The organism is Bdellovibrio sp. ZFWA1 (assembly GCF_056175665.1).
This window is the reverse complement of sequence record NZ_JBJKJH010000001.1, coordinates 806,096-1,728,841: the sequence shown is the minus strand read 5'-3', so window position 1 is coordinate 1,728,841 and position 922,746 is coordinate 806,096. Positions and strand designations below refer to the sequence as shown.

The window sequence follows — 922,746 nt, the reverse complement described above, 5'->3', positions numbered from 1 at the left end:
GCTTCGGCCATACCGTTGGACTCTGGACTGTATGCTCTGGTGTAGCAGCATTGTAGGTTCAATTCTTTACCAAGATCCTTTACTGATTTCGCTCTGTAAATTGACCCACGATCTGACAACCACTGGATCTCCCTAGGGCATCTCAACGACTCACCAAATCTCGCTTCAACAGCTTTAACCATTAGCTCTTCGATGTCGTCGGCAGACAGTGGCTCGGTTCTAGCGACGTAAGCAAAAGCTTCTCGATCACAGCAGTCCAAGGCAAATGCCACGAAAACTTTTTCGCCATTAAAACAACGGATTTCCATTCCATCCGAACACCAACGCAAGTTTGGAAACATTGTCATTACCACGCCCGTATGTGGTCGCTTCTGCTGCGGCAATGTTTGTGGCAGTGAAAGGCCATTCATACGCATGATTCGCTGAACACGCTTGCGATTGATCTTATTGCGACCGTCAAGAGACCTCTGGCGATTCACCATCGTGGTAACTCGGCGATAACCGTAAGTTGATCTGATGGCGATAACACTTTTGATTTCTTTTAAAATTACTTCATCTTCCGATTTTTGGTAAAAGCGAGGCATGCCAATTTCCTCCTGAGAAACTGGTTCGTAGTAAAGTGAACTTCGACTGATTTCGAAGGCTTCCGCGATGTGGGTTACTTCATACCGATCAAGCGCTTTGACTTCTTTGGCGGTTGAAGTGCTTTTAAGATCGCTTTTTTTTGGACGATCTCCAGACCATCTTTCAAGATGTCGTTCTTGATCGCCAACTCACCAACCTTGGCTTTGAGATTTTGATTCTCAGCTTTGAGCTTGTCGTTTTCTTCGATCAGCTTTTGGATGTATTCCGCATTGACTGGTGATTCGTCTTTTTTGTGGTTCATTTGCCTCTTCCAACTATAGAGAGTGATAGCATGAACCCCATATTTCCTGGCAAGTACGGGGATGGAAATTCCCTGCGAATAGTGCTCTTTGATGATTAATTGCTTCTTTTCCTGTGTAAATACTTTCCGTCTGCTAGACGTTACTTCCATAAAGACCCCCTGGGTTGGGTGTCCAAATCAAATCGGGGTCAGGAACAGTTCTTTAATAGCTCCGATCACGGGCGCAATAAGGGCTGGATAATTAACCGATTTATACCCTGACTTGTCCGTATCGACTAATTCTGGAAATACCTTCTCAACGTCCTGAGCTATCACTCCCACTTGATGGCGCGAAGTAAATTGACGCCCTGGAAACTCATCTCTGCGCCAATCATACTCTACACCACGAAGGGCTAAAATTTTTCCCAGAGGATTTGTTATTACTTCAATATTCTTTTTAAATCTTTGGTCAGAAGACAATGCCACACCCGCCGCTCGCACACTCCCCGAGGCGTTGATGTCTCCGCCCTGAACATCTAACTTATAACTCGGTGACACGGTACCAACACCAAGGCTACCAGCGGAATTAAGAGTCACTTTACCTCCATCTGTTGCCAAATGAAGTGCAGTCCCCCCCTCTGCCCGAGCAACCGCATCACCTGTCGTAATTCCACTGGCAATACCACCATTTGACGAAACTCCAAAATAAGCCTTTTTGCCTCCGGAATTTTCAAATATGCTAATAGATTGAGTATTCCCACTTGCCGCCCGAATATATCCAACTACGTCTAATCGCTGCGTCGGAGCGGAAGTCCCTATCCCAACATCTCCGTTAGGTAGAATGCGAATTCGTTCAGTCGGCGTCCCCGTATCTGCAGAGTTCGTTGAAATATAAAAGCTACTGCCCGTTGCTCCTGATATCAATCCAGCCCTCGCCTGATCTGTCTTATCACTGGTTTCCCAACGAATATAACTTCCTTCACTCGCCCCCGTATTTGGATCAATAATTCTCATGGCCTCTTGCACTCCAGCGGCACCACCAGGTCGTAAAGTCAGCAATGCCCCAGGCGTCGTTGTACCAACTCCGACATTTCCAGACGAAGCAATCGTCAACTTATCTGAAAATCCATTCGTTCCCAATCCAATTTTACCGCCAACCTTTCTATTTGAAAAAAGCATGTCATCACCAAAATAGTTGATAATAAAACCATCGTTAACTCCATTACCAACCGTATCAGTGCTTATCTGCAATCCACCATTGCTTATATGCAAAGCTCTTTGCGGACTTGCTGTCCCTATACCTACGAAGCCCGCCGGAGAGATGCGCATTCTTTCTCCAATCCCGCCCGCTTCAGAGGTATAAAAAGCAATCATCCCTTGGGTGTCGCTGCCGTCTAATTTAATTCTTGTCGATGTAAAGTTAGCACCTTCATTATGTCCATAAATACTTCCGACATGAACTAGTCCGCCTCCAGCAATCCAATCGGATCGTCCACTCATACGAATACTTCCATTTGAAGTCCCGCCAGCAACTTGAAGCTTTTCTGCTGGATTAGAAGTACCAATCCCCAAGTTTCCGTTTAAAAAATTTGGACTCGTTCCATTTTGGTAAATACCATAGTGATTATTATTGGTAACATTTCCTAAATAAATGCCATAAGAAGTTCCGTTAGTATTCGCAACTGTATCAATTTTAATTCCGTAACCGGTTCCATTTGTGCTACTTGAAGATACTTGAATCGCAGTATTATTTTTATTGACCGTCGTCGAACTAATATTCAACGAGTTGGCATTTCCAGATGTCGATGATGGTTGAATATCAATCAGCGCGGTCGGCGTAGTTGTGCCAATACCCACATTACCCCCGCTTGGAGCGATTGCAATGACACCTTTATTTACACTAGAAGTTGAATCCAAAGTAAGGCTTGCGGACGAAGCCGTACCGCCATAGATCAACGGAGAATAAACAGCGGTTCCAGACCTGATCGTGCCCGTTGAATAAATATTTCCATTGGAGTTTATATTTCCACTAACACCTACACCACCACTCACAACCAAAGCGCCGTTATTATAGGCGGTCGAGGCCGTAGAGTTCGTTACGGTCATCACACTACCAGTAGTCACCGTCCCAGTACCACTGGCCGTTAGTGTTACGTTTTGATTTGTACCACCTGCGGAAATGCTTACTCCCGAAGCTCCCCCCGTTATTACTGAAACTCCTGAATACGTCGACTGATCCGTATCACTAATATTTGCCCACGAACTGCCATCATAAAAATTGATTTTATTCGTATTAGTGTTAAAGACCTGAAGTCCCGTTGCCGGTGACGTTATGGCATCTCTCTGCGCAGTAGTCATTCTTGGCAATAAAAAACCTTTATCAGTAGAGTTTAATTCTAAAATAGAGCTTGCCGATGGAATAGCATTAGCTCCAACGGCAAGTGGACTTCCTAAATAGTTTACAGCTGCCGTACTTGCCTGATAGATCGCATAATGATCATAGTTTCCTCCAACACCATCAGATATTGTTGTTGCGGGTGTCCCTGTAGGCTGAGCTATATACAAATCATATTGCTTTTTTATCTGACCAGTTAGTGCCTGAGGCAATAACCGCATGCCAATAACGGTGTTCGTCGTCGGCGTTGAGGCATCTCGGTTGTAATGACCATAAATAGCAGAAATGCCAATATTTGACCCCAAAGTACCCATATCACCAGGACTCGAGTTCCTCGCACTTGATATATTTAATCCCATAAGATCCGCGCTATTAGTCAATCCTGCGGGTATTTGCGAAGCACTTGCCAAACTAGCTGCCCGCCAATAATAGGTACCATCTACAGTCATATAGTTATTCAACTGAGACGTATAACCATTTGCCGTTGTATTCACAGAGTTGGCATTTGTCGCAATATTCACCTTAGAAAGATTCGCCGTAGATATTTCCAAATTCGTTACCAAACCGGAAGGCGTAAAAGAATATGAAGCTGATCCACTATTAGTAGAAATTGTTGAAATTGCTTTAACAATATAGAATGAATTGCCAGGCAATGTCGCAAACGATTTACCATACATCGTAATGGATGTATCACTATTAACAGACTTTACAGTATGCCCTCCAGAAAGATTAGTCAGAGTTCCATAGTAGATAACATCCCCGGGCTTTACCTCACTTAGAAACGAGGTCCCTGTTCCAACGATTTCATCACTATCGATTGTATAAGAAATCGTCCCTGTTCCAGCTAAATTTTGATTTGGGGATTTTACAGTAAGAGTATTCACCGGAGCATTTGTTCCAACTCCGACCTTGCCAGACGATCGATAGATATCCGATCCAGAAACACCCCAAGCCCCAACATCGTTGCCGAGCTTTTGAGCTGTAACAGCTCCATCGGCAATCTTTGCTGTTGTAATCGCATTATTAGCAATATTTGCATTATCAACAGCAATAACTGCGCACTGAATACGATCTGTCGCACTAACATAAGTTAAGGCTGATCCCGCCACACACGAAGGGGCCGTGTTTAAAAAACTGAGCCCCCCAATACTTGAATTAATATCTGCAATTCCTAAATTTCTAAAACTTGGGGTTCCATTGGAGCCACTAGGTGCCGCAAAAACCGTATTGGCCGTTTGAGAAGCCAATGAAATTGAAATCGTTCCGCTGGAAGTAATTGGGCCGCCACTTACACTTAAAAAAGAAGGGACCGAGACACCAACTGAAGTCACTGTGCCCGCGTTCGGAGACGCCGCTGCCCACTTCGCTCCGTCATATTTTAAGACTTGTCCACTTGTTGGAGCCGTTGCGTCCACCACAACACCCTTGATACGATCCACAGACATGGTCGCCGCAGTTCCCGTAACGTCACCAGCAAACACCGTTGAAGATTGCAAGGCGTTTGTAATTCGCGAATCATTCCCTTGTGCGGCTGTTCCTGCTGTCGTACCAAATGTCACCGAAACTGTTTTTGAGGTCGTACCTGTGACACTAATACCAGTTCCCGCCAGGACATCACTGATGACACCAGCGCCACCGGCGTCAGTGACACAACTAAAATTAGATCCATCCCAGAATACAACTTGCCCCGCAGAGCACGCCGCCCCTGGAGCATTTGTCTTTAAAATAAAGTCATTAATTGTTTTATCACCCAACTGAGTCGCAGATTTCGCAGTCATCGCGAACGGAACTGATCTAATAACGTTATCAGGGGAAATCTGCCGCCAACCCATTCCATCATGAAACTGAACCTTTAATAATCGATAACTAGTCCCCGTCGATGTCCAAGTTCCCGATCCAAAGCAGTTGTGGGTAATACCATTCACAAAAGAATCCGAGAGTTTGTACGAAGGAAAAGTAGCTGCATCAGGAAAGAGACGCGCCCCAGAACCGATAGGAACATCAAACACACCTTTTGAATTTGTCATATTCAAACCATCGCGCTGTTCTCGGTATAAAACGCAAAGGCCATTTTCCGACGTAACTTCAAAAATAAAACTAACGTTGTTGTATTCTAAAGGTTGACCATCAGATTTTAAGATACGTCCTTGATAAGTCAGCTGATCTGGAGACGCAAATGCTGTGAGTCCCACTAACATAAAAACTATAAATGAAGCAATGATGACTTTAATTTTGTTTTTCACTTCCGATACGCCCCTGACAAAATTATAGTTCTCTTATCGGCGTAGAATCTTAAATTCTTGAGACTAATGTGAATCAAAATGCGACACAGTTGGCTGCATACCTCCAACTTCAGACCACTACTTAATACCATTGTATGGCTAGGTCCAGGGCACATCGCCCAATATATGACCTTCAAAATAAGACAAATAAAGCGGGAGTTCACAATTTGTTTTGTTGCTGCATTTTTCTTTGATTCTTGTTATCAATTGAAATGATATCCAATAAATTAGAAGGGCCTTACCCATGTTTAGTCTTGATAGCGAAATTCAAAAGTTCATAGAAGCCGCTCTTAAAAAAGAAGGGGCTTCTATGAATGAATCGACCAAACTAGCATCTGCGGTTAAAAAGCTTTCTGATTTTTATATCCAAAGCCCCGCTGCTCAAACTCCGTGGCACGAAAGCTATGCCAGAATTGCCTATATCAGCTATTTTTTGCCATTAAACTATCTACGGATACAAAGGGTCGCGAGCAAGTGCCACGAAAGAAACTTTTTTAATAACATCGATCATCTATTAGATTTTGGGGCAGGCCTTGCCACAGCCTCAGCAGCTTTGCACAAAAATATAGATAGCTTAAAATCCAAGATTCTTATTGAAAAAGGTGACGAACCCTCCAGGATTATCGCCGGTCGATGGCCTGAATTTGAAAAAACGGCTTCTTCTTTAGAGTGGCATAAAGAATTTTCGAAGAATGTCTTCTTTGGAAAATCCAACATCCTGAGCGTATTTTCATACAGCCTGACCGAGCTCACGCACCTGCCAGACTGGGCCTATGAGTCCGAGGCACTTTTGATTATTGAACCTGCCACTCAAGAGGATGGAAGAAAACTTTTAGAACTTCGATCTGAACTTTTAAGCAAAGGATTTTATATATATGCCCCTTGCACCCATCAATCTTCGTGCCCTCTATTGATAGAGTCAAAAAGTGATTGGTGTCATGATCGCGTGCACGTTGAGTTGCCGGTATGGTTTCAAAAAATGGAAGAACATCTTCCAATTAAAAATAGAACATTAACTGTCAGCTATTTAGCGGCTCGAAAGTCTCGACCGCCCGCACTTGATAAAGATCTGGGACGATTAACCGGAGACCTTTTGAAAGAAAATGGCAAGGATCGACAACTGATCTGTCGATCTGAAAAAAGAGAGTTTTTAACTTGGATGCATCGACACGGCGAACACGCCGAACACAAACGTGGCGATCTGTATCGGACCGATGCCACGTTTGAAGCTAAAGCTAACGAACTGCGTGTACCTAAAGATAAATTTAAATCTTAAGACGCTATTCGTGATTCTGGCTTCGTTAGACTTTGCCCCGAAACAATCGAGTGCAATGAAGCCGCGAGATTTTTTAACTGCTCGGCTCGTGCGGACATTTCTTCAGAACTGGCCGCAACTTCTTCAGACGAAGCCGCATTCTTCTGAGTAGCATTATCCAAATTCGTCATCGCCTTCGTTATTTGCTCGATGCCCTCGGCCTGCTGCCGACTGGCTTCCGCAATTTCATTATTGAGGGCCGACACATCTTTTATGCTTTTTACGATTTCCGCTAGAACCAATGAACTTTGATCTGCCTTTTTGACACCTTCATCAACCTTGTGGTTGGAATCATGGATTAACGCAGCGATATCTTTTGCCGACGCTGCCGATCTTTGTGCCAAGGCACGAACCGCCTCCGCAACGACCGCAAATCCCTTTCCTTGCTCTCCTGCTCGAGCCGCCTCAACCGAGGCATTTAAAGCCAGCAAATTTGTTTGAAAGGCAATATCATCAATTACCGATAGAATATCCTGCATCTTTTTTGAACTCTCTGCGATTTTTCCCATAGAGTCGGAAAGTTCCTTGATTTCGTTAGATCCCCTCATCACGTTGGACTCGGAAACTCTGGATATTTCTGTGGCTTTTGTAGACCGATCCGCATTTATTCGAGTGATACTAGAAAGCTCTTCTAAAGAAGCGACCGTTTCTTCCAACGAGGCCGCTGAAGTTGTAGCCCCCGTGCTTAAATCTTGAGAGGCTTCAGAAAGTTGATTGCCCGCGGTGAAAGTCTCTTCGGCGGAACCTGCAACTTCCTGACTGATCATACTTAAACTTCGAGTCAGTTTTTCAGAAATTAAGAATCCGACGGCAAGACCCAAAATGGAGGCCGCTGTTGCAATGATTAAACTTAAAAGATTTCCAAAATCAGATGAATCTTTTGAGGCTTGAGTATAACGAGCACTCTCAGCTTTATGAAAGTCGAAAAGAGCCGCCAAATCGTCTTCAATGGCCTCATGCTTTTCTAACAAGGGGCCGGACATATATGCTTTGGCCTCTTCGTGAGATCTTGCCAAAACTTCTTCAAACTTCTTTTCTTCGGCAACCCACGCTCTCCATTTATCAACAAAACTATTTAGTTTTTGCTCCTCTTCTGGAAGCATGGGCAACTTGCGATAGTCTTCTAAGGTTTTATCAAATCCCTCGACTGTGGCCACAATTTCAGCCTTAAATTCTTTGAACTTCTCAGGATCTGTTTCGATCAGCAACATCTCCGAGAGCATCTGACCTTCTTGAATTGCGTGGGAAAGCTCTCCTAAATTAAGAATATTGACCATGTTCACTGTCGCAATGTGATCATAGTTCTTAACAACTCGCTTATTCGTATAGATCCCTGAAGCGCCGACAATCCCTATTCCGACGACAAGTATCGCGAATGAAAATAGAAGTTTTAATTTTAACGACATAGACTCTCCTGATTTTTCAGGATGCCTATCGACAAAAAATAGAACATTAATAAGGACAAAACAAAAATCTATTGTTCTATGGAGCAAATTTAATACTAATCAAGATAAATAGATGTCTCGAAACAATACATTCAAAGATCCAGTGTAATTTTCCAGACTAAAGCCAATTTCTTACGCCTATAGCCTCGAAGACCATCTGAACCGAAAAGGCCGCCAGCAACATCCCCATCACTTTGACCAAAATAGCAGCCCCGTTTTTTCCAATGACACCAACAATGCGATGGGCGCCAATGAATGCGACCCAAGTTAAAAACATTACGAATAGCAAAACGGCTGCAGTCGTCGCTTGTTGCGCTAAGGAATTAGACTTATGATCGGTTAACAAGATGATGGCCATGATCGAACCTGGCCCTGCCAGATTGGGAATCGCCAAAGGAAACACAGCAATGTCGTGACCCTTTTCTATATGACCGGCCTCGGGGCTTCCGAATAACATTTGAAGTCCAAACAAGAAAAGAATAACGCCCCCCGAGACTTGCAGCGACCGCAATTCAACGCCCATGGCGGATAAGATCCCCTGGCCTATAAATATTGAGCCTATGAGAATCGTACTTGCATACAGAATAGTTTTCGTCGCCACTCGACGCCGCTCTGTTTTGTCCATGCTCGCAGTCAATCCGACAAAGACCGCCAGCGTGCCAATCGGATCCACTGTCGTAAATAGAATCAAAAAATCTTTCATTAACTTGGTAATCATAGGCTCACTATACCACTAAGCTCTCTTATGAATTACTAAAAAAAAAAAGCTCCGGAATTGAACCGGAGCTTTTCTCGCTTGTGATCGACAAAAAGTCTAAAAAATTGAAAAAGTTGTCGCAAAATTCAACGTCGTCGTATCCCAAGAAAAATCTTCCATATAGTAGTTTAAATACGGAGAGAAATAAACACTCTTAGTGAAGGCATATCCCGCACCTAGACGACCAGTTCGAGTTTTATTCGCGACCTTCCAATCATTCGTCGACGAACGTAAATTTTGGTACATAAAGGCAACTGAAGTATTCACGCTGAACTTGTCGCTGATATTGTACTTCAAATTTGGATAAAGCCCGATATGGTACTTAGATGCTTTACCGTCTTTCTTCACATAATCACGATTGTAAATGAAGTAATCTAAGTTTGTATCTAATCCTAATGCCCATCCTGAAGTCGCCATGTTGTAAACCATTGAATTGCTATACCCAAGTCCGCCGACTTGGCCAATTTTTTGGTAGTTAGGGACCGTTGTCACACTTCCACTCCAAGAATTCCGCATTTGCATATCGCCAATACGGTTCGAAAGATCATAAGACAAATACGGCGTCTTAACATCAAAGCGACGAATACCATGAAAAGGAGTCAAAGCACTAAGACCCGTTCCTGCGCTCAAAGCAGACTGCGGAGAAAAACGATAACGAAGACCTACAGAACCACCCAACGCTGTTGAGTAGTCTCCTGGGTTGTTATCTGGATTGGGTTGATCTTTCGCTAGAGGCTCGCCAACAGGAGGCCCTTGATAAGACAAAGAGAACTTCATCGAGTACTTCGAGCGGCTGCCCTCTTCGGCTTTTAGACGAGCATCAGTGATTTCATTATTTTCTTCAAATTTCTTATTGCCCAAAACACTATCTACTTTTTGAGTGTTTGTCCCCGCAGGAAGTCCCACCGCAGACGTTTGTGTTTGCGCACCTGCCGTTGCTCCACCTAACAACACCAATGCCAAGATAAGCTTTTTGCTCATGAAGTCTCCTTGTTTGCCTGGGACTTCTATAACATAAATCCAAGAAGCTCAATCGACTCTTTTAACAATAAAAAGCTTACGTGCACGCCCGCGCTCTTCCACTGTCAGGATTGTGTGAAGCTTATAAACCCAATCTTGAGATTCCAACCAGGACTGCAACAGAGAGGCGTCTCGATGAGGGCCCAGAACCAATAAATCAGCTTTGAGCAAATTTCGCTTCCACAACCCCATTAAGATCTTTTGAATTGTGTCAGCCCCCACCCCAGTGATCGCAATATTCCCGTCGACTTCTTTATCTAAATTTTCCCCTGCTACCGTGTAAAAATAGCAGGCTGTAGTAGCCCTATCGCCCCGGAAATTATGAGAGGCCAACCGTGAATGCAGGTTTTGCATGATATGCGGCACCTGGTCCACAAAGTGAATCGATGAAAATTGCCCGCTCAATAAAGCCGCTTCACCAAGGTATCCATGATCACAACAAAAGTCCCACACCGAGAGCCCTGGTATCATTTGTTCTAAAACAGTTTTTAATCGCGTTGAGATCTTGGCCATAAGAGGTATTTATCTGGCTTCTGCCCTCATTGACAAGCTGCGAATTCTTGGCAAGCAACGGCCTGCCTGCTAAGACTTTAAACCATTCGTTATCTGAACTTTTTAAAGGAGCTCTAGATGCTAAAAACTCCTCTGGTGGATGAACATATTAAATTGGGCGCTCGCATGGTCGACTTCGCTGGATGGTACATGCCAGTTCAGTACAAAGGCCTTAAAGAAGAGCATATCAATGTACGTACAAATGTGGGTTTATTTGATGTTTCCCATATGGGGGAAGTTCGCGTTAAAGGGCCGCAGGCACTGGCGACATTAGAATGGCTAACGACGAATGATGTTGCAAAATTGAATGATGGGGAAGCTCAGTACTCTTTACTACCCAATGAAAACGGCGGACTTGTTGATGACATCATCGTCTATTGCCTTAAGAAAAATGAAGACTATCTGGTTTGCGTAAATGCCTCTAACAAAGACAAAGACTTTGCCTGGATGGTTAAAAACAACAAAGGCGCCGATATCACTGATGAATCTTCTTCTTGGGGACAAATTGCAATTCAAGGTCCAAAAGCCCTTGCACTTTGTGACGAAGTTTTTGGCTTTAAAGTCAGCGAAATGAAACCCTTTGCCGTCCAATGCGGCCTCTTTAAAAATTTTAAAATCATGGTTGCGACCACGGGCTACACGGGTGAAAAGGGATGCGAAGTCTTTGTTGAAGCGACCGGAACGGCGTCCCTTTGGTGTGAGCTATTAAATATTGGCGAAAAACATGGAGTTCAGGCGATTGGCTTGGGCGCTCGCGACACATTGCGCACAGAAATGAAATACTCTCTTTATGGGCACGAAATTGATGACACAACGAATCCATACGAAGCTGGCCTTGGCTGGGTCGTCAAACCTGCTAAAAAAGACTTTATTGGCAAGACGCCGATGGTTGCTGTAAAGGAAAAGGGTCTTTCTAAACAGCTGATTGGTTTCAAAATGTTGGAAAAGGGAATCCCTCGACAGGGTTACGATTTATACTCAATTGACAATAATCTGATCGGCAAGGTAACTAGTGGAACACATTCTCCAAGCTTGGATGAGCCCATTGGAATCGGCTATGTGAGCATTGCTCATGGGGCCGAGGGTTCCCAGATTTTTGTCGACATTCGTGGCCGCAAAGTGAAGGCCCAAGTTTGCAAAACTCCGTTTACAAAAAACTAGCTTGGATTGATTTTTAAGAAATAAAAGGGGCTAAAATGGCATTCCACATACCAGAAGATTTTTACTACACAAAAGACCACGAGTGGGCTCAGGTTGACGAAAACATCGTAACTGTTGGAATCACTGAATTTGCGCAAGATTCATTGGGCGAAATCGTTTATGTTGAACTTCCAGAAGAAGGTCAAAAGATCACTCAAGGCCAAACTTTTGGTGTTGTCGAGTCCGTTAAAGCTGCCAGCGACCTTTACGCTCCAGTTTCAGGAACCGTTATCGAAGTAAACGCGGCTTTGAACGAAGATCCTTCGATCCTTAATGATGACCCAATCAACGAAGGTTGGTTAGTTCGTATTGAAATGGATACGGAAAAAGAGCTTGCGAACCTTATGCGAGCTCCGGACTACAAAAAATTGATCGCAGATAAATAATTTTTAAAAAATGAGGTTGACGGGATTTGGGTTTTACCGCATATTCTGTCTTCTCATGGTGCCGCCCCGCTGGTGAAATTGGCAGACACGCTAGACTTAGGATCTAGTGCCGAGAGGCGTGGGGGTTCAAGTCCCTCGCGGGGCACCAAATCTAAAAAAGCCGACTTATTAGGTCGGCTTTTTTTATTTCCAAGGTCGATCATCTCCCAAACCATTCCTTTTTCAATATCTTGATTTTTCCGGAATCGGATAACTTCACGAATTGCTTGTCCACAAAAGTCAAAACTTCAGGATGCGCGAAGTTCTTTCGCACCAAAAACTTAATCTCTGTCTTTTCGAAGGGCGTCTTCGCTTTTAAAAGCACATGCTCAAATTTTTCTTTGGCGTAGAAATCAACGACCAACTCCCCATCAACAATCAAATCACATCGGCTCATCGTCGCCAGCATCTCGATCTTTTGATCAATTCGATTAGCGTATTGGACTTCTTTTACAAAAGGAACTAAATGATCGCGTCCCCAACCTGCCCCCGTGTATTCACATGCTGTAAAGCAAATAGAAGCTCGACAAGCTCCCGCACAAAACCCTCAACATTTTCGCCCGCGCCATAGGACAAAGGCTTGTAATCCTCGGACAGCGCGACCCTAACCAAGATCGGAGACGCCTCCGCAAAGTTCGAATAACTGAATATTAAGAAAAGAAAAGATAAAAAGCTCTTACTCATGCGTTGGGCAAGGTCCTCATATATTGAAGGCACTGAGCTACAATTTTACCGATTTTTCGAAGTGCATTAAGATCGTTTTCGTTTTCAATAGACATGCTTTGATAATATCATCTAAATCTATTAATTCAAATAGGAGTCTTTATGAACCGCTTTAGCTCGCTAGCCTTAATATCAATGGTTTTAGTACTTTCAGCGTGTAAGTCTGTTAAAATCGAAAACGGCGAAGTTCCCACTAACTATCTTCCACTAGCAAAAAAATTAGAGGGCATTTACAACGGTCGAATCTCTGGCATCGATGGCCAGCTTGTCATTCGGTTTGAAGGTAATATTCCTAAGGTAGATTTTTTAAATAATCAGAACACCGACATTGTTGGAAATATTCCTGCGTGCAAAACTGAAATTGGCAACCTGACTGAAGTTAACCTAAAAGGTGACAAAGAAAATCCTCAGGTAGATACTGCGACATTCAAGATCCTAAAAGGAACATGCGGCAAGTACTTCGTAGGCTCCGAGCTTTATTTAACTTTCAAAAATAACTATCGCGATATCAGCGCAAGCTACCTTAAAGAGTATCGCCAAGAGCGTCGCTGCACTTGGGATCCAGGGGCGCCTCCCCATGTTCCACCGCGAGAAGTTTGCAACTACGAATCAACTCCGATTTACGGCTCTGGCAGCTTTCGCCGCTAATTAATATCGAACAGGCACGTCCCCTATGAAGAAAATACTCATCACAGGTTTTACCCCTTTTGGGGGACGAAGCATCAACCCGTCAGAGCTGATTATTAAAGCGATCGACAATCGCTTCTCAGAGCCCGGGATTGAAATTACAACCCTCCTTCTTCCTGTTGATTTCGAACTTGCCTTTAATTCTTTAAGCGGAGCCATTCATTCAGCCACATCCTATGATTTTATTCTTATGCTGGGGCAAGCCGCCGGTAGAAATTCTATTTGTCTCGAGCGTGTAGCTCTGAACTGGATGGAGGCCCCCCATAAAGACGAAGACGGAAGATCTATCCGACCACGAAATATAAACCCGAAACTTCCAGCGGCGGTCATCTCGGAACTTCCACTGGATCAATGGCAGAAAGAGCTATCACTTTTTGGCCAAGTCTCTGTTTCGTTGTCTGCTGGGGCTTACGTTTGCAACTATATCTATTTTCGCTCACTCTGTGAAATTCAACCGCAAAAAGCCAACAAGCTTTTTGTCCACCTTCCCGCACTCCCCGAGCAACTTGAAGTAAATGAAATCATTCCAACTATGGAACTTGAAAAGCAAGTCAGAGTTATATACGAGCTGGTAAAATCAATTTCCAAGCATTATAGCCAGAATTAGCTTCATACTTGTTGAAGATAAAAAGTGCCTCGATAAAATAAAAATTTGATGCTCATTTTTCGGCGCAACTCAATTTTAGATTGGCTTAAAGTGATCCCAATAAAAAAGGGGATCCATCATGGAACTAAAAAATCGCACTGTCTTAATAACTGGAAGCAACCGAGGACTTGGCAAAGCTCTTGTCTATGGGCTCGCAGCAAAAGGTGTAAAAAAAATCTACGCGGGAATGCGCGAGACCGACTCAAAAATATTTTCTGACCTTCCTTTAGTCACTCCAGTCCAATTGGATATCACGAATGATGTTCAAATCCAGCAGGCCACAAGAATCGCCGCGGATATTGATTTACTGTTTAACAATGCCGGATCACTTTCTTTCGTTAGTGCCCTCAACGGATCATTTGAGCTTATCGAAAGGGAAATTGAAGTTAATTTTTATGGCCCCCTCAAAATGATGCGCGCATTTATACCTATTTTAAGCAAGCAACAAAAGCCTGCGATCGTCAATGTTGCATCTATCGCATCCTTTGTAAACTTTCCCGCTCATGGAGCCTACTGCGCATCTAAGGCAGCAGCCTTCTCTATCACTCAGTGTGCTCGCATCGAGCTTTACAGCCAGGGTATAGCGGTCCACAGTGTAAATCCCGGTCCAATCGATACCGATATGACCAAAAACGTAGCTATGCAGAAAACAAGCCCAGAAAAGACCGCTGAGGCAATTCTTGATGGACTTTATACCGATACCCCAGATATTTTCCCTGACGAGATCGGAGCTAATATGTTCAGTCTTTACAAACAGGACTACACTAAATTAGAAGAGCTATCTCGAACAATGTATAGTGGACACTGAATGATAAAAGCGAATAAAGCCAAAGAATATTATAATGCCTTTCTAGCGAAGGATTCGTCGTACGATGGATCCTTTTACGTGGGCATTAAGACAACCGGAATTTTTTGCCGCGCAACTTGTTCTGCACGAAAAGCGCATTTTACAAATTGTCAGTTCTTTTTAACAGCCGAAGACGCCTTGCTTGCGGGCTATCGCACTTGTAAACGCTGTCAGCCACTGCATTTGCCAGACTCCCCATCTATTCTAATAAAAAAACTTACAGAAGCTGTAGAACAAAATTTAAATAAACGCTGGACCGATAAGGACGTTAAAGAGATGGGCATGGACCCCTCAACAGCCCGTCGACAATTTAAGAAGCGTTTTGGCTTAACCTTCGTGGCATATGCACGTGCTCGGCGAATGGGGGCCGCCTTAGACACTTTACGAGCCGGAGAAAAAGTAATCTACGCACAAATTGATAGCGGATACGAATCCGGCAGCGGCTTTCGAGAAGCCTTTTCCAAATTAATTGGAGAAGCGCCCAGCAAGCGATATCACAATGTCCTTTTAGCCCAGCATATCGATACACCTCTTGGCCCCATGGTTTCGATTGCCGATGAGAAAGGCGTGCATCTACTCGAATTCATGGATCGCCGGGGACTAAAAAAAGAGATCGAACAGCTGCACAAAAGAAAATACGCCATTATCCCTGGTCAAAATAAAATATTAAATGAGCTTAAGGCGGAGCTTGGCGAATACTTTGCTGGACGACTCAAAAAATTCAGAACCCCTGTTCATTTTTTTGGAAGCCAGTTCCAAATAAAAACCCTCAAAGAGCTATGTAAAATTCCTTTAGGGAGCACCATCACTTATAATCAGCAAGCAAAGAATATTGGTCAGCCTTCAGCAGTGCGGGCTGTGGCTCGCGCCAATGGCCGCAATCAAATTGCTATCCTGATTCCATGTCACCGAGTCATCGGAAGCAGCGGAAGTCTAACTGGATACAGTGGAGGCTTAGCTCGTAAGGAGTGGATGATTAAACACGAAAAAAGGCTTTTGTTAAAAGACTCGACAGGCAAAAAGAGATAAAAACCAATTTAAGTATTTTCCAAGTAGGAACATTATTTGCTCTTTGATTTTTTAGACCGAGAATCGTCTTGGTCTAAGGTCCCTGCAAAATTTTCAAAAAGGAAAAACGATGCAAAAATTTGGCATTAACCAGCTTCTAAAAATAGGTGTTTTAGTATCGATACTTATGCAAGCCTCTTTGGCTTCAGCAGATGTGAAGCTTACCTGCTCTGTAACCCAAAGCAGCGGAAGATTTGAAGGAGCCCAGCAAATCAATATTCTTCAAACGCAAAACCGCAATGCTTCGGAGGGCTCGGATCCTCGTCTTTTCCTCATCGACATGCAGCTACCTTCAGGTCCCACTCTTGTAAAGGTTCGTCCGGATAAAGTTAAGCAATCAGAAGATAGAATCGAATTTCGCGATGATAAAATGGACGAGCGAGTCTATTTAACAATTAAAAAAGACGGCTCGGGTCAACTTATTGAAAAAGGCGATGTCATAGACGGCCTTGGTCGCATTGGAGAAATCTTTGCTGACTCGAGCATCATCGTATTTGAAAACTGCGCCGCTAACTAAAATCTTACGACAATAGTTGCTGATTTCTATTGATCACAGATTGGAATCAGCAACTCAGTAATAAGCTCAGATTCCGGCGTTACGTTCGGATCGTTTAGATAATTTTCTATGCAAGGCTGTGCAGCTAACTTCAATGAGTTCTCTGAAACATAGCGGAAGATATTATCAAATGCTGGCCAAACCCCTTGATAAGGTCCGACGAGAACAAACTTTAAATACTTCTGCATAGGCATGACCTCAATAGCAAGACCTGGCACATTAATCTCTCGCCCGTCAGGGACCGTAATGGCGACCTTGTATTCGTGATTGTGAACGTCTTCTAAGGTCGTCACATAACTTAATCCCAAATATTCAGCTCCACGAAAATCTGGCTGATATCTGGCAACAATTTCAAAAAATTTTTGCCAGGTCAGCGGTGCAAGTTCCGTAAAATTATGACCAATGCCTTTTAACGTCAAAACTTTTGTTTGAGGGCGAATCACAACTTCGGGCTTCTCAGAAAGTTTCAGGTTCATGCTTTGCTCCTTTTGCTTTGCATTCATACCTAAATCATACTGAATTCTGTCTTGTTCTTCTTTGCCTAGATTGCGAAACTCACTAGGGCTCATCGATGTCCATTTTTTAAATGCCTTATTAAAAGAGCTCTGGTTTTCGTAACCGACGGCGCCAGAAACCTCGATCAAACTTATTGTGGACTTCAATAATTCCAAAGAATTCACGATTTTTAGTCGCTGTTGGTACTCGAAAGGTGTTTCTCCGGTATAGGCAGAAAAAACTCTTATAAAGTGATATTGAGATACTCCCGATGTTTCGGCTATTTCAGCTAATGAAATAGCATCAACAAGATTGTTTCTAATAAAATCTTTTGCACGACTTATCTGGACACGATGATACTGAGTAGAATTTTTTGATGACATACTCGAACAGACTAGCAGGATTTATTTTTTTTGCCTTGTCCTAAATTGCTTTTTAATAAAATTCTTAATACTTTTATAGAATAACTACTTGTCGGACTGGATCTATAATGAAAAGCCTGAATCTATTTTTTATCCTTACAGTTTTTCTGCTATCTGGATGCGCGCACAAGACACCAGCCACTCTTTACCTTAGCGAGACGTTAGATTTTTACTCAACGAAGGCCCCCTACGGAGAGTTTTCGAATTTCGCCGATTACCCAGTATTTTTAGATAATAAGTGGTGGCCAACCAGCGAACATTACTACCAAGCTCATAAATACACAGATGTCGAACTACAAGAATGGGTCCGCTCGGCTTCAACTCCTATGGAGGCGGCTCTTCGTGGCAGAGCTCCTGACAAGCCCAAACGTACAGATTGGGAGTTAGTCAAAGATGACGTTATGGAAAAGGCCGTACGAGATAAGTTTACCAGATATCCTGAATTAAAGGCCCTGCTGCTTTCCACTGGGAAGGCTCAGCTCTTCGAACACACCGAAAAGGATTGCTACTGGGGGGACTGCCTGGATCGCTCTGGTAAAAACAAGCTAGGAAAACTCTTGATGAAGATCCGAAGTGAGCTAGCAAATCCCTAGCTGTTAAGCTCTTCTTGAGGCACCAAAAGATCCTCTAGAAAAAATGCGGCAAACTCTGAACGTCCTGCCAATCCCGCTTTTTGGTATATTGCCGTTGATTGCACTCGAGCTGTTTTTTCGGTTGTTCCCCGAAGCTCTGCAATTTCTTTAAGGCTGAGCCCCTTTAATAAAAGAAATCCGACTTCCTTTTCAGACTTCGTTAAGTTCCACTGCCCCAGCTGTCTGTCAATTTCAGAGCTAAGCCCTTGAAGATATTTTTTTGATTGCATACGCCATTTTTCAGACTCCGCACGCCAATGGGCTGAGTTGTCTTTTTCAACAGCAAGCGAGTTTCGCAATTTAAAGCTATCTTTCAAAATAAAAGCTACACCAATCGCTGCAAAGATACCTGCCGTGGCTTCTATACCCAAATGCCACCATCGCGCGCCTTCTTTTGAGTCGGAAATCAAATCTACCGAAACCATCAGAATTATAGAAAGCAAAACGACAACGATAAAAGTACGTTCGGTTCTACTCATCGTCTTCATCTTCTTCTATAGCACCTAACTTGGAATCGTCTCCTTCAGCTTGGCGACCAGACTCGCTAACGCCCACAGATTCCCCTTCATCTTCGATTTCCATTAATTGCAAAGAAAAGCCACCAAGATTCAATATACCGGTATTTTGATCGAAACTCTTCCACAGACTCGCCCCCCATGTAAGGGCCAAGACTAAAAAGAACACACCCGCCAAAGAGTGCTGCGAACTCTCGACAGTTGGATGGGAATTTAATGATGCCAACTCTTCTTCGCAGACTTCTTTTCTGCCATTCAACATACTAAGACCGATGAGCTCTTTGTGACGCATAGTATGAAATATCAAACCTAGAACGTGAGCAATTGAAAGAACCAAAAAAGAATTCGCGAGGATTTCATGAATCTCTTCGAGAATAACTTTATCCCCACCCCTAACCATCAAAGTTCCAGTTATTGCCAAGCCAATAGCACACACAAACATAAAAATGGCAGCCCAACTCGAAGCTGGATTATGGCCTAAGTATCGTTTTGTCTTAGAAATCAAAAGATCTTTTGCATACTTAATCATATCACTAGGGTTTAAGGCAAAAGAACTAAACCTTGCATAAGGCCCGCCGAAAAGCCCCCAGAAAAGTCGAAGTATGACTAGTCCAGCTAAAAATAGCCCTAACAGCATATGATAAGAATAAACAATCGATTCATCATCCACAGTCTTTACAATGACGAAGGCCGCCACAAAGCTAAAAGCGAACAACCAATGGAAGAGTCTGGTTGGAATGTCGTAAATTAAGATCTTTTTCATTTAGATTTCTCCTTGATGCAAAAATAATCACCAAATTGACTGTAAAAATCATCGGACATATGTCCTAGAGTTAGTTAATATAGGCATTTAGGTCATTCGTCCCATTTTCAAATATACAAAAAGGAACGATGATACTTGCATGAGCTTAGCTCTAAACTACCAAAAAAGGAGTTCAATATGAAACAAATTATGGTGATCGTGACTGCAGCACTTGCATTGGCTTCCGTAGCAAACGCAAAGAAAAATTGTACTGAAGAGCCTAAAGACAAATGGATGACGGAAGAGGCTTTTAAAGCAAAAGTTGAAGCAGAAGGATATAAAATTCGCAAATTTAAGCAACCAGGTTCTTGCTATGAAATCTATGGAACTGACAAGACTGGAAAAAATGTTGAGATTTACTTCAATCCAGTAGATGGATCGATCGTAAAATCAAAATAGATAAAATATAGCGGAGGGTCTAAAACGACTCTCCGTTTATTTTAAGTTATCGGGAATTCTAGTTCAAAGTAGTACTGATCTGAACTCGGACCATTTAATTTAAAACGCCCACCTAGGGACTCTACTGCGGTAGTTTAGAGTTGCGTTGACAGTCACTCTCTCGGTTGGTGGTGGCTGTTTAATGGACTACCGCTTCAACTGTCACCTCCATTTTGTCGATCACGTATTTTTTGTATAGTTCGTATCCCTCGTCCCAAGTCTGCTTCGGTGTTCGACCTAAGCAGCGTTTGCCCTGATTAGTTCGCTTTGTGTTGTATGTGCCCATATAGGCGTCAAGATCAGTCTGCATTTGCTCAAGTGACGTATAGAGAGTCTTCCTAAATGCCACCGCATAAAACTCTTCCTGGATGATCTGATTGAGTCTTTCCGTGCATCCATTGGTTTGCGGATGGTAGGCCTTCGTGCGTGAGTGCTCGATGTCGTTAAGATGCAAAAACAGCTGATAGGGATGTCTTTCCATGACGCCACTGTATTCGGTTCCGCGATCTGTCAGAACTCGTAAAAGACGAACCATTTCCTGGTCGAAAAATGGCAGCACCTTGTCGTTCAAAAAATCTGCAGCAGTGATGGCTGTCTTGTCAGAATAAAGCTTAGCGAAACCCATGTTGGAGTAGGTATCGATGCCGGTCTGCTGGTAGATTTTTCCTACGCCCTTGATGTAGCCGACGTAGTAGGTGTCCTGGCCGAATAAAAAACCTGGATGGTAAGTCTCGATTTCGCCGTGGGCCGCCTTTTCTTCCTTCGCAGATTCAAGAGCATTGACCTGCGCCTCCGTAAGAACCTTGCCTGTCTCAGCTGCGAACTTCTCAAGGCGCTTCAGTCTTTGTTTCTTCTGTGCAATTTCGTGCCGAAGCCAAACACCGCGAACACCGCCACAACTAACACTGATGCCTTTTGCTTTTAGCTCGTTGGAGACACGCACTTGCCCATGCGTAGGATATTCCAAAGAATATTCTAGGATCTTTTGCTCAATCTCTGGACTTACGCGGTTCCCAACTCGAGGAGCCTTCCTAGACTTTTCCAAAAGACCTTCGATGCCATCCTCTTGAATAGCTTGTTTAATATCATAATAATGTTGTCTAGTTACGCCGATGTTCCGACAGGCTTCAGAAATATTCCCAAGCTTTTCTGCAAGCTCGACAATGTTCAATTTTCGATTAATAATGTATTGTTGTTGAGTCATGGGACTCTCCTCTAATTGGTTAAGGTTTTTATGTGGTAATAAAATTCTTAACCGAGAGAGTCCTAGGCTCAATTCTTCATCTGAAAAGTCTAGGTCCTGTAAACGCTTTTCTTAACTAACCCAACTCTACAATCTCTTTTGCTAAAAAAAGGCTGTCCGTAAAGTTCCTTGCCTCGTAATACTCATTCTGTATTAAGATTCGATTCAACTCTGCTAAATCTTCCGAAGATCTGTGATCTTTTAATTCAAGAAATAAACTTTTATTTTTTTGCTCTATTTTTAGCTGAATCGATTTGATCTCGCACTTCATTAAATCGTTCAGACTATTATTTAAAAGAAGAACCAATGCATGAATAAACCCTGCCATTTTTTCAAACGATGCTTCCATAATTTGAACTTCCTTTTGCAGTAGAACGCCCCTCGCACTCATATAATTAGAGTAAAACTCGATAAGATCATGTAGTGTCGCCGAGAAATCCTCGCCAGAGGAACTATCACGCGCCAACGAGATCCTCCTCCATCTGGATAATAACTCTTCTAATTTCTGTGCGACCAGACGAGGCTCAGCGCCCCGCTCTTTAATTTGATGCCCCATAGCTTCGAGCTCTTCAAACAGCAGCCGAGCCAACTCGCCCGATGCATTGTTTGCTGCTATCGAGGCATATCGAATCTTATGAAGACTCAGCAGTTGTTCGGCCCGAACATGCTCTGAAATATCTTGCCCGATCCCCATCAAGCCCACGACTTCATTTTTGGCATTCTTAATCGCTTCCCCTCGACAATTTAAATAGCGAATCTCTCCACTATTTAAAACAATACGATGTTCCAATGTATAGGGATATCCCGTGCGTATACAGTTCTCAATTTTGTCGTCTAATTTTTTTAAATCTTCGGGATGAATTTTATTTCGATAAATCTGATATAAATTATCAACAGAGGAGCTATCTATCTCAAATATTCGAAATTGCTCTTTCGACCAAAACAATTCCTGCGTTTTAAGATCGAACTCCCAGTTTCCGATTCGTGCAACTCTTTGAGCATCATCCAGTTTTTTCTGAATAAGCAAAGATTTATTCAGCTCGATTTTCGTCTCTTTCTGTAATGCTTGAATATCTTGTATGTACCTAAAAAGACAGTACCCGGTCCCGCCAAATGCACCAATAAAGTTCAAATCTCTAAAAAATACCGAACTTAGAGTAGAGCCCTCTAATACGACAGCCAAAAAGGTCACGCCCGCCAATCTATGCAATGCCCACCCAACAACAGGCAATAGCAAAGCAAAAATAAAACTTTTATAGCGGCCATGATTCAAAAGTAATAACGAGAGGATTGAAATAGGAAAGTAATAGTAATCCAGATCAATCGGCTCTTTGACTCCGACCGAAGCACCAAATACAAAAAGCACGCAGCTGAAAACAAAAAGCAGTCGCGCTTGTAAATGAAACTGCAAAACATCTAAAAAAAGAATCAACGGGGTTAAAACTAAGGCCCCAATCGCCAAAAAGCTCGCCGAGAAGCGTGCCTGGGCCCAGTAAAATAAAGCTGAATAAATCAATACAACGATAAAAACTGAAAGCAAAGACTGCCTAAAAACAATTTGCGACTTTTTTTGCATAAATTGAAGCTATTGTTCTTAGGCATCAGTAGCAACAAAGGCTTAACAGATTGCCTTTGTTTAATAAAAATACCAATTTTTAAACATTCACCGTAATTTCAACCGGGATATTGCCGCGAGTAGCGTTTGAATATGGGCAAACTTGATGTGCGGCGTCCACAATCTTCTGCGCTTGCGACAGCTCGACACCCGTCACTTGAACTTTCAATTGAACAGTTAACGCAAACCCACCACTCGAGTTTGGCCCAATGCCCACAGTGGCAGTTACAGCAGTTTTGGAAAGCGATACCCCTTCTTTTTTTGCAACAAAAATCACAGCATTTTCAAAACAAGCCGCATATCCCGCCGCAAAAAGTTGTTCTGGATTTGTAGCTCCACCCACGCCACCAAGCTCTTTGGGCATTGATACTTTCATATCGATTAGACCGTCAGAGGATTTGATATGACCGTTTCGGCCACCTTCGGAAGTTACTTGTGCTTTGTATAGAGTACTCATGATATTATTCTCCTTCTTCTATTGGTATAATATAGCGCACAATTAAATTGTATGCAATATATTTATTATGTAGGTGCATGTTCTACATAAGATGCTATAATGACTTAAGAAACTGGAGTCCTCATGTCTCAAAGTGAAAAAAATAAAAATTCGGAATACTGCGAAGAACTTCTTTTAGACAATCAAATTTGCTTTAGCGTTTACACGGCCTCGCGACTTATTTCTCAGTCCTATCAACCCTTACTTGAAAAGCTAGACCTGACCTATCTTCAATACTTAGCAATGCTGGTACTGTGGGAGCGAGATCAAATTAATATCTCAGAGTTAGGATTTCGGCTAGCCTTAGACTCGGGAACACTTTCGCCACTCATCAAAAAGCTTGAACAAAAAGAACTTTTAAAAAAAGTTCGCCTTAAAGACGACGAGCGAATTGTCGTTTTATCATTAACTGAAAAGGGCAAAAAACTGAAGAAAGTAGCCAAGACAGTCCCCCTGCAAATGCTCTGCAATTTAAAGATTCCTTTAGCCGATTTACAATTGGTAAAGGAACATTTAGACAAACTTATTTTAAGCATTCGCAATCCAACCGATGGCGATTGAATCTATGAGTTAAAAATTTCTTAAGCAATATCTTAGGAGCTGTGGCGGATTTGAACGATATCAGTGCCTCGAATTTCTCCGACAACTTGAATATCAAATCTATCCGTTAGGATCTTTTGTGCAGTCGTTAAAACGTCCCAGCCGTGCTCTTGTCGACTTTTTAGAAGAATCATTCCCAGCCCTCGAAGGCGGAGTGACTGACCTACAGCGAGTAAATAGTTTTCAAAACTTGAGTCTATAAAAAATCGACATCGATTTTTAAAATTTGAAGGGGATAGCTTGCCTTCGCCCACGTGAAAATAAGGCGGATTTGACACAACAAGATCATACTTCGAATCCTCTTCTAAATTAAGTAGCTCGTCGTAACTGGAGTTTAAAAAACGCGCAGCAACCGGGGCAATAAGACCATTTAGATTTTTGAAAAAATGCTCTTTGTAACTCTCTTGAACCTCTAAAAAATCAATCTGAGAAGGGCTGATCCCTAACTCTTTTTGAAGGTGAAAAGTCAAATCCAGGCCAATCACTCCACATCCAGCACAAAGATCTAAAACTCTTAATTCTTGAATTTCCGCCTTAGACTGTGTCCTTGCCAAGAATTCATAGACCCAGCGAGCGAGAAAAACCGAATCATGGGAAAACCGGTATTCGCTGGGCTGTTCATATGCAAACGTGGGATATAAGTTAACCGAAGTCATGAAACCAATTTGTCCTAAGGTTTCTTTTTATGCAAACTTAAAGAAAGCTCTCCGAGGTCAATCCCGAATTTGGACATGTATGATCTATTGAATACGACATTTTCATCTATCTGCCACATCCAATCATCGAATGTCACATTGTACACAGTTCCGTCCACATCCAATTTCAAAGTATACTTCCAACGAAAAGCATTTCCTTGAATTTCGCCAAAGGCCTCGCCATCAACATCGCCTGCAGTTCCTTTGTACTTTCCATTTCCTAAGCTTGTTAACTTCCAAATACGTTTCGAAGTTTTACCATCTGGATAATAAAAAGTTTCATCTAGAGTACCCAGATCACCAACCCAAGATGCTTTGATTTCTACCCTAAATCGTTGTGCTATCTTGCCTCCGCGTTTCTGAAAAATAGCCCAACCCTCGATATCTCCATTAAAAAAAGTTTTAAGATCGAACGAAGGCTTTTCGTCTTTATAATCCTGAAGACTTAAGGTCGAACACGACGTACCTAAAACAAGCATTAACGAAGCTGCTACAAGCTTTAGCCATCTATTTGAATACGACATTTAAATTCCCCCATTTAAAATTTTATTTTTATTCTTTGCAAGCAACAGAGCTGCTAATAACCGAAAAACACAAGGTCCAAAACAGTATAAAAATGAAACCCAAACAAGCCCTTCGGTCCCACCAGGCTTGTAGCCGACAAGGTCTAAAACCGGCAAACTCAGCCCTGCAGCAATGGCTAAAGCGACCTTCCCTACAAAGGCCCATAAGCCAAAAAAAGCACCCTCCGCACCAATTTGACGATCTCTATTTAATATTTGATTTACTAATATCGACGGAAGAGCCAAGTCTGCTCCTAAACACAACCCACTCAAAATACAAATAGCTAGAAATACTATTTCGTGTCCAGCCCCCAAAAAGGAAGCTCCAAAGAAAAGACAAACCGACAACACCAGGGAAGACAACCAGGCCTGAAAGACACCCCAGCGTCGGCTAATGGCGCTCCAAACAAAAGTTCCCGCCGCACCAGAGGCAAAATAAGAAACTAAGAACAATCCCGTCCAATCTGATTTACGAATTACGTCTTGGACAAAGAAAAGGAACAGCGTCGAGGGAAATGCCGCAGCAATCGCGGACAAAAGATAGCCTGCAACTAAAAGTCGAAATGAGCGATTCTTTAAAGGAATGAACATTTCTGTGAAAGAAAAGGAATGACGTGTGCCTTCAGTATCATTTCCGACACTATTCAAAGACACTTGCCGATTTTCATTTTTTGGAAAAAACAACAGGACAAATATTCCAGAGCAAACAAGACCAATTAAAAACGCATTCGAAATTCCCTGAGCCGTTTCTTGACTGGTCGCCAAGGTTGCACTGGCATAAATCACCCCTAGAAGCCCCAAGGACTCTCGTGCTGTGGAAACAGATAATTGCTCTTGAGGTGACCTCGCATTAGCAAAGGCCCATCCTAAAAGGTTAATCGTACCCAAACTGAAAAATATATAAGAAAGTAATGAGGTCAGAAAAAGCCAAATTGATAGAGCCCATAGATTTGCCCCGACCGGATGAAATAATAAGTACATCGAAAGCGCAGAGGCCAAAGTAGAGAAGACAATAAGAGCTCTTTTAGATATCCCCTTCTGATTTAAATAGTCTGAAAAGTGACCAAGCCAAGGATCAATCACCGTATCCATGAGGCGAGTCACAAACAAAAGCCCACCAATTAAACTAAGACTTAGCCCCCACCCTTTCGAGTAAAATCCGGGGACAACCATAAAAATGGGAAGCGCAATCATCGCTAACGGAAAAGCCGGCAAAGCTGCCCTAAAGATGGAATTTTTTGACAAACTCATCTTAATTAATTCCTAATAATTTTTTACGCAGCTTCGGCTCACGAGTCCCTTCAGACAACCAGATAGAGAAAAAAGCCTCACCAAAATCTTTGCCCTCGACCTGACCTATTTTCTGTTCATTCTTATAGAATCGCGTCACACCGGAAGAAGGGTCATAGAAACCCGTTAAAACTGTTCCGTCGTCGACGTCGGGAAATATGTTTTTTAGCTCCTCGACCCATTTGGGAATCTTTGAAGATTTAATACCGACATATTCCATTTCTACACCAGTACGTTCGGCAATTAATTTCCCCTTCAAATGCCTTTGATATTTGAGCCTTAATGCCAGCGAATTTCTTAAATCAAAGGTAGGCTTTGCAGACCAATATTCAGCTATATAAAGGTTAAAAAAAGTCCACTTCATTTGCCCCTCGCCGACCTTGTTCAGATTTCGTAAAGAGTCCTCTAAAGACGGAGCCGCACCTGAATTTGCAGGATTGCTTTGGGCAAAGGACAGATTACCGGAGATCAAAATAAACAGGATTATTAAATGCAAATAGCTTTTCATGCCTATACACTATCAGCTTTACCCCGATTGTAACTACCTAGTTTTTATTGATGTTATTAGGCAAAAAGAATCAGGCCTTTTTAGTGTTGAGTCATTTTAAGACGCGTCAATTAACATTTTGAAGGGTAAGGCTTTTTGAACACTTCCAGCCCCAATTTAAAACAAAAACTGATATTCTTATTTAAAGTGAAACCATTCCAACAATTGAGGAATTCATGCTGAAATTGATCGTAGTTGACGACGAAGTGGAAATTAAGTTTCTCTTCGAAACTTTTCTTCGCAAAGAGATCAGCCAAAATCTTATCGAGCTTCACTACTTTGAATCTGGAGCTGATTGCTTGAATTTCCTAAAGTCCCTTGAGGACATCGACCAAAGCTATTTAGTACTTTCGGACATCAATATGCCAGTCATGAGCGGAATTGAACTGTTGGCAAAAATAAAGGACTGGTCCCCCACCCTGAAGGTAAAAATTGTTTCGGCCTATGACGACGAGAAACTTAAAAACGAGGCCCGTAATTTGGGGGCTGCGGACTACATGGTTAAGCCCATCAATTTTAAAGACCTAAAAAGCGAACTGAATTCTTATATCGAGCAATTAAAACGAGCTGCTTAGATCATTCAAATCGCAAAAACAAAAAAACCGGGGAACTTAACCTCGGTTTTTTCGTTTGTAGTATTTTATTAGAGCTTATTTATGGTGGTCCGGTCTCGGAATGTTTTACCAATTCTAAAATTTCCCGGTGCCAGATGTACTCATGTCTAATAAGTGAAAACTGATTACTCACTGTATCCTCCTTTTACGTCCTACAAGTAAAAACATAAAAAGAGCGTCGTCAGATTTCGGGTGGTACTGCCATTGGCGGCAACTCCTATTTTGTTGAGATCTCTTAAGGCCTGTTTCAGAATCAGCGTCCCGCTGTTTCCTTGCGTTCTTAGATAATTTATCGGCTGGACTTTCGAATAGTTTAGGGCTTTTTTTATTTTTTTTAAATCTTTCGGACCTTCGAACAAAATGATGATAAACAGACCCGACAATCTGGCTTATAATTATAAAATATGGATACACTTTTATACATCATCGCCTTTGCTGTCTCGATTTGGATCATAGCCAAAAAACCAATTTCAAAACTTTTAGATCAGAATGGTGTGTGGGACTACATCGTAAGCACCATCGGAATTCTTCTGTTCGTTCTTCACTTAACTTCGACCTATTTACTTCCCAAACTGATGTTTGAAGAAACCGCGAATCTTCCTTGCGGACCGGCCAGCCCGCAAGGCTTGTGCTACACGCTGAAACAAGAAGTCTGCGAAAATGCTTGGAATAGCTTTCATGAGACTTGCAAGATAGAGCGTGCCGATGAAATTAAAGCAAAAGGTCCATCTGGATTAGTCGGCCCTATCATCACAAAATGCAAAGCGCAAAAGCTAGATAAAATCTTTAAATTCAATCGAACTCAAAGCAGCAGCATAATTTGCGGCGCCTATTTCAATTATATTGAATCTGAATAGATAAAAATTCCGAAGCTCTCTCGGCATGATATTTTAGTCTAGAACAAGCCGCTTTTACTTAGCCAGCCGTAGTTTTAATTTTATTTTCAATTCATATAACTGATTGTCATCAGCATCTGAAGCGGATAGCCTTTTGCCATGGCTAAACTGTTTATTACTGATGATCCACGTACGACAGAAATTACTAAAACTATTTCTGAATTATATCCTGCGATTGATCCTGTGAACATGCAGACATATCTAATGATCCGGAAGCTCAGTACGGAACTAGAAAGCTCATTAGATAATTTTTTTGGACTCTATGGTCTCTCGGCCGGCCGGTTTTTATTAATGCTTCTGATGAAGTCAAACTCTGAAGGATTAATGCCTACCGAGCTATCGAATATGGTTGGAGTCACTCAGGCCACTATCTCGGGCCTCATAGGCAGCCTCGAGAAGGCGGGTTTAGTGACTCGCGAGGTTCACAAAAAAGATGGAAGAGCTTTCGTCATTAAACTAACTGACAAAGGTAACCAGCTACTTGAAACAATTTCGCCAACCTTCTTCTCGCGTGTTAATGAGTTTTTGGCGGTGGTTTCAAATCAAGACAAAGAAGCCATTATTAATTCCCTTGCAACACTCATAACTCAGGTAAAAGTCATAAATAAGTCTATTTCTGAATAAGTGGCACGATATCTGAACTAGCTCTTCTGAAGAATGAATCACCTATAAGAGATTGGACCTAGCATGTCCAAATCTTTGACAGGGCCCACATTTGTCAGGAGATCTATATGAAGAAAGTCAGCAAGTCCTTATTATCTGCCGGAATCGCCAGTTCCATGGTTCTAAGCTCCACAGCCAGCTTTGCTTCGGGTGCCAAAGTGAATCGCCCTCCTCAATTCATCCTTTTTGCTTATGATGGCTCTTATAATAATGAAGTGTGGTCTGGATCCAGAGAATTTACCCGCCTCCACAAACAAGAAGGAGTCGATGTTCGCTTCACTTACTTTATTAACCCTGTCTATTTAATTCACGAAACAAACAACCGCCAGGTTGTGACGGCACCATGGGCCCAAAATAACGGAGGCCAAATTGTCGTTAATAATGTTCGTAAAAACGTCTACCTTCCTCCACACAAGAACGATGTAGCTACCACGTCTTATACTGGTCGTGTCTCTGATATTGGAGTTGGCGATAATCAAAAAGACGTCGAAACTAGAATCGAGGAAATGACGGATGCCCACCTTGAAGGGCATGAAATTGCATCACATGCAGTAGGACACTTCGATGGTTCTAAATGGACCGAGACCCAATGGACAAACGAATTTTTGCAATTCAAATTTATTTTGGATAACGTTTTTTCATTAAATCAAATCAAACCTTCAAATCGTAATGCCAATGGTTTGATCTTCAAAGACCAAATCACGGGATTCCGGGCTCCTGTTCTGGGATTTAATAATGATCTTTTCAAGGTCCTTAAAAAATTCAACTTTAGATACGATACTTCCCAGCAAGATACGATGAACTATTGGCCACAAAAAAATAAAAATGGACACTGGAACTTCCCTTTGGCTGCTTTGCCAAAGCCTGGTACAGGAAAGACAGTTCCCTCGATGGACTACAATTTTTGTGTTCAAGACTCTGCTCGCTTAGCGGCGCAAGATCCTAGTATTCGCAAGATTAAGGTCTACAGCGAAAAGAAGAAGGCCTATATCACTCCAAACTCTGGAGAGTGCTTTAACGTTGTCAGTCCCGAGCAAAAAGCGGAAATCAAAGCGAATATGCTAAATATCTACCGCAGCTATTTCAAAAATAACTATTACGGAAATCGGGCCCCTATTCACATTGGCCACCACTTTTCTAGCTGGATGAGCGGCGCTTACTACGAAGCTTTCTTCGAATTTGCGGATGAGGTCTGCAAAAAACCCGAAGTAAAATGTGTTACTTATCGTGAACTAACGGCATTTATGGACCAACAATCCTCTGATCAAATCGCTTCCTACAGAAAAGGTGAATTTGAAAAAGTTATCCCTCAAAAGCAATGGAATGACAGAGCAATGATGCTTTCTCGATCTGTATTAGACCTTAAAGCAAAGTTAATTCAAAAAGGCGATACAGTAGCTCCTCAGTTCACTGGCTTAGATAAAGAGAAAGTGGCAAGAATCCAAATGAATATCAATGGTGTTAACTTTGATGTTAGCAAGGTCGAACTGTCTAAGATTAAAGAGCTGCTTGATAGCGAAACAAAAAATCAACTGATGATGATCGCCCGGGATAAATACGGCAAAGAGATTCAATCCGCAACTTACTTCATCGAACAAGGAAATGACGGTGCGTTGAAGATTTCTGATAAGTCTTTGGAAGAAAGATCTGAAGCTGGACACATGATTGAAGCGCATGAAGATGAACTATTCGACTCTACAAATGGCCACTAAATAACGAAAGGCCTAGCTATTTGCTAGGCCTTTTTTTTATTTCAGAATTATCTTTATTATTCTACTGTTTCAGCCAAAGTGCACGTCATCAATTGATCTAGAGTATCACCCATCACGTTTTGGTAAGGACCGAAGTGATTATAGCTTCGTCCGACACTCATATGAGGACTCACGCATCGCTCTGTTGGAGCTTTCAAGCTGCCATCGCTATTCACATTGTAAGGGTGCGTGTTGTATGCTTTCTTCGCGTTGATCTGTACCGAGAACATGCCTGTAGTTTTAGCAGCCGCACAGAAGGCATTAAAGGTTTGCTTACTACTTCCAATCAAACGGATCATCTCGGCCTGACTCCCCTTCGTATTTACTTGGCACTTCGGATATAAAGCATTCCATTCACGTAAGCACGATTGAATATTACCACCAGCAGAAGGAGTGAATTGGAATACACCGATATTCAATCTACTTTCTGCATCTTGGTAGGGATCTTCATAGAAAGCTACTGAAGTTGGGCGACGATAACCAGAGGGCGCATATTTTTCTGCCACACGATCATTCTTTGCCGAGTTCGCGGTCGACAGGGACTCCATATACGATAAACACATGAAATAACGACTCCATAAACGTGAAGCCTTTTTATAGCCTTCACGGTCCCCCGACAAAGCTTGCCGTCTAAAGCCGTTCATCAAATCAGCAAATCGATTAATTTTATTGATTGTCGAAGAGCCCGGAACATTTTTCCCACCGAAAGTGGTATTTAACGTAGAGCTGGTAACTTTACAAATCGGATGAGAAAGCAACGAGTTCGGAAGATAAGTGTTCACATCATTGCTCATGCCGAACAAGGAACCCACATAACCTAGTTGCGCTTTCGCAGGTTGCATTTTTAATTCAACAGCCCATGCAATGCGATCTGCAAATGTATCTTTACCCTCAGTCCCAGGGTCACAGCTATCGGTATAGTGACTGTTTTGTGAAGATCGAGTTGGCATTAGCTCACGATACGTTTTATAATAACGATCCACGCTTTGCCCCATCGGCTCTGCCACCTCAGAAAAAGGGTTGAACCCTTCAGGCGTCAATCTTTCCGTTACTGCTGCTGGTTCCCGAACTGGGGGAACTGTAGGAGTCGTCGGGGTCGATGATCCACCGCCATTACCAGGATTCGAAGAGCTTGGAGGACGTTGCCCCATCGCTGCTGCCGAAACCGTGAAGACTGAAGTTAACAATGCTGCCATTACTGCTTTGGTATTGATTTTTTGTGTTTTCATGCCTACTGGATCGGACCAAAGGCTCAGGACTTTAGTGACATTTCAAAAAATTCAGCAAGAATCAGGACCTTTTTGTTTTTTGTCGAAAACATTGGCAGAAATTAACAAGATATTTCAACACTTTGGTCTAGTTCTAGACTCAAGCTCATATCACTACGACCGATAAAGTAATCGTCGAAACATTCAAATAAAGGAGTTACGAATGAGTCAAAAATACGATGTTGCAAGTCTTTACAGCTTTCTACTACATACACCAGAGCAAGGACTTCGCAAAATTCTTGTCGACAATAAACCTTTCACTGAAGCTCACTTTAACTTGATGCTAAAAATTGTTAGAACTTGCGATGAAGCAAAATTCACAGAACATTTTGAAAAATGTGACTATCCAAAATTGAAGTTCAGCCCTTCAGAGCAAAAAATTAGAGAAAATTTTTGGACTGACTGCGTGAACACCTTCAACGCTCGTGGACTTTTGAATCCCGCTGGAGTACAAAAGGCAGCCTAATTACTCGAGGTGCAAGTGCAGCGTACGGCCTACTTGGCCCACTCCAAATTTCTAGAAGAACTGAAATACGAACTGAAAGAAATAGAGCTGGTTCATGAAAATTTAGTCGTTACGAAAGGGCCTAGACAGCATTCTGTCTGGGCTCAACTTGTTTTAGAAAACTTCGAAATAGTAAAATTCGATTCGATCGGTCAGGCTGCAAAGGCCCTGAAAGCCGCCGGTAAGTTTTGGTCCTACATCCCCAGTGCTTCACATGTACGCCGAGGACATTTAATTCAAGAAAACTTGGTTCGCTTTAAAATTAAACCCTTAGATTTTCTATCTCCTTTACCGCAGTTTCCGATTGGACACTATATTCTATTGGATGCCAACACCTTGGGCTTTTCCGCAACCAGCTCTTCTGTTTTTGAGCGTGGTGAAATTCCTTTTAATGAAAACAAAGTAATGCCACCCTCTAGGGCCTATCTAAAGTTATGGGAACTCTTCACTGTTCACGGCATAAAACCCAAACCAGGGCAAACCGTTGTCGACTTTGGAAGCTGCCCCGGTGGATGGACATGGGTGCTTCAGCAAAGTGGTTGCCATGTTATTTCTATCGATAAAGCCCCCATCGAAGATCGCATCAAGGCTCTCCCCAGAGTTGAATTTAAACAAAAAGATGCCTTCTCACTAAAGCCGACTGATATTGGAAAAATTGATTGGTTTTTTTCTGACATTATTTGCTATCCGCCTCGCCTGCTTGAGCTGGTCAAAGAATGGCAAGACTCTGGACTTTGCCAACGATTCGTCTGCACTATTAAGTATCAAAAAGAGACAGACTGGCTAACTACAGAAAAATTTATTTCTGAAATGGGGGCTTGGGTTCAGCACCTGTATTACAACAAGCACGAGGTTACAGCCGTCATTCTGCCTATCGACGAAAGACCAGCTAAATAATTTTAGTTCAGATATTGCCCCTACCTTAGTAAAATAAAGATGTGGACGACAAGCAGAATATCTTTAAAAAAATTTCTTCTACAGAAGAGCGAGATAAAATTCTTTCGGACATGGCCTTTTCCAGAGCAGAAGTAATCTGCAAAGGCTTAGACGACAATCTTTACAAAGTTCAATCCGAACGCTTTGAAAAAAGGAAGCTTGTCTGTAAAATTCCTCGCGGCCAAACCATTCCATTTTTTAAAGACCACGAAGTGATTGTTACTTTTAATTTGGCCTCGGAAAAATACTTCTTCAAAGCATTGTGCCGAACTATTGCGGGCGAACTTGTTTTCGACTTTCCTTTTGACATTTTTCAACTGCAACGACGTCAAAGCTATCGGTTAAAAATTCCTAGCTCTTACAAAGCGCAGGTGGCTGTGGTTGCACACAATCACCGCCAGATAAACCTCATCGCCGGAATGCAGGACCTATCAACCGGAGGTTGCCGATTTTTAGTCAAGGTTGAAGAATCAAACTTCAAAATTGATGATGAAATCGAAATTTTTATGCACTTCAAAGGTCGAGACTCTTTACACTGCAAAGCCATAGTTCGATACGTCAACGGCACAGTTGTTGGTGTCGAATTTCAGCAGACCACTCCCGCTTTTGAGTCCACGGTCTTTTCAATCACTTTAGAACTTCATAAAGAGTTCTTTGCGCACCTTTAAGCTCGACATGAGTCCACTGACTAAGACTCATTTTGAGAATCTAGACTCATTGAATCGATAAAATATCCGATAAAAGACTCATGCTTTACGGAAGAAGACAGTACGAACCTCAGATGGAAAAAGATACAACTAGTGCAGAGACTTCGTCTTTTCACAAAAATCTTATTCTTCATCGAACATTTCAGTACAAATACACCTGGTACATCATTACTGCGGTTGCGGGCGGCACACTGCTTTTTCTCGCCCCTGCGTATTTCTTTATTTCTCAGAATTACGATCTTTTTAAAGCATTGGCTTTTGAATACCAACCCGGAATTATTCAACACCTTGAAAGAGAACTATTGTGGCTAAAAGCTTTTATGTTCTTGGGGTTCTTTATTATTTCCCTGACCGCCTTCGTTTTGGGAGTCAGAATGACCAAAACCCTGATCACTCCCTTAATTCGCCTTGAAAAGCATATGCGACAACTTATGTTGGGGAATTGGTATATCACGAACATCAAACACTCTGAAAACGATGACTTCCGCGATATCACTATGACTTATGACTACTTTCACCGTGCCCTCAAAGCAAATACAGAGTCAGAACTTAAACTTTTAGAAAAGTTAACCGTCGACCCGCACAACCGAGAAGCTTATGCAGCTTGGAAGCAATTAATTGAAATAAAAAGATCACGTCTTGGGTATCACCAAGAAACTATCTATCACGACGAAGTGTCGACCGAATCTGAGCGTCCACGTCGCGTTTCTTAATTGATTCACGCTTATCGTGGGCCTTTTTACCTTTAACCAATGCGATTTCTAATTTTGCACGGCCTTTTTTGAAATATATCTTTAAGGGAACGCAAGAATAGCCCTTTTCTCGAAGGGCGCCGTAGATATAGTCGAGCTCTTCCTTATGAAGAAGCAATTTTCGCAAACGCTCGGGATGATGGTTATTGTACGAGCTCGATTTGTATTCAGAAATATGGGCATTCTGCAAAAAAGCTTCATGGCCACGAAACGAAACGTACGAGTCCTTAAGCTGAACACTGCGATCCCGCAGCGATTTCACTTCACTCCCCGTCAATTGTAGACCCGCCTCGTAGGTTTCTACGATGGTATAATCGAATCTTGCTTTTTTATTTTCCTGAATGATTAATATGCTCATACAAGTCCACAAATTGCTGAGGACTTAACTCCTCAGCTCGGGCTGTTTCTTTAAACCCATTGCTCTTTAGCCAATCTAAAAGAACATCCTGGCTTACCTTTTTTTGATTCAACAAGCCAGATAAATTTGATCGCATCAGCTTACGTCGCTGCTTAAAGGCCTCTTTTACAAAGTGCAGAAAGCCCTTACGACTACCTACGGGACTCGGCTTTCGCTTAAATTGCACTACTCGACTTGCAACCTTTGGTGCCGGATCAAAATCTCTTGGTCCTGCGTCGACGACATTGCTTGTTTCCCAAAAGGTTTGGGCGATCACGCTCAAAATACCATACTCATCGCTGGAGGCTTTAGCTCGAAGACGCTGCGCTACTTCCTTTTGAAACATCAGCACCATGTGGTCTACGCCTTCGTCATCAAGTGAACGATCTATAACAATGCTGGACGATATTTGATAGGGAAGATTTGACACAAACACCAATTTTTCCCCAGGGTGACGAAACTGATTCCAATCTACTTTTAGTGCGTCCTCTTCTAAAACTATTTGATTTTTTGCTTTCCAATACTCGACAACGACTCGATCTAGTTCAATCAAAGTAATCGGCTTATTCATCTGTAAAAGAAAATACGTTAAGGCTCCCGGTCCTGGACCGACCTCAACCATCCGATCCGGTTGAGCCTCTTTGACTGCTTGAATAATCTTTTCGATAACGTGATCACTCACTAAAAAATTCTGTCCTAAAGAACGCTTGGCCTGAATACCTAGTTCCTGTAACGCGATATCTAAACGTTCCCTGGCTGTCGACACAAAGTCATCCTTATCGTTGAAAATCCCCGTCTTGAAGATGGGGGAGTGGAGCTAGATTCATATCAGAAAACTCTCCGCGGTTCATTCTTAAAATACCCGCATAACCGATCATAGCGGCATTATCAGTACAATATCTTAATGGGGGCACAACTAACGTCATTCGCTTGCGAACAGCCCACTCTTGAGCTCGAGCTCGCAAGCGCGAGTTGGCACTAACCCCACCCGTCAAAATAACTCTTTTCGTCTTCATAGCTTTGGCTGCTCGTTCAAGCTTAGCAATCAAAACATCGACAATTGCCTCTTGATAAGAGGCACAAAGATCTGGAAGATTCTTTAAGACTTCTTCTGGGCCAAGCTGCTCTAAAAGACGCTGGCCCGAAGCTTTTAAACCAGAAAAACTCATATCAAATCCATCGTGCAACATGCTTCTTGGAAAGTCGTAAGCTGCAATGTTCCCGGATTTTGATATCTGATCAATCTTTACTCCACCCGGAAAACCAAGACCTGCCATTTTTGCAAACTTATCAAATGCCTCGCCTGCAGCATCGTCTTTTGTAGCACCTAAAACCTTATATACTCCGGGACCTTCAATATAATACAGGCTGGTATGTCCACCGCTAATTGCTAAACCCACGTAAGGATAATCAAAGTCTGCAGGCGGAGCATAGTCGCTGTCTTTTAGAAAGGGTGCCAATAAATGCCCTTCAAGATGGTTGACACCTAAGTAGGTAATTCCCTTCGCTTGTGACAAACTTTTTGCGGTGACAACGCCAACGATAAGTGCGCCCACCAACCCAGGCCGACTTGTGACAACAATACCATCGATGTCGCTCCAACCAAAATGGGCTTTTTTCAAAGCTTCTTCTATCAAGGGAATAAGAGCTATCGAGTGATTTCTAGAGGCGATTTCGGGGACGATACCCCCGTAAGGTTCATGGTCTAAATCTTTAGTCGCCGAAACCAGAGAGTGAACCCAACCAGATCTATCTACGATAGATACCGAGGTATCATCACAACTAGTTTCAATTGCTAAAACTTTTTCAAATATTTTCACAATACTACTTCAAAGCTTTAAGTCGCTGCTTTGCCTTCTTAGCAGCCTCTGATTTTGAATAATTGCCCACCACTTCATCATAAAAAGTGCGTGCCTCGTCCTTCATTCCTAGCTCTTGAAAAGAAACACCAATTTTATAGGTAGCATCGGCAAAGTTTTTTCCTTTGGGATTTTCGTCACGATACTTCTGAAAAAACAGAATCGCTTTTTTCCAGTCCTTTTGCGCAAACAATTCTTGCCCCGCTTGATACGGATCTTTCTCGGCCTTTTCCGCTTTTTCTTTGGCTGCTGATGCCGCTCCTACCGCCGCATAATGATCGGCCTTAAGGCTCTGCATCTCTGCTTGCATTTGAACAAGTTGAGTCTCCATCTTAGCAAGACTCTCTTGAAGTAAAAGAATTTTCTGATTGGCCTCTGCGCTCGACATCTGAGCATTCTTTAGGCTTGATTCTGAAGCCTGTTGTGATGTTTGAATCTTATTTTCTAACTCTTCAACTCGCCCAATAAGTTCGCGCATTCTTTCATCGGCTTCGACTAAACGCGCATTGGCATCAGCATTTGTTTTTTGCATCGTCGTCACTTGTTGCTGCATTACATAGCGAGACTCTGTATCTTTAACATCATTTCGAGTCTTCAAGCAGCCCGTTAACAACGAACCACCCAAAACAATCAATGGGAATAAAAACTTTGAATTCATAAGATGTCTCCGCTTTTTTGACGAATTAAACGAGCCGAATTTTCAGCTCTTTCAGCAGCCTGACGAGCTAGATTGAAGTGCTCTTTGGCTTTTTCGTATTCACGATCCCTAAAATACAACCTGGCTTTTCGATAATTTTCTTCAGCTTGATGCCAATATCCAGGTGAATGCCTTGCAGCTTGAACGTTTCGGGCGGCATCCATCGCCGCCCGAGCTAATGCATAATCATCATACGGAGCCGGAATTGTTTGGCATGAAGCCAATAAAAACACAGTTGCAAACAACAAGAGTTTTTTCAACTTCGACTCCTTAAGATTTACTGAACAGGTACAAAGTTCGCACGACGGTTTTTAGAAAATGCGTCTTCAGACTCACCCTGAACTAATGGCTTCTCTTCTCCGTAGCTAATTACACTCATACGTGATTCAGAAATGCCAAGACCCGCAAGATATGTTCTTACAGCATTAGCACGTCTTTCACCAAGAGCTACGTTGTACTCAATAGTACCACGAGAATCACAATGCCCCTCGATTTGAATTTTCACATTTGGATTTGACTTCATCCAAGCTGCATTTCCTTGAAGATCGGCTTTAGCCTGTGCATCCAAGGATGATTTGTCGTAAGGAAAGAAAACAGTTTTCAAACCATTAATTTTCCCAGAATCGCTTCCCTGAGGGTCAAAATTCATCGCAGATGAATCAACCGCCGGCGTACCGCCTAAATTTGAAGACTCAATATTTTCATCTGAACTCTTCTTTTTTCCCGAACAACCAGCTACGACTGCAATAGTAAGTACTGACATCATAATTTTACGTAACACATGATCCTCCTTGTTAGACCTTCCTAGTGAACCACTCCATTTTAACTTCCTCGACTTCAATGTCAAAATATTCTGGGATACAATTTAGCTCTATGACTAAACTCTTTTTAGCTATCACCATTTTGGCACTACATTTACAGGCTAAAGCCCAGCTTGAAGTCCCCCCAACATGGCCACACCAAAAAATAACGACTCCTCACTTTGAAATCATCTATAACGCCAATCAGCAAGCATTGGCAGAGCTGTACGCCCTCAAATTAGAAAAAGCTCACACTCAGCTTTCTAAAATATTCAGCTTGCAGCCGGAAAAAACGGTTGTTGTGATCAATGACAAAACCGACGTCACAAATGGTTATGCAACAAGAATTCCCTACCCACATATTATGGCATTCCCCGTCTTACCCAGCTCTCAGGACTCCCTTTCTGACAGTGGCGACTGGCCCCTCGAATTCTTAGGTCACGAGTATACACATGTCCTCAACTTCGAACCCGCTATCGGAACAATGGGGACATTGCGCTCTATTTTCGGAACCGCGCTGGCTCCGAACCTTCTTCTGCCGACTTGGTGGAAAGAAGGCTTAGCCGTTCACATGGAAACAACCTTGGGAACTGGCGGTCGCCTTCGCAGTCCCTATCAAGATGGTGTGATTCGAAGCTGGGAAATTGAAAACCGCTGGGATCGCTTTGACATTGCATCGGCCAATGAAGCCTTGCCTGATTGGCCTCGAGGCATGACTCCATATATTTTAGGGTCATTGTTTTGGGCACAGACCGCACAAGAATATTCGAATAGTGTCATCGACCGCATTAATTTACGACACGGCGAAAGAGTTCCTTACTTTATAGAAAAGCCTGCTCAAGAAATTTTTCAAAAATCTTACACAGAACAATACAATGAAACCATTCGAAAAACTCGTGTACGCATTTCAAAACAGCTCGAGACTTTGCGGCAGGAGTCCCCTAGCAAATTCACCTTCTTCGCTCCCGAATTGCAGTATAGCTTTTCACCTGCAGTTTCCCCAAATAGCGAATATCTTGCCATCATTGGTGTCGATCACAAGGACAAAAGAGGCCTCTATATTTACAAACGGGACGTTTCGGGAAAATTCTCCTCTAAAGAGCTATTCTTTAAAACCAGCGACGAAGCCCAGTCACTGCGTTGGAGTTCAGATTCATCAAAAATACTTTTTGATAAGGTGTCGGCCTTAAACCGCTATGAGACTCGCAGTGATTTATGGACATTGGACCTTCAAACCCGAAAGTCAACACGTCTGACCAAGGGATGGCGAGCCCGCGAGCCCGCCTACTCTCCGGATAATAATATCATTGCTTTTGTGCAGCTTCGAGGTGGAGCCACCGACTTAACAATCTACAACTTGAAAGAAAATACGACTCGAGTCCTATACAAAGGCGAACTCATGGAAAGAGTCTCGTTTCCAGAGTTTCTAGACAACAACAATATCATTTTTTCTAGCCGACGACTGAACTCGAAGGATCGGCTTATCAAATTAAACATTGAGTCTCCAAATCCTGAAGAGGTCCTTCCTCAATTTGAAAATGCCCGCATTCCAAAGTACTTTGAAGGGCAACTCTTTTTCACAAGCTCTATCAATGGCGTTCACAATATTTATAGCAGCTCTGATAATTTGAAGTCAGCCCAAGCCAAAACTCACACCTTAACTGCCATCAATTCATTCAGCATTGATCCCTTAACAAAAGATCTTTGGACCACAACTATGACAGCCGATGGCCCCCAGCTGACTTTAATACAATTCGCAGACCTAAGATCAACCCCCGCCAACCTTCCAAAAGTTCAACCCCTTTTTGCTGATCTTTATCCTGAACCTAATGACAGCGATGCCAAAGATCCAAGTCTTGCGCTAACACACGAGTCTTATTCCCCTTGGTCCTACCTCCTACCGCGCTACTGGATTCCATTTATCTCGGGATCAACAACGGGAGGAACACTTCTTCAAGCAAGCACCTCGGCCTTTGATCCGCTAAAAAAGCATAGCTATTCATTGAGCGCAACTTTTGATACGGCCACATCAGACACATCTGTATTAGGTCAATACATTAACCAAACAACCCTGTTACCTTTTGCAGTCACACTAAGTCGCTTAAACTCATATTTAGGCTCCACCAACAATGAATTGATCGACAATACGGCTCAATTAGCAGTGCTACCTGATACATTCGAGCTATCTGAAAATACAAGCGCACAAATTGGTTGGCAGTTTATTGAAAGAACGACAAACGTAAAGTCGGTTCGCCGAGCCGGCCCCTTTGTGCTATTTGGCTACGAGTCGCTATCTCAGGGTGGACATGAGATCGCTCCGACCCAAAGCAGATCAGCTTATGTCGGAATGACCTCATATATCAAAGGCGATCGAAGTTATATTTCCCACTCGCGATATATCGCCGGAGCCTCTGTTTATACAGATCGTTGGCTACCAGAAAGGCATAGCCTTTCGCTAAAAATAAATGCGGTCTACACTCCGGAAACCATCAATGCAACTTACGGCGTGCAATCTGAATCGACTTTTTTATATCAGTATTCAAACCTACCTAGCTATGTCGTCCGAGGTTACGCTGCGGGACTTTTCTTTGGTAAAAATATGGCCGTCACCAACATCGACTACCAATTTCCACTAAAGGATCTTTATAAAGGCAATGGCACCGATCCGTATTTCTTGCGACGGCTTTCTGCCGCTGCAACCGTCGACAGCATTGCCGTCGATGGCTACGTAGCTGATTTAAAGAAGTCCCAGTATGTGCGCACATCCATGCATCACCAATTCCACAGCTTTGGAGGAGAAGTGCGAATGGACTCAACCATTGGATACCTCATTCCGATTCGTTTTGTCGTCGGATACTACCTAACTCCTCAGGCTCCAGATAAAACCCCCGGATCCATGGCATTTAGCCTCCAAATTAGTGGTTTCTAAATAAAAAGCGCCCCCTAAACAGATTGATGCGCCAAGTAACGACCGGCCCCCTTGACAAAAAAGCTGAGCGTCGAAAAACTGATTGGGGGAGATAAGTATGGAAAAAATCAGCTGGATTAAAGAACTCGTAAAGGCCGAACAGCAGATGGAAGAGTCCGGAATGGTCGACATGACCTTTGGATATGATCCAGATAAAGCTTTGATTCAAGACTCAATTCAGTTTTTGCTTAATATGAAAACCGAATTTGTCGACGCTTCATCTTCCTTTAACGAGCTAAAGCCTTCGGCTTTGGGGCGTATAAAAATTTACGGAATTGCAAAGACTCACGCTGACTTTATGCTTTTCCGAAATGGATTTAAGATGATCTTCTCTTTAAAGACACCGGGAATTATCAGTATTCGTTTTAACTTTATCGGAACTAATTTTATTCCAACTCCTGGAATGAATGACGCACAACAGACCGCAACCAACATTATGGATGAACACCTGCTTGAAGCAAAATGGGGTCCGTTTGGCGAGATTATTTGGACTTATCAAGGACAGCCAATGAAGATGGAATATATGGTTCGTCACTATCTTTCACTATTCATTAAAGAATCTGCAAAGTAGATCTTCAGAAATAAAAAAAGCCAGCATTTCGCTGGCTTTTTTTATTTCATACCACTCGCTTGAATCTACGGTCATTGGGTAAAGACATTTGAATCGGATCAACACTTTCTACTTGAAGCTGGATCTGATCCCCCAGGCGAAACATTTGCCCCGTCTGATTACTCACCGAAATTAAATTTCCCTCGATATTACAGACTATTTCCGTAGCCGATATAACCATTTCAACACGGCCATTATGAATCTGATCTTTCTTCAATGATTTTATAAATGCCTTTGTCGCCATCGCTTACTCCAAATCTTTCACTAATTCAATTCGACGAAATTCGACTGGTCTAATCCCTGAGTTTTCAATCTTCTCTTCCTTGGCGCGCCCATTATCACGTCCAAGATTGGCTGGCCGAATCGCTGACCGATTTTTTTTCTCGTCGTCCTTTTGTTGTGCACTTAACTCTTCATTAAGATCCAAAAAACCTTGAGGTGATTTTGTTGGCTTTTCGTCAACAATTTCTTGGGGGACTTCTTCGCAGGCAGCCTTAAATGCTTCGCCGAGCTTTTTTAAGGCCGTCGTGTCAGGCTTTGGTATTTCAAACGCCGAACTTAAATCTCGCGGGATTCCACGCTGAATTGGAGGCATAAAAGAAATTTCATCCACACCTTCATTGTCTTCTGGCGATTCTAGGGAAGAATCATCCTGTGCCCAGTCAGGCAAGGACTGCTCACAGAACATTAATTGGTCCTTGTTAACCTTCGCAATAAACTCGATTTCACCACGCGAGAGATCTACTTGCTTCGAAATCTCTTCCGGGCTCAATCCTTGGTGGGCTAAACGCGCCGCTTTGATATACTTAATTGAATTCTTTCTCTCAAGAATTTCATCATGCGGAATACGGTCTTGAAAGATCTTGGCAACTTCTAAGCTTTTTTGAGTCGCCTGCTCAATTTTTGCCAGCTGCTTATCAGCTGACTGAATTTTTGACTGCACATCTTTCACTTTATTTTCAATCAAGGCAGTCAACTGCTGTACCTGAGTTTCCGTACGATCAGAAAGATCCTCAAGAACCGAAATCTTGCTTTGAAGAAGCTGCAGACCTTTGCTCATACGAGGATCATCTTTTTGTGGTCGGCTTAACTTCATCCAAAGCACGCCAACTACGCCGAATAAAATAATATTCACTAAAATTTGAATTAAAAACCAAAAGCTCACGAGGGGCCTCCTCTCTATAGTTTAAGAAAAGGCCCTGAACATTCATAGCTTGGAGTCGAGCAACTAGACCTGAGACGGGTCTAGTTCATCCTGAGATGGCCTATACGCGAGACGATTTTCTTCAAGTCGTTTTAGATTATAGAATAGAAAGGTCATCCCCGTATAAACTGGGACAAAAAACGAAATAAAAGGAACATAAACTAGGACGGAACAAAAGAAGCCCAAGCCAAACAGTGAGCTCGCATTATCCGTAAGAATTTTTTTTCGCTCGTCTTTACTTGCAAATTCTTGAAGCGAATCGTAGGAAAAAATACGCCGATTGAGCCAGGCCGACAAAACCATGGGCAACAAGATTTGGACACCAGGTATGATCCACAAAGGTAAAGTCGCAACAAACATAAAAAGATAAGCCAGTGTCGCAAGCAAACTATTAATAACAGACACCACCCAATGTCCACCTCGACGCTTCTCTAAATGCGAAAACTTCTTTTGTCCTAAATAATTTTGCACCAAAGGCATAACAAAAATCGAGGTCAATAATAGTGAAACAACATAGGAAAGAGGAATAAACAGCAAAATAAGAATCGCAGCTGCAATTCCTTGGGCCAACCACAAAAAGTCCTTTTCCGTAAAACGAGCGACATAATCATAAGCCCAAGTATGGGTCATCGATTCAGTCAAAAAGAAAATCGCCTTTTGCCAATAAATAAAATACAGCCCTACACCCAAGATGATTGCAACGGCAGGAGGAATTAAAACAAACAAAAGAACTTTTAAACTAAAAAGCGCTCTAAAAGAATCTCCAAGCGCCTTAACAACATTTTGCATAGCTAACCACCTACACCAAATCTAATTCAACTGATCAACAAAATCTTTCATTCTTCCAATCGCTTTTATAATTTGCTCTTCACTGGCAGCGATACTCAGTCTCACAAAACCTTCTACACCGCATTCATTTCCGGGAATAATAGAGACATAGAATTGCTCAAGCAAAATATCACAAAATTCTTTGGAATCCTTCAGAGTCGCACCTTTAAATTTTTTCCCCAATACTCCTTGAATATCGACCCAAAGATAAAAAGCCCCATCGGGCACAATAACCTTTAATTCAGGGATTTTAGAAAACTCTTGAATAGCCATTTTACAACGACTTCGAAGTTTTTTATTTACCTCTAATATTTCCGGTTCTGATGTCTTAATAGCCGTAATGGCTGCGTGTTGCGAAATCGAAGATGCGGCACCAGTCGACTGACTCTGATAGTCCGTCATTGCAGTTATTATATTCTCGGGTCCGACTCCCCAACCAATACGCCATCCTGTCATAGAATACGCCTTGGAGCCACCGTTAACACTAATTATCCGATGTCGCAAATCCGGAGCGACATCTAATAAATGAGGACTTCTATACTCACCGGACAGCATCAACCGATTATACATATCATCGGATATGACAATCACCCGGGGGTTCTTACGCAATACTTCGGCAATCTCTTCCAATTCTTCTCGCGTATAGGCCTTTCCCGTCGGATTTGAAGGCGAACAATACAAAAATATCTTGGTTTTATCTGTGATGTTTTGTTCAAGCTCGGCCGCCAATAGTTTGTACTGAGTCTTTTCATCAGTAGCAACAATCACCGGCTTCGCGCCAGAAAGCTCAATCATGGTCGGATAACTGACCCAGTAAGGAGCTCCGATAATAACTTCGTCGCCTTCGTCACACAGCACTTGCAAAGCCGCAAAAATAATAAACTTTGCGCCGCTTGCTACTGTGACTTCTTTTATCGAATAATCCAATCCAAAATCAGCTTTAAATTTCTCTAAGATTGCTTTACGAATTTCAGCCGTGCCATTTGCGGGAGTGTATTTTGTAATTCCTTTGTTGATCGCCTCAATCCCTGCATCTGCGATTTTAGGAAACGTAGCCCAATCTGGTTCGCCGACCGTCAATGCCACCACATCATTTCCTTGGGCGGCAAGCTCTCGGGCTCTGGCTAATAATGCTAATGTTGGAGATGCCTTCAGATTTTTTGTTCTTTTAGATAACAAGTTTCACCTCCACTCAATAACCTCACGCCAGTCCAAACTTCTTCTTCAAAGCCGACTCTACAACAGAGGGCACCAGACCATCGAGATCGCCTCGATTCAGTGCAATTTCTTTTATGCCCCGCGAAGAAATATAGTAATACTCGGGACGTGCAAATACTAGCATAGTCTCGATATCGGGGGCCAACTTCTTATTCATACTGGCCATGGTCATTTCATATTCGAAATCTACGACAGCTCGTAAACCCCGTACAATAACCGAGGCCTTATTCTTCTTCATATAATCGACTGTCAAACCTTCGAAAAAATCAACGCTGACATTAGAAATATGTGCCAGCGATTTTTCAATTAGCTCTTTTCGCTCCGTTGCCGAAAACAAAGAAGACTTCGAGGCGGACTGCGCCACTAAAATAACGACATGATCATAAAGCGGGGAAATTCGATTGATAATATCAATGTGACCATTAGTGATTGGATCAAAGCTACCTGGATAAACAGCAATTCGCTTCACGACTCCCCCTCTGTTTGCGCCACTTTTTTCCTAAAAAAAGAAAGAACTTTATCGCCATACTCTCGAAAGTCGAAACGCTCTAGATCACCATAAACGTCATCCATGCGCTCTTTGGCTGCCGACTCAATTGCCAAAATCGTCGAAACACCAAATGCCTTACTCTGTGAAGCTGCTAACATCACATCATGAGCCATCTTTTCGGTAAAAGGTGGATCCGCAAAAATAATATCCACGGCCTGCTCGTCGTACGAACGCAGGAAGCTTAAAACATCCATGCTAACAATCTTAAAAACAGACTTCTCGACTCTTAACTTTTCAATATTCTGTCTTGCTATAAGTACACTTTTGGGATTCTTCTCTACGAACGTGCAAAAGACGGCACCCCGAGAAATTGCCTCTAGCCCTAAATTTCCGGTTCCACAAAATAAATCAAGAACAACCGACCCATCAATATCAAACTGAAGTTTATTAAAAAGAGTTTCTTTGACTCTATCCGTTGTGGGACGAATGTGATCGGCCTTGAAGGCGACTAACTGATGACCCTTATATTTTCCAGCTATAATTCTCATGACGTCGTCTTTTCTAACAGAGTCTCGGCCATATTAACAATTGAAAAAATATCTTCAAATGGCTTATTCACAAACAAATCAGCTCCGGCACTTTCTGCTGTTTCAATATTATGCTCTCCAGAATAGGCCGACATAAGAACTACTTTACTTTGATGTCCCTTCATCTTCTGAAGTAGCTGAGGCCCCGTTAGCCCAGGCATCAAGACATCAAGAAACACAACTTCAGGGCTTTGCTGCTTCCACGCACTTTCCCCTGCAATTCCGTCTTCAGCTTCAAAGACCAAATGACCTTTCGCCTTTAAGGCGCGCGATAAAGATCTTCTAACTAAGGGCTCATCATCAATAACTAATACTTTCATAGCTTCCTACCACCCGGTTTAACTAGGGGTAGCTCTATTCTAAAGCACGCGCCATGAGGTTCAACATTCTTCAACAGCAGACGACCGGAAAACTTTTCAACAACTGATTTAGCTAAACTCAAGCCTAGGCCAGTTCCCTGCCCTTCTTGTTTTGTAGTGAAAAAAGGCTCAAAAATTCTAGCACGCAAATCTGCAGGAATGCCTGGACCATTATCTTCGATCTCAACAAATGCGTAATTCTTTTCAATTCCCGTACGCACGGTCAAATCGCCCACTTCCCGCATTGCCTGACAAGCGTTATTTACTAGATTGAAAATGACTTGTTGAATAAGGTGCGGCTCAACACTCACCGCTGATTTTTCGCAATGCAAATCTAAATGCAAACGGTGCATTCTTAGCGCCGTCTTCAACATGGGCATTGTCTTATGGACCAGATCATCTACAAAGGTTTCCTCTAGAACACCGATATCGCCCTGAGAAAACTCTAGCAAATTTTTGATAATTTTTTGAGAGCGGTCAGCAGCCTTTTCGATTTCAACTAAATCCATATGTAGTTGTTTTTGATCAGTGGTCTCTTGCAATAAAACCTGAGTCAAAGCCTTTAAGCCAGTCAAAGGATTATTCAATTCATGGGCAATATTACCCGCCAACATTCCAATCGCACCCATCTTTTCGCTTTGTAACATTCGTAAGTACAACTCTCGAGACTGCGTAATATCGACATACTGATGCATGACCGATACGGATCTTTCCGAACCTGAGTTGACTGGATACGAGTGAACCTGAAATACTTTCCCAGCTTTTTGCACCGTCTGAGTTTGTGGAACTCCCGACGATAAAGCACTCTGTGCTGGACAGTTCTCACACTTAGAATCTCGATTTGCAAAGACACTGTAGCATTTGCGATTTAAAAGCTTCTCTCCGAATTTGTTATTAGCTCGGACAATGTTGTAGTCTACGTCTATGATCGCAATCGGATCTCGCATCCCATCAAAAGTCTTTTCCCAGCGCCAACTAAATGTTTCGAACGACTCTTCTAATAGAAGTCGATCAAGGACCATCCCCAAAGCTTCAGATCTTTCCACAATAAAGTCCGTGAATTCGTTCAATTCAATTTCTGACAACGAGTTTTCAAAACACAAAAAAGCCTCGGCTTGATCCCAGCTTATTCGCATCAACTTCAACTCTAAAGGCAATAGAACTGCCTTAGCAAAAGGACGTCCAAAATGATTCGCCAAAAATTGCATAATTTGTGAATCCTGAACTGTTACTGCCTTAGGAAAGGCAAAGGTCTCCTGCCCCTCTGAAGCCCGCATAACGCCAGACTGAAAACTCCAATATCGAATCTTTCCTGCTGAAGAACGATAAACTAATAAAGGTTCCCCCAAATGGTGGAATTTTTTTAGATCTCTACGCAAGGTCTGCAAAACATCGTCAAAACTATTTTGAGCAGAGAGATCCGTAATGAACCGGATCAACTGGCGCTCTTTTGCTAGTTTATCAGCTTGCTCGGTATTAGACTCTTGCACGTGGCGAGTGCGCTCTTCGACGATGGCCTCCAGAGAATTAGTCAGCGCTTCGAGTTCCCGATTATGAGAACTCGAATCTTTAAGCAAAGTCGTACGATTCTTAAAAACCAGATGTCGCTCTACAGCTTGCTTAATGCTCTCTTCAAGGACTCCAGCCGCAAGGGGGGTCTTAAGAAAGCGAAATACTTGCCCGCGATTGACTCCGTCTAAAATGAGGTTCAGGTCGATTTTAGAACCGATTAAGAGAACTGGAGCCTGGGGTTGAATAAAGCGAATTTGCGAAAGAAATGCCAATTGATCGTGTGAAAACGAATGCGTGCAAAAAATAACAGCGGAAATTTTATGGCTATTACAAAAAGCAAGAGCCTCCACTAAGGAAGCTCTTTGCTCTATATCCAAAAGTTTGCCGCTGATAAAGAAATTGTGCGGAACGCTAATGAGCGACACGTCCCCGCACAACAATATCGGATCCATCTTCGTGCTGGAGAGTGTTTGTTGTAGCATTGCTTGCCTTCGCTCCTTGAATCCGGATACTTAAAACATTTAAGCACTCCGACCATGCTTGTAAAACGTTATTAAGATCATATTCCAAAATATCAGCGAGTAAAACAAAATCCTTTTTTTCAACAGCTTGCAGTGACTCTTGAACAGTCTTTTTGCTATTCAATTCAGTCTCTTGCCACTTGGGAACCGAATGACACATCTCCTCGCCCGCCATGGTCTTTAATGCTGACAGGCTCGAGATTAGAAATTCGACATTCTCGAGCAAATCATGCAAATCCTTAAAGATGCCCTTCGGCCCCTGAAAACGCATGCGTTGACACAATTTCTCTGAGGAAATCATCATCTCGGGAATCGCCTGACTCCAAGCTTCAAGCACCTGCCCCACCAGTGAAGATTTTTTTTCAGCGAGGTACTCCAAGGTCTTTACATCTTTCAGCTCTATTTCGGCAAACTTTGATTCATCGGCCTCACTCAGATCCATGCCGTTAAGAATATATCGGCATACAACGCGGCCCTGTGCCTGAAGATCCATTTCGATATCACCAAAAACCTGGCTTAAGCAGGTTTCTGGTGAATAGAAATCTCGCAAATCTTCTCCTGAAACTTTATATCTGTCCATGATGACCCCTTACCTCATCCTGAGGTATGTAATTATTTAATACGGCGGTCAGTGCTGAATGAATCGATAAAGTTCGAGCTTTGATGTCGTCAAAAGTGCCGGGGGGAATGCGCACCTTTTCAGCGGCAACCCACCTTACTAGTGGACTCAGTTCAGGGCTGATCTGGCTAATATGCTGCAAAATTTGTTCTCCACGTTCAATCAATCTACTGCGCTCGGCCGCAGAATCTGGACTCATTGCTTGAACGTTTTCAATAATCAATCTATTGACCTCTACGAGGTCCTGCATAGACTGATATACTTTATAATCATCTAAAATCGGATACTTACCGCCCAAATAGATGGCTTCCGTAAGAGCCCACGCAAAGTCATTGCTTGCATCTGCCTCTGGGGTCTGAAAGGATACCAACCCCCGAGCACGCGTTATAAGCTCTGACGAAATCTTTCCATCTAAAAGCTCTTCCGCCAGGGCGCCAATTTTTTGGGGCGCAAGCATGTCCTGCTCTTTCATTCGATAGATAAAGCCCAGACTTGCCTTTGGACCAGTTTCCCAAAAGTTAACACCACCCAACGATACGTTAAATGTCGGAGTATCTGTTAGCATTGCAATATGAATTGGTGCCGAATCACAACCAATCAATAACTCTGAATCTTTGATAATTGGGAAAAGTTCTGGAACTTGCGTGTCTCCGACCAAGTTTATCATTCGAGACGTGGAAACACCCTGCACAATTTCCTCTGAAATAGCTCGTTCATGACCCGCACCAATCAATACGACATTCATTGATGGCTTTTTTTCGGTCAAGTACTGTAAAGCTCGCGCCCAGTGCGAAGCTGACAGCTTCTTGTGTCCTTCGCTGGCCCCAACATGCACAACTACGTAAGGACGAGGTAACTTTTTGCGAGTCGCCAGCTGAGGGCAGCTAAAATCAGTTTCAATATATGGAACTTCTAAATACGATGCAAAGATATCAACCAGATGAACACGATTGGAATAACCAGGCCCTACCTGAGCATAAAAATAACTACTGACCTCGTCATTGGGATTAAAAAATCCATCTGCATGCCGAGTATATCCTATAATTTCGCAACCACTGTAAGCCAATACCTGATTTAGATAAGAAGACAATGGAGAGTACGATAAATTATAGCATCTCTCATACCCCTCAACGGTCAAAGAGTCTAAAAAATGATCCAACCGAGCCAAAGAAGCTGCCGTATCGCCTTTCTCATTGATTAGCGGCTCTAAAATATCCGTGTTCGGCAAAACAATTACACGATCAACTTCATCTAAGCCAATAGTCGCCGACTCAAATTTTCCCCTGACTAAAAGATGCACTTCCGCATGAGGAATCTGACGTTTTAGCGCCCTGACAAAGGGCCACGTCATATAGATATCACCGAGTCTGGCTAGTTGTTGTATGAGAATTTTCATGCCCCACTTGCTCCCTAACCATTTCGGTTAATATTCTAAGCTTAGCTTCGTGTTTATCATACGGTCGAGTCTTCTTGACCTGCTCTAAACCACTTTCTAATTTACTAAGCGCCAGTCGCAAGCGCTTCTCTAGATTCTGCGACATCCTTGTCTCCTAATGCTAATTCGGAACGAATTTTTAATAGACTTCGCGATTGAGCCACAGCCTCTACAAGCTGAGAATATACAGCTGCGCCATCGTCACTTGTCCGTTGCAACACATCGATTAACTTAAAAAAGTACCCGCCCTTATCAAGTTTTGAATTAATAACTTCTTGAGCCACAAGAATAAAATCTTGCACCTCTTGCGCTTGAATCTTTCCTTTTAGATACAAATCCGAACACTCTGTTAATGCTTTCTCAAGTCGCAACTGCCACTCAAGAAGTTTGAAAGAACGAGCTATGTACCCAGCCTCAACCTTTGGGCGAGGTAGTGGCGTCTTTCCATCTAAATAGGAAGCCCACACCCAACGATCACAATCCAAGGTGGATGTAGCTTCGGAAGCCTCGAAAATTTCTTTCCTACTTAGGGCTTGAACAACTGCACTAAAAACCTCATCCACTGCCACTTCCAACTCACCAACAACGGCACGAGCCCCAGCAATGAATGCCCCAGTTTTAATAGGATCAGATCCTCCTAAAGCCACCTCAACAACAGGCGTTCCACACAGCGCTGCCAAGTGCTTTACACTGGTATCAACCCCAATGAAGAGTCTTGCTTCTTTAAGCAAGGACTCTGTCATTGAAAAATCAGTAACCCAAATTTCTTCGTCACTAAAGAAGTGAAGCAGATCACCTCTTTCTTTTTCAGTAGCTACAACTCGCACTATATGAAAGGGATACGCCTCTTCAATTTTTTGCTTGAGCTCGAAAAAATTTGTGAGCGGCCAATTTTTTCTATCTTCCGACGAAAAGCATTGAAGAATGATGAGGCCAGATCTTTGAGCGTTCTTTCGAACTTTATTCTTAGAGACATCCAAACCAAGTCCGGAGCCCAAAAGTTCGGTGTAGTGAAACACCGAAGCACGGGACTCTGGAAATCTCTCGTTAAAATAATTTAACCACGCATTCTCGACCCCGACAAACTGTCCACTCACGTAGCGTAGCCCTCTGTAAGCTTTCGCTGAAACTGCACCCGCCAAATAGGCTGATAGACGATTATGAGTTAAATTGTAAATAATGTCGTAATTCTGAGAACTCAACTCATCAATTAAGATATCGATTTGCTCTGCGCCCCAGAAGATATTAAAGTGCGCCTCTCCGGCAGACTTTTGATACTCATCTCGCGAGAATACAAAAGTTTTATCTACCAAGCCGTTCAGCAAAGTCGCAGCTGATGCCGAAACCGAATTAACCACTAGATCGATCGTGGATTCCGGGTGCTTTTCTTGAATAGCTTGAATTAATGGCTTATGCATAAATAAGTCACCAATGCGCAACATTGACAATACTAAGATCCTCATCGAATTAGCTCCCCCAAAATATTCAATGCAGGTGTAGCTTGCCCCTGCTTCTTGCCCGCCTGAATCACATCTTTAATTGAATAAAGCCCCTCTTGCCGAGGCAGGGCTTTTATATCTACGCCCAGCTCACTCAGGTGAAATCTGAGCCCCTCTAAAGAACGTCCTGTTAAATGAGCGAAAGCTTGAGTATACTCACCCAAGTTTTCGCCCCATGTCTTTCTGTCCGTTAATACCATCGGTTTATTTTTCAAAATGACTTCACAATAAAAATCTGAATTTAAAATATCATTTGCCGTATTAAAGGAATGTACGAGCTGTGCAGATGATTCGCCTATTTGAACATAATGAACTGCCAACTGCGGGTCTAAAGATTTAAGCGTCTCGAGCTTATGCTGATCATAGCTCCCTAGAATCACAACAGAAGATCCATAGATCTTTCCGATATTGTAAGCCCATGCGATGGCATTTTTTTGGTCGACCGCTTCCGCACTCATTAAGCTGCTCCTCTTTTATAATTTCTTAGCTTTTTTCTAAGCTCACGTACTTCCGCATGAGACGGGTTCCAAAGAAGAACTTTCTCGATTTCAATTTTTGCTGAATCTAGCTGACCTTGGTGACAGTACAAATTAATCAATGCCAATGACATTTCCTCGTCATAATCAACTAGTGCCAAATAGTTCTCTAATACAGGAATGGCTCTTAGTACTTTTTGATCGCGCAGCGCCCAAGCACCAATGATGTGAACTGCTGTACGATTCTTAGGATTAATTTCCACAGCGGTTTCCACATTAGCCCATGCAAGCTCCTGATCCGCAAATTGGTTATGAACAAGAGATAACCCCACCCAAGCCTTATCATTTTCACAATTAATTTCGACGGCTTTTCTAAAGCAGTAGATCGCTTTTTCATAGTCCTGTCGCTGTACTTCAAGAGTACCCAAATTTACCAATAAAATATCTGACAGGGGATTCATCGTGTACGCTTTATTGTAGAACTCCTCAGCGCCTTCAAAATCACCGCGACGGACTAAAATGTTTCCCATGTTCTTATAAGCATCAAAAACGTTTTCATTATCCTCGGTAAGCAGAGCAAGTGCCTCGTAGTATTTTTCAAGAGCAGCCTCGTCTTGATTCAATTTATACAAACAGTTGGCCAATCGAAATAAAGTGGTAAATGAGTTGTCAACCTTCGAAAGAGCCTGCCAAGCTTTTTCGGCTTCCTCGAATCGATTGATAGATTCGAGTTGTTGCCCTAGTTTAAACAATACTTCGGGGTTCCATGAATCCACGTTTGAAGCCTGTCGCAAAAGAGCCAAACCCAAATGAGTCTCTTGATGACGAAAAAGAGTCTCGGCATTGTTCAGCAATAAGCGAATTTTTGAATCCAGTTGTGAATCTGCCGCAGCGAATTCGTCTTGAATTACCGGTTCTTGCTCGAACTCTTGAATGGCTGTTTTTAAATCAAAATATATTTGCCCAGACTGGATAAATGGAGTCGCTGATGAAGAATCCACGTTAGAATGTGTAGAATCGATAGGACTGGACTTTTGAATGTTCAATTGATCAAGCATGAATCGGTTACTCCTTGCAACTGTCTCAAAAAGCAACGTCGATGCCACCGCTCATTATTGGTTTATTTGGATCTGAACAAAAAAAAGCCGAGAGTTTGACTTCTCGGCTGCTTTTGATGTCATGATTTTGTCAGGAAGATTTTTCCCAGACTTGACCTTTCTCTAAGCTTCTTCGTCCATTTTTCTTTCAAAAGTTGGTTGGCGATATCCAGACACGGCTTTTTTTGCCTTACGAATGTCCTGAAGCTCTTTGATGATAATATTTCTAGCATCTTCAATACATGAAAGAACTTCAATATCTTGTTCGATAATCTTCTGAACATATTGATCTTTAATCATCAATGCATCCCTGCAAGACTTCTTAATTCCTTCTGGAATTGTTTCGTCACCATTGGCTTCGTGCGCCTCCGCCAATTGGCCATCAACGTACTTAATAATTTCCAGGATTCTTTCGCGGCTTTGATAGAAGTAATCTAAAGTGTCAAAATTACCCAGACGAAACTTTTCTAGCTCTGTTTCATTCAACGAATAGAATTTTTCTAGATAGTGATTTTTTTCAGTTAATAGTGATACCAGTCTTTCCATGACTAACCCGCCTTTCCTGGCTGTTGCTGTTCTTTTTTAATTTTTTCTACGGCGCCCTTCCATCCTTCGTGAAGATTTTCTAAAACCTTCAACGCGGCTCTTAGAGGTGCCGGATCGCCCGAGATATTCGCTTTAGTGTATTGCTCCATCAGAAACATATACAGCTGCTCTAGTTGAGCTGCGATTTCTCCGCCCACTTTATGATCTAGAGTATTGTTTAACTCCATAACAATGTCGTATGCCCGACCAATATTATGACATCGATCCACGACTTTTTTTTCCTCTGCGCCTTTAATGGCAAGCTTTGTAAACTTGATTGCACCTTCATAAAGCATTAGCAGGATTGTCTCTTTGCTAGCACTTTGAATCGCCGTCGCTTTGTACTTCTGATATGGGTTACTCATAAATCACTCCATTTTTGGTTCTTAAGTCCATTTAAAATTTTATCCAACTCCGGCCTTCATTGCCGAGAACGCCGCACCTTGCTGATTGATTTGTGACATCTTCGTTTCAAGGTCCGAAAACTTTTTGCGTAAACTATCTTCGCGTTTTTCCAACTGACGCTCTTTTGAATCAATACGTGTATTGATTTGCGTGATCTTATCCTGAATCGTCTTTTTTCTATTTCCAAGAATTCCCGTTCCAACGGCTGTAAGATTCGAGATTTCTCTTTTTATTGTAGGTACAAATCCCGTTGAAAAATTGTCACCACGAAGAAACGAAGCCACTCCCATTGGATTATCCGCAACAGCTTTATTAAAGACCTCTTGTTTAAAATCCAATGTCCCGTTTCTATTAAACTCTATTCCTAGCTGTCCAATCCGAGTAATAGGCGACTCCACCCCAAATTGAGGATTTAAAATCACTCTGCGCAAACTAGATTCAACACTTCTTAGAAGACTGTCCCCACCTAGTGGCCCCAAACGCTGATTTTTACCATCTTGCGAAAGTTTATTCTGATCTTGAATGAACTTAAGTGCCGCATTGTAAGAATCGACAAAAGACTTCACTTTGCCGCTGATGACTTCCATATTTTCTTTGACCGTCAAACGTATGGGACGCCCAGGTGCTGCAGACTTTAAATCTAGAGTCACTCCTGGAACATAGTCGGCCAATTTATTTTCGGGAATTTCAATTTCAAATCCATCAATTTTGACTTTTGCGTTTTGCGATTTTATTGAATCCTCAAACGCTATATCCTGATCACCATCTAGCATATAGATGGTCGGAAAGTTGACTTGCTCGTTATCTCCGGTCTTCAAACCGCTGACGATCAGTCGAAATGGGTTCTCAGGATCTTTTCGATCTTGAATAACAGTAGCTCGAAGCCCCACTTCTGATCGATTGATTTGCGCAGCAACACCATCTAGGGTCGAATTTTTTCCATTGATATAAACTTCTTTCGTTCCTTCTGGAGTTTCAAATTTTATATAACCCACACCAATCTGAGTTTTATCGCGATCTGCAAATCCATTTGAAATCGCGGCTGGCTTCTGAGCCAACTGAATAACTTCAAGTTGGTAGTCCCCAGGAACGGCAGTATTTGGATCTACAGTCCCGTCGATCACATTAGGGTCACCGCTGATTAGCTTTTTATCTAAAAAGCCTCCGGCCCCCGTTAATTCAGAAAGATTTTTTGTGATATCGCGTACTTTGGTATCCAGATCTGTAACTAATTTTAATTTTTCATCTTGTTTATTCTTCTGCCCTTCCATGTTTTTAACAGGAATGCGTTCTGCATCCATTATCTGCTCGACAATGTTCGGTGGTAAGCCAGAAGCCATCCCCGTTATGCGAATTCCTGCCATGGAACCTGTTCCTTCTGCACATTCTGTGCGCTATATCTACAAGTTCATTTTCACTCAGGTGCAGTAAAATTCGTGAGTCAATTAGTTGTCTTGTCATCAGACCAGTCGAGCCTCAAAATGGGCCCAGAACGAATAAAAGAAGAATAGATTTTGACACCCTAGACTTAGGCATCGGTTTTTTTTTCATTTCATGGAAATATTTATTGGAATTTAGATCTTAAGCTTGCGCAAGATTGGCCCTAGGCCGTGCGCTTAAGTAGATGCCCCTTAGGGCTTTCTTTATCAACATCCTTCAAAGTCCAAAGATCTTTCTCGGGAATTCGTCGGATTGTATTACCAAGATTATCTTTAACGATCGCAAATCTTAATCCATCATCAATCTCAACTGAAACTGTCCATCGATGCTCTTTGGTTGCAGATAAGTTTCGCAAAACTTCTAAAGCTTTTTCGAACTGCTCATCGCTCATCGGAGGACGCTCTTCTTGATGGTCTCCAAATGTTTGCTGACCATTCGCGTCTCTGTCGTGAGACTCATCCGCCTTGATTGTTCGGTTCGATTTTTCGACCGATTTCACATCTAGGGGATTTATGCTGTTAACCATTGACTTAATATACATATCTAAAATTCTTATCGGGAAAATACACAGAATTATGAGCTTTTCCCGAGATTCTAGACCCTTCGTTTGCAAAGTGTCTCAAAGTGAAACAACCTCTTGAACCGTAGTACCCCAGAGGTTTTCACCCCTGGGTAGGTCGGTACCGGGAAAGGAACGGAGACCTCTTCCCTATAAGACTTATATTAAAGTTACCCGCGTGGAGAACTTCTTGGATTAACCAAGAAGTCTCATTGCGTTTTGTGGAACAGAGTTCGCTTGAGCAAGTACTGTAGTGTTCGCTTGCAACAAGATATTGTTCTTCGTCATCTCTGCAGATGCTTGAGCAACGTCTGTGTCACGGATACGAGAGTTCGCTGCTGATAAGTTCTCGTGCATAACACCGATGTTATCTACTGTAGATTGTAGACGGTTCTGCAAGGCACCTAGATCTGCTCGGAAACCGTTAACTGTTGTTTGAGCTTCGTCAATTTGAGCCAACGCTTCTTGTGCGCCATCTTTAGTCGAGAAGTCAAAGCCTGCTACACCCAAGTTATCGATAGAGGCATTAGTAGTACCCGCATCATAAGAGATACGGTCTACGTTTTCATCAGCACCAGTACCAACTTGGAAGTCAAACTTACCACCGTTACCATCGATCAAAGCTTGGTTGCCAAACTTAGTTGAGTTAGCGATACGTTGCATTTCTTCTTTAAGTTGTTGAACTTCTTTGTTTAAGAATCCGCGTTCACGATCAGCCACTGTATCAGAAGAAGCTTGGATGCCAAGTTCTCTCATACGTGTTAAGATATTTGATACTTCGTTCAAACCGCCTTCAGCAACTTGAACCATTGAGATACCGTCGTTCGCGTTTCGGCCAGCTTGTCCTAATGAACGAATTTGACCTTTTAAGTTTTCAGAAATTGCCAAACCTGCAGCATCATCCGCTGATTTTGTGATTCGAGAACCAGATGATAGTTGTGACATGCTCTTCTGGATTTCTCTCTGACTAGTTACCATAGTTCTTTGAGCGTTAAGTGCAGATACGTTTGTTGAAATTCTCATTCCCATTTGGGACCTCCATTTGTTTGCTCACCTTGTTTACCTACTAGGTGAAGCAGTGTTGTTGTTGTACATGTTGGCGATTTCATTTCTGCTGGTAATCTGTCTAGCGAGACCTCGACATCAGTCACGTTGTCAGGGCCTCTCGATCACCAAGCTTCGAATCCATCGTTGCTTGTGACCTACCTTTCGGTCGCGTCTAGAAAGGCTTTAGTCTCGTCCTGCAAATCTAGACCTTCGTCCACAAAAACCCAGACCTCGGTCCAGCAAATCAAGACCAAAATCCACAAAAACCCAGACCTTCCTCTAGGGGGTCAGGTGTTATTTTCTAACCGGCCCGCATCAATCCGTCCGCCGTACATAGAAAGCAATACATTGCATCTGCCTTCGTCGAGGTCTTGCTAGGCGAAGATATTAATTAAGAAGAGAGGAAATTTAGAATGAGTAGAAAAAATTTTGAATGTGATGCGGGCTCTCCATATCACATCACTGGCAGATGTATTAACAAAGAGTGGTTTTGCCATCCGGATATTGCTTGGGATATTTTTAGTGAACAACTTTGGTTTGTTTCGAATGCCTATAACATGAAGGTGCATAGTTTCGTTATGATGCCGAATCACTTTCATTTAATCGCCTCTTGTCCTGAATCAAATCTAAGCCAGGCGATGCAATGGTTTATGTCACAGACCAGTCGATCTCTGACAAAGGCAAGCAATAGAATAAATGAAACATACGGTGAACGCTTCCATCGCTCGCGGATCGGAAGCTATCACTACTACCTTCAATGCTACAAATACGTTTATTACAATCCCAAGAAGGCTGGGATCACAGATAAGGTAGAGACCTACAAATACAGTTCACTGAGAGGACTGCTTGGTCTCGATAAATTAAAGTTTCCCATCTATGATTCGTTATTGATGGAAAATCTCTCTTTCGAGAGAACTCTGAATTGGCTTAACGAAAACCCACGCAGCGATGACTGGGAAGTTATTCGTAAAGCGTCCAAAAAATCCGAATTTCAGATTGCACGAACAAACTCTCGTCCGTCCGATTTAGAAACCCACCTTCTCTAGCCGGGATTACGCACCCCAGTTAGAAAATAACACCTGACCCCTTTTAAATATCCTGGGGGAGAGGGATCTCTCCCCCAGGTGGGCTTAAGAGTAGCTATTGGTGTGTGGGCATAGCTACCCGGGCAATCTTTTCTTCTTTTTTTTCAAATCCCCAACCTTGAACTTCGGATCACATATTCAATGCGATGTATTTCAAGGCTCGGGATTTGTGATGAGGCTCTCACCTCATCACAACGTCCACATCAATTTGATGATTTAATAATAGATGCTAAGTAATTTCTAAATTATTAGCCGATAAGCTTCATTGCAACCGCAGGGAAGTTGTTCGCCTGAGCTAACACCGACACCGCTGAATTTTGTAGAATCTGCGCTGAGGCCATCTCTGAAGTTTCCTTCGCAATATCGGTATCACGGATACGCGAATTTGCTGCAGATAAGTTCTCATACTGGATATCCAAGTTACTCACCGTAGAGTCGAGTCGACTTTGAGTCGCACCAAAGTTTGCTCGCATTTCTCCGACCTTGACCAAGGCATCGTCGATTCTTTGTAGCGAATCACGCGCATCCTCTTTAGATTCAACCGTTAATCCATCAATTCCTAATGTAGAAATGGTGGCGTCGGAATCCAATGTATAACTGATGACGTTCTCGTCTCCGGCAAAGGCACCGACTTGGAACTCCATCTTACCACCAGACCCATCCAGTAGCTTTTTATCACCAAATACTGTTGTCTTCGCAATACGATCCATCTCTTGAGTGAGCTGATTTGCTTCCATATTTAAGAAGCCTCGCTCTCTCTCTCCGATATGATCGGATGCGGCCTGCACCCCTAATTCTCGCAAGCGGATTAAGATGTTTGAAACTTCGTTCAAACCACCTTCACTGACTTGCACCGCCGAAATTGCGTTAAAGGCGTTGTTCCTTGCTTGTGCAATACCACGCGTTTGACCGCGGATAGATTCAGAGATCGCCAAACCGGCAGCATCATCCGCCGCGTTCACGATTCTGCTTCCAGAAGACAAAGCTGCCGAAGCATGCTCTGCACGTTTCTGTTGTTTAGACAAAGTACGTTGAGCACTGATACTCGCCATATTCGTCGCAATTCTTAAGCCCATGTTTCCTCCTGTGTTTTTGCGTAAACACCGACCGCACCACACATGTCGATGTGTACGAAAGTTTTTGTTTTCGTTACCTTTAAAAAATTAAAATCATCATTTAGTGGAGACGAACTCCCCGCACGAACTTCAGTGACTGCTGAACTCGTGGAGGGAGCTTCGCTGAGAACTTCTCGACTGGTTGACTGCTAGCCGAGGGTTTTGCGTAATCGTCCCAACATGTACGACTATCTTCTCGGCGAAGGTCTAGGTAACTTTAGGGCCTTGGTCTAGGTTTTTTATAACGCTGTGCGTCTTCTTATTGAAATAACTGAATTATGGAACTAAAAAAATTTTTTAAAATCATAGCCTTAGGTCCAGGTCCAGCTAGACTTTGGACCGATAAAATAAAAAAAGACCCGCGAAAATACGCGGGTCACCCGGGCCTAATATTTAACTAGAAAGCTTCACACACCTGTAGTTTTACCTATCATGCAATCAACTTAAGAGCATTTTCTGGAGCCTGATTCGCTTGTGCCAACACCGCTGCTTGATATTGCTGAAGGATCTGGCCACGACGAGCTCTTGAGACTGCATCAGCGATATCAGTATCTCCAATTTTTGAACGAGCGTCTTCAATCGCGTATTTTTGATTGCCTAGAAAATCATATGCAGTCTCTAAACGACTTTGAGCAGCTCCAAATTTTGCACGCATTCCCGCTACGCTCACCAAAGCTTCATCAATACTTTCTAAAGAGTCACGAGCTTCGCCTTTATCTTCAACACTCAAGCCCGAAATACCCACTCCATCTGCCGTTGCATCAGAATCATTTTCAAACTGAATTCGGTCATTAGAAGTCCCACGTTCACCAACTTGAAATTCGTATTTTCTACTACTTCCTTTAAGAAGAGCATTGTCCCCAAATCGAGTTGATTGCGCTATCCGATCAAATTCAGATTTTAATTGTTGAAACTCCAGATTCAAAAATCCGCGTTCTTTATCCGACAGCGTATCGCTTGCCGCTTGAACACCAAGCTCGCGCATTCGTACTAAAATATTATTTTGTTCGCTGAGTGAGCCTTCAGCTGTTTGAATGAATGACACCGCAACATCAGCATTTTGTTGGGCCGCAGACAATCCAGTTGTCTGCGCTCTTAAGTTTTCAGATATTCCCTGAGATGCTGGATCTTTTTTTGAGCCAGCGAATTTAGAACCCGAAGCCAACTGGGCTAACGAATCATCCAAGTCTCTGGATGACTTATTGATCTGATGTTGAGCCATCAACGATACTGTATTAGTTGAAATACGCAAACTCATCCGAGATTCCTTTCGTTACCGGAATCCCACACACACTCTCTTAAACCCGTCTTTCGTCTAGCAGTCACATGACTTATCGACGCTTTGCGTTATTTCTTTAACAGAAAATACTCTTTAGATTTTATATACTTAAAGAAAAGGCTGGTGTCCTATTATGACCCAGCCTTCAGGAATCTTACTTTGAAACACCCGCATTAGCGCCGGGAGCTTCCGAGCTCGCCGCAGCCGATTTTGCACCAACCTCATCTGCAGAAGCCACGCTGGTCGATGTGGATGCCGCACCAACCGAGTTCGCCCCCGTCGTGGTCGTATCTTTACTTGAAATCATCGCATGCCCAAGCTCTACCACAGAGGCTAGAAGCCCGGGAAAATTTCGTTTCTTTCTGATCTCTGTAGCCTTTGCTTCTGTCGCCTTCGAAAAAGGTAACCGAGTATCCATATCAGCCAACCCCAGACGACTGAATGGATTTGATTTATCCAAATAATAAGAATAACCAGTAAAGAAATCGAACCGATTTTTCCCAACAATGCCGCCCCCCGTATCACGAACAATAAGATAGCCGTCGTGAGTTTGACCATCTGGTAGCTTTAAGCCTGCTAAAGCCGGAACATAAATCACATCGCCAAACTTATAAAACGACGGATCTGCCGCAACCGAAAAATAGGGATCTAAACAACTGTCACGAACACCAAATCCAAAGGGGCATTTGTCGATGTTGGTTTCCTTAAAACGAAAGGTACCAGCTTTTTTTCCGACATAGTTATAAGAAACAGGTTTGCCTTTTTTTAAAACCAAACAAGACCCTTGCATTAAGCACGCCGAGTAGTCATCTTGGCAAAGGGTTACCAATCGAGCTCCTTGCTCGTCCTTCATATCTTTTAAATCATTCGAAGAGCATTCTGATTTTCCGTCGATGATAGGCTTGTAGTAGACCGTTGAAATCATAGAATTGCCGGCGTCTGCAGAACCAGCACAGGCCGCTGTCAGTAAACTCATCACAAGAGCCAATCCAAAAAGAGTTTTCACTAGATTCTCCTTCAACGTAAAGAACGAAGCTAGATATACCACACCTTCCGAAAATTGAGGTAATTTAGATAGTCGCCAATATATTTTAGGAAAAATTTAAAATGACAGAGCCAATTTACGGCATAAATGTTTAACCACGCGAAGACAATGCCAAAGGAATCTTCGAATTTGAAAAGCCACTGTGTCTAAACATTATACACTTAAAAATAACAAAGAAGCTTAGCCCTTTTCAGAGGCAATTCGCCCATTGTCTATATAACTTACTTTATCACCCAGAGCCCTGACGTCTTGCTCATCGTGAGTAATTAGAATGGTGGGAATCTTTTCCTCCCGAATGATCTCTCGAACTAAAAGACGGCTTTCCTGTCTTAGATTTTGATCCAAAGCAGAAAATGGCTCGTCCAAAAGTAGAACTCTGGGCTTACTAATTAAAGCACGAGCAATTGCCACCCTCTGCTTTTCACCACCAGACAGCAATTCGCCTTTTCGCTTAATGAATGTTTCCATCTTCATCTTCGAAATATATTTATCTAGGTCGGCGCGAGCAAGAGCTCGTGAAACTCCCCGCGCATCTGCCGCAAAAAATATATTCTCCTCTGCCGTCATATGAGGAAATATATCAAGGCTTTGAAAAACCACCGCTAAATTCCTTTGTTGAATTGGAAGTTTTAGCAAATTGACACCATTGAAATTCCAGCAGCCATTCTCGGTCTCTTGGAGACCTAAAAGAATTCTAAACAAACTAGATTTCCCTGACCCCGAGGGCCCAGACAATACGCTCACACCTTGATCTAATATCGACCAATAGGGAACGTCCAATTTAAAGTCGCCGTAATCATAGGATAAATTTTCGATGAATGACATGCCCGACTCCTTTAATGACTACAACACCAATTAATATCACAAAAATTAATAGAAGACTTAATAGACCAGCCTGACTAAGACGATAGCCCGTCATCAACGATTCTACCAGCATTGCCAGACTGAGATCTTTTTCTGCCAATATTCGTGAGACCGCGAAATCCCCCCCCACCCAAATGGCAAGCAAGGATACAAGATCAACCGCTTTACTGTGAAGTTGCGGCCACTTAATTTTTCTAAAAATAATCCATTCGGAAGCGCCAAAAACTTCAGCCACTTCAACCTGCCTATTCAAGGAGTCTAAACTTTGCCCCCACCCCAGACGATAGATAGAAGCTAAATTCAACAACAGAAATGCCAAAGAAATCTTTATCCAAGAAAAAAAGGACCCTTGCGGGAAAAGCACTAAAAAACTAAAGCCAACCAAGGCTGTTCCAGGAGTCATATACCCATTCATAAAGATCTTTAACAATGGAGCTGGAAAGGCATAGGCAACTACCATTAAAAGTGCGTACGCCACAACTGCAACTATAAACATCAAATACCAGCTTCCGAATATTGAGTTCAAGATATCAACTTTAAACTCCGTAAAAAAACTCCAGTGCTGCAGCCCCTCGATTACTATCGAAAAATAGCCATAAAGTAAGACTCCCGTTATCAACAACAACGGCAGCAAACCATGAAAAGCAGATATTAAAGAAAGATTGCCCTGCTTTTGAAGCAGCACCGGACGAGCCTTTAACGAGCTTATCGAGAGAATAAATACGCAGGCACTTTGAACAAGAGCAATAACCGTAGCCCCGCTCCAATCTGATGAAAGACGTATTTTTTCATAGATTAAGACTTCTAGGGTTGTACCGCGCCCGCCTCCGGCCATTAATGGTACCGAGAAGCTAGCAAAACAAAGAGTAAAAACAAAAAGAAAAATTAAAAACAGATCCCTTGTTGCTAAGGGAAAAAATATCTTCTTTAGAAATTGAAACTTTGAAACACCTTGCACTAAACAATACTCCAGATAATTCGAAAACTTATTCTGAATTAAATGAAATATTGCAAGTCCAACCAATCCCACATTCAAGAACGAGTGGATTAAGACAATGCCAATTAAACCCATTGGGAATGGTTCTACGACTGCAAATACTGCAAGAATAATAAATAATACAGGAAGTAAATTAGGTAAAAGACAAATCAGCCTAACGACATCAAACCATCTAGCAGAGGCCCGTTGCCGAACCCAAACCAATCCAAGAGCCAACCAGGTACCAAACACCAAAGCTATCAGTGCAGAAAAGAATGCCTGAATCGTAGTATTTTTAAACGCCCAAAAAAGATCTTTTAAGTCTCCGAGCGCCTGCAACTTAAAACTAGAAATTATAAATAGGAAGGGAAATATAAAAGCCAGCACCAGCACGATGCTTATGACCGTCTTTGTTCGTGAAAGATGAGAACTAAATCGGGACGGCAAAAAACTCAATTCATGTCTCCACGACGTATATCAACCCACTTACGAATCAGACCTTCGGCCTCGTTGATCGCTGGCATTTGAGTTACTGGTAGCGTCTTCCAAGAATCAATAATATCAAAGGGCGTTCCATCAATGACGCCTTTAACTACAGGGAACATATAGTTTTTTTGCATGATTATTTTTTGCCCTTCAGCAGAAAGTACCAATGAAACAAAGCTTTCAGCCAACTCGCAGTTTCGGCAGAAGTCAGGAACACCAAGGTATTCGACCTGAACAGGCAGTGGCTCATCAAAGTGAATAGCCACATAGTCTGAACTCTTTTCTTCAATTTGATGATAAAGCGGCGAGGTGACATACGAAAATGCCAGCAGTGCTTGCTTCTGAGAGAAAAATCCATACGATGCCGACCAAGTTGGAGAAAAGCTATGCGCCTGATCCATCAACTGTTTTAAATAAGCATCGGCTTCGGCGCCTTTTTTATTTTGATAAATCCAGCTAAGCAACTGCATGCCCGGCGACGATGTTCGGGGATCTTGAAGTGCAACTTTTTTCCGTAAGGATTGACTTAAAAGATCATCCATATTTTTTATGCTAAGCCCGTCGGACTTACGAGTCACAAAAGTCAATATTCCCCAATCAAAAGGAATAAAGGGCGTTTGCATTTGATGAGGCTTCACTTGGTCATAGAAATCAAAACCTTCAATTCTAAGTGACTTCCATTTTTGCTCGTTCAAAGCCTTTGCTAAATCAAACTGGTCCAGACCTACAATAAGATCAGCCCCCAAGGACTCGCCTTCAATTTTTAAACGCTGAAGTAGAATTCCTGAATCACTGCCCTCAATAAATTCCACAGTGCAATTACAAGTTTTTTCAAAAAGCTGTTTAAGCTGGGGACCAGGCCCCCATTTACCTGTAAAGCTAGCGTAACCAAAAACTCGTAGGACGGGTTTATTAACTTCGCTTGTCGTTTTCTCGGTCCGATTGACCATACTTAAAAACAAGCCGGTAAAAACAACGATCGTGAAAATTATAAAATGTCTCATCAGCTACCACCAAATTCCACGTCGGCGTTTAAAGAAATAGTAGTCCACACCTAAACATCGACCAGCACCAATCCACGCCATTACAAAATGAACAGCAAGCAAAGTTTTATAAAAACTTTCCATCTGTGGTCCCGAAATAAATAGCATATTCATGCACAACAGGACCCCTAATAAGGCGACTGGGCGCACGACGTAACCTAGGATATAAGAAATGCCGATCATAAATTCAACACCAACAATAATGAAGGCCAAGGTCTGCCAATGAGGTATCAGCGATGTTGAAAGAAAAATCTTATACCATGATGGAGCATGACTGGCTGGGAGCCACTCAGCAATTTGATCCGCAATACGGGGTCGAATTAAGAAGTCCCCTTTGAATTTAATCAAGGCTTCTTGAAAATAATAATAACCCAAAAAAATTCGCAAAAACGAAATGGGCAACAAATGACCTACGTACTTAACGCTCTCTAGAAATGAAATAATCATGAAACTATTTTAGACGCTGAGGACACTCAGATTCAAGGAAGCACTTCTCACAATGGGGCTTCCTCGCCTTACAGACAGCTCGACCATGTGCAATCAACCAATGCGATAACATAATCCAGTCTTTTTCGGGAATTAACTTAGATAATACTCGTTCGATTGCAACCGCATTTTCGGTCTTAACCCAACCGAAGCGATTGGCCAATCTGGTAACATGGGTATCCACCACAACTCCACTTGGAATACCAAATGCATTCCCCAAAACGACATTTGCGGTTTTACGACCAACCCCGGCCAACGCAACTAAGGACTCAAGATCTTGAGGAACTTGACCACCATGATCCTCGACCAAGGTTTGAGCACAAGTAACAATGTTTTTAGCTTTATTCTTATAAAAGCCCGTTGACCGAATCAGTTCTTCAACTTCTTCAAGCGAGGCTTTGGCCATTTTTTGAGGAGTTCCAAATTTCTTGAAAAGTGCCGGAGTGACCATATTCACTCGTTCGTCGGTACACTGAGCAGACAAAATTGTCGCAACCAGAAGCTCGTAGGGCGTCGTAAAATTAAGAGCGCAATGAGCATCAGGGTAGTAGCGAGCAAGAAGCTTCACCAAGTGTCGAGCCGCCTCTTGCTTCTTCGAAATAACAACTTTCTTGTTACTACTTGTCACCGAAATCGCCAATGGCTTCTACAGGACAACCTTCCATTGCTTCTTTACAAGCAGCTTCCTCTTCCGCAGATTCCGGCTGTTTTGAAACGAACGCATGACCATCTTCTTCGTGCATTGCAAAGTTTTTAGGAGCAGTCAGTACACAGGCGTCACAAGCAATACAGCTTTGATCAACGAACATTTTGCCTGGTTTATTTTCTTTCCACTTTTGATCGATTTCTGCCATTTTTCCACCTTTTAAGAAACGAAGAACCCAGGGGGCTCCGTCGATCCTTTAAACTCTATAAATCGAGAGGCTCTAATATAATGATTTCTCGACTTAAGTCAAACCCTCGCCACCCCGACAGAGGTCGCATTTTCCCCTCCTCGACCCTAAGTTTAAAGCCTAAAACACCCCCTTTGCCCTAAAATGGAGCTTGGACAAGGAGGTCCCATGGAAGGCCCACGCGCCCCCCTAGAGCAAGAAATACCCCATGTTCTGGATTTTCTTACAAAAAAACTAAGAGCCGAAGCAGGATGGTCGATCGCCGCTGAATATCCAACAGCCTTTCACCCCTCCAATATTCACAATATGAGAATTATTGCAGAGGGTTCGCGCCTGCTTTCTCATGCTGTTTTGAAGCCTCTGATTATAAAATCTCCACAGGTCATCTTCAAAGTAGGAGCCATTGGTTCCGTCGTCACTGACGAGGAAGCCCGAGGACAAGGCTTTAGCACCACCATTATCAAGGAATGCATTGAGTCGGCTCGTGCTCAAAACTGTGATGTCACTATTCTTTGGACAAACCTTTACGATTTCTATCGCAAGTTTGGCTTTGAGCTAGCTGGCAGCGAAATCAGCTTTGTCATTGAAGAAAACTTTACGACCGCAGATCATCAACTGCGTTTCTCGGCAGACTACAGAGTCAGCCCCGAGACCATTCACCGCCTGTACTCTAGCCATACCGTAAGCACCGTGCGTAGCCTGGATGAAACTCGTCGTTTTATGTCCATTCCAAATACAAAAATCTACACTGCGTGGGAGCCGACGGGTCAACTTGCGGCCTACGCCATTGAAGGCAAAGGAGTTGATCTTAAAGGTTACATCCACGAGTGGGGCGGAAATGTGAATAAGCTAATGTCCTTACTTAGCTGGATTCGCAAAGAAAAAAACGAAGCCTTTACGATCATTGTACCCTCGCACTCGGAAAACTTAATCCGCCATCTGTCTGCGTTGCCGATGACAAAAAACGAAGGCTACCTAGGCATGATCAAAATTACCCACTTTGATCAGCTTGCGGCTAAAATCAAACGGGCGTTCCGAGCTGAGGGAGTAGCAGATATTGTTTTAGAGAAGCTCCCCGATCATTACCTTTTCGGAGTAGGACAAGAGCTATTTACTCTGACCAACGAACAAGACATGGTTAAGTTGTTATTTGGCCCGGTGGATTACGCTGAACTGGGTATTTTCTCGGAAGCAACCCTTGAAAAGTTCAAAAGAGTTTTACCGTTAAAACTTTGGGTTTGGGGATGGGATTCAATATGAGCAAAAACCTTAAAACCGCCGGTATGCTTCTTAGCTTTGCTGTTCTTTCAACATCTTGCATGAAGAAAGAAGGATTTGAAAATCAGAATGGGCCCGTCGTAGCGGCGACCGCCGTACAATCTGCTTTACTAAATGCTTGGGGCAACGTGGATCCTGCAACAATTGCTAAGGGTGAATTCGTCTATACCGAAAAAACTCAAAGCATCGAAGGCATGCCCGCCAAACTCGTTATGCAAGATGCAATAACAGTATCGAATCGCAAAGTGACAACTCAAGAAATTGAATACACTCTGATTCACCAAACCAATGAAATCATTGATGGGCAGTCCAAGGTTTCAACCAAAGAAGAAACTTTGACGATCCCTAATACTTCTAGTGCCGTGACCACCCAGCAGTTAGGAATCATCAATTTACAGTCTTTACTGTATGCCTGCGAAAAAGCAGAAAAGTGGGATGTTACTTGCCATAACTTAAAAGTATTTGAACAAAAAGAGCCTGCACCCGAGTTAGTTAAAAAGCAAACGAACTGTGCAGGACTTCCCAACTGTCAAATTACGAAGAAATATGTTTCATTTGATCTAGTACTAAAGACACCCATGGCAAATGGGCAAACTGTGGAAGAGAAAGTGAACTACAAAGTCGGCATCAGTCCGGATGTTCCCTATCTTTCGCGCATGATGGATTTCTGCTTTAAAGGACTTGTTAATGCAGGATCTCCACCAGCACCATATCTAGTTACAATCTGCGACAAAGTCGAAAACTTCAAAGCAGGACAAAACTAGTTCGATTTGCTCTTTATCACTATCGCTGCTACACTGCCCCTGAGAATAAAAGGGGCAGTTCATGAAAAAAATTGCAGTTGTCATTGCCGGATGTGGCCACCAAGATGGCGCAGAGATCACCGAAACCGTAAGCTTGCTTATTGCACTTCACAAAGCTGGAGCGCAGGTTGAATGTTTTGCTCCCAATCAAGATTTTGAAGTCGTTAATCACATCAGCAGATCAGCAACTGGTGAAAAAAGAAATGTCCTAATCGAGGCTGCTCGTATTTGTCGGGGCAAAATCGCAGATCTTGAAACTTTAAATTCGAAAGATTTCGATGCCCTATGTTTTGCTGGCGGAAGCGGCGTTGCAAAAAATCTTTGTAGCTGGGCCAGCGAAGGTGCCAAGTGCAGCGTCAATCCGGCTGTCGAAAAAAATATTTTAGAGTTCTTCGAGCAAAGTAAACCTATTGGCGCAATTTGCATCGCTCCAGTACTTCTTGCGAAGGTGCTTGGTAAAAAGAAAGTAACAATTACCATCGGGGACGATCCGAATGTCATCGCCGAAATTAAGAAAACCGGCGCGCAACATGAAGAGTGCCCCGTTGATGACTATTTAACTGATCGCGAATGCAAGGTTGTCACGACTCCAGCATATATGTACGATAATGCTTCACCTCACCATGTCTTCGAAGGAATTTTTGGACTAGCTCACGAGCTAGTAGAATGGGCTTAAAATGAAAAAAAATATTGCGATTATTTTTGGTGGAAACTCTGCAGAGCATGAGGTTTCTTTACGATCTGCAAAAAACGTAATCAATGCCCTTGATAAAAACCAATTTCACCCTGTTATCATTGGTATTTCTAAAGAAGGCAGCTGGTATCAATTTCCAAACACAGATGTTTTTGACAAGGTCACGGCTCTGCATGATGGAAAAATCCCCACCGAGGGGCGACCGGTCGCTGCGATTTCTTATCTTGGACAGCCTGTTCTTTTTGATCTTCAGTCACAGGCCAAGACTGATTTGCACGCGGCCTTCCCTGTACTTCACGGAACAATGGGTGAAGACGGAGCCATTCAAGGCCTTTTTAAAATGATCAATTTAGCATTCGTCGGTTGCGGAATCTGGGGATCCGCAGCAGGTATGGATAAGGAAGTGATGAAACGACTTTTGACCGTTGCAAAGATCCCGAATGCTCGCTACCGCGTTCTTTATTCTCATGAAAATCAGTCCTTTGATAGCATCAGCAAAGATCTAGGCCTGCCGTTTTTTATCAAACCAGCAAATGCAGGGTCTTCAGTCGGCGTTCATAAAATCAAGTCAGCTGCAGATTTTGAGATCAAAATTAAAGACTCGTTCCTTTACGATCATAAGGTGCTTGCTGAAGAATTTATTGAAGGTCGAGAAATCGAATGTTCTGTCATGGGCCTAAATCATCAACCCGCAGCCTCAGTCCCTGGAGAAATAATTCCGCAACACGAGTTCTATTCTTACGAGGCAAAATATCTAGATGACAACGGCGCGCTACTAAACATTCCAGCAAAAGTTGACACGGACACCGTTTCAAAGATTCAAAAAATGGCCTGCGAGACCTTTACGGCAATGGGATGCGACGGCTTAACCCGGGTTGACTTCTTTTTAAAGAAAGACGGACAGCTGTACATCAACGAAATTAATACGATTCCAGGATTCACAAAAATTTCCATGTATCCAAAAATGTGGGAAGCTTCAGGCGTTTCTTACACTGATCTTATTACTAAGCTTGTTCATCTAGCTTTTGAAAAGTTCCAACGAGATGCTTCGCTAAAAACAAGCTTCCTTGAATAGTACTTTTCAAGAACTGTTCGTTAGGACTTTGGCCTGTGAACAGTTCTTGCATGTCGTAGTAAGTAATCAAATTACGAAACGACGGGGGCTCAGGATGAGCCTTGAAAAAGGAAAAAATCATGGAAGATAACAAGTTGAATTACTTCGAAAAAATTGAAATTCCAAAACACCGTGACTTTATTATCGCACAAAACAACTGTGTATTGTGTGGAACTGTTCTCGAACTCCGACATCTAGTGAACCTCGATGAAGGTCAAGTAAAAGAAGAAGCCTACTGTCCTTGTTGTGAAATTCGCACTCGAAATAAAAATCACACGGTCCATTAATAAGAAAGCGTCATTACTTTAACATCTTGTCCGTTTATTTATTGACGCTAACTTGGCAATGTCATTTTTTTGGCATAAGTCCAAAAGGCTCCCCATGGGGACTCATCAGAGTCTCCATAGAAACAACTTTTAATCCCGATCTCCGTGGTGCCGCAATTTTCCCAAGTATTGACGGCAACATGGCTATACTCCAATTTTTCAGCAAGGCGGACTGCCTTTTCTTGCTCACCAAATATCCAAGCCCTTTTGGGCAAATAAGAATTATTCGCCCATTTTACAATTTCATGACTGTACTTCACACTCGTTACAATAACTAATGGAGCAGATAATGAATCTTGTTGAAGCTCTGAACAATTTGGCAAATCGCGAATAAACACCGGGGATTCAAAAAAGCCATCCTGCGGCGATGCATCTGATTTTACGACTTTTCCATGCTCGTTTGCTGATTGCTGGGATAGCGCTTTAAGTCGCTCAACGTGTTCTTGCGAAATCAAAGGATTCCAAGAAGTTAAGTTTGAATTCTTCGCGTTTGGTTTTACTTTTGCTATATACTTATGGACCTCTTGCCAAAACTTGTCGCCAAAACTTTCCAATATAAAAATCTTATGAACCGATGAATCCGTCTGACCTTGCCCCTGAAAAACCGTATCAAAAAATTTCTGATATTCAGCTTCGTCCCCTAGGTCCTCTAACAGCACGGCAATATTTTTTCCCTTAGCCAGAGCCTGATATTTTTTAGGCCCCTGCGATGCGGACTTCATAACCTGAACTAATGACGAGTATTGCCCGTAAAAACGAAAGGCTCGCAATGACGGATGTGAAATAAAAAAGTCACCAATCTGCTGCCGACTTCCATTAAAAATTTGCACAAACCCGGCAGGAAGACCCACGGATTTAATAACTTCGCCCCAGAACAAACTAACATAAGGCGAATGGCTTGATGCTTTTACCATTAAAGGACTACCCGATAGGATCGCTGAAGAAATACTTGTACAGAACTCTTTAAAGGAATCCGTTGCTGGCAATAACACACCGACTATTCCTACAGAAGTCTTCAGATCTGACTTTTCTAAGCTTTCGTGATGCCGAATGCGCAACAGATCCATCGCGGGTAAAACCTGCGTCTGCTTTAAAAAAGGCCCGTGCATTCCTAAAATTTCATTTTCAAATCTTAAGTAGAGATCAATCCGTGACTCTATTTCAATTATCAATTTCTGTAAAAAATTGCGACGCTCGTCGATGCTAATATTTGAATACTCTTGAAGGGCTTTTTTGGCGGGCGCCAAAGCCATTACGAAATCCATGGCCTCACTGACTGCGAAATCGCCAATAATGCTGCCATCCCAAGGACTGCGAACTGCCTGACTGCGACCAGATGCCGAATTTTGAAATTCATTATTTACAAAGTTTTGAAATAAAAAAGCCATGCCCCAATTTCACTGAAAACGAAGGGCATGGCAACTAGTTATGAATTAATACAAGTTTTGGTTACGATAAGTCATCAAATGACGAGCAAGACCGGAGGCCTCCATGATCTCGTCAGCAACACCTTCAGCAATAGCTGTTTGGGGGCCGTATGGAAACTGAGCTTCTTGTGGAGATTGAGCCACCGTAAAACCACCCGCTTTTTGAATCTCGGTTAGGCCTTCAACGCCATCAACACCAAAGCCTCCAAGTAATACACCGTAAACGCCTTTCGAATACGCCTGCGCGGCAGATTTGAACAGAACGTTGGACGACGGCAGCTGCGATGCGACCGGTGCTCCTTTTTCTAACTTTAGAATTGGCCCAAGATTCGTCATTTGCACCCGCCCGTGATGTTCGGCTGGGATTAAGTATACATTACCCATACTCATTGCTTCGCCGTCTTTGCCCACAACAACATTCACTCTGGCTTTACCTTTGAACTTCTGTGAATATGCGATGCCAAAGTTCGCTACAGTCGAGCAGCTAACAACAACTGGAGGCGTATCAGCAGCCAGACCATTTATAAATGTCTCTAAAGCAATTGCCGACCCCGCATTTCCACCAACGACAATTACTTTTAACTCTGCCGCTCGTCGATGAGTGCTTGAAGTTCCCACCGGAGCTGAAATTTCCTGCACAACTGGGGGCTTTTCTTTCATGGCCTTGAGGACGTTGACAGAGGCTGCGGCTCGAACTTTTGTGACCAGCATCTCGGCTAAATCTTTTAAAACGGCAGGATCAAATTGCGAAGGTTTGTGCACAAACTCTACAGCGCCTAAGTCCAAAGATTTTAAGGCCGCCTCACCTGTGTTTGCTAGTGAGGATACCATCACAACCGGGATCGGATGATGCGCCATTAGCTTTTCTAAAAACATCACCCCCGACATTTTTGGCATCTCGATATCTAAGGTCAAAACATCTGGCTTTTTAGCTACAATCATTTCTCGGGCTTGATAGGCATCTGCGGCAGCACCAACAACTTCAAGACCATTTTTAGTAAAGATGTTAGTGAATAGTGTACGAACTGTTGCCGAGTCATCGACGACTAAGACTTTAACGGTCTTCGCCGCAGCCAGAGGTCTGAATCCTGACACGTCGACAGCGGCTCTAGTCCGACCTCCCGCAGGCGCCACTGCGCCGACAGCCGAGTTCACCGTGTCTTCCCCTTTTGTAGAGTGAATCACCTCAAAATTTGCAGTATTCATTTTTATTGTGCGAGCGTGTTCCCCTGCCACATTCTTATCAATGATCGGAATTTTCATATCGCTCAGCATTTTTTCAGCTATTTCAATGTTTCTATTTCCAATGCCCTCACCCATTTTGGCGATACTAATAACATTACCACCACCATAGACTTTTGCTTGTAAACGTTTGGGATCTGCCCCTAAACGCACACACTCTTCAACAAGCATTTTAATCGCATCCTGACCATACCGAGCATTTTCACGATCCCCAGGGCCACCCTCTGGCAGAAGATAGTGATTTAAACCGCCCACCTTCGAAACCGGATCGTGAAGCGCAACCGCAACACAAGACCCTAGCAAAGTGGAAATCACAGTTTCGTCTTTGAAAGCCGCTAGTTTTCCGGGATAAAGATAGTGCGAGCTCATGCCGCCACCATTCTTTCTAATGCAAATAGCATCATATTTTTATTATCGTGAATAACAAAATGAGTTAAAAATGGAACGTCGATAACTCCGCCTGTGCCTCTAGATTCTTGAAGTTCATCAGTTCCCACTTCAACCAGGCTATCCGCCTGATGAACGGCCAAAGCCAACTTCGCCCCTTCATGCTCGCAGACAACAAAGCAGAAGGACTGCTCGGCATCTTTGACTTGCAAGCCGTGGTCTTGTAAACGAATTACCGGAATAGCATCACCACGAAAAGGAATCATCCCGGCAAATCCTTTTTTATTCATCGGAAAAGGTGTGATTGAAATATTACCCAATACCTCTAAAACTTGAGTCACAGGAATCAGAAAGCTTTGTTCGGAAATTTCACAATGAAGATAAAGCTGCTTTTGAGTGTTTAAATTTCCTAAAGAAAACTTTTTAGATAAATCTTCACTATCTTTTAGTGTATCATGCAGCTCTTCTGAATAAGAAAATGCACGGTCAATAGCCGCAGCAAAATCTAAATAGTTATCTGCCGATTCGATGTGCTTCGCAAACTTTTCAATCCAGACTGCAAAAAAATCAAATTCATTGGTTTTTGCGTCAACAATCCAATCTTTATACTTTTCGGTCAGTTCATCTCGGAAAATTTGCCATGTATCTTCATCAGCGGCTCCAGCGATTTTCTCTAACTCGTCCTGCAGACTCTTTAGAAAAAACCGCTTCAGATCGGCCGTAAAATCGTCACCAAAGAAATCGCTCATGCGGCACTTCCTGTAACTTGGTCTTTAAATAATAGATTCAATAACTGTTCGGGCTCGAGGACATAAGAAATCTTACCGTCTGACAGTACTGAGGTTCCTTTAAAGCCAGGCAATTGGCCAAGGACAACATCGATAGGTTTAACGACTAAATCAGACTGGCGCTCGACAGAGTTTACTAACAAACCAACATACTGATCTTTGACCTTCAAGATAACCGCAGACCAATTTTGAATTTCCGTCGATCCATGTAAAACCTTACGACGAGTGTATTCATCATAAGTCATCAACGGCACTGTGCGGCCCGCGTGCTGGCACCATCTTATGCTATCAACTTCGGTCAAGGTCAATCCGTCGCAAGATGTAATATTGGCGACACTTTGAAGAGGAACCGCCACACAGGACTCACCCAACAAACAAATCAATGTGCTTTCGACCATCACGTTTTGTGCAATTGGAGTCTCGAGGATAAACGTAGTCCCCATATTAGGTTCGGATTGAATATGAATTTTTCCGCCGTATTTTTCTACTGTGGATAAGACCACATCCATTCCTACACCGCGACCTGAAATAGTCGTGATGGTCTCTTTTGTTGAAAAGCCAGGTTTAAATATGCACTGAAAGATAGCTTCCCGACTTAAATTATCCGCCTCGGAAGCTTTGATTAAACCATTCTGAATAGCTTTAGACTTAATTCTATCGTAGTCCAAGCCTTTGCCATCGTCAGAAAACTCTAAGAACACCGTTCCTGATTTTTCGCTTAGCTTCAATCGAATTTGGCCTGCGGCTGGCTTTCCTGCCGAGGCTCGATCTAAGACATCTTCAATTCCATGGTCAATCGAGTTCCTAACTAAATGAACCAAACACTCGTAAAGATCTTTACCTTGAGCGCGGTCGATTAATAAATCCATACCCTCTTGATGAAGTTGCACTTCTTTATTGAGTTCATTGGCCGCTTGTCTGACTAAAATGCTAGTCCCTTCAAAACACTCTCGCGCTTGAGTTTTACGCATCTGAGATATATAGGAGTTCAACTGATCCGATATTTTATTTAAATTCTGTGTGAATTCCTGCGAACGTCTGTCTGGATTTACCTGTACATTCAGCAAATTTAAATTTTTAAGTACTAGAAGTTCGCCGGCCAGCTTAGACATTTCTTGCAACTGGCGCTGAGAAAGCCAAACACCATCATCATCATCAGAGTCCGCCTTCTTTTCTTTCTTCTTAGCTAAAACCTTTTTAGCTAAGGGGGACTCCATGACCTGATTTTGGGAAATCAAGTTATCGGATCCTTCCGGAAACTCAAACGACGAGAACCTAGCTATAAGATCAATAACTTCACTTGTTTCTTCAGGATAATTTTCGCGATTAGATTTAAGGTTCGTACCTAAAATCTTTAATAATTTAGCGGCATGCAAAAATAGATTTACGGCTTCAGGAGTAACAACTTTGTTTTCCTTCTTAATTCTAGACAAGAGAGCTTCAAACTCGTGCGCCAAAGAGCCCATCAGCTGGCCACCTGGCACAGCGCCAAGAGCCCCCTTAAGAGTGTGTACCTTCCGGAAGAGATTATTTACCTGCAGCATATCAGAAGGAAACTCTTCCAATTTCAAAATGTGCTGATCTAAGTCGTCAACAAGCTCTACTGATTCAGCAAAGAAGGTGCTAGTTACCTGTGCTAAGTCCCCAATGTCGAAATCAATGGAGATTATATCTGATGATGGGTACTGATTGTCCGACATAAGTTCGCGGCCTTTCTGAAATATTCTTTCATTTTATCGGTCTAGGTGGGAGGTGGCTTAACGAGTTTTAAATTGAATTAAAAACTTCTAACCAGACTTTTATCTCAGTATGAGAAAATGTGACCATCTTCACGAAATCTTTAGGCCAAAGTCGTGTTCAGGTCGAGTTCGATCTGAAGCATATTTTTTATAAAAAATTTCCCATTTCAATCTGATACAATCATTTTTATGAAAACTGGGAACATCTTCAGAACTTTTGCTGTTACTTTACTATTCTCTTATTCCGCCATAGCTGCCAATCGTTATGCACTTTATTTGGGAGCTGGCGGCGAGCCTGAAGGAAAAACGAATACGATCTTCGATCAAACATTCCAATCATATGTACAAGCAATTAGATCTAAAAAATGGCAAAGCAAAACATATTTCGATGGAGGACATGTGCTGTCCGGGCTCGTTCGTCACAGATGGCGGGATAATTTAAGTCAAAAAAGTGTGCGGATTTTGAGCTAAGTAGCTGAAATCTCGAAGGTAGCCCTAGTTCTCAAAGGAGAACAAACCATGATACAAAGGGGTCACAATGAGCGAAGCAAAGAAAAAGCGGACAAGAAGATCAGCAGAGAAAATGGCGGAGTTGGTGTTAGAGGCCGAACGCCTGGGCGCAAGCGCCGTTTGTCGCCGAGAAAACATTGCGCCAGCGCAACTCTCGCGTTGGAAGCAGAAGTTCCTTCAAAGCGGGATTGCGGGTCTAAAAGATATCAAGCGCGGTCCAAAGCAAAAAGAAGATCCAGCGATGGCAGAACTCAAAGCCGAAAAAGAAGTGCTGGCTCAAGCCTTACTCGAAACTTCAATAGAACTCGCTGCAATGAAAAAAAAGAGTCGCTTGGTTTAGAGGGGCCACTATATGGCCGTCATTTGACCAAGGATCAACGAGAGGCCCTCCGGGCCTTCGTGGATGAGCATATTAAGCATCACTCAGTAAAGAAGATTTGTGATGCGCTTGAGGTGCATCCTCGGTCGTATTATCGATGGAAGGAAAATGGCTTAAAGGAGAATCACGGTGGCGGTGGCGGCCAAAACAAGATCACACCGAAAGAAGAAAAGGCCGTGGTAAGGCTCGCCAAGAAAAATCCCGACTGGCACTGCCGACGTATTGCTTACCACTTAGAGAAAAACGCCAAGGCTTTCATTGGTAAAACCAAAGTCGCCGAGATTATGAAGGCCCACGGCCTGAATCATCCGTTTGAACAAAAGCCGCCCAAGCTCATCGTCCCACCAGAGGACATGCTGTTGCATGAACCTTGGCGAAGTAATCTAATCTGGGGGATGGATTGGACGTGGGTCAATGTGAACGGCAAGTTTATGTTTTTACTCGTGCTGCTTGACTGGCACTCAAGAAAAATCCTGTCTTGGGGCCTTTATCACAAAATCACTCAACACGAAGTGGTAACAGTTGTCACTGAAGCCGTTGCCAAAGAGCGCATTGATTTTTTGCCGCATGGGGCACTTCGTCCAATCGTCGTTGCCGATCATGGCAGTGCTAATACGGCGGCTTATACCAAGAACAACATCGAGATCCAGGGGTTGAAGCTATGGCTCAGTGGCATCGGTAGACCCACAGGCAATGCTCGCACAGAGCGAGTCATCGGCACGTTAAAGAGAGAAGAAATTTATCTTCAAGAACAGTACGAGAATGAAGAGGTGGCTCACAAGTTGATCGGGGCAAAGATCTATGACTACAACTTCCACCGGCCCAATCAAGGCAACGGTGGCTTTGCCCCGAACTCCGTTCATCACCAAGGCCGCTACGAACTAATGAAGCGAAGAGAAAGGGCTAGACAGAAAGCCCAAGAACTGAGAAGAAAACACTGGGAACAGGATCAGTCACCTTCAAACACAGTGTTGACTTAAACTTCAGCCCACTCTGTGCGGGGGTTGCTCGGACAGGACAGACATCAACAATCAGAGGCCATTGCAACGAAACTCACCAAAGGTGGAAACAAGCAATTTACGTCGGCCAACTATGCCAAAGAGATCCAGCAATTAACAGAGAATTTAAAGTCAGGAAAGATCCCTAAAGGCTCACAATTATTAATTACGATCGACACACACGGAGCTCCTAATCAAAATCAAAAGCTTCATGGTATTTCCAGTACAGATGGTATTGTAAATTTAGACTCACTTATAGCTCTAAGAAATGCAGCCGAGCAAAAAGAGGTTCGCCTAGCGGTCATTGATTTAAGCTGCTACTCGGGAAACACGATAAACCTTGGAACAGATAAAACTTGCGTCATTTCAGCCACGAGTAATCGCGCCTACGGATATAATACTGAAGCTGATGATTTGATTCGGGCATTGCCAAAAGCAAAAAATCTTGAGGAAGCATTCCTGCTAGCTAGAAACTCTAGCAGCCCTTCTTTGGCCAACCCTCAGATTTCCACGCCCGTTGGTCGTAAGGTTGAAGAATATCTTCGTTTTGCTGATTACGCCAATCGGGTAGAAGAAAAATTAGATGCCAAACCCTATTCACCTTGGGCCTGCGATCCTGCAAAAATTAAAAAGGAAATTGAAAATCTAAAAGCAATCGCCACAAAGTTAAAATCTGAGCAACTTGAGTCTGACGTTCAGCAGTTAAAATTAGCAATGTTAGACTATGAAGCTAAAAGAAAAAGTTTGGCTTTATTGGGAAAAAAGATGGGCGAAATGAAATTATGTGCAAGCAACGGCAGCGAAGACTTATGCGTTAAGCCGACGACCTTTGATCCCAAAATGTATGCAGAAGCCATCGCCGAACAAAAGGCCGACACGTTGAGGGCTTTAAAGGCCGCTGACCCTATCAATCAAGTCGTTCTGAAGGCAAAGCTTGAGGACCTAAAAAAAGACGAGACCTATCTGAAAAATTTAACTGCCAAACCCGAGTATAAGCAGTTTCAAAAGTTTCAAACTGATTTTGAGATGGGGTCCTCAGAGTTAGACATGGCAGGCTCCGAAACAATGGCTGCCGAACGGAAAGCCTATCATAACCTTTATAAGACTTTGAATGCCTCCAATAAAGACAGCAATGCCTGCAAAGAATTTCAGTTATAAAAAAAGCCCGGTGGTAAATCGGGCTTTTTCATTAAAGTGACTTTAAAAATCGTAAAACAGCTTGTCGGTCGGCTTTATTTAAGGACATAAATTGATTCTTCGAATATTCGCCTTCACCACCGTGCCACAGGATGGCTTCCTCTAAAGTCTTAGCTCTTCCGTCATGCAAAAAGCTCGCTCGAGGATTCACGGTGTGCGTCTGACCAATGCCCCATAAAGGACGAGTCTTCCACTCTCTGCCGGAAGCATCAAAATCTTGGCGATCATCAGCAAGACCCGGCCCCATATCGTGCAATAGCAAATCTGTAAAAGGATAGATTTTCTGATTTGCCAAGGCAGCAATTGGATGATGCCCCGTCGTAAACGACGGCGTATGGCAAGTCGCGCAGCCAATAGACGAAAAGATCTGCCCACCTTTTAGTACTTCGTCTTCTGTGACTCCCCGTCGAGCTGGAACTGCAAGAGTCTGAGAATAGAATACTAAGTCATTAGAAACTTGATCAGAAGCCTCTACTTTTACAAAAGGCATCTTTGCGATGAAATCAAGAAATAGAGGCGTTCCAGCGATGCTTTCATCTGGAAACGCATAATTGGTAACACCCATGTCACCACGTAAAGCCCCCAATGATTGATGAAACACCGACGGTGTATTTGCCTTTAATCCAAAACGACCTAACGAAACTGGATAGATATCTCCGGCCATTTGCTTTTGAATATCAAAAACCCAATTCGGCTTTCCGGAAACGCCCTGAGCACTAAAATCCATATTAGCAATCGCCAATATATCTTCTTGCTTGATCGCCTCTAAAAGGCCCAAACCAATCATAGGAGTGCCTAAGCGAGCACCCATCTTGACATCAGCTTGGTAAATTCGATCATTATAAGCATCAGTAACTTTAAAAATAGGTTTACGAAGACGAACTACTTCTCCGTCAGGATAAGTCACATCTTGATATTCATACTTCATCCAAACCCGCGCCTGTCCAACTCCAGGTGCTTCTTCACGCACACCTAAAGAACCCAGATGAAATAGCTGATCTGAAAAGTACGGAACTGGAGTTGGTGCTCCCCAATGATTTGCAGCAGACTTTTGTTTAGGCAATCCATCTTCGATAGAGATGCGCAAAAAGACGGCTTCGCTTTGCCGAAGAGGCGTCCACTGATTTCCAGGTGCGACGATAGGCAGCGAGCCACGGCCATCTTTATTATGGCAGCCAGCACAATTAGTGTGGTTAAACACGGGGCCTAATCCATAGTCTTTACGATCAGCAACGTCTGAAAAATTACGCTCGAATAGTGCATCGCCAACTAAGTGGCGAGCGATTTCGTCCTCGGTCAGATTTTTTGCAGGATTGCGAAATGCCCAAACAGTTTCTCCTTTGAAAGAAACGCTTGTTTCACCACCTAATTTTTCCGCAGTTAGGTAACTTAAAGAATAATCTGGAGCTGCACTTGCAACTCCAGAAAAAAATAGACCAAAAATAAATACTGTACAAAAATTTCTCATAGAGCCCTCCGCCCTAGCCGAAATATTAATCTAACAAAGGCAGAACTTCGTTTTCAATCAAGGCACGGGTTGCCGCCAGCTGATCGATTGCTTTTTGAACTCGAACTCGGCCAGACGCATCTTTGATCGCATGACCAAAATCCATTGAACGCTGTGGACCAGAGATATCAACAATGGCTTGCATAGAAGCTATAATCTCGTTTTCAACCTGCTGAGCAAGTGCTGGGTTGACACGCGCTACGTAGTCTTTAAGGCCTGGGCCATCGAAAGCGCCATAATTACCAGTATAGATATTGTATACAGAGCGAATGTTATTATTAAAATCTGCTAGCGAATTCCAAGAGTACGGCGATTCAACCAACTCGATGTTTGCGCTTCCGATATCAGCACCGAATGGATCTGAAATTTTTCCATTACCCACTTCATCCAAGATTCCCAACATACCTTGAACATACTCTTCAAGAACTGCCCGTTCAGACGAGTAAATTGGATTGTTTGCTGTTGGGTTTGAAATAATCTGAACATAACCAGGAGCACTTGGATTTTCTGGATCATAGTTTGTCGTCCAAGCTGATGCCAATTGCGCAGTGTATTCTGCTAACAAAGCAGCCGTCGCTTTAAGATACTGGAACTGCTTTGAATTAAATTGCGCCATCGTTTTTGTGTTTGTGGCCAAACCATCACCAAACAAAAGATACTCTAGGGTGTGAAAACCCTGAAGATTTGTGCCAAGTGCACGAACTGTATCAACGGAAATGTTTGGAGTCGACTTCATCACATGCTCTAGATCCATTCTATTTAATGGCCAAGTATCTAACATTGGATCGATACCCAATGCATCCACAGGCCCAAACAAGAAGGCCTCAGAGCTTTCCCAATGAACACGGGCTGCTCTCCATGCCTGTTGAGCATTTGCCAAGGTCGCGTCGTTTGGATTAGCTACAAACTGATCCACTGCCACACTCAAATCCTGAGCTGCAGTTGCAAGATCTACGTAAGTTTGAGTGATAACGTTTTGAGCAACGTTCTTGATAATCTGCGAGTTCGTCTGAGCAAATGCTACTGAACTTGCAAAAATGGAAAGCGATACAAGTACCTTTTTCATTTTAGACTTCCTTTTTTTTAAGATTTAAATTCAAAACCAAAATTTAATTTCAATGTGCTAGTTTTCGGCAAAGACTGAAGGCCTGTACTCTCTTCACCGTATTCGGCCTTAAAGAACGAAGACGAGTCTACTTTCCAATAAAGCCCGCCCGCCCGATACTTAACATCATAACGAGGATATTTTGAGACACTGCCTTGAACCTCTTCGAAAGTGTTTACATGTTCGTGCTTTGCATAGAGAGCCCATGTATCCGAAAAGTTATAAGCAACTTGCACCAGAGAGGACGTCGCTTTGTGTCCCAAAGGACCAAACGATTTTGGTTTTGCAAGCCCCCCAAGGCCATTGTTTGCAGTTACGACAAGGTCCGAGTTTTCCAAAGTTCCCAAAAGGTACTGACCAAGAAGCTCGACTCTTCCAATTTTGTACTGCCCCATCACGGACTTGATTTCAACATGAGAAGGAGCCGTCAATTTTCCAATTTTATATCTATTATCTGTTGTGTTCCCGCGGTAGTAAGACAAAGCCAGACCCTGACCAACTTCGATACTTCCTAATTCGACACTGGCGAAAAGGGCTCTGTTGCCGGTGTTCGTAGATTCGAAATGTCGTTGGTATCCACCACCAACCCAGTTATACGAGCGAAAAAATTCAGAGTTCAACCCATTTACAACTGCCGAGCGAACCGTCACATAATTGTCCATATATTGCATTTGGACACCAGTCTCGTTCCACCCGACTGGAATCATACGTCCTTCAAGCAATGAAACCTCTGTGGCCTTATGAGAATTCGGATTTCCCAGCACGGTGCCAAGGGCCACATACAAAGGAAATTTACCAACAAACAATCTCCAATGATCATTTAACTGACGGGCATAGTAGATTTCAGAAAGTACGACTTCGCCGCCTTTTTCGATTTCAGACTCGAACTCTCCAAACTCTTCTAGAGGCTCGAACTCAAGAGCTGTCCCCACGCCACCGTGTTCAATTTCGATTTCGAATTCAATTTCGGCCTTATCATCAATTTCATATTCAGCTTCGATGGCTAGCTCTCGTAAATCAATTTGCTCCCGATAAATAGGGTCCACCGAGTTGGTCGTTTTAAAAGTTTGGTATCTATTATATAGAAGATCACCATAACCATAGATTTCAAAATCCGCGAACGCAGAACCGCAAGTTAATGACCCCAAAACAAAAAGAATACTGCCGAGCTTTTTCATATGCCGGATATGTAGGCAAAATTAGCCAAGGCGTCAAAAAAAGGGCTCCAAAAAGGAGCCCTTGATAGCCTAGTGAAATCGGACTGAAAGCCAATTGAGAATATAAAACATTTATTAGAGAGATTTAAGGACCTCTATGATCTGGGACTGAATTTTCTTCATCTCATCGTCAGAGCGTTTTTGAGCTCTTTTAAAGTCCAAATCAGGAATCGACCACGCAGGAATCAGGTGTAAATGATAATGAGGCACTTCGAATCCCGCAACGATTTGCCCAACCCGTGGGGCCCCCGAGGCCTGGCGAATAGCCTTACCAATTTTCTGCGATACCACATGCAGATGCTGATAAACATCCTCGGGTACTTCCATCCAAGAGTTGATCTCTTCTTTGCAGATTACAAGAGTGTGCCCCAGGTTGACCTGATCCAAAGCCAAAAACGACAGAACCGTGTCATCTTCATAGATCTTATAACAAGGCAATTCACCATTGATAATTTTTGTAAACACAGATGCCATAAAACCTCCAATATCCAAAAATAAAAAAAGAGAGTCTAGATAGACTCCCTTTTTGAATCGAGTCCCTAGGGACTTGATCCTACCACTTAAGACCTTCTTTACCAGCCCATTTTCCACGAGGACGGTAAATACGGTTATTTGCATATTGCTCAAATGCGTGTGCGCACCAGCCAGCAATACGAGAAACTGCGAAGATCGGAGTGAACAAATCAGTTGGGATCCCCATTGAGTAGTACACAGTCGCAGAATAGAAATCCACGTTTGGCATCAAACCTTTTTGTGAATACATAGTATCGTCAATCAAAGTCGACATTTCGTAGAAATGCGCAAGACCTGCGTCTTTAGAAAGCTTCTCTGACATGCCACGAAGAATACGAGCACGTGGATCGCCGTTTTTATATACACGGTGACCAATACCCATTACTTTTTCTTTGGCAGCCAAAGCGTCTTGTACGAAAGCTTTTGCGTTTTCGATGTTGCCAATCTTTTTAAGCATCAAGATCACTTGTTCGTTCGCACCACCGTGCAAAGGTCCTTTAAGGGCGCCAATAGCAGATACGATTGCAGAGTGAAGATCAGACAATGAAGACGCTGTTACACGAGTTGCAAACGCAGAGCAGTTCAATTCGTGGTCAGCATGAAGGATCAAGCAAGTGTCGAAAACTTTAACGTGTTCTGCTTTTGGCTCAACACCGCCGCCCAACATGTACATAAAGTTCCAAGCAATAGACTTACCTGCTTTAGGAGCTACAGGCTCTTTGCCTTTACGAATAGCATCAAAAGCAGTTACGATCGTTCCCATTTTTGCAGTCAAACGCAAAGCTTTACGAGCATTTGCTTCTGGAGAATTGTCATTTGCATCAGTGTCCCAGTGAGCAATCAAAGAAACAGCGGTGCGCAACCAAGCCATTGGATGAACATTTGTTGGGATGCCTTTAAGTACTTTGATGTACTCTGGCGCCAATGAAATTTCTTTTTCAAGTTCAGCTTTGAATTTTGACAACTCATCTGCAGATGCTTTTTTGTTATTCCAAAGAAGATAGATCACTTCTTCAAAAGTTGAATTTGCAGCAAGATCGTCAATTGTGTAACCGCGATAGTTCAATGTATCGCCAACGATAAATGAAACAGCCGTTGTACAAGCGACAACGCCCTCTAGGCCCTTATCTAATGCGCCTTCGTATACTGTAACCTCAGCCATGGTGTTTTCCTTTCAATTTAGATGACACTACTTTTTTATATCTTGTTAAAACCGAGGGCAACCCTTGCCGCCCTCCGCATTCGAAACCGATTTCGAACAAATCTCTAGGTTCGCGCCAACTTAATAACGCGGTCTTTCACTTCAGCAATAACTAGAGTTTGATCTCTAACCGGATCCTTTTTACCTGAGTACTTCTCGTTACTGTAAAGTATTTCATTACGAAGCTCGTGAACTCCCATTTTAGGTGCGCTGCGAATAGCGGCCTCTAGGCCCTTGGCTCCAAAAGGCTGATTCTGGTTATTTTGAGCTTCTTTAATTCCTTCTGTGGCTAAAATCAGACGATCTCGTGGGTTTAACTGAACTCGTGTCGTCGTAGGTTCCGTGTTAAAGTCTTTAGCCAAGGGACCAGCACAAGCTTTTAAGCTCTGTAAAGCATCTTGCCCGTACACCTGCAAGTAAGCATCGATATTACCAATCGAGCTAAACTCAAATTCGAAACTTCTACGGTCCACGACGCCATAAAATATGCTAGCTGCATCAGAATTCTTAATTTGCGGAACGACATCATTGGCCAAGCTCGACAAAACCTTATGCGGAGGGAGCCCTCGACGAGCCTCAATCTGTGAAGAGATGCGGATGATCACACCCAACAAAACGGAAGAAAGGCTATAGCCACTGGCCGAGGACACAAGAATCCCAAACTTCAACCGATCCTCGTGCTCGAAGATATCAAAATAGTCTCCCCCTGATCGCGTGCCGGGCAGAAACTTAGTAGAAAAATCAAATCCCGAAATGTTAGGAAGTTCCGTTGGGGATAAAAACTTTTGCAGAGCTTGAGCCATTCCCAATTCTTGACTCATCTGAGCCATGATCTTTTCCAAAGATGAATTGGCTTTCATCACTTCACTTCTCCAACGAAGAAGTTCTTGGTCTTTGGCTTGAATCTCTTTCTCAAGAGCTTCTATTTTTTCAAGTAGTTGCTGATTTGTATTAGACATGCCCTCTTATTCTATTAGGGAAATAAGAGGTATTTGAGATAAATTATCTGGAACTAGACTGGTCTTCCGTCGAAAAAACCTAAAAGCGGCGACAAGGAGTCCGCTTAAAGTTGAATTCCAGTCAAAGATCGATAGCTGTTACGAACAAATTCAGCTTGTTTTGCAGGATTTAAATAAAACGCCAAGCCACTACAGTTCTTTTCGGGGTTGTTTGGGTTGGCCACCGCGGATGCAATTCCAATCACCGCCAGCTTGCCTTCACGAACAACGAATAGTGGACCACCGCTATCACCACTACAAACACCTTGATCCGCCTGAATCACGATACGCGATTTTGGAGCTTCCGGCAATTCAGAGAAAGAACTTCCCGGCTGAGAAGCCACTCGTAAAACACCACTACCTTCGCCTTGAAACTCTGTCACTCCGTATCCAGCCATAATAACCGTTTCCTCGGCTTGTATTGACACGCTATCTAAGGGCAATTCTGCCGTTTTATAGCCTGCGGGAATTGAGCCTGAATACTTTAACAGCGCGATATCCGAAGACAGGTTTTTTAATTTATCTGCTTTATCACTTTTATCATAGTCAGTATGAACAACCATCTGCTCTACAGGTCGCAAAGATGACTTCAAACTTGATGCGTTTTCCCAATCAACACATGCTAGGTTGCTGTTGAACACAATCATCATATCGGACGCCTTGCGGGCCGTACAATGAGCCGCCGTAAGAATGATATTATTTGGCAACAGGGTTCCAGTACAAATCCCGCCTTGTTGTCCTTCTTTAAACAAAATCGAAACTGTCCTTGCGGCCACTGGAGAATTTTGTTTTAAACTTCTGCCATTCACAATACCGCCAAATTCCTTTGGCAAAAGACCTTCGCCAGAAGTTGCGCCCTCTTCACACTGAATTGTTTTTTGTGAGATATTAGAATCATCTGCGGAGATATTCTTTTTATGATCGCGGCCACAAGCTGCAAGACCCAACGCGATACCACCAACAATAAGAGCTTTCCAAAACTGCATGCTATCTCCTCGAAAGTAGAAGCGCTATATTAATACGAAACCGCTCTGAATCAGAGGCCCTAACGGCAGCTTTGACTTTTTTGCCAGGCTGTCTAAAAGTTCAACACTCTTATATTCCTCTATTATTGAAATTCGGTGACTTTAAGCCGTTTGTTACTTATTTTGAGGTTGTCTATAACCAACGATGGATCAATTCATGGATCAACGTACCGAACAAAGAACCGTTCAATTATGCTTAAGCCCCTCTGCCGGCGGCCTCGAATTAATGGCCGTGCGTTTCTCGAAGCTCTATACAGAACAGGGCATCGATGCTCCATTGATTGGACTTAATAGCTCGTTCGTCGCCGAAAGAGCTCTCAAAGATTCCGTCGAATTTTTGGGGCTTGAAAAGAAATCTTCTGCCCTATCTAAGGTCCGAAATATTATTGCGATCCTTGATCAAAAAAAATCAACCCATCTCTTCGTTCATCGCTTTAAGGACTTGAAAGTTGTTTTTTTAATTAAAAAAATGCGCCCTCATATTAAAGTTATTGCTTGGGCCCATATTTTTATCGACTACAAGAAAAAAGACGTCTTTCACAAAATGATTTATTCTTGTGTCGATCAACTTGTCTGCATGACTGAAACGCATAAAGACAATCTTTTAAAAAGTCTTCCCATTTCAGAGAGTAAATTGAAGATTGTACCCCTTGGCATTGATTTAAGTCGATTTGCGGTTGATGAACTTTCAGAACAGCACAAACAACAAAGAAAATCCCTTCGCTCACAACTAGGTTGCAACGAGACGACATTTCTTATCGGCTCGGCAGGACGCTTTGATCCCCAGAAGGGCCAAATTGAACTGATTGAAGCCGCTCGGCTGCTAAAAAATTACATCGATTCTCAAGAAACTCCGATCCTTGAGGATTTCAAACTTGTCTTAGTTGGCGAAGATACTCAGGGAGAGCCCGGTACGAAAGCCCATTGCGAGCGCCTTATTGAAGAATATGGCCTCCACGATCATGTGCAGATTTTGGGATTTATGGAGCAGATTCAAGTGTTCTATAGGTCTTTAGATCTTTTTGTTATGCCCTCTTATCAAGAAACCTTTGGCTTAGTTCTAATCGAAGCAATGGCCAGCGGCTGCCCTTGTATGTCGACTTACGCTGGTGGCCCTATCGATATTCTAAACAGAGGTGAGTTAGGACTTTTGGTAGAGCCCAAATCAGAACAGGCTCTTTTTAAAGGTCTATTAGAAGTTTTTAAAAATCGCAAGGTATGGAAGCAGAAAGCGGTGGCGAGTAAAAAGAAAGCTCTCGACGAATACAACGAAGAGAGCCTGATAAAAAATCTGCGCCAATTAATTTTGAACTAAAGCACTCAGGGCTTTGTGCTCTTCGCGCAAGCGCAGCTTCACACTTTCTGGAATTTGATTAGCTGAAGGTCCATTTAACTCGGCAAGGTGTTCATCGATCTTTTTAAGTCGAACATTCAACCCCAACTGCAACCATTCTTTGGATGATTCACTTAAATTTCCGGAAATAGATGCCCAGTCAATATAAGCGACCTCAGACATTTCGGTCTCTTTCTTGGGTGATGCAAAATGCCCCCATGCCATCTGGGCAACAAACTGAAATAACAAAACAATAGCAACCGTCGTGATATACTGCTGATTTCGAATCGCAGGCTCGACACCGTAAATAGCTCCCCAGTTAAAATTCAAGGAAGCCGTCACCATTGCAAAAGTTCCCAATAAAAGCCCCACTAGCGAGACAATCGCCCACCATTTAACAGAGCTCTGCACCGTACGATCCGCCTTGCTTGCAATCCAATAAACTTGAAAAATCCCATATAGACGCTCTCCTAAAAACAGGAAAAGAGCCCCTTGAAACGTCAAGCTTCCGCTCATCATTAAAACCAAAGAAAGCGCCACAGAATAAAATGGAATGCGAATTAAACAACCCAAAACAAATGCCATTACCGACAAGGACAGCAACGGGATCAGACTTTTTTCTACAATCCAAAAAGCAAATTCAGACTGCCCTAAAAGATTAATAAGCAAACTTGAATTCTTTAATAGCTGTTCGGCCCCAAAGTAAAACAGACCGACGCCGAAAAAGAATTCGATCATCGCTTGGCGACGTTGCATATTTCGCACCGTATTCCACGGCAGAATCCACAGCAAAGCCGCCACTCCGATTAGCAGTAAGCCGTTGTATTGTAAATAACCCCACATCAAAACCAGAGGCCACCATAAACCCATTAAGCTTAAACACAATAAAAGCAAAGCTGCCCGTCGAGAACTTAACTTAAAATTATAAGCCGATACTGCCACCGTCGCACTTTCTTGCTCGTGACCTGTACCCAGAACATATAAAAATGCACCTACAAGCATTGCTTTAAAATCTTTAGATTGCAAAGAGTCCAACGAACGTTCTCTCAAGGGTGCCAACACAGATTGCAAAGCTTTTGATGATAGAAACAATCCAGCAAATAAAATAGCCAACGATCCTAACCACATTAAAAACATAAACTCTCCTTAACTGCGAACATATACGTCAAATCTTACTACTTTAGTTTCAATAGAATGACTGGGCTTAAAACCCAAATCCATGGCCAATGGTGCCGCGTCGTGAGGCCGTTTAACTACAATCTTTTTTACACCGGACTTTAAGGCTTTCTCTAATACCTTATCCGCGTCTAAGTCCTTACCAACCAACTCTCGAAAAATCACCATCTCTTGCTTTGGCAAAGCCGTCTTTTTTTTGCCAGCAGGATGCGGATACATGGGATCAAAATAAATAGCATCAAAGCTAGAGGAAACTCCATCTCGATCCAAAAAAACCAGAGCCTCTTCATGCACCAGTTGATAGTCTTTTAACTCGGCTCGAGAGGTCACCGCAAAGGCCTGCTTTAGCAAAAAGAATAGTAGCGCAGATCTTTCAACTCCCGTCACCTTCAAACCAAGCTGACACAGAAGAACCGAATCCGCAGCCATCCCCACAGATAAATCCAAAACCGATTGCGTTCCCTTACCAAGACCTAAAGCCTTCGCCAACGGCTCATTTTTCCCGCGCAGCTGCTTTCGCTGATAGGTAATATGATCTTGATCAAAATCGATACAAAGCTTGCGTCCATCGGAGTCCGTCACGATAGGATTATCAGAGTGCCAGTCGATAACAAATTGAAATTCAGAAAGATCCGTAGAGGGATTCAAAGTAGCCCCAAGGTGCTGCAACCAATGACTTAGATCCGATTTATCCTGAGGGGCAAAAAGTGCGATCTTCATTGAGTGAACAAGTACCAAAGGCTTTCAAAAGTCCAAATACCAACCACTAGCAGGTACAAGCGACGACCAATAGCTTGAATTTTTATAAGATCGGAGCCCACGGGGCTCGAAATATTGCGCACCCGTATGAAGTAACGGCTCGATAAAAATAAAATCGCCAGTGACATGTACCAACCAAAATAGAAACCCGCAAAGCGACAGTGGTAAGCAAAATACAAAATAATAAATATCAACCACCAAGCACCTAAAAGCTTTCGACTTCTATCAAAGCCAAGCCAGGTGATTGTATTTTGAAATTTAGCTTGGCTTAAGATCATAATCTGACCAAAGTTTTTTAGATGAATTAAAAATAAAATCATCCAACCCCAAATGGCCCCAAGGTAAACAACCTCCCAGTCAAAACCAGCCCCTAGCGCCATTTGATAACCTGTCGTCAACAAGGGCCCTAGTAGTACAAAGATCGCTAGCTCACCGCCAATTTGATATTTGAAAGAATGTCTTTTCGTAAACTGCGCCCATAAACCCACAAGCAAAGCCAACGCAACGATCACGCCGACCTCTGGAACGCTCCAAACAACAGGAACAGCACAGCAAAGGGCAAGAAACAAAAAGAAGTACGAATAACGACGAACCTCACAGGCCGTCAGCCAGCCCAATTGGATCACTCGAGAGCCCACATCCTGACAAATACGATCCATTCCTTTGATATGGTCCATATAGTCATTCCGAAAACCTGCGGCCACAAATCCGAAAACAACTCCGAGAGTCGCCAACAAAACGGCCACACTATCTGGCAGATGTTTATCTGTCGTGTTTTTAGTAAGAACTAATAATAATGGAAAAAGAATCATCAAAAGATGATGAAGACGAAATGCCCGTGCAAAAAACACCAAGGCCCCTGGGTACTCGATATCTTCGACCTTTACGATTTTAAAAGTCACGGTCTCTGAAGGCGAGTTAACGTTCAAAGTTTGTATAGGAATAGCCCGATGAGTTTCCGAAAAGGTCCCCAGCAAATAAGATTCAAAATCGGCGTCTGATTTTTGCAGAGTTTTAAATTGCATTATTGAGGCTTCCTTCTCCAGTAGAGAATCTCGGTCAAAGGCTTCAATTTTTGAATCAATTTGTGTTCACTCTCGGGCAGCAGACTTTGCAATGTCGCTAAATGATGTTCGTATAGATGAATCAACTCTTGGTTCATTTTGTCGAACTCTGCAAGTTTAGAATCAAAGTGTTCTTTACCGCCCAGGGCCGCATAAAATTCTGAAAGATCCCGCGACTTAACCATTTGATCGATGACTGATCGAGGCTGCCCCTTGGATACAAAAGCACCAAAACTATTTAAATAACCCGATTTAAGGTCACCCAAAATTGCCTTACCTTCATCATTACGAATATCGTAATCCAAAAGATCATCACTGCGCTGGAACAGTTGTCCAAGAATAGTTCCCATCTCTTCGAGTGTGCTATGAAGTTTTTCATCGTATCGCTCTTGCGCGATGAACGGCGCACGAATACACCATTTGAACAAACTGGCAGTCTTCAGGTTATGAATGCGATCGAGCTGCTCAAGGGTCACAAAAAAATCACCAACAACTGAATCTTGAAGCCACTCGCCCTCTAGAAGATCTGAAATAATCTCGGCCGTGTATTGAACGAGCTTGATATTGCCATGGCCTGATAAGTTCACCATCACGCGGGCCAATAGATAATCACCAGCCAAAACAGCATACTCTGGAGTGTACTTCGTCCAAGCCGCAGGCTTTCCGCGTCGAAGCTGAGAGCGATCCACCAAATCGTCGTGCAGTAACGAGGCATTATGAATAAACTCTATGGTCTGGGCCAACAAATGCTCGGCTTTTGATTGCAGTCCAATAGAGTCAGCCATCATACGAATTAATTTCGCGCGAAAGCCTTTGCCACCCGCAAACAAGTCGTCATAAAGACGATTTAGCTTTGGCAGATAGGCCGGAAAATCTTTGGCATCATAGACTTTCAAATCAATGACATTGTGCTGCAATTTGATCTCCTTGGGAGTGTCTTCTAGCGCCCCAGAATTCCCAATTTATGTGCTTGCTGTCAAGCCAGCAAAGGGCGTAAAACCTTAAAAATGAATCGAATTTTCAAAACACAAAAAACAATGAGCTTTCGTGAAGCAGATCCCGCCCAAATTATGTTTTTTGGTAACATTTTTGGCTGGGCTCATGACTGTTTCGAGCAGTTTATTATCGAGGCGGGCTTTACCTGGAATGAGTACTTTGGATGTCGGGATTACTTCATCCCCATCCGCCACACCTCTGCGGACTATATGGCACCCTTCTTCCCCGGGCAAACCTATGAAATCCAAGCTCTTGTAAAGGCCTTAAGCTCTTCATCAATCACCATGCAATACAGCTTTTCTGGTCCCCAGGGCCCCTGTGCAAAAGTGATTATGATACACACTTTTGTCGATCCAAAAACGAAGCAAAAGACCCAGATCCCCGATTCCTTCAAAACACGCTTTGCGCAATATTTAGCGCAAGAGGAGTCCTCAAATGTCCCGAGGTAATGGAAAAGAATGGTGGCGCAATGGAGTTCAGTTCCAGTGCCAAGGATCTGGCAAGTGTTGCACGTCTCATGGCGAATTTGGCTTTGTGTATTTAACCCTAGAAGACCGCAAAAGATTCGCAAAACACCTAAAGATCAAAACCTCTGATTTTACACAAAACTATTGTGAAAAAACAGGCGGCATCTGGCACCTTAAAGAAGATCCAAAAAATCCTGACTGCATGTTCTTAAAAGGTAAAGGCTGCTCGGTCTATGAAGCTCGCCCGACTCAATGCCGAACATGGCCATTTTGGCCAGAAGTTATGGGAGCCAAAGAATGGGCCAAAGAAGTGAAAGCATTCTGTCCAGGCGTTGGAAAAGGCCGCATTTGGAGCGAGGAAGAGATCGTCAATACATTGAACGAACAACTTGATTCTGAAGAGCGATACGGCAGATAAGATTACAAAATAGTCTCATCTTGAGAATAACTTCAAGCTAGACCAAATTTATTCCGATATCTAGACCCATGGGTACGATTTCGCAAATCCTCAATTTAAGGACCTCTATCGTCGTGGTCGTGATGGCTATCGCGGCCTGCACGAAGCCAACCGTTACGATCGACTCATTATCAAAAGAACTTCCCGCTCCTTCGCTGAAGTCTGGTGGAGTTGAATCTGTAGACTTCCCTGATAGTCAAAAGTTTCTGCAATTTTCTGGGAGCTGCGATATTCGCTCTCAAAGTTTAAAGGTCGCTTTTAAGTTGGCAGGTGAAAGCCTCAATTATCAGTATGTACCAGCATCGACTACTTACAACTCGGCCATTGGCTCTAACGCAACTGCAGTTTCCACAACAACCAACAACGATATCAACTGTAGTGATGGCCAATTTAGTTTTATTTTAAGTAAAGAATTTATCTATAACGCCCTAGGTATTAATACAGACGCTGAACTACAGGCTAAAAACGTTGAGGCTATCTACATCGCTGGTGAGACTCTTTTAGGCCTGACAAAACCTTTAATTTTAGGAGTGAAGGACGGATCTGGAGAGCGAGTGCCTACACAGATAGTTTTAAGAAAAATAAAGCCGGTGAACGCAGCCCCTCAATACTCTTGTTTTGAAGTCACCGCGAATCTTTTAGACTCAAACGGCTTACACGCTGAAACCAAGACTGCCATGGCATTTCAGCTTAAAAACAGCTCGGACCAACCTGTGAGCTTTTATCCAAGTTGGAATGACTGCAATACCTCGAACTCAAGCTCTCTCACTTCAACGGTCAATATTTCAAGCAATAATAGTCAGGGAAATATCTATATTAGAAGTTCATCTAGTTCTTCAGAAACCTACCGACTGGTAAACACAGCCTCTAGCACAAACATCGATACTGCAAATTCTTCAATCTCGATCTCATTCAAAAACACCTATGATTCTAGTAGCGTGAATCGCTTCGTGATGTTTGATTGGAATTTTCCCTACACTTACAAATCGAATGAGTGCTATCCATTCAAGATAGAGTTCAAATCCTACAACTCCAATATCGCGATCAATTCAAATCGAACAGATATCAATCTGAGCTTCTCTTCGGATGTTGCGGGAGTTCAATTCTATTCAAACTCAACCTGTTCGACGGTGCTAGCCAATCCAAAAATCACAACGGCCACTAATTACTTCACGGGCTACATTAAATATTCGGCGGCGGGCACTTCAAATAGTTTTATCAAGAACGTGATTTCAGTGTCGGCCACGGGGACAGACACCGTTAATGGAACTCTTAATATAGATGCAGACAAAATCTACACTTACATCGATCTTACTGACAAAACGGTCATCACCAAGCTTAACAATTTTTCAGAAACATCGCTTGAAACAAACCGATGCTACATGATTTCCACTGATCTGCTTAATGATCACCGAACGCTTTTACCTGCATCCGTTGCCACCCCGATAGACTACGTACTTTCTGGCGGCGCGAATATTAATTTATATAGTAACGGCTGTTACGAAGGTCTGATTAACGGGAGTATGACAAGTTCCGTAGCAGCAGGAAACTATCGAAAATTTATTTTTGCAGTTCCGCTAAGCTCGGGATCATCAAGCTTCACAACAAGAATTAACTCTGCCGGAAGTAATATAACTTCGAACACCTTATCGCTGACCATTAATTCAGGTCCCGTTGGTATTCGCCAAGTTTATAGTCCCGTGCTTGCCATTGGCAGCTGCACCTCGATTGAGTTCGAACTTTATGATTCAAACAGCAATGCCGTAGCCCCTAAAAACCAACTTCTTTTACAAAGTATCTCGACTGGGTCTGCTTCCGTAAATATTTACGGCGATTCAAGCTGCAGCAGCGTAATTTCGGCCGGCTCAGATATTCTATGGCCACCAGATTACAGCGCAGGCAGGTATCGACTTTACTTTAAAGCGACGGGATCACTATCTAACCACAGCTTTAGTCTGACTCCATTCAATCTTGCGCCTGCTGTTATTTCGATTACAACTCAATAGTTTTTTAATTTATCAAAAAGTTGGTTATAGTCTTTTTCGGGATGAAAAACGATGCTTTCAATTTGCTTTCCCTGCCCGTCAGATGGGAAAATCGTTATCGCCTGAAGGTCATCAATACAAATCGAAAGACAACTTGAAGTCATCACTCGGATCTCTTTACCTTTACCGGCATCGCGCAATTCGCTTTTCAATTTATTTTTCAAGTGCTCTGCAACGTCACCAGAAATACTCAACGAGGCAGGATCAATCGCTTTTTGACACTTTGTACAGATGAATACAGCAGCTTTTTGCCAGGTATGATTGGCTGATTTCATATTTCTACTCCTGCAAGACTTTCTAATTGAGCCCACATAATCTTCCCTAATTCCGTCCGTGGGATCTGTTCAACGCGAAATCTAGCTTTGATTCTTTCAAAGGGCAAAACCTCTTTATTATACTCTTCAACTATTTTACGAATATATTCATTTTCATCGCAAGATTGATATAAAACGATTTTGGCTCCTAATCGAGGATCTAACCTTTTTGTAAGTGCCAATTTATCCCCATCGCTAAATGAATGCTTGATGATAAGGGACTCAAATATCTGGCGCTGCTTTGCCAAATTGACGGCTTCTCCACCCACTTTAATGTAATCTTGCCCACGTCCGATAATTTTAAAAATAGAACCAGAGTGAGCTGCAAAATCTTCAGTCGTAAGCCATCCATCCTTATCCAAGGGCGACTCGACTTTAACGGTGTCACCTTCGATATAGATGTAAGAGGTCAAAAGCGAGCTGCTATAAACTTTAAGATATCCCGAATCAGCAATTGCAAATTGAGCATGAGACAACAGTACCGGCTCGGGAAATTCCATTCGCATTAAAGAGTCTAAAGGGGCCGTGACAATCTGTGAGGCCGTTTCAGTCATTCCATAAGAAGGTAAAATTGGGTAACCCAACTCTCGAGATTGCGCATAGAGGTCTCGATCTAAAGCGCCACCGCCAATAACTACAGCACGCAAAAATCCTGGAGCCTTTTCACCCAAGCGAACTAAATCATACAGCTGAGTGGGCACTAAAGAAGTCAACGTCACCCCAGAATCATGGCACTTTTGCAAAAATTCACCTGCGTTCCATGAGTCAGAACCTAAAGTCATAACCTTAGATCCCGAAAGAAAGGCTCGCGCCCAAATACCTAAACCACCCACATGAAAGTAAGGCAAAACACTTAACCAAACATCATTAGGCCGAGCCTTAAGATGATCATTCACGGCCCTAGCCGAATTTAAAACAGCAGCCTTACTAAGCAAAACAAACTTAAAAGAATCCGCACTAACGGTGGTTGTCCCCGAAGTCAAAATGGCGAAATGGGCGTTGAGGCCTTTATCAGTCAAAACCTGCTTAACTTGATTTTCTAATTTTACTTGAGTCGCTTTTTCAAAGCGAGGATTCAACAAAATTTCATTTTTCTGGGAATTAAAATCAAAACTTATTTCCATAGTCTTCCCTAAATTAGCACCCATTCATAATTACGCATTTCTAGATCAAGCCCCAAACCTGGCCCCGAAGGCAAAAAAATTGTAGCTCCTTCACATTGGATTTCGGGATAAGTAGGAAAGTTACGATAAGACTGCATTGTTAAGAACCCCCCAATTGGGTGTACCTTAGATGGATACAAACCTTTAATTTCTTGCGCCACACTTATTGTATGAAGAATACCGACCCAATGATCCATTGCCGATGTAAAAATACATTCTTGCTGTCGCAGCCTGTGCATACCTTGCTTAATTTTTTCGACGCCCAAACGCGCAGGCTTTAAAACTAAATAACGGGCAGCTTCGTCAATTCCCCAGGCCTTTTCCGCAAATTCATCGGCAGCTAAGGGCAATAAATTTTGAGCCTTTTGCCATTCTTCAACAGACCAAGCAAAAGGATCTTCAATATACTCGATGGCCTCGCAAGACCGAGAGCTTAAAGAACTAAAGAATAGTTGGAACTGCTGCAGATTCAAAGATGCATTAAAATCAATACGTAAAGAGCGTGGAGCCAAAGTGATGGCATTTAAACTTTTGGCAAGTTCAAGAACATTGGGCATACCCTTGATTTTCAATTTTTCAAATCCGAGATCTCTTTTTTTCTGATAGGTCTCGCAGCTTAACATTTCGTCTGCTAAAAGAAGATAATTAGACTGGATCGAACTCTGTGAAAATAGCGATCGACCATTGTTTTTAGCCTCAAGCTCTCTGTGCGCAAAAGCTAAAGCGTTTTTAAATAATGGTGTCTCGTTATCGCGAAGGATCGCCTCTAAATTTGGATCCCCCCAAAATGAATGCGGGCAAATATCTGCATATCCCATTTTATTCGACTCTGAATCCTTCAAACAAAGAAGAAGGCCATGAGTTGTTACACCTTTGTCCAGAGCGTTTAACCGAGATCGAGATTGCAACTCATATTTACTAATCCACACCATAATTCATATTGCCCAATCAAAATGACGAAGTCATCTAGACGTCCGGCTCAATCTGAGGCATGTTTAAAAAAATGCCTCATTTTTAACTAAACATAAGTACCTAATTCGTATTGACCGATAAATAAGTGTTACCGAAGGACTTGTCTGTGGGTTTATGTGTCATGCTGGTATTCCTTCTGGATCTTCTTCGGTTTTTTGAAGAAGTTTGTTGATGATCTTTAGTTTAGTTTCTATGCTTTTTTTGAGTTCGAACGGATTTAAAGTTTGTTCAAGCTTTCTTAGCTTCTCTTTGCAGTCTGGGGAGACGTTTGGTGAAGCTAGGATTCTTTCTAAAGGTGTCTGTGGTTCCGAGTATTTCTTCTTGTACTTTGCCCCCACTCGAGTTTTGTATTCCAACTTCATCTGCGGATAAAAAAGATTTTGTAGTAACGACCATTCGTTGCGGTAAATGTCGTTCATCACTTCGATCAGATCTTTTTTGTCTAAACGATCCCAACCAAAAAGCTCCCTGACATGGGTGAAGTTCTTTTGCTCAACGTAACACTGATCATTCTTGCGGTAGGGACGACCTCGCTTAAGAGCGACCTTTTCTTCGCGGTCTTGCAGGTAACGGAGGAACTGATGGTTTAAAAACTCGTTGCCGTTATCCGTGCAGATCGTGTGTAGCCTAAACGGTAAACTTCTTTCAATGTCCACCATGCAAGTCGTAACCCCGAACGAAGACTTGCCCCACATAGCACGGCACTCCGTCCAACTGCTCAGTACATCCGTCACGGTTAGCGTAATCGCATAAGCTCCACTTAAGCTCCCGCCACAGTGGTGAACCGTGTCGGCCTCGATATGCCCCACGGATCCCACGTTGTAGTCCAGGGGCTTTAAAGGGATCATCGTTTTGATGTACTTACCGGCTCTCGTACCGCTATTCCAGTGACGGCGGTATTGTGCCTTGTAGGGCCGCAGATATACATCTATGGTTGTTTTACTCATCTGTAGCAATAAGTGCTTGGTCACATCAGGAGCTTCGTAGTGAGTAATCCAGCGAGGCAAGGCCTTCTTCATTCTGCGCGAACAGAGCTGCCCCATCTCCAGCCACAACTTCTTTAAATGCTGGATCACGAAATCGTCGTAAATACGACGGCGACCTCGAGACTCTTTGGGCTTTTTATTTTTTACATAATTCAAGGCCCTCACGGCACTTTTTCTGTGAACTTTTAAATTTTTCTCCAGCTCATCCAAAATGAGACGCTTCTCCTTGCGACACGCATTCTGGTAACGTTCGCTCATAACTCGGACATAGTCCCACTTACTAGACCCTTGCACCAAATCACCTCCCTGTGATTCTAAGGACTTAAGGCTAGCCTGTTCGGTAACACTATTTAACGGGCAATGAGCTTGGGGACGAAAATCTGGATCTCGTTTTGAGGCAGCTTCGGTAACATTTATTTCCGGGCAATTCGAATTTCAGACAACATTTAAACATTTTCGCAAAACTGCCGATAAGTTAGTTATGTGGCTTAGTATTCGGAAGCGTTGTTTTATTCGGGACCTACGGGTAAGTAATTTAATCTTGCTTACATTGGGAGCACTGTACCTATCGGCCTGTTCATTACAAGCTAAACTAATGCCGACCGAACAAGCATCATTGAACTCTCTTAAAATTCTTTCAGATTCGGGGCCAATTTTATCAACAAATAAATCTTCATATCACATCCGCGGCCTCTGCCCTGTGGGATCGGCGAGTGTTGAGTTTCAAAACTCGATCACTAGTTTGCCCTGCAACTCGGGTGTCTTCGAGGGTGATGTTGATTTATCCGCCCATCCCGATGGGCCTCTTCAAATCTTGGTTTATACAAACTCAGGTCAAGCAAGCACTTGGAATATTCTTAAAGATACGATACCACCGATCGTTAATTTAGGAGCACCGACAGTAATTTACACTGGCCTTAATAAAAATTTAGTAATCCCGGTGACTCTGACAGACGCTGATCAAATTTCCACGATTCCAACTTTAATCGATCTTAGTGGAACAGGTATCAACGACTGCACCGCAAGCTGGGCTGGCACCGGTACGACCTTCCGTCAAATCATCGTGCAAAACTGCAGCTTTTCTTCCGGCAGCCTTTCAGTCAAAGTATTGGCTGGTGCTGTCGCTGATCAGGCTGGCAACTCTTCACTTGATAGCAATACTTTAAGCGGAATCATTATAGATAACATCGCTCCTGGCCTCACCCAAAACTTAACATCCTCGAACATTGGTAACGCGAGCTCAACCTTTCGTTGGGAACTTAATTTTACGGGGGCAGATTTAATCCAATTGAGTTCATCCGATTTGTCGCTTACAGGCGCTAGTGCCGGCTGTACCACAACGATTACGGGAACTGGATTATCGCAAAGAATCGTTGAAATTACGGGATGTTCTGGCAATGGCTCTTTAAGCCTGAGCCTTGCTCCTGGAGTTGCAAAAGACCTAGCGAACAACTCGTCTGCGTCGCTTTCCTTGACTGGAATCACTATAGATAACAGCGCCCCGATTCTTTCTCTGTCGACTGCGACTCCAACAAGCGGCAACTCTGGAACCACATTTAATTGGACTTTAGATATTGCAGGAGCAGACTCGGTAAATCTTAGCAGTGGCAACATCACATTGTCTGGTGCCACAACCGGATGTAGCATCGGTATTTCTGGTTCTGGTCTTACTCAACGAACAATTGCAGTATCTGGCTGTACAGGAACTGGCACATTAGGATTTAGTATTGCAAGCGGAATTGCCACTGACATCTCTGGAAATTCGAGCCCGGCAATAACAAGTAACACGGTTTCCGTTTCTAACTTAGGTGTGACGTTATCTCTGTCTAGTCCATCAAACACTGCCATTCGAAGTACGAGTCAATCGCAAATCACCCTTACTTATGCTAATGCCAATTCTTATTCACTCACGACCTCAGATATAACAATCAACGGAGCCAGTGCGGGCTGCACAAAGGCTCTGTCTGGATCTGGGCCTACGTTCACACTAACAATCGCAAACTGCACTGGAAATGGAACAATTACAGTTTCCGTCGCGGCAGGTACAGCCACAGATGGCGCAACGTCTGCGTCGGCAGCAGGACCATCTGCAAACATCTTGGTGGATAACACAGCACCAACAATCGCCGTTTCTGGTCCATCTCCTTCTATGGGAAATTCAACGACTTCATTTTCATGGATATTAAATTTTACTGATGCGTCTTCCGTAAACTTAACAACAAGCATGTTTAACATATTAGGTGATGCTACAGGATGTGTTAAATCAATCTCTGGCACAGGTCTTAGCACACGAACTTTTAGTATCTCGGGTTGTACTGGTAGTGGCTCCCTGGATGTTGCTTTAGACTCAGGTGCGATTTCCGACAGTGCAGGAAATTCTTCTTCAGCTTTGGCCAGTCTGGGAAGTATCACTCTGGATAACACGGCACCCTCTTTAACCATTGGCTCGCCGACTCCTGCAAACGGCAAGCAATCGACTACTTTTGTTTGGCCTGTCACTTTCACTGGAGCCAACTCGATTTCTCTAAACTCGTCGTTCATTTCTCTGACTACAGCACTGTCTGGGTGCAATATCGCAGTCACAGGAACAGGACTTACTAATCGCAATATTGAAGTCACAAACTGCTCAGGGGAAGGCACTTTAAAAATTTCAATCAATGCTTCGGCAGCGACGGATCTTGCTGGTAACACATCAATTGCGGTTGGACCATCGACACAAGTGATTGTCGACAATACTGCGCCGTTAGTAACAATTGGGGCGGTTTCCCCGAGTGCTGGTAACATCAATTCTACTTTCTCGTGGCCGATCACTTTTTCAGGTGCGGATATATCGAACTTTGACAATAGCGACGTGCAGTTAAATGGAACTGCGACTGCAGGGTGCGTCGCAACAGTAAGCTCTAGTGGTGTCTCTGGTGGGACCGTCAATGTCACGGGGTGCTCCGGGACGGGAACATTATCGATAAAGATATTAGCTGGGGCCGTAAGTGATTTTGCTGGAAATTCAAACCTGGATTCTGCTGTATCGGGTTCTGTGACGGTAAATAATATTGCACCGGCGATTCAAGTAAGTGGACTTCCAATTGGACACGATAGCTCAAATAGTGTCACGACAACGGTGTCCGGAGTTGATCTTATCAACTATTATTTTAAAATTGGCGCGGCCAGTTCTACGGACTGTTCGAACAACTCTGGATACAGTTCGGCCCAAGCACTTGGAGCTTTCAACCACGATTTCAGCTCGTTGCCATCGGAAATAATCAAGGCATGCTTCAAAGGGCAGAATTCTTATGGAACATATTCCGCCATTTACGAGCATCAATGGAGCCGAGTTACTAGTGGAGGATCGGCTGATCCTGCGACCTTTATCAATATTTGTGGAAACCCTGTCAGCTTAACCTCAAATCTATCAACCACGAGCAGCTCCGGAATCCTAGTTGATAGCGGCGGTAGCTCTGCAAACTATATTAATGACAACGAAGTCTGCACATACACAATCAATACCGGTGCTCCGATTACAATAAATCTTGAATTGTTTTCGTCCGAAAGCGGCTATGATTTCTTAGAGGTTTATGACGGCACACTATCTGGAACTCAATTGGATCGAATTTCAGGTGTACGAACAGGCAACACCTACACTGCAAACTCGGGCACGATGACCCTGAAATGGACAACCGATTCATCTGTACGTGCACCGGGCTTCATTATGGCCTGGGGCGGAGCAACTTCATCTGGGGCCGATTTTGATCCAGATGTCTTTGCCTTTTCGAATATAACTAATCCCAATGTCAATACTCAATATTCATCATCAACTGTTATAAATGGCATTTCGGGAACTGTTGTTGCTGGGGTCTCTGGATTCGATGCTGAAATTAGAAATATTTCAACAAGCTCCGCATGGGGACCTTGGACCACCGTGCAAAATGGACAGACCATTGGTATTCGTATGACTTCAGGCGCGACAACTTCGGAAGTAAGAACGGCCACAATTAAAGTCGGAACTCGTAGCGCCTCGTGGAAAATATACTGGGATGCTGTCGCGCCTACAGGAAGTATTTCGATCGCGGGTGGTGCCGCGGTCGCCACAACACCAAATACTACTTTAGATCTTACTTATTCGGACAGTGTTGGTTTTGGTGCTCAACAAATGTATATCACTCAGGACGCGTCTTGCACGACCGCAGGATCTTGGGAAAGTTATACGACTCCAAAATCGTGGACTCTTCAAAATGAAAGTGCAGCAAATACCGTGTATGTCAGATTCAAAGATGAAGCTGGAAACATAAGCCCTTGTTATTCCGATTCAATCAACCAGGATAATCAGATGCCACCCGTGGCGTCACTAACGTCGACGGCAAACCCGTCGATCAACCTATCATCAATTACAGTCGATATAAACTTCAACGAGCCGGTGACTGGCCTCTCTTTATCAGACTTTATCGCTACTAACGCCACTGTTTCAAATTTAACCGGGTCTGGAAAAGTTTATGCGGTTTCATTAACGCCAATAGCACCTGGAACATTCTCGGTTTATCTTCCGGCAAGTTCAGTAAAAGATAACTTCAATAATGATTCAGTAGATTCAAACACATTGAGTCGCATTTATGATAACATTGCTCCGGGAGTCACTCTGAGTACCGACTCATTAACTGTGAAGTCCTCGTTTATATTATCATTGATAACAAATGACACTTCAGTTGGGACAATTCCAGCGGGTTCATTTAATATCACTAATGGTTCTATCAACTTCAATAGCTCTTACATCAACGGTTCAAATAAAATTTATTCGTACACAGTAACACCCGCAAGCTTAGGTAATATTTCAATCACCATTCCTGCAAACTCATTTACAGATATGGCCGGAAACTTTAATACAGCCTCGAATACTTTGACTGTAGAATATCGTCTTCCCCCAGTTTTGGAGTTTGAATCATCATATTCAAGCATCGTCGAGGGAGCTGCCCCCTATACCTTCAATGTTAACGTTAAAATTACACAGCCTTCGAACACTCCATTCTCTTTTAGATTCTTTGCATCTGCGCTTTCCACAGCGCAGGCTGGCGTCGACTACAACTTCCCAAGTGGTACAACAGTCAACGTTGCCGCCAATGCAACATCTGTCAGTCTTCCAATAGAAATTATCGGAAATTCGACCACTAACGGAGATAAAGTCATCGTTTTGGGGATTACCGGAGATTCTAATTCTTATGAGTTTAATCAACTTATCTCTCACACAGTGTTAATCAAAGATGATGAATTCACGCCCAACTCGGTAGACTACATCTTGGCAGACTATAGCGGAGTAATAAAAGTAGTCGCAGGCAAACTATGGGGACTTGGAAAATCGGAAGCCTTTAATAGCTATCAAAATTCTGCGATTAAAGATTCTTTTGCGCAGCTTGATCCAGCAACAACTTATGTCTATGGAAAAATGGGAGATGGCCTCTTCTGCGGAATCACAACAGGTCAAGAGCTTCGCTGCGCAGGCTGGTGGGCAAGCTCAACATCGGGAGCTGGCGGCGCTTGGTTTACCACCCGCGATTCTGGCGTTCAATACAAACAAATTGATGTCTGGTCTTACATGAAGCCTATTTGCGGGGTCACGACCCTAGATAAAATTCGCTGTCGAGGATCTAATACAAATAACATGTTACTTATTGGAGCTGGTGTTGATTTCACCGATACTTTTGTTGATGTCGATGTTACGCGATCATATAAAAAAGTGGCTACGCTTAGAAGCGGAACGATTTGCGGTATTACTACATCCGATGAACTTTACTGCTGGGGTAAAAATAATTACGGTCAGGCTGGTAACGGAACAACAACCGACGTTGGCTCTCCCACTCTTATAGATAGTGGCACTACCTACAAAGATATTTTTTCCGGATTTTATGCGGATCGCTTCTGCGGCATTACTAGCACTGATAAAATGAAGTGCTGGGGATATAATAATAACTCTATTGGCTTGCCAACTGCTAGTAACATCCTTGTTCCCACAATTGTCGATGGAGCTGAGTCCTACAAATTTGTCCTTCCAAATCTTTCATTCGGCGGCTGCGCTATCACAACAGCCGACAAGCTCAAATGCTGGACAGATAGTCCAGGCTACAGCCCCATCTTTGGACAGAGTCTAACTGTTCAGCCAATCGAAGTTCTTTCATGGATGTCCTCAATTAAATCGATCGCTGGAGAGGGGCAAAACTTCTGCGTCGTAAATGCTGCGAACGAAATCTATTGCCGACGTCCCGTTCAGTTTACTTTAAGTTCTTCGAATACTCCTGCAGACGTGAACTTCTTAGATAGTTGGAATAAGATTGGAATGACAACATCTAATATGATCTGCGGAATAACTGTGTCCGGAATTACTAAATGTTCCTCGTCGTTCGAATACTCGGCTTCTGGAACCGGCATCACCGGTTTACGCAACCACTATTTGCCAGTACTTAACTACAACACCTTCGTCGATGTCTCTGTCGAAGGATCCGCCTCAGCATGCGGAGTTGGCCAAAACGGAAAACTTTATTGCTGGGGTGATCATGTTCCCAATAAGCCTTTTAAGCCTTCAAATGCCTGGGACAAAATTCACGAAGCATATCAGGTCTCTACTGCCCCGAACAATCTTGTCGACGTAGAAACGACTGGAAACAGCATTTGTGTGCTAACAAACGACGGGACTCCGTATTGCTCGGGGAAAAACTATAACGGTAGCTTCGGAGTTGGAAATACCAACGAATATTTAAACACCTTTGTGACTCCCAACACTTCGTCAAAATTTACGAAGCTTGCCGTACAAGACTACAATGTCTGCGGAATCACAACAACCCAAAGCCTTGAGTGCTGGGGAAATAGACCTGGCAATGGAACTGCAAACTCTGCAACTCCAGTAACTGTTTTACCGGGAACACAGTTCAAAGATGTCTCTGCGAATCTTACTGTAACATGTGCAATCACTACGGCCGGTCAAATGAAGTGTTGGGGTATGAACGATGGCGGCATGGGCATAGGAAACAACGATTATTTGAATTATTATACTCCGGTCGATGTTGACAATGGAACCACCTATAAACGCGTGCATATGTTATACACCCAAGCTGGAGGCTGCGGAATTACCTCTTCAGATCAATTAAAATGTTGGGGATCAAATACCTTATTTTCATTCCACTTTACACCAACACTGTTTGACGGAGGCGTAACCGTGTCTGAGATTTATGGCGGAGGCGATAGTATTCTATACAAGAAAACTGATGGCCAATGGAGAGGCACAAATCTTGGTACCGCAGGAGCAGGCCTGTCCACACCTACGGGTATAGGACTGACCCCAATCCCCCGCTAATTGTATTTAAATTATAAATCCTAAAGACATCAGCAAACCAAAAAGCAAATGAAGGCCAGCGCTCATTCCCAGAAATTTATTATACATAGGGCCTGGCTCAGTTGTAAAAATCAGATGAGCCAACTTTAAACCCAAGGGCAAAGCTAAAAACGGCAACCAAGCAGCCAAATGGAAATTTTTATTAAACCAATATATATTTAAAACAAAAGGCACAAAGATCAGAATCCCGATTTCAATCCTAGAAAATGTTCTTCCAAAACGAACCGCGAGTGTTCGTTTATTCACCAATTTATCTCCGTCGGCATCTCGCAAATTGTTTATTGCAATTAACACTGTCGCATGAAGACCAATTTGCAATCCCAAGATCCAAGCCTCAAAACTCCAAGCTCCCGTGTGCAAAAAGAACATCCCTAAAACAGCCACAAAACCAAAAAAGATGATAACAAACAAGTCGCCTAAACCTAAATAGGCCAAAGGAAAAGGACCCGCTGTGTACGAATAACCCATCGCCACGGAAAACAGCCCAATAACAACGATAGGCCATCCTCCAGCAACAACTAATGGAATACCTAAGGCTACGGCCCCAGCAAAAAAAGCCGAACCTAGAAACATCACCTGTTTAGCTGTAAGAACACCCGATTGCGTGATCCGTTGGGGGCCGATACGTTTTTCATTATCTGCACCTTTTTTAAAATCAACGGCATCATTCACAAGATTGGTTCCAATTTGAATACAAAAGCTAGCCAGAAGCGCCAACCACAAATAAGTTTGATTGAACTCTCCGGTCAGCGCTTTGGCCAAGGCCGTCGCCGCTAAAACAGGAACCAACGCAGCCGTCAGAGTTTTAGGCCGAAATGCCAATAAAATGCTTTTTAAGGGTAGTTTTGTCATACGGATTCAACCTCGCGATTACACGCTGCAACTTTAAAACAGATTCTGAATTGTTCGACTGAAAATCTAACAAACATTCGGTATAGTGGCCACGATTTATTAACGTCTTTTTTAAAATGGAAATGCGGACATGAATATCGCCCTTATAATTCTTGGATTGTTTGTCGGAGCCCTTCTTGGGGCTTTGATCACTTACTTCAAAATGCAAGCCCGCCTACTTTCTGAAAAGTCCGTGCTAGAAAGTGAAAATCAAGGTTTGCGCCTACGCAACGAGATTTTAGAAAAATCAATTTCGGATCAAAATAAAATGCTCCAAGATCAACGACAACAAACCGATAAAATGGCCGAGCAGATGAAATTGCAGTTTGAAAACTTGGCTCACAAAATTTTCGAAGAAAAGTCTGCCAAGTTCACAGACCAAAATCACAAAAATCTTCATGGCCTGCTAGAACCTCTTAAAGAGCGTATTAAAGATTTTGAGAAAAAAGTCGAAGACACCTACTCGACAGAGCGATCTGAACGAGGCGTCCTGCGTGGGGAACTAGCAAAATTATTGGAACTCAATAAGGCAATGTCCACCGAAGCCAATAATTTAACCAAAGCCCTGAAAGGCGAAGTTAAGACGCAAGGAAACTGGGGCGAACTTATTCTTGAAAATATCCTAGAACGCAGCGGACTTCGTAAAGGTGAAGAATATATCACCCAAGGAACTGATCTTGATCTGCGCGGTGATGATGGACAAATTTTACGCCCAGATGTCATTGTAAATCTGCCGGACAACAAACATATCGTGATCGACTCGAAGATGACTCTGGTGGCCTATGAAGCATATTCATCTGCGGACAATATTGAGGATCAAGAGCGCTTTGCCAAAGCTCATCTAGAGTCTTTAAAGAAGCATATCGATGGACTTTCTTCTAAAAAATATCATGCCGCCGATAAGCTGCTTTCCCCTGATTTTGTTATTCTGTTCATGCCTCTTGAGCCTGCCTTTGCTTTGGCCTTCCGACTTAAGCCCGAGCTTTTCCAGGAAGCTTGGGATAAAGGCGTTGCGATAGTTTCACCGACGACTTTACTAGCCACTCTACGTACTGTCGCTTCACTTTGGAAACAAGATCGTCAGGAAAAGAACGCACTGGAGATCGCTAAACGCGGAGGCCTTTTATACGAAAAATTTGCAGGCCTTTTAAAGGACTTACAAAATCTTGGAGAAAAACTTTCAGCGGCTCAGAAAGCTCACGAAGATGTTATTAAGAAAGTCGCTGATGGCAGAGGAAATCTTATCGACCAAGTAGAAGATCTAAAACGACTTGGGGCTAAGACTGAAAAAACTTTACCTGCGCTCGAAACCAACTCTTAAAAATAAAAAAGCACCCTTTCGGGTGCTTTTTTTTTAACATCTTTAGCCTAATTATAGCTCAGCTTCTTTTTGCGTGATTCGAACAGCCACATCAATAACATTAGATTGGGCCTTGATCGCAACTGTCGGATTCTGCACCACTCGTTGCTGCAACTTCGCAAAGATTGGTTCGCGAATCGCCAAATGATTATCTTGAAGCACACACTGGCGAGCCAACTTTTGAGCCACATTGATCACAACCGGCGCTTTTAAATTTGCAGTCATCTGTGTTGGATCATCAGGAATAGTCACGATACTGAAGTAGCGAGCTCCGTTGATACTATTCATCTTCAAGGCTTCTAAATCACTCTTGGTAAGACTGATATTGTAGCTTGCAGCAAATAGCTCGGGCTCTAAAACAGGGAATGCAATCTGAGGAGCTTCACAACTTTGCAGCCAAGCGAAGATCTCGTCATTTGGATCATCGAGAAGAACAAATTTTCTAAGATCTGCAAAACCTAAAAGCCCTTCAGGCAAGGTCAACATATCCTCTTCTTTGATGGCCACTTGGCCAAAACGAGATGTATTGATAATCACAGAGCCTCCCCTCGATATGACACACCACTGCGCCATTTCGGTGAATACAATAACTCAAATTTGGACTTAATTTGACCTAGACTCAATAAAATTCAGGTGATTTGACTGATTGCTCCAGAAAACACCGAAAGGGCCCCTTGGCCCTTTCATGTTTGCAATCTTTTGACGCGTAAGCTTATTTTGCTTCAGGCTTTAAAAGCTTAGCGACAGAACGTGTTTGATCCGAGGAAACCGCTGCAGACTGCTGGTTTTGATCCTGAATGGCCACATAGACTTCTTCGCGGTGAATTTTCGTATCTTTAGGCGCTTCAATACCCAAGCGCACTTGCTTGCCCTTTATTTGGACAACTCTGATTTTGATGTGATCATCGATAGCGATGCTTTCACCCAACTTCCGTGTGAGAACCAGCATGTTCAACTCCTTTTGATGCCACCGTTATCGGCATTTTCGAGCGGAACTGTAGTTATATTTTTTATTTTAAGAAGTCAAGAAGGCTAGTTTGAATTAATTTACCCGACGTTTCTAAAGTCGCGCGTAAAGTCGAGTCTGATCTATTGATATCAGACATTACCTGAAAGACATCTGCATCTTCCAATTGCGAAGCTAAGACCTTATTATCAACAACGGCCTTTTGTAGTGAATCCATATTTCCATTCACCGCCATCACTCGAGAACCCACCTCTGAACGCGCCAATACAACCTGGGAAACAGCCTGATCTAAAACATCCAACGATTCCTGAATTCCCTGCTTGTCATTCGTTCTTAGGGCTGTTTCAAGCCCCTTTAGAGCCATAAAAAGATTCACTCCGGGCTCTTCTTTGACCGGGTCTTTTTTTGACATCTGTGCTCTGGTCCCCGAGGATGCGGGTCCCCGAGTCATGACAGAGTCTTCCTCAGCCTCTCGATTACGCTCGACCCGGTCGGCCTCTTCGGCCTGGAACTCTTTAAGAGCCGGTACATCTGTCGGCGTCTCATAGCGTGGGCGCACAATGCCGTCCCCACCAAGACCTTTTCCAAGAAAAACCTTACTTCCTGGAGCGTTCATCGCAACAAATGAGTCCTTGTTGGTTTGAATCTTGATATCGCCGTCATCACCGTAATAGTTACCTTCTTGGTCAAACGGTGTCGTCTGCGTTTTAAATCCGCCAAACACATAACGCTCGCCCAATTTACGGTTACCAATTTGAATAGCCTGATTATAAATTTGTTCGATTTCAGCAGCCGTGACCATACGGCTCTCTGCATTTCCCGAAGCATCCGAAGACTGAGACACCGCAAGCTCTTTAGCTCGGACCAGAATCTCTGTAAGCTCGCCCAAGGATTGGTCTGAAAACTCAAGAAAAGCCTTAGCCTGATTAATATTCTTAATATACTGACCATTCCCGCGCTCTTCAGTACGGGCCGCCAGCACTCGCGCACTTGCTAAAGGATCATCCGAGGGCTTTGTGATGCGCTTTTGAGTCGCCGCCTGATTCTGCAAATCAGCCATCTCAGTACGATTCTTTTGAACGTTCTGATTAACTTGGTTAAATTGCATCTTATCAGCGATTCTCACGTTTTCACCCTACTCTTATAAACGTTTTAAATTCAATACTGTATCAAGCATTTCATCAGCGGTACGGATCAATCTGGCAGAAGCATCATAAGCCTTCTGGAACTCGATCATCTTGGTTGTCTCTTCATCTAAAGAAACGCCACTAATACTTTCACGGATATTTGCTAACTGCTCCATCGCATTCTTTTGCGCCTCGAAAGACTTTACCGCACGCTGGGTGATCGTTCCAACCTGACCCACCTGAGTATTATAAAAATCATCAAAGGTAGAGGTTCCCCCCTCCATGACGTTCTTGTATTGCAAACTCGAGATCACGTTGGCGACTGTATTTTCACCAGGAGCATCCGCTTTGGCAGAGGCGACTATACGCCCCACATCGTTATAAATTGTTTTATTAATGGCGATTGTCGAAGCAGCACCTTGTTCGCTGTCGGGCATATCAAAGAACAGCACTCCCGTGTTGCCACTGCGATCAAAGCCCTCAATATGAGCCTTATTGACCTCAGTGGCTAGAGTGTAGGCCATTTTATCAACCGCAGAGATCAATCCCTCGATCGTTTGATCGCGAACCTCAAGGATACCCCCAAGACGACCGCCCTTAATTTGCGTTGTCACATTGGCGTCTGCTGACGAACCACCATCGCGAGCATAAAATAATTCAACGCGATCACGAGTATCCGTGTACTTAGCTTTTAATTCGTTAGCTGTAATACCACCAACTAAAATGGCCGTACTACCGGCAGTGACCGTCACCATGCCGTTATTACCCTCGGCCCAGGTAATATCAATTTTTTCGCCCAATTTTTTCAATAGCACATCTCGACGATCACGTTCGTCATTGGCCGGTGCTCCAGAAACCTCTACCAGCTGAATTTTTTCATTTAGCGAAGCAATTTCTTTAGTGATCTGATTGATTTCTTGTGACGAAGTGATCAGCTGCCCATCGATATCTTCTTGAACATCGCGAAGTTGTTTAACGACACGTTGGAAATCTTTGGTCAAAGCCACGGCTGATTCTCGCACCATGGTCCGAGACGCCAAAGACTCTGGATTGTTGGAAAGCTCTCGGAATCCGTTAAAGAAATCCGTCATGTACTGATTGAGCCCTTTATTCAACTGTTCATTATAAATCTGCTCGACCCGACCAAGAGCATCGGCTTTAGATTCCGCGAAACCTGTATTAGTGCCTTCTCGCTGAATCTGCTTTTCCAACCAAGGATTGTTCACACGGGTAACAACCCCGGCTCTTGCCCCCATACCGATTTGAAGCTTACCTTCGTTGACGGGAGTGTTACTCAACATCTCAACTCGCTGGCGTGAGTAGCCCTCGGTCGATTTATTTGCGATGTTATGCCCGACCGTTTGTAATGCCGTCTGCGAATTCGCTAAACTGCGTTTACCAACATCAAGCATCGAAGAGATTTTTGACATCCTGTCACTCCAACGAGGCTATGTTTAATTAAGCTTCCTTGCTTACAAAATTTCCTGCAACCTGCGGTCCTAGTTTGTACTGTCCTTTTTTCTCGTAAGTCTTTTTACCTGAAATAGTTTCTTTTAATTCGTTTAAAGCACCATTCAAAGTGCGAAGAGCCGTCTTCGCATGCTCTTCATTTTCCTTATTTAGATCAGTAATACGCTTAATCAGCATATCTAAAGCGGAATGTTGAATACGAAGTCTTTCACCAAGATCACCACCAAGCTTATGAGAAAGCTCTAGTAGACGAGGATTTTCAGCATCGCATCCAATCAAAAGCGCAAGGTCAGAGGCGCAGCGCATACGCGCCACATCTGCCAATCTTAATTTCATTAACAAAGATTCTTTGGTAAGATTATTTTCTTCGATCTTTTCACGATCAGCAGAGATAAGAAGATCTTTTTCTTTTCGCACAACATCCAATAGCTGACGATAAAGCTTAGTAATATCTTCTAAGTTTGAAATCAATTTCTGAGCAGATTTTTCGACCGTCGCATCCATGCTTCAAGTCCTTTAACAGAATGTTTTTAAAAAGGTCTTACAGAATCTCTAGTTCTTGATCAATCATTCGATCAGCAACTGCTTTAGAGTCGACTTTGTATTTACCTTCATCAATCAACTTACGGAATTTTTCAACCTTCTCCATATCCACATCTGGTGCCGCTTTCGCTAGTTCCTTGATGCGTTTTGCTTCTTGAGCTTTGGGTGAAAGTTCAATTCGAGTAGAATCAGATGAAGCCAATCCTGACTTCGATAAAGCTTCTGCTTTTGTATCGATAGATACACCACTCTTAGCTTTGGCACTATCAGCTTTATCAGTCTTTGCGCCATCGACCAGATTCAAATTCTGACCTATTTTATTGTGTGTGATCTTCATAAGATTCTCCTCTTGAGATTCATAATATCACAATGAGACGTGTCTACAAAATCATTCTGAGACAGTTTTTAGATCCCAGACCAAGTTCTTAGCATCGACCCCTAAAAGCCCAAGAGTCTCGCCAGCTTGCATTTTCGTACCTGTCGAAATATTTGACAGGCCCTTAAAATAAAGTCGACTCTTAAGACCATTGTCGTGCTCAATTTCGTATAAATTTTCCTCTGGACCAAGGGCGGTTTTGTTTAGCAGGGTGCCTGCCCAAGGAACCTTTACACTTCGATCTTCTTTCAAATCCAGCTCTGCAATCTTGAAATTGTATTGCAGACGCCCCTCACTTTTTTGTGGTCGAACCATTCCTTGATAGTTAGAACGCTCATTCACCTGAATGGGGCCTACTGGTTTTTCTACGGGCTTCTTAAGGCCAAGCTGCGGCCCAAACCGCTCGACCATTTGGTCATAAATCAAATCAGACAAACCAATGCCGCCCTTGTCAGACCACTTCTCGACATACTCTTCATCAAGTTGTCCCCGAAAGATCTGCTCGGCCTGGTTGGTTTTAATAAATCCACTTTCCTGAACCGTCGATCGCATCGACTTCATCATCTCGCGCAAAAAATGCTTCTCGTACATATTAGAAACATCACGCAACTGCTGTTCAGGTGATTTAGGTTCTGGCGGTGTCATAAAGCGGTTGACCTTCATACGATCACCTCATTACCTATGACACAGAAAATAGAAAAAAGGGAAAAGGGGAGTTGGTTCCGAGAACATCGTGCATCCTGCACTTGCTTCTGAATCTCAAGCTTCGGCTCTTTAACACCATTCCTTGGTGACTGTAGATCCTTAGCTCCTGTTTCCTGCGAGAAACTTTTGATCCAATACCATCCTTGGTTTGCGATCTCTTTCCCACCCTCCCCGGGATTCACACACATCCATGTGTATGAATTTATATTTCTAAGTATATTAAATGCTGTGTCATTCCGAAACAAAATTCTCATAGAATTTCGAGTTCCCCGTGCAAAGCTCCAGCTGCCTTTATGGACTGAAGTATTGAAATCAGGTCTTTCGGCGTGACCCCCAACTTATTCAATGACTGGACCAGCTCTCCAACACTCACACCAGTTCCCTCGCGTTCGCTTGGCTTTTCAGTTCCGATCAAAATAAGTTTCTCTTCACTATTCTTCTTCACTCCGTCACCAACTTTCAAAGAAAGACTGCCGTGCGAAACTGCGACTTTAGAAATTCGAACTCTTTCGCCAATGACAATGGTGCCAGTTTTTTCATTAATAATAACTCGCGCGACTTGATCCGGATTTACCTCGGTAGATTCGATGGCCGCTAACAACTCGACGCCTCTGTTTTCATAAGAAAAAGGCGTAATAATATCAATCGTACCTGCGTCTTTTGCCGAAGCATACATGCCTCCCAATTCACGATTCACGGCAAGAACCGCACGCGCTGCCGTTGTAAAATCAGGATTGTGCAAAGTTAAGCGATACATCTTTCTTGAAGCAAAATCCGCCGTAATATCACGCTCGATAATCGCACCATTCGGAATTCTACCCGATGTGGTATGAAGATTTTTTTCGTCTCCACCAATTAAGATAGATCCCTGGGCAACGGCATAAACTTGATCATTCGCTGCTCTTAAAGGCGCCTGAAGAAGCGTTCCCCCTTGCAAAGATGAAGCATCACCAATCGTACTTACTGTAATATCTAACGGATTACCTGCTTTCGCAAAAGGCGGCAAGTTCGCGGTAATGATAACTGCTGCTACACTTTTCGAGGCAAAATCTGGCGAATCTAATTTCATTCCCAATTTATCAAGCATACGAACCATACTCTTACTCATGAACTCGTTTTTGCCGTCTCCAGTCCCTTTAAGACCGATCACAATCCCGTATCCTATAAGTTGGTTTTCTCGAACGCCACGAATACTGGCAATGTCTTTCAGACGAGCCGCTTCTGCAATGACACTAAAAAGGACTAAAAAGGCTAAAACAAACTTACTCATTGCGACTGCTCCTTCTGATACTTACCACATCATACTGAGGGTCTAACAGCTTTTGAGAACTAATACCTTCATCGTTAAAGTCTTCGGGACGAATCATTCCAGTTACAATAACCTTGTACTCACGTTTGCCAATCATAAATGGCTGAGCCCCCTTGATACGATAATTTCCATCCGCCAAGCGCTCGACAATCTTCGAAGGGACATTCGCCACGGACTCAAGAAGTTCTTTAGTTTCTTTTTCATCAGCCTTTGAATCAACTTTCGGCTCGGCCTTTGCTGGCGCCGCAGCCACGGGCTTTCCATTGGCATCAGCTTTTGCTGCTGGTGCCTCTGAGGCCAATCCACGCGAAGCATTGGCTGCATTTTCTTGCTCCTCCAGCTGCTTCAAAAGTTTTTTAATTACCCCAACTTTGGTTTCAATTTGTTTTTGAGCTGTGCCATCCAATTTCACCGCAAGGACATCTCCCTCGCGTCTACTTTTGTTTTGAGCAAAAAGATATGCGCCCTGACCTTCCATCACCCACATCGATCCCGCACTTGCATTCAATTCAGACTCTTCTTCTAAGGAATTTCGGGTATATCTTTTGTACTGACGTCCAGTTTGAACTCCTACCTGTGGAGTCTCTGAATAACGGGGCGTCTTGGACATATCTTCAAGCATCTGATCTTTATTCGTTCCACCCAAAAAACCTGGCGTAGCGCAACCAACCAGCATGAAAAGAAAAACAAAAAATAAAGAATTTAAAATTTTAATCGTCACTGAATCCTCACAATTCCCTTATCAACTACGACGCCGCTAAGTTCCTTCTTGGTTACCGGATCTTTTACTTTTACTAAGTCCCCAACAACCCCATTATCTGTTGCCGTCATATTTGTCGAGATTTCAAAGTCAGAATTTTCCCCACCAATGATCACCTTAATCAATTGTCCACGCTGAACAACATGCTCTTTCTTAATATCCGAAGACCAAATCGGAGAGCCTGCACTGATTTGTTTATTAAGTACTTGCCCCATCAATTCGGACTCTTTCGAACTCGAATCTTTAGACCAAGTGATATCCACAGGTGCCAATACGACGTCTCCTGGCTGAATTCTTTCATTAGCGCGTAGCAGTCGACTTGCGACTGGCATTGGCTTTTTAATTTGAACCCGTCCAGTAATCCATAGTGGCGAAAGCGCATTTTCTTCTTTAACCGGCAACATAAACGAACCTTTTGTATTTAAATTTGAAAAATCAAATGCATAATTTGGCGAGCTGACTTTAGGAAGCTGATTTAATTGGATTGAAAAATCACAGTCCGAACACTGAGCTCCAAGATGATTTAAAAGTAATCGCTCGATATGATTTTTTGCCAAGCCGTTAAAGCGGACGATTTTGATATCTCCCGCAATTATCAACTGGGGCTCTTGAACCATCACTCCCTCGGGCATGATTTTAAAAGCTTGCCGATATAGCTTTACAAGTTCTAAAGGCGAAAACTGTTCTTGCATCGGCAAATCAATTTTTTGCAATGCCTGCAGCAAAAGAAAACTGCCTCCGCCAACGGCCGAAATATCTAACAAGCTAAGCTGTGCTTGATCCGAAACCTCAATTTTCGATTTCAATTGAATTTGGGGCCGCCCACTACCGTAGGCTGCAACCAAAATAAAATTAAAAAGAAAAATGGAAATTAAAAGTCTTAGCATCGTTTATCTCATATTATTAATGCCTTGAAGCATTTGGTCTGAAGCCTGAATCATTTTTGAATTGGTCTCGAAAGCACGCTGGGCATTAATCATGTTCACCATCTCTTCAACGATATTTACGTTGCTTGCCTCGATTTGCCCCTGCGCAATTTGGCCAGTCCCATTTTGGCCCGGCTGCGACGTAATTGGCTGTCCACTAGAAGGAGTTTGCGTAAAGACGTTTCTTCCCATGGCTTTAAGCCCCGCTGGGTTGATGAAATTTGCGACCTCTATTTGCCCCACAATTTGCGGGGCCGAAGTCCCGTCAACAGTAACACTAACTTCGCCGCCAGGAGAAATCTCGATACCAGTAACATTGGCCGGAATATTCAATTGAGGTTGCAGTGCATTTCCATTTTTATCAACGACGTTGCCGTTAGCATCCTTTTTAAATGAACCATCACGGGTATATCCCGTTTCGCCAGTTGGCAACAGAACCTGAAAAAAGCCATTGCCTTCAATTTGCATATCAAATGGATTTTTCGTCACAACGGCAGACCCACCCTGCATATCTTTTTTGATTCCAGCGGCTCGAACTCCCAAGCCTACCTGGACACCATTCGGTGAATTTGCGATTAAGCCAGTGCTTTGACCTGGTTCCTTGATCGTCTGATATACTAAGTCTTCAAATTCTGCTTGCGATTTTTTGAAGCCAGTTGTTGATACGTTCGCCAAGTTGTTGGCAATCACGTCCATATTTGTTTGTTGCGCGGTCATACCAGTAGCAGCTGTCGTTAATGACTTAAGCATTTATCCTCCAATTATGGATTGATCTTTCCAACTACGTTAACAACTTTATCACTCATAGAGTCGTATGCAGAAATCGCTTTCTGAGTACCCTCAAAAACCCGTTGAGTCTGAATCATGTCGACCATTTCTTGAACGATATTAACATTCGACGTTTCAACAAAGCCCTGTCGCATCGAAGGCGCCGATTGCTTTTCAATGGCGACGGCCGAGCCCTCTGGAATTTCATAAAGATTAAAACCAATCTTTTTAAGCGCTGCTTTATCCACAGTTTTAACCACACTGATTTTTCCTAATAAAGTTTCACCCTCAAAGACGTCGCCCTGATCGGTGATCGAGACCTCGCCTTGACCGGAAAACTTGATTTGACGCTCTTCTGGAGGAGTTCCGGCATCACCTTCTTTTAGAACAAAATTTCCATCCCGAGTTACCAAACGGCCTTCGCCATCTAATGAAAAATTTCCGGCTCGGGAATACTTCACGCCAGAGTTTGTTTGAATTTCAAAAAAACCAGGACCATCCAAGGCAACATCCAACTTGTTTCCCGTGGGCTTCAAGCTTCCCTGCGAAAAATCAGTGAATGTCCCCTTCACATCAACGAAAGAGCCTTCACGTCCGTGTTGATTATAGAAAGATTCAATCGAAGCCACATCTCGTGGAATGTCTAATACTTCAGGAGCTTTTTCATTGTCCGTAAGATATTCGTAGAAAGCTTTTTGGTCGCGCTTGAATCCTGCGGTATTTACGTTCGCAATATTATTTGCGATTGTATCCATTTTCGTCGACTGGGCCAAAGCCCCGCTCAACGCTGAGTAAATTCCTTTTGTACTCATGAAGTCTCCTGCGGACATCCTGTCCTATCTCAATTTGAAGCAATGAGCGTGCCACAGAAAATTGGCGCAATTTAACTAGACCATCAGCTTGAATAATGTCGTAACTCCTTAATTCACACTCAATTCGCCGTCAGTCTTTTGACGTCTAGGAGAAAATTGCCGACGCCTTAAGGTCTGGTTTCATTTTTGATGATCGACCCAGCTCATTTCCATTTACATAATAAAAATATGAACAAATACGGGTTTTTCATGTTTCTTTTTTTACTACTTGGAGCTTTCAACTCTATGGCGGTAACGCCTATTGAAAATACCCATGGCAAAACCGAAAGTGTTCAGACTCTAAAAGAACGTCTAAAATCAATGACCAAGTCTTCTCGTATTACTACCTCTGACAGTCTGGTCTTCGATCTTCCAGTCACCTACAATCGCCAAGTCAGTCAATGGATTACATACTATCAAGTTAAGGGAAAAAAATGGTTCCCAAATTGGCTGCAGCGCTCTTATCAGTACATGCCTTTCATTCAGCGCGAACTGAAAGAGTCAGGTTTACCCACAGATCTGGCCTATATGGTAATGATTGAAAGTGGATTTGCATTCAATGCAACGAGTGTGGCCGATGCTGTGGGACCATGGCAGTTCATTGAAGCAACAGGTTCACGTTATGGTCTGCAAAAAAACTGGTGGCTTGACGAGCGCCGAGATCTCATGAAAAGTACTCGAGCCGCCATTCGCTATCTTAAAGACTTATACTCCGAATTCGGTTCATGGTATCTAGTCGCTGCTTCATACAATATGGGCGAAAATGGTCTTCATCGGCAAATCAACAAACATGGAACGAAAGACTATTGGGCACTGATCCGCAAAAATGCGATTCCTAAAGAAACTCAGGATTACGTTCCAAAGATTTTGGCAGCAATGCTTATTGCTAAAGCTCCGAATCTGTATGGCTTCCGAGGCCTTGAAGAAATGGATGAATTTTCATATGACGTTGTCGTCGTCCCCGGGGGAACCGACTTAGATCAACTTGCCGACCATCTTGGTATTACGCGAAAAGCATTAAAAGATTTGAATGCAGAACTTGTTTTGGGTTACATTCCACGCCAAGTCAGCAAGCACATGATTCGAGTTCCAAAAGGAGCATCCCGAATGGTAGCAAGCTGGATCAGTGGAAAAAGGAATTTGGCTTACGAATGAGCAAAATTGTCGTTCAAAAATATGGTGGTGCAACACTTGCTGACGCAGAAAAAGTGAAGTCAGCAGCCAAGCGTATTTCTGAACAAGCGGCCCGTGGTGATTCGATGATCGTCGTCGTCAGCGCCATGGGGAAGACAACGAATCAATTGATCGACTTAGCCCAACAAGTTTCTAAAAATCCCTTACGGCGTGAAATGGATATGCTACTATCCGTTGGTGAGCGAATTTCAATGTCCCTAGTTAGCATGGCCCTAAATGATCTTTCTACGCCCGCTATCAGTTTCACGGGCTCTCAGGCAGGTATCCTTACCGACGAAGATCACGTTAATGCATTCATTCAGGACATTAAAGCCATTCGAGTGCAAGAGGCACTCTCAAAAAAGCAAGTTGTCATTTTAGCCGGGTTTCAAGGTGTCTCTCCTAAGACAAAAGAGATCACAACTCTGGGCCGCGGTGGCTCTGATACAAGCGCTGTGGCAATGGCCGCAGCATTCAATGCAGATCATTGTGAAATTCTTAAAGATGTAACAGCAGTATACACTGCCGACCCCAACCTAGTGAAAAACGCACGTCCTTTGCATACTTTGAATTATGATCAGCTTATGGAAATGACATTCTGGGGAGCCAAGGTCTTGCACTATCGCTCGGTAGAATTAGCCAAAATGCGAAATGTTCCGCTTTATATTGGTCCCGCTGCGGACTCTAAAGGCCAAGGAACTTGGGTAAAAAAGGATTTAAATATGTTTGAATCAGTCAAAGGTCTATCGCTGAACTCGCACGAAACTGTTTTGGAAATCTCGGTAACGGGCCAACAGCCTGGCACAAGTCTTAGTACCTTGCGCGCACGCTTTGAGGAAAAACAAATTGCCTTCCCCCAACTTCTACATACAGAAGTTCAAGGAGGGAACACCCGAGTTTTACTGACGGGCCCGCAGGAAACAATGAAGTCCGTCCAAAGAGAACTGGCTCAATCTCAAGATATTAGTTTAATCCCTCAAGTCTATTCCACAGTGACTTTAACTTGCACCGGAGCTACCTCTCCACTTATCGTCGAAAAAATATTAACGACGATGGAGAACGCTCGAATTCCTATTCATAAACTAATTATGAGTTCAATGAGTGCCACAGTTCAAATTGATCAAGAGCACCGACATCAGACCTTAAGCTGTCTTCATCAACTCATTTAAAATCGTTCTCGATCCACGGCAGAAGGCTGATTATGGTCTAAACACTTTTGAACAGAACTAAAGAATTGTCCTTGAAGGGGATAATACGGTTTCTGTTGATTAGCTGCGGACTCATCCAATACGTCAAATAAACTTTGAACATCTTCCAAAACACATTTCATATTTTGAATGTGCCCAAAATCATCGCTTGCGACAAAATAGCGAGCTTCGATTAGACAAAAAGACCTTTTACACGAGATCCGATCAAAAGAAATTGGAGCCGCCGCATGCAATTGCTCTTCTCCAACCAATCTTTGCAGACTATTCAGAACCATCAACTCATCGGCAGATGTTAAAAAAGCAAAGGCTCCACTTGCAGCAAAAAACACAATAGATGCCAGCGATAAAAGTCGACGTTTAGAAAACATAAGGACCTCCCCAGAGGCCCTTAAACTAACTGATGTTGTAAGCTATAAACATGATCCCCATCAGCTTTATTAACCGCAAAATGCTTATTTCATGCGGCTTTTGGGACATTTTTACTCTTTCATCAGAGTCGGTTCTTTTTCTCGGTAACGGTTGTTAATTTTATGCCATATATTTGTGTGGGGGCCCGTTATTCCATCAGGACCTGTCATCCCCGATAGTCCCGAACCTTCAGGCATAACGCCTCCTTGTCCTGGCAAGAAGCGGCTAAGATCAGGATGACCGCCACGAACACCATCATAAATTAACTGACCATTTTCATCACGCAAAGGTTCGCCATCTGGTCCGACGGCATAGCCTCCGCCACCACCCAAATTCGCACCGCCACCAGTGCCACCCGCTCCATAAAACCCAGCGTTAATATCCATTGGCTCATCTGAGGCATAGTCTCCAGACTCGTCACCTGCACCAAGACCACCGCTTCCGCCACCGCCAAGACCAGCCCCACCTCCGCCACCACCAGCATCTCCTGATGTTGCCCGAGGTGCACCACCCTCAACATTCATTCCTGAAGAGGCCTGATCTAAGGCGCCATCGAGTCCTCCACCACCAGTTGATGATGTCGTAGCCCCACTTGCTCCATTTCCATTCACAAAACCACCAACTTTTTCAGAGGATGTACCACAGGTCGGATCCTGAGGATTCTTTTGGCAGATACAAATTTTATTCGAAGCATTCGCGGGGTCAGAGCAATCACTTGTGGTTTGCTTACAACCAGAGGCATTTGGATTCGACTTACAGAAGTCAGGAACTGCGGCTGCTGTTAAGGAACCACACTGCTGAGCATTCGTTAAAGTTCCTGCGTAGTTGACAATCGCTCTCTCGGCTTCTTGAATTTTCGCATCCATCGCCACACATTCTTTACGCGCATCTTGTGACTGAGAATATGCCTGTGAGGTCGACAACTGATCTAAAATTTGTTGCTTGATTTCGCTCGCATTTTGATAATATCGAGCTGCAATTTCTTGGGCCTTTTGAGACGCGCACTCATTCATTTGAGTTCGTACATCTTGGCACGCTGACATACAGCTGCCTCGGTTAGATTTGCAGTTAATTCTCCATGCCGCAAGAGCCGCATTAGCGCCTGAAATCAATTGCGCTGTCTTCTGACAAGAGGCTGCAACACTTGATGCGGTCATTGCCCCTGCTCCTTGCGTGATATTTGCGGCGGCTCGACCTAGCTCGGACATGCTATCGTTTTCCTCATCACAAGAGCCTTTGGCACTTTCAAGCTTTGCATCACAATTCGTTTTCGCCTGTTGAGTCAGCGATTCGCAGGTATTTACCGCAGCACTTATATCGGCATTCACTCCACCACTACTTGTTGTTGAATCCGGCATATTTCGGCAAAACTTATCATAGGCATACAAATCGCACGTATTTGGATTCGGCGGCCCCGCACTGCACACTTGTTGCCGACGTGACGTCGACCAATAGCGAACCTGTTCTTCGCACATTAAATCGCGACTACTTGTCCCCGCAGAGGTCGTCTGCTGCCCAGAATTAGCTGTAGAACTCTTGGTCGAAGATTTTGTTCTTGGTTTAGTTGTCGTAGTCGGTTTTTTTGCCGTCGTACGCTTTGCCACGACTGTCTTTTTTTGTGCCGCCTTATTATAACAATCTACAGATCGCGTATCACAATTGCGAAAGCACTGATAGTCATTCTTGCCGCAACTAGAAGCACATTGGCGCATAAATCCATCACACGTTGAAGCCGCCCAAGCATCGGATTTAGTTAGAAAAAGTCCACCGAAACAAAAAAATAAAATATATAGAATAAAGCGAATTTTCATAACCCTTTATCGTCGCAATTTCGTCACAACTTAAAACAATTACGCGCGCCAGATGCGACCAAAGTCGATTTATCAGATTTGCTGTCTCACATTGAATCAGCCTCGGGATCTTTGATTATTGACCATTTCAAAATTCGAGGCGACATTGATAAAAAGTTTCTAAAATAGGAGCCCCACATGAGCCAATTTTTCGAATTTAAAGTCCTAGATGCACAAAATAAAGAACTAGAGCTAAAAGCTTATCAAGGTCATGTTGTTCTGGTCGTTAACGTTGCCAGCAAGTGCGGCTTCACTCCCCAATACAAAGGTCTTGAAGAGCTTTATCAAAAATTCAAATCTAGAAATTTCATAATTTTAGGATTTCCTTGCAATCAGTTTGGCGCTCAAGAGCCAGGCAATAACGATGAAATTCAATCGTTTTGCAGCCTGAATTACGGAGTTAGCTTTCCAGTTCTTGGCAAAGTCGATGTCAACGGCAGTCAAGCGTCTCCTGTATATCAATGGCTTAAAGCTGAAGCTCCGGGGCTGCTGGGTACCGAAATGATTAAATGGAACTTCACCAAGTTTTTAGTGGGAAAAGATGGCAAAGTTATTAAGCGCTATGCCCCTAATACCGAGCCCTTAGAAATTGCGGCTGATATCGAAGCGGCCCTGTGATCGAAATCATTTCGCAAAAAAACCTTCAAGCAATGCCATGGAAAAATGGAAAAGGCAAAACTGACCAAATATCCATTTTTCCAGCTGGCTCGACAGTTCAAAAGAATAATTTTTTATATAGATTAAGCTCCGCTCCTGTAATTGAAAGCGGTGAATTCTCTCTATTCCCGGGTATGCACAGGATTCTAGTTCCAATTCAGGGGGCTGGATTTGCTCTTGATTCAGATGTTTATGAAAAATTCGAGATAGCTCAATTCAGCGGAGACACCAAGATATTTTGCACCTTACTTAAAGACTCCGTTGTAGATCTTGGGCTGATTTATGATCCCAACAAAATTAAAGCACATCCTAGAGTGCTTCACCTAAAATCAGATTTCATGATATCGATCGAGTCGGCGTCTCACTATCTTGTTTCAGTATTGTCAGGTGATATTCAGATAGAAAATAAGTTTTTAAAAATGCCTGAAACTGCACTCTTTGAAAATGAAACAAAAATGCATCTGCAAATTAAGAAGTCTGCCGTGGTGCTATTTATAAAAATAGACTTTATATAAAAAAAGGACCCTTGCGGGTCCTTTTCGCTTTTCGCCTGACGGCGCGTTGTCTAGCGATGGCCCGCTGGGGCCATGCGCTTTTCGCCTGACGGCCTAGTGCTTACCTTTTTTTGATTTTTTTGGTGTTTCTTCTTCTTCAGAAGCGGCATCTAGTTTTGAGTCAGCGATCTCTTCTGGCGTTCCAGCTTCCATCAAAAGTTTTCCGATACCATTCATTTCCAAAAGTTTACGACGAAGTTCAGCCATCGCTTCTGGGTGCTCTTTCAAGAAGTTCTTCGCTTGATCACGACCTTGCCCCATGCGCTCACCGTTGTATGAAAACCAAGCACCTGATTTGTCAACGAAGTTTGCTGTCACTGCTAGATCCAAGATATCACCTTCAGCAGAGATACCTTCGTTGTACATCAAATCAAATTCAGTCTTTGTGAATGGAGGAGCCATTTTGTTCTTCACAACTTTAACCGCAGTACGGTTCCCAGTCACATCTTCACCATTTTTAATCGCGCCCACGCGACGAACATCCAAACGAACTGAAGAGTAGAACTTCAATGCGTTACCACCTGTTGTTGTTTCAGGGTTACCGAACATCACACCGATCTTCATACGGATTTGGTTGATAAAGATAACAAGAGTATTTGAACGGTTGATCGCCGCAGTCAACTTACGCAAAGCTTGAGACATCAAACGAGCTTGCAAGCCAACGTGGCTGTCACCCATATCACCTTCGATTTCTGCGCGAGGAACCAAGGCTGCTACGGAGTCGACAACAAGAATGTCGATCGCGCCAGAGCGAACAAGAGTTTCTGTGATTTCCAAAGCCTGCTCACCCGTGTCTGGTTGAGAGATCAAAAGATCTTCCGTATTTACACCCAAACGACGTGCGTAGTTTACGTCTAAAGCATGTTCCGCATCCACGAAAGCGGCAACGCCACCTTTTTTCTGAGCTTCAGCAATGACTGACAAAGCGATTGTTGTTTTACCAGAAGATTCAGGCCCGTAGATTTCTACGATACGACCTTTTGGCAAACCACCGATACCCAAAGCGATATCCAAAGAAAGAGCGCCCGTAGAGATCGCTTCAATATCTTTAACTAATGATTCATTCGCGCCTAAGCGCATGATTGAACCTTTACCAAATTGTTTTTCGATTGTGCTAACTGCAAGCTCAAGTGCTTTGAGTTTTTCGCCAGCGGCTTTGTCGTTCATAGTTGGATTTGCCATACGGTTGTCTCCTGTTTTTTTGTTTTTTAAATTTTTGGAGCAGAAGACAGAACCCCATGTCCTGTTTAACTGCGCCCGTTAATTCCGTCGATAAGCAACTCAACCGCGCGATCTACAGATTGCCTTTGAATCTCGTTACGATCGCCGCTGAAATGAGCCACAAGACTCTTTTCATAATCGGGACCAACGACAGCGAAGCACACAGTGCCCACCGGTTTCTCGGGCGACCCGCCAGTCGGACCAGCAATGCCGGTCACGGCCGCAGACCAATCACTTTTAAGTTGGTGGCGCACTCCAAGCGCCATCTGAAGAGCGACAAACTCGCTCACAGCACCCTCTTTCATAAGGGTGTCTCGACGGACTCCTAAGAGATCCATTTTCACTTCGTTTGAGTAGGAGACCACAGAGCCAATAAAGATGTCGGAAATTCCAGGCTGCTCTGTTAGAAAACTAGAAAGCTGCCCTCCAGTGCAACTCTCCGCAAAACTCACAGTGAGTTTTCGGTCACGAAGTGATCTGATAAGTTCTTGAAGTTTCTGATCGCGCTGTGAATTCATTATCCACCTACCATCACTTGTTGGACACCCAACAAGGCAGTGTGTGTGTAAAGAAGTTGCATACAAATATTAGCGATAATACCTGCAGCCACGTCGTCGGCCATCACTCCAAGACCACCTTGGATCTTCTTATCTATATATCCTATGGGGAATGGCTTAGCGATGTCCAGAACTCTGAAGATCAAAAAGCCAATTAACAAGGATTGCCATGTTATGGGCACCCATGTCATAGCAATCAAAATGCCTACAACTTCATCAATGACGATTTCTTTGTGGTCATGACCGCCTTTTTCGCGTTCATAAACCTCCGCCGCAATGACGCCAAGTGGCAGCAATAACAAGGTCGTTATCATATATATCAAGGGTCCAGCCAAAGATAGTCCCCAAACCAATGGCAAAGCCGCCAGGGTTCCGACGGTCCCCGGAGCCTTGGGCGACAAGCCCGCTCCGAAGAAAACAGCAATTCGCTTCAACAATAAATGCATATAATACTCACCTTCGTCCAGTAGGGTCGATATCGCTTCGATGATACAATGTTATTTTACACGGAGTCTTCATGATTTTGAAAAGAGCTACCGCGTGCCTTATATTTTTTTATAGCTTATTCACATTGGCAGATGTCTGCGTTCAAAATGCCGATGATTTTACAAAAAAAGAAGCTGAACTCCCTACAATTCTTCAAAAGCTCCCCATCATGTTCACCGCTGAAAAACAAAGTGTCCTTTTCTATGACGTCTCGGCAGCCATAAAGATTCTTAAAGACTCTGCAGGCCGATTAAAACTTCAAGGATATATTCTAAAAGACGATGATCTTGAGGTGGACGAAAACCTAATTACTCGCGCCTGCTACGATGGCGACGAAATGAAAATTACTTTTGCCAGCGGAAGTACCTATGATGTCGTTGTCAAAAAAGAAAGCGTCCGTATTAAGGGACTCAACCTACAACGATCGCCCAGCGATCGGTCCTACAATGCAGTCGTTAGTAGAATTACAAAAGGAGCCTCGGGCAATTCAGACGCTAGCAGCTCAAACAACAACGGCAAAACAGGTGTTCGCTAATGTTAAAAAAAATACTTCTTTCTTTTTACGTCGCAGCCTTCTTTTTCGCAAGTTCAGCCTCAGCCGCAGAGGATTCCAAACTCAACTTCAGCGAAATCCGAATCAATAAAGTAAATATAAAAGTGCAGTCCTCCGACGAGCCAAGCAATCTATTACCTCGGCAAGCTACATACGTAGGCCATATCCCACTTAAAAAAGAAACAAATCTTGCGCCACTAAAAAATGCCGAAATTCATCTAACGAATCTAGCCGCTAAGCTGAACCACTCACAAAAAACGTTAAATGAATCCATCTGCCGTGAGGAAGCAAAAAGACTTTTTAAAGGTGATTTTGATCTTGGATTTCAAATATCTAAAAGTGATATCTTAGCTACCAAGAAAGGTGCTGCCTGCCTTATTAAAATTTCAACTCTCGACAAAACCAGCTTATTAAAAGAAAAGTACTTGTTGCTTGTCAGGACCGAAGGGCAAGTTTTGGGATTTATCTTTAAATTCCAAGAATCGCTTTCGCAGGATCAAGTCCTTCTCTTTCAACAATTCATCGATGGAATGCAAGTTATTCATAAATAAGACTTCAAGCTATCAACAAATAATTTTACAAATGAAACATTAGCTTCTTTGGTTGTAAAAAAAGGATTCATTAGAGTTATTCGAAATAAAACCAAGTCATTGGAATCTTGCATCACACCCCACTTTTTACAATGATAGCCAATTAAACTCTCATAATCGGGGCATTTCAAAATTGTCTTTGAAATAACAAACTCATTTGCCTCTTGGAAACTTTGAATCAGGGCAAGTGTGCTTCGATTGACAGCACTTAATTTGTCGCTTCCTTTCCTGGCCACTCCACAAAGTAAATTCAATGGCATCTGCTCAAGAACTAAAAAATCTGGACACTGCTCTTTTAATAATTCTTCCAATTGCTGCTTAGCGAGTATTGTTCTAGATAAAATGCGACCATAACCTTCTTGGTGAAAACCAATGGTTTTCGCTGTCATCCAAGTGGCAGTGGCCCCAGCTGCTGATCGAGACCCCTCGAGCGTTTTCATCCAGCGATCAATACTTGCTGTTGGTGACTGAATGTATTTGGCATCGAAAGCTGAAACACGATAGCGAACTTGATCCGGCACCAAAATCGCTCCGCAAGCATAAGGCACATAACCCAACTTATGGGGATCTAAGGTCACAGAGTCCACGTCTTTGATAGCTAAAAATGCACCTTGAACAGGGCGGGGCAGTTGAGGAAGATCCGTCTGAGCGAAGTGATTCATCGAGCAAAAGTAACCGCCATAAGCCGCATCCACGTGATGCCATATATGAAGATCTTGAATGGACTTCTTCGAGTTCAGTAAAGCTTGCACCTGATCGATCGGATCGCACTCGCCCAGCTCTGTTGTTCCTGCGACTGAGACAACCATCATAACGGGTCGTTCTTCCAACTGAAATCTCTCAATTTTAGACTGTAAATCTTGAGGATTCAGCACACCAAATTCATTTAGTTCAATTCCACAAAACGAAGCATCGCCAAGGCCTAAAAGTGAAACTGCTTTCAGCCAAGAGTAGTGTTTCGAGTTGGGAACCAAGACCACAGGCCCCTTAAAGGAACTCCCGAAAGCCTTTTCATAGACAGCGGCTATGTGCCACGGCCCCATAGCGACGGCACTGTAGTTTCTTAAAATGGACTCGTCTATGTGATAGTGTTCCAGGTGCTTTTCATAATTCGCCCACCCCATATGAGCGGCCGAGAAATAGGAAAAACTTTGTCCATGCTCCAGATTCAGATAAGCCCCTAAGGCCAAAAAATGATCCATTCGATAGCGAGCCCGCCACAAAGCTTCAATGTTTGCAACCGTCCCCCCACTCGTAAAATGCCCCGTGGCCGTAGTCTCAGAATATCCTAACATTTTCCCGAGTTCCCTAATGGCCTCATCCTCAATAACAGCACCGACTCGGGCGGCCTCTGTTGAAATATTATTTGGATTATGAAGCAATGCTAGAAAGTGTCCTAATAAGGCCGGCAATGAAATTTCAGAGTACATATGCCCAATATAGCGCGGAGAAAACTGAGGAATCTCGTGCTCGAATCTTTGGCTGAGTTCCGCTAAATGTTGGCTCATCAATTGGCGCTTTTTTTGAAACTCTTCACTTTTTTGATTCTCACGAGAAATCACTTGTCCGTCAGAGGGATAAAAATCTTTTCGCCATTGAAACCAGTGATCAAGAGCTCCGAGGAGCTCTTGCCTCAACCAATCCGAATTTTCAGATTGAGGACCTAAAAAAAAGCTTTTTAATGAGGCTTCCTGGGGACTGCATGGTTCATTTGAATTCAATTTCTTCATTTACCCATCTTATATAGCCAAATCCGCATCACAAAATGATTTTCATCATGTTTAATCAAAAAATCAGCCCCCCACAATTTTCTTCAAGTCAAAAGCGACTTCATTCATTTTGTGCATCTCTTCTGCAACCCTCTGACTGGCTATCGCCAGACGTTCAGCTGCAGCAGCATTATCTTGTGTCGCATGATCTAGCTGATTCATTGCCTGTGAAATTTGAGAAAAGCCTTGATATTGTTGTTGGCTTGAGTGCGAAATGTCCTGATTGATCAAAGAAACTTTCTCAACGACTTCCGAAATCTCATAAAACACATTTTTAACTTCCGTAGACACCCGTTCACTCAGGAAGGTCTTCTCTTGTGATTCCTGAATCAATGTTCCAATATCTTTAGCCGCAACGGACGCTCGCTGCGCCAACGTACGGACGGCATCAGCAACGACCGCAAAGCCTTTACCATGCTCACCCGCACGTGCAGCCTCGACCGCAGCATTCAATGCTAGTAAATTTGTTTGAAATGCAATATCTTCGATAACGTTACTAATCTCAGAGATCTTTTTTGAACTCGCACTCACATCTACCATTGCCGCTTGAAGCTGTCGGGCAGACTCTTCGCTTGATTTAGCATTGTCGGCTCCTCGGGCGGATAGCTTATTCGCTTCTTCTGCCTGTTCCGAGTTTAGCCGAACGATACTGCTAAGTTCCTCAACCGATGCCACAGTCTCTTCTAACGAAGCAGCTGCCTGAGTGGAACTAGACGATAACTTTTGACTGGAATCTGCTAACTCAATTCCTTCTTGATTCACCACCTCTGCAATGGACGCCAAGGACAAACTCACTGTGCTCATCTTTGCTGAAAGCCGTGAGACATAGATGTAAAGTGCTCCCATCAACGCAAAAGAGGCAGACAAAACAATCAGACCTATAAATATGATTTTCTTATTTAGATCTGCAACTTCGATCTCCACCTTTTGACTCAATCGTTGAAGCTCCTGAACTATAATCTCATTAGATTCGTTAATGACCCCAGTGATCTGATTAAAAAATACTTCTGATGACGATGAATACCCCCCTGAAGCCGCATTCGCGGTCACATCCGAGAATGCGGTCGCTACGTGTGACCAATTTTCCGACTTAGAAAGAGCAAGGACTTCGCTCTTAGATTCAGCACCTAATTCTAAAAAAGCCGACTGAAAGTTGCCAAAGAACTTCTCTTTCAAGCTAACAAGGCGCTCGACTTCCTTGGAGTCCATCACCCGTTTTGATGCTAAAACCCCCGTCATCAGAGCCCGCATTTTTCCCGCCGACTCTTTACCTTCATTGAGCAAAGCAATGCTTGTGAGATTTCTTTCGAGACCTTGATAACGGACTTCTTTCGAAATCTGAATTTGCGAAAGGATACACCCGTCAAGAGTTGCGTTAAAGTTTGGCAAAACAATGTCGAAGCGCTCCTTGTTTTTCACCTGAACTCTAATCTCGCCAAAACGACTCTTAAGTGTATTGATATTTTGAGCCCAAGCCTCCGTCGAGAGGTCAATAGGCACAAATTTAGAAAGGGAGTCTATCGTTGCATCCACCTTTTGGTGTTGGACAGCAATATCATCGAAGGACGTTTTGCCATTAAGATAAAGGGCAGTCATACCACGCTCTTTTTGAAATTCATGCATAAACTGTGAGTACATCGTCAATGCCGTTGAGGCTTCCTTTGCCCTCAGCGCCTCGGACCTCTCTCGAAATAATGAATTCAATAGTAAGCCCACAACAACAATGAACGCCATTGTCGGAATAAAAACAGCCAATAATAAACGTGCCTTCAATGAACTCATTAAGCTTCCCATATTGTCATCCCTCGCAATGAATCAATTATCGGACTGCCGCAAATTTAAATAATTGATCAAAATCAGCTTTTTCAACAAGCCCGCCAATGTGTTTAGAACATTTAACATAAGCAAAGATCCATTAACGGCTGGAATATCGGGATGATTTGATTTGAATCAAGTCCTCATTTGAGACATTCAATTATTCTTTCATCAGGCATAAGAAGGACGTGATCAATATGGAAACAGTCAAAGATGTTAGTATTTGTACACTGATTGGAATAGCTTTAGTTAGTATAGCATCCATAGGAATCTATTGCGCTACCCTAGGAATGTGCGCACTTGCTTCCCTTGGAGTCATTTTCGAATAAATAAATATGAAGGGTGAGTTGTTCACGAGTCTCAATTTACTTCCTTCAAATAAAAAGGGAGGTCCCGCGACCTCCCTTTTATTTTGAATGACAACTCTCGACTTGCCTATCTATAAAAAGTGGTAAGCTCCTACGGCTAATACATATCCAAGCACATTTAAAGTTCCAAGCTGAACCAATCCGAAAGTCCAAGATCCTGTTTCGCGAATTGCAACACCGATCGTTGAGATACATTGCAGGGACACCATAAAAAAGAGTAACAATCCTATCACGCTACCAAGAGTAAACAATGGACTTCCGTCTTCTTTTTTGGCGCTCGCAAAAACCTCCAACAAACCTTGCTGCCGGACCTCTTCGTCATCGCTATCAATGTTCATCACTAAAGCTAATGAGCTCACAAAGACCTCGCGAGCTGCGAACGCAGAAACAAGCCCTACGCCCACTTTCCAATCAACTCCCATCGGTTCAAAGACTGGATTCATCACGTGCCCAACTTGGCCTAAATACGATTCCTCTAGCCGAACTGAATCCTGACCTCCAACCTTAGGATAATTACTAGAGAACCAAATAAACGTTGCCAATACAAAAATAATTGGCCCAGCCCTATAGACGTAAGACTTTGTTTTCATATAGCTCTGAACGAACAAGATTTTTAATTTGGGCCACCGATAAAGTGGCAGCTCCATCACAAAGCGACTGGCCTCTTTTTGTGGCCACATCTTATGCATAACTGCCGCGATGACCGCTCCAAAAAATAGCGCGCCTACATATAGAAGGGCAAATACCAAGCCCGCCATAAATGGCGAATAACCTCTCATAAGAAAACTAACCAAAAGAGCATAAACAGGTAATCTCGCTGAACAAGTCATCAGCGGAATGATAAACGTTGTAATCAATCGCTCTTTCCGCGAAGAAATATTTCTTGCTGCCATCATCGCTGGCACCGAACAAGCAAATCCAGACAATAAAGGCACGAAGGAACGACCGGAAAGTCCAATAAGTGCGAGTGGCTTATCCACGATGGTCGCGGCTCGCGCCAGATAACCTGATCCTTCAAAAAAGCCGATACCCAAAAATAAAATAAAAATCTGTGGGACAAACACAAGGACAGCAGCAAATGACGCCAAGACCCCGTTTGCTAGAAAGTCTTGAAAAAAGGGTGATATCCAATTCTGCTCCATCACCCAATCCATAGCCGCCGTAAAAAGTCCATCGATCAAATCCATAGCAGGAGTTGCAAGCCAAAAAATACTGCAAAAAAATGCCGCCATGATAAGCACAAAAGAAATCAATCCAACGTAAGGGTTCATCAATACTGAATCAATACGATGAGTCCACTTTCGAATTCTTTGAATTTTACTTTGCGCCGAATTCAGTGTTTGCGGCCCCCCAACATACACATCCCCCAACTCTTTACGAATTGAAACTTCTTTTGCTAAACTGTTTTCATCATAAAGACTCTCTGCCCACACATTTGAGCCAGTTGATTTCGTAGGCATAGACGCATTCATAAGATCTGCAATTTCACGCAATCCCGCACCCGTCATTCCATCAAACAGATAAAATCTAAAACCGTATTTTTTTTCAAGGTCTGAAAAGTTTAAAGTCACACCTTCGCTTTAACAAATCGCTCATCGTTACCACGATTGAAACGGGCGCTCCGAGGGCACTCAACTGCGCAAACAGTGCGCTATTTTTTTTAAGCTGAGTCCCATCAACAACAAAAAGAATCCCTGCAAACTCTTTTTCCTTAAGAGTTCTCTGAAGTGCGCCAATTGCCACGGTCTCATCCGGAGATTTTGGCTGCAACGAATAAGTGCCCGGAGTGTCCAGCACGACAACTTCTGAGGACTCATTTCGCAACTTCTTCGACAAAAATCCTGTTGAATATTCAACTGTAGAACCTGGATAATTGACGGTTTTGTATTTCGAATTGGTCAACCAATTATACAGGGTCGTCTTACCAGAGTTAGGACTACCAATGATTACAAACGTTTTCTTTATAGTTTCTTGCCGAGTTTCAAGCATTGAAAGTCCTCCTTACGCAAAGACACCGTTAAAGAGTCTGTCTGAACGACAACAGGTCCACCAAACGGAAAAATGGACTTAATTTCCACGTTCTCTCCAATAGCTAGCCCCAGCTCGACCATTTGCCGTACAAAGGTCTCTTCGCCCTGAAGACTTTCAACAAAATATGAAATTCCAATCAAATACTGCTCATTATTCATAAATCACCTAAAGAGTAACGATCAATCCGAGAGTGGCACTTGCATCATTTGTCTGGATAGCTTGAGAATATTCGGTGATGATTTCGACCTCATCCTTGAGCTTATAGTTAAGTCCTAGAGCATATTCATTTGTTCTTCGGAAATCCCCCTTAAGCTCAGCCAGAAGCTCCACTTTATCAGTGACAGGCACGGTAAGCCCCATCGCATGATTTTTTTCTATATCCTCACCTTGTTGTTGCTCAAGTCCTGCACGCACATAAGGAACAAGGTTTACAAATTCTTTCTTTATTTCAAGGTCTGAAGCATACACAGTTGCGTCTTCAAATCGCTCAATGAGAACGACGGCGTGAATTCCAATACTTTCATGATCCAGCAAATGAAGAATATTGCCGATTGCATAAGATCGCCCCTCAACACCTTCATCTTTTGTTTGATTCAAAGTTAAAGACGGATTGAAATACTCGGTATAGCCATAGCCGAACGTCAACGCCTGCCCAGACACTAGATCACTCATAGAGTGGTAGAACTCCACATCAGAAGGGCCTTCAGAATAAGTTTCAATCAGGTCCAAAGCTGAGGCCTGACAACAAAGCAATGTAAATAAAACAAACAAACTACTCTTTTTCACAAAATCTCCTTGTTCGAAAGAACAAAGAACTTTTCAGCGATTGACCCAAAAAAATAAATTTTTTTTTAAATGATTTTAGAAACGCCTATCAATTGATAACCAAGTAGCTGATTCGTTGAATAGGTTTTCAAGAATATCTGACGACAATCAACTAATCAAAAAAGTAATCAAAGCGAAAAATAATGATTGAAATCAAGGATAGTCATAGATGATCAGCTATACATAAAAGCATGTCTAAAAAATACTTTTCTATTGGCGCATTACCCGGCTCATTATTGATGTGGTTGATTTTGATCAATGAACTTGTGGTCTTCGCAGGATTGATTATTGCTGCCCGCATTTTTAAATATCGCGAGAGTGGACTATTTACGGTATCGCTAACTCATGTGAGTCAAACGTCACTCTTAGAGGCGACTCTCGTCTTACTCATTGGCGGATTCTTTGCCGCTGAATTTATTCGTGCCTATAAGATGAAACAAAATCGCTATGGACTACTCACACTCCTTGCCGCCATTGCGTCAGGTTGTTACTTTATCATTCACAAATACCAGGATCTTTCATTACTTGCATCTCAGGGTTTCGACTTCGCTAAGGATGACTTTTGGCTTTATTATTGGTCTATCATGAGCTTTCACTTCGTGCATGTCATTATAGCCGTAGGGATGCTCATTTATCTTCTCTTTTGTTTTATCAACTCTGAATTGAAATCAAAAAAAGATCTTCACTTTTTTGAATCTGGTGTATTGTTTTGGCATCTCTGCGATCTTATTTGGATCATGATCTTTCCTTTATACTACTGGAGATTTTTATGAACTTTTTGGCCATATTTCTACTTGGTGGACTTGTTTATTTTAGTTCTACCACTACCAGTGCTACCGTCTTTTATACACTGACGTTTCTAAAGGCATTCAGTATTTTATGGTTCTTTATGGACCTAAAAGTTGCAAAAGAATGGGCCTTTTCTATCGCAACTTTTCTGGCAATTTTCTATTTCTTGATGATCTAATTCGATTTTAAATACCAGATCATCGAAAATAAACTGAGTAGGCTTATTATGAGCCTTATAGATCCATCACTGAAAGGAATCCCATGCTGGCAAATCAAACGGTCCCAAACAGACTCAATAAAAGTGATCTTCTTAAAAATAAAATCCTTATTCATGAACCATTTGCCAAGTTTCTAGGCGCCTCACCGGAAGAATTCGACTTCGAAATTTCGTTACTAGAAGTTGTACGCTTTGCTGGGCACGCATGCCCTTCCATGATCGGCGCATTTTTAATGTCAGAAGCCGCAACAAACGCTCTCTTTCCTGCCGATAAAAGGGTCCAACGAGGCAATGTGATGATCGAGATTCCACAAAATCAAGAACAAGGACCAACGGGGCCAATTTCAAATGTTTTCTCAATGATTTTTGGTAGCTGGGAAAGCTCAGGATTTGGTGGGTTGGGAGGCGAGCATTTTCGCCGCAAGAATCTACTCAAGTACAATTGTTCACAGGTCCCATCTGGCCATTATAGATTTACAAATATAGCAACAGGAGTCAGCGTAGATATCGCATATCGGCCCTCTGGATTCGACCTCCCCCCGGATTACGATCAACTGAGTTTTCCTGAGAACTGGAGAGTCTTAACGCATGCACTGCTGTTGAATCGCGATAAATGCCTCAGTGTTCGATGGAGATCCGAAGCGTGAATCCTCTTCACTTTAAACACCCACTTTGGTTAGCTGGATTTCGCCCTTTCTTCTTGATGGCATCCCTTTGGGGAAGCTTTCTTGCCGGGAGCTGGGGTTTGATCTTTGCTGGATACATACGGCTTCCTAGAAATATGAATATTATGCAATGGCACGCACACGAAATGCTCTTTGGCTTTGGTGGCGCCGTTCTCATTGGGTTTCTATTGACAGCCAGTAAGAACTGGGTTGGCGTGCGTGGAATTCATGGTAAAGGCCTTATGCTTCTGAGCATTTTATGGTTTAGCGAAAGACTGTTCCTATTTGATATCTTTAAATTTCCAGCCCCTCTAAAGCACTTTTTTTTGAGCTTGTTTTTTTTATTTGGTGGTGGGTACATAGCATGGACACTGATAAAATTCAGAAAGAACGACAGCTTCAAAGACAACTACTTTTTCCTATTTCTTCTAGCCGTGATTCTCATTGCTAAGAACTTAGTGGTTTCAAATGACTACTATCAACATGGAATTAGCATGAGTATTGGTTTATTTCGTTTAGCTTTTGTAGTGATGTTCGAACGAACAATGCGCCAATTTATGAAATCAACTGAAAATCAGCTTCTGTTTCAAAATCCCCTTTTGGACGTTTCCATTAAGATGTTAGTTGCTTTCGCCACATTTCAATCATTTTTTTCATCCAACATAGCGAGTTTGATTCTGAGTTCAGCGTCGATATTACTTTTAGCAAGATGGCTTCTGTGGAAACCCCATCTTGGCTTCAAAAAATTTGGCAATGCCACCATGTATATTGGATACTTTAGTCTCACCCTTCACGTTGCCTTGGAAGGAATGAAGGATTTTCAAAGTTGGATGCTCGGCGCCTATCCAACTCATGTATTTACGTTCCTATGCATGGGAATCATTATTCCCAGCATGCTGATTCGAATTTCAAAAGGGCACACGGGTCGTAAACCTGGTTTCGAAACAATTGATAAACTCCCTATAATAGCAATATTCATTGGTGCTTTCTTCCGCCTAGTTCTTCCTTTGTCGCATCCAGAATACTATCAAAAATGGATATTGATCGCAGGGCTCTGCTGGTCGGCATCCTTCCTCATTCTTTTTGTTAGAATTTCACCATTCCTTCTCAAGCCACGAATAGATGGAAAAATTCACTAATCTTGCTTAAGCCGATTTACAGGACAAGGGCCGATACCAAGCGCTTCGTAGGGCCAGCCCCACTCAATCAAATCTCTAGTGACAAAATAAGTTTTGAATGAGCTCCATTAAACTTAATAATCTTTCATCTTTTATCTGATAGTAACTGCTTTTTCCTACTCGCTCTCGTTCGACCAACCCCTCACTTCTCATGCGATTTAAAAACTGCGAAAGCTGAGACTGAGAAACATCACACAATAAAGTTAACTCCGAAACAGTTTTTGCCCCGCTCATTAAGTGCCCCATTAATATCAGTCGTCGAGGATGAGAAAGTGCCTTTAGTAAATCTGAAACCTCCACGCAAGAGGATTCCATTTTTTCCATGATGCCGATCCTACTTCTTATTCTTTTATCTGAATTCCTAACAGGTCGTCTATTTAACATATTATTAATTTATAATATGTTAAAACTATAAACAACCCACAAAAGGTCTAAAATGAAAACAACCCTCAGATGGAATGAAAAGATGATGTTATCAGCGACGGCTGAAAATAATACTGTACTTATGGATGCAAAGTCGCCAATTGGTACAGGCCAAGCGATGACCCCGAAAGAACTGGTCGCTGCAGGTCTCGGCGGCTGCACAGCCATGGATGTTCTGGCTTTATTAAAGAAGCATAAGCAAAGTCTGACTGAGATGATCATTGACGTCGATATTAGCTCGTCCACGAACACACATCCCGCCGTTTTTACCGCCGCCAATCTAACTTTTGATATCAAAGGCGATATCATGCCGGATATTCTTTTAAGTGCGATTGCCGACTCGCAAAGCAAATACTGTGGGATCAGCGCCATGCTCTCAAAAGCCTTTCCGATAACTTACAATGTGATCCTAAATGAAGAAAAAATCGGCGCCGGCTCTGCCAATTTCCAATAAATTTATGGAGCCTCACTCGCCCTCATTGCGGCGAGTGAAACCCTAAGGATAAAGATAAGTTTGATTCCACTTTTCTCCACTGATTTTTTTAAAAACACGACGGTCGTGGAGACGGAAAGGACGCTCTTCCCAAAACTCAATGAGGTCGGGCACAAGGCGGTATCCTGACCAAAAATAAGGGCGTGGTATTGGCTCTACACCAAATTCAAGGCTCTTCTGAGCAACTCGCATTTTGAATCCCATCTGCGTGCATTCTTGCGACTGTTTCGAAGCCCAGGCCCCCATCTGACTCATGCGGTCTCTGGATGCAAAGTACCTATCGGCCTCATTTGCATCTACCAAATGAAGTCTGCCTTCGATACCAATTTGCTTTCTAGATTCTCTCCAGTAAAATTGAAGAGCTCCCATATGATTGCGGTCAATTTCAACTCCTTTTCGACTCAGTAAATTCGTATAAAAAACAAATCCTTCCTTATCATATTTCTTCAAAAGGACTGTCCGACTTGATGGACGTCCCTCTTTAGATACCGTTGATAAGGTCATCGCCTCGGGATACAAAACAACCTTTTTTTGAGCCTCTAAAAACCAATCTTCAAAAAGACCTAAAATGACTGAATTCAAAAGATCACCTAAACCTGCTCATCCCAACTTAGAAGTCTTTTCTCGCCCTGAAGTTTTTGAATCTCAGTCACATCTTGAGACATCTCAAGAACACCTTTGTACTTGCCCGCGCGATCCCGAACAGCAAAGTAGCGGATATGAATCATTCTTCCTTTGAACTGAATCCAAAAGTCAGCCTCATCTTTACGGCCTGCTTTAAACTCTTCTAGTATTCGCAAAACTGTATCAACACTCTTGGGTGGGTGGCAAAATCGCACTTCGCGTCCAATAACGCCGGCACTGCGTGGAAAGACCCTCTCTTCACCGCGGTTGTAGAAAGCCACCTTGTCATTTTCATCAACAAAGGTCACATCCACTGGTAAAAACTTAAGAATCAAATTGATTTGCTCCAGATTCAATCGCCCCTCTTCCATTTTCAACAAAAGATTGCCTATGTCTTGAATCAAACCACCGCCTGAGACAACATCAGTTTTTATAGCCGTTGTTTCTTCCGCTGCATCTTGAGCAACCGTATTGATCTGTGTGGGTTTGCGATCTTTGTCTACCCATCCGATCTCATCGTCACCAGCGTTCATCGCATCCCAATCTTCTGCTTGTAATAAATGAAATGCATTTGGAAATAATCGGTTTTCCTCGACATAGATCATGTGATGCATATTCTCTAATAGCACCCGAATATCTTCTCGAATATTCTTTATGTCCTTTTTTTCGATTTGAGCACGAATACCTCGCATCATATCTCGAATGCTGTCATGAAATGCCCACATTCCTTGACTAGGGCCATACCAACCCCGCTTTTCTAAAAACGGAAAGAGCTGATTTTCTTTGCGCGCGTATCGTTTTTCAACCTGACAAACATGATTAAAGATATTTATAAACTTCTGGTAATCCACATCTGGATCACTCATCTGTAGCTCTACCAATAGACGCTTAATAAATTCGTTTTCTTCAAAAAAGACTCTGAGTGAGTGAGTTTCCGGCAGCTCAGCAACATATTCAGGATATTGTGGATATTCCATTTGAATGACCTCTCTATAACACTTAAGGTCTATCAAAGGCGGCTACTTTAGGCCTTGATTCAAATCACTTTTTATTATTTCAAAAACGCCTAGAGCTTGGTCCTTGTCAAAGTCTACATGAACTTGCTTGGCGACGCCGAGATCTGTCAGCACCCAAGATTGATTTGCCTTAACACCTTGTTTGGACAAACATGCGTGAACACATTTAAGGACGCAGCCGTCAAGAGCATATATTTCTCGCCCCGATTGCGCCGTTTTAACAAGTGGTTTTACACCGCCACCAACACCCGCAATGCAGCTCATCTCAGCGATACCCTCTCGATCCATCTTGATAGCAATAAAATTTGCCATCTGAGCCGCTGATGAGCAGCCCGAGCATGAATAAACTATTGGTTTTTTTTCGGAAGTCATGCAAGGCCTCCCCTCTTGATCCTGAAATAGATCCCCAAATAGGTTATTACAATCATAGCTCCGCACAACTGATGAAGAGCAGCAAAACTAATTTCCACTTTCAATAGTAAAACAATCACACCTAGTATGATCTGCGTGAATATGATTCCTAAAAAGTGATAGATGGGTAAATGTAAATTTTGATCGACACCCTTCCTTAATAATCTTGGTGTAATCAACATTAGATAGGTAAGCAGTACAACACCCAACCAACGATGTATCCACTGAACCACGATGGGATTTTCGAAAAAATTCATCCAATATTGAGGCATATAAAAGGCTCCGGCCGGCAGAAACTGACCATCCATGAACGGATATGTATTATACATAAATCCCGCTTTGAGGCCGCCAACTAAGCATCCATAGAAAACCTGCAGTAAAAGAAGAACCCCAAGACCTTGAAAAAGTCGCCAATCTAACTTTTTAAATCGAACGGGCAATGCAGGTCTTAGTTGTGATAGATAAAAATGAGCATAGCCCGCAACTATCAGTGCAAAAATGAAATGTATACTGAGCATATAGGGACTCACATGCGGTTCTTTTTGAAGCCCTGAACGCACCATAAGCCAACCGATCACTCCCTGCGATAGTACCAATAGCGGCAAGGTAAGAGCTAGATTGACTGAGATACGTTTTTGAATAAGTAAAATCATTCCACCAATCGCCGCCCATAAAAAAATAAATCTTGCGATAAAGCGATGAAGCCATTCCCAGAAAAAGATTTTTTTATACGCACCAATATCAAAATGGGAATTTAACAGAATAGATTCAGGTGACTTCTTATAGAGCTCGAAACTTTCCGACCAGGCAGATTCAGTCAGCGGTGGAAGAATTCCCGAAACGACATTCCATTCGGTGATTGACAATCCCGAGCGAGTCAAGCGAGTCACTCCCCCCACAAGTATAATCAAAAACATGAGTGTCAAAAAAATCCTTAAATACCATTTTAAATCAAATTTGCTAATCATAGGCATAAGACTATCGAACTTAATGATCCCGTAAAATGATTCAAATCATGGATTTATCATTAGTTATAGTAACAAATTCTTAATTTTCTAAAACAAGGAGGACTTACAGTTGACTTCATTTTTATATTTTGAAAAAAGTGACCTACCCGGGCTAACCCGGTCCAGAATCTATGTTATGACCTGGATCAACAAAATGCTAAATTCAGTTCATTTTCATTCTCATGTATACTGATACCGATCATACAAGGAATCGCCCATGAAACCTCTCGGGTTCTTGGAAAGTCAATCGGCCTTGTTAGAAAGTATCAAAAATTGGTTCTAGAAATCAAAGCTGAGTTGAAGAAGTAAACTTCATAACAAAAAGGCGAACTCTTTGATCTCGGCCCGCCTTTTTTTATCTAAAACTATCAACTATTTCACCCCATTGTTTTGAAGATGGTCTCAATTCATCAGCCGTCATTTGTGACAATGGTTTTGTGGAAAGATTCAAATTATCTATATAAGTTGAGCTGCTATCATCAAAGTACAATAAACCCGTAACAATTTGACCATTTTCCTTAGCCTCATATATCAAACTCATGGCTTTTAGCCGCGAACGCACATCGTGCTCCTTGGAGTTGATCTTCTTTAGAACCAACGCTGTTCCATCCATCAAATGAATGGTCTCAAATTCGCCCTCGGCGTAATCCACCTGGATGGATTCACCGTCTTGAATAAACCCAAGCTCTTGCAAAACGACATCATGAGCTTTCACATAGTTGAAGCTCTTCGTTGATCCTTCGTGATTGTTAAAAGTTACACACGGAGAAATAACATCAATCAAAGCGGTCCCTTGGAACTTCATTGCCGCTTGAATCAACGGAATCAATTGTTTAGCATCTCCAGAGAAAGATCTTGCGACAAACTGACAACCCACATCCAAAGCTAAAGAGCATAAATCAATCGCTCCAAAACTATTCGTCTGACCAACCTTATTTATGGCATTCAGATCAGATGTTGCCGAAAACTGTCCCTTCGTCAAACCATAGACTCCGTTGTTTGCTACAATATACACCATAGGTAAATTTCGACGAAGTAAATGAACAAAGCCTCCAAGACCAATGCTTGCAGTGTCCCCATCACCACTAATTCCAATGTGCATCATAGAATGATTCGCAATCTTGGATCCTGTTGAAACTGCAGCCATTCGGCCATGCATAGAATTAAACCCATGTGAACTCGATAGGAAATAACCCGGAGTCTTAGAAGAACAACCAATTCCAGACATTTTTGCAACGCTATGAGGATCCACTGAAGAGCTAAACAATGCAGAAATTATATGGTTGGTTATCTGATCATGCCCACACCCCGTACAAAGGGTTGACGTTCCTCCGACGTAGTCTTTTCTATTTAAACCAATTCCATTACAAGAAGGCACCTGTGTATCACTCATGGTTAAAACTCCAATGCTACTTTAACTTCATTAATAAACAAATCGGCAGTAATTGGCGTGCCGTCATAGTGCCGAATAGAGATGAACTTATGAGCAAATTCAGTGAAATCCATTATTAAAAGATTGAAAATCTGAGCATCTCGATTGAGATCTAAAACAACTAATTGCTCATGACTTCCAATAAATTTGCGCACATCAATATGAAAAGGAATAGCTCTAATTCGCATAATATCAACCAATACCCCTTGCGCTACAAGAACAGCCCGAACCTCCTCAATTACAGCCGAGGATGACCCATAACAAATCAAACCTATTTCCGCACCCTGCCCCAAGACGAAGGGTTTTGGCACCAAATCATGTGTCGTCTTCCATTTTACTGACAACCGATTTACAAGTTCCAAATACTCAGCGCTATTCTCGGTATACTGAGCTTTCAAATTGTGTCCGGACCCTCGAGTTAGATACGCCGCTTGTACATGGCGGGTTCCTGGCAAATTTCGATAAGGGATTCCATCGCCTTCCGTATCTTGATACCTAAAATACGGCACTCCTTTTTCATTCAACTCAGCTATTTCTTTTTCGGACAGAACTTTTCCCCGATCAAACCCAATCTCTGGGTACTCTAAAGCATCTTCCATCCAAACATTCATGCCTATGTCTAAGTCTGAAAGAACAAAAACAAGAGTTTGTAAGCGCTCTGCAAGATCCAACGACTTCATACCAAATTCAAAACACTCTTTAGGAGATCCAGGCAGCAAAACAGGAAAGCGAGTGTCTCCATGACTTGCAAATGTAGCTGCAAAAATATCTCCTTGAGCTGTTCGCGTGGGCATTCCTGTTGAGGGACCTACTCGCTGAACATCCCAAACAACACAAGGAATTTCAGCATAATAGGCGAAACCCGCTGCCTCTTGCATGAGGCTAAGACCCGGCCCAGAAGTCGCCGTAAATGCTCTCGCTCCAGACCATCCGGCCCCGAGAACCATACATATACTTGATAATTCGTCCTCAGCTTGCACAACCGCAAATTTACGTTTTCCTTCCCCATCAATTCGATACTTCTCAGCGTAATTCTGAAAGCTCTCAACGAGTGAACTAGACGGTGTAATCGGATACCAAGCAGAAAAAGTAGCCCCTCCGCAAAGTAATCCCAAGGCTCCTGCTGTATTTCCATCAATCAAAATCTTATTTTTTAACAATCTAGGCTCTGCTTTAAATAATATATTCAAAGATCTCTGCCCTGCAATATAGTTGCGAGCCCACTCGCGGCTCGCTTCTAATGTCTTCAAATTGGCATCCAACAAATTGGCTTTTCCCCCAAATTGATTATCTAGCGAACTCATGATGCAATCTTGTTTTATTGACAGTATCTCACTCAAAACTCCTACGTAAACTATGTTGGCCAAAAACTTTTTCATTTTCACAACAGAGCACGACTCGTCTACAATATTTTTAACGGGCACAGATATATACTTTACATCGTCTCTCTTCCTTAGACTTTCGAAAGGAAACTCATCATTATAAATAAATACTGAGTTAGGACTTAAAAGTTCATGATCTGAATTAAACGACTGCAGATTCATAGCCACTACAATATCAGCTTTATCTCGTCTTCCGACATACCCGTCGTCAGAGGCTCGAATCCAAAACCAAGTAGGCATACCTTGTATATTAGATGGAAAAACATTCTTCCCTCCAACCGGAACTCCCATTCGAAATAGCGAACGTAATAGCACCGAGTTTGCAGACTGAGAGCCACTGCCATTCCTAGTGCCAACACAAATAACAAAGCGATTTACTTTTTCCATATAAACTCTTTCAAGATAGACCAAACGATCTATAGCTGAATTAATTTTCTCGAAGCTCCTCATAAGACTATAAAGTAACAAAAAAATTTGTAACAACTTTCCCATCAAAGTAGTAATCTATTCAACAAAACTATTCAAAGGGAGTGTGAAAGATGGCCCACTACACAGCGCCAGATTTTTTAAGTTTTGATCGTTTACTAAATTCTGAAGAAATCATGATCCGCGACACTATTCGCGATTTCGCCACCAAAGAAATCATGCCGACAATTGCCCAAGACTATGAAGCTGGCACATTCCCCAAAAGACTCATCCCACTGTTAGCCGATCTTGGAACTATGGGGGCAACAATTCAAGGTTATGATTGTGCAGGGCTCAATTACACCTCTTATGGATTAATTATGCAGGAACTTGAACGAGCAGATTCTGGCATCCGTTCATTTGTCAGCGTACAGGGCGCACTCTGCATGTATCCTATCTATGCATTTGGCTCCGAAGAGCACAAAAAAAAATATCTTCCTAAAATGGCAAAAGGAGAGTGGATAGGATGTTTTGGACTGACCGAGCCCGACTTCGGATCAAATCCTGGCGGCATGATAACCCGCGCAAAAAAAGATGGCGACCATTACATCTTAAATGGTGCGAAAATGTGGATTACTAATGGTGGAATTTGCAATCTCGCAATCGTTTGGGCTAAAGATGATAATGATGAAATTCGAGGTTTTATAGTCGATCGCGATACTAAAGGTTTTTCAGTTCGCGATATTGAAAAAAAGTTCTCGCTGAAAGCCTCAATCACCTCTGAACTCATTTTTGAAGATGCCAGAGTTCCAGCATCACAAATGTTAAACGTCAAAGGCCTGAAGGGACCATTTGCTTGCTTAAATAATGCTCGATTTGGAATTTCTTGGGGCGCTCTCGGCGCCGCCATGGCATGTTACGACGAGGCCTTAACTTATTCTAAAACCAGAATACAATTCGATAAACCAATAGCTTCTTATCAACTGATTCAAGCGAAACTTGCCAACATGATCACTGAAATCACGAAAGGCCAACTCTTAGCACTACAAGTAGGACGCCTAAAGGATCAAGAAATGGCTCGCCCAGAACATATTTCGATGGCAAAAATGAATAATGTCTCGATGGCGTTAGATATTGCCCGAACAACTCGTGATATTTTAGGAGCCAGTGGAATCACCTACGAATATCAATGTGGTCGTCACATGTTAAACTTAGAAAGCGTGAACACTTACGAAGGAACCGAGGATATTCACCGACTTATTATTGGCCATCATATTACGGGGATTCAAGCTTTCAGATAGTGATGATTCTCACAAAGTCCCTGGCTCATTTGGAGGGGATAGATTACGTTATCCCCTCTAATTTATTTCCTTCTGATATTTTTTCCATATCAGAATTGTTAGACCCATGAGAATTTTCACGACATGATACAAACCAAGTTGCGCAACAGTTCATTGCGATATTTCTTATCTGAAATATCGCTCCCTCGCAGAACTTTGATTTAGTTGCGTTTTCGTCGGCCAGTTTCAGCAGGTTTTTGAGTTGAGAAAAATGCAGCTAGATTTTTCATATCCTGCTCTGATAGCGCCAAAGCAAAGGGCTTCATGATCGCCGCGTTTCCTGCCGTGCGAGTCCCCGATTTAAAGGCTTTGAGTTGAGTAAAAATGTAATCTGCGTCTTTGCCGGCCAAGACTGGATACATTGGATTCGTGCTATTTCCATTGGAACCATGGCATGCAAAACAGGTTGAAGCCTTTGATTTGCCTAAATTCACATCCCCTCCGGAAAGGGCCAAAGCCGCAGAGCTATAGAAACCGACAACGGACACGCATAAAACCTTGAACATTTCCACCTCTTCGTTGATGAGCTAATGTCTTTGGATATATACATCTTTTTATGTATAGAATATCAAATGAGACCTAAAAACTCACAATGAAATGGAATTGATAATTACATAAAACTAATATTTTAAAGATTCTTCAACTTTTTGATAAACTCACCGCGCTCCGCATCAAAACCCTCTATGAGTGATTCCACTTCACCTTTTTCATTCAAAAGGTAGATTTGATTGGAATGCACATAATCACCACTTTCAAGGCGACGATAGCTCACCGACAGTAAGGCCGCAAGCATCGACGTATTCTTTTCGTCTGATCTAAATAAGGCCCACTGTTCGTCGAGTTTAAATTTTTTTCTAAAATCAGCTAATGAGACTTTATCTTCACGAAAGCTATCAAAGCTAAATAGACTGACCTGTAACTTTGATTTTGCTTTTTCAGGTACATGTACCAGTAAGTCCCGAATATCCTGGACTATAAAAGGACAGGCTGAGGGACAACGAGTAAAAATCATCGCGACAATTTGTTTTTTACCCTCTAATGATCTGAGCTGGATTTTCTCATCCAATTCATTGATCCACTCTTGCTTTCCCAAATACACAGAGTCTTTCGCCAAAGCGGTTGTACTAATTAATCCCATCAAAAAAATCGCAACTAGCTTTTTAATAAATGACATACTTACTTCCCTTCGCTATATTTTGCGCATCGAAATCCTAAATTTGAAGTGACGTAGTTCGCTTTTAAGCTACTTCGAAAAGCGAAGCGCATATAGTTTGAATACAACTCGGGATCGGCACTTCCTAAGGATCCTGCACCACAAAACAGGCCCCGCTCGCGATCGTTGGTTCCGCGACTATCTGCCTTAATTATGACGGATGAATAATCGGAGACCCACTCCCAAATAAGCCCATGCATATTAGTCAAACCATACTTATTAGAAATCCCTTCATACGCTGAGTGAAGATTATTGGGCTTTTGATACCACTCAAGCACTATAGCCGTCGTTTTTTTATCAACAGTGCTTGCATATTCCCACTCATTGACCGACAAAAGACGAAGGCCCTGAGATTCACAATAGGCCCGTGCTGCAAACCATGAGACATTGACTACTGGAAAGCTATTTAGGCTTTCGTCAAAGTCGAAGTCACTTTTCCAATGGGCCAAATAATTTTCCGACGCCATGATTCGAGGCATTTTAGATTTAGAATATTCTGGATTCTTCTGCACAAAATCCAAAAATTCCTTATTGGTGATTGGATATTTCTGCACAAGAAGACCCGGGATATCTACTTTTGTACCCGGATCTTGTTTATCGTCGCGATAAAATAACTCGTATTGGCCTTTAGGAACCTTCTCTAATTTATTTTCAACAGCAATTGATTCCAACGCTGACAAAAGGATCAAAGAGTTTACTAAAAGTCCCAAGGACACAATACGAGTTTTCATAAATCACACTACTTCTTTTTACTATCACGAACCGCTTTAACTTCAGCCGGAGTCACCATATCCGACTTATTACCCCAGCTATTGCGGATGTAAGTTAAAACATTCGCCGCATCTTCGTCTGAAAGTCCCAAAGCTGGCATCACGCCGTTGTACGGCGAGCCATTTACTTCAATTTTGCCCTCAAGCCCATGCAAAACTACGCCAATAGCTCTTTTTTTATCTTTCATTAGAAAATCAGATTTTGCCAATGGAGGGAATGCCGCAGGAATCCCTTGACCATTAGGTTGGTGACAGGCAGCACAGTTTTGAGCATAGTAAGATTTACCTGCCGCAATACGCTGAGCGATAGTCTTCTCAGTAAGTACTCCTTTTTTAGCTTCACTTTCATCCGAAGCAATACTTTGAATGGCAGAACCCTCTGGTAAATAAATAGCATCCACCGTTTTACCTGAATAAATTGTGTGATCTTCTTCGCCTTCAACTTTTAAGATACCCAAGGCACCTTTATTGAAAGTTCTGAAAATCGAGTGATCTACTAAGATATAATTAGCGGGAATTTCTGTTTTAAATTCAACAATCGCAGAACCACCGGCTGGAACCAAGGTCGTTTGAACCTGCTCTTGTGAAACCTTAATTCCGCCTTCTTGATAAACCTTATCAAAAATTTCCCCGATAACGTGGAATGATGAAATTAAGTTAGGCCCTCCGTTACCTACGAAGAGGCGAACTGTCTCACCAGCCTTCGCTTTAATGACATTTTCACCAGTCAAAGATCCTACTGAACCATTGAATACGACATAGTCAGGCTGTTCTTTGATAGCCTTATCCATATCAAAGGGTTGATAGCCTTTCTGACCGTATTTACCCTTTGTGTAGAATTCTGATTGTAAAACGTAAAATTCCTTATCCACTTTTGGAAGCGGCTTGTCTGCTGATTCAACATAGATCAAACCATACATGCCGTTTGCAATGTGCATACCCACTGGCGCCGTTGCACAGTGGTAGATATAAAGACCAGGGTTTAATGCTCGGAATGAAAATGTCGAGCTATGTCCTGGTGCCGTAAATGAGCCCTCAGCACCACCACCTTGACCTGTCACTGCGTGCATGTCGATGTTGTGTGGCATTTTACTCGATGGATGATTCGCAAGAGTGAAATCAACATAGTCGCCTTCACGAATACGAATCATTGGACCAGGAACCGTGCCACCAAAGGTCCAAAAAGTGTATTCCACTCCATCAGCCAAGCGTTTACGCTCTTCTTTTACTTCCATATGCACTTTCACCCGAGCTGGTGACTTGCGAGTCACTGGTGGTGCTACATTCGGTGCATATCCTAATACAGCTGTCTCTACTGGTAGCTTGCTAACATCTATTTTAGGTGCGGCCCATGCAGTCATGGATGTCGCTGTCATGATTGCAAGCCCGATGATCGTTTTCATTTCGTCCTCCGTATTGATTGACGTCTTTGATGCTTTGAAACTAATTCCGCACAGGGAATGAAAACATGACGAGAATCATGAGATGCAACCAATTGTTGCGTTTACTGATCGCCATCATATTCCGTAATGCATTTGACAGGCCCTTCGCCCCAGCTTGAACTAGAAAATAAATGGAAACCATAACTTCAAAGAAGAAATAAGATCGTCCGACTTTGAGACAATACTAAATTCTGACGAGTGAAAGAAGTGATTGGCTTTTTTGCGGTCTTTATCTTGGATTGCACAAACGTGAAAATAGATGTTTGACTGCCGAGCTTCTTGAATCGCTTTGGCAAAGTCATTAGCCCCATATTGGCCTTCGTAGTAGTCGAAATCAGTAGGCTTCGTGTCTGAAATAAATAGAACCAATTTTTTTTGGTTTTTCATTTTTGAGAGAACATGAACTCCATGACGAAGCACGGGACCAAGGCGTGTCGCGCCTTCGGGCCGTAGCCTCTGCAAACTATTCCAACAAGAAGAGGTCCGCGCCTTGTTCTTACTAAAACGCTTGTGCCAGTGAAAATGAACAGCTTTTCGAGTCTCCGAGTAGAAGCTCGCTAACCCCCATTGTACATTGGCTCCATCCAACGCTCGTCCTAGTAGCTCTGCAATGCTTTTTTCAAGCTCTAAAACCTGTTTATCGTCTATCCACGATTCAGTTGAAAGGCTCTGATCTAGCAATACCAAGACACACCAGTCAGGACTTATCGTTGGCTTTCGACGATACACTCGTTCATTTGGAGACTGGTGCGCACGCAAGGAAATCATGAAGTCCTGAGTCGCATCAATATCAATATCTTCACCATCAGCCTGAGCGTTTCTCCAGCGGCGCTCATTATGGATGGCCCCAATATAATTATTCAACAATTGAAGATTTCTTTTATCCAACTCGTTGATTGAACCCGAGAGGTGATTCTCGTCGACTTTGGCGTCGGCCTCAAATAAACAGCACCAATCCTTACGATATCTCTTTAGTTTTGAATCCCACTCCGGATAAAGATAACTTTGCACAGAAGAACCTCTCTGCTCCTCTGAAGGCTCGACCCGCGACTCCAGCGAACCACCAAGTACCTCCACCTTGATCAAACTATTTGCCGACTCCGTTGAAATTGACATTGTGTCCATTTGCAACTCTTGCAGGGCATTGCTATGTTCAGCAATTTCATCGGCCCCATCTTGGGTCTTTAAGCCTCCACTGTATTGATCCAAGGTATGGACCTTCTCAAAACTGTGCACAAAGGGATTTTCATTTTCTTGCTTCTTAAGATCGACCTTCTTAATTTCGGTAGCTCTTTGCAAAGTCATTTCACTTGAAATTCGATCTTCGTCTTCGCCGTTATTATTTTGATGTTTTGCAGAGGCGTCGCCGTTGACCATTGGAAATAATGTTGAGTTAGAAACCACTCCCAGCCACTTTTCAAATATAGAATCACCCGTGAATTCAATCTTTAACCCCTCCGCATCCCAAGTCTTAAAGACTTCTTCTTTAAGTTCAAAAAATAAGGGCCAATCAATCTGAATGAGATCTAATAAGTCAAAAAATGATTCTCGATTGAGTCTAAGTAATTTTATTCGGGAGCGATAAATGAGAGTGAATATTTTAAATAAATAGAGTTGATAGGCCTGCTGGGCATCAGTTACAAAGGGATGCACTTCATTGAGAAAAAGCTGCTGCCCACATTTTCCACCATTGTCTTTGACTAGGACCACATCGATGCCGTGGCCAGCTACAAATGATGCTAACCGCTCAAAGGCCGCCAATACGCCCTCTTGCTCGAACAATCGAGGACGCTGATCCTTTGCAGATTGATATAATTTGACCTTATTAAATAGCCAACCAAAGGCGCTTTCATCCCATCCCATACTAAAATGACAGGGCTACAAGATCTTTTAAAGCTTGGACGACGTCACGTTCATCACTTAATGGCTGAATCAAGCCCACCTCAAAGGACAATCGAACAGGTAGTCCTTTATGAATCAACCCGGCCGTCGCCACCAAAAGACGTGTTGATATTGTCTCGCGAAGGTCCATGTCTTTCATCGCCCGGATCTTTTTTGCAAAGCTCACCATTTTTTTTGCGTAAGCCAAGTCGATCCCACTTTCGTGAGCCACTACTTCAGCCTCGGCCTCTTCACCGAGATAACTAAATTCAATTCCCAAAAATCTCTGCTTAGTTGACGGCTTCAATTCTTTAAGGCTGCGCTGATAACCAGGATTATAACTCATTACAAGCATAAACTCATCAGGAGCAATGAGCTTTTCACCGGTGCGCTCAATAAACAAAGACCTGCGATGATCCGACAGGGAGTGTAGAACCACAATCACATCTTCACGAGCTTCTGCTATCTCATCTAAATACAAAACGGCACCCTCGCGTAGAGCCCGCGGCAACGGACCATCTTGCCAAATCGTCTCGCCACCTTTCAGTATAAAGCGTCCCACCAAGTCAACGGCCGAAGTCTCTTCATGGCAAGCCACTTCAATCAACGGACGTCCTAATTCTTGGGCCATCTTTTCAACAAAACGGGACTTACCGCAACCGGTAGGTCCCTTCAACAAAACTGGAAGTTTTAGTTCGTACGCCAGCCTAAATATTTCAGATTCTTTACCTGAATCCTTATAAAAGACTGGCTTATCTATTCTAGTTTTCATTTTTCCCTAGCATCTCATCGGAAGGAAGTCCGAATTTAATAAAGTTCCAAATGAAAGCGACCATGCCAACAGTGAATAAAGTCGCTGCCATCACAAGGCCTAAAAAGTGAACCTCAACCTCTTTTTGAACTTGCAAGAATTCCATTCCCAATCTTCTTTCAAGAACAACTTGAGTGATTCCAGCAATACCAAATGCCACTGTCATTGCTGTCAACCCAATATTTGAGGTCCAAAATGCAAATACGTTTTTCCCTGAATCTGCAATCTTTCTTCCAGTCATGATCGGCATTGCATAAGTAATAACCGCAAGTACGAGCATTGCATACGCGCCCCAGAAGGCCATATGACCGTGCATAGCCGTAACTAAGGTTCCATGAGTGTACATATTTACCTGCGGCAAAGTATGAGCAAACCCCAAGAATCCAGCGCCCACAAATGACATCACACCGGTACCGATGGTCCATGCCAAGGCGGTTTTGTTCGTATTATTCTTTCCACCTTTACGAGCCATAACAATTGCGTACATGGCCATACCCAAGAAGGCTAAGGGCTCTAAAGCACTAAATAGCCCGCCAATCATCAACCAATATTTAGGAGTTCCAATATAGTAATAATGGTGACCAGTTCCCAAAATACCTGAAAGGAAAGTGAAGCCTACGATGACATAGAGCCATTTTTCAATAATTTCACGATCCACACCGGTTAGCTTAATCAACAGGAAGGACATAATACCTCCCATGATCAATTCCCAAACACCTTCAACCCACAAGTGAACAACCCACCATCTCCAGTAAGAGTCGACCGTCTGAGAAACCGTTGGAATCATGCCTGGCAAATATAGCAACGCCGCCATCAATAAACCGAAAAACAGAACCATCGAGGTTGTCGTGTATCGCTTCGACTTCCAAATTGTCATACCGATTAAGTAAATGAACAACAAAACGTCAACAACGACAAGCCAATCAAGTGGACGAGGAATCTCAAGAAACTTACGTCCCTCCCACCAATTGAAATGGAAGCCGATGATTGCAGTGACGCCAACGATAACCAAGGCGGCCCATTGAACAACGGCCAGTTTCGGCGACACCAATTCACGCTCGCACTCATCCGGAATGATCCAGTAAGCGGCCCCCATAAATCCTGCCAACAGCCACATGACTAATAAATTCGTGTGGGTTGCTCGAGCTGTATGGAATGGAATAAAATCATGCAATCCATCCATCCCCATATGTGCAAAGGCCATAATGAAGCCATAGATGATTTGCAACGAGAATAACAACATACAGGTAGCAAAAAACAGATAAGCGACTTTTTGCGATTTATACTTCATAACATTCGCTCCTATTTAACACTTGCCAAGAAAGCAGCAAGTTGTTGAATTTCCTCTTCTGATAAAGGTAATTTTGGCATTTTTGAATCAGCCTTAACGGCCATAGGGTCACGCAACCACGCTTCGATCCACGCCTGATCTTTTCGAGTTCCAATTCCATCCAGCGCCGGTCCAACAATTCCACCGTTGCCATTCATCGCGTGGCAAGCTTTACAAGTCTGCTGGAAAACTGTGGGCACAGGAAGCGCTGATGCAGAGACTGAGGATGTGGTTTCTTTAGCTAAAGGTGGCTTCGCAGGAAATCCATTAAGATCAACTTCACCAGCCCATTTAAAGAAGGCCACTAACGCTTCAATTTCTTCGTCGGTCAGATCATACTTCTGCATTTTGCGATCATTCGGATACATCGCTTGCGGATCTTTTAGCATTTGACGGATAAAATTAGGTCCACGACGTTCATAGACCTTCGTCAACTCAGGAGCATAGTAAGCACCTTCACCGAAAAGAGTGTGACAGCCCATACAATTGTTCTGCTCCCACAAGTCCTTTCCATGAATCACTTGTTCGGTGATGTTTTTTTCGTTTGTTTGCTCAGGAATTCTTTTAAAAGTATCAATGGTCAGCAACACAAACGCGGCCGAACACAAAAATGTCCCAATTAAAAAGAAGGCCTTTGCTCCAGATTTCGTCAGCATAGATGAAGTCCTTTCGTTCATTAAGTTTTCAATTCGAAGGTAAGGCTGTATTTCAAGTTGAGATTTGATTCGAATCAAATTTTAGAACTTCGACTGATAATTTAATTAAAAGCTGACCTCAGTCATACTCTGAGAGCAAATAGGACCACAAATATGACGCCCATCATTTAGTATATTAGGTAGATGCGCTAGGATGCATTCATGCTGAAATCTATATTAAAGGGTAAACCCACCGATCATTGCCCCATTTGTTCTTCGCTTGAAGAAAAAATATCGACTCAAATTCTTTCCGTACTAAAAGTAAAGAGCTTTAATAAAGGAAGCTTGATCTGCGAACAAGGAAGTAAATCCTGCGGCCTTTACTTGATTAGCAAAGGCTCTGTGAAAGTTTCCCGCTTGAGCCCTCAGGGAAAAGAAGTCATCCTCGACATCCTCCACCCTGGCGCCACTTTTGGCGAAACCAGTTTACTTGCAGAGGAGGCCAACTCCAATCACATGACAGCCAATGACAATGTGGAAGTCTTTTTTATTTCGCACGAATCTTTTCAGAGCATTCTGACTGAAAACCCTGAGCTTTATAAAAAAGTCTTCGCATCAATGATGCGATGGATGGATAAACTCAATCAAATCATTGAAAACATCAATAATCCATCGGCCAAAGAACGAGTCTGCCACTATTTGAAACGAATGAGTGCCGAACAAGGCCATTCACTCATTCATCTCAATGGGAAAAAGCATGAGGTCGCCCTTATGCTCGGTCTGCGACCGGAGACTTTTTCAAGAGCTTTGTCGGACCTTGAAAAAGACGACATCATCAAGATGAATCATAAGCAGATTCAAATTCTAAAGTCTGACCGTCTTTAAATTTCCTTAGGACTTAGATCATTTGCTTTATGATCTAAGTCTAGTTCTTCGTTGTTACGCATTAAAAGTAAAACTATTAACACTACATTTAGTGGTCTCCGTCAGCAAATAATACAATAGGTAGTTGTCTCAAAATGATTTTCACCGAAGACTTTGGATTAAGAAGGTCGGTGAAAATGAAATTCTTCAAGTACGACATCCTCTTCCAAGAAGTGCCGAATGAAATCTCGATTGCATTCTATATGGTCGGTTGCCCTTTGCGCTGTAAAGGCTGCCACTCAACAGAACTCTGGGATTCGTCGCCCTACGGAGATTCACTCGAAGACAGCCCTTTTCTAGAACTTCTAAAAAAATACCAGGGCTATGCCAGCTGCGTCCTTTTCCTCGGAGGTGAGTGGGAGAAGGATCGATTGATAGAGCTACTCAATAAAGCGAAGTGCTACGGATACAAAACGGCGCTTTATTCTGGTCTAACAGAATTGCCAGGAGATCTGATGGCGAAACTAGATTTTGCGAAACTCGGACCTTGGCGATCTGATCTTGGTGGATTGGATTCACCAACGACGAATCAAGAGTTTTGGGACATTAAGAACCACAAAAAACTAAATCATTTATTTCAACGAGCCAACTAGAGGGGACATTATGTTTATTCAACTCAGCGAACAACAGGTCAATGCAAAAATTGAATTTATTAACTCTTACATCTCCGCCGCAAATGCTGCGGACGGATCAAAGTTAGATGCAAATGCCAACGTGACTCATAAAAATATTGCGACTCTGGAGGCAGAGATCAATAAAGACATCAATATTCAAATTAACAGACGCCTCGTCTATAACAGAATCAAAGATAAATTTGGCGCTGATTTAGCAAATGAGTATATTCGCCAAATTGAAGAACACGAGATCTATGTCCATGATGAAACTTCTTTAAAACCCTACTGTGCTTCTATTTCGATGTATCCGTTACTTACCGATGGGCTAGTCAGTCTTGGCGGTGAGTCCCGTCCACCAAAACATTTAGAGAGTTTCTGTGGATCATTCATCAATATGGTCTTCGCCATTTCAGCTCAGTTTGCTGGAGCCATTGCAACGGTTGAATTTTTAATGTACTTCGATCATTTCGCTCGCAAAGACTATGGAAAAGACTACTTAAAAACACACGCTCAGATTATCAATAATCATCTCCAGCATGTTGTCTATGCCATCAATCAACCTGCCGCAGCCCGAGGATATCAGTCTGTCTTCTGGAATATCTCGGTCTATGATCAACACTATTTCAAATCTTTGTTCGGTGACTTTGTTTTCCCAGACGGTGGGCTTCCCGAGCTAGAATCAGTCATGAATCTACAATCTCACTTCATGAGCTGGTTCAACCAGGAACGCACCAAAGCTATTTTAACGTTCCCAGTCGTCACTGCGGCAATGCTCACCGAAGCAGACCAACCTAAAGACAGATCTTTCCACCAAATGTGTGCCAAGGAACTATCGGAAGGAAATAGCTTCTTTATGTATCTCAGCGACTCTGCCGACTCACTCGCTAGCTGCTGCCGTCTTCGCAATGAAATTGCCGATAACACCTTCAGCTATTCATTGGGGGCCGGCGGTGTCGCTACGGGCTCGATAAAAGTCATCACGATCAATATGAATCGCATGATTCAAAAGAATATCGACTTAAAAGAGCAAATCGAAAAGATTCACAAATATCAAGTGGCCTTTCGCGAGCTCGTCGAAGAATACAAAAAAGCAGGTATGCTCACCGCCTACAGTGCCGGCTTTATCACTCTTGATAAACAATACTTAACTATTGGCATCAATGGAATGTTAGAAGCTGCGGAATTCAAAGGCATAGAGATTTCAAATAATTCAAAATACATCAGATTCGTACAAGAAAACTTGAAGGTCATTTTCGATGCGAATAAGGAAGCAAAGAAGAAATACGGCTATATGTTCAACACCGAATTTGTGCCGGCTGAAAATCTTGGAGTCAAGAACGCAAACTGGGACCGTAAAGATGGCCTCGAAGTCCCTCGCGATTGTTACAATTCGTACTTCTATAAAGTCGAAGACAATAACATCACTAGCATCGACAAAATGATCCTTCACGGGAAAGAAACTATGCAGTACTTGGATGGGGGCTCGGCTCTTCATCTAAATCTTGAAGAACGCTTGACCGCATCTGCCTATGAAAAAATGATCGCTGCCGCCGCCAAAGCTGGTTGCAATTATTGGTGCGTCAATGTTTGCGTCACGATCTGCAATGACTGTGAGCACATAGACAAACGCACTCTTCATCAATGCAGTCGCTGCCAAAGCGACGATGTCGATCATGCGACTCGAGTGATTGGCTACCTGAAACGTATATCTAATTTTAGTAGTTCCCGCCAAAAAGAAGCCGCCCGACGTTTCTATCACAAGAAAAGTGTCCCTGCAGGCCAGATAAAAGCAAACACACCACCAGAAATTAGAGCATAATCGCAATACGTTAAAGAGGGCGCCTAGGCTCCCTCTTTAAATATCTTTGGAATAAAAACAAATCCCCAGACCAGCAATCCTAAGCACCAGAATCCTCCGGCTATAGACAATATCAAAAAGTAATACTCGGGGAAAAAGGCCGCTAAAAACCGAACGACGGCTGTTATGCCTAAAACTCCACCAACAAGTACGATCGGCTTTAACGTTGCTTCTAAGCTCATCTCATGGGACCCATGAGACAATACGACTCTGATTGCGACCATGAAGGTCATCAATCCAAAGCCTCCGATGTACATAAAATGAAGTGCATGAATCCTTAACCCATCGAAAAGTTGAAGGAAAAGTCCAATCAACAACAACCAAGCCGAACTCCATAGCATCCAGGCCTGAAGGGTTCGCTTTAAAGGCCTTTGATAAATTTTCCACTGACTAATAACCAGCCAAAAAAATAAAATAAATCGAATAGCAACTGCAACTTGATAAAAGCCCCGTGACTCAAAAATGTAAGTGGCCAAAACGGCCCCTGCTAAAAGAACGAAGGGCGTCTTTTTAAAAAGAACACCTCCCTCAAGTGGCGAAGGCATCCACCCAAGCAGGGCCGGAACCAAGCGGGAGCCAATGCCCATAATCAAGAACAGGATCATGCCCTGCTTATAAAATAGCTCGGCAAACGATCGGAGCCCCTCATTTTCGACGACTTTTAAATAAAACATACTCAAATAGAAGTGACTGAACACTGAAAGCACTAACCCCATGAGCACTAAAATAAATGGCGCAGGAGGATTGTTCCGTCGTTTTAGAAAGCGACGGAATAAGAATAAAATAAGAAAGCAATAACTGCAGAACTGAAGAAAGTGAAAGCACTGCAAATGCCCTAAAAAACTTGCAACGCCTCCTGCCAGAATACTGAGAGATAAAATTACAATCTCAACTAAATTCGCCGGAAATGACGATGTGAACTTGGGGCCAGCCGTCATTAAAAAACCTATGACAAAAGAACCCAAAAACAACCCCATCATCCACTGCGCATGTAGCAGACCAGGATAGGGTCCTAAGTTGAAGTAGTACAAAACCCATACGACACCGCCGATAAAACCCATCAACCATCCCATGGGAAAGAACAAACGATATGGATTTTCTGTTAAATTTTGCATATTTGTGCTCCTTCCTTTTTATGCATCGAAAATTTCTGATCTTGCTTGATTGAAATCAATTTTCTGATTTTCATCATGTTTTTTTGTTTAAAATGGGATTAACTATTTTTAGTTAAAAAAGACAAAACGAGGCCCCTATGACTATCGATGATTTAAAACTAGAAGAATTGCAACTTTTCACGAAAGCCCCCAAATCGACGATTCAAGCTCTCAAATCACAGAGTCAAATTATCTATCTGAAGCCCCGTCAAGCGGCTTACAAAGAGGGCCAAGCTGCGACTCACGTTTACATGGTCCTACATGGTGGTCTGAAGGTTCAAAAAACTCATAGAGATGTCACGACTATTTTTGACTTTATCACTCGAGGCTGCCTTGGAGGATATCTCTACCATCTTGAAGAACAGAGAATTTATATGTTCACCGGAATCGCCGTAGAACACTCAAGTGTCCTTGCTATTCCAACGAAGGTTTTCGAAGAGTTTATGTTGAACTGCCAACCCTGCTTCCAACAAGTTCAGCTCTTGATTGGTCGTTTTATGAACGAAATGCAACAAGACCGTAGCATGGCCAAGGAAAGGGTTCCTTATCGTTTGGCAAATTTTCTCATCAATGTGCTTAGGAAGCAGGCCCTGACCGCTGATTCTCAAAGCATTATGCTAAAGCTCAGTCGCCATGACATCGCTGGGCGCATCGGCACAGAGCCGGAAACCATCATTCGTATTTTAACGAAGTGGACTCAGGATGGAGTTATCGAAACCAAAAATAAAATCATCACTGTTCGCGATAAAAACTTTCTGGTAGAACTTTTGAAGAATAAGAAAGAAAAGTACTTATGACCTATCGAGAGACCCTTGCCGATCTTCGTATTGAACATATTGAAATTCAAAAACGAATCGATGAGATGCGTCCTCTGATATGGTCATGGCCAAAGCACGTTCCAAAACTTTTGATTGAATTGATTGATTTGGTACACTCGCACCACATCAAAGAAGAGGCCGAACTTTTTCCTTATGTTTCTCGACAAGATTGGCTTTCAGGAGGGGGACCACGCTGCAGCTTTTTTATGGGCCAAATCATGGATTTGAAGCTTCATGAACGCTTCACCCAAACTCTGAGAAACTACAACTTGACAGCAGACCGCCAAACCCGCGACTGGGCTGAAGAATCAAGCCCCCTTTGGGTTCCCTTAGATGAGCATGATATCGGCACAGCATTTTCAGTGGCGATCAAAGATGAATTATCAAAGCCCACCTCTGATCAAAACATCGAAAAGCTAAAGGATCTAGCTTCGACATATCTTAGACTCGTCGAAGTTCATCGACAAAAAGAGGACGAGTGCCTTTTCGTCCTCTTAGAAAACAAGCTCCCTTAGATAATCCATCAGTTACAAAAACCGCAGCAGCCCTCAGATTTTTTTCGAACAAAGCGTACTTTCCAAACATTAGGTCCACTTTCCACATAATTATACTCTAGAAGTTTTCCAAACACCGACTTCATCTGCTCGACCAAGGGACGCGGGTCATGATTATTCACGATCAATAATGTCTCTTCCGGATTTAGGTTCGCAAAAGACTTAAGAATAAACTCATGACGATCCGGAGCTGGAATACTTTGGGCTTCAATTGTAAACTCACTCATTAGAAATACCTCCAGCTCTGACATTCCCCTAGATTCTTGGAATATGCCTTGATTTAAATCAAATATGGTAATTTCAGATTGAAGAGCTTAAGAATACACAAAATAAAATCCGAGTGGAATCAGTAGTCCCAAAAGACTCAACACCCAACCGCGCTTGGAAAAACTATTTCCGCCCTTAACCATAAACAAACCAGATAAAGCCAGGTACGCCAACAGAACACCAAAAATGTCGGCAACGTAAGTCCATGCTTTTTTAGCTTTGTTTAAGTGCAAGAAGTTCGCAAAAAACAAGCCGGGTCTTTTGCGGGTTTCTTCAACTTGAGCAATTTGACTTTGTTTATTCCAAACAACTCGTGCGTCTTGATAAAAGTACGTAGTCTCTGTTTCAGACTCTGCAATTTCACTTCGAAATTTTCCAGACAAATTTAACTGCTCGGCTAAATACTGATGAAACTGTTCATCTTGTTTAACCCCATCAACACGAATGACTTTTTCATATCGTTCAATAGAATAACTAGGGTTCCAATCTTCGATATGATTTACCGCGATTCCAGAAATTGCATAAATCAAAACCAAAGCAACGCAAAGGTAACCTACATCCCTGTGTAGGTTACGATTCCAAACAAAAATCTTCTCCCCTAAATTATTCAATCACAGCACCTGTTGCGTTGACTTGATAAACTGTCATTGGAGCCTTTACCGAAGCTGGGTCAAACTTTTGTTTATTCTCTTCTGCCATGTGCTGCAAGTAAGCCTTCGTGTCTTCTATAGACAAATCAAACTTCTTGAACTCACCCTTCGCAACAGCCTTTTTTCCTCGCGCATCCAAAGGGAACACCATCACCCCATCTTGTACTTTGATTCTAACTTTTTCACCTTTGTAGTCTGTAGAAAGCTTCATCCAACAACCGCGCTTCGCACACACATCTGTGATTGTTCCAAAAAATGTCACTTCTTTACCGAGATACTTATCTGGAGTTTTCATAATTTCTGTCATAGACATGGCTGCTTTAAAATCAGCACCAGCACCAAACTTAGTCTCAGCCAAAGAAGCCTGTGAAGCCATAAACAATGAAATCGCAACTATTGATTTAAACATTTTAAAAATTCCTTTTTTATAAAATTAAAAAATTGTCGTTACAGATAAACTGTAATTACGACCTAACTCATAGGCACCACTCGAACTATTGTGGACCATGTACATCTTGTCAAAAAGATTCGAGACATTCAATCCCAGATTCACATCACCAAATTCTCGAACCTTCGGATACCACTGCGCACTCACACCATATACATCATAGGCAGGTGTAGCATAGCCAGCTTTTATATAACGCTCAGACAAGCGTTTTTGGGCTGAAACAAATTGAGCATCAGCACCCAAACGAACTCTTGCTGACTTAAAATCATATCCAACACCCAACAAAAACTTATCTGCTGGCGCTGACACTAAGGGTTCATTCAATGTTTGCGCAGAATACATATCTGGACAGTCTTTGCAGTCCATCTTAATTGCTGAATAACCCGCTTCAAGTTGCCAGCTTTGGATGTCAAACTGACCTTGCAGCTCCACTCCGCGACGGACAACTTCTGACAGATTTCGATATTTATAATCTCGATGAGTCGCCTCTGCGGGGCCAGCCGCAACACGTTGTTGCCCCACCATTTTATACATCTCTGGCATCCACTCAATATAGTCTCCGATAACTTCATCAAAATAAGATACTTTAATACGTTGAGTATCCGGAGCCATGGGCATTTTCAACAACAACGAAATCTCTTTAGTTCTGCCAAACTCTTCATTCAGATCAGGATTGGGCGAGCTTGTACAGTCTTTAGCAGGCCTGTGACACTTCCACGAAACGCTGCTTCCGTAATACATTTCTCGAACATGAGGAGCTCGATTTGCTAATCCTGCTTTGGCCGAAATTTTCATCCACTGAGTCGGAGAATATGACAAACCAACAGCTGTTGAAAAAGTATCCCCACTTTTTTGAGGCACATTCAAACTCAGCTTAGTTGAACTTCTATCGTAGTAAGTCGCTCGCGCACCAATTGAAACTCCCACTTTGTCGTTCATCAAATTAAGCGTATTTTCAGAAAACAAACTGACATCTGAACCCTTTGAATCTCCATAATAAGAAACATCCGAACCATCTTTTTCAGAAATACGAGAATCATTTAGCTCTAGACCTATTGAGCTATCAACAGAGGCATCTTTAGCCAGGTTCAGCGCACTTATACCCTTAACTTTAACACCTGCATTTTTAATTGAATCTTCAGTTGTTCCTAAGGTGGAGTTCATTCCTCGATAGGCGGTATGGGTCAGCTTTTTTGAATCCAACGTGTTATAAATCGCTTGAGCTTCAACTTTAGATCCTTGCCCAATAGATTGCTCATAATTCCCCACCAAGTCTAAAGAATTTCGATTATAATCAGAGTTTGTTTCATCACTGCCAGCACTGTAAGCTGCATTTTTATTTTGCGATGTAGAGTATTCAAATTTGAAGTCTGCTTTAGATCGAGCAAATTTGCTCTGCAATTTACCTAGATATGTATTGCGCTTAAAAACTGCAACGCTTTCTTCTTTTGCTGCCGCAGAATCATTCGGAGATCCAGATTCGATTTTTTTACTATCTCGAAGCGTAGTTCCCAACAACAAGGATGTGCTCGAGTTCAGCGGCGTCGCCGCCTGCACAGAAGTTGCTTGCCCCTCGGTTGCAGAATCTGCAGTCAACTTCACTCTCGTCTTTAAGCGATTTGATCCCATCAAAATGTCATCAGCATCAATCGTTTTATAGTCAACTGTGCCTCCCATTGCGCCTGACGAATTTGTTACTGAGTCTGCTCCATTTTGAACAGAAACTTGCGTTAAAATATCTGGCTCAACAGCAATACCTGATTGAAGTCCTGATTGAGTTGACTCTGCTCTTTGAGCGCCGTCGACTTTTTGAACGACACGATACCCACTCAGCCCTCGAATTGACACCTGTTGATTTTGCAACTCACTTCCACCCGTGACGCTCACTCCTGGAACCTTCTGCAAAAGATCCTTAACATCACGTGCCTGCGCACGTTCGATTTTCTTTTTATTCACGACAGTTTTTGCATCAACAGATTCGTAAGCTTGATTTTCATCAAGCTGATCTTTTTCACCGACAATCTCAATTTGCTCGAGTTTTTTTAAGTTTGAGTCTTGGCTAATTGAATTTTGTCCATCTTGTGCGTAAGCCTGATGAGCCAACTGCAGAAACAGCACCATAAGCAAAAACTTTGCTGAATACATAATTATTCCTCATTCAAAATTGAAATTAAAAGGTGATTATGTGTTCAGTTAGCAATCGAAGCCCCCAGCGTCCATAAAATTGGATTGATCCCCGTAAACCGAAAACTAATTGAATACTGGCGTCCAAACATAAAACAAATGGAGTATTTACTAGAAATTAACACTTCAACTTGCTACACTTGATAAATGAATAATATTTCCACAAAAGCAGCAGACTTCATTTACTTTAATCTCTTGAAAACATTTGTGGAATTTAAACTCAGCTTTTTTAAAAATGGCAAATCTGGACAAACGGCCCTCGAAGCACAAAGAGTTGCTGAGATTTGCCACCACCTTGAGTTTAATGAAATCGCGCATCTATCCGACCAACTTAGCTCCATGAATCGCTCAGAAACTGAAAACTTCCTTTCCGAGCTAAACGTTAATTATAGAAACTGGCTTTTTGATTTTCAAAATTTGAAAGCAAATGAAAAAATCGAATTTCACAAAGTCATCTTTTCAAAAGTAAAAGAGCTATTTCAAATTGAAGCCACTCAAAACTCCCAAGTTTTACAAGTATCACTTTATAGATGCTTCGACAGTCTCGACTCAACCCTTGGCATTGATTATTCAAGTGAATCTCAAATGCCCTCCGATGCCTTCAACAAAGAACGAATTTTTGCGGGCTCAGCTGAAAGCGTACAATCGTCGTATTCAACAATTTTTTCAGCACTCCGTGAAATGAATCCTAAAGCCGGCTCTCATTTAATCGACTTAGGCTGTGGCTTTGGCCGGCTAGGATTTGTCATCGGTCTACACCGACCTGACATGCAATTTACAGGTTATGAGTATGTCGATCATCGCATTCAAAACGCCAAAGGTTGTGCAAAACAACTCAACTTAGAGCAAAATGTACACTTTCACACTCAGGACCTTTCCGACTCCAACTTTAAGCTGCCAGTTGCAGATATCTACTACATGTATGACCCTTTTAGCGCCGACACCTACAAGTTTATTTTGAATCAAATGCTCCCTATCTCAAAAGATCACCCCATCATGATTGCCACTAAAGGCAACGCCAAGGATTGGCTGCATGAAATTGCGGCTCAAAACAAATGGCGCCCCGCTCAGTCATTTGATTATGGCAATTTGAACCTCTTTTGCTCTTATTAATGTCAAAATTGCAGCGCATTAAACCGGACTTTCCCCCTGAAATCCGCTATAACTGCGGCTTATGCAAGACCCTCAAGATCTCAAAGAACTCATTCTAAAAGCTCGCCGTCGTATGATGGATTTAGTGGCTCAGCGAGATCACTCCGAAAAAGAGCTGCGCACAAAGCTCAAACAATACTTGAGCCCCAAAAAACATTGGCGCCGTCGAAGTTCTTATGGAGATAGTGAGATGTATTCTAAGCCCGAGGCCGCTCTATCCCCTGAAGAGCTTGAGTTACAGATGGAGCAAATTGCGCAGGCTATCGACAAAGCCATTGAGTATGCAAAAGAGAATCGTTGGTTAGGAGCCCCCGAAGAGCTGGCTGAAAAAATGGCCCGCGGCCTGCACTACCGCAACAAAGGGTCTTATTATATAAAAAACTGGCTTCAAGAAAAAGGTTTACCCCCAATTGAAGTGGATCGTGAGTTGGAGCTTGAAAAGGCGCGCACTCTCGTGAAAAATAAGTTTGCTAAAATTGAAAAACCAACCCGTGAAGAAAAAGCCAAAATGGGTCGTTTTCTTGCGGCTCGCGGTTTTGACCTAGAGACCATCAGAAAGGTTATAAATGAAGAGTTCTGAAGTTCGCCAAAAGTTTATTGAGTATTTCAAAAAGAACAGCCACACCCACGTCGCTTCTTCGTCTTTGATTCCTGAAAACGATCCGACTTTGTTATTTGCAAATGCCGGAATGAACCAATTCAAAAACACTTTCTTGGGCTTAGAGAAAAGAGACTACACTCGCGCAGTCACTATTCAAAAATGTGTGCGTGCTGGTGGTAAACACAATGACTTGGAAAATGTCGGCTTCACCGCTCGCCACCATACATTTTTCGAGATGATGGGGAACTTCTCATTTGGTGATTACTTCAAAACTGAAGCTATTCGACTGGCTTGGCAATTCCTGACTCAAGAGCTCGCGATTCCAAAAGAAAAGCTTTATGTCACGGTTCATATTTCTGATGATGAAGCCGCTGATATTTGGCACAAACAAGAAGGTGTTCCTCGCGAACGCATCTTCAGATTCGATAAAGACAACTTTTGGAAAATGGGCGACACCGGCCCTTGTGGCCCATGTACCGAGATTTTTTATGATCACGGACCTGGTGCTGGTAAAATCTCAGACCCCTACGAGAGCATCAAAGCTGGCGAAGATCGTTTCGTTGAAATTTGGAACCTCGTTTTCATGCAATACTTCGAAAATCCTCCAGGAACTCTTACTCCGCTTCCGAAGCCGTCTGTCGATACAGGGGCTGGATTTGAGCGCGTTTGCGCAGCTATGCAAGGCAAATTTTCAAACTACGATACCGATATCTTTGCTCCAATGATTGAACGTGCTTGTAAAATCGGAAAGTTTGATTACGTCACAGATAAAAAAATCCTTGAAGCCAACAAAGAAATCTCAGATCGCACCGCTGCGATTCGTGTCTTGGCAGATCACTGCCGTTCAACGAGTTTACTCATTGCTGATGGTGCTCTTCCTTCAAATGAAGGACGTGGTTATGTTCTTCGCCGCATTATGCGTCGGGCGATTCGCTATGGACGTAAAATTGCGGGCGAGCAGTCCATTCTTCCCGGCATGGCCGAAGCATTGATCGACAGCATGAGTGATGTTTATCCTGAGTTGAAAACTCGCCGTGATCATATTTTAAATACAATCCGCGATGAAGAAGATCGCTTCACTGCGACTTTGGATAATGGCACAAATATTTTGATGGACGAGATCACAAAATTAAAAGCGAAGAATGGCAAAGAGCTTTCTGGTGATGTGGTCTTTAAAATGTACGATACTTACGGCTTCCCCGCGGATTTGACTCGAGTGATCGCCAACGAACACGGCATTGACGTGAACGAAGAGGCTTTCGAGAAACAAATGGAAGAAAACCGCGCAAAATCCAAGGCGAGCTGGAAAGGCAAGTCGATGGGCGCTGACGAACAGCATTTAATCAAGTTTGCCAAAGACTACCTTCAAGCCGGTGGCAAAGTTCAGTTCACAGGCTATGACTCGATCACCGGCAAAGGAGCTATTAAGGCGCTTTCAAATGGTCATGAGGTTGTCTCTAGCTTAAAGCAGGGCGATCACGGCGTCGTCATCATCGACAGCACTGCATTTTACGGTGAAGGCGGTGGACAATCCGGCGACACAGGCTACTTGGTTCAAGAAGCCAACCGCGCTAAAGTCTTAAATACAACAAAAATTGATGACATCATCCTTCATCACGTTGAAATCGAACATGGCGAATTTAAAAATAGCATGACCGTATATTCAGCTGTTGATGAAGTTGAACGTCGCAATACGGCTAATAACCACTCTGCGACTCACCTTCTGCACGCGGCCCTCAGAAAAGTTCTAGGCACTCATGTGACTCAGGCAGGATCTCTTGTTGATTCTCAAAAAACCCGTTTTGACTTCACTCACAATAAACCTTTATCTTCTGAAGAGATTCAACAAATCGAAGAATTGGTGAATAACGAAATTGCCCGTGGCTCTGAAGTGAAAGCGGAAGTGATGTCACACAAAGATGCTATCGCTAAAGGCGCTATGGCCTTATTCGGAGAGAAATACGGCGATCAAGTTCGTGTTTTGACGATGGGTGAGTTCTCGACTGAACTTTGTGGTGGAACTCACGTGAAGAACACGTCTCAGATTCGTATGTTGAAAATCGTTTCTGAAGGTGGCGTCAGCTCTGGTGTTCGCCGAGTTGAAGCCGTCACTGGCGATCACGCCGTGCGCTTGGCCTTCCAGGCGATTCAACACTTTGATGAAGCCTTAGCGACGGCAGGTCTACAAAAAGCGCCTCATTATTTGAAGAATTTAGAAGCCACAGCAGCGGAACTAAACGAAGAGTCTTATAAAAAGTCTACTCTGGCTGGAAAAATCGACGCCATGAAAGAGCAGATCAAGTCTTTGGAAAAAGAGATCAAAAAAATCCAAGGCGGCTCGATCAATGTCGATGAGATTGCAAGCAAAGCTGCTATCTTTAAAACGAAATCGGGTATCAATGCTAAGTTGGTTCTAGCAGATCTTGCGTTGGATGATCGCGATGTATTGGCTCAAGTGACTGACCAATTGAAAAATAAAATCCAAACCGGCATCGTTGTCGTGGTTGGACAAGGCGATGCATCTCATCCGATTATAGTATCAGTCTCTAAGGACATCACAGGTGATCACAAAGCCGGAGATATCTTGAAAGAGGTTGCAACGATGATGGGCGGAAAAGGTGGAGGAAGACCTGATTTTGCTCAAGGTGCGGCCCCTGACAGAAGCCAACTTGGAGCGGCTTTTGGAAAATTGAATGGTCTTTTAAACTAAATAACGCACATCAACATGAAGATGGTGTGAAAACCTAAAAAAGAGGCTTAAAAAGGCCTCTTTTTTTTACATTTAGCTATATCGCGTCGGCTGTTTTTTTTTGAATTCGGTAATCCTGTGGACTAATTTGCAGGCCAATCACCTAGGGGGGATTTAATGAAAAAAATGATCGCAACTGCATTGCTTTTGGTTTCTTCTTCAGCTTTTGCTGACACAACTCTTTTTAACTGCACAGTTCCAGCACAATCTAAAAGTGTTGTTTCTATGACAATCGAGCTTGGCGCTGACGCAAGTTCTGATTTTGTGACTTTTACTTTGAACGAAAAATCAGCTCAATCAATCATGTTCACTCAACAAGACAAAGGAACTTTTGCTGATCAAATCACAAATGGTTACTTCTCTACGATCGTTTTTGGCGAAAGCTTCGGTCAAGTTGACGGTGTTATCACTGATTCTGGAATCATCTCTTTGCAAAAAGAAGCTGACAAAGTTTTCTCTGGTATCCTTTCTGCTAAAGGAAACATCTATCCTCTAGTTTGCAACCAGCCGTAATTTAAATTCGGTTCGTTCGACTGAAAAAGCCGCACATTGTTGCGGCTTTTTTTATTCTTCCATTTCATTTTCATTTTCTCGACCTATCGACTTTTTGATTGATGACATAAACTCAAATTAAGAAGATGCTTTTCTTCATTGGGGGAATAAGTCGATGCTTAGATGGGTCATTGTCGCTTCATTAATTGCCAGTACTTCATGGGCCGAAAAGTCCATCGACGACAAAATTGCAGAATTCATTCCATTATTTCGCCTAAAGGCAATGCCCCAAGAAATTGTCAGCAATGAAGATCTTTACAAACTTGGAGAAGCTCTTTTTTTAACTCGCCAGCTGTCAGGAAATAAAAATATTAGTTGTGCCGACTGCCACAATCCAAGCAAGGGCACAACCGATAAATTACCCTTGGGCCTTGGCCAGGGACACTCTATTGTTCAAGACTCTATACTGCAGGCACAGGGCCATATCTTAGCTCGCAATACGCCTCCACTATACAACCTAGGACAAGTCAGCTCTTTATTTTGGGATAGCCGAGTTTCCAAAAGAATAGATCAAAACAATGGTGAAATTATTTGGACCACCCCAACACCTTTAGGGCCTTGGAAAACAAATTTAACTTCGGCTCTTGCAGCACAGGCTCTATTTCCAATTCTAAGTCCAGAAGAAATGCGCGGTTTTAAAGGTCAAAATACGATTGCCGATATCGACGATGCCGAAAAAGCCTGGCAGGCAATCACGGATCAAGTCGCAAAAAATACGGCAATTAAAAAGCTTTTCGACAAAGCTTACCCCAACCAAAAACCTCATATATTTATGGTTGGAAATGCCCTTGCCGAATTTCAACGAGTGCGGTTCAGTAGTCACAACTCCCCCTACGATCTCTATCTAGAGGGCAATTTGAAAGCACTCAGCGACGAACAAAAAAAAGGCATGGAGCTATTTTTTGGTAAAGCCGACTGCGGCCGTTGTCACAATGGAACACACCTCTCAAATTTTGCAGTTCACTCTTTGGCGATACCTCAATGGTCCACCAAAGAGGCGGCAACAGATAAAGGAGTCGGCAACTGGATGGAAGACAGTTTCGGCACATTCCGATTCAGAGTCCCTCCACTTAGAAATATTGGCTATACAGCACCTTATATGCATAACGGCTTTTTTCAGAACCTTAAAGACGTTGTCACGCACTACAACCATTTCCCTCGCACGATTCGACACCTAGAGTGCCCCAAGACGCCAAGTAATTATACCGAGGAACTAATTTGTGATACGGATACGACTAGAAACAATGCTCGACTGAGTTCTGCTCAAAATTCATTAATTTTTAGACTCGGACTGACCCCAACAGAAATCGGTCAAATTGTTAGTTTTCTGCAGAGTCTAAATGATCCAAATTTCCAATAGAGTCTCGATCTGAGACATATCGATCATTACATCTGTTAATCTAGTTCAAATTCCTGTTAAGAATCGGACAATTTGGGCGATAAGTAATAGATGCGGTTTAAGCTTTTATCAGTTTATCTAGCTTATCTATTTGCTCTTATCCATTTCTTAACTGGATGTTCTGCCGCGACTTCAACTTCAAACAAATCAGACCCGAAACCAAAAGATCTTCCGCTTGAACTGACGGTCTCTACGAATGTCGCTAAATACATTAACCTGCAAAATGCTGCTGCTTTTGAAATTTTCGGATCCTGCGGAACGGACGACGAAGTCGTTAGCATCACATCGACGAAGCTGTCGGAAGCACTGAGCGCAAACTGTCAAGATCAGGTATGGAGTAAAACTATCGATTTTTCATCTGCGACTGATGGTTTCGTTGATATGAATCTTCAATCAACAAATTCGAAAGATGTTAAATCTAAAAGTCTTTTCTTACGGGTCTCTAAAGATACAATACCGCCAACAACACCAGTTTTATCTATTAACGGAGGAGCCACACTAACTAAGAATCTATCTGTGACTTTAGAGCTTCGCGGCTCGATTCCTGCCAAAATGACGGTCTCGCAGAGCAGTTGCACGAATGATAATCCTGAAACTTTTATCGCTAATAAAACTGTCACTTTGAACTTAGCAGATCAACTCAATACCTTTTTCGTAAAATATGTTGATAATGCCGGAAATTTTTCTACCTGCTCGCAGGTCAGTATACTTCATGATGGGATAGCTCCGACTTTGACCTTTACTAGTCCCGCGGCAGGCTCTCCAATATTGACCTCTCAACTCGCAAATTTTGCTGTCTCTGGTACATGTTCTGAAGAAGGCCAACCTGTGAACTTCAGCATTCACGGAACGGGCTCTACGCAATGTCTTAACGGCACTTGGAGCAAGTCTTTTGACCTCAGCTCGCAACCCGATGGCACCATTAATATTGGAATCTCTCAGACAGATCTAGCTGGAAATTCTGCGATTCCTTTGACTCGCTCTTTTTCAAAATCCACCGCTAGTGTTAGTCTCACTCTTGTTGCGCCAACCGAAGGCAGTATCTTAAATCAGTATTCTAATTCTGCATTGATATTTACAGGCACTTGCAGCGCCAATAACAGCGAAGTCAGGCTAACGGGATCGTCTGTTGCACAGACAACCTGCTTAAACAACTCTTACTCAATTTCCGTTGATACCAATTCACTAAGCGAAGGACAATTAAATTTTACTTTAAGCCATACTGACCCCTTTGGAAATAGTGCTCCTGCTGTGAACATGAGTCTTGCAAAAGACACGTCGGGACCTTCCTTATTAAGCTTGGCCATAAATACAAACAATAGCCATACGAATGGCCTAAACTCAACCCTCAGTATCTCTGCATCTGATGCATCAGAAATGCTGATCAGCAACTCGATCCTTTGTAACACAGGAAACTGGGAACCAATGGCCTCTAGCAAGTCTTGGACTTTAAATACAAGTAATGACATTAATACCGTTTATGCCAAATTCAAAGATGCCAGCGGTAACGAGTCTGCATGTATCAGTGATTCCATCATCCACGATAATATCGCACCAACTGTCGCCTGGAGCTCCCCAACAGAGGGAGCGATCATCAATTCTTTAAACCAAAATTCATTTTTGGTTTCTGGAACTTGCTCTGAAAACTCACGTAATGTTCAGATCTTTCGCGGAAGCCTGGTGGGCTCTGCAACCTGCACAAACAACGCTTGGTCTACCAATTTAAATCTAGCCAGCCTCGGTCAAGGCACTCAAGTCTTTTCGATATCTCATACAGATTTAGCGAATAATCTTGTAGATAACATCCAAAGGAGCTTCACCAAAGATTCCCTTGGTCCCTCTCAAATAAGTATAGTCATTGATAGCGGTTTGACTTACACGAACTCTACCAATGTAACGATCCAGCTTGAAGCCACTGATGCCTCAGAAATGTATCTCACAACTGATGCAAGCTGTAATTCTGGAGGTAGCTGGGAAACTTTCACCTCTAGCAAAGGCTTTACCCTTAGTGCAGTTAATGATGAAAACGAAATTTTTGTTATATTTAAAGACTCTAACGGAAATCTTTCAAATTGCATTTCAAGCTCAATCACTCACGACGACCAGCCTCCAAGTTGGAGTTCAAATCCAACACACTCAAATATCAATGGCTCTATCACTCAAAGCCCATTAGTAAATTATCAAGAAAATGCCACAGATTCGGGAAGTGGAGTGGCGACTTACGAGTATGCGATTGGAACTGGGACTTCAGGAGCTAGTGCTACCGACATTAAAACCTGGACGCAAGTTACTGGAGGCTCATTCACAGCTATTGGTTTAAGTCTGATCGACGGGAACACGTACTACGTCAACATGCGAGTATCTGACAACCTAGGCGCTACCACCGCGCTGTCCTCGACAGGCTGGGTTGTCGACATTACGGCACCGATTTTAACGATCAGCACACCGGTCAATAATTTAATCACAACCCAATCAGAGTTGGCATTTAGCGGAACCTGCGAAAGTGGATACCCAGTAGAGATTTCCTACGGAACTGATGTTTCCGGAGATAGCTCGACAACTTGCACAGCGGGTGTGTTTAAAACCTATATTCAAATGAGTGGCCCTACCGGTGAAAGATCCATCACCGCGTCTCAAACAGATTTAGCCTCTAATCGCACGACTATTTCAACAACCATCAGTCGATTCTTCAACCGCTCTGAATTCAATGGTCCGATACTGGCGATGAAAAAACTCTCTGATGGCAGCACTCTAGTCGCAGGGCAATTCTCGGCTTTTTCTAACAGCAAAGAAAACTATCTTTCTTTCGTAAATCTTTCTAATGGACGCCTGATCGAAAGAAATTTAGGAGATGCCTTTAATGGCATTGTTTACGCAGCTATCGAATTAAGTGACGGAAGTCTGTTAGTTGGTGGATCCTTTACTCGATATCGAGGACGCACGGCTAATCGCATCGCCAAAATTGCAAGCAATGGAAATCTTGATGTTAACTTTAACCCGGAATCTGGAGCCAATGGTTTTGATGGAGCGGTTCTTGCCCTTGAACTAAACGGCACTGATATTTATGTGGGCGGGTCTTTCACCAAATATAAAGGCATTTCAGCCAATCGAATAGCCAAACTAAATCAAAATGGCGCCTTAGATACAGTCTTTAGCCCTTCAACAAATGGATTTAATAGTAGCGTACGTGCTATTAAAATGACTCCTCAGGGTCTTTTTGTCGGAGGCGATTTCACAACATATAAAGGTGTTTCCGCAAAATACCTCGCAAAACTTTCAGACCAAGGGGGCTTAGACACGGTATTCAATCCTGCATCGGGCGCCAATGGAACCGGGGCTCGCGTTCGCGCTATCGTGAATGACTCTACAAATCTATATATTGGTGGCGACTTCACTACTTATCGAGGCTCTGCTGCCAATCGTATAGCAAAGGTCAATATCAGCACCTTTGCATTAGACACCACATTCAATCCAGCGACAGGAGCAAATGGAACTGCTGGCGCTGTCTATGCGTTGGCTTTGTCGGGGACAGATCTTTATGTCGGCGGATCTTACACGACTTATCGAGGCACCACTGTGAATAATATCGCCAAGGTCACAGCAAGCTCTGGAGCATTGCAAACGGCCTTCAGTACTGGCGGCACGATCGGCGTCAACTCTGCAGTCAATGCAATTGCTATTAACGGAAGCGACGTCTACTTAGGAGGAAACTTCACTACAGTAAGGGGAACCCCGGCATTTAGAATTGCCAAACTTGGCGCATCTAACGGAGCAGTCGATTTAAACTTCAGCCCAACTTACAACGTGAATGGCGCAAATGGTGCGATCAACTGCCTAACAATTACAAACAGCGGAGTTTGGGTTGGAGGCTCTTTCACCAATATAAATTCTGGATTTCCAGTTCACAACTTGGCAAAGCTTCGCCCAGATGGAGAACTTGATGAAGATTTCTCGGTAAGAACTTCGATTGTGAATTTAAATAATATCGCAAGAACAATCGAAGTCGCTAGCGACGAATCTTTCGTTTTAGTTGGTGGTGACTTCACAACTTATCGGGGAAGTGCCGCCAATCGCATTGCCAAGATTGATCTAACCACTGGCGATTTAGATCTTACTTTTTCACCAGCATCTGGAGCCAATGGATTCTCGGCTGGGTCGGTTTATGCAATTAAATTAAGTCCGGACAATCTCAATGCCTATATAGGTGGCAGCTTCACAAGCTACAGAGGAGGCATCGCAAACAGAATAGCGAAAGTCGACACCTCGACCGGAGCCCTGAATCTTACCTTCAATCCGGTATCAGGCTCGAACGGAGCTGGAGGAACGAATACGATCGTAATGGCCATCGATTTAGACTCTACACATATCTATCTTGGCGGATCATTTACGACTTATCGGGGCACCACAACCAATAGAATTACTAAAGTCGACTTTAATGGCGTGCGAGACACAAGTTTCAATCCCGCCTCGGGCACTATTGGTTTTGCCAGCACTGTAAACACAATTTTTGTAGATGCTAGTGATGTCTATGTTGGAGGTGCATTCACAACTTATCGTGGAACTGCCGCCAATCGATTTGCTAAACTAAATAAATCTACGGGCTCTCTAGACACGACCTTTATTGGAAGTGGTGCAAACTCGACCGTAAACCATATTGCTGGAAATTCGACGCATCTATTCTTAGGAGGGTCTTTCACAACTTGGAAGGGGCTTGCCGGAAACTATATTGTGAAAGTAAGTAAAACTGACGGGAGCAAAGATTTAATTTACAACCCAGCTTCCGGCGCCAACGGAACAAACAGCACCATTAACTATATATTTATTGATGGTACCGAGATAAACTCAGTTGGGGTGTTTTCAACCTATAGAAATATTCGCCACAATTACTTTTTTAAATCAGACTTATCAGGAAACATTATTTACGAATAAAAAAACCCCGCTTTTTTAGAGCGGGGTTTGATGTTCTAAATAAAATTTAAAACTATTTCTTCGCAGAAATTTTAACAGTCAATTCGATTTCGTCACTGATAACTTTATCGCCCAAGCCAGTGAAGAACTTACCAGATCCATATTTAAGACCCCATTGAGTGCGATCTAGTTTTAGAGTCGCCTCTCCAGTAGCTGTATCACCTTTGATAGCGATTTTAGCTGGGAATTCAATTGCAACCGTGTTTCCAATCATCGTGAAGTCACCTTTAATAACTACTTCTGTTGCTGATTTCTTTGTTACTGCAGTTGATTTAAAAGTTGCTGTTGGAAACTTAGCAACATTGAAAAAATCTTCAGAAGACAAGTGACCAACTAATTTAGCCGCATCTTTCGGTGACGCTTTTAAATCTTCATTCGAGATTGTTTTCATATCTACTGTGAATGAAGCAGATTTCAACTCACCTTTTTCGATCTCAACAGAACCCTCTGACAAAGAAATCATCCCGTTGTGAGAAGACTTCGTCACGGTTTTTGAACCCTTCCAAGCAACAGTTGATGCCTTAGTATCGACTTTCAATGCTGTTGGAGCTGCCATAGAAACCGATGCTACAAGAGTAGCAACCATCATCACTAATGTTTTCATTTAATCCATCCTTTGTTTGTTTTAATTGAACCTTGCTAGTGTATGGATAATGTAAAAAAAAATAAATTTGTTTTTAAGCAATGAAAATAAATTGGTCCAACATACTCATTACCACAAAGTAAGCACACACTATCGCCCCATAATAACGCCAGAATTTTCTCTTAAACAATTTATCTTACAATCATCAACACTAACTTTAGTTCCTGGAACACAAGTTAAGTAAAGATCACGAATTTTTTTAAGTGCCTCATGGGCTGAAAGATCCCTCTGACATTGCTCTTTAACGACCTTTTGAACACTTTCGAGCTTTCCAGCCAAAACCAATTGCGAGCATCCGAAGGTTAAAAAAAATAAAAGCCAAGAATATATTTTCATCGGAACTCCTCAAAAAATGCGCTAAATTATCTTGATAAATAATTGAAAAACATTTCAAGCATACCTAAGGGTTAAGAATGTGTTAAATTACACATCGTTCATGTTTCTGAAATTTAAAAGGGCTCCCACGATGGGAGCCCCAAATTCAAACTCTATAAGTCTTCAGAGTTCTTGTTTCTTAGAAGTCGAATCTTAAGTTAGCGTACATTGCACTAATATCTCTCTTAGAGCTAACGTTAGGTCCTAAATCCAATGGCTTTTTCTTCTCGTCTTTCAGCATATAACCAAAGCGCAAAGATGCACCACCATTGATCTTCTTAGTAAGGTAAGCATGATAACCCGTTCCTCTTACGCCATAAAATCCGATTAGATCTTCGCCCGCATTATTTGTGTAAAGAGCATCATCGGAACCAGCTACAACTTCAGCTCCATAAATCCACGATTGAGTATTGTATCTGTAAGAAAGCAAAACTGTATTTCCATTGAATGTCTTATCTGAGCTTGTTGTACCCAATCCGACATTTCCATTAGATGTGGTCATCAATCCTTTTGATCTATACGTTGTGCCTAAATATGACAACGATAGATCCGAATTTGAGCCTGCCACACCCTGAAACTCCATAGCAACACTCGTATTCTTCAAACCAATTGAAAGAGTTGATACGCCCGCTCCCGAGGGATAAATAACTTGAGGGACATCAAGATATTGGACAATCACACCGATATTGTTCGCCCATGAAGATCCCTGATTTGAATACTCAAGCTGAGCGGCCACTGTATTGTTTGTCGTTTCAACTTTACTTCCGGATGAAACCACCTGGCCAGAGCTAGTCGTAGTATCTTGAGTTGGTCTCTTCAAATAAGCACTAGAACCAACCCATGCGTTTGTGAACGGAGTATAGACTGCACGCGCCGCCAGTGATTTGTTATCACCGATATTGAATTTATACGTACCAGCAAATCCATCAAGAACACTGTTATATACTAGCATCGGATAAGTTCCGAGACGAGCACGACCATCGTAATAGTTAAATGGCTGACCATCAACAGTTGGCAAACGGCCTACTGAAAGATAAGTCGATTCTGAAATTTTCCAATCAACGTATGCTTTTTCCAATACGACTGCAGACGAAGTATAATTGTCAGCAGCATTCATATCTGCCCCAATCGTTGAAGCTGTACCTTGACGACTCCAAGCATTCATCAATTTTGAAGTTGTAAGACGCCCGTAGAATTGCATATTTTCAGCAACATCCGCTGACATATTCAATTGAGCTACCATTCTAAAGTAGTTCAAATCTTGAATTTTTGAACCCCCAACGGCTTTATCATCCACCGTGATCCCATCAAAGCGAGTAATCAAAGTTCCGCTGAATTTAAAAGTATTCAAAGACTGAGAAGCTTCAAGCTCTGCAATTCTTTCTTCTAAAGTTGCGCCCATTGAAATTGCAGGTACAAGTGAGGCAGCGATAACTAATTTTTTAAGTGATTTTTTCATATTCCGATTCTCCCTATTAACCACCGACAACGGCACCAGAGTTTTGTTTTAAACATGGAACAGAACAACCATCCACGTCTACCTTTGATCCAGGAACACAAGTTAAGAAAAGATCCTTAACTTTTTTAAGTGCGTCACCTTGATCAATATCCTTTGAGCATGAAGTTTTCACTGCAGCTTGTACTTCTTCAACTTTACCCGCAAAAGCTGTTGATCCAGCAAATGCTAAAACAAGGGATAAAACAACCCCAACTTTTTTCATAACGTGTTCCTCCTGAACACTCATAAGCTTAGGTATCAATGGGACAGCTGTGAAGTTGCTTAATATTTATTACTAAAATCAAATCTTGGGCTAGACTATGGCCTGGCTTTTTCCGTGAAATAATATGAGGCCTCATTTAATTCACTTTGAGCAAAAAAAAGGAAGCTGCCGAAGCAACTTCCTTTTTCGTTCCACCACCGGAAACATGTTCCAGTGACCAAGCAAATTAACGCTTAGAGTATTGGAATCTACGACGAGCACCAGCCAAGCCGTATTTCTTACGCTCAACCATTCTTGGATCACGAGTCAAGAATCCAGCTTTTTTCAAAGCAGGACGGAACTCAGGATTCAACGCAGTCAAAGCGCGAGCGATACCCAAACGGATAGCACCAGCTTGTCCAGATTCACCACCACCTACAACAGTGATCTTAACGTCGAACTTAGCGTTCTGAGCGATAGTATCAAACGGTTGCAAGATAACCATGCGAGATTGCATACGACGAAGATAGTCGTCTGCCTTCTTGCCATTGATAGTGATGTTACCTTTACCAGGCTTTAGGAATACACGTGCAGAAGATGTTTTTCTTCTTCCTGTTGCATAAAAGAATTTTTCAGCAGCCATGTCTTACTCCTTAACCCTTCTTAGGTAGATTGAAAACAACAGGCTTTTGAGCAGTGTGTGGGTGCTCAGCGCCAGCATAAGTTTTCATCTTTGTGATGATGTGACGAGATTGCTTATTTGTAGGAAGCATTCCGCGTACAGCTTCGTGGATGATAAAAGTAGAATCTTCTTGAAGTTTTTCAGCAGCAGACTTTTCCTTCAATGAACCGAAGAAACGGCTGTGTCTGTAATACTTTTTAGAAGTCCACTTAGAACCAGAAAGTTCCATTTTATCAGTGTTGATAACGATAACAAAGTCACCAGTATCAACGTTAGGTGTATAAATGGCTTTGTGTTTGCCGCGAAGGATATTCGCAACGTGCGTAGCTACGCGACCAACTTTTTGGCCAGCGGCATCTACGATCAACCATTTTCTTTCAACGTCTTCTGCTTTCGCATGAAAAGTTGTCATATTGATTCTCCATTATTTTGAAGGTTCGGTTTACCGTCCTAGCCTTCGGCAAAATTGATTTGAGTTTAACAACGGGCTCTAACCTTTTTTGCGGGAAGGCTTGTTTTAAATTTCTAGGCACCCTTTGTCAAGTTCTGGAGGATAATAGACCTTAAATAGATACAAACCCTCGGCCGGAGCCGGGGGTCCTGCCTTGGTCCGATCCTTCAGTTCCAGAATTTCCCTCATCTTTTCAGGGGTTTGTCCTTTTCTTTCAAGCATCAATTGGGTACCGACGATGTTTCGGACCATTTGCTTTAAAAATCCACTCCCCGTTATCTCGAATTGCAGTAAATCAGGCCGGCGATAACTCCATTTAGCCTCGAAAATTTCTCGATCCGTCGTTAAAACAGGCGTGCCCACCGACTGAAACGACTTAAAGTCATGATATCCCTTAATTATTTCAGAACATTGGTTAAGAAAATCAATGCTGATTGGCTGCCGAATCCAATGGGCATTCCTGGCCAAGTGTGGGCTTGGTCGGTGGCGGTTCAAGACCCAATAGCGATAAGTCTTATGAGTTGCTGACAAAGTGGCATGAAACTGTTCAGGAGCATACCAGGCCTTTTTAACCACGACCGACTTTGGCAATTGGGCATTTAAGGCCCAACACAAATCCCAACCTTTTTTAAACTCTTTCGTCGTGGAAAAATGACAGACTTGGTTTAAAGCATGAACCCCAGCATCGGTTCTACCCGAAGCATAAAGAGTAATGTCCTCGTCCAAGACCTTCGTCAGGGCGTTCTCTAAGGTCTGGGCAACGGAAGGCACATCCCCATGGTTTTGTCTTTGCCACCCACAAAAATCAGTCCCATCGTAAGCCACATGAAAGCGTATTTTAGGCATACTCAAGCCTTTCTAAATGATTGTTAATGAATAGCACAACATTAGGCGTATTAAGAGTATTTTATAAATACCGAAACGAAAGGAACTCAATTTTAAGGAGACAGCATGAAACAATTAACCATTCTTTTGATCTCGTCCATTTTAGGTTTCTCGACCCTTGCCTCTGCAGGCGAGTGCGAGTTGAAAATTAAACGTGGCGCTTGCCCTGGTAAAGAAGCTGAAGCCTATAAGCCTTACATGGGAAAAGTTCAAACATCAGAAAAGAAAGAAGCCGCTGATGAAAAGGCCTGCCTAGATTTGGCTGATAAAGCTTCGAAAATAGTTCGCAAAGGAACTTTAAATAGCAAAGAAGTAACTGCATCTTTTGGCGGAAAAGATTTAGGGAAAACATTCAGCGACAAAGCAGAATGCCAATAAAAAAAGGCTCCGTAAGGAGCCTTTTTCTTTAGAAGTCGACCGAAATACCACCATTAATTACATTGCCAGAGACGTCCAAATCCTCTGACAAAGACTGCATACGTCTGAACTCAAAAACAAACCACATCGCCGCCACTCCGTATTCGGAATACAAATCAAATGACATCTGCCGATCAAAGGCCGTGATATTAACCATCACACCACCTGCGCCGTAAGCCGCTGGCGTCCCCACCATCTTAGGCGATTTGTTATCATCGCGAGTTTCAATCAAACCAACGTAACTGACTCCACCAGCCACGTACGGAGCAACCCACTGCTTCTGCATATATTCAAAGCGGTAAATGCCACCCAAGTTTAAAGGGATTGTAAATAGCGTGTATTTTTCCTTTGCCTCGGAACCGTCATTTAAAAATCGACCATTTCCCTGAGAATACGTTAATCCAAACCCCGCTTGCACGCCCAGCTTTCCATAAGTCGTAAATGGCTGCCATTCGTAATCAAACATAAGACCGGTGACCGAGCCCGAACCATACATGGTTTCGAAACTTGACTGACCGTCTGCTGTTTCGATTTGCATAGGATCCACCGAAGCAATCTTAAATGAAAAAGACTGATTCTTCGTACCTGTTTGAGTTTTATAAATATAAGAACCATCTTTTTCGATACGAATCAGACCTTTTTTCGAAAGAGGGTGGGATTTATAAGTTTTAGAGCTCGTCCCACTCGAAGAGGCTTGCTCGACCGGTGGCTTTTTCGAAATCACAGGCTCGCTAACTATTTCCTTAGCGGGTGACGGAATAGGTGCCGGGGCCGGAGGCAAATTTGGCTCTGCCACTTTTTCGGTAGGTCCCGCTGAAATCTCGGCCTCTATTTGATCAGCAGCTTCTTCATCCGAAATATAAGGAGCCTCTTGTGGAGGCGCTTCCCAATCCAATTCAGAATTGTTTTGTGCTGGAACGACGGCGGGCTCGTTTGCATTAGCTACAGAATAAATCAAAACGACAGAAGCGAAGAGAGCACGATAGCCAAATTTAAAACTCATCTGCCACCAGACCTTTTTTAAAACTTCGCGACAAGCCAACGATTGCCAAAGAAAATACTACCATTCCGATGAAGGTCATCAACCAACCATAGTTCACCAATAAATGCGCCATGAAAACTAATGGCCACAATAGAGTTCTTGCTGCAGTCCTTGCGAACTCGTGCTGGGCGATCCAATTCGCTACCGGAGGACTCAACTGATAATAGGTTTCAACGAACCATCTTCCAGGAGCATTTGTCTTTAAGAACTGATCACGGAAACTTCTTAAGACTTGAACTTCTTTAGCCATCGAGCTTCCAAAAGCTGCTGTCGCAATAAAACAGTTTTTATCATCAAGCAAACCAACAACTTTAGAAGGCGTTACACAAAAAGGAGAATTCGCCGTCCAACCCGTACCAGAACTTTTGGCAAAATAGATCACATTACCAGCAACCGTCTCATTCGCAAATACAACACACTGACGAACTTCATTTTCAAGTCCCATAATACGCTCGTCATCCAAAGTGTATTCACCCCCACCCACATTTGTGAGTGAAATTCGAACGTACGGAGAGTCCAAAGTGACATTTCCTAAAGTGGTCGCATCCTGAGCGGTGCTATTTGTCGCATCGGAAGCATAATAAAAGCGCAAAGCTGTAAATTCGTCACCTGTTACACCATTAATTGCCGGGTAATCAGATGGAATTCCCAAATCTTCACCGATATAAGCCTTTTCATCACCGGGCTCTAGGCTGACATAGCAGATACCCTCACCTGTCGAAGGCGTCACCGCAGCGCTGCAGTTATCCGTAACAACAGAAGTCGCTCCGGCCACACTCAGGCGCACAGAAATTGCCACCTTCGCGGCCTCAAGCAATGTCGTTCCATCATTCGATAGACCAATTGTAAAGCTTCCAGAGCCCGAGGCAGCACAACCCGAAGTTCCCAATGCCGTGCAAAGCTCGCCCCAAGTCATGGTGAACGAAAAGTTAGAATTAACGGCCAATCCACTGATTGCAGTCGACTTTACGACCGTATTACTACTATTTGTTACAACTACATATTGAGCTGTAGAGACTACATCTGAGCTGCTAGTATAAAGAGTAAACGTGACGATAACATTAGTACCGATGCTCTTTTCGTTGCAAGGCTGAAGAGCTCCGGTGCAGGTATTACAGACACTAGTCCCTGAACAGTTACCGGCTTTACCTCCATATATGATCTTATAATCACTAGAGGCATTTGAAACTCCGGTAACACCATTAAGAACCAATGCCGCATATGAAATCTGTGCAGCAAACAAAATATTTAATAGGATGCATCCCTGCAATAATCTTCTCACATAAAAATGAGATCATGCTTAAGGATGAATGTCAAAAATTCGCTCAGCAATCTGAATTCCGTTTAAAGCGGCGCCTTTGCGCACGTTGTCTGAAACAACCCACATCAGCCACATTTTGGTATTCTCGGGATCCCGATGGATACGTCCCACATAAACAGGATCTTTTCCAGAAACTTGCCGAGCCGTTGGATATTGCGATTGCTTAGGATCATCAAGAACCACCAAGCCATCAAAACCTTGCATCGCCGAAAGGAACTGCTCTTTTGAGACTTCTTTTTTCAAGGTAACCCATACAGCTTCCGAGTGAGCATTCAATGCGGGAATACGCACAGTAAATGCAGAAACCTTCAAATCAGAAAGACCCAATATCTTCTTTGTCTCTTTCATGATTTTTACTTCTTCCGAACAAAAACCATCATCGTTAAAAGAACCAATCTGCGGAATTGCATTGAATAAAATTGGATGTGCAAAAGCTTTTGGAGTCAAATTCGGGCTAGAGAAGTTTTTTGTTTGCTCTATAAGCTCGTCATGACCAGCCTGCCCTGCACCTGAAACCGCCTGATAACTTGCAACCCGAACCTCTTCAAGGCCGAACTGATCAGCCAACGGCTTTAGGGCAACGACCAACTGAATGGTAGAGCAATTAGGGTTTGCAATAATTTGCGGCTTAGCACCTTTAGGCACTAGATGCATATTCACTTCGGGAACAATCAGAGACCGAGATGGGTCCATGCGAAAAGCTGCAGAGTTATCAACCGCAAAGGCACCGGCTTTTTCAGCCTCCGGGGCCCACTCGGCAGAAATATCGTCCCCCGAAGAAAAAAACACTAAATCAAGACCATCAAAACAGCCTTTTTTCAAAACCTGAAGAGGCCACTTCTGACCTCGCAATTCGATATTTTTTCCTAACGAGTTCTCGGAAGCAAAAGGGCGCAACTCCTGGATAGGAAAGTTGCGCTCTTCAAGAATATTCATGAATGTTTGCCCAACCATACCGGTTGCGCCGACCACACCAATTTTAAGACTTTTTGTTGCCATTTTTATTTGCGTCCACTTCTTCGTCGATTTCTTCCACCAAGTCATGCTCGTCAACTTGTGCCGGAGCATAAACATTTGGTCTTAGCTTACGCACATTTTTGCCTAAACGGAAGACCCCAAAAACCGCACCAAGTGTGGCGTAAGTCATGAACAACACGAAAAGCATCACCTCGGGCCACCAAGCAACCACAACCAATGCTAGAACTCCTAATATTAAATAACGGAACGGAAGACGCTCTTTAAGATCCAGATCTTTAAAGCTACGGTATCTAAAAGTCGAAACCATCACGAAAGCCAGCAAGATCGTCATCGCCAATAAGCCTACGTTGCCAGCACTTTCCATTTGAAGATCATTAAAAGCCAAAATAGAAGACGACACAATCCCCGCCGCCATTGGAATCGGCAAACCCTGGAAATAAGCTTTTTCAACCACACCTTGTTGAACGTTAAAACGAGCTAAACGTAAAGCTCCACATGCTGCAAACAAAAAACAAGCGATCCATCCAAGGCGACCAAATGGATGAAGGGCCCATTGATAAAGCATAATCGCTGGAGCAACCCCAAAGCTTACCAAATCACACAAAGAATCGTACTCGGCTCCAAATTTAGAGGTCGAACGAGTTAGGCGTGCTAAACGACCATCTAAAAGATCAAATATGGCAGCAGCCACAATAGCGTAAGAAGCCATTAAAAAATCTGATTTGATCGCATGAATAATTGCAAAGAAACCAAAGAATAAATTTGCCGTCGTCATTAGGTTCGGCAAAATATAGATATACATAGCCAACTTTTCGTTGGGCTCACCATGTTCATGATTTGTGTTTGAATTTTGTATTCCCATGGACGGGAACATTATCCGACAATAGCAAAAAATCCAAAGAAATAAAAAATAACCAGCAACCCTGCGGCACTTAATAGAGGCAAAGTTAAGTTATCATCAAGTTTTCCAACTGGCACTAATTCAGCCAAAGCTCCGACCAAACCTGCCAATAAGCTGACGACAATGATATGATCCATCAACATTGAGTGGGAAATTAAGAAGATAAAACAAGCCACTGCACAGACAAAGTAAGCAGCCATAAAACCTTGAATAGACTTGTGTCCGAAGATTTTATCTTTACCCCATTTTATTCCGACATAACTTGCGATTGGATCCGCAAAGGCTAGAAACAACAAAGAAATAGAAACAATCGACCGCGGGAACAAAGCAACCAGCAACAAAACACCTGTTAGCAGATAAGTCGTTCCAGCCAACTTATGAAGTTCGTTTCGACGCATGATTGGCTTAAAAGCATGAACTAAAAGATCATTAAGGGCTGCGTTTTTTTGACGCAAAATATCCATAGGAACAAACATCAGCCAGGCAACGGTCGCGGCCAATAAAGCTGCCTGATCCGACAAATTGGAATAGGCCAAGAATATTACGAACACGCCCGACATGTGCCAGATCTTACGTGCGTAATGAATATCTGAGCGCTTCTTAAGTTCCATGTTATGAGTAAGTTCCTCGATCATCACTTGCGGGACTTTAATGGACGGACTATCTCAGATCAATTTAAATGATCCTACTCTAGTAATCTGCGTTAAGAATATGTTTTGATTTAACTATTGGGGATTTATCGCTTCAACTTCGAAAGAATACTCATATATCTTTCCGTTTTTTAGAGGCGCTTTTACAACAATTTTGTTCAGGCCCGGCTTTAACGGAATAAGGTCTGTCTGATACTTCTGCGAAGCGTAAAAGAAGACCGACGCGGTAAACCCGTTCGCTTCATTGACCAACTCTACCTCTTGCCCAGGATTGAACTGAAGGCAGGCTTTTCCATGGAGCTGCAGATAATCCGACCTTAATTGGGCTCGCTCTAACTTGCTATCCCCACAATTTAAATCTACTTGGAAGTCGGATTTGCCCCCCATCGACTTAACGATCGCATCTGATGACACACTTGGAACACTGGCAGGGCTTCGATCACTAGAAATCACACCCGCTTTTGACATATCAACAGACTCTGAAAAATCAAAAGATTGAAGTGTCATCCCTCCAAGTAGCAAAACAATAAAAAATGTAAAGGCAAGCTGATGATGCTCGCGATGAAACCACTTCGACATAAGATTCTTGTCGGAAATGAAACGTCGAACTTAACAATAATTATTTCCCCAGCGGCTAAACTGTCTCAAATTGAGGCAAACCAAGCATCTCATCCTGATAAAATTCGGCGATTCACCAAAGCAAGCTCAAGGTCCAGGCAAACTGGCCGATATATATAGGGCGATCAAAGGTAAGGGGCCTTTGTTTGCGTCGGCTACTTTTCTGAACGAGGGGGAACCAATGAAACTAAAAAAAGCACAGGTGCTGGCCTTTATCTTTGGCACCGTGACGATTTTCAGTTTTCAAAACTGTGCGCCTCCTAAGTTGGCCTGCGACTCGTCATCAGGAAGCAGCACCGATGCCTCTTGCTCTCAAGGTTCCAACTCGACAAACACTGGCGGCAATTCAAACAACGGCATCAAAACCGGCAGCAACAATTCAGGAACCAGCGGTTCAAGCAGTGGTAGTTCTTCGGGACTCACTCCCCCGCCGTCATCAAGCCTAACGGGGGGTGGCGGCTCATCCGGTGGATTTGGCCCCGGTGGTGGCAGCTCGGGTGGAGGTTCTGCTGGAGGATTTGGTCCAAGCACCGGAAGCGGAGGCTCGAGTGGCTCGGAACCCGAGTATGATCCGAAAGACTTAAGCTTTCGAATAGTGAAAGCCCCCGCCTCACAAACGGTGAATGAAGGCGAGGACTTTAGCTTTGGCATCAAGGTCTATGGCGGAACAACACCCTATAAATATCAATGGTACCGCGACGAACAACCGATCCAAATGGGATTAGGTACAAACTACTACTACGCTGACCGAGCAGATCGTTGGTCAAAACAGGCCCGCTATCACGTCGTTGTAACTGACGCCAAGGGATTGAAAGTGACGTCATTAAGAGTGTCTTTAACTATTCGAGAAATTGCTGGTGGTTGCGCCGCCGGCACTTACTATCTGCTTAAAAAAGTAGATGGTTTGAACGGAAGCATGAACGAGCTTTTTCATAATTCTCGAGGTAAATGGGCGATCTCACCAAGTTATGATGAGGTTGGAACATGGTCTTCGTATGGAATTATACGCGACCAATATTTGCAGCCGCTTACCAATAACCAAGCTATTGTGTATTCTGGAACAATCAGCCTCAGCTGTCGATCTGAGATTGCTTACATTCATACGCCATCGCCAAATCCAAATTCCGGCTCACGCTATTACGATCGCCACTACGAAGATGGAAACGGCTATCGCTACGTAGGTGCTGTCACATTTGAGTGTAAAAATAATAGATTTCTTTTCTTATCAAACAGCTGCGCCTGGGAAAGATACGACACATCTTCTCCGAACAATAATGATGGTGGTGGAAATTAAGAACAAAAAAAGACCCACAACTTGTGGGTCTTTTTTTTTATTTCTTATCAATTGAAATGGCGAATTTCTTAACGCCGGCACTCTTGACGATATCCAACAGACCTACCACCTTACCATGTGGCACATCTTTATCCGCTGAAATGATCGCCTGCACTTCAGGATTTTTTGTCACTTCCTCTGTAGCTTTTGCTTGTACATCAGCTTCTGCAACAAAAGATCCATTAAGATTAATTTTACCATCTGCAGTCAATGCAATGTTTAACTTACTCGGACTGGTCTTATCACCGCTGGCGGCCTTAGGTAAATTAACGTTGATCGTTGGCTTCATAAACATTGGGGCCGTCACCATAAAGATAATCAAAACCACCAAAATAATATCAACCAAAGGAACGACGTTGATTTCGGATATGGCCTCATCGCTGTCGAACTTCATTCCCATGGCTTATCCGCCCTTCTTTTTGGCGTAAGCGAGGCACAGCTCTTTAACGCTCTCTAAGCTGGTGAAAACACCCTTCACTTGTTTGCTATAGTAGTTATAGAAAATGACCGCTGGGATTGCGACAAAAAGACCTGCAGCTGTTGCAACAAGTGCCATCGAAATACCAGCCATAACTGTTTGTTGCCCCGCCTCTGGCGTCGTTGCCAAATCATTAAAGGCTTTCATAATACCAAGAACTGTTCCTAACAATCCCACATAAGGCGCATTCGAACCGATTGTTGCCAAGAAACCCAAAGATTTTTCAAGTTCAGGTTTTTCAGTCAAAACGAAAGCGTTAAAAATTTCTTCAAGCCCCTTCGTTCCATTATCCTTCATGTGCTTCAGTGCATAAGAAGCTGCACGCCCCTCGATAGAGCCTGGATCTTTCGCAATATCTTCAACATCTTCTACACTGTTGCTTTGCAACGCCATCTTAATGCGGGCACGAACACGATTTGACTCAGTTGTTATCTTTTTTAAAGCAAACCAACGCTCTAAAATCATTCCAATGCTCAAGATACTTAGTAACAACAACAACCATAAAACTACTTGATCCGCTAAATGTGCTACTGCAAAAATTTTTTCTGTGAGCATTAAGCCCTCCCAATATAATGTCTTTTGACGAAAGAACTGAGTTCGTCCATTATCACTACAGAGTTGTTTTAGGTCAAGGCAGGCGAATGAAAGTCTTCACATTACTTATCATCTTATTGTCATTTAGCTTACTAGGTTGCACAAAAAGTGCCCAGCCTTCGGTACTGCTCATTTTGACAGATGATCTGTCTTTTTCAGATGCTCCGTGCAGTACAATGCTTGAAAACGAAAAACAGCAAGGCCTAGCAACACTTTGCAACGAGTCCGTTCGCTTCACTCACGCCTACAGCCCGTCGCCAATGGCCGTACCAACGATTGCAACAATCTTTACAGGAATCTACCCTTACGATCACGGTGCCCAGAATAATGGTTCATACCTTCGTCCAGAAATCGAAACCATACCCGAAAAATACCTCGAGAGGGGATATCGCACTGCTTTTTTTTCTGGAGGCGCCCCCGTTCTTCGGAAAACAGGTCTCAACCAGGGTTTTGAGGTCTTTGACGATCTCGTTCATCCCACAGTTAAAAAACTCTTTCGCCCTTTTAAGGCAAGCGTTGATCTAAGTGTAAAATGGATAAATGAAAACAAAGGCCGCCCCTTTTTCGTAACAATATACGCCCCAGATCTTATTTTTACAAACACCCTAACCTCAGACGAAACCGGAGAGCTACGTAATTTTTCTTACGAGAGCCAACTAGAAGAATTCAACTTTCAACTTCAACGCTTAATTACCGAGCTCAAGAAGCATAATCAATGGGACAATACTCACGTAATATTAGCAGGCTTGAATGGACAAACAGAAGCCACTCGTGAAACAGAGATATCCCCACTGAATCTTCATTCAGAGAATCTACAGGTCACCCTATTTGTTAAACCGGCTGGCAAGACTCGCGATCTGGGCATTGCTTGGAAGTTTGATAAAAATATTTCTTTGGCTGACATCGGAACAACTCTGCTGGATTGGATTGGTGAAAGAAAACGCCTACCTATTCAATCACCGTTCGAAACGTTCTCATTAAAACCCGTCTTTGACGGAAAGTCCCTCAATTTCCCTAACGAACGCCCTATCCTTTTAGAAAGCGCCTGGTCCACCTGGAGATACGAGGAACGAATTCGCTATGGCGTCATCAGAGGATTCAATTTTCTAATTAATGATTATCCACCAAAACAATATAACACGCTGGTTGATCGCTTCGAAACAAGTCCCCTTACCGTGAATGAAAATTTCTATTTGGAAAATTCTGATACATTTAAAAGGCTGAATGGCATTTCGGCAAAAGCGTGGAATACCAGATATCCAAAAATGGCTTTAAAATATAAAATTCCTTTTCAGCGCTGGATGCGCAACGATCAAACTTCTTTGCTACAAAAAGATCTGCAGAGTCTTTATGCAGATACTCAAGATCTAGAAGTAGCAAACTGGTTGGCTTTTGCAGTCATTCAAAATAAAGACTGGCAGACTCTTTTACGTCTAGGGATGCGCAATGAAAATTCAATGTGGATTACAGCGGCCTCAGATTTGCTGAATCAAGAACTTCCGAAAAATGTAGTTCCCGATCACTGCTTCCGCTTACTTACAAAAAAAGATTTAGAAACTAAAGATCTGAAAACTTGTACTGATCGAGAATTCATCGAACTAATAAGCTGGGTGCGTGCTGATGATTTAAGACTAAATCCAGATCGCCAAAAACTTAACTTTATTCGAAATTACTGGTACGGCCGAATCAACAAGACAGTCGCAAGAGCCAATATTGCAATGGCAAGTATTTTAGACACCAACCCTCAAAATTCTTTAAAACCGCACCGGTCGGATTTAGCTCTTAATTTAGAGCAAATGAAAAAATATCGGGTCGACCTAAACATCGAATTGGACAAATTAGATCAATCCATAGAATCTACAATTATCGAAGACTAAACTTCTAAGCTAACTGGGGATCAATGATTCCTAGCCAAAATGGATCATCTCCGTTAGTTTTAATCACCGCCTTTGTAAGACCTTCAAGTGAAAGATTTGCCGAGGACTGAGCATAGAAATCTGGACTAGTAGTTCTTCCCGCCAGCAACACAATTTGATCATTTTCTTCAATTTTAATCGAACCCGATTGAATATAACATGATGAATCCAACCCAATCAGTCTCCCCGGTAAATTTGCCCCCATCGAGCGCTCTATACCAATCGGCTCAGTTCCCTGCAACTTGGAAAGATAAACAGAAGGATGTCCCACTTGGGCCCACGCCAATACGTCGCCTCTTTTTAGGATGGCAACAGCCTCTACTCCTGCAGTGAACTCGGATTTATTCAATGTGCGAAACACCACTTCGTTAGCGATATGAAAACCAATCCGTAAATAATTGACCTCTGCCGAAAAAGAAGGAAGAAACTCGAATGGCGACGTCACTTCGACATCAGACATAGCAGCTAGCACATACTTAGAAACTTCATCAATGACTAGCTGGGCATGATCGGAATCGCCCCAGCTAGAGGCAATGACAATCAAATTTTGTTCATCTGAAATCCACACCTTTGGTGTTGGTCTAAATAATTTGGTCGAGTACGATCTTTCTTTTAAAATCATCACAAGGCTCCATATTTCTTTAGCTTAATATAAGCCTTTTTATAGTATTCCCCGTCTGTCACATCGAGTTCTAAAATTTTTTTCCAACGGTCTTTGGCACCAGGTTTTGTCTCACTGCCGTCAACGTTACCGAAGGACTCTTCCAAAATTCCTTCTTGATAAAGGACCATCATTTGCTTCCGCAGTTCACTCATGTAGATATCAATTTTATCTTGAAGCTGAGTATTGCGAGGATCTACTTTTAAGGCCCTTCTTAGGGACAAAATTGCACCCTTAAGATTTTGGGCATTGTAAAGCTTTTCAGCCTCATTCATGTATTTATCAGTTTGAGTGCTCATCTTAGAATTAATCGCCGCGATCGCCGCTTTGGATTTTTTCTTTAGACCGCGCGGATCCGGAAGATTCTGCGCCAAGACCCTTTCATAAGAAGCGATGGCTTCCAGGTTATTTCCAGATTCAGCAACTTTCTCGGCCCGCTGATAGATTGCCACCAACTTACCAACATTCTCATTATAAGCAGCATCTTGCGCTGCTTTAATCTCTCGAGCTTCGGTAAATGCGGCAGCCTTGTTTTTTAGTTCAAGAATCCTTGGATGACTGGGTTCTAAGGCAATCACTGGAGACAAACAGTCTTCGATTTCCTCGACACTAACATCTGGATTCAATTTCTTTGTACACTCATCAGCTTGCTTTTGAATCGCTTTTTCATTTTCTCGACGTACCTTTTCCAACTCGTCTTGTCTTCGCTTTTGCTCTTGAATAGCAATCGCTTCCCGCGCTAAACGTTCGATCGTTCGAACATCCTCGTAGTCAGGAACCTTTTGATAAATTTTATTAATTTCAGACTGGGCTAACTCATATTTGCCCGTCATATAATAATTCTTCGCTAGTTGATAAGTTTGTTTTATCAACATTTGCTCTTCAGGCTTTAATTTCGCCAAAGGATCATTCGCCTTATTTGCAGCTTCTTTTGCCGCACCAGCCTTATCCCCATCCTTTTTATCCGAATCAGTAAAAAACCAGGCCAAAAGAAGAACTAGAACCGCAGCGATAATTAATTTGGGCCTGTTCTTCTCAAAATCAAATTTCCCGTTTGCAACTGTACCGCTCGCCCCTGGATAAGGCATCTGCGGCATCGTTTGATGAGGCATTGGCATCGGAGCATGCATTTCATATGGAGCGGGCGCCTGGGAATACCCACCCCACGCCTGAGGCACTTGAGAATCGCCTCCGATATCTTGAATATTTGAAGGCAATAAATCCTGGGAGTTACTAAAATTAACGGCGGCTGGCGCTGGAGCCACCACCAACTCCATTCGCTGCTTAAAATTTGGATCATGAAGTTCGAAGACTAGATTGTTATCTAGGACTGAAATGGCATCACCGCTACGAATCGGCGTCAATTCGTCACCGATCGCTTTACCATTAACCAAAGTGCCATTAACACTTCCAAGATCTGTTATAAAAAATTGGCCGTTAATCTTTCTTATTTCGAACTGTCTTCGACTGACACGCTGATCACGAATGACTATGGCTGCCGTATTTTCTCGACCTGCGATCCAAGAGTCACCCCCCTCAAGTCGGAAAAGTTCTTTTGCCTCACCGTAATTATCTAAAATTTTCACATAAGGAACGCTAGGTGCGACACCAACAAAAGTTTTTTCATCACCAGAAATTTCCTGATTTTCGGCTCCAACATCTGAGGCCAATTCCTGAGGCGACGAACTTGCCATTGAAAATTCAAACTCATAGGGAGCCACCGAGAAGTGAACTCCGTGGTCCAACTGCTCACGCTCGGAAACTTTTTCTCCAGCCAAAATGACTTCACCATAGCGACTTACAAGTTCTACGAACCAAACACCATTTTGGGAAAGTAGCTTAAAATGCTCTCGAGAAATTCCTTTTTCGGGCTGAAGGACAATATCGCAGTCTTCTTTTCGTCCGACCACATACTCACGAGAATCATCCAAAGGGATATCCGACACTTGTTTTCCACGAAGTTTAACGATAATCCGCGCCATTAGTACTTCCCTTCTGCCTCAAGTCGGCAGGCTTCGAAATACTTCTGAGCCTCAGCATAGGTTGGATTATCTTTACGACCTTGCAACATCGTCATAACCTTCGAAAATGAATCCATACACAATCGCCAATTTAATTTTTCTTTATTGCGAGCCCCTTGCAGCATCAGCTCCTTGACCTGCTGATCAAATTTTATTTGAGCCAACTGGACGTACCGCTGTGCTAACTCATTTTCAGGATCCAGATTTAGAACGACCTGGAAGCTATCCCGAGCTCGAGAGTACTGCCCCTGTTGAAAGTCACGGAATCCACGGACTAAATTTTCCTGGGCCTTTTTATACTGAATCGAACGCCGTTTTTCTTCTTCTTCTTTTAATTGAACTATTGAACGCTCAGTTGTCTGAATATCCATCTTAATTTGATCTGCACTTCGAATTGCATTTGGATCTTTCTTTACCTTCTTGCCAGAGTCTGAAAGAAAGAACCAAGCCAGTACGGCTACTACGGCCAAAATAATATAAAAACGTTTTTTGCCATCATCCATGCCACCAGAACTTGAGGCAGGCATTCCCGTATTTACTGGCCCACCTGAATAACCGATAGGCCCTCCGTAATTCCCAGATGTTTGATACATCGTCGGTGGCGGCGTAGGAGCTTGCGGCCGCGCTAATGAGTTATTTAAAATACTCACGGATTGTGCTTGCGACGACGGAGCCTGAGGAGGGGTCATCGCTGGAAAACTTAGTGGCGCCGAAGCCTGTGGAATAGGATTCGATACCACTGGTGCCACCGGAGGCTGAAACTGGATAACGGGATCGGGATCGGCAGACTTGGGCGCAGAGAATTCAACTATGATTATTGAATCCCCAAATTGCACTTTTGTGCCAGGTTCAAGTTCTGCCGTATTTAATTTTTCGCCATTAACTAAAAGATAATTTTTTTGACTAAGATTAACAACATGCCAGCCGCCGTCGCGATAACGGAACTCTCCATGTTGGCGCGACACTTTCGCATCACCCGCCAAGACAACGTCATTTTCGGGGCCTCGCCCAATAGCGATAACCTCTTTAGAAAGATCTAAATTCATTCCGGCATGTGGGCCCGACTGAATTGAAAGCTTTAATAAAACTTGACCTTGCACTGGAGCCGCCACCATTAGCCACCGCTCCCTTCATTCGGAGCCACTGTAAAGATATAGTAATCAACAGTTTGCCCGTTTGATGCCATCGCCTGACAACTCAGCGTACACATATGCCCACTGAACTCTAAATGATCCGTATGAATCATTCGCAAGTTTTCCTGAGACTTCTGAATCAAAAATTGAATATTTTGCTGAAGAGCGGAATCAGGAATCTGTGCCAATTGCATTCCAGCTAACGACTCGGTTCTTGCAACCTGAAGAAATCCCCCGTTGGCAGCCATGATTCGTCCATCAGCGCTTAGGCACATCGCTGGAAATCCGATCATATTCACCAGATTTTCAGCCTCACCATCACGATTGATCATAGCTCCACCATTACTAGAATCGCCAGAGATATAGCGATTGAGTAATGAGTTCACATTGCTAATCAAAGCCTGAAGAGGAGCAAACATAAATTTTACAGTTGTGGTATCTCGCTTTTCACGCAAGGCTGTATCCAGCTCTGCATTCAGAGCTTTAAACGGATGTTCGATCAATGCGTAAAGGAAATAAAATAAAATCATACCCAAGACACTGGATATTACCAACGTTTGTAAAAATAGACTTAGTGCACGACCCGTATCAAAATCCAACGCGGAAATATCATATAAAACTACGGCGTGAGCTTTTACCGATTGTTCGCCAGTATTAGGATCAAACGCTCCAATAGGAAAGCTAGCTCCGATGGTGGTGGAATCAATCTGAGCTGTCATCGCTCGGCTCTCTTGACGTGCTACATGAACAAACGGCAAATCCGCCGTAACTCCGGCTCTTGAAGCAGGAGCTAAGATGCTACCGTCCCTTTGATCAATAATTAAAACTTGAGTTACACCCTCTTCTGCCTCGACCGTATAAGTAGAAAGACCCGTGATATTCCCTTGCAATAAAGCACCTTGATTTAAAGTCGCCACACTACGCGCCAGGGACTTTGCACGTCTCATGGATTCGGCCATAATGCTTTCCTTCGTAATCGTCACCATGGGAATCATCGACAACAATGTCGTCATAAATATAAATATAATCACAAAAGACAGAAGAATATATTTTAGATCTAACCACTCGGCCACCTTATATATGGCCGGCAAAGCTACACGTTCCATGTATTCGTTGAACTTTGCATGAAGTTGCTCAAAAAAGTTTTGGGGCGGAGTGAAGGCAGCCGGCGGAGGAGTAAAAGCAGCAGGTGGCGGTGTCGCGTGCGGCATTCCATAACCCATTGGAGGAGCCACCGGTTGCGGACGCGGTGCTGCTGGAGCTGGCGCTCGAACGGACTCGCTCTGCTGGGAAACGGCAATAAGGTCAAAGATCACATCGTGGGCTGATACCTTGTCACCCAGTCTAATTTGACCTGTTTGAACTTTGATCCCATTAATATAAGTACCATTACTAGATTTCAAGTCCGTGACCGTCACACGGTCAGGGAACACCGTGATTTCGCTGTGCTCTTTAGAAACTCCAGCGCTTAATATTTTGATATCACAATGAGGAGCCCGCCCCAGAACATTTCGTCCAGGTTTTAACGGAAGCGTTTGGCCTGCTTGGGGGCCCGTAAGAATCCTAATTCCCCACATACAGTTGATCTCCTACTTCGATGTTTTTCTTAGCTGCAAATCCAGAAGGAAGTTCAATTACCGAGTGGGCTTTCCAAAAAGGCCCCACCATTCGCCAAGGCTTTATATTAGCCACGACCTTTTGAACCTTAAATTCTTTATCTACAAAAACGCAATCAATCGCAAACTTCATAAAAAACGTATGAATATTGTTACAGGGCTTTATAAGTAGCCCTTGCCCTTCGGATAAATGGCTTCTTCCAAGCAAACCCTTGCCTCGTGCAAAAAAAGACTCAGCGATTTCAAGCTGTCTTATAATTTCAGAGCCCTTTGATTTATTAATTAGCTGTGCCATTACTTGCCTCCCCCATAAAAGAAGGAAACTGCAATCGGCCCAAAAACCATTATAAAAACCGCAGGCAGGATAAATAACATCATAGGAATTAAAACGGTTTGTGAGGCGCGAGCTCCGGCTTTTTCAGCACGCACAAAGCGCTCAAGCCTCATTTGCACCGACTGATCCTTTAGCACCTGAGAAATCGGAGCACCCGTCGCTTCCGCGTCAATTAAGACTGCCACAAATGAGGTGATTTCGTTCATATCCAATCGTTCGGCAAAATCACGCAGTGCTTGCTGCTTAGAGGCACCAATTTTGATATCTTTCAAGACAGTGCCCAACTCATCGGCCAATACCGATTCTGAACCTCGGGCTTTATCCACAATCTTTTGAATAGCCGAGAAGAAATCCAATCCGGCTTCCACTGACAATGCCAATAGATCAATAAAAAACGGAAGATCCGCTCGAACACTTAGCTCACGTTTTTTCTTTTCACCTTTGGCGTGAATTTGAGGAAGATAAAATCCAATTAATCCCAGTCCTAAAATTACAGGCCAAGAAAATCCTAACTCTAACGAAAAATTTAAGATCGCCAAAAATACAGGGAACATCACGCCCCAAAGAATCTGAAGTCCGATAAACTCGTCCTCATTCAACTCTCTGGAGAGACCCGAAGTCATGATTAACTTACGTACCTTCTTGCGATATCCCTCATTACGAACTCTCAAAGCATGCTGAAGTGTAAACTGATGCACCAATGGACGAGAGAAATTAATAATAGGATTTTTAGAAAGTGCCGGCTCATCATTGCTTGCCCAGGATAACTGGGCTTTTTCGTTCTTTGAATTGAAAATAGTAGAGATGAACATGAAGGTCGCAAGGCCCCCAAGCACCAATCCTATGATCAACATGAACTCTGCACTTCCCATTATATCCTCTTTGCTGCTAAGTTGATTCCATGAGCACAATTATCTTGGCATCGGAATCACCACGTCGTCGAAGCCTGCTAGCGGAAGCCGGTTTTGAATTCGTGGTTCTTGCATCTAAAGTATCGGAAACTCCTGACAAAAACCTGAATGTTCGACAGCAGATTTTGGACATTGCTAGACGTAAGGCCATGGGAACTTTAACTTTAGTCGAACAGGACCAAAAGCTAGCTCAACAGACCTGCTATATCCTTGCTGCTGACACCGAGGTCGTCTTAGACAACCAGACCCTAGGAAAGCCTGAAACCCCAGGGCATGCGGTTGCGACCTTAAAAAGACTGTCCGGCTGCCCTCATGAAGTTATCACCGCGATCGTACTGATTAATTCTCGAACCAAAGAAGAATATTCTCATATCGAGACAACTTGGATTCACTTTAAAGAACTCTCTACCCAACAAATTGAAGACTATGTTGCCACCGGCGATCCTATGGATAAGGCCGGATCTTATGGAATTCAAAGTGGCGCGAAAAATTTTATCGATAAAATTGAAGGGTCTTACGACAATGTTGTTGGACTGCCCGTCAGCGTCGTGAAAAATCTCTTCCAACAAGCGGGTCTTAAGCCCTAGAATAAATCTATGGCAGCAACGGTGACTCTCGCTCAACTTAAGTCCGCCATCCAGGATGTCCCCCAAAAGGTCACCATTCTTGCTGTCTCGAAGCTACAACCCATTTCAAAAATATTAGAACTTTATTCCCAAGGGCAATTAGATTTCGGGGAAAACTATGTTCAAGAGGTTCTTGAAAAACAACGGGCCTTGAGCGATTGCGGTCAGCAAATTCGTTGGCACTTGATTGGACATCTTCAGAAAAAGAAGGTGAACTCTATCATCGGAAAGTTTCAGTTAATTCACTCGGTAGACTCTTTAGAGTTAGCTCAGATGATTGGCAAAAAGAGCTTCGAAAAGCAGCTTATTCAAGAAGTCCTTCTTCAGGTAAATATCGCCAAAGAGCACAGCAAAGAGGGCTTGACGGCTGAAGAACTCCAGAAGCAATGGCCTGCACTTCAAGAAATCCCTGGCCTCAGTATTCGGGGCCTAATGACGATGCCACCCTTAGCGGAGGCTCCGGAAGAAAGTCGTCCGTGGTTCCGGGAGCTTAAATTATTGCAAGAAGATTTAAAAAATAACTGCGATCTTAACCGCCACCCTATGGACCAGTTGTCTATGGGAACAAGTGGTGACTGGAAGATTGCCATTGCGGAAGGAGCCACAATTGTCAGAATCGGCACAATTTTATTTGGCGAAAGACCCCCAAGAGATTAAATTCAATAGAATGGCACATCTTCTAAAAACACAACGTATTGGCTTCATCGGAGCCGGAAACATGACTCAGGCCATCCTTAAGGGGATGATCGAAGGTGGAATGATTCCGCTTCAAAATCTTAAAGTCTCGAATAGGACTCCAGGAAAACTACTTAAAATTCGCGAGAACTTCGGCGTCACATCTGCTGAAAGCAATGAAGACCTTGTCGAAAATTCAGATATTGTTATCTTAGCTATGAAACCTCAAGATTTGGCTCAAGCAATTGAACCGATATCGCAAAGCTTTCATCAAGGACAGATAGTGATTTCAATTGCTGCTGGAATTCGCATGGATGCACTAGAAAATCTGCTTCCTCAATGCCGAATCATACGAGTTATGCCCAACACTCCGTCTTTAATCGGACAAGGTGTGATTGGATACTATACATCAGAGATCGACGAGGGACTGGAAGAGATTACGGAAGCTATGTTCAAGCCTCTTGGAACTGTGATTGCAAATGATGATGAAGATCAGTTTGAAGCACTAATGGTTGCGTGCTCGTCAGGGACAGGTTTTGTTTTTGAACTAATGACTTACTTTCAAGATTGGCTTGAAGAGCATGGCTTTTTGCGCGAGCAAGCTCATCGCATGACCGTCGATACATTCATGGGTGCTGCGGCCTTAGCATCCCAAGCAAAAGAAAGCATCACCGAGCTTCAAGCGAAGGTGACCTCGAAAAAAGGAGTGACCGCAGCTGGACTTCAGTCTATGCGTGAACTCGAAATTGAGCGAGCTTTGCGTATTAGCTTCGAAAAAGCGGCCCTCAGAAACAAAGAAATGGCCCGGGAAAACAAATAGGGTTGCGGAAATCCTCCATGGACAGGTATTCTATAGACGATGACTTTGTTCATGGAGGAACGAATGAAATTAACTCCTATCGATATTGCACACAAAAGCTTTAATAAAAAAATGATGGGCTTAGATGCCGATGAGGTCATGGACTTCTTACAGCAGGTCGCCCAAGCCATGGAAGCCTTGACTCACGAAAGAAATTCTTTGCGTGAAGCGCTTCGTGAAAAAGATCTTTCGCTACTTGAGTACAAAGAGCGTGATTCTGTACTCAAAAGTACAATTGCTACTGCAACGCAAATGGCAGATCGCCTTCGCGCAGATGCAGAGCGCGAAGCGAAGCTTATTATCACCGATGCTCAGCAAAAAGCGGAGATCATCACTCGTGACTCAAGAGACTCAATGAAGAAAATGTATCAAGAGGTCAATGACCTTAAACGAGTTCGCATGCAGTTTGAAGCGAATTTAAAGGCGATGGCGCAGGCTCATTTGACCCTTCTTGAGCAGGGCGAAAAATATCTGCCAAATAGCCATTTACCAAATCATAATATCGTAAATGAAGCCGGAGCTCAGTCAACTTCTGCCCACTCAAGAAGTTCGGTGATTTCTCCGCTCTCTATTGACTAATCCATGATCGAAAAATTCGCTTCGGGCGTGCGCGTTTCAATAGTTGCTCAGCCGAAGTCTTCAAAAAATGAAGTTATCGGCCCCTTTAATGGGGCCGTTAAAATTAAAATCACCGCCCCACCAATAGAGGGCCGGGCCAATGAAGCAATTATTGAATTCCTGTCGGACCTGCTAGGAGTTGCAAAGAAAAAGATTCACCTTTATCGAGGCGACACATCAAAAAATAAAATATTTCAAATTGAAGATGTCGAAATGGAATTTGTAAAAGAGAAACTAAAAATAAAATAAGCCGGCGTTAAACCGGCTTATTTTATTTTTTGCGCTTACTCTTTTTATTCGAACGCAATTTCACCTTCATTTCGGCATCTTGCAACTCTTGTTGAAGCTCACCGCTTGATGGATTTGGCGTGACTGGCTTTATCCTAAATATTTTTTGATCCACACCATCGTTCGTATCTTCTTTAAACTGAGGCTCTGGCTTCTTGATACTTTCCCGATACATCTGGCTTTGACCTTCAGGTCGATTCACTTTAGTTTCCTGGTATTCAGTCGGCGTGTCTCGATACCAACTTGAAACATCAAAAGCGTAGCGGACAAAAGCTCCGACATAAAACCCTGAAGAATAATTTGTGCCGGTAACATCTAAACCGCCGTGAACCTGACCAACCCAGCCGTCTGTGATACGAAATCGATAATACGCTTCCGCCGATATGACAGATGGGTTCACCGCATACCAATGCAAAGACCCGCCGTTTACATTGTCAGAAGCCGCCAATCGAGCCGACTTCGTCGATGTGTCTTTATCGTCAGTAATACTCTGAAATCCATAAACTCGAGCCCCCAGCCGGGACGACGGAAGCTTCATTTCTCCGCCCACGTGCCAAGGCAGAAGATATGAGCGTCCCTGATCTCGGTACGAAAATCCCGCCTTCACAAACCAAAGATAACTACCTGAAAAATCGGATTGAACAGTAACTGCGGGGCGCAGCTCAATGACGCCCTCGTTATTCATGACGCTATCTCCAGAATTTTTATAAGTCTCAAAGGGAAATACCGCTGCAAACTCAGGCACGACCTGAAAACTTTCGGAATAAACCAGGTACTCCATACCAGCCAAGGCACTGGCCGGCGCCGAGTTGTTTCTGACCGTTCCATTAGAGCTCGACTCGGAAATGCCAGTATTGAAGTACCCAAATAAAGCAAAATCGCGGTCAGAGACAAAGCGAGAGCCTATGGTAAGATCGATCTGCTGGAAGTAGTTTCCACTATTTAGCTTAGAATAACTCCCGCCAGCAGAAGTAAAATTAGCCTCTGTTTTGTAAAACTGTGTGGCAGCTTCAAACTCCCAGACATCTCGTCGAAATGTCTTATAATTATCGACGGCCAAAGCTGGCATAACCACGCATTGAATCAGACCAAATAAACAGAGCGGAAAAAGAAGATTATTTGCTATTTTCATGACTTCCTAATAATAACTGAAAGCAACTTATGGAAACAAACTCAATCTCGAATAAAAAAGCTCAACTGGCCGTTATATTCTTTACCGTCTTTATCTACTTGGTCGGATTTGGCGTGATCATTCCCATCATACCCATCTTAAGTCGTGATTTTGGAGCAACGCCGTTACAAACTGGTTTGCTCTTATCAACTTTTTCTTTGATGCAATTCTTATTCGCTCCCTTCTGGGGAAAGCTGAGTGATCGTTATGGTCGCAGACCGATTTTGCTATTTTGCCTTTTAGCTGAAGGACTTTCTTATTTAGTTTTCGCATGGGCTCGCACGCTAGAGTGGCTTTTTGTAGCCCGCCTACTAGGTGGATTTTTTGGAGCGAGTATCTCAACGGCATCTGCCTATATCTCTGACATTACTCCACCCAACGAAAGATCAAAGGGTATGGCTTTAATCGGGGTAGCATTTGGCTTAGGCTTTGTCGTCGGCCCGGCTTTGGGCGGAGGACTTGCAGCCTGGGGACAAACTATTTCCGCCGCAAAACACTTCAACACGTCATTTGCGGCCATTTGGGTCGCAGCCATTTGCTTTTGTACATTTTTATTTGGATTGAAGTTTTTAAAAGAATCCTTAACTGAAAAAAATCGGAACTCTACTTCTAAAAAACGCCTGCAGTTGATCGCTCAGTTCTTCAAGCAACCCACTATTGGCTCATTAATCACGGTTTTTGGCTTAGCTTCTTTGTCAATGTCCGCAATGGAAGCTACTTTGATTTTATTCATGGGAGACAAATTTCAATGGGACGTTAAACAAGTCAGCTTTGGATTTGCTTATATCGGAGTCATCATTGTCTTCACCCAAGGCTTCCTTGTTCGCCGACTTATTCCTAAATGGGGGGAACGCAAAGTCTTGCGCTTAGGTTTAATTTGTCTTTCGTTAGGAATTGCAGGAATTGCCTTCGCGCCTAATATTGGTTGGATGGCGGTAACTATGACACTTCTTTCATTAGGAAATGGTCTAACCAATCCAGCGACCCTTGGCAGTATTTCTTTACTATCGCCGTCAAACGAACAAGGTGCGGCCTTAGGAGTAACACAAAGCATGGCCTCCTTGGGGCGTATTATTGGCCCGGCCATTGGCGGATTTCTATATGGACAAGTTCATCAGACATCGCCATTCGTCACTGGTGGACTGATGGCAGCGATGGCATTTTTTATTGTCTTAAACATCTTCGAAAAAATTCCCGAACATGGAAAGAAGAGTACTTAATGGAAAATACTATTGGCTACTTTCAACTAGACAACTTAATACGTGGGCGCATTCCCTGTTTATTTGTTACATTGGATGTAGATTTAAAATCTTGGTATGGCCCCCTCGAAAAAATTCATCTTTCTACATGGATGATTCAATCATCGCTCTCGGAGGCCTTGGTACAAATAAAAGAAAGACAAGTTCCCAACGACTTTGGAATTGTCGTCCTTTGCCAAGATGGATCTTTATCAAAACAGCTTATTCCAAATTTAATCACAGCTGGATATAACAATATCTACTGGGTAGAAGGTGGAATGACGGCCCTTACCCTGGAAAAAGAGCAATATTAATATCTACAACTTCAAAGCCCTTCTTTTGACTCCAATTTAAGTGAAAACCACAGTGAGGCTTAATCTTGAAGGGCCTTTTTGAATGCAAATCCCAGTTGTAGGCTAAAGCTAAAAGCACTAACAACACGCCCTTATGGGTAAAAACGCAGGCACGAGTCACCCCCTGTTGACTTAGATCTTCAGCCCAAACATGAAGGCGGTCTGCCACTTCTTTATAAGATTCACCCTGCGGAGGCGCCCATTCCCACCCCGGCCAGCCGTAGTGCGGAGGACAGAATTCTTGTCGATTCTTCATAGCCTCGATTTCGAGCCCCTCCCAGCTTCCAAAATTCTGCTCGACGAGGGCTGTACTCAGCAGCGGCGCTTTGCCTAACGCTAAAATCGCTGTCTGAGAGGCTCTCTTTAAAGAGCTTGAAATGACTAAGGAATTTGCCCACTCTGCAGGAATCCGAAGGCGTTTAGCTTCGCCTTCACCCAAAGGTGATAACGGCAAATCGCTATGCCCCTGATACCGCCCTTGCTCGTTCCATTCGGTCGAACAATGGCGGACAAAAAATAACTCTAACATATAGATTTTCCTGCAAATTTTTCTATTAACAACAGCCTGTCTGACAATGCATTTTGCACCCAGTATAGTGCTCACAAATATGCAATCGCAATATCGTTTTTTGAAATCTGAACTTTCTAATATGTCGGGCTCGTTAAGCCTGCTTGCAATGATTTATCTAATTCAAGCCATCTTACTAATAGCATTTCCTTTGCCTATTAAATTCGCCTTAGACAGTGTCCTTGCTGGCGACTTAAAAAATGCCATTGATTTTGCAGGCTCGAACTGGCGTCGTGATCAACTACTGATTGTTCTTGGCCTGGCAAGTATCAGCATCGGCGGATTCATTACACTGCTTGAATTTATCGACGAACAAATCTGCGCAGCAAATATCACTCGCTTAGTTAGTAGCAAAAAAAGTAAGCTTATAAAAATCATTCTGAATGGACAGTTCAACTGGATTGAAAGCAAACGCAAGGCGGATCTCTTAGGTCGCCTCTCTGGCGACACTCAAAACTTAGAGTTATTCGTCACTAGCACTTTTGCGGTCCTCTTCCGTGCAGCCCCGACACTCCTATTTGCAATCTGTGCAATGTTCTACGTGAATGCGCAATTTGCGCTGATTGTACTAGTACTACTTCCTTTGCTTTATGGAAGTATTTCGTTAATTTCGAATAAAATTAAGTTTTTTGAAAAAAGATTAAGATCGAAATCTAATGCGTACGATCAAGAGGCTCTGCAAACTCTCAATTCAAGTTCTCTATTAAAATCTTTAACCGCAGAGCACGAAGCCCTCAGCAGATTAGATTCTCGTCAAAAAGAGATTAATTTTGAATTCTCAAAAACCAAAATCTTTGCCTCGCTTTTAAATGCAGGATTTTCAATTTCACGCAACCTACTACGAACAGTCGTTCTTATTTTTGGAGGCTTTGCAATTTTAAAAGGCGAGCTATCAGTCGGAATGCTTTTTGCTTTTGTTAGCTACCTAGAAGCTCTGAATCGGCCGATCGGAGAAATTACAAACTTGATCTCGAGGTGGGGCAAGGCCAATGCTAGCCTTGATCGTCTTATTGAAGTTGAAGAAGAGGCTCTATTAAATCAAGAAGAGTCAAGTCGTGGCTCCATGGACATAGAAGGTTTAGATTTGCTTAGCCTTCAAGAAATTAGCTTTGGCTATAAAAATTCAAAACCGCTTTTTTCAAATATTTCGTTTAGCTTTCCAAAAAGCCAACTTATCGCCCTAGTCGGAACATCTGGTGTTGGTAAAAGCAGCTTTATCAAGATTTTAAATCACTTAAACCAGCCAAGCTCTGGGGAAATTTTAATAAATGAAATTCCCGCAGACCAGTTTTCCTCAAAACAGCTAAGAACCTGCATTTGTGTCATATCGCAGGATTCCTTTTTTCTATCCGCAAGTATTAAAGAAAACTTAGTGATGGGCGGAGTCGTCGCAAGCGAAGTAGAACTCTGGTCATCCCTAAGAGCAGTTAATGCAGATACCTTTGTTAAAGAGTTTCCTGATGGTCTCGATACCCAAATTGGCGAAGGTGGAGTGCAACTATCAGGCGGCCAGAGCAAGAGACTAAGCCTTGCCCGCGCATTCTTGCGTACAAAAACTTCACAAGCTTTTGTCTTCGATGAACCAACGTCAGGGCTTGATCCGATTTCTTCAAAAATGGTTATGAATTCAATCATTGAATTATCCAAAGAAAAGATTGTTTTATTTTCGACTCACAAGATTGATGAATTAGAGCTAGCTACTTTAGTTTTATATTTCGAAAAAGACAAAAATCCTCATATCGCTACACACGAAGAGCACAAACAAAATTCAACTGATTATGAAAACCTAGTACGAATATCAGCGGAGGCGCAGCAATGATAAAGATTCCATGCCGCCCGGTCAGAAATGCCTGGCTAAAAGCTGTTTATGAATATGGCATTATCAAAGCCGATCAAGAAACTCAGCTGCTGGCTGACAAGCTCTATTTTTATAAAAAGCTAGCTGCCTATGCTCCAGACGATATTTCTCAATTTCATCCTTACACTATGGGACTCGCCGAGTGGTGCCACAAACATCAGCTGGATCTAGAGAATACGACCCGCGAAAACATTGAGTCAGCACTTAAAAATAGCTTCCCGAAAGGGGCTATATTAAAACCAAGCACTGTCATCAATAGCGGTGGCGAAGTCGGCCTTTATATATTCAAGAATGAACAAATCGTGAATGAACTCTATCAGCGAAACCCAAATCTAATGACGGCGATCGCTCAGGCCGGCCATTGGATTTCTCCGTTGCTAAATACGTTAGCTAGCGGAGAAGAATTCATTCTGCAGGAGAATATTGCCACTCTGGCAGGATACCAGGAATTTGAAAAATCAAAAATGCTTCAAGAAATTAGGATTCATACCTATGAGGGCCAAGTACTTCGAGGTGCTTCGTACTCGCGTTGGGCCAGTAACGAAATTAAAAATGAACGCCACTTCTATTTAGCGCAGGACTACGTTCAAGACTTCTTGGATATCTTACCGAAAGATTTTTTAAACAATCAAGCCTGGGGCTTAGATATTTTGGTATTTAATAATGGCTTCATGCGAATCCTAGAAATCAATACAAATCGAGGTCAACGTTCTCAGTGGAGTGGATTTCTGTCGCGACCGGAATTGATTGGCGCTTACACTCGTGCCTTTGAACAGAATAACCAGATACGATTTAGTGGATTAGGTGGATTTCTTTTAAGAAATAATCTGGGCAATGTCACCAAACACTGGAAAAAGAAATATATCGAAGGAATTCAATAATGACTCGCCAAAAGACCATCTTCTTTAGAAATGACGACTTAGGCTGGATGCCCCAACAGTTCGATAAAATGCTTAGTATTTTTCGAAAGCATCAGCTACCACTTTGTGCTGCGGCCATACCGCTTTATTGCCAAGACACTTACAAAGCCAATCATTTCTCTAGCGATAAAGATATCCTTGAAGTTCATACCCATGGGTACTCGCACTTAGACCATCAAAGCTCTGGAAAAAAGGCTGAGTTTGGAGCAGAACGAACTGTTGAAGGTGTCACTTACGACTTAAAAAAAGCATATGCAATCACAAAGTCCCTATTTCCAGAACAATTCTACCCGGCTTTTACTCCTCCTTGGAATCGCATCGAAGGACAATTTATCAAGCTTCTTTCTGGCGCTGGCTTTAAAGTTCTTTCCCGTGATCCAGGTAAGCTTGCAAATGTCGATTCGATTATTGATCTGAATATTGATATCGATGTTCACACTTCAAAAAAGGGCAAAATCACAGACCCCTTAAAAATAATAAGTGCTATTGAACAGACGTGGTCTGAAAAAGATATCTGCGGAGTCATGCTTCACCATAAGCACATGGAGGATAACGATTTTTTAGTCCTAGACCTGTTACTTGCCGAAATTAATAAGCGTCAATTTAAAGTAGTAAAATACAACGATATTGCTCCAATCGAGACTCAACCATGAACGAAATCTCTCCTAAAAGAATAATCTTTTACTCGCATGATACATTCGGACTGGGCCATATTCGCCGAACCCAAAAGCTTGCAAATGAAATTGCAGGCCCCGACAAATCTATTTTAATTATTTGCGCATCGCCAAAAGCAAGTTCGTATTCAAGCTCAAATGGAATTGAATATCTAAATCTTCCTGGATTCACAAAGCAACCCAATGGCCAATACGTTCCGCGCGCCCTGAATGTTCCTATCGACAGCTTTGTGAATTTACGCTCTTCCCTTATATTAAGCGCGGTCCGCTCGTTTCAACCCGACGTTTTAATTATTGATAAAGAACCTTTGGGAGTAAAAAGAGAACTACTTCCCTCGTTAGAGTTCCTTAGACAAAATCGCAAGAACTGCAAAATTGTTTGTGGCTTCCGAGATATTCTAGATGAAAAATCCGTCGTTTTAGATGAGTGGGATAAGCGCGACACCACCGAATCATTAAAGCGCTACTTCGATCATTTGATTATTTATGGAAACCAACAAGTCTATGACTTTGCAAAAGAGTATGATCTCGATTCCGATCTCGCATCGAAAATCGTGTACACGGGCTATGTACATCCACAAGATAACATTAATAAAACAGACTTTTCATTTAACTTTGCTGATCCCAACTTGCCAGTTGTAACGCTGACCCTAGGCGGTGGCGGCGATGGCAGTGAGATACTAGATACATGGCACTCGATGCTAGAGAGTAAAAAAAGTTTACCTTTTAATCACTACATTCTAACAGGGCCGTTTGCGGACGTGAATCGATATGAAAGATTAAAAAAACTTGAAGACAACTTGCCAAATCTAAAAGTGGATCTTTTCAATCCCGATACTTTTTCAGTGTTCGAAAAAAGCGATCTTGTTGTCTCGATGGGTGGTTATAACACAATGATAGAACTTGCGGCTATGGGGAAGAAGCCCTTGATTCTTCCAAGAGTCAAGCCTCGGAAAGAGCAGCTAATTCGCGCAGAAGTCTTTAAAGAAAAAAATCTTTGCCAGTTTATGCATCCGGAATTAACAACCCCTGAGTCTATATGGGCAACGATTCTGGCAACTCTAGAATCTAAAGATCTAAGCCAAAATAGCTTCAAAGCAGACGGTCTGAAAAATTTTAAACAACTTTTTCAGAAGGGAATACTATGAGACAAACTGCCATTGCCTTCATCTTAAAAGGATATCCTCGGGTCAGCGAAACCTTTATCGCTCAAGAAATCTATTTACTTGAGCAGCAAGGTTTTAAAATTGAAATTATATCGATGCGGAAAGCCCGTGAACCCGAGCGCCAGCCCATTGTTGCTTTAATAAAGGCTCCCGTGACCTATATTCCTGAATATATGTGGACCGAATTCAAAACTGTCGCCCAAGAGAATATAAAAACATTCTTGAGCTACCCAACTCGCTATCTTTTCTACTTCGCTCTTGCATCTCTCCGCAGCCTTAAACAATGGGATGACAGTCCGATCAAACGTTTCTTTCAGGCCGCTTGGATCGTCTCGAAGAAAAAACTAGGACACAAAGACTCTTCTATTCATCACCTACATTCCCACTTTGCGCATACGCCGACCGAATTGGCATTTTACGCCTCAAGAATTTCAGGATTGAAATACTCCATTTCTGCGCACGCTAAAGATATCTACACAATCCCTCAACAATCATTAATTGAGCGAATTAACAATTCTGAGCTGATAATGACGTGTACAAGCTATAACTACGACTTCATGAAGAGTCTACCTGGAATCAAAGCCGAAAAGATCCACAAAGTGTATCATGGAATAAATTTAGAATCCTTCAAGCCATCCCAGCCTCTTACATACTCAAAAGCAGAGCTATCTAACTTCCTAAGCGTTGGTCGTTTGGTAGAAAAAAAGGGATACGATGTGATCTTCGAAGCCCTGTCGAATCTAAAGAAAAAAGACGTTCCATTCACTTACGATATTTACGGCGCCGGAGAATTAAAAAAAGAACTTATAGCCCTGCGAGATAAATTACATCTTACGGATCAAATTCATTTTCACTATACTGCAACCCATCCCCAGATCATTGAGCGTATGAATAAAGGCGGTATCTTTATTTGCGGATCCAAACTGACAGCCTCTGGCGACCGAGACGGAATTCCTAACACAGTAGCCGAAGCCATGGCCATGGAACTTCCTGTGGTCGCAACCGCTGTTTCAGGCATTCCTGAATTAATTGAAAATGGAAGTGATGGCATTCTTATTCCTGAAAAAGATCCGATGCTTTTAACTCTGGCTTTAGAACGTCTTCTTGATGAACCTGAGATTGCTCGCAGAATCGGAGTTGCCGCAAGAAAAAAGGTAGCGTCAGTCTTTAACAGCCAGGTTCTAATCAAAAATTGTGAAAGCTTACTGGAGCCTTATCGATGAAGATGCCGAAGCTTCTTTTCTATTGTCAACACCTGCTAGGAATAGGTCATTTGACCCGGTCTTTGGCGATTTGTGAAAGCTTAGTGACGGATTTTGAGGTTCACTTTATTCAAGGCGGCCCAGACGTTGGAAAGACTGTACGTCATAAAAATTTCCATCATCATTTTATTAACCCTTTACTTATGCGCGAAGAGGATTCGAGCCTTTTTGACCCCAACCAGATAATGTCCTTACCTGATATTTTTGCTGCACGTCGAAGCAGTATTCACAAGATTCTAGACTCTGAAAAATTTGACGTGATTGTTACAGAACTCTTTCCATTTGGACGTAACAAATTTAAGAATGAAGTCTTGCAGCTAATTTCTGCGGCTAAGCAGATTAATCCCCACTTGATCGCTGCAACGTCGGTTCGTGATATCTTGGTTGAAAAGCAGGACTCCGAACAACGAGAGCAAAAGATTGCCGCTCTTATTCAAGAATATTACGATCTAGTCTTGGTCCATTCCGATGCACAGATTATAAAACTAGATGAGACATTCAAATCAGCAGGACTATTTGAAAATAAAATCCGTTACACCGGCTTCGTCACAGAATCAGCAAAAGAAGAGACTCATCCCCAGCGTGAAAAGTCTATACTAGTAAGCATGGGTGGAGGCATTGTAGGCGCAGATATGGTAATGGCCGTCTTGGAGTGTCTGCCAAAATTTCCAGACTTTATTTTTAAAATAGCCACTGGTCCGTACGCCCCTTCTGAACTTAAAAATAAAGTATCAGATTTAAGTCAAAGACATTCCAATTTAGTATCAGTCGGTTTTTTAAGTAATTTTGAAGAAGAGCTTTTAAAATGCAGCCTCTCTATAAGTATGGCGGGATATAATACCGTTATGAATATTCTTAATACAAAGACTCCTGCTCTCGTCTATCCGTATATGGCCAATATCGAGCAAAATCTTCGGGCTGTAGAGCTGCAAAAAAAAGGGCAGCTTAGCGTGTTCTATGCCAATGATCTAAACCCCGAGAAGTTATCCGAATTAATAAGCCATGAACTAAACCGCAAACGTATCCATTTTGACGTCAATATCAACGGATCTAAAAACACCACTCGTATTTTAATGGAGGCTGTAAATGAAAAATAAAACAATTTGGCTTTTTGCCTCATTGGCAGTCCTTACAGGAATTGCTTTTTACTTTGCTCCTAAGGGACCAAAAGATACCCATGTCGATAATTTTGAATCCGAAGCCGACCTTAAAAACTGGGATATAAAACGCATCACCCAAGAACACTCTTTTGAACTTCAAGACAAAATTGTTTTTGAAGGCGGACGAGCCGCTCGGTTTGAGCTTAGAAAAGGTGAACACGTTTCCGATGGTTGGAGATCTGAACTCAGAGATCCGTGGCATGCTCCGATGTTCGAAACAACATGGTATCAGGTGGCTTTCTTCGTTCCGGATGACTTTCCAATTGCTGAATCTAACTCTTGCCTATTTGCACAATGGCATGACCAGAAGGACCCCGGCGATGGCGATCGCAATCCGCCGATAGCTATTCGCCTGCGGGGGCACGGAGAACTTGTGATCACCTCGCGAAGTAGCACGACAAAAATTCAAAATGGCGTCCCGGGCCCAGAGGTTATTCTTTATTCTGACAAACTGTTCAAAAGAAATGAATGGAACCTCTTTCAACTTGAGGTTCGCTGGGACTACTCCTCAAGCGGCTATGTAAATATCTGGCGCAATGGACAACGTATCGTCTCCTACAAAGGCCCCATTGGCTACAATGACGATAAAGGACCTTACGTAAAAATCGGAGTTTACTGCAGAGAAACGCCAGAACAACCTTTGGTTGCATATCACGATAGTTTTATCAGAACTCAAAAGCCGCAATTAATAAAAAAAGACAGCCAATAAAGCTGTCTTTTTTTTATTCGTATCGAAGGGCTTCAATCGGTGAAAGATCCGCAGCTTGTTTAGCTGGCCACAATCCAAAAATCAGACCTACAGCGAATGAAAAAATGAAGGCAATAATTACCGAGGTCATCGAAAATAATGTCGCCCAATCTAACAGCTCTGAAGCCAAAATAGAAATAACCCAACCAAGCAAAGTTCCGACCAATCCACCAAACAGACCAATCAACGTCGATTCAACAAGAAACTGCGAGAGTATATCGAAGCGGCGGGCTCCGATGGCTTTCCTTAATCCAACTTCTCGGGTGCGCTCTTTAACAGATACAAACATAACGTTCATAATCCCGATGCCACCAACAAGTAATGAAACTATCGAAATAGCCTTAAGCATTGACGAAATAATTCCTGTCGACTGACTATAAAGCTCTTGAATGTCGTTCATATTTCTAATGTCGTAATTTTTTGATTCGGGATCGCGAACCTGCCTAAGCTGCATCATGAAGTTATCCACAGAGCTTTCAACAACCGACATAGCCTCCGAAGAGACCGCAGCCACGGTCATTACACTAAATGTTTTTTTGCCAAGAACTCGATTCAGACCTGTTCGTAAAGGCACGATAAGGAGTTCATCACGATCACGATACGCAGAACTACCCTTCCTAGGTAATAAACCAATTATTTCGTAATCCATTTTATTAATCTTAATTAAAGACCCTACAGGATTTCTATTCCCATATAAATTCTTTGCCACAGTTTGACCAATAAGAGCCACTCGTGCCTGCAATCGATCTTCTTCTTCGGTGAAAAAACGCCCAACAACAGGTTTAAAATTTTGCATTTCTTCAATCGAGGCTGTGGCTCCGACTATTTCTACCGAAAAACTTTTGTTTTCAAAACTGACTGTCGCATCACCATACACCTGGCCATCAACAGCTTTAATTGCTGAAACTGATTTAGCGAATTGCTGAAGAGACTCAAGGTCATGTAAGTCAAAACGTCGGAAAGAATCACCTCCAATTGCACCTTTAGGGTTTACAACACGAATATTAAAAATATTTGTACCCAACGAGGAAATCATATCACCGACAGCTTTTTTAGCACCTTCACCAATAGCGACCATTGCCACAAAAGAAGCGATACCAATCATCACTCCCAAGGTTGCTAAGGAAGTTCTCAGCATATTTAAAGTTAACGAACTCCAGGCCATCCTTAGATTTTCTTTGATTCGCTTCCACTGAAAACGTGACTCTGCCTGCACAACCGGAACATCCATTGGATCAGAGCATCGCACAACTGGACTTTGTAAAACTTCATCCTGTGTGATTTTACCGTCTCGAACTGTAATTAGGCGGCGCGCCCGCCGAGCCACCTCTGGTTCATGAGTGACCAATACGATGGTGACTCCTTGTTGATTTAGATCATCTAAAAGATTTAATACTTCTTCAGTTTGCTGAGTCGAAATATTACCGGTAGGTTCGTCCGCAAAAATGATCCTAGGGGAATTTGCTAAAGCGCGCGCAATCGCAACACGCTGTTGTTGGCCTCCAGAGAGCTGATGTGGACGATGAGTAAGCCTGTGGGAAAGATCGACCTTATTTAAAAGTTCGATCGCACGGGACTGCGGATCCGATCCACCCGAATAGACAATTGGCAAACCCACGTTTTCGATACAGGTAGATCGTGCTAATAAATTAAAAAACTGAAAAACAAATCCGATCATGCGTGAGCGAAGTGACGCCAACTCATCATCGGACAATTTAGATACTTCAAATCCATTTAAAAGAAACTCGCCAGAAGTTGATCGATCTAGCAATCCCAATATCTGCATCAGGGTGGACTTACCCGAACCACTTGGCCCCATGATAGCCACGAACTCGCCCTGGTGAATATCCAAATCGATGCCAGCAAGAGCCGCAACTTCAAGTCGCTCTCCATCGCCCACTTCTGTGACATATTTTTTTGTTAATCCACGGACTTTTATTAATGGTTGCATTACTTCTTCTTACGCCCCATTACACTAAATGGAGCCTCTTTTTGATCTTGCTCGTAGGAAAGGGGTTTATAATACACGACCTCGTTCAATTCTAATCCAGATAATACCTCTACAAGCTCTCCATTAGATTCACCGATTTGGATCTCTTTGCTGATGAGTTTTTGGCTGCCATTTTTTATTTGCACTTGAAAGCTTGTATTTCTTCGCCCCTCTGTCAACCAAGATGGCAATGTCAGAATATTATCTTTCTTCATTACAATATAAGCGACCGATGCAGACATACCGGACTTAATAGAGTCCGGTAGCTGTCCCGACAAATGGATAAATACTTCGTAAGTTGTTACATTGTTGGTTACAGTGCTTTGCTGACCAATCCGATCAACCACCCCCGGAAATTGTTCGCCGGGATAAGCATCGACGACAACCTCTACTTCTTGACCAAGTTTTACTTTAGCAATATCAGTTTCATCTACTTTTGAAAGAACAATCAAAACATCCGAAATTTCGAACAACGTATTTTGAGGGCTGACCGACTGCCCTTTATCGATTGAACGCTTAACAATAGTTCCTGAAGCAGGAGCCAACACCTGAATCGGTCGGTACATAGAAAGCACCTGTGCTTTTTCTTCCTCGGTGACCTCCGCATGCAAGGAATCCATCAACGCCACGCGATCGGCGGAACTCATAATAGCAAGGACTTGGCCCTTTTTAACCTTTGCGCCTTCTTCGACCAAAACTTGGTCGATGCGCCCAGAAATAGGTGAAGGAATGACTACCTTATTTTTCGGAGTGACCATACCACTCGACTTTACTTTTAAGACAAAATTAGACATCGTCGGCTGGACAGACTCATAGATATCTTTACTAGTAAATTGAGCCTTGTACAAAAATCCCAGCCCCACGGCTATCGCTAGGACAACGACTACAATCAATTTCCAATTCTTCATAAGGCCTCTGTCATTCCAAGAAACTGTTCAATTTCAATTTTCGAATAGCACGCATTGGCAAGTGCTGTCAGATATTCTCGCTCTAATGAAATTTGCTTACTTTGCGCTTGATCCCAAGCAGAAAAATCCCGAGTCCCAAGGCGGTACTGCTTTTCAATCGTATCAGACCATAAACGAGAAGCCTTTAACTCAGCTTCCTTAGCTTTTAATTGAGACCGCTTAACGTCCCAACCAAGCTGATACTGTTTCAGGTTGCTTTCAACTGAAGACTTCAAACTTTCTAGTTTATACTCTAAGGCTCGAGCCTCGGCCCCCGCTTTAGCATTTAAAAAATAGGTGCCAAAGCCACTGAATAACGACCACGTGAAAGTCACACCAATTGATTGTTCCGTCGTCTTTCCTGTATTATCCGGCCGTGACTCGCCATTTTGATAGCTTAGGTTCACCACTGGTAAAAATCCAGATCGCGCCGCCGCCGCTGTCAACTTTGAAGCTTCAAGCTTTCGCGCTAGAATCTTTTGCTCAATAGAAACAGTATTTTCTTCAGAAATTTGCAGAGGATTTTTTAGCAGCAGTTCTAAGAGTTCAGACTGCAGCGAATTTTCCTGAACCTTCGCGCCAATTAAACTTTCTAATTTTTCTTTAGCTAAAATATTTTTTGCCCTCTCGGCATTAAGAGTGGCCTCGGTGACTTCTAGATTGGCCTTAGTCACTTCAACAGTCCACAATGCATCTAATCCATTTCGATATTTCAACTGAACAACCAGCAGCTGATCTTTTTGAAGTTTTAATAGTTTATTCCAGGTTTCAAGTGCCTTTTGGCTTACTAAATAGTCAACTAGTGCGCGGTGTAGATCTGATCGAGTCTGAACCTTTGTTTTTTGCAGCTCAATTTCTACCGCTCCTGCAGAAAACTTAGCTGACTGATAGGTATTCCAATCCGCAAAACCATTAAAAAGATTCCACTGAATTTTAAAACCCGAACTATCTGTCGTTACATCCGAATTTAGATATCCCTCTTTACGAGACTTAGAACGATCCGCAAAAACATAGAGTTCAGGAAAAAAACTTGAACGTTCGTATCCGACATTGGATAAAGCAGCCTCTAATGACTGCTGCTGTGATTTCAAGCTAGGATTGTTTGTATAGGCCTGCTTCAAAAGCACCTCAGCACTGACATTTGATGCCAGTGCTGAGTCTAGACCTATTGAAAAAAGAAGTGCTAAAGCACTGAAGAACTTCACTCTGAAACCTCTTCAAACTCAACCAATTGTAGGCTTCCATTTAGCACAACTGTGGGCATCAAGAAACCACCCTTATAGGTGATTTGTAAAGCATTCCACATCGGCACACCTTGAGTCAGAGTCAAAAGACTTTCACTGGCACTAGCTGTGTTCGGAATCGATATTTTAATAGATTGAACTCCTTCGGCTTTGCTTCCAAAAGAGTCAGGATTGAGGCTAAAAACCGCCGCCTCGCCGTTGTCAGCCAAACGCTGGACATAGACACTGCCACTGGATTTGCCTTGTCCCACTGGAATGGCCAACAGCCACTGTGTATTGAAGATGAGCTCTGGCAATACGAACGAAAACTTAAATTTTTTCAGTCCATATTTATGAGTACAAGCCTTAATACGTAAGGTAATTTGCGTTTTTCCATGGCCTTCGTTTTCTGCCAAAAGGGCCATTTTGCTGGATACTCGCTCTTGATCCTCGTCGGTGCATTTAGAGGCAATTATCGAGTTCTCGCTCATTACGAATTTGTACACGGGCAACATATCAGCCTGTACAGCCGGGATTGGCAAGATGACAAAGGAGCTGAAAATTAAACTTAAATATCTAAATTTTTTGAACATCACGCCCCCGAAAGTAGTCTAAAATTCGACGGTAGTTAATATAGATAAAATCCTTTGGAAACACTGGCAAAGCCCGACGCAACTCTTGACCACTGCTATTTTGGCGATACAAAAGCGTGGGAATCCATCGGCGAGCCGTCGCCTCATCAAATTCCGTATTAGGCAATGGGTAAAAGCGAACACCTTCTATGGGATGAGGGCAATTCAACAGGAGCGATCTAAAAGTTAAGACCGTGCTAAATTCCTGATAGCCCTTAAAGTCGAATCCCGAAATTCCTGCTTGAGTCAAAACACGCACAATGCCTTGATTGCAATTATTGGAAATCAGGCTGAATTTTTCAGCTTGTCGTCCCTGTGCGGCAGTCAAATTTTCTAAAATTATCAGTAAACGATCGACCTTTGCTTTTTCAATCTTGAACGTCACTCCAAGTGACATTGGTGGCATTCCTTGATTTGCGAACAGCGCTAACTGCTTCTTAAAGAAAGGATTGTTAAATAAAAAAGCACGAGCTGTATTCGATCCCTGCGTGTGGGCACGCCATCCATGCGCACTCAATTCAAAAAGGCTTTTCCCCACCCGCAAAGTCGTGTGCCCCAGAGGTCGCCAAAAAGGATGATAACAAATCTCAACTGGAATCATTTGATCTGCAGACGCCACTTTAACTTGTTCATCTTCTTTATCGAATCTTTTTTCAGTCGGAGTACGCCCTGCCACTTGGAACAAAATTTCTTGGCCTTTTTCACCGAAAATAGAAAAGCACTTTTCTTGATTTTGCCAAACACTTTGTGACTTTGAAATATAGCACGGCTGTTCGCAGAGACTCCACCCCAAGGATACAAGAGTATCTAGGGACTTCATCTGTAAAGAAGGATCTCCCAATGTAGCGTCAAAAAAGAAAATTTCGCTTTTGTGGTTATGGTGTAGCTTAATCGCTAAACCCGCCCGACGCATGCCAGACGATTTTTTTAGGTGCACAATTCGAAAGTCAATTTTTGTATAATTCTTAAATAAAGCGGCTGCAGCAAGAACCAACAAAACTTCAATATTCTGCCTAAAGCTCTGTGGCTGATCAAAATACTGAACGTACTCGGAATACATAGACTCTGAATCTGTTAAGTTCCAAAATTTTCGGGACCATCGTTTTTTAATGATCGACTGTAATCGAAATATATCTTCGTAGCTCAAAAGGCCATTTTTGATTAATCCAGATTTCTGAACCAAAGATTCCAACCAGGCTGCTTTCGCGTCAAAAACAACATTGCTCGCATGCTCATAAGAGTTATAGACCGTGACCCGAGCATAACCTGGCAAAGGCATGCCCCGGGAAAAAATCTGTTCATTGATTGTTGTCTTCACGCCTAGTTCGCCCACTGAGCAGACCCCGATGAAGAACCTAATACCAAGTCACTCTCGGTATTATTTAACAAGTCTGTAAATCCCAAGCCCGCCACTTTACCAACGCTTGTATAATCAAATCCAAGACGAACCATTTCTTCAGTTTGAAAGATATTGCGACCATCAAAAATAACGGGACGCTTGAGCACTGCCTTTACCGCACTAAAATCAGCTCCTTTGAATTCAGGCCACTCGGTCACGATGACTAAAGCGTCGGCGCCTTTAAGCGCTTCATAGAAATTTTCGAAAAGAAGAACTCTTTTTTCAAAGCCTAAAAGCTTTCGAGCCCCCTCTAATGCAATAGGATCCGCAGCTTGAATGCGAGCCCCATAGTACAATAGTTTTTCAATCAAATTTAAAGCTGGGGCCTCGCGAAGATCATCGGTTCCTGGCTTAAAAGCCAATCCCCAAACCGCTATCGTTTTGCCGGTAATATCGCCTTGGAAGTAACTTAAAATACGCTTCACAAAGTGGGACTGCTGATCTTCGTTGGCTCCTTCAACACTTTTTAAAATACTAAGATCCACCCCTAAGTCATCCGCCGTCTTGATAAGTGCCTTAACGTCTTTAGGGAAACAAGAGCCACCATAGCCGATACCCGCATTCAAAAATTGAGACCCAATTCGAGGATCGAGTCCCATTCCTTTTTTAACAAGGTCAATGTTTGCACCAGCAATTTCGCAAACTCGGGATATTTCATTCATAAAAGAAATACGCGTAGCGAGCATCGCATTAGAGGCATACTTAGTCATTTCAGAAGACTGCAGATCCATGAAGAGGATCTGAGAAGTTTCTTCAACAAATGGACGATATAAATTCAACAGAACTTGCTTGGAATCATCATCACGAACCCCCACAATCACTCGAGACGGATAAAGACAGTCGTCGACGGCGGCACCCTCTCGTAAAAATTCTGGATTTGAAACAACCGTGAATTTAAAATCAGCGCCACGCTGCTGTAATACAGTTTTAATAACAAGTTCTACTTTTTCACAGGTTCCGACTGGCACAGTGGACTTAACCACTACAACTTTATCTGAATTCATAAAACGAGCAATAGAGTCGGCCACTTGCAGGACATAACGCAAATCCGTAGAGCCATCGAAATCAGAAGGAGTCCCCACTGCTATCATAAGCATATCAGAGTTTTCGACAGCACCTTGAATATCCGACGTAAAACCAAGACGATTTTTTTGAGCATTCTTAATTATAAGCTCTTCCAGGCCGGGCTCGTAGAAAGGCGCCTTTCCCTGGTTTAGGGTTTCAATTCTTTTTGAATCAATATCAGCACAGATGACCTGGTTCCCTTTTTCAGCGAAGCAAGTTCCCGTCACCAATCCCACATATCCTGTTCCAATTACAGAAATACGCATAAGTCCCCCCTGAACTTTCGGAAATAAAAACTAAAACACTAAAGTGGAAGGACCTTACAGTTATTAGAAGAGCTTGAAAACACATCGGACAAAACAATTAGGACAAAATAAAAAAGCCCCGAAGACATAAAAATTGTCAGTCAGGGCTTTTATAACTTGGCAAAGACACCTAATGTAAAAAAGTGAAAGAGACTAAAAGCGTCCTTTGAAGTCTAAAGTGGGCTGATCAATTTCGGGCTTAAAATGCATTCGGCAGCGGGCCTCATAAGCATCATGAGTTCCGACCTCAACCGTCGCTCCCTGAGCACCTCCAGTTTTTTGAGTACGACTCGCAGGAGATCCACAAATAACACATACGGCATGTTGTTTGGTTACACTCTCGGCAATGGCCATCAAAGTCGGCATTGGCTCGAAAGGTCGCCCCTGCCAGTCCGTATCAAGACCGGCAATAATCACTCGCAAACCTCGATCCGCTAAATCTTGAACAACTTGAACCAAGTTCTGATCAAAAAATTGTCCTTCATCGACTCCAACCACTTTTGTTTCATTGCCTAAATGGTTCCAAATATCCTCGGCCTTTTCGATAGGAATAGATGGAAATGAATTCATATTGTGAGAGGTGACTTCAGTGGCATGGTAACGGTCGTCAATAATAGGCTTAAAAACCTGCACCTGCTGCCGAGCCAAATCTGCTCGCCGAATACGGCGGATAAGCTCTTCCGTCTTACCGCTAAACATCGAACCCACTACAACTTCAACCCAACCACGTGCGGGAGCATAAGAAAACTCAGACATGAATGACCCCTCTTTCAATCTGTTCCTTATTTTTTAAAACGCCCAAGTCCTAGTTTCTAGGTAAAAATGACTGTGCCGACACGCCCCATTTTAGCTACAGAGCGCAAAATATGCGAAAGAGCCTCTGTTTGAGGCGATACATTAAGATCGCACGATTATTGAATAATTTTCTGGCCATAAGCAATATATGTCATTTTCGCAAAAAACATGAAGATTTATCACTAGTTTTCTTTGCTTAAAGCTTGCGCAACACTTGAAGGCTCGAGTACAGCCTTCACTAATGAATCGCAACAAAGTGAACATATTCAGAAAATTTATCATATTAGTGGGTGCCGTCGTGGTAGCTCTTTCCACTAATGGTTGCGATTCCCTTTACTGGAATGAGTCTCAAACCTTGGAAAACCTAAAAGGCCAAAAAGAGTTCACAGTCCTCACCGTAAACCAACCTCTGGTTTATTCGACAAATAACACCGGAGACAAGTTTGGTATTGATCACGATTTAGTGCTTTCCTTTGCGAACACCTATGGTTTGAAACCCAGGTTCAAGGTTTATCCCAACGAAATTGCTGCACTCGAGGCATTGAACCGAGGCGAAGGAGACTTGATCGCAGCTCGCCTTCGTCAATCCAATAACGACTTGGATTACAATTTGATCCCTGGTCCCGCTTACGAAGAAACCCATCTTTCCCTGGTTTGTCATAAGGCCTTAAAAGTGCAAAATCTTAAGGACCTCAAAGGTTTAAGAGTCGTGGGTTCGAACAAAGACCTGACGGAAGATAACAAATTGCGATTCCAACATTTAGCTCCAGAGACAAACTTTATATATATAGATAGTGAATCCATTCGGCAGCAAATGCGCGGAATTAACTTGGGCAAGTTTGATTGCTTGATCGGCGAAGACAAATCCGTCGATTTTAATATCAGATATTTTTCCAAGCTCGAAAAAATCACTCACCTTACTGGCAACTTCCATCTTCACTGGCAGTTTAATCCAAACAGCAAGGATTTGGCACAATTAAGTCATATCTGGTTTAGGAAAGCCTCTAGAAAAGACCAAATCTCTGAAATTCGAAACAGATACTTGGCCTTGCTTTCAGAGGTCGATCAAAGGGACGTTCGAAACTTCGTAAAGAGTATCCAAGAGACTCTGCCTCTTTATAAAGAACATTTCATCGATGCCGGAGAAGAACATAAAGTACCTTGGCAGCTCGCAGCCGCTGTTGCTTATCAAGAGTCCCATTGGAATCCAGAAGCCCGAAGCTTCACTGGAGTTCGTGGCATCATGCAATTAACTGAAGAGACGGCTCTTCATCTTGGGGTCGAAGACCGAAGTGATGCGGAACAAAGCATTTGGGGCGGAACAAAATATTTACGCATGCTAATTAATAAAATGCCACGTCATCTAGAATCTAAAGACAGATTGGCTTTGGCCCTGGCGGCCTACAATATTGGATGGGCGCACCTGGAAGATGCTCAAAGTCTTGCCTCTGAAAAAGGACTGAATCCTTATTCCTGGATGGATCTAAAACAAGTTCTTCCTTTGCTGGAAAATCCAGATATTGCCAAGAATCTTAAGTATGGAAAAGCTCGAGGCTCTGAAACGGTCGAGTTTGTAGATAGAGTGAAGGGTTTTTACAACCTGATCATTTTAAATTCACAGTAATCAATTCCCTTTCTTTAAATTAATATAAATTATTTATATATTTTGGTATCTTCAATAAATGAAAAAAATTTTTAGTGTTTTCATTCTGTTGGCATTCTCTTCAATCGCTCAAAGCAAAAAGCCGTCTGTTATCAAGTGTATCGTCCCCTCCGCTCATATTCCACCTTTCGTCATTGGCGACGGACCGAATTTAAGCAAACCCAATCCAGGAATGACAGTCGAAAATATTGAAACTCTATTTAAAACGAAGTTAAAAACCGAAGTTCAATTTGAAAGACTACCTTACTCTAGAATGACCGACTCAATGTCAACCGGTCAGTACGACTGCACAGTTTCATTAGACATCCAGACAGTATCTGCCGATGGCCGCATAACACACTTCCACCAAGTTCCCCTGAAAAAGAATGGCGATATAGACACATCCAAAAGTTTTAGCACCTCTAACTTAAACATATACTATAACTCAGACTTCCCAGTCATTTGGGATGGAAAAAAATTAATGCCTAATGTAGAGGTCTACTCTCCGATAAAAGAATTCAATTCGATTGGTGAACATAAAGGACTAAAAATTATAGAAGAAAATCCCGACATATTGAGACAGCTCAAGCAACTGCAAATGGGACGAATACAAGCAATCATGTCCTTAGATATTCTTGCAGACTCTCTTATTAAACACGAAAAAATTAGCAACATTAAAAAAAATGAAACGCCGATAATGACAATTAAAAACTATCTTGTTTTCTCTAAGCAGTTCTATCAAAAATATCCAGATTTTTGCGAACAGACCTGGAGCCAACTTAAAAAATATCGAAAATCAAAAGAGTTCAAATCAATACAAGAGAAGTATTTAAAATCTATAAAGTAACACCTTCTTACTATTCATTAAGCTTCAAAAGTGTACTGACTGTTTTCTTAAGCTTTTCAATATCAAATGGCTTTTTAATATAGTCATCGGCTCCGATTTCAAATGCACGCTTCATATCTTCATCGGAGGCTTTTCCAGAGACAAAAACCAAAGGAATCTTTTTTAGGTCTTTATGTTCTTTTAAAAGTTGCGCCAACTCGAATCCATTAACCCAAGGCAATCCAACATCAAGCAGGATTAAATCAACAGGCTCGTCATCTAGAACCTGAGACAGCTCGGTCGCATCTGCTGCCAATTTAACAAGATAACCCTCACTATCAAGAATACGCTTTAAAGCCAGTCTCATGGTTTCGTCATCTTCGATAACTAGAATAACTTGCGGATCCAACTTCTTTTTGGCTTCACGAAAATCATCCAAGGAGACAACATCCTGAGATGCTATTCTTGCCTTAGTCATTTTTTCGATTTTATGAACTAAATCCTTAGTGTTGATTTTCTTATCCCGCATAACATCCCTTAAAAAAAAAGACCCCTGGACACTTATTAATTTCTATAAGCGCAGGAGTCTTTTCGACATTATCCGTAAAAACCTTAGTGGGATTCGTTCGCTTCCATCCATCGTTCCGCATCGATAGCAGCCATACATCCGGAACCAGCTGCTGTGATCGCCTGACGGTAATAAGGATCTTGAACGTCTCCTGCGGCAAATACTCCTGCAATATTAGTATATGTTGAGCCCGGCTTTGTTAGCAAATAGCCTGTCTCGTTCATGTCTAAAATGCCTTTAAAAATAGAAGTATTGGGCTTATGTCCAATAGCCACGAAAAGACCAGTAACACTCAAATCACGAGTGGCGTTGTCCACTGTCGACTTAAGTCTAAGTCCAGTCATCCCCCTGCCATCGCCGATCACTTCATCTACTGCCGAATTCCAAATCACTTCAATTTTTGGATTATTCAAAGTTCGGTCAGCCATGATCTTAGAGGCCCGGAAAGAATCACGACGGTGAATAACATAAACTTTTGTAGCGAAACGAGTTAAGAACTGAGCTTCTTCCATGGCTGTGTCTCCGCCCCCAACAACAGCCACTTCCTGATTGCGGAAAAATGCACCATCGCAGGTAGCACAGGCAGAAACACCTTTGCCCATATAGATTTTTTCCGAAGGCAAACCTAGATACTGCGCGCTTGCTCCCGTAGATATAATAACTGTTTTTGCTAAATGAAGTTTATCGCCAATCCAAACCTTAAATGGACGAGCACTGAAATCAACTTTGCTGACGTTGCGAGTGATAAAGCGAGTTCCGAATCTTTGTGCCTGCTTGCGCATCACTGCAATAAGATCCGGGCCAGTTACACCATGTTCGAAGCCTGGGTAATTTTCGACCTCTGTAGTGATCATTAGCTGACCACCGGCCTCTTCGCCTTCGATCATCAAAGGATTCAAATTCGCACGAGCTGTATAAACAGCCGAAGTTAGGCCTGCAGGCCCAGAACCGATAATAATAACATTTTCCACTGTTTGATTTTGATCTACCATAATTATGACCCCTGATTTAATCGGGAACAGACTAACAGCAAGTGTTTCGTTTTTCACTTTTTCTATGGGTCTGACCCCGGTCGTCAGGACAATTTAAACGATATTCTGCGGAGCATTTATGCCGACGATCACAGTGCCAAAATTAAATAAACAAATTGAGGTCCCTGTAGGCAGCAACTTGATGAGCTCTTTGCTAGAACACAATGTACCCGTAGCGTCCTCTTGCAATGGGGATGGTATCTGCGGCAAGTGTAAAATGGAAGTCCTCGACAACCCAAAAGGTCTTTCGGAAGAAAACTCAACGGAGCAGTTCTTGAAGCTTAAAATGAAAATAGACCCCAAACTTCGCATCAGCTGCCAATGCTTAGTCCAAGAGTCTATTTCAGTAACAACCACTTACTGGTAAGTAAGTCTATTCTAAAGGCTTCAAAAGCCGGATAAAGTTAATCTGAATATTCTGCTTCATAAAAATCTTCTCAAAACCAGTTTGAAAGTTTTCAGCGTTGAACTCTGATTTATGAAGATCAAAACTTTGACCAAGAACAGTGTACTTCGAGGCCGCGATCTCTTCCAAAGACCAATCAAAATAAACCCGAGAATCAGTTTTAAATTCAATGATCGATCCAGGCTTTTGTAGTTCCCAAAGTAAATCCAAATTTTCTTTGCATACAAAGCGATTCTTCGGCTTTTTCGGGCTTGTCCAAGGATCCGGAAAATGAATAAAAACATTATTCAGCTCTTGGGGCTGAAACAACTCGTCCAGGTTGAATGCATGAAAGCGGCAAACCGCAGCGTTTTTAGCTCCAGCTGTCACCGCACGACGAATCGTTTGAATTAATGGCTTGTACTTTAATTCAATTCCCACCAAACAACGACTGGGATTTTTCTGAGTGTACCAAGCAAAATGGTGACCCGCTCCGGTCCCTACCTCAAGATCCATCGGCACATTTTGATCAACCTTAAACACAGAAGATCGCCACAGCCCTTTATTGGCAGGAGCGCGCTGTTCATCGAAGGCAACATGCGAATACTCGCCATTGAGGGCCAAAGTATAAGCATTCTGCCGAGGCAAATCTTTAGTGATGTTTATTTGTCGTCTTACTTTTTGATTATTTTCCATATGTGTCCGGTGGATCTGCGATCAGAGTTTCAACTGTAAATTCCTTGCGCTTTTTAAACTCAGACAGACGTATTGGGCAATCAAAAACATCACAAATATCACAATAGGACTTTTTACATGGATCCACGTGAAATGCGATCTCTCCGTCAAAACGATAATCCTTCACGACTGCAGACTCAAATTTTTCATTCTGATCATGAACGGTCGCAACATCCCAATATTGAGGCACCACGATATGAGCATCCACGTGATGAAAAGAGCCCGCTCGAATAACTCGTAGTTTATGAATATCAATAACCCCAGGACGCTTCATTTTATTAAAAGATTCCGAAAGATCCGCTAATACCTTAGGGTCCGTCTCGTCAATAAGCCCCCCAATAGAATTGCGAACAATTCCAAACCCCGAAAAAGCCAAGTTCACGGCAACCAACATTGCCACCACAGCGTCTAGCCACTGAATACCAGTCAAAGCGACCAACACAAGACCGATCATAACGCCTGCGGTTGTCCATACATCCGATAGCACATGGGCTCCACTGGCTTGTAAGGCCTCCGAGTTTTCCCGCGTGCCCACCTTTTTTAAATAAAGACCTAAAATTAAATTTAATACCGTCGCAAAACCAACAATGTAAAGCCCCACGTCGATTCGAGTCAGTGACTGTCCCTGCCAAATCGCTTGGATAGACTGGGCTATGATCACCAGTGCAGCAAAGAAGATCATCCCACCTTCAAATACCGAAGAGAAATACTCGGCCTTGCCATGCCCATAGGGATGTTCGTTATCTGCGGGCTGCGAGGCAAATCGAATAACGAAAAGTGCAATAATTGCGGCAAGCACATTAATGACTGATTCGGTGGCATCAGACATAACCGCAGCCGAATTAGTAATATAATAAGCTAGAAATTTAAGTAAAAAGATCGCGCCACTGGCGAAAAGTGAGATCCAAGCAGCTTTGTTTCGGTTGCGAATTGATTCCATACCAAGGTTGTCTTAAACCCCAGGCTCAGAGTCAATTTATAAATGAAAGCGAATTGATCAACCAGCCACTTTCTTGGGCTTGGTTTGAGGCGTACTGATCGGTACAACTTTGCTTGGTTGCTCGGGTTGATAAAATGAGACCTTATTTCTTCCCCCGCGCTTCGAATCATACAGCGCGTGATCGGCCCTACGAACCAACTCCCGCGGCGTGATGGGCTCGCCCAACTCGGTCAAAGCAAAACCCAACGAAACCGTTAACTGGATAGAGTCTTTTCCATTAATAAAAGTTGTTTTTGAAATAGCTTCGCGCAGCCGCTCACAGAAAAAATGCACACCCTCATGAGAGGTCTCGGTCAAAACGATCAAGAATTCATCCCCACCGTATCGCGCTGGAATATCAATATTACGAACGTTAGATTTAATAATTTTTCCAACTTCGGAAAGAACAAAACTGCCGAATAAATGGTCATGACCATCGTTGACGGATTTAAAATAATCCATATCCATCATGACGACCGCAACGTGGCGACCAAAGCGACGAGCCCGATCCATTTCAAGCTCGAGTCGCTGGTATAACGAGCGCATATTAAAGAGTCCCGTAAGATCATCGGTATCAACAAGCTCTAAAAGTTTTTCATTAGCCACTGCCAATTGCTCGTGAAGGTCACGAATTCTTAAATGAGTTCTAATTCGTGCTAGTAATTCAAGAGGCACAAAGGGCTTCACAATATAATCATCTGCGCCCGCATCAAGACCGCTAATAATACTTTCTGTACTGGAGTTTGCAGAGACAAAAAGAACCGAGGCGTGCGGCGCCAGAGCTTTTAATTTTTTTAGGAATCCTGAAGGGTCTACCGAAGGCATCCACTCCATTAAAACCACATGGGGCTTCCACGTGCTAGCAAGATGCAAAGCAAGCTCTGACGATGTGACTCCGCGAGCATCGAAACCTTCCCAACGCAAAGGCTCTAATAAACCATCCAGGCTGGTCAACTCGTGGTCGACCACCAGAATTCGGCGGCTCTTAGGTTTGCTGTTTAAAGGTTCATAGCTCATAGTTTCAGTTTAACTTTTCGGCATAAATTCGGGAAAATTTGAGAGTCTAGGCCTTAAAATCCCTTCATCTGTCTAGCCCGTTTCAAGACTCTAGGCCAGCCAGCTAGACCCCGGCCAAGCCCCTGAATCCATAGAGCTTTTCAAAAACCGGTCAAGATGCATAAAGATTGTAAAAAACATCATTCTTCGATATCTATTTTAGGATCAACAAGGACGACCTATGAGTTACAATTTTACTGAAGTAGAATCTAAATGGCAGAAGACTTGGGAACAAAAACAAGCCTTCCGTGCAGAAATAGACAAGTCAAAACCTAAATACTACGCCCTAGATATGTTCCCTTATCCTTCGGGCTCTGGTCTTCACGTCGGCCACATGGCCTCCTACACCCCGTCGGATATTATCTCTAGATACAAAAGAGCCAACGGCTTTAATGTTCTTCATCCCATGGGCTACGATGCCTTCGGACTTCCTGCCGAGCAATTTGCAATTCAAACTGGAATCCATCCGGCAAAAACAACTGAAAAAGCCATTGCTTCTTATCGCAACACTTTGAAGTGCTTCGGATTCAGCTTTGACTGGAACCGCGAAATTTCAACTTGCGAGCCTAAATACTACAAATGGACTCAGTTCATTTTCACAAAACTTTACGAACGTGGATTGGCTTACCAAAAAGAAGTACCAGTCAACTGGTGCCCTGCTTTGAAAACTGTCTTAGCTAACGATGAAGTCATCGATGGCAAATCTGAGCGTGGAGGCCATCCGGTCATTCGCGTCCCCATGAAACAGTGGATGCTAAAAATCACCGATTATGCAGAACGACTTCTCAATGATTTAGATCACGTCGATTGGCCCGAAAGAACCAAAGAAGGACAACGCAACTGGATCGGTAAATCTGAAGGCGCTCGCATTAATTTTAAAGTCGATAGCCACGGTGATACTTTCGAGGTTTTCACTACACGCCCTGACACATTGTTCGGTGTCACGTTTATGGTCATGGCACCAGAGCATCCCTTGGTTGCAAAGATCACTTCAGCGGATCAAAAAGCCAAAGTCGATGAATACATTAAGAAAACTTCAACAAAATCTGAAGTAGATCGCAAAGCCAGCACTGAAAAAACTGGCGCCTTCACTGGAGCCTATGCGATTCACCCGATCACCGGTGATAAAATTCCATTATGGATCGCAGACTATGTTTTGATGGATTATGGAACTGGCGCAATTATGGCGGTACCAGGTCACGATGCCCGCGATTTCGAATTTGCGAAAAAATTCGACCTTCCAATTAAAAGAGTTTTGGATGGGGGCGATGAACTTCCCTTCGAAGGCGAAGGAACTCTGGTCAATTCTGATTTCTTAAACGGTTTAACTAAAACCGCGGCGATTTCTAAAATGATTGAGCACTTAACGTCTAAAAAAATTGGCGAAAAAGAAATCCAATACAAGCTACGTGATTGGCTCTTCAGCCGTCAGCGCTATTGGGGTGAACCGTTTCCAGTCGTTCACTTCCCTAAAGCTGGTATTAAAGCAATTCCAGCAAATGAATTGCCGGTTCTTCTTCCTGATGTCGCTGAATATGAACCTTCCGACAAAGGCGAAGCTCCCTTGGCTCGAAATACTGACTGGGTCCGCTACGCGGGTCATGCAGGCATTGGTGCTGACGGTGAAATCGGTTTCCGAGAAACCGATACCATGCCCGGAGCCGCGGGCTCGTCATGGTATTTCTTGCGTTATACCGATCCTCATAATGACAGCGCTCCGTTTAGTCCGGAAGCTCAACAATATTGGATGCCGGTCGATCTTTATGTCGGTGGCCCGGAGCATACGGTCGGTCACCTGCTATACGCCCGCTTCTGGCAAAAGGTGCTTTTTGATTGTGGACTCGTTTCACATAGCGAGCCCTTTAAAAAATTGGCACACCAGGGAATGGTCTTGGGGCCAGATGGTGAAAAGATGTCCAAATCGCGCGGCAATGTGATTCCCGCGGATAGCATCTTGTCGTCTCACGGAGCAGATGCCCTAAGAACTTTTGTTTGCTTCATGGGGCCTTTGGATAAAGATAAAGCTTGGTCCGAATCAGGCATCGATGGAGTTAAGCGCTTCTTGGATCGCGTCTGGCGCCTTGCCGTCAATGACGAGGGAAAAAAGGTTTACACAAACGAAGCTTTGCCTCCTGAAATCGAAAAGTTAATGCACAAAACTATTTTAAAGGTGTCTCAAGATATCGAAAATATGAGCTTTAACACAGCTGTTTCGGCGATGATGATTTTAGTGAACGAGCTTTACAAAATGGACTGCCGCTCTTCGTTGGTCTTGAAGCCCTTAGCTCAACTTTTAATGCCATTTGCTCCACATATGGCAGAAGAACTTTGGGCCCAACTGGGCGGAGAAGGCCTGGCCTCTTTAGCCACTTGGCCAAAAGCCGATCCAAACTTGGCCAAAGACAACACGGCGACCATCGGAGTTCAGGTAAATGGCAAAATGAGAGGCACAGTAGAGCTTGCACTCGATGCTAGCGAAGCTGAAGCCCTTGCCGAAGCCCTGAAAATTGCTGGCGTACAGAACGCTTTAGGGGGTAAAAACCCTGACAAAGTGATTTACAAAGCTGGCAAAATCCTGAATTTGATCGCAAAGGTCTAAAAGTTTTCATAAGTGGGGATTTTAAATTGCGCGAACCCCCAACTTGCCTTACAAAAAGGGTCCTTACAAAGGACCCTTTTTTATTTAACCGGGATGATGAATCCCCTTGTCCTTGGCGATAAATATCCCAAGGTTCATAAAGGAAAAAACGGAGATGTCGACGAAGTTGTCCGCATGGACTCCTGAACAGAGCGCAGAAGGTTACGGCATTAACAACTGGGGTAATGGCTATTACCGCGTTAACCAAAATGGAAACATTTCGGTCACTCCCATGGGAGCCAACGGACCTGCTGTCGATTTGTATGAGCTTACTCAGGATCTATTAGACCGAGGTATTCGCATCCCAATCATGATCCGCTTTCCAGAAATCATTAAATCTCGCGTAGAACTTTTGGCAAACTGCTTTCAAAAAGCATGTCAGGATCACAACTACAAAGGCCACTATTCGGGCGTTTACCCAATCAAAGTAAACCAACAACGTCATCTAGTAGAAGAATTAGTTCGCTACGGCAAAGATCTACGCCTTGGGCTAGAATGTGGATCGAAGCCAGAACTTTTGGTTGTTCTAGCTTTAGCAAAAAATGAAAATGCTTTGATTATCTGTAACGGCTTCAAAGACCAAGAATACATTGAGACTGCCCTGTTATCTCAAAAATTAGGCCGCCAGACGATTATTGTTGTTGATCGTAAAGACGAACTTCCAATGATCATCAATTGCGCAAAGAAATTTGGCACTCGGCCTAAAATTGGGTTCCGCGCAAAACTGAACAATCAGGGCGGAGGCAAATGGGTCGACTCTTCCGGGGCACGCTCTAAATTTGGTCTTACCTCTATGGAAATTGTGGAAGGGGTCGATCTCCTTCGCAAAGAGGGCATGCTCGACTGCCTAGAGCTTCTTCACTACCATATCGGCTCTCAAGTACCATCTATCAACTCGATCAAATCATCACTAAAAGAAGCTGCTCGCTTTTACGTTGAATTACATAAAATGGGTGCAGGCTTAAAATACATCGACGTCGGTGGTGGCCTTGGCGTTGATTACGACGGCTCAGGTTCTTCAGATAGCTCTATTAACTACTCCGAGCAAGAATATGCCAACGATATCGTTTCAGTCTTGCAAACACTTTGTGATGAAAACAACATCCCTCATCCAAATATCGTAACCGAGTCGGGACGCTCTTTAGTAGCGCACCACTCTGTTTTGATCTTCAACGTCATGGGTGTAAATGATCTGCACCGTTCAGAGCCACCTCGCCCTGTTGGAAAAGAAGATCACTCGATCATGCAAGAGATGCAATACATCTATGAAAAGATGAATGCAGAAAACATCAATGAGTCTTTCAACGATTTAAATCAGGCCAAGCAAGAGACTCTGAACCTATTCACATACGGTGTTTTGACTTTAGAGCAACGCGCTTGGTGTGAAGCTATGTACTTCGCAATTGCCACTAAGATGGTTAAATTTGCTGAAGCCAATACCGACTACGAAGACATCGCAGCAGCCCTCAAACAAGATCTTTGCGATACTTACTATTGCAATTTCTCGTTGTTCCAGTCGCTTCCAGATTCTTGGGCCGTTGGCCAATTGTTCCCGGTGATGCCGATTCATCGTCTTGCCGAGCAGCCAACTCGCTCTGCAACCTTGGCTGACTTAACTTGTGACTCTGACGGTAAAATTGAAAAATTCATCGATACAGAAACTGGCATGCCTAAAAAGACAATTGCCATTCACCAGTTCAATGAAGGTGAGCAGTACTATATCGGTGTCTTCATGACCGGAGCTTATCAAGAAATCCTGGGCGACCTTCACAACTTGTTCGGCGATACCGATGCGGTTCACGTATCATTGAATGATGCCGGCTACACGATTGATCACTATGTTCCAGGCGACACAGTGACCGAAGTTCTTTCTTATGTTCAGTACGACCGAGCTGCCATGGTGGACAATGTTCGCCAAGCAACTGAAGAGAGCATCCAAAAAGGAACTATCACCAAACAAGAAGCTCGACTTTTGGTTCGTCACTACGAAGAAGGTCTTTCAGGTTACACTTACCTTGAAGAGGCATTAGACTAATTAGATAAATAAAAAAGGATCGGTCCCCCGATCCTTTTTTTATTTCAACGCTTCACGGATATAGGCGGAAGCCGCATCTAATAACCAAACAACCACCGCAATAACAAAGATTATACAACCGACCTCTGGCCACATCGCCTGTCCCTGATATTGAATCAGCATCGTTCCAATGCCGCCACCACCAACCAATCCAATGATTGTGGCCATGCGGACGTTAATGTCCCATCGATAAACGGTGAAAGAGATATACGGCAATATTACCTGAGGCACGACAGCAAACCAGATTGTCTGCAGCCGATTAGCTCCTGTGGACATAATGCCTTCGATCGGTCCCTCTTGAACAGATTCAACCATTTCAGAATACTGCTTCGTCAATGAAGCAATCGAATGAATCATCAAAGCCAACATCCCTGCAAAGGGACCAATGCCCACCCAAACAGAAAAAATGATTGCCCAGATAAGAGCCTCTACCGATCGAGTCACGTTCAGCAATGTGCGAAGACCCACATAAATGCCAAAGCCTACCCTGCCCGTCATAATATTCTTCGCGGCTAAAAAACTTAGAATAAACGCAAAAGGAATCGCCAAGACCGTAGCGAGAAAAGCCATAAAGATGGTTTCAATGATGTTTAATACGGCTTCAGGCAATATTTCCCAATTAGGTTGGAAGACTCCTTGAAACAATCGGACTGCACCTTGAAAGCCGTACTCATCAAAAAGATCCACAAATGAAAATTGCGTCTTTTCCAGAGCCACCAAAAAAGTCACCGCAAAAAGAACCATCAACTGCCAACACCAAAATTTAGCATACCAAGGGCTAGCCAGCTGATGAATTTTCTTATCAGGAGCTTCAAAAAGCAGTTCCCCTAATGTGCGGATTCCAAAGTGGTTTAAAACATAGCTGAAAATGGCTCCAACTCCAAAGCTAGCCAGAAAAATCTGAAAATTCATTTTCAGATTCAATAGCTGCTCTTCATCCGGGGAAAACACCACAGCCAATACAACTAGCGCTAAAAAAGCAAATCCGAAGCCATCAAAAACACTTCGACGTATAATATTTGAATTCATAATTAAAACCTCAGTTAATGTGAACTTCTTTGGCACCTTCGCCATATATCTTCTCGAACCATTTATCATCGATCGCCTCTGGGCTCCCTTGATAAACAATCTCTCCGCCTTTTAAGGCGATGACTCGAGTCGCATACTGACGAACCAATGAAAGGAAGTGCAGGTTCGCAATAACGGTGATTCCAAGTTCCTGATTGATCTTTTTTAAGTGATCCATAACAACATGGCAGGTCGCAGGGTCCAATGAAGCGACGGGCTCATCAGCTAACAATAACTCTGGGGATTGCATCAATGTGCGAGCAATCGCAACCCTTTGCTGCTGCCCACCTGACAAATTATCAGCTCGCATATGCGCTTTGGCACCGATACCGACCAACTCCAAGGCCTTCTCGGCACGGCTTATATCTTCTTTACTGAACATTTTGAAGATAGACTTGAAGGTCGACATTCTACCTAAAGTCCCCATCAGTACATTTTCTAAAACAGAATGACGAGGAATTAGATTGAAGTGCTGAAAAATCATTCCTATCTTAGAACGAATCTTGCGAACTTCCTGATCTTTAACGTGACCAATCTCTTCACCCTTGAAATAAATCTGCCCCGAGGTCGGATCGTGCAATCTGTTAATACATCGAAGTAAAGTCGACTTTCCAGAACCAGAAAGACCAATGATAACTAAAAACTCTCCAGGATAAACATCTAAGTTAATACCCTTTAAGGCCTTCGTGCCGTTGGGATAGGTTTTGACCAGATCCCGCACCGAAAGCAGCGGTTTAACTTCAATTTGAGTGCGCATAACTATTTCCTTAATATTTTTTGAACGTCGATACCAAGTTCCACTAGCATGTTTCGCACTTTTAAATAGTCTGCATCAGTTGAAGGGACCAAGCCTGTCGCCCCGTACATTTTTGAAAAGGCTTCTTTCCCCTCGGATGTTGCTATAAATTTTAAAAGCGCTGCTTCGATTGTCGCTTTCATTTCAGGGGGAATATCCTTGCGGAAGATGATGGGATCATTGGGAATTTCGCCGGTAAGATCTAATATCTTTACCTTTTCTACGACATCTGGATACTGAGTTAATACCAGACGGCGGGCGTCTTCGATTTGTTTTTTACCGTCCCCCAGATCGCTGGGAGGAGAATAAAATCCAGCGGCGGCATCCACTTGTTTGTTATAAACCATGGCAACTGCATTATCGTGCTTCATCGCAAAGACACTGTCCTTGAATTTAATATCTTTTTCCTTCAATAAACTTAAAGGAAGCAAATAGCCACTCATCGATGCCGGGTCCACAAAAGCAATTTTTCGATTCTTTAGGTCCGATATCGACTTAATATCACTATCACTTCTAACAACAAACTGAGACCGATACGTACTACTTCCATGACGAATCACCGTCAGCCGAGCCTCTGCTTGGTATTTGTTATGAGCCAAAACATAACCGTAAGTATTGATCGCTGCGATATCAGCACGACGAGTCCCAAAAGCCTCTACGACCGCAATAAATGATTGAGGTACTGAAATTTGATAACGGTAAGGCGTGTTCTCTTCTAAATATTTTTTAAGCAATCGTGAAGTGTCTGCCAACATTTTGGCATCTACAGAGGGAACAAAGAAGATTTTAACAGGATTTTTCAAACTCCCTAAAGGAGCTTTTTTACTAGAGCAAGCCGGCAACAGCGCTATTGAAAAAACAACTAAAGCAGCAAGGTAAATTTTTTTGAACATACCGACTCCTTTGACAGAGTCAGGTATATTCAATTTTTAAAAAAAGTGTTGTTATGAAATTGTTAAGACGCAGGGTTCATTTTTGTTGAACAGCAAAATTTACCCTAAAGACTTCATATCTATAACAAATCGATACTTAACATCGGCCTTAAGAACTCGTTCATAGGCTTCGTTGATTTTTTGAATTGGAATCAATTCGATATCGGAAGTGATATTGTGTTTCGCACAGAAATCCAACATCTCTTGGGTTTCTTTAATCCCACCGATCAATGATCCCGCCAGTGTTCTACGATTTGGAATCAACGAAAAGGCATGCACTTGGTGCGGCGTCTCTGGAACTCCGACTAACACCATAGCTCCATTGAGGCGAAGGCATTGCAAGTAAGCATTCACGTCATGAGTTGCGAAAACGGTATCCAAAATGAAGTCCAACTTCCCGACCTGAGACTTCATTTGCGCAGCATCTTTAGAAACCACGACATGATGAGCCCCCAAACGAAGAGCATCTTGTTTTTTACTGTCAGATGTTGTGAAGACAGTGACTTCGGCTCCGAAGGCTCGAGCTAATTTCACAGCCATGTGCCCAAGACCACCTAAGCCTACGACACCTACTTTTTTACCGGGTCCAACATTCCAATGACGTAACGGAGAGTACGTCGTAATCCCTGCGCACAAAAGCGGAGCCACAGCTTTAAGATCCAGATTCTCTGATACCCTCAATACAAACTCTTCCCGCACGACGATATGATTCGAGTAGCCTCCTTGTGTAACGGCTCCGTCAGAACCTTCCGAGTTGTAAGTGCCAACAAAGCCGGACTCACAATATTGCTCGAATCCTTGATGACAACTAGGACAAGTCAGGCACGCGTCCACCATGCAGCCGACCCCCACAACTTGACCGGGCTTGAACTTTGTTACGGCTTTTCCAACCGCCGTGACTCGACCTACGATTTCGTGCCCGGGAACGACGGGCCACAAAGCTGGCCCCCAATCGCCGCGAACGGTATGAATATCCGAATGGCAAACTCCGCAGTAATCGATATCGATGGCGACGTCATTATCGCGCAATGCACGTCTTTCAAATGTAAATGGAATTAATTGATCTTTGGGGCCATGACTGGCGTAAGCTTTAGCCTGCATAGAGTCTCCTTCAAATAAGATAGGAAAATCCTAGCAGGCTGAAGGTCACAATCAAGCACTTGCTTATGACAATCTTGCTATCTGTATATTGGCAAAAGTAAGGCTGACAAACAAAAAAGCACTCTTTTCAGAGTGCTTTTTTTTATTCAATTAAGCTTTTGCATCGAAGGCATCACGAACTGCGATACCGATATTAATCAAGATCGTCAGAGTGATCACCAGGGCCAACCCTGGCGCCCACACCAACCACTCAGCAATAGTAAACCACTTCTGAGCTTGAGCTAATAATTCACCCCAAGACGGAGTCGGTGGACGCAATCCAAGACCTAGGTAATCCAACATCGACAATGTATAAATACCGCCTGCGATCTCGAACGGAGAGAACGTGATGATCGGAGTAATACCGTTTGGCAGAATATGTTTAAAAATAATTCTTCCGTGAGAAGCACCTACGGCTTTTGCAGCCTCAACGAACTCACGCTTTCTTAAACTGAAGAACTGAGCACGCATATAGCCCGAGATCCCCATCCAACCAAACAACGCAAAGAAACAGATCAATAAAGGCAAGCTAGGTGTAAAGATCGCCAAAACAGTGATCAATACGAACGTCACCGGAGTGCTCTCGATGATTTCAACCACACGCTGACCAACCAAGTCCGTCCATCCACCAAGGTAACCCATCAATGAACCAACCACGACACCGATCATATAGGTTAACAACCAAGCGCCGACCGAAAATAAAAGAGTATAGCGTAGTCCGTACAACAGACGCGCAAACACATCCCGTCCACGATCATCAGTTCCAAAAATATTTACCTTCGTTGGAGGCGATGGATAAGTATCCACATATTTATTAGACTCGTAAGGGTCCCACTGAACCATCGGCCACATTTCCCAATCGCCCTCTTTAAGTTCTAAAGCGCGATAGTCCATCACAAAAATATCTTCGCGACCGAACTCTGACGGATGGTAATCAATAAACAACGGGGCATAAAGCTTCCCGCCGTAGTACATCAAGTGAGGCTTGCTGTTTGCCCAGAATTCAGCCGTAAAGCTAAGAACGAACAACAATGCCAGACCCCAAGCCGACAAAACGGCCGTTTTGTCGCGCTTGAAACGACGATAACGTTTAAGCGTAAGTTCATTCGTAATAAAGTATTTTTCAAAAATATCGATCATTTGAAATCAATCCTTGGGTCAATAAGAACATAGATAATGTCGCTGAACATGCGTCCAAACATCAAAACTAAAGAAGAGATAAAGGTTAATCCCATAATTACGTTGTAATCACGAGCCATAACCGCCTGGTATCCAAGCAAACCAATACCATCTAAGTTAAACATTGTTTCGATGATCAGAGATCCCGCCAAGAAAGCACCAAAAAAACCACCCAAACCTGTTGCGATCGGGATAAGGGCATTTCTTAAAGCATGTTTGTAGATGACAATTTTTTCAGCTAAACCTTTTGCTCGAGCCGTTCGTACATAATCAGACTTAACTACATCTAGTAAAGAATTTCTCATCAATATTGTTAGCGACGTGAAACTTCCGATCATGTAACAAACCATCGGTAAAATCATGTGATGCACGCGATCCCAAAACTTACCCATCGTAGTTAAAGAATCATAGTCGTCAGACTGAAAACCCCCGATGGGGAACATATCTAGCTTTCCAGCGAAGACCACGATCAGGAAAATACCCAGAACCAAGGGCGGAATTGCATAGGTGAAATTCAAAATCAGACCTGAAATTCGGTCAAAGCTTCCCCCAGCACCGATTGCCTTGCGAATCCCCAACGGAATACATACAAGATAGACCAAAATAATCGAAGTAAATCCAAATGTCATAGACACTGGCATTTTCGATTTGATGACATCGATAACCGGCTCTTCATAGGTGAAGCTCTCACCAAAATCCAATCTAGAAAGATTTTTCAACCAGATTAGATAACGTTCATGAAGTGGCTTATCGAAGCCGTACTGACGCTTCAAGGCCTCAATGACCTCTTCGTTTACACCAGAATCCCCTCGAGAGTTCACTCCAGAAGATCCACTGCTGCCGCCTCCCATTTGCGACCCAAAGCGAATTGCCTGGATCTTCTGTTCAACAGGAGATCCAGGAGCTAAGTTGATTAATACAAATGTCATTAAAGTGATCCCGAAAAAAGTCGGGATCATCAGTAAAATGCGGCGAATCAGGTAAACTAACACGTCAGTACTCCGCTTCTTTTAGAAACAATTAAGGTTTCAACCACCAGAAATCAGAACCTACATCAAACTTGAAAGTTTCAGCAGGCATTCCAACTTTTGCAGAAGTTGCGTAGAACGTATACTTATCATTGAACATGAAAGCATACGGAGCATCTTCAGCGATTTTTTGATAAACGTTCTTCAACAATTGAACACGCTTAGCACGATTTGGCTCTAGACGAGCTTGATCGATCAATTTATCAACTTCTGGGTTTTTGTAAGAAATAAAGTTTGAACCACCAGCCACTGCACTTGACGAGTGCCAGATTTGCTTAGGATCTGGATCAACAGAGCCGCCGCCCCATCCTAAGTTCACAGCATCAAACTTGCCTTCATCAAGAAGCTTCAAGAACGAGTTCCATTCAAGGAATTTGATTTCCATGTCGATACCAGCCTTGCGCAAATCTTCTTTGTACATAGTCCAGTATTTTTCGTTATCTTTGTTGGCGTGGATCAAAGTGAATTTGAAAGGCGTCTTCTTGCCGCCGATAACTTTATCCAACAAACCATCTTTGTCTGAATCCGTCCAACCAGACTTCGTCAACAAAGTCCCAGCTGCTTTAGGATCAAATTTAAATGGCTTCACAGCCGGCGCATACTCAGACTTGATGTAGATCGCACCGTTTGCAAGATCCGACATTCCATAACGGAACTTTTTGTTCATCTCTTCGCGGTTCATCAAGTGAGCCAACGCAATACGAACATTCTTATCTTGGAACATAGGGTTGTTGAAGTTCCAGCCTACAAAGCCATATGACTTCGGCGCACTGTTTTCAACTTTGTGCTTGAAGATAGACTTACCCCAAGGAGCTTCGTTGGTCTTTTTCATGAAAGCTTCGATACGAAGATCAATGAAATCAAGCTCACCTTTTTTTGCTCTTTCAAGAGTTACGTTTTCTTCTTTGAAGAAACGCATAGTGATAGTGTCGAAGTTATATGCGCCTTTATATTCAGGTGCAGTGTTTCCCCACCACTTATCGAATTTTTTAAGTTGAATCATCTGAGCGCGTTCAAACTTAGTCACTTTGTAAGGACCAGAACATACTAGCTCGCGGTTCATCTTTTTAGACTTCGCAAGATCGCTGTAGATGTGCTTTGGAATAACAGTCAAGCCAGCCGCTGAATCAAAGTTCTTAAAGTAAGAATCTTTTGCCGTGAACTTAACAGTTGTTGGGTTTACGATTTCAACTTTAGCCAATCCTTCGTAGTAAGGACGCATGTGAGCTGCTTCGTAGGCATCGATGAAAATAGCATCAAATGAAAACTTAACGTCTTCCGCAGTTACAGGAGTACCGTCATGGAAAACGGCATCTTTACGCAATGTAAATGTGAAAGTTTTGTTGTCCTTTGAGATCTCCCACTTTTCAGCCAAACGTGGCTTGAATTCGTACGTCTCTGGATCGCGAGTCAATAAGCCTTCGCAAACATAAGACTGCACCGCAGACGCATAAGTATCAGTCGCAGTGATCGGGTGAATTGTCGGAGGCTCGCCACCTAAGTTAATGACGAAGTTGCCGCCTTTGGGAGCGTTCTCGTTGGGTTTAGCAGCCAATGCTGGAACCACTAAAGCCGATGACAACGCAACAACGATAAGTTGTTTGATTGTTTTCATGAAACCATTTCCTCCAAAGTAAAATGTTGGGGTAGAGCTTCTACCCCAAAAGCAGACCCGAAATTAGCTAAGCGCAGAAAATAATCAAGCGATACATCCATTGATGCGGCGTTTAATTTGACAAGATGTTTTTGTCCTTTTTATATCAAATCTCTATACATAGAACCTTACCAAGGAGAACCCCGTGAGCAAGTTCGATCCAACCACTACCATTTCATCTGAATTCGGAATTTTTGGCATTCCCATGACCGAGGAAGAGTCTCGCATTGTCCTGGTCCCGGTCCCTTGGGAAGTCACAACATCATACGGAATGGGAGCTTCTCACGGCCCCGCAATCATTCGCCAAGCTAGCGAACAGATTGACCTTTTTGATTTCGAAACTGGTAAGTTTTATGAAGATGGGGTTTTTATGCACCCCATCAATAAAGAGCTTCAAGCAAAAAACGACAAGTTTAAAGAAATGGCCCAAGAGCTTATCGAAATGCGAACAAATCTCAGTGAGGACGAAGCTCGCATGAATCACATTGCCTCCGAAGTTAATAAAGCCTGCGACGAGATGACGGATTGGGTTTATAACCAATGTAAGGAAGTTCTAAAAAAGGGAAAACTATTAGGGCTCGTCGGTGGCGACCACTCGACACCATTGGGCGCCATCCGTGCCGTTAGCGAGGCCCATAACGGAGAAGTCGGCGTCCTTCATATCGACGCCCATGCCGATCTTCGCAAGGCCTACCAAGGCTTCAAACAATCCCATGCCTCTATCATGTATAACGTTATGACCGACTCCAAAAAACCAATGAAGTTGGTCCAAATCGGCATTCGTGATTTCTGCGAAGAAGAGTACGAGTTCAGTAAAAACCATGGAGATATCAAGACCTTCTTTGATATCGAACTTAAACGGCGTCTACTTGGTGGTGAATCCTGGGCACAGGTCACTGAAGATATTCTTAAAGAGCTTCCACAAAAAGTTTATATCTCGTTTGATATCGACGGCTTGGACCCGGCCTTCTGCCCTCACACGGGAACTCCTGTACCGGGCGGACTCAGCGTCGATCAGGTTTTCTACCTATTTAATGAAATACACAAGTCTGGCAGACAAATCGTGGCTTTTGACCTTAACGAGGTATCCACTGGTGGACTTTCAGAAGAAGAAGCCGAGTGGGATGGCAACGTAGGTGCCCGTGTTCTTTATAAACTTTGTGGATGGCTAGCTAAAACCAACGCTTAATCGGAGCTTTCAATGTTAAAGGTGTACGAGTATTCAAAATGCAGCACTTGCGTAAAGGCTTTGAAGTTTTTAAACAGTCAAGAGGTGGCCTTTAACGCCCTTCCCATAGTCGATGAACCTCCAACGATGGCAGAACTTAAAGAGATGCTGGCAGCCCTCGAAGAACGCGGGGGAAGCATCAAGAATATGTTTAATACGTCGGGGCTTATTTACAAAGAAATGAAGCTATCCGAAAAGCTTCCTGATTTGAGCCAAGCAGAGGCGCTTAAGCTGCTGGCCCAGAACGGGAAGCTGATAAAACGACCCTTTGCTATTGGCAAATTGAAAAACAAATCGATCGCCCTTGTTGGCTTTAAAGAAGACGAATGGAAAAAGGCTCTGAAATAGAGCCTTTTTTATTTGATTTGCAAATTGATGTTCTTAATTCGGCAAGACCGAAGGTTGGTTCCAGAAGACCACTTGTTTTTTAGAAAGATCTGGATACAACCGTGAATACCAATAATAATTTCTTAAAATCGAGGCCACGTATTCTCGAGTCTCTTTATAGGGAATCATATCCATAAAAAGAATGTCGTTGTTTGTTGGGTAGCGCTTTGCCCACTCATCGACTCTTAGCCCCCCAGCATTGTAGGCAGCTAAAACTTTGTAAACGTTACCATCATACTTTTGCAAAAGTTTATCTACATATTTGGTTCCCAAACGAACGTTCAATTCGGGATCATACAGTTCATTTGGCTTCAATTTTTTCCCGTGCAACGCCTTCGCTGTCTTTGGCATGATCTGCATCAAGCCGCGGGCCCCCACTCGACTTTGAGCATTTTCCTGAAATGCGGATTCTTGGCGAATCAATGACAACACCAATAGTGGATCCGTCGTCTTAGTTGCACTATCCACGATATCGAATTTCCAAAGCGGATACATGACCTTCAGGGTTGCGATGGACTTGTACTTTACATCCTCCGAAAAAAGCTGACTAAAGACTTTGAACTTATGAAGAGAAAGCAACGTCTTATGATATAACAAGCCTGTGTACAGGCGGAACTCTGACTCTAGTCCCGCAGTTTTATCTGGATCAGTGAACTCCATCCAATATCTAGCATATTCAAATTTACCCTCTCGAAGCGCGGCTTCGACAGCCGCAATGCGAAGATTCAAATTTCCCTGATCCTTGGCGCTTCTGAACATGATATTCGGGTCAGAATTGCTTTTCACAACCTTAAACAATTCATCTTCTTGCTGAATAGAAAAAACAATCGAGTGAAAACTTAATGGATACTGCGCGAATTTTTCATACACTTGCTCTTTGGCTACAGCAGCAGGTAAGCGATCTTTTGAACTGCATACAGAGGCCCAGTACTCGGCCCGCGAGTGAAGTGATGACCAACTCTTGTCTGGAGTTACAGATTTAAGGCTCTTTACGGCCTCTGAGCACTGCCCCTTCCAGATTCGTAACAAACCCAAACGGTAAGCCGCTCTGATTGCTGGTTCATCTTTTCCACAGTTCATCGATTTTTCGTACATCGCAAATGTCAAATCAACATACTTTGGATCTGGAAATTTATCTTCTAAGTGCGCCCCCGCGGCCGTATAAACTGCCGTCGACTGACAATCCTTCTTTTGCGCCAAAGCCTCGACAAAAGGAACCGCTTTTTCAGGTTTGACTCGACCGAAAACACTGGTGACTTCTTGCAGTGACAGCTTATTCAACTCGGGAAGGCTGGCCTCGTTAAGAGCCAAGTGAAGCTTTGTCTTTTTAGCAGAAGCAGTCCGCTTGGGATTTGGCTCGATATCAATTTTCTCACAGAGCTCGCGGAACTCAGCCTTCGCACAGGTTTTTGCTAAGCCACTCAGAGCCTCGCCACGGCCATGGGCCATCGGCAGTTCCTTCGCAAACAACATCAACGATGCCCGCTGAGGATCCGCATCCAAACCATCTAAATTTTTATCCACAACAACACCAAATCCTTGGCTTGAAGTGGCACCACCTTTTCCTAAGTTGGCATAGCGTGAACCCATGCCTCGTGCCGAGGAGTCAGCTGCTGCAATCAGAGAAATAACAAGAAATAGCTTACGCATTGGGATACTCCCTTCCCTGCTCTATAGTATATGCAAAGGAAGGGGCTCAATAAAAGGCCAAGAATCAAATAAGCATCGAAATAAGCCACCAACTGCGGGATTCTAAATACTTGCGCAGTTCCTTACCTGGACTATTGTCCGAACTCGATGCGAAATTTCCAAATAACAATCTAGTTCTGGCGCAACCACTCTGCCATTTGTGTCGCAAAGTAAGTCAGAATCACATCGGCTCCAGCACGACGGATCGAGTACAACATCTCTACCATGGCTTTGGTTTCGTCGATCATTCCTGCCTTCGCGGCTGCTTTAATCATCGCATACTCTCCGCTGACATTATAGGCAGCCACAGGAACATCCGAAACTTCTTTCACCGTCTTTATGACGTCAAGATAAGACAAGGCAGGCTTGACCATAACCATATCCGCGCCTTCGTCGATATCCAAATGAACTTCACGAATAGCTTCCTTCACATTTCTGAAATCCATTTGATAAGTTTTCTTATCACCAAACTTTGGAGCTGAATCCAAAGCGTCTCTGAACGGACCATAAAAACTAGAAGCATACTTCGCTGAATACGCTAAAATTCCCGTATCCGTAAATCCAGCCTCATCTAATGCATACCGAAGAGCACCAACTCGGCCGTCCATCATATCTGAAGGAGCCACCATATCCGCACCAGCCTCTGCTTGAACTACAGCCATTTTGGCAAGAATGCGAACCGTTTCATCGTTAAGAATCTTTCCGCCCCTCACAACTCCATCATGACCATCTGAAGAGTACGGATCTAAGGCAACGTCGGTGATCACGGTTGTGTCGGGAAATCTTTTTTTGATTTCTTTTACTGCCAACGGAAGCAATCCCAACTTATTCAGAGCTTCATCACCAGTAGAGTTCTTCAATGAGTCGCTGATCGCTGGAAAAAGTGCAAAACTTGAAACACCTAATTCGAGAGCCTTTTCAATTTCACTTAACATATGTTCTAAAGAGTTCCGATAGACGCCAGGCATTGTCTTAATCTCAAGATGAACATTGCTTCCCTCTGCCAAAAAAAGAGGCAAAATCATCTGTTCAGACCGCAGGTGCGTTTCCGCCACAAGGTCTCGAATTGATTGAGTTTTTCTGTTCCGTCGGGGGCGATATATTAAATCCATTTTACCACTCTCTTATTTTGTAAACTCTTTTGGTCTGAAGATGACAATGTAATGACAATTCAACTGGTAAATTGCGCTACAAAAGATCACATGGAAGATATACTTCTGGTCAACCGAAAATCAAATCATAAAGCGTTCGAGCATGGCGCAGTTTGGAAAACTTGCTTAAGACAAGTTCTGATCTGCGACGAGCAAGAACTATGCGAGCACGCATTGCTCGATAACGATTTGGTTTTACAAGGTGAAGACGCCTACCACTTCCTGATTGAAGTTCTTTGCGGACTCCAGTCGCCCATCATCGGAGAAACTGAAGTTCTAGGCCAATTTCGTCTATTTGTAGAAGCACGAAAAAGCGCAGGCGACACTCGTTTCTTCGAAAACCAAAAATGGCTTCAGTTTGTATTCTCCGAGGTAAAAAGAATCCGCACTGAACACTTGGTCGGGATTGGCTCACACTCCTACGGAAGTCTTTTACGACGGTTTTCCAAAGAAAGTGACAGTATCAGCCTTTTGGGATCTGGTCATTTGGCTTCAGAAATTATCCCATGGCTTTCGCACAAAAAAGAATTATCAGTTTTTGCTCGTTCACCTGAAAAGGCGTGGCCTTTGAAGGAAAAGATACCCCACTTGCAAGTTCATTCTTTGAAGTGCCACCAAGAGCTTAACGAGACCATTATTATTGCTGCGCCGATCAGTGATGAATTCCTAGTTGCCAAAATACTAAATTCGAAGCACAAGGTCAGAACAGTTTATGATCTTCGAGGAGAACTGAATAATTTGGAAATGCTTCTTTCCAAAGAAGTTGGCTCGCAAATTCAAGTGATCCCCCTAAAAGAATTCTTCAGCACCCTTGAACATCACAAACTTGAACTTGAAAACAAAGTAAAAGAAATACAGGAAATCATTCGTGAGCGTTCATTGGCCTTTGTTAATCGCATCGAGCTCCGCCCTCACGGGTGGGACGATATATGCGCTTAAAAATATCCGCCAGAAAAAGTGATTTAGCTCGACTTCAAGCCTACACAGTCGGTGAAGCTCTTCAAAAAAAAATTCCAACTCTTCAGGTCGAATATCGATTTAAAGAGTCTTTAGGTGACATCAACCTTCATGATCCTTTGTGGAAAATTCCCGAAAAAGGTGTCTTCACAGAAGATTTTTTTGGCGAGCTGATAAATGGTGACACCGATATGGTAGTGCACTCTTGGAAAGACCTTCCTACGGAAGGAAAAGCCGAAACATTTATTGCGGCAACGCTCCCCCGTGCTGACCAACGCGATCTTTTACTTATTAAAAAATCAGATTTTGATAAAATTAAGTCGTCTAAAAGCATCAAGGTCTTTAGCTCCTCTCCTCGACGCTCGCACAACTTAACTCCTTTTTTTAAAACTCATCTGCCGTTTGCACTTTCAAATGTTGAGTTTCTGTCTGTGCGCGGAAATATTCCAACACGCATTCGCAAACTTTTGGAGGATCAAGAGGTATCGGCGTTGATTTTAGCCAAGGCCGCACTGGATCGTCTTTTGTCTGCGCCTCAATCCGAGTTTAGTGACGTACAGCAAACACTCAAAACTTACCTTCAAGACCTTGACTGGATGGTTCTACCCCTATCAGTAAACCCAAATGCGGCCGCTCAAGGAGCCTTGGCTATTGAGATCCGCAAAGATCGAAAAGATCTTGCCGAAGTACTTAAGCTTATTCATGACCCGGCTACTTTTGAAATGGCTCAGGCAGAACGCGATGAGCTTTCAGCTCATGGCGGAGGCTGCCATCAAAAAATTGGTATTTCATTTTTAAAGAAAGACTACGGAATCATAAAAGTTCTAAAAGGCCTCACCAGCAAAGGCGTGATTCTTGATGAAAATACTTTAATCAATCAAGAAACCCCACGCTTTAAACCTGAAGAGATGTGGTCAGACCGCGAACACAATAGCTACTTCGATCACGAAAATATTGATTATACCATTCCTGAAAATAAGGCTCTCTTTATCGCTAAAGCGGATGCCGTTTCCTCGGCTCTGCCAAAACACACTCTATTATGGACCGCAGGATTGAAAACCTGGGAAAAGCTTGCGCAAAAAGGTTACTGGGTGCATGGATCTTCCGAAAGCCTCGGAGAAACCGAAGACGCCGACATGGATATTTTAGCGAAAGCCAAAAATCAAAAACTTGAGTGGATCAAGCTAACTCACCTGGATGGCTATCAAAGCAACTTCCAGATCGTTAAGACATATCGTCTGATTCGCAACTCTGTGGCCTTTAACTTTAAAAATATTAAATCTTTTTACTGGAGCAGCGGAAGCCTATTTTTAGCTGCAGTAACAGAGCACCCCGAAATCCTGAAAGCCCATCATGCTTCTGGTCCGGGCAATACCGCCAAGATTATTCAGGCATTTATGGCCAATCGAGGTATTGACTCTGTAAAACATCATCAAGTCTTCTTAAATGAAGAAAGCTGGAGGAATTCATGTCAAATCTAACTTCTGAAGCCCTATTTGAAAGAGCAAAAAAAGTAGCCCCTGGCGGCGTTCATTCTCCGGTTCGTTCCTTTAAAGGCATGGATCGATCTCCCATCTTCTTTACTCATGGTCAAGGTGCATACCTGACTGATGTCGAAGGTAAAAAATATATCGACTTTTGCCTTAGCTTTGGACCATTGATTCTGGGGCATTTAGATTCCGAGGTCAAAGAGCAGGTTCATAAAATGGTCGACACTGCGTGGACATTTGGTGCGGCAGAAGTTTACTCTTTAGAACTTGCTGAATGGATTACGCAAAACATTCCTGCAGCAGAAAAAGTTCGTTTTGTTTCTTCAGGCACCGAAGCGGTGATGAGCGCCTTGCGAGTTGCACGAGCCGCGACAGGACGTAAAAAGATTTTAAAATTCGAAGGATGTTACCACGGACACGTGGACTCTTTACTTGTTAAAGCGGGCTCTGGTCTTGCTGGGGAAGCAGCTTCATCAAGCGCAGGTGTCCCTGCGGAGACAGCATCTCATACATTGACGGTGCCTTTGAATGACGAATCTTTAGTGCAAGCCGTGTTCGAACGCGAAGGACATGAGATTGCGGCTGTTATCGTCGAACCCTTGCCGGCAAACTACGGTTTGTTAGTTCAAAGAGTTGAATTTCTAAAATTTCTTTCTGATATCTGTAAAAAGCATGGAGCCCTATTGATCTTTGACGAAGTAATCTCGGGATTCCGAGTAGGTCTTGGCGGGATGGCTGAAAAGACAGGTATTAAGCCCGACCTAGTCACTTATGGAAAAATTATGGGCGGCGGCTTCCCTGTTGGTTGCTATGGCGGACGTAAAGATTTGATGGATATGGTCGCGCCTCTGGGGCCAGTCTATCAGGCGGGAACTTTAAGTGGAAATCCCATCGGCATGGTCGCAGGATTGACGACACTTAAAAAAATGCAACGTGAAGATGGCTGGAACAAACTCGAGCAAAAAACAGCTCGATTTGTAAATCTTTTGCGCGAAGGTTTCGCTAAATACGATATTCCATTAAAAGTAGAACAATACGCATCCCTGTTTTGGATTCATGGCAACCTTAACGGCACGATACGAACGATCGAGCAAATTCCTGCCGATCAAGGCACTAAGTTTAAAGGTCTTTTCTTGAAGGCCTTAGATAAAGGGGTTTACTTGGCTCCGAATGCCTATGAAGTAGGATTCGTATCAATGGCCCATACTGATGCCATTTTAGAAGAGGCCGCTCAAAAAATTATCGAGGCGGCTCGTGGCTAACAAACGAAAGTGGGACATTCAGTTAATGCTAGCAGTGATCTGGGGGCTTTTTACGTCCTCGATGGTCACGTGGTGGTGGATCTGGTTTTTGAAAATGGCAAAGCCTTTAAACCCAGAGCATCGCATGTTTGCATGGGAAGGTTCCATTTTGCTGACAGTTGTCCTGATCGGCAGTATTTATTTAGTTATCTACGCATGGAGAGACCGCAGTCGGCACGAAAGACTAAAGCTATTCTTCTCGACCTTCAGTCATGATATTAAAACATCAATCACACGTCTTCGACTTCAAGCAGAAGTCTTAGAAGAAGAATTTGAAAGCTCGAAGAATCCCGTTTTAAAAAGACTCTTACAGGATATCTCTCGACTGGACCTGCAATTAGAGAACTCGTTACTGCTGGCCAATGTTGAAGATACTCGCTTGTTTATTGAACAAGTAAAACTAAGTCAGATCATTCAAAGTCTACGCAGCGAATTTAGTGATTTAAATTTAGAGCTTTCGACGGATGCTATGCTGGATGTTGACCGCCGTGCGTTCTCTAGTGTCCTTAGAAATATCCTGCACAACTCTATCCTGCACGGAAAGGCAGACAAGGTCACAATCAGCACTAACCGGTTAAATCAAACTGAACTAGAAATTAAGATCGCCGATAACGGCTTGGGCTTTAAGGGTGAATCGCAAAAACTTGGCAAAGAAATATTAAATTCGCAAAGCCAGCACAGCAATGGCCTGGGATTAACCCTGAGCTATCAATTAATAAATAAAATGGGCGGCAAAATTAAATTTGCCTCTGAAGCACACTCAGGTTTTCAGACGACTCTTCATTTAAAAGGTCACACCCTATGAGAAAAATTCTTTTAGTTGAAGATGATCTTAGTTTAGGGGAAACACTTCGAGACCGCCTCTCGAAGGACTACACCGTATTTTGGGGAAGAAATTTTGAAGAGGCCTGGAGCTATTTCCTAAAGAACAAAGACCTCGAACTAGCCATTCTAGACGTAGGCCTTCCTGACGGAAACGGATTTGATCTTGCTAAAAAAATGAAGGCCGAATCATCAATACTTTTTCTTTTTCTAACGGCTCAGGCTGATGCTGAAAGCCGCCTTCAAGGTTTTGAAATCGGCGCTGAAGAATATATTCCTAAGCCATTTCACTTAAAAGAACTTCTAATTAGGGTGAAGCACGTTCTAGACCTTCACGTTCCCCACCGTGAAGTGATTCTTGATGAGTGCACACTGAACTTTAGCGATATGTCAGTTAAAATGAAGAATGGAAAAATCGAATACCCCCCGTTAACTGACATGAAAATTCTGCAGCTTTTGATAGACAAAGCGCCGCGCACTCTTAGCCGAGATGAAATCATCAATGAAGTTTGGGGCGTCGACAAAATGCCTAGTCATCGCACCATCGATAATATCATCGTGCGCCTAAGACAGATGCTCAGCGATGATGGAGACAAATACATTCGATCCGTGCGCGGAGTTGGCTACCAGTGGTCCACGACGGCCCAGAGTCAGGATGACGGTACAATTTAAATTTATTTTTTAAACCAGATATAGAAAGAACTTTATGAACTCACTTTTTCAAAATGCGATCAAACGAATTCCCCAAAACACACCTCCCATCTGGTTTATGCGCCAAGCGGGCCGTTATCATTCCCACTATCAAGGATTGCGCTCGAAATACAGTTTTGATCAAATGTGCAAACAGCCCGAGTTAGCAGCGGAAGTAGCCATGGGCCCGATCATGGATTTCGATTTTGATGTGGCCATTTTATTTAGCGATATCCTTTATCCTCTAGAAGCACTAGGAATGGGTTTGGAATATACAGATCATGGTCCGAAGTTGGGCTTTCAACTGACACCAGACACTTTATCTAAACTTGGCTCAGTGGAAAAAGCTGTGGATTTCATGCAATTCCAAAAGAAAGCTGTCATCGCAACCCGCGAACAGCTTCCTAAAAATAAATCCTTAATCGGCTTTGTTGGCGGACCTTGGACACTATTTGTCTACGCAGTAGAAGGAAGCCATGCCGGTTCCTTGATTCAATCTAAGAAACATCTTCCAATGTTTGCACATTTTTTAGAAAAGATGGAAGCTCTACTAATTAAAAACATCCAACTTCAATTTGAAGGCGGAGCAGAAGTTGTCATGATCTTCGACACCGCTGCTGGTGAAGTGTCTCCGGCTGTATTTAAGCAATACATACAACCAGTTCTATCGCGTTTATCAAATTTATATCCGGGAAAATTGGGATATTACTCAAAAGGAACTCAGGCTTCATTTTTCGACAGTGCATTCCTAGAACTACCTTGGGCGGGAATGGGTTTTGATCATCGCTGGAATCTTGCGGATTGCTTTAAATTAAAGAAGTCAGGCTTTGTCCAAGGAAACTTCGACCAGTCTCTACTTCACATGGAGACCGAGGATTTCAAAAAGGCTCTTGAACAGTACATGCTGACATTTAAAGACATGAGCATCGAACAACGAGCCGGTTGGGTTTCGGGCTTAGGTCACGGTGTTTTACCAAAAACACCAGAAAGAAACGTCAAATTATTTATCGAAACTATCCGTAAGGAGTTCTCTAAATGAAATCTATGACGGAATTACTGGCTCGCTACGATGTTCCAGCCCCCCGCTACACCTCATATCCAACGGTTCCTTATTGGAGCGAAACTCCTAGCCAAGAACTTTGGATTAAACATCTTAAAGAGACTTTAGCGAAGTCTGATTCTTCGTGGTCTCTTTATTTACATATTCCGTTCTGTGAGTCGCTTTGCACCTTTTGTGGATGCAACAACATCATCACCAAAAGTCACTCTAAAGAGGTTCCTTACGTAACCAGTCTTTTGAAAGAATGGGAACTTTATCGAACTCTAGTTCCCGAATTTATGTCGAAGCCTTTGAAACACATCCACCTTGGTGGTGGTACTCCAACATTTCTATCGGCTGAAAGTTTGACTCATTTACTATCGCCTATTCTAAATCCAATTTCTAAAGTTGACGATTTTGAGGCTTCTATCGAAGTAGATCCTCGTAGAACCTCGAAAGAACAACTTTTAGCTCTTAGAAAATTAGGTTTCAACCGTGTCTCGATGGGAGTCCAAGATTTTCACCCCGAGGTACAACGTCTGGTAAATAGAATTCAGCCCTTTGAAATCACCGCACAGCTAACTAAAGACGCCCGAGATATGGGATATACGTCTGTTAACTTTGATTTGATCTATGGCTTAGCAAAGCAAACCTTAGAGACCTTCAAACACACGACAGAACGCACGATTGAACTTCGCCCGGATCGTATTGCTCTCTATAGCTTCGCTTTGGTCCCATGGATCAAACCAGCTCAAAGACTGTTCAAAGACGAAGATCTTCCGAAGGCTGAAGAAAAACGCGCTCTGTATGAGTTGGCTCGCAAGATGCTAATCGATGCCGGGTATGTTGAAGTCGGCATGGATCACTTTGCACTTAAAACTGATAATTTGGCTTTAGCTCAGGACAAGAAACAACTTCATCGCAACTTCATGGGATATACTGATCAAAAGTCAGATATTCTGTTGGGCCTTGGTGTGAGCTCTATTTCCGAGACTCCACTTAGCTTTCATCAAAATGAAAAAGTACTTCCTCTTTATGAAGCCGCACTTGAAAAAGGACAACTTCCTACTTTAAGAGGCCACATTCATAATGATGAAGATTTAGTTCGACGAAATCAAATATTACAGCTTATGACCCAGTACACTGTTAACTTTGTCTCCGAAGCACAACAGTTGCAGGCCCAAGAGTTTTTAAAGCCTATGATCGAAGATGGATTAGTACGGATCGAGAAGCAAAGCTTAGTTCTTACCGAACAGGGCCGGCCCTTTTTAAGAAATGCTTGTGTATTTTTTGATGAAAGACTTAAGGTCAAACAACCTCAAACTAAGATTTTCTCTCAATCAATATGAAGCCTGTTATACATGTGATAGGGGCCGGAATTTCCGGCCTCTCTGTTGCAAAGATTCTTGCTGAAAATAATTTCGCTGTGCATGTTTACGATAAGACAAATCGGCCTGGCGGCTTTATTTCAACTTATAAAAATGAATATGGAATCGCTGAAAGTGCGGCGAATTCCATATTGGTAAATCAAGCGACTATCGAATTTCTAAATGCTTGCAAATGCCCGTTGGTGCATCCTCAAAAATTCGCGCGTCGCCGTTTCTTATTTAACGAGACTCCGACCCGCTGGCCCCTTGATTTTATTGAAAGCCTGGCCTTTGCAATCAGAGTTTTTTTACGGGTTTTGGGCGGCGGCAAAAAAGCTTTCCGGCCTTTACCGCGAGAAACCCTGCAAGCCTGGGGAAATCGGGTCCTAGGACAGAAAGCCACTACATATATCCTGGGGCCGGCTATGCAGGGAATCTACGCCGGAGATCTCGATCAACTTTCAGCATCGTTAATTTTAGGCCCTGTTTTTAAAAAGAACAAAAAGAAATACTTGGGTATTGTCTCGGGGCCCAATGGCATGCAGGACATTATTGAAGCTATTTATAAAGCCTGTCTTGAACACAATGTGCATTTTCATTTTAATCAAACAATCCCAGATGGGGTTCTCAAGGATTTGCAGACCAATCAAGTTATCATTGCAACATCAGCTAGTGAAGCGGGCGCCGTCTTAGAAACAACTCATCCCAAATTGGCAATGCAGTTAAGCTCGATTCCGATGAATAGCATCGTTAGCTCAACCCATTTTTTTAAGCATCCAGGCCATGAATATCAAGGATTTGGGTGCTTGATTCCCCGAGGCTTTGGAATTTCGACCCTAGGTGTACTTTTAAACTCTTTCATTTTTCCAGGACGTGATAAATACCACAACGAGACCTACATCATGGGGGGCGCTACAGAAGGCAAAGTGGTCAACCTTGACGAAGGGGAAATAAACAGTCTTGCTAGGGCCGAGAGAAGTAAGATTTTTGGCACTTCGGAAGCACCCATTTACTCAAAGGTATTTTATTGGAAGAAAGCCCTGCCTCATTATACGATCGAACTTGAACAAATTCTTGAAAACCTTGTCATACCTCAAGGAGTTTACCTTCATGGTAACTATTTAGGTGGAATTGGGATAAGTAAAATAATTGATCGTTCTAACGAAATTGCCACGGATTTAATTAAACGCTTTAATGGGGCTTCTAAATGACTACAGGAATACTTGTCACAAATATCGGAACTCCCGACTCATATGAAGTTTCGGATGTGCGAAGATACCTGAAGACCTTTTTGATGGACAAAAACATCATTTCAATTCCCTATCTTATTCGTTGGCTATTGGTCCATGGGATCATCGTTCCGAAAAGAGCCGCATTTTCAGCAGAAAACTATAAAAAGGTTTGGACATCCGAGGGCTCTCCTTTGTTGGTTTACACAAAGCGCTTCCAACAAAAACTTCAACAGAAATTGGGGTCCCAATTTATAGTCGAATTTGGAATGAGTTACTCTAATCCCAATATTGAAGCTGGCTTACAAAAACTGCACAACCGAGGCGTCGACCATATTATTGTCATTCCTTTATACCCACAATTTGCCCAGGCCACGACCGGCTCTGCAATCGAAGACACACAAAAAGCAGTCGCAAAATTAGGGATCAAAACAAAGATTTCGTTTGCTCCTGATTTTTACGATGCGGACTTCTTTGTCGATGCTCAGGCTCGCTTGGCTGTCGAAAGCTTAGAAAAGGCCTCAAAAGACTTCGCAGCCGTAGATCACTGGGTCTTTTCGTTCCATGGACTTCCAGAAAGCCAAATTAAAAAAGACAAAGCATGTTCATTAAACCTAGATTGTTGCACTCGTCAAAGCTCTTGCACTCGACGATGCTACAGGGCTCAATGTTTTGCGACTGCAAAAAAACTTGCGGCAAAAATGAAACTCTCTGATTCAAACTATACAGTCACTTTTCAAAGTCGACTTGGCAAAGCAGAGTGGATTAAACCCTACACAGATAAAACAGTTCAAAAATTAGCAGAATCGGGAATTAAAAATTTAGGTATGATTTCCCCTGCTTTCGTTACAGATTGCATTGAAACCCTGGAAGAACTTGCTATCGGAGTCAAAGAAACCTTCGAAGAACACGGTGGCCATAACTTCTATCTTGCCCCTTGCGTGAACGACGACTCGCTTTGGGTTCATGGCTTTGCTGAATGGGTTCAGCAATTAAGTACTGACAATTTACGGCCTCGCGAGTAGAGCATAGACAGTTCTAGCCCCTCTGAACTTCAACTTCGCATGTCTCATAATGGCATAGTTATTGTAAATCCCGTGAAAGACGCCGAAAGGGCGACTGGGAGCAATTATGACGTTATTCCGTACTGTTCGCAAAATAAAGCTTGGTGCTATGACGATCGCATTAGGACTCACGGCGGGGACCGCTAACGCAAAGACCTCTGTCAATGCTATGTGCTATCTAAGCCCAAATTCTAGTAAAGTTGTCGGCTCTAATACGGACAAAGAGTTTGAACTTGCAAGCACATCAAAAGTCGTTACCAGCTTCTGGGCTCTTAGCGTCCTAGGCCCCCAATACCGATACAAAACTCGCGTTCATATCAAAAAAGCATCTAATGATGCCTACGATGTTCATTTAGAAGGAAGTCGTGATCCTTTCTTTAACAAAGAAATGGTTTACTTCCTAGGTTCTGAACTTCAAAAATTAGGCATCAAAAAAATTGAAACCTTAAGCTACGACGAAAACTTAGAAATTTTCTGGCGTGTTCGAGAAAAAGGAATGGCTGCGGCAAGAAGCTTTGACCCAACTAATGAAGCCGTCACTGCTATTTTAAATGATGCATTTGTAGCCAATGGATTCAATCCAAGTGCCTACCAAACTGTAAGCAAACAGGCTAAAGAACTTAGCGTGACAATGGTCCCAAAGGCAGAAGTGCGCGCGCGAAAAGTCAGCTTCTTAAAGAAGAGTGACTTTTACTCAAATAAAGTTGCTGACTCAAAAACATTCTTTATTCAATCTGCACCGCTTTATAGAATCCTAAAAGAGATGAATATCTACTCGAACAACTATGTTGCCGAAATGATTTTCCGTCGCTTGGGCGGCAATACCGCCTTCGAAAAATTTGCGGCGACGGCGTTAAAGGCAGACGCATCAGATATATCGTTCATCAACGGCTCGGGCGATTCAGAATATTCTGATATGGATACACAACATCCAGCCTCTATCAATGGCAAATGGTACAACAAAGCAACTTGCAATACGATGATTCAGATTCTTTTGAATATGCGTAAAACTTTACAAAAAAGTGGCTTAGATATCGATGACGTCATGGCAGTATCTGCTAGTGATGCTCGATCTACTCTTGGCGGACGATACGCGGGATTGCCAAATACAGTGGTTGCTAAGACAGGATCCGTTGATCCTGCGATTGGATTGACCGGTCTTATCGCCACCGAACAAGGAGACGTCCTTTTTGCTGTTCTTATGAAAACGGAAGGTAAAGCGGACTGGGGACCCGCCAGAAATTACATCCGCACCGAAGTTGGAAAAATCATTAACAAGCACGGCGGGGCCGCAAAAGTAAAATATACTCCGGTAGACTTTTTGCCCTTTGATTCAAAATCAGGACTTCAAGCAGAGCTAACGCCTGTTAAAATTTAGAAATGAGGACTTTATGAAAGCTCTATCTTCTGCTTTGATTATATTAAGCATGTCCTTGCTATGCTTTGCTGGTGAAATTAAAGATTCTAAAGTCAGCCCCGAATCTGAATTTTTAAACAAAGCCGAAGTCGGAGACACCGCTGCGCTAGATAATTTACTGAAATCAAAATCTGTTAAAATTGACACTCAAGGCGATCAGGGCTTAACTGCACTGATGCAGGCTGCCGTGATGGGGCACATGGATACAGTCAAATTTTTAATAAAAAATAAAGCGAATTTAGAAATCAAAAACGAAATCGGTGACACGGCACTAGCAATGGCAGTCAGCAACGAACAACTTGAAATTGCAGACGAACTGATAAAAGCGGGTTCAAAACTGGATATCTCTTGCGGCGGCGAAGGAAATACTTTGTTGATGTGCGCAACGCAAATCAATGACGTCAAACTAATAAAATTAATCCTAAAAAAGCATCCCAAAGAAAAACAAAAGAAAAATAAAGCCGGTGAAGACGCTACGTCTCTTGCAAAGACGTTGGGAACAAAAGAAACTAAGAAGGCATTGGGCCTTAAATAGACAGAGGCCCGAAGGGGCCTCTAATGTTATCAAGTTTAATCTTAATTATGTCCATGGCCATGGGCCAATCAACACCTGTCGGTTATTGGAAAACTATCGACGACGAGACTAACAAAGAAAAAGCCATCGTTCAGATCTATAGCGAAGGCGAAACCCTGTCCGGGAAAATCGTTTATATTTACCCAAGCCCCGACAAACCGGCAAATCCCTTATGTGAGCGATGTTCTGGCGAATTTAAAAACAAGCCCGTCCTTGGTATGCGCATTATGTGGAGTCTAAAGAAGTCAGATTCAGATGCGAAATGGGATTCCGGAGAAATACTAGATCCAAATAACGGAAAGATATATTCATCAAAAATTGAACTTTCAAACCAAGGCAACGACCTTAAAGTTCGTGGATTTTTAGGATTTTCTTTACTTGGCCGAACTCAAACTTGGAAGCGATGGGATAAAGCGACGCCATGACATTCGTTTACGGTATTATTTCGATATTCTTTTTTGCGTTAAATACAGTTTTTTGGTCATCTGTTTTTTTTATATTTTATTTTTTAAAGTTTATAACTCCTACAAAAACTTTAAGAAAGCTCAACTATAATTCTTTATTAAAGCTTGCCGCCCTTTGGATCAAAACCAACAACCTTTACATCGATTGGATACTGCCCACTCGAGTTCACGTCTCGGTTCCAAAGGATCTTTCGGAACAGAAATCATATTTAATAATTTCTAATCATAGCTCTTGGGTGGATATTCTTATATTGCAGTATGCCTTCAACAATAAGACGCCTTTTCTTAGATTTTTTATCAAAGATAGCCTCAGATGGGTCCCACTATTGGGACAGGCATGGATGGCCCTAGACTTCCCCTTTATGAAAAGAAACTCTGGCGCCTCAAAAGCTGTTGGCGGAGAACGGCGCAATCGTGATTTATTAGAAGCAAAACGGGCCTGTGGTCGGATGCTAGGTAAAAATGTCAGTGTTCTTATTTTTCTGGAAGGCACTCGCTTCACACCTGAAAAGCATGCTGCCAAAAATTCAGTCTTCCGTTTTTTACTGCCACCCAAATCTGGCGGGACGTCGGCAGTTTTAGATGTTCTCGGTCCTCAAATTGATTGTCTAATCGACTCGACAATTTTTTATGTTGGCGGCCCAAAAAGTTTTTGGCAATTCATGTGTGGAAAACTTCGTGATGTTCATATCGAAGCTCGGACTTTACAAATTCCAACAGCCTTTAAAGACGGATCCTTAGAAAAAAACAAAGACCTTCGGCTGGAGTTGCAGGATTGGTTCAATCAGATTTGGAATGATAAAGATAAAAAAATCGACCAAATTACAAACAAGAAGACATAGTAAGCTCTTTTTTGTTTTAACTCTAAATCGTATTTATTAGATCCAAAGATGAGTATTAATTTGAGACTGGACTTAAGCCCATTAAAAGCCAGACATCTAAGCCGCATAATGATTACTAGACCTAAACTTTTCATTCAATAAGTCGATACTTATAAAGTACTTATAAAGTACTTAAGAAAAAATATAAGGATTCTATTATGAGCAATATTAAGTCTTGGTTTGTGGGCCTTAGAGGAAAATTAGTTTTTGCTGCGTTCATTCCGCTAGTTGCCTTCATTTTTATCGGATTCGTCGCAATCTCTGGCACGGACAAACTAAGCAATATGCTTAACGAATCTTACGCCGACGAACAACCTTCAATTATAAGCTTAAGCGACGCACTTCACGCTCGTGCTTCAGTAGGATATTTTCTTTGGGCCTCGTACGGAACTTTCGACAATGACAAGCTTCGAGAAGACTATCTTAAGAAAACTGAGACAAATATCAACGCCTTTGAAGAGGCGGTGAAAAAGTACGAATCCACTCCTTCAACCCCCGACGAGCTTGCTGCTTGGTCTCCAGCTAAAGACAACTACGCCGATTTCATTAAATACTCAAAAGAATCTATGGCTTTGCTGAAAGAAAATACACCATTAACTCGCGAACAGGCTTTAAAACTGATCGCTGGAGGCCCTTGGCAGAAAGCTGCTATCGCCTTTAGAAAAGGAGCCGAAGGAGTTTTGGATAAATACAAAGAAACAGCCCAATTGAATCTAGCGGCTCAAGCCAAGCTAAAGGCCGAAGTAAAAAACTTATTATTGCTCTCTTCATTGATCGCAATTTTCACTACCTTCGGTGTGCTTCTCTGGATTGCGTACAGAACTTCAAGCTCTGTTTCATCAATCGTAACAAATATTAACCACTCAGGGTCTCAGGTCAGTGCTGCTATTGAACAATTAACAGCCGCAGGAATGAATCTTTCGCAAAGTTCCACCAACGCCGCCGCGTCCCTGGAGGAAACCGTCGCTTCGCTAGAGGAGATGACTTCGATGGTACAGATGAACTCGGACAACGCCAAACAAGCAGCTGCACTCTCGGTCAATTCTATCGAGACAGCTACGCGAGGAGAAGTCGAAATTAAGGTGTTGGTCAATTCGATGCAAGACATCTCTGATTCCTCAAAGAAAATTGCCGAGATCATTCACGTCATCGACGACATCGCTTTTCAGACAAATCTATTAGCCCTAAATGCGTCTGTCGAAGCGGCACGCGCCGGCGAGCACGGAAAAGGCTTTGCCGTGGTAGCCGATGCTGTTCGAACATTAGCACAAAGATCGGCAACTGCCGCAAAAGACATCGCTTCACTGATCAAAGAGTCTGTTGAAAAGATTGAGCATGGAACGGTTGTTGCCTCCAAGGGTGGAGCTGTGATGTCAGACATCGTTGTAGCTGTTAAGAAAGTTTCTGATCTAGCAAACGAAATAGCCGCTGCCTCTTCAGAGCAAACAACGGGCATTCAACAAATTTCGAAGGCTATGAATCAGCTAGATCAAAGCTCGCAGTCTAATGCCGCATCTTCAGAAGAAATTGCATCGACTGCAGAAGAGATATCTTCGCAGGCCCTTCAGATGCAAACTCAAGTTGAAAATCTAAGCGCTCAGATTTCGGGGACAACTGTTATGACTGGCCCCACTCCGGTAGCTGTGCAAAAATCTGAAAAGAAAAAATTCGATTCATTTAAGCCAGTTGCTGCCAAGCCAGAAGACAAGAAGCCATCTCAGAATAAAAAAATCGTAGAGTCGAAGCCTGCCCCTCAAACTGTTGCATTAACGGCAAAGTCATCCCCAAGTAGCTCGAAAGATATTATCCCTTTTAATGAGGATGATGGTCGCGGAAATATTGGAGACGCCTCTGGCTTCTGATTTTGTATTAATTTTGAAGAGATTTAACGTTCGCTTTGTTTAAATTTTGAAATTATTTAGACTCAAGTAATAAAGAGAGACTCCGAAAAGAAAATGTACTCCTTTACACTTCTTTTCGGAGTTTTTATATGTTCAAATCAGGAAATTTATCCATCAAAATGAAGTAAGCTGGAGCAACGAATCGTGAACTGACTACTCAAGAACTGAAACACCTTCTAGTCGAGAACAAACATCTTATCGGCACCTGGGTTGGCTGGGAACCAAATGCATGGGATGGGAAAGACGCCGAGTACGTTGGCAAACCCGGCCACGACAAATCAGGCCGCTTTGTTCCTTATTGGTCTTACGACAAAGGCACCGCCTATGTATCTCCACTATTAGATTATGACAAACAAGGTAGTGGCGACTACTATCTGGTACCACTAGCCAGACAAAAAGAAACCGTCGTTGAGCCCTATCTTTACGATATCGCAGGTGTCCCAACATTAATGACATCGTTAACAGTTCCCGTAATCAAAGATGGAAAAGCCTTAGCTGTTGCGGGTGTTGATATTGGCCTTAAGGAACTTCAAGATAAAGTTTCTAAAGTTAAACCCTATTCTGATTCTCAGGCCTATATTGTTTCAAACTCTGGAAACTGGGTGACTCATGAAAACCCTGAATTAATCACAAAACCTGCAGAGTTCGAATTTGAAAATGATAAAATCAAAGCTGCTATTGCAAAAGGCGAGATCGTTGAAATCTCTGGTAAAGATCCCAAAACTGGCCAGGAGTATTTATTTGTGTCTTATCCAATTACAATGGCTGAGTCGGGCTTGCCATGGGCGATGGTAATTAAGACACCGACAAAATCAGTTTTTGCGGCTGCAACAAAAATGCTTTACTCACAAGTCTTCATTTCATTTGCAGGTTTGGTCATCTTACTAGCAGCCGTTTTCTTCGTCGCGACTTACATTTCAAAAGTTATCAGCGATCTTTCAGCGCAGCTAGCCTCATCGAACGGTCAAGTCACAAATGCCATTCACCAACTGACCTCGGCAGGAGTCAATCTTTCGGAGGCCTCTAGTGCATCAGCAGCCTCTTTAGAAGAAACTGTCGCCTCCCTTGAAGAGATGACATCAATGGTAAAAATGAACTCTGAAAACGCAAAATCCGCGGCGGCCCTATCGACAAGTTCTTCCGAAGCGGCTGTCAAGGGAGAGCAAGAAATTAATGAATTGATTATCAGCATGAAAGACATCTCAGAATCTTCTAAGAAGATTGAAGAGATTATCAACGTGATTGACGACATTGCATTCCAAACAAATCTTCTCGCATTAAATGCTTCGGTAGAAGCAGCTAGAGCGGGAGAACACGGAAAAGGCTTTGCCGTAGTTGCTGAAGCAGTTCGTTCATTAGCTCAAAGATCTGCTGTCGCTGCCAAAGACATCACGGATCTAATCAAGGAATCTGTACATAAAATTGAGCGCGGAACAGACAAAGCAGATAAATCTGGCGAAGTTCTAAAGACTATTGTTCATTCGGTTAAGAAGGTCTCTGATTTGAATAACGAAATTGCAGCCGCATCTGAAGAACAAGCTGCTGGAATTCAGCAGATCAGCAAGGCTATGAACCAACTTGATCAAAGCGTCCAATCAAACGCTGCCTCTTCAGAGGAAATTGCGTCCACCGCAGAAGAAATTAATTCACAGGCTAAAAATATGGCCGAGGTTGTTCACCACCTAAATGAAGAAATCTATGGCGAAGACAAGGACTACAAAGCCGCCAGCTAAAAATAAGCCCATAACGAAGAGGAGCTAGTTTATAGCTCCTCTTTTTTTGTCTTATTTTGAGATGGCCCCTACAATGGTCCAGAAATTCTCCGATAAGAATGCTGAGTGAGCTTCAATTTGCCTCACCTCAAGGAGAAAACGTTATGAGCAAGCCAGCAAGAACTCAGCCCCACAACTTTGCCACCAACTGGGATGATCCAAATCCTCACACCCATTCACTATCACCCTTTAAGCGCGAGGGTAAAAAATCTTACGGCAAAACACCACACAGTGCTCGTTCAACAAACCTGAGTCTTAAAAGTATGAAGAAGACTGGATGAGGTCTCTCTTGTCGGCCCAAAATAAAAAAGGGACCTTTAGGTCCCTTTTTTATTTATTAAACTAACTCCCGAAAAGCTTTTTAAAGAATCCAGTGATCTTTTGTCCCAGGCTCTGTTGCTTTTTGACGTGAGCATGATGTGCATGCTTAACGTGTTTGCCCTTATGCGGACCCTTGTGACCTTGTTGAGGTCGTTGCGCATGTTTATGTTGAGGCTTCGATCCTTGAGCTTGAGATCCATGAGGTCTTGAATCATGTCTCTTATGCTCTGGTCGACCAGCGGAAGGACCTTGTCCTGGACGACGCTCTTGTTGCGGACGCCCTTCAGATCTTTCACCACCGCGTGAATGGCGACGATCGTCTCTACCACCATCTCGGCGAGGTCCACGACGATCATCACGACCACCTTCGCGACGGCCACCGCCACCACGACCTTCTTGGCGAGGTCCTTTGTCGAACTTACGATCTCCACCATAACGATCTTCACGAGGGAATGGTTTAAACTCTGTGACCAATTGATCATTTTCCAAGAAACCAATTTCAAGTTTTGTTTTCACATAGTCTTCAACACGAGATAACGACTCAACATCCTTATCACCAACTAGCGAGAAGGCCTTTCCTTCTGCGCCTGCACGGCCAGTACGACCGATACGATGAACATAGGATTCAGCATCTTGAGGCATTTCATAGTTGATAACCATGTCGACGCCTTTGATGTCCAACCCACGAGCCGCAACATCCGTTGCGACCAAGATATTCATCTGGTTTTCAGCTTTAAAAGACTCAATCACTTTGTTGCGTTGATCTTGAGTCAACAAACTAGATATCGCCATCGCTGGGAAGCCGTTGTCTGTCAAAAACTTCGCGATTCTTTCTACGTTCATTTTAAAGTTCGAAAAAATAATCGCCTGCTTCGGCGCATGTAATTTCAGCAAAGATAAAAGATGTTGAGGTTTTTCATCCCCACCGACATGGAAAATCTGATCTTTCACGTTGTCCGCTTTTGTCTGATCGCGGCTGATATTGATCTCAACAGGCTCGGCACCATACTGGTAAGCCGTCGTTAGAACCTCAAAGTTCAAAGTCGCACTAAAGACCAAGAACTGTCTTTTCTCGGGACTTCTTTGAAGAATAAATTTCATATCATCTTTGAAGCCCATATCGAACATACGATCTGCTTCATCAAACACAATCGCTCGAACTTGCTTAAGATCCACCAAGTGTTCTTTGTACAAATCGATCAAGCGCCCAGGAGTAGCCACGATAAAGTCCAAACCCGAAGACAAGGCTTCTTTTTGTTTGTCGTAACCAGTTCCGCCGTAAATAGCAAAACCCTTCAAACCTGAAAACTCTGAAAGCTTTTGAATGTTCTCTTGAACCTGTTCCGCCAGCTCACGCGTAGGAACAAGGATCAAAATAAAGTTGTTCGACTTCCAATCAGCAAAAGCTCTTTTTTCAATCAAAGCTTTTGTCTCTTCGTTGACTTCACCCTGAACTGGGCGCGCGCGAAGAATTCTTTCCATCAACGGAATCAAGAAAGAAGCTGTCTTCCCTGTTCCTGTCTGTGCAAGACCCGCAACATCTCGTCCATCTAAAATTGGTTGAGCGGCTTGTTCTTGAATCGGTGTGCAATCCTGATATCCGATCTTTTCAATTGCTGAATGCAATTCAGGATGTAGATTCAATTCTGTAAATTTCAATGTAATACTCCATTACTTCTGCTGGCCAAATTAACTAATTAACAATTTAAGGTAAGATTCACGGCAAAGATACCTGCCGTTAGAATCCCCCGACGAATGACTTGATGGCATCTAAGAAAGCCTGAGGTTGATCGGAATGCACCCAATGGCCAGCTTGGGGAATTTCGACGCCTCTAATGACTTCGTTCAAGTCGAGCATTTTGTGGTAGTTCTCGCGCGAAAGTTCCTGAGAGTTCTCTCCGCGAATCAGCAGTGTCGGCATCGATAAGGACTCCACTTCATCCCAACGATCTCTATTGCGCCCTGCTTTGACTGATTCTATCATTGCGTCCTTGGAAAATCTCCAGTTCACGCTTCCGTCTTCTTTCTCTTCCATATTCGAGTAGAAGTACTGAGCCAAGACCATCACTGGCTCTCGAGTCTGTGCCTTATTCACAAACTCGCCCATAAAATATTCACGAGCTTCAGCACGGCTTCCAAATGGGGTTGGAACCATACCCAATAAATACTCGTAATACTCATGCGCCGGAGGTTTCCCCTCGGCACCAATGTCCTCAATCACTAATTGGGACACGTACTCAGGAAATCGGCTCGCGAAATTCAGCACATTTCGTCCGCCCATTGAATGCCCGATAAGGATAATCTTCTTCCAGCCCAGTTCGTCTAGGATGGCCTTGAGGTCATTAGCGTAATCCTCAGGCGCATATCCCGAACTTGGCTTCATCGAACGTCCGTGACCACGTTGATCAAATGTCAAACAACGCTCGGTGGACTCGAGGCCAGAAACGATTTTTCGCCAGTTATTCCCGTACCCCATCAATCCGTGTACAAAAACCCACTTGCGACCCTGTTCTGGACCATAAAGCTGAAAGTTGAAATTATCCAAAAATGCCATGGTCGCACCTTAACAGAGGATACTTCCGTTGCCAATTTCCAGTCTTATGGTTTAAATAGATTTCTATGAAACCACAGCTCCACGAGGATTGGATTGATCCTTATGCCCTTCGAATTGTAAGAACCCTCCAAGATGAGGGCTTTGAGGCCTATTTGGTAGGGGGTTGTGTCCGCGATTTGCTGGCAGGCATCCACCCAAAAGACTTCGATATTGCCACCAACGCTTCGCCGCAGCAGGTCAAAAAGAAGATTCCCAATGCTTATATCATCGGAAAACGCTTCCGCCTCGTTCTTGTAAAGCGCGGCGACACTCAATTCGAAGTCGCCACATTCCGCCGAACGGCCTCCAATGATGAAATCAATGCTGAAGATAACACAGTCGAAGGCGATAACTTCTTTGGGACCGCCGAAGAAGACGCCAAACGCCGAGATTTCACAATCAATGGCCTTTTTTATGATCCAGGCAAACATCGCCTGATCGACTACGTGAGCGGAATCAAAGACATAGAGTCTGAAACTTTACGAATGATTGGTGATCCGAAAACTCGCTTCATCGAAGACCCAATTCGTATTCTTCGTGCAGTTCGCCTTTCACACAAGTTGGCATTTCGTCTTGAACCCGAATTGCGAGCCGCGATCATTGAAACCGCTCCGGAACTTAGGAAGTCCGTCTTACCTCGTCGTCGGGAAGAGTGGCTTAAAATCTTGCGTCTGCCTGAACCACGCCTCACTTTTCAAGAACTCTTTGATCTTGGGGTCCTTCACGAAGTACTGGCGGGCCTTCATTTGATCTATGAAAACCCAGATAAGCATCACATCTTTGACTCTTATCTTAATCGCTTTTTTGAAGTTGGCATAAACGTTCACGATCCGATCGAGTCTTTCTCGGGCTTTATGTTAGCATTTATGAAAGCACAGTTAAGCGAGGAAGAACTAAACTTCGATAGTCTTGAGATAGATCAAGGCCTCAACTTTTTTATGCGAGAAGAGCTGGGAATGTTTAAGCTCGAGATGGCGGCTATGTTCCGCGCTTTACAGCTTATCAACGGGCTTAAAAAAATTGAGACTTATCAAAAACGCGGCGAAAGACGCAAAGTTGCCTTCTTAAGCCACGACGCATTCCCCTTGGCATTGAAGTTAGGCCAAATGGACTTTTCGCTAACACCAAACGAAGTGCATTTTTGGCAGGAGCAACTAAAGATTTTTGGTCTTGAATAAAAAAAAGATGCCTTTCGGCATCTTTTTTTTTAAGCCGCATTCCTTTCGGAAACGACATTTAAAATTTCTCCGGCAATTTTATCTAGTGGAAGAACTTTATCAGCCGCCCCTATGTTTACCGCTGCCTGAGGCATACCGTACACCACACAAGTTTCCTCATTTTGAGCAATAGTATACGCACCCGCTTTTTTCATCTCGAGCAAACCATCAGCGCCGTCTTTACCCATTCCAGTAAGTACAACACCAAGAGCATTTTTACCTACATACTTCGCCACTGACTTCATCAAATAATCAGCCGCTGGACGCACGCTGTGCATTGGCGCCTCTTGATGCAACTTTACGTAGTAGTAAGCACCTGAACGAGTCAGCTCCATGTGAAAGTTTCCAGGAGCCAGCAGCACCCGACCTGGCACAACTTGATCTCCTTCTTGCGCTTCTTTGACTTCAAATGGAAACATCTTATTTAAATTCTCGGCAAAAGATTTCGTAAACCCTGGCGGCATATGCTGCACAATCAGCGTTCCTGGAATATCTGCAGGCATGCCCGCTAAAAAGACCTTTAAAGCCTCGGTTCCGCCGGTCGACGAAGCAACAGCGACAACTTGGTGAGTTGTTCTAGCCAGCGACGTACTTTTAGGTTTTGCGATATTAGCACTTGATAGCTTAGGAGCCGTCACTGGTTGAATTCGAGCCTTCGCAACCCCGCGCACGCTTTCAAGAATAGTCTTGGAAAGTGATTCCAATCCTGTACTGACATCGATCGACGGCTTTTCTAAAATTTCAATTGCCCCTGCCTCCATGGCTCGGAAATAAGTTTCAGATCCAGTCTTAGCCAACGACGAAAAAATAATAGTTCTGGTTGGAAAATGCTGCATCACCTTTTCAAGAAAGCTGATCCCATCCATTCGAGGCATTTCCACATCTAATGTCATCACATCGGGTTTCAGCTGGACCAATTTATCACGAGCGATATAAGGATCCGTTGCCGTTCCCACAACCTCGATATCCGGAGCCGCAGAGAAAATCTTTTCCAGAAGTTTTCTAATCACCGCAGAATCATCCACAATTAATACTCTGATTTTAGACATAACTCTTCCTAAATTTTTTGATAAACAGCTCTTGAAAGAGGCTTCAGTTGAGTGCTTTTAACATTGCCTGACTCTGAATGACCTAAGATCAAATACCCTCCGGGCACCAAGCAAGAGGCTAAACTCTCGATCACTTTTTTTGTTGTCGGCTCGTCGAAGTAAATAAGGACGTTTCGACAAAAAATGATATGGAATTTGTTATTGAACTTATAATCACCATTCACAAGATTGAAGTTAGCAAAGCGAATCATCTTATGAATAGAATCTTGAGCTCGATAGTAATCGGTTCCTTCTTTTCGCGCTTTATCAAAATACTTTTGTCGCAATGACGGAGCAAGCCCCTGCATTTCACGGTCTTCATAAACGCCGATCGAGCCCTTCTTCAGAACCTGATTATCGATGTCCGTCGCTAAAATACGTACACGCTGAGCTTGCAGCTCCGTGACGGCTTCTCGGCTGGATATCGCGATGGTATATGGTTCTTGGCCGGTACTTGCAGCCGCACACCATACTCGAACTTCTGATTCTTTTTTAAAGAACTCTGGCAAGGCCTTTTCGTAGAATTCGAAATGATTGGCTTCGCGATAAAACGACGTCATATTCGTAGTCAATGCAGATATGAATTCGTTAATCATATCCGAACGTTTTGACTGCAAAGCCGCCCAGTACTGTTCGTAATCTTGAAAACCATGACGTCTTAAAACTTTGACGATTCTATTTTTAACCAATGCCTGATTTTTTGGAGAATACGGCAAATCAACACCCGCTAGATCATACATTAGCTTGGCAAAATTTTCGAAGACCGACTTTGTAAGTTCGACATCTTCGTACTCCATAATCCCCGGCAGTTTTGCCTCAGGTTTCAACTTGGGCGCTGCGCTCATGCTGCAACTCCTTTAGCGATACCCGCTACGATAGCTCCAGGATCAAGAATCAAAACTGTTCGTCCATCACCCAGAATCGCAGCCCCCGCAACTTCAGGGATTGTCGCCCCTGCAGAAATTGGTTTCACAACAACTTGGGCTTGACCTAAAACGTCGTCTACTGGCATCGCCATCTGTCCAGTCATAGACTCAAGAATCACCAACATTGTTTCTTCACGACGAGCCGCCAAAGTGTCTGAACGCTTTTGTTGAACTGACGGGTCAGCGGCTTCAGCTGCTGTCTTCAATTCACCCAGAACTCGTTCAATATTAATTACTGGCAGCAAGGCTCCTCGGACATTTGCAACCTTACCAGAGCCAGAAATTTCAGTGTAATCTTTCGGAGTCACTCGAACAATTTCACGAATAGAGTGGATAGGTAAAATATAGCGAGTTCCATCCATCGCGACGACGATACCGTCTGTAATGGCTGTACTTAGCGGAATTGTCATACGGAAAGTGGTGCCAACCCCAAGCTTAGACATGATGTTCATCTTACCATTGATTCGATCAAGATTTGATTTAACAACATCTAAACCAACTCCCCGGCCAGACAAATCACTGATCTTTTCGGCAGTTGAAAATCCAGGCATAAAGATGTACTGGAAGACCGTTTCATCAGGAATACTTGCCGGATCGACATTCGACGGAACTAGTCCTCTTTCGATGGCTTTTGCTAAAACTTTTTCGCGATTGATACCACCACCATCATCAACGATATCGATGATAACATTTCCACCTGATTGCTTTGCAGAAACTGTGACTTTTGCAGTCTCTGGCTTGCCGCGCTCTTTACGGGTCTCACGTTTTTCAACACCGTGATCCATCGCATTTCGCACTAAGTGAACCAATGGGTCATTAAGAAGTTCAAAAACCGTACGTTCAACTTCCGTTTCCTCACCCATTAATTGCAGATCAACAGGTTTATCTAGACTTAAAGAAACGTCGCGAACAATACGCTGAATTTTGATAAACAAAGATTTTAAAGGCGTCATGCGAATGCTCAACGTTTTCTCGTAAAGTTCGCGGACAGACTTATCTAACTGATCAACAATAGCCTCTAGGCGAAGATTTCCACTGTTGCGCACAGTTTCGTCGTGAACCAATTGGTTCTTAAGAACGACCAGCTCTCCAACTGCATCCAAAACAGAGTCTACACGACCCGTATCTACTTTGATTGTACTTGTTTCTTTTTTCGCGACAGTTGGGCCCTTCGCCGGAGACGATCCGCCTCCACCTGAAGAAGCCGGAACAACTTTTGGCTTCTCAGGAGCTGGTGTCGCTACAGCTGCGGGAGTCGGTTTTACAGACTCAACAACAGGGCTTACAACAGCGGCAGGCTGCGCACCTGATGCTTGAAAAACTGATTCATCAACTTTTGTCTCTTCCAACTCTGGAACCAATTTTAGTGCAGGCGCTGACAATAATTCTTCGACAGGGGCAGACCCCAAAGACAACATCGCATCGTCCTCAACTGAAATCGGTGCCGATACAGGGGCTTGGGTTTCGCCAGCCGGAGGTAGATTGTTTTGACGTCTAAATTCAGCCGCCTCCTCGGGAGGCAATTGAGATAGCAACTCTTCCATCAATTCAAGATTCATCACATCATCGCCTTCAGAAGGAGTTGTGACATTATGGTCACCCACTTTCACTGGCAACGGAGCTGAATCAATTTGCCCCAGGGCCATTGCCTCTGGAGAAGCTTTAATTACCGAAACAGCCTCATCGGCTACTTGAGCAGCCGCCGCATCGATATTAGAAAAGAAATCATCCGGAGCTGGCGGCGGTGGCAAACTAGCTGCAGCTACCGCCTCTACTTCGCGAATCGGCTCGTTATGATGCTTAGAGGGCTTGCCCGACAAACTCTCCGAAAAAGCCACCAATTGAGCCACCAAAGCAGAGGTATCCCAAGGACCATCTTCCCCTTTTTGTAGGGATGCGATGCGATTCTTTAGTTCATCGCCAGATTGAAGTAAAAGAGAAATAATATTTGAATTAACATGCTGGGGATTGCTACGCAGAAGATCTAATAGATCTTCAACAACGTGACCGAATTTTGATAGATCAGCTAATCCCACCGCCGCAGCTCCACCCTTAACGGAGTGAGCAACGCGAAAAATTTGCGTCAAATATGAATGCGGATCATCACCGTTCTCCAAACCGAGCATACTTTCTTCATATGACTCTAGCAGGAAAGCCGCTTCATTCAAAAACTCCGTCTGTAACTCGGCAAAAAATGCATTATCGCTCATCTTATCAAATCCTTTTTCAAGAAAATCTTGATCATTTATCAGAAACGTTATCGGCACTCCTTTGAATATATTAGCGGTCTCTAAGTCCAGACGTACATTAAACCATCTTAAAGTCCGAGGTCTCATTTTAAGACGAATACACAAGTTCTTATTCAACTTAGGTCCTGAAGATTAAAATCTTGAATAACTTGCCGTATTTTCCTTAAGTCCCTGGCTTTTTTTCTCGATGAGGTAAAGGTGCAGACATTTCAGAAAGGCATAGTTTATGAGCGATATGCATAAAGCAAAACCGGGACAGTACCTTACTTTTCAATTAATGAACGAACAATATGGCGTGGCCATCGAGACAGTTCGTGAGATCAACCAATACGGAGAAGTAACTCCAGTTCCACGCACACCTGAATATGTTAAGGGTGTGATGAATCTTCGCGGTAAAATTATTCCAGTTGTAAATCTTCGAATCAAATTTGGAATGGACGCACACGATATCACTCGTGACACTTGTATTATTGTTATTGATACCGAAATCGGCCAAGTGGGCATGATTGTCGATGCGGTCAAAGAAGTAATGGACTTCGCAGAAGCACAAATTGAACCCCCTCCAATGCTAGGAAATGAAAAGACGATGTCTTTCGTACGAGGCATGGGCAAGGTTGACAAAAATGTCGTGATTTTAGTTGATGTTGTATCAGCCTTTAGCGCCGAGCAGATGTCTGAAATTGGACATGTTTCCGATCACCAAGCAGCTGCCTAAGAAAAAAGCCACCCAGAGGGTGGCTTTTTTTATTTTAAAACTTCTAAGGCCGCTTTAACGACGGACTGGGAATCCAGTCCGTGTTTTTTATAAAGCTCTAATGCTGTGTATGCACTCTGACCGAAATCAGATTTAACTCCCAAAGTCTTACCAGTAAAATGAAAACCCTTTGTCATCAATTCATGCGCTAACATTTGACCAAAGCCACCTACGACTTGATGATCCTCGACAGTAACAAAAGCAGAATTTGTATTTTTAATGATGTTTGCAATAAAATCCGTATCTATTTGATTAACAGAATGAGTGTGAACACAAACAGACCCGACTCCCTTTTCTGCTAATATCTTTTGCGCTTCTAAAATCTGAGGAACCAGCGAGCCCGCGGTCAATAAAGTCACAGCTTTCGAAGCCTTCAATTCAGACCTATTATCCGAAAGAACAACTGAATGTCCCAATTTATAACTTAAATTTGGCGCAAAACTCTTTGGGAAATTCTCTCGTCCCAAAAAGAATATTGTTGATGCTGGAGTCTTTCCTTGTCTACGAGCCTCAGCAAAATCCTTGAAAGCTTGATATACCAGCGCCTCGGCTTCCTCTGAACAAGATAGACAAACCAAATTTACATGTGGAATAGAGGCTGTCATTGCGATGTAACTTAAAGCTTGGTGAGACGCTCCATCTGCCGCATCTTGAAATCCGGTATGCGAAAAAATGGCAATGACTGGCGCTTCTGACAAAGAGGCCATTATAAATGGCAAAGCCCCTTTTGTAACACCAAACTGCGCGAAGGTATCAACAACAGGAATAAAGCCAACCTTTGACATTCCGGCCGCAGCCGAAATCATGTTTGACTCTGCAACGCCAACATCCAAAGACGCTTCTGGAAACTCTTTACGGAAGTCGGCGACTCCCGTTGAGCCCGGCAAATCCGAGGTCACACTAACGATTGGCAGACCCTCTTTACGAGCTTTAATCATCGCTGCAGCGACGCCCTTTTGAATTTTTTCACCCGAATCTTTAAGACCTAAAGCTTTGATATCCGCCTCGGTTTTCAACAACTCCTGAATCCATTGATCAAATACTTCGGGATACTTTTCGCCAGCATAGATTTCGGATAGGAAAGCCGAAAGCTCGGTCGGGCTTTTTAGTGGAAAGCCATGACCTCCCGACGCAGACTCAGCCGTTTTCTTGGTGCCAATACCTTTGATTGTTTTAGCATGAATGGCAACAGGTTGATTTGGATTCTGTCGAGCCCACTCAATCGCCGTCGCAATGGCTTCAGTACATTTTTGCAAATCGTTACCTTCTGCCAATGAAATAACCTTCCATCCCAATGTCTCAAAAGCTTTAAATGTCGGCTCCATAGAGAAGGCGTCTTTATCAATACGACCCGAAAGTTTTGTATTGTTATCGGTGATAATCAAAACATACGGGGCAAGTTTTCCGGCTTTAGCCATACCTGGAATGGCAGTGAAAGCCTCTTTGGCTTCACCTTCCATAGCCGCACCATCAGAAACAACAGTGACTGTAACTCGCGAAGAACCAGCAAGTTTATCCCCCATCGCCAAACCTTGTGATTGTGGGACAGCAGATCCTAATGGACCATTTGAAATTTGAACGCCTTCTGGAAAGCAATGAACTTCGCCATGCCCGGTCAGTCCACTTTCAATAGATCGAAATTTTTTAAGACTGTTTAAACTTAAACCTGCAAATCCATATGTTGCCTTTAGAGCATAAAGACCGTTTTCACAGTGACCAGCGTCATTCACTAAATTGTAAAGTTCGTGCCAGTTTTGGTTTTTCTTGTGAGCCTCGGTATAAACCAAGGCATACAATGCCGAATTCAATTCAGCCAAAGCTGCAGGACCACCATAATGGCAGGCAGCGCCCCCTAGAACGGCATTCATATCCATCAACGAGATTAAGGCTCGAATGGCTCGAGGATCGGCGGCTTTAAAAACCCCTTTATTTTCGACTTTCACGTCGATCGGGAATTGAGGTTCAATTGATTGAGGATTGCCAGCTAATTTGGTTTTCATTTGAATTGGATTGTTCATAGGAATATTCTTAACGCCGCAACGAAGGAACATCAAATGCAAAAGCTATTTCCTCATGAACTTCGCAATATGTTTAAGGTCGAACTACACCGACACCTGGACTGCTCGGTGCGTTGGAGCACCCTTGTTGAACTAGCCCCCTCGCTGGGAATCGAACTTCCGTCGGATTCTAAGGCCCGCCGAGAAATGTTTTTGATCTCTGAGCCCATGAAAGATCTTGAAACGGTACTAAAAAAGTTCTTACGAGCCCAAAAAGTCCTCGCCTCTGAGGAAATTCTTACTCGAGTCGCCTTCGAGGCCTGCGAAGATGCCTATAATGACGGCATTCGCCTTCTAGAACTGCGCTACGCCCCCACCTTTATTTTGGACGGCCACAGCAATCTGACCGCCGAGAAAATCCATTTGGCTTTCCTCAAAGGTCTACAGATGGCTCGCTCAAAATTCGAGCTCAGTGTAGGGCTTATTTGTATTTTACAAAGAATAAAAAGCCCCGATATCGCATCAGAAATCACTTCTTTTGCAATTGAACACAAAGACAGCTTCATTGGAATAGATTTGGCCGACAATGAAGATGCCTGCGAGCCAAGAACTTTTGAAAAAGTTTTTAATCGGGCAAAATTGGCCGGCCTTCACATAACCGTCCACAGCGGCGAATCTCCGGGAACTGCAAAATGGGTTGAAGACTCGGTCGAAATTCTTGGAGCCGAGCGTATAGGACACGGTATTCAAATCATCAACGAACCGAGTGTCTTAAACTTCATCAAAGACAAAAAAATTCCTTTAGAGGTTTGCCCCATTTCAAATTGGCTTACTCAAGCTGCGGTGACACATATGTCTCACCCGATTCGCAAGCTTCAAGAACATGGAGTTTTGGTCACCATCAATTCAGATGATCCAGGTATCTTCGGGACCACCCTCAGCGACGACTACCAAGTTCTGGCTGATGTGCACTCTTTTACAGAATCAGACTTCAAAAAATGCAATCAGACGGCCTTCGATCACAGCTTTTTAAAAGATAAACAAAGATTCAAACATCTGTTTTACGCGTAAAGGATATCATGACCACAACTCAATCTTTTGATTTCTATCCCCCCATCGAGCCCAACAAAACAGGCATGCTCAAAGTCTCGGACATTCATACTCTTTACTGGGAAGAATGCGGCAATCCTGCCGGCGTCCCCGTCGTATTTGTTCACGGCGGCCCTGGAGGAGGAGTCTCTCCGGACCATCGACGTTTCTTTGATCCTAAGTTCTATCGCATCATCCTTTTCGATCAAAGAGGCGCTGGCCAATCGACTCCTTGCGCGGAGCTTCGTGAAAACACCACTTGGGATTTAGTCGCTGATATCGAGACACTTCGAAAAATGTTAAACATTGAAAAATGGATCGTTTTCGGAGGCAGCTGGGGCTCGACACTCGCTTTGACTTACGCAATCAAGCATAGCGAAAAAGTGAAGGCTTTAATTCTTCGGGGCATTTTCTTATGCCGACCATCAGAAATCAAATGGTACTATCAAGAAGGAGCCTCCAATATATTTCCTGACATTTGGGAAGAATATCTTAAGCCAATTCCCGCAAATGAGCGAGCAGACCTGGTCGCTGCTTACTATACTCGCCTAACACATTCAGACTACAATACACGGCTCGAGGCCGCCAAAGCCTGGAGTAAGTGGGAAGCCGCGACTTCAAGACTCTATTTAGACCCTAAAGCCGTAGATGAATTTGACGATCCTGATTATGCCCTTTCGTTTGCAAGAATCGAATGCCATTACTTCATAAACAATGCTTTTTATGACTCCGACAATTGGATTCTTGAAAACATCGAAAAAATTCGTCATCTACCATGCTGGATAATTCAAGGACGCTACGATGTCGTCTGCCCCGCCCGCTCGGCCTGGGATCTCCACAAGGCTTGGCCCGAGGCAAAATTTACAATAGTGGCCGATGCTGGACATGCCGCCAACGAGCCCGGAACTCGATCTGCATTGATCAATGCCACCGAGGCCTGTAAAGCGATTTGACACTCATAACTCTTTTACTTTCTAGATGACGAAAATTGTCTTCTAGTTGTTTTATCCCCCAAAAATTGATTTAACTCTGCCAACCAAAGCCAATACTTTGGTTGGAATTTGAAGGGATATCCGTGGGGTTAAAGTCAAAACTATCCATTTTAGGAATTGTCGGACTCAGCTTACTTCTTCAAGCCTGTCAGGGTTCTAATAAATGGCAAAATCTTGATTTAAAAATCAATAGTCAATCCCAAGATGCCATCATCAACGGCAGTATCGTAGGTGCTCAAGATCCTATCGCAAAATCCGTTGTAGGTGTCTTTGACTTATCATCGGGCGAATTATGCTCTGGAACTCTTATTGCCGAAGATATCATCTTAACGGCTGCTCATTGCATCGGAGTAGATCATTCCAAAATGATGATTATCTTTGATCGCGAGTTAAACTTAAATTCAGAAATGAAACCGGCCTCGAAAATCGAGATTTCAAAATACTGGGAAACCAATCAACACAACGAGAAAGACGTTGGTGATCTAGCTCTTATTCAGTTTTCCGGTGGCACCCCAAAAGGTTACATTGCGGCTAAATTAATTTTCACTGCAAAAACCTCGAAGCAAAAACCAAGCGTAGTTGCTGGCTTTGGCGTAAGCAATGGTCAAGATCTTAGCGGAGCAGGAACACTTCGCAAGACCTCAATCTTCATCGAAGATTTAGAGTTTTCTCAGACTGAAGTTTTGATTTCTCAGAAACATGGTTCAGGAGCTTGCCACGGGGACTCTGGTGGCCCCATCTTTACAGAATTTAATGGAACTAACTTTGTATGGGGCGTGGTATCTCGCGGGGTAAAAGACCCCCTGAATGACTGCTCACAGTTTGCGGCCGCAACCAGTCTTTTTGCGTACAAATCTTGGATCTATCAAAAAATTCAACTTCTTCAAAGATCATTGGTTGATCGCAATTTGTAAAATGAAACGGCAAGCATCATCCCTTGTTTTACTCTCGCTCTTGATTGGTTCTTGTGCCCCCACGCAAGACCCTTCTAGATTTAAAGAGCCCTCATCCGCTGCTGATTTATTTGAAAGTGCGATTCTAAGCCCAGATTCAGAAGCATTAAAAGCAGGGCCTCAGAATTCTTTGGCGCTGCTGTTTAATAAGAACTCGAACGATATATGCACGGCCGTATTTGTTCAGCCTCGCATTCTTATGACGGCAGCTCACTGCCTCAAAGACCCTAAAGAGCACTACACAGCTGCTTTGGGACTTGAACCCCAAAAAGGGAATTACTTTGCTCGAAAAATTCAAAAATGGAAAAAGCACTCCCAATTGGATCTGGCCGTGCTTTTATTGGACAAAGAATTCCCCAAAAACTGGAAAGCATTGCCTTTACTTGCTCGCCTCCCCAGACCCTCTGAAAGAGTTCTTATCTTAGGCTACGGCCTTACAAATAAAAACGTACGTGGAAAACTAGAAGGTTCATATTTAACAGTCAAAGACATCACCCAAACCAATGAAATTCTCTTTGATCAAACCGAGAAAAATGGAATCTGCTTCGGGGACTCAGGCGGTCCTTTGTTGATAAGTGGGCCGAAAGGTTGGCTGATTGCCGGAATCGCTGCTTCCGTGCGGCACCCAATACTCAGTCCTGATGAAAATAAATGTTATTACGAATCTTTCTTCACTGCGACCCTACCCGCTGCTGGCTGGGTATACGCAGCTTCAAGTGAACTTTTGAATCCATGATTGAATTTCGGCAGCGATAAATGCTGGCTGGTCAAATAATACCCGATGAGAGGCCCCATCGACATTAACATAGGATAATTTATATCCAGACTCCCTAAGCGCTTCTGCTTGGCCTAGAAACTTCTGATCTAAAGCTCCAGTCATCCAGACAATCTTCGCAGCCAGCTCTTGCAAGACACTACGCATGTTTTCCTGTGAGGCCAATGACCAAGTTGTTAAGGCTAATTCTAATAAGTGGCGCTCGTAATCTTTCTCGAGCCGTACAGGCTCGGCTTGGCTTTCATTAAAAACAGGTTGAGCATTCCACGAACGAATCAAAGACTCCCAAGGAGCACTTTTAAATAAATTTGCCCACTCGGTATCCTTGATCCATCGTTGTTCGCGATCTTTAAAACCGACAATCTCTCCGGCACTGCTATCATCAAATCCAGGATTGGTAGAAATTAAAATAGATTGATCCCATAGCTCTGAGTGCTCTCGAAGTGCATGCAATGCCAAACGCCCCCCAAGAGAATAGCCCACCAACAAGCGGCGACCAGAAATTGAGCCAGCGTACTGATTGAAATTTTTGGCCCACTCATTAAAAGAATTAACCGAACTAAGCAATGGATTCGACATGTAATCAACAGCATGGAAACTGACATTGTCGATTTTAGAAATGTACTTTCGGACTTCACCCCAATCTGCGGGACGCCCCAAAAATCCATGCAATAAAAATACGTTTAGTCTTTCCAAATCTCCCCCAAGTCTTTCCAGAATAACTCAGTCTGGTCAGAATCGGGTACTAATTCAATTACTTGTTTATTGGAAACTTCAAATTTATCTGGAATTTGACGCCACTCTTGGTAGTCCCATGACCACATTTTCGCCCAATCTGTAAAAGAAATATCATGGCGATTTAAATAGATTTCTTTTTGAAACATTCTGTTGAAAATTTGTCCACCTTTGTTGTTGATGACAACAATTCTCAGTTTACAAGATTCCTCCATCTGTCTCTCGATCCATAAAGCCGACAAATCATACATGGCAGTCAGGTCTCCGATGATAGCCCAATTTTCAGAATGAGAATGCGACCACCCCAAAAACGAAGAAATTTGTCCATCGATACCATTCGCCCCACGATTTCCAACCACTCTTAATGGCTTAGCCTCGAAATCTGCGCAAAGGTCCCATTGCCGAATAGGCAAACTATTTCCCAAGTATACACTTTGTCCTTTTAGCTTCTTAGACAACTGATGAACCAGAGAGGGCTCTGCCTGTGGATACTTCTGATAAAGATCATGAATCGCTTTTGACTTAACTTTATCAAACTGAATTTTCTGCCAATCGATTTTATGCTGGCACTGAATTTCAACTTGCGACAAAGCATCCATACAAACAAAGTGAGTGGATTCTCTGGAAAGTCCCGTATAGTGATTATAAGACACCGTCAAAACAGGAAGATCTTTGTGCTTCTCTTCGAGGTCTCTCCAAATTCGCGCCGTAGGTATACCACCCAATCGCAAAATAGAATCACAAATACCTCTCTCGATAAGTGCCGACACCGACTTTTCTCCGGACAATAAAATATTATCCGACAATTCCGGATGCCCTCGAAGGCCCGAGATCCCTTCGGCATAGACTGGAAACTTATATCTTTTCAAAAATTCGACAACCGTCTTCTGTGCTCGATCTGGGATGTACCCCAGCAAAACAACAGGCCGGTGAGTTGAAATAAACGACTCAATATCATCCAAAGCATTCATTGGAACTTGCTCTGGCATCTTCTTCCATTGAGTTTTTTCTGGGATATGAATCTGACCAATTGGACCATCAATCAATGGTTCCTCAAAGCACACGTTAACTTGTATCGGCTTTTTCCAAGAAAGATTGTTAAACGAGACGTGATTATTTTCTTTATCAAGATCGATCGAAACTTCGTTGTAATAAGAAAATATTCCGACCTGATCTATCGTTTGTGGAGCCCCTGTGCCTCGGAAGCGTTTCGGGCGATCAGCCGTAATCATAATCAACGGCAAAGAGGAGTAAGTCCCTTCAACAGCAGCCGGTAACAACTCGGCAACCGCTGTTCCCGAAGTAGTGATCACCGCCACTGGAGTTCTAGTCACAGCGATTCGGCCTAAGGCAAAAAAACCCGCAGAACGCTCTTCGAAAAAATTCCAAAGTTTTATGTGACGATTGGCATCCATGACCTGAACGAATGGGCTGTTACGAGCTCCAGCGCATAAAATAAATTCTTTTACTCCAATATCCACCAATTGCTGAATAATACTTTGAGCTAGCTCGATATTTGTCATTTCATAAATCCCAATAATTTTTTAACGCTCGATCTTTTTTGGACAAGTTCTTTCCATTCCCTGTCCAACTGGCTGCCCATAACGACCCCACAGCCGGAACCAATCCGTATGCCCCATTCATCCCATTGAATCTGACGAATTGCAACGATTGCGACAGCCTCATCCAACCGCCCCACGACAAAAGGAGCACCAAAACAACCTCTTTCTTTTTGCTCTGGCATTTGCAACATCCAGTTCGCCCCCACCGATCGAGGCGCCACGCCCAAAGCTGGCGTTGGATGCAAGGCCTGCACAAAACGATCGACAGCATATTGCTTATTAAGTAAGACCTTGATCGGAGTATAAAGATGATACAAGTGAGGCAGCTCTAAAACTGTCGTCTCTTGCACTTCCACCTTGCCAAAATTATTTAAAACTTGCGCAATATCCTCTATCACCAGTTGATGCTCATGGCGTTCTTTATTGTCGTGCAAAAGCAACTCGGCTCCCGCCCCATTCGCAGGTAAATTTGCTTTGGGTAAAGTCCCAGCGAGTGCCATCGTTTCTAATTCATTTTGCTTCATTCTGAACAAAATTTCCGGGCTCACTCCAAGCGAACCCGCCGATTGGTTCCACTCGCCATAGACATGCAAATTTTCCGGAGCCTGTGTGGCGCATATCAGCGCCTGTGCCTTCAAGGCAGAATTAAAAACTTGTTTAGATTTTTCAAAGACAATAGGCACAGCCTTCGTAATTGTTCCCTTTTCGATCGCCGTTTGTATCGTTTGAAAACTCTGTTGAAAACTTTCAAACGAAGCCTCTTCCCAAGGAACCTCTGTGAGTTCGCAAAACACTCCGAGGCTGCGTTGCTTTTCTACAAAAGATGTCAAAATCGAGGTAAACTCAGACTGAGAAAGTTCGATGTGCTTACTATAAACACGAGCTGCCTCGGGCTTGCATTCAAAAAAATTGGCATAAGTAATTGAAATTTCTTCATTATTTAAATCAACTGAACTTTTAAAACCACCCCAAAACAGATGGATACGCTGATTATTTCGCCATAAAGCGCCCTCTGCCAAAAAGTTTGTAATGTCATCTGGCGTTATGCTATTCTGCCGCTTCACAAAAGACCCCGGTTTTCGAGTGTAAAAGTTAAGAGTTCTTCCTCAATGATGTTAGACTAGTACTTGGGCAATTTGTAGATATACGTATTATGGAAACGCAAAGCATGCAAACAAAGCAATCAACCCAAACTGTCAATATATGCGGCTACGAAGTTGGCGGGCCAGCATTTACCGTCATTGCAGGTCCATGCTCCATCGAAAGCAAAGAGCAATTTCTTGAAACCGCAAGCCACGTTAAAAGTCAGGGCGCCTGTCTTTTACGCGGAGGAATTTGGAAAGCTCGAACCTCTGCCAAAGCCTTTCAAGGCCTCGGCTCCTCATCTTTTGAATTCATCAAAGATGTTCTTAAAGAAACTCAAATGGGATTGGTGTCTGAAGTTGTGGACGCAAGACAGATCGAAGAAGTTTATGACTTCGTGGACTGTTTTCAGGTTGGTTCCCGCAACATGCACAACTACGAATTACTTAAAGAGCTAGGCAAACAAAAAAAGCCCGTTATGCTAAAGCGCGGTTTTGCCGCCCTCATTGAAGAGTGGATCAAAGCCTCTGAATATGTAACCAATGGTGGAAATCCGAACGTTATTCTTTGCGAGCGAGGCATTAGAACTTTTGAAACGGCAACACGCAACACCTTAGATCTGAACGCTGTGGTCTACGCCAAACAGCATTCAAATCTTCCCGTGATTGTAGATCCGTCTCACGCAGTAGGTATTCGCGCCTTAGTTCCTCAGCTAGCTTGGGCTGCGGCAGCTGCAGGCGCCGACGGAGTTATTGTCGAAGTCCATCCCCGACCTGCAGAAGCCTTATCGGATGGAATGCAAGCATTAACTTTTGACGATTTCTCTTCAATGATGTCACGCCTTGAAAAAATCTTAACTGCCGTGGATCGTCCACTTCAAAAGGTCAAGTAATGATGAAGCACTCTCCAAATCCAGAAACTATTCGATCGATGTTTTCTAAAGTCGCTGCTAACTATGACAAGGCCAACTCGGTCTTATCAGTAGGCATCCATCACTTATGGAGAAAAAAACTTGTAAAGTGGTCCGGCGCTAAATCAGGCCACAATGTTTTAGATTGCGCTACTGGGACCGGAGACCTTGCAATTGAATTCAAACAAGTCGTCGGCACTTCAGGAAAAGTTGTAGGCACAGATTTTTGTGCTGAAATGTTGATTCCAGCCCCAGGAAAAGCTCAGTCTAAAGGACTTGAAATCGAATTTGCTCAGGCGGATGTAACCCAGTTGAATTTTCAAGACGCGAGCTTTGATATCTCCAGCATCTCTTTTGGGATTCGCAATGTTGGCGATCCGGTAAAAGGCCTCTCCGAACTTGCACGGGTTGTCAAACCCGGTGGATACGTTATGGTCCTCGAGTTTGGTCAAGTTGATCTTCCTGTATTTGGCTCACTTTATAATTTCTATTCAAACAAAGTGCTTCCAACTATTGGCGGATGGGTAACTGGGCAAAAAGAGGCCTATGAATACCTCCAAAAATCCTCTGCAGCCTTCCCCTGCAAAGAGGAATTTGTCGCTATGATGAAGCAGACGGGTCGTTTTGAAACAGTCGAGTATAAATCTTTAACTGGTGGCATTGCTTATATCTATAAGGGTAAGGTAAGATAGAGACATGCGATTTTCAAATGTTAGATCTTTTTTAACTATGATCTCTTTCTGCGGCAGACAACAGCCGGAGAATAAATTCATTTTCTCGTAGACCTTAGAGCACGTCATTTAATCTAAGGTCTTCCCCAGTCACATCCTCTATGTGACTTTTTTATTTCAACAAATACTTATCTATTGGTTTTAAATAAACCAATTAAAAAGGAAACTCTTTATGAGCACTCCATCTATTATTTTATCAAAATCAGATTATGAACGTATTTCCCTACTTATCTTTCGCAATAATCATCCCCAAGCAGAACTGCTTGCCGAAGAACTGGACCGAGCGGTGGTAACAGCAGATTCTGAAGTGCCATCAGACGTGGTACAAATGAATTCAAAAGTTCAATATCAGGACGCATCTTCCGGCCAGATCATTCAATGCCAGCTGGTATTTCCAGAAGATGCTGACCTTGCTAGCAATAAAATTTCTGTTCTGGCGCCGATCGGAGCTGCTCTGATTGGCCTTTCGGTCAATCAAGAAATAAATTGGCCGCTACCCAATGGAAACAATAAAAAAATTCGCATCCTAAAAGTAGAATAAAAAAAAGCCGCCCCATGGGCGGCTCTCATTTTTAATAATGCCAAGGAAACTTTGTGAAATCTTTAGGACGCTTTTCTAAGAACGAGTTACGTCCTTCAGTCGCTTCTTCAGTTCCATAAGCCAATCTAGTTGCTTCACCTGCAAATAACTGCTGACCAACCAAACCATCATCAAGCAAATTAAATCCAAACTTAAGCATACGCATTGCTGTTGGCGACTTAGAGTTCATCTCTTTCGCCCACTCAAGCGCCACACGCTCTAGATCTTGATGTGGTATAACCGCATTGCACATACCCATCTCGAAGGCCTCTTGCGCGGAATAATTTCGACCTAAGAAAAAGATTTCCCGAGCTCGCTTTTGCCCCACCATACGCGCTAAATAAGCCGAACCATAACCGCTATCAAAACTTGCAACATCCGGATCAGTTTGTTTAAAGATGGCATGTTCTTTCGAAGCTAAAGTCAAATCACAGACCACATGCAAAGAATGACCACCACCAACAGCCCATCCAGGTACAACTGCCACGACTATCTTAGGCATAAAGCGAATCAAGCGCTGAACTTCTAAAATATGAAGACGTCCCAACCGGGCCCTAGCAAACTTATCATTTTCTGTTGAACCGTCAGCGTACTGATAGCCGTCTTTTCCACGAATACGCTGATCTCCGCCAGCACAAAATGCCCAGCCACCATCCTTTGGCGATGGCCCATTTCCAGTTATCAAAACAACACCCACATCTGGAGTGACTCGCGCATGCTCTAATGCTGTATACAATTCATCAACAGTTTGTGGTCGAAATGAATTTCGACAATCAGGCCTGTTGAACGCAATTCGCACAGTTCCCTGATCCTTGGCTCGGTGATAGGTGATATCCTCGAAATCAAAACCTGGAACTTCATCCCACCATTCAGGCGTAAAAATATCAGAAACTTTTTTCATTTTAATTCTCCTAAACCTGATCCGTTCGCTTCCAAAGAACATGATCTGCTAAAACTAAATTCACCATTGCTTCTAACACAGGAACAGCCCGGGTCACAATAAAGGGGTCATGACGTCCCTGCTTTGCCACGTCTAATAATGAACTTGTGGGCTTAAATGAGACTCGTAGCAATAGATCTTCTCCCGTCGAAATCCCACCGCGGATTCCTCCGTAGACCTGCTGTGATCCTTTATGAAACTGTACTCCTGGAATCTGAGCACTAGCAAAGCCTTCTCCAAATTCAACGCCGTTAACAGCCCCCACGCTCATAAGAGCCATTGCTAAATCAGACTTTAACTTATTAAATACGGGCTGACCCAATCCAGCGGGTAGACCCTGAACCCAAACTTCTGCACATCCTCCCAACGAATCACCGCTAGCCTGAGTCTGTTTCAAAAGCTCACGCACTTCCAAGTGTCTCTTAGATGGGAAACGTGCTTCAAATTGATCCACATCAACCCGCCCCAACCCGGCCCGGTCTTCATCACTCAAAGTGATTGAACCAACCTGACTTGTATAACCACAAACTTTCATTTTCGGAAACAGCTGCTTCAACAGCATCGCAGCAACAGCTCCCCCCATCACTCGGCTTAAAGTTTCACGTCCTGACGAACGGCCTCCGCCCCGATGATCAGAATGACCAAATTTCTGCTTCCAAACATCGTCAGCGTGTCCCGCCCGTGGTGAACTTTTAATCGCTTCATAATCGTTCGACCGCTGATCACTATTTCTAACCAACATCGCTATCGGAGTGCCCAATGTCACCCCCTCAAAGACTCCGCTTAAGACTTCTACCTGATCTGACTCAGACCTGGCAGAAACTACTTGTTGACCAGATTCTGAGCGTACACCGGGCCTGCGGCGATCCATCTGTTTTTGTAAATACGCAAAATCAAATGGCAGGCCTGCAGGACATCCGTCGATCACCGCCCCCAAGCCAACACCATGACTTTCGCCAAATGTAATCAACTGAAATCTATTTCCAAAAATATTCGCACTCATATCTCTTCCTCACACTGGTCCCAGAAAATTCTTTGTGCCTGAGCCTGGGATCTGAACATAGTTTCGCCTGATTCATATTTAGCGCGCACCAATTGCGCATACTCACGCCCTAAAGAGTCTTCTTTATAATTTAAATCATAAACGATGGATGGATGCCAATCACTGGGCGGCATTTTGGTTTCCGATAGACGTGGAGCCGCCCAGATCACTATTTTGGGGGACTCAATCTCTGCAAACGAATCCCGAGCCCGCCCCGTCCGTGACGAATAGTGAACTGCCTTGGGAGCGACTGCTTCAACACTGTCCAAAGTGCCACCACCGCCCCATACAACTACGCTTGTGGCAATATCACCCAAAGCTTCGATACCTTCCAAGTGAGTTCTTAAGCCAGTAGCATCTGTGCTCGTGGCCCGAATTATTCTTTCTTTTATAAACAAGGTATTAACGGCTTTTAAATTTGCATGTGCCCAAACCGCCATTGAATTTTTTAACGGAGAGGTCACTGCGGCATGAGTCATTCCGAGTTCGACCAAGACATCTTGCGCCTCGACCAACTCTGAATCCTTCACGCGAATTGCAAAAACCGGCATGGATTTTTTAAAAAAGTAATCAGAATGTTCGATCGGAGTCCAACTATGATGGACGGGATCTCCAAGCACAGCCGCGAAAGACTCAAAAGCATCAGGAAGCATCATAAATTCGAATAATGAAGGTTGATCCTTTGCAGAGCCATCCATTTCTTTTACAAAATTCAATAACATCTTTCGGTACTGATAAAGGCGGTACCACTTCCAACGTCCGTCTAACGATCTTGGTAAAAAGCTTCTGTGAATGGGATCTTGTCTCTGCCAAAGGTGCGCAAACTTAAGACTTGGCCAATCATTTACCATTGGGGACCACTTGAAATAGGTCGCTTTGTCGGCATACTGCTCAAATATCATTGGATTGTTAACTTCGTGCAAAGAAAGAATTCTAGATGATAATTTCTTTCCCAAAAAATCCTCTGACGGGGCTCCCATTTCTAGAGCCCAATCATAAAAATCTGCCTCAAAGTAGCTATCTAAAATCTGCGTCGAATTTTTTCGATAAGAATAAATAAACTTTTCATCGGACAAACTTGCAAGAGCTAAACTCATCTCATCTTTGGTTAGCAAATCATCGCGAAGTTCGAAGGCCTTGTATCGCCCCTTCAATTTCTTTACAACTTTATCCCACTTACTTCCAATAAACATATCCGGAAGTAGGGTTAACACAGCCTCGGATCGTTCAAATGAATCAGCGAAGAGCTCTTTCTCTACCGAAAAAGCCCTTTTTTTATAGCTCAAATCACCTTCTGGCATTAGATAGGTCCACGTCGCTTTTTTACGATATCTTACTTCACGATCGGCGTACCGCTTTAAATACTCCTCTAAAGGCTTCACAGAATCATCTAAGCGAGGTCTGTCTAGAAAAATTCGCCCATCACTATCCGTCTCCCGACGCACCCACAACACTTGAACATCGGATGGTATCTTATCGACATCAAAACCGGCTCCTAAAATAATCCATAAGTTTTGATCTAATGATTGCAGGGCCTCGGCAAAAACCTGTTGCTCTAGTTCTCGGAAATACTTTTCGCCGTGATCAATAAAAATTTCAAATATTTTCTTCCCAGCTCTGCGTTCAACAGCCTCGTCTAAATCGATATAGTCAAATCCTGATATTCCACTGAAATATGATTTCAAACGATTAGCCAAGGTAGTTTTTCCGACACCGCGATGGCCAATAACACAAGTCTTCATAAATAATCCTTAGCTATATGCAAAAATGCCGGAAAGCTTTTATTCACACAATTTGTATTTTTAATTCGAACTCCAGCACCTCGCGTGTTCAACAATGCCGCCGCCATCACCATTCGATGATCTGCCGCTGGATCAAATTCTTTATTTAAGGGCGCCAAGAACGTCTGTCCGCTACCGACTATGTCCATCCCATCTTGACGGATCTGAAAAGTAATTCCAGATATATTAAATAAGCTGGCTACCAGATCTATTCTATTTGATTCTTTCGCCGCTAAATGTGGAGCCCCAAACAACCGAGACTTTCCTTTAGCAAAACTACAAAGAACCGCCAGGACTGGAAACAAATCCGGACTATTTTTTAAATCAAAATCAACAGCGTTTAATGAATCTGTCTTATCTATGTGAAGTTCCGAACCTTGAAGACTATGTTTAATGCCCATTGCAGACAAAAGCTTCATAAAAACAAAATCAGGCTGAATACTCTTGGAAGGAAAATTTTTAATAATGGCTCTTCCTGCAAGTGCCGCCATAGCCGCAACTGCAAAAATAGAACTCACATCGGGCTCTATGCTATAACTCTGCCGAAGGATCTTTTGACCAGCAGGAATCAGATAGTGGCGACTTGAAATTCTGCGCACGTTCATACCCAAATCTTGAACAAGCTTAAGAGTCATTTCAAAGTAGTCTTCTGATACAACCGATCCTGTCAGTTTAAATTCCAGATCAAATTCTAAATCCCATGACGATAAAACCAAAGCTGACGCAAACTGAGAGGAAACCGCCATATCTATTTGGACTGGTGCATTTGGTTGCCAACCTTGGCCTTGCAGCGATAGTCCATCGGATTCTAGCGAGGCCTCAATACCCAACTGATTCAGAATCCCCACCAGTTGAGTTTGTGGACGCTTTAATAGCTTTTGATCGGCTTTGATTAAAAATTTTCCAGAACACCTCGAGGCTCTTAAGGCCAGAAAACGAAATGTGGTACCACCTTCACCGCACCAAATAGGGGTGCCATTTTTAAGCGAACTCAAGGCATCGCGCATATGCACAACATCATCACATCCCGAATCCCCCTGAAGCACCAATTTAGGAAAAAATGAGCCGCAAATCAAAGCGCGATTCATTAAAGACTTCGAAGCTTCAATCGAACCTTCGAAATAAAATGGCGAACTCATGAGTGAGCCTGCCTACTTAGCTCTTTCAAAATCTGCCCAACCGTTACTCGCTCGATCAAAGGAGAACCAACGTTGGACAGATAAATAAAGCGCACTTCTTTAGAACTCACCTTTTTCTTGTCTTGATGAAGAGCTTTTTCGTAACGAGGAAAGAATTTTTGATTTAACAAACCTTCCGCAACTGGGTCCAGCAGCCACTCCATCGTAGGAGTAGAAAAAATATCGGAATAGACTTTTGAATCTAAATATTTTTTATGTAGACTCCAGTTTAAAGAAAATCTCAACCCTAAGTTTACTGCGATACCATGGGGCAACCCATGAACGCTCTCGAAGATATGCCCAACAGTATGGCCTAGGTTTAAAATATGACGAAACCCCGATTGCTCTTCCGGATCTTCTGCGACGACCCGGTATTTGGCTTCAATGGCTTGACCCAACACCGACCATATACCTTCGGCACTTGGTGCGCCAAGTTGACTTACTGCCGACCAAAGGTCTCCACCTTGTAATAACCCGATTTTAATTAGCTCGGAATAGGACTCATGTGCGCGCTGCAAAGGCTGGTTAAACAGAACTTCCTTCACCATAAAAATCTGATGAGCAGGATAAAACGTACCGATTTGATTTTTATATCCGCCGACATTTAAAGCCGTTTTGCCCCCGTGGGCCGAATCCAAAGCAGCTAGCCATGTGCTAGGAATGTGTACCAAGCGGACTCCGCGTTTTAAAATAGAAGCAACAAATCCACCAAAATCGCCAACACTGCCGCCACCTAAAACCACAATCGTTAAATTTCTTGAAGAAAGGCCTGACGTCAAATCTACAATTTTTTGAATATGAGCTGGAAAGGCCTTAACGCTTTTTAAAGACTCTCCACCTTTGACTGCATAAGATGATGGAAAAGAGTCGACCCACTTTTTAAATTTAGTTCGTAAAAAATAGCTGTCGTATATCAGTAGGGTATCTTTTCCGAAAGTCTTAGCAGATGGAAGCTTAGAGTCAAATGAAAGCTGTAATTGGTCTTCCATTATTTAGAATCCTTCTTGAACTCAGATTTAGCCTTGTTATAACCTTCGCTTAAATTATCCATTGCTTTGCCAAATCCAATTTTCATTTGAGTCCAAGCATTGCCTGAAGATTTTTTCAATTTAGCAAAGTCCTTCTTAAGACTTGCTTGCTCTTTTTCCATAGATGAAATTTGCGCGTTGATCTTTTGTTTAGCTTCGCCAGTTAGATCCTTAGCTTGATCTTTCAATTCAGTTATTTTTTTTGACATCGCCGACAAAGATTCTTCCATAGATTTTTCAGCTTCGGCTTTTTGATCGGCGGTGTAAGACGCGGCAGCTTCGACTGCGGCTTTCGTTTTTTCTTGAACCTCTTCACCCGAAGTGGCTTGTACTGAAAATGGAAATGAGACAATCGCAATAAAAATAAAACCAAAAGACTTCATAAGCACTCCTTGAGAATTGCCTATAAAGGCTCTCATAGGAACGAGCCAATTTCAAAAGATTATGCCAGATTCCAATCGATCACCGCTTGTCCATTAGCAGCAAGGTAAGCATTCGCCTTAGAAAATGGTTTTGTACCAAAAAAACCTCGGTGAGCCGACAAAGGAGAGGGGTGAACCCCCTCAAGCACCAAGTGCCTTTTGCGATCAATCAAAGCTCCCTTTTTAATCGCATAGGCGCCCCACAAGATAAACACTACATTTTGTCTTTGCGCATTGATCTCGGCAATAATACGGTCTGTGAACTTTTCCCAACCTCGCCCCTGATGAGCCCCAGCCTTCGAGTCTTCGACAGTCAAAACACTATTTAGCAGAAGTACACCCTTACGCGCCCAAGCAGAAAGATCACCACTTTGAGGAGTCTCAACACCCACGTCATCATTCAGCTCTTTCAAAATATTTCTAAGCGATGGTGGAAACTTAACTCCAGACCTGACCGAAAATGAAAGGCCATGGGCTTGCCCTTGTTGGTGATAAGGATCTTGACCTAGAATCACAACCTTGACGTCCTTCAGTGGTGTCATCTGTAATGCCGCAAAACAATCCGCTGCCGTCGGATAGATTTTTTTATTTTTTCGCTCTGCCTCAATAAAAACAAAGAGATCTCGCATATAAGATTTTTCTAGTTCATCCATAAGAATTTTTTGCCAATCACCAGGCATCTTAAAATGAGACATTTATGTGAAATCTCCTCGTCCGCTAAAAGTCCAGAAGCGGGATTCTAAATCAAACCTAATGCTTTTTAAAATCATTTTTTTATTAGGCCACTTCTTGACCAGACAGAATTTAAACTCATTGTTAGAATATAAGTAACAAACGAGGAGGTATGGCATGTCAAACAACCTGAACTCGCAACTTGAACTTTTAGAGGATAATCCAGAGGTTACATCTTATATTTACCAACAACTGTCTGAGTTTGAACCCTACATCAGTAGCAACACCGTCTTTGCTGTTATCGCAAAAGATCCCACTAAGCTAGCGAATCAGTTCGAGTCAGAGGGCGTCGCTCATGACAAGGCCAGCCTAAGAAAGCTTTTTCGAATATCAATGAGCCTGACTGAAAACGGGACAACTCTTGAAGCCGAAGGTGTCTCTACTGACATTTTTAGTGCTATAAAAATTGCCCGAGAGAAACTGAGTGCTCACTTAGCCAATGTTCATGATTCAATGGTTAGCCAAAAAGAACGCGAAAAAGAAATCGAAGACTTTATGCAGTCCCAAAGCATCAAGATCGTTCACTGACAACATGATACCAAAAAAAGGGACCCTCACCGGTCCCTTTTTTTATTTTTGATTTTCACTTTCGGGTTTGTTACTTGCCGTGAATCCTTGAATTTTTTTTTGTTCTTGCCGAGATTGCTCGGCCTTATCGGGGCGTTCGTCCATTTGCACTAAAAGACCGATAATATCTTGCAACTGCTCGAAGGGAGCAAAACTAACTGGTAAATCTTCCTTCAACTCCATCGTTAAGACAGGCGTTTGGCGCTCGAACCACATATAACGTCCTAAGCTTCCCGGCATATGCCCCAAAGTTTTCCAAGGAAGATAATCAAATTTTGGTGGCTTTGAAATCTTTGGACCATCGTAATCTAAAACTTTTAATGGCGTGTGCACACTCACAATAAAATCAGGCTTATAATTATCGATGTGTTCCAAGGCGCATTGAACTTCAGGCTCGCTACCCGCAATTTTTCCCGGATAGCGCCTTGGATTCGACTTCATTTGCTCGGTCCAATACTTAACAGCAAGCTGCTCCCAGTCCGCCGTTGGGAAGTTACGATTAAGATCAATTTTATTCGCATTTGTTCTGGTTCTAAGAAGAACACCATCAGGATTCAAAACTGGAACCACTCTCCAAGAATTGCGAGGTGAGATACTTTCTAATCGCTGCATCCAATATCGCCCTACCGTGCCCGCGTGGGTTTCGTCTCCGTGAATCAACGAAAAAACCAAGATTTTTTTTGCCTTTGGATCTTGCCCTTGTCGGCTATAATGATAAATAGGACGACCTTCGACGCTTGCACAGGTCTTAGATCTTTCAACCCGAGCACAGGCCTCTGCTAAAATCTTTTTATCAAACTTACCAGGATACTTTGATAAATCGTCGCTACAAAGCTTCGCCAGATTGAGGACACTATGGCCTGCAGAAGAAGCATTTTCAACAGACTCTTTGGTTTCGGCGACAGCGGGACTTAAAAGTCCAAACAGGAAGATCGCAACTAAACCTGTTAAAATTTGTTTAAAGAAAAAAGCTTTCACCGAATACCTTTCGCGTATTTATCTCATTATGGAAGACCTCGTGTTTCATCTCAAGGGGTACAGCGATAAAAATGCGCATTATTTTGAGAAAATGAGGATTCTGACTAAGGTCCTGAACGATTCGACCGATAAAACCTTTATCCAGAAAGTTAAAGGGAGGTCCAATGATTCAACGTGGTGGTTTTAGCTTTGTAGCAATGCTGGTGATTAATCCGATAGTGATCCTGTTCTACCAGAATTGCTCGATGGCTCCCGTGAGCAATGCTTCAAATCTGGCGCAGACGCCAATCACGATTCAACAATCGCGAAGCATTAGTTCTGAAAAAGGGACCATAGCGAAGCCCCTCCCTGCGGCTTGCATTAACGGCCAGGAAGCCTGCCCTACCTCGAATGTAGAGTAATAGTCTCACTCGTCGGCTTCCCGCAGAGAGGTAGACCTATCGCAGCATAAAAACTGCGATAGGTTTTTATTTTTCCTATTGACTTACATATTATTTACACTGTAAGTTCATATGTAACTTATGACGAAGAAAAAGCCCCTCCCCCCACTCACTGAAAAAGAAAAGAAAGTCTTAGACTATATCGAATCTTATATTTTGAGTTTTGGTATTTCTCCGTCATATCAAGAAATTAAAGATCATTTTGGATTCGCTTCGTTTAATTCTATTCAGAATTATTTGAAGCAGCTAATGACGAAGGGTTATATCGCAATGGAGGCTCATCAAAAGCGGGCCCTCACAGTGCTACATTCGTCATCAGCAGTCCAAACTGAGCTTCAATCCAAATCAGTCTCGACGGTAGGGTCTCCAAACGCTCAGCTCCTCCAGGCCCGCGAGGAGATCCTATCCATTCCTTTACTTGGTAAAGTTGCCGCTGGTCGCCCCATCGAAGCTCTCTCACATGATGAGTTCGTTGAAGCCCCTAAGCATATGATCAAAGAGCCTCGCAATTCCTTTGCCCTCAAAGTCCAAGGGAATTCAATGATCGAGGATGGCATTTTAAATGGCGACATCATCCTTATTCACTCTCAAAAATCAGCTAAGAACGGGGACATCATCGTAGCCACCGTGGACAATGAGGCCACAGTCAAACGAATCTATACAGGGAATCGGCCTGGATACGATAAATCCTCTCAGTGGATTGAATTGCGCCCCTCAAATTCCGAGATGGAATCTATGTGGTATTCACCCGAACAAGTAGAGCTTCGAGGAATCGTGACAGGGCTTCTTCGCAAATATTGAGTCTTTTTTCATCATTTGACTAAAACATTGGATTCACTTTAAAGGCGTGCTAACTAACAGCCTCTTGATTTAAAGTGAGGCCCCATGAAGTTTGAAAAATTCTATCTTTCTGAAGATCTTCTTAGAAACCTTCATGACAATGGCTTTTTCCGCACCACAGACATTCAGTACAAAGCCATCCCATCAATTCTTCGGGGCGAGGACGTCTTGGCCATTGCCCAAACAGGGACTGGGAAAACGGCCGCTTTTGCTATTCCACTGATCGACATCATCCATAAAGACAAATCAAGCAAGCGCAGCTACGGCATTCGCTGTTTGATCCTTGTTCCAACTCGCGAACTTGCTCAGCAAATTGGAGACGTCTTTCGTAAACTCTCAAAGCATACCAAAGTTAAAACTTTCGCCCTTATTGGAGGTGTCGATCAAGATCCACAGATCGACAAGCTTGAAGAGGGCATTGATATTCTGATTTCAACACCAGGTCGGATGTTTGACCTGATTAGCCAGGGCTTCGTTGATATTTCAAAAATCGAACACTTGGTTTTGGATGAAGCTGACCATATGCTTGATCTTGGTTTTATTGAAGATATCGAATCAGTTAAGCGCAAGTTAAGTCGGAGACATCAGACTCTATTTTTCTCGGCTACGATCAATCCAAAAATCAAAAAGCTGGCTTTTTCTCAAGTCCGTAGCAATGCCATCAGAATTCAAATTTCTCCAGAAGATCCTGTCTCTAAAAACGTTAATCACTCGGTTATGTTTGTTGAAATGGAAGACAAGCGTTTTTTCTTACAAGAGTATCTTAAGCAAAACGCCGAAGGTAAATTCATCGTGTTCGTTCGAACTCGAGTTCGAGCTGAACGCGTTGCTAAAGCAATGGACGGTTTCGGCATCAAAACTCTGACCATTCACGGAGAAAAAGACCAAGCCAACCGCGAAGAAGTAATGACTCAATTTAGAAACGGCGATGTTAATATTCTAATTGCAACCGACATCAACGCCCGTGGGATTGATATCCCTGATGTTACTCACGTTATCAACTATGACATCCCTGAAAAACCAGAAAATTACGTTCACCGTATCGGCCGAACTGGGCGTGGATTCAACAAAGGACTTGCTGTTTCATTCTGTTCTAGTGAAGAAAAAAAGCAGCTTGAAGAAATTCAAAATCTTTTGAATAAGAAAATTGAGGTGATTCAGGTTCGCAAAGAAGACTATGAGTTTATTGCTCAGGCTCCTGCGGAAAAAGAACTCAGCTTTGCTGAAATGATTGAACGCGAAGAGGCCATCTACAAATCAAATAAAAGAAAAAAGAAGTAAACAAATCGATTATTGAAAGTGAAATATTCTTGAGCTTTGGAATTTCGTTATTAAAACTCGCCTCATACAATAGTGGTATATTTTCAATAAGTTTACAGAAGAACATCTGAAGTAGATTCGAAATGACACCTTCCCTTTAAAGTCGCTAAAAGTTCAGGAATGAAGCAAATCATTTTATCAGTCGATCGCATTTATGTTAATTCCATTAGCAAGCTAAACCCCATTCAGCTCTTAAAAATCGCATTCAGCATTGTGTTTGTTTGGTTTGGAGTACTCAAATTGATTGGTGTCCTGTCCGAGCAACCCCCGCACAGAGTGGGCTGAAGTTTAAGTCAACACTGTGTTTGAAGGTGACTGATCCTGTTCCCAGTGTTTTCTTCTCAGTTCTTGGGCTTTCTGTCTAGCCCTTTCTCTTCGCTTCATTAGTTCGTAGCGGCCTTGGTGATGAACGGAGTTCGGGGCAAAGCCACCGTTGCCTTGATTGGGCCGGTGGAAGTTGTAGTCATAGATCTTTGCCCCGATCAACTTGTGAGCCACCTCTTCATTCTCGTACTGTTCTTGAAGATAAATTTCTTCTCTCTTTAACGTGCCGATGACTCGCTCTGTGCGAGCATTGCCTGTGGGTCTACCGATGCCACTGAGCCATAGCTTCAACCCCTGGATCTCGATGTTGTTCTTGGTATAAGCCGCCGTATTAGCACTGCCATGATCGGCAACGACGATTGGACGAAGTGCCCCATGCGGCAAAAAATCAATGCGCTCTTTGGCAACGGCTTCAGTGACAACTGTTACCACTTCGTGTTGAGTGATTTTGTGATAAAGGCCCCAAGACAGGATTTTTCTTGAGTGCCAGTCAAGCAGCACGAGTAAAAACATAAACTTGCCGTTCACATTGACCCACGTCCAATCCATCCCCCAGATTAGATTACTTCGCCAAGGTTCATGCAACAGCATGTCCTCTGGTGGGACGATGAGCTTGGGCGGCTTTTGTTCAAACGGATGATTCAGGCCGTGGGCCTTCATAATCTCGGCGACTTTGGTTTTACCAATGAAAGCCTTGGCGTTTTTCTCTAAGTGGTAAGCAATACGTCGGCAGTGCCAGTCGGGATTTTTCTTGGCGAGCCTTACCACGGCCTTTTCTTCTTTCGGTGTGATCTTGTTTTGGCCGCCACCGCCACCGTGATTCTCCTTTAAGCCATTTTCCTTCCATCGATAATACGACCGAGGATGCACCTCAAGCGCATCACAAATCTTCTTTACTGAGTGATGCTTAATATGCTCATCCACGAAGGCCCGGAGGGCCTCTCGTTGATCCTTGGTCAAATGACGGCCATATAGTGGCCCCTCTAAACCAAGCGACTCTTTTTTTTCATTGCAGCGAGTTCTATTGAAGTTTCGAGTAAGGCTTGAGCCAGCACTTCTTTTTCGGCTTTGAGTTCTGCCATCGCTGGATCTTCTTTTTGCTTTGGACCGCGCTTGATATCTTTTAGACCCGCAATCCCGCTTTGAAGGAACTTCTGCTTCCAACGCGAGAGTTGCGCTGGCGCAATGTTTTCTCGGCGACAAACGGCGCTTGCGCCCAGGCGTTCGGCCTCTAACACCAACTCCGCCATTTTCTCTGCTGATCTTCTTGTCCGCTTTTTCTTTGCTTCGCTCATTGTGACCCCTTTGTATCATGGTTTGTTCTCCTTTGAGAACTAGGGCTACCTTCGAGATTTCAGCTACTTAGCTCAAAATCCGCACACTTTTTTGACTTAAATTATCCCGCCATCTGTGACGAACGAGCCCGGACAGCACATTGGACTCAGCCCCGCGGAAGGGCTCGCCTACTCACTAGTACACAAAGTAACCGATCACCCTAACTGGGCCCACCCTCTATTTATCCTACTTGCTTGGATGGAGGTTTCCATTGGAGTCTTGTTTCTATTTTCGCGCACCATGAAATATGCTGTCATCCTTTTGTTTTTACAAATGCCTCTGACGTTTTTACCATTGATCTTTCTATCAGATGCAACGTTTTTAAAAGCTCCACTTATCCCCAATATGGAGGGACAGTACATAATAAAAAACTTAGTATATATTGCGGCCGGTGTTCTTCTTGGCCAGGCATCTGAAAAACAAAAACTAAACGAATCGCCTGGCAAACATTCAATTTGAATTCTAGGAATTTGGTGGACCTAATCAATCGACAAGCGAACCCCACCATCATCATGATTTTATTGAACTTTCTCCGCGAACACAAGAGCGAATTTTTGAAAAATGTGCTCCACTTTATAAAAAAGGCCTCTCTATTCGAGATATAGAAACAGTAACAGGAATTCCTAAAACGACAGTGCGTGAAACACTTGTTAAAAATGGAATGTCACTTAGAAATCCGCTCAATGGAAATGCTCGCCACATAGATCGACTACATACTAAGCGCGGCGGCTCCACTCCTTACGGATACGCTTACCTTGATGGCCAACTTTTAGTTGATCCAAAAGAGCAAATCATTGTCAGAAAAATTTTAAAACTTCACCAATCTGGAATGTCTGGCAACGCCATTGCGATTGAACTAAATGACCAAAAAATTCCAAGTCGAACTGGCAAAACATGGCGGCCATATGTGGTGAGAAGAATTATTAAAGCAGATAAAACTAAGAAAAAATAATTGGAGGAATTAGGATGAACAGCTTAATCAAAATTGCAGTTGTAATGACATTTGCAGCAGTTGCTAGCGGTAATCTACCAAAGATACTTAAACAGATTCATAAAGCTCAGTACGAGTTGATAATGGACTCAAAAGCATCAAGATGGCCGAAAGCGATGTTATTGGAATCTAGGTAAATTTATCTTTTTCAGAATAAGCTCCTCTCGGCACGTACGTTTTGTCATAAGCCCGCCGCTGCACTGAGAATAATCATTTAACTTCTATGAAAAATCGTAGTAATATTGCAAATATGGGTATTAAAAGTGTGGAAATAAAGGCAGATGCATTAGTGGCTAGATTCTTTAGCGAATCTACTATTCGTTCTTTTTTGCACGACACAAAATCTGCTAAAACTTTCTTATCTGAGTTTCAATATCATTTTTCTCAATCTGACTCCCCTTTTCAAGGAGGAACTTACAGAGATCTTTTTGATTTTGCATATAAATATTTGCTTAAAAATTACCGTAACGAATATATATACAAAAATGCAATTGCTAAAAATATTTTATTAGGAAAACATTCTTTAAACACAGCCTTTATGCTTCAAGAATTTCGAATAGGTAAATGCAAAGCAGATACTGTAGTTTTAAATGGCACATCCAATGTTTATGAAATAAAAAGTGAGTTAGATACTTTAGACCGCTTACAAAAACAAATATCAGCATATTTGGACGTTTTTGACATGGTTCATGTCATAACCTTTCCTGGCCAATCTAAAAAAATTCAAGATGTTGTTCCAAAATGTGTTGGATTAATGGAACTTACGAAGAGAAATAGTATTAGTGTTATTCGTGAAGCTAAATCTGGTAAACAAAATATTTCGTGCGCAACTCTTTTTGATTCATTAAGAAAAAGTGAGTATGAAAATATAATCACATCTTTTTATGGAGCAAAACCAGAAGTACCAAATTCGTTATCTTATAGAGAATGCAAAAAATGGTTTATTCAAATTCCTCCTGATATCGCACACGACTTTGCAATTGAGGAGCTGAAAAAACGCGGAAACAGTGTCCAATTAAAAGATTTTGTCACGGATGTTCCTGATTACTTTAAATCACTTTCATTAAAGGCAAAATTTACTCAATCAGAAACCAAAAATTTATCTGCATTATTAGATGCCGTTGTTTACCTATAAGGAGATAAGAAAATGTACTACCCTTATTTTAGAGGAAAACAATACGAACTAATAACACTGAGAGAAATGGCACCTCAATTGGGAACGAAAGTAATTCCAATACTTGAACCTGTAAAAAAAGATCCATCTGGCTTAAAAAAATGTATTACAGAAATAAAAAAAGCAAATCTACCTTTAATTTTTATTCTAAATCCTAAACATGGAGATTTTAAAAATAATAATTTGCCTTTAATAGATATTTTAGACCAAGAATTAACAAGCTACGGTCACTTGCAAATTGGCTATATTATCGACGGAAATAGTGAGCTAACAGATATTATCAATTTTTTAACTCAACATAATGACAAAAAAATTGCGTTAATCCACTATGGCTATCCAGATGCGCTAGTACTTGCTTCTGAAATGAATAAGAAGAACATAAAAATTGAAACAAATGTATATATTGATGGTTTTTGTGGAAAGCTTTATCAAAGAAATTTAAAGAATACCTCATCTTCAACAGTACTTGTTCGCGATGGTTTTAAAAAACTTAAAAATGCTGATTATCCAGAGGATGAGATTTTTTCTGAACTTCACTTAACTTTTCAAGATGAAGGAGTTACTGGTTTTGGAGACTTCTTGGCAGTTGGAGATGATTATTCCGAATCAGGTGGACCGGCCTATGCAATTGCAATTCACACAACATATTTAAGAGAAGATCAGGTAATGAACATTAAGCATTTTGTTTCTGATCGTGTAGATTCCCCTGTTGATCCCGCTGGTAAATTTATTGAAGCATTAGATAAACTAGTCGAAGAAATGAATTCAACTGGCTCTTTGATAAAAAAAACATCAGCATTAAAAGAATTTGAAAAACTTCACGCTGATGGTCACTTTCCAGGCTTAGGGTATGTTAAAAAATTATCAATGAAACACCACTTAGAATTATTAACAATATTTCTTAATAACTAATTATGATTTGCGAAAACTGCTTTGGTGATTATTTTTTAGCTGAGCATATCCGACGAGAGGGCTTAGTAATAAACAATTGCCAATTTTGTAATTCTGTAAACATAAAGGCAATTGAACCAATCCATATTTCTGATATCGTTGCACCAATTCTAGATGCCTACAACGAATCGACTGATGACAATGCATCGTCATTAGCATTTTATCTAAAACGAGATTGGTCACATTTAAAAAATGTTTCTGACGAAACAGCAACAAAAATATTAGATGCTATTTTTCCCGAGCTGAATCTTCCTAAGAAGCGCTACACTTCAAAACAATCTCAATCCGAACGCCTAAAATTATGGGATGATTTCCAAAACGAACTAAAACATACTAATAGGTTTTTTCCCAAAATTAAGATAATTGAAGAAAGAGAACTTCAAGGACTACTAGAATTTTTAATTTTAAAAAGCTCACTCACCAATTTTTATAGGGCACGTATATGCAATTCAAATAATATATTTCTTCCAGCAGAAATGGGCCGTCCTCCCATTAATAAGGCAAAAGGTGGAAGAGCTAATCCTGTTGGCATTTCATATCTTTACACCGCATCTGATGTCGATACGGCAATTGCAGAAGTCCGTCCAAGCGTTGGAGACAAAGTTTCAGTGGCCGAATTTTCATCGGTAAAAGAACTTATACTTTTAGATTTGAGAAATCCACGCGAAACAATTTCACCATTTGAAATTGGTGATGAAGATCAAATTATTCAAATCTTAAATGAAATGAGCTTTTTAATTAAACTTGGAGAACAACTATCTAAACCAATTCTTCCAAAAGAAATTGAACTAGAATACTTAGCAAGCCAGTATCTGAGTGAGATGATTAAGCATTTTGGTTACGACGGGGTCGTTTATAAAAGTTCTGTCGGCAAAGGATTTAATGTTGCATTTTTTGATGATTCAAAACTTGTAATGCCAACAATTGTCAAACAATACAACATTGCAAAAATTGATTATGCTTACATTAAGGTTGAATAGACTTTTATTATTTTTTGACAATTCATTTTTCGGGAAAAGAATCTGATATCTATTTTCCAATGTCTTCACTTTTAAACAACAATACAAGTCCCGAAATGGCAAGTACACATCCAATGCAGGACAAAGCAAATAACACAAATGATGGCAAAGTTAAACTAGTTGTCGAAACAAGAGTTGGAACGAAAAAAAGAAGAGAAAACAAAAAGCAGATACACGCACTTTTCTGATTTTTTGAGAGTGATTTCCCTAGAATTACTGTAACCACTGCATAAAACGCGTCTAGGAAAGTTTTTCGTCGTCCGGCATGCTGAGTTCCATGAATACACAGCGTGCAAAACAACTTATCGAAGAAATTCAAGAACTCACCCGCCAATATCATGCTGAAGTAAGTTCAGTCAGGAAACCCTGGCCGAAATCTATAAAAACGAGAATCCAAGAATTGTTTGAACTAGACGTACCGGTGAAGAAAACAGCTCGGCAAATCGACATCCCCTATGCGACCATTATGTCCTGGCGAATTCGGCCCAAAAAGAAAATCAAACCAGATTTCCATGCCCTCACAGTTAGACCCAGTCCAACCGTCACAGTTGGACCATCTAACAATCAGAAGTCTAATAGTGGTCTAACTGTGACGGTTAGAACACCTGAAGGATATATTTTGGAAATTCCCGAAGCCATTGCGGCCAAAACCATTCTTGAACTTCAGCGGGGGGTCTCATGTTTCTAGATCGCAAGGGACTTCGCGCATTCATCTATCGAGAAAGTATAGATATGCGGTGTGGGTTTGAAAAGTTGCACTCGCTTTGTGTTCACCAAATGCAAGCCATCATGGATCAGGGGCATGTGTATATATTTTTCGGAAAAAACCGCAAACGAATCAAAGCTCTGTTTTATGATGGTACTGGATTGGTACAGATTTCAAAGCGTATGGAAAAGGGCAACTTCATGTCTTTAGCAGATTTACTTGGCCGTTCCGAAGTCAGTCTTGCAGAATTAAAGATGATTTTTCATGGCAGTATGATCAGAACTCCGATTGTGGATCGGTCGCTATCAGCATCAATACCACAAAATGCACTGACGCAAAGGGAGTCAGTTGATCTTCCCAAAGGGGCCATTCAGAATCTTGTCTGATGGATGAGCGAACTCGACGAATTATTGAAAGCGAAAAAGATCCCCGCATTTTGCAGGCGCTTTTGACACAAGCACTCGAGTTCATCGATCAACAAAAGGCTTTGGTAGCAAAACTTCAGGAGGAGCAGGCGCTGAGCGCACAATCCAAGTTTAATCTCGATGAGCGCGTTAAACTTCTTCGCCGAAGTATTTTTGGCAAATCCGCAGAAAAAAGAGCTGAGGCAACAGACCGCCCGCGCGATAAGAGTCAGACCGAGGCTTTGTTATTTAGCCAGGCCGCATTTCCTGCTGAAGTTTCACGCGAGGATCAAACAAAAAACAAGTGGTCTGGTCTTCCAACTCAAGAAGTTGAACATCATTTTGCTGATCGCGAACTTGATGAAGAAGCAAAGCTTCGTGGTATTGAAAATCCGCAGCCATCAATGTGGAAAAATACGGGCCTTTATGATGAATCCTTCCGCATAGAAATCATCGAACGCTCTTACTTCAAAGAAATCCACAAAAAGTTCAAATACAAGCTTGATCCAAAATTCAATCCCGATCCTGATAAAGAAGTTATTATCACGGCCAATGGCCCTTCGGGTCTATTGCCGGGAATGAATTACTCCACAGATTTTGTCGTCAGTGTTGTGGCGGATAAATATATCAGCCACATGCCACTTGAAAGACAAATTCGAGAAATGGAGTCTTTGGGACTTAAGGGAATCAAGAACAGTACTTTATCCAGAATGGCCGGACTTGTGGCAGCAAGTTTGGAATCCATTCAGGCAGAAATTCTTAAGGAACTTAAAGTTACTGATTTAGCACTTCACCTGGATGAGACGCCTTGGAAAATCCAAAACAAAGATGAAAAGGACGGCTATATGTGGGTTGTGAGCAACCGCTATGGTAGTCATTACTTATTCAAACCCACCAGGTCAGGGCAAGTTGTAAAAGAATTTTTGGATGGATACAACGGTCCAGTGGTGACTGATGGTTATAGCGGTTACAATGTTCTTCAAGAGGCGGCAATCCCACAAGCTTTCTGTTGGGCCCATGGCCGCAGAGAATTTATAAAAATCGAAGACCACGATCCATCGGTGAAACCCATCTTAGATGACATCGATAAATTGTTTGAGATCGAGCGCGAGGCTAAGTCTTTCGAGGAACTCGCAAATATTCGAAGGACCAAAAGTCTCGTTGTTGTAAATGATTTAAATCGAAAACTTCTGGAAGAGTTTCCGAAGTCCCGGCCAGGAAGTCAGAAGCGCAAAGCCATTGAGTACCTCACCAAACGGTGGGATGGTTTTACATTGTTTTTAGGGGACATCCGCATTCCACTTTCCAACAACGAAGCCGAACGCACAATTCGACATGCTGTCGTTGGAAGAAAAAACTATTATGGTTCTGGAAATCATGCTGGTGGAGAAACAGCTGCGACCTTGTTTTCAATTATTGAGACGTGCAAAAAGAATGATCTTGATCCGCGGACCTATCTTAGCATGGCACTGCATATGGTGGCCGACGGAAAAACACCGCCGACGCCACTGGCACATGCCCGAGCCCTTCGTCAATAACGCGTCTTACGCAGGGTTTACGAATTACTGCAATTAATTTTTCTAACATAATGTCTTCTTTCGGAATATATTATCTGTGATAATCTCAAATATTATACTGTTTATCAAGAAAACTAGACTTAATAAATTATACTATTTATTTGAATTAAGAGCTTTTTCTTCAAACCTAGCTCTAAGAAAATACAAACTCGACGAGATTAACAATAGAACTGCATTCAAGGGATTCAAAAACACCATTCCAATCTCTGAAATCACATAACCCCAGTACATTGGGTGTTTCATCAAGCGATAAATTCCAGAAGAAACATGACCACGATTGGCCGGTGAAATTCCAATTGAATGACCTAATTCTATAGTGGCAAGGGCCACAAGAAGAAAGCCCACAATTGATAGTAAATTTGATACCAAAAAGAACAACTTTACGTCTTCACTTGGTGAAAAATACAGTAACGGCATAGCTGATGAAACATAGGCCATCACTGATTGCACTTTATCTGCTTGTATCGAACTTGGTTTTCTTTTAAGAAAAAAGTAAGCTGCAACAAAATCACGAAGCACTAATAACAAGAAAAATACCAACTGAGTTTGGTGCCAGCGATAAAAAGCTATGGCACCAAAGCCAAACATCATGATTGACCCAAAATATTTGCCGTTATCTTTTTTCATTAAATGCCGGGTTCGCTCTTAAGGCTAAAAACTTTAAACTCTGGTTTTTGAATTTCTTTATTCAAAGTCTTTTCAGCACCAATACTTTGTAAATATCGCAAAGTATGACGAACAACTTCATGCTTATAATCTTCAGTGTTTTTAATTTGTGGAAATTCATCTTGAAGATTTAAAAGTTCCATTGGGTGCTGATCACCAGAACGAATAACATCACGACGAAGCTCCATCAATCGTGATAACTTTGCCTCTTCTTCTTCAGCAGAAATTCTTTCAATCTCGGCCGCATACGAAATCACGACTTGAAAAGTAGCTCCGATAGCTAGTGCAATAGCAAGAGTTCTTAAAATATTTTTCATATTTCCCCCTTTAGGTAAAAGTTTATTTTTTCAATAATGATCTGACTTAATTTTTCAGGTTGATCTATTGACACAAAGTGACTTGCTCCATTCATTTCAACAAAATCAAACCCACCACACAAAGCATCTTCTTTTAAAAATGAAGGCGAAAGTAATTTATCATTAGAGCCACAGACAAAAAGTTTTAATCCTCTTTGCGACTTTAAATTTGCAAGTTTTGCATCTTGCAAGAGAGCATCACCACGATTATCTAAAAAGAATTGAGCCGAAACTTTATCATCTAACAAAATCTTTTTACCATTTTGATTTACAAAATATAAAGGCCCATAGCTAGAAAGCCATTTAGCAAAACTTAAATTATCTCTTTTGTTTTCCCAGTTTTTTTCTGTATCTATTAGTTCTGGTGTTGAATTATCAGAATAAGATTTACCAGCAGACATGAGTGTTGATTTTAGAAATGGAGTTGATAGGCAAAGGACTCCTAATGCTGAATCATTTAAAAAAGCATCTGCCGCAAAAAAACCACCAAATGAATGACCAAGAACAAATTTAGTACCAGATTCATTTTTAATCACATCAGAAATTGCCGATGAAATTTCATCATAAGTTTTTTTACCAACATATTTTGATTCATTTGTTCCTTGAAAATCTAAGTAGGCCAATTCAAATTCAGATTTTAAAAGATCAAGCCCCCGAAGAGTCAAAGAACTCAACCCTGGCCCCCCAGGAATAATAAATATTTTAGCTGCATTATTTTTATCAGAAGCTATTCTTGTTAATTGAATCATATTAAGGCCTCAGCTTTTTCTCTAAATGCTTGGGCACTTAGTTTTGCAGTTAAGTTGAATTCTTTAAGCCAGCGATACAGTGTCGCTTCACTTACCCCAAGGCTAACGGCAGCTTTTCTTTTGTTTCCGTTGAACTCATTTAAAGTTTTAATGACTTCTTCTTTACGGGCATTTGATTCAACAATTTCTGCTCGCGAAACTTGGTTTTCTTGCGGTGATCGGCCACATTCAATGGCCTCGATCACTGCTTTTTTATCAATTGTTAAACGATCTGATAAAACGATGATTCGCTCGATCACATTTCTAAGCTCTCTGATATTACCGGGCCAGCGATAGGCCAATAATTCATTTTCACCATCTGTTGTTAAATGAAATCGTTCCCCATTTTGAGAAAGTTCTTCAATAAATAAATTTGCATAAAACAAAATATCTTCTGGTCTTTCACGAAGAGCTGGAAGTTTTAAAACAAAAGTATTGAGTCGTTGAAGTAAATCTAAACGAAATTCACCTTCGGTCACAAGTTTATTTAAATCACGATGAGTCGCTGCTATAAATCGCACATTAATCTTTTTCGTTTTATTTGAACCTAGTGGTTGAATTTCTTTTTCTTGAATCACGCGAAGTAATTTAGTTTGAACAGAAGCTGAACTTTCACCAATTTCGTCTAAGAAAAATATTCCATTATGAGCCGTTTCAATGAGTCCAGTTTGATTTGCGACAGCACCAGTAAAAGCGCCACGCTCATGACCAAACAAGATACTTTCGGCCATTTCTTTTGGAATACATCCCATATTGGCAGTTACTGCCTTCTTTTTTAAATTAAGAGCTATATGTTGAGCTAAAAATTCTTTACCTGTTCCAGTTTCACCTAAAATAAGAATTGGTGCTTCTGTATTACTTCTCACAATTGTATCAACTTTATGGAGTACATCTTTAACTGATTGCGATTGAGTTAAGTATTTTATTTGAGCCTGTTCTTTATTAACGAGACTTAACTGAGTTGCTTTTTGAAGATTTCTAAGTAATGATTCAAAATAATTTTCATCTTTAACGATAAATTCAAACAATCTTCGGCGTGTGGCTTCAATAATTCGTTTTGTGCTCGTGTCTCCACTTAAAACGATTAAAAATGTGCCCGGAGAAAATTTGTTCATATAATCTAATAAATGAATGCCGTCATGCTCTTGGCCTTCAAAGTTTAAATCAATAACTGCGGCATCAAACTGTGATTCTTTCACTAAAGCCTTTGCTTTAACAACGCTATTAGATGTTTGAATATCAAATGACGACCTCAAACTTAAATGCAATGTTTGTAACATTTCAGAGTCATCGTCACAGATTAAAATTTTTGGTTTTAATGTCATAGAACCCCCAAGCGAATTTCAAAGCTAGAACCGCCAAGATCACTTTTTTTATAAATAAGTTTTCCACCGTGAGAACGAACAATATGATTAGTTGAAGATAAACCAAAAGCCTGACGATTGGCCTTTCCTGAAGTGCCACGGCCTTGCAGGTATAAAGGAATAGATGCTTCATCCATACCAGAGCCATCATCACAAATTTTAATAATGGCATTGTCTTCAGTTTTTAAAATTGAAACCCGCACTTGAGATTTTGCAGCTTCCATTCCATTTTCAATTAGATTTACAATTGCTCTTTTAAGCAGAATTGGATCATGGGGAACTGATAAATTTTTGAAATCAATCTGAGTAAATATATTCTTAGATGAATTAATAGCAGTCACTTGTTTTACACCATCATTCACACAGTCAATAATATTTAAATCCCGAAGAGCAACTGGCTCTTCTTCAAGATTTTTCTTGGCCGAAGTGACTTGACTTAAAATTTGATCTGCAATTCTTGGAATACTCGCAGAGGCATCAATTCGAGTTTCTTCATCGACAGTTTCATCGTGAGCTAATCGTGCTCTTTGCCTTAAAGCCGCTACAGGGTTATGAAGATCATGAATAAGTCTTTTATAAGCATCGGCCGATAATTTTTTAGCTTTTGTTTCAGCTAATTGATCTTGAGCATTTTCAAGAGCAATTTTAGTTGATTGAACCGTTGTTCTAATTTCTTCGAGTTCTCGAATATGAATTGGATCAGATTCTGTATCATTAGATATTTGAGCCATGCCTTTAATCTCAGAGTGCAATTGCTCAAGTGGCTTTAAGGCTTTTTTGATAGCTTTCTTTATTTGTAGTGAAGAATATAATGAAATTAAAATACTCAAAATAAAAGTAAAAATAAATATTCCAGCAGAACTTAATAAAGATGGTATCAATGGAGACAATATATAAAGTTTGGCAATAGAAGATGACTCTTCAGATTTTTTAACATCAATAGAAGTCAAAATAAGTGATTTTGAAATTCCATGGCCGAAAAAATTAAGATAAATACTTGGCAGTTGAGCAGGACGATCTAACTCATTCATAGAGCGATTGGTCGCAAGCACAACATCATCGACCGTTAAAAGAACATCACTCTGAATAGAAGTTGCAACAGATTGAAGAATTCGAAGCATTTCTGGACGATCTGATGATTCAACTAAAGTCGCAAGATATGGCGATAGTGCCTTTGCCATTTTTTCATCTGAACTAAGTCGATTCCCTAGTGATAATGCAGCAAACATTCCTGAAATTAAAATGGCCACAACAAATGAAATCGCCCAGCGATAGGGATTCAATGAAGCATTGATATGTCTAAACAGCGATACGGTTTTCATTATTTAACCACCTGCTTAGCAGCACAGTCGGCATCTAGTGTTACCTTTGTATAATCAATATAAACATCAGATAAGATATTAGGTTCAAACCCATGAACACATTTAGAAACCCAGTAGTTTGCTCGTGGGTGAAATAGACTGACTGTCACTGCTGACGATTCAACAAGTTTTAAAGCTTCTTTGTAATATTCTTCTCGAAGTTTTCGATCTTGAGTGGCCCGTGATTTTTTTAAGAGCTGATCAATTTTCATATTTTTAAGACCACTAAAATTATCTGGATTATCAGATTCAAAGTTTTTTAGCAAAAAGTCTGCATCAGGGTAATCCATATTCATTGAAACTAGAAATGCTTGATGGGCTTTCTTATCGTAGCCCTCCATCAGCTTATTCCATTCCATAAGTTGAAATTCAACATTCCATCCCTTTTCTTTCATCGACTTTTCAAGTAGGGCTTTCATTTCAGAAGCACGTGCTAACTCTTGTGGGATAACTACGACGATTTTATCTTTTGGTGGTGTAAATCCGAGAGTATTTATTTCGACCTTAATATTTGATCCAGTTAAACCATGGGGCACATAACCATTGGCCTTTGTTGAATCTGGATAAAAAGTTTTTCTAAAATCTTCAGCTGGAATTCGATTTTTAAAAAGTTGGCGAACTTTTAAATCATTAAATGGTTTTTTCAATGTGTTTAAGCCAATGATCCACGTTGAGGCTACAGGACTTGAAATTTTCTGACCTGATTTAAAAATATTATTTTCTTCCGTTAAAGGCCATGAAGCCAGATCGTGCATTAATCCAGATTTAGAAAGTTTAATTGAATCTTCTTCGGTTGCTTCCTTTAAAATCATAGAAGCAATTTTTGGAGCACCAGAATAATAGCGATCAAATGCTTTAAGATGAATTTCTTTATTAGCTCGATCAAACTTGGTTAGAACAAATGGTCCTGAACCAGTAGGATTATCAAAAAAATGTGGATCACTTATTTTTGATTTTGGTAACACTTTCGCGGTTGCCCCAGCAAGCACCGACAAAAATGGTGGAAATGGAAAATTTAATTCAATGACGATTGTTTTTGAATCAACAACCCGAATCGCTTTAATTGAGTCATAGAATTTTCTAACAGTGCTTTCTTTCGATAAGGCCCTTTGAAGTGAGGCTTCAACATCTGTAGCAGTTATTTCAGAACCATCATGAAAGAAAATATTTTTTCGCAATTTAAAAGTTAAAGTCTTGCCATCTTTAGAAGTTGACCATGATTCGGCCAGAGCACCTTCAATTTTTAATGTCGGTAAAAATTTCAAGAGTCCATCATACAGTAAATTTCCTACGGCCAATGAAGCTGTATCATTCATTTTTATGGGATCAAGTGACAGTGGAATAGAATAAATGGCTTTAACATAACTTGGGCCAGAAGTTTGAGCGTATAAAGGAGCTTGAATCTGTGATTCAATTATAAAAACGAATAAAAATAAAATTCCCCTCAAATACATTCTTCCGCCTTAAAATCAAAAAAGTTATGTCCTCCTCAAATGCGAGTGTTGTGCCAAAACAACAGGGCTTATTTATTCCATTGACGCTTAATTGACAAGCAAAGCGGTAAACTTAATTTTTTCGGTAGGTTATTTGACTTTATATTAATTTCAAAAAAGAACTTCGTGAAAATTTTACTTAGACGTTGTGGTCAAATTGGCTCCACTTCTATGATAGAGTCTCTCAAATTTAAGAGACTCTATATCATTACAACCAAGTGTTTTTGTAAGCCTCTACTTCGGGTCGCAAAAAAAATAGGTTCACAGCTCCCTAAGCAGCCATGGACTTAGTTGCCCTTTCGGCTAAAGACTCCACAGACAGAATTAACAAATTCTTCTTTTGGCCATTGTTATCAAGCACTTCAACTGCTTCCGATATGTCGCCAGACATACTACCTTCACCTTGACTATAAAGCATAGATGGTAGTTTAACTTTATCGTTCTCCGCGAAAGTGATAATTGATTCGACTGAATCAACTATAAGCCCAAAATGAAGTTGATTTCTTTTAAAAACCAAAACTTTTTGTGAATCTGATTTAGAGACTTTAGAGCTAGTAAGATACATAGATCTCGCATCAACAATAGTCACTAATTCGCCCCTTAGATTTAAAACTCCTTTAACATGTTTTTTTAAACCTGGTGGCTGCAAAAGATTTTGAGGATAATCTATTATTTCTTTTATTTCACTAATGGCAACAGCATATGTACCATCAATTTTGAATGTGATGTAAGTTCGACGAGATCCACCTTTAGACTTAGACTTATCTTTACCATGCCCTTCAGCCTGATATAGCTTACTATGCCCTCTTGTGATTTCGTTAATTTCACTGTTTGTTAGTATCTTTTGATGATCCAACAATAATATATCAACATGTCCATGCCCAGTAATACAACCCAAGAACATATCTGCTCTTTTTTGTTCAATTACAGGGAAAGCAATCAACTCATCAGGAAAAAATGTAACGATACTATCAATAGAGTCAACTAATAGGCCAAAAAGTTCCTTCTCGAGCCGCATGACTACTATTCTACGATCCCCCTTTGTAGCATCTTCAGATCGGTCAATATCCCGATATTTAAGTAATGCTGGAAAATCTACAACCGGAACTGTTACACCCCTCAAATCAATTGTTCCTATACAGTCACCAAATCCAAGTGCGGATTCACTAACTTTTTCGACTTTAATTATTTCTTGTATATCAGATATAGGTAGAGAGCATTTAGCTGGGCCAACTACAAACGAAATACACTGTTTTCGATTGCCTCTTTTTTTCCCAAGAGACTCTCTACCTAATCGATTTTGGCTTGAGTCCTTTGGAATATTTTGAAGCTTGAAAAGCTTTGTTACATCTAATATTTGAACAATTCTTTTACCTGAATCTTTTTTAAAGACTCCCGATACAACACTTGCGGAACTGACTGTGTCAAAGTCGCTTCTTTCATCGTCATTATTTTTAAATACTTCGCCTGTTTTATCAAATAATAAACCTACACATGTTCCATGTAATTCAATAATCGCAATTTTTTGCACATCACTTGATTGTCCATTTTTAATATCGAGCAATTCTCTCAAGTCAATGACAGGCACTACTGTACCTCTTAAATTAAAAAGTCCTTTAAGATAACTTGGGGAAAGCGGTATTGAAGTGTAAAATGCTGGAGCATTAACCACTTCTTGGACATAGGAGACTGAAAGAGCAAATTCGCTATCCATAAGGTAAAATGATCCAAATATTGCTTTGTCTTCTTTCTTATCGTGTTTAATTTCTTCAATATTTTCCATATTCACCTCTTATGCCGCTTCGATAATTCTTGGTATTTTTTCAACTCGAAAAGAATAATCAGAGCTATCTATAAAAATTTTTCGCCCCTCTTGACCACCACCATCTGAGAACACTACTTTTAAATGATGCTTTTTTGCTTCATTCAAGGCGACCCTGAAGTTATTAGCACCAACTAAATCTGAACTATCCGCAACTTCTGGGCTTGTCATGTTTCCACCTCCGACAATGACTACTTTGACTGCATCGAGATCTTCTGGCCGAATTTTCATCATTGCAATAAGCGAGCGAATAGCTTGATCAACAAATCTAGCTCCAATTTCAAATGTAGGAGCAGGACTTTCAGGCAAGAGGCAATGTGCTAATCCACAAACACCTTTATCTTTCCAAATGATTCCAATTCCGACACAAGATCCTAAAATGGCCTTCAAGAGTTCTCCATTTTTTGCGATCCTTAATTGTCCTATATGCACATCTAAAACTTTCTGCACCGCTAACTCGCTTTCAAACCGCTAGCTGCGGGATTCTGTTTGTAGATAAGCGGCTCAATAGACTTAAAACTGGTATTGATATGGGTAAGTGACTCTGATTCGCCAATAATCATCACTCCATCTTCTGCCATTTTAGGACCAATCTGTGAAATAACTTTTTCCTGGTCTGGAGCTTTAAAATAAATCAGAACATTGCGAATCAAAACCAAGTCAAATCTTTCGTGATGTTGAAATGTTTGAAATAAATTGTGCTGTTGAAACTTCAAACGGCTTTTTATTTCTGGAATGACTTGAAAACTCTCTCCAATTGCCTTTGTCATATACTTGTCAAATAGTTCGGGGCGGGTCTTCTTTAGCGATTCTATAGACCTTCCCGAATAATGGCCTTGCTGACATAGGCCTACCATTTCTTTTGAAATATCTGTTCCAGTAATTTGATACAAAAAAGTTGGATTCTTTTCTTTAAAGGCCTGACAAATAATGCCCAAGGTATGAGCCTCTTCACCTGAGGATGAAGCAGCGGACCAAGCAGTAAAGACAGCCTTTGGATGGGCCAATAACCAATCGGGTAAAAACTTATTTTCTATAAAATCCCAAACTCTTGGAGTGCGATAGAAATAGGTTTCATTTGTCGTCACTAAGTCAATAAAATTTACCTGTTCCGACTTATCCTCTCGAACAAGCTTGAGATAACTCTCATAGCTTGTAAGACCTAAAGTTACCAGTCTTTTTCTCAAGCGACCTTCAACCATTGAGTTTCTATTTGAAGCGATAGAAATTCCAGTCAACTCATGTATGAGTTTAATAAAATCACTTAGGCACTTTTCATTGAGAATCACACTCATGAAGACACCTATTAATTTGCAAACTTTTGAACCGCCAATTTAAGCTGTTCAGCACCGTTTGCTAGTTCAGTCGTAGCTTGAGCAATTGCATCAGATGCTGTTGCTGATTTTTCTGTAGCATCTGCAACTTGCTGAATAGCTTGCGCAACATCTTTACTTGCGGTTTGTTGCTCTTGAGCTGCCACTGATATTTCAGATATAGCTTGAGTTGTTTTACTAACCCCTTCAACAATTTTCTTAAATGAATTCGCAGCTTCTTTAGAAATTTCACCACCTTGAGAAACTCGCTTCACTGATTCGTTAATTAACTTAGATATATCTTTAGTAGCTTGCGATGATCTTTCTGCTAATTTTCTAACCTCATCGGCAACCACTGAAAATCCAAGTCCATGCTCACCGGCTCTTGCAGCCTCAATTGCAGCATTGAAGGCCAATAAATTTGTTTGACTAGCAATTTCACTGATAACTTTCACGATCTCTGCAATTTCCTCAGAAGACTTATTGATTAAGTCCATTGCCTCGATTGACTTTGCGATCGCCTGTGAACCTTGATCTGCTTCAACTTGAGTTGATTTGGCAATAGAATCAGCAGACTTTCCATTCTGGGCAATTGAATCAATTGAAGCACTCAGTTCTTCAACTGATGCGTTCATCTCTTCTGTTGTTGCTCCTAACGACTGAGCTCCTGAAGCAACTGTCGTTGCCTGAGATGAAATTTCTTTTGCTTTTGCAGAAAATCCAACTGCTATCTTTGTTACTTCCTCTTCTAGTGCTACCTGAGCAGAAATATCAGTCGCAAATTTAACAACTTTGAAATGTTTTCCATTCATATCAAAGATAGGATTATAGTTCGCTTGAATCCAAACTTCTTTACCACCTTTTCCAATTCGCTTGTATCTAGCAGCATCGAATTCTCCACGACCTAATTTTTCCCAAAATGCTCGGTATTCTGGAGATGAAGTATATTTATCTTCACAAAACATTCTGTGATGTTTTCCTTTTATTTCATCAAGTGAATATCCAAGGGTCTTTAAAAAGTTTTCATTTGCTGTAATTACCGTTCCATCAAGATTAAACTCGATTACTGCTTGAGCTTTACTAATTGCAGTTAGTTTGCCTTCAAATTCTACATTTTTTAATTTTATTGCGGTAACATCAGTAGCAAACTTTACCACTTTGTAGACCTTACCAGAAGGATCAAATACAGGATTGTAAGAAGCATTGATCCAAACTTCCTTACCGCCTTTTCCAATTCGCTTGTATTCAGCAGCAACGAATTCTCCACGACCTAATTTTTCCCAAAATGCTCGGTATTCTGGAGATGAAGTATATTTATCTTCACAAAACATTCTGTGATGTTTTCCTTTTATTTCATCAAGTGAATATCCAAGGGTCTTTAAAAAGTTTTCATTTGCTGTAATTACCGTTCCATCAAGATTAAACTCGATTACTGCCTGAACTTTATCAACTGCGTTTACAAATGCCTGAAGTTCTTCATTACTGGTTCCATTAGTTAATTCTAATTTTTTAGCTGTGTTCATATCAAAATGTCTCCCTTAGCAGTTGAAAATAATTTAACAATCATCAGGAGTATTTTCGGAAAAAAAAAAAATACTTTAGTTCCGCAAACAAAAAAAAATTTATCTTATTATAATAAATACCTGAGAAAAGTAGCCGATACATAAATTGAATCAAATTAGCACATAGTTGACATAACTAGTTAGACAAAAGTCGTGATGATAATCGGCAACTTTAAATACTTACTCCTTAGCACCACTTAAGAATACTAATATCATAAAATAAAAGTCTCTCGCTTGTGTCTCTCATTTCTTATAACTGTCTCTCACTAGTGATAGAACCCTCACTCCGTTCTATAATTTTATAAAAATCACAAAATCATAAATTAATTCATAAACTTAATCGCAATTTTGGATTTTAAATCCAGGTTATAAAAACTTTGGCACGTTCTTGCTCTTATCTCCTTTCGTGAAACAAAAAACGAAAGGAGGTTTTTTATGGATGGTCACCTAAGGCCTAAAGAAGATGTTCTGAAAAAACGATTTCATCCGCTGAGATTAGATGAATGCGAACTGGCTTCTGATGATGATGATGTAAATATTTTGTATCCAAAATTTGGATACAAACAAAAATGTCATCGTTGTGGAGCAATTCTAAAAATTTCCAGTGGTGATGCCTATTGCTCAGAATGCAATTGGGATTCACTCACTGATGTAGTTCAAGAGAAGAAAAAATGTGCGGCTTAATGAAAGATCACGGCTTTTTTAAAAAGCTGTTGATTAAACTTAAAACCCGTACGGTTTATCAGGTGAAAAATGGTCATCAAACAAATTGGATCACACTTGATGAGCTGATGAAACAAAATAAAGAAAAACACTTTTACCAAAATTTATTAGGAGAACAAAATTATGAAATTAGCGAAAGAAATTTTAGAAGCACAATTACAAAACATGAAAACAACAAAATTTTATCGGTTTCAACTTTTCATTCAAAAGAATGATCAAAAAAACAATAAAAAGAATACTGTCGGCATGGCCTATTTAAAAGAAGGCCAAGGAATTTACACTTTAAGGCTATGGACTTTATTAGACGATAAGTATTTTCTTATCCCCAATAGAGACGATGCCAGTAAATATTTTATCATGACTCGTGAAGCGAACAAATCACGAGATTTAAAGAATAAATATTTTTGGAATATTGTTGGTAATGCTGTTACAGATTCTGCAAAAAGTGTGATCGAACTCAATTTCGATCTATTTGATAAAAAAATCTTTATGAGCATTTTCCCTGAAGAATCGGCCACGCCCTATGGCCAACCAGTACCAGATTCTAATTTAGAAGCTGCTTAATATAAACGAATTGCGAGACCTCTTGATGAAAAAAATTATTTTTCAAAAGGAGTGCTTAATGAATAGAAATCAAGTGTTACTAACAAGTGCGGTGCTAGTTGCTGTTGCCCTAATAATGCCAGAGCTAGCTCATGCAGGGCTTGAATCAAGTTTGATGGGAATTAAATCTAAACTCACAGGTGTGATTCTTCCACTGCTGTCAGTTATCGGCATCGCCATCGCTGGGATTTCATTTTTTACAGGGAATCCAAATGCTAAACAGCATATCGCCTATGCGATCTTAGGTTGCATAATTGGCTTTGGTGCCCAAGGGATTGTGGATTTTATCGCTCAAACAGTGAGGTAACCATGAGTAATGAAGAAGGTCTAATTACAACTAAAGTGCCGCGAGCACTTGAAATGAAAAGTAAGCTCTTTGGTTATGAACTACCAGATTTACTTTTAATTTTTTTCAATCTCGCGATGACGAATTTGATTTTTGGTGGAACCTCTTTCAGATACACATTGGTTTGGGGAACAACGCTAACATTAGCGTTGTTTCTCTACTTTGCTAAAAAAGGGCGTCCCGATAATTACATTCAACATCTTGGCGAATTCTTAATTCGGCCTGCCTATTATGCGGCCGGTGGAATAGATCGTCAGTATCGAAAATTTAAAGACAAGGTTTAAAATGTTTCATAAAAAAGTAAATGATTCATCATTATCAGAAGAGCTTTCTTATTGGGATTTTTCAAATGAACCAAGGGCACATATTATTTTAAATGATGGCTCATTGGTCAGTGGTATTAAATTATCACTACTTGATATTGAATGCTTTGATGACAACTCGGTCAATCAACTAGCCATTCGACTTCGTGGAGTTGTAAATTCAATTTCAGAAAATACATCAGTTCAATTTTGTTTGTCTGTTTGTTCAGATTATTCTGAAGTGCTTCATAAACATAAAAGCCAGAAATCTGAAAACATTCATCCTTTGATTGATAAAATTGCTCGGTATCGAGAAGAAAAACTTGATGCGGCCGTTGAATCAGCAGAACTTTACAAGCCTGAATTGACTGTGTATTTGCGAACTAAAAGTGTTTCGTCTAAAAAAATGAACTTTCTAAAAAAGCAAGAGGCCTTTTCTAGCGAAGCATTTAAAAATTATGATGAAACCTTAGAAGTACTATTTCAAAACATTGATACTTTAATTTCATCATTAGCATCTATTGGACTTACAGGTAGACTTTTAGAAGTTCAAGAAATGCAAAATCAGGTTTACAAAATGCTTAATCCCAAAAGATCAACTTTTGAACCTGCTCCACTGATTAAAGCACCAAGCGAAGATAATCTTGAACCTGAAACACTCGACCATATGGAATGGCTGGCGGTTCAATCACCACGAGAGCAATTAGTATTTGGTGATTTAATTTTAGGTTTTGATCAATTCACTCTTGATGGCTTTCATCACCGAGTGATCACTCTGAAGACTTTGCCTGAAGTTACATTTGCAGGTCAGCTTTCTCAGTTCTTGCGAATGCCATTTCACTATGATCTGACTTTATCTTTTGAAGTGCCCACACAATCTGATGAAATGGCAAAACTTCAACAAAAAAGAAAAATGGCCCATTCATTAGCGGTTACTTCTGGTAATAAAGCCTCTGATCTTGAAAGTGAAACAAAGCTAAATTCAACAGAAGAACTTATTCGTGAGTTATTAAGTACTGGCCAGCGTATCTATGCAGCTCAAATGACTATTACGTTAAAAGCTCCAGCAACTCATGACGGTCAAAAGATTTTAAACCGACGTGTTCGCGAAGTTTTATCACGATTTAGATCATTGCAAGGAGCTGAAGGCCTAGAAGAAAGTGTTGGAGCATGGAAGATATTTAAAGGCAGTATGATTGCTGCTCCGGTAAAACTTGAGCGAGCTAAAAAATTTAAAACCAATAATCTTGTGGATTTTCTTCCTATCTATGGGCCGCGACTTGGTGATGATGATCCGGTTGTTCTTTTTAGAAATCGTTTAAATGGTCTAGTCAGTTTTAATCCATTTGATTCAAAGCTCACAAACTACAATGCACTTGTGACTGGTTCTTCTGGAGCTGGAAAAAGTTTTTTGAACAACTGTATTTTAGCTCAAGAGCTAGCACGAGGCCTTCGCGTCTTTATTATTGATATTGGTGGTTCATATAAAAAATTGACCGAAAGTTTAGAAGGTCAATATTTAGAAATGGATTTATCAGATCAATATCAAATTAACCCATTTGATATTCCTGATCCATCACTTGAACCTAGTAATCAAAAACTAAAATCACTTTTAGCCGTAATTGAAAGTATGATTGCTGAAGATGAAAGAGCAAAACTATCAAAACTTGATCGAGTCTTATTAGAAAAGGCCATTATTGAACTTTATACAGAAAAACGAAAAACTCATTCTGTACCTGTGATGTCTGATCTTTTAGATAAACTTTCTAAAAGCAAAGAATCATCAATGGTTGATATTTCTAAAATTCTTTTCATGTGGACTGGAAATAGACCTTACGGAAAATTACTAGATGGTGCTGGCTCATTAAGATCAGACGCTCCTATATGTACTTTTGATTTAAAAGGGCTTTCAAATTATCCCGATCTTCAAAGTGTAATGATCTTGATTTTGACTGATTTTATTTTAAGCCAAGTTGAACAAGATAAAATTAATAAGAAACGAATTATTTTAGATGAGGCTTGGCAATTATTAAAATCAAATGCGGCCGCTGGTTTTATGGAATATTGTGCTCGAACTCTTCGTAAAACAGGATCAGGAATTACATTTATCACCCAAGGGGTCGAGGAAATTGTTGAAAGCCCCATTGGGCCAGCGATCATGAACAACACGGCCACAAAGTTTATTCTACTTCAACGTGGTGATTCTGAAATTTTGAGAAATGCTTTAAAACTTAATGATCAAGAATTAAACCTCATTTACTCGCTTGAACAAAGAAAAGGAGAATTTGCTGAGGGCTTTATGATTGAAGGAGATCATCGTCAGGTCATTCGCATTTATCCAAGCCCGTTTGAATATTGGTTATCGACATCTGATGCAAATGATAATCGTTATATTCAAGAATTAAAAGATCAAGATCTGTCACTGGTCGATGCTATAACAAAAGCCTCAATTCAATATCCGAATGGGATAAATCAAGGAAAAATTCAAGCGGAGGCCGCATGAGTTTAAAAAAGAGAATTATTGCGATCACTCTTTGTTTCGCTTTAGCCCTTCCACAACCTGCAAAAGCTGACATCTTTGGTGGAGACGTGGCGGTACTTGTACAAATTTTGGCCCAAGCCATCAAACAACTGTATGAGCTGCAAAGAATTGTGAGTACTGGACAAGATACGTTGACGCTAATGAGAGACATCAATCGTGGTATTCGTGATGGATTAGCTGTGATTAGAATTATCAACCCTAAATTTAATCCGGGCCTTTATGGAAGTCTGGATACTGTTGATCAAGTTCAAAGAGCTATTGAAGATTTATATGGGGCCATACCGCAAACAAGTGAATATCGTTTACAAGAAGCTCAAGATAAATCTGTTTCTGAAAGTATTGCCATGAATGGAACTTTATTTCAGTACGCTGATAGTGTTGATAATGAAACCAAAAGAATTATTGATCATGCTCAAAAAGTAAGTCCACAAGGTGCAGGGAAACTAACGGCCGAATCAATTGCAATCTTGATCGGGGTAACAACTCAAGTTTTAAGAACTAATTCGATGATGTTAAAAATGATGGGGCAAAATATGGCCTTATCAAATAGAAAAGAAAAACTTCAGGCCACTCAGTTTAAAGCTCAATACGAAGGTATTTCAAATGCACTTGGAAATCTTCCAAAAGAAACAAAACTGACACCGCTTGACACAACCGGGAGATAGCTCATGCCACAGTTTGAATTACTAGGAACGCTAGCTCGTGATCTTCATCAAGAATTTGTGAATATGTATTATCTTCTACTGCCAGTGTTTTTTTCATTGGCGGTTGTTGTCGCTTGGTTTAGATCTCCTACTGGTAGCCCTGAGTTTTTAGATATTATCAAGAGAGCGATCATTGCTACCATTTTACTGGCGGCATTTCCTGATATTAGTAAGGCCATTCTTTTTATTGCAGATGGAATCGTTGAGAAAATTGATAAGCTCAACACTCTTGATACACTTATCAGAATGGCCCAAGAAAAATCAGAAGGCTACTCGGTTTCAGTATCGAGTATGATTTTGCAATTTAATGATTTGATTATCGCGACACTTTCATTTTTAAGTTATTTGGTCTTATACATTGCCAGATATTTAACAATTGCCATGTATCACTTTTTTTGGATTTTTTTTATGATCTCTGCTCCGATACTTTTGCTGTTCAATCTTTTTGAAGGTACTCAGCAAGTCACAAAAAATTTATTTAAGGGCATGATCGAAGTCGCGTGCTGGAAAATTGTGTGGGCCATTTTAGGGGCCATGCTAGCGGCACTTTCTTTTGGTGATGCTTATAAAACTGAAGGAAGCTATATTGTTTTAATTGTGATGAATTTTATTATTGCACTCGCGATGCTTATGACTCCAATGATGGTTAAATCTCTCGTCGGAGGAGGTCTTCAAGGAATGTCGTCTTCACTAGGGGCTGCAAGTGTTGCTGCGATGGCGGCAGCTCCAGCAAGGGCTGCAACAATTGCCGCAACTTCACGAAATGCGATCAGCACTGGATCAAACTTTGTTCAATCAAAAGTAAATTCTTATCGCGAGAAACAAGAACAAAAACGAAAAATGTATCATTACTAAAAAGGAACTTTAATGTTAGAAATAAAAACAATGACTCTTAAAAAAGCAGTATTTCCAAAAATGTTTGGAAGCCTGATGCACACTAACCAATTGCTTAAATATTTTTCGATGATGTCATTTGCAACTTCAATCATTTGCTTGATTGCAGTTTTAGTTTTAATTAACAAAGATCCAATTATTCTTACGATGGATACGAATGCAAAAATCATTGAAAAAACTAAAATGCCTAAAGCTGATGAGCAGATCAAAGAAGCAATTAAACAGTACATTGAAAGACGTTATCAATGGGAGCCATCAAATGTGACAAAGAAATTAAAAGATTCTGAAGTTTTTATTTCTCCCTTGGCTCTCAAAGCATTTCAAAATGCTGTCATGAATGTGGCGAAGTTCTCAGTTGATAAAGTTGTTTCTCAAAAAGTTTATGCTGATAAAATTGAAATTGATCTTAAAAGACAGACTGCACTTATCAGTGGTGATCGAGTCACAACGATTCAAGGCCTAAAGGCCGCTGGTAATTTAAAACTTGAGCTGACTTTTGAAAATGGCCAAAGGACAATTGAAAATCCTTGGGGCCTTTATATTTCAAAAGAACGTGAAGAATAAGTAAAAATCAATTTGCGAGCCTGCTTGATTCTCCTCTAAACCCTTTGGAGAATTATGAAAACAAAACTCATGATAATTCTTGCGACCTTGTTTGCGGCGAATCCACTTTTTGCTAATCAAAAAGTAAGACGAGTTTCAGTCATGCCAGATCAAATTGTGACTGTAAAAACAAGTGTTGGTATTGCGACAATTATTCAAGTACCAGATAGACCTAATAGCGTAGTCGTTGGCGATCAAGATTCATTTAAAGTTGAATATCTTGATCAGGCCATCACAATTAAACCGCTATCAAGTAAGGCGAAAACTAATTTGTATATTTATACAGATTGGCGACGTTTTAATGTTGAATTAGTTTCTGGCCCTGAAAGTCTATCGGACTATGTTGTTTATCTTGATGTACCAAAAGAAAGGACCGTGACGGCTGCAAAAGATATTAAACCAATTTCATGGATGAATGTTAGAAAAATTTTAACAAATGATGGTCTGAATTTAGTGGCAAAAAGAATTGGAAAAACTAAAGACGGTTTTTATTTAATTGAATTTGATGTGATTTCAAAACAAAAAATAGCTTTTAAACCAGATTGGATATGGATCACTCAAAATAATGAGACTGTGCCCATAAATAATTTATTTATGAGTGCTCTTGATCTTTCAGAATCAAAAAGTATTTCAGGAGTTCTTCAACTAAAAGCAACTGATTTAAGAAGTGGTTCGCGAATTAAACTTGAGCTGCGCCGAAAAAAAGTTTCATTTATTGATTTTTCAAAGGTGACGTCATGGAAGTTGTAAAAGTGGAGGTTTATTTGGATTTTAAAAAATACTTCCTTAAAGAAGCAAAACCATTTACGTCTAAACGCGAAGTCAATTGGAAGCGAGTTCAAATCTGGGCCATATCATTTATTATGGCCTTAGTGATTGGTATTTTAGTCATACCATCCTCAGAAACTCCTCAAGATGTTTTTCACGAAAAAGCTGATAAAGGTAGTCTTACACAAACTAAAACTAATGAAAATGATCCAACTCAAGAGACGATCAAACAACTTCAAGAATCACAAGTAAATGTAAATCAGGTTCACGGATCACTTGATTATTTATATCGACAAGATTCACCGAATAAAAATCTTGGTGGAGGTAAAGCTAACCAAGACAGAAGTTCGTCAATGATACTCAGTCGAGTTGGTGCGGATTCAAGAACTCAATTGTCAGCAGGAACTAAGTTTAAGATCCGACTCACAAGTAAGGTGACAATTACGAATCAGCCCATGCCTGTTGTTGGAGTTGTGTCTGATGATGTGATGAATGAAAATTCAACGGCCATACCAAGCGGATCAAAAATTTTAGGAGATGCTTCTTTTGATACAGAAAATGAAAGAGCAGCTATTAATTGGCGATCAATCATCATGCCCGATGGCCGCGAAAGACCGATTTCAGCAATTGGCGTAAGTACCGATGGGCAAGTTGGAGTTAGTGGAAATGTTCATTCTGAAGGACTTAAAAATGCTTTGGGGCAGACGCTCACCAGATTTGTTGGTGCTTATGCAACAGGTTCTATGAACACAGGAGCATTTGGGGCAAATCAAGGAGGTCATGAAAATGGTTTAAAGAATGCCATTGCTCAAACGGCCACTGATCGAGCGAATGCTATGGGTGAAGATTTACAAAAAGAACGTAAATGGATTGAATTAGATTCTGGCAAAGATTCATACGCAGTATTAAACCAAGCTTTTACGTTTAAAGATGCGGGAGCAACTTATGGGCGATAAGCAAAATTCAAATACTGAGTATTTTATAATTGGTGGATTAGGCTTAGTTTTTCTATTCAAGTTATTTGAAAAATTGTTGATCTGGGTACAAACACCAAAACATTTTTGGATCGTTGCTGTAATTGGTTTTACTTTGATAATTCCATTAATGACTTGGTTGTATCTAAAAATTAAAAAGAACAGCGATAAAAAAAGTTTTGAAAAATCAATATTAGAAAAAACTGAAGATTCTGTTTTTTGTGGTTCAACTGATTCTGGTGATGATGTCTGGATTAAACCACGACAAAGAATTGTGCACACTCAAGTTATTGGTACAACTAATGCAGGTAAAACTGAAAGTGTGATTCTACCTTGGGCGATTCAAGATATTCACTCAGGCAAAGGTCTTTTGATTATTGATGGTAAGGCCGATAACTCACTTATAGATAAGCTATGGAGTTATACAAAGCTTGCAAAACGTGAAAAAGATTTTCGTCTTTTTAGCTTAAGCCGAAGAGAAGAGTCTTTTCAGTTCAATCCGCTCATTGGTGGAAGTGCTGAAGAAATCACCGAAAGAGTTTTTAATGCGTTTGAATTTGAAAATCCGTATTATCGAAGCCTTCAATATGAAGTGATGAATCAGGTCATGAGAATCTTTGAGGCCTCAAATACTATTCCGACTTTTCAAAGATTACATCAGGTCATATCAAGACCCAAAGTTATGGAGGAAATGATTAAAAAAGTTTCTGACCCTGCAATTATTCGTTGGTATATGGCATTTTGCTCAATGACTCCTAAAGATCGAGAAGAAAGAACAAGTGGACTACTCACGGCCATTGGGCATTTTTCATTTGGTGAAAACGCAAAATTATTTAACCCAGAAGATGAAGCCATCACAATTGATCAGGCCTTGAAAGAAAATCAAATTGTGTACTTTCAATTGCCAGTTCTGCTGTCGCCATTTTTAGGTAAGGCCACAGGTAAACTTGTTTTACAGTCTTTGCAGTCAGCTATTGCTAATCGCCATCGTTTATCAAAAGGTAGTGAGAAGAAATTTTTCAGTGTTTTTTTAGATGATTTTTCAGAATATCTTTATGAAGGATTTATTTCGATATTAAACAAATCCAGATCAGCCAATGTTGGTGTTGTTTTTGCTCATCAGGCCTTGGGAGATATTACGGCCCTTGGTGATTCAGTATCAAATACGATTTTAACCAATGCTAACATGAAAGTCATCATGCGTGGGAATGATCCAACTTCGGCCGAATATTTTTCTAAAGTCATCGGAACACTGACCTCAACTAAATTTACCGAACGGCAAACTAAAAACTTATTAGGTACAAATAAAAGCGGAGAAATGTCAGTTCGCGATTTCGAAGAATTCACTGTTCATCCAAACGTCTTTAAAAAAGAGCTTGGCGTTGGTGAAGCTATCATGATTGTGCCTCATGAACGAGGTGCAAAAACATTCAGAATAAAATTTAGCAAAACTGATGATCTTGAGCCTTTTGAAATTCCAAGAATTAAAAAAACAATGATGTCACTCTTGATTGAAAAAGATAATTTGAAAAATGAAGAATCAGACCAAAAGATAAATTCACTTGATAACGCTGCCTAAATCTTTAAGGGAGTATTATGAGTAAAAATAAAATTTTAAAAGTTGTCTCAATTCACTTGATTTGTATCTTAATGGTTTTCCAAACAGGTTGCTCGACCATGGGTAAATCTGTGGGACTTGGTTCTGCTGTTGGTGCCGGTGCTGGTGCTGCTTTAGGTGGTATTATTGACCCCGGAAAAAATGGAGAATTTCGAACACGAAACGTCATTATCGGTGCTGGTCTTGGGGCCATGGCCGGTGGATTAACGGCGGCATCTATTCATGAAAATAATGAACGAGATAAAGAGCTTTCCTATTTAAAAGGAAAAGAAATCGAGCGAAAAAACACACGTACACAAAATGCACCATCGCTTCAGCAACCAAAAGTTGAAGCAATTTGGGTTGAAAGTAAAGTCACTGGCAATCGTTACATCGAAGGACATTTTGAATATGTGATCACTGAGCCTACTCGCTGGGAGGCTCCATAATGAAATATCCTAATGGCCGAACGATATCACCGACGGTATTTCAGGCCATCAGATACATTACAAAAGTTGGAGTCTTAACGAGATCAACTTGGAACGAATTTTTTTGTAGTGGTACTGCTCGCTGGAAAAGAAAACAGCTTAGACTTTTAGTGAAAGCAAAAGTTTTAAGACCACATCCATTTGAAGAAATTAAAGACTGTTTTGTGTTAGGTCATTATGGCAATCAATTAGTACATGAGATGAAGTGGAAGGGAGTCCACTTCACTCAACCGCAATTTATCAAACACGATGAAACAGTGGCCAAAGGATTAATTGTCCTTGAACGAAATAAAATTTGTCAAAGATGGTTAACTGAAGCAGAACTTAAAATACAGAAATCAAATTCATTTAAACTGCATAACATGGAAGGTGGAATAAAATATCCTGATGCTGTTTTAAAAATTGAATGCAAAAAAAATAATTTGGTTGTGGCCTTAGAATATGAAAGAACACTCAAAAGTAGTTGGCGGTACAACAAGGCCATTAAATCTTATAGTGACTCTAACGATTTTAATTTGATCATTTTTATTGTTGAGTCGCTGACGATTGAACAATCAATAAAACGATCTATGAAATTTATTGCAGACCATTCGCTGAATTCTAAAATTGGTTTTATTTCAATTGATGATTGGTTAAAGAATCCATTTGAAGCACCCATTCGCGATTTATCGAATGTTAAATCTCTTATTGATGTTGTTCAAAATAATTGAGTCAAGAAGTGTTCCTTTTGGCGGCTCCAACAGGAACACTTCTTAAAATTAAACTTGATGATAAACTATTGAAATAAATTTATACAAATCAAGAGGTTCCCGCCGCCGCCTCGTTCTTAACGTCCCTTTGGTCGCTACTGACCCCTCCCCCCCAACGATGTTGAGAGGAAGGGGTCAGTAGCTAGGTACTAAACATCGGTGGCGGCGGGATCTAGGAGTAAATAATATGAATAATAAATTAGGTAATGAGAATGAAGAAGTAAGTAATAAAGACGAAAACAAAACAAATGAATCAGAAAAAATACAAAGAATAACAGCATCGAAAGAAGCATTAAATGCACTAAAAGCAGTAACAGATAAAGTAAATGATGGTTTTAATGGTGGCCGAGTTAATCAAACACAAATGGCCAATTGGATAATTCTGCGGTTTCAAAATGAATTAGATGATGCTCAAATTAAAGAAATTCGAGCTGAGTTCTTTGATGAAGTGGCCATGTTAGAAAGCGTTTTAAGACAAGCAAAAGAGTCTGGCAAAGTTCCCATGGATTTCAAAGCCTTACTTCAAAAGCAATTGGGACTAGAAGAATCGACAAAACGCAAAAATAAGCAGGCCTTGACGTAACAATCAAGCTATGTCATCATTGATGACATAGCTCTTGGAGAACTTTATGCCATTACCTGAACTAACAAAAGCCGCTGTTTCTAAAAAACTAATCCAATTTTGCAACGACAGAGTGCCACCTCATATTCGTGACAAAGTCAGACTTGATTTTGAATTTAGAGGTAACAATGTCACTTTGCTGGAAATTAGACCTGTATGGAATGACCCATCACAATTTACTCACATGCCAGTAGCTCAGTTAAGATTTGAAAATGATGATTTAAAATGGACTCTCTATTGTTGTGATAGAAATAGTAAATGGCATTTATATAAAAATGTAAAAGCAACCACTAATATTGATACATTGATTAAAGAAATAGATGCCGATCCAACTGGAATTTTTTGGGGTTAATGAAGTGAATGGTAAGGAAGTAAAACGAATCAGAGAAAAACTTGAAATGAGCCGTGAAGAATTTGCAGAATTTCTTTGTTTGTCAGGCTATCGAACCATGATGAACATTGAAACGGATTTTCGTAAGCCAAGTGCTTTGACTATTCGTCTTTTAAGATATGTTGATGACCAACAAAAGAAAAAGGCATTGGATTTTATTGAGGAGTTTAAAGGCTATGGGCCTAAATAAAATTTTTCAAAAATGGAGTTTAGCAATGGCAAAAGTAAAAAACGCCATTGACCATTTGAAATTAAAAAAAGAGATCAAAGTTGAACTTATTCCCGTCTATTTAAATGAATATGACTTTCAAGATAAAAAAGAAGAAGTACAAAATTTATTATCAAGTATTTTAATTTCATCACATAAACGTGGCCGTCCTACGAAAAATGAGATGGAGGATTTTAAAAATGCAGCATAAAATTGGAATCTATGTTCGTGTTAGTACCGAAGAGCAAGCTCAGGTTGCTGATGGATCTATTGAAAGCCAGCAACATCGAATAAATGTTTTTATCGACATGAAAAAACACCAAGAAAAAGGCTGGGGTAAGGTTGTTGAAACTTATATTGATGACGGCTACTCAGCAGGCAGTACAAATCGCCCTGCTTATCAACGAATGATTCGAGATTTAAAACTTGGTAAAATAAATTTAATTCTTGTGACTGATTTATCAAGACTTTCAAGAAACATAGCAGACTTTTGCGATTTATATAAGGAGCTTGGTAAGTACAAAGCTAATTTTCTTTCAATCAAAGAGCAATTTGATACAAGTACACCAATTGGCGAGATGATGGTTTTTAATATGGTCAATCTTGCTCAATTTGAACGAAAGCAAACATCTGAAAGAATCTCAATGAACTTCCATTCGCGAGCAATGCGCGGTCTAGTTAATGGCGGTAGTCCTTTGCTTGGATATGATCGTGATCCATCCAATCCCGGCAAAAGAATTGTTAATGAATCTGAAGCTGAATTGGTCAAAAAGATTTTTAAATTGTACGACGAAGGCCAAAGTCAAAACGCTATAGCAGATCAACTCACTAAGGAATGTGAAAAGAGAAAAGATTGGGGCAGCCGAAAATATCGCCACATTAAAGATGGCCGATGGACATTAAATGCCATTCAAAATATTTTAAAAAATTATGCTTATATTGGAAAACGTGAAGTCAATATTGGAAATAAAAATGAGCAACAAGAGTATTTAAAAGCGTGGCAACAATACCAAATTGTTCCTGCGGCTTGGGATGCCATTATTGATGAAAAGTTATTTGCGAGAGTTCAAAAGCGAATGGCAGAGGCCCACTTGAAAGAAAGAAAACGCTTTGATGGTGGGGAGAAAAGAATATTTCTTGTTTCTGGAATTGTGAAGTGTGGCCATTGTGGTATGGCACTTATTGGACAATCAGCACATGGCAAAAGCCAAGTTCATCGTTATTATGGGCACCGACAAGTTGTTGGCGAAAAAATTAATTGCCCTGTAAAACGATTTTCTGCTGATGAAATTGAAACCGCTATTTTAAAACATTTGGATATAGTTTTAAGTGAGCCGGGGTATTTAGAACAAATTGAAAAAAACATTGAACAAAGTTTAGGTGTTGATAAAAAGGCGACAAAATACAAAATCGAGACCATTAAAAAAGCTATTGAAAAAACTGAAAAAGAAATTGAATCTATTTTTAAGTTAGTTACCAATATGGCCTCTGGTTCTGCTGGATCTGAACTTATCCAAGAAAAACTTCAATTGTTAGCCGATAAAAAGAAAAATCTTGAACGTGAACTAAGTGCAGAAGTAATAGCTGATGAAAATGCTCATCAACTTGATGGCTCTAAAAAGTACATTGAAGCCAATGTTAAGGCCATCAAAAGCTCCTTAAAAAAGACAAAGCCTCACCTTCAAAAGAAACTTTTGAATGCTCTTTTTCAGCAAATGGTATTAACGGATTCAGGGATAAAACTTTTTTATCATTTGGGTGAGTCTAAAAATTTGATTGATCATCAGGTTAAAACGAAAAAGCCATCGGGGTTTAGTACCGATGGCCATTCATTTCTTTCTTCGCAAACCCATGGATTTTTTTCGTCCAAGAGTTCGCCTATCTATTGGGTTGGTGGACCAGATCGGGATCGAACCGACGACCTCTTGCATGCCATGCAAGCGCGCTCCCAGCTGCGCCACTAGCCCACAATCGAAAAGACCAGTAAATTTAAATATAATTTGCAGGAAATGCCAATAATTTATTTTTCTTAGGGCCAACTTATCTAGTAAAAAAGCAGAAAGCAGTCAAAAACCTACAAAGCTTTTGCTAGGTCCAACAGAGACAACTGGTTAACATCTTTACCCGACTCAGAGTCAGACCCCAAGCGAACACCAATTCCCACCAACCGCACAGCCTCGGACCGTCGAAGAAAAGCCTTTTCAAGCAGATTCTCGAAAACATCCAGAGTTGGAGTCCCCCGAAATGACATCTCATGAGTGGTTGTCTTGAAATCATGAAATTTCAACTTAACAACTGCACCACGAATATTTATGCTCTCGTCTTCCTTCGATATCCGACGCAACCATTCTTGGTAAAGATCCGGCAGAACTTTCTTTACGGCTGCCAGACTATCCAAGTCCTTATCAAAAGTCTCTTCAACACTTAATGACCTTCTCTCCCAATCAGTAATAACCGGGCGATAATCCACCCCCCTAGAGAAATCATACAACTCTTGGGCTCTAGAACCAAAATGACGGCGCAGCTTCAGAAGATCCCACTGCTGAACATCAGCACAAGTAAATAAACCTAAAGAATTCATTTTCTCTTCGGTCACTTTCCCAACACCAAAAATTTTTCCAACCTTTAATTGAGAGGCAAATTGAAAAGACATATCTGGGGTCACAACAAATTGACCATTGGGTTTATTCCAATCACTAGCAACTTTTGCCAAAAATTTGTTGGAAGCAACACCAGCTGACGCCGTTAAATGCAACTCCGAATAAATCTGTCGGCGAATTTCTTGTGCAATCAAAGTGGCGCTGCCACCAAAATCGCGACATCCTGTAACATCAAGATAAGCTTCATCCAAAGAGAGCGGCTCGATAATAGAAGTAAAGCGCTCAAAAATCTTACGAACAGCAGCACTTTCTTTTTTATAGAGATAAAAATTAGGTGGCACCAAAATAAGCTGAGGACAAAGCTTTACTGCCAACGAGGAAGGCATTGCAGCCCGGACTCCAAACTTTCGAGCCTCATAACTTGCAGTGCACAAAACACTCCGTGAATCCGGCGGGCCGCCAATTCCAAGCGGCTTTCCCTTAAGTTCTGGGCGGTATTTACATTCCACGGCGGCATAGAAACAATCCATATCGACGTGAATAATCTTGCGAGTCTCTTGCATATGTAAATTATATGTAAATGCATTCACATATGCAAGAGTTATATCTGTTTGCTGGACCTAGGCAGTTTTTTTCGATCCAATCTCACCATACTTGCGATCAATGCCGCAGATATGGGCAGCAAGCCAAGTTTTTAAGAAGGCAAAGAACTCCTCGTCTAAATGACCTTTCTTTTTAAATGCATCAATATGCCCGGTAAGTCGCTCGACAAGGTCTTTATGGATTTTTTTATGCACTTCAGCCTGAGGATAAGGAATCTTTGAAAAATACGCCTCTTCGTCCGCAAAATGCTTCAGGGTAAACTTGACCATGTCATCGATAGCCTTTTGAAGGTGGGCTGTTGACGCCTTATCATTGTGAAGTTGATACAACTTATTCATGTAGCCAATAAGCACCTGATGCTCTTTATCCATATCATCAACGTGAACAGAAAATCGGTTCTGATCCCAAACAAATAGCTCTTTTGACATAAATCCTCCAAGTCATGCTACTTTTCGGAATCATCAAAAACTGATGAAGATCAGCCTACTGATTTTGTCTGAAAATTAATGTTATATATAAAAAAAGCGTCTCACTCCGAGACGCTTACCTGTCCTACTGAAGACCTTTAAGATTCTCGCGAATCCAAGATCGAATGATGGGGTACTCTCCATCTTCTAAAACATGCTCTTTTTCCATCTCGACCCATTTGACCTCAAAACCAGCTTCTTCCAATTGTTCGACACCAAACTTAGTATCTTCAATTGGCAAAACATCATCTTTTGTTCCATGAGTAAACAACCAAGGAGTCTTCAACGAATCTCGAGTCAAATCTTTCTTCCAACGCGGAAAAAAGTGGAAGTATCCACTGATACCAACAACTCCACCTAACTTTTTGGGAAACGACATCGCCAAATCAGCACTGACTAAACATCCCTGAGAAAAGCCAAAAAGGAAAATATTTTCAGATTTCCAACCTTGCATTTCTAGCTCTTGAAGCAACGTGAACAATTTCTCTCGAATACGTAAGACACCCTGAGCTTGATAAGGAGGCTCACCATACCAGGAATAACCATCTAAAAATTTTCTGGGCGCTTCAAGTAAAAGATAGTTCATCTCGGGCATTTCAAGTTCTTTGTTAAAGTTCCGGAACGGACGAATGCTATCACCACGCCCATGAAGAACGATCATCAGCTTGTCTGACTTTTTCTTGGACGGTATAAATTTATTTTTAAAAATTTCTGTAGTGATCATAACTGCCCTCCAGCCACCGAAGCCGAGCAAAACAAAGATTCTTTCGCGGTATCAATTTCCAAGTCATTTGACGTCAGTTCTTCCATTCCCAAGCAATCAGAAGAATGATTAGCAATCATATCGCCCACCCAAGGTTTTCGCGGAGGCGCCGTCAGTGGACTCCAGTACTGATCCAACTCTCGGGATACAACGCTCTTACGGAAAGACACTTTTACATCAGGCTCAATACCAAACAGCTGAGGCGACTTCCCCGAAGGAAGATAATAAAATCCTTTGGTTTGGAATAAAGCTAGGCTTTCATTTTCAGACCAAACTTCGCCTTCTTGGAAAGAACCTTTACCGAAGGTTCTTTCTCCGACCATCACAGCACGTCCCCAATCACGAAGTGCTCCAGCTACAATTTCCGCCGCGCTGGCAGAACCAGAGTTCACCAAAACTGCCACTGGACCATCATAAACCTGATCAACCGGACTATTATAAGACTCCACCTCTTTTGCAGGATCCAAGTATCTTAACTCGAAGATTTTTTTATCTTTACCAAGAAAAAGCCCCGCAACACAGGCCGCCTCTTCCATTTGTCCACCTGGATTATCCCTAAGGTCCAAAAGAAGACCTTTAATTCGTTGCTCTAACAAATCCTCCAAAGAACTCTGAACCTTTTGGCAGGTCCCCGTCGCAAATTTATTGATTGTGATCAAACCTACGGGCCGCAAGCCTTCAACCATACGATGGGTGACCGTGGGAATGCGGGAAATTGTACGTACCAACTCAAGTTCGACTTTTTGCTCTTGCCGCTGAACAGAGACTACAATTTCGTCCCCAACTTTTCCCTTAAGTAAGTCTGATACCTGCGCCAAAGTTAAATGTTCTACTTTGCGCTCATTCACTTTTAAAATAATGTCGCCCTTACGTAATCCAGCGCTTTCTGCAGGACTCTTTTCTAGCACCTTGCGAACAAAATAGTTTCGCTCGTCTTTAGCCAACACAATCCCCAGAGCCGAACTCTTACTGTCAGTCTGAGACACAACTTCATTATAATAACTTAAAGGCATAATGTAAGTATGCGGGTCGCGGAACACAGAGATAAAACCATTAATAGCTAAACCCGTTGTCAGCTCTTTAAGTTCACTCTTTTTATTAACCAAATTCTGAAGAATTTTAGCGTAAGGAAAGCTTGCCGCTTCGGCGCGATGAGACCTAAACCAGTTTTTCCATTTTTCGAGTAGTGCCTTTTCTGATGCCAAACCCAAATCATGTAAAGCGATCAACTGACCATTTGTTTGCAGATCTAAATTATGTTTTTCGGCGGCATTCAAAAGGCCATTTATACATGAAAGGAAGTAGCGCTCGGACGATACACAGCTGCGGTCGTTAATTAGATCTGAGGCTTTATCAATGGCAATACCGGTTTCAGTCCAATAGACTTCAATCGCCTTTACCTCGGAAGACTTACGTACGACCTGAGAACGACGCCAATACTGAAGGGACAAACCCAACGTCAGAATAGTCAATGATAAAAAAGACAATCGTAAGTAACGCGCCACCCGGCCTCCAAGTACATGAAGGAATAAAAGCAAGCGTTATGCCCAGCCAAACCCTGACCATTTTCAAAAGAGCCAAATTTTGTCGCCATATCAAGAAGGAATTTCCAAGCTGTAAATCAACTAGACACAAATCTCCTCGGTTACCCAAGGAAAATAAGGATTTACCAACCCACTTTTATAGGTATTTTTTACAGGCCAAAGAGGCTTCTAAATGAGGGTAATGAGCCACTTCAGTAATAACTTCTACCTCGAAGCCCCACTGCTCCCAAAAATTCTTTTGTTCAGACGCTGTAAGGAAATAAGGATCTTTCGCCCCAAGAATAAGTTGATTAATAGAAGCCTTCCATTGGGAATTAGTTAAAATACTTAACCAATCAACGCTCAATGATTCATTGATCAGCTTTTGCCAGGAAGGAAAATGCAATGGTTTGATCTGAGCAGCTAAATCTAAAAATTTTTGTAGATTAGAATCTTGCGCCCAATATAATTTGAAATAATTCGGGTCACCCAGAATAGTCTGGATTAAACCCCAAAACATCATTTGTTCTTCGGTATCCAAAGGCGCCCCGTAGCGACGGCCTTTCATGGATTTTTCTAAAACTTGTGCCGGCTTATCCATTTCCATCTTTCGAGCAAAGCTTGCAAAGCCCATCGAAACATCCAAAACAGGCGCAAGCACTATAAGCTTGCGTGGTTTGATTGGAAATTTAGACTGCATTAGCAGATACAAATTAAACCCAAAGCTATGAGCAATAACTCCCTCATATTGACCTGAATTCCACTTGTCAAAAACAGAACGAGCCACATTTTCTAAACTTAATTGTTCCTCGGGAAGTCCGGGACGATCCCAAAACTCTACCTCACTCCAGTCGTTCAGCCATAAACGTTCTAATCCCGCATTACCGCCTGGTCCATAATGTAAAAATAGATATTTTTGAGAATTCATAATCCCCGAAACTAGTTTAGCTCCAAAAGTAGCTGCCTTAAAGCAGCATGACTTTCAGAAGTTTTTCTTTTGCGCTCTGCCTTCTCTTCTGAAGTTTCAAAAAAACCAATCAGATCGATAGCAGTCAATGGTGGAAGTCTGTTCGTTTTCACAAAAGAAATCAAGTAAGGAGTCACCATACCAGCAAGAAGAAAGCAAGCGCACGCCAACTGACAAGCGCTCTCATTTGGGTTCTTCATGAGACGGATAATTTCATCGCTGATTTCCAAAGGCATCTCTTCAATGGATGCAAATCCCACGATCAATGATTTTAAAGGATTGTTTATCTTTCTGGCTTCGGCCAAACGGCCGTGCAACGCCTGCTCACCCAAGTGATAGTTATAACTTTTTAGCCACTGGGTGTAGGCTAAGTCCAAAGCAGATCCTGTCGGGATTTTCTTCTGTGCGGCTTTTTCATGCAAAAGTAGTTTCATTTGGATGCCCGAGGGAGTTGTCACATCAACAGCATCAAATAGAAAATCCACGCCGTCTAAAAAGGCATCTATATTTTCCGGAGTCAAACCCTGGTCCCAGCACTTTGTCGTGGCATGTTCATTAATCTTAAGAATTTTTTTTGAGTTAGCGATAGCCTTATTAAGACCAATTTCATCTTGGGTCACCATCTGCCGATTAAGATTGGAAAGCTCGTAGCTGCCATTGTCAGCCAGGTGATAATATGTAATCCCTAGGCGTGTAGCACCCTCAATAAAGGCCCCACCCGTCGATCCACAACCTGCAACGGCGATCTTCATTTGACTAATCTGCCCCTGCACGGACTTAGGAATTATTGGCCAATTTCTATTAAATAGTTCGCTGTATGTCTCGGCTGTGCCCATGCTAACCCCACTGGAATATAAAACTAGACTTAATTTAGTCACTTAAAATTGTTTAGTTCCATCATGTCCTGCCGAAAGAAAAGAAACAATTAGAAATATTATCGGCTTCGCCAAAGGAAACCTAATGCAAAACTTTAGACTAGCAATTTTAGACTATACCAAAGAACAATTAGACAATCCGACTGCCCAAAAAATGCTAGGCGATATCCTATTCGAAAAACAAAAGAACTTCCTACGTACGGATGAAAACTACGTCGTTATGGATAAACATGACATGATAGGCACCCACTACCTCATTTATGATACGACTCGACTTCACGAACCGAAATTGATTTTTGCTATTCGGACCACTTATTACCATAGGGCTCAGCAGCATCGCTTAGAAACTCCACTGATGAATCTAATCCCAACTTTAGATGAGAAAAGCCAGCATCAATTTCAAAGCTTTTTCACTAAACATCCTCAACTTGTTGATTGCAATGCCTGGTTTGTAAATCCTGACTACTCTAAGAAGAATTCTGGGCTCAATCTTTCTGACTTGGGATATTTTCTAGTTACTATGAACTTACTTAGATTTGGATACGATAATTTTGTCGGATGTACGAACGAAAAATACAACGCTTCACGATGGCTTCACTCAGTCGGTAAACTAGAAGATACCGGGCAGTTCATTCACCCGGCCGTGCAATGCCCTCACAAGCTTATTTTAATGAGTCAGTTTAATCTTGAACACGCAAAGATGCTTTTTGATTCCCATCGGGAACTCATTCAAAGTGCTTTCGAAGTATTTCCAGATAAATTTGCCAGCCCGTATAGTCTTTTTCAGTTCGCAGAAAGAACTCTTAAAGAATACAAGGCTACACCAATTCCAAACGAGAAAGCGGCTTAGGTGCCCGATTTCATGCGAGTTGACCCCCTCGTTTTCAACGAGCTGACCCCCCTGATTTCAGGGAGTTGACCCCCTCAATTTCACTGAATTGACCCCTCTATATTTGATCTGAGGGATCAGACCATGAGCGTTAACGACATTGGATATTACCTGTGGCAGCCCTCCTCTGGGGGTGGGCATGGCCAAAATGAGGACCAGTGTGGAAATTCGCAATCAAGTTCTAGAACTAAAAAAGCAAGGCAAAGGCAAGAAGGCCATCGCGCGAACATTGAAGATCGCACGCAACACAGTGAAAAAAATATTAGAAGAGTCTGAGTCGTCACTAGCGACATCAGAGTCTCCAGCGTGGGCTCAGAAAATCAATTGGGACAACGTCCGATTTCAAGTGGGACGAGGCGTACAATTCAACATTCTTCATCGGGAAAACACTGATGCTAACGAAGTCAGTTATTTGAAGTTCTGGCGTTACTATCGTTCGCAGTTTCCAGAAAACAAAAAAGTCACAATGGTTCTTCACCACAAGCCTGCGGAGAAGACTTTTTTCGATTTCACCGACGGCTTGTACATCACAGATCGAAAGACTGGCGTGAAAACTAAGACACAGCTTCTTTGCGGCGTACTGGCTTTTAGCAGCTTAACATTTGGCGAGTTCGTCGAAGACCAGAAACAACCCAATTTAATTCGCGCAATGGAAAATTGTTTTCGTTACTTCGGTGGCGTCACGCCGTATGTAACAATTGATAATTTAAAACCTGGAGTCAAAACGGCTCATATTTATGATCCAGAAGTGAACCCTGGTTTCGTTGAATTCTCAAACCACTGGGGGTTCGCAGTTATTCCAGCAAGGCCCTATAGCCCACGTGACAAGGCTAAGAATGAAGCCGCAAACGGCGTTGTTCAGCGTCAGTTTTTCCAAGAGTTCAGAGATAAAACTTTTTACTCTTTGGTAGAACTTAATTCTGAGTTTCGCAAATACTGTGATCACTTGAATACAACAGTAATGAAAGACTACGGCGTCACTCGTAGAGAGCGCTTTGCAACTGAATTGCCGCTCCTTCTTCCGTGTGCTTTGGAGTCCTTTGAAGTCTCAAATTGGAAGGAGGCAAAGGTTCATGCTGACTGCCATGTGCAAGTGAATAAACGGTTTTATTCCGTTCCTCATGAATACATTGGTCACTCCGTGAAAGTTCGCCTCAAAAATAAGATGATCGAGATTTTCAACACTAATCTTGAATCTATCGCAGTACACGCGAAGCTGACTGGACATGATCTTTATTCAACCGTGGAAAGTCACTACCCAGAACAGAAGCTCGCGGTCGCAAGATTTGAAGTGAAGCACGCATTGGCAGAGGCGGCTAAGGTTGGTCCGGAAACTACAAAACTTGTAGAACAGCTTATCTCTGGCGATCGCCCTCTGCACTTGCTTAGAAGAGTTCAAGGAATTTTACGTCTTCAGCAAAGCAAGAAAGTATCAAAAGAGTCTCTGGAGTATGCCGCCCAAATGGGAATGAAATTTAATAGAACTCAATATGCCTACATCAAGTCCGTCGCAGAACAATACCAACAAAATGGCCACCGAAGATTATCAACAGTTCCCAAACGAGATGCCGAAACAATTCACTTACATCACCAACACTAACGAAAGGAATATTTTATGAATGAACAAGTCAGGCAAGTTGCACATCAGCTGCGGCTATTCGGTGTACACGCAGCCTTTGAACAACGCGCCCTTGAGGCAAGTGGCAAAGGATTATCGCATCTAGAATTTTTGCGCCTTATACTCGAGGACGAAGTTTGCAATCGCAAGAACAGATCCGCACAAGCGCTCTTGGCGCGAGCAAAATTCCGCAGCCAGGTTGACTTAGAAGACTGGGATATGTCCGCAGATCGCGGCATAACGAAACCAAAGCTGCGTGAGTTGGCAGGACTTTCCTTTTTCCACGCACTGGAAAATCTTTTGATCGTAGGAAAAACAGGTCAAGGCAAAACTCATCTTTCAATGGCAATTGGCCGCAAGCTGTGCCAAGAAAATATCTCGGCGGTGTTTCTACCTATGAACTTTATGTTTGAAGAAGTTCTTGCAGCTAGAACCAGTGGCAAATATCTCAACTATGTTCGCAAGCTCACTCAATCAAAGGTTCTGGTCTTTGATGACTTTGGACTTCGAAACTATACGCACGAGGAAGCTACTGTTCTGGTTGATATTTTAGAAGACCGTCATCGCAAGGGATCGGTGATCGTGACCTCTCAGGTTGAGCCTAAGGGTTGGCTGAAACTTTTTGAAGATCCAGTAATTGCCGAAGCCATCGTAGATCGCCTGTTGAACCCAAGTCAGAAGATCCATTTGCAAGGCCCAAACTTCCGGGAAAAATTGCAAAGAAAACTTCCTGCGGGAAAAACTATTGAAAAAGAAAATTTGCTGAAATAAAAAGCAGCGTCGCTACGCTCCGGGGGGGTCAGTTCCCTGAAAACACCGGGGTCAACTCATTGAAATCGAGCAGCTTAGGATTTAAATCCAAATTAAATTCATACTCGGCCACCAGTTTACCGCCTTTAATATTAAACTGCGTGGCCGGAAACAACGGATTCATGCCAACAAGATAAGGAAACCAAGCCAGCAAAATTTGACGATAGCGCATTAAGCGCATAATACTTTCGTTCTGTTCTGCAATATCCTTATGCCTTGAAAGTGGCAGAACAGTTTTTAAATGATATTTTTTGCCGACGAACTGACTTGAATAATCAAAATTCGTATCAAAGAACTCAAAATTCTTCGAAAGCAATGAATACACATCCGGAACATCTTCGGCCGCTCCGACGATTTGCCCAATTCTGGTTTCATGCATCGTCAAAAACATAACACTAGAAAGACTGTCCATTTCCTCTCGACTTAATCCTGCCTTGGCTACAGCATCTAAAAGATCAACAAAGAAATTTAAATTTACTCGCGTATTTAGATCCTGATAGATCAACGGAGACACATTCAGCTTATATAAGATATCGTCCGCGAACTTTTGCCCGCGAGTCAAAATTAGATATTTAATGATGTGATAAGATGTTCTCAAAAATGAATTTTGATTAACCGAATAACGCTCGGGCAACACGCAAACGTCTTCGAAAATTCTTTTACGAGCTAAATCAACATCATAGCGCTCTAGTAATAGCGACTCCCCATCCATCCCAAGGATTCCTTGCAGACGGTTAAAATGCTCTTGCTTAACAGGTAGGTGAAGACGATCACTCCACCAACCTAAAATTTGCTCAGAGCTTTTATCTAAAACCTCTGGCAAACGACGAAGCGGCAACCCTGTCTTAGCGACTAGTTTTTTCAGCTGCTGTTCGTAAAATTCGCGTTCTTTTCGTTTGGTCATGACGGAAAGTTCTCGCATAAGGCTTCGGCAACTTCGTTAATGACTCGCACTTTTGAAATCTGACTCAACTCAATCAAATCATCAGCTTCTAAGTCCAAGGTTTCGACCAACTTATTAAATTGCTCTTCGCTAAAAGCCGTAGCTCCAGCCTCCAACTGACTGTATTTTTTAACAGTCATAAGACAATTTAAAGCCACCGCAGTTTTTGTAAATCCAAGCTCTGTGCGCTTACGCAAAAGGTATGCCCCAAAAAGAAGCCGCATATGAAGATTGCGAGTTGGAAATAGTTCGTTAAAGCTTGGCATAAACACCTAATTAATTGGTAATCCGAATTCAGTTATTTGTCCAATTAATTAAAAATTTCACAATATCAACATCTTCGGGAGCCGCAACTCCTGCAGACGGTAGTGGTCCAACTAGTTGCTCTAACGAATAATCCATTTTTGCATCGTATTTGCGTTCGGATTGATAACGAAGCCAACGCTGTCTTCGATACCATTCCCGTTTATTTGCGTCGTCCCGGCAAGACTGAAGTTCAATATAGTCTGAAGCTCCCCATCGCAGTTCGGGACAATGATAGGGATCAAAGCTCAAGCTATAAAGGCGACGGCGAACATCTTCCAGATTCAATGTGATGATTTCCGCATTCGAGTTTTGATATTGAACAACACAACTTTCAGCCTCTTGTAGGTAAGTATCCAAAAGATCTTGCGCCAACCGAGTCCCCGAATACTGCACAGTTGGGTCTTGTTGAACATGTTTCGCCAGCATCGCCCTAGTTTCTGCCAACAGGTCTACAAATGAAACCTTCAAACGCGCGTCACGAGACGGCGTTGAGTAGGTCTCCCACTCTCCAGAAGTACCATAGATATTTTCAGGCAACTTCACCGGATGCGCTTTAAGATGCAGCTTTGACTTAATAGATTCCTGAACTGCAATTGCGCGATCTTGAACCGAAACGCATAAATCTCGAACCATCGTCTTCATATCTACGATAGGATTTATAACCAAGGGCCCCTCGGAAACTTTATTTCGCAAGTACTCATAAAAGCTTAATTTTCTTCCCGCCAATAAAAAAGAACCCTGCTTCCAGTCGGAAAGATTCACATTGGTGTTGCCGTAGAACTGCTCTAAAGAGTAATCATGAAGCTGATTATTCTTTACTCCACGCACGAATCCGCCAACCCAAGCTCCCTGCTCGTTCTTCTGAGCTCCCTCTAAATACAGAGGACGAAATTTTTTAAATCCCGCACCTTGTCCAGGATGACTTCGAACAAATTTTGGATTGAAGATTCCCATCGTTAAAGAATTATCCGGATGAGCATCGATGTAAAATACCCGACCATCTTTGGTAATCTTGTAAACAACAGCAACATGCCCATTGGGATCATAGATGACAGTCCCTGGAGCAATACCTTCCCTGTCTAATTTTACAGGATAAAAATCTGCAAACAGTGTGTCGTCCTCGAAGCTTCCAGAAATACGCAGAGTTCCAGAAGAGACACTCTGAGGTATTGTTTCAGTTAAGATTTCTAAAACGTTGGGATATTGCAAAGAAGAGCTTAGACGAGCTTTCTTTGTCGTGAAATCCAATCGAGTATCGACTTTGTTGCCAAATTTATTGTACCGAACATCTTTGGTGAAAAATCCATTTTCCGCATGAGGCTTTACAATCTGAACAATTGAAAATGGAAGACCTTTTTTCCAAGCAAAGTAAGCGCGCAAAATGTAAGGCAAGTCAGCACAATCAGAAAATATCGAAAGCGACGCAGGATCCGATCCCCGATAAGGATTCGCATTCGTCTTCAAGCAATCTGAAGTTTTGGCACATTGTCTATTTTCAACAGCCAAACCAATACGACCGACAAACTCTTGCCACTCGATCTCGTCTTGTTTTTCCCAAGAAGGCTTTGTAATTTTCCAAATTAGGGTCGACTGGGAGTATGCCCCCAATGAAAATAAAATCCCCGCCATTGCGATAAAAAGAACTCGCATACCTACTCCCATTTATTTCGCGCTAATCCAGCGAAAGCTATATTCAATGCCAAATTGCGTCAAGATGGCGCAATGCCTTGGAAATAAGTTCATTCAGCACTCAGTCAGCGCCTTTAAAATCATTGAGAAAAGTTGATTTTTTTGAAAGATTTACCTGTACACAAAAGGAGCCAAAAATGATCGTCGTCACTGGAGCCAACGGATTCATCGGAAGTGTTATAGTTTGGGAGCTGAATCAAGCTGGTTACAAAGATATTATCTGCGTCGACTCTATTGGTTTGAATGAAAGAAATCTTCTTAGCAAAAGGCAATACTCACGCTTTTTAGATAAAAACCAAATTTGGAATTTTCTAGCAACACCAGAAGCTCAAAAGTCTGTCCAATGGATTATTCATATGGGCGCCTGCTCTTCGACAACTGAAACCAATAAAGCCTTCCTTGATGAAAACAACACCGAGTATTCAAATCGTCTTTTTGATTGGTGTGCGACTCACAAGAAAGGTTTGATTTATGCCTCGAGTGCAGCCACGTACGGCGATGGAACTTTAGGTTTTGATGACGAAACCTCTCCGGAACTTTTAAAACCCCTGAATCTTTACGGCGAATCAAAAGTTCTTTCGGATCGTTACTCGCTTAAAGCCGCCTCGACTCCACCTCATTGGTACGGCTTGAAGTTTTTCAATGTATTTGGTCCGAATGAATACCATAAAGGTTCGATGTCGAGTGTTGCTTACAAAGCCTTCCATCAAATCAAAGATACTGGCAGCTTGGGCCTATTCAAGTCCTACCATCCCGACTACAAGGACGGAGAACAAAAACGCGATTTCGTTTATGTCAAAGAAGTCTCTGGTTGGATTCTAGAACTCATGAATAAAAAACCGACTAATGGAATTTATAATATGGGCTTCGGTAAAGCCCATACTTGGCTAGATCTTGCTTCTGCGGTCTTTAAGGCAATGAACAAAGATATCAAAATCAACTGGCTTGAAATGCCAGAAAATATTCGCGGCCAATATCAATATTTCACGTTAGCAAAAACTGAAAAATGGGCTAAGGCTGGAATGAGTCCCTCGAAGTGGCCTTTGGATAAAGCAGTGGCCGATTATGTTCAAAACTATCTTAGCCAACAAGATCCACAGCTTTAGGAGATAATCATGGCTCACGCATTGCCTCCCCACTTAAGAAAGTACGTTGTCGAGCAAAATTACGACAAATACACGCCAATTGATCAAGCTTGCTGGAGATACATCCTACGTCAGCTCCGCGCATTCTTAGGTAAGCATGCCCATGAATGTTATTTAGATGGACTTGAAAAAACAGGCATTGATGTTGAACGGATTCCAAAGATTTCCGAGGTCAGTGAAAAGCTAGAAGGCTTCGGATGGCGAGCCCTCCCTGTCTCTGGATTTATTCCTCCAGCAGCATTCATGGAGCTTCAGGCTCTCAGTGTTTTACCTATCGCAAGCGATATGAGAACCGTCGATCATTTAATGTACACACCGGCACCTGATATCGTTCACGAGGCAGCAGGACACGCACCCATATTAATTCATCCGGAGTTCGCAGAATACCTTAAAAAATATTCGCAAGTTGCTAGAAAAGCGATTATCTCAAAAGATGATCTTGATCTTTATGAAGCCATTCGTGATTTAAGCGACATTAAAGAAAATCCAGTTTCAACCCCTGAGCAGATTAAACAAGCAGAAGAGCACTTAAATAAAGTTTCCAAAAGTATCTCTGATATTTCAGAAGCCACCGAACTTTCTAGAATGAATTGGTGGACCGCCGAGTACGGATTAATTGGAGACATCAAAAATCCTAAAATTTTTGGCGCCGGACTTCTATCAAGTGTCGGCGAATCGAAGTGGTGCCTCTCCGACAAAGTAAAAAAGATTCCACTGACAGTTGATTGCATCAAGCAAGGCTACGACATTACCGAGCCACAACCTCAACTATTTGTAGCCCCGGATTTCAAAACTCTGCACAAGGTTCTTGACGAAATGGCGGCCAACATGGCTTTTCGTAAAGGCGGAGTTGAGTCGGTACACAAAATCATTAAAGCAAAAAGCGTCAATACCGTTCAACTTGATTCGGGCATTCAAATCTCTGGCATTGCCACCGAGATCCTGACGGACTCTGCCGGCAATGCGTCCTATCTTAAGTTTTCAGGACCATGTCAGTTAAGCTTTAATGACAAAGAGATCCCTCATCAAGGAACTCAACACCATCTTAACGGCTTTGGAACTCCTGTAGGGAAACTTTCAGATGGCACTTGCTTACATAAGCTAAGCACTTCAGATGTAAAGTCTCGAGGATGGATACCCGAGGCCTCAATCGAGCTGAAATTCCAATCAGGCATTATAATTACCGGCCAGATTTTGACTTGGTATGAACTCAACGGAGTACAACTAATTCTAAGTTTGAAAAATGCCAAAGCGACCTTGAACGACACTATACTGTTCGATCCTTCGTGGGGAACTTACGACCTTGCTTTAGGAACTTCAATCCCTACAGTCTTCGGTGGGCCAGCAGATCGCCCTGCCTTTGGAGAAACTGACGACTTCGTGGCAAAAAAGGTACCAGCCCCTGTTTACTCAGAAACTCAAAAAAGACTTTTTGATTTATATCAAAATGTGCGTTCAACTCGCGAAGCGAATTTGTCAGGAAATGCTTTAAGCGACAGACTTCAGGTTGTTTTTTCACAGGCGACATCGGAGTTCCCTGCTGAATGGCTGTTGTTTCTAGAAATGTTTGAATTATTAATTAATCGTGATAAGAACTCGACCCTTACTTCAAAGGTATTAGCCCATCTTGAAGAGTTAGGCCGAAATTCCGAGCAGATTCGACCTACAATCCAAGATGGTTTGAATTTAGCCGGAATTTTATGAAACGACCATTTTCCATTAGAGTAGTTTTAGTTCGCAGCTTGTACGAGCGCAACATTGGTGCCGTCTCGCGCGCTATGAGCAACATGGGTATCGATCAATTGATCTTGATTGCGCCTCAGTGTGAGATCACCTACGAAGCACAACAAACGGCAGCCACGGGGCAAAACGGCTTACAAAATCGAATTGTCTATTCCAGCTGGGAAGAATTTTATAAAAACGAGCCCGAGTCCATACGAGTCGCATTCACAGCCCGCGATGGAAAAGGACGTACCGTGCGAGACCTTCGCGAGGTGTATGATTTTATTCGCGACGAGGCGCCTCAGTTTCAAGTAAGCAGTGAATCTCCGGTTTACGTTCATTTAATTTTTGGCCCCGAAGATTGGGGGCTTTCAAATGAAGACACCGAACTTGCCCACTACTGCGCTTGCATTCCCACATTTGGAGACAATTGGAGCCTCAACCTAGCTCAGGCAGCCCTAATTGCTATGTACGACCTGCGTCGATCTTGGGGCGGAAAACGCACTCAGCTTGATGGGCAACAAAAAGGCCGAATCACCGACTTAGGTCGAGCAGATGTGTTTCCTGAAGAGACTCTAAAAACCTGGCTAACAGAAATGGGATTTGATTTAAGTAAGCGCAGAATCAACGTTTTCACAGTAATGCGAAGAATGCTTTTATCTAATGCTCCCACCCGAAAAGAACTCGTAATTTTAGAAACAGTCTTACAACAGAGCATTCGCAAACTACGTGAGTGGAAAGAGTTACAGAAACATAAATAGATTTGTAAACAAATTGATATTATGTATGATTATTCGTACGGAGTTTGAAAATGAATAATCTGCAATTTCTAGTTGTTGACGATGATGTTGAATTTCTTGAATCGATTCAGATGATCTTGGCCAGTAAAGGCAATGTCACAACTGCTAGCAGCCTCAAAGATGCTTGCCAAATTTTATGCAAAAAAACTTTTGATGCCCTTGTCGTCGACTATCATCTTGTTGATGGAAATGGTTGCGAACTGATTCGAACTCTAAAAGAAAATTCCTCGAAGGAAACTCCGACTATTTTGATGTCTGGATTTGCTTCAAAAGAAATGGCAATCGAAGCCCTTGATCTTCGTGTGATGGCTCTTTTAGAAAAACCTTTTAGCGCCACCCAATTACTCGAAAAAGTAAATAAAGTACTTAAAATCAACTCTCAACCCGAGCTTATTTTAAATTCAGACCTTCGCTGTGCCATAGTCAACGGTGAGAAAATTGATCTTACGGCCACTGAATTTAAATTACTTAGTCTTCTAACGGAAAATAAAAATAAACAAATAGAGCGCGAGCAAATTGAAATCAATCTTTGGGGAAAATCTGCTGTTTCTAAAAATACTCTAGACACTCATTTGTATAACTTGAAAAAGAAGATCCCAAATCTAAAAGAAAAGATAAAGACTATTCACGGAGCTGGGTTGATATACTACAGCTAAAAAAAGAGGGCTAAGGCCCTCTTTTTTTTATTTTAAAACTAATCTACAATTTTCTCATCTTCCAAAAGATCTTGCTCTCGACTGCGTGCCTCTCGAATACGCTCGTCAATTTTTTGCAAAGCCTCGGATAGACGCTGCCCAATATCGTGAAGTTGATCGATGTGATTCATATTTGATTCAACATCGCCGTTAATCAACTTTACAGTTTCAAGCTTACTGCTGGCTTCATCTAATTGCTCTTTAATATGCTCTAGCTCTTGATTCAGAGCTTTACGATCTTGACTTAACGCCTTCATCATTTCACGAATCTGCTGTAACGAAAGGGCCTGCAGTTTGCCTTCCGGCAACTCTAGGTCTTTATCATTATCGAAGTCTTCTGTGATCGAGGCCCAAAACAAGGACCACTCTTTGATTAAGGACTGAACTATTGAACTTTTTGAATGCACTTCTGCGCTACTACTACCATCACCCATATAAGTGAAAAAACCTCCGCAATCATTCATGATTGCAGACCTAGTGTACCACAGAGCCATAGACCGAAAGCTATTAATGCTTCTTGTTATGGCCCTTTGATGAAATTATTTCATTATTTTAAGCGACCAGACCACATCAGATCGGGCCCAAAGGTCGAGGTCTTAACACTTCGCAAACGAATGCGCTCTTGCATTGACGGAATTTGAACTGATTTGGTCCACGAAAGACCGCCCCCAGCCCCAATTAAAATAGGAGCCTGAAATATATAAACACGATTCACCTTATCTTCAGCTACAAATTGAGAAGCCGTTTGTGCGCCTCCCTCAATAAAAAGAGAACGCAACCCAAACTGATAAAGCTTCAGCAAAAGATCATCTAAATCCAAGCCACCAAGCAATGTTGTCTTGATAAAAACTACCTGCGGTCTAAGTTCCAAATTAGCCAGCATTGACTCGACTCGAGCTCGAGCCTGTTCAGCAACACACCAGAAAATTCTTTCGGAAGCGTGAACCTTCGTAATTTGCAAACTAGAAAATTTTGACAATAGCTCGCCATCCGTATCAAGAACCACAACTTGATTCTGCTTTTCAATTGATGGATGACGAACATTCAAAGATGGGTCATCAGCCTGAATAGTACCTTTACCAACTAAGACAGCATCATAACAAGCCCGTAGATAATGAACATACTCTCGGGACTCTGGGCCGGTAATCCACTTACTTTCACCATTTTTAAGGCCGATTTGTCCGTCCAAACTGGTCGCCACCTTAACGGCAACAAAAGGCCGCTTATGGCGAAAATTCCAAAGAAAGGCTTCACATACATTTTCCAACTCTTCCAATAAAGAAGCATCTTGGGAAGTAAAAAGCTCGGCCTGGATACCCGCATCTTTTATAATTTGAGCACCCTGACCGGCAACCAACGGGTTGGGATCCACCAACCCGAAAGTCACTTTAGAAACTGGCAATTTCGCAATCGCTTTTGCACAAGAAGGTGTCTTACCCTCATGCGCACAAGGCTCAAGCGTGACGAAAATATGAGCGGACTGAAGTTGTTCTAGAGAAAGTCCTTTTAAAGCATTCACTTCAGCATGGGGACCACCATAAAATTCATGATGCCCTTTGGATAAAAACCCGCCATTCGAATCTAGAACCACACATCCCACTAAAGGATTAGGGCTCACTCGCGTGGCCCCTTTATATGCTTCGGCAATTGCTAAACGCATTGCCTGATCCGAATCTAGTTTTTGTCCTATTTTGATTTCCATGAAGCCCAATATTCTTTCACTTCAATTGAACCCATACGCTCGTCAATTTTTAACGGCTTCCAAGTATCAATCATAACCGCAACTTCATCAGTATGAGTTTTAGTATTCACATTCTTTACGGCTTTAGGATGAGGCCCGTGAGGAAACCCCGCTGGATGCAAAGTGATCATGCCAGCATGAAGATTATCACGGCTAAAGAAGTTCCCGTCGTGATAAAATAAAATTTCATCATAATCGATATTTTGATGATAGAACGGCACTTTCAGTGCATCGGCATCACTTTCCAAAGGACGCGGCAAGAACGTGCACACTACAAAGCCGTTAGCAGCAAACGTTGTATGCGCTGACGGAGGCAAGTGAACACGAGCGCTCAGCATTGGCATCAAGTCTTTAATGTGCAATGTGAACGGCCAATAATCACCTTTCCAACCAACAACATCATAAACATTGGCCTCGTACTTAAACTTGGTAGTGGTCTCTTCACGGCGTACGACAATTTCAGTCACATTGATTTTGTTGTCTTTAATGAACTTAGCTTGCTCTTCTAAATTTGGTCTTCCAAAAGCTTCGGTATCATAGAAAGCATTTCTACCCACCATACCGCGCTCGGGTTCCCGATAACTACTAGCTTTCGATTCAATAACCAATAGATTCGTTTCCTCAGTGACAACAAAAGTATGGTGCAGACATTTAGGTAAATTGATGTACGAACCAGGAGTAAATTTCAGCATTCCATACTCGGTCAGGACAACGCCATTGCCTTTATGAACAAAGTAAAGTGTTTCACCATCGGCATTACGCACACTAGATAGCTCGGTGGCCACTTGTGGCTTAAGCCACAAATTATAAATTGCCACGTCTGAATTGTAGAACATGCGCTCCCATTGGCCATAGTTCTTTTTCAGCTCAACAACGTCATAAAGATGAGGCCGCAAAGGGCCGTCAATTTCCGTCCAGCGCGTCGAAGGCTCGGGCTTTATAAGATGCGATACCGGGCCAAAAAAACCTTTGCGCCCCTGCTCTTCTTCGTAACAGCCCTCTGGAATGGCCTTATGCCCCTGCGTATTGTGCTTGCCCTGTGAATATTGAAACACCTTTTACCCCTTACTCAAGTATCCGCGTTCCATCTGATCGCGCTCGATAGCATCAAACAAGGCTTGGAAATTTCCTTCTCCGAATCCATCGTGACCTTTACGTTGAATCAATTCATAGAAAATAGGACCAATGACATTTTTAGTAAAAATTTGCAGTAAGTAGCCACCAAAATCACCATCAACAAGAATGGCATTTTTTTCTAAACGATCTACGTCTTCAGAAACATTTGGTACGCGATCTTTCAGTGCTTGGTAGTAAGAATGAGGAGGTGCTGTCAAAAACTCGACATTTGATGCCTTCATAGTTTCCAACGTCTGCACAATGTCCTCGGTGATCAAAGCCAAATGCTGGATGCCAGAGCCTTTATATTCATCAAGATACTCTTGAATCTGAGACTTGCCATCTGCTGGTTCATTGATAGGAACTGAAAACTTACCGCAGGGACTGCGCATTACTTTTGAATACAATCCGGTCATGCGACCCTTAATATCGAAGTAACGAGCTTCACGGAAGTTGAATACTTTCGTGTAGAAATCGCACCATTTTTGCATTTCACCGCGAGGCACGTTGTTAGTGAAGTGATCCACTCCAAACAATCCAAAACCTTTTGGCGTTGGTTTATCTGCAGGCACATGGAAAATTTCAGTATAAAGTTTCTGGGCATTCTTCTTATCGATAAAATAGATCAAAGAATCGCCAATTCCATAAACTGCTGGAAATGGAGCCGCTCCTTTTTGATGATCATTACCATCATAAGCTTTTGCTCCTCGGGAAATCGCAATTTCAAAAGCCTTATTCGCGTCTTCAACTCGGAAGCCCGTTGCACTGATACAAGGACCATGTGATTGAGCAAATTGAGTCGCAAAGGTCTGAGGTTCACAATTCAATACAAAATTAATATCACCTTGGCGAAATAAACGAATATTCTTTCCATGCATTGATGCAATTTCAGAAAAGCCCAATTTTTTAAATAGATTTTCAAAATAATGAGCATCAGGTCCCGAATACTCTATAAATTCCACGCCATCTAATCCCACAGGATTATTTTCTGTGATCAAGGACATACTTACCTCCGAAGCCTGAAGGTACCCCTGCCCGAGTATTTATTCAAGTAATCAGGTTTTCGGCTGCGATGCGCTTGTAAAAATCTAAAACCCGAGGATCCACTATAACAGAACGTGGATGCCAACCGATAAGATGCAAGCCGTCAGCAGATTTTAATCGACTCAAAGCCACATAGGCATGCCCAGGCTCCCAAAGTCGACTGATGTCACACCACAGGTCTTCCAATGTTGCACCCTGGCTTTTATGGATCGTTGTGGCATAAGCCAACGCAAGGGGGAATTGAATGACAGAGGCCAATACATTTCCATCCGCATCTTGGTAAGCAAAACTGCTCTTTTCAACTTGAACTTCGCGTCCATTGTCTTTTTTGACAACAATTTTATCAGTCAAGATATCGGTCACATATCCCCGAGTCCCGTTAACCCAACGCTTTTGGGGATCATTTTGCAAAAACATCACACGGCAGCCAATTTTCAAACATAGTTTAGGTGGAACCGGCGCAGACTTCATTAAGGCCTGCATATGCTTTTCATCACCAAAATAAATTGAATCTATTTCGACTTCTTCTTCATTAATTTCATCAAGTTTTTTTCGATTGAAAGCTTCGGAAATATCTTTCCGGCCAAACAAACGAGTTCCAGGATGATCTTGATCATGGACCTGAATGCGATCGTTTAAAAAATCACGAACGCGCTCGCTGACCAGTCCATGTCGGATATCAGACAATACATCTAAGAAATGAACATCGTCGACCCGCTTGTTGTGAGTCATCAAGACACTCTGAAATCCCGAATTATTCCAAACTGAATTTGAAAAACACCAATCCCGATCTTGGGGGGTTTTAGCAACCGGAGGAAGTTGTGCGAAATCACCAACCACGATAATTCGCATTCCACCCCAAGGAAGTCTCGAGTCCCGCGCTTTTTGCGCCAAGGCCTCTGCAATCATTAAGGCGGCACCCGAAATCATCGAAACCTCGTCGATGATCACACCCTCTACTTTACGAAGACGGGCCATCAATCGACTGTCTTTTGATGCGCGCTCGTAGGTGGCATCAGGACCACCATCCATAATTCCAAGACCAAAAAAACTATGAAAGGTACGGCCGCCTAATAGAACTGCCGCCGCCCCCGTACTTGCAAGAATAGGCATCGTTTTAGGATCCAACTCTCGCATAAAATGGCGAATCAAAAATGACTTCCCACTGCCAGCTCCGCCCGTCAAAAAAACGTTTTCCCCCGAGCGTAAAATCTCGAGAGCCTGCGCTTGCTGATCTGTTAATTCAATATTGTTCGCCACATAATTTATATAACTGGCCCCCCGAAGGAAGGCCAATCAATTAGTCTCGAATATCAAAAATATTTTTTTCGTCAAAGCGCGCCTTTGCCATTTGTTGATACGAATCCTCTGCGTGACGATATCCCAATGGAACGGCGGCAACAGTGGTATAATCCGTTCCTTTTAGGCCTAAAATTTCATCATACTTTTCTGGATCAAGTCCTTCCATCGGCACGGCATCAATCTTTAATAATGCTGCCGTCTGCAATAAAAATCCCATTGCAATATAAGCCTGACGCTGATTCCAACCTAAGTGAGTCTCTTGAGGCTTCTCTTGAGTGATTTTTTGAAGCATAAATTGATGATAGCCCTCAAGCGCTTCTGGAGATAAACCTCGCGCCTGCGCCGTTTGGTCGATATGGGCTTTAATGTGTTTAGCATCCATGACTTTTTTCGTCGTAAAAACTACCAAATGAGACGCATCTTCTATTTGAGACTGACCCCAGCTTACTTCTCTAAGTTTTTTTCGAAGTTCGGGATTTTGTACGACAATAAACTTCCAAGGCTGCAGACCATACGATGAGAGCGCCAGTCGCAAAGCATCTTTTAACAGCTGCCAGTCTGCCGCGCTAATCTTCTTGGTCGGATCCATCTTCTTCGTTGCATATCTCCACTCTAAAGCTGATTTAATTTCATTTGGGTTCATTTTATCTCCTTTTATTCTTTGAACTCGTTAAAGCACTATCTTTATCGCACATAACATGCTAAAATATAAGTACCGACTATTATGTATGTACTTACCTGATAGTAAGTTTTGAAGAACGATCTCAAAAGGAGACACTCCCATGTCAGATTCTAAGCCCTGCCATATCGAAAGCTGTCCGGTCTCGGTAGCCCTGGATGTATTCGGAGGCAAATGGAAGCTTCAAATTATTTGGATTTTAAACGAACAGAACCTTCGTTTCGGCGAGTTGAAGCGACAACTCCCAGGAATTAGCGAAAAGATCCTAATTCAACAACTAAAACAACTGGCAGAGGATGGCGTGGTTATTCGACATCAATATCCCGAAGTGCCTCCTCGGGTGGAGTATCATTTGACCGACGTGGGCCGCAGTCTTTTACCCATCATGCACCAATTAAAAGATTGGTCGTTGGAACACCTGATGGAAAATTACCTCCGGAAAAAACAGTCACAATCTGAAAAAACGTCAGAATTGTGAAAAGATTTAAAATAGTTCTGGCTATTTCCCCCGGCATGGTGGACTACTAACACATATGCACCAAACCGGGGGGAAAGATGCATAAATTTTTAAGAACCGTTCTTGCGTTCTCGTTTGTATTCTCTGCTCAATTCGCGTTCTCTTATCAACAACAACAACCTCGCCCAGGACAAATTACTGATGATTCAGACCTTGTGCGCGCGGTTCGCTCTCAAAAAGCTCAATTTTACATTGAGGCTGGCAACTTAGTTGTAACTAAACTTCTTCCGGACGATCGAAATGGATTGAAGCACCAAAAATGGGAAGCTCGGCTTTCTAATGGTGAAGTTATTCAAGTTGTTTACAATTCCGATATGGGAGACCGCGTACCCGTTAAGATCGGAGACAAGTTCGGCGTCGGTGGACAATTCGTTTGGGGCCGTCAACGTATGGGAGTTATGCACTGGCTTCACGAAGATAAGCGTGAAAAAAGACCTGATGGTTACGTTTTCTTTAACGGTACAGTCTACGGTATCTCGGATTTTAGAGACTAACAAAAAAGCCCCAATTTAAATTGGGGCTTTTTTATTTCCTTATTTAGTTTCAGCTTATCTTACAAAAGTTCGACTCACTATCAACTGCACCTTTTCGGCACCCAGATACTTTGCGCTCTGTCTTTTAACCACTAAATCCACGTAAATCGAAGTGCCCGGACGCACGACTTCTTTTAAAGTTTTTTCGGAAAGGCCCGCGTCCCTGAGTGAGAGCTGCTTGATCTTATCACCTGGAATCATCCTGCGTTCGATATTTCTTTCGCCAAGCCACTCGATATTTCCATTAGACTTTCTCCAGATAACTGCTTTGTATATCGTCTGAACTTCATCAACATCCAAAGTCTTATCCTCAAAACTCAAAATTGCCTCGGAACCAAAACCATTCAAATCTAAAAGACCGACCATAGATTTATCTTTCAGCAATTGTATATCGGCCTGAGTCAGCTCGATTTTTTCATATTTAGTGCTTTTAACGAAATCCACAACTTTTTCCACGATCACTTCTCCTGTTCGGTGGACCGCCAAGGTGATGTCGTACTTTGCAAGTCGATCTAATATGCCCACATTTAATTCGATCAAATTATTTGTCTTCACAAACTGCTTTTCGAAAACTGGAACTCCATCCTTAGCAACCAACAACGAATACTCTGTTTGAATGCGTGAATGAACGACTTCATCAGTAAAACTAATAAAAGCAGTCGATCCCGAGAACTTCATTTTTAGACTTTGCACCGAGTTCTCACCAACTTGAGCTGCACTTAGTGGCTCTTTGGCTTCAATTTCTACTACAAGCTCATTGCCCTGAATCGATTTTTTTACGACAGAATAATTGAAAACTGAATTTTTAAATGTCACTTGCACATCAGGCGATGACTCATCACCGGTCAAGGTAAGACCAACGGTCTCCATTTCATTATCCATTAACTGAGCCATTGCAGGGTATACCAAAACAATATTCTGAACCCACTGATGATCGAAGACGTTTCTATACTTAGTTACACAGCATCTGTTTTCAGAGCGATACTTTGTCACCGTTCGAGTTCGCTGCTCTTGACGATAACGAGTGACAGTGCGTGTGCGTGTTTCCTGACGGTAGCGAGTTTCCGTACGATAACGAGTCACAGTTCTTGTTTTTCGAACTTGCTCGAAACCACACTCTCGATCGGAATAAGGCACTTGACGACACTGACGAACATCACGACAGCGGCGCTCTTCTCGATCACAGACTTTTCTTGTTTTGCAAATAGGTTGCCCATGAGCATTTGTTCCGCACTCTGTGACTTCACGACAAGCTCCCGGGACGGGCTCGCAAAGATTTTCGCTTCGACATTCCTCTCGGTATCGAGTCACATCTTTACAGCGGTACTCTTGGTCCCAGTATTCTTCATAATCTTGATATGGAACTGTCACCTCATAAGGCACATTTTCGACATATGACTCTGTCGTCTGATAAGGAACATCGACGTAATACGTCTCGGTCGTTTCATACGGAACTTGGACCGTGTATTCAGCGTCATAAGCCTCGACACGTTCGATGTTCTTGCTCAACTGCAGTCGTAAAGATTGTCCACTTTGATCGTTGCGTTGAATCGTTGCAGATATTCTTTCTGCTGGATCACCATAGGCCATACACGACATCATAAGTGTCACGATGGCTCCAAAAATATACTTGTTCATTACTTCCCCCTTAAAAAGTCCAACCTTCAAAGGAAAAGCAATTACCGCGCCAATAAAAAAGCGCCGTTGTGACACTAAAAAAAGCAAAAAAAAAGGGAGCCGAAGCTCCCATTTTTTTAGTTACGTGGACCGCGATTAAAACCGCCACCGCCACCGCCTTCACGACGTGGACCGCGACCGCCACCACCGAAACCACCACCTTCGCGACGTGGACCGCGGAAACCGCCGCCACCTTCACGAGGAGCCTGAGGACGCGCCTCAGATACGTTCATCGCACGACCATTTAGGTCTGAACCGTTCAATTTTTCGATTGCCATATCAGCATCAGCGTCGTTCATTTCAACGAAACCGAAACCTTTAGAGCGACCGCTTTCACGATCCATCACAACGCGTGCAGAAAGCACTTCGCCGATTGATGAAAATGTTGATTGTAATGCCTCATCGTCTACTGAGTAAGGAAGATTCCCTACGTAAAGTTTTTTTGCCACAATGTCCTCCTATGTGGGCTTAAAGACCCGTGGTAGCCATCGAACAAAAAAACTCGAACACGCGTATCCCGGGAACTAAATTCTTGATTTAGGCTAGCACAGGCAAAAGCCGGTGCAAGCGAATTTTAGCTGCGCATATTATTGAACTGCAGCGGCAAAGCGAAGGTCGTGCCTCGCAACAAAGCCATTGTCTCTTGTAACTCATCAATACTCTTAGAGGTTACGCGAACTTTGTCATCTACCACACTGGGCTGGACCTTTAGTTTCGTTTCCTTAATAGTCTTAATGATTTCTTTTGAAAGGTCCTTATCGATGCCTTGCTTCAATGTAATTTTCTGCCGCAGCAAGCGCCCACCCGCAGGTTCGCGCTTACCTAGGTCCAGACACTTAATATCAATTCCTCGGCGATGAAGTTTTGTTTGCAAGATGCTGATCATTGTATCCATCTTGTAATCATCTTCACCCAAAACCGTCATTTCTTTTTTGTCCCACTGAATTTCGCTCTGACTTCCCTTGAAATCATAACGTCCTTCAACTTCTTTCTTCGCCTGGTTCACAGCATTGTCAACTTCTTGAAGATTGATCTCTGAAACAACATCAAATGATGGCATGTCGACTCCTTACCAAATAACCTAACTAGTGGTGAGCGTGTCCGTGCAAGCCATGAGCATGCCCATGAGCCATTTCGTCTGCCGTTGCTTCACGCACTAGCGCAAGCTCGATATCGAAAACTAAATCTTGTCCAGCCAAAGGATGATTTCCATCCAAAGTCACATGAGAGTCCGTCATCTTAGCTACGCGAACTACTTTTACATCGTGCTGAAGTTGCAATTGCAAATAACTTCCAACTTGAAGACCTTCCAAGTGAGTCAATTCTTCGCGAGGCACATCCATCATCATTTTTGCTTCCGGCAATCCGTAAGCGTCCGCCGCTGATAACTTCACGGTCTTTTTATCGCCTTCTTTCATATCCAGAATCTGCTCTTCAAGTTTAGGAAGAATATGTCCTACACCTTCTAAAAAAGCTAAGGGCTGACCATTTTCAGATTTATCTATTACAGCTCCATCTGGTCCAGTTAATACATAATTAAAAGCAAATACACGTTTCATAATGGAGCCTCCTTAGGTCCCTATAGATTCCTTTAGGTCCAGTTGTTAGCATAAACTTGAAATAATGTCTCATTTTTTAATTCGACCCCTTGCCGCAATTTTACGCAAATCGTATAATCTCAATAGGAGGCACCTTAGGGAGGGTCTTGTATGTCGGTTACCTCGTCAGTCAGATCCCTGCTCCTGAATGCGGGTTACGAGCCAGTCCGCATCATCAGTTGGCAGAGGGCTATCGTGTTGTTCTTCCAAGGCAAAGTCGATATTTTAGAATATCATTCGACTTTTGCAAGAAGCGTTCGGAGTAGTTTTCAACTTCCCAGCGTTCTTCGGCTTAGGCGGTACGTGAGACCTCGACTTCACGGACCCATACGATTCTGTCGCGAGAATATCTATATTCGCGACAACTACACCTGCCAATACTGCGGGGACAAATTTAGCTCTAATCAACTCACCTTAGATCATGTTATTCCCGCTTCTTTAAACGGCAAAAAATCTTGGACCAACGTTGTATCCGCTTGCCGACCTTGCAACCAAAGAAAAGCAAATCGCACTCCACAAACAGCAAATATGCCGTTATTGAAAGAGCCGATTTCTCCTACCTGGTTGCCAAAAAGCGAGTTTAGCTTTAACACTGAGGAAATGCCTCTAGCATGGGGACAATACCTCAGGTTTACCGGATGAGTAGCAAGCAAAATAAAATTGAAGTCAAAAAAATCACCGCAATAGAAACATTAGAGCTTCGACAAAAAGTTCTGAAACCATTTTTGCAAAAACACGAATGCGTCAACCCTGGCGATGAAGATACGGCGACTTATCACTTCGGAGCTTTTATCGATGGACGTCTAGTTTCGGTCGCCACTTTTATTCCCGAAGGTCACACCATCAGCCCCCAGGCAAATCGGCCTTACCGACTTCGCGGAATGGCAACCCTGCCTGAAACCCAAGGAACCGGTTGCGGCGGCACTCTTTTACGTCAATCTTTAAGGACCCTAAAAGATCTGGAACAGTGTAATTTCGTTTGGTGTAATGCCCGGGAAAAAGCTTTCGGCTTCTATGAAAAATTAGGTTTCCAGTTCTGGGGCCCAGTTTTTGATATCAAAGATATCGGACCACACAAAGTCATGTATATTCATATCTAGATTCAATCTTAGCGCGGAGACTTCACACCATGAGTACCCAAAAAAATTTAGTCCGAGCATTTACAAATATCATCAGCGAAACAAACGGCATTTCCCTGGTAGACTCTTTGGACTTGCTACTAAGCTCTGACTTGCACGATAAAGATCCCGAGGCTCACAAACTGGTAGTGGAGTTCCGCTACTTGTTAGATCAATTCCTAACTAATAAGATCAAAATACAGACACTTTTACACCACCCAATCACAGATTGTCTGTTTCAATTTTTTAAAAGCTTCCCCGTAAAGTATCGGGAAGAACATATTCACCTGACCGGAGCCATCACTGCCGAGTTCATTTATCCTCGTTTAAAAAAACTTTTAGAGGGACCTGATAAAAGTATTTATGAACAAAAGATCATCGAAGTATATGGTCAGGATGCCCTTCCCATTAATTCTATCGAAGACGTCAACAAGCTCATTCGCCTTCACGAAGGGGAAGGCTTTATGACTTATTTAAAAATCTTGTACCTCCCTAAGCTGATATTTATATCGAAGCAGGCCCACATTGATGCCGCCTATAATATGGCCAAAGAGCAATATGAAAAATACAACGTGGGCTTTATCCGTCTAAAATTTTCCCTAAGTAGATCCACCTCTAGTGCTTCCGAGCAAATTCCAGGAGTTGAAGACGTAACCCCAGAAGATGTCGTAATGGGCCTATTCGAAGGGTTTAAACTTTTTCAAAAAGAACATCCAGAGTTTAATTTTGTCCTCTCGCCTTCTTTTCGAAAGGAGGCCAACCATTTTGATTCTGAAAAATTTAAAACTCGCAAAGAGCATTTTATGGATCAGGTTAACGAATTGGTTCAGATGCTAGATAAATATCCACAACTTATTCCACACATGACCGACGTCGACACCGTCGGAGACGAGCGCGAGCTTTATCGAAAAGAGCACTTTAACGAAATGCAAGAAGGCTTTCGAAAATTGCAATATCGCGGCTTCAAAATTCGCTCGCACCATGGTGAGACCTGGTACACCTTAAAGAAGGGAATTCAAGCGGTTGATAATGCTATGAATATCTGGCATATCGACACCCTTGAACATGGAATATCTTTGGGCATTAATCCCAACAAATACTTTCATCGCCTTTACCAAGAAGTGATCACAAAAAATCGGGCAGGCCAGCCTATTACCGCCAAAGATCCCTTATTTCGCGAAACCTCAGAGCTGGATTGGGGACGCAACAAACACATTTTGGAAAAGATTTTATCGGGAACACCGCTATCTGCAGCCGAGGAAACCTTATTCATCAAGGCCAAATTCCACACTGCTCGTGAAGTAGAGCACTACCAACACGACGTGCTCAACCGCATGATTCAAAAAGGTGTCACACTGGTTTCCCTTCCTTCATCGAATAATAAACTGACAGGAAAATTTGAAGATTATAAAGACCATCCTTTTAGCTGGTGGGAAAAAAAGAATGTGCAACTGGGCGTTGGAACCGATAACTACGTGACTTTGAATACAAATTTTATCAACGAGCTTTTAATTCTTCTTTACACTGACGCCGATGACCTTAAAATAACAAAGCTGTTGATGGTTGCGACCGGAGAGACTCGACGCCCCTTCATCAGTCATTTGTTATGGCAAATGAGAAAGAAAATGAACGCACCTTAAGTGCCTGTTATCGGAGGCCATCTTGGCAAAATCACATGTTCACTCGCTTCGCCTTTTAGGAATTCTATTCTTGGGTTTTGCTTCAGGGCTTCCTCTGGCTCTTACTGGGCAAGCTATGCAGGCCTGGCTCACGGTTGAAGGTGTCGATATTGCTACAATCGGCTTTTTATCACTAGTGGGCCTTCCTTATACCTTTAAATTTGTCTGGGCTCCTTTAGTAGATAGATTTGAGTTGCCATTTTTGGGGCGTCGTCGCGGTTGGATCTTCACCACCCAATTACTGTTGGGCCTACTTTTATTTCTTTTATCTAAAGCCTCTCCAGCTCAGGCCACCGAATATTTCTCGTTATTGGCAGTATTTGTCGCATTCATGTCTGCCACTCAGGATATCGCCATTGATGCGTATCGCACGGACTTGTTAACTAGCGAAGAGCGTGGACTAGGAGCTTCGCTATCGGTGCTTGGCTATCGACTCGCAATGATTGTCTCGGGCGGGGTTGCACTTATTTGGGCAGATCCCAATGGGTTTAACTGGGGATGGCCCAAAACTTATTCAGTGATGGCAATGATTATGGGTGCGGCCGCATTCCTATCTTTGTTAATCCTGCCAAAACTTAAAACCGAAGCCCCAAAAACAGATGCAAAAAAAGATGTCTTGGGTTTTATCGCCATCGTCGCCTCGGTCATATTAGGATATCAGGTTACCAAACACACGGGCCCCTTTGTCTCTGAAAGCATCATGTCGTTATTTTTGAATAAAGAGCACGAACTCTTTTCTAAATGGGCTGACATGATTTCGTTAATGTACGGATTGTGTATTACCATTCCTTTTGCTTATTGGATTGCCAAAAAATCTAAATACGAAACCTTCAATGCCTCTTTGGGAAGCTACTTTTCCCAAAAAGGGGCCGTTATGTTTCTACTTTTCATTATTCTTTACAAACTTGGAGACGCATTTGCCGGCTCATTGACCACTCCGTTTTTAATAAAAGCGATGGAGTACACTCAGGCCGAAGTGGGAGTCGTCAATAAAGTCATTGGAATCTGGTTGACCATCGGAGGGACTCTTTTGGGCGGCGCGATCATGGTACGCATTGGGCTCTTCCGATCGCTATTCATTTTTGGACTACTTCAACTGGCTTCTAACTTGGGATTCTTTTGGCTCGCGATTGCGGGTAAAGGTACATTAGGTCACATCGACCTTCCTGCCTTTGATTGGTTTTTCATCTCGCTAAAAGAGGCCACACAAATTGATCTTTCTCTGTTGGGGGTTATCGCCGCCGAAAACATAACTGGCGGAATGGGAACCGCGGCCTTTGTGGCTTTTCTAATGGCCCTATGCAATCAAAAATTTACGGCGACTCAATACGCGCTTCTTTCAGCCTTCGCTTCTATTGGTAGAGTCTGGGTGGGCCCTCTTTCGGGAGTTTTAATATTGTCTATTGGCTGGCCAAGCTTTTTCATCTTTTCGATTGTAGCGGCAGCTCCAGGATTGATGATTTTATATTCTTTAAAATCGACACTGAACGAGCTAGAAGTGCAAAACCCCGGTCTTGCAGACGACTAAATACTGTTCTATTTGCTCAAGATATTTTCAGGAACATGGAGTTAGCTTTCTAACTCCATTCATATCTTAGACACTTAAAAGAATTCCGACTATAAGATCAATCATTTAGGTGTTTCCAGATTTGAAATTGACTGTTTCCTATGCGGCCATACACAGCCCAAATCGAAAATATTCATCTCTGTCCTAGCATGCGCCTTGCTTTAACTACTATCACGCAAGGTCGCAATTCTGACTTTGCGATGGGGGACAGGGAATGAAACTTAAACTTTCTCAAATTGCGACAATTCTAGCGGTTTCTACTCTATTGATCGGTTTTCAAAACTGTGCACCTAATAAATACGCCTACGCAGTCGCAGAGCAAGAAACGACGGCGGCTTCGAAATCTTGCACAAATGTCACAACTCAATCAGCAGCTGAAGAGATGCGAATTCTATTTGTAATTGATCAGTCAGGCTCGAATAAGAATACAGATCCAACAAAAAAGTGGCGCGAACAAGCTTTGCGTTCGATTCTCAATAAGTACAAATACAATAGCAAATTTGCATTTGGATTTATTACGTTCTCGGTAGAATCAGCTCGCTCTTTAGTTTATCACAATGATCGACCAGCCTTTACGAAATCAAGCCAGGACATCGAAGATGCCTTGGGTCAATTCTTAGACTCAACAGATGAAGGAGGCACTCCCTATAAAAGCGCATTAAGTTTGTCTAAGCAAATGATCAGCTATGATAAGACAGCAAACAACGGGGACGCTTTTAAGTATTCGGTCGTCTTAATTTCAGATGGCCAGCCCTCTGATTATAGTCGCGTATCCGAACTGACTGCCGACGCTAAAGCTATTTTGGCAATAAGCGCAGACCACATCGTGCTAAATAGCGTTTTCTATTATGACTCGAACATTGTTGGAAGTAATGCCGGAGATTTTACAAAATACCTAGCAGAGTTCGCCAATTTAGGATCAGGAAAATTCGTTGTCGCAAATACGAATCAATCACTCGACATGAATAACTTGATTTCAATGACCTCACTTGTCTGCAACTAAGTCCACTACTGACAGCGTAGGCCGGGATACAAATAGCTGTTTCTTTTCACCGAGAATCCTCGCCACATAGGATTCTCTTTTTGTTTTTTCTGCAAGCACTGCTCAAGCTCGCTCAACCCCCCAAAGCCCGAAGCGATAAAAGGAGCCGTTAGTTCAAACTTTTGATTAATATCTGCGCTATACTCAGAGGTGGCAGTCACTTCGATGCCCGCCTTATCTTGACTTAGAGCCTTCACAACAAAGACCCCCACGTTTTTAGATTGCTCTGAATGCTGTTTAATCCGAGCAAGCACGCCCTCTAGACTTGATAAAGATTTTACAGTTGCTGGGAAAATTTCTGCCCAACGACTTTCGGGAGCCTTATCCAACGCTTCCCCCTGTGGGCCCAATAAATTTACAACATAACCACGTTCGGCCAACCACAGCAGGGAATCCTGTCCGTGCGAATCGACTTCCGAGCGAGCCATTGCTGAATTTAAAACTTCAAATATTTTATTATCCGTTGGCCAATCAAACTGAACTGACACCAGGTTCTGACCAATCAATTGACTGAGCTGATCAGGACAAGGGACCTCATCGCCAATATCGATAACCCTGATGGACCTACGCTTGGAATACTTCAGTAGAAGCACCCGAGAGTCTGCCGGTCCTACAACAGAAACTGAAGGCTCTAGTCCGCCGCGCTCAATTCTTAAAAAATGAAACTTCGAAGCTAATTGTGGATTCTGCTCAAGAATCCGTGCAATTCTTTGAACCTGAAAATCCCAATCGATTGGCTCGACTCGACGACAATCTCCTACTTCTTTTATTTGAGTTTCAGAAAAAATACTTATTGAAGTGGAAAGTGCGATTCCGGAACTTGCTAGCATTTTCAAAGATCGATAGTTCGAATCTGATTCTTGACTAGCAATATCTCGTTTATTGAAAAAAGAAGTACAGCCACTCAATAAAATAATGCCAGCACATGCTGCCAACTTAGCAAATAAAGGTCTCAATCCCCACCTCGTCTGCTTAAATATTAGCATTTGCCATTAAGGACCGACCAATTTCGCATCGCCTCCACATAGACTTCTAGACCTTTGCCCATGGCTTATGCTAAAAAATTCTGCTCAAATAGTGAATCCAAGGGAGAGGTGGCCGAGTGGCTGAAGGCGCACGCTTGGAAAGCGTGTTTAGGTCAAAAGCCTAACGTGGGTTCGAATCCCACCCTCTCCGCCATTTCCTAATCTGATTTTTTCGTATATAAAATAAATATGTATAGCATAAACATTAACTCAATCGGCACAATCAGTTCGTCACGAAAAAAACCCATTGATGATAATTGGGATTCAGAGATTTCTTATATTGAGCTCGACAAGAATCAGTACTCAAGCGAGTCCTTAGCGGGCCTTGAAACATTCTCTCACGTAGAGATCTTATTTTATATGAATCAGGTACTTCCTGAAAATATTGAAACCACGTCTAGGCATCCTCGCAATAATACGGATTGGCCAAAAATTGGAATTTTCGCACAAAGAGGAAAAAATCGACCGAATCAAATCGGAACTACCATTTGTGAAATCATTAAGATTGAAGGTCTAAAAATTTATTTACGTGGCTTAGATGCCATCGACCAAACTCCCGTCATCGACATCAAGCCATGGGTCAAAGAGTTTGGTCCTCGCGGTCAAGTTAAACAACCTGAATGGATGACAGAACTGATGAAAGAATACTGGCAAAAGTAGGCTTTTTCAGCATTGACTGCAAACTAAATCGTCCCGTTAAAACAAGCCTTCTTTAAAACTGGATTGCTTGAAACAACTTTATCAATTGCTGAATTGTATGCACCAGGTTTCGTTTCCATCAATAAAGGCAAATTGCTTTGCATGGTTTTATTAAAAAGCTCTACCTGTCTCTTGGGGGGCCTATTAACTCACGGATCAACTCGTAGGTCCTTCGAGGGATCTAGAATACAAGGCCGGATAATTGCTTCATACCTCTCTGATAGAAAATGGCTCTTTGTATTAGAAGCCTTCAATACATCAAATCAGATTCAATCAGAATTCAAGGATTCCGTTTACCTTCAAGGCAATATCTGGGCACTTCAGTTGATCAAGAATTTTGATCTTTCAATTGGAGTAAGGCGAGCCATAGCTGTGTCTTCAAAAGCCAATGACCAGGGCCTGCTATCTGCACAATATAGCTTTTAAAGATAGAAAAATGAGCCCCCTCCCCGCCAATTGTCATCTAGGTTTCAAGTAGCCGCCAACTCCTTTTCAATTGAGCCATTAAAAGAGGCAGTTTTTTACAAATCCGATAGGCCTCGGGTATATCTCGCCAGGAATAAACAAATGGAGGATACCCCATGCAACTATTTAAAAAGGCCCTTGGCCTTGCTTTAGTGACTTCAGCATTTTTAACTTCTGCAAATGCCGCAGAAAAAATCGTTCTTTACACAGACCGCCCGACGGCACGCCTACAACCGGCTGCAGATAAGTTCTTCAAAGAGACTGGCGTTCTTGTCGAGATCATCGAAAAACCTTATTCGCAAATTCTAGCCCAACTAAACTCTGAAGGCGCAACAACCCCTGCAGATCTAGTTATGACAAAGGATCTTGTCTACCTTTCTGAACTTGCGCAACAAGGCTGGTTGCAACCTTATTCTTCGGACTATATTGATAACAAAGTCATCCCAACAATGAGACATCCGTCGAATCTATGGGCACCGACTTCTTTCCGCACTCGTACAATTGTTTACAATCCGAATACAGTAAATCCGGCAGAGCTTTCTACCTATGAAAATCTAGCGGACGCTAAGTGGGCGGGACGTCTTTGCCTTCGTACTTCTAACCATGGATACAACGAAGCCCTAGTTGCAGATTTGATCGTTCGTAACGGCTATGAAAAAACAAAAACGATCGTGGATGGATGGGTTCAGAACCTAGCTGTAGACCCAATCAAAGGTGATACGGCTCTTCTAGAACAAATTGCTAGCGGCATCTGTGATGTTGGTATTTCTAACCACTACTACTTGGCGCAGCTATTGGAAAAGAATCCAAATCTTCCAGTGAAGATCTTCTTTGCTGATCAACAAAATGGCGGAGTCCACACAAATGGTACTGGAATCGGTCTTGTTAAAACTTCGAATAATCAAGCTTTAGCGACACGATTCATGGAAACAGTGTTAGATGACCAAATCAACTTGGACATTACAACAGGTCATTTTGAATTCTCGGCTATCAAATATCTAATCCCTGCAACAATGATTAAAGACTGGGGAAAATTCACCATCTCTCCGAATAACTGGAGTGAAATTGGCGAACAAGTCCCTGCAGCCCGCCAGCTGTTTAAAGAAGTTGGATACCTATAGTTAAAATAAAGAAGGTCGGCAATCACCGACCTTCTTTTTTATTTAATCCCAAATCTTAACTTTATACCTTGAATATCTTTTGAATAAATCACCGTTCCAAACAACTGGTCCCAAATCGAAAGCGAGACGCCCAAATTTTTATCCCAATGTTCACGTCGAACGGAATGATGTATCTGGTGCATCCTTGGACTGATAAAAACTTTCTCGAGCACTCCAAATTCCAACGGAATCTGAGAATGCCGTAAGTTACTTCCCAAAAGATTAAAGACAAATCCAAAAATATTTATACCTAGCAGAGTGAAAACCGACATGGGGCTTTGAAATATAAAGATAAATAATCCCGTACTTACACCCATGGTAAAAGCATTTCTTAAAGTACTAAATGCCGACTCCACAGGATGGGATCTAAACAGGGTAATAGGGGTTAATACTTTAGCCGAATGGTGTACCGAGTGTAATCGCCAAAGGAATTCAAACCTATGCGAAACCCAATGTACAAAGAACCTAGCGAAATCATCAAATACAAAAGCAAAAACCGTGAACAAACCTAAAGAATAAAAACTGGACGGAAGAGCTAGAAATTCGCCCCCATTGAGTTCGACCAAATGTCTGGCCAGCCCCGTCGCAATCTTATAACTGATATCAAGAAAAGGAATAAATACTAGAACCTTAAGAATCGAATTCAAAAAATAGATTTTATAATCTTGTTTGGTAGAACGATTCCACCAGTACTTCTTATTTAGAACATCTCTCTTAATACAGGTGCAAATTTGATATAGACTACGCGCCCCTCGTAGATAGTAAAAACCAATCATCAAAAATAAAGTCATCAAAATATTTAGATAGAAAAGCCGAGATCCAGGGTCATCCACCGGAACCAGAAAACGATCCCACAATATATCTAAAGACTTCTTAAGCTCAATCACTAATAAGTCCAATTCATGCCTATAGAAAGACTCTGCGGCTTGCCCGGTCGATACCCAAACGGCTTAATAGAGGTCGCATATTTTCTATCCAGAATATTTTCTAACTTAGCAAAATAATACAGATCTTTACTTTGTTTGTACTTACCGGACCAGTCGAAGATGCCATAGGCCTCTGTCTTTTGCCGACCAGACTGAACGCTTTGATCATACATAGCGCCCTGGTAAATGACCGTTAACTCTTGCTCGAAAGATCCCTTATGAAGGCCAAAACCCATTGTATATTGAACTTCGGGAACATAGGGTAGAGGATCACCACTGACCACACTTCCGTTACCCCACTCGCCACTTGACGAACTAAAAGCATTTTTAAATTCTGCTTCAATCAGTGTTACATTCAAAAAAACAGGCAGCCAATATTTTTCATATTGAAACCCCTTTGCAACCGAAACCTCTAAGCCTTTAATTTCGGCCTTCCCACCATTAATTTGCTGATCTAATTGGTTTGATGCACATCCATTAGAAGCGGTGCAAGTACCCGTTAAATTCTGGTAGTCATTAAAAAAGAAGGTAATGTCTCCATTCACTTGCATATCCGCTGAATAGAACCTTGCTCCCAACTCGTAATTGGTCGCCTCTTCACGCTTCTCTTTGCCTGTAGAATCCAATCCTGCGACAGTTACGGCCTTATTAACACTTACCCGCGAAGTAAGACCGTCGTTAAACTGATACTGAAGACCTATTCCCGGCACGAGCACGCTATCATTTCGACTTTTGGATTCCCCTGTAAGTCGGTTCGTATTTTTGAAGTCCACCACTTCGCCGCGAGCCGCAAAAATTGCCGACCACGCCCCCAAACGAACCGTATCTTGAATTCCGATCGTCTTTGCATTAGCAAAATCTGAATTTCTTAAATCGACATTGTTCGCGGTCTGTAAGGTCAAGCCATCCGCTACACTCATCGCCCAAGTGTCATAGGTATGATCTCTGGTGATTTGATCCTGGTGTAATCGAAAACTCATTTCGAGTTCGTGGGTAACTCCAGAGGCATCAAGATAGCTTGAATAATTTGTCTGAATACCCTGAGAGTAGTACTTTCTATCATTTCGCGCTTGAACCAAATTACCATTTCCTGCACCTACGACAGAAGAATCTTGTTGGCCCCGGAGAATATCGTAGAAGTTGGCGTTAGCTCCAGTAGGGTCTTTTAAAATGTCTCCAATTTTCTTTGTATTATCTTGAAAACGATCGATCCTGTACCAGATCCTACTAAAATCGTGTCGGTATATTGATGTTTTAAGAACTGACTGATTGTTCAACTGCAACTGATGCTCGAGTTGAACCTTATAATGCTTCCACTTCATATTATCCAAGGCCGATGACTTATATCTGCGAAATGGAGAATCTTCGAAATCACTTTTTGTTAAACCCAAATAAGTTTCATTTGAATCTTCATCCGAGTATCCTAATCGAACCTTTAGTTGATTTACTTTTTCTGAGTTTCCAAGAGGTTTTAATGCGACAATATGCACATCATTTTTCTTAAAACCAGAGTTTCCGCCACCGTCTATCTTCTTAAATCCATTCGATTGCCAGCGACTCAAACCCAAAGAAATATCTTCAGCCGAAAGTTGCCCCTTTAAATTTAGAAGACCAAAACTTCCGAAGGTACCTGTCAGATCTACTTTTTTATCTTGGATGGACTTACTAAGATAATTAACAGCGCCGCCAATAGAATTAGGCCCAAAGGGAACCGATTGAAATCCTTTGTACACTTCTAATCCTTCAACATGATTCATCGAAGGAGTATAGTATGCCGCGGGGGCCGAGTATGGAGCTGGCCCAATAAGAACACCGTCCTCCATCAGTACTACTTTTTTCGAACGGTCCGGATTAGTACCACGAAGACCAATATTGGGTCGTAGTCCTTGTCCTTCTTCTTCCCTGACATAGACTCCACTTGTTTGTTTTAGGGCACGGGTAACATCAGTGAATTGATTCTTTTCAATCTTTTCTTTAGTGATACGGTTCGGCGCTAAAGGACTAGCTACATCCTCTTGCCCTCCGATGACCCTGATTTCATTTAAGTAAGTAACATCTTCTTCGCCAAAAGCAGAAATTGCGACAAAGGTCATTACCGATGTCGCAACCAAACATTTTTGAAAATTAAAACTATTTTTCATATTCAACCAAACTAATCGTTGTCACCCTGACCAAACGAAGGGGCTCTTAACGATAAAATACTGAAGATTTCGATTTTTACTAAATTCGCAATTTCCCGAACGTCTGCATGAAGAGCACAAACTTCCACCTGGCGAGCAGTTTTAGTTGTCGCCGAACATGCAGCAGCATCCATTTCATTAATTTGCTGAGCAAGGCTTGAAGATCCCTTCAAGGTTCGCACTGAACGCAATGAATCTTGAATATGACTTCGCATTTGCTCAGCGACACCTGCGTGGCCCTGCTCGCGAACGAACTCATCGAAGCCAAAACCACTCACTGAATCAAAATCGCCACTCCACACTGCCTCGAATCCCTTAAGTTGAGCTTCAACGGCATCCAAACTTAGCCCCGAGAAAGCGTGTTCAACCAACTCAGGGCATTTCTTTGAATCATTTAAGCATTCTTTATGACGTCCTAATGGCTTACCCAATCGAGTGTCTTTTACTTTTTCGATACCTATGAACATCGAGTCCATCAATGCATTTGTTGATTCTTTGATCGACGAATAAACAGAGCCATCGACCAACTTACTTACATAATTTCCATTCTTGGGATCCCAATCGCTTTCAAGCTGAGTCGTCATTTTTGTTAGGTCTGCTGCCAACACTGCGGCCTCCTCACAACGATCAATTTGCTTTTGCTCTGCTGATTTTAGATTCCAATCTTTAACTTCAGGATAGGCTCTAAGATTGCATCGAGACTTCAATGTCGTCTCAAATAGCAAGTACTCTATCGCTGCCAAGCCCTTACTTGTATGAATGACTCTGGTATCCGCACGACCTGTATTAGCCAACGCAACCACCGAGCGATCGACTCCACAGTAGTCTACATAGGGCCAAGAATAAATATTATCAACAATCCAACGTCCTCGGTCCGATAGCGGGCCTGAGTTAGCCGCGTCCACAAAGTGGAAGGCCAGCATGGTCTCTTTAAATTGATCTTTGGCTGCACCTGCAACGGCATCAACATTGCTATTAATTTTCAATGCTTCACAATAGCGACGAATCTTAGTTCCCATCAAACGCGCATTGGCATTGAGCTGTTGAACTGCAGGAAACTGAACATTCAAGCCAACATTGACCAACATCTTTGCCTCTGTAAAAGCACCTTCATTTGGCTTTTGCAAATCAGGAGGCAATGCCGAACCAGGCTTAGAGGGATTTGACACAGGAGTCGTATTTTCTACACCATTTTTTTTATTTAGAAAATCAGAGCACGAGGCTAATAAAAAACTTGCCGTTACGACAAATGCAACCACCTGACGATTCATAGGATCTCCTACATTTTGTATTCGATGGGAATTTCAAATTCCCATGTCGACTTAGAAAGTTCTTCCGGAAAAGGTTTCAAACCGCTAATTTTGACAATCAAATCCAAGGCCGCTTTGTTCAAGACTTCTGATGAGGCACCACTGATAATCTCAGACTTTTGAACCTCGCCACTTGCATTCAATACAAAACGAACCAGTACTCGGCCTTGGTGACCCAATTTTTTGGCAATCAAAGGATAGGTTTTATTTTTTTCGATTAGCTGTCGAAGCTCGATAGCATAACGCTCTTCTAAATCCGCCTTACGCCCATTTTCAACTCCGAATTGCCCTGTTCCAGACTGGATACTTTGGGTGCCGCCAGAAGAAACTGCCTGCGCTACCGGAGCACTTTGTTCTGAACCAATAGCATCTTGGCTTGAAGCGGAAGTTAGAGGAACCGGCACTGCTTGTGCTTTAGCTGCTAAGCCATCACCAAGGCGATGCCCTTCGATGTCCACCAGTTGAAACTCTTCAGAAGCAGTTAAAGGAGCCGATTCCAGGGACTGAAGCTGAGCGAACCCAATTAGCAAAACCATGTGAAAACACAAAGAAAGGGCATAAGTACCCCAATCTTTTCTTGAGGCCCAGAAAGACTGTTTATTCAAAGTGATCGCTACCATAACGCCTCTATACCCTCGATAGCAGTTTGGGTCAAAAATTTGAAGTTGTCGTGACGGTAAATGGAAGTTTTTTGAGAATCCAGATAGCCAAATACTCTTAATTCTTGTTAGAGGGTCCTTATTGCCCAGGACTTGTTGATCTGGCATTGTTAAAGCAATGAAAAATATACTCCCCTGTGACGGAAAAGTCATTTTATGGCCCCATTTCTTTGAAACTAATCTGGCCGACAATTACTTCCGTTCCCTTCAGCAAGAACTTCAGTGGAAGCACGAAGAAATCATCATATTTGGAAAAAAAGTATTTCAACCAAGATTGACTGCTTGGTATGGCGATAACCACTGTCAATATAAGTACTCTGGTGTGACCCAAATTCCGCGCCCCTGGAACCCGCTACTGCTTGAAATAAAAAAAGACATCGAGAAACTAACGAATCATGCGTTCAACTGCGTCTTGGCTAACTTTTATCGAGACGGCCAAGATAGTATGGGCTGGCATTCGGATGACGAAAAAGAACTCGGAGAAAATCCAACGATTGCCTCGATTAGTTTCGGCGCGGAACGTGATTTTCAATTGCGACATAAGAAAAATAAGGACTGCAAACTTAAGATTCAACTTCCCCATGGAAGCCTACTCTTGATGGAAAATGAAACTCAACACTTTTGGGATCACTCGATAAGTAAATCAAAAAAAATTACTGCCGCTAGAATCAACCTTACCTTTCGCAACATTAAGAAACAGGTATAGACATGCAATACTTATTTATTCTAATTATCAGCGCATCTTTCTTTCAACCCAGGTTTGGTCTTGCCTCTGTCGTCAAACCTAAAGAAGAAATTACTATAGGCCTCAACGCTGAATTCGAAACCATAAATCCTTTACTTAATACGATGATGACTGGAGTGATGGTTCAAGATGCCGTTCTTCGTCCGATTATCAAGCTAGATATGAAAGGAGTGCCACGCCCCGTTCTAATCAAGAGTATACCCAGCATAGAAAATGGACAGGCAAAATTTATTCAACAAGACGGCAAAAAAATTCTCTCTGTCGAGATCGAATTCTTACCAGAAGCCCGCTGGGGGGATGGATCGGCGTTAACCTGTGCTGACTTGGCCGCGGCATGGGAGATCGGTAACGATGCGCTGGTACCTATTTCAAATAAAGATGATTTTCAAAATATCACTGCCATCAATATTGACCAAAAAAATCCAAAAAAATGTTCAATCCTATTTAAGCAGGCGTACTTCAACTTTTATCTGAATTTACCAAGACCAATATCGGCAAAAATGGAGATGCCGATTTACACGAAATACAAGGGACAGCCACAAATGTACGAACGACATTCGGCTTATGTGACCCAAGCTAGCAATCCTGCACTTTATAATGGGCCGTATCTAATCGAAGAAATAAAATTTGGAAGCCACGTCAAATTGAAAAAAAATCCTGAATTTGGATTCAAAAAAGCCTATTTCAAAAAAATTGTCTTCAAATTTATTTTAAACTCGTCAGCCATGGAGTCCAATCTAATAAGCGGCAATATTGATCTAGCTTCAAGCTCGGGCCTAAGCTTCGATCAGGCTCGATTGCTGCAGCAAAAAATCAAAAAGGACAACCTGCCTTTTGAAGTAGCGATAGTCCCAGGATCTATGTACTCTCACCTAGAAATTAATTTCGACAATCCGAAACTTAAAGAGGCCAACGTACGAAAAGCCTTAATGTTAAGCGTGGATCGAAAGATGATCAGCCAATCCTTTTTTGACGGCTATCAACCTCCGGCATTTCACTTTTCCACCCCCTTTGACGAGTGGTACACAGATGACATAAAACATATTCAGATATATCAATATAGTCTTTCCCAAGCGAAAAAAAACTTAGAGAGCGCCGGATGGCTTAGGCAGAGTGATGGGATTAGATCAAAAAATGGTCAGCGACTTTCATTAACTTTAAGTGGAGTGGCAGACAACAAACTGAATGAAATGATCGCGCTGTATCTAAAAGAGCAATGGAAGAGAATTGGCATTGAAGTACTTATAAAAAACTACCCAGCCAGAGTTTACTTCGGTGAAATTCTGAAGAAGCGAAATTTTGATTTGGCATTTTTAACATGGGTCAACCCACCTAGCTTTGTCGACCAGAATTCCTTAAGCTCTAAATTTATACCGACCAAAGAAAACTCCTGGACCGGACACAATAGAGCTGGATGGATAAATAAGACCGTCGATCAAAAACTGGAACTTGCGAGTCAGGAATTCGATCGGAAGAAGCGTATTCAGTTGATGCGTGAGGTACTAAGAATATACACGGATGAACTGCCTTCTATTCCGCTTTACTATAGGGCGAACAATTCCGTGTATCCCAAAGGTTTAAAGAACTATAACATTTCGGGGCACAACTTTACCGAATTCTTAGAAGTTGAAAATTGGCATTTTTAACTAGGCATCTTATCTGACGCGGTTGTTGATATATTGAATTAAAGTCTCTCGAGTGATCCCTCTTTCTGCGAAAACATCTTTCGGGCTTTGCAAAGTCGCTCGTCGGAACCAATCTTTAATTGAGCGCGCCGTAGATTGGGCTTTAGGGCGATAGCCGCTGGTTAAATCAAGGCAAATCCCTAAAGCGGCGCCACCTCGAGCTCTGTATTCATTGTTCGACATAGCTGAATATTTTTGCCAATCCGATTCAATGAATTTTCCATTTTCTTGCAATGGGTAGACAAAATTTGCAAGCTTCTGCCAAACTGAGCAATATTCTTCGGTCGACATATCTGCCTTAAAATCAGAGCCATAAATACTGATGGACTTTATAATCCAATCAGCAGCATCTTTGGACAGATCGGCAGAAATTTCAGCTCTTAACTTCTTGAATTGCAAACGACTGGTCCCCAAATTTCGGTCCAAAATCCCTTGGCTAATAAGATCCTGGTAGCGCGTATTCTTCTTTCGTTCCAAAATCAAGGAAGCTTGAAAATCAACGCATTGTCGATAAGATCCTACTGGATAATTTCCTAATACCGATTGATAGAAACTTTGACGACACTTAGTTGCCACTTCGTTTCGCTCGTTGGATTCGAATGTAATTTGATTTTGATCAATCTGACTTTGTAACTTAGTTAGCTGTAACGGCTTTTTGCAGGACTCTATTGACTCATATGAAATTCCATCATGGACCATCTCTTTGATGAAATTATACTTACTTAAAGATGTGCTAGTCAGCAAACGAGGATTGAACCTATAGGCCGATAGGCTTTCAGCAAAGTCCTCCCAAGGGTTCACTTCTCCGTACTTTGAAACGTAGCTATGTCCCTTCATGCTACTCGTTCGCAATGATCTAAATTCTGACTCGCTCATTTTCTCCCAATTGCCAAGGCCAAGCCAGGTTTTTGATTCATCATAACTGGAAAAAACATTATCGGAATGATTATGAGCAAACTCATGATACAATGTGTACTGCCTCATCAAAGACGACTGTTCACTCCAACCATCAAATAGTTGAATTGAAGCATTAGCTAAAACTTCTCCGTCCCCATCATAGGATGCTAAAGTGTAACCTCTTTTGAACTTAGTCAGTTTTTTATTACTTCCAAATGGCACTTGATCTGGGTGCACCAATTCGAAAGTTCGAATTACATCTTGAATTTCATCTGATCTCATCAAGGATGCATTTGAATTTGAATACGGCGATGTATTTACATCAAAGCGCTCCATTAGAAATACCATCTGAGGTCCAACCTCTTTGCCAAATACGGCTTCCGCAGCACACAAAACTTTTTCACATGATTTGGGAATCGTAAACTGTTTCGGCAAATCACCAGATGCCTGAAGCTCGGGCTTCGTCGTGCTATCTATTGGCGTCACAAGTTTAGCAAAAGCCAGCACCAAGGCCGGAAGCTCTTTCGTGAAACGCGCACCCTTAACAATATAGACGCCGCCATCGTCTTCGACGTTTTTAAAATTTGAATAGTATCCTCGAATCGCCGTCGATGTTTTTGGCAGCTCGATTCGGCATTTTACGGTTCGAACTTGCTCTTCAGTAGCGGCCCACCAATCTAAGTCTGCTGCTGGCGTTCGAGGCTTTAAAGGCACAAGCTGCACTGGCTCTAGCTTGTCCAATTCAGCAAGGGAACGACCTTGGGTACCTTTGGATGAAGTATGAGTGCAAGAGACCAACAAGAGACCAGCAAAAAGTACGAATTGATTGAGTTTTTTCATAAAATTCCTAACTATCCTTAATTATTATTAGGACTCGGTGTCGGCTCAAGTCTGGTTCTGGGTGGTTCTCTTAAAAAGGGTTGATGTTAGCCTGAAGGCTAGGCATATTGCGCCTGAGACGAGTCAGACGGGCTAATAAACATGAAGAAACGCTTCCATAAAATTAATATTGAGATCAGCAATGTCTGCAACTTGCAGTGTAGCTTCTGTCCCGAAGTGATTCGGTCAAAAAAAATAATGGATTTAGATCTGTTTGCGAAAATCATTGAGCAGGCGGCCCCCTTGACAGAGCAAGTTTGTTTTCATCTTATGGGAGATCCTCTGGTTCACCCCCAGCTTGAAGAGATGGTGCACTTGTGCGAGCGGGCGGACGTAAAAATTTTTCTAGTCACTAACGGACTTCTACTTAGGGAAAAACAGGCCGAACTTTTGTTGAACCCTGCGTTCCGGCAAGTAAACTTTTCGCTTCATAGCTTTCCGGATAATTTCCCCGATAAAGACCCCAGCCTTTATTTAGAAAAGATTTTTAAATTTACCGAATCTGCATTCGAAAAAAGGCCTGATTTATACATCAATTATCGCCTTTGGAATCTGGATGCCCCCAATGGTAAGAACGAAAAGAATTTAAATCTTTTAAGAAAAATTGAGGCACATTTTAACTGGCAAGCTCCCACAACTGTCGATGTTCGAGAAAACAAAAGCCTCAAGATCATCAACCGACTTTACATGCATTTTGATACTGAATTCACTTGGCCAGCCTTAGACCTTCCAATCTTAGGCACTAAAGGCACTTGCTATGGGCTCGACTCACATTTTGGGATTCTTGCCGACGGCACTGTCGTGCCATGTTGTCTTGATAAAGAAGCCGCCATTCCTTTAGGTAATGCAAACAATCAAACCCTCGAAGAAATATTAGCCAGCCCACGTGCTATCGCTATGATTAATGGTTTTAGAAATCGAAAGCTTATCGAAGACCTCTGCCAGCGTTGTCAATATATCGAGCGCTTCCAATAGTTTTGTCCTAGCCGACAAATAAGCTGTCGCCCTATTTCCGTAGATACATGAGAACTCTCTTGGCATTCCAATTCGATCGGTTTAAACAAGCCGAACCTCGAACCTGGATTGTCGAGGCTTTGAGTGCCCTCCCCTTCTTGCGGGTCTTTGGCCCCTCCAAAGAGCCCGCAACACTCAAATTTTGTGAAATAATTACATAGAAAAATCATGTATTTAGGTCACACAATCCACCTCAATTGTCATTTTGGACGCGTGGTGTTAGAAGTGAGCCTTCTTATAAAAGGGGTGCCTATGCAAACTGACATTATTAAGACCACGGAAGAGCGCCTCCTTCGTAAGTTGGAAGAAAATCGAAACCTATTGGATCAAGTGATCTTCGATTTAGAGACCAATTTAACGAAGTTTAAAGATCCCAAGAAAGGGATGAAGTTGATTTCTCGTAAAACGGGAGTTCACGAAAAAACTCTGGGTCGTATTTTGGCGAAGGAAAATAAGCCGGGATACATCACCCTTTACAAGATTTATCGTTATCTCCTTGAAACAGAAAACGATACTGAAGTCGTAGAGAAAGCTCCAAAGGTTATTTCGGATTACTTGAAAAAGCAGAATCCAAAACCAACTGGTGGCGAAATTGAATACTCTGCGCCCATTGCTAAGGAGATTCAATCTGATCGTGCTTGGACCGAGTTGTTCTTTATGGCGGGAGCCGGAAAAGTAACTCGTGACGAGGTACGGGATTTATTTGGAAGTTACGGAATTCAAACAGTAGAAAAAATGAAGTCTGCTGGTGTACTGAATGAAATTGCAAATGGGGTTTACACCATTGGCAGTGTACAAGCTAATTTGACTTCCGATGTCCTAAAAACTGCAGGTATTAGATTAACCGAAACTTTCTTTAATCCTGGAGTCACGGACGAAGCTGGAGAAAATCATATTGCTCTATATGCAGAGGGTTTGAACGAAACAGCTTATAATGAATGGCTCAAAATTGACGAAGAAGCCTTTAGGAAGAAGGTTGAACTCAGCAATCAAGAATCCTCGAAGGGTTCGATTCGGGCGTTCACATTTATGGTTATAGATAAAATGCAAACTGGAAAGAGACTAGACTAATGAAGAAGCTATTTTTATCAACATTTACAACTTTATCTTTTGCTTGCTCGATTGCTTTTGCTGGAGTCGGCGACTCTGGTGGCGGATCTAAGAATATGAACTTGCAACTTCCAGAAGAGCCTGTTCTTACATGCCAATCTAGTAAGTTCACGGCAACGATTTCAAAGGTACAGGTTGCGTACAAGCTGACAGTGTTAAGCAACAACTCTTCGTCTGTATCAATGATCACTGTTCAAAAATCAGGAGATTATCTATTCTTCACTTCGAAGACGGGAACTCTTTCTTTAACAGTGAACACTAGCGAAGAAATCATCACCGGAAGCCTTTCTGAATCTGGACGACCTGTTGATAATTCCTTGATCTGTGAATTCAACTAAACCGCCATGTCTAAGATTAAAAAAATATGTGTCTATTGTGGAGCGAACTCAGGAAATCATCCTGAGTTTGCTTTTGTCGCAAAAGAGCTTGGAGCTCTTCTAGCAAAAAATAACATTGAACTTGTATATGGCGGAGGTCGCATTGGCCTGATGGGCATTATCGCGGATTCTGTTCTTGCAAATGGTGGAACAGTTACGGGGATCATTCCCCAGAAGCTTGTGGACAAAGAGCAGGCCCACGGCGGGTTGACTGATCTTCGAGTAGTCAACGATATGCATGAGCGCAAAGCCGCTATGGCCGCGCTGGCTGATGCCTTTATCGCTCTTCCGGGGGGATTTGGCACCCTAGAAGAACTTTTCGAAGTCGTTACGTGGGGACAAATCGGATATCATCAAAAGCCCGTGGTTGTACTAAACGTCGTTGGCTTCTATGACCAACTTGATGCCTTTATTAAATCGACTCTTAAATCAGGGTTGATTCGCAGCGAATATTCGTCATTGTGGAATGTAGTTAGCTCATCAGAAGAGGCGCTTCAAAAAGTTCGCGAACTTGTAATCTCTTACTAGACCACCGACCTTGTAAATCGGGAAGACATTGCCAATCACTTCCCGATTTAATAATCTTTAGATCATAAACAAAGCTCGTTTAAATTTAGTTTACAAATTTATCGTGTCAATTTGAAACATCAGCCTTAAAATTGGAATGGAAAAATCATTTTTGATTCAAAATTTTATTAGACTCGATGTCACGATTAAAAATTCAGTGCTAAAATAAACAGTGAAAGCTTTCGTAAGTTCTATGGAAAGGGACAGCAAATGAGTAAGGTCCAAATTACGATTGATTCCGAACTTAAGGATCTCATTCCTCAATTTTTAGAAAATAGAAAAAAAGATCTTTTATCTTTAGATGTTCAAGTTCAAGCCAATGACTCTTTAGCTATTTCGCAATTGGCTCATAAAATTAAGGGTTCTTCAGCTTCCTACGGTTTTGCTGACCTAAGCAAAATGGCCGCAGAGCTAGAAGTCGCGGCAAAGAACAACGACATGGAAAACATTCGTCGCATCTTTCCGACAATAAAGAATCACCTAGACAATATCGAAGTGGTCTATCAAGATCAGTGACATGATCAAAATTGAAGTTAAATACACCGGACAAAAACATTGTGATCTTACCCACATCCCATCAGGTTCTTTAATATCTACTGATGCGCCCAAAGACAATAATGGCCGCGGAGAAACCTTTTCACCGACGGATTTAGTAGCCAGTGCCCTCATCAGCTGCATGACAACCGTCATGGCGATCGAAGCAGAAAAAAACAATATCGACCTTAACGGCAGCTATGGAAATGTGATCAAACAAATGCAAAGTGAGCCGCGCAAGATTGCTGGCCTACCAATAGAAATGCATTTACCTCAATCACTAAGTACCGAGTGGAGAACTCGGCTCGAGAAAATTGCTTGGGAATGTCCAGTAAAAAGAAGCCTGAATCCCGACATTAAGATCGAGATTCAGTTCGTTTACGATATCGTTTAGCCTCGATGAGCTTTAATCATCCATGCCGCTTTTTCATGAAAAGAAATTAGTTGATCTAAAACACCTGCTGTAGAGCTATCTGCAGCAGAGTTGGCTTCCTCGAAAACGTCTTTTAAAAATCCAACCATTTGCTGATGATCTTTAAACAATATCTCGATCATCTGACTGGCACTGATGGTACCCTCTGGTACTTCTTCAATAGACGAAAGCTTTGCAAACTCTCGAAATGAACCGGGCGCCTTATCGCCCAGAGCTCGAATACGCTCTGCAATTTCATCAATCTTTGGACTTAAGAAATTATAGTGTTCTTCAAAAAGCTTATGAAGAGAGTAAAAAAGAGGTCCCTCGACATTCCAATGAAAATTTTGAGTCTTCAAGTTTAAGAAATACTCAGACGCTAAAACTTTAAAGAGCTTTTGTGAAATCTGATTCTGCGTTGCCATGTAAACCTCCCATTTTGCTTACTTACAATGGAATCAGTTTGCCCAACAGCCCCGAAAAAGAGAAATCGCCTTTTTAAATGGACATATAGAGATTAACTATGAGTTTTTATTTTAATATTGATGCTACTAAAGGCATCTTTTTTAAGCTTTTGAATTTCCTGAGGAATCCCCATTTGAATCGCCTCTATCAAAGCCTTCTTAATGCTCTCGCGTTTATAGTGAGGACTGTAAACCAAACTAATCTCGCGGGTTGGCACGGGAGCTGCAAACTCACGAAGTTGATCATTGTGTTTCACATGATTCTTAGCCAAGTAAGGAACAAAAGTGAATCCTCCGCCTTGTTCTACAACCCCGAGTAGAGTCTCTAAGCTCCCCGATTCGAACTGCAAACGAGAATCTAAAGAGCCTCTGTCTTTTTTTGCTCGACACAATGTCAAGGCTTGCTCTCGTAAACAATGCCCCTCATTTAGCAATAATGCATCCGAAATAGATAACTCTTTTTCATCAACTTTCTTCTTCGATAAAAGCGGATGTGACTTACTCGCGTAAATTAAAAATGGCTCATTAAATAAAACAGATCTTTTGACATTTGCATCAGCAAGCGGAGTCGAAAGGATACCGACATCAAGAAGACCGTCCTCAAGATCAGCAACAATCTGTGCTGTAGTCTTCTCTTCAATCTTCAAAATCAAGCTTTCGTATTTTTTCAAAAGGTCGCCCGCAAAATAAGGCAAAAGGTAAGGAGCCAATGTAGGGATAATTCCAACACGCACCTCGCCAGCGACGACACCTTTATCTTCAGCCACAATATCCTGAATTCTTTCAGACTCACGAAGAATAATTCTAGCCTGAGCAATGATATGCTCTCCGATGGGCGTAAGCTTTATGGGTTGCTGACTGCGATCAAAAAGCTGCACGCCCAGTTCATCTTCAAGCTTTTGAATCTGTTGTGACAACGTAGGCTGAGTCACGTGACAAGCCTCTGCCGCCTGAACAAAGTTTTTATGACGATCTAAAGCAACGATGTAGCTTAACTGAGTTAGAGTCATCTGATGTCCTATTTAAAAATAAGTGGCACGGTAATACGCGATGGGCCCTTGGCTTTTCCATAAAGAGGCGCAACAAATAATTTTTTTATTACAGAAATTAATATTTTCGACTCTTCCTCGTGACTATTCAAACCGCGAACAGTATTCGTCAACATTTTAAAAGATTTTACCTTACCTGACGCATCGACATCCAAACGAAAACTCATGGTACCATGGAAGTCGCCAATCTTTGGCATCAATGCCATGAGTTCACCCAAAACGGCATCAATCGTCCCTTGAACCTTTGTTGTCGACAATGGACCAACCACGTAGGGACGAGGCTCAACAAACCAGCCATGAATCACTAAACGCGAATCCATCGGATCTTTTGTACCTTTAACTTCGGTCACTCCATGAGGAAAGCGTGGGTCGAAAACAGTCAATCGATTAAATGGCGACGGTACTTTTTCGATGAAGCTATTTACTTCTCGATCTTCTTCATCGACAAAATTGTTCCAATAGTCCAAAACCTGCGGACGCATAATCATCGTCTCGCCACCAGTCCATGGACGCCCTTTCCAAGGAGTTAATGAAAAAACATACGCCCAAGGTCCATGAGGCACGTCGGAGTGAAATTCTTGCTTACAGCCGTCGATATACATAGACATCCATGGAGCAGAAATATCATGACACCCAAGATTTTCTCTTCCCCATTGAACTAAATATTTATGGAAAGCTTCGTACATTTTCTGGGGGAAATAATAGTAAGCCGGTGTACGCAATAAAGTGTATTGATCTGGCACATGCCAATAGTCCCAGACAAATCTTTGGTTATGAGTTTGCTTGGGATCTTTAAAATTTGTTTCGAAAACTTTTCTTAAATCTTTAGCCTGAGGATAAAAATTATCTTTAGTTATAATATGCGAACTCATTGTGCCTTTTCTACTTTTTGGAAGATACGTCCGAAGACCGATTGACCATTTTGATTAAACATCTGAATTTCGACTGTATCACCAATTTTCATGAACGGTGTTTTTATCTCACCCTTTTCAATTTGTTCGATCATCCGTTTTTCAGCTAAGCAGCTTGAACCTCGGCTGTGATCTTCATTCGATACCGTACCAGATCCAATGATTGTACCTGCAGCTAAGTTTCTAGTTTTAGCGGCATGAGCGATCAACTGGCCAAAATGAAAATGCATTGCTCCAGCATTTGCCTTACCAAAAAACTCGCCATTGTATTTTACATCTAAATCAAGATGCACTCGCCCTTCTTTCCAAGCATCTGCCAGCTCGTCCGGTGTCACCGCAAAGGGTGCCAAAGCAGAAGCCGGCTTGCTTTGGAAGAATCCAAAACCAGACGCTAGTTCATCGGGAATAAGTCCACGCAAAGAGACGTCGTTAATAAGGACTATCAATTTAATGTGCTTCAAAGCTTCTTCTGGTGTCACACCCATCGGAACAAAATCGGTAACGACCCCAACTTCGCCCTCAAAATCCGTCCCATGCGAAAAGTCGCGTTGAGGAATATTTTGGGTCGGAGCCAAGAATTGACCGCACTCACCTTGGTATATTAGCGGCACTGTAAATAAAGTTTCAGGGAGTGGTGCTTTACGAGCCATGCGCACCAACTTCACATGATAAATAAAAGCAGATCCGTCTGCAAATAACCAAGTCCGTGGTAAAGCGGAATGAAATTGATCCTCTATAACATCAAAGGCTTCAACGCAACGACCAGCATTTAGCTCGCTAGAAAGAGCCTCGAGTTCGGCCTTTATATCGGCCCACTTCTCTAATGCCTCGCGAACATTCGATGCTAGATGAGTGGCCTTAACAGCTTTCTTCAAATCTTTACTAATAACACAAAGCTCCCCGTCCAAAGACCGAGAAGACTTTAACGACCCTAACTTCATTTTATTACCTACTCAAAGAAAACAATTAAATTGGCACCAATTGCTCGGAAATTTTCAAGCCCTTGAGCAGCTTCGCCACTGGCTGTTTCAAATTGGATAGAACCACCAAACTGCGGCGCAAATTTAAAAGTCGCACCAAATGTTAACGGCACTAGCGGAGTCTTAACATCATTTACGCGACAGCCAGCTACACCCGAACAGTTTTTATCCATGTTCATCGCAACAGCTACACCTGCAAATACCCCAGCATACTCTTCCACTTTGTATAGAACCTGAACTGGAATATCCACATAGTTTAAAGAGTACTTATATTCGTTAGAGCCATTTTCAACTACCAATGGACGCTGCGTGTACAGCATCCCTGTACGGAAATAGATATTTTCCGAAACTGGAATTGCCGTCGTCGCACCAAACTGAAAACCCATCTGTGACTTCGATGATGATGGAGAGTCTACATCTGCTGATTGAGATCTCACCCCTACCTCAATTCCAAAATCCAAGGCCATCGCTGGAATCGCGAAGCCAACTAATGCTGCAGTTAAAATCAAAATACATTTCATAAATTCCTCCGTTCAGATAGTTGCGGATTTTTTAAATCTAACTTATTTGTCCAAAGTCCACATGGGATTAAGCGCCATTTCGTTAAGGCGCGTGTCATTTGAAATAAGACTGTGCTCATAACGAAGGTGATGCTCCTCAAGAGTGCCGCGGGCCATCAACCCAACAACAAATAAAGGCCAAATCAGCCTCCAAAGAATTTCCTTCGCGCCCCCCCGAATCGGAGAATACTCGTCTTTCCAATCTCCAAGTTCGACCTGTCGTAAAACCCAAGCTCCCAAGGTCCAAATGATCGCAGCCACTGCTGTGAACACTAAAAACGGAATCAACGAAACTTGGGGCCAAATTTGCGAAAGCCATCCACCAAACAAGGACTCAAACTCGACAGCACGAATTCGCACTCCGTTTGTATGAAACTGCATAAAATCAACAACTTGTAAAAGGCAAACTGCAAGCCACGTTAAGCGGAACCACCAGTGAGTTAAAGCCACCGCCCACGGCTTCCACTGAATGCTTAATGTGATCAACCACCAAAAAATAAGGGCCGGAATCAGTAAAAATCCATAAACTAAAATGTCAAAACGAAGCCCTGTAAAAAACGCCAAAAAGACTTCCGCAAAAGAAGAATCCTTCAGCCATGCACTGACGCTAAGAAAAAAAACATTAAACCTTAAAATCGTTAAAAAGATAATCAGACTAAAACTGACCTTAAGATACTTCTTAAAGACCTTCGAAAAATAGCGCACTGAAAAGAGAAGCCGGTTTGGCATTGCCTTTACTCCAACTGTGATGACAGTATTCAGTATATGAATGAGCTGATACTTTACAACTATTTTAGAAGTTCTACTTCCTATCGAGTCCGAATAGCGTTGAATCTTAAAATGCTCGACTACAGCTACTTTCCTGTTCATTTGCTAAAAGATGGTGGCGAACAAAATAAAGATTCCTACCGTAAAATCAATCCAGGTGGTGGAGTGCCAAGTCTTTCCCACAATGGTAAAATGATCTCGGAATCTCGAGCAATTATCGAATATCTAGATGATGTTTTTCCAGAACGATCCTTGCTACCAAAAGATGCCTATCTTAAAGCAAAGGCCAAACAGATCTGCGACCATATCAATACCTCAATGCATCCTCTTGGAAACCTAAGAGTCCTCCAATACCTAGAGTCTGAGTTTAATTACAACCAAGACCAAAAAGATAAATGGGTTCAGCATTGGCTCACCCCAGCCTTAAAAGCGCTGGAATCTATAGTGCGTGAGACTGCCGGGACTTTTGCGATTGGCGACCAGGTGAGTATCGCAGATACCTTTATTGTGCCTCAACTTTTCACTTGTTTACGCTTTAAGGTCGACATCAAACCTTATCCAACACTTAATCGCATCAACGAAAATTGCCTTCGAATGGAAGCGTTTCAAAAGGCCCATCCATTCAATCAAGTCGACACACCTGATGAATTCAAAAATAAATAGCAAAAGACCTCTCGGCACAGCAGAGAGGTCTTTTTTAATTCGAACGAATAAATAAGAAATTCCATTTATCAATGACTGGAACAACAAGAAAAACCAACATACTAAAGTTGGTCCACATAAAAAAGGCAAACCATCTTTCAGTTCCTTCAGAGCGATAGAATCGCCAAAACTCTTGCATGACTTTGAAGCCAAAGGGCACAACAAAAAGAAGATAAACCCAACTCGTATGAACAAACCAAGGTGATGCCAGCGCAACACCAACATAAACAAAAGTATAAAGGCCAATTTGGTAAAGAGTCTTATGAACTCCCATCGCCGCAGGTAATGTAGGTACTCCACCAGCTGCATAGTCTTCCTTATACTTGATTGCCAAAGTCCAAAAATGCGGCATCTGCCACAAGAACATAATCAAAAAAAGATAAATAGACTCGGAATTAAAGATATCAGGATTGTTGGCTGCATAACCAATAGTTACCGGCAAAGCCCCAGGAATAGCTCCGGGAACTGCGGCATAAACCCATTTGGGCTTCCAATACATTGTATAAACACCATTGTATAAGAATGCCGAAACCAAACCTACCCAGCCTGCTGCTTCAGAGGTCTTAAATAAAAGCTGAAGGCCTGCAAAAAGAAATGAAACAGCAAGAATTCCTGCAGCCGCAGGCTTGATCTTTCCAGCCGCAATCGGCCGCTTAGCAGTTCGAGGCATCTTTTGATCCAACTTCCATTCTTGAACCTGATTCAAAGCCAACGAACCCGAACTTAAAAAATAAAGCCCTAAAAGGGCTTCGATTGCATGTTTCCAAGAGAAAGCACTTTCAACTTGGAAACCTGTTGCATAGCCGGCAACTCCTGCAAGCAGAACGAAGACGACTATGCCAAATTTTGTAAGGTCAAAAAACGTTTTTAACACTGGAACTACAATGTCGACGTTTCAAGTGCGCGAGTTCCAATATCCATCGCGCAAATTGCGAAAAGCAAAAGCAAAAAGAAAAAGCTTGATGCAAATGCAATTCGGTTGATCCAAGTATCGTACTTTAAATGCATGAACCACAACATAACCAATGCTGCTTTAATTGCCGCGATACCAAACGCGATAAAAGGAGCCAAAACCCCTAATTGCTCGCGAATAGAGTGAGCGCCAATCGTCAGGAAAGTAAGGATGAACAAAGCACCCGCTACTTTCATGTACGTGCTAAATGGAGTGATATGATGAGTATCGTGATTATTTGATGCCATAAATTCCTCTGCCTTAGCCTACTAAATAAAGAAGTGGGAACAAGAAGATCCAAACCAAGTCAACGATGTGCCAGAACAGACCCACACCCTCTACAGGAGTGTAGTACTGATCGTTAAAATCGCCACGAATAGTTCTGATCAACAACCAAGTGATCAAACCCATACCTGTCAAAACGTGGATACCGTGAAGACCCGTCATGCAGTAGTAGAAACCATAATACAAACCAAGGTTTGCATGTTGAGCACCAACTGCAGCGACATCCAAAAACTTTCCTGGCAACAATCCCAAATGGAATTTATGAGAATACTCGAAGTACTTCACAACCATGAAAATGGCGCCGCAAGCGATCGTGATTGCCAACTGAACAGCTGCTTTTTTAGGTTGGTTCTTTTGAAGATAGTGAATCCCCAAAGCCATCGTTAAAGACGAAGTGATCAACACAAGCGTGTTGAAGAAACCCATCTTCCAGTTCAAAGAAGCTGCGCCTTCGGCAAACATCTCTGGGTACTTTGCGTGATACAAAGCATAGGCTACGAACAATCCACCGAACATCAGAATTTCTGTAACCATGAACAACCAGATGCCTTCTTTGGCAGAAAGATACTGGTGTTCAGCGTTTTTAAAATGGTGAGCGTGTGATGCGTTACTATTTGTACTCATATGGCCCCGCAGTGACGACTGGTTCAACGTCGAAGTTATGGTGAGTTGGAGGAGACTGAACAGACCACTCCAAAGTTTTTGCGCCCCAAGGATTTGCTGGTGCTTTTTCACCGCTTGTTAAAGAGCGGATGATAGTGATCAAAGTGATTGTGAAACCAATCGCGATCAACCAAGAACCAACAGTCGAAATTTTGTTTAATGTTTCGTAAGCAGGGATGTAGTCGAAATAACGACGTGGCATACCCATCGCTCCCAAAATAAATTGAGGGAAGAATGTCACGTTGAAACCGATGAAAACAAATACGAAAGACATACGAGCCATACCTTCGTTGAACATCTTTCCAAACATTTTTGGCAACCAGTAGTACAAACCACCAGATAGTGCCATCAACGTTCCACCCACCATCACATAGTGGAAGTGAGCAACAACGAAATAAGTGTCGTGGAAGTGCACGTTCACTGGAAGAACCGCAAGCATAATACCAGTCACACCACCGATCGCGAACAAGAACAAGAAGCCCAATGCGTACAACATCGGAGATTCAAAAGAGATCGAAGCCTTATAAAGCGTCGCCAACCAGTTGAACATCTTGATCGCAGTAGGAACACCCACCAGCATCGTCAAGAAAGAGAACACGATACCCGCGAACTCAGACTGACCAGATACGAACATATGGTGACCCCAAACAAAGAATGAAACCGCTGCGATACCCAATGAAGAATAAGCAATCGCTGTGTAGCCAAAGATCACTTTTCTAGAGAACGCAGAGATCAATTCAGAGATCACACCCATCGCTGGAAGAATCATGATGTAAACCGCAGGGTGAGAATAGAACCAGAAGAAGTGCTGGAACAATACTGGGTCCCCACCAAGTTTAGGATCGAAAACCCCTACCCCCAAGAATCTTTCAGCTGCCAATAAAAGCAAAGTAATTGCTAGAACTGGAGTTGCAAGAACCTGAATAATTGCAGTCGAGTACAAAGACCAAACAAACAATGGAATTCGGAACATCGACATACCTGGGCATCTAAGCTTGTGTACTGTGACGATGAAGTTCAAACCCGTTAGGATTGAAGACATACCCATGATGAAAACGGCCAAAACCATTGTTGCAACGGCAGTACCAGTTTTGATCGAATATGGAGTATAAAATGTCCATCCAGTATCAATCTTAGTCGTGATCAAAGTCGACAACGCCAAAATTGCTCCGGCCATAAAGAAGTACCAAGAAGCCAAGTTCAATCTTGGAAAAGCAACGTCTTTTGCGCCAATTTGAAGTGGCAAAAAGAAGTTACCCAAAATCGCTGGAATACCCGGAACGATAACCATGAAGACCATGATAGCTCCGTGGTACGTTAGGACTTGGTTGTACTTATCTCCATTTGAAAGAACCTGACCGACTCCCGCAGTAACGTTCGGAGCAAAAAGCTCTAAACGAAGCAACAAGGCCATGATTCCGCCCAAAAGGAAGAAGAAGAACACTGTAACCATGTAAAGGATACCGATGCGCTTGTGGTCCAACGATGTGAACCAAGACATCAATCCCTTTTCGCAATTAATATAATTTTCGTCTGCTGAATGAGATGCGTGTGCCATTGTTTTCTCCTTACTTCAGCTCTTTGATGTATTCGATAAGAGCATTCAACTCAGACTCGCTTAGTTGACCTTGGAAAGCTGGCATAACACCCGCTTGGAAGCCCTTAACTACTTTTGCTGATGGATTCAAAATAGATTCACGGATGTAGTTTTCATCCATCGCGACTTTTTGACCGTCATTCATTTCTTCTTCAGTTCCAAAGCGCTTATAAAGAGACGGACCTACTTTTACGGACGCATCAGCAACTGAGTGACAAGAAGAACATGCCTTCACAGCAAATAACTTCTCTCCACGTTGAGCCAATGGTAACGCCGCTTCTTCAGAGCCCTGCTCTAGGAACTTATCGAATTCTTCTTGAGAGACGACTTTCACTTTACCAATCATGCCCGAGTGCGCGGTTCCGCAAAACTCAGTACAGAACAAATGGAAGTCTCCAAGCTTGTCGGCCTTAAACCAAACCGCAGTATAACGACCTGGTACAGCATCTTGTTTGATACGGAAGCTAGGAATGTAGAATGAGTGGATAACGTCGTTTGAAGTCAGGATGATTTTTACATCCTTATTAACTGGGACAACAATATCATTAACCACTTTGAAGCCGTTTTTATATTCAGCTTCCCACGCCCATTGCTTACCGAATACGTGGATCTCCAACGCATCTTTAGGCATTGCGCGCATTTGGTGGTAAATATACCAACCCCAACCAAATACAGCCAAGAAAATCACAAGCGGAATGAATGACCATAGAAACTCTAGGGCCGTGCTGTGAGTGATGTAGGCTGTCTTATCGCTATCAGTTTTACGCTTGTACTTAAAAGCAAAGTACACCATTCCACCAATAAGGATAATGCAGGCGATTAAGCTTGTGACTAGCAAGAAACCATAAAGATTGTCGACCTGCTTCGCAATCTCAGTTCCTTGTGTCGGCATGAAGGACTCGGCCTTCGCGATGTTCATCCACATTTGCATTAACTCCTCGCCGTTTATTCCTGGTCCTTCCTAGAGCGGAACCAAACAGGCAGTAACCAAATTGCCAAGATCAAAACCATTAACGCTCCACCCATTTTCACAAGATTATAGGCGTACAGCGTGTACTTGCTCTGACTTGGATCATACTTAAAACAATACAAAACCAGGCTATCAACAAAAGTTCCGATCTTTCCCTCGGCAGCTTCGTTTAAAGCCAACTTGATATCTTTGGGCTCGAACATGATTCCCGGCAGATAACGTGAAATCTCACCCTTCGGTGAGATCACTATCGCTGCAGATGCATGAGCCCACTCTTGCATCTTTTCATCCCATTTAAATTTAAAGCCCAGTGCCTTAGTAAGGGCCTGAACATTAGCCTCATCGCCAGTTAAAAAATGCCAACCATTAGCGGCCTCTGGACGACCATAAACCTTCATATAGGTCGTCTTTTTGGCAGCGGCTAGATCGGGCGTCTCTTTAGAGTCAAAACTGATCGCCAAATATTTATATTTGCCGCCAATTGTCCAATCTTTGTCCATTAACTTTAAAGCATCCACAAAACCATTCATGTGGAAATTGCAAAGCCCTGGACACTGATAGTAAACCGGGGAAATGACAACCGGCTTTCCATCTTTCAAATAGTCACCTAATGTAACTACCTGACCATCTTCATTTTTAAACTGAAGACTCAAATCCAGCTTGGCACCTAGCTTTTCGTCAATGCCAACACCTTGAAGCTCTGCCGGCATTTCTGTCGCGGCACCGGCCTGAGGCTTTCCATCATAACCTTCATGATTACCCGAATTTGCAAATGACATTGTAAAAGTCGCGGACAGAAGCATTCCTGCTCCCACCAAACCCGACAACAATGTCTGTTTCGCAAATTTCAGTTTCATAAAAATTACTTCGCAGTCTTAGCGAACTCAGCAACTTTAGCTGCGTCTTCTTTCGACTTGTTCTGGGTAATAGACTCGATAAATTGAACCAGAGCCCAACGATCAGCTGCTGCTAAATGACCGTAAGCAGCCATTGAAGATCCCTTAATACCGTTAGTTAGAACATTAAAGTGAGAAGTCATACCTTCCCCTTGAGTCCACTTACCCTCAACAATATTACGAGGCTTAGGATTCAAACCAGCTCCAGCAGCTCCGTCGCCCTTACCCTCAGCTCCGTGACACATCGCGCAGTTGGTTGCGAACAATTTTTTACCATGAGCAACGACCTGTTCGTTAGGAACCCAAGGCTCTGCGATCGTTTTAATATCGAACGCTGGAGCTTGATCGGTCGCAGCTGCTGGGGCGTTGGGATCAACAACATTTTCGCCGAGGTCTACTCCGCGATTGATCACAACGATATAGAGGAAGAATGCAGTCACAAATGCCATAGAAAAAGAAAAGGCATAAAGACCACCACGATTGAATTTTTCGTTCATTTCAGACATAGATAGACACTCCCGCGACGGGCTGTTTTAAGTTCTAAATTTTAAAATTAGTACCTTTGATTAGTAGCGTAAAAAAATAGGAGCTGCAACATTTTACAGCCCCTATGCCTATTGCGATGTGCTAGGACCTAGACCTTATAAAGAGAATTCAGCAGAAGTGATGCAAAATCCGACGGGGATTCTGCATTCATGCAGTGACCATGTCCTTCGACAATTTTAAAAGTCGAATTGGGCATAAGATCAGCCAACGCCTTAGAGTCGGCCATTGGCAAAAGCTGATCGAACTGCCCATGACAAACCACAACTTTATTTTGAACTTTAGAAATCTCGGCTCGAGCATCAAAACCATCTAAAGCCTTTAAAACCCAATGTCCGACTGTGCCCACAGCAGAGAAAGCATCTTCTACAACAATTGTTCTAAAAAAATCAGAATTGACGTCATTATTATGTATCGTCGAGCCAATAACAGTTGCCGTTAAATTTTTATCATTCTTCATCGCCTCGAAAGCTTGAATCATCGAATTATCAAATTTAACCCCTGTCGCCCCCACTGGATCCAACAACAAAGCGTTCTCGAAAAGTTCGGGAGCCTTCGCCATCATCAGCGCCGCAATCAACCCGCCTGTAGAATGCCCAACAAGATGAATTTTCCCCAACCCAAGTGAACGAACTAGCGAAATATAATCATTGGCAAAGGTATGCATGTTAACTTCAGATTCACTTTTTGGAGCCGAGGACTTTCCGGCACCACGGAAATCCGCTAGGATCATCGACCCATTCCAAGCTTTGCCTTTACCACTTTTCTTAAACGCCTCTTCAGTTGGATACCACCAACGATTTGAGGCTAAATTACCATGAATAAATAATGTTGTTGAAGGAACTACGTTTGGAATTACCTCGTAGTTCATCACAAACTCAGTCCCATCTGTTACTTGAAATGAAGCCATTGAAACCTCCGTGTTTAAATTCAAAATTAGAAACCAATTTTTACTGTGCTTCCATCTTTCGCGCGAACTTCATTTTTATAAGGAAAGCCTTCAAAATCAGCGCCACCCGACAACGCGGGATTGCCAGTAGCGATTTGATAAACCCAAGAGGCAGTAAAGTTTGGAACCGCCTCAGGCAATTTATGTTCGGCTCCGTAAACAAATAGACGACTCATTTTAGCAGCTGGCGACACCTGAGACCAAAACTCTTCTAAAACAGCAGGCTGGATATATTGGTCTTGAATGGACACAACTAAGTGAACTTTTCCTGCGGGAAGCTTCGAAGCTTCATCAACAGGACGATATTGACGAATTCCCTGAACCAATCTGAATGTCGCCTCTAGCTTGAAAGGATTTTCCAAAACAACAGGTTCAGCCTGAGGATATGTCGCATACACAATCTGGTGAAGATAATAATCATACAAATCTTCATCCGAGTATTTTACAAAAGGAAAAATTTGGCGTGTTGCCCAGATTTGCGATTTAATCCAAACATCTTGTCCTTCAAGAGCGCGAGTATAAGGAGCAATTAAAATCAGCTTATTAACATCTTCCGGATATTGATTAGCAAATGCAATACCGATACCGCCACCATATGAAAGCCCTACTAAATTAAAAGGGCCTTTAAGCTTCATCGTCGTCAGCAACTGCTTTAGGTCTTCGACCTGATTCTGAAAGGGCACTTTTTCAAGAACTGGTGCATATCTTAAAAGCGTCTGACCGTGCCCATACATATCGTAACGAAGGATCCCAACACCTTGCTTAAGCAAAGGCTTTACAAATTCATCCCATTGACGGGTCGAATAAGTCAGACCATTCAGAAGCACTAGTGTAGGCTGCTTTGGTTGAGCTTTCACAAATTCAACATATAGTTCGCGCCCCGAAGCAATTGAAATAAATCCTTGATAGGATGGCATTGATGGATCGTATTTGATTCCGGTATTGAGGTCCGCAGATCCAACAGGAGCCGCTACTGCCGCGCTCAAAGAGCCAAGGCCTAAAACCAAAGAAAATAAAATTACCAACGCCTTCATATCATTTCTCCCCTAAGAAACTAATTAAAGAACAATTCCACCATCTACACTGATGACAGTCCCGTTGATGTAGGACGCATTTTCTGAAGCCAGGAACATACAAGCATTTGCAATATCCTGAACCTCGCCCAGCCGAGTGACTGGAACTTTTGATGCCATCTGCTCAAGCACTTCATTTGGCATCGCTTTTGTCATAGCCGTTAGAATAAATCCAGGAGCAACAGCATTGACTGTAAATCCTTTACGACCCAACTCTTTACCCCAGGTTTTAGTCATTCCAATAACGCCCGCCTTAGCTGCTGCGTAATTTGTTTGACCAAAATTTCCATACAAACCTACTACGCTTGATATGTTGATAATTCTTTTGTGATTTGAATTTGGATTAAACTTATCTAATAAAGTTTTTGTCACATTAAATAAGCCCGTCAGATTGGTATTGATAACTGCATCCCAATCTTCTGGAGTCATTTTAACAAAGCTTTTGTCGCGAGTAATGCCTGCGTTATTGATAACAACATCAACCGGTTTAGTTAAGGCCGCCGCCGCCTTAGCAACGCTGTCACGATTGCCAACGTCAATTTGAGTGACCTGAAGATTTGAAGAGTGATTTGCAAAATCTTTTTTTAGATTTTCCAAAGCTGCTTCCGAGTAGTCCCACACCACAACATGCGCGCCTGCTTCTAAAAATGATTTCGTTAATTCCAAGCCGATACCAGATGCACCACCGGTTACGACCACTGACTTGTTTGTAAATGTATATTTAATATTGCTCATGGCTCGGGTATCCCACTGCAATTTAGTGCCGTCAAAAGAAAACAGCTTTATATAACATAAATAATGGAATTTTCGCTCTATATATAGAGTAAATACACTATATTTCTTTACTTGCCAAAATAACTTTTCCAACGCTAGATCTTCAAATTCTAGTCTTTAAATATTGAAAAGAAGGACAACTAATGAATTCAAATTTACGTAAAGCAACTATTGTTGGAACTGGTATGTATGCTCCCGAGCGAGTCGTCCCAAATTCTTATTTCAATGAGCTCTACAATAAAGATTTAGACACATTTTTGCGCGAACAGCGAAATATCAAAGAGCGCCGCTGGATGAACCCAGAGCAAAGAACATCCGACCTTATAATTCCTGCTGCCGAACAAGCGATGAAGCAAGCTGGAATTACAGCAAAAGACTTAGATCTTATTATTGTTTCTACCGACACTCCGGACTACCTTTCACCATCTACAGCATCAGTGCTTCAATATCGAATGGGAGCAACCAAGGCAGGGACTTTCGATATCAACACAGCCTGCGCTGGCTTTGTTGTCGGCTGCGATATTGCCGCAAAATACATTGCCGCTGACTCTAAATATCAAAACATCTTGGTTGTCGGCGCATATGCAATGTCGAAATGGTTGAATATGGATGACTACAAAATTGCATCTTTGTTTGCCGATGGCGCCAGTGCAGTTATTATTCAGCCATCCAAAAACGACTTCGGCATGATGACATCCGAGCTCTACACCGATGGCCAATATCATGACTACATGGGTATCTATGCCGGCGGAAGCGCACAATCAATCACTCACAGCGTGATCGAAAACAAAGAGCATCTTTTAGCATTTCCAAAACGAATTCCCCCCGAAACAAACGGAATTCAGTGGCCCCGCCTCACCCACGTAGTTCTAGATCGCATCGGCAAGCAACCACAAGACGTTAGACATTTCTTTATCACTCAGTTCAACGTACAAAGCATCTATGAAACAATGGATAAACTTGAACTACCTCGCGACCGCGCTCATTATGTGATGGACCGCTTCGGATACACAGGATCTGCCTCGATTGGTATGTGTATCGCCGATGCTGCCGCTCAACATAAATTAAAAAAAGGAGACCTTTGCTTAATGCTGGGCTCTGGTGGTGGCATGAGTATGGCGACGATCGCTTTCGAATGGGGATTTGACTCTTAGCTTAAGGACTCTGACATGGAACAAATAGAATTAGATTGGCTAAAAAAATGGACAATTTATTCTCCAGATAACGTCGCGATTAAGGATGGCGATTCGGGAGATACCTATACCTATAGTCAACTTCTTAAAGCGGCCAACTCCGGCGCCGACATTCTTGCCTCTCGTTACAATGTCCGCAGAGGTGATCGCGTGGCGGTCATGGCTACAAACGAACTTGAGTATATTCTTTTGTTCTTTGCAACTGTTCGTCTTGGCGCCATTTTGGTTCCAATCAACTTCAGACTTACCCAGCGGGAAGCGGCTCACATCATTCAAGATTGCGAGCCCCGCCTTATTGTGCATCAAAGTGAATACTCCGGAATCATCGAACAACTGGAACCAAAAATTCGCCCACAACAAACCCTCTTGTTGTCTGGACCTAACTCTTTCGCTTCCTACATAAAAGAAGCTACGGAGCTTTCATTTAAAGAGATCGATGCAGACTTTGATTCCCCTTGCATGATTATCTATACTTCCGGGACGACAGGTGCACCCAAAGGAGCAGTTCTTACTCACAAAATGCTCTTCTGGAACAGCTTAAACACCACTCTTCGGTTAAACATCAGCCAAAATGATAAGACAGTTATCTTCCTTCCATTCTTCCACACCGGAGGATGGAATGTCCTAACCACTCCTTTCTTGCATCGCGGAGCACAGGTCATCTTCATCAAAAAATTCGATGCGGAACAAATTTTAGACCTTTGTGAAACCGAAAAAGCCACCATCTTATTCGGCGTACCGACAACCATGGATATGATGTATCGAAGTCCCTCTTTTAAATCGAAAGATTTATCGCACATTCGATACGCTATCGTTGGCGGAGAGCCCATGCCGCTGCCGCTAATAGAAGCTTGGCACCAAAAAGGAATTCCAATTCGCCAGGGCTACGGCCTAACAGAGTTTGGACCCAATGTATTTTCGTTGAACGAACAAGATGCCATCCGCAAAATTGGATCCATCGGCTTTCCTAATTTCTACATCGAAACAAAAATTGTCGACGACAACCATCAAGAAGTTAAAGTCGATGAGATTGGCGAACTGATTTTACGCGGCCCTAGCTGTATGCAAGGATATTGGAATAATCCCGAAGCTACCTCAAAAACTATTATCGATGGATGGCTTTACACCGGCGACCTAGTCCGAAAGGATTCTGAGGGCTACTTTTATGTCGTGGGTCGTAAAAAAGATATGTACAAATCGGGAGGCGAAAATGTCTATCCTCCAGAGATTGAACAAGTTCTTAGAAAATTGGCCGGAATTAAGGAAGCTGCTGTCGTTGGTGTTCCCGATTCAAAATGGGGTGAAGTCGGCAAAGCCTTTGTTGTTGTGGACTCTTCAGAAATAGACATCGAAAAAATCCACAACCACTGCCTGGTCAATTTAGCAAAATTTAAAATCCCTAAATACATACAAATCGTCGGCGAACTTCCGAAGGGCGATAGCGGAAAGATTCTAAAAAGAAAACTTTTAGAAATGTATCCCGCTGATTAATCCTGGCTGACGTATTAATTTGAATCATCACGAATTAGATTCCTGACCGAAGTTGTTCTATTTTGAGAACGAATGACTTCGGTCTTTTTATTTAACCAGAAGACGCCGATAATTTAGCAAGGACCTTGGGGAAGAGGAGTCTATATGCTTAGGCTTTTAATGAGCATCTTATTGACGTCAAGCTTTGCGCTGGTCGGCTGCCAGACATCAATGGTGAAGCAGTTCAACCAAGTTAAATCAGGTATGGATAAAGATGATGTCTTAGAGATCATGGGATCTCCGAATCGCACCGAGCGCTTCCACGGCAAAGACAGATGGACTTACGTATTTTATGATAATCAAATCAAGCACCAAAAAGAGGTGCAATTTTTTGAAGGCTCTGCCGTGTATATCGGCGACACTTGGCAGCCTCCTGAAGAAAAGTCAGCATTTGCCATAGATAAAAGAAATGAAGAAAGTGAAAAGGCCATTCAAGAGCAGCTAGCCAAAGAAGAATCAGTTCTTCAAGCTGCTCGGCGAGAGTTCACGACCTATGAAAGCTCTGTTCGCAGCGAAGATCGCGTGCGCTACGTCCCGGCATTTAAAGGCGTCGATTAATTTTATTTCGAATAAATTATTGGGGAAGATAACTGGTCTTCTTCAGCATCGGCATCCTCATGGGTGCCTTTTCTTTTTTTAGTCTTTGTAGCCCCAGTTTCGCCCTCTTTCACCGACTCTTCTTTAACAGGGTACTGCTTACGAACTTTAGTTAGAACGCCTCGCACGCGGCCTTCCAAGGACATTTGACTTTCCATTTCCTCAAGGCTTTTCACCTCTAGGCGTTCATACTTACGATCACCTTTGACACCTTTTTCCGGAAATCGATACATAAGGAAAGCCCGCTCACGGTCGTACTCTTTTGAAGCTTCCATATAAGATTTGTGCTCTAAAACAAGCTGCTTTACTATTTCTGATAGCCTAGCTTCGCTATGCGAAGTTGCTTTTTCTTGGACCAGGGCTTGAATATTTTTTTCATGAGTTTCGACTTTGGCCTTTAAAGCCTGCACCCTGGCCGATACTTCCTGCCAACCATCTTCCTTCTTCTCGGTTTTGGCCTCTTCCTTCTTTTCACCTTCTTTAGCCGGTGCCTCTTCTTTTTTTGCATCTTCGTTGGCAAATGCAAGCAAACCAACTAGCAAGACAGGGATAAAAGCTTTATAGAACATCTTGTCTCCATGAAAACTTAACAGGTAAAGATTGAAGGCGATCAATCAATACATAAGCTTTAACTAGCGGAAGATTAGAAATCTCTAAAACTCCGCCGTTTATTTTTGCCATTAATTCTTTTGCTTCCCACCCAAAGCGAGTGTCCGTAACCGCTTCTTCCACCAATGAATAGACTTTCGCGGAATCAATGGCAGAAATAGTCAAAGTATAACTAATCCCGCCCCCGACCTGCGGGCTATTTCCGAAATCGGCGATATCACTTAAATCGGAAGAATCGTTTACTGAAGACTCAAATGTCACGGCACCCACAGGAGAGTTGAAATCATAATTTTCAACCGGAGCAGATTCATTTGGCTCTTCAATCGAAGCAAAGGCATTATCTATTGGTGCATCGTCCAGCGGTTGTGACGACTCAAAAGACTGGGACATAAAATCATTTGTCAGGGGTGCTTCCTCATTAGGAACATTTTCAAACAAATTTTCGGATTCGTGACTAGCTATTTCCGGGGTTCCATCCCAACTAACAAAAAAAATGCCGGCACATGAGGGGCATGTATACAACGCCCCAAAGTGCCGGTCACTGATCTCTACTTGATGTTGGCAGAGAGGACAAGAGCTCAAATTATCTCTTACCCTTCTCCATGCGTCTACGATCTGCACGGTTCATCTTTGCATCCTCTACGGGCCCACTAGAAAAAGTCATTTTTCTTTTTACCGGAGCCGCATCACTGGCAGAACCAGATTCAGAAGTTGAAAAATCCGCACCGATATCAGAATCACTTGGAGCTGAGTAATTCAATTCACTAAGATCCGTCTCTTCAGGCATCAGGCTTTCAAGTGCATCTTCCTGAGATTGTTCCGAAACCAGCTGGATACGCATGATTTTCTCGATCGCATCAGCTTTAATTCTAGAGTTCAAAGATTCAAAAGCCTTGAAAGCTTCTTTTTTGTACTCAATCAAAGGATCTTTTTGAGCGTATCCACGCAAACCGATGCCCTCTTTTAACTTATCAATAACATAAAGGTGATTCTTCCAGTGATGATCAATCGACTGCAAAAGAACCATCTTTTGAAGCTGCTCAAAGAAAGGTCCCATTGATTGTTTCTGATTGTCATAAACGTGCTTCACGCCAGCTTTAACAGCCTCTGTAATCGCCTCTTGATTTTTTGGCAGGGTCTCGAAATCAATCTTAAAGCCGAATGTCTGAGCTAAAGAATTATTCATCGCCTCAAGATTCCAAGATTCAGGTCTACTGTCTTCAGGCATATTGCCATCTAGGATATCCGAAACAACCTCACCCAACCAATCCAATGAAGTTCTTTCGATGTCTTCACCAATAAGAACTTTTTTACGCATACCATAGATAGCATTACGCTGCTGATTCATCACAGTATCGTATTCCATTAGATTTTTACGAATATCAAAGTGATGCCCTTCAACTTTGCGCTGAGCGCCTTCGATAGCATTAGTAACCATTTTCGCTGTGATCGGTTCATCCTCTGGGATGTTTAACATTTCCATGATCTTCTGAATTCGATCACCGTTAAAGATACGCATTAGGTTATCTTCTAAAGAAAGATAGAATCTGGATTCACCCGGATCACCCTGACGACCAGCACGACCACGCAATTGATTGTCTACCCGACGTGAATCGTTTCGCTCGGTACCAATAATGTACAAGCCACCCGCTTCTCGAACCTCAGCTCGCTCTGACTCACACTGAGTCTTAAGCTTTGCCAATGTCTCGACGTATTCTGGGGCTTCCTCGCTGCCACAAACTTTTTTGGCTAGCATTTCGGCGTTACCGCCCAACATGATATCGGTTCCACGCCCGGCCATGTTCGTCGCAATTGTAACGGCACCTTTACGACCTGCTTGCGCAATGATTTCCGCTTCGCGCTCGTGGTGTTTCGCATTCAGAACTTCATGTTTTACACCCTCTTTTTTCAACCAGTTGCTTAACGCCTCTGATTTTTCAATCGAGTTTGTACCAACAAGAATCGGCTGCCCCTTAGAATGACGCTCTTTAATGTCTGCTGTAATTGCCTTATATTTGGCAACTTCAGTTTTGTAGACAACATCATCTTGGTCCGCACGCTTGATAGGCTTATTCGTTGGGATGACATTCACTTCAAGTTTATAGATTTTATTAAACTCTACAGCTTCAGTGTCCGCTGTACCCGTCATGCCGGCCAATTTATCATACATACGGAAATAGTTTTGGAACGTAATGGTCGCTAAAGTTTGGTTTTCAGATTTAACTTCAACACCCTCTTTAGCCTCAATAGCTTGGTGCAAACCATCAGACCAACGACGACCAGGCATCAAACGCCCCGTGAACTCGTCAACGATCATAATTTCGCCATTGCTAACCATGTAATCAACATCACGACGATATAAATGATGAGCCTTTAAAGCTTGATAGACGTGGTGAAGAATCTCGATATTTTGAGGATCATAAAGGTTATCAATTCCCAGCAGCTGTTCAACCTTTGCGTTTCCAGCATCCGTCAAAGATGCAGTTTTCGATTTTTCTTCCATCGTGAAGTGCTCATCTTTTTTCAAATGAGGAACTATGGAATTAACCGCATAATACTTATCCGTAGAGGCTTCTGCCGGTCCCGAAATAATTAACGGAGTACGAGCTTCATCGATCAAAATCGAGTCGCACTCATCCACGATGGCAAAGTGGTGAGGTCTTTGCACATAATCGTTGATGTCAAACTTCATATTGTCACGAAGGTAATCGAACCCTAGTTCGTTGTTCGTGCAATAAGTTATATCGCAATTGTACATTTCTTTGCGTTGCTGATCATTTAACCCGTGAACAATAATTCCTGTTGAAAGACCCAGCCAACTATACAATCGACCCATTTGCTCGGCATCACGTTTTACAAGGTAGTCGTTGACCGTCACAACGTGAGCACCTTTACCCGTCAAAGCATTCAAATACACTGGCAAAGTTGCAACTAAGGTTTTACCTTCACCGGTTCTCATCTCGGCGATTTGCCCGCGATGAAGTACAATTCCACCGATTAGCTGAACGTCATAGTGACGCATGCCCAACACCCGTCGAGAAGCCTCACGACAGACCGCAAATGCCTCTGGCAAGATATCGTCGGTCGTTTCACCGTTCTTCAATCTTTCTTTGAATTGCAGAGACCGAGCTTTAAGCTCATCATCGGTGAGCTTCTGCATCTCTGGCTCTAAAGAGTTAATCTTATTCACGATCGGCTGAATTTTCTTCATTTCCCGTTCGTGCTTCGTCCCAAATATTTTAGCTAAAACTTGTTCAAACATAGCCCTAAGAGGATAGACCTTATATGTAGCCCGGGCAAGAAAGGGCGCACATAGTCCTGCGTCATTATAGCGAAATGCTTCGGAATTTATGATTTTTAAGCCTAAATCAAAGCAATTCTGACTTTAGTCGTGTTTAGGAACTCCAACCTGCCGAATTCCTTCGTATGCACCGATCGCAACCGCTGTTGCCAAATTAAGAGAGCGAACGGGTCCAAACTGAGGAATTGTAACGGTTTGATCGGGATACTTGGCAAGCAAGGCAGGATCCAAGCCCTTTGTTTCTTTCCCAAAAACCAACCAATCGCCCTGGCGGTATTGGGGGTCAAAATAAGTACGCTTTGTTTTTGTAGTAAACATCCACACCCGAGAAGGATCTTCAACCAAAGACCACCAGTCCTCAAAAGTTTTATGCTGATGCCATTTTAGATGTACCCAATAATCAAGGCCCGCCCGCTTAAGATTGGTATCATTGATTTCAAAACCCAATTTACCAACTAGATGAAGTTCGCAATTCGTACCTACACATGTACGTCCGATATTCCCCGTGTTTTGGGGAATTTCAGGTTCGATCAATACAATTCTAAACATCGGTTGCTGATTATCCAAGATATCTATACACCTCTTGGCCTAACTTAGACAAAGCCAGGCGGCGCCCTTTATCCACAATTAGTTCCAAATTCATAAGTTCTCGATACAAAGGCAAATCGATCGGCACGATTTCACGCCCCGTCGCCTTACCAAGGCGTTGAATATAGGTGGTCTGCTTTTCGGTCAAGATCGATGTTAAAACAGGCTTCTCTTTCATCGAACCCAACCAATCCCCACCATCTACGACAACGGCATTGCTCGGAATCTTTTTAGGGTTCGCAAAATACACCCAAGCCGAGGTTGTTTGGCCATCCTCTGTCAAAATCGAAACTTCCTCTCGGAAGTGCAAGCTTTTGTCAGGCTGTTGCGAATTTACACCGTGAAACTCATCCAGCAAATGAATCAACAGATCCGTCGTTCGAAGCTCTACCAGATGCCCAGAAACGAGGTCTTGCCCCTCTCGGACCACAACTGGAAAGCCAACCTTTAAACGATAAGCCGTTGCTTTTACTGAAGCATTTTGAATGCTCTCGACGAATGACTCTATTCTGGAATAGTGAACCATCCCCTTCATCATAGAACCAATAAAGAAGAAACGCGTCGTTGTCATGATCCCCCCTCAGAAATACAAGACTAAATGGTGCGTGCTTCGAAGAAGCTGGGTGTGTATCAAAAACCACAAGGTAAAACAAGATTATCAATCTGCGTTAATTCTGCGTCTTTGACTAAAATTTCAATTCCGCTATGATTTTAAGAACTTCGGTAGATATGAAAAAATTGGAAGCCATAATCAAACCTTTTAAGCTTGACGATGTCGTTGATGCCCTCTCGGAAGTGGGCATCGAAGGCCTGACCGTGACTGAAGTTCGCGGATTTGGACGACAAAAAGGACGTTCGGAAGTTTACAAAGGAGCGGAATATGTTGTCGATTTTTTACCAAAAATAAAAATCGAAACAGTGATTAACGACAGCTTGGTGGACTCTGCAGTCGAGGCGATTCGCAAAGCCGCCTATTCAGGGAAAATTGGCGACGGCAAAATTTTTATTATACCTGTTGAAGGCGCCTTACGAATTCGTACGGGCGAAAAAGATGAATCTGCAATTTAAATTGAAATAAGAAATTAATGGAGGCTCCATGACTGCTAAGGATGCATTAAAGTTTGCTGCTGAAAAAGGCGCAAAGATGGTTGATTTGAAATTCTGTGATCTTATTGGAACTTGGCAACACCTAACGGTTCCCCTTCATCAGTTGACTGAAGAAACTTTCGAACAAGGCTTTGGCTTTGACGGAAGCTCCATCAGAGGCTGGAGAGGCATCGAAGAGTCTGACATGATTATCAAGCCAGATCCTGCAACGGCGCAAATGGATCCATTCATGGAAGTTCCGACGCTATCGTTGATTTGTGATGTATGCATGCCCGAGAGTCTAGAAGCTTACGAAAGGGACCCTCGTCAAATCGTAAAAAAAGCTTTAGCTTACATGCAATCAACAGGAATTGCTGACACAGCTTATTTTGGACCTGAGGCTGAATTCTTCATCTTTGATGACGTTCGTTATGATCAAAAAAATCACTCGGGATTCTACTCTGTTGATTCTGCTGAAGCTGCTTGGAACACCGGCCGCGATGAAGGTGGCCAAAATCTTGGCTATAAAGTTCGCCACAAGGAAGGTTACTTCCCGGCATTGCCCACGGATACCTTGCAAGATCTAAGATCTGAAATCTGCCTAGAGCTAGAAAAAGTTGGAATGGTCGTTGAAAGACATCACCACGAAGTTGCCTCTGCAGGACAATGTGAAATCAACTTCCGATTTGATGATGCAGTTAATATGGGCGACAAGATGATGTGGTTCAAATACATCGTTAAAAACGTTGCTTTAAGATACGGCAAGACTGCGACATTTATGCCAAAACCAATTTTTGGCGATAACGGTTCAGGAATGCACATCCATATGTCACTTTGGAAAGATGGCAAAAACTTATTTGCCGGAAACAAATACGCAGGACTTTCCGAAATGGCTTTGCACTTCATCGGTGGCGTGTTGAAACATGCTCCAGCACTTTGCGGAATCATCAACCCAACGACCAATTCGTATAAGCGCCTTGTCCCCGGCTTTGAGGCCCCAACCAAATTAGCTTACAGCTTTAAGAATAGATCTGCAGCAATGCGTATTCCAAACAGCGGCCCAAATCCGAAAGCAAAACGTATTGAATTCCGCACTCCAGATCCAACTGCTAATATCTACCTAGCTGAAGCTGCAATTTTAATGGCCGGAATCGACGGAATTGTGAATAAGATTCATCCAGGCGATCCACTTGATAAGGATATCTACGGACTTTCGCCTCAAGAAGCGGCTGGAATTCCGTCAGTTCCAGGGACATTGGAAGAATCATTGATCAATCTTAAAAACAACTGTAGCTTTTTAAAGAAAGGCGACGTCTTTAGCGATGATCTTATCGAAACCTGGATTCAATGGAAAATTGATAAAGAAATTCGTCCCGTGCAACAACGACCAACGCCGTACGAGTTCCACTTGTACTACGATTGCTAATGTTGGTTAAAAAGGAGATAGCATGAGCAATGTACGCAATTTCATGGGCTACCTTTGGGTCCAAGAAGAAGATGGAATCGTAACTATTGGAATCAACGAAGATGGCCTAGCTGACTTCGAAGAAATCAGCTCGGTCGAGCTTCCAGCTGAACATGAAGCTGTGGACTCGGACGTAGTTATCGGTACTATTGAAACAGATGATGGACCACTAGATATCTATTCTCCTGTTTCGGGCACAGTTATCGAAGTAAATTCCAATGTCGTTGATGAACCATCGATCATCATGGAAGACCCTTACGAAGAGGGCTGGCTAATTCGCATCGAAGCTGACGAGGAATCCGACGATGAGGATGATGAAGAAGATGACGATGACGACGACGATGAAGAGGACGAGGACGAAGATTACGAGGATGAAGAGTAATCTATCTTAATACTCAATTTGTCGAACAAGTTTTAAATAAAAAGTGGGGCGCAATCCCCACTTTTCTCATTCTGAGACAGTAAATTTTAAAGAATTACCGGCGTTTAAAGCCAGCTTTCTTCCAATTCATATAAAATTATCTAGAGAACAAATTATATGAATTCGATGGTTCCAAGTTCACTTTCAAAACGACTACTGCTTTATACGTGGCTGACGACAGCAATAGCCACGATGTTCTTCACTATTGTGACGATTGGGACCGAATACGCAGAGGACCGAAAGAAAATATTTAATCAAATTGATGTCATCAAAAAATCTTGGGCAGATAGCATCGCTAACAGCGCCTGGAGCCTTGACGAAACCATGCTCCAGGCCCAACTCAAAGGTTTATCGCAACTTGAGGGTGTATCCTATGTCCATATCTTTGATCAAAAAGGCACAGTTTCTTCAATAGGCCAGCGCAATCCAGAAGAAAGTCGAATTTATATTATTGAACTTAATAAGCATGATCGAAAAGTTGGCACCATGGAAATCCAACTTGATTTAGATTCGTTAAATGCAAAGTATATCGGCAAAGCCGTAAAAACCTTAATTTTGCAGGCACTGAAGGCCTCACTTGTAACGCTGCTCTTGTTTTATATCTTTGAGAATACTGTGACTCGCCATCTCCATTCATTGATTCTTGCTATTAAAAAGAAAGAGAATCGCAAAGAAGAATCCGAATACGTCATCCCCAATAAAGTAAAAATGGGTGATGAAATAGATATCCTTTTAGAAAAACTAAATGAAAACCGAAGCCTGGCGATTCAATCTCAAAAGAAGCTTTCGAAACTAAATGCAAATCTTGAAGATCAGGTCAAAGAGCGAACAGAGGAATTAAATTTAAAAAATCAGGCACTCGAAGAATCCCTGGATCAATTGACTAAAGCTCAACAGCAAATTTTGGCACAACAGAAAGTTCTATCACTAAATGAGCTTGCAAAAGCACTGGCTCACGAACTTAGAAACCCACTAAATCTGATCACCAATTCGTTGATAATCATCGAGCAAAATATGGATGATAGAAATATTCAATTTTCAACTTCAGATCAGGAAAATGATGTGAACACGGCAATTTCAATAATTAAAAACAATGGTGATCGCATCGATAAGCTTATAAAGAAAATGAATGGGCTGTACTCGGAATCAACGAAGTCTGAGCTAACAACAAGCAATGAAACAGATATTAAAGAGGAAGCCACCCGCATAGTGAAATTTTTTGAAGGGGCAGCACAGTTAAATCCCAACAATAAAGTTCGCTTCTATATCCATACAAATCTAAGCGAGCAGTTAGCTCTAATCTCACCGTCGGACTTTAAAGTGATTTTAAATTCGTTGATTGAAAATGCTGTTTTCTTTTTGAATGAAAAGGCCGAAAAGTCACAATCAGAATATCTTCCCCGATTAGATGTAGATTTAGATCAAGTTGGAGACTTCTTTACCATAACTGTTCGAGATAATGGGCCGGGCATACCCCCCGAAAACTTGAGCAAAGTTCTAGATCCATTTTTTACTACGAAATCAGGAACTCTTGGCTCGGGCTTAGGCTTGGCTCTTGTTGCGGACCTTGTACAAAAGCATTCTGGCCAAATCCAAATAAAGTCGGTTTTGGACTCTTACACAGCTATTATCGTCCAACTACCTGTTTTCAAAAAGGCGGCTTAGACATTGCCAGCTAAAGCATTCGGATCGATACTAATTTCATGACAGCATTTTTTGGCTCGAATCTGTTTCTGTACCTTGTTTGCACCAGTATCTGGGGCTCTACTTGGTTGGTTATCACCTTTCAATTAAAGTCTGCCAGTCCGATCACATCAGTGTTTTTTCGTTTCCTGATTTCTTGGATGTTAATGCTTGCGTGGAGCTTAGCAACAAAAACCCATTTAAAATTCTCGAAAAAGGCTCACCTCTATTTTGCGATTCAAGGCATATTTATGTTCTCGATCAATTATATGCTGACCTACATTGCCGAAACAAAAGTGAGTTCGGGCTTAGTGGCCCTAGCCTTTACTAGCTTGATTTACTTTAATCTGGCCTGGATGACCTTTCTTTATAAAAAGAGGTCTAGTAAAATTACGCTCTTTGGAATTGGCTTAGGCACAATTGGAATCACAATGATTTTCCATCACGAGTTAGAGCGCTTTCAATTTAGCACATACACCATACTTGGAATTCTCACCTCGGTTCTGGCGACACTTTCTGCCTCGGCAGGAAATTGGGGCGCTTTCCGAGTTCAACAAATGAAGATTCCCGTCATAGCCGGCAATACATGGGCAATGTTATATGGAACAATGTTTACTTTTATTTGGGGAACAACAACTGGAAATTCATTTCAAGTTAATTGGAATTTTGAATTTATCTGGTCACTTCTATATTTAGCCGTGTTCGGTACTGTCATCGCTTTTGGAGCTTATCTGACCCTATCCTCAAGAATCGGAGCCGAAAAAGCGGCCTACACCAGTATCATCTCGCCCGTGATAGCTTTAACTTTATCTGCAATGTTCGAGGATTTTCACTGGACCCCCGCTATCATTGCAGGGGTCCTCATTTGTTTTATTGGAAACTATTTTACCCTTAAGCCAAACCGAACTTCGAAAGGATAAATGCATATTCCTCTGCATTTTCACCTAAATGATCGAAGCGACCCGAGGCTCCGAAGTGGCCTGCACCCATATTAGTTTTGAAAATAAGTGTATTATTGTCAGTTTTATATTCGCGCAACTTAGCGACCCACTTTGCGGGCTCCCAGTAAGTCACTCGAGGGTCATTCAATCCACAAGTCACAAACATATGCGGATAGTCCGTTTTCTTAACATTGTCATAAGGCGAGTACGACTTCATATAGCGATAGTACTTTTTATCGTCAGGATTTCCCCACTCTTTGTACTCCATTTGAGTCAACGGAAGATCTTTATCCAACATCGTATTAACAACATCCACAAAAGGAACATGGGCTACCACGACATCAAACAGATCTGGGCGCATATTCATGCAAGCCCCCATCAACATGCCGCCAGCACTACCACCAGCAATTGCCAATTTATCTGGCGCACTGTAACCAGCTTTCTTCAAAAAATCGGCGCAAGAAATAAAGTCTTTAAATGTATTCATTTTCTTAAGAAACTTTCCATCTTCATACCATTTTCTACCCATTTCACCGCCACCTCGAATATGAGCAAGAGCGTAGACAAAACCACGATCGATCAATCGATACATATCGCGATAGCTAGGAAAGGAATCTGGAATTGTTGCTCCGTAAGAGCCATATCCGTACAAATAGGTAGGATTTTTAAAATTCTTTTTAATCCCCTTTTTGTAGGTCAGCACCAAGGGAATTTTTACTCCATCATGCCCCTTCACCCAAACTCTTTCACAAATATATTTTTTAGGATTGTGACCTTTGACGAAAACTGTTTTTAATGTTTTCGATTTACGAGTATTCATATCATAGTCAATAACGCTAGCCGGAACTATTGGCGAGGCATAGCTGATTCTTAGGACATGAGTCTCGTATTCGTAATTATCAGGGTGAACTGAAACAGTATAAGCCGCATCTGCGAATTTAATTATGTGGCTTCTATTAGTCTGGAGATCATAAATACGGATTTGCTGTAGTCCATTCTCGCGCTGACTGATCACCATATATCGCTTAAAGAAATGAACCGAGTCAATCATCACCTTTGGATTGTGCTTAATGAAGTCACTCCATTTTTTAATCGACGTATCTGTTAAAGCGCATCTAGCTACCTTAAAATTAAGCGCCTTATGATTGGTTGTAATCCAAAAGTTATCGCCGTTATGGTCAACATCGTACTCGACACCCTCGATGCGAGGCTGAAAGCACTTTGCCGGTATGCTTGGATTGTGCGCATCAATGTACCAAATTTCCGAAGTCACTTTCCCATGACTTCCTATGAAGATGAAATTACTGGAAGCTGATTTTCCAATTCCCACGAAATGCTTCGAGTCTTTTTCTTCAAAAACCAAAATATCTTTTTTGGAGTCTGTCCCCAAAATATGCTTAAACACACGGTATGGTCTGAGATTCTCATCTAGGACTGTGTAGAAAATCGTGCTGTTGTCGTTGGCAAACGCATAAGACCCGTTGCTGTTTTTCAGCTGATCTTTAAGCATTTTCCCTGTTGTTAAATCTTTAAAATAAATCGTATAGCGTTCCGAGCCATCGAAGTCCGCAGCGTAAGCATAAATATTTTGATTGGGACTAACGCTGTCATTTGTAACATGAGAATACTTTTTTCCCTTAGCTACAATATTTCCATCTAAAAGAGTTTGCTCTTTTCCATTACCATTCTTTGGCTTGCGAAGTTCTATGGCGTATTGTTTGCCTTTTTTAAAACGACGATAGTACAGCCATTCTCCATAAGGAGCTGGAACCGAGGCATCGTCTTCTTTAATTCGAGACTTCATCTCTTTAAAAAGTCGATCTTTTAATTTTCCCAACGGCTTCATATGCTGTTCGAAATATGCGTTCTCTTCTTTTAGATATTTCATGGTCAAAGGATTTTCTTTTTCCCTTAGCCAGAAATAGTCATCAATTCGAGTATCGCCATGCTTCGAAATTTTAAAAGGTTTTTTAGGGGCCACTGGTGCTATATTAGATATATTTTTCTTCATAGGCCTCATCGTAACAAGGCTTGTTCTGCAGAATCAAAGACAATTTCAATCAACTTTAAAAGCTGAACCAATAGCTCGCCCCTAAACGATAGCGTTTTTCACTGTAGATATACAAATCAGAATTCATCGACAATTCATTCACCACCGAAAAACGCAATTCTTGATTTTTTCTTAGGTAAAGACTTGCCTGCAGCTGAACTTCAGTGGCATCGGTTCGAATTTTCCATTCGGGCTCACGTAGATAGTTCAGCATCGAAATCCAGGCTTTGGCTCGACCCCATTTTTTTATCAATCCTGCCTCTAACGAGGTTACATATCGACTGGATGCCACAGAAAATTTTTGCTCTTCGATCAGTTCGGGATTTACAAACACATAAGTCAACAGCGATTGATCCATCCACTCCCAAGACAACCCCACACCTGCTTTAAGGTAATATTTCTTTTCGAGGTTCCATCCACCTTCGGCTCTCCAGCTAGGTTTCCATTCAAAACTTTCGATGGGAAAGAACGAGGTTAAGTTCACTGCTGTAAGATCCAAGACACGAGTCTTCTTTGGTTGCACCTGCATCAGCAAATTAAAAAACTCTAGATGGCTCCAAGGAATATACCCATCATCTGGGCTTAACAGATCATGATATCCCGGGCGAATACCTAATAACATACCGGAATACTGTGAATCGACGTGAATCTGACCAACGATATTTTTATGACTCAAGTTCGGACTGAATTCCTTTTTTTTATACGGAATCGCTTTTGAGGTAGCTCCCATCGAAGCCCGTTTTAATGCAACCTGCCTGAATCTTTGAATAATTTCTTCAGGTAAATAATCGGCGGATGCAGTCTTCTTTTTATAGTCATAAAATGCCAAAACAGTATCTACAACCTCGACATCAACTTCATCCTGCACTTGCTCTGGATGGCGAATAATTTGTTGATATCTATAAAGCTTGGACTGATCCAAACTCTTTAATCTATTTATAAATCTTTTACGAATAGAGGGTGTATAATACTCGTTATCAGAATCTCCTAAATGATCAGTCACCTCTTTATATGTACTGATCGGGGTTACATAGTAGGTTGGCCACCGAAAGTTGAACTTTTGATGTAGCTGCATGCCTGGCCGTCCATAGTCCAGCGCCGTTAAGATTCGATAAGAACAATTCTTCGTAAAAAAGTAGTATCCAAAAGAAGTTGTCGTATAGCTTTCCCAAATATGCTCGACCACCCGCTCAACTTCGGCCTCGGTAAAGTTCAGTGGCATATACCACAAGTCCCTGCTGTCCCAGCCGGAATACTGGTTTGCCATCACATAAAAAGGACTGATCTGATAACGAGCAGAATAGCCCCCAAGAAGCCCCTTGATAGAATACCAAATTGATTTTTCATCTTCTGGAGAGGTATCGGCTGAAAAATTCACAGCATAATCCATCAAACCTTCTGCTGAATCAAAAGGCTCGTGCTTTGAAAACAACAAAAAGGTATGACCAAACATCGATGCTGGATTATTGGGAAATGCGTCGCTAAATATTAGTACCAACTTCGACCCTACGAAACTCTGTTTCCATTTTTCATAATCTGGACAGGGCACGTTCTTAAATTTAATCTTTAAATTTTGTTCTAAGAACTTCTTGCGAGTCGGAAATGCGCAAACTATTGGCTGCCGAGCATATCCCCATGGCAACTCGGGATCTTTCAGAAAGACTTCTAAGTTTGCACGCAACTCTGATTCAGGATTCACTCGACCATCGCGAGCTAGAAAAAATGCAGCTTCGGCAGCGTCACTCTGCCAGCCCCCCGTCAGAGTGGGCTCATATTGAAGTTGGTTCAACCAAATCTCATCATAAGCTAACTGCTGAAGCTGTTGCTGCTGTTGAGGGTCTTCAAAATTAAAAATGGGCTGAGAGTACGCAAAGCCTCCCCAGCCCATCATAAACGTAAAAAGTAGGAGTGCCATAAGCACTCATACTAATCCGAATTAAATTTGATTGTTAGAGCAAATTTTAGCAGTTTCCATTGTGCTGCGAGTGTTACGCACTAGATCTGCAGGTTGAACTTTTGAATTGTTGAAGATCTCGCCATAGTTTGACTGAGTTGCTTTAGAGAAAGCTCCAACTTCAGAACCAGTGCAACCCATAGCTAAAGCAAAACCTTTCAAGTGTTCGCCCTGACCTTGGCTCATTTCCATCATTAGCTCATGGAAATTAGACTCTGCGTAGTGAATATCTTTTTTGCTATTTTCTACGATCGAGTGCTTTGCACATCCAGAAGTTCCTGACGTCATGCCAAGTGTGCTAGATGTTACTGCGTTCGTGATTGTACGAGAGTACGAAGACACTAACGAGTTTTTAGGTAGGACTTCCCAACCCAATCCACATCCGCTGCTGCCGTCTGCTGCGTAAGCATTCATTCCAAAAGCCATCAAAATAGTTGCGATCATATACTTCATAAGAAACTCCTTTTTTCTTGGGTCCTTAAAGTCTGACTGAATTATGAGGCTTATTCAATAGAGGCTAGATGAGTTTTCAGTTAAATTTCCATAAAATCAAAAGGGGCCGGCAACATGACTAAAGATTGAAACTTATAAGCTATTAATAATACAGGAATAAATAGGTACTTTAAGGAGTGGTCCAGATTCTTCATTGAGGGCTTGATTTACATATTATTTACAGTGTAATTAATATGTAAGTAAGAGGTTGAAATATGGACCCCATAGTGAAAGAAAAAATCCCTACTGAGCTTCATGGACACTTTATAAAGCCAGAACACGTCGCCCCTCCCGCAGGCAGCCCTACCGGCATCGCAATGGTTGATGATTTCTTATTATGGAGAGGCCTCCCCAAGGGCGATATCTCGTTATTTCAAGGGGCACCAGGGACGGGCCCCACCTCTTTGTGGATATCCTCGATGGCTAAGGCCCACCAAAAAGGAGCCTGGACCGCTTGGATTAATGGCGATAGCACCTTGTTGCCCGCACACCTACAACATCGCCAAATCAATCTAGAAAAATTGTTAGTCGTAGAAAAGCCAGAATCTCATGAAAAACTAGTTTGGATTTTACAAGAATTGATCTCAAGTTCACTTTTCGAGGTGATTGGCTGCGAGCTTGAAAAGCTTCATCTTAAAAATCATCAAATTCAAAAACTTAAAAAGCTTTGCCGATTACACAGGGTCTCTTTGGTTTTTGTCGCTCACTGTAACGAGAAATTTATCAATCCTTTGTTCAGTTTGGTTATGAACTTCAAAAGGGATTTCGTAACTATCAAAAGAGCCTTACATCGCCCAACACCTTTTTCATTTCCAGGGAGTTTGATCCATGAGAGTGCTTTGCCTCAACTTGCACACACAAATCGAAAACTCTTGCGCTGAGGCTTTTGTCTGCCTTAGCCCTCAAGTTCAGTTTCGATTTCCGTCTTATATTTTCATAGAGATCTCAGGCTCTGCTCATTTACTGGGTGGAGAGCTTAAATTATTTGGCAAGGCACTAGAGATTGCAGAACAGCTTGTACAATCTTACGGCGGACTACGTAAAGCAAGTGGCGCCATTGCAGACTCCCCCACTTCTGCACAGGCGCTTTGCGACTGGAATAGTGGTTGTATTTCCGTTCCTGGCCAAGACGCACTTTCTTTATCCCCCCTCCCTCTGGACTCCATTCGGAGTCTGGAGGGGCTCCAAATTTGGCCAAGAAAAAAGCAAATTGATAACACCATCCAGTTCTTTCAAAGCCTGGGTATGTTTACCTTAGAAGAAGCCTCTAAATTTAGTCTGAGCTCATTTCGTGAGCGCTGGGGACAAATAGGGGTTTCAATATGGAATCGTCTTCATGGCAAAGAGGCTCAGGTGATCTCACCCTTTATCCCCCGAGATCCCCTGACCTCTTATGCCTACTTTGAATATCCCGTCAGCCAAGTAGAGCTGTTAATGAATCAACTTGAGCAGAACTTAACTCCTCTGTTTTTGCGCCTACAAGGATTGGGGCGTTTCGCCCGGCGAATCGAGTTGATTTTGCACTGCGAATATTCAGACCACCAACATCAGCTAGCAGTAGAACCTGTCTCACCCACCAGAGATCGCCAGCTTTTTCAAGATCTTTTAAAAAACAAGCTGGAAAAGGTCTCTTTAGAAAATCCCATTCGCGAAATGGAGATTAAACTTATTGATGTGATTGAAAAAATTCAACAGCTTGATTTCTTTGAACCGCGTGATACGACAGAAGATCGCTGGCGACGCCTTATTAGTTTTGCAAAAGAAAACCACTGCCCTATGGGGTTTTTACAAATGCAAGCCAGCCATTTTCCCGAAGACAGCTTTAAGCTTATTACTGACAAACCTGAAAAATTTATTTCTCAGGATAAGCTGACCGAAAAAGATCAAGCTCTTCAGGTTCAAAGAACTTATGCCAAAGAACTCGCGCGAAGCCCTCGCCCCAGCTTATTAATGAGTGATCCAAAAGTCTTATCTAATTATGAAATTCAAAACTTAAGATTTATCTCGAAGCTCCCCATCGAACGCATCGAGTCTCATTGGTGGGAGCTAACGGATAAAGAAATCAAAAATCGCGATTACTACTTTGCGCTCTCAAATGATGGCCAAATGATGTGGGTTTTCCAGGATCGCATGACGACACAATATTACTTGCATGGGTACTTCGATTAAAACAAAGCTTCCTGCTAAACATTCAGCACAAATTCTTGAAAAAGAAAAGCGACCTAAGGGCTTTGTCGAGCTTTTGGGTCGCTCCTATTTTTCGTTCCTTCAGGGAACATCCCAACCCGAAGAAATTGTTACCGAAGCGATACGTTTAGGATATTTAGGTGTAGGAATTTGTGACCTTAATGGCCTTTATGGGGTCGCCAGGGGATTTCAAAGATACAAGACTCCCTCTTCATTTGAAGCCGAGTTAAATGCTAAAGAAAATTTTAAGTATCTTATCGGTAGCGAACTGACTTTAACCGACGGCACTCACATTACGTTAATTCCCATGAATAAGAATGGTTATCAAAATCTTTGTCTTTTGATAACTCTTGGAAAGCGGCAGGCGGCAAAAGGATTTTCAAGGCTATCACTAAGACAGATCGAAAAACATAGCGAAGATCTTTTGGCTCTTCCTATTCTTCCTTTCGATGAGGATCGTTTTGTAGATCTTCAAAATATTTTTAAAGAGCGACTATATATTCCTATTTGGCGCGACCTCACCTGGGAGTCCCGAGAACTCAATCGATATGCATTTGATCTTGAAAAGAAATATCAAGCACAGTTGGTGGCAACGCAGCGGCCTTTTATGCACTCTGCTGGCAAGAAGCCTCTTTTTGATGTCATGACCTGTATTCACCAACATCTAACTTTAAATCAGGCAAAAGACAGATTGATTCAAAATGCGGAAAGATCTTTTAAAAGCTTCGATGAAATTTGCAACTTGTGGGCTGATCGCCCCGATCTTGTGGAAAAGTCTGTTGATATCGCAAACAAGATTCATTTCAGTCTGGATGAGATACGCTATCGCTATCCGCGGGCCTTATTAGCAGAGAACCAAACTCCGACCGATCGTCTACGCGAACTCTGCGAGCAAGGACTTGCATGGAGATATCCCAAGGAAACTCCTTCAAAAGTCCGTAATACGATAGAGCATGAGTTAAATCTTATTTCTGAACTTCAATACGAAGACTATTTCTTAACCTTATATGAAATATGCCAATTTGCCCGTGAAAAAAATATTTTATTTCAAGGCCGAGGCTCTGCGGCTAACTCGGTCGTTTGCTTTTGTCTAGGGCTGACCTCTGTGGACCCAATCGAAGTTGATCTGCTCTTTGAAAGATTTCTGTCAAAAGAGCGGGGCGAACCTCCGGATATTGATATTGATTTTGAGCACTCCCGACGCGAGGAAGTGATTCAGCATATATATGAAAAATACAATGAACAACATGCCGCCATGGTATGCACGGTGATTCGCTATCGGTCACGCATGGCTTTAAGAGAAACTGCCAAAGTATTTGGCGTCCCTTTGGATAAAGTAAATCAAATTATTAAATTCATGGGCCGAGATGGAATGCGACGTCTTTTCGAGGATCCGCAAATACATACTAAATTTGGTATTGCCGAAGGAACTTGGAAGTTGCTTTTGCAAATGGCCCATGAGCTTCATGGATGCCCTCGACACCTAGGAATTCATACTGGCGGCTTCATCATCACTCACAATCCACTGAATGAAATGGTCCCCGTAGAAAAAGCCACCATGAACGGTCGCTATGTCATTCAATGGAACAAAGATGACGTCAACAGCCTTAAGCTGATGAAAATCGATATTCTTTCTTTGGGAATGCTTACTTGCTTACGCCGCTGTTTCGATCTTTTGCGAGAGCATAAAAAAATTAATTTCAATTTGGCTTCGATCCCCTCGAATGACAAGGCAACTTACGATATGATTGGACGGGCCGAGACTGTTGGAGTATTTCAAATTGAATCACGGGCACAGATGAATAATCTACCCCGCATGAAGCCTCGTTCATTTTACGATCTTGTTATTGAAGTGGCATTGATACGCCCAGGCCCTCTGCAAGGGGGAATGGTTCATCCCTACTTAAGACGACGACAAGGACTTGAAAAAGTCACTTATGCCCACCCCGACTTGGTTCCGATACTGCACAAAACCTATGGAGTTCCCATTTTCCAAGAGCAAGTTATGAAAATTGCAATTGTGGCTGCGGGGTTCTCTCCTGGGGAATCCGACGAATTGCGAAGAATCATGTCTTCGGCCTGGAGAAAAAAAGCAACAATGGATGGAATTTACGATCGAATTCTTTCGGGAATGCTGGCTCGAGGCATTCGCGAAGAATACGCTCAGCAAATTTATAAAACATTAGAGGGCTTTGCTAGTTATGGTTTCCCAGAAAGTCATGCGGCAAGCTTTGCTTTATTAACTTATGCTAGCTGCTACTTAAAATGTCATCACCCCGATGTCTTTGTCTGCGCCCTATTAAATAGTCAGCCTATGGGCTTCTATGCCCCCCGTACTTTAATTTTAGAGGCCCAGCAAAACCAGGTTCGATTTTTACCTATCGATATTAATGAATCCAACTATGACTACCAACTTATTGGCACTTTACAGCAGGATAGTGAATCAAAGCTATTACCGGTGCGAATCGGATTTAGATCTGTAGCCGGTATTCCCTCTGAAATATTAAAGTTTATTGAATCCGAGCGCACTACGAATGGAATTTATAAAGACTTAGCTGACTTTATTCGTCGTACAGAATTTCCTCGTGGTGTTCTTATCAAACTTGCAGCCTCCGGGGCTTTTCAGTGTTTTGAAAATAATGTGCGTCATCTTATTTGGCATATCGAAAGTCTTAGCTTAGACCAAGGAAGTTTCCTATGGGGCCTTCCCAAAGAGCAATTTAAGAAAACCTCAGAGGATCTTGATGCAGAAAATGAAGATGAGTCTAAAAACGAATCCGACATAATCCCATTTGAATCGAACTGGGATCGCTTAAGACGTGAGTATGATCGAATGGGTTTTTCAATAACGGATCATCCAATGTCGATTTTGCGCACTTATTTGAATGCGAAGAATGCAGACTATCGCAATCTCAAATATATTCCCTACGCGCATAGTGATGATCTTAAATCTTATTCAAATAAAAATAAAATTCGAGTTGCTGGATTGATTGGTATCACTCAACGTCCACCAACAGCCAAGGGGATGTGTTTTATCACCTTAGAGGATGAATACGGGTTTATGAATATTGTGATTACTCCGGATGTCTATCAGCAGTATAGAATGAATATCTATGGCCGTTCTTTGATCGAGGTTCAGGGCACTGTAGAAAAATCCGGCCCGATTACTAACATTAAAGCTATTCGCGTCCTACCTTTAGGCTAATATAGACGACCACGCACTATCTAGGCAGTTTTTCTGGACATTAAAGACATTCAAATATAAATCAGCTGTATGGAAAAAACAGCTTACGAAATTTTGGGCGGAGAAGTCGTCTTAAAACAATTGATAAAACGCTTCTATGAAATCATGTGTGAACTTCCCGAGGCACAAGGGATTCGCCAAATGCACCCCCAGGATATATCAATTTCTGAAGATAAATTATTTATGTTTATGTCAGGGTGGCTTGGCGGCCCCAACTTATTTATCGAAAAATACGGACATCCCAGATTGCGAGCCCGTCATTTCCCCTTCAAAATCGGAAAGTCAGAACGAGATCAATGGATGATCTGTATGGTGCAGGCTTTCGATGATTGTAAAATTCAAGAACCAATTCGCACAGAACTCTTGCATTCATTACTGAATCTAGCTGATCATATGAGAAACCAACAAGAGGAGTAATCATGTCCGCTCATGTGAAGTCGCTGATAATTAAGGCTCAAGACGATCTAAACCTAGCTAAACAGCACCTTCACGACGAAAATCAGCATGATATCGTTGCTTACAATCTGGCCCAAGCAACTGAAAAATTGCTGAAAGCACTTTGTGAGATGAAGAATCTTGAATACCCAAGCGATGAAGACGGACATGATCTAGATCTTTTAGTGGAAACTCTCGAAGAAGCAAATTTTTCGGCAATTTCTTCACATGCAGATGTCATTGAACTGACTCAGTACAACTCCCCAAAAGCCTTTGTGCGAAAAGAAGATCGTCTAGATCTTGCCGAATATTTAGGATACGTGGAAAATCTTAAATCTTTAGTCGCCGAACAATATCGCCTTCACTAAGAGGCCATTGCCGGAGGTCTTAACTGCAGCAGATGATGTGTGGACAGGACCTTAATCGCAGCCCCCAACAGAAGATCTTTTTTAATCGGCTTTGAAATATAGCAATCAAAGCCGATATTTTTGCAGCGCTCGAAGTGATCTAAGTATGCACTGGCTGTTGTTGCAAAAATAATTGTGTCTTTATTAACTCCAGACCCCTTACGAATAGTTTCGGCAGCATCCATGCCGTCAACAACCGGCATCTGAATATCCATAAGAATAAGATCGAATTTCTTTTCCTGACAGATATCAATGGCCTCTTGGCCGTTGGCTGCAAAGGTAATATTGAATGGCGCCTTGGAAAAATACACCTTTAGCAAGTTTCGATTGTCTTCTGAATCATCCGCAATCATCAAATCTAAAGGCCGATCAGATGTAAAATTATCGAATCTATAGTTTTGAATTTCCTCGATAAGATCTTCCCCATTCAAGAAGATACGATCGACACTAGCCTGCATCTCGTTCAAAATGCTAAATTCAAATGTCGAGCCCTTCCCGAGTTGACTTCGAACAGTCACCTCTCCGCCCAATAAGTGCACAAGATTTTTAACTATCGATAAGCCCAACCCCGTACCCCCAAATGCTCGTGTTGAATCCTCTTCGACCTGATAAAAGGCATTAAAAACTAGCGGCAGTTTGTCGTTGGGAATTCCAATTCCTGAGTCGGAGACCAAAAAACTTAAATGCTTAGGAGGCAAATCCTTGACTACGACCGAAATAGATCCAGAATCCGTAAACTTTAAAGCATTACTTAATAAATTCGTTAAAATCTGGCGCAGTCGCTTTTGATCAGAATGAACTGCTGTTTTTACATCGGAATCAATTGACCAACTAACCGAAATGCCTTTTGCTTTTGCGCGAAACTCGTGAAGCTCGACCACCTCTTGAACCAGATGCCGCAAATCAAATAGACTCTTCGCAATCTTCACATCGCCATGCTCGATCTTGGAAAAATCTAAAATCTCGTTAACGATGCTGAGTAAATGCTTATTCGATCTATTGATAACCTCTACGTGCTTCCGATGCTCTCCAACCAGACTTTGATCATCTAACAGAGTTTCAGTTAATCCCAAAATAGAGTTCATGGGTGTACGAATTTCATGGCTCATATTTGCTAAGAACATTGATTTGGCTCGCGTGGCTGCTTCAGCTTTTTTTAAGCTCTCTTTCAGCGACTGTTCGTACTTTTTTAGTTCTGAAAGATCTAATGCAAACTTAGTTACTTTATAGACTTTACCCACCCTATTAAAGACTGGATTATAAGATCCTTGAATCCAAACCGAATGACCATCTTTCGCTACTCGTTTAAATTCACCAGCTAAAAATTCTCCGGACGAGAGTCTTTGCCAAAAGGCCTTATAATAGCCGGAGTCTTTTTCGGTAGCATCGACAAATAAAGAATGGTGCTTCCCTACAATTTCATCCAAGTTGTATCCCATAAGCTTCAGAAAATTGTCGTTGGCCCACATAATGAAACCGTTTGGATCAAACTCGATCACATTGTTAGACCGATTTATAGCCATCATCTGTTGCTCTATACTCAGGGAAAGTGTCTTCTTTTCAGTTATGTCCTGAGAGATCAGAATCACCTCTGTTACATTTCCTTCTTGATCGAAAATCGGCGTGTAGACAGATTGTAGCCAAATTTCATTTTGATTCTTACGCAGGCGCCGATACTCTCCAGACTGAGACAATCCGGATCTTAAATTTTCCCAAAATCGGTAATACTCTATAGATGAGTGTTCAGCAGGGAGCACTAAAATAGAATGATGTCGACCAATGATCTCGGAAGCTGAATATCCGACCATTTGCTGAAATTTCTCGCTAATATTTTTAACGATGCCTTTAGCGTCGAATTCGATAATCGCACTTGCCTCGGACAAAGCCGAAAAGTTTTTATCATTCATAGTTAAAGACTAGCATCTTTAGAAAATGACTATGAACAAAGTTTAGTTAATCTAAATAGAGTCTTTAGCAATTTGAATCAATTTCTGACTGCAAGATGAAGTAATTGCAACAAATGAGCGAGCTGAATCAGCTTGCAAATTCTTGTATCGAAACGATAATCAATTCATAGTGGCAGTAAATAAATTAAACAGGAGAATATATGGGAACTTATGTAGACGGGTTTGTAATTCCAATCCCAAAAACAAAGGTAAAGGCCTATAAGAAAATGGCCAAGATGGGGCGTGACACCTGGATGAAGCACGGTGCATTGGCATATTTCGAATGCCTAGCTGACGATATAAATCCAGCTTACGGAACAAGCTTCCTTAAAATGGCCCAAACTAAGAAAAATGAAACTGTGATCTTTGCTTTTATAGTATTCAAGTCAAAGGCACACCGCAAACAGGTCAACGCTAAGGTCCACAAGGAGTTTAGTCAGATGCCTGGTGCAGAGAATTTTTCAATGCCTTTTGATGTATCAAAAATGGCCTTTGGTGGCTTCAAGACCATGATTCAAGGTTAATTAGTGCAATAATTGAACAGACAAATCATTTTTAGCTGCGTCGACTTCTTCCGGCGTAGCATCTCGTGCCTCTAAAGTTTCGATTTCAAAAATGAGGTCCTGACCGGCAAGCGGATGGTTTCCATCAAGACAAACCATATCAGCGTAAAGTGAATTCACGACATAAACTTTTGCCATTCCATTTTTTCCAAAGATGGTCACGGTTTGTCCTACCGTAATATCTTTCAGTAATTTCTTTCTAGGATAATAGACAATCTTTTTGGGGTCATAAAATCCGTAAGCCTCTTCAGCTTTTAGGTTCACAATTCTTTTTTCACCCTTTGTGAGTCCTTGCAAAGCTTTGGCAAGGCCCAATAGCATCGCCCGGTCGTCATTAATACTAGTTAAAACATCCTTGTTATAAGTGGTGCTAATTAACTGACCCGTCCGATTTTTTAAAACGCAATTAAATGAAACAATTTGTGCAGTCATTAAACTCCAATCAAAGAAAAATAAAAACCGACCCCCAAGGGGGCCGGCTTAAAAGCACTTACAAAGTAACAACAAACTTTAGATCTAGTAACGGCGTGAATTAAATCCGCCGCCACCAGTACGTGGAGCCTGAGGTTTTGCTTCTGACACTTTAATCGCGCGACCATCCATCTGAGCACCATCTAGATGACTGATAGATTTCATTGCTTCGTCATTTGTCGACATTTCAACAAAAGCAAAGCCTTTGCTGCGTCCGGTATCACGATCCATGATAACCATTGCAGAGTTCACAGTACCAAACTCTGAAAATGCATTTGCTAAAGATTGGTCCGTTGCGGAATATGGCAAATTGCCAACGTATAACTTCGTACTCATAAAAACCTCCTATAGGCCTGAGCGCTATCTCGGAGAATATGAACAGAATGAACAAAGACTCTAAAAGCTAGCTGAACTTATAAACACACTAGCACACAATTTGGTTACTTATAGAAAAATAAAAGGGCCACGGTCATCTGAATCGATCTGACTAAGATAGTTTCAGATCGATTTGACATCGGCCCCCGACGACTTGAGCACCAAGGCGCTGAAAATCTATACTAAAGTTTGCGTTATTTTCACTGCGTATTACTGGCAACATCTAAAAGGCGCAGAGTATTCGTGGCGAAGCTTCCAACTTCCGTCAGAAAGCATACCCTCCCCTTCGTAGCCATCGTAGAAGTCGGTCCACTCTGGAATGTTTACTTTTCTGAAGGCTGAACTATTTTGCTGGACCTCATACAGTGCCTCTCCGCTACACAATCTGGCATTTTTAGAATTACAATATTTTTCAGCCCCAGACTGAGTCGCAACACCCTGTTCAGGTGCTTCAGACACACATAAAGATGGCTTAATATCATTAGGGCCATAATAGGCCCGCGTCTGGCGCATTGTTCTTGTATCCAGGACATAGACGAAACCTGCTTTACACTTCGTCGTCCGATCATCAGAAGAAAAAAACGAAAAGGCATTAGCCACAGAACTCAGGCTAAGAATGCTAGAAAGTGCACAACAATATATAATTAACGATTTAGATAGTTTGGTCCATTTGTTCATAAAAGCTCCTACTTATTGGTCGATTTTGAAGGAATATTGCCTAATCTCCGATTACCTTACTGTCGAACTTTTTTTCAACCATGAATATTATCAGAGTGCCCGCTCAGCCCTTAAAAGCATCAAAACTAATGCATTCGATCTAAAGCAAAATCTAAAAATAAATCCTTCAAAGTTTACTGATTTCTACAGCTAATTAAGAATTCCAAGCAAGTTTAATACCATGGACTGCAGTTGATAAGAGGTCCTAATACCAATAAAATATTGACCAAGAAAGCAGATGAAGCGCAACCTTGAAAAAAAGGGTTTAGTAGAATGAAAAAATCCCACAAGATATCAGTCATAATAGCTATCTTGCTTGCAGTTACGGCTTTAGTTGCAATTGATTTAAACTCTAAACAGGTTAGCTCCAACGAAAAATCTTCTGATATAGATAGTCTCGAAAAACCAAAGTCAATCGACAACAGTCTCAATTCGCAGTCATTAAACTTGGACAAAAAAGACAATGATTTAGAATCTTTAGGCAACACCGAATCAGAAAATATAAAAGAACCGGAAGAGTTAACTTTACAGGCGTTACGAAAATGGGAGGCCGAGATTGAGAAGTCATCTAAGGCGTTGTGCTTGGGTGGTTTGGCCGAACTTCAAAAGAAGTTTGAGGAAGCTACTGTTGAAGAAAAGAAGCATGACGATTGGATGGAGCGAACTGAAACATCGACCAGTGTTGAGGTGTTGAATGCTACCTCAAATTTCGCGCTAAATTTTCCAGCAAGTAGCGAGCTAATGAATTATTTAATACTTGGAAAGAACACCGAAGATCAAAAACGTCTTTTGGCTGGAAAGAGTCTGGACTCGCTTAAGAAACAAAGCTTCAAAGAACTCCAAGCCTACATCCCTTTACGGCAGATCCTTGAGGAAAGAACTTACTACAATTGGATGTTGATGAAGATTATTGCTCGAAACCCAAGTTTGGCAGCCTCTACAGAAACACAAGAACTTTGCGGTACATTTAATGACTTCAGCAAACCATTAACTCGCACCGACCTTGACAGCATACTTCAAAATTTTTTAACTAGGGCGCAAGTGACTGCCCAGGAAATCCAATATGATCCCGCATTTAACACCAAAATAAAATTGTCGGTATCAAAAGATGGTTTCCCAGAATACAACCTTCCTACTTGGACCGAGTGGCAAGTTCAAATGAAAGCAAGAAAGAATAAAGCGAAATTAAAGAGAGCGGACCAAAACCACTAGTCTCTAATTCGAAAGCCAACCGCCAAAGCTAGCCATAAAAAGTACTTGCTGTTTCGGACAGTATGAAAATGGTAGGGAGTACGGAAGTCGAAATTCGTTAATAATTTCAGGCCTTCTTTCTTAACCAACTACAAATAACTAAATTACTTCGCTAAGAGCTCGATTGGCTCACCATTTCTAAACTTTGCGATTTCTGTTTGACGATTTTCTTCTGCAATCTCCATCAGTTTCACCTAGGCATAACTCGTCATTAAGTTGTTTAGTTGGATTGTCTTCAAATAAACTCGTAACTGGATAGCAATCAAGGACCTAGACTCGATTAAGGTCGGTCTTAACATTCCAATAAATGGCTAATGAGACTCGGGGGCCGGCCTACGGAGGCCAAGTACCATTATTTGACTCACAATGAGAATTTTTGACGCAAATGTAAACTTTAAGTAGGAATGTATTCTTTACATTTCTAGGTCAATATAGGCATTTATATTGCAAATGTAAAGTTTAGCTTAACTTTTATATTTACATTCCGATATAATGGATATATCCAAGGATGCTTATGAACACAGCCTTCTTAAGAGAAAAGATAAACCAACACTTCTCCACTATTGAGGAGTTTGCGACCTCCATAGGGGTTACAAGAGCATCGGTATCCACCTGGCTCAATGGTCGCGGCAATCCCGAAGACTCGCGTCTTTTAGATATTGCGAACGCACTTAATTTAAACGATCAGGAAATTGATAACCTTCTTGGTGTTCCTGAAACCAGTATTGTATTTAGAAAGGTTGGCGGCACAGCCTCCGAAGAAGAAATTAGAAAACGAAGCCAGGAGATCGCCGATACATTTTTTAAAATTGATGGCTCATCTTATGTTCTTACTGGTTCATTCCTATCAATCGCCAGCAACCAAGACACGTTGCCCATTGCTACATATATACGCAAAAATCTTTTATCCCTGTCAGAAACTGAACCCGTTAAGCTCGGGGACATCTTGATGGAGTTGAAAAAACACAATATTGGCGTATTCTTCATGCCATTTCACAAAATTGGCCTGTCATTTCCAAACTCATCAACAAAAAGAGAAGTAGCTTTCACAGCCCAAAAAGGTGAACGAGTTATTATCTTTGTCGACACTAATAGAACCATAGACGAGGTTACCTTCGATCTTTGCCATGAGCTTGCCCACGTTGTTTTAGGCCACTCAACAACAACCGATGATGAAGAAAAGCTTTGTAACAAAGTTGCGCAAGAGCTGGTATATCCAAGGGCGTTTCTTGAGCAAAAGAAAAATGCTTTGTCCGCATTCACTAATACTGGGAAATTTAATTGGTATGTTACTCGAGAAAAGTTTTTAGAATTACGCCGTGAGTTTGACTGGTGCCCAATAGGTCTTGCCCTTAGCTTGAAAGATAATGGATTTATCACAGCCAACAGTCATGAATTCCTTCGCTTAATGAAATTACAGTCAAATTTTACTGAACTAAATAGATCTGTTGGTGATATTTACTTTAAAAATTTTGATACTGAAAACTTTGACTCCCTGGTTACTTTCTTCAGTGAAGAGATTCTCAAAAATAAGGATATTTTTAAGCCTTTTATTGAACTAAAGGACGCCTCTACATGCGGTCGTCTCTCACCTAGAAAACTAGCTGAAATCCTTAGCATAGATTCAGGAGACGCAGATGAACTTGTCCGCTCATGGATTTCTGAGCAGGAAATCGATGAGAATCAGGACTACAATGAGCCCTCCCAACAATAGTCAAGTTCAGCTTGTAATTTGCGATACAAATGTTGTAGTTCTGATGGTTTTGTTTAAACCATCAGTGATGTTCTCTAACATCTATTCATTTGGAGAAATTGAAGTCGATCAATCGGTAATTGATGAAATGCAAAACTGGTTGGATCGAAATAATAGAAAAGTCCAAAAATTTACGAGGCCAATAGTTGAACAAGCTATTGCCCTTTCAACTTCACAGAGCGGACGCCTAAGAAAACTTACCGATGAAGAAATGGAGAGAAGTCATAAGCTCATTTCTGCCAGGGAAGCTTCTCTAAAACCGGAAGAAAAGGGTATGGCCACATCAAAAACGGACAAAGACCTACTTGCCCTTGCCTGGAAGAATAAGGTAAGGATTGCCACTCAGGAGCGCACCATGAGGTCTGTTGGTTTGAGAACCCTTGGAGGCGACCGCGTTCTTTCATTTGAAGAACTTGTTGTAGACCTAATTCAAGAAGGAAAAATTACGTCCCAAGATGTTGCAGATGGCTTAGTAGCCATAGATAGAATGAATGAAAAGATTGACCGCGAGCGAGGCAAACTCATCCAAGATGCTTTAGCTCAATTGCAACGATAACGGCAAAAGTAACTATGTAACACCTCTATGCGTCAGGAAGAATCCAGATGGAGATTATTGATACAAATTGGCGCGAGTTTCGCGAGAAGATTTTAGATCACATTGAAAATAAAAAAGGTTCCAGACTCTGCAGAGGGCAAGCGAATTCTGAATGGAGCTTAAAAACCTCATTTCATCGCTACAATCTGAAGAAAATCTCCTTCATAGATTACTTTGAAAAGTTGATTCCATATTTGGCCGACGCGATAGGCACTCTCGAAGGAAGAGATATCGATGTGTCAAATCCATTGGTGAACGGTGCATTTCTTGCCTACGCCCAACATCATGGGCTTCCCACTCCATTACTTGATTGGACTTATTCTCCTTATAAGGCTGCTTATTATGCATTCTCTTCTATAGAAGACACAAAGCCGACTTCCAGCAAAGTTGCGATCTATATTTTTGACCACGAGAAATGGGTAAAATACAGACAGTTCCACAATTACGATACTGAACACGATCACGTATCCTTGCTTCAGGCCAAAGCAAAGGGAAACCATCGCCAAATATATCAGCAAGGTACCTACTTTTTCACAAACGTCGAAGACATCGAAAAGCACATTTCTCTTAGCGAAGAACGCGATAATGAAATCTTTTTATCCAAATATCTATTTTCAGTAAAAGAAAAGCCAATTGTAATGGAAGAACTCGAAGCCATGGGGATCAATGCCTACTCATTATTTGGAGGTACTGACGGGATGTTCAGATTCTTTAAAGAATCTGTTTTTCGTGCTGACTCAGTTGGCGAAACTCCAGCTGAAAAGCTAAACAGTTTAATGGAGTATTGGCAAAAACAAGCTGAAGAACAGGGTAACTTGCCAAAACAAGAACAATTCCCCCAACTCCAGGCTACTATTCAGCAACAAGAACCTCAGCTTGGCCTATTTGAAATGATAAAGAAGCTTGATAAGAAATAGTTAAGTTATCAACGTCGTTAGCCACTGTAGTTATCCAACTCACCAAATACAGCGATAGCGACAAAACACCATCAAATGCCGTTATTTCGCGTGATTTTACATGATATACGGGCAGACCTAAACAACAGGATTCTATTCTCTAAGTCTCTGTTATTGTTAATTTTCGGGTCTTCACACTTCACTGTATAAAGCATTGAGTCAAAAAGAATAGGCACGGAATAGGTTTCTTCATAAGATTTGTTTACCACAACACATCTTTTTCAGGAGCCTAGACCATGCCCACGGACTTCAACTTAGCCGATCAAATGCTATCTGAGGAACTAAAATTTTTGTCTTCAAGAGGTTTTCGCAACGGATATCTTTGGGAGGTTAAAAAAATAAGAGCTTCCTGCGAAGTTTGTCCCAAATGCGCTACACCATCGAATACTTTAGCTGGAAAAGCATTCAGCGTCGTCCGCGATGCGCCAATTAGAGAAAGGCCATTATGGCTGCGTATTGAAAAGCATCGGTACTATTGCAAGAACTGCCGCAAGCCCTTTACAGAGGCAGTAAAAGGTATTTGGCCACGCCGAAGAAGTACGGGACATTTTCGCAATGCCGTAGCCAAAGACTGCAAAAACTACGTGAATCTAGAATTAGTGCGAACGCATCACTCTTGCTCCAGTGGATTTATCTATAAGGTCCATTATGAGGCTCTGGCTGCGAAACTCAAAGATCGCGACGGAATGAAGTGGCCGGAAATATTGGGCATCGACGAACACTTTTTCACTCGTAGAAATGGTTATGCAGAGTTTGCAACGGTGTTCTGTGATCTAAAGAAGCGTCGGTTGTTTGAGATGTGCAAAGGTAAAGATGCGAAATCAATTTTCGAAGCTGTTGAACACTATCCAGGCCGAGACAATGTCAAAGTGGTAGTGATAGATTTGTCGAACGGATATTTAAGCATTGTGCGAAGACTCTTCCCAAACGCTAAAATTGTAGCCGATAAATTTCATGCTCTCCGGCTTCTAAATCCTGCAATGATGAAGTTGAGAAAACAAATTAACGGCAATAAGTTGGAGCTAAAACAACGTCGCCTAATCCTGAGAAATCGCGAAGACTTAAATTATACAGAAAAAAGAGATCTCGATAAGTTCCTCCACAAGCACCCCGATCTTGAGGAGTTGTATTGGTACAAAGAACGCCTGCGGCAGTTTTATAATTGTCGGAACCGACGCCAAGGGAGAAGAAATCTTGAGTGCTTTATTAATGACTTAAAAAACTCAAGCCAGTCAGCTGCCAATACTCTCGGAAGAACCCTCAGAAAGTGGCTGGAACCTTTAATTGGATACTTTGAAAATCGTTGGACAAATGGATTTACGGAGGCTACTAACGGGAACGCAAAGGCCCTCCAGAAGCGGGCCAGAGGGTTTAAAAACTTTGTAAACTATCGACTGAAAACCTTAAATGCTTGTTTTTATTGAATTGCGCTGAGTGATAAACAGTTAAATGAGAAGAGCCTAATTTTCTTTATACGTTTTTTTGCGACTGACTATTCGACTGTTTGAAATGGTAGGGGGCGAGGGACTTGAACCCCCGATCCTCGGATTATGAGACCGATGCTTTAACCAACTAAGCTAGCCCCCCACATTGGGATCGAAACTTCAGAAGAAGTCTCGGCAGAAAAACTGTAGCAAATTCAAAATAAAAAAGCGAGAGTTTGCCTCTCGCTTTTTTATATTTTGACGCAGTTTTTATAAATTAAATCGAATATTTAGTCTTTTTCAACGATTTCAAAATTACCAAACACAACCTGAGTTTTTAATACAAGGGGCGATACGCCCTCTTTAACGGATGGACTGCGGTAAGTGAACTCGCCAAATGCACTCTTGTTATTTTCAGGCAACTGGGAAGCCCCAAAAACCGTCTGTGATTCAATCACAAGCGGAGTCCCCTTCTTAACAATCACTTGAGACTTCCCAAATACCGCCACCATCTCTAACGGCTGCGCTGGAGCCTCAGTCAAACCCGATAAATCCAAAACCGAAGAGCCAAATACAGTGACGTACTCTTTCTCCCCATCCGAAGAGCCATGAGGATACTTGAAAGTAGAGTTTGCAAAGACAGCTTCTCGATCGGTGCTGCGCTTTTCAGCCTCGAAATTGAAACTAGATGAAAAACCACCGAACAAAACTTTAATACCCCAGTAAACCAATAAAAGGCCAAAAAGGATTTTAAAGATAGGAAGGTTGATTCCAAATACCGAATTCAAAATCACCAACACACCAATAAGGATTATGACAACACCCCAAAACATATTTTTCATACCTTTCCTTTACTAACGAATAGGCCCACCTTAGTGATTGAGAGCCTTTTAACTATGGCTAAAAACATTTTCAAGTTTTTTAAAATGAAATAAAAAAAGGTCACCAGAGTGACCTTTTTTAAAGATTAAGTATCAACAAATGATTTCAATTTGTTCGATCTTGAAGGATGACGGAGCTTTCGCAACGCCTTCGCCTCGATCTGACGGATGCGCTCACGAGTCACGTTAAAGTCCTGACCCACTTCTTCCAAAGTGTGGTCCGATTCTTCACCGATACCAAAACGCATACGAAGAACTTTCTCTTCACGCGGAGTCAGCGTCGAAAGAACACGACGAGTTTGCTCTGCCAAGTTCAAGTTGATGATCGCCTCGGCTGGATTGATCACCTTCTTATCTTCAATAAAGTCTCCTAAGTGCGAATCTTCTTCTTCACCCACTGGAGTTTCCAAAGAAATTGGCTCTTTAGCAATCTTTAGAACCTTGCGAACTTTATCAACAGGCATGTCCATTTTCTCTGCGATCTCTTCAGGGATTGGCTCACGGCCAAGCTCTTGAACAAGGTAACGAGAAGTACGAACAAGCTTGTTGATCGTTTCGATCATGTGAACAGGGATACGAATTGTACGCGCCTGATCCGCAATCGCACGAGTGATCGCCTGACGAATCCACCAAGTCGCGTAAGTTGAGAACTTATAACCACGACGGTATTCGAACTTATCAACGGCTTTCATCAAACCGATGTTACCTTCTTGGATCAGATCCAAGAATTGAAGACCACGGTTTGTGTATTTTTTGGCAATAGAAACAACTAGACGCAAGTTTGCTTCCACAAGCTCTGACTTGGCAGCGTCAGCTTCGCGCTCACCCTTCCAAATCGCTGTGTAAGTGTCTTGAATCCATTTAAAATTCATTTCAGTTTCAGAATCCAAACGCTTCAAACGACGTTCAGCTTCTTCAGCCTGGATCACATAGGAACGGAACTTATTGTAGTTTAAGCCCGTATCGCGAGTCATTTTCGTCAGTTCTTTTTCGTTCGTTTCGACAAGCTTCATGCGCTCAACCATCGTCGTTACGTCTTTAGAGAACGTGCGCTCGACACCTTCTTTGATACGACGACGTAATGTACCGGTACGATTCACCAAGTTTTTGAACTTGATAACGACTCGGTTGATAGTCTTACGATTGAAGTTTACTGATTCAAAGTTTTTCATCAACTCATCGTTGAAAACCTGAAGCTTCTTCCAAGCATCATCACGACGAGGATTGCTTGTCTCTTCTTTACGAAGAATTTCGAATAATGAAGCCGCAGTCTTTTGATATTCAGTCACTTTACCGATCAACTCATGAATTTTATCGATATACTCTTTTTCATCATACTGAGTATCTTCGTCTTCAAGACCGCGGAAGATCGATTTAACTTTGATTCTTCCTTCATCAAGACGTTTACCCAACTGAATAATTTCATAAGTACCCAAAGGCGACATCAAGATCGCGCGAACGATCTTTCTTTCCCCTTCTTCAATACGACGAGCAATTTCGACTTCACCCTCACGAGTTAAAAGTGAAACGCCACCCATTTTGCGAAGATAAAGACGAACAGGGTCGTTACCGCGAACATCTTCGCTTTCCGCCACTTCGTCTTCGTCGGCATCTTCATCATCAGCATCTGGATCGGCCAAGAAAGAGCCATCGCCCTCTTCAGCACGTGATGCCTCAGATAGATCCGTAATCACTACGCCATTCACTTCAAGCGCTTGCATGAAGGAATCAAGTACGCTTGGCGCAATAATCTCAGGAGGAAGCATTTCGTTGATCTCTTCAACAGTCAACGAGCCCTTGTCTTTAGCCATCTTCAAGAATTTTTGAATCTCTTCTTTGATCAAAGATTCTTGCTCGGCCAAAGTAAGAACTTTTACTTCTTCTTTGTTAACATTATTTGGTCCACCTGATTTCATCTAAACTCCACCCCTTTTGCGGGATACTGTAGTCGGGATCGTGTACGGATTACTGATTTCCGTTGTTCTTCAAAGAGTGTCTATTTCTTTGAATCTGCATAATCTGCTCTAGCTTCTCTGGTGAAAGACCCGATGACTTCAATCCGTTAGCTAAACTGCGTGCTTGTTCTTTTAAAAAGTTATCTCGAACTTTTTTAAAGCAATCATGAAGCAGTTTATCTTCCTTCTCTTGGTCAAACTCAACTGGAGCTGAAGCTCCGGCTGCGCTCTCTTCCATAAAAAGCAACTCAGGCTGATCTACATAGTTGACGAACAGACTGGTCAATTTATCAAACTTATCGAGGTCTTGTCCATACACTTCAGCTGCTTTTTCAAGTATCTTTTTTAACCCAACATGAGAGACAGAATCGAGCATTTTCTCCTCTAAAAAAGCAGCAAAGTTGGCACGACTTTTGAGTACTAAATTCGCCATTAACAATTCAGCCTTTGGCACACTTTTTAACGAAATTTTTTCGCCCTCGTTAAGCCCCGAAGACGCACTCGATGTAGACACATCAGCGCCAGAATTAGGTGAAGCAGGATTGCGACCACCCGCCGAAGCGCCGGCCATCCCCCCACGCGAGGAAGAGTTTGAATGTTGATTGTTTGAAACTGGTCTCGCTCCAGTCTTTTGATAAGTATTTGATTTTAAAGGTAAACCCGTCGCCTCGCGCAGCCACGAATCAGAAACTTGAAGACGTGTCGCGGCTTCATTTACATAAATATCACGCAAGCGCGTATCCGGCACAGCTCCAAACAATGGCTTCAAACGATCAGCCAATTGCACTTTTTGCGATGGCTCTGCGCGATAGTTTTCTAACCAACGAGTTAGTATCATCACAAAAAGATCTGGGGCTTTCTCAAGTTCGGCTTTTAACGCTTCTGCTCCGTATTTTTTGACGTAATCGTCAGGATCTAAGCCATCAGGCAAAGTCAAACCCTTCGGATGCAGGTCTGCAGCCAATAAAATTGGAAGACTGCGCTCTGCCGCCTCCATACCCGCACTATCGCCGTCAAAAAGAGCGACCACATTGCGAGTCATACGCTTTAACATTTTTCCATGATCTGGAGTCAACGCCGTACCCATGGTCGCCACGACATTGCGAATTCCCGACTGGTAAAGACTGACCAGATCCATATAGCCTTCGACAATCAAGGCGACATCCTCGGTTCGAATGTATTTTGCTGTCTGATAAAGGCCGTATAGAATTTGCCCTTTTTTAAATACCGGCGTCTCTGGCGAGTTCAGATATTTTGGCTCACCTTGATCGATAATTCGTCCACCAAATGCCACGGGTTCCCCCATGGCGTTCAATATTGGGAACATTAGACGATCTCGGAACATATCGAAGTAGCCAGGCTTGCCTTTACGAGCGACAACCAAACGAGCTTCTTCGGCCAAACTCATTGGAACATTCTTTTGCTGAAGATGATTTTCCAAACCCTCCCAATCGGGAAGAGCATAACCAATACCAAAAGTTTCAACGACCTCGGCCGTAAGACCGCGTTTTTGAATGTATTTACGAACAGGATGTTCTGATGAAACTTTCTTTAATTGCTCGTGAAAATAAACAGCTGCAATGTTGTTTACTTTACCCAACAATCTTTTTTTCTCTTTAGCCTGATCATATTCCGCAGCCTCACGAGGATTTTCCTCTACCGGCAAAGCCATACCCGCGCGATCTGCCAGGTATTCGATAGCCTCGGGAAAGCTCATTCCATTGTAGTGCTGCAAAAAGGTAAAGATATTGCCCTGCTTTTTACATCCGAAGCAGTGATAAACCTGTTTAATTTCTGAAACCGAAAATGACGCCGTCTTTTCTTGATGATCGGGAAAAGGACAACGACCCATCAGGCCATTGCCGACGGGTCGCAATTGTGTGTGCTGAGAGATCAAGTCCACCAAGTTATTTGCTTGTTGGACTCTTTCGATAAACTCTTGAGGGAATCTCATGCACCACCCAACAAGTTAAGCAAACTTCGATTTAATAACTTCGCTAACAATTTTATTGTCGGCTGTTCCCTGAGTGCGCGCCACAACTTCTTTCATAATAGCGCCCATATCTTTGATTGAAGTCGCGCCCACTGCTGCGATAACATCAGTTACGACAGCTTCGATTTGCTCGCGGCTTAACTGAGCCGGCAAATAGGCTTCTAGAACTTTCAACTCTGCAGCTTCTTGATCAGCCAAATCTTGGCGAGCCGCCGCCTGATATTGCTCAATCGATTCTTTTCTTTGCTTCACAAGCTTTTTAATCACCGCCATCACGTCATCAGCTGTGATTGGGTTTGGTCTTGCATCAATTTCTTTATTTTTAATAGCGGCTTGAAGAAAACGAATCGTGTTTACTTTCAAGCTGTCCTTGGCAACCATCGCAACTTTTAAGTCTGCCATTAACTTTTCACGAATTTCCACAGAATCCTCCTTGAGGTTTTCAAAGAATAAATAACTAAGATAAATTAAAAAAAGCGGGACTTGCGCCCCGCTTTTGAAGTCCCATCAGGGATTAGTCGCCCCAGCTCTTACGAGTTTTCTTAGCTGCACGTTTACGTGCTGCTATAGATTTCTTCTTAAGGCGTACAGAAGGCTTTTCAAAGTGCTCACGCTTCTTCACGTCAGAAAGAATACCTGCTTTTTCGCAAGACTTTTTGAACTTTCTGAATGCTGCTTCGAAGTTTTCGCCATCTTTAATTTTAACCAATGCCACGGAAAATCACCTGCCCTTCTGTGTGGAATAGAGGGAGGATATAGCAAAAGCTTAGAATATGGGCAAGTTTCGAGGTCCTAATGCGTCGAGTTATTCATGGTCCTGCCTCGGCTCTGATTCATTTACTGATTGCCTCTGGGCCACGGGTATGAATAAGTTACCTCATGAAAATTTTTAACTACCTGTTTATATTGGTTTTTTTAACTATTTCCGCAGCCCAAGCTAAGTCTCATCTAGCAACCCCAAATTCCAAGAAGTGGGGGCACTTTCAGACTTTTCCGGCAATTATGGCCGAACCTTTAGTAAATGGTCGCCGCACTCTATCGGCGTCACAGGTTTCTTCGGTGGCGGTTTTTGACCTAAACAAGTGCAAAGCAGACTTTTCACAAAAGACCTGCCTGACAGATCCACTGGTTGACCAATGGCAACCTCGAAAGTGTTTGCCCAATAATAGTCGCTACGTCAAAGCCCTCGCAGATATCACCGATCTTTTAAACCCCGAGACTCAGAAAGCCTTTTGCGCTCTTGCCGTCATCTATATCGAGCAAGATATTGAATCGATTGCTTACGCAGGCATGACTGAAAATAGACGGCCGATCATGGGCATAAAAAAAGAAATGCTTGAATCAGAAGTTCCCGCCTCGGTTGTGTTTTCATGGAAGGAACAAAAAGCTTTCGGAATTCAAAAGCCCCTTTTTCAAGTGGATCCCTTGGCGCCCGCATTGAATATGACCTTGACTGGTCCCCATGTTGTCCTTCGTTATGTTATTACCCATGAGATGGGTCATGTGATGGACTTTGCAAATGATGCCGACGCAGATTGGTCTAAAATTTCTTGGTCTTTTGATCAACCCAAAGATCTTAATCGATTTCCACTTTGGAATCAGCTGTGCTTTTACAACTGCGGCCATAACGATCATATTCCCTTGGCGCAGATGAATGCCTTTTACGATCAACTATACAATAGCAGCTTTGTAACGACTTATTCCGCCGTTAATTCCAGTGAAGACTTCGCAGAAAGTTTTGCTTTCTATCTTTTAAGCCAAGACCCCGCGTTCAAGTTTTATATCGAGACCCCTCAGATCACCTACATGGCCCATATTAAATGGCTAGAGCTAGATAAAAAAAGAGGCTGGCTCGAGCGTTTTTTCGAAGATAATCCAAAGTACCCTTAAAAGGCAGGTTTTGCGATGACTCCTCAAGAGCAAGATAATTATTGGATGAAAAAAGTCCTAACTTTCGCGCAAAAAGCCATGGACCAGAATGAAGTTCCTATCGGAGCCCTCATCGTTGATCAAAATAACAAACTTGTTGCCTCGGCTTTCAATCAAAAAGAGTCATTGCAGAGTTGTATTGCTCATGCAGAAATCTTGGCCATCCATCGCGCCAGCAAAAAACTTAAGAATTGGCGTTTAGAAAATTGCACTCTTTACGTGAATGTTGAACCTTGCTCGATGTGCGCCAGCGCCCTTCTACAAAGTCGCATTGGCCGAATTGTTTATGGCTGCAGCGAACCAAAAATGGGGGCCATTCAATCTAAGCTTTCTTTGCTGGAATTGGAGGCCTACAGCTGGCGTCCCGACGTCAAATCTGGCGTCTTAGCTGAAGAGTCCACACAGATGATGACAAGCTTTTTTTCAAACCTTAGAAACCAAAAAGCAGATTTGATCAAAGAGCGAGAGGTCACTGCGGTATTTGTATTTCATAACGATAAACTTTTAGGATTTACTGGTGTCGATCCTACAAGCAAAGTTAGTCACTTCTTTTTGCCAGGTGGTAAAGTTGAACACGCAGAGTCACCTATTGAAACTGGCATTCGAGAAACTTTGGAAGAGACGGGTTATAAAATCCAAATCTTTGAAGACTCGTATTTTTACCGCGAATATCTTTACCCCTGGGATGGACAAACTTATCGTCGTAAGACACATTTCTTTGTTGGGATCTTAAATCAAGAATGGCATCCGCCTGTTAGACAACAAGATGCCGACTATAATCTTGGTCCATCTTGGATTTCTATAGATGAAATTCCAAAAAAACTAAATTATCATTCGGCCATTAGCATGGCGGCAAACAAGGCCATGAAGTTTTGGAAAAGAAAGCAACGATCGCACAAATAAGGGATATTTATGGATCAAAAGGACGCATTAAATAATTTAGACCAAGTATTGAAAGAATGGACAAGCACCCCAATGGGGCGCCGAAGTTTTTTAGCTTCTTTAGGTTTTTTAATGGCTGCCTGTGCAGCTCCTCAACAGCATCGCCAAAGAGAAGGTGATAACTTCGGCCAGGCAACGTCTTTATCTGTTGAAGACGAAAAGAAGATGACCCTGGAAGTATTGCCGCAAATGTCAAAAGACTACCCAAAGCTACAAAACCCAGCTTTGCAAAACTACATCGCTCAGCTAGGTAAAAAAATCACTGCTGCAAATAAGCTAGAAGGAAATCCCTATAACTACAGCTTCACCGTTGTTGATGTCGATTACGTGAACGCTTTTGCACTACCTGCTGGAACCGTTTTTGTAACCGCACCCTTGATCGCCATGGCCGATACCGAAGCAGAACTTGCAGGCGTCATTGGGCATGAAATCGGACACATTAAGGCACGACATACAGCCGAGCGAATGGAAGTTGCTAAGCGCGAAGAAAAGAAGTCTTGGATGTATGCAGCTGGTGGGGGCCTCTTAGGTGGAGCCATTGGATATGGATTGGGAAAGATGCTATGTAAACCCAATGACAACGAATGCATGGCCAAAGCAACAGCCTATGGCGCCGCTGCAGGAGCTGGTGGCGGATTGTTAATTCAAAAATATGCGTTCATGGCTAACTCCCGGGAAGACGAAATGGAAGCTGACCGTATTGGATTTCGTACGGCGCTTAATGCGGGCTACAATAAAGACCAAGTGGGTCTGTTTTACGAAAAGCTTTTATTGATGGAAGAAAAAGCAAAAGCGAATCAAGACCGAATCATGTCATCATTGGCTGATGCTATGAGCACCCACCCGCCTTCAAAAGAGCGTGTTCAACAGATGAAGCAAATGGCTTCGGAAACAGCGAACTCTAATAAAGCCATTACATCGAGTAAAGAATTCGACAAGATCAAAGCGACCTGCATAGAGCTGGGAAAGCGAAAAAAACAAAGCACATAAAAAAAGGGAGCCAGCAGCTCCCTTTTTTTATTCTGTAATTTCCAATCTGTATCCTAAACTAGGAACGGCCGTAATCCGTCCCTCGAAATTACTGATCTTACGCTTCAGATAGTTGATCTGAGAATCGACGTTACGAGCTGTCACTTCTGTATCGCCCCAAATATCACTCAGACACTTATCGCGAGTTACAAGATGATTCTTATTCTGAACCAATAGCTTCAAAATATCGAATTGCTTAGGAGTCAAGCTGACCTCTTGTCCGTCGACGAATGCCTGACGCGACAAAAGATTCATTAAAAGATTACCGGCACGGATTTCGGCAGTTTGCTCTTGTTCTTTACCCGATAGACGAGCCTTGATTCTAAGAACAAGTTCTTTGACGTGAAAAGGCTTAGAAATAAAGTCATCAGCACCCGTCTCAAACGCCTTAATACGCTCGTCGATCGTTGCCGCACCCGAAACAAATATAATTGGTGTTGTCTTTGTTGAGTCATCAGAACGAATTTGTTGGCAAACATCGACACCCAAAAGGCCCGGCATTTTGTAATCTAACAAAATAAGATCAGGTTTTTTTTCTTTGGCGATGCCATAAGCTGTGGTGCTGTCTGAAGTGTATGTGCAATCATACTGAGAGCTCAAAATTTCAGCTAATAATTTGCAGCTTTCTTCGTAATCATCCACAATCAAAATTTTCTTTGCAGCCACAATGTCCCCTTTTATTTCGAAGATGTTTCGTCCCTAAGACCCCTCGAAAATCTATAACAATTGTTCCCAGAATATTTGATACTGACAAGTCCTGTCCTGCTTTTGCACTCAACTCTTAATAAACAAATTTTTTTAACAGAACTACATGCCCTTAAATTTTATTTTCTGAGACTCAAAGTACTTCTTAATTTGTTCTCGTTTATCACCCTGAACTTCAACTTTACCAGACTTAGGTCCTAACTCGAAGCTTCCACCAGAGCCGCATCTGGCCTTCAAATCTTTTGAAAGCTTTTGAAGAAAATTCGTATTGCGAGGCAATTGGTCAATAACAGTGACCGTCTTGCCGCCCCGGCCCGCCTTTTCGATTCGAAAAACCGCGCATACTTTTTCAAGAACAACTTCTTCCTCTTCAATACAAATGCACTCGGCCTTAAACTGATTGCACTTCGAACATCGAACCTGATCTTTCGGATCGGTGCTATACACCAACCTAGAATTATTACTCATGACACTCTCTTGATACTATTCCTGCGAACCTGCTGCACTTGCAGTAGCGTTCGCTGCAGAATCTGAAATCCTATGAAGAGTGTACTCTTTTCCATCAAATCTGCAAAGCTGCGCCTCATTATCCATGATCGTAGCCAGATTGACCGGACGCCCCCAGATTTTAAAAAGATTTCTTAATGTCGCCGAAAGATAATCCGGCTGCATATCTATCCCCTCGTGGGTATGAGTTAATAAAAGCTCTCCTCTGTTTTCAAAATTCGCATCTTCGATCTTGATGATCGGCTGGCCAAAGTTTGTCATATGGAATAACAACTGAGACTTAATCGCTTTAAAATCACGAGTGTCCACCTCAAAGCGCTGAGTTTTTTTGTTAAACTTATACACAAACAGTTTATTCTGGACGCAAAAATCTTCGGTCAAAAATTCATCGATAAATGTCACATCATTATAAATCTTGCGCACCTCGAAAATTTTCTCTCTCCCCAAGCCTAGATTGCGGTCCCAGTTCTTCTTTTCACGAACATCATCACACTGCTCCCACTCGCGCCCAAATTTACCTTTGTTCCAACGTTCCTCGATGTCCCTCATTAGTTCTATGCCAACTTTATACGGATTATAGCCATTCGGCGCCATCGCCATTGTACCTGCGTGGTGATCGGCAAAATCAATAATCTCGGAATCTGTAAGAATTTTTTTAGTCATCAAATGTGAGTGCCAATAAGAGGCCCAGCCCTCGTTCATCGTTTTGGTCATGCCTTGTGGGGCAAAATAATAAGCCTCATCCCGAATAATTGATAAAACATCCTGCTGCCAGTCCTCCAAGGGCGCATTGTGAATCAAAAAATTTAGAATATCCCTCTGGGACTCTGCCGGAAATTTTTGCCTTTTAGCTGTCATTTCTGCAAACTTCTTTTTTTGTTCCGCTACAACATCCGGAGGATTAATGTAGTTGCGCATATAGTCTCTTTCGACATGCAACAAAAAGTTGGGTTCGTTAGAAACTGGCGCTGATTTTTGCACCGATTTTTCCACATAAGGACTGTAGCGATCGATTAGATTCTCTAAAGACAAACAAATATCAATGAAATCTTCCACAGTATCCTGGCCATATCGATCGACATAACGGCGAATTCTTGTCGCATGATTCGCCATTTGATCCATCATCTTACGGTTGGTTTTGCCAAACCAAATATTATTCTTAAAAAAATCGCAGTGACCGTAAACGTGCGCCATTACCAGCTTTTGATCCATCATTGCATTGCCTTCCATTAAATAGGCATAACAAGGATCTGTATTGATAACCATTTCGTAAATTTTTGAAAGACCGTATTCGTAGGATTTTGATAAGTGCTCATACTCCATACCAAACTTCCAATGTGGATATCGCACTGGAAATCCACCATACGCTGCAAACTGATTTATTTGATCGTAAGTGATCAACTCAAAGATAGTTTCGAAAAAATCTAAACCCGCCTCTTTGGCGTAGGCGCAAATCTTTTTTCTTTCTGCTTCAAGTTCGGGAGTCAGATTTGCCATGCTATTTCCCTTTCCCTAGAAAGTCCTTGATTGAATCCAATATCTTATCTTTGTTTTCAATCTGACTTAAAGTCAGTCGATCATCTTTACCAAATTCTTTATCTAAATCTTTCAAGAACTGACCACTGCCATATTTACTTTCAACCTGCCCATAGCTGAAGACATTCACATTAGGCAGAAAGAATTCTTTGATGATATTTAAACAAACCTTCGTGTCTTCGTTGCTCCAGTTGTCACCATCGCTAAAGTGGAATGGATAAATATTCCATGTCTCTGGTGGATAGTCTTTTTGGATGATCTCTTGACACAATTTATATGCGGAACTGATTAGTGTCCCACCAGATTCGCTAGTCCTAAAAAATGTATCTTCGTCGACCTCTTTTGCGGCGGCATCGTGAATAATGAATCTGGTTTCAAGTCCTTTATAATGCTTTTTTAGCCAAGTATTGATCCAAAAAGATTCTAGGCGAACGATTTCTTTTTGTTCTTCGCCCATGGAACCCGAAACGTCCATCATATAGATAACGACGGCTTGGGTTTCAGGCTTTTCAACTTTCTTGAAAGACTTGTATCGCATATCCGAACGAATCGGCACAATCACCGGCTTTTCCGGATCGTACACACCCGAAGAGACATAACGCTTTAAAGCTTTTTTATAGGACGACTTAAAGTGCCGCAGCCCCTCTGGCCCCACCGGAGCCAGACCGGTATACTTTGATTTTAAACTTTCGATATTCTTTGAACCCTTAGGTTCGATTTTTGGTAGCTCTAGCTTTTCAGCTAAAATATCCGCCAGTTCATCAATCGAAAGCTCAACTTCTAATTTGTGCTCGCCAGGAGCTTCGCCGGCTTGCCCTCCACCCTCTCCGGGTTCAGGCACACCTTCTCCGGGTTGACCGGAACCTTGGCCAACACCGCCCTGGGATTTCGGCCCATACCGAAAGGTTGGAATATCAATTGATGGAAGTGGAATCTTAACAAATTCATCTTCGCGCTTCCCAATCATTTCCCCTTGGGTGACGTACTTTTTAAAGTCCTCTTTCACCCGGCCCTTAACTATATCTTTAAATCGTCTCTGGTCTTCTTTAATGCCCATTATTTATTCTTTACATCCCCGCGGGCGAAGATACTGGCAACATAATGTAAAACATCCGTTGCAGAAATCTCGTCATACCCGAAGTCCTTGATGAGACGGGTTTTAACAATATCAATTTTCTCTTGAGTGTCCTTATCTGCGACATTCGAGACCAGCGTCGTTAGCTTGATACTGTCTTTTTGATCTTCAAATAGTTTCAACTCGAGTGCTTTATGCAAGCGCTCATTCATCTTGTAGTTGAACTTTTTGCCTTCGATCGCCAATGCACCGATATAGTTCATCACCTCGCGACGGAAATCCTCTTTCCGGGAATCAGGAATTTCGATTTTCTCTTCTATAGAACGCATCAATCTTTCATCTGGCTCTTCGTCATTTCCGGTGAATGGATTGCGCACGCGCTCTTTCTGGGTGTACGCCTTCACGTTATCAATATAATTTGCACAGAGACGGGCCATTGCACTTTCATCCGCGCTGATCGCCCTCTGAACTTCGCCTTTAATGATCTCTTCATACTCTTGAAGAACCACTGTTAGCAGCTCTCGGTATTCTTGCTTTAAATCTTCATTTGCAATTAAAGAGTGGTGCTTTAATCCACTTTCCAATTCTTTAAAGATCATAAAAGGATTTACAGAGCCTTTATTGGACTGTTGTGCGGCCACCAAGGCATTTGAAAGCTTATCCTGAATATAACGAGGCGAAATACCTTCGAGTCCTTCGCGAATGGTCTCTTTTCGAAGTTCGCGAACGTTATCCTCGGTATAATTCGGTAAAGTTTTTCCGTTATAGAGCTTCAACTTTTGAAGACGAGTCAAATTTGCTTTCTTAGGTTTTTCCAAACGAGTTAGAATCGCCCACATCGCTGCCATTTCAACAGTGTGAGGGGCAATACTTATGCCGCGCACTCTTTGGGGATTATAGTCCTTCTTGTAAATATTGATCTCGTCGCGCAGGCGAGTGATGTAAGGAATATCAATTTTCACCGTTCGGTCGCGCAAGGCTTCCATGAACTCGTTGTCTTGTAAGCGACGATATTCAGGCTCGTTCGTATGACCAATAATGACTTCGTCAATATGAGTCTGAGCAAACTTTTTAGGCTTCACTCGGTGTTCCTGTGAGGCACCAAGAAGATCGTACAGGAAAGCTACGTCAAGCTTCAGGACCTCGACAAATTCAATCATGCCCCGATTGGCCACGTTAAATTCACCATCGAAGTTAAATGCTCGGGGATCTGAATCCGATCCATACTCGGCAATTTTACGATAGTTAATATCACCCGTTAATTCGGTTGAGTCTTGGTTTTTTTCATCTTTAGGTTGGAAAGTTCCAATACCTACTCGATCAGCCTCGCTTAAGAAAAGCCGACGAACTCGAACATGTGAAAGTACCTTACGAAGATCCCCACCATATCGTTCCATCAACTGACGGAAGATAAATCTTGAAGGAGGCGATAGCTCTCCGTCGATGGAAATTCGATAACTACCTTCTTGTCCCTTATTCAGTGCCTCGATCACAGGTCCACGAACCTCGTCAGGCAACAGCAATAAGGGCTCTTCATTCATTGGAGTGGAATAAACTTTAACGTCTTTACCAAGGAGGCCATCCAACTCGCCTTTTTCATCGATCCAATCAAAAGTATAGACGGCTCCTTGATCTTCGCGAGAGTAGCGCTCTAAGCCTTTTTTAAGCATTCTGCAAATCGTAGACTTTGCAGATCCAACAGGACCGTGAAGAAGAATGACTCGCTTTTCCGTTCCGTAGCCCAATGAGGCGGCCTTCAGTACGTTCACCAACTTCATCAAAGGAACATCCAACCCGAAGACGGCATCCTTGCCGTTATTTCTTGAGTCATCAAAAAATTTGTAGCGAATAACTTCCTTTTTGAAGTCGATGTAGTGCTCGGTACCATCTTCGATGATCATATCGTACATCCGCTGAAACGCGTTTCGCGTTACTTTGGGATTCGTCTTTACGAGATCTAGATAATCATCGAAGGTGCCGTGCCAGTGCGCCAAGGTTTTCGCTCCGGCATTTTGATGTTGGCGGATGATTGAAGAAAGGTCGAACTTTGAGGTCATAGATCTCTCCTTGATAAGAAGGGGGTTCCATGAGGTGGTTCCCCTCACTTATTAGATTATGCCTCATTCCAAAACGGTTAAAAATTAAATTAATTCAGCTGTACGTTTTTGAACCCATCAGGGCTAGTAAGCTCGAAGACCGTCGGCTTCAAATCCACTGCCGACTCTGGGGATTCTAAAAGCCAGCGCATTTCAAATTGCGAAGATGTAATAACAACCAGTTTACGCCCCTCTTTACGCTCGCTCCATGCGATATTAAGGCCTAAATCGTGGTGATCACAACGACTTATCAAACCATCGCCTCCTTGCTGACATATCCATCCTGAGCCACCTAAGTGCTCGTCAAAGGCTACGTGAAGGATTTGAAGTGGTTCTAATGGGATCTGAACTAGCTTATAAAGCGCCTCTGTTGACGATGTTCCTTCATAAAATATTTTTTGGGGAACTATAAGAGCCTTGAATGTGTTTCTATCAGCGACGATGGATCCAACTTGATACCCCAGCATGGCCGTGATTTCCATCCTCAGCCGTTCACGACGAATTCCAATCAGGGTGATGTTCAAGTTTTGTTGTTTCTTATCTCGTTTATTGATCAAAACCGCTTTGGAGTCCCATTTGATGGCCTGCTCGGTTTTTATGTCGGCAACTTTATGTGCGCACGAAATGCACGAAACGAGAATTGCAACAATGACAAGTTGGCTAAAAAATGTTTTCATGCCACAAGCATAATTAAGGAAAAAGAGTTACGCAAGGAAACCCCATGGCAATCGGATTACGAATTAAATCTATTTTTCAAAAGTCGCTTCTTAAATTCAAGAATACTCCCCGTGAAAGCATTTCGGTGGCTCTTTATTTAATTTGGGGGCTTTGGGCTTCTTTAGCCATCCCGCATTTTGGGGGAATTTTGGCTAGCTTAGTATTTGTTTCGGCTTACCACTTTATTCTGACTAGCTCTAATGTCGATCGAGGCCTTATAGGCTTTGCTAAATTTTTAGCCCGGTTTGATTCATGGAAAAGCGCTCCGCTCGTGATATTTATTTTTCCATCCATCATTCTGATCGGAACAGCGCAAGCACTGGCCTTCACGCCAACCAACTCCCCATCACTGGTTTTTTTAGGATCTTTCTTTTTAGGTTGGCTGACTTTGATCTACCTTTCAATCGTACTGCAAGCTGTTCACTTTTATTTAAATGAAAAGCTTCACATCCTTGTAGCAGCAGACAAGGCTTTACGATTAGGCTTTAAAGATTTTAAAAATCTTTTTATCTTCAATTTTTATGCAGCCGTCATGTTTGTTATTGGCATACTCCCGATGGGCCTTGGACTTATAGCCGCTTTACCAATTTATTTTTGGTGCCTACAAGAATATCAGAAATCAAAATAAAAAAAGCGCCGAAAGGCGCTTGTTTTTTATTTTCCAGTAATCGATGCTGGCACACGTTCTTCTTTTTGTATCTGCTGCTTTTCAATTGCAGAGATCTTACTTCTTAACTCTTCGATTTTTCCTTTGTCAGTTTCTAAAGACTCGGCATGGCGGTACATCGACTTTGCCTTTTCAACTAAGGATTGCTTCATATAAGCATCCCCTAAATGTTCAGCAATCACACTCACACCACTTTGGAACGAAAAAGCGGCCTCTAAAGTTTTTACTGCCTCTGTAAAGCGACCTTGTTTGTATAAGATCCAGCCTAACGTATCCAATACATATCCATCTTTTGGATCAATCTGATGAGCTTTTCGAGCTAATCCTTCGGCCTCTTTCAAGTGCATACCCATCTCGGCCCAAGTAAATGCCAAGTAATTTAAGCCTTGAACATGTTCGGGATCGATTTCGATCACTTTTTTCATTTCACGAATAACGACATCTTTTTTGCCAATCTTGTCATGCATAGTTCCGTAGTAGAATCGTAATTGAGCATGATCAGGGAAAAGCTGTAGTCCTTCATCAAGTACTTTGATGGCATCATCAAACTTACCGACATCATCTAACAACGAACCATACATCGCATACAATTGAGGGTTGTCTCTTTTAGACTTGATTGCAGTAGAAACCAATTCAATGGCTTCTTTCGTCTTTTGTGAGTTCTTCAATAAATAGGCGGCATGAACAACAGACTCGCTGTAGAACTGAGATGTTGGGATAACTTTTTTGAAGTTGTGAATTGCTAAATCAAAACGACCACTTTCCTCATAGACTGCAGCAAGGTAGAATCTTACTTTGTCAGAGTCTGGAACCTCGGAAAGAATACTTTCAAGTTTTGCAATGGCCTGAGGAAACTTTTTCTGTTCAATCAGAATCAGGGCCATCTTCATTTTCACATTTAGACCGCCATCACCTGAATCGTCCAAAATGCTGAGTTGCTCGTAAGCATTGTCATAGTCTTCAGATTCAACATAAATCTGCGCTAAAACTTCTGCGACTCTAGGATGAGGACCATTTTCTTTTTGATATTTTTTATAAGAGGATAACGCTTTCGAAGGCTCATCCGCAGCCGTGTACATACCCCCCAAGGCTAAGATCGAATCCACGAACTCAGGCTTCAACGAGATTGCCTTTTGAAATGCAACCTCTGCTTGTTTTGAAAATTTACCTTTCGCCTGGTCTTGGCGTACTCGGCCAATATAGTACCAAGCTAAATGAGGCGTCGTATAAGAAGAATTTTTCGCCAAAGTCTCGAAGTACTTCACAGCCTTGTCGAACTGACCTTGCTCGCTATAGATAGCCCCGATATATAACGGAGCTTCTAAATTTTCAGGATCTTGCTTTAAAACGGCTGCGTACTGTTCATAAGCTTTTGAGTAAGACTTCATTGAAGAGTATAAACCACCCAGAAGTAGGCGGGCGTCTACATAATCCGGCTTCTTTTTCAAAGACTCTTCAGCTTGTAAGATTGCTTCAGAAATTGCGCCCAACTTCATATACTCGGTTGCAAGCTTCAAATGAATTGTTGGAGCATTTTGGTCGTAAACCAAAGCTAACTTGTAGTGCTCGATTGCTTTTTGTGACTGACCCTCAAGACTGTGAGCCTCTCCGACAGAAAAATTATAATCTGCCTGAGTGCGCATGAAGAAGGGATCCAAGGTTGTCGTTCCATCAGAAGATGGCGACGGAGGATTGAACGATGCAGGTGCTCGATTTTTATCATCAAATGCTGCGTCGTAATAGGGAGCTTCGTCAGATGCTTGATGAACTGACAAAGTTGAACAGCTTGCGGTTACTGCTACAATGGGTAGGATCACTATGCGCCTTGTGAACGATCTCATTGGATCTCCTTAGTCACTAGGCTGATCGGCATTTCATAATGAGCACTTGAAGAATTCGAACAAAACCAGACTTCCGTCGATAGGCAACTCAGCCTTTTTATCTCACGGTTAAAACAACTCCGATATCGTCTCCCTGATATTCAGGCTGACCGGCAATTTTTTTGTCCTCATCATCAAGATCTAAAGTGTCTACCTTTTGATTTGGACCTGCAGACCAAACAAGAACCTTCACTTGATTCTCTTCGCTGCTTAAAAAACGGTAGTGATAAGGCTCGCCCCAAGGGTCCCTTCCTACAGTTCCAGTTTCACGTAACTCTAACGATTTCGTACCTATACTGGCCGGAGATCGGCCATTTTGACCTAAAACTACTTTTGATTTTGTCGCTTCGCGGTAAAGCTGGGCTATTTGGTATCCTGCGACCTCTGCCTTTTGGACCGCCAGAACAGCGGATTTGGATTGAATATGATTGTTCCAGGGAATTGTCACAACCCCCAAACAAAGGGCGCTAAGACCTAAAACCAGCAAAAGGCTTGTTGATTTAAATTCTTGATTTTCCTTCATTTTCGCCCATTTCCGAGAAAAGACTCATATCCGTCACTTACTTTAAGATCGGTGTTGGCTGGGAAAAACTTTAGACCTCGGTCCAGAATTTGTTTAAAAAATCCTTTTTTCCGGGAAATCGAAGGCTTAAATCTGTGAAAATGATGCATAGAGTTATTTCTTTTACGGCCTGGGATGCTTGACAGCCTGTGGCGGCAGGGATAGGTTGCGCCCATTACAGAAAAACCCGCTCAATAACGCGGCAATTCGTTTGTAATAAATGGGGAAATTTCAAATTGGGAGGCACTTTGATCAACCAAAACGAAACACTGACTGCGAAGCCAAATTCAAAAATCAAAATCATCAAGCGCTATCAGAACCGTAAGCTATATGACACTCAACAGAGCTGCTATGTCACTTTAGACGATATCGCTAAAATGATCCGCGGCAACGAAGACGTCATGGTAATCGATAACAAGTCAAAGAACGACATTACTGCGGCTACTTTGACTCAGATCATCTTCGAATCTGAAAAGAAAGCGTCTCAATACGCTCCTCTTTTCACACTTCGCGAGATCATCCAAAATGGCAACGGAAGCATTTCTGCTTACCTTGCTAAACTTGGTGCGTTCCCTCAGGATTACATGACTAAGCAAGCTGCTGCTGCTGCGAACGTAGAAAGAACTTCTACTGACGACGTTAAGCAAAATCTTGAAAATCGTGTAGCTTCTGCTGCGACTCGCTACAACACTGACCAAACTGCGAAAGTAGCTGCTGAAAAAGCAACTGTTCTTCCTGGTTTGACTCAAGATGAAGAGACACCAAACTTGCCACTTTCAAATGTTGGTTTGAACAACTAATCACCGAAAGTGATGGCAATAAAAAAGGGAGCCTTGTGGCTCCCTTTTTTTATTTTACAGTTCTCCAGACAAGAAATTTTTTTTGTCCCGCCTTTAATTCAATGGCACTCCAAGATTTATTTTCGCCCGAGCTACTTTGACTTGCTGTCAGCCCTTCTAAGTCTAGATCGTACTGACCAGGTGGAAGATAAAATCGAACAACTTGAATCGACGATGGTAACGTTGACCACTGACGCAAATCTGCCCGATCCGAAGCATGCATCGCAACTGCCGCTATAAATCCCAAAAGCTCATCTTTTTGACGAATTTGATCCGCCGCTACCTCTTTGGCGACGAATCCACCAATTCTTTTTGCAACCAGTAGACTGTAGTCCTCTTGCAAAGTTAACTTCGCTGCCTTATCGACATCGTAAACACGCTCAGAGATTTTAGAGCTTAAACCTTTGACTGTCGCCCTAACTGCCATGGTTTCACTGAACACCGAATAGAGTGTTGGAAATCTGGGGCTTTCTGGCATCGGATACTTTAATGGACCCCACCCTTGCTGAATTAAGATAATCAACTCGGCTTTTTTTCGATCGTAGGCCTCCGAAGTCTCGGAAACCCCATTAAGCTGCTTCTTTAGCTTTTGATAATCGACTTCACGTCTGGATAACTTAGCTGCACGAAGCAGATCTTCTTGAACAACTCGATTATAAGGATCTAAATCATAGGCATTCTTGTAAGCTATATAGGCATCATCATAACTACCGGTCGCTTCCCAAGCTACTCCGGACAGCCAAAGACCAAAAAGATTTTGCTCGAAATTCTTTTTTTCTTCGGCACGATACTTACGATATTTTTCGTTAATGCGTCTAGCTTCCACCAAGGCATCATCAACTTGGTCCATTGCTAAAAAGTTCATCGCAAGATTGGCATTGATAAAAAACTTTTCGAAGGTATCACCCTTATACTGCACCATCTCTTCAGCAAACAACAATGAACCTGTCAATTTGGATACAGATTGATAATCTACTTCCTCAGACAAGCGATCCGCCCTTAATAATGTCGTATTAGAGTCTGAAAAACGTCCCGCCATTTGATAGGCGGTCCCTAGATCCATTAGATAAACCAACTGATCTTTATTTTGCTCTTCAGCTAAAGGCAACAATCGATCAATCGCCATCGAATACTGTCCACTCTTCAAAGAATCGCGCACGCCTTCCATGCGACTTTGATAAGAAGCGCACCCAACAAGTCCGAATAAAAAGAAGCCCGCTAAAATGGCGGGCCTAGAAAATAACAACATTTAGTTAAGCCCTATAAGCCAACAGCTTTTTTCTTAAATGTCTTTCTGATTTGTTTATGATTTGTCCAAGTGATGACACTGGTTTTTACATTCGTCAAATTCAAGGTGATCTTATAATAAACCGTCTTATCTTTTCCAACTTCTTGAACGATAGAATCAATTCGACCATTTAAAATAAAATCAGAACCGACTTGTCCGCCGGGACCTTTTTTAGTTTCTTCTGAAACGACTCCAGAATTCTGATAGTTGTACTCATCTTGGATATCCTGACGAGCCTCTTTATCAATAAAGACAACTTTTCCTGTTTGCATCAACTCGACTCGAATCATGTCCATGATACTTTGAGTTTCAATATGCTCGCTCGTCTTATTCTGAAGATTAGTGACCATTAAGACTGGAGGTGTCTTTGCGTTAGCAATTACAGGATGAGCCACCAAGCTAGCCACAAGTTCTTTCGCAGCGTTTTGCATATCTGTCTCGGACCATTGGTCATTAAGAAGATTTTCGCGATTTACATCATCATATTGGCCTTTAACAAAAGCCTTCGGGCCACAGGCTCCTAAAACTAAGGAAGTCACAAGAATTAACGAAATTTTCAAATTTGGCATTTTCATACAGCTGCCTCCATAGACGAAATTCTATCTAGATATAAAGGAAAATAGCAAGGACAAGCCCTGCGCATAAAATGCTATCGTATATAATTGATTTTATCTGACTGGAGCCCGACCATTTTCATAGTTGAAAATGCTTTTGCCAGCAGGATCACGAATCTTTTTGACAGACAACACGCGAAAGTCTTCTGTCAGTTCGACTTCATAGCCACCGCGTCGCGCATTTTCAACAAACTGCCGTGCGTACTCGGCTTTATATGCTTGGGAGTATTGATCTAATTGATCCTGATTGAATATTTGATTTTGAATAAGTTGATCTGGGGTTTCCGGCGCATAGGCATTTTGATCATTAGAACGCCCCAACTCTTGAGCCAATTTTTTTGCAGAGTCTTCGCTTGAAAGGTCCAACCCTTCATGAGGGTTGAATGCCCTCTGTTCTGCAGTTTTTGAAAGCGCTGGTGCAGAGTCTAATACCTCTTGTCGATTGCGAATTTCCTGAAATCGTACTTCATCCGCAGTCATCATTAAATGCTTCCGAGCTTTCTCGGTATATTCAGGCTTAAGCTGAGATTGTGGAATGCGTGCTGGGTTGACCGAAACCGAAGATTCCTCTTCAAGACCAAAAAACAATGCCAAGCCAGCAAGGCCTAAAAAAACCGTTGCAATAAGCTTATTGGAATTATCTTTTGATTCGCTCTGCGCCTTCATTCAGTCTCTTTTTCGGTCGTAAATGCTTGGAACTTAAAAAAAACTTCCACTCTTTAAGGCCAGGAAACAGGACTGAGGTAGCGCATGATGCTGGACCTCGAACTAGACCTATGTTCGAAAGATGCCATTTTCTCGCATTGGAACGAGATCTCGACTTGATACAGATGAATCATAAGAACAATCTGATGAGGGAGGAAAACCATCATGAAACAAATTTTATTTAAATCAGCCATGGTATTGGCTTCGGTAGTTTTGGTTACAGGTTGTAAACAAGGTAACGGCGACGGCAGCGCAGAGAAATCTGAGTGGATCGACAATATCAAAATCACTAACAATCAACTTAAGTTCGAATATGTTACAACATTCTCGAACAATCTAGAGGCAGACATTGAGGGTGAATTCCCAATCAATCGTTATGGCTCTATCATTTTCTTTAACGACGAAAAAGGGCGCTTCAATGTAGGCTTCTCTGCATCGATCGACTTATTTAAGTCTCCAGATTTGAAGCAAGTTACGACACTTCCAAATGGTGCGAACTTCCCAAGAATCGTGACGGGTCCTCTTTACCAATTTGAACTTGGTGGCGGAAATGGCAACTATAAGATTTTTGCCATGGTTGATAAAAATGCTTTGTCTAGCCAAGGTCAACGTCTTGCAGGTATGGCTCTGCAAATGGACAACATTCGTAACAACTTCCCTTCAATTTCAATCACTCAGTCTTTCTTTAAAGGTGATAAGCGTTATGCATCTTTCACTCTTTACGGACCAAGAACTGTTAATGGTGTGACTATTCCAGGTGGTTTGTTCCTAGTTGGCGATATCAATATGATGATCAACCAAGCAACCAAGAACGTATGGGTGAATCAACCTACAGTTCACGGACCTGAAGCATCTAAATACCAAGATGCAAATGCACAGATCTTCTTAATGAAGCGTGCACAAAAGCTTCTTGCTGAAAACGGCATCTACTTGAAATTCAACTACTAAGAGTAAGTTGAAAAAAGAAAAGGCGGCTTAGGCCGCCTTTTTTATTTGGATTCTTGTGTTGGCGGATGCTCAGGAAGAATAATTGTAAACTCTGTGCCCACACCCACCTCCGAGCGAACCAGAATCTCTCCACCGTGATTTTGAACAATACCATATGAAATACTTAAGCCTAAGCCAGTTCCCTGCCCAACGCCCTTTGTAGTAAAAAATGGGTCAAATATCTTTTCCAATGTTTCAGCAGTCATTCCTTTTCCAGAATCTTGGATCGATATTTTCACTCGGCCTTTTTTATCAGCATAGCCTTTTAGGGGAGTCGTCGAAATCCAGATATTCCCGCCCCCTTCCATCGCCTGCAATGCATTGGAAAGAATGTTCATAAGCACTTGATTGATCTGACTGACATAACAATAAACGGTAGGAATTGGTTCATAATTTCTGTGAACCTCTATACGATTTTTAATTTCACCCTGCAGAAGATTCAATGTCGTATCTAAACACTGATGAAGATCTACTTCCTGCAGCTTTGCGGCCTCTAAACGAGAGAAGTTTCTTAAACCCAAGACGATTTCTTTTGTGCGACGAGCGCCGTCCTGACAAGAGGCAATCAGTTTAGGCATATCTGATTTTATATAATCAAATTCGATCTCGTCTTTTTTGGCCTTAATCAGAGTAGGATTTGTTTCGGCCACTTCCACCAATTCCATCAACTTTTTTGAATAATCATCAAGATGGGTGATATTTGAGTAGATAAACCCAATGGGATTGTTCAATTCATGCGCCACCCCGGCAACAAGCTGACCCAAAGAAACCATTTTTGCAGAGTGAACAAGTTTAGCTTGAGTCTCTTTTAACTCTCGATTGGTTTGCTCTAACTCGGCAATTTTCTTTCTGAGGTCTGCTCGAGCAGTCCAGATTTTCTTACTCATTTCATTGAAGGATTCCGTTAAAAGACCAATTTCGGTGTCATTTTTTACGGGAATAGTAACCGCTTGCTCCTGAGACTCGAACGACTGCAAGCCGTCCACTAGCTCATACAAAGGCTTTAAGAATAAACTAGTGATAAAGATCGCCGTAATTATAAGTAGCGCGATGACTGTACCCACCACCGAGAAAAAAGCTAAATTGACGTTCTTCAAAACTTCTTTGACGTCACTTTTTGAAGCGCCTACCGCGAAATAGAAGGTGCTGGTATCCCACTGCACTGGAATTACCAAAAATCCATAGGGCACCGAGCGCAAATTTAAGTCAAAAAAGGAAGTTGAATTCGGCTTGAAGTAGTCTCGAAAAAAATCGTTTTTATATAAATAGAGGTCCTGATGACTGCCTCCGACAAATTTACCTGTCGAAGAAAAAATCATCATTTCTAATTTCAAGCGCGACTTCATCTTTTCTAAAAAAGTTTTGTCTAGCTTTGTAGTTTGCTCTAGATATCCAATTACTTTTCCACCACTACTATTAATTCTGGAAATTAAGATTAGATCCAATCCATTATCTTTATTGCCCTCTACCAATCCAATTTCTTGATGATCTTTGAGATGCGCAATATATCGAGCTGCCAAAAAAACAGCGTCCTTTGCTGGAATGAAGCTCTTTATCTCGCTTCGGCCATCCTTAAATACAGAGGCCAACATTTTTCCTTCACGATTAAATACGGTCATCGACTGCCCGAAATCCTGTCGCAAAGAATTTGTTAAGATCCCCTTTAAAGTGCCGCCATCATCATCGGCCAAATGATATAGAAAGCTAGGATCCTTACTTTGGCGATCCCGCTTTGTCTGCATTTCGCTTTTATAGTCTAAAATAAACGTACTTATCTCGCGTCCATTCCCAGACAAGCGCAGCGATAGCTCGTTATCGATGGCTTTTTTGAATCTGGAAACCGAATAGATCGCAATAAAAGTAATAGGAACAATAGAAAACAACAAAAACCAAAGAATCAAAATTGTTCGCAATGATCGTTTGGGTTGCTTTCTTAAGGTTTTCACTTTTTAGCTTCTTCCGCAGTGATAATTAGACGAATAATTCCATCCGGCATCACGCGAGGATGCTTTTCCTTGGAAAGACGAAGCTTGCCATAGTTTGCCATGAATTGAGCCAGATCGGCGTATTTCGCAGCGGGAATTGTGAAGTGAAAATAGGCCGAGGCAGGACCTTTTCTCCAGCCCAAACTAACATCTCCAGCTTTTCTTCCACCAAGCTCTTCAATTTTCGATGTAAGCTTTGGCACACCAGCATCGAGGTTGGTAACAGATAGGTCCCCACGAAATAAAAATCCACCTGATTGTGCCTCGGGTATCCCCTTAGGTAAGGCTGCTCCGCTAGTTGCAGCAACTGCAGTGTTCGCAGCATTAATTGGCGCCTTCTTCGCGGCATCTTCCGCTTTTTTATCCAAGCCAGTAAGAGACGTCGGCGTCCCACTTGTTGTAGATTTTGCCGCTAACTGTTCAGCTTTTTTTGCATCGATCTCTTTTTGTGCTTCTTGAGCTGCCTGAAGTGGGGCAGAAGTTTTGATACCCTCATCTTGAAACTGCCCAGGCTCTTCAACTGCACCAACCTGCGTATCACCGCCATTGCGGGAAACCTCGGCTAAAATTATGTCTTCACTACCTCGCCCCGGAAGAGCGTTCATCATTTTATCCCAGGGCACTGCCACTAAGACTGTAACAATCACACCGACAATAACTAAAGCTTCAAGTCCCCACTTTACACCGGTAGGCCATTTGTCAAATCGAGTTTTCTTGAAAAGCTCGGTTACGTAAGTAGTCGGCTCAGATATCTCGTCAAGGACACTGCTAGAAACATTGGTTCTGGCAAGCTGATCTACATATTGCAAACCTAGCTGCATTTTTTCCAGATCTAGTTGAGCCTCCCGTGAAAACTTCACGTGGTCCGAAACGGCCTTTTTTCGAATGGGATCCAATTTATCGATTAGATAATCAAACAATAACTCTTGCCCCACAAAGTGCGAGACTTCGCGCTGACCGTTTTTTGCTAACGGAATATTTCGATGTTTATTTTCCATCACTATCTTCTTGTTGGTTGAGTCATTGCGCCTAGCTTACGTAGAGCTCTGGCCATTCGATAACGGACAGTTCCCTCTGTAATTCCTAAAGCTTGCGCTATATCTTCGTCATTTATACCAAGAATTTTAGACCAGATAATCACTAGCAACTCGTCTTCGGTTGCATTCTTTTGAAACTCTTTCCATGGACCCAAATCAAAACCTTTGGGCAAGATCCAATTTTTATCACTGTTTACAGAGGGATGGCCACGCAGAAGCTGACCCTGGTTCTCGTTCCATACACGTTCGGTCGCCCAGACTACGGCCACCGCTGTTTTTAGTTGTTTATCTTTTTTTAACTTATCAGAGATCAATACCAAAGCCTTGCTTGCAGCTTCCATGGCTCTATTTTCATCCAAAAATGCAAAATAAGAAAATAGCGCCAAAGATTTAATATCTGCTTCGGTCATAAACACCTAAGAATTAGTCAATGCAAAGCTGACGTAGAAGATCCAAATTATCTAACACTTTGCCCGACCCCATAACAACGCAGCTAAGTGGGTCTTCTGCAATCGAAACAGGAAGACCTGTTCGCTCACGAAGCAAGACATCCAAATTTGCCAACAAAGCGCCACCACCGGTAAGAACAATTCCGTTATCAACAATATCTGAAGCTAACTCTGGTGGAGTTTTTTCTAATGCTGTTCGAACGGCATCGACAACTTCAGACAAAGGATCCATTAAAGCATCATTGACCTGAGAACTGGTGATTTCAATAGTCTTAGGGGCTCCTGCAACCAAATCACGGCCTTTAATTTCCATGACTTTTTCTTCTTCAAATGGATAAGCGTTTCCAATTTGAATTTTGATATTTTCAGCAGTTCTTTCACCGATCAAAAGATTAAACTGACGACGAACGTAGTTTACAATGGCTTCGTCAAACTTATCTCCAGCAACTTTGATTGATTTACAGTAAACGATACCACCCAATGAAATAACAGCAACACCGGTAGTACCACCACCCATATCAACTACCATATTTCCAGATGGCTCTGTGATAGGAAGTCCAGCGCCGATCGCAGCAGCCATTGGTTCCTCGATCAAATAAACTTCACGAGCTCCCGCAGATTGAGCCGCCTCTTTAACAGCACGCTTTTCAACCTGAGTGATTTCATAAGGAACACAGATAATGATACGAGGACGAATAAAACTTTTTTTCTCGCCCAATGATTTAGCGATGAAATATTTTAGCATTGATTGCGTGACTTCAAAGTCAGCGATAACACCATCCTTGATAGGACGAATCGCAACGATACTACCAGGAGTTCTTCCAAGCATTTCCTTTGCTTCTTTACCAACTGCAAGGACTCGGTTTTGCATTCCGCGATAATTTTTTTGAACAGCTACAACTGAGGGCTCATCTAGAATGATGCCTCTACCTTTAACATAAACTAGGGTGTTTGCTGTTCCCAAGTCGATTGCAATATCGTTAGAAAAATAATCTGTAATTTTGTCGTAAAAAGCCATTTGGACTCTCGTTTTAAAAGTTGCCTATCCGGTTGTATCCAGAAAAGTCTAGTAACTTCAAAAACGGGAGTCAATGCAGATATTTAGACTCACTTGTTGTCTTTTGACGCGGGCGCACAGCTAATCTGTACGTCGGCCCCGGTAACACTATCTCGATGTCGAACATCCACGCCGGCTCGCAATCGTGCCTTAACAAGTATTCTTTTGTGTAAATCTATATCGTTCGCTTCGATCGTGATCTCGTCGTCGATCGACTTTTCAGAGGGAGAAAGACGAATTCTAAGCGCACCGATGTCAGGACTTTTCGTGATTTCCTTTTCTAGACCACTTGCGCGATTCCAAGGAATGCGAAGTGATTCGACTCTTCCCCGAGCCCTGGGCGAGCTATCCTTCCATTGGCAAACAACGACATCACTTGCTGAAAATGTAGGCGCAAAACTTTCATCCATAACGCACTCGCCAACAAACTTTTTCTGTGTCGACTCATTTTCAAAACTCATTTGTAAACGACCACCTAAGCCTGTCGAGACCGACGTTACAATCCCCGCTTCGGCCAGCCTGTGATTCAATGTCATTACCGAAAGCATGCCTTCGGAAATTGGCCTCATCGTCACATAGGACAAACCAAAACGCTTAATTAGGCCACCCAAAAGTTGATAGATCTTTTCGGAACGCCCATCCCAAAAGAAGCTTTTTTGAGCCGAGGCATTTCCCAAAAATTTTAGGCCTTGAGATGTGTCCTCCCCATAAACCCGACAGCTGGACGAGTTTTTATTTATAAATTCTGTGGGCTGAGACATATTCGCTGAATCGCAGTCCAACTTATAAGCCATCGCACGCATAGCGGCTGCGCAGTTGTTGTTGGCAACGTCGTCCTTCAAAGCTGCGCAATACTGTGATCGATCCGTAAATTCTTTTTTACCGGTCGAGCAAGACCAGTCATTAAACTGATAAGACTTAAAAAATGAGGACTCAACGACGCCACCGGGAAGATTGGCATTTGAGCTTGGAGAGGCCGGCCCCATATTCGGTGAGGCATTTACTCCACCATCTTTGCCGGCTTTTTGGCACCCGGAAATAACTGTCACTGCGATAAGGGCAGCTCCAGCTAAAAGAGTTTTCAAATCATGACGTGCGGACATAAAATAGGTACTCCTATCCGATCAGGAGCTACTTCAAATCCAGAACCAACTTCTGCAAGCCTATAGAAGATCTGGCCTGTCTAACTTTGAGACAGGTGCCAGTTTGGGAGCTAATTTACAGATGCCTCTCGGGTTTCTTCTGTGGGTAGGTTTCATGCCAGGCTGCTATATTTGAATAGACGCCGGGTATCCATGTGTCTCGAATTGAGAAATCCACACCTCTGAAGGATCTTTAGCATAAACGATTCCTCATTCTGATAGCTGTAGGCCATGGCCTTTAGAACTCTGATTTTATTGTTAAGTCCTTCACTGATTGCAGTCGTTAAATTTGATCGTATATAGGCTTCGATATTGATCCGGTACTTGCGAACTTGCAGTGCAAACTTCCGAAGTGGCAGCAACTTCGAATCTCGAACCAACCCATACCATTTTGCCAAGCGTGATCTAAACCCGTGGACACCTTTTTCTTCTAAAACCTTATGGAAATACTCAACGATAATCATTGCGTTTGAAATATTCGTATTTAACACTTTTAACTTTCCTAGCATATTATTCTCCTCGATAGATAAAACAGCATCTCGCTCTAAAAACATGAACCTTCTCGATGGTGACAACATGATTTCTTCGAACTCTTTTTTGTTCTTTTTTGCCTTTTGAAACTCTTCTTTTCTGACTTTTTCAAAGTATTCGTTCATGCTCTGAACCAAGTGGAATCGATCAATCGCAATCTCTGCATTGGGACAGAGTTTACTCACGGCTTGGAAGTAGCCAGGGTTCATGTCTATTGAAAAAAACTCCACTGATAATCGCTGGGGTCTTGATAGAGTTTTTAAACACGTTGCTAAGGCCATAGCATCCCTACCAGCAGCGTTAGCAATCACCTTTGCAGCCTTCGTACACACTAAGTTTGTTACGAACTTTACGGTCCATCGTGGTGCAAAAGGGTGCTCTCTTTTGGTTTCAGTTTCAGTCTTAAAGTGCACCTCGTCAGCACTCATACGAGAAACATCAAGATCTTTTGTAAACCTGTTTACATCTAAATTCTTTTGCATTTCTCGCATACGCCACTGATCCATTTGCCATAAAGTCTTTGGATCTGAACTCAAGGTCCGGGCCGCAGCAGCACAGGTGGTTTCTTCCATGAGTCGACCCGCGGTTTCGACAAAGCTGCAGCTATGGCCTTTGAATTTTGAATGGATCCCTGAAACCTTAGAGCGTTGGATTTTATTGCATACGGGACAAAGTCCTCGTGGATATCGTAAATGAATAACGACGTCCTTAAAGAGCCCCAGAGGGGGTACTTTAAGGTCTCGATAGCTCCATTGATGGAATTCCAATAAGGGATGCTCGCAGTCCGCGCAGCAGGCGCGGGACCACGGTAACTCTGCCGAAAGCCGACAAGACACAAAGTCCTCTGAAAGCTCCGCGTTGGTAATATTTAAATCTTGCAGACCTAATAAGCTGTTGATCAAATGATGAAGGTCCATTCTTGGCCTTTGTAATTTTTTTTTCGTAGTAAAAAAATCAAATCACAAGGTTCGCCAAGATGGGCCTTTTTATTTCAAGAGACACAACGCAAAAAGCCGGTCACGATGACCGGCTTTACCCCAGGGTATGGGAGCGGGAAGCTCCCATGACAGGATGTCTTTTTTCTTAAGTACCCACAGCTCAATCCCGAGACCCTTTACAGATGGTTCTTCCAGGCCAGTTCTTTTTCGATATAGTTTCGAATCAACTGCTTTTCGTCGTCTGTGCGTTTTTGACTCCAGCCAAGTTCCTTCTGAAACACTTTAGCAACATCGTCTAACTGAGAAATGCCATGATCTGATGTCGCCAAAAACAACGGAACTCGTCGAGTATAGAAATCTACTAAATGGAAACACATCGTATGATGAATGGCCTGCCAAGCTTCAAGCTGCCAATAACCAAAATCTTCAGGATTTTCGACCAAGATAGATTCGGCTTCCATTCCATAACGATCCACCAAACGTTGCACAACACTCTCGGATAACGAAAAGTCTTTTGCTAACAGGCTCACACTTGCCTGTGCTTGCTGAAAGGCTTCGACACTTGTAAAAGGAGACAGCGGTAGAGTCGTATCAGCTTCTTTAAATTTTACTTTCTCTTCGATAGTAAAAAATTTTAATGCCTCGTTCACAACTTGTTCAGCCATCAAGCGATAAGTTGTATATTTACCACCAGCGACAAATGTCACCCCAACTGAATCAGAGAAGATAACATGTTCTCGACTTGTTTTTCCTTCAGAGTCCGAACCATCATTCACTAAGGGCCGAACCCCTGCATAACTGGCTATAATGTCTTCTTTAGTCAGTTTGGCGCCGGGAAAATAATCATCAACAATCTTTAAAAGATATTTAACATCCTCCGCGGTTGCCTCTACATTTTCGGGCGACCCAGTAAAGTCCGTATCTGTGGTCCCGACAATAATCATCTCATGACGAGGAATTCCAAAAACAATACGGTTTGATTTTTCAGCCGCCATAACAACCGCCGAAGTAAGCGGCAATCGATTTTTGGGCAATGTAAGGTGAATCCCTTTCGTTGGCCGCAAAATATTTTTCCACTTCTGAATTAACTCGGCACCCAGCTGATCTGTCCAAGGCCCTACACAACTAATAACATGTCGTGCGTGGACCACAAATTCTGAGTCTCCGACAAGATCTTTACAACGTACTGAATGAATCATCCCATTTGAAGAAATATTTGCGCCCGTGGCTTTTACATAGTTCGCACAGACCGCGCCAAGCTCATTAGCTGCCCGCAAAGTTTCAAGCACCAAGCGATCATCATCCATGTAGGCGTCCGAATACACGAAACTTCCAGCTAGACCCTGTTTTTGAATGTCTGGCATTCTTTCTATAGTTTCTTGGTCATCTAGCCGTTCGTGCATTTCCGGGGCCTGAAATAAAGATAGAGCATCGTACAACCACATACCCAGCCCCATTTTAAACATACCTACTCTGCTATTTTCATAAAGCGGAAGCATGAAGCGCAAGGGATGAACCAAATGTGGAGCCATTTCAAATAATTTGGTGCGTTCGTTTAAAGCTTCAAAAACTAAACCAAATTCAAGGTTCTCTAGATAACGAATACCGCCGTGAATAAGCTTCGAAGATCTTGAAGAAGTGCCACTTGCAAAATCAGAAGCTTCGACAAGCGCAACTTTTAAACCTCGAGCTGCCGCATCCCGAGCGGCACCTGCGCCTGTGATTCCACCGCCAATTATTAGCAAATCAAATTTTTGTTCTGGAAGCTTTTTGATATTTTCTTGTCTGGTTGCAAATGAAAATGCTTTCATCACTATCCCTTCGTCGTTCGAATAAATAATGTATCTGGCTTCCATGAGGTGATCTTAAAAGGTGCGAACAACATCTGAGCGCGATCCGAGTTAGGAAGATAGACCCGTTGAAAATGCTTTTCCCTAGAAAGTCGATAAGCAAGATCCCCTAAAAAAAAGAAAACTTCGTCGTTTTCAGCGCTAATATGCTCGACCCACAAACTCTGAGTTTGTCCTTCAAAAAAGAGTAATGGCTGGCCAATAAAATAGCCCAGCAATTCACCCTCCGAGGACCATTTAGATTTTTTCTCTTGGTCCCGCACAAGAAAGCTCCAACCAAGTCCCAAGTGATGCTCTAAGGCCTCTTTTCGAGTTCTTGAATTCCATTGAGCAAATATTCTTTCGGCTTCATCTGGGATTTGTTTTTCTAAAATACGCGCTTCAAAATCTAGTATTTCTTCTAAGTCGTGAATCGTAGTAATGCGGCTAAAAGACGTCATAGTTCCCGCCTCATATCGGTTGTCAATTAAGACTCTATTTCATACTATAGACCCATGAAATACAAACAATATTCCCCTGATATCTGGCATAAGATAGAACAAGCTGTAGACGATGTTTTAAAGGTCGATTCAAATCCAGTGGCCGCGTTTGATGCCGACGGAACTCTTTGGGACATTGACCTAGGCGAGACTTTCTTCAATTATCAAATTGAAAATAAATTAGTTCCGCTCCCTAAGGATCCCTTCCAGCACTATGAAGAGATGAAAAAAATTAATAATGATCCTCGGTCGGCTTATTTGTGGCTTGCCCAAATTAATAAAGGTCAGAATATTGATGCCGTTCGCAATTGGGCTCAGAAAGCGGTCGACGAACAAGCTCCACTTCCTATCTTTGAAGAACAACAAAAGCTTATTTCATTGTTAAAACGTAAAGGTGTCGAAATCTATGTCGTCACTGCATCGATCAAATGGGCCGTGGAACCAGGAGCATTGAGTTTCTATGGAATTCCCAATCAAAACGTGATTGGCATTCAGACTAAAGTCCTGGACAAGAACATCACCGATTTGCCCGAAGGCATTATCACCTACCGCCAGGGAAAAGTAGATGCTCTTTTAAATGCCACCAACGGCAAAAAACCTTTCTTGTGTTCAGGGAATACAATGGGGGACTTTGAACTTCTAACTTCGGCAACTCATATTGCTTTAGCTGTCAGTGCCGCAAGCCAGGATGATAAAATATATAGAACTGAAAGAGAGCTTCAGAATCAAGCTAGCCTGAAAGGTTGGCTTGGTCATCGCTTCATATAAAAAAGGGAGGCTACAGCCTCCCTTTTTTTACTGTTCAATTTTACTGTCCAACTACTTTTTCGATTTCACTGATTTCTTTTGGAACCGAACTGGTCATGTTCTCGCAGCCTGTAGCTGTCACCCGCACATTGTCTTCAATACGAATCCCAATGCCGCGATACTTCGAAGGCGCTGAAGTGTCATCTGCCGGGATATAAAGTCCTGGCTCGACCGTAAAGCACATGTTTGCCTCGATCGGACGTGGCTCACCTTTTTTATAGTATAAGCCAGCATCATGCACATCCATACCTAACCAGTGACCAACTCCATGCGGATAATATTTCTTGTGCTGAAGTGCCTGAATAACATCTTCTTTTCGACCGTTCAACAAACCCAACTCCAACATCGCATCAGTTAACATCGATGTTGCCATATCATGCATGTCTTTAAAAACAATTCCCGGTTTTACAAAATCAATAATCGCCTTTTGAACTTTCAAAACGGCCTCATATACACGGGCTTGCTCGTCAGTGAATTTTCCATTCACCGGATATGTGCGCGTGATATCACCGGTATAATAGTTAAACTCAGCACCAGCATCTATTAATAACAAGTCGCCATCTTTGCAAACTTGATCATTAAAGTTGTAGTGCAAGGTCGTCGCTGCATTACCGGACGCCACAATATAATTATAACCTTCGCGGGCAGCGCCTTTTGAATAAAAATGATGAGCCAAAACAGCCTGCACCTGGCGCTCTGAAACTCCAGGACGAGTGAATCGCATTGCCGCTAAATGAGCCTGAGCAGTGATTTCGCAAGCCTCGCGCATGTGATTTAATTCATAGTCTGACTTTACTAAGCGCGACTCTCCGATCAAAGTATCTGAATCATGGATCGATAGAAGACCATAGCCAGTGCGCCCTCGCATCTGCCGACTTGTCTCTAGAACCTCTTGCATAAGATGATCAACATGAGCGTTCTTAAATAAACGATAATAAAGACGATCTACGTCCGCCAACAACTTTGGAGCGATGCTCTTGAAATCATCGATCAAATAGGCTTTATCGACTTTAAATTCTTGCTCGCAACCTTCAGGGCCATATCTAAAACCATCCCAAGTTTCACGCTCACGATCTTTTTTGCGCACAAACATAACTGTCTCGGGACTGCAACCTGGACGGTAAACTAAAATGGATTCTGGTTCTTCCCAACCAGTAAGATAATACAAATTTGTATCTTGGCGATAAGGGAAGTGGACGTCATGATTTCGAATCATCTCGGGATGAGAAGCCACGACCAAAGCGGCTCCTTTTAAAGATTCAGCTAGTTTCCGACGACGATCTGCAAACACTGTCATGCTTTCGCTTGGCTTTCTCACAATCTACCTCTTTATTCCTTACAATCCCCAAGGTGCTAAAAACTTATTTAGCACCGTCTTACTTAAATCAGCCCCTTTGATCATGATCTCTCTGGAGCGATCTATATCTACTATACTATACTCATTTATCGGAATCGACAAACTGGCATCGACCCCATATCTTGCCAAAGCCTTCTGATCCGCAAAGTTCCATAAAATAGTGCTCGAGGTATCAAGATTTGCCCCCTTGCCACCCTGTGGCCCAAGAACCGAAACGTAAACCACGTAGTTAGCCCCCCGACTTCTTAGGTACTGAGCAATCAAACCGATATCCATAGGATGCGCCACGTAGCCTTTATAAGGACTCAATAAGGGCGGCAAAGGCATACAATACGAAATCGCTTCGCGCAAATAACTACGACTCATAACAAAACCTTCAGAACGAGCCAGCATATACGAAGGACAAGCAAAAGGAATGCGGGTTTTATCCGTTTGACTGTTCCCAACAGCATCATAAAGTAACGAAGACAACTGATCCATCGAACCTGGCTCTAATTGCCGAGTGATAAAATTTCTTTTCATGACGTCTTCAGATTTAATCTTACTGAGCTGCCATTGCACATCGTTGACAGAGCCACGATAAGCATAAAGGCCCGCAACCAATGCGCCCCACTCGATGCCCGAAATCACTTGCACAGGAACCTTTCGGCTCTGTAGCTCTTGCAGAAAGCCAACATGAGCAAATGCCTTCGCGCCGCCTGGTCCAAGAATAAATGCAAATTTAGGAATTGTTTTGGTTGGAGTCTTCGCAACCAAAACATCTGGCAATGCTTCGGTTGGAGCTACTGGCTCGGTCTCTAAAACCTCTGAAGGCATTGAAGTCCCCAAACCCTCTGGGCGGCTTTCGCCACCGGTTCGATGATCACTTGAAACGCTCACGCCCGAACTGTCAGTAGGTGAACCCGCTTTGCCGTCTCGAGTTTTTAAATTAAAAGACTGACAACCGACCAAAAAAGCCAGCGATAAAATAAAAATAAAATTACGGCTTTTCAGCCCAAATAAAGAATTCATGATTGCCATCCTTTCCCTGAATTGATGAATCAAAATAATCCTTCACCATCATTCCAGAGCCTAGAAGTTCGGTCTTAATTTTCTTCTCTACTTCCAAATAGAGCGACACATCTTTCACGATTCCGCCCTTTCCTAGACCTTGAGCACCGACTTCGAACTGGGGTTTTACTAGACTTAATACAATTCCACCGGGCTTAAGTAAGTTCACAAATTGGTGCGCAATTAAAGTCATAGAAATAAAAGAGACATCCATAACAATTAAGTCAAATCCATCGCTTGGAATCAACGATTTGAATTCAGGATGATCTCCCAGCGCGCGCGCATTAACACCCTCTAAAAATTTTAAACGATTTTCATTTTTTAATGTGGGATGCACTTGATCATGCCCGACGTCGACACCCACAACACTGGCGGCTCCTGACTTCAGCAAGCAATCGGTAAAACCTCCAGTTGAAATTCCAATATCCAAACAATGTTTGCCTTCGACTACGATCTGCGTGTGCTTAAGGGCGCCTTCAAGCTTTAGCCCCCCTCGTGAAACATAGCGACTGACCGGCCCTTCCAGAACCCGAATATTCATTGTTGGATCTACTTTGAAGCTCGGCTTCTTTAGAACCTTACTGGTATCGCCATCCACAAGATTTACCTGGCCAGAGTCAATCATCTCCTGCGCCTGAGACCTCGATGCTGCAAATTTATTTTCCACCAACCAAATATCAAGTCTCATTTTTCACGCTTTTGATTGAATTCAACTAGATACTCAAGCATCGGAAATCTTGAAACTGCATTTAAACTTTGGTGACATTCATCGCTAATCTTATCTAGCAATTGTCGGGTTTGGTCTATACCCATCATAGGAACAAAGCTACGCCCCTCTTGGGCCTTGTCTTGATGATCTAAAATATCATCGGCCACCTGAAAAGCCAGCCCAAGACTTAGACCAAATTTTCGAATATGTTCGATATCGCTTGGCTTAGCCCCAGCAATCAATGCGGCACCTTCAGCCGCGACCTGTATAAGGGCCCCAGTCTTCAACTCGTGAAGAAGACGCAGCTCTTGTTCAGAAATATTTTTAGCTCCGCGCAAGTCCAAAGCTTGCCCACCGACCATGCCTTTAATGCCTGCGGCCTTTGAAAGCATCTGAACTAAAGTCATTGCTAAAAAAGCGTTATCCTTATAATTTTCTGCTATTACCGAAAAGGCCTCTGTCAAAAGACTGTCTCCGGCCAATAAAGCAAACGCCTCTCCGTAGACCTTGTGATTAGTTGGTTGGCCTCTGCGGAAATCATCATTATCCATACAGGGCAGATCATCGTGAATTAACGAGTAAGTATGAACCATTTCAACAGCACAAGCAAAAGGAAGAACCTTTTCCGCAGGAGCATTGAACATTTCTCCAACTAACAATGCCAGAACTGGCCTAAATCTTTTTCCCCCGCCATTTGTGGAGTACTTCATAGACTCTAACAAATACTGAATTGGTTCTCCGTGCGGCAGCTGCTGATCTTTAAGCGAATTTTTCAGCCATTGATCTATTAGATCAATTCTATTTTTAATTTCTTGCTCGCAGTGGATAAATAGATCCATAACTATTCGTCGTCCATTGCAAAGTCTTTGGCTTCGACTTTACCACTTTCATCAACAGAAACTAAAAGCTTCACTTTAGCGTCGGCTTCGTTCAAGCGCTGATGGCATTCACGAGAAAGCTTTACACCCTCTTCAAATAGCTTTAATGATTCATCAAGTGCTAAATCGCCTTTTTCCATTTTTTGTACAATTTCTTCCAATCGTCCGAGCTTTTTTTCAAAATCCATGCACTAGCCTTTCACTTGATCGATTGTTGCTTCGGCCTGCCCCTCGGCAAGACGAATTGAAATACGATCTCCGATTGATATTTGATTAACTGATTTAATAACTTCTTTTTCTTTTGTCACAATGGAATAACCCCGATCCACGACCTTCAAGGGGCTTAAAGAATCTAGTATCCCCATAGAGCGTTGCAGCTTGGCCTCTTTACGCTCTAGAAGACGGGTCATCATTCGAGTCAGGCTATTGAGCTGATGCTGAACTTCTTTGCGATTTTCTGCGATCAAATCTGACGGGTGCACCAAACGATGTTCAAGCACAACCAGCCTGTTCTTAGTATTTTCCAACCTGCGCTGAATAGCCATTTCCAATCTATTTAGCAAATCATCATTTCTAATTCTTAAGTCTTCTAAACGGCGTTTGGGATCTACGAGGCGGCGTGAAAGGCTGTCAATTTTTTGCAAAAGCATCTTCATCTGCTTTTGCATTGCCAGATTTAACATGCGCTTCAATGACTGGATTTTTTGGCTTAATTCAATAGAACTTCTAGCCACAAGTTCTGCGGCCGCAGAAGGAGTTGGCGCCCGAAGATCCGCAACAAAGTCAGCAATCGTAAAATCAATTTCGTGGCCAACCGCGGAAATGACCGGAATTGGTGAAGCTGCAATGGCCCGAGCCACTCGCTCGTCATTAAAACACCACATATCTTCAATCGAACCACCGCCGCGACCACAAATAATAACATCCACGTCGGGAATCATTGCCGCTTTCTTTAGAGCCTCTACAATCTGTAAAGCCGCCGCATCCCCTTGAACTAAGGTCGGCACAATTGTCACGGGCACTGAAGCCGCTCGACGAGACAAGATATTTAAAATATCCCGTATCGCGGCACCAGTTGGCGAAGTCACGATAGCAACATGCTTTGGCAACGTGGGAATCGCACGTTTTTTTGCAGGATCAAACAAGCCTTCTTTTTTTAGTTTTTCTTTTAACTGCTCGAAAGCCTTTTGAAGCGCCCCTGCGCCGACAGGCTCCATCATATCACACACTATCTGATAATTGCCGCGAGGCTCATAGACGGCAATGCGGCCTCTGGCCAATACTTCTAAACCATCATGAATTTTAAATTTAAGTCGTGAATTGTTTCCGCGAAACATCACCGCTGAAATTTGCGATTTAGCATCTTTAAGGCTGAAATAATGATGACCTGAAGTGTGCGCTTTAAAATTAGAGATCTCCCCACGCACCCAAACCAATCCTACTTGCCCTTCAAGAATTTGCTTTATCTGAAGATTCAATTGCTCGATGGTCAATACCGTAGGCTCGGACCGCAGAATATCTTCCGGGGCACTCGCTTGCGCAATATTGCTGGTTCGCTTTAGGGGTTGGTTGGCCGAGTCGCTCATTGCTCAACAAACTAGCGATGGCCCAGTATCGAGTCAATCTCTACGGCGTCGGACTACAGCGTCGAATACCAAATATTCTGAACACTCCACAGACCACCGACAAAAAAGCAAATCCAAGCCAGCGGTTTATGCCGACCTAGCTCTGAATATGCCTGCGCCATGCGCTGTTGGCCGACCCGTACGAAAAACGGAAGCTCAAGCACAAGCACCATTAAAAATCCATAGAAAAAAACCAAAAAAGGAAAGATAAAATCTAGTTTTTGAGGTGTCATAGTCTCTTTTTCGGAAAATATTTAAAAACTAAGAGTCCTGTTTGATTGAAGTCAGCTACCAAATTCGCTAGAATAAAAACATAAGGTTCGATGGCGTAAGTCTCTTCGAAAATAAGCCTTACAAGCACATGATCGGGGGCTGTCCCTGACGATGGTGAGCAAGCCCAGCTCGTACTGGGAAGCCTAAAGTCGTTACTATGGCCACCCACCTGGTGAAAAAGAGGTTTAGTTTCAGAGTAGCCACGGGCCTTTTTTTATTTTCAATATTTCATTTCTGCTTCTTATTATCTTGATACAAGACCTCGGTCCAAACGCCTAGAAAACCGTCTCAACCTGAGAAGATTTATTTAAACTTTGTTAGAAATTTCAAGCACTTTGCATTCAGCCACCAACTAAAATTCCGATAAGTTAAGGGTGAAATTTACTTTCTTCTATTCGCCTATTTTGCTTTTGATCGCCACTGGCCTTCTGACAGGTTGTGGTGATGCGGGCTTTTCAACCAAGACTAGTGGCAAAGCAACAACCGTTCAATACAAGGCCGAACCAAGCTACGATGACACTCCAAAGACGATCGTTCCCGAGTCTGGCTACACAACAATTACGGTTACCGGTACAGCTCAATATCAAAGACGTCGCTTTGACTCTTCCGTAGGAAGCAATGGAGCTTTAATCTCCACCCTCGACACTTATGCCATTCCCTGCGCCGAATTTAATGTTTATGACAGCTCTGGAACTATTGTCCAAGCTGGCTCTACAAATACGGATGGTACTTTTTCATATCAGCTTTCAAGCAAACCTGCGACTTACACGATGGTCGTTAGGTCACGCGCTCTGAATAACTGCTTAAAAGTCAGCGTGCTTTCCGATATCAATTCAAACTTACCTTACGGAGTCGAAAAAACCGTCACAGTTGCTGGCTCGACTATTTCGGGTTTAAGTCTTGTCGCCTCAGGGAGCGAATCAGTCAGCACTCTTATTGAAGGGGGCGCCTTCAATATTTTAAATCAAATCTATAAAGCCAATAAATATATGAGAGACAAAGGAATCTTGGCTGCAGGAGCCAGCGCCGACAAAGTCTCTGTCTATTGGCAAGCCGGCTTCACTCCCTATGCATATTACGGCTATCCAACATCGCCAATTTCATTTTATGAGCCTGGCCAATCTAAACTTTATATTTGCGGTGGCATTCAAGGAGATGTGAAATCCTCTGATACTGATCACTTTGATGACTCGGTCATTTTGCACGAATACGGTCATTTTCTGGAGGACCGCTACTCGAAATCCGACTCTCCGGGGGGCTCTCACAATGGTGACTTCTTGATTGATCCGCGCTTAGCGTGGAGTGAGGGCTGGGCCAACTTTTTACAATCAGCAATTAAGAATCACTTTAGTGATACTGACAAAGACTATTACACAGATACCTATGGTTACAAAGAGACTGCTGGCGATGTTTCCGGCTTCGGAGTAGGTGTTCGCTTTAAGTTGCACGCGGATCTTTCCTTAGGCGCAAACTCTACGATTAAGGACAAACCAAATTACGCTGGCGAGGGAACCTTCCGCGAACTCGGAGTCGCCCGCACTCTTTATAAATCAATTTTAACTAGCTACGAATCCAGTAAATCCGGAGGCAATATTCCATTTGGAAGTATCTGGAAAGCGTTTACAGCCTTCAATGATAGCACGGCTTATCTGACCAACTTCGCCCTGTTTGCTGCGAACTTAAAGTCCCAAATGACGACCGATGGCCTATGGGCTTCGCGCTCTACTAATATCGGCGCAATTTATGATGAAGAAATGCAGCCAACTTCAACGTCTGAATACGGTGCCCTTCTTTCACAGAGCGCTAGCACTTGCGCAGCCTCAATGAGTACCGCTACGAATTCGTACTACGGCAGCGAGTGGCGCTCGAATCAATTACGTTCTAATGATTTTTATGTGATCTATTACAACCCGTCTTCACCAACCACCATCGAACTTGAAAAGACCTCAAGCGATAGCGTTGACTTAGACTTGTACATTTATAGTCGCGATTACACTTATCAAGAAACATCCTCGACGAAATCCAACTCTAGCCTTTTGAAGACTTCGGCAACTCGCTCTGCGACAGCAAAAGAGACAATCTCTTTATCCGGCTTATCAGCAGGATACTACGTAGTGAATGTAAAAGCTTATACCGAGAGTGCCGTTTACTCTGGCGGGACCGCAACTTACCAACTTCGTAACACACAAGCAGCCTCAGGAGGCTACCTATGTCCAACAAACCAAACTATTCGCTAAGAAAGTGGATTGTCTTTGTGGTCGGCGGTATGTCCATCGGAGCTACCGGTATGGCTGTAATTCATCTATCTAAGAAGAATGCTCAGGCCCTTCGCCAGCCAGCCAGCATTTCCCACTCATGGGGACCAGTCAGTGTTGGCAAGCACCTGACTCCCATTCGTGTTGTCTTAGAAACCCCCAAAGTACCTGAGTCGGCTAGTTCGGAAATCATCCTGCGCGGAGCCGTTCAAGCAATGCAAGAAATACCAGAATCTATGGATTATCATTGGATTCTTCCCCCCGAGGTCGTCGTTGTCGATGGACAAATCGATGGAGAACTGCCTTCGTTAGCGATGGGACGATTTCATATTTTAGAGCTAACTGTTAGAAACTTCAGCAAAGAGGACTTTCAAAATATCTCTCTGGAAGCAAAAGGAAAAACCTCAGGCATGGGGGGCAGCGCCTCGATCAGCTCTCGCCCCGAGGACACCATGGAATCCCTAGGCGTGCAGATGCGCAAAGAAGTCTATCGCGCGACAGGAAAATAAAAAAGCCCGGCAAAAACCGGGCTTTTTTATTTAGAAGCTCTAAATCACTACATGTTAGAAGCTTTACGACCGTAAAACTTCTTTTTCAAGTCAGTCGTAACTTCCTGAATCGTATAATTCAATGTGATATTGAACAACTCATCAGAAGATACTTTATACATTTCACCGATTTTTTTAAGAGTCTTCAATGGAGGCTGAGACACTCCACGCTCCCAGTTAGATACGAACTGAGGAGTTGTATAACCAAGACGATCTGCTACTTCTTTCTGAGAAAGGCCCGCAGCTTCGCGTTTGTCCTTAAGGTACTTACCAAGATTAACGTCTTTCTTTTGCATATGAACCACCTTTACAACAACAAGTTTAGCAAACAAACAAAGTATTGATCAATACTTCGGAAGCAAAATAAACATTACAACTGAATGCAAAAGGTCTCTCGTTTCGAGAGACCCTCACAATTCATTACAATAACTATGTTATCTTGTTCAAGAATGATCAACCCTAATTATAAGGAATAACCTCAATTTGAGGATTGAACTCGTCTCTCAAAATTCCTTCAATCGCCATCAATGTTCCTGTCGTAGAGCTTGGACAAGTTCCGCAAGCTCCTTGATAGAATACATACAGCTTATTCTCTTCATACTTTAGAACATCAATATCTCCACCGTCACCCTGCAAACCAGGGCGAACCGTGCGATCTAAAATCTCTTCGATCTGCTGTAGCTCGGGGCTTAATTCTTTACGACGAAGGATCTTTTCATCGGCCACGGTCTGATTTGGATTGTGAACTGCCATACCCCGTTGGATAACCGCACAAACCGCCTCATGAAGCTGTTCGACATCCGAATCAAACGTATGAGTGATTGTGATTACATTCTGAAAGAAATGAACTTGCTTAATTCCCTCGACCGCAAACAAGGCTGCTGCCAACGGGTTTTGATCCGCCTCTTGAATACTAGCGTAAGTGGCTTTTCCCTCATTCAATACCGGCTTATCCAGGACAAACTTCCAAGCATTTGGGTTCGGGGTGGCTTGAATTCGAATTAATGTATCTTGTGTGCTCATACTAACATCCCTTGTGCCTTCTTTACGGCTTGTATAAAAATTTGCACATCTTCAAAATTATTATAAATACTAAAAGAAGCTCGAACCGTCCCCGGTATTCCAAAGCGTTCCATCAATGGTTGTGTGCAATGATGACCGGCGCGCACCGCCACGCCCATTTGATCCATAATTTGGCCAACATCTGAATGATGGGCTCCCTTAAGAATAAACGACAGAATGGCACCTTTGTTCGCTGCCTCGCCAATGACCTTAATACCATCAATTTTTTTAATTTCGGTGGTAGCGTAATCCAGCAACGCCATTTCCCAGGTGTGTACCTGCTGAAGGTCTAAACGTTGAAAATAATCTAATGCAGTTGCGGTCCCGATAGCCCCTTCAATATGGGGAGTGCCCGCCTCGAACCGAAAAGGAACATCGTTAAAAGTCGTACCGGTAAAAGAGACTTTAGAAATCATGCTGCCCCCGCCCTGCCATGGTCCCATCTGCTCTAGCAGTTCTTTTCGACCGAAAAGAACGCCAAATCCAGTAGGGCCAAATAGTTTATGGGAAGAGAAAACGAAAAAATCACATCCCCAATCAAAAACATCCACCTTAGATTGAGATACAATCTGAGCCCCATCGATCAAGACTTGAACACCAGCAGACTTGGCCCATTGGCATGCTTGCTTGACATCATTCACGGTTCCCAAAGTGTTCGAGCAAGCCGTTAAAGCCAACATCTTAACTTTAGGAAGACTCAGTTTGATTTTCAGATCAGATAAATCAAGTTCGCCACTATCGGTGACTTTAACGGGTCGGACTTCAGCGCCCTTACGAGCCGCCACTATTTGCCACGGAACGATGTTCGCATGATGTTCCATTTCCGAAACAAGTATTATATCGCCAACAGACAATCGAGGCTCTAACCACGAATAAGCAACCAGGTTGATCGCCTCAGTGGTGCCACGGACATAGATGACCTCGTCGGAACTAGCCGCCCCAATGAACTTTTGTATCTTTTGCCTCGCTGATTCAAACTTCGTCGTCGCCAAATCGCTAATATAATGGGCGCCACGATGAACATTTGAAGTTTCGTTTGCGTAGTATTCAGCAATACGATCTATCACCGCCTGTGGCTTCAAAGTTGTCGCAGCACTATCTAAATAAACCAAGTCTTTCCCGCCATGAACCTTAACTTTCAAAGTAGGAAAGTCATTTCGTATTTGGTTAAATAGGGGCTTTAAAGACTCGACAGAAGACATCTTACACCTCCAACTTCAAAGTCGAAAACGACGAATGAAGTCGCGACTGAAGCCAGCTTTGAATGTTCGTATCGTCAATGCGCAAAATAAGCTCCGAGATAAATCCGTAGGAAAGCATGGTCACCGCGTCGTTTTTTGAAATACAGCGGCTTTGAAGATAGAATAATTCATCTTTATTCAATTGGCCCACCGTAGATCCGTGCCCTGCCTTAACGTCATCAGCATAGATCTCAAGCATTGGCTTTGAATCGGCTTCAGCTTTATTACTTAACAATAGATTGTTATTCAACTGCTCGGAATTCGCCTTTTGCGCATCTTTAGCAATATAAACCCGACCATTAAAGACCGAACGCGACTCACCACCTAAGATCCCTTTGTACAACTGAGAAGTATCACAATGGCCAACATGATGATTAATTGAAGTATTGTGGTCCATATGCTGCGACCCTTGCGCGACAGTGGCCCCGTTCACAATAGCCGTGGCCCCGGATCCTAATAGATCAATAACCAAAGAATGACGAGCCAACTTCCCGCCGGAAGCAAAACTTAAGGCATCTAAATGCGCCCCTGCTTTAAGGCCCACATGAGTTCGGGCAATATTAGAGGCTTCAAGACTTTCCGTCTGCAAATGCACAAACTTTAGGTTCGAATTTTCTGCCAGAATAATATCTGTCTTAGAGTTTGAAAAATAAGAGCCGACCCCACTGAAGGATTCAATCAATTTCAATGAAGATCCCATACCCAATTCAACAACCAACCGAGAGTGCGTCATTATCTTTTTTGCGCTATCGACAAAGTGAACAATATTGATCGGTTGTTCAATTGAGCTATTCTTATCGACCGTCAACGACCAAAGCTTTTCTGCATAGGCGGCATTAAGGGCCTCAAAACCATCAGCGAATTCGGACTTAGCTGAATGCACGGCTTGAAGATGCACGCCGCTAGGCAAAGATTCAGACAAAAGGTCACTGTAATTACCGTTAATAAATACGATGTTAGTAAATTGGGAACTTAAATTTCCACGCACCTTCATCAAAAGATCATGATTAGGAATTTCATGTATTAACAACGCGGGTGTAAATTCAGATTCTTGAATTTCTTTTGTTGAAGTATATTTCCAGTCTTCATCTTTTCTATTTGGAAGACCATGCGCTTTAAGAAACTCGATACCAGCAAGACGTAGGCTCTCTAACCCCGCTGGTGCCATTTCCTTAAATTTTTCATATTGATTTAACAAATTCATACCTAATCCTTTGTTACTTCAATAGCCAGTCGTAACCGCGCTCTTCAAGTTTTAAGGCTAACTCTGGACCACCAGATTCAATAATTTTGCCCCCCGCTAACACGTGGACATAATCGGGCTTAATATAATCAAGAAGTCTTTGGTAATGAGTTACCAATACAATAGCATTGTGCTTAGATTTAATTTTATTCACCCCATCCGCAACAATACGAAGAGCATCGATATCTAGACCAGAATCAGTTTCATCAAGCAAAGCCAAGCGAGGGGATAATACCGCCATTTGCAAAATTTCATTTCGCTTTTTTTCACCACCCGAAAAACCAGTATTAACGGCTCGATCCAGATACTCGGGCTTCATTTGCACAAGCTTCATCTTTTGTTCTAAAAATTCGCGGAAGTCACCCTCACTCATCGGCTCAGAGCCCTGATGCTGAAGAATGCTGTTGAAAGATGTGTGCAAAAAGTTAAAGTTACTAACCCCTGGGACCTCGATCGGATATTGAAATGCTAAAAAGACACCCTCTTTAGCTCTAACATCTGGATCTAAATCCAATAGATTTTGCATCTGAAAATTGACTTCGTATTTCACTTCACCCTGAGTCACTTCATAAGCGGGGTGGCCAGCCAACACTTTTGATAACGTCGACTTACCGGAGCCGTTAGGCCCCATAATCGCATGAACTTCTCCGGCTTTGACCGTTAGGTTTAAACCTTTAAGGATTTCTTTTTCTTCAACTCGTGCATGTAAATTTTTAATCTCTAACATATTTTTACCCAACGCTATTTTCTAGTTTCATTTCGATTAATTTAACGGCTTCGACCGAAAACTCTAAAGGAAGTTCCTTAAAAACTTCTTTACAGAATCCGTTCACCAACATGGAGATAGACTTTTCCATATCAAGGCCGCGGGATTGTAAATAAAAAATTTGATCTTCGCTAATTCGTGATGTTGTCGCTTCATGCTCTAAGGTCGCAGACTTATTCTTCACTTCGATGTAGGGATAAGTGTGAGCTGAACACTTGTCTCCGACCAGCATTGAATCGCATTGCGAATAATTACGCGCGTTCTCAGCAGAAGGCATAATTTTGACTTGCCCACGATAAGCATTTGAAGAATGACCGGTTGAAATCCCTTTCGAGATTATTGTCGACTTCGTGTTTTTTCCAATATGAATCATCTTGGTGCCGGTGTCCGCCTGCATGTAATCATGAGTCAATGCTACAGAGTAAAATGCACCTTCAGAATTATCACCCTGCAAAATGACTGACGGATATTTCCAGGTGATCGCGGAACCTGACTCTACCTGAGTCCATGATATTTTCGAATTCTTACCGGCACACTTTCCTCGCTTTGTAACGAAGTTGTAAATGCCGCCTTTGCCTTCTTTGTCTCCGGTGTACCAGTTTTGCACTGTTGAATAGCGAATCTCGGCATTATCCAACGCAATCAACTCGACAACAGCGGCATGAAGTTGATTTTCATCACGCTGAGGAGCCGTACAGCCCTCAAGGTAGTTGACATATCCACCTTCGTCACAAACTAAAAGTGTGCGCTCGAACTGCCCCGTGTCTTTGGCGTTGATACGGAAATAGGTAGATAAATCAATCGGGCAGCGAACTCCCTTCGGGATATAGCAAAAGGAACCATCCGTAAATACGGCCGCATTCAATGCAGAATAGAAGTTGTCCGTAATTGGCACCACCGTGCCTAAATATTTTTTTACTAAATCTGGATATTTATGAACGGCTTCTGAAATCGAACAGAAAATGACGCCCGCTTTTTCAAGTTCATCCTGATTGGTTGTTCCTACAGACACCGAATCAAAAACAATGTCGACTGCAACACCACTGATGCGTTTTTGCTCTTGTAGCGGGATTCCAAGTCGCTCGAAAGTTTTAATTAGTTCTGGATCCAATTCATCTAAAGATTTTGGCTTATCTGACTCAGATTGTTTTTTCGGAGCCGAATAATAGCAGATGTCTTGAAAATCAATCGCCGAATAAGACACCTTGGCCCATGTCGGCTCCGTCAGCGTTTGCCAGTGTTTAAAAGCTTTCAAGCGATAGTCCAACATCCAATCCGGTTCATTCTTTTTTGCCGAGATAAGACGAATGATTTCTTCGTTGAGGCCTTTTTTTACAGCATCCATTTCGATATCTGTAGCGAAGCCATATTTATATTCATAATTGCTATCCATGGACAGCCTCCGCAGTTTTTACTTGAGCGCGCTCGTTTACGAGCAGATCACGCAGGGTCACACTTTTATAAAATTCTGTAAGACGACGATTTAAGTTTGTAATAGGCGACACGATGTTGCAGGTTCCCTGAATATCGCAAGGCTCTTCTTTATGAAGACACTTTACAAGCGCCGTGGGACCTTCGATGATCTCTACCAAATCATGCAAGGTGATCTTGCTTAGATCTTTGGTGATTTGATATCCGCCAGCAGCACCGTGCTCTACTTTCAAAAGGCCCCGTCCCGCCATTGCTTGCATCACGCGTGCAGTCGCATCGAAAGGAGTCTGAAAGCTTTCGGACACCTCTTTAGCTGTCGTCAATTCACCGGGAATCTTTTGACTCATATGCCGCAATGCCATCAATGCGTATTCAAGTTTTCGATTGATCTTATTCATAAAAGCCTCGTTCGAAAGAACCTTTTAATGAGTTTAAAAGCCTATTTGTTCGCCAAACTAAAAGAAAACCAGTTGAAAAACAAGGCGAATTACGCCTTTTTTTGGCGTATTTAAGATCAAGTAAGATCTTACACCCGCAGTTTAAAAAAAATAAGGTGAAATCATACATTTAAGCTGATATCTATTCTGTGCATGAGATTGTTGTTAATTAGCATCGCAAGTGTATTATTTTGCTTAAGTATCCTTATGGGTGCTCGTATTTGGGGCCTCGGCCAAAGCTATCCCCCTTTTGAACATGCTTTCACCTCCAAACCAACGCCGTGGGTGGGGGTCTGGATTGAAAATACAGAACAAGCACTTCAGGTCAGCAAGCAGGTTCCAGATGCCATACTGATGATCCCGGTTCGGGTGAGTAAAGACTTTAAGCTGTTCGTAATGGATAGCTCGAAAGATCATGATTTTTTACAACATCTGGCAGAGGAACAAACAAAGCACCCACAGACTCAGATTCTAAAAGGATCGCGCCTTAGCGACTACGATCTAAATACAATTGAAAGTTTTTTTGGCACTCAGCTAAAACTTGAGGACCTACTGAAAGCCTTCCCCAGCAACCGCTTTATCCTTCATGTTCTTGATAATGCCGAAGGAGTTCACGTCGTCCTTCGAGATGCCCTTAAGCCGCTTTTAATAAACGACAAGATTTTGATCAACTCGGATGCAGATGTCGTCATTTCGGCAACCAAAGAGCAGGTCCCGGAATGGCTTTACGGAACGGGGCATGGTGCACTGATGCGCCTGATGACATTTCAATCCCTACATCTTGAACCCGCTGTTCAACTGAAAGAGGACGTTGCGGTTGCTCCGCTAACAATTTTAGACCGCCCAGCAATCAATCAGGAAGTTGTTAACGAAGTTCATCGCAGAAACAAAAAAGTTATCCTAGGTCCGTTGATCAATGCAGAACAAATGTCTGCCGCTCGACAAATGAATCCCGACGGTTTCATATTTAAAAATTTAGACTTAGCACTCGAGTTTTTGAAAAAATAATTATTACTCGGGAAACTACGGACTCAAGTCTGGGTTTAACCATAGGTCTGCCACTGTGAATCTTGCCCTAGACTCGATAGAAGTATAGGCTGTTTCACTGTGGAGGTCTTATGGCAACACCAAGCATGGCAGTAAATACAAATGCCTTCGATGCAATCGCTCAAGCAAGTCCTGTCGTTCAGGGAACTTTATTAATTCTAGTTGGCCTTAGTATTTTTTGCTGGGCAATAGCCTGGGGCAAACATCAGACATTTAAAAAGATCTCTGTTGCAAATGATCTTTTCTTGGCAAAATTTTGGAAATCTAATTCGTTGGATTCATTATACGAAGATATCGATCAATATCGCGAATCAACTTTGGCGCGAGTCTTCAAGGCCACTTATCTAGAGATGAAAAAAATTGCTGAATCACCGCTACTGGCAAAAACCGAAGGCGATCGCCCTGTCCTTTCTGGATTGGACAATCTAGAGCGAGTTTTGCGCAAAGCTCAAGAAAATGAAATCTCGGCTCTGGAGTCTCGACTGACTCTGCTTGCAACGACAGGCTCTACGGGGCCATTCATCGGCCTTTTTGGGACTGTTTGGGGTATCATGAGCTCTTTCCACAAAATCGGAATGACGGGACAAGCTAGCTTAGCAGTTGTAGCCCCTGGAATTTCAGAAGCCTTGGTCGCAACGGCTATTGGTCTAGCCGCAGCTATTCCGGCGGTGGTTTTATACAATCACTTCATTGCAAAAATTCGCAAAGAAGAAATCTCTATTAATAATTTCAGCGCGGATTTCTTGAACATCGTAAAACGCTCATTCTTCCAGGGTAATTAAACATGGGAATGGGAAATGGCGGAAATAAAAGCAGGGCGACTCTTAGCGAGATCAACGTTACTCCGTTGGTCGACGTTATGTTGGTTCTGTTGATCATGTTCATGGTAACGACTCCATTGATGCAACAAGGGATTCAGGTCGACTTACCTAAAACCTCCAGCTCGGGCGTTGAACTTAATGATGAGCCTATGGTTTTGGTGATTGAACCCAACCAAAAAATGACAATCGCTAAAGAGAAAATTTCAATGCAGGATTTAGCACCCAAGTTAAAAGCGATTTTTGAAACTAGAAAAAACAAACAGATCTATGTTCAAGCGGATCGCAAAGTTGATTATGGATTTGTGGCTGAGGCCATGGCAGAAATTCGAGCTGCCGGAATCTTTAGTATTGGTCTTATTACAGAGCCAAAGACAGGAAAATAAAGACTCATGACCAAACAGCGCCCCGAAGATTCATATCAAGAACTTCTAGTACACGACGAACCCATCAGTCGTGGCATCGCTGTTTCTATCGGAGTTCATGTATTTATCCTTGCAGCGTTTACCGTGAAAGCCTTTTTCTTTACTCCGCCGAGTATAGATTTTTCCCAGGCTGTTCGAGTTGATATTGTGGGTTTACCTCAGAAATTAGATCCTAATACAGTCTTAGACAATCCTGCTCCAAACCCTGAAGTCAAACCCGAACCAACCCCTAAATCAGAGCCCCAGGTAGAATCGACTAAACCAGAACCTCTTCCGCAAAAGCCAGAGCCTAAAGCTATTGCTGAAAAAACCAAGACTCCAAAAGCGGATCCGGATTCGGTAAAAATTGAGAAGTCGACTAAGCAAAAACAAAGCTCGGCCATCGCTAAACTCAAGGCGATGGAAGCCTTAGAAAAACTCAAGAATGAAGTCAAACAAGAGGCAAAAAAAACATCTGGAACAGGTTCTGCCAAAAATGCCAGTCCTTTGATCCGAGGAAATATTCTAAGTCCAGGAACGGCACTGACTGGACTGTCGAAGTTGCAACATGATGCTTACATTTCTGACCTCGACAAACACATTAAAAATCACTGGACTTTACCCGAGTGGCTCTCGACAAAAGATTACAAAGCCCAAGTTCGAGTGTATATTGATTCTCGAGGAATGTTGGTTAAAAAAGTTTTAGTGAAATCAAGTGGCAACCCGACTTACGATGACTACGCACTTGAAACTATCGACAAATCCATTCCGTTTCCCGCACCTCCAGAAAAGCTAACTGCGATCTTAGAGGTCAATGGATTTGTTGTCGGATTCCCTGATTAAAGGAGTTGAATTATGCTGAAGACTATCTCGTCACTGGCTCTTTTGCTTTGTCTATTTTTCTCTCAACTTAGCTCTGCCCAGTCGGATATTAAAATCGATCTTGGAAAGGCAAAAACAAAAAAGAGTCTGGTGGCTTTTCCGCCTCTTCAGTTTATTGGTAGTCCTGTCGGCAATCGTTATCAAACCGTGGGCGCCGAAATATTTAGCGTGGTCACCAACGATCTAAACGTGGCCCCATATTTTCAATTTATTCCCCAAAAGGCATTCCTTGAAGACACCTCAAAGACAGGACTCACGCCAGCTCCAGGAAATCCAAAAGGATTTCGTTTCCAAAGTTGGTCCGCAATCGGAGCCGAGTTTCTAATTCGGGGTGCTTTTTCATTAGCTGGTGACGAATTATCTCTTGAGGCCTATGTTTATCACGTTGGAAAAGCTCAATTAATGATGGGCAAAAAATATAAAGGCACCTCTGGATCTGCCAGAAGAATTGCCCATACTTTTGCTAATGATGTCCTTGAGGCATTGACTGGCAAAAAAGGTATGTACCTTTCAAAAGTGGTCATGACAAGTGACCGCGGTGGTGGCAAAGCCAAAGAGGTCTATATTATGGACTGGGATGGAGCCAATCTAATTCAAGTCACCAATCATCGTAGTATTGCCCTTTCCCCCGCTTGGTCTCCTGATGCAAAAAAAATCGCCTACACAGCTTATGTCATGCGAAAGGCTACCAAACTTAGAAATGCCGATTTATTTATTTACGAGCTTGGCACTGGCCGCCGTACGATGACTTCTTATCGACAAGGCATAAACTCGGGGGCCAATTTTGACCCGGATAGAAAGCATATCTACTTAACAATCTCTCAGGGAAAATCCCCGGATATTTATAAGATGTCAACTGAGGGTGCCATTGTAAATAAACTTACTAATGGTCCCATGGGTGCTATTAACGTTGAGCCTGCAATCTCTCCGGATGGAAGTAAACTTGCCTTTTCATCGGATCGAGCAGGTCGCCCGATGATTTATGTCATGAATTCCGATGGAAGCAATGTCAAACGCATTACTTTTGCTGGGGCGTTCAACTCTTCTCCGGCATGGTCCCCAGATGGAAGTAAAATTGCTTTTGCCGCACAAGATAGTGGAAACTTCGACATCTTTGTTATGAATGCAGATGGAACCGGCATGATTCGGCTGACTTCTGCGCGCAAACCCAACGGTCGGCCCGCAAACAATGAAGATCCTTCGTTCTCTCCGGACGGCCGTTTTGTGATGTATACTTCAGATCGAACAGGATCAAACCAAGTTTATATATCTACTGTTGAAGGCACTGAAGAGCGACGTGTGACTCAAGATAATCACAACTATTTCAAACCTAAATGGTCGATCAACATTGAATAAAGACCTGCATCAAACGATTGATAGATATCGAAATATACTTGGGCTAAAAAATGCAGCCCCGAGTTCTCAAGCTATCGATAATTTAAAATTTGATCTCAGAAAGTATCGGCATCAGGGTTGGATTCTTGCTGCCGAACAGAGTCTTCTAGGACAAACTCCACTTGAAGTCTGCAAACTCTGGAGCCTGCATTCGGAAAAGGTATTAAACAAAGCTTTTGAGTTCTGTTTCAATCCCGAAAAATTTATTCTTTTGGCTTTTGGAAAACTTGGATCTTACGAGCTGAACGTCTCTTCGGATGTGGATATCTTGGTGATCTCTGTTGAAAACTCTGAAGACGATTGGCGCCCGGCTTTGCGACAATTTCAAAATTTACTTTCGGAAAATAACTCTGCAGGATTTTGTTATCGCATTGATTTCGATCTTCGCCCCGGAGGCCGCCATGGGCCACTTATACCTAGTCTTGATCAATTTGAAGACTACTACGGAAATTACGGGGAAACCTGGGAACGTCTGGCACTATTAAGGGCCCGTGCTATAAATGGACCAAGCAGTGCTATCGAGCGACTAAATTCTTTTATGGAAAAGTTCATATGGAGAAAGCACTTGGACTTTTCCTTAATGGACGATCTAAAAAAATTGCGCTCTAAAATTCAAGGGTCATGGTCATTAAAAAATAATTCTGGATTTAATTTAAAGATGAATCCAGGGGGCATCCGCGATATCGAACTTTTTTGTCATGCCCTACAAGTTATTCATGGCGGACGAGCTAAAGAAATAAGAACCAGACAAATCCCAAACTCTTATCGGGCGCTTGCGGATAACAAGTTAATACCTCAAAGCGACGCTGATTTTTTAATCCAGCTTTATACCGATTTACGAGCCTTAGAAAATTACACTCAAAGCATCAATGACGAACAAACCCATATCTTCCAAATAGATGATTTTACACCTGCTTGGGCCTCTGGGCTCTTTACGACAATTCCGTCACGATGCCAACGATGCGCCGAAGTCGTTGCTGATATTTTAGGTGATTTCGGAGAGCACAGCAGCCTCAAAGTCCAAGAAATCGCCGAAGAGCTTTCGGTCAGCCAGGACGAATCCATGCAGGCCGACTGGAATGAAATTCTTGAAACCCCGGTGTTCTCGCGTAATCGAACTCGAGACGAGATTCTTAAAAATGAATTTCTTCAAAGATTTATGGAAAACCTGACCTCGAATCGTGGAGACAAAAAACGAGCGGTATCGCTACTCAAAGATTTTATCAAAAAGACGAAGGCCAAAACCAGCTTCTTCGAACTTTTACTTCGCAACGAGACTCTTCATAATGAAATTTCCTGGCTTTTTGGACACTCGCCTTATTTGGCGGGAATTCTTGTTCGTAGACCCGAATTACTTGATAGCTTTATTTACCGGAAACAAGAAATTAATAAGTCCGATTGGAGCGAGCTACTTTCCGGCCTTCTGGAAAAAAAATTACTGCATGAATTATTGAGTGGATCAGATTACCTTCGGACAAAAGATCTTCCTAAGCTTCAAAAAAGATGCACTGACATTGCGGATGAAATCACTTCGCTTTTAGATGAAAAATTGAAAATCGATTTTCCAAATACCTTACAGATCGAGCGACTTGGTAAATGGGGCGGCCGCGAGTTAGGACTTCGATCAGACCTTGATTTTATATTTATCACTGAAGATGAACCAACAGATCTCGACCTGAAGGCAGCCCGAAGATTTATCAACCGTTTGACCGAAGCCCAATCCGGGGGCTCACTTTATGCAACAGACATGCGTCTTCGCCCCAATGGAAAAGGGGGGCCACTTATCTCGACCGTTAAAGATATCACCGACTGGCTTTTAAATGATGCGGCACTTTGGGAACGCCAAGCTTGGCTAAAATCAAAAAACTTTCAAAAGCTTTGCTTAAATAGAAAGATATCTAAATCGAACTGGAAGCAACATTTAGACGAGCTATGGAAAATTCAAAATGGCCTTTACGAAAATGTCGTGGCAACGGGTGCTAACAACTGGGACTTAAAATATTCTCCGGGTGGTTTCATCGATATTGAGCTGGCGTTACAAACAAAGATTCTAATGGAAGAACCGGTTCTTTCTGGAACTTCGACCATGGATTTCTTTTCATCATTGGGTCTTCAAAAAAGTATTCTTGCGATGAACTATTCACGCATGCGTCAATTCGAACAAATGTTACAGCTCACATCAGCCCACAGCATCACAAATATAGGTGAAAATCACGAGTGCTTACCACAGGTTGCCGAGGCGCTTCATTTAACTCCAAATCAGCTCGTTCAAGAGCTCACCCAGATCTTCAATCGGAATTTACAAGAGCTTAATAAACTTGACCCTCGCAGGACCTCTCAATAAGAGTAAAGGGACATACAGAATTTGAGGAGGGCTTATGCCTGAGAGAATTCATTTACGAAAGATTCTCTGGATTTATTTATGTGCGTTTTTCTTAGTTGCTTTCAGCTTCCATGCAGACGCCAAAGACAAAACGAAAGAATCAAAAGATGCAAAGAAGGGAAAAGAAATGATTGCTGTTTTTGATACGAACAAAGGAACTTTCAAGATCAAGCTTCACCCAGAAAAAGCTCCTAAGACAGTTGAAAACTTCGTCGGCCTTGCAGAAGGCACTAAAGAATGGACTGATCCTAAAACGGGCCAAAAAGTTAAAAAGCCTTTCTATGATGGTTTAGTTTTCCACCGCGTAATTCCTAATTTTATGATTCAAGGTGGATGCCCACTTGGACAAGGAACTGGTGGACCTGGCTACCGTTTCGACGATGAATCTAACGACCTTAAGCACTCTAAGCCTGGAATTCTTTCGATGGCGAATGCAGGACCAAACACTAACGGTTCTCAATTCTTTATCACGGTTGCTGCGACACCTTGGTTAGATGGCCGTCACACAATTTTCGGCGAAGTGATCGAAGGCATGGATATCGTTTATGACATCTCTAAAGTTCGCACTGGTTCAATGGATCGTCCCGTAGAACCGATCACAATTAAAACTGTTAAAATCGAAAAGTAGTATTCTCTTTTCGAAACAGACTTAAAAAGCTCGAGAGTCTCTCTCGAGCTTTTTTATTTGTCTAAGTCATTCCAATAAATAGCGCAAATTGTCCGTTTCTATGAATGAGACAGGTCAAATTAAACAGGTTCGATTTAATAGGCATCAGACTTGCTTCACTCCTTGGTAGGAAGAACTACGAGGAGAGTGTATGAAAATGAGACTATGGCTTAAAAATCTTACGAAAGCCTTGATCATTACCCAGCTGACGGGACTACAAGCCTTTGCAGAAACCACTCCTGCGGAACAACTTTCAAAACAAGACCAAATCAAGCTTGGCCAATATCGTGATTTTCTAGAACCAATGGGTTACGAAATGAACGTAGATAAGGCAAAGCGTATTGCCTATGTCGTAGATAAGAATACGAAGAAATTGGCCATGGAAATTCCCATGGATGATGCTCAGAATCTTAAGAAATTTTCCCCCAAATCCGTAAACCAAATGGTCCTTGAACAAATGACCAAGATGAAAACGGCCAATAAAATGGCGTGGGAACACTCTTATAAAAACCTACCAACTGAATCAGCAGTCTTTTTTATGGCCATGGGAGCAGTCGTCGCAGGACAACTCATCGCAAACTACTCTCAGAATCCAGTGGCTATGCAACAACACATTCAGCACTCAATGTCCCCAGTGGGTGTTATGTCCTTCTGGGCATTTATGTACTCTCAGGGTGTAACCTCAAACGTTCTTATGATGTACATGAAAAATCCAAAGTTTCATCACTTCATCCCGTATCTTGGAATGACCGTCGGCGCTTTTGTTCAATCTTATATCTCTTCAGTAGCATCAGATCCCAACGTACGTGCTTGTGGTAATGTTCTTTTGGGCAGCAAGGTCACTCCAGCAATGAAAGAAGCCGGCGTTGCTGACGATCCTTGTGAAAAAGCCTACGAGCATCTTGTTATTAAGAAAAAGATCTGGGAGTTCGCACCGGGTATCGTTTCAATGTTAGCATCATCCGCACTGGCAGGGGTTCTTCAGTCACTTGCAACCAAAGCGGTTTTACGACTTACTGGTGTTGATATTGCCATGTGGTTAATGCCAGGATCAATGCAAGTAAAAGGTGTTCGTCTTCTTCTTGTAAAAGGACTTCAAATCACCTTCTTCGTCGCTCTGGATACTTTGATTTCTCGGCATATCATCTATGCATGGAAAAATATCGTGGATGCGGCCGACATCAACGATGTGAATGACGCCTTAGTAAAAGAAATTTCAGATCAAAAAAGAATGCAATGGAAAAAAGACAGCAAAGGTATGCTTGAAGCCTTGAAAGAGTTGCGCCAAAAAGGTTCCGACTGGCGCATGACCAATATGACAGAAGTCTATGAATCCCATCAGTCTTGGTCTGAAAATTTAAACAACCTAACTTCGATGTATAATACCTCTTACAACGTTTACTCACACTTCATCAATGCCGTAAGGGACTATCGTGCTGGTGGTGACTCGGTTAAAATGTTGGATCGCACTTACCCACTTTATGGAGTGAAAGCGGCCAATATGAAAGCCGGGTCGGAAGACCTATACCACTCGTTTCCACAAATGGTTCAAGGTGCTCAGCTCGAAACAATACAATCGGTTGTATCGCAGATCGACGCCAACTTAAATAGTGATGCATATCAAAAGCAATTACGTCTATGGCCGCAAGAGATTAAAACCATCAAAGGCATCCGTGATATGCTGGCAAATTCTGACCTAAAAGTTATTGCAAAAGGCCTTGAAGAACTAAACAAGCAAATCATGATTGCTGTTCAGACTCAGCACAGAACTCGTGATTATGTAATTGAGCTCAATAGCATCTATGGAGCTTTGGGTAAAAATATTAAACCCTTAATGCAGCCAGGCCGAGGCTTCTTAGCTACCTACGAAGACTCTCCGTCTAATGCGCAAATGTTTAAAGGCACTCCTTACCCGCGATCTTCTGGTATCTTTATCACGGGTAAAATTTCGGATTACCTAACGGCGCAAATGGTCTGTGGGCCTGATGTGGAAAAAGGTGAAAAAGTTGTTAAACACCGAATGGGCTTTGCTGCCCAATTCATTCCGCCGACTTTGCGTGCAGCCAATGATGATTTTTCGAATTACTGTGACGGCATTTTGCCAAACAAATCAGTAGAGATATTCTATGGCCTTCCGTATAAGTCTAACGACGGTAAAACTTATGCTGGACCCATTGACTATCTTAAAAACCGCATGCGCGATGGCGTGATCGCTCAGGCGGACTCTTTCGATAAATGGTGGAATAAAAACACCGAGCAACAAATTAAAACTGAGTTCAGACAATACGAGAATAGCTATTCGGAAATGATCTCTAAAATGATGGAAAAGCTAAATCGTACAGATAGCTCTTTCATGAACCGCGGTCCCCTATCAAATGGTGTATTGATCGCTATGTTCCAAGAAATTCGTATGAATCAATTGATCTTAGGTGAAATTCTAAGAGACACGGTAAAAGCTAATAAGCAGGTTCTCTCCACTGACCTGTTGGATCCTAAAATGGAAGAAGCAGTTAAGTTTGCGCGTAAAGAAGTGAATTCGGATGAGCTTCCGTTGCTGTCACTACTGTCACGCTCATCGACACTAGAGTGGGACCGCCTTACTCAACCTTTCACCAAAGTCTCTGAAATCAAAGGGGCTACTAAGATGCCAACGGGTTACCGTCTTAAAGTACAAAGTGAAATCGAAAATGAATTTGCACGCATGAACGGTCTTCTTCAAAAAATCAAAGTTGTCGAAGATGGGGATGTCTTCAAGGTAGATTCGCCGGTTCTAAACTCGCAATTTGAAGAGCAGTTAGGTGCAATTCAAATTAAGCTAACAAACTTCGCAGATCTAATGGGTATCGGCGAAGCACCTGAAAAGGCAGTTGTTCAGCTTACTCCGTCTCAAAAAGAGATTGCACTTGCCGCTCTTGAAAATCTTAGAAACCTAGGTATGGAAATGATGATGTTCGGAAATATCGCAAACGCTGTTACTTGGAGCAAAATCCGCCAAATTGAAAATCTCAATATGGCACAACAAGACCTAAACAGACGTGTTGGCGACAAGCTTCAAGGCATGCAGGGTCGTCTCACTCCGGGATCTCACTAAGACCTGCTGATGGCACATGACTTGAAGTATAAGAATTTGAACGATTTAAATACAAATTAATTAATACAGAGCCTCTAAGAAATGACAAAAAGGGGGCCCTGTAAAAAGAAAGAACAAGGGAGAACACATGAAAGCTAAGTTTATTTTGGGAATGGCACTATCGTTTACACTAGGCACAACTGCAATGGCAGCGACTTCTGGTAAGGTCAACGTTCGCGAATCTTTAATTGAATATTCCGCTAAGGTAAAGACAGCGGCCTTCGGCAAATCCGCAGGAGCAAAAGGTCTTTCTGGCCAAGCTCTTAAAGAAGCTCAAAATAAAATTGTTAATGAATTGCAACTTCCTGCCAGCAAAAACTCGACGCTTTCAATGGCCCTTGCTGATGGCGCTAAAACTCACCAGCGCATGGATAACTTGGCAACTGTAATCGCAGCTAAAAAAATGTCTGTAGAAATCGCAAAAGTCGATGCCGCTCAGGCAAAATCCATTGAGCAAGCAGCAGATGCCTCTGCAAAACTAATTGCAAACTCTGCGCTTACTGGTGCAAGAACATCTGTAAAAGAACTCTCGGCTTCCGAGTTGTCTATGGTCACTGAAGCTTTGACGAAGCTAGAGTCACTTCCAGAGTCCATTTTAACCAAATTTGATGTTCGGGAAAGAGACTCTTACACCGCTATCTTGAATCGTCATGACCAACTTATCGAATCTGGCACAAAAGGCTCTTCGGAAGAGGCATTTGTTCAGGCAATTATGGAAGTTAAAAAGATCGATAAAACAAAAGCTCTTGAAATCGTCAAAAAGTTAAAAGAGTGCGTATAAACCCTATCCCCGTGTTCGTTTCTCCAAAAAGCCCCCGATCCTTGGGGGCTTTTTTTTGCTCATGACATTCCATAAATTAAGCTATAGATTTTTCTCATGCTTGAATGGATCCTCCAACTAGATCAAAAACTACTTCTTTTTATTAATCGAGATCTTAGCAACTCGTTTTTTGACAGAATCATGCCCGCAATTACAGACTTGCATAAAGCATCTTGGTTTAAAGTCATTGTTCCACTGCTTCTTTTTCTTCTTTTTTGTTATAAATTTCGCTTGAAAAAGGGCTCGCTTATTTTTGTAGGTCTCTTGGTAAGCCTTGGCCTATCCGATTTTTTGGGAAATCAGCTATTCAAACAAACTGTTCAGCGTGCTCGACCTGGGGACACCCCCTCTATCTCAGTTCAGGTTCGTAGTCCCTATGGGGGCTATAGTTTTGTTTCAAATCACGCTACGAATATGTTCAATCTAGCCACATATACGGCATCCTTTATACCAGGTTCTCAAGTCATTCTTTATCCAACAGCGGCCTTAATTGCGTATAGCCGAGTTTACAACGGAGTCCACTTTCCACTAGATGTGATCTGCGGAGGTCTTTTCGGTTCCATGGTAGGAATGACAGTTACTCGTTTGGTTAGATCTTTGTTGAAACGAATCAAGGAAGAAAAGAAATGAAAAAGGTATTAGTCACCGGAGCAAATGGATTTTTAGGCGCATGGGTAACTAGAAGATTAGTCCAAGATGGCCACGAGGTATTTGCCCTAGTCCGTAAGAACAGTGATCTTAGCGAACTAGACAAAGTTCCATGCAAATATATCTATGGTGATGTCACAGATCTCGCCAGCTTGCATTCTGCTTTTGAAGGAATCGACACTGTTTTCCATCTTGCCGGAGTCATCGCTTACAAAAAATCCGATCGACCTCTTATGGACAAAGTGAATGTTCAAGGGACTCAAAATGTTGTTGATGCGGTTCATGCGCAAAAGGTGAGACGCCTTGTTTATCTATCTTCAGTGGTCGCGATAGGTGGGACTTTTGATGAAGTTCCATTAAACGAAAATTCACCTTATACCATTCATAGTTTGAATCTTGGATACTTCGAAACCAAACACCTTGCAGAGAAGATTGTGTTAGGTGCGTGCTTCGAAAATAAAATCGACGCCGTAATACTGAATCCATCGACTATCTACGGAGAAGGCGATGCTAAAAAAGGCAGCCGAAAGACACAACTTAAAGTAGCTCAAGGTAAATTTAAATTTTACACGTCAGGTGGTGTTAACGTGGTTGCCGTTGAGGATGTCATCGACGGAATTATGGCGGCTTGGTCCAAAGGAAAAAACGGAGAAAAATACATTCTTGCTGGTGAAAACATAACCATCAAAAATCTTTTTTCAATGATCGCAAAAGAAGCCGAAGTTCCTGCGCCAAATTTAAAAATACCTAATTTTGTTTTGCATGTTATTGGAATTTTCGGAGATCTGCTTTCAAGCCTAGGCTTAAAAGCTTCCTTAAGTCGAGAAAATGCATATACAGCTACGATGTTTCACTGGTTCGATTCATCCAAGGCGCAAAGAGAACTCGGGTTTAAGCCACGCCCTGCCCAAGAGGCCATAAAAAATAGTGTTGGCTGGATGAAAAAGAATGGATTGCTAGAAAAATGATAAAGTTCTTTTTTGTTGGTCTTAGCTTAAGCTTATCAGCTCTTATTACTTTATGTATTTGGGGTCTATCGCAGATCCCCAGTAAGGAAAAGATTAAAGGCTGTTTTACCACCAAAATGTATGAAGTGGAGCTTTGCCCTGGTGGGCCCCAATATGTTCCATTGAATCAGATATCTAAATATGTACAAAAGACATTAATTTTAGCAGAAGATTCGACCTTCTATCAACACCACGGGTTCGATTGGGAATCGATCGAAAAGAATGCCAAAGAAACCCTAAAAACTAAAAAATATAAACGGGGCGGCTCAACGATCAGTCAACAGCTTGCAAAAAACCTATTCTTGACCCAGGAAAAGACCTTAGCTCGAAAAGCTATTGAAGCAGTCTTGACACTTAAGATCGAGCAAAGTCTGTCAAAAAACGAAATTTTAGAGCGTTATTTAAACGTTGTCGAATTTGGCGATGGTATTTATGGAATTAAGGCAGCAGCTCTTTTCTACTTTAAGAAAAAGCCTTCAGAGCTTGATGTGGCCGAATCGGCTTTTTTGGTAATGCTTTTGCCAAATCCCATAAAATATAGTGCTTCATTTCGAAAGAAAGAGTTGACCAAATTTGCTAAGAATCGACTAACTCAATTAATCGAGAATCTATACCAATATCAAAGAATAGACATTAGCGAATATGACATTGCAATGGCTAGAGTGGATACCTTCTTCAACCAGTTTACGAAGATGGACTTAAATCAAAGTCCTACTAGTCCAGCCAAAGCAGAAAGTGAAAGCGATTCTAATCAGTCCGAGTTTGAAGACGACTTTCTTTAATTTAGAAGCCGTCGTCCAATTCTATGAATTGAAATCCGAGTAAAAAGAAATACTAAAAATACTAAGTAAGCTACATTGATAATAATGATCCAATTCCAACTACCACTAAGTATTGTCCTAACGGCATGCACCCCGTGTGTAAGTGGCAACACCCACGCAAATAGTTTTAGCCCAGAAGGAAGTTGTTCTAAGGGAAAATAAGTTCCGCTAAGCAAACTCATTGGAACTATAATTCCTGAAGTTGAATAGACAAATGAATCATAGTTTTTAGCAACAGAGGTCATAATCATTGCAAAGCTTGCGAAAACCCAAGAGACCACAAATAAAATTGGTATCGCTAAAAATATTCGCCAGCTGTCAATCAATCCAATAAAACTTGCTACGACAACCACACCCAGCACACCAAAAAAACTTTTGCACGAGGACCATAACAGCTCACCAAAGACAATTTCTTCCGGTCCCACCTGAGACAACATAATTGTCGAGTAGGTCTTTTGATGAGTTAATTTTGTGTATGAACCATAGGTGCCTTCAAAAAATGCGACCATCATCGCAGTCGAGCAAAGCAAAGCAGGCAGGAAGAATTCAATGTAACTCATCCCCCCCATGTTCGAAACAAAGGCTCCAAGACCAAATCCAATGGCACCAAGATAAATTGTCGGCTCTAAGACAATCCAGAACAAACTAACGAGCCAAGTTTTTTTGAAGTAAAGAAAATTTCGCTGCCAGACTTTTACAGCTCCAACTTGAATTCCATTTTTTTCAAAGAATTTATTCTTTAATGCCATATTACTCGTCTCTTAACTCGTGACCGGACAGTTTTAAAAACACATCGTTCAAAGTAGGTCTTCTAAGCGTGATACTATCTGTTGGAATAAGATCTAAGACCTTCCGCCCCTCTTGTCCTTCGCGCACCAAAACTGCCACGCGATTTTTAATGACCTGATAAGAATATCCATTTTCACGAAGGCGATTTAAAAAATATCCTAAATCAACTGGGTTTGTTTCAAACTCAACAATTTCTTTTCCGATGTGCTCAGAAATAAGATCTTTGGGCCGACCAATAGCTAACACAACTCCTCGGTCCATTATTGCAACTCGATCACACATGACTTCAGCTTCTTCCATGTAGTGTGTTGTTATCACAATAGTCGTTTTTTCTGTCTTCAATTGCCTGAAGAAATCCCATACCCAGATGCGCACTTGCGGATCTAGGCCGGATGTTGGCTCGTCCAAAAATAACAATTCAGGATTATTCAAAAGTCCTCTAGCAATTGCCAACCTTCGCTTCATACCGCCACTTAAAGTCTCAACCGATCGATCCTGGTAGTCCTCTAGCTTCATCAGACGCAGCAATGTCTGAGCTCGCACTTCAGCTTCTTTTGGCGTGATACCAAAGTAGCTTGCGAACACTAAAAGATTCTCGATCACTGTGAAATCGGGATCCAATCCGTCATCTTGGGGTACGACACCAATTCTTGATTTAATTTCACGAAAATTCTTTTTTACATTGAGGCCGAGAACATATAACTCGCCGGTTGTGACAAGCGATGTGCAATACATCATCTTCATCGTCGAGGATTTGCCCGCACCGTTGGGGCCTAGCAGGCCAAAGCATTCGCCCCTTTCGATTTCGATATTCAATCGATCGACGACAATTTTTTCACCATAGGTTTTTACCAGATCTTTAGCTTCGATGACGATTTGTCTGTTCATAGATATAGCCTACCCCTCTAAGCAAGTATCTACAATCATTGGGAAATTGAGCCCAAAGAAGCCGTCTTTGGGCCAGCCCTTCCCTTCACTCCCAAACCTGTCCATAAGACTTTTTTATGGAATCAAACGATTTATTCGATTTGATCTTATAGATCACGCCGGACTATATCCAATATTCACAGGACGCGAGGCGGACTGAATAACGAGGGGATCCAGGAGGGGATATGTTATCGGGGAAAGTAAAAACACTCACACAAATTGCTTTAGTCACAGTGGTTGCAGCCAGCTTATTGGCATGTGCTCCACAAAAACTAGAGACTCAAGATCTAGCACAGAACGTAGATCAGTCGACCGAAGCCATAGTTAATGGCTCCGCAGTGAAATCTTCAGATGTGCTTGGACTTTCCACGGTTGCACTTTACGTAAGTCTTCCATCTCGGGGCGGAGGAACACGCTTTTTAAATTTTTGTACAGGAACTTTGATTGCCAAAGAGCTTGTTTTAACTGCGGCTCACTGTTTTGCAGACTTTGCTGAAGAGCTGGGCGTAGATATCGAAACACTTCGCCCCTTGGTCAAAGTAGGATTCGGCCTTCCCGTCGCTAAAGATCTTAAGGACTCTCGAGTTGTTTTCCGCGGCATCAAATCAGTGCAAGTTCACCAAGACTACGTTGTAAACTCCGTTCAAACTGCAACTGAAGAGCCCATGGAAGATATCGCAATGCTACGTTTAGATGGTGAAGCGCCTGAATCGGCTAGAACTGCTGCAATTCCAACGGGAACTTCTCACCTAGTAAAAGGAAAATCAGTGACCTTAGTGGGCTTTGGATTAACAGATGGTCTTTACCAACAAAGCGCAGTTGAAATGAATAAAGTAACCGTAAAGATCGACAACCCAAAACTAACTTCAAGCCAGTTTACTTACTCGGTCGTTAACGGAAAATCGGCTTGCAGCGGAGACTCAGGTGGACCCGCTTACATAAAAAGTGGCAGCAAAGTATTTGTAGTCGGCGTGACTTCATGGGGAGACCGCTTCTGTAAAAGCATCGGCGCCTACACTTCGGTAGCAGCATTCGTACCTTGGATAATGCAAACTGCACAAACACTGATGAAATAAAAAAAGGGCTGCACATAAGCAGCCCTTTTATTTTGAAACAGACTAGTTAGCTTCTTTCGCGGCTCTTGCGCGTTTGTTTGGATCCAATTCGCGGCAACGAAGACGGATGTGCTTAGGAGTCACCTCGATCAATTCGCTGTCTTTGATCCATTCCATGGCTCTTTCCAATGTGAACTTCTTCACAGGGACAAGACGGATCGCTTCATCCGAACCAGAGGCACGAACGTTAGTTAACTTCTTCTCACGAGTGATGTTCACTTCAAGGTCGTTTTCCTTAGCGTGTTCGCCAACGATCATACCGTCATAAACTTCTTCAGTTGGTTGAATCAACATCACGCCACGCTCTTGCAAGTTCCAAATAGCGTAAGCTGTTGCAACACCTTTTCGGTCAGAAATCATCGCACCATTCAAACGGCTTTCGATTTCACCTTTGTATTCATCCCAACCATCAAATTGAGTGTTTAACAAACCTGTACCACGAGTGTCCGTCAAGAAATCAGAACGGTAACCGATCAAACCACGTGAAGGAATACGGAATTCCAAACGTGTACGACCCGAACCCTTAGTATTCATGTTAACCATGATACCTTTACGACGACCAAGCTTCTCGGTCACAGCACCCACATAAGCATCTTCGATATCAATAACCGCATGCTCCATTGGTTCCATCTTCTTGCCATCAACTTCTTTGAAGACAACTGTCGGCTTAGAAACACAAAGTTCGAAACCTTCACGACGCATTTGTTCGATCAAGACGCCCAATTGCAATTCACCACGGCCGATAACTTTGAAAGAATCCGTGCTGTCGGTTTTTTCTACACGAATCGCCACGTTGAAAAGAAGTTCTCTTTCCAAACGTTCAAAGATCTTACGTGAAGTTACGTTCTTACCATCAAGACCAGCAAATGGACCGTTGTTCACCGAGAACACCATACCCACTGTCGGTTCTTCAACAGTGATACGTGGAAGTGGACGAGGATCCAAAGCAGAAGTAATAGTGTCACCGATAGTGAAATCTTCCATACCCGCAACGATCGCCATATCACCCGCACCAATTTCTTGGGCTGGAACTTGCGAGTTTACTTTGTATTGGAACAACGCTGTTACGCGCACTTTCTTTTGTCCCTTTTCTTGAACAACAAGAACTTCGTCACCAACTTTAACAGTACCACCCATTACTCGACCAATCGCCAAACGGCCAACGTAGTCGTTATAAGAGATGTTAGAAACCATCATTTGGAATGGGTGGTTTTCTTCGATCTTTGGTGGTGGAACTAGATCAACGATAGCATCGTAAAGACACTGAAGGTTTTCAGTGCGAACATTTGGGTCCAAAGTCGCCATACCTTCACGGGCAATGGCATAAACGGTGTGGAAATCACACTGTTCTTCAGTTGCATCAAGGTCGATAAATAGATCGAAGATCTCGTTATGAACTTCTTGAATACGAGCATCAGAACGGTCGATTTTGTTGATACAAACGATAACTTTTTTGTTACCTTCCAAAGCTTTTTTCAAAACGAAACGAGTCTGTGGAAGTGGACCTTCTGAAGCATCACAAAGAAGGATACAACCATCAACCATGTTCAAGATACGCTCAACTTCACCACCGAAGTCACTGTGTCCCGGTGTATCTACGATATTTACTTTAATATCTTTGTAAGTAAAAGAAGCGTTCTTCGCAGCGATAGTGATTCCACGCTCTTTTTCAAGATCCATAGAGTCCATCAAGCGCTCTTCAACGTGTTCGTTGTCACGGAAGGTACCTGCTTGTTTAATTAGATGATCCACGAGTGTAGTTTTACCGTGGTCGACGTGCGCGATAATCGCGATATTTCTGATCTTCTTTGGATCTTGAATCATTAACTTCTCCTATAAATTCAAACCTAAATACAAACTTCAAAAAACCTAAAACAAAAACGGCCCCTTGTTGCTAGCCGTGTCCACCCATCAAGAAAGGCTCGTGAGAGGTGTCTTCTTGTTGTGTGATTGCCAATCCGTTGAAAAACTCTACGGCATGTTCTAAAACTTGCTGAGTGTCTTTGGTGGCAAAAATATTTTTCCTGAATTGGGAGGCCCCAGGATAACCAGTCGAAAACCAAGCTGCAAACTTTCTGAGTTGCAGTCCCACAACGTGCTCATCGCAATGCTCTTGGATCTCTTTTGATAGTTCAATGAACAGAGTTCCAAAGTCTCTTTTTTCGAGCGACAATTGTTCACCACGGTATAGTGCCAAAGCATCCTGAAAGATATAAGGATTTTTTAAACATCCTCGACCAATCATCACACCGTCACATCCTGACGACTTTAACCGATAAATCGCCTGTTGTGGTGTCAAGATATCGCCATTTCCAATTATTGGAAGCTTTGCTGAAGCCTTAACTTCAGCAATATAGTCCCAATTGGCGTCCCCTGAATAGCCTTGCGCCCGAGTTCGACCGTGAATGGCCATCCAAGCCGCCCCCTCATTGAATGCCACTTTGGCAGTCTCAATGGCATTGACGGAATTTGCGTCCCAACCCGTGCGAACTTTGATAGTCACTGGGATTTTTACCGCCTGAACACAAGCGCGAACCACATTGCCTAAGTGAACCAGATCTTTCAGCGCTGCTGAGCCTGCGCCCTTTTTTACGACTTTGGGAACCGGACAGCCAAAATTGATATCTACAAAATCAGCACCTGTCGCCTCGACAGCCTTAGCGGCTTTTGCCATCACTTCCGGCTCTTCTCCAAAGATTTGCAAGCCAACCGGTCGTTGAGTTTCATCAAAACTCATCATTCTCAATGTCTTAGAGTTTCCATACTCAATCCCAGTTGCAGATATCAACTCACTAACGACCACACCCGCGCCACGGCTGCGCATGAATTTTCTAAATGGGTGATCGGTGATTGCCGCCATCGGCGCAAGCACGAAGGGGTTCTCTTTCAAGGATTCAACTGGATTCATAAGCCGAGCGTTATATCACAGACCCTTGCAAAACGGCCATGAAAATATATGCGAGCCTCAAACTGTAAGAATGGGACCCCAAATCAGTGTAAATTATTTAAATAACTGAGTTTTTATCACCCTAGGGCTACTCTAACCAGTGAATTCGCCCCTCTACCTGTCGAGGAGCCTTCGGAGGTTCATGATCGGGCCAGCCAATAACCAAGCCGCAAAGCAGCTCTAACTCGCCATTTTTGTATTCGGGTAGCTGATCCACGCCTAAAAATCGATCCACATCTTCTTTAATTTCCAAGGGTGCCCCCATCGTACAGCATCCCAATCCCTCGGCGACACAAGCTAAGTTAATATTCTCGACGGCCATGTATACGGAACCGATACTAGTATGGTAGCGCTCATCCGCCGAGTTATGGCTATAGGCAAAGACCAGAACAGGTGCATCGCCTAAGGTATAAAAGAACCGCTGGGTAAATTCATAAAGAGACGGCTTCAATCGCTGGCTTAATATGTCCTTAATGCCTTCCCAAGATTTTTGTGAGTGCTTTAGATAGGCCTCTCGCTTGGCTCCAGTCACAACAAAAAATCGCCAATTTTGACGATTCTTGCCCGATGGTGCTTGCATTCCAGCGGCAAGAATTCGCTCGATTATCTGACGATCAACCGGCTGGTTCTTAAACTTTCGAATCGAGCGTCGCTGCTCAAGCAATTGATAAAAATGTTCCTTAGAGAAACTCATAAAACCTCTTCAGCCCTCGATAAATGTCTTGTGAAGTCGTTGAATAACCTCGTTACCTTTATCTTCAGCAACCAAAAAGCAAAAGTTATGTTTACTAGCACCTAAGCAAATCATCCGAACATTAATGTCGGGAATTGCCTCAAAAATCTTTTTTGCCAATCCTGGAGTATGATTAATATTATTTCCAATCAATGAAACCAGACAAAGATTTTCTTCAACTTGCACATCTGCAAACTGTGACAGGTCAGCTACTAACTTACGATTTAAAAGAGCCGAATCATCTAAAGTCACAGACACAGAAATTTCAGATGTCGTAATAGCATCGATCGAAACTTTATGATCATTAAAGACCTTAAAGATCTGAAACAAGAAGCCATGAGTATGTAACATTTCTGGAGTTGAAATCGTGACAAGAACCTGCTTCTTTCGAGTTGCCATTGCACGAATCAATGGATGTTGATCCACCTCTTTGCGGACCCAGGTTCCCCGGGCTCCCGACTCGAAGCTCGACCCCACGAAGACCGGAATATTTTTTCGAATCGCAGGCAACAAGGTTGCTGGATGCAGAACCTTTGCTCCAAACGTTGCAAGCTCTGAAGCTTCTTTAAAAGAAATTTCATCAATGGCTCGTGCGGCTGAACAAATTCGCGGATCTGTAGTCGCTATGCCAGGAACGTCTGTCCAAATTTCAAGAATATCAGCATTAATTCCTTCGGCAAAAATGGCTGCAGAGTAGTCACTTCCGCCTCGCCCTAACGTCGTCGTAAAACCATCTTCAGTGCAGCCAATAAAGCCTTGGGTCACATAGATTACTTCACCCTGAATGCAAGACTGCATCTTTGCAGAACAAAGCAGAATGATCGATTCCGTCATCGGCCGAGCTTTACCAAAATTATCATCGGTTCTTAGAACATCTCGGGCATCAAAAAGCTCGGCCTTCACATTAAGCCCTGCCTTTACCAGCTCGTCGTTAAAGGCTTCTGTAAACAACAAAGAGGACATTCTTTCGCCCAAACTCTGCATAGTGTCCAAAGCTTTTAAAGAGCAGTCCTTCAAAAAATGAATGCCCTTAGCAATGGACTCCATTTCTTCGTATAGCCGATACAACTTTTGCGCACTTGTCGCTGAAATTTTCAATTCTGCTGCAATTTTATCATGTTTGGATTTAATTTTATTGATGATCTCTTCTGACTTGTCCCACGTACTTTGCTGGGCCGTCTGAGCAAGGGCAATAAGATCATTTGTCGTCCCCGATGTTGCAGAAACAACGACCACAGAAGACTCTTGTTTAATAGAGACGCGAGCGCTTCTGCGCATGCACTCGGCGTCTCCCATCGATGTTCCACCAAATTTAGATACGATTCGCTTTTTCATAAGGACAACGCTATCAAATTATGGCAGGCTTTCAATATGAATGCTCAACGAACCGCCATTATTTTTTTGATATTTCTTGCCCTGGCTTGCACCACTGTGGCCGTAGTTCCTAGCCTACGCTTAAAAGCAAAAGCTCTAGTTTCCTCTGAACAAAGAACTATTCTTGCGAAAGTCGAAGGAGCCTTAGGTCCGAATGGGCCAAAGGTCACTGTACTAAAAATTGAAAGTGCCGATGGCTTATCGTTAGAGATTTTCGAAAACATCGAGGATGGGCAAGCTTCATTGCTTGCAAAAATTCGTCTTGATGAAAAGCGCGATGCTCATTTTACTTATCAAGGAAATGCAACTAATTTGGCTATTGGTGATATGGAAGGCGATGGAACAATGGAAATCTTCGCTCCTGCTTTTGACGATCAAATGATAGCTCGGCTAAATATCTATAAGTTCAACCCTGATACAAAATCTTTTGATCGCATTAACTCTTCCCAATCCGAATCCAATATTAGCAAATAAAAAGGGCCAAACGGCCCTTTTATTGATTAGAACTCTTATTTAAATCTCTCCAACTTTTGCCCTCTCGAGCCTTTGGATCCAGTTGAAACTGTCGAACGGCTTTTACATGATCTTGATAATTTTCAGTAAATACATGAGTGCCATCATTTTGACTGACAAAAAATAAATAGCTTGAGGCTGCGGGCCGCAAGACCGCCGCTATGGCTTCTTTTCCAGGATTTGATATTGGACCAGGAGGCAATCCAGAGATCGTATAAGTATTGTAAGGAGTTGGATTCAATAGATCGGCTTTTGTTATGCTAATTTCAAGCTTTCCGTTAATCAAAGCTTTGCCATAAATAACAGTAGGATCCGTTTGCAAGCGCATTCCTTTTTGCAAACGATTATGGAAAACAGAAGCGATCAATGGTCGCTCTTGTTTTGCACCAGTTTCCTTTTCAACGATACTTGCAAAGGTCAAAACTTGATGACGGGTTAAATTTTGTGCTACCGGATCAATTGGAGCAGCATTTTTAACCTGATCAAAAACCTCTAACGTGGCCTTCACCATCAAAGTAACTAACTTTTGCATATTATCTTTACGAGACAACATATATGTTTCCGGATATAGATATCCTTCTAAAGAATCTAAGGGCTCGCCAACCACAGACATGATAAATTCTTTATTAGTTACTAGCGCCGCAAATTCTTGAGCAGTTCCCAGACCTGCCTTTTCCACCAATGCGGCAATTTCAAAAAGATTATAACCTTCCGGTATAGTAATCGGTCTTTGAATGCTTTTTCCCGAAACCAATACACTGAGGACCTCATCGGGATACATATTTGTTCTAAACAAGTATTCGCCAGTTTTCATCTTAGAGCGCTGACCGTTTAGTCGTGCATACCAAGACAAGAACTGAGCATTACGAACCACGCCCGCAGTTTCTAAGTCTTTTGCAACTTGGTTAAACGAAGTGCCCGAGTTGACCTCATAAACAACTTCCACAGCCTGATCTGCTGGTCGGGTTGTTTTAAAGTTCCAGTAAAGATAACCAGTGGCACCAGCCAACCCTAAAGCAACCAAAATAATTGATATGATCGAAATGACGACTGCCTTTTTCATTTATTTCCAATCTAGATTCATTCCAGGAAGAGCCTTGGTAATATCCAACGGCGTCGGGTCCTCCAAAGATCCCACAGGAACTGTGCAATATTGAATCGCATAGTGAGCAGAAGCTCGATCATTTCCAGATTTTCCCATTCCGCCAAAAGGTAAGCGCGAGCTTGCACCATTTGTCGTGCGATTCCAGTTTAACAAACCAACCCGGGCTTTAAACAAAGCATCTTCATATAAGGCCTTATCTTTGGTAAACAAGGCCATAACCAAGCCATACCCCGTAGAGTTAACAATATTCATTGTTTCTTCCCAATTTCCTGACTGATAAATTGCGACATTGGGCCCAAAAATTTCCGATTTTTGATAGACGCTATTTGGATCAAACTTTTTCACTAAGTGGATGGAAGGAGTTACGTAGTGCCCTTTGTGCTCTAGTTCTAACGACTTACCCCTCATTAAAGATTCGCAGTTTTCCCGATTAGCAATTTCTTGGAAGCGAATATATTTTTCCACTGCCGAGCCGTTAATTAGCGGCCCCATAAATGGATTTTTCGACCAGTGACCGATGCTTAACTTCTTTGCCGCTTCATAAAATTTATTCGTAAATTCATCAGCAAGTTTCGGGTGAACGATAATTCTGCTTGTACATGAACAGCGCTGTCCGGCAGTCATAAATCCACCAACCAAAGATTCATAAACAGCCTTATCCAGATCGGCATCTTCCCAAACCACAGTGGCGTTCTTACCACCCATTTCTAATGCTAAGATTTTCCAGTAGTGCGTTAAGGTCTCTTGTTTAATTTTTAAGCCCACCTCATAGGAACCCGTGAATAAAACTCCGTCCACGCCTTCATGAGCCACCAGACGACGACCGGTTTCTCCATCACCTTGAACTAAGTTGAACACTCCTTCTGGCAATCCGGCATGATGAATCAACTCGGCCATATATTGACCTACGGCCGGAGTCTGTTCGGACGGCTTGAAGACAACTGTATTTCCAGCAACCAAGGCTGGAACAATATGCCCATTTGGCAAGTGTGCGGGAAAATTAAATGGACCTACTACGGCCATCACTCCCCGTGAGCGATGGCGAATCACTCCATCTACTTGCGGCAAGGCATTTGAAATGCGCTCTTCTTCAACAAGCTTTAACGAATGATTAAGAGTAATATCGATCTTCGCTCCAAGAGCTTTAGCTTCAGTGAGAGCTTCCCACATTGGCTTTCCAGTGTCGCGAGCGATCACCTCAGCCATTTTATCTGCGTGAGAGTCAAAAACTTCTTTCAATTTCCATAAATAGGCCTTGCGCTCTTCTAACGGAAGCGCTCCCCACTTCGGATACGCTTTTTTTGCAGACTCAACAGCCATTTCGACGTGGTCATACTTATAGGGTACCGTCAATACGAGGTCCTTTAGATCGGCCGGACTAAAGTTTTTGAACTCTCCATCACCCTTCGTGATATTTACAAACTTACCATTGATATAATCGCCTACGTAGTTCATCTTTAACCTCGTTTTTCAATTTCTTTTTGATAATAAAATGGAGAAGCAAATACGAAATCGCCCTTATCAAGTTCTAAGATCGCTCTTTGTTTTGCTGGAATACATATTTTGCCATCTCGAATATCCACTGGAGAAAGCACAGCCTTAAAATCTGTTGGACTAAATGTACCGACTAGATAGTGATCCTTATAAGATGCATCCGAGAACTCATCTACCTGTAACTTCTTTCCGTGCTTTACAGGAAGAACTTCTTTAGTTGGACAACCATAGTGAGGACCACCATCAAAAGGATCAACCTCTTCAATATATTCAAATCCTATATTTTCTAACAAATGCTGAGCGGGCTTAGTCGCTTCTCCAACTCGGCCCAACACCAAACGCGCTTTAGAGTCCAACAACGACATATAAATATCTTCGGTCGGAAACAGGCTTTCAATAAACTCTTTATTACTTTGCGATAAAAGATCCGCCTCTTGATAGGGTAGTCCCGTGAACCGTCGCCCCAAAGCCTCCCAAAATTCGCTACGACCTTCTTCGGTTAATGGCGGCGTTAGCTCGCATAAAACGCGATCTTCAAATTTTTCAGGGAAGGCCCCCATATACACAAACCGCACCAACGAGATTTGCTTGCCTAGTTTTTCTGGTCGACGTCGATAGGATTTATCCACCAGCAGTCCACCAATTTCCGTTGGGCCATCAACATCTATTTGAAAGCGAAGTACTTGATGAATAAAACCAATTCCCAAGTCCTGAGAGAAGTGGTCCTTCTTTAAAATTTTAAAATAGTTATGCGGAATCTCTTCTGTGCCGTGTTTTGCCATAATCAAAGAGCTTCCGACGATAAGCTTTTCCTCAAGATCTTCAACGACAAAAATATACTCTGACTTTGCTTTAGGAAGCTTGCCTGCAAAAGATTGAACTGATCTTTCAATCTTTTCCGTTAAAACTTTTCGATCCCCCGGAAGATTTAAAAGATTAAACTGTTTGGCTAAATCAACAAGTTGAGAAAGATCTTCAGTAGCCACTGGCCTAATTATGAAACTCATAAACAAATCCTTCCAATAATTCTTTTATAAAACTCGACAGCCAGCTCAAGATCCTTTAAAGCAATGTGCTCTAGCGGGGTGTGAGTGTTGTCTTGCCTTAGACCCGGACCAAATCCGACACACTCAATGCCGATACGACTAAAAATGCTGGCCTCATTCGTTGAAGCGTGCGTCCCCACCTCGTCCGAAAGATTCATCGCGCGCAGTTCGTCACGACATGCTTTTAGTAGCATGCTTTGCTCGTCCGTACGATAAGGCTTTTTATAGTCAACGATTCTAAAAACCGCGCCCACTTTTTCACAGGCCTCGTTAAGATTTTGCATCCAAGCTTCATACACTTGCTGGCTGACAATTGGCGGAATCCGACAATTGCCAGCAATGAAGATATGGTCCTCGAAGGTGCGGACCAGACCGATATTTAGTGTTGCAATATCTGGATCAAATTTATCATCTTTATAGCGAATGAAGTCTGACTCTAAATTTCGAATGGCTTTATATATAAATGCTAGCTTTTTTGCGATTGAATTTGCCGTGGGCTCCCCCATATCTAGCTCTAAAAATGCATGACTTGGAACTGTGTTAAAATTAGTTCCACCATCAGCCTCCATAATGTTGACCGAATCTGGCAACATTATGATGTGATCGAACATTTTTCGAATGGCACTCTCTCCCAATTGAGGCGCCGAGGAGTGCGCGGCCCTTCCGGTAAATAACTTTGATTGCGTCGACGTACTTTCGCGCAGATTGTGCGCTTCACGATACGAAAGTTCGGCTTCAGAAAAAGGGACTCTAATTTCAACGCTGGCAAAACCTTTGCCAGCGTTGGTAACTCGTAAATTTGAGGGCTCCCCAATGAGGGCCTTCTTGGCTGATATTTTATTTTTACGAATCAGCTTTAAAGCTCCTACCATTCCAGTTTCTTCCCCGAATGTTCCAACTATAACAGGAGGCAGTTTATAAGCGGTGATGTCTTTAAATTGCGAAAGCGCTTCAATCTTACAAAGAAGGTCTAATTTTGCCTCTGCAGAACCAAGTCCATAAATTTTTCCATCTTCAATAGTAGCATCAAATGGATTTTGACCATTCTTAATCCAAAGCTGAAATGGTCCCGGCGCAGGAGTGTCTAAATGATTCTGCAGCAGGAACTCATTTTCTCCGCGTTCGGAACTAGGCCGAATAATGATGTTGGCGTCTTCTTGATCTCCTGAAAATTCTTTCTGAAGCTCGACGCAAAGACCTCTATCCTCACAGTAGCTCTTTAACCACAACGCAAGCTCTAAAGAGCCCGTTGCTGGAGTACTCTCGATGGAAATAGCCTTGCGGCAAGCTTCAATAAAATTCAATTAAACACCCTCTAAAATTGTCTTTTCAATTACTTGCAGGGCTAAATCAATTTCCGAATCAGAAATAATGGCAGGCACCAAGAACCGCGCACGGACTGGCCCTTTCCCGCAAGGAAATGCAATTACTCCGTTATCAAATAACTTCTTAAGGAAGACATCAACCTGTTCTTTCTTGCCTTCAAATGGCGTGAACGCAATCATAAGTCCCATTCCGCCCGCATCTGAAACCAATCCTTTACATGTCGTCTGATTCATTTTGTTAAACCCATCGATAAATCGACGGTGAATCTGCATAATACGGCCTTGAGGTCCTAAAAATCCGTCCTGCAAGATATCCAGAATTTCCATTCCCGCTGACATACAAGCTGTCGCCCCCGAGAAAGTACCGGCAATCAAACCTGGTTTTGGATTATACTCTTCAGTGTAAAGGGTTGCACCCAATTGAGCGGTTTTAGCGATCGTCACGATATCGATATATTGGCCGATATTTAAAGTTTCAAAAGCAAATAATTCGCCCGTTCTAGTAAAGGTTTGAACTTCGTCGGCCCAAACAGCAATACCATTGGATTTACACAAATCTAACATTGGAATAAAAAATTCCCGAGGCGCAGCCTGATAACCGCCCTCTCCCAGCATAGGCTCGAAAGCAAAACATGCAATATTTTCTGCGCCCACTTTACTGATGTGCTCTTTCATTATGTTCAACGAATTTTGGATTGAATTAGCATCACTCTTTTCATAAAAAGGCACTCGTAAAATCTCGTTATACTCTGGCAGACCTTGTTTATAGGCTGGATTATCAGTCAATTCGGCCATCATAGTTGAACGACCTGCAAAAGCATTTTTAAAGGCTAATACATATTTTGCAGGCGATCTTTTTTGGCGTGCAATTTTTAGTGCGTTCTCGTTTGCCATAGTTCCACAAGTGGCAAACCAAGCGTGCTTTAGGCGTGAATTCTTGCCTGCCAACTTCACCAGCTTTTGGGTCATCTCGACATATTCCATGTTCGGCTGTAGATTCCCCTGGTTCACAATATCAGCCAAAGCGCCACGAGCAGCCGCTTTCATAACTCGAGGATGAGAGTGCCCCATTAAGTGAATTCCTATGCCGTTAATTAGATCTAGCTTCACAGATCCATCCATAAGTTCTACAAATGGACCACGGCCTGCACCAGAACCGATGTATGCATAATGAAGTGGGCGTCCACGAAACTTTGCGATCTCGTCAAGATGTCCTTTGAAGGCATCTTTAAGGTCCGCCTTTGCTGGGCGAATTCCATTTAGTTCGGAACTTGTTTTTCCAACTTCCGATACAAGTTGGTTGAGCATTGAATCAATGTTATTTGAAGTTTTAATTTGAGTTCCCAATAAAGACATAACTGGACCTTTCTGTGGATCTTAAATAGTCAGCTTGTCTATTGTATTGGCGAAGGTAGACGATGACAAGACACGTGATGTACAATCAAGCTGCTATGACAAAACAACTTCGCTCTTCCTTCTTGCTATTCGTCTTATCTCTATTAGGACTTTGCTTTTGCTCTTCGCTATGGGCTGCAGAATCCACTGCGACATTTGCAGATCACTACAAAAGATCTTTAGAATTCATACAGAAAAAAGACCTTGATGCCGCTCGGCAGAGTCTAAAAGAAGCTTTGAAAATTCAACCTGATAACCAATCTGCCAAGCTAAATCTAGCTATTATCGCCGCCGAAAAGAAAGAAATCGGCCTCGCCTTTGGTCTAGCAAGATCTTTACTGGAAATAAATCCGAGAAATGAAAAAGCTCAGCAACTGATTACCTATCTAAACTCTACTCATCCCCCCAAGGCCATACCGCATCAATCCGACTTTCTTGAAGAACTTCATCAGTCTTTTTTAGTAAAAGTAGATGTAAATTCCATTTTTCTATTTCTGGCCCTTCTTGTGTTTTCATCGGGATGGCTTTGGCTTAATTACATCAAGCGTAAAAAAGAACAAGAAGCGCAAGAGCTTGAACCACCAAGATGGCCTTGGATTGCCATTTTCCTTTCAACTTGTGGGTTGTCCTTTTTACTCATCAGCGGCTTAAAAGCATGGGATGCGAAAGTGATTCGGGGAACCATTCTTAAAGAAGAAGTGCCAGTCCTTGTAACCCCCGATCCCCAAAACGGTATAGAGCTTTTAAAGCTTAGTGAGGGGCTTGAAGTTCACATTTTTGAAACCCAGAACGAATATATCAAAGTTCAGTACCCAGGAACCCCAGCTGGATGGGTGAAAAAAGAGCAAGTTTTTACTCATTCCCGGTAGCCTTAGTTGACTTTGGTCTAGCTCGACCAATAGAATCTAAGCCTATGAAAAAGCTACTGCAAGTTGTTCTAATTACTACATCTTTTGCAATCTTATCAGGCTGCGCTTCAGCGGAACGAGACTCCTCAACTCCTGAGGGTGCCTTCAGCGCGGCTCAACACTTTGAAGAGAACGACCGTTTCGAAGAAGCTATTCGTCGCTACAATGAAGTTCGAAATAAATTTCCTTACTCGAGCTGGGCAGTCAAAGCCGAGCTTGCGGTCGCCGATGTTTACTTCAAACAAGAGTCTTTTGCCGAAGCCCAAGTTGCGTATCAAAATTTTCGCGATCTACATCCGACTCATGCACAAATTGACTATGTTCAATTCCGAATTGGCATCAGTATTTTCAATCAATTACCGGAAACAATCGATCGCGATCTTAGCATAGCCGACGAGTGTATTTTGGCATTTTCTGATCTATTAAAGAAATATCCAACTTCCTCATATGTTGAAGAAGCCAAAGAAAAACGCACAAAAGTCATTCGCATGAAGGCGGAAAAAGAAGAGTACATTGCTGACTTTTACTTCAAGCGCGAAATGTTTGATAGCGCCCTTAAACGCTACGAGAATTTATATTCTTCCTATGGCGGCCTGGGCTTTGAAAAAAAGGCTCTGTATCGTTTAGCTCTTTGCTCAAAATCAATTGATGATACAGCTCGCTTAAAGAAGTATTCAGACGAGCTAATCAATAAATACGGCGACAGTGATGAAGCAAAGAAAATTCAAAAGGAGCTTCGCTAATGAAAGCCCTCAATGATGACATGTTAGCCGAAGCACGCGGTTATTTTATTAACGGAAACTATAAATTATCCGAGCCTATTCTTAACCAAATGCTTTTAAATGGAACACGCAACCCTGAAGTTTTTCAGATGTTAGCAACGATTTTCTATGACAAAGGGCAGTTTAATAAAGCAATCAAGACCTTCAAACGAGCTCTCGAGATCGATCCGACCTATACTGATGCCAGCGTTGGTCTTTCTATTATTCTGAACGACCTTGGAAAATACGACGAAGGAAAACAGGTTTTTCTTGAGGCTCAAAGCCAATTGGATAAAAAAACTGGCCGGCAAGATCCTCATTTAGATGAAAAGCTTGCATCTAAACACGAAGAGTTGGCGGATCTATATTATCAATATCGTCGCTACAATGAAGCTCTAGAGCAACTTTTAAAAGCCCAAAAGCTTTCTACACGCAAGGCTGAAATCACGATGCGAATTTCAGAGGTCTATGTGCAACTAGGACATCCAGACCGGGCGATTAAAGACCTAAAATCGCTTATTCGCGAATACCCACACTTTATTCCAGCTCGACTGAAGCTTGGAGTTATTTATTACAACTCGAACAACGTTGCTGAGGCTACTGAACAGTGGGAGAATATTCTTATTCGTGATCCCGAACATCCAGAAGCGCTCCGCTTGTTGAAGATGGCTCAGGCGGCAGGAATTACAACAATCGAACTTTAAACTTCAAGGATTTCAACATGGCTCAAATTAAAGACGACATGATGCCCTACTTAACTGCGGTCGAAATTAAAGACCTAGTTAAAAAACTAGCTGCTCAGATAGAGGCAGAATACGAAGGAAAAGAAATCATCTTTATTTGTCCTTTGCGTGGTTCGGTTCATTTAACAGCCGACCTTATGAGAGAAATCGATCTTCCACAACAAGTGGACTTTGTCCACGTTGCTGCCAGCGAACGTGGTGGTACGATCAAGATCATCAAAGATATCTCTATTAATATCGCCAATAAACACGTCATCATCGTAGAAGAAATTATCGATACGGGACGCACGCTGAGCTTCCTAAGAAACCGCCTTTTCGCAGCTGGTCCTGCTTCTTTGAAGATTGTTACCTTATTAGACAAACCAGCAAGACGAGAGCTGCCAATCCGCGCAGAATTCGTTGGAAAAACAATCGACGACCGCTATGTGGTTGGATACGGAATGGATTCTGAAGAAAAGGGCCGTAACTATCCCGATATTTATCACCTTAAAAACTAAGAAAAATAAAAAAGGCCCTGCAAAGGGCCTTTTAAGTTACAAGATCGATCTTACCCAAGGCTAAGATACGACGACATTGACCACAAATAGGACAACGACACAGAAAACGTAAAGAACGACAAGTTGTTTTGGCATGATGAAAGCTCCCCCGCCCTCAAAATACTGCGAGACAAGACTTTCGTCAATACCCGAGGTTTATTCCTGTCTTTAGACCAGCTGTCTCATTTCGAGAAATCAACTAAAAAAACAAAAACGCCCCCTCAAGAGACAGTCCGGATTGCCGATAAGAAAAGTGTAATAAGGGGGACGACCTATGAAAAACTTCAAAAATTTCTCTAAGAAACTACTTAAAAACAGATCTGGCCAAGGTGCTACTGAATATATCCTTCTTTTGGTTGTTATCGTAGGTCTTGTGATGCTTTTCGGAAAAGACATCAAGACAACAATGGAAGGCAAGCTCAGCGACCTTAAAGGTAAAATCATGAGCGTTGAATAAGCGCTCTTCGATTAAGATCTCTGCTTTTAAACTTTAAGGAAGTGGGTGATTTATGACTGTCGAATACGTCTTGCTACTAGTTTGCGTGTTTGCCATCACAATGAAGACATTTATGTCTGCGCCCACAAACGCCTTTAAACAAGGCGCGCCCCGTTTAGGCGCACGGGTAGAAAAGCAAATTTCAACCGGAGACGGCTTTCGCGATAAAGGCGAACGCTTAAACTGGAAAGCAAAATAATCTATTATCGGAAGGGGGATCGAATGAAGCAGCTGAATAATAAAGGTCAGTTTGCAATCGAAGCCGTTCTTCTGACCGTTATTTTCGTGGGCGCATTTATGGCGGCCACTGAATTTTTACGCAACGAAAAATTTTTAGCAAAAATGGTGGGTGGGCCATGGGTACAAATCCAAGGTATGACCGAATGTGGAGTATGGGGCGCTCCGTCCAAAGTTTGCAAAAAACATCCTAACAATACTTCACGCCTACTAACCTACGATCCAAGGAAGTAACAATGCGTTTACTTCCAATTACAAATCATACAAATCGCAACAAAGGCTTTATCACCGGAGAATTCATTTTTTCGATGGTGCTAGCAGCAGGTATTAGTGCCGTTTTATTTGCGGTCACATACACTCTTTCAGTGATCGAAATCACTCAATATATCTCGTTTACATCTGCGCGAGCCATGATCAGCAGCAACGCCACCGTCGAAGATCAGGTTCAAGCTGCTCAAGATAAATATAAATCTATTATCAATCAAAAGGCACTCAAGGGCCTCTTTTTCGGTGATGGCTCATTGTTCGCCCTCTCTTCAGACCCCGACGTACGCGTAGGTGGCGCCTCAGATAAAGATTTTTCCGAATCCTATCGGGATGGACAATCTAATACGGACCGGGTCGCTTTTACGGGTGTTCGCGTAGAGCTTACACCCAAAATTATGAATCTTAAAATTGCATTCCTAGGGAGTACTTCTGAGACCGGCGAAGCCTCAGAATTTGCAACTCGTCTGACAACTATCCTTACCCGCGAATCGTCAGCAAAAGAATGCATGGACCTATATGTGAATCGCAGGTACGAGGCCATCGGCATTATGACTGATCGCTTTAAACAGTACGGTACCCAAGGGGCAACAGACTACGTCCCCCTGGAGGACAACGGATGCTAAATTCACAGCGAATCAAGAATGAAAAAGGAATGGCAACACTCGAGATGATTCCCATCTTGGTCATCGTGGTTCTGCTTTTGAACTTTTCATTTGGCTTTTTTGGCGTCATTCATACCGGAATTTTAAACTCGATTGCGGCCCGCAACTATGCATTTGAAACTTTCAGGAATCGCGCAAACTTAACTTACTTTACCCCTTACTCTAGTGAATACACCCTACACTTTAGGGACACTGCCTTTCGGGCCCACGGAAGCATTGCTGAAGATGTCTCGCAAAAGAACGAATTTTACGCCACGACCCGGATGGTGGACTTCTTTACCTTCTCCAAAGGTCGAGTTGCCGAAGAGGAGGGGGGTAAAAATTCCGCCCTACACGTCAATAAAATTCAAGATTTAGACGAAAGTGGACGAAATGACCAAGTAGGAGCCAATCCTGTTTGGATTAAGACAGTTTATGGAATGTGTTTAAACGAGGAATGTACAGCTCAGTAAAAGGACAACACTATGGGTTCGAATGATACAAGAAATCTGATGATCTCTATCGCAGCGGGAGTCTTTGCTACATTCCTTCTCTATTCTTATTCTCAAGAGAAAAAAGCCGAGTACGATAAAAAATTTGGGACTACTAAACGTGTTGTTGTTGCCAAAGAAGACATTCAGGAAATGCAAAACATCTACGACACAATGTTAGAGACCGTAGAGCTGCCTTCACAGTTTATTCAGCCAGGTGCTATTACTCTGCCTGAAGAAGCTATTGGAAACGTTGCTGCAATTCCTATTAAAAAAGGCCAAGTCGTTTTTAAAAATAACTTATTAACACCGGGTCCTGACACAGGAATTGCACTTCAAGTGGCACCTTCTATGCGCGCCATCACCATTGCTGTGGACGAAGTTCGTGGAGTGGCAAAGCTCATTCGCCCTGGTGATCGGGTAGATATCTTAGTGGCTCTTGATATCGGTAAGGGTATGAACGCCCGCAGAGAGCTCACGACTTTATTACAAGACGTCCCAGTATTAGCCACCGGTGTCTCAGTTGTAAACAACATTCCCCGTGTAATCGAAGCTGATGCAACTGGAAAAAATCTTACACAAATCGCTCTAACTGGAGACACAAAGTACGCTACTATTACAGTTGAGGTCAGTCCTAAAGATGCTCAGGATTTGCATTATATCAATGCGACGTCGCCGGGTAATATTTATTTTACTCTGCGAAATCCGAATGACAGAACGAAGCAGCCTCGGTTGCCGTCGTCTTCTTCAGAGTCCGTTGCTGGTAAACCTGCAATTTCTTTGGATTCAGGGTCTGCACCAACGATTGCGCCGCCTGTTCTTGCGCCAAGCCGACCGGTGTTACCACCACCGAATCAGCCCATGCAGAATAGACCAGCCAATCCGGGGCAAAATCAAAATAGTGGATTCAGGACTCTATGATGAAACTGTTTTGTGTTCTTAGGGGGAATTATATGTATAAAGCGCTAGCTTTTATGCTATTGGCGACAGCCTTGCACCCGTCACTCTTGCATGCGCAAGAGGCCGACAATGCCGAGGTCTCATTGACCGAAGATAAGCCTCAAATTGATTCCCTCACAACTGGCGAAGAACCTATCTATCGCAATCGTCGCTTCATCAACCTAACTTTAGGAATTGAACAAGACGAAAAACTTCCGCCTTTGCCAGACAATGTCGAATTTAAAGGTGACTTCCGTCGTATTGTCAGCGCTTCCTTTGCTAAAGAACTTAATGTTCTTCGCTTTGTTCCCAAAGCCGAAGGCTTCGCTACTATGACTATTCACGATAAACGAAACGGCAAAATTGTTGCAGAATTTAGAATCGATATCAAAAAAAGCAAACTAGATAAAGTCGTTCGCGAAATGCGAGCCTTGCTGGGCGATATCGAAGGTATCAATATAAAAATTGTAAACAATAAAGTTGTTGTCGATGGACAGATTCTTTTGCCAAAAGATTTGGCGCGTATCTATAACGTTGTTCAACAATTCGGTGATCAAGCTTCATCGCTGGTTACCTTAAGCCCTTTAGCCCTGAAAAAAATCGCAGAGTTTATTTCTCGCGATATCAACAATCCAGAAATCGAAGTTCGTGCTATTAACGAAAAGCTTGTCCTTTCAGGCTGGGCTAATGACGATGCAGAACGTGCGAATGCCGAAATCATCGCAAAAACTTATTTGCCTGACATCGTGATGGATGCTGCCGAGGAAAAAGGCGTTATCAAAAAACGAAAGCCCGCAAATGATGGCGTCATTAATATGATCAAGCTTAAAGAGAAGCCAGCTGCAGCTCCACCAAAAATGGTGCAAATCGTGGCTCACTTTGTAGAGCTTAACAAAACTTATATGAAAAACTTCCGCTTCCAATTTACTCCGACACTTAAAGCTGACGGTTCACAGTTGGCATTTTCGTCGGGTGGTGAAGGAGCTGGTGGTGTCGTTTCAGAAATTGCGGGAGTGGTGGACAACCTTCTTCCAAAATTAAACTGGGCAAAGTCCCATGGTTTTGCCCGAGTATTGGAATCAACTTCCATTATCATCGAAAATAATCAAAAGGGTCAAATCAGTCAGCTTAGTAAACACCCATTTATGATAGCAGGGGCTAACGGGACTCAAAGTACATCGTTCCAAGATGTTGGTATCGAATCCGTTGTTACTCCAACTGTCCTAAGCGACAAATCAAGCTCTGTAAGTATGCAAATGGACTTCAAAGTCAGCTCGGTGACGGGTCAGACTTCAGCTGGACCGATCGTAGCGCAGAACTCGGTGACGACTAAGATCACGGTGCGCGATCGTCAGTCGGCAGCAATTGGTGGTCTTATTAAGAATGCGTCTTTTACAGACTATAATAAACCGTCTGGAATGCCCGAAAACCCTATTATCAGTCTTTATGCTTCTAAAGAATTTTCTAGAAGCCAAAGCCAGTTCGTAGTGTTTGTGACTCCGATCATCAAAACATCTGCTAGCGCTGGTGCTGAACAGATCAAGAAAAAGTTCAGACTTAGAGACTAGACATAAGGACCGTGGAATTTACGGCCGCGTCTTCCGATATGTAACGAGGGAGGTGCGAATTGGCATTAAATCCTAATTGTACATTAATCGCTGTTGTTGGCGGAAAAGGTGGCGTTGGTAAGTCCATCTTTGCTGCCAATTTTGCCTGCGCCCTGATGACAGAACTTCGAACACAGGTCTTGCTTCTTGATTGCGACTCTAAGTCTGTTGGTGATCAAAACGTAATTACTGGTCTTAAACCAGTGAAGACTCTTAAAGAAATTGCAAGTTTTCAAGGTTCATTGAATTCCACACCTCTGAATCAATTAGTCACTCAACACCAATCCGGTCTTTCCTATGTTGGAGCCGTTCGCGGCCCCGAAGAACGATTCGATATTTCTCCTGATAGCTTGATGAAGTCAGTGGAGTTCTTTAGCCGAAATTATAAATTCATCGTCGCTGACTGCGGCAATGACATTACGGCTTTACAACAAGCTTTATTATTAGATGCCACAGCAATTATGATCGTAACGTCCCCTGAAGTATTGGTAGTTACCCAAACTCAAAGACTGATCAATGACCTTCTTTCGCAGACATTTCCAAAAGATATGTTTCAGTTGGTTATAAATAAAGTTTCACCAACGGGACTATCTCCGCAGGTCATTGCCAGCCAGCTTCAGGTTCCAGTTTGTGGAATGATTCCGCAAGATGAGCCAACTTCAATGATGGCTTTGCAAAAGTACACCCCCTTTGTTTTAGCGGCCCCCAAAGCTCCTATCACTGCAAGCTACTATGAATGTGTACGAAAGCTTACCGGAGGCACTCTTCAGCGCTTAAAGTCTTTGGCAAGACCAAAACCCGTCATTGCGCCACAGCCTGCAGCAGACGGATCTACTCCCATTCCTAAAGAGGGCGATCCTCGCACGGTCATGAAGCTTCGCGTGCACAGTGAACTTATCCGCACTGTCGATCTTAAAAAACTTTTAGTCGATGGGGCAAAAGACGAATCAAAAGAACAAGAAATTCGGGAAAAAACAAAACGCGAAATTACTTTGATTGTAGACCGGGAAGCTCCTGATTTGCCAAGGGATGAACGCGCAAAAATCATTAAAGAAATCTTGGAAGAAGCACTAGGTCTGGGCCCGCTAGAAGATCTTTTGGCCGACGGCGCCGTTTCCGAAATCATGGTCAATGGCTATAAAAAAATCTATATCGAAAAAAGCGGCAAGGTCCAACTTGCTACAACAACATTTACTTCAAATGACCACCTACGACGAATTATAGAGCGTATCGTGACGCCGCTAGGAAGACAAATTAACGAATCCGTCCCCTATGTCGATGCCCGCCTTAAAGACGGATCACGGGTGAATGCGGTTATCGAGCCTCTAGCAATTGATGGCCCAGCCCTGACGATACGAAAATTTAAAAAAGGCGGAATCACTCCCGAAAAGTATATTGAATTTGGATCTATTACTAAAAGCATGATCGATTTTTTACGGATCTGCTCGGAAAATGGATTAAATGTCGTCATCTCGGGAGGTACAGGTTCCGGTAAAACATCATTACTAAATATGATGTCGTCGTTTATTCCCGCGACAGAGCGGATCATTACGGTGGAAGACGCTGCCGAACTACAGCTTCAACAGGATCACGTTGTTCGCCTCGAGACACGTCCTTCAACAATGGAAGGATCAAACTCAATTACAATCCGCGACCTCATCAAGAACGCCCTTCGTATGCGTCCTGATAGAATTATTGTCGGTGAGTGCCGTGACGGCGCTGCCTTAGACATGTTACAGGCGATGAATACGGGTCACGATGGATCTATGACCACGACTCACGCCAACTCCCCCCGAGAGTGTATTGCCCGTCTTGAAACTCTTTGTATGATGGCCGGAATGGATCTTCCTATACGAGCCATACGTGAACAGATTGCGGGAGCAGTACACTTGATAGTTCAAATTTCGCGTCTTTCTGATGGAAGCCGTAAGATAATGAGCATCACTGAGGTCGCAGGCATGCAAGGTGATGTCGTGACACTTGCAGAAATTTTTAAATTCAAAGAAACGGGCTACGACAAAAATAGAAAAATTCAAGGAGTCTTCCAAGCAACCGGCACTATCCCAAGCTTTATCCAAAAGCTTAGTGATAAAGGCGTTGTAATTCCACGTGAGATCTTTTCGAATGATCCTAAACAACAACCGGCCTCTGCGACACCTCAAAATGCCGCGCCTGCACCGTCTGCGCCGAAAATGCCGACGATGCCTGGAATGCCGAACACTGCAGTCAAAAAGACTGGAAGTTGATAGGAGAAGGCCATGTCATTTCTTTTTAAAGATTGGATTCTTATACCTGTAGTGGGGATATGTACTTTTATTGTAGCTCTTTATTCAGCAGAAAGAGTCATCAACTATCTTCGTGACAAAAGCTTAGGTAAAAAAGATGAGATCCTTAAATATATGAAGCTGATGGGTTCGGAAATTGAAGACTCAAAGCTAACCAAGATGATGTTGCTATTAAGTTTTGGTTTAGGATCGGTCTTTTTCTTCTTATTCTGGCCAAATTTAGTTTTAGGAATTATCTTTGGAGTCGCCGTGACCGTTGCGGGATGGTCTTTACCGCTGTTGGCGATCAAATCGATGTACGAAAAAAGATGTAATCAATTTGTCGACCAAATGGTTGACGGCCTAACTATAATGGCAAACGGAATCAAGGCGGGCTCTAACCCACAAGAATCTATGCGCCGAGTAACCGAGATTATGCCCAACCCAATAAAAGCCGAATTCAATCAAATCCTTTACCAAATGCAAGTTGGTGATAGCTTTGAAAGCGCCCTCAATGACCTTGGAGAGCGAATACCCCGACCTGACGTGCAAATGTTTGTGACCTCGATCAATATTTTAAAGGAAACCGGCGGTAACTTGGCCGAAACCTTCCAGACCATCGTCTTGACGGTCCGCGAACGGCAAAAGATCGAGAAAAAAATTGAGGCCATGACTGCTCAAGGAGTCATGCAGGGAATTATTATTACCTGTATCCCATTCATTCTAGGCTTTGTATTTCTTCTTATAGATCCAAACTTTATTAAGCCAATGTTCTCGACCACCCTTGGTCTTGTTCTCTTGTTCGTTATGCTGGTCTTGATATTAATAGGTGGAATCCTGATTAAAAAAGTAGTTACAATCAAGGTGTAATGCCACTGAAACTTCAAGGAAGAGGTTTACAGAATGTTCAAAACCCTTGTTACCGCAATGCTCTTCTCTGCTAATGCTTATGCGTTAGTGGACATGAAAAACGCCAACTACTCGAATTCTTGGATCGATATGGATGTTCCAGGATCGGGCTATGATTTAAAGATCATCAGAACTTACAATTCCCGCTCATTGTTTAATGGCATGTTCGGGTTTGGATGGTGCTCTGATTTTGAAACTTCTGCTGAAGTCACAGCTGAAGGGAATCTTAAAGTTAAAGAATGTGGAGGCGGCTTAGAAGTTGTCTTCGCCCCTCGTGATTTAACTCGCGCTGATGTCGACAAAACTATTGCAACAATCACAGCAAAAATGAAAGCCGAAAAAAAGGTGGGTGTCACTGATGCCTATTTGAAAACAATCGGCGCTCAAATGCTAGAAGACGATAATCTTCGCTCTGAAATGGCCGCCAAATATGGCATTCAGATTCCAGTCAAAGAAGGTACAAAATTCTTTGCAAATGGCCGCGAGGTTGAACACTTCGTCTTCAATAAGACTTATTATACCCGCGTATTGCCTGATGGATCTGCGCAACGGTACGACCTTCAAGGGCGCATGACTCATATGTACGATAAGAACAACAACTTCTTAAAGTTCTCGTATGAAAAAGATTTGCTTGCCATGATTGAAGATAATAACGGTCGCAAACTTCAATTTAAGTACTATCCAAATAAGAAAGTTAAGCAGATCACAGGACCCAATGGACTGGCAGCAGACTATAAGTTCGAAGGACTCGATGACTTGTCTTATGTTAAGAATGCCTGGTTAAAAGAGTACTCTTATCAATATGATGAACTTCACAATCTGACAAAAGCTACTTGGCCAGATAAGTCTTTCATTGCAATTAAGTACGATATCACTAATGACTGGGTTGTTTCTTTTACAGACCGAGACAAGTGTAACGAATCATATAAATATGAATTTGCCCCACAAGATCCAAAAAACCATTATTGGTCTACTGTTAAAAAAGTTTGTGGAAAAGAGACTATCGCTGAGAACCGCTATGAATTCTGGCACAAACAACGCCCTGATGGTCAGTTTTACCTTCAGCGCGTCCTGACCGACGTTAACGGTTCGGTAACTGATATTACCTACCATGAAATTTTTGGTCGCCCTCTTTCTATTCGCAAGAACTCTGAAAAAGTGTCTTTCGATTACTATGAAAACGGTCTGGTAAAAGCTAAAGAAACGTCAGTAAATCGCATGGAATTTATCTATGACAATACGACAAAAAAGGTAGCTCAGGTAAAAAATATCTTTTTTGACCAAAAAGGAAAACCCGTTGCTACTAAACTTTCGCAGTTTAAATACGATGCCAAAGGCAATCTTGTGTTCGCCCAGAACAGCGACGGCCAAAAGATTACAATGACTTATGATGCTCGCGGCCGCATCGCATCGATTACTGACCAAGCTAAAAAAGTCGTACAAATTGAATATGAAGAACGCTACGGCAAACCAGCCATTGTAACTCGTCCAGGTTTAGGTGCGATCAAAGTGAGCTATAAACCATCGGGCGAAATCAATAAGGTTGAAAGTAAAGAAGGTCCTTCAGTCGCTATGCAGGTTGCAAGTACATTTAACAACTTGTTGGATATTATTGCTCCAGCAACAGCGGAACTCTATTTATAAGGCGGAATGAATGAAGATTTTTAAATTAATTATTTCATTGATGATGCTTGCGACTTCATATTCTGCTTTTGCACAAGATCGCTCTGCAAATCCCGGTGAAGACCCAAATGAAGCAATGGTGGGCGATGGTGCTGGGGTACCAAACTACGGCTGCCCAGATCCCGGCAAATCATGCTATAAAAATCTAAAGCACAATCGCCTGTTCGATAACACCAAAGCCATTCCAGCTTCTGCTAGTCAGAATAAAAAGGAAAACGGTGGCAACAATACGGGCTCTTCAGGAACTCGCTAAATTCGTACAGATTCTTTACACCTGAGATCAGAAAACGGCTTCTTCTTAACGAAGAGGTCGTTTTTGTTTCTATCTGAGGCGATTTCAACGGTCTTTTCGCTATCCATTCTGGCACGCGCTTCGCAATAATCTCCTTTTGAATAGATGAACTCTAAACAGGAGGTCCCCATGCGCCTTAAACAATTCTTTGCTCTAGTAGCTGTAACTCTTTTTGCTGCCTCGGCATTTTCTAATCCGAAGTGCAATCACAGGTCTGGTGGTGGATTGTTTGCATCAACAAACCCTGTCAAAGCCGTGAAGACAAATTCAACAGGCGGTTCAAGCTCGGCGGCTGGATCTACGGGTGTTAATTAATCTGTGGATTCTTTAAACAAGTGTCATTGATAAGACAGGGTGATCCCCCCTTACCCTGTCTTATATTTAGAAACTGATGTTCTAAATACCTGATCAGAGGTCAATCAGTCTTACATTGAGACAGTCCTGATGTTGGCACAAAGAGTGCTAACTATAAAGGTATTACAATGAAGGGGACACTATGAAATTCATTCTTTTTATCGCAATCTCTGTATTCTTCTCGACAAGTTTTGCCCAAGATACAAAATGCTCTCATCAATCTGATGCGGGACTGCTTGCTAAAACCAATCCCCCAGTTACAACTTCAACCATGACAAAGAATATCACCAACGACAGCAAATCCATGTCGGGTGTACGCTAATTCATCATCATTAAGTGTTGAAATTATTAATGGCTTGCTTGTTCTTCAGCGCCTTCTTTGAAGCTGTCTGTAGTGCCAGCAATGCCATCTTTAACAGAGCCAGCTAGGTTCTTAACGGCAGCCACTCCACCAGCAGCCACAGATTGAACATAAAGCGAAACCGAGGATTTTCTAAACCAATGGAAAGCGCGATCCTCCATTGAAACCCCAGAGATTTTAAGTTGCATCATCACAACAATCGCAATTGTGCTAAGCAAACACTTCATTGCAAATACAAATTCACTCATTTGTAACCTCTTTAACCTGAGAAAATAATTTCTTAATTGTACTACGGAAATCCTGAGCCTGAAATGGCTTTACGATATATGCATCTGAACCAACGGCGTAAGCCCTGTTGATATTCGTCTGGTCATCTAAAGTTGAACAAGCAATTATTTTTGTAACAGGATATGTTTCACGGACGGCTTTAATAGTATGCAAGCCTGATTTGCTTGGCATCACTAAATCCGAAATCAATAAATCGGGCAGTGTAGCCGCTACAACCTGAAGCGCCTCTTCTCCATTAGAGGCCTCACCCACACAAAGATGGCCGTCGCTCTCTAATAAATTTTTGACTATTTCGCGAACAAACGCCGCATCATCTGCTACTACAAAGCGCAATTTCATGAGACTAGTATAGGATGAGTTCTTTTTTTTTAAGAGGAAATTCTAACGACCCCAACGATAGCCTAGTCCAAACGACAACGTCGTGGTGCTGACTCCAACATTGGTGGGTTTGACTCCTGTCATCGGATCCGAGTTAATCGCCTGTCCGGTGAAAGTATTTCGTTCAAATCCATAGCCTAAATTCCAAATAAGCTGAGATCGGCGCGAACTTTCAAATTCACCACCCAGTTCAAATTCAACTTTGACGGACTCACCCTTTTGGCCGCTTCTTCCGGCAGCAGAAGTTGCCGTTTCTGAATGACTTATTCGAGGAAAGAGCATACCGCCTAATACCCATTTGTGTTGGCCACTTCCGACGAATCGAGTGCGCACTCCAAGACCCAAACCTGAACTTGCCAACGACGCTCTGTCGACCTCATCCGAAGGAATCGTGGTTTTAGAGTTCATTAGCTTAAGCATAAATTCTGTCGAGTCAGCCCGACGGCTAAGGCCTTCGAAACTTCGAAAGCTAAACCCCATATCCATATTTTCAAATTTAGCATTAACTTTATCTTTATTAGCATTCCCAGAATCAACATCTGCCGCAAGAGATGTCGCAAAAGCGCCTATCAAGCCAATTCGAGGCGTAAACCACGCAGTAGCTTTGAGGCCCAAGCTCACATACTGAGTCGTATATCTTCTATAAGAATAGTTCGATCGAGCATCCAGATGCACCAACGAAGGCAACAGATCGGCCTCTATTTGATTATTCCGTATATCATCAGGATGAATATGATTTTGATAAAATGTTAGAACATCACTAAGACGAGAATCAAAAATCGACTCCATTTGTTCGCCTATCGCAGGCTCCTTCTTTAAATCGATTTTTTCAACTTTTGCTTCTAATTTTGGTTCAGCCTTGGATACTTCAGAATCCGGTTCTGTTGACGTCGCAGATCCCGAAGATGGCTTCAGTGTTAGTTCGACAACTGGATTGCCGGATTCCTCTGAAGCAGGCGCTCGTCGTTTGTCCTTTTTCGCAGCAACAGTCTTCGAATTTTTTTGCATGGCAGAGTCTATGACCTTGGTCGAGGATCTTACTTCATAACGACCAGAATCAATGCCGTAAAGCGCCGATTGAGCCGAAGCTATCGACGTCGAAAAATAGATTTTCGCTACAACCACTGCAAACAAGAATTTCATGCAAAAGAGATCGGCCTTTTACCCTGTTTACTTGACGGTCGTTTGACGAAAAAAAAACTACGCGGCACAATAAATTTATGAAGCAAATCATCTTTGTCTTACTATCGATCACTTTCTCATTTTTCTCCACGACCTTTGCCCAGCAAAATGTTTCGAACAAATTTGTTGGTGATGTCGACAGTAGTTTAACGATCAACAAAATCGTACTACTTCCGGCAACTGATAATTTAAACGGAATCTACGCAAACGCGGTGAATCCGGCCTTAAAGGATCAGCTACAAAATGATCTTAAGTGGGGCCTTGTCGACTTCAACCCAGATTCTTTAGCTAAAGCAACCTGGAGTGGTGGACTCTTTGATGGCAATCCTGATCTAGTAAAAAAAGTAGCCCAAGCTCATGGAGTTGACGCTCTTATAACTGCAAATCTTTCCAAGGGTCCCTCGGGAGTTGTAGGCCAAGTCACGCTATATCTAGCTAAAGATGGACAACCATTTTTAGAAGAAAGCTTCAAAGATCCACAGACTTTTGAAACAGCGGAAATTAAAGACCTATTTATTAACACTTTCAAAAAGCTAAAAAGTAGAATTCCATATCAAGGACTTGTGCTAAGCCGAAAAGGCCAAACAGTGACTTTAAATATGGGAATTCCGGAAGGCATTAAGGTGAATGATGAAATTACGGCCATTCACATCATTCAAGTCAATAGACACCCAAAATTGAGATTTGCGGTAAGCACGGAAAAAGAAATTCTAGGAAAGATTAAAATATTCAAAGTCGATTCAGCCCTAAGCTTTGGAAACATCGTCTTAGAAAAAGAGCCGGGTGTAATTCAAGTAGGAGCAAAGCTTTTAGGAAAGGGTTTTGTGTCTTACCCTTCACCGATGGTAGATAAAGACGGAAAACTTGTAGAGGGCTTAAGTCAGCGAGCGGATCAAGACGTCGCATTTGGAAATAATCCCCGCGAATGGCTGGATACTTCAAGACCTCAATTTGGTCGATTGGGCCTCTTTATTGGCAACTCGTTTTATAATCACAATACAAATCTAAACACCATCGGCGGAGTTCCTGCATCTAGTGCGTTTTCTCCGAATATAGCCCTAAAAGGGGAGCTATGGATTACTCGAGATTTGATTGTGGACTACAAGCTTCGCCAATCTGTCTTTTCAATCACAAATAATCTTGGCGGTTCAAGTCCACGAAATGTAAACATGAGTCTTAGCCAGTACGGACTTGCTGTGAAGACCAGCCTACTTATGACTGATGACTTCTTCGGACCTAAATGGAATTTGGGTGGAGGTTTTACCCAAACAAAATTTGATGTCGATGATACAACTCCCGAAGCTTATACAAGCAATAATTTCGGCGGCCTTCATCTAAATTTAGGGGGGCAGTTTCCGTTGTCTAACGAGCTTCCAATGATTTTTGGAGCAGACTTTGAATACTATCTGACAAAGTCTTTATCTGAAGGCAAAACAAGTGGGTCGCCCAAGGCCGATATCATCAACTTCCAAGTTTATGTCGACTATCTGATGTCGATTAAGTCGACCCTACGAGCAGAGATTCTGTTTGAAAGCTACTCTGGAAAAATGTCAGGAACGGGGAGCCGCACCTATCCCGCCACCAGCACAAGCCATCGCCTGACCACATTCAATCTTGGTTACAACTGGTTGTTTTAGAAATAGAAAAGCCAGAGTCTTACGACTCTGGCTTCAATATTTAGATCAGCAGGGCTGATGAATTACATCATGCCGCCCATGCCACCCATACCACCGTGGTCATGACCACCTGGCATAGCTGGAGCTTCTTTTTTCGGAGCTTCAGCGATCATTGTTTCAGTAGTAAGCATCAATGAAGCAACAGAAGCTGCATTCACTAGACCACAACGAACAACTTTCATCGGATCGATAACGCCGTCTTTGATAAGATCAGTGTATTCATCAGAGTAAGCATTGAAACCGAAAGAAACAGACTTGTTCTGAAGGATACGATCCAAAACGATCGCGCCATCAAGACCTGCGTTCGCAGCGATTTGACGGATAGGCTCTTCACAAGCACGTTTGATGATGTTTGCACCCCAAACTTCTTCTTCTGAGTACTTCGTCTTATCTACTTTTTGAGCCGCACGTAACAAGGCAGTACCACCACCAGCTACGATACCTTCTTCAACAGCTGCGCGAGTTGCATTCAAAGCATCTTCTACGCGGTGTTTTTTCTCTTTCATTTCAACTTCAGAAGGAGCACCAACGTGGATAACAGCTACGCCGCCAGCCAATTTAGCCAAACGCTCTTTCAATTTCTCTTTGTCATAGTCAGAAGAAGTTTCTTCGATTTGAGACTTCACTTGAGCAACGCGAGCTTGGATAGCTTGCTTTTTGCCAGCGCCATCGATGATTGTTGTGTTGTCTTTATCAACAACAACACGCTTAGCAATACCAAGATCAGCAACAGTTGCTTGCTCAAGCTTCATGCCAAGGTCTTCAGAAATAACATTTGCACCAGTCAAGATAGCGATGTCTTCAAGCATTGCTTTACGACGATCACCGAAACCAGGAGCTTTAACAGCAGCTACGTGCAAAGTGCCACGCAATTTGTTCACAACCAAAGTTGCAAGTGCTTCACCATCAACATCTTCAGCGATGATCAACAATTGACGACCTTGCTTAGCAACGCCCTCAAGGATAGAGATCATATCTTTCATTGAAGAGATTTTCTTGTCATAAACAAGAACGTAAGCATTCTCAAGAACAGCTTCCATTCTTTCAGCGTTAGTTACGAAGTATGGAGACAAGTAACCACGGTCGAATTGCATACCTTCAACTACAGTCACTTCAGTTTTTGCAGTTTTAGATTCTTCGATAGTGATAACACCTTCACGACCCACGCGCTCCATAGCGTCTGCCAACATTTTACCGATTTCAGAATCGTTGTTTGCAGAGATAGCACCAACTTGAGCAACTTCGTTAGAACCTTTCACTGGCTTAGCCATTGATTTAAGTTCGTCGATGATAGTTGCAACAGCTTTATCGATACCACGCTTGATTGACATTGGGTTGTGGCCCGCAGAAACAAGTTTTGCACCTTCGCGGTAGATTGCTTGTGCTAGTACAGTTGCAGTTGTTGTTCCGTCACCAGCCTCATCGTTGGTTTTAGAAGCAACTTCTTTAACCATCTGAGCGCCCATGTTTTCAAACTTGTTTTCAAGTTCGATTTCTTTAGCAACAGTCACACCGTCTTTAGTAACAAGTGGAGCGCCGAAAGATTTTTCGATAACAACGTTGCGACCTTTAGGTCCCAAAGTTACTTTTACCGCGTTCGCAAGAGTGTTAACACCCTTCAAGATTTGCGCGCGTGCATCTTCAGAGAAAGTAATAATTTTGCTCATGGTTTTAACCCCTTAATGATTAGTTAAAAATTCCTAGTACGTCTTCTTCGCGCATCATCAAGAACTCATGACCTTCGATCTTAAGTTCTGTGCCTGCGTATTTAGAGAACAAAACTTTGTCTCCAACTTTTACTTCTAACGGAAGAACTTTTCCGTCTTCAGTTACGCGGCCTTTTCCAGTTGCGATGATTTCGCCTTTTTGTGGTTTTTCTTTAGCAGTGTCTGGGATGTATAGTCCGCCAGCAGTTTTATCTTCTTCTGCCATTCTGCGAACTAGGATTCTGTCGTGAAGAGGGCGTACGCCGATTTCATTTTTAGCCATCTTAGCCTCCGTTTTTATTTTGGTTTTTAGAACACAAGACAATATGGAGGCGGCTTTAAATTCGTCAAGGTCCATAGGGTCAATTTTTTGAAATAAAAAACCCCTGTTCAAAATAAAACAGAGGTTGGTCAGATTTAAAACAATTTATTAGATTCAGACTCTTGATGCTTTGCGTTTTACTATTTTGTTAGGTCTCCAACTTTCGCTTCAGAGCCCGCGGCGGCGCCCCCCTGGGATCCAAAAAACGAGTTAGCGTAGGCATTCATCAGCTCTGCCACCTCTTCGGGGGTTAATTTTCCTGCAACCGAACTAATTGCAGCCTTTCTATCATCCATTTTGGTTAGATATCCGACAAAGTAGTCTGTAACCGAAAGTTCCTGGGCAAGATCCAATGAAAATTGCGCCTGATCTAACTGGGACACCAACTTATCAATCTGAAGCTCTTTACCTAGTCCGGCTTCGGTTTTGGCTGCCGACTTTAAAGACTCCACCTTACTTTTTAAAGAGTCCACTCTGCTTTTACTGGCTTGAATGCGTTCGTTTTTCCACTCTCGAAAGCTTTTAGGCTTCAATGCGGATTCAATTTCACTTTCAGAAATTCCAGGCCGCTCGATTTTATGGGCCGAAGAAACCAAGGGACCAGACGCCCCCGCTTGATGAGCGACAACAATGGTAGACCAGAAAGCAACAATAGGTAAGAACTTGAATAACTGCATAAAACCTCGCCCTCATTTGGGGGACAAGGTCCACTCTTCAATCCCTATGCCTCATATCAAGACGGATTAAATCAAATAGGACGGATCTGGGCAAAATTCAGAGCCTTTTTGTGTCATTATGGATCACAAAAAGTCACAGAGAATTCCCCGGTGGCCCAAGTTTCTCCGTTGATATCACCTGGAAATTCGGAAAAGAAGCTTCCGTAAACTTCATTATTGATGAGGTCCCGACTAAGGCGAAAGGCCCCTTTGCTTGCGATCATATTATTGGACGGCTCCATCTTGTTGGAGAAATCAGACATTACAATTTTGGGGAATAATACAAACGGATCTTGCCCTAGAACCCATTCCCCTCGAAGGCTTTCCGATTGAATACGCACTTGAAGATCTGACCCTCTTAGAGCGGCATCGCAGGGATTCGAATAGAATTGATTCCATAGCTGAACCTCGAAATACTTACGACCGCGAACGACGATCTTCTTGGCTCGACCTTGGCGATATTCCCATCTTTTACCGTTGATAATTCCATGGGCAAGTTCACCCTCTCCGGGTGCTGGCTTTTCATCGGGTGCCGTGGGTGCCGGGCCCTCGGCAGCTGGCCCTGAATTTTTGGGGGCACAGGCAAATTGAGTTAGAATTACCAAACAAAATAGGTACTTAAGTACATTTTTAGAGTTTCGCATCTAGGCAGATTTTCCGTGCAGGTCTTCAAAGTTTCAATAAAAATATGCACGAAAATAGAAATAAAAAAACCAAGCTCGAAGGCTTGGTTTTTATAAAAATGGCTCAGAAGGAGGGACTCGAACCCCCGACCCAGCGGTTAACAGCCGCTTGCTCTACCGACTGAGCTACTTCTGAACACTCGGTTCAAGCAAATTACTGTTACAGGGCGCCTCTGTCAACGGGATTTTTTCCCCCTAATCTCGACCAAAGAAGGCCTAAATAAAGACTGGCCTCATAATTTAAGGCCCTTATTCCGATGGAATAGACCTATGAAAAATGAAAAATGGGGACTTCTACTCGGAGTCGGAATTTCTATCCTCTTTGCCTGGTTCACCTTTGTTTTTTTAAATTACAAAGAGACTCATCAGGCATTACGGCAATCTTCAGCCCTGCTTGAAACTACCGAAATTTTGGACCAGCGCATCACGGACATTAAGTACCGCTTACGCCCCCCTTATAAGTCCGAAGCCAAAGTTGCCCTGGTCGCCATTGATGAAGCTGCAGTCAATGAGATTGGCAGATGGCCCTGGGACCGAGACGTCATCGCCGAACTAACTAAAAGACTTTTAGATTTAGGAGCGCGATCCGTTGCATTTGATGTGGTCTTTTCTGAACCCGACAAAGCCAATCCAGCAGGGGACGATGCGTTTGCAAAACTGATCAAAGAAAGGCCAGAACAAATCATCCTTGGAACTTTTAGTGAATCCCAATTTAACTACAAGCCCTACCAAGATATTTGCGTCACCGAGGCCTTCCTGGCAGTCGGCGGTGATCAACTAGTTAAGCCAAGCCCGCTTTTCGTTATCGACGAACCAAGCACCATCTACGACGACTTAAATTGGACTCCGCTTTTTTCTGTTTTGTTTTCAAATATTGAACAACAAAAAGAGCAGCAAGTACTTGAATCATTAAATAAGACCGACATCGGACAACTAACACCCAATCAAACTCGCTATTTAAAATCGCAAAAAAGTGCGGCCCTGTTTGAATATTGTAAAACTTGGCTGACCCAGGAAGATATATTTCTATCCGATGACGTAAAAGAAAATGTTCGAGGCTTCTACGATCAAGTATTTCAAGGAAGCAAAGAACTATCGACCCAAAAGCTCGAACAAATTATTCCAAAGTTACGAACCTCTTACAAAAACCATCCCGTACCTCAATATGGCGAATGGAAAAAAAACATTGAAAAACTGCAAGAGCCTTCGGCATACACGGCAAGCTTTATCGCCCAGCTTGATAGTGACGGATATGTTCGGCACTATCCGCTTTACTTTAGATCGGGCAATCGGTTGGGAACTTCCTTTATTCCGTCTTTAGCACTGCAAAGCTGGCTTCTAGCGGGCCCCCGAAGAGTCGAAGTTAAAGGTGCAACCATCAAGGATGCGCGAACCATCGAAACGATCACAGAATACGATACTTCTAAAGAACCCGAGACCATCGCTGCGCAAATTCCTGTGGATAAGTCAGGGGATTTGATTATCAACTATTATGGTCGACAACTTGCACTTCCGCATGTATCGGCCGCCGAACTCTTTAACGACAAACCCACCATTCAAGTCGCGCGCACCCATCAAAAAGCAGGTACTGCTGAAGTGCATGTAAAAATCGAAGAGTTTGATAAAAAAGAATTTTTCAAAGACCGAAGCCTTATTTTTGGCGCGACGGCAGTCGGTCTTTATGATTTGCGAAACACACCGCTAGAAGCAAATTATCCAGGGCCAGAAATCCATCTAACGGTCTTAGCAAATCTTTTAGATCACAATTTTTTGAAACATTGGGAACAAGAAACCACATGGATGCCCCTAGTAGTTCTAGTCCTAGGCATTCTTATTACGTTTGCCAATGTCTATCTAGGATCATTGGCATCAATGGGTACATTCCTAAGCTGCTTCGGATTAATCATGACCCTCGACTGGTGGCTATTTCGACATCATAATATTCTACTTCGATCTTTATTAGCGTATGTGACGATATCGATCACCTTTATTGCGGTCCAAGCCTATCGATACTTCACCGAAGAACGGAAAAAGAAAGAACTAAAAAGCACTTTCTCGAAGTATGTATCCCCGGCCGTTGTGGACGAACTATTAAAAGATGTCGAAAATCTTAAGCTCGGCGGACGACGGGAACACATGACCGCCTTCTTTAGTGACGTTCGCGGCTTTACCACTATTTCCGAAAAGCTGACACCTGAAGAGCTCTCTAGAGTCCTCAACTTGTATTTGACGCCAATGACCGAAATCGTTTTCAAAAACAAAGGCACTTTGGATAAATATATGGGTGATGCCATCATGGCCTTCTTCGGGGCGCCAGTGAAAGACACCGATCACGCGAAAAATGCCTGCCGTTGCGCCTTAGATAGTATTGAAAAGCTAAAAGAGATTCAGAAAGAATTCGAACAAAAAAATCTACCGATCATCGACATCGGAATTGGAATCAACACAGGTCCAATGAGTGTTGGAAACATGGGATCAAATATCGTTCAAAACTATACTATCATGGGCGATGCGGTCAACTTGGCCTCGCGACTTGAAGGCATCAACAAAGAATATGGTACACGAATCGTTATCAGCGAATTTACCTACAAAGAAATTAAAGATAGCTTCACCGCTCGGGAGATCGATAAAGTAAAAGTTAAAGGAAAGACCGAACCGGTCAGTATCTTTGAATTGATCTGCGAGGGCCAACCGCCTGCAGAAACAAAAAACCAACTTGATCTATTTAATGCGGCCTATGAAAAATACCACAAAAAACAATTTGCTCAGGCCCTTGCAGAGTTTTCAGCGCCGACCCTAAAGAACGATCCTGTCGCAGAAGTTTTTGTAGAGCGTTGCCAAGAATATTTGGAAAGCCCTCCTGAAGAAAACTGGGACGGAGCCTACGTGATGAAAACAAAATAGGAAAAAGCCGAACTTTTCAGTTCGGCTTTTTTTATTGAGCTAAAATGTTATGTGACCAAGTAAATAACGAACTTAAGATCCATTTGTTATATTTATAAGAATCATTGTCAGAGTTTGCTAATGTATACTGGAAGCTTCCTAGTAAGCTTAAGTCTTTCCTAAGTTCTTTGTTTAAACTTGCCGTTGCCGTCAACACCGAATCCTTTCGTGTTGAAGTGGCCTCAGAGTAGTCCTGAATACTGTAATCCATGCGATAAGTCCATTCGGCACTGTAGATCCCGGGGCGAGTAAGGCTGGCCCCTAATTGCATTTTTTTATTTCGATAATTTATGCCCTTCGCATTGTTTGAAGTATATCCAACATCCACCGCAAATCGCTCTTCACCCTTAAGATCCAACAACCAAGTAGGCGTTACTGTAAGACTATATCGGCTAGCATCTTGGTCGTCGTTTCCAGTAGAACTATCTAGTTTTGAATTGTCCTGGCCAAAATCTAAGCGTCCACTGATAAGTAAATTCGAACGGATCGGCTTTCCACCACTTAAAGTAAAACCCAATTGAGTCAAAATTTCTTTCCTAGCAGAGTCACCGACGGCCAACCACACGGACTTGTAATAGGGGCTTATTTCGATATTAGACTGAAAGCTTCCAAACGAAAGTTCATAGTTTAGCGGAAGATTTAAACCCATTTCTAAAGCATCTGCAGCCTGCACCGATCCATCCGTTTTTAAGCTTGTCTTCATAGAATAGTAATCGTTGAACGTTCCTTGAATTCCCAAGTCACTGGTAGGCGTTCGCATTACAATTGCTTTTGCTGTTCCCGCATAGTTCAGGCGAAATGCCTTAGTATCCGTTGACGAATTATTACTGGCTAGATTCAAGACGTTGTCGTCATAACTCAACCCACCAGAAACGGTAAACGCATATTTCAACTTTTTACTTGCGTAATAATTTTCTAATTTACTTATTTGTTCGATTAATTCTTCGGCAGCTCGATCCATATTCGGATCCGAACCTTTATCTAACACATAATCGGCATTTTTGCGTGCTTCATTAAATTCTTGCCTTTTAAAATACATATTTGCCGAAAGAAACGCTGCCGCTGGTGACAGCTGGGCATCATCTTCGTCCTTAACATCTTGAAACTTCTTTAATGCCTTTTGATTGTCACCCAATTTTAGGTATATCAAACCCAGATAGTAATCCTTTTCAGTGGCCTGATCGGGATCGACATCCGAAGTCGAAATCACAGCTAATGATTTTTGATATTGGCCAACTTTATACAAAGAAACTCCATAGCGATAAACGTATGAATCCTCGCTTGGATCTAGTTCTATGGACTGCTCATAAAGATTAACTGCAGTTGAAAATTCGCCTGCACGATACTTTTCATCGGCACTTGCCGCAATGGCCAAGGCCTTTTCCTTCTTCTTCTTTTTTTCTGCGGCACTCATCGCTTCTTGTTGTTTCAGAAGCTCTAATCTGCGCATATTTTGTTCTTCTTCGATTTGTAAAATGCGCTTTTCTTCTTCTTGCTGTTTTTTACGCATTTCTTTTTCAATGACTGCAACTTGCGCCATTGTCATTTTAGGTTTTTCGACTGGCTTGCCCGCTGCTGGCGTTTCTGTTTTTTTAGTAGACTCAGGTTTTACATTTGAATCTAAGACATCTTTGATTTCATTATTTGATAACGTCACCTTCTGAACACTGCCATCGGAAGTGACTCTTACAAAAAGTGGCCTTTTAGATGTCCCATCAAAAAATGCAAGTTGCCGCTGTGATGAGTCGCCACTAAAAAATTGCAAAACAAAGAAGCCCGTAAACTCGTTGGTCTTACCAACTCTTTGTAAACTGATTTGCGCTATTTTTCCAGACTCTATGTCTTGCACACGTATCGTCTTAGTAACAACTTCAGTACGCTCGGCATTCAACTGAACATCAATTACTTGCGCTTGCATAATAGGATTTGCTGCATAAGCAGGTACATGACTAAAAAATACGACCAAAACAATCGACAAAAGGTGTTTCATTTTTAAATTCGTTTCTAGTTAATTTGAGGCTGAACAATCACACGTGTCTTTGAAGCGGTGTCTCGGATAATATCTTTAACGATAGATGAATCCAAGCTTGGCGGTTTAATCATGTTCGGAGGCGGAGGGGGCATCATCACCTCTCGAACTTCTTTAATTTGTTTTGCCATACTCATATCCATATCTTGCATCGTCACCATTGAAACGGGTGGTGGCGGGGGAGGGTTCATTCCTGGAGCTCCATTAGGTCCGCCTGGCATTGCCGGTCCGGCTTCACTAGCCACATTACGCTGTTCAGGATTCGAATTATTTGGCCCCTTCATCGATGCTGTCGTGTCGACATCCATCTTTTTGATTTCTTGTTTAGGAATATCTTTAGGAGGCTCTGGTATAGAATTGGTTTGAACCGAACTCGTTTGTCCTTTTCGAATTTCAACTGGCGCACCAATCATTTGACCCGTTGGCGTAATTGCAAAAAGTTGTACCGCCCCTTTAAATGTGACAATCGAAGTCATCCCTGTCGAACGAAAAAATCCAGCTAAAAATTGAGTTCCGCGTACACCGGCCACCGCTGTCGGAGTTTTAATTAAGAATTTACTTTTCGCACCATCATAGGTTTGCTCAACGTTGCTACGAACCTTTCCATTCAAAAGATTCATCTGCACGTTCTTTTGGCCCGAAGCTGCGTCGTTCTGATAGATCTCGATTACTAACTCTGTATCGGGATTCACATTGATGACGTTTCGATCTGCCATCACGATTTTGGCTCGCGAGTCAGGACCCGTCACGATCATGTCGCCCTCTTGAATCTTTGACCCAACTTTAGCATCGGTTGTAGAGGCACCAGATTTAATTTTTACCTGTCCCTTTGAAACCATGATAGTTCCCGAAACCGGCGCTGCAAAAGTAGACATAGGAACTAATATCGAAATCATTGAATATAAAAGTAATCTCACTGAACAACCTCACATGTGAATCTTGTTCAGAATAAACTGCTTTTAATAAGGATGTAATCAGGCCGAGACCTACTCTAGACGAAGGCCTTTTTCTTTAAGCATCTGCAATAGGGACTTACTCTTGAACGGAAGTCCATTGACATAGAAATTGCCGGATGGACTTATCATAAGCTCGACCGTCTTGGTTCTGGCAACTGCAATCAGAACCAGGTCTTTGGTCGCAGTCGCGGGCTCGGGACTTGCCGCTGTCGTCATAGTTTCACAGAACATCGCCAACTGAGCTGGATTGTTTGCCACGACTTTTTTATCGGCAGATTGAATATACATCGTTTCTGGTGGGCACCAGTTTAATGGCCTCATCTCGGCCCCCAATAGAATTGATAGGGTCGAAGAAGGGTCCTGAGCTTTTTCCTCTAACATCCCCGTGTTAAGATTTTTAATAATTGAAATCACGGCATAGAGCGCCGCAAGCATTATCACAATACGGATGTAGAATCGTTTATTCATAGGCCAAGAATAACAAAGCTAGGACATCAATTCATGCATTTTAAGCAAAGCTTTGGATAGGCGCGACGCAGACCTAAGTATCTGTATTTACGTCTCTTTGTAAATAATAAGCTGATTTTTCCGTGAATTTAAAAAAGAGGAAAAAATGGTGCACTCGAGAGGATTCGAACCTCTGACCACATGATTCGTAGTCATGTACTCTATCCAGCTGAGCTACGAGTGCACGTCGAAATGAAGCAATGGTATAAGAGGCTTTCCGGTGAAAAGCAAGGTTTTTGAAAAAGAAAGTCTTAGAATCCTTGATTATGGGGGCTGGGTATGGCAATTTATTCAGACACCTGTGCGGGAAGGTGGGTGAGTGGCTGAAACCAAGCGTTTGCTAAACGCTCGTACACTCAAAAGGTGTACCGAGGGTTCAAATCCCTCCCTTTCCGCCAATTTAAAATAAAAAACCTGCCTTCCGGCGGGTTTTTTATTTTAAACCTCATGTTTTTCAAAGACCCCCAATCATCTCTAAAAAACTCCAGCCTCAATATCGGAAATCTAATCTTCAAAAAATTTATCCATCATAATTAGTGACAATTTCTGAACTAGAATTTTCGTATCCATAAAATAGTTCGGATAACTCAACTCTAACTTTTTCATGTCCCCCGAATTTACAAGCACAACATTTATAAGATTATCATCAAAATGCTTTCGTTCTAACTCGAGATACGCCTGAGCAGCGACTTCAAACTGACTGGCCCCATATGCCTCCAATGAAATCGTATTTTCTCTGGAATCTAACACAATTAAACTATAATGACCTTGTCTCCCCTTGGGAATGCTTTTAGATATAGTTCTATAGACAGCGGTATACACACTTAAATTGGGGATAACCTGAAGCTCGTGAATTTTTTCTTGAATCTTTGCAACGATCTCTAATTTTGAAAATCCACGATGCGCCTTTAGCGGATTCTTATTTTCTTTAATCGCGAACAGTGAGCTTAGTAGGGCAAAAAACTCCAACCATTTTTTATTTCCATGACCTGATTTAAAAGAGCTATTCTGAAGAGTGCCAAACACCTCGACTCCGGTAGCCCATATGTGTTGTAAAGAGGATCGCAACTGAATCTCTAAAAACAATGTTGGATCTTTTGCTACTTTGTAGACTAGGTGAATGCTCCTATATCCATCATTTTTCGGTGTATCTATATAGTCATCAAGTGAGAATAAAGCATGTTTCGACCTAGAATTTTTATACGAATCTAACAGCGCATACACATCTTCAGTCGTGTCCAAGATTGCTCTCAATCCACCGATGTCTTGCATTGCAGACAGTCGCATTGTCTTATGATTCGAAAGTTTCAGTAATATTGAAGGCGTTCTCTTAAGTCGTTGTGCAACAACGGCATTTACAGTGATCTTCTGAGCTCGTTGCCTCAATACCGCAGCAAACGCATCCAGCGATGTTGCATGGTAAGCACGCCAGGCGGAAAGGACCTCCAGCGCCTCGGCTACTTGATCCGAAGTACTAACCTTACTTTTTAAAATCTCACCAGCCCGATCAATTTTTGTTTTACTATAAAGTAGTCCTTTGGACTTCATAAAAATGCCATTTTTTTTTAGTTAAATTTTGTAACCTATTGATTTTACTATACCGACCCCGTTTGATACATTCAAGGCCAATACATAAAAAATGCCATTTTTTGAAAGTTTAAATCTGTAACTATTTGATACTACTATAATTAAACAACGGGGGCCTCAACTCAGGTCCTTATCCCCAATTATTTGCAGTCAATTTTTTGGATAAGCTTAGGTTCGCCTTCCTCTGGCTTCAAACCACGCGGCATCGTTGGTACTATATCTTCCCGAGAAATCCTCTGGACCAATAAACGATTGCTTTCAGGGGATCGCTCTTTTTCAGTCCTTGTGGTGAATATTTCCCCGCGATACTTTTGAATTGGCTTTATTAGCTGAGCCTTCACTTTAAGATACTTATTTTTGTAGTACCCAAACACTTGTTCTAAATCAGCATCTGGAGTCAACTGTACTTCGCTTCTAGATCCCTCATGCAAAACCAAAACATACTTGCCATCTAATTGCCTAGCACGACCTTCAAATTCAAAGACTCCACAATCTTCAAATGCAAACACCTTCCCGGTTGAAACAAATAACAGAACAAATATAAAAACTGCCTTCATAGACCTTCCCAAAAAATAAGGAGTGCAACAACACTCCTTATTTTGGCATCTCTGCAAGCAAAGACCCTAGTTGAATTTTCTGAATTTAGCCCTTAGTAGTGAATTTTATCTTCCTTAGCGGCCCACTCTTTAAACACCTCCAAGGCATCAGAGTGTCCACACTGGGCCATTGGAATTTTGCGCTGATCAATAGACTTAGGAATTTCGTCATAAATGAAATCGTCGTCAAATTTAATATCAGCCGCATCTTTACGAGTATTCCCGTAATAGATCTTACCTAAGCGAGCCCAATAGATGGCCGACAAACACATCGGGCAGGGCTCACAGCTTGTGTAAATTTCTGCCCCATCAAGATCAAAATTTGATAAGTTTTTGCAGGCATTTCGAATCGCTACAACTTCGGCATGAGCAGTTGGATCATTCGTCGAAGTAACCTGATTCCAACCTTCTCCAATAATTTTATCATCTTTTACGATAACGGCCCCAAAAGGACCACCGGCACCAGCGCGCATATTTTCTCTAGAGAGCTCTACGGCCCTTTTCATAAATTCGATTTTCATAGGGAATCGAAGTTATTGGGCCTAGAGTCTTTAGTCAATAGAACAAATCCTAGTAAAGCTTCGATAACTCCATCGAATATTTACCCGGAGCGTAATTCAAAAGCCGGCTTTTATATAAATCCTGGAAAGACTTTTCTTTATTCCCATAAGAGGCAAATGGGAATATCGCTATCCCCCCACGGGGCGTGAATTCTCCGACAACCTCAATATACTTTGGCTTCATTAATTTGACCAAATCATCGCAGATTTTTTGAATACAGTCTTCATGGAAATCCCCATGATTGCGGAAGCTGAACAGATACAACTTCAAAGATTTAGACTCGACCATCTTCTTATCCGCAATATAGTTAATAAATACTTTTGCAAAGTCAGGCTGACCCGTTTTAGGGCACAACGAAGTAAACTCTGTGCACACGAAGCTTGTCCAAGCAACTTTACCTGGATTCTTATTCTCAAAGGCCTCTAGCACTTCTGGTGCATAAGTCTGTGGATAATCTGTCTTGGCTTCACCAAGTGCAAAATTCTTTAATTCTTTTGGGTTTCTTCCTGCTTTTTTCATATCTATGCCTTTAGCTGATATTTAAGTTAGTCGCAATGATTCTTCAAAAAATCTAAAAACTTCTTTTGATAAACCAATCTATCTTTGCCGGTCAGTGCATCAATGTGCTGACCATTTGGAACAGCTACAAGTTCTTTAGGCTCATGCAGGGCCTCGAAGACCTCAATACCATTTTGATAGGTCACTGCTTGATCTTGATCACCATGCATAACCATGACCGGCACCGGCGCGATCATAGATAGCTCACTATTTGCAGAGTAGTCTTCTGAAACCAAAACCCAACCTAACCACTGAAGCGGCCAAGTGAACCAATTTTTTGCCAACACTGTCTGTGCAACTTTGCGATAAGATCTAAATGTGGAATCCAAAACCACCGCGCAAAGCCTCTCCGGCTCGGCGTATTTCTGCCGGGTCTTGGCCGCTGTATAGCCGGCAATATTTCCACCCAGACTCTGCCCCAAAAATGCCACCTTCGAGTCGTGATTTTGTTTAAGAACCCAATCTACAACCAACATAGAAGTTTCAGCGACATTTTTTTGGTTAGGATCGCCTTCAGAACCCCCATACCCGGGATAGTCAAAAATATAGTAATCATAGCCATACTGGGGCAGCCAATATAGAGCATAAAAATGCGCCGAAATATTTTGTGCATTTCCATGAAATAAAATAATTTTTGTTTTTTTATTCCCGAAACCTGGGAACTTCCAAACGATCACTTTTCCCGCTGGCCCCTGAAGCTCGTATTGAGTAGGCTTTGGATGCATCTTTTCAGGATCCGAATACATGTAAGAGTCTGGTTGATATACTAAAAAGGTGCATCCGCTAAAAAAAGCAGCCAGAATAACTAAACAAAAAAATAAGCTGAATAACCTCATTCCATAAGCAGACCATGAGTTCGACGGACAGACAATGAGACATTTAATTTTTACATTTTTATTTCTAATTTTATCGGCCGGTGCTTGGGGGCAAAACACCCCTGAATCCATCGCCAAGAGCCCTGCCTGGCTGCGGTTATTACATTATAAAAATTCAAACTGGGGAAGCCCAGAAAGCCGAATGCATTCAAAAGATTTTTTTGTTTCCCCAACAGGTGCTACGGATCCTCTGTCAGAAATAAAAGCCATCTTCGAACAAATCAATTCATCAAAAAAATATGGCAAACTTCAAATGCCGCTTCATTGTGCCTTTCCCGAAAGAGTGCGCTTCTTAAGTGAAACCTTAGGACTTCAAGTGCCAAAATCTAGTTGCGACAAGTTAGAGCAATTTCTAGAAAGCTTCAATGATCCCCAAAGTGTTTCGTTAGTCTTTTCTTCCGCTTATCCAAACAACCCGGCATCTATGTTTGGTCATACTTTTTTAAAGTTTAATTCAAAAAGAAATACCGACCTGCTGGATATGGGGCTAAATTATGCCGCTGTGGTCGCAGATGATGAAAATCCATTTGCATTTTTTTGGTTTGGGTTAACTGGGGGATATCCGGGCCAGTGGTCAACCCAACCTTACTATGTCAAAGTGGCCGAATATGTCAGCTTCGAGTCCCGCGACCTTTGGGAATACAAATTAGCTTTAACTCAAGAGCAAACGAATCGTCTATTAAGACATATTTGGGAAATAGAAGTTAACGGAAACTTCGAATACTATTTTTTTGATGAAAACTGTTCTTTTCAAGTCCTAACCAGCCTTGAAGCTATCATGCCGTCATGGGAAATTGTCGATCGACCCGTGCATATGATACCTGGCGAATCTGTTAAATATTTGATGAAAGATTCCAGTCGGGTTACCGAAATTAACTTCCGACCTTCGTATTTTAAAAAAATTCATGCGGCCTATGCAAACTTAGACAGTGAGCAAAAGAACAAGCTTCATGACTATTTTTTGAATCACAAAGAATTTTCGTCAGAAGATGATTTAAAATTTGTAGACACTTACCTTCTATTTTTAGAATACAAACGAAATGCTAATAAAAAAGACTTCGAAAAAAATCATCTGGAATATCAAAAGAAGTTGCTTCTTTATAGAGCCACACTACCTCCGAACAACGTTCCGTTATACTCGGAAGACTCCATTGATAAATCGTCTGCTCCACACCTTGGACACGACGCTTGGTCCGCACAAATGGGTTTTGGTTCCCGCGATGTTCAGACCAATAAAAATAACTTCTTAAGTTTAAAAATTAAATCCGCCTATCATGACCTCTTAAATGCTGACGCCGGTTATTCACCTTATGCTCACATCGATTTTCCTTGGATTGATGTTCGATATTTCGAAAGAAAAAACGAGTGGATAGTTCAAAAGATCAACATCGTTTCTACAACATCACTAACCCCATCCACAGATCTGAAAAACTCGTTCGCATTCAAAGGGGGTGCAAGCTTCGAATCGTTGGATTGGTTGAACTGTCCTTCTTGTCTTTCTACTAACGGATACTTCGGGGGCGGAATAGCAACCAACACCTGGAACAATTTCGGCAGATTGTATTTCTTTATAGGCCTTGAAGGCGTGGCAACATCTCGGATTAAAAATGGCTACGGGATCGGCACCTTCGCGGAAGTGGGTGGAATACAGAGTTGGAACTCTATTTATAAAACTCAAGTAAACTTCAAGAATCTGTGGCCAACACAAGACGCTGACAAACGCCTAGAACGAAACATCCTTAGCTTTAATCAGTCGTTAAGCATTGAAAGAAATAAAGAAATTCGAAACACATTAGAACTGACAAAATTTAAAATGGATTCAAAGCGAGACGACCTAGATCTTGGAATATTTTATATTCAGTTTTTCAATTGACCGACCGAAAACTGTAGTCGATCGTTTTTGATAGATGACAAAAAAGGAGTCTTCACATGAAAAAAATCGTATTAGCAACAATCGTATCTGGCTTGGTATCTCCTGCATTTGCAGCTGACAAACTTGATGGTTGCGGTCTTGGATGGCAGGTAACTGATAAGTCAACTTACACTGCGACTATTACTCGCGCGACAACAAACGCTGTTGTTCCACCAACTTTCGGTATGACTACTGGAACTATGGGTTGTGATAAACTTGAAATTGGCGCAAACGACAAAGAAGCTGCTAACTACGTTGCAACTAACTTTGAAACTTTGAAGTCTGAACTTGCTGCTGGTCAAGGAGAGTACGTAACTGCATTGGCTTCTGCAATGGGTTGCTCTGCTAAATCTTCAGAGCTTGGTGCTCAGCTTCAAAAGAACTACAACAAAGTAGTAGCTCCTGCTGCTAACGCTGTAGAACTTTACAAAGGTATCAAAGCTACAGCTGCAAACGCTTGCATCTAATTGCTTAAGTGCTTTAAACAAAAAAGCGATCCATTTTTGGATCGCTTTTTTTATAGCTTACTATCGGGAATAGAATTTCTTGTCGCAGCCAGAGCATTTTCATGATCTTCTCGCAGCTTCTTCCTGGACACTGCTGCGTCGAATCTTCTTTGTTCTTCATCATTTTCTATTTTAAGTGGATTTACCGGCGTCGGCTTGGCTTTATCGTCAACGGCCACCATGGTGAAAAACGAAGACATCACATGTCGCTGTGCTCGTGTTCTTGGATTTTCAGCGATTACCTTAATTCCCACTTCCATGGAAGTTCGTCCGGTATAATTTATTGATGCTAAGAACGTCACTAACTCTCCGACGTGGATGGGGGCACGGAAAAAGACCTGATCTACGGACAGGGTGACGACGTAGTGACCAGAGTATCTTGAAGCGCACGCATAGGCGACCTGATCCAAATATTTTAATATCGTTCCACCATGAACATTCCCCGAAAAATTTGACATATCCGGAGTCATTAAAACTGTCATTGTCAGTCTTTTTTCAAAGCTCTCTTGCCCTAGCATAGGATCTCCGATTCTTTCGCATTTAATGAAAGTATCTCGCAAGCCATGCCATCAGAGAATGAAAATCTGTTATCAGCGTGGACAGGCCAGTCCAATTTTTGCGACAATCTCATTCTGAGACATTCAAACCTAATAGACTCAATCCTGACCGGCCTGCTGATTGCATATACTAATGGCAAAAACACAAACCTTGCGGAGACAAAATGTTCAAAGCTATATTCAGCACGCTTCTATTTGGATTTAGCTTGATGTATGCGGAATTTGCCGGCGCTGATACTGTTGATAACTACCTCATTATCGATTCCATTAAAACTGAACCTATTGTGACGGAAGTCGTTGAATCCATTCGGCTTGCGCATAAAATTAATTCTGAATCACCCCCGGACGTCAACCGCGATCAAGGTCGAAGTCAGGTACATATTAAAATCAATCCGTCCTTACAAACTGGATCTAGGCTAGAACTGAATTACGATGGCGGACACCCATCTTACACTCTTCATCTTTCACCAACAGTTGCAAATAATCCAAGTCAAGATCTAGGGAATTGGCTGCTATTAAAAAATTTGGCTAGCTTCATTCCATTTAATTATGCAGAAAAGCACAGCTTACCAGCTTCGGTTCCGGCAGTATTTTTAGAACTATATCTAAACGCTTCTCAGGGTAGTATCGCAGCCCAGGTCGGAATTGAGAAAATCAAACTTGAATTACTAAATGATTATAAAAATGGCAATTTAGCCGACGAAATTTCACACCAGACGAAGTCCATTCAGTCAAAAATTCTATCCTTAGAAAAAGAGGCAAAGCTTCAACAACAATTACAAGAAAAAGAATTTCGGAAGTATCGGGCCTCCACAGATACTTTAGACAGGTTTGAATCTGCTGAACAAAAATTAAATGATTTAATTTTAGCTAATGATCGAAAGGGGACACGGCGCCTACTGGAAGCCTACCTGCCTTGGCAGGTCATGGAGCCGCAAGAAAAAATCCTTTGGCAGACATGGCTTGAAGCGATCGAGCATCCTAAATTAGAGTCATCGATTGTGATGGCCCGAGGTTTGGACTATTCAACGGATAAGGTTCAACGGGGAGCTCGTGGCCAAATTGGTCTTTTTTCGACGGTGCTCACCAAAAATCAAGGCAATTACACTCGTAGACTAAGATCGTTAACGACCAATCGATTAAAAAATGGCGGCAAGGTCGATGTCGAGGCCATCTTAGGCCTTAATGGCGGTGCAGATAGCTCAAACAAAGGAACGGATGCTCTATTGATTTCTAATCAAATTAAAAAGCACTCTTTACAGCCTGATGCCTCAAATTTTATTAGCTTCACACCTTCGATTGAGGTCGCTGATGGATTTGCTACGAATGCTCTGGTCGCGGTGCGAATGGATTCCCGTCGTCTTTTCTTCAATTACACGTCTTCGTTTAAACACGAACTCGAATTTCTTGCACCACTTATTGTTTTTCCAGATGAAGTGATTGCCTTCGAAGAAAAAACAGGCGCCCCTGAGCAAGCCAAAGAAGCATTAACTAGATTTACTAAAAGGCTTAGTGAATTGCCATTTTTAGCAATAAAAAGCTCTGGCCCGAAGGAGCATGAAATCGTCAGCCTTATACAAGGAGGCGATAAAGAAATGCGTCCTGCTTCCTTTGCCGATTTGAATAATCAATTCATTGCAAAGCAACTGTTAAGAACCCCATCGATGATGTGCGAGAATGTTTTTTAGAGGTCGGGATTTTCAAGAATCTCTAACCAGTCCTGATGGCTTATTGGCCTTCTCTCGTCATGCCATCTCAAATGCACAATTTCAAATTCTAAAATGCCGGTTTCAATGTTAAACTCATACGATACATGCCGCCGTGACCACGTACTTAATCCAACGTGCTCTTTCGAGTGCCCTGAATATCTCCATCCTGTGTAAACATAATCGTCATTCGGAAACTCTTTTGCCAGAGACTCACAGCGTATTCTACCCAAAGGTCGAACCGGTATTCTCCACTTAAAGTTCCCATTAGCCTCAAAATGATAAATATTTTGATAATCAAGTGTCTCATCAGTTTGAACGATATATCCACTATCTGAAAAACCTGCCGCTCTGACTATTGGATATTTCAAATCATGAACTTGGCCTTGAACTTCAATTTTTGTTCGCTCCAGTATTCTATAATTCAACACTCTAGGAATATTCGATCTAACCTCAGAAAAACAACGCAAGTTCTCGGGACGAAGAATGTAGGTGATATTCTTAGACCTCAACTCAAGATGATCCTCTCTTGGAATTATTTCGTCCCAATAGCGATTTTCTTGAAATTCACTTGTCGGGTCCTCCTTGAAGGCAGGAAAATAGATAAATGAATCTCCATCTGCCTCTGTTCCATTAACATTGAAGATGTCAAATGTTTTTTGGCCTTCTGGATTATGAAGTAGAGTGCAAATATATTTACCGAATCTCCTATACTCATAAATGGAAAATCTTCTCTCCTCCGAGAGACTATTTTTAAATACTACACCATCAACAACAATCTCGCGAATAATTTTAAAATCAGTACTCATTTAATAACTCCATCTAATAGAAAAGTTGGAATACTCTTGATATAACTCTTACCAAGCCTATCAAGCCCGCTAATGGAAAACTGATAAGCTACAACGTGTTGGCTGAACTTATTCGGCGAGACTTCGCCATATATTATTTCATGCCCCACTGGAATTTCAACCTTCATATATTTTGTATGCTTATTAGGTATTGCTAAAAGCTCTTGAACCTCTTCAATGGTCTTTCCTCTAACAATTGCGGGGTCCGTATACCACTGAGACTCAAGTGCTTCTTTAATTTCCTCATCCAAGGATTCCACATTTTTCTTTGGTGTATAGAGTCGGTAAACTGTTATTGGTTTTGTCGTCTTTCCTTTTACGATGAGGCCATTGGCCTTCCAAGCTGGCTCGAACGCTTCGTACTTGTTTCGACCTTGAAAGGCTGCTTCAAGCCCCTGATTCAACGTCTTTCCATCTAAAACTTCAATTTCAGAAAGATAGTCGAACCTTTGATCAAATAGCTTTCTTCCACGGGCGGCAACTTCTTCGATTGAAAGGTTCTTTCCTTCTTGGAATGTTTCAGTGATGATTTTGCGGGTAGCATCTCGTTGTTTTGATTTGCTCAGTCTGCCTGAGAGCCTAGATTGCAGCTTCTTTACAGACTCTTCGTAAGCCGCCATACGATCAGTAATTTTGTCGGCATCTTTAAAAAATTTCCCCGTTCGCATTTCACGATAGATAACGCCAGAACCAATAAAAATTCCAAGCCCAGCTAAAGCCCTATCTTGAATGCTTAATGTTGGGCCATCAATCCTACATAGATCTTTCCCAGTCGTTAGCTCGCAGAAGTCGACAAAATCGCCAAGCACTGGAGTAAATCCAATGCCTAAACGGGCAATTCCATCCATATACGCCAATAGACCATTTTTAATTTCCGTTTCTTTTGGCTCCAGCTCTCTATTTCCATTTTTACCCCAAAAGAACTCCTCAAAAGACCTCAACATTGTATAAAGCATTTCGCGATATATTCGCTCTCCGGTAGGCTCTATATATCCCTTTTTTAGCTGATTTAACCGATCTTGGATATCTCGCGCATACGTATCATATTTTAATCGACCGCTAAGAATTCTTTTAACGTCAGCAGGCAGCTCAAGATCGCGACGGAAACCATCTTCGTCGACTTTAGTTCTAATATATTCATCAATTTTAGTAATTGCATTTCGGGTAGCCAAAATTGCATCTTCACCCTTATTTTCCTTCTTTAAATCGTGAACCAGTATTGTCTTATAGGAATTCCAATCTGCATTTATTTCCCTCCATTCGGAAAATCGATTATTCGAATAAGCATTGTCTAATTTTCTGATTACCGAATTAACTAATTCATCAAGATACGCATAAGAGTTAGGATTGACTCTTGCTCCTTGCAAAAACAGACTTCGAACTTCATTTTGTTTAATCAAAGGAAATAGATCAATATTTCTGCGCTCGATCAGCCGAGATTTTACACTTTCTACTTCCTCATCGTTGTTAGAAACGGCTCGCTTAAACTCTTCTTTAGAGGCGATCTCTTCGTGCAAAAGACGTCTTCTGCCTTCATCATATTCAGCCCTTAAGCTCTCAATTGCATCAGCAGCGTGATCTAACTGCTCTGAGATGCCTCTGATCCTTGAGGTATCTACATTTTCAAAATCTAAAAAGCCTTGAATTTCATCCAAGTAGCGCTGAATTTGATTTAACTCTTGTTCTCTTTTTGAGTAATCAAGTTTTAGCTTCCTTAGTTCTTGGTTCAACCGGGACAACTCTTGACCGATCTCTGGATCAACTTGGTCCACAGACAAATTCATCTTTCCAGTACATCCCTGGGCGCCAAATGTCGAAGGGGACGAGGTAGAGCACAGCGAAGCTTGATTTTTACCTCCGTAATCTACGAAAACTTCGGTTCTTGTTTGGCCTCGTATTAAAGATCCATCTCCATAAATAAATCCAAGCTCGACAGTGTTAGATCGAATTTTTAGAAACTGCCGTCCTATACAACCAAAGGATCGGGAAGATGTAAGCTCGCCATTGTGAAAAATAAGGGATTTAGGATCCAAAGTGAATCTTACACCGACACCATTAATACGAACAAATTCTATTCCGTCTTTGATCGGCTTTGGATCCTGCTCTGTATTCGGTGCCGCCGAAAATTCAACCGTAAAGCAAACATTTTGATCTAATGCCCGATTGCTCCAATTTAGTTTGGGATTCGTGATTTCAAATTTCGAATCTAACTGAACTACAGGAATCTCAAAACGATTTCTATTTCTATAACATCCTTCAAAATTTGGATATCCGGCGCAACTATTGCGGTTAGATAGCTCTACTAGAGCCGAAATTTTCGACAAAACTTGATCTTTTTCTCTATTAATATTCTCTCTGGTCTGTTGAATTTCATCTTTGATCTGTTCTGATAATTCAACCAAGCCGGAGTCATTTATTGATTTTACCCCTTCGTTTTTTATCAACGTATAATCTATAATAGTTTGTTCAGTGTCAGACTCTAACTGAGCCAGTTGATATAACATTTCGTTAATGCCGTTTGAGTACCGATATTGAATAGAAAAGTTATCTAAAAGAATAGACGATTCCTCTCTAGCTCTTCTCTCCTTTTTTTCGCACTCCAAATCGGGACGATTTCTACAAAGCTCTACTATTCCCGGAAAGGAATCTTTTAATTTTTTTTGGCTTTCAATTATCGATAAATATCTATGGTAATTAAAATCCGCAGAAGGGTTTTCAATAGAAAACTCAAATGACTTTGCAAAATTCAATTTCAAGTTTTCCAATTTAGCGACTATTTTTTTGAGTTTATCAATGCTTTGTCTTATTTCTTCAGCCGTTGCCAAATTTTTTATTGTATTCCGAGCTGTTTCAGCTCTCTTCATATTCAGTATATGTTCTTCGTTTTTCAGATGTTCAGGAATTTTCGTAGTTATAAAATCCGAAAACTCTTGATGCCTCTTTTGATAAGTGGCATTTATTAAATTTAAACGGCAATTGATGTAATCTTTTTGAAGTCTTAAATCGGACTGAAACTGCCTGATTGAAGGATTCGGATCGTTAGTAATATCTGGCGGACGGCAAAAGAGCTTCTTACCCATGACTCTGTAAGTAATGCGCAACCACGAGCGAGGCTTATTTTGGAATCCAAGTATAAACGCACATCCTCTATTTGCGCTGACTGAAGCGGTAATGGTTACCGTTGAAGTACCGGGTTGATAGTCATAAGAATATCTACCATGATTATTTGAATGTTCTAAGAATTCGACATGAGAATATCCATTCAAGTTGCCTTCGGGAAGGACATAGTACTGACTCTGAGTTTTATCTGCACAAGTAGACTCTATTGAAAAAGCTCCCTCGTGAAGAACAACTAACTCCTCAGCCGCATTTGAAAAACGAAAACTTAATGCAGCTAATAATAACACTAAGTACTTAATATGCTTCGACATCAAAACATCCGTTCGAATTTTTCATACATAGAAAGTGAATGACGTCCTGAATATGCATTAAACGTCGTGTTTTTAAAAGAGGAAGAGATTCAATATTTATTCAATTGAATCTCTGGAATAATCTCGTCTCTAAGGCTGTTTAATTTGATTTGGTTAGGTACTTTAGTATTATGGCTGTCTATATTTTTGACGATAATGTACTTATTATCTAAATACTACATCGTAGCTATTTCTTAAGAACCTTCATCATTTGCCAGGTATCGATCATTGATTGATCCGGGAACTGACAGAAGTCGTACTCATCACCTTTAGGGTCTTTTAGTATTCTAACGACTCCGCCGATGCTGTTGCAAAATGTGGAAGCAGGATTTCCGATTAAGGCTTTATTCCCAGGCGAAGTAACTGCTGGTTTGCCATTTAATACTTCAATGGCCTTGCAGGATTTCAAACAGTTTTCTGTGACCAAAATCTTTTCTTTTGTTTCGATCAGTTGAATTTTTTTAATTCCTTTTCCGTCGGCCATGGTCCAAACAAAATTGGCTTCAGCGGAAAAAGCATTTTCCAACGATAGTAGAATTAAGATGTTAATTAATGCCTTCATTGAATCCTGCCTTCTTTACTTCATGCGGATTATTCGATCACCTTTATCTAAATACCGTATGCTTCCTTTAGGGACTCCAATATAACGACCTTCAGAGTTCATAATCGTAATATCCGCGTCGATCAGCTTCTGTTTAAAATCTGGATTGCGGTATTGAGATCTAAGCTCGGTATATGGCGTCGATTTGATGTATTCAGTGGTAGCGGTGACTGCATCATTAGTGGCTTGGGCCCCTGCAGCCGAAGCCGGCATTCTCGTAGACGCAACACTTGCAGGAGCACGCGATCCAGAAGATCCACCACCACCGATTGCAGAAGTTGTGGCTCCTGCCATACTTGGGGAAGGAGCCGCTGCTGCGGCGGCGACGGCAGATGAATCATTGGCCGTTGATGTAGGCCGAGCCACGTTGGTGGCACCTACGGGCGAAGCCGATGATACAGGAACTGCGACCGCAACCTCTGACTGGGATACTGATGGTTTAAAGTTTCCATTAACCCCAGAGTTCGCAGATCGGGTGCTGACCGAGCTCTTTGATTTAGGTGTGCCGTCTGCTAAATATTCTTCAACAACGGTGTACTTTTCGCCATCGCGGCCAGTAATGGTTTTCCCCAAAGTCGACTTGCTTGAATAGGCTGAAGAACTTGAAGCCGTTTCTGATTTTTCCATTTTTTGATATCGCTCACGTTCGCCACTAGAAGCGGGGGAGCGATCTACAGAGCTTGCGCTTGCTAGTCTTCCTGATGCTTCTGCCTTTGGAATCGCATCATCCATCACAGCATTTACGTATTTTCGAAGGGGAGCAGAGCGTTCTTGGCTTTCGGCGACGACGGTTTCTAATTCATTGGCTTTAATTAAACTTGCAGTGCGAGCAGGGTTGGGGTCCGCTTTGATTAATTGATTAATTTCCGGTGCCGACTGAGTATCCACCGCATTTGCCGAAGCGGCAAGTCGACTAGCCCGATTCACACCACCAGCAGACTCAACCGGCGCCGCCGCACCCTGAGTCCCGCCATTTCGAATTTTCGAATCATCAACTATAGGCTTTAAAGTCCAAGTAGTTCCCTTATCTGCACCAACAGCTTTCGCCCGATCAACCCCCGCCGCATTCCCCACCACAGGCATCGCTAAACCAATCACAGTCTGCTTATTGAAGTAGTTCAAATCCTCACAAGTTTCTATAATTCGATTTACAAGTTTTTCGTCCTTTTGTGGAATTCCGGCCAAATGAAGAAGCTCGTGCGCTGTTTGATTGGACGCATAATCACTGACTGCCAAATTCAACTTCTTGTTACCTGTATTGGCCTTAATTAGATTAACAAATTCCGAACTCTCAAAGTTCAAATAAATTTCTCCAGATTCATTCGCCTTAGCCGGTGCCTTCATTTTTTTACCAAGGTCCCCCTCTAAACACTGAACCGAAATAAGTCCCGCCTGATCCTTGCTTTTTAAAAGAGAGGCCTGCGACATAAGTAACTGATTGATTTTCGTTAGAATGGTCTTATCTTTTGCGGCTTCGGAATTTTTGAAGTTATTGCTTTCAATGCAATTCAACAAACCCTTGGTTTTATCGCCTAGTCCAACATTGATTCCCAGAGCTTCTCCAACTGAGTTGGAATATTTTGCACACTTTGAAACCTGACTTGTAATGGCTTTTACGTTTTCGGCTGTTTTTTTAACAGGATCAACTTTCAATTCACACCTGGGTGCTACTGAGGGCTCATCAAACATATCGTCTGATTCGTTGAAGTAGGTCTCCAACGGACGTTTATTTAGGCCCACTAACAGCAGTTCATTACTTTTGGAATCAACCACAAAATCAGCTGTTTCCACAGCGTCTGCTTTCAGTCGTCGGGTCTGTAAGCGACTTGGAATTCCATTCTCATCTCTATAGACAAATATTTTAGTGTTTCCCTCGGTCAGAATTTGCAATTCAGAACCGCCTGCAATTGGACTAAAATCATGATAGCCATCAAAAAAAATCGAAAGATGTGATTCCTGAAGACCAACTACAGCATTCTTTGCCCACACAAGGTTCGGAAATATGATCAAAAAATAGAGAGTTAATTTATTCAGCATTCTATTCATAGGATTCTAACTGTGCGCGACTGGGACTCAGAAGGGCCCGAGCATCCAACCATCCATCGTTATTCTGTTCCTGCCAACGCTGGCCCCAAGAGTTGTGAACCTTAAATTCTTCAATGCACTTCCCTTGGGGATTACATGCTTTGCGATAGCCCGAAACTACAATTTCATGTCCACCTAGGCGACACAACTTTTTGGGTTTATCGGGGCAGTCATCAATAATACCTACGCCTAACATCATTGGCGTCTTCTTATTTTTAAAGTGCTCTTTTACGCTATTTATTACAAAATCATCTTCGGCACTTGCGCCATCAGGGGGCACTGGTTTCCATTTCAAATCACCCAACGTCTGAGGCATTGTTTCTTCTTTGCGACATCGCTCTGGAACCAAAAGCTGTTCCATCATTTTCTCGCCACTTTCGCGAGTGAATGCCTTCAGCTTCTCCACTTGGGTGCGACTTGAATTAAACTTTAAATTTCCGTTTTTTTCTTCGTTTTCAATAGCTGTAACGGCAATCTGCTTGGCACATTCTTTACAGTCATCGACTTTCCAGGCATTCCAAGTCTTCTCGCGCGCATCCCAAAGCCTGTCCCACATTTGATCTTGCATTCTTGCAGCAACAGCCGGGTCTTCGGATTTATTCACGATCACATCGAAGGGGGCGCATTTATTGGTGATAATAGGAAATTTTTGAAATGTTGAAACAGCTTGTGTGCCGGAAGATCCAACGTTCTGAAAGTACCTCACTCCTTGCTGGTCGATGGCGTCCATCATCATACCCGCATCAGAAATTTCTTGCTCGGGCTTTAAGTTTTGACAATCCCATCCATTCTTTTGACAAAGGGCATGTTGCATGACTGTGGTTGCTGCAAAGGCATAACAAACTCCTAGGGCGTCTTGCGAACGGACTCGAGGCATATTCGGCACTTCCACGGCGTCTTCGATTTTGGAATACTCTTTAGGGGACATCGTAAATGTTTTGCGCTGTCCTGGCTTAGCCTCTCGAATATCTCCAATCATTGCCGACGCCCTCAAGGCATAGCCAAATACTTGAACGAACACAAACACAGTCAATAAACCATGAACAAAGAAAGTCTTTCTCATAGTTTCTATTATTAAACAGTCTTTAATCGACTTGAAATAAAATCACCCTAGCCTCGACTAAGGTTAAGAAAAAGCCCGCAGCTTTACTGCAGGCCCCACCATTTAACGATCAACAGCAAATTTGGCGCCATCTACGCATGACTTATCTTGCTGGCCTCTAGAAGGTCGTTGGTTAAACGTTCTCCCTCATCGCCGCTAAAACTTGAATTAATACCAAACAGAGTAAGAAATGAAAGCCTTTGAGGATAAGTCATCAAAATGATTTGATCCCCACACAATTCAACAGAAGATTGAATGGGGCCAAAGATTCCTTTATACGAAAATCCATAAAATTTATTATTCGTCCTAACGAATAGCTTAGCGGACGCTTGAAGTTGATCAACCATTTTGGTCAAATCATAATCCCGAATCGAAACGGTTCGTTTCATATAAAAACCGCCCTTGTTTTTTCCTCGCTTTAAAACTTCCTGGTTTCCTAAGTAATTGAGCCAAAAAAGAACAATGTTGTATTCGGTCTTGTTAGTCAAAAATGCGAAGCGGCTCAAATAGCATATAGTAACAATAAATGACATTTCGACGCCATTTTCTTTCTTAAAAATCAACGGACGAAAATCAATTAATCCGATAAACAAAAAATACAATATCGGCGCCTCAAGACTATTCTTTTCACCATACAATAAATAAAAAACAAGAATTGATGTCGTCACACTATAGGCAACGCATTGAGGAAAAAAGTACCGACATAATCGGGAAAAGGAATTTTGCTTAAAAAGAGCTGAAATCATAAAATCTCGCAATATATCAATTTTTTATCTTTATTTGAGGATTACTAAAGTCCAATGACTTTGGCACTTCAATTTTGTCTCCGAAAATAATTTTCACACCTCCGGGCGTTCCGGTCATGTCTTTCTGGGTAACAACATTACCGAATGAATCTACTTTTTCGCCCTGTGGGGGCTCGTCTTTATATTTGCCTGAGCCTGGTGTCGAATCTACATTTTCCTCTCTATAATTGGAATCGCGTCCATTTTCTGACTCTGAATTCGATCGTAAAATAGTCATTTCATCCTGCAAATCATTTAACTCAATTGCATCTGCAAAAGTCGATCTAGGTTCGGTATATTTTTCTGGAATCTGAAGCGCGCTCATGGTGCCATCGCAATTTCCAATTTTTACGCAACTTAATGAACTGTCTTTCGTCGCCCGTTCATTTTTGGATGGGTCGGCTGCTTCTAATATTTCCTTTTCCTCTTTTGATTGATGGCCATTTCGTAAGTTGCTTTCAATGATAGAACTTTCGGACTCTTTTGCCTTTTTCTTGTTTTGATTTTGGTTTTCTTTTTCTACCTTCTCTTTGCGCTCACGTTCAATTCTTTGGGACCGCAGCTCTTCCTCCGCTCGATCGTTCTTATTTTTAATTTCTTCGACCCTGGCCTTCTCTTCTGAATTTTTTTCCTGTAACCGTTCTAATTCGCGAGTTTTGCCGCAAGCGTCGCTATTCGAGCATCTCAATCCCCCAATTGCTGTTCCGACCAGTGCTCCTGCTCCCCCTCCAGCAACGACACCGCCGACCCCGAATACCTTGCCCATTGCTGCCCCAACACCGCCAAACACTATTGCATCTGTTTTAATATCCTCTGTGCACTGTCTAATACAGCTATTAGAAATAGATGCAACTTTTGGATCGATGCCAGTTCTAAATTGAAGCTTTTTACCTTTTGAACCGTGATAGGTTGGAAACAAATATGCAGTACGACTTGCTTCATTATCAAGTTTCAGAAATCTACTCTGGCATCTTTCGAGGCAGTTCATTAATTGATTTTCCGACACCGCACTTATAGGGTCATCCAATCTAATACCAGATCGATGTTCATCATAAATACTACTCAATAAACCCAATAAACTGATTGCTAGGCGCGAATTTAGGCGACTAACAGATTCTAAATAGGCATCAACCTCGGAATGTAAGCCCATCATCTCGCCAGCCAAAACACGCTTTGCGCTAAGTTCAGCCAATAAGACCTGCGGGCCCCCATGTCGTTCGGCTACCATCTTATAGTACCTATATGCTTCTTCTTTCTGAATATCAAAAATTCTTGAATCGATGTCGCTTAGTCTTGAAAGCACATCACCAACAACATCACCATCATTTGTATAGTATCCATGAAAGGCCCAATAATAGGTGAGTTCTATCTCTTTCCGAATCGATAAGCCCTGATCCATATTGGGTTCTGCCTGAGCATTCGAAAAAACCAACAATTGAGCAAGGGCTATCGCTAGTATCAACTTATGTGTACGCAACATATTTCACCTCATTTTTTTGAGGCTCTTTTAAATCAATACCTAATCCAATTATACCGCTCTGATCAGTCACCGAAATTATCATCGCCACCGACGATAAGCACGCGTCAGATATCCTAATAAAATGATTTTATTGGGTTGGAACTCAATGACTAATTCGTCGCCGGCGGCGACAAATTGAACTATTTTCTAAAAATTATCCATTTAACGCCATTGGAAAAACAAAGACGTGTCAAAGCTTTAGACAGTTGGGAAAAGAATTTATTGCATCTTCGATTTGGCGAAGAAAATTCGGCTTCTTGCATGTTCTTCGGTTATTGTGCGCTCATGGATATAGCAAATTATTGTAAAAACGAACTTGTTAAAGAAGTAAACGGCTTAATTCAGCGGTGGTCAGATGAACGACCTCAAGTCAGAACCCTAGCTCATTTGGGAAGGGAGGCTAAGGTTTCGGACTCAGCTTTAAGACGGTTAAAGAATCAAAACGCCAAGATTGCGGATGATATGCTATTCAGAATAGTTAGCGTCATCTACGAAAGCTCTGAATTCACAGAGCTAAAGCAAAAGACAAATACCTTGCCCAATACATCCAAATGGCTTTTGAGAAACTATTCATTCATGGAGTCGGTATCGCCCATGCAAGAATACAAATATACCGAGCTTTCAGACGAAGTCGTGGTCAGTCCAATTGGATTCTCGATTTTCGGGCTCGTTTCATCTATCGATAATGTCGGCAAAGACTATATTAAAGATCAGTTTGGCTTACGCGGAATTGCGGAGGCGGAGCTTTTAGTAGAAAAAGGCATATTGCATCTTAATCAGAACGTTTACACATTAGGCACACATCATAATAAAGTAAAGTTTTCAAAGAAGGCTGTTATTTCCTTGATGCCAGAAATAACAAGGTTATATCTGAAGGCGGATAGCGACCTTAATGCTGCGATATTTGAAGTTAACGGAGTAAGTGAAGAAGGTTATTCGAAGCTCAGCATGGCCTTTCAAAATCTTATAAATGTCTCTGCGCAAATCATCAATCAGCATCAAGGTAATATCCCGGTCGTTATGTCCGGATTCATTGACACAATGACGACTCAAGCAATCAAGATGGAGTTAAAAAATGAAAACGCTCATTAGTCTAATTTTCTTGTTAATTTCATCTTCGGCCTTTGCTGGTGGAAGTGGCTCGTGGCCAACGCCTGAGCCAGATGACGGGGGCTCTAAGTCAAAATTGTCTAGCACAATACCAGAGATCGTTTTTGAACTAAAAAATAATAACGAGATCGTTGCTTTTCAACGAGGACTTTACATCGATAACAGATGGAATATTGAAGAACTTCAAATCCCTGCCAATATCAACATCGATCCCGAAATTTTAAAGGCTCTTGAGATCTCGCGCAAAACTGGAAACTGGGCGCCAACCAATCGAAAATAGACATTTTACTTACAAGAATTGATCAAATTTTTCGTTTTTTTTAAAAGGGAATCTTCTAATAATCTGACGGAAGATTCCCTTGTTTTTTATAATTATCTACCAGAGACATTCCCTACCAAAATCTACCCAAAGACTTCAAAAATTGCAAAATCCCGAGAATACCATCAAAGAAAGTGACCATGATGACTACCCCTAAGCCGCTTTATCTACGGTATTAGGCAGAACTACCTTGCGGAAGCTTTCCAATAGGGGGCTGGTGCGATAGAAAACCTCGTCGGTGCGCTCGTAATGTTGAAGCAATTGATTCATCACCCAATGAGCACTGGCGCGGAATAGGGGATTTTTTGATTGTGCGTGAGACAACAACTGGTCCGCTATTTCTTTGGTTAAATTACGCTTACCGGAAACATACAAGGCATCTGCAGAGACTCGGTTATTCTTTGAGTGCATAAACTTACGGACAAATTCAATATCACGTGAAAGCTCGCCTAAAACGATAATCACATTCGCCTGCGTCCGTGCGTCCACATGGTATAGCAAACTCTGCAGCACTTCGGCCAATTCAGGTGTTAAGTTTTCGCTAGTCACTAAGTTGGTACATAAAGACACCCACGAAGCCAGAGCCCTATCACTTAGCACATAGTTTTTATTCGCCTCAACAAAACACTTCAAGTTTTGCAGATAGGCTGCTGCAACCTCGGCTGAAGATTTTTGAACTGTGTACAAACGCAATTGCTTTACAACCGCAAAAAATGAAATTTCATTTGTCCAATGGTCTAAAAGAAAATTCTGAATTGCGACTAGATCCTCATCGGATCTGTAAAAAGCTAAATTTTCATATTGGCCAGTCTCAAAGGTTTTTTCGATAGATAAAAACTCATGCGCTCGGCAAATATTTCGTGATCCCTCAAAGCCCTTCAAAATGGCCTCCTCAACAGAATGAATCTTACATATATCAGTATAAAAAGAGTCTTTAGCTTCGTTAAACGCCACCATATTCGTGGTCTTTTCTTCGATCTGCGACAGCAAACGAGCCGACTCGATCAAGGACACTCCAGTCAACGCAAAAGCCTGATCCAACTTGATAAACCGAATTGGCGAAAAGGCAAAGCTGGCCTTCAATTTAAAATAATGACCCGCCTCTTTCGAAAGTCCTTGCTCGATCCTATTGGCCGCCAAGAATAATGCCCGCACACAAGCCAAGGCCATTTTCTGCGATTTATTCGCCGGACCCTTGATATGAAAGACGATTTCGTCACCCACATACTGATAGACTAAGCCCTCATATCGGTTAATTATTTCACGAGCCTCTGAAAAATACAGATTTAATATTTCTGTTATGTATTCTTCTTTTTTACTTAAAAAGATTTGCGTATATCCATTTAAATCAACCCTAACCATTGTGGATTCCAGAACATAAGGAGCTTGCTTGCCAGAGTTTATTTCCTCGACAATCGCCGGCCCAATCGACCCCTCATAGGTTAGATTCTTTGACTTAAGTTTGTCTGTTTTGCTTTGATAACCCGTTGCTGCGTTTAATAAAATACTAGCTTCTTTTGAGTTCGCCTTCAGTTGATCAAACTTTCGGTTCTGTCCATGACTTAATATATTCGAAAGATTCAAAATATCTTTCAACATCAGCCATACAATAAACACCAAAGATGATGTCACCAAAAAAAGATCCACAAAGTATCTTGTTGCAACTGATTGGAAAGAGGCCCACAGCCACTCTGAACGAACAAAACGCATTCCAACAACGAATGTGTAATCCATTACTTGAACAACCTTAAAGACGTATTCATTTGTAACCAGGACTTTATCGTAGTTTTGAAACTTCTCTTTCAATAATTCTGGGTCGATATTTCTATAGTTCCAAAGCGCGACTCGATCTGCCTGTTGAAGTACATAAAAATCTATCAATCCCTTTGCAAAGGCGTCTTCGCTTGTTTCTTTCAAGGCGTCTAAATTTTCGCTTATCAAAGGCTGCTGTGAAGCGTTCATCACGAATTCAATTCGCTTAACAGCCTTTTTAAATTCAGAGTCCACGTAGGCGTCGAAATTGTCGTACATTTGAACCACGCCTAAAACTACATAGACAAGCCAAAACACAATCGAAGTGCTGACAACGAAGGATTTATTCTTCAAAGAAAGAAACTGAAAAAGCTTTTTCACCTTTTAAATTATCGGTTTATCACCGTAATTAATAATGCGACCAAGGTCCTGCATTAAATTTTCTTCAATTGGCAACAAATGAAAGTTCAATGAAAATCCTTACTGAATTTACAACAGGAGACATTGGATGCAAATTATCACTAAATCACTATTAGCAGCTATGACCTTTACCTGCGCTTTGGCCGCACATGCCGAGCCAGTCGAAGACAACTCTTTTCTTGTCGAAGAGGCCTACAATCAAGAGCCTGGCGTAGTTCAATTTATCAATGTTTGGCAAAAAAGCGACAAGACCAAAGACTGGACTTATACATTCATCAACGAAATTCCAATGGGCTCTCAAAACCATCAGTTTTCCTATGAGTTGCCAGTATCTCATTTAGATTCAAATGACAAAACTCAGATGGAAGATATTAAGTTTAACTACCGCTACGAATTTCTAAGAAATGACACGGTTGTTACAACAGGCCGCCTAAGCGTAACCACTGCCAGCGGCGATTACAAAAAAGGTTTTGGCTCTGGAGCTATGGGATACGAAGCATCTTTGATCTCGTCTGTTAAAATCACCGACAAGTGGATCCAACACTGGAATTTAGGCGCTGGAATCACTCCAAAAGCAAAGAATACTTCGGACCAAAGTGCAGACAACAGCAAGTTCTTCTGGGCCGTAAGCCAGGTTTATCTATTTACTGACAGTTTGAATTTTATGGTTGAACTAGCAGGCAATCACTCTCAAGAAACTGACGGCGCGGACTCAGCTTCGTGGAGCCAGGAAGCCGTTCTTAGCCCCAGCGTTCGCTACGCAATCGATGCTGGTGACTGGCAGTTTGTTCCAGGTCTTGCTTTGCCTTACGGAATTGGCCCTAAAGCAGGTCAAAATCAAACATTGGTTTACCTTTCTATCGAAGGAAAGCTTTGGTAATATTTAATTACCGATGTTGATTGAACAAATTCCTCTTAGAATTGATCCCCTTGGTTCGCAGAAAATCGACCTGACTGATTTGCAAAAACAATATCTTCAGGTCCTTTCACAGAACCAAAGCATTAGCAGCCTTGTTGATTTTTTTCTGAAACAAGGCTGGCTTGTTCATTTTAACGAACTCTGGAATTTAATCGAAAAGCTCTGCTCTATGGGAATGATAAAAAATCCCGAGGTGCTTCAATATTTTCGCGAGCTCGAGCCCATTTCAGAAAAATCTTTTTTTGCCGGATTGAATCCATTTAGTGAAAAAGCAAGTTCGTCCCAGTTTAATTTTCATACTTTACCATTTTTTCGATCTTTGCCCGCTGACTGGACCCAGCTCTTACTGAAGTCCGCCAAAGCGGTAAATCTACCAGCTAATATTTTGATTACCAAAGAAGGTGCTAAAGACCGCGATCTTTATGTTCTTCTCTCTGGGCATGCCTCGATCATTCGCTCACTTAACGGAATGAAGCAAGTTGTTGCACAAATTCAGCCTCCGTCTGTTTTCGGAGAAGGCGCTTTTCTTTTGGGGCATCCGCGCTCGGCAGATGTTTTGACTCGATCTGAAGTCACGGTTCTAAAAGTTCCGTTTTCCTCTGAAATCGAAAATTTTATAAAAAAGGACAAGGCCGAGGCCGCGCAGATTCGAATTTGGATTCAGCATGCTTTGGCTAACTCCTCTTTATTCAAAGAGATTCCACCTGATGCATTAGATGCCCTGACTTTTGCTGGTAAGCCCGTGCGGCTCGCTGCTAAGCAATGTTTGTTTGCCGAAGGTCAAACGGGACAGACTTCGTATATTTTAATTCAAGGAGAGCTGCTGGTTTCTCAGCAGGGAAAGATCATCAACCAATTAAAACAAGGTTCTTTCCTGGGCGAAATTGCCATGCTTGCTAGTGGAGGCGTCCGAACGGCGTCGATTCATGCCTCTACTGATTGTTTATTAATGGAAATTCATCAGGCCGATTTTTACCGACTCTTGGGGTTAAACATCGCCCTAGCTAAAGAGCTTGAGAAGCTTGCTTGGCAACGACTTCGGGCCGATCAACAAAGACGGGGCGGCTGACACACCCCGGTTAGAAAATTATACCTGACCCCTTTTTAGTTTGGATTTGATGAGGGGGATTAGCATTGGGAGGATCGATAAAAAGATCACTCCAAAAATCACGATGTGAAAGTTGCGCTTGATGATTGGAAGATTTCCAAAAAAGTGCCCCGCCAAGATAAATGTGAATACCCATAAGACGGCACCAATAACATTGTAACTTAAAAACTTCTTGTAGTTCATTGTGCCAACGCCGGCAATGAACGGAGCAAATGTACGCACGATCGGCGCAAAGCGAGCAGCCACAATCGTAAAAGCTCCCCAGCGATTGTAAAAGCTTTGAGTTTGCTCTAGATAAGATTTTTTAAAGAACCTATTATTTGATTCAAAAATCTTAAGTCCCAAGAATTTACCTATATGGTAGTTGACTGTGTCTCCTAAGATTCCTGCGACTGTTAACGAAATCAACAACGTCCAAAGATCTAAACCACCGTCAATCGTAGTTAGGGCGCCCAGAGCAAACAGCAACGAGTCCCCAGGCAAAAATGGAGTTACCACCAAACCTGTTTCACAGAAGATAACCAAAAACATAAGAACATAGATCCAAGGACCAAAAATCTGGATCCATTCTACAAGGTGAACATCAAGGTGAAGCATTATATCGATGAACTGAGCCATATGTAATCCTCTTCGCAGAATTCAATTTCAACGTGCAGATCATACTTGACCTTAACTCACCTAACAACCAAAACTGATCCTACAACGCCGAGGCACTTATGAGTAAAACACCCACGTCACCGAATTCTAAGCATTTAATGCTTCGTCAGCCTCAACTTAGTGACATATACCACCAGGCCTTGATGTCTAGCTGGAAGGTTTTTTTGGCCGGTGTCTTGGCGGTTTACTGCCTTATTAATTTATTCTTTGCGTTCATTTATATGGAGCTTGGCCCCGAAGGATTGGCGGGCATTAGACACACTGAAGGCTTTGAATATTTTTGGGACTGCTTCTTTTTCAGCGTTCAGACTTTCTCAACAATAGGTTATGGCGGACTTCACCCCATTGGTTGGGCTCACAACGTGGTCGTAGCCATTCAAGCTTTTATGGGAATGGTTAGTATTGGTCTTATCTCGGGATTGATCTACGCGCGCTTTTCACGTCCAATTCCGAAGGTTCTTTTCTCAAAACAATTTTTGATCACCAACAATATGGGCGAGCGGCAACTGATTTTTAGAATGGCCAATGGTCGACAAAGCCAAATTGTCGATGCGCAGCTTAGTCTTTATTTAATTCAAGATATGATCACCCCCGAAGGAAACAACATCTATCATTTGACCGACCTAGAGTTGAAGCGATCAAAAACACCTGTCTTTTATTTATCCTGGTTAGTGATGCATAAAATAGACGAAAAAAGTCCTCTCTTTAATTTCGATATTGAAAAGGCGAAAAACAAAAACTTTCAACTTCTGGCTTTGGTGCAAGGTCAAGACAGTGTCTTCCATCAAAATATACACGCCAGACACTCTTACTTCGCTGATGATTGTGTTTTTGATCATCAATTCCAAGACATGATCATTAGAAGTGAATCGGGAAATCGGATCGAAATCGAAAAGCTTTCGTTGTTGAAACCAGTATAATTTGGGAGTTTAAAAAACGGAAGTCGTAGATTTTGGGCAAAAAAAATCCAAGCTCAGTGGCTTGGAATTTTTTTAAGTGGCGGAGAGAGTGGGATTCGAACCCACGAGCCCCGCGAAGGGCTGCCAGTTTTCAAGACTGGTGTATTCAACCGCTCTACCATCTCTCCGTCGACCGTTTTATTGGTTTTAGGCCTTGGTTTCAAGCATTTAAACACACCAGATCAATTTTATACTTTGCGTTATTTCTTTCGAATCTCGGTCATGCCGCCCATATAAGGCTGTAAAGCCTTAGGAATCGCCACGGACCCATCTTCACGCTGGTAATTTTCAAGGATCGCAATCAAAGTTCGCCCCACAGCCAAGCCAGAGCCATTCAATGTGTGCACAAACTGAGGCTTTCCACCTGCTGAACGGAAACGAATGTTAGCGCGACGGGCTTGGAAGTCCTCGAAGTTTGAGCATGAGCTGATCTCGCGATAAGCGTTTTGCCCCGGCAACCAAACTTCCAAATCATAAGTTTTTGATGATCCAAAGCCCATATCGCCCGTGCAAAGGAGCATACGCTTAAACGGAAGCTCCAAATCCATCAACACTTGTTCCGCATGAGACGTCAAAGCCTCATGGAACTCATAGGATTTATCCGGATGACAGAAAGTCATCAATTCAACTTTGTCGAATTGGTGTTGACGAATCAAACCCTTGGTGTCGCGGCCCGCGCTTCCAGCTTCCGAACGAAAACATGGAGAGTAAGCACAAAAACTCTTCGGCAAATCTGTTTCGTTCAAGATCTCATTGTTAAAATAGTTCGTTACTGGAACTTCAGCGGTCGGAATCAAATAATAATCAGAGCCCGCCAAATGAAAGACGTCTTCTTTGAATTTTGGAAACTGACCTGTCCCCAAAAGTGAATTGCTGTTCACAATAAACGGCGGAATCATTTCAGTGTAACCGTGTTTATTAGAATGCAAATCCATCATAAACTGAATCAAAGCGCGTTCAATTCGAGCCGCAGCTCCTTTTAGAAAAGCAAAGCGGGTGCCAGTCACTTTACCAGCGCGCTCGAAATCGATGATGTCTAAAGCTTCGCCAAGCTCCCAATGCTCTTTAGCTTTGAAAGTAAACTTTGTAGGTGCGCCATATACTTTTACTTCTTTATTATCCTCGGCTCCTTTTCCAAAAGGAACTGAGCTGTGTGGTTTGTTTGGCAAAGTTAAAGCAAAGTTCTGAACCTGTGCATCCATCTCTGCAGCACGAGTTTCAGCTTCTTTCACTTCAGTTTTTAACTTCTCAACCTCGGCCATCAAAGCCGAAGCATCTCCGCCCTCGCGCTTGATTTTGCCGATATCACCACTGATTTTATTTTGATTAGCTTTTGAAGTTTCGGCTAAATGAATCAACTCTTTACGCTTTTTATTTAGCTCCATCAGCTGATCAAGAGAGTCCGTCGAAGCCCCACGATTGATGAGACCTTGTTTATATTCGTCAAAATAGCTGGGACCATTTTCGGCTTTACGCTCGAGCAATTTAATATCAATCATAAAAATCCTATTTTAAGACTCCGACTATGGAGCGAGCAGAATATACATTCTGAGTAACATAGCGACAAGAACACAGATCAAATCAAAGATAAAAATTTGACCAAAGCTCCAGGAGGACATGATTTTCCACATCACGGCAATAGTAACCACCATAAAGAAGAGTAAAGCAAATGTTCCAAATCCGATAAAGGTTTGGAAAATCAACCCCAGGGTAAGACCTAAAAAGAAACCCGTAAGAAGGCGCAAAAACATATGAAAAGCTGCCAACGAAGAATTCCTTGCGCCTGTTTTCATATTGTCTGCCATCATGCTCATCTTATCAGCTAATCCCATATTACCTTCCTCCTAAAGATCTTATCTTTGCCTCGACCTCTGCGCGATCCGGCGCATTCGGAGACAATCCTAGGTATGTATTGTATGCCTGAATTGCCGCCCTGACATCACCTTTTATATCGTATATTGCACCTTGCTCGCGATAAATTTCTGCATACCCAGACTCCCGAGCCCCGGCCATAGCCAACATGTTCTCGGCAATATCCATCGAGCCTGCCTGGCGATAGCACTGGGCCGCTTTTACATAAATATCCGCTCCCCCAGACCGCAAACGCAATGCTGCAGCATATTCAGTAGCACAGTCGCTGTATTGGCGACGCGCCGAAAAAACTTCGGCCATCAACAGGTAGGGGTCCGCCGTATTGGGATTCATTTGTTTTTCCAGCTTGGCTGCCTCTAATGCCAAATTAAAGTCTCCGCCCGCCAATGCGGCCCGACCAATATAAAAATAAGTTCTGGGAAATTTTGGATTGATAGCCTGAACCCGCTTAAACTGCTGAATAGATTCTTGAAAGCGATTTGTTTCAAAATAAAGCTTACCAGCCTGAAAAAGAGCCTCACCATCCGATGGGTCTAGAATAGCCGCAGAAAGAAATGCATTTAAAGCCTTTTCATTTAAAGCCAAGGCTTTGTAACTATCTCCCAACCCAAGCCAAGCTTTCTTGTTTTTTGGATCAAGATCAACAACAGCTTCATAAACATCCTTGGCCTGAGTAAATCGGTCTTCTGTGCGGTACAGATCACCTAATGCAACTTTGTACTCCATCGAATAAGAAAACTTTTTAGTCAGATCTCTTAGATAATTTAATCCAATATCAACACCGTTAATCAAAGCCAGTGTCTTCGCGTACGTCACCTGAGCATCTGAGTTCGTCGCATCAATTTCAATCGCCTTTGTTGCATATCTCATAGCATCTCGGGCCGCTGTATCCTTACGTTCAATTTCTTTTTTATTTATTGGCGTGATCGAAAGTGCTAATTTTGCACTAGCTTGAGATAACAAAATATACGTGTCGATATCGCCATCATAGGCCTTCATGGAGCGCATGCCATAATTGATTGCTGCTCGCATATTGTTCTTCCTAAATTCCAACAGAGCTAAGCCTCTTAATACTTCGTAGTTGTTCGGAGCAATTCTTGTCGCTGTCGACAAGACGTTGAAAGCCGAAGTAAAATCATAGCGCTGTGAAAGATAATCTGCCTGCAATACGTATGCAGAAATAAATTGAGGCTCCGCTTTGATCGCTTTCTTCAGCCACTCGATAGATTCATAAGTTTGATTGAGCTGCCATAGACACTTAGCTGCCTTCATAGCCGCCGTTCCATTTTTAGGATCGGTTTCGAACGCGGCTTTGTATTCTGCTTGGGCCGCCAAGCAGTCGCCTTGGCGCATATACTCGTCACCCAAAAATAAGAGCTGAGCTTTGGATCTGTCCTTTTCAACCTTGTCACTGCCACCCAATTTCAAAACCAGCTGACGAATTTCAGGATTGTTGGGATTTAAGCTGAACGCTCGCTCTGCATATTTTCGCGCCTCACTCTTTTCATTTTTAGAAGCTAGAATCTCTGCATAAGAAAACAAAGCCTCTGCTTCGATACTTGCCGGGGCTCGGTCATTAATTTCTGTTGCTGCTTTGAGATAGGCAAACGCAGAGTCAGCCTTTCTAAAATTACGGTATTCAATAGTTCCATAAAGATATCGAGCTGCCTTGTGCTGCGGATTTCCATCGATCACTCGTTTAAGCCATCCCAGCGCCTCGGACTCTCGATTTGTTTTCATTAAAACCGAAGCAATCGAAACCGGAGGCTTCATCCACTTTGTCGTCCAGCTTTCATAGGCTTTTTCGTAGTAGGGAAGAGCGTGGGTATAATCTTTTTCTGCCTCGAGCAGCTCGCCTTTAAGTTGGTACAAAATTGGAAATAATGAAAACCGTCCTGCAGTTTCTAATGTTGAATCTAAGACCGAACGTGCTTCTTTATAACGACCTGAAGTATAGATCTTCACAACCTCACAAAGCTGCCCATGAGGACTAATGACATCAATCCCGCGAGTTCCTTGGGTCATGTTAGCAATTGTTCGAATATCGTCCGAGTCTTGCTTTGCGTATGGCCAAAGCTCTTTATAGACATAACAAAGCAAAGCTCGCACTTCTAAGTTAGTATCTTTATTTAAACCGCTAGAAGCCTCGACAATAGAAACAAGTAAACTCTGTGCCTGTAGATAAGACTTCACCGTATCTGACTGAATGGCGCTTAAGGCGCCATTAAACTTTTCTCGAAGTTCAGATTCTCCAATTTTTCCAATCGTCGTTTTCGGCGCAAGCAACGATATTTTTTCTGCAGAACTTAAGTCTTCCTCTGACAGAAACAACCAAGCTCCGACTAAAACCAAAACAACCATAACAATCATTAACGGCTTTTTAAAATTTTCTTTGAAATCTTCTTTAGCCATCAAATCAACATTCTTTAGTTCGATCACCGAAGAATCTGCACCGCCAGGTCCGCCGGTAGAAGGAATTGCGCCGGGCCGAGGAATATGAGTGGGCTGAGCAACCGGCACAACATTTTCAAAATTTATTTTTGCACTGGCAGAAGGGTCTTCCTTAATGAAATTTGGTTGAGTTTTGGGTTGAGTAGGGGGCAATACAGTAATGACTGTTTCCGCCTCCATCTTATTCGCCTTTACCGGATCGTGATCGACAACTCCCTCAAGCGCCTCAAGAAGTTTGTCATAAAATGCGGGCTCCTGTGAAATAAGCGTCCATTTGCCGTCGGGCATTTTCGATATCATCTCATGACCGCTAAAAGCACCCTCACCAATCATTCGCAGAATGGCTTCAGTAGAGTAAGGTCCTTTGATTTGACCTTTTGATGTTTTAACGACCCAGGTGACTTGTATTCGATTCATGACTTTTTAATTATAGAAGAGCTTGCACACGACTAGTACGATTGATTTTAGAGTCCAGACTTAAGTACCAGTTTGGCACGACGGACCCATTATGGAATCACCTGTAAATCCACTTTGGAACTGATTTGATATTATTACTTCTTCTTTTGCACTTAAAATGAAGTTCAAGCGCTCGTATATCTGGCACAGTGATTGCTTTATTAAAAAGCAAGTTTTTGCGGAGGACACAACCTGATGGTTAAGAACTTGTTGATTGCTGCTTACATCCTGACTGTACTTGCGATATCTGCAGTAGCCCGCGCTTCTACCCCCACAAAAACGAATTCCCCTTTAAGTATTGTTTATTAATCCTGATTCGCGTTTATTCGCAGATTTGGATAGGGTCTCGGCCCAATCCCCTCCACGGGCTGAGACTTGATTTTTTTTCTAGCACCTCGACGGTCCCCTCCCGAAGAGGTGTTTTTTTTTGCCAATATGCATGTAAAAAAAAACCACCTCGCTAGAGGTGGTTTTTAAGTATTTAATTAGTAAGGATATTTTATTAACTGCTAATCGATACGACGAACTTTGCCACCTAGTTTGGCCAACTTATCTTCCAATTTTTCATAACCACGATCCAAGTGATAAATACGATTAATTGTCGTCTCTCCTGAAGCAACCAGACCAGCTAGCACCATCGATGCAGAAGCTCTTAAGTCGGTCGCCATAACAGGAGCTCCCGTAAGTTGACCCGGCTTTCCACGAACAACGGCAACACGAGTTTTAGGAGTAATATCAGCACCCAAACGAACAAGTTCTTGAACGTGCATGAACCGATTTTCAAATATAGTCTCTTGAATGATCGAGGTTCCGTGAGCTACCGACATCAATGCCATAAACTGCGCCTGAAGATCCGTAGGGAAAAGTGGGTGTGGAGCTGTGGTGATATCAACGGCCTTCCAACTGTCGTTCTTTAACACCGTCAACGAATCTGAACCCACTTCAATTTTAAAACCTGCATCTCGCATTTTAATAACTAAGGCCTCTAAGTGTTCTGGCACACAGCGAGTAACAGTTACTTCACCTTTGGTGATCGCGCCGGCAATCAACAATGTTCCAGCTTCAATACGATCAGGCAAAATATAGTGCTCGGATGGAGTCAACTGTTCAACGCCTTCGATCGTGATGATACTTGTACCATGACCCATGATTCGAGCGCCCATCTTGTTAAGGTACTCAGCAAGATCTACGATCTCTGGTTCCTTGGCAGCATTTTCAATGATTGTGCGACCCTCTGCTAAACAAGCAGCCATCATCGCGTTCTCAGTTCCACCAACAGTGACAGTTTCAAAAAGAATCGTTCCACCTTTTAACTTTTTAGCAGAAGCATGAACATAGCCTTCACGCTGAGTGATCTCTGCACCCAAGGCTCTAAAAGCATCTAAGTGTAAATCAATCGGACGAGTCCCAATAGCACAACCACCCGGTTGTGAAACCACGGCTTCGCCATATTTAGCAAGCATCGGCCCCATACATAAAAATGATGCACGCATTTTACGAACTAAATCGTAAGATGCTTCTGTTGAAGTGACTTTGTTTACTTTAACTTTAAAAAGATCTCCATCCCACTTGGTTTCACAACCAAGGCTCTCTAAAAGATCAGAAGTTGATTGAATATCACGAAGTTTGGGAACATTTCTAAATACGTGCTCGCCTTCGGCCAACAAGGTCGCAAACAAAATTGGCAATACAGAGTTCTTTGCTCCGGATGCAGCTATTTCACCATTTAAACAGGCGCCGCCTGTCACTACCATTCTATCCATGTTTTTTTACTCCGAAAATCAGCCTATCATGCCCCGAAAGATCTTTAATCACACGCACTTCTTTATAAGCTGTTAAAGATTCAAGTTTGTCTACCATTTGAACAGCTTGGGTAGATCCCATTTCCATCACCATCAATCCAGGATTTTTTAATGGTTTCAATGCCTTGGTGACCCAATCAAAAAGTAATGCCAACCCTTGGTTGTCTGCAAACAAGGCCTGACTTGGCTCGTATTTACGGACCATTGCCTCCACCTGAGGATCATCCACCGCGATATAAGGAGGGTTCGATAAGATGGCATCAAAGAGCCCAAGATTTGAAGTTTGATCCAGCCAATCCGAGGCATTTAAATGTAGAAACTCTATCCGATCAAAAACACCAAGCTCTCGAGCATTCTCTTTTGCAACTTCTAAGGCCTCTGACGAAATATCCACCATCACGGCTTTCGCCTTCGGCAGCGACTTCAAAATTGAAATGGCGATACATCCAGTCCCAGTTCCCAAGTCTGCAAATAATGGAGCTTCTAATTTTTGATCTTCAAACCATTTTAAAGCTTCTTCGACAAGATGTTCTGTTTCGGGGCGAGGAATTAGAGTTGCCGAAGTTACTTTGAATCTGTGACCGAAAAAATCTCGATAACCCAAGATATAAGCAATCGGCTCCCCTTGAGTTCTGCGCCGAACCAAATCACGACAACGAGTCAGTTCGACTTCGCTTAGGGGTTGATCGAATTTTAGATAAAGTTGAATTCGCTCGAGCCCCAGTCCGTGCGCCAATAATAATTCAGCATCAAGGCGGGGCGAGTGGAAATTCTTCTCTTTGAAAAACTGAGTTGTTTTAGTGAGAACTTCCTGAAGTTTCATTTTTATTATTGAGAGCTTTGTTTCTTCAAAGCTTCTGCTTGGAAGTGGGCCATGAGCGGATCGATAAGACTCTCGAATTTTCCATTCATAACTTCATCCAGCTGATGGATTGTTAAACCAATACGGTGATCTGTAATTCGCGTCTGTGGAAAGTTGTAAGTACGAATACGCTCTGAACGATCGCCAGTTCCGATCTGCTCAAGACGAGCATCCGAAGCCTCTTGACGTACTTTATCGTCTTCAAGTTGTTGAAGCTTAGAGTAAAGAATTTGGAAAGCCTTTTCCTTGTTCGTCAACTGCGACTTACCTTCTTGGCAGAAAACCACAATCCCTGAAGGAATGTGAGTTACGCGCACCGCTGATTCAGTTCTGTTGACGGACTGACCACCGGCACCTTGCGCACGCATAACGTCGATACGCACATCATTCATGTTGATTTTTACTTCTGAAACTTCAACTTCAGGAATAACAGCCACAGTGATAGTTGATGTGTGAATGCGACCTTGTGATTCCGTTTTCGGAACACGTTGTACGCGGTGAACACCTGATTCATATTTTAATTTTGAAAAGACGGCATCGCCAGAAACAGAGGCGATAATTTCTTTGGCACCGCCCACGTTGCCTTCACTGAAAGAAAGCAATTCCACTTTCCAGCCTTGGCCAGAAGCGTAGTGAGAGTAACCACGAAACATCTCTTCAGCAAATAAAGACGCTTCATCACCACCAGCCCCAGCACGGATTTCAAGAAGAACGTTCTTGTCATCGTTTGGATCTTTAGGGATCAAAAGAATTTTTAATTGATGATCGAGTAATGGAATATCCGTCTCGAGTTGCCGGATTTCTTCGCGAATCATCTCTTTCATTTCCGCATCGGATTCAGCAGTTAAAAGTTCTTTGCTTTCTTTAAGCCCCGCGACTTTCTTTTTATATTCGCGATAAACAACAACAATCTTTTCAAGGTCCGCCAGCTCTTTCATTAAAGAACGATATTGCTTCTGATCGTTGGCAATATCAGGCCGCTGCAGGGCTAAATTGACCTGCTCATATCTTGAATCAACTTCGTCTAGCTTAGAAAACATAGCTGCATCACTCCGAATGAGAAAAACAAAATGCGGTTCACCGCTTGAACCGCATTCATTAATGATTCAGAACCCCGTTGCCGAGGATTGATCAATTTACTTCTTACCGTATCTCTTCTTAAAGCGATCGATGCGGCCTTCAGTATCCATTACACGTTGTTTACCAGTGAAGAATGGGTGTGAAGCTGAAGAAACATCCACTTTAATAAGAGGATACTCTTTGCCATCTTCCCACTTGATTGTTTCACCAGAGTTAAGAGTTGAAGTACCTTTAAATGCGAAATCGCAAGAAATGTCTTTAAAAATCACTTCACGAACTTTTGGGTGGAGGTTTTCTTTCATAGTCCTGATTCCTTATCTTACTATAAATCTCAAGTCTCAAGGGTTTAACATACTGAGCTAACCCTGCCAAGGGAAAAACGCTGATTTTTTCGGCAGGAAATTGAGCCCAATTTAACCCCTAAGTTTTAATAAATCTTAGGGGATTCAATACCTTATACGTCTTTTAGGTCTAAGATGATCCAGACATCGACTTCAAGAAGTCAGTGTTAGTTTTGGACCCCTCGACCTTATCGATCAAGAATTCCATGGCATCAACAACGTTCATCGGTGCCAAAACTTTTCTTAAAATCCACAAGCGGTTCAAGTCACCCTTATCAATCAAAAGGTCCTCTTTACGAGTGCCTGATTTATTAATGTCCATGCAAGGGAAGATACGTTTTTCCATCAACTTGCGATCAAGATGAATTTCGGCGTTACCAGTTCCTTTGAATTCTTCAAAGATAACTTCGTCCATGCGCGAACCCGTATCGATCAATGCTGTCGCGATAATCGTTAATGAACCACCTTCTTCAATGTTTCGAGCCGCACCGAAGAAACGTTTTGGTTTATGAAGTGCATTTGAATCCACACCACCAGAAAGGATCTTTCCAGACGGTGGAACAACCGTATTGTAAGCACGAGCTAAACGAGTGATAGAGTCTAACAAGATAACAACGTCATGCTTGTGCTCAACCAAACGTTTTGCCTTTTCAATGACCATTTCAGCAACTTGAACGTGACGAGTTGGTGGTTCATCGAAAGTAGAAGAAACAACTTCGCCTTTTACAGTTCTTTGCATGTCAGTCACTTCTTCCGGGCGTTCATCGATCAATAGTACGATCAACTTCACTTCAGGGTGGTTGGCTGTGATTGCGTTAGCAATACTTTGCATAAGAACAGTTTTACCAGTTCTTGGCGGAGCAACGATCAAAGCACGCTGACCCTTTCCAAGTGGAGCCATCAAGTCTACTACGCGAGTCGTGTAATCGCCAGGATTGTGTTCTAGACGAAGTCTTTCATTTGGATAAAGAGGCGTTAAGTTATCAAAAAGGATTTTATCTTTCCCTTTTTCAGTTGTTTCAAAATTCAATGAATCAACTTTCAACAAGGCAAAATATCGTTCGCCATCTTTCGGAGGACGTACTGTTCCAGTGACTGTATCACCAGTTCTTAAACCAAAACGACGAATCTGTGATGGGCTGACGTAGATATCATCTGGTCCTGGTAAGTAGTTATAGTCAGGAGATCTTAAGAATCCATAACCATCAGGAAGGATTTCAAGAACGCCAGAACCTGCGATATCGTGGCCAAGTTTAGCGGCACGCTTAAGGATTTCGAAGATCATATCCTGACGACGAAGACCCGCAGCGTTTTCAATTTTCAATTTGAACGCAAGATCAGTCAGTTCTTGGATGTTTTTTGTTTTCAAGTCTTTAGAAGATAACCAACTCTTCTCTTCATCTGTTAGTTGGATATCTGCTAGATCTGCCTCGTTGACCGGCGCTAAATGAGCTGCTGTTACTACTCCGTCCTCACCAGCAATCTGTGGCTGTTGATACTCTTCAGGCATTGGCCCACGGCGGTCTTGACGATCGTAGCGGTCATTGTTGCGATCGTGTCTGTCGTGACGGTCATGACGATCGTTTCTATCATTGCGATCGTTATTATTACGATCACGGAAATCACGTCTTTGATTATTGTTGTTATTGTTATGACGGCCGCCATTGTTGTTATTGTTATGGCGATTTTTATTATTGTTATTATCAAAACGGCGGAAATTTTGTTGACGATGTTCGTTGCGGTTTTGATTTTGATTTTGGTTCTGATTTTGTTGCTGCTGGGGAGCCGCTCCACCTTCGGAACTAGTTTCTGCTGGAGCTGAAGCCGCGACAGGTGCTTCGCTTGGGGCAGGGGATTCAGTTTTTGCTTCTACAGCTTTTGATTCTTGGCTCGGTTTTGAATCTGAATCTTCAACAGGAGCTGACTTTGCTTTTGTTTCTGTTTTTTCGGCAGCAGGTGTTTCTGAGGTTGCAGCTTTACGTCCACGCTTTTTGACTACTTCAACACCGGGTTGGTCTTGTTTATCAGACAAAATGGGCTCCTTTAATGTATTAGAAAATAAGAAAGATAAGATTAATGAGAGAGATCGGGGCGGCGACGATTGTCGCAGCAAGTAATCTCACTTTCCTTCCTAACTGGACCTTTTGTCAACCGAAAATCTTTTTGAAGGCTCTAAATAGAAGCCCCACGGCGGGTAGCTTTTCGTAAAGCTCTTCCGCTAAATCCCAGTAATCACGATGTTTTTTAACCATTCCTTGCTCGTCAAATTCTATAAAACTTGAACCATGAATTTTAAATTTTTTCCCGCTAATTTCAAAGCTCATGTCCCAAATTAAGAAAGCTTTATTGCCCTCCAAGACAGCCTCATGAAAATCAAAACGGCTGTTTTGAAGCTTTGTAAACGCCTTTGTAAAATAAGGAATAAGTTCTTTTTGAACTGATGTCATTGTATGAAAGGGGTCTTTAAAATAAGTTGGCTCGCTATATATATTGGCCATTTGGTGAATATTATTCGGACCAAACTCTTCGTAGAATTTTTTTAACTCTGCCAACTTTAATGCGTAATTCACGTTTTCCATTATTTAACCACCAAATGATAGTGGGCTACATTCACACGACCAGCCAAAAAAGCGCCCTCACAGTAGCCCAAATAAAAGTTCCAAATGCGCATGAAGGCCTGATCGAACCCCAATGCCTGAACTTGTTGACTCTGATCATTAAACTTTTCGGCCCAAAGATTCAGTGTCTTCGCATAAGAAAGGCCGAAGTAATCAACCTCTGCAAGGCGCAACCCCTTAGACTCCCAAACTTTTGCGGCGGCCGAATCACCAAGTAACATTCCGCCAGGAAATATATATTGCTGGATAAAGTCTGTTCCAGCTTTATAGTCTTCAAATAAATCATCACGAATTGATATTCCCTGAATCACCGCTGAGCCAGCGGGCTTCAAAACTGATTTAATTTTTTCAAAATATGTTGGCCAGTATTCAAAACCAACTGCCTCGATCATTTCGATTGAAACGACGTGGTCATATTGACCAATGTGCTGGCGGTAGTCCTGCTTAAGCAGCGTCACTTTGTCGTCCCATCCATTATCCTCAATAAGTCGCTCGACAAATTTATACTGCTCTTCAGAAATAGTTAAGGCGACAATCTTTACGTTCCGTCGAACCGCTTCAGTGATAAAGCCGCCCCAACCACAACCAATTTCTAAAATCGTATCATTATCTTTAAGATTCAATTTATCTAAGATCGAATTGTATTTGTTTTTTTGGGCTTCAAATAATGAGTCTGTCGGATTTTTAAAGTATGCCGAAGAGTAGGTCATACTCTTATCTAACCAAAGTTGATAAAAAGAATTTCCCAAATCGTAGTGAGCAGAAATATTCTTTTTGCTTCCGGCCTCGGTATTTTTATTCAGCATGTGCTTAACTTTGTACAGAAGCGTTCCCACCCAACTACCGTGAAATTGTTCGACCAAAAGATCTTCGTTCAAACAGGCCCAATGAATAAAGTCCGCGACACTTTGTGTATGAATCATGCCGTCTCGGTAGCATTCTGCCAGGCCAATATCTCCTTTTTTGAATATGTCATTGATGGCTTGCCAGTTGCGTATTTCAAGATCAGCCGCAGGTCCGGGCTGCGTGCCTTGAAAGTGATGAACCCCGCCGTTCGGATCTGTCAGACGAAGAGATCCCGCATCTCTTTGGTCGGCGTGGACCAAATCGATGCTCCCATAGGCATTAAATACCAATGAATAAATTCTTCCGAAAATTTTTCATCAGCCAAGAACTGCCCTAGTGAAGCTTGGCTTGCCTTTGTGGTTTCTAAATACTCTTTAGAGCGCTTATTCATGCGGATAATGTCTTTGATCATTCGCCAGAACTTTAAACTAAAAAGATTTCGCTTCTGCGCAAAGACGGTTTTTAGATTTTCACCACCCCACTCCATACCACTTTTTAGAATCTTGATTGCCAAAGTCATTTCAGAAGGGGCTGTGCGAATTCCTAAAGCTTTGAAAAATTCAATGATGTGCGGATATGTCTGATCATTGTGAACCAAAAACCCCGTGTCGACCGGAAAGTTCACATTATCCACAGTGATATCCACAGTATAAGAATGCCCACCTAGTCGACTGTCTTTTTCAAATAAAGTGACCTCGTGCTTATCGCTTAACAACCATGCAGAACCAATACCTGATATTCCCGACCCAACAACTGCTATTTTCATAGGCCCCATTTTAGTTTACAAGGTTTTAAACTCAACCTAATCCCCAAAATCTTTATTAGGTAATGTCGAGTGACACTCTGATTTTGCTTAATTAATTCTAAAGAGGTCGTTAAAAGTGTTTCATGTTGAAACACAAATTTTAAGATACCGAGATACTTTGGACCTAAAATATTATTTTTTCGTTCTAGCCTTAATATTTCCCAACTATTGCCGAAACATAATTATGAAGAACCTAACGTTATTTTGAGGAGAATACCGTGCAAGATGTTTACAATGTTCCGGCACCACGAACGCCTCTTCATCTTGAAGTGGCTTTTAAAAAAAACTACGCACGTTCTGAAAACAAGGGTTACATCAGAAACATTAGCCTCACTGGAGCTTTTATTGAAACTCCGGAAGGTGAATTCAAACCGCGCGAGAGACTGCAAGTAAAACTTGTTGTTGGCGATCGTGAACGATTGGTACCAGCACTAGTTGTATGGAGTAACTCGAATGGTTGTGGGATTAAGTTTGTCCCCAACAACAATCGCGATGCTCAGATTGTGGATGATCTGATCTATTTTGCAGAGAACCACAGAGAGACTCGCCGAGATGTTTTTGGAAACATTCTTAAGAATGTCGCATAACCCGCAAAAAACCACCAATATAATTTTATAGGGACCACAAGGTCCCTTTTTCTATTCACAACGAGAATATTTTAAAATCCCGGTATTTTGTTCAACAGATTCAAACAACTTGCACTGCTTAACTGCAACCACTCCATGGGATATATGTTCGCACTCCTTGTATGAAGCCACACCAAATTTTGGAGACCTGCACATCTTAAAAGTCTTTGGCCCATGAGACGGATCCGAACACGCCTTATATTTTTCGACTCCGAAGCTTTCATGCCGGCAAGAAGCATAGCTCTCGATACCAAACTTCGGATCTCGGCAAGTTTTAGGTAAGGAACGGCAGCCGTCACCCCCGCCAGGGGATTTTCGCAAAGCCCAACACATATCTTCATAACCACAAGGGCCTCCCTTTCCCTCTTTATATCTTTCGACTCCGCAGACCGCGCCAATACTCTGCTTATAAGTTTCTACACCACAAATTTCTGTTTCTGCCGTGTTGAATTCTTCAACTCCACAAATGGCATCTCTTTGTTCGTTATATGCCTCAACTCCGCAGGCAGGACTTCGCAAAGTTTTATAAACATAGCCACACTCTTCGTGAGTTCGGATCTTACATTGAAAGTCAGCACTTCCTATGGACATTCGCTGTGGAAGTTCAAAAGCAACCAATCTTAAATCTTCAGGGAAATGGCATCTGTCATAATTAGCGAAGCATTTTTTTGTGGCCACATTAACGCCATTGATTTTTTGATTAAGATATTCGACCCGATCCAATAGATCGTTTGCGTTAAATTGAGCGAACTGCTTAGAATTTTCAAGAATATATTCGATATTATTTTTTTCATCAGTCAGCTTAAATCGAGTTCTACTAAGATCTTCTATCACGCTCTCTTGCACAGAGGTTTCGAAGGGAGTCGGGCCAATAGGAAAATTCTTCAGCTGGTAATAAGGAGCCGTGACCGCTTTAATTGGTATTGGTCTTTTTGAAACCTCAATCGGGAACTGTCTCGCTCTTTCTAATAGCTCTTCAATTGATGTTGGATTCTGGCGAGTTTGCCCGCCAATTTGGTGGAAAAAAATCTGAAAGTTCTTCTTTTGGGTGATCTCTAGAATCGACCGTTCGAAATCAACGGCCGCTTTAAAGGTACCAACCTTCGCGCGCAACGAGGTTTTGATTTGATTAAATGAATTGCTATCCTCGGTATCCAAACGCAATAGTCCATAAAGCACCCCACCTCGTTGAATACTTGCTACAAATTCATTTCCGCACTTTTGTCGAAAAGCCTCGGGATGAGAGATCGCTAAGTCCTTGTAGTCTTCGTCCAAAAGCTCGTCTTGAATTGTCTGAGAAGGAATCAAAACCTCATTCGACACTAAAATATAGATCGAGTACTTATTTATTTTTTGCTCGTCTAAATAGCTAGCAGTCGCCGATCCCTTACCCCAGCCTGACTTAATACTCGCCGAAGCCGTGATTCCCATTTTCTTTGCTAGGTCATATTTCGATTCAATAAGTTCCAACTTAAAAGTATTTTCAAAATTTGTATCCTCCAGGCGATTCTCATCGTAAACGCCTGAAGGGAATTTCACACAAATTCCTGTGGAATCATCCTTAAAGCTATCATAGCCAAGCCCAAGGCGCAGGCCTCGACCCGTATTCACATCAATATTCGACCACGCTACAGCAGGAGCTTTAAGAATCCTTCTCTGACTTGCCTCGACCGATGTGCTAAAAATGGCAACCGCGGATAAGAGCATTGCCAATTTTTTGTGGACCCGATCCGAATTTCTGTTTTTGTTTGTTTCCATATTCAACCCTCAATTTAGTTTTTGTTGATGGGTCTACTTTTAATAATGCCAGAAAAGAACTTATAGATTTTAGGACTTAATTTATCGAACCTTTATTAAGTATTACTTAATTTTTTAAGATAAGTATTTAATTTTAACTTAAAATAAGAGGAGGCTATTATTCAGTTCTTCTTATCGACAGATCTGCATTTTTTACATTATGGCTTTGCTTCAAAGGCTTTATAGCGCCAATGCCATATAAATTATTAGGTTCATAATTTGCACCTCAATACGGATATAGATACGGAAAGTTTCCCCATCAGGAGGCAAAACATGAAGATCTTTATTTTCTGGGCCATTACTCTTTTAGCTTTTACAACAAAGGCACAACAGCCACTTGTCGATTCTGGCCACCTTAATATTCCCGATCTTCTAAAGAATCCTCCCCAAATTTTCCAGCTTCCAAAACTTCCGCCAACTACGAATCCATCAAAAAATGGACTTGGCGGAGTAACAGTTGGTGGTGGCTCTACAATCTCTAGAAAGTCTTTGTGCAGTGCTTTTTCACATCAGCGTCTTAATAGCTGGGCCTCGGCTGAATCTAACTCGACAGAGCTTTCAAAGATTGCAAGACAGGCCCTGACAAATATTCTTTCCCTTGAGTATTCTTTGATTACCAGAAAAAATCTAAACCTGGCCGAAGCTGAAATTCTTAAAGCCATTCAAGAAGAAATGAAAGCTTGGTCTCCTGAATATCGAGACATTGCAGTTACATTTTGTTTACGGGATGATCAAGAGCCTGTTTCGGATCTTAGCCAAGAACATCTTCAATATGTTAAAGCGGCATTGGAGTACTTAAGGTTCGTTCATCAGCAATAGTTTATTTTTGAATATCAAAATAATCTAAGCTCAAAGCAAAGATATGCTCTTCTTTTGACTTTTGAGCAATCTCAACTATCTCGGCAATGTATTCGTTAATTCTTTTCTTCAAAGCAATAACATCTTTCTTGGAAAGCGTCACAACCACCGAGTAGTGGGCATCCTCGAGACTGTCTCTGTCTAAGGACTGCAGTGCAAGGGCCCGAGTATTTAAGTGCAACTGCCTAACAAACGGAGAGTTTCTGGCTAGGTAGTTTTCTGTTGAACCAGGAAAATATTCAGAGCCTTTTTGCTTAATTAGACCCTTACTAACTAAGAATTCAATATATCTGTTTAATTTTGTCTCTGGAATCTTAAATGCCTTCATTAGCGCGGACTTTGTTCTTAGCCCGGGAATTGTAACCGCCATATGAATTACATTATACTCCCAGGTCGAATAGTAGACGGCCTGATCCTCGGCTACTAAAGAATCTGGAATGTCTTTGCGCTTTAAATAACTAAGTTGCTCTTCTTTGAATTGTTTCAGCTGATTCTGAAAGTATTCTTTTAAAGATTTGGTTCCAGCCTTGGCTTCTTGAATCAAAAGAATAAAATAATGTGACTCTTTTTCTGTATGCGCAAAGAATTTATTGGCTAGGTCTGCTTGCTCTAAGCTTAGATGAGCGAAGCCATTTAGTATTTGCGAGACGTAGGCAGATTGACAGTTTAGTGCCACCGCTAGCGCAGATTTTAAACCGCGCTCTTGTTTAGCTCGATACTCGAGGTAAGCTTTATAGTCTTGAAAATCGAAAAGATGTGTTTCTTTAGCCATTCTTAATAATATCTTTAAGTAATAATTAAGTAATGGCAAAAAAAAAGGAGCCCGAGGCTCCTTTTAATTTCGTTATCCCACGTTTGTGTGAAGAGACTGATCTGCTTCTTTCTGTTTTCTTTTCTTACGAACAACAATCAAAGCAGCCATGCCTGCAGCGGCAATCATAACGGCAGTCAAAGCCAGCGTCATGTCTTCGTCCATTCCAGGGGCAGCTTCTTCAGCTGGAGCGGCCTCTTGAGCAACTTCTGGAGCCGGTGGAGGGGGCGGTGGTGGAGGAGCCATTTGCTCTGCCACTGGCGGCGGAGGAGGTGGTGGAATTTCATTTTGTGCCATCTGCTCTTCAGGCATTGGTGGTGGAGGTAGCTCTGCCGAAGCTTCCGGCATTGGAGGTGGCGGAAGAGTTGCTGCTACTTCCTGCTGAGCAGGCATCGCTGGGGCAGGAACTGGAGCTGCCGCCCAATAGCGAATCTGGGTGCCTTCGTCCATCTTACCTTTTGATTCAAGCTCGTTCGAAGACCAAACTTCTTTCCAGGCATCAGAGTACCCCAACAGTTTTTTAGAAACTGAACGAATGTTATCCCCAGCTTTGGCAACATAAACTTCAGGAGTCATGCCGCTATCTTCATACCAAGTCATCATTCGAGCTTCGTCATCAGGTCGTCTTGGAGAATTGAAATAAACTTTATCACCAGGCTTTACATCACGCTTTTTAAAAGAAGGATTCACCTTCTTAAGATCCGCGGACTTATCTTCGCCATAAATGGATTGGCTAATTGACGCCAAAGAGTCTCCTGGACGTGCAAAATAGACAGTATTAGCAAGGATTCCGTTCTCTCTGAAAGGAGCAGTCTTAATTTTTTGCAAAGATGCTGACTTTGAAGGAGTAGGCGTTGGAGCGGGCTCGGTCATCGCCGTGTAAGATGGCGTTTCTTCGACTGGCTTTTCTTGAGCAGGCTCTACTGGTGGCAGAACTTCTGCTGTCGGCTCGGCCGGGGCCATTTCTGAAATCGTAGATTTTTCTGTGCTTTCAACAGTCGCAGCAGAATCCAAAGGATTTTCTTCAGCAACTGTCGTTGTTGTTTCAGTCGTTACAACTTCGTTTGGCTTCGACTCAGCAGGGGCTGCTTCGCCTAATGCTTCTTCTGGAAGCTCACCACTCATCAAAGCATCGTCGCCACCGCCGCCTTCAGCGCCCTCTAGGGCCGCCATTTCTGCGGCATCATAATCAGCTACGGCTTCTGTTTCTTGTTTCGAGTCCTTAGAAGTACAAGATGTTTGAAACATCAAACCCAAGACAGCAAATACTACGACTAATTTCTTCATCATAACGTGTTCATCCTTGATAGATGGTCAGCAACTTTCTGTTGCCATTTATAATAATTAAAATCGCATTCGTTTCATGATGCAATTCTTAATAAAATTGCTGGACTTATGTAATGTACATCTGAAGGAACATTGAGACATCTACTTTACGAAACGAATCTTATCACCGACCTTAATCTGGTTCTTCTTAAACCATCCCTTATTCATCTCGAGAGCATATTTTGCCGGTCCTGCACTTGCATAGGTTGGTAAAGAACGATCCGTGTCAGTCTTCTTCATAGCCTTCATTTCTTGAATATCAATAATTTCGCCGTTTGAATTTGCAAAAGCTATTGATAGATCAATCAATGTATTTTTCATCCAAAAGAATCTAGTTTTCTCGTCAGAAAAGACAAAGATCATCCCCTCATTCTCTGCCATTTTCGTGCGATTCATTAACCCGTACTCTTGTTGGACAGAAGACTCAGCAACGTCTACCTGAATCTTTTTACTTCCAACCATCAATAGTTCTTTTTTAAACTGGATCGCCAGGGAGGAAAGAGAGAACAGAACACTAAGCAATACGACCGGAACAAATCTCTTGAGCAACACCATACCTAACTCCTTTTGTTGAAACATACATCCCAGGTAAATTTAAGACTTCGAGGCTGTGGATCAATATTGAAATACCAGCGAATATTATGTCGGCCCTTCCGCCTAAGCCATATTTTTCCTTTTTATATTCAATGGTAGTTATTTCAAATTCTTTTTGCCAATGTCTCAAGCGATCTAATGAAATAAAATATCCGTCGACCTTCTTTTCATCAAAGATGCCAATTTCAATTGCCGCTAGGGCAGTGGGTGTGCCAGCAACAGCCAATGCTTTATCGACCTTATTTGTCGTTAACATCGGCAAGATCGATTCGACCTGAGTCGCAACAAATTCCATCATAGCTGATTTGTCGGAAAGAGTAACGGGTTGTTTTGAAATGTACTTTTCGGTGAGTCGAACTCCGCCAATATTCAGAGAATGGCCAAAAAGGATTTGGCCGTTTCGACCAACAATATACTCGGTTGATCCCCCGCCCACATCGATTACTAAAAGATTTTCGTCTAATGATTGGTGGCCCCAAGTAGCGCCGGCATAAGAAATACGCGCTTCATCTTTACCATCAATAATAGAAATGGGAATTCCTAGTTCCTTACCAATTCTAAAAAGCTCTTCACCATTAGAAACATCTCGAGCTGCGCTGGTAGCGACAGCATGAATCTTCTCTACTTGATGTTTATTGATCTCCACCTTGAATCTTTCCAAACATGCCTTGGCTCTTATTAGCGCATCTGGATGAAATCGCCGTGTTTGATTCACTTCTTGGCCTAATCTAACAACTTCCATATGATCTGCAATCACTTCATGTAAGCCATTCTTGTCGCCACGACCAATTAAACAAAGAAAGCTATTTGTACCTAGATCTAAAGCGGCTATCTTCATGTTTCATTCCTACTTTAACTTTTCCAATAAAATCCGGTTCACCAAATCTGGGCTTGCTTGGCCTTTGCTCGCCTTCATAACAGCTCCCACAAAGAATCCAAATAAATTTGGCTTCTTTCCGGTTTTAAAATCTTGAACCTGAACTGCATTATCCAAAAGGACCTTATCGATCAGTTGCTCTAAAGCAGTGGTGTCTGTAATCTGAACCAGGCCTTTTTCTTTAACGATTACCTGCGGATCCTTTTTTGTGCTCCACATTTCAGAAAAAACCGTTTTCGCGATCTTTCCAGAAATTTCACCAACATCTATTAGGCGTATAAGTTCACCCAACTGTTGCGGAGTAATTGGTGAATTCTCTATACCAATCTGGGCTTGATTAAGCTCTCGCATCAACTCGGTCATGATCCAATTAGCGGATGACTTAAAGTTTTGACTGACCTTGCCTGTTTGTTCGAAGTAGTCCGCAATTAGCTTTTCCTTCGTCAAAACATCTGCATCCATTGCAGATAAAGAGTACTGATTAATGAATCTTTGTGCACGCGCAATTGGAAGCTCGGGCAGGGTTGCACGAATTTCTTCAACCCAAGCACCACTGAAGTTCAACGGCAGCAAGTCTGGATCGGGAAAATATCGGTAGTCCTGCGCATCTTCTTTAGTACGCATTGTAAAAGTACGATTCTTGTCAGGATCCCAAAGCCTGGTTTCCTGTTGAATTCTTTGGCCGCGCTCTAGATCATCAATTTGCCGGTGAATCTCGAATTCCACGGCTTTTTCCACAAAGCGAAACGAATTGATGTTTTTTATTTCAACCTTTGTACCTAAGGGCTCTCCGGGCTTGTGTACAGAAACATTCACGTCGCATCTCATAGAGCCCTCTTCAAGATTTCCATCGCACACATCGAGATACCGAACAATTTGACGAATTGTGCGACCGTATTCTGCAGCCTCTGCTGGAGTATGAATCTCTGGTTCAGAAACAATCTCTAGCAGGGGAATGCCAGCACGGTTATAATTAATTAAAGTAAGATCTCCGTAATGCGAAGATTTACCTGCATCTTCTTCAAGATGGGCCCGATTGATCTTCACGGTTTTTTCTACACCCTCTACAAAAAACTTCACCTGTCCACCAGAACAAATTGGTTTATCGTATTGCGAGATCTGATACCCCTTCGAAAGATCCGGATAGAAGTAATTCTTCCGCGCAAAGACCGATCCTTTATCAATACGACTACCCAGAGCCAAGCCCGTTCGAATAGCATATTCTACTGCCTTTTCGTTCAATGTTGGCAACGTGCCCGGCATTCCCAGTGATATCGGAGAGGTGTTTTCATTATCTAGAGCATCAAATTTTGTTGAGTCTGAACAGAATATCTTAGAGGCCGTCGATAGCTGAACATGTATCTCGATGCCAATTGTGGGTTCGTAGCCTCTAACTAACATGGGGCTTTTGTCCTTTCACCAATGACTCTTGTTCAAGCGCATAAGCAATATCGAGGATCTGCTGCTCGTCAAAATGTCGTGCGGTTAATTGAATTCCAATTGGCATACCCGATTGAGAACTCGAAAACGGAACGCTTAAACCAGGAAGGCCCGCAAGATTTGTCGAAGTTGTGAAAATATCATTCATGTACATCTGAATTGGATCGCTGATCTTTTCATTTATTTTAAAGGCGGGCGCTGTGGATACAGGTGAAATAATCACGTCACACTTTTCAAAAGCTTTAAGGTATTGCTCGGTAATCAATCGGCGCACTTGGGCAGCTTTATTATAAAATGCATCGTAATAACCCGCGGACAAACAATAGGCCCCCAACATGATTCTTAGCTTAACCTCGGATCCAAAGCCTTCTGATCTAGTCTTTCCGTAAAATTTTTCCAGATCAACAGCAGATAAATTCGGAAAATCTGCTCGATATCCATAGCGAACTCCATCATATCGAGCTAAATTTGAAGAGGCTTCGCTGGCTGCAATTAAATAATATGTTGGCACAGCAAATTCACAAAGTGGCACGCTGACCTCAACAATCTCTGCGCCATTATTTTCTAAAACCTGAATAGCTTGCTCAACAGCCGTCTTTACGTCGGCATCAAGTTTGTCTGTAAGAAACTCTTTCAGAACGCCAATTTTCTTCCCTTTGACATTTGAATTTAGTTCTTGGGAATACTTTGGGACTTCGCGATTTGAGGTTGTTGCATCCCACGTGCAAGAGCCCGAGATTACTTCTAAAAGTAGAGCCGCATCTGCAACACTTCGAGCCATGGGTCCGGCTTGGTCCAATGACGAAGCGTAAGCAATCACTCCATGTCTTGAAACTCTACCATAAGTAGGCTTAACTCCCACAACACCACAAAAGCTGGCTGGCTGCCTAATTGATCCGCCAGTATCTGTTCCGATGGCCACAGCACATAATCCAGCCGCTTGTGCAGCAGCCGATCCGCTTGACGATCCTCCGGGAACAAATTCTAGATTCCATGGATTTTTGGTTGGACCAAAAAAAGAAGTTTCTCCGGATGAACCCATTGCGAATTCGTCAGAGTTTAACTTTCCCAGAACTACTGCGCCCGCAGCTTTCATTCTAGCAACAACTGTCGCATCGTACGGTGGAGTAAAGTTACTCAACATTTTCGATGCAGCCGTTGTACGAATCCCAGCAGTACATAAAAGATCCTTAACTCCAACTGGCACTCCAGCTAGGGATCCTACTTCTTCATTGTTTGCTAGTTTTTGATCGACAAGGCGAGCCTGTTCGATAGCTGCTTCATTGATCGTAATGTAAGCATTAAGCTGCGGATTTAGTCTTTTTATTCGATCCAAAAAATATTGTGTCACTTCCACAGCTGATACTTCTTTATTTCGGACCATTTTTGAAATTTCACTAATTTCGACTTTATGAAATTCCATAGTTAGCCCACCACTGGAGGAACTTTAAATAGATGACCCGCAACATCAGGGGCATTGCTGATCAATTCTTCCGTTTTGTGATAGTTTTCGACTTCGTCAGCTCGCATCCGAAATTCAATTTCAACTGGAGTAACCATGGGCGATACTCCTTGCGTATTAATACCAGATAGTTGGTCAAAATAAGTCAGAGCCGCAGACAACTTTTTTGAATATTCCTGTAGCGATGAATCTTCAAGTTCGAGCCTTGATAAATTAGCCATCTTCTGAACAATCTTATGGTCAATCACTTTGCAACTCCATTTGCTAATAGCTCTTTCACTTTAACGTCTTGCACTGCCTTAGTCATGAAAAGAGCAGCGAAATTTCAATTATTTTGCTTCTTTAAAAATTGATTTTTTGTTAAAACCAAACCTATGTCTAGGACTCCGGCCAACAAAGAAATTTTAAAGAAACATCAAGAGCTTATCACCTCTATCACAAAGCATGACTACAACTACCATGTACTAGATAAGCCTGAAATTTCAGACTTCGAATACGACAAGTTATTTTCTGAGCTACTAAAAATCGAAGCCCAATATGACGTTTCGACGACCGACAGCCCTTCTCAGCGGGTTGGCTCCAAACCACTAGATGCTTTTGAAAAAATTCAGCACCGGCTTCCTATGCTGTCTTTAGCGAATTCGTATTCTATTGATGATATTTTTGAGTTCGATCAAAAAGTAAAAAAGTTTTTAAAAACCGAAGATGATATTGAATATTTCGTAGAGCTTAAGTTCGACGGACTCTCTATGGAGATTGTTTATGAAAATGGGCGACTTGTTCGCGCTCTAACTCGAGGGGATGGAACAACGGGTGAAGATGTTACTCAAAACATCAAAACAATTAAGAGTATTCCTCTGGCACTACCTACTCCTGCTCCTAGCCTTTTTGAAGTACGTGGCGAAGTTCTAATTTTCAAAAATGACTTCGTTGAGATGAACGAGCAGCAGCAAGAGAATGGACTAAGTCCTTTTGCCAATCCTCGAAATGCAGCGGCGGGTACAGTTCGTCAATTGGATTCTAGAATTGCAGCAAGCCGGCCGCTTCGATTTCTGGCTTACTCGCTTGGAGCCATCGACGGTATCGAGTTTAAAAAGCAGGAAGACCTGGGAATATATTTTCAACAAAATAAAATTCCAACCATCTTATCGATAGATTCAAGCCTGGTAAGGGTTTGCAAAAGCGCAAAAGAAGTCGCAGAATTTTATAGCGACATAGAACGAAAAAGGGCCTCTCTTCCTTTTGATATTGATGGCATTGTCATCAAGGTCAATAGCCTTCGTTTACAAGAGGACCTGGGCTTAGTTGCGCGTTCTCCTCGCTGGGCAACTGCCGCAAAATTTAAGCCGGAACAAGCCATAACAACCATCGAAGACATTATCGTGCAAGTGGGCCGCACCGGTGCACTAACTCCGGTCGCCATTATGAGTCCCGTCAAAGTGGGCGGTGTTACCGTTACCAATGCCACTCTTCACAACCAAGAAGAAATAGACCGTAAAGATATCCGCATCGGCGACACAGTTGTTGTTCAGCGGGCGGGAGATGTCATTCCTGAAGTGGTCTCTGTCGTTCTTGAAAAACGTCCCAAGAATTCTGTTTCTTACTCGATTCCTGACTGCTGTCCGGTATGCCAGGAACCTGCGGAAAAGGCAGAAGGCGAGGTTGTAAAACGATGTGTGAATCCTCTTTGTGTTGCCATCTTTAAAGAAAGTCTAAAGCACTTCGTAGCTCGCCGTGCAATGAATATGGACAAAATAGGCGATCGCCTGATTGAAACTCTGGTTGATCAAAAACTTGTTCAATCTTATTCCGACCTTTTTTATCTAAAAAAAGAAGACATTCTAAGACTAGAGCGGCAAGGTGAAAAAAGTGCCGACAACATAATAAAAAGTATAGACGGCGCAAAAAAAACACAGCTGGCTCGATTCATATATGCATTTGGCATTCGATTTGTCGGCGAGCAAACAGCTAAGCATCTTGCGGATCATTACGGGACTATTGAGGGATTTTTAAATGCTGATGCTGAAAGTCTTATGACGGTGCCAGAGATTGGGCCGAAAGTTGCGCAATCAGTTTTAAAATGGTTGGGGAATAAAACTATTATCAGTGATGTTAAGCGCATTTTAAATTCAGGATTAGAAATTGCCGGCCCTTTACGAAATATGGATGGACCACTTTCAGGTAAAAGTTTTCTAATAACGGGAACACTTCCCGTGAAACGCGATGACGCGAAAGATTTTGTCGAAAAGATGGGCGGCAAAATTTTGGGCTCGGTATCTTCAAAACTTAATTATTTAGTCGTGGGCGATGACCCTGGAAGCAAGGTAGAAAAGGCACAGGGGCTTGGAGTTCAGATTATTTCTTGGGATGATTTGCAATCGATGTGCAAATAAAAAAAGGGGCTTATAAGCCCCTTTTATTTTTTATAGGTGATCGATATGAATATCGCGAGCCATAACTGTCTTACGACCATCTGCCTTCGCGCTTTCAATGCCTTTAAGACATAGTTGCTCGATTGCTTTGCTTAATACGTCGATTGTTTCAGAAGACGTATTCATTCCGCCTTTTTCTTTGATTAGCTTTTTTACTTTGCTTGTAACCACAAGTACTTCAGACATGCTTCACCTCTCCCTGTGAATTTTTACAATAAAAGGCTTACATAGGGGCCGTCTATTATCAAAAGATTTTCTTATTGCGACGCATCGTTTGAGGATTTATTGTCCGCAAATTTGATCAGTTCTGCAATTCGAGCCCCTCGCTCGCCGGGGTAAATCCAAATATAATTTTTTTGACCAATTGGCTTACGGCACTCGACATCGGCAAATGCAGGAGACCAACACCCCGGATTTAAGTGCTCTACCGAACCCAAAATTTCATGTCTTGTTTGATGAGTATGCCCATAAACAACTCTTTGTACATGGGTAATAGCACTAGTCATGTGTAAAATGCGGTCATCTGGCTCTTTATAACTGGAAACCAGGGACGAAATCGACTTCGAATAAAACAAGAAAAATGGAAGCAAAAGAAAAAGAGGCACGAAAGCCCAAAACATACTAATTGAAAAAACAGCCTTAACGAACACCATTATCTCAAAAATAATAAAGAAGGCGATAAACACTAAAAAAGCACGATCAAGCCAAAGCTCTCGGGCCAATAAGACTGGGTTCGAGGCGGCTGGTTCGGCAAAAAGCTCTTTCATCTCGCGAACCATTCTAGGCTCTGCATTTGAACGTTCCGCAATTTTTTGAATACGATCCTCAATTTTTAGGGGGTTCCGAATTGGATTCTTGAAGCGGTCCAAAAACGAATGCCAAAGAGTATTCAGCGACCCACCCAGCCAAATTAATATAAGATCGGGCTGCGCCCGCGCGACATACTTAACAAAAAACCGAATATACTCTGATAAACTCATTATATAATTTGAATCAGCATGAGGATTAAAAAATCCCATTCCATTCATAATATAACGACAAGCCAAGTTTCCAAAAGGAAGCTTCAAAGTAATATTATTGTAGCCGCGAACAAATGGGTTTACCGGGTCTTCACACATACAATACGGATCATATTGATTCCCGTGCTCTATTAAAGTGTCTCCATTGCTTATGTAAAACCAATCAACAAATCGGACTCGGGCCCGACTTGCTTCGCTTAACTTGAGCGCTGACATGACTTCTTCTTGAACTTCTTGGTAATGGAGTTCTAGATCGTGATTGCCAATAACAATGACAACTCGGTTCCCGGCATCAATGAAATTTGCTAAGGCCGAAAAGAACACGGGGTGATCTTGAATTATCACTTGAATTTTATATTTTGATTTTTCGGCTACGGGATTCAGGCCTCTTTTTATTTCCAATTTGCTAATATAAAATACGGGCTGGTCAGGCAAAGATGTCACACTATCAAAATCAAAAATATCGCCATTTAAGACCAGCTCCACCGGGTGGCCCTCAGCTTTATCCTGAATGTGCTTTAAGAAATTTTCAAAAACATCATCGAAGAAAAACTCTTTTGTCTTAAACTTTTTCCAAAGCGGATACTTTGGATGCACGGGCTCTCCATTGGTCAAATGAAGATCGCTGATTATTGCCGTGAATTGTGCTACTTTGAAGTTTTCTTCAGAAAAAGAAGTAGGCAAGAGACCTCCGTCCATCTATGATCTAGCAGATGTCTGCTTATATCAAGTCGCTTTCAAAACCTATTGTCATTGTCGGCCTGGGAAAAAGTGGGGAGGCCGCAAAACGGCTTCTTTTACTATCGGGTGCTTCGTCACAAAATCTTTTCACTTTTGACCTAAAAGCTCCCGCAGACTTCAACGATGGCTTTGCTATGCTAAACTCGCTAAAGCCTGGTACTCTTGTTGTTTCTCCGGGCGTTGCTTTATCGACTGATTGGATTCAGTTTGCAAAAAATCAAGGGACTACAATCACTTCCGAAATCAACCTAGCCGTATCTGTTTTAACAACAGAAAAAGTTATTGGCATAACGGGCTCATTGGGCAAGAGCACCACCGTTGCCACCTTAGGCCATGCGGCTACTTATGAAGATCCAAATGCATTTGTCGGGGGAAACCTTGGAACTCCATTTGCTACTTATGCCGCCGATGTCCTTGAGGGCCGAAGTAGAGCTAAGTGGGTCATCCTAGAGCTAAGTTCTTACCAGCTGGAAAACTGTGATCAATTACAATGCGAATTTTCCGCAATTACATATCTGACCCCAAACCATATGGAAAGATATCAGTCATTAGAGGAATACTATAAAACAAAGTGGAGCCTATTTGGTCGAACTCGCAAGATGGGCTTTATGAATGAGGGCGGTGGCGATCTAATAGGATGGGCGCAAGGACAATCTGCCAAAATCGAATTGAAAACCACCAATCCAGACATTAAGGATTTAAAGAAGTACAATTTCGCAGACGCCAAGCTTATTGGGTCCCACAATCAAGAAAATATCGCACTTGCTGCATCAATTGCAGAAGCTGCAGGATGGAAATTCGAATCAGTTCTTCGCTTAAAGGACTTTGCTGGACTTGAACATCGAATGGAAAACATAGGTTTCATCAATGATGTTCGTATTATCAACGATAGCAAGGCTACTGCAATCGATAGCGTAAAAACGGCCGTTCAATCTGCTTTAGAGAATTGCAATGGAACTTTGTGGCTGCTGCTTGGAGGCCGTGATAAAAATTTACCTTGGGAAGATTTGGCCTTCTTAAAAAATAATGAAAAAATTCGGCCTCTATTTTTTGGTGAAGCGAAACAAATCATCACAAATAAAACTGGGATTCTAGCTCCAACTTTTGATCGTTTGTTTGAGGCAACTAAATATGCTCAAGAAAATGCTACTTCTGGAGATACTATCCTGCTAAGCCCTGGTGGTACAAGTTTAGACGAATTTAAATCATTTGAGGACCGTGGAAACCACTTCAAACAGTGGTTTAAAAGAAGTACTTAGACTATTCAGTAAAATTTAGAACAGAGAGGGTGTTGGCGTCTACTGGAATGACTTTCGAAAATACCTTCTCACTTCCTTTAGATATCACGACGATTTCGTGTACATCAGCGGGCAAATTGAAAACAGCAAAGCCACCGCCAGATTTACCAGAACGATCTTGCGACCACTTACCAGTCATATCAAAATATGCAATCCGCATTTGAGGATCTTGATTTGGGCCGGCTACGTAAACATCAAAGTCGAAATCAGGTACAAAACCCACAACAACTCCAGATTGGTTCGCCTCGGTAATTCTGAGATAATTTTTCGCGCCTAACAACCATTGCCATGAAATGACGGGCAGGTGGATATATGTGTCTTGGTCGTTATATATATACCGCGCAGAAATATAGTCATTGTTGTTAGATGTATATTGAATATATCCAAGTCGATTTATTGGATTCAGATTTGCAACTGCGACTCCGTTAGTTACTTCAAGCTCTTCCGCCAATCCCTGAATTAACACCTGCCCAGATACAGGCAGACCTGAAAATGCATCGTACATTCTAACCGGAACTGCTTGTTTTTTTGCTGTGTATTCAATCTTAGCCTGGGCCACTGACCCTAACTCAGCCACCACATTTGAATAGCCAAAAAATGAATTTCCTCGGTTTGCACGCAAAGAATACATATCTTCATTCAAATCAATAAATGCAAAAAGACCGTTAGAGCTAGTTTCTTTTAATGAAGGATCCGGAATTAATAAGCTGTTAAAGTAGATTGGCAGTAGTTCTGGATGACCTTCTACTTCAATAGAAATTCCTGAAGCGGCTTTTCCATCTAACTCTGCAACTCCCCAAACAACCGAAAGCTGTGACAGCTCGCTGTCTGAAAGATTTCGCCCAGTTAAAATACCATTCATGGCTTTAATCATCGACTTAGGAAACAATGTAATATTTTGATCGTCTCCGCCAACAGCAATCATCGAGGTCTGAAAATGATCTTTGGTAGAAGCCCTAACAACCGTCGAAGAACTTCGTGAGATGTTTTGTAGGGCATATTTAGAATCTTTACCAGCCCGTGACTCATTTCCACCTTTGAAAAAAGTTAACAGCGCATCACTTCCAGATCTGTCATCTTTACCAGAGGGGTAAAAAGAAGCCACAGATCCACCGTAGTTTCGGTTTGGCGATACTTCAATTTTAGGTCCACTTAAAACATTCGAAAGACCACTAAAGTGACTTATAACAACTCGGCCCTCTCCTAAAACATGACCCGCTGTTGATAATAGGCGAGCTTCTATGACGCCGGAAAAATCTTCGACACTCAGTTCGTAAGTTCCTGTTTTAAGATCTACCCGACCTGCTTCCTTAACGATGCCTTCTTGCTTCCTGCGCACCTCTAAAAAATGTTCATTTGTAATTGCCAGTCCGCCAGTAACTTCAATCGGACCAACAATTCGTTTGCCAACTACAGACGATGGAGTTTCAACTTCAGGCTGCCTGCTATTCGAGGCTTTTTCTTCAATGATATCCGCAAAAGTAGCCGAAATTGCTTGGGATTGTTTTTCTGCGACTCGAACTCGAGCTTGTTGTTGCGCTGATAGCTCTGAATACCATGAAGTATCACGATGCTCGCTTGGCACTTGAAGCTTCATCTCGGCTAAAATTATTTTTTGATCAAGCGCTGCTGGTAGACCACGGATAAGGTGATGACCCGCCATCAAATTATTTGGTTTGCTCGTTACATCCAATGAAATCTGCGCAGACAAATCTTGATTTAGATCCTGCAGGGCCAAGCGGGCAGGGGAACTTCTTTCAATCTTTACAACTAGTGATTTAAAAACGGGAATGAACTTCAAGTCGTAAATTCGACTTGGTAACATTGAAATTAAGATAAGAGTCAGACATAAAAATCTGATCATTCCACTCCCTGGAGCCCATGAAGACCTTTCTGGTCTTCGACTTATCTATAGTTTATTTAGAAACTTCGGAAGTCGTCAATTACGTTACGTTTTTCCCGACTCTCGATGAGGGCCGCCTTGATCTTTTCTGCCGTCTCGATGGCTCGACCTTCGTCGCTATCAATCAATTCAAAACTTCCGTCCGATTTTCCTTCATAAAGAACCTCGACAGAAATGTCATAAGGTCGACGATCACCCAAAATAAGGACCTTTGTATAGTATCTTACTTTTACTTTATCGGGATCATCTATAAAATTACTTTTTTTATCATAGTACTTCGAAAGCAGCTCGCGGCCATTTTGGCTAACTGATCTTGGAGCCCCAATCACGGCCACAACTGCTTTTCTAGTTTCGCTGATTCCCAATGGTGTTTCGCTGATAATAACTCCAGGAGTCTGGCATCCCACCAAAATCCACGAAACTATTAGTCCTATTGTTCGAAACACCCATCGACTCATGTTATTTTACCTGCGCCTTATTCCAATCATCCATAAAGATTTTGATGCCCTTATCTGTTAATGGATGTTGTGTCATTTGTTGCATTACTTTGTATGGAATAGTCGCAATATCAGCTCCCATTTCCGCAGCGATTTGAATATGCATTGGGCTACGCACGCTTGCCACCAAAACTTCGGTATCAAATCCATAGTTCTGATAGATTTCGATAATCTGATTTACAACTTGTAAGCCCTCTGTACCAATATCATCAAGTCGTCCTACAAATGGCGATACCATAGTAGCTCCAGCCTTTGCGGCCAAAAGAGCTTGAATAGGAGAAAAAACCAACGTCACATTGGTCTGAATGCCTTCCGCTTTAAATTTCTTTACTGCGATCATGCCGTCTTCTGTCATCGGAACTTTGACGACAACGTTCGACGCAATCTTTGCAAGCTCACGACCTTCTTTAACCATACCTTCCCAGTCCAAAGCGATAACTTCTGCCGAAACTGGTCCAGTGACTTCTTGGCAAATTTCTTTAATCACCGTGTGAAATGGCTTTCCTGATTTAACGATCAACGATGGGTTTGTAGTTACTCCGTCAACCCAGCCTCTCATGTTTGCCTGTCTAATTTCATTAATATCCGCTGTATCGATAAAAAACTTCATATGTAATCCTTTTCGAATTTAATCTTACAAAATATTTTTTAAAAATCGCACAAACTTCGGCCTTGCATAAAAAACTCGACCTTATTGTCTAGCTTTGATTGCTTCGCTGCGAGTTCCACCAAGGGTTCCTGTATAACAGGATGCACGTAATCTGGGTAAACTTCCGCGGCCGCACGAATCACTAAGGTCTCTTTATGCAACTCTGGCCACGGTAAAGTCAACTGGGGCACCATCGAAATCATCTGATCAAATACCATAAGATGAATCTTAGTCCGAAAGCCTTGGATAGAGTCTAGCTCGCTCTTTAATTTTAGAACCTCAAGACGAGTTCGAATCCTTAAAACCAGCTCAACTGTATAATCCTTATCTAACTTCATCGCTGAAGCCACTTCCCGGCGATAGATTGTTGATACAGCGACAATACTGGAATGAATCTTCACATTTTCGATGATTGCATTAAGACGCTCTTTGGCTCCCATTAGCTCGGTACTTACGTATACAAGTGCTTCGTGTCCGATCGTATTGATCATCAAAAAAGAACCTCGCGCATCGTATACAGACCCGCTTTTTTCTTCTTAACCAACCACTGAGCGCAGCGCACAGCGCCCCGAGCAAATACCGTACGATTTAATGCCTGGTGCTCAAAACAAATTACCTCTTCGTCGCTCATCGCCCATATCTTATGAACGCCAAAAATGCCGCCCCCGCGGATACCAATCGGCTCGGGCACATTTCCAGAAACAACTTCCTTTAGTCGCTTTTGTAAAGTTAGGGCGGTTCCGGAAGGATTGTCTTTCTTCTTATTGTGATGAAATTCTTCGATTTGAAAATCAAATCCTTGCAGGGCAGAAAAAGCCGCAAGGGCTTCTTTTACAACAGCGACACCCAACGACATATTAGATGACCATAACACTGGAATCTTGGTGCTGGCGGCTTTCATCTTTTTCTCTTGTGCGGCGGTTATCCCTGTAACTCCGGAGACAAGCGGTTTTTTTAGTTTTACAGAAATGTCGATCACGCGATCAAATAGGTCAACACTTGAAAAATCAATAATGACATCGGCTCGTCCAAGCATAGGATCTTTTAAATCATTAATCGAGTGGGCATAACCATCGACCTGAGTTCTTGACACCGCTATAAATGCCTCAAGCCCCTTGGTCTGTGAAATAACTTTTGTTATCTCTTGGCCCATGCGACCACCGGCGCCAATGACAGCAACTTTAATAGCCATTATAGGACTCCTACTTTCTTCATTTCAGCAACCAATGTTGCTGTATGCACTTCAGACAACTCCACCAGTGGTAATCTTAGTTCTGGTGAAGCGATAATTCCCATTTTATGCATCGCCGTTTTTACAGGAATTGGATTGGCTTCAACAAACAACAAATCAATCAAACGAGAATATTTTTGAATGTCCTTTCGGGCCTGCTCTAGTTCCCCGGCCTGCACCCATTTTTTCCATTGCAGCATTTGCCGTGGAATTACGTGAGATGCGACCGAAATAACTCCATGGCCACCAACATTTAAAAACTCGACATATGTTCCATCGTCTCCGGAAAGCATTGTGAAATCGCGACCGCACGATTTAATAATCTGCTCTGCAAAGTCAATTTTGCCCGAAGCCTCTTTTATGCCAACAATGTTTTTTATTTTACTTAGATCCGCTATAGTCATCGGCTCTAAAGATGTAATCGTTCGGCCGGGTACATTGTATAACAAGACGGGCAAGCTTGTGGATTCTGCTACAGCCGAGAAATGCTTAAATAGACCTCGCTGTGGGGGTTTGTTGTAGTAAGGAACAACAACCAAGACGCCATCCGCGGACCATTGTTCAGCCATTCGAGTGTATTCGATTGTTGTCTCGGTTGAATTGGACCCCACTCCAAGTATTAGATCAGCCTTGCCCCCACAAAAAGATTTCGTAATTTGAAAAATCTTTTCTACTTCATTTTTATGTAGGGTTGGACTTTCAGCTGTAGTTCCATTGACAACAAAGCCTTCTACGCCGGCATCGATTTGTTGCTTAAGTAACGCCTCAAAAGAAGTAATATCTAATTTGCCTTCTTTAAATGGGGTGATTAACGCTGTGATTGTAGATTTAAATGTTTTCATTTTTTTCCTTAGATAAACACTTCAGTAGAGTAGTTGAATTCTCCGATAAAAACAGCGTCGCCCTCTAAATATGGCGGCTCTGATTCGACTTTCGAAAAAAGAACCTTAAGACTTCCCCCTGGCATCTGAACATCAATAATACTCTCGCCCGAACTTAAAGCTTGAGCTTGAGCCGCAGCAACAGCTCCTGTTCCGCAGGCGGGTGTATAGTCCTCGACACCTCTTTCAAATGTGACCGCTTTTATAAGATTGGCCTTTTCCGAAGCGTAAAATGTAACGTTTGCACCTGCCGGCTGTAATTGCTGATGAGAGCGTGCTTCTTTAGCAAGACTCTTTAGGTCAATGGCCTGCTGAATGCTATCCAGTTTTAAAACTAGATGAGGCACTCCAGTATTAAGATATACAAAAGAGACATCTTCGGTTTTAGTCTTTAACTTTAGATCTAAGTTGATTCTTTTAACAGGAGGCATTTGGACTCGGACAGTTCCAGAGTCTAAAATGACGGCAGATACGATACCCGCGCCGGTTTTAAAAACAATTCTAGAACGATGCTTCTTTTCCAAAATCTCGTAACAAAATCGTGCAGCACATCTTGCAGCATTACCGCACATCTCGGCGGTGCTGCCATCGGAATTATAAAAATCCCAAACATAATCAACACCATCCACACCATCAGCCAAAAACAAAATGCCATCAGCCGAAACACCATAGATCTTGTCACAAATAATTTTTGCCAATTGTGATCTGGTTTTTTTTAAAACTGCTTCCGACTCTATCCACTTTGAGGAAGATCGTGCATCAATTAAAACAAAAGTATTTCCCGCGCCAGAAAGTTTGTAGAAGCGAACCGGAAAAAAACTCATTGTGCGTCCTCGACGGAGTCCTGCGAATTACTAGTGCCTTCAGAGCCCCCTTTATAAGTGTTCTTCTTTTTCACTAATGGTTCGCCATTCCCAATAAACGCAGGCTTCAGCGGGGGCTGCGGCTTCCCCTTAACCCCACAGGCTGTCGGCAATATGAGGGCAATAGGCAAAAGATATTTAATTAGTTGGAGCATTGGATCCTTTTTGGTCAACGTCGTCTTCGCTTATCCGACGGCAAACCTGCGGGTCCATCATATACTGTCTATAGGTAGCTGCAGAAATGTTTTTGCAGCCCATCAGATACTTTTCAGCCAATTGATTCTTAATTGAAGCTCTACTCTCGTATTTCCAAGTCCAATACTGACGATCTGGATAGTCCGGGGCTGCTTTATTCAACTGATTCGAAATTTCTATGGCCTTTGCTTTATCTTTCTGGAGCTGGGCCTTTTCGGCTGCAACAATCATCCAATAAACTTCTTTTTCAGAATCTTCTTTGGCCATCTGCAGTGAGGCTTTAACCCCATAAAGACCCATGACTCCCTGACAGACTTCGATTTGGGCTAGCAATAGTTTGATAGAGGGGATTAGTGAAAATTTTCGTACCCAGGCCTGCACAACTCCATCGGCCGCTTTACAATCAGACTTGGCTAAAAATAGGCGCGCTTGCTCAAGAACCAGATTCAAATTATCTGGCTCCATCACAAGAGCCTCTTGAAGCCTTTGCTGGGACTGGCCTAGATCGACTCTTCTTAAAGAAATAGAGCCTTCGTATATTTGTTGTGCGCGATCGCTTAAGAAAACCGTAGAGACCTGCTCTAGAGCCTGATAAATTTCGGCCTCTATTGGCTTGCCCTTTTCTCGCCTTAAAGCGCCGGAAAGAATGGTAAGGGCTTGTTGACGGTCTCTTTGTAAGATGAGGTTCTGAGCCTTTTCAATAATATCTTTTGCAGACTCACGTGAGCCCACATTTTTTTGCCCAAAAGATGCTATTGAAAAAGCAAGAGCCGCACACAATGCGGCTCTTGAGATTTTTAAAATCATGTTTTAGTTCTTTTTGAAAGACTTCAATAGAACAGTTACGTTACCAAATTGGCTTGGTTGGATAGTTTTAAGCATTCCAGAAAGTGGAATTTCTTGAGGATTGATCCAAGCATTGATTTCGTTGTTGTTTTCTTTATCTTTCAAACGAGCATGGATGCACTCGAAAGTCCCAGCTGGAACAGTGATTTTATCTTCAGTAATTTCGATAACTTCAACGTCTTGTTTCGGTGGAGCCTGTTCTTTTCCATTCACGATCATTTTTTTAACTTCGCCAGTGTTAGGGTCTAGCAAAGTTTCTACTTTTTGCTTACCTGCAAAACCAAGATCCATATTTTGATCCATCCAGATGCCATCAGCAGCAACTGAACGAACAGTCATAGACATAGTTCCTTTGATGAAACCCATATCTACTGTGTAGTTATTTTGATCGCCAACTTTCCAGTTCAAACCTTGAGTTTGAGCTTGGTCCATGATGACCGCGTTATTGTGACTGACAAGAGTGTCAATAACTGAAGTCTCAGCGGCAGCGTTGATTGAGAATGCCAATCCAATGGCAGCAATAATAGCTTTAAACATTCGAATCCTCCTTGAATGTGTTCATGTATTAATGAAAACACGCCATTCAGAGGAGTCAATACCTTTGCCCTGACGCAACAGGGCAGTTGCGTCACTGTAAAACTTTTTTGGAAACTTATGTATCTCTCAGACTGTTAATTAAAACTTGTCTTGGTTTGCTACCATTAGCGGGGCCCACAACGCCTTCGCGTTCGAATACTTCTACGATTCGAGCCGCGCGAGGATAACCCAAGCTAAACCTTCTTTGGATCAAAGATGCCGACACGGCCTTCTGAGACGACGCCCACGCAAGAATTTCATCGTAACGTTCGTCATACTCTTCGCCGCCGAAACCTTCACCACCACCAATGCCGCCATCAGCACCATCTGCAGTCGGACCCTCCAGGGCCTTCATGCCACCTTCATCATACTCGGGCTCGGCCTGTGTCGACCAATGTTTACAGACGTTTGCTATTTCCGAATCTGACAAATAAGGTCCATGATGACGAACGGGCTTAGCCACACCCGGCATTAAGAACAGCATATCTCCATTTGGGAGTAATCGCTCGGCGCCAGAATCATCAATGATAATTCTTGAGTCCATCTTAGAGGCCACCTTAAGTGCGACTCGGCCAGGAATATTGGTCTTAATCAGGCCCGTAACAACGTCTTTACGCGGCGATTGAGTTGCAATGATAAGATGAATTCCGCAAGCTCGGGCCTTTTGAGTTAATCGCTGAATTGGCTCCTCAATGTTCTGTTTTTCAACGATCATTAAGTCCGCCAACTCATCAATAACGATGACAATGAATGGGAGTGGCTGGAAGTAATACGTTTCATTTCTTTGACGATTGTCTTCGAACTCCGTATTGATTTTTTGATGCTCTTCAATTTGTTCTTTAGACAAATCAGCTACTTTTTCGTTGAAGATTTCTAGCTTTGGAGCCGCAAACTTAGAAAGTGATTTGTAGCGCTTTTCCATCTCGCGCACGGCCCACTTCAGCGCTGAGCCCGCTTTTTTAGGTTCGGTGATGTGCGGAAGAATTAAATGTGGAACTTCGGCAAACGGCGCCAAGTCGACCATCTTGGGATCTATAAGAATCAAGCGCAATGTTTTCGGAGAGTGTCTAAACATTAAGCCCGTAATGATCGAGCCCGTAAATACGGACTTACCAGATCCCGTGGTTCCAGCAATCAAAAGATGTGGCATTTTTCTTAGATCAACAACCTTCGGCTTTCCGTCGGCCTGCCGACCCACGGCAACGGGCAGAGCCATATCATCCGCCCAAAAAGTATTTTCCGCGATAAGGTCTTTATAGAATACAGTTTCTCGTTTTAAGTTCGCCGTTTCGATCCCAACAACATCAGTGCCAGGAATATGGCCCACAACACGCACCGAGTCCGACGACAGGGCCAACGATAGGTCATCCTCAAGCTCTGAAATCTTCGAAATCTTTACGTCAGCATTTGGCTTAAATTCATACATCGTGACCAAAGGACCTGGCTTCGCATCCATGATTTGGCCATCTACTGAAAAGTTCTTAAGCTTTTCAACTAAGGCATCCGCTTTTCTTTGAATTTCCGACTTATCAATTTTTACCCGCGACGCCGGAGGATCTTGAAGCAATGAAAGCTTGGGCATATCCCAGTTTGCGACTCGGCGAGGAGGTTTTGCCTTGATCACAACTTTTCTTTTAGGCGCCATACGAACGGCAGGAGTCTCATCCTCCTCGTCGTCCTCTTCGTCGTCATCCTCTTCTTCGACCTCTTCCTCATCATCATCATCCGCAGAAAGATCCAGATCATCTAAGTCGGGCTCCTCATCTTCTTCAGAGTCGTCGTCCTCTTCAAGCTCTTCTTCGACTTTTTGCGCCTTCAAAGGCAATTGACCTGCTTTTTCAATAAACTTTTCTTCTGAAAGTGGAAAGAATCCCGTCTGCTTTGAACTCTTCTTTTTGTTATCCGAAATAAAGAGTCCACCGAAGAACTCCCTCAGGCGAGTAATCCAACCATTTTTCTTTTTACCTTTTGCGATGAACTCCCGGGGCCATTCGGTCAATTCTTGCAAAGATCGCTCGGAATAAAAGACCACTAGCGTAGCCATGGCGCACCAAAGAACGACCTGTGCACCTACGTAGTTAAATGCCTTCACAATCACCTGTGACACGCCCAAGCCCAGTAAGCCGCCTAAATAGATTTGGTTCTGATAAATCTTCGTTTCAGGCAAATAAAGCGAAAGCAGGCTTGAAACCGTCAGCACAAGCATCAGCCCCCAAACTAAGCGAATATTTTTCCAATCTAGAGTTTCTCCCTGGAAACCGGCCCATCCGACCTTAAAAAGGCCGGCAACAGCCACCCACGAGGCCATCCCCAAAGCCTGATAGAAGAGGTCCGCCAGGAAGCTGCCGACGATTCCACAATAATTCGAGGCTTTTAGACCCTGTCCAATGCTGTTTAGCGAGGGATCTTGGGGATTGAAGCTTGCAAGAGCAAGGACCATAAAGAGGCCCAATCCCATAAAACTGATAGCTGTGATGTCGTGGCGGAACTTTTTGAAAAATTGGCTCATTTAGAAAATTTACGGGATGATTTGGCTCCTGTTAAGGGTTCGCGGGGGCTCCTTGACTTTAGGCCTAGTTTCCCAGACAAAGAACCAGCAAAAATGATTAAAATTAACGAGATTTTCTACAGTATTCAGGGCGAAACGACCTACACGGGCCTTCCAACGGTTTTTGTACGCACAACGGCATGCAATCTGCGATGCACTTATTGCGATACAAAGTACTCTTATTACGAAGGCTCGTTCAAAAGCATCGCAGACATCATATCGGAAATTGAAAAACACCAAACACCCTACGTCTGTGTCACGGGTGGCGAGCCTCTTTTGCAAAAAGAAGTTTTTAATTTGATGACCGAGCTTTGCGACAAGGACTTCAAGGTTTCTTTGGAAACTTCTGGTTCAAAAAATATAAAAAACGTCGATCCTCGAGTTAAAATAATTCTTGACGTTAAAACTCCCGATAGCGGCGCAGCTGATTCGTTCTTAATCGAGAACATTCAACACTCAAACAGCAATACTGAATTTAAATTCGTGATTTGTTCTGAAAAAGATTTTGAATGGGCAGAAGAATTTTCGCGTCAACATGAATTATCAAAAAAATTTGTCGTTTTATACAGCCCATCATACGGCCAAGTGTCTGAACGCTGGTTGGCAGAAAATATTTTGCTTAAAAATTCAACTGCAAGGTTGCAATTGCAGCTACATAAGTATATTTGGATGCCGGAAACACGCGGAGTGTGAGCAATCCAGGGAATGTCCTTTCAGGCATTCACTAAAGCACTAACAACTTAACTACTAAAGAAAAGCTGAGAGATATGAGTGTAAACCCGATGACACCAAACCTTAACAGTTCTGATAACCTTTTTGTCGCTAACCTTCAGTCCGTGAGCCTTGAGAAGCTTGTGAAGAGCAAACTAGAAGTTTTGTTCACACAACAACAAGAAGCTCAGGTTGAATTAAACGGTTTGTATAACGTCGTCATGGAACAGGTTGAAAAGCCTCTTATTGAGCTGGCTTTGCGCGCCTACAACGGAAATCAGGTGAAAACTGCGCAGATGCTAGGTATCAACAGAAACACTTTGAAAAAGAAGATCGATAACTATAAAATTCGTGTTAAGAAAATGAACTAGTTTCTTGCTCTAGAATTGCACCAGCGAGCCTTCTTAGAACCACCAACACGTTAAGGCTCGCAACTTTGATTCATAATTTGATAGTCGTAAGTTGAATAGAGGGGTTCAATGAGCACACGTTTACCGCCTCAAAATACAGAGGCAGAACAATCAATCCTTGGTGGGTTGATGCTAGAAAATGAAGCGCTTGATGCGGTGGCTGATATCATCGACGCTTCAGATTTCTATCTGCCAGCGCATAGAAAAGTTTACGAAGTCATTCGAGAGCTGCATGCGAAAGTACAACCAATCGACATTTTAACTGTATCGAATGCTCTTCAAGCGAAGAGCGATCTTGACTCTGTTGGCGGGCCTGAATTTTTGGTTGGCCTTTTGGATAAAGTTGTCTCGGCAGCCAATATTGTTCACCACGCCAAAATCGTTAAGGAAAAGTCCACTTTAAGAAAGCTAATTTCTGCAAGCTCGGGAATAATCGAGCGAGCCTACAATTTAGAGTTCGAAAGTGTTGAAAGCTTTGTGGATGGCGCAGAGACCGAAATCTATAAGATCGGTGAAGGCAAGACCAAGTCAGGCCTCACCGGATCAATGGAAATCGTAAAAGCCTCTATTCAAAAAATCGAAGAACTTTACAAGCGCAAGGCCGATATTACAGGCCTAGCAACGGGTTTTACAGATCTTGATAAAATGACCGCGGGGCTTCACCCTGGCGAATTAACAATTATCGCCGCCCGTCCTTCGATGGGTAAAACAGCGTTCTCATTAAACGTTGCCTCACACATTGCCGTTCGCCAGAAAAAGACCTGCGCCTATTTCTCTCTTGAGATGGGTAAAGAATCGATGATGATGCGTCTTCTTTCTGCAGAGTCTAAAGTCAGCATGGGCGAAATTCGTAACGGTCGAATTCAAGACTCTGCTTGGCCAAAACTTATTCAAGCCGCAGGCTCACTGAGTGAGTCTCCTATCTTTATCGATGATACACCTGGGATGTCGCCTTTTGAAATTCGCGCTCGGGCACGTCGTTTAAAATCTGAACATGGCCTAGATTGCATCATGATCGACTACCTTCAGTTAATGTCGATGAAAACCAAGTTCGATAGCCGTGAACGCGAAGTTTCAGAAATTTCTAAATCATTAAAGGCCATTGCCAAGGAATTACAGATTCCGGTTATTGCACTAGCGCAGTTGAACCGTGGTGTGGAAGGTCGTTCTGACCGTCGCCCAATGTTGTCTGATTTGCGTGAGTCAGGATCTATCGAGCAAGATGCCGACGTTATCATGATGTTATATCGTGACGATTATTACGATAAAGACGATCCAGATAAACAAGGTCATGCCGAAGTAATTATTGGTAAACAACGTAACGGTGCCACCGGTACAGTGAAGTTGAAATTCGACGCCAAATACAACAGATTCCGTGATGCCGACGGGGAGCATGTTCCTCAGGCGCCTCCACTACAAGCTCCGCCTCCGATGCCCGGAGGAAAACCTCGCAATTTTGCGCCAGGAGTTTCAACTTAAAATTTGTAAAACAGGATCACTTCGGTGGTCCTGTTTTTGTATCAAATTAGGATTTCTCGAAGGAATACGGCAGTTTTCACTCTTGTAAGCCAAAGCATAAAAAGTTTAGGGCACAATAGAAGGTATGTATCGTTATATCTATTGGTTTAAACGTCATGTACCCCAAAGCTACAAACCTGTTATTTTAATCACCGGATGTGCCTCGGGCGTGGGGTTGGCATTAGCTCATCTTTTTCACAAACAAACTCAGTATCGAGTAATTGTCACAGCTCGAAGTCGTTCTTTAAGTAAGCTCCACAATCTTTTTGTGCAGAACGAACGTTTTTTGATCCGAGAGCTCGATATTACCGATGAGGATTCGCGGCGACACCTAGTCACCGAGATCATGCTGCTTTGGGGCTGTGTGGATATAGTTGTGAATAACGCCGGCATTTCGTTCAGATCCGTCGTCGAGCATATGTCAGAAGAAGATGAACGACTGCAAATGAACACCAACTACCATGGCCCCATGGAGTTGATTAAGCTAGTCCTTCCTTCGATGCGATCCAAAGGACGTGGTAAAATCATCAATGTTAGCTCGGTGAGTGGAATGCTGGCGATGCCAACCATGGCCTCCTATTCGGCCTCTAAATACGCCCTAGAAGGCGCCACAGAGGCCCTTTGGTATGAAATGCGTCCGTTTGGTGTCGACGTCAGTTTAATTCAGCCAGGCTTCCTTCATTCAAACTCATTTAAAAATGTTTATTATTCTGAAAAGGCCAAATACGAAGAACGGCATGACGGGCCGTATTCGGAATACTACAAAAGCATGACACCTTTTGTGGAAAAATTAATGGGCTTATCGCAAACCCCACCCGAGAAAGTCGCGCAGTTGGTTTTAGATGTTGTACTAACAGTCCGACCCCCACTTTGGATCCCTGCAACCTTTGATGCTGAATTCTTTTATTATTTGCGCCGACTTTTCCCGCGTCGATTATTGCACCCATTTTTATTTCGCTGTTTGCCTTCGATTAAAACTTGGGGAATTCGCTATACCCGCAAGCGAAAGGGCCTATGGGCGCGGATATTAAGCGCTTTAAAAGGATCCTAGACCTAGGAATAGAGCCTTCATTTTTATCAAAAATTTTTTGAATAAAAATTAACCACCTGATGCAATGAGCTTGTCATATCAGCAGAGACCCTTCCGAAGCATGGAGGCTAAAAGATGGGAAACAAGCTCTTTCACGCAGTGGTAGAGGCAACGGATTTGCCAACAGACCCTGTTAACAATGAACTAACGCGGATTCTACAACAACATGGTATTTCCCCCGATACGATGACGTTGGACGATTTACGCGAGGTTCTTGCAGACTACCTCCAAGACACAATCTTGGAAGCTAAGGAGGCATATCGCTGATGGCAAACTATAGAAATAAAAAATAAAAGGGCTTCCTCATCGGAAGCCCTTTTTAGTTTTTGCAGATAAAGCAAAAATTAAGCGCGCTCTACAGCGATCTGAACTTTTGCTTCTAAGCCTTCACCAAGCTTAACTGTAGCTTTGTGTTGACCCAAAACTTTGATTTGCTCTTCAACGTGGATGTCACGTCTGTCGATAGCAAATCCTGCTTTATCAAGCTCTTTAGAAATATCAGTAGTCGTGATAGTTCCGAAAAGTTTGTCATTGTCACCAGCAGCTGCTTTGAAAGTAACTGTGATGCCGTTGATTTTAGAAATAACAGCTTGTCTTTCAGCGTGAGCTTTCTTCTTTTTAGCTTCAGCTACACGTTGCAAGTGTTGGTATTCAGAGATGCGCTTTTCAGTCGCTTCTACTGCCAATTTACGTGGAAACAAGAAGTTTCTTGCGAAACCTTGAGACACGCTTACTAGCTCACCAACTTTACCGATATCTTTAACGTCTTTTTGAAGAATAACCTTCATGGTGTAAACCTCTTTCTAGATCTATTCCGTACTGCTCAACTTCCACTTCTGGAAGCGAGATCGAAAATCGACCCAATAATCAACCAAACCGATGGCACTTACGACAGCGAACAATTGACCGACAAACAAGAAGTAAGTCAAAAAACGCGTAAAGAAGCCCGCTTTGATTGTGTTTAAAAATTTTTCTGTCACCGCGAGTCCCTGGAAAAAATAGAGAACGACTGATACGTTCGTCACATTCAATGCGAGAATCGAGATGAACCTTCCGCCAAAACTCACCATCGTTAGAAGGAAGGCAGTCATCGCTATCCAAATATAAAATTCAGGCACGCGATATTCTAACAACTTGAGTTGAGTAGCCACTTTAACTCTGGGCAAATTGGACAAAGAAAAAGCTCTACTCTCGAATATAAGACCAAATCCTAAAGCAATTGTAAGCACAACAACAATAGCACTTGGAATTTGCTGAACTAACGTCATCGCATCAATTTCAATTTGCGGATTTACCTGTTTGATATTTCCTACAAATTTTTCTGCGAACTTCTGTAATTCAGTCATGGCATCTAAGCCTCGAATTTTAAAGACCCACGAGCCACCCAGCAACGCTGTCGATGTGCCCAGTGAAAGACTTGCCAATCCGGCTCTCCACCATCCTAAACCTTTGTGCTCGAGTTCTACATAGGCCCCTAAAGTCATCCAAACGGAGGCTATATATACTGCAAGCTCTTGGGTTTTTAAAAACCAAAGCGAAACAACCAACAACAAACCCGTAGTCCAAAAGGCAACGGGTCCGTAGGCTTTCCTTAAAACTCGAAGAACAGGGGCTCCCATCACCACGGTCACCACTGACAATATTGTCGATAGTGCCGCTAGAAGAATAAACTTGGGAAGGGTGGCCGTTCTGTTCATTGAGTCCTAAAGAAGTATTGATTACTCAGCTCTTTCTGCACGTGCAGCTGCGAAAGCGGCTTTACGAGCAGCGATTTTTGCTTCACGTTCTTTTTCGCGGCTAGCTGACTCAGCTAAAGACTTTTTGAAAGCCTCAAGGTGCTTAGCCAAAGAAACGCGCTCGTCTAAACGAGTGTGCATGAAACGAAGAACTTTGTCGTTGATACGCATTGTACGCTCGATTTCAGCAACAGCTTGAGGATCTGCTTCAAACGTAGAGTGGAAGTAGATACCTTTTTTAGCTTTACCGATAACGTTAGCTAAAGTTCTTTTACCCCAAGTTTCCAAAGAGTGAACTGAACCAGCATAGCTTTCGATTGTTGCTTTGTTCTTTTTGAAAAGCTCTTTTTGCTCTTCAAGAGTTGCATCTGGGTGTACAATGATAACAACTTCATAAGGTCTTTTAAGTTGTTCTTTTTTTAGTTCCATAGAACCTATCCTTTCGGTTTAACAGCTCCGCCCGCTTCGAGGGAGCAAGGATGACTTTTTAAATTGTTCCGAAGGTTTAGCACGCCTTTGGGCCAAGCTCAAGCATTAGGCAATTGAACCCACACTAAAGGACCCATAAAATAGACTCATGGTAACATTTTTAGAGATCGTTGCAGGTCCAGATGAGGGTTTAAAGTTCCGAGCCGAAGAAGGCGTGATGATTGGTCGCGTTAAGGGACAGGTCCTACTTAATGACCCCAAGGTGAGCTCTCTCCATGCTGGCATTGAGCTCGACGGCAAGGGACAGCTCATTATCGTCGACCAAGGATCCTCGAACGGACTCATAATAAACAGCAGAAAAGTTAAAAGAATCGCACTCTTACCTGGTGTTGTCTTCGAGATGGGTAGGACCCACTTGAAGGTTATCCAGATGGATGATGAAGAGGCGGAAGCTTATGGCGCCGTCATCACTTGGCGCTCTATTCTGCGCGAAGAAATCCCACGTCTTGGAGGAAAAAACATATCTTCGGGGCAAAACATCCACGCATTTCCTGTCGCAGTTATCCTGCAATTTTTACAAGGTATTCAGGCAGATGAGGTTGTCACGCTGGGTTACGGGCCTCGCAAAGCAGGCTTTCACGGAATGGATATTTCTTTATTAGATGACGAGGCTCCAGAATCTGCTTTCGAAATTATACCCACTGCAGGACAAGCAATGATAAAGAGTCATGCACCGACAAGAGTTTTTCTAAATGAAGAGCTTTTCAAGGAAGAATATCTAAATGAGGGAGATCAGATCTCGTTTGGAAATACAATTATTAGAGTAGGATATATTTAATGACAGCAGATATGATCAGTAAACAAACAGGGGTCATGTATAGTTTTGATGGAACCCCCATTTACTACGAAATTAGAGGGCAGGGTGAGCCCCTAATTCTTGTTTACGGAATTGGTTGTCTTATTAATCATTGGCACCATCAAATCGAATATTTTTCTAAACATTATCAGGTCATTGCTTTTGATATTCGAGGACACCACCAAAGCGCTCCGGTCACTGATCTTAAAAACCTTACTATGAAGTCCATCGCAGACGATATTTCGCTGTTAATGAAGCATCTTAATATTAAATCCGCTCACTTTATGGGTCACAGCTTCGGCGCACCGATCATGCTAGAGTTCTTTGACCTAAATCCAAAAAAAGTAAAATCGATGATATTTATTAATGGCTTTTCAAAAAATCCAATCAAGGGAATGTTTGGATTAGACATCGTTGAAAAGCTTTTTTACTTCATAAAGAATGGCTACGAGTCTCAGCCCGACCTGTGGAGAGCCCTGTGGAAAATGGCCGTAGATAATCCGATAGCAATGGTCGCAGCTGCTTTAGCTGGCGGCTTCAATCTTAAGGTAGTTCACTTTAAAGATATCGAGGTTTATGCCCGCGGTGTTGCTCGCATGGACCTAGAAAGCTTCCTGTTGCTTTTCGAACAACTCATGGACTTCAACGGTGATCTTATTTTGCCTAAAATTAACGTTCCTACGTTGGTTGTATCTGGAGAAAAAGACAATGTGACCCCTCAGCGCTTCCAGCATGCTTTTAAAGACGCCATCCCCCATTCCGAGTTTCTGTTAGTCCCTTACGGCTCTCATTGCACTCAGTTGGATTTCCCCGAATTTATAAACTTAAAAATGGAAAAATTTTTAGAGTCGACAAAGAAATAAGACCAAAATTGGATCGTAAGCCCGTTTCAGTATATAACATCGATCTAACTTAATTGGGGTCGTTTACGATGAAATGGGCACTTTTCTTTGTCTTAAATTTATCAAGCCTTGCTTTTGCACAAGTTTGGACAGCACAAAATTCTTGGAGCGAAGAGTCCGAAAACCAATTCGCAGATTTCGTCAAAAATGAATTTGGTAGCGACTATTTCACAAACTCAAACTCGCTTGGTTTCGGAATTGCCACAGACTGCGCAGATGCGCTGTATATCGCACGGATTGCTTTTGCCTACAAAGCCTCATTGCCAGTGCAATTTACTCATCCAGAGGGCGGGTGGATAAAAAACACCATGACCAGCTGGAATCATCTTTCAGAAATAGAGCGAGTCAAAGCCTTCATGAGATACGTTGGCGAGTACTCCAATACAGGCACGATGATTAATGATACTTATCCGGTGCAGGTCAGCCGAGACTATCTAAAACCCGGGGTCGTCTATTTAAGCCCGACCTTGAGTGATTCAGAAAAAGCCCAAACTAAGCAGTCCGGTGGACACGCAGAGCTTGTTAAAGACATCGACGACACTGGATACATCAGAATGCTTGGCTCTACGACACCTAAGCTAGTGCGCGATCTTACGAGTCATCGCAATCCTGTTCACGCCCCGGTAGTAACTCGAGGTGGCTATCGTCGATTTAAACAGCCTCAGCACTTCGCCATGCCGACATCACAACTTCCTGGCTACAGTCTTCAACAGTTTCAGCTGTCGGGGTGGCAGCCACTAAGTGTTTTATCTAGAAAGCAAATTTATCTTTGGAACGAGGCTATTCGCACTCTTTTACGAAGCCGACAACCTTCCTTCGAAGATCGTGTTGATGTAGTCGTCGAAAGTATTTGTGAGATCTTTAAAAGTCGCGTTGATATTGTGAAAGCTGCGTGGAAGAAAATCGACGAGCGGGGAAAAGTTTGTTTACGAGGCGAAGAGTTCGACGATTATTCAACACCGAAAAAGGACGCCCGCATTTTAGAAGCATACAAACAGCTGGATGATATGTACAAATGGCGAAAGCTTGAAGGCGGATTCCAAAACATCAAGGATGCAAAAGAACTGCTGAAGAAGTGCGATATCGAATATTGGCCAGGATATCGGGCAGACACTTGGGAACTTTTTTTAAGAATGATTGATGGTCGGATTGTTTCGGACCCCAATCATGCTCCAGCGGTTCGCTGGGGGTGGAAAGAAAAACCTTCAAGTTATACCTGTAAATAAATAAACCCCGCTTTTAGGGCGGGGTTTTTTAATCTAAAATCAAATTTTTTATCTATAAGCGGCTTTTGTGATTTCCCAGCCCCATCTGCTAACAGAGTCGTCAGATGTGAATACGATCTTTGCCGTATCTCCGGTCACTGTCATCGAGAAAGAATCGTCGTTACGACCACTTAAAGTGTCGACCAACTTACCAGTGCTATCGTAGATTTCAACTTTATCGTAAGTTTTTTCAGTATCAAACTTCGAAAAGTACAACGCAAATTCTTTTGCGCCAGGTACTGACACAGAATACTCTTCACGAGCTTTATCTGCATAAGGATGAGCAGAAGCCAATGAGATACTCATGGTTGGCCAATTTGCTGGATCATTTGGATCTGGCTGTGGAACGGCGTTTGTTAACGCTGCATATGCGTTCGCCAAACCTCCAGAGCGAACTTTTCCACGTAAGCCTGGGATTGGACGTGCCGTTGTGATAATTCTTTCCTTCAATTCTTTATGAGTCATATTTGGAAATTGTGATGCCAAAAGAACTGCCAAACCAGATACGTGAGGCGTTGCCATTGACGTTCCTGACCATGAATCATATCCACTTGTTGTTGAAGAGTAGATATTCACGCCCGGAGCGCCAACGTGAACCGTTGTTTTTCCGTAGTTAGAAAAATTCGCCAAAACACCTTTATTATCAACCGCAGCTACAGAAAGAACGTTTTCTACGTTATATGTTGCCGGATAAGTTGGTTTAGCATCGTTATTGTTTGTCTCGTTACCAGCTGCTGCAATAAATAGAACACCAGCTTTGTTCGCTCTTTCAATCGCCAGCTTTAAAGTATCAGAGTAGCCACCGCCACCCCAAGAGTTAGACATGATCTTTGCACCCATTTTTGTCGCGTAATCAATAGACTTGATCGCGTCTTCTAACGTACCGCCACCATCTTTAGTTAAAAACTTAACGCCCATAATACGTACGTTCCAGGCAACACCCACGATACCTTTTCCATCATCACCCTTAGCGCCAATTGTTCCCGAACAGTGAGAACCGTGACCGTGATCATCTAAAGGATTTCCAGTGGCTTTATTATTAGTAAATGCTGCACCGTAAATGTCGTCCACAATTCCGTTACCATCATCATCAACGCCAGTCTTACCTTTTGCTTCAGCTTCATTTGTCCAAAGATTCGGTTTTAAATCTGGGTGATTATAGTTAATTCCTGTATCGATTACAGCCACAACAACATCTCTTGAGCCTGTCGTGATGTCCCAAGCTTGTTCCGCCCCGATATCGACGCCTTTCAAGCCCACTTGGCGACTCGTATCTTGCTGACCATTATTAATTAAACCCCAAAGTTGTCCTAACATCGGATCGTTCGGAGTTTTAGAAATTCTATAGATGTAGTTTGGTTCTACGATGTCGACCATTGGATTCATCGCAAGATTTTTAAGCACTGATGTTTGCATTTCAAACACAGGTCTCTTGATCACCACGATGTTGTCTTCTGGAATTGCAGACTTTACGTAGGCACCCAGTGATTCAGAAAGAACATTGAAGTTCTGAGGAATCACCACGTCGTCTCTAAGCTTAATAACATATTCTCCAGGAACTGCTTCGGGTTCAGAGGCCGCAAACGCACTCCACCCAGTTAAACACAAACCCGCAGCTGCAATTCTTGCGACTATTCTAGAGTAATTCATCGATGATCCTCCTACGATGCAATTTGGAACGGCATAAGTAATATTGCCAGTTCCAAAATGGTACCAATCTGATAGGGGGCCACGAATCTTGAACTGAATTTTTCAGAGTTTACTAGACTAAGTCTAGAGCTTAGTCTGTGTTTTAATGAACTATTCTTAGTTTATACACAACTTTGGTCTAGCCAATTTTGGTCTTTTTAGATTTAGGATTGAATGATTTCTGCTCAATAAAGTCGAAGGACATTTGTTCTGATTGACGGATTTCTTTTTCAAAAGAAAACAACGGTTTTACTTTACCCGCTGATTGCTTGATCTCGTTTTTTTCAGATGGAGTAGCCACATGAACCCCTTCGGAAGCCCGAATCAAATGTTTAATAAATGCTTCTTTAACACTATCAGGAGCCTCTTTATTGAATCCCATTTCTTTCATGATTTGATCTATGCGCTTCATAAATGCCCGCCCTCAGTCCACCTGGACTCTTATCTAGTTCGGTTTATTGATGAAAAACTTGATAGATAAACTAGCGATGCTTCAACAAGCTGAATCCTAAAGATTTGACTAAGTACGCAGGATCTTCGGTTAATAAAAAAGCCGGTGAAATCACCGGCTTAGATAACTCATTAAGTCATATTGTTTGGCGCTATGCTCCGCCGTCATTGTCATAAACAGGGGCTTTTTTGGTTAAATTTGCAATAAGGAACTCACGGTTCATTGTAGCAATATTCGAAAGGTTGATTCCCTTAGGACAAGCAGCCTCACAGGCGCCAGTGCTTGTGCAAGATCCAAAACCTTCGGCATCCATTTGAGCAACCATATTCAGAACGCGCTCTTTTCGTTCAACCTTACCCTGAGGAAGATTTGCAAGATGAGTGATCTTCGCTGAAGTAAACAACGCCGCAGAAGCATTCTTACAAGAAGCAACGCAGGCTCCACAGCCGATACAAGTTGCCGAGGCCATTGCCTCATCCGCTTCTGGTTTTGGAATTGGTACTGAGTTAGCATCAGGTGCATTACCTGTGTTTGCCGAAATATATCCACCAGACTGGATAATACGATCCAATGCGCTTCTGTTAACCAAAAGATCTTTTACAACTGGGAATGCTTTTGCACGAAATGGTTCAATCGCTAGGGTTTCGCCATCATTGAAAACGCGCATATGCAACTGACATACTGTCGTGCCTTTTTGAGGTCCGTGAGCTTCGCCATTGATTACGAATCCACAGCTTCCACAAATACCTTCGCGGCAATCGTGATCAAAAGCGATCGGGTCACCGCCCTTTGAAATAATATCTTCGTTAACAGCATCTAGCATTTCTAAGAATGAAGCATCCGTAGAAACGTTTGTTGCTTTGATATCCTCAAAGGTCCCTTCAGATTTAGGACCCTTTTGGCGCCATACTTTTAGATTGAGATTGATTGTTTTTGATCCCATCTTTGCCTCTTATTTATAGCTACGAGTAGCAAGTTTAACGTTTTCGAATGATAACTCTTCTTTGTGACGAACTTGTTTTTTGCCCGTGCCTTGCCATTCCCAGGCAGCAACGTGACAGAAGTTTTGATCATCACGCTTAGCTTCACCATCTTCTTGGTGTTCAACTCGGAAGTGACCACCGCAAGACTCTTCACGTTCTAAAGCATCGTGACACATCAACTCACCAAGCTCGATAAAGTCAGCAACACGACATGCTTTTTCTAGCTCTGGATTTAAGTAATTTGCGTCGCCTGGAACGCGCACATTCGTCCAGAATTCTTCACGCAGCTTTTGGATCATTCCAATCGCTTTCGTAAGGCCTTCTTTCGAACGGGCCATACCACAGTATTCCCACATAATACGGCCAAGTTCTTTATGGAAACTTTCAACAGTTCTGTTTCCTTTGATATTCATAAGCTTGCTGATTTCATTTCTTACGCCGTCTTCAGCATTTTTAAATGCATCATGATTCGTAGAAACCTTTTCAAGCTTCGTATTACCTAGGTAATTACCAATTGTGTAAGGCAATACAAAATAACCATCTGCAAGTCCTTGCATCAAAGCAGAGGCTCCAAGACGATTGGCTCCGTGATCAGAGAAGTTCGCCTCTCCGGCAACAAAGAGACCAGGAATCGTTGACTCCAAGTTATAGTCTACCCACAGACCTCCCATAGTATAGTGAGGCGCCGGGTAAATACGCATTGGACGCTCGTATGGATTTTCTCCAGTAATCTTTTCGTACATTTCGAAAAGATTGCCATAGCGCTCGGAAATTTTATCTTTACCAAGGCGCTTAATAGAATCGGCAAAATCAAGATAAACCGCTTGTCCAGACTCGCCAACTCCGCGACCTTCATCGACAGCATATTTCGCCTGACGAGAAGCCACGTCACGAGGAGCTAAGTTACCAAAAGAAGGATAAACACGCTCTAAGTAGTAATCGCGTTCTGACTCAGGGATATCGCTTGGGTGACGTTTGTCGCCTTTTGCTTTCGGAACCCATACCCGTCCATCGTTACGCAAAGACTCGGACATCAAAGTTAACTTCGACTGATTCTCTCCATGAACTGGAATGCAAGTTGGGTGAATTTGTGTAAAGCAAGGGTTCGCGAAGAATGCGCCACGCTTATGCGCTCTCCACGCTGCCGTAACGGCACAAGCCATTGCATTTGTTGAAAGATAAAAGACGTTCGAATATCCGCCGGTCGCTAAAATAACGACATCTGCCTCGTGAGATTCTACTTCACCTGTCACAAGGTTGCGAACAATAATACCACGCGCTTTGCCATCAACGATTACCAAATCTAGCATTTCACGACGAGTGCGTAGTTCGACCTGACCAAGCTCAACCTGTCTCATCATTGATTGATAAGCTCCGTACAACAACTGTTGTCCAGTTTGTCCGCGGGCATAGAAAGTTCGTGAAACTTGAGCACCACCAAAAGACCGATTGGCCAACAGTCCGCCGTATTCACGAGCCAAAGGCACGCCAGTAGCCACTGCTTGGTCAATGATGTTTACCGATACTTCTGCAAGACGGTGAACATTGGCTTCGCGAGCGCGGAAATCTCCGCCCTTTACAGTATCATAAAATAAACGATAAATAGAATCGCCGTCATTTTGGTAGTTCTTGGCAGCATTGATTCCACCCTGAGCGGCAACTGAATGCGCGCGACGTGGGGATTCATGAACACAAAATGCTTTTACTTTGTAGCCAAGCTCACCAAGCGAGGCCGCAGCAGAAGCGCCAGCCAATCCAGTACCAACAACGATAACAGAATGCTTACGCTTGTTCGCAGGGTTCACTAATTTGGAACTAAATTTATGATTAGTCCATTTGTCCGAAATATTTCCAGAAGGAATTTTTGAATCTAATTTAACAGACATTTGCACTCCTTATTTCGCAAAAAAGAACGCGTAAATCGGTTGAGAGATAAAGCCCAATGCCACAACAACTGCATAGGTATAGCTAAGCTTTTTAAGCTTATCTGCCATTCCACGCTGCAAAAGACCCAAGGATTGGAATGTAGAACCGACACCATGACTTAAGTGGAAGCCCAACAAAATTAAGCACACGATATAACCAACAACATAGGCCGGCGATTGAAACACTTCGATCACCAATTTATGAAGATCGCGCATCACAACACCATCAACCGTTGTTTCATAGTAGGTTCCAAATTTGAAGGTTAGGATGTGCATGATGATGAAAACCAACACAACCGAGCCCTGAACAGCCATCATTTTAGATGCCTTGGTCACAGCTTTAGCGCCAGAGGCCTCAACAGAATAACGACTCTCTTTTGCCTGCCTGTTCTGAATAGTAAGGCTGATGGCCGAAAACACGTGAACGATAAATGAAAGAATTAATACCGTTTCAGCAACGTAAATAAATTTTCCGCTGGTTAACGCGTGTCCATAAGCATTGTAAGCATCTGGGCTTACAAAAATTAAAAGGTTCCCCGCCATATGTGCAAGCACAAAGCCCGCCCAAATTAGACCGGTAATACCCATTAAGTATTTTTTCCCGACAGTGGAACGAAAGAATCCCGACATGAAAGTCCCTTTCTTGTTCATTGATAATTTCTCATTTGAGTTTCAGTACAAGTATTACTCCTGCCACCTCAAAAAGTCCATGTCACGAACTATGTATTGCAACACGTTAAATACATAATATGGTTTTACCTTTTCTAGACTTGAGATAGAACGAGGGCTCTACAAATGAGGTATAGATATGAAGATTTTTGTTTGTATCAAACAGGTACCTGATACCGAAACTAAAATTAAAATTGCAGCTGATGGAAACAATATCGATACGGCAGGAATCAAGTGGGTCATGAACCCATACGATGAGTATGCTGTTGAAGAAGCTATTAAAACTCGAGATGCGAATCCAGGCTCGCAAGTATGGGTTCTAAGTGCTGGACCAAAGGCAAGAGTCGTAGAGTCGATTCGAACTGCCTTAGCCATGGGCGCCGACGAGGGCATCGTAGTAAACGCTGAAAACCTAGATAGTCTTGCAACGGCAAAAGCTTTGTCGGAAGTCATTAAAGCCGAAGGTGGGGCTCAGCTTATTTTCTCTGGCAAACTTGCTATTGATGATAATGCGGCAAGCGTTCCTCAGATGGTTGCAGAATATTTAAAGATTCCTCATACATCCGTTGTATCTAAATTCAATTTTTCAGCAGAATCTGTAACTGTTGAGCGCGATGTTGAAGGTGGATCTAAAGAAGTTGTTCAGATGATGAACCCTTCTTTGGTTGCTGCCAATAAAGGTTTGAACATGCCTCGGTATGCAAGCCTTCCAGGAATCATGAAGGCCAAGAAAAAGGTCATTAAAGAAGTAGAGTTTTCCGCTCTAAATATTCCTGCGACTGAAATTAAAACTAAGTATTCTCAATTCTCTCTTCCTGCTGAAAAACCACCAGTAAAAATGCTTTCTGGTGATTCTTCGGCTCAAGCTGCAGAACTAGCTAAACTTCTTCGCGAAGAAGCTAAGGTTTTATAAGGAGTTATTCATGGCTAAAATTCTAGTATTTGCTGAACACTCAAACGGCACACTTAAAAGAAGCTCAATTGAATTACTTCAATTTGCTGCAAAATCGGGAAACACCGTAGCTGCTGTCGTATTCGGATCAAAAGCAAGTGATGTTCAGGCTGCTGTTGCCCACAACGGCGCAACTGAAGTTCACATCATCAAAGACGCCTCATTAGACGCCTATAATCCAGAGTCTTTTGCTGCGGCAATGACTTCTATCGTTGAAAAAGCTCAGCCACAAATTATTTTGGCATCAGCCTCTTCAACGGGTCGCGATCTATTCCCTCGTCTTGCTGCACGCATTGGCGCAGGCATTGCTTCTGATTGTACAGAGCTGACAATTTCTGGCGACACGGTCACAGCAAAAAAACCAATGTACTCTGGCAAATGCTTTGCCAACGTTAATTTCGAAAATTGCGCAATTAAGATCGTGCTTATGCGTGCAAACCAACTTCCAGTTGTGGCCGCAGATACTTCTAAAAGTGCAAACACTTCCGAGCATGCGCACTCTGCAACAGACCTTAAGACTTTGATCAAAGAAGTCGTAAAAGGTGCCTCTGAAAAGCTCGATTTAACTGAAGCAAATGTTATTGTTTCTGGTGGCCGAGGCCTTAAAGAAGCTTCTAACTTTAAAGTATTGAATGATCTAGCCGATGTGCTTGGGGCTACCGTAGGCGCATCTCGCGCAGTCGTTGATGCTGGCTGGGTTTCTCATGACATGCAGGTGGGTCAAACGGGCAAAACTGTTGCTCCGTCACTTTATATTGCTGTTGGTATTTCTGGGGCAATCCAGCACTTAGCTGGTATGAGCGGATCCAAAGTTATTGTTGCAATCAATAGCGATCCAAATGCACCCATTTTCCAAAAAGCGACATACGGAATTGTTGGTGATGCCTTAGAAGTAGTTCCAAAACTTACTGAAGAGTTTAAAAAACTTCTAGCCCACTAAGACCCAATGTTTAGGAAATATATTCTTCCTTATATTGTATGGATTTTTTATCGAACCCTCTCGGCGACGTGGAGGGTTCGTTTTATTGAGCCTGTTGAAATCAAAAATGCTTTGGCGAATAAGTCCTCGTTTATTATTGCCCATTTTCATGGTGATGAACTGGCTTTGCTTCAAATTGCTCGTCGATATCCCATGGCCACAATTGTTTCGACCTCAAAAGACGGCGAGCTCATGAATAAGGTTTTGCACTTAATGGGCACAAAAACCTCTCGAGGCTCTTCGACCCGAGGAGGCGTTCAGGCGCTAAAAGGTCTTATTAGTTTAGTAAAAGACGGGAGAAATTGCAGCTTTGCGGTGGATGGTCCCAAGGGTCCGTTACACAAAGTGAAGCCCGGCGTATTCGAATTTTCTAGAATTTTAAAGATTCCAATCGTTCCTACGTCAAGTGTGTGCTCGAATGCCTGGAATTTTCCAAGAAGCTGGAATAAAACATATCTACCTAAACCATTCTCTAAAATTGTTATCTATCTAAACTCACCAATTGAAGCCATCACTAAGGATCAAGATCCCCGCGATCCAGAGCTGGCAAATAGTCTAGAATCCATTTTGCACAAGACTAAAGCCGAAGCTTCGAAAGTCATTGCCCAATAAGTATTCGGGTGCTAGCGTCATATAAATAGAACTACAACTTTTAAAAAGGACTTTAAAAGTATGAAATTTGTATCGTTGCTAGTAATCGCGTCTCTGGTTTCCTCATTCTCTTTTGCTCAAAAGAACGAAGTGGTTGCAGTTGTCGGATCTAAAAAAATCACCGTTGAAGAGTTCAATAAAAAATACGAAGAAGTTCGTAGACTCACGACGAATCCTCCTCCTAAAACAGTCTTTCTTGAAGATTTAGTTCGCTTTGAGGTCGGCGTTCAAGAAGCCGCTAAGCGCGGGATGGAAAACGACCCAGTGGTTCAAGATAGATTCAAACAAGAAATGTACAAAGCATTGCTTGAAAAAGAAATTGGCATGACAGTTCAGAAGATCCCAGTTTCCGAAAAAGAAATGCAAGAATGGTATAAAAACAATCCTGAATTACGCTCAAGCCATATCTTAGTTGAATTTAAACCAGGAGCCTCTGCAGAACAGATCGCTGAAGCGAAGAAACGCGCAACTGACATCTGGGCTGAAGTTCAAAAGTCTAAGCGTCCTTTTGAAGAATTAGTAAAGCTTTACTCGGATGACACTTTGTCTAAGCAGGCTGGCGGAGACGTTGGTTGGCAATCACGCGTTACTTTGGTTCCGGCCTACTACGATGCGCTTATGAGCATGAAGATTGGTGAACTTAAGGGCCTTATCGAGACACAATTTGGCTTCCATATCATTAAATTGACTGGAAAAAGAAGTTACGAAAACGCCAACAAGCGCCAAATTCGTGCGGCAGTCTTTGACGAAAAAAGAAAAGCGATCTTTAATGGTTACTTCGAAAAGCTAAAAAAGGGCTACTCGATTAAAACCAATCCGGAACTATTAAAATAAGATCGGAAGTTGTAATGAGTTTAGAAAAGAGCCTCGCTTTAGCGGGGCTTTTTATTTTTATAAATTTGAATTTAGGCTGCACATCGGGCTATCAAAAGATATCCACTAAACCTGTAGCCAAAGTAAATGACCATGCTCTTTCAACAAAAGAGTTTTCGTCTTTGCTTGCGCGTGAGCTTAGAAATTTCGATGCTATATCAGCCAAAGATTCTAATAATATTTTCCGCCTAAAGGAAAAAATTCTGCGCGAGTTTGTTGTACAATCGATCACTAAAGATTGGGCAGTGTCTCAGAACCTTTCCGTAACTGACGACGAACTTGATAAAGAGGTCGAAAAGATGCGGGGCAACTATCCTGATGATTTATCGTTCCGCAGATCACTGGCCGTCGACAACATGTCCTTTTCCGAATGGCGAGAAAAACTTCGCGACACAATGATTGACCGAGCCGTCTTTAAAAAGATCACTGAAAACGCTAAGGCTCCATCCACAGAGGACATTCAGGCTTATTATGATGCCAATAAAGATAAGTTTACAGTTCCCGAAAGAATTCTTATTCGGCAGATTTTAATCGACGACGAAGCCAAGTCCGACGCAGTAAAAGCCGAACTAAAGAAAATGGATTTTTCTGAGGCCGCAAAAAAATATTCGATTGCTCCTGAAGGAAAAGAGGGTGGACTCGTTGGTTGGATTGAAAAAGGTTCTGTAGATTTTTTCGACCCACTCTTTAAGGCACCAGCCAATAGTGTCCAAAGCTTTAAAAGCAGCTTCGGATTTCATATTGCGCGCGTTGAAGGAAAGAAGCCGGCAGGTCAAAAAGCTTTAGCTGAGGTTAAAAACTTTATTGTTAACTCTTTAATGGCTCAAAAAGAACAGTCTTTGTATATCTCGTGGCTCGATAACCAAATTCGTAGTAGCAAGGTATTGAAAGATTATGAAACCATAAATTCAATCAAAATTGAAACTCGAGACGAAAATGAATAAATTTGTACTGCCTTTTATTTTGGTATTTTCCACACAGGCTTCAGCAGAGCTTGTGGATAAAACTGTGGCTATTGTTAATAGTGAAGTTATATTAGATTCCGACCTAAAGAAAGTTGAGTCCAACTTAGATAAGCCAGGCGCTATCGATGAAACTTTGCTGGATGGAAAATCTACAGCCAGTTTAAAAGGTAATAAAAAGGCTATTCTGGATTACCTTATTGCTGAAAAGATCCTGGCTTCCGAGATTAAAAAGCAAGGTTTCTCAGTTACACAAGAAAGAGCAAATCAAGAATTTAAAGAAATTGCCAAGCGAAATGGCATGGATGAAAGTCAACTAGTTACCGCTCTTAAAGGTCAAGGCATCGACGCTGAAGAGTACAAGGTTTTCATAAAAGCTCGAATTGAAAAACAAAGCCTTTTAGATGGAGAAATTGCCTCTAAACTTAGAATCTCTGACGATGAAGCCTTTGCTGAGTATCAAAAAGGCAAGCCATCTGCAAAGGGAAGGGTCAATGAATACACAGTTGCCCATATCTTTTTTAATCCGAAAAAATCAGGCGGCGCAGAGAAGGCCGCCGAACGCGCTCAAGATGTTTTGGAAAAACTAAAAAAGGGTGGAAAATTTGAAACGCTGGCCGAACAATCTTCAGAAGATTCAGATTTCACGGCCGGTGGCCTGCTTGGCACATTTAAAACTGGCGAACTAAGCGCCGAATTTGATCAGGCTCTTTCATCTTTGCAAGTCGGACAATACTCTGGACTTGTGCCTTCAAAGCGCGGAATTCATATCCTAAAACTAAATTCAAAAAAAGAAATTCCCGATCCTGCGTTTGAAAAAGAAAAAGAAAAAATTAAAGCCAAATTGTTAGATGCGGCGTTTGGAAAACAATTTCAAAGTTGGCTTTCTCGTAAAAAAGAAGAAGCGTTTATTCGCGTGAATCAATAGCCATGAAACGAATAATCATCACAAGCGGCGACAAGGACGGGATTGGGCTTGAAGTTTGTTGTAAAGCGCTTTTAAGCTATCCATCGCTTTCATTTTTGCCAATATTGTGGGTTCCATTCAAGAATCATGGCCTTCAATCTAAACGCTATCTAAACCAGCTGAATTTAAAATGGAACGTTTTTGAAGTTGAAAGCTTGGAAGACGCCTATCATTTTTCCACGACTTTGAAACAAAAAGATAGTGTCGTACTTATCAGGTCAAATACTCAACCACCAGAGTGGGTTGAGCAAAGTGCAATAGCTTGCCTTGAAGCAAAATTCGACGCCCTAGTAACAGGGCCTCTTTCAAAGACACTTATTAAATCCTGCGGCTTTGCCGACCTAGGACATACTGAAATTCTTAAAAGAGTCACTAAAGCTAAACAACTGAACATGGCCTTTTTTGGAAAAGATTTTTCTGTAGTATTAACGACAGACCATATCTCTATCGATAAAGTGACTAAAGCTTTAACTAAAGACAGGATCGAAAGAACTCTTAAAAACTTAGTCCCATTTGTTGATACAAAAAATCGGAAAAGTCCCATTGGCTTTTTGGGCCTAAATCCCCACGCGGGCGAGGATGGAATTATAAGCCCACACGATCAGCGCATTTGGAAGATGGCTGCTTCTTACGCGAAAAAAATGAAGCTGCCTTTAAGCGGCCCCCTTGTTCCTGATGCCGCATTTAATCCAAAATCTTGGAGTAAATTTTCATTTTTTGTAGCTCAATATCATGATCAGGGTCTTATACCGTTTAAAATGCATCACGGACAGGATAATGGAGTTCATGTCACTTTAGGCTTACCTTTTGTTAGAACCAGTGTAGATCACGGGACGGCGAAAGATATTTTCGACAAAAATATTGCCAACCCGAACTCTATGATTGACGCCCTTAACTGGGCTTTAAAATTGACTCGACGTCCTTCCAAATAATCTATATCTATAGCAAGACGAGGTACACATGTTTACACCAGTAATTTTCAGAGAATACGACATTCGTGGAGTCTATAACGGTCAGTTTGACGACCATTTCGCGTATTTACTTGGTAAGGCTTATGCCGTCTATATGAACCAGAATAAAGGTTTGTCGACTGGTAAAATCGCAATTGGGCATGATGCAAGGACTAGCTGTGCAGCTATTGTTAAAAACATTGCAAAGGGCCTTACAGAGTCTGGATTCAATGTTGTTCATCTTGGTTTAGTGACAACACCTGTTTGTTATTTTTCTACTTTTGAACTTACCGGTGTTGATGGCGCTATTCAAATTACTGGTTCGCACAATCCACCTGAATACAATGGCTTTAAGATTTCTGTAGGAAAAGGCACCATCTTCGGAGCCGAAATCCAAAAACTACGCGAGATCATCGAAAAAGGGCAATTCCTTTCGGGAGCAGGCAAAGAAGAGCATTTCGATATTCGCGAAATGTATTATGCTCGCTACAAAAAAGAATTTGGCGATCTTTCTGGAGTTAAAGTCGTCATTGACTGTGGTAATGGCGCTGCCGGATCTGTTGTAAAAGGTCTTTTCAATGCTGTTGGCTTAAATCCGACAATTATGTTTGAGCAACCCGATGGAACATTTCCAAACCATCACCCGGATCCAACAGTTGAAGAAAATTTAGTCGACTTAAAAGCACAAGTACTTAAAGAAGGTGCTATATGCGGAATTGGATTCGACGGTGATGCCGATCGTATCGGAGTTGTGGATCATACAGGTCGTATGGTTTACGGAGACGAGATGATGGTTATTATTTCCCGAGCAATTTTGGCAGAACAAAAAGGTGCCAAGATCATTGGCGACGTTAAGTGCTCTGATCGATTATATCATGACGTCGCAAAACATGGTGGACAACCCATCATGTGGAAAACAGGACACTCTTTAGTTAAAGAAAAAATCAAAGTCGAAAAAGCACCGTTTGGTGGCGAAATGTCAGGTCACGTCTTTTTTGCCGATAGAAACTATGGTTACGACGACGCTCCTTATGCGGCATTGCGCTTAATCGAAATTATTAAAAAGACGGGCAAAACAATCCCTCAACTGCTAGAGGGATTGCCAAATGCATTTAACACTCCAGAAATTCGTATCGATACGACTGAAGAAAAGAAAGTTCTGATTGTGGAAAAAATGAAAGAAGCATTCAAGGGCGGACCTGGTGCCGATTATAAAATTGATTTAACCGATGGCATTCGTCTGAGCTTTGAAGATGGATGGGCTCTATGTCGGTCTTCGAATACTCAGCCGGTACTGGTTGTTCGTTATGAGGCCAGCACAGAAGCTGGTATGAACAAAATCCGCAGTAGAGTCGAAGAAGTGGTTAACAAATATCTATAGGTATTTCCTTATAATTCAAAAGCCTCTTTCCATAAAAGGAAGAGGCTTTTTTTATGTCCATTAAATAAAAAAGGCCGGCATGAAGCCGACCTTTTATTATCAACGAATCGTCGATTGAAACAATTAAGCAAGTTTCAAAGCGATGATCAAAGCGTAGATAACAAGTGATTCGATAAGAGCAAGACCCAAGATCATTGGGATCAAAAGCTTACCAGAAGCAGCTGGGTTACGAGCGATACCTTCCAAAGCTGTAGAAGCTGTTTTACCTTGAGCCATTGCGCCAGCAAATACTGACAAAGCGATAGCGATAGCAGCAGCCAAAGCTTTCAAACCAAGGTGAGAAGAGTCTGCAGTGTGAGCAACTGCTTCAGTAGCAGTAGCAGCAGCTTCTTGAGCAAATGCAGGAACAGCAGCAACCATAGCAACAAGTGCAACGATCATTTTTTTCATGTGGATTCTCCTTATTGTTAATTTCTACTCTTAGTGATCATGTGCAATCGCAAATGCGACATAAACCATAGAAAGTAGAGTAAATACAAATGCCTGAACAAAGCATACAAATAAACCCATTACATAGAATGGAATTGGTACGCCAATTGGAACTAAATCCAAGAACACAGAAAGTACTGTGTGGTCACCCATCATAACGTTGGCAAGACGAAGACCCAACGAGAACGGGCGAACCATGTGTGATACTAGTTCGATAACAAACATTAAAGGTGCAAGGAATAGTACCGGACCCATAAAATGTTTAAGATAATTAATTACACCATTTTCCTTCACACCCTGGAAGTTGTAGGTAAGGAAAATCAAAAGACCGAAACCAAATGATGTATTGATGTTCTCTGTTGCCGGAGTCATTCCAGGAATAACACCAATTAAGTTATTAAAAAGAACAAAGAAGAAAACAGAAGTGAAAAAAGGAACGTAGTGTTTTCCGTGCTCGCCAATAACCATAGTTGCTAAACCTGAAACCATTTCAGTTAGCATTTCAAAAATACCACGAACAGAAAGTTTAGAAACAGGTAGTACCGCTTCTTCACCTTTTCCTAATTGAGCTTTTGCAACTAAGCCAATTCCCATCGCCGCAACAGTTGCGATACCTAAAGTAGCAACGTGTTCTAAGTGATTTTCAGCAACTCCAGGAATCATTTGTGTCCAGTTAAACGCTGACATTACATTTCCTCTTTTTTATTTAAAGCTTCTTTAATTGCGTAAGCGATTGCAGGAATCATAAAAGTAGCAACCCCCATCGAAAACCATAACAAACTGACCCAAGGGTTTTTGACGAGTTTAAAAATAATAATTCCTAAAATCGCGTACTTAAATACAATGACACCTATAGATAGGGCAACGAATTTCTGCGCAAAAATCAGCTTCCAAGCCAATCCCAGCAATAAAAAATTAAGAAGTATGAGTCCGGCTCCAATTAAGAAGGAATAAGACTGTTGTGCGCCGCAGAAACACCCAACAAGAAGGCTTCCAACAACCGCTACTATAAATTGAATAAGGACCACTAATTTCATCGACTATTCTTCGCCATCTTGTTTTTGTAGGCGTTTTATTAACCAAATGACCCGAATTAGCCAACCAATTAGTCCTAAAAAGCTAAGTCCAACAAAGATCAGGCCACCAGTATTGTATTTTTTATCAAGATAGGCTCCCAGGTAATAGGCTCCTAAAATCATCCCAACCAGCTCAAATCCCATGCCTGCGAATACAAGATACTTCTTCATTTTCTCATCCCTCGAGCGCCTGGTGCATTCTTCATACGCTCTTTAAGTCTTTTGATACGCAGATCTATGTATTCAGGTTGGTTGTGGATATTTCTATATTTTTCAAGCACTTGGATTGCCTGCTTGAATTCGAAGTTTTCTTCGTAACAAACTGCCAAGGTTAGAATAACGTTTTCTTTGCCGGCACGTTCCGGATTATTTTCGAGCAGTGCCACAAACTGAGCTACAGCATCTTTGTAATTCTTCTGAGCAACTAAAATGTTCCCCTTTAGTAGCTGTATGTCGAAGCGGGATTCAAGATCAAGCGGCTCTTTTAAAAGACTATCTACCTCTGAAGATGCTTGAAAAAAATTGTTCGTGTAAAACCATGATCTAGCAATATTGGTTCTATATGTATAAGCGTCTTTTGTAGAAGGCTTCATTTGAAGTAATTTACTAAATTCGACAATAGAGTTGGAATAATCTTGAAGATTATCAAAATAAATTTGAGCTATCTGTTTTTGGCTCGCTAGACGTTCTGTCTGGTCAGGAGACTTAAGTGTCAACTGTCTATAGTATGCGATGGCGCGGGGATAATCTTGCACCTCAAAAAAAGATATACGTGCTGACTCTCGCAATGCCTCGACGACCAATTCCTTTGTTTTATTTCTTTTAATAACTTGGTCAAAATGACCTAAGGCAATTCGATAATGACCTTGATTTATTTCTTTTTGGGCTGAATTAAAATCGGCCTGCTCCTGACTGGAGCAAGCCGATAAAATTGAAACAAACAATAAAAGAATTAGACCACGAGTGGTCATTACTAGTGAGTCTCCTCGCCAGTTTTATCCTCATCGTCAACTGCAGCAATTCCAGATACTGATTCATCTTTATCATCAAGATTGATCAGGCGAACACCTTGTGTGTTACGACCTAGAACAGAAATATCTGCAATTTTCATTCTGATAACTTGGCCCTTATCGGTAGACACAATCAACTCATGTCCTGCAGATACTTTTTTCGTTGAGACAACGATACCAACTTTATCAGTAGTTTTCTGAGTAATAATACCCACACCACCACGGCTTTGACGTCGATACTCTTCTAGCTCGGTACGTTTACCGTATCCTTTGCTAGTTACCATAAGGATTGTGTCCTTAGAATTTCTTTCAAGGACATCAAGTCCAATGACAATATCATCTTTTGCAAGTGTGATAGCTTTTACCCCACGAGCAGTTCTACCCATTGGACGAACATCACCCTCATCGAAACGAATAGACATACCTTCTTTTGTAGCAATGAAAATATCAGATGTACCATCGGAAATCTTAACATCGATAATTGCATCATCAAGATCTGTCGTTAAGGCAATAATACCAGCCTGACGAGGATTACTGAAATCATCAAGGCAAGTCTTCTTAATGATTCCACGCTCAGTAAGCATAACAACATACTTATCTTCGCGGAATTCTGTAATTGGAAGAATAGCGCGGACTTTTTCATTTGCTGACAATTGAACTACATTGGCAATTGCTTTTCCTTTTGAAGAACGATTTCCAAGTGGAAGACGGTGAACTTTACACCAGTAAACTTTACCCTTATCTGTAAAGACAAGGAGCATCGTTTTGGTGGAAGCCGTAAAGATTTCGGTCACGTAGTCCTCTTCTCGAGTTTCCATACCTTTTAAGCCTTTACCACCACGTTTTTGCAGCCTGTACTCTTCGATTGGAATACGCTTGATGTAGCCAGTATTCGTGATTGTAACGACCATCATTTCGTCTGCAATCAAGTCTTCATCTTCAAGATCTTCCATGTCGCCAGTAAGCTGAGATCTTCTTTCATCAGCATACTTAGCTTTGATTTCTACTAATTCATTTTTAATAATTTTATAGATTTCACGAACATCAGAAAGAACGAATTTCAACCAATCAATTTGTTTCTGAATTTCAGCCAACTCATTTTCAATCTTTTCACGTTCAAGACCAGTAAGACGTTGAAGTCTCATATCCAAAATAGCTTGGGCCTGGCGTTCACTGAATTCAAATTTTGCCATCAAATTGGTGCGCGCTTCAGCGGCCTCTTTAGAAGCTTTGATTGTCGCAATAACTTGATCGATATGATCTAAAGCTTTCTTTAAACCTTCTAAAATATGGGCACGCTCTTGCGCCTTTTTAAGATCATAAATACAACGTTTTGTAACAACATCGCGTCTGTGATCTACGAAGGCTTCCAACATGCCTTTTAAGTCGAAAGTCACCGGTTGGTTTTTCGCGTCCAAGGCAAGCATGATGATACCAAAGCTTGTTTGAAGTTGAGTGTATTTGAATAGTCTATTCAATATAACACTGGCATTCTCGCCTCGCTTAAGAACGATAACGATACGCATACCTTCACGAGACGATTCGTCCCGAATATCAGAAATACCTTCGATCGTTTTTTCACGAACAAGATCGGCCATATTTTCAATAAGTTTGGCTTTATTCACCTGGTAAGGAATTTCAGTCACGATAATTTCTTCGTGATCTTTAACCTGTACAATTTCAGTGACCGCTTTTAACGAAATAACTCCACGACCTTTTTTGTAGGCCTGAATGATTCCAGCACGACCGGCAATAATACCCGCAGAAGGAAAGTCTGGACCTTTAATATGAACCATCAAGTCGTCGATTGAACAATCCGGATTGTCGATAAGATGTGTACAGCCATCGATCACTTCACCCAAGTTATGCGGCGGAATATTTGTGGCCATACCAACAGCAATACCCGCAGATCCATTCACCAAAAGGTTCGGGAATTTTGCAGGCATCACAAGCGGAATCTCTAAAGAGTCGTCATAGTTCGGTCCAAAAGCCACGGTCTCTTTTTCAAGGTCTGACAGAATCTCTTCTGCCAATCTTGTCATTCTGATTTCGGTGTAACGCATGGCTGCCGGAGAATCGCCATCGATAGAACCAAAGTTTCCTTGGCCATCTTCAAGAGGGTAGCGCAAAGAAAAGTCCTGAGCCATACGAACCATTGTATCGTAAACAGCCGAATCACCGTGCGGGTGGTATTTACCGATAACGTCACCGACCACACGAGCAGACTTAAGATATGGCCTATTATGAACGTTATTCATTTGATTTTGTGCGAACAAGACACGTCTATGAACTGGTTTCAAACCATCACGAACGTCGGGTAATGCACGACCTACGATTACCGACATCGAATACTGAAGGTATGCATCGCGCATTTCTTTGTTAATATCTATGAGGCTAACGCCCTTATTCTGATTTGCTTCCATTTACATAGCCTCTTTTATACGTCTAAGCCTTTAACTAATAATGCATTGTCGTGAATGAATTGACGACGTGGTTCTACGGCCTCACCCATCAAGACAGAGAATGTTTCATCTGCGGCAACTGCATCATCAATTGTCACTCGTAACAGAGTTCTGTTTTCAGGATTCAAAGTCGTTTCCCAAAGTTGCTCTGGGTTCATCTCTCCTAATCCCTTATAGCGTTGGATATAAATACCTTTTTTTGTTGATTCCATCACATGGTTATAAAATTCAGTATAGTTATCAAAACTAAATTCGGATTCACCCTGGATGATATTAACTGGCAATTTATTTACTGATTGGATCGAGTTCCAAATACTCATTAGCTCAATAATTTCTGGTGCATTCAATGAAGACGCTGAAAATTGGGTCGTCTTGCGTTCAGCGTATCGAACCGTAAACACGTCTGCATGAATTTTTCCGTCTTCATCTTTTTTCACAGAAGTTTTTACTTCAGTAATTCCTGAAGTTTGTTGATGAGCTTTAATCCAAATTTCAAGATTCTTCAGCTCATCTTCCAACTTAGATTCTGAACTTAGCGTTGCTTTAAGATCAGCAACTTTTGATAAGAAGTAGTAAAGTACATCAGTATCATATTTTGCCGACAAAGTTTTTAATAATGAGTTGAACTTTTGAATACCCAAAATCATTGTACGCAATTCTTGTTCAGAAGAATTTTTTCCCTTAAGTGTGAATGCGTTTAAACCGGTTTTCAAAAGATACTCGGTTAATGCTGCTTCATCTTTCAGGTAAGTTTCACTACTGCCTTTTTTAGCGCGGTACAAAGGTGGTTGAGCAATATAGATATAACCATTAGCTAAAGCATCTGGCATTTGTCGATAGAAGAACGTCAGTAACAAAGTTCTGATGTGAGATCCATCGACGTCAGCATCTGTCATGATAATGATTTTGTGATAACGAATTTTTTCTACATTAACATTATCTTTTCCAATACCAGTTCCCAACGCTGAAATCATCATTCTAATTTCTTCGTTTGAAAGCATTTTATCAAAACGTGCTTTTTCAACGTTAAGAATTTTACCTTTTAAAGGTAAAACTGCTTGTGTCTTACGATCCCGAGCTTGTTTTGCAGATCCACCTGCCGAGTCTCCCTCGACCAGATAAAGTTCGCAAAGTGCAGGATCACGCTCTTGGCAGTCGGCCATTTTACCTGGTAAAGATCCACCATCTAAAGCCGTCTTCCGACGAGTCAGATCACGTGCTTTACGAGCTGCTTCACGTGCCCGAGCCGACTCCACACATTTACTGACAATATTTTTTGCCGTTGAAGGATTACGATCCATCCAATCAGCGAGTTTTTCATTCACCAAAGACTCAACAATTCCTTTTACTTCAGTATTGCCAAGTTTAGTTTTTGTCTGACCTTCAAATTGAGGTTCGCGAACTTTTACTGAAATAACTGCCGCAAGTCCTTCACGAATATCTTCACCTTCAAGGTTTTGTTTTAAATCCTTCAAAAGATTCTTTTCGGTCGCATAGGCATTTGTTGTGCGAGTTAAAGCAGCACGGAAACCCATCAAGTGAGTTCCACCCTCGTGTGTATTGATGTTATTGCAATAAGTAAATATTGATTCCGAATATGAGTCATTCCATTGCATTGCGATTTCAACATCGACATTGTCTTTTTCACCGCGGAAATAAACGACATCGTTGTGCAATGGCTTTTTTGACGTATTCATGTAAGTGACAAATTCAGCAACGCCATTTGCGTACTGAAAATCTTGTTTTTTACCTGTGCGATCGTCTTTCAACGAAATATGCAAACCCGCATTTAGAAATGCTAGTTCGCGAAATCGATTTGCTAATGTAGTAAAATCAAAACTTAGAGTTTCGTCTTTGAAAATATCGCGATCTGGTTTGAAAGTGACTTTAGTTCCAGTGCGCTCAGATGTTTCACCTTTTTCAACAGCATGAAGAATTTTACCACGTTCAAAGTTTTGTCTCCAAACATGACCTTCACGATGAACTTCAACTGCACAACGAACTGACAAAGCATTTACAACCGAGGCACCAACACCGTGAAGTCCACCAGATACTTTATATCCGCCACCGTCAAATTTACCACCGGCGTGAAGTACAGTCATAACGACTTCAAGAGCAGACTTTCCATTTTTGTGAGCACCTACTGGAATCCCACGGCCATCATCTTCGACAGTGATAGATTCATCGGCGTTAATAGTTACGTAGATGTGCTTACAATAACCTGCCAAAGATTCATCAACTGAGTTATCCACAATTTCATACACAAGGTGGTGAAATCCTCTGAATCCAGTATCACCAATATACATACCTGGACGTTTTCTAACGGCTTCTAATCCTTCAAGTACCTGGATAGAGTCCGCAGAATAGTTTCCCTGAACTGCTGTTGAACTAACATTTTGATCTGACACATGCCCCTCACTAGCTAACTTTACGTAGTGATATTTCCATCCCTGACGTTCATTACGGAAATCTGATCGAGATTAAACTCGTCGGACAGATTAAAATCTGTAGTTGTTACAAAAATCTGTGTATTGATATCGTGAAGAAATAAAATCAGCGCGTCCCTCTTTGCCTTATCTAGCTCGGAAAGAACGTCATCTAACATCAACACGGGATACACTCCGTAAGCCTTCCTATGATACACAATCTGGGCCATTTTGAAAGATAATATGATCGCTCTTTGCTGCCCCTGGCTACAGAAAAATCTTGAGTCTTTTTGATTATATAGAAACACAATGTCGTGTTTTTGTGGCCCAACCAATGAAGTTCCCGAAGAGAGTTCCGCATCACGTAGTTCGACAATTCTTTTCTGCAAAGCATCGAACACATCGGCTTGCGCATAGCTCATCGCATTGTTTGACGAAATCAAATACTGAATGCCTAAGTCTTTAGCAGAAGTGCCTGAAATATAGGCCATCGCATGATTAAAGTCTTTATGGATTAAATTAAGCGCTTGGATTCTTTTGAAGGTCAGGGTAGCGGCCAACCGTAAAAAACTTGGCTCAAGGCTTTCTAGAAGCATTAGGGTTGAATCTTTTGGGGTATTACCTTCAACGTAGTTTTTTAAAATCTTATTACGAGTTTTAAGCGCTTTTTTGAAATCGAGAATCAGATCTGAATTATTTTTATCAAAAGATGACAAAAGATCATCAATGAGTTCTCTTCGTTGATCAGCAGCTTCTTTAATTGCTGAAAGACTTTCTGGGGAAAAGACAACAGCTGAAAATATTTTTCTTATCTCGGATGCCGTGACTCGTTTTTCATTTAAAAAAGTTTGTTTTCTAGATTTAAGTAAATTTAGTTTGATCACGTAGGCTAAATCATTCTGCGAAACACGAGCCGCTAAAAACGACTGCGCAGAATCATGCTTAATCAACGTGTGATTATCTGAATACCTAAACGAATCACCTTGAGTAAGCAAAAAAAGGGATTCTAGAATATTCGTTTTTCCTTGGCCGTTCTCTCCGACTAGTACATTTAAACGCGGAGAGAACTGGAGATCTGCATTCTGAATGTTTCGAAAATCACGAATGCGAACGGATTCAAAAATCATTAGATTCTCATTGGCATAACTACACAGGTATACGAGATATCACTGTGTGGTTTAATAATTCCCGGAGACAAATGATCTTTGAGTTCAAAATCGATGCTGTCATGATTCATTGAAACCAAGATATCTTGAATGAACTTAGCATTAAAACCAATTTTAATATCTGAGCCTTTGTAATCGATATCAAGTTCTTCAGTAGCATCACCCAGTTCTGGATTGTTGGATGAGATTTCCATTTTTCCAGAGGTAAAATTTAGCAACACAGCTTTTGATTTTTGGTTAGCCAACAACGATACTCGACGTAATGAAGTTAAGAACTTTTCACGATCTATGTGAATTCTTTGTGGCAATGCCTGTGGAATAAATTGTTGATAATTTGGATATTTACCTTCAATCAAACGAATCATCAAAGTTGTTGTGTTGTGTTTCAGAATAAATTGAGATCCTTCAATAGCGATTTCCACAGATCCATCCACACCCTCAAGGATCTTTTTGATTTCATGAAGACCTTTTCTTGGAATAATCACACCATGAGAAATATTTGATTTAATTTCCACAGATGGTTTGTGAACTAAAGACATTCTATGTCCATCTGTTGCGACCATTTTAAATCCAGCTTGTGGAGTTAATTCGAAAAATACACCATTGAGATGATAACGAGTTTCGTCTGTAGATACAGAGAAGATTGTTTTATCAATCATTTCTTTTAATACCGGAGCTTCAATTTGAATAAATGATTGAGAATTGTAGGTTGGGAAAATTGGATACTCGTCTGCACTGATCCCTACGATTCTAGATTTATATTTTCCTTGGCCAATCTCTAACCAATTATTTTCTTTTTTTGTTAAAGTGATCGGACCTTCGCCAAGTTCCTTTGCGATTTCAAAAAGTGATTTCGCGCTAACTGCAACTTTTCCATTGGTTTGAACTTTTGTTTTAACTTGGTCAGTTAATGAAACTTCAAGATCTGTAGCAAAAACTTTTACATTGTCTGTATCTGCTTCCAAAAGAACATTTACCAATATTGGCATTGTATTTCTTTTTTCAACAATGTTCTGAGTTTTTCCGATCAGGTTTAATAGATCTCTTTTTTCGATTTCTAATTTCATAAGTTCCTCTGTACTCACTGACCTTCTTATTAACTATTACTATTAATATAAAAATATAGTAGTAGTAGTAGGGGCGTGGAAAACCTAACAAATACTCTAAGTCTTTGTAAATACTAAAAAAGCTTTGTGGATATCGTTTGTGGGGGCTTCACTTCAATTCGCATCAATTTTGGGGATAACTTATATCCACAAAGTTAAACAAAGTTTTTCCACATCGATTTCCACAAGCCCAATTCACACCCCTGTGATATTGTGGATTCTACCTTCTAACTCTTCGATATCTCTTGCGAAATCTTGATCCTTTAACTGTAGACTCTTGACCTTACTTATAGCGTTAAGAACTGTCGTGTGGTCTTTACCGCCGTAAAGTTTTCCGATTTCGACCAATGATTTATCCATAAACTTTTTAATTAAAAACATAGAAACTTGGCGCGGTACCACAATTGGGCGCGCGCGCGTCGTACTTTTTAGATCTTGAACTTTTACTTTATAGTGATCCGCTACAAGCTTCATGATTTCTTCGGCGGATATTGTCTGCTGAGTTTCATGATTTGCTAAAATTCTTTTCACCAATTCTGAATCAATTGGAAGATCTTGAAGTTCGCTAAACATTCTAACTTTATTTAGATTTCCTTCGAGTTCCCGAATAGATCGTTTAGATATTCTTGCGATATACGAAACGACATCTTCAGGCACTCGAAGATTTTTTTGTTCAGCTTTATATCTTAGAATTGCAATACGCGTTTCTAAATCAGGCATTCCGATATCGACTATAAGACCACGCTCTAAACGTGTTCTACTTCGATCTTCAAGACCGTGAATATCTTTAGGCATACGGTCGCTGGCTAGTACGACCTGCTTTCTGCGATCGATAAATGTATTGATCGTGTGGAAAAACTCTTCTTGGACAGCTTCCCCGCGGGCAATGTACTGAACGTCATCGACTAACAGGATATCACTTTGCTCCCGGTATTTTTGACGAAATTTATCCATTTCATGACGACGAATCGCTGAAATACATTCATTCAAAAATCGCTCGGCAGAGATATATGTGATCTTAAGATCTGGAAATAATTCACGAATATGGTTTCCAGTGGCATGTAGTAAGTGTGTTTTACCCATTCCAACAGGCCCATATATATAGAGTGGATTGTAGTCATCACCGCCCGGATTTCTGGCAACATTGTAGCAAGCAGCATGGGCAAATTCTGAGTTTCTTCCTACGACAAAGGTCGAAAATAAAAATTCTGGCTTTAAAATATCTGGGGGACGTGGCTGTTGAAAGGATCCAATGTTGGCCCCAGACCTTTGGATAGTCGGTTGAATACCCTGAGATCTACCTAATTGTTGTTGAAGGATATCCGAGGCATGGCCATCCTCTAAATGAGAGTTATTATCGTTATTTGAGTGAGCATTTTTCCCGGTGACAGTAAACTCGACTTCGAACGGGGATTTGTAAATACTTGAAATTTCTGAATAAATCTTATCTAAAAGGTTTTCCAGGACAAAATAACGATGTAGTGCGTTGGGGACGCCAAGTATCAATCTGGGACGACTTTGAATATTCACGGTATCTAGATATTCAATAGGATCGAGCCACGTATCTAACAACTTATTGTTGTCATTACGACTTTTCATCTGTTGCTTTATCCGATTCCAGAATTCCGCATTCAATTCCACTAAAACTCCCGCGTCGACGCTTTAACTAACAAGCCCTGCCTTAGTTTTCAACAGTTGACCTTAATGCTGCATTGTGCTTTATTACGGCCTCACAGTTGGCAAACCTGAAACGTATTGCCGTAGGTTAAGAATTAGACGTATATACGTCGTAGTTATTAGGAGAGAACATGAAACGCACTTACCAACCATCAAATAAACGTCGTAAAACAACTCACGGTTTCAGAGCAAGAATGGCTACTAAAGATGGTCAGCAAGTGATCTCTCGCCGTCGCGCTAAAGGTAGAAAGCGTCTTACTGTCTCTGTAAGTGGAAAGTAATTCTCCATTAATTCTTAAGAGAAGTTCTGAATTTCTCTTCATCAAAGAAAATGGCAAGCGTCATTGGGTGAATAAGTGGCTACTCTTTAATTTTATAAAGGGTGGCCATTGTTTGCGTTTTGGGGTTACAGCTTCTAGAAAAGTTGGATCTGCTGTTGTTCGAAATAAGTTGAAGAGATGGACCAAAGAGTATTTCAGAGCTTTATCTAAGACCGGGAATGTTCTTGAAGCAGACATCAATATTATCTTTAAACCCATCGACCAAGGTTTTTATAAAGGACTCGGATATGAAGAGTTCAAAAAAGCTATGGATCGTGGGATCGAGGTTCTTCGAAAGCAGTCTTAAATGGTTGCTTTGGATAATCGTTGCCTCATATCGGACAATCGGTACCACTCATATGGGTGGAACTTGTCGATTCACTCCTCATTGCTCTGAATATGCATTCGAAGCGATGCGCACTCATTCTCCCTATTATGCACTCAAACTAATAGTAAGCCGAGTATTACGTTGTCGTCCGTTTGGAAAATATGGATACGACCCGGTTCCGCCTTGCTGTTCTGGAGACCATCAACATGAATAATAACGAAAAACCGTCGTTCTTTGATCCTCGTACTTTGATCGTAGTTTTAGCTGTCGCAGGTATCTATCTTGGATGGCAGGTTTATCTTCAAAAGAAGTATCCAAATTATGGAAAACCAGCCGTGACTAATCAGACTACTCAGTCCGAAAGCGTGAATACAAAGGCTGAAGAAAAGTCTGTGAACACGGAAGCTACAGTGGGTGCAGCAAATTCTACAGCTGACTTAAACAATACAAATCCTGCTAGTTCGTACACGCCAGCGATGTTTGAATTCAAATCAGAAAAAATCAGCTTCTCTTTGAATTCTTTGGGTATGGGTTTAAAAAATGTCACGATCAATCACTACACAGATCATGATAAAAATCCTATAAAAATGGCGGTTAGTGATAAGAACGATTTGTTTCAATCACAGTTAAATAGTTCTGCGGCTCCAATTCCTTTCTCTGTAAATGAGTTAGCTCCTGGGCACTATGTCGGGACGGCGAACATTAACGGAATGGAAATCACACGCGAATTCAAATACATCGCTGAAAACAATAGTTTTTCGAATAAATTCACAGTCAAAAATCCAACTCAGGAATTTTTGGCTGGTTTGTCGATGATCATTCCTGATAAAACATTGAAACCAAAAAGCACATCGTTCTTATTTCCATCAATGGAATTCCAAGATTTTGTCATTGAAGAAAATGGCAAGATCGAGACAATTCACATTATGGGAGCTAAAGAAAATATTAATAAAGAGGTTTCTTCTTCTCCGCTAATCGCAGTAAGTTCACATTATTTTGCGTCTTCGGTGTTAGATAAATCAGACCTTTTGCCGAAAGTGTCTTTAACTGCTGATGTGACTACTCATGAAGTATTAGCTAAATTGAACTATGTTCCACCTCAACTTAAAGATCAGTTTTCATTTGAACAAATTCTTTATGTTGGGCCTAAGTCAATGGAAGCATTGCAGTCAGTTGATACTCACATGGCCAAAGTTATTGATTTTGGTTTCTTTGGATTTATTGCAGTTCCTCTTTTACATCTTTTGAAGTTTTGCCACTCGTTAGTAGGTAACTGGGGTTTTGCAATTATATTCCTTACGTTGATTGTTCGCTTTATTGTGCTTCCGTTTAATATCATGTCTTTTAAATCAATGAAGGCTATGCAAAAGATTCAGCCGGAAGTTCAAACGTTGCGTGAAAAATATAAAGAAGATCCAATGCGTTTGAATCAAGAAATGATGGCATTAATGAAGCGCGAAGGCGCTAATCCACTTGGTGGTTGTTTGCCAATGTTGCTTCAGATTCCTGTTTTCTTTGCACTATATAAAGTGATCAATTCAAGCGTAGAGTTGTATCAGTCTCCGTTTATGTTTTGGATCACGGATTTAAGTGTTCATGATAAATTTTATGTTCTTCCAGTTTTAATGGGTCTTTCGATGTTCTTGCAGCAGAAGATGACTCCAACAACTATGGATCCAACACAGGCTAAAATTATGGCATTTATGCCGTTGGTATTTAGCTTGTTCATGTTGAATTTACCGAGCGGTCTTACGCTGTACATGTTCGTAAGTACTTTGTTTGGTATTACTCAGCAGTTTTTGATGATGAGAGATAAAAACCCTGTTTCTAAATAGTTTGATTATAGGAGGTAAAGATGGGTTTCTTTAGTAAGCTTTTCGGGGGGAAAAGCAAGAGTGCCGGTAGCGAAGTTGAAGCACTCGTAACAGAGACGTTAGAGGGCATCATTTCCAGAGCCCAGTTCGATTTGAAATTCGAGATTCATTCTTCTAAAGAAGACGATGGATCTGCGGTTTTAGCTATCGACTTTTCTGGTGGTGACGAGGAACTTCTTAAAGATAAAAAGGGACAAATGTTGGATGCATTTCAACTTTTGGTTAAGCGTGTTGTTCAGCACAACTTCCCTGAAGATAAGACAAATATCACTGTAGATTGTGGCGGATACCGTGAAGAATCTGCAAGTGCGTTGATTGAAAGGGCTGAAAACCTAAAAGCTATTTGCATCGAGCAAGGAAAAGCGGTTTATTACCGTGCTCTTCCTCCAAAAGACCGTAAGGTCGTTCATCAGTATCTTGCTCAAGATGCTCGTGTTAAGTCTCGCTCATTGGGTGAAGGTTTGTATAAAAAAATTAAGATCTATCCTGCCAAGGGCAATGCTGGAAAAGATCAAGGTCAAGAGGACTCTACCTCTGCGGAGTAACCATGTTTTTGAATAACCGTGATGAAGATACTATTTGTGCAGTTTCGACTCCACATGGTGTTGGTGGTATCTCGGTAATTCGAATCAGTGGTCCAAAGGCGCTTGGTGTTGTATCACCAGGCGCTTCTTTTTTGCCAAAAGAACCCGAATCTCACCGGGTTTATTTCGGGAATTTTCGAAATCAAGACGGCGTAGTTTTAGATGAAGTATTGATTACCTATTTTGCTAAAGGGAAGTCTTTTACAGGCGAAGAAGTGCTGGAAATTTCTTGCCACGGAAATCCGCTTATCTGTCAGGCTATTATCAACGAGTTGATTGTCTTGGGTTCGCGACCAGCGGATCGAGGAGAGTTTACTTATCGTGCGTTCATGAATGGCAAACTTGATTTAGTTCAAGCCGAATCTGTTTTGGCTTTGATCGAAAGTCAAAGTCAGTCAGCTGCTCGGATGGCCCTTCGTCAGTTGAAGGGTGGTCTATCTGATAAATTGGATTCAATCGAAAATGATTTAACATGGGTACTAGCTCACATAGAAGCGGGGATTGATTTTGCTACAGAAGGTATCGAATTAATTTCGAACACTGAGGTAAGCACTCGACTTAATAAAGTATCTTCGGAACTGGGTATATTAATCGGTTCTTTTAAAACCGGCCGGGTACTAAAAGATGGTATTCGTATTGTGCTAAGTGGATTACCCAATGTTGGGAAGTCTTCTTTGTTAAATAGTTTCCTCCAAGAGGATCGTGCCATTGTTACCGATATTCCAGGCACTACCCGAGATGTTATCGATGGAGATACTCAGTATAAAGGTGTGAAGTTCACGGTTATTGATACTGCGGGTCTTCGGGATTCTGCTGATTTTGTTGAAAAGCTGGGAATTGAAAGAAGTTATCAAGCTCAAAAAGATGCAGATGTATGTCTGTTCGTTTTTGACGTAAATGCGGGTATTTCTGATTCGGAGCTAACTATTTTAGATGGTTTTGATCCTGATTTGACCTGGATTTTGGGCAATAAAACCGATATTTCGGGGCAAAAAATAGGTAAAAATGAGCTAAAAACCCTACTAAAAGAGGGTAAATTTTATAAAAAAATCGCTGATTTTGATCAATTTTTCGAAAGAAAAGTGTTCTTTGTTTCGGCTCTTGATAAAACAACTCGGCCCTTGGTGTTTGATAGCCTTATTTCTGCTTTTGCGGATATGCAGGCTGAAAACACAGTTTTAGTTTCCAACGCACGCCATTTTGAAAATTTGAATCGTGCGCTTGAAAACATTGATCGGGCTCGGCAAATGGCAATCGATGGCGCAGGGGCAGAGTTCCTGGCCTTTGAACTTAAAGACTCGTTGATCTGTATTCACGAAACTTTGGGTAAGCGATTTGACGATCAAATTATGGATAGAGTTTTTAAAGAGTTCTGCATCGGAAAATAATTATGAATACAAATTTTGATGTCATTGTAGTTGGTGCTGGTCATGCTGGTGTCGAGGCTTGTCTTGCAAGTGCTCGGCTTGGCTTACAAACTTTGATGATTACGACCAACTTAGATCGCATTGCTTACATGAGCTGCAATCCTTCAATCGGCGGATTGGCCAAAGGCCACATGGTTCGCGAGATCGACGTTCTTGGTGGCGAGATGGGATTGGCCGCAGATGAAACATGTATTCAATTTAAGCGACTTAACTCTTCGAAAGGACCGGCAGTTCGAGGAACAAGAGTTCAGTCTGATAAGCATAAATACGCCAAGTACATGACTGATGTTCTTTATTCGACTCCAAATTTAAAAGTACTTGGTGGCGAAGTTAAGCGATTGATTTTAGAAGGATCGCAATGTCGTGGAGTTGTACTTCAAGATGGAAGTCAGATTTTTGCGAAGTCGACAGTGATCACTACTGGAACCTTTATGAATGGAGTGATGCACGTTGGTCTTAAACAGACTGCTGGCGGTCGGATTGGCGATCAAGCTTCTATTGGTTTGTCGGATCAATTAAAAGAGTTTGGTTTTGATGTTAAAAGACTAAAGACAGGAACGCCGGCTCGTTTACACAAAGATTCTATAGATTGGTCCAAAACTATTGCTCAATACGGCGATTCTGAATTTTATCCTTTTAGTTTTAGGTCTGAACGCAAATTTAAACTTCCTCAAGTTGCATGTTATCTAACTAGGACGACTCCCGAAACCCATGAAATTATTCGTAATAATTTAGACAAGTCGCCGATGTTCTGTGGATTAATCGAAGGCTCGGGACCTAGATATTGTCCGTCAATTGAAGATAAAATCACTCGGTTTGCAGATAGGGATTCTCATCAAAGTTTCCTAGAGCCCGAGGGTTTGGATACTGATTTGATTTACCTGCAAGGCATTTCGACTTCGCTGCCAGAAGATGTTCAAGAAGCCTTCTTAAGAACTATTCCTGGGTTGGAAAACGTCAAGGTCGTACGATATGGTTATGCTGTTGAATATGATTATATTGAGCCGACTCAAATTTGGCATCGTCTTGAGACTCGTCCTATTCAGAATTTATTTTTAGGCGGGCAGATTAACGGTACTTCTGGTTATGAAGAAGCTGCTGCACAAGGTTTTGTAGCTGGAGTGAATGCTGCGATGTCTGTTTTGAATCGCTCAGAGTTTATTCTAAGTCGTGATCAGGCTTACATAGGAGTATTGATCGACGACCTAGTAACGAAGGGTACAAAAGAGCCCTATCGTATGTTTACTTCTCGAGCGGAGCACCGACTTGTTTTAAGAGAAGACAATACAATCGATCGTTTACATGGTCTTTCCAAAGAACTTGGTTTGATGTCACAGACGGCTTTAGACAAATTGGCCGATATCAGTGTTCGCCGAAAAGATTTAAGTGAAAAGCTTAAAGCGACAAAGCTTTATCCGACTAAAGAGAACACAGAAAAGATTCGTAGCATACCGTCTCCAGATTTAACAAAGTCGTTAACTTTCCAAGAGTTCCTTCGTCGTCCAGAGATTACTTGTTCACATTTAAAGGCGTTCGACTTTGAAGTTGATGAGGATCCGAATGTTCACGAAGCGGTAGAAATTGATGTTAAATATTCTGGATACGTAAAACGCCAAATGGAGCTTATTGAGCAGTCTAAAAAGTCAGAAGAAATGCTATTACCAACGGACTTGAATTACACTGATATCAAGGGACTTTCTAACGAAGAAAAAGATAAACTTTCTCGCGTTAAACCTAGGACATTAGGCCAAGCTCAACGCATTAGTGGTGTAAATCCATCGGCAATTCAGGCTATTATGGTGTACCTAAAGGGTCATAAAAAAGAGGTATCCAGTGGTAGACAGCAACAGCCAGGAATCAACGATTAGTCATTGGAGAGTGGAAGAGTGGTTTCCAGATTTAAATCAGGATGTCACTAAGAAGCTGAGAATTTTTCACGAAGAGCTTGTTAAATCTAATAAGCTCTTGAATTTGGTTTCGATAAAGAGCCTCCCATTTGCTGACGCGCTGCATTTTGCTGATTCTATACTTTCGTCTCGTATTATCGTTCGGCATAACCCCCAAATAAAAGAGATTTACGACTACGGTTCTGGTGCGGGTTTTCCAGGACTTGTGTTTGCAATTCTTAATCCTAGCATACAAGTTCATTTGGTTGATATGGACCCTAAGAAGATAGAGTTTCTGAATTTAATTATTTCTAAAGTTGGTATTAAAAACGCATCTTGTATTCAAAATCAGATTGAAGCCTTGCCAGAAGGTAGCGTTCAGTTCTGTATGACTCGGGGATTTGCGAATATTTCGCGTACTTGTATGGCGGCCCGTAAGTCAGTTAAAAAGGGCGGTGCGCTTTTCCATTTGAAAAGTGAAGAGTGGGCTCTTGAGGTGTCTGAAATGCCTTCGCAGCTTTGTTCTTTATGGGCGCCGTCTTTGGTGGGGGATTATAAACTTCCTATTGGGGCTGTTAAGTTCTCTGTCGTGAAAACAGACAAGATTCAATAATGTTCCACGTGGAACATTAGTGACCTCCACCCGCAGGAGCTGCCTCTGCGGGTTTTTTTGCGCCTTCTTCTCCTGGAATTGGAATTCCGGCTTCTTGCATACGCTGTTTGACATCCCACGAGCGTTTTGCGTTTCTCAGGCGCTCTTCGGTTTTGTATTCTTCGAATCCAGCCGAATCGGGCCAGGGTTTACCCGATTTGAAGGCTTCTTTGTAGAGTTTCTTTGCTTCTCGTTCGCGAGCTTTAGCCGCGAGTTCAAAATATCTTTTCTCTTGTTCAAGTTTGGTGATTTTCGCTTCGGTGTCGTAGACCCTTTTCGAGGCGTATTTAATTTGACCGGTTTGAGGTTTAACCTCTGCCAATTCCTTGCGGAAGCCTTCGAGCTCTTTTTTGGCGGCCTCTACGGCCTTAGATGTTTCATCCGCTTTTGCGTTCAAGTCAGCAAGAATTAGATCTTGCTTGTAGGCATTTGGATCCGCTTTCTTTTCGCAAGCAGACAAAAAAACTAAAAATAATGGCAGAATCAGCTTCATTTTATGCATAAATCACGTTGTTCCACGTGGAACATCGGAATATTTCAAAAAAACATAAGAAGAAACTTGTATCTTTGAAAAAAATGCAGGATTTTCTATGTGCTCAAGGAGGAATCATGGCTAGAACAATATGTATTGCCAATCAAAAGGGTGGAGTCGGTAAAACGACTACTTCTGTAAACCTAGCGTCTGCGCTTGCGACTCTTGGTAAAAAAGTGCTTCTTATCGATATGGATCCTCAGGGAAATGCCTCAAGCGGTTTGGGTATCAAGCGCTTTGAATCCCAAGATAACAACGTTTACCACGTCCTTATTGGTGAAAAAACATTAGCAGAAACATGTGTAAAGACCAATAATCCTAATTTATTTGTCTCTACAGCAAATCCCGACCTTGTTGGGGCAGAAATTGAACTTGTAGACATGCCGCAGCGTGAATATCGTTTAAAGCAAGCGATTGCCACTGTTTCGGATCAGTTTGATTTTGTTTTGATTGATTGCCCTCCTTCATTGGGTCTTTTAACCCTAAATGCCCTAACGTCAGCAGACAGCTTTTTAATTCCACTTCAGTGTGAATATTATGCGCTTGAGGGTTTATCACAGCTTTTAAATACGGCGGGTTTAATTAAAAAGAACTTAAATCCTCAGCTTCATATTGAGGGCATCGTTCTTACGATGTTTGATACTAGAAATAACCTTTCACACCAGGTTGTAACTGAAATTCGGAATCACTTTGTTGATAAAGTCTTCAGCGCAATCATTCCAAGAAACGTACGCCTTTCGGAAGCGCCGTCTCATGGACAATCTATATTTGAATACGATCCAAAATCCATTGGGGCACAAAAATATTTAGAACTAGCTAAAGAAGTTGTGCAAAGAAATGAAATAACAACACAGAATACTCAGCAAGCGCCCAAACAAGATACTTACGAGGGAGATTTAAATGTCTGATATTCTGAATGATTCATCAAACAAGAAGAAGGGTCTAGGCAGAGGCTTGGGTTCATTGCTTGGCGGGCCGTCTGGCAGCGCAGGAATGCAATCAAGTCTTCAAGCGAATGCGTCTTCCACTCCCACAACATTAGCAGATTTAAACAAGAAAAATGATATGAGTAATGGCGCTGGAGCCGTTTCAGCTGGACCCGTTGTGAATACTCCAATGGCTACTCAGGCTATTCAGCAGTCTGCTCCACCTCCAGCTGCGGCACCCGTGAATCCTGAATCCAAAATCTGGCAGGTTGCAGTAGATAAACTACAACCGGGACAATTTCAGCCTCGCCGAGTTTTCGATAAAGAGGCTCTTCAAGAGCTATCTGTATCAATTAAAGAGAACGGAATTCTTCAGCCGATCGTGGCTCGAAGAATTGAAAGCGGAAAGCTAGAAATCGTAGCGGGTGAAAGACGTTGGAGAGCGGCTCAATTAGCAGGGCTTCATGAGGTTCCTGTTATCCTGAAATCTTTTGATGACAAGCAAGCCCTTGAGTTGGCGATCATCGAGAATATTCAACGTGAGGATCTAAATCCGATTGAAGAGGCAGAGGGCTATGCACGCCTGATCAGTGAGTTTAAGCTTTCTCAACAGCAGGTGGCAGATCGGGTTGGACGGGACCGTGCAACTGTAGCAAATGCAGTGCGTGTTTTAAGTTTGCCGAATGAAGTCAAAGAGTTGATATCAAATAACGAACTTTCTGTTGGGCACGCCAAGGTCTTGTTGGCATTGAATGATCCTCAAAAACAAATCCAATTAGCGAAGAAGGTGATCAACGAAAAGATTGCCGTTCGGAAACTAGAGAAAATGGTTCAGGCCGAAAACCAACCAGGAAAATTGGACCAGGCTGCACCTACATTTGATTCGGGGATTAAGACTAGATTGATCGCCGGCCTAGAGGACGAGCTTCAAAAGCTATTTGGAACGAAGGTATCTATTGATTATACCAATTCAAAGGGTAAAATCAGTGTACATTTCTTTTCAGATGATGAACTAAGTGAAATCGTAGATAAAATGAGAGCAGGATGCCAGAAGTAGTAAACTCCACCGCCCAGCCAACAGATCTTTTAGCCGGTCACGTAACCGCAATTTTGGATTCGGGAACCCAATTCGAGGGAAAGCTCAGTTTTGAGGGGACCGTTCAAATTGGGGGTCTGTTTAAGGGCGAAATTTTTACTAATGACACCCTAGTTATCAATGAGTCTGCGACTGTTATCGCACAAATTGAAGCTGATACTATTATAATAAGTGGCCGGGTAGAGGGGAACCTTTTTGCCCGCCGCCGCGTAATTATGCACCCTCCGGCTGTTTTTAAAGGAACGGTGACGTCCCCATCGTTAAGAATTGATGAGGGCGTTGTATTCGAGGGCGCTTCATATATGCCTAAATCTTAGGCTTATCTTTAAAAAATCCTTTTAACTTGACCATTTTGCTGGCTCAATGCTAATCCCGTATCGCTAATAAAAACAATAGGGATTTCAATAAAATGGAAATACTCCAGCAAATTGGTGTCAACCAAACATCGCTCATTCAATTTGTTCTTTTCTCAATCGCAATGCTTTTCTTAACGAAGGTTGTGTTTTCAGGTTACGCGCACGCATTAGAAGAGCGCGAAAACCGCACAAAAGGCGGAGAAGATTTAGCTCTTGAGTACAAGAAAAAGGCCGTTGAGTTGCAAGCTCAATACGAAACAAAGGCTCGTGAAGTTGCCTCTGAAATTAAGACTATCTTTGATGGTCACAAAACAGACGCAAATTCAAACTATGAGTCTATCGTTGCTGATGCTCGTAGCAAAGCTGAAACTCTTATCAATTCAAACCGAACGCAACTAACTTCAGCTGTAAATGCAGCTGCTTCTGATTTAAAGAATCAGACAAATGCAGTTGCGTTGGCCATCACTAATAAACTTCTAGGTAAATAAAGAGGATATATATGAAATTGATGGCGACACTTATTTTATTATCTCCTGTAATGGCATTGGCGGCCGGTGGCCACGATGCCCATGGAGCCGGTCACGGAATGCCTACGACCGTAATCTACCAAGCGATCAATCTAACTATTTTGTTTGGTGGAATCATTTATTTTGCTAAAGACGGCATCAAGCAGTTTTTTGCAGATAGAAAAGCTGCATACATTGATGCTGCAAAAAAGTCAGCTAGTGCACGAGAAGAAGCTGAAAAACAGTTTGAAGAAATGAAGGGCAAAATCGCTCATTTAGAGGCAACTTATGCTTCTTCAATTGCCCAGGCAAAAGCAAATGCTGCTGAACTTAAAGAGCAGATGATTGCTGATGCAAATGCTATTGCTAAACGGATTAAAGAAGAAGCTGAGTTAACCGTTAAGCTTGAAATCGAAAGAGCTCAAGTTCAACTTAAGCAGCAATTGCTAAAAGACTCTATTGAAACCGCACGCATGGTGCTTTCTAAAGACGTCAATGCAAATGATCACCAGACTCTTCAGTCTCAATTCACTAAAAATATAGAGGCGGTAAGATAATGAGAGTTAATGAAGTATCCAAAAGATATGCAAAGGCTCTTTTAGCTGCGGCTAAACAGAAGGGTCAGGATTCAAAAGTAGCTGGTGAAATCATCGCTGTTGCTAAAATTGTTTCTGCAGATTCTCAGATCAAAGAATATTTTGCGAATCCAATGGTTGCAGTTGAACAAAAAATGACTGCAGTTAAAACAGCATTTGAAGGAAAAGGTTTGTCTGAAGAAGTCACAAACTTATTGCTTCTATTGGCTGAAAAAGCGCGCTTGGGATTGGTAGAAGAGATCGCAGAAGCCTATCAGGCACTTGTTGATTCAGAGCAGGGTATTACTCGCGGGGTAGTTAAGTCTGCTCGCCCGATAGATGCCTCTGTAAAAGCTGAATTGGAAAAGAAAATTGAACAGGTTTTGAAAAAGAAGATCGTTTTAACGTTTCAAGAGGATGCAAAACTTCTTGGAGGCGTAGTTGCTCATGTGGGCGGCTGGACATTCGATGACAGCATCGAAACACATTTGAAAAAGATTAATGAAGAACTAAATAGGAGAGCTAACTAGCTATGGAAAACACAAACATTCGCGCAGACGAAATCAGCCGCGTACTAAAAGATCAGATCAATCAGTACAGCAAAAAGATTGAAATTAGCGAGACAGGTTCCGTTCTTTCTGTGGGTGACGGTGTTGCCCGCGTTTACGGCCTTGAGAACGCAATGGCAGGTGAACTTGTAGAGTTCCCTAACAACGTATTCGGTATGGTTTTGAACCTTGAAGAAGGTCACGTTGGTATCGTTATTTTCGGTGAAGACCGCCACATCAAAGAAGGCGACATCGTTAAACGCACCAAGAAAATCGTTTCTGTTCCTGTAGGCGAAGCTCTTCTTGGACGTGTTGTTGACGCTCTAGGAAATGCGATTGATGGCCGTGGCGCAATCGTGTCTCAACACTCGCGCGAAGTTGAATTAAAAGCTCCTGGTATCGTTTACCGTCATCCAGTTGAAGAGCCTCTTCAAACTGGTATCAAGGCAATCGATGCTTTGATTCCAATTGGTCGTGGTCAGCGTGAGTTGATCATCGGTGACCGTCAAACTGGTAAAACAACAATCGCTATCGACACTATTATCAACCAAAAAGGTCAAGGCGTTCATTGCTTCTACGTAGCGATCGGCCAGAAACAATCAACAGTTGCATTGATCGTTGAAAAACTGCGTGCAGCTGGTGCTCTAGACTACACAACTGTTATCGCGGCAAACGCGTCTGACCCAGCTCCGCTTCAGTTCTTGGCTGCTTACTCTGGTACAGCGATGGCTGAATACTTCCGTGATACTGGCAGACATGCTTTGATCGTTTATGATGATTTAACAAAGCAAGCACAAGCTTATCGTCAGTTGTCTCTTCTACTTCGTCGTCCTCCAGGACGTGAAGCATATCCAGGCGACGTATTCTATCTTCACTCTCGTCTTTTAGAGCGTGCTGCTAAACTTTCTGAAGATAAAGGCGGCGGTTCATTGACTGCGTTGCCAATCATCGAAACTCAAGCGGGCGATATCTCTGCTTATATCCCAACTAACGTTATCTCTATTACTGACGGTCAGATCTTCCTTGAATCAGACCTATTCTATAAAGGTATCCGTCCTGCGATTTCTGTTGGTAAATCAGTATCGCGCGTTGGTGGTGCGGCTCAGATCAAAGCGATGAAACAAGTTGCTGGTTCTATCAAGCTTGAGCTTGCTCAGTTCCGTGCAATGGAAGCATTTGCTGCTTTCGCATCTGACCTTGATAAAGCAACTCAACAACAGTTGGCTCGCGGTCGTCGTTTAGTTGAAATCTTGAAACAGCCTCAATACGCTCCAGTTAAAGTTGAAGAGCAAATCGCTATGATTTTTGCTGCTACTGCTGGTTACCTTGATGCTTATGCTGAGTCTGAAGTTAAGACTTACGAAAAATCAATGATTGAATTCTTGAAGACCAAGCACCCAACTGTATTGACTAACATCGCTACTAAGAAAGCAATGTCAGACGATATTAAGGCGGCTCTTAAGGCGGCTCTTGAAGAATTTAAAGCGATTTTCCAACCTGCAAAGTAATTGGTGTTAAATGGCTAGTTTGAAGGATATCCGGGCTCAGATTGAGTCCACAAAAAATACTCAGCAGATCACCAAGGCCATGAACTTGGTTTCTGCAGCGAAGCTCAGAAAGGCGCAGAACAATATTGTTAACATGCGTCCGTATGCGCACACGCTCAGAAAGGTGATCGCTGATATTGCTGTGACCAACAAGGTTTCACATCCGCTAATGGAAAAAAAGGCGGAAGTGAAAAATGTATTGTTGGTAGTGATCAGCTCGGACCGTGGTCTGTGCGGAGCATTTAACAGCAATATCATCAAGTTTGCTGACAACTATAATATCGAAAATAAATCGAAGTACGAAAAAATTGATTTCTTGATCATCGGTCGTAAGGCTTACGACAGCTTGACCAAGAAAGGTATCAAGCCCGTCGATTATATCAATAAGCTTGATAAGGATATTTCGTATGAACTTGCTTCTAAGATTGCTGGCAAAATTTTGGCAGATTATCAAAGTGGCGAGTACGATGAAATCAGAATCGTTTATAACGAATTCAAGTCGGCGCTTAGCCAAGTTGTTGTTTGTGAGACTATTTTGCCAATTACGGCAGAAGAGACTTCGCACAATGAAACAGCGGGCTTTTCTAACGACATGATCTTCGAACCTGCTCCTGAAAAAATCATTGAACAGCTTCTTGTGAAGCACTTTGATCTTCAGGTGTACAGATGTATGTCCGAGTCTGTTGCTTCAGAACATGGCGCTCGTATGACTGCTATGGAAAATGCGACAAACAACGCGAAGGAAATGATTCGAACTCGAACTCTTACTTATAACAAGTTAAGACAAGAGAAGATTACTACGGAATTGACTGAAATCGTATCAGGTGCGGAAGCACTTAAATAGGGAGCTTGATTAAAATGGCTAACGGTAAAATTAAACAAGTAATGGGTCCAGTAGTGGACGTTGAGTTCGAAGGCGGAGAGCTTCCTGCTATTAACTCTGCACTTCGTGTTTCTAACAAATTTATCTCTGAAAAAGAGTACAACCTTACACTTGAAGTTGCTCAGCACTTAGGTGACGGAGTTGTGCGTACTATCGCGATGGACCAAACAGAAGGTCTTGTTCGCGGTGAAAAAGTTATGATCACTGGCAACATGATCACTGCTCCAGTTGGACGTGGTGCTCTTGGCCGTATCATTAACGTTGTTGGTGAGCCTATCGATGAAATGGGACCAGTTGATGCTAAAGAGCAATGGCCTATTCATAGATCAGCGCCAAAGTTCGAAGATCAAGCAACTTCTGCTCAAATGTTAATGACTGGTATCAAGGTCGTTGACCTTTTGGCTCCTTACGCTAAGGGTGGTAAGATCGGTCTTTTTGGTGGTGCGGGTGTTGGTAAAACAGTTCTTATCCAAGAACTTATCCGTAACATCGCTACCGAGCACGGCGGTTTCTCTGTATTTGCTGGTGTCGGTGAGCGTACTCGTGAAGGTAACGATCTTTGGAGAGAAATGAAAGACTCAGGCGTTATCTCTAAGACTGCGCTTGTATTCGGTCAGATGAACGAACCTCCTGGAGCTCGTGCTCGTGTTGCTTTGACTGGTTTGACAGTTGCGGAATACTTCCGTGACGTTGAAAACCAAGACGTTCTTTTCTTCGTTGATAACATCTTCCGCTTTACTCAAGCGGGTGCTGAAGTTTCTGCCCTTTTGGGTCGTATCCCTTCTGCCGTTGGTTACCAACCAAACTTGGCAACAGAGATGGGTGCTCTTCAAGAGCGTATCACTTCAACTAAAAAAGGTTCGATCACTTCTGTTCAGGCCGTTTACGTTCCTGCGGATGACTATACGGATCCAGCTCCTGCGACAACATTCACTCACTTGGATGCAACAACAAACTTGGATCGTGATATCGCTGCTATGGCGATCTTCCCTGCGGTTCACCCATTGACGTCGACTTCACGTCTTTTGGATCCAACTGTAATCGGTGACGAGCACTACAAAACTGCGCGTGATGTACAGGCTCTTCTTCAGCGCTTCCGTGAGCTTCAAGACATCATCGCTATCTTGGGTATGGACGAATTGTCAGACTCAGATAAATTGGTGGTATCTCGTGCTCGTAAAATCCAAAGATTCTTGTCTCAACCATTCTTCGTTGCAGAGCAGTTCACTGGTCTTCAAGGTAAATACGTTGATATCAAAGACACTGTTAGAGGCTTCCGTGAAATTCTTGATGGAAAACACGACAGCTTGCCTGAACAGGCGTTCTACATGGTTGGAACTATCGAAGAAGCTATCGAGAAAGCTAAAAAACTTCAGGCGTAAGCTTGAAGTTTTGGGAAGGGTGCCATGTTTAAATTAACAATCGTAACTCCAGAAAAAAGACTGGTCCTCAATCAAGAGATTGAGGAGGTAACACTTCCTGCTTTTAAAGGTGAATTGAACGTACTTCCTGGTCATGCTCCAATGATCACAACTCTTGAAACAGGAGTTTTGAAGTGGAAGCTTAAAGGTCAAGAAGCGCAAAAAACCGCTGCGATCAGCTGGGGCTACTGCCAAGTGTCTGTCGAGGGTGTAAACATCCTAGCGGATATTGCAAAGCTACCAGAAGAAATCGATCTGGCTTCTACAGAAGAGCTAGTCAAGAATTCCGAAACAAAATTAGGTGGTGAAACACTAAATGATGTCGAGTGGAATCAAGTTCAGCGAGAACTTGCTTTGGCTAGAGCTTCTATTGAGGCCTTACCAGCGACAAAAAAAGTTCACTAAGCGGGACTTCAATTATAATTAGATAGCAGAGCCCTTAATAAGCTCTGCTATTTTTTTTGGTGCTGATGTGTGTGGAAAATAGAGATCAATAATATCGGCCGAAAACTCTTTAGAAATGCGCGCAGGCGATCCTAGGTTTACTCCTACGATTCGCTTATTGGAAATCCGCTTCTTTATTTCATTAAATCTTTGAATACTTTGTTTTGAAAACAAGATCGACACAAAGAAATCACAGGAACTATTTTGTTCAACCTTATCAGCATCGACTACTCGATATCCTTTTGACAGTCTATCCAGTTCCGCAACAACTGCTTTAGCAATAAGGCTTTTGTCATTAATTAAACAACCATGGGCCTTTTTGGGAATGTGTCCAATTTCATCCTGAATGTGTTGATCGACGATTTTTTCGTCAAGAGCCAGTAGCTTTTTGGAATTCCAATCTGGCCGTTGTTTTTGTTTGTTGATATTTAAAAATGACTTAACGAAGCGGATTCTTGAAATCTTTTCGTCTATCTCTTGAATTGAAATCTCGCCGCTTTCTATGCCTTTTAGAACTCGGTCAAAGGCATTTTTTTGGTCTTGTTGGGAATAAGAAAGCATAACGATATCGGCGCCGGCCTGGAGCGCTAAGAACGCAGATTCTGAAGAGCTTAAAACAGATTTAACACCGTTCATTTGAAAATCATCAGTCACTATAAGACCTCGAAAGCCAACATCTTTGCGAAGATATTGTATGACCTCTTTAGAAAGGCTGGCGGGAAGAGGCTTGGAGTTAAAGGCTGTGTAGTGAAAATGCGAAAGCATTATAGCTGAAAATCGTCCCAGCTTAGCGAAATCAAAGAAGGGCGTCATCTCTGTCGAGCGAAGCTTGTCTAATGTCTTATCAATTGTTGAAGCATGATGGTGAGGATCCGAGGTGATATTAAGGCTGCCCGGAAAATGTTTTGCAGTGGGAATAACTCCATTCAGAATCATTTCCTTTCCGTAGGCATAACCAAACTGCGCCACGGCCCTAGGATCACCAGAATACGATCTGGTTGAAATAAATGAGTCTGCATTTGTGTCTACTAAATCTAGGACGGGTGCGAGGTTCAAGTTGATTCCCGTATTGGCAAGAATAGACGCAGTTTCGTCAGCAAAAACCTCCACCGAGTTTTTCAATTCAGCCTTGCCAAGACTTTGTGCGCTTGGAAGTCTTGGAAAAATAGGAATGCGACTAACGACTCCACCTTCTTGATCGATCGCGATTAAAGGCGAAGGCAACCCAGATTCTTTCAGGACCGAGTTCAACTGTTGGGTTAGCAATAAAGTTTGTTCTGGTGAAGAGATGTTTCTTTTAAAAAGTATAAAGTTACCAAATGGATAGTCGGCAAGATGAGATTTGAGTTCAGAGCCCACTTCTTTACCTGGAAAACCAATGATAAATAATTGGCCGATCTTCTGTTTCAGAAGAGCATCCGAAGAATTCTGAGCAGTACCTAGGGCTGGTTGACGGGCTAGAATTGCAATCGTTAAAAAAGCGATGATGGCCATGACTCTAACGATTGGGCTATGATTATCCATAGATAGAGGATAACAAAAGCGATGAAACATCTGACGAACTATTTTTTTATATCCATATTTTTCGTCTTAGGTCTTGCACCAAAGGAATCAAAAGCGTCGGAAACTGTATATGAAGAATTAATTGAAGTCGAGCAAGAGGTCAGCCTGTTGGATCCGTACAAAGTACGCCGTGGCGATAGCGGAGCCATTTTTAATATCGACTATGTTTCGATAACCCCTAAAGATTACCTTTCAACAATTGGCAACGTTGGTTACGAAGAGCAATACGGATCATCAGCGATGACTGGTATTGAAGCATCGTTGATGTGGAAAAGAAATTGGCAGCCGCTTTCGTTTGCGATGGGCCCCTTCTATCAATCAATATCGGCGAATAAATCTACTAATGACATATCAATGGATACCTACGGGATTGCAGCAAGGTTCATATTAGATGGAATGAGTGATGAGCCAAGGTGGTGCCCATTCGTTAACTTAAGTTTATGGCAGGCAAATATTAATGAGTCCTCTGCAAGCGATTCATTTTCAGGTTCTATTGATGTCGGATATTCTTGGAAGGCAGGCCTGCAAATTCAAATTGATCAGCTGGACAAGAGCACGGCCGTGGCCGCATATACTGACTCTGGTTTGCAGGCGACTTTTTTGAGTCTTTCAATTGGTGCCAATGGTGGCGGATTTTCCGAAGACGATCCTGCGATTGAAACCCAACCCGAATTCGGAGCTGGGTTAACTTTAGAGTTTTAATCAAACCATTCGCTGCAAAATTCCAAGTTCTTCGTAAACAGCAGACCAGGTAATGCTAGCCATGCGAATGTTCAAACGGTTATCCGGAGTAATAGAATATTTTTTACTTTCTTTCACAGCCAGCTGAATGACCGTTTCGGGCTTTAAAGCAGTGTGTTCTGTAAAGATCAAAGAAACGGTTTTTAAACCTGCGCTGATGTCGCGAATTCCAAGCTCTTTGCACTGTCTTCTTATCAACATTAAACCCATAAGGTTGATCGTTGCTTCAGGAAGAGGTCCGAATTGATCGCGAAGTTCGTCCTCAATTTTGTCAATGTCTTCGGTAGATTCGATTTCAGCCAAAGCTTTGTAGTAGCTTAATCGGATTCGTATATCCTTAATATAGTCTTCAGGTATCATCGCAGAAATGCGCAGATTTATCTCGGGATCTAATTCGAGTTGCTTTCCTTTTTCGCCCTTAGCTTCAGCAAGCGCCTCATTTAATAGATCCATATAAAGCTCGTACCCGACGGAATTAACGTGTCCTGACTGGTCCTCGCCAAGAATATTTCCAGAGCCGCGAAGTTCTAAATCATACTGAGCAATTTTGAACCCGGAACCCAAGGCGGTGTTTTCCTGGATGATTTTTAAGCGCTCTTGTTGCTCTTTATCTAGTTTTCGATCCTTCGGCATTATGAGATAGCAATAGGCCCGAGTTTTTGATCGACCTACACGTCCGCGAAGTTGATATAACTGAGAAAGGCCAAACATATGGGCTTGGTCGATAAACATTGTATTCGCCCTTGGAACGTCCATGCCGGATTCCACAATTGCAGTACAGATTAACACATCAATCTCGTGATGGAAGAAGGCCAGCATTGCTTTTTCAAGCTCGTGTTCTTCCATCTGCCCATGCGCAACCTGAATTCGAGCCTTAGGAACGATTCTTCGGATTTCGTCAGACAATTCATAAATCGATTGGATTCGATTGTGAATAAAATAGATTTGTCCACCACGGGCCATCTCTGATTCGATCGCCTTGCGAATTGTTTCTGGATCAAACTTGCTGACAAAGGTTCGGGTTGGCAACCGATCAACAGGAGCTGTGTTGATAATGCTAAGATCACGAATACCTGCAAGTGCCATATTTAGCGTTCTTGGAATAGGAGTCGCCGAAAGAGTTAAGGTATCTACAGAGTTCTTCAGTTTTTTGATTTTCTCTTTATGGGTGACGCCAAACTTTTGTTCTTCATCGATAATTAAAAGTCCTAGGTTTTTAAAGTCGATCGAGTTGCCTAACAGCTTGTGTGTCCCAATGACAATATCTACCTTGCCATCCTTCATATCTTGAATGGTTTTCTTTGCGTCTTTGTCTGGAACAAATCTATTCAGTACGCGAATTTCAACAGGCCAACCCGCGAACCTTTTTTTGAATGTTTCGAAGTGCTGAAAAGTTAAGACCGTCGTTGGGGCAAGAACAGCGACTTGTTTCATAGCTTGAACGGCGAAAAAGGTCGCTCGCATGGCCACTTCTGTTTTTCCAAAACCCACATCGCCGCAGACCAATCGATCCATGGGACGAGTGCCATCAAGATCTCGAGCAATATCGTAGATAGCACGAATTTGATCTTGGGTTTCTTCGTAGGGAAAAGAGTTTTCAAATGCCGTGATTTCGTCTGGCTTCCACTTGAAAGGGGGTCGATGGAGTTCGGCTCTTTTAGCATAGAGCTTCAGAAGATCTGATGCGATATCTTTTAGAGCGGACTTAACTTTGGTCTTTGTTTTCTCCCACCCGGTTCCGCCGAGTTTATCCAATACAGTGGTCGTGGCCCCGCCAGAAAACTTTTGAAGCTGCCCAACTCTATAGACGGGAAGATAAAGTTTATCTTTGTCTTTATATCCAACCTGAATAAATTCTGAATCAATCCCGTTTATGGGCATGATTTTTAGGCCTTCGTAGACTCCAATACCGTGCTTTATGTGAACGACAAGATCCCCAGGCTTCAAATCCCCAAAACTAAGTCGGCGCGCTTGTTTTTGAAAGTCTTGGCTGGCAGAGCTCTCTTTAGAAACACGTTGCTTTTTGCCCCAGAAGTCTTCGTCTTTGATAAAGATTATTTTTTCTTCGTCTAAACGAAGCGACTGTAAAAGTTGGCGGGGTATAATATGAATAAGGTTTGCGTCGCGGTCTTGTTCTTGAAGCCACGTGTCCCACTTGTATTCATCATCGACCCTTCGCTCAGTGGTGAAGTTCATTTTTTCTAACATCAAGCGCAGGCGTTCGATGTAGGATTGATTTTTTACCCCGATAAGAATTCGATATCCTTCGGCTTTCCATTTCTTTAGCTTAGAGTCTGCTGCCTCGATCCACGGTTCCGAGCCGGGGGTATAAGAATTTGAAATATTCGCAAAGTCGTTAAGTAAATGGGTTTTGTATTCGATTTGTACTTCGGCAGCCTGACTGTCTTCGAAGTACTCTAATGTCGAAAAATAGATAGATCGTGTCCCTGTTGGAAACTCAATCTTTTCGAACGGAGAAAAGAACAAATCTAAATCGGGCCGAATTAAATTACTTCCCGAAGATTGAAAGTCATTTTTGAGTTCGGAATAAAGCTCGTCGGTTTTCCTGGAAATCTCAACTGGGTCTATAACCCACATATTAAAGGCCGATCTAAAATGATCGGTGGCGTGTGACAAATCAGGATAGAAATAGGGAAGTTGGAACTCTATGCCGGGAAAATCTGTTTTTAGAACTAGTGAACGAAGCATTTCATCTGCTTCGGATTTTTCAACATTTCTATTTTCTAAATTTCGTCGAACTCGGGTTAATAGCTTTTCGATGTAGTTATCATCGAAAATATATTCTTTAGCTGGTGTTAAAATGAAATCATTAATTTCATCTAAAGAGCGCTGAGTTTCTGAGTCGAAGTTACGAATGCTTTCGACTTGATCGCCGAAAAGCTCGATCCGGACGGGCTGCACAGAATTTGGAGGAAATATATCTACGATTCCGCCGCGAACGGCGTACTGCCCCAAGTCCTCGACCATGGGAGCAGAGGAGTAACCTAACTCATTTAAATATTCCGAAATGTTTTCGGGTAGCTCATCACCGCGTTTATAAATTCGAGATTTATTTGTTAAAATCTTCACTGGCAGGGTGCGCTGCATTAATGAAGTCGCAGAAGCGATGAAGACCTCGCCAGGCTTTGCTTGTTGGGCTCGACTTAAAAATCCAACTCTTTGCGCTGAAACCAAGGGATTTGGAACCAAGCTTGAGTAGGGGCTGACGTCAAACTCGTTGAACACACAGACTGTGCGCAGTGGGTCGAAAAATTGAATTAGGTTTTTAATCTCCAGGGCCGTGGCATGACTATCAACAACAACAAGATGCGGCAACTCATTGATTTTTTTTGAGTAAGTTAGAGACAAGAAAAAGGCGATGCTCAGTGAAGAGGATGTGCCAGTGACTTGCACTCGAGCTTTTGTTTGCTCGAAAGCTCGCTCTAAGATGGATTCTAATCTTGTGTGATAAAGTTCGGCTTTCATAAGTTGCGACCATCTTGCCAAATCTATCGCTTTGTTTCCATTCATATTTCTTGGTTTTTAGACGTGCTGCGGATATAACAGTAGAGTTGCAAACATTTTGAAAAACAAACCCAAATCAGGAGGGCTGTGTGCCACTTGGTGGAGTCATATTCATCACGATCTTCATTGCTATCTTTGGTCTCATTCTTGTGAACCTAGCCAAGCTATTTGGCGGCGCAAGCAAACACGATGCAGTTCAATACGACACTTATGAGTGTGGTATTCCTGAAATCGAAAAGAAGGACACAAAAATTTCAGTTAAGTTCTACTTAACTGCGATTTTATTCATCCTTTTTGATATCGAGATTATTTTTATGTACCCATGGGCGACAACGTTTCGTGAGTTTATCGCGGCGGGGATCGGAACCTATGCATTGGTATCGATGCTTGTATTCATCGGAATATTTATCTTTGGCTTGTTTTGGGAAATTAAATCCAAAGCATTGGAGTGGGATTAATTTATGACAATGGGTAATGATGTCTTTGAAATTGCAGTTAATTGTATCAAGCTTGTTTTGATATTCTTAATGATTGTGCAGGCTGTGCCTGTGTTGGTTTGGATTGAGCGCCGTGGATCGGGCTTTATTCAAAACCGTTTTGGTCCAAACCGCGTAGGACCACTAGGACTCACTCAGCTTCTTGCTGATGCTGTAAAGTTCTTAACTAAGAAGAATGACTTCGTGCCAACGAAGGCAGTGAAGTTTCTTTTTTATGCGGCTCCAATTTTTGCATTGATTCCAGGGGTTGTCGCGTTTTGTGCCATTCCACTTTCTTCCCCAGTGGCGGTCGAGGCCTTTCAAATGTTTGGCCAAACTTGGGGACCATATAACTTTGCAATCCAAGGTTATGATATCAATGTCGGAATTGTTTTTGTTTTAGGCATCTCATCTTTGGCTGCTTACACAATTTTGATGGCGGGATTTGGCTCGGGAAATAAATTTGCACTTATGGGCGCACTACGTGCATCGGCACAAATTATTTCTTATGAGTTGGCGCTGGGTCTTTCAATTGTTGGTGTGATTTTACTATATGGAACATTCAATCTTCAGGAAATGATCGTAGCCCAGCAGGGAACTTTGAATTTCAATTTCATGGGCTACCACATTACTTCTGATTACCTTCCAAACTGGGGTATTTTCTATCAACCGATTGGGTTTATTTTGTTTTTTGCTGCTACTTTTGCAGAGTCTAACCGTCTTCCATTCGACTTGGCCGAAGGCGAAGCTGAATTGGTTGCGGGATTCCACACAGAGTACGGTGGCTTTAAATTCAATATGTTCTTCATCGGCGAATACGCGCACATGATGATTGCGGCGGGCTTATCGGCTGTATTCTTTTTCGGCGGATATGGTATTCCCGGCATGACGTTCGATCAAGTGCACCAATGGGCGGCAACAATAGCCTCTTCAGCGACGGGTGTTAGTGCATTGACGGCCTTAGTTCACTTCCTTTCATTTAACATCAAGTTTGGCTTGTTCTTATGGATCTTTATCTGGGTTCGATGGACATTGCCTCGATTTAGATATGACCAGCTGATGGATTTGGGTTGGAAGACAATGCTTCCATGGTCTTTGGCTAATACGATGGCCACAGCAATCATGGTCTACTTGGCAACTATATAAGGAGTATCCAGTGACAGCAGATGCATTTCTATTTTGGTTTTTAGCTATTATTACATTAGTTAGTGGTCTTTCGGTGGTGCTTTTAACGAACCCGATTTATTCGGCCCTTTCATTAGTAATGACAATGGTTGGTGTTGCGGGTCTTTTTGTTACTTTAAATGCTTACTTCATCGCCGGAGTTCAGTTGATTGTTTACGCTGGAGCCGTCATGGTTCTTTTTGTCATGGTGTTAATGCTGTTCGATTTGAAACACGAACTTAAAGCATTTACTCGTGGTAAAGTAACGGGCGCAATTAAGATCGGTACAGCAGGCATTTTTGCTGGATTGGTTGCAGGTGCGATTTCTGCTTCGGTCAATTTGATTCAACAGGCGCCAGCTGATTCAAACCCAGTATTAAATACGGGGACTGATGCCACGAAGCCGCTGGGTCAACTTTTGTTCACTAAATATATTTTTGGATTCGAAGCTTTGGGCGTCCTTCTTCTGGTAATTGCAGTCGGCACCGTAGCTCTTTCTCGCAGCAAAGGCGGAACTCATGCAAAGCATTGATTTCGTAAACAACATTGGTCTTACTCATTATCTAGTCTTAGCGGCCTTTTTATTTGTTACTGGAATGGCCGGAGTTCTTCTTCGCAGGAACATGCTTGTTTTGTTGATGTCTATTGAATTGATGCTGAACTCGGTCAATTTGACTTTCATCGCGTTTAGCAAATTTCTTGGCTTGCTAGATGGCCATATTATGGTCTTTTTCGTTATGACAATTGCTGCCGCTGAAGCGGCTGTTGGTTTGGCGATTGCAGTATCAATCTTTAAACGTTTTAAAGAAGTGAATATCCGCTTCTTCGAACACTTGAAAGGCTAGGAGATAAGGATGAATCATTCTTTGTTAATTGCTATTCTTCTTTTGGCCCCATTTGTTGGATTTTTGATCAACGGTGTCCGCTTTAGATCACAAAATGCCAATCTTGCTGGTGGTATCGCTACGGCGGCAATCTTTACATCCTTCATAAGTGCGGTACTTTTAGTTACCGATCTAGTTGGGATGCCCGAAGAGTCTCGTCGTATTTCAGTCAGCTTCTTCGAGTGGATTGCAATCGATACTTTTAAGGTCAATGCTGGGTTTGTTGTCGATCAAATCAGTGCGATCATGATTCTGATCATCACTGGTGTTGGAACCTTGATTCACTTGTTCTCGATCGGATACATGCACCACGATAAGGGCGTTACTAAATATTTTGCTTACCTTAACCTTTTCGTATTCAACATGTTGATCCTAGTTCTAGGTGATTCATTGTTGACCATGTTTGTAGGCTGGGAAGGCGTTGGACTTTGTTCTTATCTATTAATTGGATTTTGGTTCACTGACTCTCAGAAGGCAGCAGCAGGTATGAAAGCCTTTGTTACCAACCGGGTTGGTGATGCGGCTTTCTTGCTGGGAATGTTCGTTCTATTCATTACTTTCGGAACTTTAAATTTCCACGAATTGAATGCATTGGCTCCAACAACAGTGGAAGCAAGCTGGTTGGGTGCAGCGACTCTGGGCACTTTATTCTTATTTATTGGTGCGACAGGTAAGTCGGCTCAGATTCCATTGTACGTTTGGCTTCCTGATGCGATGGCAGGTCCGACTCCTGTTTCTGCTTTGATCCACGCGGCGACGATGGTTACTGCCGGCGTCTATATGATTGTTCGTTTGAACCCAATGTTCTTGGCGGCTCCAAACACAATGATGGTCATAGCGATTATCGGCGCTTTAACGGCGGTTCTTGCAGCAACAATCGGCATGACCCAATGGGATATTAAGAAGGTTTTGGCTTATTCGACAGTATCTCAACTAGGTTATATGTTCTTGGCTTGTGGTGTGGGTGCTTTCGGGGCAGCAATGTTCCACTTAATGACTCACGCATTCTTTAAAGCATTAATGTTCTTGGGATCTGGTTCGGTAATTCATGCTATGCACGAAGAACAAGATATACGGAAGATGGGTGGGCTTAAAAAGTACATGCCGATCACGCATATCACTTTCTTCTTTGGTTGGTTGGCAATTATCGGTATTCCTCCATTTGCCGGTTTCTTTTCGAAAGATGAAATCTTGGCCTATGCGTTTTTCTCTCCACAAGGACATACTCTTTTGTGGTTGGCCGGAGCTATCGGTGCGACTTTAACAGCATTTTATATGACAAGATTAATGGCGTTGACCTTCTGGGGCAAATCACGTGTGCCTTCAGATATTCACCCACATGAGTCGCCTGCATTGATGGCTATTCCATTGGTTGTTCTTGGAATTCTTTCGATTATTGGTGGATGGATTGGTATTCCTCATGTGATCGGCGAACACCTTGGACATATTCCAAACTTCTGGGAGCATTGGCTACATCCATTAATCAAAACTGTGCCTGGTATCCAGCCATTTGATGCGGGTACAGAGTGGGCTTTGATGGGTGCATCTGTGACTTTGGCAGCGATTTCGGCAACGGTGGCTTATACTTTCTACGTAAAAAATCCGAAAGCTCCAGAGAAAATTGCTCAGTCTATTAAGCCGGTTTACGAATTGGTTAATAATAAGTACTTAGTTGATGAACTTTATTTTGGCGCGATTATCAATCCGCTAGTTCAGTTCAGTAAAAATCTTTGGTACTACGTGGATGTTCACTTCATTGACAAGATCACTTATCTTGCCGGTGATTTGGTGAAGGGTGGCGGATCATTGGTTCGCTCTCTTCAAAACGGTAATATGCAACAATATGCTATGTACGTTGGTATCGGCGTAATTGTAGCCCTTTCATTTGTGTTGATGAGGTAAAAGATGATTCTCAGTTCAATCGTTTTATTGCCATTAGTTTTTGCTCTGATAATCGCTCTTTGGCCTTCTGAAAAGGGTTTGCGTCCTTTAGCAATGGGTCTGGCGGTTATCGAGTTTATTGCCAGCTTATCTATTTTCCAACATTTCGATATGAACTCTGCCGGCCTTCAGTTGGTAGAGAAACATATGTGGATCGAAAGATTCGGAATTCAATACTTCCTTGGAATTGACGGTATTTCGTTGTGGTTGGTTATTCTGACTACGTTCTTAACTCCGATCATTATTCTGGCCAGCTGGAAGTCTATTGAACATCGAATTAAAGGTTTTCACGTAGCATTGTTTGTTCTTCAAACGGCAATGCTTGGAACATTCCTAGCGATGGACGCAGTTTTCTTCTATGTGTTCTGGGAACTTTCACTTGTGCCAATGTATTTCATGGTCGGTATTTGGGGTGGTGCTCGTAGAATTTACGCAACTGTGAAGTTCTTCATCTATACGATGGCTGGTTCGGTCCTTATGCTGATCGCAATCATCTACATGATGTATATGACCCAGGCAGTAACAGGTAATATGTCAGCAAGCTTGTTGGATTTTTATAATCTAAACATACCATTTGTTGGCGGTGATTTCTTAAACGCTCAGACATTGCTTTTCTTTGCTTTCGCATTGGCATTTGCAATTAAAGTTCCTGCCTTTCCGGTTCATACATGGTTGCCTGATGCTCACGTTGAGGCGCCAACACCAGGTTCAGTTATTCTGGCTGGTGTAATGCTTAAGATGGGTACTTACGGCTTCATGAGATGGGTTATTCCTTTGTTCCCTGAGGCTGCAGAGCATTGGGCTTGGTTGTTCCTGTTGATTGGTGTTGTGGGAATCATTTACGGAGCGCTTGTGGCTATGGTTCAACCTGACATCAAGAAGCTCGTTGCTTATTCGTCGGTATCTCACATGGGTTATATTTTGATGGGTCTTTTTGCATTCAATGCTTATGGAATGCACGGTGGACTTTATCAAATGCTAAACCACGGTATCTCTACGGGGGCACTGTTCATTTTGATTGGTATGATTTACGAGCGTACTCATAGCCGTGAAATATCAAAATACGGTGGCTTGGCTTTGGCGCTTCCAATTTATACTATTTTCTTTTTCATTATTACACTTTCATCGATCGCCGTTCCGATGACGAACGGATTTGTTGGTGAATTTTTGATCTTGTTAGGAACTTTCAAAGCGGCTCCAGCATTTGCTTATTTTGCGGTAACGGGCGTAGTTCTTGGTGCCGTTTATATGCTGTGGATGTTTAAGCGAGTATTCTTTGGTGAAAAGGGCGAGCTGGTTAATGACCCTCATCACCCACTTCACGATTTAGATAAACGCGAAATCGCAGTATTAGTTCCAATGGTTGTTATGGTGTTTTGGATGGGATTATTTCCAGGACACTTTATGAAGTTCAGTCAAAAGAGTATTGATCATCTAGTTGGCAATCGCGCTAACTATAACTTAGTCATTGCAGGCCAAGAGCAAACTCCTGCTGCGGCGACGGCAAGTGAATCAGTAAATTCAAATACGGAGGCTCCGGCTGCTGAAACTGCAAATGCTGGGGTTGGGGAGTAGTTATGAATGTTACAGTTGGTTTAAGCGATATCTTATTAATCTCTCCGATGATTGCGCTGTTTTTGGTAAGTCTTTTGCCAATCACAGTGAAAGTTCTTCGTGGAAATAAAGAGCAACCAGGCATTGCAACTTTAACTCAAGGTTTGTTGGGTTTGATTTTGGCGGCTGGTTTAATGATCGTCTTTGGTGGTTCTGGACAAACAGCGTTTAATGGTTCTTTGCTGTTTGATGGCTTGTCACAGTGGATGTCGTTGATTGCATTAGCTGCTGTTGGATCAGCAATGGTGTTGATGTACGAAAATCCGGCGACAAAGGGAAATCAGTTTTCGGAATTGATTTTCTTGGCAATGAGCTCGGCACTGGGAATGTTAGTACTGATCACGGCGGTTGATTTATTAACAGTCTTTATTGGCCTAGAGATGATGTCGTTACCGTTATACCTAATGATTGGTATGAGCCATGAAGAAAGACTATCTAAGGAATCAGCGCTTAAATACTTCGTTTTGGGATCTTTTGCTTCGGCGTTGTTCCTTTACGGTGTTGCTTTTGTTTTTGGTTCTTCTCAATCAACAAACATCATCAACCTTCTAGACAAAGCGCCGGAATTGATCGCTGTAAACAAGCTTTTTGTTCTTGGTATTACATTGGTTATTTTAGGATTTTGCTTCAAGGTTTCAATGGCTCCGTTTCATGCTTGGACTCCAGATGTCTATCAAGGAGCGCCAACACCGCATACGGCATTCATGGCTACCGCAGTAAAAACGGTTTCTTTTGCGGCTTTTTTAAGAATTGCAGCGACTAAAGTATTCGGTGGTAACGAGCAGCTTTTTGATTTTCTTCAATGGATTGCGGTCATCACAATGCTAGTTGGAAACATGGCTGCTATCATTCAAGGAAACTTGAAACGAGTTTTAGCGTATTCATCTATTGCGCACTCTGGATATGTTCTAGTCGGAGTTATCACGGCAGGCGTAGCCAAAGATGGTAGTTTTGGAGCATCTGGTGTTATCTTTTACTTGCTAAGCTACACTCTTATGACTTTTGGTGCCTTTGCCGTAGTTCATATGTTGGAAAGATCCGAAGGACATATTATCAATGTTGAGGATTTGGCTGGACTTGCAAAGAAGCGACCAGTTTTGGCTCTTTGCTTGACTGTATTTATGCTTTCACTTGCAGGTATTCCACCTACAATTGGATTCTTTGGTAAGTTCTATATGTTTACTGCAGCCATTGGCCAAGGACTTATGTGGTTGGCAATTTGGGGCGTTGTGAACTCTGTTATTAGCGTTTACTACTACCTACGACCTATTGTTGTGATGTACATGAAAGAGGGTGATGCAGACGTTGCTGAGCATTCTTTGAATGGAACTACAATTGCAGTTGTTGCCACCGCAATATTAATTATTGTTCTAGGGTTGGCGTCAGGGCCTCTTTTCCAACTGGTAGAGAAGTCTTTGAGTTAATAAAAAAAGGAGCCGCAAGGCTCCTTTTTTTATAAGTTGTGCTGTCTTAAAGCACTAATTCCTGCCTTGAAACCGATGCGAACAATGCGCTCTAGTATCTGAGGATTCAAGCTGAAGTGATCCACAAAAAACATTTCGTAGTTTTGAGGTCGGGGGGCAATGTATATATGATCCACATTGTTTCTATAGTTTAAGTTTCTTTTAAAGATTCCAAGAACTTCCGATTTAACTTTCCCATCGACGTTTTGCGCCTCAAGATAGGCATCAATTTCGTGATAGGTCTGATCCAAATCCGATCTAAGCTCTTTGGCGCGAACAACTTTCTGTTGAAGCGTTTGATAAAGCGCCTGATTCAATATGACCGGCACTCCATATTTGTGCAAAGAACCCATTTCTTCAGTAAAGTGATACGGTTCCATGGAATAGGAGGCGATAACTAGATCCGCGCCTTGATCTTCGGCGATATGGGTCGACATGGTTTCCCGAATTTCACCATCATAGTAAAAGATTTCTTTTCCATCCTGATTGTTAACTCCATAAGGAGAAAAAACGGGTGGAAGTGAGGTCGAACAAGCGACAGCCTCACTAATGGGTGCATAGTTGATGTACTTTGTTGTGCTTGTTTTTGAACTCTTTTCCCATGGTCCAAATATCGCTTTTCTTGTGTGGTTTAGTTGGGTGGCAACGATGTAAAGCTCAACCCCAAGTTTCGAAAAATCATTTTCTAAAAGTGCATGTCTTCGAAGATACTTTTCCATTCCTTTAGTTGAAAACAGCCCGTTCAATTTCAGCCCATTTTTTAGCATGGCTTCTAAACCACCGGTGACTAAAGATTTATTAAGAAGGGTGTCGGGAATGAACCGAAGTAGGCCTCGTGAGTTCAAATTGAAAATAGATCTGTAGCCAAATGGTTTAAGATACTCGAGGTCATTTTTATCGTAAACAGCGTTTTGTCCTATTCCGAGTTCGAAAGCGTTGATGAGTGATTCAACATTATATCCTGCCGATAGAATAGCTGCGATGAAAGCACCAGCACTTGAGCCCACATAGAGCCGTATAGTCTTTGGGTCATCCTGGGGAAATCTTTGGTGAACGACGGATTTAGGTCCGCCCGCGAATTTAAATCCTTTTTCCTGAAGTGCTAAACACACGCCAATATGATAGGCCGCAGCTTTAATTCCGCCGCCGCTTAAAACCAAGGCAATTTTCTTTTTCTCGGCAATTTTCATAGGCTTATCATACCTTGACCATGTGGATAGGCAATGAATAACCAAACAAAGGTCGAGTTTATATATCAAAAATTTGACAGCAGACTTTGGTATGTTATCGTGAATATCCAGATGGCTAAGGGTGTTTCCACCTAACCCCGAGGCCCTAAGTAGGTGAAATGACGACGATGAATATGTGGTTACCCTTAACTGATTACTCAACAAAGTACAAAGTGAGTGTGAGCACACTTCGACGTCGCATTAAGTCTGAGGACATCCGCTTTCGGTTAGATGATGGTAAGTACTTTATCATCGACGAGCCGATCGACTCTCAAGCCAAAGGGCATCGCCCCTCCCTAAGTAGCGAAAGCGCAAACTTTGGAGTGAGTCAGAACCAGCAGATGAAGTTAGCGCCTACGGAAGAGTCTGTTCTTGATGTAGCTAATCGTCTTCTTTCCGAACTCAAGCGTGCTTACACCTTGATACTTGCGGAAAAAGAAGAGCAGATGTTGTTACTTAAAGAAGAAGTTTCTGATTTAAAAACATTAGTTCGAGTCCTTGAATCAGAAAATGATCGCCTTAAAGGATTCAAACAGTAAAGAATCTAAATTGTTGTTGTTGTAAAATAAAACAAAAGGACCTGGTAACAGGTCCTTTTGTTTTTATCGCATCCACTTTTTTAAGGTGGTTGGGAGGGGCGATGTTAGGCTGCAAGAGCTTTTGATTTCTTTTGCTCTTTTTTGCCTGGTGCTTTTTTGTGTGATCGCTCAGTTTTCTCGAAGACCACTGCAAAAACTTCGTCTAAATTTTCAGCCAAAATAAAGTTCATTTTGTCTTTAAATTGCTGAGGGATATCAGCAAGATCCTTTTGGTTCGCCATCGGGATAATTACATTAGTAATGCCCTGATTTAAAGCTGCCAAACATTTCTCGCGAATTCCGCCGACCGGTAAAACACGACCCTGTAGGGTTACTTCACCTGTCATTGCGATATCGTGGCGCACAGGAGTCTCAGTCATCAAGCTCACAAGAGCTGTTGTTAGAGTGATACCTGCAGAAGGCCCATCTTTAGGGATAGCACCTGCTGGTAAATGCACGTGGATATCAAACTTTTCAAAGAAATCTTCCGGAATTTCTAGCTCTTCCATATGCGCACGAGCATAACTCATTGCTGCCTGGGCTGATTCCTTCATGACGTCGCCAAGTTGGCCCGTCAATTGAAGATGACCTTTTCCTTTCATTTTAAGAGCTTCGATCATCAAGACTTCGCCGCCAGCCTGTGTCCAAGCTAAACCTTGAACAATTCCGACCATCGAGTCAGAGACCTTATCATCACGCAAGAAACGTGGAGGACCTAGAAGCTCTGGTACTGTTGTCGCGTTGATTTCGATGAACTTTGTTTCGTTCATTACAACCATTTTCGCGACCTTACGGCAGATTGAGCCCACTTCGCGTTCAAGGTTACGAAGACCAGCTTCGCGTGTATATCCTGCGATTAGATATTTGATACCTTCATCAGTAAATTTGATGTTTTCGCTTGTGATACCATTGGACTCGATTTGGCGATCGATCAAGTGCTTACGGGTGATAAGCATTTTGTCATTTTCGGTATAGCCAGGGATATTGATGATTTCCATACGATCACGCAATGCTGGTGGGATGTTCTCTAGAACGTTCGCAGTCGCAATGAACAATACGTTTGAAAGGTCAAAATCCACATTTAAATAGTTATCGCGGAAAGTTTGGTTTTGTTCAGGGTCAAGAACCTCTAGCATTGCTGCTGACGGATCGCCTCTGAAGTCAGAACCTAACTTATCGATTTCATCCAAAACAATAACAGGGTTGTTTGTTTTGCACTGACGAAGAGCCTGAATTACTTTTCCTGGCATCGCACCAACATAAGTACGACGGTGACCACGAATTTCAGCTTCATCCTTAACGCCACCCAAGGCAATTCGGTGATACTCACGTCCCATTGCTTTTGCGATTGAACGACCAAGTGATGTTTTACCTACTCCTGGAGGTCCACCGAAGCAAAGGATAGGACCCTTCATATCATGTTTCAATTTTCTAACCGCTAAAAATTCAAGGACGCGGTCTTTAACTTTCTGAAGATCGTAGTGATCGTCATCAAGAATTTCTTTGGCTTTAACTAAATCTAAAATATCTTCAGTTTTCTTAGCCCAAGGTAAATCAACCATCCAATCAAGATAAGTTCTTACCATTGTCGCTTCCGAAGCATCTGGATGCATTCTTTCAAGACGACCCAATTGTTTAAGGGCTTCTGCCTCTACCTGTGTCGGCATTCCAGAGTTGATGATCTTCTCTCTAAGTTCATCCATTTCTTCACCTTTAGAGTCGCCTTCGCCAAGCTCATTCTTTATAGCTTTCATTTGTTCGCGAAGGAAATATTCTCTTTGAGTTTTCGACATGTCTTCTTTCGAGCCAGAACGCATCTTTTGTTGTGCTTGCATCACTTCAAGTTCTGCAGCTAACAATTCGTTAACGAACTTAAGACGAGCAACTGGATCATATGTTTCAAGAACTTTTTGAGAGTCTTGAACTTTAATTCCAAGATTTGATGCAATTAGGTCTGCAATGCGACCTGGATCATTAACATCATCAAGGACTAAAAGAATATCAGGAGATAGAGGTCTGCCAAGAGCGATGATTCTTTCGATGTGCTCTTTTGCAGTTCGAATCATAGCTTCAGTTTCAATTGCTGACACAGTTACTGGAGTGTCCTCAATTTTTTCCACTGAAACTTCAAAACTTGGGCTGGTGCGGTTAAAGTTTTTAACCTGCGCTTTAGCTACACCTTGAATAAGAATTTTAACTCGGCCATCAGAAAGCTTACGCATTCTCATGATCATAGCCACAGTTCCAACCGTGTAGATGGATTCAGGCGTTGGGCTGTCCTCGGAAATATCTTTCTGAGAAGCCAAGAAGATCAGTCTGTTTTTTGCTAGTGCTTCTTCAACCGAACGGATTGAAGTCTCTCTACCGACAAAAAGCGGAATGATCATGTAAGGAAATACCACGATGTCACGTACAGGTAACATGGGCAGCGTCTGAGGAATATCCATTACTTTATCGTCGAAACTCATACATCTCCTCCGCGTCTTGCGGGTCAACTTGCTGTATGAATCTGATCGGGTGTGACTGTGAAAACCTTGAATAAATAATAAAAAATTGGACTGACATCCATGTCAGCTAGACTCGTCCAATGAGTGGTTTAAGAGAATTTATTGCAATTGAGAGCCAGAAATTTCTAGATCTTCTTGGCATTCAATACATAGGGCTGTGAATGGTCTGGCCTGAAGTCTGCGAGTAGAAATTTTTACTCCGCATTCTTCGCAACAGCCATAACTGCCATCAGCAATTTTTGCTAAAGCGCGCTCGATAGCAAATAAAGCAAGGCGATCTTTTTCTAAGAGCAAAATAGAAGTGCTGTTTAGAATATCATTCGTGGCAGAGTCTGCTTCATCAGAAGAAGTTTCTGCATTGGCTTGTTCAGATTTGAACTCTTGAGACTTATTTAGAATTTCTCCTTTTTGATTTAAAAGAGACTTTCTTAAGTTTTCTATATCTAGTTCGTGCTGTTCGGTTACGTTCATCTTTACCCCCCCGCAATGATGAGTCTTGGCCGAAATTTAAGTTGTATATTGCGGGGGAAATGAAAAGTGTCACTAAAAAAGCACTGCGTGATTAATTAACGCGCATATCTCTTCTGGAATGTTTCACGCAGCTCGGCACCCTCTATAGAAAGCCGCGTCCAGGGAATCGCTAGCAGACGATCGATCTCGATAGGCTCCTCAGTTTCTTCGCATATACCAAAGATGCCTTGCTCTATTCTTGCAAGAGCCATCTCGACCTCGAAGAGCTGACTGCGCAAACGCTCTTGATTGACTAGAAACGAGTGTTCTTCCATGTGCGCCGTTGATTGGTCGCCTTCGTCGCCGGATTTTTCAGAATAAGTGAAATCCAAATGCGCTTGACGGACTCTGTTTAGCAACTCAGCTTTCATGCGGAGCAACTTAGATTGGCATTGGGTTATGACTTCTTCGGAAAACTGGACCTTCATGGAAAACCTCCTTCTTAGAGATTTCGCAAGGCCTCATGGCGCCTGCGAATTGGTCATAGGACTCTGACCAAGCGCAGTGCGGTTAAATTTTTTGATTAAATCACCATAAATAAAACTTATGGGAATTATTTAGATATTTTTAGAGGAGAAATTTCGCCTTTGATCAGAGTCAAAGTCGTAATAGGACGTATAAGTTCCCGATTTTCTGTCATTTTTACGGGCCCTGCAGCGCCCGGGAATTCTTTAATTTCGGCCAATTTTTGCACTAAAGAATCACGGGTATCGGCACCACCTGAAATAACCTGCCTTAGCATCAACGCCGAATCATACGCTTGAATTTCAATCAGTGAAGGGTCTTCGCCATAAACAGATTTAAATTCGGAAGCAAACTTAGCAGAGGCTTCTTTATTAATGGGAAGGAATGTATCGACGAATACAATATTGTCACCAAAAATACCTGTGCGCTTATTGATACCGTTGGTATTCCATAAATTTGTACCTAAGAATTTTGCCTGAGTGACATCATAATAAGAAATCATTGCAGCTAATTGTCCAAAGTTTTTAGAACCATCTGGAATAAAGATCGCATCAAAATCTGTAATCGGTTTTAGGACAACTTCATTATTCGATTGTCGAATTGATCGTTTTTTATCCTGAGATTTGATCTCTTTAAGGCTTAAGTAGTATTCAGCCTGACGAGCTTCTCCATAGTAGACTCCCAAAAGCTTTTCAACCGGGATTCTGTAATCTTTATCGTTCGAATTATAAGGTTGAACCGCTGTGATAGTTCCACCTCTTGCAACAACTTCGTCCCAAAAAAGATTTGTATATTCGACTCCGTAAGAATCGTTAGGGAATAAAATGGCGAATCTCTTCATGCCAAGATCGTTCATTGCCGAACGAACAAGCTGTTTAACCTGTTGTTCGGGCGTAAGTGCATTTCTAAATATGGTAGAGCCAATATCAGTGATGCCTGGACGTTGTGACAAGGCGATGACTGGAACTCCAAGTTCGGTTGCAGAGATTGCGACGCTTTCTGAACTTTTCGAAACGATGTCGCCGACGACTGCGATGACATTATCCTCTTTCACTAAACGCTCGACAGCGTTCTTTGCTGCTTCGGGTTGGCCTTCTGAATCGATGACTGCAAGTTTGAAGTTTGAAGCCACCTGATGCAGACCCAGACCCATGGTGATTCCCTTAAGAGCTCTGGCCCCCTGAGCTGCATTTTTTCCAGTTAAAGGCAGAACAACACCGATTGTCGTCGGGGACACAGAAGTTAAAGCTTTTAAGGTCGCAATATGATTTTCTGCTTGAATCGCAACGTTACTTCCAGGCGCAAGCTGTATGCAATTTTCAAAATATTCTATGGCATCAGAGTTTTTTCTTTCGGTCATTAAAAGCTTACCAAGCCTAAATGATGCCTCGGATTTTGCAGCTAAGTTTTTTGTATCGTCGATGAAATCCTCGAACTCGCTTTTCGAACTCATTCGCTCCAAAAGTTCGACGGTTTTTCTATTCAGAGCATCTTGATCTTTAGGGGAGACTGCTTTGGTCGCGACATCAGCATAAATCAAAGCGGCCTTTACAACTTGGTCAGTAGCCTCTAGCGCTTTTGCATTGTTAATTTCTGCCTGAAGAGGGTTGATGACATCTGCTTTGCTACTACTTGAAATAACGGGAGCCTGACCGGCCATTCCCTTGGCAGATTTTTTCGTAGTTGATTTATTGGAAGCCTTTTTTGGCGCTTTATTGGTCGAGCTTGTATGAACTGTCTTAATCGGAGCGGCAGCACACGAAACTAAAAAAGCGGGAAGAATAAAAATTTTTAAATAGGGCTTCATGCTTTACGGCTCCTCATGACTACGCTCATTTTTTCTTTAAATGACTTAACTAAAGGGGTCTCTTCTGGGCTTTTCGCTAATGATTCAAGAAGTTCTTTGGATTTTGAAGACAAAGTTGCGGGAACGTCCACAAGGACCTTTACTATCATGTCTCCACTGCCAAATCCGCCAACCTTAGGAAATCCTTTACCCTTTAGTCTAAAAAGTTGTCCTGTATTGGTCCCTTGAGGAATTCGAATCATAGCTTTTCCAGTCAGTGTCGGAACTTCTACGTTGGTACCTAGGATTGCGTCTAAATAGCTAATTGGTAAATCTAGTAAAACGTCGTGTTCTTCTCGGGTAAACAAAGGATGTTCTGCGACAGATATGACAACATAAAGGTCACCATTTTCTCCACCAAGTACTCCAGAGTCTCCTTCATTGGACAGCTTTAAGCGCTGACCTTCTTTAACACCAGCAGGGACGTTGACGGAAAGTTTCGCCGACTCGTCTTTGCCATTTCTTTGGCGCACAAAATGAATGACTTTTTCACAACCAATTGCGGCTTCTTCAAAACTAATATTTAGAGAATAGCGAAGGTCCGCACCTTTTGCGCGCCGAGGACTTCCCCCAGGCCGCTGTTGCCGAGGTCCGCCGCGTCCACCAAAAACGTCTCCGAAAATATCTCCAAATATGTCTTGAAAAGGATCGCCGCCCTGGCCGCCAGAACCACTTCTTTGGTAGCCTCCGGCGCCACCGAAGGGTCCACCACCACCAAAACCTTGTGCTCCTGCGTGTCCAAATTGGTCATACATTTCGCGCTTTTTCGAATCACTTAAAGTTTCATAGGCTTCTGTAATTTCTTTAAAGCGCTCTTCAGCTTTTTTATCGCCGGGATTTTTATCTGGATGATATTGCATGGCCAATTTGCGGTATGATTTTTTAATTTCATCCGCAGAGGCCGTACGTGAAACATTTAATAGCGAGTAAAAATCCTTTTTTGACATAAGCTATTATTCAGGTTGCTTTGCTACGACCACCTGAGCGGGTCGAAGAAGTTTTTCGTGAAGTTTGTAGGCCTTTTTAAAGACTCTCAAAACATGTCCAGCGGGAACCTCATTGCTTGCCTCGGAGGACAAAGCCTCGTGGACATTGGGGTCAAAGGCTGCTCCTTGACAAGGCACCTCTTGAACTCCGTGACGGCCCAAGGTTGATTTGATTTCAGCCGTCGTCATTTGAACACCCTGGATAACAGTTTTGTAGTTATCAGGCGTTACTTCCACCGAAAGGGCGCGTTCGAAATTATCCATGATTTCTAAAAAATCACGGATGAATCGTTCAGCTCCATACTTTGTAAGATCAGAACGCTCTTTAATTGCATGTCGTTTATAGTTTTCAAACTCTGCACGAAGATACAGAAAATCATTTTTATATTTTTCTGCCTCTTCTTGGGCGCGCTGCAGGTCCGTTCCAATAGGAGTCACCGGTGATTCAGGGTTTTGGTTTTGATTGTTGTTTTCGTTTTCAGACATAGTTACTCCATCAAAGACAAGTACTCATCTAACATTGTGTACTGACTGGGAAATGTCAATGTATCGAGGTGATTTCAGGTCCTAAAAAAGGACTCAGATTTATTGAATTTCAGTCGCTAAAAAGGTCAGCTTTTCGAAAACTAAATTACTTAGAACAATGCCCTCTTGTGTCAGGGACCAGATGTCATGTTGTTGCTGAACCAGCTTGGTGTTTATTAATGGCGCAAGCCGTTGCGCAACAATTTCTGTAATTTTAGCAGAGAACTTATTTTCTAATGCCTTGGCCGAAAGACCAGTCATTAGTCTCATTGAAGTATGGCAAAAATCTGTCAGGGCTTGATGCGGCTCTAAAATTTCGAACTGTGCCTGTGGCAATTGTAGCTGTGGTTTTTCAAATGTTTGTCCCTGGAAGGACTGGACCTGCTTAACGTACTCATTGATATTGTTCAAATTCCAATATCGCAATCCCCAAGGAGTGTCTTTTGTATAGGAATGAGCGCTAAGCCCTAACCCCCACCAGGGTTCATCAGTCCAATACAAAATATTGTGCCGCGATTCGTAGCCGGGCTTTGCAAAATTCGAAATTTCATATTGTTTGAAGCCATTTCTGTTCAGCTGCTCAGAAATATAGTCAAACATCGCGACCTGATCATCTTCGACCGGGCGCCCTTTTGAAAGGGGATGGCTGTCGGGAACGGTAAGGCAGTAAGGGCTAATGTGACGAGCGCCGATGTTCATCGCAATATCGACGTCTTTCTTTAGACCTTCTAGCGTCTGAGATGGAAGGGCGAAAAGAATATCGAAACTAAAATTTAGATCATATTTTTGTAAAAGTTCGAGCGTCTGCATTGTCTGTTTCGCTGAGTGCTCGCGCTTAACCATTTTTAGCAGCCTGTCATCAAAGGTCTGAGCCCCAACACTAAAGCGATTCACACCATTGTCTAGATAGATCTTAAGCTTTTCCTCTGAAACGGTGGCTGGATTGATTTCGATAGTAACTTCGGAGTTAGGTCCTATTTCAAAGCCAAGATTTGCTAAGTTTTGAATCACAGATACAATAGAAGAGGCGTCAAGTAAGCTGGGGGTTCCGCCTCCAAAATACAGAGTATCTAGTGTTTGCTTGGGATAGTAGTTTTGCTTTTGTCGCATTTCTTCAAATAGAACTTGAAGATAAGCATCCGGAGGAAGGATTGATCCTTTCTCGTAGGTGGCGAAGTCGCAATAGCTACAACGCTGAATGCAATATGGAATATGAACATAAACACCGAATGCCATGGGAGATCTTCTAATTTATGGCCAAAAAATATCAACTAAAAAACGGCATGAACGTACTTCTTTTGGAAAATCACAAGTCTCCAGTGGTTTCGGTGCAAATGTGGGTGAAGACAGGCTCTGCTGATGAGGCTAAGGCAGTACAGGGAATCAGCCACTTTATCGAGCACTTAGTGTTTAAAGGGACAAAAAAATATAAGGTCGGTGAAATCGCCTCTGTGGTTGAGGCGGCGGGTGGCGAGCTGAATGCCTACACCAGCTTTGATCAAACAGTCTTTTATGTAACCATTTCAAAACAATATTCTGATACAGCCTTAGACGTGATATCGCAAATGATGGGCAGTCCGTCCTTTGATCCAACCGAGATCGACAACGAGCGTGAAGTTGTTATTGAGGAAATTAAGCGAGGCCAAGACAGCCCATCGCGGGCCCTCAGTCAGGCGCTGTTTTCGAATACCTTTAAGAAGCACCCCTATGGAATTCCAGTCATCGGGTTTGACAAAGTCATACGCAAGGTGACTCCTAAGCAAATTAAATCCTATTTCAATTCTCGATATGTGCCTTCAAATATGTTCTTAGTTATTGCTGGTGACTTTCAATCAGCAGAAATGAAAAAGAAGGTTCAGGAATATTTCGGAAGTTTTGAGCCCAACAAGTTGGTGAAAGTTAAACGCCCGAAAGAGCCTTCGCAAAAAAGCATTCGCGTAGATGTAAAGCAAACAAAATTTCAGCAAACAAATTTTTATCTTTCATGGAGAATCCCTTCTGTGAAGCATAAAGATGTCGCTGCTCTTGATGTATTAAGTATGATTTTAGGAGCAGGGGATTCTTCGCGTTTAGTTGATAGTTTAAGAATTAAAAATCTTATCGTTAATTCGATTGGAGCATTTTCATATTCTATGCAAGACGATGGGCTATTCGCTGTGTCGGCGTCTTTAGAGCCAGGGAATCTAGAAAAATCATTACTTGGTACAATAGAAGAGCTTGAAAAGATATTGGCGACACCGCCGACAAAAGAAGAGCTGCAAAAGGTAATTACAAATCTAGCAAGTCATGAAATTTATTCTATGGAAACCGTGGATAACATCGCAAGAAAAGCGGGATCTAATGAATTCTATATGGGAGACCACGAGTACTTTAAGAAGTATTTATCCCAAATTTATTCTCTTACACCTGACGATGTTACTAAGGTTGCTCGTAAGTATCTTAAGCCGGATTGTTTTACATTTACCTTCATGAGTCCAGAAGATGTAAAAACATTAAAGCCTATTATCTTAAAGTCTTTAAAGAAGCTTAACGGAATGCTGAAAGCAAAAAGGACTGCAGTTAAAAAAGTCAGATACTCGAGCAAGAAAATTTCATTAAATTTCAAAGGATTGAAGACAAAGCCGCGCATAAAGATCGTAAAGACACCCGAGGGTCTTACAGTCATATTAAGGCATCAACCCGAAACGCCGACGGTTTCTGCAAAAATAGCATTTTTGGGTGGCTTGCGTAGTGAAGAACCTCGACTTGAAGGCACAACAGAAATGTTTTCGCGAAATTGGATATCGGGCAGCAAAAACTATTCGGAAGAAGACATTGCTCAGATAATGGAATCCATCGCGGCAGGGATTTCTGGATTTGGTGGTAGAAACTCTGTAGGGCTTTCACTGGACTATCTATCAAAAGATGAAGAAGTTGCGACCAAGGTTTTCGAAGATGTGTTGTTGCATCCAACTTTTCCCGAGGAGCAAATTGATCGAGAAAAAACAATTCTTAAGAACCAAATTCGAAAAAGAAATGACAGTCCGGCCCAGGTCTGCATGTTGAATTTTTCGAAAGTGTTATTCAAGGACCATCCTTATTCTAGAGACATGATGGGCACTGAACAAAGTTTGGATCTTATTGGATCTGCCGAACTACTACAGTATTATCGAAAGATTCGTTCAGCAAAAAACGCCACTTTATGTGTGGTCGGTGATTTTGACGAAAAGAAATGGATTCAGATTGCACGACGAATTTCTAAAGAGATAGGTCAAGGGCAACGACTAAATCAAGTTGTTCCATTTACCAATAAGCACGTTGGACAAAGGCTTTTTCATAAATTAGAAAAAGAACAAACTCATATTGTTGTAGGATATCCGGGCCTGAAGTTAGACGATGACCGTAAGTACGCTCTTGAGGTTATTCAATCTATTTTGTCAGGCCAAGGAGGAAGGCTCTTTATTGAGCTTCGCGATAAAAACTCTTTGGCGTACTCGGTGTCACCGTTGAATATGTACGGAATTGAATGTGGATATTTCGGTGGATATATAGGTTGTTCTCCAGAAAAAACTGAAAAAGCTATTGAAATGCTGAAGGCAGAATTTTTAAAGCTGACGATGGAGAAAGTAAGTGCTGTCGAGCTGGCGCGAGCCCAAAGATACCTCATAGGCCGTCATGATATTGATCTTCAGCGAAAATCAGCTGTGTGTAATGCGATGTTGTTTGATCAAATTTATGGGTTAGATCCTGAGCAAAGTCTTGATGTTGTGGATGCTTATATGGCGGTGACTGCCGAGCAAATTCAACAGGTTGCAAAAGATCTTTTTTTAGTCGATCCACTGATTTCTATTGTGGGCAAAGATGACTCAAAATGAGAGCGGATCTGGGCTAGGGGCTAGTTTTAAATTTTTTTAACCGAAAGAACGCTAAGAGTTGTTAAAATAGCAGTATGTCTAGCGGGTTTTTGTTAACTCCTACAGGTTATTTTACACAGATGGTAGACGAGGGACTACAGAGTCGCAAATTGAAGGCGCATCCCTCGGTTCAAAGGTACTTGGTTCAGCTTTTAGAACACTTCTTGGACTCTAGAAATCTTTTTATAAAATCGGAGTTTGAGGGACGGCCTCAGCCAACAACTCTTGCCGAGATGTATTTGCTGGCACAGCAAAAAGAAACTGCAAATCGGCAAGAGTTATTAAGAAAGACGGGCGACCGAGCCCTATATATTAGTGGATTTTTCGGGGATTCGTTAAATCGTAAACTTGTCGATATTGAATATTACGCCCAAATCGGCGGAGCCGCATATCGTTGCTTGTCTCATACTGTTAAGGACGAAGAATCAGTCACGATCTATACGACCTTTTCTGATCGATTCATGGACTATGTCGATGTTCTGACCGTGATCAGTCATAAATCAATGATTCAGAGCGACCAAGGTATTATCCATCTTTATGATAAATACCTAAAGACGGGTTCGGAGTTAGCCAGAGAGCGCCTAGTAGAGATGGGACTCTTTCATCTTGCAAAGGATCACTTGAAAAAAGAAGGCGCTTAACCTATTCTGCGCACATGTTTGGATTAGGATTCTCTGAAATTGTGTTGTTGGGCCTATTGGCCCTATTACTTATTGGCCCTAAAGAGTTGCCGGAAGTTGCCAGAGTCATTGGGCGTTTCGTTAATGACCTTAAGCGAAGCTCTGAACACCTCACAGAGGAAATTAAGGCACAAGCTCGGTTTCAGGATCCCACCGAGGGTCTAAAAGATACACTTTACGAGCGAGCTAAGTTAAAAGAAGAAAATACTAACGACACGTCAATGTCTGAATCCCAAATGGAGCTGCCTCTACAGGCTGCGATCGACCAAGAACAAGCAGAACTTGCTTCGAATATGTCTTCAACAAATTCTGATCTAGAGAAGAAATCATGAGAAGCTCTGAAGAACTAAATCAAAAACATCAAACTCTTGTAGAGCATTTGGCAGACTTCCGAGACGCGTTAGTTAAAAGCCTTTATGCCATCGTAGTTACTACTTGCGTGGCCTACTATTTTAGTGAAGAAGTTTTTAATTTTGTTCGTGCACCTATTCAAAAGTTTTTGCCAGGTGGCGGTCTAATTTACACCGCACCTATGGATAAATTCGTTGCGCATCTTATGCTATCTTTGGTTGTAGGATTGGTGGCGGCATGTCCGTTTATCTTCTATCAGATTTGGCGATTTATTGCCCCAGGACTCTATAGACACGAAAAGAAATATGCCTTGGCATTTATTTTGTCAGGCTCGGGATTGTTCTTGGCCGGTGTTGCATTTGCCTATTTCTTTGCAATTCCCATGGCGTTTGATTTTTTATTCACCTTCGGTGGTGATTTAGACAAACCCATGATCACCATCGACAGCTACTTAAGTTTCTTTTCACAATTTTGTTTAATGTTTGGTCTTACTTTTGAACTTCCTTTGGTTCTGACTATCTTGGGAATGTTGGGATTGGTGAGCTCGAAGTTTCTGCGTGAAAAGCGTCGATTTGCGGTCATGATTTTGGCCATTGTGGCAGCCATTGTAACTCCGCCCGACGTCCTTTCTATGACGATGATGTTAGTTCCGCTTATCGCCTTTTACGAAGTGTCCGTAATCTTAGTGACCCTATTCGAAAAAAAGCGAGTTGAGGCGGCACAGAATAGTAGGGAATAGCACCCTGTCTCAAATTTAGAACGCTGTAAAAAAGTTATCTACGGCTGTCAGTGAATCTGGCAGCCGTTTGTGTTTTTGCAGGACTGTAAAGTTGAAATCGAAATTAATGGCGAATCCGCTGGCTTGGCAATTGCGATAAGGTTTAAGAAAAAGGGGGATTCATGAAAAATGGTAATTTCGAAGTGATAGTTTTGGGTCGAGATCTTAAGCGCTTTCCTGTTGAAAATTTGGCCAACTATAAAGTGACTGAACTAAAAGATTTTTATCAATTAAAAGCCCGGCTTTCTGCGCTAAAAGACATTAAGGTGTTTGTGATTCAATATGCTGGATTCTTAGATGACCGTCATTTAAATGCATTTAACTTTATGATGAAAGAGCATAACAATCTTGTGCCAATCTTCGTGACTAAAGAAATTGGTTTGGCCATGAAAGACCGGTTAGGCCGAGAGCCTTATTGGAGAGTTTATTGGACGACAGATCGATTTAGTTTGGATCAGATTCATGATGAAATTCAAACCCATATCCTGCGAGAGTATTCTCGGAAGGAAACTAAGAAAGATGTATTACTGGGACCATCCGCTTTACAGCACGACGGTGTCGAAGCAAGTTTTAAACCTTTTATGGGTGCAGTTTCTCAGAACTTATCCGAAGAAGGAATGTGTATAGCAGTCAGTCCGACGGCCCCGTTTAAAGAAAAGGATTTTGTCAGTTTAAACTATCGAAAAGAAGATGGAGACTACGCAACCTTCGAGGGACAAATCCGCTGGATCGGTAGAAACAAAAAAAGACACCAGAAGTTGATTGGAGTTCAATACGTGGGGAAAAAATAATAAGAGGGGCTTGGGGCCCCTCTTATATTAGGTTGGATCATCAAACTTAATTAGAACTGCGCCAGATTCAACGCTGTCGCCTTGCTTAACCAGAATTTCTTTAATGCGTACGTCTCTTGATGTCCGCATTTCATTTTCCATTTTCATCGCCTCCATAATTAAAACCGGTTTATTGGCTTTAACTATGTCGCCGACTTTTCCAAAGATCTGAATGATCTTTCCTGGCATTCCAGCTTTCAGTTCATTTTCTCCACCAAAGCTTCCGCCCTTCTTAAGGGACTCATGAAGAAGCATTTCATCGTTAAAGATTTTGATCGAGCGAAATGAGTTTCGAGTGAATACAGTGTATTCGGTATCTTTGCCAATGACGTCTATTAGATAAGACTTTCCATTAAACAAAAAGCTAATGTATTCTTCCGCCTGTTTAAAATCATTTTTAGAAACATCGTGGTGAATCCACTCTTCGCCTTCTTTTTGTAAAGAAATTTTCCAAGCGGTTTTCGTTTCTGTGATGTCTGCTTTGTATTTTTTTCCTCTAAGTTCAGCCTCAAAATACATGATTACATCCTTAGTTGTTGCTTGCGGCCAATGCGCTTCCAGTTTGAATTAATATTCAACTGGCGAACATCTTTTGATTTTCGGTCGTTGAATGCCGTAATTGCGGCTGCGATTAAGAAAACAGGGTCTTCAACTTCAGCAAACAATTGCGGCTCAAGAACCTCGAAGTTTTTCTCGATAAATTGCGTTGTGTATGAACCTTCCCTGAATTTTGGGTGATTCAATATTGTTTTATGTAAAACGATATTGGTTTTAATTCCCGTTAGAACAAACTCAGTGAGAGCTCTTTGCATTCTATCAATAGCCTCATCTCGATTTTCGCCCCAAGTGATAACTTTTGCAATCATAGGGTCGTAGTAAATAGGCACTTCGTAACCCGGGTAAGCATAAGAGTCGACTCGCAAGAACGGACCTTGTGGGTGTCGGCACGCTCTGATTAAGCCCGGATGTGGTTTGTATGTTACAGGATCTTCAGCGCAAATACGTGCCTCGATGGCGTGGCCCTTTTGAACAATATCTTTTTGTTCAAAACTTAGTGGTTTTCCCGCGGCGACAAAAATCTGCTCTTTAACTAGATCGTAGCCAGTCACGATTTCGGTGATTGGATGTTCGACCTGTAGGCGAGTGTTCATTTCCATAAAATAAAACTCTTTTGTTTTATTGTCGAAAATGAATTCGATTGTGCCGGCGCCGACGTATTTAATCATCTTACCTGCGTTAACCGATGCTTCGCCCATTTTTAGGCGAACTTCAGGCGGCACAGAAGGGGATGGAGACTCTTCGATAATTTTTTGATGGCGCCGCTGTACCGAGCACTCGCGCTCGAACAAATGAACAACATTGCCGTGAGTATCGCCAAAAATTTGAATCTCGATATGTTTCGGGTCATTAATGAATTTTTCGATGTATACTGTTGGATCAGCAAAATAATTTTGTCCTTCAGATCTACACGCGCGGAAGGCGCTTTCAAGTTCGTCAAATTCACGAACAATACGCATTCCTTTTCCACCGCCTCCGGCCGAGGCCTTAATAATAATTGGAAGCCCAATTTTTTCGGCAATAGCTTTTGCTTCTTCGACGTTTTCTACGCCGCCGTCGCTACCTGGAACCGTGGGAACACCGGCCTTTTTCATAAGAGCTTTAGCTGATAGCTTATCTCCCATGGCGTTAATGTTCTCTGGAGTCGGCCCAATGAAAGTGATGCCAGCCTCTTTGCAGGCAGCTGCAAAGTGTGTGTTTTCAGATAAAAACCCATAGCCAGGATGTACAGCATCTACTCCCGCTTGCTTAGCAACCTCTATAATCTTTTGATAATTAAGGTAGGATTCTTTACTTGGAGACGGACCGATATGGTAGGCCTCGTCTGCTAAGAAGACGTGAAGGCTGTCACGATCTGCGTCTGAAAAGACAGCCACAGATGCAATTCCAAGCTCACGACAAGCACGGGTAATGCGAATCGCGATTTCTCCGCGATTGGCAATTAGAATTTTTTTAAATGGAGGTGCTTCTTGCATTTCTATTTCCTCGATTAAAGCGGAATATTTCCGTGCTTTTTAGGTGGCATCACATCTTTTTTATTTTTCAGCATCTCTAAAGAATCGATGATTCTTTTGCGAGTTAATGCTGGGTCAATAACCTCATCTGTGTAACCAAGTTCAGCGGAAACGTACGGATTGCTAAATTTTGCTTCATATTCAGCAATGAGTTTTGCGCGCTCAGCAGCTGGATCGGCCGCCTTATTGATTTGTTCGCGGAAGATGATGTTGACCGCTCCTTCTGCGCCCATCACTGCAATTTCAGCGGATGGATAAGCAAGGTTAACGTCCGAGCGTAAAAGTTTTGAGCCCATAACGATGTAAGCACCACCATAGGCCTTACGAGTAATAACAGTCACTTTTGGCACCGAAGCTTCAGCATAGGCATAAAGCAACTTTGCACCATGAGTGATAATTCCATTCCACTCTTGATCTTTACCCGGCAAAAATCCTGGTACGTCGACAAAGCTAACGACTGGAATGTTGAAGCTGTCGCAGAAGCGGATAAAGCGAGCTGCCTTACGAGACGCCTCGATATTTAAGCAACCAGCCAAGACATTTGGTTGGTTCGCAACAATGCCCACAGGGCGACCGTTAAAGCGCGCGAAGCCAACGATGATATTTTGAGCCCAATGCTTGTGAATCTCTAGGAAGTAGCCTTCATCAACACATTCAGTGATGATATTCACCATATCATATGGCTTCTTCGGATTCTCTGGGATCATTTTGTTGATCGCTTCAACTAAGCGATCTGGTTTGTCTTTTGTCGGCAATACCGGAGTGTCATCTAGATTGTTGCTAGGTAAGAAGCTTAACAATTCGCGAATCATCAACAGGCAGTGTTTGTCATCATTAGTTGCAAAGTGAGCAACACCCGAGCGAGAGCTATGAGTGATCGCGCCACCTAAATCTTCCTTGGTAACGTCTTCATGGGTAACAGCTTTGATAACATCTGGGCCGGTTACAAACATGTACGAAGTGTTTTTCACCATAAAAACAAAATCTGTAATTGATGGTGAATAAACCGCACCGCCCGCGCATGGGCCCATGATAGCAGTAATTTGTGGAATAACTCCGGACGCAGTCACGTTGCGAGTGAAGATGTCGGCATAACCACCTAAAGACTCAATGCCCTCTTGAATTCGAGCGCCACCAGAGTCATTAATTGAAATAAAGGGAGCACCGTTTTTCATCGCAAGATCCATAACCTTGCAGATTTTATTGGCTTGAGTGCGCGACATAGATCCACCGATAACCGTGAAATCTTGCGACGAAAGATAAACTAATTTTCCGTTAACGCGTCCATAGCCAGTGATGATTCCATCACCTGGGGCTACGTTTTTTTCCATTCCGAAGTTTGTGCAGCGATGAGTAACGAAACGATCCATTTCGACAAAACTGCCTGGATCCAAAAGAACGTCGATGCGCTCGCGAGCACTTAAACGATTGCCTTGTTTGTGTTTCGCAATTCTTTCAGGTCCTCCGCCTGCCATTGCTTTTTCGTTTCTTTTTTCTAGTTCAGCCAATTTGACTGAGGCTAAATCGGCACCTGCAATAGATTCCATTTCCATGTTGCCTTCCTTACAAAAGGGAGTGAAAAAAACTGATAAGTATCAGTTGAATTTGAACTCTAAAGTTCTAGCATCATTTATGAAGGAATCACTGAAAAATGAAGACGCAGAGCGCTTATTTTGGCCCTGCGTCGGATCGAATAATGTTAAATAAAATTAAGGAGCTAACTGGAAAAGTCGAGCCAATGCTCTTTCGATATTTAATCGGCCCCGAGTAAGCACTTTAAACTCGTGATCTTTATATGATTCTGCACCTTCAAGAAGGGCTTGCTTAATTTGGTAAGCCGAAGCATTGGGGCGTGCGCTCCATAAGACCGCAGCAGCTCCGCTAACAAATGGTGCAGCCATTGAAGTGCCATCAAAATAAGCGGCGCCACCAGGAACCGAAGAGTAGATCGAGCTTCCAGGGGCGGCAATGTGCACCAAATTAAATCCGCTGTTAGACCATCCGGCTAGGAAGTCACTTTCTGTCGAGGCAGCAACTGTTATCTGCGATCGAAGGTTAAAGGCCGCTGGAAATGAGGGGCGGTAGTCGATATCGACACCATCGTTGCCTGCTGCCGCAATAATTAAAATATTTTTCTTTTCGAGTTCATAAAAAGCATCGCGTAAAGATGTAACGCAAGGAGCACCACCCCAGCTTGCGTTTACGATTTTTGCTCCGCGATTGGCCGAATACTGCAATGCCAAGACAGCATCACCGAGTGTGCCGCCACCAGATCCGCCAATAAATTGAGCGGGAATAATTTGTGCCCGAGGTGCGACTCCTACCACGTTTCCTAGATTGGGATCGGCGGCAATAATGCCCGAGACATGAGTTCCATGCGGAGAAATTTTTGAAGCTTCAGATGCGCTCATAAATTTTGCACCATAGTAGTCATCAATAATTCCGTTACCATCATCATCGATTCCATTGTTAGGAATTTCTGCGGTGTTGATTGCAATGCGTCCCTGTAAAGAGGGGTGAGTATAGTCCACTACTGAGTCGACCACAGCCACTTTTATGCCTTGCCCATAGTATCCCGCACTCCATGCAGAATTCGCTTTAATCATATTAAAGCCCCAAGTTGTGCTTGTGGATGAAGCAGATGGAAAAAGTGTTTCCTGAGAGTTCAGGGCTTGAATCTTTTTATCGAACTCGACATAGCGAATTTTATCTAAATTCTTTTTGATAAATTTTTCAGTAAAGCTGTCGGCGTTAAGGTCTTCATGGACACTAAAGCTTCCGTCTTCCCATTGAACAACAAAGCGATTTTGAATTGCAGATGCTTTGCAGGCCGAGCCCTCTAAAGATCCGTTTTCGGGAAATACTGAACTCGCGGTCTTTTGGCCACAGGCTGATACAAACAAGGTGAGAGCAAGAACCGAGAGGGTTGTTTTAACATCCATGTTAAACTCCTCTGGAAATCAATGCGTCCATCCATTGGACGAATTCTGTATTTCCAGCGGTTAACCTATCGGCTCATTTTGATAACAAAAAGAGTCTAGAAAACCTAGACCTTCGTGGAGTTCTATAAAGAACTCGTAAGCTCTTTCAAAAACTGTGTGAACTTCATTTCGACAAGTTTAGCAGTGTCTGTGACTTCATCATGAGAAAGCTTATTTGCTGAAATTCCTGCCGCCAAATTTGTTATGCATGAAACCGCTCCTACGCGCAGGCCTAAGTGATTTGCGGCAATAGTCTCTGGAACTGTCGACATGCCTACGGCTTTTCCCCCAATGCCCTTCAAATAGCGCACTTCTGCAGGAGTTTCATAAGTAGGGCCAGTGACTCCACAATAGATGCCTTTGTGATATCGAGTGTTGTGTTTGCTGAATATTTCTTCCATTTTAGCCACGATCTTCTTATCGTAAGCTTCTGTCATATCCGGGAAACGAGGGCCGAGTTCTTTAATGTTCGGGCCCATCAATGGATTGGTGCCCATTAGGTTGATGTGATCTTCGATGATCATAAAGTCGCCGGCTTTCATGTTGTCACCCATACCTCCAGCGCTATTCGTAAGAATTAAAATTTCAATCCCCAACATCGCAAGAGTTCTTACCGGAAAGACCACGCTTTCCATCGAGTGCCCTTCGTAAAAATGATTTCTTCCTTGAAGAATTACAACTTGCTGGCCATCGACCTTGCCAAAGATAAGATTCCCACTATGTCCCTCCACCGTCGGTGGATTGAAGTGGGGAATGTCGTTGAAAGAAATTGTGGTTTCGATTTCAATGTTTTTTACAAAAGCTCCTAAGCCTGAACCAAGAACTATTCCGACTTTAGGTTTAATAGATGTTTTTGATTTTAAAAACTGTGTAGTTGCTTGCAGCTTTTCAAGAACTTGAGATGACATTTTTACTCCAATGTTTTTAAGATAAGAGGCTGTTTTTCAACTTTGTTGGTTGAAAATTGAATTGATGACTTTAATAAAGTAACTGCCGAATTTAGCAGATCAAGATTGTCTCCGTGTAGAGTATACACAGAATCGCCGCTCTTCACGGTGTCTCCGACTTTAACGTGAAACTCGATGCCCGCGGTAGGTGCGATAATGTCTTCTGTTTTTGCTCGGCCAGCTTGGATAACGATTCCTGCTACGCCAATGGACTCGGTATTAAATCCTTTTACGTAACCATCGCGATCAGCCTTGACCGTTACTTGATGTTTTGGTTTTGGTAAATTGGCAAGATTTCCGCCATGAATTTTACACAACTCTTCAAATTTTTTAATCGCGGCTCCGGACTCTAGGGCCTCTTTCGCCATTTTGTAGCACTCTGTGAGCGTTGGCGCCTTATTGGCCAAGTGAAGCATGTGGGCCGATAGCCAAAGTGACAGCTCGCGGGTGTCTTCGTATAAATCATAGCCATGTGGACCAATGAAGCGCTCATTTTTCATAATAGCAACGCATTCGTCGACCTCTAAAGAGTTTCCGGCGAATCTTCCTAAGGGTTGGTCCATATTTGTAATTAATGAAACGACTTTTTTTCCATAACCTTTAGCAATATTCATTAAATTTACAGCGAGTTCTTCGGCTAGCGCCGGTGTTTTCATAAAAGCACCAGAGCCATATTTCACATCCAGCACTAAGCCATCGATTCCCTCGGCAAGTTTTTTGGACATTATCGATGCACAGATAAGAGGTAAACTTTCAACCGTTGCAGTTACATCCCGAAGAGCGTAAATTTTTTTGTCCGCGGGGCAAATTTCTTTTGTTTGGCCAATAAAGCAAATCAAGTGTTTTTCAACGAGCTCTTTAAACTCAGGCAGTGTTTTTTGGGTGTTAAATCCAGGAATGGCTTCGAGTTTATCAAGCGTGCCTCCAGTGTGGCCAAGCCCTCGGCCGGAGATCATTGGAACGGGGACTCCGCAGGCCGCAACAATAGGTCCCAAAATAAGAGACGTCTTATCGCCAACGCCGCCTGTAGAGTGCTTATCAACTTTGAATTGGGGAACATTAGGAAACGAGACCACATCCCCCGAGTGGAGCATAGCTTTTGTCAAAGCAAGGGTCTCCTCGGTGGACATCCCCTTAAAGAAGATAGCCATCAAAAGAGCAGACATCTGGTAGTCGGGAATGAGCCCTCTGGCGTAGCCAAGAATGAATTCATTGATCTGAGATTCGCTAAGCGATCCGCCATTGCGTTTTGTTTTAATGATTTCCGCAGGTAAAAAAGATGACATTAATAAGAGCCTTTCCCAATAGTTTGTCCACTGACCAAAGCAACTCCCGAACTAGTTCCTAAGCGAGTGGCTCCCGCATTAATCATGGCTTCCGCTGTTGCTAGGTCTCTGATGCCGCCGCTGGCTTTAACTTGAAGGGCTTGACCAACTTCACTTTTCATCAGCTTAATATCCTCGACAGTTGCGCCGCCGCCACCAAAGCCCGTTGAAGTTTTAACAAAGTGGGCTCCGGCTGCTTTTGATAGTTGGCAAGACTTTCGTTTTTCATCTTCTGTCAAAAGAGAAGTCTCGAAAATAACTTTTACAGTTCTTCCTTGTGCTGCCTCGACTACGGCGGCAATATCGTCTTGAACAAAGTCCCAGTTTTGATCTTTTAATGCACCGATATTGATGACCATATCGATTTCGTCTGCGCCGTCCGCGATTGCTTGTTTGGTTTCGAATGCTTTCGCTTTCGTAGACATGGCGCCTAAGGGAAACCCAACGACAGTGCAAACCTTGACAGTGCTTTCAGCAAGAAGCTTTTTGCAAAGAGCGACGTGAACCGAATTTACGCAAACGCTGAAAAATTGAAATTGCTTGGCTTCAGAGCACAGCTTTTCGATGTCGCTAGATTTTGCGTCGGCTTTCAGTAGGGTATGGTCAATGTATCGTTGCACGATTCACCTCAAGATGTTCTAATTGAATCAGATAGAGCGAAAGCTTAACAACAGTGAAGATTTTTGTCTTGAGAAAAGTGTGGAGGAATTCATGAAAATCAGATCGATGATGATGGGAATCTTGTTGGTTCTTAATTTTCTGACTCCGCAAGTCAGCGCTGCACAGGAACAAAGCACTACGTTTAAACGAAGTATAGCGACTGTACTATTTTCGACCCTTGGCGGGGCTTTATTAGGTTTAAGTACATTGTCATTTTATGACAACGCTCAGGATCACACTGAAAATATCACGGTAGGCTCGTTGCTAGGATTTATGGGCGGTGTGGGTTATGTGGCCTATAATAGCTCGGGGTCTTATCGGGCAACTGAGTCTTACACCGAGATAAAACAAAAACAGACACCGAAGGTGCCTGTTCTTGTTTCGTATACTTTTGAATTTTGATTAGCTGATTTTTTTGCCAGCTACTGTGCCTTGGGACACATTGGTGGCCGAAGTGTTGACGGCGGTATTCTCCGTACCAGTGCCTAGGAAGGTCTTAGCATCTTGCGCAGAAACTTTTCCTTTTTTCACAAGATCATCGATGTACTTTTCAAATAGCACCATACCCTGCGAGCTGCCAGTTTGCATTGCCGATGGTATTTGATGGATCTTTCCTTCGCGAATCAGGTTTGAGATGGCTTTGGTGTTTCGTAAGATTTCAAATGCAGCAACTCGACCTTGACCGTCCGCTCGGCTAAATAGCCACTGAGCGACCACGCCTCTTAAGCTTTCTGCAAGCATGGTCCGAATTTGTTGCTGTTGTCCAGCAGGGAACACATCGATAATACGATCGATAGTCTTTGCTGCCGAGTTTGTGTGAAGAGTACCGAAAACGATGTGCCCTGTTTCAGCAGCAGTAAGCGCTAAAGAAATAGTTTCAAGATCTCGCAGCTCTCCGACAAGCAAAATATCTGGATCTTCCCGCAGCGCAGACTTCAGTGCGTTTCCGAAAGATTTAGTGTGGCTTCCGACTTCCCTTTGATTGACTAATGATTTGACGTTCGAGTGTACGAATTCGATCGGGTCCTCTACCGTAATAATATGTGCCTCGCGGGTCATATTGATTTGGTGAATCATCGAAGCAAGTGTCGTGGATTTACCGGAGCCCGTGGGTCCCGTTACCAAAATAAGCCCGCGATCACAGTCGATTAAGTCTAGAACGCTAGACGGCAAACCAAGTTCAGTTGCTGTTTTAATTTTTTCGGGAATGACTCGAAATACGGCGCCCAGGCCTTTACGCTGCATAAAGATATTACAACGAAATCGTCCCGTTCCTGGAAGGGTGTAGGCGCAGTCTAATTCCCATTTTTCAACGAAGGCTTTCTTCTGTTTTTCAGAAAGAATTTCGAACAAAAGTCCTTGGACTTCTTGGTTTGAAAGCTCGCGATAGTTCAGTGGAACCATATTTCCATGTAGGCGCAGATAAGGGGGAGCTCCACTGCTTAAGTGTAAGTCCGACGCGCCTTGGTCCACCATCAATTTAAAGAGTTCATCTATCGTTGCCATCTTAGCTCCAATTATACGATTTGCCTTAGCTTTTTCGGCTGAACCCTGCTATAAGTTTAAAGGTTCAGCCTGAATTCCCATGCATTCTAGTCAAAGGACCTGAACTTTTTATTCCAGAATAGATAGGAACCAAGATGTCGGCAGAAATTTTGATCAACGTTAAGCCTCAAGAAACTCGAGTTGCTTACGTTGATGGTGGAATCTTAACTGATTTAAAAATTGAAAGAAAAACTTCACCGACCTTGGTCGGATCTATATTTCGTGGAACAGTCATGAGGGTTCTGCCGGGCATGCAGGCGGCCTTTGTTGACATTGGCTTAGATAAAGCAGCGTTTCTTTACGTCGGCGATATTCGAGAGGACGTGGATTCGGACTCTATGCCATTTTCGGATCCTGATAAAGACGAGCCTTACAACGAAGGCGATGACGAAAAAATCGCGAACCACAGTAATATCAAAACGCCGATTCAAGATCTTTTAAAAGAAGGCCAGTCGATACTTGTGCAAGTTGCAAAAGATCCATTGGGTACAAAAGGTGCGCGCTTAACGACCCATTTATCATTGCCTGGTCGTTTTGTTGTCTTTTTGCCCACCGTAAAACATTTAGGAATTTCTCGCAGAATTGAAAGTGAAGATGAGCGTGAAAGACTTCGGTCTCTTGTTCAAGGTATCAATCATTCTGGCGGAGTGATTGTCCGTACCGCAGCAGAAGGCGCTTCCGAAGAGCTTCTTAAAGCAGACATCGAATACCTAGATAGATTAAGTCGCGAGATTTTTAAAAATTACGAGAAGAAAACAAAACCTGGCTTGGTTCACACCGAGCTTGATGTCGAGTTAAGAGCATTGCGCGATCTTATGTCCGAAGATGTTGTCACTGTTTGGGTGGACGATGTTGAGGTGCAAAAGAAGGTTACGAAGTTTGCATCTCAATTTATGCCTAAGTACAAACAGAATATCGTTCTTTATCAAGAGCCAAAGCCGCTATTTGATATGTACGACATTGACATCGAAATCTCGCGCTCGATGGACCGAAAGATATGGCTTAAATCTGGTGGTTATATTGTGATCGACGAGGCGGAAGCTTTGGTTGTGGTTGATGTCAACACTGGAAGATTCGTAGGTAAAAAAGATCTTGAAGATACAATTCTTAAAACCAACTTAGAAGCAGTTCGCGAGATTGCCCATCAGCTAAGAATTCGAAACTGCGGTGGAATTATTATTATTGATTTTATCGACATGGAAAAAGATTCCCATCGTGAAAAGGTGATGGAAGCGTTATCAGAAGAATTATCCAAGGATCGGTCTCGCACAAATCTTATGTCGATGTCTCAGCTTGGCCTGGTAGAAATGACTCGGAAAAGAATTCGTCCAAGTTTAATTAAAACTTTGTGTGAGCCTTGTAGTTATTGTGATGGGAAGGGCTATACAAAACGTAAGTCGACTGTTGCGAATGAAATCTTCCGCGAGCTAGAGCGAGACGCGGATATGTTAATCAATCCAAAGACGAACGTTGTCGTGCACTGCCATGCCCAAGTGGTGGATTGGATCTACGATGCCGAGAGCGAAACGCTGGAATACGTTGAAAAGCGACTTGGTCGTTCGGTGGCATTTAAAATTGAGCCCAACTACCACATCGAGCAATACGAAATCTTTTTTGTATAATTAGTATTCACTAAAGATAGCGTAAGAAGTGGGAAAGGCTTAAGGTCTTTCCCATTTTGTTATCAACCCAAACCAATGGTTCTTCGGTGATTTGAACATAGGGGCAATCAAGGGCTTGAAGGATTTTGTATTTGTTTTTCGTCGAATTGCTATCGCTGGGACAAATATCTATTGCCAATACAGGTTGCTCGTCTTTGCAAAGAAGTAGGTCAAAGCAGATTTGATCCTTGGTTTTTATGTGATGAAGACTCCACTGACCTTCATGCTTAGTGTTCCATTGATTAATTTTTGAAATAATCACAGAAGTCACAAGGTTTTCCACAATCAATTCTTTATGGGCAGCAAATATCCAATCATGGAAATAAAATTTTTTGTCTGATTTTATGGCTCGATTGATGTTCTTGTGCCATGGGGAAATGGAAAAAATCAAACCATGATTTTCAAGAATCTGTGTCCATCGCTTTAATGAATCAGCCGATGTGCCCGTCTTATCTTTTAAGGGTTCGAATTGTAAAGTCCGCCCAATAGATGTCCTAAATTGTTCAATTAAAAGTTCGAGGGCAACAATGTCATCACATTGATTCGAGAAACTTAAGTTTTTAAGAATCAAATCAAAAATTCGCAGTCGAATGGGGGGCTGCGGGGCAAGTTCATTTAAGCACTGTGCGCCCTTAGAAATAAGGACATCCAACTTTTCGTAGTCGTCTTCTTCGGGAGGAAGAAACAAGGACTCTATCCAGGCCTTGGGGCCTCGGCTTTGCGGGCGTCCAATTGGAGATATCGCCTCCGAGTAAGTGCTAAGTGAATAAGGCACTTGAAGAGCCCCTGGGACATTTACAGCACTCAGACAATCATCAATGAAGATCAACAGATCGGTGCTTCCTTTGGCAGCTATTAGTTTGTCTACTTGCTGTTGGTAATAGTTCCATCGCCAGAAACCAAAGAAGATATAAACAACCGGCTTGTTGGATTTATTATTGGGAGCAATAAGCAAGGCCTCTGGGGCACTCTTAAAAAGTAGACGAGCCTCGTGTTCTTGCCATGATTGGGTGACCGCGTGCATGCCTAGAAACTGCGTCTGCTGTTGAACGGCAGAGACAACGTCAATCAGGGGGGGGTGCTTAAGCTGTAGTGTCGCTTTGGCCTTGTAGCCGTCTGATAAAAAGAGTCTAACCGCCGCATTCATTCGACTATATTCGCATTATCTTAAAATATAGTCAAAACTATTGCCGCATTATATGCGAATATAGTTGAAAATTCACGGCTGAGAGTTCTTGGGATGGCGGGGAGAATAAGTTCTTATCTATATGAAAATACGGCATTTTTATAGATTATTGGCTTGGAAACCTAAGGGTCCCCAGAAAGCAGAATAAATTCGGAATAAATATAGATCCCTGGTTCGTTGACAGAGTGCCACTAAAGATGGCATTTACTTGAAGCTCAATTCCTATTTGGAGGTATTCATGTACGCAGTTATCCGTACAGGTGGAAAACAGTATAAAGTTCAAGCTGGTGACGTTATCCAGGTTGAAAAATTAGCTCAAGATCTTGGCGCTGAATTTGACATCAACGACATTCTTCTTGTTGGTGGCGAAGCAACTCACGTTGGTCAGCCAGTTGTTAAAGGTGCAAAAGTAACTGTTGTTGTTACTAAGCAAGCTAAAACAAGAAAAGTGATCGTTTTCAAAAAGAAACGCCGTCAAGGTTACAGAAAATTGAACACTCACAAACAAGAGTTCACTGAACTTTTTGTTAAAGCTATCACTTCTCCAGATGGAAAAGTTGCTAAAGCTGAAACTACAGCAGTAGTTAAAGATATGGCAGCAATTCGCCAAGAGAAGATCGCAGCTAAAGTTGCTGCTCGTAAAGAGCGCGTATCTAACAAAGGTGCGGCAACTGAAACTGTAAAAAAAGAAGCTAAAAAAGTAGTTAAAAAGACTGCTGCTAAAAAGACTGTAAAAAAGACAGTTAAAAAAGCAGGCGCTGCTAAGAAAAAAGTAGCTAAAAAAACTACTAAAAAAGCGTAATTAGGATTTAAATTTAAACTTTTTAAACGAGGTTATAGTCATGGCAAGTAAGAAGGCCGGCGGTAGTACGAAGAACGGACGTGATTCACAGTCGAAACGCCTTGGTGTGAAGAGATTCGGTGGCGAGTCTGTTCTTTCTGGAACAATCATCGTTCGTCAACGCGGAACTAAGTTCCACGTTGGAAACAACGTAAAAATTGGTCGTGATCACACGATCTATTCTGTTATTGATGGCATCGTAAAGTTTGAGCGTTTCTCTAAAGAGCGCTTCAAAGTTTCTGTTTACCCAAAAGAAGCATAAGCTCTTCAAGGTAATTTTTCAAAACAGAAGGGGAGCCGTGACTAGGCTCCCTTTTTTTTGGTATTTACGAGGCCGGAAGGCAAATTATGAAATTTATTGATGAAGTCAAAATAACTGTGTCCTCTGGTCATGGCGGCCCAGGATGCGTCTCTTTTCGTCGCGAAAGTGGAGCCCCTCGAGGCGGCCCAGATGGTGGTGACGGAGGCAAGGGCGGAGATGTTATTATTCGCACCTCTCGCCATATAAACTCTCTTGTAGATTTTAAGTACTACAAAAAATATGCAGCTAAAAACGGCCTTCCTGGCACCTCAGCAAAATGCTCGGGAGCTGATGGCGAAGATATGATTTTGGTCGTGCCTGAGGGCACAATCCTTCGCAATAGCGAGGGGGAAATCCTGGTTGATATGACTGGGTTGGATCAACATTTGTTTCTAAAAGGGGGCCGAGGTGGGAAAGGAAATACCTTTTTTAAAACTTCGGTCAACCAGGCTCCAGATCATGCTCAGCCCGGTGAAGAGGGCTTTGAAATGGAAGTCATATTAGAGCTAAAATTGATTGCGGATGTAGGGATCGTAGGTTTTCCTAACGCCGGAAAATCGACTTTGATTTCACGCATTTCAGCCGCCAAGCCGAAGATTGCAGACTATCCTTTTACGACTTTAACTCCGAATTTGGGAGTTGTTAAGGTGGGCGACTATAAATCTTTTGTCGTCGCAGATATTCCTGGCCTTATAAAAGGGGCCCATCAAGGGGTTGGCTTGGGGATTATGTTCCTTAAGCACGTAGAGCGCACTAAATTTTTCATCCACTTAGTGGATGCTTCTGGCGTTTCTGGTCGTGACCCTGTACAAGACTACGAAGATATTAACCACGAACTAGCTATGTACGATGAGGCTAATAAGGACAAAGACGGGTTTTTTCCGCTTTCCACGCGTCCGCAGGTTGTCGTACTTAACAAGATCGATACTTTAAGTGCCGATGCTCTTCAAAAACTGAAAGCTCAGTTTAAGAAACGCACAGGTGTCGAGCCTTACGCCATATCTGCTGTTGCGGGTAAGGGCGTTCAGGATCTAGTTCAAGAACTTGGAAAAATGATTTTTAAAGAGGAATAATTATGAAGGTCGGAATATTTGGTGGAAGTTTTAACCCTCCCCACAATGGCCATTTGAATGCTATTACTACAGTTGCTAAGAAAACGGGTCTAGATAAGGTTCACGTTGTCGTAGCGGCTCAAAGCCCGCTTAAATCCCCGACAGAGGGGCCATCGCCCGAGCAACGCTTGGAGATGACAAAGGCCGCCTTTGCACAATATGGAAGTCAGTTTGTTGTCGACGACCAAGAAATTGCTCGTGGTGGAAAGTCTTATACAATTGATACAGTGATGAACATGCGAAAGTCTGTCGAAGCTAAGGACCTTTTTTTGGTTATTGGTGCAGATAAGCTTTTTGAGTTGGATCGTTGGAAGGACTGGGAAAAAATCTTGTCCGAGACGAACCTTATCGTAACATCAAGACCCGGGTATGACCTACCAAACGAACAAGATGAACTTCCAGAGTTCATTCAGTCCTTTGTTGCGGATTATGACTTCAACTTCGTTGAGTTAAAATCAGGTCGCAGCATTCAGTTCTTAAATTTATCAGATATCGAAATTTCTGGAACAGAACTTCGCAAATGGTTAAGAACTGGTCGTCCTGTTGAAAAGTACTTACCTTTGGCAGTTGAAGGCTATATTCGCGAGCACAAGTTGTACCGCAATCTTGGTGATCGTATCGGTGATTACGCTGCATTTACAGAATTCTGCGCCGGTGTTTTGTTTAGCAAAAAAGGCATTCAAGTTAAAGGTTACGATTTAACGTCGATGACGGCACCTTCAGAGTACACGGTGATTGCATCTGGAACCTCAACTCGTCATGCAGTTGCGATGGCCGAAAACGTAATTCAAGCTGTTAAAGAAGAGTACAACGTTTATCCTCAATCTTTAGAGGGTACCGATGAAGGTCGTTGGGTACTTGTGGATTATGGAAGTTTGATCATTCATGTCTTTTACGATTTTGTTCGCCAGGAATACAATCTGGAGCACTTGTGGAAACAGGGTAAAGATATGAACCTTCAAGATCCGGACTTAAAGAGATAAAACAAAAAAAGCTCGAACATTTGTTCGAGCTTTTTTTTATTCAGAGTTCAATTTTCATTTTATAACTTGTTCAACCAAGCTCGAGCTTCTTCCGCTCTTTTAAGGTCATTCTTAACGGCCTTAATAAGATCGATGGCTGCAGCCTGTTTTAAGCTGCCTTCCGCCATTTTTTCACACGCCAAAGCTTCTAGATCGTCAGTGATTTTATAGACGCTTTCGTGTTGAGGCCACAAGTTATCACGTGAGTTTGCTCCACCCATGCAAAGAGGGATATAATGGTCGATTTTAAATTTTTTACGAGCCATTTGACCCACTCTGAAACCACGTTCGCGGTCGTACATGCGGATGATATCGTTTTTCTCGCTACCGTCTACATCACGCTCACAATACTTAATGTGCTCTGGATAGCGATAGCTATCAGGGCTCGAACAAAGTTCGCCTGGTGTTAGTACTGGATCTGGTGACGTTGGAAAAGCTTGTCCTGCGAATGCGTTAGAACTAGCGATTAAGCAGATAGCAACAAGAGTTGCCTTAAAAATTTGGTTCATTTCCCCTCCAAATAGACAGGCATTTACGGCGCCTGGTAGAAACATCGGACCTTATTTCCGACATATACTTGGTTACCCTAAAGAAGGGTGTAGCAGAGATGCTAAATGAAATACAACTGGAAAAATAAAAAAAATTAAGCGAATTTAGAAAGATAAGTGAGGCTCGGAATATGAAGGTAATATTATTGAACGTAGCAACGGCGAAAGAACCCTGGGCTGATGAGGCCTTCAAGCTCTACGTGAAAAAAATACATCATTTCGTTCCGTTCGAAATCGTTTCGTTAAAACCTAAAAAGAGTGCCCGCGAAGAGGCTGCCATTAAAAAGGCAGAGGAAACTCAGCTTATAATTGATTGGCTGCAAAAGGATGATTTCGTCGTATTATTTGATGAACGAGGGAAGTCTCTAGACTCGGTTCAGTTTGCAAAAAAGGTCGAAACTACAATGAGTTCCGGAAAGAAGCGAATTGTCTTTATAATTGGCGGAGCCTTCGGAGTTGGAGAGGAGCTTCGTAAAAGGGCTGATTTAGTTGTCACCTTGAGCCCGATGGTGATGAATCATCTCGTCGCGCAGACAATGGCTCTAGAGCAGATCTATAGAGCCTTTACGATAATTAAGGGCATTCCCTATCATAATATTTAGTGGGGGGCAGCAACGGGATGAGTGTCCCCAAGAAGCTCTTTGTATGGATCGCGACCTAGCTCAGAAACTCGGTCCCATTCAAGTGGCAAAAATAGGGATTGCTCTTGATAGGCACTTTCCCTAGGGATCGCATATTTGCCCGTGCAATCAGAGTCAGGATCGTAAGTATAGCGGTCGCAGATAGAGAACTTGGCCTGACGAATATCCTTCACCATTGTTAAGCCCCATGCCTCTACGGTCATTGGACCTTCTGGATGAATTGCTGGATCAATAATGTAAACAGTCTTATCCACACGATAAGCAACGGCGACGTGATACCACCACTCCACCTGTCCACCTGGGGCATTGTCAGTGTTTACTCTAAGATTTCCGAAAATGAATACTTTGCTAGGTGCAGGAAACGAATCCAAATTATAAGAAGCCATAGCCGCACGTGCGTAACACCCATCATCTGGGTAAAGCCAAGTCAGGCGTCGCGGCTGATTGTCTGTCTGGCGCATGAACTTAGTATCACGAACGTAATTAAATATCTGGCTTAATTGATCCGCAGAGACGGCTTTGACAACAGATGTATCCACCTGGTGAAGAAATCGCTTCTTTCGTTCGGCGCCATCTGCAGAGTTAAAAAGAAAAGGCTGTTTAGATTGAATGTCTTCAGCATCGATCTTTAAAGAGTATTTTAAGGCGCGCGCTGTGAATTTGGCATTATCGTAATCAGAATTCGCAAGTCTTTTAGGGCTAAGACCAGCCCAAGAACTGACTGAAACCAAAAATAATAAAACGATGAATAATGCTTTCATTTTCCCCACCCGCGATATGTGCGCAGTTTTTAGGCTTTTGCGGTGGATGAGTCAAAGAGAAAAAACTTTTGGCCTTCATTTTGTAACTATTTGTAATTCAAATGTTTTAGGTAAACAAAAGAGGTTCAAATGTTAGGAAGTTGTCCTTTTTGCGGATCAATTTATTGGGGGCGGAGATTGCTATGTGTTTATTGCTGTCGGGCTTTAAGTTTAAAACTAGGGCCGTTTGAGCGTAAGATTGAATCTGAACTAACCGTGAACTCACTTTTTAAGTGGATTCCGGGTAGAGATGATCTTTTGAGTCTGACTCTTATGGCTCTTAAGCAAAAGGAGGACTCTAGGCTGTGGTCCTTTTTTGCCGAAAAGGCCGTAGATGCCGATGATTTTAATCAGGTGTCTTATATAGTTCCCGTACCCTCCCGTCGAGTTGGCAATCATGCGCTTGGATTTGCTAATGCCCTATCAAACTATATCGGGGCGCCGGTGGTTCAGCCATTGACGATACTGGGGGATCCTTCAACGTACAAAACCCAAAATTTGAATCGAGCCCAACGAGCCGAACACCTGAAGACAAGGATAGGTGTAAAAAATACCGAATGGCCCTCTGATATGGGTTCCGTTTTAATCGTCGATGACATCGTAACGACCGGAGCGACAATAAAAACCGTCGCAAAACTGTTAAATATGGAAAATAAGACAAAGATTTGGACAATTGCCTCTAGGTCTCTTGCGGGAGAATAGGCCCTCTGGTATATCTGACCGCCATAAAAAAGGCGTGTAATGTCACTGAGATATATTTTAGCTTTATTCTACGGCTTCCTATCGTTTTCTAATCAGTCCTTCGCGGCTAGCGACTTAGCGGCTGTTGAAAAAGTGCTTTCTGTTTATCAGAAAAAACAGGTTGTTGAAATGTCGGTGGTTAAGGAAGTGACTTCTGAGCTTCTTGGCAAAAAAACCAGTTACGAAGGCCAGATATGGTTATCCAAAGAGAAATTTCGTTGGGAAACTAACAAGCCTGAAAAAAGTCTTTTGCTTTTTGATGGAGTCCATATTTTTAGCGTTCAATATCCTAGTAAAGAATTGGGTGGCAACATTCAGGTAGCAAAAGGAAAAGCGGATAAGCGCGGCAAAAGTCATTTGTTGATTTCGCTTATCTTGAAAAAGGATCTTTTAGCGGCAAACTTTGCAACAGATAAAGTTGAAACGAACGGGGATCTAAAGACGCTAAAGCTATTACCGAAAACCAAGGATATCTCTGTTGTAGACTTGTTTGTGACGGTAGATACAAAAAAGCAAAAAGTTGTCGATTTAAAATACAAAGATGAAATCGGTAACTTAGTAGAACTAAAATTTGGGCCTGTATATTTCGATAAGCCCACGCCGATTAAAGATATGTTTAAATTTATTGTTCCGAAAGATGCACAGGTGACAGAGTTATGAGCCAAAAAGTAAATCAGGATAATTCGAATAAAAAAGTTCATTTCATTAGTTTGGGATGCCCTAAGAACTTGGTAGATAGCGAGATCATGGCGGGTACTTTGATGAAAGAGGGCTATGAAGTTGCCGGTGATCACGAGGGTGCGGACACTGTTATCGTAAACACTTGTGGTTTTATTGAGGACTCGAAGAAAGAGTCTATTCAAAGAATTTTAGAGATGGGCGCTGCAAAAGAAGAAGGTAAAATCAAACGCCTTGTTGTAGCTGGCTGCTTAACTCAGCGATACAAAGATGACCTTGTTGGTGGCCTACCCGAAGCAGATCTTTTTGTAGGCTCTGGCGAGTTTCAGAATATTGCTAAAATTCTTAAACAAAACGATTCAGGTGATACAAGTAAGACATTCTTTAATTTGCCGACCTATTTGCAAGAAGAGTCGACTCCTCGAGTGAATTCTCAGCCTGGACATCGAGCTTATATTAAGATTTCTGAAGGCTGCATGAAGCGTTGTGCTTTCTGTGCAATTCCTCATATCCGCGGGAATCTTCAGTCGCGAACGATTGCTTCGGTTGTTAAGGAAGCAGAACAGTTGGCCGCTCAGGGCGTGAAAGAACTTATTATTATTAGCCATGACTTTACCGACTACGGTTGGGATTTGCGCAGAAAAAATCCAGAGGCTAAAGAGAGCCCCGTGGAGCTTCTAAAAGCTCTAGATCAAGTTGAAGGTATCCAGTGGATTCGTCTATTGTATCTATATCCAGATGGTATCACTCCAGATATGGTTCAATTGATTAAAAACTCCAAAAAGTTAGTCAAATATTTCGATATGCCTCTTCAGCACATTTCTGATGATGTTCTTAAAAGCATGAATCGTAAGATGACGCGAGATGAAGTCGAAACGGTGTTGATGAATATTCGTGAGAACATTCCTGATGCGGTTATTCGAACACAATTTATCGTCGGATTCCCGGGTGAAACAGATCAACAGTTTGAAGAGCTTCTTAAGTTTATCGCAGATCAAAAATTTGATCGAGTTGGTTGCTTTAAATACTCTCCGGAAGAAAATACTCCGGGTGGAAAAATGCTTAATCAAATCGATGATGATGTTAAGCAGGCCCGTTACGAAGCAGTGATGGAAGTTCAACAAAATATTTCTCGTGAAAAGCATCGTGCATTTATTGGCAAAACTGTTGAGGTTCTTGTCGAGGGCTACAGCGAAGAAACCGAGCTTCTTTTGCAAGGTCGAATGTCACAGCAGGCTCCAGAAATTGATGGCGTTGTCCTTATCAATGACGGTCAAGCTAAAGTCGGAGACATGGTTCGTGTGCTAATTACCGAAAGCATGGAATATGATCTTATCGGCGCAATCGTCGAAGAGGACGCTCAGGTTTAAAAGCTGGTGTGTTTACTGGAATTGGCAGTTTTCAGCGGCCTGTTCGTATTTTTTCAATAAGTCCAAGTTTCTATTCGAGCGCAGCGACATGACGCTTTTTCTAAGTTGTGTTGCAGCCTCGAATCTTTGCAGTTTGCAGGCTTTGCTTAAAGCAACTAAAGCATCTTCATATTTTTGAAGTTCAAACGAAGCGGTACCAAGTCCAATCCAAGCTCGAGCTGATTTATCATCCGCAGCCACCGCTGATTTAAAGAACTTTACTGCATCGATATGATTTTTTTCTTTTTGTAAGTGCTCTGCGTAGTAGTATTGAGCAGGTTCAGAATTTTTGAATTTTTCAGCTGATTTGCGGAGCTGAGATATGGAAGCTTCCTTCTGACCGGTAGCTTTTAAACACAAGCCTAAATAGACAGATGAAGTCGCCGAGTTTTGATCTTTATTCAAAGACTCTCGGCATGATTGAATACCGGCCTCATAGGATTCGTCTCTGTAATTGATCTCGCAGATCTTTTGTAGAGTCTCTTTGTCTGCACCGCGCGCCTCGATCAAATCTTGAAGTAAAATACGCACCTCATAAAGATTATTTTTGGCTTCATAGTGCTTGACCAGATCCCAGTAGGGGTCTGGGTTTTTGGGGTTCGAAGTGATAGCTTGCTTAAACGATTCCAAAGCTTCAGTGTGAAGATTTTGCTGTTTTTGAGCTCGGCCCAACAGAGTCCACCCATTCGAGTTCTTGGGGTTTTTGCCGGTTATAAGCGTCGCAACCCGAACTGCTTGATCGTACTGTTTAGATTTAAATTCGAATTCCGCAAGCTTGGCGAGATGGGATTCGTCAATGCGGTCGATATATTTCCATAACAATTTAATGGCCTTATCGGTTTGTCCTTCAGAGTCTAGTTGAACCGCCAGCTTTTGTATAAGCTCGATTCGATTCGGCTCTTTACGAACTGCAGCCTTAAGTTGTTCGGTCGTCATCGGCACAGGCGCGGGCTCAGCAGGCTTGCCTGTGGATTTTGAATCTGCCTTAGAAGTTGAAGCCCCCTCTTCGAAAATTGAAAACTCATCAGCCCTGACTAGGCCCGGACTGATGGCTAAAAATGAGACAATACCAATTTGCAAACAAAGGAGTGTCGACTTCATATGATATATTATTCCGTAAATGAAGCATTGTGGGAAGTCTGTGATTCAGTTCAATAAGCACAAAGGCCAGTCTGGTCAGGCGACCATCGAGTACGTCTTGATGTTGGTCATTTCCGTGGGATTGGTGCTGATGTTAATGATGCAGTTATTTACTCCTATGCAAAAGTTTTTGGATAATTATATGGGTCTTTACGTTCAGTGCCTGTTGGAATACGGAGAACTTCCATCTTTCGGCGGCGAATCTGTTGTGACCGAGGACAGCGAATGTAATGCGAAGTTTGAGTCCTTCTCTGGCGGTAATGGTCGGCCTCCCAAAAATGGTTCCGGCTCTGGGTCAGATTCTGAAAAAGCAGACGGCAGTAAAGACGGAAGCGGTTCCAGCGATGGCTCGGCCGTTGGTAGCTCTGGTGGCGGCTCTGGAGGCGGCGGAGGGGGTGGTGGCTCATCTTATGCTGGCTCTGCGTCCCGAGGTGGAGGGCGTGTCATACGAACTAGCCGAGGCACTCGGGGGATGGACTCGGGAGGCGATGGTAAAACTGTCGAAATTGCCTTGGATGGTGGGGGCGGCGGTGGCTACTTTACATCGAATAATGGCAATCGAATTGTGGTTGTGAAAAAGTCCCGAGCGATAGCGATGGATCGAATACCCGAGTCTGTAAAAAAGAAATTGGAAAAAGATAAAAACGGCGGCAAGTCGGCAATTATTGCTGTTGATTCAGGCGTTGGTGAATCAAAACCAAAGGCATTCGCGCTAAAACCGCCCGAGAAAAAAGTTCAAATTGAAGAGGATAAAACAGAATTTTCGATTGGAAATACACTGCGAATAATATTTATCGTGTGTATTGTCCTTGTAATTGTGATTTTTGTTGGTGGACAGTTCTTACAAATGTCGAAGAGCGGCGATTAACGCACCTTGTGCGGATAAAGTTTTCTCGGCGCTACAAATAAATTTGAAACTACGAAACATTTAATGGATACAGGTGTTCCTCAAAGGGGAGGACTGTTTGTCTAATGTGATTGAGATCAATCGCAAGAAAGTATTTACGCTAGTGGAGGCGAATGCTTTATTGCCGATTGTTTACAGATTATCAGAAGAGTCTGAAAAAGAAGTTCGCTCTTATACGAATCGCTTGAAGGCCTTCTCGGATGACAAAGCTCATCCGACGGCTGTCGAATTGGAATCGAAAATCAACGATGTGATTCATAAATGGCAGAATAAATTGGAAAAATTAGGTGCCGAGCCCAAAGGTCTGTGGATGGCTGATTTTGACAATGGGCAAGGTTATTTTTGTTGGAAATATCCTGAAAATAGAATTGCGCATTATCATGGCTACCAAGATGGCTTTTCTGGGCGTATGATATTGGAATGAGAATCGCACTTGCTCAAATAAATCCAACTCTGGCTGATTTTGAAACCAATAAATTGAAAGTATTAGAATACATTGAAAAGGCACGACTGCGTAAGGCTGACATTGTCGTTTTTCCAGAATGTGCCCTTTTTGGTTATGCCCCGTTTGATTTGTTAGAACGTAAGCAATTACTTAAGATTCAAATGAGGGCCCTGCAGGCCATTGAAAAGAAAGTGCCTGAGGGCATGGCTGTATTAGTAGGCCTGTTGACAGCAAATCCAAAGAAGCTTGGCCGACCTTATTACAACAGTGCCGCGCTGGTTATCCGAGGAAAAAAGACTAAATTCTTCCATAAAACATTATTGCCGACCGGGGACGTCTTTGACGAAGCTCGATTTATTCAGTCGGATTCGATGGATAAGAACTACTTTACTTTTAAGAAGAAAAATTTCTTCGTCTCTATTTGTGAAGATATATGGGCATGGCCAGATGCCAAGGGTGTTTCTCAATATCAAGAAAACCCAATTAAAAAGCAAAAAACAAAAGTTGATATGGTTTTGAATCTGTCCGCGTCTCCTTGGCATACAAAGAAACTTGAAGATCGACATTACGTAGCTGGGCAGACTGCTAAACACTTTAAAGCACCCATTGCCTATGTGAATATGGTGGGCGCCCAGGATGAAATTATTTACGATGGTAGAAGCTTTGTTTTAGATAAAAATGGCAAAGAGCTTGTTCGCCTTCATTCGTTTGAAGAAGATATTAATTTATTTGATCTAGACACAAAAGAATCTTGGGCTTTGGCGCCGGAACTTTCTTCGATTGATAAGCTTCGCCGAGCCCTGGTTTTGGGGATCCAAGATTTCTGCCGTAAAACAGGAATGAAATCACTCCACTTTGGACTTAGCGGAGGAATTGATTCGGCCGTGGTAGCGGCTCTTGCTGTTGAGGCTGTTGGGGCATCAAATGTAACGGCAATCGCAATTCCTGGTCCGCATAGTTCCAATCTTAGTTATGAACTTGCATCGCAACTTGCAAAGAATTTGGGGATTCAGTTTCATAAAGTCGAAATGAATCCAGCCTATCAAGCCGTGGTAGATATGCTTCAAGCTGGAATCTCAATTGGCGAATTCAGCTTGGTTCATGAAAATCTTCAAGCTCGCTTAAGAGGCCTGACATTAATGGCGTACTCCAATAAGACGGGCAGTCTGCTTTTGAATACCTCTAACAAGAGTGAGTTCGCTTCGGGATACTCAACCCTCTACGGGGACATGTGTGGCGGGCTTTGTCCGTTGGGTGATTTAACTAAGGCCCAAGTCTATGCGTTAGCTAAATTCTATAATTCAGAGCACGAGTTGATCCCGAATCAAATTATTGATCGGCCGCCAACGGCAGAGCTTCGACCGAATCAAAAAGATCAGGACAGTTTGCCAGCCTATGATCTATTAGATCGGGCGGTAGAGAATCTTGTGGAAAAAGCTGGGGATGCTAAGACAAAAGAAGAAAAATGGTTATTACCGATTTTAATGAGAACTGAATTTAAAAGATGGCAAGCGCCACCAGTTTTGAAGGTCAGTAGGCATTCGTTTGGTCGAGGGCGTCGTTATCCGATCGCCCATCTAGCCAAAGAATTATAATAGACCGCCGAATAAATCCATCTGCTTTGGCTGTCGAGTGATTTGTGGAAAGCGAACTTCCGGCTTTCCAGTCAATGCAACCAAGTTTTCAACTTTTGGAGCTTGGCCGCCAACGGAAATACGCTTTAACATTTCAAAAAATAAGCGACCGCAATAGCTGGCATCTTCTTCCGCGCGGTGAAAGTCCGTTGAAGGAATCTTTAAGTGCTGAACTAAAGTTCCAAGCTTGTAATTAGGTAAACCTGGAAAAACTTTTCTAGCGATTGGAAGAGTATCGACCACGATGCCTTTTGGAGCAGCGACTTCAAATTTTTTAATGTCAGCAGTTAAGAACTGAGAATCAAACGGAGCATTGTGAGCGACCAAAAGATCATCGCCACAGAACTCAGCAAAGGCTGGAAGGACAGATTCAATTGTGGGTTTACCTTTGACCATATCATCATAGATACCATTGACTGCAGACGCTCCAGGAGGAATGCTTCTTAAAGGATCAATAAGGGTTGCAAAAATAGCCTCGGGTTGGCCATCGATGAAGCGGACAGCTCCGATTTCGACGATTTGGTCAACTCCAGGAACAGTTCCAGTGGTTTCTAAGTCAAATGCGATGAATCTCATAGGCTATAGATACCGAATGGCTAAGGGGCTTTCAACAAAAACCCTGAAATCAGAAAGGCTTTCTAAGGTGGACCCTAAAGAGCTTGAATCATTAGAGTTTGTGAATCAGGGAGTTTCTGTCCCTGCGAGTCAATTACGAGGTTCGGTCTTGGATTTAGCCTTAAAGCTAAAGATCGAAATATCGCATTCTTGCGGGGGCCATGGAACATGTGGAACGTGTCGCGTATTTATCGACTCAATTCCCCTGGCCGCCCGAAACGAAATTGAAGCCGAAATGGCTGCCGATCGTCAGTTTGCTGATAATGAACGTTTATCATGTCAGTTAGAAGCCTGTGCGGGCTTGAAGATCAGAACTATTTTTTAACATAAAAAGTATTTGAATAAACCCAGGTCAACCAACGTTTGCCATCTGGAATGGGCCAAAGAGGACTGACCCTAACTTGAACTCTGTAGTTTCCCGGTTTTTCAATAGGCATAATAATTTGATCGTCGTTAAAGATTTTGAATTTTTCGCCATCTTTTATAATAAGAATTTCAAAGAAATGTTTGGGCTTTGCGGGAAGCTTTACTTTTAAGACGGTATGTTTGGAAAATGGAATTACTGACCCCATCATATATGTTTTCGAGTGATCTTCCATTGTTGCTGAAAATCCTGTGGGATCACCAAGAATATCCATCGAAATATAGAAGTGTCCGTTCTTGAGGGCATTAAATATTTTCAGCTTATCGGATTGAAAGTTGCCGGTAAGTTCAGATTTTAAAAGAACGTGGTTGTTTGTGATTTCAAAGAGCCTTTGATAGCTAGGAAAGCGAATCCAATAGTTGCCGAAGGGAAGTGCGCGAGCAGATGCTTCTGCGCCTGAGTAGGCATGGAAGCTTCTTGTTTTAGCAATCTTATCAATCAGTCCCCACTCTTCGTTGGGCTCTTCAAAAAGACGCGTTAAAGCTAATCTTGAATTAAAGGGATAGATTATTAAACTCCAAATTGTGGACAGCTTAGAGCGCTGCCATGCCTTTAACGAAAGAGTTTTCAGGTTGATGGCCTCCGCACCGTCCATTCCTTCTGGAATTTCGGAGTTCCAGCTAAATCCCGTCTTAAATGGATGTGCTAAATAAAGAAGTCCGTCTTTGTTGGAAGTGGTTGTTTGGCTTAAAAGATCTGCCATCTTCACTTGAACTTCGCCGAGATTAGAGCCCATGGATTCTTCGCGCAGTGGGACAGTAATAAGCCGACTATCAAGATAACTGTATTTTCGTCCATCTAAAACTAATAAGTTATTATAGTAATTGCCGGCCACCGTTGGTTCATAGGTATTCAGGTCGGTCATAATAATGAAATCTAATCCGGCGTTTTTTGCGGAATCCAAAATAAATTTGGCATTAGAAGATCCGATACTGGCAGAGCTATGTACGTTTATCACACCTTTATAGTCATAAAATCCCTCTGGATTCTCAGCCTTCAAAGATTTTGGAATCACGCTCATGTCATATTGATTAATATAAAATCCGAACATGAAGTAGGTGACTAAAAATAGAGAAAACCCAACAATTGTTTTCATTTCTTCAGCACCTCAAGCAGTGTAAACTCATTATTAATTTCTTTAACGTCTTTTACCGAGTAGTCGGCCTCATTAAGCCATGTAGGCAAACTTTGTGTTTTGTATTTTAAAACATAAAATTTACTTTGTTGGGGATAGCTTTGGGGAAGTCCATCATAGAAGTCTAATCGACTAGCCCCATTTAGTTTGTAGACAGGAGTTTTATTTATAAACCAAAGTGACGAAGCCATTTGGTAAGTAGTTCCGTAAAGGGGCTGATAATTTTTTACTTCATTTGCGATTGTGTAGAATACAAAGGGTTCGTTAAGTTTTTCGATTTTTTGGCGCAACTGAGGGGTGACAAGAATCACCGCAATCAATGCATATAGAAAAATCCAAAACTGGTTTGCTTTTTTAAAATAACGGGTGGCTTTTGTTGAAAAACTTGCAGCTACTATTATCGAACTATATCCAATGATGGGCCAATTCGCCTCCACGTGTCCTTTGGTGCTGGTATATAAGAAAAATGCAAAAGGAAATAGGCCCAGCCAGCTAACGAGACGTAACTGGGCAGGTACTTTAGCTTTGTAAAAAGAAAACCATACGAATGGTGAAACCAAGACAAGTTGGGCAAGAATATAGCCCCATGTCCAAATAAATTCGTAGGATTCTCCATGAAGGCCATGATTTAGCTGAAACTTAAAACTAGCAAACTCATTCTGGTAGTTCCAAATTAATACAGGAAGCGAGCCGATGAATCCTGCTACAACAGTCAGTGGAAGATATCGCCAAGCGATTCTTTTGTATTCTTTAGAAAATCCAAGAAACAGAAGAGCCGCAGGAACAAACAGTACGATATGGTACTTTGAGCAAAAGCCCAGACCTAAGGATATTCCCAATAGGACGTACCAAAGAGGCCGTTGTGACTGAAGGGCCTTGAGTGTAAACAAAGTAGCAAGGGCCCAAAAAAACAAAACGGGGAGATCGGGAGTTACAATTACTGATCCCAGTCCTAAAAATGGATTTAGTAAAATTGCTATCCAGACTTTTTTAATATGATCCGTAGAAACAAAATCTTTTAGTATATAATACCAAACAAAAAGAATTAGGTGGCCCAATATTACCGAGGGCCAGCGGACGGCTGATCCGACATTTTCGAATATCTGTCCAAGCCACATTAACCAAGACACCGCTGGGGGATGATCGAAATAGCTAAGCTGCAAATGGTGAGACCACATCCAGTAGTAAGCCTCATCAAAACTAAGTGGCAGCAGAGCTGCCACACCAAGTTTTAAAATTAGACTGATAAAGAATATTTTTTTTAAGTTATTCACTCTTAATAGCTCAACTTAATCGACTTACCCGAATCCCCTGGGATGCCAAGGTCCCGTCCATTTAGGATTAAGTTTACAGCCCCTCCGTTAGAGATACTAACTGACAGTCCATCTTTAGATTTAAAAGTGTGAACTTGCTCTGGAGTTAATTTGATCGTAGATCGTTTGCCGTTTTTGCTAGAATACTCAATTTCAACGTTTTCCATGGCTTCAACTATAAGCTCAATTGGCTTACCGTCTGGCACCGTGACCTTCGGAAATCCTGCCTTAGGTTCATTGCTGCCCACCGGAGTCACTGGGGCAGCGGGTGGCGTTTGAGTTGCTGCAACTGCAGGAATGGTCTTGGTCAATGGATTTGAGTCTGTCACCTTAGTCGGAGCTGTAGTTGCCGCATTTTCCACAAGGCCATCTTTGGGAGTTGTCTCGGCTGTTGTTGCTTGCGTAAGACCTGCTCCTGCATCATTTGATGATCCTATCCCAGTAACTGGAGCCTCGGCTACAACCGGAGAAGAGTCATCAGTCGTTGTCGTTTCAACAGCTGGAACTGCGGCCTCTTTGGAGTATTTATCTATAATGTGTTTTGCACTGATAATTAATATAACTAAGACGACCCCGACGACTGTAAGGATCGCCGTTTTGGGGCTCTTGTTTTGATCAATTGGCTTTAACGAGGGTTCGACATAGTTTGGCTGATGGGCCGTGAATGACTTTTCATTTTTGATTTCAGACTGTGCGTTTGAATCAGTTGGGCTACTAGCTTCGACAGAGGCAACTGCATTCTGTGAAGTCGGATCTTCCTCGTTTGCTTTGCGAACAGGCTCACGAAGTTCTGGTTTTGGTCTAGAAACATCGACGGTTTCACCGCGTCGATGGACAGTTTCTCCGGTCTGAAGTTTTGGAACGGTTGATCCCACTTCAGTATAGAACACCTCAAGCACGTGCTCTTCATTTAGCTTTAGTAAATTCGCATAACTTTTTACAAAGCCGCGCAAAAAAGTTTTTGCTGGCAATTTCTTTTCGTCAGCTTCTTCAATGGCTTGAATAATACGGCTACTGATTTTAAGTGATAAACTGACCTCGTGAAGAGAAAGTCCTGCTTCTTCTCTGGCTTTTTTTAAGATTTGGCCGGTCTGTTGCATCAGAATCCCTTTCTTAGAATTTCCAACATGGATTTGGCTTTTTCTCGGTACTTGCCATCTGGGTAAAGCTTTATGATCTCTACGAAGCGAGCCTCTGCTTTTGCTTTATTCCCAGAGCGATACCATGCTAATGCGCTGTAGTAGTGAGGCTCGTCAAATAATTGATTTTGGCAAAAACCAACGGCTCGATCTAATGCATCGGTTGCGGCGCCATAATCTTTCTTTTCAAAGTAAGACCTGCCAAGGTAAGAATTGGCGATGCAGTTGTCGGTTTGAAGGTTCAGTGCTTTTTGAAAAGCATCTATCGATTGATCGAATTTTTTTTGATTGAACCACAGAAGACCCAAATTCACGTAGGCTTTGTCAAATGAGGCGTAGGTAAGGTCGTTTAAAACCTCATCAAGTAAAACCTTTGCCTCGGCATACTGTTCTTTTTCGATAAGAGTTCTTGCTAAGTTATTTTTTGCGTCAGTAAAGCTTGGCAGAATTTTAACAGCATTTCTGAAGTGCTTTTCTGCCAAATCAAAACGTTCTCTCAAAAAATAGACAAGGCCTAGATTGTTTTGAACTAAGGGATTTTTGTTGTCGAATTCTTCAGCTTTAAGCAACTCACGAAGCGCAAAAGGAAGATTGCCATTTTCGATGTGGGATATTCCCAATCTAAGATAAAGCTCGGCCTTTTCGGCATTTTGCGAACCAAACATGGCGCAGCCAGAAAGAAGGATTATTACAAGGAAAAGGGCAACTTTATTCATAGATAAAAGTTACCATCCTAGAGCTAAGAGTCAATCTCCAGTTCAACTAAGGTTTCGACATGATCAGTCTGAGGAAACATATCAAATGGTTGGACACGATGAAGCCGATATTTGATAGATTTTTTTTGTGCTGCTTGAAAAAACCACTGCAAATCACGAACCAAAGAGGTCGGATGACAGCTAATATAAACAATCTTTTTTGGCATCGCTAAAGCAATGCTCTCCATGACGTACTGGGTGCAGCCAGCTCGGGGCGGATCTAAGAAAACTAAAGAGTCCTTTGCTGGCACTCGACGCTTCAAAAAAGACTCGACGTCGGCTTGGAAAAATTGTGTTTTCTTGTTTTTTGAAAGTCTGCGACCTCTTTCAACAAGCTTTGCGCTTAACTCGACACCAAACGTATTCAAAGATGGATATTTGGAAGTTAAGGGGTGGGTAAAATTGCCAGCTCCGGCGTATAAATCCCACACTTCGGAATATTCACCCATTGACCAATCTAGGGCCGTATTTACCATAAATTCATTTTGGAAGCGGTTTACTTGGGAAAACCCAACGCCGTCTTCGTCCTCGTCGATAAAATTCCAGCGAACCTCGTTGGTATCTTGATCAATATAGGCCTCTAAGCGTCCATCGGGGCGCTTAGCAACAGCCTCAGAGGCAATTTGTGGAAGTTTTGTAGCTATAGATTCCTCGGTAATTAGGCAGTCTTTTGCTTCGACAATTTCGTGTGAGCCGTGACTGAAAAATCCAAATTTCCCATTTTTTGTTTTTGGCTGGATGCGATTACGATACCTAAAATCTTTGGGGCTTTTTACTATTGGAAGTAGTTCGTAGCTTACTTCAGGCAAAAACTTTTTAAAGTTTTCTTTTACAATCAGCTCCTTTTGGCGAAGCTGCTCCTCTTCCTTCAGGTGTTGCCAAGCGCAGCCGCCGCACTTGCCCGCAACAGGGCAAGGAGCCGTTCTGCGGAAAGGAGAAGGCTCTACAATCGAAATGATTTCTCCTTCTAGGAAGTTCTTTTTCTTGTGGATGATTTTAATTTCTGCAAGTTCGCCGGGTGCACCACCTTGGACAAATATGACAACGCCCTGGTGGCGAGCAATAGCTGCGCCACCAACTGCCATTTTTTCAATGCGCACTTGGATCACTTGGCCGACAGAAAAAGAAAGGGACTCTTTCGAGTCCCTAGAATCTTTAGATTGAGACATCAATCTTATTATACGTTGCAGATTTCGTGTTTTTCAAAGAAAAGTGCAAGTTCGCGAGCAGCAGATTCAACAGAATCAGAACCGTGAACTGCGTTTTCGCCCATGTTGTCGCCGAATTTAGCGCGAACAGTTCCAGCGTTAGCTTTTTTAGGGTCTGTAGCACCCATGATTTCGCGGTTTTTCAAAACTGCGCCTTCACCTTGCAAGCACATCAACATAACAGGGCCAGAAGTCATGAAAGAAACTAGTTCGCCGAAGAATGGACGAGCACTGTGTTCAGCGTAGAACTCTTCTGCTTTCGCTTTAGAAAGAACAGTGATTTTTGCAGCAGCGATCTTAAGACCGTTTGCTTCAAACATGCTGACGATATCGCCGATAGCGTTTTTCTTCATTGCGTTTGGCTTGATGATTGAAAATGTTTGTTCGATAGCCATGATAGACTCCTTAGTTAATTCGATGTGTTAAATCGTTTTGAATCGGGTTGTTTTTATCGAAAGCGGGGTTTCTTGTCCACAAAAAAGGCCAACCCGAAGGTTGGCCTATGAAATTAAAACCTAAAATCAGGCTTATTTAAGCATAGATTTCAAAGTAATACCCATATCAGCAGGGCTGCGCGCGATTTTACAGCCAGCAGCTTCTAGGGCTGCGAATTTAGCTTCCGCAGTTCCTTTGCCGCCAGAGATAATCGCACCAGCGTGACCCATACGTTTACCAGCCGGAGCTGAAGCCCCTGCAATGAACGCTGTTACCGGCTTTTTGAATTCTTTTTTGATGTATTCAGCAGCTTCTTCTTCTGCAGATCCACCGATTTCACCAATCATGATCACTGCATCCGTATCTGGATCTTCATTGTAAAGCTTCAATACGTCGATAAAGTTAGTTCCATTCACTGGGTCACCACCGATACCTACGCAAGTTGATTGACCTAGGCCCAATGCCGTCAACTGGCCAACAGCTTCATAAGTCAAAGTACCAGAGCGTGAAAGAACGCCGATACGACCTGGTCTGTGGATATGGCCTGGCATGATGCCGATTTTACATTGTCCAGGAGTGATCACACCTGGGCAGTTTGGACCGATCAAGCGAGTGCGTTTACCTTGCATAAACTTCTTCACTTTTACCATGTCTAGTACAGGGATACCTTCTGTGATACAGATCACCAAATCAAGATCCGCATCAACAGCTTCCATGATTGAGTCTGCGGCAAATGCTGGTGGAACGAAAACCATAGAAACGTTTGCGCCAGCTTGTTTTTTAGCTTCGTAAACTGTGTTGAAAACTGGAAGACCTAAGTGAGTAGTTCCACCTTTACCTGGTGTCACACCGCCAACCATTTTTGTTCCGTAAGCCAAGCACTGCTCAGAGTGGAAAGAACCTTGAGCTCCAGTGATACCTTGGCAAATAACGCGAGTGTCTTTGTTAATTAAAATAGCCATTATTTACCTCTTACAGCAGCAACGATTTTAACAGCTGCATCAGTCAAATTGTCCGCAGGGATAATATTCAAACCAGATTCAGAAAGAAGTTTCTTTCCAAGATCTACGTTTGTTCCTTCAAGGCGAACAACCAAAGGAACTTTAAGACCTACTTCTTTAGAAGCAGCGATAACACCTTCAGCGATCACGTCACATTTCATGATACCACCGAAGATATTAACCAAGATTCCCTTAACGTTTGCATCTTGCAAAATGATTTTGAACGCGTTTGTTACTTTCTCTTTGTTAGCGCCACCGCCAACATCAAGGAAGTTTGCTGGGCTCTCACCATGCAACTTGATGATGTCCAAAGTTGCCATCGCAAGACCCGCGCCATTCACTAGACAGCCAATAGAGCCATCAAGTTTGATGAACGCTAAATCGAACTTAGAAGCTTCGATTTCAGTTGGTTCTTCTTCGTTCAAGTCACGAAGCTCAACGATTTCAGGATGTCTGAAAAGAGCGTTAGAGTCGAAGTTCATTTTTGCATCAAGAGCAAGAATATCGCCTTCTTTAGTTACAACTAAAGGGTTGATCTCGGCGATCGAGCAATCTGTTGCGATAAATGCGTTGTAAAGACCTTGGAAGAACTTCACAGCTTTATTCACGAGCTCAGGCTTCATGCCAATTTCAAAAGCCAATTGGCGAGCCTGGAAAGCACCCAATCCAATTGTTGGATCGATATCTACCTTTTTGATCGCGTTTGGATTGTGTTCTGCAACTTCTTCGATGTCCATTCCACCTTCAGAAGAAGCCATCATTGCTGCGCGACCAGTCGCACGGTCGATAAGGCAAGCAACGTAGTATTCTTTTTCGATGTTGCAACCTTGCTCGATGAAAACCTTTTGAACAAGTTTACCTTCAGGACCCGTTTGGTGTGTGACCAAAGTCATTCCTAAGATTTGCTTTGTTAAAGCGCCAACTTCGTCGATAGATTTAGCAAGCTTAACACCGCCACCTTTACCGCGACCACCAGCGTGAATCTGAGCTTTAACAACCCAAATGTTTCCACCCATTTCTTTAGCAATTTGCATTGCCTCTTCTGGGCTGTGTGCCACTTTGCCCTTAAGGGTGGCAACTCCAAATTTTCTAATGACCTCTTTGGCCTGATACTCATGAATATTCATTATGACTCCAATGAATCTTTAAATTAGATCGTCTTCAATGCAGCAACAAGTGTACGAACTGCATCTACTGATTTTGTAAACTCAGCTTTTTCGTCTGCGTTCATTTCAAATTTGTGTACTTTTTCGATACCTTTACCGCCGATAGTAGCAAGAACACCAACCATCAAGCCTTCGTTCACGCCGAATTCGCCAGTCAACTCTACAGCCACAGGCAATACGCGTTTTTGATCTTTAAGGATAGCTTCAGCCATTTCCACAGCACCACGAGAAGGGGCGTAGTATGCAGAACCTGTCTTCAAGTGACCACCGATTTCTGCGCCGGCAGTTTTTGTTCTTTGAACAATCGCTGCAATTTTGTCAGCAGGAAGTAGTTCAGTTAAAGGAATACCGCTTACAGAAGCATGACGAACAAGTGGCATCATCGCATCACCGTGGTTACCGATAACGATACCGTTGACGTCTTTAACAGAAACGTTCAACTCTTCAGCAATAAATTGACGGAAACGAGCTGAATCTAAGCAGCCACCCATTCCCAAAACTCTTTCACGTGGGAAGCCAAGGATTTGTTTAGCATAAACAGCCATAACGTCCATTGGGTTACAAACTACGATTACGTATGAGTTTGGAGCGAATTTTTTCACGCCTTCACAAACATCTTTTACGATTTTAGCGTTGATACCAACAAGTTCATCGCGGCTCATGCCTGGTTTACGAGGCATACCCGCAGTGATGATAACAACATCAGAGTCTGCGATATCTTCGTACTTGTTTGTACCTTTCACTTTAGAATCAAACATTTCGATAGGACCTGCTTGAGCTAAGTCTAATGACTTACCAATAGCAGCGCCTTCGTTAACGTCTAAAACAACAACATCGCCCAATTCTTTTTGAGCGGCCCAGTGAGCCGTTGTTGAACCAACAAAACCTGCGCCGATGACGGCGATTTTCTTTCTTTTGTGAGACATGATGATTTCTCCTTAAAGGATTCAAAAGATTAGTAAAATTTAAATCTTGCGTAAGCCCTCCCATTCAATCTTAAATCTATGTATGGGGCAAGGAATTCGGGGCGAGTCATGGCTATAATCCAGTTAAAAAATGTGAATGTAGACTTCGAGGGACACTCGGTTCTAAAGGGCGTCAATTTAGAGGTTCAGAAGGGTGAAACCCTGGTGGTCATTGGTCCATCCGGACAAGGCAAAACCACACTTTTGAAGCTGATGACGGGCCTTGTGAGCCCGACTAAAGGACAGATTTTAATTGATGGACAAGAGCTCTCGTCATTAAGCGTTAAGGATCGAGAAATATTAGTAAAACGAATGGGGATGCTTTTTCAAAAAAACGCTCTTTTTGATTCTTTAACTTGCGCAGAAAACATCGCCTTTCCACTTCGGGAACTAACCGATCTTTCAGAAATCGAAATTCAAAATAAAGTAAAGTTTTATCTAGAGGCGGTGGGGATTTCTCATGCGTATGCTCTATATCCAGATGAAATTAGCGGGGGAATGCAGAAGCGGCTTGGTATTGCCCGAGCATTAGCTCTAGAGCCCGAAATTATTTTTTACGATGATCCAACGGCGGGCCTTGATCCCATCACATCTAAAAAAATTATCGAGCTAATTATTCAGCTGCAAAAAGAACGAAAGTCGACCGTCATAGCTGTGACAAACGACATGAATCGCGCCTATCAAATGGCGCATCGGATGGTGCTTGTTGTAGATCAAGAAGTTTTGGCAACCGGAAGTCCCGAGCAAACAAAAGAGTCTGTAGAGCCTCGAGTTTTTCAATTTGTACGTGGCCTCTTAGAGGGGCCTTTGGCTGTCATAGAGTAGGTCTAGAATTAGGATGTCGAATGATTGAATTTAAAAACTTAGTTAAAAGATTCGGAGATCGTACAATCCTAAAAGGACTCAATTTAAAAATTGAGGAAGGCAAAATTTTGTTCATTTTGGGGACATCTGGGACAGGCAAATCAGTTCTTCTTAAAAATCTGGTGGGTCTTCTTAGGCCCGACGAGGGTGAAATTTGGATTGATGGTCAAGAGGTTAGTCGAATTTCAGAGGAAAACTATCTACCAATTCGCAAAAAATGTGGAATGGTCTTTCAACATCCAGCTCTTTTTGATTCACTCACTGTCTATGAAAATGTCGCCTTTGGTTTAAGACGCCACTATTCGATTTCAGAAGAGGAAATTGCAAAAAAAGTAAAGGCCGCTCTTAAGTTGGTGAATCTTTCTGGTATCGAAGAAAAGTTTCCTCCTCAGCTTTCCTATGGAATGCAAAAACGAGTTAGTATGGCTCGAACTGTAGTTATCGAGCCGCGGATTCTTTTATTTGATGAGCCAACGACGGGTTTGGATCCGGTAACGACAAATGCAGTAAATAAATTGATTCAAGATTTATCCCGAGAGCTTAAAACAACATCATTGGTAGTTTCCCATGATATGCAGTGTGCTCTTTCGATAGCTGATTGGATTGTTGTTTTGGATAAGGGCGAGATCGTAGATCAGGGGACTCCTGCTCAGCTTTTGCGATCGGAAAAACAATTGGTGAAAGATTTTTTAGCAGAGGTTGAACAAACATGAACTGGATAATTTCAATTGTTGATGACGTTGGCGGGGCGATGATTTTTCTGGGGCAAGTTTTGCAAACTTTGTTTAGAAAAAAGCCAGTAAAAACAAATATATTTGATCAGATATGGAAGGTCACAGTCGATAGTTTCCCAACGACAGCGATGGCCGGTTTTTTCGTGGGTGCAATTCTAACCGTTCAGTTCACATTACAGATGAAAGAGTTCGGGGCCCTTGGTTATTTGGGGGGCCTGGCAACATCTGGTACTTTTCGTGAAGTTGGTCCGTTGCTGATTGCTTTTATGTTGGCAGGAAAAGTAGGGGCCTACACGTCTGCAGAGTTAGGAACAATGCGAGTGACCGAGCAAATAGATGCTATTCGCTGCTTAGGCGCAGATCCAATTCAAGAAATTGTTATTCCGCGATTTATCGCAATTATTATTTCGTCATTCTTTTTATTGGGACTTGGATTGTGCATGTCAGTGTTTGGCGGAATGTTGATGGGCCAAGTTTTTGCGGGAGTAAATTTCGAAGAGTATCTTCGTCATATTCCAACAATTGTGTCACCGATAAGTGTCGCCTCGGGGCTAATAAAATGTTTTGTTTTTGCAGTTGTATTAGCGACGGTCTGTACTTGGAAAGGCTATACGACCACAGGTGGGGCAAAAGGGGTTGGCCGATCTGTTGTTTCAACCGCAGTAATCACAATGGTCACAATTGTGGTGATGGATTGGTTCACAAGCTTTGCGGGCGACATTTTATTGCAAGCAATTCGGGGGTATAGATGATCCTGGCGCTAGCAAAAAATACGATTTTGGGTATTGGAAGTCGGCCTTTCCGAAAAAAAGAGTTTATTCAGCAGATTGAATTTGTGGCCAACAAGAGCTTGCCTATAGTCGGGTTCTGCGTTTGTTTCGCGGCTGTTGTTACAATTTTAGAGTCTTCGTTTCACATGAAAATGGTCATTCAAAATGATTCGATGGTTCCGGGATTCGCGGCACTGTTGATTTTGCGAGAACTTGGGGCGGTGGTGACTGCACTACTTTTGACCTCTCGTGTGGGTGCGGGTTGGGCCTCTGAGATTGGCTCTATGCAGGTCACAGAACAAGTAGATGCGCTAAAAATGTTGGCAATTGATCCTATAAAATATCTTATTGTGCCTAGGTTCTTAGCTTCCATCTTTGGAACGATGATTTTGACCGCAATTGCAAATATCGTCTGTATCTTTTGTGCGATGTTGGTGAGTGAGTTTTACCTCGGCTACACGCCGGGCATGTTTTTGACCTCGATGAATAGGTTTGTCGATTTTCAGGACCTAATATTTGCAATTATAAAAGGTGGATTTTTCGGTGCTGTCATTCCGTTGGTTGCAGGTTATTATGGATTTCGGTGTAAAGCCGGTGCGGATGGGGTAGGTAAAGCAACTACCAACACTGTTGTCGCGTCTTCGATTGCGATTATTGTTCTTGATTTCGTTTTGTCATATACTTTTAGTTACTTCTATTAGGACAGGGAGGTCCTTCCATGAAATCTGAAACCAAAGTTGGTCTTCTTGCCCTCGGATCCTTGATATTGTGCGGAGTTTTTGCGTGGATGCTGGGTTTGGTAAGCCCGTTTAGCAAAGCCAAAGAACTGCATGTGATGTACAACTATGCCGGAGGAATCGAAGAAGGATCTCCGGTTAGGGTTATGGGCATCAAGGTGGGCAAGGTAAAAAAGATTTCTTTTGATCCGGAATTCAAAATGCCGGATGGGGAAGAGGTCAAACTTAAGTTGACGGTCACTATCGATGATAAAGCCTGGTCGTCGGTCCGAAAAGACTCGCGCTTTTTTATTAACTTGGCCGGGGTCATCGGTGAAAAGTTTCTGGAAATTTCGCCGGGATCTTTGGAGGCTGGAGTTTTTGCGGCCGGAGACTATGTAAGGGGTGAAGATCCACCTAGAATCGATCAATTGATTTCTCAGGGATATGGATTGGCGGGAAAGATGCTGGACCTTGTCGAAAAAAATGAGGGCAGTGTCACTAATATGATCGCTCAGTTGGATCGTTTAACCACTAATTTTAACAAAACATTGGTTCTGTTAGATCAAACAAGCCGTAACAAAGATGTTTCTAGATTGGTAAATAATGCCATCAAAATTAGCGATGATATGGCCTATTTAACCGGGGCGCTTCGCTCAAAAAAGGCCGAAGAAAGCTACGAATTAATGCATAAATTGTTGTTCAGATTAGAGCCTTTAGATGCGCCCGCAATTAAAAAGTTTTTTCAAGAAGAGGGCGTAAAAGCCCGCGTTGGAATTTAAAGAATTTCTTTCAAGAATCTTCAAGGAGGCACGAGCCTCCTTTTTTATTTCTCAGAGGGAAAAAGGCAAAAAAAAACCCTCGGGCTTGTGACCCGAGGGTTTAGCTTTAAAAACTTAAAATTAAGCTTTAGCAGCTTTTTTAGTAGCTTTTTTAGCTACTTTTTTAGTCGCTTTTTTAGCAACTTTCTTTGTAGCTTTTTTAGCTACTTTTTTAGTAGCTTTCTTTGCAACTTTTTTTGTAGCTTTTTTAGCTACTTTCTTTGTTGTCTTTGCCATGTGCTCCTCCTAGGATGCAAACGTTGTTGTTGTTGTTACTTTTGTAAAATCTCTATATCTCTATTTCTTCACAATTCGACCACATCCGTCAACAAATTTTTTTCTTGCACTTTTTTTGCGACCAATTCGCGTGGTCAGGAGGTCGCATGTTTATCTCTTTTATAGTTTCGGTAATCGGATTTTCGATTATCTGCCGTCAATTTCGGATAGTTTGTGCCGAGTTTTCTCTTCATCCAAGTTTTAGATTCGGCGTCTATCTTCTTTCAGCGGTCTTATCGATTCTTTTTTATGCTTTCAAACATCAAAGTCCGATTGTGCTCTGGCTCTTCTTCGGAATATTTTTTGGAACTTTAAAGTTTTTTGCGTTTTTTTTAAGAACATATGCAGAAAAGTGCCTCGAAGAACGCATTCCGATGATGTTGGATAGTGTTTTGGTGGGAATGTCGGCGGGAAGATCTCTTCGTCAATCGATCACATCGGCGGTGTCCGCGGATCGGACATGGCTTAACTCACATTGGAAAGAAATTGCCAGGAACCTCGAGTTAGAAAGTTCAGAGTTGAAACTTAAAAGCCGCACTAGTAGCGGTTTCTGCGCTCTTCTAAAGCAAATTTATGTTTCTAATAATCGGCAAAAAGAGCAGCTTCTTTTTCTAAGAAAGCAGTATGCAACTCGAAATAATTTTCGACGTAGGTCCGGACAGCTGCTCACTCATCTTAGGTGGCAAACATTTATTATGGTGATTATGTATATTTGCTTGCTGATTTTTGTGGTGACAAATTTTGGCTACGCTGAAAACTCTGGGGCGCTTTTTTTATCACATTTGTTGTTCGCGGCGGGCTTGATCTGTGCATTTTTTATTCAAAAGAGGGTTAAATGGAACATCTAAGCCCATCGTTATCACTATTGATGAGTGTTCGCAGATCCATAGAACTTGGAAATTCAGTTCGCCGAGGAGTGGAGTGTTGGATACAAACCGATCAGTCTGAGTTTCGTGAACAGGTGCTGACTTGGAAAGGGCATATTGAAAGTGGCCGTTCTAATGAGTGGGGTTTAAAGGCTGAACAATTGCGATTAAATCCTTGGCGTAAAACACTTTTGGAACTGTTAGAGCAGGGCATGGAAGGGGCCGCCATCGGTAAGGCCCTAGAGGCTCTGGAGCTTGAAATGATGCGGTCCGTGGATGATGAAATTCAGGAAAAATTGGGGAAGCTGCCGTATTTAGCGATGATCCCCACTCTTTTATTTCAGCTTCCCGCTATTTTGCTTCTGTTGTTTGGTCCCCTTGTTCGGAACTTTTTGCACTCTTTGGGGGGCTAGTGCTACATTGTTCACGCATCTAAAGGAGACAGTATGCCAGCAAAAAGCTTAGATCCAAAAAACCGGCAAGATCTATTTGAGCTTTTAGCCGAGGAACTTATGCAAGATAAGCCTGATGAAAAAGTTGTCCGCGATCTATCTAAAAAGCTAGGACTTCCGTATACAGGGAATATGCTTGGGCACCTACATACTGCTTTAGAAAATGCGGAACGATTCTATGGAAGTTCTGCTGTCAGAAGCGAAAAATTAAACCCGTCGGAAGTAAAAGGTAAATATGTTGAAAACTAGTCAGTCTCTTCTTGAAACAGTTGGCGCCACCCCTTTGATTCAACTTCAAAAGGTATGTAAAGACAGCCCCCATCAGTTTTTTGCGAAAATCGAATATTTCAATCCGGGTGGATCGATCAAAGATCGTGTTGCTTTGGCGATGATCGAGGAAGCGGAAAAACGCGGTGAACTAAAATCAGGTGGCGTGATTGTCGAAGCAACGTCTGGAAACACGGGCGTTGGGCTTGCCATGGTTGCGGCTATCAAAGGTTATAAATGTATTTTCGTGATGCCCGAAAAAATGAGTGAGGAAAAACGGTCCATTTTGCGTGCTTATGGGGCAAAAGTAGTTATCACGCCATCTGGGGTAGAGCCTGAGCATCCATTAAGTCATTATTCAGTGGCAAAAACGATTGCCCAAAGAACAAAGAATTCTTTTTATGTTAACCAATATAATAACGGCGATAATCCGGATCGCCACTACATCACGACTGGTCCAGAAATTTGGGAGCAAATGCAGGGGCAGATTGATATGTTCGTTGGTGGGGCTGGCACGGGTGGTACCATCACTGGTTGTGGGCGCTTTCTAAAAGAAAAAAATCCAAATGTTAAGGTGATCTGCGCAGATCCAATTGGCTCAATTTTGTACGACTTATACTATCACGGCAAAGTTTTGAATCCTCCGGGAGCTTATTTAGTCGAAGGAGTCGGCGAGGACATGCTTCCCGACAACGTTCAGATGAAATACTACGATGGCTTCGAGCAAGTGAACGATCAAGAGGCCTTTGAATTGACACGAAGATTAGTTGCCGAAGAAGGCTTGTTAGTGGGTCCATCTTCAGGATTGGCATTAGTTGGTGCAATCAAAGCATCGAAAAAGCTCTCTAAACCAAGCAAGATCGTTGTGATATTCCCTGACAGTGGTCGGGCTTATTTAAGTAAAGCTTTTAACGACCAATGGATGTTGAACCAAAATTTATTGCAAAAGCATGAAGTAGAAACGGCATTTAACTCTATTGTTTCTGCCCAAGATTATATGAAGCAAATCGAGGCTAACTAATATGAAAAAAGAAAATAAGAACTTAGGTTTCGCAACAAGATCTATTCATGCGGGTCAGGCACCGGATCCAACAACGGGCGCTATTATGACGCCTGTATATTTGACCTCTACATATGTTCAAGAGTCACCGGGGGTTCATAAAGGATGGGAGTATTCTAGAACCCATAATCCTACTCGCCGGGCTTTTGAGAATTGTTTGGCCAGTCTTGAAAGCGGGCAGTTTGGTTTTGCTTTTGCTTCTGGTTGTGCTGCAACCACTACTATTTTGCATCTGATTAAGGGTGGCGATCATGTTATCGCGATGGACGATATGTACGGCGGTACGTTTCGGCTATTTGATAAGGTTTTGAAACACGATGGAATGCAGTTTTCATTTGTGGATTTAACCAAAGTCGAGAACTTCGAGGCTGCAATCAAACCAAATACAAAAATGGTTTGGCTTGAGACTCCGACAAATCCTACTTTAAAGCTTGTAGATATTCAAAAAATCGCAGCGATTGCTAAAGCCAAGGGTATTTTGACTGTGGTGGATAATACTTTTATGTCCCCTTGGTTTCAGCGCCCTCTTGAGCTGGGAGCAGACTTAGTTGTTCACTCGGTGACGAAGTACATTGGTGGTCATTCGGATGTTGTTGGGGGGGCTGTTTTGACGTCTCGACAAGATCTTGCGGAGAGAATTCAGTTTTTAACGAATTCTATGGGTGGAATCATGTCTCCGTTTGATGCATTTATGTGCCTGCGAAGTCTTAAAACTTTGCCTTTAAGAATGAAGGCTCATGAAACTAATGCAATTGCGATCGCTCAATTTTTGGAGTCGCATCCAAAAGTGGATAAAGTTATTTATCCGGGCCTGGCTAGTCATCCTCAGCATTCTTTAGCTAAAGAGCAAATGAAGGGTTTTGGCGGAATGATCACTTTTTACATAAAAGGTGGGATGGATTCTGCCCGAAAATTCCTCGAAAATGTTGAAATCTTTTCACTTGCCGAGAGTCTTGGGGGCGTAGAGAGCTTGATTGAGCATCCGGCCATTATGACGCACGCCTCCGTCCCCCCGGAAAATCGCAAGGCTCTGGGAATTGACGATGCTTTGATTCGACTTTCTGTTGGAGTCGAAGATCTAAGTGACCTTATCAACGATTTAAAATCAGCTTTTGATAAGGTCTAATGTTGACAGGATACCCTGCGAAGGGTATTCCTTGTGTCTCTTTCACACCGTGGCTTGGTAGCTCAGCTGGTAGAGCAGAGGACTGAAAATCCTTGTGTCGGCGGTTCGATTCCGTCTCAAGCCACCATTTATTTTTTATTTTGTCCCGCTAGCAATAGCGGGATTTTTTTTGGCCCAGCCGTCAGGCGAAAATCGCAAAGCGATAGACAGCAGCCGTCAGGCGAAAATCGATTATCTAGTTCTTTCTTAAAATAAAAGACAATTGCCGTCCGGCTTTTTCGCGATCTCTGCGATGAGAGTGAAACCGCATATCGGTGACTGTATTGATATGAAGATCGAAAATTTGATCGGCTTGAATGTGATGGCGGGCAAGCTGTTGCTTAACGACGGCATTGATATCTACCTTTGCTTTGCGGACGCCATCTTTGTCATAAACTTCAGAGAAACCAGAATCATTGGCTAGATCTGGATCATGCAAAGTCGCCAGAATTTGATCGCGAACATCTAAATCAACTTCAAAACTTTCTTTTTGAATATGGGGTCCAATGGCAATGCTTAAAGAGTTGGGCTGGGCACCGCGAATGTATAAAGACTCGATGCTTTTTGGGATAATTTCGTTCGCGACACCGCGCCAGCCGGCATGAATTGCTAAAACACTTTCAGTTATCGAATCATAAATTAAGACAGGAACACAGTCTGCAGTTGAAATGCAGACGCCAAGTTCATGATCTTGGGTGAAGTGTGCATCGGCTTCGATTGTGTAGTCTGGGGTTTGTAAATCTGTTTCAATGCAGATATCCGAGTGAGTTTGCTTAATTCGTTTGAATTGATATTGTGGCCAGTGAGCACAAATATTTTTGTAGTTTCCTTCGATACCGCCGAAAAGCATAAGCACTTTTTCAGTTTCAATGACGAATCCAAATTTAGTTTCGGTCAGGTTCATCTCAGTCCCCATTTTGTAATAAGATTCAAGTCAGCGTCGGGCCAGTCACACTTAAAGTCCATTCTTTGTCCCGAGGTCGGATGAGTGAAAGAAAGCTCGCAAGCATGAAGTAAAAATCTGTTTAAATTTTTAATATCGTTCTGGGTTTCTTTTGCTTCGGCATTCTTAATCTTTTTGTCTGCACCGTAAAGTGTATCACCAACGATGGGTGCTCCATTTTCGGAAAGATGAATGCGAATTTGGTGGGTGCGGCCCGTTTCAAGTTTCAGTTTAAGATAAGAAAGACCACTTTTTTGCGAAAGGACTTCAAAGTGAGTAACAGCCCATTTGCCGATATTTAGGTCGGCATTTTCGTCGGTAATGATCTTTCGATCTTCTCCTAGAACAGATGAATATCTTTTCCGGTCGACGGGATGTCTTGCAAGCCAGCTCTTAATTGTTCCATTCAAAGTGCGAGGTCGTCCCAGGCAAATAGCGTGATAGAGTCTATGAGTGCTACGTTCTTTGAACTGGGATACCAAGTGTTCGTGGGATTTGTCATTCTTGGCGACAACTAGAATCCCACTAGTTTCTTTATCAATACGGTGGACAATGCCAGGGCGATTGTCTCCGAATTTCATATTGAAATCTTGGGTATGAGCCAGCAGGGCATTGACCAGAGTGTCTTGTTCGTGTCCAGCTGCGGGATGAACTACTAAGCCTGCGGGCTTATTGATTACTATTAGGTCTGCATCTTCAAATAAAATATCTAGCTTTAAATCAAAAGGAAGAAGTTCGTTGGTGGTTTTTTCTGGAAGCTCTATTTGAATTGTATCGTTTTCTTTAATTACCAAGGACGCTTTTGCAGATTTGTTATTAACTAGAACTTTGCTCTCATCAATCAACCATGAAGCGCGCGATCGAGTTTCGATTTCAGGAATCAAGGCAAGAGCTTTATCTAAACGAAGCCCCCACATCTCTGAGGGGGCTTGAATTACTAATTTACCCATTGGCTATTTGCCAATCTTTTCCTTGAAGAGTTTCATATAAGAATCAGCAACTTTTTTATCATCTAGATTCATCGCGCGCGCCATTTGAATAACATAGCCTCTGACGAATACAACCGCAGGCAAATTTTGCGGCTCCATAGCCTCGATGGCCTTGATGTAAAAAGGATTGATCTTTGTGATATTAGATAAAGATTCGACGGTATAGTTTTTATACTCGCGAACTCTGGTCAAGAAAGCTCCATCCCAATTGGTCTGAGATTTTATCTCGGACTCGAAAGCGGGATTGGCTTTAAACTCTGGCTTTACGTAAGTTTGCACCGGCTTTTCAGGGAAAAGCTGTTGGCTTGCTTCCAGAATGGACTCGTAAGTCAGTTGATTTAAATTTGAATTACCATCACGCAGACGCTGATCGTAGATGCCTCTCATGATCTTGTTGCCAAGAACTTTATAGGCTTCGTCGATCACAAATAAAAGCTCCCTGGCTTCTTGCTCGGAGAAAATCGTGTAGATAGCAGGATTGTCTCCAGAGTAAGTTTTACGGGCTCTTTCATAAGCCGTCGTGACCTCGTGTTGAGGTGCAGTCGACTGTAATTCCAATACTTCGTAATAGTTATAACGGGATACTGGTGTCATCCCTTTTATATTACGGCGCGGAGTTCTTCAGGATCAATAAGATGTTTGCAAATTGATAAGAATTGTCCCGCTAGCGGAGTGAACGGCTGCGAAATTAGCATGGGTTCTCGCACCCTTGCGGCCTGCCACACAGCATTATCGAAATCGATCGATCCCGCATAATCTATACTAAGGTCGTAGTACTTAAAGCAGACGCTTTTAATTGAAAACCCAAGTTCAGAGTTTTCTTGATTGCGGGCTCCGTTCACGATCAAGCGAACTGGCTTTGTACTAAGTGACTCAAAGAAGCTGTACTGAAATCCGTTCTGGGATCGTAAGTAATTTTTAAAACTAAAAGGTCTGTTTAAAGAACCTTGGCGATGTTGGCGCAAAGTCGAAAGTAATTCATTCCAAGCATCAGGTACTGCGTCCTCTTTTAAGGTATTGCATACGTAGGCTTCAAGATACCGATAGGTCTTTTCGATAGAGGAAGGTTCGGGACTTGATACCAAGATTTTTTCGTCAGCGGCTTTGAATAAATCCAAGTGACCAGCCATGGCGCCAGCACCTAAATCGACAATGACAAAGTCAGCACGAAGAGTTTTAAGTTCAGGAATAAGTCTTTGAATTTGATCACTTGTGAAGTCTGTTGGAACCCACGAGTCCCAGAAGCCTTGAACATACGAGAGTTTTGCAAAAGGTGTTGGGATCACCAGCTCTTGCAGGCTTTTACTGGCCTCAAAGAAATGCCGCACGTTCATGTGTGATGGATTTAATCCTAGGGCTGTGTGGACATTGGCGCCGCTAAGGTCAAGATCAACAATAACTACATTGTGACCTAGCTTAGTTAGGGAAATAGCTAAAGAGGTACTGACAAAAGTTTTTCCCACTCCACCCTTGCCGGATCCAACCACCCAAAGTTTTGCCTGCTTTTCGTTGGCACTTTTGATGGATTTAACGTTATCTGCTTCCTGCATTTCTTCAAAGTCGCGTTCCATGGACTTCTTCCTTTTCAATCCCTCTGATAATTATTGTAGAGGGGTGATAAATATTCCTTTTTTTGTCTCTTCGGCTTCCGAGGCGCGAATATAAAGGGGCACGAATGACTTCCAGTCCAACGTACTTCCTTTTTTTGCCAAGCGCTCGGCGACAACACCCAAAGTTGCAGCTGTTGGGTAGTCTTTCGATTCCTCGCTTCTATTCACCAAGCTCTTTAAGTCTGGATGAAAAAATTCGTGGTAGTCGACCCAGCCATCTCCAACAGCCCAAACAGGTTCTTTTACAAAGTTCTTCAACTCGCGAACAGGAATCGCTGTGGGACTTAGAACAGCTTCAACACCCTCTGCAGTCCAGCGGTAGATTCCTGTGTAAACCATATTTTTGTAGGCATTGATCATTGGCATTACCAGCTTCCCTTGCATCTTAGTATCTGCAAAATTTAGGGTCGCCATATTTGCTAAAGAATCAACACTGGCCATGGGTTTACTAAAGCAATAGCTGTAAGTTTTGGCGATGTTCGCCGAAACTCTAATTCCAGTAAAGCTTCCGGGACCTTGTCCCGTCGCAAATAGATCTATATCCATTAATTTCAAATTCACTTTTTCTAAGCACTGATCCACAAAAGCATTCATAACTTCGCTATGGGACCGCTCGCGCAAAGAGGTCACCTCGCAAAGAACTTGGCCATCGCGAACAATCGCGACGCTTCCAAGCATGGTGCTAGATTCAAGTGCTAGAACTGTCATTAAAGTCCAATCAGTCGAGTGACGTCGTTAAATAGCGCGAACACCATCAAACTCATTAAGATTGCTAGGCCTACTTGTTGGGCGACTTCCATTTTTCTTCCTGACAGCGGAGACCCTTTCAGTGCTTCGATTGTGTAGAACACCAAGTGTCCGCCATCAAGGACTGGAACTGGCAATAAGTTTAAAATGAACAAATTGACTGAAATTAAGCCCATCATCTGTAAAAACTGACTGATGCCAATTTTAAAAGTTTCGTGAGCCGCCTGTCCGATCGAAATCACGCCACCAATATTTTTAGGTGAAATATCGCCTGCAAATAGCCGAGCAAAACTTAGTACCGTCATAACTGAAACGTCTAAGGTGCGATCAATTCCTTGTTTAATACTTGGAACAAAACCACCAGCGTAAACTTTTACATATTGTGAAGCTGCGATGTTAATAGTTGGGGAAATACCAATTGCAAAGCGCTTTTCTTCACGGCCTTGAGGAGTCATGATTTTTGTTAAGTTAGGCTTAATGTCCAGCACTTGCTTTTGGCCTTCGCGGTCCACCGTAAATTTTAAGGCAGAGCTTCCGTCAAAAGATTTTACGACCTTTAAAAGATCTTCCCACTTTTGAATTTGAGTAGAGCCCACCGCGACCATACGATCGCCAACTTTTAATCCCGCTTTTTCAGCAGGGCTGTCTTTCATAACCGAGCCTAGATAAAGTTCCGAGCTTTCGATACCAAGATCCTTTAGGGTGATCGACTTTTTTCCTAAAGAAGCGATGGTCACAACGCCTTCTTTGCCTTGGCTTAAAGTTTTTAGCTCAATGTTTTGAGTGCCATCCACTGTTGAAATAACAGTTTCAAGTTCTCGCCAGTAGATGATATTGACACCATTAATGGCTGTGACCTGATCACCAGTTTTTAGACCCAGACTTGCTGCTACCGAACCATGGATGACTCCAACAGTTGTGCCCAGTGAATACGGAAGAAGGCCTTCGATATCCACAACAAAGTCATGACGACTGACTGGATTTGGATTTTCTTTTGCGGGAGCAGAAAACTTAAGCTCTTCTTTTTGTCCAGTGCCTTCACGCTCGACCGTGACGGAAAGATCTGTGTCTTGATTGGATTGTAAAAGCAATGCTTTTTGAAAGTCTTCTAAAGAGCGAACTTCTTGTCCGTTGACTGTCTTTAAAGTATCACCGCTGCGGAATCCAGATTTGTAAGCAAATGATGCTTTGTCGATGTCTCCGATAACAGGCTTATGATTTTCTTCGCCGATCATGCCGACAAAAAAGAAAATTAAAATAGCAAAGAAGAAGTTCATCAGCGGGCCAGCCAAAACAATTGCCATTCTTTGCCACACGGTTTTGTGTGTAAATGAAACTGCCTTTTCTTCTTCGGAAATTCCTTCTCCAGATTGTTCTCCGAACATCTTCACATAACCACCTAGTGGGATGATCGAGATGGCATAAACTGTGTCGCCACGTTTGTGCTGTAGAATTTTTTTACCGAATCCCAAAGAGAAAACTTCAACTTTAACTCCGCACCAACGCGCAACCAGGAAGTGACCTAGTTCGTGAACGAAGATCAAGATGCCCAAAAGGACAACAAAGGGAACAATTGCAGAAACACCAGATGAAAGCAGACTAAAAATATTATCCATGGAACCATCTTAGAGTTCCTAAATATGAGCCTCAATAAATAACGACTCAGATCAAATTAATTAGACTAAAATTGGGAATCAGTAATGAATTGAGTCAGTATTAACATGCCTAGATAAAAGATGGGTGCCGCCATCAACACACCATCAATACGATCTAAAACTCCACCATGGCCCGGCATAATTTTGCCAGAGTCTTTAATATCAGCCACTCGCTTTAAAAGGGACTCAAAAAAGTCGCCCAGCTGGGCAAAAATTGCCGAGACTAGACCAAGAATTGCCATTTGCCAGACGGGCACATTAATCAGGTATATCGCAGAACAAATTGCAACGCTGATCGAGAAAATAACACCGCCGATGGACCCTTCCCATGATTTTTTTGGAGACAGCGTCGGCATGACTTTGTGTTTTCCCCAAAGAACTCCAAATACGTAAGCACCAATATCGCCAGCGAAAACAACTCCCAACAAAGTAATAAACCAAAGGACGCCATTTGGCGCATCTAGTAGTTTCCAGGCAAATATTGGAAGTGCCCCTGTGTATAGAAGTCCCATCGTTCCCAAAGCAATTTTATCGCGAAGAACTTGTATTGAAGGCAATTTTTTATGAATTAAAATACAGAAAACCCAGTAGATTGCCAACGCAGCAGTGATAAACGTACCGCTAAATTCGAACCAAGTAACTGATAGTCCAAAAATCGAAAGACTTAGAATATAAAATGAATTGCGGATTGAATAGGGCGTACTTTCTTTGAACAGCATCTCCAGCATTTCTAACGAGCCTACAATGACTGCAAAGATAACGATCGCTTTAAGTCCATTGATATGAAAGAAGTGCCAAAGCCCCGCCATAATTGAAAGTGCGATAAGGGCAGAGATGACTCTAGTTACGAAGCTCTTCATCTGTAGAAATGACCTTTCCGAAGCGACGCTCTCGTTTGCCAAAGACTGTTAATGCTAATTTAAGATCGTCTTCAGAAAAATCTGGCCAAAGAACATCGGTAAAATAAAACTCTGCATAAGCGGCTTGCCACATCAAGAAATTTGAAAGGCGCTGCTCGCCACTTGTGCGAATGATAAGATCTGGATCTGGAGTCGGGTAAGAACTTAAATGTTGAGCAATCAGCTCTTCATCGATTTCATTGATTGAAATTTTACCGTCTTTTGCCAGTTTTGCGATCTGTTGGACAGCCGTGGTGATCTCTTGGCGAGATCCATAACTAAGTGCAAAGGTCAGTTGAAGACCTGTGCAATGAGAAGTTCTTTCCATGGACTGTTCAATCGATGACAAAACATCCGAAGGGACTTTGGACATATCGCCAATGACCTGGAAGCGGATATTTTTTTTGATAAGATTGTCGGTCTCTTTTTTTAGATATCTTTTAAGGATCGACATTAGCAAGCTGACTTCAGCTTCGGGACGAAACCAGTTTTCAGCAGAGAAGGCGTAAAGAGTCAGGTGTTTAACACCAAGATCAGCACATTCAGTGATGATCTTTTTAGCGACCCGAGTTCCTTTGATATGACCAAAAGATCTCGGGCGCCCGCGGCTTTGAGCCCAGCGGCCGTTTCCGTCCATAATAATGGCAAGATGGCGAGGTAGCTTCATTGGGCTCAATCGTCCTATTAGATCGTCATGATTTGTTTTTCTTTTTCATCCGCAACTTGATCGACTTTTTTGATAAAATCGTCAGTTACTTTTTGGATGTCAGCTTCGGCTTTTTTAGCTTCGTCTTCAGAAACCGCTTTGTCTTTCAAAAGCTTTTTCACTTCATCATTTGAATCACGGCGGTGCATACGAATAGCTACGCGAGACTCTTCTGCGATTTTTTTAACTTGTTTAGCAAGATCTTTACGGCGCTCTTCAGTCACATCTGGAACTTTCAAGCGAATAACTTTTCCGTCGTTCATTGGAGCCATGCCGATGTCAGACTTTACGATAGCTTGCTCAATATCTTTAAGAATAGAAGCTTCCCATGGCGCGATCAAAAATGACTTAGCGTCTGGGCAAGAGATCGCCGCAACCTGGGAAAGAGGAGTCGGAGATCCGTAGTAGTTTACGCGCACGCCATCAAGCATAGAAACTTGAGCGCGGCCTGTACGTACTTTCTTAAGTTCTTCAGAAAGAGCGTGCAGAGTTTTATCCATTTTAGCTTGTGCGTTCTTTTTAACGTCAGCGATCATTGGTGTGTCTCCTGTTAGTGTACTAATGTTCCGATATTTTCACCCATCACAGCCCGAAGCACGTTGCCCGGAGTGTTCATATCAAAAGTAAGGATGGGGAGTTTGTTGTCCATGCAAAGGCTGATAGCTGTAGAGTCCATCACTTGCAGGCCACGATTTAATACGTCGATATAGCCAATTTTATCAAATTTAACTGCATCAGAATGTTTAACGGGGTCTTTGTCGTAGATGCCGTCGACTTTAGTAGCTTTCATGATTACTTGAGCGCCAATTTCCATTGCGCGAAGTGAAGCGGCGGTATCTGTTGTGAAATATGGATTGCCAGTACCAGCTCCGAAGATCACGATGCGGCCTTTTTCAAGGTGGCGCATAGCACGTCTACGGATATAAGGTTCAGCAATCTCGGCCATTTCAATGGCTGTTTGTACGCGAGTAGGGACGTTTTCTTTTTCTAAGGCATCTTGAAGTGCCAAAGCATTGATTACTGTGGCAAGCATTCCCATATAGTCAGAGCTTGCGCGATCCATGCCCTCAGCAGAAGCGGCAACACCTCTAAAGATGTTCCCGCCGCCGATGACAATACCCATTTGAACGCCTGCTTGATAAGCTTCCGCCACATCTTGTGCAATCTGCTTGATCACAGCTGTATTAATTCCGGTACCTTGCTTTCCAGCAAGAGCTTCACCGCTTAACTTCAGTAGAATTCGCTTATAAACAGGCTCTTTCAAACTAGTGTCCCTTCATTTGTGCAGCAACTTCAGCTGCGAAATCGTTTTGTTTCTTCTCGATACCAGCACCAAGCTCGAAGCGAGTGAAACGCTTGATCTTAAGATCTGCACCAACAGTTTTGCCAGTGTTTTTCAAAAGGTCAGAGATTTTCAAATCTGGGTTTTTAACGAAAGCTTGATCAACTAGGCAGTTCTCAGCCAAGAATTTGCGGATTTGACCATCAACGATCTTTTCGATCATTGCTGCTGGCTTACCAGACTCAAGGTTCTTAGCAGTCAAAATTTCTTTTTCTTTGCTAACAACATCAGCTGGGATTTGCTCAGAAGAGATAGCCATTGGGTTCATTGCAGCGATGTGCAAAGCGATGTCTTGAGTCATTGTCTTAACATCAGCATTGTCTTTAGCTGCGCCCGCAGTCACTTCGATGATCACGCCGATTTTACCTTCGCCGTGGATGTAAGTGTGAACAAGGCCGTCGTTAGCTGTGTAGTACTCAGCGCGACGAACAACAAGGTTCTCACCGATAGTAGCGATGTTCTCTTTAACGATTTGCTCAAGAGTCATTGCAGGGTTTTTGTGGAATTTTTGGTTCAAAAGATCTTCTGTAGAACCAGTTGCAAGGATGTGCTCAGAAACTTCAGTTACGAAATTTTTGAAACCATCGTTACGAGCAACGAAGTCTGTTTCAGAGTTGATCTCTACAAGAACTGCTTTGTTACCAACAGTTTTTGCGAAAACCATACCTTCAGCAGCAACGCGGTCTGCTTTCTTTGCAGCTGAAGAAAGACCTTTAACGCGCAACCATTCAACGGCAGCGTTAAAGTCACCAGATGTAGCTTCCAAAGCTTTTTTGCAATCCATCATTCCGGCGCTTGTTTTTTCTCGAAGTTCTTTTACGAGTGTAGCAGAAATTGACATAGGTATCTCCTAAAGAGTTGTTTGTACTTAAGTCATAAAGAAAGATGGCCTTGCGGCCATCTTTTTGTAAATTGCTGATTTACTGATTACTCAGCAGAATCAGTTTCGCCTTCAAGTTCAGCTTGGATTTCAACATCTTCAGCTGTACCTGCAGCAACTAGCTTGCGTGGAGCTTTAGTAGCTTTAACAACAGTTGGACCTGCTGCTTTTTTAGCTTCTGGTTTTGCGCCACGAGGAGCACGCTTCTTAGGAGCGTCGTCTTTGTTACCATCTTCTTTAGCAACGTCTGATTGTTTATCAGTCATTGTGCGAAGTTTTTGTTCCCAAACTTGAGCACCTTCTAGGTATGCTTCAGCAACCAAGTTAGAGAACAACTTGATTGAACGGATAGCATCGTCGTTACCTGGAATTGGGTGGTCAACCATTTCAGGGTCAGAGTTCGTATCAGCGATCGCAACAACAGGGATGCCAAGGCGCTTAGCTTCAGCAACCGCGATGTGTTCTTTAGGAAGATCAACTACGAACATAACTGACGGCATTTCTTTCATGTCTTTGATACCTGAAAGGAATTCAGTCAAACGAAGAGCTTCTTTTTCCAAAGATGCGCGTTCTTTTTTAGTTAGGAAGTTGAACTCGCCCTTTTCTTTCATCTGGTCGATTTTGCGAAGGCGGTTGATAGAAGACTTGATAGTTTCGAAGTTAGTAAGCATTCCGCCCAACCAACGCTTAGTAACGTGGAATTGACCACATTTTTCAGCAGCTTCTACGATTGGTTCGATAGCTTGTTTCTTAGTTCCTACGAAGATCATACGGCCACCGTTAGCAGCGATATCTTTTACGAATTCTGCAGCTTTGTTAGCGCGTACAACTGTCTTCTGAAGATCGATGATATGAATACCGCCACGAGCAGTGTAAACGTACGGTTTCATTTTTGGGTTCCAACGTTGAGTTTGGTGTCCGAAGTGAACGCCAGCATCCAACATTTCTTTCATTGTGACTTGAGCCATGGGCTTGTCCTTTCTGGTTAATCCTCCCACTTGGCAGAGCGGCTTCTTTTTTGTCGCCGACGAACCCGTTTCCGGGACCAGTTAAATACCAAGAGGTGTGTTTTTGTTGGGTTTCCGAATACCAAATATCCCAGGGGGCGGCAAATAAAAAAGCCCTTATTTCAAGCATTCCAGTCCGATGAATTTTCGTCGTTACCTCCCGTCCCCATTTTCGGGGGAGGCGCTGCCTTATTCGGCGCATTATTCTGTCATTTTCTTAAAATACTTATAGATAATATATAAAAATATTTATATAAAAGAATGCAGATGAGCCCCTCCCTTGAAAAGCTCTCGCTCGATTTGTTCAGAACATTTGTGTGTTTTGCGCAGGTGGGGCGGGTCGAAGACGTTGCTGACCAGCTTGGAATGACCCAAGCCGCCGTTAGCTTGCAGTTGAAAAAACTGGAAGCTGAGGTCGGTCAGCCATTGTTTCAAATGGTCGGCCGTCGAAAATTGCTTACTGAATTCGCCCAGAGCCTCTTTCAAACTCTCGCCCCTCCCTTAAATGATGTGCAGAGCAGGTTGAAAGAGGCTTCCATTTCTTTAAATCAACTGACAGATCAAATGATTCGCATTGCGGGACCGACAGAGTCCCTTTTGTCATTTGCGCAAAAAAAATTAGCGGGCAAAAAAAGCGCGCTGACTTCTATCGACGAGGCGGGGGCTTTATCGATGTTGCGTGATGGGCAATGTGATTTGGCGTTGTTGTCAGAAGATCCAAAGATGAAGGGCTTTTCAGCGTCGCTGTTTACCGAGAGTGGTTATAAGTTGGTGATTCATCGTTCATTGCTCCGGGCTCATAAAATGAACATGGTGGATTTGATTCAAAAACCACAATCACTAGCAAAACTTCCCTATGCTTACGCAGAATCCACAGTCGTGACTGTGGATAAAGTTGGGGAGTATGTGGATGACTCTGCTGTTGTGTCAGGAAAGTCTTTAGATACTGTCATGACTTCGTCAAGTATGGAGTTATTGTTAAAGATGATGGAGCTCAATCCATCATGGAGCATTTTGCCCTCTGCTGTCTCTGTCAGTGCCGATTTCGAAGAGCACCTTCTTCAATCTAGCTTATTTCCATCCAAAGAACTTTGGATGGTTTATCCAAGTTATCTTCAGGCCTCAAGGAAGCTTGAGAATATTGTTTAGCCTTTGATTCAAAATTGAAGGGCTCTTGAGAGCTAGTCAGTCCTTTCATAATAACAAAGTCTAGTTTATATCAAAAATATTGAGATGCTGCGAATAAACTTCAGAATGTTTAATAAATGCTATTAACAGTGGGTTTAAAATGCAGCGACTTTTTTTATTTTTGTTGGTGTTTCTCTACTTTGGAATTCAAAATGCGCATTCTGAGACTTGTGAGGAGAATTTTTTTAGTCAGGTCAAGGCGTATGAAAATTTTTGCGTATCAGGGAATGGATGTATTTTCTATCCGCCACCGTATTCGGGAGGGAGTTTAGTAAGTCAGTGTACAAGTGGTTCATCATCAAGCGCTGATAAGATAATGGATAATGGTTTTAAGGCTCGGCGTATTAATTGCAAAATAGACTATACTTATAGCTATAGCGATGGAACATCAACAGTAGAAAAAACTAGTGGCTCCTTCGATGTGGCCTATTGCGATATTGGAAGTTATGGATTGAAGAGCTATGCGCAACTTCAGTGTCCTATGCATAAATCAGGCTCTGTGATTTTTGCGGATGATCAGTTTTTTTACGAAGAGGTGCGATTTCCGTTTTCGAATAGGTCGCTTTTATACTCAAGTAAGTTGCAAAAGGAAAATTTAGCGGGACTGAAAGTAGATTTTACATTTGTAGGAGATGAAAAAAGGGAAAGCATTCTTTCCTACACATATGTACTAAAAAAAGGACAAACAGTCCTATCGAGCGGAACATACCAAAATGAATTTCCATCAAAAAAGTTGGTTTACTTTTGGGATAAGATTAATGCTAATGGTGTACCAAACTCAACATCTGAGGTCTTAACTTTATCTGTTACTGAGCACTTTCAGGCTGGGACCTTACAATCTGAAAACAAAATACCAGTTAGTCATCTAGATTCACGGAAGTTTGGTCTTAATGGATGGTTGCCAGAAGAATTCTATTTTTACGATGTTGAAGGTGAAACGGTATTTAGTTCCACTGGTGAGCAACATAAGATGTCTCTTGAATTTGTTCCTGGCTTGGGATTTGTATATCAACGTGGTGAGGGGATAGTCGTCTTTGATGGGCAGGGTCGTCATATTCAAACAAAAACTAATTTGAAGGGCTCTGTAATTGAGACGTATCAATATGCGGGAAATGGATATCTTAATAAAATCGTAGATTCCTTTGGACGAGAAATTGAATTCTTTAGAGATTCAAACGGCAATCTTAGTTATATAGCTTTTCCTTATGGAAATATCGTTAATTTGAGTATTGATTCATTATCGAATATTTCATCTCTCAGTTCGAATGGTCTTGTTGCTGAGATGACTTATTATCCTAACGCAGGTCTATTAAAGACATTTACCAATTTTTCAGGACGAACAAGTACATTTACTTATGATCAAGAAGGCAACCTAATTAAAGACGCGCATGTTGGTGGATTCTATACTCTTCTAGAGAAAATTAATCTATCAGATCCAAAGAATTCGAAAATTAAAATAAGTTCACCACTAGGGCGTGAAGAATACATCGAATCAATCAGGAACCCACAAGGAGAAACTAGTAAATCGGAAATTTTCAAATTTGGTGGAAGTAGTACTACAAATTATTCCTCAAATCAAAACGGATCAAACTTCAATAGATATTCATATTTAGGCAGCGAAAGTTGGACAAATACAGTTGATCCCAGATTTAATCGGGGGGTGCTGTTTAGATCATTCTCAACTGACATCATTGGAAGAGTTCATGCGCAGAGCAAATCATATCAATTAGCAAATAGTGCGGACCCTTTTTCTGTTTTAAGCGCTGTCGGCCAGATAACTATCGGAAGCAATGGGAGTATCACAACAAATTACGATGCGTCGACTAGTAGATTTACATCTACCAGTGGAATGGGGAAAGTTCAGTATGTGACGATTGATAATTATGAGCGGCCAACGATTGTACAGGTTGGCGCCTTAATGCCGATAAATCTCACATATACAAATGAACACCTGACGAATATTACTCAGGGTACACGAAGTACTCAGTTGGTGTATTCGCCGACGACGGGGTGGCTGAGTTCGGTGACGAATGCTTTGAGTGAAACTACCTTGTATGGATATGATTCGGTTGGAAGGCTGATCACTCAGGGGCTTCCTGATGGACGAGTCATTACTTATGGTCGAGATGCCATGGGAAATATTTCTAGCCTAACCCCAGCGGGGAGGCCGGCTCATGCGTTCACACTCAATGCTCATGAATTGCCAGAGTCGTATATTCCACCAAGCTTGAGCGCGCATCCGATCACTTCGACAAACTACGTATATAACGATGATAAGCAACTTACGCAGATCAACCGGCCGCAGGGGACATCAATTAATTTTAATTATAATTTAACGACGGGTTTGCTTGAAAATATCAATACTCCGCAAGGGGTGTATAATTACGAGTGGCAGTATGGAACTGATTTAGTTAGCAAAATCACGCGCCCAAGCGGCAAGGCAACCGGGTTAAACTATCAAGGACCTTATGTGGTGGGGTATGCCGAGTACGACGTAAACTCGAACCCAGTTCAGCAATACATGAAAACATTCGGAAGTGGTGGGCTTGTTGCTTCTGATGATGTTTACAACGAGCTAGGGAATAATTCTTTGATTAATTATACCTACAACAATGATGAAGACCTAGCGACAGCTGGCGATATGGCGCTAACGTATTCATATCCGAATGGGAAATTAAGTACTGTCACCATGGGGACAGGCTCTTCGGGATTCACTGACACATACACTTATAATACCTATGGTGAAGTCACGGGCTACTTGGCAAAGCGTGGGGCAACGACCTTGTATAACTTAACGTTGACACGGGATGCGCTTGGCAGAGTTCAAACAAAAACTCAAGTTATGAACTCTATCACTAAAGCTTACGAATACACTTTCGACAACTCAGCCCGATTGCAACAAGTGAAACTAGGAGGCGTAGTTCGGTCCACTTATGGTTATGACTCTAACAACAACCGCAATAGCGGCAGTGTTTACGGCACAACCACAACGGCAAGTTACGACAATCAAGACCGGGTGAATGCCTACAACACCAACACTTATGTTTACAATGCTAACGGCGAACTTCAGTCAAAAACCAATACGGTTCTAAATCAAACAACAAACTACACTTACGATTCGTTTGGTAATCTGACTCAGGTGAATCTTCCCAATGGAACTGTGATTGCGTACGAGATCGACTCTTTGAATCGTCGTATTGCAAAAAAAGTAAATGGCACGGTGACACGTCGTTGGATTTACATGGATCAATACAGAATCGCAGCAGAGCTTAATGCCGCAGGCACGATCACAAAGCGATTTGTGTATGGCTCTAAGGGGAATATCCCAGATTATGTGATCGCTTCAGGTGTGAAGTACCGTATGATCTCGGATCACTTGGGCTCACCAAGATTGGTGGTTCGTCAGTCCAATGGTTCAGTGTTAGCCAGAATGGATCACGATGAATTCGGAAGAGTTTTAGAAGACACCAATGTGGGTTACTTGCCCTTTGGATTTGCTGGTGGACTTTATGATCCTGACACGAAGCTTGTGAGATTCGGAGCGCGGGATTATGATCCTGAAGTTGGGCGATGGACGAGTAAGGATCCGATCTTGTTTAACGGTGGTGATACTAATTTGTATGGTTACACTTGGAACGATCCGATAAATTGGATTGATCCAATTGGATTAGAGGGGCGATGTGCAGATGACGGAGCATGCAATCCCTTAAGTCTAAACGGGATGCAGGGAGCTGGAGGCGGTGGCTCATCCTCCGGTAGCGGAACCGTTTACGTCGCGCCGAATGGCACGGCAGTTGTTGCCCAACCGGGCTCCACAGTCAGTGTGGCTAACAATGGAATGGGACTAAAAATACAAGCTCCTAACTCTATAGGCGGAGCGAATACCATTCGATTGATGGACCCAACGCCAAGATATCCGAATGGATATGCGCGAATTCAAAACTCAGGTGGACAATATACAGACATTTTCGGCAATCCTGTTGGCAAAAACGATCCAGCAGGTCATATTTGTCCTGTGGGAGGTAAGTAAAATGGCGAAATCCTTTTTAGAATCGCTAAATGCGCTATCCGGGCATTCGATAAAAAAAGTTGAAAATGTTGATGGTGCGACGGTCATTTACTTTTCCAATGACGATAAGATCTCAGGAGTCTATTGGCGTTTAATCGGTTTACCTGAAGAAAGGCTTAGTAGTTTTGACGATGGTCAGAACTACGGTCTTCCTGAAAAGATAAATGCAACAAAGAAGTTAGCGGATGCTGTCGTAGGTAAAAGTGCCTTCAGTGTGAAGTTCGATAGTGCATCGGGTGACTTGGAGATTGAGCTGTCCAGTAACTTTAAGATCCAAGTGTTTAATTTCTCAGGCAATGAGGTCTGGGAAGTAGAATTTCATGATGGAAGTGGACAGCTATCTAACTTTGTATGATTATTTCTGTGCCAACGATTCTTTTCCCTCCTGTAAATCCGTGTCTAGATCGTGTCAAAAAATTCAATAAAATTTGAATTTCTGGCAAGATAATGGATTGGATAAATTTCTGGTTAAACGTAAAGCCTGAACCTTTTTATTCTTTGAATCCACTGGGACAAACTATAAATCAAAACAATGCTTGTCAGGCATCGCATTAAAGGAAAGATATGAGTTTAGGTAAGTTAATTCTTGGTGGATTTGTCATTGCATCATGGGCTGCATTTGGTGCGTTATTTGGAAGTAAATATTTGGGACAAGATGAGATCTCAACCGGAGTCGGAACGGTCGTTGGGATAACGATAGGCATAACTATTTCGATACTCATTGATCGGTTGAGAGAAGGTAGTTCACGATACGCATCAACGTTAATTCAACTGCATTGGTGATATCTTATCCTCTTATGGGAAGAAATCTTGAGATCAAATATGAAGAAATAGATAGAGCAGAATTTAACGAACTTACTTTTGGTTTAACGTTGAAACTGAAATCTGGTGAAAAGTTAAATCTTGGATCGTCCATTTCCATTGTTAGCGGTCAATTCGACAACTTACAAGTCAATCCTACCGATCCCCAAGGTTCGCCTGGCGACCGATTTCAACTTGCTAAATTAATTAATTCTCGGCGATCAAATACCGGGAATTAATGTTTTAGGAAAGATTTTATCTCGTTTTAAGAATGGCCAATCCGTGGCCAGATGTTTACAAAAATTATAAAAATTCATGCTCAAACTTCATTCGGGTCTAAGGCCGCGCCTAATCCTTGCCTAGACGATTTCCTGAAAAGGGAACCACTCTCTAACATAAGCTAAGTCTTCATCTTGATTTTTTGAAATCTTGAGAAAGAAGAGTGCAGTCATAATTCGTGCAGATATTTGACGGATTTATCCAACTTTTTAGTCCTGCTTTTAAAAAAATACTTAAACATAAAAATATAATGTTGTTTACTAAAGAGCAGGAGATTTCGTATGAAACACTTGCCGCTTAAAGAAATCACATTCGGGAAAGTCGATGCTGAAACAGAAGTTACAATAGATCAGGGTAGATATTTCGATAGAGTTTATTTAGATCCATTTGACTGCCTTAAGCGAGTAAGAGAGGGAGAGTTTATTATTCATGGTAGAAAAGGCACCGGTAAGTCCGCATTTTCTTACTATTTGCAGAGACAAAGCTCGCCAAACTTATTTTCACACAAGCTTCATTACTCAATGAAAGAAGTTGAGCAGATTGTGCAGATGCCGGAATTAAATAATGCTAACGAGGCTCATGTCTTAGCGCTCTGGGAATGGATTTTTTTATGTGTAATGGGAAAGTTTGTTCTTGATGATCAGAGTATCAATTTAGGCAGTACTCACAGAGCAGAGTTCGATAGATTTTATAAAATTAATCAGGGCTATTGTTCACCGGGAGCATTAGAGCTTAAACAGCAAATTGCCAGTGAAAAGAACGAAATAAGAATAGCGGCGCTGAACCGGTTACTTCAGGCAAAAGGGATTACCGAGATTGAAGCCACGAATGGTAAAGCTCATTTTATGAAACTTCTTGGGCCGTTAAAAGAGCTTCTTGCAACAGTGCTGCAAAGTAGCTTTCGTGACAAGGCGAATGAGTACTTCATCGTGATAGATAATTTAGATCATGGTTATACCGGAAGCAAAATACAGAAAATGGCAATTATAGCTTTGTTGAGGTCGGCGAAAGGTTTATTTACAAGGTTTCACGAAATGGGCGTAAGACTTTTTCCGGTTATTTTGATTAGGACCGACATGTTGGTCGACCTCATGTATGAGGCTGATACTAATAAAATGCTACATGCGAATAGTCTCAAATTAAATTGGTATGATCATGACATGTATGTCGACGACGAAAAAAAAGTGCCATTAAGAAATTTAATTGCTTCAAGAGTAGAGTATTCCTATGCGCAAAAGGGTCAGAGTCTGTCTCAAGGTGGGTGGGAGGTATTATTTCGAGATTGGGATGCTGAGAAAAATAGTTTTAAGTATTTAGTTGATAAGACCTTATATAGGCCTAGAGATCTTATATATTTATTTGACTGTTTAAAGGAAAAGTATGGCGATAGAAATTACATATCTAAGGATATGGTCGACAATATTTCATCGGCTTTCGGTGAGTACATGATTGGTGAGTGGAAGAATGAGCTATCGGCTCATTATACTTCTGATCAAATTGAAAATTTATTTGAATCTTTGAAGCAATTTTGTGATCGGCAGTTTTTTGGATATAAGGACTTTAGCTCGATTTCATTAAAATCACAAGCACTTAACCACAAGCAACTACTTGAAGTAGCCTATGATTTTGGTCTTGTATGTATTTATCTCCTTAAAGATGGAAGGCCATTTTATGTTTGGTCACATCGTCCGCCGAAGGAAGAAGAGCTTGAAAGCATAGATGAGAGTTCAGAATTTTCAATTCATTATTCCTTTAGGGATCATTTTAAGTCCAAAAGAAGACGATTATTTGGTTAGATTATTAAATTGATAGGGCAGCAAGTTTTAATAAAATTAATATTTTAATGGCCACTTTGTGGCCAAAAATTTCACAAAATTCTCGAAATTCAGCAACAAGTATCCATTGATAAGTTTAAAAAAAGTAGCGATTTCCCTCTGTAATTTAGTTGAATGAGAATAACTCTGCGATTTGCGGGATCTTTGACAGTCATTATGATCCAGAGATCGGTAGATGGACAAGTAAGGATCCGATTTTGTTTGGTGGTGGCGATACTAATTTGTATGGGTATGTGATGAATGATCCGGTGAATTTAATTGATCCCACTGGTCTTTATTGGTTTCGACAGGATTGGCAGGAGCGAGGTGCTGTTGGGCGGCCGGATTCAATTGTGCCTCCAGCATCAGCTGGTGGTCAGATCAGTGACTTTATCGAGAGACATGTGCCAGCAGGTTATACATTTGGTCAGAATCATGATGCATTTGCAGATTTGGCAACTGGGCTGGGTGTGCCAGATGCGATAGCTAATATTCCATCAATGATTCCATTGTATGGCTACTCATTAGGTCAAGAAGTGTTAAGATCAATAGGAATTGTAAATCAACCTGCAATGCCACGGGGGCCGATGTGCAGATAATAATTAAAGCAAATCTCATTCTCATTTTGTCTTTGTTTTTCGGTAGGGCCTACGCAGAAGACCTTCGATCTGGTCAAAAATACAAAATCACTAGGCCGATCTATTTGGCTGCTTGGTATAAGAGTCTTGAAAACAAAAAAATCAACAGAGATGCTGCGGATGCATATTTAGCTGTTTCAAAAAACGCCGATAGACCATACATAGGATTTCAAACCGTAGTTCCTATTGGGACAGTCATGACTATTGTAGGTCGTGCTCCCAAGGCTTGGTATCTTTACTTCCAGGGCGATTACTACGTCGTTAAATTAGACCCGGACTTGTCGCAAGGGCTTGATGTTAAAATCCAGCTTGATCGGGGAATTGAAGGTAGTTTGGATGGATTGAATCCAGAAATATTTAGTCGGATTCAAGATTAAATCAGACAACGAACTACACTTACGATTCGTTCGGTAATCTGACTCAGGTGAATCTTCCCAATGGAACTGTGATTGCTTACGAGATCGACTCTTTGAATCGTCGTATTGCAAAAAAAAGTAAATGGCACGATCACAAAACGTTTTGTGTATGGCTCTAAGGGGACTTAACTTTCTGCCGACTTACCTCACAATACCGTTGATATTGGGATTTGATTGTTTGATGTTGCAAAGTGAATTATAAGCTTTCCATATGAATGATAATATCTTGAAGATTTGGTTTGATTATTTTGATGAAGGTTCGGTTTTGGTGGTGGACCTTCCGCAGTTAAAGATTTGGAAAACTCCAAACACTGCGAAATTGGAAATTTCTTGGGTGAATTTGTTTGATGTTGATTACGTCAAAATGACCGATAAGCATTGGAATGCATTCGAATCTGAATTTTCACTTAATAGCGAAGGATTTAGAAAGTATACGGAATCCATTTCATTTCGCTGGAATCCCGCTGATTTAATCTATTATCAACTTAATGCAGCCTCAGAAGCCAATTCCCGGCTCGGCTCGATGACGGCGCGGCGATTGTCGTTAGTTGATCAGGATGCTTTTGATAAAATGACAGCTTTATGTTCAGAAGAAGATCTTGATGCCGGTTTCGTTGAATTAGACCACCCCATCGTCGTGGGCGCTTTTGAAGGCGAAACGATGATTTCAAGAGCTAGCGCCTATCCTTTTTTAGACTCTGATGTGATTGCAGATATTGGTTATGTCTCTGCACCGGCAGCGCGGGGAAAGGGTGCCGCTTCATTGTGTGTCAGCTATCTTTGCCAAGTTTTGCACTCCCAAGGGAAAATTCCCCAAATTCGAGTTCAGCAAGAATTAGTTGGCTCTATCAAAGTGGCCGAACGAGCAGGATTTAAGCTGGTTGGTAGTTGGAAGTACGACTATCAAAAATAAAAAAGGCTCCTTGCGGAGCCTTTTTTACATAGTGACTTCTGATTGATTTTCCAAGTTTTGATCTTGAATATGATGATCCAGAACTTGGTGTTCGACAGTGAAGCCTAAAGAATTCACAATCAATTCGGCCTGAAGAAGCGCGCCAACTAAGTTCTTCTGAGCATTCAATGTCGGTGAAGCAATCCAAAGATTTTCCATGCTTGGCAAAGTTTGATTTGCACTTAGCTTCAGATCCCCGTTACCGCCGATCATTGGATTTACGATAATACGTTCGTGAACGATGTTCTCTAAAGCTTCAGGATAAGCGCGCTTAATTTGACGCTTGATCTTTTTTAAAGCCAAACCAACAACTTCAGAGTCCTCGGTTTCAACATCTTCCATGAACGTGATCCACTGAGACGCTTGCAGAGTCTTGCCATCTTCCGTAGTTACTGCAGGTAAAAATTGACCTGCGCAGGGGCCGATCTCATCCTGAGTGGTTCCATTTAGAACATGCACAGTTGGATTTTCCGTAACAAGATGGCTGTGGCAAATGTCTACGCCTATAGATGTCCAATAAGTTTCTTTAGACAACTTCGTACGAGCCCGCATAGGAATTGCGTCTTCAGGTAACAACAAAGCCAAGGACTTTGTAGGGCCTGTATAGATAATATTTTGGGCTAGTAAAGTTTTTGAACCGTTGATTGTCAATGAGACCGCACGGTCGCCTTCCATATTGATTTTTGTCACATACGAGCGAGCAAGCACATCGCCTTGGAATTTTTCGGCCAATAAAGCAGGCCATTGCCATGGTTGAAGATTCAATTCATAACGATCGGCGCATGTGAAATAACCAAGTTCTTCCCAAAATGCAGGGGGATTTGCGCCAAAGCCAACGAAAGGCTTTAGCTGGCCAGATTCGTATGTCACAGGGGCCGCTTCAAGAGTGCCCTTCATGATTTTCATGCCTAAAAGGTTTTCTAAAAAAGAAAGTGCCTTTTCGCCCGCGTTGGTCGCAGGGATAAACCGAATACCATTGTTCATTTTGCCAGTTGGAAATTGAGCAGAGCGATTCACTCCGCCAATAAAGTCGGCGCCATCAATCAATGCGATGTTTTTGGTTTCACGGCTAAGTGCTGCCGCAATCGATAATCCCGTTAATCCACTTCCAATAATTGCATAGTCGTATACGTGTGCCATACTATGACAATCCATCAGGACCTAGGTCCTTTGCAAGCCCAAAACGGACTCTTTAGCTAACGCATTTAATCAACATGCGAAGGAGGGTGCGAACGGGAGCCTTCAACACGGGTAAGATGTCTAAAACCCGCGCCAAATAAGGGGAATATCGGTAGTAAATTCGAATAAAGGATCTGCCTGCTGAAGTTTTGCGCAGTTTGTGGTCCCGGTAAAAACGCAAAATTTGCACTTCGGTTGCAAAGGGGTCCTCAAATGCCGCTGTTGCGATAAAGCAGCGCGGACGTTCTTCCCCAGACAGCTTGATAAAGTTCTTTATAATCTGCGGATTCTTCGCATTACGCGCGAAACTCTCGGCCTTTTTCATGATGTCTGGATAAATCGGAGTGAAGCGAATAAAAACAGCCAGCTGCTTTGCCGCTTTCACCATACGATCGTGGTATTTGTCATGAGTATCGTAGATTCTTAATAGATCCCAATACACCGATGCCACCATCGTTAATTCTGAAGTTCTTTGGGTCTCTTTAAAAAGTTCTGGTGTGAGTGTTTCACCCTTTTTCACTTCAAAGACGATCTCTAATATTTTCAGATATTTTTCATAAGCCACAGCGGCTTCGGAAAACATTTTTTGTGACATACAAGCACGAGCCTGCTTAATCAATCCGACTCGGCTTTTCCACATATTGATTCGATGCTGCTCTTTTGCCCGCTCTTGCGCCATCAAGACGCCGCCACTGCTGGTGGCGACGAATTTTTTTAGATCAGATATACAACCAGCGCAAATCTGTCCTGGCAATTGTTCTCCGGTCGCCTCAACACGCATTTTGAGGTCGCCTTCGGGAACATGCAATTCAGTGACAGAAAGTCCGCAGCGCGGGCATGATATCATCTTATCTAAAACTCCTTCGATCTATAATAGATTCATCGGATCCACATCCACCGATATTTTTACTCCGGCGGGGATCCACTCTTCATCGCCCAATAACGTTCGACAAAAGTTGTTCATCGCTTGGGGATTTAAAGCCTTCACTAAGAAATGATACCTGAATTGATTGCGAAGTCTCGCAAGTGCTGCTTCAGCTGGACCCAAAAGCTCAATTTCTTTATAGATTGCCTGGTGTTGCTCTTTTAAAGCTTGAGCCCGTCTAGATAAAAGTCGAGCCGCCTCTTCAACCTTGTTTTGATGAATACCCTGAATGCGAAAACTGGCCAGCTTACCCACAGGAGGATAGTTTAGCGCCGATCGCATATTTAATTCATGCTCTGCAAAGGCCACAAAATCATGAGTTTGTGCAAATCGAATCGAGTCATGCTCTTTGTTGAAAGTCTGAACAATAACGTATCCAGGATTTTCGCCTTCTTTAACGTGTCGTCCACTGCGACCGCTCATTTGAGTAATCAATTGAAAACTTCGTTCGGTCGCGCGAAAGTCGGGTAAGTTAAATCCTACATCCGCAAGCACTAAGCCTACCAATTTTAATTTTGGAAAATCCAATCCCTTGGCAATCATTTGAGTGCCAACCAAAATATCAACTTCGCCGCTCTCCATTCCTGAAATAAGTTCTTCTAGGTCGGCCCGATTTTGAATTTCGTCGCGATCAGCGCGCGCAATTTTTTTATCAGGAAACAAAATAGCTAGATCGCGTTCAATCATTTCGGTGCCAAGTCCGATGGATTCGAGCTCTCCTTCTTTGCAGTCCGGGCACTTCTTTTTTAGATTTTCGTGGTAGTCGCAATAATGACAAACCAAGTGCGAGTGCCCATGCAAAGTCAAATTGATGTCACAGTTTGGGCATTCTACGGTGTAACCACAAGAAGGACATAGAACCGTTTGAGCAATCCCACGTCGATTCAAGAATAAAGCGACTTGATCTTTTTGCTCTAAAATCTCGTTCATCTTTTCGAATAGTTGGGGACTCATCCAAAATGGAATGTGGGCGTATTTGTAAGTCACAAGTTTTTGAATATCGTCATCAGCTTTGTTTTGTCGAAGATCGATAACTTCCATCGTTGGCATCGAGCGATTCGCGACGCGGTTTTTCAAGGTGTGAAGCTTGTATTTTCCATCGACGGCGTTTTTCCAAGTTTCTAGAGAGGGCGTTGCAGAGCCAAGAACAACAGGGCAGTTGGAAAGCTTCCCTAAAACAATCGATGCGTCTCGGCCGTTGTATTTTAGTTTTTCTTCCTGTTTGAAGCTAGGCTCGTGCTCTTCGTCGACAATGATAAGTCCTAGATTGGGGATAGGGCAAAATAAGGCCGAGCGAGCCCCAATTAAAATCGACTTCTTACCGCTAACAATATCCCACCATTGATTGGTGCGTTCGCGATCTGTTAATTGTGAATGAATAGCGGCAATTTTATCGCCGAATCTTTTTGCGAAGCGATTTACTAACTGAGGTGTTAAAGAAATTTCAGGAACCAAAACTAAACCGGTTTTACCCTCGGCTAAAATCTTATCAAGCAGTCTTAGATAAACTTCAGTTTTTCCGGACCCTGTGACCCCAAATACCAGGTGGGTTGAAAAGTCCGACTCTGCAGCGATGGCTTTAAAAGTCTGCTCTTGTTCAATTGTCAATTCAGGTGGAGTCTCTAGTTCAAATTGTGGAATAACTGGGGGGCGAGAGCTTTTGCGAGTTTTATCTGTCCTACGCAGAGGAGGATAAGCTGACTGCATGACCTGGCCCGGAGGATGAATATAATATTGCGCCAACCATTCAAGCCATTTAACAAAATGATCTTGTAAAATGGGATATTCTTCGTCAATGGAGGATATGTTCTTTAACTCGAAATCAGGTTTAGTTGCTGTGGTCCCTAATACAACGCCCTTTACATTTCGGCGTCCCAATGGAACATCGACAACCATTCCTCGTTGCAATGGTAAATCAGAAACATAGGTCAGGGCCTCTCGAAGAGGCGCATCGACTGCGACCCTCCACAGAGAACCGGTCATCTGAACCTCGTGTAGAACTCGGAAATTATTGTCGTGTTTTCATCTTTGGAAAGGGCGGCAAAATCATTTGTAATCTCTAAAGCCGATGACTTAAAAGCCGCAGCTGTTAGGTTCTTCTTGATATCCAGACTGGTGACTTTAACTGTTACCTTATGCTCTCCCCAAGAAATTGTACGAGTTTTTGGAAACCAAAGACCCTTAGGAAAGCTGGCATAGTCTGAAGCCTCAATTGTTGCGCCCGCATGAAAGCGAATTTTGCGAATGACAAAAGCATCTTGTTCAATCCAAACGCCCGGATTTAGATTTTCAGTGTCAGATGGAGTTGGACTACCAAAAACGTAATTAATGACGCCACCACTGCGGCCATAACGAACAAAGGATTCAGTTTCGTGCTTTATGTCTGAGGTCTTCGCCGGAAGAGCCTTTGCTAACAGGATTCCGTCTGGAGCGACTTTATTTTGTTTAAGAAAATAAGCCATAGCTTCTGACGTTCTAAAATGAAAAGGCCTTTCAGCAAACTCGGGTTCGATGGTCTTACCAGTCTTTCCGCTGGGCTGAAGCTGCATGCGCTGACCGTCGTTGTAAATAAACTGAAGACTGATAGGATTTTTCGGATCCCGCGACTGTACCGTGACCTTCATGCTGGAATCATCCAGCACTTGCCAAGTTTCTTTTAGGACAATCTTGCTGTCTCCATGTTCAAAAATCACATCTTGTTCGATCTGATAGGGGCTGCTGCCATGGTTCTCGACTGTTTTTTGAACTATTGTTCGCGCGGGAATGATCCAAGCACTTGCCGTATTCAAGAAAAACAAAATAGGAAGAATCAAAAGTCCTGAACGCATTAATATTCCCCTTTGTTGATTTTGTTTACTAGTTCAAAAAGGTAAGTGCGAAGACCTTCGTTGACTTCTGGATTACGAAGAGCAAGTTCGATATTTGCTTGAAGATATCCAAGTTTATCACCAGCATCAAAGCGCACTGCTGAAAAGGTCATTGCATTGATGCCTGCTTGATGACACAAAACCTTCATAGAATCCGTCAGTTGAATTTCACCATTTAAAGACGGCTTGGCATTAGCCAAAAGGTCCATGATTTTAGAGTTGAAAACATAACGTCCTGGCAGAGCCCAGCGACTTGAAGTTTCCGTTGGCTTAGGTTTTTCAACCAAATCCGTGACTTTAAAAAATCCAGGTCGCAGCTCTTGCACTTCGGCGATCCCATATTTAGAAACATCTTTTTCTGGAACTTTCATAATGGCGATAGCCGAGGTGCCAGTTTCTTCGAAAGACTCAACTAGCTGAGCCGTCACGTTCGGTTCTCCGTGGAAGCCCATTGTAATTTCATCGCCCAATAAAACAGCGAAAGGCTCTTTGCCAACCACCGGAAGGCCTGAGAGGACGGCATGACCCAAACCCAAAGCCTGTTTTTGTCTAATTGAAATAATATTAGCTTGATCTCGGATTTTAGAAAGACGCTCTAGAAGGTGGAGCTTTCCGTCTTTGGCTAGTTTGTCTTCAAGCTCGTAGGAAGTATCGAAAAAATCTTCGATCGCATGTTTACCACGTCCGGCAATAAGTACGATGTCTTCGATGCCTGCTTTAACGGCCTCTTCAACAACATATAGGATGATCGGAGCATCGACGATCGTCAGCATTTCTTTTGGAACAGTTTTAGTGGCAGGTAGAAACCGAGTGCCTAGACCCGCAGCTGGAATAATGGCTTTTTTTACTTTTGACATGAGTCTATTAATCCCAAACGTTTCACTCTGAGACAAGGAAAAACAAAGGGTGTCTTACACTGAGATAGACATAATTTTTTTCAAGAATGTGACGATATGTATGTTAGTCTGTAATCCGGGGGAAGTTCATGGACTTTAAGAAGCCAAATGCTCACTTTAGTCTGGCAAGACGAGTCGGTGGAAGCGCCATTTTGTTGGCTCTGCTAGTGACGTCATTCCAGAATTGTGGAAAAGCCGGATTTGATTCCGAGATGGGCCAAAGCGTCTTGGACAGTGCCTCGTCTTCAGCGAACCAAAATCTTCTCACAAAATATGGACAGCTTTATGGACCGAAGGTTCAAGCTATTCCTTTTGCTTTCGATGTAGAAGTCGATCAAATCACATACAATTCGTGTAATGGATCAAGCTATCAAAAAAAGCCAGGCGCTTTTACTTTTAAAGTTGGTGCTTATAAGGCCACTAGTGGGTTGAAGCTTCGTCAGACGTATCACGATTACATTACGAACAATTTTAAACCTGTCTATCCAAATACAGTGGTTACCGAAGCAGAAAAGAAAGCCTATTTGTATGATTCTCCAAACAATCAGGGCGTCACGCTCCAGTTTGCTTGGCGAAACTACGCTCAACCTTACTGGGTGCGAAACTCTTCTTCGCCGAAAGCGACAGTGGATTATGTAGACTACGGATTGGCAGCTACCGATGATCGTATTTTAACTCCGCTCTTTAAGAGTTCAGTGGCTAGCTTCTTTGGTTTAGCTCCAGAGGTTCAACAACGTACTTTAGAATATTCCATCTTCTATAATCAAAGTGAAGCTTGGGCCGATTGGTTTAGAAGGGATATGACATCTGCAGGAAATGATGGTCAGCGCGGTATCCTTGCTTTGACTTTTAAAAAGCCAAGCGGCGAAGCTTTTGAACCTGCGGCACCAACGGCAAACGATCCAAAAGTGGCATACGGTCGCGGCTTTACCTTTATCTTTGGTAAGCATGGCAGTGCTCCGGCATTAAACAATCCGGAAAACGTGTTAACGGGTGTGTCAGAGGTTAATTTAGAAACTTCAGCAAAAGCTCCGATCACTGGCTCGTGGTCATGTCCTTCAACATTGCGACTTCTGATTGTTCGTCCGAAAGATGCGGCGACGGCGTGTCCTGCTCCGTCATTTGCAAGTCTTTCGAATTCGACGATTCGCGATCGTTTGAAAATCTTAAGAAGACATCTACCTGCCAGTCAGTGGGATGTAAACCCAGAGCTGAACTGTGCTGTGCCGAAGAACTTTGATTGCTATTCGACAGATCAATACAATGGTGGATTGGTGCCCGTCGAGTACAATCCTGCCAATGAATGCTTCGAAAACATTCCGGATAAAGTCTATACAAGCGGAACTCCGCCAGTGCCAGTGTGTGCGCAATATATCTCGGTGTGTGTGAAGTAATCTGATTTTAAAATGTATTTATACTTTAATAAAAGACCACTTAGTTTGCAGCTAAGTGGTTTTCTAGTTTGTTCTTTGCGAAAACGGGATAAGGGTTGATGTAATTAATGGGATTAACCATGCGGCCCTTAAGGCGAAGGGCAAAATGTAAATGCGCTTTCGTACAATAGCCTGTGCAGCCAATCGTTCCAATCTTTTGTCCACCGGAAACTCGCATTCCAATCCTTAGATTTCGATTGATCGATTGCATGTGGTTGTACGATGATTCGTGACCACCTGGATGCAAAATGACGACGTAGTTTCCTGCGGCGTGGTGATATCCATAACGAACGATTGTTCCTGATTTTGCGGCGTAAACGGGCTCGCCAATGGGAAGTTCGAAGTCAACACCAAGATGTGGTTGAACACGTTTCGTAATTGGGTGTCGGCGATTAGGCTGAAATTGGCTCGAGATTCTTAAATAATCAACAGGGGCATAAAAGGGTCGCTTTAATTCAAGATCCTTTTCATTGATGAAGATTCCGCCGCGGCCTATTTTTACGAATGATTTTTCATTTTGGCGCCCTTGATTGCTAATTTTGGTCTCTAGCACTTCGCCAAATTTAACAAACTTGCCATCGATATATTTTTTTTCAAGGACAAGATTGAAGTGTGCACCTCTTTGAACGCTTAAATTTCGGTCCGCTCCTAAAGAATAAGCATCCACAAATCGAGATGCCACCCAGTGAGAGTTCGTTTTTTCAAAAATGGAAGCATAGACAGATCCCGAAACTTTACCCGATAAACGTTTTCGTTGAATTTGAAATTGAGGCGTGAATTCAGTCGCATTGAATTTACTGCCATTGCGGTAGACCAACCATCCACGATGGGCCAAAGCATCGAAAAATTTAATTTCGACGATCTTTCCCGCTTTTGATAGCAGAAAATTCATATCAGTGGTTAGAGTCGCATGTCGAATATTTGGAATCTTGCGCAGAATGCTTTGACGCTGATATTCGCTAAATCCATATCTGCGCATGAGGGATAGTACGTTGTCGCCAGTTTGTATTTTGACGCTGCTAAAGTTGCTAGCAAAGGCGGTCGCTCCTTGATAGCTTAGAAGAAATAATAGGAGATATTTGATCATGGCACTCGTCCCTAAGTTTAAAATGCAGCTTCCTGCCGCACTGATCTTTTATTCACTGGTCTATTTTACATCGAGCTTCGGATACGCCAAAACTTATTCGCCAGCCTCAGCCGTTGGAGCAGGTGGAACTGGACGAGCGGCGGTGGGTCCTGGCGAGGCCATCTTCATGAATTCCGCAGCCATCCCGCATTTGGTCGGGAGGCATTTATTTTTTTCTGGCACAAATGATGTTCGAGTTTACGCGATTTCGGACAACACGAAAGAGTCCTTATTGCCTGGTGCTTTAAGTTGGATTTCTTTGGATAATAAATCTGATGATTCGAAATCTGGTATATTGTCTTTGTCTTTGGCAGAGTTCGTTGCGGGTAGATTGTCGTTTGGTCTTACTGGAAAATACTACGAACTTAAAACAGACTCTGGAACTAGATACACTCAAAGCAATGCTGATCTAGGTATGTTGTGGGCGATTACTCAGTCGCTAGGTTTTGGAGTTGTTCAATCCAATCTATTATCTGCACCTAAAAACTTTCCGACAGCCCATAAACTGAAGCCTCAGACCTCGCTGGGTTTGACCTATGTTTATCAGGAATTTGCCAGATTTAAGGTCGATTGGCAGACCGGCGAGGGGCACCTTGGAACTAAACCCGAATACGGCTTTGGAATTGAGACCTTTTTTAACGAATGGAGTGTTTTTAAAATTGGTCGCAGAATTGTCCAAAAAGACGAAAAAACCTATAATTCCATTGGCTTAGGCTTTCATGGGCCGGTTTTTTACGTTGACTGGGCCTACGAGGTGGACGCTTCGATGTCTAGAAATCACGCACATTTCGTTGACTTGGGTATGCCCTTTTGATAACTAACGTGTCTGATTTTAAAAACCAGGGGGAAACATGGCTTCCAAAACAAAAAGAACTGAAACAGTCCGCGCACGCAAGGTAGCTACTCGTGGTACAAAACGTAAAGCTTCTCTTCGCACAAAGGGCTCTACTAAATCTGCTAAAGAACTTTTCAAAGACTAATTAGCAGCAGAGTTTTTTGTTAATTTAAAAATTAAAAAGCCTTTGGTTTTCCAAAGGCTTTTTGCTTTTGCTTAATTTGTTGAACTCTATCGCATTGCGCTTCGAGTTCTTAGGGTTCCGCCAATCGCTTTAGCCCCACCTTTTAAGGTCCAACCAAATGGAAGCTCAACCCAGCCTTCTTGGCCTGGATAGAATCTCCATTTTTTAAGAGCGGTCAAAGTTTTAGAGTCTAAATTTGCATATCCTGTCGTCGATACTTGTTTGAATTTATTTAAAAATCCATTTTTATCAACGTAAGCATAAAAAACGATATTCCCTTGATGACCATTCAAACGTTCATCTGTCGAGTACTGTGGAATTGGGTTTCCAGGCATTTGACGAAGCTGCTCGAGTTTACGAATTCCATTTGGTGTTCCTGCTAGCATTGTTGATGGGGCGTTGGCGCCGTTATTTCCAGCGCCCATTCCATTAGTTTGGCCTCCGCCTGCTCCTTGACCTTGTCCGGTTCCGTTTCTTGCGGCTTGTGCGCGGGCTGCTGCTGCAGCTGCGGCAGCGCGAGCGGCGGCTTTTTCCGCGGCAAGTGCCGAAGCGATGCCTTCATAATCTTTAGCTCTGCGGGCTTTGTTCGCAGCTAAAAATGCCTGAGTATTTTTATTGGTCTCGTCAGCCAGCGAATTTAAAAACTCGTCACCTTCTTGGGCGGCTTCATCGGCCGCAGAGTTAAGTTGTGAAGCTATTGCTTTTACTTTGGCTTTTTGTTGATGATCTACTTTATTGAAGTCGTTACCGAAATCATCATCAATACCGCGCACGACTTGATTTTTTTCGATAAGGGCTTCATCCAGCTCTGGAGCGTCGATGTCATCGATACTTGCGGCAACAGCAACCACTGGGGCTGCTTTAGGAGCCATAGAGCTTAACTTGCTAGATTTTGCCGAGGCAGGAACTGCGGCTTTTGCAGATTTAATTTTGCCAGCAGGTTTAGTAACAACGATGTCATCGTTGCCGGCTAATTCGTTTCCACCTTTGACTGGTGCTGTTGGCATTTCTGCTACAGGAATATTTGACGGAGACCCCCCGCGAGTTGCGGCGACCGCAGCGCCTTTTGCAATCGGAGTGGCTTCGCTTTCAATTTCAATAGTGACTGTTTCGACTTCAGCTTTTTCAATGAGAGGTGCCGAGATCAGTGCTGTTGCTAATAGCATCGCTATATGGACAACGGTCGACATTGCATAGAAACGTTGGGAAGAAGCTTCGGGCACTTCATGGTGGGCCCACATGACGGCACTTCCCGTATCTAGCTTCGAGTTTTCAGGTCTTAGTTCAAATCCCATACGCACTCCTAACGGATTCTTTTGACGGAATAATATCGTTTGGGAATAGTACAAAAATGGGGCCAAAGTTAGTTTATTGAATATTCAATGATTTCAGTCACTTGTGGGCAATGTTTGGGCATTAAAAATAGAAAACCCTGAAGAATCTTCAGGGCTGTCTACCGAATTGTGTTCGTTGGATTGTTTAAAGAGTGGCGCCAGTAAGCCCTGCAGGGACTTGGCCGTTGCGAATGGCTTGCACGAAATCAAGATGCTCTTGGATACCAACAACCTCTTGTATTTGGTTTAGTGGCAAAGGCTCGGGATTTTGCAAACGATCTTTCTTAAATTCTAAAATGCGTTGATGATTTTGCCTCATTGCAGACTCTGAAAGACGGCCCTGCACAAGAGCATCGGTAATAGCATCGACAGCAATTGGTGGAGTGTGTGGTTCATTGCAATATAGTAGGAAGTCGACACCGGCCTCTAGAGCTAAAACAGGGATCTCTTCGGCTCCATAGTTGTCAGCCATCGCCTTCATGCCCAAATCATCGGTGATTATAAAGCCTCGATAGCGTAGTTCTTCTCGCAGTTTTTCCGAGATTATTTTTTTGGACAATGTCGCTGGCCACTGGGAATCAACATGAGGGTATTTAATATGAGCCGTCATAACCATGTCTGTTCGGGACTTAACCGCTTTTTTGAATGGAACTAATTCCCGCTGATCAAGAGTATTCCAATTAGATTCAGACTCTACAGGAAGATCATAATGGGAATCGAGCAAAGTATTTCCGTGACCTGGGAAATGCTTAGAGCAAGTAATTACATCAGACTTCACATAACCGCGAATCATTGCGGAAACGTGCCTTGCAACCAGCTCTGGGTCAGTTCCGAAGCTGCGGTCGCCTATGACAGTATTTTTTGGATTTGAAAAAATATCTGCGCACGGAGCAAAATCTAGATTGATTCCCACGGCTCGAAGCTCAAGACCCATTTTTAGGGCAAAGTTAAAGGTGACAGTTGGGTTGTCTAAATCACCAAGGTATTTGAGCGCGGGAAATTGTGTAAACGGAGGCTTCAGTCTGTGGACTCGGCCACCTTCCATATCGATACCAATAAATAGTGGTGCACGATCTGCCATTTTGTGACGAAGGCTTTGGATTTCCTGACAAAGATCTGCGACCTGCTTTGGTTCTGCGACGTTTCGTCCAAATAAGCAAATGCCACCAATATTGTTTTCTACGATAAACTTTTTTTCATCTGCCGTCAGGCTGTGGCCCGAGATGCCAATGAACATGTGTTGGCCAATTAAATTTTTCATTCTTATTTTCCTGCTGGTGGTTCTGATTTTAATTGAATTCCGCTACCTTGCGGGACTCCTGATGTTTTAGAAGGCGCTGATGGATTCTTAGCCGCCAGTGCATTTGCCTTTCCTTCAGGAATATCACCAAAAAGAGTTTTGATAATTCCTTGGCTGACGACTTGACCGGCTGTCGCTTCTTCGGGGACGGCGACAAGTTCTGTTTTAATTCCCGAGGCTGGCATTTCAGTTGCTAGAACTTCTCCGCGCGGTGTAACCCACGAAGTGAATTTTGCATCTTTAAATGAGTTCTCAATTTTAAATACAGAAATATCCTTGTAGGTGGATGGCTTGCCAGTCGCGGCAGTTCCTTTGTAGACCAGACCATCTTCTTCTGCGATAGCTTGATATTGGTAATTTGAATTTTCTTTTAGACCATCTTTTCCTTTAAGAATTAGATAAACTAAAAAATTCGAAAGAAATGTTCCTGGCTCAAGTTTTGAATTGATCTTTACTATCTTGCCGTTATCTTTCACTGTTCCCTTTAAAATGTTTTTAACCATCTTGGCATCGACGGTCTTCACACTTTTGCCAATGACATTTGTGTATTCAAACGAAATTGGATTCAGATTCGAATCCGCAGTGGCCGTTAGGCTTTCGGTCATTTCTCCAGCTTCTTTGCCAGTCTTAAGAAAATAGACAGATTTAAACTGTTGAGTTTTGTCGTCAAAGGTATAGCGCGAGATCGTATATCCAATATGCTGACCATTCAGTAGAATTTTTGAATAGCCTTCAAATAATATTGCGGCATAGGAATGGCTGCATAAAGTTAGTATTGCGATCATTAAGCTGGTACGGACCATGGTCGAGCCTCACAGGGTGTAAAGTAAATCAACACAGTAAATTTTGTCTTGGGAATGACGTCTAGTCAAAGTTTTCGAAATGAGATTTTTGAAAGTCGAGTTGTTGCTTAAGCTTCTGAATCAGGAGATGATTTCTTTATGAATGTGAGAGCCTGGCTGAACTGCCGATCTGTAAGAAATGAAAGAGGACAAGTTGCGATTTTTGTCGCCCTGATATTTCAGGTCCTATTTTTATTTTTTGCGATGGTTATTAACGTAGGGCTTTTGGTGCATCACAAAATTAATTTGCAGAATGCGGTCGATCTTGCCGCTTATTACGGAGCTTCGAAGCAGGCAGAAAATTTAAATGTCATTGCTCATACGAATTATCAAATTAGACAGAGCTGGAAGCTTCTGGTTTTTCGATATCGCGAATTGGGAACCGCGGGGGAGTACGCCTCCAACGGAAATGATCATCCATTTAACAAATCTTCTGGCGAACTGATTCAGCCTGTAGAAAATCAAGTTGGGGCGAATCCCTACTTCTTTGAAAATCCCCCTTTTTGCATCACCTACCACCCATTTAAGCCGATGCCTCCGAATGAAAATACTTGTCGGGCAGCTTCTGATAAAGCTCAAAGTACAGTCGCAATTTTCCAAAAGCCAGCCATTATTGCGGGTTTCTTAGGATTTACCGGAGCGATCTCTGCAGCAACTCAAGCCATGCAAAATCAGGTCGTGACTCGTTGTAAGGTGATGGGCTCTTATAACTATATCACTTTATCTAAGTTCGTTGCCAGTTACATAATTGATCAGTCATCGCGAATGGACGCGATAAAAGCGATTTCTGATTCTATGTCAGTTAAGAAAGATACATTTACCGATGTTGATGGGGGCGATGTTCGTAACGGAATGATTGCAACCTTAAGAAAAAACCTGACTGCTCCTAACGAATCTGCATTAAAAGATGATGATGTTCAGACAATCAACTCTTTAGGACTTGGGAATTGTGCCCAACAAACAGATGGTGGCTTTAGGAACTGGATAAAGCCTATTAAGATCATGCCCGGATTTTCGTATATTGATACTTTGTGTTCCGCCAGTAACGGAATTCAAAGTGTGGCAAAGGAACTAAGTCCGACTTCACCTCCGAATCACATGGAAAATGGTGGCGAAACTGCACAATACTTTCAGATGGCCCAAACTTTAAATAATTTTATTGGTTTTAATCAGTCGAATATTTTTAACAAGTTCAATCCTTCACTTGGAGTCGAGAAAAATCCATGGTGTATGGCTTATGTTGGGATTAAAGCAAGCACGACTCCAAAGATTCCCTTTTCACCGCTAGGGTCGATTGTTTTAACAGCGCGAGCACTTGCCAAACCTTTTGGTGGTCGTATTGGTCCCTGGTACGGTAAAGATTGGCCTTCGGCTTCGCCGATTTCAAACAGTCCTATTGGGAACTCGGATGTAAAGTTGGACAAACTTATTCCTCCTAGAGTATCTGATACAAAAATATTTTCTAATGCCGCCGGCTTTAAAGATCCATTTAGGATCGCGAATCATTCACGATTTGTAGGTGATCAATTAGGGCATAAATCAAGGCAGGTCTTAGGATATTTTGGACGCGCTGTTTTTAGGCTTGATCCGAAATGGCAAATTGGCGGCGAGCCAATTACTCAGCAGGATCGAGAAGGCACCGAGGGGGCGTCTCCAAACTTTCAGCATTGGGACCACTTGCCGGGATTTATTCAAGAAGGCGCAGGCGATATTCTAGCTTGGAATAGGCAAACCAACCAACCATCGGATATGCGATTTCTAGAGTTGATTTCTATTTTACCAGATCAGTTTGATGTCACTTATTATTCTATAGAGCCCGATTTTTACACTTCATATTACACTCGTCTTCAAACTGGCTTGGCAGCCAAATTAGGTATTCAGAAAGATGTGCGGCCAGATATTGGACATCGCGCAGGAACTCAATTTGAAAAATACAGCATTCGTAATCAATATGATGAACTAAAAAAAGATAATATTTTTAAGATGCTTCGCTTTAACTGGAAGGAAAATTTCCTTTGGACCACAGATAGTGTGAACTCCGTACTAACGGGCTGGGCACCCAAAGGTCTTACGGATTTTGCGATCGACAGCGAACGGTTTGGAAAGTGTAATTATGAAATTCCTGAAGGCGAGCCCGCCAGTCCTGGTTCTTGTGTCAGACGCGGTGGAACTACTGGGTACGCGGTGAAGTTGACGGCACGGGATTACCTTAAAAGGAATGACTTAAAATTGGGTGGACCGACAACTCAGGGTGCGATTCTAAATCAACCGCCGGATGACTTTTAGTCTCATATTAAGACATCTTCTGTAATATTTAAGTTTCCTCGACTTCTGTCCGAAAAGAGACACGGGGAAGAAATCTATGCAAGCATACAAATTTACGTGTATTCGTAAGGCAGTTCAATTCTCGGTTGCTCTTTCGTTAGCAATTGCGCCCTCAATTTCGCTTTCCAAAAGTGATGAGCCTGCTGCGAGTCAGCCATCTACTCCTGTTAAGACGGAGGAAGATAGTGAGGGTTTGGGGATAAGTGAATTCTTAAGTGGACTTGGTGGGTGCGATCCTGCGACCAAAGCTAATCAGGCGGAAGAAGCACAAAAAAAAGGCGATCCCCAGTTTAAAACAGATATTATGTCAGCGGTGGGTTTTTTATCACAATTAGCCTCAAGCTGCTCCGCAAAAAATGGGAGCCTCCTTGCCCAATGTCAGTTGGTGGGTGCCGGAGAAATAAAGGCAGCGGCAGAAAAATATGAAGGTTCTTGGCAAGCTTGTCATGATACCCAGAACAAGGCGGCTTCTGTTTGTTTGGAATGTAACAATGGAAGTTTAGCGGGAACATTAAGTAATGTGAACACTCTGCTTTCCGGTCTTGGTGCGATGGGTGTTAATGACCAGTGTAGTAAAATGGGAAAGGCTTTTAATATCGCTTCTATGGGTTTGACTGCATATACTACGACTTGTGGAGTAATAAAGAGCGGCTGCGGAGTAATTTGCTATCAATCAACCTCTGGTTTGAAAGCTCTTACAAAACTTCTTAAAAAATTACAGTTTAATTGTACTCCATATTTACCTCCTGATTCTAGAAGTGCTGAGGGTGGGACATATTGTATGGAAGGTCAAAAAAGGTTCCAAGCGAACATGGCTTCTTTAGAAAAAGCAGTGGCAGGAGAATTAAAAACAGGAACATTAGGCACGGTTGCGGGCAAAGGCGATCGTTGCACCCGAGAGTACGGAAAGCTTGTTATGTCTGCATTGGCTGGTGCGGCCCAGATGATGGCGCATGCTAAACAATCCAAAGAATGCGAAAAGAAAACAGAAGGCGCTGATGGATCTGTTGCTGCTGCAAAACTTGATTGTAAAGATTCAAAAAACGCCAGTTTGCCAGAATGTATTTGCGAACTGAATCCGCGAAATCCAGGTTGTAATAATAGCTTAACCAAAGCTGGGTCGGACGGAGTTAGTTTTGATGGCCGTATGCCTTCAAATACTGATATTGGCGTGAATGCTGCCGATAAATCAGGCGCGCTAACCGCAGCTTCAGGCGGTGGCGGTATTAATTCAAAAATGAGTGATGTCAAAGGTGGCGCGGGCCAAGCTCCTGGTGCTGGCGGTGGCGGTGCTGGTTTGGGTGGATCGGCGGCCGGAGTTGATGGCGCAGTTCCTGAAGAAGGAATCGCGGCGGCTGCAGAATACGGAATGGAAATGGGCACCGGTGGCGGCGGTGGTGGCTGGGGTGGTGGTGGTTTATCGTCATCTGAAAAAGACGGTTTAAAAGACTATCTTCCTGGTGGAGAGAACGATCCCAATGCAATGGCTGGTGAAGAATTTCCAACAGATGTAACAACTGAAGGTGGAAAATCAAATTGGGAAAAAGTGCGCGATCGGTATTCCGATAATAAACGAACGCTACTGAATAACTAGTGGAGAGAAGAATGAAGAAAATATTTATTTATCTATTATTAGCTACATTCTCTTTACCAAGTTATGGCGAAGAGGCCCCTACGAATAAAGGCTCGAAAGGAGCTGATTCGGGTACTGCGTCTGTCGGTGGTCCTTCATCAAATCAGGCATCGAATAATGCTCAAGGTGCGAATAAGAGTGGACAAGTGATGTCGATGCTGATGGGCGGGATGTTCATGGCCGAGGGTGCATCACATGTTCCAGGGTGTAGTTCTGGAAATGGGGGGGATTGCGTGATGGCCGCAATTATGTTTGGAATGGGAGCGATGTCTTTTGCTCAAGGTGGTGAGCACGGTTCCAAAGCTGGGCAAGCAGGCCTGACTGCTTCCATGACTGACGGATTTGATTTTTCACAGGGTGGTGGTTTGACCGATGCTGATCTATCCAAATACCCCGAAATAAAAAGTGGGTTGGATGCGATGAAAAAATTTAAACCAGGTACAAATCCCAAATTTTCTTATGATCCAAAAACTGGAAAAATTGTCGCCGATGGAAAAGAATATAACGCTTCTGACTTTGCGTCCGGTGGTGCGATGGCCAATGCGGGGTTACCTCCTGGTGCTATCGAAGGCGCATTGGATTATGCAGCTCAGTTAGAAAAGAAGGCTGCTGAAAAAGTAAAACTAGGCGCATTCACTGCTGCCAATGGCTATGAAGAAGGTGGCGGTGGAGGAGCCGGCGGTGGTGTGACTGTCGTAGAAGAATCCACAGATCTTTCAAGTCAGTCTCCGGGCGGCGGTGGACTAGGTGCCGCAGGCGAGCGGACAGCCAATATGGCAGGAATGACGAAGGACTATAACGGAGATCCGATTGGGGTCGCTGCAGACTCAATCTTTGATATGATGACTCGACGATATAACGTAAAAAAGCAACAAGACACGTTCTTCAGTGAAACAGAAGTTTTGTTGAATAAGTAATACTGCCAATTCTTAAAAAAGAGATTCGCTTAAAGGCGGATCTCTTTTTTTATTTCTGATCCCGAAGATAGGTTTACATTGGGACCAACAACACAATCTTCTAAAAGAGTTTGATCCGCGATGTTGGATTCGCCACCAACGACGACAAATCCTCGCATCGAGCTTCCGACAGATACTTTTGCACTTTTTGATAGCAAAGACACAGCTCGATCTGTTTTTTCGATCTGCCAGTCCGAGGCGCTGAATTTATTTAGTACTTGAATCATATACCTAGCTTCGTCAGAGTTTGGCGAATCCGCTAAGATCTTCAAACACTCCTGAGTTGCATGCAAAAAATCTGCTGGGTTTCCAGTTTCGAACCAAAGACAGTTGAAAGGAAAGACCTGCACGCGATGTCCAGCGGCTATAGCTGCCATTAAGCCGTCGTATAGAATATTAGACTCTTGGTCTGAAGGTAGAAAATTAAAAACACTGTCTGAAAGAATTTGAACTCCCACAAAGTGCCACCCCTTGACGGCGCCTTCTGGACGTTGTTTCCCAAATCCGATGACTTTATTTGATGAGTCGACCCAAACGCCGCCAAACTTAGTTCCTACCTCGGGATTCTCGGTCACCATCAATGTCGCAATGGCATCAGAATTTATGTGTGCGAGCACCGCATGTTCCACAACCTGATGGTCTTCTGGAAGAATTACCTCATCGCTATTCATCATAATCAAAGGTCCGTTATTTTCGAAATATTTACGGGCCTTTTCAAGGCCTCCACCACTTCCAAGAATAGAGCCTACTTCATCTGAAAAATATAAATTCTTGGTGGGTAAAGTTAGCGATTTAAAAAGATTATGGATTTTATTGGGCAGATGGTATGTGTTCACACACATCAGGTTGATCGACTGCTTACCTAAAAATCCTAATGACCAGGCGGCGAGCGGGATGTTTAAAAATGGGATCGAAGGTTTTGGATGGGTCAACGTATGCGGGCGGAGTCTTGTTCCCTCGCCCGCAGCAAGCATCATTAAGTTCATAAGCTGTCGTACTGCTTTTCTAAAGCGCCAGAATCAATCAATACGTCAGAGAATGTTTTATATTCTGGGAATTGATTAACTGCTTTCATTACTTTTTTAAGTGTTCCGCCAAGATACTTAAGATAGCGACGGTCTTGTCGTGTATTGTAGAATGAGGCGAAACTTCCACATGCCTTAAAGCAGCGCTGAATGGTTTGAAGTTCGTAGATATAATTGAATTTTTCGCGCGAAAAATCTTTTGGCAGATACTGCTTCGATTGATCCAAGTAGTAATTGGTTAATCTTTGCGCCATTTCATCGTTCATGTCGACATACGAGTCCTTAAACAAGGAAACTAAGTCGTACTGTATTGGACCTAAGCGGGCATCTTGAAAATCTATCACACTCATTTTATCTAGCTTGATCATAAGATTTCTAGAATGGTAGTCACGATGTGAAATTCGCTTTTCCTCTCGATCAAGCTTTGTGCAAATATCGTGGAAGATGGTTTGAATTTCCGAGGCTACCTTGTCAGACATGGCAAACTTTAGAACTCCCAAAATCAGGTGTTCTCGGCCATAGTTCATTTCCCACATGAATTTTTCGGTGTCGAACTGAATTTTAAATGCTGTGCATTCAGATTTATCCAGAGTCGCTGGATGATGGATTTTCACGATTTCGTCGACGGCCATTTGATAGAATTCAAGAGCACCTTCTTGGTGTTGATTCTCCCAAAACTTTCTTTCGAGGGTTAAGTCACCTAGATCTTCAAGAAGGACCAGCCCCTCTTCCGGAGACATAGATAGAATCTCGGGGACTCGTACACCGTTCTTTGCAAAGTGTTTTTGCACGCTAATAAATGGATAGTTGTTCGGATCAAAAGGATCCCAGCGCATTAGGACCCAGCTTTGGTTGTCCATCACAATGCGATAGTAGCGACGATTCGAAGCATCGCCTGCTAGTTGGAATACTTTAAAAGCTGAGGAGTTCAGCGACTTTGCTAAAAAGGGTTCTAAATAAGAATCTTGAGTGACCATAAACAAAGCTTACAGACACTCATAGAAAAATCAAGTTTAGTTAAGAGTCTAGCTCGCGGTCAGTTCTGAAGAAGAACAGTTCTAAGACTTCTTTCAATGATTGAAACGAAAGGGGGGCTCTATCAACTTCAAATGTATTAACTGACAACTCGTCGATAAGTGCTGGCTGTAGCTCTAAAGAGTTCTCGATTTCAAGAATTGAAAGTTTTGACGCGGTGATAATCAAGGGATGCTCGTCATTATGTTCTTGGTTCAAAAATTCCACGAGTAGGTCTTGCTCTTGATCATTTAGGTTTTCGATTTTATCGATGAACAGAGTCATTGCGCCCATCTTCAGAATATCTTCTGCTTTTTGAATCTGATCTTTGACGTCACTCCACGGGACGAAAGCCCATCGGTGGGTCATTTCATGTAGCTGCAATGCGACTTTTTTTACCAAGTTTTCATTGGTGCCTACCAAATGAATTAAATTAGAAAGTAATTGTGGAGAAGCTACAGAATCATCCGCAATAAACTCTTCAAACGATTCTTCAGAATCAGACGGAGAGTTGAGTGTCAGACTGTATTCAAGATTGGCTTTATTTATTTCTTCAAGGTTCGCTTCTTTGCGCTCAAGATACCAGTTGTACATTGTCGGCTCTAAAACCATACGGATGACTTGCGCAATTCCAGATTTCTTTTCGTCATTAAGATCAAGTGCATTCGGGACGATGGCAGTTCCAAGGCGAGCTCCATTACAAGAAATCGGAATGTGAAGGGCTGTCCCCTTCATATATGACAAGGTCTCTTCAGAAGTTATTGCTTCCCCAGAAAGATCGCTGAGCTGTCGTATTTCCACGCCTTTGCCATAACGAGATGAAACAAGCTGACGTAGTTTAGAAATCGTATTGTTGTCGATGGTATTCATCATAAACGGGCACCCCTTGCCATGACCTCTATACAATTGCCGTGCCGTTTTTGGGCGGATCTATTGTAAGCTTTACAATAAAAATTCCGTTATCAAAAATCTTCACAGAATCAAATGGTTAGAGGGCTGTTAGGGTTGAGCTGTTCACGGATTATGCGATTTCGAGAAGGCTCTTAAGGTCTTTTGGGGCAAGAGAGATGTGTTGAGTTTGAAGTACAACCAAGTAAAAAAGAAAACCGGGGTGCTTGCCGCACCCCGGTTAGAAAATAACACCTGACCCCTTTTTAGCGGGCTAGTTTGCGTTTATCTAGGCCGTATTTTTCGACCTTCATGATCAATCCTGCGCGGCTGATACCTAACTCTTTTGCAAGTTTGGATTTATTCCAGCCCGTGCGACGAAGTCCTTCACGGATCATATCGCGTTCTAGATCTTCTAGGGCATCTTTTAGTTTGCCGTGCAATCGCGATCCCTGAACTTTGTTTTTATCGCCAGACTCCAAAATTTTCGGAGAAAGCAATTCTGCCGCAAGTTTTGTTTCGTCCCCAGAAAGAACAACCAATCTTTCGATCTCGTTCTGAAGCTCCCGGACGTTACCTGGCCAAGCATAGTCGTAAAGCTTTTCTAAAGCACGCTTAGTTAAAGTTCTACGAGGACCACCCATAGACTCTGCAATCTTAGATAAGAAGAAGTCTGTTAAGAATGGCATATCCTCTTTACGCTCGCGCAAAGGCGGCACACGAATATTGATGACGTTCAAACGGTAATACAAGTCTTCACGGAATGTGCCTTGCTCGACCATCTCTTTAAGATTTCTATTTGTTGCCGCAATGATTCGGACATCTACTTTTCTTTGCTCGGTGGCGCCTACCGGTGTGAAAGTCCCTTCTTGCAAGACGCGAAGAAGCTTAACCTGCATTTGTGGCGATGTATCACCGATTTCATCCAGGAAGAATGTTCCCTTGTCTGCAATTTCAAATAGACCTTTTTTGTCCTTTAGGGCTCCAGTGAACGACCCCTTAACGTGACCGAACAGCTCGGACTCTAAAAGATTGTCGTTGAAGGCAGAGCAGTTCTGAATCACAAAGTGTTTATCTTTACGATTCGAGTTGTAGTGAATTGATTTAGCAATCAATTCTTTACCTGTACCGTTTTCCCCTTGAATAAGAACTGTTGTGTCTGCGCCTTTGATTTTATCCAAAAGAGCATACAACGATTGCATCGGCTTAGACTTTCCGATCATGCTGTCATACTTATAGCGGCTGCCTAGTTCTTTATTTAATTCTTTGATGCGATCTTCCCTAGAGCTAATTTCTAGGTGCAGAGTTACGATTTCTTGTGCAACAAGTTCGCATACTTCACAGAAATGAGACCGCTCGTTATCATCAAGATATTTTAGCTTACCAAGAGTTTTTTCAATAGTTTCGCCAGACATCCCGAAGGCTGCCAAACGATCGCGCACCTCGGAAAGACGTGCAGAAAAATCAGGCTCGCGGAAATATCCCATAGCCACTACCGAACCAACACAATCATTTTCAATCATGATTGGGAATACACCAACGTCAAATCCCACCATATCCCACTTGCGCAGCGAGTATCTGTTCTGAGAGACGCGAAGGTCTTCAAGCGACTTAGAAACTAAGTCAGCAATGCTGCTTTGACCCGCTTCTTTATTCATCAATTGCGCAACGGCCGGAATCGAAAAAGAATTTTTTCCAGAATCAAAGCCTTTTAGTGTGCCTCTTTCATCTGTGAAAACAACATCGATGTTCCACCAAGAGCCTAAAATTTGCTTTAGTTTTTTGATAACGTGTATATGTTCAAACTCATCCCAATTGATCATGGATAACTCCTTTAATCTTAAAACTGTCAAAAGAGTTATCGTCACAATAGTCAAATTACTTTACAGGGTCTTGTCTAAACAAATGACAATTTCAAATCCGTCTCGAATTAAGACGGACTAGACTTACATCGAATGCTGAAGGGTATAGAAGCGGAAGTATTCGCCTTTTTTATCTAGTAGTTCTTGGTGGGATCCGATTTCTACGACTTCACCTGCTTTAAGAACAACAATTTTATCAGCCTTTTGAATGGTCGATAAGCGATGGGCAATTACAAGGGCGGTTCTTCCTTGCATTAAAGATTCTAGGCCTTTTTGCACTTCTATTTCGCTGGAAGTATCTAAAGCGCTAGTCGCTTCGTCAAGAATCAGAATTGGTGCATCTTTAAAGAAGGCGCGAGCAATGCTAATTCGTTGTTTTTCCCCGCCGGAAAGGAGCCCTCCGCGATCGCCAACACGTCCCTGATATCCCAATGGATTTTTCATTATAAAGTCATGGGCGTTGGCCATGCGGGCAGCCTTTTCAATGCCAGCTTTGTCTTTTTGGAAGTCGCCAGCCCAAATATTTTTTTCTAGGGTGTCGCTAAATAAAAAGACATCTTGGGAAACCATTGCGATGTGCTTGCGCAGGTCTTTCAGATCCAAAGAGCGAATCTCGGTATTTCCAATAAAGATCTCTCCTTGATTTGGATCATAAAAACGCTCTAGCAAATTTACTATCGTTGACTTACCTGAACCACTTTCACCAACCAGGGCGACGACTTCGCCTTTATTGATTTCTAAATCCAATCCCTTAAGGATTTGATTGCTGCCGTAAGCAAAGCTGACATTTTTATAAGTTATTTTATCCCAATTTTCTGGGAAGACCGATGGCGTTTCAGTCTGAGGAACCTCGTGGGGAGCCTCAATGATCTCATAGATTCTTTTCGAGCAAGACACAACGTCTTGCATTCTGACGTAGGCTTCTTGAACTCTTTTGACGGGCTGATTGATCATCAGTAACGAAGTAATGTAGCCGATAAATGTGCCGGGCGTGGCTCGTCCTTGCCCAATTTCGTAGCTGATATACAGGAGGACTAAAAGAACCACCACAGTTGCAACAAGCTCGGTTACAGGGCCTGATGCTACTTCGCGCTTATATACTTTTTTTCGAATTTCTAAGTATTCATCTGATTGAGTCCGCATTTTTTCTTCCATTTCTTTTTCAAGATTGAAAGATTGAATGATACGAACCCCGTCCAGGCTTTCTTTGATCGTAGAAGTGATGCGCTCAAGCACTTCTTGTCCCATTGGCCAGTATTTTCTCATGCTGCGGGCAATAGATTTTAGAAAAAGAGCAATCAAAGGAGCTGCAGAAAAAGTGAAGAGTGTTAACTTCCAGTCGATAATAAACAAGTTGCCGATTAAAAGTACCAACAAAAGTGGGTGCAAGAAAATATCGGCAACAATACGTAAAGCGTCTTGAATTGATTTGATATCATTCAGGATGCGACTGATGAGGCCGCCAGAACCTGCAGCATAGTTGTTATGATAGGAAAGACTTAAACGCATAAACTTTGATTGCAGCTTTTGACGAAGTCCCTGCACAACGCAGTCACTTGCATAGTTCATATTGAATATATGAATGTATCTGGACACTGCTGAAATCGTTGCTAGGGCCATCGCTAAAGGAGCCAATGTCATAATCGCATGGTGGTCACCGGCGCTAAGCTTATCAAACAAATCTTTCATCATCAGGGCTAATCGGCTGTACGCAAGCGCGTAAATCACTCCGGTAATGCCGACAATGACGATGCGCTTTTTATGTGGTTTAAGTTCTAGAAGAAGTTTTTTTACTTCGGGATATATCATTTTTACCTTCAACGTATTTCTTTAAATATTGACCGGTTAAACTTTTCTTTGAAGCCATGACTTGCTCTGGGCTTCCAGAAACAACTATTTGTCCACCTTTGCGGCCCGCCTCGGGACCTAAATCAATGATGTAGTCCGATGCTTTGATCACATCTAAGTTATGTTCAACAACAATTACACTGCCACCAGTTTCGATAAGTTTATGAAGGACTTTCATCAGCAAATCCACCTCGCGGAAATGAAGTCCGGTTGTGGGTTCATCTAAAATGTATAAAGTCGACTTTTGGGTAACTTGAGCTAATTCTTTTGCGACCTTCAATCGTTGCGATTCTCCGCCAGAAAGGCTGCTTGCTGGTTGACCAAGCTGTAGATAATCAAGGCCAACTTCTTTAAGCACGCTTAGGGGCTTACGTATATTCGGTTGTGCTACGAAAAAATCCATTGCTTCTTTGACGGTCATGGAAAGAATCTCGTGAACGTTTTTACCTTTGTGGGTGATCTCAAGAATCTCGTTACGATATTTTTTTCCATCGCAGACGTCACAAGGAATAACAACGTTATCCATAAACATCATGTCGATTTCTTCGTACCCAGTTCCTTTGCAGGCAGGGCAGCGACCTCCATCAACGTTTAAAGAAAAAGTACCAGGAGTGTAGCCTCGGACTTTTGATTCTGGTTCTGCGGCCATCACGTTTCGAATTGCATCAAAGGCCTTTAAATAGGTCACCGGAGAGCTTCGAGCTGATTTCCCGATAGGAGTTTGATCGATCAATAAAACGTTTTTAATGTGTTCGGTTCCTTCAATCGAAGCATACTCTTGCGATGGTAAAAATTCGATATCAAGTGCTCGAGCTAGTGCGGGATAAAGTGTTTTAGTAATAAGCGTTGATTTACCCGAGCCGGATACGCCAGTGACAGAGACCAATCGATGTAGCGGAATTGTAAGATCCACGTTCTTTAGGTTGTGTCCCTTTGCGCCTTTTAAAGACAATTTAAATTTATACGATTCAATTTCAACAGGGCGCGGCTCGAAGAATTCACTTTTAATCGTTCCTTTAATATAAGGGGCGGTCACACTTTCCGCAGAAGAGTAGAATTTGTCAGTCGGTCCAGCATAAACAACATTCCCACCCAGATATCCAGAGCCGGGTCCAATTTCAATAATATTGTCACTGTTTTTGATCACATCATGATCGTGCTCGACAACAACCAAAGTGTTTCCCAGTTGATTTAAGTCTTTTAGAATTGAAATAAGACGATCGTTATCGCGTGGATGCAGTCCAACAGTTGGCTCGTCCAAAACATAAAGAGCTTGAGAAAGCCCCATTCCCAGCTGATTTGCCAGCATGATTCGTTGGTATTCACCGCCCGAAAGAGTTCTGGTTTCCCGGCCAAGACTTAAATAATGAACACCAACCCGCATTAAGTAATCCAGCCGTGCACGAATTTGCTTAAGAATTTCACCAGCCACTTCTTGTTGGTGGGCTGATAGTTCCACTTTATTAAAGAACTGACAAAGCTCATCAATAGTCATTGCAGACAACTGGTTGATATTTGTTTTTGCGACTAAGACATCAGCTGCTTCTTTACGTAGTCTGGCGCCTTTGCAGTCTGGGCACTGAAATGGACTTCTGAAGCGTGCAATAAAAACACGTACGTGCATTTTGTATTTGATCTGGTCAAGATATTCGAAAAGGCCCTTTACCCCAAAAAATTCTTTAGAGCCGTTCCAAATTAAATCCCGTTCTTTTTTACTTAAATCTTTCCAAGGAGTGTGAATGTCAATTTTCGCCTTTTTACAGTAGGCAAGTAGTTGTTTCTTCTCGTGTGCCGCACTCGGCATCGAGAAAGGATTTAGTGCGTTGGCAGCCAAACTTAAATTCGGATTTGGAATAATTTTGCTTTCATCTAAATCTAAAATATTCCCAAATCCTTTGCAGGTCGGACAAGCCCCTATTGGAGAATTAAAACTGAACAGGCGAGATGTGACAGGCGGAGGATTGTAGCCGCAAATTGGGCAGCAGTTTTCTTCACTGACTTGAATCCTGTCGCCATCTGTAGAAATAATAGTGGCACGCCGGGAGGTGATATCAGTGTTGTATTTGATACTTGCTTCGTAGGCGTTGCTCATCGAATCAGAAATACGTCCCTTATCATCTTCATTGAACGCCAAGCGATCGATGACTAAGAAGAAGCTGGTCTTGGGTAATCCCTTTTTGATAACTGCTGGATCACTGATCTCAACATACTTTTCGTCGCCATTTTTTTCGCCGGGTATGCAAATTCTAAGATAGCCATCTTGAAGCAGCAGCGAGTGAAGTTTTTTTCCATCTGCAACTCGGCCTTTTGCAGAGATTTCGGTCATGATATAGCCGCGTTTTCCAGAAAGTTGCCTTAAAACTTTATCGGTGGCTTCGGTAACGCTTTCTTTTTCGGTTGGGCAATGATGAGTCGGGCAATGAGACACGCCAATTTTTTCGTATAGAAGGCGAAGATAGTCGATGATTTCAGTAGTGGTGCCTACGGTCGAGCGACTGCTTTTAACGCTATTTTTTTGTTCAATAGAAATAGCGGGCGGGATATTTGAGATGCCTTCGATATTAGGTTTGGGTGCTTTATTTAGAAACTGCCTGGCATAGTTCGACATACTTTCGATAAAGCGACGCTGTCCTTCGGCAAAAAGAGTCTCAAATGCAAGCGAGCTCTTACCAGAGCCAGAGGGTCCACAGATGACTGTGAACGAGCCCACCGGAATGCGAACCTCAACATTTTTCAGATTGTTCTGGTTCACACCCCATAAGTGAATGTCTTTCATTCTTAGAGATCCTCTTTTAAGAAGTCTTTCTCTTCTTCGTCGCGGTAAGCAGCCGCAGTTGGCTCAGTTCCTTCAATATAGGCCTGTTTTAAAGTCTTTTTCGAATTCGAGGCCGCAGGCTTACCTGTTTCTAAATCGATATCGGTGAAGACAATACCCTGCGGAATTGGGAATGTCATTACCGGAAGCTTTTCGTGCGCTGCCTTCATGTATTCTACCCAAATTGGCAAGGCGGCGCGTCCACCGACTTCTCCGCGTCCTAGAGTCTTTTCGGTATCGAAACCTACCCAAACTCCAGTAGTGATTTGTGGAGTGTACCCAATAAACCAGGCATCGTAGTAGTTGTTCGAACTTCCTGTTTTACCCGCAACCTCTCGCCCGAGAGCCCGAGCGCGGCCTCCAGTTCCGTTGGGATCTTCTACCACACCCTTTAAAATGCTAGTCATAACATAGGCTGTTTGAGGTCTGATCATCTGTTCAGGATCGTCAAAGAAGATTCTTTCTTCTAATGCAACTTTCTTTTTAGGTGCATCAGGATTCTCGGGAACAGGATTTTCACTCTCGGCCTTTTTCAGGTTCAGCCATTTTTCCTTGCGCTCTTCAAATGACTTTTCAATAGAACTGATTTCTTTATCAAAGCGTATGTCCAATGACACAGTTCCCATGATCTGTTTGCCAGATTTATCTTCCACCTTATGAATCATGATTGGTCGAATGCGCTTACCCAAACTTGCAAAATGGGCAAATGCCTTAGTCATTTCATAAAGAGTCACCCCACTTGAGCCTAAGGCCAAAGTGAAATCTTGGTTAAGTGGGCTTATAATTCCCAGTCGCTTTGCGTATTCTGTGGCCCAAGGGACGCCAATATCTTCAATAATCTTTACGGTTGGAATATTTAGTGATTGCACCAAGGCATTTCTAAATATGATATCTCCACCGAAACTTTTGGAATGATTTGAAGGTTTCCAAGTTCTAACTTCTTCCTGTCCTTCGTCTTTCACAGTTTCGTGGTAAACAAGCGGAGCGTCCATGATGGGCGTCGATGGCGTATAGTTTTTATCTAGGGCTGCCGCGTACACTAATGCTTTAAATGAAGATCCCGTTTGGCGAGGGGCCTGGATTGCGCGATTGAATTCGCTCTTTGTGAAGTCATATCCACCGACCATGGCCAAAATATCCTGCGTTTCCTGATCAAGTGAAACCAACGCCGATTCGGTGATTGGATCCTGATCCAATTCGAAATTCAGGAATTTTTTTGCGTCTGGAACTGGCTTTGGTGTCGCACCTTTCTTTTTATTCGCGGTCACAATACGTTCTGTATTGAATTGATCTGCCGTGACTTTGACCTGAATAACATCGCCAATGGCCAAGGCTTCAGAGGGCTTTTTGATAAGAGCTGCATCGGGTGTAATTGTAGGGTTTGGCTTTCGCGCCCACTGCATAGTTCCGATATCGATAAGCCCTTTAGAGTCAGGGATTTCAACAGTGACGACTCCAGTGTCGTCATTTACCTGTGTCACGATTCCTTTAACAACAGATCCTAATTTAATGTAAGATGGAAGATTTCCAATTTTCTCTCCTGTGGAAATTTCTGCAAACTCGCCAGTAGGTAAAATTGTCCGTTCTGGTGTACTTGATGCGATGAGTTCTTTGCGTTGCTCTGTTAGGAAACTTTCAAATTCATCCGATGAAATATTTTTTAAAGGACCTCGGTAGCCCTGACGCTTATCTAAAGATTTAAGGCCATTTTCAACGGATCTCTGAGCAGACAATTGTTTGTCTAAATCAAGACTCGTGTGAACTTTGAGTCCCTTATCTAGCACCATTTCTTCGCCAAGCTGGGCAACAAGAATTTGCCGTAAAGTTTCAAGGAAGTAAGGAGCATATTCAGTATAGTTTTCACGCACGTAGACTTTCACTGGCTGCTCGACCGCAGCCTTTGCTTCTTCTTTGGAAATGAACTTTACATCTGCCATTCGGTGCAAAACGTAAATCTGTCTTTCTTTGGCTCTTTTTGGGTTTGATACGGGGCTGTACCGCGATGGTGCTTGAGGCAAGCCCGCTAAAATGGCCATCTCTGCCAGGGAAATATCTTTTACCGATTTTTTAAAATATGTTTGTGCGGCCTGTTCTACGCCGTACGCACCTTGACCAAAATAAATTTGGTTCAGATACAAATATAATATCTCTTCTTTCTTTAGATTCTTTTCCATTTCGATAGCTAGAAGAATATCCTTTAGCTTTCGAGTAAAAGTTTTTTCAGAACTTAACATTAGTGTTTTCGCCACTTGTTGAGTGATAGTTGATCCACCCTGAACGGATCTGCCGGCTCGGAGGTTGGCTAAAGTCGCACGTAAGATCGCTTGAATATTGATTCCACTGTGTTCAAAGAATTGATCATCTTCGGCGGCCATAAAGGCTTCCACAAGCTTTTTAGGCATTTTTGAATAGGGAATAACTGTGCGTCTTTCGCGAAAAAACTCGCCAATTTTTTTGCCATTTCGATCATAGACTTGGGACACCATGAGCGGTTCGTAGTCTTTGACGGTGATTAGTTTTGGCAAAGATGATTTAACGGATTCAATGACAATAAAAGCGGCACCCAGGCCACCTAAAAAAAGAACAAAACATGCGATAAGGAAAACAAATATTTTTTTGCGCACAAAAAAGGCTCCTGTAAATGCAGGAGCCAGTTTATCAATTTAGAAGTCTGGGGTCACGGTACGCAGTCCCCAGACTAGACCGAGGTCCCTATATTATTTTGCGCCTTTGGATCCAGGCGTTTTGGTTTTTCGTTTTCCTTTGTCTGGCATACAAGTCGCTTCAAATTCCTGAATTACTTCTGTCTCGGCAGAAATTTTTCCCATGGCTTTCCGAGGCGAATCCTCGGAGCCACGATCTGCAGGGACAGGACCAAGGGCCATAAGTTCGTTGTTTAACTTAAATAAGCGCTGCTTGATCGTACCTTGCTTGGTTGACATCGCCGTCAAACGCTTTTGCATATTTTGCTGGGAAGCCTGCATTTTAGTTTGAGCCTCCTGCATCATCTTAACTAGGTTTTGCTCTGCTGTTGATTGTTTAGACTTAGCATCCGCTTCCATTTCTGAAAGCTGGCTTGAAGCGAGCTTCAATTGATTCTCCATATCGTCAATATCAGATTGGAGTTGATCGATGCTTGTCTGCAATTCGCTTTGTTCTTGTCTATAAGTTTCGTTTAAAGCTGCACGCTGTTGATCGAAATTCTTCATACAGTCGTCAAATGAAGAATTAATTTCGGCTTTTAAGGCAGTGGCATCCTTAATTGATATTTTAGAGCCCGGCTTCAAAAGGTCATCGCGCAATTTCTTTACGGCAGACATACAAGCACGTTTGGTAGAGCCTTCAGAAAGCTGCAACATCTTGGTAGCTTTATCGCGGTCAGATTTGATCATTTTTCCACGAAGCTGCAGCATATCCATGTTTTTCTTGCGGACTTCATTGCGAGTTTCAGCTTGCTGTTTAGCGAAGTCGGCTTTTTGCTGTCTAGAATCTTCGTTGATTTTAAGTTTTTCGTCAGCGAGCTCCTTTTGGGCCTCGCGAATTTCCTTTTGTATGTCCTGCATTTCAGTATTGAAGTCTTTTTCGATATCAGCTTTTTCTTTTTCTAAGTCTGCAAGATCGTTGTTTGCATCTTTGATATCAGCTTCGATTTCCTTTTTTGTAGAAAAGTAGTCTTTGCCGGAAAGTTGAGGGCACTGGGATGAGCTGTTTAACGAATCCAAAGGCATTCCAGTCACTTGCCCCAGCACACCCATTGTGTTGAAATCTTGAGACCCTAAAGAATCTTCGCACGACATTACGTCTTCATAGCAGTTGGCGCCGAAGCCCGCGGCTCCGCAGGCTTCGCCAATTTTACGTTTTGCTTCTCGGTAGGCATCCCTTGAGGCCTTACCACAAGGGTCTCCCTCAAGACTTGTCGAGGAGTTCATCTTATTGTACTCGAGCATACATTTGACTTTTGCATCGCCTGTTTTATCAGCACAAGCTTCTGCGGCCTCTGATTTAATTGTTGTTTCGGCATGAACTTTAACAGGAATGCCCAATGAAAAAATGACCATAAAATTGACAAGTGTTGGAAGTATACTAGTCATATTCAATTTCATTTTGTTCTCCTCTGTTGAATTAAGAATAGATGCAAATGAAGTGCCGTGGTTTGTCACTTGATGGCGACTCTGCAAACTATATTTACATATTTAAATTTGGTATTGCAGTCTCAGAATGAGAAATCCGAGTTAGTTAATTGATTTGCTGGACGTGGGTCTAGATACACTTGAACTTGATGTTGTGAATTCTTGGTGGTAACTAATTGTGTATGCAAAAAGGTTTTAATTCTGACATTACAGCACGAGGACAAAAATATCACATTCAGACTGAAGATTGGGGCCAGACGAATCCTTATATCGTTAGCAGAATTTTTTGTAACGGAGCTGTTATGAAGACAATTAAAACTCCTTATTCTCAGTTCTTAAATCAAGGCTCTATTTTTGTTGAAGATGCTGTTAAAGTTGCGATCAAGGATCAGCACAATCGCATCATTGACACCCTAATGGGTGGCGGAAACCTATAATTTCATAAACCTGGACCATGGCCGTATAGTCACTGAAGGCATCCGATTGTTAAAATGATCGGATGATAGAATTTTCCCATGTCTACAAGACATACAATGAATCAGTTCCAGCTCTTAAAAATATCGATCTTCGAATTGATAAAGGTGAATTCGTATTCTTGACCGGCCCAAGTGGTGCAGGGAAGACAACTTTGTTTAAAATGATTTCGGGATATGACAAAGTGAGTTCCGGGCAAGTCTCTGTTGCAGGTTTCGATTTAAATTCTATAGCGGATTCGCAATTGCCATTCTTTAGAAGACGCATCGGCGTTGTCTTTCAGGATTTTAAATTATTGAAAGATAGAAGCGTTTTTGAAAACGTAGCGATGCCTCTAATTATTCGGGGCGATCGCTCGGCACAAATTCAAAGACGAGTGACCGAAGTTTTAGAACAAGTGGGTTTATCGCATAAACATGATCAGTTGCCAGAGTTTATGTCTGGTGGCGAACAACAAAGAGCCGCCATAGCGCGTGCGATTGTTCATCAGCCAGGAGTCCTCATCGCGGACGAGCCGACAGGAAATTTGGATCCTAAATTGAGTGAAGAGATTATGGATCTTTTTGAACGAGTCAGTGTTCAAGGTACTACTGTATTTATTGCGACCCATGATCATGAAATGGTAAAGCGCAGAAGAAAACGATGTGTTCAGTTAACAGCAGGTGTTTTGACCGAGGGCGATCTATGAAGACTCAACAACGACAAATCACTTTGAAAGTAATGTCTGCACTGGTGATGACTTCTTGTGCTGCTGTAGTATTTGCTTGCTTTGTGGTAAGTCAAAATATTTCGAAGGTAATGCAAGGCTGGGGGCAAGATATTCAGATGGCTGTTTATTTATCTGAAGGAATATCTTCGGATCAGCAGGCATCGATTGAGAGTTATTTAAAAAGCAAAAAGCAGATTGCTCGTTTTTCTTTGGTGACTCAACAGCAAGCATTAGATGACTTCCGCCTGCAACTGGCAGCTTACGCTCCCGATCTGGCTAAAGACGACGAGCTTTTACAATTAATACCTGCTAGCTATGCGGTTCAAATTGATCCGTCCATCGAGAGCTCCAACAAAGTGGCTGTGATGAAAGATCTAGCAGAACAGCTAAAACAACAAGCCGGCGTCGAGGAAGTCAGCTATGGGCAAGATTGGTTGCAAAAGTATTCTGCGATCCTTGCCGCTTTTGAAAAAGGAAGTTGGATTATTGGATTGATCGTGGGATTGGCAACGATTTTGGTCATGTCCAATTCTATACGTGCCGTCGTTATAAATAAACGAGACGAGATCGAAATTCTTGAAATGATTGGCGCCACTAAAGCCATGATACGTCGACCGTTTCTTATTGAAGGTGTTGTTACCGGAATTGGAAGCGCTGCCTTGGCGGTTCTACTAATTGCAATTGTCTTTAAAGGTCTTATTTCGTTCATGGGGCGCGATGATATCTTAAGCCAATTGACGTCAGTGTTTGGCTTTCCTCACTTGCTTTTCGTTATTACATTCATAGGTATTTTTGGCCTTATCGGCGGTGTAGGTTCCTATTTGAGTGTTGCGCAAATTAATACTGGTTGGGCGGCTAGCAAGAAATGACCTACCAACATAGGCGGCAATCATTCATCATGATACTTCCACTAGCGATCCTGTTTGGAGCCGCAAATGTTTGCTTTGCTACTGTTGATCCCACTTCGACGTCTGCCACAGGTTCTCGGGTCGAGTCTCAGGTGCAGACGGCTCAGGATGATTTAAAGAAAGAGGACGAAAAACAGCGGCAAGTGCTGTCGGCTTTATACGAGCTAAATAAAAAGATAAAAAAATCAGTTCTGGAGCGTGGAGCATTATTGCGAGAGCAAGCGCAACTTGAAACCTCTATACAGGATCTTCAAGCAGACATTGAAGAGGGCGATCAGACTCTGGTTACTCAGAAGGCTCTTTTGGCGGAAAGATTGCGTGCTATTTATAAATTTGGTGGTCCGTCAGTGGCTCGGTTGCTTTTTGGGTCAGTTAATGCGACGACCTTAGATCGAAATTTGCGAATTCTAGGAGTCATAGCAAAACAAGACCGAGAAACTATTAAAAACTATATCTATGATTTAAAGCTTTTAAAAACTCGGAAGGCAAAATTAGATGGTCGTTTGGCCTCGCTAAAGGAAATTCAAAATAAAATTATTTTGAAAGAAGCTAAGCTAGTTGCAGAACAAAAAACCAAGGCTAAGCTATTAGAGGGAATTCGCAAAAGTAAGGCTTTTGCTATCAGTCGCCTTCAAGACTTGAAGAGACAGCTTCAAGATATGCAAGTTGAAGACACTTCGGTTTTGGACGCTCTTTACAAACCTTCTTTTTCGGAACTCAAGGGTCAAATTCAGACTCCAGTCAGTGGAAAGTTGGTGCGCTCTTATGGCCTTATCCAGGGTCCGGGTCGAGATAAGAAAACTTCACGCAATACTTGGTCTTTAGCGCATAAAGGTGTACTCTTTGAGGTTCCCTTTGGGGAAACGGTTAAGAACGTTTTTGATGGTGTTGTCGTTTATTCTGAATTTATTCCCGGCATGGGCAAGACCATGATAGTTGATCACGGGGATCACTATTACACAGTGTACTCTGGATATTCAGAGGCCCTGGTAAAAGAAGGTGACGAAGTGAAGCAGGCGCAAACTTTAGCGCGGCTGCAAAACTCTGAACGCAAAAACGAACTTTATTTTGAAATTAGACATTTTTCTGAAACTTATGATCCGAAGGATTGGATGAAAGGACTCAGCTTATGAAGAGCATCTGGAAAAAACAACGGGCTATTGTGGTTGGAGCACTGTTGATAATCACTTTAGTTATTATTGCTGAGTTAGGATTTCAGTTTCGTGCTGTTGCCGAAGACCGCTATTCAGAGCTTCAAAATTTTTCTAAGGTGTTAAATCTTGTTCAACAATATTATGTCGAGGATGTAGATACCAAAAAGCTGGTTTATGGTGCGATCAAAGGTATGTTGCGCGAGCTTGATCCTCATACCAACTTCATGCCTCCGGAAATATTTAAAGATTTTGAATCTGAAACTGCCGGGGAATTTGGCGGGCTTGGAATCGAAATCAGTGTGCAGAATAATATTCTTACTATTATTTCTCCAATTGAAGATACTCCTGCTTGGGAGGCGGGCATCAAGGCTGGGGATAAAATTGTTGGTATTGATGGAAAATCCACTAAAGGTATGAGCCTTGTAGAGGCCTCACAAATGATGCGTGGAAAAAAGGGTGCTAAAATTGTACTTAAAATTGTTCGCGATGGAAGTGATAAGCCGATGGATATCACTATCGTTCGTGGCAGCGTGAAGATTAAGTCAGTTAAGTATACTGATATTGGTGATAAATACGCCTATATCAAAGTGACTAGTTTTATTGAAAATACCTCTAGAGACCTAGAAAAAGCCATTGAAGAGCACATCAAGAAGAACGGAAAAGTAGAGGGACTTCTATTGGACTTCCGTAGAAATCCTGGCGGTCTTTTAGATCAAGCTATTAAGATGTCTGACCTATTCTTAAAGAGCGGAGTTATTGTTAGTACGATTGGCCGTAACCCCAACGAAAAAGATGTGGCATCAGCAACCGGAAAAGCTAAATATACGGACTTTCCAATTATCGTTTTGGTAAATGAGTATACCGCTTCGGCAAGTGAAATTGTCTCGGGTGCCCTTCAGGATAATAAACGGGCGTTGATTGTTGGAGAAAGAACCTTCGGTAAAGGCTCTGTCCAATCTGTTGTTAAATTAGGTGATGGCAGTGGGCTGAAAATCACGGTGGCTCGTTATTACACTCCTTCAGGAGTTTCAATCCAAGCTGACGGAATTCACCCTGATATTGAAATCCAAAACGTGGATGCAGAGGCCTTTCAGAAGGCAATTATTCGCCAACAGACCACTCGAGAGGGTGATATTGCCGGTCACCTAAAGGGTGATAAAGAAAAGGCCATGGAAAAATTAGACATAAAAGACGAAAAAGAAGAGGGAGCTTTGGCTTGGTGGAATGACGTTGGCTCTAAGAACGCAGCGAATCTATCGCCACGCGACAAGCTTTTCCGTAGTGATTATCAGGCCTATCAAGCTTTTGGATATTTAAAAGTTTGGAAAAACTTGAAAAGCATTGGTCGTTAAAATACGGTGATCCTCTCGAAACTAACGAGGGGATCGTATGTTTTATACAACACTATTAACAGTCTTTTTGGGGTGCTCCCTTGCTTATGCTAATTTCCGGCAGGGCAATTCCTTGGTCACCTCACCTATCGAAGGAACCGCGACTGTTAGATGTGATGGGTTTAATGGACGTCAAACGGCAGTTTATAGTTGTAAAGATGTTGTCATGGAGCCGGGCTCACATGATTTTTTTGTTGGTCCCATTAACGGTACTGCAGAAAAAGTGAATCTTAAGGCGTTACATGAAGATGGATCGAGCCGAAATAAAAGTGAAAAGTATATTGGTTTAAAAGGAATCTCTGCGGATTCGTTTAATCTTTGGGTTTCAACCTTATTTCAGCGCCCACTTCTTGAGTTTGGTCGCAATACTGTTATTTGGGAAATATTAGACGATGATGATAAGGTCTTGGATAATGGACAGTTCATTGCAACCGTTGCCCGAGGCCCGCTACGAAAATGCGAACCCGCATTTTATAATTCAACCGACGCTAATGATTGCAGTTCGCAGTTTACGGTTTGCCAAAGATATTTTGAACAACATAACTACTGCAAAGAATAAATAGATTTATCATTTGGACATAAAAAAAGGGACCTTGCGGTCCCTTTTTTGTTTTGAAGTCTTAGTTCATTTCTTCTTTAAGATCTTCAGCAGATACTTCTTTAACTTTTACAGTCGAGTTCAAGTGAGCAATCACTTTTTCTTCTGTAATCATGTAAGTCAAACGGCTCATCTGCTCTGGACGACCGTAGAATTCGCGGATGCGAGCTTCTTCGATTCCAGTTTGCTCTGTGTATTCTTTAAATTTAGCGTCTACGTCTTCTTTTTTGCAGATCAAATCATGTTTCTTAGCAATAGCATCGATCAAGAATGATGACTGAATCATTTCTGCAGCTGTCTTTTCGAAATCAGAATCCCACTTTTCAACATAAGCTTCGAAATCAGCAGGTCCCATGCCTTGTTCAGTCATGCGTTTTTTGAAATCTTCAATCAATGAGTTTTTCTGTTCTTTCATCAATGATGGTGGAACATCAACTGGGTTTGCAGCAACCAGAGCTTTCAAAAGGCGGTTTTTGAAAGCATCTTCGATACGTTTCTTTTCACCTTGCTCAAGATCTTCTTTGATTGTCTTTTTTAGTTCTTCAAGGTTTGCAGGGCCGCCCAAAGTTTTGATGAACTCATCATTCAACTCAGGAAGAACTTTTGCCTTGATTGTTTTTACCGTTACTTTGAAATCAACTGGTTTTCCAGCAAGATTTGCAGCGTGGTATGGATCTGGGAATTTAAGGTTCAAAGTTTTTGATTCGCCTTTTTTCATTCCAGTAACGCCAGCCTCAAAACCTTCGATGAATTGGTTTGCACCAAGTTCAAGGTGGTGATCTGTGCCTGCGCCATTTTCAAGCTCTGCGCCGTCAACATAGCCAACAAAATCGATAACAGCTACGTCACCGTTTTTAGTTGCGCGGTCTTCCGCTACATCTTCAAGACTTGCGCGAGATGCGCGGATGTTTTCAAGAACATCGTTTACTTTTTTCTCGTCAACAGCGAATTTCTCTTTAGCAACTTCAAGGCCTTCGTACTTCTTCAAAGTTACTTCAGGGCGGATATCAAATACTGCCGTGAATGAAAAATCCTTGTTTTCAGTTGGATCTTCAAACTCAAATTCAGGGTAGCTGATTGGTTCGATATTGTGCTCACCCAAAGCTTGAGCATAGTGCTTTTGGATCAAGTCTTGCGCAACGTCTGCTTTTACGCGGTCGCCATAGATTGATTTGATTGTTGTCAATGGAGCTTTTCCTTTGCGGAAGCCTTTGATAGCAACTTCACGTTGAATGCCTTGGAAGATTTTTGCGAAAGAGCTCTGAACATCGCCTGCGGGAATTTCTACGTTCAATTTTCTTGAAAGAGTAGAAACCTTTTCTAGATTGGATTTCATGGTATTTTCTCCTGTTACGCGAACGCGTTAAACCGTGGGATAATGTCAGAGTGATGCTTTAAAGACAAGCATTTAATGCATGGCGAAATGTGTCTTAAATCAGGCTGGGGGATACTTGAGCGTATTGGGAAGTAAAATGCAGCAAAGAATTCATTTTGTGACAGGAAAAGGGGGCGTCGGAAAGTCGATGGTGGCTTTTGCGATGGCTCAAGACTGGGCCCGGCAGGGATACAAGACTTTATTGGTTGAACTCGGCGATCATTCGTTTTTTCAAGATCTTCTAGACTTAGAGAGCCAAGGGCAAACAATTGGATTCCAGCCCTTAAAAATCAAAGACAATCTCGATTTAGCTTTATGGACCGGGACCGAGTGCTTGCGCGAGTACGCAAGACACCTGATCAAAGTAGAAACTTTAACTCGGCTGTTCTTTGAAAATCCTGTGATGCGAACCTTCATCAATGTGGCCCCGGCTCTTCCAGAGTTGGCCATTATGGGCAAACTTACAAGCACTTATCGAAAGCACGGACCCGCACTTAACTACGATTTTATCGTGGTGGATGGATATGCTACGGGACATTTTCTTTCATTGATGCGAGCGGCTCGAGGGATGGCCGAAGCAATTCAGTTTGGACCGATGGGTGATCAAAGTCGATCTATCGATCAAGCATTAAAAAACTTGGAACTTTGCCACTACCATATTGTGACGTTGCCCGAAGAGCTTCCCCTGAAAGAGGCCAGCGAGTTAGGAAGAACCCTGCAGGCCGAGTTTGGTATCGAGCCCCATTATATTGTGAATAAAAAAATTAATCCCCCAATGAGTATTGAAGAGCTTTCCGCAACAAAAGCAGAGGGCTCGATGCAGCAGTTTATCGAGTACTTGAAATTTCAGTTATCAAAACAAGAGCAAGCCATGAGCCATTTTTTACCTAATCATGCAAAGAAGAGCCTTGTTGGATTGCATTTCGAGTCTGAACCACAACAATTAGCGCAACTCATTGCTAGCGAGATCAATTTATGACGACTCCAAATATCTTTAAAGATTGTGATGTTATGATTTGTGTCGGCAGTGGTGGCGTTGGAAAAACCACAATGGCAGCGGCTTTGGGCGTTCGAGCAGCCCAATCGGGTAAGCGAGTATTAGTGCTGACGATTGATCCGGCTAAGCGTTTAGCACAAACACTGGGGATTGAAGGCCACAGTGATATTGTTGAAGTGCCGGGTGCAAAATTTTCCGGGGCTCTTTATGCTGGAGTGATAGAACATAAAAAAGTTTTTGACGAGTTTGTATTGCGGGCGGCGGGAAAAGATTCGTCTGCAACGAAGCTATTGCAAAATCGTTTGTACAAACAACTCAGCACGGGGCTTTCGGGCTCTCAAGAGTTTACATCGCTTGAAAAGCTCTATTCTTGTTATGAAAGTAAAAGCTTTGACCTGATAATTTTAGATACGCCGCCGACTAAGCATGCTTTGGATTTTTTAGCAGCGCCTCAAAAACTAGCAGCACTGTTTAACGAAGGCATCGCTCAATGGTTTAAAGATCCCGAAGGTAAAAAGAAAAGCCTTCTTGCTAATATTTTAAATGCGGGGACTAAGCAGGTATTAAAGGTTCTAGAGTCTTTAACCGGAGCAAGCTTTGTTCACGAACTTGCGGATTTTTTTATTAGTATCGAAAAATGGCAGTCACGTTTACAACACAGAACGACAGCGGCTCATCGCTTGTTAGTCAGCCCGCGTACTCACTTTTGTTTGGTGACGGCCTTTGATAAGGCCAAACTTAAGGAGGCCGAATTTTTCTCAAAAGAAATTCGCAAGGGCGGTTATCATCTAAGAACTTTGATTGTGAATAGAGCTTTCCCAAGTTGGCTAAAGGTAGATCCTGCGGAAAAAGATCAACCGACCAGTCCGTTACAGAATTACTTTGGAAAATTGAAATCTTACTATGCTGATCGGGAACTTTTGTATGCCAACTTCGATCAAAGTCTAGGTAGGGAACTTTCGATTTTAAAAGTTCCTGATTTGATGGGGGAAGTTTCTGACATAAAATCTTTGGTGGAGTTAAGTGAATTGCTAAACATTCCATCAGAGGAATTATGAAACTATTTATCATAGGATTTTTGGCGATTGGGTTTTTGGGTTGTGCTGGAAAGCAGGTTCAAGAAGAGGCCGAGAAGCGCAGATTCGAAGAGACCTTAGAGCTGTCAGAAGTCACCAATGCACAGAAGGTATTAGCGGCTGGTCAGTTTGATAAGGCACTGATTCTTTTCCAGGATTTTATTGGAAAAAAACCAAATTCAAAATATTGGGCCAAAGCGAAATTCGGAGAGGCCGATGCCTATGAAGGCCAAGGCAAAAGCCAAGAAGCCCTAATGATTTTGCGCAAACTCAGAGACCTCGGGTTTGCAGAGAACCGTCCCATGGCAGCACTAGCAAGTTATAAAATGAGTTATGTCTATGAAAGCTTGGGGGATGATCAGCAGACTTTGGCGACATTGTTCGAAGCCAATGCCCAGGCAGATTTTCTACCTGAAGAAGTTGCGCTTGCTGAAATTCCGGCTCGGTTGGCCGTTTTGTATAGCCGTATGGGAAAACGTAGCGAATCATTAAATTGGCTAGCAAAAGCAGATCGAGGGCTAAAAAAATCGATTGAAGTTTTGGGGTTTGATCGCCAATGGGTCGCTAAGACTTATTACAACATGGGGCGGGTCTCGACCCAGCAACTTGGTAATGATAACTTTTTAGCCACTGTTGATGCGCAGCGAATCGTACAGGTGTATCATTTAAAAAGTTTGAAGCTAGAAGATGAAACTTGGTCGACGAAGTCCAAACAGGCTCTGTTGGAAAACTATCAAGAACTATTAAATCAATTAAGAAGAATGAAATCGGACACACGTGCCGAAGCTGAAGCAAAAACCAAGGCTGGCGGGGCACTTACTTCTTTGTTAGCAGATGCTGAACTTTATGCGCCTTTGGGTGGAGCAGCTTATAAAAAAGGCGAACAAGAATTTTATAAGTATGTTTCGACTTTAAAAGAGACTATACGTTTAATGGCGTTTAAATCAGAAGCGACCATGGGCTTGACAGATGAAGCAAAAGACCGAAATTCATTGAAGAAGAATTTTAACTTTGAAGAGCCCGAAGCGTACGAGCCGCGCATGGTCCCTACTTCTGAAGACCCAAATCTATAGGAATAAATATGATTCAGCAGGTTTTACATAAACAAACTTTAGAAAAGATGAACGACATTTGTCAGTGGTTTGATAAAAAATCTGGGGAATTGGCTTATCCTATTTACTCTAGCTACGATATTCGTGATTCGGGCTATAAGATCTCTAACGTTGATGCGAATATATATCCTGCAGGATTTAACAATATTTGCCCAACTGACAAAGAAAATGCTCCAGAGCTTTTCGAAAACTACTTTAAACTTCATTATGGCCATGTTCCCAATTCAAAAATTTTGCTAGTGACCGAAGAGCATACCGGCAATCCATTTTATTGGGACAATGTGCATGCGATCAAATCATTAATCGAAGAAACAGGTCGCGAGGTTCGGGTTGCCATTCCTCGAGAATTAGATTCTCCGCTATTAATGACCTCTGCTTCCGGGAAAGAAGTTCTCGTTTATTCTGCTCTTGTTACAAGCTCACTTTTTAAAGAATTTAATCCTGATTTAATTATCAGTAACAACGACTTCACGAATCCCTATGAAGAGTGGTCCCAAACTTTGAAGTGGGATGTGAATCCCCCCCGAGAGTTAGGCTGGTATCGTCGTAAGAAGAGTACGTATTTTAAACACTATAATAGTCTTGTTGAAGAGTTCGCTAAAGTTGCCGGCATTGATCCATTCACATTAAGTGTTCAGACCGAACTCTTCGAAAACTTCGATATCAATTCGGAATCTAGTCGTCAGGAATTGGCCCAACGAGTAGATGCAATGATCGATCGATTGAAGAAAGACTATCAACGCCGAGGCATCAATCAAGAGCCTTTTGTTTTTGTAAAGAACAATGCAGGCACTTATGGTTTGGCTGTTATTCGCGTTGGCTCGGGCAGTGAAGTTTTAGATTGGACCTATAAAGCTCGCAAAAAAATGAAGGCCGCTAAGGGCGGACGTGACGTCGAAGAGGTGATTATTCAAGAAGGCATTCCTTCGATTGTTCAAGCTGATGGGGCTTCTGCAGAGCCGGTGATTTACATGGTAGGCAGCAATCTTGTTGGTGGTTTTTTACGCACTCATGCTGAAAAGTCTTCAACCGAAAGTTTGAATAGTCCAGGTGCGGTCTACAAGCGACTTTGTGTCAGTGATCTTGCGATTAATACGTCTGGCTGTCCTGCCGAGAATGTTTATGGTTGGTCTGCAAAGTTGGGTCTGTTAGCTATTGCCTTAGAGGCGCAAGAGATGGCTGTCTCATTTGGTAGTTTCCACAAAGCGGCGAGTGTCTCGAACTGAGAAATTCATAAGTTTTTTCTAATTTTGCTGAAAGTTATCTGTGGTTTAGCGGGGAACTTTGAGATTATTAGAATATGAATGCCCAAGAAACTGTGGAATTAGCACTGAATGATTCGGTGATTTTAAGAACCGAGTTTTCTGGCTGTGAAGTCAGCCTTATTTTCTCTGTGGCCCATCTGCATTTTTTTAACGAACGCAAAGAGTGGTTGCCAACGAAATCTGATTTCCGAAAGGCTCGTATCACAATTGAAGAAGCCTCGGGGCGCATTCCTTGTGATGGAACTATTCTTGATGGGCACTTTCTATTTAATGGCGATCAGCATTTAAATATTCCCTTACCAGGACCACTCGAGGGCGATATGCAGCTGCATTTAGTTTTGGACTGTGGGGAGTTCACATTTAAGTTTAAAAAGATGCGTATCACTTTGCTTTCTGCGACTTAGGTCCAATTATAAACTCTTGCGTTATTTTTCAGGACTCTACTCGTGCTATTCTTAAAAGTATGTAGAGGGAGGCTGAATGCCTAAAAAAGTCTGGGGCCCGTGGCTGGTGTTTGTCGGGGCTTTTGCTATTGGGGCTCTTATTGCGATCAATCCATTAGATATTCATTTGGGAAATGATCGAAATCCTGCCAGTCTTCAAAAAAATTTCGATCTAACTCGCTATGAGGGTGATGATTTAGTTGTCGCTGCTCGGGCGCGAATTTTAAGTGGATTGAAGATTCAAACTCGCACGACCGATTATGCGATCTCTTTTGGGCATTTTCTATTTAAGGCCTCGGACGAGAGTATAAAAAAGGCCTGTGAAGAGTTTGAGAGCATCGAAATGATTTGGTTCGCCGAAGGCATGGCCAGTTCTGGTGCACCGATCACTTTGCGTTTGAAGGCTCCTTGTGTTCAAGACGGAGACATTTCACGGACGGCGTACATTCATATTCCATTTTCAAAAATCATGACGGGCCAAGCGCAAGATGGTGAATTTCAATTTGCTGAATACCCGAATGAGTCTTGGGAGTTTTCGGGTCTTTCAGGCGAATGGCCTGACACTTGGGTATTAAAAGAGATGGCGTTTAGTAGCTCGCGTGCCCGAATTGATATTGATGCTCAAGCAGTTGTTGAAGTTCTAGGGCAGCCTTTGGTGATTCACCTAAAGTAGATTTAAATACTTGATAGGGGGGCAGTTAGGTCACCAAAGTGACTTTGGAAGCTTCCCTGTTCAGCATCCCAAATTAAAAGATGACCTGTTTGCATATCGAAATACCAACCATAAATTTCTAAGCTTCCGTTTTGAACACGCTCTTGAATAAATGGGAAGGTCATTAAATTTTCTAGGGAAACAACCACGCTTTGTTTTTCGAATTCGTAACGCAATTCTGCTAAGCTTTTGTCAGGATTTGCAGCAAGGACCCTGGCTTTTGCTGGCTTTGCGATGCTGACCCATTTTCCGATAAAAGATTTTTTGTGATCATGGGTGCCATTAATCATGGCGTTGATCCCACCACATTGAGCATGTCCCATGATAATAATGTTTTCCACTTTGAGATCTTGGACGGCAAATTCGATGGCAGCACTGACCCCGTGAAGACCGCCCCCTTTTTCATAAGGAGGTACCAGGTTGGCAACGTTTCTGATGACAAAAATATCGCCAGGTTTGGCTTGAGTTAATAATGCGGGATCGACTCTTGAGTCGCTGCAACCAATCACCAGTGTTTTTGGACTTTGTCCTCCAGAGAGTTCATCATAAAGACTGCGGTCGCTAACAAAGTATTGATTGCGAAAAAGCTTAAAACCTTGAAGTAGTGCTTTTATATCTCCCATATAGGACTCCCCCTCACTTTGTTGCTTATTGGCTACATGAGTTTTTTTAAGAGGACAAATAAAAAGGGCCGCGATTTACGCGGCCCGTGATTTTTACAATTACTTATGAGCTTTGGCTATTTCGACGAATGTACGAAGCATAGCGCCACTAGCATGTTTAGGTCCACAGTAGTTCAAGCGATTTCCCACGGCCCAAGCAGTGCCGGCAATATCGAAATGTGCCCAAGGGATGCCTTCGCCAACAAACTGCTCTAAGAAGGCAGCTGCTGTTGCAGAACCTGCACCTTTTCCAGATGACATATTGGAAAGGTCTGCAAAAGTACCTTTCATGTCTTTAACATGGAAGTCAGTCAATGGCATATTCCAAACCCATTCGCCAGAAGCTTCAGCTGCTTTTTCGATTTTATTTTTAAAATCTTTATTGCGAGTGAAGTAGCCAGTGTGAGTATTTCCTAGTGCAACAACAATTGCTCCAGTTAAAGTCGCAACATCAATAATCGCCGCGGGCTCCTGTTCGGTCGCGTAGCAAAGAGCATCTGACAGAATCAAACGACCTTCAGCATCTGTATTATTGATTTCAAATGTCTTACCATTTCTTGCTGTATGCACATCACCTGGTTTGGTTGCAGATGGACCAACAAGGTTTTCAGTCGCAGGGATTAAACCAATGGCGTTCACTTTCAACTTCAATTTAGCAATAGCTAGAAGTGTTCCGATAGTATTTGCACCACCGCACATATCGTATTTCATTTCTTCCATGGCTGCAGAAGGCTTGATGCTAATACCACCGCAGTCAAAAGTAAGACCTTTACCAACGTAGACAAGTGGTTTTTTTGAAACGGCAGCGCCTTTATATTCCATGATGATAAAACGAGGCTCTTGGTCTGAACCGTTAGAAACGCCAAGTAATCCACCCATACGTTCTTTTTTAATGCGAGCTTTATCCCAAGCTGTAACTTTCAGATTTGCGATACCTTTTGCAGCCTTGATGGCTTCTTCAGCCAAAATCGCAGGAGTCATAAGATTTCCTGGCATATCACCAAGGCGACGAGAGAAATTCGTGCACTGAGCAAGAATAAGACCTTCTTCGAAAGCTGCTTTCACAGCCTTATCCGCCATTTTTGTAACAATATGGTAAGAAACATCTTTTGGATCTGCTTTTGTCGACTTAAGTTCTTCAAATACATAAGAAGCTAAAACAAGTCCTTCTACCGCAGCTTTCATGAATTCCGCAGCATGGGTTTTAGAAGTGGCAACGCCGTCAAAGTGAATAGCAATTTCAGAAGCATTTAGTGCTTTAGCTGCTTGGAAAGCCGCTGCGAAAGATTGGCGAACGCTTTCGTGTTCGATATCAGAATCTTTTCCAAGTCCGATGACGATCACATGGCGATAACCATCGTGATTGATGTCGCGGAAAGTAACAGACTCTAGATGTTTTCCAGTGATGGTTTTTTCTTTAACAACTTCAGCAAGTCTTTTGTTTAGATCAGCATGAGTAATTTTGGCTTCTTTATCTTTTTGAGACGAAGCTTTAGAAAACACGACCAAAGTTTGGCATTTTAAACTTTGGATATCTTTATTTAACAAATTAAAAGTCATATCAACCCCTTGAAAGGAAAAGCTATATTGCGCGTTAATATTCCTAACATACAGTTTCGGGGGTACCAAGTAATTTTCATTAAGTCCTGTCACGTATATCCGATAGGTATCGCAGACCAATACCTGACTTCACAGAGGAGACAGCAGTGCCAGCAATTCCATACGTTATAGAACAGACATCCAAGGGCGAAAGATCCTACGATATCTACTCGAGACTTCTAAAAGACCGTATTGTTATCTTAGGTTCGCAGGTGAACGATGAAGTAGCCAACAGCATCATCGCTCAATTTCTGTTCTTAGAGGTTGATAATCCAGAAAAAGACATTCACTTGTACATCAACTCTCCGGGGGGCAGTGTCTCTGCAGGATTGGCGATTTACGACATTATGCAGTTCGTAAAATGTGATGTTGCAACGTATTGTATGGGTATGGCAGCAAGTATGGGCTCATTGCTTTTAACTGCTGGGACAAAGGGCAAACGCTACTCTTTGCCGAACACTCGGATTATGATTCACCAGCCACTTTTGGCAGGCGGTGGTCTTGGCGGTCAGGTTACTGACATCGAGATCCATGCAAAAGAATTAGTAAAAACCAAAGAAAAACTAACTCGTATTTATGAAACTCACACGGGTCAATCTTACGATTATTTGGCTAGAACAATGGAGCGTGATTATTTCATGAATCCTCAAGAAGCCAAAGAAATGGGCTTGATTGATCATGTCGTTGAACCACGTAAATTGAAAAAATAAGTTGAAGAGGAAATACGATGAGTACTAAAGACACCAACGGCGCATTAAGATGCAGTTTCTGTGGTAAGGGCCAAAAAGAAGTTAAAAAACTGATTGCGGGCCCAGGTGTGTATATCTGTGATGAATGTATTGATCTATGTAATGATATTATCGACGAGGAAAAGGATCGTGAGACGTCTGTAAAAGGCACGTTTAAAGTTCCAAAACCAAGCGAGATCAAAGAGTACTTAGATGATTATGTCATTGGTCAGTTGAAGGCAAAAAAGACGTTGGCGGTGGCTGTTCACAACCACTACAAGCGTATTAATGCTTCTTCAGGTGGCAAAAAGAGCCAAGATGTTGAAATGCAAAAGTCCAACATTTTACTTATTGGGCCCACTGGTTCTGGTAAGACTCTTTTGGCGCAAACAATTGCAAGGATTCTTAACGTTCCATTTGCGATGGCAGATGCGACGGCGTTAACTGAAGCAGGTTACGTGGGTGAAGACGTTGAAAACGTTGTTCTAAACCTACTGCAAGCTGCAGATTACGATGTAGATAAATGTCAAAAAGGTGTTATCTACGTGGACGAGATCGATAAGATTTCGCGAAAGTCTGAAAACCCATCAATCACTCGTGATGTGAGTGGTGAAGGTGTTCAGCAAGCACTATTGAAAATTCTTGAAGGAACTGTAGCGAATTTACCACCGAAAGGCGGTCGTAAACATCCTCAACAAGAATTCATCCAAGTTGATACAAATAATATCCTGTTCATTTGCGGTGGGGCTTTCGTTGGTTTGGATAAAATTATCGAAAACAGAACTTCAAATAAAACGATGGGTATCGCTGCTGATATCAAAACAGATTCAGAGCGTGAAACTGGCGATTCTTTATTAAGTAAAGTCGAGCCGGACGATTTGTCTAAGTTTGGTTTGATTCCAGAATTCATTGGTCGTTTACCAGCAATTGCAGTTCTTGATCCTTTAGATGAGGCGGCGTTGATTGATATTCTAGTTCGTCCTAAAAACGCGATTACCAAGCAATATCAAAAGCTGTTCTCGTATGAGGGTGTGGATCTAAAATTTACTGATGATGCATTGAAAGAAATTGCACAGCAGGCGATCAAACGTAAAACAGGTGCTCGTGGTTTGCGTGGAGTTATTGAATCTTCGATGTTGGATATCATGTATGATGTTCCTAGTAAGGGGAATGTGAAGCAGGTTATCATTGATGCGAAGGTGATTTCTCAGGGGGGAACTCCGACAATCGTTTATAAAACAGAAGCCGAAATGAAGGCCGAAGAAGAAGAACGTAAAAAGAAAGAAACAGCTTAAAATAAAAAACCCGGGTTCAGCCCGGGTTTTTTATTTGTTCAATTGGTACTTTTGAATGAGCTCTTGGTGCTTGGGTGACTTTTTCAACTTATTTAAAGCAGCCTGCAGTTTAGCAATGACCACATCGTCGGTTTCTTTGTTGAATGCCGCCCAATATTCAGTGTCGTAAAGCCTCGAAAGGATTTTATATTTAAAAGCATAGGTCTTTTCATTTATTTCTTTACTAGAGCTAGTAACAATATCAAGAGGAACTCGGCCACTTTTAAATATTTCAAAGCGAGTTTTTTCAGACGATGGAACAATCACTTCAAATTGACTCTTCTGAAGTAACTTAACGGGTAGGTCATCCGTATAACCAAGTACTTTATACTTATTGAAGCTTTGGTAGCTTGTGTTTGGTTTTAGAGCACTAGTTGCTAACGCTGCAAGATAGACCGTATCAGTAGCAATCGGGCCAACCCATTTGAACTGACTCTCGCGCTCTGGAGTTCTTGATGTTGAAAAGACATAGCAATTTTTCTGTCTTAAGGCGGCCTCGTAAGAGCGATTCCATGGCCACACTTTGATGTCGGTTTTTAGATCGGCCTCTTTGAAAATATTTTGTATAAGCTCTACAGAGAACCCCTCTATTGCAGTCCCTTTAGAATAGCTATACGGAGGGAATTCCTCTGTTCGGCCACAGAACTGTACTTGGGCGATGGCAATGTCTTTGATCGCGGCGAAATTATCTTTTGACTGGGCTTTGACGTTAAGGCTAATCAGCAGAAGCAAAGAATAAAAGATATTCTTGTTCATGTTTAACCTAGGATTCTCGTAAATTTAATTTGGATTCAATTGGGAACTCGATGACGAAGTGAGCATACTCGTTTCGAACGGTGTCAGACAACTTCAATAAACCGCCATGGCGTTTGATGACTTCGTAACTAATCGTCAGGCCAAGGCCAGCGCCTTCGCCAGTAGGTTTTGTCGTGAAGAAGGGATCAAAAATTTTATCCAAAGTGGAAATATCAATTCCAGATCCATTATCCCAAAAAGAAATTCTGATTTTGTCGCGAGTCACTTCCGAACGAATACGTACGATCGGTTTAAAATCAGGCCCCTGACGTTCGCACTTCTTTTTTAGCGAATAAAAAGAGTTATCCAGGATGTTATCCACAGCAACTAACAGCTGTTTTTTATGGGCGCGGAACTTAATATCTTGCAGATCTAGGTCAACTTGCAGGCGATCCTTCAGAATGCTTTCTTCGTATTTGCCGCGAATATTTTTTATGCTTTCGTGAATAAGTTGTTCGATATCAACAACCCCATAAGCTGTGCTTGGAGTCGTCGCCAAAAATTGCATGGTCTTTACGATTTGGTCAATTCGCGAAGAATGTTTAATAATAGCATCTGAAACTGAAGCAAGTTCGGTTGCGATTTGACTGACTTGCTCTTGGTTACGGGCCTTAGAGAGTTCGTTTACTGAATCCTTAAGCACTTCGGAAAAGTTCATAACGAAGTTTAAAGGATTGCGAATTTCGTGCGCGATGCCGGAAGTTAAATTTGCTAAAGAAGAAATCTTTTCGTGGCTTTCAGCGCGATAAGCATTAATTGAATCGACCAGGACGTCTAACTCGTCGGGAACGTCGCTGTTTTTTCTGTCAATCGTCAGCTTTTCGTCTTTTTCAATATCGGGCTTAGATAGGAAAGAGGAGATCTTTACTAAGTGTTTTACAACCAGGCGATTGAAGATGAAATACAAGATAAAGACGACGATTAGAGTCTTCGCTGCTTGATTAATGAAAATCCAAAATAGCTCTTCCAGGTACTTCATTTTTAGGGACTCAATATCTACTTCAACATCGAGCGTTCCTAAGAATTCTTTCGATTCACTGTGATAAATTTTAAAGGTTCGATGATTTTGCTCTGTGCGATGTGACGTGCCAGCGACGTAAATATCTCGGGTCGAATCACGCAAATGAAGATAGCTAATACCTGAGATACGCTTTAATCCATCAAGTTGAATTTCGATCAATCTAGAGTCGTAAGACCAAAGATGTTCGGCGATAGACTGCAGATAAGACTTTTCGACAATCTCAAAATTTCCGGTCAACTTCAGATATTCTTTTTGGAAGTCAGAATAGATTTGGACGGCGGTGAAGACGAGTGTCGCCATTGAACTGACTGCCCAAGTAGAAATCAGCAGTTTCAAAGAGAGGTAGTTCTTCTGAGTGTACTTCGCCATGCTTTCCTTATCGGCCAATTAAGCTACGAGAATCATTAGGACTTTCTAATATTTCCTATTTGTTGATTACCTGTCTCATTAAAGCACAATAAGCATCTATTTCGGAACTAATAAATTTTACTTATTCACCCTTTGGACTCTATGCCCAAGAAAAGAGCATATTGTGAGGAAAGACTAGTTTTGTTTGGCAAACGAGGGCTGGATTTTATTTTTTATTCATCAATTTACTTTTCTGCGTTCGTACACATGTTTAGAATTGAACTAGGAAAAAGGTTGAACGGATTTAACCTGATTCCGCCGCTTCAGGGTCTCATGCCCAGAAGAGCTCGACACCCGACAGGGAAGGAGAGGATATGAGCGAGGGAAAAGTACAAGAACTACCACTTTTGCCATTGAGGGATCTCATCATTTTTCCACATATGATGATGCCTTTGTTTGTAGGCCGCGAAAAAAGCATTAATGCTTTGGAAGAGGCTATGAGCAAGCAGACTGACATTGTTCTAGCGGCACAGCGTGACGCAAAGACCAATAATCCCGAGCCAAAGGATATCTACAGCATTGGTACGTTGGGAACGATCATCCAACTCCTTCGCTTGCCAGATGGAACTGTGAAAGTTCTAGTTGAAGGTAAACGTCGTGTAAAGATTGGGAATTTCGTAAACAACGATAATTTCTTCAAAGTCCAGTGCGAAGTGATTTCTGAAGACGTTGCAAACCCTGTCGAGGCGCAGGCTTTGATTAGATCTGTGAAGTCAACTTTTGAAACTTACGTAAAACTGAATAAACGAATCCCACCAGAAATCTTGATGCGTGTTTCTACTATCGAGCAATCTGGAGAGTTGGCTGACATCATCGTGGCTCAGTTGAACCTTAAGCTTGAAGATAAGCAGAATGTTCTTGAGATCATCGACCCAGTCAAACGTCTAGAGCATCTGTTAAATCTTATGACAGGTGAAATCGAGATTCTTGAGGTCGAGAAAAAAATCCGTACTCGCGTCAAGAAGCAAATGGAGCGCTCTCAGAAAGAGTACTACCTTAACGAGCAAATGCAGGCGATTCAAAAAGAACTTGGTGAAAAGGACGACTACCAAGCAGAGCTTGCAGAACTAGAAAATAAAACTCAGGCCAAGAAGATGAGCGAAGAGGCTCGCGAAAAGGTCATGAAAGAGATCAAAAAGTTGAAAATGATGTCGCCGATGTCTGCGGAAGCGACGGTTGTGCGTAACTACATCGACTGGGTTCTTTCGTTGCCTTGGTATGATTATGCAAAAGAGACTCATGATGTAAAAAGAGCCCAAAAGATTTTGGATAATGATCACTGGGGTCTTGAAAGAGTTAAAGAGCGTATCTTGGAATACCTTGCCGTTCGCTCGATTGCTCCTGATATGAAGGGGCCAATCTTGTGCTTAGTCGGTCCTCCAGGGGTTGGTAAAACGTCATTAGCTCGCTCTATTGCTGAATCTTTGAATCGTTCATTTGCGCGTATCTCTTTAGGTGGCGTGCGTGATGAAGCCGAGATTCGTGGTCACAGAAAGACATACGTAGGCGCGATGCCAGGTAAGATCATCCAAGCTTTAAGAAAAGTGGACAAGGGGAACCCAATGGTTCTTCTGGATGAAATTGATAAAATGGCTTCTGACTTCCGTGGCGACCCAGCAGCAGCGATGCTTGAGGTCTTGGATCCAGAGCAAAACGGCACTTTCCAAGATCACTACCTAGAAGTAGAGTACGATCTTTCCAAGGTGATGTTCGTTGCTACGGCAAACTCATTGCACACGATTCCTCGTCCTTTATTGGATCGTATGGAAGTGATTTCGCTTGAGGGTTATATCGAGCAAGAAAAATTCCATATTGCAAAGAACTACTTGGTTCCTAAGCAGTTGGAAAACCATGGTTTGAAAGACTATAAGGTCACTATTGCTGAAGCGACGATTCGCGATATCATTCGTTTCTATACTCGCGAAGCAGGTGTTCGTAACCTTGAAAGACAAGTTGCTAACGTTTGCCGTAAAGTTGCAAAAGATATCGTTCTTAATCAGTCTATCGAGGAATTCAAACTTGATAGCAATAAGACGGATAAAAAAGACAAAGCAGTGGCGAAAAAGGCCAAAGCAAAAACAGCTTCAAAGACTTATCAAGTCACTCCTGCAAAACTTGTCGAGCTTCTGGGCCCGCACAAGTATAAGTTTGGAAAGATCGAGGATAAGAATGAAGTGGGTTTGACCAACGGTATGGCTTGGACAGAAGTGGGTGGAGACCTTCTTGTTGTCGAGGTTTCTGTGATTCCTGGTAAAGGTAAGTTCACAGTGACAGGTCAACTTGGTGATGTGATGAAGGAATCTTGTTCGGCAGCAATGAGTTATGTGAGATCACGTGGCCCATTGTTTGGTTTGGATAAAGAGTATTTCTCGAACATCGATGTTCATATCCACTTGCCTGAAGGGGCTGTGCCGAAGGATGGACCGTCTGCGGGTATCGCATTAACGACTTCGATCGTTTCTGCAATCACTCGAATCCCTGTTCGAAGAACGGTGGCAATGACGGGCGAGATCTCTCTTCGTGGACGCGTGATGGCAATCGGTGGCCTTAAAGAGAAGATTCTTGCGGCTCATCGCGGCGGAATCAAAGTTGTGATCTGTCCAAAAGAAAACGAAAAAGATTTGAAAGATATTCCTAAGGAAATCTTGAAGGATCTGAAGGTTATTTTGGTCGACCACGTGGATCAAGTACTTGTAAATGCGATGGATATTAAAAATCCAAAAGAAATCTTTAAGTTCCAAAAAGAACCAGATTTCGGCATCAAAGCACAGTACACGGGACAAGCCGTATATCACTAAACAAGTATAAATTGTAACTGACGATACTTAGGGGGCTTAAAGGCCCCCTAGCTTTTTTTGGGTGCTGCACCATATTTAAGCACCTTTCCCCGAGTTAAGTTGACGAAAATCTAACAATCTGTAAAAACCTGTATCCCTTGAACAGAGCCAAGAAAGGCTCGTTTGGAGTGATATGAATCCAGCAGACCATTCTTTTGAAGTCGGCAAGCTTTACTGCGATCGCGGTGAGTTTGATAAGGCGGTCCCAATTTTATTGGAGGCTGCTAATGGCTTTTTTGCTGAACGTAATTTCTCGGGATACTTGAATTCTCAAAACTACCTGCTGCGTGCCTACGCCGAGAGAGAAGAGTTTAGTTCGATCAATGCTATCAAAGAGCACCTTCAAGATTTGGTTTTGAAAGAAGGCTTCGAGTTAAATGCGAAGACTTACTATGCTCTTGGAATGTGCTCTTTCTATAAAGGGCAAGTTGAGAGTGCACTCGAGTACTTGCAAAAGTCTTTATCCTTGGCTCTTCAATCGGATAACAAAGAAGATATTTGCCATGCCATTTTTGGTTTGGCGCGCGCTTATGCGACTCCTCAATTGAATCGTTATCAAGATGCTTTGAAAGAGATCTACAATCTTGAAGTGTTTTTCCAAGTCTATAAATTGCCAGAGCTTCAAGTTTCTACGTTGATGTTGAACGCAAGCATTCTGGTCGATATGAAAAAGTACGACGAGGCTATTGAGGTTATTTGGAAAGCCTACGATGTTTTGCGCACTACTAAAAACCTAGTGACTGGTACTTACTTGATGGTTGCCTTGGCGGATGTCTACAACGAACTTGGTGACAAGGATATGGCTCGTGTACATATCCAGTTGGCGCAAAAGTCTGTAGATGCCAAAAATACTCCACGCCTAGCTAGAATTGTGAAGAATTTCTCGGATAAAATTGGGGGAGACTCACAATCAAACTTTGACTTGATTTTTGATGAAACCAATCACACAGTCACAGAGCGTAAATTGGGTCGAATTGATTTTGGGAATCAATTCATCCTTTTGGACTTGTTGCGATTGTTCGTTAGAAATCAAGGGACTGTTTATTCCAAAGAATATCTTGTCGAGAATATTTGGAAGCAGCCTTACGATCCTGAAGTGCATGATAATAAGATCTATGTGACGATCAAGCGCTTGCGTAAAATGATCGAACCTGATTACGAAAAACCGAAATATATTTTTAGAGCCAAGAATGGTTATTACATGAATAAATCGGCTCGAGTTCAACTTGAGCAGTGATTAAAAGGGGGGATTCATGTTTCGGAAAGTTGCTTTAAAAACAATGGCCTTACTAGTGGCTTTGTCGCCTCTAGCAAGTGTTTATGCTTATGAAAATGTCCGTCCTATGCGTGACTGGGTTCCATGGCCGTTTGGACGTGAACTTGAGTTCCCTTGGGGCGATATCCAGGGCTTGTGGAAAGCTCAGGGTGAAGGATTTGCTACTTACTTCTCGTTGCGAGTGACAGTGGAGAAAGAAGCTGGCGTTCGTATCTTGAAGATCAAACAATTGGATGTAGCTACTTGCCGCACAGTCAGCACTGGGGTGGGGATCGAGCAAGATTCGATCGTTAGAGCCCAGATGACGGCCAAAGAGGGTCGTACATTCAGAGTCTCTTTCCGAGCTTTTGATCTAGAGGATTCTCCAGAGCCATTGCTTCCGGGTATGTTCAGAAAGACTGATAACGTAATGGTATTGTCTGTTTCTGATGTCGGAACCGGTCGCTCGGCAGTGGACGGAAGTACGGAATACGTGCAAATCTCTAAGCAATCCAATGGCTTAACTGTTAAGGATTGTATGGCGGTTGTTGAAAAAAATAAAAAGTAAAAAAATTAGTGGACAGGGTCATTCAGTATTGTTACAAGAATGGCTCTTCGACGATAGGGAATTAGCTCAGTTGGTAGAGCGCCACCCTTACAAGGTGGATGTCGTCGGTTCGAATCCGGCATTCCCTACCATTTCTTTCTAAAATCGAAGAAAAATAACCACACTAAAAAGCTGCCTCTGGCAGCTTTTTTTGTTTCTAGTGGTTCTGTTTACCTATTGAGACAAGCCTTACTTTTTAGTTTTCAGATTTAGAAATTTATAGTTGTAGCCGGCTTCTTCTAATACCTGCTCGGATAGAATTTCATACTTACTTAAATCAACTTTAGGGTACTGAACCACTCCATCGATGTCTTTATCGATTAATGTTAAGTATAGATTGTCGATCATATCATAGGTTTTAGTGAATATTTCTCCGCCGCCGACGATGAATACTTCGGACGGATATTTATCTAAATACCGTTCAGAAATTAGAACAGCCTCTTCAACGCTATTTACGGGGATGACGTTTTCATGCGCGGGGATTTGGCTTGGATCTCGGGTAATAACAAAAGACAATCGATTGGGGAGAGGTTTGCCACCTAAAGACTCGTACATAGTCTGAAAGGTTTTGCGACCCATAATCACCATGTGATTGCTGGTGAGGTCTTTAAATCGCTTTAGATCCTGCTTAAGGGCATGTCCCCAGGGCATTTTGTTTTGATCATTGCCGATGACGAAATTCGAGCTGGTGGCCACCACGTGCGAGAGCGTGATTTTTGAGGTAAAAATCCGCCCACAACTTTCCGCTGCCCTTGAAAGTGCGGGGATAAGTAGGCAAAGGCAAATCGAGAGATTAAAAATTCTATTCATACTCATTTTTAGATGCAAACTGTGCCAATGTCTCAAAACGAGAAAGACCGCCTTAAGCTCGAGCTAAAAGCGTATGGTGATAAGGCTCCTGTCAGAGAGTTGGACGCCTTGGGCCTTTTCTTGTCTCGCTATATAAGAATTTGAATAATGATTGTCCTCTGTTTAACTAAGTGAGATTTTAAGATCCTACCGGCTTGTTATTGAAAGGCATTTATGGAGCTTCTAGATTTAGTAAAAGTTGCGGACGAAAAACGAGATGTTAACTGGGAAAACCAATTTTTCGTTAAATTGACCGAAGGTAAAGTGAAGTTAATGTCACCAGATCCCCAAGAGGGGCCTGATAAATGGCCTTACCTAATGGTCGAGACAACCGCAGACTCTGAAGAGCCCGTTCAGAACATCATTCAGTGGTTAGCAACTAAGGGTATTGGCCTGGTTGTAAACCCAATGCGCTCTTATCCGGATTATGTATTTACCTATGGAATGCTTTGGCACTTTAAGGAAACTGGTTTGTTTTATAGAACTGCGGATCAGGCTCCAGTGGGAACTTTCGAGGTTTCCGAAGGGCAAGCCCTTCATGCTGGGGACGCGGCTCCATCTTACCTTCCCAAGTATGTTCGAAATATTTTAAAAGAATTTTTGCGTGATCAAGGTGTACTAAGTCCCCGGATACTAGTGATGAGCCAGGATCGCAAAAACTACGACTTGGCATTTTCGTTAGAGTCTTTAGGGAATCCTCCATCAAAAGAGCACGAAGGTATTGCAGAGGCTTTAAGTTGGTTTCTTCCACCACATTACACCATTGCGATTGTAAGCGAAAAGGGTCTACCTAAATTTTTTGATCTATAGGATAATTGGTCCATGAGTAAAATATCTGTACTGCCTCCATCTGGTTTTCGTGACTTCACTCCTGAAGAGTCGATAGCTCGTCATTTTCTAATCGAGAAAATTTCTGAAATTTATCGTAGCCATGGTTTTCAGCCCATTTCGATGTCCCTACTTGAAAATCTTCAGACTCTTGAAGGTAAAGGCGGTGGGGCTGGTAACGAAAAACTAATCTTCAAAGTCCTAAAGCGGGGTGAGGCTCTACAAAGGGCGATCGAAGCAGGTGGAGCCCAATTGGCAGATATGGGGATGCGATTTGATTTAACTCTTCCCTTGGCTAGATACTACTCGCGCTTTAAGCAACAACTTCCAAAGCCATTCAAAGTATTTCAAATTGGTCCTGTGTGGCGTGCTGATAGTCCCCAAAAGGGCCGTTATCGCGAATTCTATCAGTGCGATGTTGATATCTTAGGTGCAAAAGAAATTGGTGCGGAAGCCGACTGCATGACGGCGATTTTAAAAGTTTTTGAATCTTTGCAAATTGAAGGCGTCGAGCTTCATGTTAATGATCGTCGGCTTTTGTCGGCGCTGAAGGATGCGGACCTGTCTGCAGAACAATGGGCAGAAGCTTTAGTTACGCTGGATAAGCTGGATAAAGTGGAACGTCAGGGAGTTGAAGAAGAACTCGTTTCTAAGTTTGGAAAAGTACCTCAGGGGATTAGCCTTGTATTAGATTCGGCGTCTTTGGAAAAATTGAAATCCGTGGATGAAGAGTCTGCATCGTCGATAGAAAATTTGTTGGCCGTTTTAAAAGAGGCCATGCCCCATGTAAAGGTAGTTTTTAATCCATCGTTAGTTCGGGGGCAGGATTATTATACAGGAACTATTTTTGAACTACGTCATGCGAGTCTTTCAGGTTCTCTTGGTGGTGGTGGTCGTTACAATCGACTATTGGAAGTCTTTGGCGGCGAAGAGGTTCCAGCATTTGGCGGCAGCATCGGTTTTGAACGCTTGTTTTTATTATTGCAAGAGAGTGGCCGACTTAACCAAGACTCCCAATTTGCCCCACAGGTGTTTTTGCCTTTGTTTGATGCGAATTTGCGGGCTCCACTTATGAAGATTGCCACCGAGCTTCGTGCTAAAGGCTTGCGAGTGGACGTGTACCCCGATGCGGCCAAGCTTAAGAATCAATTTAAGTATGCTGATGATCGCAAAATTCCATTTACGGTTATTATCGGTGGGGATGAGCTAAATCAAAAGATTGTAAAATTGAAGTCCATGGCGGCTCGAACAGAAGAAGCTATTCCCATGGATCAGCTAGCAAGTCGGTTGTTGGAATTAGTGAAGGGTTCGTAAAATGAAATCAGTCTTAGCAGCTTTCTTTTTGGTTTTTTCTTTAATTGGATTTTCAGTCAGTTTTTCTTATGCTGAAAGTTTATCGAAAGCTGAATTGGAAAATCAATTCGAGGAAGCAGTTAAGATTGATGAATCAGTCGAGTGGATCATCTTCACCTCAGATAAAAAAGCTTCTGAAAATATTCGCAAGGTTTTAGAGGAGCTCAAGGCTACGGATCTTGCTAAGTTTAAAGGTATGTACGTTGCTGATATCTCTAAAATGCCTGCGATGATTTCAAAGATGTTTGCGATTCCAGCGATGCGTGACTATCCGTTCAAAGTTGTTTTGGATAAAGAAGGCACTGTTACAAAGTCTTGGCCACAAAAAGAAGGCCAAGCTGTATTTATGGAATTGAACAAGCTTGAAATCGTCAAATCACAGTTTGTAACCAGCGAATCTGAAATAAAAGCTATTCTTAAAGCTAAGCTGCAACCTTAGTTTTACTTATCGACTTCATAAAAACTATTAATTTTATTTATTGGGTATTCCGACGATATATTGAGTCTATGCTTATTGCCTCTTCGGACCTTATCTATTTGAATCATTCTACGACCACCCCATATGGGTCATCATAACTATTGCTCTGGTGTTCCGGGGCTTCAATCAGTTTTCAAATTTATATTTTTTAAATCAATGTGCTGCGATTTCATAAATTGATTTCGTAGAGTTACTTATTTGAGGTTTTTATGTCTCAGTTTTTAGATCATCGCCAATTGGCCGATGAAATGGATCTTATTGCCTTTAACGAACAAGTCGGGGCTGGTTTGCCCCTGTGGTTGCCTCGAGGGGCAGCCCTTAGGGATGCCTTGGAAGAATTTATGAAACGTCTAGAGTTTAAAGAGGGATATCAGCGCGTTTACAGTCCTCATGTTGCAAAGGCACAGATGTATCGTCAGTCAGGACATTTGGCGGCGTTTTCAGAAAATATGTTTCCTCCGATGAAGTGGCCCGAGGACGAAGGCGAATATTACCTTCGACCGATGAATTGTCCTCATCATCATAAAATTTTCTCTTCGAAACTTAGAAGCTATAAAGAGATGCCTTTGCGCTTATGTGAACATGGCCAAGTCTATCGTTATGAAAATAGTGGGTCACTGAAGGGGTTGTCGCGAGTTCGAGGTCTTTGCCAAAATGATGCTCATATTTACCTATCATCGAAGGAAGTGAAGTCTGAAGTTCGAAAGGTTATAAAGATGCATCTTCATTGTTACGAAGTTCTAGGTTTAAAGGGCTTTCGTTTTCGGCTTTCAAAGCACGATCCAAAATCTTCTCAAGATTTTCATGGGAAGCTTGAATCTTGGGTTATTGCAGAGAATATATTGCGAGAGCTTCTTCAGGAAATGAACTTAGAGTACTTCGAAGCCGAAGGAGAGGCCGCTTTCTATGGCCCGAAAATCGATGTTCAGATGAAAGTCAGTAATGGAAATGAAGAATCCATCGCCAGTGTGCAAATAGATTTTAACTCTGCTGAAAAATTTAATTTGTTTTTTATTAATGAAAATGGTCAGCAAGAAATTCCTTGGATTATCCATCGTGCACCATTGGGAAGTCATGAACGATTTGTAGCCATTTTATTGGAGTACTATCAAGGAAGATTGCCTTGGTGGTTGGCGCCAGTTCAAGTTTATTTTCTTCCAGTGAATGATTTAGTTGCTTCGGAGGTAGAGAATCTTAATTGGTCCCTAAGGCAGATAGGTTTACGAAGTGAGGTATGTCGTCAAGATGGGAGCCTTTCAAAAAAGATTCGATCTGCGCATTTATTGAGGCCATATTTTCAGATTGTCTACGGAAACGAAGAGGCGAAGTCTGGTTTTCTTCGCCTACAACAACATAAAAAAGACGATGTAATAGTTGCCATTGCAGAATTAGGGCCCTATTTATCTAAACTAATATAAAAAAAACCGCAGGTCGCAACCTGCGGTTTTTTCTTTTATGCTTAAGTTTATTTTTTCGATTGAAGATCTAGGATAATTTCAGAGGATTTAATTTGAGCATCGTGAAGTTTTTCCTTTGCAATGGCTAGTTGCTCTTTGGCTTTTACGAGCTTCATTTTTGAATTCAATGCATTGGTGTTTTTCAAACTTAGATTTTGAGTGATAGCTTGGAAGTTATAGTTTGTATTTAATTTGCATAGACGAATAGAGTCTTCTTTTGAATAAGGTCCTGCATAGGCTTTTAGGGCGCAGTTGGCAGTTTCCACTGTGGCTGCCCGATGTCCGCATAAGGTGAGGGACTCGCTTTTGGTGAAAGGACCAGAGTACGCCAAATTAGCGCAGTCTGCAGGCCCTGACGTGAGTGCATCTTTGCATAGATCAATGGATTCAGCTTTGTTAAAGGGACCTGCGTAGGCCTTCAGGGCGCATTCGGCCGGAGCGATTGACTGGGCACCCTGACAAAGAAGTTCTGACTCTTGTTTATTAAATGGGCCCGAGTAAGCTCTTTCTATGCAATCAATAGAGTCTCCATTATTTGCAGGTGGTGTCTGAGTCGGCTGGCAATAATAGCGAATTCCATTTAAGTCGGTATAAAATGGAGCTCCTTGTGATCGAGCCTGAATAGAAAAAAGAATAATGATTGTAGCGATAAGTTTCATGGTTCCCCTCGTGCTATTTGTTTGGCGTTCGAGGCAGCATTAAGCAATCATTATGCCACGATATTTGGGGCCATAAGGAAACCATAAAATAAAAAAAGCCGCAGGACCCAACCTGCGGCTTTCGGTGTGAAGTGACGGATTATTGTCCTTCTAGTTCACCCGGTACGGGTAATAGATCCGTTAAGCACTCACGCCAGTATTCCGGAGCATCATCACTATAATCTACAGCAATAAAGAATCCTTTTTTACCAGACAAGGTTGTGCGGGCAATTGTGCCCGAGATTTCTAAATTCATTTCTTCAAGATGGAAAAAAACTTTGTCTCCGATTAAACAATCCAAAGATAGATTTTTTCTTAAAGCCTGTGGGACTAAATCATTTCGGTCGATATGGATTAACAATCCTGTCGATGAAGCTTGAACAACAGATCCATTTTTTGCAATTTTTGTAAAATCGTCTAAAGCTGTTAGGTGCGACACCTGAAGGGGGGTGACCTCTTTCCTTGGAGCTGAACGACGTTTAGTTTTTGAAGTACCCATTACTGCAACTTCCTTTCAGTTAATCATGCGAACAATAAACTGATCGGAAGAACCAGACCAAAGTTAAGTAGAAAAAACAAAAATAGCTAAACTGTAGATATCGTTATGATAAAAAGCTCCTCGTCCTTGTGGGGCGCCAAAGTCTTCGCTATTTTTCAGCTCAAAAAGGAGCAGCCCATCTTGCGACTCTCTCCATCCGCCAATCTCTAATTGAGACAGCACTTCTGGTTGTTGATAAGAACGGAGAGCTTTAAAGGCGGCCTCTTTAGCGCACCATAAGGCCGAAGCCGAGGGTGCTCTTTGAAGCTCTTTTTCATTCGAGACTCGTGCTACAACTCGCGGTTGCACACGGTCTGACTTTTCTAGATCAATTCCCAATGGATTTTCACAAAAAGCGATCATGCCTTGGTGCATGCTATGAGACAGCGAGCAAAATTTTGCGCCTATTTGCACGGGGACTTGGTTTAAATCAAGGAGGGTTTCTTCTAATTTGCCAGAGCGTTCAGACGTGGAAGCGTGCTGTAACAGAAACCGACGCATCTCTATGCGGTGATCAGGATTGAGTGACCCCCATTCAGCTTTTTCAAAGACTCGCAAAGACTGATTATTCAGCGTATTGCGAAAGCTTCCTTGAACGGGGATGGTGATAATACTCAACAAAATACTCCGTGGATCAAAAATTACTGATCAAATTTTTCAGGCCAAGTGACTGCTTTGCCTGAAGTGATGTCCATCATGCGCTCCAATGATAACTTGGCCTTAAGGCGCAATTCTTCGGGTAGATTGACTTCTGGGGTGGCCGTCTCTAGGGCGCGTTTGATTTTTTCCATGTTATTCATCTTCATGTAGGGGCAGTTGTTGCAGCTGCAGCCATCATCAAGAACCGGAGCTTGAATCAAAGTTACATCGGGACGCAATTTTTGCATCTGATGGAAAATACCTGTTTCGGTAGCCACGATGAATTTTTTCGCAGGATTCTTTTCAACCTCTTCAAGCAAACGTGAAGTCGAACCAACAACCTGAGCAAATTGCAAAACACTCTGGTCACATTCAGGGTGAGCGATGACTACAGCATCAGGGTGATCCATGATCAAGGCATGAAGCTTTTTAGCGTTGAAGAGGACGTGAACTTGGCAAGAGCCTGGCCACAAAATAAATTCGCGATCTAATTTTTTAGACAACCAGCGACCCAAGTGCTGGTCAGGGCCAAACAAAATGCGGCGGTCTTTAGGAATGGATTCAATGATCTGTTGAGCATTCGAAGAAGTGACGATCACATCAGTGATGGATTTTACATCGGCTGAAGAATTGATGTAGCTTGCACAGATTGCATCGGGATACTGACGGCGCCAGTTTAGATAGTCTTGATAAGGAGCTCCATCGACCAGCGAGCAGCCGGCGCCAAGATCAGGAACCAATACTTTTTTAGTGGGATTAAGTATCTTCACGCTTTCGGCCATAAAGACGACGCCCGCAAGAAGGATAATATCCGCATCGACCTTTTGGCCCATCTTAGCCAAATAGAAACTGTCGCCTACGTAGTCGGCAACATCTTGGATGTCACCATCTTCATAGTAGTGGGCCAAGATGACAGCGTTCTTTTCTTTTTTCAGGCGTTGAATGTCGGCAGCAATATCGTATGACATGGGCAATCCTTTATTAGAAGGTATTGCCGCCTTTTAGTACATTTATGATGGATTTTGAAACTGTTTTTAAAGATTCAAAGACACCGCGTCCTTCGCTGGCAATGGCCTCGATCTCAGGAGCATTATAAGGGTTTAGAGCACTTCTAAGCTCGGCCATTGAGGCAACATTTGGGAGGTCGCGTTTGTTATACTGCATAATCAAGGGGATCTCGCGGATGTTATAGCCTTGCTGCTCTAGATTGCGTTCAAGGTTGCGCAGAGACTCGATATTTTCTTCCATACGCTCGACCTGAGAGTCTGCAACGAAGATCACTCCGTCCAAACCTTTTAAGATCAACTTTCTAGAGGCGTCATAAACGACCTGACCAGGAACAGTATAAAGGTGGAAGCGAGTTTGGAAACCGCGAATATCACCCACATTTAACGGTAAAAAGTCAAAAAAGAGAGTTCTTTCAATATCCGTGTTAAGGGCAACGAGTTTGGATTTTTGATCATCCGCAGTCTTTTGGTAGACCCATTGAATATTCGTTGTTTTTCCAGACAAGGAAGGACCGTAGTAGACCACTTTGCAGTGAATTTCCTTCGCATTGTAATTAATAAAGGACATTAAAGCTCCACTCTGTTTTCTAGGGCGCGACCCATCGTTCTATCATCTATGAAATCGATGTCGCTGCCAATAGGAACTCCATGGGCAATGCGAGAAAGTTTAACGCCTTTGCCTTGCAAATGCTTAGCAATGTACAAAATCGTGGTGTCGCCCTCAAGGTCCGCATCCAAAGCAAGGATGACTTCCTTAATTTGGGGGCCAGTGCCCTTGATACCATCTTCGATTTTATTTAAGAGCTCTTGGATTTTTAGGTCTTTAGGGCCAATGCCCTCGAGTGGGGAAATAGATCCGTGCAAAACATGATAGCGGCCACGGAAAGCCCCAGAGCTTTCGATGCGCATGATGTCTGCAGGTTCCTCCACTACGCAAACAGATTCGCTATTGCGATGAGCGTCCTCACAATAGCGACAGATATCACGATCCGTGTAATTGAAACACTCGGGACACTGATGAATCTCGGCCTTCACGCGCAAAAGAGCCTCACTCAATCTTTCAGAGTAATTATCCTCAGTGCGTAGGACGTGATAAGCCAAACGCTGGGCAGTTTTAGGGCCGATCCCAGGCAGACGACTTAATTCGTGAACAAGTTTTTCAAGAACAGGGATGTTTAACATAATCTCTCTTAGAACATTCCTGGAATGTTTAAGCCGCCAGTTACTTTTTCCATTTCTTTTGCGCTGACTTCACGAGCTTTTTTAACAGCTTCGTTTGTTGCAGACATGATCATGTCTTGAAGCATTTCAGCGTCGCCCGCTTTCAAAACTTCAGGATCGATTGTGATATTTAAGATCATGTGGTCGCCATTGATTTTTACTTTAACTGCGCCGCCGCCAGAAGTTGCTTCGTACTCTGCTTTTGCTAAATCTTCTTGAGCCTTTTTCATGCGTGCTTGCATTTGATTGGCTTGTTTCATGAGTTGCGCCATTCCGCCTGGAAGACCCTTCATAATTAACTCCTTCTGATTTCTGTCACTGCTTTAATTTGTCCCTTGAAGGCCTCAGTGGCGGCCTTAACAAGTGGGTGGGACTCTATCGATGTTCGAAGTTCGCTTTCAGCTTGTTGGTGTTTTTGTTGAACCAAAGCTTGGGCAGAAGCACCGACGTTTTCACGTCCCGTTGATACTTCAAAAGAATAGCCATCTGCCCAGTAGGAATCAATAAAACCTTGTAGCTTTTTGCGCACCTGCGCGTCGGCCATCTGTTCTTTTAAGAAAACCAATTTTGGGGGGACACCTAGGTGTAAAACCTTGCCATCCTCTTTTACAAAAAGCAGATTTTCGACTTTTGCTGCAAAAAGGGCGTCATCGTTCCGAATCAGCTCTACAAAATGCACCCAGCGATCCGCAGGGGTTGCTCCTTCAGCCTTTGAAGCTTTAGTTGGGGCCGGCGCAGGCCGGGTTGCTGGCGCTGCGGGCTTTGTTGCCGGCTTCGAGTCCATAGCGGCTTTCATTGCTTTAAGTCCGTCAGGAACTTCGGGAAGTTTTTGCGCTTCAACAAGTCGATTGTGGCCGGGAGCCGTTTTTTGAGGAAGCGCTACCGGTGGGACGTAGCCCGAGGGGCTGGTGTTCGTGGGCCTGGCACCACCTGCCTGAGCGGCATCGGGAGCCCCACTGAACCCTGACTTCAACAAAGTTTGAAGATCAACAATTTTCGGTGCGGCCGCCATTCGAAGCATCACAACTTCTAGAACAATGCGTGGGTCTTGAGCTCGAGTAATATCTCCGGCGCCTTTAAGGGCCATATCGAAAAGGAAATGGATATCCTCTTCCGGTAAGCGCGAACTCAATTCACGAAGTGCTTGAAGTTCAGAATCAGGAATATCTAACAAAGAATTGGTTTCGGATTCGGAAACTTTCACTAAAAGTAAGTTGCGAATCGATTCAAGAAGCTCTTGGGCAAACAAAGAGGGCTCGGTGCCTGCAGAAGCCAGGCGCGATAGAACTTGAAGAATATCTTGAGAGTTCCGAGCAATCAAAGCGTTCAAAGTATCAAGCAAAAGAGCACGATCAGTAAGGCCTAAAATCTCGACGACATTTTCTTTTGTTAAAGGTCCATTAGCAAAAGTGATCACCTGATCAAGCAAAGACTGTGAGTCCCGCATAGAGCCGTCACCCTGACGAGCAATAACCCACAAAGCATCTTCATTCGCTTGAACATTGTCGCGTTCGCAGATCAGGCGAAGTCTTTCGGTGATTTGTTTTGTTGAAATGCGACGGAAGTCAAAGCGTTGGCAACGTGACAAAATCGTTTGTGGGATTTTGTGAGCTTCGGTGGTGGCCATGATGAAGATGACATGCGAAGGCGGCTCTTCCAGAGTCTTTAACAAAGCATTGAAGGCACTTGTGGAAAGCATATGCACTTCGTCGATAATATAAACTTTGTAAGATCCTGAAGAGGGCATAAAGGCCACAGTGTCGCGAAGCTCACGAATGGCATCGACACCATTGTTGGAAGCTCCATCGATTTCGATGACGTCAACGGATGATGAGGTCGCAATTTCCAAACAAGAGCTGCAAGTTCCACAAGGGACAAAGTCTTTTGCGTTGGGACAGCGAAGGGCTTTAGCAAGAATACGTGCCGAAGAGGTTTTTCCAGTTCCACGAGGACCTGTGAACAGCAATGCATGAGGAAGACGCCCATTTTTCAAGGCGTTGATCAGTGTCTGAGAAATGTGGTTTTGGCCAACAAGTTCAGAGAAAGATTGGGGGCGCCATTTGCGCGCAATCACCTGATACGACAAAATTACTCCCTCAATAAGAAAAGTGCCGGGCACCCCATATCACATGCCCTCCGTACTACCGTTGCTTCCTTCCGGACCTAGCGGGGTTCGTCAGAGAAAACATTGTATGGGACCCGGCACGAATGGGTCTATCCTAAACCCCCCTCCGATACACGGCTTAATGCGCAGCAGAAAGGGGTCAGGTGTTTTTTTCTAACCGGGGGGCGTTATGAAAAAACTAAGTCTTTATCGAAAGCAGATGAAGGCCTTGCATTTTGGACTCGAAGAAGTCAGTGTTTGTTTAATATTATCAGGAACTTATATATGACTATCAAAACCTATGTATTGGCGTTTTTCTTTGTTTTACAACCACTGGCTTTATTTGCCCAGCAGACCCCCGAGGAATCGAAGCCTAGCGTGGTCGATCAAGCCAAGCAAGGTGCCCAAGATTTTATCGATGAAGCGAAGAAAATCACTGAAGAGTCGAAGCTGCGTCGGGCGCAAACGCCGTATACAATTTTGGCAAATTATTCGTCGATCGATCTTCTGATCCCCGGCAAAATCGGTGCAACTTTTTCGTTAAACTCAGGTTCGGAATTCACTCACGAGGTTGAATATCTGCGGGGAAAATTAGAGGTTCCATCTTTCATAGCGGATATTGGTAAATATGAAGATAAAAGAATTTCGTATATACGAAGATCGTTTGCTGATCGTAATACCTTCAATTGGTTTTGGGGAGTTTCCTATTTTCAAAGTAAAATCACTTTGGGGGATGATATCTTAAGTCGTCTTTCAGGGGGGAATTACTCTGCCGTTGAGGTCTTAGATATTCAATCTCTGGGTTTTAATATCGGACTAGGAAATCGTTGGCAGGTTGAAAAAAATATCACTATCGGAGTTGATTGGTTTGTATGGTCGCAGCCATTATTTAATATTAAAAAATCAACTCCATTTATCGACCAAGCTACCAACCAAAATGATATCGACGATGCGAAGAAAGCTATCAATTTTGCAAATTATCTTCCGCGATTAACGATCTTAAAGCTACAAGTCGGGGCCTCTTTTTAAATCTAAACATTTAATCGACGGAGTGAATTTTCACTCCGTTTTTTTTAAGAATTTCAGTTAAAACGCCATCGCCATCGACAAGTTGTCCTTTAAACTGGCCATCGTAAATTTTATTGCATCCGCACATGGGGGATTTTGATTTAAGATAGGCCTCGTCGATGCCGTGGGCAGATGCGATTTCGGCAGCTTCTGTTGCGCCTTTTTGATATGCCGACGTGACGTCGACTCCTTGATTGGTGATCACTTTATCGCCTTGGCGCTCTGCTGGTGGGCGAGGGGTGGGGAGTCCACCCATCTCTTCGGGGCAAACGGGAACCGTGCGGCCTTCGGCGTGAAGTTTCATCATTTCTTCGCGCTGTTGATGTTTGCCATCGTAGCGACACGGGCGTCCAATGAGACAAGCAGAGACTAAAACTTTTTTATTTGAATTTGTATCTGCCATCATGCTCTCCAAGGATTAACAAAGGATCTAGTATCAATTTACTTTCTTTTTAGCTTCAATGAAAAGAGTTTGATCTTTAATTTTTAAAAAGAATGAATCGCCGTTTGAGGACTCAAAAAACATTTCATATTGGGACTGAACAGGAGTATCGAAAGCTAAAACTGCTAGGACTTGGCGGTTGCCAAATCGAATTGCCGGAGAGGGAAAAACCGTAAAAGTACAAGAGGCCGCCTCACCATTTCTGCCACAGACAAATCTAGCTTGCTTATCTTCACTTTCCCATTGGTTTTTGTTTCCCCAACTTAAAGCATTCATAAAATCGTGAAGACGAGAGTTGGATCCGCGCTCATTGATTAAAACGCTGGTTTTTGCAGGTGTAAAAAAGACGGCGACCGAGTCCGAAGCCGCCGAAGAGTTTGAACTCCACATAATGGAAGCTAAAATAAAAAAGTGAAAAAATTGTTTCATAGAATTCTCCAAAAAAAAGAGCTCTCTATTCGAGAGCTCTTTGATTTTTTGCTGATTACTTCGTCAGAGCTATCTTTAAGTTCTTATCTAGAAGCTCAAGGAATGGCTCGGTGTTCATGAACTTATCTGCAGGAACTTTGTCCCCGTAGATGCAGACCGCAAGGTCTTTTGTCATGTGACCGGCTTCAACTGTTTCGATACAAACTTTTTCCAAAGTTTGAGCGAAGTTGACAAGCTCTTTGTTGCCATCAAGGTTACCACGGTGCTCAAGACCACGAGTCCATGCAAAGATAGACGCGATTGGGTTTGTAGATGTTGGTTTACCTTGTTGGTGTTGACGGTAGTGACGAGTCACAGTTCCGTGAGCAGCTTCAGCTTCCATTGTTTTACCATCTGGAGTGATCAAAACAGAAGTCATCAAGCCCAATGAACCGAAACCTTGTGCAACAGTGTCTGATTGAACGTCGCCATCGTAGTTCTTACATGCCCAGATGAAATTTCCATTCCATTTCAAAGCTGATGCAACCATGTCATCGATCAAGCGGTGTTCGTAAGTGATACCAGCGGCATCAAACTTCGCTTTGAATTCAGTTTGGTAAAGCTCTTCGAAGATATCTTTGAAGCGTCCATCGTACTTCTTCAAGATGGTGTTTTTAGAAGAGAAGTACAAAGGCCATTTCTTAGTCAAAGCCATGTTGAAGCATGAACGTGCAAAACCTTTGATAGACTCATCAGTGTTGTACATTGCCATTGCAACGCCATCGCCTTTGAAGTTGTAAACTTCGTGAGAGATCGTTTGACCGTCTTCGCCTTGGAAAGTGATAGTCAATTTACCTTTGCCTTTAGTGACAAAGTCAGTCGCGCGGTATTGGTCACCAAAAGCGTGACGACCGATACAGATTGGAGCTGTCCAGTTAGGAACCAAGCGAGGTACGTTTTTGCAAATGATTGGTTCGCGGAAAACAGTACCATCAAGGATGTTGCGGATAGTTCCGTTTGGAGACTTCCACATTTGTTTCAAGTTGAATTCTTTAACACGAGCTTCGTCAGGAGTGATTGTCGCGCACTTGATACCAACGTTGTACTTTTTGATAGCTTCAGCGGCATCAACAGTGACTTGGTCGTTTGTAGCATCACGATGCTCCATGCCCAAATCGTAGTACTTAATATCGATGTCTAGGTAAGGAAGGATAAGTTTATCTTTAATGAACTTCCAAATAATTCTTGTCATCTCATCGCCGTCAAGCTCGACGACGGGATTTGCAACTTTGATTTTATTCATGTTGTCTCCTGTTGGTTAATTTTATCAACGCAAAGACTATATTAAGCTAGATCCGAGCTGTCGACGGGCAAATGCCACTAATGCGCGGGGCTAAATGGAGGTTCGATCTGAATCAGGTGGACCTAGACTGTCCAGGCGATTCTTTCTAAGGCTTCGACCTCTTCGGCCCAGTATCGGTAGGTGTTAAATTCTGGGAATATTCTTGGAAAGCTTGGATCTTCCCAGCGCTTTGCAATCCACCCAGCGTACGAGATAATCCTTTGTCCACGTAAAAGGGGAACCCAATCAAATTGATGCCATGGAAACTCTCGGAGCTCTTCGTATCCCGAAAGGATCAGATCCCTTTCTTCACTAAAGCTGTCATTGTCTCCTGAAAACAACATCCAAAAGTCTTGAACCACAGGTCCGTTGGCGCAATCATCAAAATCGACCAAGAAGAACTCTTTACCGTTGTGTAGCAGATTTCCTTTATGGCAATCCCCATGAATGCGAATAAATTCCGAGGGATTCACGACTTCATCGACTTTGCGTAAAATGGTTTCAGCAGCCTGCAGATAGCGATTACGTAGTTCGGGAGTGATCCACTCTGCTAAAAAATCCAAAGTATCCCAACCACCATAGTACGAAGTGTCCATCACGGGTCGATATTCAGCGGGATGTTGGGCCCCGATATTGTGAACTCGAGCCAATAGTCTACCAACTTGTTTCAACTGATCGCCCAGAAACTCCTGAGGCATACGGCCGCGCATTTTGGGAAAATAAGCTACATTCATGCCGTCAACGATGGACACGGTCATTTCATTGGGAAGAATAAGTGGAGCGATGGCCTCGATGTCCTCGGATTTAAGCTCCCACAAGAATTCATGTTCATCCATGATGGCTTCAGTGGACCAGCGTTGAGGGCGATAGTATTTGGCAATAACAGCTTCTTGCCCTTCAAGGCGGATGTCAAAGACCCGGTTTTCGTAAGAATTCAACTGATAGAATTCCCCCGTTGTTTGAAAGCCACAGGCCTCGGCGGCCTTTAAGACCGTGTCGGGATGCAAATTATAGAAAGAGGCGTGTTGCTGCATACCTCCTTTTTTGACAGAAAATTCTTTCTGAGTCATTCTTATTGCGTGAGCGAAACTATAAAAGTCGAAAAATTTTTGTTTTACACATGGCCAGTCGAGTTGCATCGAAAGGCTTTTCGTCGTTCTGTATCTGTTTCGCTTTATCCTCATCGCCCAATTAAGGTGCTGGCGCCGAAACTTTTGCCTAACAAGGCCATCATGGATTTTTTGCTAGCAAAAAAAGACTGGATTGAAAAAAACATGCAGAAGTTCGATGAGCTGCATGGAGAACATTTAAATAAAACCCTAAAACATAACGAAAGTTTTGCCTTTAAAGGCCAAGACTTAAAATTCCGTGCGGTGATTACTTTAAATAAAAAAGCATTTGTTTCGGTAGCAGAGGCAGAAATTCTATACCATATCCCCAGAAATGAATGGAGCGCGGACGTTAAATATCAAGAGCACCCCGAAGCTCTTAAAGAAATGCGTCACTTTTATAAACGTGAAGCTATAAAGTATTTATCCGAGCGTTTTACTTTTTGGGCATTGCAAATGCAGCTTCAACCGCAGCAGTTAAAATTTCGCGAGCAAAAGACCCGTTGGGGAAGCTGTAGTAGTCGTGGAATCATCAACTTAAATTGGCGACTGATTTGTTTTTCCCCGCAAATTATTGATTACGTAATTGTTCACGAGCTGGCCCACATGCGCCATATGAATCACTCTCCAAGGTTCTGGGCCGAGGTTGAAAAATATATTCCGGAATATGCAAAATATGTGAGGCAGCTTAAAGAGCAGCAATTTAAATGCGAATTTTTAAGTGAATCTAAGATGGGAAATCTAGCTCTTTAAGTCCAATCTTCTTTTTGCGCAGCCAATACAAAGTCAAAGTCGCGCCAAGCCATCCTGTAAATGCGCCCATGATTGTATCACTAAGAAAATGATCGTGAACCATTACGCGGCTAAAACAGATCAGCAGTGCAAAGCTGTACCACAGCCATTTCCATCTTGGGAAAGCGACGGCGAAAAAAGTAGCAGCTGTAAACATCACCTGGGAATGCCCCGAGGGCATTGATTGAAATTTCCAATTAAAATTGAAAGAGTCAAACATGAACGGATAGAAGTCAGGAGTTTGATGAGGTCTTGCACGGCCAATAATGTTTTTAAAAATATGGACGATAATTCCTGAAACGATAAGGCCAACAAGAAAGTTAAGACTCCACCGTCTGAAGAAGTCGGCCTTCAGCTTGGCTGTGGTCAAAGAATCTTGAGTCACGGGACCTTTCTTTAAAATCCACCAGCAGCAAATCCACACCGCTAAGGAAATAATGAAATAGTTTTCAGCAAGGCCAATATCCGTAATTATTTTACCAAAGGACTTCAAAGACTGATTTTCATCAAGATTAAAAAAATGCGCTAAACGTTGATCAAGAAAGAACATTGAAAGTGCGGCAGCTATAAGGCACGGGGTAAGTCTTTTAAATATCGACGAAATAAGCATGAAATGAATATGCCTTTGTAAAAACGACCTGTCTACAAATTATACATTCCTTGGGAATTTACAATCTACCGTCTAAGTTAACGGCGTCTAAGCGGACCTATGATATACCCGTCCCGTTTATTCAAATAAATAGGAGTTTTGATATGAAAAAAATGGGATATCTTGTGGGTTCATTGACCCTGGCAGGAACAATTTTAGCTGGATCGGTTTCTAAAGCAGCGTCTGACTATTTTGATGGAAGTTATGGGCAACAAAATCCTGCAAGTTCTTTCTTGGGTTCTGCTCAGGCAGCTGAAATCATCCCGCCTCGTCCTACTGAATATAATGTCAGTTTTGATGAATTGGACTTTGATGCTAAACCTTGGATTAAAGACTTTAAATTCGTAGTAGTTGTAAACCGTGCAGAGCGTGGATCCGACTCTCAGACTATCCGTGTTTACCGCGAAGGAAAGTTGATCACTTCTTCGGATGTTCAACGTTATCTTCAAGATGTAAATCGCTATGAAACAGATGTGAAAGCTTTAGAGGAAAGATCTAACCGTATTTCAGAACTTCCATCTTTAACTAAGAATGGATCTGATACTGTGTTTAAAGTCTCTACTGGTAGAAATCAGTTCGAGAAAAAGGGTGAAAACCACTCTCAGAAAGACAGCTGGACGACAACTCCAACTGGCTATTACACGATTCAATACACAGCGAAGAAACATAAGTCTGAAGCCTATTCTGCAAAAATGTGTGATAGCATCTTCGGAAAAGTGCTGGGCTTTATCACTCAAAAAGAGATGTGTACAAATATCGAGTACGTGATGTTCTTCAATGGCGGTATTGCACTTCATAAAGCGATTCCTGGAACTGAAGAAAAGCTAGGTCGTAAAGCTTCTGGTGGTTGCGTGCGCTTGCCAGCTGCTTTAGCAGAATACCTATATAGATACGCTGGTTCTGATAAGGGTTATAAAGCGGTTCCTGTGGTTAATCCTGATGGAACGGCAAAAACAGATGCTGATGGCAATGTTGTATATTCAGAAACGACAAATTCAGTGTGGGGATCAACACAAGCTTGGTCAACGTTGGTGATCGTACAGGATCAAGTTAAATAAGTGCGCCAAACTGTTGTACAGCCCTGTAAATGTTTCCTAAACAACATTTGAAAACGGGCTGTATTGCAATACAGGGGAATTGAACGGTGACGAATCTTGGCTCGCGACTTGCTAATTGTTCGCACTGAAATCTTGGAGGTTTAAATGTTCGCGTTAGATAAAAGATCATTATTATTGGCCGCTGCTGTGATTGCCTCTTTATCACTTTCAGCTTGTGGCAAAAAGAAGCAGGTTGGAAATCCATCGGCTCCTCAGACGAATGAATTAAAGAAAGAAGTTGTTCAAGGGGATATGGAAGGTGGACTTCCGGCTCCTAATGATGAATCTTCGGCGGGTGGCTCTGGAACTCTTCCGCCAGCTCCGACTCCAGATAAAGTGCCAAGCATTCCTTCAGGCACTCCTCCGAAGGTTTCTGAAACGAAGCCTGTGAAAGATGCCGAGTTGAATCCAATTCCGCAAGATTATGAAAGCGATGATGCGAAGAACGTAACTCGTGATAATCTTACGAAGCGTTTGACGGGTGGAAAAACTTCCGATGGTCTTCTTTATACTGGTACTTCAACAGACGGTATCCTTGCTTGGTTGCGCGCTAGAAATGAAAAAGTAGGATGGGAAACTCGTCGCTTGAATTTCGCCGCGGCAGCATCCGTAAGATCTGCAAAGCTTTCTGTGGATTCTTTGTCTGGTGAGGCTATTATTGCTCTGAAAATTGATGAAGCAGGCAGTGCAAAAACTTATGTATTAGCTGGGGCGATGTCTTCGGGTTCAGCAAATCAACTTCAGTTGGTTCGCGCCGGTGCCGGCGAGACGACGACGGGAACTCAAGCGGTTGCAGCTACTTTGAAATGTTTAGATCTTGATGGTCAGTGTGAGAACTCTTATCTTCGAGTTAAAGTTGGTGGCAATGGGACTCCTAGTGCAATTATCAATGTGATCTTTAGACAATCTGCTGCAGATGCTTATTTCCATTTACCAGGAGAGTATACTGATAGCGCAGAGTATGCGGATATCCGTGAGATGATTATCAACTCTATCAAACGTATTAATTCTGATAACAGAATTTCTGCGATCAAAATGAATTCTTGGGAAGTTGTAAACGGACGCGCGGGCGTGAATGTTTATATCCAAAGCCGTAATAAAGAGCTTTTAGGTTTCTCGGGTGCATTGTTGGCTCCAGAGGCTGGCACTGCGGTGAATGTGGCTCTTTCAAGAATTGGCGTTGAAGCTAATGATTCTTTGGATCTGCTAGCATTAAATCAGTGGAAGTTGAATTATCAGAATTCGATCGCTGAAGCTAAGTTGATTAATAATAACGGTTTAGGTCAAATTCGCTTGGCTTTGAAAATGAGAAAGCGTGGAGCTATAGGTGGCGAGCAGTTTGCGATCACTATAATGCGTAAGATCAAACCAATCGTTGATTTGAATGAATCAAGTTTAGATATCAAATAGTCAGTTTTGTTACTCTGAGGTCACTTTTTGACCCCAAAATCGAACGGCATGGCAGTTGCTTTTGTAAAGCTCTGCCATTTTTTTTGTTCAAAAGGGGGACAAAATGACTCTAGTTAAATCGCTTTTAGCATCTGTGATTGTGCTTTCAAGTGCCGTAGCATCGGCCTATATCGTACCTGGGGATCGTCACGGCGGGGGCGTTCGTCCTTCTCCGCAACCATATCCACAGCCGTATCCTCAACCTTATCCAGAAAGTCCGTACCCAGATAATCCATATCCAGGTTATCCGCCGTCAGAGCCTGACTATGGCAACTCTGATCAAAAGACTGTTTACATCAATCGCCGAGTAGTTAATGAAACTTTGCCGTTACGTCAGTTGTTGGGGCTTGAGCGTCAGTATGAAGGTTATGTTGTTGAATCAGTGACTGTGGACGTTAGAAGCTCGGATTACAATTCTCAGATGGAGTTGTTGGTGAATGGCTACGCAGTTGATACGACTTATTCTCCAAATGGTTTGATTGGTTTATTTCCGCAGCAGGGGTCTGTTTTAGGTCGAGATATTTCTACTTTAAGACTTCGTGTGTCGGGTTTAGTTTATATTGAAAGCATCACTGTGCATTTGCGTGAAGGCCGTGGTGGTGGTGGTCATGGTGGCGGTGTTGGTCGCGATGTTGTTGTACCAATTAACCTATATCAAAACCTTGGATACAATGGCCGAGTCGATTTAACCAATTATATTGATATGAATCGCTATCGTGGTCTGCGCGTTGTTGCGATTGAAATCGAAGCGAACGCTCGTTATAGCTCTGCATTGATCAATATAACGATTAACAGTTTCAATCAGGGGCCTGCGATTAATTTGTCTCCGTACAGACAAGTTTACTCGGTATTTCCAACTGGAAATAACGTTCTGGGTTACGGCGCAGATAGTATCGTTCTTTACACCAGCGGAGAGCAAACAATCCACGGTGTAACGTTGAGACTGTCTAGATAGTCGATTTAAACATAAGATTTAAATTGCCATGATCTTTGTTGATATTTGGCAGATTGAAAAGAGAGGCTATCGGGGTCTCTCTTTTCTTTTTTTGTTCAAAGTGATTAAACAACGCGGCAAGGTATTGTTTTTGGTCTCAGCTTAGGGTCAACTAGTCTTTAGTCAGTGGAGGCTACTTTAATGAATCAACAACCTAGAGAGTTCAGCAATCAAAAAGAGAATTCAACAACTTCCGCCGTTTGTCCTCAACTTTCCGATTACATGAATTACCGCCAATATCTTGCGGATTTTTATGAATTCAAAAGAGCATCAACGAAGAAGAGCCTTCGCCCATACAACTATGCGATGTTCTCGGCTGCTGCGAATATTAAATCTCCAAATTATTTGAAGATGATTATCGAAGGAAAAAGAAATCTTTCCGACGATATGGTTCTGAAATTTGCTAAAGCTTTGGGGTTGAATAAAGAACAATCTGAAGAGCTTAACTTGCTTGTAAACTTCACTCAGTCAATGGATCCTGCGGATCGCAATCTGTGGTTGAAAAAGCTAAGCGAGCACCGTGTGGGTTCGAAACTTAAAGCCGGAGAAATTGATCGACGTACTTGGGAAAAAGTACCGAACTGGGTGGCGTGGATTATCTATGCGATGGTCGATCAGCAGGGTGTAGTTTTTGATGTTAAGACATTGAAGAACCTACTTCGTGGGAAAGCGGCTGAAGATGAAATCGAAACGGCACTAAACACATTGATTTCATCTGGAGAATTAAAGTTAGACTCTGCAACGGGCGAGCTTCGTAAGGGCCGTAGTCTGATTGAAAATCCAGAGGAAGTTCCAGTGGCTCTTGTTCGCAAATTGCAAGCTCAGTTGATGTACATGGGTCTTGAGTCTTTGTACCAAGATGCTCCGACGGATCGCGAGTTTGGAACTTTGACAATGTCATTAACTAAGTCTGAATTCGAAGATCTGAAGTTCAAGCTTCGTCAAATGCGTAAAGGCATGCACAAGGACAATACAATTGCTCGTATGAATACGAAGGGCGAAAGAGTTTACCAGTTGAACATTCAGTTGTTCCCGGTGACGAACTCGGTTCAGGGTGATGTTGTGGCTGTTGATAAAAAACAAGAGATCAAGGCTGCACTCGAGGCCGAGTTGGCTAAGCATCAGGCGATCAAGGCGACGATTGAATCTTTGTCTCCGATGCGTAATCAGCAACCAAATCAGAATGCTCAACCAGATGTGGGCAATTTGGTAGCTTCAGCGGCTTCGGCAGCAGACCTATTTAGATAGTGGTAGATTTTATTTAGAATATTAAAAGCCTCTCAGGGTGTCCTGGGGGGCTTTTTTTGTTGGGGCCATCTGGGTGTGGCCAGGGATTTGCAATGTTTACAGGTGAATTGTTATTTGGTTTCAAATTGAATAATATGCCGTCGATTTGTTGCGGTGGTTTTTTGCAGATGGAGATAAGAATGAAGAGGTTTTTGATGATTTTAAGTGTGCTTTTGGGAGCAAGTTCTGCGCAGGCATTAAACTGTGGAAGCGAGCCGGTACCGGCTGTGAGTCGATCGATCGTTCAATATTTAGCGCTTCACCCCGGGGCTGCCGATACATTGGAAGGTGTGCATTCGTTTTGGATCGACTGGCCGCCTTATGGTCAAGAATCGATTGCAGTGACCGAGACTGCTTTGTATTGCTTGAAAGACCAGGGCGTTGTTGAGGCCGTTAGGGCGGGAAGATATTTTCTTTGGAGAGGTGCTCGGTAGTTTTCTTTGGTTGTTGATTTTAAAAGTTTAAAGTCACTGCAGCAGGCATCCAAAAACGGGTGCCTGCTGTTTTTTTAACCACTTAAATTGCCGATTCGTAAGTGTAAGAATCTTAAATTTCACCCCCTATCTGCTGTGGATTTTTGCAGCAAAATGTGGATAACTCTGTGGAATACCATGCTAAATGGTGGATATCTGGACTTTTTGGGCCATTTTGACACCTGCTTATGTTAAGAACTTGTGAGTATTTACTCAGTTTTACGCGTGGGGACGTTGTAAAATTCTTATTGAGATTGCTACAATCTAGATTCATATTCGTTCGATTTTAGTTTTACTTTTGTGACGCTAAAACCGTGTGGGGGCGACCTGGCTTCGACGTGGGTGCTGAAGCAAAAGGAGCATGCAGGGGCGTACGAGGACCTCTTTAAAAACGTACATTTTATAGTTGCTAACAACGACTACGCATTAGCTGCTTAATTGACAGCTACGACTTACCGGGAATCGTCGGTGCTTCTGGATAAGTCGTCAAATTAGCCGAATCGGTTGCAGTTGTTTTCTTCAGGGCTGCAGCTTAAATCTACTGGGGGAGCGGCGTGTGAGATTTTGTTCCTGGAAGCTCGCACGCTAAGCTTAAAACAGCGAACTAAGCATGTAGCGCCTTTTCGTGGATCGCTTGCGGACGGGGGTTCAATTCCCCCCGCCTCCACCATTTATCTCTCTCATATATTCGATTTGACGACAATATCCTCCCCATTCGGGGAACCTCAATGCATTACTAATTTAGTCAATAATTACAAATACTTGACCTGTTTTATCAATTACTTTTAAGTGAAATCAACGGGTTAAAAACGAATACTTTAGCAAAAAGTGTGAATACTGTTTGATAGACCGTGGATACCACATACTAAATACTTAATGAATATGTAGCAAAATCTGTGGACAATCATGTTCCGTTGCGGCAAAAAAAATCTATGAGCAATAGAACAAGAAGAGTCATCTATAAAACTGAGGGCAAAGTATTAAAGCAACTCCGCGAGCAACACGGATTTTCAATGAAAGAACTTGGAGCAAAACTCGGACTTTCGGATAGCTCGGTCTCGCAGTGGGAAAATATGCGATCCGATTTAACCTCAAGCAACATCGCAAAAGTCTGCAAGATATTTGGAATAGGTGAAAAATACTTTTTTGAATTGTGCAGAGAGTACGACAAGAACTCCACGGATCATGATTACATCGGAGACAACTACAAGAAACTAGACGAGACCTCCGCAAAGATGGTCCGCACCTTCATGCAGACTCTACTTGAGAAAAAATAAGCCGATAAGGAAACTATATGGCTAAAGAAAAAAGAGGCAAAAAAGTAGAAGACGGCATCTGGGAAAACATCGACAAAAATGGAAACTTCGATGGTACTTATTCTGTGAGTATTTCTCGCCGTTTTAAAATTGATAATGCTTCTCGAAGTAGTAAGCAACTTTTTATGCGAAGAAGACGGATTGCATCTTTACCGTTAGCTCGAAAAGAAAAAAGAAAATTAGAAGACCTCATGGCCGGAAAAGCTATCAAGTTGCAAAGCGGTGATAAGACTTGGAAAGAGGCCTTTGAACAATACAAAACATATTTGTATAATCGACTCGAAGACAAAACGATGTCCCCTGCAACCGTTGAGAATGTGCGACAGACTTTAGAAAAACATACATCTCAATGGAACTCGAAAATGATCTCGTGGTTTAACATTGAAATCTTTGAAAATTATCTCAACTCCAAAGAGATAAAAGGGGAAATAAAATACATCACTCGGAAGCAAATCTTAAAATTTATTCGGCAAGTTTTTAAAAGACAGATTTCTCTTGGACATATAAATCACAATCCGACAAATGGTGTCCATATTCGTCGAGGAGTAGTAGAGCCTGAAGCTCTTGAAGACAACGAACCAAAGATTATGCAGAAAGATGATTTTTATAAAGTCCTTGATTATGCAAAAGAGCATTTTCCTGAATGGGCTATCGTGTATGAGTTTGGTTTTAATTCCGGCTTAAGGTCTGGTGAGGCATTTTCGTTGGTGTGGTCAAATGTCAACTTTGAGATGAAGCAAGTTCATGTAAAAACAAGCTATGACTGGAAGACAGAAAGAATTTTAAACACGACAAAAGGGAAAAAATCTAGAATTGTTCCGTTCACTCCAAGGCTTGAAGCTTTATTGAAAGAATTAAAATTAAAATCCACGAGTGATTTTGTTTTACCTAGAATTGATGACTGGAAAAACGGCAAGGCCGCCGAAGTTATAAGAGAAATGCAAAAGGCAGTTGGACTTTCTTATACAACTAATTTTCATGCTCTTCGTGGAAGCTATTGTACCGCTTTGCTGTTGGCCGGAAGGCCACCGATAATCGTGCAGAAGATACTAGGTCACAGTTCGTACCGTACGACCCAATACTATATTGATTTAATTGGTCTCGACCTAAAAGATGCGGTCGGAAATGCTCTGGAAAGAAATGTAATTCCTATAAATCGGAAAGTGCCAAGCGGAGAGAAATAATTTTCTCCGTCTATAAATCAGTATAAAATCTACTTGTTCTTTTACTTTTACGGTGTGGCAGTTTTTCTAGCTCTTGGTACTCATCGACTTTTAATGTTCGAGAGTACTTTTCTCGAATGAGCCCTAGCAATGAAGCAATCCACGAACAGAGACCGCAAAGTGTGGCCGCAATTAAAAATAATTTTTTGATTTTAAAAAGTACGGCAAACATCATCAGGTAAATCATGAAGACTGCTACTTTGTTTAAGTTTAAAATTATTTTAATTCTTTTAGAAAATGGTCGAGCCATATTCTGTAAATAGATTCTGTTTTTATATTTATTTACATTCTTATACACAGGACACTAGTACGGGGTGAAAAGTGTTAAATAGTTTTCAAGTATTAATTTTTCTCAGGTAGTAGGTAAAGCTCTGCCAAAGACAAGTTTAAAAACTTATCCTTGGTGAGACCTTTACCCCGTCCTTTTTGAATGCTTCGGGTAAAAGGATGTAAGTCTCGCACAGCTTACACTTGACTAGCTTCCCTCGTGCAAGGGCCGGAACACTGTCTAGCCACATTCACAAACTTTTATAGTCTAATCTTGTAAAGAACCGACTACTCCCTCTTGTGAATTCACTCCCAGCGGTGCTTTGTTCCGTTCCCGTCTGCACCTATCGTCTCCCCACTGGCCGACCGTTGAATCTTCCCGTAAAGCCCATCTGTGAATCATTGACAGCCATCACAGATTTTTGTGGTTCGTAGTTATAAATAGATTTTCAATTTTCTAAAAAAAGTTAGTGCTGTGGCCTAGATTTCTTAAGGCCTACCTCGACCTATTTAAGGGACATGGAACAACAAAAATGGATCTTTAACTCTCATATCATCAGCCCTTCGGCTTTTCGCCTTTATTTTTATCTGCAATGGGTGCAAAGGGTGAAGCCTCACCCAAGCAAAGGCTCTGCCTTTATTGCATTCGATAGGAGCCATTTGGCCCTTTCATTGGGGTTTTCTTATAACAGTATTCAAGATGGACTGCGAGAGCTTGAAGCACTCGGGATCATTCAGCTAGACCCCGAGGCAAAAGGAAATAAGAACCTTTTACTATTGAAAACGGCGGAGCAGTTCAATAAGGAAGAGATTAAAAAGAGGCTTTCCTCTGCTTTACTTTTCTTTACCAAGCAACGAGGAACAACATCACAAACTGACGAGGGAGAATAATTTTTTATTTTTGGGGGCGGGTTATGTAGGGGTAAATATATATGTTTAATAATTATAGAGGTTTTTTTGGGGATATTTCATTTTTTGATGTGCGATAGGAGGTCACTATGAACGAGTTTGGATTGTTAGAAATTGAAGACAGACACGAGTGGGGAAAAAGATTTTTCTATGTCTTTCAAGGCGAGCCGTCGATGAAAAACTGGATTGCACTAGTTGAGTTTGAGGGCAAGTCTTTTAAGATTACTCCGTTTAGGAAAGAGCAAAGCTTTACCGAGCAAATCGAACTCTGTCGCCTCTGTTCGGAGAAGGCTCAAAGTTTTTAAGTTTTTCCTTTGGGACAATTGCCCCACAAAATGAACGACTTATTTTAAGTCGTCGTCTTATTTTTATCCGTTGAAAACCATTTTAAATCTCGATGAATTTTCTACTGTACTTGTACTGGAAAACCTGAGCCTAGTACGAGACTGTACAAGCATATGGAGGTATGGTTTATGGTAACAGTTGCAGTTTATGTATTTGGCTCTATTGACGAGGCTCAATATGCAATGGACAAAATCTACAACAATGCTGGAGTAAGTGGCTATTACAGGACTGGCAATGAAGTTCATATTGATACTTTGTGCCCAGACCCTTCTCTAGTATCAAAAATCTGTCGATCTTGTGGCGGTGTGAACAGATAAATAGGCCAACTCCGGCGAGCAAAAAATTGCTCACTGTATTTTAATGAGGAGGTTACTTGTTTTTATTTATTTTTCTTTTTGGGTTCATTTTGATTTTTGGTAGTGGCTACATTTTCGGAGGGGCTTTGATTATTTGGATCGTTACTTCGCTCATAGCTTTACTGCTTGTGAAAATTGCCAACTTTTTTAATTTAGATTTTTCTTTTAGAAAATGGAAAAAGAAAAAAATAGAGACACCGAGACTCATTCAAACAGCCAATCTTAATGATCCCATCGGGGCTCTGTCGGTCGTGGTCTTAAAATATAATTACATAGGATTTTTAAAAGATTTAGTTTTTTTGGAGCTACAACTTTTTGGAAAAAATTCTTTCGAAGTGATTGAGTTTTTTCATTCTGCTGAGGCCGACTCTCGGCCCGAGGTATGCGGAGCTTGTGCGAGTAAGATTTTAATGAAGCTCACACAAGAACGAAAAGAGAAAATAATAGATAATGAATGGACACCAACACAAGAAATTCTCTGGGCAAGAGGAACACCCTTGGAATGGCGAACTGTCCTTGATAGGATTTATAAATCCAGTTGAGTTTTCTTGTGGATATATTATTGTCTAGTCATATAGAAGAGAAGGAAGCTAAGTGATGAAATGTTTTGAAGTAAAAGAATTTTCGACAATACGAATTTTTTCGAATGAAGTTTCGATGAGTCGGGATTGGTATAAAAATTTTTTCAATCAAGATCCGATTGAAGATACTGAAAGTTTTGTTTCATTCAAAATTGCAGGAGTTTCGTTCGACATCACAATTCCTGACTCTAAAAATCCATTTTCTTCTGGTGGATCAGTGGGGTATTGGCTCGTTGATGATGTATATAAAGTTTTAGAGAGAGTTAAAGAGTTGGGTGGTGAGCTATACCGCGGACCATTGAAGGTTAATGAAGTAAAACGAACCATCATGCAAATTAAAGATCCATTTGGAAATATCATTGGTTTTGAATCGCCTATGAAGTGATAAAAACGAGAATGGGTTCTCGGTATCTTGTAAATGTCAGTTGATCTTTAAAGAATTTTTTTGTTTAATTTATCATGCGGAGCTTACTAAGTTAGTAAAAAGGGTTGCTAGACCTTTAACTAGGAAAGCCCTTTCAAAGGAAGTCGCTTATGAAGTCTTATTATCACCAACACGAGACTGCTTATCAGCAGATTAAAGCTAAAGGATTCGTTGGCTGGGGAAATGCGAAAAATTTAGCGGAGCTAGGCGATGCAAAAACTAATGAATACCTAGGCCAAAAAATAGAAAAATATTATCCAGAGGTGAGAGAGAAATTTGCTCTGGATCTTGGATGTGGGACCGGAACTACGGCATTCACTTTAGCACGACATGGATTCGCAACGACAGGAATAGATATTTCCGAGACGGCTCTTGAAATTGGAAAAGACTTAGCCAGCCAGCAAAACTTAGAAATTCAATTTGTAGCAGGTGATGTATTAAATTTGAAATCACTTAATAAAAAGTTTGATTTAATTTACGACAGCCATTTTCTTCACTGCATCGTTCTCGAAGAAGATCGAAAAAAGGTATTCGAAGAAATCAAGAGTGTTCTTGCTAATGGTGGCATTTTTATTTTAGATACAATGGTAATGCCAGATACAAAAATTGATCCTGCAAAGATGTTTGATACACTAAGATTTGATGACGACTTTATTCTTTGGCATAAAACTAAGCCATCGAATGGCCGAGGAGTTGTAGAAATCGAAGGACAGCATTGGTGTGTCCAGCGGAGAATTTACCCCGTTGAAAAAGTGATTCGCGAAGTCGTCAGTGCGGGTTTTGAAGTTTTGGAGCGACAAGTAGATTCCCAGAAAGACGAACCATCAATGTTGAGAATGGTGCTTAGGTAAATAGTTGATCGTAGGTCGTGAATACTTTTTGGTATCCACATATCTTAAGTAATTGATAAGACTTAGCTTTCAACATATCCACCATCCGCATTTTCTTCAATGATTTCAATAACTTATAAATTATTGGATACCACTGCCTGTTTTATCTGCCTTGAAATCATTGAGGAATTCGGGATAGAAAGTAAACAAAACGAGTATGAAAATTGCCGATTTTTCGGCTCAAAAACGGCGAACAGTTTTTAGAGGAAGAAACGATGACTTTAAATCATGTCCACTTGGGAACAAAAAATATAAACGCGATTCAAAAATTCTACGAAACGTATTTTGGATTCACCAAAAAATTCGAGCATGGTTCAGGAGTTTTTCTTACCGACAAAAAAGGTTTTCTCATTGCGATTGATCCCGTGGATGAACTTCCAAAACTCCCTGATTGGTGTCACTTGGGTTTCTGCCTCGACAGTGCAGAAGAAGTCTTTGGTATTTATGAGAAAATGAAAAATGGAAATGAAAACTTCGTTCGTGAAATGAAAACTGCTGAAAACGAGTTTGCATCTTTCTTTGTTAAAGATCCCGATGGTAACAAACTCGAGGTCAGCTGGCATAACGAGTAGGCGGACTTGTTATTTATATTTTTGCCAGAATCTTTGTAACCGATAGTGGTCAACTTCAAAATCCTTTAGCCATGTAATTCCTGATTCAGCTTTGGGCATGGGAGTGATTCTTGTTAGCTGAAAGTTTCGTTCATCCTTTCCGACGATCTTGAATCGATGACCGATACCTTGTTCAGGATAATAGATGACGTCACCCACTGAGAAACTCCGCAAAGTTTGGTCGTGATAGATAATGTCGACCTTGCACCAAATTTCTCGTAGTTCCTGAACTACTTCCTTGGGGAATTTCGCTTTGCCCTCGTAGTTTTCATAAAACACTTTTCTTAGCACCTTGTTTAAGCGGTAGAATGTGTCTTCATCCAGAATATATTTTTGTTCTAGTTTCATAACTGCCTCCTTCGAACGCTCCATGTGTTCATGCTCTGTAAATGGAAAGAGGCTTGATAAAATCAGATAATCTGGAATATTTGACCGAAAGTCTTGAATACTAATTGGTATTCACCGAAGCTAAGTGTATGATTTTGTTGAGGTGCCGGCACCTCAACCATTTATTTTCTAAGTTGTTTAAATTAATCTCGATGTACTAAGTGGGGGAGTGGTTTTAACTAAATCATTTGGTTAAATGTTTAAATTGCCTTCAGTCGCTTGTTGTTAGGTATTTCAAGATTCATTGTAGAGATGCTGTATTTGCCGTAGACGGAGTGCACCTTTTACTCGAGATACTTCCGTAGCGTAAAGTATCCTCAAGCTTGGAGTGCCCTAGCATATTTTGTAGCGCTAAGTAGTCCGTTGTTTCGCTAAGAAAATCTACTGCAAATGTATGTCGTAAGGTATGAGAGCCTTTTTTTCCTACGATTCCGGCTCTCTTGAGCGTTAAGTCATACCGATGTCGCATGTATCTATAGCTAAGGACCTTCCCATCTTTCTCGAAGATCAACTTCTTTGCTTTTGAATGATTCTGCCGTTTTAGGAGCATCAATCGACAATCCTGGCTTAAAGGCAGATTGCGACGTGGACCACTTTTTGTGTCTGATGGGATTTGTATGTCAGCATAGAGTCATCTTGTCAGATATCTTTGGTGAAAATTAATTAGAAAATAGAATTTATGACATTGAGTTTATGTTATTTGAGTAGATTCGATTGTCGTTTATATCAATAAGCCCTTTGATCGTTAGGACTTCTCCATTCTTGTAAGCTTCAATTGCTCTGTCATACTGTGGAGTGAACCCCGATTTTTTGGACACGGTTTAAAAGTTCACGGACTCCTTATACTCGACCGGGCTCTTCATGCCAAGGGCTGAGTGCGGAGCGACGTTGTTATAGTCAGCAAACCATTGCGGTAAAAGCTTAAGAACCGTCTCTGCACTGTCGCAGTCTGCTTGATAAACGTAATCCCTCTTAATTGTTTTAACGAAGGCTTCGGCCATACCGTTGGACTCTGGACTGTATGCTCTGGTGTAGCAGCATTGTAGGTTCAATTCTTTACCAAGATCCTTTACTGATTTCGCTCTGTAAATTGACCCACGATCTGACAACCACTGGATCTCCCTAGGGCATCTCAACGACTCACCAAATCTCGCTTCAACAGCTTTAACCATTAGCTCTTCGATGTCGTCGGCAGACAGTGGCTCGGTTCTAGCGACGTAAGCAAAAGCTTCTCGATCACAGCAGTCCAAGGCAAATGCCACGAAAACTTTTTCGCCATTAAAACAACGGATTTCCATTCCATCCGAACACCAACGCAAGTTTGGAAACATTGTCATTACCACGCCCGTATGTGGTCGCTTCTGCTGCGGCAATGTTTGTGGCAGTGAAAGGCCATTCATACGCATGATTCGCTGAACACGCTTGCGATTGATCTTATTGCGACCGTCAAGAGACCTCTGGCGATTCACCATCGTGGTAACTCGGCGATAACCGTAAGTTGATCTGATGGCGATAACACTTTTGATTTCTTTTAAAATTACTTCATCTTCCGATTTTTGGTAAAAGCGAGGCATGCCAATTTCCTCCTGAGAAACTGGTTCGTAGTAAAGTGAACTTCGACTGATTTCGAAGGCTTCCGCGATGTGGGTTACTTCATACCGATCAAGCGCTTTGACTTCTTTGGCGGTTGAAGTGCTTTTAAGATCGCTTTTTTTTGGACGATCTCCAGACCATCTTTCAAGATGTCGTTCTTGATCGCCAACTCACCAACCTTGGCTTTGAGATTTTGATTCTCAGCTTTGAGCTTGTCGTTTTCTTCGATCAGCTTTTGGATGTATTCCGCATTGACTGGTGATTCGTCTTTTTTGTGGTTCATTTGCCTCTTCCAACTATAGAGAGTGATAGCATGAACCCCATATTTCCTGGCAAGTACGGGGATGGAAATTCCCTGCGAATAGTGCTCTTTGATGATTAATTGCTTCTTTTCCTGTGTAAATACTTTCCGTCTGCTAGACGTTACTTCCATAAAGACCCCCTGGGTTGGGTGTCCAAATCAAATCGGGGTCAGGAACAGATCTTAAGATTTTCAGGCATATCCGGGGGAGGCGGTATTAAATTTAATAAGCCAATCAATCCGAATACAAAGAAGATTAATCCAAGAACATACCTAGAGATTTTCGGTGCCCATTTATTCATTATTATTCCTTTTTAAATGATTTCTAAAACAATTGTATTAGTAAGTGCTTTTATGTGTCATTTAAATAAAAAGGGAGGATTTGTTTCCTCCCTTTTTTGAAAAGTTATTTTTTTAGATCGAAGCGATCTAAATTCATCACTTTGACCCAAGCCTGCACGAAATCTTTTGTAAATTTCAACTGAGCATCGTCTTGAGCATAGACTTCACTTAGAGCCCGCAGTTCTGAATTAGAGCCGAAGATAAGATCCGTTGATGTCGCAACCCACTTCGTCTTGCCGGTTTGCCTGTCAACGCCGTTATATTCACCTTCAACATCAGACTTTTTCCAATCGGTTTTCATGTCCAGAACATTCACAAAAAAGTCGTTCGTCAAACTACCTACTTTATTTGTGAATACTCCAAACTTGGATTGGTTGTGATTGATGCCCAGGACTCTAAGCCCACCGATTAACACTGTCATCTCGGGAGCTGTCAGTCTTAAAAGCTGGGCTTTATCAACTAGCATTTCAGGTCCATGTTTGTTTAAACCTTTTTTCGCGTAGTTGCGGAATCCATCGGCCGCGGGTTCAAGAACCGAAAAGGATTGAACATCAGTCATTTCTTGAGTCGCATCGACCCGGCCCGCAGTGAAGGGAACTTTAATTTTTTGACCTGCTTTTTTTGCGGCTTCTTCAATTCCCACGCATCCGCCAAGTACAATGAGGTCAGCTAGTGAAACTTGCTTCTTTTTTGATTTGGCATTGAAAGCTTTTTGAATCGTCTCGTATTTAACTAAAACTTTCTCAAGCTCTTTAGGCTGGTTCACTTCCCAACTGCGTTGGGGTTCTAGTCGAATTCTCGCTCCGTTTGCGCCGCCGCGCATATCAGAGCCACGGTAAGTTGCCGCTGAGGCCCATGCTACTTCGATTAGTTTTGTAATCGAGATTCCTGATTTTAGAATCGATTTTTTTAACGCAGTAATATCCTTATCATTGATAATCTGAGTTTTCGAGGCAGGGAGCGGATCTTGCCATATAAGAATTTCTTTTGGCACTTCAGGACCCAGATAGCGAGAGCGTGGTCCCATATCTCGGTGAGTTAGTTTAAACCAGGCTCTGGCAAAAGCATTGACCTTGGCCCCAAAAACTGGAGCACTTGATTCCTCCCAACAAAGCGCGTAAAAGACGTGCATGAAGGGAGCGCAAATGCGCAAATCCAGATTTTCAGACGAACAAATCACCAAGATTTTATCCGAAGGCCATGCCGGAGCGTCGACTCAAGATATTTGCCGCAAACACGGCATCGCCACCCACACGTTCTATGCATGGAGAAAGAAATACGGCAGTATGCAGGGCTCTGAGGTTCGTAGGCTTAAAGAGCTTGAAGCAACGATCGTGCGCTTGCAGCGTGTGGTTGCAAAACAGGCCGTCGAACTAGAGGCAGCCCAAGAGATCATCAAGGGAAAGTGGTGAGCCCCAAGCAAAAGCGCAAGGCGTTTGAAGCTATCAAAGACAAATTGAAAATCAGCAAACGATCACTCTGCAAAGTCTTGGGGCTTCAACAATCTACGCTATTTTACAAGCGCCAACGACATCGCGATGACAACGCCCTAAAAGAAAAAATGCTTGAGATTGCGCAAGCAAAGGTTCGCTATGGCAGACCACGGGTTTCATTTATTCTTCGTGAGCGTATGGGTTTTAAAGATAATCACAAGCGAATTGCTCGAATATACCGAGAGCTGGGATTGCAAATGAATCGACGATCAGGAAAGAAAAAGAGATCAGGCAAACGACTCCTCTTTGTGGCTCCGACGGGACCCAATCAAATTTGGGCCATGGACTTTGTCTCAGACTCTCTAGCGACGGGACGAAGATTTAGAACCCTCAACATCAAAGATTTATTCACACACGAAGCGGTGGCGATTCATGTTGATTTTTCAATTCCGGGCAACCGCGTGGCCGATGTGCTCAACAGACTCAAGACTCAAGGTAAGTGCCCGAAAGCGATCATCGTGGACAACGGTACGGAGTTCACTTCAAAGGCGATGGATGTATGGGCATACCAAAACGGGGTGGAACTGAAATTTATTCAACCTGGCAAACCTATCCAGAATGCATTCATTGAGTCTTTCAACGACAAGTTCCGCAGCGAGTGTTTGAATCTAAACTGGTTTGAATCCATTTTGCATGCAAAAGAGATCATTGAAAGTTGGAGAATCGAGTACAACACGGAACGACCAAACTCAGCGTTGAAAAATAAAACACCAGAAATGTTTGCCAAACAATACGAAGAAAGATTAAGAGAGACTTCTCAACCGTGAGGTTTCAAACACTCCAAAGAAGGGGCCAAGGTCAGCATCGGCAAATGCCTTTGGATCTTTATGGAACTTCCTAGAAATCTTTTCGTAGGTTGAATCGAATTTCAGTGAAAGATCCGCAGTTGTCATCATTGGCGGTGCTTTTTTCTTAGGATCATGAGCATCAGGTATCATGTCCTTTTCTTCGCAATTTTTTGGTCGCCATTGATGAGCGCCAGCAGGACTCTTTACGAGCTCCCATTCGTATTTGAAAAGCATTTCGAAGTAGCCATTATCCCACTTTGTTGGATTTGGCTTCCATGCGCCCTCGATACCACTTGAAGTGGTATGAACGCCTTTGCCGCTTCCAAATTTATTGTTCCAACCTAAACCCATTTCTTCTATGGCAGCTCCTTCGGGTTCTGGACCAACAAGTTTTGGATCTCCTGCTCCATGAGCTTTACCGAATGTGTGACCGCCGGCCACAAGGGCAACGGTTTCCTCATCATTCATAGCCATTCTAGCAAAGGTTTCACGCACGTCTCGGCCCGAGGCAACGGGATCTGGGTTTCCATTTGGGCCCTCTGGATTGACATAAATCAATCCCATTTGAACTGCGGCAAGTGGATTTTCTAATTCACGATCACCGGCATATCGCTTGTCGCCAAGCCATTCGGTTTCAGATCCCCAGTAGATGTCTTCTTCTGGTTCCCAAATGTCAGGTCTTCCACCGGCAAAGCCGAAAGTCTTAAATCCCATAGACTCTAAAGCAACGTTTCCCGCAAGAATCATCAAATCTGCCCACGAGATTTTATTTCCGTATTTCTTTTTAATTGGCCACAATAGGCGCCTTGCTTTATCCAAGTTGACGTTGTCGGGCCAGCTATTTAGTGGAGCAAATCTTTGATTGCCAGTTCCACCGCCGCCACGTCCATCAATCGTTCGATATGTTCCAGCACTGTGCCAAGCCATTCGAATAAAAAGACCTCCATAATGTCCCCAGTCGGCAGGCCACCAGTCCTGAGAGCTGGTCATTAATTTCTTTAGATCTTTTTTTATTGCGGCGTAATCTAATTTTTTAAACTCTTTTGCATAATCAAAAGATGTATCCATTGGATTTGATTTGTCAGAGTGTTGATGAAGTATCTTAAGATTCAATTTTTTTGGCCACCAATCTTTGTTAGATTGAGCCCCCATAGTTGTACGAGCTGTCATCTGGCCCGAAAAAGGGCACTTTGATCCTTGAGACATAGTTCCTCCTGTATTTGATACATTTTTTCGAGAATTGCATTTGGCAACAGGGATTATAGGCTTATTTGGTTCAACATAAAATAAAAACTAATTTATATTACCAACATCTCAGAGATTGCTGCAGGTGAATAAACTCAACGTTAGCCTAGTTGTGGTAAACAACTTGTCTGTCTTTAAGAGCTTAAACATAATTAATAAGATGGAAATTTTGAAATTTAGATCTTTTGTACGTTTGCCATTTCTAGTTCTAATATTTTCTTTTGGCTCAAGTCACGTGCTTGCACAAGCGAAGCAGCCCCTTAACTTTGAGGTCAAAGATGCAGAGCTGAAAATCAAGCCACCTTATTTTTCTTACGATCTTGAATCCACAAAAGGTTTAAAGCTTCAGATGTCTGAAGTAGTATTCGATGATCAATCAGTAAAGCCAAGCCTGCATGGAGATTCATTTAAGTTTGAATGGAATAAGAAGCTGATTCAGGGCGGAGAGCTATCTGTTATCGATAGGATGGGCACTGAAAAGTGGCATCAAGACATCAAAGGCGATGGCAGTTGGAGTATCAAGTTTAAAGAAAGTAAAGATTCTTTAAATTTCAAAGAAGGTGAAAGATATAGGTTTTGCCTAAAGGACTCCAATAAAGAAAAAGAAAGTTACGTCGCACTTTGCTCACGCTGGTATGGCGTAGAAAATAGAAATGGCTCGCTATTTATGGGAGCTATTGCCGGAACAGCGACCCCAAGAGCCATTTATCAACAAGAAGAGGCTAAACTAAAGGGTCGTAAGGAAGTTGGTTTGAATACTCCGGTGCAATTCTTTGCAACCTTGTCGACGGGTGACTCATATGAATTTAGAAGTGAGCCGCAAGAGTTGAAAGTTAAAGACATGAGCTTGGCGGAAGAAGAGGACAAAGTCTATTTGACTGCTGAGCTTCCAGTTCCGGTCAACCACGAGCCTGAAGAAATTAAAGGCGAAAACTATAGTCCATTTGTAAAAGTTGTTGGGTTTGAAAAAACGATCGATGAAAAGTCCGATTACTGGAAGGCGAAAATTCCTATCAAAAACGCAGTGATTTTGCTTCCGGGGTCTAAGGGGGGCGTTTTTGTATACGAGCTAGAAATTAAAGATCCCCCTTCCGAAAAATACCGTCATTTTTTGAACGCCAGAGACTCGACGGGCACTTACAAGCAAAAAGATAAGTTGTTAGTGAAGGACGCGAACGATAGCGAAAAATTATGGGAGTTCGAAAGTCCCGAGAAATTTAAGTACAATCGTAGCTATCTTGAAATCGCTGCTGAAAAATCTGTGCACAAGGCTTACTTGGATGTCTATCGCGGCAGTGCTGGCGAGGCCAGTTTTCGCTTAACAGGGGTGGCGACTTCTGGATCACAGTTTCATATTTTTGCCGAAGGCCACGTCATGTGGTGGATGAACGATATCTTTGGCTCTAATAACTTTCACTTTTCGCGGCAACGCTGGGGAGTCAGTGCGAAATACTTTACCTCTATGACAAAGCTGAAAGAGATTGAAGAGGGTGATGATATGCTGTCGGTTATGCAAGCTGATATTCGCTACCGGTTAACTCCCGGAATCTGGGAGAAAGACGAAACGGTGGGATTGATTGGAGCCTACGAGACAGTCAAGGTAGGACAATTTAAAATTCCCAAAATGGGTGCCGGGGTTTTTTGGGCTCGATCGATGCCTAAGGTCTTTGATGCTTGGTTTTCAAAGTTGCCATATATGAAATATCCTAAGTGGGTAGATATGGAGTTTATAAAATATTTCTCTTTGATGGATGGTGGATATAGCTTAGACGAAGACTATATCATTAACTTTCACGGAAAAGTTTTGTGGACTCCGCGAATCTTTGGAGAAGCTGGATTCGGAATTAAGAACTATTTTGCTCAGAAGAAGTCAGATGACATTCATTTAAAATTGACCACCTTTTATGGAACAGTTGGTCTGGGTATCAATTTCTAATGAAATTAAATTTGAGTTCTTGGGCAACAGTGTTGCTTCTATTGATAAGTTGCAGAGTTGCCGATCTTTGACTCCAGTCGATTTTTATAAGGCCAAAATTTTGTTCGATTAAAGGTTCGTTTAAATAGTGAAAGTCTTTTTCGGCCATTGCAGTGGGCCCACTGAGAGGGCCTACCGTCATATCATATAGGCTGCCGTAATTTTTAAGATCCACTTTTGCAAAAGAGCCGAAGTGGCGATTGCCGCTAACTATAAGTGTGTTTTTAGCTGCTGTGCCTCTAATAAGGTCGAATAGTTTCTGCCGTTGATGAGGAAGAAGTCCCCAGCGATTTTCCGCAGAATTATTGGCACCTACCTGCAAGGGGCTAATGATAATTCTTAGTTCTGCAGGTTTTTTTAATTCAGCAGAGAGCCAACGCCATTGTTTGCTTCCAAGCAACGAAGCGGATGCTTTCCAGTTCTTTTTAAATTCCCCTTTTGAGTCTTCAATCCAAGAAGAAGTATAGAAACGTAAGTCCAGCATAATGACTTGAACGCGACGTCCTTTTGATCCAAATATTATTGCATGTTCTATCCCTTGGGGGCGTCTTTTAGGCTGAAAGCTTTTAATGTAGTCCCAGTATTCAGTGAAATCTTGCCGACTTTGTTCTTTTTCTTGGTAGTTCCTATCGCCAAATCGAATTCCATAATCCAAGTCATCCCAAGTTGCCATAAAGGGAACTTTTGCGCGAAGCGAGCGGTAAGAATCGTTAGCATCTAATTTTTCATATTGTTGATTTAAAGGCTTCTCATCAAGCTTAACACTGCTTACAGAGTTTCCCGCGGCGATGACAAGATCTGGGTTTTGACTTGCGATGTTGGACCAACTTTGGGATTCAGTAAGAACATGATTACAACAAAAGAGCGCGATCGTATTAAGTTCAGACTTAGCAAAAGGCGCTTGAAATGTATTTTTATTGACGTATCGGGGACGATTTTGTTTTTGATAAATTTTTCCAGCAATGGAGTCATCAGGTCTTAAGTCGGTGCTTGTGCAACCAGATAAATGAATAAAAAATGAAAACAGAATTGATAGGAAAATATTTTTTTTCATCGCGACCTCATCAATATCTATTAAAAAGGTCAGCTGTTCCAACCTGCAAGTATTCTCGATTTTTCAGGACCCTCTTGCGTTCATGGATTCTTAATTATTGCTATCAATTAATGAACATCGCCTTATTTTGAAACATCCTGTCGTTAGTCCTAAGACCAAAGAACGAATTAGTCTCGTGTTACTGTTTCGAGCTGGAATGTGAGTGTTACATTATCTAGTTTATAAATTGGGAGCTGTTGTTAAGAAACATTCAAGCCGAGAAGTGTAACATAAATGTTTTGGATTGTTCGGAACTTTTTTAATTTTAGAGACTTGCGCATTCGAGGGACCTTCGGTCTTTTCCTCGTTGCGTTTTTGTCTGTGATCTTAAATGCCTGTTCTTTCAATCTAGATGTATCAACTAGCAGTAAGGCCTCAAAAGTCATTCCCGCTAAATCAATGAGTATCACCAAGCAGCCCCTTGCGACTTACGTGGCTGGCCAGGTCTTTAGTCCTGAGCTCGAAGTCACTTATCTTGATGAAAGCGGCAATATAGACATAGCGGCGAATCGATCAGTTGTCGTTTCATTCCATAATAATCCTACCGGCGCAACGTTGCAGAATACTTTGACCGAGACGCCCGTTGCTGGCGTTATTTCGTTTGATGACTTGAAGGTCAATAAGGTTGGAACTGGATATCGTTTAAAATTCACGACTGATGATGGGCTTCAAGAGATCTCTAACCCATTTGCGATTATTGCTGCTGCGGCAGCTGGGTACGATATAAACAGTGCGCCAATGACTATTCACGCGAACGAATGTTCGTCGTCACCGGTGACATTTAACGTCGTAGATTCATTTGGAAACGAGACCTCACTTGGATCAAGTGCCACAGTGAATTTAGTCTCGTCAAATGTTCAGTTTTATTCAGATGCCAGCTGCTCAAGCGCAATTACGCAGATTTCTTTGAACTCGGGTGACTCTGCAGGTGCATTTTTTGTTTCGTCTAATTTGGCAGGTTCACAAACCTTTTCGGTTTCAGGATCTGCTATGAATTCAGACAGCCAGGTCTTAACGGTGCTGCCTGCTGCGGCCGGAAAATTGGCTATAACAACCAGTCCGTACAATTTGGTCGCGGGTACTTGTTCCGGCGCAGTCGTCGTACAATCACGAGATCTTTTTAATAATATAAATGCTGTAACTACAGATACGACTGTTTCATTAGCTGGAACGGGCTTAACTTTTTATCTTGATTCTGCATGTTCAACGTCTGCAGTTTCCACTGTCATTTTGGCCAATGGCACTTCGAATTCGACTTTTTACTTCCGAGGTACAACCGCAGGCTCTATTCCTTTGGTGGCTTCTGCAACCAGCTTTATTGCCGCTACTCAAAATCAGACAATTACAAGTAATGTTGCCACTCAATTAGCATTTAAGACTCAGCCAACGGATACTGTTGCGGGCGTGGCAATAAGTCCGTCGATAGAAGTTAGTCTTTTGGATCAATATGGAAACATAGCAGGCTCATCGATTAAAACTATTTCTGTCGAGATCGGCAACAATCCATCTGCTACGGCAACGATAGTGGGTGGCAACAAAAATAAATCAACAACAAATGGGGTTGCTGTCTTTGACGGAACTGATGCAATTGCAATTCAAAAAGCAGATGTCGGATACACCCTGAAGGCCAGTGCTCCAGGTTTAACGACTGTATATAGTAACGCTTTTGACATATTAGGGGCAGCGATATCGACGTTGGAATTTACAACGGGGTCGCAAACTTTAACGGCCGGAGATTGCTCGTCAGTTGTAAATGTTATCGGTAAAGACCAGTTTGGGAACTTGGCTCGCGCGAGTCAGGCCACTGTATTAAGCGTAGTAGGTACTGGGCTTTCAATATATTCGGATAGTTCTTGTGCAAGCTCAGTGTCAAATGTCTCGATCGCCTCGGGCAATAACACTGTGAGTTTTTATTTTAAAGGAATAGTCGCTGGAAATCCGATCGTAAAAACGGTCTCGGTCGTTTCTGGGGATGCCGCAACTGCAGTCTCTCAGAACCATAGAATCAATCCTGCGGCGCCACAAAGTGTTTCATTCATTTCAGCAGTTCAAACAACAGAAGCAGGATTTTGTTCGGCTAAAGTAGAAATAAAGGTTGGCGATATCTACGGAAACCCGGTTCCTCCTGTTGCGGATTCGACGTTAGCCTTAAGTGCCAGCGACGGAGCAACAGTTTTCTATTCAGACGCATCCTGCACTGCGGGTAATGAGATCACCAGTGTTCAACTTTTATCGGGTGCCAATTACGGCAACTTCTATTATCGCTCTACAAAAAGTGGAACAGATACCATAACTGTTTCGGGTAGCGCAGACTTCGGAGCTGGAAGTACGGCGGTTACTGGTTCTCAAGCAAATACAGTGATTCACACGACTCCTGATCATCTTGAATTTGAAACGCAGCCAGCGCTAAATACACTCGCTGGTGCTTCATTTGCGAGTTCAGTTCGTGTCGCAGCCAAAGATATCTATGGCAATATTTGTACAAGTTATTCTACTGGAATTACGGTTGATATTCAGAATAATCCTCCTGGGGATGGGGCCATTGTTGGAGGAGCGAAGACAGTTACACCCTCAGCTGGAGTTGCTGCTTTTTCGGGAAGCAACGATATCATAATTTACAAGGCTGCAAATGGTTACAGTCTGTCTGCGACATCTGGAGCATTACCAGCGATAACTAGTAATGCCTTTAATATTCTTGTTGGACCGGCAACAAAGTATCGCTATACCGCTAATCCTGTAGATACGAAGGCAGGCTATTGCTCGTCAGCAGCAGTGGTGATTCAAACTGAAGATGCTTATGGAAATATTTCTGCTGTCAGTGGTGCAAAGGCCATAACTTACAGTTCAAATCCAAGTGGCACCGGTGGTGTTGAATTTTTTAGTGATGCTTCTTGTACTATGGCCGCACCTGCTTCGATTGCAGACTCAAGTTCGACGGTACAATTTTATTTCAAACCTAAGACATCTGGTGCAAATACGATCACGGTTCAACCAAGTGGTATTGATTGTGACACATTAAGAGGATGTTCAACAACCAATTCAAAATCCTTCAACGTCGATCCGGATGAGCCGTATGCTTTGGCCTTTTCTACGGCACCTTTAGTAAGTCCAAATCAGGTTGAAGCGGGCTCTTGCTCTCCGGCAATTGGTTTACGGGCCACCGACCAGTTTGGTAATACGACAGTTTTGTCAGCAGACCAAATAGTTCAGCTGACTCCATCAAGTGGTAGCTTATACGCGGATTCGTCCTGTGCGACAGCTATCGATAATGGGGTCAACCCACTTAAAATCACTTCAGGATCGTCTAGCGCACAGTTCTACTTTATGTCTACCACGACAGGTGGTGGTCAGCACACGACCACGGCAGAATCAACTTTTTCTGGCACGTTTGCCGGTGGATTAAGTTCTCCGCATGTATCTACTGTTGCGCAAGTCAATGCAATGAAGGCGGCTCCGCCAGATCGATTTCATATTCTGCAACAACCAGGGACTACGATCGCTGGTCAAACAGTTGTTGGACCGTTCACTGCTGAATTGCGTGATAGATTTAATAATCCTGCCAGTACTTCAACAGCAAAGACCTATGTAAATATCGGAAGCTATTCAGTTGCTAGCCGCCCAACTCTGTATGGTGGGGCGGGCCTGACTGCTGGTCCTAATACACCAACCAATCCACCGACTAAGACGTACTTTCCAGACCCACCTGTGCAGTCATTTTGGAGCTTTGCTGTTGGTGGACAGCTGATATATTCAGGAAGCATTGGGTTGAATATTCAAAAAGTCGGAACTTATTCTTTGCGATTAAGTGCGCTAGGGATTGATTATAATGCCAGTACTTCCGAAAGTGCCTCGTTTGATGTTATCAATGCAAGTCCGTCAAAACTTGTATATCTAAGCTCGTCTCAGACACTCGTGGCTGGAGCTTGCTCGGGCCAAGTGAGTGTTCAGTCCCAAGATATCTATTCAAATACAGCTGCACTTCTTTCAAATACTACAGTCACGCCAAGTGGGACAGGGATGACATTCTACTCCGATTCGAGTTGCTCGACTCCGATCAGCGATGTCACAATTGCTAGTGGTACGCATTCAGCCACCTTCTATTTCAAAGCAACAGTATCAGGAACTCAGTCTCTATTGGTTCAAGCTTCTGGTGGGGATACTCTAACGCAGGCCTCTCAAAACCAAACTATCAATCCAGATGTGCCCCAATCTTTGGCGTTGACCACTCCGGCTCGGACTACTGCCGCTGGTGCATGTTCAGCGGTACTAACTGTAAATTCTCGGGATCAATTCGGAAATAATTCTCCGGTGAGTTCGGCGGCCGTTTTGACGATTTCACAAGTTGGAACTCCAGGGGCCTCGAGTCTTCAGTTTTACTCGGACGCTGCTTGCTCTAGCTCGATCAGCTCGGTTTCTCTGGCGTCAGGAAGTTTTACATCGTCTTTTTATGCCAAAGGCACAGTCGCTGGAAGTATTTTAATTCGCTTGACCCCCGACTTCAACGCAAGTGGATATGTCGAGCAAACCGAGCTTATAGTGCCTGCGGCGTTGGCAAATATTGCATTTATTAGTAATGGCAATCAAACTTTGACAGCTGGAGATTGCTCGAGTCTCGTTACGATCGAGCTTCGAGACGCTTACGGAAACCCGAAAAATGGTGCGCCAACATCGGTGAAATTTGATACTTCACAGGCCGGTTTTCAGTTTTATTCTGATGCAAGTTGTACGACGGCCATAAATTCGTCTACTGGAATTTCGATTGGAACTGGCGATACGCAGGGAAGCTTTTACTTCCGCAGCACAGTCTCTGGCCTTCGTGATTTAACAGTTTCAGTATCTAGTCCTGCTGTCTCGAACTCGGCGACTCAGACCATAGATCCTGCTGGATTCAATCGTTTTGGTTTTACAAATGGAACGAATTCTATAACTTCTTTGTCTGTTACCGCTGGCGCCTGCACTCGGATCGTTGTGCAAGCTCAAGATGAGTTTGGTAATATTGTGGATTCAAACATAAGTTCACAAAGAATTGTTATCGAAGGTTCTAGTTCTGATAGCTTATTTTACTCTGCAGCAGGTTGTGGAGCCGGTAATGAGTTGCCTTTGACTTCTGCCGGTGATGCAAATCACCCCAGTCAGCCCTATATCACTATCACCGCAGCAAAAGAATCAGATTTCTATTTAAAAAATATTGTGAAGGGAAATTCAACATTAACTGCACGCCATTTTGATGTTACTTATCCTGCTTCATTAAATCTGACCGTGAATCCAGAGGCACCTGTTAAACTTGCTTTTGATCCAAGTTTAATTCAATCGATTGCGGGGGCGGCTCTTCGCGCAACAGGGCCTGCCACAGTAAAAGTTAATATCTTAGATCAATTTAACAATATCACGGGATCCATAGCCAGCGTGACCGTCGATATGGAGGCCACAAATCCAAATAATAGTGGTGTGTCACTATTAGGTACAAAAACTGCGAGTGCTGTTGCTGGCACGTCGTCGTTTGCCACAGTGAACATTACAAAAGCTGGTACGGGTTATTCTCTTCGGGCGACCTCGACAGGTTTAACCGCGGCCGTATCAAATCTATTTGATGTCGTAGCTGCAGGACCCACTCAGATTTCAATATCGTCGCCGGCTCAGACTGTGATCGCGGGCCAGTGTTCCGGTGCTTCGACCGTTACCCTGTTAGATCCTTTTGGAAATCCAGCAAATGCATCAGGGAATTTAGGCATAAACCTAACTGGCACCAATATGACATTTTATTCAGATGCTGGATGTACATCTCCACTGAGTGGGTCTGAGTTAATTATTGCTGACGGTACCAGCTCTGGAAACTTTTACTTCATTCCAACTTTGAGCGGGGCTATAAATATTTCGGCGGATCGTACTGTAGCTCCTGTTTTAACGGGCGCAACTCAGTCACAGACCGTACAGCCGGGAGTTGGCAGTCAGTTAGGCTTTGGCAATCCAGTTCGGAATAATATAACGGCTGGAGTTTGTGCTGGATCAGGCAAGGCTTTAGAAATTGAAGTCCAGGATCAGTTTGGAAATAGAACGACAAACAGTACGGGTGCTTCACTTACAATTCAAACCAGTGGCTTGGGTGCTTTCACTAGAATCTATTCAGATTCTTCCTGCCTGACAGAAATTTCTAAGAACGGTTCTAATTATGAATTTAGTATCGCGAACAATGCACAAGGCGTGAGTGTTTACGTGAAAGATTCTGAGGCTCATACATTATCTTTCAGCGTGGTAGCTTCCGAGCAGCCTTGGAATAGTTCTCAAAATGTCACTATAGTTCCTGGTGTGGCGTCTAAGCTTGCTTACATAAGTCCTGCACAAACTGGAGTTGTTGCAGGAACATGCTCGGCAGCTGTTTCAATTCAGTCTCAGGATGCCAATGGAAACCCATCTGTGGTTAGCTCTGATAAGACTGTTACATTAAGTTCTGATGCTTCTGTAGTTTACTATTCAGATTCAGGATGTAGTTCACCGATTTCAAATATTCAGATATTAAATGGAACCCATTCGGCAACGTTTTACTTCCGAACGACCTTGGCTGGAAGTCATGATATCACTGTCGCCACGGCAGGTTTGACTTCGGCGATGCAGACAGAAGTTGTAACTTTCGCTGCCGTGAATAAATTAGGATTTTATCAACAGCCCACAAATACGATTGCAGGAAATGCGATAGCTCCGGCAGTAAGAGTCGATGCCCTCGATCAATTTGGTAATATAGTGACTTCATTTTCAGGTAATATCGATATTGCAAAGGCAGCAACTCCTGCAACGGGAACTCTTTCGGGAACATTAAGTATCACTGCTTCCGCAGGGAATGCTTCGTTTTCAGATTTAAGCATCGAAATTGCAAATACAGGTTATACTCTAGTTGCGACAAGTTCAGGCTTAATTTCGGCGACGAGCAATGTATTTAGTATTCTTTCTGCAGCGCCAAATTCATTATATTTTGCAAGTTCGGCACAGACGCTGGATGTAAAGAACTGTTCTGATCAAGTATCTATTGGTGTAAAAGATATTTTTGGGAACACAGCGACGGCGACATCTAGTACTTCTATAGGCTTGGTCGGTGATGGCGTCACGTTTTATTCAGATTCCTCATGCTCTACTATTATTACTTCGTCCACTATTTTATCTGGACAAACTCAAACACATTTTTGGTTTAAGCCAACAAAGTCGGGAAATATTGCAATTGTCGGAACCTCGGCAGGTTTGACTCAGGCCTCGCAAAATCAAACCGTAGTGCCTGGTGTTCCTGCTAAACTTGCCATGGTTAGTAGTCCGCAGACGGTAAGATCGGGTGAGTGTTCCGGCGCCGTTACTTTACAATCTCAAGATGCCGATGGTAACGAAACTGCCGCAACGTCAGATATCGCAGCGACTTTACTTGGAAGTAACTTTACGTTCTATTCTGACTCGAGCTGTACGACGACTGTTAGCTCGACTACAATAGCTAATGGCACTACAAGTAAACAATTTTGGTTTAAAGGTTCTTCCCTAGGTACTAGCACAATGATGGCAGTCGCATCAGGACTTGCTCCAAATGCGACCCAAGATCAAGAAATAATCCCTGGTTATGGAGCAACCTTAGATTTTATAACGGCTTCCCAAAATCTATTAACAAACGAATGTTCGGCATTAACCTCGTTTAGAATTCTTGATATAAATGGAAATGAAACAAGTCTTACTTCTCCAGTAGTCGTCGACTTGACTCCAACTTTAGGCGTACTTTTTTACTCTGATTCAGGCTGCACAAATTCCATTAATTCAGTCACTGTAAATCCGAATACTCCTACGTCAGGGAAATCAATCGGCTCTTTCTATTTCAAGACAGGATCCACCGCCGGTAATGCGTCGACAAAAGTAGAAGTGTACTCAACAAATTCAGTTGATGCAGACAGGTTTAAAAGAACGGGAGCTGATGATACACTTGTGCATAATGTGACACCTCGAGCTCCGAGTCAGTTGAATATGGTCGGAAATGGTCAAACAATTCGGGTCAATTCTTGTTCGGCTGCGATAACTGTACAAACCATAGATAGCTCTAATAATATTTCTCCGGTCACAACTTCTACGGTGCTTACTCTTTCTTCAAGCCATACCGTGACATATTATTCAGATTCAAATTGTACAAATTCAATTCCGTCTGCTCAGCTGACCTTGGGTGTAGGTCAAAGCTCAGCAACTTTCTATTTTAAAACATTCGTCTCTAGTACTATCCATATTAATGCATCGGCCAATGTTGAAGGCACAGCAGATACTGATGGAGATGATTTTATAATTAATCCAGCTTCTGCATCGAAGTTGGTATTTACAACAAATCCGGCAGACTCGAACCCGGTACTTAAGGTTGATAGCTGTTTAGGAATATACAATACCGAGCTTCGTGATCGCTTTGGAAATATTGCAGAGGCCGATGTTGATTATGATTTGGTACTTAGTAGCGCCAATGCGAAGTATTATAGAGACTCCAGCTGTACTGATGAAATATCTTCCTATCCTCCACTGAGAGATCGCATTTTAAAGATTCCGCAAGGCTCTTCTAGCTTGCCTGCCTTCTATATGAAAACAACTCAGATTGGCGCAGATAATACAGTCATTTCTTCGAATGCCGGTCTTGAAAATGCTTTGCACACATTTATCGTGTTCCCAGCTATTGCTAGCAAGCTGTCCTTTATCACCGAGCCCAAATCTTTAAGAGCAGGGAGTTGTTCTGAAATTATTCAATTTAAGACGACAGACCACTTGGGATTTGAAACGGGGCCGGATGGTGGCCTGACGGTTGATTTGACTTTTTCGCCGTCGCCGTTGCCAGCAGAACTAGCCAGTGGAGTTTATGCTTTTTATTCAGATTCGGGATGCTCGGCGGCTATCGATCATGTGACGATTCCAGATGGTCAGTCGCGGTCCTCTTTTTACGTAAAAGTGAAAAAATCCGGCTTAGTAAATATTCATATGGATGCTACCGATGTAAATGCGGACCCCGATATTGTATTTCCTACCGCCAGCCAACTATTGAATATCGAACCTGCGCCGGCAGTTAAGTTTGAATTGACTCGATTTGCCTCAAAGATTCCAACGAACTTATGTTCTTCAGGATTTGCTATTGATTTCCTTGATACATACGGCAACGTGAGTCCACTTGGTGGAAGCTCATCACAGATAAATCTTGGTTCTAATGCTGGGGACCTGACGTTCTATTCAGATAAGGATTGTTTCAACCAGATTTTAAGTCCGTACTGGATGGGGGGAACAACCGCATTCTACGTAAAGAAGGCGACTCCTGGTGTAGTTAATATCAGTATGCACAATCCGCATATCCCATTTACAGCTAACAAATCTGTAGAAGTAACAAATGCTAATATTGATAAAGTAGAGTTTACTTCACCTGTTCGCCGGATCGGATATAACTTCTGTTCTCCGGGGTCGACAATTGAATATCAAGATTCCAGTGGTGTCGCAAAGATTGTGAGCGAACCAGGAGGAATTGATGTTAAGTTAACGGCTCCGTATACCTATTTCTATACTTCATCGAATTGTGATCCATCGACTGTAGTTCAGAAAGTAAATATTCCTAACGGCAGCAGTACTGCAACCTTCTACTACAAAGCTGCTCAGTATGTTGGACAGTCAGGATTTCCGGTGACGGTGAATCTAAATCAAATCAATTTGACGGCAGATGGGATCGCGGGCGGCTCGCAAGGATACCAAATCCTGCATTTTGACTCGGCGGCTCCATCTAATAAAAGTGAAATGCCTCGTACTGTACTTTTGGGCGCTTGTACTGCAGTTGATGCTAAATATAGCGATCCCAATTTTGCCTATGATCTGAGTATTTCTGTGACTTCGAGTCCCAATTTAGAGCTTTATTCTGACAGCAACTGCAGTACTCCGTTGGTGAATCCAATGACTGTCGTTGATGGCGGTTCATCCAGCGGTTCTGTTTCTCTGGGTGTCTTCTATATCAAGGCCACTTCGGCCGCAAATGCTTGGTATAGATTTTCAGAGCCACATTTGAACTCTGAAGATATTTCAGTTTCGGTAAAAGACCTTCAATTGAAAATTAACGGTAACTCTTCAATTGGGCTGACGGCTGGTTCATGCCAGGTTGTGACCGCACAGATTCAAGATCACACCGGTGCACCTTGGGACGTTCAATCGGCTGACTTGAATATTCCATTTACTCTGGTCCCTCCTCCTATTAACAATTATATCTTCTACGTGGCGGCTTATTCAGACGCTACTTGTACGACCCCTTTAAATACAATTAAGATTCCGGTTGGACAAAACTCAAAGTCTTTCTACTTAAAAGGATCGGTTGCTCCAAACTCAGGATCTTTAGTTACTCAAAGTACAAATTCAAGGTTTGCGAATATTTCAAAGAGCATTGGGGTTTCTGCAGATGCGCCGACGAAGTTAGTCCTGGACTCTACGATGTTTGATTCCGTGATTTTGGGGACTTGCTCTCCTGTTATGGAATTTAGATCTATTGATTCCTACGGAAATATTTCGGCTGTGCCTTCTAATACAACCATTAATTTGTCGGCTCAAGAGTTGGACATCTATGGCTTTCCTGCCGGATCTTCATTCCCGAAATCTGGAGTCTTCTTTTATTCGGACGCCTCTTGTACTTCTCCAGTTACGTCAGTTCAAATATCTGCGGGACAAAGTTTAAGTTCAAAAGCCTACTTTAAGACAAATTTTGGTCGGCAACAGTTTGCCATCGTTGCGGAATCATCAGTAGGTAATACCTCTTTAATTATGTCTTCGGCAATTGATCGACTTGCATTTTCTGGGCTTCCGACATCTCCGTCTGAAAATGCTTATACTTGCCGCGCCTTTACGATACAACATCAAGAGATTGGCGCGGGAACTGCCATCGATCCAGAAAAGACAATCCGGGTGACCGTGACAACATTTGATGGATATTCCTCAACGGGAGTTCCATTAACAAGTCCGTATGTTAACTTTTATCGAAATTCAGATTGTTCAGATGCAGGAGCTTCGGCGATTTACGAGACCATTGTTCCTCTGCCAGGAACGCCAACCCAAGCAGCGATCGAAGCTAACGTTACCAAAACATATTATATGATATCGAAGACTCTAGCTCCGGTTCGAATGAGAGTGACTTCTCCTGGTCGAGCCTCTTCGGATATCCTTGTTAGCTCGACGGTTCCTTCAGATGCTAAAGTGGCATTTAGGGAAGGTCTAGAGTCCATTGAAGCTGGAATCTGCTCGGGCGATCCTCGCTATGTTACTTTTTCGATAGATCCACGAGTTGAACCAGTTTATCGCGGTAGATTAGAATTAGGGTTAAGAACTTCAGATGCATCGGGAGCGCGAATTATTTATGGTGGTAATAATACTCGCTTAGATGTGCTTTCAGCTAATCTTAAGTTCTACTCGGACTCTTCGTGTGCAACAGAAGTAAGTAGTGTCTCAATTGCGGCTAATAAAGAAATTTCTGCTCCTTACTACTTTAAGTCGACCAAGGCAGGTCCTAATGAAGCTTCGGCTTTGGGGCAAGTTGGCGGCGATGCATTTGGAGTTAGTGGTCGTGCTTTCTACAATATTGGGGCGGGTCCGGTATACCAAATCGGTTTTGGTTCTGATCCACAAACAATCAGAGCTGGCGATTGTTCTGAAGATTTAGTTTTGCAAGTTCAAGATAGATACGGCAATGAAAAGTCTGATAAGATTGAAAACGAAGTATCTTTTGTATATCCAGCTGGATTTACACTTTATTCAGATAATTCTTGTTCGACGAATATTGCAACGACATTTATTCCTGCAAATCAAAGCCGCAAAAAAGTTTGGTTTAGACATTCTACGGCAGGTTCTGCGACTATTTCTCCGTTGCCAGTTCGGCAATTAGAATCAGTTCCTCAGACACAGAGAATTCTAAGTGGTGCAGCCGCGTTCCTTCGATTTGCGACTGCTCCAAAGACAGTTCCTAAAGGCGAGTGCTCAAGCGCTTTGACTATGCAAGTACAGGATTTGGGCGGGAATGCAGTCAATGTTGGGACTGATACAGTTGTCGACTTAACGGGCGAATCTGGATCGGGAATGGTTTTCTTCTTAGATAGTGATTGCAAAAAATCTTCGGAAGTAACTTCAATTACAATTCCATCAGGAGCAAATTCTAAAGACTTCTACTTCATGAGCTTTAAAGAAGGTACAACTTTAATTACTGGAAAGAATTTGGATTTTGTGGATGCTAAACAAAATCAGAATATTGTTGCTGGACTACCTACGAAGCTAGCCTTCAATACGTTGCCATTTAATACCTTTGCTGGGGTTTGCTCTAACGGAGTAAAAGTGATTGTTGCAGACGCTTATGGTTCGCAGAGCGCTTCTGCGACGAACACGACCTTAAGCTTAATAGGTGATAACACAACATTCTATTCGGATCGATTCTGTACATCCAGTATTAGCACTTTGAATTTAAATATTGGCGATCAAAATAAAACCTTTTATTTCAAACGAACTCAGGCCGGGGAATTTGATTTAAAAGTAGCAGATAATGCATTAGGTACATTGGCTCCAGCAATTCAGACTCAAACTATAAAGCCTATGATCATGAGTGCGCTCAAGTTTTTAACAGAGCCCGCAAGTGTTGCTGTTGGTCGTTGTTCGCCGATGACTAAAGTTGGTGTTATTGATCAATACGGAAACGAAACTAAGGTGACAGAAAGATCCTCAGTATTAATGTCATTTGCTGGTTCGAATATTCAATTCTATTCAGATCAACAATGTTCGGTCGTTATTCCTGGAAATCAGATAAATTTAACTGAAAATAAAGAATATGCTGAATTCTATTTTGGATCAAATCAAGTGGGGTCAAGACCTATCGATGTGACCAATAACAAAAATTTGGATAATACCTCGCAGACTCAGACCTTTACTTCTGGTGCATCGACAAAATTGGGATTCTCGACACCGGCCCGTAGTGTGCCTGCCGGGGGATGCTCTGCAGTTATTACTGTTGTGACCCGCGATGATTATAATTACGAAACAAATGCAGGACAGAACTATTTAATCAATCTAACACCGCCATCAGGCGCTGCCTTCTACTCGGATTCTTCTTGCTCTGTGGGCAACGAAATTTCAACAACTTCGATTCTGTCAGGAACAAGTCAAGTCAATGTTTACCTGAAAGTGGGTTCAAGTCTTGGCAACTTTACGATTGGTGTAGATGCGGCGGGTTTGACATCACAAACTCAAAATCTGAGTGTAGTAGGGGCGGCTCCTTCAAGGCTGGTTTTCACTTCTGCTGCTAAAACAGGTGTCGTCATTGAAACGTGTTCGAGTAAGGTTGATTTTGGATTCCAAGACGCTTTTGGAAATGCGACCAAAACAATATCTTCGACAAACGTAAGCTTGAGCTCAACTGGAGCGAGCTTCTATTCGGACATCGGCTGTACTGTTCCTGTCTCGAATATCACAGTGGCTGGCAATCAAACATCAGGCAGCTTTTACTTTAAGCCTACTCAGGTAGGAAGCGTTCCTGTTGAAGTCAATGCCACGGGACTTGCTGGCGACATTCAATATGAAAATGCAACAGCCGGCACGCCGGTTAAATTGGTGTTCTCTTCGACATCGCAAACTTTTGTTGCCGGAAATTGTCGAGTGGCTACGGTTCAAACTCAAGATGCTTTAGATAATCCTGCTTCTTCAGCATCAGGAAGAACAATTGCATTAGCGTCGTCCGGATCGACAGCGACCTTCTATTCTTCGTTAGATTGTTCTGGTGGTTCATCTAGTACTGTTAATTTAGCGTCGGGAAGCAGCTCTGTACAATTCTCCTTCATGATTACTCAAAGTGGTACTTCGAATTTTACTGCTAGCTCGTCGGGATTGGCTCAGGCTCTTCAGTCGCAAACGATTCTTCCAGCGACACCTGCAAAGTTAGCGTTTACGAGCCCAAGTAGGACCGTAGTTGCTGGAATATGTTCTTCGAATGTAACGATTCAAAGCCAAGATACATTTTCGAATCCTTCAGCCGTTGGCTCAAATACTTCAGTAAGTTTAACTGGATCTGATTTACAGTTTTATTCAGACTCATCGTGCTCGTCCGCAATTGCTTCTGTTCAGATTGCAAATGGCACTCACAGTGCGACTTTATATTTTAAGTCCACGGTCTCGGGAGTTAAGAATTTGTCGATTGCAGGTGGTTCATTGACGGCCGCGAATCAAAATCAAACGATAAACAGCGCTTCAATTGAAAAATTAGCTTTTATTAATAGTCCATTAAGTCTTAATGCAGGTAATTGCGGATTACTTAATATGCAATTCCAGGACTCCTTCGGAAATGCCTCGGATGTAGGTGCATCGACTTTGGTGACATACCAACTATCTGGAATTACTTCGTCTGTTTACTCGGATTCGGGTTGTACAAATGCGATTTCAAATCAAAACGTGTCTTCAGGAAATTCATTTAATGCCTACTTTAAATCGAATCTTTCGGGATCTGCGACTTTGCGAATTTCTGCTCCTGGAATCACTTTTGCTGATCAGACAGAAGTGGTTGCCGCTGGAGCGCCAAACAAATTGGCTTTTACAACGGCCTCATTGACGGTGAACTCGGGGCAATGTTCCGGCGCTGTTGGGCCTGTCACTGTGCAAGTTCAGGATCTTTTGGGCAATTCATCAGGAGTTGCTAGTGCATCAAGCTTCATATTATCCGGTGCCGGCTATACATTCTATAGCGATGCATCTTGTACAAATACTATTAGTACGATTAATATTTCTGCTGGTGCGCATACTGCAAGCTTCTATTTCAAAAAATTGTCTGCAGGAAGTGCGAATTTAACGGTAGGAATGACTGGATTTTCCTCGGTGAATCAATCTCAAACTGTTAATCCATTAGCAATTAGCAAGTTGGGCATGAGTACTCCGACTCAGACAATACCTTCCGCGCAGTGTTCATCCGTAATCGTGCAGACTCAAGATGCCAATGGAAATGCCGTCGCCAGAGGTGCTAATACAAATGTCAACTTAGCTGTTATCTCTGGAACGCTATCTATTTATTCAGATGCCGCATGTAGTACGAATGTTTCGAGTCTGGTGATTCCTTCAGGTTCCGCAAGCGCTTCTCCTGTTTATGTTAAATCAAATACAAGTGGTACTGCCATTCTCAGAGCCTCCGATGCGGATAGTGTTTTAGGCAATGGCTCTCAGACAATTACTATTAGTTCAGGGGCAGCAACTGCAATTGCATTTGTCTCTTCTGGATTCAGCACGACTGTGGGGACATGCTCTGCGCAAGTAACGATTCAGACTCGCGATTCATTTGGCAATCCTTCGATTCTTGCTGCATCGAAAACTATCAATCTTTCGGCTCTACCAACGGTTACACCAAGTTCTGACGGTTTATTGTTCTATTCAGATGTTGGATGTACATCCCAAATTACGTCCATAAATATTTCGGCTGGTGCGAGTTCGGGCTCTTTCTATTATAAAGCTTTAAAAGCTAACGCTTATACTGTATCTGCAGCGACATCTGGATTTACTACTATTCAACAAATTCATAATTTAAATTCAGCAGCGATGAATTCGTTGGCGGTCGTTGCTGGTGGTGTACAAAGTGCATTGCCTGCGGGGGCTTGTTCTTCTGCGGTCTATCTTGAGGGACGCGACGCTTATAGCAACCTTGCTAAACCGTCTAGTAACTCAACCTTTAATCTTTCAGGGACAAATCTGAACTTCTTCTCTGATTCAGGGTGTTCATCTGCAATTTCCAGTTTCAATATTTTGACTTCAGGTAGCTCGGCGACATTTTACTACCGAAGCACCGTTGTTGGTTCTTATACAATTAATATAACGGGGCCATTCTCGGCAACAGCCTCTACGACAATAGTTCCAGGAACTCCGAATACACTTGAAGTTGGCTCTGCAATTTCGGCAATTCGAACTGGAATGTGTTCTACCGCTATGACTGTAAGAAGTAAGGATAGCTATGGTCACTACTCTAATTTGGCCTCGGCTCAGACAGTATTATTGCAAACAGCTCCAAGTGCTGGGCAGTTGTATTCCGACTTTGGCTGCCTAAATGCGCTTAGTGGAGGACAAGTTACGATTAATGCGGGTTCATCTACCTCGCAAGTTTTTTACTTCAAACAAGGTTCTGCGCAAACAACCTCACTTAATGCGAGTCTAGCAGGATTTGCGGATGCGAATATTTCAATTAACGTCTCTAGTGCTGGGCCAGCCATTAATATCTATGATCATCCTGCAGGGAACCTATATACTTCGGGGGCCTCGTTTGACTATGGGCTTGCTACCATAGATACCGAGCGCTCGTTCTATGTTAAAAATGACGGTAATGTCGTATCGGGTCAGCTTTCAATTCAGTTGCTGGCTGATTTATTGAATCCTGCGGGTGTCGGATCTGCAACGATGTGGGCACTGAAGACAGATATGTGTTCGGGGCAGACTTTGACTCCAGGCTCTAGTTGTTTAGTTACCATTGAGTTCAAAGCATTGACGGGCTCTAAGCCGTCAGGTGACTTCTACTATTCAAATTTAAAAGTGCAGTCAAATGCAACAGCGGCTGGCTCTGCCACAGTAGACCTTCGTCTTTTCGGAATTAAGCAGTAGATTTGACTTCAATCCGCATTTCCTTGAAAATAGAACTATGAAAAGAAATTCTAAAATATTAATTAGCTTAATTGTGATTGTCTTCCTGGGTGGTTTGTATGGGGGCTATCGTTATTACGAAGCCAACAAATTCTATTATGCTCCAAGAAATGAGTCTAATTTATTTGCGTTAGGTCAGATAGAGGCAAGCAAGGGAAGGCACAGCGAAGCCGTTAAAATATTTCAAGAAATGCTTAGTAAAGATCCAAAGCACGCTATTGCCATGAAATTTATGATCGAAAGCATGCTAAAGCTAGAGGATCGTTCTAACATCTTTCCAAGTTTGGATAAGCTTATTGATTTAGAGCCTACAAAGGAAAATTTGGAGTTTGCAGCCTCGGTGAGTCTTCAGCTGCAGGATAAAGCTCGTTCTGACGAATATTTAAAGAAAGCTTCCGAGATAAATCACAAATGAGTCAAGACGGTAAAGACAATTCAGGTGTTAAATCAATTCAGTTAATAATTAAGAGCAGAGTTGCAAAAATCGGCGATGATTTCAGTGTACAAAGAGTCTTACCATTTCGTGCTAAAAGAATGGTTGGGCCTTTTTGTTTCTTGGATCATATGGGTCCACATACCTTAAAGGTATCAAAAAATGCTGATGTTCTGGCTCATCCACATATTGGATTGTCTACGTTGACATATTTGTTTTCGGGAAGAATTCTTCACAAAGATAGTATTGGTTCAGTTCAGGAGATAAAGGCTGGAGAAGTCAATTGGATGACTGCAGGCAAGGGTATATCTCATGCCGAATTGATTCCTAATGAATTTATACAGCAGGATCCAGTATTGCATGGCCTTCAAGCTTGGATTGCATTACCAAAAGATAAAGAAGAATGTGAACCCCGTTTTGAACACTATTCGATATCAGATATTCCTGTTTTGAATAAAGATGGCGTTGAGCTTACGGTGATTGCTGGCTCTATATTAGGATTAGAGTCAAAAGTAAGAATAAGCTCGCCATTATTGTATATTAAAATAGCTGCAGATAAGAATTCAAACTTTGTTCTTCCTAAAGGTACCTTTGAGTTGGCATTGTATGTAGTTCAGGGATCTGTCGGTATCGGCGAGGAGATATTGACGGCAGGTCAGATGGGTGTTCTGGATTCTACTAATGAAATTGACATCAAACACACCGAGCCGGCTCTTTATGTCATATTCGGCGGAGAGTCCTTTCCAGAACCTCGATATATTGATTGGAATCTGGTTTCATCTGATAAAGAAATTTTGCAGCGCTCAAAAAAGATGTGGGTAGATAAAACCTTTCCTATGGTGCCGGGAGAGGTCAAGTTTGTTCCTTGGCCTGACTAAGATTGTTAGGATATAAGCAGCAAATGCAGAGTCGTTTCACTCAAGATGTTATTCAAGTGGTTTCGCGGATTCCCAAAGGAAAAGTTGCCACCTATAAGCAGATAGCTGAAATTTGCGGGAAGGCCCATGGTTCGCGTGGGGTTTCATGGATTCTTCATACGTCTTCAACAAAGCATAAGCTTCCTTGGCATCGAGTAATCAATTCGAAGGGTATGATTTCTTTTGAAAAGGGTAGTCATAATTATCGAAAGCAAAGAAAGTTACTAGAAGCTGAAGGGGTCGTTTTAAATTCAATAGGTGTGGTTGATTTACAAGTCTACCGATGGAAAAAGTCCGCAAAGAAAGCAGCAGTGAAAAATTCTTCTGAAATAAAAATGTTTAGAGACTAGGTATGAAGATTTCAAGAATTTTTCACGCTGGATATATTTTTGAAGCAGATGGAGTGCGAATTCTATTTGATCCCATCTTAGAGACTCCATTTAGTTTTAATTGTTATGCGAATCCCGATGTTTCTATTGATTTAGAAAGATTCAAATTGCAAGGATTTGATGCAGTCTTCATTAGCCATTTTCATGACGATCACTTTTCTTTAGAGAGTTTACAGCATTTAGATTCAAAAGTTCCAATCTATATTTTTTGTTCAGGAGATCTCCATGAGATTCTTTTACGGGAATTGGGTTTCGTAAATGTAAAGACCATTAAAGTGGGTGATTTTATTGATCTTGGCGGATTGAGGATTCGTGTTTGGCCTGCTTTGGAAGTAGAAGTCGATTCAATTTTTGAAATCCTTAGCAAGGACACTAAGGTTTTGCATGTAGTGGATTCTTGGATGGATTGGGATACCCATAAAGAATTGGTTTCTAAGGGGCCATGGGATTTGATCCTTTGGCCATTTCAAACTCTTCGAGAGATCGATTGTTTAAGTCCACGTAATGCCCCAGAGCCTGATTTTGAAATTCCAATCGAGTGGCAACAACAAATCGGGGAATTTAGTTATAAATATATCGTGCCAAGCTCCTGTCAGTTTTCTTTCGAACCATGGTCTTGGATGAACAAATTCTTTTTTCCTATCTCATATCAGTCGTTTTCAAAAACTATTAAGCAGATAAGTCCCAATGCTGTTGTTCAAAAGATGGAACCCGGCGAAGTTTTTCTATTAAGTTCAAGTGGCCTGTCTAAAGGGATAAGTCTTGATTTTGTTAAGCGCAAAAGTGCTTCGCCTGAAATTGCCTATGGGGAAGTAATGGATTCTAAGGATATTCCTTCGCTTCAGCAGATTTCCAAGCACTTTCCTGTTCTGAATTTTGATCAAACGGCAATCGTCGAACAATTTCTTAAAGAACACATAATTCATCGTTATGAGGCAAATCCTAGCGCGGATGCGTTTTTTAAATGTACCCGGCCTTGGCTTTTAAGAATTCACTGGGAGTCTAGCCGCTTTGATGATCTTTATTTCGAGGTCAACAGTCATTGTGTGAGTATTGTAGAGGTGGATAAGGTTCGGGAAGTCGAATGGTTTACCGAGATAGTGGCCTTCAAGCTGTGGAGTGCATTGACACAAGGAGAGTCACTGAGTTCGCTATATATACGCATAAATGATACTGGTGATGATGTTCCAAAGGCGCGGACTCCAGATCAGGCGGATGTGCTGCAAGACCCTCTTTTAAGAGCTCTATTCTTTGACAGTGAGCTGTCATATCAGAGAGCTCAGCTACGTCGGATCAAACCGCATTTGGCGTGAATCGAAAAAACCGATTTTCATTCGGGCTTTTTTATGACTACAATAGGTCATGAATAGAATCACGTTTTCGAAAGTTTTAGTATGTGATGATCATCCCATTTGGCGGGCAGGCCTCACCATGGTTATTCGCACCCACCTTCCATTGGATAGCAGAGTGTTTGAAGCTGGAACTGGCCGGGAAGCCCTACAGATGGCTTTAAACACAAAGCCTGACCTAATTTTTGTAGATCTGTCTTTGCCCGATATGAATGGCATAGACCTTATTGATTTATTAAGAAAAAACTCGATTGATGCTAAAATTATCGTTCTAACTGGATTAGATAATCCAGCCATTCTAGGACAGGCCGTGCATTCAGCGGTCGATGCATTAATTTTGAAAACACAGTCTACGGATCAACTAGAGTCATTGCTAACTAAAATTTCAAAGCCAAACGCGGCTAAATTTATTGATCCTGCGATTAGTGTTCTATTAGAGCAGAACACTTTACAGACGTTGTCTAAGCGAGAGTATGAGGTCATCGAGCTGATTTCTCGAGGCTTGACCAACCAGCAAATTGCAGATCATTTTACTTGCTCAGTTGCAACTGTGCGCACCCATCGCGCTCGTATCATGCAAAAAACAGGAACTCGGGGCACTGCCGAGTTAATAGCTCTATATCTTCAAGGGAATGTGAATCGCGACCTCAGTGCCTTTATCGACTGAAGAGCTGAAGTAAATCTTTCCATTATGCAAAGTTAAGAATTTTTGTACAATGGCCAAACCGATTCCAAAGCCATCTCTTTTAGAGTTTTGGGCTCCCCAGAAGTCATCACGAACCTCGCGTGCTTTCTGAAGCTGTTCTTCCGTCATTCCAATGCCATCATCTTTGATGCGAAGTAAAACCTTTTCTGTGTCTGAATTTAGTACGACAGTGATCAGTCCATCTTGCTTACAGGCCTTCACAGCATTAGCTAAAATATTTCTTATAATTGCTGCAATCATCAATGAATCGCCATATACGATCAGCGGCTGACTGAATGTCGAAAAATGAACGGTGATATTTTTTATCTTCGAGCTAGGTTCGAGATTTTCAATGCACTCGCGAATTAAAGTGTTGATTTCGTAAGCTCTAACTTCTGGGTGAAAGTTCGATGATTCGGTTTTTGCCCAGGATAGAAGATTGGACATAAGTCCTTGAGCAGAACTTGAGAGTTGGTTTAAGAGGTTCATTTTTTCCTTAATTAGGTCAATTTCATGCATTTCGTGCTCTACAACAGCTGAAGAGAGCTGAATTTGATTTTCGATATTCGCTGTCAAATCATGGGCAAGCAGGGAAATCATTCGAGCCTTAAATTCGATATTTCCATTTAGCTTTTCTTCCATGTCTTTTTGGGCGGTAATTTCGCGGAAGTAGTGGATCTGACCAATTGGTTCTACGTTACTTTCAAAAAATAGCGCCTCTTTGGTCCAATAGTAGTGGCGAGGTAAGTTGTCATTGCCATTGACTTTGATTTCCATACTACTTTCTTTAAGGGCTGGGATTGCGACATCTAATCTTTGACCTTGATAGGCGCTGGGAAGGGCAAAAACGGCCTGTGCCTTCGTATTCGCTTCTTGAATCAAATAGTCTTTATTTACGATCAGAATTGGATCTGGAAGTTGGTTGAATATTTTTTCAAGTGCAAATGGAGTAATTTCTAAAAGATGGTGTTTGTAGATTGATATGACAATGGCTCCAAGGGCGATAAGAAAGGTAGTAGTTGATATACTGACCCATCGATATTCTGTGTTGGTATATACGACATAAATATCTACTAAAATACTAACTAGGCATCCAATGTTAAGAACTAGAATCTGTCTCCTTTTCGATTCGGAAATTTTGAAGTAGAGGTAAATACCTATGAGTAGTGCAATAAGAACGGTTATAAGATTGCTGATGTAGTAAAAAAGAAACCAAGGGCCATTACTAAATTTTACAACTGACAAGCCAGATACTGTTGTCGGTTCAAATTCGCGGATAACTAAATTTTGAGTTGCAGGATTAAGACAAAGTATAAACGTAATGACGGGGACGAAAAAAAAGAAGACTTTAAGATAGGTCTTTTCTGTGAGGGCCTTAAAATTAAAAATTGAGGCAATGAAGTAGAGCCAAAACGGAGCTAAAAAGCAGATTCCTAAATATCGGGCGCGGGAAAAAAGAACTTTTGTCTCAAATTCTGGCTGCAGATAGACATTCAGAACACAAAAAGCAATAAAGCAAAAAATGCTTACAAGACCCATCAACCAGCGGATGCTGCTTAGGTATTTAAGCTTGTAGGCGTAGGAAATGATCATTACTGCCGAAAGAAAAATTGCAATATTAAATAGAATTAAAAACGTGGCCATGACTACTTTCAATGAGTAAAATATAAATAACCATAGCCCAATTTAAAGCGTAGCTGTGTAGTCACTTTTGACGACAAAGCCGTGTTTATAAACAAATAATATTAATGTATCTTAAGCTTTTTTTACGAACTCTGACTTTAGATTCATGGCGCCAAATCCATCGATTTTGCATGCGATATCGTGCCCATCGGCTCCGTCAACGAGACGGATGTTTTTAACCTTAGTGCCGACTTTAACTACCGACGAGGATCCTTTGATTTTAAGATCCTTGATGACCGTCACAGTGTCACCATCTTGTAGGACATTGCCATGAGCATCTTTATATACCTTAGGGCCTGTAGATTCTGGAACCTCATCGTTCGATTGTTGGTGCGTACTCCACTCGTAAGAGCATTCGGGGCATACCCAGAGGTTGCCATCTTGATAAACATAGGGGGACTTGCATTTTGGACACGGATTTTCAGTACTCATAACATTGTTTTTTCACATTCGATAAGGTTTGGCTAATCATTTATCACTTGGAACTTTTATATTAAATAAATAGTCTATATCGGGGGATTTCTTGATGCTTCGCTCTGCCTTCTGTCTATTCTTGTTGGTCGGTTTGTTTTCTTCTGGAGGTTATTCCTCGTCATCAGATCATTTTGACGGGCGTCACTTCTTTAATCCATGGATTAAATCAGATAAAGGATTTTTTGACTTTCTGAAGTGGCAGTTTACTCGCGATCAAGCATCTTGGCCAGAGTGGGTTCAAGATAATAAGATGCCAGATTTGGCTTCGCCGTCTGTGCCAGCCCAAATTAAAGTGACGTTTATTAATCATGCAACTTTCTATATTCAGTTGGGAGAGTATAGCATTTTAACGGATCCTGTTTTTTCCGACAGGGTCAGCCCGGTCTCTTTTGCTGGGCCCCAAAGATCGCGGGCTGTTGGTGCGACGATAGCTGAATTACCAAAGCTTGATTTTGTACTTATTTCCCATAGTCATTATGATCATCTAGACAAAGAATCAGTTCGGCAGCTAACAAAGAAATTTGATCCCGTTTTTTTAGTTCCGATGAAAACCAAAGAACTTGTGGAATCATTCGGTGCAAAAAAAGTGATTGAACTTGATTGGTGGCAGACCCATCAATTAAGTACGACCGAGGCGATCTCTTTCGCTCCCGCGCAGCATTGGACCGCCCGAGGAATTTTCGATCGGAATGAAATGCTTTGGGGAAGTTTTATAATCGAAGCCGCCGGACGAAAAATCTATTTTGCTGGTGATACGGGGTACGGCCCCCACTTTAAGTGGATTCAGCAGAAGTGGCAAAATTTTGATCTTTCAATTCTACCTATTGGTGCTTACGAGCCACGATGGTTTATGAAAGAGCAACATATGAACCCCGAAGATGCAGTCATGGCTCATATCGATTTGAGTTCTAAGCTTAGTCTTGGAGCCCATTTTGGAACGTTTCAGTTAACCGACGAAGGCATCGATGCGCCCATTGAAGACCTAAAGATCGCTCTTACAAAACTCAATTTATCCAATGAGGATTTTAAGGCACTAAAAAATGGAGAAACGATTTCTATTTTTTAGGCCTTTTTCCGACCTCTTTAAGGTGATCACTGAATTCTTCCATGAGGGCTGCCGCGATGGGGTTTTCGATTTTTCTTTTAGAGCTGATAAGGAAAAGTTCTTCATAGACGCCCGATAGATGTCCAATTTCAATAAGCTCTTTTTCATTTAGATGAGTTTGAACAGTATGCTCAGCTGCGGGAATTAAGGCCATACCAGTTGTTGCCATTAGTTTTTTGAGCGCGGTGTCTTGGGTCTCGGCGATAATATCCACTTCAATATTTTTTGATTGTAACCAGTGCTCAATTCCAAAGCGAAGCTGGCTATCGTAAGTGGGAAGGACAAATTTTTGGCCCTTTAAGGATTGCGGAAAGTTTAGTTTTAGGTCCTTAAATTTTGGCGAACCGTAAATGGCAATTTTTTGTTTTAAAATCGATTTTTGAATCAAAAGTTTAGCGACTTCAGGTGGAGCAGGAAAATTTGTAATTGCAAGATCCACTCTGTGGGCTGCAACATCCCTAATTAAATCGTCAAATTTTCCTTCACTTAAAGTGATGGAGCATGGAGCAACAGTGTATGCCAACTGAGTCAGGTGCAGGACAATGTGCTTCGGAATGCCGTCGAGGGCTCCCAGTTGCAGGTGAATCTTCGATGGCTTCAGTCTGTCGTGAAGGGCTTCATACATTTCGTTGCCCATTTTAAAAATATTGCGTGCATATTCAAGTGCGACATCACCTTGCTCGGTTAGAATGAGTTTTTTGTGTTGGCGCTCGAAAAGTTTCACTCCAAGGGTGTTTTCGAATTGCTTTAGTTGGGCGCTCAATGTCGGCTGTCCTAGTCCTAATAGGCTTGCGGCTTTGGATACGCTGCCTGATTCGGCAATTGTTTTAAAATAGAACAGGTGGTGGTAGTTAATCCATTGGTTCATAGGGGCCTCGATTCTTGCATCGTTTTAATCTATGCAAGATAGTTCTTTTATCCATTTGAAGTATACTAGTTTTCTCTTTAAGATAAAGAAATAAAGGAGCCTATAGATGTTATTATTCCCATTTGCTGAATATTGGTGGTTTTATGTCGCGTTCACTGTATTTGTTTTGGCCGTATTGGCGCTAGATTTAGGAGTTTTCCACAAAGAAGCCCACGAGGTCTCATTTAAAGAAGCCTCGGTTTGGACATCCATTTGGATCGGTCTTGCTTTAGTGTTTAACTTCCTTTTCTATAAGTATGCGCAGTGGAAGTTTTCTGTGGATCCGCGTTTGTTAGCGATACCGGGCTTTGATGGTAATGAACAGGCGAAAAATTCAGCCTTAGAGTTTTTAACCGGCTTTGTTGTCGAAAAGTCACTTGCAATTGATAACATATTTATTTTTGCCGTCGTCTTTTCCTACTTTGCAATTCCAAGAATCTATCAACACCGTGTTCTGTTTTGGGGAATCCTTGGTGCCTTGGTATTCCGTGGAATTTTCATCGCGTTAGGTTCTGTTTTAATGCAGTACCATGCCGTTGTGATCTTCTTCGGTGTCTTATTAATTTTTACCGGTATTAAGATGTACTTTGCTGGAACCGAGGAAACAGATTTAGATAAGAATTTTATCGTAAAACAGTTGCGAAAAGTTTTTAAGATCCATCCAAAAATTGAAGGCGATAAGTTCTTCATTAAAAAAGATGGGGTTCGTTATGTGACACCACTCTTCTTGGCATTGATATTTCTTGAGTTAACGGACATTATTTTCGCAGTAGACTCGGTGCCGGCAATCTTTGCTTTGACTAAAGAGCCACTGATTGTATTTACGTCAAATATCTTTGCGATTTTGGGGCTTCGCTCTATGTACTTCATGCTTTCTGGAGTCATGGATCGATTCGCGTATATCAAATATGGCCTCGCATCGGTTCTTGTGTTTGTTGGTTTAAAAATGGTCTATTTAAATGAAGCTTTTGGGGGGAAATTCCCAATTAGTTGGTCTTTGTTAATTATTGCTTTATGTATTGGTAGCTCTGTGGTTTATTCCATCTGGAAAGATAAACAGAAAAGCGCCTAGTTAAACCAAAAAGAAGACGAGATTATGTTTTATTCGACAAGCATCGACACTATCGTAGGAAAGCTGTACTTGGTTACGGATGATAATTATGTATATGTCGTTGCTTTTGATGACAACTGGCCTCGTCTTCAAAAAAAGTTCTCGCCAATGACTCAAGATAGTTGCGCTTTGATGGATCAGTTGAAGCGCCAACTTAATGAATATTTCGAAGGACGCCGACAGGCTTTCGATTTGCCTATTAAATACGAGGGAACCGATTTTCAGCTGATGGCTTGGCAAGAATTGAAAAAGATTCCTTATGGGCAGACAATCTCGTACCAGGCCCAGGCAGAAAATATGAAAAATCCTAAAGCTATTCGAGCGGTCGGGGGTGCCAATGGTCGCAATCCTCTTTGTATCTTGATTCCTTGCCATAGGGTTATCGCGAAATCTGGCAAGCTGCAGGGCTTTGCTGGGGATATCCATATAAAAAAGACCTTAATTGAGCTTGAAGCGACTCAAAGTCGGTAAGAAAGTCTAAAGTCAGTGACTTTTTAGCTTAGAGGGCCTAAAACCCTCAAACTATGAAATTTACTGATCTTCCCTTAATTGCTCCTATCCAATTCGCTATTAAAGAGGTGGGCTACGAAACCCCCACTCCAATTCAGGCGCGCTCAATTCCTCTTTTACTTGAAGGAAAAGATTTACTCGGCATCGCTCAGACTGGAACTGGCAAAACTGCCGCTTTTAGTTTGCCTATCATCCAACGTATGGATGCCCATCGTACTCGTCCTAAATCCCTGTCACCAAGAACCTTAGTGCTTTCACCAACGCGAGAGTTGGCTTTGCAGATTCACGAAAGCTTTGAAAGCTACGGCAAACACACAAAAGTAAAATCGGCAGTGGTGTTTGGAGGGGTTGGGCAAGGTCCTCAAGTTTCGGCTCTTAAAGCTGGCCCAGATGTTTTGGTGGCGACGCCCGGACGTCTTATGGACTTATACGAGCAAGGCTTTATCAAGTTTGATCAAATAGAAGTATTTGTTTTGGATGAAGCGGATCAGATGTTAGAGCGTGGCTTCTTGGCTGACGTAAAGCGAATCATTCTTTTGCTTCCAAAAAAGCGTCAGAATCTATTTTTCTCTGCGACTATGCCTAAAGAAATTCAAGATTTGGCTAATGGAATTTTACATCATCCCGAGAAAGTCGAAATCACTCCGCCAGCGAAGACCGCAGATAAAGTGGAACAGTTTGTTTATTTTGTTAATAAAGATAACAAACTAAATTTGCTAATCGAACTTTTGAAAAATAATTCTTTGTATAAAGTTTTAGTTTTTGTAGAAATGAAGCATGTTGCTAATCGCATTACGGATAAGCTTCAAAAGGTCGGGATTGATGCGGTAGCGATTCACAGTGATAAATCTCAAGGTGCACGTCAGCGCGCCCTAGAGGATTTCAAAAACGATCGTGCCCGTGTTTTAGTTGCAACAGATATTGCTGCTCGCGGAATTGATATTGATAACATCACACATGTGATCAATTATGATTTGTCTCATATTGTTGAAAACTATGTGCACAGAATCGGTCGTACTGCTCGTGCAGGAGCAACAGGGATCGCATTTAGTTTTGTCACTCCCGAGGAAAAGTCTTTCCTTTTCGCGATCGAGAGAGAAACCCGACATAAAATCACTCCTGTAACGGATTCTCCATTTCATTCTGAAGAGGCAATGAAAGCGCCTGTAATCGGTGTCGGCAAAGCGAAGGCTGCTTTAGAAGCCAAACGCCGAGAGAATCGTGATCGTCATCGTCCACCAAGAGCTCCGCGAAAAGCGGGGGCTGCTGGCAAGTCCGGTGGTGGGCCAAAAGGCGGCAGTTCGAAGGGTGGTCCTAAAGGCAACTCGAAATCTGGAGCGAGCTCCCGACCAAAGAAAAGAAGATAATTAAGAGTTTTAATTGCTCGTGGCTATTTAGCCACGAGCCGATCGATCATATTCTTAAGGGCCGTTATCTGCTTGGCCTCTTTCGTTAAAAAATTACTTCCCGTATAGCCAAACCAGTCCCAGCATCCTCTTGGATTTATAGTTTCTGACGCTTTAACTGACGGATACAAGATAACCAATTTATTTGCCTCTGCCCAATCATTGTAGCCTGCGTATCGTATAAAGGCCTCTCCAGCAACGTCGGGACTCATGCGGCATCCATGAAGGGCAACGTGAACTTTGCAGTCGCTGTTGATCTGCTTCCGACAGGCACTGGGGATGTAAATATGCCCATAATCCGCCAACGAGCTTCCGGGTGTTTGAAATTCCTTCTGTGAAAAAATTTGTAAGTTTGCTTCAACTTGCTTGATATTTTTAGGCGCTCGCAAATTTTTAAGAAGAAAGCTCAATGCATTCCCAGCTCCATCATAATTGCAGTTTTGCACCCATGGAGCTGCCTTTTTATCACAGTCATTGCCTTGGCTCAGAGTTGGAAAGCCATGCTCTGCAGGAATATCCACTTTCAAAAATGTTTTCCCATTGAATGCTTGGGCAAATTCTTGGACTCGAAGGGCCGCTTCCACGCGTACTGTGGAATCTTTCGAGCCATTAAAAATATAAAAAGGAACGTTCGTTAAATTATTGAGGGAATCGATAAGATTGCGCTCTGCTAAGGTGGCGGCTCTTTCGACGTGAGTTTGTGAAATTATCTTATGGGGATTTTCCATGCAAAGGTCTTGGGCTTTTAATGGATCACCTTCGGCGCAACCCCAAATTCCTCCAGCAAATGTCGCAACTCCTTTTATCAAAGACGAGTGAGCAACTTGCATTTGGATGGCCATAAAGCCGCCGCTAGAAATTCCTGATATCGTAATCTCTTGCCGAGAAGATTCAATAGAGGGTAATCGCGGAGTGTAGCTGTCCGAATTTTGCAAATAAGGAAAAACATCTGCATAAGTTGCCGATGCCGTAAAAGAAAAAGCGGTCATTAGAAATTTAAGAAGAATGTGTCTTTTCATAACTAGATACTGCTACGAAAAATTCACAAAATGCAAAGACCAAATAATTAGGTTGCCTGTAGAATAATTACGTTAGGGATTGGATTGTGTTACGAGTGAAGTTCTGGTGCCTGAGCTACGTAGATATCAACGGTTGAGTCTCGAAAATTCATGGTCCTTACATCATAGACTTCAAAATCAAAGGAGTATTTTCGATTTCCACCAATATCAGTGCTTTTCAATGAATCGATGTGATCCCAGGTTTCATAAACATTGCCAGGACTTTTTCCGCGGGGGCTTGCAAACTTAACATAGTCGTCAGCGGGAATGTAGAGATGAGCCATGCTAGATGGAACTTCGACCGGACTTGTGACCCGGCACCCCAAAAAAAAGCGAAAGCTTCGTTGTGCATCATCGTGATAGTCAAATCGTACGGCAACAACCGTTGTATCGATCTTATTGGGAATTTTTTCGATCATATTCCCGGCATAAAACTTCGCCCACGTGGTGGGGATAAAGCCGTCGGATTTTTTTTCCAGTTCGAAGCTGCTAAATGTGGTGATGCCAACAAGATCACAGCCTGGAAAACGAACGATTTCGGGGTTAAATATTGCGCTGCTCATGGATCTATTTTAGCTAATTATTGGCCAAAGAACAGCGAGTTTAGAAAAAAATATGATAAAGAACGGAATCGTTAGAGGAGCTAGAACCGGCCAAGGATTTTTCGCATGAAAAACTTGTAGTAAAGTAATTCCAAACGCTATGGGACTTAAAATGAGAAAGCCCCAAGTTGGCTTATACTGAGAAGCTATCAATAGGCCACCAACTATTTGAAAAATTTTAACCGAAGTCATCAGGTAGCGTACTTGGAAGCAGGCCAGGATAAACTCAGTGAATACTTGATCATTCTGAGGGGGCTTTATCCAGTGAAAAAATCCATTCAGGCCCCAAAACAAAAATTGTATTCCTATTGTGATTTCTAATAACTGCCAAAAGAATGTGTGCATTTTGTGTCCACCTATGTTCAGCTTAATTCTATGAACATCATCAAGACAATCATCTTTATTTTTGGAAGTCTTATTCTTCTTTTATTTTCGGCAGCGCAGGCTGGAGAGCAATGCAGTCATAGTGAAACATCATTTAAATGCGTCAAAGTATTGAAAAACTATGACGGGGACACATTGACTGTGGATATCCCAGGAGTACATCCCTTATTTGGTCAGAAAGTATCAGTGCGAATCGCAGGCATTGATACCCCAGAAGTGAAGACAAAGGATCAATGTGAAAAACAGGCTGCTCGGGCGGCTCGGCAGCTTGTCGAAGGCGTTCTGGCTCGTGCAAAACGGGTTGATCTATTAAACGTTCAACGGGACAAGTATTTTCGAATCTTAGCTGATGTTTCCGCCGATGGGGTTCTGGTAAAGGATGTGCTTTTAAAGAACAAGTTAGCCTATTCTTATGATGGTGGAACTAAAAAGCACCTCAATTGGTGTTCGTTTGGTCGTTCTCCGGCTCAGCAAAAATAATTCAAAATTGGACTACCCAAACAGCTCAAAGCATGGGCACCATTAATAGTCTGCAATTTTTCAAAAGGATTTGAAAATGAGATTATTCATCGTGCTTTTAGCACTGATTGGCATGGAAGCTGGAGCTCACCCAATGTTGGAGAGCTTTTCAACAAAACCTGTTCTGGCAGATCTTAATGATCTAAAAGCTTTGAACATTCCTATTCTGGCAAAAGACCTTGATTCAGGAGTAGGATACGCTGTTATCACTCCAGAGATGCAATATCGATTGCAAGTGCGCTCTCACCAAATCGGAAAATGCGGTGGCTTCGAGCAGCTGGATCAAAATGAAGTCGCAAATATTCAAATGACTGTAGAAAGTTTAAAGAGTCTTTCAGCGAGTGTTAAAAAAGATCTTCTGTATTCTCAGATCTCTTTTAAGCAAATAGCATTGGCCCCAAAGTCAGAGATCCAAAGTGCTGTGAATGAAGTCAGCGAGGACAATCTGCGTGCTTATGTTCAGTGGTTCTCGTCCTTCCCGAATCGGTACAATAAAGGAAAAGACGCGAATGTTGCGGTCACCGAATTGAAAATGCGCCTAGAGTCCATGTTAGGTGAGTCCTCTCTGCCATATCAAATCGACTTTATTAAGCACAGTTCGACTCCTCAGAATTCTATCCGCGTACGTCTATTGGGAAAATCAAAACCTAATGAAATCGTCGTCTTGGGTGGCCATTTGGATTCCATCGTAAGTAATGGTTGGGGTGGGGGAAATTCTGACATTGCCCCTGGCGCAGATGACAACGCTTCAGGATCTTCTAACTTAATTGAAGCTTTACGCATTTTGATGGCCCAGCGGCAACCCGAGCGTACAATCGAAATTTTCTGGTATGCGGGTGAGGAGTCCGGGCTGTTAGGCTCTGCAGAGATTGCTAAACAATATAAATCTGAATCAAAAAATGTGATCGGTGCTCTTCAGTTAGATATGACGCTGTTTCCGGGTAGTGGTGCTGGTACAATTGGTATGATGACGGATTTCACTTCGTCTTGGCTTAGAGACTTCGTGAAAGAGGTGAATAAGCAATACGTCGGCGCAAATATGGTTGATGATAAATGTGGGTACGGCTGCAGTGATCATGCTTCTTGGTACCGTCAGGGTTTCCCATCAGTGGTCCCATTTGAGTCGACGATGAATAAAATGAATAAAAATATTCATACAAAAAATGACGTCGTTTCTCCACAGTTGAATTTCAAGCACTCGGCCCAGTTTTCTAAAATTGCGGTTGCTTATGCGATGGAGCTTGCAAATTCGACTCTGACTCAGCCGTACTAATGCGAAGATGCAATTTAATTAGTGGATTCTCGTGAGAATAAAAAAGGGAACCTTGCGGTTCCCTTTTTGTTTTACGCCTTCATTGAAGGAGTCAAGTTAGCTACTTTGCCAGACTCATAGCACTTAGAAACGAATTCCCAGTTGATATGATTCCAGAAAGTCTCAAGATACTTCGCGCGCAAATTGCGGTAATCAACGTAATAAGCGTGTTCCCAAACGTCTGCAACCAAAATAGGTGTTGGTCCGTTGTTAGTGAATGGCACTGCCGCATTGGATGTTGATACCAAGCTCAATTTGCCATTGGCATCCGTGCAAAGCCAGATCCAACCAGATCCAAAAGTCTTCACGCCGCCATCGATGAACTTTGCTTTTAGTTCATCCATAGAGCCGAAATCACGAACGATAGCTTCTGCTAGTTTTGCAGAGGCCTGTCCGCCTTTTCCAACTGGGGCCATGTTGAACCAATAGAAAGTGTGGTTCCAGATCTGTGCAGCATTGTTGAAGATACCGCCAGATGATGAAAGAACGATTTCTTCCAAAGATTTACCTTGAAGAGAAGAATCCGTCTCGATGAATTTGTTTAAGTTGTCGATGTAGGCTTTGTGGTGCTTGTCGTAGTGAAAGCCCATTTGCTCTTCGTTAAGAAATGGAGAAAGAGCTGTTTTTGCGTATGGTAATTCAGGAAGTTTAAACATTGTGAGTGTCTCCTTGGTTTTCATTTAGTTACCAAGAAGACACTAACTCATTTGTATTATTCGCCCAACATCTTTTTAACGAATGTCGGTAGCGCAAAGCATGATTGGTGAAGATCTTCGTTGTAGTACTTAAGACCTTTGTCTTGAACGAACTTCGCCGCTGTTTCTTTGCTGTAATCTTTGGCAGGGTGCATTTGACCTTTAACAGCCATTTGCAAAGACCACATACCTGTAGGGTAAGTAGTAGAGTGGAAAAGCAGTGTGTGAGTTTGTTTTTGGCCAAAGATACCTTTTAGGCACTTGTTCAATTCTACAAACGTCGCTTCGTGGAACATAGGCGACTCACCTTGCGTGATCAACATACCGTTCTCTTTAAGGGCGTTCTTACAGTTAGTGTAGAACTCAGTTGTAAAGAGGCCTTCAGCAGGTCCAACAGGGTCAGAACCATCAACGATGATCACATCGTAAGTTCCCGGAGCCGCGTCTTTAACGAACTGGATGCCGTCACCGATAACTAGGTTCAACTTCGGATTGTTGAATTCCGAAGCAATTGTTGGCAAGTGGAGCTTTGAAGCGCGTACAACGGCTTCGTCAATTTCAACCATTGTCACTTTATCAACATTATATTTGAAAAGTTCACGAATAGTTCCACCGTCACCGCCTCCGATGACAAGCACGTTTTTCGCATTTCCATGAGTTTGCATAACAGGGTGGACGATCATTTCGTGATAGTGAGCTTCATCGCGCTCTGTGCACATAACCATGTTGTTGATGGCTAAGAACTTACCGTATTTTTGAGATTCAAGAACGCGAACGCGTTGATACGGAGAAGTTTCGTCAAAGAACACATTTCCTGTGTAACGCAAAGAAAGAGCTTGGTTCTCATCTTTGTCAGTGAACCAAACGTTGCGTTCGATTTGTGGTTTTGCCAAATCAAAAGAAGGCGCATTGCGGATATGGTCAGGCTTGTAAGCCTCGTTCTTTTTGATTGTGTGCAGTGAACCACGGTTCATTTCGATAGCAGAGAAATTTGCTTCGAAAGCTTTTTTCAAGTGTTCAAAAGAAATCCAAGGATCAACAGAATCACCGCAAGTGAATAAGTCCACGGCAGCATATCTGTATTCAGGCCAAGTATGGATGGCAAGGTGGCTCTCTTGGATAACAACGACACCACTCACTCCCCACGGAGAAAAATAGTGAAACGTAGAATTAATCACTGTTGCGCCCGCGATTTGCGCAGCTTGAACCATTGCATTTTCAATCAATGCAACATCATTTAATGCTTCTGCATTACACCCAGTGAACTCGACAAGAATATGACGACCAAGAGCTTTCAATTCCCTAACCCCCTAAATGATTGTTTTTTCGAGAGACCCTCATAGGTCCTTTTTTGCTAGAGGGCAAGGATTAATGACCCCGTGGGGACATTTTTTTGTAGAGCAAAATCTCGGGAAGAGTCGCCCGTCTTTTCAGAAGCGAGATCCGAGCTGAAATGGCCTTAAAATCGTTTATAGCTGGGTTTTTACTCTGAAAGTGCGAAGAGGGAGTTTTCTCGAAAATTCGAAAAAACTCCGTATTTGATATTTATTTCAATTTGATTTCGAAGCAGTGGTGGATCTTCTGATCATGAAAATCCTGTGGAATTGTCTCGGTGGTGATATCTTTGACCAGATATTTCTTCGCTAGATCATCTGCCAATTTGAACTTTCTTTTATTATTTGAAAAGAATAAAACGCCGCCAACATTGAGCATTTGCATGCAGGCATCGACAAGGAAGTGCTGGTCACGTTCAACTTCGAATTCTTCGACCATTTTTTTAGAATTTGAGAAGGTCGGTGGGTCCAAAAAGATGATATCGTATTTTTGAATCTTTCTTTGGCTGTCCATCCATTCAATCGCGTTTTCAGTGACAAATTCATGTTCATCAGGATTGATATTGTTGAGTTTAAAATTCTCTTTGGCCCAATTGATATAGGTGTTGGACATATCTACGCTTGTGACTTTTCCGCCTCCAAGGGCCGCAAAAACCGACACCGAACCAGTGTAGCAAAATAGGTTTAAGACCTTCTTAGTGTTGGCCATTTTGTAGATCTTGTAGCGCATGGGGCGATGATCTAAAAAAAGCCCCGTGTCCAAATAGTCGTGCAAGTTGACCTTAAAAAGAGCCTGCGATTCACGCACCGAAAAGTAGTTTTTTGTTTCAGCTAACTTATTGTACTGATTGGTGCCCTCTTGGCGTTCGCGCTTTTTAAGAATAACTTTGTCAGAGGGGATTTTAAAGAGGACTTCAATCGCCCCTAGAATCTCAGTGAGATGGTTTTTTCCCGCATCTTTAACTGGGTCCGATTTATCGTAGACGAGGATGTGCTCGCCATAAATGTCGACGATGTATGGAAACTCGGGAATGTCTCGATCGTATAGACGATAGGCTTCAATTTTAGCTCTTTGAGCCCAAGGTTTTAATTTTTTGAGATTTTTTTCGAGGCGGTTTTTGATCATTTCCATAAGAGTCTTGTAGACGTCTTCGTGGATTTAGACAAGGTCAAGGATTCATGATATCTCTTTTTCATGGGTAACTCTCAAAAACAACAAAAGCTTCTTGAGTTTCAGATGCAGCGGGCAGCTGGAATTTTGGCTTTTTTGCAGGAAAAGGCTGATGTGTCCAATTTGGATGATTTTGCTTTTGTAGAGCATGAGGGAAGAGTCTATTGGGTTTCCGTCGAAAGGTCGGCTCAACGAGCCCCCTATTCGGCGGTGACTTATCTTGTGCAAACGCTTTTTGACGAGCGTAAGGACCTCAGTTTTTTCATCTTGAGGAATCGCATTTATACGTCTGCCGAATTGAGTGAGATGGATCGAGGAATGATCCGAATTATTGCAAAACGGGTGAGCTCTATTGGTCAGCCCTCTATAGTGTCGAATGAAGTTAAGGAGCTTGTGCGGACTTTGGAGTTGGTAGAGCTAAGTAAGCGGCCTCAGCCGTTGTTCTTGGGGCCCTTCCAATTTCTGAATGCGGCCAATCAGTTACCTATAAATACGATTGCGAAAAAGTGGCAGCAAGAAGTCTTGGCTCGGGTTCGAAGTTGGGACTTTGAAAACGATCAGTGTCTTGGTGAGGTTCAAAAGTTTTTGAAATCTTTGGCAGATTTAAATTCCCGCGGCGAAGTGCTGCACGATTTTGATCGACCTATTTCAGCTGTGCTGATTTCTGAAGACGGGGAGCTACTTAGTTTTGGAGTGAACTCCAACTCGATCAACAAGTCTTTGCATGCCGAAGTCGTGATGCTGCAAAGGTTTTACCGAGAGGTGGGCTCTTTGTTACCAGAAGGCTCCAGGATTTTTGTCAGTCATCGCCCCTGCCGAATGTGCGCGGGGATGATTCATCAAATGCTCCCCAGTCACACAACGCCTCTCATTCCTACGGCTACCTACTTCGAAGAAGTGCCAGGCCCCCAAAATCACGGCGCCCCCACCGACCCCCTCCTAAAAAAGGGGTCAGGTGTTTTTTTCTAACCGGGGCGCATCAATAAGGCTTATTGCTTCCTATTAAATTCAAGCATCGTCTTTTCGGACTCAAAGTAAATCACGGAACCATCGTTGAGTGCGCCAATAATTGCGGAGGCTTTATCTACTTTTTTTCCTGTGATTGGATCCTTGGCCACCCGAGCATTGGCGTCCTCTTGAAGTGTCTTTTTGCATTTCTCACAACAGCCATATTGCCGTAGGCATGGAGAGCGAAGAGAAATACCAAATTGGAGATAGCTTTTAACGTCTTTTGCATCATGTATTTCCGTTTTGTCTTAATTAGGTTGAAGACGTTAGTTCTGTGACAACACTCTTTGTCGCGCCCTGGTTAGAAAAAAACAGGGTCTCGGGATTGAGCTGTGGGTACTTAAGAAAAAAGACATCCTGTCATGGGAGCTTCCCGCTCCCATACCCTGGGGTAAAGCCGGTCATCGTGACCGGCTTTTTGCGTTGTGTCTCTTGAAATAAAAAGGCCCATCTTGGCGAACCTTGTGATTTGATTTTTTTACTACGAAAAAAAAATTACAAAGGCCAAGAATGGACCTTCATCATTTGATCAACAGCTTATTAGGTCTGCAAGATTTAAATATTACCAACGCGGAGCTTTCAGAGGACTTTGTGTCTTGTCGGCTTTCGGCAGAGTTACCGTGGTCCCGCGCCTGCTGCGCGGACTGCGAGCATCCCTTATTGGAATTCCATCAATGGAGCTATCGAGACCTTAAAGTACCCCCTCTGGGGCTCTTTAAGGACGTCGTTATTCATTTACGATATCCACGAGGACTTTGTCCCGTATGCAATAAAATCCAACGCTCTAAGGTTTCAGGGATCCATTCAAAATTCAAAGGCCATAGCTGCAGCTTTGTCGAAACCGCGGGTCGACTCATGGAAGAAACCACCTGTGCTGCTGCGGCCCGGACCTTGAGTTCAGATCCAAAGACTTTATGGCAAATGGATCAGTGGCGTATGCGAGAAATGCAAAAGAATTTAGATGTAAACAGGTTTACAAAAGATCTTGATGTTTCTCGTATGAGTGCTGACGAGGTGCACTTTAAGACTGAAACTGAAACCAAAAGAGAGCACCCTTTTGCACCACGATGGACCGTAAAGTTCGTAACAAACTTAGTGTGTACGAAGGCTGCAAAGGTGATTGCTAACGCTGCTGGTAGGGATGCTATGGCCTTAGCAACGTGTTTAAAAACTCTATCAAGACCCCAGCGATTATCAGTGGAGTTTTTTTCAATAGACATGAACCCTGGCTACTTCCAAGCCGTGAGTAAACTCTGTCCCAATGCAGAGATTGCGATTGATCGATTCCACTTGGTTCAGAGCATGAACGAATACTTTGAAAAAGTCAGAAAAGAAGAGTTTCAAAAGGCAAAAAAGAACAAAAAAGAGTTCGAAGAAATCATGTTGTCACCATCGAGAAGGTTCATGTTTTTAGAGCGAGATGCTGTTTTATCTATCGAGGAGAATAATATGCTAGGAAAGTTAAAAGTGTTAAATACGAATATTTCAAACGCAATGATTATCGTTGAGTATTTCCATAAGGTTTTAGAAGAAAAAGGTGTCCACGGGTTTAGATCACGCTTGGCAAAATGGTATGGGTTGGTTCGAGATTCGAAGTTGCTGCCACTTCGGAAGTTTGCACTGCAAGTTCGCAAGTACCGGATCAATATCGAAGCCTATATACGATCAAATTTAACGACTGCAATCAGTGAAGGACTTAACAATAAAATCAGAGTTCTAAAGGCCATGGCCTACAGCTATCAGAATGAGGAATCGTTTATGCTAAAGATCCTTCAGAGGTGTGGATTTCTCAATTCGAGACACATGGATACCCGGCGTCTATTCAAATATAGCAGCCTGGCATGAAACCTACCCACAGAAGAAACCCGAGAGGCAAAAAAACACCTGACCCCTTTTGGGCGGAGTGGATATTTTTTTGACGTCTCAAAATGATTAACTACTTGAATTAATTAGCTAAGAAGCTGGGCATGATTGTGGCTTCTTATGGCAGTGGATTGATTTAACTGTGGCCAGACGAAGGTCTAGTTAACTAAAAAGTTAATTTTTAAGTTAACTTTTTACTAACTAAATCTGTGGGTCATTTTGGGGTTTTGGTAAAACGCTTTTGTCGAAAGCAAATACTAAAACTTTAAAAGGAGATTATATGAAAAGCCTAACTAACAAAGTACTACTTGCAACTGCAGTCATTATGTCTTTGACCGCTTGTGGAGTTAAGGGAAAAGAAAAACTTGGAGATCAAGAGAAGCTGGTCATTCAAACTAAACCACAAATGAACGCTGACGAGTTAGTTGATGCCGCCGAGCAGTTGGTAACACCTTATACATTTATGTTGGCAGACAAGGTGCTTGATCAAGCCTTGGAAAAAGATCCCACTAATGTGAAAGCTCAATTTTATAAAAACTTTCTAAAAAGATTGATGGTTTTAAAAGGAATATACTCTCGAGTGCGTCCTGCTATTACCGAGAGCGGTAATATTGCTGAACATAATCGCAGTATATCTAATTTACCGAATTCGCCTTTGAAGAAATTTCTTCTAGATGGGAAAGATGATATCAAAACCGAAGTTGATATGCAAAATTTCCTCAGTGAGTATGAGCAGGCTCTTGAAGATTTGCACGTCTTCCTGATTCGAAATGCAGATGCAGAGTTAACATTAAACTTGAACCCTTATCTGTTTGAAAAAGAGATCAAAGACGAGTGGGGAAAATCTTGTGTTGTTGTGGAAAACTCAAAAGATGCAACTCGTGTAGAGTGTGATGCTTCTGCGGCCGCCACAAAGAAAATGAACTCGGCAGACTTAATGGTTTTACGCCAGGCAGTGGGATACGAGCGAATGGTATGGGCTATTTACAACTCCTATTCATTACAGGGAATGAAAGACCTTCAAAAGAAGTTTGCTGGTAAAGAAACAACTTCGATGGAGCAGTGGGAGGCTATTAAGAACTCTGAAGGTCTACTAAAGCTGCGTGGACAGGCGAAAATTTCTGCAATTAAAGATATTTTTGGAGACTTAACGGCAGCGGCTCGTTGGGCAATTAAATATCAAGATCGCCTATGCCCAAAAGGTTCTGATGTTGCAAATCAAAGACGTGGATTCTTGTTCTCTCAAGGTCTATGTATCGTAACAGATGCTGCCCAATTGAAAAATTTAGAGATTTTCGAGAAGGCAATTTCAGGCCCTGTTGCTCAGGAAGTAAAAGATCAAGATGGAAAGGTTATCGATACAATTAAGATCGATGTATTAGCTTGGTCTAGAAAAGCTCCGCAAGATTTGAAGACCGTCATTATTCCAGAAATCAAAAACTACGCTTGTAATGAAAAGCTTCAGTTTAAAGATAAAACATTCGGTGGAATGTTGCCTGATGGAGACTTTGATAAAATTGCTCCGACTCATAAGTGTGATAAATAAATCTTTGAGGCATTAAATGAAGAAGTTAATGATCTACACCTTCTTAATTTTACTTGCTCTGGAGGCAAATGCAGAGTCGATCCTGAAAGGGATCGACATGCAGGTTTGCAACTCGAGCTCGGAATGTTTAAAGATCACTTCGAAGCGTGCCGAGGTTGGAATGTTACCTTCTGTCTATGTTTTACGTGAAGTAACGGTTCGGGGGCTTGGCTTTGAAAACCGAAAAGTCTCAAGTGTAGTAGTCGACTTTGTGGCTGGACAAGTGCTAGTCCGGGAACGAAAATCAGGCCAACTTATTGGAGAGTGGACGGTAAATATGAACACGCTCTCCAAATCATTCAGCGAGGTTCTTTAGTATGAAAAATATTTATTTCATTCTATTAGCTGCAGCAACGTTGATGACCGGATGTGTGCCTCCGACCAAAGAGGTTGTTAAAGAAATTCATGTTACAAATACGTCTCCGAATCCGGGTTCAAATATGCCTGAGCCTCCAGCCTCTTCGTCTGTTGGTGGATTGGATGATGGTGGCGGTGGAAATGGCGTTAATGGAAAGCCATTAGAATCATACATTGTGTCTTTTAAAGATCTTCCCGAGGTTCAAGAGTTTGTTGCTCCGTTAATCGAGGAGCTAAGACAAAATGCGCCACTTTTGGCGCGTGATATGACTTATCTTATCCATGAGCGAAGTTGGTATATCATTCCAGTAAAGCTTGATCAGATTTCAAAAGCGAACATTGGAACTTTCTTTAAAACGGATCAATTAGCGTTGCAAAGTGCTAGCGATGTCTGGGTTGACAAAAATTTGTATTCGCAGATGGACACTCAGGCAAAAGCAAGATTGCTGGTGCATGAACTGCTAATGGGAGTTCGAATTTTAGAGCAGCTAAGTAATCGCGAAAAATGTTTCGCTGAAGCTGCGGATTTAATAGGAAGTTCGGCTTATCGCCAGGCAAGATCAAAGTGTTTTAAATCCTTTCCTCGATTGGAGTCGGAAAGCACCTCTGGAGTGAGGCTGTCCAAGGAAGACTATTCTTTAATCCGCAAGGTGACAGCCAAACTCTTTGAGCCGGGGTCTTTACAGAACATCGATCTGGATACTGAGCTTCATGAATTAAAATTCAGAACTAGGTAGCTAGTACTCGAACCAATCAATATTCAAGCATCTTGAAACTTCTGAAGAAGAGCTTTGCACTTGTTTTGCAATAGCTTCAATAAATGCTGGAAGTTCTTGTCTGATTTTGTTGGCAGCAGCTTCGGAAAGCACCATAGGAGCGGTATAGAAAAAGCTGTCGTCTCCAGCTTGTATCATCTTTTGAAATCCCTGCAGTCGCCAGTTTTGATGGTGCCTTGCTACTAAGTGGTTCGAGCTTCCAATGTAGACTCGCGTGGGGCCCATCTTGTATCGGTTTTCATTTTGAGCGACGAGACCGTGTTGATTTAAAAAATCCAAAACTTTTTGGACTTGGTTCTTTGGAAGATTCAAACGCTCGGATATTTCAGTTGCATTATTAAGGGAGGGGATATCCGTCAGCAATCGAACTCCCGAATAGATCCAGCTCGAATAATAAATCGCCTTGGTCTCTTCGCTTAGTTCTACTTCTTTTTTTATTCTGTTTTCTAGCTTCTTAAAATGATCGCGCTTTTGCTTTACTTGTTTTTCAAATCGTTTTTTTAATTTGAATGATCCTGCTTTTGCGTAGTCTACCAAAAGAAGAAAGAACTCTGTTTCTTCATCTGATAAGTTTAAGTACTCTGCCATATCAGCAGCCATCTCCATCGAGATATGCTTATCGCCTTTGAAAACCTGACTAATCATTGTCGATGAAACATTTAAAGCCTGAGCTAATCGACGATACTCACCATGACCTTGTTTGGGTTGAGAGTCGACCCAGGTATTGTAAAAAATTTTGTAGTCATCAAAGTTAAAAATCGTCATTTTGACCTAAAATTCACCAAAACTTATATTCGTAATATCAAGTACTTATGAGCACTGTTTACCTTTTAGTTTACTATCTCAACAACTTTTTACTAAACAACTCTATCGAGCCTTAAGAACTAGACCTATAACCAGTTCATGCAAAACGCATTGGAGGAAATATGAATCTTGCGACTGGTAAACTCATAGTTATGGCAACCCTTTGTTTTTCGATGGCGGCGTGTAGTTTTCCTTCGGATGACGAAAAACCATCTGCTGAAGGATGGGAGTTGGGCGGAGTACAATCCGAGGTGGTTGATGGCAAAGAGGTGCGACAGATAGAACTGTCGTATTGTTTGAACCATCCCGAAACTGTCGAGAACGTTAAGTACTACTATCACCTTAGCACTACGGATACCCCCGAGATGCGTTCGCTGTTGAAAGAAAATAAGAGTTTTCAAATCAAGGCTCGTCTCTATGTTTTTAAAAAGACAATGTCTCTTACGGGCAGAAGCAGTAGGACACAGGGGTTGATGATGATTCCAGTTACTTACTTTCGATTTAGTGATGTCAATGCAGCTGATGGTAAAGTGACTTACAACCATTCACTTCGTTTGACAGAATTTTCGGCAAGACAATTATCGATGCTTCCAAATTCTCGTCAACATTTCGATGGCGAAGTTTTGATGTCTTTTCAGACGACAGAGCAGAGTGCTCACTTAGAGTATGTGACGTCGTTGCCGGGCTTTCATGGTGATTTGAACTTTAAGTGTAAGGCTATCTGATAACCTGTTTCGAATATGTAACAGAGTATTTCCAAATAAATTGAATTGATTTTTTCAAGATTAAATAATTGTCAAAACCCAAAGAGGAAAAAGATGAAAAATATATTTATGGTTTTTGCAGTGATGTTTAGTTTTTCGGTGAAGAGTTATGCAGCTGAGTCTTTGTCTAAATCGAAAGAGGCTCCATCTAAGTCTTATCAGAGTTTGACTGAAGACGAGCGAAAAATTTTGGTGAATGGCGAAATTTCTACGGCAAGGTACGTGATCGGGGGTGTGATCGGCACCTACCCAGTTGGATTTGGAGTTGGTCACGCTATCCAAGGCAGATATTCCGACAAGGGTTGGATATTTACCGCCGGAGAATTGGGTAGTCTTGTCGCAATCTACGCAGGCTTGGGGTCGTGTGTGGGAAGTATGATTAACAGGAACGACTGTTCGGAAAGTTCGGCAGGACTCGTCTTTGCTGGTGTTATGGGATTTGTTGGGTTTCGAGTATGGGAGATTATCGACCTGTGGGCGACGCCACCCGAAATCAACCGAAAATACTATGAATTGAAGCGAATGACTGGTGGAGGCGGTGTTACATGGAGGCCCTTTGTAGCTCCGGTAAATGGACAACCCGGACTTGGTTTAGCGATGACTTTTTAAATAAAAAAAGGGGTGCGTTTGTCGCACCCCAGTTAGAAAAAAACACCTGACCCCTTTTTATTTTGTTACGAAAGAGCTTGGGGCGAAGGGGGATTTTGTGAAAAGTTGTTCCATGTTTTTGTTCACTGATAAAACTCTCCAGAAGTAGTTCTTGCCTGCTTCTAGGCCTTCTACCTTGAATGAAGTTTCTTTGACTTCAAAATTGTCTGAAACCAACCATTTGAAGTTTGGATCTTTAGCAACTTGAACGTGGTAGTGAGTCGCTCCAGAAACTTCTTTCCATTTAAGTTCAACAGCCTTCGCGTCTACGGTTGCATGAAATTCTGGAGACACTAATTCTGGCTTAGCAGGTGGAACTCTTTTAGTTAGGTCTGCCTCTTTTTTAGGGAAAAGCTTGTTCATCTCTGCTGATGGATCATGAACCGCACTCTTATGGCCTTCACCGTGACCTTCTCCGTGTCCGCCGTCCGCAGCCACTGATTTATTAGCCAAAGTCAAAGTCATCGCAAATGCTAGAATAGACAAAAGAATTTTCATATATCGAGTTTCCTTTTTTAGCCGTCGAATCGCCCCGTCCCGAATCGGCAGGGTGATCTAAAAGCTTTACTGTGTGATCTATTGAAAATAAAATAAATATGGGAGCTAGTAAAACCCTCTTGCAGATTATGCCAAGGGGTGTTAGAACACGTACGGTTTTATAGATGATCGCGCTAATAAAACGATGTTGCATCGTTAACTAGTTGAAATTAGTGAGGAAAGTCCGGACTCCAAAGAGCAGTGCAAGGGGTAACGCCCCTCCATCGCAAGATGAGGACTAGTGGAACAGAGAGAATGTCCAGGGCAATGAGCCAAAAGGCGGGAACGGGAGCCTTCTGGGGAGCCGCTGGAGTGAAAACAGCCAAACTCTGCACGGAGCAAGATCAAATAGGGGGACATTAGTAGGACGGCTCGTCCGTAGTCTCCGGGTAAGATCGCTTGAGGGTGTTAGTAATAATACTCCTAGAGGAATGATCATCCAAACTTACAGGGCTTCTTGTGGGACCAGGTGAGTAGGACAGAATCCGGCTTATAGTAAAACCTATACTCCCAATTGTCGGGGCCCTTTCCAGAGTAGGAAAGGGCCCCGCTTCTTTTTAATTATGAATCTAAAAACAGGTTCTTATTTAACGTATTTTTTCAGATACTCTTCAACAATTTTCTGAGTATTCACTTTGCCCAAAGCCTCTTTTAATTTTGCAGCCTTGTCTTTGCTGTGAGTGTTTAGGGCAATCAATAGATCTTTCTCTTCAAGAATTTTTCCATTGATCGTGACTTTGCCAGCCAGATCTTTGAGGTCTGTTTGTAAATACCATTTAGCATTGTTTATATCGATGATTGCAGCATCGATACGACCAGCGGCCACCTTCTTGACGTTGACGTCATCAGAAGGAACGACTTCTGTTTTGAACACCCCAGCTTTAGCTGCGGCGTTGAAGTCTTTGGTGTTGCCGTAGTCTTGAACTACGCCCACTGTTTTCCCTTTAAGATCCTGCAAAGAGGACCAATTCAACGGTTTGCCTGAAGGTTCAATAAAACCTACTGGAGATTTAAATACTGACGGTGAGCCCGAGAAATCCCCAGTCACGTCTTCTGGCCATGAAGGATAGTAACCTACTGCGGATTTGTCGGCGCCTTCTTTAATTGCACGAGACCAAGGTAAAACACAACTTCTAATTCTATACCCACAGATGCAAGCGCCTCTTTAAGGGCTTTTGTGCCGGCTCCTTGTTCTGGGCATTTTTCGCAGGTAAAAGGCGGCCACTCAAGCGAGGTGACTTTCCATTTTTCGCCAGCCCAAGTGGCTGGAGTAATCATTGTGATTGTTGAAAACACGAGGGGCAAAAACTTACGCATAAAGTCCTCCGATAATTATATTTTGCAAAAAATTGCGACTCTAAGATCGGAGAACTATCTGAAAGCTAAAGCCAATTAAATTTTATTTAATAAATTATCCCTAAGGACAGCTTTTAAGAGGAATTAAGACGAAGCGCTAGAATAATGCTTCAGTGCAAATTTCCAAAAGCGGTGGCTAGTATATAACAATAAAATAGTCAGCCCGACAGACCAAAGGATAAGCCACGGATTCGCAAGACCAAAGACGGCGTTTGCAGGTACGCTGGCGATAAATCCCACGGGCACTACAGATAGAATAATCCATCTAAGCCATGGGAAGTACATAGAGTCGGGTCTCATTCCTAAGCGATAGACTTGATACCATAAAAAGTGCAAATTTTCAGACCGAGCAAAGATGCAAGCACTGGTCGAGAAAAAGAACTTCATGCAGTATTGAATTAAGCTGCCTGTTGGAATGAGCAGAAGCAGCCAAAGGACTCTCTCTATTTTTAAATCCGGAAGTTGGGATAAACTCCATGACAGCCATCCAATACCCATGATTAGATTTCCAAAATTTGCGGTTGTCGCTTTTTGAATGCTAATCAAAAATTGTGAATTGACTGGCTTAGTTAAAAGCAAATCTAAATCGCCTTTGCGAACCTTCTCGCTGAAGTTTTCAAGGTTGTCGTGAAAAACGATCATGAATAGGGCATCAGCGATAAAGAGGACGCCAAGAAAAACCCGCATTTGATGAATATCCCAATCACCAATTTTTGGAGTGTGGGAAAATAAAACCTCAAATGTCATAATTTGGGCGACATACCAAAAGATATCAATCGCAATTCTTGAAACGAAGTTCATGCGATATTCCATATCCGCAATCAGACTTGTTTTAAAGAGTGCCCAATAAAGGCCTGCGTATTTTTTAAAAGTTTGGATCATTTAGGCACCCGTTCCCGAATAGCCTTTAAGGCCTTGGCGCCATAGAAGCGCGCCGATAAAGTTCATCACAATAATCCCGATAGTTACAGACACGAATCCATTAAGTACCTGAGTAAGATCCACGCGGCCCGTCAGATATCCGACAGGAAGATAGACGCCAGCACTAAAAGGAAGAGCCATCAATACTTTTTGGGTTGCGGCCGGCATAAGATCTAAAGGAAATAGTTCTCCGGTTAATATCCATAGCGCTAAATTTTTTGCGACAGTAAATGAATGGATTTTGTTAAACCAAAAAGCGAAGCAAGAAATAACAAAGCTAATAGAGTGGACAAAAACCAAATACCAAAGCACCAGTAGGGCTGCCAAAGGCAGTCGTTGAAGTTGAGTGGGTAAGTCAAAAAACATAACTGCGATGATTGGCACAATCAGTGAAACGGTTGTGGTCATCACTTTATAGCCCATCAATTGACTCAGGTAGTATTCATAAAAGCTAACCGGACGAACAAGAAGGCTGTTTATCGTGCCGCTCTCGATTTCGGTGATCATTTTAAATTCGTACATCCAGCTGGCGGCTATCCGAGCAAAGAAGGCTCCCCACAGAGCATAGGAAAGGTAAGCTTCCTGACCAAAGCCATTGATACTTTGCACTCCGGCGCCTTTGAAAACGGCAAACCACAGAAGCATTTCAATTACTGTTGTCAGCGCAGGTTGAACAAGAGCATCGATAAAGTAATTCAATCGGTACTCAAGATTCGAAACCATTGCCAAATGACTAAAGGCGAGATTCCGCTTCAAGAAAACGACGAATGACCGCTTCAAAATCAACCTCTTCATTGTTAGTTTCGATTTGAGTTTTATTTGTAAATTCCTGAACAGAGCCATCGTAGACGATGTTTCCTTTGCTGATTAACAGAAGGCGATCGGCAAGTTTTGAAATATCATCCATATAGTGACTTGTTAAAATAATAGTTGGTTTTTTATCTTTAACGTAGCCAGCTAGGAACTCGCGTATTTTTTCCTGAGCTACGATATCTAGGCCGATGGTCGGTTCATCTAAAAATAGAACCTTAGGTTCGTGTAGAAGGGCTCCGATGATTTCCATCTTCATCCGCTCGCCTAAAGAGAGTCGTCGTAGTTGGGTATTTAGAACGTGCTTGCAGTCCATCATTGTGGCTAGGTAGTCCACGCGTCTGCGAGCTTCTTGGGGTTCGATATCATAGATGCGAGCTAAAAGTGCGTAAGAATCAGAAGGTGAAATATCCCACCATAATTGATTCTTTTGACCTAACAAAATGCTAATTTGTCGCAGGAATTCATTGTTGCGATCCCATGGAGAGTAGCCCAATACTTTTGCAGAGCCCGACGAGGGAACAATCAATCCTGATAGCAACTTGAGAAGAGTCGTCTTCCCTGCGCCATTTGCACCAACGAGGCCGACAATTTTGCCTTCTTCAATTTTGATATTAGTCGCAGCAAGGGCAGTTTTGTGTTGGTATTGCCGATTCCAAAAACCTTTAATGGAGTTTAGAAGGCCTTCAGGTTTAACGTAGCTAGTGTAAACGCGAGATAGATTTTCAGTTTCGATGGTAAAAGACATGGGCCCAATATAGTGAGTATTGGGCCCATAAGGAAGATAAAATTATATCTTTTGTTGAATGTCGAACTATTCGAAATCCGCGTAGTTTTCATCATCAGTAATAACTGTTTTCAAATCCGGAGACACGTAGGTTCCTTCTCTGATGCGACCTTCTGTGCATTGAGCAAGAGAATTTGGATCCTGAGTTTCGTAGTCATAGTCGCAGTCACCAACGTACCAAGCTTTTTCATGGTATTTGATGTAATAGGCTTTTAAGTTTCCGTCTTGGTAGATCGCAAAAACTTGATCGAGAATGGTTTCGCCACTTGCAACGTAATCACCTTCAAGGATGGTGTCTCCCCAAATTTGAGCCTGGTCGAAGGCGATCTTTTGAAGCTTTTCAACAAGACTTGTAGAGATCTTTTTTAATTCTTTTGAAGTATCGAAAAGATCCTGATGTTTCCATGAGCCTGAACATGTAGATTCTTCTCCAGCTACGCCAGCGCAATTAATTCTATGCTGCTCAATAACACCATAAAAAGACTGATACGAAGTCATTGGACGCTTCATTTGGCTCGCATTTGCTAAACCATTGAAAAGAAAAAAGAAGGCTACAACTATTAGGGCTTTATTCATAGTGATCTCCGATAAGCAGAATATAGCCCCAATTGCACTTTTGATTTAATACTTAGTAGCTAAATTATTATGCGTTTTATGTATAAAAAACCCGTTTTCTTGCGTTTTATTAATAAAAAGAAACCGGCTTTTCAAGTACTACAAATTCTAAGTTATCAACCTTTGGAAGGCCAAATCGCGGGTCGTCCTTAGGAAAGGGTTTTTTCTCTGCTGTTAGTTTAAATCCTAGCTTTTGATACCAAGAAATCAGCTCAGTGCGAACTGAAATGACCGTCATCGAAATTTTTTTACAGTCCCAAAAGTCTGCAAAGACTTCGCTCTCTTCAATTAGCTTTTTTCCGATGCCTTTTTTCTGTAGATTGGGCTTAACAGTTAGCATACCTAAGTACATCTTATCGCCTTGCTTTTCAATATGAACGCAGCCAAGTATTTCGCCTTCTTCGTCTTCATTTTCCTCTGTTGCAATTAGGATTGTAGAGTCTTCCTTATTGATGATTTCTAAAATTCCCTGGCGATCCACCCTTTGCCCATCCAGCAAATCAGCTTCAGTGGTCCACCCTTTTTTAGAGCTGTCACCCCGGTAGGCAGAGTTTACAAGTTGTACGAGTTTATCAACATGTTGTTCTTCAGCTTGGATAAATTCGATATTCATAAGTTCCTCTATGATTTTAGCAAGATAAATGCGGCCAGTGAGATCCAAAAACAAAGTAAGGTTGTCGTGCCAAATAAAAACCATCTAAATCGAGTCGGAACATAGTTGGTCTTTATCTCAACATAGGCATGTCCAATTCGGCAGATGATAAAGATCCAGGCAAGAATATTCAAGGCCACAGAGTGGATCTGAAGATGTAAACAAAGGATAATACCGGCGTAGAAGAGTATTGGCGTCTCGAGTTGGTTGTGAAAGCAATTTGAAATTCGTTGAATTCGCTCGGGCCAAACATTTTGACCTAAGGCAATATCCTTCATTTTTACCTGTCCGGAGCTAACCGATTTAACTCGAGAAAAGCCCATCCAGTATAGAAGCACGAAAGTCATCGCGACTTGGACAAATAAAGGAATCAATAGCCAATTCATAGGGCCTCCCATTCAAGTGAATACCTATCATGATTCATGATTTAAATGGAAGGCCCGAGCAGGGTATCAACTAAAATTAATGATGATGTTGGTGCTCTTCTTTGGAATCGCTATTCTTTTGCACTTCATGAGACTGAGTGATTTTGGGAAGGGGCAGCTTGTAAATTGCTTCATTTCCCTGTGCAATTTCCCGCTTGGCAACAAGAGTTAGAGTTGATTGGCTGAGGTCTGACTGAGCCGTACACTTAAATGATTTTGTGGACTCTTGTGCCTGGCAGTTTAGGTTTTCTGTCTTGCCCTTTGATTTGGCGCTGATTTTAACAACAGAGTTTGCAATAACTGGGTTTTGAAACTGAATATCTAGAAGATAGATTTCAATCTCTGTGGACGATTTATAAACAAGCTCCGTATGAAATGGGCCTGGCATACGAATATGTCCACCGTGAGGGCCTAGCTTGTCTTCTCCGTGCGCCATGGTGTTGATGCTAAAAAGACTCACAAGGGAAATCACCGTCATATATTTTGATAAGAAAGTCATAAAAGCTCCTTTTAACTATGTCTGTTAATAGGAAGGAGGCTCTTTGTTTGTGACAAAAATATTAATTGTCACAAAACTAAATGCCCAGGCCTAATGTAGGCATTAGTAATGAGGTTCAGATGTTAGATAGTATAATTCGCCTTGCATTGAGACAGCGTCTATTGGTCGTCGCCTTTGCCGCCTTTATTGTGGCCTACGGGGGATGGGTCTTGACGCATCTTCCGGTAGATGTGTTCCCAGATTTAAATCGTCCGACAGTGAATATTTTGACCGAGTCAGGAGGGCTGGCGCCTGAAGAGGTCGAGACTCTCGTGACTTTTCCAATTGAAACTGCGTTGAATGGATTGCCCGGAGTCCAGCGTGTGCGTTCAAGTTCAGGTGTAGGTCTTTCGGTTGTTTATGTTGAGTTTGAGTGGGGGACAGATATCTTTCGCAACCGTCAGTTGGTTCAAGAGAAACTTGATCTGGCAAAAGAAAAGCTTCCTAAAAATGTGACTCCAATAATGGGCCCTATTTCATCTATTATGGGAGAAATTCAGTTCGTTGGACTGTCGGCAAAGTCAGATAAGATTCGCCCAATGGATATTCGAACTTATGCAGATTGGACCTTGCGTCCGCGTCTGATGAGCATTCCTGGTATCTCGCAAGTGATTTCGATTGGGGGCGGGGTTCGTCAGTATCAGATTTTACTTTCGGCGGAAAAGATTCAGAAATTTCAGCTGACCATGAACGAAATCGAAGAGAACCTTTCGGGCTTAAGTCAAAATACCACTGGCGGCTTTATTGATCTGCAAGATCAAGAGGCTTTGATTCGCAACTTGGGTTCTGTAAAAACAAAAGAGGATATATTAAATTCCGTCGTAGGTATTCACTTGGGCCGACCTGTTCTTATTAAGGATATTGCCAGTGTCGAAGAGCGTCCTCAAGTCATGCGAGGTGATGCAAGTATCAACGGCCATCCTGCCGTAGTCATGGCAATTCAAAAGCAACCAACCGGAGATACGATTAAACTATCTAAGGAAATCGCAGTAGCACTAAAGGAAATTGAAAAGTCTTTGCCTGAAGGGATAGAGCTACAGACATCTTTGTTTAAGCAAGCAACCTTTATTGAAAATGCCGTTCACAATGTTGTTGAAGCTTTGCGTGATGGTGTGATCCTTGTTTTTATCGTTCTATTTATCTTCTTGATGAATTTCCGTACCACAATCATCACGATGACCGCAATTCCGCTTTCTTTTCTCCTAACTGCTATCGTCTTTAAAATTTTTGGACTTTCAGTTAATACGATGACCTTAGGGGGCTTAGCTATTGCGATTGGTGAACTTGTCGACGATGCCATTGTTGACGTAGAGAATGTTTTTAGACGTTTAAAGGAAAATCGCAGTTCAGCAAATCCTAAGAATCCGTTACGTGTTATTTTTGATGCCTCAAGTGAGGTGCGCAATTCGATTGTTATTGCGACTATCATTGTCTGCCTAGTTTTCATACCTCTATTTAATTTAGGAGGGATCGAAGGGCGTCTGTTTATTCCGCTGGGAATTTCATATGTCATTTCCTTGTTGGCGTCGATGGTCGTGTCTTTGACGGTGACTCCAGCCCTTTGCTCTTATTTGTTGACCAAGGGTGATTTGCTGGATCATCCAGACGGATGGTTGGTGCAAAAGTTAAAATCAGCCCAGCGCCAATTGCTCGAGTGGACGTTGCCCAGACCTCGGTTGATCGTTGGATTTACGGCAGGTTTGTTTTTGATCGCCGTAGTAATTGCCACTCAGTTGGGTCGGGACTTCCTGCCAAAATTCAATGAAGGAACTGCGATGATCGCGGTTCAAGCTAAGCCAGGTACTTCTTTAGCTAAATCAAATGAATTGGGGACTCAGGCCGAGCTAATAATTTTACAAACTCCCGAGGTAAAATATGCTTCGCGCCGAACTGGAAGAGCGGAACAAGATGAGCATGCCGAGGGGGTCAATGTCTCTGAGATCGACGTAGATTTTAAAGAAGGTGGACGACCGCGTGAAGTCGTGCTTAATGAGATTCGTGAAAATCTAGAGCAAATAGAGGGAGTTTATGTCAATATTGGCCAGCCAATCTCACACCGTTTGGATCATTTGTTATCAGGTGTGAAGGCGCAAATTGCGATTAAAGTTTTTGGTCCTGATTTAAAAGTGCTCAGACTCAAGGCTTCCGAGATTGCTCAAGCTTTAGAGGGAACGCAAGGGCTTGTGGATCTGCAAGTAGAGCAGCAAGTTTTAGTGCCTCAAGTAAAAATCCAAATCATGAGGGACGAGGCCGCCAAGTATGGAATCGTCACGGGTCAAATTTCTAAAAATTTAGAAAAAGCCCTCAACGGCGAAGTGGTAGGGCAGATTTTAGAGAATCAGCGCACGACAGATTTAGTTGTCAGATTTGATGAAAAATCACGAACTGATTTAGAACTTATTCAACGCATTCCAGTTAAACTCATGCCGGATGGAAGTCGAATTTTATTGAAAGACATAGCTGACGTCTTTGAATCTCATGGGCCTAATATGATCAATCGAGAGAATTCGGCTCGAAGAATTGTCGTTCAGGCAAATTCATCTGGCAGGGACTTAAATAGTTTGGTTGCAGAAATTCAAGCGAAGGTTGCAAAAAATGTCGAGCTACCTCAGGGCTACTACGTATCCTATGGTGGTCAATTTGAAAGCCAACAGCAGGCAGCTCGTCTGATGATCTTCCTGGGTATCGCGGCAATATTAGGAATCTTTATTGTACTTTATGTGAACTTCAAGTCGGTCTTCGTCAGTTTACAAGTGATGTTGAACATTCCAATGGCATTTATTGGCGGAGTTTTCGGTATAGCTCTGTCTGGCGGATCTATCTCGATAGCAAGTATGGTTGCGTTTGTAACCTTGTGCGGAATCTCTTCTCGAAATGGTATCATGATGATTTCCCACTATCTTCATTTGATAAAAAATGAAGGTGAAGAGTTTACAAAAGAGATGGTCATCCGAGGCTCTTTAGAGCGGTTGGTTCCTGTCTTAATGACGGCATTGACGGCGGTGTTGGGATTGATCCCATTGGTACTTGCCGGTGGGGACCCAGGAAAAGAAATCCTGCATCCGGTAGCAATAGTTATTGTTGGTGGACTTATTTCTTCTACGCTGTTGGACATCTTTGTCACTCCGACAGTGTTTTGGAATTACGGCAAGGAATCGGCCCAGAAAAGTATTGCTAAAGAAAATTCAACAGACGAAATTTAAATTTTGACGAAACTTTAAGGAGTAAAAATGAAAAAATATATTCTATCAGCATTGGTTGTTCTTTCATCACAAATGGCATTTTCTCACGAGGGGCATGATATCCCAGGCGCTGTAAAATCAGTTTATGGTGGTGTGGTAAAAACGGGCAAAGTGGCACACTTAGAGTACGTAGTCTCTGGTGCCGAGTTAAAGCTGTATCCGTTGGCTCACGCGGGTGAGGAGCTTCCTAAGGATTTAGTTGTTAGCGCAAAGGCCGAGCCAAAAAAGGGTGGCAGTTATGAACTGGCATTAAGTAAAAATCCAAAGTTTTTTACTGCTACAATTGACATGAAAGGTGCTAATCGCCTTCCGGTCGTAATCACCTTTAAAAGCGGTAAATTGACGGATACATTCAAAATTCAAGTCGAAGCTGAATAGTTCAAAAGTGCGGGGAATATATGTTTCAAAAAATTATGCAAAATAGAAAATTGCAATCGGCATTGGTGCTAGGGGGATTAAACTTGATTTGTTTCAGTCCATCTTTCGCCAATGAAAGCATGACCTCGCACAATCATTCTAGTATCGAGGTTGTACAGTCAGAAGGGGCATTTTTAGAGGCTTCGACGAATCAATCAAAAGCATCTATATGGCCCGAACTTAGTTTTGTCGGTGGCTACAAAGAGGAAAATTTTCAGCTAGAGCCAAAAAAAGGAGCCGTGGCTTATTTAAATTTGGATTGGAATCTTTTTGATGGAGGACGGACTTTTGCAAGTTGGAGCCAAGCTCAAGGGATGTCTAAAGTTCATAAGATTTCAACCGAGCGTAAGAAGCGTGAACTCTATTTGCAGTTTTTTAAACTAAAGCGTCAGCAGCAGAAGTTAGAGAATTTAGCAAAGATCGAACAGCAGGAAGTTCAGTTTTACTCTAACCAATTGTTGGCAGCAAAAAAGCGCGTCAATTCGGGTTTGACAACAGAAGCTGATATCTTGGAGCTGGAAATTCAACAGCAAGAAACTCAAGAGCATATTCTAGAGATGAATCAAGAGCTCAAGCAGATCGCTCTGCAGTTGGCTTCGATGGGAGGAGCTGTCAGTGAAGCTCAGTTTTCATATCAGACATTGGATTTGAACAATCCAAATTTTGAAAACTCTTTGATTTCTCAAGAGCTGAATTTACAGCTTGAGGTGGCAGAGTCGGCTCGGATGGGTGCCTATTCAGCCATCCTGCCTCGGCTTGATTTTAATGCGAAGTACGGTGTCGTAGATCCTCAGGATTATTCAAATGCAAGTCGCAAAGAAACAGCGGTGTCATTATTGTTAACGATTCCCTTATTTTCTGGGGGAAAGAATCTGGCCTCTGTGGATGCTGCAAAGTATGACTTCTATGTTAAAGATCATCGTCTAAGAATGGAATTGAAAGGCAAGAAAGCCGAGTTCGAAATAAAACTGGCAAGACGACAAGAACTTAGTCGTTTGATTGAAGTGCATAAGTCACTTGCAGAGCGAACAGAACGGCTGATGAGTCTGGTGACCCAGGAATTCAAACGCGGAGTCAAAGGGTCCTCGGAGTGGATGGACGCAACCGAAAAATGGGTTGATGTACGAAAAAAGCTTATAGATTTTGAATTTGAAAAAGATCTCTTAGATTTAGAAATTCGAATGTTATAAAAAAAGCCCCATTATTGGGGCTTTTTAATTGCTAAAACAAAGAGCTCTTTTCCTTGTCGTCGAGGCACTGAATTGCGAAGACGACCCCAAAAAATAAAATTAAATGAATCTTTTAGTCGCTGACGTAACTCCCATTCGGTGCCGCCATAAGGGGTCGACGCCCTCTTTTCGAAAGTAAAGAAAACTCCCATCAATTGTCCTGTTTCGTGCATCATGCGCTTATAGACCTGAATAAGTTCTTTGCGGCGATCCGGAGAAACCGCGCAGTAGCAAGTGTGCTCGAAGACTATATCAAATGTCTGATTCCATTCGGTGGGTAGCTTGAAGATATCGGCCTGAACGAAGTGAAGGTTTTCTAAATGGCCATAAAGCTTTTTGGCTCGAGCAATGGCCTCTTCTGAAAAATCAACGGCATAGACGATGTGTCCTTGCTTTGCAAATAGGGCGGCATCATGTCCTTCTCCGCAGCCAGGAACTAAGATGCGGCTTTTTGCAAGCTTCAGCCTAGGCATCATGTCTTTTAAGCCTTCCGCTGCATCACCAAGATTCCATCCTGGATTCTTTTCTTCATTGTAGATTCGCGTCCAATGAGAGGCGTGGTGAACTTTTGCATTTTCTTGCCAGTAAGGAAGGATATCAATTTGTTCGCCAGCGAAGGTGATACTGTCGTCGTCAAACTCTTCAAGCTGATCAAAAAACATAGCTTGTGCTTTGCGGGACATCACAAAAGGAATCTTATTTTCGGTATAGCCATGAAAACGATCCCACTCATCGACTGTCAGAGTGTGCAAATCAAAACGATATTCAACATCGTAAGGTAAAAGAACTGTCCATGAACCGGCGTTGTGATTTACCTGAGCGGCCACATAGGGTTGATCAAAAGCTTCTACGATTACGGCAGTACCACCGAATGAGCTGAGTAAGGTGCCCCCTTCATGGAGGCGCATATTGCGGAGGATTTCTTGCCCCACTTCGATATCTTGAATTCTAATCTCGTTACTTAGGGCATAGCCCTCTTCGTCGATTTGTACAAATTGAGTGGGGATTGGCATTATTTGTGTTCTGGCGCTTTCACTTCAGGAGTCGTTGGAGCTACTGGTTCTTCTGTTGGAAGATCCATATTTGGTGATACTGTGGCCCCTTCGTTAAAGGAAACAATGTCGTTAGTTGTTTTAACTGATTGGACAACCCAGTGGTCTTCTTCTTGGAACGTAGAAGGTTGGCGGTGAAGAATGGCCTCGCCCTCAATCGTTTGTTCTGTTGTTTCGCCATTCTCAATTGAATCATTGAATTTGTAGGCAAAAACGGCGCGAACTTTATTGTCGCCCAGTGTTTCGGTCCAGATTCGCATAACTTGGAATCCAGAAGCCGAAGGTTTCTTCGCAATAAGAGATTCTTTGATTAATTCCGCTAACTTAGTTTGAATGTCGGCATGCGTCTCGAAAGCCACTGCCGCAGGTGCTCCATTAAATAGATTCCAGGTCCAAACTAGGGCGACAGCAAAAACTAATAGGGAAATGATTTTCTTCATCTCGAATAACCTCTCTTTAATTTACTCAGGGCCATTGGCGTGATATTGGCTTTATCTCATGAAAAACGAATGGCTGACAACACTTCTAAAACAAAAAGGTTTGAGTCTGAAACCCGCAGTGCTGGCCTCTCTCTTAGAGGAGATCTCACCGAAGGCTCGCAATGGCGCGCTGGGCTATGTTTTAGACTGGCTGAAGCCTTTTTCAGCGGGGATGGGCTTACGAGTGGCGAGGCTGGGTGATCAGCATATCGAGGTCATAATTCCAATTCGAGACCATAACGTATCGTCTCCAAATCAGATTCATGAGGCAGTTCTTTTTGCGGCTGGGGCCGAGGCGCTCCGCTTATTGTGGGAACGTCATGCACCTCTTGGGGAGTTTGCCATTTTTAATAAGAAGTCTTCCCTCGATCTGCGGGTTCGTCCTTCAACAGAAATTCGACTTCGTTACGAGCTTTTGGAGCCCGTCAGAGAGTCGATGCTAACGTCTTTGCGGCGTCATCGACAGGCTTCCGGCGAAGCGGTGATTACATTCTTTAGTGATAGAGATCAGCTCTTGGGTGAATTGAATTTAAATTACGAAATTTTTCACACTCCTTCGTTGCAGGCTACAAAGTAGTTCAGCGCATTGAGTGTTGGGTCCGAGAAAGGTGAATGCGGTGGAAGTTTTAGAAACACATATTGATGCTGGTTCCGCAGATTTTAAAATCAATCGCGATGCGATGTTGTCGATCGTGAACGCTTGGCGAAGCACGGTTGAGCAAGTAAAACTTGGCGGCGGTGAAGAGGCTCTTAAAAAGCATAAATCCAGAGGTAAACTCACCGCTCGTGAACGTATAGAAGGTCTTCTTGATAAAGGCACTTCATTTCTAGAATTTTCAACCTTGGCTGCGATTGATATGTATGACAATCAAGCGCCTGCAGCTGGTGTGATCACAGGCATTGGGGTTATTCAGGGCACCGAGTGTGTGATTGTTGCAAACGACGCCACCGTGAAGGGTGGTACTTACTTTCCAATGACGGTGAAAAAGCATTTGCGTGCTCAAGAAATCGCTATGGAAAATGGACTTCCTTGTATTTACCTTGTGGATTCTGGTGGTGCATTCTTGCCTCTGCAAGCTGAAGTTTTTCCTGATCGTGATCATTTCGGTCGTATTTTCTACAATCAAGCGCGTATGTCTGCGCAGGGGATTCCTCAGATTTCAGTCGTGATGGGATCTTGCACGGCGGGGGGCGCCTATGTACCTGCAATGTCGGATGAGAACGTCATCGTTAAAGACAACGGGACTATTTTCTTGGGCGGTCCGCCTTTGGTGCGAGCTGCTACCGGTGAAATCGTTGATGCTCAAGATTTGGGTGGAGCGAAAGTTCACTGTGAAGTTTCAGGTGTGACCGATCATTTTGCCGAAGATGATGAGCATGCTATTGAGCTTACTCGTTCTATCGTGGCCCATTTAAACAAGAGAAGAGCCGTTCAGTTAAAGACTCTTCCTGTAGAAGAGCCGCTTTACAATATGGATGAGATTTATGGAATCATTCCAAAAGATGGTCGCATTCCATTTGATGTTCATGAAATCATCGCTCGTATCGTAGATGGATCTCGCTTTCATGAATTTAAGCCACTTTATGGAAAGTCATTAGTGACAGGTTTTGCTCATATTTGGGGGATGCCTGTAGGAATTATTGCTAATAACGGAGTTCTTTTTAGTGAATCCGCTTTGAAAGCGGCCCACTTCATTGAACTTTGTGAACAACGTCAGGTGCCATTGATCTTCTTACAAAATATCACAGGCTTCATGGTCGGTCAGAAATACGAAAACGAAGGCATTGCCAAACACGGCGCTAAGATGGTTATGGCCGTTTCAAATGCCCGCGTTCCAAAATTCACTGTTGTCATTGGTGGTTCATACGGAGCTGGCAATTACGGGATGTGCGGTCGCGCGTTCCAGCCGCGTATGTTGTGGATGTGGCCAAATGCGAAGATCTCTGTCATGGGTGGCGAGCAAGCTGCCAATGTCTTGTTGACCGTGAAAATGGATCAGATGGCGGCCAAAGGGCAATCGATGTCTTCAGATGAACAGGCGGAATTTAAACGACCAACTCTTGAGAAATACGAGCGCGAATCTGCGGCTTCTTACTCAACGGCTCGTATCTGGGATGATGGTATTATCGATCCGATAGACACTAGACGAGTTCTGGCTTTGGGTATTGCTGCTTCTTTAAATAAAGAATGGGGCCCGCAAATGCAGGGCGTATTCAGAATGTAGGTTGATGATGAAATTTGTTGTTGTCTCTGAATTAAATCATGTGGCCTACGTAAAATTGCATCGTCCTGAAATGCGCAATGCTTTCAATCCTGAGATGATCGCTGAAATCACGAAGGTGTTTACAGATCTTAGCTTGCGAACTGATCTACGTGCGGTGGCTCTTTCTGGGGAAGGAAAGGCCTTCTGCGCTGGAGCTGATTTAAACTGGATGAAAGAGATGGTTGAGTACTCATTCGAGCAAAACCAACAGGATTCTCTCAAGCTCTTTGCTATGTTTGATGCCATTGCTAATTGCTCCCATCCGGTTGTGGGAATGGTTCACGGTGCTGTTTTTGGTGGCGCTTTGGGTTTGATGGCTTGTTGTGATTATGTCGTTGCCGAGGAAGGCACTCAGTTTTGTTTTAGTGAAGTGAAGTTGGGAATCGCGCCAGCAGTGATTAGCGCTTTTGTGATGAAAAAAGCTGTCGCCGGAAAAGTGCGTCCATACATGCTTTCAGGAGTTGTCTTTAACCCAGAGCAAGCCGAAGAGATGGCTCTGGTCAATGAGGTTGTTGCCACTGGTGAAGGGCATGCCGCTCAACAAAGAATGCTCCATCATTTTTTGATTTGCGGGCCAGAAGCTGTTCGTGAAACGAAAAAGTTATTGAATGATTTGCCGACATTAACTTGGGAAGAGCAAAAACTTGCGACTTCAAAAGTGATTGCCGAGCGTAGAGCCAGCATCGAAGGCCAAGAAGGATTGAAATCCTTTTTGGAAAAACGTGAAGCTAGCTGGAAATTGAAATAGGAGAAACCATGGCACAGAAATTTAAACGTATTGCCATCGCCAATCGCGGGGAAGTTGCCGTTCGTATTATCAAAGCTTGTGAAGAGTTGGGCATCGAGACTGTTTTACTTCACTCAGAGGCGGATATTAATTCTCGCGCTTATAGAATGGCGACAAAGACAGTTTGCATCGGTCCAGCTCCCACGGCGGAATCTTATTTAAATATTGAAGCCAATATCAACGGCGCGCTTGCCGGTGGTGCTGAGGCGATTCACCCTGGTTTTGGTTTTTTATCTGAGAACGCAGATTTTGCTGAGGCCGTCACGAAGGCGGGGCTTGTTTTTATCGGGCCATCTGCAGAGGCGATTCGCTCTTTGGGTGATAAGGTTCATTGTAAAGAATTAGCAAAAAAAGCGGGCCTCCCATTGGTTCCTGGCTATCAAGGCGATAACCAAGATGTGGCAAACTTAATCACTGAAGCCAAGAAAATTGGTTTCCCAGTGATTGTAAAAGCGGCAGCTGGCGGCGGTGGCCGTGGAATGAAATTGATCAAAGCCGAAGCTGAAGCCCGTGAATTAATTGAATCCGCTCAGCGTGAAGCTCAATCCGCATTTGGTTCTCCAAAAGTGTTCCTTGAAAAGTATTTGGATCGCGCTAAGCACATTGAATTTCAAGTTTTTGGTGATAGCACGGGTCATGTAGTTCACTTTTTTGATCGCGAGTGCTCGGTGCAGCGTCGCCACCAAAAAATTATTGAAGAGGCGACATCACCGTCATTGACGGATGATCTTCGTCGTCGCATGGGTGAAGCGGCTTGTGCGATTGCCACTTTGGGTAAGTACAAAGGTGCTGGAACCGTTGAATTTCTTTTGCAAGACGGTGAATTCTATCTTTTAGAAGTGAACACACGTCTTCAAGTTGAACACCCTGTGACTGAAGAAGTTCTCGGTGTGGATTTAGTGAAGATGCAGATTTTGACAGCGCAAGGGGAGTATGTTCACGATCCAAAACGAATTTTGATTCCTCGTGGACACTCGATTGAATGTCGTATTTATGCGGAAAATCCATTCTTGGGAGGAGTGCCTTCGACAGGTCTTCTTGGTAAAATTGAATGGCCTGAAGGACCAGGTCGTCGCTATGAGTATGGATTCGCAGAGGGTGACACTATCACTCCTTTTTATGATCCAATGATTGCGAAAGTTATTGTTTGGGATGAAAACCGATCTCGTGCGATTCAGAAAATGATCCGTGTTCTTAAGGATTCGGTGGTGTTTGGTGTTCACACCAATATTCCGTACTTGATTGAGATCTTGTCGCACAAAGAGTTTGTGATGGGGACGATGACGACTCGTTTTATCGAAACTTATTTTGCAGATCCAATCAAAGAGCCTGAACTAACTGAGGTTGAAAAGTTGCTCGCTGAAAAAGCTCTTGGAGTTTTGAAAACGGGGACTGCAACAGCTACTTCCGACATTTCAGAGCTGGCTCCTTCTAATCCGTTTCAATCTTTCTGGAGAGGTATCTAATGGAAATCTCACTTCGTCATAATGGCAGCCTTCATAAAGCAGAAGCCCAACTTGTGCGTGGAACTTTGTGGGTTCATGTCAATGGTCGCACTTTTGCGATGGATGCGGGTTCTAAAAAATCTCGTAAAAAAGCAGGCGCGGGCGGCTCTTCGGATCAGGTCTTGGCTCCAATGCCTGGAAAAATCACAAAACTATTGGTGTCTGAAGGGCAAGAGATCCAAGCGGGACAAGCCGTGATCGTGATGGAAGCCATGAAAATGGAATACACTTTGAAATCCGATATAGCGGGCGTGGTCGAGAAAATCGGCGTGTCGGTCGGAGAACAAGTGACTTTGGGTAAGCTTCTCGTAAAATTGAAAGCCTAAGGTTTGTGGAAGGCATATGGCTTTAAAGAAATCAGTCACAATTGTTGAGATGGGTCTTCGCGATGGATTGCAAAATGAGAAAACCATTTTGTCGACTGCGGATCGTATTTCTTTGTTTAAGCAATTGGTCGACGCGGGTTCAAAGCGCATTGAAATTGGGGCTTTTGTATCGCCTCAATGGGTTCCACAAATGGCAGGGACTTCGGAAATTGTTGAACAAGCCTTGTCTTTAAAAAAGAATGGCAAAATCCCAAAGAAAGCAGAATTGTCTGTTTTAGTCCCTAATGAGCGCGGGATGTTGGATGCTATGTCCTCTGGAATTAAAGAAGTTGCTATTTTCACAGCGGCGTCGGAATCCTTCGCGCAAAAGAACACGAACTGCACTATCGAAGAGTCTTTTGCTCGTTTTGAGCCGGTCATGGCTTTGGCAAAAAAACATAGAGTCAAAGTCCGTGGTTATCTATCGACCTGTTTTGGTTGTCCTTTTGAAGGAAAAATCAACGAAGACAAGGTCGTCAAGTTGGCTGCGCGTTTGTATAAAATGGGTTGTTTTGAAGTTTCTATTGGAGACACTATTGGTGTCGCCGTTCCTTCTCAAGTTCAAAGTCTTTTGAAGAAATTAAAAAAAGTCATCCCAGTGTCTAAGATTGCAATGCATTTTCATGACACCCGAGGCACGGCTGTAGCCAATGTGCTAGCCGCTTATCAAATGGGAGTCACCGTTTTTGATTCTAGCGTGGGAGGCCTTGGTGGCTGTCCTTACGCTCCTGGTGCGCAGGGAAATGTTTCGACCGAGGATCTAGTCTATATGTTTCACGGTATGGGCGTGAAGACGGGTCTTGATTTGGAAAAGCTCCATCAAATGCAGCCGTGGTTGACTGAAGTGATTCAGCATCCGTTAGCCACAAAGGCGGGTAAGGTCGGTTCCCTACAACCTTTGGGCAAAGTTAAAAAACCAACTTCAGGAAAATCCCGCTAATGGCTAAAAAGGAACCCCGAGAACTAAAGTGGGTCGAAGAGGAACTTCCGTTTGAAGAGTTTCTTCGTAAACCTATGTTCGGTGGTTTTGCCTATTATTTCGGGCCTGTTTTAAAATTGGTGATGTTCGAAGTGGAAGGTGACAACCGCTACCGCGATCACGTTTATCCATTTGAAGTATGGAATGGCTGTCTTTTTCCAGCTGAACGGGAACACCATGAAGCTCTTCTTCAGAAATTCCCATTCTTAGTGAATCACCCCGTTTTGCCAAAGTGGTTGTACCTTCCGGTAAAAACCGAAGACTTCGAAAATTTAGTGGTGAAGGTCTTAAAAGACGTTCTTAAACCCAATGGGTCATGGGGCGTGATTCCAAAAGGCAAAAAGCCAAAGACGAAAACAGAACCTGCTAAAAAGGCAGCAACAAAGAAAACGGTCGCTAAGAAAGCTGCTGCCAAGAAAGCGACCTCAAAGAAATCGACATCAAAAAAAATAGTAAAGTCCATTGATACTAAGAAACCGAAAATGTTCGGATAAGTATAATCATTAGCGACAACTGCTATCGGTAATTGAATTAGGCCTTAGCGAATTGAAACTCTTCAAATTTATGAAGGGCATTTTCGATGAGTGAAAGATTTTTTTTAGATTTATGTTTAGCAAGCCACGTCCATTGTTGGATCAGCAATTTTTTGTTTTCTCTATCCGCTTTTAGATCAATGACCGCGACAACTTTATCTCCGATTAAAACTGGCAAGCCGAAATAGCCGTACTTGCGTTTTTCCTTCGGAATATAAGCTTCAAATTTATGATCGTAATCAAAGAGCTGGTGGAATCGCTTTCGCTGAATGATCAAGGGGTCAAACGGTGACAGAAGATGAGTGAGTTCCTCGTCCAAGTTCATTTTTTTATTCACGATTTTTGGATCGGCCCAAAATTGAATTTTATCGATGCCTTCAATGTGTACGGGTACTAATAGACCTTGTTGAGCTCTTTCTTCGATGACCTTCTGAAATTCTTTTTTGATGGGGGCTTTTTCGAGGTGGCCGATGGAATCAATGCTAACGATCCCTTGTGAACGAAGGGCTCTTTCAATTTTATAATTTATGACTTCGTTAGGAGTCGCTGCCTTCGGGATTTTTTTCCAGCCAAAGTGACGATTGGTAACTTCATAGCGTTTGAGCATTCCCTGACGTTCCGAAATGACAAGTTCTCCGCTATGAAACGCTGTTTGTAAGACTCCTTTTGTAGGCTTTTTGCTATCCCACGGATGAGCCTTATCGATCATAACGTCATCACTGACATCACGAATAGTGATGGCCCCTTGTTTGCTAATACTAGCGACGATATTATTAACATCTTTTGAAGTGACGGATGAATACCATTTGTTCGGTTCGTCTTTCCACTTCTGCATATCGTTTATAAAGAATTTGAAGTCCTCGGTTGGAACGTAAGAAAGAGCATGCGTCCAATACTCAAAGATATTTTTGTCAATGCTCTGAGCTTTATGAAGATGGCTTCGTCGATAACTAGAATTTCTAGTAAAAAGAATGTGATGGTGGCATCGTTCGATTACGTTTATTGTGTCGATTTGGATGTATCCCAATTGGCGAATAGCCTGCATGGTGGCTTTGTATCCAGATCCAAAGGGATTCGTCGTGTGAAGGCCCTGAGCCTGCATCCAAATCTTTCGTGCTTGAGATTTAGGGATCTTTAATGACAGCATCCAATCGTCTTAACATTTTAAACTGAATAAGACGATGTCTTTTTTAAAACGCACTTGTCGGAGTTTTTCAATTGGTTCTTTGCCGCTTGGAGGTCGAAGGGCGTTAATGAATATCTAGTGTTCCTTCGCTGAGTGAAGAACTTTTTCAGTATAAGCAAGCATAAGGGCAGATCCCAAGAAAACAGCATGAATGATGATCTGCCATTTTACTTGTTCCATGTCTTTGTTGCTGATGTTGATGAAGGACTTCAATAAGTGAATTCCAGAAATTCCGACTAAGGCTCCTGCCAATTTGACTTTCAATGTTCCAGCGTCAATTTTTTCCAGCCAGTCAGGTCGGTCTTCATGGTCGTCTAAATGCATATGACTCACAAAGGTCGCATAACCACCGATGATAACCATCACCAAAAGATTAAGAACCATCGTGATATCAACCAATGTTAAAATACCTAACATCAGCATTTCTTCAGAAATGGTATTGATGTCGACAACGAGGTGGCTGAGCTCAATCAAAAATTTATAAGCATACAGAATCGATCCTACAATGAGTCCGGCATAAACAGGGGCCTGTACCCAGCGGCTAGCAAAAATAATGGATTCAAAAAAGTTCTCTAATTTTTTCATGAATGAAGTTCCTTTAAAATTGTCTACTCACTAAATCCATACTCGTCGAGGATCTTTATTGTCAAATGGCCAAGCTTTCCATTTTGATTTTTGTGCATTGGCAATTTTTAAATTTTCATAAATAAAGATCCAATCTTCTGGAGACCAGAAGTCGGGAGCATGTGTGCTTTGCTTTGCCGAAGCTAGTTTGTTCACCAGAGAGTAGACCATTCCCGACATCGGAGGAATAAGAAGGCCCATGGTGTTTAATATACCCTGCATACGACTCAATACTGATTTTCCACCCACCGAGTGCATCAGTACTATACACGAACAGGGAAGACCCATTAAGTGGGGGTGCCCTTCCAAGGCGGTTAGCTTTTCAAAAAATGCCTGTAGCGGGCTACCCCAAGAATCCCAATAAGTGCCTGTGATAAACACGACGGCGTCGGTTTTAAGGATGGATTTAAGCGCTTTTTTGTCGGCATTCTTAGAGGCTAAGTGAATAACTTCTAAGCTGTCGCCTTTGCTGATTTTTAGATATTTTTTAATAAACTTATGGCAGTTTCCTGCGCTTCCCTGAGGTGAGCCATTTAGTACAAGTATTTTCATTAATACAGCCTAAATCCTGGCACTAAAATGGCAACGGTTTCGGGTATGCGTTGGAAACGTTCTTTGTACTCTTATATTTATGTGTTCTTTGGCCTAGTTATCTTAGGGACGCTCTTTTTTACCCAGAAGCCCCTATGTATTAACTCTAAAGTTGTCGAAAGAATCGACAGAGTCTCTGACTCGGGAACCGAGACGGTCTGGCGTTGTTCATTGCAAAAAAATGTATCTTACTCCCCTTGGTTTGCGGCTCAGTTGCCGGCGCTTACAGCTCGTATTCAAAAAATGGAATCTAATCTAGAAAGTTTAGAGAAGATTTCGTCTGCTCGAAAAAACGTGGGTAAATCTGAAAAGAGATTGGTGCTAAATATTTGGGTAGAGGATCAGGATCTATTTCGTAAACAAGGCTCGCAAGTTTACCTCAACGAACGATTGGCCCTAGAACCCCAGGTTCTTGAGAGAATTATAGCGAAAAACTGGATTGATTCTAAGCTAAGTCCCGATCAGCTTGGTATGGGCACCCTAGTTAACGAAGCTGCTGTCGATTCGTTGATAGCCTTTCTTCAAGGAGTAGATAGTTTCGAGCGTTTAGAGATTGTGGATCCTCAGACGGGTTTAAAAATACAACCCGAGACAGTAGCGTGGCCTAGCGTTTTAAAAACAAAGAAGGCTTATTGTCGCAGTGCCTGGATTTCGATCGAGCATCTTGAGGCATGTCAAAAATTAGATTTAGGACAAAATCAAAATGCAGAGATGGGTCAACTGACACCGCTAAGTCTAAGACCTCTGTTAACAAAGCTGTGGATGGACTCTTACAGAGCGTTGTATTCGTCAGAGCAATTTCATTTCCGTAGCAGCTACGCTCTATATTTGAGGGACCTCGCTCTGAAAATGAACGAAGTTTCTGGAGACTCTATGTCGAAAGATCTTTTGAGTGAAGTTGGCCTTCTAAGTAAAGCTCTTCAGTTACAGATCGTCGTTGTTAAAAAAACACTGACTTCAGAAGAGCAGGCTCAAAAGCAATTTGCAGCCAATCTTTATTCGCGAATTACGAACTTGGGGCTACTTGAGAATCAGGGCGAGGCTCGATTCGACTTACTTTATCATTTGTCGTCTAACTTAGACGGCCAACGAGATCTTTTAAACGACCTAAGAAAGTTGGCAAAAAAGAATCCGAATAAGCAAATTGCAATTGAAGATCCAGAGAATATTTGGATGCTGCCCTCAATGACTGCAATTTCGAAAAGTCACTTTAAAGCAATTAATTCGGATAAGATTGTGGCCGAGCACTGCGGAGACTTTTCAATGACACAAGTTCTGCAATTTGCTGAGCGAACCGATAAACTTCTTTTGGTGGTTCGTTGTGCAAATGATAAAGAAATAGATGTAGCTGGGTTTTTAACCGAGGGGGCCCGCAGTTTTGCGATGCAAAACCCACAAGTATCTTTTGTTTCGATCCATTTACCTTCAGTGATGATGAAGAAAGTAGAACTTGAAAATACTGAACGGCTCATTACCGAGCTTAGATCTGACTCTGAGGTGAAGAAATCAGTTGCAAAAAGTCTGGGGTGGCAAAATATCGAATGGTTTCAAAAAGAAAAAGCCTATGCCCCACGAGCGAATATCGAGGGCATCCAGTTATTTAGGTAATCAATTGATTTAAGTCATTATTTAAGTTTTGCTCTTGCTCCATAAGATCCAGCATTTGGTTTTCATAGGACTCAATCTCTTGAGACGCCTGATGAAGATCTTTTGCAAGAGCAGCCGCCTTGTCTCCAGTGGCAGTTAAAAGATGCTCAGTCAGCTCGTCGCGAACTTTAGATTTTTCTAGAATTTTTTTATCAAGATCTTGAATCGTCTTCGTAGTTTTACGAATTTCAGACTCAATTCTTTTTCGTTCTTCTTTATAATTAAATTTATTCAGCGAATCCGCATTTTTATTGCTGCTCGGCGTTTCTTGGCCTCCAGAACTCAGGTCTCTTTCGGCAAGAACACCTTTTTGAACGGACCAAACATACTCGTCATAAGTGCCCGGATATAACGTCAGAGCTCCATTGTGAACCTCTAGAATCTTAGAGGCCACACGGCCGATGAAACTGCGATCGTGACTGACGGTAACGATGGTGCCTTCGTATTCTGCTAGAGCCTCTGTTAATGCTTCGACCGTATCGAAATCCAAGTGATTGGTCGGCTCATCCATCAACAGTAAAGGGGCTTTTTTCAGCAGCATCTGGCCTAGGGCTACTCGAGATTTTTCGCCTCCAGATAATACACTGGTTTTCTTGTAAATACTGTCGCCACTAAACAAAAGACTTCCCGCCATGTTTAAAATGTCTTGCTGCGTGCAATCTTTGTGAGCTGCTAGTTGTAAGGACTCCAGAACTGTGTCGTTTGGATTCAGCTTTTCAGGCGTATGCTGAGCAAAATATGATAGGTTTACTTGATGGCCCCATTTTATCTGGCCGGCAAGGGCGGGAATTTCAAGGGCTAGCGTTTTTAAAAGGGTTGATTTTCCTGCTCCGTTGAAGCCAACGATACCTAGGTGATCACCACGTTCAAGTCGAAGATGGACTTGATTCAATATCTGCTTTTCAAAGTATCCGCAAGCTAAGGCTTCAGTTTCTAAGATCATCTTTCCCGTCGATGACGGCGGAGGCAATTGAATACGGCTTGTGGTTGGAGCTTTCTTTAGTTCGATCTTTTCCATCTTATCCAAAGCCTTAAGGCGAGACTGTGCCTGTCGAGCTTTGGTGGCTTTGGCTCCAAATCTGGTCACAAAGTCCAAGATTGATTTCTTTTTTGCCTCTTGCGAGAGAACCTGCTTTTGCAAAATCTCTTGCAGTTGCGCTTTTTGCTCGAAATAGTCATCCAGATTCCCGGCAAACTTTGTAATTTCTCCGGATTCGACTTCGACGATATGATCGGTCACTCGGCGCAAGAACTCTCGATCATGGGAAATCAACAAGAACGCACCTTTGAAGTCTTGAAGGAAGGCCTCAAGAACAATCAAGGTTTCAAGATCTAGAAAGTTTGTTGGCTCATCAAGTAGCAGCAAGTTTGGCTCTTGGCCAATAAGATATAATAGCTTAACTCGCATGCGGTATCCACCTGATAGATTTTTAAGCGGGGCCGCCATGTGTGTTGGAGTGAGGCCTAAGCGAAGAGCGAGTTGCTTGAGTTCCCAGATGGGTTTAATGCAGTTTTTTTCTAAATACTCCTCGACGACCTCGTTTACATTCCATTCGGATTCCTGCTCAAGGTAGCCAAGGCGTAAAACAGACGACTTTGTGATTTCCCCCGTGTCTAGTTCTTCATCGCCAACCAGTGCTCTGAATAGAGTGGTTTTACCGGCGCCATTGGGGCCAATCACTCCGATATGTTCACCTTCATTGACGGCAAAGGTCGCCTTATCAAATAGAATTTTTTCGCCGTAGGCTTTAGAGCCGTTTTGAAGTTGAATCAGAGTAATGGCCATGGTGCTATTTCTTTGTTATTTTCTTATTCTTTTTTTTGTTGCTAGTATTATTTTTGTGATCTTCTAAGCGTTTTTTAACCATTCGGTTGTTTTCGTCGACAAAGACAACAGTGGGTTCCCACGATTTTGCAACTTCGTAGGGCATTCCGCAATAAGAAACAATTATAACTAAATCACCTTTTTGAACTTGGCGGGCTGCTGCGCCATTAAGACAGACCTCACCTTTTCGGCCCTTAATCACATAGGTGGTAAAGCGCGCGCCATTATTGATATTCAGGATATCAACCTTTTCGTTAATCAACAACCCGGAGGCCTTGATGAGGTCGGGACAAATAGAGACAGAGCCTTCATAGTTCAAATCTGCTTCCGTCACAGTGGCACGATGAATTTTGCATTTCATCATTGATACAGAAAAATCGTTAGACATAAATTGCTCCTAAAATATTAATTAACGTGTTCGTTTCTTTTTTGCTCTTGGATCTGGTTCATGGAAAGGGCAATCAATGTGCCTTTCAAAACTAGATCGGGAAGAATAGCATCGAAGATCTTTTCCTTTTCGAACAAGTAGGCGAAGCCTCCGGTTCCAACCACAAAGACCTCCTCGCCAGGGAAACATTCTTTCGCCATTCTTGTGCAAAGTTCGCGAATGGTTCCAAGATGACCGTAGAATAGTCCGGATTGAATACTTTCAACTGTGGATCGACCTAGGGCCTCGTTCATCGAGATGATTTCAACGGATGGTAGCTTTGCAGTTTTACTTTCCAAAGCCTCCATATTTAGTCGAAGTCCAGCAACGATAGAGCCACCCAAATAGTCTTTGTCTTTAGTGACGGCACAAAAAGTCGTCGCAGTTCCAAGATCAACAATGATTAAATTTTTATGAGGATAAAGGTGAGTACCCGCTACGGCATTGGCAATTCGGTCAGCGCCTACCTCAAGAGGGTTACGGTATTTTATGCGAAGACCTGTCTTAACCCCAGCCTGAAGAATGAAGGGATTAATATTAAAATATTTTTTGCAGGCTCCCTTTAGCGAGTAAATCACTTCGGGAACAACTGAACAGATCGTAATGTGAGTAACAACCGAGGGGTCAAATCCATTTTCGCGAATGACAGTACGAAGGAAAATTCCGATTTCATCAGAGGAAGAACCTTGCTTAGAGTTCCGACGAAAGCTTAACTTCATGGTGTCTTTCTCGAAAAGACCGCCGTATATTTGTGTGTTTCCGACATCTAGAGCTAAAATCATAATTCATCACCTTGTGAAATAAGTTTTGCAAGTTCAATAGCGAGGGCCTCGTGGCCTTGAACTGGTTGGGTTCCATTTTTTGTATGCAGAGTAAATTTATGAATCTTTTTGTAAATATCAATTTCGCTGAGGTCGTTGTGAACGACAGCATCCACGGTATCTTTTCTGAAAAGCTTATTGACTGCATTTTGTCTTGCTTCTGCAGAGGCTTGACTGGTTAGTTTGAAAGCGATCACTTTTATGCCTGGTGCCCATGACTTTAGCATGTGTACTAGTTTTGGATTTCGCTTTAAGTGAATGCTCATGGATTCGGCGTCCGAGCTTAGTTTGGCGATTTCAAAGGGTTTAGCGCTGATCCCTGACGCTTCAATGCTGTCGACGCTGTAATCGCTGACAGCTGCAAGATGAATTATGTGCGTGTAATGTCCGGATTTGATTTCCTCTTCAAGTGAATTTTTTAAGCTTTCAAAGCTGGTAAAGACTTTTTGATTAGGAATCAAGGCACTTGAAACAGATGAGTGACTTCTTAAAAGCGTAACTTCAAATCCCAGATCGTTGAGTTTTTCAGCAATATCTTTTCCTGTGCGGCCTGAAGAAATATTGCTGATCACTCGGACTGTATCGATAGGCTCTTGCGTTCCGCCTGAAGTAATTAAAATTTTAGCAGCCCGAGCTTGAGAGGCCTTAGACTGAGTTTCGGTCGAGGGGCTCTTTTGTAGCCGCTCTAAAACGATTTTTACTAGGTCATCTGGTTCTAACAGGCGACCTTGACCAATTTCACCACATGCTAAAGATCCTGGTGTAGAATCCAGTACGTCGATTCCTATTCGTTTTAACTTCTGTAACGACTCTTGAGTCAGCGGATGATTATACATAGCTGTATTCATAGCTGGCGCAATCAAAAAGGGCTTCTTGAAATCATGTGCCAAAAACAACGTATGTAGCAGATCATCCGCATACCCGTGCGCCGCCTTATTTATAAAATTAGCGGAAGCGGGAGCGACCACAATTATATCTGCCCAGCGCATAAGATGAATGTGATCCATCACGTTGCCTGGGGCATACATATCACTAACAACAGATTTGCCAGTAAGTCCTTCGATCGTTGCATTACCCACGAATTGCAGAGCCGCTGTCGAAGCAACGACCTGAACTTCGCAGTTGGCTTGAACCAAACGTGAGATTGCGTGGCAAGCTTTGTAGCACGCAATGGAACCAGTCATTAAGAAGAGCACTTTAGATTTGGACATTGTCTATCAACCTCACTTCAGACCCATCTATAGCTGGAGTTTTAACCGCGACAAATCGTCTTCCATACTTATCCACAACATAATCAACAATAAAGCCAAGGTCTTCCAGCATTGCATGAGCTTGCTGCGAACTTTCTGCTTTGGTAATGATTTGATAAATCTGTGGAGCCTTGGCTCGAGACTCTTCGCTTAACCGAACGTTTCTAGAACTCATAGCTAAGCCATCTTGTTCGCGGACCGTAGGGACGGGGACAATAGTGGTGTCGATAAAGAAGGCCTCGCACATGCCTTTTATTAATTGCAATTGCTGAAAGTCTTTTTCACCAAAATAGGCATAGTCTGCTTTAACCAAATTTAAGAGTTTGCTAACAACTGATAAGACTCCATCAAAATGGCCAGGCCTGTCTTTTCCACAAAGCTCTTTACTGAAATCGGTTTCAATCACTTTGTAGTGGTAGTCGTCTGGATACATGGATTTAAAATCAGGATAGAAGACATAATCAATATTGGTAGCTTTAGCTAATTCAAGATCGGCATTCCATGTTTGGGGGTATTTATCCAAATCATCCGGATTGTTAAACTGTGTTGGATTCACAAAGATGCTTAGAATCACGATATCATTTTCTTTGCGAGCCCTCTGTAAAAGAGTGGCATGCCCTTTATGAAGAGCTCCCATCGTGGGGACAAAGCCAATGCTTAAGGGTTCGCCGTTAGCTTTTGTTTGTTTTGCCAAGCTTTTACGAAGGGCTTGCATGGCAGAAGGAGTTCTAATGACTTGGGTCATGAGTAGCTCTCTTTGTCTGAAGGGAAAATTTTATTTTTCACTTCGGAATCGAAGCTCTCGAACGCTTCGGCGATAAGTTTATGCCCCTCTAGATATTTTTTAAGAAACTTCGGTTTAAATTCTTGATTCATGCCTAGCATGTCTTGCAATACCAAAACTTGGCCATCCGTATGCACACCCGCACCAATGCCGATGGTTGGAATTTCTAATGCCTGCGTTATTTCTTTTGCAAGTTCTGTTGGAACACACTCTAACACAATTGAAAAGCAACCGGCTTCTTGTAACGCCAAAGCTTGTTTCATGATTTCTTTTTTTGCTTTATCGTCCCGGCCTTGAACTTTGAATCCACCAAGTTGGTGAATGCTTTGAGGTGTTAAACCTAGATGGCCCATTACGGGAACGCCGGAGTCTACACAGTGCTCAACAAGTTGGAGGTTGCCTTTGGCGCCCTCTAGCTTTACGGCCTGACAGCCTGCCTTCATGATTTTCTCTATGGCAGTCATATTGGCGCTAAGGCCTTTGCGATAAGACATAAAAGGCAAATCGCCAACCACGAATTTATCTGGAGCGCCTTTAACAACGGCCGCGGTGTGCAAAGCCATCATCGCAACAGAGGCGTTTAAAGTAGAGTTGTATCCGTGCATTGTCATGGCCAAGCTATCACCAACCAAAATGCAATCAATCGGAGATGAATTGACGATTTTAGCAAAGCTATAATCGTAGCAAGTAATCATTGAAATTTTTTGATGATTCAATTTTTTGGATTGGAAATCTAAAATCGTTTTCATTTGAGCCCCCATTTATTTTGGTAGGTGTGTTGAAAAGCATGATAAATCTGAGCCAAGTTTGTTCCATTTAGGGCTTCAAGATTTTTTTGAATAGTTATTTGATCATTACGAACAAGTGGTCCGGTAATAGCATCCCAACCTTTTTCTTCTGTGTTCTTTATGGACTGAATTAGAAATAAGAGAGCGGCTTCTTTGGGGATTTCGAGAGTGGTCATTGCTTCTAGAAATTCAGCACTCAAAATAGAAACAAAATTTCCACCCGCGACACAGTGGGCGTGATATTTCGCTTTTAAGTGGCCGGGCAATACTGAATACGAATTTTTAAGGCCTGGTATTAACGAGTTTAGTTTATCTACGCCAGTGATAGAAAAATGAATTTTTTTATAAATAGCAACGTCGTATAGTTCAGGCCCAAAAGTCATTAGAGGGTGGGCGCATGCTAAATCAGGAATGTTTAAAGCTCCCGAAAAGTGCACCACCGTTTTATCAAAGCCTGCGATATGCTTAAGGTAGAAGGATTCAATGGCTGAGTCTGAAATTGCCAACAGAATGTGGGATGCTTTTTCAATTTTGGATTTTAAAAGATGTGGATCCTGAGCCCTATCCCAAGTAGAAAATGATATATTGAGCTGGCTAAAGTAGTGATGCAAGTGGGTCGCAAGACGCCCTGATCCTATCAATAGAATGTGGTTCATATTTACCTCCGGTACCTGTCCTAGGGATCAAGTCCATTAACGGTCGCGCACCTTATCATTCTAGCATAAAAAAACAAGCAATAGATGCAACAAAATGCTGGACAGCACCTGGCAATAGGTCGATATCTTTTAAGCATGAAATATACGTATTGGATTATCGTAGGGCTTATCGCGATTGGTGGAGTTGGTGCGTCGATCTATATTGGGTCAATGAAGCCTAATTTAGCTGTAATCGAATATACGCAAGTTGAGACGCCAGAGCAGATGGGTGAGGCCCTGGCTGGGGCCCTAAATTCAGAGTTGGCAACAGCTTCAGTTTTATTTTTAGGAGTCTCTCCAAATCAAATAGAAGACATCGAATTGTTGCGAGGTTTCTTTCAGAAAGTTCAGGCCGGAAAGTTTAAATACGATGTTCTTGGCGTTGAACAAAACCTTCCATACGTCGAGCTTTTAGAATCCAATTTGCGCTTAGACACAAAATTGGAAATGGATCGCTTATTAAATGGGATCAAAGAGGCCAGAGCCAAAAGCTTGCGTGTAGCCATCGTTATGCCAACTATTTATTCTACTCAGACTTTAAAATTGAATCTGGCTGCTAAACTTAAAGAGCAGGGTTTAGATTTTACAAGTATTTCAATTTCCAAATACCCGATTACGGCCGAACAAGCAGAAAAATTTGATCCCATTTGTGCAGTTGAAGTCGGGGATATAAAAGGGACTGGAGCGCTCGGGTGTGCAATTCGGGATCTGTCGCAAAAAACATTTTTTCAGAAGCAGTTGCCTAATAGATACTCGGGGATGATGAGCAAAATCGGGGAAAAAGACTACTTGATGATCTTTAACCGAAATGAGAATTTCAGATAATCTTAGGCTCCGGTCAAAACATTCATTCCCCAGATTAAAAGTCCCCCCATCAGAAATTCTTTTTTTGCTAAAATACTCCATCCATTTTCTTGGCATCTTTCCCAAAGTTCGCGAAGAGTTGCACTCATCATGGCGCCTCCAGCAAAGGCTAAAATAAAAGGCAGCGCCGTCTGAGTCTGAGCGGTGGCCCATTCGCCTCCGAAGCCTCCAATCATCTCAACAAGTCCCGATGCGAAAGCTCCAAGGAAAGCTGCAGGAACCGAAAGTCCCAAGGCTACAAATGCCAAGGCTGTCGTCATTCCTTCTGGGATATTTTGAAGAGCAATGGCTCCTAGAACCGAGTTACTTCCCGCGCCAGCGGCTAATCCCTCTGGAAGGTTGTGCAGCATCATGGCTATTACAAAAACCGCCGCCCGAGAAGATTGCCCTGAACTGAGTTCTAAAATTTTTCCAAGGACAGTAATAAAGAGGATTCCACCTAGAAGACTTAGTGTGACCATTCCAACCTGAGGCAGATCTTGTCGAGGAAGCGAAGAGTACGCAGGAGAAATCAACGATAGTGCCGAGGCAGCTAGCATCATTCCAATGGCAAAGTCTAAGGTTAGAACACTCATGGGATTGAAGCGCTTGTTTTTTCCTGCAAAGACTAAAGTCGCTCCAATTGTTGTTGATAAAAGGGAAATGAGTCCGCCCACCATATGTCCTCCTGAGTTAATTATCGGACAATGTGTGTATAGTTTAAAATAATCATTTTCGATGAAAATATAGTAAATACTTATTGAAACTTAATTGAGTTTTGGCCCATTCTTTGGGTGGCAAAATGCCTTAAATTAAGACATAAAAAAGGACTTCCTTTTTAGGGAAGTCCTTATAAATCAGATATTTAGGGATTAAATTTCGTGAGCCTGAGGGCGGCGCAATGATCGGAAGTAGGTTCTTGGTGACAAGTCCAACAAATCCGAAAGTTTGGCCATGTAAACACATGCATAACGGTCCAATTGATAAGCAAAATAGCTTTCCTCATTTCCCGCTCGCATAATTTGACCCCAGTGCGAGTTATACATTCCCTGTTGGCGTTTAATAAGATTTGAAATCTGAGTGTCAGTTTCCGAAATCGTCTTCTGAAGATGATCAATAACAGCCTCGTTAACTTCTTCGCTCTTTTCAATTTTCTTCGTCATCAGCTCGGTCAATTCATCTTCCAAAGGCTCTTTACGCTTCATAAGCATTTCGATTTCTTGGTTGATAGGATCGGCTTTGCGGTTATTGTCGATCTCTTGCTCCAGTTCCTCAATAATCATCGCAGTACGCCAGTTACAATCTTTTTTCAGACGAAGAATATCGCCGTAGATGTGGTCTCCGATGTATAGGATGTCATCTCCATCTAGGCCAAGATCTGCGGTAAATTTTTTGGCGTTACCACCTTGGTAAATTCCTGGAGTCAGTTTACCTTCGAAGTTCGTCATCGTTCCATCAACAGGATTCACGGCAAGATAGCGAGAGTTTTCATAGAAATACCGAGGCTTCGCTGCAAAGGTGATCGTGAACTCAAATAGATCATGCCAAGACTTGTGATCCTTCAAAAAAGGAGTGATCGCATAGTCCAAAAGTAACTTTGTGTAGTGGAAATCAGAGTTCGTAATAACGATAATCTTCTTTCCGTGTCTTTTAAATTTTTCAAGCCCACGTACTAGATTTTCGTCTTTGATGACATATTTTTCGACGTTTTCGCGGACCACCGCTTTTAAGCTGCCGTCTCTGTGAATTTCGTCCAGAGCATCTAAAACGTCATCTGCAATTTGTGCATAATCCGGATATTTGGTTGTAATATCTGAATCTTTTAGATCCACAATTTGTGCAAACATCACTGCTAACGAGATTGAAAAAGACGTGTCGACAGCCATGTAGTCCGGGTTTGATAAATCTATATAAGTCGATTTATACAATTTTTGATGCGTCTTAAAATCCAGTGGTTTCATTCCGTGATAACTTGCTCGGATAGCTGTATAACGATTGAGTTTTAAAAGATTTCCTTTTTTTCTATCGATTACCAGGCCTCGGATTGCGAAGTTAAAATCAAAAGGAAGATTTCTTATTGATTCTGGGTAGCCTTTTTTTACCAGTTTGTCCTTCATCATTGTGTGAGACAAGTGTTCAAAGGCTTCTGTATTATAGCGAATCAACGTGTGATCCATGTCCACGCCGATGTATTTAATTTTTTTAAGATTGAGGGTTCTGTTTACGTATACTTTTCCAGGCATATCCTTTACCTATCTTTCTGTGGGAAGTCCCAATTCATTCCAAAAAATCATTCCGCCCTTCATGTTGTACACACTCTGAAAACCTTGAGCTTGCAAAAAAGCAGTCGCGCGAGCAGAACGAGCTCCACTTCGACAAATGAAGACGATGGTTTGATCTTTTGGCATTTGATCCATGTGATCCGGGATGGTGTCGAGTACAATCAGTTCAGATCCTGGAATATGTCCGAGCTCTCCTGTGTATTCTTCAGGTAGGCGAACATCGATCAGCTTTAAAGAACCTGCGCTTTGGGATTTTAAAGCATTCAACTCGTCAGGCGAAATATCGTACACGCCTTCGTAGTGTGGGTTCTCTTCCCTGGACTTAAACTGAATAAAACTCTGAGACACCTTATCCTCCGCGTCACATAAGAGTGTTAATATATCAGCAGCTCAAATAGACAGCAAGAAAACACCGCCAGCTCGGGTCGCTTTCTAGAGTCTTTATTTAATATGACATAATGAGTCCTGTTTAGGACGCAAGACATTGCATAACATTTAAGATTTCATAGAAAATGGAAGTCCTTGCAGGGAGGTCGAGCTTGTCTATTCAAAAAGTCCTTTTAGTTTTAGCGGTCTCTGTTCTAGCTGGGCATTTAAATTTGGTATGGGCTCAATCCAGCAAAGTAGCCCTTGTTTCCGAAAAAAATCTGTCATCAGAGCAAACAATCATCGTACTGGGTGATTCGTTAAGCGAGGGGTATGGAGTAGCCAAAGAAGCTGCTTGGCCCGCGGTCATCGAAAAGCTTCTTAATCAACAAATGTCCTCGGGCTCTACTAAAAAATGGGTGGTCGTCAATGCTGGGGTTTCGGGCTCAACAACGGCATCGGGAATTGGGCGTATCAAATGGCTGGCAAAAAGAAATCCCCAGGTACTGATTTTGGCTTTGGGAGCCAATGACGGACTTCGAGGATTGAAGGTTGCAGAAAGCCAAAAGCATTTGGATGAAACTATTCGTTTTGCACTTCAGCAGAATATAAAAGTTGTTTTGGGCGGGTTGTTGATGCCTCCAAATTATGGAAAAGAGTACACCGCCGAATTTAAAAAAATGTATGAGGTGTTGGCTGCTAAGCATAAAGTGATTTTTGTACCCTTTGTTCTCGATAAAGTTGCGGGAAATCCTAAATACAACTTGGCAGACGGAATCCATCCAAATGAAGAAGGTCATCGTCTGATGGCAGAAAATATTTTTAAAGTTATTAAGGGGAAGTTATGAGTCTGAATATTCAGAATATATCGAAGTCTTTTCATCAAGGGGATAATCAGATTCAGGTCCTAAAAGGAATTTCGGCCACAATTCAGGCCGGAGAGATCGTGTCTATCGTGGGTCAATCAGGAAGTGGAAAGTCTACTTTGCTTTCCATCTTAGCCGGTCTTGAGCGCCCGGATCAGGGGGCTATATTAGTTGATGGAAAAGATATGACTCGAATGAGTGAAAAAGAAATCACCGATTTTCGAGCGCATCATATCTCGATTGTATTTCAACAATATCACCTGGTGTCTCATTTGACAGCTTTAGAGAACGTGATGCTGCCGCTTGAAATACTAGGCCGGGCTGAAGCAGAAAAAAAGGCACGCGAGCTTTTAGAAGATATGGGCTTGTCGCATCGGCAGGACCACTTTCCAAATCAATTGAGTGGTGGTGAATGTCAACGTGTTGCAATTGCACGGGCCTTGGTTGTCGAGCCTAAATTACTTTTAGCAGATGAACCTAGTGGTAATTTAGATACGGAAACTGGTGAAAAAGTCATGGATAAATTTTTTGCAGCTGCAAAGAAATATGGTGCTACCACGATTTTGGTGACGCACTCTCCAGACTTAGCCCGTCGATGTCAAAGAGCTTTAGAACTTAAACAAGGTCTTTTTGTATGATCATAAAACTGGCCCTTCGCGAGCTGAGTCGAAGTAAAAAGTTTGTGGTATTTTTTGCCGTCAATCTGGCGTTAGGGTTAACCGGATTTGTCGCCTTAGAGTCTTTTAAATCTGCACTCCAAACCCATATGCAGCAAAATGCCCGAAATATTTTGACGGCGGATCTTGAAGTTTCTGCGCGACGGTATTTGACTCAGCAAGAGTTGCTGGAAATGCGGCAGGTATTAAAGGATACACCCGAAAGCCGTTCACTAAGTTTCTATGCAATGCTTTCGCAGTCGGGCAAATCTAGATTGGTTCGGGTCATTTCGATTGATGATCGTTATCCCTTCTATGGGGCTTTAGAATTAGAAAATGGCGAGCGAATTGATTCCAACTCTTCAAAGCAAGCTTTAGTCCGCGGCGGAATCTGGGTTTCTCCGGAAGTGATCTCGCAGATGAAATTAGATCGCAATGCTCAGGTTCATTTGGGACAACTTTCATTAAATGTAGCAGATGTGGTGGTTAAAGATTCTTCGCAAACCTTTCGCGGAGCCAGCTTTGCACCTTCGGTTTTTATTCATGAAAAGTTGATTGAAAAGAGTGGTCTGATTCAATTTGGAAGTACGTTTTCAAGCAGTCACTTCTTCAAACTGAACGCGGGCCAATCGACGACGGATATTCAGCAAAAGCTTTATGAAAAGCTTAAAGATCCTGGAGTTCAGGTGGAAACCTGGCAAGGAGCTGGAGAGGACTCTGGAAGACAGTTGGGCTATTTGGGTGACTACTTGGGTTTGGTTGCATTGGTTGCATTGTTCATGTCATCTTTGGGTGCCTCGTATATCTATCGATTGTATTTAACGGGTCGGCTGAAGGAAATTGCAATCTATCGCAGCCTGGGTCTACAGTCGAATCAGGCGGTCAGTATTTATCTGCTTCAAGCCGCATTGATGGGTCTTATTGCAGTTATTCCAACGCTTTTATTTGCACAGTTGGTTTTACCTTGGCTTGGAAGCCTGTTGTCCCAATTCTTGCCTTTTTTCCTGAATGTTCAACTGACGGCTCGTATTGTTTGGATGACACTTTTGATGGGGGTCGTTGGAAGTCTTTCACTAAGTTTACCATTCATGACTCGTATTTGGTCACTAAAGCCTGCGCGTTTATTTAGCGAGGAGAAATTCAACGCTGATATTCAGTTAAAGAATATTGTTTGGTTTCTGCCCGCAATCGTCTTTTTTACTCTGTTAAGTATTTACCAAGCAAATTCATTTAAGATGGGATTTGCATTTGTTACGGGCCTTGTTGTGACGATGGCTTTAATTGGTATTCTGGGACTTTATAAAGTCTATTCAATGGCTAAGTTGCAAATGTTTAAAGCGTGGGACTTGAAATATTCGATGCTAGGCTTGGCTCGAAAAAAGTCATCTACGATGGCCTTGTTTATTGCCTTAGGCTTAGGTTCCTTACTTATAAATATTTTGCCCCAGTTAAAGGTATCTTTGCAGAATGAATTTGCTTATGAGTCCACGAACAAGCTGCCTTCCTTATTTATGTTCGATATTCAGGATGAGCAGTTACCAGTTTTAAACGATCTTCTTGGGCAACAAAGTATTCAGTCAGTCTCGAGCTCGGCCCTAGTTCGAGCGCGAATTCTTAAGATCAATGAAACGGATTATGAGCGTAAAATTCAAGAAGGTGGTTTTAAAACTCGAGAGGAAGAGCGGGAGGCGAGATCGCGTAACAGAGGCGTAAATCTTTCCTATCGGCATCCTCTTTCCTCAAGCGAAACAATCGTAGAAGGAAGACCTTTTAGTGGCGCTTTCGATCCACAAACGCAAAATATTGCAGAGCTTTCTGTCGAGTTTCGTTTTGCTGAACGTTTAGGGCTTAAACTGGGTGATCGCCTTTTGTTTGATGTGCAGGGAATCGAAATTCAGGGCGAAATCATTAATTTCCGTAAGGTCAAGTGGACCAGCTTTCAACCCAACTTCTTTATTCTCTTTCAGCCTGGAGTATTGGACGAAGCCCCTAAGACGCATATTATGGCTCTGCCTGCGATGGCCTCGGATAAAAAAGATCAGTTGCAATATCTGATCACAGAAAAGCTGGGCAATGTTTCTATGATTGATGTCTCCCGTTCAGTTCAAGAAGTTTTGAAAGTGGCCGAGCAAATGAGCTGGTCTTTAGAGCTTATGGCGGCACTGGCATTGATTACTGGTTACGTGGTGCTGTTTTCGATTATTCGTAGCCAGGTTTATACTCGTCGATGGGAAGTAAACATGATGAAAGTTTTAGGAGCTTCCTTTTTTAGTTTAAATCGCTTTTTAGTTGCAGAGGGCTTTTGGATAGCTTTTATTGCCTCGATTTTTGGGGCAGCCCTTAGTATGCTTGCGTCTTGGGGCTTGGCTTGGTGGCTATTTGAGGGTACATACACTGTAAATTGGATGTGGCCTTTGTGGAGTATTTTGGGGATTACGGGATTAAGTGTTTTTATTTCGTGGTTAGCAAGTCAGGATATCATACGAGAAAAGCCAATTGTGATTCTTCGTGGAGAAGGCTAAGATTTTAGAGGGACTTAATAAACGTGAAAGAGCATATTTTAAAGGCGAAAAATATATTAGCTGAATCTGGAGTTGTCGGGATGCCGACAGAGACTGTTTATGGTTTGGCTGCACGTATTGATTTGCCTCAGGGGATTGAGCGCATTTTCACAACAAAACAGCGTCCGTTCTTTGATCCCTTAATCGTTCACGTTAGCTCGATTGACCAAGCAAAAACTTTAACAACTCAGTGGAGTCGAGCCGCTCAAGCGTTGGCTGCCAAATTTTGGCCAGGTCCTCTAACCTTGGTTTTACCTAAAAGTGATCTTGTTCAATCAATGATTACTTCAGGGCTTGATAGTGTTGGGATAAGAATGCCTTCACATCCGCTGGCGCTGACTTTAATTCAAGAGGTCGGTGTTCCTTTGGCTGCACCAAGTGCAAATAAATTTGGAAGAACAAGTCCGACGACTGCGGCTCATGTGGCTAGTGAATTTAAAGATGAAGATGTCTTTGTAGTTGATGGCGGTGAATGCCAGGTCGGAATTGAATCCACGGTGTTAATGGTAAAAGAAGATTCAGCTGGTACGGCTCAGGTGTCTATACTTCGTAAGGGTCATATTCTTAGAAGTGAAGTTGAAGATGTTTTGACCGCAGCGGGAATTGAATTCCAATACATCGAGAATGTCTCTAAAAAAGAATCACCGGGGCATATGAAGCATCATTATATGCCGGCTCTTCCTTTAATTTTGGTTCAATCAAACTCTCTGTCAGAGTCTCAGATTATTGAAGAGGCTCAGCGGGCTCTTAAGAGCATGCCTGATGTTGTCGAAGACGTAAAAATTATTAAGCCTTTAAATGGAATTCGCAGCGCCATTCAGATGAAGCTTTCTGCAGATCCTGTTTTGGCGTCCCGGCAGCTATATGCCCAAATGCGGGAATGTGCCGAATCGGGGGCTGATCTGATCTATGTTTATTTAGATAAAGACTGTTTGCAGGGGACCGCTAAAGAGCGCTGGGAAGGTCTAGTCGATCGACTACAGAAAGCGGCGAGCCTGATTCTTCACTGAATCTAAACGTTCACCTAACATCACCTTAACAAAAAATCGGATAGCCTATTAGCAGTGTCATCTCGCCATGGGAGGGGAAATGCTAAACACCGAGCCAATCCGTCGTATTTCATCAGCTGTAAATTCATTTTATCAGTTGCGCGCCTTTGGTCTTCATCGCTTTCAAACAAAGATTGAAATTTATGGCGAGGTGGGGCCTTTTATTTACAAAACAGTTTCTGACGGAGATGAACTTAAAGAGGCATTGGCTCTTCGTTGGGAGGTTTTCCATCACGAAATGATTGGCAAGCCTCAAGTGCGAGGCCTTGATGTTGATAGATTTGACCTTTTATGTGACCACTTGATTATTAAGGAAAAAAGATCTGGCAAGGTGGTTGGGACTTACCGAATTAACTGCAGTCTTTTTACTGAAGATTTTTATAGTGCTCAGGAATTTAATTTAAGCCGCTTGATGGCCTTACCAGGAGTTAAGCTCGAGCTGGGCCGTGCTTGTATACAAAAGGATTTTCGTCGCGGCATTGTGATTTCTCTTTTATGGAGAGGGATTGCCGACTATATGGCTGCGGCAAATGCCGAGATTTTGTTCGGCTGCGCCTCGATTAAAACTGCCAATCCACGTGAGGCGGCTTTGCTTTATAGGCATTTTGAAGAAGAGGGACGGTTTGCGGCTCAGTTTTTCGCGCCTCCGACTTTATCTTATACGATGCCTTCATTGGATCTTTGGATCAAAAATGTGCGTTCTCCGCTGACAGCTGCAGAGCGCGAAGAGGTGGAAAAGTTAGTGCCGCCACTTTGCCGTGCCTATTTAAAGATTGGTGCTTTTTTAGGCGGAGAGCCCGCATTTGATAAGGAATTTCAGTGCATCGACTTTTTAACGATCCTGCAAAGGGAAGATATCAATCGCACTCTTTGGAAGCGAAATAGCTAATTGTTGCAAGGTGGATATTATTGCGGGTAGATTAATACCCGCATGCAATTAAAAAACTTGTGGATGAATCTTCGGGCCGGCTATCGTTTTTTTCTGTTTTTAGTAGTTATTATTAGCTACTTAAGTACGTCTTTTTTTCATCACTTAATTATCAAAGATCCCTTAGAGCGTCGTCGTCGTTTTTCAAAGAACGTGACTTTCTTTTGCCGTTGGATTTTGTATCTTTTTAACATTCGTGTGAACTCTATTGGACTGCCTCAGCACGAGCAGCCATTTTTATTAGTGTCTAATCATATGGGATTTATCGATATCCTTATGTTGGCGTCTCATTTCCCTATGAATTTTGTGACCTCTCAGGAAATGCGTGAGACTCCTTTTTTGGGGCTTTTGACCGAGATGGGTGGGTGCATTTACGTTGAAAGACGAAATCGAACTAAAATTCTAGGGGAGCTTCATCAAATCGCTGATGCGCTAAAGCAAGGGTTTCGTATTACGTTGTACCCAGAGGCAACTTCCCATAATGGTGAGTGCGTCTTGCCTTTTAAACGAACTTTGATCATGGCCGCGGCTCATGCGGAAGTACCGATACAGCCTGTGGTGATTAATTTTCGGAAGGTGAATGGTAAACCTATTACTCCAGAATATCGTGATTCTGTCTGCTGGTATGGCGATATTGGATTTGTCGAAGGACTGTGGTCCGCTTTAAAAATTCAAAAACTTGAAGCCGACATTGAATTTTTACCTACCTACTTTGCGACGCCTGACGAGGACCGCGGAGTCGTAGCAGATATGCTCCACCACCAAATCAGTTCCCGCTTCACCCCCCTCCTCTAAAGGGGGTCAGGTGTTTTTTTCTAACCGGGGTGCGTAATAAAGCCAGCTTCGTTGTGAAGCTGGCTTTATTTGTTTTAAACATCCGAATCGATTCTATCAACGCGGTATGGTTAGAAAAAAACACCTGACCCCTTTAGCTGAGGAGGTAGTCGAGGTCGTCTTCGGTTAGGTTTGCTACGAATGAACTTTCTTGAGAGAAAAGTTCGTCCGCTAACATCTTCTTATTCTTTTGTAGAGCCAATATCTTCTCTTCAATACTGTCTTTAGAAATTAACTTGTACGAGGTCACTGTCTTGGTCTGGCCAATACGGTGAGCTCGGTCGATAGCTTGGGCTTCGGCGGCCGGATTCCACCACGGATCCAAAATAAAGACATAACTAGCCTCGGTTAGATTTAAACCGACTCCGCCAGCTTTTAAGCTCATAAGGAATATTTTTTTAGATTCATCTGTTTGGAATGTCTTAACGACCTCGGCACGATCTTTTGTCTGACCATCTAAATAGCAGCATTCCATTCCCAAAGCTTCAATTTTCTTTCTTAAAATCTTTAGGGCCGAAGTGAACTGCGAAAACACCAAGGCCTTATGGCCTTCGGCGTAGACGTTCTCGAGCATTTCAATCAAGGCGTCGAACTTTCCAGAATCGTCTTCGTAGTGTTCGTTGATCAATTGAGGATGCAAAGCAGTCTGACGGAGTCTTAATAAGGCCTCTAAAATTTGAATCTTTCGCTGTCCACCGTGAGCAGAGCTTGAATTTTTCATTAACGACGTTCGATAGAAATCCTTTAGTTCCTGATACGACTTTTGTTGGGCCGGAGTCATTTCGCAATAGAAAATTTCTTCAATTTTCGGAGGAAGATCTTTAAGGACATCATTTTTAGAACGACGAAGAATAAATGGCTTAGCTGCTTTAATGACAGCTTTGTATTGTGTCGGATCTGAACTTATTAAATTGGATTTTGGATCAATCAATCCTGGGTTGGCCAAATTTAGTAGACTAATTAGATCCTTGATCGAGTTTTCTATCGGAGTTCCTGTCAATACAACTCGATTTTCCGCATTTAAAACAGAGCAAATTTTATAAGACTGAGTTCCCGCATTTTTAACAAAGTGAGCTTCATCGAAGACAATTGTATTGAAGCGCATTTTATCAAAGATATCTGAATCGCGAACCAAGAGTTGGTACGTTGTAATGACAAGATCGGCCTCTTTAAGTTGATCTAAAGTGGCCTTACGATCTGATCCCGTCCAAACATGAGACTTCAAGTGAGGAGTGAATTTAAAAGCCTCAAGTGTCCAGTTGGTAAGCAGTGATTTTGGGACTACAATTAGATAGGGAATCTGCAAAACTTCTTCGTCTTGGCCAGTCTCTGGGTTCTTAACAACAAGTTTTTTGACAGGCTTGGCTTGCGAGTCTTTGCTTTCGTTATGAATATTGGCCAAATAAGCAAGAACCTGAATGGTTTTCCCCAAACCCATATCATCAGCTAAAATTCCGCCCAATTGGTTTTCGCGCAGAATCGAAAGCCATCCTAATCCCACTTGTTGGTAATCACGTAGCTCTCCGACAAAATCTTCACCGGCCTTTACGGCCTCCGGGTTTTGCACTTTATTTAGAATTTCGACAAGAGTACTCTTGTCGCTCTTAAGTTGGGCATTTTTAATAACGTCATCTGTTTGAAGGCCATGCTCTAATAACAGTGCTTGAGCTTTGGTGAGGCGTAACCCTTCTTCAGTCTTTTTGCCGATGTTAGAAAAAGTTTTTAACTGGTCGATAATTTCATCTGGCACAATTCCCCATTCTCCGGAATCGAGACGCACCATTTTCCCACGAGTCATTTGCAATAGTAAACTGGGGAGCGAAAGGCTTAGGGACTCGCTGAAACGTGCCTCTCCGCTAATGTCGAACCAGTTCATATTAAAATTTTCTTTTAAATGAAAGTCCTTCATGGGATAGACCCGTTGCTGTTGAAAGTAGACTTCAAAAACCTCACTTGCTGTTTGAATAAATCCTTTGAGCTCGTTCTCTGGAACAAATGTGGTCACATCATCAAGAAATTTAGCATCGTCTTTTAGTAAGTCGAAGAAAAGATCGTAGTGCACACCTTCTGCGGCTTCATCACGCTCTAGCAGTGTTCCTTGGGGGCTTCGAATATAAGTATTGGCACCCCATTTATGTGGAGCCTGAACGCCTTCATAAAAGAAACGCAAAGTGGCACTATATCCATTGCCCATATCAGAGGCACGTATATGAAGCTGCGAAGTGGGTTCTTTGTGTTCGACTTCAGGGGTAAATTCGGGAGGGTGAATGAGTTTAATGCCAGAGGTTCCAAAGTTCATACAGAAATAAAGAACAAACTCTTTGGCTTCGTTTTGTCGAATTGGGAAGGGATTGGCCTCTTTAAAAAAGTTTTGCCAGAAGTCGCCGATTCCACCTTGAATGAGTTGAAGTACATGATTGTTATTAACTAAGAAGACAGTATTGCTATTTTTGGAGAGACGATATTGCAAATTTCCGCCAGCATCGACCAACACCTGTTTCAAGTGAAATACATCGGTATCGGTTTTTGCTAATTCAAGGCCAGGGTAAAGTGACGGGCCCATTTCTTTAATCATCGAAAGATTGTCGATACGAACAACACCTTTCATTTGATATAGGGCTTGTCTTTGAATCAGAAATCGCAAAACTTCTTCTGCGCGTTCGCCATTTAGCTTTAAGTGAGTCGCAGCATTACTTTCGTTATTTGAAGAGTAGGGGGCAACAGGTCTGACATCGCCAAGTAAAAATTGAAAGATTTCTTTGTCTTGCTCTTCCTGATATAGCTCAAGAGTCGTCTCGGAAAAAGTGCCAGCTTTCAATGCTCCACTGCGATTAGGTCCTTTGATCTCTTGAAAGTAAACCTTTAGGCAAAGCCCATGAGTATTGTCGATGGTAAAATAGGCTTTACGTAAAGGGCGATAGTTTGCTGCTGACGTTTGGGCTTGAAGTGCATCCAATTCGGACTGTTGAATCTGAGATGTAATCTTTTGTGCAACGTCCTGCCAGTTGATGGTTGAAACAGAGGCATTATTTCCCAAGACATTGTCTGCCGCCAAAACTCCAGCCCACATATGTTTGCAGAACATTCCATTTTTCCCTAAGGGGCAGGTGCACTTAGAGTGCTTAGGCTCTTTTAGGGAAATTGAAATTTTATAAATAGTTCCACCCTTGACATCAAACTGAATCGATTGATCGTTAACTTCAGGGTTTATAACTTGGCCATGATTGAAATAATCTTGGCCGCGGGTACGAATGTGAGAATCAAAATAGGGGCGATACAGGTTTTTGAGCATTCGGACATTATGCCACAAAAAAACTGTAAATCCTAGTAATGGAGTCGAATTCTAGTCTTGTCCTGTAAAAAATCAGAGCGATGGGGGGCCAGACTCAGCATAGGTACTAAGAAGGTTGATAATTTCCGAGCCATATTCAGACAATTTTGATTCCCCTACGCCATAAATTGTAGTAAGCTCGTCGACCCTCGTTGGCTTCTTTTTAACAATTTCTCGAAGAGTTTTGTCGCCAAAAATCATAAAGGCCGGTACATCTTTTTCGATAGACTTTGCTTTTCTCCAATTTTTGAATTCATTAAATAAGTATTCGTCTTCCTGGCTCAATGGACTGTCGTAACGATTCTTTTCTTTTTTCGTCTTCGCTTTAGTTTTATCCTGTCCTAAAACCTTGGTGAAAGAAACCGTTGTACTTGCTGGAGTTGGAATTCGTAAACTATCCGCTGGTGCGCAGCTATCGCAGTGTCCGCAGTTTTGAATTCGTTGTGAATCTTTATAATAGGTCAATATTTCAGAGTGTCGACATTCGCCACCTTCAGCATAAGCCACCAGGGCATCCAGGTTTTTCCAGCGAAGATTCTTAATTTCTTTTTTGGCTTCACTTTGATCAATGAAATAGGATTGAAGGCCCTTATCTTTTTTTGAGTATAGCAACAGACAGGTCGACATTTCGCCATCTCGGCCCGCTCGACCCATTTCTTGATAAAGTGAATCAATATTTGCAGGCATCTGAAAGTGAATCACTAGCCGGACATCGGCTTGGTCAATTCCCATCCCAAAGGCATTGGTCGCAACTAATATTCTAGTTTCGCCCTTAATATATTTTTCTTGGCTTGAAGATCTATCTGGCCCTGATAGTCCGGCATGATAGAAGTCCACTTTCTGTATCCCTCGTGATTTAAGCTCTAAGGATAGTTCTTCGGTGGTCTTTCTAGTTCCGCAATAGATAATTACGCGTCCATTTTTGACTTTTTTAAGAGCCTCTAGGACATATTGCAGCTTTTCTTCCTCGTCCTGGCAGGTTTCAACTTGGTAGTACAAATTCGATCTATAGAATCCATGGACTTTTCGCTGAGCCTTCTTGATGTGAAGTTGTTTTGCAATATCATCAAGAACAGTTGGAGTTGCCGATGCGGTAAGAGCTAAAATAGGAACATCAGGTCGCCACTTTCGAAGTTCCGAAAGACAGGCGTATTCACTTCGAAAATCATGACCCCATTGAGAAATACAGTGGGCCTCATCAATAGCGAATAGGGCGATGTTTCTTCCTTGAATCCATTTTTGGAAGCCCTCTTTTTGAACGCGTTCCGGAGATAGGTACAATACAAACTCACCGGGTTGATTCATTTGATGGAAAAGAAGTCGTTTTTCATCCATGCTTTGGCCAGAGTACAGGGCCCCCGAGCGGATTCCTTTTTTTTGTAGATTCTGTACTTGGTCTTTCATCAGAGCGATTAATGGAGAAATAACGATGACTAAAGACTGAGTTGCTAAGGCTGGTACTTGATAACAAAGGGATTTCCCACCACCCGTTGGAAGCACCGCTATAATATCCTGCTTTGAGATTACGCTATCGATAATTTCTTTTTGTCCGGTTCGGAACGAAGAGATTCCGAACTTATTGAGTATTGTTTCGATATTTCACCTCAAATTAAAATGGTGGCGATTCAACTTTTTTAATATTAGCTTCTTTTTTATATTTAGCTAAATTGTGCCTCGAGCAAAGCAACCGATAGTTATCCAATTTGTTAGCACCGCCGGCCCATAACGGCTGGATGTGATCGACTTGAAGTTGCCACTGGCTTCCACAAATTCGCCCAGTCTGAGGATCTTTATACTGACAATGTTTATAGAGGGCAATCATCAACTTTCGAACGCGGTCAGAAATTTCGCCTTCATACTCTTGCATAGAGATGTGTTCGGTATTTAGGTCACTTTCGGGGTTATTAAGTAGCTGATGCTCTTCGGTAGACAGATTCATGGATTCCTCCTTGTCTTTATTTTCTATATTTTTTCTTTTGCGATGGGGGATCGCTTTTTGCCGAATGATTTTGCGAGCGACAAACATTAAAAATGTTGAAATCTGGCTGTCTTTTAGCGAGTGAGAAAGTAAATGTTGTGCGCGTCGGACTTCTTTGATGGCTTCCTTGCTAAGAGTAAATTCTATGCGAATGCTTTGATTGCTTTGAATTTTTTGTTTTTCAAAGTCTTTAATTGGAAGCTGAAGTGTGGAGGAAATACTGTACTCGGACTCTTTTGCGTTTTTACCGACTATTTTTTGAATTAGAAGCTTCTTTGTTTCGGTGGTGATCTTCATTCCGTGAATCTTTTGTGATTCGCGAGCAGATCTTTGCAATTGAGAAATTTGGCTCAGCTTTAGCTCGCCAGTATTGATTTTTATGAGGGCTTCGGGGAGCTCTCTTATTAGACGAACGGCATCGATACGACGTTGAGCCGAGCCCTCACTGTAGCCAATCTCGCGAGTTAAGAAATCAAATAATGAAGGGAATCCTTTTTCAAGGTGGAGGCTTCGAGCATCCAGCTCTTTTATCAGAAGAAGCACTTCTTCTAGAATTTCCCGTTCTTGAGCGACTTTGGTCCTGAGCGCTGTTAATAGCTCTTCGTTAGATAGCTTCTGTATCCATTCCCATTTCTTCTTTAGTTCGCTGTACTTTTGATCCATTGATACCACCATTTGCTTTAGGCGAGGTAGTTCAAGATCCATGAGTAATTATTCTACGAATTAAATGATTTAGAGGGTTTACTGTTGCTGAATTTCGGAAACCGAATTCCGCTAAGGTAATTATTAAATATTCGTCGGAAATCTAAACTATAAACATTTCTTTATGACATTTCGAGCGGGTTCTTTTAGATTTGAAGGCGAGGCAAAATTTATTATGCGTATATGCAGCTTATTATTTCTATTATGCGAAGTAGTGGTATTTAGCAGGGCTTCCGCTGCAGATTTGGTAGTGGGTGTTGGTTTGCCCAAGCCGCCTTTTATCCTGACGGATAATCAATCGGGTGCAGAAATTGAAGTCGTAAAGCGGAGCTTCGAACTTGCGGGGGTGAAGGCGCAAATTAAGAGCTTTCCCCAGAGACGATTGATGTATGAGTTCAACAATAAGCGAATTGATGCGACTATTACGGTAAAAGAGTCTACAGCCTATCTTTCGGATCCTTATATTACTTATACTAATGTGGCGATTTCAAAGAACACCAAAAAAATCTCGATTAAATCTATTGCAGATCTGGGGTCATATCGGGTGGCCAGCTTTCAAAACGCGCTTCATTTTTTGGGGCCTATTTATAGCCGAACTTTAGAAAAAAACTCTTCATATAAAGAGTTCCCTAATCAATCAGATCAAATAGCATTGTTACTATCGGACCGAGTGGACGTTGTTATTATGGAGCGAAATATCTTCGCTTATTTGATTGGCCTTAAGGGCTTGAATCCCCATGAATTTTTGGAGCACCGAATTTTTGATGAAAATCACTACCGGGTTGCCTTTAATACTGATGAGGCCCGAAATTTGTTTAATAAAGGTCTTCATCAACTTAAAAAATCTGGCGAGTACCAGCGAATCTTTAAGAAGTATAAGATCAAGTCCAAATAGAGTGCCTTCGGAGCGGGGGCCTTTGTCCAAAGTTTAGACAGTCTTATAACTCTTACCCTTGAAATCCTCTTGAGTCGAAAAAACGCGAAATTTTTTATAGAATGGCCCGACATCAGAATCGTGGCCCCGTCCTTCTAACTATTTCAACCGGGGATTTTTTGTTAAGGGAGATTTTATGACCATGTTTGCGAGCTCTAAAAATTCCATTAAGGCGCTGTCGGTTGTTCTTGCATTATCTGCCTTAGCTTCGGGCTGTTCTTTTAATAAAAAGAATGTCGAGACAAAAATTAAGAATTCAGAAGTCCTTTTAGATGAATCCCGCAAACAGCTTTCAGAGCAATCAGCCGCGCGTATTACTGCTGAAGATGTAAAGATCTCGTTTATCGGCCAAGCCGACGCGAACGACTACCTGATGAGAATAGAATGGCCTGAATCCGTTCCTGCGATGCAGGTGGAGGTTAACAACAATTTCAAAAAAACCATTAAGGACGAATCTCTGGTTGAAATTAAAGTAATTGGTGGATCCAAGCTCTCTATTCGCCTTAAGTCATCAACAAGTGATGGCTTAGTTATGTCAAACTTGGATTTTTTTGAAAATGTACCTCTTGATTTTTCGGTCCCAACTTTTTATTCAATTAATGAAGACACCGAGATTTCGGCTGATTTTAATAGAATTGTCTTGGGTGCTGATTCTACTATAGTTACTAATGGTTATCGGCTCGTGTTAAATGCTAATGAAATCTTATTTGGACTAAATAGCAAGATAGTCACTTTTACTCCTAGCTCTCCGCACTTCGTAACTCGAAAGGTGTCTCTCCTTGAAAAAGGTCCTTACATCGAGATGAATGCGAAATCAGCTCGAGGGATGATTTTTATTTATTTGATTGGTGCAAATGGTGCGGATGGAAGAAGTTCTTTGGACTTGGCTTTTGAGGCTTATAATCAAGATATTCGGAAGCCGGCACCTGCGGGCGGAGTGGGAGCTCCTGGTGAACTGACGACTACAAAGTGCTCTGGCAAGGGGGACTTCCAACGCTGTACGGATGTATGTGTTGGTGCGACGAACGGTCAAAATGGTGCAGATGGTTTAAAAGCTCCGGATGCTGAAGATGGATATATGGGTGGACGCCCAGGTCATTTGAAAGTGTTAATCGAGGATTATTCGAAGGCTGCATTTAGAATTTACCAGAAGGCAGGTTTACCTGGTAAAGGTGGTCAGGGGCACGCATCACAAGTTGGTGGAAAAGGTGGCCCGGTTCATCCGCAGACTTGCAGCGACCGAGTTCGTGCAGGAGCTGATGGAATTACACTGCCAGCAGGCGAGGAAGGTCGATCAGGGCAAGAGGCTCAGCCCGCTATATTAGAAGTCCCTCGCGATCCAGGGATCTTTATGGTTCAACAATTAACCGAGTCCAACGATCCGTTCCGAGTCTTCGCTACTAAGTAGCGGTCACGCGAAAAGCACATCGTGCTAGACAGTAGCCGCCGTCAGGCGAAAAGTAGTATTTCCGCCTAAAATAGGGCATGAAAATCATCTTTACATGCCTAAAAACGCCCCTAAAAAACATCTTGAATATGTAAAATCAATGGTTTACAGTCTTTCATATGAAGAGAAATCAAGAGGCCGCCTTAAAGGCTTGGTATGCTAGGACGAATCGTAAGCCATTGATTATTCGAGGAGCCCGGCAGGTTGGTAAGTCGACGTTGGTTCGATTGTTTGCACAGAGTGAAGGTCTCGAGTTGATAGAAATCAATTTGGAAAGGATGCGCCTCAAGTCTGTAGAAAAAGAAGGGGTTACGGTTGTTGAGGTTATTGACGAAATTCAATTATACTTCAATGTTAGGATTAATGAAAAATCGATAATTTTTTTCGACGAAATCCAGGAGCAGCCGGCGTTATTAAAATTTCTTCGATATTTTTATGAAGAGGCTCCTCATCTTGCAGTTATTAGCGCAGGGTCATTATTGGAAATTTCTCTTCGTGATGAGGCAATATCTTTTCCAGTTGGTAGGGTTGAATTTCTTTATCTGGGGCCAATGACATACTCCGAGTTTGTATTAGCTTTAGGGCACGATGATCTTCTAGAGAGATTGAAGAAACGAAATTATTCTGAGGCCGTAATAGCTAAAGCGAGTGAGATCTATAGAAAATTTTTGTTAGTGGGTGGAATGCCCGAGGCTGTTAAGACATTTGTTGATTCAAAAAGTATTTTTGATGTTCGCGCGGTTCAAAGTCAGATTCTGCAGACTTACTCAGCTGATTTTCCAAAGTACAATCGTAGAATTAATTCAGATCGAGTTCGTCGCATTTTTCAATCGATTGTCCACTATCTTGGTCAGAAAATTGTTTATTCAAAGATTGATCCGTTATCGCAGTCTCGAGATATTCGTCGTGTTGTAGAGCTACTTATTGAGGCTAGGGTGCTGTTGTCTTGCGTGCATACTCAAGCAACATTTCCTCCGTTGCGAGGGGCTTCGAGGGAAGAGATTCAAAAGCTATATTTCTTGGATGTGGGCTTGACGACAGTAAACCCTGCGTAAGACGCGTTATTGACGAAGGGCTCGGGCATGTGCCAGTGGCGTCGGCGGTGTTTTTCCGTCGGCCACCATATGCAGTGCCATGCTAAGATAGGTCCGCGGATCAAGATCATTCTTTTTGCACGTCTCAATAATTGAAAACAAGGTCGCAGCTGTTTCTCCACCAGCATGATTTCCAGAACCATAATAGTTTTTTCTTCCAACGACAGCATGTCGAATTGTGCGTTCGGCTTCGTTGTTGGAAAGTGGAATGCGGATGTCCCCTAAAAACAATGTAAAACCATCCCACCGTTTGGTGAGGTACTCAATGGCTTTGCGCTTCTGACTTCCTGGCCGGGACTTCGGAAACTCTTCCAGAAGTTTTCGATTTAAATCATTTACAACAACGAGACTTTTGGTCCTTCGAATATTTGCGAGTTCCTCGAAAGACTTAGCCTCGCGCTCGATCTCAAACAATTTATCGATGTCATCTAAGATGGGTTTCACCGATGGATCGTGGTCTTCGATTTTTATAAATTCTCTGCGGCCATGGGCCCAACAGAAAGCTTGTGGGATTGCCGCCTCTTGAAGAACATTGTAACCGCTATAACCATCAGTCACCACTGGACCGTTGTATCCATCCAAAAATTCTTTTACAACTTGCCCTGACCTGGTGGGTTTGAATAAGTAATGACTACCATAGCGGTTGCTCACAACCCACATATAGCCGTCCTTTTCATCTTTGTTTTGGATTTTCCAAGGCGTCTCATCCAGGTGAAGTGCTAAATCAGTAACTTTAAGTTCCTTAAGAATTTCTGCCTGAATGGATTCCAAACTTGCTGCCACAAGTCCGGCCATTCTGGATAAAGTACTGTTCTTGATTCCCTTAAGTCCCAAAGACTCCATTTCTCGAATTTGTCTTTCAAGTGGCATGTGGCTGATATATTTATCCGCCACAACACTGACGACAAAATCTGTGGAGTAATTCATTCCCGGCAATAGACCCGAAGGGCCATTGGCCGTGATAATAACTTCTTTATCAGGATCGGGATTGAATTTTGGATCAAGCTTGTATTTGAACTTTTTGTGGATTTCTTTGAAGTAAGAGCGTTCGATGATTTCTATGCGGAAGGATTCATCATAAAGGCCCGTATTTTTCCACATTGATGGCTGCGGATTTTCAATACCACGAAGCTTTGCTTCTTCATCAAGTTCGCGATCAGCAAAATGATGTTCAACTTCTTGAGTTGGAAGACCAGACCACTTGTTTTTTGTTTGATCCTCGCGTGAAACTTCAGCAGGAAATGCGGCCTGGCTAAATAACAAAGCCTCGGTCTGACTCTTATCGCGCGGGCGGTCTGTTGCCTCAGCTCTTTTTTCTGCGGATTTGCCAAAAATACTTCGGCGAAGAAGTTTAACGCGCTCATCGAGATTAAACTTGGATTGTGCGCTCAGCGCCTGCTCCTCCTGAAGTTTTGCTACCAAAGCCTTTTGTTGATCGATGAACTCGAGTGCTTGTGTCAAAAGCGCCTGCAAAATGCGGGGATCTTTTTCGCTTTCAATAATTCGTCGAGTTCGCTCATCCATCAGACAAGATTCTGAATGGCCCCTTTGGGAAGATCAACTGACTCCCTTTGCGTCAGTGCATTTTGTGGTATTGATGCTGATAGCGACCGATCCACAATCGGAGTTCTGATCATACTGCCATGAAAAATCATCTTTAATTCTGCAAGACTGACTTCGGAACGGCCAAGTAAATCTGCTAAAGACATGAAGTTGCCCTTTTCCATACGCTTTGAAATCTGTACCAATCCAGTACCATCATAAAACAGAGCTTTGATTCGTTTGCGGTTTTTTCCGAAAAATATATACACATGCCCCTGATCCATGATGGCTTGCATTTGGTGAACACAAAGCGAGTGCAACTTTTCAAACCCACACCGCATATCTATACTTTCTCGATAGATGAATGCGCGAAGTCCCTTGCGATCTAGAAACATGAGACCCCCCGCTGAAGTTCAAGAATGGTTTTGGCCGCAATGGCTTCGGGAATTTCCAAAATATATCCTTCAGGTGTTCTAACCGTCACAGTTAGACCACTATTAGACTTCTGATTGTTAGATGGTCCAACTGTGACGGTTGGACTGGGTCTAACTGTGAGGGCATGGAAATCTGGTTTGATTTTCTTTTTGGGCCGAATTCGCCAGGACATAATGGTCGCATAGGGGATGTCGATTTGCCGAGCTGTTTTCTTCACCGGTACGTCTAGTTCAAACAATTCTTGGATTCTCGTTTTTATAGATTTCGGCCAGGGTTTCCTGACTGAACTTACTTCAGCATGATATTGGCGGGTGAGTTCTTGAATTTCTTCGATAAGTTGTTTTGCACGCTGTGTATTCATGGAACTCAGCATGCCGGACGACGAAAAACTTTCCTAGACGCGTTTTATGCAGTGGTTACTGACGACAGCTCAGTTGGGTCTTGATTCGAAGGCACTAGAATCTACAGAATCGCACCTTGGGAGGTTGCGGGGGCTGGTGGCCGAGCAATTTGTGGCACAGCACTTATCATTTATAAAGGGAGCCTCGGAGCCACCAGAATT

The 922,746-nt window shown here is 42.4% G+C and carries 898 protein-coding genes, 10 tRNA genes, 4 other RNA genes, 6 pseudogenes and 1 riboswitch (2 of these 919 only partly in view); of the genes and pseudogenes, 415 read left to right on the top strand and 503 right to left on the bottom strand.

Annotation, left to right across the window (positions count from 1 at the left end; genetic code table 11):
- The 3 genes in view from AC04MN_RS08400 to AC04MN_RS08390 are tightly spaced (at most 27 nt apart) and all read right to left on the bottom strand, a layout consistent with a single transcriptional unit that may run on beyond the window.
- Positions 1-635 carry the 5' portion of an IS3 family transposase gene (locus AC04MN_RS08400; RefSeq protein WP_475382956.1) on the bottom strand. The gene continues 169 nt to the left of window position 1, outside the view, so 635 of the gene's 804 nt are visible here — the first part of the coding sequence; its start codon is at positions 633-635; the stop codon falls past the left edge of the window.
- A gap of 23 nt (positions 636-658) precedes the next feature.
- Positions 659-1,036 carry a transposase gene (locus AC04MN_RS08395; RefSeq protein ID WP_475381949.1) on the bottom strand — a complete coding sequence of 126 codons (378 nt, stop codon included), beginning with the start codon at positions 1,034-1,036 and terminating at the stop codon, positions 659-661.
- 27 nt (positions 1,037-1,063) lie between these two features.
- Positions 1,064-5,503: a tail fiber domain-containing protein gene (locus AC04MN_RS08390; RefSeq protein ID WP_475382740.1), complete on the bottom strand. Its 4,440-nt coding sequence runs from the start codon at positions 5,501-5,503 to the stop codon at positions 1,064-1,066.
- A 283-nt stretch (positions 5,504-5,786) separates the two neighbouring features.
- Between AC04MN_RS08390 and AC04MN_RS08385 the strand changes: the two genes are divergently transcribed.
- A complete protein-coding gene (locus AC04MN_RS08385; RefSeq protein WP_475382739.1) occupies positions 5,787-6,818 on the top strand; it encodes a small ribosomal subunit Rsm22 family protein in 1,032 nt (343 codons plus the stop codon).
- Here AC04MN_RS08385 and AC04MN_RS08380 read toward each other — a convergent pair.
- From AC04MN_RS08380 to AC04MN_RS08365, 4 genes are all read right to left on the bottom strand, one after another.
- Entirely contained in the window at positions 6,815-8,263 is a 1,449-nt protein-coding gene (locus tag AC04MN_RS08380) for a HAMP domain-containing methyl-accepting chemotaxis protein (RefSeq protein WP_475382738.1), read from the bottom strand. The genes AC04MN_RS08385 and AC04MN_RS08380 overlap by 4 nt on opposite strands.
- Positions 8,264-8,420: 157 nt before the next feature.
- Entirely contained in the window at positions 8,421-9,020 is a 600-nt protein-coding gene (locus AC04MN_RS08375; protein ID WP_475382737.1) for a MarC family protein, read from the bottom strand.
- A gap of 96 nt (positions 9,021-9,116) precedes the next feature.
- Positions 9,117-10,040 (bottom strand): hypothetical protein, encoded by a 924-nt coding sequence (locus tag AC04MN_RS08370; RefSeq protein ID WP_475382736.1) that lies wholly within the window; start codon positions 10,038-10,040, stop codon positions 9,117-9,119.
- 48 nt (positions 10,041-10,088) lie between these two features.
- A complete protein-coding gene (locus AC04MN_RS08365) occupies positions 10,089-10,592 on the bottom strand; it encodes a tRNA (adenine(22)-N(1))-methyltransferase TrmK (protein WP_475382735.1) in 504 nt (167 codons plus the stop codon).
- A 117-nt stretch (positions 10,593-10,709) separates the two neighbouring features.
- Here AC04MN_RS08365 and gcvT point away from each other — a divergent pair, with 117 nt between their 5' ends.
- The 3 genes from gcvT (at position 10,710) to AC04MN_RS08350 (ending at position 12,365) form a co-directional block, all read left to right on the top strand.
- Positions 10,710-11,792, top strand: coding sequence for a glycine cleavage system aminomethyltransferase GcvT (gene gcvT / locus AC04MN_RS08360; RefSeq protein WP_475382734.1), 1,083 nt, complete (start codon positions 10,710-10,712; stop codon positions 11,790-11,792).
- A gap of 35 nt (positions 11,793-11,827) precedes the next feature.
- On the top strand, positions 11,828-12,217 hold the full coding sequence (gene gcvH / locus AC04MN_RS08355) for a glycine cleavage system protein GcvH (protein ID WP_475382733.1): 390 nt from the start codon (positions 11,828-11,830) through the stop codon (positions 12,215-12,217).
- 63 nt (positions 12,218-12,280) lie between these two features.
- Positions 12,281-12,365 (top strand) — tRNA-Leu (locus AC04MN_RS08350).
- Between the two features lie 51 nt (positions 12,366-12,416).
- On the opposite strand, the gene AC04MN_RS08345 is transcribed toward AC04MN_RS08350, so the two are convergent.
- Together AC04MN_RS08345 and AC04MN_RS08340 are read right to left on the bottom strand one after the other, a co-directional pair.
- Positions 12,417-12,653 carry a hypothetical protein gene (locus tag AC04MN_RS08345; protein WP_475382732.1) on the bottom strand — a complete coding sequence of 79 codons (237 nt, stop codon included), beginning with the start codon at positions 12,651-12,653 and terminating at the stop codon, positions 12,417-12,419.
- A gap of 65 nt (positions 12,654-12,718) precedes the next feature.
- A complete protein-coding gene (locus tag AC04MN_RS08340) occupies positions 12,719-12,940 on the bottom strand; it encodes a hypothetical protein (protein ID WP_475382731.1) in 222 nt (73 codons plus the stop codon).
- A 141-nt stretch (positions 12,941-13,081) separates the two neighbouring features.
- Here AC04MN_RS08340 and AC04MN_RS08335 point away from each other — a divergent pair, with 141 nt between their 5' ends.
- The 5 genes from AC04MN_RS08335 to AC04MN_RS08315 all read left to right on the top strand — a co-directional run bounded on the left by AC04MN_RS08335 (position 13,082) and on the right by AC04MN_RS08315 (position 16,744).
- Complete coding sequence (locus AC04MN_RS08335) at positions 13,082-13,627, top strand: hypothetical protein (RefSeq protein ID WP_475382730.1); 546 nt, start codon at positions 13,082-13,084, stop codon at positions 13,625-13,627.
- A 25-nt stretch (positions 13,628-13,652) separates the two neighbouring features.
- The gene (locus tag AC04MN_RS08330; RefSeq protein ID WP_475382729.1) at positions 13,653-14,273 is read left to right on the top strand and encodes a pyroglutamyl-peptidase I; all 621 of its coding nucleotides are present in this window, start codon (positions 13,653-13,655) and stop codon (positions 14,271-14,273) included.
- Positions 14,274-14,391: 118 nt separating this feature from the next.
- Entirely contained in the window at positions 14,392-15,120 is a 729-nt protein-coding gene (locus tag AC04MN_RS08325; protein WP_475382728.1) for an SDR family oxidoreductase, read from the top strand.
- Positions 15,121-16,188 (top strand): bifunctional transcriptional activator/DNA repair enzyme AdaA, encoded by a 1,068-nt coding sequence (locus AC04MN_RS08320; RefSeq protein WP_475382727.1) that lies wholly within the window; start codon positions 15,121-15,123, stop codon positions 16,186-16,188.
- A 109-nt stretch (positions 16,189-16,297) separates the two neighbouring features.
- Positions 16,298-16,744 carry a hypothetical protein gene (locus tag AC04MN_RS08315; protein ID WP_475382726.1) on the top strand — a complete coding sequence of 149 codons (447 nt, stop codon included), beginning with the start codon at positions 16,298-16,300 and terminating at the stop codon, positions 16,742-16,744.
- A 26-nt stretch (positions 16,745-16,770) separates the two neighbouring features.
- On the opposite strand, the gene AC04MN_RS08310 is transcribed toward AC04MN_RS08315, so the two are convergent.
- On the bottom strand, positions 16,771-17,661 hold the full coding sequence (locus AC04MN_RS08310; RefSeq protein WP_475382725.1) for an AraC family transcriptional regulator: 891 nt from the start codon (positions 17,659-17,661) through the stop codon (positions 16,771-16,773).
- Between the two features lie 107 nt (positions 17,662-17,768).
- On the opposite strand from AC04MN_RS08310, the gene AC04MN_RS08305 reads away from it, so the two are divergent.
- Complete coding sequence (locus AC04MN_RS08305; RefSeq protein WP_475382724.1) at positions 17,769-18,293, top strand: NADAR family protein; 525 nt, start codon at positions 17,769-17,771, stop codon at positions 18,291-18,293.
- Here AC04MN_RS08305 and AC04MN_RS08300 read toward each other — a convergent pair.
- Positions 18,290-18,811 (bottom strand): helix-turn-helix transcriptional regulator, encoded by a 522-nt coding sequence (locus AC04MN_RS08300; protein ID WP_475382723.1) that lies wholly within the window; start codon positions 18,809-18,811, stop codon positions 18,290-18,292. The genes AC04MN_RS08305 and AC04MN_RS08300 overlap by 4 nt on opposite strands.
- Positions 18,804-19,610 (bottom strand): cytochrome b/b6 domain-containing protein, encoded by an 807-nt coding sequence (locus tag AC04MN_RS08295; RefSeq protein ID WP_475382722.1) that lies wholly within the window; start codon positions 19,608-19,610, stop codon positions 18,804-18,806. Before AC04MN_RS08295 ends, AC04MN_RS08300 begins: the two co-directional genes overlap by 8 nt.
- Positions 19,611-19,787: 177 nt before the next feature.
- Between AC04MN_RS08295 and AC04MN_RS08290 the strand changes: the two genes are divergently transcribed.
- Positions 19,788-20,048, top strand: a complete 261-nt coding sequence (locus AC04MN_RS08290; protein ID WP_475382721.1) for a PepSY domain-containing protein — start codon at positions 19,788-19,790, stop codon at positions 20,046-20,048.
- 178 nt (positions 20,049-20,226) lie between these two features.
- Here AC04MN_RS08290 and AC04MN_RS08285 read toward each other — a convergent pair whose 3' ends face one another.
- From AC04MN_RS08285 to AC04MN_RS08275, 3 genes are all read right to left on the bottom strand, one after another.
- Entirely contained in the window at positions 20,227-21,291 is a 1,065-nt protein-coding gene (locus tag AC04MN_RS08285; protein ID WP_475381314.1) for an IS481 family transposase, read from the bottom strand.
- A 115-nt stretch (positions 21,292-21,406) separates the two neighbouring features.
- Positions 21,407-22,906 (bottom strand): PAS domain-containing protein, encoded by a 1,500-nt coding sequence (locus AC04MN_RS08280; protein ID WP_475382720.1) that lies wholly within the window; start codon positions 22,904-22,906, stop codon positions 21,407-21,409.
- Positions 22,907-22,985: 79 nt separating this feature from the next.
- Positions 22,986-23,402: an organic hydroperoxide resistance protein gene (locus AC04MN_RS08275; RefSeq protein WP_475382719.1), complete on the bottom strand. Its 417-nt coding sequence runs from the start codon at positions 23,400-23,402 to the stop codon at positions 22,986-22,988.
- Between the two features lie 123 nt (positions 23,403-23,525).
- On the opposite strand from AC04MN_RS08275, the gene AC04MN_RS08270 reads away from it, so the two are divergent.
- Entirely contained in the window at positions 23,526-24,002 is a 477-nt protein-coding gene (locus tag AC04MN_RS08270) for a MarR family winged helix-turn-helix transcriptional regulator (RefSeq protein WP_475382718.1), read from the top strand.
- A 32-nt stretch (positions 24,003-24,034) separates the two neighbouring features.
- Here AC04MN_RS08270 and AC04MN_RS08265 read toward each other — a convergent pair whose 3' ends face one another.
- From AC04MN_RS08265 to AC04MN_RS08250, 4 genes are read right to left on the bottom strand one after another with little or no spacing between them, the layout of a single operon-like run.
- Entirely contained in the window at positions 24,035-24,697 is a 663-nt protein-coding gene (locus AC04MN_RS08265; RefSeq protein ID WP_475382717.1) for a methyltransferase, read from the bottom strand.
- Between the two features lie 14 nt (positions 24,698-24,711).
- Complete coding sequence (locus AC04MN_RS08260) at positions 24,712-25,260, bottom strand: DUF3833 domain-containing protein (protein ID WP_475382716.1); 549 nt, start codon at positions 25,258-25,260, stop codon at positions 24,712-24,714.
- Entirely contained in the window at positions 25,261-26,550 is a 1,290-nt protein-coding gene (locus tag AC04MN_RS08255; RefSeq protein WP_475382715.1) for an MFS transporter, read from the bottom strand.
- A gap of 1 nt (position 26,551) precedes the next feature.
- Positions 26,552-27,097: a chalcone isomerase family protein gene (locus AC04MN_RS08250; RefSeq protein ID WP_475382714.1), complete on the bottom strand. Its 546-nt coding sequence runs from the start codon at positions 27,095-27,097 to the stop codon at positions 26,552-26,554.
- Positions 27,098-27,312: 215 nt separating this feature from the next.
- Between AC04MN_RS08250 and AC04MN_RS08245 the strand changes: the two genes are divergently transcribed.
- From AC04MN_RS08245 to AC04MN_RS08230, 4 genes are all read left to right on the top strand, one after another.
- Positions 27,313-27,711: a response regulator gene (locus AC04MN_RS08245; RefSeq protein WP_475382713.1), complete on the top strand. Its 399-nt coding sequence runs from the start codon at positions 27,313-27,315 to the stop codon at positions 27,709-27,711.
- A 443-nt stretch (positions 27,712-28,154) separates the two neighbouring features.
- The gene (locus tag AC04MN_RS08240; protein ID WP_475382712.1) at positions 28,155-28,607 is read left to right on the top strand and encodes a hypothetical protein; all 453 of its coding nucleotides are present in this window, start codon (positions 28,155-28,157) and stop codon (positions 28,605-28,607) included.
- A gap of 138 nt (positions 28,608-28,745) precedes the next feature.
- Complete coding sequence (locus AC04MN_RS08235) at positions 28,746-29,270, top strand: MarR family winged helix-turn-helix transcriptional regulator (protein ID WP_475382711.1); 525 nt, start codon at positions 28,746-28,748, stop codon at positions 29,268-29,270.
- 107 nt (positions 29,271-29,377) lie between these two features.
- A complete protein-coding gene (locus AC04MN_RS08230; RefSeq protein WP_475382710.1) occupies positions 29,378-31,021 on the top strand; it encodes a polysaccharide deacetylase family protein in 1,644 nt (547 codons plus the stop codon).
- A 56-nt stretch (positions 31,022-31,077) separates the two neighbouring features.
- On the opposite strand, the gene AC04MN_RS08225 is transcribed toward AC04MN_RS08230, so the two are convergent.
- Entirely contained in the window at positions 31,078-32,289 is a 1,212-nt protein-coding gene (locus AC04MN_RS08225) for a hypothetical protein (protein ID WP_475382709.1), read from the bottom strand.
- Positions 32,290-32,491: 202 nt separating this feature from the next.
- Between AC04MN_RS08225 and AC04MN_RS08220 the strand changes: the two genes are divergently transcribed.
- The 4 genes from AC04MN_RS08220 to AC04MN_RS08205 all read left to right on the top strand — a co-directional run bounded on the left by AC04MN_RS08220 (position 32,492) and on the right by AC04MN_RS08205 (position 35,189).
- Positions 32,492-32,794, top strand: a complete 303-nt coding sequence (locus tag AC04MN_RS08220) for a hypothetical protein (RefSeq protein WP_475382708.1) — start codon at positions 32,492-32,494, stop codon at positions 32,792-32,794.
- Positions 32,795-32,809: 15 nt separating this feature from the next.
- A complete protein-coding gene (locus tag AC04MN_RS08215) occupies positions 32,810-33,730 on the top strand; it encodes an SAM-dependent methyltransferase (RefSeq protein ID WP_475382707.1) in 921 nt (306 codons plus the stop codon).
- A 41-nt stretch (positions 33,731-33,771) separates the two neighbouring features.
- The gene (locus AC04MN_RS08210) at positions 33,772-34,437 is read left to right on the top strand and encodes a flagellar brake protein (protein WP_475382706.1); all 666 of its coding nucleotides are present in this window, start codon (positions 33,772-33,774) and stop codon (positions 34,435-34,437) included.
- Between the two features lie 80 nt (positions 34,438-34,517).
- Positions 34,518-35,189, top strand: coding sequence for a HAMP domain-containing protein (locus tag AC04MN_RS08205; protein WP_475382705.1), 672 nt, complete (start codon positions 34,518-34,520; stop codon positions 35,187-35,189).
- On the opposite strand, the gene smpB is transcribed toward AC04MN_RS08205, so the two are convergent.
- Genes smpB through pal form a run of 6 tightly spaced genes read right to left on the bottom strand, consistent with a single transcriptional unit; the run spans position 35,134 to position 38,962 of the window.
- Entirely contained in the window at positions 35,134-35,586 is a 453-nt protein-coding gene (gene smpB, locus AC04MN_RS08200) for an SsrA-binding protein SmpB (protein WP_475382704.1), read from the bottom strand. The two genes, AC04MN_RS08205 and smpB, sit on opposite strands and share 56 nt — an antisense overlap.
- Positions 35,558-36,391: a 16S rRNA (adenine(1518)-N(6)/adenine(1519)-N(6))-dimethyltransferase RsmA gene (gene rsmA / locus AC04MN_RS08195; protein ID WP_475382703.1), complete on the bottom strand. Its 834-nt coding sequence runs from the start codon at positions 36,389-36,391 to the stop codon at positions 35,558-35,560. The genes smpB and rsmA overlap by 29 nt, the downstream gene beginning before the upstream one ends.
- Positions 36,392-36,401: 10 nt before the next feature.
- Positions 36,402-37,439: a tRNA (adenosine(37)-N6)-threonylcarbamoyltransferase complex transferase subunit TsaD gene (tsaD, locus tag AC04MN_RS08190; protein WP_475382967.1), complete on the bottom strand. Its 1,038-nt coding sequence runs from the start codon at positions 37,437-37,439 to the stop codon at positions 36,402-36,404.
- A gap of 10 nt (positions 37,440-37,449) precedes the next feature.
- A complete protein-coding gene (locus AC04MN_RS08185; protein WP_475382702.1) occupies positions 37,450-38,142 on the bottom strand; it encodes a tetratricopeptide repeat protein in 693 nt (230 codons plus the stop codon).
- A complete protein-coding gene (locus tag AC04MN_RS08180; RefSeq protein WP_475382701.1) occupies positions 38,139-38,441 on the bottom strand; it encodes a DUF4398 domain-containing protein in 303 nt (100 codons plus the stop codon). Before AC04MN_RS08180 ends, AC04MN_RS08185 begins: the two co-directional genes overlap by 4 nt.
- Positions 38,442-38,458: 17 nt before the next feature.
- Positions 38,459-38,962 carry a peptidoglycan-associated lipoprotein Pal gene (gene pal / locus AC04MN_RS08175; RefSeq protein WP_475382700.1) on the bottom strand — a complete coding sequence of 168 codons (504 nt, stop codon included), beginning with the start codon at positions 38,960-38,962 and terminating at the stop codon, positions 38,459-38,461.
- A 92-nt stretch (positions 38,963-39,054) separates the two neighbouring features.
- On the opposite strand from pal, the gene AC04MN_RS08170 reads away from it, so the two are divergent.
- A complete protein-coding gene (locus tag AC04MN_RS08170; RefSeq protein ID WP_475382699.1) occupies positions 39,055-41,910 on the top strand; it encodes a TolB family protein in 2,856 nt (951 codons plus the stop codon).
- A gap of 97 nt (positions 41,911-42,007) precedes the next feature.
- Positions 42,008-42,520: a hypothetical protein gene (locus AC04MN_RS08165; RefSeq protein ID WP_475382698.1), complete on the top strand. Its 513-nt coding sequence runs from the start codon at positions 42,008-42,010 to the stop codon at positions 42,518-42,520.
- 46 nt (positions 42,521-42,566) lie between these two features.
- On the opposite strand, the gene AC04MN_RS08160 is transcribed toward AC04MN_RS08165, so the two are convergent.
- From AC04MN_RS08160 to AC04MN_RS08075, 18 genes are all read right to left on the bottom strand, one after another.
- The gene (locus AC04MN_RS08160) at positions 42,567-42,803 is read right to left on the bottom strand and encodes a hypothetical protein (protein ID WP_475382697.1); all 237 of its coding nucleotides are present in this window, start codon (positions 42,801-42,803) and stop codon (positions 42,567-42,569) included.
- Between the two features lie 3 nt (positions 42,804-42,806).
- Entirely contained in the window at positions 42,807-43,724 is a 918-nt protein-coding gene (locus AC04MN_RS08155; RefSeq protein WP_475382696.1) for a DUF2802 domain-containing protein, read from the bottom strand.
- Between the two features lie 63 nt (positions 43,725-43,787).
- Positions 43,788-44,552, bottom strand: coding sequence for an EI24 domain-containing protein (locus AC04MN_RS08150; RefSeq protein ID WP_475382695.1), 765 nt, complete (start codon positions 44,550-44,552; stop codon positions 43,788-43,790).
- A 21-nt stretch (positions 44,553-44,573) separates the two neighbouring features.
- Positions 44,574-45,770 carry a pyridoxal phosphate-dependent aminotransferase gene (locus AC04MN_RS08145; RefSeq protein WP_475382694.1) on the bottom strand — a complete coding sequence of 399 codons (1,197 nt, stop codon included), beginning with the start codon at positions 45,768-45,770 and terminating at the stop codon, positions 44,574-44,576.
- A gap of 22 nt (positions 45,771-45,792) precedes the next feature.
- The gene (gene coaD, locus AC04MN_RS08140; RefSeq protein ID WP_475382693.1) at positions 45,793-46,278 is read right to left on the bottom strand and encodes a pantetheine-phosphate adenylyltransferase; all 486 of its coding nucleotides are present in this window, start codon (positions 46,276-46,278) and stop codon (positions 45,793-45,795) included.
- Positions 46,275-46,847 (bottom strand): 16S rRNA (guanine(966)-N(2))-methyltransferase RsmD, encoded by a 573-nt coding sequence (gene rsmD / locus AC04MN_RS08135; RefSeq protein WP_475382692.1) that lies wholly within the window; start codon positions 46,845-46,847, stop codon positions 46,275-46,277. The genes coaD and rsmD overlap by 4 nt, the downstream gene beginning before the upstream one ends.
- A complete protein-coding gene (locus AC04MN_RS08130; RefSeq protein WP_475382691.1) occupies positions 46,844-47,206 on the bottom strand; it encodes a response regulator in 363 nt (120 codons plus the stop codon). The genes rsmD and AC04MN_RS08130 overlap by 4 nt, the downstream gene beginning before the upstream one ends.
- The gene (locus AC04MN_RS08125; protein ID WP_475382690.1) at positions 47,203-49,239 is read right to left on the bottom strand and encodes a hybrid sensor histidine kinase/response regulator; all 2,037 of its coding nucleotides are present in this window, start codon (positions 49,237-49,239) and stop codon (positions 47,203-47,205) included. The genes AC04MN_RS08130 and AC04MN_RS08125 overlap by 4 nt, the downstream gene beginning before the upstream one ends.
- A complete protein-coding gene (locus AC04MN_RS08120; protein WP_475382689.1) occupies positions 49,169-49,858 on the bottom strand; it encodes a hypothetical protein in 690 nt (229 codons plus the stop codon). Before AC04MN_RS08120 ends, AC04MN_RS08125 begins: the two co-directional genes overlap by 71 nt.
- The gene (locus AC04MN_RS08115) at positions 49,845-51,293 is read right to left on the bottom strand and encodes a glycosyltransferase family 9 protein (protein WP_475382688.1); all 1,449 of its coding nucleotides are present in this window, start codon (positions 51,291-51,293) and stop codon (positions 49,845-49,847) included. The genes AC04MN_RS08120 and AC04MN_RS08115 overlap by 14 nt, the downstream gene beginning before the upstream one ends.
- Positions 51,294-51,397: 104 nt before the next feature.
- Positions 51,398-52,795, bottom strand: coding sequence for a glycosyltransferase family 9 protein (locus AC04MN_RS08110; protein ID WP_475382687.1), 1,398 nt, complete (start codon positions 52,793-52,795; stop codon positions 51,398-51,400).
- Positions 52,792-53,289, bottom strand: a complete 498-nt coding sequence (locus AC04MN_RS08105) for a hypothetical protein (protein ID WP_475382686.1) — start codon at positions 53,287-53,289, stop codon at positions 52,792-52,794. The genes AC04MN_RS08110 and AC04MN_RS08105 overlap by 4 nt, the downstream gene beginning before the upstream one ends.
- Complete coding sequence (locus tag AC04MN_RS08100) at positions 53,289-54,365, bottom strand: tetratricopeptide repeat protein (protein ID WP_475382685.1); 1,077 nt, start codon at positions 54,363-54,365, stop codon at positions 53,289-53,291. The genes AC04MN_RS08105 and AC04MN_RS08100 overlap by 1 nt, the downstream gene beginning before the upstream one ends.
- Positions 54,366-54,527: 162 nt before the next feature.
- Positions 54,528-54,950, bottom strand: a complete 423-nt coding sequence (locus AC04MN_RS08095; protein WP_475382684.1) for a hypothetical protein — start codon at positions 54,948-54,950, stop codon at positions 54,528-54,530.
- Positions 54,951-54,952: 2 nt separating this feature from the next.
- The gene (gene fliS / locus AC04MN_RS08090) at positions 54,953-55,354 is read right to left on the bottom strand and encodes a flagellar export chaperone FliS (protein WP_475382683.1); all 402 of its coding nucleotides are present in this window, start codon (positions 55,352-55,354) and stop codon (positions 54,953-54,955) included.
- A gap of 39 nt (positions 55,355-55,393) precedes the next feature.
- Positions 55,394-56,758 (bottom strand): flagellar filament capping protein FliD, encoded by a 1,365-nt coding sequence (fliD, locus tag AC04MN_RS08085; RefSeq protein ID WP_475382682.1) that lies wholly within the window; start codon positions 56,756-56,758, stop codon positions 55,394-55,396.
- A 239-nt stretch (positions 56,759-56,997) separates the two neighbouring features.
- A complete protein-coding gene (locus AC04MN_RS08080; RefSeq protein WP_475382681.1) occupies positions 56,998-57,375 on the bottom strand; it encodes a flagellar protein FlaG in 378 nt (125 codons plus the stop codon).
- 213 nt (positions 57,376-57,588) lie between these two features.
- Positions 57,589-58,422, bottom strand: a complete 834-nt coding sequence (locus tag AC04MN_RS08075; RefSeq protein ID WP_475382680.1) for a flagellin N-terminal helical domain-containing protein — start codon at positions 58,420-58,422, stop codon at positions 57,589-57,591.
- 431 nt (positions 58,423-58,853) lie between these two features.
- On the opposite strand from AC04MN_RS08075, the gene AC04MN_RS08070 reads away from it, so the two are divergent.
- Positions 58,854-59,486, top strand: coding sequence for a transposase (locus AC04MN_RS08070; protein WP_475382679.1), 633 nt, complete (start codon positions 58,854-58,856; stop codon positions 59,484-59,486).
- A gap of 287 nt (positions 59,487-59,773) precedes the next feature.
- Here the strand turns inward: AC04MN_RS08070 and AC04MN_RS08065 are convergent, their stop codons facing one another.
- The 9 genes from AC04MN_RS08065 to AC04MN_RS08025 form a co-directional block, all read right to left on the bottom strand.
- The gene (locus AC04MN_RS08065) at positions 59,774-60,601 is read right to left on the bottom strand and encodes a flagellin N-terminal helical domain-containing protein (RefSeq protein WP_475382678.1); all 828 of its coding nucleotides are present in this window, start codon (positions 60,599-60,601) and stop codon (positions 59,774-59,776) included.
- Positions 60,602-61,070: 469 nt separating this feature from the next.
- A complete protein-coding gene (locus AC04MN_RS08060) occupies positions 61,071-61,898 on the bottom strand; it encodes a flagellin (protein ID WP_475382677.1) in 828 nt (275 codons plus the stop codon).
- Positions 61,899-62,073: 175 nt separating this feature from the next.
- Complete coding sequence (locus tag AC04MN_RS08055) at positions 62,074-62,925, bottom strand: 3D domain-containing protein (protein ID WP_475382676.1); 852 nt, start codon at positions 62,923-62,925, stop codon at positions 62,074-62,076.
- A 219-nt stretch (positions 62,926-63,144) separates the two neighbouring features.
- Positions 63,145-63,789: an ATP-binding cassette domain-containing protein gene (locus AC04MN_RS08050; protein ID WP_475382675.1), complete on the bottom strand. Its 645-nt coding sequence runs from the start codon at positions 63,787-63,789 to the stop codon at positions 63,145-63,147.
- A complete protein-coding gene (locus AC04MN_RS08045; protein WP_475382674.1) occupies positions 63,761-65,260 on the bottom strand; it encodes an ABC transporter permease in 1,500 nt (499 codons plus the stop codon). Before AC04MN_RS08045 ends, AC04MN_RS08050 begins: the two co-directional genes overlap by 29 nt.
- The gene (locus AC04MN_RS08040) at positions 65,257-66,294 is read right to left on the bottom strand and encodes a thiamine ABC transporter substrate-binding protein (protein ID WP_475382673.1); all 1,038 of its coding nucleotides are present in this window, start codon (positions 66,292-66,294) and stop codon (positions 65,257-65,259) included. Before AC04MN_RS08040 ends, AC04MN_RS08045 begins: the two co-directional genes overlap by 4 nt.
- A gap of 3 nt (positions 66,295-66,297) precedes the next feature.
- A complete protein-coding gene (locus AC04MN_RS08035; RefSeq protein ID WP_475382672.1) occupies positions 66,298-66,780 on the bottom strand; it encodes a DoxX family membrane protein in 483 nt (160 codons plus the stop codon).
- 4 nt (positions 66,781-66,784) lie between these two features.
- Positions 66,785-67,447: an endonuclease III gene (gene nth / locus AC04MN_RS08030; protein WP_475382671.1), complete on the bottom strand. Its 663-nt coding sequence runs from the start codon at positions 67,445-67,447 to the stop codon at positions 66,785-66,787.
- Positions 67,437-67,673: a ferredoxin gene (locus AC04MN_RS08025; RefSeq protein ID WP_475382670.1), complete on the bottom strand. Its 237-nt coding sequence runs from the start codon at positions 67,671-67,673 to the stop codon at positions 67,437-67,439. The genes nth and AC04MN_RS08025 overlap by 11 nt, the downstream gene beginning before the upstream one ends.
- Before the next feature lie 207 nt (positions 67,674-67,880).
- Here AC04MN_RS08025 and AC04MN_RS08020 point away from each other — a divergent pair, with 207 nt between their 5' ends.
- From AC04MN_RS08020 to AC04MN_RS08000, 5 genes are all read left to right on the top strand, one after another.
- Positions 67,881-68,972, top strand: coding sequence for a GNAT family N-acetyltransferase (locus tag AC04MN_RS08020; protein ID WP_475382669.1), 1,092 nt, complete (start codon positions 67,881-67,883; stop codon positions 68,970-68,972).
- Positions 68,969-69,754, top strand: a complete 786-nt coding sequence (locus AC04MN_RS08015) for a hypothetical protein (RefSeq protein ID WP_475382668.1) — start codon at positions 68,969-68,971, stop codon at positions 69,752-69,754. The genes AC04MN_RS08020 and AC04MN_RS08015 overlap by 4 nt, the downstream gene beginning before the upstream one ends.
- Positions 69,755-69,815: 61 nt before the next feature.
- Positions 69,816-70,469, top strand: a complete 654-nt coding sequence (gene elbB / locus AC04MN_RS08010) for an isoprenoid biosynthesis glyoxalase ElbB (protein ID WP_475382667.1) — start codon at positions 69,816-69,818, stop codon at positions 70,467-70,469.
- Between the two features lies 1 nt (position 70,470).
- On the top strand, positions 70,471-71,562 hold the full coding sequence (locus AC04MN_RS08005) for a D-alanine--D-alanine ligase family protein (RefSeq protein WP_475382666.1): 1,092 nt from the start codon (positions 70,471-70,473) through the stop codon (positions 71,560-71,562).
- A 119-nt stretch (positions 71,563-71,681) separates the two neighbouring features.
- Positions 71,682-71,888: a hypothetical protein gene (locus AC04MN_RS08000; RefSeq protein WP_475382665.1), complete on the top strand. Its 207-nt coding sequence runs from the start codon at positions 71,682-71,684 to the stop codon at positions 71,886-71,888.
- A gap of 47 nt (positions 71,889-71,935) precedes the next feature.
- On the opposite strand, the gene AC04MN_RS07995 is transcribed toward AC04MN_RS08000, so the two are convergent.
- The 4 genes from AC04MN_RS07995 to AC04MN_RS07980 are packed head-to-tail and all read right to left on the bottom strand — an operon-like array spanning position 71,936 to position 77,471.
- Entirely contained in the window at positions 71,936-73,315 is a 1,380-nt protein-coding gene (locus AC04MN_RS07995) for an aldehyde dehydrogenase family protein (protein ID WP_475382664.1), read from the bottom strand.
- A gap of 45 nt (positions 73,316-73,360) precedes the next feature.
- Positions 73,361-74,965, bottom strand: a complete 1,605-nt coding sequence (locus tag AC04MN_RS07990; RefSeq protein ID WP_475382663.1) for a chemotaxis protein CheB — start codon at positions 74,963-74,965, stop codon at positions 73,361-73,363.
- Complete coding sequence (locus AC04MN_RS07985) at positions 74,962-75,732, bottom strand: chemotaxis protein CheW (RefSeq protein WP_475382662.1); 771 nt, start codon at positions 75,730-75,732, stop codon at positions 74,962-74,964. The genes AC04MN_RS07990 and AC04MN_RS07985 overlap by 4 nt, the downstream gene beginning before the upstream one ends.
- Positions 75,729-77,471, bottom strand: coding sequence for a chemotaxis protein CheA (locus AC04MN_RS07980; protein ID WP_475382661.1), 1,743 nt, complete (start codon positions 77,469-77,471; stop codon positions 75,729-75,731). Before AC04MN_RS07980 ends, AC04MN_RS07985 begins: the two co-directional genes overlap by 4 nt.
- 228 nt (positions 77,472-77,699) lie before the next feature.
- Here AC04MN_RS07980 and AC04MN_RS07975 point away from each other — a divergent pair, with 228 nt between their 5' ends.
- The 4 genes from AC04MN_RS07975 to AC04MN_RS07960 all read left to right on the top strand — a co-directional run bounded on the left by AC04MN_RS07975 (position 77,700) and on the right by AC04MN_RS07960 (position 80,555).
- Positions 77,700-77,981 (top strand): hypothetical protein, encoded by a 282-nt coding sequence (locus AC04MN_RS07975; protein ID WP_475382660.1) that lies wholly within the window; start codon positions 77,700-77,702, stop codon positions 77,979-77,981.
- Between the two features lie 67 nt (positions 77,982-78,048).
- Positions 78,049-78,360, top strand: coding sequence for a helix-turn-helix domain-containing protein (locus tag AC04MN_RS07970; protein WP_475381332.1), 312 nt, complete (start codon positions 78,049-78,051; stop codon positions 78,358-78,360).
- 59 nt (positions 78,361-78,419) lie between these two features.
- Positions 78,420-79,379 (top strand): DDE-type integrase/transposase/recombinase, encoded by a 960-nt coding sequence (locus AC04MN_RS07965; RefSeq protein ID WP_475381333.1) that lies wholly within the window; start codon positions 78,420-78,422, stop codon positions 79,377-79,379.
- 15 nt (positions 79,380-79,394) lie between these two features.
- Entirely contained in the window at positions 79,395-80,555 is a 1,161-nt protein-coding gene (locus AC04MN_RS07960) for a hypothetical protein (protein ID WP_475382659.1), read from the top strand.
- 31 nt (positions 80,556-80,586) lie between these two features.
- On the opposite strand, the gene AC04MN_RS07955 is transcribed toward AC04MN_RS07960, so the two are convergent.
- From AC04MN_RS07955 to AC04MN_RS07925, 7 genes are all read right to left on the bottom strand, one after another.
- Entirely contained in the window at positions 80,587-82,062 is a 1,476-nt protein-coding gene (locus tag AC04MN_RS07955) for a di-heme oxidoredictase family protein (protein ID WP_475382658.1), read from the bottom strand.
- A gap of 25 nt (positions 82,063-82,087) precedes the next feature.
- Entirely contained in the window at positions 82,088-83,167 is a 1,080-nt protein-coding gene (locus AC04MN_RS07950; protein WP_475382657.1) for an imelysin family protein, read from the bottom strand.
- Between the two features lie 17 nt (positions 83,168-83,184).
- Entirely contained in the window at positions 83,185-84,384 is a 1,200-nt protein-coding gene (locus tag AC04MN_RS07945) for a hypothetical protein (protein ID WP_475382656.1), read from the bottom strand.
- A 114-nt stretch (positions 84,385-84,498) separates the two neighbouring features.
- Positions 84,499-84,897, bottom strand: a complete 399-nt coding sequence (locus AC04MN_RS07940) for an HIT family protein (RefSeq protein ID WP_475382655.1) — start codon at positions 84,895-84,897, stop codon at positions 84,499-84,501.
- A gap of 79 nt (positions 84,898-84,976) precedes the next feature.
- Positions 84,977-86,098, bottom strand: coding sequence for a citrate synthase (locus tag AC04MN_RS07935; protein WP_475382654.1), 1,122 nt, complete (start codon positions 86,096-86,098; stop codon positions 84,977-84,979).
- Positions 86,099-86,202: 104 nt separating this feature from the next.
- Positions 86,203-87,096, bottom strand: a complete 894-nt coding sequence (locus AC04MN_RS07930; protein ID WP_475382653.1) for a PP2C family protein-serine/threonine phosphatase — start codon at positions 87,094-87,096, stop codon at positions 86,203-86,205.
- A gap of 104 nt (positions 87,097-87,200) precedes the next feature.
- Positions 87,201-88,121 carry a S1 family peptidase gene (locus AC04MN_RS07925; protein WP_475382652.1) on the bottom strand — a complete coding sequence of 307 codons (921 nt, stop codon included), beginning with the start codon at positions 88,119-88,121 and terminating at the stop codon, positions 87,201-87,203.
- Positions 88,122-88,317: 196 nt separating this feature from the next.
- Between AC04MN_RS07925 and AC04MN_RS07920 the strand changes: the two genes are divergently transcribed.
- Entirely contained in the window at positions 88,318-89,475 is a 1,158-nt protein-coding gene (locus AC04MN_RS07920; protein WP_475382651.1) for a glycosyltransferase family 4 protein, read from the top strand.
- On the opposite strand, the gene AC04MN_RS07915 is transcribed toward AC04MN_RS07920, so the two are convergent.
- The 4 genes from AC04MN_RS07915 to AC04MN_RS07900 are packed head-to-tail and all read right to left on the bottom strand — an operon-like array spanning position 89,461 to position 93,409.
- Positions 89,461-90,630, bottom strand: a complete 1,170-nt coding sequence (locus AC04MN_RS07915; protein WP_475382650.1) for a hypothetical protein — start codon at positions 90,628-90,630, stop codon at positions 89,461-89,463. The two genes, AC04MN_RS07920 and AC04MN_RS07915, sit on opposite strands and share 15 nt — an antisense overlap.
- A gap of 9 nt (positions 90,631-90,639) precedes the next feature.
- The gene (locus AC04MN_RS07910) at positions 90,640-91,389 is read right to left on the bottom strand and encodes a class I SAM-dependent methyltransferase (RefSeq protein ID WP_475382649.1); all 750 of its coding nucleotides are present in this window, start codon (positions 91,387-91,389) and stop codon (positions 90,640-90,642) included.
- The gene (locus AC04MN_RS07905; protein ID WP_475382648.1) at positions 91,386-92,453 is read right to left on the bottom strand and encodes a prenyltransferase; all 1,068 of its coding nucleotides are present in this window, start codon (positions 92,451-92,453) and stop codon (positions 91,386-91,388) included. The genes AC04MN_RS07910 and AC04MN_RS07905 overlap by 4 nt, the downstream gene beginning before the upstream one ends.
- Entirely contained in the window at positions 92,453-93,409 is a 957-nt protein-coding gene (locus AC04MN_RS07900; protein ID WP_475382647.1) for a polyprenyl synthetase family protein, read from the bottom strand. Before AC04MN_RS07900 ends, AC04MN_RS07905 begins: the two co-directional genes overlap by 1 nt.
- A 90-nt stretch (positions 93,410-93,499) precedes the next feature.
- Here AC04MN_RS07900 and AC04MN_RS07895 point away from each other — a divergent pair, with 90 nt between their 5' ends.
- From AC04MN_RS07895 to AC04MN_RS07885, 3 genes are all read left to right on the top strand, one after another.
- Positions 93,500-93,937, top strand: coding sequence for an acyl-CoA thioesterase (locus tag AC04MN_RS07895; protein WP_475382646.1), 438 nt, complete (start codon positions 93,500-93,502; stop codon positions 93,935-93,937).
- Entirely contained in the window at positions 93,924-94,373 is a 450-nt protein-coding gene (locus AC04MN_RS07890; protein WP_475382645.1) for a YkgJ family cysteine cluster protein, read from the top strand. The genes AC04MN_RS07895 and AC04MN_RS07890 overlap by 14 nt, the downstream gene beginning before the upstream one ends.
- 68 nt (positions 94,374-94,441) lie before the next feature.
- Positions 94,442-96,418 (top strand): hypothetical protein, encoded by a 1,977-nt coding sequence (locus tag AC04MN_RS07885; RefSeq protein WP_475382644.1) that lies wholly within the window; start codon positions 94,442-94,444, stop codon positions 96,416-96,418.
- Here AC04MN_RS07885 and AC04MN_RS07880 read toward each other — a convergent pair.
- The 4 genes from AC04MN_RS07880 to AC04MN_RS07865 all read right to left on the bottom strand — a co-directional run bounded on the left by AC04MN_RS07880 (position 96,412) and on the right by AC04MN_RS07865 (position 100,150).
- On the bottom strand, positions 96,412-96,732 hold the full coding sequence (locus tag AC04MN_RS07880; protein WP_475382643.1) for a (2Fe-2S) ferredoxin domain-containing protein: 321 nt from the start codon (positions 96,730-96,732) through the stop codon (positions 96,412-96,414). The two genes, AC04MN_RS07885 and AC04MN_RS07880, sit on opposite strands and share 7 nt — an antisense overlap.
- Positions 96,729-97,895 (bottom strand): AMP-binding protein, encoded by a 1,167-nt coding sequence (locus tag AC04MN_RS07875; RefSeq protein ID WP_475382642.1) that lies wholly within the window; start codon positions 97,893-97,895, stop codon positions 96,729-96,731. The genes AC04MN_RS07880 and AC04MN_RS07875 overlap by 4 nt, the downstream gene beginning before the upstream one ends.
- A gap of 8 nt (positions 97,896-97,903) precedes the next feature.
- Positions 97,904-98,866 carry an enolase-like domain-containing protein gene (locus AC04MN_RS07870; RefSeq protein ID WP_475382641.1) on the bottom strand — a complete coding sequence of 321 codons (963 nt, stop codon included), beginning with the start codon at positions 98,864-98,866 and terminating at the stop codon, positions 97,904-97,906.
- 159 nt (positions 98,867-99,025) lie between these two features.
- Positions 99,026-100,150: a transposase gene (locus tag AC04MN_RS07865; protein ID WP_475382640.1), complete on the bottom strand. Its 1,125-nt coding sequence runs from the start codon at positions 100,148-100,150 to the stop codon at positions 99,026-99,028.
- Between the two features lie 337 nt (positions 100,151-100,487).
- Here AC04MN_RS07865 and AC04MN_RS07860 point away from each other — a divergent pair, with 337 nt between their 5' ends.
- Complete coding sequence (locus AC04MN_RS07860; protein WP_475382639.1) at positions 100,488-107,225, top strand: Ig-like domain-containing protein; 6,738 nt, start codon at positions 100,488-100,490, stop codon at positions 107,223-107,225.
- Positions 107,226-107,231: 6 nt separating this feature from the next.
- On the opposite strand, the gene menA is transcribed toward AC04MN_RS07860, so the two are convergent.
- A complete protein-coding gene (gene menA, locus AC04MN_RS07855; protein ID WP_475382638.1) occupies positions 107,232-108,116 on the bottom strand; it encodes a 1,4-dihydroxy-2-naphthoate octaprenyltransferase in 885 nt (294 codons plus the stop codon).
- Between the two features lie 130 nt (positions 108,117-108,246).
- Between menA and AC04MN_RS07850 the strand changes: the two genes are divergently transcribed.
- Positions 108,247-109,476: a DNA recombination protein RmuC gene (locus tag AC04MN_RS07850; protein ID WP_475382637.1), complete on the top strand. Its 1,230-nt coding sequence runs from the start codon at positions 108,247-108,249 to the stop codon at positions 109,474-109,476.
- A gap of 51 nt (positions 109,477-109,527) precedes the next feature.
- On the opposite strand, the gene fliW is transcribed toward AC04MN_RS07850, so the two are convergent.
- The 12 genes from fliW to flgF form a co-directional block, all read right to left on the bottom strand.
- On the bottom strand, positions 109,528-110,052 hold the full coding sequence (gene fliW / locus AC04MN_RS07845) for a flagellar assembly protein FliW (RefSeq protein ID WP_475382636.1): 525 nt from the start codon (positions 110,050-110,052) through the stop codon (positions 109,528-109,530).
- 175 nt (positions 110,053-110,227) lie between these two features.
- Positions 110,228-110,464 carry a carbon storage regulator CsrA gene (gene csrA / locus AC04MN_RS07840; protein ID WP_475382635.1) on the bottom strand — a complete coding sequence of 79 codons (237 nt, stop codon included), beginning with the start codon at positions 110,462-110,464 and terminating at the stop codon, positions 110,228-110,230.
- Between the two features lie 61 nt (positions 110,465-110,525).
- Positions 110,526-111,608, bottom strand: a complete 1,083-nt coding sequence (gene flgL, locus AC04MN_RS07835; RefSeq protein ID WP_475382634.1) for a flagellar hook-associated protein FlgL — start codon at positions 111,606-111,608, stop codon at positions 110,526-110,528.
- 15 nt (positions 111,609-111,623) lie between these two features.
- Positions 111,624-113,039 carry a flagellar hook-associated protein FlgK gene (gene flgK / locus AC04MN_RS07830; protein WP_475382633.1) on the bottom strand — a complete coding sequence of 472 codons (1,416 nt, stop codon included), beginning with the start codon at positions 113,037-113,039 and terminating at the stop codon, positions 111,624-111,626.
- 28 nt (positions 113,040-113,067) lie between these two features.
- Positions 113,068-113,583, bottom strand: a complete 516-nt coding sequence (locus AC04MN_RS07825; protein ID WP_475382632.1) for a flagellar protein FlgN — start codon at positions 113,581-113,583, stop codon at positions 113,068-113,070.
- Between the two features lie 37 nt (positions 113,584-113,620).
- The gene (gene flgM / locus AC04MN_RS07820; RefSeq protein ID WP_475382631.1) at positions 113,621-113,959 is read right to left on the bottom strand and encodes a flagellar biosynthesis anti-sigma factor FlgM; all 339 of its coding nucleotides are present in this window, start codon (positions 113,957-113,959) and stop codon (positions 113,621-113,623) included.
- 51 nt (positions 113,960-114,010) lie between these two features.
- Positions 114,011-114,661 carry a rod-binding protein gene (locus AC04MN_RS07815; RefSeq protein ID WP_475382630.1) on the bottom strand — a complete coding sequence of 217 codons (651 nt, stop codon included), beginning with the start codon at positions 114,659-114,661 and terminating at the stop codon, positions 114,011-114,013.
- 292 nt (positions 114,662-114,953) lie between these two features.
- Positions 114,954-115,973, bottom strand: coding sequence for a flagellar basal body P-ring protein FlgI (locus AC04MN_RS07810; RefSeq protein WP_475382629.1), 1,020 nt, complete (start codon positions 115,971-115,973; stop codon positions 114,954-114,956).
- Positions 115,966-116,733 (bottom strand): flagellar basal body L-ring protein FlgH, encoded by a 768-nt coding sequence (locus tag AC04MN_RS07805; protein WP_475382628.1) that lies wholly within the window; start codon positions 116,731-116,733, stop codon positions 115,966-115,968. Before AC04MN_RS07805 ends, AC04MN_RS07810 begins: the two co-directional genes overlap by 8 nt.
- Positions 116,730-117,659: a flagellar basal body P-ring formation chaperone FlgA gene (gene flgA, locus AC04MN_RS07800; protein ID WP_475382627.1), complete on the bottom strand. Its 930-nt coding sequence runs from the start codon at positions 117,657-117,659 to the stop codon at positions 116,730-116,732. Before flgA ends, AC04MN_RS07805 begins: the two co-directional genes overlap by 4 nt.
- Before the next feature lie 3 nt (positions 117,660-117,662).
- Complete coding sequence (gene flgG, locus AC04MN_RS07795; RefSeq protein ID WP_475382626.1) at positions 117,663-118,448, bottom strand: flagellar basal-body rod protein FlgG; 786 nt, start codon at positions 118,446-118,448, stop codon at positions 117,663-117,665.
- A gap of 11 nt (positions 118,449-118,459) precedes the next feature.
- The gene (flgF, locus tag AC04MN_RS07790) at positions 118,460-119,278 is read right to left on the bottom strand and encodes a flagellar basal-body rod protein FlgF (protein ID WP_475382625.1); all 819 of its coding nucleotides are present in this window, start codon (positions 119,276-119,278) and stop codon (positions 118,460-118,462) included.
- Between the two features lie 249 nt (positions 119,279-119,527).
- Here flgF and AC04MN_RS07785 point away from each other — a divergent pair, with 249 nt between their 5' ends.
- Together AC04MN_RS07785 and AC04MN_RS07780 are read left to right on the top strand one after the other, a co-directional pair.
- Positions 119,528-120,472: a lytic transglycosylase domain-containing protein gene (locus AC04MN_RS07785; RefSeq protein ID WP_475382624.1), complete on the top strand. Its 945-nt coding sequence runs from the start codon at positions 119,528-119,530 to the stop codon at positions 120,470-120,472.
- The gene (locus AC04MN_RS07780) at positions 120,469-121,659 is read left to right on the top strand and encodes an aspartate kinase (RefSeq protein WP_475382623.1); all 1,191 of its coding nucleotides are present in this window, start codon (positions 120,469-120,471) and stop codon (positions 121,657-121,659) included. The genes AC04MN_RS07785 and AC04MN_RS07780 overlap by 4 nt, the downstream gene beginning before the upstream one ends.
- Here the strand turns inward: AC04MN_RS07780 and AC04MN_RS07775 are convergent.
- Together AC04MN_RS07775 and AC04MN_RS07770 are read right to left on the bottom strand one after the other, a co-directional pair.
- Entirely contained in the window at positions 121,656-122,066 is a 411-nt protein-coding gene (locus AC04MN_RS07775; protein ID WP_475382622.1) for a hypothetical protein, read from the bottom strand. The genes AC04MN_RS07780 and AC04MN_RS07775 overlap by 4 nt on opposite strands.
- Before the next feature lie 111 nt (positions 122,067-122,177).
- Positions 122,178-123,917 (bottom strand): hypothetical protein, encoded by a 1,740-nt coding sequence (locus AC04MN_RS07770; protein WP_475382621.1) that lies wholly within the window; start codon positions 123,915-123,917, stop codon positions 122,178-122,180.
- 177 nt (positions 123,918-124,094) lie between these two features.
- On the opposite strand from AC04MN_RS07770, the gene AC04MN_RS07765 reads away from it, so the two are divergent.
- Positions 124,095-124,574, top strand: coding sequence for a glutathione peroxidase (locus tag AC04MN_RS07765; RefSeq protein WP_475382620.1), 480 nt, complete (start codon positions 124,095-124,097; stop codon positions 124,572-124,574).
- Entirely contained in the window at positions 124,571-125,128 is a 558-nt protein-coding gene (locus AC04MN_RS07760) for a HutD family protein (RefSeq protein ID WP_475382619.1), read from the top strand. The genes AC04MN_RS07765 and AC04MN_RS07760 overlap by 4 nt, the downstream gene beginning before the upstream one ends.
- A 93-nt stretch (positions 125,129-125,221) precedes the next feature.
- Here AC04MN_RS07760 and recA read toward each other — a convergent pair whose 3' ends face one another.
- The 3 genes from recA to AC04MN_RS07745 all read right to left on the bottom strand — a co-directional run bounded on the left by recA (position 125,222) and on the right by AC04MN_RS07745 (position 127,391).
- On the bottom strand, positions 125,222-126,349 hold the full coding sequence (gene recA / locus AC04MN_RS07755) for a recombinase RecA (protein ID WP_475382618.1): 1,128 nt from the start codon (positions 126,347-126,349) through the stop codon (positions 125,222-125,224).
- A gap of 65 nt (positions 126,350-126,414) precedes the next feature.
- Positions 126,415-126,906 carry a CinA family protein gene (locus AC04MN_RS07750; RefSeq protein ID WP_475382617.1) on the bottom strand — a complete coding sequence of 164 codons (492 nt, stop codon included), beginning with the start codon at positions 126,904-126,906 and terminating at the stop codon, positions 126,415-126,417.
- Positions 126,906-127,391, bottom strand: a complete 486-nt coding sequence (locus AC04MN_RS07745; RefSeq protein ID WP_475382616.1) for a phosphatidylglycerophosphatase A family protein — start codon at positions 127,389-127,391, stop codon at positions 126,906-126,908. Before AC04MN_RS07745 ends, AC04MN_RS07750 begins: the two co-directional genes overlap by 1 nt.
- A 71-nt stretch (positions 127,392-127,462) precedes the next feature.
- Between AC04MN_RS07745 and AC04MN_RS07740 the strand changes: the two genes are divergently transcribed.
- A complete protein-coding gene (locus AC04MN_RS07740) occupies positions 127,463-127,966 on the top strand; it encodes a hypothetical protein (RefSeq protein ID WP_475382615.1) in 504 nt (167 codons plus the stop codon).
- Positions 127,966-128,535: a hypothetical protein gene (locus AC04MN_RS07735; RefSeq protein ID WP_475382614.1), complete on the top strand. Its 570-nt coding sequence runs from the start codon at positions 127,966-127,968 to the stop codon at positions 128,533-128,535. The genes AC04MN_RS07740 and AC04MN_RS07735 overlap by 1 nt, the downstream gene beginning before the upstream one ends.
- Here AC04MN_RS07735 and AC04MN_RS07730 read toward each other — a convergent pair.
- From AC04MN_RS07730 to AC04MN_RS07705, 6 genes are all read right to left on the bottom strand, one after another.
- Positions 128,526-130,304, bottom strand: coding sequence for a pyridoxal phosphate-dependent decarboxylase family protein (locus tag AC04MN_RS07730; RefSeq protein ID WP_475382613.1), 1,779 nt, complete (start codon positions 130,302-130,304; stop codon positions 128,526-128,528). The genes AC04MN_RS07735 and AC04MN_RS07730 overlap by 10 nt on opposite strands.
- A 63-nt stretch (positions 130,305-130,367) precedes the next feature.
- Positions 130,368-132,125, bottom strand: coding sequence for a methyl-accepting chemotaxis protein (locus AC04MN_RS07725; RefSeq protein ID WP_475382612.1), 1,758 nt, complete (start codon positions 132,123-132,125; stop codon positions 130,368-130,370).
- A 472-nt stretch (positions 132,126-132,597) separates the two neighbouring features.
- Positions 132,598-134,097: a nucleoside recognition domain-containing protein gene (locus tag AC04MN_RS07720; protein ID WP_475382611.1), complete on the bottom strand. Its 1,500-nt coding sequence runs from the start codon at positions 134,095-134,097 to the stop codon at positions 132,598-132,600.
- On the bottom strand, positions 134,072-134,515 hold the full coding sequence (locus tag AC04MN_RS07715; RefSeq protein WP_475382610.1) for a FeoB small GTPase domain-containing protein: 444 nt from the start codon (positions 134,513-134,515) through the stop codon (positions 134,072-134,074). The genes AC04MN_RS07720 and AC04MN_RS07715 overlap by 26 nt, the downstream gene beginning before the upstream one ends.
- Positions 134,488-134,715 (bottom strand): FeoA family protein, encoded by a 228-nt coding sequence (locus tag AC04MN_RS07710; protein WP_475382609.1) that lies wholly within the window; start codon positions 134,713-134,715, stop codon positions 134,488-134,490. The genes AC04MN_RS07715 and AC04MN_RS07710 overlap by 28 nt, the downstream gene beginning before the upstream one ends.
- A gap of 7 nt (positions 134,716-134,722) precedes the next feature.
- Positions 134,723-135,343, bottom strand: coding sequence for a hypothetical protein (locus AC04MN_RS07705; protein ID WP_475382608.1), 621 nt, complete (start codon positions 135,341-135,343; stop codon positions 134,723-134,725).
- 230 nt (positions 135,344-135,573) lie between these two features.
- Here AC04MN_RS07705 and AC04MN_RS07700 point away from each other — a divergent pair, with 230 nt between their 5' ends.
- The 4 genes from AC04MN_RS07700 to AC04MN_RS07685 all read left to right on the top strand — a co-directional run bounded on the left by AC04MN_RS07700 (position 135,574) and on the right by AC04MN_RS07685 (position 138,192).
- Entirely contained in the window at positions 135,574-136,155 is a 582-nt protein-coding gene (locus AC04MN_RS07700) for a cytochrome c oxidase subunit 3 (protein WP_475382607.1), read from the top strand.
- Positions 136,152-136,349, top strand: coding sequence for a hypothetical protein (locus tag AC04MN_RS07695; RefSeq protein ID WP_475382606.1), 198 nt, complete (start codon positions 136,152-136,154; stop codon positions 136,347-136,349). Before AC04MN_RS07700 ends, AC04MN_RS07695 begins: the two co-directional genes overlap by 4 nt.
- Before the next feature lie 83 nt (positions 136,350-136,432).
- Positions 136,433-137,035 carry a hypothetical protein gene (locus tag AC04MN_RS07690; RefSeq protein WP_475382605.1) on the top strand — a complete coding sequence of 201 codons (603 nt, stop codon included), beginning with the start codon at positions 136,433-136,435 and terminating at the stop codon, positions 137,033-137,035.
- On the top strand, positions 137,032-138,192 hold the full coding sequence (locus AC04MN_RS07685) for an NnrS family protein (protein ID WP_475382604.1): 1,161 nt from the start codon (positions 137,032-137,034) through the stop codon (positions 138,190-138,192). Before AC04MN_RS07690 ends, AC04MN_RS07685 begins: the two co-directional genes overlap by 4 nt.
- Positions 138,193-138,267: 75 nt before the next feature.
- On the opposite strand, the gene AC04MN_RS07680 is transcribed toward AC04MN_RS07685, so the two are convergent.
- Entirely contained in the window at positions 138,268-138,555 is a 288-nt protein-coding gene (locus AC04MN_RS07680; RefSeq protein ID WP_475382603.1) for an ArsR/SmtB family transcription factor, read from the bottom strand.
- Positions 138,556-138,667: 112 nt separating this feature from the next.
- On the opposite strand from AC04MN_RS07680, the gene AC04MN_RS07675 reads away from it, so the two are divergent.
- Complete coding sequence (locus AC04MN_RS07675) at positions 138,668-139,108, top strand: OsmC family protein (protein WP_475382602.1); 441 nt, start codon at positions 138,668-138,670, stop codon at positions 139,106-139,108.
- Positions 139,109-139,150: 42 nt separating this feature from the next.
- Here the strand turns inward: AC04MN_RS07675 and pdxH are convergent, their stop codons facing one another.
- From pdxH to AC04MN_RS07645, 6 genes are all read right to left on the bottom strand, one after another.
- Positions 139,151-139,729, bottom strand: a complete 579-nt coding sequence (pdxH, locus tag AC04MN_RS07670) for a pyridoxamine 5'-phosphate oxidase (RefSeq protein ID WP_475382601.1) — start codon at positions 139,727-139,729, stop codon at positions 139,151-139,153.
- An 8-nt stretch (positions 139,730-139,737) separates the two neighbouring features.
- Positions 139,738-140,748 carry a DUF438 domain-containing protein gene (locus tag AC04MN_RS07665; protein WP_475382600.1) on the bottom strand — a complete coding sequence of 337 codons (1,011 nt, stop codon included), beginning with the start codon at positions 140,746-140,748 and terminating at the stop codon, positions 139,738-139,740.
- Between the two features lie 42 nt (positions 140,749-140,790).
- Positions 140,791-141,159, bottom strand: a complete 369-nt coding sequence (locus tag AC04MN_RS07660; RefSeq protein WP_475382599.1) for a putative zinc-binding protein — start codon at positions 141,157-141,159, stop codon at positions 140,791-140,793.
- Positions 141,156-142,166 (bottom strand): COX15/CtaA family protein, encoded by a 1,011-nt coding sequence (locus AC04MN_RS07655; protein ID WP_475382598.1) that lies wholly within the window; start codon positions 142,164-142,166, stop codon positions 141,156-141,158. The genes AC04MN_RS07660 and AC04MN_RS07655 overlap by 4 nt, the downstream gene beginning before the upstream one ends.
- Before the next feature lie 394 nt (positions 142,167-142,560).
- Complete coding sequence (locus tag AC04MN_RS07650; protein WP_475382597.1) at positions 142,561-143,598, bottom strand: thiamine pyrophosphate-dependent enzyme; 1,038 nt, start codon at positions 143,596-143,598, stop codon at positions 142,561-142,563.
- A gap of 2 nt (positions 143,599-143,600) precedes the next feature.
- Positions 143,601-145,406: a 2-oxoacid:acceptor oxidoreductase subunit alpha gene (locus AC04MN_RS07645; RefSeq protein WP_475382596.1), complete on the bottom strand. Its 1,806-nt coding sequence runs from the start codon at positions 145,404-145,406 to the stop codon at positions 143,601-143,603.
- Positions 145,407-145,558: 152 nt separating this feature from the next.
- Between AC04MN_RS07645 and AC04MN_RS07640 the strand changes: the two genes are divergently transcribed.
- A complete protein-coding gene (locus tag AC04MN_RS07640) occupies positions 145,559-146,725 on the top strand; it encodes an acyl-CoA dehydrogenase family protein (RefSeq protein WP_475382595.1) in 1,167 nt (388 codons plus the stop codon).
- A gap of 200 nt (positions 146,726-146,925) precedes the next feature.
- Here the strand turns inward: AC04MN_RS07640 and AC04MN_RS07635 are convergent, their stop codons facing one another.
- The 8 genes from AC04MN_RS07635 to AC04MN_RS07600 all read right to left on the bottom strand — a co-directional run bounded on the left by AC04MN_RS07635 (position 146,926) and on the right by AC04MN_RS07600 (position 154,867).
- Entirely contained in the window at positions 146,926-147,270 is a 345-nt protein-coding gene (locus tag AC04MN_RS07635) for a c-type cytochrome (protein WP_475382594.1), read from the bottom strand.
- A gap of 122 nt (positions 147,271-147,392) precedes the next feature.
- A complete protein-coding gene (locus AC04MN_RS07630) occupies positions 147,393-147,938 on the bottom strand; it encodes an SCO family protein (RefSeq protein WP_475382593.1) in 546 nt (181 codons plus the stop codon).
- Positions 147,939-147,940: 2 nt separating this feature from the next.
- Complete coding sequence (locus AC04MN_RS07625; RefSeq protein ID WP_475382592.1) at positions 147,941-148,708, bottom strand: formylglycine-generating enzyme family protein; 768 nt, start codon at positions 148,706-148,708, stop codon at positions 147,941-147,943.
- Positions 148,709-148,716: 8 nt separating this feature from the next.
- On the bottom strand, positions 148,717-150,150 hold the full coding sequence (gene nirK, locus AC04MN_RS07620; protein WP_475382591.1) for a copper-containing nitrite reductase: 1,434 nt from the start codon (positions 150,148-150,150) through the stop codon (positions 148,717-148,719).
- Between the two features lie 159 nt (positions 150,151-150,309).
- Positions 150,310-152,052 (bottom strand): nitric oxide reductase activation protein NorD, encoded by a 1,743-nt coding sequence (locus tag AC04MN_RS07615; RefSeq protein WP_475382590.1) that lies wholly within the window; start codon positions 152,050-152,052, stop codon positions 150,310-150,312.
- A gap of 1 nt (position 152,053) precedes the next feature.
- On the bottom strand, positions 152,054-152,842 hold the full coding sequence (locus AC04MN_RS07610; protein WP_475382589.1) for an AAA family ATPase: 789 nt from the start codon (positions 152,840-152,842) through the stop codon (positions 152,054-152,056).
- Entirely contained in the window at positions 152,832-154,172 is a 1,341-nt protein-coding gene (locus tag AC04MN_RS07605) for a cbb3-type cytochrome c oxidase subunit I (protein WP_475382588.1), read from the bottom strand. The genes AC04MN_RS07610 and AC04MN_RS07605 overlap by 11 nt, the downstream gene beginning before the upstream one ends.
- Positions 154,173-154,183: 11 nt before the next feature.
- Complete coding sequence (locus AC04MN_RS07600; protein ID WP_475382587.1) at positions 154,184-154,867, bottom strand: c-type cytochrome; 684 nt, start codon at positions 154,865-154,867, stop codon at positions 154,184-154,186.
- A 201-nt stretch (positions 154,868-155,068) separates the two neighbouring features.
- On the opposite strand from AC04MN_RS07600, the gene AC04MN_RS07595 reads away from it, so the two are divergent.
- From AC04MN_RS07595 to nrdD, 3 genes are all read left to right on the top strand, one after another.
- Positions 155,069-155,731: a Crp/Fnr family transcriptional regulator gene (locus AC04MN_RS07595; RefSeq protein ID WP_475382586.1), complete on the top strand. Its 663-nt coding sequence runs from the start codon at positions 155,069-155,071 to the stop codon at positions 155,729-155,731.
- A gap of 176 nt (positions 155,732-155,907) precedes the next feature.
- Positions 155,908-156,363, top strand: a complete 456-nt coding sequence (locus tag AC04MN_RS07590; RefSeq protein ID WP_475382585.1) for a 4Fe-4S cluster-binding domain-containing protein — start codon at positions 155,908-155,910, stop codon at positions 156,361-156,363.
- A gap of 10 nt (positions 156,364-156,373) precedes the next feature.
- Positions 156,374-158,203, top strand: coding sequence for an anaerobic ribonucleoside-triphosphate reductase (nrdD, locus tag AC04MN_RS07585; protein WP_475382584.1), 1,830 nt, complete (start codon positions 156,374-156,376; stop codon positions 158,201-158,203).
- A gap of 23 nt (positions 158,204-158,226) precedes the next feature.
- On the opposite strand, the gene AC04MN_RS07580 is transcribed toward nrdD, so the two are convergent.
- Positions 158,227-159,357, bottom strand: coding sequence for an NnrS family protein (locus AC04MN_RS07580; RefSeq protein WP_475382583.1), 1,131 nt, complete (start codon positions 159,355-159,357; stop codon positions 158,227-158,229).
- A gap of 137 nt (positions 159,358-159,494) precedes the next feature.
- Here AC04MN_RS07580 and AC04MN_RS07575 point away from each other — a divergent pair, with 137 nt between their 5' ends.
- Both AC04MN_RS07575 and AC04MN_RS07570 read left to right on the top strand, forming a co-directional pair.
- Complete coding sequence (locus tag AC04MN_RS07575; protein ID WP_475382582.1) at positions 159,495-160,193, top strand: Crp/Fnr family transcriptional regulator; 699 nt, start codon at positions 159,495-159,497, stop codon at positions 160,191-160,193.
- Positions 160,190-160,729: a hypothetical protein gene (locus AC04MN_RS07570; protein WP_475382581.1), complete on the top strand. Its 540-nt coding sequence runs from the start codon at positions 160,190-160,192 to the stop codon at positions 160,727-160,729. Before AC04MN_RS07575 ends, AC04MN_RS07570 begins: the two co-directional genes overlap by 4 nt.
- 8 nt (positions 160,730-160,737) lie before the next feature.
- Here the strand turns inward: AC04MN_RS07570 and AC04MN_RS07565 are convergent, their stop codons facing one another.
- From AC04MN_RS07565 to AC04MN_RS07550, 4 genes are all read right to left on the bottom strand, one after another.
- Positions 160,738-160,995 (bottom strand): DUF2249 domain-containing protein, encoded by a 258-nt coding sequence (locus tag AC04MN_RS07565; protein WP_475382580.1) that lies wholly within the window; start codon positions 160,993-160,995, stop codon positions 160,738-160,740.
- Between the two features lie 87 nt (positions 160,996-161,082).
- A complete protein-coding gene (locus AC04MN_RS07560; RefSeq protein WP_475382579.1) occupies positions 161,083-161,646 on the bottom strand; it encodes a PepSY-associated TM helix domain-containing protein in 564 nt (187 codons plus the stop codon).
- A complete protein-coding gene (locus tag AC04MN_RS07555; protein WP_475382578.1) occupies positions 161,639-162,094 on the bottom strand; it encodes a DUF4920 domain-containing protein in 456 nt (151 codons plus the stop codon). Before AC04MN_RS07555 ends, AC04MN_RS07560 begins: the two co-directional genes overlap by 8 nt.
- 24 nt (positions 162,095-162,118) lie before the next feature.
- Positions 162,119-164,278 (bottom strand): TonB-dependent receptor domain-containing protein, encoded by a 2,160-nt coding sequence (locus AC04MN_RS07550; RefSeq protein ID WP_475382577.1) that lies wholly within the window; start codon positions 164,276-164,278, stop codon positions 162,119-162,121.
- Between the two features lie 186 nt (positions 164,279-164,464).
- Here AC04MN_RS07550 and AC04MN_RS07545 point away from each other — a divergent pair, with 186 nt between their 5' ends.
- From AC04MN_RS07545 to AC04MN_RS07520, 6 genes are all read left to right on the top strand, one after another.
- Entirely contained in the window at positions 164,465-165,430 is a 966-nt protein-coding gene (locus tag AC04MN_RS07545) for a methyltransferase domain-containing protein (protein ID WP_475382576.1), read from the top strand.
- 61 nt (positions 165,431-165,491) lie between these two features.
- Positions 165,492-166,049, top strand: coding sequence for a regulatory protein RecX (locus AC04MN_RS07540; protein ID WP_475382575.1), 558 nt, complete (start codon positions 165,492-165,494; stop codon positions 166,047-166,049).
- Entirely contained in the window at positions 166,036-168,780 is a 2,745-nt protein-coding gene (gene alaS, locus AC04MN_RS07535; RefSeq protein ID WP_475382574.1) for an alanine--tRNA ligase, read from the top strand. The genes AC04MN_RS07540 and alaS overlap by 14 nt, the downstream gene beginning before the upstream one ends.
- A gap of 156 nt (positions 168,781-168,936) precedes the next feature.
- On the top strand, positions 168,937-169,332 hold the full coding sequence (locus AC04MN_RS07530) for a hypothetical protein (protein ID WP_475382573.1): 396 nt from the start codon (positions 168,937-168,939) through the stop codon (positions 169,330-169,332).
- Positions 169,333-169,486: 154 nt separating this feature from the next.
- Complete coding sequence (locus AC04MN_RS07525) at positions 169,487-170,731, top strand: cytochrome-c peroxidase (RefSeq protein WP_475382572.1); 1,245 nt, start codon at positions 169,487-169,489, stop codon at positions 170,729-170,731.
- Positions 170,732-170,821: 90 nt separating this feature from the next.
- Positions 170,822-175,699: a beta strand repeat-containing protein gene (locus tag AC04MN_RS07520; protein ID WP_475382571.1), complete on the top strand. Its 4,878-nt coding sequence runs from the start codon at positions 170,822-170,824 to the stop codon at positions 175,697-175,699.
- A 52-nt stretch (positions 175,700-175,751) separates the two neighbouring features.
- On the opposite strand, the gene AC04MN_RS07515 is transcribed toward AC04MN_RS07520, so the two are convergent.
- The 7 genes from AC04MN_RS07515 to truA all read right to left on the bottom strand — a co-directional run bounded on the left by AC04MN_RS07515 (position 175,752) and on the right by truA (position 180,435).
- Positions 175,752-176,342 (bottom strand): YceI family protein, encoded by a 591-nt coding sequence (locus tag AC04MN_RS07515; RefSeq protein WP_475382570.1) that lies wholly within the window; start codon positions 176,340-176,342, stop codon positions 175,752-175,754.
- A gap of 129 nt (positions 176,343-176,471) precedes the next feature.
- Entirely contained in the window at positions 176,472-176,717 is a 246-nt protein-coding gene (locus AC04MN_RS07510) for a hypothetical protein (protein WP_475382569.1), read from the bottom strand.
- Between the two features lie 178 nt (positions 176,718-176,895).
- The gene (locus tag AC04MN_RS07505) at positions 176,896-178,215 is read right to left on the bottom strand and encodes a DUF3373 family protein (RefSeq protein ID WP_475382568.1); all 1,320 of its coding nucleotides are present in this window, start codon (positions 178,213-178,215) and stop codon (positions 176,896-176,898) included.
- A 16-nt stretch (positions 178,216-178,231) separates the two neighbouring features.
- Positions 178,232-178,477 (bottom strand): hypothetical protein, encoded by a 246-nt coding sequence (locus AC04MN_RS07500; RefSeq protein ID WP_475382567.1) that lies wholly within the window; start codon positions 178,475-178,477, stop codon positions 178,232-178,234.
- 226 nt (positions 178,478-178,703) lie between these two features.
- Positions 178,704-179,099 carry a 30S ribosomal protein S9 gene (gene rpsI, locus AC04MN_RS07495; RefSeq protein WP_475382566.1) on the bottom strand — a complete coding sequence of 132 codons (396 nt, stop codon included), beginning with the start codon at positions 179,097-179,099 and terminating at the stop codon, positions 178,704-178,706.
- Positions 179,100-179,109: 10 nt separating this feature from the next.
- A complete protein-coding gene (rplM, locus tag AC04MN_RS07490) occupies positions 179,110-179,550 on the bottom strand; it encodes a 50S ribosomal protein L13 (RefSeq protein WP_475382565.1) in 441 nt (146 codons plus the stop codon).
- Positions 179,551-179,655: 105 nt separating this feature from the next.
- Positions 179,656-180,435, bottom strand: a complete 780-nt coding sequence (truA, locus tag AC04MN_RS07485; RefSeq protein ID WP_475382564.1) for a tRNA pseudouridine(38-40) synthase TruA — start codon at positions 180,433-180,435, stop codon at positions 179,656-179,658.
- Positions 180,436-180,540: 105 nt separating this feature from the next.
- Here truA and AC04MN_RS07480 point away from each other — a divergent pair, with 105 nt between their 5' ends.
- On the top strand, positions 180,541-180,852 hold the full coding sequence (locus AC04MN_RS07480) for a hypothetical protein (RefSeq protein ID WP_475382563.1): 312 nt from the start codon (positions 180,541-180,543) through the stop codon (positions 180,850-180,852).
- Between the two features lie 28 nt (positions 180,853-180,880).
- Here the strand turns inward: AC04MN_RS07480 and AC04MN_RS07475 are convergent, their stop codons facing one another.
- From AC04MN_RS07475 to AC04MN_RS07450, 6 genes are all read right to left on the bottom strand, one after another.
- Positions 180,881-181,894, bottom strand: a complete 1,014-nt coding sequence (locus AC04MN_RS07475; RefSeq protein WP_475382562.1) for a hypothetical protein — start codon at positions 181,892-181,894, stop codon at positions 180,881-180,883.
- Complete coding sequence (locus AC04MN_RS07470) at positions 181,884-183,215, bottom strand: CFI-box-CTERM domain-containing protein (RefSeq protein ID WP_475382561.1); 1,332 nt, start codon at positions 183,213-183,215, stop codon at positions 181,884-181,886. Before AC04MN_RS07470 ends, AC04MN_RS07475 begins: the two co-directional genes overlap by 11 nt.
- Positions 183,216-183,233: 18 nt before the next feature.
- Positions 183,234-184,253 carry an aspartate-semialdehyde dehydrogenase gene (locus AC04MN_RS07465; protein WP_475382560.1) on the bottom strand — a complete coding sequence of 340 codons (1,020 nt, stop codon included), beginning with the start codon at positions 184,251-184,253 and terminating at the stop codon, positions 183,234-183,236.
- A complete protein-coding gene (gene pssA, locus AC04MN_RS07460; RefSeq protein WP_475382559.1) occupies positions 184,234-185,094 on the bottom strand; it encodes a CDP-diacylglycerol--serine O-phosphatidyltransferase in 861 nt (286 codons plus the stop codon). The genes AC04MN_RS07465 and pssA overlap by 20 nt, the downstream gene beginning before the upstream one ends.
- Positions 185,095-185,105: 11 nt before the next feature.
- Complete coding sequence (locus tag AC04MN_RS07455; RefSeq protein ID WP_475382558.1) at positions 185,106-185,744, bottom strand: diacylglycerol/polyprenol kinase family protein; 639 nt, start codon at positions 185,742-185,744, stop codon at positions 185,106-185,108.
- A 114-nt stretch (positions 185,745-185,858) separates the two neighbouring features.
- Positions 185,859-186,362, bottom strand: a complete 504-nt coding sequence (locus tag AC04MN_RS07450; protein ID WP_475382557.1) for a hypothetical protein — start codon at positions 186,360-186,362, stop codon at positions 185,859-185,861.
- Between the two features lie 220 nt (positions 186,363-186,582).
- On the opposite strand from AC04MN_RS07450, the gene AC04MN_RS07445 reads away from it, so the two are divergent.
- Positions 186,583-187,695, top strand: a complete 1,113-nt coding sequence (locus tag AC04MN_RS07445; protein WP_475382556.1) for an immunoglobulin domain-containing family protein — start codon at positions 186,583-186,585, stop codon at positions 187,693-187,695.
- A 37-nt stretch (positions 187,696-187,732) separates the two neighbouring features.
- On the opposite strand, the gene AC04MN_RS07440 is transcribed toward AC04MN_RS07445, so the two are convergent.
- Together AC04MN_RS07440 and AC04MN_RS07435 are read right to left on the bottom strand one after the other, a co-directional pair.
- Complete coding sequence (locus AC04MN_RS07440; RefSeq protein WP_475382555.1) at positions 187,733-188,134, bottom strand: ExbD/TolR family protein; 402 nt, start codon at positions 188,132-188,134, stop codon at positions 187,733-187,735.
- A 3-nt stretch (positions 188,135-188,137) separates the two neighbouring features.
- Positions 188,138-188,767, bottom strand: coding sequence for a MotA/TolQ/ExbB proton channel family protein (locus tag AC04MN_RS07435; RefSeq protein WP_475382554.1), 630 nt, complete (start codon positions 188,765-188,767; stop codon positions 188,138-188,140).
- 86 nt (positions 188,768-188,853) lie between these two features.
- Between AC04MN_RS07435 and AC04MN_RS07430 the strand changes: the two genes are divergently transcribed.
- On the top strand, positions 188,854-190,683 hold the full coding sequence (locus tag AC04MN_RS07430) for a sulfatase-like hydrolase/transferase (RefSeq protein ID WP_475382553.1): 1,830 nt from the start codon (positions 188,854-188,856) through the stop codon (positions 190,681-190,683).
- A 4-nt stretch (positions 190,684-190,687) separates the two neighbouring features.
- Here AC04MN_RS07430 and AC04MN_RS07425 read toward each other — a convergent pair whose 3' ends face one another.
- Genes AC04MN_RS07425 through AC04MN_RS07400 form a run of 6 tightly spaced genes read right to left on the bottom strand, consistent with a single transcriptional unit; the run spans position 190,688 to position 197,359 of the window.
- Complete coding sequence (locus AC04MN_RS07425; RefSeq protein WP_475382552.1) at positions 190,688-191,344, bottom strand: hypothetical protein; 657 nt, start codon at positions 191,342-191,344, stop codon at positions 190,688-190,690.
- Positions 191,344-193,365, bottom strand: a complete 2,022-nt coding sequence (locus AC04MN_RS07420) for an FHA domain-containing protein (protein WP_475382551.1) — start codon at positions 193,363-193,365, stop codon at positions 191,344-191,346. Before AC04MN_RS07420 ends, AC04MN_RS07425 begins: the two co-directional genes overlap by 1 nt.
- Entirely contained in the window at positions 193,365-194,519 is a 1,155-nt protein-coding gene (locus AC04MN_RS07415) for an FHA domain-containing protein (RefSeq protein WP_475382550.1), read from the bottom strand. Before AC04MN_RS07415 ends, AC04MN_RS07420 begins: the two co-directional genes overlap by 1 nt.
- The gene (locus AC04MN_RS07410) at positions 194,519-196,114 is read right to left on the bottom strand and encodes an FHA domain-containing protein (protein WP_475382549.1); all 1,596 of its coding nucleotides are present in this window, start codon (positions 196,112-196,114) and stop codon (positions 194,519-194,521) included. Before AC04MN_RS07410 ends, AC04MN_RS07415 begins: the two co-directional genes overlap by 1 nt.
- On the bottom strand, positions 196,101-196,448 hold the full coding sequence (locus AC04MN_RS07405; protein ID WP_475382548.1) for a DUF192 domain-containing protein: 348 nt from the start codon (positions 196,446-196,448) through the stop codon (positions 196,101-196,103). Before AC04MN_RS07405 ends, AC04MN_RS07410 begins: the two co-directional genes overlap by 14 nt.
- Positions 196,448-197,359 (bottom strand): type II secretion system F family protein, encoded by a 912-nt coding sequence (locus AC04MN_RS07400; protein WP_475382547.1) that lies wholly within the window; start codon positions 197,357-197,359, stop codon positions 196,448-196,450. Before AC04MN_RS07400 ends, AC04MN_RS07405 begins: the two co-directional genes overlap by 1 nt.
- A gap of 29 nt (positions 197,360-197,388) precedes the next feature.
- On the opposite strand from AC04MN_RS07400, the gene AC04MN_RS07395 reads away from it, so the two are divergent.
- The 5 genes from AC04MN_RS07395 to AC04MN_RS07375 all read left to right on the top strand — a co-directional run bounded on the left by AC04MN_RS07395 (position 197,389) and on the right by AC04MN_RS07375 (position 200,425).
- The gene (locus AC04MN_RS07395) at positions 197,389-197,985 is read left to right on the top strand and encodes a Maf family protein (RefSeq protein WP_475382546.1); all 597 of its coding nucleotides are present in this window, start codon (positions 197,389-197,391) and stop codon (positions 197,983-197,985) included.
- A gap of 9 nt (positions 197,986-197,994) precedes the next feature.
- Positions 197,995-198,681, top strand: coding sequence for a YggS family pyridoxal phosphate-dependent enzyme (locus AC04MN_RS07390; protein ID WP_475382545.1), 687 nt, complete (start codon positions 197,995-197,997; stop codon positions 198,679-198,681).
- Positions 198,632-199,519, top strand: coding sequence for a pyrroline-5-carboxylate reductase (gene proC / locus AC04MN_RS07385; RefSeq protein ID WP_475382544.1), 888 nt, complete (start codon positions 198,632-198,634; stop codon positions 199,517-199,519). The genes AC04MN_RS07390 and proC overlap by 50 nt, the downstream gene beginning before the upstream one ends.
- A 63-nt stretch (positions 199,520-199,582) precedes the next feature.
- The gene (locus AC04MN_RS07380) at positions 199,583-200,137 is read left to right on the top strand and encodes a DivIVA domain-containing protein (protein ID WP_475382543.1); all 555 of its coding nucleotides are present in this window, start codon (positions 199,583-199,585) and stop codon (positions 200,135-200,137) included.
- 3 nt (positions 200,138-200,140) lie between these two features.
- Positions 200,141-200,425 carry a DUF167 domain-containing protein gene (locus tag AC04MN_RS07375; RefSeq protein ID WP_475382542.1) on the top strand — a complete coding sequence of 95 codons (285 nt, stop codon included), beginning with the start codon at positions 200,141-200,143 and terminating at the stop codon, positions 200,423-200,425.
- A 22-nt stretch (positions 200,426-200,447) separates the two neighbouring features.
- Here the strand turns inward: AC04MN_RS07375 and AC04MN_RS07370 are convergent, their stop codons facing one another.
- Positions 200,448-201,596 carry a hypothetical protein gene (locus AC04MN_RS07370; protein ID WP_475382541.1) on the bottom strand — a complete coding sequence of 383 codons (1,149 nt, stop codon included), beginning with the start codon at positions 201,594-201,596 and terminating at the stop codon, positions 200,448-200,450.
- A gap of 29 nt (positions 201,597-201,625) precedes the next feature.
- On the opposite strand from AC04MN_RS07370, the gene AC04MN_RS07365 reads away from it, so the two are divergent.
- The gene (locus tag AC04MN_RS07365) at positions 201,626-202,855 is read left to right on the top strand and encodes an MFS transporter (RefSeq protein ID WP_475382540.1); all 1,230 of its coding nucleotides are present in this window, start codon (positions 201,626-201,628) and stop codon (positions 202,853-202,855) included.
- Positions 202,855-203,187 (top strand): rhodanese-like domain-containing protein, encoded by a 333-nt coding sequence (locus AC04MN_RS07360; RefSeq protein ID WP_475382539.1) that lies wholly within the window; start codon positions 202,855-202,857, stop codon positions 203,185-203,187. Before AC04MN_RS07365 ends, AC04MN_RS07360 begins: the two co-directional genes overlap by 1 nt.
- Here the strand turns inward: AC04MN_RS07360 and AC04MN_RS07355 are convergent.
- On the bottom strand, positions 203,162-203,755 hold the full coding sequence (locus AC04MN_RS07355; protein WP_475382538.1) for a histidine phosphatase family protein: 594 nt from the start codon (positions 203,753-203,755) through the stop codon (positions 203,162-203,164). The two genes, AC04MN_RS07360 and AC04MN_RS07355, sit on opposite strands and share 26 nt — an antisense overlap.
- 100 nt (positions 203,756-203,855) lie before the next feature.
- Between AC04MN_RS07355 and AC04MN_RS07350 the strand changes: the two genes are divergently transcribed.
- The 7 genes from AC04MN_RS07350 to AC04MN_RS07320 are packed head-to-tail and all read left to right on the top strand — an operon-like array spanning position 203,856 to position 211,543.
- Positions 203,856-205,613: an ABC transporter ATP-binding protein gene (locus tag AC04MN_RS07350; protein ID WP_475382537.1), complete on the top strand. Its 1,758-nt coding sequence runs from the start codon at positions 203,856-203,858 to the stop codon at positions 205,611-205,613.
- Positions 205,610-206,533 carry a hypothetical protein gene (locus tag AC04MN_RS07345; protein WP_475382536.1) on the top strand — a complete coding sequence of 308 codons (924 nt, stop codon included), beginning with the start codon at positions 205,610-205,612 and terminating at the stop codon, positions 206,531-206,533. Before AC04MN_RS07350 ends, AC04MN_RS07345 begins: the two co-directional genes overlap by 4 nt.
- Positions 206,533-207,225, top strand: a complete 693-nt coding sequence (locus AC04MN_RS07340; protein WP_475382535.1) for a polysaccharide deacetylase family protein — start codon at positions 206,533-206,535, stop codon at positions 207,223-207,225. The genes AC04MN_RS07345 and AC04MN_RS07340 overlap by 1 nt, the downstream gene beginning before the upstream one ends.
- A complete protein-coding gene (locus AC04MN_RS07335) occupies positions 207,222-208,394 on the top strand; it encodes a glycosyltransferase family protein (RefSeq protein WP_475382534.1) in 1,173 nt (390 codons plus the stop codon). The genes AC04MN_RS07340 and AC04MN_RS07335 overlap by 4 nt, the downstream gene beginning before the upstream one ends.
- A complete protein-coding gene (locus AC04MN_RS07330) occupies positions 208,391-209,635 on the top strand; it encodes a glycosyltransferase (RefSeq protein ID WP_475382533.1) in 1,245 nt (414 codons plus the stop codon). Before AC04MN_RS07335 ends, AC04MN_RS07330 begins: the two co-directional genes overlap by 4 nt.
- Entirely contained in the window at positions 209,632-210,771 is a 1,140-nt protein-coding gene (locus AC04MN_RS07325) for a glycosyltransferase family protein (protein ID WP_475382532.1), read from the top strand. Before AC04MN_RS07330 ends, AC04MN_RS07325 begins: the two co-directional genes overlap by 4 nt.
- Positions 210,761-211,543: a polysaccharide lyase family 20 protein gene (locus tag AC04MN_RS07320; RefSeq protein ID WP_475382531.1), complete on the top strand. Its 783-nt coding sequence runs from the start codon at positions 210,761-210,763 to the stop codon at positions 211,541-211,543. The genes AC04MN_RS07325 and AC04MN_RS07320 overlap by 11 nt, the downstream gene beginning before the upstream one ends.
- A gap of 13 nt (positions 211,544-211,556) precedes the next feature.
- Here the strand turns inward: AC04MN_RS07320 and AC04MN_RS07315 are convergent, their stop codons facing one another.
- From AC04MN_RS07315 to AC04MN_RS07285, 7 genes are all read right to left on the bottom strand, one after another.
- Entirely contained in the window at positions 211,557-213,533 is a 1,977-nt protein-coding gene (locus AC04MN_RS07315; protein WP_475382530.1) for an ABC transporter permease, read from the bottom strand.
- On the bottom strand, positions 213,533-214,480 hold the full coding sequence (locus AC04MN_RS07310) for an efflux RND transporter periplasmic adaptor subunit (protein ID WP_475382529.1): 948 nt from the start codon (positions 214,478-214,480) through the stop codon (positions 213,533-213,535). The genes AC04MN_RS07315 and AC04MN_RS07310 overlap by 1 nt, the downstream gene beginning before the upstream one ends.
- Positions 214,477-215,724 carry a TolC family protein gene (locus AC04MN_RS07305; protein WP_475382528.1) on the bottom strand — a complete coding sequence of 416 codons (1,248 nt, stop codon included), beginning with the start codon at positions 215,722-215,724 and terminating at the stop codon, positions 214,477-214,479. The genes AC04MN_RS07310 and AC04MN_RS07305 overlap by 4 nt, the downstream gene beginning before the upstream one ends.
- Positions 215,721-216,233 carry a hypothetical protein gene (locus tag AC04MN_RS07300; RefSeq protein WP_475382527.1) on the bottom strand — a complete coding sequence of 171 codons (513 nt, stop codon included), beginning with the start codon at positions 216,231-216,233 and terminating at the stop codon, positions 215,721-215,723. The genes AC04MN_RS07305 and AC04MN_RS07300 overlap by 4 nt, the downstream gene beginning before the upstream one ends.
- An 85-nt stretch (positions 216,234-216,318) precedes the next feature.
- Positions 216,319-217,692 (bottom strand): hypothetical protein, encoded by a 1,374-nt coding sequence (locus AC04MN_RS07295; protein ID WP_475382526.1) that lies wholly within the window; start codon positions 217,690-217,692, stop codon positions 216,319-216,321.
- Positions 217,693-217,694: 2 nt separating this feature from the next.
- A complete protein-coding gene (locus AC04MN_RS07290) occupies positions 217,695-219,104 on the bottom strand; it encodes a UDP-glucose dehydrogenase family protein (protein WP_475382525.1) in 1,410 nt (469 codons plus the stop codon).
- Between the two features lie 192 nt (positions 219,105-219,296).
- The gene (locus AC04MN_RS07285; protein WP_475382524.1) at positions 219,297-219,899 is read right to left on the bottom strand and encodes a thymidine kinase; all 603 of its coding nucleotides are present in this window, start codon (positions 219,897-219,899) and stop codon (positions 219,297-219,299) included.
- Positions 219,900-220,179: 280 nt separating this feature from the next.
- On the opposite strand from AC04MN_RS07285, the gene mltF reads away from it, so the two are divergent.
- Complete coding sequence (gene mltF / locus AC04MN_RS07280) at positions 220,180-221,562, top strand: membrane-bound lytic murein transglycosylase MltF (protein WP_475382523.1); 1,383 nt, start codon at positions 220,180-220,182, stop codon at positions 221,560-221,562.
- 58 nt (positions 221,563-221,620) lie between these two features.
- Positions 221,621-222,427 (top strand): type 2 periplasmic-binding domain-containing protein, encoded by an 807-nt coding sequence (locus tag AC04MN_RS07275; RefSeq protein WP_475382522.1) that lies wholly within the window; start codon positions 221,621-221,623, stop codon positions 222,425-222,427.
- Positions 222,428-222,437: 10 nt separating this feature from the next.
- On the opposite strand, the gene AC04MN_RS07270 is transcribed toward AC04MN_RS07275, so the two are convergent.
- Positions 222,438-222,935, bottom strand: a complete 498-nt coding sequence (locus AC04MN_RS07270; RefSeq protein WP_475382521.1) for a response regulator — start codon at positions 222,933-222,935, stop codon at positions 222,438-222,440.
- An 83-nt stretch (positions 222,936-223,018) separates the two neighbouring features.
- Positions 223,019-223,966 (bottom strand): thioredoxin-disulfide reductase, encoded by a 948-nt coding sequence (gene trxB, locus AC04MN_RS07265; RefSeq protein WP_475382520.1) that lies wholly within the window; start codon positions 223,964-223,966, stop codon positions 223,019-223,021.
- A gap of 118 nt (positions 223,967-224,084) precedes the next feature.
- On the opposite strand from trxB, the gene AC04MN_RS07260 reads away from it, so the two are divergent.
- Positions 224,085-224,372: a 2Fe-2S iron-sulfur cluster-binding protein gene (locus AC04MN_RS07260; RefSeq protein WP_475382519.1), complete on the top strand. Its 288-nt coding sequence runs from the start codon at positions 224,085-224,087 to the stop codon at positions 224,370-224,372.
- A 6-nt stretch (positions 224,373-224,378) separates the two neighbouring features.
- Here the strand turns inward: AC04MN_RS07260 and trmB are convergent, their stop codons facing one another.
- From trmB to AC04MN_RS07245, 3 genes are read right to left on the bottom strand one after another with little or no spacing between them, the layout of a single operon-like run.
- Entirely contained in the window at positions 224,379-225,086 is a 708-nt protein-coding gene (gene trmB, locus AC04MN_RS07255) for a tRNA (guanine(46)-N(7))-methyltransferase TrmB (protein WP_475382518.1), read from the bottom strand.
- Entirely contained in the window at positions 225,076-226,065 is a 990-nt protein-coding gene (locus AC04MN_RS07250) for a cation diffusion facilitator family transporter (RefSeq protein ID WP_475382517.1), read from the bottom strand. Before AC04MN_RS07250 ends, trmB begins: the two co-directional genes overlap by 11 nt.
- A 57-nt stretch (positions 226,066-226,122) precedes the next feature.
- Entirely contained in the window at positions 226,123-227,121 is a 999-nt protein-coding gene (locus AC04MN_RS07245; RefSeq protein WP_475382516.1) for a GGDEF domain-containing response regulator, read from the bottom strand.
- Positions 227,122-227,341: 220 nt separating this feature from the next.
- On the opposite strand from AC04MN_RS07245, the gene leuS reads away from it, so the two are divergent.
- Positions 227,342-229,759, top strand: a complete 2,418-nt coding sequence (leuS, locus tag AC04MN_RS07240; protein ID WP_475382515.1) for a leucine--tRNA ligase — start codon at positions 227,342-227,344, stop codon at positions 229,757-229,759.
- Positions 229,760-229,913: 154 nt separating this feature from the next.
- A complete protein-coding gene (gene speA, locus AC04MN_RS07235) occupies positions 229,914-231,833 on the top strand; it encodes a biosynthetic arginine decarboxylase (RefSeq protein ID WP_475382514.1) in 1,920 nt (639 codons plus the stop codon).
- Between the two features lie 39 nt (positions 231,834-231,872).
- On the opposite strand, the gene phnE is transcribed toward speA, so the two are convergent.
- From phnE to AC04MN_RS07200, 7 genes are all read right to left on the bottom strand, one after another.
- Positions 231,873-232,901, bottom strand: coding sequence for a phosphonate ABC transporter, permease protein PhnE (gene phnE, locus AC04MN_RS07230; protein WP_475382513.1), 1,029 nt, complete (start codon positions 232,899-232,901; stop codon positions 231,873-231,875).
- A 10-nt stretch (positions 232,902-232,911) separates the two neighbouring features.
- A complete protein-coding gene (gene phnC, locus AC04MN_RS07225) occupies positions 232,912-233,697 on the bottom strand; it encodes a phosphonate ABC transporter ATP-binding protein (RefSeq protein WP_475382512.1) in 786 nt (261 codons plus the stop codon).
- 2 nt (positions 233,698-233,699) lie between these two features.
- Positions 233,700-234,629 (bottom strand): phosphate/phosphite/phosphonate ABC transporter substrate-binding protein, encoded by a 930-nt coding sequence (locus AC04MN_RS07220; RefSeq protein ID WP_475382511.1) that lies wholly within the window; start codon positions 234,627-234,629, stop codon positions 233,700-233,702.
- 99 nt (positions 234,630-234,728) lie between these two features.
- Positions 234,729-235,769, bottom strand: coding sequence for an NAD(P)-dependent alcohol dehydrogenase (locus AC04MN_RS07215; RefSeq protein WP_475382510.1), 1,041 nt, complete (start codon positions 235,767-235,769; stop codon positions 234,729-234,731).
- 150 nt (positions 235,770-235,919) lie between these two features.
- Positions 235,920-236,948, bottom strand: a complete 1,029-nt coding sequence (locus tag AC04MN_RS07210) for an ABC transporter permease subunit (RefSeq protein WP_475382509.1) — start codon at positions 236,946-236,948, stop codon at positions 235,920-235,922.
- Positions 236,945-237,916 (bottom strand): ABC transporter permease subunit, encoded by a 972-nt coding sequence (locus tag AC04MN_RS07205; RefSeq protein WP_475382508.1) that lies wholly within the window; start codon positions 237,914-237,916, stop codon positions 236,945-236,947. The genes AC04MN_RS07210 and AC04MN_RS07205 overlap by 4 nt, the downstream gene beginning before the upstream one ends.
- 91 nt (positions 237,917-238,007) lie before the next feature.
- Complete coding sequence (locus tag AC04MN_RS07200) at positions 238,008-239,630, bottom strand: peptide-binding protein (protein WP_475382507.1); 1,623 nt, start codon at positions 239,628-239,630, stop codon at positions 238,008-238,010.
- 184 nt (positions 239,631-239,814) lie between these two features.
- Here AC04MN_RS07200 and AC04MN_RS07195 point away from each other — a divergent pair, with 184 nt between their 5' ends.
- On the top strand, positions 239,815-240,858 hold the full coding sequence (locus AC04MN_RS07195; protein WP_475382506.1) for an agmatinase family protein: 1,044 nt from the start codon (positions 239,815-239,817) through the stop codon (positions 240,856-240,858).
- Positions 240,859-240,870: 12 nt separating this feature from the next.
- Positions 240,871-241,245, top strand: coding sequence for a Spx/MgsR family RNA polymerase-binding regulatory protein (locus tag AC04MN_RS07190; RefSeq protein ID WP_475382505.1), 375 nt, complete (start codon positions 240,871-240,873; stop codon positions 241,243-241,245).
- Between the two features lie 33 nt (positions 241,246-241,278).
- Here the strand turns inward: AC04MN_RS07190 and AC04MN_RS07185 are convergent, their stop codons facing one another.
- Together AC04MN_RS07185 and hemB are read right to left on the bottom strand one after the other, a co-directional pair.
- Positions 241,279-242,934, bottom strand: coding sequence for a lytic transglycosylase domain-containing protein (locus AC04MN_RS07185; RefSeq protein ID WP_475382504.1), 1,656 nt, complete (start codon positions 242,932-242,934; stop codon positions 241,279-241,281).
- Between the two features lie 170 nt (positions 242,935-243,104).
- The gene (hemB, locus tag AC04MN_RS07180) at positions 243,105-244,085 is read right to left on the bottom strand and encodes a porphobilinogen synthase (RefSeq protein WP_475382503.1); all 981 of its coding nucleotides are present in this window, start codon (positions 244,083-244,085) and stop codon (positions 243,105-243,107) included.
- A 51-nt stretch (positions 244,086-244,136) separates the two neighbouring features.
- On the opposite strand from hemB, the gene AC04MN_RS07175 reads away from it, so the two are divergent.
- The 16 genes and pseudogenes from AC04MN_RS07175 to AC04MN_RS07100 all read left to right on the top strand — a co-directional run bounded on the left by AC04MN_RS07175 (position 244,137) and on the right by AC04MN_RS07100 (position 261,373).
- Positions 244,137-245,063 (top strand): Rossmann-fold NAD(P)-binding domain-containing protein, encoded by a 927-nt coding sequence (locus AC04MN_RS07175; protein ID WP_475382502.1) that lies wholly within the window; start codon positions 244,137-244,139, stop codon positions 245,061-245,063.
- Positions 245,054-246,562, top strand: coding sequence for a hydroxymethylbilane synthase (gene hemC, locus AC04MN_RS07170; protein WP_475382501.1), 1,509 nt, complete (start codon positions 245,054-245,056; stop codon positions 246,560-246,562). The genes AC04MN_RS07175 and hemC overlap by 10 nt, the downstream gene beginning before the upstream one ends.
- A complete protein-coding gene (hemL, locus tag AC04MN_RS07165; RefSeq protein ID WP_475382500.1) occupies positions 246,550-247,833 on the top strand; it encodes a glutamate-1-semialdehyde 2,1-aminomutase in 1,284 nt (427 codons plus the stop codon). Before hemC ends, hemL begins: the two co-directional genes overlap by 13 nt.
- On the top strand, positions 247,826-248,677 hold the full coding sequence (locus AC04MN_RS07160; RefSeq protein ID WP_475382499.1) for a sensor histidine kinase: 852 nt from the start codon (positions 247,826-247,828) through the stop codon (positions 248,675-248,677). Before hemL ends, AC04MN_RS07160 begins: the two co-directional genes overlap by 8 nt.
- Positions 248,674-249,366, top strand: a complete 693-nt coding sequence (locus AC04MN_RS07155; protein WP_475382498.1) for a response regulator transcription factor — start codon at positions 248,674-248,676, stop codon at positions 249,364-249,366. Before AC04MN_RS07160 ends, AC04MN_RS07155 begins: the two co-directional genes overlap by 4 nt.
- Before the next feature lie 34 nt (positions 249,367-249,400).
- Positions 249,401-250,423 (top strand): uroporphyrinogen decarboxylase family protein, encoded by a 1,023-nt coding sequence (locus AC04MN_RS07150; protein WP_475382497.1) that lies wholly within the window; start codon positions 249,401-249,403, stop codon positions 250,421-250,423.
- Entirely contained in the window at positions 250,420-251,772 is a 1,353-nt protein-coding gene (hemN, locus tag AC04MN_RS07145; RefSeq protein WP_475382496.1) for an oxygen-independent coproporphyrinogen III oxidase, read from the top strand. Before AC04MN_RS07150 ends, hemN begins: the two co-directional genes overlap by 4 nt.
- Complete coding sequence (locus AC04MN_RS07140; RefSeq protein WP_475382495.1) at positions 251,769-253,001, top strand: protoporphyrinogen/coproporphyrinogen oxidase; 1,233 nt, start codon at positions 251,769-251,771, stop codon at positions 252,999-253,001. Before hemN ends, AC04MN_RS07140 begins: the two co-directional genes overlap by 4 nt.
- Complete coding sequence (hemH, locus tag AC04MN_RS07135) at positions 252,998-254,044, top strand: ferrochelatase (protein ID WP_475382494.1); 1,047 nt, start codon at positions 252,998-253,000, stop codon at positions 254,042-254,044. Before AC04MN_RS07140 ends, hemH begins: the two co-directional genes overlap by 4 nt.
- 106 nt (positions 254,045-254,150) lie before the next feature.
- On the top strand, positions 254,151-255,461 hold the full coding sequence (locus AC04MN_RS07130; RefSeq protein ID WP_475382493.1) for a D-alanyl-D-alanine carboxypeptidase: 1,311 nt from the start codon (positions 254,151-254,153) through the stop codon (positions 255,459-255,461).
- A 13-nt stretch (positions 255,462-255,474) separates the two neighbouring features.
- Positions 255,475-256,035 carry an ankyrin repeat domain-containing protein gene (locus AC04MN_RS07125; protein WP_475382492.1) on the top strand — a complete coding sequence of 187 codons (561 nt, stop codon included), beginning with the start codon at positions 255,475-255,477 and terminating at the stop codon, positions 256,033-256,035.
- A 23-nt stretch (positions 256,036-256,058) separates the two neighbouring features.
- The gene (locus AC04MN_RS07120; RefSeq protein ID WP_475382491.1) at positions 256,059-256,499 is read left to right on the top strand and encodes a DUF2147 domain-containing protein; all 441 of its coding nucleotides are present in this window, start codon (positions 256,059-256,061) and stop codon (positions 256,497-256,499) included.
- Positions 256,496-257,380: an acetyltransferase gene (locus tag AC04MN_RS07115; RefSeq protein WP_475382490.1), complete on the top strand. Its 885-nt coding sequence runs from the start codon at positions 256,496-256,498 to the stop codon at positions 257,378-257,380. Before AC04MN_RS07120 ends, AC04MN_RS07115 begins: the two co-directional genes overlap by 4 nt.
- Positions 257,381-257,577: 197 nt before the next feature.
- Positions 257,578-259,281 (top strand): HAMP domain-containing methyl-accepting chemotaxis protein, encoded by a 1,704-nt coding sequence (locus tag AC04MN_RS07110; protein WP_475382489.1) that lies wholly within the window; start codon positions 257,578-257,580, stop codon positions 259,279-259,281.
- 176 nt (positions 259,282-259,457) lie between these two features.
- Positions 259,458-261,053 (top strand): annotated as a pseudogene (locus AC04MN_RS07105) (methyl-accepting chemotaxis protein); the annotation flags it as partial.
- A 143-nt stretch (positions 261,054-261,196) separates the two neighbouring features.
- Positions 261,197-261,373: a hypothetical protein gene (locus AC04MN_RS07100; protein WP_475382488.1), complete on the top strand. Its 177-nt coding sequence runs from the start codon at positions 261,197-261,199 to the stop codon at positions 261,371-261,373.
- Between the two features lie 61 nt (positions 261,374-261,434).
- On the opposite strand, the gene AC04MN_RS07095 is transcribed toward AC04MN_RS07100, so the two are convergent.
- Positions 261,435-263,072 (bottom strand): DEAD/DEAH box helicase, encoded by a 1,638-nt coding sequence (locus tag AC04MN_RS07095; RefSeq protein WP_475382487.1) that lies wholly within the window; start codon positions 263,070-263,072, stop codon positions 261,435-261,437.
- A 79-nt stretch (positions 263,073-263,151) separates the two neighbouring features.
- Positions 263,152-263,967, bottom strand: a complete 816-nt coding sequence (locus AC04MN_RS07090) for an alpha/beta fold hydrolase (protein WP_475382486.1) — start codon at positions 263,965-263,967, stop codon at positions 263,152-263,154.
- A gap of 65 nt (positions 263,968-264,032) precedes the next feature.
- Between AC04MN_RS07090 and AC04MN_RS07085 the strand changes: the two genes are divergently transcribed.
- On the top strand, positions 264,033-265,184 hold the full coding sequence (locus tag AC04MN_RS07085) for a CCA tRNA nucleotidyltransferase (protein WP_475382485.1): 1,152 nt from the start codon (positions 264,033-264,035) through the stop codon (positions 265,182-265,184).
- A 29-nt stretch (positions 265,185-265,213) separates the two neighbouring features.
- Here AC04MN_RS07085 and AC04MN_RS07080 read toward each other — a convergent pair whose 3' ends face one another.
- The 3 genes from AC04MN_RS07080 to AC04MN_RS07070 are packed head-to-tail and all read right to left on the bottom strand — an operon-like array spanning position 265,214 to position 269,447.
- On the bottom strand, positions 265,214-266,272 hold the full coding sequence (locus AC04MN_RS07080) for a protein-glutamate methylesterase/protein-glutamine glutaminase (RefSeq protein ID WP_475382484.1): 1,059 nt from the start codon (positions 266,270-266,272) through the stop codon (positions 265,214-265,216).
- Positions 266,273-266,280: 8 nt separating this feature from the next.
- On the bottom strand, positions 266,281-267,156 hold the full coding sequence (locus AC04MN_RS07075; RefSeq protein WP_475382483.1) for a CheR family methyltransferase: 876 nt from the start codon (positions 267,154-267,156) through the stop codon (positions 266,281-266,283).
- The gene (locus tag AC04MN_RS07070; RefSeq protein ID WP_475382482.1) at positions 267,153-269,447 is read right to left on the bottom strand and encodes a chemotaxis protein CheA; all 2,295 of its coding nucleotides are present in this window, start codon (positions 269,445-269,447) and stop codon (positions 267,153-267,155) included. Before AC04MN_RS07070 ends, AC04MN_RS07075 begins: the two co-directional genes overlap by 4 nt.
- Positions 269,448-269,712: 265 nt before the next feature.
- Between AC04MN_RS07070 and AC04MN_RS07065 the strand changes: the two genes are divergently transcribed.
- A complete protein-coding gene (locus tag AC04MN_RS07065; RefSeq protein ID WP_475382481.1) occupies positions 269,713-270,201 on the top strand; it encodes a chemotaxis protein CheW in 489 nt (162 codons plus the stop codon).
- 29 nt (positions 270,202-270,230) lie between these two features.
- On the opposite strand, the gene AC04MN_RS07060 is transcribed toward AC04MN_RS07065, so the two are convergent.
- A complete protein-coding gene (locus AC04MN_RS07060; RefSeq protein WP_475382480.1) occupies positions 270,231-272,258 on the bottom strand; it encodes a transketolase C-terminal domain-containing protein in 2,028 nt (675 codons plus the stop codon).
- Between the two features lie 36 nt (positions 272,259-272,294).
- On the opposite strand from AC04MN_RS07060, the gene add reads away from it, so the two are divergent.
- From add to AC04MN_RS07040, 4 genes are all read left to right on the top strand, one after another.
- Complete coding sequence (gene add, locus AC04MN_RS07055) at positions 272,295-273,308, top strand: adenosine deaminase (RefSeq protein WP_475382479.1); 1,014 nt, start codon at positions 272,295-272,297, stop codon at positions 273,306-273,308.
- Positions 273,309-273,316: 8 nt separating this feature from the next.
- Positions 273,317-274,279, top strand: a complete 963-nt coding sequence (gene pip / locus AC04MN_RS07050; protein ID WP_475382478.1) for a prolyl aminopeptidase — start codon at positions 273,317-273,319, stop codon at positions 274,277-274,279.
- Between the two features lie 122 nt (positions 274,280-274,401).
- On the top strand, positions 274,402-275,232 hold the full coding sequence (locus AC04MN_RS07045) for a S1 family peptidase (protein WP_475382477.1): 831 nt from the start codon (positions 274,402-274,404) through the stop codon (positions 275,230-275,232).
- A complete protein-coding gene (locus AC04MN_RS07040) occupies positions 275,162-276,007 on the top strand; it encodes a trypsin-like serine protease (protein WP_475382966.1) in 846 nt (281 codons plus the stop codon). Before AC04MN_RS07045 ends, AC04MN_RS07040 begins: the two co-directional genes overlap by 71 nt.
- On the opposite strand, the gene AC04MN_RS07035 is transcribed toward AC04MN_RS07040, so the two are convergent.
- Genes AC04MN_RS07035 through AC04MN_RS07025 form a run of 3 tightly spaced genes read right to left on the bottom strand, consistent with a single transcriptional unit; the run spans position 275,984 to position 279,407 of the window.
- A complete protein-coding gene (locus tag AC04MN_RS07035) occupies positions 275,984-276,742 on the bottom strand; it encodes an alpha/beta fold hydrolase (protein ID WP_475382476.1) in 759 nt (252 codons plus the stop codon). The two genes, AC04MN_RS07040 and AC04MN_RS07035, sit on opposite strands and share 24 nt — an antisense overlap.
- Entirely contained in the window at positions 276,730-278,304 is a 1,575-nt protein-coding gene (gene menD / locus AC04MN_RS07030; RefSeq protein ID WP_475382475.1) for a 2-succinyl-5-enolpyruvyl-6-hydroxy-3-cyclohexene-1-carboxylic-acid synthase, read from the bottom strand. Before menD ends, AC04MN_RS07035 begins: the two co-directional genes overlap by 13 nt.
- A complete protein-coding gene (locus AC04MN_RS07025) occupies positions 278,301-279,407 on the bottom strand; it encodes a chorismate-binding protein (RefSeq protein WP_475382474.1) in 1,107 nt (368 codons plus the stop codon). Before AC04MN_RS07025 ends, menD begins: the two co-directional genes overlap by 4 nt.
- A 104-nt stretch (positions 279,408-279,511) precedes the next feature.
- Between AC04MN_RS07025 and aroF the strand changes: the two genes are divergently transcribed.
- From aroF to rnk, 3 genes are all read left to right on the top strand, one after another.
- Positions 279,512-280,318: a 3-deoxy-7-phosphoheptulonate synthase gene (gene aroF / locus AC04MN_RS07020; RefSeq protein ID WP_475382473.1), complete on the top strand. Its 807-nt coding sequence runs from the start codon at positions 279,512-279,514 to the stop codon at positions 280,316-280,318.
- Complete coding sequence (gene ubiE / locus AC04MN_RS07015) at positions 280,318-281,028, top strand: bifunctional demethylmenaquinone methyltransferase/2-methoxy-6-polyprenyl-1,4-benzoquinol methylase UbiE (RefSeq protein ID WP_475382472.1); 711 nt, start codon at positions 280,318-280,320, stop codon at positions 281,026-281,028. The genes aroF and ubiE overlap by 1 nt, the downstream gene beginning before the upstream one ends.
- A 211-nt stretch (positions 281,029-281,239) precedes the next feature.
- Positions 281,240-281,608, top strand: a complete 369-nt coding sequence (gene rnk, locus AC04MN_RS07010; protein WP_475382471.1) for a nucleoside diphosphate kinase regulator — start codon at positions 281,240-281,242, stop codon at positions 281,606-281,608.
- A 31-nt stretch (positions 281,609-281,639) separates the two neighbouring features.
- On the opposite strand, the gene AC04MN_RS07005 is transcribed toward rnk, so the two are convergent.
- Genes AC04MN_RS07005 through ung form a run of 7 tightly spaced genes read right to left on the bottom strand, consistent with a single transcriptional unit; the run spans position 281,640 to position 288,733 of the window.
- The gene (locus AC04MN_RS07005; RefSeq protein WP_475382470.1) at positions 281,640-282,548 is read right to left on the bottom strand and encodes a 1,4-dihydroxy-2-naphthoyl-CoA synthase; all 909 of its coding nucleotides are present in this window, start codon (positions 282,546-282,548) and stop codon (positions 281,640-281,642) included.
- A gap of 10 nt (positions 282,549-282,558) precedes the next feature.
- Positions 282,559-283,590, bottom strand: a complete 1,032-nt coding sequence (aroC, locus tag AC04MN_RS07000; RefSeq protein ID WP_475382469.1) for a chorismate synthase — start codon at positions 283,588-283,590, stop codon at positions 282,559-282,561.
- The gene (locus tag AC04MN_RS06995; protein WP_475382468.1) at positions 283,587-285,371 is read right to left on the bottom strand and encodes a shikimate kinase; all 1,785 of its coding nucleotides are present in this window, start codon (positions 285,369-285,371) and stop codon (positions 283,587-283,589) included. Before AC04MN_RS06995 ends, aroC begins: the two co-directional genes overlap by 4 nt.
- Positions 285,368-286,549: a 3-phosphoshikimate 1-carboxyvinyltransferase gene (locus AC04MN_RS06990; protein WP_475382467.1), complete on the bottom strand. Its 1,182-nt coding sequence runs from the start codon at positions 286,547-286,549 to the stop codon at positions 285,368-285,370. Before AC04MN_RS06990 ends, AC04MN_RS06995 begins: the two co-directional genes overlap by 4 nt.
- Complete coding sequence (locus tag AC04MN_RS06985; protein ID WP_475382466.1) at positions 286,546-287,577, bottom strand: 3-dehydroquinate synthase family protein; 1,032 nt, start codon at positions 287,575-287,577, stop codon at positions 286,546-286,548. The genes AC04MN_RS06990 and AC04MN_RS06985 overlap by 4 nt, the downstream gene beginning before the upstream one ends.
- Positions 287,577-287,999 (bottom strand): sll1863 family stress response protein, encoded by a 423-nt coding sequence (locus AC04MN_RS06980; RefSeq protein WP_475382465.1) that lies wholly within the window; start codon positions 287,997-287,999, stop codon positions 287,577-287,579. Before AC04MN_RS06980 ends, AC04MN_RS06985 begins: the two co-directional genes overlap by 1 nt.
- Before the next feature lie 59 nt (positions 288,000-288,058).
- The gene (ung, locus tag AC04MN_RS06975; protein WP_475382463.1) at positions 288,059-288,733 is read right to left on the bottom strand and encodes a uracil-DNA glycosylase; all 675 of its coding nucleotides are present in this window, start codon (positions 288,731-288,733) and stop codon (positions 288,059-288,061) included.
- Between the two features lie 154 nt (positions 288,734-288,887).
- On the opposite strand from ung, the gene AC04MN_RS06970 reads away from it, so the two are divergent.
- Entirely contained in the window at positions 288,888-289,298 is a 411-nt protein-coding gene (locus tag AC04MN_RS06970; RefSeq protein ID WP_475382461.1) for a hypothetical protein, read from the top strand.
- Positions 289,299-289,340: 42 nt separating this feature from the next.
- Here the strand turns inward: AC04MN_RS06970 and AC04MN_RS06965 are convergent, their stop codons facing one another.
- The gene (locus tag AC04MN_RS06965; RefSeq protein WP_475382460.1) at positions 289,341-290,315 is read right to left on the bottom strand and encodes a M14 family zinc carboxypeptidase; all 975 of its coding nucleotides are present in this window, start codon (positions 290,313-290,315) and stop codon (positions 289,341-289,343) included.
- A 164-nt stretch (positions 290,316-290,479) separates the two neighbouring features.
- Between AC04MN_RS06965 and AC04MN_RS06960 the strand changes: the two genes are divergently transcribed.
- From AC04MN_RS06960 to AC04MN_RS06950, 3 genes are all read left to right on the top strand, one after another.
- On the top strand, positions 290,480-290,716 hold the full coding sequence (locus tag AC04MN_RS06960) for a hypothetical protein (RefSeq protein WP_475382459.1): 237 nt from the start codon (positions 290,480-290,482) through the stop codon (positions 290,714-290,716).
- 120 nt (positions 290,717-290,836) lie between these two features.
- Positions 290,837-291,556: a transcriptional repressor LexA gene (lexA, locus tag AC04MN_RS06955; RefSeq protein ID WP_475382458.1), complete on the top strand. Its 720-nt coding sequence runs from the start codon at positions 290,837-290,839 to the stop codon at positions 291,554-291,556.
- Positions 291,557-291,640: 84 nt separating this feature from the next.
- Entirely contained in the window at positions 291,641-292,876 is a 1,236-nt protein-coding gene (locus tag AC04MN_RS06950; RefSeq protein ID WP_475382457.1) for a DEAD/DEAH box helicase, read from the top strand.
- A gap of 327 nt (positions 292,877-293,203) precedes the next feature.
- Here AC04MN_RS06950 and AC04MN_RS06945 read toward each other — a convergent pair whose 3' ends face one another.
- Together AC04MN_RS06945 and AC04MN_RS06940 are read right to left on the bottom strand one after the other, a co-directional pair.
- Positions 293,204-294,163, bottom strand: a complete 960-nt coding sequence (locus AC04MN_RS06945) for a DDE-type integrase/transposase/recombinase (RefSeq protein ID WP_475381333.1) — start codon at positions 294,161-294,163, stop codon at positions 293,204-293,206.
- Positions 294,164-294,222: 59 nt separating this feature from the next.
- Complete coding sequence (locus tag AC04MN_RS06940; protein ID WP_475381332.1) at positions 294,223-294,534, bottom strand: helix-turn-helix domain-containing protein; 312 nt, start codon at positions 294,532-294,534, stop codon at positions 294,223-294,225.
- A 115-nt stretch (positions 294,535-294,649) separates the two neighbouring features.
- Between AC04MN_RS06940 and AC04MN_RS06935 the strand changes: the two genes are divergently transcribed.
- The 9 genes from AC04MN_RS06935 to tnpC (AC04MN_RS06895) all read left to right on the top strand — a co-directional run bounded on the left by AC04MN_RS06935 (position 294,650) and on the right by tnpC (AC04MN_RS06895) (position 301,357).
- The gene (locus tag AC04MN_RS06935) at positions 294,650-295,033 is read left to right on the top strand and encodes a DoxX-like family protein (protein WP_475382456.1); all 384 of its coding nucleotides are present in this window, start codon (positions 294,650-294,652) and stop codon (positions 295,031-295,033) included.
- 175 nt (positions 295,034-295,208) lie between these two features.
- Positions 295,209-295,526: a recombinase family protein gene (locus AC04MN_RS06930; RefSeq protein WP_475382455.1), complete on the top strand. Its 318-nt coding sequence runs from the start codon at positions 295,209-295,211 to the stop codon at positions 295,524-295,526.
- Between the two features lie 14 nt (positions 295,527-295,540).
- Positions 295,541-295,702, top strand: a complete 162-nt coding sequence (locus tag AC04MN_RS06925) for a hypothetical protein (RefSeq protein WP_475382454.1) — start codon at positions 295,541-295,543, stop codon at positions 295,700-295,702.
- Positions 295,703-295,788: 86 nt separating this feature from the next.
- Positions 295,789-296,700, top strand: coding sequence for a sce7726 family protein (locus AC04MN_RS06920; RefSeq protein WP_475382453.1), 912 nt, complete (start codon positions 295,789-295,791; stop codon positions 296,698-296,700).
- A 12-nt stretch (positions 296,701-296,712) separates the two neighbouring features.
- Entirely contained in the window at positions 296,713-297,651 is a 939-nt protein-coding gene (locus AC04MN_RS06915; RefSeq protein ID WP_475382452.1) for a sce7725 family protein, read from the top strand.
- A gap of 2 nt (positions 297,652-297,653) precedes the next feature.
- The gene (locus tag AC04MN_RS06910) at positions 297,654-298,670 is read left to right on the top strand and encodes an RES family NAD+ phosphorylase (RefSeq protein ID WP_475382451.1); all 1,017 of its coding nucleotides are present in this window, start codon (positions 297,654-297,656) and stop codon (positions 298,668-298,670) included.
- A gap of 316 nt (positions 298,671-298,986) precedes the next feature.
- Positions 298,987-299,397 carry a hypothetical protein gene (locus AC04MN_RS06905; RefSeq protein WP_475381866.1) on the top strand — a complete coding sequence of 137 codons (411 nt, stop codon included), beginning with the start codon at positions 298,987-298,989 and terminating at the stop codon, positions 299,395-299,397.
- The gene (gene tnpB, locus AC04MN_RS06900) at positions 299,388-299,801 is read left to right on the top strand and encodes an IS66 family insertion sequence element accessory protein TnpB (protein ID WP_475381867.1); all 414 of its coding nucleotides are present in this window, start codon (positions 299,388-299,390) and stop codon (positions 299,799-299,801) included. Before AC04MN_RS06905 ends, tnpB (AC04MN_RS06900) begins: the two co-directional genes overlap by 10 nt.
- On the top strand, positions 299,801-301,357 hold the full coding sequence (gene tnpC, locus AC04MN_RS06895; RefSeq protein WP_475381868.1) for an IS66 family transposase: 1,557 nt from the start codon (positions 299,801-299,803) through the stop codon (positions 301,355-301,357). The genes tnpB (AC04MN_RS06900) and tnpC (AC04MN_RS06895) overlap by 1 nt, the downstream gene beginning before the upstream one ends.
- A gap of 132 nt (positions 301,358-301,489) precedes the next feature.
- On the opposite strand, the gene AC04MN_RS06890 is transcribed toward tnpC (AC04MN_RS06895), so the two are convergent.
- The 10 genes from AC04MN_RS06890 to AC04MN_RS06845 all read right to left on the bottom strand — a co-directional run bounded on the left by AC04MN_RS06890 (position 301,490) and on the right by AC04MN_RS06845 (position 312,082).
- Positions 301,490-302,023 carry a methyltransferase family protein gene (locus AC04MN_RS06890; protein WP_475382450.1) on the bottom strand — a complete coding sequence of 178 codons (534 nt, stop codon included), beginning with the start codon at positions 302,021-302,023 and terminating at the stop codon, positions 301,490-301,492.
- Positions 302,023-302,379, bottom strand: a complete 357-nt coding sequence (locus AC04MN_RS06885) for a hypothetical protein (protein ID WP_475382449.1) — start codon at positions 302,377-302,379, stop codon at positions 302,023-302,025. Before AC04MN_RS06885 ends, AC04MN_RS06890 begins: the two co-directional genes overlap by 1 nt.
- On the bottom strand, positions 302,376-303,167 hold the full coding sequence (locus AC04MN_RS06880; protein ID WP_475382448.1) for an alpha/beta fold hydrolase: 792 nt from the start codon (positions 303,165-303,167) through the stop codon (positions 302,376-302,378). The genes AC04MN_RS06885 and AC04MN_RS06880 overlap by 4 nt, the downstream gene beginning before the upstream one ends.
- Positions 303,164-304,531, bottom strand: a complete 1,368-nt coding sequence (locus AC04MN_RS06875; RefSeq protein WP_475382447.1) for a sigma-54-dependent transcriptional regulator — start codon at positions 304,529-304,531, stop codon at positions 303,164-303,166. Before AC04MN_RS06875 ends, AC04MN_RS06880 begins: the two co-directional genes overlap by 4 nt.
- Positions 304,528-305,892 (bottom strand): sensor histidine kinase, encoded by a 1,365-nt coding sequence (locus AC04MN_RS06870; protein WP_475382446.1) that lies wholly within the window; start codon positions 305,890-305,892, stop codon positions 304,528-304,530. Before AC04MN_RS06870 ends, AC04MN_RS06875 begins: the two co-directional genes overlap by 4 nt.
- The gene (locus AC04MN_RS06865) at positions 305,892-307,247 is read right to left on the bottom strand and encodes an ABC transporter substrate-binding protein (RefSeq protein ID WP_475382445.1); all 1,356 of its coding nucleotides are present in this window, start codon (positions 307,245-307,247) and stop codon (positions 305,892-305,894) included. The genes AC04MN_RS06870 and AC04MN_RS06865 overlap by 1 nt, the downstream gene beginning before the upstream one ends.
- Positions 307,248-307,695: 448 nt before the next feature.
- Positions 307,696-309,207 carry a chemotaxis protein CheW gene (locus AC04MN_RS06860; RefSeq protein WP_475382444.1) on the bottom strand — a complete coding sequence of 504 codons (1,512 nt, stop codon included), beginning with the start codon at positions 309,205-309,207 and terminating at the stop codon, positions 307,696-307,698.
- Between the two features lie 9 nt (positions 309,208-309,216).
- On the bottom strand, positions 309,217-309,696 hold the full coding sequence (locus AC04MN_RS06855; RefSeq protein WP_475382443.1) for a chemotaxis protein CheD: 480 nt from the start codon (positions 309,694-309,696) through the stop codon (positions 309,217-309,219).
- 2 nt (positions 309,697-309,698) lie between these two features.
- A complete protein-coding gene (locus AC04MN_RS06850) occupies positions 309,699-310,541 on the bottom strand; it encodes a CheR family methyltransferase (protein WP_475382442.1) in 843 nt (280 codons plus the stop codon).
- 11 nt (positions 310,542-310,552) lie between these two features.
- On the bottom strand, positions 310,553-312,082 hold the full coding sequence (locus tag AC04MN_RS06845) for a methyl-accepting chemotaxis protein (RefSeq protein WP_475382441.1): 1,530 nt from the start codon (positions 312,080-312,082) through the stop codon (positions 310,553-310,555).
- Between the two features lie 474 nt (positions 312,083-312,556).
- On the opposite strand from AC04MN_RS06845, the gene AC04MN_RS06840 reads away from it, so the two are divergent.
- The 18 genes and pseudogenes from AC04MN_RS06840 to AC04MN_RS06755 form a co-directional block, all read left to right on the top strand.
- Positions 312,557-312,805, top strand: coding sequence for a hypothetical protein (locus tag AC04MN_RS06840; protein WP_475382440.1), 249 nt, complete (start codon positions 312,557-312,559; stop codon positions 312,803-312,805).
- Positions 312,806-312,967: 162 nt separating this feature from the next.
- Positions 312,968-313,408: a hypothetical protein gene (locus AC04MN_RS06835; protein WP_475382439.1), complete on the top strand. Its 441-nt coding sequence runs from the start codon at positions 312,968-312,970 to the stop codon at positions 313,406-313,408.
- Positions 313,409-313,466: 58 nt separating this feature from the next.
- Positions 313,467-313,754, top strand: a complete 288-nt coding sequence (locus AC04MN_RS06830; RefSeq protein ID WP_475382438.1) for a TrbC/VirB2 family protein — start codon at positions 313,467-313,469, stop codon at positions 313,752-313,754.
- Between the two features lie 2 nt (positions 313,755-313,756).
- Positions 313,757-314,077 (top strand): hypothetical protein, encoded by a 321-nt coding sequence (locus tag AC04MN_RS06825; protein ID WP_475382437.1) that lies wholly within the window; start codon positions 313,757-313,759, stop codon positions 314,075-314,077.
- A gap of 1 nt (position 314,078) precedes the next feature.
- Entirely contained in the window at positions 314,079-316,598 is a 2,520-nt protein-coding gene (locus AC04MN_RS06820) for a VirB4 family type IV secretion system protein (RefSeq protein WP_475382436.1), read from the top strand.
- Positions 316,595-317,302, top strand: a complete 708-nt coding sequence (locus AC04MN_RS06815; RefSeq protein WP_475382435.1) for a hypothetical protein — start codon at positions 316,595-316,597, stop codon at positions 317,300-317,302. Before AC04MN_RS06820 ends, AC04MN_RS06815 begins: the two co-directional genes overlap by 4 nt.
- 3 nt (positions 317,303-317,305) lie before the next feature.
- The gene (locus AC04MN_RS06810) at positions 317,306-318,196 is read left to right on the top strand and encodes a hypothetical protein (RefSeq protein WP_475382434.1); all 891 of its coding nucleotides are present in this window, start codon (positions 317,306-317,308) and stop codon (positions 318,194-318,196) included.
- A gap of 12 nt (positions 318,197-318,208) precedes the next feature.
- Positions 318,209-318,799 carry a hypothetical protein gene (locus AC04MN_RS06805; RefSeq protein WP_475382433.1) on the top strand — a complete coding sequence of 197 codons (591 nt, stop codon included), beginning with the start codon at positions 318,209-318,211 and terminating at the stop codon, positions 318,797-318,799.
- 54 nt (positions 318,800-318,853) lie between these two features.
- Positions 318,854-319,588, top strand: a complete 735-nt coding sequence (locus AC04MN_RS06800; RefSeq protein ID WP_475382432.1) for a TrbG/VirB9 family P-type conjugative transfer protein — start codon at positions 318,854-318,856, stop codon at positions 319,586-319,588.
- Positions 319,576-320,562 (top strand): TrbI/VirB10 family protein, encoded by a 987-nt coding sequence (locus tag AC04MN_RS06795; RefSeq protein ID WP_475382431.1) that lies wholly within the window; start codon positions 319,576-319,578, stop codon positions 320,560-320,562. Before AC04MN_RS06800 ends, AC04MN_RS06795 begins: the two co-directional genes overlap by 13 nt.
- Entirely contained in the window at positions 320,552-322,159 is a 1,608-nt protein-coding gene (locus AC04MN_RS06790; protein WP_475382430.1) for a type IV secretory system conjugative DNA transfer family protein, read from the top strand. Before AC04MN_RS06795 ends, AC04MN_RS06790 begins: the two co-directional genes overlap by 11 nt.
- A 17-nt stretch (positions 322,160-322,176) precedes the next feature.
- Complete coding sequence (locus tag AC04MN_RS06785; RefSeq protein ID WP_475382429.1) at positions 322,177-322,626, top strand: hypothetical protein; 450 nt, start codon at positions 322,177-322,179, stop codon at positions 322,624-322,626.
- On the top strand, positions 322,626-323,375 hold the full coding sequence (locus tag AC04MN_RS06780; RefSeq protein WP_475382428.1) for a hypothetical protein: 750 nt from the start codon (positions 322,626-322,628) through the stop codon (positions 323,373-323,375). Before AC04MN_RS06785 ends, AC04MN_RS06780 begins: the two co-directional genes overlap by 1 nt.
- A 226-nt stretch (positions 323,376-323,601) precedes the next feature.
- Positions 323,602-323,997, top strand: coding sequence for a hypothetical protein (locus AC04MN_RS06775; RefSeq protein ID WP_475382427.1), 396 nt, complete (start codon positions 323,602-323,604; stop codon positions 323,995-323,997).
- A gap of 46 nt (positions 323,998-324,043) precedes the next feature.
- Positions 324,044-324,388 carry a DUF3024 domain-containing protein gene (locus tag AC04MN_RS06770; protein ID WP_475382426.1) on the top strand — a complete coding sequence of 115 codons (345 nt, stop codon included), beginning with the start codon at positions 324,044-324,046 and terminating at the stop codon, positions 324,386-324,388.
- A 4-nt stretch (positions 324,389-324,392) separates the two neighbouring features.
- Positions 324,393-324,617 carry a helix-turn-helix domain-containing protein gene (locus tag AC04MN_RS06765; protein ID WP_475382425.1) on the top strand — a complete coding sequence of 75 codons (225 nt, stop codon included), beginning with the start codon at positions 324,393-324,395 and terminating at the stop codon, positions 324,615-324,617.
- Entirely contained in the window at positions 324,604-324,846 is a 243-nt protein-coding gene (locus AC04MN_RS06760) for a hypothetical protein (RefSeq protein ID WP_475382424.1), read from the top strand. The genes AC04MN_RS06765 and AC04MN_RS06760 overlap by 14 nt, the downstream gene beginning before the upstream one ends.
- Positions 324,815-325,939 (top strand): annotated as a pseudogene (locus AC04MN_RS06755) (recombinase family protein); the annotation flags it as partial. The gene AC04MN_RS06760 and the pseudogene AC04MN_RS06755, both read left to right, overlap by 32 nt.
- 587 nt (positions 325,940-326,526) lie before the next feature.
- Here the strand turns inward: AC04MN_RS06755 and AC04MN_RS06750 are convergent.
- From AC04MN_RS06750 to AC04MN_RS06720, 7 genes are all read right to left on the bottom strand, one after another.
- Positions 326,527-326,602 (bottom strand) — tRNA-Ala (locus AC04MN_RS06750).
- A 107-nt stretch (positions 326,603-326,709) separates the two neighbouring features.
- Entirely contained in the window at positions 326,710-327,798 is a 1,089-nt protein-coding gene (gene dinB / locus AC04MN_RS06745) for a DNA polymerase IV (RefSeq protein ID WP_475382423.1), read from the bottom strand.
- 57 nt (positions 327,799-327,855) lie between these two features.
- Positions 327,856-328,266, bottom strand: a complete 411-nt coding sequence (locus AC04MN_RS06740) for a bacteriohemerythrin (RefSeq protein WP_475382422.1) — start codon at positions 328,264-328,266, stop codon at positions 327,856-327,858.
- A 124-nt stretch (positions 328,267-328,390) separates the two neighbouring features.
- The gene (locus AC04MN_RS06735) at positions 328,391-329,029 is read right to left on the bottom strand and encodes an alpha/beta hydrolase (RefSeq protein WP_475382421.1); all 639 of its coding nucleotides are present in this window, start codon (positions 329,027-329,029) and stop codon (positions 328,391-328,393) included.
- On the bottom strand, positions 329,026-330,573 hold the full coding sequence (locus tag AC04MN_RS06730; RefSeq protein WP_475382420.1) for a S41 family peptidase: 1,548 nt from the start codon (positions 330,571-330,573) through the stop codon (positions 329,026-329,028). The genes AC04MN_RS06735 and AC04MN_RS06730 overlap by 4 nt, the downstream gene beginning before the upstream one ends.
- Positions 330,574-330,748: 175 nt before the next feature.
- A complete protein-coding gene (locus tag AC04MN_RS06725) occupies positions 330,749-331,519 on the bottom strand; it encodes a hypothetical protein (RefSeq protein ID WP_475382419.1) in 771 nt (256 codons plus the stop codon).
- 11 nt (positions 331,520-331,530) lie between these two features.
- On the bottom strand, positions 331,531-332,394 hold the full coding sequence (locus AC04MN_RS06720; RefSeq protein WP_475382418.1) for a ThiF family adenylyltransferase: 864 nt from the start codon (positions 332,392-332,394) through the stop codon (positions 331,531-331,533).
- 124 nt (positions 332,395-332,518) lie between these two features.
- Here AC04MN_RS06720 and AC04MN_RS06715 point away from each other — a divergent pair, with 124 nt between their 5' ends.
- The 3 genes from AC04MN_RS06715 (at position 332,519) to istB (ending at position 335,711) form a co-directional block, all read left to right on the top strand.
- Positions 332,519-333,283 (top strand): hypothetical protein, encoded by a 765-nt coding sequence (locus tag AC04MN_RS06715; RefSeq protein WP_475382417.1) that lies wholly within the window; start codon positions 332,519-332,521, stop codon positions 333,281-333,283.
- Between the two features lie 178 nt (positions 333,284-333,461).
- The gene (gene istA, locus AC04MN_RS06710) at positions 333,462-334,922 is read left to right on the top strand and encodes an IS21 family transposase (RefSeq protein WP_475382416.1); all 1,461 of its coding nucleotides are present in this window, start codon (positions 333,462-333,464) and stop codon (positions 334,920-334,922) included.
- Positions 334,923-334,937: 15 nt separating this feature from the next.
- Positions 334,938-335,711, top strand: coding sequence for an IS21-like element helper ATPase IstB (gene istB, locus AC04MN_RS06705; protein ID WP_475382415.1), 774 nt, complete (start codon positions 334,938-334,940; stop codon positions 335,709-335,711).
- 28 nt (positions 335,712-335,739) lie between these two features.
- Here istB and AC04MN_RS06700 read toward each other — a convergent pair whose 3' ends face one another.
- The 3 genes from AC04MN_RS06700 to AC04MN_RS06690 are packed head-to-tail and all read right to left on the bottom strand — an operon-like array spanning position 335,740 to position 338,649.
- Positions 335,740-336,654: a hypothetical protein gene (locus AC04MN_RS06700; RefSeq protein WP_475382414.1), complete on the bottom strand. Its 915-nt coding sequence runs from the start codon at positions 336,652-336,654 to the stop codon at positions 335,740-335,742.
- Positions 336,651-336,959, bottom strand: coding sequence for a helix-turn-helix domain-containing protein (locus tag AC04MN_RS06695; RefSeq protein WP_475382413.1), 309 nt, complete (start codon positions 336,957-336,959; stop codon positions 336,651-336,653). Before AC04MN_RS06695 ends, AC04MN_RS06700 begins: the two co-directional genes overlap by 4 nt.
- Before the next feature lie 28 nt (positions 336,960-336,987).
- On the bottom strand, positions 336,988-338,649 hold the full coding sequence (locus tag AC04MN_RS06690) for a hypothetical protein (protein ID WP_475382412.1): 1,662 nt from the start codon (positions 338,647-338,649) through the stop codon (positions 336,988-336,990).
- Positions 338,650-338,825: 176 nt separating this feature from the next.
- On the opposite strand from AC04MN_RS06690, the gene rfaD reads away from it, so the two are divergent.
- From rfaD to AC04MN_RS06670, 4 genes are read left to right on the top strand one after another with little or no spacing between them, the layout of a single operon-like run.
- Positions 338,826-339,794: an ADP-glyceromanno-heptose 6-epimerase gene (gene rfaD, locus AC04MN_RS06685; protein WP_475382411.1), complete on the top strand. Its 969-nt coding sequence runs from the start codon at positions 338,826-338,828 to the stop codon at positions 339,792-339,794.
- Positions 339,795-339,803: 9 nt separating this feature from the next.
- Entirely contained in the window at positions 339,804-341,537 is a 1,734-nt protein-coding gene (locus tag AC04MN_RS06680; RefSeq protein WP_475382410.1) for an aromatic amino acid hydroxylase, read from the top strand.
- Entirely contained in the window at positions 341,534-342,316 is a 783-nt protein-coding gene (locus tag AC04MN_RS06675) for an RNA methyltransferase (RefSeq protein ID WP_475382409.1), read from the top strand. Before AC04MN_RS06680 ends, AC04MN_RS06675 begins: the two co-directional genes overlap by 4 nt.
- Positions 342,317-342,366: 50 nt before the next feature.
- A complete protein-coding gene (locus tag AC04MN_RS06670) occupies positions 342,367-343,011 on the top strand; it encodes a response regulator transcription factor (RefSeq protein ID WP_475382408.1) in 645 nt (214 codons plus the stop codon).
- 38 nt (positions 343,012-343,049) lie between these two features.
- On the opposite strand, the gene AC04MN_RS06665 is transcribed toward AC04MN_RS06670, so the two are convergent.
- The 6 genes from AC04MN_RS06665 to AC04MN_RS06640 form a co-directional block, all read right to left on the bottom strand.
- The gene (locus AC04MN_RS06665) at positions 343,050-343,514 is read right to left on the bottom strand and encodes a hypothetical protein (RefSeq protein ID WP_475382407.1); all 465 of its coding nucleotides are present in this window, start codon (positions 343,512-343,514) and stop codon (positions 343,050-343,052) included.
- A gap of 83 nt (positions 343,515-343,597) precedes the next feature.
- Entirely contained in the window at positions 343,598-344,752 is a 1,155-nt protein-coding gene (ribD, locus tag AC04MN_RS06660) for a bifunctional diaminohydroxyphosphoribosylaminopyrimidine deaminase/5-amino-6-(5-phosphoribosylamino)uracil reductase RibD (protein WP_475382406.1), read from the bottom strand.
- On the bottom strand, positions 344,737-345,846 hold the full coding sequence (locus tag AC04MN_RS06655; protein ID WP_475382405.1) for a homogentisate 1,2-dioxygenase: 1,110 nt from the start codon (positions 345,844-345,846) through the stop codon (positions 344,737-344,739). Before AC04MN_RS06655 ends, ribD begins: the two co-directional genes overlap by 16 nt.
- A gap of 3 nt (positions 345,847-345,849) precedes the next feature.
- Positions 345,850-346,911: a 4-hydroxyphenylpyruvate dioxygenase gene (gene hppD / locus AC04MN_RS06650; RefSeq protein WP_475382404.1), complete on the bottom strand. Its 1,062-nt coding sequence runs from the start codon at positions 346,909-346,911 to the stop codon at positions 345,850-345,852.
- Positions 346,912-346,954: 43 nt separating this feature from the next.
- Positions 346,955-348,211 (bottom strand): DEAD/DEAH box helicase, encoded by a 1,257-nt coding sequence (locus AC04MN_RS06645; RefSeq protein ID WP_475382403.1) that lies wholly within the window; start codon positions 348,209-348,211, stop codon positions 346,955-346,957.
- Positions 348,212-348,251: 40 nt separating this feature from the next.
- Positions 348,252-348,896 carry an NAD(P)H-dependent oxidoreductase gene (locus AC04MN_RS06640; protein WP_475382402.1) on the bottom strand — a complete coding sequence of 215 codons (645 nt, stop codon included), beginning with the start codon at positions 348,894-348,896 and terminating at the stop codon, positions 348,252-348,254.
- 139 nt (positions 348,897-349,035) lie between these two features.
- On the opposite strand from AC04MN_RS06640, the gene AC04MN_RS06635 reads away from it, so the two are divergent.
- Both AC04MN_RS06635 and AC04MN_RS06630 read left to right on the top strand, forming a co-directional pair.
- A complete protein-coding gene (locus tag AC04MN_RS06635) occupies positions 349,036-349,410 on the top strand; it encodes a winged helix-turn-helix transcriptional regulator (RefSeq protein ID WP_475382401.1) in 375 nt (124 codons plus the stop codon).
- A gap of 77 nt (positions 349,411-349,487) precedes the next feature.
- Positions 349,488-349,943, top strand: a complete 456-nt coding sequence (locus AC04MN_RS06630; protein ID WP_475382400.1) for a DUF3465 domain-containing protein — start codon at positions 349,488-349,490, stop codon at positions 349,941-349,943.
- 54 nt (positions 349,944-349,997) lie between these two features.
- Here the strand turns inward: AC04MN_RS06630 and AC04MN_RS06625 are convergent, their stop codons facing one another.
- The 4 genes from AC04MN_RS06625 to AC04MN_RS06610 form a co-directional block, all read right to left on the bottom strand.
- Positions 349,998-351,620, bottom strand: coding sequence for a hypothetical protein (locus AC04MN_RS06625; protein ID WP_475382399.1), 1,623 nt, complete (start codon positions 351,618-351,620; stop codon positions 349,998-350,000).
- Positions 351,621-351,736: 116 nt separating this feature from the next.
- Entirely contained in the window at positions 351,737-352,108 is a 372-nt protein-coding gene (locus tag AC04MN_RS06620; protein WP_475382398.1) for an RNA recognition motif domain-containing protein, read from the bottom strand.
- Positions 352,109-352,233: 125 nt separating this feature from the next.
- Entirely contained in the window at positions 352,234-352,719 is a 486-nt protein-coding gene (locus AC04MN_RS06615) for a YajQ family cyclic di-GMP-binding protein (RefSeq protein WP_475382397.1), read from the bottom strand.
- A 25-nt stretch (positions 352,720-352,744) separates the two neighbouring features.
- Positions 352,745-353,218 carry an FKBP-type peptidyl-prolyl cis-trans isomerase gene (locus tag AC04MN_RS06610; RefSeq protein ID WP_475382396.1) on the bottom strand — a complete coding sequence of 158 codons (474 nt, stop codon included), beginning with the start codon at positions 353,216-353,218 and terminating at the stop codon, positions 352,745-352,747.
- A gap of 150 nt (positions 353,219-353,368) precedes the next feature.
- Here AC04MN_RS06610 and AC04MN_RS06605 point away from each other — a divergent pair, with 150 nt between their 5' ends.
- The 5 genes from AC04MN_RS06605 (at position 353,369) to AC04MN_RS06585 (ending at position 358,624) form a co-directional block, all read left to right on the top strand.
- Positions 353,369-353,899: an HNH endonuclease gene (locus AC04MN_RS06605; RefSeq protein ID WP_475382395.1), complete on the top strand. Its 531-nt coding sequence runs from the start codon at positions 353,369-353,371 to the stop codon at positions 353,897-353,899.
- Positions 353,896-354,357 (top strand): GNAT family N-acetyltransferase, encoded by a 462-nt coding sequence (locus AC04MN_RS06600; protein ID WP_475382394.1) that lies wholly within the window; start codon positions 353,896-353,898, stop codon positions 354,355-354,357. The genes AC04MN_RS06605 and AC04MN_RS06600 overlap by 4 nt, the downstream gene beginning before the upstream one ends.
- 29 nt (positions 354,358-354,386) lie before the next feature.
- Complete coding sequence (locus tag AC04MN_RS06595; protein WP_475382393.1) at positions 354,387-356,015, top strand: amidohydrolase family protein; 1,629 nt, start codon at positions 354,387-354,389, stop codon at positions 356,013-356,015.
- Between the two features lie 22 nt (positions 356,016-356,037).
- Positions 356,038-357,582 carry an AmpG family muropeptide MFS transporter gene (locus tag AC04MN_RS06590; RefSeq protein WP_475382392.1) on the top strand — a complete coding sequence of 515 codons (1,545 nt, stop codon included), beginning with the start codon at positions 356,038-356,040 and terminating at the stop codon, positions 357,580-357,582.
- Between the two features lie 253 nt (positions 357,583-357,835).
- Positions 357,836-358,624 carry a VWA domain-containing protein gene (locus AC04MN_RS06585; protein ID WP_475382391.1) on the top strand — a complete coding sequence of 263 codons (789 nt, stop codon included), beginning with the start codon at positions 357,836-357,838 and terminating at the stop codon, positions 358,622-358,624.
- Between the two features lie 5 nt (positions 358,625-358,629).
- Here the strand turns inward: AC04MN_RS06585 and AC04MN_RS06580 are convergent, their stop codons facing one another.
- The gene (locus tag AC04MN_RS06580) at positions 358,630-359,619 is read right to left on the bottom strand and encodes a hypothetical protein (RefSeq protein ID WP_475382390.1); all 990 of its coding nucleotides are present in this window, start codon (positions 359,617-359,619) and stop codon (positions 358,630-358,632) included.
- A gap of 132 nt (positions 359,620-359,751) precedes the next feature.
- Here AC04MN_RS06580 and AC04MN_RS06575 point away from each other — a divergent pair.
- From AC04MN_RS06575 to AC04MN_RS06560, 4 genes are all read left to right on the top strand, one after another.
- A tRNA-Ser gene (locus tag AC04MN_RS06575) sits at positions 359,752-359,842 on the top strand.
- 35 nt (positions 359,843-359,877) lie between these two features.
- Complete coding sequence (locus AC04MN_RS06570; protein WP_475382389.1) at positions 359,878-360,348, top strand: SAM-dependent methyltransferase; 471 nt, start codon at positions 359,878-359,880, stop codon at positions 360,346-360,348.
- A gap of 141 nt (positions 360,349-360,489) precedes the next feature.
- Positions 360,490-360,813 carry a hypothetical protein gene (locus AC04MN_RS06565; RefSeq protein ID WP_475382388.1) on the top strand — a complete coding sequence of 108 codons (324 nt, stop codon included), beginning with the start codon at positions 360,490-360,492 and terminating at the stop codon, positions 360,811-360,813.
- A gap of 155 nt (positions 360,814-360,968) precedes the next feature.
- Complete coding sequence (locus AC04MN_RS06560) at positions 360,969-361,973, top strand: extracellular solute-binding protein (RefSeq protein ID WP_475382387.1); 1,005 nt, start codon at positions 360,969-360,971, stop codon at positions 361,971-361,973.
- Between the two features lie 38 nt (positions 361,974-362,011).
- Here AC04MN_RS06560 and AC04MN_RS06555 read toward each other — a convergent pair whose 3' ends face one another.
- Genes AC04MN_RS06555 through AC04MN_RS06540 form a run of 4 tightly spaced genes read right to left on the bottom strand, consistent with a single transcriptional unit; the run spans position 362,012 to position 367,048 of the window.
- Positions 362,012-362,911 (bottom strand): sterol desaturase family protein, encoded by a 900-nt coding sequence (locus AC04MN_RS06555; RefSeq protein WP_475382386.1) that lies wholly within the window; start codon positions 362,909-362,911, stop codon positions 362,012-362,014.
- Positions 362,899-365,079 (bottom strand): TonB-dependent receptor family protein, encoded by a 2,181-nt coding sequence (locus AC04MN_RS06550; protein WP_475382385.1) that lies wholly within the window; start codon positions 365,077-365,079, stop codon positions 362,899-362,901. Before AC04MN_RS06550 ends, AC04MN_RS06555 begins: the two co-directional genes overlap by 13 nt.
- A gap of 11 nt (positions 365,080-365,090) precedes the next feature.
- Positions 365,091-366,389, bottom strand: a complete 1,299-nt coding sequence (locus tag AC04MN_RS06545) for an imelysin family protein (RefSeq protein WP_475382384.1) — start codon at positions 366,387-366,389, stop codon at positions 365,091-365,093.
- An 8-nt stretch (positions 366,390-366,397) separates the two neighbouring features.
- On the bottom strand, positions 366,398-367,048 hold the full coding sequence (locus AC04MN_RS06540; protein ID WP_475382383.1) for an energy transducer TonB: 651 nt from the start codon (positions 367,046-367,048) through the stop codon (positions 366,398-366,400).
- Positions 367,049-367,205: 157 nt separating this feature from the next.
- Between AC04MN_RS06540 and AC04MN_RS06535 the strand changes: the two genes are divergently transcribed.
- Both AC04MN_RS06535 and AC04MN_RS06530 read left to right on the top strand, forming a co-directional pair.
- Complete coding sequence (locus AC04MN_RS06535; RefSeq protein ID WP_475382382.1) at positions 367,206-367,793, top strand: alpha-ketoglutarate-dependent dioxygenase AlkB family protein; 588 nt, start codon at positions 367,206-367,208, stop codon at positions 367,791-367,793.
- A gap of 2 nt (positions 367,794-367,795) precedes the next feature.
- The gene (locus AC04MN_RS06530; protein WP_475382381.1) at positions 367,796-369,478 is read left to right on the top strand and encodes a peptide ABC transporter substrate-binding protein; all 1,683 of its coding nucleotides are present in this window, start codon (positions 367,796-367,798) and stop codon (positions 369,476-369,478) included.
- Between the two features lie 9 nt (positions 369,479-369,487).
- Here the strand turns inward: AC04MN_RS06530 and AC04MN_RS06525 are convergent, their stop codons facing one another.
- A complete protein-coding gene (locus AC04MN_RS06525; RefSeq protein ID WP_475382380.1) occupies positions 369,488-371,254 on the bottom strand; it encodes a hypothetical protein in 1,767 nt (588 codons plus the stop codon).
- A gap of 141 nt (positions 371,255-371,395) precedes the next feature.
- On the opposite strand from AC04MN_RS06525, the gene AC04MN_RS06520 reads away from it, so the two are divergent.
- From AC04MN_RS06520 to AC04MN_RS06495, 6 genes are all read left to right on the top strand, one after another.
- Complete coding sequence (locus AC04MN_RS06520; protein WP_475382379.1) at positions 371,396-372,268, top strand: radical SAM/SPASM domain-containing protein; 873 nt, start codon at positions 371,396-371,398, stop codon at positions 372,266-372,268.
- Between the two features lie 291 nt (positions 372,269-372,559).
- Complete coding sequence (locus AC04MN_RS06515; RefSeq protein ID WP_475382378.1) at positions 372,560-373,378, top strand: hypothetical protein; 819 nt, start codon at positions 372,560-372,562, stop codon at positions 373,376-373,378.
- On the top strand, positions 373,378-373,755 hold the full coding sequence (locus AC04MN_RS06510; RefSeq protein WP_475382377.1) for a hypothetical protein: 378 nt from the start codon (positions 373,378-373,380) through the stop codon (positions 373,753-373,755). Before AC04MN_RS06515 ends, AC04MN_RS06510 begins: the two co-directional genes overlap by 1 nt.
- Before the next feature lie 6 nt (positions 373,756-373,761).
- Positions 373,762-374,322 (top strand): LOG family protein, encoded by a 561-nt coding sequence (locus tag AC04MN_RS06505; protein ID WP_475382376.1) that lies wholly within the window; start codon positions 373,762-373,764, stop codon positions 374,320-374,322.
- 249 nt (positions 374,323-374,571) lie between these two features.
- Positions 374,572-374,877, top strand: coding sequence for an Hpt domain-containing protein (locus AC04MN_RS06500; RefSeq protein WP_475382375.1), 306 nt, complete (start codon positions 374,572-374,574; stop codon positions 374,875-374,877).
- Position 374,878: 1 nt separating this feature from the next.
- Positions 374,879-375,289 (top strand): OsmC family protein, encoded by a 411-nt coding sequence (locus AC04MN_RS06495; protein WP_475382374.1) that lies wholly within the window; start codon positions 374,879-374,881, stop codon positions 375,287-375,289.
- On the opposite strand, the gene AC04MN_RS06490 is transcribed toward AC04MN_RS06495, so the two are convergent.
- From AC04MN_RS06490 to AC04MN_RS06465, 6 genes are all read right to left on the bottom strand, one after another.
- A complete protein-coding gene (locus AC04MN_RS06490) occupies positions 375,286-375,732 on the bottom strand; it encodes a Dps family protein (protein ID WP_475382373.1) in 447 nt (148 codons plus the stop codon). The two genes, AC04MN_RS06495 and AC04MN_RS06490, sit on opposite strands and share 4 nt — an antisense overlap.
- Before the next feature lie 92 nt (positions 375,733-375,824).
- The gene (locus AC04MN_RS06485; RefSeq protein ID WP_475382372.1) at positions 375,825-376,781 is read right to left on the bottom strand and encodes a LysR substrate-binding domain-containing protein; all 957 of its coding nucleotides are present in this window, start codon (positions 376,779-376,781) and stop codon (positions 375,825-375,827) included.
- Between the two features lie 8 nt (positions 376,782-376,789).
- A complete protein-coding gene (locus AC04MN_RS06480; RefSeq protein WP_475382371.1) occupies positions 376,790-377,692 on the bottom strand; it encodes a hypothetical protein in 903 nt (300 codons plus the stop codon).
- Complete coding sequence (locus AC04MN_RS06475; protein WP_475382370.1) at positions 377,689-378,672, bottom strand: fumarylacetoacetate hydrolase family protein; 984 nt, start codon at positions 378,670-378,672, stop codon at positions 377,689-377,691. The genes AC04MN_RS06480 and AC04MN_RS06475 overlap by 4 nt, the downstream gene beginning before the upstream one ends.
- Before the next feature lie 8 nt (positions 378,673-378,680).
- Positions 378,681-379,232, bottom strand: coding sequence for an outer membrane beta-barrel protein (locus AC04MN_RS06470; RefSeq protein WP_475382369.1), 552 nt, complete (start codon positions 379,230-379,232; stop codon positions 378,681-378,683).
- Between the two features lie 42 nt (positions 379,233-379,274).
- Positions 379,275-380,000, bottom strand: a complete 726-nt coding sequence (locus AC04MN_RS06465) for a hypothetical protein (protein WP_475382368.1) — start codon at positions 379,998-380,000, stop codon at positions 379,275-379,277.
- A gap of 36 nt (positions 380,001-380,036) precedes the next feature.
- Between AC04MN_RS06465 and maiA the strand changes: the two genes are divergently transcribed.
- Positions 380,037-380,702 carry a maleylacetoacetate isomerase gene (gene maiA / locus AC04MN_RS06460; RefSeq protein WP_475382367.1) on the top strand — a complete coding sequence of 222 codons (666 nt, stop codon included), beginning with the start codon at positions 380,037-380,039 and terminating at the stop codon, positions 380,700-380,702.
- 34 nt (positions 380,703-380,736) lie between these two features.
- On the opposite strand, the gene AC04MN_RS06455 is transcribed toward maiA, so the two are convergent.
- From AC04MN_RS06455 to fabG, 10 genes are all read right to left on the bottom strand, one after another.
- Positions 380,737-381,615 (bottom strand): UbiA family prenyltransferase, encoded by an 879-nt coding sequence (locus AC04MN_RS06455; protein WP_475382366.1) that lies wholly within the window; start codon positions 381,613-381,615, stop codon positions 380,737-380,739.
- 5 nt (positions 381,616-381,620) lie between these two features.
- The gene (locus AC04MN_RS06450; protein WP_475382365.1) at positions 381,621-381,941 is read right to left on the bottom strand and encodes a cytochrome C oxidase subunit IV family protein; all 321 of its coding nucleotides are present in this window, start codon (positions 381,939-381,941) and stop codon (positions 381,621-381,623) included.
- A 13-nt stretch (positions 381,942-381,954) separates the two neighbouring features.
- Positions 381,955-382,602, bottom strand: a complete 648-nt coding sequence (locus AC04MN_RS06445) for a cytochrome c oxidase subunit 3 family protein (protein ID WP_475382364.1) — start codon at positions 382,600-382,602, stop codon at positions 381,955-381,957.
- Positions 382,589-384,199, bottom strand: a complete 1,611-nt coding sequence (gene ctaD, locus AC04MN_RS06440; protein ID WP_475382363.1) for a cytochrome c oxidase subunit I — start codon at positions 384,197-384,199, stop codon at positions 382,589-382,591. The genes AC04MN_RS06445 and ctaD overlap by 14 nt, the downstream gene beginning before the upstream one ends.
- A gap of 10 nt (positions 384,200-384,209) precedes the next feature.
- Positions 384,210-385,130, bottom strand: a complete 921-nt coding sequence (gene coxB, locus AC04MN_RS06435) for a cytochrome c oxidase subunit II (protein ID WP_475382965.1) — start codon at positions 385,128-385,130, stop codon at positions 384,210-384,212.
- A 53-nt stretch (positions 385,131-385,183) separates the two neighbouring features.
- The gene (locus tag AC04MN_RS06430; protein WP_475382362.1) at positions 385,184-386,065 is read right to left on the bottom strand and encodes an SCO family protein; all 882 of its coding nucleotides are present in this window, start codon (positions 386,063-386,065) and stop codon (positions 385,184-385,186) included.
- 5 nt (positions 386,066-386,070) lie between these two features.
- Positions 386,071-386,610: a c-type cytochrome gene (locus tag AC04MN_RS06425; RefSeq protein WP_475382361.1), complete on the bottom strand. Its 540-nt coding sequence runs from the start codon at positions 386,608-386,610 to the stop codon at positions 386,071-386,073.
- A gap of 128 nt (positions 386,611-386,738) precedes the next feature.
- The gene (locus tag AC04MN_RS06420) at positions 386,739-387,557 is read right to left on the bottom strand and encodes an alpha/beta fold hydrolase (RefSeq protein WP_475382360.1); all 819 of its coding nucleotides are present in this window, start codon (positions 387,555-387,557) and stop codon (positions 386,739-386,741) included.
- A 26-nt stretch (positions 387,558-387,583) separates the two neighbouring features.
- Positions 387,584-388,630 carry an alpha/beta fold hydrolase gene (locus AC04MN_RS06415; RefSeq protein ID WP_475382359.1) on the bottom strand — a complete coding sequence of 349 codons (1,047 nt, stop codon included), beginning with the start codon at positions 388,628-388,630 and terminating at the stop codon, positions 387,584-387,586.
- A 24-nt stretch (positions 388,631-388,654) separates the two neighbouring features.
- The gene (gene fabG, locus AC04MN_RS06410; RefSeq protein ID WP_475382358.1) at positions 388,655-389,404 is read right to left on the bottom strand and encodes a 3-oxoacyl-ACP reductase FabG; all 750 of its coding nucleotides are present in this window, start codon (positions 389,402-389,404) and stop codon (positions 388,655-388,657) included.
- A 182-nt stretch (positions 389,405-389,586) separates the two neighbouring features.
- Between fabG and AC04MN_RS06405 the strand changes: the two genes are divergently transcribed.
- The 3 genes from AC04MN_RS06405 to AC04MN_RS06395 all read left to right on the top strand — a co-directional run bounded on the left by AC04MN_RS06405 (position 389,587) and on the right by AC04MN_RS06395 (position 392,724).
- Entirely contained in the window at positions 389,587-390,597 is a 1,011-nt protein-coding gene (locus tag AC04MN_RS06405; protein WP_475382357.1) for a ketoacyl-ACP synthase III, read from the top strand.
- A 15-nt stretch (positions 390,598-390,612) separates the two neighbouring features.
- Complete coding sequence (locus tag AC04MN_RS06400; protein WP_475382356.1) at positions 390,613-392,127, top strand: class I adenylate-forming enzyme family protein; 1,515 nt, start codon at positions 390,613-390,615, stop codon at positions 392,125-392,127.
- A 144-nt stretch (positions 392,128-392,271) separates the two neighbouring features.
- Positions 392,272-392,724, top strand: a complete 453-nt coding sequence (locus AC04MN_RS06395; RefSeq protein ID WP_475382355.1) for an outer membrane protein assembly factor BamE — start codon at positions 392,272-392,274, stop codon at positions 392,722-392,724.
- 2 nt (positions 392,725-392,726) lie between these two features.
- Here the strand turns inward: AC04MN_RS06395 and AC04MN_RS06390 are convergent, their stop codons facing one another.
- The 6 genes and pseudogenes from AC04MN_RS06390 to AC04MN_RS06365 all read right to left on the bottom strand — a co-directional run bounded on the left by AC04MN_RS06390 (position 392,727) and on the right by AC04MN_RS06365 (position 397,832).
- Complete coding sequence (locus tag AC04MN_RS06390) at positions 392,727-393,332, bottom strand: hypothetical protein (RefSeq protein WP_475382354.1); 606 nt, start codon at positions 393,330-393,332, stop codon at positions 392,727-392,729.
- Positions 393,322-393,762: a hypothetical protein gene (locus tag AC04MN_RS06385; protein ID WP_475382971.1), complete on the bottom strand. Its 441-nt coding sequence runs from the start codon at positions 393,760-393,762 to the stop codon at positions 393,322-393,324. The genes AC04MN_RS06390 and AC04MN_RS06385 overlap by 11 nt, the downstream gene beginning before the upstream one ends.
- Before the next feature lie 105 nt (positions 393,763-393,867).
- A pseudogene (locus AC04MN_RS06380) lies at positions 393,868-393,993 on the bottom strand (hypothetical protein); the annotation flags it as partial.
- Between the two features lie 184 nt (positions 393,994-394,177).
- A pseudogene (secA, locus tag AC04MN_RS06375) lies at positions 394,178-396,634 on the bottom strand (preprotein translocase subunit SecA); the annotation flags it as partial.
- Between the two features lie 123 nt (positions 396,635-396,757).
- Positions 396,758-397,222: a tRNA (cytidine(34)-2'-O)-methyltransferase gene (locus tag AC04MN_RS06370; RefSeq protein WP_475382964.1), complete on the bottom strand. Its 465-nt coding sequence runs from the start codon at positions 397,220-397,222 to the stop codon at positions 396,758-396,760.
- A gap of 10 nt (positions 397,223-397,232) precedes the next feature.
- A complete protein-coding gene (locus AC04MN_RS06365) occupies positions 397,233-397,832 on the bottom strand; it encodes a gamma-glutamylcyclotransferase family protein (RefSeq protein ID WP_475382353.1) in 600 nt (199 codons plus the stop codon).
- A gap of 158 nt (positions 397,833-397,990) precedes the next feature.
- Between AC04MN_RS06365 and AC04MN_RS06360 the strand changes: the two genes are divergently transcribed.
- The 5 genes from AC04MN_RS06360 to AC04MN_RS06340 all read left to right on the top strand — a co-directional run bounded on the left by AC04MN_RS06360 (position 397,991) and on the right by AC04MN_RS06340 (position 402,836).
- Positions 397,991-398,329 carry a P-II family nitrogen regulator gene (locus AC04MN_RS06360; protein WP_475382963.1) on the top strand — a complete coding sequence of 113 codons (339 nt, stop codon included), beginning with the start codon at positions 397,991-397,993 and terminating at the stop codon, positions 398,327-398,329.
- Positions 398,330-398,357: 28 nt separating this feature from the next.
- Positions 398,358-399,773, top strand: a complete 1,416-nt coding sequence (gene glnA / locus AC04MN_RS06355; RefSeq protein WP_475382352.1) for a type I glutamate--ammonia ligase — start codon at positions 398,358-398,360, stop codon at positions 399,771-399,773.
- A gap of 22 nt (positions 399,774-399,795) precedes the next feature.
- Positions 399,796-400,194: a glycine cleavage system H family protein gene (locus AC04MN_RS06350; protein ID WP_475382351.1), complete on the top strand. Its 399-nt coding sequence runs from the start codon at positions 399,796-399,798 to the stop codon at positions 400,192-400,194.
- Between the two features lie 156 nt (positions 400,195-400,350).
- The gene (locus AC04MN_RS06345) at positions 400,351-401,898 is read left to right on the top strand and encodes a sensor histidine kinase (RefSeq protein ID WP_475382350.1); all 1,548 of its coding nucleotides are present in this window, start codon (positions 400,351-400,353) and stop codon (positions 401,896-401,898) included.
- A 38-nt stretch (positions 401,899-401,936) separates the two neighbouring features.
- Complete coding sequence (locus tag AC04MN_RS06340; protein WP_475382349.1) at positions 401,937-402,836, top strand: DMT family transporter; 900 nt, start codon at positions 401,937-401,939, stop codon at positions 402,834-402,836.
- Here the strand turns inward: AC04MN_RS06340 and AC04MN_RS06335 are convergent.
- The 3 genes from AC04MN_RS06335 to AC04MN_RS06325 are packed head-to-tail and all read right to left on the bottom strand — an operon-like array spanning position 402,808 to position 407,314.
- The gene (locus AC04MN_RS06335; RefSeq protein WP_475382348.1) at positions 402,808-404,868 is read right to left on the bottom strand and encodes a S9 family peptidase; all 2,061 of its coding nucleotides are present in this window, start codon (positions 404,866-404,868) and stop codon (positions 402,808-402,810) included. The two genes, AC04MN_RS06340 and AC04MN_RS06335, sit on opposite strands and share 29 nt — an antisense overlap.
- Before the next feature lie 55 nt (positions 404,869-404,923).
- Positions 404,924-406,822: an Lnb N-terminal periplasmic domain-containing protein gene (locus AC04MN_RS06330; protein ID WP_475382347.1), complete on the bottom strand. Its 1,899-nt coding sequence runs from the start codon at positions 406,820-406,822 to the stop codon at positions 404,924-404,926.
- Positions 406,823-406,843: 21 nt separating this feature from the next.
- Positions 406,844-407,314 (bottom strand): DUF3015 family protein, encoded by a 471-nt coding sequence (locus AC04MN_RS06325; protein WP_475382346.1) that lies wholly within the window; start codon positions 407,312-407,314, stop codon positions 406,844-406,846.
- A 254-nt stretch (positions 407,315-407,568) separates the two neighbouring features.
- Between AC04MN_RS06325 and AC04MN_RS06320 the strand changes: the two genes are divergently transcribed.
- From AC04MN_RS06320 to AC04MN_RS06300, 5 genes are all read left to right on the top strand, one after another.
- Positions 407,569-408,234 (top strand): recA protein, encoded by a 666-nt coding sequence (locus tag AC04MN_RS06320; protein ID WP_475382345.1) that lies wholly within the window; start codon positions 407,569-407,571, stop codon positions 408,232-408,234.
- Positions 408,182-409,522, top strand: a complete 1,341-nt coding sequence (locus AC04MN_RS06315; protein ID WP_475382344.1) for a DNA polymerase Y subunit UmuC family protein — start codon at positions 408,182-408,184, stop codon at positions 409,520-409,522. Before AC04MN_RS06320 ends, AC04MN_RS06315 begins: the two co-directional genes overlap by 53 nt.
- Positions 409,506-412,745, top strand: coding sequence for a DNA polymerase III subunit alpha (locus AC04MN_RS06310; RefSeq protein ID WP_475382343.1), 3,240 nt, complete (start codon positions 409,506-409,508; stop codon positions 412,743-412,745). Before AC04MN_RS06315 ends, AC04MN_RS06310 begins: the two co-directional genes overlap by 17 nt.
- Before the next feature lie 69 nt (positions 412,746-412,814).
- The gene (locus tag AC04MN_RS06305; RefSeq protein WP_475382342.1) at positions 412,815-413,201 is read left to right on the top strand and encodes a group II truncated hemoglobin; all 387 of its coding nucleotides are present in this window, start codon (positions 412,815-412,817) and stop codon (positions 413,199-413,201) included.
- 2 nt (positions 413,202-413,203) lie between these two features.
- Positions 413,204-413,587 (top strand): HEPN domain-containing protein, encoded by a 384-nt coding sequence (locus tag AC04MN_RS06300; RefSeq protein ID WP_475382341.1) that lies wholly within the window; start codon positions 413,204-413,206, stop codon positions 413,585-413,587.
- On the opposite strand, the gene AC04MN_RS06295 is transcribed toward AC04MN_RS06300, so the two are convergent.
- Complete coding sequence (locus AC04MN_RS06295; RefSeq protein WP_475382340.1) at positions 413,584-415,533, bottom strand: PAS domain-containing hybrid sensor histidine kinase/response regulator; 1,950 nt, start codon at positions 415,531-415,533, stop codon at positions 413,584-413,586. The two genes, AC04MN_RS06300 and AC04MN_RS06295, sit on opposite strands and share 4 nt — an antisense overlap.
- Positions 415,534-415,733: 200 nt before the next feature.
- Here AC04MN_RS06295 and AC04MN_RS06290 point away from each other — a divergent pair, with 200 nt between their 5' ends.
- Positions 415,734-416,096, top strand: coding sequence for a DUF1428 domain-containing protein (locus AC04MN_RS06290; RefSeq protein ID WP_475382339.1), 363 nt, complete (start codon positions 415,734-415,736; stop codon positions 416,094-416,096).
- Here AC04MN_RS06290 and AC04MN_RS06285 read toward each other — a convergent pair whose 3' ends face one another.
- From AC04MN_RS06285 to AC04MN_RS06275, 3 genes are all read right to left on the bottom strand, one after another.
- A complete protein-coding gene (locus AC04MN_RS06285) occupies positions 416,097-416,567 on the bottom strand; it encodes an FKBP-type peptidyl-prolyl cis-trans isomerase (protein ID WP_475382338.1) in 471 nt (156 codons plus the stop codon).
- Between the two features lie 84 nt (positions 416,568-416,651).
- Positions 416,652-416,942 (bottom strand): RNA recognition motif domain-containing protein, encoded by a 291-nt coding sequence (locus tag AC04MN_RS06280; RefSeq protein WP_475382337.1) that lies wholly within the window; start codon positions 416,940-416,942, stop codon positions 416,652-416,654.
- Positions 416,943-417,191: 249 nt separating this feature from the next.
- On the bottom strand, positions 417,192-417,659 hold the full coding sequence (locus AC04MN_RS06275; RefSeq protein ID WP_475382336.1) for a hypothetical protein: 468 nt from the start codon (positions 417,657-417,659) through the stop codon (positions 417,192-417,194).
- Between the two features lie 312 nt (positions 417,660-417,971).
- On the opposite strand from AC04MN_RS06275, the gene AC04MN_RS06270 reads away from it, so the two are divergent.
- From AC04MN_RS06270 to AC04MN_RS06250, 5 genes are all read left to right on the top strand, one after another.
- On the top strand, positions 417,972-418,910 hold the full coding sequence (locus AC04MN_RS06270) for a hypothetical protein (RefSeq protein ID WP_475382335.1): 939 nt from the start codon (positions 417,972-417,974) through the stop codon (positions 418,908-418,910).
- Between the two features lie 553 nt (positions 418,911-419,463).
- Positions 419,464-420,663: an ImmA/IrrE family metallo-endopeptidase gene (locus AC04MN_RS06265; RefSeq protein WP_475382334.1), complete on the top strand. Its 1,200-nt coding sequence runs from the start codon at positions 419,464-419,466 to the stop codon at positions 420,661-420,663.
- Entirely contained in the window at positions 420,644-421,258 is a 615-nt protein-coding gene (locus AC04MN_RS06260) for a hypothetical protein (RefSeq protein ID WP_475382333.1), read from the top strand. Before AC04MN_RS06265 ends, AC04MN_RS06260 begins: the two co-directional genes overlap by 20 nt.
- A gap of 47 nt (positions 421,259-421,305) precedes the next feature.
- Positions 421,306-422,214, top strand: coding sequence for an FRG domain-containing protein (locus tag AC04MN_RS06255; RefSeq protein WP_475382332.1), 909 nt, complete (start codon positions 421,306-421,308; stop codon positions 422,212-422,214).
- Between the two features lie 275 nt (positions 422,215-422,489).
- Positions 422,490-423,677, top strand: a complete 1,188-nt coding sequence (locus AC04MN_RS06250; RefSeq protein ID WP_475381257.1) for an ISL3 family transposase — start codon at positions 422,490-422,492, stop codon at positions 423,675-423,677.
- Between the two features lie 86 nt (positions 423,678-423,763).
- On the opposite strand, the gene AC04MN_RS06245 is transcribed toward AC04MN_RS06250, so the two are convergent.
- From AC04MN_RS06245 to rpsU, 6 genes are all read right to left on the bottom strand, one after another.
- Positions 423,764-423,840, bottom strand: a tRNA-Met gene (locus tag AC04MN_RS06245).
- 127 nt (positions 423,841-423,967) lie between these two features.
- The gene (locus AC04MN_RS06240) at positions 423,968-424,519 is read right to left on the bottom strand and encodes a hypothetical protein (RefSeq protein ID WP_475382331.1); all 552 of its coding nucleotides are present in this window, start codon (positions 424,517-424,519) and stop codon (positions 423,968-423,970) included.
- 125 nt (positions 424,520-424,644) lie between these two features.
- A complete protein-coding gene (rpoD, locus tag AC04MN_RS06235) occupies positions 424,645-426,474 on the bottom strand; it encodes an RNA polymerase sigma factor RpoD (protein ID WP_475382330.1) in 1,830 nt (609 codons plus the stop codon).
- Between the two features lie 49 nt (positions 426,475-426,523).
- Entirely contained in the window at positions 426,524-428,467 is a 1,944-nt protein-coding gene (gene dnaG / locus AC04MN_RS06230) for a DNA primase (RefSeq protein WP_475382328.1), read from the bottom strand.
- A gap of 15 nt (positions 428,468-428,482) precedes the next feature.
- Complete coding sequence (locus tag AC04MN_RS06225; RefSeq protein WP_475382327.1) at positions 428,483-428,929, bottom strand: GatB/YqeY domain-containing protein; 447 nt, start codon at positions 428,927-428,929, stop codon at positions 428,483-428,485.
- A 91-nt stretch (positions 428,930-429,020) separates the two neighbouring features.
- Positions 429,021-429,221, bottom strand: a complete 201-nt coding sequence (gene rpsU / locus AC04MN_RS06220) for a 30S ribosomal protein S21 (RefSeq protein ID WP_475382326.1) — start codon at positions 429,219-429,221, stop codon at positions 429,021-429,023.
- Between the two features lie 164 nt (positions 429,222-429,385).
- Between rpsU and AC04MN_RS06215 the strand changes: the two genes are divergently transcribed.
- From AC04MN_RS06215 to AC04MN_RS06205, 3 genes are read left to right on the top strand one after another with little or no spacing between them, the layout of a single operon-like run.
- Positions 429,386-430,396, top strand: a complete 1,011-nt coding sequence (locus tag AC04MN_RS06215; protein ID WP_475382325.1) for a putative zinc-binding metallopeptidase — start codon at positions 429,386-429,388, stop codon at positions 430,394-430,396.
- Between the two features lie 15 nt (positions 430,397-430,411).
- Positions 430,412-431,338 carry a deaminase gene (locus AC04MN_RS06210; protein ID WP_475382324.1) on the top strand — a complete coding sequence of 309 codons (927 nt, stop codon included), beginning with the start codon at positions 430,412-430,414 and terminating at the stop codon, positions 431,336-431,338.
- Positions 431,339-431,347: 9 nt separating this feature from the next.
- Positions 431,348-432,367, top strand: a complete 1,020-nt coding sequence (locus AC04MN_RS06205) for a M48 family metalloprotease (protein ID WP_475382323.1) — start codon at positions 431,348-431,350, stop codon at positions 432,365-432,367.
- A 27-nt stretch (positions 432,368-432,394) separates the two neighbouring features.
- Here AC04MN_RS06205 and AC04MN_RS06200 read toward each other — a convergent pair whose 3' ends face one another.
- From AC04MN_RS06200 to AC04MN_RS06175, 6 genes are all read right to left on the bottom strand, one after another.
- The gene (locus tag AC04MN_RS06200; RefSeq protein WP_475382322.1) at positions 432,395-433,072 is read right to left on the bottom strand and encodes a response regulator transcription factor; all 678 of its coding nucleotides are present in this window, start codon (positions 433,070-433,072) and stop codon (positions 432,395-432,397) included.
- Between the two features lie 141 nt (positions 433,073-433,213).
- Positions 433,214-433,579: a hypothetical protein gene (locus AC04MN_RS06195; RefSeq protein WP_475382321.1), complete on the bottom strand. Its 366-nt coding sequence runs from the start codon at positions 433,577-433,579 to the stop codon at positions 433,214-433,216.
- Positions 433,580-433,594: 15 nt separating this feature from the next.
- On the bottom strand, positions 433,595-435,115 hold the full coding sequence (locus tag AC04MN_RS06190) for a SpoVR family protein (protein WP_475382320.1): 1,521 nt from the start codon (positions 435,113-435,115) through the stop codon (positions 433,595-433,597).
- A gap of 1 nt (position 435,116) precedes the next feature.
- Positions 435,117-436,211, bottom strand: a complete 1,095-nt coding sequence (locus tag AC04MN_RS06185) for a DUF444 family protein (RefSeq protein WP_475382319.1) — start codon at positions 436,209-436,211, stop codon at positions 435,117-435,119.
- Entirely contained in the window at positions 436,211-438,286 is a 2,076-nt protein-coding gene (locus AC04MN_RS06180; RefSeq protein WP_475382318.1) for a PrkA family serine protein kinase, read from the bottom strand. Before AC04MN_RS06180 ends, AC04MN_RS06185 begins: the two co-directional genes overlap by 1 nt.
- Before the next feature lie 89 nt (positions 438,287-438,375).
- Positions 438,376-439,002 (bottom strand): hypothetical protein, encoded by a 627-nt coding sequence (locus AC04MN_RS06175; RefSeq protein ID WP_475382317.1) that lies wholly within the window; start codon positions 439,000-439,002, stop codon positions 438,376-438,378.
- A 44-nt stretch (positions 439,003-439,046) separates the two neighbouring features.
- On the opposite strand from AC04MN_RS06175, the gene AC04MN_RS06170 reads away from it, so the two are divergent.
- Entirely contained in the window at positions 439,047-439,670 is a 624-nt protein-coding gene (locus AC04MN_RS06170; protein WP_475382316.1) for a hypothetical protein, read from the top strand.
- A gap of 26 nt (positions 439,671-439,696) precedes the next feature.
- Here the strand turns inward: AC04MN_RS06170 and AC04MN_RS06165 are convergent, their stop codons facing one another.
- Both AC04MN_RS06165 and AC04MN_RS06160 read right to left on the bottom strand, forming a co-directional pair.
- On the bottom strand, positions 439,697-441,550 hold the full coding sequence (locus AC04MN_RS06165) for a tetratricopeptide repeat protein (RefSeq protein ID WP_475382315.1): 1,854 nt from the start codon (positions 441,548-441,550) through the stop codon (positions 439,697-439,699).
- A gap of 97 nt (positions 441,551-441,647) precedes the next feature.
- Entirely contained in the window at positions 441,648-442,112 is a 465-nt protein-coding gene (locus tag AC04MN_RS06160; protein WP_475382314.1) for a hypothetical protein, read from the bottom strand.
- A 287-nt stretch (positions 442,113-442,399) separates the two neighbouring features.
- Here AC04MN_RS06160 and AC04MN_RS06155 point away from each other — a divergent pair, with 287 nt between their 5' ends.
- Positions 442,400-442,951 carry a polyhydroxyalkanoate synthesis regulator DNA-binding domain-containing protein gene (locus AC04MN_RS06155; protein ID WP_475382313.1) on the top strand — a complete coding sequence of 184 codons (552 nt, stop codon included), beginning with the start codon at positions 442,400-442,402 and terminating at the stop codon, positions 442,949-442,951.
- Positions 442,952-443,000: 49 nt separating this feature from the next.
- On the opposite strand, the gene AC04MN_RS06150 is transcribed toward AC04MN_RS06155, so the two are convergent.
- From AC04MN_RS06150 to AC04MN_RS06140, 3 genes are all read right to left on the bottom strand, one after another.
- Complete coding sequence (locus AC04MN_RS06150) at positions 443,001-444,239, bottom strand: COG3014 family protein (protein ID WP_475382312.1); 1,239 nt, start codon at positions 444,237-444,239, stop codon at positions 443,001-443,003.
- An 11-nt stretch (positions 444,240-444,250) separates the two neighbouring features.
- Complete coding sequence (gene lpoB, locus AC04MN_RS06145) at positions 444,251-444,853, bottom strand: penicillin-binding protein activator LpoB (protein ID WP_475382311.1); 603 nt, start codon at positions 444,851-444,853, stop codon at positions 444,251-444,253.
- A gap of 93 nt (positions 444,854-444,946) precedes the next feature.
- Positions 444,947-445,558: a hypothetical protein gene (locus tag AC04MN_RS06140; protein ID WP_475382310.1), complete on the bottom strand. Its 612-nt coding sequence runs from the start codon at positions 445,556-445,558 to the stop codon at positions 444,947-444,949.
- A 204-nt stretch (positions 445,559-445,762) separates the two neighbouring features.
- Here AC04MN_RS06140 and AC04MN_RS06135 point away from each other — a divergent pair, with 204 nt between their 5' ends.
- Entirely contained in the window at positions 445,763-446,545 is a 783-nt protein-coding gene (locus tag AC04MN_RS06135) for a hypothetical protein (RefSeq protein ID WP_475382309.1), read from the top strand.
- Positions 446,546-446,586: 41 nt separating this feature from the next.
- Here the strand turns inward: AC04MN_RS06135 and AC04MN_RS06130 are convergent, their stop codons facing one another.
- From AC04MN_RS06130 to AC04MN_RS06095, 8 genes are all read right to left on the bottom strand, one after another.
- The gene (locus tag AC04MN_RS06130; protein ID WP_475382308.1) at positions 446,587-448,530 is read right to left on the bottom strand and encodes an ATP-binding protein; all 1,944 of its coding nucleotides are present in this window, start codon (positions 448,528-448,530) and stop codon (positions 446,587-446,589) included.
- Positions 448,527-449,567, bottom strand: a complete 1,041-nt coding sequence (locus AC04MN_RS06125; protein WP_475382307.1) for a hypothetical protein — start codon at positions 449,565-449,567, stop codon at positions 448,527-448,529. Before AC04MN_RS06125 ends, AC04MN_RS06130 begins: the two co-directional genes overlap by 4 nt.
- 2 nt (positions 449,568-449,569) lie before the next feature.
- Positions 449,570-450,016 carry a sigma factor-like helix-turn-helix DNA-binding protein gene (locus AC04MN_RS06120; RefSeq protein WP_475382306.1) on the bottom strand — a complete coding sequence of 149 codons (447 nt, stop codon included), beginning with the start codon at positions 450,014-450,016 and terminating at the stop codon, positions 449,570-449,572.
- Positions 450,017-450,029: 13 nt separating this feature from the next.
- Positions 450,030-451,073 carry a rod shape-determining protein gene (locus tag AC04MN_RS06115; protein WP_475382305.1) on the bottom strand — a complete coding sequence of 348 codons (1,044 nt, stop codon included), beginning with the start codon at positions 451,071-451,073 and terminating at the stop codon, positions 450,030-450,032.
- 89 nt (positions 451,074-451,162) lie between these two features.
- On the bottom strand, positions 451,163-452,215 hold the full coding sequence (locus tag AC04MN_RS06110; protein ID WP_475382304.1) for a hypothetical protein: 1,053 nt from the start codon (positions 452,213-452,215) through the stop codon (positions 451,163-451,165).
- A 152-nt stretch (positions 452,216-452,367) separates the two neighbouring features.
- Positions 452,368-453,702 (bottom strand): ISL3 family transposase, encoded by a 1,335-nt coding sequence (locus AC04MN_RS06105; RefSeq protein ID WP_475381169.1) that lies wholly within the window; start codon positions 453,700-453,702, stop codon positions 452,368-452,370.
- A 197-nt stretch (positions 453,703-453,899) separates the two neighbouring features.
- Positions 453,900-455,579, bottom strand: coding sequence for a glycerol-3-phosphate dehydrogenase/oxidase (locus tag AC04MN_RS06100; RefSeq protein WP_475382303.1), 1,680 nt, complete (start codon positions 455,577-455,579; stop codon positions 453,900-453,902).
- Positions 455,537-456,013, bottom strand: a complete 477-nt coding sequence (locus AC04MN_RS06095) for a hypothetical protein (RefSeq protein WP_475382302.1) — start codon at positions 456,011-456,013, stop codon at positions 455,537-455,539. Before AC04MN_RS06095 ends, AC04MN_RS06100 begins: the two co-directional genes overlap by 43 nt.
- Before the next feature lie 54 nt (positions 456,014-456,067).
- On the opposite strand from AC04MN_RS06095, the gene AC04MN_RS06090 reads away from it, so the two are divergent.
- The gene (locus AC04MN_RS06090) at positions 456,068-456,820 is read left to right on the top strand and encodes an HAD family hydrolase (RefSeq protein WP_475382301.1); all 753 of its coding nucleotides are present in this window, start codon (positions 456,068-456,070) and stop codon (positions 456,818-456,820) included.
- A 40-nt stretch (positions 456,821-456,860) separates the two neighbouring features.
- Here AC04MN_RS06090 and AC04MN_RS06085 read toward each other — a convergent pair whose 3' ends face one another.
- From AC04MN_RS06085 to AC04MN_RS06055, 7 genes are read right to left on the bottom strand one after another with little or no spacing between them, the layout of a single operon-like run.
- Complete coding sequence (locus AC04MN_RS06085) at positions 456,861-458,177, bottom strand: aminopeptidase P family protein (protein WP_475382300.1); 1,317 nt, start codon at positions 458,175-458,177, stop codon at positions 456,861-456,863.
- 18 nt (positions 458,178-458,195) lie between these two features.
- Positions 458,196-459,227, bottom strand: coding sequence for a patatin-like phospholipase family protein (locus tag AC04MN_RS06080; protein WP_475382299.1), 1,032 nt, complete (start codon positions 459,225-459,227; stop codon positions 458,196-458,198).
- Positions 459,196-459,954, bottom strand: coding sequence for a TlyA family RNA methyltransferase (locus AC04MN_RS06075; protein ID WP_475382298.1), 759 nt, complete (start codon positions 459,952-459,954; stop codon positions 459,196-459,198). The genes AC04MN_RS06080 and AC04MN_RS06075 overlap by 32 nt, the downstream gene beginning before the upstream one ends.
- Positions 459,951-460,814: a polyprenyl synthetase family protein gene (locus tag AC04MN_RS06070; protein WP_475382297.1), complete on the bottom strand. Its 864-nt coding sequence runs from the start codon at positions 460,812-460,814 to the stop codon at positions 459,951-459,953. Before AC04MN_RS06070 ends, AC04MN_RS06075 begins: the two co-directional genes overlap by 4 nt.
- Positions 460,815-460,816: 2 nt before the next feature.
- Complete coding sequence (locus tag AC04MN_RS06065; RefSeq protein WP_475382296.1) at positions 460,817-461,041, bottom strand: exodeoxyribonuclease VII small subunit; 225 nt, start codon at positions 461,039-461,041, stop codon at positions 460,817-460,819.
- Positions 461,042-461,044: 3 nt separating this feature from the next.
- Positions 461,045-462,439, bottom strand: a complete 1,395-nt coding sequence (gene xseA, locus AC04MN_RS06060; RefSeq protein WP_475382295.1) for an exodeoxyribonuclease VII large subunit — start codon at positions 462,437-462,439, stop codon at positions 461,045-461,047.
- A 53-nt stretch (positions 462,440-462,492) separates the two neighbouring features.
- Positions 462,493-462,711, bottom strand: a complete 219-nt coding sequence (locus AC04MN_RS06055) for a hypothetical protein (RefSeq protein WP_475382294.1) — start codon at positions 462,709-462,711, stop codon at positions 462,493-462,495.
- A 94-nt stretch (positions 462,712-462,805) separates the two neighbouring features.
- Between AC04MN_RS06055 and ssrS the strand changes: the two genes are divergently transcribed.
- From ssrS to AC04MN_RS06040, 3 genes are all read left to right on the top strand, one after another.
- Positions 462,806-462,956: non-coding RNA, 6S RNA (gene ssrS / locus AC04MN_RS06050), on the top strand.
- A gap of 169 nt (positions 462,957-463,125) precedes the next feature.
- Positions 463,126-464,988 carry a hypothetical protein gene (locus tag AC04MN_RS06045; RefSeq protein WP_475382293.1) on the top strand — a complete coding sequence of 621 codons (1,863 nt, stop codon included), beginning with the start codon at positions 463,126-463,128 and terminating at the stop codon, positions 464,986-464,988.
- On the top strand, positions 464,961-465,515 hold the full coding sequence (locus AC04MN_RS06040; RefSeq protein WP_475382292.1) for a hypothetical protein: 555 nt from the start codon (positions 464,961-464,963) through the stop codon (positions 465,513-465,515). The genes AC04MN_RS06045 and AC04MN_RS06040 overlap by 28 nt, the downstream gene beginning before the upstream one ends.
- Before the next feature lie 47 nt (positions 465,516-465,562).
- Here AC04MN_RS06040 and AC04MN_RS06035 read toward each other — a convergent pair whose 3' ends face one another.
- From AC04MN_RS06035 to AC04MN_RS06005, 7 genes are all read right to left on the bottom strand, one after another.
- The gene (locus AC04MN_RS06035) at positions 465,563-465,850 is read right to left on the bottom strand and encodes a helix-turn-helix domain-containing protein (protein ID WP_475382291.1); all 288 of its coding nucleotides are present in this window, start codon (positions 465,848-465,850) and stop codon (positions 465,563-465,565) included.
- A gap of 163 nt (positions 465,851-466,013) precedes the next feature.
- Positions 466,014-466,577, bottom strand: a complete 564-nt coding sequence (locus tag AC04MN_RS06030; protein WP_475382290.1) for a NifU family protein — start codon at positions 466,575-466,577, stop codon at positions 466,014-466,016.
- Complete coding sequence (locus AC04MN_RS06025) at positions 466,574-467,818, bottom strand: aminotransferase class V-fold PLP-dependent enzyme (protein ID WP_475382289.1); 1,245 nt, start codon at positions 467,816-467,818, stop codon at positions 466,574-466,576. Before AC04MN_RS06025 ends, AC04MN_RS06030 begins: the two co-directional genes overlap by 4 nt.
- Position 467,819: 1 nt before the next feature.
- Positions 467,820-469,061, bottom strand: a complete 1,242-nt coding sequence (sufD, locus tag AC04MN_RS06020) for a Fe-S cluster assembly protein SufD (RefSeq protein ID WP_475382288.1) — start codon at positions 469,059-469,061, stop codon at positions 467,820-467,822.
- Positions 469,062-469,074: 13 nt separating this feature from the next.
- Positions 469,075-469,827 carry a Fe-S cluster assembly ATPase SufC gene (sufC, locus tag AC04MN_RS06015; RefSeq protein WP_475382287.1) on the bottom strand — a complete coding sequence of 251 codons (753 nt, stop codon included), beginning with the start codon at positions 469,825-469,827 and terminating at the stop codon, positions 469,075-469,077.
- Between the two features lie 4 nt (positions 469,828-469,831).
- Complete coding sequence (gene sufB / locus AC04MN_RS06010) at positions 469,832-471,259, bottom strand: Fe-S cluster assembly protein SufB (protein ID WP_475382286.1); 1,428 nt, start codon at positions 471,257-471,259, stop codon at positions 469,832-469,834.
- Positions 471,252-471,695 (bottom strand): RrF2 family transcriptional regulator, encoded by a 444-nt coding sequence (locus tag AC04MN_RS06005; protein WP_475382285.1) that lies wholly within the window; start codon positions 471,693-471,695, stop codon positions 471,252-471,254. The genes sufB and AC04MN_RS06005 overlap by 8 nt, the downstream gene beginning before the upstream one ends.
- 246 nt (positions 471,696-471,941) lie before the next feature.
- On the opposite strand from AC04MN_RS06005, the gene AC04MN_RS06000 reads away from it, so the two are divergent.
- The 12 genes from AC04MN_RS06000 to AC04MN_RS05945 all read left to right on the top strand — a co-directional run bounded on the left by AC04MN_RS06000 (position 471,942) and on the right by AC04MN_RS05945 (position 485,717).
- Positions 471,942-472,742 carry a hypothetical protein gene (locus AC04MN_RS06000; protein WP_475382284.1) on the top strand — a complete coding sequence of 267 codons (801 nt, stop codon included), beginning with the start codon at positions 471,942-471,944 and terminating at the stop codon, positions 472,740-472,742.
- Between the two features lie 110 nt (positions 472,743-472,852).
- Positions 472,853-473,563 carry a protein TolQ gene (gene tolQ / locus AC04MN_RS05995; protein ID WP_475382283.1) on the top strand — a complete coding sequence of 237 codons (711 nt, stop codon included), beginning with the start codon at positions 472,853-472,855 and terminating at the stop codon, positions 473,561-473,563.
- Between the two features lie 2 nt (positions 473,564-473,565).
- Complete coding sequence (locus AC04MN_RS05990; protein WP_475382282.1) at positions 473,566-473,985, top strand: ExbD/TolR family protein; 420 nt, start codon at positions 473,566-473,568, stop codon at positions 473,983-473,985.
- Positions 473,986-473,991: 6 nt separating this feature from the next.
- Positions 473,992-474,846, top strand: coding sequence for a cell envelope integrity protein TolA (gene tolA / locus AC04MN_RS05985; protein ID WP_475382281.1), 855 nt, complete (start codon positions 473,992-473,994; stop codon positions 474,844-474,846).
- 12 nt (positions 474,847-474,858) lie between these two features.
- Positions 474,859-476,241, top strand: coding sequence for a translocation protein TolB (locus AC04MN_RS05980; RefSeq protein WP_475382280.1), 1,383 nt, complete (start codon positions 474,859-474,861; stop codon positions 476,239-476,241).
- On the top strand, positions 476,234-478,624 hold the full coding sequence (locus AC04MN_RS05975) for a [protein-PII] uridylyltransferase family protein (protein WP_475382278.1): 2,391 nt from the start codon (positions 476,234-476,236) through the stop codon (positions 478,622-478,624). Before AC04MN_RS05980 ends, AC04MN_RS05975 begins: the two co-directional genes overlap by 8 nt.
- A 166-nt stretch (positions 478,625-478,790) precedes the next feature.
- Entirely contained in the window at positions 478,791-479,291 is a 501-nt protein-coding gene (locus AC04MN_RS05970) for a peptidylprolyl isomerase (protein WP_475382962.1), read from the top strand.
- 190 nt (positions 479,292-479,481) lie between these two features.
- Positions 479,482-482,421 carry a hypothetical protein gene (locus AC04MN_RS05965; protein ID WP_475382277.1) on the top strand — a complete coding sequence of 980 codons (2,940 nt, stop codon included), beginning with the start codon at positions 479,482-479,484 and terminating at the stop codon, positions 482,419-482,421.
- 127 nt (positions 482,422-482,548) lie between these two features.
- Positions 482,549-483,241, top strand: coding sequence for a hypothetical protein (locus AC04MN_RS05960; protein ID WP_475382276.1), 693 nt, complete (start codon positions 482,549-482,551; stop codon positions 483,239-483,241).
- Positions 483,242-483,337: 96 nt separating this feature from the next.
- A complete protein-coding gene (locus AC04MN_RS05955; RefSeq protein ID WP_475382275.1) occupies positions 483,338-483,910 on the top strand; it encodes a phosphatase PAP2 family protein in 573 nt (190 codons plus the stop codon).
- Positions 483,907-484,896, top strand: a complete 990-nt coding sequence (locus tag AC04MN_RS05950; protein ID WP_475382274.1) for an SDR family oxidoreductase — start codon at positions 483,907-483,909, stop codon at positions 484,894-484,896. The genes AC04MN_RS05955 and AC04MN_RS05950 overlap by 4 nt, the downstream gene beginning before the upstream one ends.
- Positions 484,893-485,717 (top strand): transglycosylase domain-containing protein, encoded by an 825-nt coding sequence (locus AC04MN_RS05945; protein WP_475382273.1) that lies wholly within the window; start codon positions 484,893-484,895, stop codon positions 485,715-485,717. Before AC04MN_RS05950 ends, AC04MN_RS05945 begins: the two co-directional genes overlap by 4 nt.
- On the opposite strand, the gene AC04MN_RS05940 is transcribed toward AC04MN_RS05945, so the two are convergent.
- Positions 485,714-486,505, bottom strand: coding sequence for an ABC transporter permease (locus tag AC04MN_RS05940; RefSeq protein ID WP_475382272.1), 792 nt, complete (start codon positions 486,503-486,505; stop codon positions 485,714-485,716). The two genes, AC04MN_RS05945 and AC04MN_RS05940, sit on opposite strands and share 4 nt — an antisense overlap.
- 1 nt (position 486,506) lies before the next feature.
- Positions 486,507-487,433, bottom strand: a complete 927-nt coding sequence (locus AC04MN_RS05935; protein ID WP_475382271.1) for an ABC transporter ATP-binding protein — start codon at positions 487,431-487,433, stop codon at positions 486,507-486,509.
- 224 nt (positions 487,434-487,657) lie between these two features.
- On the opposite strand from AC04MN_RS05935, the gene AC04MN_RS05930 reads away from it, so the two are divergent.
- Positions 487,658-488,548 (top strand): S1 family peptidase, encoded by an 891-nt coding sequence (locus AC04MN_RS05930; RefSeq protein ID WP_475382270.1) that lies wholly within the window; start codon positions 487,658-487,660, stop codon positions 488,546-488,548.
- A gap of 42 nt (positions 488,549-488,590) precedes the next feature.
- Here the strand turns inward: AC04MN_RS05930 and typA are convergent, their stop codons facing one another.
- From typA to lysC, 4 genes are all read right to left on the bottom strand, one after another.
- Positions 488,591-490,411, bottom strand: coding sequence for a translational GTPase TypA (gene typA, locus AC04MN_RS05925; protein ID WP_475382269.1), 1,821 nt, complete (start codon positions 490,409-490,411; stop codon positions 488,591-488,593).
- Positions 490,412-490,481: 70 nt separating this feature from the next.
- The gene (dusB, locus tag AC04MN_RS05920) at positions 490,482-491,495 is read right to left on the bottom strand and encodes a tRNA dihydrouridine synthase DusB (protein ID WP_475382268.1); all 1,014 of its coding nucleotides are present in this window, start codon (positions 491,493-491,495) and stop codon (positions 490,482-490,484) included.
- A gap of 127 nt (positions 491,496-491,622) precedes the next feature.
- Positions 491,623-492,228 carry a nitroreductase family protein gene (locus AC04MN_RS05915; RefSeq protein WP_475382267.1) on the bottom strand — a complete coding sequence of 202 codons (606 nt, stop codon included), beginning with the start codon at positions 492,226-492,228 and terminating at the stop codon, positions 491,623-491,625.
- 9 nt (positions 492,229-492,237) lie between these two features.
- Complete coding sequence (lysC, locus tag AC04MN_RS05910; RefSeq protein ID WP_475382266.1) at positions 492,238-493,602, bottom strand: lysine-sensitive aspartokinase 3; 1,365 nt, start codon at positions 493,600-493,602, stop codon at positions 492,238-492,240.
- Between the two features lie 36 nt (positions 493,603-493,638).
- Here lysC and AC04MN_RS05905 point away from each other — a divergent pair, with 36 nt between their 5' ends.
- A complete protein-coding gene (locus tag AC04MN_RS05905) occupies positions 493,639-494,115 on the top strand; it encodes a hypothetical protein (protein WP_475382265.1) in 477 nt (158 codons plus the stop codon).
- Between the two features lie 19 nt (positions 494,116-494,134).
- On the opposite strand, the gene mltG is transcribed toward AC04MN_RS05905, so the two are convergent.
- The 5 genes from mltG to AC04MN_RS05880 are packed head-to-tail and all read right to left on the bottom strand — an operon-like array spanning position 494,135 to position 500,480.
- Positions 494,135-495,217, bottom strand: coding sequence for an endolytic transglycosylase MltG (gene mltG / locus AC04MN_RS05900; protein ID WP_475382264.1), 1,083 nt, complete (start codon positions 495,215-495,217; stop codon positions 494,135-494,137).
- The gene (locus AC04MN_RS05895; RefSeq protein WP_475382263.1) at positions 495,218-496,714 is read right to left on the bottom strand and encodes a succinylglutamate-semialdehyde dehydrogenase; all 1,497 of its coding nucleotides are present in this window, start codon (positions 496,712-496,714) and stop codon (positions 495,218-495,220) included. It lies immediately after the preceding gene.
- A gap of 2 nt (positions 496,715-496,716) precedes the next feature.
- The gene (locus AC04MN_RS05890) at positions 496,717-497,760 is read right to left on the bottom strand and encodes an arginine N-succinyltransferase (protein WP_475382262.1); all 1,044 of its coding nucleotides are present in this window, start codon (positions 497,758-497,760) and stop codon (positions 496,717-496,719) included.
- Entirely contained in the window at positions 497,757-499,103 is a 1,347-nt protein-coding gene (locus AC04MN_RS05885) for a M20 family metallopeptidase (RefSeq protein ID WP_475382261.1), read from the bottom strand. Before AC04MN_RS05885 ends, AC04MN_RS05890 begins: the two co-directional genes overlap by 4 nt.
- The gene (locus tag AC04MN_RS05880; RefSeq protein ID WP_475382260.1) at positions 499,104-500,480 is read right to left on the bottom strand and encodes an aminotransferase class III-fold pyridoxal phosphate-dependent enzyme; all 1,377 of its coding nucleotides are present in this window, start codon (positions 500,478-500,480) and stop codon (positions 499,104-499,106) included.
- A gap of 62 nt (positions 500,481-500,542) precedes the next feature.
- Here AC04MN_RS05880 and AC04MN_RS05875 point away from each other — a divergent pair, with 62 nt between their 5' ends.
- The 17 genes from AC04MN_RS05875 (at position 500,543) to AC04MN_RS05795 (ending at position 513,969) form a co-directional block, all read left to right on the top strand.
- On the top strand, positions 500,543-501,388 hold the full coding sequence (locus tag AC04MN_RS05875; RefSeq protein ID WP_475382259.1) for a tetratricopeptide repeat protein: 846 nt from the start codon (positions 500,543-500,545) through the stop codon (positions 501,386-501,388).
- 44 nt (positions 501,389-501,432) lie between these two features.
- Complete coding sequence (bamD, locus tag AC04MN_RS05870) at positions 501,433-502,170, top strand: outer membrane protein assembly factor BamD (protein WP_475382258.1); 738 nt, start codon at positions 501,433-501,435, stop codon at positions 502,168-502,170.
- Positions 502,170-502,892, top strand: a complete 723-nt coding sequence (locus AC04MN_RS05865; RefSeq protein ID WP_475382257.1) for a tetratricopeptide repeat protein — start codon at positions 502,170-502,172, stop codon at positions 502,890-502,892. Before bamD ends, AC04MN_RS05865 begins: the two co-directional genes overlap by 1 nt.
- A 17-nt stretch (positions 502,893-502,909) precedes the next feature.
- Entirely contained in the window at positions 502,910-503,428 is a 519-nt protein-coding gene (gene hpt, locus AC04MN_RS05860; protein WP_475382256.1) for a hypoxanthine phosphoribosyltransferase, read from the top strand.
- A gap of 313 nt (positions 503,429-503,741) precedes the next feature.
- The gene (locus tag AC04MN_RS05855) at positions 503,742-503,924 is read left to right on the top strand and encodes a Flp1 family type IVb pilin (RefSeq protein WP_475382255.1); all 183 of its coding nucleotides are present in this window, start codon (positions 503,742-503,744) and stop codon (positions 503,922-503,924) included.
- 52 nt (positions 503,925-503,976) lie between these two features.
- The gene (locus tag AC04MN_RS05850) at positions 503,977-504,162 is read left to right on the top strand and encodes a hypothetical protein (RefSeq protein ID WP_475382254.1); all 186 of its coding nucleotides are present in this window, start codon (positions 503,977-503,979) and stop codon (positions 504,160-504,162) included.
- A 23-nt stretch (positions 504,163-504,185) separates the two neighbouring features.
- Positions 504,186-504,434, top strand: coding sequence for a hypothetical protein (locus AC04MN_RS05845; protein WP_475382253.1), 249 nt, complete (start codon positions 504,186-504,188; stop codon positions 504,432-504,434).
- Positions 504,435-504,436: 2 nt separating this feature from the next.
- Positions 504,437-505,090, top strand: coding sequence for a hypothetical protein (locus AC04MN_RS05840; RefSeq protein ID WP_475382252.1), 654 nt, complete (start codon positions 504,437-504,439; stop codon positions 505,088-505,090).
- Positions 505,084-505,581, top strand: coding sequence for a hypothetical protein (locus AC04MN_RS05835; RefSeq protein WP_475382251.1), 498 nt, complete (start codon positions 505,084-505,086; stop codon positions 505,579-505,581). The genes AC04MN_RS05840 and AC04MN_RS05835 overlap by 7 nt, the downstream gene beginning before the upstream one ends.
- Positions 505,582-505,593: 12 nt before the next feature.
- Positions 505,594-506,520: a Flp pilus assembly protein CpaB gene (gene cpaB, locus AC04MN_RS05830; RefSeq protein ID WP_475382250.1), complete on the top strand. Its 927-nt coding sequence runs from the start codon at positions 505,594-505,596 to the stop codon at positions 506,518-506,520.
- Positions 506,521-506,552: 32 nt separating this feature from the next.
- On the top strand, positions 506,553-508,106 hold the full coding sequence (locus tag AC04MN_RS05825) for a BON domain-containing protein (RefSeq protein ID WP_475382249.1): 1,554 nt from the start codon (positions 506,553-506,555) through the stop codon (positions 508,104-508,106).
- A gap of 59 nt (positions 508,107-508,165) precedes the next feature.
- Complete coding sequence (locus AC04MN_RS05820; RefSeq protein ID WP_475382248.1) at positions 508,166-510,391, top strand: ATPase, T2SS/T4P/T4SS family; 2,226 nt, start codon at positions 508,166-508,168, stop codon at positions 510,389-510,391.
- Between the two features lie 12 nt (positions 510,392-510,403).
- The gene (locus tag AC04MN_RS05815; RefSeq protein WP_475382247.1) at positions 510,404-511,279 is read left to right on the top strand and encodes a type II secretion system F family protein; all 876 of its coding nucleotides are present in this window, start codon (positions 510,404-510,406) and stop codon (positions 511,277-511,279) included.
- 33 nt (positions 511,280-511,312) lie between these two features.
- Entirely contained in the window at positions 511,313-512,962 is a 1,650-nt protein-coding gene (locus AC04MN_RS05810) for a DUF6531 domain-containing protein (RefSeq protein WP_475382246.1), read from the top strand.
- Positions 512,963-512,972: 10 nt separating this feature from the next.
- Positions 512,973-513,254: a hypothetical protein gene (locus tag AC04MN_RS05805; RefSeq protein WP_475382245.1), complete on the top strand. Its 282-nt coding sequence runs from the start codon at positions 512,973-512,975 to the stop codon at positions 513,252-513,254.
- A gap of 168 nt (positions 513,255-513,422) precedes the next feature.
- Positions 513,423-513,608, top strand: coding sequence for a hypothetical protein (locus AC04MN_RS05800; RefSeq protein ID WP_475382244.1), 186 nt, complete (start codon positions 513,423-513,425; stop codon positions 513,606-513,608).
- A 181-nt stretch (positions 513,609-513,789) separates the two neighbouring features.
- Positions 513,790-513,969 (top strand): hypothetical protein, encoded by a 180-nt coding sequence (locus tag AC04MN_RS05795; protein ID WP_475382243.1) that lies wholly within the window; start codon positions 513,790-513,792, stop codon positions 513,967-513,969.
- 26 nt (positions 513,970-513,995) lie between these two features.
- On the opposite strand, the gene AC04MN_RS05790 is transcribed toward AC04MN_RS05795, so the two are convergent.
- From AC04MN_RS05790 to AC04MN_RS05780, 3 genes are read right to left on the bottom strand one after another with little or no spacing between them, the layout of a single operon-like run.
- Positions 513,996-514,256: a hypothetical protein gene (locus tag AC04MN_RS05790; RefSeq protein WP_475382242.1), complete on the bottom strand. Its 261-nt coding sequence runs from the start codon at positions 514,254-514,256 to the stop codon at positions 513,996-513,998.
- Positions 514,249-514,635, bottom strand: coding sequence for a response regulator transcription factor (locus tag AC04MN_RS05785; RefSeq protein ID WP_475382241.1), 387 nt, complete (start codon positions 514,633-514,635; stop codon positions 514,249-514,251). Before AC04MN_RS05785 ends, AC04MN_RS05790 begins: the two co-directional genes overlap by 8 nt.
- 42 nt (positions 514,636-514,677) lie before the next feature.
- Positions 514,678-515,817 carry a hypothetical protein gene (locus AC04MN_RS05780; RefSeq protein ID WP_475382240.1) on the bottom strand — a complete coding sequence of 380 codons (1,140 nt, stop codon included), beginning with the start codon at positions 515,815-515,817 and terminating at the stop codon, positions 514,678-514,680.
- 77 nt (positions 515,818-515,894) lie between these two features.
- Between AC04MN_RS05780 and AC04MN_RS05775 the strand changes: the two genes are divergently transcribed.
- Positions 515,895-517,493, top strand: coding sequence for a hypothetical protein (locus AC04MN_RS05775; protein ID WP_475382239.1), 1,599 nt, complete (start codon positions 515,895-515,897; stop codon positions 517,491-517,493).
- A gap of 62 nt (positions 517,494-517,555) precedes the next feature.
- On the opposite strand, the gene groL is transcribed toward AC04MN_RS05775, so the two are convergent.
- The 5 genes from groL to AC04MN_RS05750 form a co-directional block, all read right to left on the bottom strand.
- Positions 517,556-519,199 carry a chaperonin GroEL gene (groL, locus tag AC04MN_RS05770; protein WP_475382238.1) on the bottom strand — a complete coding sequence of 548 codons (1,644 nt, stop codon included), beginning with the start codon at positions 519,197-519,199 and terminating at the stop codon, positions 517,556-517,558.
- Positions 519,200-519,218: 19 nt separating this feature from the next.
- Positions 519,219-519,506: a co-chaperone GroES gene (groES, locus tag AC04MN_RS05765; RefSeq protein WP_475382961.1), complete on the bottom strand. Its 288-nt coding sequence runs from the start codon at positions 519,504-519,506 to the stop codon at positions 519,219-519,221.
- 194 nt (positions 519,507-519,700) lie between these two features.
- A complete protein-coding gene (locus tag AC04MN_RS05760; RefSeq protein WP_475382237.1) occupies positions 519,701-520,237 on the bottom strand; it encodes a hypothetical protein in 537 nt (178 codons plus the stop codon).
- Between the two features lie 116 nt (positions 520,238-520,353).
- A complete protein-coding gene (locus AC04MN_RS05755) occupies positions 520,354-520,920 on the bottom strand; it encodes a hypothetical protein (RefSeq protein WP_475382236.1) in 567 nt (188 codons plus the stop codon).
- Between the two features lie 99 nt (positions 520,921-521,019).
- Positions 521,020-521,095: transfer RNA gene (locus AC04MN_RS05750), tRNA-Asn, on the bottom strand.
- A gap of 134 nt (positions 521,096-521,229) precedes the next feature.
- Between AC04MN_RS05750 and AC04MN_RS05745 the strand changes: the two genes are divergently transcribed.
- Positions 521,230-523,863, top strand: a complete 2,634-nt coding sequence (locus AC04MN_RS05745; protein WP_475382235.1) for a CHASE2 domain-containing protein — start codon at positions 521,230-521,232, stop codon at positions 523,861-523,863.
- Between the two features lie 31 nt (positions 523,864-523,894).
- Here AC04MN_RS05745 and AC04MN_RS05740 read toward each other — a convergent pair whose 3' ends face one another.
- The 4 genes from AC04MN_RS05740 to AC04MN_RS05725 all read right to left on the bottom strand — a co-directional run bounded on the left by AC04MN_RS05740 (position 523,895) and on the right by AC04MN_RS05725 (position 527,578).
- The gene (locus AC04MN_RS05740; protein WP_475382234.1) at positions 523,895-525,892 is read right to left on the bottom strand and encodes a tetratricopeptide repeat protein; all 1,998 of its coding nucleotides are present in this window, start codon (positions 525,890-525,892) and stop codon (positions 523,895-523,897) included.
- Between the two features lie 14 nt (positions 525,893-525,906).
- On the bottom strand, positions 525,907-526,806 hold the full coding sequence (locus AC04MN_RS05735) for a FecR family protein (protein WP_475382233.1): 900 nt from the start codon (positions 526,804-526,806) through the stop codon (positions 525,907-525,909).
- Positions 526,807-526,917: 111 nt separating this feature from the next.
- Complete coding sequence (locus AC04MN_RS05730) at positions 526,918-527,355, bottom strand: hypothetical protein (RefSeq protein WP_475382232.1); 438 nt, start codon at positions 527,353-527,355, stop codon at positions 526,918-526,920.
- Positions 527,356-527,501: 146 nt separating this feature from the next.
- Positions 527,502-527,578, bottom strand: a tRNA-Arg gene (locus tag AC04MN_RS05725).
- A gap of 121 nt (positions 527,579-527,699) precedes the next feature.
- Between AC04MN_RS05725 and AC04MN_RS05720 the strand changes: the two genes are divergently transcribed.
- Positions 527,700-527,792: transfer RNA gene (locus AC04MN_RS05720), tRNA-Ser, on the top strand.
- A 106-nt stretch (positions 527,793-527,898) separates the two neighbouring features.
- Here the strand turns inward: AC04MN_RS05720 and AC04MN_RS05715 are convergent.
- From AC04MN_RS05715 to AC04MN_RS05695, 5 genes are all read right to left on the bottom strand, one after another.
- Positions 527,899-528,942, bottom strand: coding sequence for a RelA/SpoT domain-containing protein (locus AC04MN_RS05715; RefSeq protein ID WP_475382231.1), 1,044 nt, complete (start codon positions 528,940-528,942; stop codon positions 527,899-527,901).
- 179 nt (positions 528,943-529,121) lie between these two features.
- The gene (locus AC04MN_RS05710; RefSeq protein WP_475382230.1) at positions 529,122-529,538 is read right to left on the bottom strand and encodes a hypothetical protein; all 417 of its coding nucleotides are present in this window, start codon (positions 529,536-529,538) and stop codon (positions 529,122-529,124) included.
- 92 nt (positions 529,539-529,630) lie between these two features.
- The gene (locus tag AC04MN_RS05705) at positions 529,631-530,098 is read right to left on the bottom strand and encodes a nucleoside deaminase (RefSeq protein WP_475382229.1); all 468 of its coding nucleotides are present in this window, start codon (positions 530,096-530,098) and stop codon (positions 529,631-529,633) included.
- Positions 530,099-530,147: 49 nt separating this feature from the next.
- Complete coding sequence (queF, locus tag AC04MN_RS05700; protein WP_475382228.1) at positions 530,148-530,657, bottom strand: preQ(1) synthase; 510 nt, start codon at positions 530,655-530,657, stop codon at positions 530,148-530,150.
- 26 nt (positions 530,658-530,683) lie between these two features.
- Entirely contained in the window at positions 530,684-531,421 is a 738-nt protein-coding gene (locus AC04MN_RS05695; protein ID WP_475382227.1) for an alpha/beta hydrolase, read from the bottom strand.
- 145 nt (positions 531,422-531,566) lie between these two features.
- Between AC04MN_RS05695 and AC04MN_RS05690 the strand changes: the two genes are divergently transcribed.
- Entirely contained in the window at positions 531,567-533,444 is a 1,878-nt protein-coding gene (locus tag AC04MN_RS05690; RefSeq protein WP_475382226.1) for a lipoprotein N-acyltransferase Lnb domain-containing protein, read from the top strand.
- A gap of 56 nt (positions 533,445-533,500) precedes the next feature.
- Positions 533,501-533,950 carry a DUF3015 family protein gene (locus tag AC04MN_RS05685; RefSeq protein ID WP_475382225.1) on the top strand — a complete coding sequence of 150 codons (450 nt, stop codon included), beginning with the start codon at positions 533,501-533,503 and terminating at the stop codon, positions 533,948-533,950.
- Between the two features lie 50 nt (positions 533,951-534,000).
- On the opposite strand, the gene AC04MN_RS05680 is transcribed toward AC04MN_RS05685, so the two are convergent.
- On the bottom strand, positions 534,001-534,507 hold the full coding sequence (locus AC04MN_RS05680; RefSeq protein ID WP_475382224.1) for an acyl-CoA thioesterase: 507 nt from the start codon (positions 534,505-534,507) through the stop codon (positions 534,001-534,003).
- A 203-nt stretch (positions 534,508-534,710) separates the two neighbouring features.
- Between AC04MN_RS05680 and AC04MN_RS05675 the strand changes: the two genes are divergently transcribed.
- Complete coding sequence (locus AC04MN_RS05675) at positions 534,711-536,234, top strand: hypothetical protein (RefSeq protein ID WP_475382223.1); 1,524 nt, start codon at positions 534,711-534,713, stop codon at positions 536,232-536,234.
- Here the strand turns inward: AC04MN_RS05675 and AC04MN_RS05670 are convergent.
- The 7 genes from AC04MN_RS05670 to AC04MN_RS05640 all read right to left on the bottom strand — a co-directional run bounded on the left by AC04MN_RS05670 (position 536,231) and on the right by AC04MN_RS05640 (position 546,623).
- Complete coding sequence (locus tag AC04MN_RS05670) at positions 536,231-537,061, bottom strand: hypothetical protein (RefSeq protein ID WP_475382222.1); 831 nt, start codon at positions 537,059-537,061, stop codon at positions 536,231-536,233. The two genes, AC04MN_RS05675 and AC04MN_RS05670, sit on opposite strands and share 4 nt — an antisense overlap.
- On the bottom strand, positions 537,058-540,531 hold the full coding sequence (locus AC04MN_RS05665; protein ID WP_475382221.1) for a hypothetical protein: 3,474 nt from the start codon (positions 540,529-540,531) through the stop codon (positions 537,058-537,060). The genes AC04MN_RS05670 and AC04MN_RS05665 overlap by 4 nt, the downstream gene beginning before the upstream one ends.
- A 226-nt stretch (positions 540,532-540,757) precedes the next feature.
- A complete protein-coding gene (locus AC04MN_RS05660) occupies positions 540,758-541,132 on the bottom strand; it encodes a DUF333 domain-containing protein (RefSeq protein ID WP_475382220.1) in 375 nt (124 codons plus the stop codon).
- A gap of 15 nt (positions 541,133-541,147) precedes the next feature.
- Positions 541,148-543,208 (bottom strand): hypothetical protein, encoded by a 2,061-nt coding sequence (locus tag AC04MN_RS05655; protein ID WP_475382219.1) that lies wholly within the window; start codon positions 543,206-543,208, stop codon positions 541,148-541,150.
- 1 nt (position 543,209) lies between these two features.
- Positions 543,210-544,319 (bottom strand): hypothetical protein, encoded by a 1,110-nt coding sequence (locus AC04MN_RS05650; protein ID WP_475382218.1) that lies wholly within the window; start codon positions 544,317-544,319, stop codon positions 543,210-543,212.
- A gap of 131 nt (positions 544,320-544,450) precedes the next feature.
- The gene (locus AC04MN_RS05645) at positions 544,451-544,747 is read right to left on the bottom strand and encodes a hypothetical protein (RefSeq protein ID WP_475382217.1); all 297 of its coding nucleotides are present in this window, start codon (positions 544,745-544,747) and stop codon (positions 544,451-544,453) included.
- 373 nt (positions 544,748-545,120) lie between these two features.
- Positions 545,121-546,623 carry a hypothetical protein gene (locus AC04MN_RS05640; RefSeq protein WP_475382216.1) on the bottom strand — a complete coding sequence of 501 codons (1,503 nt, stop codon included), beginning with the start codon at positions 546,621-546,623 and terminating at the stop codon, positions 545,121-545,123.
- Positions 546,624-546,947: 324 nt separating this feature from the next.
- On the opposite strand from AC04MN_RS05640, the gene AC04MN_RS05635 reads away from it, so the two are divergent.
- On the top strand, positions 546,948-547,754 hold the full coding sequence (locus AC04MN_RS05635) for a hypothetical protein (RefSeq protein WP_475382215.1): 807 nt from the start codon (positions 546,948-546,950) through the stop codon (positions 547,752-547,754).
- Positions 547,738-548,052: a hypothetical protein gene (locus tag AC04MN_RS05630; RefSeq protein WP_475382214.1), complete on the top strand. Its 315-nt coding sequence runs from the start codon at positions 547,738-547,740 to the stop codon at positions 548,050-548,052. Before AC04MN_RS05635 ends, AC04MN_RS05630 begins: the two co-directional genes overlap by 17 nt.
- 192 nt (positions 548,053-548,244) lie before the next feature.
- Here AC04MN_RS05630 and AC04MN_RS05625 read toward each other — a convergent pair whose 3' ends face one another.
- Entirely contained in the window at positions 548,245-550,224 is a 1,980-nt protein-coding gene (locus AC04MN_RS05625) for an adenylate cyclase (RefSeq protein ID WP_475382213.1), read from the bottom strand.
- A gap of 127 nt (positions 550,225-550,351) precedes the next feature.
- Here AC04MN_RS05625 and AC04MN_RS05620 point away from each other — a divergent pair, with 127 nt between their 5' ends.
- Both AC04MN_RS05620 and AC04MN_RS05615 read left to right on the top strand, forming a co-directional pair.
- Positions 550,352-551,143 carry a transporter gene (locus AC04MN_RS05620; RefSeq protein ID WP_475382212.1) on the top strand — a complete coding sequence of 264 codons (792 nt, stop codon included), beginning with the start codon at positions 550,352-550,354 and terminating at the stop codon, positions 551,141-551,143.
- Positions 551,144-551,156: 13 nt separating this feature from the next.
- Entirely contained in the window at positions 551,157-552,251 is a 1,095-nt protein-coding gene (locus tag AC04MN_RS05615) for a cyclic nucleotide-binding domain-containing protein (RefSeq protein WP_475382211.1), read from the top strand.
- 18 nt (positions 552,252-552,269) lie between these two features.
- Here AC04MN_RS05615 and AC04MN_RS05610 read toward each other — a convergent pair whose 3' ends face one another.
- Positions 552,270-552,908 carry a DedA family protein gene (locus AC04MN_RS05610; RefSeq protein ID WP_475382210.1) on the bottom strand — a complete coding sequence of 213 codons (639 nt, stop codon included), beginning with the start codon at positions 552,906-552,908 and terminating at the stop codon, positions 552,270-552,272.
- Positions 552,909-553,006: 98 nt separating this feature from the next.
- Between AC04MN_RS05610 and AC04MN_RS05605 the strand changes: the two genes are divergently transcribed.
- Positions 553,007-553,867, top strand: coding sequence for an ion channel (locus tag AC04MN_RS05605; protein ID WP_475382209.1), 861 nt, complete (start codon positions 553,007-553,009; stop codon positions 553,865-553,867).
- Between the two features lie 77 nt (positions 553,868-553,944).
- Here the strand turns inward: AC04MN_RS05605 and AC04MN_RS05600 are convergent.
- The 12 genes from AC04MN_RS05600 to AC04MN_RS05545 form a co-directional block, all read right to left on the bottom strand.
- Positions 553,945-554,034 (bottom strand) — tRNA-Ser (locus tag AC04MN_RS05600).
- 72 nt (positions 554,035-554,106) lie between these two features.
- Complete coding sequence (gene serS / locus AC04MN_RS05595) at positions 554,107-555,405, bottom strand: serine--tRNA ligase (protein WP_475382208.1); 1,299 nt, start codon at positions 555,403-555,405, stop codon at positions 554,107-554,109.
- A 24-nt stretch (positions 555,406-555,429) separates the two neighbouring features.
- Positions 555,430-555,738: a hypothetical protein gene (locus AC04MN_RS05590; RefSeq protein WP_475382207.1), complete on the bottom strand. Its 309-nt coding sequence runs from the start codon at positions 555,736-555,738 to the stop codon at positions 555,430-555,432.
- Position 555,739: 1 nt separating this feature from the next.
- Entirely contained in the window at positions 555,740-558,646 is a 2,907-nt protein-coding gene (locus tag AC04MN_RS05585; RefSeq protein ID WP_475382206.1) for a tetratricopeptide repeat protein, read from the bottom strand.
- Positions 558,647-559,194: 548 nt separating this feature from the next.
- Positions 559,195-560,448 carry a UDP-N-acetylglucosamine 1-carboxyvinyltransferase gene (gene murA / locus AC04MN_RS05580; protein WP_475382205.1) on the bottom strand — a complete coding sequence of 418 codons (1,254 nt, stop codon included), beginning with the start codon at positions 560,446-560,448 and terminating at the stop codon, positions 559,195-559,197.
- A complete protein-coding gene (gene prmC / locus AC04MN_RS05575) occupies positions 560,441-561,310 on the bottom strand; it encodes a peptide chain release factor N(5)-glutamine methyltransferase (protein ID WP_475382204.1) in 870 nt (289 codons plus the stop codon). The genes murA and prmC overlap by 8 nt, the downstream gene beginning before the upstream one ends.
- 5 nt (positions 561,311-561,315) lie before the next feature.
- Positions 561,316-562,389: a peptide chain release factor 1 gene (gene prfA, locus AC04MN_RS05570; protein ID WP_475382203.1), complete on the bottom strand. Its 1,074-nt coding sequence runs from the start codon at positions 562,387-562,389 to the stop codon at positions 561,316-561,318.
- Between the two features lie 96 nt (positions 562,390-562,485).
- Positions 562,486-562,731, bottom strand: coding sequence for a type B 50S ribosomal protein L31 (locus AC04MN_RS05565; RefSeq protein ID WP_475382202.1), 246 nt, complete (start codon positions 562,729-562,731; stop codon positions 562,486-562,488).
- Between the two features lie 169 nt (positions 562,732-562,900).
- Positions 562,901-564,802, bottom strand: a complete 1,902-nt coding sequence (gene rho, locus AC04MN_RS05560) for a transcription termination factor Rho (protein WP_475382201.1) — start codon at positions 564,800-564,802, stop codon at positions 562,901-562,903.
- A 115-nt stretch (positions 564,803-564,917) separates the two neighbouring features.
- Positions 564,918-565,349, bottom strand: a complete 432-nt coding sequence (locus AC04MN_RS05555; protein ID WP_475382200.1) for a nuclear transport factor 2 family protein — start codon at positions 565,347-565,349, stop codon at positions 564,918-564,920.
- Positions 565,349-566,494 carry a class I SAM-dependent methyltransferase gene (locus AC04MN_RS05550; protein WP_475382199.1) on the bottom strand — a complete coding sequence of 382 codons (1,146 nt, stop codon included), beginning with the start codon at positions 566,492-566,494 and terminating at the stop codon, positions 565,349-565,351. Before AC04MN_RS05550 ends, AC04MN_RS05555 begins: the two co-directional genes overlap by 1 nt.
- On the bottom strand, positions 566,452-567,000 hold the full coding sequence (locus AC04MN_RS05545) for an NAD(P)-binding protein (protein ID WP_475382198.1): 549 nt from the start codon (positions 566,998-567,000) through the stop codon (positions 566,452-566,454). The genes AC04MN_RS05550 and AC04MN_RS05545 overlap by 43 nt, the downstream gene beginning before the upstream one ends.
- A 257-nt stretch (positions 567,001-567,257) precedes the next feature.
- Between AC04MN_RS05545 and AC04MN_RS05540 the strand changes: the two genes are divergently transcribed.
- Positions 567,258-567,626, top strand: a complete 369-nt coding sequence (locus AC04MN_RS05540; protein WP_475382197.1) for a PilZ domain-containing protein — start codon at positions 567,258-567,260, stop codon at positions 567,624-567,626.
- A gap of 51 nt (positions 567,627-567,677) precedes the next feature.
- Here the strand turns inward: AC04MN_RS05540 and AC04MN_RS05535 are convergent, their stop codons facing one another.
- The gene (locus AC04MN_RS05535; protein WP_475382196.1) at positions 567,678-569,423 is read right to left on the bottom strand and encodes a hypothetical protein; all 1,746 of its coding nucleotides are present in this window, start codon (positions 569,421-569,423) and stop codon (positions 567,678-567,680) included.
- A gap of 312 nt (positions 569,424-569,735) precedes the next feature.
- Between AC04MN_RS05535 and AC04MN_RS05530 the strand changes: the two genes are divergently transcribed.
- Entirely contained in the window at positions 569,736-570,281 is a 546-nt protein-coding gene (locus AC04MN_RS05530) for a hypothetical protein (RefSeq protein ID WP_475382195.1), read from the top strand.
- A 1-nt stretch (position 570,282) separates the two neighbouring features.
- Here AC04MN_RS05530 and AC04MN_RS05525 read toward each other — a convergent pair whose 3' ends face one another.
- From AC04MN_RS05525 to gatC, 7 genes are all read right to left on the bottom strand, one after another.
- A complete protein-coding gene (locus tag AC04MN_RS05525; protein ID WP_475382194.1) occupies positions 570,283-571,092 on the bottom strand; it encodes a TIGR02147 family protein in 810 nt (269 codons plus the stop codon).
- A 72-nt stretch (positions 571,093-571,164) separates the two neighbouring features.
- Positions 571,165-572,421, bottom strand: a complete 1,257-nt coding sequence (locus AC04MN_RS05520) for an LPXTG cell wall anchor domain-containing protein (RefSeq protein ID WP_475382193.1) — start codon at positions 572,419-572,421, stop codon at positions 571,165-571,167.
- 138 nt (positions 572,422-572,559) lie between these two features.
- Positions 572,560-573,012, bottom strand: a complete 453-nt coding sequence (locus AC04MN_RS05515) for a DUF192 domain-containing protein (protein WP_475382192.1) — start codon at positions 573,010-573,012, stop codon at positions 572,560-572,562.
- Complete coding sequence (locus AC04MN_RS05510) at positions 572,972-573,889, bottom strand: Ppx/GppA phosphatase family protein (protein WP_475382191.1); 918 nt, start codon at positions 573,887-573,889, stop codon at positions 572,972-572,974. The genes AC04MN_RS05515 and AC04MN_RS05510 overlap by 41 nt, the downstream gene beginning before the upstream one ends.
- Positions 573,890-573,898: 9 nt before the next feature.
- Positions 573,899-575,329 (bottom strand): Asp-tRNA(Asn)/Glu-tRNA(Gln) amidotransferase subunit GatB, encoded by a 1,431-nt coding sequence (gene gatB, locus AC04MN_RS05505; RefSeq protein ID WP_475382190.1) that lies wholly within the window; start codon positions 575,327-575,329, stop codon positions 573,899-573,901.
- A complete protein-coding gene (gene gatA / locus AC04MN_RS05500) occupies positions 575,319-576,791 on the bottom strand; it encodes an Asp-tRNA(Asn)/Glu-tRNA(Gln) amidotransferase subunit GatA (RefSeq protein ID WP_475382189.1) in 1,473 nt (490 codons plus the stop codon). The genes gatB and gatA overlap by 11 nt, the downstream gene beginning before the upstream one ends.
- A 2-nt stretch (positions 576,792-576,793) precedes the next feature.
- Positions 576,794-577,078, bottom strand: a complete 285-nt coding sequence (gene gatC, locus AC04MN_RS05495) for an Asp-tRNA(Asn)/Glu-tRNA(Gln) amidotransferase subunit GatC (RefSeq protein WP_475382188.1) — start codon at positions 577,076-577,078, stop codon at positions 576,794-576,796.
- Between the two features lie 126 nt (positions 577,079-577,204).
- Here gatC and ligA point away from each other — a divergent pair, with 126 nt between their 5' ends.
- Positions 577,205-579,223, top strand: a complete 2,019-nt coding sequence (gene ligA, locus AC04MN_RS05490) for an NAD-dependent DNA ligase LigA (RefSeq protein ID WP_475382187.1) — start codon at positions 577,205-577,207, stop codon at positions 579,221-579,223.
- A gap of 30 nt (positions 579,224-579,253) precedes the next feature.
- Here ligA and AC04MN_RS05485 read toward each other — a convergent pair whose 3' ends face one another.
- Both AC04MN_RS05485 and AC04MN_RS05480 read right to left on the bottom strand, forming a co-directional pair.
- Positions 579,254-579,448 (bottom strand): histone-like protein, encoded by a 195-nt coding sequence (locus tag AC04MN_RS05485; RefSeq protein WP_475382186.1) that lies wholly within the window; start codon positions 579,446-579,448, stop codon positions 579,254-579,256.
- Between the two features lie 71 nt (positions 579,449-579,519).
- The gene (locus AC04MN_RS05480) at positions 579,520-580,965 is read right to left on the bottom strand and encodes a metallophosphoesterase (protein WP_475382185.1); all 1,446 of its coding nucleotides are present in this window, start codon (positions 580,963-580,965) and stop codon (positions 579,520-579,522) included.
- 29 nt (positions 580,966-580,994) lie between these two features.
- Here AC04MN_RS05480 and murD point away from each other — a divergent pair, with 29 nt between their 5' ends.
- Complete coding sequence (gene murD, locus AC04MN_RS05475) at positions 580,995-582,281, top strand: UDP-N-acetylmuramoyl-L-alanine--D-glutamate ligase (protein WP_475382184.1); 1,287 nt, start codon at positions 580,995-580,997, stop codon at positions 582,279-582,281.
- A gap of 1 nt (position 582,282) precedes the next feature.
- Here the strand turns inward: murD and AC04MN_RS05470 are convergent, their stop codons facing one another.
- The 10 genes from AC04MN_RS05470 to AC04MN_RS05425 all read right to left on the bottom strand — a co-directional run bounded on the left by AC04MN_RS05470 (position 582,283) and on the right by AC04MN_RS05425 (position 592,470).
- On the bottom strand, positions 582,283-584,184 hold the full coding sequence (locus AC04MN_RS05470; protein ID WP_475382183.1) for a hypothetical protein: 1,902 nt from the start codon (positions 584,182-584,184) through the stop codon (positions 582,283-582,285).
- A gap of 56 nt (positions 584,185-584,240) precedes the next feature.
- Positions 584,241-584,669 carry a hypothetical protein gene (locus tag AC04MN_RS05465; protein ID WP_475382182.1) on the bottom strand — a complete coding sequence of 143 codons (429 nt, stop codon included), beginning with the start codon at positions 584,667-584,669 and terminating at the stop codon, positions 584,241-584,243.
- A 13-nt stretch (positions 584,670-584,682) separates the two neighbouring features.
- Entirely contained in the window at positions 584,683-585,330 is a 648-nt protein-coding gene (fsa, locus tag AC04MN_RS05460; protein WP_475382181.1) for a fructose-6-phosphate aldolase, read from the bottom strand.
- Between the two features lie 38 nt (positions 585,331-585,368).
- Complete coding sequence (locus tag AC04MN_RS05455; protein ID WP_475382180.1) at positions 585,369-585,860, bottom strand: hypothetical protein; 492 nt, start codon at positions 585,858-585,860, stop codon at positions 585,369-585,371.
- Positions 585,860-586,561: a 4-hydroxy-tetrahydrodipicolinate reductase gene (gene dapB / locus AC04MN_RS05450; protein WP_475382179.1), complete on the bottom strand. Its 702-nt coding sequence runs from the start codon at positions 586,559-586,561 to the stop codon at positions 585,860-585,862. The genes AC04MN_RS05455 and dapB overlap by 1 nt, the downstream gene beginning before the upstream one ends.
- The gene (dapA, locus tag AC04MN_RS05445) at positions 586,561-587,442 is read right to left on the bottom strand and encodes a 4-hydroxy-tetrahydrodipicolinate synthase (RefSeq protein ID WP_475382178.1); all 882 of its coding nucleotides are present in this window, start codon (positions 587,440-587,442) and stop codon (positions 586,561-586,563) included. Before dapA ends, dapB begins: the two co-directional genes overlap by 1 nt.
- 8 nt (positions 587,443-587,450) lie before the next feature.
- On the bottom strand, positions 587,451-588,305 hold the full coding sequence (gene dapF, locus AC04MN_RS05440; RefSeq protein ID WP_475382177.1) for a diaminopimelate epimerase: 855 nt from the start codon (positions 588,303-588,305) through the stop codon (positions 587,451-587,453).
- 177 nt (positions 588,306-588,482) lie between these two features.
- Positions 588,483-589,346: a tetratricopeptide repeat protein gene (locus tag AC04MN_RS05435; RefSeq protein ID WP_475382176.1), complete on the bottom strand. Its 864-nt coding sequence runs from the start codon at positions 589,344-589,346 to the stop codon at positions 588,483-588,485.
- 3 nt (positions 589,347-589,349) lie between these two features.
- Positions 589,350-589,922, bottom strand: coding sequence for a hypothetical protein (locus tag AC04MN_RS05430; protein WP_475382175.1), 573 nt, complete (start codon positions 589,920-589,922; stop codon positions 589,350-589,352).
- Between the two features lie 115 nt (positions 589,923-590,037).
- Entirely contained in the window at positions 590,038-592,470 is a 2,433-nt protein-coding gene (locus AC04MN_RS05425) for a DNA translocase FtsK (RefSeq protein WP_475382174.1), read from the bottom strand.
- 93 nt (positions 592,471-592,563) lie between these two features.
- Here AC04MN_RS05425 and AC04MN_RS05420 point away from each other — a divergent pair, with 93 nt between their 5' ends.
- The 5 genes from AC04MN_RS05420 to AC04MN_RS05400 all read left to right on the top strand — a co-directional run bounded on the left by AC04MN_RS05420 (position 592,564) and on the right by AC04MN_RS05400 (position 596,505).
- Entirely contained in the window at positions 592,564-593,202 is a 639-nt protein-coding gene (locus AC04MN_RS05420) for a radical SAM protein (RefSeq protein WP_475382173.1), read from the top strand.
- A gap of 161 nt (positions 593,203-593,363) precedes the next feature.
- Positions 593,364-593,591, top strand: coding sequence for a helix-turn-helix domain-containing protein (locus AC04MN_RS05415; RefSeq protein WP_475382172.1), 228 nt, complete (start codon positions 593,364-593,366; stop codon positions 593,589-593,591).
- A gap of 108 nt (positions 593,592-593,699) precedes the next feature.
- Positions 593,700-595,109 carry a replicative DNA helicase gene (dnaB, locus tag AC04MN_RS05410; RefSeq protein ID WP_475382171.1) on the top strand — a complete coding sequence of 470 codons (1,410 nt, stop codon included), beginning with the start codon at positions 593,700-593,702 and terminating at the stop codon, positions 595,107-595,109.
- A gap of 124 nt (positions 595,110-595,233) precedes the next feature.
- Positions 595,234-596,199 (top strand): SDR family oxidoreductase, encoded by a 966-nt coding sequence (locus AC04MN_RS05405; RefSeq protein WP_475382170.1) that lies wholly within the window; start codon positions 595,234-595,236, stop codon positions 596,197-596,199.
- A 114-nt stretch (positions 596,200-596,313) separates the two neighbouring features.
- A complete protein-coding gene (locus tag AC04MN_RS05400; RefSeq protein WP_475382169.1) occupies positions 596,314-596,505 on the top strand; it encodes a hypothetical protein in 192 nt (63 codons plus the stop codon).
- A 77-nt stretch (positions 596,506-596,582) separates the two neighbouring features.
- Here the strand turns inward: AC04MN_RS05400 and rplI are convergent, their stop codons facing one another.
- From rplI to rpsF, 3 genes are read right to left on the bottom strand one after another with little or no spacing between them, the layout of a single operon-like run.
- Positions 596,583-597,026 carry a 50S ribosomal protein L9 gene (gene rplI / locus AC04MN_RS05395; RefSeq protein ID WP_475382168.1) on the bottom strand — a complete coding sequence of 148 codons (444 nt, stop codon included), beginning with the start codon at positions 597,024-597,026 and terminating at the stop codon, positions 596,583-596,585.
- A 21-nt stretch (positions 597,027-597,047) separates the two neighbouring features.
- Positions 597,048-597,935, bottom strand: coding sequence for a DUF2232 domain-containing protein (locus AC04MN_RS05390; RefSeq protein WP_475382167.1), 888 nt, complete (start codon positions 597,933-597,935; stop codon positions 597,048-597,050).
- 21 nt (positions 597,936-597,956) lie between these two features.
- Positions 597,957-598,403: a 30S ribosomal protein S6 gene (rpsF, locus tag AC04MN_RS05385; RefSeq protein WP_475382166.1), complete on the bottom strand. Its 447-nt coding sequence runs from the start codon at positions 598,401-598,403 to the stop codon at positions 597,957-597,959.
- 148 nt (positions 598,404-598,551) lie between these two features.
- Between rpsF and AC04MN_RS05380 the strand changes: the two genes are divergently transcribed.
- The 3 genes from AC04MN_RS05380 to AC04MN_RS05370 all read left to right on the top strand — a co-directional run bounded on the left by AC04MN_RS05380 (position 598,552) and on the right by AC04MN_RS05370 (position 601,387).
- Positions 598,552-599,241: an FHA domain-containing protein gene (locus tag AC04MN_RS05380; RefSeq protein ID WP_475382165.1), complete on the top strand. Its 690-nt coding sequence runs from the start codon at positions 598,552-598,554 to the stop codon at positions 599,239-599,241.
- Positions 599,241-600,122, top strand: a complete 882-nt coding sequence (locus AC04MN_RS05375; RefSeq protein WP_475382164.1) for an alpha/beta fold hydrolase — start codon at positions 599,241-599,243, stop codon at positions 600,120-600,122. Before AC04MN_RS05380 ends, AC04MN_RS05375 begins: the two co-directional genes overlap by 1 nt.
- A 68-nt stretch (positions 600,123-600,190) precedes the next feature.
- Positions 600,191-601,387 (top strand): hypothetical protein, encoded by a 1,197-nt coding sequence (locus AC04MN_RS05370; protein WP_475382163.1) that lies wholly within the window; start codon positions 600,191-600,193, stop codon positions 601,385-601,387.
- Between the two features lie 48 nt (positions 601,388-601,435).
- On the opposite strand, the gene AC04MN_RS05365 is transcribed toward AC04MN_RS05370, so the two are convergent.
- The 5 genes from AC04MN_RS05365 to AC04MN_RS05345 all read right to left on the bottom strand — a co-directional run bounded on the left by AC04MN_RS05365 (position 601,436) and on the right by AC04MN_RS05345 (position 607,104).
- Positions 601,436-603,076, bottom strand: coding sequence for a S8 family serine peptidase (locus tag AC04MN_RS05365; protein WP_475382162.1), 1,641 nt, complete (start codon positions 603,074-603,076; stop codon positions 601,436-601,438).
- A 178-nt stretch (positions 603,077-603,254) separates the two neighbouring features.
- On the bottom strand, positions 603,255-603,527 hold the full coding sequence (locus AC04MN_RS05360; protein WP_475382161.1) for a hypothetical protein: 273 nt from the start codon (positions 603,525-603,527) through the stop codon (positions 603,255-603,257).
- Positions 603,528-603,717: 190 nt separating this feature from the next.
- Positions 603,718-604,509, bottom strand: a complete 792-nt coding sequence (locus AC04MN_RS05355; protein ID WP_475382160.1) for a succinate dehydrogenase/fumarate reductase iron-sulfur subunit — start codon at positions 604,507-604,509, stop codon at positions 603,718-603,720.
- 9 nt (positions 604,510-604,518) lie between these two features.
- Positions 604,519-606,435: a fumarate reductase/succinate dehydrogenase flavoprotein subunit gene (locus AC04MN_RS05350; RefSeq protein WP_475382159.1), complete on the bottom strand. Its 1,917-nt coding sequence runs from the start codon at positions 606,433-606,435 to the stop codon at positions 604,519-604,521.
- Positions 606,436-606,444: 9 nt separating this feature from the next.
- Positions 606,445-607,104 (bottom strand): succinate dehydrogenase cytochrome b subunit, encoded by a 660-nt coding sequence (locus tag AC04MN_RS05345; RefSeq protein ID WP_475382158.1) that lies wholly within the window; start codon positions 607,102-607,104, stop codon positions 606,445-606,447.
- Between the two features lie 178 nt (positions 607,105-607,282).
- Between AC04MN_RS05345 and AC04MN_RS05340 the strand changes: the two genes are divergently transcribed.
- The 8 genes from AC04MN_RS05340 to AC04MN_RS05305 are packed head-to-tail and all read left to right on the top strand — an operon-like array spanning position 607,283 to position 614,858.
- The gene (locus tag AC04MN_RS05340) at positions 607,283-608,056 is read left to right on the top strand and encodes an electron transfer flavoprotein subunit beta/FixA family protein (protein WP_475382157.1); all 774 of its coding nucleotides are present in this window, start codon (positions 607,283-607,285) and stop codon (positions 608,054-608,056) included.
- A 10-nt stretch (positions 608,057-608,066) separates the two neighbouring features.
- Entirely contained in the window at positions 608,067-609,035 is a 969-nt protein-coding gene (locus AC04MN_RS05335; protein ID WP_475382156.1) for an electron transfer flavoprotein subunit alpha/FixB family protein, read from the top strand.
- Positions 609,036-609,041: 6 nt separating this feature from the next.
- The gene (locus AC04MN_RS05330) at positions 609,042-609,686 is read left to right on the top strand and encodes a lysophospholipid acyltransferase family protein (RefSeq protein WP_475382155.1); all 645 of its coding nucleotides are present in this window, start codon (positions 609,042-609,044) and stop codon (positions 609,684-609,686) included.
- Between the two features lie 60 nt (positions 609,687-609,746).
- Entirely contained in the window at positions 609,747-610,559 is an 813-nt protein-coding gene (locus tag AC04MN_RS05325) for a peptidylprolyl isomerase (RefSeq protein WP_475382154.1), read from the top strand.
- A gap of 14 nt (positions 610,560-610,573) precedes the next feature.
- Positions 610,574-611,542: a peptidyl-prolyl cis-trans isomerase gene (locus tag AC04MN_RS05320; protein WP_475382153.1), complete on the top strand. Its 969-nt coding sequence runs from the start codon at positions 610,574-610,576 to the stop codon at positions 611,540-611,542.
- Positions 611,535-612,488, top strand: a complete 954-nt coding sequence (locus AC04MN_RS05315; RefSeq protein WP_475382152.1) for a peptidylprolyl isomerase — start codon at positions 611,535-611,537, stop codon at positions 612,486-612,488. The genes AC04MN_RS05320 and AC04MN_RS05315 overlap by 8 nt, the downstream gene beginning before the upstream one ends.
- A gap of 2 nt (positions 612,489-612,490) precedes the next feature.
- The gene (locus AC04MN_RS05310; RefSeq protein WP_475382151.1) at positions 612,491-613,459 is read left to right on the top strand and encodes a PdxA family dehydrogenase; all 969 of its coding nucleotides are present in this window, start codon (positions 612,491-612,493) and stop codon (positions 613,457-613,459) included.
- Between the two features lie 28 nt (positions 613,460-613,487).
- Positions 613,488-614,858: a phosphomannomutase/phosphoglucomutase gene (locus AC04MN_RS05305; RefSeq protein WP_475382150.1), complete on the top strand. Its 1,371-nt coding sequence runs from the start codon at positions 613,488-613,490 to the stop codon at positions 614,856-614,858.
- Positions 614,859-614,981: 123 nt separating this feature from the next.
- Here the strand turns inward: AC04MN_RS05305 and AC04MN_RS05300 are convergent, their stop codons facing one another.
- From AC04MN_RS05300 to dnaA, 10 genes are all read right to left on the bottom strand, one after another.
- Complete coding sequence (locus tag AC04MN_RS05300; RefSeq protein WP_475382149.1) at positions 614,982-615,308, bottom strand: ATP synthase F0 subunit C; 327 nt, start codon at positions 615,306-615,308, stop codon at positions 614,982-614,984.
- 30 nt (positions 615,309-615,338) lie between these two features.
- Positions 615,339-616,034, bottom strand: coding sequence for a F0F1 ATP synthase subunit A (gene atpB / locus AC04MN_RS05295; RefSeq protein ID WP_475382148.1), 696 nt, complete (start codon positions 616,032-616,034; stop codon positions 615,339-615,341).
- Entirely contained in the window at positions 616,034-616,384 is a 351-nt protein-coding gene (locus tag AC04MN_RS05290) for a hypothetical protein (protein ID WP_475382147.1), read from the bottom strand. Before AC04MN_RS05290 ends, atpB begins: the two co-directional genes overlap by 1 nt.
- Before the next feature lie 3 nt (positions 616,385-616,387).
- Entirely contained in the window at positions 616,388-616,594 is a 207-nt protein-coding gene (locus AC04MN_RS05285; RefSeq protein WP_475382146.1) for an AtpZ/AtpI family protein, read from the bottom strand.
- The gene (locus AC04MN_RS05280) at positions 616,591-617,394 is read right to left on the bottom strand and encodes a tetratricopeptide repeat protein (RefSeq protein WP_475382145.1); all 804 of its coding nucleotides are present in this window, start codon (positions 617,392-617,394) and stop codon (positions 616,591-616,593) included. The genes AC04MN_RS05285 and AC04MN_RS05280 overlap by 4 nt, the downstream gene beginning before the upstream one ends.
- 2 nt (positions 617,395-617,396) lie before the next feature.
- Positions 617,397-619,856 (bottom strand): DNA gyrase subunit A, encoded by a 2,460-nt coding sequence (gyrA, locus tag AC04MN_RS05275; RefSeq protein WP_475382144.1) that lies wholly within the window; start codon positions 619,854-619,856, stop codon positions 617,397-617,399.
- Positions 619,857-619,870: 14 nt separating this feature from the next.
- Positions 619,871-622,303, bottom strand: a complete 2,433-nt coding sequence (gyrB, locus tag AC04MN_RS05270; RefSeq protein WP_475382143.1) for a DNA topoisomerase (ATP-hydrolyzing) subunit B — start codon at positions 622,301-622,303, stop codon at positions 619,871-619,873.
- Between the two features lie 20 nt (positions 622,304-622,323).
- A complete protein-coding gene (gene recF / locus AC04MN_RS05265) occupies positions 622,324-623,448 on the bottom strand; it encodes a DNA replication/repair protein RecF (protein WP_475382142.1) in 1,125 nt (374 codons plus the stop codon).
- Positions 623,448-624,554 carry a DNA polymerase III subunit beta gene (dnaN, locus tag AC04MN_RS05260; RefSeq protein WP_475382141.1) on the bottom strand — a complete coding sequence of 369 codons (1,107 nt, stop codon included), beginning with the start codon at positions 624,552-624,554 and terminating at the stop codon, positions 623,448-623,450. The genes recF and dnaN overlap by 1 nt, the downstream gene beginning before the upstream one ends.
- A 234-nt stretch (positions 624,555-624,788) precedes the next feature.
- Positions 624,789-626,234: a chromosomal replication initiator protein DnaA gene (dnaA, locus tag AC04MN_RS05255; protein ID WP_475382140.1), complete on the bottom strand. Its 1,446-nt coding sequence runs from the start codon at positions 626,232-626,234 to the stop codon at positions 624,789-624,791.
- A gap of 167 nt (positions 626,235-626,401) precedes the next feature.
- Here dnaA and rpmH point away from each other — a divergent pair, with 167 nt between their 5' ends.
- The 8 genes from rpmH to rsmG are packed head-to-tail and all read left to right on the top strand — an operon-like array spanning position 626,402 to position 633,302.
- Entirely contained in the window at positions 626,402-626,551 is a 150-nt protein-coding gene (gene rpmH / locus AC04MN_RS05250; protein ID WP_475382139.1) for a 50S ribosomal protein L34, read from the top strand.
- Complete coding sequence (gene rnpA / locus AC04MN_RS05245; protein WP_475382138.1) at positions 626,541-626,897, top strand: ribonuclease P protein component; 357 nt, start codon at positions 626,541-626,543, stop codon at positions 626,895-626,897. The genes rpmH and rnpA overlap by 11 nt, the downstream gene beginning before the upstream one ends.
- Positions 626,839-627,132, top strand: a complete 294-nt coding sequence (gene yidD, locus AC04MN_RS05240) for a membrane protein insertion efficiency factor YidD (protein WP_475382137.1) — start codon at positions 626,839-626,841, stop codon at positions 627,130-627,132. Before rnpA ends, yidD begins: the two co-directional genes overlap by 59 nt.
- Positions 627,125-628,753: a membrane protein insertase YidC gene (yidC, locus tag AC04MN_RS05235; protein ID WP_475382136.1), complete on the top strand. Its 1,629-nt coding sequence runs from the start codon at positions 627,125-627,127 to the stop codon at positions 628,751-628,753. Before yidD ends, yidC begins: the two co-directional genes overlap by 8 nt.
- Before the next feature lie 20 nt (positions 628,754-628,773).
- The gene (locus AC04MN_RS05230; RefSeq protein ID WP_475382135.1) at positions 628,774-629,337 is read left to right on the top strand and encodes a Jag family protein; all 564 of its coding nucleotides are present in this window, start codon (positions 628,774-628,776) and stop codon (positions 629,335-629,337) included.
- 2 nt (positions 629,338-629,339) lie between these two features.
- Positions 629,340-630,764 carry a tRNA uridine-5-carboxymethylaminomethyl(34) synthesis GTPase MnmE gene (mnmE, locus tag AC04MN_RS05225; RefSeq protein WP_475382134.1) on the top strand — a complete coding sequence of 475 codons (1,425 nt, stop codon included), beginning with the start codon at positions 629,340-629,342 and terminating at the stop codon, positions 630,762-630,764.
- A 2-nt stretch (positions 630,765-630,766) separates the two neighbouring features.
- Positions 630,767-632,671 (top strand): tRNA uridine-5-carboxymethylaminomethyl(34) synthesis enzyme MnmG, encoded by a 1,905-nt coding sequence (gene mnmG / locus AC04MN_RS05220; protein WP_475382133.1) that lies wholly within the window; start codon positions 630,767-630,769, stop codon positions 632,669-632,671.
- Positions 632,637-633,302, top strand: a complete 666-nt coding sequence (gene rsmG / locus AC04MN_RS05215) for a 16S rRNA (guanine(527)-N(7))-methyltransferase RsmG (protein ID WP_475382132.1) — start codon at positions 632,637-632,639, stop codon at positions 633,300-633,302. Before mnmG ends, rsmG begins: the two co-directional genes overlap by 35 nt.
- 16 nt (positions 633,303-633,318) lie before the next feature.
- On the opposite strand, the gene AC04MN_RS05210 is transcribed toward rsmG, so the two are convergent.
- Entirely contained in the window at positions 633,319-633,834 is a 516-nt protein-coding gene (locus AC04MN_RS05210; protein ID WP_475382131.1) for a hypothetical protein, read from the bottom strand.
- Positions 633,835-633,950: 116 nt separating this feature from the next.
- Here AC04MN_RS05210 and AC04MN_RS05205 point away from each other — a divergent pair, with 116 nt between their 5' ends.
- The 10 genes from AC04MN_RS05205 to atpC all read left to right on the top strand — a co-directional run bounded on the left by AC04MN_RS05205 (position 633,951) and on the right by atpC (position 642,136).
- Positions 633,951-634,781: a ParA family protein gene (locus AC04MN_RS05205; protein WP_475382130.1), complete on the top strand. Its 831-nt coding sequence runs from the start codon at positions 633,951-633,953 to the stop codon at positions 634,779-634,781.
- On the top strand, positions 634,774-635,856 hold the full coding sequence (locus AC04MN_RS05200; protein WP_475382129.1) for a ParB/RepB/Spo0J family partition protein: 1,083 nt from the start codon (positions 634,774-634,776) through the stop codon (positions 635,854-635,856). The genes AC04MN_RS05205 and AC04MN_RS05200 overlap by 8 nt, the downstream gene beginning before the upstream one ends.
- A complete protein-coding gene (locus AC04MN_RS05195; protein ID WP_475382128.1) occupies positions 635,844-636,212 on the top strand; it encodes a bactofilin family protein in 369 nt (122 codons plus the stop codon). Before AC04MN_RS05200 ends, AC04MN_RS05195 begins: the two co-directional genes overlap by 13 nt.
- A gap of 92 nt (positions 636,213-636,304) precedes the next feature.
- A complete protein-coding gene (locus AC04MN_RS05190) occupies positions 636,305-636,739 on the top strand; it encodes an ATP synthase F0 subunit B (RefSeq protein WP_475382127.1) in 435 nt (144 codons plus the stop codon).
- A gap of 11 nt (positions 636,740-636,750) precedes the next feature.
- The gene (locus tag AC04MN_RS05185; protein ID WP_475382126.1) at positions 636,751-637,314 is read left to right on the top strand and encodes an ATP synthase F0 subunit B; all 564 of its coding nucleotides are present in this window, start codon (positions 636,751-636,753) and stop codon (positions 637,312-637,314) included.
- The gene (atpH, locus tag AC04MN_RS05180; RefSeq protein ID WP_475382125.1) at positions 637,314-637,862 is read left to right on the top strand and encodes an ATP synthase F1 subunit delta; all 549 of its coding nucleotides are present in this window, start codon (positions 637,314-637,316) and stop codon (positions 637,860-637,862) included. Before AC04MN_RS05185 ends, atpH begins: the two co-directional genes overlap by 1 nt.
- A gap of 2 nt (positions 637,863-637,864) precedes the next feature.
- Positions 637,865-639,388, top strand: coding sequence for a F0F1 ATP synthase subunit alpha (atpA, locus tag AC04MN_RS05175; RefSeq protein ID WP_475382124.1), 1,524 nt, complete (start codon positions 637,865-637,867; stop codon positions 639,386-639,388).
- A 10-nt stretch (positions 639,389-639,398) separates the two neighbouring features.
- Positions 639,399-640,271: an ATP synthase F1 subunit gamma gene (atpG, locus tag AC04MN_RS05170; protein WP_475382123.1), complete on the top strand. Its 873-nt coding sequence runs from the start codon at positions 639,399-639,401 to the stop codon at positions 640,269-640,271.
- Between the two features lie 14 nt (positions 640,272-640,285).
- A complete protein-coding gene (gene atpD, locus AC04MN_RS05165) occupies positions 640,286-641,692 on the top strand; it encodes a F0F1 ATP synthase subunit beta (protein ID WP_475382122.1) in 1,407 nt (468 codons plus the stop codon).
- A 24-nt stretch (positions 641,693-641,716) separates the two neighbouring features.
- Entirely contained in the window at positions 641,717-642,136 is a 420-nt protein-coding gene (gene atpC / locus AC04MN_RS05160; RefSeq protein WP_475382121.1) for an ATP synthase F1 subunit epsilon, read from the top strand.
- An 18-nt stretch (positions 642,137-642,154) separates the two neighbouring features.
- Here atpC and AC04MN_RS05155 read toward each other — a convergent pair whose 3' ends face one another.
- Complete coding sequence (locus AC04MN_RS05155; protein ID WP_475382120.1) at positions 642,155-643,699, bottom strand: glycoside hydrolase family 3 N-terminal domain-containing protein; 1,545 nt, start codon at positions 643,697-643,699, stop codon at positions 642,155-642,157.
- Between the two features lie 21 nt (positions 643,700-643,720).
- On the opposite strand from AC04MN_RS05155, the gene AC04MN_RS05150 reads away from it, so the two are divergent.
- Positions 643,721-644,440 carry a hypothetical protein gene (locus AC04MN_RS05150; protein WP_475382118.1) on the top strand — a complete coding sequence of 240 codons (720 nt, stop codon included), beginning with the start codon at positions 643,721-643,723 and terminating at the stop codon, positions 644,438-644,440.
- Here AC04MN_RS05150 and mfd read toward each other — a convergent pair whose 3' ends face one another.
- Positions 644,441-648,010: a transcription-repair coupling factor gene (mfd, locus tag AC04MN_RS05145; RefSeq protein ID WP_475382117.1), complete on the bottom strand. Its 3,570-nt coding sequence runs from the start codon at positions 648,008-648,010 to the stop codon at positions 644,441-644,443.
- Positions 648,011-648,093: 83 nt separating this feature from the next.
- Here mfd and AC04MN_RS05140 point away from each other — a divergent pair, with 83 nt between their 5' ends.
- From AC04MN_RS05140 to AC04MN_RS05110, 7 genes are read left to right on the top strand one after another with little or no spacing between them, the layout of a single operon-like run.
- A complete protein-coding gene (locus AC04MN_RS05140) occupies positions 648,094-648,462 on the top strand; it encodes an NADH-quinone oxidoreductase subunit A (protein WP_475382116.1) in 369 nt (122 codons plus the stop codon).
- Between the two features lie 3 nt (positions 648,463-648,465).
- On the top strand, positions 648,466-649,626 hold the full coding sequence (locus AC04MN_RS05135) for a complex I subunit 1/NuoH family protein (protein ID WP_475382115.1): 1,161 nt from the start codon (positions 648,466-648,468) through the stop codon (positions 649,624-649,626).
- Positions 649,627-649,636: 10 nt separating this feature from the next.
- Positions 649,637-650,176: an NADH-quinone oxidoreductase subunit J gene (locus tag AC04MN_RS05130; RefSeq protein ID WP_475382114.1), complete on the top strand. Its 540-nt coding sequence runs from the start codon at positions 649,637-649,639 to the stop codon at positions 650,174-650,176.
- On the top strand, positions 650,163-650,489 hold the full coding sequence (gene nuoK / locus AC04MN_RS05125) for an NADH-quinone oxidoreductase subunit NuoK (RefSeq protein WP_475382113.1): 327 nt from the start codon (positions 650,163-650,165) through the stop codon (positions 650,487-650,489). Before AC04MN_RS05130 ends, nuoK begins: the two co-directional genes overlap by 14 nt.
- A 9-nt stretch (positions 650,490-650,498) precedes the next feature.
- Entirely contained in the window at positions 650,499-652,430 is a 1,932-nt protein-coding gene (gene nuoL / locus AC04MN_RS05120; protein ID WP_475382112.1) for an NADH-quinone oxidoreductase subunit L, read from the top strand.
- Between the two features lie 3 nt (positions 652,431-652,433).
- Complete coding sequence (locus AC04MN_RS05115) at positions 652,434-654,044, top strand: complex I subunit 4 family protein (RefSeq protein WP_475382111.1); 1,611 nt, start codon at positions 652,434-652,436, stop codon at positions 654,042-654,044.
- Between the two features lie 2 nt (positions 654,045-654,046).
- Positions 654,047-655,507 (top strand): NADH-quinone oxidoreductase subunit N, encoded by a 1,461-nt coding sequence (locus tag AC04MN_RS05110; RefSeq protein WP_475382110.1) that lies wholly within the window; start codon positions 654,047-654,049, stop codon positions 655,505-655,507.
- A 29-nt stretch (positions 655,508-655,536) separates the two neighbouring features.
- Here the strand turns inward: AC04MN_RS05110 and AC04MN_RS05105 are convergent, their stop codons facing one another.
- Entirely contained in the window at positions 655,537-656,736 is a 1,200-nt protein-coding gene (locus AC04MN_RS05105; protein ID WP_475382109.1) for a patatin-like phospholipase family protein, read from the bottom strand.
- A gap of 167 nt (positions 656,737-656,903) precedes the next feature.
- Here AC04MN_RS05105 and AC04MN_RS05100 point away from each other — a divergent pair, with 167 nt between their 5' ends.
- A complete protein-coding gene (locus tag AC04MN_RS05100) occupies positions 656,904-657,314 on the top strand; it encodes a hypothetical protein (protein WP_475382108.1) in 411 nt (136 codons plus the stop codon).
- Between the two features lie 104 nt (positions 657,315-657,418).
- On the opposite strand, the gene lon (AC04MN_RS05095) is transcribed toward AC04MN_RS05100, so the two are convergent.
- The 7 genes from lon (AC04MN_RS05095) to hemW form a co-directional block, all read right to left on the bottom strand.
- Complete coding sequence (gene lon, locus AC04MN_RS05095) at positions 657,419-659,821, bottom strand: endopeptidase La (protein WP_475382107.1); 2,403 nt, start codon at positions 659,819-659,821, stop codon at positions 657,419-657,421.
- A gap of 138 nt (positions 659,822-659,959) precedes the next feature.
- Positions 659,960-660,331: a TraR/DksA family transcriptional regulator gene (locus AC04MN_RS05090; protein ID WP_475382106.1), complete on the bottom strand. Its 372-nt coding sequence runs from the start codon at positions 660,329-660,331 to the stop codon at positions 659,960-659,962.
- 95 nt (positions 660,332-660,426) lie between these two features.
- Positions 660,427-660,798, bottom strand: coding sequence for a TraR/DksA family transcriptional regulator (locus AC04MN_RS05085; RefSeq protein ID WP_475382105.1), 372 nt, complete (start codon positions 660,796-660,798; stop codon positions 660,427-660,429).
- Positions 660,799-660,923: 125 nt separating this feature from the next.
- Positions 660,924-662,642, bottom strand: coding sequence for a penicillin-binding protein activator (locus AC04MN_RS05080; protein ID WP_475382104.1), 1,719 nt, complete (start codon positions 662,640-662,642; stop codon positions 660,924-660,926).
- Complete coding sequence (locus tag AC04MN_RS05075) at positions 662,639-663,628, bottom strand: DnaJ C-terminal domain-containing protein (protein ID WP_475382103.1); 990 nt, start codon at positions 663,626-663,628, stop codon at positions 662,639-662,641. Before AC04MN_RS05075 ends, AC04MN_RS05080 begins: the two co-directional genes overlap by 4 nt.
- Before the next feature lie 6 nt (positions 663,629-663,634).
- A complete protein-coding gene (locus tag AC04MN_RS05070) occupies positions 663,635-664,153 on the bottom strand; it encodes a nucleotide exchange factor GrpE (RefSeq protein ID WP_475382102.1) in 519 nt (172 codons plus the stop codon).
- Positions 664,154-664,252: 99 nt separating this feature from the next.
- Positions 664,253-665,428 carry a radical SAM family heme chaperone HemW gene (gene hemW / locus AC04MN_RS05065; RefSeq protein WP_475382101.1) on the bottom strand — a complete coding sequence of 392 codons (1,176 nt, stop codon included), beginning with the start codon at positions 665,426-665,428 and terminating at the stop codon, positions 664,253-664,255.
- Positions 665,429-665,445: 17 nt separating this feature from the next.
- On the opposite strand from hemW, the gene AC04MN_RS05060 reads away from it, so the two are divergent.
- From AC04MN_RS05060 to AC04MN_RS05040, 5 genes are all read left to right on the top strand, one after another.
- Entirely contained in the window at positions 665,446-668,046 is a 2,601-nt protein-coding gene (locus AC04MN_RS05060) for a M16 family metallopeptidase (protein ID WP_475382100.1), read from the top strand.
- Between the two features lie 74 nt (positions 668,047-668,120).
- On the top strand, positions 668,121-668,726 hold the full coding sequence (locus AC04MN_RS05055) for a hypothetical protein (protein ID WP_475382099.1): 606 nt from the start codon (positions 668,121-668,123) through the stop codon (positions 668,724-668,726).
- Between the two features lie 14 nt (positions 668,727-668,740).
- On the top strand, positions 668,741-669,097 hold the full coding sequence (locus tag AC04MN_RS05050) for a Sec-independent protein translocase subunit TatA/TatB (protein ID WP_475382098.1): 357 nt from the start codon (positions 668,741-668,743) through the stop codon (positions 669,095-669,097).
- Positions 669,094-669,855: a twin-arginine translocase subunit TatC gene (gene tatC / locus AC04MN_RS05045; RefSeq protein WP_475382097.1), complete on the top strand. Its 762-nt coding sequence runs from the start codon at positions 669,094-669,096 to the stop codon at positions 669,853-669,855. The genes AC04MN_RS05050 and tatC overlap by 4 nt, the downstream gene beginning before the upstream one ends.
- A 161-nt stretch (positions 669,856-670,016) precedes the next feature.
- Complete coding sequence (locus tag AC04MN_RS05040; RefSeq protein ID WP_475382096.1) at positions 670,017-670,685, top strand: PilZ domain-containing protein; 669 nt, start codon at positions 670,017-670,019, stop codon at positions 670,683-670,685.
- Between the two features lie 27 nt (positions 670,686-670,712).
- Here AC04MN_RS05040 and AC04MN_RS05035 read toward each other — a convergent pair whose 3' ends face one another.
- Genes AC04MN_RS05035 through AC04MN_RS05025 form a run of 3 tightly spaced genes read right to left on the bottom strand, consistent with a single transcriptional unit; the run spans position 670,713 to position 674,343 of the window.
- The gene (locus AC04MN_RS05035) at positions 670,713-671,243 is read right to left on the bottom strand and encodes an acyl-CoA carboxylase biotin carboxyl carrier protein subunit (protein ID WP_475382095.1); all 531 of its coding nucleotides are present in this window, start codon (positions 671,241-671,243) and stop codon (positions 670,713-670,715) included.
- A 2-nt stretch (positions 671,244-671,245) separates the two neighbouring features.
- A complete protein-coding gene (gene accC / locus AC04MN_RS05030; RefSeq protein WP_475382094.1) occupies positions 671,246-672,757 on the bottom strand; it encodes an acetyl-CoA carboxylase biotin carboxylase subunit in 1,512 nt (503 codons plus the stop codon).
- Positions 672,758-672,771: 14 nt separating this feature from the next.
- On the bottom strand, positions 672,772-674,343 hold the full coding sequence (locus AC04MN_RS05025) for an acyl-CoA carboxylase subunit beta (RefSeq protein WP_475382960.1): 1,572 nt from the start codon (positions 674,341-674,343) through the stop codon (positions 672,772-672,774).
- 28 nt (positions 674,344-674,371) lie between these two features.
- On the opposite strand from AC04MN_RS05025, the gene AC04MN_RS05020 reads away from it, so the two are divergent.
- Complete coding sequence (locus AC04MN_RS05020; RefSeq protein ID WP_475382093.1) at positions 674,372-674,503, top strand: hypothetical protein; 132 nt, start codon at positions 674,372-674,374, stop codon at positions 674,501-674,503.
- Between the two features lie 2 nt (positions 674,504-674,505).
- Here the strand turns inward: AC04MN_RS05020 and AC04MN_RS05015 are convergent, their stop codons facing one another.
- The 4 genes from AC04MN_RS05015 to deoC form a co-directional block, all read right to left on the bottom strand.
- Positions 674,506-675,738, bottom strand: coding sequence for a S8 family peptidase (locus AC04MN_RS05015; protein WP_475382092.1), 1,233 nt, complete (start codon positions 675,736-675,738; stop codon positions 674,506-674,508).
- A 122-nt stretch (positions 675,739-675,860) separates the two neighbouring features.
- Positions 675,861-676,685 carry a purine-nucleoside phosphorylase gene (locus AC04MN_RS05010; RefSeq protein WP_475382091.1) on the bottom strand — a complete coding sequence of 275 codons (825 nt, stop codon included), beginning with the start codon at positions 676,683-676,685 and terminating at the stop codon, positions 675,861-675,863.
- Between the two features lie 2 nt (positions 676,686-676,687).
- Positions 676,688-678,010: a thymidine phosphorylase gene (locus AC04MN_RS05005; RefSeq protein ID WP_475382090.1), complete on the bottom strand. Its 1,323-nt coding sequence runs from the start codon at positions 678,008-678,010 to the stop codon at positions 676,688-676,690.
- The gene (gene deoC / locus AC04MN_RS05000) at positions 678,010-678,672 is read right to left on the bottom strand and encodes a deoxyribose-phosphate aldolase (protein ID WP_475382959.1); all 663 of its coding nucleotides are present in this window, start codon (positions 678,670-678,672) and stop codon (positions 678,010-678,012) included. Before deoC ends, AC04MN_RS05005 begins: the two co-directional genes overlap by 1 nt.
- A gap of 88 nt (positions 678,673-678,760) precedes the next feature.
- Between deoC and AC04MN_RS04995 the strand changes: the two genes are divergently transcribed.
- A complete protein-coding gene (locus AC04MN_RS04995) occupies positions 678,761-679,111 on the top strand; it encodes a hypothetical protein (RefSeq protein ID WP_475382089.1) in 351 nt (116 codons plus the stop codon).
- On the opposite strand, the gene AC04MN_RS04990 is transcribed toward AC04MN_RS04995, so the two are convergent.
- Positions 679,112-680,215, bottom strand: coding sequence for a type IV pilus twitching motility protein PilT (locus AC04MN_RS04990; protein WP_475382088.1), 1,104 nt, complete (start codon positions 680,213-680,215; stop codon positions 679,112-679,114).
- A gap of 134 nt (positions 680,216-680,349) precedes the next feature.
- Between AC04MN_RS04990 and AC04MN_RS04985 the strand changes: the two genes are divergently transcribed.
- Positions 680,350-681,876, top strand: coding sequence for an Rne/Rng family ribonuclease (locus tag AC04MN_RS04985; protein ID WP_475382087.1), 1,527 nt, complete (start codon positions 680,350-680,352; stop codon positions 681,874-681,876).
- Between the two features lie 10 nt (positions 681,877-681,886).
- On the opposite strand, the gene AC04MN_RS04980 is transcribed toward AC04MN_RS04985, so the two are convergent.
- On the bottom strand, positions 681,887-683,062 hold the full coding sequence (locus tag AC04MN_RS04980; RefSeq protein ID WP_475382086.1) for a DUF4143 domain-containing protein: 1,176 nt from the start codon (positions 683,060-683,062) through the stop codon (positions 681,887-681,889).
- Positions 683,063-683,339: 277 nt separating this feature from the next.
- Here AC04MN_RS04980 and rplU point away from each other — a divergent pair, with 277 nt between their 5' ends.
- From rplU to nadD, 4 genes are all read left to right on the top strand, one after another.
- Positions 683,340-683,903: a 50S ribosomal protein L21 gene (rplU, locus tag AC04MN_RS04975; protein WP_475382085.1), complete on the top strand. Its 564-nt coding sequence runs from the start codon at positions 683,340-683,342 to the stop codon at positions 683,901-683,903.
- 40 nt (positions 683,904-683,943) lie between these two features.
- Entirely contained in the window at positions 683,944-684,204 is a 261-nt protein-coding gene (gene rpmA / locus AC04MN_RS04970) for a 50S ribosomal protein L27 (RefSeq protein ID WP_475382084.1), read from the top strand.
- An 86-nt stretch (positions 684,205-684,290) separates the two neighbouring features.
- A complete protein-coding gene (obgE, locus tag AC04MN_RS04965; protein WP_475382083.1) occupies positions 684,291-685,316 on the top strand; it encodes a GTPase ObgE in 1,026 nt (341 codons plus the stop codon).
- A 2-nt stretch (positions 685,317-685,318) separates the two neighbouring features.
- Entirely contained in the window at positions 685,319-686,338 is a 1,020-nt protein-coding gene (gene nadD, locus AC04MN_RS04960; protein WP_475382082.1) for a nicotinate-nucleotide adenylyltransferase, read from the top strand.
- Positions 686,339-686,397: 59 nt separating this feature from the next.
- Here the strand turns inward: nadD and AC04MN_RS04955 are convergent, their stop codons facing one another.
- Positions 686,398-686,886, bottom strand: coding sequence for a hypothetical protein (locus AC04MN_RS04955; protein WP_475382081.1), 489 nt, complete (start codon positions 686,884-686,886; stop codon positions 686,398-686,400).
- A riboswitch (purine riboswitch) is annotated at positions 686,879-686,976 on the bottom strand. It overlaps the preceding gene by 8 nt.
- Before the next feature lie 80 nt (positions 686,977-687,056).
- Between AC04MN_RS04955 and AC04MN_RS04950 the strand changes: the two genes are divergently transcribed.
- Entirely contained in the window at positions 687,057-687,527 is a 471-nt protein-coding gene (locus AC04MN_RS04950; protein ID WP_475382080.1) for a 23S rRNA (pseudouridine(1915)-N(3))-methyltransferase RlmH, read from the top strand.
- Here AC04MN_RS04950 and AC04MN_RS04945 read toward each other — a convergent pair.
- Positions 687,524-688,327 (bottom strand): protein-glutamine glutaminase family protein, encoded by an 804-nt coding sequence (locus AC04MN_RS04945; RefSeq protein ID WP_475382079.1) that lies wholly within the window; start codon positions 688,325-688,327, stop codon positions 687,524-687,526. The two genes, AC04MN_RS04950 and AC04MN_RS04945, sit on opposite strands and share 4 nt — an antisense overlap.
- A gap of 312 nt (positions 688,328-688,639) precedes the next feature.
- Here AC04MN_RS04945 and AC04MN_RS04940 point away from each other — a divergent pair, with 312 nt between their 5' ends.
- From AC04MN_RS04940 to rimO, 3 genes are read left to right on the top strand one after another with little or no spacing between them, the layout of a single operon-like run.
- Entirely contained in the window at positions 688,640-689,068 is a 429-nt protein-coding gene (locus AC04MN_RS04940) for a ComF family protein (RefSeq protein ID WP_475382078.1), read from the top strand.
- Between the two features lie 39 nt (positions 689,069-689,107).
- Positions 689,108-689,767 (top strand): LolA family protein, encoded by a 660-nt coding sequence (locus tag AC04MN_RS04935; RefSeq protein ID WP_475382077.1) that lies wholly within the window; start codon positions 689,108-689,110, stop codon positions 689,765-689,767.
- Entirely contained in the window at positions 689,764-691,155 is a 1,392-nt protein-coding gene (rimO, locus tag AC04MN_RS04930) for a 30S ribosomal protein S12 methylthiotransferase RimO (RefSeq protein ID WP_475382076.1), read from the top strand. Before AC04MN_RS04935 ends, rimO begins: the two co-directional genes overlap by 4 nt.
- 12 nt (positions 691,156-691,167) lie before the next feature.
- Here rimO and AC04MN_RS04925 read toward each other — a convergent pair whose 3' ends face one another.
- Positions 691,168-692,295 carry a tetratricopeptide repeat protein gene (locus tag AC04MN_RS04925; RefSeq protein ID WP_475382075.1) on the bottom strand — a complete coding sequence of 376 codons (1,128 nt, stop codon included), beginning with the start codon at positions 692,293-692,295 and terminating at the stop codon, positions 691,168-691,170.
- A gap of 40 nt (positions 692,296-692,335) precedes the next feature.
- Between AC04MN_RS04925 and AC04MN_RS04920 the strand changes: the two genes are divergently transcribed.
- From AC04MN_RS04920 to AC04MN_RS04910, 3 genes are all read left to right on the top strand, one after another.
- On the top strand, positions 692,336-693,202 hold the full coding sequence (locus AC04MN_RS04920; RefSeq protein ID WP_475382074.1) for a hypothetical protein: 867 nt from the start codon (positions 692,336-692,338) through the stop codon (positions 693,200-693,202).
- A gap of 106 nt (positions 693,203-693,308) precedes the next feature.
- On the top strand, positions 693,309-693,665 hold the full coding sequence (locus AC04MN_RS04915) for a DUF2203 domain-containing protein (protein WP_475382958.1): 357 nt from the start codon (positions 693,309-693,311) through the stop codon (positions 693,663-693,665).
- On the top strand, positions 693,662-695,281 hold the full coding sequence (locus AC04MN_RS04910; RefSeq protein WP_475382073.1) for an NAD+ synthase: 1,620 nt from the start codon (positions 693,662-693,664) through the stop codon (positions 695,279-695,281). Before AC04MN_RS04915 ends, AC04MN_RS04910 begins: the two co-directional genes overlap by 4 nt.
- Here AC04MN_RS04910 and AC04MN_RS04905 read toward each other — a convergent pair.
- Positions 695,276-695,896 carry a 3'-5' exonuclease gene (locus tag AC04MN_RS04905; protein ID WP_475382072.1) on the bottom strand — a complete coding sequence of 207 codons (621 nt, stop codon included), beginning with the start codon at positions 695,894-695,896 and terminating at the stop codon, positions 695,276-695,278. The genes AC04MN_RS04910 and AC04MN_RS04905 overlap by 6 nt on opposite strands.
- Between AC04MN_RS04905 and AC04MN_RS04900 the strand changes: the two genes are divergently transcribed.
- Complete coding sequence (locus AC04MN_RS04900; RefSeq protein ID WP_475382071.1) at positions 695,886-696,260, top strand: 2Fe-2S iron-sulfur cluster-binding protein; 375 nt, start codon at positions 695,886-695,888, stop codon at positions 696,258-696,260. The genes AC04MN_RS04905 and AC04MN_RS04900 overlap by 11 nt on opposite strands.
- Here the strand turns inward: AC04MN_RS04900 and AC04MN_RS04895 are convergent.
- The 9 genes from AC04MN_RS04895 to mdh all read right to left on the bottom strand — a co-directional run bounded on the left by AC04MN_RS04895 (position 696,250) and on the right by mdh (position 705,437).
- Positions 696,250-697,455, bottom strand: coding sequence for a hypothetical protein (locus AC04MN_RS04895; RefSeq protein ID WP_475382070.1), 1,206 nt, complete (start codon positions 697,453-697,455; stop codon positions 696,250-696,252). The genes AC04MN_RS04900 and AC04MN_RS04895 overlap by 11 nt on opposite strands.
- Positions 697,452-698,768: a glycosyltransferase family 39 protein gene (locus AC04MN_RS04890; protein WP_475382069.1), complete on the bottom strand. Its 1,317-nt coding sequence runs from the start codon at positions 698,766-698,768 to the stop codon at positions 697,452-697,454. Before AC04MN_RS04890 ends, AC04MN_RS04895 begins: the two co-directional genes overlap by 4 nt.
- A 2-nt stretch (positions 698,769-698,770) precedes the next feature.
- Complete coding sequence (locus tag AC04MN_RS04885) at positions 698,771-699,907, bottom strand: helix-turn-helix domain-containing protein (RefSeq protein WP_475382068.1); 1,137 nt, start codon at positions 699,905-699,907, stop codon at positions 698,771-698,773.
- Entirely contained in the window at positions 699,907-700,662 is a 756-nt protein-coding gene (locus AC04MN_RS04880) for a tetratricopeptide repeat protein (RefSeq protein WP_475382067.1), read from the bottom strand. Before AC04MN_RS04880 ends, AC04MN_RS04885 begins: the two co-directional genes overlap by 1 nt.
- Before the next feature lie 23 nt (positions 700,663-700,685).
- On the bottom strand, positions 700,686-701,870 hold the full coding sequence (locus AC04MN_RS04875) for a class I SAM-dependent RNA methyltransferase (protein WP_475382066.1): 1,185 nt from the start codon (positions 701,868-701,870) through the stop codon (positions 700,686-700,688).
- Positions 701,871-701,878: 8 nt separating this feature from the next.
- Positions 701,879-702,304: a nucleoside-diphosphate kinase gene (gene ndk, locus AC04MN_RS04870; protein ID WP_475382065.1), complete on the bottom strand. Its 426-nt coding sequence runs from the start codon at positions 702,302-702,304 to the stop codon at positions 701,879-701,881.
- A 132-nt stretch (positions 702,305-702,436) separates the two neighbouring features.
- Complete coding sequence (gene sucD, locus AC04MN_RS04865; RefSeq protein ID WP_475382064.1) at positions 702,437-703,306, bottom strand: succinate--CoA ligase subunit alpha; 870 nt, start codon at positions 703,304-703,306, stop codon at positions 702,437-702,439.
- Positions 703,306-704,472, bottom strand: coding sequence for an ADP-forming succinate--CoA ligase subunit beta (gene sucC, locus AC04MN_RS04860; protein WP_475382063.1), 1,167 nt, complete (start codon positions 704,470-704,472; stop codon positions 703,306-703,308). Before sucC ends, sucD begins: the two co-directional genes overlap by 1 nt.
- A gap of 23 nt (positions 704,473-704,495) precedes the next feature.
- Positions 704,496-705,437, bottom strand: coding sequence for a malate dehydrogenase (gene mdh, locus AC04MN_RS04855; protein WP_475382062.1), 942 nt, complete (start codon positions 705,435-705,437; stop codon positions 704,496-704,498).
- Positions 705,438-705,545: 108 nt separating this feature from the next.
- Between mdh and AC04MN_RS04850 the strand changes: the two genes are divergently transcribed.
- From AC04MN_RS04850 to AC04MN_RS04830, 5 genes are read left to right on the top strand one after another with little or no spacing between them, the layout of a single operon-like run.
- Entirely contained in the window at positions 705,546-706,301 is a 756-nt protein-coding gene (locus AC04MN_RS04850) for an ABC transporter ATP-binding protein (protein ID WP_475382061.1), read from the top strand.
- Positions 706,302-706,321: 20 nt separating this feature from the next.
- Positions 706,322-707,053, top strand: a complete 732-nt coding sequence (locus tag AC04MN_RS04845; RefSeq protein WP_475382060.1) for an ABC transporter ATP-binding protein — start codon at positions 706,322-706,324, stop codon at positions 707,051-707,053.
- Positions 707,050-707,826, top strand: a complete 777-nt coding sequence (locus AC04MN_RS04840) for an MlaE family ABC transporter permease (protein ID WP_475382059.1) — start codon at positions 707,050-707,052, stop codon at positions 707,824-707,826. Before AC04MN_RS04845 ends, AC04MN_RS04840 begins: the two co-directional genes overlap by 4 nt.
- Positions 707,823-708,545, top strand: coding sequence for an MlaE family ABC transporter permease (locus AC04MN_RS04835; RefSeq protein ID WP_475382058.1), 723 nt, complete (start codon positions 707,823-707,825; stop codon positions 708,543-708,545). Before AC04MN_RS04840 ends, AC04MN_RS04835 begins: the two co-directional genes overlap by 4 nt.
- 17 nt (positions 708,546-708,562) lie before the next feature.
- Entirely contained in the window at positions 708,563-709,342 is a 780-nt protein-coding gene (locus AC04MN_RS04830) for an MlaD family protein (protein ID WP_475382057.1), read from the top strand.
- Positions 709,343-709,462: 120 nt separating this feature from the next.
- On the opposite strand, the gene AC04MN_RS04825 is transcribed toward AC04MN_RS04830, so the two are convergent.
- Positions 709,463-709,618 (bottom strand): hypothetical protein, encoded by a 156-nt coding sequence (locus AC04MN_RS04825; protein WP_475382056.1) that lies wholly within the window; start codon positions 709,616-709,618, stop codon positions 709,463-709,465.
- Positions 709,619-709,764: 146 nt separating this feature from the next.
- On the opposite strand from AC04MN_RS04825, the gene AC04MN_RS04820 reads away from it, so the two are divergent.
- The 6 genes from AC04MN_RS04820 to AC04MN_RS04795 all read left to right on the top strand — a co-directional run bounded on the left by AC04MN_RS04820 (position 709,765) and on the right by AC04MN_RS04795 (position 713,555).
- On the top strand, positions 709,765-710,505 hold the full coding sequence (locus tag AC04MN_RS04820) for a hypothetical protein (protein ID WP_475382055.1): 741 nt from the start codon (positions 709,765-709,767) through the stop codon (positions 710,503-710,505).
- Positions 710,493-710,936: a hypothetical protein gene (locus AC04MN_RS04815; RefSeq protein WP_475382054.1), complete on the top strand. Its 444-nt coding sequence runs from the start codon at positions 710,493-710,495 to the stop codon at positions 710,934-710,936. The genes AC04MN_RS04820 and AC04MN_RS04815 overlap by 13 nt, the downstream gene beginning before the upstream one ends.
- A 33-nt stretch (positions 710,937-710,969) precedes the next feature.
- Positions 710,970-711,224, top strand: coding sequence for a hypothetical protein (locus tag AC04MN_RS04810; protein WP_475382053.1), 255 nt, complete (start codon positions 710,970-710,972; stop codon positions 711,222-711,224).
- Positions 711,211-712,263, top strand: a complete 1,053-nt coding sequence (locus AC04MN_RS04805) for a PLP-dependent cysteine synthase family protein (RefSeq protein WP_475382052.1) — start codon at positions 711,211-711,213, stop codon at positions 712,261-712,263. The genes AC04MN_RS04810 and AC04MN_RS04805 overlap by 14 nt, the downstream gene beginning before the upstream one ends.
- Before the next feature lies 1 nt (position 712,264).
- Entirely contained in the window at positions 712,265-713,428 is a 1,164-nt protein-coding gene (locus tag AC04MN_RS04800) for a cystathionine gamma-synthase (RefSeq protein ID WP_475382051.1), read from the top strand.
- 51 nt (positions 713,429-713,479) lie between these two features.
- A tRNA-Phe gene (locus AC04MN_RS04795) sits at positions 713,480-713,555 on the top strand.
- Positions 713,556-713,663: 108 nt separating this feature from the next.
- On the opposite strand, the gene AC04MN_RS04790 is transcribed toward AC04MN_RS04795, so the two are convergent.
- From AC04MN_RS04790 to rpsB, 12 genes are all read right to left on the bottom strand, one after another.
- A complete protein-coding gene (locus AC04MN_RS04790; protein WP_475382050.1) occupies positions 713,664-714,371 on the bottom strand; it encodes a purine nucleoside phosphorylase YfiH/LACC1 family protein in 708 nt (235 codons plus the stop codon).
- Positions 714,368-715,360: an RluA family pseudouridine synthase gene (locus AC04MN_RS04785; RefSeq protein WP_475382049.1), complete on the bottom strand. Its 993-nt coding sequence runs from the start codon at positions 715,358-715,360 to the stop codon at positions 714,368-714,370. Before AC04MN_RS04785 ends, AC04MN_RS04790 begins: the two co-directional genes overlap by 4 nt.
- Positions 715,361-715,363: 3 nt before the next feature.
- Complete coding sequence (locus AC04MN_RS04780) at positions 715,364-715,993, bottom strand: helix-turn-helix domain-containing protein (protein ID WP_475382048.1); 630 nt, start codon at positions 715,991-715,993, stop codon at positions 715,364-715,366.
- A gap of 5 nt (positions 715,994-715,998) precedes the next feature.
- Positions 715,999-716,970 (bottom strand): P-loop NTPase, encoded by a 972-nt coding sequence (locus AC04MN_RS04775; protein WP_475382047.1) that lies wholly within the window; start codon positions 716,968-716,970, stop codon positions 715,999-716,001.
- A gap of 30 nt (positions 716,971-717,000) precedes the next feature.
- On the bottom strand, positions 717,001-717,717 hold the full coding sequence (gene tsaB, locus AC04MN_RS04770; protein WP_475382046.1) for a tRNA (adenosine(37)-N6)-threonylcarbamoyltransferase complex dimerization subunit type 1 TsaB: 717 nt from the start codon (positions 717,715-717,717) through the stop codon (positions 717,001-717,003).
- Positions 717,717-719,372 (bottom strand): RIP metalloprotease RseP, encoded by a 1,656-nt coding sequence (gene rseP, locus AC04MN_RS04765; RefSeq protein WP_475382045.1) that lies wholly within the window; start codon positions 719,370-719,372, stop codon positions 717,717-717,719. Before rseP ends, tsaB begins: the two co-directional genes overlap by 1 nt.
- A gap of 65 nt (positions 719,373-719,437) precedes the next feature.
- Entirely contained in the window at positions 719,438-720,271 is an 834-nt protein-coding gene (locus AC04MN_RS04760; RefSeq protein WP_475382044.1) for a phosphatidate cytidylyltransferase, read from the bottom strand.
- A complete protein-coding gene (locus tag AC04MN_RS04755; RefSeq protein ID WP_475382043.1) occupies positions 720,252-720,977 on the bottom strand; it encodes an isoprenyl transferase in 726 nt (241 codons plus the stop codon). Before AC04MN_RS04755 ends, AC04MN_RS04760 begins: the two co-directional genes overlap by 20 nt.
- Before the next feature lie 17 nt (positions 720,978-720,994).
- Positions 720,995-721,552, bottom strand: coding sequence for a ribosome recycling factor (gene frr / locus AC04MN_RS04750; RefSeq protein ID WP_475382042.1), 558 nt, complete (start codon positions 721,550-721,552; stop codon positions 720,995-720,997).
- Between the two features lie 14 nt (positions 721,553-721,566).
- A complete protein-coding gene (gene pyrH / locus AC04MN_RS04745) occupies positions 721,567-722,280 on the bottom strand; it encodes a UMP kinase (RefSeq protein ID WP_475382041.1) in 714 nt (237 codons plus the stop codon).
- A gap of 1 nt (position 722,281) precedes the next feature.
- A complete protein-coding gene (tsf, locus tag AC04MN_RS04740; protein WP_475382040.1) occupies positions 722,282-723,199 on the bottom strand; it encodes a translation elongation factor Ts in 918 nt (305 codons plus the stop codon).
- A gap of 86 nt (positions 723,200-723,285) precedes the next feature.
- A complete protein-coding gene (rpsB, locus tag AC04MN_RS04735) occupies positions 723,286-724,206 on the bottom strand; it encodes a 30S ribosomal protein S2 (protein WP_475382039.1) in 921 nt (306 codons plus the stop codon).
- Between the two features lie 306 nt (positions 724,207-724,512).
- On the opposite strand from rpsB, the gene AC04MN_RS04730 reads away from it, so the two are divergent.
- From AC04MN_RS04730 to AC04MN_RS04695, 8 genes are all read left to right on the top strand, one after another.
- A complete protein-coding gene (locus AC04MN_RS04730; protein WP_475382038.1) occupies positions 724,513-725,394 on the top strand; it encodes a LysR family transcriptional regulator in 882 nt (293 codons plus the stop codon).
- A gap of 355 nt (positions 725,395-725,749) precedes the next feature.
- Positions 725,750-729,463 carry an RHS repeat domain-containing protein gene (locus tag AC04MN_RS04725; RefSeq protein WP_475382037.1) on the top strand — a complete coding sequence of 1,238 codons (3,714 nt, stop codon included), beginning with the start codon at positions 725,750-725,752 and terminating at the stop codon, positions 729,461-729,463.
- Position 729,464: 1 nt separating this feature from the next.
- Complete coding sequence (locus tag AC04MN_RS04720) at positions 729,465-729,857, top strand: hypothetical protein (RefSeq protein WP_475382036.1); 393 nt, start codon at positions 729,465-729,467, stop codon at positions 729,855-729,857.
- Positions 729,858-730,299: 442 nt separating this feature from the next.
- Complete coding sequence (locus tag AC04MN_RS04715) at positions 730,300-730,542, top strand: hypothetical protein (protein WP_475382035.1); 243 nt, start codon at positions 730,300-730,302, stop codon at positions 730,540-730,542.
- A gap of 321 nt (positions 730,543-730,863) precedes the next feature.
- Positions 730,864-732,378 carry a P-loop ATPase, Sll1717 family gene (locus AC04MN_RS04710; RefSeq protein WP_475382034.1) on the top strand — a complete coding sequence of 505 codons (1,515 nt, stop codon included), beginning with the start codon at positions 730,864-730,866 and terminating at the stop codon, positions 732,376-732,378.
- Positions 732,379-732,527: 149 nt separating this feature from the next.
- Complete coding sequence (locus AC04MN_RS04705) at positions 732,528-732,995, top strand: RHS repeat-associated core domain-containing protein (protein ID WP_475382033.1); 468 nt, start codon at positions 732,528-732,530, stop codon at positions 732,993-732,995.
- Entirely contained in the window at positions 732,986-733,411 is a 426-nt protein-coding gene (locus tag AC04MN_RS04700; protein ID WP_475382032.1) for a hypothetical protein, read from the top strand. Before AC04MN_RS04705 ends, AC04MN_RS04700 begins: the two co-directional genes overlap by 10 nt.
- A gap of 250 nt (positions 733,412-733,661) precedes the next feature.
- Positions 733,662-734,363: a GNAT family N-acetyltransferase gene (locus tag AC04MN_RS04695; RefSeq protein ID WP_475382031.1), complete on the top strand. Its 702-nt coding sequence runs from the start codon at positions 733,662-733,664 to the stop codon at positions 734,361-734,363.
- Between the two features lie 24 nt (positions 734,364-734,387).
- Here AC04MN_RS04695 and AC04MN_RS04690 read toward each other — a convergent pair whose 3' ends face one another.
- Genes AC04MN_RS04690 through galU form a run of 5 tightly spaced genes read right to left on the bottom strand, consistent with a single transcriptional unit; the run spans position 734,388 to position 740,230 of the window.
- A complete protein-coding gene (locus AC04MN_RS04690; RefSeq protein ID WP_475382030.1) occupies positions 734,388-735,542 on the bottom strand; it encodes an NAD(P)-binding protein in 1,155 nt (384 codons plus the stop codon).
- Between the two features lie 52 nt (positions 735,543-735,594).
- Positions 735,595-736,428 carry a CFI-box-CTERM domain-containing protein gene (locus tag AC04MN_RS04685; RefSeq protein WP_475382029.1) on the bottom strand — a complete coding sequence of 278 codons (834 nt, stop codon included), beginning with the start codon at positions 736,426-736,428 and terminating at the stop codon, positions 735,595-735,597.
- 21 nt (positions 736,429-736,449) lie between these two features.
- Complete coding sequence (gene priA / locus AC04MN_RS04680; RefSeq protein WP_475382028.1) at positions 736,450-738,489, bottom strand: replication restart helicase PriA; 2,040 nt, start codon at positions 738,487-738,489, stop codon at positions 736,450-736,452.
- Complete coding sequence (locus AC04MN_RS04675; RefSeq protein WP_475382027.1) at positions 738,486-739,334, bottom strand: hypothetical protein; 849 nt, start codon at positions 739,332-739,334, stop codon at positions 738,486-738,488. Before AC04MN_RS04675 ends, priA begins: the two co-directional genes overlap by 4 nt.
- Complete coding sequence (gene galU, locus AC04MN_RS04670) at positions 739,334-740,230, bottom strand: UTP--glucose-1-phosphate uridylyltransferase GalU (RefSeq protein ID WP_475382026.1); 897 nt, start codon at positions 740,228-740,230, stop codon at positions 739,334-739,336. Before galU ends, AC04MN_RS04675 begins: the two co-directional genes overlap by 1 nt.
- Positions 740,231-740,358: 128 nt before the next feature.
- Here galU and AC04MN_RS04665 point away from each other — a divergent pair, with 128 nt between their 5' ends.
- Entirely contained in the window at positions 740,359-741,663 is a 1,305-nt protein-coding gene (locus tag AC04MN_RS04665) for a hypothetical protein (RefSeq protein ID WP_475382025.1), read from the top strand.
- A gap of 40 nt (positions 741,664-741,703) precedes the next feature.
- Here AC04MN_RS04665 and AC04MN_RS04660 read toward each other — a convergent pair whose 3' ends face one another.
- Positions 741,704-742,789, bottom strand: a complete 1,086-nt coding sequence (locus AC04MN_RS04660) for a peptidoglycan DD-metalloendopeptidase family protein (protein WP_475382024.1) — start codon at positions 742,787-742,789, stop codon at positions 741,704-741,706.
- Here AC04MN_RS04660 and AC04MN_RS04655 point away from each other — a divergent pair.
- Complete coding sequence (locus AC04MN_RS04655; protein WP_475382023.1) at positions 742,788-743,642, top strand: hypothetical protein; 855 nt, start codon at positions 742,788-742,790, stop codon at positions 743,640-743,642. The two genes, AC04MN_RS04660 and AC04MN_RS04655, sit on opposite strands and share 2 nt — an antisense overlap.
- A 37-nt stretch (positions 743,643-743,679) precedes the next feature.
- On the top strand, positions 743,680-743,808 hold the full coding sequence (locus AC04MN_RS04650; RefSeq protein WP_475382022.1) for a hypothetical protein: 129 nt from the start codon (positions 743,680-743,682) through the stop codon (positions 743,806-743,808).
- 86 nt (positions 743,809-743,894) lie between these two features.
- Here the strand turns inward: AC04MN_RS04650 and AC04MN_RS04645 are convergent, their stop codons facing one another.
- The 3 genes from AC04MN_RS04645 to AC04MN_RS04635 form a co-directional block, all read right to left on the bottom strand.
- Entirely contained in the window at positions 743,895-745,142 is a 1,248-nt protein-coding gene (locus AC04MN_RS04645) for an energy transducer TonB (RefSeq protein ID WP_475382021.1), read from the bottom strand.
- 184 nt (positions 745,143-745,326) lie between these two features.
- Positions 745,327-746,442, bottom strand: coding sequence for a beta-N-acetylhexosaminidase (gene nagZ / locus AC04MN_RS04640; protein WP_475382020.1), 1,116 nt, complete (start codon positions 746,440-746,442; stop codon positions 745,327-745,329).
- A gap of 2 nt (positions 746,443-746,444) precedes the next feature.
- Entirely contained in the window at positions 746,445-747,266 is an 822-nt protein-coding gene (locus AC04MN_RS04635) for a hypothetical protein (protein WP_475382019.1), read from the bottom strand.
- A gap of 156 nt (positions 747,267-747,422) precedes the next feature.
- On the opposite strand from AC04MN_RS04635, the gene AC04MN_RS04630 reads away from it, so the two are divergent.
- The 3 genes from AC04MN_RS04630 to AC04MN_RS04620 all read left to right on the top strand — a co-directional run bounded on the left by AC04MN_RS04630 (position 747,423) and on the right by AC04MN_RS04620 (position 752,198).
- Entirely contained in the window at positions 747,423-749,609 is a 2,187-nt protein-coding gene (locus AC04MN_RS04630; RefSeq protein ID WP_475382018.1) for a TadE/TadG family type IV pilus assembly protein, read from the top strand.
- 76 nt (positions 749,610-749,685) lie between these two features.
- A complete protein-coding gene (locus AC04MN_RS04625) occupies positions 749,686-751,242 on the top strand; it encodes a hypothetical protein (protein ID WP_475382017.1) in 1,557 nt (518 codons plus the stop codon).
- Between the two features lie 11 nt (positions 751,243-751,253).
- Positions 751,254-752,198: a hypothetical protein gene (locus AC04MN_RS04620; RefSeq protein WP_475382016.1), complete on the top strand. Its 945-nt coding sequence runs from the start codon at positions 751,254-751,256 to the stop codon at positions 752,196-752,198.
- Positions 752,199-752,227: 29 nt separating this feature from the next.
- On the opposite strand, the gene AC04MN_RS04615 is transcribed toward AC04MN_RS04620, so the two are convergent.
- The 8 genes from AC04MN_RS04615 to AC04MN_RS04580 form a co-directional block, all read right to left on the bottom strand.
- A complete protein-coding gene (locus tag AC04MN_RS04615) occupies positions 752,228-753,223 on the bottom strand; it encodes a nucleotidyltransferase family protein (RefSeq protein ID WP_475382015.1) in 996 nt (331 codons plus the stop codon).
- On the bottom strand, positions 753,220-754,239 hold the full coding sequence (locus AC04MN_RS04610) for an aminoglycoside phosphotransferase family protein (protein ID WP_475382014.1): 1,020 nt from the start codon (positions 754,237-754,239) through the stop codon (positions 753,220-753,222). Before AC04MN_RS04610 ends, AC04MN_RS04615 begins: the two co-directional genes overlap by 4 nt.
- Positions 754,240-754,279: 40 nt before the next feature.
- A complete protein-coding gene (locus AC04MN_RS04605; RefSeq protein WP_475382013.1) occupies positions 754,280-755,149 on the bottom strand; it encodes a hypothetical protein in 870 nt (289 codons plus the stop codon).
- Positions 755,150-755,430: 281 nt separating this feature from the next.
- The gene (locus AC04MN_RS04600) at positions 755,431-756,987 is read right to left on the bottom strand and encodes a sigma-54 interaction domain-containing protein (protein ID WP_475382012.1); all 1,557 of its coding nucleotides are present in this window, start codon (positions 756,985-756,987) and stop codon (positions 755,431-755,433) included.
- A 123-nt stretch (positions 756,988-757,110) separates the two neighbouring features.
- Entirely contained in the window at positions 757,111-758,835 is a 1,725-nt protein-coding gene (locus AC04MN_RS04595; RefSeq protein ID WP_475382011.1) for an ABC transporter ATP-binding protein, read from the bottom strand.
- Positions 758,795-761,650 carry an excinuclease ABC subunit UvrA gene (gene uvrA / locus AC04MN_RS04590; protein ID WP_475382010.1) on the bottom strand — a complete coding sequence of 952 codons (2,856 nt, stop codon included), beginning with the start codon at positions 761,648-761,650 and terminating at the stop codon, positions 758,795-758,797. The genes AC04MN_RS04595 and uvrA overlap by 41 nt, the downstream gene beginning before the upstream one ends.
- 2 nt (positions 761,651-761,652) lie before the next feature.
- Entirely contained in the window at positions 761,653-764,313 is a 2,661-nt protein-coding gene (locus AC04MN_RS04585; protein ID WP_475382009.1) for a penicillin-binding protein 1A, read from the bottom strand.
- A gap of 93 nt (positions 764,314-764,406) precedes the next feature.
- On the bottom strand, positions 764,407-765,792 hold the full coding sequence (locus AC04MN_RS04580; RefSeq protein WP_475382008.1) for a hypothetical protein: 1,386 nt from the start codon (positions 765,790-765,792) through the stop codon (positions 764,407-764,409).
- A 209-nt stretch (positions 765,793-766,001) separates the two neighbouring features.
- Between AC04MN_RS04580 and AC04MN_RS04575 the strand changes: the two genes are divergently transcribed.
- The 6 genes from AC04MN_RS04575 to AC04MN_RS04550 all read left to right on the top strand — a co-directional run bounded on the left by AC04MN_RS04575 (position 766,002) and on the right by AC04MN_RS04550 (position 771,014).
- On the top strand, positions 766,002-766,256 hold the full coding sequence (locus AC04MN_RS04575; RefSeq protein WP_475382007.1) for a hypothetical protein: 255 nt from the start codon (positions 766,002-766,004) through the stop codon (positions 766,254-766,256).
- Between the two features lie 62 nt (positions 766,257-766,318).
- Complete coding sequence (gene ftsE / locus AC04MN_RS04570; protein WP_475382006.1) at positions 766,319-766,981, top strand: cell division ATP-binding protein FtsE; 663 nt, start codon at positions 766,319-766,321, stop codon at positions 766,979-766,981.
- Positions 766,978-767,871, top strand: a complete 894-nt coding sequence (locus tag AC04MN_RS04565) for a cell division protein FtsX (protein WP_475382005.1) — start codon at positions 766,978-766,980, stop codon at positions 767,869-767,871. Before ftsE ends, AC04MN_RS04565 begins: the two co-directional genes overlap by 4 nt.
- A gap of 29 nt (positions 767,872-767,900) precedes the next feature.
- Positions 767,901-769,043, top strand: coding sequence for a murein hydrolase activator EnvC family protein (locus tag AC04MN_RS04560; protein WP_475382004.1), 1,143 nt, complete (start codon positions 767,901-767,903; stop codon positions 769,041-769,043).
- On the top strand, positions 769,040-770,416 hold the full coding sequence (locus AC04MN_RS04555; protein ID WP_475382003.1) for a S41 family peptidase: 1,377 nt from the start codon (positions 769,040-769,042) through the stop codon (positions 770,414-770,416). Before AC04MN_RS04560 ends, AC04MN_RS04555 begins: the two co-directional genes overlap by 4 nt.
- A gap of 37 nt (positions 770,417-770,453) precedes the next feature.
- Entirely contained in the window at positions 770,454-771,014 is a 561-nt protein-coding gene (locus tag AC04MN_RS04550) for a hypothetical protein (RefSeq protein ID WP_475382002.1), read from the top strand.
- 61 nt (positions 771,015-771,075) lie between these two features.
- Here the strand turns inward: AC04MN_RS04550 and tig are convergent, their stop codons facing one another.
- Positions 771,076-772,389 carry a trigger factor gene (tig, locus tag AC04MN_RS04545; RefSeq protein WP_475382001.1) on the bottom strand — a complete coding sequence of 438 codons (1,314 nt, stop codon included), beginning with the start codon at positions 772,387-772,389 and terminating at the stop codon, positions 771,076-771,078.
- Positions 772,390-772,525: 136 nt separating this feature from the next.
- Between tig and AC04MN_RS04540 the strand changes: the two genes are divergently transcribed.
- The 6 genes from AC04MN_RS04540 to AC04MN_RS04515 all read left to right on the top strand — a co-directional run bounded on the left by AC04MN_RS04540 (position 772,526) and on the right by AC04MN_RS04515 (position 777,994).
- Positions 772,526-773,407 (top strand): ArsA family ATPase, encoded by an 882-nt coding sequence (locus tag AC04MN_RS04540; RefSeq protein ID WP_475382000.1) that lies wholly within the window; start codon positions 772,526-772,528, stop codon positions 773,405-773,407.
- Positions 773,404-774,483 (top strand): ArsA family ATPase, encoded by a 1,080-nt coding sequence (locus AC04MN_RS04535; protein WP_475381999.1) that lies wholly within the window; start codon positions 773,404-773,406, stop codon positions 774,481-774,483. Before AC04MN_RS04540 ends, AC04MN_RS04535 begins: the two co-directional genes overlap by 4 nt.
- Entirely contained in the window at positions 774,480-775,574 is a 1,095-nt protein-coding gene (locus AC04MN_RS04530; protein WP_475381998.1) for a hypothetical protein, read from the top strand. The genes AC04MN_RS04535 and AC04MN_RS04530 overlap by 4 nt, the downstream gene beginning before the upstream one ends.
- An 8-nt stretch (positions 775,575-775,582) precedes the next feature.
- Entirely contained in the window at positions 775,583-776,839 is a 1,257-nt protein-coding gene (gene gshA, locus AC04MN_RS04525; RefSeq protein WP_475381997.1) for a glutamate--cysteine ligase, read from the top strand.
- A 74-nt stretch (positions 776,840-776,913) separates the two neighbouring features.
- Positions 776,914-777,282 carry a hypothetical protein gene (locus tag AC04MN_RS04520; protein WP_475381996.1) on the top strand — a complete coding sequence of 123 codons (369 nt, stop codon included), beginning with the start codon at positions 776,914-776,916 and terminating at the stop codon, positions 777,280-777,282.
- 76 nt (positions 777,283-777,358) lie between these two features.
- A complete protein-coding gene (locus AC04MN_RS04515; protein WP_475381995.1) occupies positions 777,359-777,994 on the top strand; it encodes a hypothetical protein in 636 nt (211 codons plus the stop codon).
- A 2-nt stretch (positions 777,995-777,996) separates the two neighbouring features.
- Here the strand turns inward: AC04MN_RS04515 and AC04MN_RS04510 are convergent, their stop codons facing one another.
- Together AC04MN_RS04510 and AC04MN_RS04505 are read right to left on the bottom strand one after the other, a co-directional pair.
- The gene (locus AC04MN_RS04510; RefSeq protein ID WP_475381994.1) at positions 777,997-778,656 is read right to left on the bottom strand and encodes a carbonic anhydrase; all 660 of its coding nucleotides are present in this window, start codon (positions 778,654-778,656) and stop codon (positions 777,997-777,999) included.
- Between the two features lie 99 nt (positions 778,657-778,755).
- The gene (locus AC04MN_RS04505) at positions 778,756-780,255 is read right to left on the bottom strand and encodes a leucyl aminopeptidase (RefSeq protein ID WP_475381993.1); all 1,500 of its coding nucleotides are present in this window, start codon (positions 780,253-780,255) and stop codon (positions 778,756-778,758) included.
- 146 nt (positions 780,256-780,401) lie between these two features.
- Here AC04MN_RS04505 and AC04MN_RS04500 point away from each other — a divergent pair, with 146 nt between their 5' ends.
- Both AC04MN_RS04500 and clpX read left to right on the top strand, forming a co-directional pair.
- Positions 780,402-781,004, top strand: a complete 603-nt coding sequence (locus AC04MN_RS04500) for an ATP-dependent Clp protease proteolytic subunit (protein ID WP_475381992.1) — start codon at positions 780,402-780,404, stop codon at positions 781,002-781,004.
- A 17-nt stretch (positions 781,005-781,021) separates the two neighbouring features.
- Positions 781,022-782,317 (top strand): ATP-dependent Clp protease ATP-binding subunit ClpX, encoded by a 1,296-nt coding sequence (gene clpX / locus AC04MN_RS04495; RefSeq protein ID WP_475381991.1) that lies wholly within the window; start codon positions 781,022-781,024, stop codon positions 782,315-782,317.
- Between the two features lie 30 nt (positions 782,318-782,347).
- Here the strand turns inward: clpX and AC04MN_RS04490 are convergent, their stop codons facing one another.
- On the bottom strand, positions 782,348-783,112 hold the full coding sequence (locus tag AC04MN_RS04490) for a substrate-binding periplasmic protein (protein ID WP_475381990.1): 765 nt from the start codon (positions 783,110-783,112) through the stop codon (positions 782,348-782,350).
- Between the two features lie 7 nt (positions 783,113-783,119).
- Positions 783,120-784,541 (bottom strand): sensor histidine kinase, encoded by a 1,422-nt coding sequence (locus tag AC04MN_RS04485; RefSeq protein WP_475381989.1) that lies wholly within the window; start codon positions 784,539-784,541, stop codon positions 783,120-783,122.
- A gap of 353 nt (positions 784,542-784,894) precedes the next feature.
- On the opposite strand from AC04MN_RS04485, the gene lon (AC04MN_RS04480) reads away from it, so the two are divergent.
- The 4 genes from lon (AC04MN_RS04480) to AC04MN_RS04465 all read left to right on the top strand — a co-directional run bounded on the left by lon (AC04MN_RS04480) (position 784,895) and on the right by AC04MN_RS04465 (position 789,371).
- Positions 784,895-787,378 (top strand): endopeptidase La, encoded by a 2,484-nt coding sequence (gene lon / locus AC04MN_RS04480; protein ID WP_475381988.1) that lies wholly within the window; start codon positions 784,895-784,897, stop codon positions 787,376-787,378.
- Positions 787,379-787,550: 172 nt separating this feature from the next.
- The gene (locus AC04MN_RS04475) at positions 787,551-788,654 is read left to right on the top strand and encodes a winged helix-turn-helix domain-containing protein (protein ID WP_475381987.1); all 1,104 of its coding nucleotides are present in this window, start codon (positions 787,551-787,553) and stop codon (positions 788,652-788,654) included.
- A 16-nt stretch (positions 788,655-788,670) separates the two neighbouring features.
- Positions 788,671-789,240, top strand: coding sequence for a hypothetical protein (locus AC04MN_RS04470; protein WP_475381986.1), 570 nt, complete (start codon positions 788,671-788,673; stop codon positions 789,238-789,240).
- 55 nt (positions 789,241-789,295) lie between these two features.
- A tRNA-Val gene (locus tag AC04MN_RS04465) sits at positions 789,296-789,371 on the top strand.
- 97 nt (positions 789,372-789,468) lie between these two features.
- Here AC04MN_RS04465 and AC04MN_RS04460 read toward each other — a convergent pair.
- Positions 789,469-790,089 (bottom strand): dihydrofolate reductase, encoded by a 621-nt coding sequence (locus AC04MN_RS04460; protein WP_475381985.1) that lies wholly within the window; start codon positions 790,087-790,089, stop codon positions 789,469-789,471.
- 213 nt (positions 790,090-790,302) lie between these two features.
- On the opposite strand from AC04MN_RS04460, the gene AC04MN_RS04455 reads away from it, so the two are divergent.
- The 4 genes from AC04MN_RS04455 to thrS all read left to right on the top strand — a co-directional run bounded on the left by AC04MN_RS04455 (position 790,303) and on the right by thrS (position 794,205).
- The gene (locus tag AC04MN_RS04455) at positions 790,303-790,938 is read left to right on the top strand and encodes a hypothetical protein (RefSeq protein ID WP_475381984.1); all 636 of its coding nucleotides are present in this window, start codon (positions 790,303-790,305) and stop codon (positions 790,936-790,938) included.
- Between the two features lie 12 nt (positions 790,939-790,950).
- A complete protein-coding gene (hisS, locus tag AC04MN_RS04450; RefSeq protein ID WP_475381983.1) occupies positions 790,951-792,270 on the top strand; it encodes a histidine--tRNA ligase in 1,320 nt (439 codons plus the stop codon).
- 1 nt (position 792,271) lies between these two features.
- Positions 792,272-792,748: a hypothetical protein gene (locus AC04MN_RS04445; protein WP_475381982.1), complete on the top strand. Its 477-nt coding sequence runs from the start codon at positions 792,272-792,274 to the stop codon at positions 792,746-792,748.
- 248 nt (positions 792,749-792,996) lie between these two features.
- On the top strand, positions 792,997-794,205 hold the full coding sequence (gene thrS, locus AC04MN_RS04440; RefSeq protein ID WP_475381981.1) for a threonine--tRNA ligase: 1,209 nt from the start codon (positions 792,997-792,999) through the stop codon (positions 794,203-794,205).
- A gap of 47 nt (positions 794,206-794,252) precedes the next feature.
- Here the strand turns inward: thrS and AC04MN_RS04435 are convergent, their stop codons facing one another.
- From AC04MN_RS04435 to ffs, 9 genes are all read right to left on the bottom strand, one after another.
- The gene (locus tag AC04MN_RS04435) at positions 794,253-794,903 is read right to left on the bottom strand and encodes a hypothetical protein (protein ID WP_475381980.1); all 651 of its coding nucleotides are present in this window, start codon (positions 794,901-794,903) and stop codon (positions 794,253-794,255) included.
- Positions 794,904-795,042: 139 nt separating this feature from the next.
- Positions 795,043-795,441 (bottom strand): hypothetical protein, encoded by a 399-nt coding sequence (locus AC04MN_RS04430; protein WP_475381979.1) that lies wholly within the window; start codon positions 795,439-795,441, stop codon positions 795,043-795,045.
- Between the two features lie 63 nt (positions 795,442-795,504).
- Positions 795,505-796,098: a 4'-phosphopantetheinyl transferase superfamily protein gene (locus AC04MN_RS04425; protein ID WP_475381978.1), complete on the bottom strand. Its 594-nt coding sequence runs from the start codon at positions 796,096-796,098 to the stop codon at positions 795,505-795,507.
- Positions 796,099-796,121: 23 nt separating this feature from the next.
- Entirely contained in the window at positions 796,122-797,087 is a 966-nt protein-coding gene (gene nadA, locus AC04MN_RS04420) for a quinolinate synthase NadA (protein WP_475381977.1), read from the bottom strand.
- Between the two features lie 13 nt (positions 797,088-797,100).
- The gene (gene mglA, locus AC04MN_RS04415) at positions 797,101-797,694 is read right to left on the bottom strand and encodes a GTPase MglA (RefSeq protein WP_475381976.1); all 594 of its coding nucleotides are present in this window, start codon (positions 797,692-797,694) and stop codon (positions 797,101-797,103) included.
- Positions 797,694-798,308: a recombination mediator RecR gene (gene recR / locus AC04MN_RS04410; RefSeq protein WP_475381975.1), complete on the bottom strand. Its 615-nt coding sequence runs from the start codon at positions 798,306-798,308 to the stop codon at positions 797,694-797,696. Before recR ends, mglA begins: the two co-directional genes overlap by 1 nt.
- A gap of 8 nt (positions 798,309-798,316) precedes the next feature.
- Complete coding sequence (locus AC04MN_RS04405) at positions 798,317-798,640, bottom strand: YbaB/EbfC family nucleoid-associated protein (RefSeq protein WP_475381974.1); 324 nt, start codon at positions 798,638-798,640, stop codon at positions 798,317-798,319.
- A 2-nt stretch (positions 798,641-798,642) separates the two neighbouring features.
- Positions 798,643-800,433 (bottom strand): DNA polymerase III subunit gamma/tau, encoded by a 1,791-nt coding sequence (dnaX, locus tag AC04MN_RS04400; protein ID WP_475381973.1) that lies wholly within the window; start codon positions 800,431-800,433, stop codon positions 798,643-798,645.
- Between the two features lie 20 nt (positions 800,434-800,453).
- Positions 800,454-800,552: signal recognition particle sRNA small type (gene ffs, locus AC04MN_RS04395), an RNA gene on the bottom strand.
- A gap of 184 nt (positions 800,553-800,736) precedes the next feature.
- On the opposite strand from ffs, the gene AC04MN_RS04390 reads away from it, so the two are divergent.
- The gene (locus tag AC04MN_RS04390) at positions 800,737-801,480 is read left to right on the top strand and encodes a hypothetical protein (protein WP_475381972.1); all 744 of its coding nucleotides are present in this window, start codon (positions 800,737-800,739) and stop codon (positions 801,478-801,480) included.
- A 10-nt stretch (positions 801,481-801,490) separates the two neighbouring features.
- On the opposite strand, the gene AC04MN_RS04385 is transcribed toward AC04MN_RS04390, so the two are convergent.
- The 4 genes from AC04MN_RS04385 to AC04MN_RS04370 all read right to left on the bottom strand — a co-directional run bounded on the left by AC04MN_RS04385 (position 801,491) and on the right by AC04MN_RS04370 (position 804,745).
- On the bottom strand, positions 801,491-801,922 hold the full coding sequence (locus tag AC04MN_RS04385; protein WP_475381971.1) for a 2-thiouracil desulfurase family protein: 432 nt from the start codon (positions 801,920-801,922) through the stop codon (positions 801,491-801,493).
- Positions 801,923-801,955: 33 nt separating this feature from the next.
- Entirely contained in the window at positions 801,956-802,390 is a 435-nt protein-coding gene (locus tag AC04MN_RS04380; RefSeq protein ID WP_475381970.1) for a hypothetical protein, read from the bottom strand.
- A gap of 55 nt (positions 802,391-802,445) precedes the next feature.
- Positions 802,446-803,672 (bottom strand): NADP-dependent isocitrate dehydrogenase, encoded by a 1,227-nt coding sequence (locus AC04MN_RS04375; RefSeq protein ID WP_475381969.1) that lies wholly within the window; start codon positions 803,670-803,672, stop codon positions 802,446-802,448.
- Positions 803,673-803,794: 122 nt separating this feature from the next.
- A complete protein-coding gene (locus tag AC04MN_RS04370) occupies positions 803,795-804,745 on the bottom strand; it encodes a serine/threonine protein kinase (protein ID WP_475381968.1) in 951 nt (316 codons plus the stop codon).
- A gap of 45 nt (positions 804,746-804,790) precedes the next feature.
- Here AC04MN_RS04370 and AC04MN_RS04365 point away from each other — a divergent pair, with 45 nt between their 5' ends.
- Complete coding sequence (locus AC04MN_RS04365) at positions 804,791-805,573, top strand: M48 family metallopeptidase (RefSeq protein WP_475381967.1); 783 nt, start codon at positions 804,791-804,793, stop codon at positions 805,571-805,573.
- On the opposite strand, the gene AC04MN_RS04360 is transcribed toward AC04MN_RS04365, so the two are convergent.
- The gene (locus AC04MN_RS04360) at positions 805,548-806,222 is read right to left on the bottom strand and encodes a phosphatase PAP2 family protein (RefSeq protein WP_475381966.1); all 675 of its coding nucleotides are present in this window, start codon (positions 806,220-806,222) and stop codon (positions 805,548-805,550) included. The genes AC04MN_RS04365 and AC04MN_RS04360 overlap by 26 nt on opposite strands.
- Before the next feature lie 143 nt (positions 806,223-806,365).
- On the opposite strand from AC04MN_RS04360, the gene AC04MN_RS04355 reads away from it, so the two are divergent.
- The 8 genes from AC04MN_RS04355 to AC04MN_RS04320 all read left to right on the top strand — a co-directional run bounded on the left by AC04MN_RS04355 (position 806,366) and on the right by AC04MN_RS04320 (position 814,061).
- Positions 806,366-807,319, top strand: coding sequence for a L,D-transpeptidase family protein (locus tag AC04MN_RS04355; protein WP_475381965.1), 954 nt, complete (start codon positions 806,366-806,368; stop codon positions 807,317-807,319).
- Positions 807,320-807,463: 144 nt separating this feature from the next.
- Positions 807,464-808,768: a hypothetical protein gene (locus AC04MN_RS04350; protein ID WP_475381964.1), complete on the top strand. Its 1,305-nt coding sequence runs from the start codon at positions 807,464-807,466 to the stop codon at positions 808,766-808,768.
- A 103-nt stretch (positions 808,769-808,871) separates the two neighbouring features.
- Positions 808,872-809,762 (top strand): hypothetical protein, encoded by an 891-nt coding sequence (locus AC04MN_RS04345; protein WP_475381963.1) that lies wholly within the window; start codon positions 808,872-808,874, stop codon positions 809,760-809,762.
- Between the two features lie 180 nt (positions 809,763-809,942).
- Positions 809,943-811,049 carry a TIGR02147 family protein gene (locus AC04MN_RS04340; protein WP_475381962.1) on the top strand — a complete coding sequence of 369 codons (1,107 nt, stop codon included), beginning with the start codon at positions 809,943-809,945 and terminating at the stop codon, positions 811,047-811,049.
- A gap of 179 nt (positions 811,050-811,228) precedes the next feature.
- Positions 811,229-811,522, top strand: coding sequence for a hypothetical protein (locus tag AC04MN_RS04335; protein ID WP_475381961.1), 294 nt, complete (start codon positions 811,229-811,231; stop codon positions 811,520-811,522).
- A 357-nt stretch (positions 811,523-811,879) separates the two neighbouring features.
- Positions 811,880-812,231: a transfer-messenger RNA gene (gene ssrA, locus AC04MN_RS04330) on the top strand.
- 262 nt (positions 812,232-812,493) lie between these two features.
- Positions 812,494-812,838, top strand: coding sequence for a helix-turn-helix domain-containing protein (locus AC04MN_RS04325; protein ID WP_475381960.1), 345 nt, complete (start codon positions 812,494-812,496; stop codon positions 812,836-812,838).
- A gap of 17 nt (positions 812,839-812,855) precedes the next feature.
- The gene (locus AC04MN_RS04320) at positions 812,856-814,061 is read left to right on the top strand and encodes a tyrosine-type recombinase/integrase (RefSeq protein WP_475381959.1); all 1,206 of its coding nucleotides are present in this window, start codon (positions 812,856-812,858) and stop codon (positions 814,059-814,061) included.
- A 10-nt stretch (positions 814,062-814,071) separates the two neighbouring features.
- Here AC04MN_RS04320 and AC04MN_RS04315 read toward each other — a convergent pair whose 3' ends face one another.
- Positions 814,072-814,350, bottom strand: a complete 279-nt coding sequence (locus AC04MN_RS04315) for a hypothetical protein (RefSeq protein ID WP_475381958.1) — start codon at positions 814,348-814,350, stop codon at positions 814,072-814,074.
- Positions 814,351-814,886: 536 nt separating this feature from the next.
- Here AC04MN_RS04315 and AC04MN_RS04310 point away from each other — a divergent pair.
- From AC04MN_RS04310 to AC04MN_RS04280, 7 genes are all read left to right on the top strand, one after another.
- A complete protein-coding gene (locus AC04MN_RS04310; protein WP_475381957.1) occupies positions 814,887-815,258 on the top strand; it encodes a hypothetical protein in 372 nt (123 codons plus the stop codon).
- A gap of 107 nt (positions 815,259-815,365) precedes the next feature.
- Positions 815,366-815,581: a hypothetical protein gene (locus AC04MN_RS04305; RefSeq protein ID WP_475381956.1), complete on the top strand. Its 216-nt coding sequence runs from the start codon at positions 815,366-815,368 to the stop codon at positions 815,579-815,581.
- Positions 815,582-815,749: 168 nt separating this feature from the next.
- On the top strand, positions 815,750-815,938 hold the full coding sequence (locus tag AC04MN_RS04300) for a hypothetical protein (protein WP_475381955.1): 189 nt from the start codon (positions 815,750-815,752) through the stop codon (positions 815,936-815,938).
- A gap of 56 nt (positions 815,939-815,994) precedes the next feature.
- Complete coding sequence (locus tag AC04MN_RS04295) at positions 815,995-816,519, top strand: hypothetical protein (protein WP_475381954.1); 525 nt, start codon at positions 815,995-815,997, stop codon at positions 816,517-816,519.
- Positions 816,520-816,574: 55 nt separating this feature from the next.
- A complete protein-coding gene (locus AC04MN_RS04290) occupies positions 816,575-816,943 on the top strand; it encodes a VOC family protein (RefSeq protein ID WP_475381953.1) in 369 nt (122 codons plus the stop codon).
- A gap of 149 nt (positions 816,944-817,092) precedes the next feature.
- Entirely contained in the window at positions 817,093-817,833 is a 741-nt protein-coding gene (locus AC04MN_RS04285; RefSeq protein WP_475381952.1) for a class I SAM-dependent methyltransferase, read from the top strand.
- A gap of 254 nt (positions 817,834-818,087) precedes the next feature.
- The gene (locus AC04MN_RS04280) at positions 818,088-818,444 is read left to right on the top strand and encodes a VOC family protein (protein WP_475381951.1); all 357 of its coding nucleotides are present in this window, start codon (positions 818,088-818,090) and stop codon (positions 818,442-818,444) included.
- Between the two features lie 9 nt (positions 818,445-818,453).
- Here the strand turns inward: AC04MN_RS04280 and AC04MN_RS04275 are convergent, their stop codons facing one another.
- The 5 genes and pseudogenes from AC04MN_RS04275 to AC04MN_RS04255 form a co-directional block, all read right to left on the bottom strand.
- The gene (locus tag AC04MN_RS04275; protein WP_475381950.1) at positions 818,454-818,831 is read right to left on the bottom strand and encodes a hypothetical protein; all 378 of its coding nucleotides are present in this window, start codon (positions 818,829-818,831) and stop codon (positions 818,454-818,456) included.
- A gap of 280 nt (positions 818,832-819,111) precedes the next feature.
- Complete coding sequence (locus AC04MN_RS04270; protein ID WP_475382957.1) at positions 819,112-819,483, bottom strand: tyrosine-type recombinase/integrase; 372 nt, start codon at positions 819,481-819,483, stop codon at positions 819,112-819,114.
- Positions 819,484-819,691: 208 nt separating this feature from the next.
- Positions 819,692-820,495, bottom strand: coding sequence for an IS3 family transposase (locus AC04MN_RS04265; protein WP_475382956.1), 804 nt, complete (start codon positions 820,493-820,495; stop codon positions 819,692-819,694).
- 23 nt (positions 820,496-820,518) lie between these two features.
- Entirely contained in the window at positions 820,519-820,896 is a 378-nt protein-coding gene (locus AC04MN_RS04260; protein WP_475381949.1) for a transposase, read from the bottom strand.
- A 274-nt stretch (positions 820,897-821,170) separates the two neighbouring features.
- A pseudogene (locus tag AC04MN_RS04255) lies at positions 821,171-822,175 on the bottom strand (peroxidase family protein); the annotation flags it as partial.
- Positions 822,176-822,236: 61 nt separating this feature from the next.
- Between AC04MN_RS04255 and tnpA the strand changes: the two are divergent.
- Together tnpA and AC04MN_RS04245 are read left to right on the top strand one after the other, a co-directional pair.
- Positions 822,237-822,518 carry an IS66 family insertion sequence element accessory protein TnpA gene (gene tnpA, locus AC04MN_RS04250; protein WP_475381948.1) on the top strand — a complete coding sequence of 94 codons (282 nt, stop codon included), beginning with the start codon at positions 822,237-822,239 and terminating at the stop codon, positions 822,516-822,518.
- Positions 822,515-823,366, top strand: coding sequence for an IS3 family transposase (locus AC04MN_RS04245; RefSeq protein WP_475381947.1), 852 nt, complete (start codon positions 822,515-822,517; stop codon positions 823,364-823,366). Before tnpA ends, AC04MN_RS04245 begins: the two co-directional genes overlap by 4 nt.
- 33 nt (positions 823,367-823,399) lie before the next feature.
- Here the strand turns inward: AC04MN_RS04245 and AC04MN_RS04240 are convergent.
- Positions 823,400-824,593 (bottom strand): annotated as a pseudogene (locus AC04MN_RS04240) (peroxidase family protein); the annotation flags it as partial.
- A gap of 199 nt (positions 824,594-824,792) precedes the next feature.
- Between AC04MN_RS04240 and AC04MN_RS04235 the strand changes: the two are divergent.
- A complete protein-coding gene (locus AC04MN_RS04235) occupies positions 824,793-826,568 on the top strand; it encodes a hypothetical protein (protein ID WP_475381946.1) in 1,776 nt (591 codons plus the stop codon).
- Here the strand turns inward: AC04MN_RS04235 and AC04MN_RS04230 are convergent.
- Entirely contained in the window at positions 826,558-827,661 is a 1,104-nt protein-coding gene (locus AC04MN_RS04230) for an alkaline phosphatase D family protein (RefSeq protein WP_475381945.1), read from the bottom strand. The genes AC04MN_RS04235 and AC04MN_RS04230 overlap by 11 nt on opposite strands.
- 273 nt (positions 827,662-827,934) lie before the next feature.
- On the opposite strand from AC04MN_RS04230, the gene AC04MN_RS04225 reads away from it, so the two are divergent.
- Genes AC04MN_RS04225 through AC04MN_RS04200 form a run of 6 tightly spaced genes read left to right on the top strand, consistent with a single transcriptional unit; the run spans position 827,935 to position 848,111 of the window.
- Entirely contained in the window at positions 827,935-844,317 is a 16,383-nt protein-coding gene (locus tag AC04MN_RS04225; RefSeq protein ID WP_475381944.1) for a beta strand repeat-containing protein, read from the top strand.
- A gap of 37 nt (positions 844,318-844,354) precedes the next feature.
- Complete coding sequence (locus tag AC04MN_RS04220; protein ID WP_475381943.1) at positions 844,355-844,771, top strand: tetratricopeptide repeat protein; 417 nt, start codon at positions 844,355-844,357, stop codon at positions 844,769-844,771.
- Complete coding sequence (locus tag AC04MN_RS04215; protein ID WP_475381942.1) at positions 844,768-845,667, top strand: pirin family protein; 900 nt, start codon at positions 844,768-844,770, stop codon at positions 845,665-845,667. Before AC04MN_RS04220 ends, AC04MN_RS04215 begins: the two co-directional genes overlap by 4 nt.
- Before the next feature lie 23 nt (positions 845,668-845,690).
- Positions 845,691-846,056: an MGMT family protein gene (locus AC04MN_RS04210; RefSeq protein ID WP_475381941.1), complete on the top strand. Its 366-nt coding sequence runs from the start codon at positions 845,691-845,693 to the stop codon at positions 846,054-846,056.
- Between the two features lie 2 nt (positions 846,057-846,058).
- The gene (locus AC04MN_RS04205) at positions 846,059-847,408 is read left to right on the top strand and encodes an MBL fold metallo-hydrolase (RefSeq protein ID WP_475381940.1); all 1,350 of its coding nucleotides are present in this window, start codon (positions 846,059-846,061) and stop codon (positions 847,406-847,408) included.
- 49 nt (positions 847,409-847,457) lie between these two features.
- Entirely contained in the window at positions 847,458-848,111 is a 654-nt protein-coding gene (locus AC04MN_RS04200) for a response regulator (RefSeq protein WP_475381939.1), read from the top strand.
- Here AC04MN_RS04200 and AC04MN_RS04195 read toward each other — a convergent pair.
- Together AC04MN_RS04195 and AC04MN_RS04190 are read right to left on the bottom strand one after the other, a co-directional pair.
- The gene (locus tag AC04MN_RS04195) at positions 848,061-849,773 is read right to left on the bottom strand and encodes a sensor histidine kinase (protein WP_475381938.1); all 1,713 of its coding nucleotides are present in this window, start codon (positions 849,771-849,773) and stop codon (positions 848,061-848,063) included. The two genes, AC04MN_RS04200 and AC04MN_RS04195, sit on opposite strands and share 51 nt — an antisense overlap.
- 111 nt (positions 849,774-849,884) lie before the next feature.
- Positions 849,885-850,244 carry a zinc ribbon domain-containing protein YjdM gene (locus tag AC04MN_RS04190; RefSeq protein WP_475381937.1) on the bottom strand — a complete coding sequence of 120 codons (360 nt, stop codon included), beginning with the start codon at positions 850,242-850,244 and terminating at the stop codon, positions 849,885-849,887.
- Positions 850,245-850,338: 94 nt separating this feature from the next.
- Here AC04MN_RS04190 and AC04MN_RS04185 point away from each other — a divergent pair, with 94 nt between their 5' ends.
- Positions 850,339-851,352 carry an MBL fold metallo-hydrolase gene (locus AC04MN_RS04185; protein ID WP_475381936.1) on the top strand — a complete coding sequence of 338 codons (1,014 nt, stop codon included), beginning with the start codon at positions 850,339-850,341 and terminating at the stop codon, positions 851,350-851,352.
- Here AC04MN_RS04185 and AC04MN_RS04180 read toward each other — a convergent pair.
- Positions 851,342-852,259: a LysR family transcriptional regulator gene (locus tag AC04MN_RS04180; protein WP_475381935.1), complete on the bottom strand. Its 918-nt coding sequence runs from the start codon at positions 852,257-852,259 to the stop codon at positions 851,342-851,344. The genes AC04MN_RS04185 and AC04MN_RS04180 overlap by 11 nt on opposite strands.
- A gap of 106 nt (positions 852,260-852,365) precedes the next feature.
- Here AC04MN_RS04180 and AC04MN_RS04175 point away from each other — a divergent pair, with 106 nt between their 5' ends.
- The 3 genes from AC04MN_RS04175 to AC04MN_RS04165 are packed head-to-tail and all read left to right on the top strand — an operon-like array spanning position 852,366 to position 855,286.
- Positions 852,366-853,370 carry a TerC family protein gene (locus AC04MN_RS04175; protein WP_475381934.1) on the top strand — a complete coding sequence of 335 codons (1,005 nt, stop codon included), beginning with the start codon at positions 852,366-852,368 and terminating at the stop codon, positions 853,368-853,370.
- 24 nt (positions 853,371-853,394) lie between these two features.
- Entirely contained in the window at positions 853,395-853,880 is a 486-nt protein-coding gene (locus tag AC04MN_RS04170; RefSeq protein WP_475381933.1) for a methylated-DNA--[protein]-cysteine S-methyltransferase, read from the top strand.
- 53 nt (positions 853,881-853,933) lie between these two features.
- Complete coding sequence (locus tag AC04MN_RS04165) at positions 853,934-855,286, top strand: DEAD/DEAH box helicase (RefSeq protein WP_475381932.1); 1,353 nt, start codon at positions 853,934-853,936, stop codon at positions 855,284-855,286.
- A gap of 23 nt (positions 855,287-855,309) precedes the next feature.
- Here the strand turns inward: AC04MN_RS04165 and AC04MN_RS04160 are convergent, their stop codons facing one another.
- A complete protein-coding gene (locus tag AC04MN_RS04160; protein WP_475381931.1) occupies positions 855,310-856,344 on the bottom strand; it encodes an extracellular catalytic domain type 2 short-chain-length polyhydroxyalkanoate depolymerase in 1,035 nt (344 codons plus the stop codon).
- Between the two features lie 89 nt (positions 856,345-856,433).
- Entirely contained in the window at positions 856,434-856,946 is a 513-nt protein-coding gene (locus tag AC04MN_RS04155) for a GyrI-like domain-containing protein (protein ID WP_475381930.1), read from the bottom strand.
- Positions 856,947-857,360: 414 nt separating this feature from the next.
- On the opposite strand from AC04MN_RS04155, the gene AC04MN_RS04150 reads away from it, so the two are divergent.
- Both AC04MN_RS04150 and AC04MN_RS04145 read left to right on the top strand, forming a co-directional pair.
- The gene (locus AC04MN_RS04150) at positions 857,361-857,849 is read left to right on the top strand and encodes a thermonuclease family protein (RefSeq protein ID WP_475381929.1); all 489 of its coding nucleotides are present in this window, start codon (positions 857,361-857,363) and stop codon (positions 857,847-857,849) included.
- 76 nt (positions 857,850-857,925) lie between these two features.
- Positions 857,926-859,161: a M28 family peptidase gene (locus AC04MN_RS04145; protein ID WP_475381928.1), complete on the top strand. Its 1,236-nt coding sequence runs from the start codon at positions 857,926-857,928 to the stop codon at positions 859,159-859,161.
- A 71-nt stretch (positions 859,162-859,232) separates the two neighbouring features.
- On the opposite strand, the gene AC04MN_RS04140 is transcribed toward AC04MN_RS04145, so the two are convergent.
- From AC04MN_RS04140 to AC04MN_RS04130, 3 genes are all read right to left on the bottom strand, one after another.
- Entirely contained in the window at positions 859,233-859,856 is a 624-nt protein-coding gene (locus AC04MN_RS04140) for a superoxide dismutase (RefSeq protein ID WP_475381927.1), read from the bottom strand.
- A gap of 56 nt (positions 859,857-859,912) precedes the next feature.
- A complete protein-coding gene (gene speE, locus AC04MN_RS04135) occupies positions 859,913-861,193 on the bottom strand; it encodes a polyamine aminopropyltransferase (protein ID WP_475381926.1) in 1,281 nt (426 codons plus the stop codon).
- Between the two features lie 247 nt (positions 861,194-861,440).
- Entirely contained in the window at positions 861,441-862,361 is a 921-nt protein-coding gene (locus AC04MN_RS04130) for a class I SAM-dependent methyltransferase (RefSeq protein ID WP_475381925.1), read from the bottom strand.
- Between the two features lie 63 nt (positions 862,362-862,424).
- Between AC04MN_RS04130 and AC04MN_RS04125 the strand changes: the two genes are divergently transcribed.
- Positions 862,425-863,369, top strand: a complete 945-nt coding sequence (locus AC04MN_RS04125) for a Bd3614 family nucleic acid deaminase (protein WP_475381924.1) — start codon at positions 862,425-862,427, stop codon at positions 863,367-863,369.
- A 20-nt stretch (positions 863,370-863,389) separates the two neighbouring features.
- On the opposite strand, the gene AC04MN_RS04120 is transcribed toward AC04MN_RS04125, so the two are convergent.
- The gene (locus AC04MN_RS04120) at positions 863,390-863,518 is read right to left on the bottom strand and encodes a hypothetical protein (protein ID WP_475381923.1); all 129 of its coding nucleotides are present in this window, start codon (positions 863,516-863,518) and stop codon (positions 863,390-863,392) included.
- Positions 863,519-863,918: 400 nt separating this feature from the next.
- Between AC04MN_RS04120 and AC04MN_RS04115 the strand changes: the two genes are divergently transcribed.
- The 4 genes from AC04MN_RS04115 to AC04MN_RS04100 all read left to right on the top strand — a co-directional run bounded on the left by AC04MN_RS04115 (position 863,919) and on the right by AC04MN_RS04100 (position 867,950).
- On the top strand, positions 863,919-865,253 hold the full coding sequence (locus AC04MN_RS04115; protein ID WP_475381169.1) for an ISL3 family transposase: 1,335 nt from the start codon (positions 863,919-863,921) through the stop codon (positions 865,251-865,253).
- A 298-nt stretch (positions 865,254-865,551) separates the two neighbouring features.
- Complete coding sequence (locus AC04MN_RS04110; RefSeq protein ID WP_475381922.1) at positions 865,552-866,817, top strand: hypothetical protein; 1,266 nt, start codon at positions 865,552-865,554, stop codon at positions 866,815-866,817.
- A 16-nt stretch (positions 866,818-866,833) separates the two neighbouring features.
- A complete protein-coding gene (locus tag AC04MN_RS04105; protein ID WP_475381921.1) occupies positions 866,834-867,172 on the top strand; it encodes a hypothetical protein in 339 nt (112 codons plus the stop codon).
- A 1-nt stretch (position 867,173) separates the two neighbouring features.
- Positions 867,174-867,950, top strand: a complete 777-nt coding sequence (locus AC04MN_RS04100) for a hypothetical protein (RefSeq protein WP_475381920.1) — start codon at positions 867,174-867,176, stop codon at positions 867,948-867,950.
- On the opposite strand, the gene AC04MN_RS04095 is transcribed toward AC04MN_RS04100, so the two are convergent.
- Complete coding sequence (locus AC04MN_RS04095; protein WP_475381919.1) at positions 867,951-868,754, bottom strand: TIGR02147 family protein; 804 nt, start codon at positions 868,752-868,754, stop codon at positions 867,951-867,953. It lies immediately after the preceding gene.
- Positions 868,755-868,915: 161 nt separating this feature from the next.
- Between AC04MN_RS04095 and AC04MN_RS04090 the strand changes: the two genes are divergently transcribed.
- Together AC04MN_RS04090 and AC04MN_RS04085 are read left to right on the top strand one after the other, a co-directional pair.
- Positions 868,916-869,518: a hypothetical protein gene (locus AC04MN_RS04090; protein WP_475381918.1), complete on the top strand. Its 603-nt coding sequence runs from the start codon at positions 868,916-868,918 to the stop codon at positions 869,516-869,518.
- Between the two features lie 93 nt (positions 869,519-869,611).
- A complete protein-coding gene (locus AC04MN_RS04085; protein ID WP_475381917.1) occupies positions 869,612-870,166 on the top strand; it encodes a hypothetical protein in 555 nt (184 codons plus the stop codon).
- 57 nt (positions 870,167-870,223) lie between these two features.
- Here AC04MN_RS04085 and AC04MN_RS04080 read toward each other — a convergent pair whose 3' ends face one another.
- The gene (locus AC04MN_RS04080) at positions 870,224-870,703 is read right to left on the bottom strand and encodes a fibronectin type III domain-containing protein (protein WP_475381916.1); all 480 of its coding nucleotides are present in this window, start codon (positions 870,701-870,703) and stop codon (positions 870,224-870,226) included.
- Positions 870,704-870,855: 152 nt separating this feature from the next.
- Here AC04MN_RS04080 and rnpB point away from each other — a divergent pair.
- An RNA gene (gene rnpB, locus AC04MN_RS04075) (RNase P RNA component class A) lies at positions 870,856-871,251 on the top strand.
- 74 nt (positions 871,252-871,325) lie between these two features.
- Here the strand turns inward: rnpB and AC04MN_RS04070 are convergent.
- From AC04MN_RS04070 to AC04MN_RS04030, 9 genes are all read right to left on the bottom strand, one after another.
- Positions 871,326-871,790, bottom strand: a complete 465-nt coding sequence (locus AC04MN_RS04070) for a substrate-binding periplasmic protein (RefSeq protein WP_475381915.1) — start codon at positions 871,788-871,790, stop codon at positions 871,326-871,328.
- Between the two features lie 26 nt (positions 871,791-871,816).
- A complete protein-coding gene (locus tag AC04MN_RS04065; RefSeq protein WP_475381914.1) occupies positions 871,817-872,059 on the bottom strand; it encodes a hypothetical protein in 243 nt (80 codons plus the stop codon).
- A gap of 123 nt (positions 872,060-872,182) precedes the next feature.
- The gene (locus AC04MN_RS04060) at positions 872,183-872,980 is read right to left on the bottom strand and encodes an ABC transporter permease (protein WP_475381913.1); all 798 of its coding nucleotides are present in this window, start codon (positions 872,978-872,980) and stop codon (positions 872,183-872,185) included.
- Complete coding sequence (locus tag AC04MN_RS04055) at positions 872,981-873,742, bottom strand: ABC transporter permease (protein WP_475381912.1); 762 nt, start codon at positions 873,740-873,742, stop codon at positions 872,981-872,983.
- A gap of 10 nt (positions 873,743-873,752) precedes the next feature.
- Positions 873,753-874,577 (bottom strand): ABC transporter ATP-binding protein, encoded by an 825-nt coding sequence (locus AC04MN_RS04050; protein ID WP_475381911.1) that lies wholly within the window; start codon positions 874,575-874,577, stop codon positions 873,753-873,755.
- Positions 874,578-874,643: 66 nt separating this feature from the next.
- Entirely contained in the window at positions 874,644-875,192 is a 549-nt protein-coding gene (locus AC04MN_RS04045) for a hypothetical protein (RefSeq protein WP_475381910.1), read from the bottom strand.
- A gap of 109 nt (positions 875,193-875,301) precedes the next feature.
- A complete protein-coding gene (locus AC04MN_RS04040) occupies positions 875,302-875,844 on the bottom strand; it encodes a GNAT family N-acetyltransferase (protein WP_475381909.1) in 543 nt (180 codons plus the stop codon).
- Positions 875,845-875,852: 8 nt separating this feature from the next.
- Positions 875,853-876,269 carry an MAPEG family protein gene (locus tag AC04MN_RS04035; RefSeq protein WP_475381908.1) on the bottom strand — a complete coding sequence of 139 codons (417 nt, stop codon included), beginning with the start codon at positions 876,267-876,269 and terminating at the stop codon, positions 875,853-875,855.
- 76 nt (positions 876,270-876,345) lie between these two features.
- Positions 876,346-876,807 carry a hypothetical protein gene (locus AC04MN_RS04030; RefSeq protein ID WP_475381907.1) on the bottom strand — a complete coding sequence of 154 codons (462 nt, stop codon included), beginning with the start codon at positions 876,805-876,807 and terminating at the stop codon, positions 876,346-876,348.
- A 119-nt stretch (positions 876,808-876,926) separates the two neighbouring features.
- Here AC04MN_RS04030 and AC04MN_RS04025 point away from each other — a divergent pair, with 119 nt between their 5' ends.
- Genes AC04MN_RS04025 through AC04MN_RS04015 form a run of 3 tightly spaced genes read left to right on the top strand, consistent with a single transcriptional unit; the run spans position 876,927 to position 881,695 of the window.
- Positions 876,927-880,049, top strand: a complete 3,123-nt coding sequence (locus AC04MN_RS04025) for an efflux RND transporter permease subunit (protein WP_475381906.1) — start codon at positions 876,927-876,929, stop codon at positions 880,047-880,049.
- A gap of 27 nt (positions 880,050-880,076) precedes the next feature.
- On the top strand, positions 880,077-880,466 hold the full coding sequence (locus tag AC04MN_RS04020; protein ID WP_475381905.1) for a hypothetical protein: 390 nt from the start codon (positions 880,077-880,079) through the stop codon (positions 880,464-880,466).
- Positions 880,467-880,486: 20 nt separating this feature from the next.
- The gene (locus tag AC04MN_RS04015) at positions 880,487-881,695 is read left to right on the top strand and encodes a TolC family protein (RefSeq protein ID WP_475381904.1); all 1,209 of its coding nucleotides are present in this window, start codon (positions 880,487-880,489) and stop codon (positions 881,693-881,695) included.
- Positions 881,696-881,706: 11 nt separating this feature from the next.
- On the opposite strand, the gene AC04MN_RS04010 is transcribed toward AC04MN_RS04015, so the two are convergent.
- Both AC04MN_RS04010 and AC04MN_RS04005 read right to left on the bottom strand, forming a co-directional pair.
- Complete coding sequence (locus AC04MN_RS04010; protein ID WP_475381903.1) at positions 881,707-882,747, bottom strand: class I SAM-dependent methyltransferase; 1,041 nt, start codon at positions 882,745-882,747, stop codon at positions 881,707-881,709.
- On the bottom strand, positions 882,747-883,226 hold the full coding sequence (locus tag AC04MN_RS04005) for a hypothetical protein (RefSeq protein WP_475381902.1): 480 nt from the start codon (positions 883,224-883,226) through the stop codon (positions 882,747-882,749). Before AC04MN_RS04005 ends, AC04MN_RS04010 begins: the two co-directional genes overlap by 1 nt.
- Before the next feature lie 58 nt (positions 883,227-883,284).
- On the opposite strand from AC04MN_RS04005, the gene AC04MN_RS04000 reads away from it, so the two are divergent.
- From AC04MN_RS04000 to AC04MN_RS03970, 7 genes are read left to right on the top strand one after another with little or no spacing between them, the layout of a single operon-like run.
- On the top strand, positions 883,285-883,842 hold the full coding sequence (locus tag AC04MN_RS04000) for a YiiD C-terminal domain-containing protein (protein ID WP_475381901.1): 558 nt from the start codon (positions 883,285-883,287) through the stop codon (positions 883,840-883,842).
- A 40-nt stretch (positions 883,843-883,882) separates the two neighbouring features.
- On the top strand, positions 883,883-885,490 hold the full coding sequence (locus tag AC04MN_RS03995) for a carboxyl transferase domain-containing protein (protein ID WP_475381900.1): 1,608 nt from the start codon (positions 883,883-883,885) through the stop codon (positions 885,488-885,490).
- Between the two features lie 4 nt (positions 885,491-885,494).
- Positions 885,495-886,277 (top strand): enoyl-CoA hydratase-related protein, encoded by a 783-nt coding sequence (locus tag AC04MN_RS03990; RefSeq protein ID WP_475381899.1) that lies wholly within the window; start codon positions 885,495-885,497, stop codon positions 886,275-886,277.
- Between the two features lie 8 nt (positions 886,278-886,285).
- A complete protein-coding gene (locus AC04MN_RS03985; RefSeq protein WP_475381898.1) occupies positions 886,286-887,782 on the top strand; it encodes an acetyl-CoA carboxylase biotin carboxylase subunit in 1,497 nt (498 codons plus the stop codon).
- Positions 887,782-888,147 carry an acyl-CoA carboxylase biotin carboxyl carrier protein subunit gene (locus AC04MN_RS03980; protein ID WP_475381897.1) on the top strand — a complete coding sequence of 122 codons (366 nt, stop codon included), beginning with the start codon at positions 887,782-887,784 and terminating at the stop codon, positions 888,145-888,147. The genes AC04MN_RS03985 and AC04MN_RS03980 overlap by 1 nt, the downstream gene beginning before the upstream one ends.
- 16 nt (positions 888,148-888,163) lie before the next feature.
- A complete protein-coding gene (locus AC04MN_RS03975) occupies positions 888,164-889,126 on the top strand; it encodes a hydroxymethylglutaryl-CoA lyase (protein WP_475381896.1) in 963 nt (320 codons plus the stop codon).
- Positions 889,126-889,659, top strand: coding sequence for a hypothetical protein (locus tag AC04MN_RS03970; protein WP_475381895.1), 534 nt, complete (start codon positions 889,126-889,128; stop codon positions 889,657-889,659). The genes AC04MN_RS03975 and AC04MN_RS03970 overlap by 1 nt, the downstream gene beginning before the upstream one ends.
- 37 nt (positions 889,660-889,696) lie before the next feature.
- Here the strand turns inward: AC04MN_RS03970 and AC04MN_RS03965 are convergent, their stop codons facing one another.
- The 3 genes from AC04MN_RS03965 to AC04MN_RS03955 form a co-directional block, all read right to left on the bottom strand.
- The gene (locus tag AC04MN_RS03965) at positions 889,697-890,845 is read right to left on the bottom strand and encodes a winged helix-turn-helix domain-containing protein (RefSeq protein ID WP_475381894.1); all 1,149 of its coding nucleotides are present in this window, start codon (positions 890,843-890,845) and stop codon (positions 889,697-889,699) included.
- A 114-nt stretch (positions 890,846-890,959) separates the two neighbouring features.
- Positions 890,960-891,469, bottom strand: a complete 510-nt coding sequence (locus AC04MN_RS03960; RefSeq protein WP_475381893.1) for a TIGR00645 family protein — start codon at positions 891,467-891,469, stop codon at positions 890,960-890,962.
- Positions 891,470-891,499: 30 nt separating this feature from the next.
- On the bottom strand, positions 891,500-892,060 hold the full coding sequence (locus AC04MN_RS03955; RefSeq protein WP_475381892.1) for a flavodoxin family protein: 561 nt from the start codon (positions 892,058-892,060) through the stop codon (positions 891,500-891,502).
- A 27-nt stretch (positions 892,061-892,087) separates the two neighbouring features.
- Here AC04MN_RS03955 and AC04MN_RS03950 point away from each other — a divergent pair, with 27 nt between their 5' ends.
- On the top strand, positions 892,088-893,707 hold the full coding sequence (locus tag AC04MN_RS03950; protein WP_475381891.1) for a hypothetical protein: 1,620 nt from the start codon (positions 892,088-892,090) through the stop codon (positions 893,705-893,707).
- Here the strand turns inward: AC04MN_RS03950 and AC04MN_RS03945 are convergent.
- The 7 genes from AC04MN_RS03945 to AC04MN_RS03915 are packed head-to-tail and all read right to left on the bottom strand — an operon-like array spanning position 893,700 to position 900,297.
- The gene (locus AC04MN_RS03945) at positions 893,700-895,532 is read right to left on the bottom strand and encodes an ABC-F family ATP-binding cassette domain-containing protein (protein WP_475381890.1); all 1,833 of its coding nucleotides are present in this window, start codon (positions 895,530-895,532) and stop codon (positions 893,700-893,702) included. The genes AC04MN_RS03950 and AC04MN_RS03945 overlap by 8 nt on opposite strands.
- A gap of 4 nt (positions 895,533-895,536) precedes the next feature.
- Positions 895,537-895,959, bottom strand: coding sequence for an aspartate 1-decarboxylase (gene panD / locus AC04MN_RS03940; RefSeq protein ID WP_475381889.1), 423 nt, complete (start codon positions 895,957-895,959; stop codon positions 895,537-895,539).
- 17 nt (positions 895,960-895,976) lie between these two features.
- Complete coding sequence (locus AC04MN_RS03935) at positions 895,977-896,780, bottom strand: type III pantothenate kinase (RefSeq protein WP_475381888.1); 804 nt, start codon at positions 896,778-896,780, stop codon at positions 895,977-895,979.
- Positions 896,777-898,030, bottom strand: coding sequence for a bifunctional phosphopantothenoylcysteine decarboxylase/phosphopantothenate--cysteine ligase CoaBC (gene coaBC, locus AC04MN_RS03930; RefSeq protein WP_475381887.1), 1,254 nt, complete (start codon positions 898,028-898,030; stop codon positions 896,777-896,779). The genes AC04MN_RS03935 and coaBC overlap by 4 nt, the downstream gene beginning before the upstream one ends.
- Complete coding sequence (gene panC, locus AC04MN_RS03925; protein ID WP_475381886.1) at positions 898,017-898,814, bottom strand: pantoate--beta-alanine ligase; 798 nt, start codon at positions 898,812-898,814, stop codon at positions 898,017-898,019. Before panC ends, coaBC begins: the two co-directional genes overlap by 14 nt.
- Complete coding sequence (gene panB, locus AC04MN_RS03920) at positions 898,811-899,602, bottom strand: 3-methyl-2-oxobutanoate hydroxymethyltransferase (protein ID WP_475381885.1); 792 nt, start codon at positions 899,600-899,602, stop codon at positions 898,811-898,813. Before panB ends, panC begins: the two co-directional genes overlap by 4 nt.
- The gene (locus AC04MN_RS03915; RefSeq protein ID WP_475381884.1) at positions 899,599-900,297 is read right to left on the bottom strand and encodes a DUF2520 domain-containing protein; all 699 of its coding nucleotides are present in this window, start codon (positions 900,295-900,297) and stop codon (positions 899,599-899,601) included. Before AC04MN_RS03915 ends, panB begins: the two co-directional genes overlap by 4 nt.
- Positions 900,298-900,381: 84 nt before the next feature.
- Between AC04MN_RS03915 and AC04MN_RS03910 the strand changes: the two genes are divergently transcribed.
- Positions 900,382-901,161: a hypothetical protein gene (locus AC04MN_RS03910; RefSeq protein WP_475381883.1), complete on the top strand. Its 780-nt coding sequence runs from the start codon at positions 900,382-900,384 to the stop codon at positions 901,159-901,161.
- 2 nt (positions 901,162-901,163) lie between these two features.
- Here the strand turns inward: AC04MN_RS03910 and AC04MN_RS03905 are convergent, their stop codons facing one another.
- The 3 genes from AC04MN_RS03905 to AC04MN_RS03895 all read right to left on the bottom strand — a co-directional run bounded on the left by AC04MN_RS03905 (position 901,164) and on the right by AC04MN_RS03895 (position 903,809).
- Positions 901,164-901,859, bottom strand: a complete 696-nt coding sequence (locus AC04MN_RS03905; protein WP_475381882.1) for a ZIP family metal transporter — start codon at positions 901,857-901,859, stop codon at positions 901,164-901,166.
- Between the two features lie 192 nt (positions 901,860-902,051).
- A complete protein-coding gene (locus AC04MN_RS03900) occupies positions 902,052-903,422 on the bottom strand; it encodes an HAD-IG family 5'-nucleotidase (RefSeq protein WP_475381881.1) in 1,371 nt (456 codons plus the stop codon).
- A gap of 9 nt (positions 903,423-903,431) precedes the next feature.
- Complete coding sequence (locus AC04MN_RS03895) at positions 903,432-903,809, bottom strand: rhodanese-like domain-containing protein (RefSeq protein ID WP_475381880.1); 378 nt, start codon at positions 903,807-903,809, stop codon at positions 903,432-903,434.
- Between the two features lie 191 nt (positions 903,810-904,000).
- Here AC04MN_RS03895 and AC04MN_RS03890 point away from each other — a divergent pair, with 191 nt between their 5' ends.
- The 6 genes from AC04MN_RS03890 to AC04MN_RS03865 all read left to right on the top strand — a co-directional run bounded on the left by AC04MN_RS03890 (position 904,001) and on the right by AC04MN_RS03865 (position 910,682).
- Positions 904,001-904,675: an arylesterase gene (locus AC04MN_RS03890; protein ID WP_475381879.1), complete on the top strand. Its 675-nt coding sequence runs from the start codon at positions 904,001-904,003 to the stop codon at positions 904,673-904,675.
- Entirely contained in the window at positions 904,672-905,331 is a 660-nt protein-coding gene (locus tag AC04MN_RS03885) for an ABC transporter ATP-binding protein (protein ID WP_475381878.1), read from the top strand. Before AC04MN_RS03890 ends, AC04MN_RS03885 begins: the two co-directional genes overlap by 4 nt.
- Positions 905,328-907,871 (top strand): ABC transporter permease, encoded by a 2,544-nt coding sequence (locus AC04MN_RS03880; protein WP_475381877.1) that lies wholly within the window; start codon positions 905,328-905,330, stop codon positions 907,869-907,871. Before AC04MN_RS03885 ends, AC04MN_RS03880 begins: the two co-directional genes overlap by 4 nt.
- A gap of 23 nt (positions 907,872-907,894) precedes the next feature.
- Positions 907,895-908,920 carry an L-threonylcarbamoyladenylate synthase gene (locus AC04MN_RS03875; RefSeq protein ID WP_475381876.1) on the top strand — a complete coding sequence of 342 codons (1,026 nt, stop codon included), beginning with the start codon at positions 907,895-907,897 and terminating at the stop codon, positions 908,918-908,920.
- Between the two features lie 79 nt (positions 908,921-908,999).
- Complete coding sequence (locus tag AC04MN_RS03870) at positions 909,000-909,848, top strand: GNAT family N-acetyltransferase (protein WP_475381875.1); 849 nt, start codon at positions 909,000-909,002, stop codon at positions 909,846-909,848.
- Positions 909,849-909,890: 42 nt separating this feature from the next.
- Positions 909,891-910,682 carry a lysophospholipid acyltransferase family protein gene (locus tag AC04MN_RS03865; protein ID WP_475381874.1) on the top strand — a complete coding sequence of 264 codons (792 nt, stop codon included), beginning with the start codon at positions 909,891-909,893 and terminating at the stop codon, positions 910,680-910,682.
- A gap of 133 nt (positions 910,683-910,815) precedes the next feature.
- Here AC04MN_RS03865 and AC04MN_RS03860 read toward each other — a convergent pair whose 3' ends face one another.
- The 3 genes from AC04MN_RS03860 to AC04MN_RS03850 all read right to left on the bottom strand — a co-directional run bounded on the left by AC04MN_RS03860 (position 910,816) and on the right by AC04MN_RS03850 (position 916,735).
- The gene (locus AC04MN_RS03860; protein WP_475381873.1) at positions 910,816-914,013 is read right to left on the bottom strand and encodes a DEAD/DEAH box helicase; all 3,198 of its coding nucleotides are present in this window, start codon (positions 914,011-914,013) and stop codon (positions 910,816-910,818) included.
- A 72-nt stretch (positions 914,014-914,085) separates the two neighbouring features.
- Complete coding sequence (locus tag AC04MN_RS03855; protein ID WP_475382955.1) at positions 914,086-915,621, bottom strand: RecQ family ATP-dependent DNA helicase; 1,536 nt, start codon at positions 915,619-915,621, stop codon at positions 914,086-914,088.
- Between the two features lie 40 nt (positions 915,622-915,661).
- On the bottom strand, positions 915,662-916,735 hold the full coding sequence (locus AC04MN_RS03850; protein ID WP_475381872.1) for an HNH endonuclease: 1,074 nt from the start codon (positions 916,733-916,735) through the stop codon (positions 915,662-915,664).
- 121 nt (positions 916,736-916,856) lie between these two features.
- On the opposite strand from AC04MN_RS03850, the gene AC04MN_RS03845 reads away from it, so the two are divergent.
- The 3 genes from AC04MN_RS03845 (at position 916,857) to AC04MN_RS03835 (ending at position 920,168) form a co-directional block, all read left to right on the top strand.
- Complete coding sequence (locus AC04MN_RS03845; RefSeq protein WP_475381871.1) at positions 916,857-917,627, top strand: substrate-binding periplasmic protein; 771 nt, start codon at positions 916,857-916,859, stop codon at positions 917,625-917,627.
- A 175-nt stretch (positions 917,628-917,802) separates the two neighbouring features.
- Entirely contained in the window at positions 917,803-919,074 is a 1,272-nt protein-coding gene (locus AC04MN_RS03840) for a hypothetical protein (protein ID WP_475381870.1), read from the top strand.
- 158 nt (positions 919,075-919,232) lie between these two features.
- A complete protein-coding gene (locus tag AC04MN_RS03835; protein WP_475381869.1) occupies positions 919,233-920,168 on the top strand; it encodes an ATP-binding protein in 936 nt (311 codons plus the stop codon).
- 6 nt (positions 920,169-920,174) lie between these two features.
- Here AC04MN_RS03835 and tnpC (AC04MN_RS03830) read toward each other — a convergent pair whose 3' ends face one another.
- The 3 genes from tnpC (AC04MN_RS03830) to AC04MN_RS03820 are packed head-to-tail and all read right to left on the bottom strand — an operon-like array spanning position 920,175 to position 922,545.
- The gene (gene tnpC, locus AC04MN_RS03830; RefSeq protein WP_475381868.1) at positions 920,175-921,731 is read right to left on the bottom strand and encodes an IS66 family transposase; all 1,557 of its coding nucleotides are present in this window, start codon (positions 921,729-921,731) and stop codon (positions 920,175-920,177) included.
- Positions 921,731-922,144, bottom strand: coding sequence for an IS66 family insertion sequence element accessory protein TnpB (gene tnpB / locus AC04MN_RS03825; RefSeq protein WP_475381867.1), 414 nt, complete (start codon positions 922,142-922,144; stop codon positions 921,731-921,733). Before tnpB (AC04MN_RS03825) ends, tnpC (AC04MN_RS03830) begins: the two co-directional genes overlap by 1 nt.
- Positions 922,135-922,545 carry a hypothetical protein gene (locus AC04MN_RS03820; RefSeq protein ID WP_475381866.1) on the bottom strand — a complete coding sequence of 137 codons (411 nt, stop codon included), beginning with the start codon at positions 922,543-922,545 and terminating at the stop codon, positions 922,135-922,137. Before AC04MN_RS03820 ends, tnpB (AC04MN_RS03825) begins: the two co-directional genes overlap by 10 nt.
- A 46-nt stretch (positions 922,546-922,591) precedes the next feature.
- On the opposite strand from AC04MN_RS03820, the gene AC04MN_RS03815 reads away from it, so the two are divergent.
- Positions 922,592-922,746, top strand: partial view of a DUF4143 domain-containing protein gene (locus tag AC04MN_RS03815; protein WP_475381865.1) — the start only. Its footprint extends 304 nt past the window's final position; only the first 155 of its 459 coding nucleotides appear in the window; it begins with the start codon at positions 922,592-922,594; its stop codon lies off the right edge, out of view.

Coding starts and splice junctions, on each gene's coding strand:
- AC04MN_RS08395 (WP_475381949.1), bottom strand. CDS start 1,036: ATGGAAGTAACGTCTAGCAGACGGAAAGTATTTACACAGGAAAAGAAG.
- AC04MN_RS08385 (WP_475382739.1), top strand. CDS start 5,787: ATGTTTAGTCTTGATAGCGAAATTCAAAAGTTCATAGAAGCCGCTCTT.
- AC04MN_RS08380 (WP_475382738.1), bottom strand. CDS start 8,263: ATGTCGTTAAAATTAAAACTTCTATTTTCATTCGCGATACTTGTCGTC.
- AC04MN_RS08375 (WP_475382737.1), bottom strand. CDS start 9,020: ATGATTACCAAGTTAATGAAAGATTTTTTGATTCTATTTACGACAGTG.
- AC04MN_RS08370 (WP_475382736.1), bottom strand. CDS start 10,040: ATGAGCAAAAAGCTTATCTTGGCATTGGTGTTGTTAGGTGGAGCAACG.
- AC04MN_RS08365 (WP_475382735.1), bottom strand. CDS start 10,592: ATGGCCAAGATCTCAACGCGATTAAAAACTGTTTTAGAACAAATGATA.
- gcvT (WP_475382734.1), top strand. CDS start 10,710: ATGCTAAAAACTCCTCTGGTGGATGAACATATTAAATTGGGCGCTCGC.
- gcvH (WP_475382733.1), top strand. CDS start 11,828: ATGGCATTCCACATACCAGAAGATTTTTACTACACAAAAGACCACGAG.
- AC04MN_RS08345 (WP_475382732.1), bottom strand. CDS start 12,653: ATGAGCCGATGTGATTTGATTGTTGATGGGGAGTTGGTCGTTGATTTC.
- AC04MN_RS08340 (WP_475382731.1), bottom strand. CDS start 12,940: ATGAGTAAGAGCTTTTTATCTTTTCTTTTCTTAATATTCAGTTATTCG.
- AC04MN_RS08335 (WP_475382730.1), top strand. CDS start 13,082: ATGAACCGCTTTAGCTCGCTAGCCTTAATATCAATGGTTTTAGTACTT.
- AC04MN_RS08330 (WP_475382729.1), top strand. CDS start 13,653: ATGAAGAAAATACTCATCACAGGTTTTACCCCTTTTGGGGGACGAAGC.
- AC04MN_RS08325 (WP_475382728.1), top strand. CDS start 14,392: ATGGAACTAAAAAATCGCACTGTCTTAATAACTGGAAGCAACCGAGGA.
- AC04MN_RS08320 (WP_475382727.1), top strand. CDS start 15,121: ATGATAAAAGCGAATAAAGCCAAAGAATATTATAATGCCTTTCTAGCG.
- AC04MN_RS08315 (WP_475382726.1), top strand. CDS start 16,298: ATGCAAAAATTTGGCATTAACCAGCTTCTAAAAATAGGTGTTTTAGTA.
- AC04MN_RS08310 (WP_475382725.1), bottom strand. CDS start 17,661: ATGTCATCAAAAAATTCTACTCAGTATCATCGTGTCCAGATAAGTCGT.
- AC04MN_RS08305 (WP_475382724.1), top strand. CDS start 17,769: ATGAAAAGCCTGAATCTATTTTTTATCCTTACAGTTTTTCTGCTATCT.
- AC04MN_RS08300 (WP_475382723.1), bottom strand. CDS start 18,811: ATGAGTAGAACCGAACGTACTTTTATCGTTGTCGTTTTGCTTTCTATA.
- AC04MN_RS08295 (WP_475382722.1), bottom strand. CDS start 19,610: ATGAAAAAGATCTTAATTTACGACATTCCAACCAGACTCTTCCATTGG.
- AC04MN_RS08290 (WP_475382721.1), top strand. CDS start 19,788: ATGAAACAAATTATGGTGATCGTGACTGCAGCACTTGCATTGGCTTCC.
- AC04MN_RS08285 (WP_475381314.1), bottom strand. CDS start 21,291: ATGACTCAACAACAATACATTATTAATCGAAAATTGAACATTGTCGAG.
- AC04MN_RS08280 (WP_475382720.1), bottom strand. CDS start 22,906: ATGCAAAAAAAGTCGCAAATTGTTTTTAGGCAGTCTTTGCTTTCAGTT.
- AC04MN_RS08275 (WP_475382719.1), bottom strand. CDS start 23,402: ATGAGTACTCTATACAAAGCACAAGTAACTTCCGAAGGTGGCCGAAAC.
- AC04MN_RS08270 (WP_475382718.1), top strand. CDS start 23,526: ATGTCTCAAAGTGAAAAAAATAAAAATTCGGAATACTGCGAAGAACTT.
- AC04MN_RS08265 (WP_475382717.1), bottom strand. CDS start 24,697: ATGACTTCGGTTAACTTATATCCCACGTTTGCATATGAACAGCCCAGC.
- AC04MN_RS08260 (WP_475382716.1), bottom strand. CDS start 25,260: ATGTCGTATTCAAATAGATGGCTAAAGCTTGTAGCAGCTTCGTTAATG.
- AC04MN_RS08255 (WP_475382715.1), bottom strand. CDS start 26,550: ATGAGTTTGTCAAAAAATTCCATCTTTAGGGCAGCTTTGCCGGCTTTT.
- AC04MN_RS08250 (WP_475382714.1), bottom strand. CDS start 27,097: ATGAAAAGCTATTTGCATTTAATAATCCTGTTTATTTTGATCTCCGGT.
- AC04MN_RS08245 (WP_475382713.1), top strand. CDS start 27,313: ATGCTGAAATTGATCGTAGTTGACGACGAAGTGGAAATTAAGTTTCTC.
- AC04MN_RS08240 (WP_475382712.1), top strand. CDS start 28,155: ATGGATACACTTTTATACATCATCGCCTTTGCTGTCTCGATTTGGATC.
- AC04MN_RS08235 (WP_475382711.1), top strand. CDS start 28,746: ATGGCTAAACTGTTTATTACTGATGATCCACGTACGACAGAAATTACT.
- AC04MN_RS08230 (WP_475382710.1), top strand. CDS start 29,378: ATGAAGAAAGTCAGCAAGTCCTTATTATCTGCCGGAATCGCCAGTTCC.
- AC04MN_RS08225 (WP_475382709.1), bottom strand. CDS start 32,289: ATGAAAACACAAAAAATCAATACCAAAGCAGTAATGGCAGCATTGTTA.
- AC04MN_RS08220 (WP_475382708.1), top strand. CDS start 32,492: ATGAGTCAAAAATACGATGTTGCAAGTCTTTACAGCTTTCTACTACAT.
- AC04MN_RS08205 (WP_475382705.1), top strand. CDS start 34,518: ATGCTTTACGGAAGAAGACAGTACGAACCTCAGATGGAAAAAGATACA.
- smpB (WP_475382704.1), bottom strand. CDS start 35,586: ATGAGCATATTAATCATTCAGGAAAATAAAAAAGCAAGATTCGATTAT.
- AC04MN_RS08185 (WP_475382702.1), bottom strand. CDS start 38,142: ATGAATTCAAAGTTTTTATTCCCATTGATTGTTTTGGGTGGTTCGTTG.
- AC04MN_RS08170 (WP_475382699.1), top strand. CDS start 39,055: ATGACTAAACTCTTTTTAGCTATCACCATTTTGGCACTACATTTACAG.
- AC04MN_RS08165 (WP_475382698.1), top strand. CDS start 42,008: ATGGAAAAAATCAGCTGGATTAAAGAACTCGTAAAGGCCGAACAGCAG.
- AC04MN_RS08160 (WP_475382697.1), bottom strand. CDS start 42,803: ATGGCGACAAAGGCATTTATAAAATCATTGAAGAAAGATCAGATTCAT.
- AC04MN_RS08150 (WP_475382695.1), bottom strand. CDS start 44,552: ATGCAAAATGTTGTTAAGGCGCTTGGAGATTCTTTTAGAGCGCTTTTT.
- rsmD (WP_475382692.1), bottom strand. CDS start 46,847: ATGAGAATTATAGCTGGAAAATATAAGGGTCATCAGTTAGTCGCCTTC.
- AC04MN_RS08130 (WP_475382691.1), bottom strand. CDS start 47,206: ATGAAAGTATTAGTTATTGATGATGAGCCCTTAGTTAGAAGATCTTTA.
- AC04MN_RS08125 (WP_475382690.1), bottom strand. CDS start 49,239: ATGCTACAACAAACACTCTCCAGCACGAAGATGGATCCGATATTGTTG.
- AC04MN_RS08120 (WP_475382689.1), bottom strand. CDS start 49,858: ATGGACAGATATAAAGTTTCAGGAGAAGATTTGCGAGATTTCTATTCA.
- AC04MN_RS08115 (WP_475382688.1), bottom strand. CDS start 51,293: ATGAAAATTCTCATACAACAACTAGCCAGACTCGGTGATATCTATATG.
- AC04MN_RS08110 (WP_475382687.1), bottom strand. CDS start 52,795: ATGAGGATCTTAGTATTGTCAATGTTGCGCATTGGTGACTTATTTATG.
- AC04MN_RS08105 (WP_475382686.1), bottom strand. CDS start 53,289: ATGAGTGCGGAAGCGGTCGACCAAAAAAATGCCATCGCATGGGCTTAC.
- AC04MN_RS08100 (WP_475382685.1), bottom strand. CDS start 54,365: ATGCTTGATCAATTGAACATTCAAAAGTCCAGTCCTATCGATTCTACA.
- AC04MN_RS08095 (WP_475382684.1), bottom strand. CDS start 54,950: ATGGAAAGACTGGTATCACTATTAACTGAAAAAAATCACTATCTAGAA.
- fliS (WP_475382683.1), bottom strand. CDS start 55,354: ATGAGTAACCCATATCAGAAGTACAAAGCGACGGCGATTCAAAGTGCT.
- fliD (WP_475382682.1), bottom strand. CDS start 56,758: ATGGCAGGAATTCGCATAACGGGGATGGCTTCTGGCTTACCACCGAAC.
- AC04MN_RS08080 (WP_475382681.1), bottom strand. CDS start 57,375: ATGTATATTAAGTCAATGGTTAACAGCATAAATCCCCTAGATGTGAAA.
- AC04MN_RS08075 (WP_475382680.1), bottom strand. CDS start 58,422: ATGGGAATGAGAATTTCAACAAACGTATCTGCACTTAACGCTCAAAGA.
- AC04MN_RS08070 (WP_475382679.1), top strand. CDS start 58,854: ATGAGTAGAAAAAATTTTGAATGTGATGCGGGCTCTCCATATCACATC.
- AC04MN_RS08065 (WP_475382678.1), bottom strand. CDS start 60,601: ATGGGCTTAAGAATTGCGACGAATATGGCGAGTATCAGTGCTCAACGT.
- AC04MN_RS08060 (WP_475382677.1), bottom strand. CDS start 61,898: ATGAGTTTGCGTATTTCAACTAATACAGTATCGTTGATGGCTCAACAT.
- AC04MN_RS08050 (WP_475382675.1), bottom strand. CDS start 63,789: ATGTCATTCATCGAAAATTTATCCTATGATTACGGCGACTTTAAATTG.
- AC04MN_RS08040 (WP_475382673.1), bottom strand. CDS start 66,294: ATGAGACATTTTATAATTTTCACGATCGTTGTTTTTACCGGCTTGTTT.
- AC04MN_RS08035 (WP_475382672.1), bottom strand. CDS start 66,780: ATGATTATTTCATTTCTAGAGAGCGTTAAGTACGTAGGTCATTTGTTG.
- AC04MN_RS08025 (WP_475382670.1), bottom strand. CDS start 67,673: ATGGCAGAAATCGATCAAAAGTGGAAAGAAAATAAACCAGGCAAAATG.
- AC04MN_RS08020 (WP_475382669.1), top strand. CDS start 67,881: ATGGAAGGCCCACGCGCCCCCCTAGAGCAAGAAATACCCCATGTTCTG.
- AC04MN_RS08015 (WP_475382668.1), top strand. CDS start 68,969: ATGAGCAAAAACCTTAAAACCGCCGGTATGCTTCTTAGCTTTGCTGTT.
- elbB (WP_475382667.1), top strand. CDS start 69,816: ATGAAAAAAATTGCAGTTGTCATTGCCGGATGTGGCCACCAAGATGGC.
- AC04MN_RS08005 (WP_475382666.1), top strand. CDS start 70,471: ATGAAAAAAAATATTGCGATTATTTTTGGTGGAAACTCTGCAGAGCAT.
- AC04MN_RS08000 (WP_475382665.1), top strand. CDS start 71,682: ATGGAAGATAACAAGTTGAATTACTTCGAAAAAATTGAAATTCCAAAA.
- AC04MN_RS07995 (WP_475382664.1), bottom strand. CDS start 73,315: ATGGCTTTTTTATTTCAAAACTTTGTAAATAATGAATTTCAAAATTCG.
- AC04MN_RS07990 (WP_475382663.1), bottom strand. CDS start 74,965: ATGAGCTCGCACTATCTTTATCCCGGAAAACTAGCGGCTTTCAAAGAC.
- AC04MN_RS07985 (WP_475382662.1), bottom strand. CDS start 75,732: ATGAGCGATTTCTTTGGTGACGATTTTACGGCCGATCTGAAGCGGTTT.
- AC04MN_RS07980 (WP_475382661.1), bottom strand. CDS start 77,471: ATGTCGGACAATCAGTACCCATCATCAGATATAATCTCCATTGATTTC.
- AC04MN_RS07975 (WP_475382660.1), top strand. CDS start 77,700: ATGAAAACTGGGAACATCTTCAGAACTTTTGCTGTTACTTTACTATTC.
- AC04MN_RS07970 (WP_475381332.1), top strand. CDS start 78,049: ATGAGCGAAGCAAAGAAAAAGCGGACAAGAAGATCAGCAGAGAAAATG.
- AC04MN_RS07955 (WP_475382658.1), bottom strand. CDS start 82,062: ATGAGAAATTTTTGTACAGTATTTATTTTTGGTCTATTTTTTTCTGGA.
- AC04MN_RS07950 (WP_475382657.1), bottom strand. CDS start 83,167: ATGAAAAAGGTACTTGTATCGCTTTCCATTTTTGCAAGTTCAGTAGCA.
- AC04MN_RS07945 (WP_475382656.1), bottom strand. CDS start 84,384: ATGAAAAAGCTCGGCAGTATTCTTTTTGTTTTGGGGTCATTAACTTGC.
- AC04MN_RS07940 (WP_475382655.1), bottom strand. CDS start 84,897: ATGGCATCTGTGTTTACAAAAATTATCAATGGTGAATTGCCTTGTTAT.
- AC04MN_RS07935 (WP_475382654.1), bottom strand. CDS start 86,098: ATGGCTGAGGTTACAGTATACGAAGGCGCATTAGATAAGGGCCTAGAG.
- AC04MN_RS07930 (WP_475382653.1), bottom strand. CDS start 87,096: ATGTCTAATACAAATCAGCAACTACTTGAAAAAATAGAAGCTCTTGAG.
- AC04MN_RS07925 (WP_475382652.1), bottom strand. CDS start 88,121: ATGCAGTTTTGGAAAGCTCTTATTGTTGGTGGTATCGCGTTGGGTCTT.
- AC04MN_RS07920 (WP_475382651.1), top strand. CDS start 88,318: ATGGATCAACGTACCGAACAAAGAACCGTTCAATTATGCTTAAGCCCC.
- AC04MN_RS07915 (WP_475382650.1), bottom strand. CDS start 90,630: ATGTTTTTAATGTGGTTAGGATCGTTGGCTATTTTATTTGCTGGATTG.
- AC04MN_RS07910 (WP_475382649.1), bottom strand. CDS start 91,389: ATGAAGATCGCACTTTTTGCCCCTCAGGATAAATCGGATCTAAGTCAT.
- AC04MN_RS07905 (WP_475382648.1), bottom strand. CDS start 92,453: ATGCAATTTAAAACTCTGCAAAAATCAGACGCCGATTTTGAATCTTAT.
- AC04MN_RS07895 (WP_475382646.1), top strand. CDS start 93,500: ATGAATCGAATTTTCAAAACACAAAAAACAATGAGCTTTCGTGAAGCA.
- AC04MN_RS07890 (WP_475382645.1), top strand. CDS start 93,924: ATGTCCCGAGGTAATGGAAAAGAATGGTGGCGCAATGGAGTTCAGTTC.
- AC04MN_RS07885 (WP_475382644.1), top strand. CDS start 94,442: ATGGGTACGATTTCGCAAATCCTCAATTTAAGGACCTCTATCGTCGTG.
- AC04MN_RS07880 (WP_475382643.1), bottom strand. CDS start 96,732: ATGAAATCAGCCAATCATACCTGGCAAAAAGCTGCTGTATTCATCTGT.
- AC04MN_RS07875 (WP_475382642.1), bottom strand. CDS start 97,895: ATGGAAATAAGTTTTGATTTTAATTCCCAGAAAAATGAAATTTTGTTG.
- AC04MN_RS07870 (WP_475382641.1), bottom strand. CDS start 98,866: ATGGTGTGGATTAGTAAATATGAGTTGCAATCTCGATCTCGGTTAAAC.
- AC04MN_RS07865 (WP_475382640.1), bottom strand. CDS start 100,150: ATGAGCGAACGTTACCAGAATGCGTGTCGCAAGGAGAAGCGTCTCATT.
- AC04MN_RS07860 (WP_475382639.1), top strand. CDS start 100,488: ATGCCGACCGAACAAGCATCATTGAACTCTCTTAAAATTCTTTCAGAT.
- menA (WP_475382638.1), bottom strand. CDS start 108,116: ATGACAAAACTACCCTTAAAAAGCATTTTATTGGCATTTCGGCCTAAA.
- AC04MN_RS07850 (WP_475382637.1), top strand. CDS start 108,247: ATGAATATCGCCCTTATAATTCTTGGATTGTTTGTCGGAGCCCTTCTT.
- csrA (WP_475382635.1), bottom strand. CDS start 110,464: ATGCTGGTTCTCACACGGAAGTTGGGTGAAAGCATCGCTATCGATGAT.
- flgK (WP_475382633.1), bottom strand. CDS start 113,039: ATGTCAAAAATCTCTTCGATGCTTGATGTTGGTAAACGCAGTTTAGCG.
- AC04MN_RS07825 (WP_475382632.1), bottom strand. CDS start 113,583: ATGGATGCGACGGTCGAAAAATCTGCTCAGAAATTGATTTCAAACTTA.
- flgM (WP_475382631.1), bottom strand. CDS start 113,959: ATGAAGATCACACACAATAAAATAGGTCAGAATTTGAATCTGGTCGAT.
- AC04MN_RS07815 (WP_475382630.1), bottom strand. CDS start 114,661: ATGAAGGTCAACCGCTTTATGACACCGCCAGAACCTAAATCACCTGAA.
- AC04MN_RS07810 (WP_475382629.1), bottom strand. CDS start 115,973: ATGAGTAAGTTTGTTTTAGCCTTTTTAGTCCTTTTTAGTGTCATTGCA.
- flgA (WP_475382627.1), bottom strand. CDS start 117,659: ATGCTAAGACTTTTAATTTCCATTTTTCTTTTTAATTTTATTTTGGTT.
- flgG (WP_475382626.1), bottom strand. CDS start 118,448: ATGCTTAAGTCATTAACGACAGCTGCTACTGGTATGACCGCGCAACAA.
- flgF (WP_475382625.1), bottom strand. CDS start 119,278: ATGAGTACAAAAGGAATTTACTCAGCGTTGAGCGGGGCTTTGGCCCAG.
- AC04MN_RS07785 (WP_475382624.1), top strand. CDS start 119,528: ATGTTTCTTTTTTTACTACTTGGAGCTTTCAACTCTATGGCGGTAACG.
- AC04MN_RS07780 (WP_475382623.1), top strand. CDS start 120,469: ATGAGCAAAATTGTCGTTCAAAAATATGGTGGTGCAACACTTGCTGAC.
- AC04MN_RS07775 (WP_475382622.1), bottom strand. CDS start 122,066: ATGTTTTCTAAACGTCGACTTTTATCGCTGGCATCTATTGTGTTTTTT.
- AC04MN_RS07770 (WP_475382621.1), bottom strand. CDS start 123,917: ATGAAAATTCGCTTTATTCTATATATTTTATTTTTTTGTTTCGGTGGA.
- AC04MN_RS07765 (WP_475382620.1), top strand. CDS start 124,095: ATGAGCCAATTTTTCGAATTTAAAGTCCTAGATGCACAAAATAAAGAA.
- recA (WP_475382618.1), bottom strand. CDS start 126,349: ATGGCAAATCCAACTATGAACGACAAAGCCGCTGGCGAAAAACTCAAA.
- AC04MN_RS07750 (WP_475382617.1), bottom strand. CDS start 126,906: ATGAATTCACAGCGCGATCAGAAACTTCAAGAACTTATCAGATCACTT.
- AC04MN_RS07745 (WP_475382616.1), bottom strand. CDS start 127,391: ATGCATTTATTGTTGAAGCGAATTGCTGTTTTCTTCGGAGCGGGCTTG.
- AC04MN_RS07740 (WP_475382615.1), top strand. CDS start 127,463: ATGATTTTGAAAAGAGCTACCGCGTGCCTTATATTTTTTTATAGCTTA.
- AC04MN_RS07735 (WP_475382614.1), top strand. CDS start 127,966: ATGTTAAAAAAAATACTTCTTTCTTTTTACGTCGCAGCCTTCTTTTTC.
- AC04MN_RS07730 (WP_475382613.1), bottom strand. CDS start 130,304: ATGAAGAAATTGAATTCAAATGAACCATGCAGTCCCCAGGAAGCCTCA.
- AC04MN_RS07725 (WP_475382612.1), bottom strand. CDS start 132,125: ATGAGTTCATTGAAGGCACGTTTATTATTGGCTGTTTTTATTCCGACA.
- AC04MN_RS07715 (WP_475382610.1), bottom strand. CDS start 134,515: ATGCTTGAAACTCGGCAAGAAACTATAAAGAAAACGTTTGTAATCATT.
- AC04MN_RS07710 (WP_475382609.1), bottom strand. CDS start 134,715: ATGAATAATGAGCAGTATTTGATTGGAATTTCATATTTTGTTGAAAGT.
- AC04MN_RS07700 (WP_475382607.1), top strand. CDS start 135,574: ATGTCTAAAAAATACTTTTCTATTGGCGCATTACCCGGCTCATTATTG.
- AC04MN_RS07695 (WP_475382606.1), top strand. CDS start 136,152: ATGAACTTTTTGGCCATATTTCTACTTGGTGGACTTGTTTATTTTAGT.
- AC04MN_RS07690 (WP_475382605.1), top strand. CDS start 136,433: ATGCTGGCAAATCAAACGGTCCCAAACAGACTCAATAAAAGTGATCTT.
- AC04MN_RS07680 (WP_475382603.1), bottom strand. CDS start 138,555: ATGGAAAAAATGGAATCCTCTTGCGTGGAGGTTTCAGATTTACTAAAG.
- AC04MN_RS07675 (WP_475382602.1), top strand. CDS start 138,668: ATGAAAACAACCCTCAGATGGAATGAAAAGATGATGTTATCAGCGACG.
- AC04MN_RS07665 (WP_475382600.1), bottom strand. CDS start 140,748: ATGGAATATCCACAATATCCTGAATATGTTGCTGAGCTGCCGGAAACT.
- AC04MN_RS07660 (WP_475382599.1), bottom strand. CDS start 141,159: ATGACTTCCGAAAAAAAACCAATAGTTTATTCATGCTCGGGCTGCTCA.
- AC04MN_RS07655 (WP_475382598.1), bottom strand. CDS start 142,166: ATGATTAGCAAATTTGATTTAAAATGGTATTTAAGGATTTTTTTGACA.
- AC04MN_RS07650 (WP_475382597.1), bottom strand. CDS start 143,598: ATGAGTGATACACAGGTGCCTTCTTGTAATGGAATTGGTTTAAATAGA.
- AC04MN_RS07645 (WP_475382596.1), bottom strand. CDS start 145,406: ATGGAAAAAGTAAATCGCTTTGTTATTTGTGTTGGCACTAGGAATGGC.
- AC04MN_RS07640 (WP_475382595.1), top strand. CDS start 145,559: ATGGCCCACTACACAGCGCCAGATTTTTTAAGTTTTGATCGTTTACTA.
- AC04MN_RS07635 (WP_475382594.1), bottom strand. CDS start 147,270: ATGTTCAAGGTTTTATGCGTGTCCGTTGTCGGTTTCTATAGCTCTGCG.
- AC04MN_RS07630 (WP_475382593.1), bottom strand. CDS start 147,938: ATGTCATTTATTAAAAAGCTAGTTGCGATTTTTTTGATGGGATTAATT.
- AC04MN_RS07625 (WP_475382592.1), bottom strand. CDS start 148,708: ATGAAAACTCGTATTGTGTCCTTGGGACTTTTAGTAAACTCTTTGATC.
- nirK (WP_475382591.1), bottom strand. CDS start 150,150: ATGAAAACGATCATCGGGCTTGCAATCATGACAGCGACATCCATGACT.
- AC04MN_RS07615 (WP_475382590.1), bottom strand. CDS start 152,052: ATGGGATGGGATGAAAGCGCCTTTGGTTGGCTATTTAATAAGGTCAAA.
- AC04MN_RS07610 (WP_475382589.1), bottom strand. CDS start 152,842: ATGAAAACTAGAATAGATAAGCCAGTCTTTTATAAGGATTCAGGTAAA.
- AC04MN_RS07605 (WP_475382588.1), bottom strand. CDS start 154,172: ATGAAGTATAAATCGCAAAAAGTCGCTTATCTGTTTTTTGCTACCTGT.
- AC04MN_RS07600 (WP_475382587.1), bottom strand. CDS start 154,867: ATGCTGACGAAATCTGGAGCAAAGGCCTTCTTTTTAATTGGGACATTT.
- AC04MN_RS07595 (WP_475382586.1), top strand. CDS start 155,069: ATGCTGAAATCTATATTAAAGGGTAAACCCACCGATCATTGCCCCATT.
- AC04MN_RS07590 (WP_475382585.1), top strand. CDS start 155,908: ATGAAATTCTTCAAGTACGACATCCTCTTCCAAGAAGTGCCGAATGAA.
- nrdD (WP_475382584.1), top strand. CDS start 156,374: ATGTTTATTCAACTCAGCGAACAACAGGTCAATGCAAAAATTGAATTT.
- AC04MN_RS07580 (WP_475382583.1), bottom strand. CDS start 159,357: ATGCAAAATTTAACAGAAAATCCATATCGTTTGTTCTTTCCCATGGGA.
- AC04MN_RS07575 (WP_475382582.1), top strand. CDS start 159,495: ATGACTATCGATGATTTAAAACTAGAAGAATTGCAACTTTTCACGAAA.
- AC04MN_RS07570 (WP_475382581.1), top strand. CDS start 160,190: ATGACCTATCGAGAGACCCTTGCCGATCTTCGTATTGAACATATTGAA.
- AC04MN_RS07565 (WP_475382580.1), bottom strand. CDS start 160,995: ATGAGTGAGTTTACAATTGAAGCCCAAAGTATTCCAGCTCCGGATCGT.
- AC04MN_RS07555 (WP_475382578.1), bottom strand. CDS start 162,094: ATGTTTAAATCAATAGTTGCGATTTCATTGTTTATGGCTTCACAGGCT.
- AC04MN_RS07550 (WP_475382577.1), bottom strand. CDS start 164,278: ATGTATTCAGCAAAGTTTTTGCTTATGGTGCTGTTTCTGCAGTTGGCT.
- AC04MN_RS07545 (WP_475382576.1), top strand. CDS start 164,465: ATGAATAATATTTCCACAAAAGCAGCAGACTTCATTTACTTTAATCTC.
- AC04MN_RS07540 (WP_475382575.1), top strand. CDS start 165,492: ATGCAAGACCCTCAAGATCTCAAAGAACTCATTCTAAAAGCTCGCCGT.
- alaS (WP_475382574.1), top strand. CDS start 166,036: ATGAAGAGTTCTGAAGTTCGCCAAAAGTTTATTGAGTATTTCAAAAAG.
- AC04MN_RS07530 (WP_475382573.1), top strand. CDS start 168,937: ATGAAAAAAATGATCGCAACTGCATTGCTTTTGGTTTCTTCTTCAGCT.
- AC04MN_RS07525 (WP_475382572.1), top strand. CDS start 169,487: ATGCTTAGATGGGTCATTGTCGCTTCATTAATTGCCAGTACTTCATGG.
- AC04MN_RS07520 (WP_475382571.1), top strand. CDS start 170,822: ATGCGGTTTAAGCTTTTATCAGTTTATCTAGCTTATCTATTTGCTCTT.
- AC04MN_RS07515 (WP_475382570.1), bottom strand. CDS start 176,342: ATGAAAACATTAGTGATGATGGTTGCTACTCTTGTAGCATCGGTTTCT.
- AC04MN_RS07510 (WP_475382569.1), bottom strand. CDS start 176,717: ATGAAAATATATTCTTGGCTTTTATTTTTTTTAACCTTCGGATGCTCG.
- AC04MN_RS07505 (WP_475382568.1), bottom strand. CDS start 178,215: ATGAAAAAATCACTTAAAAAATTAGTTATCGCTGCCTCACTTGTACCT.
- AC04MN_RS07500 (WP_475382567.1), bottom strand. CDS start 178,477: ATGAAAAAAGTTGGGGTTGTTTTATCCCTTGTTTTAGCATTTGCTGGA.
- rpsI (WP_475382566.1), bottom strand. CDS start 179,099: ATGGCTGCTGAAAAATTCTTTTATGCAACAGGAAGAAGAAAAACATCT.
- rplM (WP_475382565.1), bottom strand. CDS start 179,550: ATGACAACTTTTCATGCGAAAGCAGAAGACGTTGAAAGAAAATGGTTG.
- truA (WP_475382564.1), bottom strand. CDS start 180,435: ATGCCTAAAATACGCTTTCATGTGGCTTACGATGGGACTGATTTTTGT.
- AC04MN_RS07480 (WP_475382563.1), top strand. CDS start 180,541: ATGAAACAATTAACCATTCTTTTGATCTCGTCCATTTTAGGTTTCTCG.
- AC04MN_RS07475 (WP_475382562.1), bottom strand. CDS start 181,894: ATGAGTTTTAAATTTGGCTATCGTGCTCTCTTCGCTTCTGTCGTTTTG.
- AC04MN_RS07465 (WP_475382560.1), bottom strand. CDS start 184,253: ATGGCAACAAAAAGTCTTAAAATTGGTGTGGTCGGCGCAACCGGTATG.
- pssA (WP_475382559.1), bottom strand. CDS start 185,094: ATGGGAATACAAAATTCAAACACAAATCATGAACATGGTGAGCCCAAC.
- AC04MN_RS07455 (WP_475382558.1), bottom strand. CDS start 185,744: ATGGAACTTAAGAAGCGCTCAGATATTCATTACGCACGTAAGATCTGG.
- AC04MN_RS07450 (WP_475382557.1), bottom strand. CDS start 186,362: ATGTCGAAGTGGTTTCATCGCGAGCATCATCAGCTTGCCTTTACATTT.
- AC04MN_RS07445 (WP_475382556.1), top strand. CDS start 186,583: ATGAAACTAAAAAAAGCACAGGTGCTGGCCTTTATCTTTGGCACCGTG.
- AC04MN_RS07440 (WP_475382555.1), bottom strand. CDS start 188,134: ATGGGAATGAAGTTCGACAGCGATGAGGCCATATCCGAAATCAACGTC.
- AC04MN_RS07435 (WP_475382554.1), bottom strand. CDS start 188,767: ATGCTCACAGAAAAAATTTTTGCAGTAGCACATTTAGCGGATCAAGTA.
- AC04MN_RS07430 (WP_475382553.1), top strand. CDS start 188,854: ATGAAAGTCTTCACATTACTTATCATCTTATTGTCATTTAGCTTACTA.
- AC04MN_RS07425 (WP_475382552.1), bottom strand. CDS start 191,344: ATGATTTTAAAAGAAAGATCGTACTCGACCAAATTATTTAGACCAACA.
- AC04MN_RS07420 (WP_475382551.1), bottom strand. CDS start 193,365: ATGGCGCGGATTATCGTTAAACTTCGTGGAAAACAAGTGTCGGATATC.
- AC04MN_RS07415 (WP_475382550.1), bottom strand. CDS start 194,519: ATGGTGGCGGCTCCAGTGCAAGGTCAAGTTTTATTAAAGCTTTCAATT.
- AC04MN_RS07410 (WP_475382549.1), bottom strand. CDS start 196,114: ATGTGGGGAATTAGGATTCTTACGGGCCCCCAAGCAGGCCAAACGCTT.
- AC04MN_RS07405 (WP_475382548.1), bottom strand. CDS start 196,448: ATGGCACAGCTAATTAATAAATCAAAGGGCTCTGAAATTATAAGACAG.
- AC04MN_RS07400 (WP_475382547.1), bottom strand. CDS start 197,359: ATGGGAAGTGCAGAGTTCATGTTGATCATAGGATTGGTGCTTGGGGGC.
- AC04MN_RS07395 (WP_475382546.1), top strand. CDS start 197,389: ATGAGCACAATTATCTTGGCATCGGAATCACCACGTCGTCGAAGCCTG.
- AC04MN_RS07390 (WP_475382545.1), top strand. CDS start 197,995: ATGGCAGCAACGGTGACTCTCGCTCAACTTAAGTCCGCCATCCAGGAT.
- AC04MN_RS07380 (WP_475382543.1), top strand. CDS start 199,583: ATGAAATTAACTCCTATCGATATTGCACACAAAAGCTTTAATAAAAAA.
- AC04MN_RS07375 (WP_475382542.1), top strand. CDS start 200,141: ATGATCGAAAAATTCGCTTCGGGCGTGCGCGTTTCAATAGTTGCTCAG.
- AC04MN_RS07370 (WP_475382541.1), bottom strand. CDS start 201,596: ATGAAAATAGCAAATAATCTTCTTTTTCCGCTCTGTTTATTTGGTCTG.
- AC04MN_RS07365 (WP_475382540.1), top strand. CDS start 201,626: ATGGAAACAAACTCAATCTCGAATAAAAAAGCTCAACTGGCCGTTATA.
- AC04MN_RS07360 (WP_475382539.1), top strand. CDS start 202,855: ATGGAAAATACTATTGGCTACTTTCAACTAGACAACTTAATACGTGGG.
- AC04MN_RS07355 (WP_475382538.1), bottom strand. CDS start 203,755: ATGTTAGAGTTATTTTTTGTCCGCCATTGTTCGACCGAATGGAACGAG.
- AC04MN_RS07345 (WP_475382536.1), top strand. CDS start 205,610: ATGATAAAGATTCCATGCCGCCCGGTCAGAAATGCCTGGCTAAAAGCT.
- AC04MN_RS07340 (WP_475382535.1), top strand. CDS start 206,533: ATGACTCGCCAAAAGACCATCTTCTTTAGAAATGACGACTTAGGCTGG.
- AC04MN_RS07335 (WP_475382534.1), top strand. CDS start 207,222: ATGAACGAAATCTCTCCTAAAAGAATAATCTTTTACTCGCATGATACA.
- AC04MN_RS07330 (WP_475382533.1), top strand. CDS start 208,391: ATGAGACAAACTGCCATTGCCTTCATCTTAAAAGGATATCCTCGGGTC.
- AC04MN_RS07325 (WP_475382532.1), top strand. CDS start 209,632: ATGAAGATGCCGAAGCTTCTTTTCTATTGTCAACACCTGCTAGGAATA.
- AC04MN_RS07320 (WP_475382531.1), top strand. CDS start 210,761: ATGAAAAATAAAACAATTTGGCTTTTTGCCTCATTGGCAGTCCTTACA.
- AC04MN_RS07315 (WP_475382530.1), bottom strand. CDS start 213,533: ATGCAACCATTAATAAAAGTCCGTGGATTAACAAAAAAATATGTCACA.
- AC04MN_RS07310 (WP_475382529.1), bottom strand. CDS start 214,480: ATGAAGAATTGGAAATTGATTGTAGTCGTTGTCCTAGCGATAGCCGTG.
- AC04MN_RS07300 (WP_475382527.1), bottom strand. CDS start 216,233: ATGAGCGAGAACTCGATAATTGCCTCTAAATGCACCGACGAGGATCAA.
- AC04MN_RS07290 (WP_475382525.1), bottom strand. CDS start 219,104: ATGCGTATTTCTGTAATTGGAACAGGATATGTGGGATTGGTGACGGGA.
- AC04MN_RS07285 (WP_475382524.1), bottom strand. CDS start 219,899: ATGTCTGAGTTTTCTTATGCTCCCGCACGTGGTTGGGTTGAAGTTGTA.
- mltF (WP_475382523.1), top strand. CDS start 220,180: ATGAATCGCAACAAAGTGAACATATTCAGAAAATTTATCATATTAGTG.
- AC04MN_RS07275 (WP_475382522.1), top strand. CDS start 221,621: ATGAAAAAAATTTTTAGTGTTTTCATTCTGTTGGCATTCTCTTCAATC.
- AC04MN_RS07270 (WP_475382521.1), bottom strand. CDS start 222,935: ATGCGGGATAAGAAAATCAACACTAAGGATTTAGTTCATAAAATCGAA.
- trxB (WP_475382520.1), bottom strand. CDS start 223,966: ATGGTAGATCAAAATCAAACAGTGGAAAATGTTATTATTATCGGTTCT.
- AC04MN_RS07260 (WP_475382519.1), top strand. CDS start 224,085: ATGCCGACGATCACAGTGCCAAAATTAAATAAACAAATTGAGGTCCCT.
- trmB (WP_475382518.1), bottom strand. CDS start 225,086: ATGGAAAATAATCAAAAAGTAAGACGACAAATAAACATCACTAAAGAT.
- AC04MN_RS07250 (WP_475382517.1), bottom strand. CDS start 226,065: ATGGAATCAATTCGCAACCGAAACAAAGCTGCTTGGATCTCACTTTTC.
- AC04MN_RS07245 (WP_475382516.1), bottom strand. CDS start 227,121: ATGAGCTATGAACCTTTAAACAGCAAACCTAAGAGCCGCCGAATTCTG.
- leuS (WP_475382515.1), top strand. CDS start 227,342: ATGAGTTACAATTTTACTGAAGTAGAATCTAAATGGCAGAAGACTTGG.
- speA (WP_475382514.1), top strand. CDS start 229,914: ATGTCGACGAAGTTGTCCGCATGGACTCCTGAACAGAGCGCAGAAGGT.
- phnE (WP_475382513.1), bottom strand. CDS start 232,901: ATGAATTCAAATATTATACGTCGAAGTGTTTTTGATGGCTTCGGATTT.
- phnC (WP_475382512.1), bottom strand. CDS start 233,697: ATGCGCACTCAAATTGAAGTTAAACCGCTGCTTTCGGTGCGGGATCTG.
- AC04MN_RS07220 (WP_475382511.1), bottom strand. CDS start 234,629: ATGTTCAAAAAAATTTACCTTGCTGCTTTAGTTGTTTTTTCAATAGCG.
- AC04MN_RS07215 (WP_475382510.1), bottom strand. CDS start 235,769: ATGCAGGCTAAAGCTTACGCCAGTCATGGCCCCAAAGATCAATTAATT.
- AC04MN_RS07210 (WP_475382509.1), bottom strand. CDS start 236,948: ATGATCGATATTTTTGAAAAATACTTTATTACGAATGAACTTACGCTT.
- AC04MN_RS07205 (WP_475382508.1), bottom strand. CDS start 237,916: ATGACATTTGTATTAATCAACTTAGCTCCTGGATCTCCTGTTGAACAG.
- AC04MN_RS07200 (WP_475382507.1), bottom strand. CDS start 239,630: ATGAAAACAATCAAACAACTTATCGTTGTTGCGTTGTCATCGGCTTTA.
- AC04MN_RS07190 (WP_475382505.1), top strand. CDS start 240,871: ATGTTAAAGGTGTACGAGTATTCAAAATGCAGCACTTGCGTAAAGGCT.
- AC04MN_RS07185 (WP_475382504.1), bottom strand. CDS start 242,934: ATGCGTAAGCTATTTCTTGTTATTTCTCTGATTGCAGCAGCTGACTCC.
- hemB (WP_475382503.1), bottom strand. CDS start 244,085: ATGGATTTAATATATCGCCCCCGACGGAACAGAAAAACTCAATCAATT.
- AC04MN_RS07175 (WP_475382502.1), top strand. CDS start 244,137: ATGACAATTCAACTGGTAAATTGCGCTACAAAAGATCACATGGAAGAT.
- hemC (WP_475382501.1), top strand. CDS start 245,054: ATGCGCTTAAAAATATCCGCCAGAAAAAGTGATTTAGCTCGACTTCAA.
- hemL (WP_475382500.1), top strand. CDS start 246,550: ATGTCAAATCTAACTTCTGAAGCCCTATTTGAAAGAGCAAAAAAAGTA.
- AC04MN_RS07155 (WP_475382498.1), top strand. CDS start 248,674: ATGAGAAAAATTCTTTTAGTTGAAGATGATCTTAGTTTAGGGGAAACA.
- AC04MN_RS07150 (WP_475382497.1), top strand. CDS start 249,401: ATGAACTCACTTTTTCAAAATGCGATCAAACGAATTCCCCAAAACACA.
- hemN (WP_475382496.1), top strand. CDS start 250,420: ATGAAATCTATGACGGAATTACTGGCTCGCTACGATGTTCCAGCCCCC.
- AC04MN_RS07140 (WP_475382495.1), top strand. CDS start 251,769: ATGAAGCCTGTTATACATGTGATAGGGGCCGGAATTTCCGGCCTCTCT.
- hemH (WP_475382494.1), top strand. CDS start 252,998: ATGACTACAGGAATACTTGTCACAAATATCGGAACTCCCGACTCATAT.
- AC04MN_RS07130 (WP_475382493.1), top strand. CDS start 254,151: ATGACGTTATTCCGTACTGTTCGCAAAATAAAGCTTGGTGCTATGACG.
- AC04MN_RS07125 (WP_475382492.1), top strand. CDS start 255,475: ATGAAAGCTCTATCTTCTGCTTTGATTATATTAAGCATGTCCTTGCTA.
- AC04MN_RS07120 (WP_475382491.1), top strand. CDS start 256,059: ATGTTATCAAGTTTAATCTTAATTATGTCCATGGCCATGGGCCAATCA.
- AC04MN_RS07115 (WP_475382490.1), top strand. CDS start 256,496: ATGACATTCGTTTACGGTATTATTTCGATATTCTTTTTTGCGTTAAAT.
- AC04MN_RS07110 (WP_475382489.1), top strand. CDS start 257,578: ATGAGCAATATTAAGTCTTGGTTTGTGGGCCTTAGAGGAAAATTAGTT.
- AC04MN_RS07100 (WP_475382488.1), top strand. CDS start 261,197: ATGAGCAAGCCAGCAAGAACTCAGCCCCACAACTTTGCCACCAACTGG.
- AC04MN_RS07090 (WP_475382486.1), bottom strand. CDS start 263,967: ATGGCATTTTTGGATAATTTCAACTTTCAGCTTTATGGTCCAGAACAG.
- AC04MN_RS07085 (WP_475382485.1), top strand. CDS start 264,033: ATGAAACCACAGCTCCACGAGGATTGGATTGATCCTTATGCCCTTCGA.
- AC04MN_RS07080 (WP_475382484.1), bottom strand. CDS start 266,272: ATGTCTAAAATCAGAGTATTAATTGTGGATGATTCTGCGGTGATTAGA.
- AC04MN_RS07075 (WP_475382483.1), bottom strand. CDS start 267,156: ATGAGCGCAGCGCCCAAGTTGAAACCTGAGGCAAAACTGCCGGGGATT.
- AC04MN_RS07070 (WP_475382482.1), bottom strand. CDS start 269,447: ATGAGCGATAATGCATTTTTTGCCGAGTTACAGACGGAGTTTTTGAAT.
- AC04MN_RS07065 (WP_475382481.1), top strand. CDS start 269,713: ATGAGCGATATGCATAAAGCAAAACCGGGACAGTACCTTACTTTTCAA.
- AC04MN_RS07060 (WP_475382480.1), bottom strand. CDS start 272,258: ATGAACAATCCAATTCAAATGAAAACCAAATTAGCTGGCAATCCTCAA.
- add (WP_475382479.1), top strand. CDS start 272,295: ATGCAAAAGCTATTTCCTCATGAACTTCGCAATATGTTTAAGGTCGAA.
- pip (WP_475382478.1), top strand. CDS start 273,317: ATGACCACAACTCAATCTTTTGATTTCTATCCCCCCATCGAGCCCAAC.
- menD (WP_475382475.1), bottom strand. CDS start 278,304: ATGACAAATATCGAGCTAGCTCAAAGTATTATTCAGCAATTGGTGGAT.
- aroF (WP_475382473.1), top strand. CDS start 279,512: ATGCAAACAAAGCAATCAACCCAAACTGTCAATATATGCGGCTACGAA.
- ubiE (WP_475382472.1), top strand. CDS start 280,318: ATGATGAAGCACTCTCCAAATCCAGAAACTATTCGATCGATGTTTTCT.
- rnk (WP_475382471.1), top strand. CDS start 281,240: ATGAGCACTCCATCTATTATTTTATCAAAATCAGATTATGAACGTATT.
- AC04MN_RS07005 (WP_475382470.1), bottom strand. CDS start 282,548: ATGAAAAAAGTTTCTGATATTTTTACGCCTGAATGGTGGGATGAAGTT.
- aroC (WP_475382469.1), bottom strand. CDS start 283,590: ATGAGTGCGAATATTTTTGGAAATAGATTTCAGTTGATTACATTTGGC.
- AC04MN_RS06995 (WP_475382468.1), bottom strand. CDS start 285,371: ATGAAGACTTGTGTTATTGGCCATCGCGGTGTCGGAAAAACTACCTTG.
- AC04MN_RS06990 (WP_475382467.1), bottom strand. CDS start 286,549: ATGAGTTCGCCATTTTATTTCGAAGGTTCGATTGAAGCTTCGAAGTCT.
- AC04MN_RS06985 (WP_475382466.1), bottom strand. CDS start 287,577: ATGGAAGACCAATTACAGCTTTCATTTGACTCTAAGCTTCCATCTGCT.
- AC04MN_RS06980 (WP_475382465.1), bottom strand. CDS start 287,999: ATGAAGTCTTTTGGTTTTATTTTTATTGCGATTGTCTCATTTCCATTT.
- ung (WP_475382463.1), bottom strand. CDS start 288,733: ATGTCTCATTTTAAGATGCCTGGTGATTGGCAAAAAATTCTTATGGAT.
- AC04MN_RS06970 (WP_475382461.1), top strand. CDS start 288,888: ATGTCAAACAACCTGAACTCGCAACTTGAACTTTTAGAGGATAATCCA.
- AC04MN_RS06960 (WP_475382459.1), top strand. CDS start 290,480: ATGATTCAACGTGGTGGTTTTAGCTTTGTAGCAATGCTGGTGATTAAT.
- lexA (WP_475382458.1), top strand. CDS start 290,837: ATGACGAAGAAAAAGCCCCTCCCCCCACTCACTGAAAAAGAAAAGAAA.
- AC04MN_RS06950 (WP_475382457.1), top strand. CDS start 291,641: ATGAAGTTTGAAAAATTCTATCTTTCTGAAGATCTTCTTAGAAACCTT.
- AC04MN_RS06940 (WP_475381332.1), bottom strand. CDS start 294,534: ATGAGCGAAGCAAAGAAAAAGCGGACAAGAAGATCAGCAGAGAAAATG.
- AC04MN_RS06925 (WP_475382454.1), top strand. CDS start 295,541: ATGAACAGCTTAATCAAAATTGCAGTTGTAATGACATTTGCAGCAGTT.
- AC04MN_RS06920 (WP_475382453.1), top strand. CDS start 295,789: ATGAAAAATCGTAGTAATATTGCAAATATGGGTATTAAAAGTGTGGAA.
- AC04MN_RS06915 (WP_475382452.1), top strand. CDS start 296,713: ATGTACTACCCTTATTTTAGAGGAAAACAATACGAACTAATAACACTG.
- AC04MN_RS06910 (WP_475382451.1), top strand. CDS start 297,654: ATGATTTGCGAAAACTGCTTTGGTGATTATTTTTTAGCTGAGCATATC.
- AC04MN_RS06905 (WP_475381866.1), top strand. CDS start 298,987: ATGAATACACAGCGTGCAAAACAACTTATCGAAGAAATTCAAGAACTC.
- tnpB (WP_475381867.1), top strand. CDS start 299,388: ATGTTTCTAGATCGCAAGGGACTTCGCGCATTCATCTATCGAGAAAGT.
- tnpC (WP_475381868.1), top strand. CDS start 299,801: ATGGATGAGCGAACTCGACGAATTATTGAAAGCGAAAAAGATCCCCGC.
- AC04MN_RS06890 (WP_475382450.1), bottom strand. CDS start 302,023: ATGAAAAAAGATAACGGCAAATATTTTGGGTCAATCATGATGTTTGGC.
- AC04MN_RS06885 (WP_475382449.1), bottom strand. CDS start 302,379: ATGAAAAATATTTTAAGAACTCTTGCTATTGCACTAGCTATCGGAGCT.
- AC04MN_RS06880 (WP_475382448.1), bottom strand. CDS start 303,167: ATGATTCAATTAACAAGAATAGCTTCTGATAAAAATAATGCAGCTAAA.
- AC04MN_RS06875 (WP_475382447.1), bottom strand. CDS start 304,531: ATGACATTAAAACCAAAAATTTTAATCTGTGACGATGACTCTGAAATG.
- AC04MN_RS06870 (WP_475382446.1), bottom strand. CDS start 305,892: ATGAAAACCGTATCGCTGTTTAGACATATCAATGCTTCATTGAATCCC.
- AC04MN_RS06865 (WP_475382445.1), bottom strand. CDS start 307,247: ATGAATGATACAGCTTCATTGGCCGTAGGAAATTTACTGTATGATGGA.
- AC04MN_RS06860 (WP_475382444.1), bottom strand. CDS start 309,207: ATGGAAAATATTGAAGAAATTAAACACGATAAGAAAGAAGACAAAGCA.
- AC04MN_RS06850 (WP_475382442.1), bottom strand. CDS start 310,541: ATGAGTGTGATTCTCAATGAAAAGTGCCTAAGTGATTTTATTAAACTC.
- AC04MN_RS06845 (WP_475382441.1), bottom strand. CDS start 312,082: ATGAACACAGCTAAAAAATTAGAATTAACTAATGGAACCAGTAATGAA.
- AC04MN_RS06840 (WP_475382440.1), top strand. CDS start 312,557: ATGGATGGTCACCTAAGGCCTAAAGAAGATGTTCTGAAAAAACGATTT.
- AC04MN_RS06835 (WP_475382439.1), top strand. CDS start 312,968: ATGAAATTAGCGAAAGAAATTTTAGAAGCACAATTACAAAACATGAAA.
- AC04MN_RS06830 (WP_475382438.1), top strand. CDS start 313,467: ATGAATAGAAATCAAGTGTTACTAACAAGTGCGGTGCTAGTTGCTGTT.
- AC04MN_RS06825 (WP_475382437.1), top strand. CDS start 313,757: ATGAGTAATGAAGAAGGTCTAATTACAACTAAAGTGCCGCGAGCACTT.
- AC04MN_RS06820 (WP_475382436.1), top strand. CDS start 314,079: ATGTTTCATAAAAAAGTAAATGATTCATCATTATCAGAAGAGCTTTCT.
- AC04MN_RS06815 (WP_475382435.1), top strand. CDS start 316,595: ATGAGTTTAAAAAAGAGAATTATTGCGATCACTCTTTGTTTCGCTTTA.
- AC04MN_RS06810 (WP_475382434.1), top strand. CDS start 317,306: ATGCCACAGTTTGAATTACTAGGAACGCTAGCTCGTGATCTTCATCAA.
- AC04MN_RS06805 (WP_475382433.1), top strand. CDS start 318,209: ATGTTAGAAATAAAAACAATGACTCTTAAAAAAGCAGTATTTCCAAAA.
- AC04MN_RS06800 (WP_475382432.1), top strand. CDS start 318,854: ATGAAAACAAAACTCATGATAATTCTTGCGACCTTGTTTGCGGCGAAT.
- AC04MN_RS06795 (WP_475382431.1), top strand. CDS start 319,576: ATGGAAGTTGTAAAAGTGGAGGTTTATTTGGATTTTAAAAAATACTTC.
- AC04MN_RS06790 (WP_475382430.1), top strand. CDS start 320,552: ATGGGCGATAAGCAAAATTCAAATACTGAGTATTTTATAATTGGTGGA.
- AC04MN_RS06785 (WP_475382429.1), top strand. CDS start 322,177: ATGAGTAAAAATAAAATTTTAAAAGTTGTCTCAATTCACTTGATTTGT.
- AC04MN_RS06780 (WP_475382428.1), top strand. CDS start 322,626: ATGAAATATCCTAATGGCCGAACGATATCACCGACGGTATTTCAGGCC.
- AC04MN_RS06775 (WP_475382427.1), top strand. CDS start 323,602: ATGAATAATAAATTAGGTAATGAGAATGAAGAAGTAAGTAATAAAGAC.
- AC04MN_RS06770 (WP_475382426.1), top strand. CDS start 324,044: ATGCCATTACCTGAACTAACAAAAGCCGCTGTTTCTAAAAAACTAATC.
- AC04MN_RS06760 (WP_475382424.1), top strand. CDS start 324,604: ATGGGCCTAAATAAAATTTTTCAAAAATGGAGTTTAGCAATGGCAAAA.
- dinB (WP_475382423.1), bottom strand. CDS start 327,798: ATGCAAGAGACTCGCAAGATTATTCACGTCGATATGGATTGTTTCTAT.
- AC04MN_RS06740 (WP_475382422.1), bottom strand. CDS start 328,266: ATGTCAAAAGAGCTATTTGTTTGGGATCAGAACCGATTTTCTGTTCAC.
- AC04MN_RS06735 (WP_475382421.1), bottom strand. CDS start 329,029: ATGATCACTACAGAAATTTTTAAAAATAAATTTATACCGTCCAAGAAA.
- AC04MN_RS06725 (WP_475382419.1), bottom strand. CDS start 331,519: ATGAATTCTCAAAAATATCTATTTTTACATTATGGACCAGGCGGTAAT.
- AC04MN_RS06720 (WP_475382418.1), bottom strand. CDS start 332,394: ATGGGCACAGCCGAGACATACAGCGAACTATTTAATAGAAATTGGCCA.
- AC04MN_RS06715 (WP_475382417.1), top strand. CDS start 332,519: ATGCAAAACTTTAGACTAGCAATTTTAGACTATACCAAAGAACAATTA.
- istA (WP_475382416.1), top strand. CDS start 333,462: ATGGCCAAAATGAGGACCAGTGTGGAAATTCGCAATCAAGTTCTAGAA.
- istB (WP_475382415.1), top strand. CDS start 334,938: ATGAATGAACAAGTCAGGCAAGTTGCACATCAGCTGCGGCTATTCGGT.
- AC04MN_RS06700 (WP_475382414.1), bottom strand. CDS start 336,654: ATGACCAAACGAAAAGAACGCGAATTTTACGAACAGCAGCTGAAAAAA.
- AC04MN_RS06695 (WP_475382413.1), bottom strand. CDS start 336,959: ATGCCAAGCTTTAACGAACTATTTCCAACTCGCAATCTTCATATGCGG.
- AC04MN_RS06690 (WP_475382412.1), bottom strand. CDS start 338,649: ATGCGAGTTCTTTTTATCGCAATGGCGGGGATTTTATTTTCATTGGGG.
- rfaD (WP_475382411.1), top strand. CDS start 338,826: ATGATCGTCGTCACTGGAGCCAACGGATTCATCGGAAGTGTTATAGTT.
- AC04MN_RS06680 (WP_475382410.1), top strand. CDS start 339,804: ATGGCTCACGCATTGCCTCCCCACTTAAGAAAGTACGTTGTCGAGCAA.
- AC04MN_RS06675 (WP_475382409.1), top strand. CDS start 341,534: ATGAAACGACCATTTTCCATTAGAGTAGTTTTAGTTCGCAGCTTGTAC.
- AC04MN_RS06670 (WP_475382408.1), top strand. CDS start 342,367: ATGAATAATCTGCAATTTCTAGTTGTTGACGATGATGTTGAATTTCTT.
- AC04MN_RS06665 (WP_475382407.1), bottom strand. CDS start 343,514: ATGAATGATTGCGGAGGTTTTTTCACTTATATGGGTGATGGTAGTAGT.
- ribD (WP_475382406.1), bottom strand. CDS start 344,752: ATGGAAATCAAAATAGGACAAAAACTAGATTCGGATCAGGCAATGCGT.
- hppD (WP_475382404.1), bottom strand. CDS start 346,911: ATGTCCTTGATCACAGAAAATAATCCTGTGGGATTAGATGGCGTGGAA.
- AC04MN_RS06640 (WP_475382402.1), bottom strand. CDS start 348,896: ATGAACCCAAATGAAATTAAATCAGCTTTAGAGTGGAGATATGCAACG.
- AC04MN_RS06635 (WP_475382401.1), top strand. CDS start 349,036: ATGTCAGATTCTAAGCCCTGCCATATCGAAAGCTGTCCGGTCTCGGTA.
- AC04MN_RS06630 (WP_475382400.1), top strand. CDS start 349,488: ATGCATAAATTTTTAAGAACCGTTCTTGCGTTCTCGTTTGTATTCTCT.
- AC04MN_RS06625 (WP_475382399.1), bottom strand. CDS start 351,620: ATGAACAAGTATATTTTTGGAGCCATCGTGACACTTATGATGTCGTGT.
- AC04MN_RS06615 (WP_475382397.1), bottom strand. CDS start 352,719: ATGCCATCATTTGATGTTGTTTCAGAGATCAATCTTCAAGAAGTTGAC.
- AC04MN_RS06610 (WP_475382396.1), bottom strand. CDS start 353,218: ATGAAACGTGTATTTGCTTTTAATTATGTATTAACTGGACCAGATGGA.
- AC04MN_RS06605 (WP_475382395.1), top strand. CDS start 353,369: ATGTCGGTTACCTCGTCAGTCAGATCCCTGCTCCTGAATGCGGGTTAC.
- AC04MN_RS06600 (WP_475382394.1), top strand. CDS start 353,896: ATGAGTAGCAAGCAAAATAAAATTGAAGTCAAAAAAATCACCGCAATA.
- AC04MN_RS06595 (WP_475382393.1), top strand. CDS start 354,387: ATGAGTACCCAAAAAAATTTAGTCCGAGCATTTACAAATATCATCAGC.
- AC04MN_RS06585 (WP_475382391.1), top strand. CDS start 357,836: ATGAAACTTAAACTTTCTCAAATTGCGACAATTCTAGCGGTTTCTACT.
- AC04MN_RS06570 (WP_475382389.1), top strand. CDS start 359,878: ATGTATAGCATAAACATTAACTCAATCGGCACAATCAGTTCGTCACGA.
- AC04MN_RS06565 (WP_475382388.1), top strand. CDS start 360,490: ATGGTTTTATTAAAAAGCTCTACCTGTCTCTTGGGGGGCCTATTAACT.
- AC04MN_RS06560 (WP_475382387.1), top strand. CDS start 360,969: ATGCAACTATTTAAAAAGGCCCTTGGCCTTGCTTTAGTGACTTCAGCA.
- AC04MN_RS06550 (WP_475382385.1), bottom strand. CDS start 365,079: ATGAAAAATAGTTTTAATTTTCAAAAATGTTTGGTTGCGACATCGGTA.
- AC04MN_RS06545 (WP_475382384.1), bottom strand. CDS start 366,389: ATGAATCGTCAGGTGGTTGCATTTGTCGTAACGGCAAGTTTTTTATTA.
- AC04MN_RS06540 (WP_475382383.1), bottom strand. CDS start 367,048: ATGGTAGCGATCACTTTGAATAAACAGTCTTTCTGGGCCTCAAGAAAA.
- AC04MN_RS06535 (WP_475382382.1), top strand. CDS start 367,206: ATGAAAAATATACTCCCCTGTGACGGAAAAGTCATTTTATGGCCCCAT.
- AC04MN_RS06530 (WP_475382381.1), top strand. CDS start 367,796: ATGCAATACTTATTTATTCTAATTATCAGCGCATCTTTCTTTCAACCC.
- AC04MN_RS06525 (WP_475382380.1), bottom strand. CDS start 371,254: ATGAAAAAACTCAATCAATTCGTACTTTTTGCTGGTCTCTTGTTGGTC.
- AC04MN_RS06520 (WP_475382379.1), top strand. CDS start 371,396: ATGAAGAAACGCTTCCATAAAATTAATATTGAGATCAGCAATGTCTGC.
- AC04MN_RS06515 (WP_475382378.1), top strand. CDS start 372,560: ATGCAAACTGACATTATTAAGACCACGGAAGAGCGCCTCCTTCGTAAG.
- AC04MN_RS06510 (WP_475382377.1), top strand. CDS start 373,378: ATGAAGAAGCTATTTTTATCAACATTTACAACTTTATCTTTTGCTTGC.
- AC04MN_RS06505 (WP_475382376.1), top strand. CDS start 373,762: ATGTCTAAGATTAAAAAAATATGTGTCTATTGTGGAGCGAACTCAGGA.
- AC04MN_RS06500 (WP_475382375.1), top strand. CDS start 374,572: ATGAGTAAGGTCCAAATTACGATTGATTCCGAACTTAAGGATCTCATT.
- AC04MN_RS06495 (WP_475382374.1), top strand. CDS start 374,879: ATGATCAAAATTGAAGTTAAATACACCGGACAAAAACATTGTGATCTT.
- AC04MN_RS06490 (WP_475382373.1), bottom strand. CDS start 375,732: ATGGCAACGCAGAATCAGATTTCACAAAAGCTCTTTAAAGTTTTAGCG.
- AC04MN_RS06485 (WP_475382372.1), bottom strand. CDS start 376,781: ATGACTCTAACTCAGTTAAGCTACATCGTTGCTTTAGATCGTCATAAA.
- AC04MN_RS06480 (WP_475382371.1), bottom strand. CDS start 377,692: ATGAGTTCGCATATTATAACTAAAGATAATTTTTATCCTCAGGCTAAA.
- AC04MN_RS06475 (WP_475382370.1), bottom strand. CDS start 378,672: ATGAAGTTAGGGTCGTTAAAGTCTTCTCGGTCTTTGGACGGGGAGCTT.
- AC04MN_RS06470 (WP_475382369.1), bottom strand. CDS start 379,232: ATGAAATGTATTTTGATTTTAACTGCAGCATTAGTTGGCTTCGCGATT.
- AC04MN_RS06465 (WP_475382368.1), bottom strand. CDS start 380,000: ATGCCAAACCGGCTTCTCTTTTCAGTGCGCTATTTTTCGAAGGTCTTT.
- maiA (WP_475382367.1), top strand. CDS start 380,037: ATGAATGAGCTGATACTTTACAACTATTTTAGAAGTTCTACTTCCTAT.
- AC04MN_RS06450 (WP_475382365.1), bottom strand. CDS start 381,941: ATGGCATCAAATAATCACGATACTCATCATATCACTCCATTTAGCACG.
- AC04MN_RS06445 (WP_475382364.1), bottom strand. CDS start 382,602: ATGAGTACAAATAGTAACGCATCACACGCTCACCATTTTAAAAACGCT.
- ctaD (WP_475382363.1), bottom strand. CDS start 384,199: ATGGCACACGCATCTCATTCAGCAGACGAAAATTATATTAATTGCGAA.
- coxB (WP_475382965.1), bottom strand. CDS start 385,130: ATGCCGACACAAGGAACTGAGATTGCGAAGCAGGTCGACAATCTTTAT.
- AC04MN_RS06430 (WP_475382362.1), bottom strand. CDS start 386,065: ATGAAACTGAAATTTGCGAAACAGACATTGTTGTCGGGTTTGGTGGGA.
- AC04MN_RS06425 (WP_475382361.1), bottom strand. CDS start 386,610: ATGTCTGAAATGAACGAAAAATTCAATCGTGGTGGTCTTTATGCCTTT.
- AC04MN_RS06420 (WP_475382360.1), bottom strand. CDS start 387,557: ATGGCTTCATTTCAAGTAACAGATGGGACTGAGTTTGTGATGAACTAC.
- AC04MN_RS06415 (WP_475382359.1), bottom strand. CDS start 388,630: ATGAAGGCGTTGGTAATTTTATTTTCTTTGGTTTTAGGCCTTGGCTCT.
- fabG (WP_475382358.1), bottom strand. CDS start 389,404: ATGAGCAATATTAAATATACATTTACAAACAAGTCAGTGGTCGTAACC.
- AC04MN_RS06405 (WP_475382357.1), top strand. CDS start 389,587: ATGAATTCAAATTTACGTAAAGCAACTATTGTTGGAACTGGTATGTAT.
- AC04MN_RS06400 (WP_475382356.1), top strand. CDS start 390,613: ATGGAACAAATAGAATTAGATTGGCTAAAAAAATGGACAATTTATTCT.
- AC04MN_RS06395 (WP_475382355.1), top strand. CDS start 392,272: ATGCTTAGGCTTTTAATGAGCATCTTATTGACGTCAAGCTTTGCGCTG.
- AC04MN_RS06390 (WP_475382354.1), bottom strand. CDS start 393,332: ATGTTCTATAAAGCTTTTATCCCTGTCTTGCTAGTTGGTTTGCTTGCA.
- AC04MN_RS06385 (WP_475382971.1), bottom strand. CDS start 393,762: ATGTCCCAGTCTTTTGAGTCGTCACAACCGCTGGACGATGCACCAATA.
- AC04MN_RS06370 (WP_475382964.1), bottom strand. CDS start 397,222: ATGTTTAGAATTGTATTGATCGAACCTGAAATTCCCCAAAACACGGGG.
- AC04MN_RS06365 (WP_475382353.1), bottom strand. CDS start 397,832: ATGACAACGACGCGTTTCTTCTTTATTGGTTCTATGATGAAGGGGATG.
- AC04MN_RS06360 (WP_475382963.1), top strand. CDS start 397,991: ATGAAAAAATTGGAAGCCATAATCAAACCTTTTAAGCTTGACGATGTC.
- glnA (WP_475382352.1), top strand. CDS start 398,358: ATGACTGCTAAGGATGCATTAAAGTTTGCTGCTGAAAAAGGCGCAAAG.
- AC04MN_RS06350 (WP_475382351.1), top strand. CDS start 399,796: ATGAGCAATGTACGCAATTTCATGGGCTACCTTTGGGTCCAAGAAGAA.
- AC04MN_RS06345 (WP_475382350.1), top strand. CDS start 400,351: ATGAATTCGATGGTTCCAAGTTCACTTTCAAAACGACTACTGCTTTAT.
- AC04MN_RS06340 (WP_475382349.1), top strand. CDS start 401,937: ATGACAGCATTTTTTGGCTCGAATCTGTTTCTGTACCTTGTTTGCACC.
- AC04MN_RS06335 (WP_475382348.1), bottom strand. CDS start 404,868: ATGAAGAAAAATATATCTAATATAGCACCAGTGGCCCCTAAAAAACCT.
- AC04MN_RS06330 (WP_475382347.1), bottom strand. CDS start 406,822: ATGGCACTCCTACTTTTTACGTTTATGATGGGCTGGGGAGGCTTTGCG.
- AC04MN_RS06325 (WP_475382346.1), bottom strand. CDS start 407,314: ATGAAGTATATGATCGCAACTATTTTGATGGCTTTTGGAATGAATGCT.
- AC04MN_RS06320 (WP_475382345.1), top strand. CDS start 407,569: ATGGACCCCATAGTGAAAGAAAAAATCCCTACTGAGCTTCATGGACAC.
- AC04MN_RS06315 (WP_475382344.1), top strand. CDS start 408,182: ATGAGAGTGCTTTGCCTCAACTTGCACACACAAATCGAAAACTCTTGC.
- AC04MN_RS06310 (WP_475382343.1), top strand. CDS start 409,506: ATGGGTACTTCGATTAAAACAAAGCTTCCTGCTAAACATTCAGCACAA.
- AC04MN_RS06305 (WP_475382342.1), top strand. CDS start 412,815: ATGGAAAAAACAGCTTACGAAATTTTGGGCGGAGAAGTCGTCTTAAAA.
- AC04MN_RS06300 (WP_475382341.1), top strand. CDS start 413,204: ATGTCCGCTCATGTGAAGTCGCTGATAATTAAGGCTCAAGACGATCTA.
- AC04MN_RS06295 (WP_475382340.1), bottom strand. CDS start 415,533: ATGAATGATAAAAACTTTTCGGCTTTGTCCGAGGCAAGTGCGATTATC.
- AC04MN_RS06290 (WP_475382339.1), top strand. CDS start 415,734: ATGGGAACTTATGTAGACGGGTTTGTAATTCCAATCCCAAAAACAAAG.
- AC04MN_RS06285 (WP_475382338.1), bottom strand. CDS start 416,567: ATGACTGCACAAATTGTTTCATTTAATTGCGTTTTAAAAAATCGGACG.
- AC04MN_RS06280 (WP_475382337.1), bottom strand. CDS start 416,942: ATGAGTACGAAGTTATACGTTGGCAATTTGCCATATTCCGCAACGGAC.
- AC04MN_RS06275 (WP_475382336.1), bottom strand. CDS start 417,659: ATGAACAAATGGACCAAACTATCTAAATCGTTAATTATATATTGTTGT.
- AC04MN_RS06270 (WP_475382335.1), top strand. CDS start 417,972: ATGAAAAAATCCCACAAGATATCAGTCATAATAGCTATCTTGCTTGCA.
- AC04MN_RS06265 (WP_475382334.1), top strand. CDS start 419,464: ATGAACACAGCCTTCTTAAGAGAAAAGATAAACCAACACTTCTCCACT.
- AC04MN_RS06260 (WP_475382333.1), top strand. CDS start 420,644: ATGAGCCCTCCCAACAATAGTCAAGTTCAGCTTGTAATTTGCGATACA.
- AC04MN_RS06255 (WP_475382332.1), top strand. CDS start 421,306: ATGGAGATTATTGATACAAATTGGCGCGAGTTTCGCGAGAAGATTTTA.
- AC04MN_RS06250 (WP_475381257.1), top strand. CDS start 422,490: ATGCCCACGGACTTCAACTTAGCCGATCAAATGCTATCTGAGGAACTA.
- AC04MN_RS06240 (WP_475382331.1), bottom strand. CDS start 424,519: ATGAAAAATATGTTTTGGGGTGTTGTCATAATCCTTATTGGTGTGTTG.
- rpoD (WP_475382330.1), bottom strand. CDS start 426,474: ATGAAATCAGGTGGACCAAATAATGTTAACAAAGAAGAAGTAAAAGTT.
- dnaG (WP_475382328.1), bottom strand. CDS start 428,467: ATGAGATTCCCTCAAGAGTTTATCGAAAGAGTCCAACAAGCAAATAAC.
- AC04MN_RS06215 (WP_475382325.1), top strand. CDS start 429,386: ATGAAAATTTTTAACTACCTGTTTATATTGGTTTTTTTAACTATTTCC.
- AC04MN_RS06210 (WP_475382324.1), top strand. CDS start 430,412: ATGACTCCTCAAGAGCAAGATAATTATTGGATGAAAAAAGTCCTAACT.
- AC04MN_RS06205 (WP_475382323.1), top strand. CDS start 431,348: ATGGATCAAAAGGACGCATTAAATAATTTAGACCAAGTATTGAAAGAA.
- AC04MN_RS06195 (WP_475382321.1), bottom strand. CDS start 433,579: ATGAGTAATAATTCTAGGTTGGTGTATAGCACCGATCCGAAAGATCAG.
- AC04MN_RS06190 (WP_475382320.1), bottom strand. CDS start 435,115: ATGGCAAATCTGACTCCCGAACTTGAAGCAGAAAGAAAAAAGATTTGC.
- AC04MN_RS06185 (WP_475382319.1), bottom strand. CDS start 436,211: ATGGGCATTAAAGAAGACCAGAGACGATTTAAAGATATAGTTAAGGGC.
- AC04MN_RS06180 (WP_475382318.1), bottom strand. CDS start 438,286: ATGACCTCAAAGTTCGACCTTTCTTCAATCATCCGCCAACATCAAAAT.
- AC04MN_RS06175 (WP_475382317.1), bottom strand. CDS start 439,002: ATGAAAACATTTTTTAGCCAACTTGTCATTGTTGCAATTCTCGTTTCG.
- AC04MN_RS06170 (WP_475382316.1), top strand. CDS start 439,047: ATGGCAATCGGATTACGAATTAAATCTATTTTTCAAAAGTCGCTTCTT.
- AC04MN_RS06165 (WP_475382315.1), bottom strand. CDS start 441,550: ATGAGATCGTTCACAAGGCGCATAGTGATCCTACCCATTGTAGCAGTA.
- AC04MN_RS06160 (WP_475382314.1), bottom strand. CDS start 442,112: ATGAAGGAAAATCAAGAATTTAAATCAACAAGCCTTTTGCTGGTTTTA.
- AC04MN_RS06150 (WP_475382312.1), bottom strand. CDS start 444,239: ATGTTGTTATTTTCTAGGCCCGCCATTTTAGCGGGCTTCTTTTTATTC.
- lpoB (WP_475382311.1), bottom strand. CDS start 444,853: ATGAAAATGCCAAATTTGAAAATTTCGTTAATTCTTGTGACTTCCTTA.
- AC04MN_RS06140 (WP_475382310.1), bottom strand. CDS start 445,558: ATGAAGGCGCAGAGCGAATCAAAAGATAATTCCAATAAGCTTATTGCA.
- AC04MN_RS06135 (WP_475382309.1), top strand. CDS start 445,763: ATGAAACAAATTTTATTTAAATCAGCCATGGTATTGGCTTCGGTAGTT.
- AC04MN_RS06125 (WP_475382307.1), bottom strand. CDS start 449,567: ATGGAAAATAAACATCGAAATATTCCGTTAGCAAAAAACGGTCAGCGC.
- AC04MN_RS06120 (WP_475382306.1), bottom strand. CDS start 450,016: ATGACCGAAGCAGATATTAAATCTTTGGCGCTATTTTCTTATTTTGCA.
- AC04MN_RS06115 (WP_475382305.1), bottom strand. CDS start 451,073: ATGGCTTTTTACGACAAAATTACAGATTATTTTTCTAACGATATTGCA.
- AC04MN_RS06110 (WP_475382304.1), bottom strand. CDS start 452,215: ATGTCCGCACGTCATGATTTGAAAACTCTTTTAGCTGGAGCTGCCCTT.
- AC04MN_RS06105 (WP_475381169.1), bottom strand. CDS start 453,702: ATGGACCTTCATCATTTGATCAACAGCTTATTAGGTCTGCAAGATTTA.
- AC04MN_RS06100 (WP_475382303.1), bottom strand. CDS start 455,579: ATGGAAGCCAGATACATTATTTATTCGAACGACGAAGGGATAGTGATG.
- AC04MN_RS06095 (WP_475382302.1), bottom strand. CDS start 456,013: ATGACGTCTTTTAGCCGCATTACTACGATTCACGACTTAGAAGAAATA.
- AC04MN_RS06090 (WP_475382301.1), top strand. CDS start 456,068: ATGAAATACAAACAATATTCCCCTGATATCTGGCATAAGATAGAACAA.
- AC04MN_RS06080 (WP_475382299.1), bottom strand. CDS start 459,227: ATGAATTCTTTATTTGGGCTGAAAAGCCGTAATTTTATTTTTATTTTA.
- AC04MN_RS06075 (WP_475382298.1), bottom strand. CDS start 459,954: ATGAGACTTGATATTTGGTTGGTGGAAAATAAATTTGCAGCATCGAGG.
- AC04MN_RS06070 (WP_475382297.1), bottom strand. CDS start 460,814: ATGGATCTATTTATCCACTGCGAGCAAGAAATTAAAAATAGAATTGAT.
- AC04MN_RS06065 (WP_475382296.1), bottom strand. CDS start 461,041: ATGGATTTTGAAAAAAAGCTCGGACGATTGGAAGAAATTGTACAAAAA.
- xseA (WP_475382295.1), bottom strand. CDS start 462,439: ATGAGCGACTCGGCCAACCAACCCCTAAAGCGAACCAGCAATATTGCG.
- AC04MN_RS06055 (WP_475382294.1), bottom strand. CDS start 462,711: ATGACACCTCAAAAACTAGATTTTATCTTTCCTTTTTTGGTTTTTTTC.
- AC04MN_RS06040 (WP_475382292.1), top strand. CDS start 464,961: ATGTCCAACAAACCAAACTATTCGCTAAGAAAGTGGATTGTCTTTGTG.
- AC04MN_RS06035 (WP_475382291.1), bottom strand. CDS start 465,850: ATGCAAAAGAAAGACGTTAATCTTGGTAAGTACCTTAAGGACAAACGC.
- AC04MN_RS06030 (WP_475382290.1), bottom strand. CDS start 466,577: ATGAGCACACAAGATACATTAATTCGAATTCAAGCCACCCCGAACCCA.
- AC04MN_RS06025 (WP_475382289.1), bottom strand. CDS start 467,818: ATGTCTTCTGTCGAGTCTTTAAAGCCCCTATTTAACCAAATACGAAAT.
- sufD (WP_475382288.1), bottom strand. CDS start 469,061: ATGAATTTGTTAAATCAATATGAAAAATTTAAGGAAATGGCACCAGCG.
- sufC (WP_475382287.1), bottom strand. CDS start 469,827: ATGTTAGAGATTAAAAATTTACATGCACGAGTTGAAGAAAAAGAAATC.
- sufB (WP_475382286.1), bottom strand. CDS start 471,259: ATGGATAGCAATTATGAATATAAATATGGCTTCGCTACAGATATCGAA.
- AC04MN_RS06005 (WP_475382285.1), bottom strand. CDS start 471,695: ATGAATAAGATCAATCGAAAACTTGAATACGCATTGATGGCATTGCGG.
- AC04MN_RS06000 (WP_475382284.1), top strand. CDS start 471,942: ATGGGTGCTCGTATTTGGGGCCTCGGCCAAAGCTATCCCCCTTTTGAA.
- tolQ (WP_475382283.1), top strand. CDS start 472,853: ATGGCAACACCAAGCATGGCAGTAAATACAAATGCCTTCGATGCAATC.
- AC04MN_RS05990 (WP_475382282.1), top strand. CDS start 473,566: ATGGGAATGGGAAATGGCGGAAATAAAAGCAGGGCGACTCTTAGCGAG.
- tolA (WP_475382281.1), top strand. CDS start 473,992: ATGACCAAACAGCGCCCCGAAGATTCATATCAAGAACTTCTAGTACAC.
- AC04MN_RS05980 (WP_475382280.1), top strand. CDS start 474,859: ATGCTGAAGACTATCTCGTCACTGGCTCTTTTGCTTTGTCTATTTTTC.
- AC04MN_RS05970 (WP_475382962.1), top strand. CDS start 478,791: ATGATTGCTGTTTTTGATACGAACAAAGGAACTTTCAAGATCAAGCTT.
- AC04MN_RS05965 (WP_475382277.1), top strand. CDS start 479,482: ATGAAAATGAGACTATGGCTTAAAAATCTTACGAAAGCCTTGATCATT.
- AC04MN_RS05960 (WP_475382276.1), top strand. CDS start 482,549: ATGAAAGCTAAGTTTATTTTGGGAATGGCACTATCGTTTACACTAGGC.
- AC04MN_RS05955 (WP_475382275.1), top strand. CDS start 483,338: ATGCTTGAATGGATCCTCCAACTAGATCAAAAACTACTTCTTTTTATT.
- AC04MN_RS05950 (WP_475382274.1), top strand. CDS start 483,907: ATGAAAAAGGTATTAGTCACCGGAGCAAATGGATTTTTAGGCGCATGG.
- AC04MN_RS05945 (WP_475382273.1), top strand. CDS start 484,893: ATGATAAAGTTCTTTTTTGTTGGTCTTAGCTTAAGCTTATCAGCTCTT.
- AC04MN_RS05940 (WP_475382272.1), bottom strand. CDS start 486,505: ATGGCATTAAAGAATAAATTCTTTGAAAAAAATGGAATTCAAGTTGGA.
- AC04MN_RS05935 (WP_475382271.1), bottom strand. CDS start 487,433: ATGAACAGACAAATCGTCATCGAAGCTAAAGATCTGGTAAAAACCTAT.
- AC04MN_RS05930 (WP_475382270.1), top strand. CDS start 487,658: ATGTTATCGGGGAAAGTAAAAACACTCACACAAATTGCTTTAGTCACA.
- typA (WP_475382269.1), bottom strand. CDS start 490,411: ATGATTCAAGATCCAAAGAAGATCAGAAATATCGCGATTATCGCGCAC.
- dusB (WP_475382268.1), bottom strand. CDS start 491,495: ATGAATCCAGTTGAATCCTTGAAAGAGAACCCCTTCGTGCTTGCGCCG.
- AC04MN_RS05915 (WP_475382267.1), bottom strand. CDS start 492,228: ATGAGTTTCTCTAAGGAACATTTTTATCAATTGCTTGAGCAGCGACGC.
- lysC (WP_475382266.1), bottom strand. CDS start 493,602: ATGAAAAAGCGAATCGTATCTAAATTTGGTGGAACATCGATGGGAGAC.
- AC04MN_RS05905 (WP_475382265.1), top strand. CDS start 493,639: ATGAATGCTCAACGAACCGCCATTATTTTTTTGATATTTCTTGCCCTG.
- mltG (WP_475382264.1), bottom strand. CDS start 495,217: ATGAAAAAGGCAGTCGTCATTTCGATCATATCAATTATTTTGGTTGCT.
- AC04MN_RS05895 (WP_475382263.1), bottom strand. CDS start 496,714: ATGAACTACGTAGGCGATTATATCAATGGTAAGTTTGTAAATATCACG.
- AC04MN_RS05890 (WP_475382262.1), bottom strand. CDS start 497,760: ATGAGTTTCATAATTAGGCCAGTGGCTACTGAAGATCTTTCTCAACTT.
- AC04MN_RS05880 (WP_475382260.1), bottom strand. CDS start 500,480: ATGTCTTTATTGGGAACTCAAATTAAAACTTCAAATAACATTGATTCA.
- AC04MN_RS05875 (WP_475382259.1), top strand. CDS start 500,543: ATGACAAGACACGTGATGTACAATCAAGCTGCTATGACAAAACAACTT.
- bamD (WP_475382258.1), top strand. CDS start 501,433: ATGAAAAAGCTACTGCAAGTTGTTCTAATTACTACATCTTTTGCAATC.
- AC04MN_RS05865 (WP_475382257.1), top strand. CDS start 502,170: ATGAAAGCCCTCAATGATGACATGTTAGCCGAAGCACGCGGTTATTTT.
- hpt (WP_475382256.1), top strand. CDS start 502,910: ATGGCTCAAATTAAAGACGACATGATGCCCTACTTAACTGCGGTCGAA.
- AC04MN_RS05855 (WP_475382255.1), top strand. CDS start 503,742: ATGAAAAACTTCAAAAATTTCTCTAAGAAACTACTTAAAAACAGATCT.
- AC04MN_RS05850 (WP_475382254.1), top strand. CDS start 503,977: ATGACTGTCGAATACGTCTTGCTACTAGTTTGCGTGTTTGCCATCACA.
- AC04MN_RS05845 (WP_475382253.1), top strand. CDS start 504,186: ATGAAGCAGCTGAATAATAAAGGTCAGTTTGCAATCGAAGCCGTTCTT.
- AC04MN_RS05840 (WP_475382252.1), top strand. CDS start 504,437: ATGCGTTTACTTCCAATTACAAATCATACAAATCGCAACAAAGGCTTT.
- AC04MN_RS05835 (WP_475382251.1), top strand. CDS start 505,084: ATGCTAAATTCACAGCGAATCAAGAATGAAAAAGGAATGGCAACACTC.
- cpaB (WP_475382250.1), top strand. CDS start 505,594: ATGGGTTCGAATGATACAAGAAATCTGATGATCTCTATCGCAGCGGGA.
- AC04MN_RS05825 (WP_475382249.1), top strand. CDS start 506,553: ATGTATAAAGCGCTAGCTTTTATGCTATTGGCGACAGCCTTGCACCCG.
- AC04MN_RS05815 (WP_475382247.1), top strand. CDS start 510,404: ATGTCATTTCTTTTTAAAGATTGGATTCTTATACCTGTAGTGGGGATA.
- AC04MN_RS05810 (WP_475382246.1), top strand. CDS start 511,313: ATGTTCAAAACCCTTGTTACCGCAATGCTCTTCTCTGCTAATGCTTAT.
- AC04MN_RS05805 (WP_475382245.1), top strand. CDS start 512,973: ATGAAGATTTTTAAATTAATTATTTCATTGATGATGCTTGCGACTTCA.
- AC04MN_RS05800 (WP_475382244.1), top strand. CDS start 513,423: ATGCGCCTTAAACAATTCTTTGCTCTAGTAGCTGTAACTCTTTTTGCT.
- AC04MN_RS05795 (WP_475382243.1), top strand. CDS start 513,790: ATGAAATTCATTCTTTTTATCGCAATCTCTGTATTCTTCTCGACAAGT.
- AC04MN_RS05790 (WP_475382242.1), bottom strand. CDS start 514,256: ATGAGTGAATTTGTATTTGCAATGAAGTGTTTGCTTAGCACAATTGCG.
- AC04MN_RS05785 (WP_475382241.1), bottom strand. CDS start 514,635: ATGAAATTGCGCTTTGTAGTAGCAGATGATGCGGCGTTTGTTCGCGAA.
- AC04MN_RS05780 (WP_475382240.1), bottom strand. CDS start 515,817: ATGAAATTCTTGTTTGCAGTGGTTGTAGCGAAAATCTATTTTTCGACG.
- AC04MN_RS05775 (WP_475382239.1), top strand. CDS start 515,895: ATGAAGCAAATCATCTTTGTCTTACTATCGATCACTTTCTCATTTTTC.
- groL (WP_475382238.1), bottom strand. CDS start 519,199: ATGAGCAAAATTATTACTTTCTCTGAAGATGCACGCGCGCAAATCTTG.
- AC04MN_RS05760 (WP_475382237.1), bottom strand. CDS start 520,237: ATGCAGTTATTCAAGTTCTTACCTATTGTTGCTTTCTGGTCTACCATT.
- AC04MN_RS05755 (WP_475382236.1), bottom strand. CDS start 520,920: ATGCGAAACTCTAAAAATGTACTTAAGTACCTATTTTGTTTGGTAATT.
- AC04MN_RS05745 (WP_475382235.1), top strand. CDS start 521,230: ATGAAAAATGAAAAATGGGGACTTCTACTCGGAGTCGGAATTTCTATC.
- AC04MN_RS05740 (WP_475382234.1), bottom strand. CDS start 525,892: ATGAAACACCTTTTGTCGATTGTTTTGGTCGTATTTTTTAGTCATGTA.
- AC04MN_RS05735 (WP_475382233.1), bottom strand. CDS start 526,806: ATGTCTACTTTTGCAGCGCCGGTTTCGGGAACTATCATGGTTTCAAAG.
- AC04MN_RS05730 (WP_475382232.1), bottom strand. CDS start 527,355: ATGAATAAACGATTCTACATCCGTATTGTGATAATGCTTGCGGCGCTC.
- AC04MN_RS05715 (WP_475382231.1), bottom strand. CDS start 528,942: ATGAAGTCCAAAGGACTACTTTATAGTAAAACAAAAATTGATCGGGCT.
- AC04MN_RS05710 (WP_475382230.1), bottom strand. CDS start 529,538: ATGAAGGCAGTTTTTATATTTGTTCTGTTATTTGTTTCAACCGGGAAG.
- AC04MN_RS05705 (WP_475382229.1), bottom strand. CDS start 530,098: ATGAAAATCGAATTTATGAAAAGGGCCGTAGAGCTCTCTAGAGAAAAT.
- queF (WP_475382228.1), bottom strand. CDS start 530,657: ATGAAAAAAGCAGGAAGAAACCCAAAAGAATTAAAGAATTTTGCACTT.
- AC04MN_RS05695 (WP_475382227.1), bottom strand. CDS start 531,421: ATGCATCCAAAGCCTACTCAATACGAGCTTCAGGGGCCAGCGGGAAAA.
- AC04MN_RS05690 (WP_475382226.1), top strand. CDS start 531,567: ATGAGACATTTAATTTTTACATTTTTATTTCTAATTTTATCGGCCGGT.
- AC04MN_RS05685 (WP_475382225.1), top strand. CDS start 533,501: ATGAAAAAAATCGTATTAGCAACAATCGTATCTGGCTTGGTATCTCCT.
- AC04MN_RS05680 (WP_475382224.1), bottom strand. CDS start 534,507: ATGCTAGGGCAAGAGAGCTTTGAAAAAAGACTGACAATGACAGTTTTA.
- AC04MN_RS05675 (WP_475382223.1), top strand. CDS start 534,711: ATGTTCAAAGCTATATTCAGCACGCTTCTATTTGGATTTAGCTTGATG.
- AC04MN_RS05670 (WP_475382222.1), bottom strand. CDS start 537,061: ATGAGTACTGATTTTAAAATTATTCGCGAGATTGTTGTTGATGGTGTA.
- AC04MN_RS05665 (WP_475382221.1), bottom strand. CDS start 540,531: ATGTCGAAGCATATTAAGTACTTAGTGTTATTATTAGCTGCATTAAGT.
- AC04MN_RS05660 (WP_475382220.1), bottom strand. CDS start 541,132: ATGAAGGCATTAATTAACATCTTAATTCTACTATCGTTGGAAAATGCT.
- AC04MN_RS05655 (WP_475382219.1), bottom strand. CDS start 543,208: ATGCTGAATAAATTAACTCTCTATTTTTTGATCATATTTCCGAACCTT.
- AC04MN_RS05650 (WP_475382218.1), bottom strand. CDS start 544,319: ATGAGAAAGACTTTCTTTGTTCATGGTTTATTGACTGTGTTTGTGTTC.
- AC04MN_RS05645 (WP_475382217.1), bottom strand. CDS start 544,747: ATGAAACGAACCGTTTCGATTCGGGATTATGATTTGACCAAAATGGTT.
- AC04MN_RS05640 (WP_475382216.1), bottom strand. CDS start 546,623: ATGTTGCGTACACATAAGTTGATACTAGCGATAGCCCTTGCTCAATTG.
- AC04MN_RS05635 (WP_475382215.1), top strand. CDS start 546,948: ATGGATATAGCAAATTATTGTAAAAACGAACTTGTTAAAGAAGTAAAC.
- AC04MN_RS05630 (WP_475382214.1), top strand. CDS start 547,738: ATGAAAACGCTCATTAGTCTAATTTTCTTGTTAATTTCATCTTCGGCC.
- AC04MN_RS05620 (WP_475382212.1), top strand. CDS start 550,352: ATGCAAATTATCACTAAATCACTATTAGCAGCTATGACCTTTACCTGC.
- AC04MN_RS05615 (WP_475382211.1), top strand. CDS start 551,157: ATGTTGATTGAACAAATTCCTCTTAGAATTGATCCCCTTGGTTCGCAG.
- AC04MN_RS05610 (WP_475382210.1), bottom strand. CDS start 552,908: ATGGCTCAGTTCATCGATATAATGCTTCACCTTGATGTTCACCTTGTA.
- AC04MN_RS05605 (WP_475382209.1), top strand. CDS start 553,007: ATGAGTAAAACACCCACGTCACCGAATTCTAAGCATTTAATGCTTCGT.
- serS (WP_475382208.1), bottom strand. CDS start 555,405: ATGATTGATATTAAATTGCTCGAGCGTAAAGCCGAAAATGGTCCCAGC.
- AC04MN_RS05590 (WP_475382207.1), bottom strand. CDS start 555,738: ATGGGATTAGCTGATAAGATGAGCATGATGGCAGACAATATGAAAACA.
- AC04MN_RS05585 (WP_475382206.1), bottom strand. CDS start 558,646: ATGAATCGAATACAAGTCACCTGGGTCGTTAAAACATCAAAAGGTCAA.
- murA (WP_475382205.1), bottom strand. CDS start 560,448: ATGGATAGAATGGTAGTGACAGGCGGCGCCTGTTTAAATGGTGAAATA.
- prmC (WP_475382204.1), bottom strand. CDS start 561,310: ATGAAACTTCAGGAAGTTCTCACTAAAACAACTCAGTTTTTCAAAGAG.
- prfA (WP_475382203.1), bottom strand. CDS start 562,389: ATGTTTTCTAAGCTAGACGAAGTTGATTCAAGATATGAGCAGGTCAAT.
- AC04MN_RS05565 (WP_475382202.1), bottom strand. CDS start 562,731: ATGAAAGAAAACCTCCACCCAAAAGTTCGTGAAGTGATTTTTAAAGAC.
- AC04MN_RS05555 (WP_475382200.1), bottom strand. CDS start 565,349: ATGGAAAACGTGAATTACGCATTAAAGTTGGCAGAGTTAAAAAAATTC.
- AC04MN_RS05545 (WP_475382198.1), bottom strand. CDS start 567,000: ATGAAAATAGCAGTTGTTGGGTCGGGAATATCAGGTATTGGTTCTGCA.
- AC04MN_RS05535 (WP_475382196.1), bottom strand. CDS start 569,423: ATGGAAACAAACAAAAACAGAAATTCGGATCGGGTCCACAAAAAATTG.
- AC04MN_RS05530 (WP_475382195.1), top strand. CDS start 569,736: ATGAAGATCTTTATTTTCTGGGCCATTACTCTTTTAGCTTTTACAACA.
- AC04MN_RS05525 (WP_475382194.1), bottom strand. CDS start 571,092: ATGGCTAAAGAAACACATCTTTTCGATTTTCAAGACTATAAAGCTTAC.
- AC04MN_RS05520 (WP_475382193.1), bottom strand. CDS start 572,421: ATGATGAAGAAATTAGTCGTAGTATTTGCTGTCTTGGGTTTGATGTTT.
- AC04MN_RS05515 (WP_475382192.1), bottom strand. CDS start 573,012: ATGGTGTTGCTCAAGAGATTTGTTCCGGTCGTATTGCTTAGTGTTCTG.
- AC04MN_RS05510 (WP_475382191.1), bottom strand. CDS start 573,889: ATGAAGATAGCCGCTTTAGATCTAGGTACAAATAGCTTTCTTTGTTTA.
- gatB (WP_475382190.1), bottom strand. CDS start 575,329: ATGTTAGTTAGAGGCTACGAACCCACAATTGGCATCGAGATACATGTT.
- gatA (WP_475382189.1), bottom strand. CDS start 576,791: ATGGAATTTCATAAAGTCGAAATTAGTGAAATTTCAAAAATGGTCCGA.
- ligA (WP_475382187.1), top strand. CDS start 577,205: ATGTCTAGGACTCCGGCCAACAAAGAAATTTTAAAGAAACATCAAGAG.
- AC04MN_RS05485 (WP_475382186.1), bottom strand. CDS start 579,448: ATGTCTGAAGTACTTGTGGTTACAAGCAAAGTAAAAAAGCTAATCAAA.
- murD (WP_475382184.1), top strand. CDS start 580,995: ATGTCTGCTTATATCAAGTCGCTTTCAAAACCTATTGTCATTGTCGGC.
- AC04MN_RS05470 (WP_475382183.1), bottom strand. CDS start 584,184: ATGATCAGATTTTTATGTCTGACTCTTATCTTAATTTCAATGTTACCA.
- fsa (WP_475382181.1), bottom strand. CDS start 585,330: ATGAAGTTTTTTATCGATACAGCGGATATTAATGAAATTAGACAGGCA.
- AC04MN_RS05455 (WP_475382180.1), bottom strand. CDS start 585,860: ATGATCAATACGATCGGACACGAAGCACTTGTATACGTAAGTACCGAG.
- dapB (WP_475382179.1), bottom strand. CDS start 586,561: ATGGCTATTAAAGTTGCTGTCATTGGCGCCGGTGGTCGCATGGGCCAA.
- dapA (WP_475382178.1), bottom strand. CDS start 587,442: ATGAAAACATTTAAATCTACAATCACAGCGTTAATCACCCCATTTAAA.
- dapF (WP_475382177.1), bottom strand. CDS start 588,305: ATGAGTTTTTTTCCGGTTCGCTTCTACAAACTTTCTGGCGCGGGAAAT.
- AC04MN_RS05435 (WP_475382176.1), bottom strand. CDS start 589,346: ATGATTTTAAAAATCTCAAGAGCCGCATTGTGTGCGGCTCTTGCTTTT.
- AC04MN_RS05430 (WP_475382175.1), bottom strand. CDS start 589,922: ATGTTTAAAGCTATTATTGCTGCCATTGGATTGGCATTCTCAATCAAC.
- AC04MN_RS05425 (WP_475382174.1), bottom strand. CDS start 592,470: ATGAGCCAATTTTTCAAAAAGTTCCGCCACGACATCACAGCTATCAGT.
- AC04MN_RS05420 (WP_475382173.1), top strand. CDS start 592,564: ATGATTAAAATTAACGAGATTTTCTACAGTATTCAGGGCGAAACGACC.
- dnaB (WP_475382171.1), top strand. CDS start 593,700: ATGAGCACACGTTTACCGCCTCAAAATACAGAGGCAGAACAATCAATC.
- AC04MN_RS05405 (WP_475382170.1), top strand. CDS start 595,234: ATGTATCGTTATATCTATTGGTTTAAACGTCATGTACCCCAAAGCTAC.
- AC04MN_RS05400 (WP_475382169.1), top strand. CDS start 596,314: ATGGGAAACAAGCTCTTTCACGCAGTGGTAGAGGCAACGGATTTGCCA.
- rplI (WP_475382168.1), bottom strand. CDS start 597,026: ATGAAGGTTATTCTTCAAAAAGACGTTAAAGATATCGGTAAAGTTGGT.
- AC04MN_RS05390 (WP_475382167.1), bottom strand. CDS start 597,935: ATGAACAGAACGGCCACCCTTCCCAAGTTTATTCTTCTAGCGGCACTA.
- rpsF (WP_475382166.1), bottom strand. CDS start 598,403: ATGGAACTAAAAAAAGAACAACTTAAAAGACCTTATGAAGTTGTTATC.
- AC04MN_RS05380 (WP_475382165.1), top strand. CDS start 598,552: ATGGTAACATTTTTAGAGATCGTTGCAGGTCCAGATGAGGGTTTAAAG.
- AC04MN_RS05375 (WP_475382164.1), top strand. CDS start 599,241: ATGACAGCAGATATGATCAGTAAACAAACAGGGGTCATGTATAGTTTT.
- AC04MN_RS05370 (WP_475382163.1), top strand. CDS start 600,191: ATGAAATGGGCACTTTTCTTTGTCTTAAATTTATCAAGCCTTGCTTTT.
- AC04MN_RS05365 (WP_475382162.1), bottom strand. CDS start 603,076: ATGAATTACTCTAGAATAGTCGCAAGAATTGCAGCTGCGGGTTTGTGT.
- AC04MN_RS05360 (WP_475382161.1), bottom strand. CDS start 603,527: ATGAAGCGCATAGATCAAATCATGAAAGAAATGGGATTCAATAAAGAG.
- AC04MN_RS05355 (WP_475382160.1), bottom strand. CDS start 604,509: ATGGGATCAAAAACAATCAATCTCAATCTAAAAGTATGGCGCCAAAAG.
- AC04MN_RS05350 (WP_475382159.1), bottom strand. CDS start 606,435: ATGTCTGTTAAATTAGATTCAAAAATTCCTTCTGGAAATATTTCGGAC.
- AC04MN_RS05345 (WP_475382158.1), bottom strand. CDS start 607,104: ATGTCGGGATTCTTTCGTTCCACTGTCGGGAAAAAATACTTAATGGGT.
- AC04MN_RS05340 (WP_475382157.1), top strand. CDS start 607,283: ATGAAGATTTTTGTTTGTATCAAACAGGTACCTGATACCGAAACTAAA.
- AC04MN_RS05335 (WP_475382156.1), top strand. CDS start 608,067: ATGGCTAAAATTCTAGTATTTGCTGAACACTCAAACGGCACACTTAAA.
- AC04MN_RS05330 (WP_475382155.1), top strand. CDS start 609,042: ATGTTTAGGAAATATATTCTTCCTTATATTGTATGGATTTTTTATCGA.
- AC04MN_RS05325 (WP_475382154.1), top strand. CDS start 609,747: ATGAAATTTGTATCGTTGCTAGTAATCGCGTCTCTGGTTTCCTCATTC.
- AC04MN_RS05320 (WP_475382153.1), top strand. CDS start 610,574: ATGAGTTTAGAAAAGAGCCTCGCTTTAGCGGGGCTTTTTATTTTTATA.
- AC04MN_RS05315 (WP_475382152.1), top strand. CDS start 611,535: ATGAATAAATTTGTACTGCCTTTTATTTTGGTATTTTCCACACAGGCT.
- AC04MN_RS05310 (WP_475382151.1), top strand. CDS start 612,491: ATGAAACGAATAATCATCACAAGCGGCGACAAGGACGGGATTGGGCTT.
- AC04MN_RS05305 (WP_475382150.1), top strand. CDS start 613,488: ATGTTTACACCAGTAATTTTCAGAGAATACGACATTCGTGGAGTCTAT.
- AC04MN_RS05300 (WP_475382149.1), bottom strand. CDS start 615,308: ATGAAAAAAATGATCGTTGCACTTGTTGCTATGGTTGCTGCTGTTCCT.
- atpB (WP_475382148.1), bottom strand. CDS start 616,034: ATGTCAGCGTTTAACTGGACACAAATGATTCCTGGAGTTGCTGAAAAT.
- AC04MN_RS05290 (WP_475382147.1), bottom strand. CDS start 616,384: ATGAAATTAGTGGTCCTTATTCAATTTATAGTAGCGGTTGTTGGAAGC.
- AC04MN_RS05285 (WP_475382146.1), bottom strand. CDS start 616,594: ATGAAGAAGTATCTTGTATTCGCAGGCATGGGATTTGAGCTGGTTGGG.
- AC04MN_RS05280 (WP_475382145.1), bottom strand. CDS start 617,394: ATGACCACTCGTGGTCTAATTCTTTTATTGTTTGTTTCAATTTTATCG.
- gyrA (WP_475382144.1), bottom strand. CDS start 619,856: ATGGAAGCAAATCAGAATAAGGGCGTTAGCCTCATAGATATTAACAAA.
- recF (WP_475382142.1), bottom strand. CDS start 623,448: ATGATTTTTGAATCCGTTCGCATTCGTGATTTTCGAAACATTCAGAAT.
- dnaN (WP_475382141.1), bottom strand. CDS start 624,554: ATGAAATTAGAAATCGAAAAAAGAGATCTATTAAACCTGATCGGAAAA.
- rpmH (WP_475382139.1), top strand. CDS start 626,402: ATGAAACGCACTTACCAACCATCAAATAAACGTCGTAAAACAACTCAC.
- yidD (WP_475382137.1), top strand. CDS start 626,839: ATGAAGAGTTCAAAAAAGCTATGGATCGTGGGATCGAGGTTCTTCGAA.
- yidC (WP_475382136.1), top strand. CDS start 627,125: ATGAATAATAACGAAAAACCGTCGTTCTTTGATCCTCGTACTTTGATC.
- AC04MN_RS05230 (WP_475382135.1), top strand. CDS start 628,774: ATGGGTTTCTTTAGTAAGCTTTTCGGGGGGAAAAGCAAGAGTGCCGGT.
- mnmE (WP_475382134.1), top strand. CDS start 629,340: ATGTTTTTGAATAACCGTGATGAAGATACTATTTGTGCAGTTTCGACT.
- mnmG (WP_475382133.1), top strand. CDS start 630,767: ATGAATACAAATTTTGATGTCATTGTAGTTGGTGCTGGTCATGCTGGT.
- AC04MN_RS05210 (WP_475382131.1), bottom strand. CDS start 633,834: ATGAAGCTGATTCTGCCATTATTTTTAGTTTTTTTGTCTGCTTGCGAA.
- AC04MN_RS05205 (WP_475382130.1), top strand. CDS start 633,951: ATGGCTAGAACAATATGTATTGCCAATCAAAAGGGTGGAGTCGGTAAA.
- AC04MN_RS05200 (WP_475382129.1), top strand. CDS start 634,774: ATGTCTGATATTCTGAATGATTCATCAAACAAGAAGAAGGGTCTAGGC.
- AC04MN_RS05195 (WP_475382128.1), top strand. CDS start 635,844: ATGCCAGAAGTAGTAAACTCCACCGCCCAGCCAACAGATCTTTTAGCC.
- AC04MN_RS05190 (WP_475382127.1), top strand. CDS start 636,305: ATGGAAATACTCCAGCAAATTGGTGTCAACCAAACATCGCTCATTCAA.
- AC04MN_RS05185 (WP_475382126.1), top strand. CDS start 636,751: ATGAAATTGATGGCGACACTTATTTTATTATCTCCTGTAATGGCATTG.
- atpH (WP_475382125.1), top strand. CDS start 637,314: ATGAGAGTTAATGAAGTATCCAAAAGATATGCAAAGGCTCTTTTAGCT.
- atpA (WP_475382124.1), top strand. CDS start 637,865: ATGGAAAACACAAACATTCGCGCAGACGAAATCAGCCGCGTACTAAAA.
- atpG (WP_475382123.1), top strand. CDS start 639,399: ATGGCTAGTTTGAAGGATATCCGGGCTCAGATTGAGTCCACAAAAAAT.
- atpD (WP_475382122.1), top strand. CDS start 640,286: ATGGCTAACGGTAAAATTAAACAAGTAATGGGTCCAGTAGTGGACGTT.
- atpC (WP_475382121.1), top strand. CDS start 641,717: ATGTTTAAATTAACAATCGTAACTCCAGAAAAAAGACTGGTCCTCAAT.
- AC04MN_RS05155 (WP_475382120.1), bottom strand. CDS start 643,699: ATGGATAATCATAGCCCAATCGTTAGAGTCATGGCCATCATCGCTTTT.
- AC04MN_RS05150 (WP_475382118.1), top strand. CDS start 643,721: ATGAAACATCTGACGAACTATTTTTTTATATCCATATTTTTCGTCTTA.
- mfd (WP_475382117.1), bottom strand. CDS start 648,010: ATGAATGGAAACAAAGCGATAGATTTGGCAAGATGGTCGCAACTTATG.
- AC04MN_RS05135 (WP_475382115.1), top strand. CDS start 648,466: ATGACAATGGGTAATGATGTCTTTGAAATTGCAGTTAATTGTATCAAG.
- nuoK (WP_475382113.1), top strand. CDS start 650,163: ATGCAAAGCATTGATTTCGTAAACAACATTGGTCTTACTCATTATCTA.
- nuoL (WP_475382112.1), top strand. CDS start 650,499: ATGAATCATTCTTTGTTAATTGCTATTCTTCTTTTGGCCCCATTTGTT.
- AC04MN_RS05115 (WP_475382111.1), top strand. CDS start 652,434: ATGATTCTCAGTTCAATCGTTTTATTGCCATTAGTTTTTGCTCTGATA.
- AC04MN_RS05110 (WP_475382110.1), top strand. CDS start 654,047: ATGAATGTTACAGTTGGTTTAAGCGATATCTTATTAATCTCTCCGATG.
- AC04MN_RS05105 (WP_475382109.1), bottom strand. CDS start 656,736: ATGAAAATTGCCGAGAAAAAGAAAATTGCCTTGGTTTTAAGCGGCGGC.
- AC04MN_RS05100 (WP_475382108.1), top strand. CDS start 656,904: ATGAATATGTGGTTACCCTTAACTGATTACTCAACAAAGTACAAAGTG.
- lon (WP_475382107.1), bottom strand. CDS start 659,821: ATGAGTTTCGACGATAAAGTAATGGATATTCCTCAGACGCTGCCCATG.
- AC04MN_RS05090 (WP_475382106.1), bottom strand. CDS start 660,331: ATGAACGTAACCGAACAGCACGAACTAGATATAGAAAACTTAAGAAAG.
- AC04MN_RS05085 (WP_475382105.1), bottom strand. CDS start 660,798: ATGAAGGTCCAGTTTTCCGAAGAAGTCATAACCCAATGCCAATCTAAG.
- AC04MN_RS05080 (WP_475382104.1), bottom strand. CDS start 662,642: ATGAAGCCCTATTTAAAAATTTTTATTCTTCCCGCTTTTTTAGTTTCG.
- AC04MN_RS05075 (WP_475382103.1), bottom strand. CDS start 663,628: ATGTCAAAAAAGGATTTTTACTCGCTATTAAATGTTTCACGTACGGCC.
- AC04MN_RS05070 (WP_475382102.1), bottom strand. CDS start 664,153: ATGTCTGAAAACGAAAACAACAATCAAAACCAAAACCCTGAATCACCG.
- hemW (WP_475382101.1), bottom strand. CDS start 665,428: ATGGCATTCGGTGTTTATGTTCATATTCCATATTGCATTCAGCGTTGT.
- AC04MN_RS05060 (WP_475382100.1), top strand. CDS start 665,446: ATGGCCAAAAAATATCAACTAAAAAACGGCATGAACGTACTTCTTTTG.
- AC04MN_RS05055 (WP_475382099.1), top strand. CDS start 668,121: ATGTCTAGCGGGTTTTTGTTAACTCCTACAGGTTATTTTACACAGATG.
- AC04MN_RS05050 (WP_475382098.1), top strand. CDS start 668,741: ATGTTTGGATTAGGATTCTCTGAAATTGTGTTGTTGGGCCTATTGGCC.
- tatC (WP_475382097.1), top strand. CDS start 669,094: ATGAGAAGCTCTGAAGAACTAAATCAAAAACATCAAACTCTTGTAGAG.
- AC04MN_RS05040 (WP_475382096.1), top strand. CDS start 670,017: ATGAAAAATGGTAATTTCGAAGTGATAGTTTTGGGTCGAGATCTTAAG.
- AC04MN_RS05035 (WP_475382095.1), bottom strand. CDS start 671,243: ATGTATTTTGAGGCTGAACTTAGAGGAAAAAAATACAAAGCAGACATC.
- accC (WP_475382094.1), bottom strand. CDS start 672,757: ATGCAAGAAGCACCTCCATTTAAAAAAATTCTAATTGCCAATCGCGGA.
- AC04MN_RS05025 (WP_475382960.1), bottom strand. CDS start 674,343: ATGGAATCTATTGCAGGTGCCGATTTAGCCTCAGTCAAATTGGCTGAA.
- AC04MN_RS05015 (WP_475382092.1), bottom strand. CDS start 675,738: ATGGATGTTAAAACAACCCTCTCGGTTCTTGCTCTCACCTTGTTTGTA.
- AC04MN_RS05010 (WP_475382091.1), bottom strand. CDS start 676,685: ATGTCATCTCAAGTTCTTGAAAAGCTGCAAGCAACTACACAGTTTTTA.
- AC04MN_RS05005 (WP_475382090.1), bottom strand. CDS start 678,010: ATGTCATCTTTTTTACCTGCGGAAATCATTAAAACAAAACGCAATGGC.
- AC04MN_RS04995 (WP_475382089.1), top strand. CDS start 678,761: ATGAAAATCAGATCGATGATGATGGGAATCTTGTTGGTTCTTAATTTT.
- AC04MN_RS04990 (WP_475382088.1), bottom strand. CDS start 680,215: ATGGCAACGATAGATGAACTCTTTAAATTGATGGTGGACCAAGGCGCG.
- AC04MN_RS04985 (WP_475382087.1), top strand. CDS start 680,350: ATGTCGGCAGAAATTTTGATCAACGTTAAGCCTCAAGAAACTCGAGTT.
- AC04MN_RS04980 (WP_475382086.1), bottom strand. CDS start 683,062: ATGAATGCGGCGGTTAGACTCTTTTTATCAGACGGCTACAAGGCCAAA.
- rplU (WP_475382085.1), top strand. CDS start 683,340: ATGTACGCAGTTATCCGTACAGGTGGAAAACAGTATAAAGTTCAAGCT.
- rpmA (WP_475382084.1), top strand. CDS start 683,944: ATGGCAAGTAAGAAGGCCGGCGGTAGTACGAAGAACGGACGTGATTCA.
- obgE (WP_475382083.1), top strand. CDS start 684,291: ATGAAATTTATTGATGAAGTCAAAATAACTGTGTCCTCTGGTCATGGC.
- nadD (WP_475382082.1), top strand. CDS start 685,319: ATGAAGGTCGGAATATTTGGTGGAAGTTTTAACCCTCCCCACAATGGC.
- AC04MN_RS04955 (WP_475382081.1), bottom strand. CDS start 686,886: ATGAACCAAATTTTTAAGGCAACTCTTGTTGCTATCTGCTTAATCGCT.
- AC04MN_RS04950 (WP_475382080.1), top strand. CDS start 687,057: ATGAAGGTAATATTATTGAACGTAGCAACGGCGAAAGAACCCTGGGCT.
- AC04MN_RS04945 (WP_475382079.1), bottom strand. CDS start 688,327: ATGAAAGCATTATTCATCGTTTTATTATTTTTGGTTTCAGTCAGTTCT.
- AC04MN_RS04940 (WP_475382078.1), top strand. CDS start 688,640: ATGGCTCTTAAGCAAAAGGAGGACTCTAGGCTGTGGTCCTTTTTTGCC.
- AC04MN_RS04935 (WP_475382077.1), top strand. CDS start 689,108: ATGTCACTGAGATATATTTTAGCTTTATTCTACGGCTTCCTATCGTTT.
- rimO (WP_475382076.1), top strand. CDS start 689,764: ATGAGCCAAAAAGTAAATCAGGATAATTCGAATAAAAAAGTTCATTTC.
- AC04MN_RS04925 (WP_475382075.1), bottom strand. CDS start 692,295: ATGAAGTCGACACTCCTTTGTTTGCAAATTGGTATTGTCTCATTTTTA.
- AC04MN_RS04910 (WP_475382073.1), top strand. CDS start 693,662: ATGAGAATCGCACTTGCTCAAATAAATCCAACTCTGGCTGATTTTGAA.
- AC04MN_RS04900 (WP_475382071.1), top strand. CDS start 695,886: ATGAATCTCATAGGCTATAGATACCGAATGGCTAAGGGGCTTTCAACA.
- AC04MN_RS04905 (WP_475382072.1), bottom strand. CDS start 695,896: ATGAGATTCATCGCATTTGACTTAGAAACCACTGGAACTGTTCCTGGA.
- AC04MN_RS04895 (WP_475382070.1), bottom strand. CDS start 697,455: ATGAAAACAATTGTTGGGTTTTCTCTATTTTTAGTCACCTACTTCATG.
- AC04MN_RS04885 (WP_475382068.1), bottom strand. CDS start 699,907: ATGCAACAGACCGGCCAAATCTTAAAAAAAGCCAGAGAAGAAGCAGGA.
- AC04MN_RS04880 (WP_475382067.1), bottom strand. CDS start 700,662: ATGAATAAAGTTGCCCTTTTCCTTGTAATAATCCTTCTTTCTGGCTGC.
- AC04MN_RS04875 (WP_475382066.1), bottom strand. CDS start 701,870: ATGTCTCAATCTAAAGATTCTAGGGACTCGAAAGAGTCCCTTTCTTTT.
- ndk (WP_475382065.1), bottom strand. CDS start 702,304: ATGGCTATCGAACAAACATTTTCAATCATCAAGCCAAACGCAATGAAG.
- sucD (WP_475382064.1), bottom strand. CDS start 703,306: ATGGCTATTTTAATTAACAAAGACACTCGCGTTATTTGCCAAGGTATC.
- sucC (WP_475382063.1), bottom strand. CDS start 704,472: ATGAATATTCATGAGTATCAGGCCAAAGAGGTCATTAGAAAATTTGGA.
- mdh (WP_475382062.1), bottom strand. CDS start 705,437: ATGTCTCACAAAAGAAAGAAAATCGCCGTCATCGGCGCAGGTTTTGTT.
- AC04MN_RS04850 (WP_475382061.1), top strand. CDS start 705,546: ATGGCTATAATCCAGTTAAAAAATGTGAATGTAGACTTCGAGGGACAC.
- AC04MN_RS04845 (WP_475382060.1), top strand. CDS start 706,322: ATGATTGAATTTAAAAACTTAGTTAAAAGATTCGGAGATCGTACAATC.
- AC04MN_RS04840 (WP_475382059.1), top strand. CDS start 707,050: ATGAACTGGATAATTTCAATTGTTGATGACGTTGGCGGGGCGATGATT.
- AC04MN_RS04835 (WP_475382058.1), top strand. CDS start 707,823: ATGATCCTGGCGCTAGCAAAAAATACGATTTTGGGTATTGGAAGTCGG.
- AC04MN_RS04830 (WP_475382057.1), top strand. CDS start 708,563: ATGAAATCTGAAACCAAAGTTGGTCTTCTTGCCCTCGGATCCTTGATA.
- AC04MN_RS04825 (WP_475382056.1), bottom strand. CDS start 709,618: ATGGCAAAGACAACAAAGAAAGTAGCTAAAAAAGCTACAAAAAAAGTT.
- AC04MN_RS04820 (WP_475382055.1), top strand. CDS start 709,765: ATGTTTATCTCTTTTATAGTTTCGGTAATCGGATTTTCGATTATCTGC.
- AC04MN_RS04815 (WP_475382054.1), top strand. CDS start 710,493: ATGGAACATCTAAGCCCATCGTTATCACTATTGATGAGTGTTCGCAGA.
- AC04MN_RS04810 (WP_475382053.1), top strand. CDS start 710,970: ATGCCAGCAAAAAGCTTAGATCCAAAAAACCGGCAAGATCTATTTGAG.
- AC04MN_RS04805 (WP_475382052.1), top strand. CDS start 711,211: ATGTTGAAAACTAGTCAGTCTCTTCTTGAAACAGTTGGCGCCACCCCT.
- AC04MN_RS04800 (WP_475382051.1), top strand. CDS start 712,265: ATGAAAAAAGAAAATAAGAACTTAGGTTTCGCAACAAGATCTATTCAT.
- AC04MN_RS04790 (WP_475382050.1), bottom strand. CDS start 714,371: ATGAACCTGACCGAAACTAAATTTGGATTCGTCATTGAAACTGAAAAA.
- AC04MN_RS04785 (WP_475382049.1), bottom strand. CDS start 715,360: ATGGGTAAATTAGTAATTCAAGCCCCCTCAGAGATGTGGGGGCTTCGT.
- AC04MN_RS04780 (WP_475382048.1), bottom strand. CDS start 715,993: ATGACACCAGTATCCCGTTATAACTATTACGAAGTATTGGAATTACAG.
- AC04MN_RS04775 (WP_475382047.1), bottom strand. CDS start 716,970: ATGGAACGCGACTTTGAAGAAATGCAGGAAGCAGATAACGTTAAATCC.
- tsaB (WP_475382046.1), bottom strand. CDS start 717,717: ATGACAGTTCTAGCACTTGAATCTAGCACCATGCTTGGAAGCGTCGCG.
- rseP (WP_475382045.1), bottom strand. CDS start 719,372: ATGGATAATATTTTTAGTCTGCTTTCATCTGGTGTTTCTGCAATTGTT.
- AC04MN_RS04760 (WP_475382044.1), bottom strand. CDS start 720,271: ATGAAGAGCTTCGTAACTAGAGTCATCTCTGCCCTTATCGCACTTTCA.
- AC04MN_RS04755 (WP_475382043.1), bottom strand. CDS start 720,977: ATGAAGCTACCTCGCCATCTTGCCATTATTATGGACGGAAACGGCCGC.
- frr (WP_475382042.1), bottom strand. CDS start 721,552: ATGATCGCTGACGTTAAAAAGAACGCACAAGCTAAAATGGATAAAACT.
- tsf (WP_475382040.1), bottom strand. CDS start 723,199: ATGTCAATTTCTGCTACACTCGTAAAAGAACTTCGAGAAAAAACAAGC.
- rpsB (WP_475382039.1), bottom strand. CDS start 724,206: ATGGCTCAAGTCACAATGAAAGAAATGTTGGATGCTGGCGTTCACTTC.
- AC04MN_RS04730 (WP_475382038.1), top strand. CDS start 724,513: ATGAGCCCCTCCCTTGAAAAGCTCTCGCTCGATTTGTTCAGAACATTT.
- AC04MN_RS04725 (WP_475382037.1), top strand. CDS start 725,750: ATGGATAATGGTTTTAAGGCTCGGCGTATTAATTGCAAAATAGACTAT.
- AC04MN_RS04720 (WP_475382036.1), top strand. CDS start 729,465: ATGGCGAAATCCTTTTTAGAATCGCTAAATGCGCTATCCGGGCATTCG.
- AC04MN_RS04715 (WP_475382035.1), top strand. CDS start 730,300: ATGGGAAGAAATCTTGAGATCAAATATGAAGAAATAGATAGAGCAGAA.
- AC04MN_RS04710 (WP_475382034.1), top strand. CDS start 730,864: ATGAAACACTTGCCGCTTAAAGAAATCACATTCGGGAAAGTCGATGCT.
- AC04MN_RS04695 (WP_475382031.1), top strand. CDS start 733,662: ATGAATGATAATATCTTGAAGATTTGGTTTGATTATTTTGATGAAGGT.
- AC04MN_RS04690 (WP_475382030.1), bottom strand. CDS start 735,542: ATGGCACACGTATACGACTATGCAATTATTGGAAGTGGATTAACGGGA.
- AC04MN_RS04685 (WP_475382029.1), bottom strand. CDS start 736,428: ATGATATCATGCCCGCGCTGCGGACTTTCTGTCACTGAATTGCATGTT.
- priA (WP_475382028.1), bottom strand. CDS start 738,489: ATGACCGGTTCTCTGTGGAGGGTCGCAGTCGATGCGCCTCTTCGAGAG.
- AC04MN_RS04675 (WP_475382027.1), bottom strand. CDS start 739,334: ATGCGTTCAGGACTTTTGATTCTTCCTATTTTGTTTTTCTTGAATACG.
- galU (WP_475382026.1), bottom strand. CDS start 740,230: ATGTCAAAAGTAAAAAAAGCCATTATTCCAGCTGCGGGTCTAGGCACT.
- AC04MN_RS04665 (WP_475382025.1), top strand. CDS start 740,359: ATGGACTTTAAGAAGCCAAATGCTCACTTTAGTCTGGCAAGACGAGTC.
- AC04MN_RS04655 (WP_475382023.1), top strand. CDS start 742,788: ATGGCACTCGTCCCTAAGTTTAAAATGCAGCTTCCTGCCGCACTGATC.
- AC04MN_RS04660 (WP_475382024.1), bottom strand. CDS start 742,789: ATGATCAAATATCTCCTATTATTTCTTCTAAGCTATCAAGGAGCGACC.
- AC04MN_RS04650 (WP_475382022.1), top strand. CDS start 743,680: ATGGCTTCCAAAACAAAAAGAACTGAAACAGTCCGCGCACGCAAGGTA.
- AC04MN_RS04645 (WP_475382021.1), bottom strand. CDS start 745,142: ATGGGATTTGAACTAAGACCTGAAAACTCGAAGCTAGATACGGGAAGT.
- nagZ (WP_475382020.1), bottom strand. CDS start 746,442: ATGAAAAATTTAATTGGCCAACACATGTTCATTGGCATCTCGGGCCAC.
- AC04MN_RS04635 (WP_475382019.1), bottom strand. CDS start 747,266: ATGATCGCAATACTAACTTTATGCAGCCATTCCTATGCCGCAATATTA.
- AC04MN_RS04630 (WP_475382018.1), top strand. CDS start 747,423: ATGAATGTGAGAGCCTGGCTGAACTGCCGATCTGTAAGAAATGAAAGA.
- AC04MN_RS04625 (WP_475382017.1), top strand. CDS start 749,686: ATGCAAGCATACAAATTTACGTGTATTCGTAAGGCAGTTCAATTCTCG.
- AC04MN_RS04620 (WP_475382016.1), top strand. CDS start 751,254: ATGAAGAAAATATTTATTTATCTATTATTAGCTACATTCTCTTTACCA.
- AC04MN_RS04615 (WP_475382015.1), bottom strand. CDS start 753,223: ATGAACTTAATGATGCTTGCTGCGGGCGAGGGAACAAGACTCCGCCCG.
- AC04MN_RS04610 (WP_475382014.1), bottom strand. CDS start 754,239: ATGGTCACTCAAGATTCTTATTTAGAACCCTTTTTAGCAAAGTCGCTG.
- AC04MN_RS04605 (WP_475382013.1), bottom strand. CDS start 755,149: ATGATGAATACCATCGACAACAATACGATTTCTAAACTACGTCAGCTT.
- AC04MN_RS04600 (WP_475382012.1), bottom strand. CDS start 756,987: ATGATCAATTGGGATGAGTTTGAACATATACACGTTATCAAAAAACTA.
- AC04MN_RS04595 (WP_475382011.1), bottom strand. CDS start 758,835: ATGATATATCCCGAAGTAAAAAAACTTCTTCTAGAACTTAAACCACAT.
- uvrA (WP_475382010.1), bottom strand. CDS start 761,650: ATGAAAGACATTCACTTATGGGGTGTGAACCAGAACAATCTGAAAAAT.
- AC04MN_RS04580 (WP_475382008.1), bottom strand. CDS start 765,792: ATGAAATTGAATATGACTAGTATACTTCCAACACTTGTCAATTTTATG.
- AC04MN_RS04575 (WP_475382007.1), top strand. CDS start 766,002: ATGCAAAAAGGTTTTAATTCTGACATTACAGCACGAGGACAAAAATAT.
- ftsE (WP_475382006.1), top strand. CDS start 766,319: ATGATAGAATTTTCCCATGTCTACAAGACATACAATGAATCAGTTCCA.
- AC04MN_RS04565 (WP_475382005.1), top strand. CDS start 766,978: ATGAAGACTCAACAACGACAAATCACTTTGAAAGTAATGTCTGCACTG.
- AC04MN_RS04560 (WP_475382004.1), top strand. CDS start 767,901: ATGATACTTCCACTAGCGATCCTGTTTGGAGCCGCAAATGTTTGCTTT.
- AC04MN_RS04555 (WP_475382003.1), top strand. CDS start 769,040: ATGAAGAGCATCTGGAAAAAACAACGGGCTATTGTGGTTGGAGCACTG.
- AC04MN_RS04550 (WP_475382002.1), top strand. CDS start 770,454: ATGTTTTATACAACACTATTAACAGTCTTTTTGGGGTGCTCCCTTGCT.
- tig (WP_475382001.1), bottom strand. CDS start 772,389: ATGAAATCCAATCTAGAAAAGGTTTCTACTCTTTCAAGAAAATTGAAC.
- AC04MN_RS04540 (WP_475382000.1), top strand. CDS start 772,526: ATGCAGCAAAGAATTCATTTTGTGACAGGAAAAGGGGGCGTCGGAAAG.
- AC04MN_RS04535 (WP_475381999.1), top strand. CDS start 773,404: ATGACGACTCCAAATATCTTTAAAGATTGTGATGTTATGATTTGTGTC.
- AC04MN_RS04530 (WP_475381998.1), top strand. CDS start 774,480: ATGAAACTATTTATCATAGGATTTTTGGCGATTGGGTTTTTGGGTTGT.
- gshA (WP_475381997.1), top strand. CDS start 775,583: ATGATTCAGCAGGTTTTACATAAACAAACTTTAGAAAAGATGAACGAC.
- AC04MN_RS04520 (WP_475381996.1), top strand. CDS start 776,914: ATGAATGCCCAAGAAACTGTGGAATTAGCACTGAATGATTCGGTGATT.
- AC04MN_RS04515 (WP_475381995.1), top strand. CDS start 777,359: ATGCCTAAAAAAGTCTGGGGCCCGTGGCTGGTGTTTGTCGGGGCTTTT.
- AC04MN_RS04510 (WP_475381994.1), bottom strand. CDS start 778,656: ATGGGAGATATAAAAGCACTACTTCAAGGTTTTAAGCTTTTTCGCAAT.
- AC04MN_RS04505 (WP_475381993.1), bottom strand. CDS start 780,255: ATGACTTTTAATTTGTTAAATAAAGATATCCAAAGTTTAAAATGCCAA.
- clpX (WP_475381991.1), top strand. CDS start 781,022: ATGAGTACTAAAGACACCAACGGCGCATTAAGATGCAGTTTCTGTGGT.
- AC04MN_RS04490 (WP_475381990.1), bottom strand. CDS start 783,112: ATGAACAAGAATATCTTTTATTCTTTGCTTCTGCTGATTAGCCTTAAC.
- AC04MN_RS04485 (WP_475381989.1), bottom strand. CDS start 784,541: ATGGCGAAGTACACTCAGAAGAACTACCTCTCTTTGAAACTGCTGATT.
- lon (WP_475381988.1), top strand. CDS start 784,895: ATGAGCGAGGGAAAAGTACAAGAACTACCACTTTTGCCATTGAGGGAT.
- AC04MN_RS04475 (WP_475381987.1), top strand. CDS start 787,551: ATGAATCCAGCAGACCATTCTTTTGAAGTCGGCAAGCTTTACTGCGAT.
- AC04MN_RS04470 (WP_475381986.1), top strand. CDS start 788,671: ATGTTTCGGAAAGTTGCTTTAAAAACAATGGCCTTACTAGTGGCTTTG.
- AC04MN_RS04460 (WP_475381985.1), bottom strand. CDS start 790,089: ATGAATAGAATTTTTAATCTCTCGATTTGCCTTTGCCTACTTATCCCC.
- AC04MN_RS04455 (WP_475381984.1), top strand. CDS start 790,303: ATGGAGCTTCTAGATTTAGTAAAAGTTGCGGACGAAAAACGAGATGTT.
- hisS (WP_475381983.1), top strand. CDS start 790,951: ATGAGTAAAATATCTGTACTGCCTCCATCTGGTTTTCGTGACTTCACT.
- AC04MN_RS04445 (WP_475381982.1), top strand. CDS start 792,272: ATGAAATCAGTCTTAGCAGCTTTCTTTTTGGTTTTTTCTTTAATTGGA.
- thrS (WP_475381981.1), top strand. CDS start 792,997: ATGTCTCAGTTTTTAGATCATCGCCAATTGGCCGATGAAATGGATCTT.
- AC04MN_RS04435 (WP_475381980.1), bottom strand. CDS start 794,903: ATGAAACTTATCGCTACAATCATTATTCTTTTTTCTATTCAGGCTCGA.
- AC04MN_RS04430 (WP_475381979.1), bottom strand. CDS start 795,441: ATGGGTACTTCAAAAACTAAACGTCGTTCAGCTCCAAGGAAAGAGGTC.
- nadA (WP_475381977.1), bottom strand. CDS start 797,087: ATGTCATACGATATTGCTGCCGACATTCAACGCCTGAAAAAAGAAAAG.
- mglA (WP_475381976.1), bottom strand. CDS start 797,694: ATGTCCTTTATTAATTACAATGCGAAGGAAATTCACTGCAAAGTGGTC.
- recR (WP_475381975.1), bottom strand. CDS start 798,308: ATGTTAAACATCCCTGTTCTTGAAAAACTTGTTCACGAATTAAGTCGT.
- AC04MN_RS04405 (WP_475381974.1), bottom strand. CDS start 798,640: ATGAAGGGTCTTCCAGGCGGAATGGCGCAACTCATGAAACAAGCCAAT.
- AC04MN_RS04390 (WP_475381972.1), top strand. CDS start 800,737: ATGACTATCAAAACCTATGTATTGGCGTTTTTCTTTGTTTTACAACCA.
- AC04MN_RS04385 (WP_475381971.1), bottom strand. CDS start 801,922: ATGGCAGATACAAATTCAAATAAAAAAGTTTTAGTCTCTGCTTGTCTC.
- AC04MN_RS04380 (WP_475381970.1), bottom strand. CDS start 802,390: ATGAAACAATTTTTTCACTTTTTTATTTTAGCTTCCATTATGTGGAGT.
- AC04MN_RS04375 (WP_475381969.1), bottom strand. CDS start 803,672: ATGAATAAAATCAAAGTTGCAAATCCCGTCGTCGAGCTTGACGGCGAT.
- AC04MN_RS04370 (WP_475381968.1), bottom strand. CDS start 804,745: ATGCAGCAACACGCCTCTTTCTATAATTTGCATCCCGACACGGTCTTA.
- AC04MN_RS04360 (WP_475381966.1), bottom strand. CDS start 806,222: ATGCTTATTTCGTCGATATTTAAAAGACTTACCCCGTGCCTTATAGCT.
- AC04MN_RS04355 (WP_475381965.1), top strand. CDS start 806,366: ATGAAAAAAATGGGATATCTTGTGGGTTCATTGACCCTGGCAGGAACA.
- AC04MN_RS04350 (WP_475381964.1), top strand. CDS start 807,464: ATGTTCGCGTTAGATAAAAGATCATTATTATTGGCCGCTGCTGTGATT.
- AC04MN_RS04345 (WP_475381963.1), top strand. CDS start 808,872: ATGACTCTAGTTAAATCGCTTTTAGCATCTGTGATTGTGCTTTCAAGT.
- AC04MN_RS04340 (WP_475381962.1), top strand. CDS start 809,943: ATGAATCAACAACCTAGAGAGTTCAGCAATCAAAAAGAGAATTCAACA.
- AC04MN_RS04335 (WP_475381961.1), top strand. CDS start 811,229: ATGAAGAGGTTTTTGATGATTTTAAGTGTGCTTTTGGGAGCAAGTTCT.
- AC04MN_RS04325 (WP_475381960.1), top strand. CDS start 812,494: ATGAGCAATAGAACAAGAAGAGTCATCTATAAAACTGAGGGCAAAGTA.
- AC04MN_RS04320 (WP_475381959.1), top strand. CDS start 812,856: ATGGCTAAAGAAAAAAGAGGCAAAAAAGTAGAAGACGGCATCTGGGAA.
- AC04MN_RS04315 (WP_475381958.1), bottom strand. CDS start 814,350: ATGGCTCGACCATTTTCTAAAAGAATTAAAATAATTTTAAACTTAAAC.
- AC04MN_RS04310 (WP_475381957.1), top strand. CDS start 814,887: ATGGAACAACAAAAATGGATCTTTAACTCTCATATCATCAGCCCTTCG.
- AC04MN_RS04305 (WP_475381956.1), top strand. CDS start 815,366: ATGAACGAGTTTGGATTGTTAGAAATTGAAGACAGACACGAGTGGGGA.
- AC04MN_RS04300 (WP_475381955.1), top strand. CDS start 815,750: ATGGTAACAGTTGCAGTTTATGTATTTGGCTCTATTGACGAGGCTCAA.
- AC04MN_RS04290 (WP_475381953.1), top strand. CDS start 816,575: ATGAAATGTTTTGAAGTAAAAGAATTTTCGACAATACGAATTTTTTCG.
- AC04MN_RS04285 (WP_475381952.1), top strand. CDS start 817,093: ATGAAGTCTTATTATCACCAACACGAGACTGCTTATCAGCAGATTAAA.
- AC04MN_RS04280 (WP_475381951.1), top strand. CDS start 818,088: ATGACTTTAAATCATGTCCACTTGGGAACAAAAAATATAAACGCGATT.
- AC04MN_RS04275 (WP_475381950.1), bottom strand. CDS start 818,831: ATGAAACTAGAACAAAAATATATTCTGGATGAAGACACATTCTACCGC.
- AC04MN_RS04260 (WP_475381949.1), bottom strand. CDS start 820,896: ATGGAAGTAACGTCTAGCAGACGGAAAGTATTTACACAGGAAAAGAAG.
- tnpA (WP_475381948.1), top strand. CDS start 822,237: ATGAAGGGAGCGCAAATGCGCAAATCCAGATTTTCAGACGAACAAATC.
- AC04MN_RS04235 (WP_475381946.1), top strand. CDS start 824,793: ATGGAAATTTTGAAATTTAGATCTTTTGTACGTTTGCCATTTCTAGTT.
- AC04MN_RS04230 (WP_475381945.1), bottom strand. CDS start 827,661: ATGAAAAAAAATATTTTCCTATCAATTCTGTTTTCATTTTTTATTCAT.
- AC04MN_RS04225 (WP_475381944.1), top strand. CDS start 827,935: ATGTTTTGGATTGTTCGGAACTTTTTTAATTTTAGAGACTTGCGCATT.
- AC04MN_RS04220 (WP_475381943.1), top strand. CDS start 844,355: ATGAAAAGAAATTCTAAAATATTAATTAGCTTAATTGTGATTGTCTTC.
- AC04MN_RS04215 (WP_475381942.1), top strand. CDS start 844,768: ATGAGTCAAGACGGTAAAGACAATTCAGGTGTTAAATCAATTCAGTTA.
- AC04MN_RS04210 (WP_475381941.1), top strand. CDS start 845,691: ATGCAGAGTCGTTTCACTCAAGATGTTATTCAAGTGGTTTCGCGGATT.
- AC04MN_RS04205 (WP_475381940.1), top strand. CDS start 846,059: ATGAAGATTTCAAGAATTTTTCACGCTGGATATATTTTTGAAGCAGAT.
- AC04MN_RS04200 (WP_475381939.1), top strand. CDS start 847,458: ATGAATAGAATCACGTTTTCGAAAGTTTTAGTATGTGATGATCATCCC.
- AC04MN_RS04195 (WP_475381938.1), bottom strand. CDS start 849,773: ATGGCCACGTTTTTAATTCTATTTAATATTGCAATTTTTCTTTCGGCA.
- AC04MN_RS04190 (WP_475381937.1), bottom strand. CDS start 850,244: ATGAGTACTGAAAATCCGTGTCCAAAATGCAAGTCCCCCTATGTTTAT.
- AC04MN_RS04185 (WP_475381936.1), top strand. CDS start 850,339: ATGCTTCGCTCTGCCTTCTGTCTATTCTTGTTGGTCGGTTTGTTTTCT.
- AC04MN_RS04180 (WP_475381935.1), bottom strand. CDS start 852,259: ATGAACCAATGGATTAACTACCACCACCTGTTCTATTTTAAAACAATT.
- AC04MN_RS04175 (WP_475381934.1), top strand. CDS start 852,366: ATGTTATTATTCCCATTTGCTGAATATTGGTGGTTTTATGTCGCGTTC.
- AC04MN_RS04170 (WP_475381933.1), top strand. CDS start 853,395: ATGTTTTATTCGACAAGCATCGACACTATCGTAGGAAAGCTGTACTTG.
- AC04MN_RS04165 (WP_475381932.1), top strand. CDS start 853,934: ATGAAATTTACTGATCTTCCCTTAATTGCTCCTATCCAATTCGCTATT.
- AC04MN_RS04160 (WP_475381931.1), bottom strand. CDS start 856,344: ATGAAAAGACACATTCTTCTTAAATTTCTAATGACCGCTTTTTCTTTT.
- AC04MN_RS04155 (WP_475381930.1), bottom strand. CDS start 856,946: ATGAGCAGCGCAATATTTAACCCCGAAATCGTTCGTTTTCCAGGCTGT.
- AC04MN_RS04150 (WP_475381929.1), top strand. CDS start 857,361: ATGAACATCATCAAGACAATCATCTTTATTTTTGGAAGTCTTATTCTT.
- AC04MN_RS04145 (WP_475381928.1), top strand. CDS start 857,926: ATGAGATTATTCATCGTGCTTTTAGCACTGATTGGCATGGAAGCTGGA.
- AC04MN_RS04140 (WP_475381927.1), bottom strand. CDS start 859,856: ATGTTTAAACTTCCTGAATTACCATACGCAAAAACAGCTCTTTCTCCA.
- AC04MN_RS04130 (WP_475381925.1), bottom strand. CDS start 862,361: ATGGAAATGATCAAAAACCGCCTCGAAAAAAATCTCAAAAAATTAAAA.
- AC04MN_RS04125 (WP_475381924.1), top strand. CDS start 862,425: ATGGGTAACTCTCAAAAACAACAAAAGCTTCTTGAGTTTCAGATGCAG.
- AC04MN_RS04115 (WP_475381169.1), top strand. CDS start 863,919: ATGGACCTTCATCATTTGATCAACAGCTTATTAGGTCTGCAAGATTTA.
- AC04MN_RS04110 (WP_475381922.1), top strand. CDS start 865,552: ATGAAAAGCCTAACTAACAAAGTACTACTTGCAACTGCAGTCATTATG.
- AC04MN_RS04105 (WP_475381921.1), top strand. CDS start 866,834: ATGAAGAAGTTAATGATCTACACCTTCTTAATTTTACTTGCTCTGGAG.
- AC04MN_RS04100 (WP_475381920.1), top strand. CDS start 867,174: ATGAAAAATATTTATTTCATTCTATTAGCTGCAGCAACGTTGATGACC.
- AC04MN_RS04095 (WP_475381919.1), bottom strand. CDS start 868,754: ATGACGATTTTTAACTTTGATGACTACAAAATTTTTTACAATACCTGG.
- AC04MN_RS04090 (WP_475381918.1), top strand. CDS start 868,916: ATGAATCTTGCGACTGGTAAACTCATAGTTATGGCAACCCTTTGTTTT.
- AC04MN_RS04085 (WP_475381917.1), top strand. CDS start 869,612: ATGAAAAATATATTTATGGTTTTTGCAGTGATGTTTAGTTTTTCGGTG.
- AC04MN_RS04080 (WP_475381916.1), bottom strand. CDS start 870,703: ATGAAAATTCTTTTGTCTATTCTAGCATTTGCGATGACTTTGACTTTG.
- AC04MN_RS04065 (WP_475381914.1), bottom strand. CDS start 872,059: ATGCGTAAGTTTTTGCCCCTCGTGTTTTCAACAATCACAATGATTACT.
- AC04MN_RS04060 (WP_475381913.1), bottom strand. CDS start 872,980: ATGATCCAAACTTTTAAAAAATACGCAGGCCTTTATTGGGCACTCTTT.
- AC04MN_RS04055 (WP_475381912.1), bottom strand. CDS start 873,742: ATGGTTTCGAATCTTGAGTACCGATTGAATTACTTTATCGATGCTCTT.
- AC04MN_RS04050 (WP_475381911.1), bottom strand. CDS start 874,577: ATGTCTTTTACCATCGAAACTGAAAATCTATCTCGCGTTTACACTAGC.
- AC04MN_RS04045 (WP_475381910.1), bottom strand. CDS start 875,192: ATGAATAAAGCCCTAATAGTTGTAGCCTTCTTTTTTCTTTTCAATGGT.
- AC04MN_RS04040 (WP_475381909.1), bottom strand. CDS start 875,844: ATGAATATCGAATTTATCCAAGCTGAAGAACAACATGTTGATAAACTC.
- AC04MN_RS04035 (WP_475381908.1), bottom strand. CDS start 876,269: ATGAATTGGCTATTGATTCCTTTATTTGTCCAAGTCGCGATGACTTTC.
- AC04MN_RS04030 (WP_475381907.1), bottom strand. CDS start 876,807: ATGACTTTCTTATCAAAATATATGACGGTGATTTCCCTTGTGAGTCTT.
- AC04MN_RS04025 (WP_475381906.1), top strand. CDS start 876,927: ATGTTAGATAGTATAATTCGCCTTGCATTGAGACAGCGTCTATTGGTC.
- AC04MN_RS04020 (WP_475381905.1), top strand. CDS start 880,077: ATGAAAAAATATATTCTATCAGCATTGGTTGTTCTTTCATCACAAATG.
- AC04MN_RS04015 (WP_475381904.1), top strand. CDS start 880,487: ATGTTTCAAAAAATTATGCAAAATAGAAAATTGCAATCGGCATTGGTG.
- AC04MN_RS04010 (WP_475381903.1), bottom strand. CDS start 882,747: ATGCCAATCCCCACTCAATTTGTACAAATCGACGAAGAGGGCTATGCC.
- AC04MN_RS04005 (WP_475381902.1), bottom strand. CDS start 883,226: ATGAAGAAAATCATTTCCCTATTAGTTTTTGCTGTCGCCCTAGTTTGG.
- AC04MN_RS04000 (WP_475381901.1), top strand. CDS start 883,285: ATGAAAAACGAATGGCTGACAACACTTCTAAAACAAAAAGGTTTGAGT.
- AC04MN_RS03990 (WP_475381899.1), top strand. CDS start 885,495: ATGATGAAATTTGTTGTTGTCTCTGAATTAAATCATGTGGCCTACGTA.
- AC04MN_RS03985 (WP_475381898.1), top strand. CDS start 886,286: ATGGCACAGAAATTTAAACGTATTGCCATCGCCAATCGCGGGGAAGTT.
- AC04MN_RS03980 (WP_475381897.1), top strand. CDS start 887,782: ATGGAAATCTCACTTCGTCATAATGGCAGCCTTCATAAAGCAGAAGCC.
- AC04MN_RS03975 (WP_475381896.1), top strand. CDS start 888,164: ATGGCTTTAAAGAAATCAGTCACAATTGTTGAGATGGGTCTTCGCGAT.
- AC04MN_RS03970 (WP_475381895.1), top strand. CDS start 889,126: ATGGCTAAAAAGGAACCCCGAGAACTAAAGTGGGTCGAAGAGGAACTT.
- AC04MN_RS03965 (WP_475381894.1), bottom strand. CDS start 890,845: ATGCTGTCATTAAAGATCCCTAAATCTCAAGCACGAAAGATTTGGATG.
- AC04MN_RS03960 (WP_475381893.1), bottom strand. CDS start 891,469: ATGAAAAAATTAGAGAACTTTTTTGAATCCATTATTTTTGCTAGCCGC.
- AC04MN_RS03955 (WP_475381892.1), bottom strand. CDS start 892,060: ATGAAAATACTTGTACTAAATGGCTCACCTCAGGGAAGCGCAGGAAAC.
- AC04MN_RS03950 (WP_475381891.1), top strand. CDS start 892,088: ATGGCAACGGTTTCGGGTATGCGTTGGAAACGTTCTTTGTACTCTTAT.
- AC04MN_RS03945 (WP_475381890.1), bottom strand. CDS start 895,532: ATGGCCATTACTCTGATTCAACTTCAAAACGGCTCTAAAGCCTACGGC.
- panD (WP_475381889.1), bottom strand. CDS start 895,959: ATGTCTAACGATTTTTCTGTATCAATGATGAAATGCAAAATTCATCGT.
- AC04MN_RS03935 (WP_475381888.1), bottom strand. CDS start 896,780: ATGATTTTAGCTCTAGATGTCGGAAACACACAAATATACGGCGGTCTT.
- coaBC (WP_475381887.1), bottom strand. CDS start 898,030: ATGTCCAAATCTAAAGTGCTCTTCTTAATGACTGGTTCCATTGCGTGC.
- panC (WP_475381886.1), bottom strand. CDS start 898,814: ATGACCCAAGTCATTAGAACTCCTTCTGCCATGCAAGCCCTTCGTAAA.
- panB (WP_475381885.1), bottom strand. CDS start 899,602: ATGAAAACGATTTTAGATTTCCAATCCAAAAAATTGAATCATCAAAAA.
- AC04MN_RS03915 (WP_475381884.1), bottom strand. CDS start 900,297: ATGAACCACATTCTATTGATAGGATCAGGGCGTCTTGCGACCCACTTG.
- AC04MN_RS03910 (WP_475381883.1), top strand. CDS start 900,382: ATGCAACAAAATGCTGGACAGCACCTGGCAATAGGTCGATATCTTTTA.
- AC04MN_RS03905 (WP_475381882.1), bottom strand. CDS start 901,859: ATGGTGGGCGGACTCATTTCCCTTTTATCAACAACAATTGGAGCGACT.
- AC04MN_RS03900 (WP_475381881.1), bottom strand. CDS start 903,422: ATGCCTGGAAAAGTATACGTAAACAGAACCCTCAATCTTAAAAAAATT.
- AC04MN_RS03885 (WP_475381878.1), top strand. CDS start 904,672: ATGAGTCTGAATATTCAGAATATATCGAAGTCTTTTCATCAAGGGGAT.
- AC04MN_RS03880 (WP_475381877.1), top strand. CDS start 905,328: ATGATCATAAAACTGGCCCTTCGCGAGCTGAGTCGAAGTAAAAAGTTT.
- AC04MN_RS03870 (WP_475381875.1), top strand. CDS start 909,000: ATGCTAAACACCGAGCCAATCCGTCGTATTTCATCAGCTGTAAATTCA.
- AC04MN_RS03865 (WP_475381874.1), top strand. CDS start 909,891: ATGCAATTAAAAAACTTGTGGATGAATCTTCGGGCCGGCTATCGTTTT.
- AC04MN_RS03860 (WP_475381873.1), bottom strand. CDS start 914,013: ATGCTCAAAAACCTGTATCGCCCCTATTTTGATTCTCACATTCGTACC.
- AC04MN_RS03850 (WP_475381872.1), bottom strand. CDS start 916,735: ATGGATCTTGAACTACCTCGCCTAAAGCAAATGGTGGTATCAATGGAT.
- AC04MN_RS03845 (WP_475381871.1), top strand. CDS start 916,857: ATGACATTTCGAGCGGGTTCTTTTAGATTTGAAGGCGAGGCAAAATTT.
- AC04MN_RS03840 (WP_475381870.1), top strand. CDS start 917,803: ATGACCATGTTTGCGAGCTCTAAAAATTCCATTAAGGCGCTGTCGGTT.
- AC04MN_RS03835 (WP_475381869.1), top strand. CDS start 919,233: ATGAAGAGAAATCAAGAGGCCGCCTTAAAGGCTTGGTATGCTAGGACG.
- tnpC (WP_475381868.1), bottom strand. CDS start 921,731: ATGGATGAGCGAACTCGACGAATTATTGAAAGCGAAAAAGATCCCCGC.
- tnpB (WP_475381867.1), bottom strand. CDS start 922,144: ATGTTTCTAGATCGCAAGGGACTTCGCGCATTCATCTATCGAGAAAGT.
- AC04MN_RS03820 (WP_475381866.1), bottom strand. CDS start 922,545: ATGAATACACAGCGTGCAAAACAACTTATCGAAGAAATTCAAGAACTC.